This is a genomic window from Seonamhaeicola sp. ML3, from assembly GCF_023273855.1.
Classification (GTDB): Bacteria; Bacteroidota; Bacteroidia; order Flavobacteriales; family Flavobacteriaceae; genus Seonamhaeicola.
Window position 1 is genome coordinate 2,247,769 of record NZ_CP096884.1, and the last position, 922,746, is coordinate 3,170,514.

General features: G+C 34.7%; 731 protein-coding genes, 8 tRNA genes, 3 rRNA genes and 2 other RNA genes (1 of these 744 only partly in view). 427 read left to right on the forward strand and 317 right to left on the reverse strand.

Annotated features, from left to right (window positions below; all coding sequences use genetic code 11):
- Positions 1-8: 8 nt before the first annotated feature.
- The 13 genes from M0214_RS10015 to rhaT all read left to right on the forward strand — a co-directional run bounded on the left by M0214_RS10015 (position 9) and on the right by rhaT (position 28,861).
- Complete coding sequence (locus M0214_RS10015; protein WP_248722428.1) at positions 9-1,796, forward strand: amidohydrolase; 1,788 nt, start codon at positions 9-11, stop codon at positions 1,794-1,796.
- A gap of 36 nt (positions 1,797-1,832) precedes the next feature.
- A complete protein-coding gene (locus M0214_RS10020) occupies positions 1,833-2,999 on the forward strand; it encodes a glycoside hydrolase family 76 protein (protein ID WP_248722429.1) in 1,167 nt (388 codons plus the stop codon).
- Positions 3,000-3,060: 61 nt separating this feature from the next.
- Positions 3,061-5,808, forward strand: a complete 2,748-nt coding sequence (locus M0214_RS10025) for an alpha-L-rhamnosidase (protein WP_248722430.1) — start codon at positions 3,061-3,063, stop codon at positions 5,806-5,808.
- 2 nt (positions 5,809-5,810) lie between these two features.
- Positions 5,811-9,098 carry a glycosyl hydrolase gene (locus M0214_RS10030; protein ID WP_248722431.1) on the forward strand — a complete coding sequence of 1,096 codons (3,288 nt, stop codon included), beginning with the start codon at positions 5,811-5,813 and terminating at the stop codon, positions 9,096-9,098.
- Between the two features lie 47 nt (positions 9,099-9,145).
- Positions 9,146-12,403, forward strand: a complete 3,258-nt coding sequence (locus tag M0214_RS10035) for a glycosyl hydrolase (protein ID WP_248722432.1) — start codon at positions 9,146-9,148, stop codon at positions 12,401-12,403.
- Positions 12,404-12,870: 467 nt separating this feature from the next.
- Entirely contained in the window at positions 12,871-12,966 is a 96-nt protein-coding gene (locus tag M0214_RS15340) for a hypothetical protein (protein ID WP_371873558.1), read from the forward strand.
- 108 nt (positions 12,967-13,074) lie between these two features.
- Positions 13,075-15,972, forward strand: coding sequence for a sugar-binding domain-containing protein (locus tag M0214_RS10040; protein ID WP_248722433.1), 2,898 nt, complete (start codon positions 13,075-13,077; stop codon positions 15,970-15,972).
- The gene (locus M0214_RS10045) at positions 15,969-19,070 is read left to right on the forward strand and encodes a glycoside hydrolase family 2 TIM barrel-domain containing protein (protein WP_248722434.1); all 3,102 of its coding nucleotides are present in this window, start codon (positions 15,969-15,971) and stop codon (positions 19,068-19,070) included. Before M0214_RS10040 ends, M0214_RS10045 begins: the two co-directional genes overlap by 4 nt.
- Before the next feature lie 132 nt (positions 19,071-19,202).
- Positions 19,203-20,654 (forward strand): arylsulfatase, encoded by a 1,452-nt coding sequence (locus M0214_RS10050; RefSeq protein ID WP_248722435.1) that lies wholly within the window; start codon positions 19,203-19,205, stop codon positions 20,652-20,654.
- A 122-nt stretch (positions 20,655-20,776) separates the two neighbouring features.
- Positions 20,777-24,049 carry a glycosyl hydrolase gene (locus M0214_RS10055; RefSeq protein ID WP_248722436.1) on the forward strand — a complete coding sequence of 1,091 codons (3,273 nt, stop codon included), beginning with the start codon at positions 20,777-20,779 and terminating at the stop codon, positions 24,047-24,049.
- 11 nt (positions 24,050-24,060) lie between these two features.
- A complete protein-coding gene (locus M0214_RS10060; protein ID WP_248722437.1) occupies positions 24,061-25,470 on the forward strand; it encodes a sulfatase in 1,410 nt (469 codons plus the stop codon).
- A gap of 20 nt (positions 25,471-25,490) precedes the next feature.
- On the forward strand, positions 25,491-27,767 hold the full coding sequence (locus tag M0214_RS10065; RefSeq protein WP_248722438.1) for a glycoside hydrolase family 3 N-terminal domain-containing protein: 2,277 nt from the start codon (positions 25,491-25,493) through the stop codon (positions 27,765-27,767).
- Between the two features lie 41 nt (positions 27,768-27,808).
- A complete protein-coding gene (gene rhaT / locus M0214_RS10070) occupies positions 27,809-28,861 on the forward strand; it encodes an L-rhamnose/proton symporter RhaT (protein ID WP_248722439.1) in 1,053 nt (350 codons plus the stop codon).
- Positions 28,862-28,928: 67 nt separating this feature from the next.
- On the opposite strand, the gene M0214_RS10075 is transcribed toward rhaT, so the two are convergent.
- Positions 28,929-30,287 carry a PAS domain-containing sensor histidine kinase gene (locus tag M0214_RS10075; RefSeq protein ID WP_248722440.1) on the reverse strand — a complete coding sequence of 453 codons (1,359 nt, stop codon included), beginning with the start codon at positions 30,285-30,287 and terminating at the stop codon, positions 28,929-28,931.
- A 13-nt stretch (positions 30,288-30,300) separates the two neighbouring features.
- The gene (locus M0214_RS10080) at positions 30,301-31,668 is read right to left on the reverse strand and encodes a sigma-54 dependent transcriptional regulator (RefSeq protein ID WP_248722441.1); all 1,368 of its coding nucleotides are present in this window, start codon (positions 31,666-31,668) and stop codon (positions 30,301-30,303) included.
- A gap of 184 nt (positions 31,669-31,852) precedes the next feature.
- On the opposite strand from M0214_RS10080, the gene M0214_RS10085 reads away from it, so the two are divergent.
- From M0214_RS10085 to M0214_RS10155, 15 genes are all read left to right on the forward strand, one after another.
- Entirely contained in the window at positions 31,853-33,184 is a 1,332-nt protein-coding gene (locus M0214_RS10085; RefSeq protein WP_248722442.1) for a TolC family protein, read from the forward strand.
- Positions 33,185-33,191: 7 nt separating this feature from the next.
- The gene (locus M0214_RS10090; protein ID WP_248722443.1) at positions 33,192-34,442 is read left to right on the forward strand and encodes an efflux RND transporter periplasmic adaptor subunit; all 1,251 of its coding nucleotides are present in this window, start codon (positions 33,192-33,194) and stop codon (positions 34,440-34,442) included.
- 6 nt (positions 34,443-34,448) lie between these two features.
- Positions 34,449-35,123 carry an ABC transporter ATP-binding protein gene (locus M0214_RS10095; protein ID WP_248722444.1) on the forward strand — a complete coding sequence of 225 codons (675 nt, stop codon included), beginning with the start codon at positions 34,449-34,451 and terminating at the stop codon, positions 35,121-35,123.
- 33 nt (positions 35,124-35,156) lie between these two features.
- On the forward strand, positions 35,157-37,592 hold the full coding sequence (locus M0214_RS10100) for an ABC transporter permease (RefSeq protein ID WP_248722445.1): 2,436 nt from the start codon (positions 35,157-35,159) through the stop codon (positions 37,590-37,592).
- Positions 37,593-37,620: 28 nt separating this feature from the next.
- Positions 37,621-38,187, forward strand: a complete 567-nt coding sequence (locus tag M0214_RS10105) for a lectin-like protein (RefSeq protein ID WP_248722446.1) — start codon at positions 37,621-37,623, stop codon at positions 38,185-38,187.
- Between the two features lie 134 nt (positions 38,188-38,321).
- Positions 38,322-39,782 (forward strand): sulfatase, encoded by a 1,461-nt coding sequence (locus M0214_RS10110; protein ID WP_248722447.1) that lies wholly within the window; start codon positions 38,322-38,324, stop codon positions 39,780-39,782.
- Positions 39,783-39,797: 15 nt separating this feature from the next.
- Positions 39,798-41,021: a mandelate racemase/muconate lactonizing enzyme family protein gene (locus tag M0214_RS10115; protein ID WP_248722448.1), complete on the forward strand. Its 1,224-nt coding sequence runs from the start codon at positions 39,798-39,800 to the stop codon at positions 41,019-41,021.
- Positions 41,022-41,316: 295 nt separating this feature from the next.
- The gene (locus M0214_RS10120) at positions 41,317-44,163 is read left to right on the forward strand and encodes an alpha-L-rhamnosidase (RefSeq protein ID WP_248722449.1); all 2,847 of its coding nucleotides are present in this window, start codon (positions 41,317-41,319) and stop codon (positions 44,161-44,163) included.
- 69 nt (positions 44,164-44,232) lie between these two features.
- Complete coding sequence (locus tag M0214_RS10125; protein WP_248722450.1) at positions 44,233-45,744, forward strand: nucleoside hydrolase-like domain-containing protein; 1,512 nt, start codon at positions 44,233-44,235, stop codon at positions 45,742-45,744.
- A gap of 14 nt (positions 45,745-45,758) precedes the next feature.
- A complete protein-coding gene (locus tag M0214_RS10130; RefSeq protein ID WP_248722451.1) occupies positions 45,759-47,156 on the forward strand; it encodes a BNR repeat-containing protein in 1,398 nt (465 codons plus the stop codon).
- 143 nt (positions 47,157-47,299) lie between these two features.
- Positions 47,300-48,697, forward strand: coding sequence for a DUF1080 domain-containing protein (locus M0214_RS10135; RefSeq protein ID WP_248722452.1), 1,398 nt, complete (start codon positions 47,300-47,302; stop codon positions 48,695-48,697).
- A gap of 2 nt (positions 48,698-48,699) precedes the next feature.
- Positions 48,700-50,037 carry a Gfo/Idh/MocA family oxidoreductase gene (locus tag M0214_RS10140; RefSeq protein WP_248722453.1) on the forward strand — a complete coding sequence of 446 codons (1,338 nt, stop codon included), beginning with the start codon at positions 48,700-48,702 and terminating at the stop codon, positions 50,035-50,037.
- Positions 50,038-50,047: 10 nt separating this feature from the next.
- Positions 50,048-51,304: a Gfo/Idh/MocA family protein gene (locus M0214_RS10145; RefSeq protein ID WP_248722454.1), complete on the forward strand. Its 1,257-nt coding sequence runs from the start codon at positions 50,048-50,050 to the stop codon at positions 51,302-51,304.
- 80 nt (positions 51,305-51,384) lie between these two features.
- Positions 51,385-53,154: a glycoside hydrolase 43 family protein gene (locus M0214_RS10150; RefSeq protein WP_248722455.1), complete on the forward strand. Its 1,770-nt coding sequence runs from the start codon at positions 51,385-51,387 to the stop codon at positions 53,152-53,154.
- Positions 53,155-53,193: 39 nt separating this feature from the next.
- Complete coding sequence (locus M0214_RS10155; RefSeq protein ID WP_248722456.1) at positions 53,194-54,774, forward strand: sulfatase; 1,581 nt, start codon at positions 53,194-53,196, stop codon at positions 54,772-54,774.
- Positions 54,775-54,898: 124 nt separating this feature from the next.
- Here the strand turns inward: M0214_RS10155 and M0214_RS10160 are convergent, their stop codons facing one another.
- From M0214_RS10160 to M0214_RS10175, 4 genes are all read right to left on the reverse strand, one after another.
- The gene (locus M0214_RS10160) at positions 54,899-56,419 is read right to left on the reverse strand and encodes a RagB/SusD family nutrient uptake outer membrane protein (RefSeq protein ID WP_248722457.1); all 1,521 of its coding nucleotides are present in this window, start codon (positions 56,417-56,419) and stop codon (positions 54,899-54,901) included.
- Positions 56,420-56,429: 10 nt separating this feature from the next.
- Positions 56,430-59,864, reverse strand: a complete 3,435-nt coding sequence (locus tag M0214_RS10165; RefSeq protein WP_248722458.1) for a TonB-dependent receptor — start codon at positions 59,862-59,864, stop codon at positions 56,430-56,432.
- Positions 59,865-59,966: 102 nt separating this feature from the next.
- The gene (locus M0214_RS10170; RefSeq protein WP_248722459.1) at positions 59,967-61,103 is read right to left on the reverse strand and encodes a FecR family protein; all 1,137 of its coding nucleotides are present in this window, start codon (positions 61,101-61,103) and stop codon (positions 59,967-59,969) included.
- Between the two features lie 188 nt (positions 61,104-61,291).
- Entirely contained in the window at positions 61,292-61,861 is a 570-nt protein-coding gene (locus tag M0214_RS10175; RefSeq protein ID WP_248722460.1) for an RNA polymerase sigma-70 factor, read from the reverse strand.
- Positions 61,862-62,225: 364 nt separating this feature from the next.
- Between M0214_RS10175 and M0214_RS10180 the strand changes: the two genes are divergently transcribed.
- Positions 62,226-62,996, forward strand: coding sequence for a DUF1080 domain-containing protein (locus M0214_RS10180; protein ID WP_248722461.1), 771 nt, complete (start codon positions 62,226-62,228; stop codon positions 62,994-62,996).
- 58 nt (positions 62,997-63,054) lie between these two features.
- On the opposite strand, the gene M0214_RS10185 is transcribed toward M0214_RS10180, so the two are convergent.
- The 3 genes from M0214_RS10185 to M0214_RS10195 form a co-directional block, all read right to left on the reverse strand.
- Positions 63,055-63,786, reverse strand: a complete 732-nt coding sequence (locus tag M0214_RS10185) for a ThuA domain-containing protein (protein WP_248722462.1) — start codon at positions 63,784-63,786, stop codon at positions 63,055-63,057.
- 130 nt (positions 63,787-63,916) lie between these two features.
- Positions 63,917-64,882: a hypothetical protein gene (locus tag M0214_RS10190; protein ID WP_248722463.1), complete on the reverse strand. Its 966-nt coding sequence runs from the start codon at positions 64,880-64,882 to the stop codon at positions 63,917-63,919.
- 119 nt (positions 64,883-65,001) lie between these two features.
- On the reverse strand, positions 65,002-65,871 hold the full coding sequence (locus M0214_RS10195; RefSeq protein ID WP_248722464.1) for a hypothetical protein: 870 nt from the start codon (positions 65,869-65,871) through the stop codon (positions 65,002-65,004).
- A 300-nt stretch (positions 65,872-66,171) separates the two neighbouring features.
- On the opposite strand from M0214_RS10195, the gene M0214_RS10200 reads away from it, so the two are divergent.
- The 45 genes from M0214_RS10200 (at position 66,172) to M0214_RS10420 (ending at position 155,106) form a co-directional block, all read left to right on the forward strand.
- Entirely contained in the window at positions 66,172-69,222 is a 3,051-nt protein-coding gene (locus tag M0214_RS10200; protein ID WP_248722465.1) for a TonB-dependent receptor, read from the forward strand.
- Positions 69,223-69,235: 13 nt separating this feature from the next.
- On the forward strand, positions 69,236-70,822 hold the full coding sequence (locus M0214_RS10205; RefSeq protein WP_248722466.1) for a RagB/SusD family nutrient uptake outer membrane protein: 1,587 nt from the start codon (positions 69,236-69,238) through the stop codon (positions 70,820-70,822).
- A 228-nt stretch (positions 70,823-71,050) separates the two neighbouring features.
- A complete protein-coding gene (locus tag M0214_RS10210) occupies positions 71,051-72,460 on the forward strand; it encodes a cellulase family glycosylhydrolase (protein WP_248722467.1) in 1,410 nt (469 codons plus the stop codon).
- Positions 72,461-72,484: 24 nt separating this feature from the next.
- On the forward strand, positions 72,485-74,659 hold the full coding sequence (locus M0214_RS10215; RefSeq protein ID WP_248722468.1) for a beta-xylosidase: 2,175 nt from the start codon (positions 72,485-72,487) through the stop codon (positions 74,657-74,659).
- A gap of 74 nt (positions 74,660-74,733) precedes the next feature.
- A complete protein-coding gene (locus M0214_RS10220; RefSeq protein ID WP_248722469.1) occupies positions 74,734-76,635 on the forward strand; it encodes a hypothetical protein in 1,902 nt (633 codons plus the stop codon).
- Positions 76,636-76,956: 321 nt separating this feature from the next.
- Positions 76,957-77,271 (forward strand): L-rhamnose mutarotase, encoded by a 315-nt coding sequence (rhaM, locus tag M0214_RS10225; RefSeq protein ID WP_248722470.1) that lies wholly within the window; start codon positions 76,957-76,959, stop codon positions 77,269-77,271.
- 145 nt (positions 77,272-77,416) lie between these two features.
- A complete protein-coding gene (locus M0214_RS10230; protein ID WP_248722471.1) occupies positions 77,417-78,193 on the forward strand; it encodes a T9SS type A sorting domain-containing protein in 777 nt (258 codons plus the stop codon).
- Positions 78,194-78,499: 306 nt separating this feature from the next.
- Entirely contained in the window at positions 78,500-80,998 is a 2,499-nt protein-coding gene (locus M0214_RS10235) for a BNR-4 repeat-containing protein (protein WP_248722472.1), read from the forward strand.
- Positions 80,999-81,158: 160 nt separating this feature from the next.
- Entirely contained in the window at positions 81,159-83,345 is a 2,187-nt protein-coding gene (locus tag M0214_RS10240; RefSeq protein WP_248722473.1) for a BNR-4 repeat-containing protein, read from the forward strand.
- Between the two features lies 1 nt (position 83,346).
- Complete coding sequence (locus M0214_RS10245; protein ID WP_248722474.1) at positions 83,347-84,060, forward strand: fibronectin type III domain-containing protein; 714 nt, start codon at positions 83,347-83,349, stop codon at positions 84,058-84,060.
- A gap of 238 nt (positions 84,061-84,298) precedes the next feature.
- Positions 84,299-86,944, forward strand: a complete 2,646-nt coding sequence (locus M0214_RS10250; protein ID WP_248722475.1) for a DUF4955 domain-containing protein — start codon at positions 84,299-84,301, stop codon at positions 86,942-86,944.
- Between the two features lie 121 nt (positions 86,945-87,065).
- Positions 87,066-89,270: a BNR-4 repeat-containing protein gene (locus tag M0214_RS10255; protein WP_248722476.1), complete on the forward strand. Its 2,205-nt coding sequence runs from the start codon at positions 87,066-87,068 to the stop codon at positions 89,268-89,270.
- A gap of 14 nt (positions 89,271-89,284) precedes the next feature.
- A complete protein-coding gene (locus M0214_RS10260; RefSeq protein ID WP_248722477.1) occupies positions 89,285-89,998 on the forward strand; it encodes a fibronectin type III domain-containing protein in 714 nt (237 codons plus the stop codon).
- Between the two features lie 177 nt (positions 89,999-90,175).
- Positions 90,176-92,353 carry a glycoside hydrolase family 20 zincin-like fold domain-containing protein gene (locus tag M0214_RS10265; protein WP_248722478.1) on the forward strand — a complete coding sequence of 726 codons (2,178 nt, stop codon included), beginning with the start codon at positions 90,176-90,178 and terminating at the stop codon, positions 92,351-92,353.
- Position 92,354: 1 nt separating this feature from the next.
- On the forward strand, positions 92,355-93,848 hold the full coding sequence (locus M0214_RS10270) for a nucleoside hydrolase-like domain-containing protein (protein ID WP_248722479.1): 1,494 nt from the start codon (positions 92,355-92,357) through the stop codon (positions 93,846-93,848).
- A gap of 13 nt (positions 93,849-93,861) precedes the next feature.
- On the forward strand, positions 93,862-96,018 hold the full coding sequence (locus M0214_RS10275; RefSeq protein ID WP_248722480.1) for a hypothetical protein: 2,157 nt from the start codon (positions 93,862-93,864) through the stop codon (positions 96,016-96,018).
- 3 nt (positions 96,019-96,021) lie between these two features.
- Positions 96,022-97,587, forward strand: a complete 1,566-nt coding sequence (locus tag M0214_RS10280; RefSeq protein ID WP_248722481.1) for a nucleoside hydrolase-like domain-containing protein — start codon at positions 96,022-96,024, stop codon at positions 97,585-97,587.
- A gap of 14 nt (positions 97,588-97,601) precedes the next feature.
- Positions 97,602-98,423 (forward strand): acetolactate decarboxylase, encoded by an 822-nt coding sequence (locus M0214_RS10285; RefSeq protein WP_248722482.1) that lies wholly within the window; start codon positions 97,602-97,604, stop codon positions 98,421-98,423.
- A 207-nt stretch (positions 98,424-98,630) separates the two neighbouring features.
- A complete protein-coding gene (locus M0214_RS10290; protein WP_248722483.1) occupies positions 98,631-101,402 on the forward strand; it encodes an alpha-L-rhamnosidase in 2,772 nt (923 codons plus the stop codon).
- A 1-nt stretch (position 101,403) separates the two neighbouring features.
- Positions 101,404-104,202 carry an alpha-L-rhamnosidase gene (locus M0214_RS10295; RefSeq protein WP_248722484.1) on the forward strand — a complete coding sequence of 933 codons (2,799 nt, stop codon included), beginning with the start codon at positions 101,404-101,406 and terminating at the stop codon, positions 104,200-104,202.
- A complete protein-coding gene (locus tag M0214_RS10300; protein WP_248722485.1) occupies positions 104,202-105,701 on the forward strand; it encodes a sulfatase in 1,500 nt (499 codons plus the stop codon). Before M0214_RS10295 ends, M0214_RS10300 begins: the two co-directional genes overlap by 1 nt.
- A complete protein-coding gene (locus M0214_RS10305; protein WP_248722486.1) occupies positions 105,701-108,439 on the forward strand; it encodes a family 78 glycoside hydrolase catalytic domain in 2,739 nt (912 codons plus the stop codon). Before M0214_RS10300 ends, M0214_RS10305 begins: the two co-directional genes overlap by 1 nt.
- A 4-nt stretch (positions 108,440-108,443) precedes the next feature.
- Positions 108,444-109,406, forward strand: a complete 963-nt coding sequence (locus M0214_RS10310; RefSeq protein WP_248722487.1) for a family 43 glycosylhydrolase — start codon at positions 108,444-108,446, stop codon at positions 109,404-109,406.
- Between the two features lie 23 nt (positions 109,407-109,429).
- Positions 109,430-111,301, forward strand: coding sequence for a family 43 glycosylhydrolase (locus tag M0214_RS10315; protein WP_248722488.1), 1,872 nt, complete (start codon positions 109,430-109,432; stop codon positions 111,299-111,301).
- A 51-nt stretch (positions 111,302-111,352) separates the two neighbouring features.
- Positions 111,353-112,807 carry a sulfatase gene (locus tag M0214_RS10320; RefSeq protein ID WP_248722489.1) on the forward strand — a complete coding sequence of 485 codons (1,455 nt, stop codon included), beginning with the start codon at positions 111,353-111,355 and terminating at the stop codon, positions 112,805-112,807.
- Positions 112,808-112,886: 79 nt separating this feature from the next.
- Positions 112,887-113,969 carry a GntR family transcriptional regulator gene (locus M0214_RS10325; protein WP_248722490.1) on the forward strand — a complete coding sequence of 361 codons (1,083 nt, stop codon included), beginning with the start codon at positions 112,887-112,889 and terminating at the stop codon, positions 113,967-113,969.
- A gap of 146 nt (positions 113,970-114,115) precedes the next feature.
- Positions 114,116-118,183, forward strand: a complete 4,068-nt coding sequence (locus M0214_RS10330) for a two-component regulator propeller domain-containing protein (protein WP_248722491.1) — start codon at positions 114,116-114,118, stop codon at positions 118,181-118,183.
- Positions 118,184-118,349: 166 nt separating this feature from the next.
- A complete protein-coding gene (locus tag M0214_RS10335; RefSeq protein ID WP_248722492.1) occupies positions 118,350-121,400 on the forward strand; it encodes a glycoside hydrolase family 2 TIM barrel-domain containing protein in 3,051 nt (1,016 codons plus the stop codon).
- Positions 121,401-121,413: 13 nt separating this feature from the next.
- Positions 121,414-124,791: a glycosyl hydrolase gene (locus M0214_RS10340; RefSeq protein WP_248722493.1), complete on the forward strand. Its 3,378-nt coding sequence runs from the start codon at positions 121,414-121,416 to the stop codon at positions 124,789-124,791.
- Positions 124,791-128,282: a glycosyl hydrolase gene (locus M0214_RS10345; RefSeq protein WP_248722494.1), complete on the forward strand. Its 3,492-nt coding sequence runs from the start codon at positions 124,791-124,793 to the stop codon at positions 128,280-128,282. Before M0214_RS10340 ends, M0214_RS10345 begins: the two co-directional genes overlap by 1 nt.
- Complete coding sequence (locus M0214_RS10350; protein ID WP_248722495.1) at positions 128,279-131,434, forward strand: T9SS type A sorting domain-containing protein; 3,156 nt, start codon at positions 128,279-128,281, stop codon at positions 131,432-131,434. Before M0214_RS10345 ends, M0214_RS10350 begins: the two co-directional genes overlap by 4 nt.
- A 9-nt stretch (positions 131,435-131,443) precedes the next feature.
- Complete coding sequence (locus tag M0214_RS10355) at positions 131,444-132,853, forward strand: BNR-4 repeat-containing protein (RefSeq protein ID WP_248722496.1); 1,410 nt, start codon at positions 131,444-131,446, stop codon at positions 132,851-132,853.
- Positions 132,854-132,898: 45 nt separating this feature from the next.
- Positions 132,899-134,230: a sulfatase gene (locus tag M0214_RS10360; protein WP_248722497.1), complete on the forward strand. Its 1,332-nt coding sequence runs from the start codon at positions 132,899-132,901 to the stop codon at positions 134,228-134,230.
- A 28-nt stretch (positions 134,231-134,258) separates the two neighbouring features.
- Complete coding sequence (locus tag M0214_RS10365) at positions 134,259-136,178, forward strand: hypothetical protein (protein WP_248722498.1); 1,920 nt, start codon at positions 134,259-134,261, stop codon at positions 136,176-136,178.
- A 6-nt stretch (positions 136,179-136,184) separates the two neighbouring features.
- Entirely contained in the window at positions 136,185-138,005 is a 1,821-nt protein-coding gene (locus M0214_RS10370) for a glycoside hydrolase family 2 protein (RefSeq protein WP_248722499.1), read from the forward strand.
- Between the two features lie 14 nt (positions 138,006-138,019).
- On the forward strand, positions 138,020-139,516 hold the full coding sequence (locus M0214_RS10375; RefSeq protein WP_248722500.1) for a sulfatase: 1,497 nt from the start codon (positions 138,020-138,022) through the stop codon (positions 139,514-139,516).
- Between the two features lie 218 nt (positions 139,517-139,734).
- Positions 139,735-141,936 carry a T9SS type A sorting domain-containing protein gene (locus M0214_RS10380; protein ID WP_248722501.1) on the forward strand — a complete coding sequence of 734 codons (2,202 nt, stop codon included), beginning with the start codon at positions 139,735-139,737 and terminating at the stop codon, positions 141,934-141,936.
- Positions 141,937-141,945: 9 nt separating this feature from the next.
- Positions 141,946-143,355: a sulfatase gene (locus M0214_RS10385; protein ID WP_248722502.1), complete on the forward strand. Its 1,410-nt coding sequence runs from the start codon at positions 141,946-141,948 to the stop codon at positions 143,353-143,355.
- A gap of 18 nt (positions 143,356-143,373) precedes the next feature.
- Positions 143,374-144,846, forward strand: a complete 1,473-nt coding sequence (locus tag M0214_RS10390) for a sulfatase (RefSeq protein WP_248722503.1) — start codon at positions 143,374-143,376, stop codon at positions 144,844-144,846.
- A gap of 12 nt (positions 144,847-144,858) precedes the next feature.
- Positions 144,859-146,277: a sulfatase gene (locus M0214_RS10395; protein WP_248722504.1), complete on the forward strand. Its 1,419-nt coding sequence runs from the start codon at positions 144,859-144,861 to the stop codon at positions 146,275-146,277.
- A 5-nt stretch (positions 146,278-146,282) separates the two neighbouring features.
- Positions 146,283-147,065, forward strand: coding sequence for a DUF1961 family protein (locus tag M0214_RS10400; RefSeq protein WP_248722505.1), 783 nt, complete (start codon positions 146,283-146,285; stop codon positions 147,063-147,065).
- A gap of 108 nt (positions 147,066-147,173) precedes the next feature.
- Entirely contained in the window at positions 147,174-150,050 is a 2,877-nt protein-coding gene (locus M0214_RS10405; RefSeq protein WP_248722506.1) for a glycosyl hydrolase, read from the forward strand.
- Positions 150,051-150,075: 25 nt separating this feature from the next.
- On the forward strand, positions 150,076-152,589 hold the full coding sequence (locus M0214_RS10410; RefSeq protein WP_248722507.1) for a heparinase II/III family protein: 2,514 nt from the start codon (positions 150,076-150,078) through the stop codon (positions 152,587-152,589).
- The gene (locus tag M0214_RS10415; protein WP_248722508.1) at positions 152,582-153,733 is read left to right on the forward strand and encodes a lactonase family protein; all 1,152 of its coding nucleotides are present in this window, start codon (positions 152,582-152,584) and stop codon (positions 153,731-153,733) included. The genes M0214_RS10410 and M0214_RS10415 overlap by 8 nt, the downstream gene beginning before the upstream one ends.
- Positions 153,733-155,106, forward strand: coding sequence for a family 43 glycosylhydrolase (locus M0214_RS10420; RefSeq protein ID WP_248722509.1), 1,374 nt, complete (start codon positions 153,733-153,735; stop codon positions 155,104-155,106). Before M0214_RS10415 ends, M0214_RS10420 begins: the two co-directional genes overlap by 1 nt.
- A gap of 45 nt (positions 155,107-155,151) precedes the next feature.
- Here the strand turns inward: M0214_RS10420 and M0214_RS10425 are convergent, their stop codons facing one another.
- Positions 155,152-156,195: a GntR family transcriptional regulator gene (locus M0214_RS10425; protein ID WP_248722510.1), complete on the reverse strand. Its 1,044-nt coding sequence runs from the start codon at positions 156,193-156,195 to the stop codon at positions 155,152-155,154.
- Between the two features lie 336 nt (positions 156,196-156,531).
- On the opposite strand from M0214_RS10425, the gene M0214_RS10430 reads away from it, so the two are divergent.
- The 5 genes from M0214_RS10430 (at position 156,532) to M0214_RS10450 (ending at position 163,951) form a co-directional block, all read left to right on the forward strand.
- Positions 156,532-158,637, forward strand: coding sequence for a bifunctional aldolase/short-chain dehydrogenase (locus M0214_RS10430; protein ID WP_248722511.1), 2,106 nt, complete (start codon positions 156,532-156,534; stop codon positions 158,635-158,637).
- A gap of 121 nt (positions 158,638-158,758) precedes the next feature.
- Entirely contained in the window at positions 158,759-160,039 is a 1,281-nt protein-coding gene (locus M0214_RS10435) for a sugar isomerase (protein WP_248722512.1), read from the forward strand.
- A gap of 9 nt (positions 160,040-160,048) precedes the next feature.
- Entirely contained in the window at positions 160,049-161,428 is a 1,380-nt protein-coding gene (locus M0214_RS10440; RefSeq protein ID WP_248722513.1) for an FGGY-family carbohydrate kinase, read from the forward strand.
- Positions 161,429-161,508: 80 nt separating this feature from the next.
- Complete coding sequence (locus M0214_RS10445) at positions 161,509-162,798, forward strand: class II aldolase/adducin family protein (RefSeq protein ID WP_248722514.1); 1,290 nt, start codon at positions 161,509-161,511, stop codon at positions 162,796-162,798.
- A 4-nt stretch (positions 162,799-162,802) separates the two neighbouring features.
- Entirely contained in the window at positions 162,803-163,951 is a 1,149-nt protein-coding gene (locus M0214_RS10450; protein ID WP_248722515.1) for an alpha-hydroxy acid oxidase, read from the forward strand.
- A gap of 144 nt (positions 163,952-164,095) precedes the next feature.
- Here the strand turns inward: M0214_RS10450 and M0214_RS10455 are convergent, their stop codons facing one another.
- On the reverse strand, positions 164,096-164,869 hold the full coding sequence (locus M0214_RS10455) for a dienelactone hydrolase family protein (protein WP_248722516.1): 774 nt from the start codon (positions 164,867-164,869) through the stop codon (positions 164,096-164,098).
- Between the two features lie 240 nt (positions 164,870-165,109).
- Between M0214_RS10455 and M0214_RS10460 the strand changes: the two genes are divergently transcribed.
- The 3 genes from M0214_RS10460 (at position 165,110) to M0214_RS10470 (ending at position 168,289) form a co-directional block, all read left to right on the forward strand.
- Entirely contained in the window at positions 165,110-166,504 is a 1,395-nt protein-coding gene (locus M0214_RS10460; protein ID WP_248722517.1) for a cytosine permease, read from the forward strand.
- Between the two features lie 3 nt (positions 166,505-166,507).
- Complete coding sequence (locus M0214_RS10465) at positions 166,508-166,678, forward strand: hypothetical protein (protein WP_248722518.1); 171 nt, start codon at positions 166,508-166,510, stop codon at positions 166,676-166,678.
- Between the two features lie 276 nt (positions 166,679-166,954).
- Positions 166,955-168,289, forward strand: coding sequence for a sugar MFS transporter (locus tag M0214_RS10470; RefSeq protein ID WP_248722519.1), 1,335 nt, complete (start codon positions 166,955-166,957; stop codon positions 168,287-168,289).
- Between the two features lie 731 nt (positions 168,290-169,020).
- Here M0214_RS10470 and M0214_RS10480 read toward each other — a convergent pair.
- Both M0214_RS10480 and M0214_RS10485 read right to left on the reverse strand, forming a co-directional pair.
- A complete protein-coding gene (locus tag M0214_RS10480; RefSeq protein WP_248722521.1) occupies positions 169,021-171,753 on the reverse strand; it encodes a M56 family metallopeptidase in 2,733 nt (910 codons plus the stop codon).
- Between the two features lie 2 nt (positions 171,754-171,755).
- Positions 171,756-172,115: a BlaI/MecI/CopY family transcriptional regulator gene (locus tag M0214_RS10485; protein ID WP_248722522.1), complete on the reverse strand. Its 360-nt coding sequence runs from the start codon at positions 172,113-172,115 to the stop codon at positions 171,756-171,758.
- 168 nt (positions 172,116-172,283) lie between these two features.
- On the opposite strand from M0214_RS10485, the gene M0214_RS10490 reads away from it, so the two are divergent.
- The 3 genes from M0214_RS10490 (at position 172,284) to M0214_RS10500 (ending at position 174,641) form a co-directional block, all read left to right on the forward strand.
- Positions 172,284-173,228, forward strand: coding sequence for a calcium/sodium antiporter (locus M0214_RS10490; RefSeq protein WP_248722523.1), 945 nt, complete (start codon positions 172,284-172,286; stop codon positions 173,226-173,228).
- Between the two features lie 38 nt (positions 173,229-173,266).
- Positions 173,267-173,848: a Crp/Fnr family transcriptional regulator gene (locus tag M0214_RS10495; RefSeq protein ID WP_248722524.1), complete on the forward strand. Its 582-nt coding sequence runs from the start codon at positions 173,267-173,269 to the stop codon at positions 173,846-173,848.
- Positions 173,849-173,909: 61 nt separating this feature from the next.
- Positions 173,910-174,641 carry an SDR family NAD(P)-dependent oxidoreductase gene (locus tag M0214_RS10500; RefSeq protein ID WP_248722525.1) on the forward strand — a complete coding sequence of 244 codons (732 nt, stop codon included), beginning with the start codon at positions 173,910-173,912 and terminating at the stop codon, positions 174,639-174,641.
- Between the two features lie 83 nt (positions 174,642-174,724).
- Here the strand turns inward: M0214_RS10500 and M0214_RS10505 are convergent, their stop codons facing one another.
- Complete coding sequence (locus M0214_RS10505; protein WP_248722526.1) at positions 174,725-175,747, reverse strand: glutamine synthetase beta-grasp domain-containing protein; 1,023 nt, start codon at positions 175,745-175,747, stop codon at positions 174,725-174,727.
- Between the two features lie 253 nt (positions 175,748-176,000).
- Between M0214_RS10505 and M0214_RS10510 the strand changes: the two genes are divergently transcribed.
- From M0214_RS10510 to M0214_RS10525, 4 genes are all read left to right on the forward strand, one after another.
- Positions 176,001-178,187, forward strand: coding sequence for a glutamine synthetase III (locus M0214_RS10510; protein WP_248722527.1), 2,187 nt, complete (start codon positions 176,001-176,003; stop codon positions 178,185-178,187).
- 316 nt (positions 178,188-178,503) lie between these two features.
- The gene (locus M0214_RS10515) at positions 178,504-179,898 is read left to right on the forward strand and encodes a sensor histidine kinase (RefSeq protein ID WP_248722528.1); all 1,395 of its coding nucleotides are present in this window, start codon (positions 178,504-178,506) and stop codon (positions 179,896-179,898) included.
- A complete protein-coding gene (locus M0214_RS10520) occupies positions 179,895-180,527 on the forward strand; it encodes a response regulator transcription factor (RefSeq protein WP_248722529.1) in 633 nt (210 codons plus the stop codon). The genes M0214_RS10515 and M0214_RS10520 overlap by 4 nt, the downstream gene beginning before the upstream one ends.
- A 115-nt stretch (positions 180,528-180,642) precedes the next feature.
- The gene (locus M0214_RS10525) at positions 180,643-180,966 is read left to right on the forward strand and encodes a hypothetical protein (RefSeq protein WP_248722530.1); all 324 of its coding nucleotides are present in this window, start codon (positions 180,643-180,645) and stop codon (positions 180,964-180,966) included.
- A 125-nt stretch (positions 180,967-181,091) separates the two neighbouring features.
- Here the strand turns inward: M0214_RS10525 and M0214_RS10530 are convergent, their stop codons facing one another.
- The 3 genes from M0214_RS10530 to M0214_RS10540 form a co-directional block, all read right to left on the reverse strand.
- Positions 181,092-181,388: a putative quinol monooxygenase gene (locus tag M0214_RS10530; RefSeq protein WP_248722531.1), complete on the reverse strand. Its 297-nt coding sequence runs from the start codon at positions 181,386-181,388 to the stop codon at positions 181,092-181,094.
- Between the two features lie 176 nt (positions 181,389-181,564).
- Positions 181,565-181,648 (reverse strand) — tRNA-Leu (locus M0214_RS10535).
- A gap of 214 nt (positions 181,649-181,862) precedes the next feature.
- Positions 181,863-181,935, reverse strand: a tRNA-Lys gene (locus M0214_RS10540).
- A 141-nt stretch (positions 181,936-182,076) separates the two neighbouring features.
- On the opposite strand from M0214_RS10540, the gene M0214_RS10545 reads away from it, so the two are divergent.
- On the forward strand, positions 182,077-182,595 hold the full coding sequence (locus M0214_RS10545; RefSeq protein WP_248722532.1) for a shikimate kinase: 519 nt from the start codon (positions 182,077-182,079) through the stop codon (positions 182,593-182,595).
- Here M0214_RS10545 and M0214_RS10550 read toward each other — a convergent pair.
- The gene (locus M0214_RS10550; protein ID WP_248722533.1) at positions 182,587-183,090 is read right to left on the reverse strand and encodes a phosphoribosyltransferase domain-containing protein; all 504 of its coding nucleotides are present in this window, start codon (positions 183,088-183,090) and stop codon (positions 182,587-182,589) included. The genes M0214_RS10545 and M0214_RS10550 overlap by 9 nt on opposite strands.
- Before the next feature lie 144 nt (positions 183,091-183,234).
- The gene (locus M0214_RS10555) at positions 183,235-183,600 is read right to left on the reverse strand and encodes an RNA-binding S4 domain-containing protein (protein ID WP_248722534.1); all 366 of its coding nucleotides are present in this window, start codon (positions 183,598-183,600) and stop codon (positions 183,235-183,237) included.
- A 142-nt stretch (positions 183,601-183,742) separates the two neighbouring features.
- Here M0214_RS10555 and M0214_RS10560 point away from each other — a divergent pair, with 142 nt between their 5' ends.
- Positions 183,743-184,687, forward strand: a complete 945-nt coding sequence (locus M0214_RS10560) for an FKBP-type peptidyl-prolyl cis-trans isomerase (RefSeq protein ID WP_248722535.1) — start codon at positions 183,743-183,745, stop codon at positions 184,685-184,687.
- A 71-nt stretch (positions 184,688-184,758) separates the two neighbouring features.
- On the opposite strand, the gene M0214_RS10565 is transcribed toward M0214_RS10560, so the two are convergent.
- Positions 184,759-185,355: an outer membrane beta-barrel protein gene (locus tag M0214_RS10565; protein WP_248722536.1), complete on the reverse strand. Its 597-nt coding sequence runs from the start codon at positions 185,353-185,355 to the stop codon at positions 184,759-184,761.
- Between the two features lie 125 nt (positions 185,356-185,480).
- Here M0214_RS10565 and tgt point away from each other — a divergent pair, with 125 nt between their 5' ends.
- The 7 genes from tgt (at position 185,481) to M0214_RS10600 (ending at position 193,164) form a co-directional block, all read left to right on the forward strand.
- Positions 185,481-186,611 (forward strand): tRNA guanosine(34) transglycosylase Tgt, encoded by a 1,131-nt coding sequence (tgt, locus tag M0214_RS10570; protein ID WP_248722537.1) that lies wholly within the window; start codon positions 185,481-185,483, stop codon positions 186,609-186,611.
- A gap of 6 nt (positions 186,612-186,617) precedes the next feature.
- Positions 186,618-187,694, forward strand: coding sequence for an LptF/LptG family permease (locus M0214_RS10575; protein WP_248722538.1), 1,077 nt, complete (start codon positions 186,618-186,620; stop codon positions 187,692-187,694).
- Positions 187,681-188,610, forward strand: a complete 930-nt coding sequence (locus M0214_RS10580) for a DMT family transporter (protein WP_248722539.1) — start codon at positions 187,681-187,683, stop codon at positions 188,608-188,610. The genes M0214_RS10575 and M0214_RS10580 overlap by 14 nt, the downstream gene beginning before the upstream one ends.
- A gap of 60 nt (positions 188,611-188,670) precedes the next feature.
- On the forward strand, positions 188,671-189,624 hold the full coding sequence (locus M0214_RS10585; protein ID WP_248722540.1) for an acetyl-CoA carboxylase carboxyltransferase subunit alpha: 954 nt from the start codon (positions 188,671-188,673) through the stop codon (positions 189,622-189,624).
- Between the two features lie 167 nt (positions 189,625-189,791).
- Complete coding sequence (dnaB, locus tag M0214_RS10590) at positions 189,792-191,333, forward strand: replicative DNA helicase (protein ID WP_248722541.1); 1,542 nt, start codon at positions 189,792-189,794, stop codon at positions 191,331-191,333.
- A gap of 132 nt (positions 191,334-191,465) precedes the next feature.
- Complete coding sequence (locus M0214_RS10595; RefSeq protein WP_371873559.1) at positions 191,466-192,650, forward strand: asparagine synthetase B; 1,185 nt, start codon at positions 191,466-191,468, stop codon at positions 192,648-192,650.
- Between the two features lie 91 nt (positions 192,651-192,741).
- On the forward strand, positions 192,742-193,164 hold the full coding sequence (locus M0214_RS10600) for a secondary thiamine-phosphate synthase enzyme YjbQ (protein WP_248722543.1): 423 nt from the start codon (positions 192,742-192,744) through the stop codon (positions 193,162-193,164).
- 68 nt (positions 193,165-193,232) lie between these two features.
- Here the strand turns inward: M0214_RS10600 and rplT are convergent, their stop codons facing one another.
- From rplT to thrS, 4 genes are all read right to left on the reverse strand, one after another.
- Positions 193,233-193,577 carry a 50S ribosomal protein L20 gene (gene rplT, locus M0214_RS10605; protein ID WP_248722544.1) on the reverse strand — a complete coding sequence of 115 codons (345 nt, stop codon included), beginning with the start codon at positions 193,575-193,577 and terminating at the stop codon, positions 193,233-193,235.
- A gap of 104 nt (positions 193,578-193,681) precedes the next feature.
- Positions 193,682-193,879: a 50S ribosomal protein L35 gene (rpmI, locus tag M0214_RS10610; protein WP_129761794.1), complete on the reverse strand. Its 198-nt coding sequence runs from the start codon at positions 193,877-193,879 to the stop codon at positions 193,682-193,684.
- Positions 193,880-193,942: 63 nt separating this feature from the next.
- Entirely contained in the window at positions 193,943-194,461 is a 519-nt protein-coding gene (gene infC / locus M0214_RS10615) for a translation initiation factor IF-3 (protein WP_256467965.1), read from the reverse strand.
- Positions 194,462-194,529: 68 nt separating this feature from the next.
- Positions 194,530-196,464, reverse strand: coding sequence for a threonine--tRNA ligase (gene thrS, locus M0214_RS10620; RefSeq protein WP_248722545.1), 1,935 nt, complete (start codon positions 196,462-196,464; stop codon positions 194,530-194,532).
- A gap of 905 nt (positions 196,465-197,369) precedes the next feature.
- On the opposite strand from thrS, the gene M0214_RS10625 reads away from it, so the two are divergent.
- From M0214_RS10625 to M0214_RS10650, 6 genes are all read left to right on the forward strand, one after another.
- Positions 197,370-198,889, forward strand: a 16S ribosomal RNA gene (locus M0214_RS10625).
- 146 nt (positions 198,890-199,035) lie between these two features.
- Positions 199,036-199,109: transfer RNA gene (locus M0214_RS10630), tRNA-Ile, on the forward strand.
- 171 nt (positions 199,110-199,280) lie between these two features.
- A tRNA-Ala gene (locus M0214_RS10635) sits at positions 199,281-199,354 on the forward strand.
- A 157-nt stretch (positions 199,355-199,511) separates the two neighbouring features.
- Positions 199,512-202,329: ribosomal RNA gene (locus M0214_RS10640) — 23S ribosomal RNA — on the forward strand.
- A 156-nt stretch (positions 202,330-202,485) separates the two neighbouring features.
- A 5S ribosomal RNA gene (gene rrf, locus M0214_RS10645) occupies positions 202,486-202,593 on the forward strand.
- The 16S, 23S and 5S rRNA genes sit together here with 2 tRNA genes alongside, the layout of an rRNA operon.
- A 131-nt stretch (positions 202,594-202,724) precedes the next feature.
- The gene (locus M0214_RS10650) at positions 202,725-203,225 is read left to right on the forward strand and encodes a hypothetical protein (protein ID WP_248722546.1); all 501 of its coding nucleotides are present in this window, start codon (positions 202,725-202,727) and stop codon (positions 203,223-203,225) included.
- Here the strand turns inward: M0214_RS10650 and M0214_RS10655 are convergent, their stop codons facing one another.
- From M0214_RS10655 to M0214_RS10705, 11 genes are all read right to left on the reverse strand, one after another.
- Entirely contained in the window at positions 203,226-203,468 is a 243-nt protein-coding gene (locus M0214_RS10655; RefSeq protein ID WP_248722547.1) for a DUF6095 family protein, read from the reverse strand.
- Positions 203,455-204,273 (reverse strand): N-acetylmuramic acid 6-phosphate etherase, encoded by an 819-nt coding sequence (murQ, locus tag M0214_RS10660; RefSeq protein ID WP_248722548.1) that lies wholly within the window; start codon positions 204,271-204,273, stop codon positions 203,455-203,457. The genes M0214_RS10655 and murQ overlap by 14 nt, the downstream gene beginning before the upstream one ends.
- Before the next feature lie 29 nt (positions 204,274-204,302).
- Positions 204,303-205,763: a TolC family protein gene (locus tag M0214_RS10665; protein WP_248722549.1), complete on the reverse strand. Its 1,461-nt coding sequence runs from the start codon at positions 205,761-205,763 to the stop codon at positions 204,303-204,305.
- Positions 205,764-205,772: 9 nt separating this feature from the next.
- A complete protein-coding gene (locus M0214_RS10670) occupies positions 205,773-207,128 on the reverse strand; it encodes an ABC transporter permease (protein WP_248722550.1) in 1,356 nt (451 codons plus the stop codon).
- A gap of 1 nt (position 207,129) precedes the next feature.
- Positions 207,130-208,374 carry an efflux RND transporter periplasmic adaptor subunit gene (locus M0214_RS10675; protein ID WP_248722551.1) on the reverse strand — a complete coding sequence of 415 codons (1,245 nt, stop codon included), beginning with the start codon at positions 208,372-208,374 and terminating at the stop codon, positions 207,130-207,132.
- Positions 208,375-208,732: 358 nt separating this feature from the next.
- A complete protein-coding gene (locus M0214_RS10680; protein WP_248722552.1) occupies positions 208,733-209,545 on the reverse strand; it encodes a DUF4249 domain-containing protein in 813 nt (270 codons plus the stop codon).
- 4 nt (positions 209,546-209,549) lie between these two features.
- Positions 209,550-211,922 (reverse strand): TonB-dependent receptor, encoded by a 2,373-nt coding sequence (locus M0214_RS10685; protein ID WP_248722553.1) that lies wholly within the window; start codon positions 211,920-211,922, stop codon positions 209,550-209,552.
- A gap of 84 nt (positions 211,923-212,006) precedes the next feature.
- Entirely contained in the window at positions 212,007-214,214 is a 2,208-nt protein-coding gene (locus tag M0214_RS10690; protein WP_248722554.1) for an NADP-dependent isocitrate dehydrogenase, read from the reverse strand.
- Between the two features lie 860 nt (positions 214,215-215,074).
- Positions 215,075-215,425, reverse strand: coding sequence for a 50S ribosomal protein L19 (rplS, locus tag M0214_RS10695; protein ID WP_248722555.1), 351 nt, complete (start codon positions 215,423-215,425; stop codon positions 215,075-215,077).
- A gap of 310 nt (positions 215,426-215,735) precedes the next feature.
- On the reverse strand, positions 215,736-216,413 hold the full coding sequence (gene trmD / locus M0214_RS10700) for a tRNA (guanosine(37)-N1)-methyltransferase TrmD (protein WP_248724952.1): 678 nt from the start codon (positions 216,411-216,413) through the stop codon (positions 215,736-215,738).
- A 204-nt stretch (positions 216,414-216,617) separates the two neighbouring features.
- On the reverse strand, positions 216,618-217,901 hold the full coding sequence (locus M0214_RS10705) for a TIR domain-containing protein (protein ID WP_248722556.1): 1,284 nt from the start codon (positions 217,899-217,901) through the stop codon (positions 216,618-216,620).
- A 254-nt stretch (positions 217,902-218,155) separates the two neighbouring features.
- On the opposite strand from M0214_RS10705, the gene M0214_RS10710 reads away from it, so the two are divergent.
- The 4 genes from M0214_RS10710 to M0214_RS10725 are packed head-to-tail and all read left to right on the forward strand — an operon-like array spanning position 218,156 to position 223,324.
- Positions 218,156-220,105 (forward strand): peptidylprolyl isomerase, encoded by a 1,950-nt coding sequence (locus tag M0214_RS10710; protein ID WP_248722557.1) that lies wholly within the window; start codon positions 218,156-218,158, stop codon positions 220,103-220,105.
- Positions 220,106-220,108: 3 nt separating this feature from the next.
- On the forward strand, positions 220,109-220,960 hold the full coding sequence (locus M0214_RS10715) for a peptidyl-prolyl cis-trans isomerase (RefSeq protein ID WP_371873488.1): 852 nt from the start codon (positions 220,109-220,111) through the stop codon (positions 220,958-220,960).
- Positions 220,944-222,368: a peptidylprolyl isomerase gene (locus M0214_RS10720; RefSeq protein ID WP_371873489.1), complete on the forward strand. Its 1,425-nt coding sequence runs from the start codon at positions 220,944-220,946 to the stop codon at positions 222,366-222,368. Before M0214_RS10715 ends, M0214_RS10720 begins: the two co-directional genes overlap by 17 nt.
- 2 nt (positions 222,369-222,370) lie before the next feature.
- Entirely contained in the window at positions 222,371-223,324 is a 954-nt protein-coding gene (locus M0214_RS10725; RefSeq protein WP_248722559.1) for a MoxR family ATPase, read from the forward strand.
- On the opposite strand, the gene M0214_RS10730 is transcribed toward M0214_RS10725, so the two are convergent.
- Positions 223,321-223,941, reverse strand: a complete 621-nt coding sequence (locus M0214_RS10730) for an SCO family protein (protein ID WP_248722560.1) — start codon at positions 223,939-223,941, stop codon at positions 223,321-223,323. The two genes, M0214_RS10725 and M0214_RS10730, sit on opposite strands and share 4 nt — an antisense overlap.
- On the reverse strand, positions 223,925-225,034 hold the full coding sequence (locus tag M0214_RS10735; protein ID WP_248722561.1) for a hypothetical protein: 1,110 nt from the start codon (positions 225,032-225,034) through the stop codon (positions 223,925-223,927). Before M0214_RS10735 ends, M0214_RS10730 begins: the two co-directional genes overlap by 17 nt.
- A gap of 159 nt (positions 225,035-225,193) precedes the next feature.
- Between M0214_RS10735 and M0214_RS10740 the strand changes: the two genes are divergently transcribed.
- The 3 genes from M0214_RS10740 (at position 225,194) to M0214_RS10750 (ending at position 230,429) form a co-directional block, all read left to right on the forward strand.
- Positions 225,194-226,276, forward strand: coding sequence for a MauE/DoxX family redox-associated membrane protein (locus M0214_RS10740; protein ID WP_248722562.1), 1,083 nt, complete (start codon positions 225,194-225,196; stop codon positions 226,274-226,276).
- 14 nt (positions 226,277-226,290) lie between these two features.
- Positions 226,291-227,436, forward strand: a complete 1,146-nt coding sequence (locus tag M0214_RS10745) for an acyltransferase (RefSeq protein WP_248722563.1) — start codon at positions 226,291-226,293, stop codon at positions 227,434-227,436.
- A gap of 212 nt (positions 227,437-227,648) precedes the next feature.
- Positions 227,649-230,429 (forward strand): bifunctional aconitate hydratase 2/2-methylisocitrate dehydratase, encoded by a 2,781-nt coding sequence (locus M0214_RS10750; protein WP_248722564.1) that lies wholly within the window; start codon positions 227,649-227,651, stop codon positions 230,427-230,429.
- Between the two features lie 496 nt (positions 230,430-230,925).
- On the opposite strand, the gene M0214_RS10755 is transcribed toward M0214_RS10750, so the two are convergent.
- Positions 230,926-231,336, reverse strand: a complete 411-nt coding sequence (locus M0214_RS10755; protein ID WP_248722565.1) for a hypothetical protein — start codon at positions 231,334-231,336, stop codon at positions 230,926-230,928.
- A gap of 259 nt (positions 231,337-231,595) precedes the next feature.
- Between M0214_RS10755 and M0214_RS10760 the strand changes: the two genes are divergently transcribed.
- Together M0214_RS10760 and M0214_RS10765 are read left to right on the forward strand one after the other, a co-directional pair.
- Positions 231,596-233,863, forward strand: coding sequence for an aconitate hydratase (locus M0214_RS10760; protein ID WP_248722566.1), 2,268 nt, complete (start codon positions 231,596-231,598; stop codon positions 233,861-233,863).
- A 157-nt stretch (positions 233,864-234,020) separates the two neighbouring features.
- Entirely contained in the window at positions 234,021-234,836 is an 816-nt protein-coding gene (locus M0214_RS10765) for a cupin (protein WP_248722567.1), read from the forward strand.
- Positions 234,837-234,943: 107 nt separating this feature from the next.
- Here M0214_RS10765 and M0214_RS10770 read toward each other — a convergent pair whose 3' ends face one another.
- Complete coding sequence (locus tag M0214_RS10770) at positions 234,944-235,264, reverse strand: YtxH domain-containing protein (protein WP_248722568.1); 321 nt, start codon at positions 235,262-235,264, stop codon at positions 234,944-234,946.
- Between the two features lie 490 nt (positions 235,265-235,754).
- Between M0214_RS10770 and mazG the strand changes: the two genes are divergently transcribed.
- Positions 235,755-236,528 carry a nucleoside triphosphate pyrophosphohydrolase gene (gene mazG / locus M0214_RS10775; protein WP_248722569.1) on the forward strand — a complete coding sequence of 258 codons (774 nt, stop codon included), beginning with the start codon at positions 235,755-235,757 and terminating at the stop codon, positions 236,526-236,528.
- Positions 236,529-236,564: 36 nt separating this feature from the next.
- Here mazG and M0214_RS10780 read toward each other — a convergent pair whose 3' ends face one another.
- The 12 genes from M0214_RS10780 to M0214_RS10835 all read right to left on the reverse strand — a co-directional run bounded on the left by M0214_RS10780 (position 236,565) and on the right by M0214_RS10835 (position 251,401).
- Positions 236,565-236,732, reverse strand: coding sequence for a hypothetical protein (locus M0214_RS10780; protein WP_248722570.1), 168 nt, complete (start codon positions 236,730-236,732; stop codon positions 236,565-236,567).
- An 87-nt stretch (positions 236,733-236,819) separates the two neighbouring features.
- Entirely contained in the window at positions 236,820-238,856 is a 2,037-nt protein-coding gene (locus M0214_RS10785) for a DUF349 domain-containing protein (protein WP_248722571.1), read from the reverse strand.
- Between the two features lie 108 nt (positions 238,857-238,964).
- The gene (locus tag M0214_RS10790) at positions 238,965-239,702 is read right to left on the reverse strand and encodes a shikimate dehydrogenase (protein WP_248722572.1); all 738 of its coding nucleotides are present in this window, start codon (positions 239,700-239,702) and stop codon (positions 238,965-238,967) included.
- Complete coding sequence (locus tag M0214_RS10795) at positions 239,699-240,715, reverse strand: DUF368 domain-containing protein (protein WP_248722573.1); 1,017 nt, start codon at positions 240,713-240,715, stop codon at positions 239,699-239,701. The genes M0214_RS10790 and M0214_RS10795 overlap by 4 nt, the downstream gene beginning before the upstream one ends.
- Positions 240,715-241,638 (reverse strand): DUF368 domain-containing protein, encoded by a 924-nt coding sequence (locus M0214_RS10800; protein WP_248722574.1) that lies wholly within the window; start codon positions 241,636-241,638, stop codon positions 240,715-240,717. Before M0214_RS10800 ends, M0214_RS10795 begins: the two co-directional genes overlap by 1 nt.
- A gap of 54 nt (positions 241,639-241,692) precedes the next feature.
- Positions 241,693-243,081 carry a tetratricopeptide repeat protein gene (locus tag M0214_RS10805; RefSeq protein WP_248722575.1) on the reverse strand — a complete coding sequence of 463 codons (1,389 nt, stop codon included), beginning with the start codon at positions 243,079-243,081 and terminating at the stop codon, positions 241,693-241,695.
- A 151-nt stretch (positions 243,082-243,232) separates the two neighbouring features.
- Complete coding sequence (locus tag M0214_RS10810) at positions 243,233-244,420, reverse strand: aspartate aminotransferase family protein (protein ID WP_248722576.1); 1,188 nt, start codon at positions 244,418-244,420, stop codon at positions 243,233-243,235.
- Positions 244,421-244,458: 38 nt separating this feature from the next.
- Positions 244,459-246,675, reverse strand: coding sequence for an OstA-like protein (locus M0214_RS10815; RefSeq protein WP_248722577.1), 2,217 nt, complete (start codon positions 246,673-246,675; stop codon positions 244,459-244,461).
- Between the two features lie 113 nt (positions 246,676-246,788).
- Positions 246,789-248,063, reverse strand: a complete 1,275-nt coding sequence (locus M0214_RS10820) for an adenylosuccinate synthase (protein ID WP_248722578.1) — start codon at positions 248,061-248,063, stop codon at positions 246,789-246,791.
- 15 nt (positions 248,064-248,078) lie between these two features.
- Positions 248,079-248,531 carry a Fur family transcriptional regulator gene (locus tag M0214_RS10825; protein ID WP_248722579.1) on the reverse strand — a complete coding sequence of 151 codons (453 nt, stop codon included), beginning with the start codon at positions 248,529-248,531 and terminating at the stop codon, positions 248,079-248,081.
- 26 nt (positions 248,532-248,557) lie between these two features.
- On the reverse strand, positions 248,558-250,777 hold the full coding sequence (locus M0214_RS10830) for a bifunctional (p)ppGpp synthetase/guanosine-3',5'-bis(diphosphate) 3'-pyrophosphohydrolase (RefSeq protein WP_248724954.1): 2,220 nt from the start codon (positions 250,775-250,777) through the stop codon (positions 248,558-248,560).
- A 48-nt stretch (positions 250,778-250,825) separates the two neighbouring features.
- Positions 250,826-251,401 carry a non-canonical purine NTP diphosphatase gene (locus M0214_RS10835; protein WP_248722580.1) on the reverse strand — a complete coding sequence of 192 codons (576 nt, stop codon included), beginning with the start codon at positions 251,399-251,401 and terminating at the stop codon, positions 250,826-250,828.
- Positions 251,402-251,479: 78 nt separating this feature from the next.
- Between M0214_RS10835 and M0214_RS10840 the strand changes: the two genes are divergently transcribed.
- Positions 251,480-251,869, forward strand: a complete 390-nt coding sequence (locus M0214_RS10840; protein WP_248722581.1) for a hypothetical protein — start codon at positions 251,480-251,482, stop codon at positions 251,867-251,869.
- 99 nt (positions 251,870-251,968) lie between these two features.
- Positions 251,969-252,268, forward strand: coding sequence for an HPF/RaiA family ribosome-associated protein (locus tag M0214_RS10845; RefSeq protein ID WP_248722582.1), 300 nt, complete (start codon positions 251,969-251,971; stop codon positions 252,266-252,268).
- Between the two features lie 74 nt (positions 252,269-252,342).
- Here M0214_RS10845 and rlmH read toward each other — a convergent pair whose 3' ends face one another.
- Entirely contained in the window at positions 252,343-252,816 is a 474-nt protein-coding gene (rlmH, locus tag M0214_RS10850) for a 23S rRNA (pseudouridine(1915)-N(3))-methyltransferase RlmH (protein WP_248722583.1), read from the reverse strand.
- A 128-nt stretch (positions 252,817-252,944) separates the two neighbouring features.
- Between rlmH and nadC the strand changes: the two genes are divergently transcribed.
- From nadC to priA, 3 genes are all read left to right on the forward strand, one after another.
- Positions 252,945-253,805 (forward strand): carboxylating nicotinate-nucleotide diphosphorylase, encoded by an 861-nt coding sequence (nadC, locus tag M0214_RS10855; RefSeq protein ID WP_248722584.1) that lies wholly within the window; start codon positions 252,945-252,947, stop codon positions 253,803-253,805.
- Between the two features lie 70 nt (positions 253,806-253,875).
- Positions 253,876-254,802 carry a YihY/virulence factor BrkB family protein gene (locus tag M0214_RS10860; protein ID WP_248722585.1) on the forward strand — a complete coding sequence of 309 codons (927 nt, stop codon included), beginning with the start codon at positions 253,876-253,878 and terminating at the stop codon, positions 254,800-254,802.
- A 3-nt stretch (positions 254,803-254,805) separates the two neighbouring features.
- The gene (gene priA, locus M0214_RS10865; RefSeq protein WP_248722586.1) at positions 254,806-257,259 is read left to right on the forward strand and encodes a primosomal protein N'; all 2,454 of its coding nucleotides are present in this window, start codon (positions 254,806-254,808) and stop codon (positions 257,257-257,259) included.
- Positions 257,260-257,412: 153 nt separating this feature from the next.
- On the opposite strand, the gene M0214_RS10870 is transcribed toward priA, so the two are convergent.
- On the reverse strand, positions 257,413-258,108 hold the full coding sequence (locus M0214_RS10870; protein ID WP_248722587.1) for a LytTR family DNA-binding domain-containing protein: 696 nt from the start codon (positions 258,106-258,108) through the stop codon (positions 257,413-257,415).
- A 200-nt stretch (positions 258,109-258,308) separates the two neighbouring features.
- On the opposite strand from M0214_RS10870, the gene rpsF reads away from it, so the two are divergent.
- The 6 genes from rpsF (at position 258,309) to hisS (ending at position 262,547) form a co-directional block, all read left to right on the forward strand.
- Positions 258,309-258,647 carry a 30S ribosomal protein S6 gene (rpsF, locus tag M0214_RS10875; protein ID WP_248722588.1) on the forward strand — a complete coding sequence of 113 codons (339 nt, stop codon included), beginning with the start codon at positions 258,309-258,311 and terminating at the stop codon, positions 258,645-258,647.
- Positions 258,648-258,649: 2 nt separating this feature from the next.
- Positions 258,650-258,946: a 30S ribosomal protein S18 gene (gene rpsR, locus M0214_RS10880; RefSeq protein WP_130938278.1), complete on the forward strand. Its 297-nt coding sequence runs from the start codon at positions 258,650-258,652 to the stop codon at positions 258,944-258,946.
- A gap of 13 nt (positions 258,947-258,959) precedes the next feature.
- The gene (rplI, locus tag M0214_RS10885) at positions 258,960-259,412 is read left to right on the forward strand and encodes a 50S ribosomal protein L9 (RefSeq protein ID WP_248722589.1); all 453 of its coding nucleotides are present in this window, start codon (positions 258,960-258,962) and stop codon (positions 259,410-259,412) included.
- Between the two features lie 165 nt (positions 259,413-259,577).
- Positions 259,578-260,447 carry a glycerophosphodiester phosphodiesterase family protein gene (locus M0214_RS10890; RefSeq protein WP_248722590.1) on the forward strand — a complete coding sequence of 290 codons (870 nt, stop codon included), beginning with the start codon at positions 259,578-259,580 and terminating at the stop codon, positions 260,445-260,447.
- 22 nt (positions 260,448-260,469) lie between these two features.
- Positions 260,470-260,937 (forward strand): DUF6495 family protein, encoded by a 468-nt coding sequence (locus M0214_RS10895; RefSeq protein WP_248722591.1) that lies wholly within the window; start codon positions 260,470-260,472, stop codon positions 260,935-260,937.
- A 236-nt stretch (positions 260,938-261,173) separates the two neighbouring features.
- Positions 261,174-262,547, forward strand: a complete 1,374-nt coding sequence (hisS, locus tag M0214_RS10900; RefSeq protein ID WP_248722592.1) for a histidine--tRNA ligase — start codon at positions 261,174-261,176, stop codon at positions 262,545-262,547.
- A 99-nt stretch (positions 262,548-262,646) separates the two neighbouring features.
- Here the strand turns inward: hisS and M0214_RS10905 are convergent, their stop codons facing one another.
- The 9 genes from M0214_RS10905 to M0214_RS10945 form a co-directional block, all read right to left on the reverse strand.
- Entirely contained in the window at positions 262,647-267,569 is a 4,923-nt protein-coding gene (locus M0214_RS10905) for a LamG-like jellyroll fold domain-containing protein (protein WP_248722593.1), read from the reverse strand.
- Between the two features lie 236 nt (positions 267,570-267,805).
- Positions 267,806-274,399 (reverse strand): choice-of-anchor D domain-containing protein, encoded by a 6,594-nt coding sequence (locus M0214_RS10910; protein ID WP_248722594.1) that lies wholly within the window; start codon positions 274,397-274,399, stop codon positions 267,806-267,808.
- Between the two features lie 239 nt (positions 274,400-274,638).
- Positions 274,639-279,993, reverse strand: a complete 5,355-nt coding sequence (locus tag M0214_RS10915; RefSeq protein ID WP_248722595.1) for a M14 family zinc carboxypeptidase — start codon at positions 279,991-279,993, stop codon at positions 274,639-274,641.
- A 164-nt stretch (positions 279,994-280,157) separates the two neighbouring features.
- Positions 280,158-283,139 (reverse strand): LamG-like jellyroll fold domain-containing protein, encoded by a 2,982-nt coding sequence (locus M0214_RS10920; protein WP_248722596.1) that lies wholly within the window; start codon positions 283,137-283,139, stop codon positions 280,158-280,160.
- A 476-nt stretch (positions 283,140-283,615) separates the two neighbouring features.
- On the reverse strand, positions 283,616-284,218 hold the full coding sequence (locus tag M0214_RS10925; RefSeq protein WP_248722597.1) for a hypothetical protein: 603 nt from the start codon (positions 284,216-284,218) through the stop codon (positions 283,616-283,618).
- A gap of 42 nt (positions 284,219-284,260) precedes the next feature.
- The gene (locus M0214_RS10930) at positions 284,261-285,154 is read right to left on the reverse strand and encodes an IS3 family transposase (RefSeq protein ID WP_371873555.1); all 894 of its coding nucleotides are present in this window, start codon (positions 285,152-285,154) and stop codon (positions 284,261-284,263) included.
- On the reverse strand, positions 285,112-285,483 hold the full coding sequence (locus M0214_RS10935; RefSeq protein ID WP_248722598.1) for a transposase: 372 nt from the start codon (positions 285,481-285,483) through the stop codon (positions 285,112-285,114). The genes M0214_RS10930 and M0214_RS10935 overlap by 43 nt, the downstream gene beginning before the upstream one ends.
- A gap of 129 nt (positions 285,484-285,612) precedes the next feature.
- Positions 285,613-286,491 (reverse strand): esterase family protein, encoded by an 879-nt coding sequence (locus M0214_RS10940; protein WP_248722599.1) that lies wholly within the window; start codon positions 286,489-286,491, stop codon positions 285,613-285,615.
- 114 nt (positions 286,492-286,605) lie between these two features.
- Entirely contained in the window at positions 286,606-286,965 is a 360-nt protein-coding gene (locus M0214_RS10945; RefSeq protein ID WP_248722600.1) for a hypothetical protein, read from the reverse strand.
- A gap of 366 nt (positions 286,966-287,331) precedes the next feature.
- Between M0214_RS10945 and M0214_RS10950 the strand changes: the two genes are divergently transcribed.
- The 7 genes from M0214_RS10950 (at position 287,332) to M0214_RS10980 (ending at position 294,930) form a co-directional block, all read left to right on the forward strand.
- A complete protein-coding gene (locus M0214_RS10950) occupies positions 287,332-287,721 on the forward strand; it encodes a group III truncated hemoglobin (protein ID WP_248722601.1) in 390 nt (129 codons plus the stop codon).
- A 329-nt stretch (positions 287,722-288,050) separates the two neighbouring features.
- Positions 288,051-291,344, forward strand: coding sequence for a cytochrome c biogenesis protein (gene ccsA, locus M0214_RS10955; protein WP_248722602.1), 3,294 nt, complete (start codon positions 288,051-288,053; stop codon positions 291,342-291,344).
- 118 nt (positions 291,345-291,462) lie between these two features.
- Positions 291,463-292,353 (forward strand): DUF2167 domain-containing protein, encoded by an 891-nt coding sequence (locus tag M0214_RS10960; protein WP_248722603.1) that lies wholly within the window; start codon positions 291,463-291,465, stop codon positions 292,351-292,353.
- Between the two features lie 152 nt (positions 292,354-292,505).
- Entirely contained in the window at positions 292,506-293,075 is a 570-nt protein-coding gene (locus M0214_RS10965; RefSeq protein ID WP_248722604.1) for an RNA polymerase sigma factor, read from the forward strand.
- Positions 293,075-293,269 carry a hypothetical protein gene (locus M0214_RS10970; RefSeq protein WP_248722605.1) on the forward strand — a complete coding sequence of 65 codons (195 nt, stop codon included), beginning with the start codon at positions 293,075-293,077 and terminating at the stop codon, positions 293,267-293,269. The genes M0214_RS10965 and M0214_RS10970 overlap by 1 nt, the downstream gene beginning before the upstream one ends.
- Positions 293,270-293,280: 11 nt before the next feature.
- Positions 293,281-294,108, forward strand: coding sequence for a mechanosensitive ion channel domain-containing protein (locus M0214_RS10975; protein ID WP_248722606.1), 828 nt, complete (start codon positions 293,281-293,283; stop codon positions 294,106-294,108).
- Positions 294,109-294,228: 120 nt separating this feature from the next.
- Entirely contained in the window at positions 294,229-294,930 is a 702-nt protein-coding gene (locus tag M0214_RS10980) for a hypothetical protein (RefSeq protein ID WP_248722607.1), read from the forward strand.
- Between the two features lie 38 nt (positions 294,931-294,968).
- Here the strand turns inward: M0214_RS10980 and M0214_RS10985 are convergent, their stop codons facing one another.
- Positions 294,969-295,838, reverse strand: a complete 870-nt coding sequence (locus tag M0214_RS10985) for a DUF4349 domain-containing protein (RefSeq protein ID WP_248722608.1) — start codon at positions 295,836-295,838, stop codon at positions 294,969-294,971.
- Positions 295,839-295,969: 131 nt separating this feature from the next.
- On the opposite strand from M0214_RS10985, the gene M0214_RS10990 reads away from it, so the two are divergent.
- From M0214_RS10990 to M0214_RS11005, 5 genes are all read left to right on the forward strand, one after another.
- The gene (locus M0214_RS10990) at positions 295,970-296,860 is read left to right on the forward strand and encodes a hypothetical protein (protein ID WP_248722609.1); all 891 of its coding nucleotides are present in this window, start codon (positions 295,970-295,972) and stop codon (positions 296,858-296,860) included.
- Positions 296,857-297,345 (forward strand): hypothetical protein, encoded by a 489-nt coding sequence (locus M0214_RS10995; protein ID WP_248722610.1) that lies wholly within the window; start codon positions 296,857-296,859, stop codon positions 297,343-297,345. The genes M0214_RS10990 and M0214_RS10995 overlap by 4 nt, the downstream gene beginning before the upstream one ends.
- A 256-nt stretch (positions 297,346-297,601) precedes the next feature.
- Positions 297,602-298,288, forward strand: a complete 687-nt coding sequence (locus M0214_RS11000) for a hypothetical protein (RefSeq protein WP_248722611.1) — start codon at positions 297,602-297,604, stop codon at positions 298,286-298,288.
- A gap of 71 nt (positions 298,289-298,359) precedes the next feature.
- On the forward strand, positions 298,360-298,488 hold the full coding sequence (locus tag M0214_RS15315; RefSeq protein ID WP_256467925.1) for a hypothetical protein: 129 nt from the start codon (positions 298,360-298,362) through the stop codon (positions 298,486-298,488).
- A gap of 76 nt (positions 298,489-298,564) precedes the next feature.
- A complete protein-coding gene (locus M0214_RS11005) occupies positions 298,565-298,867 on the forward strand; it encodes a GIY-YIG nuclease family protein (RefSeq protein ID WP_248722612.1) in 303 nt (100 codons plus the stop codon).
- Positions 298,868-298,936: 69 nt separating this feature from the next.
- Here M0214_RS11005 and M0214_RS11010 read toward each other — a convergent pair whose 3' ends face one another.
- Together M0214_RS11010 and M0214_RS11015 are read right to left on the reverse strand one after the other, a co-directional pair.
- Positions 298,937-299,722: a S1/P1 nuclease gene (locus tag M0214_RS11010; RefSeq protein ID WP_248722613.1), complete on the reverse strand. Its 786-nt coding sequence runs from the start codon at positions 299,720-299,722 to the stop codon at positions 298,937-298,939.
- Between the two features lie 28 nt (positions 299,723-299,750).
- Positions 299,751-301,103: a DEAD/DEAH box helicase gene (locus tag M0214_RS11015; protein ID WP_248722614.1), complete on the reverse strand. Its 1,353-nt coding sequence runs from the start codon at positions 301,101-301,103 to the stop codon at positions 299,751-299,753.
- A 102-nt stretch (positions 301,104-301,205) separates the two neighbouring features.
- Here M0214_RS11015 and pabB point away from each other — a divergent pair, with 102 nt between their 5' ends.
- From pabB to M0214_RS11280, 52 genes are all read left to right on the forward strand, one after another.
- Positions 301,206-302,498, forward strand: a complete 1,293-nt coding sequence (gene pabB / locus M0214_RS11020) for an aminodeoxychorismate synthase component I (RefSeq protein WP_248722615.1) — start codon at positions 301,206-301,208, stop codon at positions 302,496-302,498.
- Positions 302,499-302,682: 184 nt separating this feature from the next.
- Entirely contained in the window at positions 302,683-303,993 is a 1,311-nt protein-coding gene (gene tilS, locus M0214_RS11025) for a tRNA lysidine(34) synthetase TilS (RefSeq protein ID WP_248724955.1), read from the forward strand.
- A gap of 54 nt (positions 303,994-304,047) precedes the next feature.
- Complete coding sequence (gene ade / locus M0214_RS11030) at positions 304,048-305,667, forward strand: adenine deaminase (protein ID WP_248722616.1); 1,620 nt, start codon at positions 304,048-304,050, stop codon at positions 305,665-305,667.
- Positions 305,668-305,720: 53 nt separating this feature from the next.
- The gene (locus M0214_RS11035; protein ID WP_248722617.1) at positions 305,721-306,680 is read left to right on the forward strand and encodes a YheT family hydrolase; all 960 of its coding nucleotides are present in this window, start codon (positions 305,721-305,723) and stop codon (positions 306,678-306,680) included.
- 94 nt (positions 306,681-306,774) lie between these two features.
- Positions 306,775-307,236: a (2Fe-2S)-binding protein gene (locus tag M0214_RS11040; RefSeq protein WP_248722618.1), complete on the forward strand. Its 462-nt coding sequence runs from the start codon at positions 306,775-306,777 to the stop codon at positions 307,234-307,236.
- A gap of 6 nt (positions 307,237-307,242) precedes the next feature.
- Positions 307,243-309,468: a xanthine dehydrogenase family protein molybdopterin-binding subunit gene (locus tag M0214_RS11045; protein ID WP_248722619.1), complete on the forward strand. Its 2,226-nt coding sequence runs from the start codon at positions 307,243-307,245 to the stop codon at positions 309,466-309,468.
- A 9-nt stretch (positions 309,469-309,477) separates the two neighbouring features.
- Entirely contained in the window at positions 309,478-310,488 is a 1,011-nt protein-coding gene (locus M0214_RS11050) for an XdhC family protein (RefSeq protein WP_248722620.1), read from the forward strand.
- A gap of 6 nt (positions 310,489-310,494) precedes the next feature.
- On the forward strand, positions 310,495-311,103 hold the full coding sequence (locus M0214_RS11055; RefSeq protein ID WP_248722621.1) for an NTP transferase domain-containing protein: 609 nt from the start codon (positions 310,495-310,497) through the stop codon (positions 311,101-311,103).
- Positions 311,104-311,136: 33 nt separating this feature from the next.
- Positions 311,137-313,431, forward strand: coding sequence for an FdhF/YdeP family oxidoreductase (locus tag M0214_RS11060; RefSeq protein WP_248722622.1), 2,295 nt, complete (start codon positions 311,137-311,139; stop codon positions 313,429-313,431).
- Positions 313,432-313,598: 167 nt separating this feature from the next.
- Positions 313,599-316,118: a nitrite reductase large subunit NirB gene (gene nirB, locus M0214_RS11065; RefSeq protein ID WP_248722623.1), complete on the forward strand. Its 2,520-nt coding sequence runs from the start codon at positions 313,599-313,601 to the stop codon at positions 316,116-316,118.
- Positions 316,119-316,141: 23 nt separating this feature from the next.
- On the forward strand, positions 316,142-316,519 hold the full coding sequence (gene nirD, locus M0214_RS11070; RefSeq protein WP_248722624.1) for a nitrite reductase small subunit NirD: 378 nt from the start codon (positions 316,142-316,144) through the stop codon (positions 316,517-316,519).
- Positions 316,520-316,531: 12 nt separating this feature from the next.
- On the forward strand, positions 316,532-317,119 hold the full coding sequence (locus M0214_RS11075; RefSeq protein WP_248722625.1) for a DUF4202 domain-containing protein: 588 nt from the start codon (positions 316,532-316,534) through the stop codon (positions 317,117-317,119).
- A gap of 7 nt (positions 317,120-317,126) precedes the next feature.
- Positions 317,127-318,956 carry an ATP-binding protein gene (locus M0214_RS11080; RefSeq protein WP_248722626.1) on the forward strand — a complete coding sequence of 610 codons (1,830 nt, stop codon included), beginning with the start codon at positions 317,127-317,129 and terminating at the stop codon, positions 318,954-318,956.
- Positions 318,953-319,336, forward strand: coding sequence for a RidA family protein (locus M0214_RS11085; RefSeq protein WP_248722627.1), 384 nt, complete (start codon positions 318,953-318,955; stop codon positions 319,334-319,336). Before M0214_RS11080 ends, M0214_RS11085 begins: the two co-directional genes overlap by 4 nt.
- A gap of 54 nt (positions 319,337-319,390) precedes the next feature.
- On the forward strand, positions 319,391-320,053 hold the full coding sequence (locus M0214_RS11090; protein WP_248722628.1) for a response regulator transcription factor: 663 nt from the start codon (positions 319,391-319,393) through the stop codon (positions 320,051-320,053).
- Between the two features lie 661 nt (positions 320,054-320,714).
- The gene (locus M0214_RS11095; RefSeq protein ID WP_248722629.1) at positions 320,715-324,236 is read left to right on the forward strand and encodes a nitrate reductase; all 3,522 of its coding nucleotides are present in this window, start codon (positions 320,715-320,717) and stop codon (positions 324,234-324,236) included.
- Entirely contained in the window at positions 324,236-325,675 is a 1,440-nt protein-coding gene (locus M0214_RS11100) for a rubredoxin (RefSeq protein WP_248722630.1), read from the forward strand. The genes M0214_RS11095 and M0214_RS11100 overlap by 1 nt, the downstream gene beginning before the upstream one ends.
- 325 nt (positions 325,676-326,000) lie before the next feature.
- Positions 326,001-326,411 (forward strand): response regulator, encoded by a 411-nt coding sequence (locus tag M0214_RS11105; protein WP_248722631.1) that lies wholly within the window; start codon positions 326,001-326,003, stop codon positions 326,409-326,411.
- Positions 326,412-326,951, forward strand: coding sequence for a heme NO-binding domain-containing protein (locus M0214_RS11110; protein WP_248722632.1), 540 nt, complete (start codon positions 326,412-326,414; stop codon positions 326,949-326,951).
- A gap of 4 nt (positions 326,952-326,955) precedes the next feature.
- Entirely contained in the window at positions 326,956-328,554 is a 1,599-nt protein-coding gene (locus M0214_RS11115) for a PAS domain-containing sensor histidine kinase (RefSeq protein ID WP_248722633.1), read from the forward strand.
- Between the two features lie 3 nt (positions 328,555-328,557).
- Positions 328,558-329,685: an FIST signal transduction protein gene (locus M0214_RS11120; RefSeq protein WP_248722634.1), complete on the forward strand. Its 1,128-nt coding sequence runs from the start codon at positions 328,558-328,560 to the stop codon at positions 329,683-329,685.
- Positions 329,685-330,746 (forward strand): ATP-binding protein, encoded by a 1,062-nt coding sequence (locus tag M0214_RS11125; protein WP_248722635.1) that lies wholly within the window; start codon positions 329,685-329,687, stop codon positions 330,744-330,746. The genes M0214_RS11120 and M0214_RS11125 overlap by 1 nt, the downstream gene beginning before the upstream one ends.
- 4 nt (positions 330,747-330,750) lie before the next feature.
- Positions 330,751-331,068, forward strand: coding sequence for an Hpt domain-containing protein (locus M0214_RS11130; RefSeq protein ID WP_248722636.1), 318 nt, complete (start codon positions 330,751-330,753; stop codon positions 331,066-331,068).
- 5 nt (positions 331,069-331,073) lie between these two features.
- The gene (locus M0214_RS11135; protein ID WP_248722637.1) at positions 331,074-331,793 is read left to right on the forward strand and encodes a LytTR family DNA-binding domain-containing protein; all 720 of its coding nucleotides are present in this window, start codon (positions 331,074-331,076) and stop codon (positions 331,791-331,793) included.
- Between the two features lie 559 nt (positions 331,794-332,352).
- Complete coding sequence (locus tag M0214_RS11140; protein ID WP_248722638.1) at positions 332,353-333,711, forward strand: UDP-glucose/GDP-mannose dehydrogenase family protein; 1,359 nt, start codon at positions 332,353-332,355, stop codon at positions 333,709-333,711.
- Positions 333,712-333,748: 37 nt separating this feature from the next.
- On the forward strand, positions 333,749-334,687 hold the full coding sequence (locus M0214_RS11145) for a UDP-glucuronic acid decarboxylase family protein (protein ID WP_248722639.1): 939 nt from the start codon (positions 333,749-333,751) through the stop codon (positions 334,685-334,687).
- Positions 334,688-334,767: 80 nt separating this feature from the next.
- The gene (locus M0214_RS11150; protein WP_248722640.1) at positions 334,768-335,154 is read left to right on the forward strand and encodes a PleD family two-component system response regulator; all 387 of its coding nucleotides are present in this window, start codon (positions 334,768-334,770) and stop codon (positions 335,152-335,154) included.
- Positions 335,155-335,188: 34 nt separating this feature from the next.
- Positions 335,189-336,388, forward strand: coding sequence for a sugar transferase (locus tag M0214_RS15325; RefSeq protein WP_305879785.1), 1,200 nt, complete (start codon positions 335,189-335,191; stop codon positions 336,386-336,388).
- Positions 336,389-336,405: 17 nt separating this feature from the next.
- Positions 336,406-337,152: a TolC family protein gene (locus M0214_RS11165; protein WP_248722641.1), complete on the forward strand. Its 747-nt coding sequence runs from the start codon at positions 336,406-336,408 to the stop codon at positions 337,150-337,152.
- A gap of 4 nt (positions 337,153-337,156) precedes the next feature.
- A complete protein-coding gene (locus M0214_RS11170) occupies positions 337,157-339,538 on the forward strand; it encodes a hypothetical protein (RefSeq protein WP_248722642.1) in 2,382 nt (793 codons plus the stop codon).
- A 13-nt stretch (positions 339,539-339,551) separates the two neighbouring features.
- Complete coding sequence (locus M0214_RS11175; RefSeq protein ID WP_248722643.1) at positions 339,552-340,931, forward strand: lipopolysaccharide biosynthesis protein; 1,380 nt, start codon at positions 339,552-339,554, stop codon at positions 340,929-340,931.
- Positions 340,932-342,428 carry an O-antigen ligase gene (locus M0214_RS11180; RefSeq protein ID WP_248722644.1) on the forward strand — a complete coding sequence of 499 codons (1,497 nt, stop codon included), beginning with the start codon at positions 340,932-340,934 and terminating at the stop codon, positions 342,426-342,428.
- 27 nt (positions 342,429-342,455) lie between these two features.
- Positions 342,456-343,649 carry a glycosyltransferase gene (locus tag M0214_RS11185; RefSeq protein ID WP_248722645.1) on the forward strand — a complete coding sequence of 398 codons (1,194 nt, stop codon included), beginning with the start codon at positions 342,456-342,458 and terminating at the stop codon, positions 343,647-343,649.
- 82 nt (positions 343,650-343,731) lie between these two features.
- Complete coding sequence (locus tag M0214_RS11190) at positions 343,732-344,889, forward strand: glycosyltransferase family 1 protein (RefSeq protein WP_248722646.1); 1,158 nt, start codon at positions 343,732-343,734, stop codon at positions 344,887-344,889.
- Between the two features lie 48 nt (positions 344,890-344,937).
- A complete protein-coding gene (locus M0214_RS11195) occupies positions 344,938-346,134 on the forward strand; it encodes a glycosyltransferase family 2 protein (protein WP_248722647.1) in 1,197 nt (398 codons plus the stop codon).
- 17 nt (positions 346,135-346,151) lie between these two features.
- On the forward strand, positions 346,152-346,910 hold the full coding sequence (locus tag M0214_RS11200) for a bifunctional 2-polyprenyl-6-hydroxyphenol methylase/3-demethylubiquinol 3-O-methyltransferase UbiG (RefSeq protein ID WP_248722648.1): 759 nt from the start codon (positions 346,152-346,154) through the stop codon (positions 346,908-346,910).
- Positions 346,911-346,945: 35 nt separating this feature from the next.
- A complete protein-coding gene (locus M0214_RS11205) occupies positions 346,946-348,094 on the forward strand; it encodes a glycosyltransferase family 4 protein (RefSeq protein WP_248722649.1) in 1,149 nt (382 codons plus the stop codon).
- 11 nt (positions 348,095-348,105) lie between these two features.
- Positions 348,106-349,026 (forward strand): glycosyltransferase family 2 protein, encoded by a 921-nt coding sequence (locus M0214_RS11210; RefSeq protein ID WP_248722650.1) that lies wholly within the window; start codon positions 348,106-348,108, stop codon positions 349,024-349,026.
- A 3-nt stretch (positions 349,027-349,029) separates the two neighbouring features.
- Positions 349,030-350,244, forward strand: coding sequence for a glycosyltransferase (locus M0214_RS11215; protein ID WP_248722651.1), 1,215 nt, complete (start codon positions 349,030-349,032; stop codon positions 350,242-350,244).
- Complete coding sequence (locus M0214_RS11220) at positions 350,235-350,849, forward strand: acyltransferase (protein WP_248722652.1); 615 nt, start codon at positions 350,235-350,237, stop codon at positions 350,847-350,849. The genes M0214_RS11215 and M0214_RS11220 overlap by 10 nt, the downstream gene beginning before the upstream one ends.
- Before the next feature lie 47 nt (positions 350,850-350,896).
- A complete protein-coding gene (locus tag M0214_RS11225; protein ID WP_248722653.1) occupies positions 350,897-351,898 on the forward strand; it encodes an acyltransferase family protein in 1,002 nt (333 codons plus the stop codon).
- Positions 351,899-351,937: 39 nt separating this feature from the next.
- Positions 351,938-353,128: a glycosyltransferase family 2 protein gene (locus tag M0214_RS11230; protein WP_248722654.1), complete on the forward strand. Its 1,191-nt coding sequence runs from the start codon at positions 351,938-351,940 to the stop codon at positions 353,126-353,128.
- Positions 353,129-353,150: 22 nt separating this feature from the next.
- Entirely contained in the window at positions 353,151-353,720 is a 570-nt protein-coding gene (locus tag M0214_RS11235; protein WP_248722655.1) for a gluconate 2-dehydrogenase subunit 3 family protein, read from the forward strand.
- 8 nt (positions 353,721-353,728) lie between these two features.
- A complete protein-coding gene (locus tag M0214_RS11240; protein WP_248722656.1) occupies positions 353,729-355,414 on the forward strand; it encodes a GMC oxidoreductase in 1,686 nt (561 codons plus the stop codon).
- Complete coding sequence (locus M0214_RS11245; protein ID WP_248722657.1) at positions 355,411-356,457, forward strand: YncE family protein; 1,047 nt, start codon at positions 355,411-355,413, stop codon at positions 356,455-356,457. The genes M0214_RS11240 and M0214_RS11245 overlap by 4 nt, the downstream gene beginning before the upstream one ends.
- Positions 356,458-356,589: 132 nt before the next feature.
- Positions 356,590-357,465 carry a glucose-1-phosphate thymidylyltransferase RfbA gene (rfbA, locus tag M0214_RS11250; RefSeq protein WP_248722658.1) on the forward strand — a complete coding sequence of 292 codons (876 nt, stop codon included), beginning with the start codon at positions 356,590-356,592 and terminating at the stop codon, positions 357,463-357,465.
- Positions 357,466-357,469: 4 nt separating this feature from the next.
- Entirely contained in the window at positions 357,470-358,042 is a 573-nt protein-coding gene (gene rfbC / locus M0214_RS11255) for a dTDP-4-dehydrorhamnose 3,5-epimerase (RefSeq protein ID WP_248722659.1), read from the forward strand.
- Positions 358,035-358,892: a dTDP-4-dehydrorhamnose reductase gene (gene rfbD / locus M0214_RS11260; RefSeq protein WP_248722660.1), complete on the forward strand. Its 858-nt coding sequence runs from the start codon at positions 358,035-358,037 to the stop codon at positions 358,890-358,892. The genes rfbC and rfbD overlap by 8 nt, the downstream gene beginning before the upstream one ends.
- Before the next feature lie 2 nt (positions 358,893-358,894).
- On the forward strand, positions 358,895-359,950 hold the full coding sequence (gene rfbB, locus M0214_RS11265) for a dTDP-glucose 4,6-dehydratase (RefSeq protein WP_248722661.1): 1,056 nt from the start codon (positions 358,895-358,897) through the stop codon (positions 359,948-359,950).
- 48 nt (positions 359,951-359,998) lie between these two features.
- A complete protein-coding gene (locus M0214_RS11270; protein WP_248722662.1) occupies positions 359,999-361,045 on the forward strand; it encodes a cytochrome D1 domain-containing protein in 1,047 nt (348 codons plus the stop codon).
- A gap of 170 nt (positions 361,046-361,215) precedes the next feature.
- The gene (locus tag M0214_RS11275) at positions 361,216-361,596 is read left to right on the forward strand and encodes a hypothetical protein (protein WP_248722663.1); all 381 of its coding nucleotides are present in this window, start codon (positions 361,216-361,218) and stop codon (positions 361,594-361,596) included.
- A gap of 220 nt (positions 361,597-361,816) precedes the next feature.
- Positions 361,817-362,179 (forward strand): Hsp20/alpha crystallin family protein, encoded by a 363-nt coding sequence (locus M0214_RS11280; RefSeq protein WP_248722664.1) that lies wholly within the window; start codon positions 361,817-361,819, stop codon positions 362,177-362,179.
- 5 nt (positions 362,180-362,184) lie between these two features.
- Here the strand turns inward: M0214_RS11280 and moaA are convergent, their stop codons facing one another.
- Genes moaA through glp form a run of 10 tightly spaced genes read right to left on the reverse strand, consistent with a single transcriptional unit; the run spans position 362,185 to position 369,213 of the window.
- On the reverse strand, positions 362,185-363,192 hold the full coding sequence (gene moaA, locus M0214_RS11285; RefSeq protein ID WP_248722665.1) for a GTP 3',8-cyclase MoaA: 1,008 nt from the start codon (positions 363,190-363,192) through the stop codon (positions 362,185-362,187).
- The gene (gene moaCB / locus M0214_RS11290) at positions 363,192-364,103 is read right to left on the reverse strand and encodes a bifunctional molybdenum cofactor biosynthesis protein MoaC/MoaB (RefSeq protein WP_248722666.1); all 912 of its coding nucleotides are present in this window, start codon (positions 364,101-364,103) and stop codon (positions 363,192-363,194) included. The genes moaA and moaCB overlap by 1 nt, the downstream gene beginning before the upstream one ends.
- A gap of 31 nt (positions 364,104-364,134) precedes the next feature.
- A complete protein-coding gene (locus M0214_RS11295) occupies positions 364,135-364,482 on the reverse strand; it encodes a four helix bundle protein (protein WP_248722667.1) in 348 nt (115 codons plus the stop codon).
- A gap of 55 nt (positions 364,483-364,537) precedes the next feature.
- Positions 364,538-364,981: a molybdenum cofactor biosynthesis protein MoaE gene (locus tag M0214_RS11300; protein WP_248722668.1), complete on the reverse strand. Its 444-nt coding sequence runs from the start codon at positions 364,979-364,981 to the stop codon at positions 364,538-364,540.
- Positions 364,982-365,035: 54 nt separating this feature from the next.
- Positions 365,036-366,136, reverse strand: coding sequence for a HesA/MoeB/ThiF family protein (gene moeB / locus M0214_RS11305; protein WP_248722669.1), 1,101 nt, complete (start codon positions 366,134-366,136; stop codon positions 365,036-365,038).
- A 3-nt stretch (positions 366,137-366,139) separates the two neighbouring features.
- Positions 366,140-366,373 (reverse strand): MoaD/ThiS family protein, encoded by a 234-nt coding sequence (locus M0214_RS11310; RefSeq protein ID WP_248722670.1) that lies wholly within the window; start codon positions 366,371-366,373, stop codon positions 366,140-366,142.
- The gene (locus M0214_RS11315; RefSeq protein WP_248722671.1) at positions 366,357-366,941 is read right to left on the reverse strand and encodes a molybdenum cofactor guanylyltransferase; all 585 of its coding nucleotides are present in this window, start codon (positions 366,939-366,941) and stop codon (positions 366,357-366,359) included. Before M0214_RS11315 ends, M0214_RS11310 begins: the two co-directional genes overlap by 17 nt.
- A 1-nt stretch (position 366,942) precedes the next feature.
- On the reverse strand, positions 366,943-367,683 hold the full coding sequence (locus M0214_RS11320) for a sulfite exporter TauE/SafE family protein (RefSeq protein WP_248722672.1): 741 nt from the start codon (positions 367,681-367,683) through the stop codon (positions 366,943-366,945).
- A complete protein-coding gene (locus M0214_RS11325) occupies positions 367,684-368,022 on the reverse strand; it encodes a winged helix-turn-helix domain-containing protein (RefSeq protein ID WP_248722673.1) in 339 nt (112 codons plus the stop codon).
- Between the two features lie 12 nt (positions 368,023-368,034).
- A complete protein-coding gene (glp, locus tag M0214_RS11330) occupies positions 368,035-369,213 on the reverse strand; it encodes a gephyrin-like molybdotransferase Glp (protein ID WP_248722674.1) in 1,179 nt (392 codons plus the stop codon).
- Between the two features lie 153 nt (positions 369,214-369,366).
- On the opposite strand from glp, the gene M0214_RS11335 reads away from it, so the two are divergent.
- The 6 genes from M0214_RS11335 to dsrP are packed head-to-tail and all read left to right on the forward strand — an operon-like array spanning position 369,367 to position 375,594.
- On the forward strand, positions 369,367-369,630 hold the full coding sequence (locus M0214_RS11335; protein ID WP_248722675.1) for a hypothetical protein: 264 nt from the start codon (positions 369,367-369,369) through the stop codon (positions 369,628-369,630).
- Positions 369,631-369,633: 3 nt separating this feature from the next.
- Positions 369,634-371,958 (forward strand): molybdopterin-dependent oxidoreductase, encoded by a 2,325-nt coding sequence (locus tag M0214_RS11340; RefSeq protein WP_248722676.1) that lies wholly within the window; start codon positions 369,634-369,636, stop codon positions 371,956-371,958.
- Between the two features lie 3 nt (positions 371,959-371,961).
- Positions 371,962-372,657, forward strand: a complete 696-nt coding sequence (locus M0214_RS11345) for a nitrate reductase cytochrome c-type subunit (RefSeq protein ID WP_248722677.1) — start codon at positions 371,962-371,964, stop codon at positions 372,655-372,657.
- Positions 372,650-373,273, forward strand: coding sequence for a cytochrome c3 family protein (locus M0214_RS11350; protein WP_248722678.1), 624 nt, complete (start codon positions 372,650-372,652; stop codon positions 373,271-373,273). The genes M0214_RS11345 and M0214_RS11350 overlap by 8 nt, the downstream gene beginning before the upstream one ends.
- A gap of 2 nt (positions 373,274-373,275) precedes the next feature.
- Complete coding sequence (locus tag M0214_RS11355; RefSeq protein ID WP_248722679.1) at positions 373,276-374,361, forward strand: 4Fe-4S dicluster domain-containing protein; 1,086 nt, start codon at positions 373,276-373,278, stop codon at positions 374,359-374,361.
- Between the two features lie 15 nt (positions 374,362-374,376).
- Positions 374,377-375,594 (forward strand): sulfate reduction electron transfer complex DsrMKJOP subunit DsrP, encoded by a 1,218-nt coding sequence (gene dsrP / locus M0214_RS11360; RefSeq protein WP_248722680.1) that lies wholly within the window; start codon positions 374,377-374,379, stop codon positions 375,592-375,594.
- Between the two features lie 51 nt (positions 375,595-375,645).
- Here dsrP and M0214_RS11365 read toward each other — a convergent pair whose 3' ends face one another.
- Together M0214_RS11365 and M0214_RS11370 are read right to left on the reverse strand one after the other, a co-directional pair.
- Positions 375,646-378,714 carry a gliding motility-associated C-terminal domain-containing protein gene (locus M0214_RS11365; RefSeq protein ID WP_248722681.1) on the reverse strand — a complete coding sequence of 1,023 codons (3,069 nt, stop codon included), beginning with the start codon at positions 378,712-378,714 and terminating at the stop codon, positions 375,646-375,648.
- The gene (locus tag M0214_RS11370) at positions 378,711-379,724 is read right to left on the reverse strand and encodes a type IX secretion system membrane protein PorP/SprF (RefSeq protein ID WP_248722682.1); all 1,014 of its coding nucleotides are present in this window, start codon (positions 379,722-379,724) and stop codon (positions 378,711-378,713) included. Before M0214_RS11370 ends, M0214_RS11365 begins: the two co-directional genes overlap by 4 nt.
- 215 nt (positions 379,725-379,939) lie before the next feature.
- Here M0214_RS11370 and M0214_RS11375 point away from each other — a divergent pair, with 215 nt between their 5' ends.
- The 11 genes from M0214_RS11375 to M0214_RS11425 all read left to right on the forward strand — a co-directional run bounded on the left by M0214_RS11375 (position 379,940) and on the right by M0214_RS11425 (position 390,586).
- Positions 379,940-380,689: a Crp/Fnr family transcriptional regulator gene (locus M0214_RS11375; RefSeq protein ID WP_248722683.1), complete on the forward strand. Its 750-nt coding sequence runs from the start codon at positions 379,940-379,942 to the stop codon at positions 380,687-380,689.
- A gap of 224 nt (positions 380,690-380,913) precedes the next feature.
- The gene (locus M0214_RS11380) at positions 380,914-381,327 is read left to right on the forward strand and encodes a globin family protein (RefSeq protein ID WP_248722684.1); all 414 of its coding nucleotides are present in this window, start codon (positions 380,914-380,916) and stop codon (positions 381,325-381,327) included.
- A 24-nt stretch (positions 381,328-381,351) separates the two neighbouring features.
- A complete protein-coding gene (locus M0214_RS11385) occupies positions 381,352-382,173 on the forward strand; it encodes a DUF3365 domain-containing protein (protein ID WP_248722685.1) in 822 nt (273 codons plus the stop codon).
- A gap of 111 nt (positions 382,174-382,284) precedes the next feature.
- The gene (locus M0214_RS11390) at positions 382,285-382,767 is read left to right on the forward strand and encodes a hypothetical protein (protein WP_248722686.1); all 483 of its coding nucleotides are present in this window, start codon (positions 382,285-382,287) and stop codon (positions 382,765-382,767) included.
- 5 nt (positions 382,768-382,772) lie between these two features.
- Positions 382,773-383,801 carry a ferredoxin--NADP reductase gene (locus M0214_RS11395; RefSeq protein WP_248722687.1) on the forward strand — a complete coding sequence of 343 codons (1,029 nt, stop codon included), beginning with the start codon at positions 382,773-382,775 and terminating at the stop codon, positions 383,799-383,801.
- 16 nt (positions 383,802-383,817) lie between these two features.
- On the forward strand, positions 383,818-384,528 hold the full coding sequence (locus tag M0214_RS11400; protein WP_248722688.1) for a cytochrome c3 family protein: 711 nt from the start codon (positions 383,818-383,820) through the stop codon (positions 384,526-384,528).
- A 226-nt stretch (positions 384,529-384,754) separates the two neighbouring features.
- The gene (locus M0214_RS11405; RefSeq protein WP_248722689.1) at positions 384,755-386,137 is read left to right on the forward strand and encodes a CmpA/NrtA family ABC transporter substrate-binding protein; all 1,383 of its coding nucleotides are present in this window, start codon (positions 384,755-384,757) and stop codon (positions 386,135-386,137) included.
- A 96-nt stretch (positions 386,138-386,233) separates the two neighbouring features.
- On the forward strand, positions 386,234-387,469 hold the full coding sequence (locus tag M0214_RS11410; RefSeq protein WP_248722690.1) for an ABC transporter permease: 1,236 nt from the start codon (positions 386,234-386,236) through the stop codon (positions 387,467-387,469).
- 20 nt (positions 387,470-387,489) lie between these two features.
- Positions 387,490-388,335 (forward strand): ABC transporter ATP-binding protein, encoded by an 846-nt coding sequence (locus M0214_RS11415; protein ID WP_248722691.1) that lies wholly within the window; start codon positions 387,490-387,492, stop codon positions 388,333-388,335.
- Between the two features lie 20 nt (positions 388,336-388,355).
- Positions 388,356-389,168, forward strand: coding sequence for an ABC transporter ATP-binding protein (locus tag M0214_RS11420; RefSeq protein ID WP_248722692.1), 813 nt, complete (start codon positions 388,356-388,358; stop codon positions 389,166-389,168).
- 140 nt (positions 389,169-389,308) lie between these two features.
- On the forward strand, positions 389,309-390,586 hold the full coding sequence (locus tag M0214_RS11425) for an alginate export family protein (RefSeq protein ID WP_248722693.1): 1,278 nt from the start codon (positions 389,309-389,311) through the stop codon (positions 390,584-390,586).
- 483 nt (positions 390,587-391,069) lie between these two features.
- Here M0214_RS11425 and M0214_RS11430 read toward each other — a convergent pair whose 3' ends face one another.
- The gene (locus M0214_RS11430) at positions 391,070-392,947 is read right to left on the reverse strand and encodes a RagB/SusD family nutrient uptake outer membrane protein (protein WP_248722694.1); all 1,878 of its coding nucleotides are present in this window, start codon (positions 392,945-392,947) and stop codon (positions 391,070-391,072) included.
- 232 nt (positions 392,948-393,179) lie between these two features.
- Here M0214_RS11430 and M0214_RS11435 point away from each other — a divergent pair, with 232 nt between their 5' ends.
- The 10 genes from M0214_RS11435 (at position 393,180) to M0214_RS11480 (ending at position 406,202) form a co-directional block, all read left to right on the forward strand.
- On the forward strand, positions 393,180-393,650 hold the full coding sequence (locus M0214_RS11435; protein ID WP_248722695.1) for a carboxypeptidase-like regulatory domain-containing protein: 471 nt from the start codon (positions 393,180-393,182) through the stop codon (positions 393,648-393,650).
- Entirely contained in the window at positions 393,650-394,675 is a 1,026-nt protein-coding gene (locus tag M0214_RS11440) for a transglutaminase domain-containing protein (RefSeq protein WP_248722696.1), read from the forward strand. Before M0214_RS11435 ends, M0214_RS11440 begins: the two co-directional genes overlap by 1 nt.
- A gap of 41 nt (positions 394,676-394,716) precedes the next feature.
- Positions 394,717-396,255: a YifB family Mg chelatase-like AAA ATPase gene (locus tag M0214_RS11445; protein ID WP_248722697.1), complete on the forward strand. Its 1,539-nt coding sequence runs from the start codon at positions 394,717-394,719 to the stop codon at positions 396,253-396,255.
- 48 nt (positions 396,256-396,303) lie between these two features.
- Positions 396,304-398,463: a T9SS type B sorting domain-containing protein gene (locus tag M0214_RS11450; RefSeq protein ID WP_248722698.1), complete on the forward strand. Its 2,160-nt coding sequence runs from the start codon at positions 396,304-396,306 to the stop codon at positions 398,461-398,463.
- 88 nt (positions 398,464-398,551) lie between these two features.
- Positions 398,552-399,679: a DUF2891 domain-containing protein gene (locus tag M0214_RS11455; RefSeq protein WP_248722699.1), complete on the forward strand. Its 1,128-nt coding sequence runs from the start codon at positions 398,552-398,554 to the stop codon at positions 399,677-399,679.
- A gap of 91 nt (positions 399,680-399,770) precedes the next feature.
- Positions 399,771-402,989, forward strand: a complete 3,219-nt coding sequence (locus M0214_RS11460; RefSeq protein WP_248722700.1) for a S41 family peptidase — start codon at positions 399,771-399,773, stop codon at positions 402,987-402,989.
- Between the two features lie 120 nt (positions 402,990-403,109).
- Complete coding sequence (gene pxpA, locus M0214_RS11465; protein WP_248722701.1) at positions 403,110-403,850, forward strand: 5-oxoprolinase subunit PxpA; 741 nt, start codon at positions 403,110-403,112, stop codon at positions 403,848-403,850.
- Positions 403,851-403,853: 3 nt separating this feature from the next.
- A complete protein-coding gene (gene pxpB, locus M0214_RS11470; RefSeq protein ID WP_248722702.1) occupies positions 403,854-404,585 on the forward strand; it encodes a 5-oxoprolinase subunit PxpB in 732 nt (243 codons plus the stop codon).
- The gene (locus tag M0214_RS11475; protein ID WP_248722703.1) at positions 404,578-405,453 is read left to right on the forward strand and encodes a biotin-dependent carboxyltransferase family protein; all 876 of its coding nucleotides are present in this window, start codon (positions 404,578-404,580) and stop codon (positions 405,451-405,453) included. The genes pxpB and M0214_RS11475 overlap by 8 nt, the downstream gene beginning before the upstream one ends.
- Entirely contained in the window at positions 405,450-406,202 is a 753-nt protein-coding gene (locus M0214_RS11480; protein ID WP_248722704.1) for a DUF6503 family protein, read from the forward strand. The genes M0214_RS11475 and M0214_RS11480 overlap by 4 nt, the downstream gene beginning before the upstream one ends.
- Here the strand turns inward: M0214_RS11480 and deoD are convergent.
- The 7 genes from deoD to clpB form a co-directional block, all read right to left on the reverse strand.
- On the reverse strand, positions 406,188-406,886 hold the full coding sequence (gene deoD, locus M0214_RS11485) for a purine-nucleoside phosphorylase (RefSeq protein WP_248722705.1): 699 nt from the start codon (positions 406,884-406,886) through the stop codon (positions 406,188-406,190). The two genes, M0214_RS11480 and deoD, sit on opposite strands and share 15 nt — an antisense overlap.
- A gap of 4 nt (positions 406,887-406,890) precedes the next feature.
- Positions 406,891-407,556, reverse strand: a complete 666-nt coding sequence (gene deoC / locus M0214_RS11490; protein ID WP_248722706.1) for a deoxyribose-phosphate aldolase — start codon at positions 407,554-407,556, stop codon at positions 406,891-406,893.
- A 170-nt stretch (positions 407,557-407,726) separates the two neighbouring features.
- Positions 407,727-408,374 (reverse strand): deoxyribose-phosphate aldolase, encoded by a 648-nt coding sequence (gene deoC, locus M0214_RS11495; RefSeq protein ID WP_248722707.1) that lies wholly within the window; start codon positions 408,372-408,374, stop codon positions 407,727-407,729.
- 260 nt (positions 408,375-408,634) lie between these two features.
- Positions 408,635-409,129: a thioesterase family protein gene (locus M0214_RS11500; protein WP_248722708.1), complete on the reverse strand. Its 495-nt coding sequence runs from the start codon at positions 409,127-409,129 to the stop codon at positions 408,635-408,637.
- 44 nt (positions 409,130-409,173) lie between these two features.
- Entirely contained in the window at positions 409,174-409,770 is a 597-nt protein-coding gene (locus M0214_RS11505; RefSeq protein ID WP_248722709.1) for a TetR/AcrR family transcriptional regulator, read from the reverse strand.
- A gap of 72 nt (positions 409,771-409,842) precedes the next feature.
- Positions 409,843-410,700, reverse strand: coding sequence for a TraB/GumN family protein (locus M0214_RS11510; RefSeq protein ID WP_248722710.1), 858 nt, complete (start codon positions 410,698-410,700; stop codon positions 409,843-409,845).
- Between the two features lie 161 nt (positions 410,701-410,861).
- Positions 410,862-413,468 (reverse strand): ATP-dependent chaperone ClpB, encoded by a 2,607-nt coding sequence (gene clpB / locus M0214_RS11515; RefSeq protein ID WP_248722711.1) that lies wholly within the window; start codon positions 413,466-413,468, stop codon positions 410,862-410,864.
- Between the two features lie 359 nt (positions 413,469-413,827).
- Here clpB and ytxJ point away from each other — a divergent pair, with 359 nt between their 5' ends.
- The 3 genes from ytxJ to M0214_RS11530 are packed head-to-tail and all read left to right on the forward strand — an operon-like array spanning position 413,828 to position 416,314.
- Positions 413,828-414,217: a bacillithiol system redox-active protein YtxJ gene (gene ytxJ, locus M0214_RS11520; protein WP_248722712.1), complete on the forward strand. Its 390-nt coding sequence runs from the start codon at positions 413,828-413,830 to the stop codon at positions 414,215-414,217.
- An 11-nt stretch (positions 414,218-414,228) separates the two neighbouring features.
- Positions 414,229-414,636 carry a gamma-glutamylcyclotransferase gene (locus tag M0214_RS11525; RefSeq protein WP_248722713.1) on the forward strand — a complete coding sequence of 136 codons (408 nt, stop codon included), beginning with the start codon at positions 414,229-414,231 and terminating at the stop codon, positions 414,634-414,636.
- Positions 414,620-416,314, forward strand: a complete 1,695-nt coding sequence (locus M0214_RS11530; RefSeq protein WP_248722714.1) for an RluA family pseudouridine synthase — start codon at positions 414,620-414,622, stop codon at positions 416,312-416,314. Before M0214_RS11525 ends, M0214_RS11530 begins: the two co-directional genes overlap by 17 nt.
- Before the next feature lie 122 nt (positions 416,315-416,436).
- Here M0214_RS11530 and M0214_RS11535 read toward each other — a convergent pair whose 3' ends face one another.
- Both M0214_RS11535 and fahA read right to left on the reverse strand, forming a co-directional pair.
- Positions 416,437-417,618 carry a hypothetical protein gene (locus M0214_RS11535; protein WP_248722715.1) on the reverse strand — a complete coding sequence of 394 codons (1,182 nt, stop codon included), beginning with the start codon at positions 417,616-417,618 and terminating at the stop codon, positions 416,437-416,439.
- Between the two features lie 523 nt (positions 417,619-418,141).
- Positions 418,142-419,425, reverse strand: a complete 1,284-nt coding sequence (gene fahA / locus M0214_RS11540) for a fumarylacetoacetase (RefSeq protein ID WP_248722716.1) — start codon at positions 419,423-419,425, stop codon at positions 418,142-418,144.
- A gap of 210 nt (positions 419,426-419,635) precedes the next feature.
- Here fahA and glyA point away from each other — a divergent pair, with 210 nt between their 5' ends.
- Positions 419,636-420,910 (forward strand): serine hydroxymethyltransferase, encoded by a 1,275-nt coding sequence (glyA, locus tag M0214_RS11545; RefSeq protein ID WP_248722717.1) that lies wholly within the window; start codon positions 419,636-419,638, stop codon positions 420,908-420,910.
- Between the two features lie 109 nt (positions 420,911-421,019).
- On the opposite strand, the gene M0214_RS11550 is transcribed toward glyA, so the two are convergent.
- The 7 genes from M0214_RS11550 to M0214_RS11580 form a co-directional block, all read right to left on the reverse strand.
- Positions 421,020-421,643: a helix-turn-helix transcriptional regulator gene (locus M0214_RS11550; protein WP_248722718.1), complete on the reverse strand. Its 624-nt coding sequence runs from the start codon at positions 421,641-421,643 to the stop codon at positions 421,020-421,022.
- Positions 421,644-421,869: 226 nt separating this feature from the next.
- On the reverse strand, positions 421,870-423,504 hold the full coding sequence (locus M0214_RS11555) for a sulfatase (RefSeq protein WP_248722719.1): 1,635 nt from the start codon (positions 423,502-423,504) through the stop codon (positions 421,870-421,872).
- A gap of 178 nt (positions 423,505-423,682) precedes the next feature.
- Positions 423,683-425,248, reverse strand: coding sequence for a hypothetical protein (locus tag M0214_RS11560; RefSeq protein WP_248722720.1), 1,566 nt, complete (start codon positions 425,246-425,248; stop codon positions 423,683-423,685).
- A gap of 167 nt (positions 425,249-425,415) precedes the next feature.
- Positions 425,416-426,435: a UDP-glucose--hexose-1-phosphate uridylyltransferase gene (locus M0214_RS11565; RefSeq protein ID WP_248722721.1), complete on the reverse strand. Its 1,020-nt coding sequence runs from the start codon at positions 426,433-426,435 to the stop codon at positions 425,416-425,418.
- Between the two features lie 19 nt (positions 426,436-426,454).
- Complete coding sequence (gene galK / locus M0214_RS11570) at positions 426,455-427,606, reverse strand: galactokinase (RefSeq protein ID WP_248722722.1); 1,152 nt, start codon at positions 427,604-427,606, stop codon at positions 426,455-426,457.
- Between the two features lie 7 nt (positions 427,607-427,613).
- Positions 427,614-428,510 (reverse strand): aldose 1-epimerase, encoded by an 897-nt coding sequence (locus M0214_RS11575; RefSeq protein ID WP_248722723.1) that lies wholly within the window; start codon positions 428,508-428,510, stop codon positions 427,614-427,616.
- A gap of 7 nt (positions 428,511-428,517) precedes the next feature.
- A complete protein-coding gene (locus M0214_RS11580; protein WP_248722724.1) occupies positions 428,518-429,510 on the reverse strand; it encodes a GntR family transcriptional regulator in 993 nt (330 codons plus the stop codon).
- Positions 429,511-429,656: 146 nt separating this feature from the next.
- Here M0214_RS11580 and M0214_RS11585 point away from each other — a divergent pair, with 146 nt between their 5' ends.
- The 4 genes from M0214_RS11585 to M0214_RS11600 all read left to right on the forward strand — a co-directional run bounded on the left by M0214_RS11585 (position 429,657) and on the right by M0214_RS11600 (position 433,947).
- Complete coding sequence (locus M0214_RS11585; protein ID WP_248722725.1) at positions 429,657-431,303, forward strand: sodium/sugar symporter; 1,647 nt, start codon at positions 429,657-429,659, stop codon at positions 431,301-431,303.
- A gap of 160 nt (positions 431,304-431,463) precedes the next feature.
- Positions 431,464-431,537: transfer RNA gene (locus M0214_RS11590), tRNA-Arg, on the forward strand.
- Between the two features lie 191 nt (positions 431,538-431,728).
- Positions 431,729-432,937 carry a site-specific integrase gene (locus M0214_RS11595; RefSeq protein WP_248722726.1) on the forward strand — a complete coding sequence of 403 codons (1,209 nt, stop codon included), beginning with the start codon at positions 431,729-431,731 and terminating at the stop codon, positions 432,935-432,937.
- Between the two features lie 314 nt (positions 432,938-433,251).
- Complete coding sequence (locus tag M0214_RS11600; RefSeq protein WP_248722727.1) at positions 433,252-433,947, forward strand: hypothetical protein; 696 nt, start codon at positions 433,252-433,254, stop codon at positions 433,945-433,947.
- Between the two features lie 183 nt (positions 433,948-434,130).
- Here the strand turns inward: M0214_RS11600 and M0214_RS11605 are convergent, their stop codons facing one another.
- Together M0214_RS11605 and M0214_RS11610 are read right to left on the reverse strand one after the other, a co-directional pair.
- The gene (locus tag M0214_RS11605; protein WP_248722728.1) at positions 434,131-435,564 is read right to left on the reverse strand and encodes a hypothetical protein; all 1,434 of its coding nucleotides are present in this window, start codon (positions 435,562-435,564) and stop codon (positions 434,131-434,133) included.
- Between the two features lie 69 nt (positions 435,565-435,633).
- A complete protein-coding gene (locus tag M0214_RS11610; RefSeq protein ID WP_371873493.1) occupies positions 435,634-436,467 on the reverse strand; it encodes a DUF5131 family protein in 834 nt (277 codons plus the stop codon).
- A 199-nt stretch (positions 436,468-436,666) separates the two neighbouring features.
- On the opposite strand from M0214_RS11610, the gene M0214_RS11615 reads away from it, so the two are divergent.
- Together M0214_RS11615 and M0214_RS11620 are read left to right on the forward strand one after the other, a co-directional pair.
- A complete protein-coding gene (locus M0214_RS11615; RefSeq protein WP_248722730.1) occupies positions 436,667-437,530 on the forward strand; it encodes an AAA family ATPase in 864 nt (287 codons plus the stop codon).
- The gene (locus tag M0214_RS11620; RefSeq protein WP_248722731.1) at positions 437,508-438,569 is read left to right on the forward strand and encodes a DUF3871 family protein; all 1,062 of its coding nucleotides are present in this window, start codon (positions 437,508-437,510) and stop codon (positions 438,567-438,569) included. Before M0214_RS11615 ends, M0214_RS11620 begins: the two co-directional genes overlap by 23 nt.
- 156 nt (positions 438,570-438,725) lie before the next feature.
- On the opposite strand, the gene M0214_RS11625 is transcribed toward M0214_RS11620, so the two are convergent.
- The 7 genes from M0214_RS11625 to M0214_RS11655 are packed head-to-tail and all read right to left on the reverse strand — an operon-like array spanning position 438,726 to position 447,007.
- Entirely contained in the window at positions 438,726-439,613 is an 888-nt protein-coding gene (locus M0214_RS11625) for an Abi family protein (RefSeq protein WP_248722732.1), read from the reverse strand.
- A gap of 1 nt (position 439,614) precedes the next feature.
- Positions 439,615-441,402 carry a DUF262 domain-containing protein gene (locus M0214_RS11630; protein ID WP_248722733.1) on the reverse strand — a complete coding sequence of 596 codons (1,788 nt, stop codon included), beginning with the start codon at positions 441,400-441,402 and terminating at the stop codon, positions 439,615-439,617.
- Positions 441,386-441,778, reverse strand: a complete 393-nt coding sequence (locus M0214_RS11635) for a hypothetical protein (protein ID WP_248722734.1) — start codon at positions 441,776-441,778, stop codon at positions 441,386-441,388. The genes M0214_RS11630 and M0214_RS11635 overlap by 17 nt, the downstream gene beginning before the upstream one ends.
- Positions 441,775-442,401 (reverse strand): hypothetical protein, encoded by a 627-nt coding sequence (locus M0214_RS11640; RefSeq protein WP_248722735.1) that lies wholly within the window; start codon positions 442,399-442,401, stop codon positions 441,775-441,777. The genes M0214_RS11635 and M0214_RS11640 overlap by 4 nt, the downstream gene beginning before the upstream one ends.
- Before the next feature lie 4 nt (positions 442,402-442,405).
- Entirely contained in the window at positions 442,406-445,087 is a 2,682-nt protein-coding gene (locus M0214_RS11645; RefSeq protein WP_248722736.1) for a DEAD/DEAH box helicase, read from the reverse strand.
- 11 nt (positions 445,088-445,098) lie between these two features.
- Positions 445,099-446,709, reverse strand: coding sequence for a site-specific DNA-methyltransferase (locus M0214_RS11650; protein ID WP_248722737.1), 1,611 nt, complete (start codon positions 446,707-446,709; stop codon positions 445,099-445,101).
- Positions 446,710-446,713: 4 nt separating this feature from the next.
- Positions 446,714-447,007, reverse strand: coding sequence for a helix-turn-helix domain-containing protein (locus M0214_RS11655; RefSeq protein ID WP_248722738.1), 294 nt, complete (start codon positions 447,005-447,007; stop codon positions 446,714-446,716).
- Positions 447,008-447,508: 501 nt separating this feature from the next.
- Between M0214_RS11655 and M0214_RS11660 the strand changes: the two genes are divergently transcribed.
- Both M0214_RS11660 and M0214_RS11665 read left to right on the forward strand, forming a co-directional pair.
- A complete protein-coding gene (locus M0214_RS11660) occupies positions 447,509-447,904 on the forward strand; it encodes a hypothetical protein (protein WP_248722739.1) in 396 nt (131 codons plus the stop codon).
- Between the two features lie 74 nt (positions 447,905-447,978).
- A complete protein-coding gene (locus M0214_RS11665; protein WP_248722740.1) occupies positions 447,979-448,476 on the forward strand; it encodes a JAB domain-containing protein in 498 nt (165 codons plus the stop codon).
- A gap of 265 nt (positions 448,477-448,741) precedes the next feature.
- Here the strand turns inward: M0214_RS11665 and M0214_RS11670 are convergent, their stop codons facing one another.
- Positions 448,742-448,972: a helix-turn-helix domain-containing protein gene (locus tag M0214_RS11670; RefSeq protein ID WP_248722741.1), complete on the reverse strand. Its 231-nt coding sequence runs from the start codon at positions 448,970-448,972 to the stop codon at positions 448,742-448,744.
- Between the two features lie 287 nt (positions 448,973-449,259).
- Between M0214_RS11670 and M0214_RS11675 the strand changes: the two genes are divergently transcribed.
- The 3 genes from M0214_RS11675 to M0214_RS11685 all read left to right on the forward strand — a co-directional run bounded on the left by M0214_RS11675 (position 449,260) and on the right by M0214_RS11685 (position 450,920).
- Complete coding sequence (locus tag M0214_RS11675) at positions 449,260-449,664, forward strand: hypothetical protein (protein WP_248722742.1); 405 nt, start codon at positions 449,260-449,262, stop codon at positions 449,662-449,664.
- Positions 449,664-450,092, forward strand: coding sequence for a hypothetical protein (locus tag M0214_RS11680; protein ID WP_248722743.1), 429 nt, complete (start codon positions 449,664-449,666; stop codon positions 450,090-450,092). The genes M0214_RS11675 and M0214_RS11680 overlap by 1 nt, the downstream gene beginning before the upstream one ends.
- A 369-nt stretch (positions 450,093-450,461) precedes the next feature.
- Positions 450,462-450,920, forward strand: coding sequence for an RNA methyltransferase (locus tag M0214_RS11685; protein ID WP_248722744.1), 459 nt, complete (start codon positions 450,462-450,464; stop codon positions 450,918-450,920).
- Here M0214_RS11685 and M0214_RS11690 read toward each other — a convergent pair.
- The 5 genes from M0214_RS11690 to M0214_RS11710 all read right to left on the reverse strand — a co-directional run bounded on the left by M0214_RS11690 (position 450,917) and on the right by M0214_RS11710 (position 454,930).
- Complete coding sequence (locus tag M0214_RS11690) at positions 450,917-451,273, reverse strand: hypothetical protein (RefSeq protein ID WP_248722745.1); 357 nt, start codon at positions 451,271-451,273, stop codon at positions 450,917-450,919. The two genes, M0214_RS11685 and M0214_RS11690, sit on opposite strands and share 4 nt — an antisense overlap.
- Before the next feature lie 6 nt (positions 451,274-451,279).
- On the reverse strand, positions 451,280-452,455 hold the full coding sequence (locus M0214_RS11695) for a class I SAM-dependent methyltransferase (protein ID WP_248722746.1): 1,176 nt from the start codon (positions 452,453-452,455) through the stop codon (positions 451,280-451,282).
- A gap of 6 nt (positions 452,456-452,461) precedes the next feature.
- Positions 452,462-453,550, reverse strand: coding sequence for an AI-2E family transporter (locus M0214_RS11700; protein ID WP_248722747.1), 1,089 nt, complete (start codon positions 453,548-453,550; stop codon positions 452,462-452,464).
- Positions 453,551-453,648: 98 nt separating this feature from the next.
- The gene (locus M0214_RS11705) at positions 453,649-454,149 is read right to left on the reverse strand and encodes a TrmH family RNA methyltransferase (protein WP_248722748.1); all 501 of its coding nucleotides are present in this window, start codon (positions 454,147-454,149) and stop codon (positions 453,649-453,651) included.
- 100 nt (positions 454,150-454,249) lie between these two features.
- Positions 454,250-454,930 carry a DUF4159 domain-containing protein gene (locus M0214_RS11710; RefSeq protein WP_371873494.1) on the reverse strand — a complete coding sequence of 227 codons (681 nt, stop codon included), beginning with the start codon at positions 454,928-454,930 and terminating at the stop codon, positions 454,250-454,252.
- A gap of 55 nt (positions 454,931-454,985) precedes the next feature.
- Here M0214_RS11710 and M0214_RS11715 point away from each other — a divergent pair, with 55 nt between their 5' ends.
- Complete coding sequence (locus tag M0214_RS11715) at positions 454,986-455,711, forward strand: thioredoxin family protein (RefSeq protein WP_248722749.1); 726 nt, start codon at positions 454,986-454,988, stop codon at positions 455,709-455,711.
- Here M0214_RS11715 and M0214_RS11720 read toward each other — a convergent pair.
- Positions 455,706-456,413: a 16S rRNA (uracil(1498)-N(3))-methyltransferase gene (locus M0214_RS11720; protein ID WP_248722750.1), complete on the reverse strand. Its 708-nt coding sequence runs from the start codon at positions 456,411-456,413 to the stop codon at positions 455,706-455,708. The two genes, M0214_RS11715 and M0214_RS11720, sit on opposite strands and share 6 nt — an antisense overlap.
- Positions 456,414-456,486: 73 nt before the next feature.
- Between M0214_RS11720 and M0214_RS11725 the strand changes: the two genes are divergently transcribed.
- Complete coding sequence (locus M0214_RS11725) at positions 456,487-456,681, forward strand: hypothetical protein (RefSeq protein WP_248722751.1); 195 nt, start codon at positions 456,487-456,489, stop codon at positions 456,679-456,681.
- 383 nt (positions 456,682-457,064) lie between these two features.
- Here M0214_RS11725 and tsaD read toward each other — a convergent pair whose 3' ends face one another.
- Positions 457,065-458,090, reverse strand: coding sequence for a tRNA (adenosine(37)-N6)-threonylcarbamoyltransferase complex transferase subunit TsaD (tsaD, locus tag M0214_RS11730; protein ID WP_248722752.1), 1,026 nt, complete (start codon positions 458,088-458,090; stop codon positions 457,065-457,067).
- Positions 458,091-458,262: 172 nt separating this feature from the next.
- Between tsaD and M0214_RS11735 the strand changes: the two genes are divergently transcribed.
- The 6 genes from M0214_RS11735 to M0214_RS11760 all read left to right on the forward strand — a co-directional run bounded on the left by M0214_RS11735 (position 458,263) and on the right by M0214_RS11760 (position 469,133).
- Positions 458,263-462,633 (forward strand): translocation/assembly module TamB domain-containing protein, encoded by a 4,371-nt coding sequence (locus M0214_RS11735; protein ID WP_248722753.1) that lies wholly within the window; start codon positions 458,263-458,265, stop codon positions 462,631-462,633.
- Between the two features lie 156 nt (positions 462,634-462,789).
- Entirely contained in the window at positions 462,790-463,776 is a 987-nt protein-coding gene (pfkA, locus tag M0214_RS11740; protein WP_248722754.1) for a 6-phosphofructokinase, read from the forward strand.
- A gap of 18 nt (positions 463,777-463,794) precedes the next feature.
- Positions 463,795-464,802, forward strand: a complete 1,008-nt coding sequence (gap, locus tag M0214_RS11745; RefSeq protein ID WP_248722755.1) for a type I glyceraldehyde-3-phosphate dehydrogenase — start codon at positions 463,795-463,797, stop codon at positions 464,800-464,802.
- 79 nt (positions 464,803-464,881) lie between these two features.
- Positions 464,882-465,745: an N-acetylglucosamine kinase gene (locus M0214_RS11750; protein WP_248722756.1), complete on the forward strand. Its 864-nt coding sequence runs from the start codon at positions 464,882-464,884 to the stop codon at positions 465,743-465,745.
- Between the two features lie 3 nt (positions 465,746-465,748).
- A complete protein-coding gene (locus tag M0214_RS11755; RefSeq protein WP_248722757.1) occupies positions 465,749-466,972 on the forward strand; it encodes an ATP-binding cassette domain-containing protein in 1,224 nt (407 codons plus the stop codon).
- Between the two features lie 28 nt (positions 466,973-467,000).
- Positions 467,001-469,133: a pyrroloquinoline quinone-dependent dehydrogenase gene (locus M0214_RS11760; protein WP_248722758.1), complete on the forward strand. Its 2,133-nt coding sequence runs from the start codon at positions 467,001-467,003 to the stop codon at positions 469,131-469,133.
- Positions 469,134-469,180: 47 nt separating this feature from the next.
- On the opposite strand, the gene M0214_RS11765 is transcribed toward M0214_RS11760, so the two are convergent.
- From M0214_RS11765 to M0214_RS11780, 4 genes are all read right to left on the reverse strand, one after another.
- Complete coding sequence (locus M0214_RS11765; RefSeq protein ID WP_248722759.1) at positions 469,181-470,071, reverse strand: transglutaminase family protein; 891 nt, start codon at positions 470,069-470,071, stop codon at positions 469,181-469,183.
- Positions 470,072-472,627, reverse strand: a complete 2,556-nt coding sequence (locus M0214_RS11770) for a circularly permuted type 2 ATP-grasp protein (protein ID WP_248722760.1) — start codon at positions 472,625-472,627, stop codon at positions 470,072-470,074. It lies immediately after the preceding gene.
- A gap of 9 nt (positions 472,628-472,636) precedes the next feature.
- Entirely contained in the window at positions 472,637-475,954 is a 3,318-nt protein-coding gene (locus M0214_RS11775) for a DUF2126 domain-containing protein (protein WP_248722761.1), read from the reverse strand.
- 204 nt (positions 475,955-476,158) lie between these two features.
- Positions 476,159-477,199 carry a GMP reductase gene (locus M0214_RS11780; RefSeq protein WP_248722762.1) on the reverse strand — a complete coding sequence of 347 codons (1,041 nt, stop codon included), beginning with the start codon at positions 477,197-477,199 and terminating at the stop codon, positions 476,159-476,161.
- A gap of 131 nt (positions 477,200-477,330) precedes the next feature.
- Here M0214_RS11780 and M0214_RS11785 point away from each other — a divergent pair, with 131 nt between their 5' ends.
- A complete protein-coding gene (locus tag M0214_RS11785) occupies positions 477,331-478,749 on the forward strand; it encodes a response regulator (protein WP_248722763.1) in 1,419 nt (472 codons plus the stop codon).
- A gap of 5 nt (positions 478,750-478,754) precedes the next feature.
- Here M0214_RS11785 and M0214_RS11790 read toward each other — a convergent pair whose 3' ends face one another.
- Both M0214_RS11790 and M0214_RS11795 read right to left on the reverse strand, forming a co-directional pair.
- Positions 478,755-479,135 carry a Rid family detoxifying hydrolase gene (locus tag M0214_RS11790; RefSeq protein ID WP_248722764.1) on the reverse strand — a complete coding sequence of 127 codons (381 nt, stop codon included), beginning with the start codon at positions 479,133-479,135 and terminating at the stop codon, positions 478,755-478,757.
- 9 nt (positions 479,136-479,144) lie between these two features.
- Positions 479,145-481,811 carry a putative LPS assembly protein LptD gene (locus M0214_RS11795; RefSeq protein ID WP_371873495.1) on the reverse strand — a complete coding sequence of 889 codons (2,667 nt, stop codon included), beginning with the start codon at positions 481,809-481,811 and terminating at the stop codon, positions 479,145-479,147.
- Between the two features lie 254 nt (positions 481,812-482,065).
- Between M0214_RS11795 and M0214_RS11800 the strand changes: the two genes are divergently transcribed.
- From M0214_RS11800 to M0214_RS11840, 9 genes are all read left to right on the forward strand, one after another.
- On the forward strand, positions 482,066-483,130 hold the full coding sequence (locus M0214_RS11800; RefSeq protein WP_248722765.1) for an N-acetylmuramoyl-L-alanine amidase: 1,065 nt from the start codon (positions 482,066-482,068) through the stop codon (positions 483,128-483,130).
- Between the two features lie 140 nt (positions 483,131-483,270).
- Complete coding sequence (locus M0214_RS11805; protein WP_248722766.1) at positions 483,271-484,212, forward strand: MlaD family protein; 942 nt, start codon at positions 483,271-483,273, stop codon at positions 484,210-484,212.
- Position 484,213: 1 nt separating this feature from the next.
- Complete coding sequence (locus M0214_RS11810; protein ID WP_248722767.1) at positions 484,214-485,527, forward strand: (Fe-S)-binding protein; 1,314 nt, start codon at positions 484,214-484,216, stop codon at positions 485,525-485,527.
- Between the two features lie 21 nt (positions 485,528-485,548).
- Positions 485,549-486,340, forward strand: a complete 792-nt coding sequence (locus tag M0214_RS11815) for a (Fe-S)-binding protein (RefSeq protein WP_248722768.1) — start codon at positions 485,549-485,551, stop codon at positions 486,338-486,340.
- A 15-nt stretch (positions 486,341-486,355) separates the two neighbouring features.
- The gene (locus tag M0214_RS11820; RefSeq protein ID WP_248722769.1) at positions 486,356-486,841 is read left to right on the forward strand and encodes an ABC transporter ATPase; all 486 of its coding nucleotides are present in this window, start codon (positions 486,356-486,358) and stop codon (positions 486,839-486,841) included.
- Positions 486,842-486,912: 71 nt separating this feature from the next.
- Entirely contained in the window at positions 486,913-488,136 is a 1,224-nt protein-coding gene (gene serB, locus M0214_RS11825) for a phosphoserine phosphatase SerB (protein ID WP_248722770.1), read from the forward strand.
- Between the two features lie 121 nt (positions 488,137-488,257).
- Positions 488,258-491,176: a glycoside hydrolase family 3 N-terminal domain-containing protein gene (locus M0214_RS11830; RefSeq protein ID WP_248722771.1), complete on the forward strand. Its 2,919-nt coding sequence runs from the start codon at positions 488,258-488,260 to the stop codon at positions 491,174-491,176.
- Between the two features lie 19 nt (positions 491,177-491,195).
- Positions 491,196-492,332 carry an N-acetyl-alpha-D-glucosaminyl L-malate synthase BshA gene (gene bshA, locus M0214_RS11835; protein WP_248722772.1) on the forward strand — a complete coding sequence of 379 codons (1,137 nt, stop codon included), beginning with the start codon at positions 491,196-491,198 and terminating at the stop codon, positions 492,330-492,332.
- A gap of 85 nt (positions 492,333-492,417) precedes the next feature.
- Positions 492,418-492,858 (forward strand): VOC family protein, encoded by a 441-nt coding sequence (locus tag M0214_RS11840; RefSeq protein WP_248722773.1) that lies wholly within the window; start codon positions 492,418-492,420, stop codon positions 492,856-492,858.
- A gap of 95 nt (positions 492,859-492,953) precedes the next feature.
- Here the strand turns inward: M0214_RS11840 and M0214_RS11845 are convergent, their stop codons facing one another.
- The 6 genes from M0214_RS11845 to M0214_RS11870 form a co-directional block, all read right to left on the reverse strand.
- On the reverse strand, positions 492,954-493,325 hold the full coding sequence (locus M0214_RS11845; protein WP_248722774.1) for a VOC family protein: 372 nt from the start codon (positions 493,323-493,325) through the stop codon (positions 492,954-492,956).
- A 26-nt stretch (positions 493,326-493,351) separates the two neighbouring features.
- Positions 493,352-493,771: a DUF1801 domain-containing protein gene (locus tag M0214_RS11850; protein ID WP_248722775.1), complete on the reverse strand. Its 420-nt coding sequence runs from the start codon at positions 493,769-493,771 to the stop codon at positions 493,352-493,354.
- Positions 493,772-493,783: 12 nt separating this feature from the next.
- Positions 493,784-494,089 carry a hypothetical protein gene (locus M0214_RS11855; RefSeq protein WP_248722776.1) on the reverse strand — a complete coding sequence of 102 codons (306 nt, stop codon included), beginning with the start codon at positions 494,087-494,089 and terminating at the stop codon, positions 493,784-493,786.
- Complete coding sequence (locus tag M0214_RS11860) at positions 494,090-495,100, reverse strand: ThuA domain-containing protein (RefSeq protein ID WP_248722777.1); 1,011 nt, start codon at positions 495,098-495,100, stop codon at positions 494,090-494,092.
- A 201-nt stretch (positions 495,101-495,301) separates the two neighbouring features.
- Positions 495,302-495,781 (reverse strand): hypothetical protein, encoded by a 480-nt coding sequence (locus tag M0214_RS11865; RefSeq protein WP_248722778.1) that lies wholly within the window; start codon positions 495,779-495,781, stop codon positions 495,302-495,304.
- A gap of 176 nt (positions 495,782-495,957) precedes the next feature.
- The gene (locus tag M0214_RS11870) at positions 495,958-496,800 is read right to left on the reverse strand and encodes a UDP-2,3-diacylglucosamine diphosphatase (protein WP_248722779.1); all 843 of its coding nucleotides are present in this window, start codon (positions 496,798-496,800) and stop codon (positions 495,958-495,960) included.
- Positions 496,801-496,997: 197 nt separating this feature from the next.
- Between M0214_RS11870 and aroC the strand changes: the two genes are divergently transcribed.
- From aroC to M0214_RS11885, 3 genes are all read left to right on the forward strand, one after another.
- Positions 496,998-498,059 (forward strand): chorismate synthase, encoded by a 1,062-nt coding sequence (gene aroC, locus M0214_RS11875; RefSeq protein WP_248722780.1) that lies wholly within the window; start codon positions 496,998-497,000, stop codon positions 498,057-498,059.
- Positions 498,060-498,439: 380 nt separating this feature from the next.
- On the forward strand, positions 498,440-498,976 hold the full coding sequence (locus M0214_RS11880; RefSeq protein ID WP_248722781.1) for a thioesterase family protein: 537 nt from the start codon (positions 498,440-498,442) through the stop codon (positions 498,974-498,976).
- Complete coding sequence (locus tag M0214_RS11885) at positions 498,973-500,121, forward strand: sulfurtransferase (RefSeq protein WP_248722782.1); 1,149 nt, start codon at positions 498,973-498,975, stop codon at positions 500,119-500,121. Before M0214_RS11880 ends, M0214_RS11885 begins: the two co-directional genes overlap by 4 nt.
- A 137-nt stretch (positions 500,122-500,258) precedes the next feature.
- Here the strand turns inward: M0214_RS11885 and M0214_RS11890 are convergent, their stop codons facing one another.
- The 3 genes from M0214_RS11890 to M0214_RS11900 form a co-directional block, all read right to left on the reverse strand.
- Positions 500,259-500,675, reverse strand: a complete 417-nt coding sequence (locus M0214_RS11890) for a thiol-disulfide oxidoreductase DCC family protein (RefSeq protein WP_248722783.1) — start codon at positions 500,673-500,675, stop codon at positions 500,259-500,261.
- A 118-nt stretch (positions 500,676-500,793) separates the two neighbouring features.
- Positions 500,794-502,962 carry a DNA mismatch repair protein MutS gene (locus tag M0214_RS11895; protein WP_248722784.1) on the reverse strand — a complete coding sequence of 723 codons (2,169 nt, stop codon included), beginning with the start codon at positions 502,960-502,962 and terminating at the stop codon, positions 500,794-500,796.
- A gap of 223 nt (positions 502,963-503,185) precedes the next feature.
- Complete coding sequence (locus M0214_RS11900; RefSeq protein ID WP_248722785.1) at positions 503,186-505,726, reverse strand: DUF559 domain-containing protein; 2,541 nt, start codon at positions 505,724-505,726, stop codon at positions 503,186-503,188.
- Positions 505,727-505,796: 70 nt separating this feature from the next.
- Here M0214_RS11900 and M0214_RS11905 point away from each other — a divergent pair, with 70 nt between their 5' ends.
- Entirely contained in the window at positions 505,797-507,785 is a 1,989-nt protein-coding gene (locus M0214_RS11905) for a M1 family metallopeptidase (RefSeq protein ID WP_248722786.1), read from the forward strand.
- A 116-nt stretch (positions 507,786-507,901) separates the two neighbouring features.
- On the opposite strand, the gene M0214_RS11910 is transcribed toward M0214_RS11905, so the two are convergent.
- Together M0214_RS11910 and M0214_RS11915 are read right to left on the reverse strand one after the other, a co-directional pair.
- Positions 507,902-508,900: a PorP/SprF family type IX secretion system membrane protein gene (locus M0214_RS11910; protein ID WP_248722787.1), complete on the reverse strand. Its 999-nt coding sequence runs from the start codon at positions 508,898-508,900 to the stop codon at positions 507,902-507,904.
- 4 nt (positions 508,901-508,904) lie between these two features.
- Positions 508,905-514,985 carry a PKD domain-containing protein gene (locus M0214_RS11915; protein ID WP_248722788.1) on the reverse strand — a complete coding sequence of 2,027 codons (6,081 nt, stop codon included), beginning with the start codon at positions 514,983-514,985 and terminating at the stop codon, positions 508,905-508,907.
- Positions 514,986-515,169: 184 nt separating this feature from the next.
- On the opposite strand from M0214_RS11915, the gene M0214_RS11920 reads away from it, so the two are divergent.
- A complete protein-coding gene (locus M0214_RS11920) occupies positions 515,170-516,084 on the forward strand; it encodes a patatin family protein (protein WP_248722789.1) in 915 nt (304 codons plus the stop codon).
- Here M0214_RS11920 and M0214_RS11925 read toward each other — a convergent pair whose 3' ends face one another.
- Both M0214_RS11925 and M0214_RS11930 read right to left on the reverse strand, forming a co-directional pair.
- Complete coding sequence (locus M0214_RS11925) at positions 516,085-516,606, reverse strand: hypothetical protein (RefSeq protein ID WP_248722790.1); 522 nt, start codon at positions 516,604-516,606, stop codon at positions 516,085-516,087.
- A 3-nt stretch (positions 516,607-516,609) separates the two neighbouring features.
- Positions 516,610-518,178: an FMN-binding glutamate synthase family protein gene (locus tag M0214_RS11930; protein WP_248722791.1), complete on the reverse strand. Its 1,569-nt coding sequence runs from the start codon at positions 518,176-518,178 to the stop codon at positions 516,610-516,612.
- Between the two features lie 134 nt (positions 518,179-518,312).
- Here M0214_RS11930 and M0214_RS11935 point away from each other — a divergent pair, with 134 nt between their 5' ends.
- Complete coding sequence (locus M0214_RS11935; RefSeq protein ID WP_248722792.1) at positions 518,313-520,643, forward strand: ATP-dependent helicase; 2,331 nt, start codon at positions 518,313-518,315, stop codon at positions 520,641-520,643.
- A gap of 230 nt (positions 520,644-520,873) precedes the next feature.
- Positions 520,874-521,536, forward strand: coding sequence for a hypothetical protein (locus tag M0214_RS11940; protein ID WP_248722793.1), 663 nt, complete (start codon positions 520,874-520,876; stop codon positions 521,534-521,536).
- A 2-nt stretch (positions 521,537-521,538) separates the two neighbouring features.
- Here M0214_RS11940 and M0214_RS11945 read toward each other — a convergent pair whose 3' ends face one another.
- From M0214_RS11945 to M0214_RS11955, 3 genes are read right to left on the reverse strand one after another with little or no spacing between them, the layout of a single operon-like run.
- Positions 521,539-522,507, reverse strand: a complete 969-nt coding sequence (locus tag M0214_RS11945; protein ID WP_248722794.1) for a hypothetical protein — start codon at positions 522,505-522,507, stop codon at positions 521,539-521,541.
- Positions 522,504-523,466 (reverse strand): retropepsin-like aspartic protease, encoded by a 963-nt coding sequence (locus tag M0214_RS11950; protein WP_248722795.1) that lies wholly within the window; start codon positions 523,464-523,466, stop codon positions 522,504-522,506. The genes M0214_RS11945 and M0214_RS11950 overlap by 4 nt, the downstream gene beginning before the upstream one ends.
- Before the next feature lie 44 nt (positions 523,467-523,510).
- The gene (locus M0214_RS11955) at positions 523,511-524,380 is read right to left on the reverse strand and encodes an alpha/beta hydrolase (protein WP_248722796.1); all 870 of its coding nucleotides are present in this window, start codon (positions 524,378-524,380) and stop codon (positions 523,511-523,513) included.
- Positions 524,381-524,424: 44 nt separating this feature from the next.
- On the opposite strand from M0214_RS11955, the gene M0214_RS11960 reads away from it, so the two are divergent.
- Complete coding sequence (locus M0214_RS11960) at positions 524,425-525,045, forward strand: L-threonylcarbamoyladenylate synthase (protein WP_248722797.1); 621 nt, start codon at positions 524,425-524,427, stop codon at positions 525,043-525,045.
- 53 nt (positions 525,046-525,098) lie between these two features.
- On the opposite strand, the gene M0214_RS11965 is transcribed toward M0214_RS11960, so the two are convergent.
- From M0214_RS11965 to M0214_RS11975, 3 genes are all read right to left on the reverse strand, one after another.
- A complete protein-coding gene (locus M0214_RS11965) occupies positions 525,099-525,938 on the reverse strand; it encodes an OmpA family protein (protein ID WP_248722798.1) in 840 nt (279 codons plus the stop codon).
- Positions 525,939-526,043: 105 nt separating this feature from the next.
- Positions 526,044-527,033 carry a glycosyltransferase family 2 protein gene (locus tag M0214_RS11970; RefSeq protein ID WP_248722799.1) on the reverse strand — a complete coding sequence of 330 codons (990 nt, stop codon included), beginning with the start codon at positions 527,031-527,033 and terminating at the stop codon, positions 526,044-526,046.
- The gene (locus M0214_RS11975; RefSeq protein WP_248722800.1) at positions 527,030-527,476 is read right to left on the reverse strand and encodes a type I restriction enzyme HsdR N-terminal domain-containing protein; all 447 of its coding nucleotides are present in this window, start codon (positions 527,474-527,476) and stop codon (positions 527,030-527,032) included. The genes M0214_RS11970 and M0214_RS11975 overlap by 4 nt, the downstream gene beginning before the upstream one ends.
- Before the next feature lie 26 nt (positions 527,477-527,502).
- On the opposite strand from M0214_RS11975, the gene holA reads away from it, so the two are divergent.
- The 10 genes from holA to M0214_RS12025 all read left to right on the forward strand — a co-directional run bounded on the left by holA (position 527,503) and on the right by M0214_RS12025 (position 539,285).
- Positions 527,503-528,507: a DNA polymerase III subunit delta gene (gene holA, locus M0214_RS11980; protein ID WP_248722801.1), complete on the forward strand. Its 1,005-nt coding sequence runs from the start codon at positions 527,503-527,505 to the stop codon at positions 528,505-528,507.
- Positions 528,508-528,510: 3 nt separating this feature from the next.
- On the forward strand, positions 528,511-529,176 hold the full coding sequence (locus M0214_RS11985; protein WP_248722802.1) for a uracil-DNA glycosylase: 666 nt from the start codon (positions 528,511-528,513) through the stop codon (positions 529,174-529,176).
- Between the two features lie 473 nt (positions 529,177-529,649).
- Complete coding sequence (locus M0214_RS11990; protein WP_248722803.1) at positions 529,650-530,489, forward strand: 1,4-dihydroxy-2-naphthoyl-CoA synthase; 840 nt, start codon at positions 529,650-529,652, stop codon at positions 530,487-530,489.
- Position 530,490: 1 nt separating this feature from the next.
- Positions 530,491-531,393, forward strand: a complete 903-nt coding sequence (gene menA, locus M0214_RS11995) for a 1,4-dihydroxy-2-naphthoate octaprenyltransferase (RefSeq protein WP_248722804.1) — start codon at positions 530,491-530,493, stop codon at positions 531,391-531,393.
- Positions 531,394-531,436: 43 nt separating this feature from the next.
- Positions 531,437-532,114, forward strand: a complete 678-nt coding sequence (locus tag M0214_RS12000) for a metal-dependent hydrolase (RefSeq protein ID WP_248722805.1) — start codon at positions 531,437-531,439, stop codon at positions 532,112-532,114.
- A gap of 93 nt (positions 532,115-532,207) precedes the next feature.
- Positions 532,208-533,251 carry an o-succinylbenzoate synthase gene (locus M0214_RS12005; RefSeq protein WP_248722806.1) on the forward strand — a complete coding sequence of 348 codons (1,044 nt, stop codon included), beginning with the start codon at positions 532,208-532,210 and terminating at the stop codon, positions 533,249-533,251.
- A gap of 10 nt (positions 533,252-533,261) precedes the next feature.
- Positions 533,262-534,437: a CPBP family intramembrane glutamic endopeptidase gene (locus M0214_RS12010; RefSeq protein WP_248722807.1), complete on the forward strand. Its 1,176-nt coding sequence runs from the start codon at positions 533,262-533,264 to the stop codon at positions 534,435-534,437.
- A 22-nt stretch (positions 534,438-534,459) separates the two neighbouring features.
- Entirely contained in the window at positions 534,460-535,527 is a 1,068-nt protein-coding gene (locus tag M0214_RS12015) for an AMP-binding protein (RefSeq protein WP_248722808.1), read from the forward strand.
- Between the two features lie 94 nt (positions 535,528-535,621).
- Entirely contained in the window at positions 535,622-537,967 is a 2,346-nt protein-coding gene (locus tag M0214_RS12020) for a VWA domain-containing protein (RefSeq protein WP_248722809.1), read from the forward strand.
- Between the two features lie 97 nt (positions 537,968-538,064).
- Positions 538,065-539,285, forward strand: coding sequence for a class I SAM-dependent rRNA methyltransferase (locus M0214_RS12025; protein WP_248722810.1), 1,221 nt, complete (start codon positions 538,065-538,067; stop codon positions 539,283-539,285).
- Here M0214_RS12025 and M0214_RS12030 read toward each other — a convergent pair.
- The gene (locus M0214_RS12030; protein ID WP_248722811.1) at positions 539,282-539,779 is read right to left on the reverse strand and encodes a hypothetical protein; all 498 of its coding nucleotides are present in this window, start codon (positions 539,777-539,779) and stop codon (positions 539,282-539,284) included. The two genes, M0214_RS12025 and M0214_RS12030, sit on opposite strands and share 4 nt — an antisense overlap.
- 163 nt (positions 539,780-539,942) lie before the next feature.
- Between M0214_RS12030 and M0214_RS12035 the strand changes: the two genes are divergently transcribed.
- The 10 genes from M0214_RS12035 (at position 539,943) to M0214_RS12080 (ending at position 552,148) form a co-directional block, all read left to right on the forward strand.
- Positions 539,943-540,890, forward strand: a complete 948-nt coding sequence (locus M0214_RS12035) for a nitronate monooxygenase family protein (protein ID WP_248722812.1) — start codon at positions 539,943-539,945, stop codon at positions 540,888-540,890.
- 854 nt (positions 540,891-541,744) lie between these two features.
- Positions 541,745-544,597 carry a discoidin domain-containing protein gene (locus tag M0214_RS12040; RefSeq protein ID WP_248722813.1) on the forward strand — a complete coding sequence of 951 codons (2,853 nt, stop codon included), beginning with the start codon at positions 541,745-541,747 and terminating at the stop codon, positions 544,595-544,597.
- A 141-nt stretch (positions 544,598-544,738) separates the two neighbouring features.
- Complete coding sequence (locus M0214_RS12045; RefSeq protein WP_248722814.1) at positions 544,739-545,380, forward strand: DUF1080 domain-containing protein; 642 nt, start codon at positions 544,739-544,741, stop codon at positions 545,378-545,380.
- A 79-nt stretch (positions 545,381-545,459) separates the two neighbouring features.
- Positions 545,460-545,885, forward strand: a complete 426-nt coding sequence (locus M0214_RS12050) for a PaaI family thioesterase (RefSeq protein WP_248722815.1) — start codon at positions 545,460-545,462, stop codon at positions 545,883-545,885.
- Between the two features lie 5 nt (positions 545,886-545,890).
- Complete coding sequence (locus tag M0214_RS12055) at positions 545,891-547,015, forward strand: chorismate-binding protein (RefSeq protein WP_248722816.1); 1,125 nt, start codon at positions 545,891-545,893, stop codon at positions 547,013-547,015.
- 91 nt (positions 547,016-547,106) lie between these two features.
- The gene (gene menD, locus M0214_RS12060; RefSeq protein WP_248722817.1) at positions 547,107-548,861 is read left to right on the forward strand and encodes a 2-succinyl-5-enolpyruvyl-6-hydroxy-3-cyclohexene-1-carboxylic-acid synthase; all 1,755 of its coding nucleotides are present in this window, start codon (positions 547,107-547,109) and stop codon (positions 548,859-548,861) included.
- A gap of 98 nt (positions 548,862-548,959) precedes the next feature.
- Positions 548,960-549,298 carry a DUF2853 family protein gene (locus M0214_RS12065; RefSeq protein WP_248722818.1) on the forward strand — a complete coding sequence of 113 codons (339 nt, stop codon included), beginning with the start codon at positions 548,960-548,962 and terminating at the stop codon, positions 549,296-549,298.
- Positions 549,299-549,595: 297 nt separating this feature from the next.
- Positions 549,596-550,426: a S1 RNA-binding domain-containing protein gene (locus M0214_RS12070; protein ID WP_248724958.1), complete on the forward strand. Its 831-nt coding sequence runs from the start codon at positions 549,596-549,598 to the stop codon at positions 550,424-550,426.
- Positions 550,423-551,835 (forward strand): tRNA uridine-5-carboxymethylaminomethyl(34) synthesis GTPase MnmE, encoded by a 1,413-nt coding sequence (gene mnmE, locus M0214_RS12075; RefSeq protein ID WP_248722819.1) that lies wholly within the window; start codon positions 550,423-550,425, stop codon positions 551,833-551,835. Before M0214_RS12070 ends, mnmE begins: the two co-directional genes overlap by 4 nt.
- 19 nt (positions 551,836-551,854) lie before the next feature.
- The gene (locus M0214_RS12080; protein ID WP_248722820.1) at positions 551,855-552,148 is read left to right on the forward strand and encodes a DUF2188 domain-containing protein; all 294 of its coding nucleotides are present in this window, start codon (positions 551,855-551,857) and stop codon (positions 552,146-552,148) included.
- A gap of 18 nt (positions 552,149-552,166) precedes the next feature.
- Here M0214_RS12080 and M0214_RS12085 read toward each other — a convergent pair whose 3' ends face one another.
- Complete coding sequence (locus M0214_RS12085) at positions 552,167-553,192, reverse strand: LacI family DNA-binding transcriptional regulator (RefSeq protein ID WP_248722821.1); 1,026 nt, start codon at positions 553,190-553,192, stop codon at positions 552,167-552,169.
- Between the two features lie 184 nt (positions 553,193-553,376).
- Between M0214_RS12085 and M0214_RS12090 the strand changes: the two genes are divergently transcribed.
- Genes M0214_RS12090 through M0214_RS12115 form a run of 6 tightly spaced genes read left to right on the forward strand, consistent with a single transcriptional unit; the run spans position 553,377 to position 559,920 of the window.
- The gene (locus M0214_RS12090) at positions 553,377-554,426 is read left to right on the forward strand and encodes a tartrate dehydrogenase (RefSeq protein ID WP_248722822.1); all 1,050 of its coding nucleotides are present in this window, start codon (positions 553,377-553,379) and stop codon (positions 554,424-554,426) included.
- Between the two features lie 5 nt (positions 554,427-554,431).
- On the forward strand, positions 554,432-555,067 hold the full coding sequence (locus M0214_RS12095) for a cyclase family protein (RefSeq protein ID WP_248722823.1): 636 nt from the start codon (positions 554,432-554,434) through the stop codon (positions 555,065-555,067).
- A complete protein-coding gene (locus M0214_RS12100) occupies positions 555,067-556,467 on the forward strand; it encodes a four-carbon acid sugar kinase family protein (protein ID WP_248722824.1) in 1,401 nt (466 codons plus the stop codon). The genes M0214_RS12095 and M0214_RS12100 overlap by 1 nt, the downstream gene beginning before the upstream one ends.
- Position 556,468: 1 nt before the next feature.
- Positions 556,469-557,734 (forward strand): MFS transporter, encoded by a 1,266-nt coding sequence (locus M0214_RS12105; RefSeq protein WP_248722825.1) that lies wholly within the window; start codon positions 556,469-556,471, stop codon positions 557,732-557,734.
- Positions 557,724-558,749: a Gfo/Idh/MocA family protein gene (locus tag M0214_RS12110; RefSeq protein WP_248722826.1), complete on the forward strand. Its 1,026-nt coding sequence runs from the start codon at positions 557,724-557,726 to the stop codon at positions 558,747-558,749. The genes M0214_RS12105 and M0214_RS12110 overlap by 11 nt, the downstream gene beginning before the upstream one ends.
- 25 nt (positions 558,750-558,774) lie before the next feature.
- Positions 558,775-559,920: a hypothetical protein gene (locus tag M0214_RS12115; RefSeq protein ID WP_248722827.1), complete on the forward strand. Its 1,146-nt coding sequence runs from the start codon at positions 558,775-558,777 to the stop codon at positions 559,918-559,920.
- 22 nt (positions 559,921-559,942) lie between these two features.
- Here the strand turns inward: M0214_RS12115 and M0214_RS12120 are convergent, their stop codons facing one another.
- On the reverse strand, positions 559,943-562,351 hold the full coding sequence (locus M0214_RS12120; RefSeq protein WP_248722828.1) for an outer membrane beta-barrel family protein: 2,409 nt from the start codon (positions 562,349-562,351) through the stop codon (positions 559,943-559,945).
- A 187-nt stretch (positions 562,352-562,538) separates the two neighbouring features.
- Between M0214_RS12120 and M0214_RS12125 the strand changes: the two genes are divergently transcribed.
- A complete protein-coding gene (locus M0214_RS12125; protein ID WP_248722829.1) occupies positions 562,539-564,941 on the forward strand; it encodes a thioredoxin family protein in 2,403 nt (800 codons plus the stop codon).
- Between the two features lie 7 nt (positions 564,942-564,948).
- On the opposite strand, the gene M0214_RS12130 is transcribed toward M0214_RS12125, so the two are convergent.
- Positions 564,949-565,980 (reverse strand): glutaminyl-peptide cyclotransferase, encoded by a 1,032-nt coding sequence (locus tag M0214_RS12130; RefSeq protein WP_248722830.1) that lies wholly within the window; start codon positions 565,978-565,980, stop codon positions 564,949-564,951.
- Between the two features lie 86 nt (positions 565,981-566,066).
- Here M0214_RS12130 and ffs point away from each other — a divergent pair.
- From ffs to M0214_RS12145, 3 genes are all read left to right on the forward strand, one after another.
- An RNA gene (ffs, locus tag M0214_RS12135) (signal recognition particle sRNA small type) lies at positions 566,067-566,165 on the forward strand.
- A gap of 132 nt (positions 566,166-566,297) precedes the next feature.
- Positions 566,298-567,101, forward strand: coding sequence for an SDR family oxidoreductase (locus M0214_RS12140; RefSeq protein WP_248722831.1), 804 nt, complete (start codon positions 566,298-566,300; stop codon positions 567,099-567,101).
- Between the two features lie 41 nt (positions 567,102-567,142).
- Positions 567,143-567,571: a hypothetical protein gene (locus M0214_RS12145; RefSeq protein ID WP_248722832.1), complete on the forward strand. Its 429-nt coding sequence runs from the start codon at positions 567,143-567,145 to the stop codon at positions 567,569-567,571.
- Positions 567,572-567,577: 6 nt separating this feature from the next.
- Here the strand turns inward: M0214_RS12145 and M0214_RS12150 are convergent, their stop codons facing one another.
- On the reverse strand, positions 567,578-569,002 hold the full coding sequence (locus M0214_RS12150; RefSeq protein ID WP_248722833.1) for a peroxiredoxin family protein: 1,425 nt from the start codon (positions 569,000-569,002) through the stop codon (positions 567,578-567,580).
- Positions 569,003-569,189: 187 nt separating this feature from the next.
- Here M0214_RS12150 and M0214_RS12155 point away from each other — a divergent pair, with 187 nt between their 5' ends.
- Complete coding sequence (locus tag M0214_RS12155) at positions 569,190-570,815, forward strand: ABC-F family ATP-binding cassette domain-containing protein (RefSeq protein ID WP_248722834.1); 1,626 nt, start codon at positions 569,190-569,192, stop codon at positions 570,813-570,815.
- A gap of 94 nt (positions 570,816-570,909) precedes the next feature.
- On the opposite strand, the gene M0214_RS12160 is transcribed toward M0214_RS12155, so the two are convergent.
- The 10 genes from M0214_RS12160 to uvrA (M0214_RS12205) all read right to left on the reverse strand — a co-directional run bounded on the left by M0214_RS12160 (position 570,910) and on the right by uvrA (M0214_RS12205) (position 585,149).
- Positions 570,910-571,224 (reverse strand): hypothetical protein, encoded by a 315-nt coding sequence (locus M0214_RS12160; protein ID WP_248722835.1) that lies wholly within the window; start codon positions 571,222-571,224, stop codon positions 570,910-570,912.
- Positions 571,225-571,467: 243 nt separating this feature from the next.
- Positions 571,468-571,707: a putative signal transducing protein gene (locus M0214_RS12165; protein ID WP_248722836.1), complete on the reverse strand. Its 240-nt coding sequence runs from the start codon at positions 571,705-571,707 to the stop codon at positions 571,468-571,470.
- An 80-nt stretch (positions 571,708-571,787) separates the two neighbouring features.
- The gene (locus M0214_RS12170) at positions 571,788-572,600 is read right to left on the reverse strand and encodes a phosphatase PAP2 family protein (protein WP_248722837.1); all 813 of its coding nucleotides are present in this window, start codon (positions 572,598-572,600) and stop codon (positions 571,788-571,790) included.
- Positions 572,601-572,631: 31 nt separating this feature from the next.
- On the reverse strand, positions 572,632-575,058 hold the full coding sequence (gene pheT / locus M0214_RS12175) for a phenylalanine--tRNA ligase subunit beta (RefSeq protein ID WP_248722838.1): 2,427 nt from the start codon (positions 575,056-575,058) through the stop codon (positions 572,632-572,634).
- A gap of 82 nt (positions 575,059-575,140) precedes the next feature.
- The gene (locus tag M0214_RS12180; protein ID WP_248722839.1) at positions 575,141-575,617 is read right to left on the reverse strand and encodes a hypothetical protein; all 477 of its coding nucleotides are present in this window, start codon (positions 575,615-575,617) and stop codon (positions 575,141-575,143) included.
- Positions 575,618-575,881, reverse strand: a complete 264-nt coding sequence (locus M0214_RS12185) for a DUF202 domain-containing protein (RefSeq protein WP_248722840.1) — start codon at positions 575,879-575,881, stop codon at positions 575,618-575,620. It abuts the gene before it with no gap.
- A 144-nt stretch (positions 575,882-576,025) separates the two neighbouring features.
- Positions 576,026-578,434, reverse strand: coding sequence for a thiamine pyrophosphate-dependent enzyme (locus tag M0214_RS12190; RefSeq protein WP_248722841.1), 2,409 nt, complete (start codon positions 578,432-578,434; stop codon positions 576,026-576,028).
- Between the two features lie 174 nt (positions 578,435-578,608).
- Positions 578,609-581,440, reverse strand: a complete 2,832-nt coding sequence (locus M0214_RS12195) for a metalloprotease (protein WP_248722842.1) — start codon at positions 581,438-581,440, stop codon at positions 578,609-578,611.
- Between the two features lie 125 nt (positions 581,441-581,565).
- Positions 581,566-582,255, reverse strand: coding sequence for a TIGR00730 family Rossman fold protein (locus M0214_RS12200; protein ID WP_248722843.1), 690 nt, complete (start codon positions 582,253-582,255; stop codon positions 581,566-581,568).
- 62 nt (positions 582,256-582,317) lie between these two features.
- Entirely contained in the window at positions 582,318-585,149 is a 2,832-nt protein-coding gene (uvrA, locus tag M0214_RS12205; protein ID WP_248722844.1) for an excinuclease ABC subunit UvrA, read from the reverse strand.
- A 102-nt stretch (positions 585,150-585,251) separates the two neighbouring features.
- On the opposite strand from uvrA (M0214_RS12205), the gene M0214_RS12210 reads away from it, so the two are divergent.
- Positions 585,252-585,776: a hypothetical protein gene (locus M0214_RS12210; RefSeq protein WP_248722845.1), complete on the forward strand. Its 525-nt coding sequence runs from the start codon at positions 585,252-585,254 to the stop codon at positions 585,774-585,776.
- 262 nt (positions 585,777-586,038) lie between these two features.
- Here the strand turns inward: M0214_RS12210 and M0214_RS12215 are convergent, their stop codons facing one another.
- The 3 genes from M0214_RS12215 to M0214_RS12225 all read right to left on the reverse strand — a co-directional run bounded on the left by M0214_RS12215 (position 586,039) and on the right by M0214_RS12225 (position 587,942).
- On the reverse strand, positions 586,039-586,470 hold the full coding sequence (locus tag M0214_RS12215; protein WP_248722846.1) for a DUF6796 family protein: 432 nt from the start codon (positions 586,468-586,470) through the stop codon (positions 586,039-586,041).
- Between the two features lie 68 nt (positions 586,471-586,538).
- A complete protein-coding gene (locus M0214_RS12220; protein ID WP_248722847.1) occupies positions 586,539-587,246 on the reverse strand; it encodes a hypothetical protein in 708 nt (235 codons plus the stop codon).
- A gap of 96 nt (positions 587,247-587,342) precedes the next feature.
- Positions 587,343-587,942, reverse strand: coding sequence for an ACP phosphodiesterase (locus M0214_RS12225; protein WP_248722848.1), 600 nt, complete (start codon positions 587,940-587,942; stop codon positions 587,343-587,345).
- 89 nt (positions 587,943-588,031) lie between these two features.
- On the opposite strand from M0214_RS12225, the gene glmM reads away from it, so the two are divergent.
- Positions 588,032-589,423: a phosphoglucosamine mutase gene (glmM, locus tag M0214_RS12230; RefSeq protein ID WP_248722849.1), complete on the forward strand. Its 1,392-nt coding sequence runs from the start codon at positions 588,032-588,034 to the stop codon at positions 589,421-589,423.
- A 5-nt stretch (positions 589,424-589,428) separates the two neighbouring features.
- Here the strand turns inward: glmM and M0214_RS12235 are convergent, their stop codons facing one another.
- Positions 589,429-590,301, reverse strand: a complete 873-nt coding sequence (locus tag M0214_RS12235; RefSeq protein WP_248722850.1) for a lysophospholipid acyltransferase family protein — start codon at positions 590,299-590,301, stop codon at positions 589,429-589,431.
- Between the two features lie 62 nt (positions 590,302-590,363).
- Here M0214_RS12235 and M0214_RS12240 point away from each other — a divergent pair, with 62 nt between their 5' ends.
- The 4 genes from M0214_RS12240 (at position 590,364) to cmk (ending at position 595,530) form a co-directional block, all read left to right on the forward strand.
- Entirely contained in the window at positions 590,364-591,008 is a 645-nt protein-coding gene (locus M0214_RS12240) for a rhomboid family intramembrane serine protease (protein WP_248722851.1), read from the forward strand.
- A 162-nt stretch (positions 591,009-591,170) separates the two neighbouring features.
- On the forward strand, positions 591,171-593,621 hold the full coding sequence (gene lon / locus M0214_RS12245) for an endopeptidase La (RefSeq protein WP_248722852.1): 2,451 nt from the start codon (positions 591,171-591,173) through the stop codon (positions 593,619-593,621).
- A 126-nt stretch (positions 593,622-593,747) separates the two neighbouring features.
- Entirely contained in the window at positions 593,748-594,767 is a 1,020-nt protein-coding gene (gene porQ, locus M0214_RS12250) for a type IX secretion system protein PorQ (protein ID WP_248722853.1), read from the forward strand.
- A 70-nt stretch (positions 594,768-594,837) separates the two neighbouring features.
- Positions 594,838-595,530 (forward strand): (d)CMP kinase, encoded by a 693-nt coding sequence (gene cmk / locus M0214_RS12255; protein ID WP_248722854.1) that lies wholly within the window; start codon positions 594,838-594,840, stop codon positions 595,528-595,530.
- Between the two features lie 109 nt (positions 595,531-595,639).
- Here cmk and M0214_RS12260 read toward each other — a convergent pair whose 3' ends face one another.
- Positions 595,640-596,020, reverse strand: coding sequence for a LysM peptidoglycan-binding domain-containing protein (locus tag M0214_RS12260; RefSeq protein ID WP_248722855.1), 381 nt, complete (start codon positions 596,018-596,020; stop codon positions 595,640-595,642).
- 333 nt (positions 596,021-596,353) lie between these two features.
- Between M0214_RS12260 and rpsA the strand changes: the two genes are divergently transcribed.
- The 8 genes from rpsA to M0214_RS12300 all read left to right on the forward strand — a co-directional run bounded on the left by rpsA (position 596,354) and on the right by M0214_RS12300 (position 602,873).
- Complete coding sequence (gene rpsA / locus M0214_RS12265; RefSeq protein WP_248722856.1) at positions 596,354-598,189, forward strand: 30S ribosomal protein S1; 1,836 nt, start codon at positions 596,354-596,356, stop codon at positions 598,187-598,189.
- Positions 598,190-598,359: 170 nt separating this feature from the next.
- Positions 598,360-598,899, forward strand: coding sequence for a bifunctional pyr operon transcriptional regulator/uracil phosphoribosyltransferase PyrR (gene pyrR, locus M0214_RS12270; RefSeq protein WP_248722857.1), 540 nt, complete (start codon positions 598,360-598,362; stop codon positions 598,897-598,899).
- A gap of 9 nt (positions 598,900-598,908) precedes the next feature.
- On the forward strand, positions 598,909-599,838 hold the full coding sequence (locus tag M0214_RS12275; RefSeq protein ID WP_248722858.1) for an aspartate carbamoyltransferase catalytic subunit: 930 nt from the start codon (positions 598,909-598,911) through the stop codon (positions 599,836-599,838).
- A 6-nt stretch (positions 599,839-599,844) separates the two neighbouring features.
- Entirely contained in the window at positions 599,845-600,177 is a 333-nt protein-coding gene (locus tag M0214_RS12280) for a ribonuclease Z (RefSeq protein ID WP_248722859.1), read from the forward strand.
- Positions 600,178-600,181: 4 nt separating this feature from the next.
- Complete coding sequence (locus M0214_RS12285) at positions 600,182-600,634, forward strand: hypothetical protein (protein WP_248722860.1); 453 nt, start codon at positions 600,182-600,184, stop codon at positions 600,632-600,634.
- Positions 600,631-601,536 (forward strand): ribonuclease Z, encoded by a 906-nt coding sequence (locus M0214_RS12290; RefSeq protein ID WP_248722861.1) that lies wholly within the window; start codon positions 600,631-600,633, stop codon positions 601,534-601,536. Before M0214_RS12285 ends, M0214_RS12290 begins: the two co-directional genes overlap by 4 nt.
- A 29-nt stretch (positions 601,537-601,565) precedes the next feature.
- Complete coding sequence (gene pdxH / locus M0214_RS12295; RefSeq protein WP_248722862.1) at positions 601,566-602,213, forward strand: pyridoxamine 5'-phosphate oxidase; 648 nt, start codon at positions 601,566-601,568, stop codon at positions 602,211-602,213.
- 165 nt (positions 602,214-602,378) lie between these two features.
- Positions 602,379-602,873 carry a CAP domain-containing protein gene (locus M0214_RS12300; RefSeq protein WP_248722863.1) on the forward strand — a complete coding sequence of 165 codons (495 nt, stop codon included), beginning with the start codon at positions 602,379-602,381 and terminating at the stop codon, positions 602,871-602,873.
- A gap of 231 nt (positions 602,874-603,104) precedes the next feature.
- Here the strand turns inward: M0214_RS12300 and M0214_RS12305 are convergent, their stop codons facing one another.
- From M0214_RS12305 to M0214_RS12340, 8 genes are all read right to left on the reverse strand, one after another.
- Entirely contained in the window at positions 603,105-603,581 is a 477-nt protein-coding gene (locus M0214_RS12305) for a hypothetical protein (protein WP_248722864.1), read from the reverse strand.
- Positions 603,582-603,743: 162 nt separating this feature from the next.
- Positions 603,744-603,977: a hypothetical protein gene (locus tag M0214_RS12310; protein WP_248722865.1), complete on the reverse strand. Its 234-nt coding sequence runs from the start codon at positions 603,975-603,977 to the stop codon at positions 603,744-603,746.
- A 140-nt stretch (positions 603,978-604,117) separates the two neighbouring features.
- Positions 604,118-604,510 carry a hypothetical protein gene (locus M0214_RS12315; RefSeq protein ID WP_248722866.1) on the reverse strand — a complete coding sequence of 131 codons (393 nt, stop codon included), beginning with the start codon at positions 604,508-604,510 and terminating at the stop codon, positions 604,118-604,120.
- A 178-nt stretch (positions 604,511-604,688) separates the two neighbouring features.
- Positions 604,689-606,605, reverse strand: coding sequence for an OmpA family protein (locus M0214_RS12320; RefSeq protein WP_248722867.1), 1,917 nt, complete (start codon positions 606,603-606,605; stop codon positions 604,689-604,691).
- 80 nt (positions 606,606-606,685) lie between these two features.
- Positions 606,686-608,602: an OmpA family protein gene (locus tag M0214_RS12325; protein WP_248722868.1), complete on the reverse strand. Its 1,917-nt coding sequence runs from the start codon at positions 608,600-608,602 to the stop codon at positions 606,686-606,688.
- Positions 608,603-608,615: 13 nt separating this feature from the next.
- Positions 608,616-609,545, reverse strand: a complete 930-nt coding sequence (locus M0214_RS12330) for a type IX secretion system membrane protein PorP/SprF (RefSeq protein WP_248722869.1) — start codon at positions 609,543-609,545, stop codon at positions 608,616-608,618.
- A 12-nt stretch (positions 609,546-609,557) separates the two neighbouring features.
- Positions 609,558-619,082 (reverse strand): gliding motility-associated C-terminal domain-containing protein, encoded by a 9,525-nt coding sequence (locus M0214_RS12335; protein ID WP_248722870.1) that lies wholly within the window; start codon positions 619,080-619,082, stop codon positions 609,558-609,560.
- A gap of 30 nt (positions 619,083-619,112) precedes the next feature.
- A complete protein-coding gene (locus M0214_RS12340; protein ID WP_248722871.1) occupies positions 619,113-619,658 on the reverse strand; it encodes a hypothetical protein in 546 nt (181 codons plus the stop codon).
- A gap of 452 nt (positions 619,659-620,110) precedes the next feature.
- Here M0214_RS12340 and M0214_RS12345 point away from each other — a divergent pair, with 452 nt between their 5' ends.
- The 10 genes from M0214_RS12345 (at position 620,111) to M0214_RS12390 (ending at position 640,044) form a co-directional block, all read left to right on the forward strand.
- Positions 620,111-620,602: a histidine phosphatase family protein gene (locus M0214_RS12345; RefSeq protein WP_248722872.1), complete on the forward strand. Its 492-nt coding sequence runs from the start codon at positions 620,111-620,113 to the stop codon at positions 620,600-620,602.
- Between the two features lie 102 nt (positions 620,603-620,704).
- Positions 620,705-621,151, forward strand: a complete 447-nt coding sequence (locus M0214_RS12350; RefSeq protein WP_248722873.1) for a hypothetical protein — start codon at positions 620,705-620,707, stop codon at positions 621,149-621,151.
- A gap of 207 nt (positions 621,152-621,358) precedes the next feature.
- Complete coding sequence (locus M0214_RS12355; protein ID WP_248722874.1) at positions 621,359-622,681, forward strand: hypothetical protein; 1,323 nt, start codon at positions 621,359-621,361, stop codon at positions 622,679-622,681.
- 52 nt (positions 622,682-622,733) lie between these two features.
- Positions 622,734-624,164: a gliding motility-associated C-terminal domain-containing protein gene (locus M0214_RS12360; RefSeq protein WP_248722875.1), complete on the forward strand. Its 1,431-nt coding sequence runs from the start codon at positions 622,734-622,736 to the stop codon at positions 624,162-624,164.
- Position 624,165: 1 nt separating this feature from the next.
- A complete protein-coding gene (locus M0214_RS12365) occupies positions 624,166-626,727 on the forward strand; it encodes a PorP/SprF family type IX secretion system membrane protein (RefSeq protein ID WP_248722876.1) in 2,562 nt (853 codons plus the stop codon).
- A gap of 334 nt (positions 626,728-627,061) precedes the next feature.
- Positions 627,062-635,287 carry a T9SS type B sorting domain-containing protein gene (locus M0214_RS12370; protein WP_248722877.1) on the forward strand — a complete coding sequence of 2,742 codons (8,226 nt, stop codon included), beginning with the start codon at positions 627,062-627,064 and terminating at the stop codon, positions 635,285-635,287.
- Between the two features lie 15 nt (positions 635,288-635,302).
- Positions 635,303-636,280: a type IX secretion system membrane protein PorP/SprF gene (locus M0214_RS12375; protein WP_248722878.1), complete on the forward strand. Its 978-nt coding sequence runs from the start codon at positions 635,303-635,305 to the stop codon at positions 636,278-636,280.
- A 111-nt stretch (positions 636,281-636,391) separates the two neighbouring features.
- Positions 636,392-638,455, forward strand: coding sequence for a polyphosphate kinase 1 (gene ppk1, locus M0214_RS12380; RefSeq protein WP_248724959.1), 2,064 nt, complete (start codon positions 636,392-636,394; stop codon positions 638,453-638,455).
- Position 638,456: 1 nt separating this feature from the next.
- The gene (locus M0214_RS12385; RefSeq protein ID WP_248722879.1) at positions 638,457-639,377 is read left to right on the forward strand and encodes a Ppx/GppA phosphatase family protein; all 921 of its coding nucleotides are present in this window, start codon (positions 638,457-638,459) and stop codon (positions 639,375-639,377) included.
- Positions 639,378-639,459: 82 nt separating this feature from the next.
- The gene (locus M0214_RS12390; protein ID WP_248722880.1) at positions 639,460-640,044 is read left to right on the forward strand and encodes a porin family protein; all 585 of its coding nucleotides are present in this window, start codon (positions 639,460-639,462) and stop codon (positions 640,042-640,044) included.
- 103 nt (positions 640,045-640,147) lie between these two features.
- On the opposite strand, the gene M0214_RS12395 is transcribed toward M0214_RS12390, so the two are convergent.
- Genes M0214_RS12395 through M0214_RS12405 form a run of 3 tightly spaced genes read right to left on the reverse strand, consistent with a single transcriptional unit; the run spans position 640,148 to position 643,062 of the window.
- Positions 640,148-640,729, reverse strand: coding sequence for a tRNA-(ms[2]io[6]A)-hydroxylase (locus M0214_RS12395; RefSeq protein ID WP_248722881.1), 582 nt, complete (start codon positions 640,727-640,729; stop codon positions 640,148-640,150).
- The gene (locus M0214_RS12400) at positions 640,716-641,327 is read right to left on the reverse strand and encodes a hypothetical protein (protein WP_248722882.1); all 612 of its coding nucleotides are present in this window, start codon (positions 641,325-641,327) and stop codon (positions 640,716-640,718) included. The genes M0214_RS12395 and M0214_RS12400 overlap by 14 nt, the downstream gene beginning before the upstream one ends.
- Entirely contained in the window at positions 641,320-643,062 is a 1,743-nt protein-coding gene (locus M0214_RS12405) for a DNA polymerase III subunit gamma/tau (RefSeq protein ID WP_248722883.1), read from the reverse strand. Before M0214_RS12405 ends, M0214_RS12400 begins: the two co-directional genes overlap by 8 nt.
- 336 nt (positions 643,063-643,398) lie before the next feature.
- Between M0214_RS12405 and rnpB the strand changes: the two genes are divergently transcribed.
- An RNA gene (gene rnpB, locus M0214_RS12410) (RNase P RNA component class A) lies at positions 643,399-643,701 on the forward strand.
- Between the two features lie 58 nt (positions 643,702-643,759).
- On the opposite strand, the gene M0214_RS12415 is transcribed toward rnpB, so the two are convergent.
- The 5 genes from M0214_RS12415 to M0214_RS12435 form a co-directional block, all read right to left on the reverse strand.
- On the reverse strand, positions 643,760-644,515 hold the full coding sequence (locus tag M0214_RS12415) for a hypothetical protein (protein ID WP_248722884.1): 756 nt from the start codon (positions 644,513-644,515) through the stop codon (positions 643,760-643,762).
- Positions 644,516-644,532: 17 nt separating this feature from the next.
- The gene (locus M0214_RS12420; RefSeq protein WP_248722885.1) at positions 644,533-645,441 is read right to left on the reverse strand and encodes a nuclear transport factor 2 family protein; all 909 of its coding nucleotides are present in this window, start codon (positions 645,439-645,441) and stop codon (positions 644,533-644,535) included.
- A 165-nt stretch (positions 645,442-645,606) separates the two neighbouring features.
- On the reverse strand, positions 645,607-646,146 hold the full coding sequence (gene rsmD, locus M0214_RS12425; protein WP_248722886.1) for a 16S rRNA (guanine(966)-N(2))-methyltransferase RsmD: 540 nt from the start codon (positions 646,144-646,146) through the stop codon (positions 645,607-645,609).
- The gene (locus M0214_RS12430) at positions 646,146-646,976 is read right to left on the reverse strand and encodes a DUF3822 family protein (protein WP_248722887.1); all 831 of its coding nucleotides are present in this window, start codon (positions 646,974-646,976) and stop codon (positions 646,146-646,148) included. The genes rsmD and M0214_RS12430 overlap by 1 nt, the downstream gene beginning before the upstream one ends.
- Entirely contained in the window at positions 646,960-647,697 is a 738-nt protein-coding gene (locus M0214_RS12435; protein ID WP_248722888.1) for a hypothetical protein, read from the reverse strand. The genes M0214_RS12430 and M0214_RS12435 overlap by 17 nt, the downstream gene beginning before the upstream one ends.
- Before the next feature lie 128 nt (positions 647,698-647,825).
- Between M0214_RS12435 and M0214_RS12440 the strand changes: the two genes are divergently transcribed.
- The 6 genes from M0214_RS12440 to M0214_RS12465 are packed head-to-tail and all read left to right on the forward strand — an operon-like array spanning position 647,826 to position 653,036.
- A complete protein-coding gene (locus M0214_RS12440; protein WP_248724960.1) occupies positions 647,826-649,250 on the forward strand; it encodes an ATP-dependent RecD-like DNA helicase in 1,425 nt (474 codons plus the stop codon).
- A gap of 55 nt (positions 649,251-649,305) precedes the next feature.
- Positions 649,306-650,034 (forward strand): 3-deoxy-manno-octulosonate cytidylyltransferase, encoded by a 729-nt coding sequence (gene kdsB / locus M0214_RS12445; protein ID WP_248722889.1) that lies wholly within the window; start codon positions 649,306-649,308, stop codon positions 650,032-650,034.
- Entirely contained in the window at positions 650,025-650,729 is a 705-nt protein-coding gene (locus M0214_RS12450) for an HAD family hydrolase (protein WP_248722890.1), read from the forward strand. The genes kdsB and M0214_RS12450 overlap by 10 nt, the downstream gene beginning before the upstream one ends.
- Before the next feature lie 5 nt (positions 650,730-650,734).
- Complete coding sequence (locus M0214_RS12455) at positions 650,735-651,355, forward strand: CatA-like O-acetyltransferase (RefSeq protein ID WP_248722891.1); 621 nt, start codon at positions 650,735-650,737, stop codon at positions 651,353-651,355.
- A gap of 48 nt (positions 651,356-651,403) precedes the next feature.
- Positions 651,404-652,486, forward strand: coding sequence for an iron-containing alcohol dehydrogenase family protein (locus tag M0214_RS12460; RefSeq protein ID WP_248722892.1), 1,083 nt, complete (start codon positions 651,404-651,406; stop codon positions 652,484-652,486).
- A 1-nt stretch (position 652,487) separates the two neighbouring features.
- A complete protein-coding gene (locus tag M0214_RS12465; protein WP_248722893.1) occupies positions 652,488-653,036 on the forward strand; it encodes a 1-acyl-sn-glycerol-3-phosphate acyltransferase in 549 nt (182 codons plus the stop codon).
- 167 nt (positions 653,037-653,203) lie between these two features.
- On the opposite strand, the gene M0214_RS12470 is transcribed toward M0214_RS12465, so the two are convergent.
- The 12 genes from M0214_RS12470 to thrA all read right to left on the reverse strand — a co-directional run bounded on the left by M0214_RS12470 (position 653,204) and on the right by thrA (position 667,527).
- Positions 653,204-655,804: a zinc-dependent metalloprotease gene (locus M0214_RS12470; RefSeq protein WP_248722894.1), complete on the reverse strand. Its 2,601-nt coding sequence runs from the start codon at positions 655,802-655,804 to the stop codon at positions 653,204-653,206.
- 394 nt (positions 655,805-656,198) lie between these two features.
- A complete protein-coding gene (locus M0214_RS12475) occupies positions 656,199-656,939 on the reverse strand; it encodes a YebC/PmpR family DNA-binding transcriptional regulator (RefSeq protein WP_248722895.1) in 741 nt (246 codons plus the stop codon).
- Between the two features lie 57 nt (positions 656,940-656,996).
- Entirely contained in the window at positions 656,997-657,287 is a 291-nt protein-coding gene (locus M0214_RS12480; protein WP_248722896.1) for a 4a-hydroxytetrahydrobiopterin dehydratase, read from the reverse strand.
- 52 nt (positions 657,288-657,339) lie between these two features.
- Positions 657,340-658,173 (reverse strand): sugar nucleotide-binding protein, encoded by an 834-nt coding sequence (locus M0214_RS12485; RefSeq protein ID WP_248722897.1) that lies wholly within the window; start codon positions 658,171-658,173, stop codon positions 657,340-657,342.
- Positions 658,174-658,196: 23 nt separating this feature from the next.
- On the reverse strand, positions 658,197-659,111 hold the full coding sequence (locus M0214_RS12490) for a glutaminase (RefSeq protein WP_248724961.1): 915 nt from the start codon (positions 659,109-659,111) through the stop codon (positions 658,197-658,199).
- Positions 659,111-660,193 carry a glycine cleavage system aminomethyltransferase GcvT gene (gene gcvT / locus M0214_RS12495; RefSeq protein ID WP_248722898.1) on the reverse strand — a complete coding sequence of 361 codons (1,083 nt, stop codon included), beginning with the start codon at positions 660,191-660,193 and terminating at the stop codon, positions 659,111-659,113. The genes M0214_RS12490 and gcvT overlap by 1 nt, the downstream gene beginning before the upstream one ends.
- A 146-nt stretch (positions 660,194-660,339) precedes the next feature.
- Positions 660,340-661,353 carry a T9SS type A sorting domain-containing protein gene (locus M0214_RS12500; RefSeq protein ID WP_248722899.1) on the reverse strand — a complete coding sequence of 338 codons (1,014 nt, stop codon included), beginning with the start codon at positions 661,351-661,353 and terminating at the stop codon, positions 660,340-660,342.
- A gap of 68 nt (positions 661,354-661,421) precedes the next feature.
- Complete coding sequence (locus M0214_RS12505; protein ID WP_248722900.1) at positions 661,422-662,051, reverse strand: hypothetical protein; 630 nt, start codon at positions 662,049-662,051, stop codon at positions 661,422-661,424.
- Positions 662,044-662,523, reverse strand: a complete 480-nt coding sequence (locus tag M0214_RS12510) for an RNA polymerase sigma factor (protein WP_248722901.1) — start codon at positions 662,521-662,523, stop codon at positions 662,044-662,046. Before M0214_RS12510 ends, M0214_RS12505 begins: the two co-directional genes overlap by 8 nt.
- Positions 662,524-662,717: 194 nt before the next feature.
- Complete coding sequence (gene thrC / locus M0214_RS12515) at positions 662,718-664,010, reverse strand: threonine synthase (protein WP_248722902.1); 1,293 nt, start codon at positions 664,008-664,010, stop codon at positions 662,718-662,720.
- A gap of 2 nt (positions 664,011-664,012) precedes the next feature.
- Positions 664,013-664,936 carry a homoserine kinase gene (locus tag M0214_RS12520; RefSeq protein ID WP_248724962.1) on the reverse strand — a complete coding sequence of 308 codons (924 nt, stop codon included), beginning with the start codon at positions 664,934-664,936 and terminating at the stop codon, positions 664,013-664,015.
- Positions 664,937-665,079: 143 nt separating this feature from the next.
- Positions 665,080-667,527 carry a bifunctional aspartate kinase/homoserine dehydrogenase I gene (gene thrA, locus M0214_RS12525; protein WP_248722903.1) on the reverse strand — a complete coding sequence of 816 codons (2,448 nt, stop codon included), beginning with the start codon at positions 667,525-667,527 and terminating at the stop codon, positions 665,080-665,082.
- A gap of 431 nt (positions 667,528-667,958) precedes the next feature.
- Here thrA and M0214_RS12530 point away from each other — a divergent pair, with 431 nt between their 5' ends.
- The gene (locus M0214_RS12530; protein WP_248722904.1) at positions 667,959-669,521 is read left to right on the forward strand and encodes an NAD(P)H-hydrate dehydratase; all 1,563 of its coding nucleotides are present in this window, start codon (positions 667,959-667,961) and stop codon (positions 669,519-669,521) included.
- 94 nt (positions 669,522-669,615) lie between these two features.
- On the opposite strand, the gene M0214_RS12535 is transcribed toward M0214_RS12530, so the two are convergent.
- The 6 genes from M0214_RS12535 to M0214_RS12560 form a co-directional block, all read right to left on the reverse strand.
- Positions 669,616-670,671, reverse strand: a complete 1,056-nt coding sequence (locus tag M0214_RS12535; RefSeq protein ID WP_248722905.1) for a TlpA disulfide reductase family protein — start codon at positions 670,669-670,671, stop codon at positions 669,616-669,618.
- A gap of 104 nt (positions 670,672-670,775) precedes the next feature.
- A complete protein-coding gene (locus M0214_RS12540; protein ID WP_248722906.1) occupies positions 670,776-671,630 on the reverse strand; it encodes a substrate-binding domain-containing protein in 855 nt (284 codons plus the stop codon).
- Position 671,631: 1 nt separating this feature from the next.
- Positions 671,632-672,501 carry a nucleoside phosphorylase gene (locus tag M0214_RS12545; protein WP_248722907.1) on the reverse strand — a complete coding sequence of 290 codons (870 nt, stop codon included), beginning with the start codon at positions 672,499-672,501 and terminating at the stop codon, positions 671,632-671,634.
- The gene (locus tag M0214_RS12550; protein WP_248722908.1) at positions 672,491-673,432 is read right to left on the reverse strand and encodes a DUF1835 domain-containing protein; all 942 of its coding nucleotides are present in this window, start codon (positions 673,430-673,432) and stop codon (positions 672,491-672,493) included. Before M0214_RS12550 ends, M0214_RS12545 begins: the two co-directional genes overlap by 11 nt.
- A 3-nt stretch (positions 673,433-673,435) precedes the next feature.
- Positions 673,436-673,771 (reverse strand): translation initiation factor, encoded by a 336-nt coding sequence (locus M0214_RS12555; RefSeq protein WP_248722909.1) that lies wholly within the window; start codon positions 673,769-673,771, stop codon positions 673,436-673,438.
- A gap of 125 nt (positions 673,772-673,896) precedes the next feature.
- On the reverse strand, positions 673,897-674,847 hold the full coding sequence (locus M0214_RS12560) for an isopenicillin N synthase family oxygenase (protein WP_248722910.1): 951 nt from the start codon (positions 674,845-674,847) through the stop codon (positions 673,897-673,899).
- Between the two features lie 152 nt (positions 674,848-674,999).
- Here M0214_RS12560 and M0214_RS12565 point away from each other — a divergent pair, with 152 nt between their 5' ends.
- Positions 675,000-676,985 (forward strand): thiamine pyrophosphate-dependent enzyme, encoded by a 1,986-nt coding sequence (locus M0214_RS12565; protein ID WP_248722911.1) that lies wholly within the window; start codon positions 675,000-675,002, stop codon positions 676,983-676,985.
- A gap of 86 nt (positions 676,986-677,071) precedes the next feature.
- On the opposite strand, the gene M0214_RS12570 is transcribed toward M0214_RS12565, so the two are convergent.
- Positions 677,072-677,629 (reverse strand): biopolymer transporter ExbD, encoded by a 558-nt coding sequence (locus M0214_RS12570; protein ID WP_248722912.1) that lies wholly within the window; start codon positions 677,627-677,629, stop codon positions 677,072-677,074.
- A gap of 639 nt (positions 677,630-678,268) precedes the next feature.
- Here M0214_RS12570 and M0214_RS12575 point away from each other — a divergent pair.
- Positions 678,269-678,958, forward strand: coding sequence for a hypothetical protein (locus tag M0214_RS12575; protein WP_248722913.1), 690 nt, complete (start codon positions 678,269-678,271; stop codon positions 678,956-678,958).
- Between the two features lie 2 nt (positions 678,959-678,960).
- On the opposite strand, the gene mgrA is transcribed toward M0214_RS12575, so the two are convergent.
- Positions 678,961-679,974: an L-glyceraldehyde 3-phosphate reductase gene (mgrA, locus tag M0214_RS12580; RefSeq protein ID WP_256467927.1), complete on the reverse strand. Its 1,014-nt coding sequence runs from the start codon at positions 679,972-679,974 to the stop codon at positions 678,961-678,963.
- 55 nt (positions 679,975-680,029) lie between these two features.
- Positions 680,030-681,388, reverse strand: coding sequence for a sulfatase-like hydrolase/transferase (locus tag M0214_RS12585; RefSeq protein WP_248722914.1), 1,359 nt, complete (start codon positions 681,386-681,388; stop codon positions 680,030-680,032).
- A 191-nt stretch (positions 681,389-681,579) separates the two neighbouring features.
- Here M0214_RS12585 and M0214_RS12590 point away from each other — a divergent pair, with 191 nt between their 5' ends.
- From M0214_RS12590 to M0214_RS12610, 5 genes are all read left to right on the forward strand, one after another.
- Positions 681,580-683,136, forward strand: a complete 1,557-nt coding sequence (locus M0214_RS12590; protein ID WP_248722915.1) for a DEAD/DEAH box helicase — start codon at positions 681,580-681,582, stop codon at positions 683,134-683,136.
- A 24-nt stretch (positions 683,137-683,160) separates the two neighbouring features.
- Positions 683,161-684,021 (forward strand): DMT family transporter, encoded by an 861-nt coding sequence (locus M0214_RS12595; RefSeq protein ID WP_256467928.1) that lies wholly within the window; start codon positions 683,161-683,163, stop codon positions 684,019-684,021.
- Positions 684,014-685,318, forward strand: coding sequence for a nitrate/nitrite transporter (locus tag M0214_RS12600; RefSeq protein WP_248722917.1), 1,305 nt, complete (start codon positions 684,014-684,016; stop codon positions 685,316-685,318). Before M0214_RS12595 ends, M0214_RS12600 begins: the two co-directional genes overlap by 8 nt.
- Positions 685,319-685,534: 216 nt before the next feature.
- On the forward strand, positions 685,535-686,158 hold the full coding sequence (locus tag M0214_RS12605) for a hypothetical protein (protein WP_248722918.1): 624 nt from the start codon (positions 685,535-685,537) through the stop codon (positions 686,156-686,158).
- 168 nt (positions 686,159-686,326) lie between these two features.
- Positions 686,327-686,764, forward strand: a complete 438-nt coding sequence (locus M0214_RS12610; RefSeq protein WP_248722919.1) for a hypothetical protein — start codon at positions 686,327-686,329, stop codon at positions 686,762-686,764.
- Positions 686,765-686,767: 3 nt separating this feature from the next.
- Here M0214_RS12610 and M0214_RS12615 read toward each other — a convergent pair whose 3' ends face one another.
- The 3 genes from M0214_RS12615 to M0214_RS12625 all read right to left on the reverse strand — a co-directional run bounded on the left by M0214_RS12615 (position 686,768) and on the right by M0214_RS12625 (position 689,547).
- Entirely contained in the window at positions 686,768-687,670 is a 903-nt protein-coding gene (locus M0214_RS12615; RefSeq protein WP_248722920.1) for a M23 family metallopeptidase, read from the reverse strand.
- 135 nt (positions 687,671-687,805) lie between these two features.
- A complete protein-coding gene (locus M0214_RS12620) occupies positions 687,806-688,669 on the reverse strand; it encodes a YitT family protein (protein WP_248722921.1) in 864 nt (287 codons plus the stop codon).
- A 74-nt stretch (positions 688,670-688,743) separates the two neighbouring features.
- Complete coding sequence (locus tag M0214_RS12625) at positions 688,744-689,547, reverse strand: DUF3298 domain-containing protein (protein ID WP_248722922.1); 804 nt, start codon at positions 689,545-689,547, stop codon at positions 688,744-688,746.
- A 263-nt stretch (positions 689,548-689,810) separates the two neighbouring features.
- On the opposite strand from M0214_RS12625, the gene M0214_RS12630 reads away from it, so the two are divergent.
- From M0214_RS12630 to M0214_RS12655, 6 genes are all read left to right on the forward strand, one after another.
- Positions 689,811-690,020, forward strand: a complete 210-nt coding sequence (locus M0214_RS12630; RefSeq protein ID WP_248722923.1) for a hypothetical protein — start codon at positions 689,811-689,813, stop codon at positions 690,018-690,020.
- Positions 690,021-690,044: 24 nt separating this feature from the next.
- Positions 690,045-690,341: an HPF/RaiA family ribosome-associated protein gene (locus M0214_RS12635; RefSeq protein WP_248722924.1), complete on the forward strand. Its 297-nt coding sequence runs from the start codon at positions 690,045-690,047 to the stop codon at positions 690,339-690,341.
- Between the two features lie 2 nt (positions 690,342-690,343).
- Positions 690,344-690,502 (forward strand): hypothetical protein, encoded by a 159-nt coding sequence (locus tag M0214_RS12640; RefSeq protein ID WP_248722925.1) that lies wholly within the window; start codon positions 690,344-690,346, stop codon positions 690,500-690,502.
- Between the two features lie 107 nt (positions 690,503-690,609).
- Positions 690,610-691,389, forward strand: a complete 780-nt coding sequence (locus M0214_RS12645) for a prohibitin family protein (RefSeq protein ID WP_248722926.1) — start codon at positions 690,610-690,612, stop codon at positions 691,387-691,389.
- Between the two features lie 230 nt (positions 691,390-691,619).
- Complete coding sequence (locus M0214_RS12650; RefSeq protein ID WP_248722927.1) at positions 691,620-692,771, forward strand: hypothetical protein; 1,152 nt, start codon at positions 691,620-691,622, stop codon at positions 692,769-692,771.
- Between the two features lie 346 nt (positions 692,772-693,117).
- Entirely contained in the window at positions 693,118-693,732 is a 615-nt protein-coding gene (locus M0214_RS12655; protein ID WP_248722928.1) for a YqaA family protein, read from the forward strand.
- 2 nt (positions 693,733-693,734) lie between these two features.
- Here M0214_RS12655 and M0214_RS12660 read toward each other — a convergent pair whose 3' ends face one another.
- Positions 693,735-694,271, reverse strand: a complete 537-nt coding sequence (locus M0214_RS12660; RefSeq protein ID WP_248722929.1) for a DUF4251 domain-containing protein — start codon at positions 694,269-694,271, stop codon at positions 693,735-693,737.
- 275 nt (positions 694,272-694,546) lie between these two features.
- Here M0214_RS12660 and M0214_RS12665 point away from each other — a divergent pair, with 275 nt between their 5' ends.
- A complete protein-coding gene (locus tag M0214_RS12665) occupies positions 694,547-694,837 on the forward strand; it encodes a DUF3817 domain-containing protein (RefSeq protein ID WP_248722930.1) in 291 nt (96 codons plus the stop codon).
- Positions 694,834-696,123, forward strand: a complete 1,290-nt coding sequence (locus M0214_RS12670) for a mechanosensitive ion channel family protein (RefSeq protein WP_248722931.1) — start codon at positions 694,834-694,836, stop codon at positions 696,121-696,123. Before M0214_RS12665 ends, M0214_RS12670 begins: the two co-directional genes overlap by 4 nt.
- A 140-nt stretch (positions 696,124-696,263) precedes the next feature.
- Here M0214_RS12670 and leuB read toward each other — a convergent pair whose 3' ends face one another.
- From leuB to M0214_RS12700, 6 genes are all read right to left on the reverse strand, one after another.
- Positions 696,264-697,319 carry a 3-isopropylmalate dehydrogenase gene (gene leuB / locus M0214_RS12675; protein WP_248722932.1) on the reverse strand — a complete coding sequence of 352 codons (1,056 nt, stop codon included), beginning with the start codon at positions 697,317-697,319 and terminating at the stop codon, positions 696,264-696,266.
- A gap of 24 nt (positions 697,320-697,343) precedes the next feature.
- Positions 697,344-698,867, reverse strand: coding sequence for an alpha-isopropylmalate synthase regulatory domain-containing protein (locus tag M0214_RS12680; protein WP_248722933.1), 1,524 nt, complete (start codon positions 698,865-698,867; stop codon positions 697,344-697,346).
- A 91-nt stretch (positions 698,868-698,958) separates the two neighbouring features.
- Positions 698,959-699,558, reverse strand: a complete 600-nt coding sequence (leuD, locus tag M0214_RS12685) for a 3-isopropylmalate dehydratase small subunit (RefSeq protein ID WP_248722934.1) — start codon at positions 699,556-699,558, stop codon at positions 698,959-698,961.
- 93 nt (positions 699,559-699,651) lie between these two features.
- Positions 699,652-701,055 carry a 3-isopropylmalate dehydratase large subunit gene (gene leuC, locus M0214_RS12690; RefSeq protein WP_248722935.1) on the reverse strand — a complete coding sequence of 468 codons (1,404 nt, stop codon included), beginning with the start codon at positions 701,053-701,055 and terminating at the stop codon, positions 699,652-699,654.
- 251 nt (positions 701,056-701,306) lie between these two features.
- Positions 701,307-701,693, reverse strand: coding sequence for an acyl-CoA thioesterase (locus M0214_RS12695; RefSeq protein WP_248722936.1), 387 nt, complete (start codon positions 701,691-701,693; stop codon positions 701,307-701,309).
- 11 nt (positions 701,694-701,704) lie between these two features.
- On the reverse strand, positions 701,705-702,592 hold the full coding sequence (locus tag M0214_RS12700; RefSeq protein WP_248722937.1) for a DUF72 domain-containing protein: 888 nt from the start codon (positions 702,590-702,592) through the stop codon (positions 701,705-701,707).
- 125 nt (positions 702,593-702,717) lie between these two features.
- Here M0214_RS12700 and M0214_RS12705 point away from each other — a divergent pair, with 125 nt between their 5' ends.
- From M0214_RS12705 to M0214_RS12715, 3 genes are all read left to right on the forward strand, one after another.
- On the forward strand, positions 702,718-703,299 hold the full coding sequence (locus M0214_RS12705; RefSeq protein ID WP_248722938.1) for a TetR/AcrR family transcriptional regulator: 582 nt from the start codon (positions 702,718-702,720) through the stop codon (positions 703,297-703,299).
- A 53-nt stretch (positions 703,300-703,352) separates the two neighbouring features.
- On the forward strand, positions 703,353-704,102 hold the full coding sequence (locus tag M0214_RS12710; RefSeq protein ID WP_248722939.1) for an SDR family NAD(P)-dependent oxidoreductase: 750 nt from the start codon (positions 703,353-703,355) through the stop codon (positions 704,100-704,102).
- A gap of 157 nt (positions 704,103-704,259) precedes the next feature.
- Entirely contained in the window at positions 704,260-704,676 is a 417-nt protein-coding gene (locus M0214_RS12715; RefSeq protein WP_248722940.1) for a glyoxalase, read from the forward strand.
- A 101-nt stretch (positions 704,677-704,777) separates the two neighbouring features.
- Here the strand turns inward: M0214_RS12715 and M0214_RS12720 are convergent, their stop codons facing one another.
- The 3 genes from M0214_RS12720 to M0214_RS12730 all read right to left on the reverse strand — a co-directional run bounded on the left by M0214_RS12720 (position 704,778) and on the right by M0214_RS12730 (position 707,823).
- Positions 704,778-705,461: a DUF2461 domain-containing protein gene (locus tag M0214_RS12720; RefSeq protein WP_248722941.1), complete on the reverse strand. Its 684-nt coding sequence runs from the start codon at positions 705,459-705,461 to the stop codon at positions 704,778-704,780.
- Positions 705,462-705,516: 55 nt separating this feature from the next.
- Complete coding sequence (locus M0214_RS12725) at positions 705,517-706,305, reverse strand: tRNA pseudouridine(38-40) synthase TruA (RefSeq protein ID WP_248722942.1); 789 nt, start codon at positions 706,303-706,305, stop codon at positions 705,517-705,519.
- A gap of 108 nt (positions 706,306-706,413) precedes the next feature.
- Complete coding sequence (locus tag M0214_RS12730) at positions 706,414-707,823, reverse strand: right-handed parallel beta-helix repeat-containing protein (protein ID WP_248722943.1); 1,410 nt, start codon at positions 707,821-707,823, stop codon at positions 706,414-706,416.
- A gap of 180 nt (positions 707,824-708,003) precedes the next feature.
- Here M0214_RS12730 and M0214_RS12735 point away from each other — a divergent pair, with 180 nt between their 5' ends.
- Positions 708,004-708,423 (forward strand): hypothetical protein, encoded by a 420-nt coding sequence (locus M0214_RS12735; RefSeq protein ID WP_248722944.1) that lies wholly within the window; start codon positions 708,004-708,006, stop codon positions 708,421-708,423.
- Positions 708,424-708,480: 57 nt separating this feature from the next.
- On the opposite strand, the gene hisIE is transcribed toward M0214_RS12735, so the two are convergent.
- From hisIE to M0214_RS12840, 21 genes are all read right to left on the reverse strand, one after another.
- Positions 708,481-709,098 carry a bifunctional phosphoribosyl-AMP cyclohydrolase/phosphoribosyl-ATP diphosphatase HisIE gene (gene hisIE, locus M0214_RS12740; RefSeq protein WP_256467967.1) on the reverse strand — a complete coding sequence of 206 codons (618 nt, stop codon included), beginning with the start codon at positions 709,096-709,098 and terminating at the stop codon, positions 708,481-708,483.
- Positions 709,099-709,159: 61 nt separating this feature from the next.
- On the reverse strand, positions 709,160-709,918 hold the full coding sequence (gene hisF, locus M0214_RS12745; RefSeq protein ID WP_248722946.1) for an imidazole glycerol phosphate synthase subunit HisF: 759 nt from the start codon (positions 709,916-709,918) through the stop codon (positions 709,160-709,162).
- Positions 709,919-710,024: 106 nt separating this feature from the next.
- Positions 710,025-710,771, reverse strand: a complete 747-nt coding sequence (hisA, locus tag M0214_RS12750; RefSeq protein WP_248722947.1) for a 1-(5-phosphoribosyl)-5-[(5-phosphoribosylamino)methylideneamino]imidazole-4-carboxamide isomerase — start codon at positions 710,769-710,771, stop codon at positions 710,025-710,027.
- 1 nt (position 710,772) lies between these two features.
- Positions 710,773-711,354: an imidazole glycerol phosphate synthase subunit HisH gene (gene hisH / locus M0214_RS12755; protein WP_248722948.1), complete on the reverse strand. Its 582-nt coding sequence runs from the start codon at positions 711,352-711,354 to the stop codon at positions 710,773-710,775.
- Between the two features lie 70 nt (positions 711,355-711,424).
- Positions 711,425-712,561 carry a bifunctional histidinol-phosphatase/imidazoleglycerol-phosphate dehydratase HisB gene (gene hisB, locus M0214_RS12760; protein ID WP_248722949.1) on the reverse strand — a complete coding sequence of 379 codons (1,137 nt, stop codon included), beginning with the start codon at positions 712,559-712,561 and terminating at the stop codon, positions 711,425-711,427.
- A gap of 85 nt (positions 712,562-712,646) precedes the next feature.
- Positions 712,647-713,684, reverse strand: a complete 1,038-nt coding sequence (gene hisC / locus M0214_RS12765) for a histidinol-phosphate transaminase (protein ID WP_248722950.1) — start codon at positions 713,682-713,684, stop codon at positions 712,647-712,649.
- 74 nt (positions 713,685-713,758) lie between these two features.
- Positions 713,759-715,045 (reverse strand): histidinol dehydrogenase, encoded by a 1,287-nt coding sequence (gene hisD / locus M0214_RS12770; RefSeq protein WP_248722951.1) that lies wholly within the window; start codon positions 715,043-715,045, stop codon positions 713,759-713,761.
- A gap of 57 nt (positions 715,046-715,102) precedes the next feature.
- Positions 715,103-715,960: an ATP phosphoribosyltransferase gene (gene hisG / locus M0214_RS12775; protein ID WP_248722952.1), complete on the reverse strand. Its 858-nt coding sequence runs from the start codon at positions 715,958-715,960 to the stop codon at positions 715,103-715,105.
- Between the two features lie 308 nt (positions 715,961-716,268).
- Positions 716,269-717,084 carry a prohibitin family protein gene (locus M0214_RS12780; RefSeq protein WP_248722953.1) on the reverse strand — a complete coding sequence of 272 codons (816 nt, stop codon included), beginning with the start codon at positions 717,082-717,084 and terminating at the stop codon, positions 716,269-716,271.
- Between the two features lie 23 nt (positions 717,085-717,107).
- Positions 717,108-717,878 carry an SDR family NAD(P)-dependent oxidoreductase gene (locus M0214_RS12785; RefSeq protein WP_248722954.1) on the reverse strand — a complete coding sequence of 257 codons (771 nt, stop codon included), beginning with the start codon at positions 717,876-717,878 and terminating at the stop codon, positions 717,108-717,110.
- Between the two features lie 5 nt (positions 717,879-717,883).
- Positions 717,884-719,920: a VWA domain-containing protein gene (locus M0214_RS12790; protein WP_248722955.1), complete on the reverse strand. Its 2,037-nt coding sequence runs from the start codon at positions 719,918-719,920 to the stop codon at positions 717,884-717,886.
- A gap of 63 nt (positions 719,921-719,983) precedes the next feature.
- Complete coding sequence (gene fabG / locus M0214_RS12795) at positions 719,984-720,730, reverse strand: 3-oxoacyl-[acyl-carrier-protein] reductase (RefSeq protein ID WP_248722956.1); 747 nt, start codon at positions 720,728-720,730, stop codon at positions 719,984-719,986.
- A 185-nt stretch (positions 720,731-720,915) separates the two neighbouring features.
- A complete protein-coding gene (locus M0214_RS12800) occupies positions 720,916-721,479 on the reverse strand; it encodes a DUF4082 domain-containing protein (protein ID WP_248722957.1) in 564 nt (187 codons plus the stop codon).
- Positions 721,480-721,614: 135 nt separating this feature from the next.
- Positions 721,615-722,487: a succinate--CoA ligase subunit alpha gene (gene sucD / locus M0214_RS12805; RefSeq protein WP_248722958.1), complete on the reverse strand. Its 873-nt coding sequence runs from the start codon at positions 722,485-722,487 to the stop codon at positions 721,615-721,617.
- A gap of 106 nt (positions 722,488-722,593) precedes the next feature.
- Complete coding sequence (locus M0214_RS12810; RefSeq protein WP_248722959.1) at positions 722,594-723,529, reverse strand: UDP-3-O-(3-hydroxymyristoyl)glucosamine N-acyltransferase; 936 nt, start codon at positions 723,527-723,529, stop codon at positions 722,594-722,596.
- A 5-nt stretch (positions 723,530-723,534) separates the two neighbouring features.
- Positions 723,535-724,143 (reverse strand): hypothetical protein, encoded by a 609-nt coding sequence (locus M0214_RS12815; RefSeq protein WP_248722960.1) that lies wholly within the window; start codon positions 724,141-724,143, stop codon positions 723,535-723,537.
- A 6-nt stretch (positions 724,144-724,149) separates the two neighbouring features.
- Complete coding sequence (gene efp, locus M0214_RS12820; RefSeq protein WP_248722961.1) at positions 724,150-724,716, reverse strand: elongation factor P; 567 nt, start codon at positions 724,714-724,716, stop codon at positions 724,150-724,152.
- A 4-nt stretch (positions 724,717-724,720) separates the two neighbouring features.
- Complete coding sequence (gene lpxA, locus M0214_RS12825) at positions 724,721-725,506, reverse strand: acyl-ACP--UDP-N-acetylglucosamine O-acyltransferase (protein WP_248722962.1); 786 nt, start codon at positions 725,504-725,506, stop codon at positions 724,721-724,723.
- Between the two features lies 1 nt (position 725,507).
- Complete coding sequence (locus tag M0214_RS12830) at positions 725,508-726,914, reverse strand: bifunctional UDP-3-O-[3-hydroxymyristoyl] N-acetylglucosamine deacetylase/3-hydroxyacyl-ACP dehydratase (RefSeq protein WP_248722963.1); 1,407 nt, start codon at positions 726,912-726,914, stop codon at positions 725,508-725,510.
- The gene (gene lpxD, locus M0214_RS12835; RefSeq protein ID WP_248722964.1) at positions 726,915-727,928 is read right to left on the reverse strand and encodes a UDP-3-O-(3-hydroxymyristoyl)glucosamine N-acyltransferase; all 1,014 of its coding nucleotides are present in this window, start codon (positions 727,926-727,928) and stop codon (positions 726,915-726,917) included.
- Positions 727,929-728,021: 93 nt separating this feature from the next.
- Positions 728,022-729,227, reverse strand: coding sequence for an HD domain-containing protein (locus tag M0214_RS12840; RefSeq protein ID WP_248722965.1), 1,206 nt, complete (start codon positions 729,225-729,227; stop codon positions 728,022-728,024).
- 77 nt (positions 729,228-729,304) lie between these two features.
- Between M0214_RS12840 and M0214_RS12845 the strand changes: the two genes are divergently transcribed.
- From M0214_RS12845 to M0214_RS12860, 4 genes are all read left to right on the forward strand, one after another.
- Entirely contained in the window at positions 729,305-730,858 is a 1,554-nt protein-coding gene (locus tag M0214_RS12845) for a bifunctional response regulator/alkaline phosphatase family protein (protein WP_248722966.1), read from the forward strand.
- A 91-nt stretch (positions 730,859-730,949) separates the two neighbouring features.
- Positions 730,950-731,357: a tRNA (adenosine(37)-N6)-threonylcarbamoyltransferase complex ATPase subunit type 1 TsaE gene (tsaE, locus tag M0214_RS12850; protein ID WP_248722967.1), complete on the forward strand. Its 408-nt coding sequence runs from the start codon at positions 730,950-730,952 to the stop codon at positions 731,355-731,357.
- Between the two features lie 200 nt (positions 731,358-731,557).
- Positions 731,558-731,848: a hypothetical protein gene (locus M0214_RS12855; protein WP_248722968.1), complete on the forward strand. Its 291-nt coding sequence runs from the start codon at positions 731,558-731,560 to the stop codon at positions 731,846-731,848.
- The gene (locus M0214_RS12860) at positions 731,817-732,344 is read left to right on the forward strand and encodes a hypothetical protein (protein ID WP_248722969.1); all 528 of its coding nucleotides are present in this window, start codon (positions 731,817-731,819) and stop codon (positions 732,342-732,344) included. Before M0214_RS12855 ends, M0214_RS12860 begins: the two co-directional genes overlap by 32 nt.
- Here the strand turns inward: M0214_RS12860 and M0214_RS12865 are convergent.
- On the reverse strand, positions 732,341-734,755 hold the full coding sequence (locus M0214_RS12865; protein WP_248722970.1) for an outer membrane beta-barrel protein: 2,415 nt from the start codon (positions 734,753-734,755) through the stop codon (positions 732,341-732,343). The two genes, M0214_RS12860 and M0214_RS12865, sit on opposite strands and share 4 nt — an antisense overlap.
- Positions 734,756-734,940: 185 nt before the next feature.
- Here M0214_RS12865 and M0214_RS12870 point away from each other — a divergent pair, with 185 nt between their 5' ends.
- From M0214_RS12870 to M0214_RS12885, 4 genes are all read left to right on the forward strand, one after another.
- On the forward strand, positions 734,941-736,140 hold the full coding sequence (locus M0214_RS12870) for an alanine dehydrogenase (protein ID WP_248722971.1): 1,200 nt from the start codon (positions 734,941-734,943) through the stop codon (positions 736,138-736,140).
- A 23-nt stretch (positions 736,141-736,163) separates the two neighbouring features.
- Positions 736,164-736,511 (forward strand): hypothetical protein, encoded by a 348-nt coding sequence (locus tag M0214_RS12875; RefSeq protein ID WP_248722972.1) that lies wholly within the window; start codon positions 736,164-736,166, stop codon positions 736,509-736,511.
- Positions 736,512-736,513: 2 nt separating this feature from the next.
- Entirely contained in the window at positions 736,514-737,107 is a 594-nt protein-coding gene (locus tag M0214_RS12880) for a sugar transferase (protein ID WP_248722973.1), read from the forward strand.
- Between the two features lie 111 nt (positions 737,108-737,218).
- A complete protein-coding gene (locus M0214_RS12885) occupies positions 737,219-738,337 on the forward strand; it encodes an SDR family NAD(P)-dependent oxidoreductase (protein ID WP_248722974.1) in 1,119 nt (372 codons plus the stop codon).
- Here the strand turns inward: M0214_RS12885 and M0214_RS12890 are convergent.
- Positions 738,302-739,480, reverse strand: coding sequence for a proline dehydrogenase family protein (locus M0214_RS12890; protein ID WP_248722975.1), 1,179 nt, complete (start codon positions 739,478-739,480; stop codon positions 738,302-738,304). The two genes, M0214_RS12885 and M0214_RS12890, sit on opposite strands and share 36 nt — an antisense overlap.
- A gap of 96 nt (positions 739,481-739,576) precedes the next feature.
- Here M0214_RS12890 and aroB point away from each other — a divergent pair, with 96 nt between their 5' ends.
- Positions 739,577-740,644, forward strand: coding sequence for a 3-dehydroquinate synthase (aroB, locus tag M0214_RS12895; RefSeq protein WP_248722976.1), 1,068 nt, complete (start codon positions 739,577-739,579; stop codon positions 740,642-740,644).
- Positions 740,645-740,842: 198 nt separating this feature from the next.
- Here aroB and M0214_RS12900 read toward each other — a convergent pair whose 3' ends face one another.
- The 4 genes from M0214_RS12900 to M0214_RS12915 are packed head-to-tail and all read right to left on the reverse strand — an operon-like array spanning position 740,843 to position 747,108.
- Complete coding sequence (locus M0214_RS12900) at positions 740,843-743,194, reverse strand: polysaccharide biosynthesis tyrosine autokinase (RefSeq protein WP_248722977.1); 2,352 nt, start codon at positions 743,192-743,194, stop codon at positions 740,843-740,845.
- 18 nt (positions 743,195-743,212) lie between these two features.
- Positions 743,213-743,983 (reverse strand): polysaccharide biosynthesis/export family protein, encoded by a 771-nt coding sequence (locus tag M0214_RS12905; protein WP_248722978.1) that lies wholly within the window; start codon positions 743,981-743,983, stop codon positions 743,213-743,215.
- 42 nt (positions 743,984-744,025) lie between these two features.
- Positions 744,026-745,981, reverse strand: coding sequence for a nucleoside-diphosphate sugar epimerase/dehydratase (locus M0214_RS12910; protein ID WP_248722979.1), 1,956 nt, complete (start codon positions 745,979-745,981; stop codon positions 744,026-744,028).
- Positions 745,978-747,108, reverse strand: a complete 1,131-nt coding sequence (locus M0214_RS12915) for a DegT/DnrJ/EryC1/StrS aminotransferase family protein (protein ID WP_248722980.1) — start codon at positions 747,106-747,108, stop codon at positions 745,978-745,980. Before M0214_RS12915 ends, M0214_RS12910 begins: the two co-directional genes overlap by 4 nt.
- Before the next feature lie 615 nt (positions 747,109-747,723).
- On the opposite strand from M0214_RS12915, the gene M0214_RS12920 reads away from it, so the two are divergent.
- From M0214_RS12920 to M0214_RS12980, 13 genes are all read left to right on the forward strand, one after another.
- Positions 747,724-748,782, forward strand: a complete 1,059-nt coding sequence (locus tag M0214_RS12920; protein ID WP_248722981.1) for an NAD-dependent epimerase — start codon at positions 747,724-747,726, stop codon at positions 748,780-748,782.
- Positions 748,783-748,885: 103 nt separating this feature from the next.
- Positions 748,886-749,059 carry a hypothetical protein gene (locus M0214_RS12925; protein ID WP_248722982.1) on the forward strand — a complete coding sequence of 58 codons (174 nt, stop codon included), beginning with the start codon at positions 748,886-748,888 and terminating at the stop codon, positions 749,057-749,059.
- 140 nt (positions 749,060-749,199) lie between these two features.
- Entirely contained in the window at positions 749,200-750,579 is a 1,380-nt protein-coding gene (locus tag M0214_RS12930) for a nucleotide sugar dehydrogenase (protein ID WP_248722983.1), read from the forward strand.
- An 8-nt stretch (positions 750,580-750,587) separates the two neighbouring features.
- Entirely contained in the window at positions 750,588-751,892 is a 1,305-nt protein-coding gene (locus M0214_RS12935) for a nucleotide sugar dehydrogenase (RefSeq protein WP_305879786.1), read from the forward strand.
- Positions 751,882-753,402 carry a lipopolysaccharide biosynthesis protein gene (locus tag M0214_RS12940; RefSeq protein ID WP_248722984.1) on the forward strand — a complete coding sequence of 507 codons (1,521 nt, stop codon included), beginning with the start codon at positions 751,882-751,884 and terminating at the stop codon, positions 753,400-753,402. The genes M0214_RS12935 and M0214_RS12940 overlap by 11 nt, the downstream gene beginning before the upstream one ends.
- A 5-nt stretch (positions 753,403-753,407) precedes the next feature.
- Positions 753,408-754,451, forward strand: a complete 1,044-nt coding sequence (locus tag M0214_RS12945; RefSeq protein ID WP_248722985.1) for a glycosyltransferase family 2 protein — start codon at positions 753,408-753,410, stop codon at positions 754,449-754,451.
- A gap of 41 nt (positions 754,452-754,492) precedes the next feature.
- The gene (locus tag M0214_RS12950) at positions 754,493-755,539 is read left to right on the forward strand and encodes a polysaccharide pyruvyl transferase family protein (RefSeq protein WP_248722986.1); all 1,047 of its coding nucleotides are present in this window, start codon (positions 754,493-754,495) and stop codon (positions 755,537-755,539) included.
- A gap of 12 nt (positions 755,540-755,551) precedes the next feature.
- The gene (locus tag M0214_RS12955; protein WP_248722987.1) at positions 755,552-756,523 is read left to right on the forward strand and encodes a glycosyltransferase; all 972 of its coding nucleotides are present in this window, start codon (positions 755,552-755,554) and stop codon (positions 756,521-756,523) included.
- Positions 756,524-756,529: 6 nt separating this feature from the next.
- Entirely contained in the window at positions 756,530-757,648 is a 1,119-nt protein-coding gene (locus tag M0214_RS12960) for a glycosyltransferase (RefSeq protein WP_248722988.1), read from the forward strand.
- Positions 757,626-758,534 carry a glycosyltransferase family 2 protein gene (locus M0214_RS12965; RefSeq protein WP_248722989.1) on the forward strand — a complete coding sequence of 303 codons (909 nt, stop codon included), beginning with the start codon at positions 757,626-757,628 and terminating at the stop codon, positions 758,532-758,534. The genes M0214_RS12960 and M0214_RS12965 overlap by 23 nt, the downstream gene beginning before the upstream one ends.
- Positions 758,535-758,544: 10 nt before the next feature.
- Entirely contained in the window at positions 758,545-759,681 is a 1,137-nt protein-coding gene (locus M0214_RS12970) for an EpsG family protein (protein WP_248722990.1), read from the forward strand.
- 23 nt (positions 759,682-759,704) lie between these two features.
- A complete protein-coding gene (locus tag M0214_RS12975) occupies positions 759,705-760,481 on the forward strand; it encodes a formyl transferase (RefSeq protein WP_248722991.1) in 777 nt (258 codons plus the stop codon).
- Complete coding sequence (locus tag M0214_RS12980; protein ID WP_248722992.1) at positions 760,481-761,503, forward strand: polysaccharide deacetylase family protein; 1,023 nt, start codon at positions 760,481-760,483, stop codon at positions 761,501-761,503. The genes M0214_RS12975 and M0214_RS12980 overlap by 1 nt, the downstream gene beginning before the upstream one ends.
- A gap of 184 nt (positions 761,504-761,687) precedes the next feature.
- Here the strand turns inward: M0214_RS12980 and M0214_RS12985 are convergent, their stop codons facing one another.
- Complete coding sequence (locus M0214_RS12985; protein ID WP_248722993.1) at positions 761,688-763,670, reverse strand: right-handed parallel beta-helix repeat-containing protein; 1,983 nt, start codon at positions 763,668-763,670, stop codon at positions 761,688-761,690.
- Between the two features lie 417 nt (positions 763,671-764,087).
- Here M0214_RS12985 and M0214_RS12990 point away from each other — a divergent pair, with 417 nt between their 5' ends.
- The 8 genes from M0214_RS12990 to M0214_RS13025 all read left to right on the forward strand — a co-directional run bounded on the left by M0214_RS12990 (position 764,088) and on the right by M0214_RS13025 (position 771,976).
- A complete protein-coding gene (locus M0214_RS12990) occupies positions 764,088-765,221 on the forward strand; it encodes a glycosyltransferase family 4 protein (protein ID WP_248722994.1) in 1,134 nt (377 codons plus the stop codon).
- A 21-nt stretch (positions 765,222-765,242) separates the two neighbouring features.
- The gene (locus M0214_RS12995) at positions 765,243-765,881 is read left to right on the forward strand and encodes a sugar transferase (RefSeq protein WP_305879787.1); all 639 of its coding nucleotides are present in this window, start codon (positions 765,243-765,245) and stop codon (positions 765,879-765,881) included.
- A gap of 5 nt (positions 765,882-765,886) precedes the next feature.
- Positions 765,887-766,591, forward strand: coding sequence for an acetyltransferase (locus M0214_RS13000; RefSeq protein WP_248722995.1), 705 nt, complete (start codon positions 765,887-765,889; stop codon positions 766,589-766,591).
- 31 nt (positions 766,592-766,622) lie between these two features.
- Positions 766,623-767,660, forward strand: coding sequence for a GNAT family N-acetyltransferase (locus M0214_RS13005; RefSeq protein ID WP_248722996.1), 1,038 nt, complete (start codon positions 766,623-766,625; stop codon positions 767,658-767,660).
- Positions 767,661-767,981: 321 nt separating this feature from the next.
- Positions 767,982-769,043, forward strand: a complete 1,062-nt coding sequence (locus tag M0214_RS13010; protein ID WP_248722997.1) for a GNAT family N-acetyltransferase — start codon at positions 767,982-767,984, stop codon at positions 769,041-769,043.
- Between the two features lie 84 nt (positions 769,044-769,127).
- Positions 769,128-770,813 carry a carbamoyltransferase C-terminal domain-containing protein gene (locus M0214_RS13015; RefSeq protein WP_248722998.1) on the forward strand — a complete coding sequence of 562 codons (1,686 nt, stop codon included), beginning with the start codon at positions 769,128-769,130 and terminating at the stop codon, positions 770,811-770,813.
- A gap of 181 nt (positions 770,814-770,994) precedes the next feature.
- A complete protein-coding gene (locus M0214_RS13020) occupies positions 770,995-771,585 on the forward strand; it encodes an archaeosortase/exosortase family protein (RefSeq protein ID WP_248722999.1) in 591 nt (196 codons plus the stop codon).
- Positions 771,572-771,976, forward strand: coding sequence for a hypothetical protein (locus M0214_RS13025; protein WP_248723000.1), 405 nt, complete (start codon positions 771,572-771,574; stop codon positions 771,974-771,976). The genes M0214_RS13020 and M0214_RS13025 overlap by 14 nt, the downstream gene beginning before the upstream one ends.
- 58 nt (positions 771,977-772,034) lie before the next feature.
- Here M0214_RS13025 and M0214_RS13030 read toward each other — a convergent pair whose 3' ends face one another.
- Positions 772,035-772,514, reverse strand: coding sequence for an Lrp/AsnC family transcriptional regulator (locus tag M0214_RS13030; protein ID WP_248723001.1), 480 nt, complete (start codon positions 772,512-772,514; stop codon positions 772,035-772,037).
- A gap of 70 nt (positions 772,515-772,584) precedes the next feature.
- Positions 772,585-773,733 carry a M14 family zinc carboxypeptidase gene (locus M0214_RS13035; protein ID WP_248723002.1) on the reverse strand — a complete coding sequence of 383 codons (1,149 nt, stop codon included), beginning with the start codon at positions 773,731-773,733 and terminating at the stop codon, positions 772,585-772,587.
- 301 nt (positions 773,734-774,034) lie between these two features.
- Between M0214_RS13035 and M0214_RS13040 the strand changes: the two genes are divergently transcribed.
- Both M0214_RS13040 and M0214_RS13045 read left to right on the forward strand, forming a co-directional pair.
- Entirely contained in the window at positions 774,035-774,427 is a 393-nt protein-coding gene (locus tag M0214_RS13040) for a helix-turn-helix domain-containing protein (RefSeq protein ID WP_248724966.1), read from the forward strand.
- A 50-nt stretch (positions 774,428-774,477) separates the two neighbouring features.
- A complete protein-coding gene (locus tag M0214_RS13045) occupies positions 774,478-774,849 on the forward strand; it encodes a DNA topoisomerase IV (RefSeq protein ID WP_248723003.1) in 372 nt (123 codons plus the stop codon).
- On the opposite strand, the gene M0214_RS13050 is transcribed toward M0214_RS13045, so the two are convergent.
- Together M0214_RS13050 and M0214_RS13055 are read right to left on the reverse strand one after the other, a co-directional pair.
- Positions 774,846-775,346: a hydrolase gene (locus M0214_RS13050; protein WP_248723004.1), complete on the reverse strand. Its 501-nt coding sequence runs from the start codon at positions 775,344-775,346 to the stop codon at positions 774,846-774,848. The genes M0214_RS13045 and M0214_RS13050 overlap by 4 nt on opposite strands.
- 1 nt (position 775,347) lies before the next feature.
- A complete protein-coding gene (locus M0214_RS13055) occupies positions 775,348-776,109 on the reverse strand; it encodes an MBL fold metallo-hydrolase (protein WP_248723005.1) in 762 nt (253 codons plus the stop codon).
- Between the two features lie 93 nt (positions 776,110-776,202).
- Between M0214_RS13055 and M0214_RS13060 the strand changes: the two genes are divergently transcribed.
- Positions 776,203-777,687 carry a TonB-dependent receptor gene (locus M0214_RS13060; protein WP_248723006.1) on the forward strand — a complete coding sequence of 495 codons (1,485 nt, stop codon included), beginning with the start codon at positions 776,203-776,205 and terminating at the stop codon, positions 777,685-777,687.
- Positions 777,688-777,714: 27 nt separating this feature from the next.
- Here the strand turns inward: M0214_RS13060 and bcp are convergent, their stop codons facing one another.
- Positions 777,715-778,167, reverse strand: a complete 453-nt coding sequence (gene bcp / locus M0214_RS13065; protein WP_248723007.1) for a thioredoxin-dependent thiol peroxidase — start codon at positions 778,165-778,167, stop codon at positions 777,715-777,717.
- Between the two features lie 36 nt (positions 778,168-778,203).
- Here bcp and nth point away from each other — a divergent pair, with 36 nt between their 5' ends.
- Positions 778,204-778,863: an endonuclease III gene (gene nth / locus M0214_RS13070; RefSeq protein ID WP_248723008.1), complete on the forward strand. Its 660-nt coding sequence runs from the start codon at positions 778,204-778,206 to the stop codon at positions 778,861-778,863.
- 16 nt (positions 778,864-778,879) lie between these two features.
- Here nth and M0214_RS13075 read toward each other — a convergent pair whose 3' ends face one another.
- Both M0214_RS13075 and M0214_RS13080 read right to left on the reverse strand, forming a co-directional pair.
- Positions 778,880-779,023 (reverse strand): hypothetical protein, encoded by a 144-nt coding sequence (locus tag M0214_RS13075; protein WP_248723009.1) that lies wholly within the window; start codon positions 779,021-779,023, stop codon positions 778,880-778,882.
- A 56-nt stretch (positions 779,024-779,079) separates the two neighbouring features.
- Positions 779,080-779,664, reverse strand: a complete 585-nt coding sequence (locus M0214_RS13080; protein ID WP_248723010.1) for an RNA polymerase sigma factor — start codon at positions 779,662-779,664, stop codon at positions 779,080-779,082.
- Positions 779,665-779,892: 228 nt separating this feature from the next.
- Between M0214_RS13080 and uvrA (M0214_RS13085) the strand changes: the two genes are divergently transcribed.
- Entirely contained in the window at positions 779,893-782,676 is a 2,784-nt protein-coding gene (gene uvrA / locus M0214_RS13085) for an excinuclease ABC subunit UvrA (protein ID WP_248723011.1), read from the forward strand.
- A 37-nt stretch (positions 782,677-782,713) separates the two neighbouring features.
- Here the strand turns inward: uvrA (M0214_RS13085) and M0214_RS13090 are convergent, their stop codons facing one another.
- Positions 782,714-783,790: a DUF3667 domain-containing protein gene (locus M0214_RS13090; RefSeq protein WP_248723012.1), complete on the reverse strand. Its 1,077-nt coding sequence runs from the start codon at positions 783,788-783,790 to the stop codon at positions 782,714-782,716.
- A gap of 232 nt (positions 783,791-784,022) precedes the next feature.
- Here M0214_RS13090 and M0214_RS13095 point away from each other — a divergent pair, with 232 nt between their 5' ends.
- Positions 784,023-785,279 carry a hypothetical protein gene (locus tag M0214_RS13095; protein WP_248723013.1) on the forward strand — a complete coding sequence of 419 codons (1,257 nt, stop codon included), beginning with the start codon at positions 784,023-784,025 and terminating at the stop codon, positions 785,277-785,279.
- An 83-nt stretch (positions 785,280-785,362) separates the two neighbouring features.
- Here the strand turns inward: M0214_RS13095 and M0214_RS13100 are convergent, their stop codons facing one another.
- From M0214_RS13100 to M0214_RS13115, 4 genes are read right to left on the reverse strand one after another with little or no spacing between them, the layout of a single operon-like run.
- Positions 785,363-786,820, reverse strand: a complete 1,458-nt coding sequence (locus M0214_RS13100; RefSeq protein ID WP_248723014.1) for a polysaccharide biosynthesis C-terminal domain-containing protein — start codon at positions 786,818-786,820, stop codon at positions 785,363-785,365.
- Entirely contained in the window at positions 786,820-788,097 is a 1,278-nt protein-coding gene (locus M0214_RS13105; protein ID WP_248723015.1) for a glycosyltransferase family 4 protein, read from the reverse strand. Before M0214_RS13105 ends, M0214_RS13100 begins: the two co-directional genes overlap by 1 nt.
- On the reverse strand, positions 788,090-790,498 hold the full coding sequence (locus M0214_RS13110) for a YfhO family protein (protein ID WP_248723016.1): 2,409 nt from the start codon (positions 790,496-790,498) through the stop codon (positions 788,090-788,092). The genes M0214_RS13105 and M0214_RS13110 overlap by 8 nt, the downstream gene beginning before the upstream one ends.
- A 30-nt stretch (positions 790,499-790,528) precedes the next feature.
- Entirely contained in the window at positions 790,529-790,813 is a 285-nt protein-coding gene (locus tag M0214_RS13115; protein WP_248723017.1) for a DUF4834 family protein, read from the reverse strand.
- A 155-nt stretch (positions 790,814-790,968) separates the two neighbouring features.
- Here M0214_RS13115 and M0214_RS13120 point away from each other — a divergent pair, with 155 nt between their 5' ends.
- A complete protein-coding gene (locus tag M0214_RS13120) occupies positions 790,969-792,000 on the forward strand; it encodes a transporter (protein WP_248723018.1) in 1,032 nt (343 codons plus the stop codon).
- Between the two features lie 33 nt (positions 792,001-792,033).
- A complete protein-coding gene (locus tag M0214_RS13125) occupies positions 792,034-793,155 on the forward strand; it encodes a GNAT family N-acetyltransferase (RefSeq protein ID WP_248723019.1) in 1,122 nt (373 codons plus the stop codon).
- A 57-nt stretch (positions 793,156-793,212) separates the two neighbouring features.
- Here M0214_RS13125 and M0214_RS13130 read toward each other — a convergent pair whose 3' ends face one another.
- The 3 genes from M0214_RS13130 to M0214_RS13140 all read right to left on the reverse strand — a co-directional run bounded on the left by M0214_RS13130 (position 793,213) and on the right by M0214_RS13140 (position 797,932).
- Positions 793,213-794,472, reverse strand: coding sequence for an aminotransferase class I/II-fold pyridoxal phosphate-dependent enzyme (locus M0214_RS13130; protein WP_248723020.1), 1,260 nt, complete (start codon positions 794,470-794,472; stop codon positions 793,213-793,215).
- A 246-nt stretch (positions 794,473-794,718) separates the two neighbouring features.
- Positions 794,719-795,759, reverse strand: a complete 1,041-nt coding sequence (locus M0214_RS13135) for a PLP-dependent cysteine synthase family protein (RefSeq protein ID WP_248723021.1) — start codon at positions 795,757-795,759, stop codon at positions 794,719-794,721.
- A 76-nt stretch (positions 795,760-795,835) separates the two neighbouring features.
- Positions 795,836-797,932, reverse strand: coding sequence for a S9 family peptidase (locus M0214_RS13140; protein WP_371873506.1), 2,097 nt, complete (start codon positions 797,930-797,932; stop codon positions 795,836-795,838).
- Between the two features lie 85 nt (positions 797,933-798,017).
- On the opposite strand from M0214_RS13140, the gene M0214_RS13145 reads away from it, so the two are divergent.
- A complete protein-coding gene (locus M0214_RS13145; RefSeq protein ID WP_248724968.1) occupies positions 798,018-798,341 on the forward strand; it encodes a YbaB/EbfC family nucleoid-associated protein in 324 nt (107 codons plus the stop codon).
- Positions 798,342-798,343: 2 nt separating this feature from the next.
- On the opposite strand, the gene M0214_RS13150 is transcribed toward M0214_RS13145, so the two are convergent.
- Positions 798,344-799,360, reverse strand: coding sequence for a low specificity L-threonine aldolase (locus M0214_RS13150; protein ID WP_248723022.1), 1,017 nt, complete (start codon positions 799,358-799,360; stop codon positions 798,344-798,346).
- 109 nt (positions 799,361-799,469) lie between these two features.
- Here M0214_RS13150 and M0214_RS13155 point away from each other — a divergent pair, with 109 nt between their 5' ends.
- Positions 799,470-800,780 (forward strand): CoF synthetase, encoded by a 1,311-nt coding sequence (locus tag M0214_RS13155; protein ID WP_248723023.1) that lies wholly within the window; start codon positions 799,470-799,472, stop codon positions 800,778-800,780.
- 5 nt (positions 800,781-800,785) lie between these two features.
- Here the strand turns inward: M0214_RS13155 and M0214_RS13160 are convergent, their stop codons facing one another.
- Genes M0214_RS13160 through M0214_RS13175 form a run of 4 tightly spaced genes read right to left on the reverse strand, consistent with a single transcriptional unit; the run spans position 800,786 to position 804,473 of the window.
- Positions 800,786-801,913: an ATP-grasp domain-containing protein gene (locus M0214_RS13160; protein ID WP_248723024.1), complete on the reverse strand. Its 1,128-nt coding sequence runs from the start codon at positions 801,911-801,913 to the stop codon at positions 800,786-800,788.
- A 12-nt stretch (positions 801,914-801,925) separates the two neighbouring features.
- Complete coding sequence (locus M0214_RS13165; RefSeq protein ID WP_248723025.1) at positions 801,926-803,026, reverse strand: hypothetical protein; 1,101 nt, start codon at positions 803,024-803,026, stop codon at positions 801,926-801,928.
- Complete coding sequence (locus M0214_RS13170) at positions 803,008-803,349, reverse strand: hypothetical protein (RefSeq protein ID WP_248723026.1); 342 nt, start codon at positions 803,347-803,349, stop codon at positions 803,008-803,010. Before M0214_RS13170 ends, M0214_RS13165 begins: the two co-directional genes overlap by 19 nt.
- 59 nt (positions 803,350-803,408) lie before the next feature.
- Positions 803,409-804,473: a sugar-transfer associated ATP-grasp domain-containing protein gene (locus M0214_RS13175; protein ID WP_248723027.1), complete on the reverse strand. Its 1,065-nt coding sequence runs from the start codon at positions 804,471-804,473 to the stop codon at positions 803,409-803,411.
- 239 nt (positions 804,474-804,712) lie between these two features.
- Here M0214_RS13175 and prfB point away from each other — a divergent pair.
- From prfB to arsC, 3 genes are all read left to right on the forward strand, one after another.
- A protein-coding gene (gene prfB / locus M0214_RS13180; RefSeq protein ID WP_248723028.1) for a peptide chain release factor 2 occupies positions 804,713-805,823 on the forward strand; the annotation gives its coding sequence in 2 pieces (ribosomal slippage) (positions 804,713-804,775 and positions 804,777-805,823; 1,110 coding nt in all).
- Between the two features lie 3 nt (positions 805,824-805,826).
- Complete coding sequence (locus M0214_RS13185; RefSeq protein WP_248723029.1) at positions 805,827-806,450, forward strand: HAD family hydrolase; 624 nt, start codon at positions 805,827-805,829, stop codon at positions 806,448-806,450.
- A complete protein-coding gene (gene arsC, locus M0214_RS13190; RefSeq protein ID WP_248723030.1) occupies positions 806,443-806,784 on the forward strand; it encodes an arsenate reductase (glutaredoxin) in 342 nt (113 codons plus the stop codon). The genes M0214_RS13185 and arsC overlap by 8 nt, the downstream gene beginning before the upstream one ends.
- A gap of 86 nt (positions 806,785-806,870) precedes the next feature.
- Here arsC and M0214_RS13195 read toward each other — a convergent pair whose 3' ends face one another.
- Complete coding sequence (locus tag M0214_RS13195; RefSeq protein ID WP_248723031.1) at positions 806,871-807,041, reverse strand: hypothetical protein; 171 nt, start codon at positions 807,039-807,041, stop codon at positions 806,871-806,873.
- 93 nt (positions 807,042-807,134) lie between these two features.
- Positions 807,135-807,776: a peroxiredoxin gene (locus M0214_RS13200; protein ID WP_248723032.1), complete on the reverse strand. Its 642-nt coding sequence runs from the start codon at positions 807,774-807,776 to the stop codon at positions 807,135-807,137.
- A 197-nt stretch (positions 807,777-807,973) separates the two neighbouring features.
- On the opposite strand from M0214_RS13200, the gene fumC reads away from it, so the two are divergent.
- Complete coding sequence (gene fumC, locus M0214_RS13205; protein ID WP_248723033.1) at positions 807,974-809,371, forward strand: class II fumarate hydratase; 1,398 nt, start codon at positions 807,974-807,976, stop codon at positions 809,369-809,371.
- Positions 809,372-809,518: 147 nt separating this feature from the next.
- Here fumC and M0214_RS13210 read toward each other — a convergent pair whose 3' ends face one another.
- Together M0214_RS13210 and M0214_RS13215 are read right to left on the reverse strand one after the other, a co-directional pair.
- On the reverse strand, positions 809,519-810,094 hold the full coding sequence (locus M0214_RS13210) for a Crp/Fnr family transcriptional regulator (RefSeq protein WP_248723034.1): 576 nt from the start codon (positions 810,092-810,094) through the stop codon (positions 809,519-809,521).
- A gap of 163 nt (positions 810,095-810,257) precedes the next feature.
- Entirely contained in the window at positions 810,258-811,142 is an 885-nt protein-coding gene (locus M0214_RS13215; protein WP_248723035.1) for a chromosome partitioning protein ParA, read from the reverse strand.
- An 86-nt stretch (positions 811,143-811,228) separates the two neighbouring features.
- On the opposite strand from M0214_RS13215, the gene M0214_RS13220 reads away from it, so the two are divergent.
- Positions 811,229-812,239: an arginase family protein gene (locus M0214_RS13220; RefSeq protein ID WP_248723036.1), complete on the forward strand. Its 1,011-nt coding sequence runs from the start codon at positions 811,229-811,231 to the stop codon at positions 812,237-812,239.
- Here the strand turns inward: M0214_RS13220 and M0214_RS13225 are convergent.
- The 10 genes from M0214_RS13225 to M0214_RS13270 all read right to left on the reverse strand — a co-directional run bounded on the left by M0214_RS13225 (position 812,226) and on the right by M0214_RS13270 (position 823,112).
- On the reverse strand, positions 812,226-812,750 hold the full coding sequence (locus M0214_RS13225) for a hypothetical protein (RefSeq protein WP_248723037.1): 525 nt from the start codon (positions 812,748-812,750) through the stop codon (positions 812,226-812,228). The genes M0214_RS13220 and M0214_RS13225 overlap by 14 nt on opposite strands.
- Before the next feature lie 74 nt (positions 812,751-812,824).
- Entirely contained in the window at positions 812,825-813,331 is a 507-nt protein-coding gene (locus M0214_RS13230) for a hypothetical protein (protein ID WP_248723038.1), read from the reverse strand.
- A 278-nt stretch (positions 813,332-813,609) separates the two neighbouring features.
- On the reverse strand, positions 813,610-815,292 hold the full coding sequence (locus M0214_RS13235) for a hypothetical protein (protein WP_248723039.1): 1,683 nt from the start codon (positions 815,290-815,292) through the stop codon (positions 813,610-813,612).
- Between the two features lie 96 nt (positions 815,293-815,388).
- Positions 815,389-815,925 carry a hypothetical protein gene (locus M0214_RS13240; protein WP_248723040.1) on the reverse strand — a complete coding sequence of 179 codons (537 nt, stop codon included), beginning with the start codon at positions 815,923-815,925 and terminating at the stop codon, positions 815,389-815,391.
- 173 nt (positions 815,926-816,098) lie between these two features.
- On the reverse strand, positions 816,099-817,334 hold the full coding sequence (locus M0214_RS13245; RefSeq protein ID WP_248723041.1) for a DUF6638 family protein: 1,236 nt from the start codon (positions 817,332-817,334) through the stop codon (positions 816,099-816,101).
- 83 nt (positions 817,335-817,417) lie between these two features.
- Positions 817,418-818,005, reverse strand: a complete 588-nt coding sequence (locus M0214_RS13250) for an NUDIX domain-containing protein (protein WP_248723042.1) — start codon at positions 818,003-818,005, stop codon at positions 817,418-817,420.
- A 68-nt stretch (positions 818,006-818,073) separates the two neighbouring features.
- Positions 818,074-820,032 (reverse strand): AAA family ATPase, encoded by a 1,959-nt coding sequence (locus M0214_RS13255; protein ID WP_248723043.1) that lies wholly within the window; start codon positions 820,030-820,032, stop codon positions 818,074-818,076.
- Between the two features lie 73 nt (positions 820,033-820,105).
- On the reverse strand, positions 820,106-820,465 hold the full coding sequence (locus tag M0214_RS13260) for a four helix bundle protein (protein WP_248723044.1): 360 nt from the start codon (positions 820,463-820,465) through the stop codon (positions 820,106-820,108).
- 52 nt (positions 820,466-820,517) lie between these two features.
- Entirely contained in the window at positions 820,518-821,585 is a 1,068-nt protein-coding gene (locus tag M0214_RS13265) for a hypothetical protein (protein ID WP_248723045.1), read from the reverse strand.
- Between the two features lie 183 nt (positions 821,586-821,768).
- Positions 821,769-823,112 (reverse strand): microtubule-binding protein, encoded by a 1,344-nt coding sequence (locus M0214_RS13270; protein ID WP_248723046.1) that lies wholly within the window; start codon positions 823,110-823,112, stop codon positions 821,769-821,771.
- A gap of 324 nt (positions 823,113-823,436) precedes the next feature.
- On the opposite strand from M0214_RS13270, the gene M0214_RS13275 reads away from it, so the two are divergent.
- Together M0214_RS13275 and M0214_RS13280 are read left to right on the forward strand one after the other, a co-directional pair.
- Positions 823,437-823,661, forward strand: a complete 225-nt coding sequence (locus M0214_RS13275) for a hypothetical protein (protein ID WP_248723047.1) — start codon at positions 823,437-823,439, stop codon at positions 823,659-823,661.
- An 11-nt stretch (positions 823,662-823,672) separates the two neighbouring features.
- Positions 823,673-823,870, forward strand: coding sequence for a hypothetical protein (locus M0214_RS13280; RefSeq protein WP_248723048.1), 198 nt, complete (start codon positions 823,673-823,675; stop codon positions 823,868-823,870).
- Between the two features lie 35 nt (positions 823,871-823,905).
- Here the strand turns inward: M0214_RS13280 and ettA are convergent, their stop codons facing one another.
- The 6 genes from ettA to M0214_RS13310 form a co-directional block, all read right to left on the reverse strand.
- Positions 823,906-825,597 (reverse strand): energy-dependent translational throttle protein EttA, encoded by a 1,692-nt coding sequence (gene ettA / locus M0214_RS13285; RefSeq protein WP_248723049.1) that lies wholly within the window; start codon positions 825,595-825,597, stop codon positions 823,906-823,908.
- A 44-nt stretch (positions 825,598-825,641) separates the two neighbouring features.
- Positions 825,642-825,824, reverse strand: coding sequence for a CAL67264 family membrane protein (locus M0214_RS13290; RefSeq protein ID WP_248723050.1), 183 nt, complete (start codon positions 825,822-825,824; stop codon positions 825,642-825,644).
- Between the two features lie 94 nt (positions 825,825-825,918).
- Complete coding sequence (locus tag M0214_RS13295; protein WP_248723051.1) at positions 825,919-826,638, reverse strand: pirin-like bicupin family protein; 720 nt, start codon at positions 826,636-826,638, stop codon at positions 825,919-825,921.
- Positions 826,639-826,649: 11 nt separating this feature from the next.
- Entirely contained in the window at positions 826,650-827,549 is a 900-nt protein-coding gene (locus M0214_RS13300) for a pirin family protein (protein ID WP_248723052.1), read from the reverse strand.
- A 24-nt stretch (positions 827,550-827,573) separates the two neighbouring features.
- A complete protein-coding gene (locus M0214_RS13305; RefSeq protein ID WP_248723053.1) occupies positions 827,574-828,011 on the reverse strand; it encodes a MarR family winged helix-turn-helix transcriptional regulator in 438 nt (145 codons plus the stop codon).
- Positions 828,012-828,170: 159 nt separating this feature from the next.
- Entirely contained in the window at positions 828,171-828,701 is a 531-nt protein-coding gene (locus M0214_RS13310) for an NADPH-dependent FMN reductase (protein ID WP_248723054.1), read from the reverse strand.
- A 177-nt stretch (positions 828,702-828,878) separates the two neighbouring features.
- Here M0214_RS13310 and M0214_RS13315 point away from each other — a divergent pair, with 177 nt between their 5' ends.
- Together M0214_RS13315 and M0214_RS13320 are read left to right on the forward strand one after the other, a co-directional pair.
- On the forward strand, positions 828,879-830,522 hold the full coding sequence (locus M0214_RS13315) for an acyl-CoA carboxylase subunit beta (RefSeq protein WP_248723055.1): 1,644 nt from the start codon (positions 828,879-828,881) through the stop codon (positions 830,520-830,522).
- A gap of 58 nt (positions 830,523-830,580) precedes the next feature.
- Entirely contained in the window at positions 830,581-831,003 is a 423-nt protein-coding gene (locus M0214_RS13320) for a DoxX family protein (protein ID WP_248723056.1), read from the forward strand.
- Positions 831,004-831,198: 195 nt separating this feature from the next.
- On the opposite strand, the gene M0214_RS13325 is transcribed toward M0214_RS13320, so the two are convergent.
- From M0214_RS13325 to dnaK, 3 genes are all read right to left on the reverse strand, one after another.
- Positions 831,199-831,723, reverse strand: coding sequence for a lipocalin family protein (locus tag M0214_RS13325; RefSeq protein WP_248723057.1), 525 nt, complete (start codon positions 831,721-831,723; stop codon positions 831,199-831,201).
- A 135-nt stretch (positions 831,724-831,858) separates the two neighbouring features.
- Positions 831,859-833,046, reverse strand: coding sequence for a T9SS type A sorting domain-containing protein (locus tag M0214_RS13330; protein ID WP_248723058.1), 1,188 nt, complete (start codon positions 833,044-833,046; stop codon positions 831,859-831,861).
- A gap of 237 nt (positions 833,047-833,283) precedes the next feature.
- Positions 833,284-835,191 carry a molecular chaperone DnaK gene (gene dnaK / locus M0214_RS13335; protein WP_248723059.1) on the reverse strand — a complete coding sequence of 636 codons (1,908 nt, stop codon included), beginning with the start codon at positions 835,189-835,191 and terminating at the stop codon, positions 833,284-833,286.
- Positions 835,192-835,488: 297 nt separating this feature from the next.
- Here dnaK and panB point away from each other — a divergent pair, with 297 nt between their 5' ends.
- From panB to M0214_RS13350, 3 genes are all read left to right on the forward strand, one after another.
- The gene (gene panB, locus M0214_RS13340) at positions 835,489-836,307 is read left to right on the forward strand and encodes a 3-methyl-2-oxobutanoate hydroxymethyltransferase (RefSeq protein ID WP_248723060.1); all 819 of its coding nucleotides are present in this window, start codon (positions 835,489-835,491) and stop codon (positions 836,305-836,307) included.
- Positions 836,308-836,416: 109 nt separating this feature from the next.
- Positions 836,417-837,118 (forward strand): RluA family pseudouridine synthase, encoded by a 702-nt coding sequence (locus M0214_RS13345; protein WP_248723061.1) that lies wholly within the window; start codon positions 836,417-836,419, stop codon positions 837,116-837,118.
- Positions 837,119-837,145: 27 nt separating this feature from the next.
- Positions 837,146-838,528, forward strand: a complete 1,383-nt coding sequence (locus M0214_RS13350; RefSeq protein WP_248723062.1) for an aldehyde dehydrogenase — start codon at positions 837,146-837,148, stop codon at positions 838,526-838,528.
- A 141-nt stretch (positions 838,529-838,669) separates the two neighbouring features.
- On the opposite strand, the gene M0214_RS13355 is transcribed toward M0214_RS13350, so the two are convergent.
- The 7 genes from M0214_RS13355 to M0214_RS13385 all read right to left on the reverse strand — a co-directional run bounded on the left by M0214_RS13355 (position 838,670) and on the right by M0214_RS13385 (position 843,925).
- The gene (locus M0214_RS13355) at positions 838,670-839,479 is read right to left on the reverse strand and encodes a sensor histidine kinase (protein WP_248723063.1); all 810 of its coding nucleotides are present in this window, start codon (positions 839,477-839,479) and stop codon (positions 838,670-838,672) included.
- A 213-nt stretch (positions 839,480-839,692) separates the two neighbouring features.
- Entirely contained in the window at positions 839,693-840,199 is a 507-nt protein-coding gene (locus tag M0214_RS13360) for a hypothetical protein (protein ID WP_248723064.1), read from the reverse strand.
- Entirely contained in the window at positions 840,199-840,933 is a 735-nt protein-coding gene (locus tag M0214_RS13365; RefSeq protein WP_248723065.1) for a hypothetical protein, read from the reverse strand. Before M0214_RS13365 ends, M0214_RS13360 begins: the two co-directional genes overlap by 1 nt.
- Positions 840,933-841,457, reverse strand: coding sequence for a hypothetical protein (locus M0214_RS13370; protein WP_248723066.1), 525 nt, complete (start codon positions 841,455-841,457; stop codon positions 840,933-840,935). The genes M0214_RS13365 and M0214_RS13370 overlap by 1 nt, the downstream gene beginning before the upstream one ends.
- Before the next feature lie 195 nt (positions 841,458-841,652).
- Positions 841,653-842,168, reverse strand: a complete 516-nt coding sequence (locus M0214_RS13375) for a hypothetical protein (RefSeq protein ID WP_248723067.1) — start codon at positions 842,166-842,168, stop codon at positions 841,653-841,655.
- An 87-nt stretch (positions 842,169-842,255) separates the two neighbouring features.
- Positions 842,256-842,882: a CPBP family intramembrane glutamic endopeptidase gene (locus tag M0214_RS13380; RefSeq protein WP_248723068.1), complete on the reverse strand. Its 627-nt coding sequence runs from the start codon at positions 842,880-842,882 to the stop codon at positions 842,256-842,258.
- 20 nt (positions 842,883-842,902) lie between these two features.
- Entirely contained in the window at positions 842,903-843,925 is a 1,023-nt protein-coding gene (locus tag M0214_RS13385) for a metal-dependent hydrolase (protein WP_248723069.1), read from the reverse strand.
- A 184-nt stretch (positions 843,926-844,109) separates the two neighbouring features.
- Here M0214_RS13385 and nhaC point away from each other — a divergent pair, with 184 nt between their 5' ends.
- The 6 genes from nhaC to M0214_RS13415 all read left to right on the forward strand — a co-directional run bounded on the left by nhaC (position 844,110) and on the right by M0214_RS13415 (position 848,977).
- Positions 844,110-845,594, forward strand: coding sequence for a Na+/H+ antiporter NhaC (nhaC, locus tag M0214_RS13390; protein WP_248723070.1), 1,485 nt, complete (start codon positions 844,110-844,112; stop codon positions 845,592-845,594).
- 214 nt (positions 845,595-845,808) lie between these two features.
- A complete protein-coding gene (locus tag M0214_RS13395) occupies positions 845,809-846,453 on the forward strand; it encodes a peroxiredoxin (RefSeq protein ID WP_248723071.1) in 645 nt (214 codons plus the stop codon).
- Positions 846,454-846,547: 94 nt separating this feature from the next.
- Positions 846,548-846,856 (forward strand): co-chaperone YbbN, encoded by a 309-nt coding sequence (locus M0214_RS13400; protein ID WP_248723072.1) that lies wholly within the window; start codon positions 846,548-846,550, stop codon positions 846,854-846,856.
- A 77-nt stretch (positions 846,857-846,933) separates the two neighbouring features.
- Positions 846,934-847,191: a hypothetical protein gene (locus M0214_RS13405; protein WP_248723073.1), complete on the forward strand. Its 258-nt coding sequence runs from the start codon at positions 846,934-846,936 to the stop codon at positions 847,189-847,191.
- A 163-nt stretch (positions 847,192-847,354) separates the two neighbouring features.
- Positions 847,355-848,239: a hypothetical protein gene (locus M0214_RS13410; RefSeq protein WP_248723074.1), complete on the forward strand. Its 885-nt coding sequence runs from the start codon at positions 847,355-847,357 to the stop codon at positions 848,237-848,239.
- Positions 848,240-848,395: 156 nt separating this feature from the next.
- Positions 848,396-848,977 carry a porin family protein gene (locus tag M0214_RS13415; protein WP_248723075.1) on the forward strand — a complete coding sequence of 194 codons (582 nt, stop codon included), beginning with the start codon at positions 848,396-848,398 and terminating at the stop codon, positions 848,975-848,977.
- A 172-nt stretch (positions 848,978-849,149) separates the two neighbouring features.
- Here the strand turns inward: M0214_RS13415 and M0214_RS13420 are convergent, their stop codons facing one another.
- The gene (locus tag M0214_RS13420; protein WP_248723076.1) at positions 849,150-849,617 is read right to left on the reverse strand and encodes an ankyrin repeat domain-containing protein; all 468 of its coding nucleotides are present in this window, start codon (positions 849,615-849,617) and stop codon (positions 849,150-849,152) included.
- 154 nt (positions 849,618-849,771) lie between these two features.
- Entirely contained in the window at positions 849,772-851,964 is a 2,193-nt protein-coding gene (gene katG, locus M0214_RS13425; RefSeq protein ID WP_248723077.1) for a catalase/peroxidase HPI, read from the reverse strand.
- Between the two features lie 240 nt (positions 851,965-852,204).
- Here katG and tpx point away from each other — a divergent pair, with 240 nt between their 5' ends.
- The 7 genes from tpx to ribB all read left to right on the forward strand — a co-directional run bounded on the left by tpx (position 852,205) and on the right by ribB (position 860,840).
- Entirely contained in the window at positions 852,205-852,705 is a 501-nt protein-coding gene (gene tpx / locus M0214_RS13430) for a thiol peroxidase (RefSeq protein WP_248723078.1), read from the forward strand.
- A gap of 6 nt (positions 852,706-852,711) precedes the next feature.
- Positions 852,712-853,080, forward strand: a complete 369-nt coding sequence (locus tag M0214_RS13435) for a diacylglycerol kinase (RefSeq protein ID WP_248723079.1) — start codon at positions 852,712-852,714, stop codon at positions 853,078-853,080.
- A gap of 47 nt (positions 853,081-853,127) precedes the next feature.
- Positions 853,128-853,721: a toxin-antitoxin system YwqK family antitoxin gene (locus M0214_RS13440; protein WP_248723080.1), complete on the forward strand. Its 594-nt coding sequence runs from the start codon at positions 853,128-853,130 to the stop codon at positions 853,719-853,721.
- 348 nt (positions 853,722-854,069) lie between these two features.
- Positions 854,070-856,466 carry a DNA translocase FtsK gene (locus tag M0214_RS13445; protein WP_248723081.1) on the forward strand — a complete coding sequence of 799 codons (2,397 nt, stop codon included), beginning with the start codon at positions 854,070-854,072 and terminating at the stop codon, positions 856,464-856,466.
- A gap of 9 nt (positions 856,467-856,475) precedes the next feature.
- Positions 856,476-857,120, forward strand: a complete 645-nt coding sequence (locus tag M0214_RS13450; RefSeq protein WP_305879794.1) for an outer membrane lipoprotein carrier protein LolA — start codon at positions 856,476-856,478, stop codon at positions 857,118-857,120.
- 149 nt (positions 857,121-857,269) lie between these two features.
- Positions 857,270-859,663 (forward strand): LptF/LptG family permease, encoded by a 2,394-nt coding sequence (locus M0214_RS13455; protein ID WP_248723083.1) that lies wholly within the window; start codon positions 857,270-857,272, stop codon positions 859,661-859,663.
- 31 nt (positions 859,664-859,694) lie between these two features.
- Positions 859,695-860,840, forward strand: coding sequence for a 3,4-dihydroxy-2-butanone-4-phosphate synthase (gene ribB / locus M0214_RS13460; RefSeq protein ID WP_248723084.1), 1,146 nt, complete (start codon positions 859,695-859,697; stop codon positions 860,838-860,840).
- Here the strand turns inward: ribB and M0214_RS13465 are convergent.
- The 4 genes from M0214_RS13465 to M0214_RS13480 are packed head-to-tail and all read right to left on the reverse strand — an operon-like array spanning position 860,837 to position 863,802.
- The gene (locus tag M0214_RS13465; protein WP_248723085.1) at positions 860,837-861,658 is read right to left on the reverse strand and encodes a hypothetical protein; all 822 of its coding nucleotides are present in this window, start codon (positions 861,656-861,658) and stop codon (positions 860,837-860,839) included. The genes ribB and M0214_RS13465 overlap by 4 nt on opposite strands.
- A gap of 1 nt (position 861,659) precedes the next feature.
- Positions 861,660-861,965 carry a hypothetical protein gene (locus M0214_RS13470; protein ID WP_248723086.1) on the reverse strand — a complete coding sequence of 102 codons (306 nt, stop codon included), beginning with the start codon at positions 861,963-861,965 and terminating at the stop codon, positions 861,660-861,662.
- A gap of 4 nt (positions 861,966-861,969) precedes the next feature.
- The gene (locus M0214_RS13475; protein WP_248723087.1) at positions 861,970-863,163 is read right to left on the reverse strand and encodes a DegT/DnrJ/EryC1/StrS aminotransferase family protein; all 1,194 of its coding nucleotides are present in this window, start codon (positions 863,161-863,163) and stop codon (positions 861,970-861,972) included.
- 9 nt (positions 863,164-863,172) lie between these two features.
- A complete protein-coding gene (locus M0214_RS13480) occupies positions 863,173-863,802 on the reverse strand; it encodes an NAD(P)H-dependent oxidoreductase (protein ID WP_248723088.1) in 630 nt (209 codons plus the stop codon).
- 215 nt (positions 863,803-864,017) lie between these two features.
- Here M0214_RS13480 and M0214_RS13485 point away from each other — a divergent pair.
- The 13 genes from M0214_RS13485 (at position 864,018) to M0214_RS13545 (ending at position 877,976) form a co-directional block, all read left to right on the forward strand.
- Positions 864,018-864,102: transfer RNA gene (locus tag M0214_RS13485), tRNA-Ser, on the forward strand.
- A 238-nt stretch (positions 864,103-864,340) separates the two neighbouring features.
- Positions 864,341-865,591 (forward strand): site-specific integrase, encoded by a 1,251-nt coding sequence (locus tag M0214_RS13490; RefSeq protein ID WP_248723089.1) that lies wholly within the window; start codon positions 864,341-864,343, stop codon positions 865,589-865,591.
- A gap of 208 nt (positions 865,592-865,799) precedes the next feature.
- Positions 865,800-866,063, forward strand: coding sequence for a helix-turn-helix domain-containing protein (locus M0214_RS13495; RefSeq protein WP_248723090.1), 264 nt, complete (start codon positions 865,800-865,802; stop codon positions 866,061-866,063).
- A complete protein-coding gene (locus tag M0214_RS13500) occupies positions 866,063-867,541 on the forward strand; it encodes a hypothetical protein (protein ID WP_248723091.1) in 1,479 nt (492 codons plus the stop codon). Before M0214_RS13495 ends, M0214_RS13500 begins: the two co-directional genes overlap by 1 nt.
- A 49-nt stretch (positions 867,542-867,590) precedes the next feature.
- Positions 867,591-868,664 (forward strand): hypothetical protein, encoded by a 1,074-nt coding sequence (locus tag M0214_RS13505; protein ID WP_248723092.1) that lies wholly within the window; start codon positions 867,591-867,593, stop codon positions 868,662-868,664.
- Between the two features lie 121 nt (positions 868,665-868,785).
- Complete coding sequence (locus tag M0214_RS13510) at positions 868,786-872,376, forward strand: Eco57I restriction-modification methylase domain-containing protein (RefSeq protein WP_248723093.1); 3,591 nt, start codon at positions 868,786-868,788, stop codon at positions 872,374-872,376.
- A gap of 69 nt (positions 872,377-872,445) precedes the next feature.
- Positions 872,446-873,582 carry a DUF3800 domain-containing protein gene (locus M0214_RS13515; protein WP_248723094.1) on the forward strand — a complete coding sequence of 379 codons (1,137 nt, stop codon included), beginning with the start codon at positions 872,446-872,448 and terminating at the stop codon, positions 873,580-873,582.
- A gap of 271 nt (positions 873,583-873,853) precedes the next feature.
- The gene (locus M0214_RS13520) at positions 873,854-874,771 is read left to right on the forward strand and encodes an Abi family protein (RefSeq protein ID WP_248723095.1); all 918 of its coding nucleotides are present in this window, start codon (positions 873,854-873,856) and stop codon (positions 874,769-874,771) included.
- Between the two features lie 11 nt (positions 874,772-874,782).
- Positions 874,783-876,258 (forward strand): DUF2779 domain-containing protein, encoded by a 1,476-nt coding sequence (locus M0214_RS13525; RefSeq protein ID WP_248723096.1) that lies wholly within the window; start codon positions 874,783-874,785, stop codon positions 876,256-876,258.
- A gap of 2 nt (positions 876,259-876,260) precedes the next feature.
- A complete protein-coding gene (locus tag M0214_RS13530) occupies positions 876,261-876,839 on the forward strand; it encodes a hypothetical protein (RefSeq protein WP_248723097.1) in 579 nt (192 codons plus the stop codon).
- Positions 876,840-876,844: 5 nt separating this feature from the next.
- Positions 876,845-877,306, forward strand: a complete 462-nt coding sequence (locus M0214_RS13535) for a hypothetical protein (protein ID WP_248723098.1) — start codon at positions 876,845-876,847, stop codon at positions 877,304-877,306.
- A gap of 15 nt (positions 877,307-877,321) precedes the next feature.
- Positions 877,322-877,732: a hypothetical protein gene (locus tag M0214_RS13540; protein WP_248723099.1), complete on the forward strand. Its 411-nt coding sequence runs from the start codon at positions 877,322-877,324 to the stop codon at positions 877,730-877,732.
- Between the two features lie 40 nt (positions 877,733-877,772).
- Positions 877,773-877,976, forward strand: a complete 204-nt coding sequence (locus M0214_RS13545) for a hypothetical protein (protein WP_248723100.1) — start codon at positions 877,773-877,775, stop codon at positions 877,974-877,976.
- Between the two features lie 447 nt (positions 877,977-878,423).
- On the opposite strand, the gene M0214_RS13550 is transcribed toward M0214_RS13545, so the two are convergent.
- Positions 878,424-878,756, reverse strand: coding sequence for a helix-turn-helix domain-containing protein (locus tag M0214_RS13550; protein WP_248723101.1), 333 nt, complete (start codon positions 878,754-878,756; stop codon positions 878,424-878,426).
- 310 nt (positions 878,757-879,066) lie between these two features.
- Positions 879,067-879,816, reverse strand: a complete 750-nt coding sequence (locus M0214_RS13555; RefSeq protein ID WP_248723102.1) for a hypothetical protein — start codon at positions 879,814-879,816, stop codon at positions 879,067-879,069.
- A gap of 209 nt (positions 879,817-880,025) precedes the next feature.
- On the opposite strand from M0214_RS13555, the gene M0214_RS13560 reads away from it, so the two are divergent.
- A complete protein-coding gene (locus M0214_RS13560) occupies positions 880,026-880,214 on the forward strand; it encodes a hypothetical protein (protein ID WP_035325018.1) in 189 nt (62 codons plus the stop codon).
- A gap of 225 nt (positions 880,215-880,439) precedes the next feature.
- Here M0214_RS13560 and M0214_RS13565 read toward each other — a convergent pair whose 3' ends face one another.
- The 19 genes from M0214_RS13565 to M0214_RS13655 all read right to left on the reverse strand — a co-directional run bounded on the left by M0214_RS13565 (position 880,440) and on the right by M0214_RS13655 (position 904,492).
- Entirely contained in the window at positions 880,440-881,390 is a 951-nt protein-coding gene (locus tag M0214_RS13565) for a transposase (RefSeq protein WP_248724969.1), read from the reverse strand.
- 19 nt (positions 881,391-881,409) lie between these two features.
- A complete protein-coding gene (locus M0214_RS13570) occupies positions 881,410-881,763 on the reverse strand; it encodes a transposase (protein ID WP_248723103.1) in 354 nt (117 codons plus the stop codon).
- Positions 881,764-881,884: 121 nt separating this feature from the next.
- Positions 881,885-882,640, reverse strand: coding sequence for an SDR family NAD(P)-dependent oxidoreductase (locus M0214_RS13575; RefSeq protein WP_248723104.1), 756 nt, complete (start codon positions 882,638-882,640; stop codon positions 881,885-881,887).
- Positions 882,641-882,688: 48 nt separating this feature from the next.
- The gene (locus M0214_RS13580; RefSeq protein ID WP_248723105.1) at positions 882,689-883,993 is read right to left on the reverse strand and encodes an MFS transporter; all 1,305 of its coding nucleotides are present in this window, start codon (positions 883,991-883,993) and stop codon (positions 882,689-882,691) included.
- Positions 883,994-884,235: 242 nt separating this feature from the next.
- Positions 884,236-884,943, reverse strand: a complete 708-nt coding sequence (locus tag M0214_RS13585; RefSeq protein WP_248723106.1) for a FadR/GntR family transcriptional regulator — start codon at positions 884,941-884,943, stop codon at positions 884,236-884,238.
- A gap of 210 nt (positions 884,944-885,153) precedes the next feature.
- Positions 885,154-886,056: a polysaccharide lyase family 7 protein gene (locus M0214_RS13590; RefSeq protein WP_248723107.1), complete on the reverse strand. Its 903-nt coding sequence runs from the start codon at positions 886,054-886,056 to the stop codon at positions 885,154-885,156.
- A gap of 34 nt (positions 886,057-886,090) precedes the next feature.
- Positions 886,091-887,008 carry a polysaccharide lyase family 7 protein gene (locus M0214_RS13595; RefSeq protein WP_248723108.1) on the reverse strand — a complete coding sequence of 306 codons (918 nt, stop codon included), beginning with the start codon at positions 887,006-887,008 and terminating at the stop codon, positions 886,091-886,093.
- Positions 887,009-887,040: 32 nt separating this feature from the next.
- Positions 887,041-888,042 carry a PKD domain-containing protein gene (locus tag M0214_RS13600; protein ID WP_248723109.1) on the reverse strand — a complete coding sequence of 334 codons (1,002 nt, stop codon included), beginning with the start codon at positions 888,040-888,042 and terminating at the stop codon, positions 887,041-887,043.
- Positions 888,043-888,070: 28 nt separating this feature from the next.
- Positions 888,071-889,504 carry a RagB/SusD family nutrient uptake outer membrane protein gene (locus M0214_RS13605; protein WP_248723110.1) on the reverse strand — a complete coding sequence of 478 codons (1,434 nt, stop codon included), beginning with the start codon at positions 889,502-889,504 and terminating at the stop codon, positions 888,071-888,073.
- A 25-nt stretch (positions 889,505-889,529) separates the two neighbouring features.
- Positions 889,530-892,643, reverse strand: a complete 3,114-nt coding sequence (locus M0214_RS13610; protein ID WP_248723111.1) for a TonB-dependent receptor — start codon at positions 892,641-892,643, stop codon at positions 889,530-889,532.
- 420 nt (positions 892,644-893,063) lie between these two features.
- Positions 893,064-893,438, reverse strand: a complete 375-nt coding sequence (locus M0214_RS13615) for a cupin domain-containing protein (protein WP_248723112.1) — start codon at positions 893,436-893,438, stop codon at positions 893,064-893,066.
- 5 nt (positions 893,439-893,443) lie between these two features.
- Positions 893,444-895,720, reverse strand: a complete 2,277-nt coding sequence (locus tag M0214_RS13620) for a heparinase II/III family protein (protein ID WP_371873507.1) — start codon at positions 895,718-895,720, stop codon at positions 893,444-893,446.
- Positions 895,721-895,778: 58 nt separating this feature from the next.
- Entirely contained in the window at positions 895,779-896,807 is a 1,029-nt protein-coding gene (locus M0214_RS13625) for a polysaccharide lyase family 7 protein (protein WP_248723113.1), read from the reverse strand.
- A 64-nt stretch (positions 896,808-896,871) separates the two neighbouring features.
- On the reverse strand, positions 896,872-897,873 hold the full coding sequence (locus tag M0214_RS13630; protein ID WP_248723114.1) for a sugar kinase: 1,002 nt from the start codon (positions 897,871-897,873) through the stop codon (positions 896,872-896,874).
- A gap of 5 nt (positions 897,874-897,878) precedes the next feature.
- On the reverse strand, positions 897,879-900,188 hold the full coding sequence (locus M0214_RS13635; protein WP_248723115.1) for a chondroitinase-B domain-containing protein: 2,310 nt from the start codon (positions 900,186-900,188) through the stop codon (positions 897,879-897,881).
- Positions 900,189-900,279: 91 nt separating this feature from the next.
- Positions 900,280-901,644, reverse strand: a complete 1,365-nt coding sequence (locus M0214_RS13640; protein WP_248723116.1) for a T9SS type A sorting domain-containing protein — start codon at positions 901,642-901,644, stop codon at positions 900,280-900,282.
- 502 nt (positions 901,645-902,146) lie between these two features.
- Positions 902,147-902,221, reverse strand: a tRNA-Pro gene (locus M0214_RS13645).
- Between the two features lie 8 nt (positions 902,222-902,229).
- A tRNA-Ser gene (locus M0214_RS13650) sits at positions 902,230-902,313 on the reverse strand.
- Positions 902,314-902,443: 130 nt separating this feature from the next.
- Positions 902,444-904,492, reverse strand: coding sequence for an HD family phosphohydrolase (locus tag M0214_RS13655; RefSeq protein WP_248723117.1), 2,049 nt, complete (start codon positions 904,490-904,492; stop codon positions 902,444-902,446).
- 143 nt (positions 904,493-904,635) lie between these two features.
- Here M0214_RS13655 and M0214_RS13660 point away from each other — a divergent pair, with 143 nt between their 5' ends.
- The gene (locus tag M0214_RS13660; protein ID WP_248723118.1) at positions 904,636-905,814 is read left to right on the forward strand and encodes an acetyl-CoA C-acyltransferase; all 1,179 of its coding nucleotides are present in this window, start codon (positions 904,636-904,638) and stop codon (positions 905,812-905,814) included.
- A gap of 9 nt (positions 905,815-905,823) precedes the next feature.
- Positions 905,824-906,573, forward strand: coding sequence for a C40 family peptidase (locus M0214_RS13665; RefSeq protein WP_248723119.1), 750 nt, complete (start codon positions 905,824-905,826; stop codon positions 906,571-906,573).
- Positions 906,574-906,637: 64 nt separating this feature from the next.
- On the opposite strand, the gene M0214_RS13670 is transcribed toward M0214_RS13665, so the two are convergent.
- Together M0214_RS13670 and gyrA are read right to left on the reverse strand one after the other, a co-directional pair.
- Positions 906,638-907,891, reverse strand: a complete 1,254-nt coding sequence (locus M0214_RS13670) for a tetratricopeptide repeat protein (protein WP_248723120.1) — start codon at positions 907,889-907,891, stop codon at positions 906,638-906,640.
- Positions 907,892-907,907: 16 nt separating this feature from the next.
- Entirely contained in the window at positions 907,908-910,487 is a 2,580-nt protein-coding gene (gene gyrA / locus M0214_RS13675; RefSeq protein WP_248723121.1) for a DNA gyrase subunit A, read from the reverse strand.
- Between the two features lie 260 nt (positions 910,488-910,747).
- Between gyrA and M0214_RS13680 the strand changes: the two genes are divergently transcribed.
- The 4 genes from M0214_RS13680 (at position 910,748) to M0214_RS13695 (ending at position 915,612) form a co-directional block, all read left to right on the forward strand.
- Positions 910,748-913,294, forward strand: coding sequence for an ATP-dependent Clp protease ATP-binding subunit (locus M0214_RS13680; protein WP_248723122.1), 2,547 nt, complete (start codon positions 910,748-910,750; stop codon positions 913,292-913,294).
- Positions 913,295-913,411: 117 nt separating this feature from the next.
- Complete coding sequence (locus tag M0214_RS13685) at positions 913,412-913,975, forward strand: RNA polymerase sigma factor (protein ID WP_248723123.1); 564 nt, start codon at positions 913,412-913,414, stop codon at positions 913,973-913,975.
- 10 nt (positions 913,976-913,985) lie between these two features.
- Positions 913,986-914,552, forward strand: coding sequence for a hypothetical protein (locus M0214_RS13690; protein WP_248723124.1), 567 nt, complete (start codon positions 913,986-913,988; stop codon positions 914,550-914,552).
- Complete coding sequence (locus M0214_RS13695; RefSeq protein ID WP_248723125.1) at positions 914,530-915,612, forward strand: hypothetical protein; 1,083 nt, start codon at positions 914,530-914,532, stop codon at positions 915,610-915,612. The genes M0214_RS13690 and M0214_RS13695 overlap by 23 nt, the downstream gene beginning before the upstream one ends.
- 65 nt (positions 915,613-915,677) lie before the next feature.
- Here M0214_RS13695 and M0214_RS13700 read toward each other — a convergent pair whose 3' ends face one another.
- On the reverse strand, positions 915,678-917,063 hold the full coding sequence (locus tag M0214_RS13700) for an MFS transporter (RefSeq protein ID WP_248723126.1): 1,386 nt from the start codon (positions 917,061-917,063) through the stop codon (positions 915,678-915,680).
- A 61-nt stretch (positions 917,064-917,124) separates the two neighbouring features.
- Entirely contained in the window at positions 917,125-917,955 is an 831-nt protein-coding gene (locus M0214_RS13705; protein ID WP_248723127.1) for a M48 family metallopeptidase, read from the reverse strand.
- A gap of 152 nt (positions 917,956-918,107) precedes the next feature.
- Between M0214_RS13705 and msrB the strand changes: the two genes are divergently transcribed.
- On the forward strand, positions 918,108-918,587 hold the full coding sequence (gene msrB / locus M0214_RS13710; protein WP_248723128.1) for a peptide-methionine (R)-S-oxide reductase MsrB: 480 nt from the start codon (positions 918,108-918,110) through the stop codon (positions 918,585-918,587).
- Positions 918,588-918,600: 13 nt separating this feature from the next.
- Positions 918,601-919,152: a DUF1572 family protein gene (locus tag M0214_RS13715; protein ID WP_248723129.1), complete on the forward strand. Its 552-nt coding sequence runs from the start codon at positions 918,601-918,603 to the stop codon at positions 919,150-919,152.
- Positions 919,153-919,203: 51 nt separating this feature from the next.
- On the opposite strand, the gene M0214_RS13720 is transcribed toward M0214_RS13715, so the two are convergent.
- Complete coding sequence (locus tag M0214_RS13720) at positions 919,204-920,145, reverse strand: nuclear transport factor 2 family protein (RefSeq protein ID WP_248723130.1); 942 nt, start codon at positions 920,143-920,145, stop codon at positions 919,204-919,206.
- A 106-nt stretch (positions 920,146-920,251) separates the two neighbouring features.
- The gene (locus tag M0214_RS13725) at positions 920,252-921,535 is read right to left on the reverse strand and encodes an NAD(P)/FAD-dependent oxidoreductase (RefSeq protein WP_248723131.1); all 1,284 of its coding nucleotides are present in this window, start codon (positions 921,533-921,535) and stop codon (positions 920,252-920,254) included.
- A gap of 106 nt (positions 921,536-921,641) precedes the next feature.
- On the opposite strand from M0214_RS13725, the gene lpdA reads away from it, so the two are divergent.
- A protein-coding gene (gene lpdA / locus M0214_RS13730) for a dihydrolipoyl dehydrogenase (protein WP_248723132.1) crosses the window boundary here: on the forward strand, positions 921,642-922,746 show its 5' portion. 272 nt of this gene lie beyond the right edge of the window; the window shows 1,105 of its 1,377 coding nt (coding positions 1-1,105); the start codon lies at positions 921,642-921,644; the stop codon falls past the right edge of the window.

Sequence of the window (922,746 nt, forward strand, 5' to 3'; positions counted from 1 at the left end):
AATGTTTTATGACGATTAATTTAAAAGGATATATTTTTTTTCTTTCGTTTATGGCGCTTGTTGCATCCGCTTTGGGTCAAAACAATACTGCTCGAATAGATGCGCATATTCATTTGTACGATACGAATCGTGAAGGAAGTTATACATTCCTAAATAACAAGAAAAAAGAAGTTAAACCAGATTTATTTCGTCCGCATTTACAAAAAGAATTTTTAGAGGTAGCCAATTCATCAGGGTTTAACTACGCATATCTCGTTGAAGCAAGCGCTAGAAGAGAAGATAATTTTTGGTTGTCTAAAATAGCTAGCGAATCAAACCATATACTTGGGTTTACAGTAAACTTAAATCCTTTGGATACGAATTTTAAAAGTGATTTAGATTCCTTAAAAAAGAATCCAAAGTTTAGAGGTGTTCGTCCAAGATATAAAGGTTTAGATTTTTCAAATCCTGAAGTTTTAAAACAGTTAAAAGAATTAGACAAACGTAATTTAGTACTCGAAGTTAATGGGTTAAAACATGTAGCAATCATCGCTAAAAAACACCCAAACATGCATATTGTAATCAATCATTTTGGAGGTGGGAAATTAAAAGACGGCATATTGCAAAATGAAGAAAATTACAAAAAAGCACTTCAAGAAGTGGCTTCTTTTCCAAATGTATTTATGAAGATTTCTGCACTTCATACCCTTTCTGGGAAAAATAAAGCTCCAAAAAAACTAAAATATTACAACCCTTTATTAGATGCTAATCTTGAGGCTTTTGGTCCAAATAGAGTGTTGTTTGGTAGCAATTGGCCTTTATCAAGTTTACGAGGAAACTACAATAATGCAGTTCAAATTTTAGAAGCATATTGTAAATCTCGAAACGATTTGAGCGAAGAACAGTTGTTTTTTAATAATGTGAGGAAAGCTTATGGATTGATAAATCCTATCATTCCCACTTTTATGGAATTAAGCAATAATGAACTTCGTTTAAAATTAGATTTAACAAGAGGAGGAGCTATTGCTTATATCTCTAAATCAGATGTGGATAGAAATATTGTAAACGTTCACGACGAAGGCAGATACATTCAGCAATCGTATTATGGAGGTAAGATTATCAACAGACAAAGTGAAGGCCAAAAAAAAGCTTGGTCTCCTTGGTCTTGGAATCCTATTCAGGTTGGAGATTGTTATCGCAACCGAGCAGAAATTTTAGAATACAAGCAAGAAGGAAATACGCTGTATGTAAAATGTGTTCCTATGCTTTGGGATATGAAAAACAAAGCAGCAGAAGCCATTATGGAGCAATGGACAACTTTAGAAGGTAATGTCATTAAAGTTCAAAACAAATTGACTTGCCATAGGACAGATACCATTTATGGAGAAGGAAAAACGCACAACCAAGAGTTGCCAGCAGTGTATCCAATATCAGCCTTAAATAATTTGTATTCCTATTTTGGAGACAAGCCTTTCACAGGAGAACCAGTTAATAATCCAAAAGTAGTCAACCTACGAAGTGGTTTTTGGGGCAAATACAAAAACAATAAAGTTACAGAAAGTTGGATGGCATTTGTAAATGATGATTTATGGGGAATGGGAGTATATTCTCCAAAATGTACCAACTTTTTAGCGGGTATGGCTAAAGACCCAGGTTACGAAGCGCATGATAGTGCAACTTCGTATATGGCTCCAATTCATCCTGCAACATTGAATAAAAATACGGTGTATGAGTTTGATTATTACTTAATTGTAGGAGAATTGAATGACATTAGAAACGATATTTACGATTTAAAAAAATCAATAAAAACGGAATAAAAAACAAACAAAAGATAAAGATTGAAAACATATAAAATGAAGAAACTAATCATAGTATTTTCGATTATGGTAGGATTGAGTTCTTGTAAAAAAAACCAAGATTTTAATATCGATGCAGCCTTAAAAAAAGCTGAAAAACAATTTTCGGTGCTATTAGATTCATCCTATGCCGAAAATAAAATACCAAGGAGTCTTGATGAACATGGGGAAATAGATTGGGCAAAACGAAAAATGGATTGGACGCAAGGTTTTTTTCCAGGTGCTTGTTGGAAATTATATGAGCATACGCAAGATGCAAAATGGAAAGAAGGCGCACACCATTTTCAAAACCTTTTCGTCGATGCCAAAGATATTAACACAACCCACGATTTGGGCTTTATGTTTTATTGTTCTTTTGGTGAAGGTTATAAATTAACCAAAAATGAAGATTATAAAAGAGTGGTTATCGATGCCTCAGAATCATTAATTTCTCGCTATGATTCTATAGTGGCTTGTATTAAAAGTTGGGATTTTGGTAAAGATAGATGGACGTTTCCAGTAATTATAGACAACATGTTGAATTTAGAAATGCTATTTGAAGCTTCAATTTTAACAGGAGATGACAAGTATAAAAATATAGCTATTAATCACGCCAATACAACACTGAAAAATCATTTTAGAGATGATTATAGTACTTGGCACGTGGTAGATTACAATCCAGAAGATGGGTCTGTATTCAAAAAATTAACACATCAAGGTTTACATAACGAGAGCAGTTGGGCAAGAGGGCAATCTTGGGCGTTATATGGTTATACGATGTGTTATCGTTATACAAAAGACCCTAAATATTTAGAGCAAGCCAAAAATATTGCTGCATTCGTTAAATCAAATTTACCAGAAGATTTTGTGCCAATTTGGGATTTTGATGCAAAAGATGAAGCCATTATGCACAAAGACGCATCTGCTGCAGCTGTTTATACTTCTGCATATTTAGAATTATATGGCTACACCAAAAACGCAACATATAAAGAGTTGGCAGAAAATATTTTAAAGTCTTTAAGTTCTGATAACTATTTTTCTGAATATGGTAAAAATGGCGGATTTATATTAGAGCATAGCGTAGGTAATTTTCCTAGAAATGGCGAGATTGATGTGCCAATCAATTATGCAGATTACTATTATTTGGAAGCGCTTTTACGTTTAAAACATATTAATGAAGAATAAAATTGAAGGTATTAGAATATTCAAGAACTATCAATTTTTAAATATGGTATCATAAAAACCAATGAGAATTAACATCATATGCATAGCACTTTTGCAATGTCTGCTCTTAGGCTGTAATGAAATATCCAAAAATACAGTTCAAGTTCCAGAGCAATTGCGAGTTTCTGAAGGATTTCAAAATCCTTTAGGTTTTTATGATGCTACACCTTCATTTTCGTGGAAATTATCACAAACTGTTAAAAATCAGATAGCATATAAAATTGTTGTAGCTTCAAAACCTGAATTGTTACCAAATCAACCAGATATTTGGAATTCAGGTAAGGTCACCTCAAATCAATCTACTTTTGTAAAATATGAGGGAAAAACTTTAAAATCTAGACAAAACGTATTTTGGCAAGTTCAATATTGGGATGAAAATGATAACCTATCAAGTTGGAGTGAAACAGCTCAAATTGAAATGGGTTTACTATCTAATACTGATTGGAAAGCCAAATGGGTAAAGATTCCAGACCCAAAAGAATGGGAAACTACTCAATATGGTACACGATTATTCAGACCACAATATTTAAGAAACGATTTTAAATTAGATGCTGAAGTAAAAAAAGCACGATTATATATTACTTCAAAAGGCGTATTTCAAGCACAAATTAATGGACAAAAAATTGAAAATGATGTGTTAACTCCAGGTTGGACACCTTATCACAAGCGTATTGAAACCCTAACCTATGATGTTACTGAAAATTTACAGAATGATAAAAATTCCATAGGGATTATCCTCGCTGAAGGATGGCATTCAGGAAGATTTGGACCTCGAAGAAGATGGGACACTGTAGTTGCTCCTCCTCAAGTAATTTGTCAGTTAGAAATTGAAGATATTAAAGGAAATATAAAAACAATAGTCTCTGATAAAAATTGGAAAGCCACTAGAAAAGGGTCTATTAGAACATCAGGATTGTATGATGGTGAAGTGTATGATGCAAATTTTGAAATGCCAAATTGGAGTCAACCTAATTTTGATGACAGTTCTTGGGAAACTGTGGAAACTGAAGACATCAATCCGAAAATCCAATTATTTCCTAAAAAGCATGCGCCCCTAAAAAATAAAATGGAGTTACAACCTGTTGAATTGATTCAAACAGAAGATAATTCAGTTTTATTCGATTTTGGTCAGAATATGGTTGGTGTTGTGCAGCTCAATATTCCCCTTAAAAGAGGCGATACCATTAAGCTAAGACATGGTGAAATGTTGGATGCTAATGGTGAATTGTTCACGAAAAATTTAGGTTCTGCAAAATCTGTAGATTATTACATCGCGAAAGAAAATAAAGTAGTTACTTGGCAACCTACATTTACCTTTCACGGTTTTCGTTATGTAGAGTTAAGTGGATTTAATTCAGCTTTCAAACCAGAAAAATCTTGGGTAACAGGATTGGTTCAGTATTCCGATTTTGAAATGCAAGGTCAATTCAAGTCTTCACACCCTAAACTCAACCAATTACATAGCAATATTCAATGGGGATTACGAGGAAACTTTTTTGATATACCTTTAGATTGTCCGCAGCGCAGTGAACGTTTGGGTTGGACAGGCGATGCGCAAGTGTTTATTCCTACTTCGCTATTCTTATCGGAAACCCATGCCTTTTGGTCTGCTTGGTTAGCAAGTATGCGCGAAGAACAATTTACCAACGGCGGTGTACCTGTGGTTGTGCCAAACTTTACCGGGAAATTTGCACAAGCAGGTTGGTCTGATGCTTGTACCATTGTACCATGGGAGTTGTATTTTAGAACAGGTGACCTTGGCGTTTTAGAAGATAATTATGCCATGATGAAACGTTGGTGTGATTATCATACTTCAGAAGCAACAAACCATTTAAGCCACATGTCTACAGTTGGCGATTGGTTGCAGCCCTATTCTCAACAAAAAGATGACAGAAGAGGCGATACCCCGAATACCCTAATTTCTACAGCATTTTATGCGCAGTCTGTTAAATTAACTATGAAAGCCGCTAAAATTCTAGGTTTCAATGAAGATAAAAAGTATTATGAGCAACTTTTAGACTCAATTTCTATAGCTTTTGAAAACGAATATTTCAATAATGAAGGTAAAATAGAACAACCTTATACACCAACTCAAACAGGTTACTTATTGGCTTTAGGATTTGATATTTTATCTGAAGAAATAGCAAATAAGGCTATTCATCATTTGCTTAAAGAAATTGAAAATACCGATAATCATCTAAGAACAGGGTTTATAGGCACGCCTTTACTAGCACCAGTTTTAGATAAAACAGGTCATACTGATAAATTGTTTGAAATTTTATTTAAAGAAACCTATCCTTCGTGGTTTTACAGCATCAATCAAGGAGCTACCACAATGTGGGAACGTTGGGATGGATACACTCACGATAATGGTTTTGCAGATAGAGCCTTGTCCTTTAATCATTATGCTTATGGCGCAATTGGGCAATGGATGTACGAGCGAATTGCAGGTATTTCACCTTTAGAAGCAGGCTATAAAAAGATACTTTTTGCACCTATGCCTCACTTAAAGTTAAATGAAGCTTCAGGGAGTTATGAATCACAATATGGAAAAATTACGTCTAATTGGAAGTTTGAGGGTAGCGATTTTATCTACAATATTAGCATACCACCCAACACGTCAGCAAAAGTTATACTTCCATTTTTTAGCGATACAGCAAATTTGACTCTAAATGGTCAAACTCCTGTATTTGATAAAGAAAAAAACACTGTAGTTATCGATGATTTAATCAGTGGAGACTATAAAATTATATATAAAAACGCGAGATAAATATGAAATATAAACTGAGTTTAGTTTTAATAATATACTGCTTTGTTTTTGGTGTAACAAAATCCAATGCACAAGAAAATGAAAATTCTTCTATTGAACAAAACTTCAAAAATCCTCCAGCTTCAGTTAAGCCTCGTACTTGGATGCACGCCATAGATGGAAACATGAGTAAGGAAGGTCTGACTAAAGACTTAGAGGCGATGCAACGTGTGGGTATTGGTGGTATTTTATTATTCAATATCGACCAAAAAATTCCAGATGGAAAAATAAAATATGGCTCACCTGAACATCACGAAATGTTAAAACATGCAGCAGCAGAATGTGAGCGTTTAGGCTTGAGTTTTGGAATACATAATTGCGATGGTTGGTCTTCAAGTGGTGGTCCTTGGATTACACCAGAACAAAGTATGAAAATGCTGGTTTGGAGCGAACTTCAAGTAAAAGGAGATCAATTAAATGTAAAGTTACCACAACCCACGAAAAGGGAAGACTACTACAAAGATGTTGCTGTTTTAGCGTATCCTTCACTACCTTCTGAATTAGATGATGCTTCCAATAAGCCTATCATTACATCATCAGTACTAAATGCAAAAACAGAAGGTTTAGTTGATAATTTACTTGATGGTAGATTAGTACTTCCTAAAAAGAAAAATGCACTTCCTTGGTTACAGTATGAGTATCCAGAGGTAAAGACGATTCGTTCGGTTTTAATCGTCTGTAACCAACGTGACCCAATTGCTACACTGCAAGTCTCTAATGATGGTATTAATTTTACAGCGGTTCGAGAACTTTATACAGTACGTACAGGAAAAAGAGAGTGGACTATTAATGATAGTTTTGAGGCTGTAACGTCAAAGTACTTTAGAATAACGTTTAACCAAACAATGTCTTTGCAAGAAGCCCGTTTATCCAATACGCAAAGCATTCACAATGTCATGGGGCGTATTAGTATGGGACGTACAGAAGACTCGAATTTGACACCTATTGGACAACCTGAAAAGTCTATGGTTATTGATAAAAGCAGTATCATAAACTTAACGTCACACCTAAAACCTGATGGTTCATTGCAAGCAAAATTACCAAAAGGTGACTGGACGATAATGCGTTTTGGTTATACATCAACAGGAGCGTTTAATAATCCTGCTTCAGATGCTGGTAGAGGTTTAGAATGTGATAAATTTAGCAAACTAGCTTTTAAAACTCATTACGATGCTTTTGTTAAAAAAGTAATTGAGAACACCAAAAAAATAGCACCAAATGCAATGCAATATGCAGAGATAGACAGCTACGAAATGGGTGGACAAAATTGGACTGATAATTATGAGCATTTATTCAAAGAAAAATATGGGTATAATTTAATAGATGTTTTACCTCTTTATGCAGGGCGTTTTGTGGAAAGTCATGAGGTTTCTGATGCTATACTTTGGGATGTACGTCAATTCAACTGTCATTTAATGGCAGAGAATTACTTTGGTTATTTTGCGGAGTTGTGTAAACAAGATGGTATTAAAAGTTATATAGAACCTTATGGTTTTGGACCACTCAATGATTTAGATGTTGGTGCCAAAGCAGATATTAATATGGGCGAATTCTGGATGGGTCGCGAAATGACTATGGTTCAGTCTGCGGTATCTGCCTCGCATATTTACGGTAAAAATGTGACCTCAGCAGAATCCTTTACATCAAATCCACAGATTAACTGGAAAGGGCATCCTGCACTAGCAAAAACTTCAGGTGATTTGGCTTGGGTATATGGTGTCAACGAATTTATGTTTCATCGTTTTACGCATCAAGCCAACCCAAATGTTGCTCCTGGAATGACCATGGGTAGATGGGGTTTTCATTTTGATAGAGTTCAACCTTGGTGGGATAATGCAGGAAAAGCTTGGTTTACCTATATGATGCGTGGACAGTACTTGTTACGTCAAGGAGTTCCTGTATCCGATTTTTTAGTTTTTATTGGCGGTGGTTCTCCAAACTCAGTGTATTTGCGTAAAGATTTTGAACCCGAAATTCCAGTAGGAACAAACTTTGATTGTACCAATGCTGATGTACTTTTCAATCGTGTAAAGATTAAAAATAAAACCTTAGTACTTCCCGAAGGTACAACTTATAAGAGTTTAGTACTTAAAAATTCTAAAAAATTAAGTCTGTCGAGTTTAAAACGGATTTATGAAATAGCAAAAACGGGAGTTCCTGTAATTGGCGAATTACCTGAGCAATCAGCAGGCTATTTCAATACTGCTGAAGAGAAAGCTGAGTTTTCAAAAATTGCAGCGGCCTTTAAAGCCTTACCAAATGTATATGCTGGTTTTTCTTGGGAAAAAATGATGAATAAAGAAAAGATTGTCAGTGATTTTACTATTGAAGGTCGAGATGATATACCTTTTATTCATCGAAAAGAAGAGAAGATGGATATGTACTTTTTCTTCAACCCAAATGACTCAAAGCAACTGTTTGAATGTAATTTTAATATTGAAGGGAAAATTCCAGAACTATGGAATCCGATGAATGGTGAAATTATTAAAACGGCTCAGTTTAAACATCAAAATGGTAAAACCAAAGTTTGGATTCATTTGGAGGCTGAAGAATCTGTATTTGTGGTATTTAAAGAAGCGTCAGTAGGTGTACCTACAATTACAGATATTGATAAAATTTCATCGGCATCTTATGTATTAACTTCTACGAATGCATTGCAAGAAGAAAAACCAGGAGAAACTATAGACCTAACTTTTGAAGATGATTGGAGTGTTATTTTTCCAAGCCTAAATTCCGAAGAAAAACGTTTCAAATTCCCAGAATTGATAGATTTATCGAAACATGATGTTGAAGACATAAAATATTATTCTGGAACTGCTGTTTATGAAAACGAATTTAAAATTAGTAGAAAACAACTGGCTAAAAATACAATGTATACCTTAGATTTAGGAGAAGTAGCCATAGCAGGAAAAGTTACTGTAAATGGAACTGATTTAGGAGTAGTTTGGAAAGCACCTTTTGAAATAGATATTACTTCGGTATTGAAAAAAGGTATCAATACTATAAAAATAGAAGTGAGCAACCAATGGACAAATCGACTTATTGGTGATGAACAATATCCAAATGAAACTGGATTTAACAGAAAAGCTGAAGTGATGCCAGATTGGTTTTTAAACAACGAGCCAGCACCTTTAAAAAAGCGTTCTACGTTTACAATTACCAATTTTTACGGACGTGATAAAACCTTACTATCAGCAGGTTTAATCGGACCAATTACAATAAAAACAACCAAGAAAACAACTATAAAATAGTTTTAACTAAACCTATTGAAACAGACACTATAAAACTAACTTTACTCATGAAAAAAATGTCAACTTATCAACCAAAATTATTGTTGCTTCTAGTATTTGTTCTACTATGTTCATGTAATGAATCAAAGAGTCAACAAATTTCAGAACAGAAATTCGAAGTCATCAAATCGGATTTCGTTACGCCTTCCGAAGAAAATACCATTTGGTGTTATTGGTATTGGATAAATGATGATATCTCAAAAGATGGTATTACCAAAGATTTACTGGCCATGAAAAAAGCTGGAATTGGTGGTGCCTTAATAGGCAATATCAATCCTGCACATAAAGATGGAAAAGTCCCGATGTTGAGCGAAGATTGGTGGAGTCACATGGTGCATGCTGTTGTAGAAGGCAAGCGTATTGGGGTAGATATTGGTATTTTCAATTGTCCTGGTTGGAGTCAAAGTGGTGGGCCATGGGTAGATTATACCAAGGCGATGCGTTATTTAACTTTTAGTGAAACTATGGTTTCAGGAGGTAAAGCATTAACATTATCATTAAAAAAGCCAAAAGAAAAGTTTCAAGACACCCACACTTTTGCGTTCAAATCTTCAGATGTTGAAAAAAGAAGCACACAATTTATTCCTACAAAAATTACTGCTAACTGGAGCGATGTTGATATAAGTGTTTTGTCTGATGGCAATAAGGAAGCAGATACCAGCTTTAAACTAAAGAAAGGAAAACCTTTAGAAATTAGTTTTGACCTTGCTGAACCGATTACAGCACGTTCTATAACTATTATTCCAAGTAGAGCGTTTAAATGTAATATGAGTTTATTTGCTGTGATTGATGGTAAAGAGAAATTAGTAAAAGAATTTCAGTTTGACCGTTTTCGCATTACACCAAATGTAGCGTCAATCGAAACAGGCGATTTCGCAACGGTTTTACCAGAAACGAAAGCCGATAAATTCATTCTAAAATGCACTAATTTTAGAGATAAAAGAGGTGGATATGGTTTTGCTGAAATCAACATCTCTGAAGCTCCTGTACTGGATAAATACATAGAGAAACAATTGGGTAAAATGCATTCCACACCAAAACCTGATTGGGATACCTACATTTTTGGAAGACAAGAAGAACTAAAAGACAAGAGTTTTACGATTAACCCAGATGGGGTTATCGATTTGAGTGATAAATTGGATGAAAATGGCGTTCTAAATTGGGATGCACCAGAGGGGAATTGGACGATTATGAGAATGGGAATGACCCCAACAGGTACAAAAAATGCACCGGCTGCACCTCAAGGTGTTGGTTATGAAATTGATAAAATGAATAGCGGTTTGGCACAATATCATTTTGATAATTTTGTAGGTGAATTTTTAAAGCGTATTCCAGAAGAAAGCAAATCAGCTTTTAAATATGTTGTAGCAGATAGTTACGAACAAGGTTCTCAAAACTGGACAGATGGTTATGAAGTAAAGTTCAAAGAAAAATACGGATACGACCCTATTCCATTTTTACCAGTGTTGTCTGGTAGAATTGTAGGAAGTGTGGAACTATCCGAACGTTTTCTTTGGGATTTACGTCGTTCTATTGCCGATGATGTGGCTTACGAATATGTAGGAGGTCTTAAAAAAGCAAGTAACAAACACAATTTAAAAACTTGGCTAGAGAATTATGGACATTGGGGTTTTCCTAGTGAATTTATGATGTATGGTGGCCAGTCGGATTTAGTTGCTGGCGAGTTTTGGAATGAAGGAACATTGGGTAATATCGAATGTAAAGCTTCCTCTTCTACAGCACATACGTATGGTAAACCAATTACTTCTGCTGAAGCATTTACCTCATCTAGAAGAGCCTATTTAAGGCATCCTGAAATGCTTAAAAAACGAGGCGATTGGGCATTAACCGAAGGTATCAATCATTTTGTACTGCATTTGTACATTCAACAACCAGATGATAATAGAAAACCAGGAATGAATGCTTGGTTTGGTACAGAATTCAATCGTCACAACACTTGGTTTAGTCAAGCAGATAGCTATTTTGATTATTTACGTCGTTGTCAACACTTATTGCAACAAGGTAAATACGTAGCTGATGTTTGTTATTTTATTGGGGAAGATGCTCCTATTATGACTGGAGGTAGATTACCAGAAATTCCAAAAGGGTATTCCTACGATTATATAAATGCAGAAGTCATTATAGACAGACTTTCTGTTAAAGATGGTCGTTTTGTATTGCCAGATGGTATGAGTTATAAAGTAATGGTATTACCACCTTTTAAAACCATGCGTCCAGAACTATTGACCAAGTTGGAACAATTAGTTGCGCAAGGAGGAACAATTTTAGGACAAAAACCAGAAAAATCACCAAGTTTAACAAATTATCCTACATCTGATGAAATAGTAAACGATTTGGCAAGTAAAATGTGGAATGCCAATTATGTCGATGGCAAAATGAAAGCAACCTATGGAAAAGGAAAAATTTGGGATGGTTATGAGCTAGCTGAAGTTTTTTCAGAACTAAATTTAGCTAAAGACCTTGATGTTCCAGCAGATACGCCCATACTTTGGATACACAGAAACATGCCAGGTATGGATGTTTATTTCATATCAAACCAAAGTGATGACAAACTAGACATAGCACCTGTTTTTAGAACCGATAAAGGTTTAAAACCACAATTATGGAATGCCCTAACCGGAGAAATTAGAGACTTGCCAGAGTATGAAATAACTCCAACTGGAATTAAAGTACCACTACAATTTGAAGGAGCGCAAAGTTGGTTTGTTGTTTTTAATAAGGAAGCCAAAACCGATAAAGCATCTAATTTCCCAGAATACAAACCGCTAGTAACATTAGATAAAGACTTTAATGTCGATTTTCAAAATAAAGAGATAGGACCAAAAGAAACCCTTTTGTTTAACAAACTACAAGATTGGTCAACTTCAGATAATGAACAGATAAAATTCTATTCAGGTACAGCAAAATATACCAAAACCTTTACAATTGAAGAACTTCCTGAGAATCAAGAAATGTATATCAATTTAGGAAACGTATCAGTGATGGCGAAAGTGAAATTAAATGGAAAAGCTATTGGAGGTGTATGGATGGCACCTTACCGATTAAATATTTCAGAAGCTATCAAAAAAGGGGAAAACAAACTAGAAATAGAAGTCGTAAACTTATGGCGTAATCAATTGATTAGAGATAAATCTCGTGCAGAAGACGAAAAGTACACTTGGATAGTTATCGATAAAATCACACCTGAATCTCCATTGCAAAAATCAGGTTTGATGGGGCCTGTTGTAATTGAAACTTTTAAGTAAGAATCAATCAAAAGATGAAACATTTTATCATAGTATTGTGTGCATTACAATTAATATCTTGTAAGGTCCTATCAAGAAAGAAAAACAGAAGTAAAAAAGTAGCAAATGTAGTTTTTATTTTAACTGATTAATGGAGGGCTCAAGACCTTGGTTTTGCAGGGAACATTCAAGTTATAGCGCCTGTTACATCAATAAGTTTTTCTAATTCATTATTAATTTTTGTCACCTATTTTATAGATTTTATTGTCATAACATTAAGTATCAAATATAACCGTGAGAATGACATTAATAGTAATTATTGGTACGATGCTAATAGTATTTTATAGTTCCTGTTATAATCAACCTAAAACTAAGAGTAAGCCAAATATCTTAATATAAAACATTGATGATATGAGGTGGAAAGATGTTGGTTTTTGGGAAGTGAATATTACGAAATGCCAAATATAAAAGCACTTTCCGCCAAAGGTATGGTATTTACTAATGGTTATGCAGCATCCGAAAATTGTGCACGCAGTAGAGCTTATTTAATAACTGAACTTTGGATTCCGCGGCACTATATTTAAATGGTAAATTCTTCCGAAAGAGGAGAGTCCAAAGACCGTAAATTCATGCCAACACCTAATAACACTATATTGACACCTGAATACAAATAATAAAATAAGACTAAAAAAATGAAATTTTTAAAAGTTGTAATAATATTACTATCTACACTAACATTTGCGCAAGAAACAATTAATCTTGACGGACAATGGCAAGTAAAACTAGACCCTGAAAATAAAGGCTTAGAAGAAGAGTGGTTTAAAAACGCATCATTTGCTAATAAATTGGATTTACCAGGATGCATTCAGGAGCAAGGTTATGGAGAAGTTCCTGGACCGCAAACAATTTGGTGGGATGGCAACACCTTAGGAGGATGGTTTAAATCAAGACCATGGGTTAAAGAATATAATACCCCCGAAAATTTTAAAACGCAGGCTTTCTTAGTACCCGATCGCTATTATATAGGTGCTGCTTGGTTTATAAAAGAGGTTAGCATTCCTCAAGATTGGAATAATAAGAATTTAAAGTTCTATTTAGAACGTTGCCATTGGGAAACCAAGCTTTGGGTAGATGGAGAATTTATAGGGTCAAATCGAAGTTTAGGAACACCTCATGAGTATTTGTTGAGCAACTTGAAATCTGGTAAACACACTATAGCATTACGAGTAGACAATTCTAGTAAAGTAAATTTAGGAACCAGAGCGCACGCTACTTCCGATCAAACTGCAGGAACCTGGAATGGAATTGTGGGTAAAATGGAATTAAGGCAGCAAGCACCAATTTTTATTAAAAGCGTGCGTACATTTCCTAATATTAGTGAAAAAATAGTTAATGTTGAAGTTGAGATAAAGGGATTACAAGCATTTGAAAAAGCCTATTGGAAACTTGAAATAGATGCAAAAGGTTATAATGGAAATAAGCACAACCCAGAATCAAAAATTTTCTCAGGAAAAATAAAGCGAAATGCTAGCACAATTGTCAATTTAACTTATCCACTAGGGGAAGGCATGCAGATTTGGGATGAGTTTACGCCCAATTTATATCATCTCATGCTTAACCTAAAAGTAAAACAGAATAAAAAAACGTATAAGGATACATATGGGTTAAACTTTGGAATGAAAGAATTCAAGGTTAGTGGCTCGCAGTTTACAATGAATGGGCTAAAAACTTTTTTAAGAGGAAATGCAGACTGCGCTGTTATGCCCAAGACAGGATATGCACCAATGGATGTTGCTTCGTGGAAAAAGGTTTGGAAAACCTACAAAGATTTTGGTTTAAATATGGCACGTTTTCATTCTTGGTGTCCTCCAAAAGCAGCATTTATAGCAGCCGATGAAATCGGAATTTATCTTGCTCCAGAAGTTATGGAGTGGGCATCTGTAAACTCACAAGCTCAACTTGATTTTTTCTTAGAAGAATCTAAAAAAATATTAGAAACCTATGGTAATCATGCATCGTTTATTCAAATGGGATTGGGAAATGAGAAAGGTGGAGATGCTGAAATTTTTAAGACACTTTTAGCATCTTGGAAAGCCTGGGACAGTCGTCATTTATACACCATAAAGGCAAATGCGAACTACGAGAAAAAAGGATTTGCTAATATAGGAGCCGATTTTGAAGTGCTAAGAAAATCTGGAAAAGAACCATCAGTACCAGCCCGTTATCAAGCAGGATGGCCTCCAAAGCCTAAAAATTCAGCCTTTATTAATAGAGCTCCCCAAACAGTAATTAATTGGCAAGAAGCTGTAAAAAGAGAAAAACGTCCAATCATTCAGCATGAAACCGCTCAAATTTGTGCTTTTCCAGATATTGAAAGTGAGCTGCCAAAATACACAGGTTATTTAAAACCTACGTATTTAGAAATAGCCAGAGATCAAATGAAAAAACGAGGTTTGTATAATCAGCTTTCAGACTTTGTAGAAGCTTCTGGGAAATGGCAAGTAGCGTTAACAAGAGAAGAATTTGAAGCAGCATATAGAACACCTGGTTTAGCTGGCTTCCATTGGTTGGGTTTAGCCGATTTTACTGGGCAACATACTGCACCTGTAGGATTTACTGATGCATTTTATGATGCGAAGTCATATGTGAATCCAAAAGAGGTTAGACAATGGAATGCCCCAACAGTATTATTGGCGGCTATGCCTCAGCGAATATTTACTTCAATAAAAGATTTTAAAGCTGATATTTTAGTGAGTCATTTTGGTAAGGAAAACTTGAACTTAAAAGTTATTGCTGAATTAAAGAATGATGTGGGGGAGGTATTAAAAGCTTGGGAACTACCTCAAAAAATGATAACTCAAGGTAGTGGGCAAAAATTGGGTAAAATCTCAGGTACTAATCTTGAATTATTTGAAGCTAGTCATTTGGTGTTAGAACTGAAATCAGAAGATAAACAGTTTTTTAATACTTACGATTTATGGTTTTTTCCAAAGGTTAAGTCTCTGGAAATACCTGAAAATATTGTAGTAGCCCAAGTTTTGGATGAAAATGTAGAGGAACATTTAAAGTATGGAAAAACAGTACTGTTATTACCTAAGCAACACAATTTAAAAGACCAATTACCTATTTGTTTTACCAATCATTATTGGACAAGCTTTGGTAAAAATGATGGACAATCTTCAGCTACGGGAGTGTTATTTGATACAACACACCCTGTTTTTAAAAATTTCCCAACAGAAACACATATAAATTGGCAATGGTGGGATGTTTTGACACATGCACATCCTATGGTTTTAGATTCTTATAATTCTAAAAATCCTTGGCCAAAAACCTATAAATCTCCATTACAACCTATTGATAGTTGGAAGATTAACAGAAAACTTGCTTTATTAGTAGAAGCTAAAGTTGGAGAAGGTAAACTACTAATTTGTTCTATTGATATTGAAACAGATTTAGATAATCGACCTGCTACGAAACTACTAAGAAATAACCTACTAGACTATATATCATCTAGAGATTTTAATCCCAACGAAGAAATAGATATGGCAACCATTAAAGAAATTTTTGATTTTCAAAACGACAATAAATGAAAAATGTAAAGAATATAATTGGATTGCTATTTGTTATTATTTTTTTAACGAACAATGTAAAAGCCCAAAACAACGATTGGGAAAATCAACATGTTACTCAGATAAATAAAGAGCTACCCACAGCTACTTTATTTTATGGTGATAGTTCTGAGGATGTAACATCGCTAAATGGTAATTGGAATTTTGCCTATTATAAAGATGTTAGTGAAGTTCCTAACGATACAGAACCAAAAGTATGGGAAACAATTAAAGTCCCTGGTACTTGGGAAATGCAAGGTTTTGGAACACCAATTTATACGAATCAAATCTATCCTTTTGATAAAAATCCGCCATTTATTTCGGGAGTTAATAGTAATCCAGTAGGGATTTACCAAACTGAATTTGATATTTCAGAAATAAAAGAAAAGCAAGTTTACATAAATTTTGGGAGTGTAGCTTCCGCATTTTACTTATGGATAAATGACCAAAAGGTTGGCTATAGTCAAGATTCTTGGTCTCCAGCAACATTTAATATTTCAAAATATATTAAAAAAGGAAGAAATACCCTCCGCATGCAAGTCTTTCGTTGGAGCGATGGAAGTTATTTAGAAGATCAAGATGGTTGGAGAATGAGTGGTATTTTTAGAGATGTTTTTTTAGTTGAAAAAGAAGCAGTGCATATTAAAGATTACTTTGCCAAAGCTACCCTAGAAGATAATAACGGTAAATTAGATTTACAAATAGATTTAAGTAACAAGCTAAATAAGAAACTTAAAAAATATTCGCTTAAAATTTCTATAAACGATGAAAAAGGTAAATCACTTACAAGTGCTAATTTAACTGCAAATGCTAAGTTCAATTTGTCATATAAAATTCCTGATATTAAGCCTTGGTCTAACGAAGTTCCTAACCTTTACACTTTGACAATTCAATTGATTAAAGGAAAATCTTTGGTAGATGAAGTGGAAGCTAAAATAGGTTTTAGAACTGTTGCACTTTCTGAGAAAAACGAACTATTACTTAATGGTAAACCTTTCATTATTAAAGGAGTAAATATTGTAGAACACGATCCTATTCACGGTAAATACATAGCCAAGGAGCGTATGGAACAGCAAATAAAGCTCTTAAAACAATACAACATTAATACAATAAGAACGGCGCATTATCCAGCAGATCCATTTTTATATAAATTATGTGACGAATATGGAATGTTAGTAATTGATGAAGCTAATGTAGAATCTCAAGGGATGAAGTATGAAGAAGCCTCACTAGCCAAAGATGCAAGTTGGGAAAAAGCCCATGTTGAGCGTTTGGAAGCGATGATGCAGCGTGACAAAAATCATCCCTCAATTATATTATGGTCATTTGGTAACGAAGCTGGAAATGGTGTTAATATAGAAGCTATGCAGCGCAAAGCAAAAGAATTGGATAAAAGTCGCCCAACTCATTATCACATTATTGACGGAGGCGTATCCTACGATACTTACGGAGGTGGTATCATAAAATTTGGAAAGCCAAATACATTTGGACGCTATCAATCTGTAGATGATATGGAATATTTAGGGAAAAACGGAACAGATAAACCCTATTTATTGAATGAATTTGCACATTCTATGGGGAACAGTACTGGTAATTTACAAGAATATGTAGATGTTTTTGAAAAATATCCAAATCTTATTGGAGGATGTATCTGGGATTGGGTAGACCAAGGATTGACAAAAAGCACAAATGGATTATTTGGAAATAAAATTGAAAATGTAGAAAACGCTCACGAACAGGCAAAACAACCAGGAGCAAATTATTATTGGGCCTTTGGTGGTAGTTTTGGTGACACACCCAACTCAGGTAGTTTTTGTATCAATGGTTTGGTATTTCCAGATTTAACCACAAGTAGTAAAACTGAAGAAGTAAAAAAAGCCTATCAAAACATTGCTTTCAAATTAGTTGATTTTGATTCTGGTACAATTCAGATTAAAAATAAGTATCAAGTAAACAATACAGAACAATTCAACTTTGAATGGATATTGTTAAAAGACGGAAAAGAAGTAAAGCGCGAACCATTCAATGTAAATATAGAAGGATTATCAGAAAATCAAATCGAATTGCCAAAATGGACTCCTATACTAACAGATGAAAACGAATACGTTTTACAAATTAGCGCAAGCCTTAAAACAGAAACAAATTGGGCAAAATCGGGACATGAAGTTGCTTATGAAGAATGGATTATCTCTCCGAAAACACCTGAAAAATTCAATCTAAAAAACACAAAATCCATCACAATTAAAGAAGATAAAAACGAGGTTGTTCTTATAGGTGCGAATCATCAATTTACATTTGATAAAACGTTAGGTAATTTAGCGAAGCTAAATAAAGACGGTAAAACTATCATTGAAGGTGGTATGCAATTATCATTTTATAGAGCAACTATTGATAATGATAGATCCTTTCGAAAAGCATGGAAAACATTTCGCCCAGATCAATTGCAATATGAAGTTAACAGTTTCACTTCAGAAAATATTGAAGGAAACGTACGTGTAACCATAAACAAAACATTTACTGCACCAGAAACCAGTAGTGGTATAAATACAAAGGAAGTTTTTTTAATAACAAACAACGGAGAAATGCTTCTAGATGTTTCTTTAGATTATTTTGGAGATGATGTGCCACCATCATTACCAAGAATAGGATATACAGCAAAACTGCCAAAATCTTACAATGAGGTAAATTGGTATGGAAAAGGACCAGGAAGTTCGTATAACGATAGAAAAACAGCGATGAAAATGGGAATTTATTCGATGACGATTGATGATATGTTTACCAATTATATCAAACCACAAGCCAATGGAAATCGATCAGAAGTAAGATGGGTTTATGTTGGGAAAGAAAACCTTATTAAAATTAAAGGGGCTAAACCATTTCATTTTTCGTTACAAAAATACGATGCTAAAACTTTAGCAAAAGCTCGTTTTTCATATCAATTAAAAGAGAATAAACATAATATCTTATACATCGATTTTGAGCATGGTCCAGTAGGTAATGGAAGTTGTGGTCCAAGTCCATTGCAAAAGTATATGGTAAATCCAGAAGCTAAAACATATCAACTAAAAATGGAGTTTTAGAAATTAATTTATGGGAAAAACTCATATAAAATATTTGAGTACATTGCGTGAAATAAACAGGAGATAGAAAAATTATTTCACGTGTATATGTGTCCAAATACTTAAATAATACATTAAAAGTAAATCACGGTAATGAAACTATTGAAATTATCACAATTAGTTATACTAATCTTCTTTTTAACAGGATTAGTAAGTTGTAAAACAAAACAAAAAGACGAAAATCAGAAACAACAACAATCGCAAGAAGTAGCCACAAAACCGAACATCATTTTTATTTTGGCAGACGATTTAGGTTATGGCGATGTGGGGTTTAATGGACAAGATAAAATCAAAACTCCTAATATTGATAAGCTAGCTGCAAACGGAATGATTTTTAACAATCATTACACAGGGTCTTCAGTTTGTGGGCCTTCGCGTGCAGTGCTAATGACAGGAAAGCATACAGGACACAGTACAGTAAGAGGTAACCCACGATGGACAGCAAGTGGTACTCCGGTAGATATTAATGCAGAAGATGTTACTGTTGCAGAAGAATTAAAACGAGCAGGTTATACTACAGGAATTGTTGGCAAATGGGGTTTAGCAGAAAACTTAAAAGAAGGTGTACCCAACAAACAAGGATTTGATTATTTCTACGGATTCAATCAGCACTCTCCTGCACATCATTATTACCCGAAAAGTATTTTTGAAAACGAGAAGAGAATTACTTTAGATGGTAATAATCCTCAAACTAAAGAAGGGCAACATATTCATTATTTAATAACAGAAAAAGCAACAGAATTTATTGATAAAAACCATAAAGAACCTTTCTTTTTGTATTTGTCTTATACGATTCCGCATTTTGAATTAACCATTCTTGAAAAAGAAAAAGAGCAATATAAGAATTTAGGCTGGCCAAAAAGAAAGATGAAACCAGGGCATTATCGTCATGACGAAGATGGACACATTACTTATGCAGCGATGGTTTCTACTATGGATAGAGATATTGGAAACCTTGTGAGGCAATTGGAACATTTAGGTGTAGCCGATAACACTTTAATTGTATTTACTAGTGATAATGGACACGAATACGATGATTTAAAAAATGAATTTTTCAACAGTAATGGCCATTTTCAAGGGCATAAACGCGATTTATACGAAGGTGGAATTCACACGCCTTTTGTAGCCTATTGGCCAAATACAATTAAACCAGGATCAACAACCAATCATATATCTGCCTTTTGGGATTTTTTACCAACTGCATGCGAATTGGCAGGTATAAAACCTTCTGATAAAATTGATGGTGTTTCTTATGCGCCTACACTTTTAGGAAATGAAAATCAGCAGCAAAAACACGATTATTTGTATTGGGAGTTCAATGAAAGACAAGGACCAATACAAGCCGTAAGACAAAACAAATGGAAAGCAGTAAAGTTTGATAAAAAACCTGTTGAGCTTTACAACTTAAATGAGGATATAAGCGAGCAAAATAATATCGCAGAACAGCATCCTGAAAAAGCCAAGGAGTTACTTAATCTTATCAACAATTCTAGAACAGTGCATCCAGAGTTTCCTTTAATTAAGAAGACTTTAAAAAGGAAATAAAAAGATATCTGAAATTTTAATAATTGACACTATACTTATGATTAATTCTAAATTTTTCTTCTAATTTATGTTTAGTCGGTCAAACAATAATGGAGAATTTAATCCTTCAAAAACGAATTAAAATGATGCATAAGAGGTGTTTTTTTGCTTTCCTATTTTTGTTTTTATTGATTGGTGTACAATCGCAAAATCTACCACAATTAAAAGAAACATTTAAGAATCCAGCAGACCAATATAAGCCACTGTGTTTGTGGTACTGGTTAAGTGGTGAAGTTACCAAAAGTGGTATTACCAAAGATCTTGAAGCAATGAAAACAGCAGGATTGCGAGGTGCTATTCTATTTGACTTGGGAGGTCATATTTCAGATGCTGGTAAAAACTTGTTGTTTAGTGAGGAGTGGAACACGCTTTTTAAGCACACACTAAAAGAGGCAGAACGTTTACATTTAGATATTGGGTTGCACAATTCTCCTGGATGGTCTGGTTCAGGTGGTACTTGGGTTGATGTTGAAAACTCTATGAAAACTACAGTTCATTTTTTAAAAGAAATTCAAGGGGGTACAGCTGTAGATATTATATTAGAAAAACCAAAGCACTATAAATCGTTTTATAAAGATATTGCAGTCTATGCTATTAAAGGGCATCATTTAAAAACATTATCAGAACAAGAAATTTCAGGAGCAGGAAAAGGAGAAGATTGGGCAAAACTCATCAGCGATTCTTCCAAAAAATTATCTGCTATTAATACAAAAGATATTATTGACTTGACCAATCACTTCAATAATGATCAATTGGTTTGGAATGCACCAAAAGGTGAATGGACAGTTTTAAGAATAGGCTTTACAAGCACAGGCACAAAAAATCGAACGGCGCGTAGAGTTTTTGGCTCAGGATTAGAACCCGATAAATTTGATGCTAAAGCCATTACTAAAGCTTTTTACGATGGAGTTTCTGGCAATGCGATAGCATTAGAGAAAGCTAGTGGTTCTACTGTTATTAAAGATATTTTTATGGATAGCTGGGAAATTGGTTATCAAAACTGGAGCGAGGTGTTACCAGAAGCATTTAAAAAGCGAAGAGGGTATAGTATGCAAAAATACCTTCCTGTTTTAGCAGGTTTCGTAGTAGAATCTCCAGAAATATCAAGACGTTTTCTTTGGGATTGTCGCTTAACTTTCGGTGAACTTATTGTAGATGTGTATGCTAAAACCATGCGTAATTTATCAAATAAATATGATAAAAAGTTTATGGTAGAACCTTATCGAACAGGAGGCTTTCATTCTTTTGATTACGGTGAAGAAACTGATGTTGTAGTTAGTGAGTTCTGGAAAGGTGGTCACAATTTCGAGCGTATTAAAAGTGTAGCATCCATTGCACATGCCAAAGGTGTTAAAGAACATAGAAGTGAAACCTTTACGACAAATTATTTCAATGGTGGTTGGCGAGACCACCCCTGGCAATATAAACAAATAGGCGATAAAGCATTTTGTTCAGGTGTTAACAGTATGGCATTTCATTCTTATGCACATCAACCTTATCCAGATAATATTGCACCAGGAATGAGTATGGGGCGTTGGGGAGCTATGATAAGCAGAAAGCAAACCTGGTGGCCAATGGCACCTGCGTACATGCAATACTTGTCAAGATGTCAATATTTATTACGAACAGGAGATTTTGTGGCAGATGTGCTATTTGTAACACATGAACACTTACCTAATCCAGATATAAAAACGTATCCAGAACTTAAAAAAGCTGGCTATGATTACGATATTATAAGTCCGTCGTTCTTTATAAAAAATGCTGTTGTAAAAAATGAAAAAGTCGTGTTGCCAGGAGGAACAGCATACAAATTAGTGGTGTTTCCAGATACTCAATTTGTAACACCAGAGTTTATGAAAAGTATTGATAAAATAGTTAGGAAAGGTGTGCAAACTATTGGTTACAATTATAAAAAATCGCCTAGTTTGGTAAACTATCCTGATGCTGATAATTTGGTAAAATCGTATAATGATAAATTAATAGTTGATAGTGAAAATGGGACATTATTAAATTATTATTTAGCAAAAAGGCCTTTAGAGGTTCTGAAAAGGTTGTCTGTTAAAAAAGATTTTGAAGTAAAAAATGCAATTCCTGCAGATGCAGAAATCAATTTCATTCATCACAAAATTTCAGATAATGATGTTTATTTTGTGTCAAATTCAACACCAAAACGAGTGCGTGGTAATTTCCGTTTTAGAGTAGCAAAAGGAAAACCTTCACTTTGGAATCCTGTAAATGGAGAAACTCAAGAGTTGCTTGTGTTCACACAAAACGATGGTGTAACAAGTATTCAACTAGAATTAGAACCTAAGCAATCTTTCTTTGTAGTGTTTGATATGAATACAGTTCAAAGTACTCGTTTTAAATCGATTACTTCTAATCGATCTGTTCAAGAATCAACGAAGCCAAAATTAGAACTTGAAAAAGTAGTTCGAGGAAAAATATTTAATCCAGACCCAAAGCACAATCAAAACATTACAGAAGAATTAAAAACTCAACAAAATGGCAACAGCCTTTCAGTTGAAAAAATACCTGGAGAAGGAAAACTGGTTATTGCTCACTATAAAATAAATAACGAAATGCAATACTATATGCGTTGGGCAAAAGAAGGGTTACATTTAGATGCTGGTAATGCTGAAGCTATAGCGCTCGGAGTAAAAATAGAAATAAACGATAGCAAGCCAGAGTTACATGCAAACACATCAGGAAAATTTACTATTGAAGAAGAAAGTGGAGATGAAATAAATGTTATTGTGCCAGACTATAAAAATGAACTGGAATTAACTTCACCTTGGCAAGTTACTTTTGAACAAGGTAAAGGGCTTGAAAAGACATCTATTGTTTTAGATACTTTAATGAATTTATCAAAGCATACCAATTTTAATGTAAAGCATTACTCAGGAATTATTACTTACAAGTCAAACTTTAATGTATCTAAAAAATTTCTTAAGAAAAATAGAGGTATTGATTTGGTGTTGGAGCATATAGCTAATATTGCAACAGTTGAGGTAAACGGTATTGATTGTGGAACTGTTTGGGCAAAACCTTATGCTGTAAATATTGCTAAAGCTTTACAAAAAGGGGAAAATAAAATTGTAATCAAAGTTGCAAACTCTTGGTCTAATCGATTGATTGGCGATGAATATTTTCCAACAGAACTAGAGGAAAATGCAGAAGGCGCAACAATTGGTTCTATTCCAAATTGGGTTCGAGAAGGAAAGATAGAAAACCGACCACAGAAGAAACGTGTTGCATTTACTTCAAATCGGTTTTACACAAAAGAAGACCCGCTTCCAGCATCTGGTTTGTTTGGTAAAGTGCTGTTAAAAAAATGGGTGGCAAAGAAAATTAAATAAAATTTAAAAATATGAGAATACATGTAGCAACTATCATTTCAGCTTTTATGTTAACCACACTAAGTAATTGTAATGGTCAAACCCAAAAAAAAGAAACAGCTAAACCAAATATTATAATTATAAATATAGATGATATGGGTTGGCGAGATGTTGGTTTTATGGGTAGCGAATATTACAAAACACCAAATATAGACGCACTTTCTAAAGAGGGCATTGTGTTTACAAATGGTTATGCAGCATCCGCAAATTGTGCGCCAAGTAGAGCTTGTTTAATGACTGGGCTATGGACGACGCGTCATGGTATTTATACCGTTAATTCTTCTGAAAGGGGACAATCAAAAGACCGAAAACTAATTCCAACAAAAAACACAACATTATTGGCGCCGAAATTTACTGTAATCCCTGAAGTTTTAAAAAACAATGGCTATACCACTTGTCATGCAGGTAAATGGCACTTGACTCATAATCCACTTGAAGATGGGTTTGATGTAAATATTGGTGGAAGCCATGCAGGACATCCAACAAGCTATAATCCACCTTATAAAAACGTAAAAATTCAAAAAGGGAAAAGCGAATATCTAACCGATTTGGTCATGGAAAACGCTATAAAATTTGTGGATACTATTTCGTCTCCATTCTTTTTATACTATTCACCTTATGCAGTTCATACCCCAATAATGCCTGTGGATAGCTTATTACCAAAGTATCGAGACAAAACACCTTGGAAAGGTCAGAAAAACATCAATTACGCTACTATGGTCGATAATTTAGATAGAAATATTGGCTTGCTCATCAAAACATTAAAAGACAAACATCTTTTTGATAATACATTAATTGTATTTACCTCAGATAATGGTGGTTTGTACGGTATTACCAAACAAAAACCGTTACGAGCTGGAAAAGGTAGTTATTATGAAGGTGGAATTAGAGAACCATTTTTCTTTGTTTATAATGGCAAAATTAAATCCAACACAAAAAGCGAAGTACCAATTACCAATCTAGATATCTTCCCAACAATTTTGAAATATGCAGGAGTTGAAGAAACCCAACTTGAATTGGATGGTCATAATTTATCTTCGGTATTAGAAGGAAAAACAGAAACGCTTGAGCGACCATTGTTTTGGCATTTCCCTATTTATTTACAGGCATACAATAAAAAAGATAATGAAAATAGAGACCCTTTGTTTAGAACACGCCCGGGCTCTGTTATTAGAAAAGGAAATTGGAAATTGCACTATTATTTTGAAGATAATGGTATAGAATTGTACAATTTAGCTGAAGATATTGGAGAATTAAACAATGTAGCATCTGCAAACCCAAGCAAAAAAGATGAGTTATTAACCGACTTGAAAAATTGGTGGAAACAAACCAATGCGCCAATACCAACAGAATTGAATCCTGAATATATTAACCAAAAATAATCTTACATTAATCAACAAAAATGAATTTTTTATATAACAACTATAAACGTGTTTTATCAATTGTATTGATGATAATCCCTTACATAATTATTGCACAGGAATTTGCCTATAAAGATGCTTCTTTACCCATAGAAGACAGGGTAAATGATCTACTTAGTAGAATGACTGTAGAAGAAAAAGTTGGACAGATGTTGATGTTTGGTGCACCAAGAGTTGCGCGAAAGGGTAAAGATGGGTCGTTGGTCATCACCGATTGGGGTAAACTATACTTTACAAATGGTTTAGGTGGTTTAAAGTTTCCTTTTAAGTCAGCAAATCCGGAAGAATCAGCAAGACTAAATAACGAACTTCAAAAAAAGATTATAGCATCCAACCGCTTTGGAATACCAACATTATTTGTTGGAGAAGCTTATAATGGTGTTGATGCCAGAGGATGTACACGTTTTGGTCGTCCACTTAATTTAGCGGCTTCTTGGAATGTTAATTTAACGCACGATGTATGGAGTACTATTGGTCGCGAATCCCGTTTACGTGGTTGGCACATGGTCCATTCACCTGTTGGAGATATTGCACGTGATCCTCGTTTTGGAAGAATGAGTGAAGGGTATGGAGAAGATACTTTTTTAACCACAGAAATGTTGGTAGCTGCTGTAACTGGAGTGCAAGGAGATTATAATAAAACAAAACCAAATACTACTCATATTGGGGCAGTAGTTAAACATTTTGCAGGGTATAGCCAAGTTGTTGGTGGACGAAATTTTGCTGCTGTAGAGGTTTCTCCTCGTGTTTTACGAGATGAACTGTTGCCTCCATTTAAAGCTGCTGTGCAAAGAGGTCATGCACTAGCAATAATGCCTTCTCATGGTGATATTAATGGGGTGGCTAGTCATGGAAACCCTTGGTTATTAACAGATTTGTTACGAAAACAATGGGGTTTTAACGGTTATGTAGTCTCAGATGCTTACGATGTAGGTCGTTTAAACTTTTTGATGAAAGTTGCCGAAAATATTGAGGAAGCTGTGAAATTGGGTTTGAAAGCAGGTGTAGATTTAGATTTGTACAGTGAAGATGTCTACGAACTTTTACCAGAAATGGTAAAGAAAGATCCTAGTTTAATGCCTTACATAAATAGAGCAGCAGGAGATATGTTGCGTACAAAATTTATTATGGGGCTATTTGAAAATCCTTATATCGATGTAAATGAAACCAAAAAAGAAGTACGTTCAAAAGCTAATCTTGATTTAGCTAAAAAGATGGATGAGGAGTCCTTAATCTTATTAAAAAACGAAAATGAAATACTGCCGCTAGATAAAAAAGAAAGTAAAAAAATAGCTTTAATTGGTCCTTTGTTAGGAGAAAAAACCCTCAATACGTTCAAAAATATAGCTGGTAATGAAATAACTTTTGTTGCAGAAAAGGGATACGAATTAACCAATAGAAATAAAAAGAGACCAGAACTTACACCAAGAAATGATGAGGCGTTAGATAAAATGGTAGCACTAGCTAAAGATGCAGATGTATCGATTCTTTTTGTAGGAGGAGATCGTTTTACTGCTCAGGAGGCTACTTTTTTCAAGTGGGTTATTGGAGATCGTGCAACCATAGAACCTGTGGGAGTGCAAGATGAATTTATACAACGAGTAAAGGCTTTAGGAAAACCAGTTATTGTAGTGTTAAAACACAGAAGAACGTTATCGTTTAATGTCATTAATAACAATGCTGACGTGGTTTTAGATTGTTGGGAAATGACCGAATTCGGGGATGAATTAGTCGCTAAAGCGCTCTTTGGGGAGTTTTCGCCTTCTGGTAAATTACCTGTTACCGTACCACGCACAATTGGTCAAATTCCTTATCACTATAGCATGAAGGAAATCAGTTTCTTTAAAGATTATCTGTTCTTAGAATCTGGTCCTTTATATCCATTTGGGTATGGTTTAAGTTATGCAAAGTTCTCGTATTCAGAACCTAAATTATCAAGTGATGTCTTAGAGCGTGATGGAACAATACAAGTAAGTGTAGATGTTACGAATACAGGAAAGGTAAACGCAAAAGAAGTGGTGCAAATGTATGTAAAAGATATGTTTGGTTCTGTATTACGCCCTGATAAGGAACTGAAAGGTTTTAACAAGATTGAATTAAAACCTGGAGAAACAAAAACAGTTCAATTTACAATTACTCCAGATATGTTAGTTTTTACAGGAGTAGAAATGAAACCGATTCTAGAAGCCGGAGATTACGAAGTTATGGTGGGAACATCGTCTCAAGAATATAAAAAAGTGTCGTTTCGTTTAAAATAGTACCATTCAAAAAATAAGATTAGAATTTAAAATATAAAGATATGCAAGCACTATTAGGAGTAATATTTCATTCTTTAGGAGGCGTAGCAGCAGGTAGCTTTTACATGCCCTATAATAAAGTTAAAGGTTGGTCTTGGGAAACCTACTGGATGGTTGGGGGTGTTATGTCTTGGTTAATTGTACCTCCAATAGCAGCCTGTTTAACAGTACCTGGTTTTTTAGATATTATTGCGGCTAGTTCGTCTACCATTTTAGGAGTTACCTTTTTAATGGGTTTACTATGGGGTGTTGGTGGTTTGTCTTATGGTTTGGGTGTTCGATATCTAGGCATGTCTTTAGGTAACTCTGTTGTACTCGGATTTTGTGCTGCATTTGGAGCTATTGTACCTTCTATTTATTACAATTTTAATCCAGAAGAAGGTAAAACATCGTTTACAGAGATGATAAGTTCAACAGGAGGTCAGGTTGTTCTCTTAGGTGTTTTGGTATGTTTAATAGGCATTGCAGTCTGTGGTAAAGCAGGAATGCTAAAAGAAGGCGAACTATCTGAAGAGGAGAAAAAGAAAAGTGTCGCAGAATTCAATCTCGTTAAAGGATTAATTGTTGCGGTACTTTCAGGTATTTTAAGTTCCTTTTTTAGTTTTGGAATAGAAGCTGGAAAACCATTGGCCGATGCTGCTGTAGCTGCAGGTTATGACCATTTGTTTGCAAATAATGTGACGTTTGTGGTAATTCTATGGGGTGGTTTAGCCACTAATTTTGTGTGGACTAGCTATTTGAGTTTAAAAAATAAAGCCTATAAAGATTTTACCAATAAAGAAACTCCTATTTCTAAAAACTTACTATTTTCTGCTTTGGCGGGAATCATCTGGTTTTTACAGTTTTTCTTTTATGGTATGGGTGAAAGCAAATTGGGTAATGGCGCCAGTTCATGGATTTTACACATGTCTACCATTATTTTAACGGCAAATTTTTGGGGTATTTATCGTAAAGAATGGCATGGTGTTGCCAAAAAAACCAAGTTTACCATTACTGCTGGGATTATAGTTATTTTGCTATCTGTTGTTTTAGTAGGAATAGGGAATTCATTATAAAACTCTCCGAGAAGTTTGGTTTTGCATAGGTAAAAGTATAGTTATATAAATAGTCCGTTCGACTAGACTAGAACGAGTTTAGGGTTAAAGTAAAAACTGTTTCTTTTTTTGGAATAGATTTTACCATTAAAGAACCTTGATGGAGTTGCATAATGTGTTTTGAAAGACTTAGGCCAATACCTGTGCCGTTCTCTTTGTTGGTGTAAAAAGGAGTGAAAATTTTGTGAATATCTTCTTCTAGAATACCCATACCATTATCTTTTACAAGTATTTCAATATTCCCTAAAGTATTTTTAATGCCTTCTAGCTTAATAATAGCGTTAGGAAATTCATCTAAAGCATCAACAGCATTTTTGGTTAAATTTAAAAGCACTTGTTTAATTTGGTGCTCGTCTGCAAAAATCTCAAGGTCTGAAGGTGTTGTATTCGTTTGAAATTTGATGTTCTTACACTTGGGGTCTTCTTGAAAAATTACAATTGTTCTTTTAAACAATTCAGGTACTTTAATAATTGTTTTATTGGGTTTTGGGATTTTAGTAAGGGCTCTATACCCAGTGACAAACTCCTTTAAACTTTTGCTTTGCTCATGTATAACTGATAATCCTTGATTTAATTTTTTTAAATCCGAAGCTTTTATTACACTAGTTTGTGTAGTATCCTTTTCAGTTGTAAGCATTTTAGACAAGCTTTCAGAAATAGATGTAATAGGTGCTAAGGCGTTCATAATCTCGTGACTCATTACTTTTATTAAACCCATCCAAGAATCAACTTGTTTTGTATCTAATTCATTATAGATATTTTGGATGCTCACCAATAAAACTGAGACTTCTTTAATTTCTACCAGTTTTGCTGTTATTTTTAGTTCAGCAGTTGTGCGTTCATTGGTTAGAGAGATTAACTGCTGTTCAAATGGTTTTAAATTCGAAATCAGATTATATAGCCTTATATTAACTTTTTTTAGTTGTTTAATATGGGTAAGTACATTACAATTTAGAAGTTGTTTTACACTTTCATTAGCAAACAAAATATGTCCGTAAAGATTTACAGACAATATACCCACATTGGTACATGATAGTAAAGTCTTATAATATTGTTCTTGCACTTGAGTATTGTACCTTTCTTCTTTAATGATGTTATTTACTCTGTTTAAACCATTATTTAACTGATTTAAAATAGTATTATTAGTATCTTCAGAAAAACTCACAGTGGTATCAGAATTTTCTAAAGCATTAAAAAAGAATGTTAGTTTTCGGTTGGTGGTATTAAAAAAATTTATAATTGATATTGTCTGTAAACTTAATATCACACCAAGTAAAATTGCAATTCCAATTTGATTTTTTAAAATGGACAAAGCTAGTGCTAAACAAGTAATTAGTATTAAAAGTATTCTTATAAATGTTTTTACGTATAGGTTTTTAGAAAGCATTTAAAGGCAAAGTTTATATTTTGAAACGTTTTGTTTTATTGTATAGCGTTTGTCGTGTAATACCTAGCTGTTCAGCTGTGCTACTAAAGTTACCATTATGCTTTTTAAGTGCATTTATTATCATATTTTTTTCCATTTCGTCAATAGTCATATCTACGGTATTGAAGGATTTTGTTTTATGATGGTTAAGCATAAAATCATTTACCGTTAGTTCATTATTCTCGCTCAAAATAACACAGCGCTCTATGGTATGTTGTAGTTCTCGTATGTTTCCTGGCCAATGGTGTTTAAGTAGTTTTTTCTTTATGGGCGCATGTAGTTTTAGTCCTTTTTTATCATACTTATGGGCATATTTGTTTAGAAAATAATCTGCTATTTCAATCACATCATTGGCACGTTCTCTAAGTGGAGGTATTTCAATGTGTATGGTGTTAATTCGATATAATAAATCTTCTCTAAAAGTTCCTTCTTCTACCATTTTATATAAGTTGCAATTGGTTGCACAAATAAGTCGAACATCAATTGGTATAACTTTATTAGAACCAACTCGTACTATTTGTTTTTCTTGAATTACTTTAAGAAGTTTAGCTTGTAATTGTAATGGTAAGTTGCCGATTTCATCTAAAAAAATAGTGCCTTTGTGGGCAATTTCAAATTTTCCTATCCTATCGTTTTTGGCATCTGTAAAAGCACCTTTAACATGTCCAAAAAGTTCGCTTTCAAATAAACTTTCTGTTAAAGCACTTACATCTACATTAATTAAAATTTCTTGATTTTGTAGAGATTGACGGTGTATTGCTTTTGCAAAAAGTTCCTTTCCGGTACCATTTTCTCCTGTTATTAAAACAGATGCCTTTGTTTTTGCTACTTTTTTAGTAATGTTTAAAACAGATTTTAAAGCAGGAGAGTTGCCAATAATATCATGCTGGGTGTCATTAATAAGTTGTTTTAAGTGCTTTTCATTTTGTTCAAGTAGACGTAATTTTTTTTGTGATTTTCCTAATTGAAAAGCCGAGTGAATTGTAGCTAAAATTTTCTCATTATCCCATGGTTTTAAAACGAAATCTACAGCACCTTCTTTTAGAGTATTAACAGCTAGTTCTACGTCTCCAAAAGCTGTCATCATAATTACAGATGTGTCTGGAATAATATCTTTTAATTTTCTAAGCCAAAAGAACCCTTCGTTTCCTGTGTTAACTCTAGACGAAAAATTCATGTCTAAAAGCACAACATCATACGTTTTTAAGTCTTTAACAGAGGTAATGCCATTAGGATTTTGAAGTGTGGTTACTGTTTTATAAACATCTTGTAATAGTAACTCAAGTGCACTTAAGATTCCTTTATTATCATCTATTATAAGTATTTTTCCTAGTAGTTTCACAGATTAGCATCTTTCCTTCAAAGCTACAAAGAAGTAGTTTTTATAAAAATAAAGTGTAAAACATTTTTACACTTTTATTAAAAAAATTTTACATTATTCATTTGGTTTTACTTTCAATTAATTGTTTTACAGAAGGTTATGGTTTGGCATGCAAGTAGCACTAGAAAGTGCAAAATATTTATCAATGCGAAATGCTTCTCTAACTTTTATAATCTGTATTGCTTTTTTTAAACTAAGTGATGCGCAAAAATTATGGACTTTAGAGGAATGTATTATTTACGCTTGCAAACATAATTTAGAACAAAAAATAACCACTTTAAATTCAGAAATAGATAAAGAAATTTATAAACAATCAAAAAGAGACTTTTTACCTAGTTTTAGTGCAGTATCAAATGTAAATAGACGTTTTGGTAGATACGTAGACCCTAACAATAACAACATTTTAAATACAGCTACCTCTTCAAATACTTATGGAGTTGTGGCGTCGTTAAATTTATTCAATAATTTTAAAAAATGGCATGAAAGGTCACAAAGAAAGTTGTTGTATCATGCTGGTTTAGCTAATGTTTTACAAAAAAAGTATAGCCTAGCTTTTCAAGTTATGGATGCTTTTTATTTGGTTGTTTTTAGAGAAGTTTTAGTAGAAATAGCAAAAGATAATCTTAAAATTTCTAAAAAGAATTATCAGCTAATTGCTTCTAAAGTTAAATTAGGACTGTTGGCAAAAGCAGACTTATACGAGGTAGAGTCACAGATACAGACCAACGAATTAGAGATTGTACAGGCAGAAAACAACTTAGAAGAGGCTACTTTAAGTTTGCTTCAAATTATGAATCTTGAGACAGATACTATAAAGTTAAAATTAGAGTTGGATTCTTATGATGTTGAAAATAAATTATTTGTATCCGATATTTACGCTAAAGCGCTTCTGTTTTTGCCCAATATTAAACGTCACGAATTATATGTTGATGCTTCAGAAAAGCAACTTTCTATAATAAAGAGCGAGCTTTATCCCTCCTTATCTTTAAATGCTGGTTTGCGAACAGGGTATTTTGAAACCAGTGTTGACGAGAATGGGGATATAACCCCTTTCTTAGACCAACTATCAAACAATGCTTCAAAAACTATTGGGGTATCACTTCGAATTCCTTTAAGTAATAGGTGGTCAAAGCATGCGGATATTAATGTTGCAAAGCTAAATATTCAAAAGGAAAAAAAAATTTTAGAACAAAAGAAGCAGGAGATTTATAAGGAAATTCAAAAAACAATTCAGAAACATACATCACTTTTAGTAGAGCAAGAAGAAAATGATTCTAATTTAAAATCCAAATATTTGGAGTTCACTTTTGCTCAAAAAAAATTTGACAAAGGACTGGTAACTATATACCAATTAGAGCAAGTAAAAAACAATTTAGCACAGGCCAAAACTGAAAAAACAAGAATTAATTTACAATTGGCATATCAAAAAAAGGCCTTAGATTTTTACTGTGGTATTGCAGTTTTTCCTTTTGAATAACATAAATATGGATACCAAAATAGAACGAAAAAAACGAATAAAGCCAAAACATATAATTTTTTGGGGATTAATTGTGGTTTTGTTAACAATTATAGGAAAGAATTTTTTTGTTGTGACATCTTCTAAAACTCAAGTTCATACAAAAGATATTACGATTAGTTATGTAAAACAAGGAGCTTTCAGCGATTATATCACTATTAATAGTGTAGTAAAACCAATAACTACCGTATATCTAGATGCTTATGAAAGTGGTAGGGTAGTAAGTAAATATATTGAAGAAGGAAGTATGGTAAAACAAGGCGATATTATTGTGAAACTAGAAAATAGAGAGCTTTATGAACGTATACTGGTAAGTGAAAATAACTTAGCAATTAAACAGAACAACCTTAGAGAAACCAAAATAAATTTTGAGTCACAGCGTGTTTTAAGTCAAAAAGATTTAATCGAGGCTAAATATAGGGTTATTAAGGCTAATAGAACTTTTGAGCAAAATGCATCGTTGTACAAGGATGAATTAATTTCTAGAGAAACGTATTTACAGTCGAAAGAAGAACGAGATTTAGCAACTAAACGTTACGAAGTCTTTAAATTTAAAACCCAACAAGATTCTTTATTAAGTGTTACAGGTATAAAAGAGCTAGATAACGATTTAATTCGTATGAAAAAGACGTTGGCTATGGTTTACGAGAGAATAGAACACCTTAATGTAAAAGCAACAATTGATGGACAACTAGGCATGTTAGATGCCGAGGTTGGCCAAAGTATAGCCCAAGGACAACCCATAGGACAAATACATGATTTAACAAGTTTTAAGGTTCAAGCAAGTATAGATGAACATTATATAGATAGAGTAACAAGAAATATTGTTGGAGTTTTAGAGCGAGATGGAGACACCTATACGCTTGAGGTAAAAAAAATCTATCCAGAAGTTAGAGATGGGCAATTTAAAATTGATTTAGTTTTTGAGGACAAACTACCCAATACAATTAGAGCTGGACAAAGTTATTTTATTCGATTGGAATTAGGCACGCCAACAAGTGCTACATTTATAGATAAAGGAAGTTTTTTTAATGACACTGGAGGACAATGGATTTATGTGGTTGATGCTTCAGGGAATTTTGCTACCAAACGCTCCATAAAAATTGGGAGACAAAATCCTCAGTATTTCGAAGTTATAGAAGGTTTGAGAAAAGGAGAGCAAGTAATAACCTCAAGTTACAAATATTTAGAAGATAGTAAAACACTTATTTTAAACTAATAAAGGATGATACAACTAAACAATCTAACCAAAATTTTTAGAACAGAAGACATTGAAACCAAAGCACTGAATAATATAAATATTCAAGTTGAAAAAGGCGAGTTTATAGCTATTATGGGACCTTCAGGATGTGGAAAATCTACGCTTTTAAATATTTTAGGTTTAATAGATACACCATCAAATGGAAGCTATCAATTTAATAATAAAGAAGTAGGTAACTTAAAAGAGAAAGACCTCACTAAAGAAAGAACTGGAAACATTGGTTTTATATTTCAAAGTTTCAATTTAATAGATGGTTTAACAGTTTACGAAAATGTTGAACTGCCATTAACATATATGAATATGAAACCCAAAGAGCGAAAAGAAAAAGTAAAAGCTGTTTTAAAGCGTATGAAAATAGACCATCGTTCTAACCATTTTCCACAACAATTATCTGGTGGGCAACAGCAACGTGTAGCCATTGCAAGAGCAGTTGTTGCAGAGCCAAAATTATTATTAGCAGATGAACCTACAGGTAATTTAGATTCTAAAAATGGTACAGAAGTGATGAGTTTACTAACTGAATTGAGTAAAGAAGGGGCCACTATAATTATGGTTACACACTCTGAAAGCGATGCTAATTATGCACATAGAATAATAAATCTTTTCGATGGAAAAATCGTAATGGAAACAAGTAACTAGTTACAAATACTCAATTTATAAAAGCAAGCTAAAATGAACTTTATCAAACTAAAGATTTTCTATCGCAATTTAAAACGAGATAAACTTATTTCAATTATCAATGCTGTTGGTTTAATAGTGGGTATGGTTAGTGCGCTATTTATTCTTGAATATGTGTATTACCAAAAAAGCTACGACAATCATCATTTAAATGGAGAAGATATTTACCGTGTAGCTTATAATCGTTATGAAAATGATAAAGTATTATGGGAAACTGCCAACTCTTTCCCCCCAACGGGCGAATGGTTAAAAGCGCATTATAGCGATGTAGTAAATCACACCAGAATTACACCTAAACACGAAATCACAATAAGTTATGAAAATATTTCAAAGGCTAGAGTGATTTATTCCGAAGACAGAACATATTACGCGACAGCTTCTTTTTTTGAAGTGTTTACAATTCCAATGATAATTGGAGAACAGGATGCCTTAAAAGCACCCAATACGGTAGCTATATCAAATACAGCTTCAAAACGATATTTTGGAGAAGAGGTAAATCCTATTGGAAAATCAATAAAAGTTAATGGTACAGAAGACTATACAGTTACTGCTGTTTATGAAAGGATGCCGGAAAATTCGATTTTAAAAACCGACTTTTTATTTTCTATGGAAACGCTTTACAAGCAAAGTCCAAGGATTAGAAATAGTTGGGGGTATGATTATGGTACTACCTTCATTCAATTAAAACCTGATAGTGATTATAAAACTATAGAGAAAGTTGCACTTCCAGAAATGATAGCCACAAACTATAAGAAAAGACTTGATGCGCAAAACAGAAGAGATGTATATTATTTACAACCATTGCAAAGTATTCATTTGAATTCTAATATTGAATACGAGACAGAACCTCCGGTTAATGGGAAAATAATAGACATCTTATTTGGGTTCTCCATTTTTCTTTTGATTATAGCATGGATAAATTTTATTAATCTAACCACGGCACGTTCCATAGAAAGAGCGAACGAAGTGGGGGTTAAAAAAATTAACGGAGCAACCAAAATACAATTATTAGTGCAGTTTTTAAGCGAGGCTTTTCTTTTTAATATACTATGTTTAGTAGTAACTATTATTTTATTTTACGCGCTAAACCCTTCATTTAAAGCAATTACAAAAATTGGAGATTTTCACCTGTTTGAACACCATAACTTCTTAACAACTTTTACAATTCTATTTGTTCTAGGAATTATTGCTTCCTGTATATATCCAGCAATTGTATTACAATCTTATAAGCCAGTAACCGTTCTAAAAGGCAATTTTAAGAATAAAAGAGAGGGTGTAATTTTTAGGAAATTATTGGTAACCCTTCAATTTGTAATTTCTGTAATCTTACTCTGCGGTACATTTATCGCTTACAAGCAGGCAACATTTTTAATGGAAAAAGATATGGGTATTAATTACGAACAGAGTGTTGTTGTTAAAGCGCCTAAAACTGGAGAAAAGCAAAGCCAATTGCGCAATAAAATTCTCTTAATGAAAAATGATTTAAAGCAATTACCCGAAGTAAGAGATTTTACATTTACATCAGATATACCGGGACAAGAAATTCAACATTGGTTTGGATGCCGAAGAAAAGGGACTGATGCTTCTAAGAATCACGCGTTTTTTCAGTTATCTGTAGATGACCAATTCATTGATTTTTTCGATGTGAAACTATTAGCAGGTAGACCATTTAGAAAAGGAGAGCGTGAAAATGCTAATAAAAGTATCATAATGAATAAAAAAGCCATGGAGCGTTTAGGCTTTAAATCTCCAGAGGAAGCAGTTGATAGTTATGTGGTTAATAGAGGGGGAGAGTATAAAATTGTAGGTGTAACGGAAGATTTCCATTATTATTCAATAAAGAATGAGCCAGTACCAACTGTAATTAGACTTACAGATAGGCATAAAGCATTTTTGATTTTAAAAGTGAACTCAAAAAATGATTATAGCTCAGAAATTTCAACAAAAATTAAGACTATTTTTAATAGCTATTTTCCAGAACAACCTTTCGATTATTTGATTTTAGAAAATAAAATAGAGCAAAATTTAAAGCCTGATAGAACTTTTTTATTTGTTTTTGGTTTGTTTTCTGTTCTAGCTATAATCATTGCAATTATTGGTTTTATGGGGCTGATTTTAATCACTATAAATCATCGTGTAAAGGAAATTGGTGTAAGAAAGGTATTGGGTGCTAAATTTAAAAGTGTTTATAGACTTTTAACTAAAGAAGTAATTGGGCAAGTTGTAATTGGTGTTCTAATCGCCATACCTTTGGCATGGTATGGCTATAAACATTGGTTTTTAGATACTTATATAGATAGTATTGAGTTACGGGTATGGATGTTTTTGGTCCCGGTAGTCCTGTTACTACTTATCATCTTGTCGGTAATCTATTTAATAACTTTAAAAGCATACAAAATGACAATGTCAGAAGTATTACAAAATGAGTAAGGTTTTTAAAATATTTAAAAATAATCAAATGAAAACAAAAGCAAAAAAAGCACTTGTATTAACAATTTTTCAATTAAGTATGTATATAACTTTTGGTCAATGTGCTAGCCCTTCCAACATACACTCGTTTACATATAAAGGCAAAACATATGAAATAATAAAAGAGAATAAAACTTGGGTCGAAGCATCTGCATGTGCCAAAAAACGAGGTGGTATTTTGGTGGAAATTAATGATACTGATGAGCAAAATGCTATTTATTCAGAATTGGTTTCTAAAGCTCATATAAATAATAACAACACTATTGCACAAGATGGAGGTGGAGGTGCTTATGTTTGGATTGGGGCGAACGATTTTGCTACTGAAGGTAGTTGGGTTTGGGATGGTAATAATGATAAAAAAGTAACACTGTTTTGGGTTGGAGACCGGTCAGGAAACGCCATTGATGGGCTTTTTAATAATTGGGGGGATGAACCAGATGATTATGGTGGACAAGATGCACTTGGTTTGTCTTTAAATGGTTGGCCTTTAGGAGAAGCTGGACAGTGGAATGATGTAGACCATAATAATGAGTTGTACTTTGTTATTGAGTATTAATTAAGTTTTAATATAAGATTTTCATATGGATTTTTAAAGCTATAACTTAATTAAATAGTACAGGCCAGTGCAGGATAATCAACCTCCTATTGTTTTATACTTTCATAAAAAAAACTATAGTTGATTTAAAAGCAATGATATATCAAACAACAAAAAGCTGTCTTTTAATTTTCGTAATTTTAATCTGTTTTTCCTGTAAGCAAAAAACTTCAGGAGTTGAGGTTGTAGAACAAAAACCAAATCTACTTTTCATTTTTGCAGACCAATACAGGCAAGCGTCTTTAGGATTCTTAAAAGAAGACCCAGTACACACACCAAATATAGACCAATTGGCTGAAGAAGGTGTTTTTTTTAGTGAAGCCGTAGCCAATAATCCATTGTGTAGCCCTTATAGAGCTATGTTAATTACAGGGCGATATTCACTATCAACGGGTGTAGTAGAGAATTGTAACTCTCAAAGAACAGAATTTGGAAATTATTTAAAGAAAGATGAAATCTGTATTTCTGATGTTTTGGTTAATAATGGTTATAGTGCAGGTTATGTAGGTAAATGGCATTTAGATGGGCCAGAGCCAACACCACCTGATGTAAAACGTGTTTGGGATACGTGGTGTCCACCAGACCGCAGACACGGTTTTTCTTTTTGGTATGCTTATGGAACACACAACAGACATAATGCACCTTATTATTGGTCCACCAATGCCAAAGAGGATGAAAAAACATACATCAAAAAATGGTCTGCAGAACATGAGGCTGATGTTATTATGGACTATTTAGATAACAATGAAAATCAGCGAAAAGCAGAAGAACCATTTGCTTTATTTTGGTCTATTAATCCACCCCACACACCATTTACACAAGTGCCTGAGCGTTACAAAAAACGTTATGAAGGGTTGGATTATAAAGACGTATTAAATCGTCCAAATGTTCAGTTCACAGACAATCACGAATTAAAACGAGGAGATAAAGGTGTTGAAAAACGTTTGAATCAAGCCAAAGATTATTTTGCGTCTGTTAATGGTGTAGATGACCAAATTGGTCGTGTTATTCAAAAACTAAAAGAAAAAGGACTGTATGAAAATACTATTATTGTATTTTCTGCCGATCACGGTGAAATGTTAGGAAGTCAAGGATTGATGCATAAAAATGTATGGTTTAAAGAAGCTTACAGGATTCCTTTAATTGTTCATTATCCGAAAAAAATAAAACCCAAAACAGAAGATTTGTTGATTTCTGTACCAGATTATATGCCAACACTGTTAGGGTTGATGAATTTAAAGACTGAAATTCCAGATGCTGTTGAAGGTGTAGATTATTCCAATCTGTTTTTCGATAAGGAAGTCAATCGTCCAAAAAAACAGTTATATTTTGGAGGAAAAAGTTTCGCGTCAAAGGGTGATGCTCGAGGTTTTAGAACCAAAGACTATACATATGCTGTGGTAAAAGGAGAACATAATGAAAAGTTTCATTATCTCTATCATGATGCTAAAGACCCATGTCAAATGACTAATATTTGGGGTGAAAATCCAGAGCTAGACAAAAAAATGGAAACGGAATTAGCAGAATTGCTAAACTCTATGAACGACCCTTGGTAAACGGGAACATTACAAATGAAAACTAATCGTCGAAATTTTATAAAAGGTATCTCTAGTCTAGGCTTGTACAGTTTATCTTATCCTTTACTGTCATCGTGCATTAGTAATAAAGATGTATTGACTGCAAAAATCACTGGGATTGAATTTTTTCAGTACAACATTAATATTCCACGTTATTTTTCTTTTGGTACATGGTTAAATCGTCAACACATTTTTATGAAAATAAGTGCTGGAGATTACTATGGCTGGTCTGAAATTCCTGCTTCAAGAAATAATCCCGATATCGATTTGAGTCCTTGGGTAAATTATGTGAAACAATTCAAGGGTTTAAGTATTGTAGAGGCACAAAAGTTATTGCAATCGCAACAAGTAAAAGGCTCAAAAACGTCTTTTAAACATTTGGAATTGATGGATATGGGCTTACTCGATTTGGCTGGTCGTTTGCAAAATAAGCCTTCAATTGAATTGTTAGGTTTGCATAAAAAAGAAGCGGTTCCTGGCTTGTATTGTATTTTACATAAAGATGAAGAAAAAGTACGTGAAGAAGCTCAAAAAAGTGTAAAGCAAAATCTTGGGCATCACATGAAATTTAAAATGTATGGTGATGTTGAGGTTGATTTAAAGTTACTTCGAATTATTCGCGAGGTTTTAGGTGAAGATGCAGTAGTGATTTCTGATGTCAATAAAGGCTATAAAAAATGGAAATCGCTTGAAGAATTAGCTGAGATTCTGAACACTTTTAGAGAAAATGGACTTAATGCTATTGAAGACCCTGCACCATTAACCACAGAACAATGGATTGCATTACAAAATATGACAGGAGATTTAGACTTAATTCCAGATGCACCTATGCGACCAGCTTGGAATGGTGTAAATAAACTTCAAAAAGGTATGGGTAGAATTATCAATCTTCATCCTTCTACTATGGGGAGTTTTAGCCATACTGCACTGTTTGCAAATAAAGTAGAAGACATTGGAGCAAAAGTAATGATAGGTGATGATAGTTTGGTAGGACCTGCATGTACCGCGTGGCAACAAATAGCTATTGGAGCCGGAGCCACTTGGGTTGAGGCTATTGAGAAAGAAGAAGATTCTAAAGAGTATGTGGAATGTGTACTAAAATCTTCCACTACAAAACGAAGTGATGGTTATTATAAAATGGATTCGAAACCAGGTTTTGGTTTAGAGCTTGATGAAAAAAGATTGAGAACTATCTGTTCACATTTTATCGAGGTTTAACTCAATAACTCAAATCATTCGGCTCTACATAGCTCAATATCCTTAAACTGAATGTGTGCTGTTACATCTCCAGAATCTCCAGAGCCATAAGTACTATAGCGCGTAATAACGTTGTCTTTAGTATGATTGTGTTCAATATATACTTCTTATATTCAAAGTTATAACTATTAAATAGACTCACTATCGTATGCTGTCTAGTTTTAGTTGAATCTTACATGATGGTACAGGACGATATTTGGGCATCTTTATTATACTTTTCCAACGTTAATCCTTAAACAAAAATTATAGAATGAAAATGCGACACATATACCTTGCGCTATTATTTGTAATAATAGTATCATGTAATGAAAAACATGAATCCGAAAGTACTCTGGTTTTTAATAAAGTAATGGTTGATTCCAAAGTAAATCCGCAAACCATTGAGAGTGAAACTCCGGTTTTTTCATGGGTCGTAAATGCCGAAGGTTTTAACAAGACGCAGACGGCATATCATATTTTAGTAGCCTCTTCCGAAGAAAAATTAAACGAAAATGATGCTGATATTTGGAATTCTGGAGAAGTAAAAAGTAACCAGTCTGCGCATGTAAAGTTTGAAGGGAAAACACTAGAAGCCCTTAAAAAGTATTATTGGAAAGTAAAGATTTGGGATGAAAATGGTGCTTCGTCTTCGTGGTCTGATATTAATTCGTTTGAAATGGGATTGATGAATCAAAGCAATTGGGGAGAAGCCAAATGGATTACCTTAAATGAAGATACCAGAACTTCAGAATACCGTTTTAGAGATTACAAAACAGGTAAAATGGATAAGCCTGAACCAGTGGATGGTTTTCCTGCAAGTTATTTTAGAAAGGAACTTAACGTAGAAAAAGATATTGAAAATGCTCAAGTTTATATCTGTGGATTGGGGTATTACGAACTGTTTTTAAACGGGGAAAAGGTGGGCGACCATGTGTTGGACCCTGCACCATCAAATTACGATAAGCAAGCCTATTATGTGAATTATGATATTACAGACGATTTAAAATCTGGTAAAAACGCCTTCGGAATTAACTTAGGTAACGGTTTTTACGGTCAAAGTATTTCTTGGAAGCGCGACCCCGAATCTGATAGGGATTTGGCTTACGGTCCACCTACAGTGCGTTGTTTGGTGAAGTTAAAATATACCGATGGCTCAGAAGCTGATTTTGTTACAGATGCCTCTTGGAAAGAATCTACTGGCCCTATTGTGTTTAACAATATTTATGGCGGTGATACCTATGATGCCAGATTTGAAATTGGTGATTGGGCAACAGTAGGGTACAACGATTCAAATTGGGGACAAGCAAAAGAAGCTTCACCAAAGGTGCAAAAGATTAGTGCACAACAAATTCCACCAATAAAAAAGCTTCAAGAATTGGAACCTCAAAAGGTCTTTAAAGGTGCTGATGGAGAATGGATTGTAGATTTCGGACAAAACATTGCGGGTTGGATTAAATTGAATGTAAAAGAGAAAGAAGGACAACTTATTGAAGTGATTACCACTGAAGCCTTATTGACTGATGGAAGTGATATCTTTCTGGGTTCTACTGGTGGTGGTGCTAATGGAATGCCTCAGTTGTATGAGTACATCTGTAAAGGAAGTGAGCTAGAATCCTGGGAACCTAAGTTTAGTTATCACGGTTTTAAATATGCCAAAATTAAAGGTGTTTCTACTATACCAGATGCAAATATGATTAAAGCGGTTTTAGTGGCAACGGATATTCAAGAAAAGGGTAGTTTTACCTCTTCGGATGACTTGCTAAACAAAATGCACAGTATTAGTAAATGGACGATTGTTGATAATATTCACGGTATCCCAGAAGATTGTCCACACCGCGAAAAATGCGGTTGGTTAGGTGATGCACACGCATTTTGTGAGTATGCATTGTATAACTACGATATGTACGATTTCTATAAAAAATATATGGAAGATATCCGCACCCAAATGCGACCAACAAAAGGGCATAATAATCCGGAATTGAAATTTCCGGTGCCTACAATGATTGCCCCTGGAAAGCGAACTTCAACTTATGCAAAAATAGATTGGGGTGTAGCTACCATGTATTTACCATGGTACAATTATAAGTTTTATGGTGATGACGACATCGTGAAAGAATATTACGATGCCATGAAAGGCTTAACAGATTTTTATTTAAACTATAAAGGAGACAACGGCATCATGCAAGATGGTATGGGCGATTGGTGTCCACCACTTTGGGACAGAAAAAGGAATCCAAGTGCTATGGAATGCGACCCAATTATTTCGGCAAACGCTTATTTTTATGATGTGTTAGGAATTATGGAGCGATTTGCTAAAATGAACAACGATGCAGAGTATGAAGCAAAAATGAAGCAAGAGAAAGAAGCCTTGAAAACTGCGTTTAATAAGGAGTTCTTAGTTGAAATCCCGGGCACAAATAACAAATGGTATCAAAGTCAGACTGCTACCGTTCAAGCATTACAATTTGGAATTGTCCCCGAGAACGACATTGAAACGGTGGTAAACGGATTGGTGCATAATATAGTTGAAGTAAAAGGCGGTCATCACTCTACAGGAATTCATGGCAACAGATATATTTATACGGTGTTGTCTAAATATGGAAAAGCAGATTTAGCCTATGAGTTATTAACCACACCAGATTTCCCGAGTCAGACTTATGTCATGAATTCTGGTTTTACCACATGGCCAGAACGCCAGTTTGTTTGGGAAGACATGGTAGGCCCCAGTAACTCCCTAAACCATCCCATGCATACTGGTTTTGCAACGTATTTTTATGAGAGTTTAGGAGGCATACAAACATCTACAGAAAACACTGGTTTTAAGGAATTTGTTGTTAACCCACAATTTCCATCTCAACTAACAAGTACAATAGTAGAAGTGCCAACGCCTTATGGAACTATACAGAATGCTTGGGAAGTTGAAAACAATACGTTCAAGATGAATCTTAAGGTGCCATTTAATACCAAAGCTACATTAGTTTTAAGTCAAGACGAATTAGAATCATTAGTGATTAATGGAAAATCATTCCCTGATGCACAAAGTGAATATGGTTTAGATATTGAAGGTAATTCGAATGTGATTTTAGGGTCAGGAGATTATAACATTGTTTATTCAAAATCTTAACTCTACAATTTTATGATGTTGGAGTGTTTTGAGCCAATCATATAAACTGTTGAAGTTGATATATTGTTAATGAAATCATTTAAACCCATATTACTTATTGTTTTTATCATTTCCTTTTTTGGATGTGCTCCTGACATGGAATTTAAAAACATAGACAAGTCTAGAGTCATTATTCTAGCTGATATGGGTAATGAACCAGATGAGGTTCAGCAAATGTTACACATGTTGATGTGTTCAAACACCTTCGATTTGGAAGGTCTTATAGCGGTTTCTAGTCCGTTTCGAGGATTGAATCATCCCAATCCAGAGTATCAAACACTTAAGCCTGAATTGTTTCATGAGCTTATAGATGCCTATGAAAAGGTGCTACCCAATTTAAAGTTTCATGCAAAAGGATGGCATGACCCACAGTATTTAAGAAATATTGTTGTGGTTGGTCAACCTGACAATAGGCGTATAGGTATTGGTGACGGAAAAAGTACCGAAGGTTCTAATTTGATAATTCAAGCTTTAGATAAGGACGATGAAAGACCCATTCATATCATTTGTAATGGAGGCGCTGGTACCATTGCTCAAGCACTTTTAGATTATAAGAATACCCATAGCGAAGCCGAATTGGAATCTGCTATAAAGAAGCTTTACATATTTGAAAACGCAGGACAAAGTACACTTGGTGCTTGGACCTGCAGAGAGTTTCCAGAGATTCATTGGATTAGGAGTATTTACCAAACCAAAGCCTATGGCGGACCTTGGGCGCATGACTTAGGCCCTCATCATTGGAAACCCTTTGATTACACTGCCAAAGGACAAGACGATTGGGCGAATGTGCATGTTAGGACAGGACATGGGCCACTAGGGGAATTGTATCCAGTAAGAGCCTATATTAACGAAAATGCCTATTTCACTGAAGCATTACCTAATTTTATAGAAGGAGGCGGAACCATCCCTTGGATGCGTTTTGTGTCCACAGGACTTACAGACCCAACACAGCAAACTTGGGGCGGTTGGAGTGGAAGATATACCCTTGGAAAAGTGGAGAATATTCCAGCTCGATTCGATTTTGTTGCTAACGAGGAAGCTCAATTTAAGCCCTGGGCCATGTATACCGATGCTAAAGACATCTGGACAGACCCTGAAACCGGCAAACAATATGCCGATAAAAATGCAGGTATCTTCAGATGGCGACAAGCCATGTGGAATGACTTTAAAGCGCGAATGGATTGGTGTGTAAAGCCCTTTGAAGAAACAAACCATTACCCTAAGGCGGTTATCAATAATGATGAAAGTGATGCTATTATTTTTCTAGAAAGCAAAACAGGCGAAACTTTAAATTTTGATGCGTCAAAGTCTACAGACCCAGACAACGATAGTTTAAGATTTAACTGGTTTATGTATTCAGAAGCAGGAGATAACCCAAATAGTAAAGCGTTGCAAATTAAAAATGCTTCAGCAAACAAGATAGTGTTTGAAATTCCCGAAGACGCGCAAGGGAAGGAATTGCACCTGATACTTGAAGTTTGGGATGATAACATAATTGTTCCTTTAGTTGATTATAGACGTGTGATAATTAAGGTTAATTAAGAAATGAATTTACTGTGAAGAGATATGTGATTTATGGTTTAGTTGGCGTTTTATTTTTGTTGTGGAACTCATGCAAACATCAAGCAAAAACTGAAGTAGTTTCTTCTGAATTAATTGAAGAAAATATAAAAGAACCCACCATTGTTGAGCAAATAACTGTGGATTCTGTCTGGACTGCCAATGGCGTTGCTTTCGATTTAAAAACGGTCGGGAACCAACAGTATGTCGCTTATTTTGATAGAGATAGAATGATGACTGTTGCCTCTAGACAATTGGATAGCGATGAATGGGTTAAAAAAACCTTACCTAACCAATTGATTTGGGATTCTCATAATTATGTGAGTTTGGGTATAGATGAAATGGGATACATACATGTAAGTGGCAACATGCACGTAGACCCATTGGCTTATTTTAAAAGTGAAAAACCATGGGATATCAAAACCATGGTAGCATTGAATACTATGGTGGGCGATGATGAAACAAGAGTGACCTATCCTAAGTTCTTTAATGATAAATCTGGAAAACTACTGTTTTCATATAGGTCGGGGAGCTGCGGAAACGGTAATATTTTAATCAATCAATTTTTGCCAGAGGAACAACAATGGAAACGTTACTTAAATAAACCGCTTTTTGAAGGGGTTGAAAAAGATGATGATAGAGCTGCCTATCACAAGTGGATTAAAGATTCTAAAGGCGATTTTCACTTTCTTTGGATGTGGCGCTGGACCCCAAAAGTCGAAACCAGCCATAATTTAGCCTATGCAAAAACTTCCGATTTGGTGAATTGGGTGAATGGTGCAGGTGAAACTGTAGAATTACCGTTTAAACCCGAGGATGAAGCGGTGATGGTTGATGCAACACCATCAAAAGGTGGTTTACACAACAGTAGGTATAAATTATTTTTAACCCCTCAAGATGAACCCATAGTTGGCTATATCAAATACGATGAACAAGGATTGACGCAATTATATCTAGCAAAATTGGTAGAAGGAAAGTGGATTTCTAAGCAAATATCAAACTGGGATTTCAGATGGCAATTTATTGATGGAGGAGCCTTCATGACCATTGGAGGAAAGTTCGATTTTGTGGGTGTTTCCAATGATAACATTTTGGCAATCGACTGGGAAACTGAAAAGGGAGAATCGGGTCGATACACGATAGATTTAGAAACTTTGGAGCATTTAAGTGGAACAGCTGAAATTAAGCTTAAATACCCCAAAGATTTAAAAAGGCCTTTGACCAAAAGAGAAGGTATGCTTCTGAGAATGGCTTACGATAAGGGCAAATCCAATCAAGAAAATATAAAATATGTATTGAAATGGGAAGCCAAACATGGAGGCTTTAGGCAGCATGCCCCTGAGGTCATTCCTGAAGGGCCAATAAGTGAATTAATACTACTAAAAATACAATGAAATTAAGTAGCTTTATGCGCTTTTATGGAACTAAATCAGCAAATTTCTGTTATATCTATGAACCATCAGGTTATTAATTCATAATAATGGCTTCTATCGAATAACGTAAAAAACTAAATATTAAATAAATAAAAATTAATTAAATGAAAAATGTTTTTGTAGGCTTACTTTTATTAAGCATTGTATCATCTTGTAAGGTTGAAAAGAGTGATTTTGTACCGCTTTTTAATGGCAAAGACCTAGAAGGTTGGGAAGTGAAAAATGGCACTGCACCTTTTACTGTTGAGGATGGTGTCATTGTTGGAACTTATGTAGGAAATACACCAAATACGTTTCTGTGTACCAAAGAATCATATTCAGATTTTATTCTCACATTTGAAAGCTATCTGGAAGATGATGCGAATTCTGGAGTGATGTTCAGAGCTCAGAGCAGACCGGACTACATGAATGGCAGGGTGCATGGTTATCAAATGGAAATGGATCCGTCTAAGCGAAAATGGACGGGTGGTATTTATGATGAGGCTAGAAGAAAATGGATATACAATCTTGAGCGAAATCCAGAAGCAAAAAATGCATTCAAACTCAACGAATGGAATACATTTCGAATTGAAGCAATCGGAAACAACCTCAGAGTTTGGGTCAATGGAGTACAAACCGCAGACTTAGTTGATGATGTGGATGATTCTGGATTTATCGGGCTACAGGTGCATTCTATAGGAAAGAAAAAGGAGATTGAAGGCAGGCAGGTGAAATTCAAAAATATCAAAATATGCACAACGAATTTAGAGCAGAACCGAAAGGTAATTGAAACACCTATTGTCCAAAATAGTTACCTCACCAATCAGCTTTCCGAAAGAGAAATAGCAGAAGGCTGGAAACTCCTTTGGGATGGTAAAACAACTGAAGGTTGGAGAGGCGCTAAACTGGATGCATTTCCCGAAGAAGGTTGGTCTATTGAAGATGGCATGCTAATTGTAGCGGATGCAGGAGGAGAAGAGTCTGAAAATGGCGGCGATATTGTAACTATTAAAGAGTATTCAAACTTTGAGTTGCAAGTAGATTTCCTGTTGACCGAAGGAGCCAATAGTGGTATCAAATATTTTGTAGATACAGAGCTTAACAAAGGTAAAGGATCATCCATTGGGTGTGAGTTTCAAATATTGGATGACAAACGACATCCAGATGCTAAAAAAGGGAAGAATGGTAATCGAACTTTAGCTTCACTGTATGATATCATCACGGCGAATGCTAAAAAATTTAGTCCCGATTTACCTTACAATAAAAAACTCATCAGTGTGCACGAGGGTAAATACATTTGGAATCGTGCAAGAATTGTAGTGAATGGTGCAGATGTTGAACACTATCTAAATGACATATTAGTAGTGAAATATAATCGTAGCGGTCAACAATGGAGAGACAAGGTTGCGGCAAGTAAGTATAAAGGTTGGCCAAACTTTGGTGAAGCAGAATCAGGAAACATCCTGCTTCAAGATCATGGAGACCAAGTATTTTACAAAAACATAAAAATCAAAGAATTATAATTATGAGTACATCAAGAAGGGATTTTATTAAAACAACAGCGGCCGGTACTGCTGGAATAATAGCAGGAGGTCTTTCAATGTCTGCTCAAAGTTATAGAAAGATTATAGGTGCAAACGACAGGATTAATTTGGCTGTTGCTGGTTTAGGTCGTCGTGCAGGAGGTATTTACACGCCTATTTCCCTAAAAAGAAATAATGTAGAGTTGGTGTATTTGTGCGATGTCATGGAGAAACAACGACTAAAAGCGGCCAAGAAATTATCTACTATGGTAGATTATAAACCTAAACTTGAAAATGATATTCGTAAAGTAATTGCAGATAAGAATGTCGATGCGTTTTTTAACATAACACCAGATCATTGGCATGCGCCAGGGTCTATTATGGCATTAAAGGAAGGAAAACATGTTTATGTAGAGAAGCCTTGTAGTCATAATATGGCTGAAAATGAACTACTGGTTGCTGCCCAAAAGAAGTATAACAAAGTGGTACAGATGGGTAATCAGCAACGTTCGGCAGCTCATACTATTGAAATTGTAAAAGAAATTCAAAACGGTATCATAGGAACGCCTTATAAAGCCTTGGCTTTTTATAATAACAGAAGAGGAGAAGTGCCTTTACAAAAGGCGGCTCCAGTTCCCGACGGTTTAGATTGGGAATTATTTCAAGGGCCAGCGGTAAGAAGAGATTATACTTCAGAAACTTGGAATTATAATTGGCATTGGTATGGTTGGAACTATGGAACTGCCGAATTAGGAAATAATGCTACTCACGAATTAGATGTAGCACGCTGGGCACTAGGTGTTGATTTTCCTAATTTTGTTCAGGTTGATGGTAGAAAAACGGCATTCATTAACGATGGATGGGAGATGTACGATACCATGGAAGCAAAATTTGAATTCGATAATAATACCACAATTGTTTGGGATGGTAAAAGCCGAAATTCGTATTCTACTTATGGGGCTGGCCGAGGTACCATTATCTATGGTAGCGAGGGTACTGTTTTTGTTGATAGAGGTTTGTACCGTCTTTATGACCGTAAAGGAGAACTGGTAAAAACTGTAGATAGCAAAAGTAAAGAAGGCGGCTTAGCACTTGGCGGAGGCGGTGGTATCACCACGTTGCATGTAGAGAACTTTTTCGACGCCATTAGGGGCAAAGCGTCTTTGTACGCTCCAATAGATGATGCCGCAATTAGTATGGCATTAGTACACTATGGCAATGTGGGATATCGTATCAATAAAGATTTTAAAGTAGATTCTAAAACTGGTAAAATGTTAGATGAAGATGCTATGAAGCTTTGGGGTAGGGAATATGCCAAAGGTTGGGAGCCTACTTTGTAAATAATGATTAATGACAAGAACGAGAAGAGACTTTATTAAATTGAGCTCGCTATCAGCCACTGCCATTGGGTTGGGGTTGGTAGCTTGCAATACAAAGGAAGATTTTAAATTAGCTGAAGTTCCAGATTCAGAACGTATTAAGGTTGGTCTTATAGGTGTAGGAAACCGTGGGAAAAGCATACTAAAAGCCTTAGAGTTTGTACCTGAGATTAAAGTATCAGCATTATGCGATACTTTAGAGTTCCAAATGGATAATGCGAAACAATACATTTCCAATAAGGTAGAAACATTTACAGATTTTAAATCCCTTTTGGCTTTAAAAGATATAGATGCGGTAATCATTGCAACACCTTTACACGAACACTATAAAATAGTAATGGCTTCATTTGATGCCGACAAACATATTTTATGTGAAAAGACATTAGCCTACAATATAGAGGAATGTAAAGAAATTAAGCAAAGGGGAAATCAAAGCAACAAGGTGTTTCAGGTATCCTATCAGTATCAATTGCACCCCGTTTTTAATGCTATAAAAAATATTATTAACCAGGGCTACTGTGGTACCATAACACGAATTGACTGTTCATGGGATAGACACAGCAATTGGCGTAGAAAATTACCAAGTGAAGATTTAGAACGTCAAATAAATTGGCGTATGTACAAGGAATACTCTGGTGGGTTGGTAGCCGAATTAGGTTCCCATCTATTAAACATGGTGGATAATTTATTAGGGACCCATCCCATTAAAGTGTTAGGAACTGGCGGTATAGATTATTGGAAAGACGGTCGTGAAACCTTCGATAATGTACATGCGTTATTTGATTATCCAAATGGTGTTAAGGTAGGATTTCATTCCCAATTAAGTAACAGTTACGAAGGGTATCAAATGAAAATCTACGGAGACAAAGCCACCATAATTAGTCATGGAATGAAAACTGCCGAAATTATTCCAGAAGGAAAAAAGGTAGATGAAAAATGGAAGGATAATGTAGATAGTGTAACGGGAGCGTCCATAAAGATAATCGATAACGACAAAAAGCGAAAAATTAATCCAGTGAAAAACGAGAATGTTATTTACCCAACCGATAATGATCATTTTAATGTTACATGGCGCTTGTACAAAAACTTTGCTGCAGCCATTAAAGGGAAGGAATCGTTATTGTTAGGATTAAAAGATGGCTACCAAAGTGCCATTTCGGTTCACATGGCTAATGAAGCCATTCGCAATGAAAAAATTGTGAAATGGTTGCCTGAGTACGATGTTTAGCTATTCAAAAACTAATATTATTATAAATTCTATTTGGTTATTTAATACTTCAACCAACTAATAATTAAACAAAAACTTTAATGAAGTCAATAGGTAGCAGTGTATTCGGTTTTTATGCTCTTTTTTTCGGATTTATTTTGCTGTCTTGTCAATCTAAAACGGAACAAAAAGAGGATATAGCTCAAGCAAAAACGGGAAGTTTTGGCGATCAGGGCGATGGTACATATATCAATCCTATACTAAACGCCGATTACCCAGATTCAGATATTGAACAGGTGGGAGATACCTACTATATGATAACTTCAAAGCAACATATGTCTCCAGGGATGCCTATTTTAAAATCGAAAGATATGGTAAACTGGACCAATGTTGGTCACGTGTTCGATAGTTTATCTTGGGCTCCAGAATATAACTGGGATAGAATGAATGGTTATTCTTTTGGGGTTTGGGCTGGAGATTTAGCATATCATGAAGGATTGTGGTATTGTTACCAAATAGATTATCAACACGGTTTAATGGTAACAACAGCTAAAGATATCGCTGGACCTTGGAGCAAACCAATTTTTATGTTACCTAAGTCGGAGGTTTTAGATGATCCTGCTGTGTATTGGGATAAAGATACCCACAAAGCTTACGTTATTGTAAATACAGCAGGCAAGCAAAAAAGTCCCGATAACAATATTGAGGGTAACGAAAACCGTATTTATGAAATGAGTTGGGACGGTACCAAAATCCTAGACGAAGGTAAATTAGTGTACACGGGCATGGGAGCAGAGGCCGCTAAGATTTATAAAATAGACGGTACATGGTATATCTTTTTAGCACAATGGACCATGGGAGACCGCTCTACAAAACCAGGTGTAAAGAATCCAAAAAACGATAGGAAACAGATTGTGTTACGCTCCAAAGAAAGCATTTATGGGCCTTACGAGGTAAAAACTGTTTTAGAAAAAGGAAGTGTTTTTAACCATAGAAGTGCCAGCCAAGGCGCCTTGATGCAAGCACCGGATAAATCGTGGTGGTATATGCATCAGCTCATTCAAAATGATACGATTCCTTTTCAAGGGCGTCCACAATGTCTAGAACCCGTGAATTGGGTTGATGGTTGGCCAATCATTGGTATAGATGAAGATAACGATGGTATTGGCGAGCCTGTAAAACAACATAAAAAACCTATTGATGGCTTCCCGATTTCGGCACCAAGTTCCGACGATGATTTTTCATCTTCAACATTAGGATTTCAATGGGAGTGGAACCATAACCCACGAAATTCACACTGGTCTTTAACAGAACGCTCTGGTTGGTTGCGCTTAAGAGCAAGTGAAGTATTACCAAATGAAAAAGGATACGGGCCAAATATAAACGAGTGGACTAATAACGATGGGTCAGATTCTGATTTTTGGCGAGCTTGTAACACCTTAAGTCAACGTATCATGGGTATTACAACAGGAACGGCTACAGCAAAGTTTGATATTTCTGGTATGCAACCTCATCAATTAGCCGGATTTGTGCGTTACGGAGGCGTATTTAATTTACTAGGTGTCGAGGTCGATGAAAATGGAAAAACACACTTGTTTTATATGGATGGTATGGTGAAAAAAACCAAAGGGCCAGAAATATCGGGTAATGACCTATATGTAAAGACTTCAAATAATGGTAATCAAGCAATCTATGAATACAGTATAGATGGTGAAAACTATTCACGTTTTGGACCTACATTTACCATAGCTTTTGGAAAGTGGACGGGAGATCGTTTAGGTTTCTTTTCATGGAATGAAAAGAAAAATGCTGGATATATAGATGTAGATTGGTTTACTTACGATTACGATGGTCCAAAAGCTGCAAAATAGTTTATTAGAATATTGAAAATAATAATTAAGTTAAGACAAATGAGATTACTAAGTATAGTATTTATTTTAACCCTGTTTGGGTGTAATTCAAAACAACAAGACGATGCTAAAGTTGTTAAAAAACCTAACGTGCTATTCATTTTGGTAGATGATTTAGGATATCATGATTTGGGAGTTACAGGAAGTACTTTTTATGAAACACCTCATGTAGATAACCTAGCAAATGAAAGCGTGATGTTCACTAACGGTTACGCTGCCAGTCGTGTGTGTAGTCCATCTAGAGCTAGTATTATGACTGGAAAGTTCACCGCACGTCATGGTATAACAGATTGGATAGGGGCAAAGGCTGGAGAAGATTGGCGTAAAAGAAATAGGCATGATAAAATGTTGCCAGCAAATTATGTTATGCAGTTACCAAAACAAGATATCACCATTGCAGAAGCTTTTAAAGAGCATGGTTACAAAACTTTTTTTGCAGGGAAATGGCATTTAGGAGATAAAGGATCTTATCCTGAAGACCATGGTTTTGATATCAATAAAGGTGGATTTCATCGCGGCGGTCCTGCTGGAGGTTTCTTTGCACCTTGGAGCAACCCTAAGTTAAAGAACAAACAAAAAGGAGAAAACCTTACCATGCGCTTGGCAAATGAAACGGCCGATTTTATAAGCAAACACAAAGACTCTACATTTTTTGCGTTTCTGTCTTTTTATGCTGTACATGCTCCTATACAAACTACACAAGGTAAATGGGCGAAGTACAGAAAAAAAGCAGACAGCATGGGAATTGCTGAATCCGGTTATGAGATGGAGCGCGTATTACCATTTAGAAGGGTTCAGGATAATCCGGTTTACGGTGGACTAGTAGAATCCATGGATGATGCGGTTGGCGTAGTATTAAAAGCTCTAAAGGACAATGGGGTAGATGATAATACTATTGTCGTGTTTACTTCCGATAACGGAGGTGTAGCCTCCGGAGATCATTATGCTACCAGTAATTTACCTTTACGAGGTGGTAAAGGATACCAATGGGAAGGTGGTATAAAAGAACCTTTTTTCATTAAAGTACCTTGGTTGAAAAGTATAAAGTCTTCAGAAGTACCTGTGGTAAGTACCGATTTTTATCCTACGCTTTTAGATTTGGCAGATTTACCTTTGAAACAAGAGCAACATGTAGATGGTGTGAGCCTTAAACCTTTATTGGAAGGAAATCAAACCAATATAGATAGACCTTTATTTTGGCACTATCCGCATTATGGAAATCAAGGTGGTGAGCCATCATCTATAATACAAAAAGATGGCTTTAAACTTATTCATTATTGGGAAGATGGACGCGAAGAATTGTTTAAACTACCTTCTGAAGAAAAGGATACTCAGAATGTAATTGAACAACACCCTGAGATTGCCAAAAATTTAAGTAATGAACTAAGTGCTTGGTTAAAAGAAGTCAATGCCGAATATCCGCTAACTGATCCAGAATTTGATCAAGATAAACGCCAACAACATTTACAGAACATGGTGAACAAGAAGTGGCCAAATTTGGAGAAACAAAGAAAAGAAGTGCTATCTCAAGATTTTAAACCTAATGAGGATTGGTGGGGAAGTCAGGTTTACAAAGATTAAAGATTGTTACAAATTTAAGATTGATTGTATTGTATAAATAAAAAAAAGGAGATGAAATTTTATCATCTCCTTCTCAAAAAAACTAAAACAAAACTAATTAACTACTACTTTTATTTTAATACTCTTAGTATCCTGGATTCTGTGGCTGTAAATTTGGACTAACTTCTAGCTCTCTAATAGGAATTGGGTAAAGCAATTCATCAGCTGTTATGATATAAGACTCTGGTTCAATACCAACAATATCTGATGATGGCATCGTTGGATTAGCAAGTTCTTCTTCACCATGGGCAGTCATAACCTCAACAGCTTTTCCAGTTCTAACCAAATCAAACCAACGGTGATTTTCAAATGCAAGTTCAACTCTACGTTCTTGTGCAACAGCATCTCTAAAAGCAGATTGGTTAGGTAAATCAGTAGGCGTTAATGCTGGTAAACCAGCACGGGTTCTTACCATATTTAGTAAGTTAAAAGGTGTTCCAGTTTGGTAACTTTGTTCATTCATAGCTTCTGCTTGCATAAGTAAAGCATCAGCATATCTGTAAATAGGCCAGTTATCTGGGGTTCTGGCGAACTCAGGGTCAGTGTCATTATCATATTTTTTTATGTACCAAACCGGACTAGGATTTCTGTCATAAAATGCAATGGATATATCTTTTCTTAAATCATTGGGTTCATAGGCGTTTACGATACTGTTTGTTGGAATGTTTCTTCCGCCTCCACCATCTGGACCCACAACAACGACTCCTCTTGAATCTAAAGGAGCAAATGTGTAAACAAATCTACTTGACTCCCCTTCAGGACCTTCTTTAAATTGTGCTTCAAAAATAGATTCATCATGGTTTTTATTGGTAGGGTTAAAAATCGCTGCGTAATCATTTAATAAACTATATTCATTAGACCCAATAATACTGTTTAGCTGAGATTGGGCATTAGCATAGTCTTGTCTGGTTAAATACACTTTGGCTAGTAACATTCTGGCTGCTCCTTGAGTAACTCTTCCAATATCGCTTCCTGTATATGATACTGGTAATACCGATAAAGCAAAGTTAGTATCAGAAATAATTGATTCGTAAACTGTGTTAGCTGGAGTTCTTGCGATAGCAAAGGCTTGTTCAGGAGATGTTACAGGTTCTAAAACTAACGGTGTATCACCCCAATAACGTACAGCAACAAAGTGGAAATAAGCTCTAAAGAATTTAAGTTCTGCTTCGGTGCGCTTTTTAAAGTCCTCATTAAGATCAGCACCTTCTAAAAAAGATAGGGTAAAGTTAATATCTTTAATGGCATCATATATTATTACCCAAGCAGCATTTACAGGACTAGCTCCAGAATCCATAGTAAATCGATCTATAAAGTTTAGTTGAGGACCACCCCCTAGTTGTCCTCCATCAAGTAATTGATCGGGCATAGTATTGTCAGATCGCGTTTCCTCAAGTACATATGCGCTTGCTACATACTTTTGAAGGGCAGAGTAAACTGCTGTAGTTGCTTGTTCGAAATCAGCTTCAGTTTTATAAAAATTACCATCTGTTTGAAAAGTTTCTGGAGGGATATTTAAAAACTCTTCATCGCATCCAGTGATTGTGAATAGTATAGCAAGAAATAAGAGGCTTCTTAATTTTGATATTATATTATATATTTTCATTTTGTTTTTTTTAAAATTTAATGTTTGCACCAAATGTAAATGTTCTGTTAGTTGGGTATCCAAATTCATCAATACCTAGTTGTTGAACATTATTGCCAAAACGACTTACTTGTGGATTCCAACCACTATAGTTTGTGAATTTAGCAGCATTTTGAACACTAAGTGTCAGTCTCATTTCAGATAAAAATTTAACTCTATCTAGAAGTGATTGTGGTAATTTATAGCCAAAGGTGATATTTCTTATCCATAAATGATCACCTTTTTCTAGCCAGTGCGTACCCGCTTGATGTGTGTTTCGAAAATGAATTCCCGGGATTAAACCATCTCCCGGTTCGTCAGGAGAAATAAATCTATTTAAGAATTTGGTGCTAACATTCCAACGGCCTTTTGCATTGTATAAAACTTCATTTGCTTGAGGTAAAATGTCATAGCCAAACATACCAGTTGCTAAAATCGATAATGAAAAATTCTTGTAGTTGAAAACGTTATTGAACCCTAATATAACTTTGGGATGTGGATTTCCTATATCTGTTCTATCCAAACCATCTACAGTCCCATCACCATTTACGTCTCTAAAAATATAGGCTCCAAAATCTCTTGAGCCTGGTGCTGCTCCTAAGGAAGGGTCATCTAATTGCTCTTGGGTAGTAAATATACCATCAACGACCCAACCTCTTAGCGTACCAACTGGTAAGCCCACTCTGGTAACATTGAATCTTGAATTGATTTCTGAAATTTCATCTGGTAATGATGTTACTTCATTCTTTAAAAAAGATAAATTTAAATTACCGTTCCATGAAAAATCACCATCACCACTATACAGATTAGCTCCAAGTTCTAAATCCAAACCGGTATTTTCCATTTCACCAACATTTGTTCTTGTAGACCCAAAACCAGAAACGTTAGGAATAGACAGGTTAAAAAGCATATCTTCTGTGGTTTTTTTAAAATAACTAACATTTAAACTTACTGCATTATTAAACAAAGCCATTTCCATTCCTATATCAAGTTGTGTACTTGTTTCCCATTGCAGAGTACTTGAAGGTAAAGAGGTTAAAGATTTACCTACAGTAACATTATCATTAAAAACATAATTAAAGTTATTACTTAAATTATTTGCATTGGGAACTGAAATTACATTACCGAAACGATCAAAATCACCAATTGCTGAATTTCCAGTAATACCATAACTTCCTCTAAATTTCAGTTCATCTATAATACCATCTTGAGGAAAGAAATCCTCTTCAGATACACGCCAACCGACAGAAGCTGAAGGGAAATTACCGTACTTGTTGTTGGCTCCAAACCTAGATGATCCTTCTCTTCTAAAGTTCAACTCCACTAAGTATTTAGATTTGTAATCATACCCAAAACGAGCAAAAAATGCAGATAAAGACCAGTTGCTCCCATCTGTTACAGCGGCGGTTACCTCAGCAGCTTCAAGATAATTTAAGACATCGTCACTTGGAAATCCTCTTCCTGTAACATTTGTATTTTGACCTGATTGTTTCTGAGCAGTGTATCCTAGTAGTGTACTAATAGAATGGTCTCCAAATTTTTTATCATAACTTAGGAGGTTATCGATTCCCCAGTTTGTTATATCCCTTTTAGAATTTGTAGCAGTATTTACAAATGGTGGAGCACCAGGAGACAGGTTAGAGGCATTACCAATTCTAAACTGACCTATTGTAGTGGGTACTAGAGTATTTTGTTCTACAGTTAAAACACGGCCATATAATTGTGGTTTATAATGTAATCCTGGTAATATAGTAATATCAAGATTTATACTAGCATTTATGTCTCTTTGGATAGTGTTGTTTTTACGCTCTAAAGCTTCAAACAGAGGGTTTGTTCTTGCAAAGTATCCAGGGGAATCTGCCGCTATAAAAGGGATGATATCTCCATTTTCATCATAAGGAGACTTCAGTGGGCTAGAGGTAATTGCTTTCATTATAATACCTCTAGCGCCATCTTCTGGTAATAAGTTATTTTCAGAAAATGCAACGGCTACGTTAGAACCAACTTTTAACCAATCTTTTACATTGGCGTCTAAATTTGTTCGCAAAGAATAGCGTTTAAAATCACTATTAATTAACACTCCTTCTTGACTTAAGTAACCTCCTGATACGGCACCTTTAAATTTGCTATTCCCACCTCTGAATGTAACATTGTGGTCTTGGAATAAAGCATCTCTGAAAATTAAATCTTGCCAATCAACGGTTTCTAGATTTGGATTATTAAGAGCGTCTAGATAAATTTGAGGAACAGGATTGTTTCTGTTATTACGATCGTTAAGTTCAGCTACCCTTTCAACATTATATTGGGCATATTGGCGGGCATTTAAAACTTTTGGTCTCCAAGCATCAGGAACACTTTGGATACCTGTAGAACCCGAGTAAGTAAATTGAGTTTCGGCTTCTTTTGCTTTTATAGTTTGAATTAAGATTACACCATTAGATCCTCTAGCACCGTAAATAGATGTAGAAGCGGCATCTTTTAAAACAGTAATTTTTTCTATATCTCTTGGGTTTAAACTTTGAGGAATACCATTTCCTATAGGGAAACCATCAATAACTACTAATGGCTGGGTTCCAGCATTAATAGAGCTAATACCTCTTATACGTATAGAAGGAGCTTCACCGGGTGTTCCAGAATTATCGTTAATGATAACACCAGAAACTCTACCTTGCATAGCTTGTCCTGCCGTAGTATTAGGCATGTCCTGAGCTCCTTTTAGGTCTACTTCAGAAATAGCAGATGTAATTTTCTTTCTGCTTTGAGAACCATATCCTACGACTACAATTTCATCCAAGCCTGCGGCATCTTCTAAAAGCCTAATTGTAATTGGCGTATTGGTGTTTGCTGTAACCTCTTTGGTTGTAAAGCCAATATATGAAATAACAAGAATGGCACTATCTGATGAAATATTTAGTGAAAAGTTTCCGTCAAAATCGGATGTAACACCATTATTTGTTCCTTTTTCAATAATATTTGCTCCAGGTAAAGGGGTGTTATTTGAATCTACAATTATACCAGTTACAGTTTTTTGAATAACTTCTGCGGCTTTAATTTCTTCGGTAGATTCTTTAAGATAAATTATCCCCTCTTTGGTAAGTTTAAAATTATAGTTACTTAGTTTAGAAATTTCTTTAAATAACTCAGTTAGTTTAATGTCTCCTTTTTTAATTTTAATTGGGGGAGTATTATCGAAACTTCCCGATCTATACATAAAATTATACTCCGTCTGTTTTTTTACAATATCTAATACTTCTTCGATAGACATGGTAGTGTCTTTTGTGAAGGAAATCTTTTCATCTTGAGAAAACCCAATTTCTGGGTTTAAACCAAAAGTTAAGATTGAAAAGAAAAAGATAAGAACTTTCATGGTAAAAAGTAGTGGTGCTTTTGTGCATGGAAAATTGCACCAGTTTAGCTTGGTTTTCATAAATTTGAATATTCGTTAATAATTAGTTTATTGGTTTTTAATGAATCTCTTGGGTGGTTGTTTAAATTTTCCAGGTCTAGACACCACCCATTTTTTTTATTGTCATATCATAGTTATAGTTTTATTGGTTATACGGTATTTAATTTCATTTGTGTTTTGAATAATATCTAATATCTGTTCTAGGTTTAAGTTTTTCCTGAAAATGCCATTAAACTCTATGTTTTCCTTAGTTTCATCCTCGAAAACTATTGAGACATCATACCATCTAGATAACACTTTAGTGATTTCTTTCAGCGAGGTATTTTTAAAGCTAAACAATCCATCTTTCCAAGAAATTTGGTCATAAACATTTACTTTGTAAACATTTATTTTTTTTGAATTGAGGCTTAAATTAGATTGTTCGCCCGGTGCTAGGTTTTGATGGTTGTTGTTGAGATTATCAACCAATACCTTTCCTTCAACTAGTGTAGTATAGGTTGTGTTTTCATCTTTGTAAGCTTTTATGTTAAATTGAGTACCCAGCACCTGAACATCTTGACCTTCCGAATGAACAACAAAGCCTACATTGTTATGTTTGGTACTTGGAGAAACTTCAAAATAGGCTTCACCATAGACCAATTCAACCTCTCTAATTTTATTAGGGGTAAATGTTACTGGGTATTTGAGTTGGGTTTCAGAATTCAGCCATACCTTAGTGCCATCTGCAAGTACTAAAAAGAATTGACCTCCTCTTGGGATGGTAAGCGTATTTTGTTTAACTGGATTATTTAACGTTGACTTGGCAGATTTATAAATAAGTTTCTCTCCATTACTGGAGGCTACTTGATTGTTGTATTTTGTGCCTTTTTCTAGAGCTATGATTGACCCATCATCTAAGGTTAAGGTGGCTTTATCTGTACCTACTTTTATGGGGTTTTCTTTTGCTACTTCGTATTCATGAAGAATCTCTGATGTATTCTTTAAAGAATTAAAATACCAAAAACTTCCCAAAGAAATGAATATGACAGCAGCTGCGGCATATTTAAAGTTAAATGTTCTTTTTGGTGAATTAGTTCTCTTGTAAATTTTATCCCAAGCTCTTTCTAAGTCAATAGAATCTATATTTTTATTGTAATTTCTTTGGACTCTTTTAAAATAATCACGGTGTTTTGGTGATTCGTTGTACCAAGCCTCAAAAATTTTGTTTTCTTCTTCAGAAAGGGTTTGTTTTATTTTTCTTATAATTAATTTGAAGTTCATGTGTTAAAATCAATTAAGACTATTTAATAGACAACTAATTTTTTAAAATGGGTGACAAAACTTAATAAATATTTAATTTATTACTATGGGTTTAAAGTATTTCGTAAAAAAAAGTAGATTTTTCGGCTTATTTAATAATTGGTTTTTGGGGTGTTAAATAAGAGGATTCAATAGCAGTAAAAAGAAAACTAGAGTAGATTTATTGTTAAAATGAAGATTACTGAAAAAATAACAAATTGAGCTAATTTTACCTTAGCTCTTTTTAGTTGAGTCTTAACTGTGTTTACAGAAATATTTAATTCGTTAGCAATTTCTTTGTATTTATAATTGTTTACAAACCGCAGTTTTACAATCAATTTCATTTTGTTGGGTAAGTCTTCAACGGATTCGAGTATTCTTTGGTGAAGAATCTGCTTATTGTTGTTTTCTAAGAGATAAGGTGTTTGCACATTTTTATTGGCATAATCTAAAATAACTTCATCACTGGTGTAAGTTATTTTTAGTGTTTTTAATTTGTTAAAGCAGCGGTTTCTTACCATGGTGTACAAATATGCTTTTAAACTTGTTTTTATTTCAATACTTTCTGCTCCTTCCCAAAGTCGGATGTATACATCTTGCACAACATCTTCACTTAAGCCTTTGTCAAACAAGTATTGGTTAGCATATAAGACTAAATCAAAATAATACTTTTGAAAAACTTCCTTAAAAGCTGAATGGTTTTTTTTACGTATTTCTAAAAAAACATCTTTCGAGTCCATTGTTTTCAAATTTATGAAAATCAAAAAAGTATAATATTACAAAGGGTTTAAGTGCTAAATAGTTATATAAATTAAAGCAAAGTATTTGAGCTTAATTGATATAGACGTGTTGATTTTCGTTGGTTTTCTTGTTGTAAATATAGTTAAATTGGCAACTCAAATTATAGTTAAAGAATGGTAACACTATCCTGTACAATTCTGTTTGCTAAATACAATATACTGTTTTTTTACTTCTAACTAATAGGTAAACTAAGTAATAGTCTTTATTGTAATATTTAAGATATTTTATTGAATCATAATTGTTCAGGATAATTTTGTAATAGTTTATATATAAATTGTACTAAAAATTTAATTAAAGTAGATTATGTTGAGATTAAAGAGTTTCTCTGCTTTTTTATTGGTTCTGTTTTGTTGTTTTTTTACATGTAAAAATCAAGAATATCAAAGCAATTATAAAAATGGGTATAGGTCTATATTTAACGGAAAAAACTTAGATGGTTGGGAAGGCGATGCTACCTATTGGCGTGTGGAAAATGGTATTTTGGTTGGTGAAGTTACACCAGAGACACTTTTAAAACGGAATTCATTTATTATTTACAAAAACGCACAACCCGAAAACTTTGAATTAAAGTTAAAATATCGTGTTAGCGAATTGGGAAATAGCGGTATTAACTACAGGAGTGAAATTATTGATGGAGTACCTTTCGCTCTTAGGGGATATCAATGTGATATTGATGGAAGAAATAGATTTACAGGTCAGAATTACGAAGAAAAAAAGCGCACTACATTAGCTTACATGGGTGAAAAAGTAAGTATACCTGAAATGCCAGATAGTATTCCAACAAGTAATATTCGAAAGAATGTTAAAAAAAATTGTTGGCAGACCAGATTGGTTATAGATACCCTGGGAACTAAACCAGAATTAAAATCTCATATTAAATCTAATGATTGGAATGAAGTTTATTTGAAAGTAAATGGAAACTTACTACAGCATTACGTCAACGGTGTTCTGATGAGTGAAGTGACCGATTTAGATACTAAAAACAAATCTCTTAAGGGCTATATAGGAGTTCAGGTTCATGTTGGTCCTCCTATGAAAATAGAATATAAAGATATAATGCTGAGGTACCTTTAATTAAGTGCAGCTATAACATCAAGGTTGAGAGATATAAGTTGATTTACTAGGACTTTAACTACTCTTTTTTACTAACCCAATGTATGGCTCCAATGATATGTTTTCTGAATATAATATCATCATAAATCTCAGGCCTATGTCCTAGTTGCGTTTGAAAAACACGACTACCTTCAAATATGTGGTACCACGCTATCGGATGGTCTCCCATGGTCATATCTTTACCGTGAAAATTCTTCATTTCTATGGAGTCTTCGTTTAGAGAAATAAGTACATTTACATCTCCCCTGGGTGTCTTGTTCAAAGAATACCATTCGTCCTCCCAAACCATACTTCCTTTTTTTAAGTGTTTTGTAGCTGGGTGTGTGTTATCTTCAATAGTTATTTTTCCTTTTTGAACACCAGAATGACCAATAAACCTAGCACCTATTAAATTACCAAACCAAGGCCAATTTAATTCAGTAACGGTTGCAGAATGGATTCCTATAAATCCCTTACCAGATTTAATATAATTTCTAAAGGCTTCCTTTTGGTTGTTATCCAAAATATCTTTATTGGTAAGGAGAAAAACGACAACGTCAAATTTATTTAAAATGTCTGTTGTAAAAAAAGAAGCGTTTTCAGTAAAAGTACATTTCCATCCGTTTTCTTCACCCATCTCAACAAAACTTTTTATGGCATTAGGTAAACAGGCATGACGGTAATGCCCTGTTTTAGTGAATACCAATACGTTTTGACTAGTAGCAGAAAAGTAAAGGCTAAAAATAGCTAAGGTTAGTATTAGTGTTCTCATATCAAAAGTTTAATAAACTATGAATTTATATTGAAGTTTTTAAAATACTGTCCTGTTGTGGTGGATGTTATGTTAGAAAAAAAACGAGGACATCGGCGTCCTCGTTTTTTTTATATATTTATAATATTATTTATTTCTCTTCTTTGGTATAAGTAGTATTAGCCCATCTAATTTGAGCTCTTCCTCCTTTTACACGATAAGCGCCATATCTAATGCCAGACTCTGTACCGCGTTCCGGTTCAGGGATATTCCAATTAAAAGGTGTTCCACCAATTACAGCATTACAATAGTGTATTTTTTTTGTGGCATCATTTGGGTCGGCTTTGAAACCTACCTCTAGTTCAAAGGTGGTTTCCTCATTTTTCTTTATATTCTTTAAGAATACAACTTCCCTGCCTGTACTTCCTGTTCCTCCACGAGTTAAGATACGCTCAGCATAAATATCGAAAGATACTTGTTTGCCGGAATCTGCTCCTGTGCCAAATACAGGTTTTGCCAAGTATAGACAAATCGCGGGGTCGGCAGAACCACCACCACCAGTATGTTTCCCTTTAGCTTGAATAATGTAGCTGCCAGTACTTCCAAAACTTGACGTGTTTCCAACTTCAAGAATTCTAACAATTCCTGTAAACCTGGCAAAACTTCCAATTCCGGTTGCTTGAGATCTCGATAAAGAACGTTCGATTCTAGGTTGTAAGCCGTTAGTGTCTAAATGGTTGGAGTTGTGCGTAATGTTATAAACACCCCAAGTTTTTCCGTTGTATGTACTTTCTGAATAGTTGGCATAACAGCTTCTATCATCTATGGTACCTACATTTGAGGCGTTTGGTAAATCATCTGATGTTCTGGAAGCATTAGTACCTTCATTAGTACATGTTACAATCGGGCCCATGTCCTCATCGATTTCTTCTTCCTGTGAGGTTTCCTCTTCTGGAGTGGTTTCTTCTGGGGGTGTTTCTTCCTCAACGAATGCCTCTTCTTCAGCTACCTCTTCGGGTTCGGGAGCTGGGGCATCAGAAGAACAAGAATAAAATACACCAAAAGCAATAAAGGATAACAATAGAATGCTCCGGTAAATGAGATGTCTTTTTTTCATAGCAATAACAGTTTTTTTGTGTAAATCTACTTTAATAGGTCGGTTTACCCGTCCTGTCCTTTCCTGATAAAGAGGATTTGTGAATTCTTTAATGTAAATTTAAAGATGTATTGTTATGATTAGTTTTTCTTAACGTAATCCTCTAGTATACTTTTTACAACTTCCATGTTTCCGGCTTGTAAACCATCATTTACATTCGCGCCAGTAATCCAGTAAAGTACCATACCGGCATCAGAGCAATCCCATTTACCTTTCTGAAACTTAACAACGTTATCTATTTCTGCTATATTGCCTATGGTCCAGATTAATCGTATTCTTGGGTCATCATGGTCTTTTGCCCAGTCCCACTTATAATGGTCTAATTTTAAATTGATGTTTTGGTCTGGTATACGTACTTCTTCCACTCCGAAATCAAGTATCTCTTGCCAAGTGTAGAAATCACCAGCATTATCGTTAGCAGGATGATGTGTTACTACTTTTACAAATTTGTGTTTTTCTTTAGGCGTCTTTTTTAGGGCCATACCAATAATGTCTGGTTCTCCTGCCTCGATAATCCATAGTGGGTCATCTTCAGTAGAAGCGTTTATAGCCCAGCATAAATCGTTAATGGTTTCCTCTTTTTGCCAAATGGCATCGAAAAAAGTTAGCTGTTCAAATCCACCCCAACGTCGTGCTGTCATGTCACAGGCAACTTGCATGAGGTGATGACGCTCTTTTTCTGCTTTCTCAGATATTCTGTCATCTCTAACTAAGTCGCAACTATGGGAATAGTGAACCAATCGGTCTTCTAGTCCGCTAGCTCTAAGTAGGGCAATGGTAACAGCGGTGCCGCCCAAATCGTCTGGGTCTGGAGAATTCCCGTCAGCTACAACAGCAATTCGACCTTTAGGAGGAGCGATATCTTGTGCAGTAGAGGCACAACTAAAAAGTATAAGGGCTGTAAAAATGAAATATATCCTTTTAGATAAGAAGTGTTTTAAATGATTCATTTGAGTAATATTATATTAAACTATATATAAGCAAATGCTAAAGGTATAGAAGTAGGGTTTACTGTTTAACCTGTTGTATCCTGTTAATACAGAATAATGAAGTTTCTTATAAGTTTATCAAGATATAAGAATTTGTTTTCGTTAAATTAAAGTGTTGATAATTAGGTTTATAGTTTTTTAAAAGACTCTTTTTAAGATCTAAATGTCTTAAACAGCACAGAGCATAACAGGAAGTACAGGATACACGTTAAGATTTTATAAAATATTTTGCCGTTCTATTAACAAATTAACTAAATATTTATGAATTTAAAAACTACAGTAAACAGAGCCGCTGGAATTAGGCAGGCTCTTGTGGGTGCATTTATGATTTTGTTCTGTGTGGCAATGTCTAGCGCTCAATCAGTAAAGGGTACCGTTACCGCCGACGGTCAACCACTTCCGGGAGCTACAGTAGTAGTGAAAGGAACAACAACTGGAACAAGTACGGATTTTGATGGTAATTATACCATTAATGCCGATGCTAACAGTACACTTGTTTTTTCCTATGTAGGTTATGCTTCTAAAGAGGTAGTGGTAGGAAGCCAAACAGAAATTAATGTGGAACTAGAAGCAGATAACGCACTTGATGAAGTTGTTGTTATTGGTTATGGTACACAAAGAAAATCTGACTTAACAGGTTCTGTGTCTTCAGTAAGCGCAGAAGATCTTACAGTCGTTCCTGTTGCTAGGGTAGACCAAGCCTTACAAGGTAGAGCAACTGGGGTTCAGGTTACTCAAGTAAGTGGTGCGCCAGGAGCAGGTACTGTAATTCGTGTTCGTGGTGGTAATTCTATTACCGGTAGTAATGAGCCACTTTGGGTAATTGATGGTATTGTTGTAGGTACCAACTTTAACCTGAATAATATTAACAGTAACGATATTCAGTCTATCGAAATCCTAAAAGATGCATCTTCCATTGCCATTTATGGTTCGAGAGGAGCAAACGGTGTTGTGTTGGTAACTACAAAAAGTGGTAGAGGTGCTGGTACTGGAAAACCTCAAGTAAGTGTTAATGTATACACCAGTTCTCAGATGGTGCCAGAATTGCCACATATGTTAACACAGGAAGAGCAAATCGAATATACAAACGAAGATGCTACATTTAGAAATACTGCAATTCCATTTCCAAATGATCCTTCTACCTATCCTGATAATGATTGGTTTGATTTGATTATGGGTACTTCACCTATTTATAGTGCAGATGTGTCGATTTCTGGATCTACTGATAACTTAAACTACTATAATTCTATTAGTTATTTTAATCAAGATGGTATCGTTAAGAGTTCTGGTCTTGAAAGGTTTATTTTCAGATCCAATTTAGATTACACGCTTAGTGATAAATTAAAGGCTGGATTTAGAGTAAATTACTCTAGAATTAATCAAGATAACGGTGTTGTTGGTTTTGGTAATGCTTTTGGAACACTTAGAACACAACCAATATTTAATGATGATGGTACTTACAATGGATTCAACGATGTAATTGGTGCGCCATTTAACAACCCGTTAGCTGCTATTGAATTAAATACTAATGAGACATTTACAAATAATTTATTAGCAACAGCTTACTTAGAGTACAGCCCTGTAAAGAACTTGGTTATCCGTTCTACATTCAGTCCTGAATTTAATAATATTAAGCAAAACAGATTTAATTCCAGTCAGTTACCAGGTCTTTTAGCAACAGATGTGCCAGACGGAGGAGAAGCTAGTGTAAGATCAGTTGCCAGCACGGGTTGGAATAACGAAAATACTATTCAGTATACTACAGATTTTAATGAAGATCATAGTTTAGTTGCCTTGGCTGGAGCCTCTTTCCAAAAAGTGTCAGTTGAAACGGCCATTGCTAGAGCCTTTGGTATTACGAGTGATGCTACAGGATTTAATAATCTAGGTTTTTCAGACCCTGCAAGGGCGAATATTGAAAGTGATTATGATGGATTTCAGATAGCATCTTTCTTCGGAAGAATCAACTATACCTTTAAAGATAAGTACCTATTAACATTGGTTGGAAGAACCGATGGTAGTTCGCGTTTTGCGCCAGGTAATAAATATGAGTTCTATCCGTCTATAGCAGGAGCTTGGAAAGTTTCTGAAGAACCATTTATGCAAAATCAAAATGTATTCCAAGATTTAAAGTTAAGAGCGAGTTGGGGTAAATCCGGTAATCAAGCTATTGAAGCCTACAGAACTTTAGGGCTTTTAACTGAAGCTAATACTACATTGGGAGGTACTGAACTACCTGGTCTAACTATTGGTAGACCAGCAAACCCTAACTTACAATGGGAAACAACAAGTTCTTACGATATTGCTTTAGAAGCCTCATTGTTTGGTGGTAAGATTTTTACAGAGTTTAACTATTACTACAAAAAGACGAATGATTTATTATTAGACGTAACCATTCCTAGACAGACTGGGTTTACTAGCCAGTTACAAAATGTTGGTTCTTTAGAAAATAAAGGATGGGAGTTAATGGTTAACTCAACAAATATTAACAAAGGAGACTTTACTTGGGGGTCTACAGTGACTTTATCGTCTAATGAGAATAAAATATTAGACCTTGGCGGTGCAGAATTCATTGATGTAACTGTAGATGAAATTTTAGGTTCAGACAATACACGTTTAATAGTAGGTGAATCTGTACCAACATTTACTGGTGCTAGATATTTAGGTACTTGGAAAAGTCAAGCAGAGATTGATGCATCCGGGTTCACAGGTCCTGCTACCGTTGGTGGAGCTAGATTTGAAGATATAAATGGAGATGGTATCATCTCAACTGAAGATTATGTAGTAGCTGGTGACCCTACTCCAGATTTAATATTTGGTGTTGAAAATAATTTCTCTTACAAAAATTGGGATTTGTCATTTTATTTCCAAGGAACAGTAGGTAACGAAGTATTTAACTTGCTAATGCGTAATAACTACTTCGCTAGAGGAGAAGCTACAAAATTTGGGGATATAGCAGATCGTTGGATACAAGGTGTAAATGAAACCTCAGATATTCCAAGAGCAGGTACTGATACAGTAGGAGGTATACCGCCAAACACTGAGTATATAGAGGATGGTTCCCACTTACGTTTAAGATCAGTAAGGTTAGCTTATAATGTACCAGTTGATAGCTGGGGATTAAATGGTGTTAAAAATGCTACAATTTATTTTTCAGGAAGTAATTTGTTACTTTTATCTAGTACACGTTTAATTGATCCAGAAGCTAGTAGGTTTGGAAGAACTGGTTTAGGTAATATTGCACAGGGTTACTTAAGTGGTCAGTACCCTAATCCACGTATTCTAACTTTAGGCCTTAACGTAACATTTTAAAAAAAAATAGATTATGAAAACAAAACAGATATTTTTATACGTCTTCATGATTTTCTCATGTTTTGCATGTGAGGAGTTTTTAGAAGAAGAGCCGAGAGCATTAATCTCTCCAGAAACGTTCTTAGCATCGGCAAGTGATGCGAAGACATTTATAAATGGTTATTATGCCATCTTAAAAAATAACTCCATTTATGGTCAGATTGGATTAGATCATTTTTACGATAACGGGTGTGATATTATTGAACCAAATCGTATAGCAAATTTTGTAGCTGGTATTTCTAACTATGAAATGAATGAAGCTATTGCAGATAGGTCTGTTCAAAAGATGAGTGTATCTGATACTTGGAAAGATTTTTATAGAATCATATTGAATACCAATACATTGATTTCTAGGATTGCAGATAATGAAAATATATCTCAAGCAGAACGTACAGATTTTGTTGCTGATGCAAGGTTTGTAAGAGCATTATGCTATTGGCATATTACAAACCTTTGGGGTGATGCACCTTTCTACACAGAAGTACTTACACTTGAGGAAATAGGAGCTTTAGGAAGAACAGATGAGGATATTATTTTAGATGCCGTGTTAGATGATTTAGAATTTGCTCAGGCAAATTTGAAGAATGAATATACAGGAGAAGAAGCCGGGCGAGCTTCAAGGTGGGCAGCTGCTTTAATAGAAGCTAAAATCCATATGCAGAGGAGAAACTGGCAAGCAGGATTAGATAAATGTTTAGAAATTATCAATCAATCGCCTCATCAGTTATTACCAACATATGCAGAAGTTTTTGATCCTAATAATGAATATAATGCCGAGATCATCTGGTCTTTAGACTTTGCAAAAGATATCAGAGGACAGTTTGAAGAAGGTGTGCTTAGAGCAGATGGGACTTTGCCTGGATTTGCAGGTAATGGTAACTGGAGAGCAAGTATGTTTAATCCTCGTTTAAGGGATGAGCCTAGAAACAATGACGATAGAGATGCTTTAATTGCAGCTTTAGCGGCAAATGGTGAGGCAATGAATGGTACAGGATTGCAAGTAGCATCAAAGGATTTTGCTGAAAAATTCCCATTGAATGATTTAAGAAGGCCACTAAATGTGAACGATCAATATGAAGGAATACAATTAAATTTTCCTTACATGCCTAAATTCATGAATTTAAATTTGGCTACGTCACCTCGTTTTAACCACTCAGATAACAGAATGGTATTCCGTCTTGCTGATATTTATTTAATGGCAGCTGAATGTGAAAATGAATTGAATGGCCCAACAAATGCTTATCAATATATTCATGCTGTTAGAGAGCGAGCTTATGCTACTCAGGCTGAGTGGGAATTAGTAGGACTTTCTCAGCAACAGTTTAGAGAAGCTATTTACGATGAGCGTAAATGGGAGTTAGCAGGTGAAGCTTGGAGAAGATATGATTTAATTAGATGGGGTATTTTATTGGATGTGGTTCAAAACTTAGAATATCGTTTTTGGGATCCAGCATCTAATATAAAGCCTTGGCACGTAAAACTGCCTATTCCTTTACAGGAAATAATTAACAACCCAGCATTGTTAGAGTCAGATCCAACAAACAACGGGTATAGACAATAGTGAGTTTTTGAATTGTTTAGTTTTAACGAGCCGGAAGATTTTCTTTCGGCTTGTTTTTTTATGCATAAATCTATTTTAGTAATAAGTTTAAGTAGCTTGTTAAATGAATTTAGATATTTATACAGTATGGTGCAGGATACGTTAAAAGTTAAATCGCAATATTTTTACTTAGCTGTGTAAATGAATAATAGATCTCATTTTGTTCTATAACAGAAACTAGTGTAAAATATGTGTAGCATAAGTGATTTAAGATTTCTTTTAAGTATTCTATTACTTTCATTTGCTTTTAGCGCGTCTTCACAAATTAAACACGGATTATATGATGCTCAAGGGAGACATATAGTACCTAGAGGTTTTGTTATCAATACAAACGATCATGCTGGCGAAGTCTTTTTCAATTCCAATGATTATTCTCGTATGGTCAAGATGGGGGCTAACACACAAGTTGTTAGGTTAGAATTGGGGAAGTTAAGTGATTTTCCGGGTGGAAAATTAGAGCCAAAATATTTATTAAAGCTCGACTCCCTCGTAAATTATGGAAAATATAGAGGCATAAAAACGGTTTTTAAAATGACCGTTTATGGAATAGAGAAGTTTGTATGGGAACACTTTTGGCTAAACAAAAAAAATGAACACAAAACGTATATCGATGCTTGGAAGGTAATTTGGAATAGGTATTCTAATAATATTTCTGTTTTGGGATATGATGTCGTCAATGAGCCTAGAAAGTTATCCATGGACATTACATACAAAAAACTAACCGATAATTATCTCATTCCATTATACCGAAAGATAATTGACGAGAGTCAAAAAATAAACCCTAACAAAAAGATTCTTTTGCAATCTATTTTTATGAACAAAGGCGAGGCAATTGATAATAATCAATATGCAGAAATAACTACTCCTGTTAATAGAAAAAACATAATTTTTGCGCCACATATCTATCAAGATAAAATAGAGTATATTGAGCCTGTTATGAATCGTTTCGATAAAGAATCTGATATGCTTGAGGCACCTATACTTATTGGTGAATGGGGGTTTCCAACCTTTGCTTCTACAGATACCTTAATTGACGGAAGGTTAGGGCAATTAAAATATAGAGCGCTTTACATTAAAACAGCAGAGGTTTTCGATAAAATGGGTGTGGGCTCTATTAAGGCTTGGTTTTTAGGAAACAGATCTATGCAAAACTTCTTACCCGGAGGACCGTCTACATGGGCCATTTTTAGTGATAAAACTGATGCTGGAACTGTAGAAAGAAAATATATAACCGATATTATATCCCGACCTTTTCCACAGGCTATTGCTGGGAGAATACATTCCTTTTTATTTAACCACGCAACAAGAACACTTCATCTAAAAATAAAAGCCGATAACTCCAAAGGTGCTTCAGAGATTTTTGTTGGAGCAGATAGACATTATCCAGATGGGTTTTCTGTCGTAATAAATGAAGATTTTATAATGTACTATAACCCTTTAAAAAATGTTGGATTAGAGGTCTATAAATGTCCAGAGAATGGTAATCCTTCAGATTTTATTTGGGATTCTAGTACACAAAAACTTATAATTTTAAAATGGCCAGAGGGTCAACAAAACTTTAATATTGAAATAGTTCCAGGAATACGGAATTTTGACTAATTGATAATTACATATATTTAATAAATGAGAAAAATTGTATTTGTAGGCTTGTTAGCATTGGCCTTAGTATGTTGTAAAACAGAACCTTCAAAAGAAAAATCTTCAAATCCTAAAGACGCTGAAATTGCCCAAAAAGTTGACGCGCTTCTTGCTCAAATGACACTAGAAGAAAAAATTGCAGAAATGACACAGGATGCTCCAGCCAATGAACGATTGGGTATTCCTGTCATGAAATATGGAGAAGCATTACACGGATTATGGCTTGTTTTAGATTATTATGGCAATACAACAGTGTATCCACAAGCCGTAGCTTGTGCTTCAACCTGGGAACCTGAACTCATAAAGAAAATGGCTTCCCAGACAGCACTGGAAGCTCGTGCTTTAGGAGTTACACATTGTTATTCTCCCAACTTAGATGTTTATGCTGGAGACGCTCGTTATGGTCGTGTTGAAGAGTCCTATGGTGAAGATCCTTATTTGGTTTCACGCATGGGAGTAGCCTTTATTCAAGGGTTACAAGGTATGGGCGATGAGCAATTTGATGAAAATCATGTTATTGCAACCGCTAAACATTTTGTGGGATACCCCGAAAACAGGCGTGGTATCAATGGCGGATTTAGTGATATGTCTGAACGTCGTTTACGTGAGGTTTACCTGCCATCGTTCGAAGCGGCAGTAAAAGAAGCCCAGGTCGGCTGCGTTATGCCTGGTCACCAAGATTTTAACGGTGTGCCTTGTCATATGAATACTTGGTTATTAAACGACATCTTACGAGATGAGCTAGGTTTTGATGGTTTTATTGTTTCTGACAATAATGATGTTGGACGATTAGAAACGATGCATTTTATTGCCGAAACCAGAACTAAAGCAGCTATCTTAGGATTAAAAGCAGGTGTTGATATGGACTTGGTGATTGGTAAAAACGAAAAACTGGCAACGTATCACGCTAATGTTTTGATGGATACCGTTACTCAGGATCCTTCATTGATGAAGTACATAGACAAGGCTGTATCACGTAACTTAACCGCAAAATATAAGTTAGGCTTGTTCGATGCAGAACCAAAAGAAATTGATGAGGAAACTGTAAATGCAGGTCGTGATGAACATCGTGAGTTTGCATTGGAGATGGCGGAAAAATCGATCATTATGTTGAAAAATGATAATGATCTCTTACCTCTTGATATATCAAAAATAAAATCATTAGCCGTGATTGGTCCAAATGCCCATGAAAAACGACCTAAAAAAGGAACCTATAAACTATTGGGTGGATATTCAGGGTTACCACCATATTATGTGTCTGTTTTAGATGGTTTAAAAAAGAAAGTTGGCGACAATGTTAAAATAAATTTCGCCAAAGGTTGTGATATAGATAGCTTTTCAAAAGAAGGGTTTCCAGCGGCTGTTGCTGCAGCAAAAAAATCTGACGCTGTTGTTTTAGTTGTGGGGAGCTCGCACAAAACATGCGGTGAAGGCGGCGATCGTTCGGATTTAGATTTATATGGCGTTCAAAAAGATTTAGTGAAGTTGATACACAAAACAGGAAAACCGGTAATTGTTGTACTTATAAATGGTCGTCCATTGAGTATAAATTATATTGCTGAAAACATACCGTCTGTACTTGAAACATGGTATGGTGGTATGCATGCGGGTGATGCTGTTGCAAATGTTCTTTTTGGAGATGTTAACCCCGGTGGTAAACTAACCATGTCTTTTCCACGCTCTGTAGGACAGGTGCCCGTAACGTATTTAGAACGTCCAGACTTTATAGGTTCTGGAAAAGGAAAGTATCGATTTAGTGATAAATCACCATTGTTTCCATTTGGTTATGGGTTAAGTTACACTTCATTTAAAATATCTGAGCCAAAACTTCAAGATGATACTATTGCTCCCGATGGAAGTACAACGGTTTCTGTTGAGGTAACAAACACTGGAGAAAGAGAAGGGGATGAAGTAGTACAATTATATGTGCGTGACGATTTTGCTTCGGTAGGTAGATATTTAAAATTATTGAAAGGCTTTGAGCGTATTAGCCTAAAACCTGGTGAAACAAAAACCGTTAGCTTTAATCTTGGATTTGATGAATTAAATCTGTTGGATAAGGATCTGGTTAAAGTTGTGGAACCTGGCACATTTACTATTTCTGTTGGTACATCCTCTTCAGAAAAAGATTTACAAAAAGTATCGCTATTAGTGAAGTAGTGCTTTAATTCTTTGTTAACCTAAAGTGTTTTGTAACTAATTATTGATTGATAACTAAATAAAAATTCATTTTAATGAAATATACCGCTAAAGTCTTTTTTAATGAGATGCCGGTAGCTAAGATCTTGATGATTTTTGTTCTTACATTACAATTTGGTGTTTTGTCTGCACAGCTTCAGGAAAAGCCGGTCTTAAAATTAAAAATAGAGGGTAAGCATCTTTTTGTTGAAGCGATGTTTCCCGATAATATCAGACAATTTGAGCTTCGTATTGAAAGTTCTCGGAATACGTCTATAAGCAGGTTTTCTTCTGTTTCACAGTTTGACCCAGATAGTTTAAATCGCAAGAAATTCTATAACAAGACAGATCATGAAACTTGGTTTCCTGTTATTGACATTAATCCAGAGCAGGGAATGGAAGGTGTATTCGTTTTTAAAGACAATCCCACAGGGACTTACACATTTGGTGGGCCTTATTTCGATGATACGCATGAACTAAAAAAACAAATTATTGTTCCTTCGGGTAGGTTGGAGCATTGGGAAAACTCCTTGCGAGTAAGTTCAAAGCAAATTGAAGTAGAGCACTTTTATTTAAGAAAAACGTATCCGGTATTGTTGAAAGAATTTAGACATGACATAGACTTGCTCTCAGAAGATTGGAGTGGTAGTGTAAGTATATTTATCGATGGTGAAGACGGACCTTATGAGTTTGCTAGAAAAACTATTGCTCCTGAAAATACAGCATGGAAACATGATGAACTGGAACAGCTTTTGGGTGAAGGTTTGTCAAAAAAACGTTTGATAACTTCGTTAGAAGCGGTAATAGACAATGGTTTAAGACGACAAAATTTAAATCCAGATAGCCCAACTTACGGCTCCTTTTTCACTTTTTACGATTTAGATGCGCGACTTCATCGCTCGGCTTACTGGTTGTGGGGAGGTTCCCCAATTGTAAAGATGGTTTTAGATGCTATTAAAATACCGGAAATCGCCAGTAAATATGACACAGAAGAGCTTATTCAACGTATGGATGCGGTAGGTAAACTTTATTTAAAGTATCAGGTTCGAGAAGAAAACCATCCCTCTCGAGGATCATTTTTGGTAATTTGGCTTAGGTCGCCAAGTGGATATGAAAAATGGGTAGGAACATCAGATTCCGGAATTATGTATAAATGGGCTTTGGCGCCTCTGTTTGAAACAACTGGAGATAGTGCTTATGTAGAAGCAGCCAATTTTTGGAACACCGAAAAGGGAAAGTTGATAGAACAGCACGATATCCTACCTCACAACTATTTATACGATATAAATAAGTTCCATAAAAATATTTTAGATGAAACTGGTTGGGATCCTGAAGGACACAGTGTTTTTTATAAGATTACTGGAGACGAAAACTTTAAAGAAGTCGCTAAACAATATATGGACAAGCATATGCCTAAATTTCAAAACGATAACGGTCTTTGGAATAGAAGCTGGTCCTTAGAAAAAAATAAGGCTGTGCCACCTCTTAAAATGACTCGAGGAACCGGTTGGACTATGGAAGGTATGTTGGCAATGAACGAAATGTTTCCCAATACTATTTATCTGGATTATGCCATAAAAATAGCAGATCAGCTAGTTGGTAATCAAAATCCTGATGGCTCTTGGAATTTTGTTTTCGATTCCCGTGAAGGTGACAGAACAGCAATTCCAACAGACAAAGGAACACCTTTGTGGAGTTTACTCATGTACAGACTATACGAAACCACCAACAACGTTAAGTATTTAGAGTCTGCAAGAAAAGCACTTACATGGTGTCTTGAAAATCAATACCTTGGACCAGATCCAGAAGCTATTGGTAGTATCGTAGGTAGAACCAACGCATCTATGGTTGGATACCGCTTTTATTTCGATGCTACTTGTGCCTATTCAACAGGTTTCTTCGGTTTGGCTATTTTGAAAGAACTAGAACAGCAAGAAAAGGAATTGAATAAAAACTAAATCTTTAGATTATAAGTTTTATATAAAAAAAACAGAGGTAATGGCCTCTGTTTTTTTCATATTTATACAATAAATTGTTTTTTGATTAATGTTTGAAAATACAAAAACAAGCATAGTGTATAGATATTTTTGCAAAAAAATTGATCATATCATTATTAAAGCAGTAAAATCATTCGTTTGTAAAAGGTTAGTGTGAAGACATATTAAGTGTCATTTGCTTAAGCAGAAAACAGAAAACAATGATTACATTAGCTCACATAATTATATTAACTCAAAACTATTTCCAGTCTTGGAATATGTTTTTTAAAAAAGGTTTTACTTATGCAAAGACTAGCATTTAAGATGAAATTGAACAAAGGGCAAAAAGAGGCTTACAAAAAGCGTCATGACGAATTGTGGCCCGAACTAAAACAGTTATTAAAAGACAATGGTGTAAGTGAATATTCTATTTTTTTAGATGAAGAAACCAGTACCTTATTCGCTTTCCAAAAAGTTTCTGGTGATGGTGGTTCGCAAGATTTGGCCGATAACCCCATTGTAAAAAAATGGTGGGATTTTATGGCAGATATCATGGAGGTAAACCCAGATAATTCTCCAGTCTCTAAGTCTTTAGAGGAGTTGTTTTTTATGGAGTAGCATGAAGGTTTTTTCTTAATTTGTTGAATTTGTACTATTTACATGTTTGTTTTTTTAAAAATTACCAGACAGTACAGGATACTATGTTCTTCTTTGTGTGGTAAATTTCAAAGATCAAAACAATTAATTAATACATTAAAACATTATGAAAAAAATTACTTTATTCATGGCAGCAATTTTACTGTTGTCAACGATTTCAATTCAAGCTCAATCATCATGGTCCAATACTGTTGGTGTTTACAAAATAAAAGTGGTTGGGGAAAACTTATATGTAACGCTTAATACTGCTACTGGAGTTATAACTTATGAAGCAGGATTACCAGGAAATGATGACAAACAATTATTTGAGATTGATAACCATCCATCTGGAACCAATTATTCTATAAAGTCTGTTATTTCAGGTCAAGGTGTAGCAGAAGCAGTTGATACAGGTGATACTACTCCAAATTTAGAATGCAGAGGTAATAATGCCGCTGCATCAGGACAACAAGATCAATGGAATCTGGGTAGAAATTCTGGTACAGGAATGTATCTATGGAGTGATGATACTGGTACTACATGGTCTGGGGCAGCTAGAAGAAGAGTTTTTGGTACACCTGCAGCAGCTGGTCTGGTAAGATGCAGTGCTTCAAGCGATGTAGCATTTGAGTATGAATTTATTAGTACCTTAAGCGCTGATTCGTTTGACTCAAGCTCAGTTTTTGTGTCTAATCCTTCTAGCAACAGATTAAATATTAAAGGTTTAACTTCAACTATAAACAAAATTAATGTTTACTCTTTATTAGGACAACCAGTTTTAGTAAGAGAGTTAAAAGGTGAAAGAAATTTAAATCTAGATATTAGTTCTTTATCTAATGGTGTTTACGTTGTTAATTTTGTTACCGAAAACGGTAGTTTCACAAAGAAAATTGTGAAGCAATAGCAAATACCTAAAATAAATTAAAAAAACACCCATTCTTGTGTAAGGAATGGGTGTTTTTTTTGACCAATATTTTTTAAAGAAACGTCCCATTAATTACATAGTGTATCCTTAGGTCATACAGTATACTAATTATAACAAGGTGATGGTTGGCTTGAGTGTTTTTGTTGATATAGTGTTCATAAAATCAGTGTGTTGGGTTGTTTCTTACAGGATGATACATGATAGATAATTTGGTATATTTGTTTAAAATTACAAACTATTTTCGCTCGCTAAAGTGGAAATAAGCTATGTGAAAAGAAAAAGTTTATGAAAACAAGTGTCATTCAAAAAGGTGTTTCGCATCTATTTGAAAAAAAACTCCCTCAACTTTTACTGTGTGCTATTTTGGGTTTTTCTCAATTTACTTCCTCTCAAGTCGTGTTGGAAGATGAAGTTAAAATTACCGATATTGGGCTACATTTTAATGGTAGTAAAGTTACAAGTGGCGCTTCGAATACCGGAGATAACGCACCTTACGATTATTTTTTTGGTCGTAATATTTCAGCGCATGGCGATTGTGTAAAAACATTTGGAAATTATGTTTTCATGACATGGTATCGCGGTGGAAAAGGTGACCGCCACGTTATGTTAACCCGATACAACACCAATACAGGTACAATGGCTACCATCGAATTTCCACACAGGCACACTGGTTATCAAAATAGATATTGGATTGGGGAATCTCATAATACTATTGCAATTGGGATTAGCCCGATAGATGGTACCATACATTTGTTATACGACATGCATGCCTATAGTGCCTCAAAACCTTCTAATGGAAGTCTTGCTAATGATTATTTTAGATACTCCTATTCGGTCCCTAATGCCGTATCATTATCGGATTCCGATTTTACACTAGATAAGTTTGTTCAAAACAGTAGCGGAGGTTACAAGCATTTGAGAATGCCCGGAAGTGCTCCTCAGTCAGAATTTGTAGCGCTAACCTATCCGCAATTCTTTTTAAACGACGCAGGAGATTTGTTCATGTACATGCGCGAAGGTGGAAATAACAATGGTATGTACAAGTTTACAAAATATAGCGCTAGTACAGGTACTTGGTCTAATTTTACAGATTTTAATGTACTCAATGCTAAGAGTCGCCCAGGTGTTACTTACAACTGGGGGCTGTATGGTAACATGAAATACGTAAATGGCAAAATTAGAATAGGGTTCCAGCGTAGATCCGCCAACAATAATGATAAGTACCAGTATCAAAATGGTGTATACTATGCATATTCAGATAATCAAGATGGTGTAGGTGGTTGGAAAAACCACCAAGGGCAAAGTTTTAGTACACCTTTATATGATGCAGATTTCATAAAAGTTATGGAGCCAGGTGATTATGTACAAACAACACAAACCAGTAAGGTACACATTGTGGGGAGTTTTGATTGGACGGTTACAGAGAAAGGAGATGTACATATCATTAGTAGAGTCAAGGATAATCAATATAACGTTACTAAATTTTTACATACTTACAGACCTGCCGGAGCCTCAAGTTTTATTACTTCAGAAGATTTTGCAGGTGCTGGTGCGATTTATACGGCTGGAGATGATATTTTCATAATAACCTTAAAGAATAGTAGGGTTTTTATACAAAAGGCTCAGGGTGGTACAAATAATTTCACTACGGTTTACCATGCTACCTCTGGAAAAACTTTCGATCATGGTCGTGTTCACATTAGTAATGGGAAGGTTTATTACTATCTCATGGAAAAGAAATCGGGCAATGCTCAACCTTTATATCTTCAGATAATAGGTTTAGATATCGATATACCTCCTTTTAGATTGACTTTAACTTCGCCTTCCAATGGTGCGTCTTTTATGCTAGGAGAGACAATTCCTGTATCTGCTAATGCGTTTTATGATAATGGAAGTGTTACAAAAGTGGAATTTAAGGTAAATGATGCCCTTTTAGGTGAGGATAATACAGCACCTTATTCTTTAAATTGGACACCTTCTGCTGAAGGGGAATATACGGTTCAAGCTATTGCATATAACTCTGACAATGAAATATTAGCTTCTAATGTACATACGGTAAATGTAGAAGTCAATGATCCTACAGATTTATCGGGAAAAATTTATCGATTAAAAAATGTTGCTACTGGAAAGTATTTAAGAGCGCCTAGTGGGCAAAGTACACTTTACGAAAGTGATTATGTTCAAGGGCAAGACGATTTGGAGTTTACGTTTTTAGACACGCAATATGGCGGTAAGGATTATTACATTATTGACCCAAAGCTAAGAGGTGTGTTAAGAGCAACTGGATCTGCTTTTTCTACGCCGTATGCAGTAATAAGTAGTTCTGCAGAACCACCTAACCAAGATTCTGATAAAGTATGGACTGTGCATTATAACGAAGTAGAGGCTAATTACAGATTAGAGGCTAGAGAATCAGGTAGGTTTTTGTATCAAGGAACCAATGGAACATTTTACAATCATTTAAACAGTTCGATGACTGATATAGATAGATCTAAATGGATTTTAGAATCTACCACTTTAAGTACAGAAGGACTGGAAGAAAATATCTTTACATTTAAAGTTTTCCCAAACCCTGCAACAAACAATTTTACTTTAGTATTCAATAGGATTTTTAAAGGTAATGTGATTATTAGTGATATGCTCGGTAAAATCATTTATCGTACAGAGGTTAGTGGCGTTAAAATGGAAATCAATAATAATGGTCGTTTTGCTCCGGGTCTCTACTTTATTAAGGTTATTGGAGATGAACAATCACAGGAACATTCTAAATTACTAATTAAATAAAACAAAGATAAAGTACAGTGCTGTAATTGTTGAACATAAAAGGAGTTTGTGAAAAAGTAACTCCGAAATCATACAGAACGGTACAGGATACTTTTTTTAAGTAAAAGTCGTAACTTAGTGCAGTTATTTACTAAACTAAATAATTAAGAAAAATTAAACTATGAAAAAAAATTTTACTCTTCCCATAGAGAGGTGTTTATGTACCCTATTGTTCTTAGCACTTTTCTCGTCAGTCCCGTCTCAAGCTCAAGTTGTTCTAGAGAACGAGATTAAGATTACCGATTTCGGTTTACATTTTGATGGTTCTAAGGTTACTGGTGGAGCTGCAAACTCTGGTGATAATGCACCTTACGATTATTTCTTTGGTAGAAATATTTCTGCCCATGGAGATGCTATTAAAACCTATGGTATTTATGTTTTTATGACTTGGTACAGAGGTGGCAAAAATGACCGACATGTCATGTTAACCAGATACAATACAATTACAGGTACAATGGCCACAATTGAGTTTCCTCATAGACATACGGGGTATCAAAATCGATACTGGATTGGTGAGTCTCACAACACCATCGCAGTGGGCATCAGTCCTTTAGACGGCACAATTCATTTGTTGTACGATATGCATGCTTACAGTCCTACAAAACCATCCGATGGTAGTTTGGCTAATGATTATTTTAGATATTCATATTCTGTCAAAGATGCTGCTTCGTTGCCTGATGCCGATTTTACCTTAGATAAATTTGTTACAAATGGTACAGGAGGATATAAGCATTTGAGAATGCCAGGGATTGCCCCACAATCTGAATTTCGTGCATTAACATACCCAAGATTCTTCCAAAATGATGGTGGTGAGACTTTTATGCTCATGCGTGAAGGTGGAAATAACAATGGGATGTTTAAGTTTATAAAATATGATGCCAATACTGGAGAGTGGGGTAACTTCATAGATTTTAATAGATTAAATGCAAGAAGTCAACCAGGGATTGAATTTAATTGGGGACTTTACGGTGATATGAAATATGTAAACGGAAAGTTTCGCCTTGGTTTTCAACGTAGGTCTTCAAACAATAATGATAAATATCTATACCAAAACGGGGTGTATTATGCCTATTCAGATGATCAAACGGCTGCTACAGGTTGGAAAAATCATAAAGGTGAATCTTTTAGTCTGCCATTATGGGATGCCGATTTTATTAAAGTTATGGAACCAGGAGATTACGTAGAGACAACAAACCCAAATAGAGTGCGCATTGTAGGAGGTTTTGATTGGACAGTTACTGCAAATGGTGATGTACATATTAAGAGTCAGGTACGAGATTTGGATAATAACGTTACTAAAAACTTACATACCTATAAACCAGCTGGTGCTTCAGAGTTTATAACTACAGAACAATCGATAGCTGGATCTTTTTACACATCAGGGGCTAATGTTTATACAGTAGGTTTAAATAACGGTAGGGTTGTTGTATATAAAGCAGAAGGCGGAACTGATAATTTTGAGAAGGTTTATGAGGCTACTACAGGAAGACGTTTCGATCATGGTGTTGTTCACATAGAAAATGGTAAGGCATACTACTACTTAATGGAAGACAAATCGGGAAGTGCACAACCATTGTATTTACAAATCATAGATTTAGGCATCGTCGAGAGGGACCCCACGGCGTCCAACAATTTCACTATACAGTCCGTTGGGGAGAGCTGTGCGGGGATGAACAACGGTAAGTTGGTCATCAACGGACTGGCATCTCACGATTTTACTACGAGAATAAACAACCAAGACTACAGATTCAATAAGGGTACGACCATAGATGGCCTTGCCCCAGGTATTTACGATTTCTGTATCGATGTTGTGGGCGAGGATTACAGCCATTGCTATCAGGTAGAGATTGCCGGAGGCGTAAGCCTAACGGGAAAGCTGGCCTTGGAGAAACAATCACTGGCAGTATCGGTAGATACTGGAGCGCCACCGTATACGGTCTACAAGAACGGCGTAGAGGTCCTGGAGACCTACCAGTCGAACTTTGACCTTAGCGTAGCGCACGGTGACAATGTTGAGGTAAAGGCCAAGGATGCCTGCCAGGGCGTAATGAGCAAGACCATCAACCTTTTGGAGGATCTAAGGGCGTACCCGAACCCATCTGACGGTTCGTTCGAGGTCTATATGCCCAGCAGTCTGGAATCGGTTAGTTTGGAGGTGTATAACATCCACTCCCAACTTATCGACGTAAAGACGGTGCAAACAAATTCGGGAAGGGTACGTTTCGACATCACCGATAAGCCCAATGGTATTTATTTTGTGAAGGTGAACTTGGATAAGCCAGTATTTATTAAATTAATAAAAAAGTAAGATGAAAAAGGTATATTTATATTTAGCGGTAATGGTAAGTGTTTTAATGTCTTGCAGCAGTGGCGGTGACGGCGATGGAGGCGGACCTGACCCAGGCCCCGACCCTGTGAACACGGCGCCTACGGTACCCAGTCAGGTGTACCCATTGAGCAATACGTTGTGTATCAACAATAGCGTTGTGTTCGAGTGGATGGCCTCGACCGATAAGGAGGGCAACCCTATAAGCTATAGGATACAGGTATCCGAGCAGAGCGATTTCTCTACCATGGCACACGATGTAACGAGTTCGTCGACCTCAAGGGTGATAACCCTTGAAAAGGGGAAGGCGTATTACTGGCGTGTAAGGTCTCGAGACAGCAAGGGTGAGGAGAGTGCGTTTTCCGGAGTGAGCAATTTCCTGACCGAGGGAGACGGGGTATCGAACCATCTACCGTTTGCACCGAGCTTGGTAGGTCCTGAGCTTAACTCTGAGGTCGATGGTACGAGTACGACATTGAGCTGGACGGCGAGCGATGTGGACAATGATGACCTGACCTTCGATGTGTACCTGGACACGAACAGCGACCCGGTAACTAAGGTATCAGAGAACCAGGCGGAGACAACTTACAGTGCTACGGGGTTGACGGCATCTATGACGTACTACTTCAAGGTGGTTGTCAAGGATGGCAACGGTGGCGTTACCATCGGACAGGTTTGGAGTTTTTCTACTAAATAATAGTATATTCTCAATAAATAAAGTAAGACTAAAGATCAGTAGTTTGTTCTGTTATAAGATTCGGTTACGTTTTTACTGCTAATAGGTGTAAAATGTATTTTTGTCTACTTTTTTGGGAACTTTGTTTATGCTGCAAGTGTTAATTTTGTTAGTTAAATAAGTTTTTGAAAATAGTCCAAATGCTTCTTTTGGTCTTTTTTAAAAACAAAATGTAAGAACTAAAAAAGATATTATAGCTATGAAAAAAATAACCTATTTTCTGTTCTTCTTGTTGGGTACCGTAAGTTATGCTCAAAATGTAGAAGCACCTTCTTGGGTTGACTTTGCAGAAAAAAAGTTAACAGGAAACCTATCAGAAGCAACATTAAGCGACTTCTCATATACTGGGTATCACTTTTCTGAAAAAGAATTACCAGATGTATCAGGTTGGAATACGATAAGTGTAACCGACTATGGTGCCATTCCAGACGATGCAGGTTATGACGATGCCGGTATACAAGCTGCTATTACTGCAGCAGAGATTAGTAATCAACCCACTGTAGTGTTTTTTCCAGCTGGTAGGTACATAGTGTCTAGTGAGACTACAAAAACGCAACCTATAATTATTAACGGAAGTAATATTGTACTTAAAGGTGCAGGAACGGGAGCAGGTGGTACGGAGATTTATGCCGATAAATTCAACGAAAATAAATTTGGTACTGGCATACCACATTATCGTTTCATGTTCATACCTTCCAATACAGAATCAAATGATATCACACAGGTAACTGCAGCAATTAAGAAAGGGGATTTTGAAATTCAGGTGGCTAGTACAGCTAATTTATCAGTTGGTCAGTATGTAGATTTATTTCAAAAAACAACAGCTAATTTAGAGGAAAATATGCCAGGGCGTTTGCCCAATGTAACATGGACTGCTATTAATAGAGATGGTATTCGGCCTTTTGAAAAACATTTAATCACAAAAATTTCAGGAAACACCGTAACATTTAAAAATCCTGTACAGTTAAATATGCCAGTTTCTTCTACAACAGTACTTAAAACTTTTCAAACCATAGGAGAAGTTGGTGTAGAGGATATCTTATTTACAAGTGGTTGGAAAGATTATCCAGAAAATTTTGTGCATCATGCTAACAGTATAGTTGATGCTGCATGGCAAGCACTTTTTTTTGGAAATGTAGCTAATGGATGGGTTAAAAATTGTGATTTTAAGGATTGGAACGAATGTGTTTTTGTAGAGAGAAGTATAGCTGTTACAGTAAAAGATATTCATATCTACGGAAAACGTGGCCATACCAGTTATTATTCAAGATATAGCTACGGGGTGCTTTTCGAAAATTGTTTAGATACTTGTGACGAGGGTTTGGTTGATGTCAACAGAAAAGGTATGTTGCATGGTCCGGGCATGCGCTGGAGTACTACAAGTTCGGTTTTTAAAAATTGCCCCATGCAACCCGACCAGTCAATTGATTGTCATGGGTCTCACCCTTATGCCAATTTATTGGACAATATTCAGGGAGGAAAGCTTCTAGGTAACGGTGGTGCAGAGTTGTCATACCCCAATAGTGGACCTTATTTAACATTTTGGAATTTTAAACATGATGCCAATTTTACTACTCGGCTGTACGATTTTTGGTGGATATCCGGTGACAACAGAAGAAGAACTCATACATTTCCAAATCCTATTTTTGTTGGCTTTCAACCTGGAACTGGTGAAAATATAATGTTTAAGAATGAAGGCCTTGATGAGTTGCGTGGACAGCAAGTATACCCAAATTCCTTGTTCGACGCTCAACTTCAGCTACGTTTATATGGGGCCTATATGTCGGCGTCTTCTTCCAAAACAGACACAAAAGCCAAATTGGCAAATGATAATGAAGATACTACATTTTGGGAATCTGAAAATGCAGGAGCTGGAGAGTGGCTAATGTTAGATTTAGGCATTAACAAAACAGTAAAAGGAATTACCCTAAAAGAGGCCTCTACACGAATTAAAGATTGGACTCTTGAATATTGGAGCAATAACCAGTGGATTGAACTTGTATCTGATTCTGGAATTGGCACCGAAAAGACAGTTGATTTTGATGTTGTGGTTGCTCGAAAACTACGTTTCAATATTGTAGATATGTTAGCGGGGCAAGAATCTGCTCCAGCCTCAATTACAGCTTTTGAAATTGTACCGGGACCATTGGACTTACCAGCTAATAATTTTACTATTGAAACTATTGGAGAGACCTGTGTCGACAAGCAAAATGGAAAAGTAGTCATCAACGCCAATGCAACATATAACTATATAGCAACAATTGATAATGGTGCTTCCTACAATTTTACAGATACCACAACTATCGAAAATCTTTCGGCAGGAACCTACGATTTGTGTATTACTGTCGATGGAGAGGATTTTGAACAATGTTACCAAGTTACCATAGCTGGTGGAGTTAGTTTATCTGGTAAGATAGCTGTTTCCAATAAGTATGTTGATGTTACGGTTTCATCCGGGACCGCACCTTTCACAGTAATAAAAAACGGTGAGGAAATTTTTGAAACATACTTAACAGATTTTTCGGTATTTGTTGAAGAAGGAGATAATATCCAAATAAAGAGTAAGGATGCCTGTCAAGGAGAAATGGTAAAGACTATTCATTTATCAGAGGCCGTAAAAGCCTATCCAAACCCTTCAGGAGGAGCATTCGAAATTACAATTCCGTATGCTTTAAACGATGTTGATGTTGAAATTTATAATATTCATTCTCAATTGGTTGGCAAAGGACGATATAGATTAAGTACCAGTAAAATAAATCTGGATTTAACCGACAAGCCCAATGGCATCTATTTCGTGAAGGTTAACTTGGAGAAGCCCGTATTTATAAAATTAATAAAGAAATAGTTTTAGGTTTTTTTGTAGTTGTTGGCAAATTTACTTCAGAACAGTGCAGGATACTTTGGTTTGATTTTAATGCTAATTTTAGGGCATCTATTTTTTATCAGAAATAAAAAACTAGAAGACTATGAAAAAGAAAAACTTTAAAAAAAATATAATTATCAGAAATTTTCTTCTGGTAGTTTTATTGTCTTACATTGGTTCAGGTGTTGTAAATGCCCAAGTTACCTTAGAAACCGAAGTTAAGATTACAGATTTGGGTTTACATTTTAATGGAGCCCGTAAATATGATGAACGAAGTACAAACATACCAGATAACGGAAATCCAGATTCTTATGATTATATCTTTGGACGTAATATATCAGCACATGGAGATGCAGTAAAGGCCTATGGAAAATATGTGTTTATGACTTGGTATAGAGGAGGTAAATTAGACAGACATATGATGTTATCTCGTTACAACACTGAAACAGGAACTATCGCAACCATAGAGTTTCCTCACAGACATACTGGTTATCTAAATCAATGGTGGTTAGGAGAATCTCACAATACGATTGCAGTTGGTATTAGTCCTTTAGATGGTACAATACATATGTTGTTTGATATGCATGCCTACAGACCTACAACTGCAGGTGGTAGTTTATCAGACGATTATTTTAGATACGCGTATTCAGTAAAGAATGCAGCCACCTTACCAGATGCAGAATTTACTTTAGATAAGTTTGTACAAGATGCTAATGGGCGTTATAAACATTTAAGGCTAACAGGTAACATTAATCAAACTGAATTTCACGGATTAACATATCCCTCTTTTTTCTTAAACGACCAAGGAGATTTATTAATGAAAATGAGGGAAGGAGGACATACAAATGGAATGTACAAGTTTACAAAGTATGACGCCAGTTCAGGTCATTGGACAGACTTCACTGATTTTAATAGATTAAACGCAAAGAATCAACCTGGGATTACCTACAATTGGGGTTTGTATGGAGATATTAAATATGCAAATGGAAAAATAAGAGTTGGCTATCAGCGTAGATCAGCAAATACTAATGATAAATTTAGCCATCAAAATGGTATTTATTATGCATATTCAGATAATCAGGATGGATCTGATGGCTGGAAGAACCACAAAGGAGAACCGATTTCTGTTCCCCTTTATGATTCTGATTTAATAAAAATAGCAGAACCTGGAGATTTTGTTCAAACCACTCAAAAAGATCAGGCTCGCATCACAGGCGGACTTCATTTTACTGTTACTGATAATGGTGATGAACATTTTATTAGTAGTATAAGAGATGCTGAATTTAACGTTACTAAAAGACTACATACCTATAGACCAGCAGGTGAAATAGAGTTTACAACAACAGACGATTTTGCTGGTGGGTCAACAATCTATACCTCTGGTAACAATATTTATATAATAGGCTTGGAAAACGATCGTGTTTATGTGGAAAAAGCAGCAGGAGGAACTAATGATTTTGAAAGGGTTTATCAGGCAACCAGTGGACTTATATTTGATCATGGTGTGGTACATGTTTATAATGGTAAGGCCTATTATTATTTAATGGAAAAAAAGTCAGGTAATGCAATGCCATTATACTTACAAATTATCGATTTAGATATTGATCCAGTAGACCCTACCTTATCAAATAATTTTACCATTCAAACTATTAGTGAAACCTGTGCAGGGAAGGCCAATGGAAGACTTTCTATAAACGCTGCTGCTGCTTTCAATTATACAACTACCATAAATGGTGTGAATTATGATTTTACAAAAAATTTAGAGGTTAACGACTTATCTCCTGGTACATATGATTTTTGTATAGACTTAGACGGTATGGATGAACGTTACTGTTACCAAGTGGAAATAGAAGGTGGTACTAGTTTATCTGGTAAAATGGAGATTGTTAAGCAGGCCGTTGAAGTTTCAGTTACTTCTGGAGAATCCCCTTATAGTATCTTTAAGAACGGGGTCAAGATAATGGAGACAAACCAAACAACATTCTTTATTAATGCCAATCATGGTGATAATATTGTTGTAAAAAGCAAGGACGCTTGCCAAGGTGAAATGGGAACGACCGTAAATTTCTTTGAGGATATAAAAGCATATCCAAATCCATCAAGTGGAGTATTTGAAATTTTTATGCCAAATGTTTCCAAAGAAGTTAATGTTGAGATTTATAATATTCACTCGCAGTTGGTAGCAACAAATACTCTGGCTCCAAATACGAATAGAATGACTTTAGATATAGAAAATAAACCAAATGGTATTTACTTTGCCAAGGTTGGCTTTGAAAACCCAGTATTTATTAAATTAATAAAAAAGTAAGATAAAAAAGTAAAATGAAAAAGGTATATACATATTTAGCGGTAATGATAAGTTTATTGATGTCGTGCAGCAGTGGCGGCGACGGTGATGGCGGTGGTCCAGACCCGGGCCCCGACCCAGTCAACACGGCACCTACGGTACCGAGCCAGGTGTACCCATTGAGCAACACGCTGTGTATCAACAATAGCGTTGTGTTCGAGTGGATGGCCTCGACCGATAAGGAGGGCAATCCCATAAGCTACAGGGTACAGATATCCGAGCAGAGCGATTTCTCTACCATGGCGCACGATGTAACAAGTTCGTCGACCTCAAGGGTGATAACCCTTGAAAAGGGTAAGGCGTATTACTGGCGCGTAAGGTCCCGGGACAGCAAGGGCGAGGAGAGTGCGTTTTCCGGAGTGAGCAATTTTCTTACCGAGGGAGACGGGGTATCGAACCACCTACCGTTTGCACCGAGCTTGGTAGGTCCTGAGCAGGACTCCGAGGTCGATGGTACGAGTGCGACATTGAGCTGGACGGCGAGCGATGTGGACAATGACGACCTGACCTTCGATGTGTACCTGGACACGAACAGCGACCCGGTAACGAAGGTGTCGGAGAACCAGGCGGAGACAACGTACAGTGCCACGGGATTGACGGCATCTACGACGTACTACTTCAAGGTGGTTGTCAAGGATGGCAACGGTGGCGTTACCATCGGACAGGTTTGGAGTTTTGCTACTAAATAACTGGAATAACAATACCAAAGAATAAGAATCTTAGGATTTATATAAATAACAAAGAAGGCAAAAAGTTCACAAAACTTTTTGCCTTCTTTGTTATTTGAATATCTAAACAGTAAAGAGCAGGATATATAACCTACTTTTATTTTATAGCTTTAGGAAATCATACTAACACTATAATAAATGATTTTGAAGCTAGCCCGAACCTTTTTTTCTATTTTACTATTTCATTGTTTGCTGTTTCTAGCCTGTGAAGAGACCAAAAAAGACATTATAGTTGTAAACTGTTCTAGTTCTGAAAAGGTTTCTTTTGCTTTACAAGACATCGAGTCAGTTTTGAATTCTCCCTACGTCACAACTGATTCATCTTATATTGAAGAGGCAGATATTGTTTTATCAACCAAGAAAGAAGACAAGTTAAAATCTGAGGGATTCTTAATTAAAACTACAGGTAGTAAGATTGAAGTTATCGGTTATGATGACGCTGGATTAATGTATGGTACTCTTGAGTTGGCGGAGCAAATTAAATTATATGGACTCGAAGGCGTAAAATCGATGGTTCGTAACCCGTATTTAGAAATGCGAGGGCCTAAATTCAACATTCCGCTAGATGTTCGTACACCAAGTTATACCGATGTTTGTGATGCGGCCCAGTACAACATACCGCACATGTGGGATTTCAGTTTTTGGAAAGACTATATCGATACCATGGCGCGTTACCGTTACAATTATATTTCACTGTGGAGCTTGCATCCCTTTCCGTCGTTAGTGAAAGTTCCTGGATATGAAGATGTAGCGTTGGATGATGTACAACGCTCAATAACAGATTGGAAGGAAGACTATAATCTTATGGGCATAGGATTTGATGCTCCAGAAATTTTGGAAAATGTAGAGGTGTTAAAAAGCATTACAATAGATGAAAAAATTGAATTCTGGAAAAAAGTAATGGCCTACGGTAAGCGTAGGAATATTGATTTTCATATCATCACATGGAATATTTTTGATTATGGTACACAAGGTAAATATGGAATCACAGACGATAGAGATAATGAAATTACCACCGATTATTTTAGAAAAAGTATTAAGCAACTGTTTGTGACCTATCCGGATTTAGCAGGTATAGGGTTGACAACAGGAGAGAATATGAAAGGTGCTAATCACCAAGAACGCGAAGATTGGGCTTATAACACTTATGGTCTTGGTATTTTAGACGCGGCCAAGGAAATGCCTGAAAGACAATTTAAGTTTATACATAGGCAACACCAATCTGGTGCCAAAGAAATTGCTGAAAAATTTAAGGCGGTTGTAGAGGCTGAAAATGTAGAATTTTTGTTCTGTTTCAAATATGCTAAAGCCCATGTGTATAGCGCAACACAACAACCGTATCATGAAAATGCTAATTATTTAGAGCAAATTGAAGGCATGAAAACTTTATGGGGCTTGCGTAATGATGACACCTTTTACTTTAGGTGGGGTGCTCCTGATTTTACAAGGGAATTTATTAATAATTTACCCTATGAGGATGTTGCAAAAGGTATTTACTTTGGTTCGGATCAATGGATTTGGGGTCGCGATTTTTTAACTAAAGAACCAGCAAAAACCAACCAAATTGAAGTAGAAAAACATTGGTACCAATGGTTGTTATGGGGTAGATTAAGTTACGATCCCACTATATCAAATGACCGCTTTAAGGGTATATTGGGCAGTCGTTTTCCAGAGGTAGATACCCATAAATTATTTTCAGCATGGCAAAATGCGTCTATGGTTTACCCGATAACTACAGGGTTTCATTGGGGAAGTCTCGATTTTCAGTGGTATATTGAGGGATGTAAAAGTCGGCCAAGTCAGGCAGAAAACGAAACTGGGTTTCATGATGTAAATCGTTTTATTTCACTTGGGGTGCATCCAAAATCTGGAAATCAATCCATTCCAGACTATGTAAAAATGGTTTCCAACGGAAGTAGCACGACTTTAAAAACACCTTTACAGGTTTCCGAAGAACTCATCAATGTCTCAAACAGTACTTTGAATATTTTGGAAACATTTAAGGTTACCGATAATAGAGAGTTACAATTCACTTTAAACGATATTAAAACCGTTTCGTTTTTAGGGAAGTACTATGGTTATAAAATTGAAGGCGCCACTTATTTAGCGTTGTTTAGAGATTCTAATAAAAGCGAGTATCAAGAATTAGCGGTAAAAGCTTTAGAAAATGCTTTAAACTTTTGGAAACAATATGTAGCCCAAGCCATGTTGCAAAATCATAACCCTTTGTGGACAAACAGAGTGGGTATTGTAGAGTGGAAACAAATCACCGAATGGGTAAAACAGGATATTGAAATCGCAAAAAATGAGCAGTAATATGAAGGTTTTAAAATTAATAGTATTTGGCTTTTTGATTTGTTTGGGGCCGTATGCTTTGGGTCAATCTTCAAAGCACCGATTGGTGATTTTGGCCGATATGGGTAACGAACCTGATGAAGAACAGCAAATGGCGCATATGCTCATGTGTTCCAATGAATTTGACCTTGAAGGACTTATTGCCGTAAGCGGAAAGTATTTACATAACAGACATAGATTGGTAGAAAGGCAAAGGCTGTATCCCGATTTGTTTGAAAACCTCATTGATGGTTATGAAAAGGTTTATGAAAATTTGAAAATACACGCCAAGGGTTATCCGGAACCAGCCTATTTGCGGACCATTGTAGCCTCAGGGCAACCTGGATACGGTATGGGCGATGTTGGAGATGGAAAGAGTACCAAAGGCTCGGAGTTATTAATTGACATTTTTAAAAAGGAGGACCCACGCTTAATTTATATTGTGGTGAATGCCGGTTCCAATACTCTAGCACAGGCTTTAAACGATTTTAAAGCGAATCATTCTGAAGTGGTCTTGAAAAAGGTATTAAAAAAACTAAGGGTCTTTGAGAACGGCGCGCAAGATAACGCCGGAGCTTGGATTTGTGCCAATTATTCAGACATTCGCTGGACACGAAGTAACTATCAAACCTATGCTTATGGTGGTCCAGCTTGGGCCTGGGGTAATGACCCCGACGCTGATAAAAAGGGACCTCACACTTGGAAACCGTACGCCTACAATGCCACAGGGCAACATCAATGGGCATTGGAGCATATTAAAAATCACGGGGCATTAGGAAGATTATTTCCCTTGAGACAAACACCCACGGGTAGATTGGCTTTTATAGAAGGCGGAGGTACCATTCCTTGGTTAGGGCTTATGCACCAAGGTTTGGCTGATATAAGTCAACCCAGTTGGGGCAGTTGGAGTGGGAGGTTTTCAGAAAAACCTATTAAGAATGTGCCCTCCCGACATAAAAGTGTAAGAGTGGATGAGGAGACTTATGGTGATTATTATTTATTTACGGAAGTTTCAGATGTATGGACAGACTCGGAAACCAATGAAGTTTATAACTCAATTTATACACCTGTTTGGAGGTGGCGACAGGCCTATTATAATGATTTTCAATGTAGAATGGATTGGTGCGTAGCTTCTTTTGAGAATGCTAATCATCATCCAGTAGTCTCAATTAACGGGGATAACACAGAGAAAATTCATTTTTTACAAGTCGCTTCAGGTGATGTGATATCATTGGATGCTTCTACTTCTTTTGACCCTGATGGCGATAATATAGCTTTTAAATGGTGGATTTATAATGAGGCAGGAACTTATAAAGGCACCATCGAAATTATTAAGCAGCCTTCCCAGGCTATTACTGAGATTGTAGTGCCAGAGGATGCTTCGGGCAAAACCATTCATATCATTCTTGAAATTGAAGACAATAATAAAATTGCCTCATTACACGATTATAGACGCATTGTTCTAACCGTTGAATAATAGCTTTGACTTTATGAAGTTCATCCAAAAAAATCTAAGCTTACCAATCATTGCATCCATGTTGCTTTTTCTATGCATTGGTTGTAAAAAAGAATCAGCATTCACCATTAATATCCAAAATACTATAAATTCCCCACAAGTATTACATGGTATTGATAAGTTGACGGATTTCGCAGAAAAAAATACCATTACCATAGCTGACAATGATGATGTCTTAATCATAAAAACAGTCCTAGATTCTTCAGCTTTAAAGACTGAAGCATTTTTAATTAATTCAAGTGATAAATTAGTTACGGTAACTGGAGGTGATGCTACGGGTATCATGTATGGTTTATTAGATATCAAAGAACAATTAGCATCTGGTAATAGGACTATTGAAAATAAAGAACAAACACCAAGTTTGGCATTTAGAGCGCTAAAATTCAATTTACCATGGGAGGCTTACCGTAGTAGTGAAACATTAGAAGCACATACCGAAACATGTAAAGATACACTTTTCTGGAGGGATTTTTTAGATATGATGGCTGAAAATCGTTTTAATAAATTAACCTTATGGAATTTACACCCGTTCAGTAGAATGGTTAAAACCAAAAAGTACCCCGAGGCGTGTAGTCTTTCAGATGAAGAGATGAAAACATGGGAAACTTTATGGCATACACTTTTTAGAATGGCCAAAGACCGTGGTATAGAAACTTATATGGTTAACTGGAACATTTTTGTGTCTAAAGAATTTGCTGAACATCACAAGGTATCTCCTATTTCCATAAAGAAAGAAACGCATGTTGGGGTTGGTGATACATCCAGAGTTGTTAAAGATTATATGCGCGAGTGTGTGAGGGCAACCATTGATAAATATCCAGACCTAACTGGTTTGGGGATTACATTAGGAGAAGGCATGGGTGGAATGACCGCAGAGGAACGTGAAGAATGGATTTTAGAAACGGTGGTTGAAGGTGCAAGACAAGCTGAGCGTACAATAAAGTTTATCCATCGGGTACCACTTTCTGCAGGAACAGGTAGTGGTGGTTCTACTGATGTGTCTGTAGAAAAATTGACTCGTCGAACTTTAGATACTTTAACCTGTTTTGGTGGTCCTATAAATATTGAACTGAAATTTAATTGGTCTCATGGCCATTCAACACCAAAATTAGTTAAGGTGCATGGAGGCGAACTTAAAGATACCTATTGGAACCCAATGCCTGAAAACTATTATTTGGCGTGGATGATTCGTAATGAAGATTTTTTTATTCTGCGTTGGGGACAACCTGATTTTATACGACAGCACATGGCAGAAAATGTGCATCCGTATGTGAATGGGTATTATGTAGGTTCAGAAACTTATATTCCTGCTAAAGATTTTATAACATCATTAGAAGGAGCCTCAGCCAACTATGCTTTTGAAAGACAATGGATGTTTTATAAGGTGTGGGGGCATTTACTCTATAATCCCAATACTCCGGATGCCTATTTTATTCAAGCTTTTGAAAACCGTTTTCCTAATAATGGAAAAGCGCTGTTTAATGCGCAGACACAAGCAAGCAAAGTGCCATTGGTTATTGCTTCATACTGGAATGCCAAATGGGACTTTACCTTGTATTCTGAAGGTATGCTAGGTTTTAATGATGGGCCTCCTGCCGTAAAACTATTGTCATTACAAACTTTAGCCAATAGAACGCCAATGGATCCACGATATATGGGTATTAAGGAATTTGTCGATTCAGGAAAGAAGGCGGTTTTAGGTAAAATTACGCCCATTCAATTAGCTGATTCATTAAGTACATTTTGTAATGGAGCTTTGAAAATAGTACAACCAATTAATTCTGGGACTAATACAGATTTACTTTATGAAAAATCTGATATTCAGGCTTGGGCTTATTTGGGGCTTTATTTTTCTGATAAATTGAAATCGGCCGTGGCATATCAAGAATATTTAAAAACGGAAGAAAAAATCTTTTATCAAGAGGCTGTAATGTACTTGGAAGGGGCTACTAAAAATTGGTCAAAATTGGTTGATGTCACCAAACCGGTTTATCAACCTGTTCCTATAGAACATAAGGGTTATCGAGTAAAAAGTAATTTATTCCATTGGTCTATTGTTCAGGAAGAAGTGGAAGCAGAATTGAAATGGTTAAAGGCATTAGACCTTAAATCAATTAAAGAATTAAACTAAAATATGATGGTTAACAGGTTTATTATTTACAGTCTCTTAATAGTTGTGTTGTACTCCTGTAAAGATAACAACAAAGCAAGCGGTGGAAACAAAGAAGATATCAAAACCAATCTTGAAATTTCACCATCTGTTACAGAAACTGGCCAAAATTCAAACAAAAACAGATTTATTTTAATGGCAGATATTGGTCATGACCCTGACGATGAACAGCAACTTGTACATTTGTTAATGTACTCCAACAAATTTGATTTGGAAGGATTAATCTCTGTAACAGGACGTTATTTTAGACCAAATCCAAAGGATACCGTAAAAGTGCTCATGCCAGAATTGTTCCATTATTACATTGACGGTTACAAAAAAGTATACCCAAATTTACAACGGCATGAAAAAGGATGGAAAACACCGGAGTATCTCCATAGTATTGTAGCTTCGGGTCAAGAGGGTAATGGTATGAAAGATGTTGGGTTAGGCAAAACTAGTGATGGCGCTAAATTGATTATAGAGGCTTTACTAAAAGATGATGATAGACCCATTTTTGTGCTTTCAAATGGCGGTATGAACACATTGGCGCAAGCATTATTCGACCTAAGAAATGATTACCCTAAAGAAAAGTTGAAAACACTGATTTCTAAACTAAGAGTTTATGATAATTCGGGACAGGATGAAAGCGGTGCTTGGATTTGTCACGAATTTCCAGACTTGTTTTATATTCGGGCAACCCATCAAAATAAAAGTTTTGGAGGGCCTTCCAATGCTAATCTAGGACCCCATATTTGGCAACCTTATGAATATACACCTTTTGGGCAACACCAGTGGTTTAAAGAGAATTTGCAAACCAATCACGGCAAGTTGGGTGCGTTATATCCAGATAGGAAAGTAGATGACACCTTTCATTTTATTGGGGGTGGTGGTACTATACCCTGGTTAGTGCTAGTAAATCAGGCATTATCCGATATTTCTGAGCCCTCTTGGGGAGGCTGGGGCGGACGCTACTCAGCAAAGAAAAAAGACAACCCGCCATCTGGGTTTTCAATTGTTGAAGCTGATGAACAACCGTATTTACCATATAAGGCCTATTGTGATGGAGACCTTATTGTAGATACCTGGACAAACCCCGATGATGGACAAGTTTACGCCGATGAATACACGCCTGTTTGGCGATGGCGCAAAGCCATTTGGAATGATTTAAAAGCTAGAATGGACTGGTGTGTTCAGCCTTTCAATAAAGCGAATCACCGTCCTGTAGCTGTATTGAATGGCGATAGTACCAATCAAATTGTAAAGGCAAAATATAATTATCTTGAAGAGGTGGTATTAGACGCCACGGGTTCCACAGACCCAGACGGAGATAATTTGAGTTATAAGTGGTGGATATACCACGAAGCAGGAAAAAAACCATACAGTAAGCCCATAAAAATAGAAAATGATACCAAGTTTAAAACATCATTTAAAATCCCACTGGATGCGGCAACGAATGAGTTACATGTGATTTTAGAGGTTCAAGATGATAATAGTATTGTGCCCCTTGTTGATCATAAACGTATGGTTATTATTGTTACTAATTATTAAAACTTTAAGATATTATGAAAAACAGAATAGTACTTTTTGGTTTACTTGTTTCACTTCTTCTCGGATGTGTTGAAAAATCAAAGAATAATAAGCCAGTAGAAGAACAAAAAGTAACAACAGCCTCTGATTTAGAAAGTACTTCCAAGCCAGATGTATTTTACCAATATTCTATTTGGTTCGCCTTTGTAAATAAGGTTTTTGATGGTGATTTAAAAGTTTCAGAACTTAAAACAAAAGGTGATATTGGTTTAGGTTCTTTTGATTATTTAGATGGTGAATTAGTCATGCTTGATGGTGTTCCATATCGAATAAGAGAAAATGGCGAAATAACTGTGGGGCAGGATGAAGACGAAATAGTGTATTCCGATGCTACTTTTTTTAAAGAGGATGGTGTCTTTAAAATAAGTGGACCAATGGACTATACTTCATTCCAAAAGCGATTAAACACGGAAATGGAATCTGAACATTATTTTTATGCTTACAGAGTACCCATAAAATTGGATTATATAAAACTAGGAGGTGTGCCAAAGGTTGAAAAACCTTTTACTGATGGTTTAGATCTGCTACTACCCATCCGCCCTGTGTTTGAAGCTGAGAATATAAGTGGCACTTTAGTTGGATTTTATTGTCCAGAATATGTAGGTAATATAAATGCCTTTGGTCATCATTTTCATTTTATCTCAGATGACCGCAAATGGGGTGGTCATGTTATGGATTTTAAAACATCACATGATATAAATGTGCCTTGGGACCAAAAAACAAGTTATGCATTTGACCTTCCCAAAAATGAAACCTTTGAAAATGTAAAACTTGATAGCGAGTTTCAGTATAACTAAACAACTTTTAGAATGAATATAGACTCATAAATATATTTTTTGAGCTGATTATCGTTTATATTTCGTTTTCCTCTGGAATTAATTAGCTTCAATAGCTTATTCAGCTTATTGAAAATTTTAGTAAAATAGAGATACATCAGGACAGTTAAAGCAAAAAAAAATAAGATATTGCTTTAATATATTTAGTGCTAATTTTATTCAAGATTAATGAAGCGTCAGTCTCTATTTTCTAAAATTTTGTTCTTATTTATTTTTTTAGTGATTGTCTCTTGCGGAGAAGCACTAATCGAAAAACCTATAGATTTAACCATTTCAGAAGGGTTTGAAAATCCAATAGGATTCTATAATCCAAAACCAACATTTTCTTGGCAACTTTCTGTATCAGATAAAATTAAAAGTCAATCTGCATTTCAAATTGTAGTAGCTTCAAAAGAAGAATTATTACCAAATAATCCTGATTTATGGGATTCAAAAAAAGAAGAAACTTCTCAATCTACCTTTGTAAAGTATCAAGGTCAAGAATTGCAATCTCGTCAAAAGGTGTTTTGGCAAGTTCGTTATTGGAACCAAGATAATGCAATTTCAGAATGGAGTGAAATTAATTCCTTTGAATTGGGTCTTTTAAACAACTCTGATTGGAAAGCCAAATGGATTGGATTAAACACAGCTCAAGATAATATTAGAGGCGTTCGTAATTTTTTAATGCACAGACCTCAGTATTTAAGAAAAGGTTTTGAGTTAAAAAAAGATGTTAAATCTGCAAGATTATATATTACAGCCAAAGGAGTTTTTGATGTGCATTTAAACGGAAAAGATGTTAGTGATGATGTAATGTCTCCAGGTTGGACACCCTACAATTATCGAATTGAAACACTAACCTATGATGTTACACAACTTTTAAAAACAGGACAAAATGCGCTGGCAGTTGAACTTGCTTCAGGTTGGCATTCAAGCAGAATTAGTAGAGCAAAAGCTTTGTATAAAAAGTACACATCACCAAAAATAATATGCCAGTTAGAAATTACTTTGCAAGATGGTTCTAAACAAACCATTATCTCAGACGAAAGTTGGAAGGGAACAACCAATGGCCCTATTCGATTGGCAAATGTTTACGATGGAGAGTTTTATGACGCTAACTATGAAATGCCAAATTGGAAACAATCAGATTTTAACGATTCAACTTGGAATGTTGTTGAAACAGAAGCTGTCGAAAATTCAATAAAATTAGAACCTAAAAGGCATCACTCAGTTAAAACCAAAACAATTTTATCTAATACAAAAATTGTAGCTGTTACAGATTCTACCACTATTTTTAATATGCAACAAAATATGGTTGGTGTTCCTAAAGTAAGCGTTCCAATGAAAAAGGGCGATACTTTAAAAATACGTTTTTCTGAAATGTTGTTAAAAGATGGTACATTTTACACAACCAATTATCGCACAGCAAAATCTAGCGATTTTTATGTAGCTTCAAAAGATGGTGTGATTGAGTATACACCAAAATTCACGTTTCACGGATTTCAATTTGTAGAATTGAGTGGTTATGATAAAACTGCAAAACCAGATGCAAGTTGGGTTACAGGATTGGTTCAACATTCAAATTTCGAACAAAAAGGCACGTTTACTTCTTCACATCAAAAATTAAATCAACTACAAAGTAATATTACTTGGGGTTTACGAGGTAACTTTTTTGATATTCCAACAGACTGTCCTCAACGTGATGAACGACTAGGTTGGACAGGTGATGCACAAGTAATTGCGCCCACTTCTTTATTTAATTATAACGTACATTCTTTCTGGACAGCTTGGTTGCAAAGCGTAAGAGAATCACAAACTGAAGATGGAAGAATTCCTTGGGTAGTACCTGATGTTTTACAAATAAAAAAATCAAGTTCTGGATGGGGAGATGCCATAACAATGATTCCTTGGGAAATTTACAAAGCAACAGGAGATAGAACAATTCTAGAAGAAAGTTATGAATCTGCTAAAAAATGGGTGAGCTATTATGAATCTGAAATTGGAGAAACCCCATTCGTACCCAAAAACCCTTCATTTGGAGATTGGTTGCAGCCATTTCTTTCAACAGGACCTAAAGGTAGAGGTGGAGATACCTCAAGGCTGCTAATCAATACAGCTTTCTATGCGCATTCTGCTCAATTAATATCCAAAATGGCTAGTCTTTTAGGAAAAACAGAGGATGAGAAAGCATACAAAGCCTTATTTGAAAATATAGCAAAAGCTTTTGAAAAAGAGTTTTTTGATGAAAATGGAATTGTAAAAGCAAAAATTGAAACCCAAACTGCTTATTTGGTGGCTTTATATTTTGATTTATTAAGTCCAGAAATTAAAGAAAAAGTACAAGAACGATTATTAGTAACCATAAAAAAAGCTGATAATCATCTGAGAACAGGTTTTTTAGGCACACCAATTTTGCCAAAGGTTTTAGATGATATGGGCGAAATAGATTTGATGTATGACATTCTGTTTAAAGAAACCTATCCATCTTGGTTTTATTCCATCAATCAAGGAGCCACCACAATGTGGGAACGTTGGAACAGTTATAGTATAGAAGAAGGCTACAATCCACAACCAATGAATAGCTTAAATCATTATGCTTATGGCGCTATTGGGCAATGGATGTATGAGCGTATTGCTGGACTTTCTTCGCTTGAACCTGGTTACAAAAAAATTAAAATAGCACCTGTACCAAATACAAAATATGTAACCTCAGCATCAGCCAGTTTACAAACTGCATATGGAGAAGCAACTTCAGCTTGGGAAATAGAAAAAGATAGTTTTACTTTACAGGTTGTTATTCCACCAAATACAAATGGAACAATTAAAATACCAAATGGTTTTACCAAATCTATTTTAATAAATGGAGAGCCTTTAAACGGGAATTATCAAAACACATCAGAGGGAACTGTCACCATACAAGTAACTTCAGGAAGTTATATATTTCAATCAAAATCAAACTAAAGTGAAAAATAAATTAAGTAGTACAATCAATATATTTTTTATTTTCTCTCTAATTCTTTTAAGTACTTTTTTGTCTTGCAAGGAGAAAGAAACAGTTCAAAAGCCTATAGATTTAACCATTTCAGAAGGTTTTAAAAACCCATTGGGATTTTATGATGCAATACCAACATTTTCTTGGAAACTTCCTGTTTCAGATAAAAATAAGAGTCAATTGGGGTATCAAGTTGTTGTAGCTTCTTCAAAAGAATTATTACCCAATAATCCAGATTTATGGGATTCTGAAAAACAAGAAAGTTCACAGTCCAGCTTTGTAAAATACGAGGGAGTCGATTTAAAATCCCGTCAAAAAGTGTATTGGCAAGTTCAATATTGGAATCAAGATGGCAAAGTTTCAGAATGGAGTGAAATCAATTCCTTTGAATTGGGGTTGTTGAATAACTCTGACTGGAAAGCAAAATGGGCGGGTTTAGATACTGCTAAAGATAGCATAAAAGGGGTACGTAATTTTTTAATGCACAGACCACAATATTTGCGCAAAGGGTTCGAGTTGCCATCAGATATAGCATCAGCAAGATTATACATCACCTCGAAAGGCGTTTTTGATGTGCATTTGAACGGAAAAGATGTTAGTGATGATGTGTTAACACCTGGCTGGACGCCATATAACAAACGTTTTGAAACACTAACCTATGATGTAACCGATATGTTATCTTCAGGAAAAAACGCAATTTCTGTAGAATTGGCATCTGGTTGGCATTCAGGAAGAATTACCAGAGGAACAGCTGTTTATGACTTTTTAGCATCTCCAAAAATTTTATGTCAGTTAGAAATCACTTTAAAAGATGGTTCAAAAAAAACTATTATTTCTGATGAAACTTGGAAAGGCACAACCAATGGGCCAATACGATTAGCAGGTTTGTTCGATGGTGAAGTGTATGATGCCAATTTGGAAATGCCCAATTGGACAATGAATACGTTTGATGATACCTCTTGGGAAAATACAGAAATAGAACCCATAGTTGATAGTGTAACCTTAGAACCAAAACGTCATGAAACTGTAAAAACAATGACAGTTTTAGAGGATGCAGAAATTGTATCTGCGACAACATCTTCTGTAATTTTCAATTTGAAACAAAATATGGTAGGCGTACCAAAAGTAACAGTGCCCATGAAAAAAGGTGATACTTTAAAGATTCGCTTTTCTGAAATGTTATTGTCTGATGGTACTTTTTATACAACAAACTATCGTTCAGCAAAATCAACAGATTATTATATCGCATCAAAAGATGGGCTTATCGAGTACACGCCAAAATTCACCTTTCACGGATTTCAATATTTAGAATTGTCAGGATTTGATACCTCGGCAACACCAAATTCAACTTGGGTAAAAGGCTTGGTGCAATATTCTAATTTTGAAAAAAATGGAACGTTTACATCATCACACGATAAATTAAATCAACTGCAAAAAAACATCACTTGGGGTTTGAGAGACAACCTTTTAGATATACCAACCGATTGCCCGCAACGTGATGAGCGTTTGGGTTGGACTGGTGATGCGCAAGTGATTTCGCCAACAGCCATGTTTAATTTTAAAGGGCATGCGTTTTGGACAGCATGGTTGCAAAGTATGCGCGAAACCCAATCTGAACATGATAATGGTTTAGTGCCATTTGTTATCCCTGATATATTGCAAAGAAATAGTGCCAGTTCGGGGTGGGGCGATGCTTGTGTTATTATTCCATGGGATATTTACAATATCACAGGAGATACATCAGTTTTGGAAGAGAATTATGATATGGGAAAAAAATGGGTTGGTTACTATCAATCCAAATCAAAAGATTTTATTCCAAATATTTACTCCTATACAGATTGGTTACAGCCTTACCCATCAAAACCTGGAAAAGAAGGTAATAAAGGCGATACACCAAGATTATTTGTAAATACAGCATATTTTGCCCATTCGGCGCACTTGGTTTCGAAAATTGCAGGTGTTCTTGGTAAAACTGAAGACGAAAAAAAATACAAGGACTTATATAAAGAAATCGCTCTAGCTTTCGAAAACAAGTTTTTTGATACAAACGGAAAATTTATAAATGAAAAACAAACCCAAACTAGCTATTTATTAGCCATATATTTTGATTTGCTACAGCCAGAAACCAAAGCAAAAGCGCAACAGCATTTATTAGAAGAAATTAGAAAAGCAGACAATCATTTAGGAACTGGATTTTTAGGTACACCAATTTTGCCAAAGGTTTTAGACGATATGGGCGAAATAGATTTGATGTACGACATTCTGTTTAAGGAAACCTATCCATCTTGGTTTTATTCCATCAATCAAGGCGCAACTACCATGTGGGAACGTTGGAACAGTTATAGCATTGAAGAAGGCTACAACCCACAACCTATGAATAGCTTAAATCATTATGCTTACGGCGCCATTGGGCAATGGATGTATGAGCGTATTGCTGGTCTAGCTCCTTTAGAACCAGGATATAAGAAAATTAGAATTGCACCTTTACCGAATACCGAGTTTTTAACATCGGCTTCTGCAAGTTTAAATACACCTTATGGGAAAGCAACGTCTTCTTGGAAAATAGAACATGATAATTTTTACTTAGATATTATAATTCCTCCTAATACAACGGCATTGGTTAGTATTCCAACCACAAATAGTAATGAGGTGGAAATTAATGGTGAGAAAATAAGCAAGAGTAAAATAATTGACCAGAAAGAAGATGAATTAGTAATAGAAGTTTCTGCTGGGAGGTACAACATAAACTCTAATTTTAAATTAAAATAATGAAACATGTAATTCTAATATCCCTTTGTTCTATCATTTTATTTGGATGTTTATCTACAAAAAAAGAAGAACAACAAAAAACACCAATTAAACCGAATTTGTTAATTGTACTATCAGACCAACATTCTTATGATATGGTTGGTGCCTATGGTAATACACAAGTAATTACACCAAATTTGGATAAGTTTGCACAAGAAGGGATGTTATTAGAAAATAGTTTTTCAAATCAACCTGTTTGTACGCCTTTTAGAGGGATGTTAATGAGTGGTATGCACCCATTAAAAAATGGAGCCTTTACAAATGATTGTCCGTTGCTACCAAACAAAAGTGTTTTATTGGCTCAAAAGTTAAAAAAAGAAGGGTATCAAACAGCATATATTGGGAAATGGCACCTTCTTGGAGGAGATCGGGATAGAGGTATTCCCAAAGGCGATTTACGTTATGGATTTGATAAGGTAATTACTAACAATTGCCATTTAGATTTTAGAGCTCACAAATCCTTTTTTTGGAACGAAAAAGGTGAAAAAGAGTTTTTTGATGAATGGGAAGTGTATGGGCAAACAAAACAAGCACTAACCTATTTAGATACAATAGATAAAAGTAAACCATTTGCGCTTGTCGTTTCATGGCATCCACCTCATGATTGGGGTAAAAAGAAAGGTAAAGATGGAAAGGCCCATTACAGATATGATACCTTAGAAGAATTCATGTCTATGTATAATCCAGATTCTATTAAAGTAAGACAAGGTATTGAACCAACTCCAGATTTAATTGAAATGTATCATGGTCATATGTCTATGATTAGTGGGGTTGATAAAGCATTTGGTATGCTAATGCATAAGCTAAAGGAAACTAATTTAGAAAATAATACGCTAACCGTTTTTACGGCAGATCATGGCGATATGCTAGAGTCTTACGGAGCTATATTACCTAAGCAATATCCATACGATTATTCGAATAGAACACCGTTTCTTATTAAATATCCCAAGAAAATTAAACCTAATAGTAAGTCTGATGTGCTTTTTGGGAATTTAGATTTTATGCCAACCATCTTGGGTTTCATGGATATACCTAGTGAACAGGAATATGACGGTAAAGACCTTTCGGAAGCCTTATTGACAAATAATCAAACGGTTGTCGATTTTGTTCCCATTTTTAATTTTGAAAGAGGAACTGTAAAAAAGCACAGTTGGAGAGGTGTAATTACCAAAGCATATACATTTACATTGAACGGAGGAGATAATCCACTTGAAATGAATAATGTTTTATTTGATAGGAAAAATGACCCAAATCAACTGAATAATTTGTTTTACAACCCAGATTATAAAAACAAAAGACTTGAATTAGAAAAGTTGACTTATGAGTCAATGGCTTCATTTAAAGATGAATTCTATGTTGAAAAGGATTTTAAAAGTGTAGAGCCAGAAGAAACTTGGGAGTATAATTATTCAAAGAGCCCATTAGAGTTATTTCAAAATAAAATTAATCAAACTAAATAATGAATTTAAAACTATCGTTTTACACGCTAATATTTATAGTTGTATTATGCACATCAGTTTCTTGTAAAGAGCAAGTAACTTTTGCAGAAGCTCAAAATTTAACAGTTTCAGAAGGGTTTAAAAATCCCTTAGGCTTTTATGATGCTAATCCAAGTTTTTCTTGGAAATTGCCCGTTTCAGAGGGAGTTAAAAGTCAGTCAGCTTATCATTTAGTAGTAGCGTCTAGTGAGGATATGTTGCCCGATAATCCCGATTTGTGGGATTCTGGTAAGCAAGTTACAGACCAATCGGTTTGGGTAAACTACAATGGTAAGCCCTTGCAATCTCGTCAAAAAGTGTACTGGCAAGTAAAATATTGGAATCAAGATGAAAATGCTTCAGAATGGAGTGTAATAAATCATTTTGAATTGGGATTATTGAGTAATGACGATTGGAAAGCGCAATGGATTGGTTTAGATACCAAAGCGGAAGGTATTATAGGAAGTCAAGGAAATATTGTGCATAGACCACAATACTTAAGAAAAGGATTTGAGCTATCTAATGATGTAGCTTCTGCAAGATTATACATTACGGCAAAAGGTGTGTTTGATGTTGCCATAAATGGTGAAGATATAAGTGATGATGTGATGCCTCCCGGTTACACACCCTATAAGGAGCGAATTGAAACGATTACTTATGATGTTAGTAATTTAATTGAATCTGGTCAAAATACCATTGGTGTTGAGTTAGCTTCTGGTTGGCATTCCAGTAGATTAGGTTGGAGAAAAGCTTTGTGGGTTGATACAGAAACTCCAAAATTTCTTTGTCAGTTAGAAATGACAATGAAAGATGGCACCAAAGAAATGATTGTTTCTGATGATAGTTGGAAGGGGACGACCAATGGACCGATTCGTCTTTCTGAAATTTATGATGGCGAAACTTATGATGCCAATTTAGAAATGGATGGATGGACAACTAATAATTTTAGTGATAAAGATTGGAGTTCAGTCAATACCTTTCCTATTGAAAACAACGTTCGTTTAGAGCCTAAACGCCACACTACAGTTAAGTCTAAAATAGAAGTAGCAACACAAGAGCTTATTGAAAAAGATGGTACCGTAATTTTTGATTTAAAACAGAACATGGTAGGTGTTCCGCTTCTGAAAGTTCCTATGAAAAAGGGGGAAACCTTAAAAGTAAGGTTTGCGGAAATGTTATCGCCAGACGGTACATTTTATACAGACAATTATAGAACAGCACTATCCACCAATTATTATACGGCATCTGAGGATGGGGTAATGGAATGGATGCCAAAATTCACCTTTCACGGATTTCGATATGTAGAGCTCAGTGGGTTTGATATATCTGCAGAACCAACAAAGGATTGGGTGACAGGTTTGGTACAGTACTCAGATTTTGAAGAAAATGGCACGTTTACCTCGTCTCATGAAAAATTAAACCAATTACAAAGCAATATTGTTTGGGGTATGAGAGGCAATTTTTTTGATATCCCTACCGATTGTCCGCAACGCGATGAACGTATGGGGTGGACAGGCGATGCGCAAGTATTTGGGCCAACTTCCATTTTCAATGCCGATGTCTATAAATTCTGGGCCAGTTGGATGCAGAGTGTTGGAGAGTCGCAATACGATAGTGGAGGCATTCCTTGGGTGGTGCCAGATGTATTGTTTAACGATAAAGTAAGTGCTGGTTGGGGCGATGTATGTACCATTATACCATGGAAAATTTATTTACGAACAGGCGATAAGAAAATCTTAGAGGAGAATTTTGAAACTATGAAGGGTTGGGTGGCCTACCACCAAAACGTTTCTAAAGATTACATATCCAAAATGGGTGGTTTTGCAGATTGGTTACAACCCTTACCTGAAAATGGAGATAACAGGGGCGATACCGCACATAGTTTAATTGGAACTGCCTTTTTTGCACATTCAGCAGATTTAACTGCCAAAACAGCAAATGCATTGGGTGATAAGGAAGCATATGAAAAATACAATGCATTATATGAAAACGTAGCCAAGGCTTTTGAAAACCACTTTTTTGAAGAGGGTAAAGTAAAAGATGTTTCAGAAACCCAAACCTCTTATTTATTAGCATTAGCTTTTGGTTTATTATCGGAGGAACATAAAGGAAATGCCAAAAAACATTTGTTACAAAAAATAGCCGAGGCCGACAATCATTTAAGAACAGGCTTTTTGGGAACACCATTGTTGTCTCAAGTTTTAGATGAAACAGGTGAAATTGATTTAATGTACAAACTACTATTTAATGAAACTTATCCGTCGTGGTTTTATTCCATTAATCAAGGAGCAAGCACCATTTGGGAACGTTGGAATAGTTATAGTAAAGACGAAGGTTTCAACCCTCAAAATATGAATAGTTTGAATCATTATGCTTATGGTGCCATTGGGGAATGGATGTACGAGCGCATTGCGGGTATCGCATCATTAGAAGCAGGTTACAAATCCATTAGAATTGCACCAGAACCCAGACAACCACTAAATTCGGCATCAGCCTCATTAAATTCACCATACGGGAAGGTATCCTCTTCGTGGGAGATAAAAGATGGAATCTTCTCTTTAAATATTGTAATTCCACCAAATACCACAGCAAAAGTGGTAGTGCCTGGAAGTGCAGAAAGTATTGAAGAAAATGATGCCATTGAAAAAATTAGTACAGAAACCGAAAAGACTGAATTTTTAGTGCAACCCGGGAACTACACGTTCAAATCTAAACTATAATCTTATGAAATTAAAATTTGTATTGCTTTGCATTATAGCCGTTTTAGTAAGCTGTAAAAACAGTAAAGAAGAATCAAAAAAAGAGGAAAAAACAAAAGAAGATATTGTCGAGGTTAGTAAAAATAATCCTGTAATTCGTCATATAAGAACGGCAGACCCTTCAGCACATATTTGGAATGATGGCAAGGTTTGGATGTACACATCTCATGATATGGAAGATGCTGTTAATTACAACACCATGGATGGCTATCGTGCGTTTTCATCAACCGATATGGTTAATTGGACAGACCATGGCGAAGTATTGCACTCCAAAGATATTTCTTGGGGCGTTCCGGGATGGATGTGGGCACCAACGGCTATTTATAAAAATGATAAGTATTATTTGATTTATCCACATTCTGTAAAAGGTTCAAAAGATGATATGCGCTGTGGTGTTGCAGTAAGTGATGTTCCAGAAGGACCATTTAAAGACATAGGTTGGATTAAAGGAGTAGAAGGGCAATGGTTAGACCCTTGTGTTTTTGAAGATGAAGATGGTAAAGTATATTTATATTGGGGTGTTAGAGAACCTAAAGTAGCACGTTTAAAAGACAATCTTTTAGAATTGGCTGAAGTACCCAGGACGATTGAATATGGTAACAAAAACTTCTTTGAAGCCAGTTATATGCACAAGCGAAAGGGTAAATATTACTTCTCCTATAATGCTGGTTTAGGCGGTTTTTATGGAATGGCAGATAATCCCTATGGGCCTTTTGATTATAAAGGCGCTATCAATCCAAAACAAAGACAGGACCATCATTCCATACTAAATTATAAAGGGCAAGATTATTTCTTTTACCATTGGCAAAATTGGAATGGCGGTTCAAAGTTTAGCAGAAACACTTGTATAGAATATTTGTATTACAATGAAGACGGTACAATCCAAGAAATTAACGCCACAGAGGAAGGCGTGAAAAAAGTAGAATAAAGTTTAGTTCCTGTAATGATTAAATGAAGACAATAGAACAGCTTCGAATACAAAATGTGGTGACTTTCATCCTGTTAATATTGTTTTGTTTTACAAAACAGCAAACTTATGCTCAAAATCCATTTCTTCCACCAACAGCTTTTATACCAGATGGAGAACCTCATGTTTTTGATTATAAAGGTGAAAAAAGACTATTCGTTTATGGTTCTAGAGACGAAGCTATTACTGGTTTTTGTGGTTATGGGCATGATGTATGGTCAGCTCCAGTTAAGGATTTGACCAAATGGACTAACCATGGGGAAATTTTTGATGTGCAACAAGTACACGATATTGGTTATGGTAACATTAAATTAGGTGGACGACTTAAAGGACAAATATTTGGTGCACCAGATTGTGTTTATAATCCCGTAACCAAAAAATACTACTTGTATACTTTCTTGGGTTCACCATATAAAATGGATGGTGTTGGAGGGCCTTTACCAGGTTCAGCTAACTATGTACCGGGATTCGAAGATTATGGCCCTAAATGTTTGGTGGCAGAAAGTACCAGTCCCGCTGGTCCTTTTGTAAATCCAATTATGTGCGATTGGCCTCCTGCAAACGAGGAAGGTACTTTTGATCCATCAGCATTGGTAGATGAGCAAGAAGATGGCTCAGTTCGAGTTTACGTGTTTTGGGGCATGCGAAAAGGCGATCGTTGGGCAGAGGTAGATCCTTTTGATATGCATACGATTATTAACCCTAAAACTGGAAAGCCAGATAGAAATGCTTGGCAAAAAACATTAGATCCGAAAATAGTTCCAAAATCAACAGTTTTTGAAGCTTCTTCAATTAAAAAGATTGATGATAATCATTACGTATTTGTATACTCTGCAAATGAATTGATAAGTGCACTTTCTTATTGCTACAGTAACAGTCCTAAAGGCCCATGGATCTATGGAGGTAAAATTGTGCAGAACAATATCAATTGGAGAAGAGGAAATAACCATGGTAGTATTGTTAAAGCCCAAGACAAATGGTGTGTGGTGTATCACAAAGGCACATTTAATAGTAAAAATCGCCAGGCCATGATTGAGCCTATTGAAGTAAAAGTTGAAGGTGATAAAGTAATTATACCACAGGTAGAAATGACTTCCCAGGGGGTAAAATCAAATGGGCTTGATGCATTTAAAAGACATAATATAAACATTGCATGTTACCAATCCAATAAAGCGTTTGTTGATGGTAGAATAAGAGATGGTGGAGGTTTAAACCCTATGAAAAGAATTGATGGACCTAAAACTGTTATCGGATTCAAGTATTTTAATTTCGGAAACAAACCCATACAGGATGATGATGACTTAAAACTGAAGTTGAACAGTAAAATATTATACCCAGTTACAATGACCGTTTTTGTTGCAAAACCAGAAACTGTAGATGATGAAGATAGTTGGGTTGCTGTAGGTGAAACAAGTTTGTATGATATCAATCGTACGTTTACTGATTATGAAATTTCAATACAAGAGCTAAACAAGAATGAAAAGCTAAATCAAATAGGAGGTTTAAAAGGAAAACTTGCTGTATTTGTAGCCTTTGCAGGTAGAGATATAGATTTATGTGAAGTTGTAGAACTTGAATTTGCTAAAGGAAATGCGCCAACTCCAAATCCTTTACATGATATTACAATAAGTAATAATGATGGTAATATTTCCACTATACCAACCAAATCAAGAGAGGGACATTCTGTTAAGGTGATGATTGAAAATATAAAAGAAACTGTAAAAGAAGTTATTGTAAAAGATGCAAATGGCAAGAAAATAAAAGTAAATGCCAACGAGCAGGGCATTTATGCTCCAAAATCATTTAACTTTTTCATGCCTAATTCAGATGTAAGCATTGAAGTGTCTTACAACTAACACCTTAATTAATTTATTCAAACAAACTACAAAATCAGTTTAAATTTAAAAATGAAAAAACGATTACTATTTATTTGTTTCACTTTCACTCTAGTAAACACTCTTTTGTCTCAAACCCAAGAGTCGCCCAATGTTTTAGTGTTTTACATAGATGATTTAAGAGCTGAACTCGGTTGTTATGGGAGCCAAACGGCGATTACGCCTAATATTGATAAATTGGCTTCAGAAGGTATAATGTTCAATAAAGCGTATACCCAACAAGCCATTTGTGCACCTTCTAGAATGAGTACACTTACAGGTTTGCGTCCTGAAACTTTAGGAATTTATAGCATATTTACGCCATTACGAAAAATTCACAAAGATGTCGTTACCCTGCCTCAGCTTTTTAAACAAAATGGCTACAAAACTATAAGTACAGGAAAAGTATATCATCATACCATAGATGATAAAGAAAGTTGGTCTCAACTGGTTGTAAGACCATCTAAAAGATATTTGAAACCAGAAAATCTCAAGGCTATTGAAGCATTAAAAGCTGGAGGTAAAAAAAATCCAAAAGGGCCAGCTTATGAAGATGCAGACGTTGAAGATGAAGCCTATGTTGATGGAGAAATAGCTAATAATGCTATTAAAATGTTAAACAAATATAAAGATGATAAATTCTTATTGTTTGTAGGTTTTACAAAACCCCACTTACCTTTTATTGCACCAAAAAAATATTGGGATATGCATGATAAGAGCAAGTTTGAAATTCCTTCTAAGGAAAAACCACAAAACATGTACAGGTTAGCTTTAAGTAAATGGGGCGAGTTAAAAGGGTATCATGGCATACCAAAAGAGGACCCTTTAAATGATGATATAACCAGAACTTTAATCCATGGCTATCATGCTTGTGTAAGTTATATGGATGCTCAAGTGGGCAAGGTGATGCAAACCTTAGAGGAATTGGATTTACGCAAAAACACCATGATTATTTTTATGAGTGATCATGGTTATAAAATTGGAGAATACGGAGCCTGGTGTAAACACTCCAATGTTGAAATTGATGTGCGTGTCCCTTTAATTGTAAGCCGTGAGACCAATGCTAAAAATCGTATATCTGGAGAAGTGTCAAATGCATTGGTAGAAAACGTAGATATTTTTTCTACATTAACAGAAATCTGTGGATTAGAGAGTCCAAAATCTGATGGTAAAAGTTTAGTTCCTGTATTAGACAATCCAGATATAAAATGGGATGAGGTGGCAACAAGTGTCTTTGCTAGAGGCAAAAACATTATGGGGTGTACGGCTACAGATGGTAGTTGGCGTTATACCGAATGGAGAGATTCAACTACACATGAAATTCTGGGAGCTGAATTATACGCGCATAAAAACAGTTTATTATCATTTCAAAACCTCTCGGGTAAAGAAGAGTATAAAGATGTAGAGAAAAGAATGAAAGCACTTTTGGAATCTCAATTCCCCAGAGATGCTGAACCTTTTTTACAGAATGACCAACCGCGACACTAAACGAGAGTCCCTACAGTTAATATAGTATAGAAAAGTGTTAAAAAACTTTTAGTAACCTAATTTTAGATTTTTGGTTCGCATGGCTTTGTTAGTTTTGAGCAAACTAAAACTAGACGAAGCTATGTTAAACTACATTCGAATAGATGGTGATTCGATGGTCCCTAAGTACATGCAGATTATCAATTCCATTATTGATAATGTTTCTATTGGTAATATAAAAATAGGAGAGAAGATACCATCGATAAATACTTTAAGCCAAGAATTTTACTTATCTAGGGATACCGTTGAGAGAGCCTATAACATTTTAAAGAAAAAGAATGTGGTTGTCTCCGTTCGTGGTCGAGGAACATACATAGCTGAAGCTGATCTTACAAGAAAATTGAAAATTCTATTTCTTGTTAATAAATTGAGTCCCTACAAACTAAAAGTCTATAATGCATTCTCTGAAACAATGGGCGAGCACTGTAATGTAGATATACACAGTTTCCATTGCGACCAAACATTGTTTGAAGAGCTTATGGATAAGTATAAATCATCTTATGATTATTACGTGATTTTACCTCATTTTAGAACAAAGAATTTATGCTACTTGAGTTCCACTAGTAAAGTTTCTAGTGTTATTAACAATATTCCAAAAGATAAACTGGTTTTATTAGATAACTGTAATTACCAAATAAAAGGTGATTTTATTTCGGTTTATCAAGATTATGAAAATGATATTTTTACAGCCCTTGAAACAGGTCATAAAAAAATAAGTAACTACCAGAAACTAAACCTAGTTTGTCCAAGAAGGACATTCTATCCGTATCCAACAAAAATCCTAGATGGCTTTAGAAAGTTTTGCGCTCACAATGGTTTTGATTTTGAAATAATTGAAGAAGTTTCCAGTGAGTTTAAAGTCGAAAAGCACAACTTGTACATTACAATAGAAGAGAATGATTTGGTAAATATTATGTCTCAGATAAAGAAGTGTAGGCATAAATTAGGTGCTGATGTAGGTGTGATATCCTATAATGATACGCCATTAAAACAAGTATTGGGTATTAGTGTGTTTTCGTTAGATTTTGACGATATGGGAACGCAGGCAGCACAAATGATTTTAGAAAACAAGAAAGATAAGGTAAAAGCCTCTTTTAATTTTATTGATAGAGAATCTGCTTAGAATTTGGTTGTTTTGTTATTGAAGGGAAGCTCTTGGGCTTCCCTTTCTTAATTTAAACCTTTTTTCTAAGTAGCTCGAACAGAATATAATATTTCGCTTGTTCATTTTGAGAATAAAATACCGAGAAATCTAAAACATTTTTTAAATTGGGCATTAGGTTATATGAGCTAGAAATGAGGCATAGGATATTTTATTGGTTTTTTTTATTTCAGATTGGGTTTTTACAATGTCAGGTTGGGGATTTTAATTTCAAAAATTTTAATCTGTCCGATGGTTTATCCAGTAGCACTGTAAATGATATAAAGCAAGATAAAGTTGGGCAAATTTGGTTAGCCACAAATAATGGATTAAATAAATTTAATGGAGAAGAAGTTGTTGTCTACAGAAACACTCCAGAAGATAAATCAACGATAAGTAGTAACGATGTTCGTAATATCCTAGAAGATAGGGATGGTAATTTATGGATAGGTACTTATAATGGTTTAAATAAATACGAACCCAAACAAGATAAATTTAAAAGATATTTCAAAACATCAGATAAAAATTCATTGAGTGGCGATAGGATTTTTACCAGTTTTGAAATGAAAAATGGAAATATATGGTTTGGCACAGAAGACGGTATTTCTATCTATATGAAGAAGCAAGACAGCTTTATTAGATTTCTGAAAAACAGAAAAAGGCCTACGTTATTTTCAGATATACATGTAGATAAGAAAAACACCGTTTGGTTGGCTACTTTTAATGGAATTATACAAGTAAAAAGGAGTAAAGAAGGAAAATTTCAGCCTCAAACATACCGCCTTAAAAATTTAAAAAAGCGATTTTTTATATATAAAATATTAGAGCTAGAACCAGATGTCTTAGCACTAGCCACAAAGTATCATGGGTTTTTATTATTCGATAAAAGAACAAAAGAATTCAGTTGTCCAGAAGAATTGAATTTTTTTAAAAATATAGAAATTAAAGATCTGTATAAAGATGAGGAACAAAATCTCTGGTTAGCTACAACTACTGGGCTTTTTATCGTAACACCCTCAAAAGAGATAATTACTGTTAACAGTAGTATTTATGAAGATATTGGAAGTGTAAAAAATCATTTCAAAAAGATATTTAAAGACAAGAATGGTTCTATTTGGCTAGGTACCCAAGATATTGGTGTTATGACTTGGCACAGATTTAATCAGAACTTTAAAAGATTTAAAAATTCCAGTACTTTCAATAACATTGCCAATTGTATAGCTTCAGATGATGAAAAGAATATTTACTATGGGACAGAGGGTGGAGATTTAAATAAAATTGATAGTAGTGGTGTAGTTACAAAAGTTTTCGATGTTCAAAATCAAACAAAAACAATAGTTTATCCCATCAAGACTTTATACAGAGATGTAGATTTACTCTGGATTGGAGTAATGAAAAATGGAATCAAGATTTATGATTTACAATCTAATAAAGAGCTCAAAGACTATCTTTCTTTTGAAATAAGAAATTATTTGAAGGATGTATCAGTTTTAGATATTAAAAAAGGGTCTGGTAATAGTATTTGGATAGCAACCATAGGCAGAGGTTTGGTTAAATATGATACCAAACAAAAAGAAATGAAGATTTTTAACTCACGTCAGTTAAGAAGTAGTTTCACTAAAGTTATATACAAAGACAAAAAAAATTTAATTGTAGTTGGTTCAGATTATCTAAGTTTTTTAGAAGCAAAGGAGAAGGGGGATTTTAAAATAACAAATTATCCAACTATTGTAGATTCCAGTAAGTTAGATCTAGTTTCAGTTTATAAAGATTCAAGAGGAGTGGTATGGGTAGGTTCTAGAACAAGAGGGCTTTTTAAATTTACAAAAGATAAGAAATATGAAAGTGTAATTATTTCTGCTAAAAATAGAATTTTTACAGTCAATGCAATTTTAGAGAGTGAGAACGGGTTACTTTGGTTAAGTACAGATAAAGGTATTGTAAAGTATGACCCTTTAAAACAAGAGAGCATAGTTTATAATCAACAAACCATAGCTCAGGATAACGATTTTAGAGTAAATGCTGCTCTCAAAGAAAACAACAAATTCTATTTTGGAGCTAAGCAAGGCGTAATAACTTTTGAACCAGATAACATTGTTACATTAAAAAATATGCCTGGTGTTATTCTATCTTACCTTAAGATAAAGAATAATGAAATTAACGCCCTAAATAAAAATGAAAGCATATTAAAAAATATAAGTTATTCAAAGGAAATTATATTACCCCACAATAATGCCAGTTTTTCTATAAACTATGCTTTTCCCAATTATATCAATCCCAATAATAATCAATATGCATACAGGCTGAAAGGTTTAGATAATAATTGGTTATATACTAAACAAACCGAAGCATTTTATACCTTACAAAATGCAGGAACTTATACGTTTCAAGTCAAAGCTGCAGGTTATGATGGCGTTTGGAATGATAAAATAACTGAGCTCGATATAACAATTAAACCTGCACCTTGGCTAACATGGTGGGCTTACACGATTTATTTTATTTTATTTTCTAGCTTAGTGTTCGGTATTTCTTGGGTTGTTCAATCAAAATCAAGACTTAAGGATAAACTAGAATTAGAGCTAATTGCAAAAAGGAATAATGAAGAGTTAAATAAAGCTAAACTCCAATTTTTCACAAATATTTCCCATGAGTTTAGAACACCATTAACTTTAATTCTAGGGCCACTACAAAATATTCTCAATGATTATTCAGGACCTAAATCTATTTACAAAAAGTTAAAAATAATGGATGGTAGCGCCAATCATTTACTAAGACTGATTAATAGATTAATGGATTTTAGGAAATTAGAAAGTAATCAGTTAAAATTAGAGGCTGCAGAAGGGAATATTGTTAAGTTTTTGCAGGAGATATTTTTATCTTTTACAGAGTATGCCAAAAATGGTAGGTATGATTATAATTTTAACACGACCCATGACGAAATTTTAGTTTTTTTCGATAGGTATAAATTAGAAAGGGTTTTCTATAATTTGATATCCAATGCCTTCAAGCATACAAAAAATGGAGGCAGTATTAATATAAATATCTCAAAAAAAGAAGAAGGAGTTGTTGTTGAAGTTCAAGATTCAGGACCAGGAATTCCTGATGAATATTTAGATAAAATTTTTGATCGTTTTTTTGAAGTTTCAAATAACCAAGAAGTCAGTTCTGCTTTTAAAAAAGGTACAGGTATAGGTTTATCAATTGCTAGAAATATAGTTAAGCTTCATCACGGTGAAATATTAGTTAAAAACATTGAGCCTCAAGGAGCTGTTTTTACTGTTTCACTCAAATTAGGAAAGAAACATTTATTAGAGGATGAAGTTATTAAGAATTTCAAAATGAGCGACGATGTAAGTCAATACGCTACTCAAATTCGTGTCTCTGATATTGAAATAGACAACAACCCCGAAGACTTACTACTAGAAAAGAAAAAATATACTATACTCGTTGCTGAGGATAATACCGTACTTAGGTCATTCATTAAAGAAATACTTAAACCAAAATACAATGTTATCCTTGCAGAAAATGGTAAAGAGGCCTTAGAGAAAGCCATTGAGTTTTCACCAGATTTAGTGATAAGCGATGTTATTATGCCAGAGATGGTAGGTACCGAGTTATGTTCAAAAATAAAAACCACTTTAGCTACAAGTCATATACCAGTAATCCTTCTTACATCACGTACTTCTTTGGTTTACAAATTTGAAGGTTTGGAAAGTGGTGCAGATGATTATATTAGTAAACCGTTCAACTTAAAAGAGTTTAGTCTCAAAATACAAAACTTGTTAGAGTTTAAGTCCAGATTAAAAGACAAGTTTTCTTCAGATAGTAATTTAGAAACTTTAGATATTTCATTAACCTCACTCGATGAGCAACTTTTGGAAAAAGCGATAGAAGTAGTTAAAGCGAATATATCCAATCAAGATTTTAATATTACTCATTTTTCTGAAGAACTAGGGGTGAGCCGTTCTATGCTCTTCACAAAAGTAAAAGCCTGGACAAACTCTACTCCCAATGATTTTGTCAGAGAAATTAGATTAAACCATGCGGCGAAATTACTTGAATTGAGCAAATTTAACGTATCTGAAGTTGCTTATGAAGTAGGCTTTAAAAGACCCAAATATTTTAGCCAATGTTTTCAGAAAAAATATGGTATTACACCATCCGAATATACCTCTAAAATCGTAAGTGAAAATTAATAACTTTCTAAACTATATACAAGGATTTAATTATCGAATATCAGTTTTCCCAAGCTAGTATTTTTTTTATGCTTTTATAAAGGACAGGGCAGGACAGAGCAGGATTATTTTACTCGTTTTTAAGGTTAAGTTTGTAGGTAATACAATCCTATATTTTTTAAACTAAATGAGAACTATTTTTTCTATTCTTTCGCTGGCGTTTTTAATGCTAGTTTCTTGCGCTAATCAAGAAAAAACAACAAGTGCAAATTTTAATGATAATTGGCTTTTTATCTTAGATGAAGACCAAGAAGAGTTCTCTCAGGAAGAACTAGATGATAGTTCATGGACTAATCTAGATTTACCTCACGATTGGTCTTTCGAAAAAGGTGTGCGTAAAGGAGGCGACCAAGGTCAAGGTGGTGGATATCACGATGGAGGCATTGGTTGGTACCGTAAGTACTTCGATGTTTCAAAAGAAAGCTTGTCTAAAACAACGTACATCAATTTTGATGGGGTATATATGAACAGCGAAGTTTGGATAAATGGAAATCATTTGGGTAAAAGACCTTACGGGTACATTAGTTTTCGATATGATATTTCAAAATATTTAAAAGCCGGACAAAATACTATTGCCGTTCGAGTGGATAATAGTTTAGAGCCTTCTGCCCGTTGGTATCACCCTTGTGGTATTTATGCTGGTGTTTCTCTAATTGAAAAGAATCCTACACATATTGAGCTCAATAGCATTTTTGTTACTACGCCAAGCATTGCAGCAGATAAGGCTTCTGTAAATGTAAAGCTTAATGTTGTAGGCGCATCGGACAATTTAGAGACTAAGGTTACAATTCTAGGTTCGGATGGTACGATTCTAACATCGATAACAAGTGATGTTGAGGCATCAAAATCAGAAGCAAACTTAGAAGTTGAAACCCCTAAGTTATGGAGCCCAGAATCACCAAATTTATACAAAGCAGTAACTCAAATTCTTAATGGTGAGGAGGTTTTAGATGAAAAAACTATCGTTTTTGGATTTAAAACTGTAGAGTGGAAAGCCCAAACAGGCTTTTGGTTAAATGGTGAAAATGTGAAACTGAAAGGTGTTTGCGAACATTGGGAAGGTGGCCCTGTTGGAGGTGCTTGGACGAAGCCTATGTTACGTTGGAAGTTAAAGTTGCTTAAAGGAATGGGCATAAACGCCATTCGTCCGTCTCATAATCCAGCACCACCTATGTTTTATGATATCTGTGATGAAATTGGATTGTTGGTCATGGATGAAATTTTTGATGGTTGGCATAAAAAAGCGGCTCAAGATTATGGAAAACAAGCCTTTGATGAGTGGTGGCAAGCTGATGTAAAAGAATGGATTACCAGAGACCGTAATCACCCAAGTATTTTTGTATGGAGTTTAGGTAATGAAACTCATAGTGATGTCGCGCCAGAATTGGTGAGCTTTGGAAAAAGTTTAGACCCAACCCGTTTATTTACCTCAGGAGCAGGGAATCCTGAAGATATGGATATTCAGGGGGTGAATGGAGGTTCTGAAACAAAGTCCTTCATTGATAAACAAAACGAAAAAGAATTAGAGAAACCATTCATTTCTACCGAAGCGCCTCACACTTGGCAAACCAGAGGGTATTACCGCACAACAACTTGGTGGCGCGATAATGAATTACCGGGAACATACGATTTGCCTAATCTTACGGAAAAAGAAATTTTCTTTTATGAAGGTTTAAATCCTAAAAATTGGAGAAATAGAAAACAACGCTTTAACTCATCGTATGATAATGCAACGGTGAGAGTTTCAGCAAGAAAATATTGGGAAGTTATGCGCGATACCCCATGGCATAGTGGGCATTTCCGTTGGACAGGTTTCGATTATTACGGTGAAGCAGGTTTGGTTCATGGTGGTTTACCTTTTAACCTATTTATGGGCGGTGCTCTTGATGTAGCTGGATTTGAAAAAGATTTATATTATTTTTATAAGAGTCAGTGGACTGAAGAGCCAATGATTCATATGCTACCACATTGGTCGCACCCAAGAATGGAAAAAGGTACTAAAATTCCAGTTTGGGTCTATTCTAACACAGATGAGGTGGAACTCTTCTTAAATGGTAAATCTCTAGGAAAAGACAAACCAGGAACCGTTTGGAACGAAATGCAATGTGAGTGGTTAGTGCCTTATGAAGAAGGAACTATAGAAGCAGTTGGCTATATTGATGGAAAAGAAGTAAATAGAACGTCTTTTTCAACAGCAAAACAACCATCTGCTTTAAAGAATACTGTAAATAAATTAGACGCAGAAGGAGATTTTAGAGCGAGTTATATTTTAACTTCAGAAGGAATGGATGCTGACGATAATTTGAATCCTTATGCCGAAAATAGAGTTTATTATAATGTTGTTGGTGATGTGGATAAAGTGTCTATGGAAAATGGAAATCCTATAGACCCAACCAGCAGAACAAAAGCCGATTACAGGAGCATGTTTTTCGGGAAAACCAGATTGTTTTTGGAGGAAGGTCAAAACGCAAAAGAGGCTTCTGTAATTGTAGGTTCAATTCTAGGAGATAAAGCTTTATATGTTTCGGATGATATTACTATTGATGTACAATCTGTACCCTTATTTGGAAATGATGCTTCCAACGATTTTGAAGTACTTTACACGATAGATGGTAAAAACCCAGAAACGGATGGTGTAGCTTACACTCAACCTTTTAAAGTTGAAGACGGTACTACTGTAAAAGCTATTGTAAAACAAAACGGCGTTCTTGTTTTAACTATGGAAGAAACATTCGGTAAAAACGAAGGTCTTTTCTGGGGAGATGAACATTCTGCAGATATGTGGATTGGCAGAGGCGTTAATATTTCTGCTGAGGACGGTATTTTAACAGGTTCAGCAAAACCGAGCAGAGGAGCACGTCGTTTTAAAGGTGGTGGCTTTGTGGACTTTAAAGGTGGAGAAGGCTCAATTACTTGGTATCAAGAAAATGACGGTGAACCCGGAGATTACAGCATTCGCTTTAGATATATGCACAATAATGAGGGGAAATCGCACCCTATGAAACTCTATGTAAATGATGAATACGTTAGGAATATAGAATTCAAAGCCACTGGTGGCTGGGAAAAAGAATGGAAGTTTGTACCCACGATTATCGTACTGCAATCAGGAGCTAATAATATCAGATTAGAAACCACAGGAGAGAGCGCACCTTACATTGACGAGTTGTTCATTGATTAATATCAAATGATAGATGCAAAAAATACTTCAATTCGTTCTATTAGTCCTTGTAAGTTTAAATACCTATGCTCAAGTTAATGATGATAAGGAACTAGAGACGAATTTTAAAAATCCACCTCAAGCTTCTAAACCAAGAACTTGGTATCATGTCAACAGTGGTAATGCCTCAAAAGAAGGTTTTACCAAAGATTTACAAGCTATAAAAGAGGCTGGTATTGGAGGTGTTTTAGTATTTAATGTATCTATGGGTTTGCCAGAAGGTGATGTAAAATACAACTCAAAAGAACATCGCGATATTTTAAGCCACGCAGCTAAAGAATGCGAAAAGCTCGGATTGAGTTTTGGCGTACACAACTGCGATGGCTGGACCTCAAGTGGAGGACCTTGGGTAACTCCCGAAAATGCTATGAAAATAGTAGTGCATAGCGAACAAATAGTTGAAGGTGGTAAAAATGTAAAAATTAAACTAGCACAACCTCCTCAGCGTCATAACTTTTATAAAGATATTGCTGTAGTTGCTTATCCAACATTGGCCTCAGAGCTTGATGATGCTAGTTTCCAACCTAAAATCACCTCTTCAAATACCAATTTTAATTCAAGCTTAATAAACGATAATAACATCAACACTTATGCTGATTTAAGCGCAGGCGAGTGGATACAGTTTGATTATGGCAAATCCAAAACTATACAATCGCTGTCTGTTTTTATCAACAAACGAAAAGGAAAAATTAGGTTGCTAAAATCTGATGATGGTATCAATTTCACGAAAGTTCATACACCCAATGAAGAACGTATAGGTAAAGACGAGTGCTATTTTTACGACCAGTTTACACCCACAACAGCGCGTTATTTTAGAGTTATCACAGATTTAGATACTGGTGTTTATGAGTTGCAACTTTCGGCGAATCATACTTTAGAAAATTATTTGGAATTTACTTCATACCGAAAACGAAAATATCCAACAGGAAAACCATCCCCTGAAACTTACATCAAAAAAGAAGATATTTTAGTTTTGACAGACAAAATGGATGAAGACGGTGTTCTAAAAGTAAAGTTACCAAAGGGAAACTGGACTATTATGCGTTTTGGTTTTACGGCTTCTGGAGCAACTAATGAACCTGCTTCAGACGAAGGTACTGGTTTGGAAGTAGATAAATTTAGTAAAAAGGCATTAAAAATTCATTATGATGCTTTTGTAGGGAAGTTAATAGAACAAGCTAAAATTGATGCACCCAATGCTTTACAATATGTGGAAATTGATAGCTATGAAGTTGGTCCACAAAACTGGACTGATGATATGGAACACATCTTTCAAAAAAGATTTGGTTACGATTTCACTCCCTTTTTACCATTGTTTGCTGGGCGATATATAGAAGATAACGAAACCATAGAAGGCGTTTTTTGGGATATGAAACAATTGGTTTCTGATTTAATGGCTACCAATTACTTCGATTATTTTACAGAATTATGTCACCAAGATGGATTGATATCTTATGTAGAACCTTATGGTTTTGTAGGGCCATTCAACAGCTTAGATGCAGGTAGAAGTGCAGATATTCCTATGGGCGAGTTTTGGCTAGGCAAACCCAATAATCACAAACGCGCAGCAGTTTCTTCTGGACATATTTATGATAAAAATATCATTTCTGCAGAAGCATTTACAAGTACCAAAAACAATTGGGGTTTTCATCCTGGAATGGCTAAGCAAAAAGGAGATTACGAATGGACAAACGGAATTAACGAATACATGTTTCATCGTTTTGCACACCAATCCAACACACATGTAAAACCGGGAATGAGTATGAGTTTTGTGGGTTCTCATATAGACCGCACACAAACTTGGTGGGAAAATGGAGGTCCTGAGTGGTTTAACTATTTGGCTAGAGGATCGTATATGTTACGTCAAGGAAATCCTGTGTTAGATTTGTTAGTTTTTGTGGGAGATAGAGCACCTAACCATGTAGTTCATCAAACTCAAATGCGACCTAAATTGCCAGCAGCTTATAAATACGATTGTGTAAATGCAGATGTAATTATCAATCGCTTAAAAGTAGAAAATGGTAAGCTAAAATTACCTAATGGAACAACATATAATGCTTTGGTATTGCAAAGGCATGATGTGATGAATCTAGAAACTTTAAAAGGCATTGCAAAATTGGCAAAAGATGGGGCTTTAATCATCGGGTCAAAACCGAAAACTTTGGGTGGTTACAACAACACGCAAACAATGAAAGAGGAGTTCAAAACACTTGTTCAGCAAGTATGGTCTAATAAAAAGACCTACAGTAAAGCGGAATGGGAAACCATATTTGAAGCCAATAACATTCAAAAGGATTTGATTGTTGAGGGGCAACCCGATTTTAATTATTACCACAGACGAACTGATCATGAAGACATTTACTTCATTTACAATCACAATCAAACAAAACCAGAAACATTAGATTGTAGTTTTCTGGTAGATGGAAAAGTGCCAGAATTGTGGAATGCAACAACTGGAGAAATTACAAACTTGGGACAATATTATCATAAAGACGGTAGAACTAATATTTCACTTCATTTACAACCTCAGGAATCTGTTTTTGTAGTTTTTAGAAATGCTTCAGAAAACAAAAAAAGAATTCTATCTGTAGAAACGAAAGCGTCATTAAATCCTTTATTTTCTATTGATGAAGAACATAAATCCATCACAATGGAAGTATTCGAAAACGGAAATTATTCCAGTACATTGAATACTTCAGAACAATGGAATGTTTCTATAAACGATATTCCAAAGCCGATTACTATTAATGGAGATTGGACTATAGATTTTAGAGAGGAAGATTTTTATAAAGGACAAGTAAAAACGAAAGAACTCTTCGATTGGACAACAAGTAATAATGATAGCATCAAACATTACTCAGGAAATGCTATTTACAAAACTTCGTTTGAAATTGATAAAAATCTATTGAATGCTGAAAGACGTTTTCAACTAAACTTAGGAGAAGTTAACGTAATTGCAAAAGTAATTTTAAACGGAAAAGAAGTTGGGTTAAGTTGGGTAGCACCTCATTATTTTCATATTACTTCAACATTAAAAGAAGGAAAAAACACCTTAGTTGTAGAAGTGACCAACCAGTGGACAAATCGTTTGATTGGCGATGAAAAATTACCAAACCAAACAGGCTATGATGTAAGAAGAACTAAAAAAGGTTTTGGAGATGAAGATTATAGAGGGAAGTTTAAAAAAATGCCAGATTGGTTTCGAAATAATCAACCACTTCCAGAAGGACCCCGTAAAACATTTAGTGCGTATTCGTTCCAAAAAGCTACAGATAAATTATTGCCATCAGGTTTGTTAGGGCCAGTTACCATTTCTACTTCAAAAATTATAAAGAAAGACATTGCTGAATAATGAAAAAAATAAGCTACATCTTTATAATAGTTTTGAGTTTTTGTTTTAGTACTTGTACTGAAAGCACAACTCCGAAGTCAACTTTAGAACAAGGTTTTTACAATCCTCCAAAAGAAGCTAAAGCCAGAACATGGTGGCATTGGATTAGTGGAAATGTGTCTAAATCTGGAATTACCAAAGATTTAGAAGCGATGAAGGCTGTTGGCATTCAAGAAGCCCAATTATTTAATGTGCATTTGGGAGCTCCCCAAGGTTCTGTAAAATATTTAAGTGAAGAATGGTTAGATTTATTTGAATTTTCTGCAAAAGAAGCTCAACGTTTAGATTTAGAAATGGCATTTCACAACAGTGCTGGTTGGTCATCTTCTGGTGGGCCTTGGGTTACAGAAGAAAACGCAATGCAAACTGTCGTTTTTAGCGAACTTACGGTTAAAGGAGGAAAAACAATCAAACAGACTTTACCAAAACCGAAAACCAAATTTGAGTATTACAAAGACATTGCAGTATTAGCTTTTCCAAAGCCTAAAAAGAGTATAAAGATTGATGGTTTAGACTATAAAATGCTTTCTGAACGCATTCGAAATCATTTGTTACCAGATACAAAAGCGATTGAAAAAGAAGCTATTATTCGAAAAGAAACAATTATCAATCTAACCTCAAAATTTTCTGATGATGGAGTTTTACATTGGGATGTGCCTAAAGGCGACTGGGTTATTTTACGATTAGGGCATACGCCAATAGGAACAACCAACAGACCAGCCCCACCAGAAGCCAAAGGCTTAGAGGTAGATAAAATGAGCAAAAAGGCTGTGGATGCCTATTGGAAAGCTGGTATACAACCTATAATTGACAAATTAGGCGATTTAGTAGGAACAACAGTGAATAATTGTTTGATTGATAGCTACGAAGTAGAAACGACCAATTGGACTACCGGTTTTAATACGCAGTTTGAGAATTTAAGAGGTTACAATTTAACTACATATTTACCAACTTTAGCAGGTTATTACGTAGAAAGTGGAGAAGTTTCAGAACGATTTTTATGGGATTTTAGAAGAACTATTGGCGACTTAATCGCAACGAATTATTATGCGCATTTTGGAGAATTATGTCATAAAAACAAGTTGAAATTTTCTGTAGAACCGTATTGGGGACCTTTCGATAATATGCAAGTGGGTGCTCAAGGTGATATTGTGATGTGCGAATTTTGGAGCGGAGGCTATCCGTTTTTCGATTCACCAAAATTTGTGTCATCTATAGCGCATTTGAATGGAAGTTCCATTGTCGGTGCAGAGTCTTTTACAGGAATTGGAGGTTGGGACAAACACCCAGCAAACATAAAGTCAATTGGAGATAGAGCTTGGGCAGAAGGCATTACACGATTCATTTTTCATACTTACGTGCATCAACCTTGGGATGTAGCTCCTGGTTTGGCCTTAAGTTACCATGGTTTTGACTTTAACCGTTTAAATACTTGGTGGAAACAAAGTAAGTCGTATATGGATTACTTAGCACGTTCTCAATATTTGTTACAACAAGGTAAAAATGTAGCTGATGTTTTAGTATTTACAGGAGAATCATCTCCAAATACAGGCTTTATTAAACCAGAAATTAAAGCCATGGGTTTTGATTATGATTTGATTGGAGCTAATAAATTAAAAGATTTAACAGTAAAAAACGGAACGATATATTCATCAGTTGGTAATACTTACAATCTTTTGGTATTACCAGAGTCAAATTTTATCAAAGAAGAAACTCTACAAAAAATAAAAGAGTTGGTTGATGGTGGAGCAAAAGTAATTGGTAAAAAACCGAGCCAATCGCCAAGTTTAACCAACTATCCAAATTGCGATGATTCCGTTACAACTTATGTTGATGGATTATGGGGAAGCAACTTGGTAAAAGAGATTTCTATTAAAGAAGCTTTAAACTATAAGACACCTGATTTTAAAATTGAAAGTAGTGATCCTTCAGATTTGAGTTTCGTCCATAGAAAAACAGCGGACGCAGACATTTATTTTATAGCGAATGCTAGAAAAGAAGCCAGAGAAATAACAGTGCGTTTTCGACTTACAGGAAAGCAACCAGAACTTTGGAATTCAGAAAAAGGTACAATAAAAGATGTGGTCGTTTTTAAAGAAAATGAAGATGGAACAACAACAGTGCCTTTGCAATTGGGTATGGAAGAATCGGTTTTTGTAGTTTTTCAAAAACCTGTGAATTCGAATCATTTGTTAGAAGTTTCAACGGAACTAAAATCATCTCAAGTAGCACCGCTCTCTAATTTAGAAATTGTAAAAGCAGAATATGGCACTTTTTTACAAGAAGGTTTGGTAGATATTACTGATAAAGTTGCTAACGTAATTAAAGGTAACAAGCTCGATTTTAAAATGAATAGAGCCTTTTGCGATTGCGATCCTGCCATGGGCTACAAAAAGGAGTTCAGGATGGAGTATCAAATTGGCGATACTAAAAAACAGGTTTATGCAGAAGAACGTGAGCATATAGAAATTCATGCTGGCAATCAAAAATTAAAAGTATTAAAAGCTGTTTTTGGAAAATTTAAAGCACAAACCATTGGTATTCCTGAGAATTATAAAACGTTTGATGTTACCGATAAAATTAAAAAAGCAGTCAATTCAGAGACTTATGATATTTTGGTGTCTAATCAATTGATAAACAATATAATTCCTGAAGGCAATAAACCCGTTTTAAAGATTACGTATAAAACGGATGGAGAAGAACGTACGTTGTTTATTCCAAAAGGACAACTTTTAAAATTATCTAAAGACAGACCACAACCAACACTAGAATTTGAAGATGGTACAATAAATTGGACAACACCTTATGCAGGAAAAGTTAATTATACGCTCGCCTCAGGAGAAACAAAAGTGGTAGAAGTGAAGTCCGTACCAAAACCAATCGATCTATCAAAAGATTGGCAAGTTTCATTTCCTATTAATTCAGATAATACAAAAAAAGAAACGTTTCCTTATTTAATATCTTGGACAGCTGTTAATGATGAAGCTATTCAATATTTTTCTGGAACAGCTTCTTACAAAAAAGATTTTTTCTTGTCTGAAGAAAATTTACAATCGAATACAAGTTTTACTTTAGATTTAGGTAGTGTATCCGTTATTGCAGAAATCATCATCAATGGAAAAAATGCAGGAGTATTATGGAAAGCCCCTTTTAGAATACCTATTGACGAATTTGTAAAAAAAGGAAAGAATACTTTAGAAATTAAAATAGCAAATTTGTGGTCCAATCGATTAATTGGAGATGAAAAACTAAAATTAGACTATCCAAGAAAAGGCAAAAGAGCAAAACCACTTCCAGAGTGGTTAGAGAATAAAACAGAACGTCAATCAAAAAGAACAACATTTGTAAGTTGGAATCACTATACTAAAAATGACGAATTATCAACTTCAGGATTGTTAGGACCGGTTAAGATAATCAGTTCTATAACTAAAAATTTAAATACATTACAATGAGAAAAATTTTATTTTTATTAATACTGTTAAAAGGACTGTTGCTTTCAGCTCAATCTTTACAACACCCTATCATTCACATAACTGCAGATGAGCGTGCTGAAGTTTTAGATAAAATTAGCAAATACGGTTGGGCTCAATTTGCACAAAATGAACTCAAGAAAAGTGTAGATGCTAAAGTTGCTGCTCATAAATCAAATCCGGCGCAAACTATTAATGCAATTATTGCATTGGCAGATGATGATAATCTTTCAGAAAGCGAAGTTGGTAGTGCAAATAATGAACATTTTAAAGTACTTAGTTCAGCAGCACATGCAGGGATGCTTTATTATTTAACAGAAGATGAAGATTACGCTCAATATGCAGCTGATATAATTTGGCATTATTTTCAAGAATTAGCACCTAGAACTCCTGAAACAACGGCAATTTGTGGAAATTACTTTTTCGATCCTAGAAGTACCTATCCTCATTTGGCATATGCTTATGATTTTATCTATAATTTTTTGAATACACAAGGTAGACAAGTTTACGATAAAACCGCAGGAACGCATATACCCTTTAATAATGAAACCGCACAAAAGGCAATGAAAAACGTTGCAGGAAATGCATTGTTAGAATCTGGAGGGGTAGATAATAAGTATGGCAAGTTGGTTTCTAATCACCCTATTCTTACAGCTCCTGGTGCTTTAGCAGCAATTTTATGTATAGATGATGATACTGAACGAGAACGTTTATTTAATGTGTTTTGGAATACAGGTACACGAAGACAAAATTCTTTCACCAAAACTGTAATGCCAATCTTTGGAGAACAAGGTATTTGGCCAGAGTCTACAAGCTATAGTTTTATGTCACGTATTCAGTTGGTGTTAAATATGGTAGATCGAATTAAGCCAGAATTAGACGTAATTCCTCAATACAGAAATGTATTGGATGGAGTATTCTTATTTGAGAACCTTCGTCATCCAAACAGGTCTTATGTCCGTTATGGCGATTCTAAACGCTATAATGATGGATCTAAATCTTTATTCAGATATGTATTAAGTATTGCAAAAAGAAAAGGATTAACAGATTTACAAGATAAAGCAGAAACAGCACTAGCACAATACTACAACGCTGAAGGTGGACGAAATCAAGCTTTTGGTACTTCAGCTTTTGGTGGTCTAGATCATCTTGGTTTATTTTGGGGAGAAGAATTCCCACTAAATTCAACTAAGGAATTTAACTATAAACCTACTGTTATCGTAAAGCACGCAGGAGTTGCGTTGCAACGTAACTACACAGTAAATAATAACGAGTTATACGGTTTGTGTGGTATTATTGGTGGTGCACATTATGTGCATTCTCATGCCACTGGTATTACAATGGAGTTATATGGGCTAGGTGATATCATGGCGCCTAATGGAGGTATGCCTAAAACCGTTGCAGAACGTAAAATACCAATACACACTAATTATTTTAGGCTTTATGCAGGTAACAACACTGTAATTGTAAATGGTACATCTAAAGGAAGGCAACAAGGGTCTTGGTCCAGCAATTCTTATCTATGGCAAAATACAACAGTTAATAAGGCAGCAGAACCAGCACATCTAGAAGACCCTTTGAGTCCAAACTTCAGTTTTGCTACTCAATTTTTAGATGATAATATAAATAATAGTGATCAACAACGTACGTTAAGTACCATAAGAACAAGCCCAACAACAGCCTATTATTTTGATATGTTTCGTTCAAAATCATTAAATGCAAATAATTTTCACGACTATGTTTATCACAACATAGGTGATGCTACAACTATTCAAACTTTAGATGGTTCAACGCTTCCTACTTCGACCACGAACAGATATCAAAATGATATAGGAGATCCAGTTGAATCTCCAGGTTGGCGCTTTTTTGAAAATACAAATGTAACAGAACCAACTAGTGAAGCTGTTTTTATTCGTTTTGATTTAGAAGCAACCAATTCTTATATGAATATGTTTGCACCTGCTGGAGTAACGAGAGAGTATACAAAAGCCTTAGGACCTGCGACACGTGAAGCACTGAATGGATATGTGAATAAGAAAACACAAATAGTAGCTGTAAGACAACAAGGTGAAGCATGGGATAAACCATATGTGTATATTTTTGAGCCTACTAAATTTACAAACCCTAGTGTAAAGTCCGTTTCGCATATAATGAATGGTGAGGTTATTACAGGCGCAAAAGTCATTTCAGAAGTAAATGGTGCTAAAATAACAGATTACATTTTTTCTAACGCTTCTAATACTTCAGTTTCTCATCATGATATTAATTTTACAGGCGAATTTGGTATTGTGCGTACTGCAATAAAAGATGGAAAAACAAATGTTTCTTTGTATTTAGGAAAAGGAAGTAATTTAGAATTTCTGAACGAAACAATCACAGGAGATGCCGCAGGAAAGGCGTACAAGGAATTCACTCTAGATTATGAATACTTTTCTGAGTTACCTACAAATAATTTTACTATCGAGGTAATAAGCGAAACTTGTACCGGAAAGAATAATGGTAAAATAATAATTAATGCTTTAGAAAATTTTAATTATCAGGTTTCAATAAATAATACCGATTATGCTTTTACAAACGCAATTACTGTTGAAGATTTAAACCCGGGAACTTATGATTTTTGTATAGTTATAAATGGCAATGATTTTGAACAGTGTTATCAAGTAACTGTTGAGGAAGGTCTTTCAGTTACAGGTAAAATCAGTCCTGTTAAAGAAGGTAAAGTTGCGATAACAGTAGATAGAGGTGAAGCACCGTATAAAGTTATAAAAAATGGAAGTTTGATTTTTGAAACGCAATCGGCGAATTTCTCAGTAGATGCAGCACAAGGTGATGAAATTGTTGTAAAAACAAGCATTGAATGCCAAGGCGCTATGCTATCTAAAATAGATTTCTTATCGGAGTTTGAAGTTTATCCAAATCCAGCGGACAATGTGTTTACCATACAATCTTATGGTACAAATTGGAAAAGCCTGAATATTTATAATATCCTAGGAGTTAGGGTATATTCAAATGAAACTGTTCAAAATAGATTGGAAATTGATACAAATCAGCTTAAAATGACAAAAGGCTTGTATTTTATTGTCGTTCAAGGCGAAAAAGGAAATAAATTTACCAAAAAACTAATAGTGAATTAATTTTTATAGATGATAAAATTTCAGTTTTTAATTAAAGTGTTTTGTTGTCTCTTAGTTGTTGGTTGTGCTTCTAAGACAAAAAATACAGCATCAAGCATAACTGACCAAGAAAATGTAGATTACTTTGCAGATAATGGTTTTGGTAATGCCGTTGCTATTGTGCAACATCCCGCAGGTATTTATCATAAAGGTATCACCTACGTTTGTTATCAAGGCCCCTTGGAAGACCCCTATGTGGTGTCATATAATCACAAGACCAAAGCATGGAAAGGACCTTACAAAGCTGGTGTGAGCGAAATGGGTAAAGACCCAAACCGAAAAACAGATAACCACGGAAAACCTTCAATAATGATAGATGATGCAGGTTATATTCACATTACTTTTGGAGGTCATGGAGGTACAAAAAAGTATGGAGAAAACCCTCTCGGTAATCATCACTATGGTAAAAATAAACATGCAGTTTCTAAAAACCCATTAGATATTTCTAGTTGGGAAGAATTAGAAAATATTTCGCCTTTTGGTACCTATAACCAATTTATAAAAATGGATAATGGGGATATCTACTTGTTTTATAGGCATGGTGCACACCGAAGTAATTGGGTGTATCAAAAATCTACAGATAATGGTAGAACTTTTGAAGCGCCTGTTTCATTTTTAAAATACAAGCGTAGAACAGATATGGCGGCTGTAGATTCTTGGTATCCTTGGATTACAAAAGGAAAAAACGATAAATTACATATTGTTTTCGACTATCATTTATGTAGTGATAAAACACCCAAAACACAAGGTTTAGGTCATATTGCAAAGAGATATAGTGTGTATTACATGGCCTTTAATACCACAACAGGTGTTTGGAGTAATGTTGAAGGTGAGCAACTAGAAGTACCGGTAACAAGAGAAATAGCCGATAATAAAGCTATTGTTGCCCATACTCCAGGCAATTGGACTTTTCAAGGTGTTGTGGATATTGATGAACTTGGTAACCCCCATTTGGGCATGACCATAGGTGCCGAAATTGAAGGTTCGCGTCGTAGTGCTTCAAAGACCTTAAACTATTTTAAATGGAATGGTACACGATGGATGCATGCTAAAAATACTGGATTACCCATTGGTGATGGCGACATAGAGGTGAGTTCTTCTAAAAATATTAGCTTTTATCTCGAAGAAAATGATAATGGTATTGGCGAAGTAAACAGGTATGATAGTTCAGATGGAGGTCAAACATTTACGAAAACCAAAACGTTTTTAAGAAAACAAAATTCCAGTTTTTCAATATCGGCGTTAATAGAAAATGCGTATCCAGATGCGCGAATTATTGTTGCACAAAACGTACCAGGAGAAAAGTATAAAAAACTGTATCTTTTGGGCGATAATGGTGCGGTATTAAGGATTAAAGAGGAAGCACAAGTTTTAAAATAATTAAATTTTATAAATAAATAACTAAAAATCAAACACGTAATACTAATGAGAAAACTAAACAAATTAGGGTATTTAATAATGCTAATAGCCTTATGTTTTTCCTGCGGAAATAAAACAAACTCAGGAGAGTCTAAAACAGAAGAAGCTAAAGAAACTGAACAAAAGCCAAACGTAGTGTTCATTCTATCTGACGACCAATCATGGACTGATTATAGTTTTATGGGTGATGAAAATATTGAAACCCCTCGTATTGACCAATTTGCATCAGAAAGTTTAACGTTTAAAAAAGCCTATGTACCTACACCTTTATGTTCGCCATCTTTGGCAACAATAATAACAGGGTTATATCCAAAAGACCATGGTATTTTAGGAAATGACAAGGTTTATGATCGTTCGGGTAACCGAAAAGAGAATAGAGCAGAAGCATATAAACCAATAATATCTGCCTTCGAAAAGCAAACAACACTTCCAGATATACTAAAAGAACAAGGCTACCTATCATTTCAAACGGGGAAATGGTGGCATGGTAACCACAAGATTGGTGGTTTCGATTATGGTATGACTCACGGTGACCCTAAGAGAGGCGGACGTCATGGTGATTACGGATTAAAAATTGGAAGAAACGGTTTAGATACAATAAATAGCTATGTGAATTTAGCACTAAAAGAAAAGAAACCATTTTTCTTATGGTATGCACCATTTTTACCGCACAGACCACATACACCACCGCAACGTTTATTGGATAAGTATTTGAAAAAAACAGATTCAGAGCCACTAGCTAAATATTGGGCGATGTGTGAGTGGTTTGATGAAACCTGCGGACAATTGTTCGATATGTTTGAAGAAAAAGGCTTAACAGAAAACACGTTATTCGTATATGTTTGTGATAATGGTTGGGCGCAAAATCCAGAAAAAGATGGGTATTTAAAACATTCTAAACGTGCGCCTTACGATATGGGTATTCGTACACCAATCATGTACAAGTGGAAGGGGAAAATTACACCTAAAATGGATAATTCAACCATTTCGAGTAGTATAGATATGGTGCCAACAGTATTGGATATTTTAGGCATTGAAAAACCAGAAAATTTACCTGGAGTAAGTGTTTTAGATGAAGAAGCCTTAAAAGAACGTAAGGGTATTTTTGGAGAGGTATATGCACACGATTTTGATACGATTGAAAATAGTATGTTTTACAACATGGCCATTTTTCCTCCTTACAAAATTATCATTCCAGACCCTGAAAGGAAAAAGAACGAGGTAGTACAACTATTCAATATTGAAGAGGACCCATTTGAGCAAAATAATATTGCAGACGCAAATCCAAATATCGTTGAGGATTTAACCGCAAAAATTACAGCATTTAGAGCGGAATAATTCAAATTGTTACTAAAATAATATTCAGATGAAGCGTAGAGATTTTATTCAATTATCAACAATAACTGGTGTGGGATTATCGTTATCCGCTACCAGTTTTTTAAGTGCATGTGGTAAAAGATTAAACGAAACCCATTCATCTGAATACAAAATTTTAGTTTTTAATTTGTTGAAAGAATGGTGTGATGGCATGATTAAAATTCAAATCATCAATCCATCAGACCCAACAGTACATGGGCAATTTAAATGCCCAACAGGATGGATGCACGGTCGCGTTATCGATGCCGTGTATCCATTTTTTTGTATGGCTAAAATTACTGGCGAACAAAAATATTTAGATGCTGGTATTGCTGTTTTTGAATGGGGTAAAAATGTTACCAAACCCAATGGTGCTTGGACTAACGATGTAGACCCTAAATCCTGGGAAGGCACAACCGTTTTTGCAGCCATTGCATTAGCAGATACTTTAAAGTTTCATGGCGATTTAATTGATGAAACAAGAAAAGAACGCTGGTATATGCGTTTGGAGCAAGCTATGGATTTTGTGTATAATAGATTTCATGTAGTAGGTAATTCTAATATCAACTATAGTGCTACCACAATTTATGCTTTGCATTTAATAGGCAATATGCTTAACAATACAAAGTATTTAGAAAGAAGTAAGGATATGGCTAATCAGATTAAAAGCCATTTCTCTGAACCAAACGCTTTACTTTTTGGCGAAATTCAAAATAAAAATAAAAAAGCGCTGAGTCCTAAAGGCTTACCAGGGATAGATTTGGGCTACAACATTGAAGAATCTCTTAATAATTTGGTGCTGTATGCATTGGAAGCAAAAGATGAGGAGCTTTTACAAATCCTAAAAAAATCATTAAACTCACATCTACAATTTATATTGCCCGATGGCGGTATAGACAATAGCTTTGGGAACCGCATGTTTAAATGGACCTATTGGGGTAGTAGAACAAGTGACGGTATGCAACCTGCATTTTCATTTATGGCAGGGGATAATCCCGCTTTGGGAACCGCAACATTTAATAATACAGAATTGTTAAGGCAGTGTACTAAAGATGGCTTGTTATATGGTGGTTTACATTATATGTCGCATGGTGTTGAGGCCAGTGTACATCACACCTTTGCCCATGCCAAACCATTGGCTACCATTTTAGACCATTGGGACCATTTACCTAAAATTGATAAGACTGCACCACTTCCAAGAGCAGTAGCCAATGGAGAAACCTATTTTAAAGAGTTAGATGTATCTTTATTTGGCAAAGGCGATTGGCGAGGAACAGTATCTGCTTACGATTCCATTTACAGTACCAGAAAAGATGTAAGGCAAGCCACGGGCGCATCGCTTTGTACCTTATATCACATGAAAGTGGGGTTATTGTGTACTACAAGTTTGGCAATTTATAAACTTTTAGAAGCGCACAATCAACAGGAACAACCTGGAGAGGATTTTGCATTGACACCAAGAATAGAAACCTTTAAAGATGATACTTGGTATACCAATTTATTCGATTTAGAAGCCACTTTTACCTCAAAAGATGAGTCGGATAGTTTGGAATACGAAGCCAAAGTACAACTAAAAAACGAAGCTTTTGAGGCGGTAACTGAAACAGCTTCAAATTTCAGTTTAGATTATTCCGCAACTTCGGAAAAATTAGAAATACTTGCGACAACCGATGAGGCTATAAAAACACCAACTGCTTTTGTATTACCAATCGTATCTCCAACAGGGGAAAAAGTAACACAAGTTTCAGAACATGAAGTTACTATCGAAAAGCCAGAAGGCACGGTAAAAATCACTTCAAGTTCAGTTATAAAAATAAAAGACACGCCAAAAGGTAGATTGTTTAATATGGTACCTGGCGTAGAAGCAGTGCCATTAATTATGCCTTTTGAAGATAAAAATCAAGTTAAAATTACAATCAAAGTTATTTAAAAACACATGAAATATATTGTTGGCATAAGCCTACTGTTCATTTCAATTTGCACGTTTGCAAATGAACCTCTGTTACAGAATAGTTACTTAAGAAACGGACAAAGCCTTAACGGTAGGTGGCATTACATTGTAGATGTTTACGAAACAGGGTATTACAATTACAGAATGGAACCTCATGATGGTACCGAAAATCCAGGTTCTAGTGCCTACTTTTTAAATAAGAAGCCACAAAATAAAACGGATAGGGTGGAGTATGATTTTGATGCGGCGCCTACTATGGTTGTTCCCGGTGACTGGAATTCTCAGGAGGAAAAACTGTTTTATTACGAAGGCACCGTTTGGTATAAAAAGTCATTTAATGTTGAAAATTATGATGCGTCTAAACGTTACTATTTACATTTTGGAGCAGTAAACTATAGGGCAGATGTCTATTTGAATGGTAAAAAATTAGGAGTTCATGTTGGTGGATTCACACCGTTTAATTTCGAAGTGACCCATCTTTTTAAAGAAAAAGACAACTTTTTAATTGTTAAAGTAGATAACAAACGTGCTGCTGATGAGGTGCCAACATTAAGTACAGATTGGTGGAATTACGGCGGTATTACTAGAGATGTTACTATTTATGAGTTAGATGACACGTTTATTGAAGATTATAAAATTCAACTGACTAAAAACAACAATAAGGAGGTTTCCGGATACATTCAATTGAATGGAGAAAATAAGGGGAATCAAAACGTTAGCCTTTCCATCCCAGAATTAAAAATTAATAAATCTTTTACAACGGATACTAACGGATTTGTTGCGATAAAATTTCCTGTGAAACGTGTGTCGTATTGGAGTGATGCAAATCCGAAACTATACGATGTAAACATTGCCATTTCAAACGATAAAATATCGGATAAAATTGGCTTTAGAAATATTGAAACTAATGGGAAGCAAATTTTATTAAATGGCGAAAAAATATTTCTGAAAGGTATTTCCATTCATGAAGAAAACGTAATGCGTGGCGGTAGAGCTTGGTCTATTGAAGATGCTAAAGTATTGTTGGGTTGGGCAAAAGAATTGGGTTGTAATTATGTGCGTTTAGCGCACTATCCGCATAATGAGAACATGATTCGTCTGGCAGACCAAATGGGTATCTTAGTTTGGGAAGAAATACCTGTGTACTGGACCATACAGTGGACGAACACCGAAACCTATAACAAGGCTGAAACACAGTTGTCAGAATTAATCCAACGTGATAAAAATAGAGCCTGTTCCATCATTTGGTCTATGGCCAACGAAACACCAACGTCTAAAGAGCGTTTAACTTTTTTAACCAATTTAGCAACCACGGCTAGAAAATTAGATGACACGCGTTTAATTAGTGCCGCTTTAGAAGACCATGGTAAAAAAGAAAACAAAAACATCATGATTGTAGAAGATGAATTTGCTGAGGTTGTGGATGTGCTAAGTTTCAACCAATACTATGGTTGGTATGGAGGTAAAATTGATAACATCAAAAACATACGTTGGGAAATTGATATCGATAAACCTGTAATTATTTCAGAGTTTGGTGCAGGTGCGCTTCAAGGATATCATGCAGATAATATGACACGTTGGAGTGAAGAATTTCAGGAATTATTATATGAAGAAACCTTACCAACATTGGCTAAAATACCTGGAATAAGTGGTATTACACCATGGACTTTAGTCGATTTTAGGTCACCAAGACGTACTTTAATTCCATATCAAAACGGCTGGAACAGAAAAGGCTTGATATCAGAAACAGGAAACAAAAAGAAAGCCTTTTACACCTTGCAATCGTTTTATGAAAACATCAAATAAAATAGAAGATTAACATGAGAAAATTACTCACATTAATTGCTGTTTGTGGATTACTAATTTGTTCTTGTAAAAGTAAATCTGCATCAGAGCGAGCTACTTCGCAAGAACCTTCAAACCCCAATGTATTGTTTATCGCTGTAGATGATTTGAACAATATGATAGGGCCAATCGATAACTTTTCAAACGTAAAAACACCAAATTTTGATAGGTTAGCAAATATGGGTGTAACATTCACCAATGCGCATGTTCAAGCACCACTTTGCGGGCCTTCAAGAGCCTCAATTATGACGGGGCTGCGACCATCAAATACGGGTATTTACGGAATGGCTCATGACAATGACGTAAGACGAGATGGAAATTCAGCAACAAAAGATATTACCTTTTTACCAGAATATTTTGGTAACAATGGCTACCATACTATGGGTATAGGCAAGTTGTTTCATAATCATGCTCCCGATAGTGTGTTTCATGAGTCTGGTGGACGTGTTAGAGGTTTTGGGCCATTGCCTAAAAAACGATTTGTTTGGGATGGCTACGGAAAAGGTATCAAAGGTGTTCATGGTAGAACGAGTACCGATTGGGGTGCATTTCCTGAAACCGATAGTTTGATGCCCGACCATGCTTCTGCAAATTGGGCCATTGAACGTTTACAAAGAGATTATGACCAACCTTTCTTTTTAGGGGTTGGATTTTTACGCGTGCACGTACCGTTATATGTCCCTCAAAAGTGGTTTGATTTATATCCTTTGGAAGATATTGAAACACCGCCTTATAAAGCAGATGATTTGACTGATATTCCCAATGTTGGTTTACAAATTAACGATTTACCGATGATGCCAACCACAAATTGGGCGATTGAAAGTGGTGAGTGGAAAAAAATTGTACAAGCTTATTTAGCGTGTATTAGTTTTGTAGATAACCAATTAGGGCGTGTATTAGATGCTTTAGAAAATAGCAAATATGCCGATAATACGGTTATTGTTTTGTGGTCAGACCACGGGTATCGTCTGGGTGAGAAAGAAACTTTTGCTAAACACGGATTATGGGAAACAGCAACTAAAGCACCATTGATGTTCGCTGGTCCAAGTTTGCCAAAAGGTAAAAAGATTGACGCACCAGTGGAGTTTTTATCCATTTACCCGACGCTATTAGAACTCAGTGATTTACCGGCCTATTCAAGAAATGAAGGTAAAAGTTTAGTATCCATGATGACCAATGACGAAGGTGTTGAAGACGCTCATGCATTAACAACTTATGGTATGAATAACCATGCGGTAAGAACCAATGAGTTTAGATACATTCAATATGAAGATGGTACACAAGAATTGTACGACCATAGTAATGACCCTAACGAGTGGACGAATGTTGCAGGTAATGAGGAGTACAATGAAAAAATTGAGGAATTAAAACAATTATTGCCTACTATAAATGTAAAATGGGATGAAAAATCGAAATACACGTTTCAACCTTATTTTGTAGAACAGAAAGCGCGTACTAGCGGCGAAAATTAAAACTAGTTGAGGTTTAGGGTTAATTAGTTTTCGGGTGATATCTATCTTAATCAGAAAGTCTTATAAAATCCAGAAGTTTATCTCTGGTTTTTTTTTATAATTTTTTTTACGGCATACTACAGGATAGGTAAAGCGTAAAAGTTAAGTAATTTTATTTCTTAATTCATTCTTAGAAAAATGAATATTACTTCTAAAATAATCAGAACAATAAAAATGTTATGAAAATAAAAGTACTACTGTTGTTTTTAATTGTGATTATACAAAGTAATGCACAAAATTATCCTTTCAATTTACCAGATAATATCGAAGTAACCATAAATTTGAATACAGAGTCTCAAGAAAGCTTCAATAACTTATTACTAGGAACCAATATTCATCATTTTAGCACGAATCAAGAAAAAGATTTTGTGAGGTTGTTTAACCCACTTTCAGTGCGTTTTCCTCATGGGTTGTGGGCTAATTGGTACGATTGGAGAAGGGATGTATCCAGACTTTTTGGTGAAGAGCAGTTTGAGTACAAACAGGGCGTTAATGGCACACCTAGAATGAAAGAGGTAGATTTTTTGGCAAATTTATATGTTTTTGATAACAATAATATTAAAGTAGGAATTGATGGTTTAACCACATTAAATACGGAACGTAAATCCAATACAGGAAAGGGATTCAGTATGATGTGGACCTTTAATATGAGTGCAGATGGTACTAATTTTAATAATGGTTGCCCAGAAAGTGTTGCACGTTATCAAGATTTAATTAATAGAGGGTTTGAAGTTAAAAATATTGAAATGGGTAATGAGAATTTTTATCCAGGACAGCGTAGTTCAATAATACCTAATGCAGAAGATTATATTGCTAGAGCAAAATCTATGTCTGCTGCTCTAAAGGCGCTAGATCCAAACATTAGAGTATCTATACCTTTATTAAGGCGTGATAGTTGGGCTAACCCAAATTGGAATAGTGACTTAACCGTAGATCAATCTTATTTTGATGCTGTTACTATTCATACTTATGTAGGTTCAGATCCAGATGATGCTAGTAACAGCGATGAAGCATTTAGCACAGCCTTAACAGCAAGAAAGCATTTATTAGCTTCAATTACAGATTATCCACGTAAAGTTACTAACAAACCTATTTGGTTAACCGAATGGGGTGTAAAATCTGGAGGGCCTAATGCGGTATCTGCACTGGGAGCTGTAGATTGTTTTTTAATGATGAGCGAAAATCAGGATATTTTTGAGCGTGCCAATTGGTTTAGTACCAATGGTAAATTGAATTCAATGCTGGTTTGGGAAGAATATATAGATGGGCAAGGTAGAACTAAAGAAAGAATAAAATATCCTTTAGAAAAAACTTTATTTGGGTCGGCTTACGAAATTACCCGAAGTATTCTTGAAAATAGCACATTAATAGGTAGTGACATGCAGTCTCCAAATCTTATTGAAGACGTAAAAGCTGTAAGCGCCAGGGTAGTTTGGAAAGATGGTAAAGCTACTGTTTTGGCTTTAAATTTAACCGATAAGGATGTGGTCTTTAATGTGTCGGTTGACGGTGGAAGTTTTACAGATACTTACATACATAAAGCTATGACGTTTTCAGCTGTAGATGAAGAACGTGCCGTACCTTATAACGATAGTCCGTTATCTCTAATCAAAGAGGGGGCAGGCCAAATTATTCTTCCTAAATTATCAATTAATACTATTGCATTAAGTGGTGTTAACGTTAAAGAAGTATTACCTTCAAATAATTTCAATATTGAGACCATTAGTGAGACATGTACAGGTAAAAATAATGGTAAGATTATTATTAACACCTTAAAAACTAAAGATTATAATGTACAAATTGCAGGAGTAGATTATAGTTTTACAAAAGATGTAACCATTGAAAATTTGAGTCCCGGAAATTACGATTTCTGTATCACAGTTGATGGCGAAGATTTTAAACAGTGTTTTAGTTTAGAAATTAAATCAGGAAATTCTATTTCTGGTAAAATAGCCCAAAATAAAGACAAGGCAACCATTGCTATTGAAAGTGGTGAAGGACCTTATACTATCATTAAAAATGGCGAATTGCTAATGACAACAAACCAAAAACACATAGAAATAGATGTAGTTCATGGTGATAAAATTGATGTTAAGGCCAAAGCGGACTGTCAAGGTAAATTGTCTAAAAAAATAAATATGCTAGAAAATATCTTAGCGTATCCAAATCCATCAAAGGGTATGTTTGATATTTATATTCCAAATGACTTTAAAGAGGTAGGTTTAAGAATGTTTAACGTTTATGGTCAGTTAATATCAAACCAGGTTTATACTGTAAATGGAGGTAAGGTGCATATTGATATTTCAAATAAACCTGCAGGAATTTATTTCGTAAAAGTAGGTTTAGAAAATGAGACTACGATTAAAATTATTAAACAATAAAAAATTGAAATGAATAAAATAGTTATCTACGGTATTAGTTTATTAGCGCTTTTGTTGGCTTGTAAAAGTGGAAAAGAGGAAACTACAAAAGAACAAAAACCTAAGAACATCTTATTCATCGCAGTTGACGATTTGCGCCCTGAACTGAATTTTTATGGCTCAAATCATATTAAGTCTCCAAATTTAGATAAGCTTGCTGGAGAAAGTTTGGTGTTTAATCGTGCTTATTGTAACGTGCCTGTTTGTGGTGCTTCTAGAGCAAGTTTAATGACTGGGGCTAGACCAACGAGAAAGCGCTTTATTAATGCTTATACAAAAAAAGACAGTGATTTTCCGGAAGCAATATCATTACCAATGTTGTTAAAACAGAATGGGTACACCACAATTTCTAATGGGAAAATATATCATCATAAAACAGATGATAAAAACGCATGGGATGAAATGTGGCAACCAGATGGTTTGTGGAGCTATGCGTTACCCGAAAGTCAAGAGATAAGAAAGAATACCCGTAGAGGCTTGCCAATGGAAATGGCAGAGGTGCACGACTCCGTATATAGAGATGGAAAATTAGCATTAAAAGTCATAAAGGATTTACAAAAATTAAAGCAAGAAAAACAACCCTTTTTCTTGACCATGGGTTTAATGAAACCCCATTTGCCTTTTACAGCACCAAAAAAGTATTGGGATTTATACGATAGAGAACGTATAGAATTACCTGAAAGTTATATACAACCAGAAAGTACACCTAGGCAAGCCTTTCATAAATATGGTGAATTAAGAAATTATGAAAATATTCCTAAAGATGGTCATTTACCAGATGATTTAGCTAAAGAACTTATTCACGGCTACTACGCATGTGTAAGTTATATAGACGCTCAAATAGGGTTGGTTCTAGATGAACTAAAACGCTTAGAGTTGGATGAAGATACCATCGTTATTTTATGGGGCGACCATGGTTGGAATTTAGGTGACCACAAGTTGTGGTGTAAGCATGTTACATTTGAAACTGCCCTAAGAACACCATTGATAATAAAAGTACCCGGTAAAACCAGTGGTCAAAAAACAAATGCCATAACTGAATATATAGATATTTATCCAGCTTTAGCTGAACTTATTGGATTAGATATCCCTGAAACTGTTGATGGTAAAAGCTTTGTGCCATTAATTGAAGGACAATCTCAAGAAAAGGACTGGGCAGTATCAAAATTTAAAGATGCTGTTACTTTAATAAAAGGTGATTTATTCTACACAGAATGGATTAAAGATGATGGAATAGCCTATGCTAAAATGTTGTTCGACCATAAAACGGACCCATTAGAATTGGATAATTTGGCTGAAAAACCCGATTATCAAGAAAAAGTGGCAATTTTGGCAAAGGAGCTAAGAGCAAAATGGGGTAAGGACTTCTTGAGCAAATAACCATACTAAATGGTAAATATGAGAAAACTTCAAGTAGTAATACTATTGGTTTTAAGCATTGCTTTCGGTTGTGCCCATAAAGCAGAAAAAAAGGAAGGTAATATCGATTCTAGAAACTCTACCGCTTCCAAACCAAATATTATTTTCTTCCTTGCAGACGACCAAGATGTACAGGATTATGGTTGTTATGGTAATGAAAAAGTAAACACCACGGCCGTAGATAGATTAGCAAAAGAAGGCATGCTGTTTACCAACGCATTTACAGCACAAGCTATTTGTGCACCTAGTAGGTCACAATTATTTACTGGTAAATACCCGTTAAAAAATGGCTGTTTTGCGAACCATACAGCAACAAAACCGGATATTAAAAGCGTAACCACGCACATGAAAAATTTAGGTTATGAAGTTATTTTAGCAGGTAAAAGTCATGTAAAACCAGGAAATGTTTATCAGTGGGATAAAGAATGGCATCCGGTATATAGAAAGGATGTTCCAAGACCTTATATTCCTTTAGACAGTATTGAAAACTATTTAAAAACAACCAAAGGACCTTTCTGTATGTTTATCACATCGGCTTATCCACATGCTACATATTTTGATGTAGAAAATCCGAAAGCCAGTGATATTAAGTTTTATCCATTTAATGCCAATAAAAAAGAGGACACCGATTACATAAAGAAAAAAGCAGGGTACTACAGAAGTATAGAAGAAGATAACACCCAATTAGAAAAAGTATTGAGCTTTGTAGATAGTTATCTAGATGATAATACGCTGTTTATTTATAGTGCAGACCATGGTGTGTCTGGTAAGTTTAGCGTAAAAGATTTAGGCTTAAAAGTACCATTTGTGGCACGTTGGCCTAAAATGATAAAAGCAGGAACAACATCCAATCAATTAATTCATTATACCGATGTGTTGCCAACTTTTATGGAACTAGCAGGAGGGAAGGCACCCGATGATATGGATGGAAGCAGTTTTTTACCATTGCTTCAAGGTGAAGATGTAAAGATAAACGACTATGTTTATGGTGTAAGAACCAATCAGAATATATTATTTTCTGAAGTATTTCCGTCGCGTATGATACGCAACCAGCGTTATAAATACATTAGGAATTTCAATTCGGTAGAGGTTGTGGATAAAAACTTAACAGGAAAACCAAATGTAGATTTCTTTATCAAGCGCGGTGCAGAAGCTCATAAAAGGGAACGTTTTGAAGAATTATACGATTTAGAAAACGACCCTTTTGAAAGGGAAAATCTTATTAACAATCCAGAATTACAAGACATTAAAGAGCAATTAAGAAACGATTTGTTTGCTTGGATGAAATCTCAAGGCGACTTTCTGGACAATACTGTCGGTAATATGCCACTACTGCTTCCAAAAAGTGGAAGAGGAAATCGTTTGGATAAGGATACTAAAAAGCGTCAAATTCCTGACGAGATAAAAAACACACTAACAATTGAAGACCACACCATCATAGAACACTGGTAAAATTATTATATCATGAAAAGTGCTTTCACAATACTTATAGCCTGTCTGCTAATTTTTACATCCTGTAAAGAGGAGAAGAAGAACACCGAAGTAGCCCAGGAAACCAAACCTAAAAACATCTTATTTATTGCTGTGGACGATTTACGTCCAGAGTTGAACTTCTACGGCGCCAATCATATCCAATCGCCCAATTTAGATAAATTGGCCAGCGAAAGTTTGGTGTTTAATAGAGCTTATTGTAACGTGCCAGTTTGTGGAGCTTCAAGAGCAAGTTTGCTTACGGGTGCAAGACCAACACGTCATCGTTTTATTGATGCTAAAACAGAAAAAGACCATGACTATCCGGAGGCAGTATCATTACCCATGCTTTTAAAACAGAATGGATATAAAACAATATCAACTGGTAAAATATACCATGGCGGTAAAGACGATAATACTGCTTGGGATTCGAGATGGTTCCCTAAAGGAAATGTTAGAGATTATCAAATACCTGAAAGTAGGGAGCAAGCTATAGTAACAGGTTATGGACCTCCTTTTGAAAATATAGCTGTTGAAGACAGTGCTTATTTTGACGGTAAAATTGCTAAAAAAGGGATAGAAGATTTACAAAAACTAAAAGAAGGGAACCAACCATTTTTTCTGGCACTTGGTTTTATGAAACCACATTTACCATTCAATGCGCCAAAAAAGTATTGGGATTTGTATGATAGAAGTACGATTGAGCTTCCTGAAAGCTACATACAACCAAAAACGACACCTAAACAGGCCTTTCATAAATTTGGGGAATTACGTAAATATAGTAATATCCCTAAAAAAGGAGACGTTTCAGAAGACATGGCAAAAGAGATGATTCACGGCTATTATGCCTGTGTTAGCTATGTAGATGCACAGATTGGTTTGGTTTTAGACGAATTGAAGCGTTTAGAGTTAGAAGACGATACCATCGTAATTTTATGGGGAGACCATGGTTGGAATTTAGGCGACCACAAATTATGGTGCAAACATGTTACGTTTGAAACCGCTTTAAGAACACCACTTATCATTAAAGTGCCAGGTAAAACCAGCGGGCAACAAACGGATGCGATAACAGAATACATAGATATTTATCCAAGTTTAGCGGATTTAGTTGGTTTGGATAGTCCTGAAACCGTTGAGGGACAAAGTTTTGTACCAATAATCGATGGGGAAACGCCACAAAAAGATTGGGGTGTGTCTAAATTTAAAGATATGGTTACCTTAATTAAAGGTGATTTGTTTTACACCGAATGGGTTAAAGATGATGGTATTGCCTACGCTCGTATGTTATTCGACCATAAAACAGACCCTTTAGAATTAGATAATTTAGCTGAAAAACCAGAATTTCAGGACACTGTAAATCAACTTGCGGTTGAGCTAAGAGAAAAATGGGGTAAAGATTTCTTAAGTAAATAGTGGTTATGAAGTGGAATGTATTCTTATTAGTGTTTTTAGTCCTTGTAGTTTCCTGCAAAACAAACAAGCCTCTTAAAGAAAAGAACAGCGATACCCAAGATGATTGGAAATTAGCTTTTCAGGATGATTGTACCAAAGATTGGACAAAACAATGGACTTTAGATGGATTAATTGCAACGGTTGAAAACACTAAGGAAGGCATGCATTTTAAAGCAGGTCCTGAAGCTTATAATGATGCACATCATGCGGTTTTATGGACAAAAAATTCATATACTGGAGATGTAAAAATTGAATTTGACTACATCAAAACAGATGATGAAAATCGATTTGTGAATATACTTTATATTCAGGCCACTGGAGACGAAGAAGGAGTTCATGAAAAAGACATTTCAAAGTGGAAAAAGAAACGTGAAGTTCCTGCCATGAGACAGTATTTTGAAAATATGAACGTTTTTCATATTAGTTATGCAGCGTTTGGAAATAAAGGTGATGGATTTTATTATGTTAGATCGAGAAGATATCCTAAAGCCAAAGGACAACCATTTAATGCCATTGTGGTGGAACCTTCTTACGATGAACAAGGCTTTTTTGAGAAGGGTAAAAAGTATCATATTACTGCAATAAAATCGAAAGATACATTGTCTTTTAAAATGGAAAATGAAGGAAATGAAGAAACCTTTAAATGGGATATTTCTAAAGTAAAACCAATACAAGAAGGTAGAATTGGTATTCGTCACATGTATCGACGTTCGGCAATTTATAAAAACTTCAAAGTTTATAAGAAGTAGTCAAGATAGTTCAGGACGGTTTTTGTAGTTGTAATAACTATTTTGTTATTCTTAATGTGAATTCAAATTGTTACTTGAAACTAAGTAATTACACTTTAACCATTCCTCATGAAAAAAATCGTATTCTTTTTTAATAAAATAGTCCTGTGTCTTGCATTACTTATTTTAATTGTAAGCTGTAATTCCAACAATGAAATTACAGCGAATCAACCTGGAGATTTAGTTCAAGATTTATTGAAAGGTTTTCAAAATCCACCTGCCGAAGCAAGACCTTTTGTGCGCTGGTGGTGGAATGGCAACAAAATAAAAAAAGAGGAGTTAGACAGGCAGCTAGAATCTTTAAAAAATGTGGGGTTTGGTGGTGTTGAAATAAATCCTATCGCTATGCCTAATGCGACGCCAACAGATGAAAAGTCTCTGGTTTGGATGAGTGATGAGTGGGTAGACCTTGTAGTACATGCCTGTAAAAAAACGCAAGATTTGGGCATGATTGCTGATATTATAGCTGGAACGGGTTGGCCTTTTGGTGGGGAGTTTCTAACTGAAGACCAAACCTGTCAACGCATGGTCTCAGATAAAATTTTGTACCAATCGGGGGATATTATTAAGGTAAGTGAAGGCTATTTAATCGACTATTATAAAAATAAATTCAAGAACAGCCGTGAAGAAAAACGCAACAGTAAACGTACAACATGGCGTTTATCAAGTATCTCATTAGTACCTGTCAACTGCAATTCTTCTACTCAAATAATCAACCTTACAGGACATCAGGATGACTCAGGTAATATTTCATATGCCATTAATGGGGAAGGGAGTTATTATCTGTCGTATCAATTATTGCAACAAGATTTTAGGGATGTTACTTTGGGAGCACCAGGAGGTGCTGGTCCTGTTATTGACCATTACAAACAGGAAATGACTTTGGCTTATTTAAATAGGATGAAGAAAATTTCGGAGCGTTCGGGTATTCCTTTAAACCAATTAATCCGAGCACTGTTTTGTGATAGCATAGAGGTGTCTGGAGCCAATTGGAGCGATGGTTTTTCTGAGTTATTTTTCAAAAGGTATGGCTACAAACTTGAGCCTTGGTTAGCTTTCGTGTTCTATGAAGGGCATCACGACTATTCTAAAAGTAAATATTTAGATGAATTTTCAGAAGATTTTAAAACGCAGGTAAAGCGTGTGCGTTTTGATTATAACAACATGTTGGTGGAAACTTTTCTCGAGAATTTCACCAAGACGTATAAAGCGTTCTGTGAAGAAAATGGCATTTTATGTCGCTACCAAGCCTACGGAACCCCGTTTTTAATGGGAATGATGGATGGTTATATGATACCCGATATTCCTGAAAGTAATAACTGGATTTATTCGGCTAAAATGAGAGATTCGCTCTGGCAATGGCGACAATCTCATGGCTACATGATATGGAATTTGTACGCTTCGTCAGGAGCGCATTTAACGGGTAAAAAAATAACCAGTTGCGAAACTATGACCAATACCAATGGTGTTTTTAGAACCACATTGGAGGAGATTAAACAGCATGACGATATGAATTTCATAACCGGTATCAATCACTCGGTTCTACATGGGTATAATTATTCGCCTAAAGATGCACCTTTTCCTGGTTGGATTCGCTATGGTGCTTATTTCAGTGAGCAAAACCCATGGTGGAAACATTTAAGTAGTTGGGTAGATTATAATGCGCGATTGTCTTATGTATTTCAAAACTCAAAAGCTGAAAAATCTATTGCCATCTTAGGACCAACTTCCGATTTGTGGGGTGATAAAGGATTGGCAAGAGAACCATTTCACTTAGAACCAGAGTATTTATATAGGTTGTGGGAACCTATAAGTCAGTTAGGATATTCTTGCGATTATATCAACCAAAATGTATTGGCGAATGCTGAGGTAAACGCTGGCGTTTTAACCTATGGCGACATGAATTTTAAATTACTTGTCTTAGCTAATTTGGAATCAGTAGATATTAAAGTAGCCAAAACATTGAAAGATTTTGTGGCTTCTGGTGGCAAGGTTGTTGTTATTGATGGTTTACCTGATAAATCTCTAGGGTACAGTAATTATCAAACTAATGATGCCCTTGTTTCACGAATTATGACTGATATTCAAAATAATTATGCATCATCAATTATTAGTGTGAATTCACCAAATTCAATGGAGGAATTATTCTCATGGACGGAAGAAGTTTTGAAGACATCTGAACTCTCACCAGATGTTGAAATTAATAATCCCAGTAAAAACGTATTTCAAATCCATCAAACAACTTCAAAAGAAATCATTTATTTCTTTACAAATGTCAATCGTTATAAGGCGTCAAATTTTATAGCGAAATTTCCATTTCAAAATAAATATCCATATCTCTGGAATCCCGAAACAGGTGAACGCAAGCTTTATTATTTTGAAACATCTTCAAACGAATTAGACATCAGTTTAGAACCACTTCAGTCTTTACTTTTAGTATTTGAAGACAAAAAACCAGAGGTTACTTCTAAAGATAAGAAAACCGAGTTGGTATTTTCAAAAGAAATACGAACGAATTGGGCGGTAGAAGGGAAAAGGGTAGATGGTGAAAGTTTTACGTGGAGCATGACTGCTTTACAGGATTTTGGTGCATCAAAAGATCAAACACAAAATACATTTGCAGGAACTATAATTTATAAAGCTAAAATTACTGTTGAAGATGCCATTACGCATTTAGATTTAGGCAATGTGAATGAAGGCATTACAGAACTTTACATAAACGGTAAAAAAGTTGGGAAACGTTGGTTCGGAAAAGCGATATATCCAGTATCAGATTTTATAGAAGAAGGCGAAAATGATATTGAAATTCACTACACAACCGTGTTGTCTAACTACTGTAGGTCTTTAAATATTCCAGCTGTAAACAGATGGACAAATAGATATAAAAATGAGCCTTTAACCTCTGTAGGTATCGCCGGAACAATTAAACTGATGAAATATGAGTAATAGAAATTACGAAATAATATAGCGCATGAAACTACAAAAAAAAATAAAAATAATAGGTTGCTTCGTATTATTGGCATGTATTACAATAACTCAATTTAAGGTATGGTCTCAAACCCAAGAACGCCCATTTATTTTGGTAAAGGCTTCTGAACGTCAAAAAATACTCGATAAAATAGAAAACCAGGATTGGGCAAATGAGATATATGCCAACTTGAAAAAGGAAACTGATAAGCAAGTTGAGGTTTTCTATGGAAATCCTGAAGCTTTCGTGAGACAATTACCATTTGATTGGTCTAAAAAACAGCAAAATCAGTTTCCTTCATTTTTAAAAACAACACATGTTGCCAATGGTGTTCAAGAGAATTTGGATAATGCCACCGATGAAGAGTGGCAACCCGCCGAATTATTAATAAATAACTTGCAAGTAGCTTTAAACTGCGGAGTTATGTATTACTTAACCGAGAATGAAAAATATGCCTATGTAGCGAGTAGCATTTTGTATTCATTTTTGAAATCTGTTCAGCAATCAGAAGTATCTGCTTGGAGAGGTCGAGGAGGTTGGTTATTTCCTTATGATGGCTTTCGTGAGGTTCGTGTTATAGGGTATAAACTACCGCTAATTTATGATTTTATACATCCTTATCTAAAACAAGAAGGAAAGGCTTTTGATATAGTAAAAAACAATAAAGTGAATTTTCCTTTTGAAGACGCTCAAAAGGTATTTAAGGCTTACGCAAACATAACAGTAAATTATGGACAAACAGGCTCAAACCACTGTGCTTTAGAAGCGCCTAGTTTGGTGTTTAATGCCTTAGCAATGGATGATGAAAAGGAGCGAGAAAAATGGTTGTCTTATTTTTTAACAGAAAGTACAGAGAACCAAGATGCCTTGGATATTATGGTTAAAAATTATAAAAATGAAGGAGATATTTGGCCAGAAACCTCTCAATATTTAAATCATACCACGTCTATTTTAGCAAGATTGATGTTAGTAGTTAATAAATACAATCCGTCTTTAAAATTAGGGGAGAAGTATCCTAATGTGTTGCATGCTTTACCGCGACTCGATTATTTTGTGTATCCAAATAACGACATTGTACGTTGGGGTGATGGACACCGACGAGCTCATGCGCCCTACGAGGCTTATGAAAATGCATTTGCCTTGGCTAAGATGGATGGCCTAACGAAAATTCAAAACAAATTTGCACCACTTATTAGTACCGCAATTAAAAAAGGGAAATATGTACGCGAAGGGGTTGAGGCTTTGTTTTGGTATGACGATGACTTTAAAGATGCCCCCGCATCTATCAAATTGCCTCGAACCGACAAAGTATATCATGCAGGCATTATTATGCAACGTAATTTAAGCAGTACCAAGAATCCTAAAGATGGTTTAATGTGTTTTGTTGGTGGTGCGCACATGGTTCATGGGCATGCAGAAGGTATGAACATTGAACTTTATGGCGAAGGACAAGTATTAGGTGTAGACCACGGAAGAAAAAAATACGGTAAAGATTTACATGAAAATTATTCCAGGATTTTTGCTGCACACAATACAGTAATCGTGAATGGAAGCTCTCAAGGCGAAGGCGGATGGGTAAACTTAGGTATAAATAAGGTAAAGCCGATTGCTATGGAGCCTGAAGTTGGAAAAGAAGGGGTATCTCCATACCATTCGTTTAGTTTAACAAGTTTTGAAGATGATAAAGGTGATAAAGCCGAGGCAAGTCAAGAACGCACTTTAGCTTTAATTAGAACTTCGTCTACAACAGGGTATTATGTGGATGTATTTCGCTCAAAATCCAGATTACCCAATGAATATCATGATTATTTGTATCATAATATAGGAGACAAACTCACTTTTGAAAACAAGGATTTAGAGTTTAAAAAAACGCCTGAAAGATATATGGCGAATGCAAACGAACCTTGGAAACGCAATAAACTTTACAGGCATCCAGGATGGCATTTTTTCAAGAATGTAAAAACTTCAAAATCATATACCGATGATGTAAAGGCAAAATTTCATACTAAAAAATTAAGGCAGGGTGCGGTTTTTATGGAACTCCATATTCCCGGTTTTGAAAATAGAACTTATACCAAAGTAAAGGCTCCAACTACTTTCGAGTCTCCCGAACCTTATAACGATTTGCCAACGCCTACCTTGGTTATTAGACAAGAAGGTGAAGCATGGAAGAATCCGTTTGTGGTGGTTTTTGAGCCTTACAATGATATGGAAGCGCCATCTATCCAATCGGTGACTAAAATTAAACAAGATGGGATATATAAAGGTTTAAAAATTGTAAGTAAGTTACCTTCTGAAACTATAACTCAATTTATAATCACTCAATCTAAAAACCAAGTGTTTAAAAGTGATACCTTAGGAATACATTTTGAAGGGACTTTTGCGATTATTACATTAAATGAAGATGATTCCTTAAAAAGTATTTATATTGGCGATGGTCAAACCTTAAACTATAAAAATGAAACCATTGAGACAGGTGCAGAGAACAAGTATTATAAAGAATTTAATAATGAATAAAGTAGTATTTGCAGGGGCAATACTTTTATTGGGGCTGTTTTTTCATAGCTGTAAAACAAAAGAAACAAATACTAAGACCCTAATGTTCGTGGGAAGTTTTACTGATAAAAAACCAGGAGAAGGTATTTATGTTTATGAGTTTGATGATGAAAATGGTAAAGCAGAATTAAAATCTACGGTAGATAGTTTAACAAACTCATCTTTTTTAGAATTATCACCTAATGGTAAGTATATCTACTCGGTTTTAGATGCGCAAATGCCCTACAACGGAAAGGTAGGCGCTTTTGAGATAGATGCAGAAAATGCTAAACTAAACCTACTAAATATTCAAGATTGTGGTGGTTTAAACCCAGCGCATTTAGAGGTAAGCAAATCAGGAAAACTATTAGTAAACTCCAATTATTCCGATGGTAGTTTAAGCCTTTTCAAAATTAAAGAAAATGGAACTCTGGAAGCATATAGTCAAGTGTTACATTTTAAGGATAGTAGTCTTATTAAGAGTAGACAGGAAGCATCTCATATACATTCAGCCAATTTTTCTCCAGATGGTAATTATGTTTTTGCTCACGATTTAGGAGCCGATAAAATCCGAGGCTTTTCACTGTTAAATACTGAAGACTCATTAGCACTTACAAATCAAAAAGACATAAAAACAAAACTAGGTAGCGGACCAAGACATTTTTCATTTCACCCTAATGGAAAGTTTGGCTATTTGGCCAACGAATTGAGCGGTAGAGTTGATGTATATCAATATATTAAGGGAGACTTGGTTTTTGTAGAAGATAACCTGTCTTATGGTCAGCAGCAGGATATTTATAGAACAGCAGACATTCATATTTCACCTGACGGAAAGTTTTTATATGTTTCTAATAGAGGACCAGAAGAAGATACTATTACCGTATTTAAAATAAATGAGGACAACGGAAAATTAACTTTGGTAGAAAGAGTAGATACAGGAGGTAAGCATCCAAGAAATTTTGCAATTCACCCTTCAGGGAAATATCTATTAGTCGCTAACATGTTTACAGATAATATCGTTGTATTTAAGAGAGACCAAGATGCTGGGAAATTAACAAAATTGGACGAGGAGATTAAAGTGAAAACGCCTTCTAGTGTTCAAATAAGAACATATAAACATTACTAATGAAGTTTTTTAAATCAACTTTAAGCATATTAATTCTTATAGCCCTATGTTTTGTTAACAATTTTTCATGTAAGAACAGTGCCTCAAAAATAGCTAGTCAAACTGAAAACACCGAAACCGAGAAACCTTTTAAAGAAGGGAATCCGCTAGTTAAAAATGTAGGTATGGCAGACCCGCATATCAGGATATTTAATAACAAAGCTTACTTATATGCTACAAGGGATGAGGATAAAACAGCTAAGAAGTTTGTTATGCCGGATTGGAAAATTTGGTCTTCAGATGATTTAGTTCACTGGGATTTAGAACGCACCATTGAGCCTACAGAAACCTATATGGGAAAATCTAAACGATGTTGGGCAACAGACGCCGCTTATAAAAATGGAAAATATTACTTTTATTTTTCTAACGGCAATACAGATACTGGTGTAATGGTTGGTAATACACCAACAGGACCTTTTAAAGATGCTTTAGGAAAACCAATGCTTCCTGAAGATTTAACACCTATTAAGGAATACGATCCCTCTGTTTTAGTTGATGATGATAACGAAGCCTATATTGTATTCGGGCATCATCGTTCTAACCATCCGGATTTTTATTATATGATTGCCAAGTTAAGTGAGGATATGATTTCTTTAGCCGAAACACCAAAAGAGGTTAAGATTATTGGAGATGCAAAAGTATTAGGGGGTAGTGATAAGCCTACACTACACAAAAGAAACGGGATTTTTTATTTGTCAGCTGGCTCACACTATGCTACTTCTAAAAATATTTATGGACCTTATACTAAAGTGGGCAACTCAGGAAATAGTAATTATGGATTAGATGGTAAAGCGCATGGTAATTATTTCGATTGGAATGACCAAAGTTTTCATACATGGTGTCATTTTCACTTGGGAAAAGATGTGGCAAGATATAGAGAGTCTTATATCTCCTATTTACATTACAAGGATAATGGAGAAATGGTAACCGATACTAATTTTTTAGATAAGCATTTTGCTATGGGGGTTGGACAATATGATGCTAATTGGGATAAAATTGAAGCAGAATGGTACATGAGGTCAACACGCACAGAAAAAAAAGATGGATTAAACAATGGTTTTGTAATAAAAAATATTGCTGAAGACGGAAGTATTTCTTTTCCTAATCTTTATAATTTAAAGGACAAAAAATCGATTAAGTTTAATGTGTTAAGCTTAAACGGTGGAAAAATTGAAGTTAAATCTGGAGAAGGAAAGATTATAGGTTTATGTGAGGTAGAAAAAACAGAAACATATACTATAACATCTTGTGATTTAAGTAATTTAGAAGATGTTAAATCATTTGTTTTGAGTTTTAAGGGTGAGGTCTTTTTAGATTGGTTTTCAATTAATTAGAGTGATACTAATATACTCTTTAGATTTCCAATAAAAATAATATTGTTACAAAGATTCCCTTTCTATAAAATTAAAAGGTACTTTTATTTTACAACCCGAGGATTTGTCTTGAATTATCTTAGCAGCAGATTCGCCCATTACCTTAAAGTTTGTTGATATAGTTGTTATACCTAATAGTTCTTTTAAGGGTGTCTCGTTATAAGATATGATACCTATATCTTTTCCCAATTTGAATTCGTCCTCACGAATTTGCTTTACTAAACTAACCAAATCAGATTCTTCAATAGTAATGAATAAATCACCACGTTTTAAGATCATATCGTCATATACATTATCAAAAACTTCGAAATCCAGCTTGTGTTCTACACAAAACTTACGGAAGCCATGAAGAATCCTTCTTGGATAAGGGCTTACCGATCTATCTGGATAAATTAGCATGAGTTTTTCATACTTTTTTATTTTATCCAAGCCTTTAGTGAGTGCCTCGTAAATATCATTTTCAAAATCCTGATATACCTCATTGGTTTTTCCATTAAAAATAGGCTTACTATTATCTAAAAGAATAAACTTTTCAGGAGGTAATTCTTTAAGCTTGTCTAAAACTTTATCTGTAAAGCTAATATGCCTTTGGTCTTCTGTTTTGAAATGAGGCATTATAACAAAATAGTCGTAAGCAGCTTTGTTTTTGTCTAAAAGGTTCAAGAAGAGGGTTTCATCACAGTGATATACATGCAAATCGGTATGTGAATTAGGCCCAATACTATTAATAAAATGATTGTAGGTTCTCAGCTTGTAATTACTGAGTTTGTTTATAAGAAAAAAGATGTTAATCTTAGAAATTAGTTTTGTCCTGGAAATATAAAATCCTTTACCTCTAATGGAGGTTATAATGTTCCTTTCCTTTAGAATGCTGTATGCTTTTTCTACGGTATCTCTGGATAAATAAAATTCCTCACTAAACATGTTTATAGAGGGTATTTTCTGGTCTATAGTAAGATTTCCAGTAGAAATATTATGAATAATGGAGTCTATTATTTGCTGGTATTTAGGTACCCTTGAGTTCTCATCAATTTGAATAAATTTCATCATTTTCATAATTCCTTTTTTTAAGCGACAAGTTCCTTGCGACAAAGGTATTAGAAAAGTACAAAAAGCCTAAATAAAACCCCAATTATATGGCAAAAATAAATGAGGTTTTCGCCAAAGAATAAAAAAAATAAGGTAGCTGTAGGTTATTTCTTGTTATTTTGAAGTATAACCCCTTTTTAAAAGCATTTTGAGTGTTTTTTGAAGCAGGTTTTTTTGTTTTACTAAGTGGGTTTAGAAAGTTTTAATTTTAAATGTTAAAAATTACGGTACAGTACAGGATAGAAAAGATGGTTTTCAGATTTAATTTTGGATTCGAAATTTATACTAAAATTAAAAATGAGCGAAATTGTAAAGAGTTTTAAATATGTTGATTACTTATGGGATGAAGCAAAAGCAGCATCTTTAGGAGATAATCAAGTGGAGTTATTTTTATATAGGTCCAATGTATTAGGAGCGGATTTAAGAATCACGAATTATGGTGGTGGTAACACCAGTTGTAAAACTATTGAGAAAGACCCATTAACAAACGAAGAAGTTGAGGTTATGTGGGTTAAAGGATCTGGTGGAGATATTGGTACCTTAACACGTTCTGGTATTGCAGGATTGTACACTGGCAGACTTAGAGATTTGAAAAATGTTTATCAAGGACTTCACGATGAGGATAGAATGGTTGGTTTATTTAACCACTGTATTTACGATTTAGATAGTAAAGCACCTTCTATAGACACGCCTTTACATGGTTTATTACCATTTGCACATATCGATCACTTACACCCAGATGCTCTTATCGCAGTAGCCGCTGCCGAGGATAGTGAAAAAGTTACCAAAGAAATTTGGGGAGATACTATGGGTTGGGTACCATGGCAAAAACCAGGATTCGATTTAGGTTTACAGTTAGAAAAGTGTTTAGCCGACAATCCAGGTATTAGAGGTATCGTCTTAGGAAGTCATGGTTTATTCACTTGGGGAGATACATCTTACGAGTGTTACATGAACAGTTTAGAGGTTATAGAAATGGCTTCAGACTATATCACAAAGAAAATTGAAGCAGGTGGACCAGTATTTGGTGGGCAAAAAGTAGAAAGCTTACCAAAAGAAGAGCGTTTAGAAAAAGCAGCGCAATTAATGCCTTTATTAAGAGGTTTATGTTCTTCAGAAAACAGAATGATTGGTCATTTCTCCGATACCGATGTTGTAATGGAGTACATCAACAGTAATGACCTTGAGCGCCTTGCGCCTCTTGGAACTTCTTGTCCAGACCACTTCTTAAGAACTAAAATACAACCGTTGGTGTTGGATTTAGATAAAAATGAAGACTTGTCTGATGCAGATGCTATATTGAAAAAATTAGAGCCAGCATTTGAAGCTTACCGTAAAGAATACGAAGATTACTATAATACATGTAAAGTAGACAATAGTCCAGCTATTCGTGATGCAAATCCTGTAATCATCATATACCCAGGTGTTGGTATGTTTAGTTTTGCTAAAAACAAACAAACTACACGTGTAGCGAGTGAGTTCTACATCAACGCTATTAACGTAATGCGTGGTGCTGAGGCTATTACGTCTTACACCTCTTTACCAAGACAAGAAGCATTCAATATTGAGTACTGGTTATTAGAAGAGGCTAAGTTACAACGTATGCCAAAAGAATTACCATTATCTCGTAAAGTTGCTTTAGTTACTGGAGCAGGTGGAGGAATAGGTAAAGCTATTGCAGATAAATTGGCAGCACAAGGTGCTAACGTAGTACTTACTGATATTAACGAAGAAGCTTTAAAAGAAGCTAATGCAACATACAAAAGAGATGTGTCCACTTATGCAGTATGTGATGTAACAAGCACAGAATCTATAGCTAGTGCATACAAGAAAGCTGTATTGGAATTTGGTGGAGTAGATATCATAGTACACAGTGCCGGATTAGCAATATCTAAACCATTAGAGGATACAACAGACAAAGACTGGAATATTTTGCAAAATATATTGGTAAAAGGTCAGTTCGATTTAGCAAAACAATTTGCAGCTATAGCCCGTAAGCAAGGTTTAGGTGGTGATTATATTGCTATTGCAAGTAAAAATGGATTAGTAGCTGGACCTAACAACGTAGCTTATGGAACTGCTAAGGCAGCACAACAGCACATGGTACGTTTATTAGCAGCAGAATTAGCAAAAGACAAAATAAGAGTAAACACTGTAAATCCAGATGGTGTTATCGTTGGAAGTAAGATCTGGGAAGGTGCATGGGCAGAAGGTAGAGCCAAAGCAAACGGGATTACCGTTGAAGAGCTACCAGCTTTTTATGCAAAAAGAAACTTACTGCACGAAATCATTACACCAGATGATATAGCTAATGGTGTGTTCTCTTTAGTGGGTATACTCGATAAATCTACAGGTAATATTATCAATGTAGATGGTGGTATGGCCAATGCTTTTGTAAGATAGATAAGAAAGTATAAATATTAAAAATTATAAAGATTAGTTTAGTTCAGTTTAGTTGAAATAGAAGCTTCCCATAAATAGATTATTTATGGGAGTTTCTTTTCTTTAAAGAAAATTAAGTAGTATGAAAATCCAAAAAGACCAGGTATTAGAGTTCAACAAGAAAGGCTTAGAAAGTCATAAAGAAAGTTTTGATTTTTTAGCAAGCAAATTAAGTAAGGAAGGAAAAGATGTAAATTCCATTGTATCAAAGTTAGCCGATTTCCAAGTGGCTATTCCTAGTTGGGCTTTAGGTGCCGGAGGAACTCGTTTCGGGAGATTTTCATTCTACGGAGAGCCATCGAGCTTAGAACAAAAAATTGATGATATTGGGATTTTACATAGTTTAACCCAAACCGCTGGAGCGGTATCATTGCATATTCCATGGGATATTCCATCAGATTATGCAGCCATAAAAGAAAAAGCCGATGCTTTGAACATTAAATTCGATGCTGTTAACTCAAACACTTTCCAAGATCAAAAAGATGCTGCTGAAACTTATAAGTATGGTTCTTTAAGTAATACCAGCAAAGCCGTAAGAGAGCAAGCTATCCAACATAATATTGATGTAATTAATATTGGTGATAAACTTGGCTCTAAGGCATTAACAGTTTGGTTAGCAGATGGGTCTTGTTTCCCTGGACAAAATAACTTCCAGACAGCATTTCAAAATACTCAAGATAGTTTGGTAGACATTTACAAAGCGTTACCAGACGATTGGAAAATGTTAGTTGAATACAAACCATACGAACCAAACTTCTACAGCACGGTAATTCAAGATTGGGGAGCATCATTGATGTTGGCTAATGGTTGTGGTGATAAGGCCTATACTTTAGTAGATTTAGGACATCACTTACCAAACTCGAATATAGAGCAAATAGTTTCAATATTACAATTAAAAGGTAAATTAGGAGGTTTCCACTTTAACGACAGTAAGTATGGAGACGACGATTTAACCGTTGGAAGTATCAAGCCTTATGCTTTATTCTTAATTTTCAATGAGCTAGTTTATGGTATGCAAAACAATCCACAAAATCCAGAATTAGCATGGATGATTGATGCTAGCCATAACGTAAAAGATCCTTTAGAAGATTTAATACAATCTCTAGAAGCTATTCAAGAAGCCTATGCCAAAGCAATGCTTATAGATCAAGATGCACTTAAAGCAGCACAATTGGATAACGATGTTGTAAAGTGTCAAGAGATATTACAAGGAGCTTACAGAACAGATGTAAGGCCTCTATTAGAAAAAGCACGTTTAAATGCCGGAGGAGCTTTAAGTCCAATTCATGCTTATCGCGGACTTGATGTAAGAGCAGGATTAATTCAGGAAAGAGGTAAATATACAGTTGCTACTGGTTTATAACCAAATGAGATGAAACAAAAAGTAACTGCCGTTTTCGATATAGGTAAAACTAACAAAAAGTTTTTTCTTTTCGACAAAGACTTCAAAGAGGTTCATAAAGAATATATCTCTTTTGAAGAAATTGAAGATGAAGATGGGCATCCTACAGAAAACCTACCTGCATTAAAACAATGGTTAAAAGATGTTTTTGACAATATTTTAAAATCAGAAGAGTTTTCGGTAAAAGCCATAAACTTTTCTACCTATGGCGCTAGTTTTGTTCATTTGGATGAAAATGGTCAAATTTTAACTCCTTTGTACAATTATACCAAAGAAATTGATGCTGAAATTGTAGAACAATTTTACAATGAGTATGGTAATGATAAAGAATTAATGAGAACAAGTGGTTCATCAAAATCACCTGGATTATTAAATTCTGGATTGCAATTGTATTGGTTAAAACACAAAAAGCCTGAAGTATTCAAAAAGATAAAATATTCTCTACATTTACCTCAGTATTTAAGTTATATTTTCTCAGGAGTCCCTCTAAGTGAATACACAAGTATTGGTTGTCATACCATTTTATGGAATTACGAAACCAAAGATTATCAGGAATGGGTATACAAAGAAGGTATAAATGCTATTTTACCTCCAATTGTTTCTACAGAAACAAGTTTAAACATGAATTACAATGGTAAAAGAATAAAAATTGGTGTTGGAATACACGATAGTTCTTCTGCCTTATTACCTTACGTAAGAAGTGTAAAAAAACCATTCGTTTTGGTATCTACAGGTACTTGGAGTATATCTTTGAATCCTTTTGTAGACACTCCTTTAACACTAGAAGATATTAATTCAGATTGTATTAATTACATGCGTATTAATGGAAAACCTGTAAAATCTTCAAGATTATTTTTAGGAAACGAATATAAAGTTCAGGTTGCTAAATTATCTGAAAAATTTAGTAAAGATGATGATTATCATAAAACGGTAGCGTTTAATTATGAAACTTACGCTCGAATTAATAGTGATTTTAAGTACTCCTTTAAATGGGAATCTATAGAGCATAAAAACATGCCTGAACAAACAAATTATAACTACAGTACTTTTGAAGACGCCTATCATCATTTGATGTTAGAGTTAGTAAAACTACAAGTAGAAAATATTGAGAGGATTGCAGATTTAGAAAAGATTGACAGGCTTTATGTTGATGGAGGCTTTAGTGATAATGATATTTATATCAAATTATTGTCTCATTATCTAAGAGGTATGAAATTACGAACAACAAAAGCGTCTTTAGGTTCTGCCTTAGGAGCAGCGATTGCAATTTCAGATACCAAACTGAATTCAAAGTTCTTGAAAAAGAACTATGCGCTTAAAAAGCATGTGCCGTTTATCATAAACGGATAGTCTTCATTGAAAATTTGTAAAACTATAATATAGGGAAGTAGGCTTCAAGGGGAAGTCTTTTTCCCTAAAATTTAAATACTATGTCAAAAAATCTTAAGCTAATTCATCCAAGAGACCAAATCACCGAGATAATTAGCAGAATTTACAAAAGAGGTATGACTACAACCTCTGGTGGAAACATTTCAATCATAGACGGAAATGGCGATATATGGGTTACACCTTCTGCTGTAGATAAGGGCTCTTTGAGAGCGTCCGATATTATATGTGTAAAAAAGGATGGAACCATTGTTGGAAAGCATAAACCGTCGTCAGAGTTTCCATTTCATAAGGCGATTTACGAAGCCAGGCCAGATATTAAATCGGTAATTCATGCACATCCACCAGCATTAGTGTCTTTCAGTATTGTACGACAAATTCCAAACACAAATATTATTTCTCAAGCAAAACACATATGTGGGCCTATTGGCTATGCCAAATATAGACTACCAGGTAGTGAAGATTTGGGCGATGTTATTGCTGATGAGTTTAAAAAAGGTTACAAGGCAGTTATCATGGAAAACCATGGTACTGTTCTAGGAGGAAGCGATTTAACTGATGCATACGATCGTTTTGAAGCATTAGAGTTCTGTGCAAGAACAATTGCATATGGTTCGCAGATAGGAACTCCTAAATACCTTACAGACGAGCAAATCGATGAGTTTGAATCTCAAGCTACTGGAGTATTACCCGAAATGGAGAGCGTAGAATACACTTCTGAGGAAGTTGAGAAACGACTTGAAATTTGTAAAATAGTACAACGTTCTTGTCAACAAGGTTTAATGATTGGGTCTTATGGTACGGTTTCAATGCGCTGGAATGACAACGATTTTTTAATTACACCAACCGATGTAGATCGTTGGGACTTAGCTTTAGATGATATTGTTCAAATAAAAGACGGAAAACGAGAAGCTGGAAAAATACCTAGTAGAGCAACATGGATTCATCAAGAAATATATAATAGAAATCCTGATGTTAACTCCATTATTATGACACAATCACCTTACCTGATGGCATTTGGTGTTACTGGAGAATATTTAAATGTAAGAACCATTCCAGAAAGTTGGATATTTTTACAAGACATAAATTTTGTCAAATACGGACACCATTTCAGAAAAAACAATAATTCTGAAATAGTTGACAATTGTCCAACAGCTTTGATTATTGAAAATGATTCAGTTATCATTACAGGAGATAAGTTGCTGCAAACTTTTGATTATTTAGAAGTGGCAGAATTTAGCGCTAAATCTATTGTTCTTGGTAGTTCTCTGGGCGATATGGTGCCTATAAACGATGAACAAGTAGAAGATTTAAGAAAGAAATTTTTAGCATAAAATTATGGCAATAAGTTTTGATACACGTTATCCTTCAATAGATGACTTAAGGAAAAAAGCTCAAAAAAAGATACCGAAATTTGCATTTGAGTATCTTGACGGTGGCTGTAACGAGGATGTAAATTTAATTCGTAATACCTCTGAATTAAGGGAAGTACAATTAAAGCCTAATTATTTAAGAAAGCACCATGGTTCATCATTAAAAACCAAATTATTTGGTGTAGAATACGATGCACCATTTGGAATTGCTCCAGTAGGTCTTCAAGGTTTAATGTGGCCTAATTCTCCTGAAATATTAGCAAAGGCTGCCTTTGAGCATAATATACCTTTTATACTAAGTACGGTTACTACAACCAGTATAGAACGTGCCAGTGAATTAACAGAGGGTAAGGCTTGGTTTCAATTATATCATCCTGCCGAAGATTCACTTAGAGATGATATCATAAACCGAGCAGAAGCTGCAGAATGCCCAGTATTGGTTATTCTTTGTGATGTGCCAACATTTGGTTTTAGACCAAGGGATATTCGAAATGGACTGGCAATGCCTCCTAAAATGACATTAAGCAATATTTTACAAGGTTTTACACATCCTCATTGGAGTTTGCAAACTTTAAAATATGGTATTCCTAGTTTTGAAACCTTGAAACCATATATGCCAAAGGGCTTAGATTTAAAGCAATTAGGTAAGTTTATGGATCAAACTTTTAGTGGTCGACTTAACGAAGAAAAAATTAAACCAATTCGCGATATGTGGAAAGGTAAATTAGTTCTTAAAGGTGTAGCTTCTGAATACGATACTGAAGAGGCTATTAGATTGGGCCTAGATGGAATAATCGTTTCTAATCACGGAGGTCGTCAATTGGATGCTGGAGAATCTACCGTAAAACCTTTGACAACAATTGCTGAAAAGTACGGAGACCAAATTGAAGTAATGATGGATAGTGGTGTACGTTCTGGTCCAGATGTCGCCAGAGCTATGGCTAGTGGCGCTAAGTTTACCTTTATGGGGCGCTCATTTATGTACGGAGTTTCAGCTTTAGGTAAAAAAGGAGGTAACCATACCATATCATTGTTAAAAACAGAATTACAACAGGTTATGGAACAGTTGTGTTGTGAAAAGACTACCGATTTTCCTAACCATTTGATAAAATAACAATAGAATTTCACAATCTTTTAGTTTAAGGCTAAGAGAAGTGTTGAATGGTCTGTTAATTACCCAACAATTATTAAGACTGTATTAAAAAAAGCTCAGCTAATTTATTAACTGAGCTTTTTCTATTCTGAAATATGTTTTTTGTTAATGTACTGGAAACGTTAACATCCAATCTATCCATTGAACATGACTAAATACCGCTTTGTTTCCTTGGGCATGATTAGCTTCTGGAAATGCTATATACTCTACATTAGGGTTCCCAGCTGCTTTTAAAAGTGAAGCCATTGTTTTTACGGAACTCACGTTTTTACCATCCGAACCTCCAACCATTCCAAAAACAGGAAGGTTAATGAGTTTATCTACATTTTCATTTTGTGAAATACCACTAAAGCCGCAAGGTGCTGCAGCTGCAAAACGTTCTGGTGATTTTTGTATCCAATCCCATGTACCTCGACCACCCATACTATGGCCCATAACATAAATACGATTTCTGTCAATTTCAGTATACGTCTCAAGTATGTAGTCTAGCATAGTATTGAGGGTGTCAGGATTCCATTTGCCATGAGAATTAGGCTCTAAAAGTATGAGTTCTTTTCCAGCTAGTTCGGCAAGATGAAGCCCTTTTACCTTAGAAGAGCGATTAAGCTGTTCTTCTATAGTCCATGTTTTTCCACCTCCTCCATGAAGTGAAATAAGAAGCGGGAGTTTTGTTTTTTTACTTTTTTTTGGGAAGGCTATAAAAGCAGTGTCCTTTAATTCGCCCAGTTTAGACTGCATGCTTTTGGGCCATTTTAATAGCTTCACTTCTGTGTTTTTAAAACTGTTGTTAATACTTTCAAGAGTTTTTTGTACATCAGTTGTTTGGCAAAAACTTGATAGGACAAATACATTAAATAGGATAAAAACTAATTTCTTCATTTTAAATTTTAGTTATTGGTAAGTGTTGTTTCCTTCAAATATATTAAAATAGAGGAGATATTGAGCTAAACAGTTTAAAAGCATTCCTGTGAAGAGAAATTTTTAAAGGGTTGTTTTATAAAATTTTAAACAGTACAGTACAGGATAGAAAAACTTCATAGGCAGTTTATATTCGTTTTTACGATTTTTTTGAATTCATTTCATGAAATCTAAAACTAACAAATAAACTAAATATAAATTATGGCAGAAAATCAAGTAGATGGATTAACCATTGAAGATAATTCAGGGGGAGAATTCGAAAGAACCCCGGTACCCGCTTCGAGATTAAAAGGTTGGAAATCTTTTTTAGGTATGTATGCAGGAGAACATGCTGCTGGTACTGAATTTATGATTGGTCCTCTGTTCTTAGCTGCAGGAGCCAGTTTAAAGGATTTAATATTAGGGCTGTTTATTGGTAATATCTTAGCTATTCTTACTTGGCGTTATATAGTAGCTCCTATAGCTGTATCCAACAAGCTAACATTGTATTATCAATTAGAAAAAATTGCCGGAAAACATTTGGTAAAGATATATAATGTTGTAAATGGCGTACTTTTCTGTTTCTTAGCAGGAGCGATGATTACGGTTTCTGCGAGTGCTGTAGGAATTCCATTTGATGTGAGTTTTTCTGTTCCTGAAAGTGTTTTTGGTTTAAGTAGTACTTCCTTTTCAATAATAGTTATTATCGTAGGTATAGTAATGACTATTGTAGCAGCAGCTGGTTATAATATGGTATCTAAGTTTGCAAATATTGCGGCGCCTTGGATGATTGTAGTTTTTGCTGCTTGTGGTATATCGGCATTATCGCAAATGGATGTTGATTCATGGAAAAGTTTAATAACAGAGTGGGATCAAGGGATTAGTGTAGTGCAATCTATTAATGGTAAAGTAGATTTTGGTTTTTGGAAAATTGTAATTTTTGCTTGGTTGTGTAATGCGGCTATGCATTTCGGAATGTCAGATTTAAGTATCATGCGTTTTGCCAAGGACAGTCGCGCAGGATGGGGACCTTCCATAGGAATGTTTTTAGGACATTACATGGCATGGATTTGCGCTTCATTTATGTTAGCAGCCCAAATCAAATTAACGGGTGATATTTCTGCTAACCCAGGTGCTCTTGCTTGGAGCGTTGTGGGATGGACTGGTATTATATGTGTGATTATAGCTGGTTGGACAACTGCTAACCCTACTATTTATAGAGCAGGTTTAGCTTTTCAAAGTTTGTTTTCGTCTAAATCTAAAGCATACTCTGGTGTGATTTTAGCAGGTATCGTAGCAACAATAGCTGGAATTTTTCCAACATTGTCAAGTAAATTGCTCGATTTTGTAGGCTTATATGGTACAATATTAGGCCCTATGGGAGGTGTGATATTTGTTAATCACTATCTTGCTAAAAAAATGGGATTCACTCAAGATTATGCCGATGAGAAAGGATCTAGTTTTAATCTAGCTGTTTTATTGGCTTGGGTTATTCCTGTAGGTCTAGGGTTGTATTTTATTTTTGCTAAAGGTTTATTCCCTGCCTATGCGGTGATTCCTTGTTGGATAGCTTCAAGTGTATTGTACGTGCTTATTATGAAACTTCAAAAATCTTAAATTATGAAAATACTTAAATTAGTTAGTGTTGTATCAATAGGTGTTTTAATTCTATTAGTAAGTATACTTTCATTTTTGGGTTCAATAGAAGTTGCGAATATGAAAATGCTTATGCTCATAGGTACAGTCGTTTGGTTTGTAGCCACTCCTTTTTGGATGAAAGAAGACGAATAACTACAGATATTATATAAGAGTTGGCTAAGTGATTTCTCTTGATATTATATTTAGAGATAAATAATAGAGGGCTTTTAATAAAACTTATTTAGAGGTGTGTTTAATGATGCACCTCTTTTTATTTGTAAATTAAAAACTAATAAAAAAACAGGTTTTACTCTCAGTTACGATTTTTTTATGTTTTTTTATGAGAAAGATGTATTGAAAGATTAGCTATCACTAAATAAATTAAATTTTAAGGGTAGTAAAGTAGAACAATAATATTTATTAGATATCATGTCCAAACAAGAAGTATCCAACAAGTCTAATGCCAATTATCTTGTTCCAATTTTAATAATAGGCGGTTTATTTTTCATTTTCGGTTTTGTTACCTGGGTTAATGGGGCGTTAATTCCATACATGAAAGTTATTAACGAACTCACCGAAGCACAATCCTTTCTAGTGGCATCAGCATCTTATATTTCTTTTGTTGTAATGGCATTGCCAGCCTCGAACATTATATCCCGGTTAGGATATCAAAAAAGTATGTCGTTAGGCTTAGTGGTTATGGGCTTGGGAGCTTTGGTATTTATTCCAGCTGCCAATGCTAGAACTTACTGGATGTTTTTAACAGGACTTTTTATTCAAGGAGCGGGTATGACATTACTTCAAACGGCATCAAACCCTTATATCACCATACTTGGACCTATTGAAAGCGGGGCAAAACGTATAGCTATCATGGGAATAGCTAATAAAGTAGCAGGAGGTTTAGGATCTATTATTTTTGGAGCCATCCTGTTAACGGGTATAGACGGCGTTAGTGAGAAGCTCAAAGTATTAACAGATATAGAAAAGGAATCTTTGTTAAACGATACTGCTAGCGAGGTAGTAGTGCCATACATCGTTATGGCTGTTGTTCTTTTCATTTTAGGAGTGCTTATAAGAAAGGTGTCACTGCCAGACGTTTCAGCAGAACCTATTGTTGATGAAAATAACAGAGAAACAACTAAAAAGAGCATTTTACAATTTCCACATCTACTTTTAGGTGTGCTTGTTTTGTTTGTTTATGTAGGTGCTGAAGTTATTGCAGGAGACTCCATCATTACATATGGTATTTCTTTGGGTATTTCTCCCGATGAAGCCAAGTTCTTTACATCCTTTACGCTATTAGCCATGGTGGCTACATATGCATTGGGAGTCTTTTTAATACCTAAATACATTAGTCAGTCTATAGCCTTAAGGTCTAGTGCTATTTTAGGAATTATTTTTTCGTTTTGTATACTTTTTACAGAAGGGTTTACATCCATCATTTTTGTTGCGGCACTTGGCATAGCTAATGCTTTGGTGTGGCCAGCAGTTTGGCCTTTGGCATTAACCGGGTTGGGCAAGTTTACAGAAAAGGGTTCAGCTTTGTTAATAATGGCTATATCAGGAGGAGCTATTATCCCGCCAATTTATGGCTACATTGTAGACTCAAGCAAAGAGAAACTTATCCAATCAGGTTTAAATGAAGCTACTGCAATAACAGAATCTGCAACAAACGGTTATTGGGTGCTTTTACCCTGTTACATTATTATTCTATTCTATGCTTTTTGGGGCTATAAAGTGGGTTTAAAAAGGTCTAATCACTGAAGAAAAGTAAGCAGAAAGAACAAATGATTTAGGTTGGAAAATGTGTATACCCTAATAAGTAATTGTTTAATCTAACGAGTTTTTAGTAACAAACCAGCGCCAACCTATTAAAGCTAATTGTAATTTTGAAGCTTTTGCAAGATCAAGTCCTCTTTTAGAGTAACTAGGTAAAAGTATTTTGTTAATCTTAGCTAAAACTTTAAATAGTTTCTTCTGCATCTATGGAATCTTCTTATAGAGTTTAAAGATAGTAAAACTTATTCTAGACTAAGTTTTACATATTTTGGGTGTTAGAACATTGTAATGATTAAAAGAACTAAATCAATTACAATTTTGGCAAGTGTTATCATATTTTATTAAGTGGTTTAAGGGTTAATAAATGGTTTTTATATCAATGTTTTTTTAAGATATATAAACAGGAATATGTCCTCCAAACGTTTTAATAAAAATCGATGAAATTGAATATAGAATTGTAAGTACAAAAATGATTTTGGTTTTGTGAAATAAGTGACTTGCTTTATTTATGTTTTAAAATGTAGTTTTAATATTCGTTTTTTGTTATAATTCGTAATAATTATAGGTGTTTTTTGAGCATGTTTTTTGAAACCTAGGGGCTTTTTATTTTGAAAAAGTAGTTTTAGGATGTTTTTATCTTTTTTATATAATAGTTCCAATAAAAAAAGCACTCTTAAAAAAGAGTGCTTAAGTATGTGTTTTTTTGGAGGTTTATTCTATTTTTTCGTGGTGATTTCCAATACGCCATTTTTAACCTTTATCCCATATTTTTCTTTGGCTTCTTGTCCTTTTAGAACTTTTATTGATTTAATATTTTTAGGAGATAGTTTTTTAGCTTTTCTTAAAGAAGATTTTTTACTATCAATAAATACTAAATCTATTTCATTTATTTTAACTATTGAATGACCTTCAAAAGTAATATTTCCAGTTTTTTCATAGTAAATGATTCTATTTTTTTGCCCCTCATTACTCATCTTGATAGTGTGGGTTTTGTTTTTTTCGTCTACTGAAAATAATCTAAGTTTGTTGAGTGATGTAGAGTCCGATAAGGCATTTCTACCTACTTTGATTGTCCTAGGATTTATACTTGTTTTAGATTTTGTCTTTATCATTACAGCACCATTTTGGCCTCTATCACCAAAAGGGATAGTCGCACTTTCTCCCTTCAATACAGTAATTGATTCTATTTGGTCTGAATACATATTTTCATATACAGACTTCTCAACTTCCTTTCCGTCAATTATAAATATGGGATTTTGAATATCTTGGCTTTTATCATCAGTTTGATCTTTGGTATTTACTTTTTTACGTACTGATTTCCAAATAATGGAATCTGCGTTAATAATATGTCCACCTTGTTTGAATACAGGTTTTTCGCTGACTTTAGAGAAGTCTTTGTCTTTTTTATTTTTAGGAAGTTTTAAGTTAGAGGTTCTAACAATAACTCGGCCACTCATGTCGTTGCCAACTTCTATTTGTGGAATGGGGTTATTATTGTCGTCCCAAGTAGAACTGATTTTATTTATTTCACTTTCAGCAGTTATACTAATCTTGGTTATTTCTCCTTTACTGTTTCTTTCTAGGTCTTCAAACTTGACTTTTATGCCTTTTTCTAGTAAGTTTTTAGAATATACTTTTAAACTTTTATTAGAAATGTCTTTTGTTAATATGTAACGATGCTCACTTATTGTATTTAGATGATGTACTTTACCATACTTAGGATTATTGTTTTTATCTAAAGAGTATGCAATCGTTGAATTAGTTTTTGGATTGTATAAAATCACACATGTTTCCTCAGCCGAAGTTGTTATTTTTCTCAAATTTTTTCCTTTACCTATACTGTAGGACATTAAATGCCCTTCACTGCGTTTAGATTCGTACATTTCGAAGGAAAAATCAATATCATATTGCTCTTTGAGGCGTTTCTTTTGCTCAGTCAAGATTTCTGGTGTAGCATTTTTATTCATTATTATTTTAATAATATCACTTTCATTTTTAGCAGATTCAAGACTTCTTATAAAATTTACGGTATTGATATTAAAATAATTTTCTTGTTTGTTAAATTGGATAAGAATGGTCTCTAAGGGATGAGCAGAAGCTATTCTATAAGATTCTTCTGCATCATTTTTACTAATTGTGAAAAATATTGAATTAATAAAATGACCTGCATCTCTTCCAATCTCTTTTAGATTAAATTGAAATCCTTTGTCATTTAAATCCTTTTCTAAAGTTTTAAGTCGGGTATCGGTAAAGTTATTGTGAATAATAAACTTTTCTATTTCTTGACTTTCTCTTTCTTCAGCTCTAACACCAAATGCTTCGTTATTTTTATAAAAATAAAAGGAATGTATTGGGTTATTATTGTTATTTACAGCCTTAAATGTACAGTGTCCACCATTTTGAATTTCAAATTTTGTATCAATACTGGTTATTTCATTGTTACTATTCCGTTTTAAATTAGTATAAGTGAATGTAATATTGTTTGCTACTAATTGGGTTTCAATGTCCTTTAATAATATGTTAGAGAGATCTTTATGTATTTTAATCTCTATTGTGTTATCAATTAATTGTTGATTGTTCAAGATAGGTTTGTCAATGTACACTTCTACTGTGTTAAAACTCATTAAAAACCAACTTAAAGCAGGAAGAATTAACAAGTATTTGAAAAGATTTATTCTTTTCGATTTTGATTTTTGTAACATAACGATTCGTTTTTTGATTAATGAATTATAAAAATTATTGGTTAAAGCCAATTGATGAGTTGGCATACTTGTTTTGAGCAATATGTTTTGATAATCTTTTTTACAAGCTACTTTTTGCTGTGTGTTTTTGTCGGCTATAAATTCCAAATTTTGTTTTAAATCTCTGTTATATAACCATATAATAGGGTTGAGCCAGAGTATGGTGCTTACCAATTGAGATATGAGAATATCGATTGAATGCCACTGATTTACATGTACTTTCTCATGTGTTAGAATTTGTTGTAATTCGTTTTTGTCGAATAATTTAGGGTTGTAAACTATCCATCTAAAAAATGAAAAAGGATTGGTGTTGGAATCTGTTTCTACTAAGGTAAATCCAGTTTGTTTAGTTTTTTTCTGTTTTACGAGAAGATAAGTTAGAGATGATAACTGAAACAATAACCTAACTAAAAAAAATACCACACCAGAAAAATAGAGGTAGGTAATAATATCTAACGGACTCAAAGTCGCATCATACACCTGTTGAGTAATGACTGGAATCGTGTTGTTGAACATATAATCATCGAGTATCATTGGAGAACGTTCTATATATATGGGGATAATAATAAAAGGAACCGAAAAAGCAGCAACTAGGCCAACTAGCAAAAAAGCCCTGCTCCACTCGAAAAAGGTGTCGCGTTGTAGAAAAATTTTATAACAAGCATAGAAAATTAGAATGATAGCACTGGCTTTTAACAAGTATTCCATGGTTAGTTGTTTTTTTCTATGAGTTTTATAATCTCTTTCAGTTCCTCAACACTTATTTTTTCTTCTTTGGCAAAAAACGAAACTACGTTTTTGTAAGAGTCGTTAAAATAATTGCTTATGGCCGTGTTCATAAATCCTTTTCTATAGGATTCCTTGGTAACAATAGGGTGGTACTGATGTGTTTTTCCATAAGCTGTATAGCCAACATAACCTTTGTCTACTAAGTTTCTAATAATAGTAGAAAGGGTGTTATAATGAGGTTTATCTGAAGTAATTTCGTTAAGCACATCTTTAACAAAAGCTTTTTTGAGCTTCCATAGTATGTGCATGATTTCTTCCTCCTTGTTCGTTAGTTTTTCCATTATGCTTTATTTTATTAATTCAGGCAATGATATAACAAACCTAAAACTATTTTTTTAGTTAAACAACTATGTTTGTAGTTATTTAACTGTTTTTATAGTTTTTAAAAAACTTTCTACTTTTTACTTTCCACTTTTTACTTTGGTTTATATTAGCATAAAATTGATTGTATGAGTGTGCTTTGGGTAGTCCTTGGTTTTATTTTACTGGTTGTTGGAGGTGAATATTTAGTGCGTTCTTCGGTGGCATTGTCTTTTAAATTCAATATTTCTAAAATGGTTATTGGTATGACTGTGGTATCTTTTGCTACTTCGGCACCAGAGCTTTTAGTGAGTTTAAATGCGGCTTTATCGGGGTCACCTGCCATTGCCATTAATAATGTTGTAGGGTCTAATATCGCCAATATTGGCCTTGTTTTGGGCGTTACTGCTATGGTTGGTGCTATTGCTGTAGATAGGTCTTTTTATAAACTTAATTGGCCAGTTATGATGCTCTTCTCTATAGCACTCTATTTCTTTTTGAAGAATGATAAGGTTCTTTCTGCTATAGAAGGAGTTACTTTGTTTTTTGGGTTGCTCGTATTTCTTTTCATTTTAATTAAAAGTGCAAAAAAAGATAAAGTCATCGAAGATGTAGATGATACTTTAGCCAAGGTTTCAAATTTTAAGATAGCATTGTGGTTGTTGATTGGTGCGGCGGCATTATTTTTTGGAAGTGAATGGTTGGTTAAAGGCGCAGAGGAAGTAGCTTTGACTTTAGGTGTAAGTAAGGGTGTAATAGGTTTATCATTAATTGCCATAGGAACAAGTGTTCCAGAATTGGCAGCTTCTGTAATTGCTGCTGCTAAACAGGAGAAAGCTATATCTCTAGGTAATTTAATAGGGTCTAACATTTTTAATATTGCCTCTGTTTTGGGCTTAACATCTATAATTAAACCCATACCTGTAACAGAAGATAGCATTTTGAGTTATGATATTTTCTGGATGCTCGGCTTTGCCTTTGTTTTATTTCCTTTGATTTTTCTACCTAAAAAAATGCAAATAAGTAGAATAAAAGGAATGGTTTTGGTTGGTGCTTATGGACTTCTTATGTTTTTTATTTTTACAAGAGGATAAACTCCCTTTCAGGTTAACCTCTAACTACAAATACTCCGATGGATAATTTAATAGCGCTTTTTAATACTATTTTGCCTATCTCTGAAGAGGAAGCGCTTTTGATAAAAAAGCATTTAAGGTTCAATAGGTATTTAAAGAGAAATTGTTTTAACGAAGCGGGTAAAGTATGTAACAAACTTGGTTTTGTTGAAAGTGGAATATTCAAAGTTTCAAGTTACAAAGACACTGGTGACGAATACATCAAATATTTTGTTACTAAAGGCCATTTCTTAATTGATTTAAATAGTTTTTTCTACAATACTCCCTCTTCTGAAAACATTCAGGCTTTAACAGAAAGTGAGGTTTTTACATTGACTCGCACATCATTTGAAATACTAGAAAAAGAGGTTTCGAATTTTTCAGAAATAATCAATGAATTAAAACAACGCGCGCTTTTAGAAAAGTTTTCTATAAAGAATGAAATGCTTGTCGACGATGCATTGACTAAATATAAAAAATTCATTAGTAGATATCCAAACGTGGCTCAGAGTATCTCCCAAAAGCATATAGCACTTCACCTTGGCATATCTGAATATACTTTAAGTAGAATTAGAGCCAAAAAACAATTTCTTGCCAAATAGCAATCTTTTCTATTCTTGAGCCCATTAGATTTGGCTACTAAATAATATCAATTATAGAAAAATGAAGAAATTAGAAAGTAAAGTAGTCTTAGTCACTGGAGCATCGAAAGGGATTGGTGCAGAAATAGCCAAAAGCATGGCAAAAGAAGGTGCTAAAGTTATAGTTAATTACAAAACAGATAAAACTGGCGCAGAGAAGGTTGTTTCAAGTATAGAACAAGTAGAGGGGAAGGCTATTGCCGTAAGAGCAGATATAACCAAAAAGAAAGATGTAGAAACACTTTTTGCTGCGTCTCAAGAAGCGTTTGGAGAAATTACTACACTTATTAATAATGCAGGGGTTTATAAGTTTGAACCTGTAGAAGCAATTACAGAGGAGCTGTTCCAAGAGCATTTCAGTACCAATGTCTTAGGAGCTTTTTTAGTTGTTCAAGAGGCTTTGAAATCTTTTAGTTCTGGTGGTAGTATTATAAATATTAGTTCTATTGCAACAGTGAAACCTACACCAATGACGGCGCTTTATTCTGCAACTAAAGGCGCTTTAGATGCTGCTACCCAAGTATTGGCTCAAGAATTAGGTGCAAAGAATATAAGAGTGAACGCCGTATTACCAGGGCCAACACAAACTGAAGGTAATCAAATGAGTGAGGATGTTAAAACGTATGTAGAAACAAATACACCACTAGGTAGAATAGGAATAACAGCAGATGTTGCAGGTGTTGCAGTTTTTTTAGCTTCAGATGAAGCCTCTTTTATTTCAGGTCAAAAAATTGGGGTTTCAGGTGGTTTTTAATCAGTTGTAATTTTGATTCAAATAAAAAGCGCTTACCATTTGGTAAGCGCTTTTTCAACTTTATGAACAAAATCTAATGCTAATTAAACATTAGCAGATTTAACAGTTTTAATAATTCTTCCAGCAATTTTGTATGGGTCACCGTTAGAAGCTGGTCTTCTATCTTCTAACCAACCTTTCCAACCGCTTTCTACTGTTGCAACAGGAATACGGATTGAAGCACCTCTATCTGAAATTCCATAAGAGAATTGATCTATAGATTGCGTTTCGTGCTCACCAGTTAAACGTTGGTCGTTAAACTCACCGTAAACTTCAATGTGTTCTTTTACAACTGGACGGAAAGCTTCACAAATAGCTTCGTAAGTAGCTTTGTCACCACAAGTTCTTAAAGTAGTATTAGAGAAGTTTGCGTGCATACCAGAACCATTCCAATCTAAATCTTTCCCTAATGGTTTTGGGTGGTATTCAATGTAATAACCATATTTTTCAGTTAATCTGTCTAGTAAGTATCTTGCAATCCAGATTTCATCACCAGCTTTTTTAGCGCCTTTTGCGAATAATTGGAATTCCCATTGTCCACAGGCAACTTCTTGGTTAATACCTTCAAAGTTTAATCCAGCATCGATACATAAATCTGCGTGCTCTTCAACTAAATCTCTACCGTGAGTGTTTTTACCACCTACAGAACAGTAGTACATTCCTTGAGGAGCTGGATAACCACCAATAGGGAAACCTAAAGGAAGTTGTGTATGCGTATCCATTATAAAATATTCTTGCTCAAAACCAAACCAGAAATCATTATCATCATCATCAATAGTAGCTCTACCATTAGACTCATGAGGAGTTCCGTCAGCATTTAATACCTCAGTCATTACTAAGTATCCATTTCTTCTTTCTGGATCTGGATAAATAGCCACAGGTTTTAGGATACAATCGGAAGAACCACCTTCTGCTTGTCTAGTAGATGATCCATCAAAAGACCAGTTGCCAATTTCTTCTAAAGTTCCTTGAAAGTTCTCGTGCTCTTCTACCTTAGTCTTACTTCTCAAGTTTTGAGTTGGCTTATAACCATCTAACCAAAGGTATTCTAATTTAATTTTTGCCATAATGAATATTTGTTTTTTGTAATCTAAAATTGTTATAAGTACAAATATATATTTTTATATAAATACTTTAAATTATTAAGGGGGCTTTTAGTATTTTACTATGTTATTTTTATTTATCCCCCATTTTTTTAGGGTATATATTAAAAAAAGTATAGTTTTTCATATATATACTGAAAAATTGTCAACACTATTTTTTGTGGTTTAGCTACTATAGTTAATTTTGTAATTCATAATAAATCAAATTGATAAGTCAATGCCTACACTACGTTTTCATGCCGTTAAAGAGTCGCTTGCGCGTAAACCTTTGCAGATAGAAGAAACCAAAAGAAGATCGGAGATTTTTGGTGAAAATGTGTTTAACGAGAACACCATGCGACAATATTTAACTCGCAATGCTTTTGTAAGTGTTATGAATGCCATACAGCATGGCACGAAAATAAAACGCGATATAGCCGATCAGGTTGCAGTATCGATGAAAGACTGGGCGTTGTCAAAAGGTGTAACCCATTACACGCACTGGTTTCAACCTTTAACAGGTGCCACAGCAGAAAAACACGATGCCTTTTTTGAAACTGTTAGTGGGGGTATGGCAATTGAAAAATTTGATGGTGGCCAATTAGTACAACAAGAGCCAGATGCATCGAGTTTTCCGAGCGGGGGCATAAGAAACACTTTTGAAGCCAGAGGTTATACGGCTTGGGATCCAACATCTCCAGCATTTATTTACGAATCTACACTTTGTATTCCTACAATTTTTGTGGCTTACACAGGAGAGGCCTTAGATAATAAAACGCCTTTGTTAAGAGCGCTTCATGCCATAGACGATGCAGCTACGGAAGTCTGTAAATATTTTGATAAGAACGTAAAAAAAGTGTCTTCATCTTTAGGTTGGGAACAGGAATATTTTTTGGTTGATAAAGTCTTGGCAGCCAGTAGACCAGATATTACACTTACAGGCAGAACTTTGTTAGGACATTCTTCGGCAAAGGGGCAGCAGCTAGATGATCATTATTTTGGAGCAATACCAACTAGGGCGTATAATTTCATGAAAGATTTAGAGAATGAATGCATGCTGTTAGGTATTCCTGCTAAGACAAGGCACAATGAGGTAGCGCCTAATCAGTTCGAATTGGCACCTATTTTTGAGGAAGCTAATTTGGCTGTAGATCATAACTCTTTACTTATGGATGTTATAGGTAGAGTAGCGGCCAGGCATAATTTTAAAGTACTTCTGCATGAAAAGCCTTTTGCGGGTATGAATGGGTCTGGAAAACACAATAATTGGTCGCTATCTACAGATACAGGAGTTAATCTCTTATCCCCAGGTAAGACACCAATGAGCAATCTTCAATTTTTAACTTTTTTTATAAATACCATAAAAGCTGTGCATACTTATGAAGCCTTACTGAGGGCTTCTGTAGCTTCTGCTAGTAATGAGCATAGGCTGGGAGCAAATGAAGCACCACCAGCAATTATTTCTATTTTTATCGGGGAACAGTTAACCAAAGTTCTGGAGGAGCTTGAAGGGGTGACCAAAGGCAAACTATCGCCTAAGGAAAAGACAGAGCTTAAACTAAATGTAGTTGGTAAAATACCCGATGTGCTTTTGGATAATACCGATAGAAACAGAACATCGCCATTCGCATTTACAGGAAATAAATTTGAGTTTAGGGCGGTAGGGTCTACAGCAAATTGTGCTAATCCCATGACGGTTTTAAACACAATAGTGGCCAAACAATTAAAAGATTTTAAAGTTGAAGTCGATAAACTTATTAATGGCAAAAGTTTAAAGAAAGACGAAGCCGTTTTTAATGTTTTAAGAGAATACATTAAGTCGTGTAAGCCTATTTTGTTTGAAGGGAATGGTTATGATGAAGTTTGGGAAAAGGAAGCTGAGAAAAGAGGCTTGAGCAACAATAAAACAACACCAGAGGCTTTACAGGCAAAAGTTGCTAAGGAGAGTATTGATGTGTTCAAGGAAATGGCAGTGATGAGTGAAATAGAAACCAAGGCGCGATATGAAATAGAGCTAGAAGCGTATATAAAACACATTCAAATTGAATCTCGTGTTTTAGGTGATATAGCTAGAAATCATATTGTTCCTACTGCTGTGAAGTATCAAAATATCTTGGTAGAAAATGTTAAGGGATTAAAAGAAATCTTCGATAAGGATTTTAAATCGGTTTCTAAAGAGCAGATTAATTTAATTCAGCAAATTTCCAGACATATTGAGAGTATTCATGCTCTAGTAACCGATATGATTGATCAGCGCAGGCAAGCTAACAAAATTGAAACTGTAGAAAAGAGGGCTACAACATACTGTAACAAAGTGAAACCCTTTTTTAAGGATATTCGTTACCATTGCGATAAACTAGAACTACTTGTAGATGACGAGATTTGGCCATTAACCAAATATAGAGAGTTGTTATTTACTCGTTAAAAACTAAAGTAATAGCAGTTTAATATTTACGATTAATTTACTTCTTGATTCTTCAATGAGCATTAGAACTTTAATACTAATACTTGTTAATAGCCTGATAGCATTAGTGGTCGGGGTTTTGTCCTTTTCCTTTTACAAACAGTTTTCGGAGGTTTTAAATAATCGTATTTTACTTCAGCTTAATTCTATTAAAACACTTAAGCAAATCCAACTTGAAAATTTAATAGCGTCTGAATGGAAAGTTTTTTCAGAAACTGATTCAAGTTATATAGGTTTAGATAGTTCATCCTTCACATTTCCTGATAAGATTAAGAACATGGAAGGAATTTACGATTTAACAGAAAATCATATAAATAAAGAAACTTCAATAGTTCTTATATCAAATAAACACGACACTACAAAAATTAAGATTTTAGATTATCAAAAAATAAAAAAAATATTACTTGAACGCACTGGAATGGGTAAAAGTGGTGAGTCTTATATTGTAGGTGAAGATTATCACATGCGATCACAATCGCGTTTTTTTCCAGATCAAATACCATATTCCTTAATTGTAAAAACCGAAGGCGTAGTTAATGCGTTAAATGGTGTTGACGGTAAAGGTACTTTCAAAGATTATCGTGGTATAGATGTATATAGTGTATATGGTTTAATAGAGGTGTCTAACCTTAAGATAGTAATTCTATCTGAAATTGATGTTGGTGAGGTGATAGAACCACTAAATCAGTTAAAATCAAGGCTCATTACTTTAACCTTGGTAATTCTTCTAATAGCGGTTGTTTTGTCTCTTTTTCTTACAAGAGTAATTGCCGATCCCATAAGTAATATGCAAAAAAGTTTAAGGGTTATGGCAAAGGGAGATTATAACCAGAATATTATGTCTTCCAAAAATTCAAAGGAGATTAAAGACATGTTTTATGCATTGGCAAGTTTAAAAGCTTCATTAAGAGGAGCGGTAAAGTTCTCTGAAGATATAGGTAAAATGAATTTGAATGTTGACTATGAACCCAAAAGTTCTGATGACCTTTTGGGTAAAAGTTTAATAACAATGAGAGATAAACTTAAAGAGTTTAGAAATAATGAGGCTTATACTAAAACTATGGCAAAACGTATGCTAGTGGATGGTTTGGAAAATGAAAGAAGAAGACTTTCTAGGGAACTTCATGACGGTATAGGACCATATTTAACATCATTGAAACACTACATAGAAAACAAGATTAAGGATACGAAAAGAAAATCTGAAATGAAACAGATTGTTGATGATACCATTTCTGAAATCAGGCTCATGTCTAACTCATTAATGCCTTCTACTATTGATGATTTTGGTGCTGGAGTAGCGTTGACAAATTTTGTGGATAGTTTAAATAAATCAACAGTAATAAATATAGAGTATGAAGACTTAACCAAAAGAAATCACACAAAAATAACAAACCATCAAAGCATCAATTTATTCAGGATTAGTCAGGAGTTAATCAATAATGCTTTAAAACACTCCAAAGCGAAACAAATCAGAATTACGCTTTCAGAATTTGATGAGTTTATATCGCTTTTTTATTTTGATGATGGTGTAGGTTTTGATGTAGATAATGTTAAATTAGGTTCTGGAATAGTTAATATCAAAGAACGCGTAGAGATTTGCGAAGGTAAAATTGAGATAAACTCCAGAAGAGGTAGTACGACTTTTGAAATTGAATTACCCATACAAATATGAATATCATTAAAATAGTAATAGCAGACGATCATAAGCTTTTTAGAAATGGATTAGCAGAATTGTTAGGTAAACATAACGATATAAAAATAGTTAAAACTGTTGCCGATGGCGAAGAGTTTACAGCGCTTATGAAAAGTGATTTTGAGGCTGATATCGTACTTTTAGATATTTCCATGCCAAAAATGGATGGTTTTAAAGTGTTAAAACAAATGAAAGCCCTTAATTCAACTATAAAGCCAATTGTTATTTCTATGCATGGGGATGGTAATTATATTGCAAAATGTGCAAAGAATGGAGCCTATGGATATTTATTGAAAAATACTGACGAAGAAGAATTAACTTTGGCCATCAGAACGGTAAATAAGGGTAAAAAATTTTTTGGTCCAGAAATTTCTGAAAAAATGGTGAACTTCATGTCTACTCATAATGTCAGTGACGATGTTTTATCAAATAAAGAAATGGAGGTGTTAACACTAATTTCAGAGGGTTTAACTACAAAGGAAATTGCTGCTCAACTCTTCGTGAGTACAAGGACAATAGAAACACACCGATCTAATATCTTAAAAAAATTAGAAGTTAAAAACACTGCAGAGCTTATAAAAAAAGCAGTTAAAATCAATCTTATATAAGTTCTTTTAAAAAAAAGCATCAGTATAAATACGGATATAAAAATGGAGGAATTTCGGTAATTCTGAATATCAATGACTGTAAGTAAATTTATGATAGAATTTAAAACGAAAAGTCATGAAAAAAGAAATACTATTTTTAGGTTTATTTTTTATATCATTATGCGCATTTGCCCAAGAAAAAAGTAATGTAAAGCGAACTGATTTAATAGGACCAGCATATAAAAACTACAAGCCTTGGAAACACAAAACAATTCCGGTAACAGTGTATTCGGTTAAAAGAAAAGAATCACTTTTAGGACCTGAATATAAAAACCGCAAACCATGGGCTGATACTAATGTAGCTGAATATGTCGCCATAAGTGTGGGTAATAATGAACGTCTTAAGTTGAAAGGTCCTGCCTATAAAAATTATAAACCTTGGAAAAACAAAACAAAATAAGTTGTTGTTTTAAGATGGTTTAAATCATTATGACAAACTAGAATTATTGGTAGATGACGATATTAGGCCATTGACCAAGTACAGAGAGTTGTTGTTTACAAGGTAGAGCTTCAGATTTATTTTTTTTACTTAATCTGTGTCATTTCATTTAAAGTAAAATCCTCTACTGCACCTTCTGTAGCATTAATATAGTCAGTAATATGATGGTTGTTCATATGGTCTTGCCACAGTGTTTTGCTCTCCCAATTCTCATAAAATAAAAACAGGTTCTCATTTTCATTATCTTGGTGTAAATCATAATTTATACATCCTTTTTCGGCCCTAGTTGTATCGATTAGTTTAAGAAGTTCACTTTTAACCAAGGCTCTTTTTTCTGGTTTTGCTAAAATCTTTGCTACAATTGTTAATTTTTGTGTGCTCATATTTCTTTTATCGTGTTAGATGCTATCGTTCAGTAAACAGTTGGGTTTATAAACTAAAGATTAGAGGAATTCTTTCATTTAATACGAGTCAAAAATAAAAAATAAGATAGCATTCAATAAAGTATGAAGAAAAAAACTTGATGATCTTACTATTGTAGAATCATCAAGTTTTTTAGTGCACACGAGAGGATTCGAACCTCCACGTCCTTAAGGACACTGCCCCCTCAAGGCAGCGCGTCTACCAATTCCGCCACGTGTGCAGTTTGTGATACAAATTGTTATGGCTGCAAATATATAAATTCATCTTCAAAAAAATGAATTTACAAGTAAGGTCTCCAGTTAATTATTGACTAAGTAACTTATTAAAAATGAAACCTTTTACTAAACAACTCATACCAAACTAAAAATCATTTTAGTATGTAGGTGTTTTTCAAAAAAAAAGTTCTTCATATGTATGAAGAACTTTTAAAAAAGTGACCGGGCTGGGGCTCGAACCCAGGACCCTCTCCTTAAAAGGGAGATGCTCTACCAACTGAGCTACCCGGTCTTTGCTAAACAAGTATTCTTCTCGTTTGCGGGTGCAAATATATAATGTTTAATTAATAAAACAATACTTTTTTTGAATAAATTTTTGTTTTTTTGCGTCGCTTAAACGTATGTTTTTAATAATCAATTTATAGCGAAAAAAATGATAATTGTTTTAATAGGTTATATGGGGTCTGGGAAGTCTTCGATTGGTAGAAGATTGGCAAAAAAAACAGGTAATACACTAATCGATTTAGATGATTATATTGTAGAAAAGGAAGCAGCCTCGGTAAAAGAAATTTTTAAATCTAAAGGCGAAATCTACTTCAGAAAAAAGGAAACAGAATACTTAAGCGAGCTCTTAAAACTAGAGCATGATTTTATTTTGGCTTTGGGAGGTGGTACACCATGTTTTGGAAATAATATGGACATGGTTTTAGAGGCGCCAAACGTAAAAAGTATTTATCTAAAGTCATCTATACCCAAGTTGGCAAAAAAGCTATTTAAGAAAAAAGCAAAGCGACCATTAATTGCTCATATACCTAGTGAAAATGAAATGCTCGAGTTTATAGGGAAGCATTTATTTGAACGTATTCCATTTTATAGCAAAGCAGAATACCAAATAGTTACAGATGGTAAGACTAAAGATGAAGTCACAGAGGAAATTTTGAAACTATTCTAAAACAGCCTTATAAACTTTACCTTCCAATACTACGTTAACATGTTCATGTAGGGAAGTTGATAGCGAAATGCCTTTAAAATCGGCTTTAACAGGATACTTTTTATGATTTCTATTAACAAGTACAGCTGTTTTAAACTTTTTTAAGGGTACATTTAAAAAATGCTTTACGCCATATATCAGGGTTGTTCCAGAGTTTAAAACATCATCTACCAGAACTAAAGATTTGTTAGCGTAATCTGCCTCGGGGATTGAGGTTTTTATTTCAGATTGCGGGTTTCTTTTATCAATACTGACTTTGCAAAGTATCGGATTGATATCAGATATTTTTTGAAGAGCAATTTTTAATTTTTTTGCAAAAACATAACCGTTTTTATCAATACCGGCCAGCACTACTTCTTCCTCATTAACATTGGTCTCATATATCTGAAAAGCAATACGTCTAATTTTATGGTTTATCTCGGTGTGATTTAAAATGACATTATTTTTTGCGGTCATGGTTTGTACGTAAAAATTAAAGTATAAAAGTACATGATTTTTTTCATTTTTAAATTTTTAATCTTCTATTGAATACTAAGGTCTTTCATAAAAAAAGGTGTGAGAAAAAATAGTTTTAAAAAAAGCTTGGAGCTAAAGTTAATCCTAACCTTCGGTAAAGTCATCAATATCACGCCTGTCTTTTTTAGTTGGTCGCCCCGTTCCCTTTTTTCGGTAATAATCTTTAGAATATTTAAGTAGTTCTTGTGCTTCGAACTCCTCTTTTGGAGTAGTATCGGTTCGGTAAATATCTACTAATTTTGCACCCACTCGGCTTTCTGGAATATCATTGACTGTGAGTTTGTAATTAATTTGGTTTTTCCGTAATTCTATTCGATCTAAGGGATAAACCTCTCGGCTGGGTTTTACAATATCATCGTTTACACGTACCTGTCCTTTTTTGCAAGCGGTAGTCGCTAAAGATCTTGTTTTGTAATATCTAACACACCATAAATACTTGTCTATTCGCATATAATTATTGCTAAAACAACGTTAATGTTTTTGTGCAAGATTATATTAAAATTGTATCTTGCGCAATCAAAAATAAGCATTATTAAGTTTAGGTAATCCCATTGTTTTTAGTGGTGCTTTATTTAGCATTTAAAGTTTGTATATGAAATTAGAAAAGATAGGTCTTATAGTTTTGTGCTTTGCCTTTGTTGTGTTTTCTTGTCAAAATGATGATGGTGGAAATAATTTTACCGAAGAAGAAATAAGGGATAGAGCCGAACAGCAAGCATTGGATATTGTTACTTTAGAAGATTACTTAAAAACACATTACTACAACAAAAGTAGTTTTGAAGGTAATAACGACCCAAAAATAGCCGATTTGCAAATTAAAAGTACCGAAGGATTGTCAATTTCTGAAAATGCAGATTCACTGTTAATTAATGCGGTTGGAGCTCCCAAAACGTCGCCATTTGCAGATATTACCTATGAGTATTATGTGTTGACCTTAAATGAAGGCGGTAGCAATAAATCACCTTCTATAGCAGATAATGTGGTTATTAACTACGAAGGCTTTTTACTGGATAATAGAGTATTTGATAGCGCTATTACGCCAGTTAATTTCGATTTAACCAATTTAATAGTGGGTTGGGGAAAAGTTCTTAGTCTATTTAATACCTCCGGATCTGGTCCTATGGAAAATGGCGATGGTACGTTTAGTTATAGCAATAATGGTGTGGGTGTAATGTTTTTACCATCTGGGTTAGCTTATTTTAACGCACCTCCCGCAGGAATCATAGAGCCTTACACGCCCATAGCATTTAAATTTGAACTTTTCGATACTTCTGAGAATGACCATGATAACGATGGTATACCATCTTATAAAGAAGATTTAAATAACAATGGTTTTGTGAGAGATGACAATACCGATGAAGATCTAGACCCAAGGACTGGTATACCAATTTATAACTATTTGGATTCTGATGATGATGGGGATGGTGTTCCGACAGCTAATGAAGATATTGATGGAGACGGAGATCCAACAAATGATATTGGTAAAAATGGAAAACCAAAATATTTAGATCCAGAAGAAACAGAATCAAACGTCTAAAATGTTAGTAAAAGTATAAATAAAAAAGCCTCGCAATTGCGAGGCTTTTTTTATGAATTAAAATTAATTTTTTATAAGATTACAGATAAGCTAAGTATGAGCTGGTCCGGTCTAGTATCTAATCTATCCTCAATGTTGTTAATATTGTTGTTTAAAAACGATGCCTCGTTTTTGTTAAAACCACGTTCGTATCTTAAATCTATACCAACTTTGTTTAAGTTTAGAGCGATACCGAAATTTAAACCTACCGAAAAATCATTTTCAATATTATTTATCGATATACCATCAAACTCAGAATCCAATATATATTGAAATGAAGGGCCTCCAAAAACACTTAAAGGGCCTATAACTTTTGTACCTATCAACATAGGGGCATCTAATTTTTGCATTTCAAAACTATCATCGTTGTAATCGCTTTTGGTACTTGTATAAACGATTTCGGGTTTAAAATAGAATTTGGTTCCTATTTTTCCAAACACACCAAAATGGTAACCAATATTTCGGTCGGGGTTTTTAGAATTTTCACTAATGGAGTTAAAGTAATCGCCATTGGCATTGTAGTTTAGCCCGCCTTTTAAACCTAAGCCAGTAGATGTCTGTGCTTCTAGCAGATTAGGGATTAAGGCCATAATAAATAACCCAAAAAATAAACTTTTAATACATTTCATAATTGTTCGTTTTAAGATTTGTTTAACATTATCAAAAACGTTGCCAAAAGTAAATTATTTTCTTTTTAATACAATCATTATCTTTTTTCAGTTAATTATCTTTGTCAGCTATTGAAAAGCGTAGAATGGAGTTCCAATTAAAAGCAAAAGATGCATATAGTAAAGCTAGAGCTGCTGCAATAACAACCGATCATGGAGTTATTGAAACCCCTATTTTTATGCCCGTTGGTACAGTAGCTACTGTTAAAGGGGTGCATCAAAGAGAGTTGAAACAAGATATTAATCCCGATATTATATTGGGAAACACTTATCATTTGTATTTAAGACCGCAAACAGATATTATAGAAAAGGCTGGTGGACTTCATAAATTTATGAACTGGGACAGGAATATTCTAACAGATTCAGGTGGATATCAGGTTTATTCCCTTTCAGCAAACCGAAAAATTAAAGAAGAAGGTGTTAAGTTTAAAAGTCACATAGACGGGAGTTACCACACCTTTACACCAGAAAATGTTATGGAAATACAGCGTAGCATTGGAGCAGATATAATTATGGCTTTCGATGAGTGTACACCGTATCCTTGCGATTATAATTACGCTAAACGTTCTATGCACATGACACACCGTTGGTTAGACAGATGTATAGTACACTTGGAAAAGACACCATTAAAATACGATTATAACCAAGCATTCTTCCCCATAGTTCAAGGGAGTACTTACAAAGATTTGAGAATGCAATCTGCAGAATATATAGCAAATGCTGGAGCTGTGGGCAATGCTATTGGTGGTCTGTCTGTAGGGGAGCCCGCAGAGGAAATGTATGCCATGACCGATGTAGTTTGTGATATTTTACCAGAGGAAAAGCCAAGATATTTAATGGGTGTTGGTACGCCAATCAATATTTTAGAAAATATAGCGTTAGGAGTAGATATGTTTGACTGTGTTATGCCAACACGTAATGCAAGAAATGGAATGTTATTTACCGCACATGGTACCATCAACATAAAAAACAAAAAGTGGGAAGATGATTTTTCACCAATTGATGAGATGGGTATTACTTTTGTGGATACTGAGTACAGTAAGGCCTATCTACGCCACTTGTTTTCTGTTAACGAATTACTGGGAAAACAGATTGCCACTATTCACAATTTAGGTTTTTATATATGGTTGGTTAGAGAAGCTAGAAAACATATATTAGCAGGAGATTTTAGAGTTTGGAAAGACAAAATGGTAAAACAAATGGATAAGCGTTTGTAGAAGTTAATGAAGATACTAGATTGGTATATATTAAAGCGGTATTTGCTAACATTTACTATGATGTTGCTCCTGTTCGTTCCCATTGGAATAACAGTACATCTTGCCGAAAAAATAGGAAAGATTCTAGATAGTGAAGCGCCACTGCCAGAAGTTTTGCAGTATTTCTTGGATTTCACCATTTATTTTGCAAATTTACTATTTCCGTTATTTCTATTCTTATCGGTGATTTGGTTTACCTCTAAACTTGCAAATAATACAGAAATTGTTGCTTTTTTAAGTTCTGGAGTATCCTTTACGCGTTTTTTACGGCCTTATTTAATTGGTGCTACAGTTGTAGCCCTTTTTTCTTTGCTTCTGGGTATGTTTTTGGCACCCAAAGCAAGTGAGGGCTTTAATTGGTTTACCTATACTTATCTTAAAAAGAATAAAAAAGATAGAGACAATAGTAATGTCTTCAGGCAGATTAACGACAACGAAATTATTTATGTGAGTAGTTTTGATGACAATACTAACTACGGACGTAATTTTACGCTAGAGCATTTCGAAGACAACAAATTAAGTTACAAAATAACAGCTACCACCATAAGGTATATTGAGGAAGATACAATATTCAAGATGAGTGATTATGTAAAAAGAACCATCGGAGAAAATGAAGATGTGTTTGAGCGGCTTACTTCCAAAGATACTTTATTCGATTTCAATGTAGCCGACTTAACCCCTCCAATTTACGCTGCTGAAGTTTTAACTTATGGTAAACTAAAACGCTTTATTGAAAAAGAAGAGGCAAGGGGGTCTGCTAATGTAGGGAGGTTTAAATTAGTGCTTTACAGAAAATGGAGTCTCCCCGTGTCTGTTTTTATTTTGACCATAATTGCTGTAGCGGTATCATCAATAAAAAGGAGAGGTGGCATGGGAGTGAATTTAGCTCTTGGGATATGTATCGCCATGGTTTTTGTTTTTTTCGACAAGGTTTTTGGTGTCATGGCAGAACAATCAGATTTCCCACCGTTGGTAGCAGTCTGGTTTCCTAATGTCATTTTTGGTATTTTAGCAGGATACCTTCTATATAATGCCAAACGCTAAGAATACCTTATTTCGTGACACCTCCCATCTTAAGAATTATTTTCATTTACATTTTTTAGTTTTTATTGCAGGTTTTACTGCTATTTTAGGAGAGCTTATCAGCATTAAAGCCATTCCTTTGGTTTGGTTTAGAATGGTTATGGCTGCCTTGTTAATGCTCATCTATATCAGGGTTAAAAAGGTTAGGCTTGCTATAAACTTAAAGTCGTTTATAAAACTATCATTAGCGGGTATTGTTATCGCTGCACATTGGATTTGCTTTTTTGGAGCTATAGATGAAGCTAACATATCTATAGCACTGGCCATGTTTTCCACAGGAGCATTTTTTGCTTCTTTTTTAGAACCCATAATTTACAAGAGGAAGGTGATATGGTATGAAATACTTTTTGGAATCATAGTTATAATAGGAGTATTCATAATAACAAGTAGTGAAATAAAATATCTCTCTGGAATCGTACTTGGAATTTCTTCTGCATTCTTTTCATCCTTATTTGCAGTGCTAAACGGTAGTTTTTTAAAAAAACATACGGCTACAGTAATTTCATTTTATGAATTTTTAAGTGGTGTAATCTTTATTAGTCTATACCTAGTATTTTTCACAAATGAGTTTCATCAAGATTTCTTTAATATTGGCAAATCAGACTATGTCTATCTTTTTATTTTAGCCTCGGTTTGTACGGCCTATGCTTTTATTGCTTCGGTTCATGTTATGAAATATATTAGTCCATACACAGTTGTTTTAACTTATAATTTAGAGCCAATTTATGGCATTTTAATGGCGATAATTCTATTTCCAGAAAAAGAGAAAATGACGCCGTCCTTCTACATAGGTGCAATAATTATACTCATAACAGTACTCTTTAACGGAATCCTCAAAAATTCAAGAAGACTAAAAAGAAAAAAACTTAGAGGTTAAACAAGTTTAAAGTTTTTATATTTGTAACCTAACCAAAATTAATAGCCAAAAGGAATTCTCATGGAATATTTAGAATTTGAACTTCCAATAAAAGATCTAGAGGAACAGCTTCAGAAGTGTGAAATTATTGGAAAGGAAAGTGAAGTAGATGTAAGCGAGACCTGTGCTCAAATAGAGAAGAAGTTAAAAGCAACACGAAAAGATTTATATAAAAACTTAACACCATGGCAGCGCGTTCAGTTGTCACGCCACCCCAATAGACCTTATACAATGGATTATATTACGGCCATTTGTGGGGGTTCTTTTTTAGAGTTACATGGTGACAGGAGCTTTAAAGATGATAAAGCCATGATTGGAGGCCTAGGGAAAATTGGTGACCAGAGTTTTATGTTCATAGGCCAACAAAAGGGTTACAATACAAAGACAAGACAATACCGAAATTTTGGAATGGCTAACCCAGAAGGGTATCGTAAGGCCCTTCGTTTGATGAAAATGGCAGAGAAGTTTGGTATTCCTGTAGTTACGCTTTTAGATACGCCAGGTGCCTATCCTGGTTTAGAAGCAGAAGAGCGTGGACAAGGTGAAGCTATTGCAAGAAATATTTTAGAAATGACCAGATTAGAAGTACCCATTATCACTATAATAATTGGTGAAGGAGCTTCAGGTGGTGCTTTAGGTATAGGTGTTGGTGATGTTGTGCTCATGTTAGAAAACACATGGTATTCCGTGATTTCTCCAGAATCTTGTTCTTCTATTTTGTGGCGCAGTTGGGAATACAAAGAGCAGGCCGCAGAGGCTTTAAAGCTTACTGCAAATGATATGAAGAAACTTAAATTGGTCGATGGTATTATCAAAGAACCATTAGGAGGAGCTCATAGAGATAGGGAAAAAACATTTGCAACAGTTAGTGATACCATTTTAAAAAATTATGAGTCATTGAAAAACTTATCACCAAAAGATTTAGTATCCAAACGTATGGATAAATATGCCAATATGGGTGTGTATAAAGGGTAACCCTTTTAAAACCAAAGCATATAAAATCTGAAGTTTTCCAGCTTCAGGTTTTTTTTGTCTTATTCACAATATTTTTAAGTTATTAACAGTTGAATTGTTAACAGTCAGTTAAAATCCAATGTTATCTAATTGTTAATAGCATTGTCATTTTAGTTACTTTCGTAATCATGAAACAACCTAACCAGCTCCAAGGATATAGAGTAGATAAGAGTACTCTAATCAATTTAGAAAAAGGAAAAATACCTCCTCAAGCAATTGATTTAGAGGAAGTTGTGTTAGGTGCTATGATGATTGATAAGAAAGGTGTCGATGAAGTCATTGATATCTTAAGTCCAGAAGCATTTTATAAAGAAGCGCACCAATGTATTTTCGAGGCTATATTTCAACTCTTCGAAAATAGCGAACCAATAGACTTATTAACCGTTTCTACGCAATTAAAGAAAAATGCGAAGCTAGAGATGGTCGGAGGTGATTTTTACTTGATTTCCTTAACACAAAAGGTGTCTTCATCTGCGCATATCGAGTTTCATGCTCGCATTATTTTGCAGAAGTTCATACAGCGCAGTCTTATCAAAATTTCCAACGAAATTATAGAGGATTCTTACGATGAAACAAAAGATGTTTTCGATTTGTTGGATAAGGCAGAATCTAAATTATACGAGGTCACCCAGGGTAACATTAAAAAGTCTAGTGAATCTGCTCAAGAACTGGTAATTCAAGCAAAAAAGAAGATTGAAGAGATTTCTAATAAAGAAGGCTTAAGTGGTATTCCTACAGGCTTTACTAAACTTGATAAATTAACGTCTGGTTGGCAACCATCCGATTTAATTATCGTTGCTGCAAGACCAGGTATGGGTAAAACGGCATTGACGCTTTCAATGGCTAGGAATATTGCTGTAGATCAAAATATTCCTGTTGCCTTTTTCTCTTTAGAGATGGCTTCAGTGCAGTTAATTACCCGTTTAATTTCCAGTGAAACAGGTTTGTCTTCAGAAAAATTAAGAACCGGTAAGCTAGAGAAACATGAATGGGAGCAGCTAAACGTTAAGGTTAAAGGTCTAGAAAAAGCACCTCTGTTCATAGATGATACCCCTTCGCTTTCTATTTTCGACCTTAGGGCTAAAGCAAGGCGATTATCGTCTCAACATGGTATTAAATTGATCATGATTGATTATTTGCAGCTTATGACGGGGGGGAGTAGCCATGCCGGAAACAGGGAGCAAGAAATATCGATGATTTCGAGAAACTTAAAAGCGCTTGCAAAGGAATTGAACGTTCCTGTAATAGCACTATCTCAGTTATCGCGTGCTGTTGAAACCCGTGGTGGAAGTAAACGTCCGTTGTTATCAGATTTACGTGAATCTGGTGCTATCGAGCAAGATGCCGATATTGTAAGTTTTATTTACAGACCTGAATATTATAAAATCGATGAGTGGGATGATGAAGAACGCTCACCAACCGAAGGTCAGGCAGAATTCATAATTGCCAAGCACAGAAATGGTGGTTTAGAAAATATTAGGTTGAAGTTTTTAGGGCACCTTGGTAAGTTTGATAATCTAGACGATTTCGATTCGCCGTTCGAGTTCCATTCTAAAATGAATGCTGCTGCTAACGACGATACGTTTAAGTCTGATGATTTTAAAGCCAGCCCAGACCAGGCGTTTGGTAGTTCTTTCAATGATGAAGACGATAGCGACGTTCCGTTCTAAATTAATCTTCTGTTAAAGGCTTTAATTCAAGAGGAAAATTTAAGTATCTTTCCAGCAATGAAACATGTTGTTGCCCTCATACTATTCTTGTCTTTTTCTGTTAATGTTTTTGCATCCTATATTCTTGTACCTATGGATGTCGAGAATCAAAAGAATCATTTAAAAGCTTATGGCATTACCTATTGGGTGCTAAAAAAAGAGTTAAAAGTGAAGTGGTTACTTAACTACAGAGGAGGTTCTTTTTTAATTCCGGATACCGAAGCAATTCAAAAGGAGTGTCAAATACGAGGTGTTTCTTTCGAGGTGATATCTAACACTATGGCCGAAACGATTTTGGAGGATATTGCAAGCCCCAGTAAGAACATGGAAGCCGTAGTTTTAGAAAAAGCGCCTAAAATTGCAGTATATACACCAAAAGGAAAGCTCCCATGGGATGACGCTGTTACCATGGTTTTGAAATATGCTGAAATTCCTTATGAAACGGTCTACGATGAGGAAGTATTAAATGATAATTTATTGCTTTACGATTGGCTACACCTTCACCATGAAGATTTTACCGGTCAATACGGTAAATTTTATGGCATGTACAGAGCAGCCTCATGGTATATAGAAGAAAAGAAGACAGCAGAAGCTTTAGCAGCTAAGTTAGGCTATTCTAAAGTATCTGAACAAAAGCTCGATGTAGCTTTGAAAATAAGGGATTATGTAGTTGGAGGAGGGTTTATGTTCGCCATGTGTAGTGCTACCGATAGTTTTGATATTGCCCTATCGGCCGAAGGTACTGATATCTGTGAACCTATGTTCGATGGTGACGGCAGTTCGCCAAGCTATCAAAACAAAATAGACTATTCCAAAACATTTGCCTTTGAAAATTTTATACTAGAACGCAGTCCGCTTATCTATGAGTTTTCATCTATAGATATGACAAGAAGACGGAGTGTGTCCAGAACAACAGATTATTTTACACTTATGGAATTTTCTGCAAAATGGGATCCAGTGCCTACCATGTTGTGTCAAAACCATACGGCATTGGTAAAAGGGTTTATGGGGCAGACGACTTCTTTTTCTAGAGAGGAAATTAAGTCCAATGTTTTGGTTCTTGGTGAAAATAAGATAAATGGCGAAGCCAAATACATTCATGGTATAAAAGGAAAAGGGTTTTTTACTTTTTATGGTGGTCATGATCCTGAGGATTATCAGCATAGGGTAGGAGATTCTAAAACAGAGTTAGATTTACACCCCACATCTCCCGGTTACCGTCTCATACTAAATAATGTATTATTTCCTGCTGCTAGAAAAAAGAAGCAGAAAACCTAAATACTTTACTATTTGGTTTAGATGATACTTGCTTTTTACACAACATACTTTTGTAAAAAAACGGGAAAACATAAACCGGTTTATAACAATAATGAAATTTTTTCAAGAACAAATAAGATTAACTCCCTATCCTAGAGGTTTTCATTTAATTACAGATGACGTATTAAGAGCAGTCCCAAATATCAAGGATATCAAGATTGGGAACCTTCAGGTTTTTATTAAGCATACTTCTGCAAGTTTAACTATTAACGAAAATGCTGACTATACAGTGAGAACAGACTTTGAAAGTCATTTTAATAAGATGGTTCCAGAGAATGCACCATATTATGAGCACACTTATGAAGGTTCAGACGATATGCCTGCGCATATAAAAGCCTCTTTGTTGGGAGCTTCGGTTCAAATTCCTATAACCAATGGCAAACCTAATTTGGGAATTTGGCAAGGTATCTACTTGTGTGAACATAGGAATTATGGCGGGGCTAGGAACTTGGTGGTTACTATTTTTGGAGAATAAAAAAATCCGATTCGTTAGAATCGGATTTTTATTAAGCGAGATATATGTTTTACAATAGGCTAAGCGCCTTATTTTACTTTGTCAATTACAGCTTTAAAAGCTTCAGGGTTATTCATAGCTAAATCCGCTAAAACCTTACGGTTTAATTCGATATTGTTAGCTTTTAATTTCCCCATAAATTGAGAATAAGATAAACCATGTTCTCTGGCACCTGCATTAATACGAGTAATCCATAAAGCACGGAAAGTTCTTTTCTTATTTCTACGGTCTCTGTACGAATATTGCATCGCTCTGTCAACCGCATTTTTAGCTACTGTCCAAACATTTTTACGTCTTCCAAAGTAACCTTTTGCTTGTTTGATAATCTTTTTTCTTCTAGCTCTTTTAGCTACAGAATTTACTGATCTTGGCATAATTTTTAATTTTTTTGTAGTGGGCGTTCTATATTTATTTTAGAATCTTTGTATTGGCCACACTCCAGGGTTTATAATTTATTTAACCAATATTAAAACTGGTGTTACTTTAAACGTAACATGGTTTTAATATTATCTTCGTCAGACTTATGTACTAAAGTGTCATGAGTCAACGCAAGCTTACGCTTCTTAGATTTTTTAGTCAAAATATGACTCTTAAAAGCGTGCTTTCTTTTAATCTTACCAGTACCTGTTAACTTAAAACGTTTCTTGGCACTAGATTTTGTTTTCATTTTAGGCATTTCTTCTCCTAGTTTTAATTATCTCGCTTAATCTTTTATCATGCTGAATTATTCAGCATCAATCTATTTCTTCTCCTTTTTAGGAGCAATAAACATCGTCATACGTTTTCCTTCAAGCTTTGGCATTTGTTCAACTTTACCAAACTCTTCTAAATCTTGAGCCAAACGTAATAACAAAATTTGTCCTTGCTCCTTAAATATGATGGAACGTCCTTTAAAAAACACAAAGGCTTTAAGCTTTGCACCTTCCTTTAAGAACTTCTCACCATGTTTCTTTTTGAATTGATAATCGTGGTCATCGGTCTGAGGACCAAATCTAATTTCCTTGATTACCACCTTACTAGCTTTTGCTTTTAAGGCCTTTTCACGTTTCTTTTGTTCGTAAAGAAACTTTTTATAATCCATAACTTTACATACCGGAGGGTCTGCTTTTGGTGAAATCTCAACTAAATCGAGTCCTTGATCTTCCGCTATGGCTTTTGCATCACGTATTCCGTAAATGCCAACTTCGACATTATCACCTACAAGACGTACTTTTGGTGATGTAATTTTAGAGTTAATTCTGTGTTTGTCTTCTTTAATAACTCTTTGAGGCTGTCTTCTTCTTCTAATTGCTATGGCTTATCTATTTTTAAATTAAACTTATTTCTTTAGAACGATTTTAACGTTTTACTAATCTCTTCTTTTATAATTTCTGAGAAAGATTCAATGGTCATCATGCCTAAATCTTCTCCTCCGTGTCTACGTACGGTAACTTTGTCTTCTTTTTCTTCTTGTTCACCAATGATGAGCATAAAAGGGTATTTTTGCATTTCGGCTTCCCGAATTTTCTTCCCTATGGTCTCGTTTCTATGGTCTACAAGGCCGCGAATTTCGGCATTTTCCAGCAAATTTAAAACTTTTTCAGAGTATTTTTCATATTTCTCGCTGAGAGACAATATGATACACTGTGTTGGCATTAACCAAAGCGGGAAATTACCACCTGTATGCTCAAGTAAAATAGCAACAAAACGTTCCATACTTCCAAAAGGTGCCCTATGTATCATTATAGGTCGGTGTAGCTCGTTATCACTGCCTTTGTAAGTAAGGTCAAAACGTTCAGGTAAATTGTAATCTGCCTGAATAGTTCCAAGTTGCCACTTTCTTCCCAAAGCATCTTTTACCATGAAATCTAACTTTGGACCATAAAAGGCAGCTTCACCTTCTTCAACAATAAAATCCAATCCTTTATCTGTAGCTGCATTGATTATAGCTTGCTCCGCTTTTTCCCAGTTTTCAACATCACCAATATATTTGTCTGGATTTTGTGGATCCCTTACAGAAACTTGAGCAGTAAAGTCCTCAAAACCTAAAGACTTAAATACATAAAGTACTAGGTCAATTACGTTTTTGAACTCTTCATCCAATTGGTCTGGTGTACAAAATATATGGGCGTCATCCTGAGTAAATCCTCTAACTCTTGTTAAACCATGTAACTCGCCACTTTGCTCATACCTGTATACAGTACCAAATTCAGCATATCTTACAGGTAAGTCTTTGTAGCTCCATTGAAAACTATTGTATATTTCACAATGGTGCGGACAGTTCATAGGTTTCAGTAAAAACTCTTCATCATCTTTGGGAGTATGTATTGGTTGGAAACTATCTTCACCATATTTAGCGTAATGCCCAGAGGTAACATATAAATCCTTTTGTCCAATATGTGGAGAAACCACCATTTCATAACCAGCTTTCTTTTGGGCCTTCTTTAAAAAGTTTTCCAAGCGTTCACGCAAAGCAGCACCTTTGGGTAACCATAACGGTAAACCTTGTCCAACTTTTTGGGAAAAAGTAAATAAACCTAATTCTTTTCCAAGTTTTCTGTGATCACGTTTCTTGGCCTCTTCTAATAGGTGTAAATATTCCTTAAGTTCTTTTTGTTTAGGGAACGAAATACCATAAACACGAGTTAACTGAGGTTTGGTTTCATCACCACGCCAATAGGCACCAGCTACACTCAATACTTTAGCAGCTTTAATGATTCCCGTATTTGGAATATGGCCACCGCGACATAAATCCGTAAAAGTAGAGTGGTCACAAAACGTAATGGTGCCGTCCTCTAGGTTTTCAATAAGCTCGGTTTTGAACTCATTATCCTTATATAATGCAAGAGCTTCGGCTTTACTGGCAGAACGCATTTTAAATTCATGCTTGCCGCGCGCTATCTCCAGCATTTTATCTTCAATGGTCTTAAAATCTTTTTCAGATACTACATGCTCACCAAAATCAACATCATAATAAAAACCATTTTCAATAGCAGGTCCAATGGTTAATTTTACTCCAGAATACAATTCTTCAATAGCTTGAGCTAGTACGTGAGCAGAAGAATGCCAGAAAGCCGTTTTACCTTCATCATCTCTCCATGTGTATAATACTAATGAGCCATCGGTGGTTAAAGGGGTTACGGTTTCAACGGTTGTACCATTAAAATTTGCCGAAATCACGTTTCTGGCTAACCCTTCGCTAATACTCTTAGCAACATCCATTGGTGTAACGTTTTCTTCAAACGCTTTAACACTACCATCTGGTAAAGTAATATTTATCATGAAATAAAATTAAAATCCGGCTGCAAAGATAACAGTATATCCAAATCCACACAATATATATATAAGTATAATTTTCACCTATTATATAAGAATAGTTTTTATTGGCGTTCCCTTCGTTCCTCGGTCGGGCTATCACTACTCAATCTTTTTGCTTTGGGGCAAAAAGGATTTCAGACATGCCGTTCCATCCCTAACGCGACATTCCGCTAGAACAATCTCGAGGCCAAGATAGGGGCGGGGTCACTTGTAGTGTCATTATATCTTATATGTATATCTGTAAATGTGCTCCTCCGCCTTCAGTTGTTGTTTCACTCTTCACTATTAATTATTCCTTGTTCACTGTTCACTGTTCATTGTTCATTGTTCATTGTTCATTGTTCATTGAGTCTTGGGTCTTGGGTCTTGGGTCTTGGTTTTAATAAATTTTCCGTACCTTGTAATTTCCGATTTGTCCCAGGTATATATTTTTGTGTATTTTTTTTGTTTTGTAACCACTTGGTTCTAAGGGGCTAAAAAAGGTGGTTCAAAAAAGATTCAAAAAAGATTGAAAAAGTTCTTGCGGAAACGGAAAAGGGTCGTATGTTTGCACCCGCAAAAACGGGGTAGCTATCCCGGGAGTGCGAACGTTCACAGGGATATTGTATAGGGAAAAAAGCAGAAAAAAACTTTTTTCAAAAAAAATATCAAAAAGTATTGTGGAGTAAAAAAAAGGGTTTTATATTTGCACCCGCTAAACGAGGAAGCGAGTTTAGTAAAGATAAAAAGAGTTCATAGACATATTGAAATTGACAGCGTAAGAAGCAACTTTTCGGAGTTGTTTCGAACAAGAGAATAGACCATTTTGAGAACCTTGAAATTCTACTGTTCGTTAATTAAGACAGGTCAACAAAAGACCTAAAAATTTAACGATGAAGAGTTTGATCCTGGCTCAGGATGAACGCTAGCGGCAGGCTTAACACATGCAAGTCGAGGGGTAACGGAGAGAGCTTGCTCTCTGCCGACGACCGGCGCACGGGTGCGTAACGCGTATGCAACCTACCTCTTACTGGGGAATAGCCTCTGGAAACGGAGATTAATGCCCCATAGTATCGAGAGTCCTCCTGGACATTCGATTAAAGGTTACGGTAAGAGATGGGCATGCGTCCTATTAGCTAGATGGTGTGGTAACGGCACACCATGGCAACGATAGGTAGGGGCCCTGAGAGGGGGATCCCCCACACTGGTACTGAGACACGGACCAGACTCCTACGGGAGGCAGCAGTGAGGAATATTGGACAATGGGCGGAAGCCTGATCCAGCCATGCCGCGTGCAGGAAGACTGCCCTATGGGTTGTAAACTGCTTTTGTACGGGAAGAAACACTCCTACGTGTAGGGGCTTGACGGTACCGTAAGAATAAGCATCGGCTAACTCCGTGCCAGCAGCCGCGGTAATACGGAGGATGCAAGCGTTATCCGGAATCATTGGGTTTAAAGGGTCCGTAGGTGGACCGGTCAGTCAGAGGTGAAATCCTGCAGCTTAACTGTAGAACTGCCTTTGATACTGCCAGTCTTGAGTCGTTGTGAAGTGGTTAGAATAAGTAGTGTAGCGGTGAAATGCATAGATATTACTTAGAATACCGATTGCGAAGGCAGATCACTAACAACGTACTGACACTGATGGACGAAAGCGTGGGGAGCGAACGGGATTAGATACCCCGGTAGTCCACGCCGTAAACGATGGATACTAGCTGTGCGGCTTCGGCTGTGTGGCTAAGCGAAAGTGATAAGTATCCCACCTGGGGAGTACGTTCGCAAGAATGAAACTCAAAGGAATTGACGGGGGCCCGCACAAGCGGTGGAGCATGTGGTTTAATTCGATGATACGCGAGGAACCTTACCAGGGCTTAAATGTAAGTTGCATGATTTAGAGATAGATCTTTCTTCGGACTACTTACAAGGTGCTGCATGGTTGTCGTCAGCTCGTGCCGTGAGGTGTCAGGTTAAGTCCTATAACGAGCGCAACCCCTGTTGTTAGTTGCCAGCGAGTAATGTCGGGAACTCTAACAAGACTGCCGGTGCAAACCGTGAGGAAGGTGGGGATGACGTCAAATCATCACGGCCCTTACGTCCTGGGCTACACACGTGCTACAATGGCCGGTACAATGAGCAGCCACTGCGCGAGCAGGAGCGAATCTATAAAACCGGTCTCAGTTCGGATCGGAGTCTGCAACTCGACTCCGTGAAGCTGGAATCGCTAGTAATCGGATATCAGCCATGATCCGGTGAATACGTTCCCGGGCCTTGTACACACCGCCCGTCAAGCCATGGAAGCTGGGAGTGCCTGAAGTCCGTCACCGTAAGGAGCGGCCTAGGGTAAAATCGGTAACTAGGGCTAAGTCGTAACAAGGTAGCCGTACCGGAAGGTGCGGCTGGAACACCTCCTTTCTAGAGAAAGACGACGGTAGGTTAAAGTTTTAAGTTTAAAGGATAGTCTGTTCTTTTGCTGTCAATTTTCAAAATATATTGGTCACAAGGCATTAGTTGTTAGTCATAAGCTAAAAGCTAACGGCTAAGTGCTAACGACTAAACAAAGTCTCATAGCTCAGCTGGTTAGAGCGCTACACTGATAATGTAGAGGTCGGCAGTTCGAGTCTGCCTGAGACTACTGAGCAAGCTGGAGCTTGCGAGTTAAAAGTTAAAAGTTTACTTGTAGCTTTTAAAAAGTTCATTAAATACTGAAAGGAAATTCTAGAAGTTGGGCAACCAGTTTTGCAGTACGCAGTAAGCAGTACACAGTAGCTGAATACTGAGGACTGAGGACTGCCGGCTCAAACAAGGGGGATTAGCTCAGCTGGCTAGAGCGCTTGCCTTGCACGCAAGAGGTCACCGGTTCGACTCCGGTATTCTCCACGGATGATTAACAATTATTAATTAATAGTTGTTAATTGAAACGTTCATTGACATATTGAAAAAAGATACATGAAATTTAATTAGATAGAAATATTTAATAAAACTAGAATAATTGTAACGAGCAATTATTAGTAACTCATTAAAAAGACAAAAAGTACAATAAGCTAAATAAGGGCGTATGGGGAATGCCTAGGCTCTCAGAGGCGAAGAAGGACGTGATAAGCTGCGAAAAGCTGCGGGGATCGGCACATACGATTTGATCCGCAGATATCCGAATGGGGCAACCCGTTATGTTGAAGACATAACATCCGAAAGGAGGCGAACCCGGAGAACTGAAACATCTAAGTACCCGGAGGAAGAGAAAACAAAAGTGATTCCGTTAGTAGTGGCGAGCGAACGCGGATTAGCCCAAACCCATGTTGTTACGGCAATGTGGGGGTTGTAGGACTGCGACATTCGATGCGAATCGAACTAGAACCGTTTGGAAAGACGGACCATAGGGGGTGATAGTCCCGTATAGGTAAGAGACGTTAAGATAGCAGTATCCTGAGTAGCGCGGGGCACGTGGAACCCTGTGTGAATCTGTCGGGACCATCCGATAAGGCTAAATACTCCTGAGAGACCGATAGTGGACTAGTACCGTGAGGGAAAGGTGAAAAGAACCCTGAATAAGGGAGTGAAATAGAACCTGAAACCATACGCTTACAAGCGGTCGGAGCACGTTTACGTGTGACGGCGTGCCTTTTGCATAATGAGCCTACGAGTTACCGTTGTTAGCAAGGTTAAGCACTTCAGGTGCGGATCCGTAGCGAAAGCGAGTCTGAACAGGGCGCTTAGTTAGCAGTGGTAGACGCGAAACCGTGTGATCTACCCATGGGCAGGTTGAAGCTGTGGTAACACACAGTGGAGGACCGAACCGGTTGACGTTGAAAAGTCTTCGGATGACCTGTGGGTAGGGGTGAAAGGCCAATCAAACTCGGAAATAGCTCGTACTCCCCGAAATGCATTTAGGTGCAGCGTTGTGGTTAGTTTATTAGAGGTAGAGCTACTGATTGGATGCGGGGGCTTCACCGCCTACCAATTCCTGACAAACTCCGAATGCTAATAAATATACACAGCAGTGAGGGCATGGGTGCTAAGGTCCATGTCCGAGAGGGAAAGAACCCAGACCATCAGCTAAGGTCCCCAAATGTATGTTAAGTTGAATAAACGAGGTGGAATTGCTTAGACAGCTAGGATGTTGGCTTGGAAGCAGCCATTCATTTAAAGAGTGCGTAACAGCTCACTAGTCGAGCGATTCTGCATGGATAATAATCGGGCATAAACATACTACCGAAGCTATGGACTTTATAAGTGGTAGGGGAGCATTGTAGTGGCGCTGAAGGTTGGTCGCGAGGCCTGCTGGAGCAGCTACAAAAGAAAATGTAGGCATAAGTAACGATAATGCGGGCGAGAAACCCGCACTCCGAAAGACTAAGGTTTCCTCAGCTATGCTAATCAGCTGAGGGTTAGTCGGGACCTAAGGCGAACCCGAAAGGGGCAGTCGATGGGCAACAGGTTAATATTCCTGTACCCGCTCCCGTTAAAAGTGACGGAGGCGTATATTTGGTGCGTGCTGACGGAATAGCACGTTGAAGCCAGTGGCAACACGGCGATAGTACACTAAGACTTCGGTTGCGGTGATAATCCAGAGAAGCGACTTCCAAGAAAAGCGAGGGAAGCGGCCCGTACCCTAAACCGACACAGGTAGTTGGGATGAGAATTCTAAGGAGCTCGAGAGATTCATGGCTAAGGAACTAGGCAAAATAGACTCGTAACTTCGGGAGAAGAGTCGCCCCCCTTTGGGGGGGCCGCAGTGAAAAGATCCAGGCGACTGTTTATCAAAAACACAGGGCTATGCTAAATCGAAAGATGACGTATATGGCCTGACACCTGCCCGGTGCTGGAAGGTTAAGTGGAGGGTTTAGCTTCGGCGAAGATCTGAAATGAAGCCCCAGTAAACGGCGGCCGTAACTATAACGGTCCTAAGGTAGCGAAATTCCTTGTCGGGTAAGTTCCGACCTGCACGAATGGTGCAACGATCTGGATACTGTCTCAGCCATGAGCTCGGTGAAATTGTAGTAACGGTGAAGATGCCGTTTACCCGCTGTGGGACGAAAAGACCCCGTGCACCTTTACTATAGCTTAGTATTGGTTTTGGATAAGTAATGTGTAGGATAGGTGGGAGACTTTGAAGCGGCATCGCCAGGTGTTGTGGAGTCATTGTTGAAATACCACCCTTTGCTTATCTAGAGTCTAACTCACGATGTGAGGACAGTGCTTGGTGGGTAGTTTGACTGGGGTGGTCGCCTCCAAAAGAGTAACGGAGGCTTCTAAAGGTACCCTCAGCACGCTTGGTAACCGTGCGCAGAGTGCAATGGCATAAGGGTGCTTGACTGAGAGACCTACAAGTCGATCAGGTTGGAAACAAGAGCATAGTGATCCGGTGGTTCCGCATGGAAGGGCCATCGCTCAAAGGATAAAAGGTACGCCGGGGATAACAGGCTGATCTCCCCCAAGAGCTCACATCGACGGGGGGGTTTGGCACCTCGATGTCGGCTCGTCACATCCTGGGGCTGGAGAAGGTCCCAAGGGTTGGGCTGTTCGCCCATTAAAGTGGCACGCGAGCTGGGTTCAGAACGTCGTGAGACAGTTCGGTCTCTATCTACAGTGGGCGTTAGAAATTTGAGTGGATCTGACTCTAGTACGAGAGGACCGAGTTGGACCAACCTCTGGTGTACCTGTTGTCGCGCCAGCGGCACTGCAGGGTAGCTACGTTGGGAAGGGATAAGCGCTGAAAGCATATAAGCGCGAAACCCACCACAAGATGAGATTTCTTTAAAGGGTCGTGGGAGATGACCACGTTGATAGGCTACAGGTGTAAAGGCGGTAACGCACGCAGCCGAGTAGTACTAATAACCCGTAGGCTTATTGTACGCCTGTTCTTTTTAGAGTACAAAACACAAGTTCATGTAATTTTTTCAATATGTTAAGATATTTGCAAGCGTAGCTTGCAGTTAAAAGTCAAAAGTGAAAAGGCAAAAGTCACTTGTTACTAATGCCCAATCCCTTTAGACTTCTAACTTAAAACTTAAGGTGGTTATAGCGACGGGGCTCACCTCTTACCATTCCGAACAGAGAAGTTAAGCCCGTTAGCGCCGATGGTACTGCATTTGTGGGAGAGTAGGTCGTTGCCTTTCTTGAAGACCCTTCATTTTTACATGAAGGGTCTTTTTTTTTGCCAAAATTGAGACGCTGTTGTAAGGAATCCTACAATCAAAGACTAAATCTAAAATTTTTAAATTCAATTAATTTAGTTATTTTAGTTTGCATGGATATAATCATTGAATCTTCTCTCAAAACCCTTCAAAAATCTAGGTTCTTATTAGAAAAACTCACAGACGATGAGTTGTGCAATGCATCTATTTCTCCTTACTATTCTAGTATAGGAACCCATTTGAGACATATTTTGGATTTTTATGATTGTATTTTTAAGGCAAGTTCTGGTGAAATAATCGACTTAACAGCCAGAAGTAGAAATAGGGAAGTAGAATCTAAATGTTGTTCAGCGTTATCTTATTTAGGATTTATTGAAGACAAATTGCGATCTAGTCGAAATAAAATGGATGAGACTGTAACTGTAGTTGATGATTTAGGAATGGGTAGTATAAAAATGCAATATACACGAGCTTCACTTTTTTCACAAGCCAATAGTCATACCATTCACCATTACGCTATTATCAATTATATATTAGAAGGGCTGAATATTTCTTTTGAAGATTCGGACTTTGGCTATAATCCAACTACACCAAAAGCAGTAACTAAAGATTAATTAAGAAGATTTCTTTTTGAACATACTATCTAGAATAGTATTGATACCTTTAAAAGCAAAAAAAACAGCAAGAGCACAGATAATGATGGCTATTATTAGCATAATAGTATCAATAGGTGTTCTTAATTTGGTTTGAGAGATATAGATTAGTGTTGGGCCAGCGAACATACAGGCTAAAGAGCCTCCCATTGTTTTTAATCCCTTTACAAGTATTTCTTTATCTGTTCTTTTAGTTTCTGTCATTATAATTCTTAATTGCTAAACGTACGCTTCCGAATTTATCCAATAGCTTCTGAGCTTCTTCTTTGGCTATATTTAGTTCGTTCATAATCATTGTAGTGCCTCTATCAACCAACTTATTATTGCTTAGTTGCATATCCACCATTTTATTTCCTTTTACATGACCCAATTGAATCATTGTAGATGTGGTAATCATATTCAAAACTAGTTTTTGAGCCGTACCAGCTTTCATTCTGGAGCTACCAGTTACAAACTCAGGACCAACTATAACTTCAACTGGAAACTGTGCCGTTTTTGATAGCGGGCTATTATGATTACAGGTAATACATCCAGTGATGATATTGTTTTGGTTGCATTGTTCTAAAGCGCTGATAACATAGGGTGTAGAACCAGATGCTGCTATCCCCACAACAATATCTTGATTAGAAATACTATTAGCTTTTAAATCTTCCCATCCTTGGGTAGTGGAGTCTTCCGCAAACTCAACTGCTTTCCTAATGGCTTTATCGCCACCGGCTATGAGTCCAACAACTAATCCGTGGGGAACTCCAAAAGTAGGAGGGCATTCGGAAGCATCTACAATGCCTAGTCTACCACTAGTTCCAGCACCAATATAGAATAACCTTCCACCAGATTTTAGCTTGTTAACAATTTCTTTCACTAATAATTCAATAGCAGGAAGTGCTTTTTCAACAGCCAAAGGAACAGTTTTATCCTCTTTGTTAATGTTATACAGTAATTCTTCTATATTCATCTTTTCGAGATGATTATAGTGGGAATCTTTTTCGGTGGTTTTGGTGAAGTCCATACTTCAAAAGTATGAATTAATATGGGGTTTTAGTCATAAAAAATATCTTCAACTTCTAATTTTTTGTCATTTATGAAGTCGTATAGCGTAAGTTGTCTCAAAATAAAATAGTCTCTCCAAAACGCAGATAATGAATTTAGGTATTTAATAAGAGCTTCATCTCTTTCACGAAGTGCAATGTTGAGATCTGTAATTGAAATTTTTCCTAAAACGTATCTCTTTTTAGAGATTTCATATCTTTTAGAAGCTACATTTTTTGCCTTTTCATTGGTGTACAAGAAATCTCTTTGATTGGACCAGTTGAGGACGTGCAAATATATTTCTTGCTCAAATTCTTGACGATCCTGATTTATGTTGTTTTTTGTTAAGTCTAAGTTGGCTTCTGCCATTTTTCGTCTAGATTTTGAAACACCCCAATCAAAAATTGGTACTCCTACTGAAACAGAAACATTTTGTTGTTTGTTATAATTATTGAATAGATTGTTGAAGTCATCTCCATTATTAGAAACACCTATATTAGCTCTTATGCCTAACCGTAATCTGTTATTCCCTTTTTGGAAAGCGACTTCTTTTTCGGCTTCTAAACGTTTTCTTCTAAATTCTATTACAGCTTTTCTGTTAGATTGTGCTTCTTCTAATGCTTTGTTAATATCTACTTCAAAAACAGGAAGCTCTTCTGGAATGTCTAATTCTATATTCTCAGTATCTAGTTCTAAATATCTTGCTAAATTCTGAGAAGTCCGTTTCACTTCAATTATGTTAGAGGTTACATTGTTTTTCGAATTAAGTAAGGTTAGTTCCATTTGTAACAATTCATTTTCTGCAATTTTCCCCATTTTAAATCTACCTTTGGCAATCTGATATAGGGTGTCTTGATTGGAAAGGTTTATTTCCGCAATTTTTAATTGCATTTGTGCTTTTAACAATTCGAAATATCTTCTTGAAGTATTAATAGATATGCGTTCCATACTTTCTATAAATTCTCTCTGGGACTCTTCATAAATTAAAGGTTCAATTTTCTTGTCCCATTTAAACTCGTTGTAAAAAAGAGAATTTTGAAAATAATTTACGCTAAAAGGAATTACAGAATACTGTACATTATCATTTAATCCAAAAAGTTCAACTCTTTCAAAATTTGAGTTTACAGAAAAAATTCCACCAGTATACGGTACACTTTGAGAAAGTGATAGGCCTCCTGAAATAAGAAGTTGGTTTTGGTTTACAAAAATATCCTGACCAGAATCGTTAGTTTGCCTTATTATAGCATTACTGTAGTTAGGCAAAGTGGCATTAAGATTTAACTGAGGTAAAAAACTAGCTTTATATCTTCTAAATCTCCAGTAATTAGATTGGTTTACATTTAAATTGATTTTATAATCTGGAGAATTTTTATGCGCCATTTCTATGGCTTGATTAAGTGTTATTTTTTTTGATTGGGAAAAAGACCAAAAAGAGGAAATAACAAAAATCACGAGGATTATTTTTTTCATATTTTTATATTATTCAGATCTTAAAGCTTCTATGGGTTTCTTTTTTGCTGCTGCTTTAGCGGGGAAAATCCCAAAAATGAGACCAACCATTACAGCTATAAAAAAAGAAATTGTAATTGAGTTTATGGATAGAATGGTTTGAATTCCGGAGAAAATTTCAATAATGTATGCGCCTGTAATTCCAACTATAATTCCAATAATACCACCGCCTACACTAATTAATACAGATTCTGATAAAAATTGAAGAACTACATCTTGTTCTGTTGCTCCAATCGCTCTTATTATTCCTATTTCTTTTGTTCTTTCTAAAACTGAGGCTAACATGATATTCATTATTCCAATACCACCAATTAGTAATGATATCCCAGCAATAATGCTTAAAACAATATTAAATATTTGTTTTGTTTTTTGCTGCTGTTTCAATAGTTGTATGGGAATTGTTATTTCAAAATCTAAAACGTCATTGTGTCTGCGTTTTAGCATTTTACTGAGTACTTCGGCAGTAGCTTTTAACTGATTAGAATTTTCTACCTGAACTGTTAACCTGTCTATTTGGTGGTAATTGCCTCTTGGAACTTTTTGTTTTGGCCCACTTTGCCTCATATTTCTAGCTCCAATTACATCGGTCACTATTTTTCGATCCTTAAATCTTACTAAAAAGGTATTAAGAGGGATGAATACATCTTGATTTAAATCTCGTATACCCAGATTTTCTTGTGCTTTATCTGATATTAATTTTTCTTCGATAACTCCTATAACTTGAAGCCAAACATCTTTTACTTTTATTTGCTTGCCTATAGAGCTTTCGCCGGTGAATATTTTTTTCTCAAGTTTTTTTCCTATTATACATACTGGTAGTGCGTTTTTTATTTGATAGCTAGAGAATTTTTTTCCGTTTTCTAAACCAATATTTGTTGATTTGAAGTAAGCTGGTGATACACCAACAAGTTTAATTGCATTTTGTTTGGCGTTGTTTACAACATACGTTTCCAAAACAATTTCTGGGCTTACTAACTTAACACTTGGAATGTATTTTTTTATGTTTAAGGCGTCTTGTATATCTAGACCTTTGGAAAATCGTTTCGATTCATTTTGACCATTTTCAGTTTCGTTATTATCATTTTCGCCTTCTTTTATTTCGTCTGCTATTGGAGTAACAACAATATTATTAACCCCTACAAGTTCTAATTGGTCTAGTATTTCTTTTTCAGCTCCATTTCCAATAGCGAGCATTGTTATAACCGAGGCAACACCAAAAATAATTCCGAGAGCAGTTAAAAAAGTCCTGACTTTATTGGTTTTTATAAACCAATAGGCTTCATTGAAATTAGATCGAAGTTTTTCAATAAGTACCTTATCTATCATTTTAATTTAATAGTTTAATACTTTTATCATCTAGATTTTCGGGCTTGTTTAAGAATACAACATCGTCTTCTTCTAAACCAGCTTCTACTATAATAATTTCGTTGTTAGATTGTCCTAGTTTAATTTCTTGTTTATCTATAGAGTATCCAGATTTAACATAAGCGTAGCTAATGGAATCTTTAGAGAATACGGCTTCAAGTGGTATCATGAGAACATCGTCTTTTTGGTCTGTTAGAATTTTGTTGGACGTGGTCATACCTGGTCTAATGTTCTTGTTGGTCTCATTTAACTTTATAAGAACTTGAAAAAGTTTTATGTCGGATCCTGCTCGGGTCTCTCCAACATTAGCTACTTGGGTAACAACACCTTCTAATTCAATATCGGGAAAGGCATCAAAACCAATTTTAGCCTTTAGCCCTTTCTTTATTTTTCTAATGTCAACTTCGTTGCTGTATGTTTTAGATTCCATTTTAGACAGGTCAGGTAAACTAGCAATTGCAGGTTGCCAGGGTGTAATTGTTGAACCAACCTTCTTTTTATTACCATTCCATTCTTTTACATAGGTTACCATTCCTTCATCATCAGAATAAATAGTGAACTCCTTTTGTAATTCTAGTAATTCTTCTATTCTTTTTTTAATTTTAGAAACTTCTGTTCCAACTTCAATCATTTTTGCGTTGGCCTGTCTTTTTTTAATATAGTAATCAGCTTTTTTCTCTTTCAGGTCCCTTTCTGTCTTCTCTATTTTTATTTCTAATGACCTGATGGTAGCAGGGGGTTCATAAATAGAACGTTCAAGCTCTAGTTTATCCTCCTCGATATTGAATGATAAATCTTTTATGGCGTTACGTTCTTGTTTTAAAGTAAGTGTGGTGTCTAATTCCTGTTGTGTATATCTAGATTGTGCCTTGTCTAGATTTAACTGAGCATCAAGTATTTTACCGTTAAGCTCAGAAACATCTAGTTTGCCTATATAACCTCCTTTTTTTACCAAGGTGCCCTCGGGAACTAAATCTTGTATTTTAATATTGTAAATACCAAAACGTCTAGCTTTTGTAGGACCGTTTATTTCTTTAGAGCTTGTAGATTGAGCTTCACCAGAGATATAAACTTCGTTTAAGAAACTTCCTCTTTCTACCTTGGCAGTAAGCGATTCATTTTCATAATCATCAGATCTAAAATACAGATACGAAACTATTAATAGAACTAAAATGCCTATAATATAGGCTATACGTTTTTTGTTCATTTTTTGTTGGTTTGTTTGATGAGTTAAAGAAAAGGGATAAACACTTTAAACCGTGTTAATTTTATGCTAATTTTCTTTCTTTAACATACTGTAAACACAGCATCAAAAATTAAACCATTAATGAATTTATTAAAAAACTTTACCTACAAATTGCTCTAATTAGAGATTTTGTTTTGAAGTTTAAGGTTAAAACCCTGCAATTCTATTCTAGTTACTATAGTTTCGTATTTACTTTTTTCAATCGATCTGTTATTCCGAACTTGTTTCAGAATATAGTTTTTCTCATTGATGCTTGTCTTCACATGAATTACAATCCATGTTGGTTTAATCAATAAAAAATGAATCTGAAAAAATACGTTTATTGAACGGTATAAAGCAAAGCATCAGTTTCTGTTACTCTAAAGTAACCTAACGGAAAATTGTCTGGATTGGTTGTATTTACACAATTTCCACGCACTGTAGCTGGTTGGGTTTCGAAAGGATCTCCAGATTCCTCGTCGGTTTGTTGAAGTAAAATGAACATAAAGTCGTAATGTCTTCTTGAAATACCTGAAATCTTTATAGAGAGTATATCGCCGGACTTCATTTCATCGTCAGAAAAGAAGCCGAATATTTCATTTCCATCGGTGAATTCATCATCATAAACTTCTAACATGGGAACATTCTGGTTATTCTGGAATTCAAATAAATAAAAGTTTTCTTCATTTCCAGGATCTGTATAAAAGGCTTTGATTTCTATATCGTCACCAGAAAACCCACCATTGTTATTTTGTTCTACAGAATCTATTGAAGGTACGGCAAAAAGTGTTTCTGAAGCTGTATAAGTCTCGCCTTCATAGACTACATTTAATGTATAAGTACCATTGATTATAGGGATGAATGTGTTGTTTTTGTAAATTCCAGATGTACCTTCTTCAATAAAATTGAAGATGTTATTTTCAGAATCTGATACCGAAACTATGGCACCAGATGCAGGTGGTACACCATTATTAAAAAAAGGAGCAGTTAAGGATAATATAATGGTTTGTTCGTTTCCAGAGGTTCCTTTAACCCAAGAAAGCGATGCATCTATAACCAATCTGGGTTCTGTAGTTTCTAAATCTACATCTATAACATCTTCACATGAAATAATGAAGAGGCTTAATATAAATATATATATGATTTTTTTCATGAGATTAAAACTTAAAATTGTATGAAACCGAAGGCGCTATACCGAAAATAGCTAGTCTTGTAGCTTCGTTTTGCCCAGTTTCAAAATTTTGACCAAAAGTTAGGGACACAGCATTCTTTCGGTTATAAATATTGTAAATACTAAACACCCAATGTCTAGACCAATTTTTATTAGGTTTTTGTTTAGGTGTGTAGGTGAGTGATAAATCCAAACGATTATAAGAAGGTAGTCTGTTTTGGTTCCTTGGACCAAAATTAGGTACGTTTATACCATTATATTGGTATTGTGCATTAGGAAACGTTGTAGGCCTGCCGGTTTGAAATATAAAGTTGGCGTTAAGTTTTACTTTTTCGCTCCAATTGTAACTTCCTGTTAATGATATATCATGTGTTTTGTCGAAAGGGGTGTTGTACCATTCACCGTTATTTATACCGGTTTCAATTTCTGTTCTTCCTTTTGTTTGTTGTTCAGATTTAGAAAGGGTGTACGCAAGCCAGCCCTTAAATTTTCCTTCGTTTTTTCTAAGAAGAATTTCTAATCCATAAGCTCTTGCCTCTCCATTTAAAATGACTTGTTCAATGGCATTGTTTGCAATTAAATCTGCTCCGTCTATATAGTCTATTCTATTTTTTATGGTTTTATAAAAGGTTTCAATTTCCAGGGAATATAAGTCATTATTAAAGTTTTTGAAGTAGCCAGCGGCAATCTGGTGCAGAGATTGTGGCTTTACGAATTTACCACTGGGTGTCCAGATATCTAATGGCGTAGGCGCATTGGTATTAGAAAGTAAATGCAAGTATTGATACATTTTATTGTAACTGGCCTTTACCGAACTATTATCATTTAACTGATATGCCAAAGAAAATCTGGGTTCGAGATTATGAAAACTTTCAACGACATCACTTCGGTCGAAGGTTTCCGTTCCAGTGGGCGTTCCCATTTCGTAAATTTGTGAATCTTCATTAAAAACAACTGCTTCGTTATTCTCGTATACGTTGAGTTCATCCTGTCCCAACCTTAAAAAGGAACTTAGCCTTAAACCGTAAGAAACAGAGAGCCTATTGGAAATTTTGTGTTCAGCGTCTACATATATGGCATTTTCTAGGGCGTATTTATCAATCAGTTTAAAAGGGTTTATTCCTGAAGATTCTGATGTTGGTCTAATATCTCCCGGGTTAAATTCATAGTAAACGCTATTTAAACCATATTGCAGTTTAAGTTTATCGCTTAGATAATGTTTGAAATCGTACTTTAGGTTAAAGTTTCTAATACCCGAAATCCAATCGAAACCAACAAACCCCAATTCTAGATTATAATAATAATCAGAATAAATCATTGATAGGTTAGAAAATAACTTATCTGAAAACAAATGGTTCCACCTAAAGTTTAGAACCGAGTTTCCGTAAATATTTTCAAAACTTCCAGGTATTCTAAAAACATCTCTTCCAAAGTAACCCGATAAATAAATGTTGTTTTTCGAATTTATTTTATAGCTCAGTTTTGTGTTTAAATCATAGAAATAGGCGGCGTTATCAATATCGAAAAGCGGTAAAAATAAATGCGCATAACTGGATCTTCCCCCAAAAAGAAAAGAGCCTTTATCTTTTTTTAATGGTCCTTCTATTAGTAATCTACTGGATACAATTCCAATACCACCATTCATATGAAACCCTTTACTGTTTCCTTCTTTTTGATATATATCTAAAACAGAGGAAACCCTACCACCATACCTGGCAGGAATACCTCCTTTGTAAAGTCTTAGGTCTTTAATGGCATCTGGATTGAAGACAGAAAACAGACCGAATAGGTGAGAGGAGTTATAAATTGTAGCCTCATCCAGTAAGATAAGGTTTTGATCAGCGCCACCACCTCGTACATTAAATCCGGATGCACCTTCACCCACATTGGTTACACCAGGAAGCAGTGTTATAGCCTTTACAATATCTGATTCCCCTAAAACTACTGGTATTTCTTTTATTGTAGAAGATGTTAACTTGTTAACACTCATTTGAGGTTTTTGTATACTGAGCCTCTCAATATTCTCAGTGATGACCACTTCCTCTAAACTCTCAGAGCCAATTTCTAAACTATAATTTTTGGAAATATTTTCATTGAGTTCAATGGTTTCCTTGATAGTTTGATATCCTAGATAGCTAATAATTATGGTGTAAGAACCTTTTGGGAGAGTAATTGAATAAAAACCGTATTCATTGGTAACAGAACCAGATTGTAATTCTGGAAAGAGTATGTTTACACCAATTAGTGTTTCGTTGCTGTTTTTTTCTGAGATTACTCCGCTTAAAGTAAATCTTTCTTGTGAGATACCTTTTGAAATAACTGCAAGTAGAAGAACTAGCAGTAAATAAGGTTTTTTCATAGATGTGGCAATTTTAGTATAAAAATAAAAAAAAAGCTCCTGAAACAGGAGCTTTTAACAAGTTGTTAGGCTTTTTGTTTAACCTTATACGTTCTTTAATACTTTACTTAAAATATTGTTGAATGTTTCGCTTGGTCTCATTACTGAGCTAGCTAATTCTTCGCTAGGTAAGTAATATCCATCAATATTGGCCGGATTGCCTTGAATATCATTTAATTCTTTTACAATAATCTCTTCTTTAGCGGTCAACTCTTCAGCGATTGTCTTAAACTCATTTCTAAGTTCAGCATCAACTTCTTGATTTGCTAATTCTTGTGCCCAGTACATAGCTAAATAGAAATGACTTCCTCTGTTATCCAATTCACCAACTTTTCTTGACGGACTTTTTCTATTATCAAGCAGCTTTCCTGTAGCATCATCTAAAGTTTCACTAAGGACTTTAGCTTTTTGGCTATTGTTAACCTGAGCATAATGCTCTAAAGAAACAGCCAATGCTAAAAATTCTCCTAAAGAATCCCAACGTAAATGATTTTCTTTTAATAACTGTTCAACATGCTTAGGAGCAGAACCTCCGGCACCAGTTTCAAATAAACCTCCACCATTCATTAATGGCACAATGGATAGCATTTTTGCAGAAGTTCCTAATTCTAAAATTGGGAATAAATCTGTTAAATAATCACGTAATACATTACCTGTTACAGAAATAGTGTCTTTATTAACTACGACTCTCTCAAAAGTATACAATGCAGCTTCTACAGGAGATTTAATATATATTTCTAATCCTTCTGTATCGTGCTCTGGTAAATAAGTGTTCACCTTTTTAATTAGTTCAGCATCATGAGCTCTGTTTTCGTCTAACCAGAAAACTGCTGGCCAACCTGTTGCTCTTGCTCTATCTACTGCTAGTTTAACCCAGTTTTGGATTGGAGCGTCTTTAGTTTGACACATTCTAAAAATATCTCCGGCTTCAACTTCTTGAGCTAAAAGAACATTTCCGTCTTTATCTACAACTTCAACAGTACCAGCTTCGCTCAATTGGAATGTTTTATCATGTGATCCATATTCTTCAGCCTTTTGTGCCATAAGTCCAACATTAGGAGTTGTTCCCATTGTTACAGGATCAAAAGCACCATGTTCTTTACAGAAATCTATAGTAGCCTGGAAAACCCCAGCGTAACATCTGTCTGGGATTAGAGCTTTGGTATCTTGTGTTTGGCCTTGTGCATTCCACATTTGTCCTCCGGTTCTAATCATAGCCGGCATAGAAGCATCTACAATAACATCAGAAGGTACATGTAGATTTGTAATGCCGTTATCAGAATCTACCATTGCAACGGCTGGAGCATTTTCGTATACAGCATTAATTGCTGCTTTAACTTCTTCTTCCATCGGGTGTCCTTCTATACTATCGTATACATCCCCAATACCATTGGTAGCAGTTACACCTAATTCATCAAATAAATCTGCGTATTTTTCAAATACATCTTTGTAGAATACTTCAACTACAGCTCCAAAAATGATCGGGTCAGAAACCTTCATCATTGTAGCTTTCATGTGTAATGATAACAATACGCCATTTTCTTTGGCATCAGCAATTTCTTTTGCGGCATATTTTTTAAGAGCACTAATGCTCATTACAGAAGTATCAATTATTTCTCCAGCTAATAAAGGCGAATATCCTTTTAACTCTTTTCCGTTAAAAGTGATTTTAAATTCCGTATCGTTTTCTAGAGTTGTAGATTTCTCAGATCCGTAAAAGTCGTTAGCTTCCATTGAAGCTACGTGAGTTTTGGAATCTTTTTTCCATTCTCCCATTTTGTGCGGATTCTTTTTAGCATAATGAGAGACAGCTTTAGGAGCTCGTCTATCAGAGTTTCCCTCTCTTAAAACAGGGTTTACAGCACTACCTTTTACTTTATCGTATCTGGATTTTATGTCTTTTTCTTCGTCGTTTTTTGGTTCGCTAGGATAATCTGGAATTGCAAAGCCTTTCGATTGTAATTCTTCGATAGCTTCCTCTATTTGCGGAACAGAAGCACTAATATTCGGTAATTTAATAATGTTTGCCTCAGGTTTTTTAACCAGTTCACCTAGAATGGCCAAATCATCTGGAACACGTTGGTCTTCGCTTAAGTAATCTGGAAATACAGCTAGTATTCTTGCTGCTAATGAGATGTCTTTGGTTTCAACATCAATTCCTGCAGATTCTACAAAAGACTCTACTATTGGTAAAAAAGAACGTGTAGCTAAGGCTGGAGCTTCATCTGTTTTGGTGTAAATTATTTTCGACATTTAGTGTTTCTTTTTTTATTTAAACGATAGCCAAAAAACGAGTAAAAAATTGAAGATTCGTTTTTAGCGATGCGAATATACAAAATTACGTACTTATACCTAGTTTTATACTAACTGAAAAATAATTAAGTAGTTAGATTTATTAGAAAAGTAAAAAAGGAGATTGCCAATACGAATTTCTTAAAAAAAACCACCTTGAGGTTAAAAAAACAAAAGCCATATCACGACAGAATTTAATCTGCTTTGACATGGCTTTCTTTGAAATGCATTACTAAACTTATTTTGTACTGCTACAAAATCGATTTAAATTTTCATTAAATCTTTTCGGTTTTGTACTACCATTTCAAGTGAAGCACTCAATAATTTTCAAAATGTATTGACCTAATTATCTAATGCTTCAGTTTAATTGTTTTTCTTGATGCTACTAATACGCCTTTCGTTTTCACGTCTAGTTTTTTAGCGCATTGCTCAATATATACATTCACTTTCGATTCTGTGTTTTCTCGAGCTTTCAATTCTGTTGGCCGCTCTTTACTTTCGTAAGCAGTGTCCGTTAGAATATCATGATTTTCGGTTGTCCACGCATACACCTGGTACCTTCAACCTCAAAAAACAATCAATATAATAAAGAACGTTACTTTATTTGGAAACAACATTAATTCATCTTAAAATGAAAACAATTCTTAAACGATTTGTTGTTATCTCTTCAGCTAATATATAATTAACAATTGTAAATACAAATTTTTTAAGGCATTACATATCAACTGTTTATGAACTTAAGTTATTAACAATTGTTGATAATGAAAAAAGCCTTGATTAATATCAAGGCTTTTGGAAATGTTTTGGTTAGTAGACTATTACTAGTTTCTACTTTCTTTAATTCTAGCTTTTTTACCAGTAAGTCCTCTAAAGTAGAATATACGTGCTCTACGTACTTTACCACGTTTATTAACTTCTATTTTTTGTAAAGCAGGTAAATTAACTGGGAAGATTCTTTCTACCCCAATTGATCCAGACATTTTTCTAATTGTAAAGGTTTCTGAAGTTCCAGATCCTCTTCTTTGAATTACAACGCCTTTAAAGAACTGTGTTCTTGTTTTACTACCTTCTTTAATTTCGTAATACACTGTAATGGTGTCACCAGCACCAAATTCTGGTAAGTCTTTTCTTGTTACAAATTCGTCTTGTACAAATTTTACTAAAGATTCCATCTCTTAAATTTTATAAATGGTTGATTCAGAACAACATTCACGATTTTCGCCAGAGGTTAACCCGAAATTGGCTGCAAAGATACATAAAAAGTTATAAGTTGAAAGTTATAAGCTAAAAGTTTTATGCTTATTTGAGGTGTACGCCTAAGGGCGAGCTATCTGCTATATCTTTTGAACTTCCAAAAGATGCTGTTTCCATACTTGACAGCTTAGGGAGGGTATCGGTAAACAGTAAAAAGGCATTAGGCAAAAGATTGTTTAGTTAACAACAATAACTAAAAATTATGCCTAATTACTTGTGTCTTAATAATTAATCATCCAATAAATCAGGTCTGCGTTCTTTTGTTCGCTGGTATGCTTGATTTTCACGCCATTTTTCAATTTCAGGAAAATTACCGCTAAATAAAACTTCAGGAACTTCCCAGCCTTTGTAATCTCTGGGGCGCGTATAAATTGGCGGGGCCAATAAATTGTCTTGGAAAGAGTCTGTAAGTGCAGAGGTTTCATTGCCCAAAACACCTGGTATTAATCTGATTATGGAATCGCAAAGTACGGCGGCTCCTAATTCCCCACCTGATAACACATAGTCTCCAATTGAGATTTCCTTGGTTATAAAGTGGTCTCTTACCCTTTGGTCTACACCTTTGTAGTGTCCACATAGAATAATGATGTTCTCTTTTAAGGATAATTGATTAGCAATGCCTTGGTTTAAAGTTTTTCCATCTGGTGTCATATAAATGATTTCGTCATAATTCCTTTCAGATTTTAAACCCGCAATGCATTTATCAATAGGTTCTATCATCATCACCATACCAGCACCGCCACCAAATTGGTAATCGTCTACACTTTTGTAGTTATCTGTGGTGTAATCCCTTAAATTATGAAAATGGACTTCTACCAAATTGGCCTCTATGGCTCGTTTTAAAATGGATGCTTCAAACGGGCTTTTAAGTAATTCTGGTAAAACGGTAATGATGTCAATACGCATATACTTTGTAATAAGCTGCAAAGATAGTTTAATTGTTTGGTTAAAATTAAGGAAAGGGGATTTAGGTTCGTTTAACGGTCTCGGCAATGAGCAGTTGAGTGGTTTAGTAATTAACATCGCAAGTACACACCAAACTGAAAATCCGCGAGGATTATCAGAAGTAGGCGAAAACAAGCAATTACTTATAGCCATTCTTGGGCATAGTTATTTTCTTAATCCTTTTATTAATCTATAAATCAGTTTTTCAAATTTATGCTCGTCTCTTGAATCTGGATTTACAAAATCTGAAAAGTCTAAAGAATTTAATTTCCTTAATTCTTCAATGTTTTTCCAATATTCGTCCTGATTTTCAATAGGTCTTATTTGTTCTTTTTCTAAATCAAATAGAAAATTATCAATATGTATAGGAAATAGAACATCATTCCAAGTTATTTCTTGTTTCTCTCTCCCTTTTGATAACTCGAATTGACAGGCTTTGCTCTTAATTGAATCTTTAGATGCAATAAATAATACTCTGTCTTTCTCTTTTATATTAGAGGACATAATATTTTTTAGGGTTTTTCCGCCTGGTGAATCATATTCCCATAAAAATGTAATAATTCCTCTTCTATTTAATATTTCATTAATGGTTTTGGCAAACTGTTGGTCTTTAAAACTATATGAGATAAAAATTGATTGAAATTGGATTTCTGAAGTTAAATCAATTAAGTATTCTTTTATATCAGAACTGTTGATTCCAAAAATATGCTCAAGAACAGTTTTTTCAATGGTAGGTGAATTTAAGATTGTCCTTATATCAATCATATTAAATTCATTTCCTGGTGTTTTATTAGAATAATCAAAAGTCTCACTTGATAATTCGCAAGATGAAATTTGAATTAGTGATAAACTACAGTGCCTGAAAACACTCTTTTTGAAGTCAATTCTATCAAAACTTGATTCTTTAATTACACAATCCTTAAAATCTAATTTTTCAGAATCTTTTTCTTTGGGAAAACTATCACTAAAACGGATTGGTTCTATATCAAGATGATGTAAATAACATCTAATAAAAGTTATAATTCTACTACCAAAACCTCTTAATCTTAAATCTAAAATTTCTGGACAATCGATGAAAAGTAATCTTTCTGTAATTACGTCAGATAACTCCAAACACATAATTGTACAACTGTCGAAAGTACTATCTACCAAATCAAGTTCTAAAAATTTGGATTCATAAAATTTACAATCAATAAACTTACAATCTATAAAGGTACAAGATGAAAAAACCGAATGGTTAAAATCGCATCCTACAAAAGCACAGTTTTTAAATTCGGTGGCAATAAATGATTTATATGTAATATCTACTCTTTCAACAACAACTTCGTTTAATGTGAGCATACCACTTCCAACTCTATAGTTGTTGTATTTGAATCCTTTTTCGTTATAGTCAGAATCAGTTTTTGTAATCCAATCTAAAAATTCATCTTTTGTTGTAATAATATTCAATTCAGAAGTGGTTTTTTAATTATGTCTAACGGTTAAGCGAATATGCATCTTTTCAATGATTTGTATCCGATGTTAAACTAAGGTAGCCGAAAATTTTTATAGAATCAAATCACCGCCCTAAAAATTTGGAGACAAATTTGCACACTCTAACAAGTTAGAATCAGTTTAAAACTAGAACCTTTAAGGCTTTGTTAAACCCCTTGCATAATATCCATATATTAGTATTTTTGTAGCCACTCAAAAAAATGATCTTCATGAAATTAAAATTTTTATTCACGTTTTTTTCTTTTCTTTTTTTAACATCAGTTAACTCTCAAAATACTAAAGATGAGGTACTTTTTACGGTTGGGGAGGATTCTATCATGGTATCTGAATTTTTAAGGGTCTATAATAAGAATTTAGACTTGGTACAGGATGAATCGCAAAGAGACATCGATGAATATTTAAAGCTTTTTACCAGTTATAAACTAAAGATCAAAGAGGCCAAACGTTTGGGTTTGCATAAAAAACCTGATTACTTACAAGAATTAGACAAATACAAAAAACAATTAGCACAGAGCTACATGAGGGACCCCAAGGTTACCGATGCACTATTGGAAGAAGCCTACGAAAGACTATGTTATGAAATAAAAGCAGACCATATTCTTGTAAAAGTGCCACAGAATGCTAGTCCTAGAGATACTTTAGCAGCTTACAACAAGCTGGTTAAGTTAAGGGAAAGAGCATTAGAAGAAGGTTTTGAAAAAGTACGAAGTGAGGTACATAATGGCAAAACCGTATTTGGTGAGAAATTAGGTTATTTTTCAGGTTTTAAAATGGTTTACCCTTTTGAGTCGGCAGCATATAATACTCCAGTAGATAGTATTTCTCAACCATTTAGAACAAGGTTCGGCTATCACATTGTTAAGGTCTACGATAAGATAAAGTCTAGAGGAGAAGTTACGGTTGCTCATATTATGACCATGAATAAAGCTGGTGATTCTGTTTCGAAACCAGAGGTGAAAATCAAGGAGGTTTACAACAAACTACAGCAGGGAGAGTCTTTCGAGTCTCTAGCCAAACAATTCTCTGAGGATACAAGTTCTGCCGACAAAGGCGGCGAGCTTGAACCGTTTGAAAGTAGTCAAATTAGTGCTGTTAAGTTCGAAGAAGTTGCTTTTAGCTTGGTAAATGAAGGTGATGTTTCAGAGCCTTTTCAATCGGCTTATGGTTGGCATATTGTTAAACTGTTAAATCGAAAATTGGTGCCTCCATACTTGGATATGAAGTCTGAATTGGAAGCAAAAGTAAAAAGAGACGATCGCTCTAAACTTATAGATGAAGCGCTTTATACCTCTCTTAAGCAGCAATACGGGGTTAAGGATAATGATAAAGCGTTACAGTATTTCGAAACTATTTTAAATGAAGATTTCTTTAAAAGACTGTGGAAGTTGCCGGCAGGTTTTAAAGCAGATGAAGCTTTGGTCAACATAGGAGATAAGCAACTTATCTATCAAGATTTTGGTTCGTTTTTGATAGAGTTACAAAAAGGAAGGGTTTACAAAAGACCAATCAAAGCTTTCGTAGAAGAGCAATACGAAGCATTTCTTAATAAGAATTTAGTGAGTTATAAAGAAAGCAAATTGGAAGAGGAAAATGTTGAGTACGCCAATATTCTCTCTGAGTACAGGGATGGATTGCTGTTATTTGATTTAATGGAAAATACCATTTGGAACACTTCAGAAACAGACTCAATATCCATAAGAGACTTCTACGAAAAAAATAAAAACAAATACATTGTTCCAGAACAAATAGATGCTATAGTAGCTTCTGCCTCTAAGCAAGGAACCTTAAAAAAAGTTTCAAAATATTTAGAGCAAGGAAAGCGTGTAGAGGATATCAAAGAATTGATAAATACAGATAAAAAGGTAAAGGTTATCTTTAGTTCGGATATCATGGATGCTAAAAACCAAGCTCTGCCCGAAAAATTACCTTTTAAAAAGGGTGTTTCTGAAATATATAAGCATAATGATGCCTATGTTTTGGTTAAAATCAACGATGTAATCCCACAAGCTCAAAAATCTTTTGATGATGCTAAGGGAAGCGTTATTAGTGATTATCAAACCCAAAAAGAGATTACATGGATAGACAATTTAAGAGCGGAATTTTCCGTTGTGGTTAATCAAGATGTTCTAGAAAAAGTAAAATCAAAACTCAAGAAATAGTCGGTGCGCAATATACTCATCATATTTGCTTTCTCCATGTTTATTTATTCTTGCGAATACCTAAAGCGACCACCTGAAGTTGAAGCAGTAGCTAGGGTTAACGATAGTTATCTGTCTTATAGTGACTTAAAGGGGTTGGTAAATCAAGGAACTAGTAAAGATGATAGTATATTTATTGTAGAGAATTTCATTAACCGTTGGGCTACACAACAGCTATTGGTAGATGGGGCTATTCTTAATTTAAGTGAATCTACCCAACAAAATTTCGATAAGCTAGTAAATCAATACAAAACAGATTTATATGCCAAGGCGTATATGGAGGCTCTGGTAAAACAAAGTATCGATACTTTGGTTACTAACAAAGAAGTTCAAGAGTATTACGACAACAACAAAGAAGTTTTCAAATTGAATGAAGAACTCATAAAGTTTAGATACGTTCATGTTGATGAAAATATTATCGATTACAATAAAATCAAAGAGAAATTCGAACGCTTCGAAGCTAACGATAAAGTTGAATTAGATTCCATTTCAATTCAGTTTAAATCATACTCTTTAAACGACTCTATTTGGATTAAGCTAAGTCAAGTAATTACTAAGATTCCAGTCATTAATTCTGAAAATAAAAATGAACTGTTAAAAAAATCTAATTTTATACAGCTCAAAGACTCATTAGGAGTATATTTGATGCAAATAAATGATGTGCTGCTTAGAAATGAAACAGCACCTCTAGAGTATGTAAAGCCTACTATAGACCAAATAGTTATAAACAAAAGAAAGCTAGAGCTAATTAGGCAACTAGAAAAAGATATTACCAAAGATGCTATTAAAAACAAACAGTTTGAAATATATAAATAGATGTTTAATTGCAACCTTGCTATTTGCTAACGCACTTGTAGCTCAGGAAGTTATTGAAGATAAACCCCAAGAACACCCAATCGAAAAAAAACAAGATTCGGTACCGTCTAATTTCAACACTGTTAAAGTAGATGGTATTGCTGCGGTTGTGGGTGATTTTATCATTTTAGAATCTGATATACCTAAGGAACGGGAACAAATAATTGCAGCTGGAGGTAATTTAGATGGCGTTTCAAATTGTCAATTAATGGGGTCGCTTTTAGAGAACAAACTTTATGCACACCATGCCATTCAGGATAGTATTATTGTTTCAGATGTTGAAATAAGACAACAGGTAGATTATCAAATTCAACAGTTTTTACAATACTTTGGTGGCTCAATGGAGAAGCTTTTAGCGTATTATAAGAAGGAAGACGAACAGAGTTTTAAAGACGAAATGTTCGAAATCAACAAGAATACCGAATTGGCTAAAAGAATGCGAAGTAAGATTGTACAGGAAGTAGAGATAACGCCAGAGGAAGTTCGCGAATATTTCAACAAAATTCCTAAAGAAAGCAGACCAACATTTGGAACAGAACTAAAGGTTGCTCAAATAGTTGCAGAGCCCAAGATATCTGAAGAAGAAGAACAGCGCATTATTGATAAATTAAATGGATTTAGAGAAGATGTCATGGAGCGAGGCGCTAGTTTTAGGTCTAAAGCTGTTTTGTATGGGGAAGACCCAGGGTTAAAACAATCTGGATATATCTATACATTAGATAGGAAAAAACCAAGGATGGTTAGAGAGTTTAGGCAGGCCGCTTTTGCATTAAAAGAAGGTGAAGTATCTGAACCCTTCAAGACCGATTTTGGATACCATATTGTGTATTGCCAAAAGATTAGGGGGCAGCAATACGATGTAAGTCACGTATTGCTAAAACCTAGAATATCAAATAAAGCCATTCAAGATGCCAAAGAACGTTTGGAAAAAGTTAGGCAACGTATCATAGATGGAGATATCACTTTTGCAGACGCTGCCAGAGAAGCCAGCGACGAAAAAGCTACAAGAAATGATGGTGGACAGTTGATAAATCCTGAAACTCAAGATTATAATTTTGAGTTAACAAGAATGGAACCCTCCTTATACGCCCAAATTCAAAACCTAAAGGATAACGAAGTAAGTTTAGTTCTTAAAGATGAGGATAATAGAGGAAAAGTATCGTACAAGCTTTTAACAGTTACCGATAGGATCGATGAACATAAGGCCGATTATGCCAGAGATTTCTTGAAAATTAAGGAATTGGCGTTAAAGGAGAAACAATTAAAATCTATTGAGGAATGGCAAGCCAAAAAAATTATTGATACCTATGTAAAAATCGAAGGTGATTATAAAAGTTGTAATTTTTCTGGTAACTGGTTAAAAAAATAATTATGTCCGACGTAAAAGCTATTGAACAGTTTGTAAAAAAGTATAAAGATCTTAAACAAGAAATAGCCAAAATTATTGTTGGTCAAGATACCGTTGTAAATCAAATCCTTATTTCTATTTTTTCAGGCGGCCATTCTTTGCTTATTGGCGTACCTGGATTAGCTAAAACTTTAATGGTAAATACCATTGCCCAAACCTTAGGATTAGACTTTAAGCGTATTCAATTTACTCCAGATTTAATGCCCAGTGATATCTTGGGAAGTGAAATCCTTGATGAAGACCGCCATTTTAAGTTTGTAAAGGGACCCATTTTTGCTAACATTATCCTGGCTGATGAAATTAACAGAACACCACCAAAAACACAAGCTGCACTTTTAGAGGCCATGCAAGAACGCGCAGTTACTGTTGCAGGACATCATTATAAACTGGATTTGCCTTATTTTGTTTTAGCAACACAGAACCCTATTGAACAAGAAGGTACCTACCCATTGCCCGAAGCTCAACTAGACCGTTTTATGTTTGCCATTAATCTAGAGTACCCTACATTTCAAGAAGAGGTTCAGGTCGTAAAAGCTACTACCAATGATGAAAAGGTAAGTGTGAATGCGATGTTTACTGCTAAAGAGATTCTTGATTTTCAACATGTAATTAGAAGAATTCCTGTTGCAGATAATGTTATTGAATATGCTGTAGAAATGGTTGGTAAAACAAGGCCAAATGGAGATAAAGCTACAGATTTAGTAAAAGAGTATATCGATTGGGGAGCAGGGCCTAGAGCTTCACAAAACTTAATATTAGCGGCAAAGACTCATGCTGCTATAAATGGGAAATTCTCACCAGACAAAGAAGATGTTCAGGCTGTAGCCAGTGGTATCCTCCGTCACAGAATAATAAAAAATTACAAGGCAGAAGCCGAGGGTATTTCAGAAAACCAAATAATTACGAGTCTGTTTTAGTGGTTCAAGAGAGTGTTGATATCTTGTTTTAAAAGCTCAATTTCATTCGGAATAAGCAAGTCGTAAAAGCCTCTAATTAACCCATCACTATCTACAAGAGCGGTAAAGCTACTATGATAGAAATCCGTACCATTTTCATTGGGTTTAAAATTCGTTTTATATTGTTTAGCCAATGCTTTTGTGTTTTTTTCTGAAGATGTTAAGAAAAACCATCTATCATCTGGGATTCCTGTAGAAATAGAATATTCTTTAAGTCTTGCCGGAGTGTCTTTGTAAGGGTCTATGGTGTGGGAAACAATTAAGAAATTATCATGGTATAAGAAATCTTTAGCCAGATTTGTTAACTGTAGTTTCATGGGTGGGCAAATACTTGGGCAACGAGTAAAAAAGAAATTGGCTATAAATACCTTACCTTTTAGGTCTTTATTGGTAAAGAGTTTTCCATTTTGATTTTTAAATTTCCCCTTGTAAGATATACTGTAATTTATCTTATTGCCATTAGAGTCAAAATTATAACTTAAAACAGGAAGGTTGTTTTTTGTAGACTCACAAGAAACAATGATAAGGGCGAGTATGGCTGAGAAATATTTAAATAATCTTTTAGTTGATATGTTCATCTATTTTTTCTTGCATTTCTTTATCGTAATAGAATATAGCCATGCTGGCCATCATTTCTTGGTTTTTAGATGTGGTGTTTTTTACGGTTAAAGTCAATTCGTATGTATTGTTTTTATAAAGCCAAATGCCTTCTTCACTTTGAAAAGTTGGAGCACTTTTTAATCCGATTTTATTCACAAAATTTTCACTATCACAATTATAAATAACTTCTCCAGTAGTTTTATTCAATAAAGAAAATGTTTCGGCAAATGGGTGCAAGTGTGGTGTTATTTGGTGTATTCGTATGCTGTCCTTAATTGCAAGTTGTTTTGAGGCGTTGAATGAATATTCATGTTTACCAGGAGGAACAATCCAGTGGCCGGATAGCGGATTGTTATTCTCGTCATAGTAGGTGTGTAACTTGGTTTCTACAGGAATACAGGCATCAGGTATTTTGTCTGTGGGGCCAGCATATGGGTTTTTTTTATCAAATGGTAGCATGATATAAATTGTTTGGGACCTTAGTGGCTTTAATTTAGTGTTAGCGTGTCTTTTAAACCCAATTTCAATTTTATGCTTAATGTTAAAAGTAGAATCTGTTATATTATGGTTGAGTGCTTGAGCATTTAACACTATGCGTTCGTTGGAATAAACAGGAAACCCATAGCCTTTGGGCAGTTGAAAGGATTCTATACCATTACTTATAGATGTAATTCTAGGGTAGTGTTCATTTATACGCTCTGTGAATCCCCAACGATTGTAGTGTTCTGCATCTCTGTATTCAAAATTAGTATGGCATACAAAGTCATTAGATATTTCTGTTGTTTCAGAATCAGAAAATGCTCGTGTCTTGAAAGAGGTTAGCCATAATAGTTCTTCTTTAGAATCATCTATGGTTGGGTAAATATCAGATTTTGGGCCTTCCATAGATTTATAAATACCGCTAATTACAAACGTTGGGCTGGTAAAAACAACCTTGTCTTTAATCAATTCCTTTTTCCATTCAGAATCTACAAGGTTAAGCGAATAATAGATTTTGGATTTAATAAGTTCTTTGTGCCTAGTTTTTAGGGAGCTATAATAAATTAACCCACCCAAAACAGTTAGTGTCACAATTATTAATAGTTTGTACTTAAATTTTATTTTCAATTTGTTTGTAAAATAGTTTTGTCTGCCAATTTGTATTCTATAACTTTTTTCTAACTCTATAAAACTAGTATATTTCGATAATATGATTTAGTTTTAAAAATACTAAAAAGTACCTATAAGTAAATGCAAAAAATAATAAATAAGGATGTCTTGTTTTGGACTAGGCTAGCAGTTTTTCTGGCATTCATGATTCCTTTTTTTATATGTTACGATTTATGGTTTTCAGAGCGTTTATTCCCTCTAGTTCCTGTTTTTGATAATTTGTTGGTTCCAAATTATACTTTTGATGTTATACTCATAACTCTTTTTGTTTTATTGTTTTTTGTTTTTGTGTTTTACCCCAAGTGGACAATAGGAATTCCCATAATTATTATTTATACGTACTGGGTTTTACTAGATCAAAACAGAATTCAGAATTTCTTTTTCGAAATTATACTCATGGTTTTCGCCATGACAGAATTCAGATACAACAATATTTTAAATAAAAGATGTATACTCATTATCTTAATAGGTACTTATTTTTGGAGTGGCTTGCACAAATTTAATCCCATTTTTTTGGAAAGATGGTCTTTAGGGTTAAGCAGAAGAATTTCTTTTGTGCCGAGTTTTTTTAGAGATGTTTTTACTTATGCGGTACCATTTTTAGAGGCTTCTTTTGGAGTTTGTCTAATTTTTAGCAATACGCGAAAGATAGGGATATGGTTGCTGGCTCTAATGCATACAATAATATTGGTTACACTCACGATGTCTAATTATGGTTTTGTAGTTTTTCCACTTAATATTTTCAATGTTTTCGTTTTGTTTTTTCTTTTTTACAGGAAGCCATTTAACGAATCGGTTTTTAAGTTAAATTTCACTAAATCTTATATTGTGTTTTTTGTGGCCATCCTATTTCCCGTATTAAACTTTTTTGGCTATTACGATCATATTTTATCGTTTAGTTATTTTTCCGGTAAGCCTAAATATTGTAGAATTTATTTTTCAAGCTCTGAAGAAGCAAAGCAGTTGCCAAGTAACATAAGAGAGAACATTCGTGAGCATAATAGCGTTTATTATATAGATTTTAATGAGTGGGCTGGCAAAACATTGGGAATTTTAGTTTATCCCGAGGAGCGTGTATATATTAAATTACAGAAACATATTAACTCTTTTATCGATACCCCAAATACTAGATTGGAATTTTATGGGGTAGCCGGTGGTAACTGATTTATATAGAAATTTTGAAAAAAAATACAAGAAGGATTTTTGGATTAGATTTAATGAGGGCTGGCGCTATTTTTTTTGTCTTGGTTTCACATTTACCAATGTTTTTTCAAGATTATAACAATGTAATAACAGATTCTTTGCAGGTTTTGGGTTTATATGGCGTAGAGATTTTCTTTGTATTAAGCGGTTTTTTAATTGGAGATATACTTTTGAAAATGCTTAGTGACTATCAATTTACATTTAAAAGTGTTTTATTATTTTGGGTTAGACGGTGGTTTAGGACATTACCATTATATTTTTTAGTGCTATCAGTCAACGTAATTTTATTTTATATTATCAATGGTTCTTTACCCATTCATCTGTGGAAATACGTTTTCTTTCTTCAAAACTTTAAAGATGAGTATTTGATATTCTTTCCAGAGTCCTGGAGTTTGTCTGTCGAGGAGTATACTTATTTATTAGCTCCATTGGGTTTGTTTTTCTTTATAAAATTGGGTAAACACTTTAATATTGCTAAGACTAGGCTTTTCCTATATAATACGTGTACCCTATGTGCTGTATTCCTCATAACCAAAACTCAGTATTACTTTAATAATGTTGAGTATTTACAATCATTTAAATCGTGGAATATTAATTTGAAATCTATGGTAATTTACAGGATAGATGCTATTCTTTTTGGTTTTGTATTAATCTATTTTTTTAGAACATATTTTTCGTTTTTTAAAACACACAGGTTGAAATTCTTTATTACAGGTTCAGTTTTATTAGCATTTTTGATAATTTCTATTTTAGTGTTCCCTATAGGTGAAAGTAATACCTTTTATTGGAATGTGCTTTTTCTACCCTTAAGTTCAATTGCAATTGCTTGTATTTTACCCTTCCTATATTTTTTTAAGTTAAAGCATTTAGGACTTAGTAAATGGATAGAAAAGATTAGTTTGTATTCTTACAGTATGTACTTGCTTCATTATAGTTTAACTTTTTTAATCATTGAACGATTTCTCGATTTTACTAGTTTGGAATTCCATTCAAGAATCATATGTTCATTACTCTACTTAATTGTTGTTTTTTGGTTATCAAAATTATCTTATTCTTATTTCGAAAAACCTGTAACAGATTTAAGGGATTCTAAAATCATCAAAAAGTTTTTTAGACAATAGTTTAACAAATCATCATTATTACTCTGTAAAAGTTGTAAAAATCACAATCATTTTCCTTAATAATGCTACAATAATAATTAAGTATTAATACGTATTTTTTATAGCATATTTAGTTTTAAATCCTTGCATTAATTTCGTATTTTGCGTCGCTTTTTGAAAAATGCTTTTACCTTTTTCAGGGCTACTTTAATTATTGAAATACTTCATTATTTATGCAAACATACAACGATTACATCAAGGAGATTGAGGAAAGAAAAGCTTTGGGACTTAACCCTAAGCCAATCGATGCCGCTGAATTAACTAGCGAAATAATCGCTCAGATTAAAGATTCAGATAACCCACACAGAGAAGATTCTCTAAAGTTTTTTATCTATAACACTTTACCGGGTACTACAAGTGCCGCTGGGGTAAAGGCCGAATTTTTAAAAGAAATCATTTTTGGTGAATCTGTAATTGAAGAAATTACTCCCGATTTTGCATTTGAGCAGTTGTCTCACATGAAAGGAGGGCCTTCAATAAAAGTATTATTAGATTTAGTTTTAGATCAAAAAGATTTTGAGATTGCCAAGAAAGCAGCAGAAGTTTTAAAAACTCAAGTTTTCTTGTACGAGGCTGATACCGAGCGTTTGGAATCAGCTATGAAGCATGGGTGCCCTATTTCAAAGGAAATCATTGAAAGCTACGCACAAGCAGAGTTCTTTACCAAACTTCCTGAAGTAGATGAGAAAATCGATGTAGTAACTTACATTGCAGGCATTGGTGATATCTCTACAGATTTATTATCTCCAGGCGCAGATGCGCACTCAAGATCAGATAGAGAATTGCACGGACAGTGTATTTTTGAGCATAACAAAGACATGCAACAAGAAGTATTGGCTTTAAAAGAACAGCACCCAGATAAGCGTGTGATGTTAATTGCTGAAAAAGGAACTATGGGTGTCGGGTCTTCAAGAATGTCAGGTGTGAACAATGTAGCTCTTTGGACAGGTGTTTCTTCAAGTCCTTATGTGCCGTTTATCAACATTGCTCCGGTTATCGCAGGAACTAATGGCATTGCTCCAATTTTCTTAACAACTGTTGGAGTAACTGGAGGTATTGGAATCGATCTTAAAAACTGGGTGACTAAAAAAGATGCTGACGGAAAAACCGTTTACGATGCCGATGGAGAACCTGTTTTAGAGCAAGTTTATTCAGTTGAAACAGGGACTGTTCTGACTATCAATACAAAAGAAAAGAAATTATACCACGGAGACGTGGAATTAAAAGATATCTCTGCGGCTTTAACGCCTCAAAAAATGGAGTTCATTAAAGCAGGAGGTTCTTACGCTGTGGTTTTTGGTAAAAAACTACAAACCTTTGCTTGTAAAGTTTTAGGTATAGATGTGCCTCAAGTATATGCACCTTCAAAAGAAATTTCTATTGAAGGACAAGGTTTAACAGCAGTTGAAAAAATCTTCAACAAAAATGCCGTTGGAACAACTCCAGGCAAAACATTGCACACAGGATCTAATGTTCGTGTAGAAGTGAATATTGTAGGATCTCAAGATACTACAGGTTTAATGACGTCTCAAGAATTGGAAATGATGGCGGCAAAAGTAGTTTCTCCTATTGTTGATGCGAGTTACCAATCGGGATGTCATACCGCTTCTGTTTGGGATGACAAGTCAAAGGCTAACATTCCTAAGTTGATGAAGTTTATGAACGACTTTGGGTTAATCACCGCACGTGATCCAAAAGGGGAATATCACGCAATGACCGATGTAATCCACAAAGTATTAAACGATATTACGGTTGATGATTGGGATATCATTATCGGTGGAGATTCACATACACGTATGTCTAAAGGTGTTGCTTTTGGAGCAGATTCAGGAACTGTGGCTTTAGCCTTGGCTACGGGTGAGGCTACAATGCCAATACCGGAATCTGTAAAAGTAACCTTTAAAGGAAACATGAGAAGCTTCATGGATTTCCGTGATGTGGTGCACGCTACACAACAACAAATGTTAAAACAGTTTGGTGGTGAGAATGTATTCCAAGGAAGAATTATTGAGGTTCATATAGGCACATTAACATCAGACCAGGCCTTTACATTCACCGACTGGACAGCTGAAATGAAAGCCAAGGCATCTATCTGTATTTCAGAAGATGAAACGTTAATCGAATCATTAGAAATCTCTAGAGACCGTATCCAAATTATGATTAATAAGGGTATGGATAACGAAAAGCAAGTACTACAAGGTTTAGTTGATAAAGCAAATGCAAGAATAACTGAGATTAAAACAGGAATCAAACCAGCTTTAAAACCGGATGCTAATGCGAACTATTATGCAGAGGTAGTTATCGACCTAGATGAAATTGCCGAGCCAATGATTGCTGATCCAGATGTTAATAATGATGATCCATCTAAACGTTATACGCATGATACTATCCGTCCGTTATCTTACTATGGCGGCACTAAACAAGTAGATTTAGGATTCGTAGGGTCGTGTATGGTTCACAAAGGTGATATGAAGATTTTGGCACAGATGTTAAAGAACATTGAAGCCCAACACGGTAAGGTTGAATTTAAAGCACCCTTAGTAGTTGCACCTCCAACCTATAACATTGTAGATGAGCTAAAAGAAGAAGGCGATTGGGAAGTATTACAAAAGTACTCAGGATTTGAGTTTGACGATAGTGCTCCCAAAGGATTGGCGCGTACCAAGTACGAAAACATGTTGTACCTAGAGCGTCCGGGTTGTAACCTTTGTATGGGTAACCAAGAAAAAGCAGAGCCAGGAGATACTGTAATGGCAACCTCTACGCGTTTATTCCAAGGACGTGTGGTTAAAGATGCCGATGGTAAAAAAGGAGAGTCTCTTTTATCTTCTACGCCAGTTGTGGTACTATCTACTATTTTAGGAAGAACACCTACTATGGCAGAGTACGAAGCCGCAGTAGACGGTATCGTATTAACTAAGTTCAAGCCATCACAAAAAGAATTGGTTATATAATCTAAATTTGTCATTCCCGCGAAGGTGGGAATCTAGAATACAAAGCCTGAGTGTAAAACTCAGGCTTTTTGTTTTTACCACATGTCACTTCGAGTGATTCCGAAGCATGAGGAATCGTATCGAGAAGCTGGGAGTTCCCTTTATCCTGAACTCAGTTCAGGACCTAAGGTCGGGCTTTCCGCTATATCTTTTTTTAATGTCATTGCGAGGAGGAACGACGTGGCAATCTGTTAATTTACAGTTCTAATGCTTCGTTTAAAAAAAGGATGCCGCTTCAATTCCTGCCTGACGGCAGGCAGGCGTAACGCGGGCGTACTTGCTATTGAAGTTTTAAATTCTGGGGTTTTTGGAGGTTTTCGTTTAACGGTTCGTGTATGGTTTGTTGCGTGAAAATCCGCTAGGATTTTCCGCCGTAAACCAAAGATAGCAAAGTTGCAAGGATTTTCCGATAGGAAAATCGGAAGCAATAAATTATACACTTTGTTACCTACAGTTTTTATTCTTTTTTAAAGTCCGTTGTTATTCCGCTTAATATTTTTGGTTTTTCTTTAAGAAGGTCGGCGCATTCTGAAATATAAATCTCTACAAAGTCACGTCCGTTTTCCGTCATCATTTTAAGTCCGCCCGTTTCGTCCAGGTTATGAATCCAATAAAAACTCGTTGGATAGATTTCGTGATTAAAATCAACCGGTTCTGAATGGTTAATGATTCCGATTACCGGAGCGCTTGAGTCGTGTTTAAAAATTGTTGTTGAGAATTCGATATTACCTTTTTTTGATGAAATATTGTATTCATCCTTAATCCACTTTTTTTTAAATTTTGGAAACCCAAAATCGGATTGCAGGAAAGAGAAATTTGTCAAAATCTCTTTTTTAGATACTTTCCAAGTCGGTTTAAGAGTGTCCATTTTCAAATTGTAGGTAACGCTAGGATATGCGTCGTTTTAATGACTTATATCCGATGTTAAACGAAGGTCGGTAATTATTCTCACAAAGTCAAACCATTAGATTACTACTTATGCTATTTATTTAAATGAGTTTATTTAAATAGATTTTACCAAATTTAAAATAAAAGAACTCTATTTCATTCAGTTTCAATCGGTATCCAAATTTCGTATATTAGTGTTTCTGAACATAAAAGAATTAAACATTAAATAGATACAGCTTATGACATTTGACATCGATATGATAAAAGGGGTCTACGAACGCATGAAAGCACGCGTAGATGCAGCCCGAGACATTGTTGGAAGACCACTAACACTTTCCGAAAAAATATTGTACAATCACCTCTGGGACGGTATGCCAACGCAAGCCTTTGAAAGAGGAAAGGACTATGTTGATTTTGCACCCGATAGAATTGCTTGTCAGGATGCTACAGCGCAGATGGCTTTGTTACAATTTATGCAGGCAGGAAAACAAAAAGTAGCCGTGCCAACCACGGTGCATTGCGACCACTTAATACAAGCTAAGGAAGGTGCCGCCAAAGATTTAAAACGTGCGAACGATGTTAGTAGTGAAGTATTTAACTTTTTGGAATCTGTATCTAATAAATACGGTATCGGGTTTTGGAAACCTGGCGCAGGAATTATTCATCAGGTAGTTTTAGAAAACTATGCGTTTCCGGGCGGTATGATGATTGGAACCGATTCGCATACTGTCAATGCTGGCGGATTGGGTATGTTGGCCATTGGGGTTGGTGGAGCAGATGCTGTTGATGTGATGGCAGGTATGGCTTGGGAATTGAAATTTCCGAAGCTAATCGGTGTGAAATTAACTGGAAAGCTATCAGGATGGACAGCACCTAAAGACGTGATTTTAAAAGTAGCCGAAATTCTTACCGTTAAAGGAGGAACAGGTGCTATAGTTGAATATTTTGGCCCAGGCGCTTTGGCCATGTCCTGTACAGGAAAAGGCACCATTTGTAATATGGGCGCAGAGATTGGTGCAACCACATCTACCTTTGGCTACGATGAGTCTATGGACCGTTATTTAAGAGCTACCGATAGGGAAGGCGTAGCCGATGCTGCCAACGAAGTAGCTGCTTATTTAACGGCTGATGCTGAGGTTTATGAAAACCCAGAGCAGTATTTCGACCAAGTGATTGAAATTAACTTATCTGAGTTAGGCCCCTTATTAAACGGACCATTTACGCCTGATTTATCGACTGAAGTAGGCACCGATATGACAAAAAGAGCCACCGAAAATGAGTGGCCATTAAAAGTAGAGTGGGGGCTTATTGGGTCTTGTACAAACTCGTCTTATGAAGATTTATCAAGAGCGTCATCGATTGCACAACAAGCCTTAGATAAAAACTTAAAAACCAAAGCGGAATTCGGAATCAATCCAGGTTCTGAGCAAGTACGTTATACCGCAGAACGTGACGGCATTTTAGAAGTATTTGAAAAATTAGATGCGACTATTTTTACTAACGCCTGCGGACCATGTATAGGGCAATGGGCACGATATTCAGACCCGAAAAATGCACCAAAAAACAGTATTGTGCACTCGTTCAATAGAAACTTTGCCAAACGTGCTGATGGTAACCCTAATACGCACGCCTTTGTAGCGTCTCCCGAATTAACAGCGGCCATTGCCATTGCAGGACGATTAGACTTTAATCCGTTAAAAGATAAGTTAATCAATGAAGACGGTGAAGAAGTGATGTTAGACGAACCAACAGGATGGGAATTACCTCCAAAAGGCTTCGATGTAAAAGATAATGGATATTTAGAACCAGTAGCAGACGGAAGCGGTGTAAACGTGGTTGTAAATGAGACTTCCGAACGTTTACAGTTATTAACGCCTTTCGTTCCTATAGGAGATACCATTACTGGTGCTAAATTATTAATCAAAGCCTTTGGGAAATGTACAACCGACCATATTTCTATGGCGGGACCTTGGTTACGTTTTAGAGGACATTTAGATAACATTGCCAACAACACCTTGATTGGTGCGGTGAATGCCTTTAACCAAAAAACGAACTTCGTTAAGAACCAATTAACTGGAGATTACGGTGGTGTACCTGATGTACAACGTGCTTATAAAGCAGCAGGCATAAAAACTGTAGTTGTGGGAGACCATAATTATGGTGAAGGGTCTTCTAGAGAGCATGCCGCCATGCAACCACGTCATTTAGGTGTAGCTGCGGTAATTGTAAAGTCTTTTGCGCGTATCCATGAAACAAACCTTAAAAAACAAGGGATGTTAGGTTTGACTTTTGACAATGAGGCCGATTACGATTTGATCCAAGAGGATGATACCTTCAACTTCGTAGATTTAAACGAATTTGCACCAGGTAAACAATTAACTGTTGAGGTGGTTCATGCCGATGGCAGTACAGATACCATTAAGTTAAACCACACCTACAACGATTCCCAAATCGAGTGGTTTAAAGAAGGTTCAGCCTTGAATTTGATTAAGAAACAAAATGCATAATTTGGATATAATTGAAAAGAATTCCCCAATACTTAAGTGTTGGGGTTTTTTATTGATATCGTACCTGTAGGTTGTTGAAATTATCGAATAGAAAACAGGAATCTAAATAACATCTATTTTCAGATTTTAGCACTAAATCAAAAAGCACTTAAACTTTATGTCAAAACTTATACAAGATATTTCTATTGTAGGTTTGGGATGGTTAGGTTTGCCTTTGTATACAGAGTTAACTCAACTAGGGTATTCATGTATTGGTACAACGACCTCAAAGGCAAAGCAAACTGCACTTGAAAAAGACCATATTTCTGCATTTTACCTTGAATTATTGGAGGACGAAACTTTAGGAGAAATTCAAGAATCATTGAATTCAAAACTTTTAATCTTAAATAAACCACCAGGCCTTCGTAAGAACCCACAGAGTAATTACATAAGTAAAATTGAGAATTTTATTTCTCATATAGAACAATCTGCTATAGAGAAAATGCTCTTTATAAGTTCAACGTCTGTGTTTAAAGATGAAGATACTTTTCCAGAGGTTTTTAATCATACAACGCCTAATTCTGAAACTAATGCAGGTCTACAAATCAGTAATGTTGAAAAGTTATTACAAGAGAACACGAAATTCAAAACGACAATTTTACGATTTTCGGGGTTGGTGAATAGCGAAAGACATCCTGCCAGAATGATGTCTAAAAGACTTCAGGTAAAAAATCCTAATGCTCCTGTAAATTTAATTCATCAAAAAGATTGTATAGGTCTTATTTCAAAGTTGATAACACGAAATATTTGGGGAGAAACTTACAATGCTTCATTTCCTAGTCATATTAGTAAAAAAGAATATTATGATTCTGTCTGCCATCAATTCAACATCTCCAAGCCCAATTTTGATATGGATAGTCCTAGTAGAGGAAAGCGAATTAATGGTGTAGAAACTTCAAAAGTGTTAAATTACAAGTATGAGTATCCAATTTAATTTCTGAGTACTTTTTATAAAGAGTATAAAAAAAAGTAATAAAGTGCTTTGTGAATTTTCGCAAAATAATTAACCCTGGGTTTATGTAAATTAGGTTAGTTAACTGTTTAACCTTGCTGATACGTTTTATTCTTCTCCTTTAGAATAGCCAATTGCTTTTCTAAAAACGTAATGGCCTGCTCGGTTTTATGACTGGCTTTAGACCTGAAATCTTTAAAATCCTCCTTAAATTTTTCTTTACCAGATTGGGCGGCTTTAGAAACGTCGTCTTTTACCTCTTTAAAATCTTCGGTGATTTGGTCTTTTATGTTCTTACTTTCCTTTTTAATCTTAGCTCTGGTTACTTTCCCTTTTTCGGGTGCTAACAACACACCCAAGCTGGCACCGATTAATGCGCCTACAATTAGTGTTCCTTTGTGAATTATCATGTCTTTTCTTTTTAGTTAAACCTGTTTTAGTATATAAGTAGCTAAACTTACTAATTTGTTACAAACAAATTCACTGCCAGGTAATTAGATTTATAAAATTACATTTGCCATGCTGAACTCGTTTCAGCATCTCAATTTTATTAGTTGGGTGGATTTGAAGTTTATACTAAGCGAAGCCAAAGAGCTAAATCTTTATAAAACATCATTGCGAAGTAAATTTCTAATTTACTGTGGCAATCCCTAACGCACTTGTTTACTAGATAAAGTTTTTAATCTAAAACTATTTTGTTTTTGGAATGGTTCGTTTAACGGTTTAACGGATATGCGACGTTTTAATGTCTCATATCCAGCGTTAAACGAAGGTAGTTGAAAAATATTACAAAATCAAGTAAACATAAAGGACGTCTTCAGTTTATAAGTAAGTTATATTTAGAATAAATTAATTCCAATTCTAGAGTGCCAAAATTGTATTTTTACAAAAACTTCAAAAATGAACTCCAGACAAGACCAGTTGAATGCTTTTGATAGATTGTTAACCATTATGGATGAGTTGCGTGAGCAATGTCCGTGGGATAAAAAACAAACCATGGAAACCCTGCGCCACCTTACTATTGAAGAAACCTATGAGTTAGGTGATGCCATTCTGGACAACGATTTAGAAGAGGTTAAAAAGGAGTTGGGAGACGTGTTGCTTCATATTGTATTCTACTCTAAAATTGGCAGTGAAACCAAGGATTTTGATATCGCCGATGTCTGTAATGAAATCTGCGAAAAACTTATTAGTAGACATCCGCATATTTACGGCGACGTAGAAGTAAATAATGAAGACGACGTAAAACGTAACTGGGAAAATCTAAAACTTAAAGAGGGCAAAAAAAGTGTGCTGGAAGGGGTTCCAAGAAGTTTACCAGCTTTGGTAAAAGCCAACAGAATACAAGAAAAAGTGGCTGGTGTAGGTTTCGATTGGGAACAACCAGAACAGGTTTGGGAAAAGGTTCAGGAAGAACTTTCTGAATTTCAAGATGAAATTAAAGCAGGCAATCAAGAAGCCATGGAAAGCGAATTTGGAGATGTAATGTTTTCTATGGTAAACTATGCCCGTTTCCTAAATATTAATCCAGAAAATGCCTTAGAACGCACTAATAAGAAATTCACAAAGCGTTTTCAATATCTAGAAGAAAAAGCCAAGTCTTTAAACAAAAACCTAAAAGATATGACCCTTGCCGAAATGGATGTCTTTTGGGATGAGGCTAAACAACTATAAAGTCATTCTGAGCGAGGTACGAGCGTAAGAACCTATTTAATGAATAGACAGTTTTTTGGATGGTTCCTGAGACGAAGAGATTGTTACGTCACTAAGTTCCTCACAATGACGGTCTATTTGTTGTGTTTCGTCATTATGAACTCGTTTCAGGGTCTCATCATATCCGTTGTGAGATGCTGAAACAAGTTCAGCATGACAATTCAAAGTTTTAATCTTAAGCAGTGTATCAAAGACAAAATGAAGGTTAAGAGAAATCTTCGCTGCGCTCTGAATGACGCAAAAAAAAAGAGCTTAATAAAGCTCTTTAATTTTTTGAAGTTTACTTTTCCAGAGTTGTAACGACTCTTCGTGAGTCTTTATGTTTTTGCGAACATCTTTTACTAAAGGATTACTTTCATCTACATTGGTAAAGAACTGTAAATTGTTCTCCAACTGATTGATTTTGCTTTTTACTTCGTCAATCTTCTTGCGGATAAAGTTGCGTTCGTTATCCAAGTTTCTAGTATCTTCAGGATTGTTTAAGGTATCCAGTTTATTTTCAAACTTAATCATCTCCACCTCATTTTTATCCATGTTGAGGCTGGAAAGTAATTCATCTACGGCCTTTTCAAATTTCCCTTCAATATATCGTTTATCATTAGGAACTCTACCAATAGATTTCCATTGGGTAATTTGGTCCTTAACAGTTTTGATGTTTTCTTCTTTGCTTCCCTTTAGTTCTAAACTTTTTAAGGCGCTTAAAAGGTCGTTCTTTTTACTGAAGGCTTCTAGAGTTTCTTTGCTAGCTGCATTCCTATTGGCATGTAATCTATCAAAATAATAATTACAAGCTGTTTTAAACTGTTTCCATATTTTATCGCTGTCCTTTCTGGGAACGTGACCGATTTTTTTCCAATCACTCTGGATTTTTTTCATCAAAGGCGTTACCGTATCGTAATCCTCACTGTCTTTGTTGTCTTCTGCAATTTTTATTAAATCCAATTTCTTTTGAAGATTGGTGTATTGTTCTTTTTTTAGGTCTTTATAGAAGGCATTTTTCTTTCTGTTAAATGTTCTAACAGACTCCTTAAATTTAGCCCAAGTACTTTCATTTACTTTGATGGGTACCTTACCGGCATTAAAGAAATCGTTTCTTAAACTTTCAATTTCTTTTATTTTCTTTTGCCAAGCATTATGAGTATTTGCACTTTGTTGCGATGTTATGGAATCAATATTTGCAATAATTTCGAGCTTTTTTTCGAGGTTCTTTTCGTAAACCTTATCTATTTCTTTAAAGTATAACTGACGCTTATCGTTTATGGTTTTTGTAGCAGCCTTGAACTTTTCCCAAATCTCTTCACGATGTTCTTTACCAACTGGGCCTAACTCTTCTTTCCACATTTTATGGAGCTCTTGTAATTCCCTAAACGCTCGCATAACGTTATCGTCTTTAGCCAATTCTTCGGCACGCTCGATAATTTTTAACTTCTTTTCTAGATTATGCTTGAAATCTAAATCGCGTAAGTCCCTATTTAAATGCAAAAAGTCATAGAACATCTCTACATGGTGATGGTAGCTGTTCCATGCATTGTTGTATTTATCTCTTGGAATAGGGCCAATACTTCTCCAGCGTTCTTGAAGTTCCTTAAAGTGCTTGTAAGTGGTGTTGATATTTTCCTCTACATTAATTAAACCTTTTAGTTCTTCGATAATATCTAGCTTTTGAGCTAAGTTATCTTTCAGATTTTTTTCAATGTTTTGATAATGGTCGTTAAGTGTCTTCCTGTAGTCTCTATAGGCGGCTTTGTATCTTTTTTGTACGGGCGAGGAGTAGTAAAAATCTATTTCATGACCACCATCGTTGATGAACTCTTCTTTCTTCTCATCGATAAGAGCCTGAAACTTCGTCTTAAATACATTGTTGATTTTGTCTACATGAGATCTTATAGCCTGAACTTTTTCTTTATTTACAAGTTTTTCAAGTTCGATGGCTAAGGCTTCCAACGACATGGTATCATAGTCCTTAACCGCTATAGTGTGCCTTTCTTTGTTACCTTCATCTTCAGCATCTTCGGCATTAGATTCTTCTATTTCATTAATCACTTCATCATCGACTTCTGCAGGCTCAGATGCTCCTTCTGCCTCTTCTTTTGATTCTGAAGTAGTAACTACTGCTTCCTGAACGTTCTCGTTTTCTATCGAGGGATTTTCAGAAGACTCATCAGTGTCTTGCACAGCTTCATTTTCTGAAGATTTTTTTGCAGATAAATCGGTGTCGTCTTGGGGTGAATGGCTTAAATTATTTTCTTCGGCTCCCGCTGCATCATGCAGTTTATTATTGTCAGACATTCTAAAAAATGTTAAAGTTCAAAATCAGTTTAGAGATTAAAGATACTAACAACTAAAGTGATTTACAAAGAATAGGCAGCGGATTTAACGTTTATTTGGGCTTGCGTACTATAAATCCCAAATAGACCAAGCCTTTTCTGCTTGGAGTTGTAGCATTTTAAGTCCGTTGATTATAACCGCCCCGTTCGATTTTCCTTTTTTTAAGAAAGTGGTTTCCTCAGGATTGTAAATGAGATCGAACAATATATGTTTGTTCGTTATGCCGTTGTAGGGGATATTGGGGTGGTTTTCTATGTTGGGGAAAGTACCCAGAGGCGTACAGTTTATAATGATAGGATTTTCTTTAATAACGTCTTCTGTTAAAGTATCATAGGTGAAACTTATACCATCAGTCATGTTTCTTGAGACATACTTAAAGGTAATGTCGAGTTCTTTAAGAGCATAGGCAATCGCTTTACTTGCACCACCTGTGCCTAAAATAAGCGCTTTCTTGTGGTGTGATTTTAAATAAGGTTTTAGAGATTTTTTAAAGCCATAGCAATCTGTATTATAACCTATCAACTTACCTTTTTTGGTTATCTTGATGGTGTTTACAGCACCAATTTCTTTAGCTTTTTTATTGAGTTTGTCTAAATAAGGAATAACATCTTGTTTGTAGGGAATCGTGACATTCATACCTTTTAAACCTTCAGTATTTTTTAAGATGGAAGGGAAGAGGTCTATAGATTCTATATCGAAATTAACATAGGTTGTATTCGTAATGCCTTCTTTTTCAAATTTTTCTTTGAAGTACGACCTAGAAAATGAATATGATATATTTTTTCCTAGCAGTCCTAATTTGTTCATCTTATCTTTCTTGTTTTTTGTCCATACCATTCTAGGCCCAATACTATTAAAATTCCGAAAACAATGAAAGCAATAGCTACAAAAGTTTCTTGATTTGCTGAAGGCCAGTAGCGTTGGTAGTTTTCTATGATTTTTTCTCCAGTAGAGTCTGTTACTAAATTACCAATATGGTCTGTTTTAAACATTGTTTTTTTCCAGGGCCAAACAACACCAAGTGAGCCTATAATAAAACCCATTAACAACGAAAGTGTTGTGTTTCTATATCGTTTTAATACATAGTTTAGAATATGCGAGAATGAGACTAGGCCAACCAAAGATCCAATTGTAAACACCGCAAGAACCTTAAGCATACGTATACGTTCTGGATTGTCTAGGAAAGAAAAATCTGCTGATAAAATACTAAAAATTGAATCGTATAGTGCATTTACAGAGTCTACTAATAGCAACACATAATTCCCGAGTAGGATTAGGATAAAAGAGCCTGAAAACCCAGGAAGTGTCATGCCAGAAACACTTATAATACCACAAAAGAAAACAAACAATAAGTTATCGTTTTCTTTGGCAGGGTCCAAAAAACTTATGCTTATACCAATTGCTATTCCAATAAAAAGTGAAAGAAATGCTTTTGTACACCAGCCTTGAAAGTCTTTACTGATGTAATATATGGAGCCTATTATCATTCCAAAGAAAACACTCCACACGTATAATTCATAATGAACAATAAGATAATCCAGTAGCTTCGAAACACTGAAATAACTCACTATCATTCCAAAAAACAGTAGACTTATAAACCTACCATTTACGTATTTAAAAAAACTATTAAATCGTCCATTGATTAAAAGTTTAAATGCCTTGGTGTTAAACTTTTGAAGAGAATAAATAAACTCTTCGTAGAAACCAGCAACAAAGGCTACTACACCACCAGATACACCAGGGACTTTGTTGGCAGCTCCCATGGCTAGTCCTTTCAAGACCAAAAAAAAACTATCTGAAAGTGTTCGTTTACTTTGCATTATTGTTTTTTAGAGCCTAACTTTTCTAATATGAAAATAGTAGCGAATCCAATGATTATTAAAATAATAGCTAAAATAAGCTGATTGTCCCCTTCAAAACTAAAAGGAGAAATACTTTGCTCTAAGAAAGGCACTTCTTCGCCTTTAGAGTTTGTTCTAAAAGATAGAACTTTTTTCCAAGGCCAAATCTTGTTTAGAGAACCCAATATAAAACCTGTAAGTACCGCTAGGGTAACATTGCGATAGTTGTTAAATAGCCATTTTAAAAGTTTGGAAAATGATAATAAACCTACTATGGCACCTAGGCCAACTACTAAAATTGTTTTTAAGTCTTTGTTATTTAACGCATCGAGAACTGGTTGGTAGGCTCCTAACAATACAAGAATAAACGCTCCTGAAATTCCCGGTAAAATCATTGCGCAAATGGCTAACGCTCCAGAGAGGAATAAAAACCATGTACTTGAATTAGAAGTGCCTAAAGACGGAATTGTAGTAATATAATATGCAACTACTGCTCCAATTAAGCCTCCTAAAATTACGGCAAGGCTCCATTTATTAATTTGTTTTCCTATAAAAATGATACTTGCCAAGACTAAACCAAAAAAGAAAGACCAAAGTAATATAGGATGGTTTTCTAGAAGCCAAGACAACCCTTTTGCTAGAGAAAGTACACTAATACCTATGCCTATTAAAAGTGCTGATAAAAAATTGCCATTTAATTGATTCCAAGCTGACTTTAAGCCGTTTTGTTTTAAAGTTTTAAACAACGAAAAGTTGATGTTATTTAAGGAACTTATTAACTCTTCGTAAATACCGGATATGAACGCAATGGTACCACCAGATACTCCGGGAACTACATCGGCTGCTCCCATAGCCATGCCTTTAAAAGATAGTATAAGATAATCTTTAAAACGTCTTTGCATCGAATCGATTTTTTATGAAAATCAAAGGTATGCAAATAAAATAAAGGATTTAAGCTATAAGTTTTGTTTTAATAAGTTTTTCACAAGCACTTTATTGGCTACCTTAGGAAATAGCTCTTCAAGAATAAAGGCGTAATCTTCATTATATTTGAGGCCATTTTTTAAATGAAATGTTCCTTTTTGGTTTTCGTTAATGAAAAAGCATAAGCCAGCCATCCGGAATTCTATCTCTGCATTTTCAGGATAAAATTCTGAGGCCTCCTCTAGGCTTAGAATAGCCGCTTTGGGATCGCCAAGCCTAATTAGTACATCACATATAGATAACCATGTACTTAATTCGTAGTTACCTAGTTCTAGGGTTTTTTTAAAGCCTTGTTCAGCTTCTAAATACAAATTCAATCGAAGGTTTATCTGAGAATATAATTTCCAATAAGCTACATTTTCAGAATCTATATTTAATGCTTTGTTAATGTAGTATAATGCCTTTTGGTAGTTTTTATTTTTATTGTAAAATTTAGTTATCGCAATCCATCCCTTATCCAATAACGGGTCTTCGTGTACTGTTTTGTAATAATATTGTACCGCTAATTCATCATTATCTAATTTTTCATAACACGATCCAATTCTAAGTAGTGCGAAAGATGTTGGTTCATCTAACTTTAATGTAATGCTGTAACTTTCTATAGCGTCGTTATAACGTTTTAGTTTTTCAAGCACCTTTCCCTTTTCTATGTATGCCCCGACAAACGTATCATCAGAAATAATAGCGAACTCGTAAGCTGCCAGGGCTTTTTCATACTTTTTTAAAACCATATATTGCTTACCGAGTTGATGCCAAGCAACTTCGCAATAGGGGTTTTTATCCAAGAATACATTTAGATACGAAATGGCATCTTCATTTTGGTTAAGGAATTCAAAGCAGTATATCACATTATAAAGAGAGGCATAGTCTTGTAAGTCTGCTTCTAGACATTTCATGAAGTAAACTTTTGCCTCTTCATATTCGTCTAGAAATAGGTATTCCATGCCTATGAGAGAAAAAATATCAATGACATCATCAGTAAGCTCTAAGGCTTTTTTGAGAACATCAATAGCTTTTTGGTGTTTATCCTGTTTCGATAATAAGTTAGCTTTCTGGATGTAGATTTCTTCATTTGTTGGGTCTAGGACATGGAGTTCGTTTATTAGACTATCTGCTTCAAGCAACTTATCCTCAAAAACATAAACCTCGACCTTGAAAAGTTTAAGATTGATTGATGTAGGGTGTTGATCTAGCCCCAGTTTAATTGCTTTCTTTGCAAGAGCAATTTTCCCTTGGTTTAGATAGTGGTGAATGATGTTTTCAAATTCTTCAGAATCAAAAAATAAAACATGATTTGTTTTTAACATTGATTCAAATTTGGATAGAGGTAAGTTTTGGTTGTCGTTAGGACTAAACTCCATAGGCACTGCTGTAAGGTTCTACCTCAATAAATTTAAACTTCTAATAGGTTCAATTTGCTAGAAACGATAAATGTTTTTAACAAAGTAATGAACAGATAAAGGTGTTTTAAAGATTTGTGATAAGTATTCTGAAATTGAGAGTGTTAAGGTTCTAGAGTCTTTGTTGAATTTCATCAAGGACCTCGATTATGATAGAGCACCCTTTGCTTATTTCTTCTTTTGAGATTGTTAAAGGAGGGGTGATTCGTATGGCACGAGGTTCGAAAAGTAACCAAAAAAGTATTAAACCTCTATCTTGGGATTTTAAAATTAGTTGATTTGTTATTTCTGCAGAATCGGTTAAAATGGCTAGCATTAAGCCTTTACCTCTTACCTCTTTTATAAGTGGATGAACTAATAGTTTTCTGAAGAGTTTTTCTTTTTCTAATGTATCAGATATTAAACTACTTGTGGTAATTTCTTTTAGTGTAGCTAATGCAGAGGCAGCAATGACAGGGTGTCCGCCAAACGTCGTTATGTGACCAAGCTTTGGGTTGTCTTTTAATAGGTCCATGAGTTGACCAGATGCAGTGAACGCTCCAATTGGCATGCCGCCTCCTAGAGCTTTTCCAGTAACCAAAATGTCTGGAATACAATTATAGTTTTCAAATCCAAATAGTTTGCCTGTACGACCGATTCCTGGCTGGATTTCATCCAGAATTAAAAGCGCTCCTACTTTGTCGCATCTTGACCTTACCTTCTGTAAATAATCGTCTTTTGGTTCAATAAAACCGGCACCACCCTGAATGGTTTCTAAAATAATACAGGCTGTTTTTGTGGTGATTTGTTCTAAATCTTTTTCGTAATTAAAGCTAATGAATCTAATATCTGGTAATAATGGTCTAAACGCTTGCTTTCGTTCTTCGTAACCCATAACGCTCATAGACCCCATAGTGTTACCATGATAAGCACTATGAGCAGCAATGATTTCGCTGCGCCCGGTTGCACGTTTTGCTAGTTTAAGAGCACCTTCAATAGCCTCTGTTCCAGAGTTGGTTAGATATGTTTTTTCGAGTGGTTTGGGTAGGTTTTCAGCAAGTAACTTTGTAAGTTCCACTGCTGGTTTTTGAATATACTCCCCATAAACCATAACGTGCATGTATTTATCAAGTTGTTCCTTGATGGCGTTAATGACTTCATGGTGGTTGTGACCAAGAGGACAGGCCGATACTCCTGCAACAAAATCTAAATACGCTTTTTCATCACTATCGAAAATAAAAGAACCTTTCGCATGCGAAATTTGCATCGCTAGTGGGTGCGGTGTGGTTTGAGCTTGGTATTTGAGGAAGTCAGTTAACACGTTTAAAAATACTATCTACCTTTCTTTTAATATATAAATTAGTGATTTAATTTTTTTAATAATTCGTTAAGATTTTGATTAGAGATGAAAAATGGGTCATAAGTCAACTTACTATTCTTATTTAAAGTTTGAAGTTTGAATTCTGTTAATTTTGGATTAAAATTTATATACTCGTTAGATTTAAAATAATTAGGAATCAAATTTTCAGGAATCAATAATTCTTTGTTATTGAAACTCATAGTCACAGAGGTGATTTTAATGGTGTTTTGTTCTCTATTATTCCCAAAATCAATTCTTAATCCAGTAGGTAGTTTCTTTTTAGGTATTACAAATTCAATATTTTGATATCTATTGTTATTAGGGACTTTTTTTCTTAATGATTGCTCTTCGGAGAAAGAATTATTTTCTGAAGTAAGGTAAAACAACTGAAATTCATCATTTTTTTTAACCAGTGCGTTAATTTTAATTGTAAATGAATCGCTAGATTTTTGATTATTTGGTTTATATCTAACTCTAGCTATTTTTGGATTTCCTTTTGGTAAGACGTTATTGATAACAATATTTTTGGAAGCATGAGTACCTGCTTGCTTAATACGTTCAATTAGGTCTTCATCAAAAAAGTTTTCAGGAGGAACATAGTCCTCAAGACCTTTAATGGTTGGTAGCTCTAATGGCGGGTCATCTTTAAATAAATCCTCAACACTTCTAAGCTGTTCCTCTTCACGCCAGTCGAAACCTCTCAAACGTTTATCACGCTCTTCAAATTTCGATTCAGGGGGTAATACACCATCTACTTGGTTTAATCTGGTATATTCTTCAATTTGGCCTTCTTCATCAAAAAGAATAGATATACTGCCCGATTTAGCCTTGTCTATACCTATTAGTTCTTGTTTGTCGTTTCTAACGTAAAAAATGGATTCAGCATTTTTGATTATGTCTACTTGTTTAAGTTCATTCTCATCGTTAAACAAACCTTTTAAACGTATACCATAAATCTGATTAAAACCATTATCGCTTACAGTGTCCTTACTGATTACAAATGCGTTTTCAAATACCAGTAAGGAGTCTATTTTTTCTGAATCAGGATTAGAAATAAGATGAATGGTATCGCCCGTCATTTGATTTTCCAAATTCCACATAATCGGTTTTCTCGCAGCAGAGAACCGGTCTGAAGTTCCGAATTTATCTAAATTTATTAATTGGGTAAGCCCCGTTTTTTGGTTAGAGTGTATGGAGTCTGATTTTCCGCTTAAATCAGATTTATAGATTTTGGCGTTGTAGTACGCTCTAACGATTCTATCTTCGGGTTTACCAGTAACCATAATTTTATCTGCATGCATATACACAGAATCTTTTTCTTGAACTGTAATCGCAAGTGCTCTTTTGGTTATGAAGACCGAATCTTTTTCTGCACCTTTAAACACTTCGGCATAATGCCCCTTGATGATACTATGGTTTAAAGTATCTGTTACTTTGATATTATTTGTGGCAGAGGCAAAACTTTTGTTGTTGTCAAAGTAAAGACTATCGCCTTCAATTATTCTATTATCATAATCGATACGTGCTTTTTTTAAAGCATAGCCTATATCATTTTCGGTGTCATAAAAGCCTTTTTCACAATACGTTTTGCTCTCTGGAGTCGTAATAGTAGAGGGGCCAAATAGGTAGGCATGTCCAGTTTCGGTATAATAATCAAAGTAATTGGACTTAACGGTAGAGCTATCATTGATTAATACTACATCTTCAACAAACTTAAATTTGTTTTCTTGCATGTAGTTTATGCCAATTTTACTGGTAATGGTTGTTGTAGAATCTTTTACTACAGTACCATTGCTTCTGTAAAAAGCCTTTTGTTTCAATCTGTCGAAATAAATAGTATCAGACAAAATCGTTGTTTGGGGGTCTTTCAAAGCTACATTTCCACTAGCAAAGGCGAGTTGGGTGATACCGCTGTACTCAATATAATTTGAAGTCATATTAATCGTATCAGCTTGTATCATTTTTACGTTACCGTAGGCCTCAATAAAATTTTCTGTTCTGTAATGGATGGCCCTATCGCACCACATGTCTATATTCTCATGCGATATGTGCACCTGTTGAGCATCGTCTCTGGTTAAAATATTGGCCCCAGGATATTTTTCATCTCTATTCAAGAAACCAGAATATTCAATTTCTATTTTCTTTTTCTCTTGTGCGTTTGAGATTGAAATGAAACCAAATATAAGGATCAAGAATATTAGAAGTGATCTGTTCAAAGTGAAAATGTTTGTGGCAAAAATAATGATATGTGCTAAATAATGTACGAGTTATAAACGAAAAACGCTCCAAATTATTTTGAAGCGTTTTTGTAAATACTTGAGTATTTATTTTATTTTCTGAAAATAGTCTGTTTTCTATCAGGTCCTACAGAAACTATGGTAATAGGGATTTCTAGAGCTTTTTCCAAAAAGTCGATATAGTCATTTAATTCCTTTGGGAATTGAGAAGCATCGCTCATTTCTGTTAAATCGGCTTCCCATCCATTAATTTCGGTATAAATAGGTTCGATATTCTCTGGTTCTATGTTATATGGTAAGTGGTCAATGACCTCTCCTTTGTATTTGTAGGCAGTACATACTTTTAAGGTTTTAAAACCAGAAAGTACATCTGCTTTCATCATATTTAATTGGGTAACACCATTTACTTGACAGGCATATTTAAGAGCGATAAGGTCTAACCAACCACAACGTCTTTTACGTCCTGTTGTTGCACCAAATTCATGTCCCACGCGTCCCATAGTTTCACCATCTTCATCGAATAGTTCAGTTGGAAATGGACCAGAACCTACTCGGGTAGTATAGGCTTTAAAAATACCAAACACTTCGCCAATTTGATTTGGAGCAACACCCAAACCTGTACAAGCCCCTGCAGCTGTAGTATTACTGGATGTTACAAAAGGATATGTTCCAAAATCAATATCTAGAAGTGACCCTTGAGCACCTTCGGCTAAAATGGTTTTTCCTGTTTTTTGTGCTTGATAAACGTATTCTTCAGAATCAATAAAAGTCAAAGATTTTAAAACTTCAATAGCTTTAAAGAATTCAGTTTCTAATGCTTCTAAATCGTATTCTAAGTCAACGCCATAGAATGCAATCATGGATTCGTGCTTGTCTGCAAGTGTTCTGTAGCGTGTTTTCCAATCAGACAACTCTAAATCACCAACTCTAATACCATTTCTACCGGTTTTATCCATATAAGTTGGGCCAATCCCTTTTAATGTAGAACCGATTTTAGCTTTACCCTTAGATGCTTCGCTAGCTGCATCTAATAATCTGTGTGTAGGTAGGATAATATGTGCTTTGCGCGAAATAAGTAAGGACTTTCTATAATCCACGTCCTGTTCAGCAAGCTTATCTAACTCGCCTTTAAAAATAACAGGATCTATTACTACGCCATTACCAACTAGGTTGGTAGCATCATCATGGAATATACCAGAGGGAATAGTATGTAAAACATGTTTTTTACCATTAAAAACCAGGGTGTGTCCTGCATTTGGTCCACCTTGGAATCGAGCTATAATATTGTAGTTGTTAGTGAGTACGTCAACGATTTTACCTTTGCCCTCGTCTCCCCATTGTAGTCCTAGTAGTAAATCTACTGCCATTGTAAAAAATAATAATTATTTGGTTGATTTTCTGTTTCCGTAAAAATAAAGTGAGTGATTATTGATTTCTATATCGAAAACTTCTTCTATGGTCTTTTTGATTGATTGAATTCTAGGGTCGCAAAACTCTATAACTTCACCTGTATCGGTTAAAATTACATGATCGTGTTGCTTATCGAAATAAGACTTTTCGTAATGTGCTTGGTTTTGTCCGAATTGATGTTTTCTTACCAAGCCACATTCTAAAAGTAATTCTATTGTATTGTAAAGTGTAGCACGAGAAACTCTATACTTTTTGTTTTTCATGTTTAGATATAGGGATTCTATATCAAAATGATCATTATTGTTGTATATCTCTTGAAGTATAGCGTAGCGCTCTGGTGTTTTCCTGTGACCTTTGGTCTCTAAAAAACTGGTAAAAACGTTTTTTACTATTTCTTGGTTTTTATTTTCTGTGCTCGAACTCATAAATGCGTCGCAAATTTACACTTTTTTTACAGTCTAGTAACCTTATCTATACCATTAATTTTTTTTAGCTTTTCAATTAACTTTTTGATTATGGTATTGTTCTTAACCACAAGGTTGATTTTTCCTGAGAAAAGACCATCATGACTCTCAAAATTAAGGCTCTTCATATTAACATGCATATTGGAAGAAATAATTTGGGTTATTTCATTTACTAAACCAATGTGGTCTATACCAGAAACAGTAATCTTAGCCAAGAACTCTGTTTGCGATGAGTCAACCCATTTGGCTGTCATGATTCTGTAAGCATAATTTGATTTTAGGCTTACTGCATTAGGACAGCTTTTTTTATGAACCTTGATGCCATCTGAAACGGTTAAAAAACCAAATACAGAATCTCCAGGAATTGGATTACAACAATTTGATAATTTATAGTCTAACTTTTCTTCTTCTTTACCAAAAACAATGGAATCGTAGTTTGCGGTAACCTCTTCTTTTTCAATTTCCTCTTGGTTAACATTAGCCTTTCTTTTGATTTTACTTTTGATAAAACTCATTAAGGCATTACTTCTTGAGGCAGCAAAGTTTTTCAGCATGGTATTGTCAATAGTGCCAATACCAACACGATAAAACAAATCTAAACTTGTTTTTAGTTTGAAATAATTTACAAGCTCGTTTACAGAGGCTTCATTTAGCGTAATTTTTAATTGCTTGAGTTTTCTTCTTAAGATTTCTTTGCCTTCTTCACCAATTTGTTTTTTGTCTTCACGTAAAGACGATTTTATCTTGCTACGAGCTCTAGCTGTTGTTGTGTAATCTAACCAGTTAGGATTAGGCTTAGCAGTTTCAGAAGTTAAGATATCAACCTGATCCCCACTTTTAAGCTCATGACTTAACGGTACTAATTTGCCATTAACTTTAGCTCCTCGGGTTTTCATACCAACCTCTGTATGAATGCTAAAAGCAAAATCTAATGCTGTGGCACCTTTTGGTAATGATTTTAAATCTCCTTTTGGAGTAAACACAAATATTTCTTGAGAGTATAGGTTTAGTTTGAATTGCTCAACAAAATCTACTGCATTGGTCTCAGGGTTTTCAAGAGCCTCTTGAAGTCTGTTAATCCAAGCGTCTAGATTATCCTCTTTTTCGCTTCCTTGTTTGTATTTGTAGTGCGCGGCATAGCCTTTTTCGGCTATTTCATTCATGCGCTCACTTCGTATTTGAACTTCTACCCATCTGCCTTTGGGACCCATTACCGTAATGTGAAGCGCTTCGTAACCTGTAGATTTTGGAGATGAAATCCAATCGCGTAATCTTATTGGATTTGGTCTAAAATGATCGGTAACTATTGAGTAAATTTTCCAAGCGAAAAATTTTTCATTTTCAACATCACTTTTGTAAATAATCCTGATTGCAAATTTGTCATAAACCTCATCGAAAGAAACACCTTGGTTTCTCATTTTCTTTCGTATCGAAAAAATAGATTTCGGTCTTCCTTTTATAGTGTAATCGAAAAGCTCTTTATCCAGCGACTTTTTAATTACACTACTAAATTGTTCTATGTATTTGTCTTGTTCTTCTTTACTCTCTTTAATTTTGCTTAAAATATCAGAGTACTCTTCGGGTTCAATATATTTTAATCCTAAATCCTCGAGTTCTGTTTTAATATTGTAAAGACCAATTCGGTGTGCTAGTGGTGCATAGATGTATAGGGTCTCTGAAGCAATTTTTTCTTGCTTATCTGGACGCATGGCATCCATGGTTTGCATATTGTGAAGTCTGTCAGCAATTTTAATGATGATTACCCGAACGTCGTCGTTTAGGGTGAGCAACATTTTACGAAAGTTCTCGGCCTGTAAAGACACATCCATGTCTTTTTCCTTACTTAAGGATGATATTTTTGTGAGTCCATCAACTATTGTGGCAACGGTTTTGCCGAAGCGCTCTTCTATATCTTCAATTTCATAGTCTGGACTATCTTCAACAACATCATGTAACAGTGCAGCGGCAATCGAGGTACCGTCTAAACCTATTTCTTGAGCTACGATTTTAGCAACGGCAAGAGGATGAAAAATATAGGCTTCGCCAGATTTTCTGCGTTGATCTTTGTGCCCATCCATAGCCACTTCAAAAGCGCTTCTTATTAGCTTTTTATCGTCTTCTGTTAAGGTGGTATAGCTTACCTTTAAAAGTTCTTTGTAGGCTTTTGTAATTGCTGCATTTTCTATTTCAATTTCCTGGGCTGTCATCATAGATTAAAGGTAAGATAAACAATGTAAATAGCCAACACGTAAGGTCTAATTACTAAAAAAATCAATTAATTGAGCTGTAGCTTTTCCTCGGTGCCCAATTTCATTTTTTAGGCTTAAGTCCATTTGGGCAAAAGTTTGGTCATATCCATTAGGTTTAAAAATAGGATCGTAACCAAACCCTTTGTTACCAAATTTTTCATGGGTAATTATCCCTGGGCATAAACCAGTAAAAAAATGAATTTCTGAACCGATACTAAGCGCAATAACTGTTTTAAATTGAGCGTTTCGTCTGTTTTTATCTGACAATTCTTCTAGAAGTTTAGCCATATTGTCTTCGGCACTACGTTGAGGTCCTGCATACCTCGCAGAATAAACGCCCGGAGCTCCTTGCAAAGCTTCAACTTCTAACCCTGTATCATCAGCAAAACAATCGTACCCGTAATTTGTCTTAATATATTCTGCCTTTTGTTTGGCGTTACCTTCTATGGTTTCTTGTGTTTCGGGGATGTCCTCAAAACAGTCAATATCCTTTAAACTCAAAAGTTTAATGTGTTCTGGCATTAATGCTTGTACTTCCTTGAGCTTATTTTCGTTATTAGTTGCGAATACGAGTTTGTGCATTGTAGCGGGAGTGGGTAATAGTGTTAATATTTTTAGTTAGCTTTATAAGATACAAAGCAATAACAAAATTTACATAAAATGAAAAAAATATTAATGATTACTACTATACTAGTTTTTAGTGTTTGTAGTTTACAAGGGCAGAACATACGACAGGCGCCTTTAAAATCTAAATTTGATAATTTTTATTACAAAACTCCAAATGAAAAGAAAAAGGTGTTTGTGGTAGAGCGTATTACCTATGGCGCAAATTATTTTGGGAAAGATTCTAAACATTTATACCAAGTTTCGGTTTACGGGAGCGTTGGTGGTAAAAAGTATCAGGTACACCATAATGTTTCCTCAACTGGGGAATTAGAGTATTTTAGAAACGCTTTTACGAGAGCTTACAAAGAGGTGTTGCTTTTTGAGAATACACACAAGGTACAGGGAAAGACCTATCGTAACACCTCAATAGTAATTGAATATTAGGTGTCGCTTTTTTTTGTTTTTTTTATGATATTCATCACAATATAATAACAGCTATTATCGTATATTACCATTGGATTTAATTTTAAAAATAAAATCATTATGACCGTAAATTTTCAGTATGTAGATGTAGATGTTAGTGAAACACTATCAGATTTCACTAAAGACAAGTTAGACAAATTGTTTGGCAGATATGAATTTTTAATCAGTGCATCGGTTTATTTTAAACAAGATGGTAAAGATTACGAGGCCGGTAAAATATGTAATATTGAGCTGAGCTTGCCTGGACCAAGAATTTATGCAACCTCTAATGAGCACAACTTTGAGGTAGCTGTAAGGGAAACCATTAAGGATCTTGAACGCCAGTTAAAAAAACGTAAACAAGTTTTTACTACGCATTAAATAAAAAGTTACAAGGATTATAGAGCAGGCTAGAATTTTTTAGCCTGCTTTTTTTGTTGAAAAAAGTTAATTAATTATCGATGGTGGTAGGGTTCGTTTTTAAGGATAGTAAAACCTCTGTAAAGTTGCTCGATAAAAAAAAGTCTAATCATTTGATGGGAAAATGTCATTTTGGATAAGGATAACTTTCCATTTGCTCTTTTGTAAACCTCATCAGAAAAGCCATAGGGACCACCAATTATAAATGTTAACTGTTTTATACCAGAGTTCATGTGTTTTTGTAGGTAAGTTGAAAATTCCATAGAGCTTATTAACTTTCCTTTTTCATCTAAAAGGACAATCGTGTCAGAACTATTGGTCTTACTTAAGATTAATTCTCCTTCTTTGTACTTTTGCTGTTCTTCTGTTAGGTTTTTGGACTTTTTTAGATCTGGAATGATATCAATTGAAAACTTGATATAAAACCCTAACCGTTTGATATAGTTGTTTATAAGTGTTTGTAATTCATTATTATCGGTTTTACCAATTGCTATAAGTTTTATCGTCATAAAATCAAAAATAAGATTTGTTGATCATGGAATATGCATAAAAAATCAAAAAAAATAAAAATTTCGCAAAACTAAAATTTAAAAAAGTAAATCTATTTATTATTTTTGTTGCCAAACCAGCAAAAAATATGATAACACAGGAGCAGTTTGATCAAGAAGTTAGAACTATAATTGCTAATGCCATAAGGGAAGATGTTGGAGATGGTGACCATAGCTCATTGGCATGTATTCCAGAGAATGCTAGAGGTAAGGCAAAGATTTTAGTTAAAGATAAAGGTGTTATTGGGGGTGTGAATTTCGCAAAGAAAATTTTTGCTTATGTTGATAAGAATTTAAGGCTAGATGTTCGTATTGAAGATGGAACTGAAGTAAAATTTGGAGATGTGGTCATGTACATAGAAGGCCCATCACAATCAATTCTTAAGGCTGAAAGAGCTGTGCTCAACTCCATGCAACGTATGAGTGCCATTGCTACAAAAACAAGGCATTTTGTAAATCTTATTAAAGGAACTAATACTCAAATTTTAGACACACGAAAAACCACTCCTGGTATTAGAGTGCTCGAAAAGTGGGCTGTAAAAATAGGTGGTGGTGAAAATCACAGGTTTGCTTTATATGACATGATCATGCTAAAAGATAATCATATAGATTTTGCAGGCGGAATTACCAAAGCTATAGAGACTACTAAGTTGTATTTAAAAGAGACTGGAAAGGATTTGAAAATAATGGTTGAGGCCAGAGATTTAAGTGAAGTAGAAGAGATTTTAAGAAACGATGGTGTTTACCGTATACTACTTGATAATTTTGATTACGAAGACACCAGAAAAGCAGTGGCAATGATCGGGGATAAATGTCTTACGGAATCTTCTGGTAACATTAACGAAGCTACGATAAGACATTACGCCGAATGTGGTGTAGATTATATTTCTTGTGGAGCATTGACGCATTCTGTACATAATATGGACCTTAGTTTAAAGGCTGTAAAATAGTTTGGTTATCCTATTGTATTCTAAAGTCATATTTTAATAACTTTGTGTTTATCCTAAACACAGATTATTCATGACCAAACCTATTGAAGACAAACTATATAAAATTCCTGTTATAAATGTCTTGGTGCGGTTCTTTAAAAAAATTAAGCTACCTGGTTTAGAAGGGCTTTCCCTATACGATTTGTTGGAACTTTATATAATTGGTATAGCCAAAGGGGCTTTAACCACAAGAGCGAGTGCTATAGCTTTTAGCTTTTTTATGGCAATTTTTCCTTTTCTGTTGTTTGTGTTGATAATTATACCTTACATACCTATTGCCGATTTTAAAACAGACTTTTTACTTTTTTTGGATTCGTTTTTACCTCCTAATACATCCGATTTTTTTAATCAAAATATTTTTGAAAATATAGATAACTCACAGCGTGGAGGATTGTTATCTTCTGTTTTCGTGCTGTCTGTTGCGTTAATGGCTAATGGCGTAAATGCTGTCTTTTCGGGGTTTGAAAACTCATATCACGAACAGCTTACACGAAATGTTTTTAAGCAATATATGTATGCTTTGGGCATTGCGTTAATACTTGCCTTTTTGTTAATTGTAACTATTGCCTTTCTGGGATATTTTCAAATATACATAGTACAGGAACTTCTAGAAGTTTTAGATTTTGATTCTCAAAATGTATTTTGGGCCAACTTTGCTCAGTATTTCTTTTTTATTGTGATGGTATATTTGGCAACAGCTACATTGTACTATTTTGGTACTCATGAGGGGAAACATTCTAAATTCTTTTCCGTAGGGGCACTGTTTACCACGTTACTAATAATGCTGTCTTCATATTTATTCGGAATTTATATCGAGAACTTTGGACAATACAATAAGCTATACGGTTCTATTGGGGCGTTATTGATTCTGCTCTTTTATTTATGGTTAAATGCAAATATTCTATTATTAGGTTACGAGCTTAACGCATCTTTAAATAAACTAAGAAAACAATGTTAGGCTATGCGGTTTTTTATTGATGTTATTCTCCCTATACCGCTTCAAAAGCTGTTTACATATGCCATAACACAAGGCGAATCGGAGTTTTTAAAACCAGGTATGCGAGTTGCTGTTCCTTTTGGAAAAACAAAAATTTATACGGCTTTGGTTTTTAGGGTACATAACGATGCTCCAACAGCTTACGACGCTAAAGAGATTCATCAAATTTTAGATGAGTTTCCCATAGTAAATGGTTTTCAATTAGAGCTATGGCAGTGGATTTCCAGCTACTACATGTGTACATTAGGTGATGTAATGCGGGCAGCGCTGCCAAGTGCGTTTATTTTAGAAAGTGAAACTGTTATTTCAAAAAATGGAAAGGATGAAATAGACGAGTCTAATTTAAAAGACGATGAATTTTTAATTTACGAAGCTTTACACCATCAATCGTCGCTTAAAATTCATGATATCTCTAACATTCTGGATCGTAAAAATGTATTGCCTGTAATCAAAAGGTTAATTGAAAAAGAGGCAATTACTGTTGAAGAAGAGGTCTATGAAAAATATAAACCAAAATTAGTTAGATATGTTAGGTTACATGCTAATTTTTCTTCGGAAGAAGCATTACAGCGTTTACTCGATGATTTAAGTAGGGCTCCAAAACAGCGAGAGGTTGTTATGACACTTTTTTCAATATCGGCAAGCACAAAGAAACCGGTTAAGGTTTCGGTCTTAGTCACAGAAAGTGGAGTCTCATCTCAAATCATCAAAGCTCTAATCGACAAGGGTGTTTTAGAAGAATATCATATTCAAGCAGATAGAGTACAATATGAAGGTGGGGATAATGAAAGGTCAAAAGAATTAAATGAACACCAAGAAACAGCACTACAGCAAATAAAAACATCTTTCAGTTCCAATAGTGTTACGCTTTTACATGGTGTAACATCTTCGGGTAAGACAGAAATCTATGTTAAACTAATTGAGGAAACTATAGCCAAAGGTAAACAGGTGCTGTATTTGTTGCCAGAAATAGCGCTTACCACCCAATTAGTAGATAGGCTTCAAAACTATTTTGGAGAACAAGTTGCTATTTTTCACTCCAAATATTCAACTCATGAAAGGGTTGAGGTTTGGAATAATGTGCTACACAGTGCATCAAAAGCTAAAATAGTTTTAGGGGCTAGGTCGTCAATTTTTTTACCATTTAGTAGTTTGGGTCTTATAATAGTTGATGAAGAACATGAACAGTCTTTTAAACAATTTGATCCCGCACCAAGATATCATGCTAGAGATACGGCCATTGTATTGGCGGCATTGCATAAATCTAAAGTGCTGTTAGGCTCTGCAACACCAAGTTTAGAGAGCTATTTTAATGCTAAACAGGATAAGTATGGATTTGTAGCATTGACTCACAGGTTTAACAATGTGTTAATGCCAGATATAGAATTGGTAGATATTAAAGATAAGCACAAGCGAAAGCTCATGCAGGGGCATTTTAGTGACCGGTTAATAGAAGAGATTACCGAGACTCTGGAAGAAGGTAAACAGATTATTCTTTTTCAAAATAGGAGAGGGTTTTCGCCAATTGTTGAGTGTAATACTTGCGGGCATTCTCCGCAGTGCCCTAGTTGTGATGTAAGTTTAACGTACCATCAATATAGAAATCAATTACGATGTCATTACTGCGGGTATGTTACGCCTATGGTAAAAGAGTGTATGGCCTGCGGAAGTACCGATTTAAATAGTAAAGGTTTTGGTACAGAGCAAATAGAAGAAGAAGCTAAGTTGCTTTTCCCAAAAGCTAAAGTTGCTAGAATGGATTTAGATACTACCCGTGGCAAGTATGGTTACGAAAAAATTATCACGGCTTTAGAGCAACAGGAAATCGATATTCTTGTGGGTACCCAGATGCTAACCAAAGGTTTGGATTTTAGAAATGTAAAATTAGTTGGTATTATGAATGCAGACAATATGTTGAATTTCCCCGATTTTAGAGCACACGAACGTAGTTTTCAGCTTATGGTTCAGGTATCCGGTAGGGCAGGCCGAACTGAAGAAAGAGGGAAGGTGTTAATCCAAACCTATAATCCGTTCCATAACATATTACAGCAAGTGTCTAACAATAATTACATTGATATGTTTAAGGAGCAAATGAACGACAGATACAACTTTAAATACCCGCCTATTTATAAGCAGATAAAAATCACATTAAAGCACAGGGATTACAATAGGGTAGAAACGGCTTCTATTTGGTTTGCTAAATCCTTGAGGCAATTTTTTGGTGAGCTCGTTTTAGGGCCAGAGGCGCCACCAATAGCCAGGATAAGAAACCAGTTTCATAAAAATATATTAGTAAAAATACCAAAGAAACAGTCTTTAGCAAAAACAAAAGAAGCTATCATTAAAATAAATAATAGCTTCTCAAGTATAAAAGATTTTCGGTCGGTTAAAGTAATTTTAAACGTCGACAATTATTAGTAAAGCGATTTCATTTAAAAAATTTTTGCTCAAATGAGCGCTTTACAAAAGTCGCGTTAAATGTTTGCTGCTTTTTGGTTTATTACTTAAAACGGAAATAAAACTTTTAATCTGCTAAGTGAGACGTTGATTGGTTCCACCAAGCATTAAGTTTTAAATGTTATTTAAGGCATCAACCAATTGTGTTTTTTTGTTTCGGCTTAAAGGAATTTCATAAGCACCAACCTCAACATTTTTACTGTTGAATCTGTCAATCTTATCAAGATTTACAATATACGATTTATGAATTCTTAAGAATTTACCTTCTGGTAATTCAGCCTCGAAAGCTTTCATTGTAGATAATACAACCAAGCTGGTTTCTTCTGTAACTAATTTTACGTAATCACCAAGAGCTTCAATCCATTTAATATCTTTAATGTAAACCTTACGTTTTTTAAGATTACTCTTAACAAAGATGTGTTCACCTTCTTCTTCAGTTTGGTTCATTAATAAACGGTGCTGCTCTAATGCTTTCTCTACAGAAGCATTAAAACGTTCTCTTGTAATTGGTTTGTGTAAATAATCGGTAGCGTCGTAATTAAAAGCTTTGAAAGCATATTCGGTTTTACCGGTTACAAAAATAATTTGGGGTTTCTTGTTTAATACGTCTAAAAGTTCAAATCCGTTTAGTACTGGCATTTCAATATCTAAAAAGATAAGATCAACTTGATGCGTATTTAAACCATTTTTAGTCTCTAAAGCACTACTGTATTCTGCAATTAAATTTAATGATGGGTGGTTTTCCACCAACTTTACAATTGACAGGCGTTGTATTGCTGAATCGTCTACTACTACACAGTTTAAAGTCATAACATTTGTATTATTTCGGTTAAGATATCGACAATAGTACAAAAAATTCCGCCAAAAACCAAAAATCATCGATAAACAACACGATTTAACAAAATTTTAACATTTGTTACAGGGTTTACAATATAGCAATATTAATTGTTGTTTTATATGTAGATAATGATTATTTTTGCACCCAATTTTTAACAATTAAATAGATTTTTATGAATCATTATGAAACTGTTTTCATCTTAAATCCCGTTTTATCTGATGACCAGATAAAGGAAACAGTAAAGAAGTACGAAGATTTTCTTGTTTCTAAGGGCGCTAAGATGGTATCTAAAGAAGATTGGGGGCTGAAGAAGTTGGCTTACCCAATTCAAAACAAGAAAAGTGGATTTTACCACTTATTTGAGTACACCGTTGCTGGTGAAGTAATTAATGACCTAGAGTTAGAGTTTAGACGCGACGAGCGTTTTATGCGTTATTTAACTGTAAAGTTAGATAAGCATGCAGTGGCTTGGGCGGAAAGAAGAAGAGATAAACTTAAACAAAAAGCTTAATTATGGCATCAATTGATCAACAAGCAAAAGGAAAAAAAGACGGAGAAATTAGATATTTAACTCCATTAAACATAGAAACAAACAAACAAAAGAAGTACTGTCGTTTTAAAAAGTCTGGTATCAAGTATATCGACTATAAAGACCCAGATTTCTTATTAAAGTTTGTGAACGAACAAGGTAAGATATTACCAAGACGTTTAACAGGTACATCATTAAAGTATCAAAGAAAGGTGTCTGTAGCTGTTAAAAGAGCACGCCACTTGGCTTTAATGCCTTACGTAGCCGATTTATTAAAGTAAAATACCGATAACAATGGAACTTATATTAAAACAAGACGTTGAGAATTTAGGATTTAAAGACGATGTTGTAACAGTTAAGAACGGTTACGGTAGAAACTTCTTAATTCCTACAGGACAAGCTATATTGGCTACTGCCTCTGCTAAAAAGGTATTGGCTGAAAATTTAAAGCAAAGAGCTTTTAAAGAAAAGAAAATAGTTGACGATGCTAAAGCTGTTGCTGAAGCATTAAAAGCTTTAGAAATTAAAATCGCTTCTAAAGTTGGAGCTGGAGATAAATTATTTGGATCTGTAAATAATATCGATGTTGCTGCTGCTTTAGAAAAAGAAGGTCAGGAAATAGACAAAAAATTCATCAATGTAATTGGTGGTAATGTAAAACGTTTAGGTAAATACAATGCCATTATTCGTTTACATAGAGAAGTGTCTGTTGAATTACCATTTGAGGTTATTGCACAAGCAAAATAATATTAACAACAAAGTTAGTATTGCAATATATAAAACGAAGCTGCTCAAAAGAGCAGCTTTTTTTATTTATGAATGCATTACTCAAACCATGTAATACATACCTTAACAAACAGTAATAATATTATTAAATTTGCGCACCTATATATTTAGGTATAATTCAAGAGCATGAAGAATTTTTTAATTTTACTCTTACTTTTTGGATGCTTTTCTTGCAAGCAAACTACTCAAGAGGCTGAAAAAAAGCAATCTTCTAAATTATTGGAAACCTTTGCTTATAAAGCAGGTGCACCAACAATGATAAGCGCACATCGGGGAGGTAAAGGAATAAAACACTACCCAGAGAATTGTTTGGAAACATTACAATATTTAAGCGAGCGTATAGACAACATTATTTTTGAAATAGATGTTGCTAAAACTAAAGATAACGTTCTGGTCCTAATGCATGATAATACATTAGACAGAACGACTACTGGAAAAGGTAAAATAACATCACTTACTTACAGACAACTGCAGGCCTTTAACTTAAAGGATGATTTTGGGAGTGTGACATCTTACAGAATACCAAAATTCAAAGATGTTCTAAAATGGGCAAAATCCAATAACGTTATTTTAACAGTAGACATAAAAAGAAGTGTCGCTGTAGAAAATGTGGTTGAACTTATAAATGAGGTTGGTGCACAAGATATCGCAATTATAATAACTTATGATATGAAACAGGCCGAAAGAGCTCATAAAGTGGCTCCTGGACTGCTCTTGTCAGTATCTGCTAGAAATGAACAAGAATTAGACTGGTTGATTCATTCTGGTATTCCAACTCAAAACATGATAGCCTTTACAGGAACGCGTCTGTCCTCAGAATCGTTATACGATAAGATTCACTCTTACGGTATAAAAACCATTTTGGGAACTTTAGGCAATTTAGATAACCAAGCAAAAAGAAGAGGGGATTCATCTTATAAATACTGGTCTAAAAAAGGTATAGATGTATTGGCAACAGATAGGCCTTTTCAAGTGTATAAAGCCTTAAATCAATAGTTTTTCATTTTAAAATCAAACAATGAAATATTCAAGACTTACAAAAGAACAATTTGAAGAATTACATGAAGAGTTTATTAATTTTTTAGCCACTCAGCAAATAACTGCTGAAGAGTGGTCGAATTTGAAAGAGAACAAGCCGGAATTAGCTGAAACCGAATTAGACGTTTTTAGTGATTTAATTTGGGAAGGCGTATTAAATAAAGCAGAGTATTTAGAACATATTTCGGCTCAGCACATGTATTTGTTTAGATTAGGAGAAGAGAATATGCAAGCTATTGTACTAAATGTTAAAAATGATGTAGACATCACAACTACCGAAGGTTACGATTGGTTACGAAACAATTTAATGGATGAAAATGTAGAGTTCTTGCAAGCTAACAAGGATTATAGTGATGATAAAAATTTGGATAAATTTCAAATGATTGAACAAGGCGCTGTGATTACTAAAGGTGATTTGTTCAAGTATTTTGATCAGTTGATAAATTAAAACGGTCTTGAGTTTTGTCATTCCTACTGAAGCAGGAATCCACTGTGTAGGAAAATAGCAGAGGTAATCCTTTAAAATAGAGTTTTCTTAATTTAACCTAAGAGATTGTCACGCTTTTTTCTTTTTAAAAAAGCTCACAATGACGTTTTCATTATATATTTTTGTCATTCCTGCGCAGGCAGGAATCCATTTATTTAATAAAAAACAGAGATGCCTGAGTTTACAGGTAATTGAATATGGCTCAAAAACCAAGTATACCAAAGGGAACAAGAGATTTTAATCCAGAGCAAGTAGCCAAACGAAATTATATTTTCAATACCATCCGTGGTGCTTTTGAGACGTTTGGATTTCAACCTATAGAAACGCCAAGTTTCGAAAACTCAAGCACCTTAATGGGTAAATACGGTGAAGAAGGTGACCGTTTGATTTTTAAGATTCTGAATTCTGGTGATTATTTGAATAAAGCCAATTCTGAAGCTTATCATAATAAAGATTCAAATAAGTTAACCTCAAGTATTTCAGAAAAAGCCCTTAGATATGATTTAACCGTACCTTTTGCGCGTTATGTGGTACAACATAGAAATGATATTGAACTTCCGTTTAAACGTTATCAAATACAACCTGTTTGGCGCGCAGATAGACCTCAAAAAGGTCGTTTTAGAGAGTTCTACCAATGTGATGCCGATGTTGTTGGTAGTAAAAGCCTTTGGCAAGATGTAGAGTTTATCCAGTTGTACGATACCGTTTTTTCTAAATTGAATTTAGAAGGTGTTACCATTAAAATTAATAACCGTAAGATATTATCTGGAATAGCAGAGGTTATTGGAGCTTCAGATAAATTAATAGATTTTACAGTTGCGCTTGATAAACTGGATAAAATAGGCGAGGAGAAGGTAAAAGAAGAAATGCTTGGAAAAGGTATTTCAAAAGATGGAATAGATAAATTGCAACCTTTATTTTCGTTGTCTGGAGATTTTGAATCTCAAGTCGCGAGTTTAAAAGATATATTGTCTACTTCAGAAGAGGGATTAAAAGGTGTTGAGGAATTAACCTTTATTAATAAGGCTGTTTCAGAGTTAGGTCTAACAACAGCAGCGCTTCAATTGGATGTAACCCTAGCAAGAGGCTTGAATTATTATACGGGTGCTATTTTTGAGGTAGCAGCTCCTAAAGAAGTTAAGATAGGTTCTATCGGGGGTGGAGGCCGTTACGATGACCTTACCGGAATTTTTGGTTTAAAGGATGTTAGTGGTGTTGGTATTAGTTTTGGTCTCGATAGAATTTATTTGGTATTAGAGGAACTTAATTTATTCCCAGATACGGTCAATAAAAATGTTGAGGTTTTATTTATCAATTTTGGAGATAAAGAAGCGCTTTTTAGTTTGAATGCTATAAAGGAGTTAAGACAAGCGGGTGTTAGAGCAGAACTTTACCCCGATGCAGCTAAAATGAAGAAACAGATGACCCATGCCAACAGACGTAATATTCCTTTTACAGTATTGGTTGGTCAGGATGAAATTGAAAATAATCAATATACCTTAAAGGATATGGTCTCTGGAGAACAGGTTAAAGTTTCTCTCGAAGATTTAATCTCTAAAATTAAAAATTAGAAAAGAGCCTAAAAGGCTCTTTTCTGTTAAGTTAGAGTAGATTTGGGATTTACACTAACTTTAAAACTAACTCAACTAACTAAATAAACAATATCTTAATTATTTTTTCACGAGTACTTTCTTCGATATTTTAGAGTATTCTGTTTCAATATTAATTACATAATTACCCGTTGCAATCTGGCCGGCTTTATATTTTATGTAATTCTGTTTTGTATTATTGGTATTAAACTTAAACAGCGATTGTCCTAAAAGATTTAACATCTCAATAGATTTAATGAATCTTGATTCTGGATTAAGGATGATTATACTATTTATTTTGTTTGAATAGTAGACTTGAATAGGTATATGCTCCGCTTCGTTAGTGCCTAGAGTTTGAAAGTTACTAAAAGTAATCTCGAACCTGTTAAGATATTCGCCCGAGGTTAAGAACACATCGTAATTGCTCTCTTTTAAATCATGATAATAATCTAGCTCTTTATCATGTAAGTAAACCTCTAAGTTGGAAGGTGCGTTTTCTAAACTATCAATTGTTATACTATTTATGCCATTATCCTTTGTGTGTATGCCTATGGGTAATACTGTAGTTTCATCTATGTTGTCTATTCCCTGAATCATATATTTATCATCATTAATAAGCCAATACATATCATCTATTTGACTGTCGTTGTAGGGAGCATCATAGCCCCAATCATAGCCTAAAGAACTGTTTTCGTCTACGGTTGTGAGTAGCTGCCTTCTAATGGTGTTGGATGAATAAAATCCAAGTCTTAATTGTAATCTGGAATCTCCACTTGAAGTAGATTTACTCGTTAAACCAGAATTCTTTTTTCCGGGTTTTAAGAAGAGTGAGCTTGAGCCATCTTCAACTTGAAATACACGCTGACTGTTCCTAAACTTAATGATTCCTGTGTTTTCAGCTTTTACAAAAAAGCCTTGTCCTACAGGAATATAGCGTCCCGGTGTTTTTGTTGGTGTACCACCTGTTCCTACATCAGGATGGTTAGAACCTTGAGATGCAGCAGGGACACCTCCTGAGAGTGTGTAGGTGGCATAACCACCTTGGTATTCTCGTAAGATATGCGATCCACCGCCCCAGTGTTCCCAAAAATAAAGTGTTCCGGTAGTAGATCCTGTACCTTGTATGGTGTTACCATTGTCCAAAATAAATTCATGAGCGTCTAAAGCAGAAGGATAGGGATTACCTACAAGATACTCATTTCCAGAGTTTATGGTCAGGTCAATATCTCCATTATTGGGTTTACCCTCCAAAACATAGTTTTGTTCATCTGTGATTAAACCACTACCGGGACCTTTCATTGTAAAACCTTCTCCAATCTGAAGGGTTCCAGTACTTCTTACGTGTTGCCATGCCGAATAATCACCTAAAGTGAAGTTTGCAAACTTAAATATCCAGTAATCTGCTATGGTTAAAGGTGACTCAGTACCATCATAACCTGAACTGGAAAACGTAACATTGGTGAATATATCCGTGACTTTGTATGCATTATTATTTGTGGAACTGTTTGATACACCAACAGGAGAAGACCAGTAATTATAGGTGTATGTGTCTGAGGTTCCTTGTTGGTCTCTTTCTAAAGTGCCTTCGCTGGTAGGTTCCAATACACTTTCTGCTCCTTGAACTAATTGCGACTCTCCGCCTAAGTCTATTTTACCATCTAGTTCTAAATACCAACTTACATTTAATTCCGAATCGTTAGTAACGTTTAATTGACTCCCACTGGTCATAATAAGACCGGTAAGATTGTGATGCGTACTTGTTTCCAAGGTTCCATTAACTTCAATTATAGCACAGTTAGAGTCTGTATTGGTTATATCCCATGAGCTTCCGTGTTCCCAATTGTTGGTGTCGGTCCATAATCCACTGCAAGAATTTGTAGTAGCGAAAGGTAAAGGTGCCGTTTGTGATTCAATGAGCTTTGAGTTATAAATTTTTGCCCCAGTTTCGGTATCTACAGACGCTGTAGTCAGGTCATCTATAATATCATCTTTATAGGTGTCTAGTCTATAATAACGCTCAAGATTAGACCAGTTAAGAGGTGTTGAGGTTTCAGATACAGTGTCAAAATCATCAATATCTACAGGTATAATACTACCTCTAACTATACCTCCGTTATCTTCTATTTCTTGATATACCATTTTATGGATTTCGTTTGCAGTTAGAGCCTTGCTAAATACTCTAACTTCATCTATGTAACCATGAAAGTATTTGCTGTCTGTGTCTGGTTGTTTACCAATAGTGAACGAAGATGTATCTGTGTTAAAACCACCAGAACTGGGTGTTGAGGTTTCCTCTAAATTACCATTTACGTATAAATTGAAATTACCAGAAAGACAATCGCATTTAAACGTAGCAGCAAGATGAATCCATTTGCTATCGGTTAACGGAGTTGTGTAGTTTAATGTATTCCCATCTGCATAAACGGTGATGGTTTTGTCTGAATTTAATTGGATGTAGAATTCATCCTGACCCAGAATAACTTGATCTCCCGAAGCGCTAGGGTCAATTTTTATCCAAGCCATTATCGAGGCTTCATCCCAAGTATCACTAATTACCGTAGTCTCTTCGGCATAATCGTTTCTTCCGTCGAAGAATAATTGAAGTTTGGTATTTAAATCTCTTGGAGAACCAAAAAGGGCATCATCTGTATCGAATAAATCAACGATACCATCTTCATCCGAATCGGAAGTGTCGTCTATTATACCATCGGCGTCTCCATCTAAGCTGGAATATAAGGTGTTTGTTATGTCGAAATTCGTACCGTCTGAAGTAACATCCAGATAATCTGGGGTGCCATCGTTGTCTGTATCGGCAACATAATATTCCCAACCAGTTCCGGTAGAACCTTGATTGCTGTTGCCATAGGCTGTTGCCATAGTTCCTCCTTCAAAGAAATCATATAAATCTAAAATGCCATCGGTGAAATATTCAACGGTGCCATCGGAATCAACATCTGTTTCTCTTACAGTGTCTGTGTCTGCGCCGTCTCCAACGCCATCACCGGTAATATCGCCATCACCATTTTGATAATTTGCATCTCCCGAATTAGTTGCTCCCGACTCATCAACATCGAATATAGTATCATTATCACTATCTAAATCCAAATAGTTAGGAGTACCATCACCATCGGAATCTGGAACAGTATTACTTTCAGTAGCGTCATGCATTCCATTAGAGTTGGTGTCTGCCCAAGAAGCAACGCCGGTTAGAGTAGCTTTGCCTTCACTGTAGTTTCCTAATCCTGCTTCTACAACATCTGGAATGCCATCGTTATCGCTATCTAAATCAAATACATCGGCTACACCATCGTTATCAGAATCACAAAGCGTCTGTGAAATCGTGATGTCATCAATGGCAACATCATTTCCTAAACCACCCACTTCGTTATTGATAAAGTAAACATAAAATTCACTAACATTTAAGGTTAGGTTTGCAGTAAATTGGTGCCAACTACCATCTGGGTCTCCGTTAATTGAAGGCGGAATATCTCCCGTGGTTATTGATGCCAGTACAGTGCCGTTTACATCTCTAAATTCTACAAGAATATCTGGTCTTAGTCTGCTGCCAATACCGGGAGCTGTTGTTGTATCTAGATTTAATACCCAAAAACTATAGGTTATGGGTATATTAGGAAGTGCTCCTATTATCGTTGCGGTATAAAATGTTCCTGGGTCATATGAAGCATTGAACATAGCAAACCTACCATTAGTATCTCCTGCTGTATGGTCTTCACCTGTATACCAATAGGCATCTGCCCACGATGCTACTTCACCGTTTGGGGTATCGTTAGTACCGTCGCCGTCTGCAGCTTGGTAGTATACCACATACTGTCCATCACTAAGATTTATATTGCTTTGTGAGGCACAGTCTGATCCAATTGTGGTTCCGTCTTCATAACAATACGTGGTCTCAGCGTCGTATGTAGTATTAATTGTTGCTCTTGAGGTTCCTGTGCCAAAGGTTTCATTTAAAAATTTATAGTTCACTGCATTCGCTATACTTGAATTCTGGCACGAAAGCTCTTCTTCTGAGTCTAGAATACCGTCGTTGTCATCGTCTATATCTATATTGTCGTAAACGCCATCGTTATCACTATCAAAAAAGTTTTGTTGGGCACTAGCTTCTATTCTAAAGGTGTAGGTGCCCTCGTTGGAGTCGTCGTTATTAACGGTAATGTCACAGGTTTTTGTTCCAATACTCACAGAGTTAAATGTTACCGTAAACGTAGTGCTCCCAGATGCAGATACTGGAGTGGAATAAGGTGTTCCTGTTATAGAGAAATCGGTAGTGTTAGAAAGTGAAATACTAGAGATATTGAGGTCTACAGTACCACTATTATTAATTGTAAAGGTTCGTGTTATTAATGTACCAATGTTTGCTGTACCGTAATCTGTGTCATCTGTGATTGAGGGAGAAGTATCACCATTTACTATTTCGGTGCTATTACCTTGAATTTCTATTTCAGGACTGGCGGGGTATCCAGTAATTACTACGTTATCTATAAAAATATCATCTCCATTGCCTGATGCATCACATTGAATTCTAAAACGCGAATTACTTGCAAAAGTATACGTTCCTGAGTCTATGGTTTCTGAAACCGATTCCGGACTATTGTTGTTAAAATCTGTTCCACTAACGAAAGTTGCTATTGTTGTCCATGAACTACCACCATCATCGGAGTAACGAATCCAGAAATCTTCACCAGACTCCATACTATCGGCTTCATAATCGAAAGCAATTTCCACACTACCATAGCTTGTAATATCTATGTTATCTGTGGTCATCGAAGAATGTTCGTCTGAATCATCTTGAAGATTGATCATGTAGGTACCATTGGGAGTTGAAGTGTTTGTCCTCTCACAATCGTCTCCGCCATCATTCCAAATACCCCAGCCAGACTCAAAATTTTCATTGTCTATTTCGGTCTGAGAGTACGTATTAAAGTTTAAGTAAAACAATAACACGACTAATGCTATTCCATATTTTGGAATATTCTTCTTCATAAGTAGGTGTCTATTTAGTTTGGGGAACTAAATATTATTTCTCGTTATAAATCAACACTTCAGCGCTATTAAGTTTGGATGTAATAGCTTGAATTATACTAACATAGCGCTCCAAAGATATGAAATAAAATGTTTTTATCGTTAAAATGAATAAAAATTCGACGAAATACAAACACCTTAAGCCCCAATTATGTATTGGAGCCTAGATAAATTTTAATTTTTGTTTGTTTAAAGTCTTATTTAACCAAGACTTTTTTAGTCATAGTTTTTCCTTCTGATATTAGATTGATAATATAGGTTCCGTCGTTAATCCTCGACGTTTCAAATGCTCTATATTTAGATGTGCTGTCTTCAATTTTAAATGATTTAATTAACTGTCCAATAACATTATACAATTTAATAGTTTCTATTTTAACCAACTCAGGATTGATAAGTACAATACTTTCTAATTCATTATCGTAATACACTTGAATATTTCCTGTCTCGAATTCTTGATCAGTAAGCGTTCCGCTGTTTGAATTGAAAGTTAATTCAAATCGATCTTCGTTTGTACTCGTTGTAACATAGGCTAGGTAATCACCGTCTTTTAGATTATGGTAGGTGTCAAGTAGTTTATCATAGATGAAGATATCAAAGTTTTCATCTAAATTTTCTACAGAATCTATTTTGAAAATAGCTTCTCCATCTTTATTGACTTTTATCCCTAGTGGTAATCTTTGGTTAGTTTCAAAGTTTGCAATTCCCTGAATTACGAATTTATTATCATCAAAGATCCAGTATAAGTCCTCCTTGTTATCTTCAATGAGTGGAGCATCAAAACCTAAATCGAAGTTATTGGTAGCTCTACTATCTGAACCAACAAGTAGCTGTCTGTAGTAGCCCTCTGGAGAATGGAAAAGTAATCTTATTCTTGGGTTGCCATGGTTAGTGGTTTTGGCAGAAATTGAAGATGTTCCTTTAGTCTTGGATTTTAAGAATATAGAGCCTGTATTCGATCCGGATACATTTTCTTTAACAAAAGTACGTTGACTATTTTTAAATTCTAATGGACCGCCAACCACAGGTTGTGATAATCCTACCAGGGTTGGGTCTGCAGTTGCAGATACAAAGAAACCTTGGCCAACAGGAACATATCTTTCAGGTAGCTTAGTTCCAGAGGCCCCACTAGCATTAATCCTTGTGTCGTTGGAAATGGCGACTGTACCACCAATTAAAGTATAACTCGCATAACCTCCTTGATAATCTCTAAGATTATGGGAGTTTATTGCAAAGTGATCCCAAAAGTAAAGTGCACCGTTGATTATATTACCACTAGTATTTCTTCCGCCATCAGCTGTGCCAATATTGTCTAAAATAAATTCATCGGCATCAAGGGCGGAAGGGTAAGGATTTCCAACTAGGTAATCATTTCCTGCTGTAATGGTTAAGTTTATATCCCCATTATTAGGTTGCCCATTAAAAACATAATTTTGATTAGCTGTAGTTGACCCTGTTCCTTTCATAGTAAATCCTTCTCCAGGAGCTAAACTTCCTGTACTCCTAACGTGCTGCCATTGCGAGTATGTATTAGATACTCTATTGGAGTATTTCCAGATCCAATAATCTGCAATAGCTACCGGAGAAGACGTACCATTATAGCCCGTGGTTATAAAATTTAATCCCGAGAATACATCGGCTATGGTATAATTGGCATTACTTGTTGGTGCTACGGGAGACGACCAGTAATTATAAACATAAGTGTTTGGAGTGCCTTGTTGATCACGTTCTACATCACCTGTACTCGAGCTATCGAAATCACTATCGGTAGTTTGTATTAATTGCGATTCCCCTTCTAAATCAATTAGACCATCTATTTTTAAATAGTGTGTTACAGTAAGACCGTTTCCTGTATTAGAAGCGGTGCTTCCGCTTATTTCTAATGTGCTTCCAGCATCAACACTTAATCCCTGAACGACCACTTCGCGTCCTAAACTTGTGTATGTACTCACCGTTACATCGTCATGAATTTCAACAATATTCCATTCTATGGGTGTGCCACCTACTAAACACGTTGCATTAGGTAGGGTTTGTACACTATTGTTTAGCCATGTAGACGCTGTAGTCCAACTCCCTGATCCCTGAGTTTCATAAGGTAATGGTGCTGTTTGGTAATCTACTGTATCTAAATTCTTTAGGGCTCCTTGATTATTGTGCCCAGACATATCATTTGTGTTAGTATAGGTATAAATTGACATTGGATAATACCCTTCAAGATCAGACCACGGTATAGAACCAACTTCATTTTTTGTAATAGATTGTGGTATAACAGTTCCGCTTACAAAAGTGGTATCTTCCTCAACTTCTTGGTTCATTATAAATCGTAATTGGTCTACAGATAAGGCGATATTCCATACTCTAACCTCGTCTATATTTCCAGCAAATAAGGCTGTTGGGCTATTTCCGTCTGCAGCAGCTATACAAAATGATTGCGATGTGGCTACAGGATTAGGAACCGAAGAAGAACTGGTATCTTGTACACCATCGATGTAAAGTGATAAATTACCATTATCGAAGATTACTGCAGCTTGATGCCATTCGTTCTCTGGGATTACCACAGAGGATGTAAGTGTTGAGGCGCCTCCATTAATTGTAAACTCTAAGTATCCTGAAGCGTTGATTTTAAAATCATAACCCTCTGTATTCGATGCATCTCTTTTCGATAAAATAGAAGCATTGGTAGTGCCAGAATCTCTTTTTATCCAAGCCGAAATTGTAAATTCTGAAGTATTAAGGTCCAGCACATCTCCCATTTCAATATAGTCTGAAGCACCATCAAAGTAAATGGAACGTTCAACGATAACTTGGGGTGCGTAACCAAAAGTGATATACTTTGTACCATCAAAATCATAATCGGTTTCCAGATTACCACTTCCATCAGATATCATTACACGATAATCTGCTGTAGGGTCGAATACCGGAGTATCCGATATAAACATCAAGTAACTTCCTGGAGGTGAAATATTTCTAATGGCATTTTGAGGAATGCTAATTTTACATGAAGGAACATCTCCACCCGTTTCCACAAATTTCCAGATACGTTGCATACCAGTAAAAGTAACCGGTGTGCTTAGACCTGAAATTCCTGCACTCATATCTACACTTATCACAGATGCTGCTAAGTCAAGGTCAGCTCCGTTATTTCCCCACATCAAAAATTCTTTGTCGTTAAACGTTGTGGGATTACTTGAAATATTTTCACTATTGGTGTTGTAAATATCTGTTAGTCCAATGGTCAATATACCTTCAATAGGACCATCAACATCGGTTTCATCATTTATACTACTAGATTGTTTTTGGTTTAATTCAGAAGCATCATCACGTCCAATACCTGCTATATCATGATTATATCCGCTTGCAGATTGATTCCAGATAACAGAACCATCAGAATCAACGTAATCTACAGTAGTGCCATTGGAGTCTGGGCTTAGTGTGATACCATATTTTATGGCTAAATACGATTGAATTCTGTTTCTTAAATCTGAGTCATTTGTATCGCTGTTAGTTGATGAATAAGTAATGATTTCTGCTATACGACCATTAAAACTACCTCCCCAATATTGACTTCTACCAATAAAATACCTTGAGTTATTTACTGCGGAAAAATCTGCCGCGTCATTTTCTACATCATCAATTCTTGTGGCATTTAAATGGATTTCCTGTGAAGTGTTTCCTGAGTTGTGCCTAAAGTTTAAAATACCTATTTTATTAAAATTTGTGTCTGCACTCGTATCTCCAGAACCATATCCAGGGTAGGGTGATGTTCCAGATGTACCACCTATACAGTAGGCAAGATATTCATTAGATAAACGTGCTGTATACCTACCATATCCAAAGCCAGTAACATCCTCAGAATATGATGCCGTAGAAGCATCTGGGTCATCACCGGTAAAGGTATCCATAGGAAGCATAGTATTGGTGACTGTAATGTCAGGTATGATTACCACGAACATATCGTTACTGTTAAAACCTCCTGTTCCCTTAAGAACATCCCTGTCCGTTAACAGGTAGGTCATGTCTCCTGGAGCTGTACTATTGTTGTTGTCAAAATGCAATACTGGATTAAAGTTGAAGTTATCCGTTGCATTATTTCGATAAGCTGGTGCTTGTTCCGGAATTGTGGTTTCTGCATGGTTTCCATTTCCATTATCAAACCACTGGTTTACAGCTGCTCCGTCCGTACCAAAGTTGGCCCCATCTACTTGGTCAGCCTTTAACCACAGATCTAAGTTTGTAGTTACACCACCAGGCGCTGTAGTAGACGCACAATATCGCGTTCCTGTAATTGTAAAATTATCTAGATATATTAAGTCGTTAGTCTCGTTAGCGCCACAACGAATTCTAAATTGCGAAGTTGAACCAGCTGAAAATGAAAAATCAGAATCTAAAATTGTAGCCGTTCTTCCGTAATAAATAATCGAATCTCCATAAAGGAAATCACCGTCTTTACCAAATGTAGATGTATTTCCACAGTGATAAGTATTAACCGTAGTCCATGAGCTACCACTATCATTACTGTATTCAATAAAAAATTCTTCGTTGGCTTCTACATTATGTGAGGTAAAGAAAAACTTGAAGTCAATCTTATCATACCCAAGAAAATCGAACAACGGTGAGATTACTGATGCGTTATTTCCAACAGCGTCTTGGTTTCTTATCTCTAAACTATATTCGTTAGAATAGGATCTTGAAGCATAAAATATTCTTTGTGCATTTGTTCCGCCATCAGTCCAGCCATCCATACCTGTTTCAAAATCGGCAGTGTGTAATACGGTTGTTCCACATGGTGGTGGCGTGTAACCGTTTCCTTGAATATTGAATGTATAAGAGCTTTCATCTACATCATTATTTGCTATTGTGATAGTAGCTTCTCTTAATCCATCGCTACTTGGTGCAAATGTGATAATAAAGTTAGTATTGCTACTTGCAGAAATTGAGTTGTTTGGAATAGTAGTTACCGAAAAATCTGCTGCATGTGTTCCAGAAATCGCAACATAAGGAGAACTACCAGTAAGGTTTAAGGTGTTTACTAGTCCTAAATTTTCTATAACAAACGTGTTCGCATTAGTTCCAGATCCAGTTGCAGCATATCCAAAGTCTGTATTGTCTGTAGTTGAGGGCGAAACATCTCCAGAAGCAATGGTATTACCTAAGCCTGTAATATTTATTTCTTGCGCATCGGTTGTTCCTGTTCCTTGTATATTAAATGTATATGTGCTTTCGTCTGTGTCATTATTGGCAATAGATATTGTGGCTGTTCTAAGTCCAATATCACTTGGATTGAAAGTAATTTCAAAAGTAGTTGTTAAGTTAGCACCAATAGTAGACCCAGGTATTGCAGTTACGGTAAAATCTGAGGCATGAGTTCCAGTTATGCTAACATAGGGGGAGCTGCCCGTTAGGTTTAAAGTTCCACTTCCAATATTTCTAATCGTAAAAGTATGTGCAACAGTTCCTGAAGCTATATCGGCATCACCAAAGTCAGTATCATCAACAGCAGAAGGTGAGGTGTCTCCACTTACAATACTTGTGGAATTCCCTTGAATGTCTATTTCTGGTGGTGGTGCAAAAGAAGATCCTTGTACAACAAACGTATACGGGTTTTCATCAGAGTCGTCATTGGCGATAGATATCGTAGCCTGTACATTGGTGACATCAACAGTAGGAGCAAAGCGGACTACGAAAGTAAGATCGCCTCCACCGCTTACAATAGCACTAGCACTAGGTTGCGTAAGAATACTAAAGGTGGCATCACCAGTAATGGTAACATCTGGTGTACCTGTTAAGTTTAATGTTGCAGTTCCCGTATTTTGAATAGTAAAAGTATGGTCTAAGGTCGTGTTGTTCTCAATAGAGCCAAATTCGGTATCGTCTGTTACCACGGGAGTTATATCTCCATCGGCTATATCGTTTCCATTTCCTTGAATGTTTATTTCTGGAGCTGGCGTGTATGAAGAACCTTGGACAACAAATGTATATGGATTTTCATCTGAATCATCATTGGCGATAGATATCGTAGCCTGTACATTGGTGACATCTACAGTAGGAGCAAAGCGAACCACGAAAGTAAGATCGCCTCCACCACTTACAATAGCACTAGCACTGGGTTGTGTAAGAATACTAAAAGCGGCGTTACCTGTAATGGCTACATCGGGTGTTCCTGTTAAATTTAGGGTTTCACTTCCTGTATTTTGAATGGTAAAGGTATGGTCTAAAGTTGTATTGTTTTCTATAGAACCAAATTCAGTATCGTCTGTAACCACAGGAGTTGTGTCTCCATTAGCTATATTGTTACCATTTCCTTGAATATTTATTTCTGGTGCGGAGACACATGCTGCTCCACCATTAGCAACTTCAAAGTAAAGTGTTTGGGTTTCTTCTCCAGAACCAAAATTATATAAATCATTAGTTGAGGGCTCTGCATTTTCATCGTAAAAAAGTACTGTTACCCCTCCAGATGTAATTGTTAGCGTACCGCCGCTATTCCAACCATCACCATAACTATCGTAAACTATGGCATAGTAGCCAGTTCCTGACGGTGAGTTGTTGTCATCTGTGAGACATCCTAAATTAGATGTTGTTGAATATGAGCCAAAACTACCATCATAACCATCGTCAATAGTGGCAATTAATGTACCATCTGGTTGATAAATTTCTACTCTATTATCTCCAGACCAAGATGGCCAGTTAACAGATACTTCAACTTCTGATGTTTGAGAAAAAGAGATGAGAGATAGGAATGATAAAGCAATAGCGAGAGCCATTGACTTTATCGATAAAGCAATGTTTTCCATAGTGTGAGAGACTAAGTTTGATTTGAGGAATCATATTTTTTAAATAGCAATGCAAATATAAGTATAAACCCTTAAAAAGCAAAAAAAATCGACGAAATACAATTTTTGTTAAGATTTAGTCTAGAATTTTGATTAATAAGTACGATTTACACTTTATAAGGTTTGTCTTTTGAAACACATTTTTTAATAAAAAAAAGGGTAAACTAACTAGTTTACCCTTTTTCGCCTATTCTAATATTTTAATTTGACTTTTTTATTAATTTTTTAGTTGATACGTAACCCGATTTGGTGTCAGTGATACTGATAAAGTAACTTCCCATGTCTAAGTATGGTATATTTAGAGAGACACTTAATTTTCCGTTAACAGGTGTATAGGTTTTATTGAGTATGAGGCGTCCTCTTATATCTGTTAGTATCAGTCTAAAAGTACTTACAGAATTTGAGGGAAGCTCTATGTTTACTTCATCAATAAAAGGATTAGGACTGATCTTTAAATTTTTAATTTGAAAATCGGTATCAGTATTTAAAGTACCGTCCAAAGTTAACGGATTACAATCATCATCTATACCATTACCTAAGATTTCAGAGTTTCCAGGATTAATATCATAATTTCTATCGTCACAGTCATTAGAATTACTTACGAATCCGATTGGTGGTGAACAGGCAATTATCGTTGTCTGAAAATCTCCAAAACCATCGTTATCAGCATCAGCATAGAAAGTTTGAGGCGTTTCAGTTGTTGAAACCTCCCAACTACACGTCCCAGTGTTGAATATCGCGGTTTCCCAACAAGCAGTTGAAGGTTCAGTAGGTTGCGTTCCGGTTACGTCCCAGCTACACGTAGCGGTGTTAAAGGTCGCGGTTTCCCAACAGACTGTTGTAGGTTCAGCAGGTTGTGTCCCGGTTACGTCCCAACTACAGGTTCCGGTGTTAAAGGTCGCGGTTTCCCAACAGGCCGTTGTAGGCTCGGCAGGTTGCGTTCCGGTTACGTCCCAGCTACAGGTTCCAGTGTTGAATGTTGCGGTTTCCCAACATGCCGTAGTAGGTTCGGCAGGTTGTGTTCCCGTAACGTCCCAACTACACGTACCAGTGTTAAAGGTTGCGGTTTCCCAACAAGCTGTAGTAGGTTCGGCAGGTTGCGTTCCGGTAACGTTCCAGCTACACGTCCCGGTGTTGAATGTCGCTGTTTCCCAACAGGCCGTTGTAGGTTCATCAGGTTGCGTTCCGGTTACGTTCCAGCTACAGGTTCCAGTGTTGAATGTTGCGGTTTCCCAACAGGCCGTTGTAGGTTCAGTGGGTTGCGTTCCGGTTACGTCCCAACTACAAGTTCCAGTGTTAAAGGTTGCGGTTTCCCAACATTCGGTTGTAGGTTCAGTGGGTTGCGTTCCGGTTACGTCCCAGCTACACGTAGCGGTGTTAAAGGTCGCTATTTCCCAACATGCTGTAGTAGGTTCAGCAGGTTGAGTTCCTGTAACCTCCCAACTACACGTTCCAGTGTTAAAGGTCGCAGTTTCCCAACAGGCCGTAGTAGGTTCGGCAGGTTGTGTTCCCGTAACGTCCCAGCTACACGTTCCAGTGTTAAAGGTCGCGGTTTCCCAACATGCTGTAGTAGGTTCGGCAGGTTGCGTTCCGGTTACGTCCCAGCTACACGTCCCGGTGTTGAATGTTGCGGTTTCCCAACATGCTGTAGTTGGCTCGGCAGGTTGAGTTCCTGTAACCTCCCAACTACACGTTCCAGTGTTGAATGTTGCGGTTTCCCAACAGGCCGTAGTAGGTTCGGCAGGTTGAGTTCCCGTAACGTCCCAACTACACGTACCAGTGTTAAAGGTTGCGGTTTCCCAACAAGCTGTAGTAGGTTCAGCGGGTTGCGTTCCGGTTACGTCCCAGCTACACGTCCCAGTGTTAAAGGTTGCGGTTTCCCAACAGGCCGTAGTAGGTTCAGTAGGTTGTGTCCCGGTTACGTCCCAACTACACGTCCCGGTGTTGAATGTTGCGGTTTCCCAACATGCCGTTGTAGGTTCAGCAGGTTGTGTCCCGGTTACGTCCCAGCTACACGTCCCCGTGTTGAATGTTGCGGTTTCCCAACAGGCCGTAGTAGGCTCGGCAGGTTGCGTTCCGGTTACGTCCCAGCTACAGGTTCCAGTGTTAAAGGTTGCGGTTTCCCAACAGGCCGTTGTAGGTTCAGTGGGTTGCGTTCCGGTTACGTCCCAGCTACACGTAGCGGTGTTAAAGGTCGCTATTTCCCAACATGCTGTAGTAGGTTCAGCAGGTTGAGTTCCTGTAACCTCCCAACTACACGTTCCAGTGTTAAAGGTCGCGGTTTCCCAACAGGCCGTTGTAGGTTCGGCAGGTTGCGTTCCGGTTACGTCCCAACTACACGTTCCAGTATTAAAGGTCGCTGTTTCCCAACATGCCGTAGTAGGTTCATCAGGTGGGGTACAAGCACTATTTATGATTATAGTATAGTCCTCTACCTCACCATCATAATTGGTGGCACAAGGACCCGTAGGATCAGTATTATATCTTGTAGCAATTCTTAATCTTGTTTCTCCAGTAGGGAAATTGGCTCCACTACTAAAGGTAATGGTTGGTGTAATACTTGTTTGGGTATTATCTCCAGTATTGGCAAATCCTAAATCGAATTCCTCACCGTCATCATCAAAATCACCATCAATATTTAAATCTATCCAAGCAAAAGCATGACCAGTACCTCCATCTCTATCTACATTTACATATAACACATGAGATGAGCCCTGTTGAACGGTTGTTGACATTGCTGTAAAATCCTGGTAACCACTATTTTCTCTGTTGTTGGTATGTGAATTAGATAGCGTATTAAATGTTACCTGTGTAATGCCAGTATCGTAAGTGCCACTTCCATTGGAGTTGCAATATGAAATTGCAGTTGTTGTGAAATTTGTTGATCCGGTATAATTAGATTTTGAACTGGAACAAGCACTTTTAATTTGAACTTCGTAGTTTGTGGAAGGGCTTAAGGATGAAAAGTTATATGAGGTTGCTAAAACATCATTCACTTCAATCCAGGTCCCAGAACTCGTTTCTTTATATCTAAGGTCGTAGGTTGCAGAGGGAATGTTGTCCCAAGTCGCTGTAGCCGAAGTTGGAGCAACATTTGACACTGAGAGATTTGTGGGAATAGAAATTGCACACGGTATTTGTACTTTAATGATTTTAAAATCATCTATAAAGAATCCTTCTCCACTCGCAGAGTAACTTTCGAATCTATTATCACTGTCTGATCGAAACCTAAATCTAAATTGTGCATTGGTTGCACCATTTAGAAAGCTGTTATTAGAAGGGTCAATGACAACCTCTTCCATAACCCAGTTATCAAATCTGTCGCCATCATATACGCGGCCAGAACTGTTATTCGATTGGAACGAGTGACTTGTTCCGCTCTTATTGCCATGACTACCATTGGAGCTATTTGTTGCATTCGGTTTATTATATTTTCCACATAATGATTGCCAGTTGCTTCCATCTGTCGACCCTAAAATTTCTACAAAATCGAAGTTTCTTTCCAAATCCCATTTCGTATAAAATTGTACGAGTACTTCGCTAGCACCTGATAAATCATACGTGTTTGTAGTAGTTAAAGTACTTGTGGAGTTATTACCATAAGAGGAAATAGTATTATCACCAATTTTAATTCCTCTTGTACCAGAATAAGCAGCACCACTAGTGTTTGCCGCAGACCAAGTACCAGATGTGGTCCAGTTGGTTAATAAATCTGAATCAGGATTATCCGTAAAAGTAGTAGTAGGCTGATAGTATTTTTCAAAGTTTACATTATAAAATGTGTTTGTACCATCAGACAGTTGTACGTTATACTCAATTTTATCATTAGTTGCTATACCAGCGTCAAGTATTATTTGTGTAGTTACATTTCTCTGTTCCAATATGGTCATTCCAGTTTGCACAGGAATATTAGCAATAGATGTAATATTAGAAGATACAGGTGTAACTGTAAGGGTAAAATTACTTGTTGTTTGCCCGAGGCGCTCTATACCGAAAGTTAAATTTGAGGTCAACGAACTGATATCGGATTGTGTTAAGTCGTGTAATTTCGCATATTTACCAGCATAGTACGTAGAAGTTAAGAATAAACGCATAGCACGTTTTGAAATGGGTACTATATCGGTTACTGGAGGCCAAAAACCAGAATCACCATGTTCTGGAGTAGTGGCTAAGATATTTTGTCCAGATCCAGTTGAGTTGTTACCGTCCGGATTTCCACCTACCATCCAGTCGTCTGCAATACCATTGGCGGCAGAAAAAATAGTGGCACCGGATATGTATCTATTATATCTAGTCATGTCTTCGTGCCATTTATGCATTTCATCTTCCCTACCAGAAGTATTAGAAGGGATTCCACCATAAGGATGTGGAATTGCATTACCCGTAGAATGGTTCATTAAACAGGTTTTAAAATTTCTAGCAAGAATGAAATCTCTTAAGATTTGTGTTTCGGGTTCTGAAAAAGCCGAAGGTCCTCTATAGGAATCATTAGAGGGTGTTCCAGAAGATCCAGAACCAGCCGATCCCCAGAAATAGTCGAAATTTCTATTTAAATCTACACCTCTAGTAGATGTTGTATTTGAAGTACTACCAGTATTAGGTCTACAGTTTTTTCTTTGCATACCGCCACCAGACGAGGAAAGATGTTCGTTCCACCTCAATCCATCAGGGTTTACAACAGGGATGAAATAGAGCTCGTTATTATCAATTAAATTTTTTATTGCTGGATTTGTATCATAGTTTTCTAACAAATACCACATAAAATAGATGTTACTCATTAAACTTCCTACTTCCCTAGAATGTATCATGGACGTGAATAAAGATTGAGGGCGTGTACCTTCTGGAACAGTCGATTCGTTTCCAGTAATTCTAACATAGTATATGGTTTGAGGATTCCATCTAGTTGTTCCTTGCCCTTCATAAGTCAAACCATTATGAGTAATTGTTGAAGCAGGATTCCCCCAAGTGGTTTGTTGTGTAGGGGAGGCATCTGTTTTGGCAGAGATTAGGTTTGGGTATAATGACCTCATTTGGTCTAATTCAGCTTCTACTTCACTAATGGTTAAACAGCCTCCCATGCTTCCTAAGTTGAAGTTTGAAGGAGTCGCCCAATCTATTTCATCACACCCAACATATTCCAAGAAATTATCAAGTGTAGTACTTGCTATAGATTTGGCAGTAGTAGATGTTTTTGTTTTCTTGGAAGAAAGGTTTAACCTGTTATTCGCTTTCTCGGAGTTTAGATTTACAAGTGCGCTATTGTAGGTTTGGTTTATTCTATCCCTGTAGAATTTTGATAAGTCATTAATTTCGATACTGTAAACAATTCCTATATTGTCTAGTTTATCTAATTCAGATTCAGGAAGTTCTAATACTAGTTCATCATGGTCGTGATCATGATTTACACCACAACTTAGGTCTATGCCTAAATTTTTTATGGCTTGTTCTAAACTTTCCGTGGGGTGGTTAATAGATATTCTTTTGAATAAATCCTGAGAGGTTGATAGTTGTGTAATAAACAATAGTATTACACCTACCAAAGTAGTTTTTTTCATGGTGTGAGAGACATTAATTTAATAGCGAGGCTAATGTAGGGTATAAATCTCTAAAAAATCCATGAAAAGCATATAAAATCGATGAAATACTATTTTTTTTAACAAAAAAAGAAGCTAGTACGTGTTTAGCTTCTTTTTAAAATTCAAAATTTATAGCAATAGGTTTATTTAATAAGCACCTTTTTGGTTATTATTTCATCTTTTGTGGTAAGTTGTAATATATAGTTTCCGGTATTGAGGTGTCGTGTTTTTAGTTCTAAAAACGACATATTATTGTTTAAGCTGAATTCATAAATAGTTTGCCCCAATATATTTACTAATCTTATATTGTCAATATACTTCAGTCCAGGGTTCTCTATTATTACACTTGTTTTATTATTGGAATAATAGGTCTCTACTTTGTTTTCGGTATTGTCTTCACTGTTGTTATCTATATCCTCAGCGATAGTTTCATCATCTCTTGAATTATCTTCAGTGGTATCGTTATTGTCCTCTTCGTTTGTTGTATCGTTAGAGTCTTCGGGGTCATTATTACCTTCTTCTTCAGTGTTGTTATCATTATCAGATGTTTCGTCTGTGTTGTTCTCGGCTTCATCATTTTCAGTATTATCGTCAACAACTTCATCATCGCTATCTTCTGTTGTATCATTTTCTGAAGTGTCTTGGTTGTCACTTTCAGTTTCTTCATTTTCGAAGGGTTGAGAACTTATTTTAAAAGTTATTTCAAAACGATTTAAATATTCTCCTGGTGAAAGGTTTACGGTATAAAGCCCTTCTCTGAGACTATGATATTCTTTTAATTCTTTATCATGAATCAGTACATCAAGATTGTTGGGTATGTTAGATAAATTATCAATTTTAAAAACTCCGTTACCCTGTTTTGAAATTTTTAGGCCTAAAGGTAAAATTTGGTTAGTGCTAAAATTGTTCACGGCTTGAATTATCAATTTCTCGGAGTCCATTACCCAGAACGCATCCTCGTTATTGTCTTCGATAAGCACGCCGTCATAACCTATATCGAAGTTATTCGATGCTTTTTCATCTACACCTACCAACAGTTGTCTGTAATAACCATTAGGAGAATCGAAAATAAGCTTAATCTTTTCTCTATTATCTTCAATAGTACTGCTCAGACTTCGTTGATTGTTCTGAAAAAGAATTGCACCTCCAGAAACTTCTTGAGGTATTTTGGGGCTTAAAGTATTTTCATCGGTATCTTTTTTTAGCTTAGACGATACAAAAAAACCTTGGCCAATAGGGATAAATCTTCCCGGTGTTTTTAAGTTTGGCGACCCTTCAAAATTTATTCTGGTGTTTTTATTTATTGCTTGTGTACTACCCATTAATGTGTACATACCATAACCTCCCTGGTATTCTCCAGGTAAGTGTGTGTTTAACATAAAATGGTCGAAAAAATATAGTGCACCATTAATGATGTTGCCATTGGTGTTGTTGCCACCTTCTGTAGTACTGAGGTTATCTTTTAAAAATGTATTGGCATCGATAACCGAAGGATAGGGATTGCCAATTAAATAGTCGTTATCTTTTGCAATGCTTAGGTTGATATCTCCATTATTGGGCTGTCCAGAAAACGTATAATCTTGATAAGGGTTAGATGTACCGGGGCCTTTCATTGTAAAACCTTCGCCAGGTTGAATGGGTCCTGTACTTCTAATATGCTGCCATTGCGATTGATTGTTTTTAGTATCATGAGCATATTTCCAAATCCAATAATCTGCATTTTGTATAGGAGATGCTGTACCATTATATCCAGAAGTAATAAAACCTACGTTGGTTATAACGCTACTCGCTGTATGGCTGGAATTACTGGTAACAGAGACAGGGGAAGACCAATAATTGTAGGTAAAAGTGTTACTGGTACCTTGTAAATTTATTTCCATGGCACTGTTACTAGTGCTTTCAAAATCGCTCTGAGCACCTTGGACTAACTCCGATTTTCCCTTCAAGTTAATGATTCCATCAAGTTTTAAATAATGGGAAACATTTATTTTGGTATTGTTTGCACCTTCTGTGGTGTCTCCAATGTTTAAACGCCCTTTATTTATTATAAGGCCTAACACACTTTTATTGGTTTTTAGGTTAATATTGTTATTTATTTCCACAATATTAAAACCTATAGCATCCGTGCTTTCTGTATTCCATGACTTTCCCGGAAGACACTGTATATTACCGTTAAGCCAGGTATTGGGATTGTTCCAATCTCCATTTTCAATTGTCTTGTAGGGTAGTGGCGCCGTTTGGTTCTCTAAATGGTCAATATTTACCAAAGAAGCGTTATGACCATTATTAGATTCGTCTTTTACTTTTCCAAGAACCAATGTGTTCATGGAGTAATAACTAATTAAATGTTCCCAAGATATGGAGGCTATTTCGTTTTTTGTTGTTTGAAAAGGCAATATTTTACCATTAACGACAGACGAGCATGCCTCTATTTCTTGATTCATGATATATCGTATTTGCTCCGCTTTAAGGTCTAAGTTCCAAATTCTAACTTCATCGATACTTCCGTTAAAACAGTTTTTATTTTTTAAGTCATGGGATGCCCCAATCAGAAAATGGGCATTTGTTTCTACTAGTATTGGTTTTTGTATTTGGTCCTGTGCTTTTAGTTCACCGTTAATAAATAAGCTTAATGCGTTAGTATTTCTGTTAAAGGTTACAGCTACATGATGCCAAACGTTTTCAGAAATTTCAGAAGGTGCGATTAAGCTACTATAACAGTCATCTCCTTTATTTCTCCATACAAAGTTCAGTTTGTTACTGTTACTTATTCGCAAGGCATAACCATAGTCGCCGTTATTTTTAGAAATTATATCTAACTCATTATTATTTGTGTTTCTTTTAATCCAAGCGCTAATGGTATAACTGGTATTTATTAAACCGTTTACATTTCCAGCATCTAAATATTGGTTCTCACCGTTAAAGGATACCGCAAATTTTGTTTCTGTAATTGTAGCAGCTGATTCAAAAGTTTTATGTTTTGTGTCCTCTGAGCAGAAGCTTTTCTTGGAATTATTAATCCATGTGTCATCAGAGTCTAATGCGTTTAGACCTAATAGGTTTGCATAAGTGAATATGAAAAGACACAGTAAGTGATACCTAGTAAGGGAACGTACCTTGTTCATAAGTGGTTAATTTTAGTTTGGGGACTAATTACAAACAAAAGTAGGTATATATTCTATGAAATGCAAAAAATATCGTTTAAATGTGTATTTATTGTGTTTAAGTAAGAAATAATTTCATTTTATTTTTAAAAATATTGAATGAAAAATTTAAGATTTACAAGGTTTCTTTTCGTTTGAAACAACCCTAAAGTATGCGATGTTGAAGGTGGGATGATTTAATATATTCAACAGTTAAAGGATATGAAAACTTTGAAATAGGGAAGTTTTAATACTTAGTTTTTAATGAAAAGTTATAAGTGAATTAGGGCAGATGGATTGGAGAATAGATTGTTATTTAAGTTGGGTTACAATTCAATTTATTCGAGAACAAAACAACTGTTAAACAGATTTTGATATGAGAAGAAATGTGTAGCGCCCTGTTTGTTGTGTAAATCTATTTTAGAAGACTTGTTGATTTAATGCTTTGTTTCCTGTTGTTATTTATAATTAAGTGATTCCATATATCGGATTGGAAATATTTGTGTTATTTCTCGCCATTTCATTAGATCCTCCGGTTCGTCTGATTTTAGTAATTCCGTTAGACTTTTATTAAATTTCAGTAGTGAGAATTCATTACGAACTTCATAGTAAGCTAAATAAAATTTGTTCCGAATGTTTTGATACTTTTCATAGCTTAATTCTCTGTTATATTTCGCGAGGATAGTAATATATTTTTGAGTAAGGACCTTTCCAGAATACTGAAAACTCTTCTCGGTCGTCATTGGCATTTTTTCGTCCGCTGTGTTTGGTATTATATATTTTTTGAATTCAGATAGTATTAGGCTATCTGGAACAATATTGTTCTCAATTGTCGTTTCGCCATTTTTGTCAACATCAATTAAAACGATATTCCTCTGTTTAATTATTAATTGGTCGGATTTATCTCTAATATTTCTCATATAATCGTCAAATCCGTATTCTAAATCAATTACCTTATAGTCAGCTTCTAGTTCTAATAAAGTGTCCAATTCTTTTTTACAAGATGTTGAAGCTAGCATAATAATAGTAATAAGTAATATATTTAGCGAAGTTTTTGTCATAATGTCACGTCCTGAAATATGGCTACAGGTTAATAATTGATTTTACGCTGCATTTGTATATACCATTTCAGGTGTTTTAAAATCTAAAGATAAATGTAATCTTATAGAGTTGTATAAGTTGATAGCATTTTTTGCTGCACGCTTAGCGTGTTTCAGGCTGTCAAAGGTCTGGTCGAGATAGAACTCGTCTTTAAGGATGCCGTTTACACGTTCTGCAAGTGCGTTTTCGTAGCAATGATTGTCTTCGGTCATACTGATTTTGATGTTTTTATTTCTTAGAATGTTAGTGTAAAGGTTACTGCAATATTGGATTCCACGGTCAGAGTGGTGTACTTGAGGCGTACGCTTACCAGACTGTTTCAGGGCTTTTTGAAGAGCCCTTACACAGCCTGCCAGCTCAAGGCTGTCACTAAGGTCATATCCTACTATCTTACGGCTGTACATATCTGTAATGAGGGCAAGGTAGGAGAAGCCATTGATAGTTCTGATGTAGGTTATATCGCTTACCCAAACTTGGTTTGGTTCCTTTATTTCCAAATCCTTGATGATGTTCTTGTACTTGTAGAACCTGTGGAATGAGTTTGTGGTTTTATGATGTGCTTTCTTTCTGTGAATCAGCATATTGTGTTTTCTTAAGATGTTAAACAAGGTGTCTCTACCGACATTTAAGCCAGCTTGCTTAAAGTTGTTATCTAGAGACTTAATAAGCTTTCTGGTGCCTTCTCTAGGCAGGGATTTACGTCTCTGCTTGACTATCTGAATGGTTTTCTGTTCAATCTGTAATCGCTTGTCTGCTCTACGTTTATACTTGTAGTATGCATCGCGTTTAAGACCGAAGAAGCTGCAAACAGTAGCTAAAGAAGCAAATCCCCTAGACTTTTCCCTGGCCTTTATCAGGGCTTGATATTTAGCTTTTTTTTTAGCTCGAGGACAGATTTGTAGCCTAACTGTTCTGCGGCTACTTCAAGATAGGATTCATCTACAAGCGCATCCATATCCTTTTTCAATAAGAGTTTCTTGAGCTGTTCAATCTCTTTTTGAAGCTGTTTGATACGTGTTATCTCGTCTTTTGTTTTCACGGTTACTCGTGTGTTCATTAAGTCCTTACGGTTGTACTTCTTGATCCATTCGTTAATGGTAGAAGAGTTGATGCCGTAAGCCTTGCCTAATTGATACTTGTTTAGTTTTCCGGTGGTAAGTTCGTCTAAAATTTTGAGTTTAAAAGATTCTGAATACCGTCTAATTACTTTGTCATTTTTGTACATAATTGTTTAAGATTATGTAGCCTTTATTCAGGACGGGTCATAATTAAATACAACGGTTAATGTAACCGTTTGTTAATTGTTAAAAGTTAATATATGTCTGTTTAGTACTGCGGTTAAAGTTTCTTACCGCTATTTCCCTTCAGTCAAATTGTTTTTTAAGAACTCCAATGCATCTGGAATTGAATTATCGATACATGTTTTGTTATGCTTTCCATTGGTAACCCTAAATTCATGTTTAATATCCTTTTCATGAAATAGTATATGCAATTCAGCATTAGGAAGTGAGTGGAAATCGTCATCGCAGGTTTGGATATACCACTTTTTGCTTTTAAGAATTTCTACATCTACCTTTTCGGCAATATACAGCGCGTTGTTATTGACATAAACTTCATTTGTTCTTTCTTCTGGGCTCAAGTTTTCTCCGTACAAATGCGCATGAAAGCGTTGATAATATTTCTCTAAATCTTCAACCATTTGTTTTTTTGTGCTTATTGCTCCCATGAAGCTTACGCAAATTCTAAACTCTTCTGGGTTTATCATGGTAAATCGTAATGCTCCAAATCCTCCCATTGATGATCCCATCACAACGGTTTTCTGAGTGGATTTGGTCAATGCGTATCGTTTTTTCATTTCAGGAATAAATTCGGAAGTAAACATTGATGCGTATTTCTCCTTACCTGCATAGTCATCGATATACCAAGATTTTCCTGCATTTGGACAAACTATAATTGTTTCAGGAAAACGCCCCTTTGTAATTAAAGAATCAATGTCTTTGATAATGCCTTTGGAATGAGGACTATTATTATTACCACCAAATCCATGCAAGAAATAAATAGTAGGGTATGCTTTTACAGTATCATAATTGGGTGGTAAATATATATTGTATTTAACCTCTTTATTTAGAACTTCACTTTGAATGATTTGATTTTCAAGAACTTCTCCATTTTGTCCAAAAATTGAGATATTTATGAAAAGGGTTAAGGCTAATAAAAGGTGTTTTTGATTCATATCGTGATTGAATGATGCTTAATAGTTTTGTATGAGTATTAATAAATATTTTTAGGTTAATGATGCTCGTAATTGTGAGTGGATTTGAATGTAGTCGAATCCCCGTAATTGCTGTTATACATTTTCACCCAACGTTTTTTTTATTCCTATTTTATTTTCAATCCAATCGTGAAAGTAAATTGCTATTCCGATTGCAGTATGAAAACCTATTAATATTTGTCCAAGTAATTCTGTCGAGCCTTTGGAATTCAGTCTGAAAATCCCAGAAATAATATGGTATCCAGCTAATAAAAATAGTCCAGTGTTAGATTTACTGGATAAAACCCAACTTATTAAAATCAACTGTATAGTCAGTCTTCCAAGTTGTGAAGGAAGTCTTTCTTCTCCAACTTTATTATAAACTAAAATCATTAAAATTATTTCAATTATCAATGTCAAAATTATTGCTGAAATCAAAATCGGACGTTCTTTCATTCAGTTCGTTTTTTTAGGAAAATCAGACACGAAATGGCGGTTAAAATCAGAATTCCGATTGCTCCAAAAATTATCAAATTCAGCCACATTCCAACATTATGAATTCCCGAAGCAAATTTCTTTAGCAAAGGTTCAGCTGATAAAATCATAACTGTTGTTAAACAGATGAAAATCAAAAAATGAATTCCTATTATTTTTCTTTTTCTCAATGTTGCTCTTAAATTTTGGGTAACGTGTATATTAACACAATCGTGTTTATATACACTATATCTATTTGGTTAAAAATAGTTAATATTCTTACATATCCAATGGGCTTTTTATAGAATTAAAGGAATGAGTCATTGAAGTTTTATCTTTGCATTTGTTATGAGTAAACCAGATATACAAAATAGAGAAGATGTTTTTGTCTTGGTCTCTTCTTTTTACGATAAGGTTAAAAAGCATGAGTTTTTAGGACCATTTTTTAAACAGGCTATTAATGATTGGGATGCCCATATCGAAAACTTAACCAATTTTTGGGAATCTAGTCTGTTTTTACAAACGCGGTATTACGGAGACCCTCTGAAGGTTCATGTTAAAGTCGATGAGGTTAACAATAATACAATAACCCAAGAGCATTTTGGACACTGGCTAAATTTATGGTTCGAAACCATAGATGAGCATTTTGAAGGTCAATATGCTATGAATGCTAAACGGCGCGCCCAGAAAATGGGAACGTTTCTTTTTTTAAAAATTTTTGAAGCAAGACAGGTTTAGTCAGTCGTGTTCCACTTTATAGGAGTCACTCGAAGGTTTAGTTGTTGTCTCTTTGTCATTCCTACGGAGGTAGGAATCCATATTCTAAAGAACTACATTGCCATATCGCACGTATGGGTTTCTCAAATAGCTTTGTTGTTTTTTGAGCCAAAAAGGAAAGCAATTAGATTGAGATTTGAAACCTCTACGTTTTTATGTCGTAGCGAGATATGAAAGTTTGCATAGATGCTTCTATTTTAGTCACTGGTCGCCTGTCTTTATATAAACTTTAACATTATAAAATGAACTTAAATCCGTAAATTTGCACGACCTTAAAAAAGGTTTGTATTATGCAAAAAACACTCGCCAAAATTCTCTTTTCTACACGTCTTACAGGTATTTTATTTATAGTTTTTGCTGCGGCAATGATTTGGGGCACTTTCGCCGATGCCAATGCAGATACCTCACCTACAGCATACACCAGAAATATAATTTATAATGCATGGTGGTTCGAAGCCATAATGGGGCTGTTTGTTGTTAATTTTTGTGGAAATATTTTTAGATACAGATTATACAAAAAGGAAAAATGGGCCACCTTGATATTGCACGTGGCTTTCATCTTTATTTTTATTGGGGCATTTGTAACACGGTACATTGGTTTTGAGGGGATGATGTCTATCCCAGAAGGGGGCACAGAAAACGTTTTTCTCTCCAGAAAAAACTACATAACGGCCTATGTAGATGGTGATTATCAAATTAACGGTGTTCAACAGCGTTTACCATTAGAATATGAAGTCGATTTTTCAAAGCGACTGGATAATACATTTAACGTTGAAACCAAATATGATACCCAACCCATTGCTATAGAACTAGAGAAATTTGTGGTTGGTGCCGAAGAGGATATTATTCCTAACGAGAACGGTGAGTCTTACTTGAAAATTGTTGAATCTGGTGGCGGCAGTCCGCATAATCACTTTTTAAAAGTAGGTGAGCAAGCCAGTATCCATAATGTTATTTTTACATTAAATAACCCAGCTAAAGGTGCGGTTAATATATTGTTTCAAGGCGATTCGTTAGCTATCGATTCTCCATTTGAAGGCACTTACATGACTATGGCTACCCAAAAACAAGGCTTGCTAATAAAAGATAGTTTACAACCTTTAAAGTTACGATCGCTATACAGAATTGGAAATATGCAAATGGTATTTCCAAAGCCTGTAGTTAAAGGTGTTTTTGATGTGGTTCAGAAATCTCAAGTGCTAAAAAACGACGAAGATGGTATTGTACTCAAGGTTACTACAGGAGGAGAAACAAAGCGTGTTGGTATACTTGGCGGACAAGGTATGAACAAACCTTTCAAACAAATTAATATTGGCGGTCTGGACTTTGCCTTTAAATATGGCGCGAAGGTTTTAGAATTGCCGTTTAGCATTAAACTCAACGATTTTCAAGCCGATAAATTTCCGGGGTCTGATATTAATTCAGCTTACGCCAGTGAGGTTACCGTGATAGATGAACAGGAAGGCAGTTTTGACTATAGGATTTTCATGAACAATATTTTAGATCATCGTGGATACCGATTTTTTCAATCTAGTTTTTTTCCAGACGAGAGCGGTACCATTTTATCTGTAAACCATGATTATTGGGGAACTTTGATTACTTACATTGGGTATTTCATGCTTTACTTTGGCTTAATGGCAATTTTGCTTGTTAAAGGCACCAGATTTTCAGATTTAAGAAAGCAACTTAAAAAAGTCAAGGAAAAGAAATCTAAGCTTCTAACAATACTGTTGCTTGGGATGTCGCTAACAGGATTTTCACAACAACATTCGCATAGCGATGGTCATAACCATGAAGCACACGCCACAGCGCCAGCAAAATTAACCAAAGCACAAATAGATTCTATTCTAACGGCCAATATTACGCCCAAAGATCATGCTGAAAAGTTTGCGCATTTGGTAATACAGGACCTTGATGGCCGTATGAAACCAGTAAGTACCTACGCTTCAGAAATGCTTAGGAAATTGAGTAAACACGATACTTATGAAGATTTCGATGCGCATCAGGTGTTTCTATCTATGCAGGAGAGTCCAAAACTTTGGTATAATGTTCCGGTTATTTATCTCGCTAAGAAAAAAGCCGATACAATCAGGAACATAATCAACACAAGTGTAGATGATAAGTATGTAACCTTGGCAGATTTTTTTACGGACCGTGGTAACTATAAGCTACAACCTTATTTAGAAGATGCCTTTAGTACAAATACACCAAATGGTTACCAGAAAGAAATTCAGGAAGCGCACAAACGTGTTAATTTATTGTTCAACACCATTGAGGGCACATCCTTAAAGTTGTTTCCGGTTCCTAATGATTCCAAGAATACTTGGATTTCATCTTACGATTACAGGATGGGGCAATATGAAATTCAAGACTCACTTTACGGTAGCTTTATAAAAAATGGATTTACGGCCTATTTAGTGAAACTCAACGAGGCTAAACGTAACGGCGACTTTTCAGATGCAGAGAAGTTGTTGGCGGCTTTCAAGAAAACACAGCATAAGTATGGAAGCGAAGTTATGCTTACCGACGAAAAAATACATGCAGAGGTATTGTATAACAAGTACGATATTTTCAAGAAACTATTTAGCTGGTACATGTATGCAGGTAGTTTGATGTTTATATTATTAATAGTTCAAATCTTTAAAGACAAAAGCATGGTGCTCAGTAAAGTCATTTCTGTTTTCAAATGGATTATTGTTGGTTTGTTCTTATTGCATTTAGGAGGTTTAATAATGCGTTGGTACGTTTCTGGGCATGCCCCGTGGAGTGATGCCTACGAGTCTATGATTTACGTAGCCTGGTCTACAATGTTATTCGGCTTAATTACCGGTATTAGTAAAAAGCAAAAAAAGGCAAGTTTAGATGATATAGTTCCTGCTGCAGCGAGTGTAGCCTCACCAATTTTTGGAATATTAAATCGACGAGGTTCAGATTTAACTGTGGCAGCGGCAGCTTTTGTAACGTCTATGCTGTTAATGATTGCGCACTGGCAATGGATGGATCCTTCAATTGGGAATTTACAACCCGTATTAAATAGTTATTGGCTTATGATTCACGTTGCTGTTATTGTTGCAAGTTACGGTCCCTTTACCCTAGGTATGGTTTTGGGTGTAGTATCATTGTTTCTTATGGCCGTAACAACATCAAAAAACCGAACCAAAATGGATTTGAATATTAAAGAACTAACCATAATTAACGAAATGGCACTCACTGTTGGTTTGGTTATGCTTACCATAGGAAACTTTTTGGGAGGAATGTGGGCCAATGAAAGTTGGGGCCGCTATTGGGGTTGGGACCCAAAAGAAACCTGGGCGCTTATTAGTATTATGATATATGCGTTTGTCATCCATATGCGATTAATTCCAGGATTACGTGGGCGTTGGTTATTTAACCTATGTTCTGTAATAGCCATATCGTTTATCATTTTCACTTATTTTGGGGTGAATTTCTATTTGTCTGGCTTACACTCCTATCAATCGGGACAGCAACTAGATAGCTTTAAGAGTATTGCTATTGCAATAGGTTTTGTTGCCATATTAGGGTTCTTTAGTTATAGGGGCTATGTTAAGTATTATAAAAAGTAGTTTGCGTAGTTTTTGAGTACTGGAAACTTCATGGTAATTTGTCTTATTATGAAGAAAATTCGTAGGTTTGAGTGAGGCTTTTTTAACATGTCTTACTAACCAACTAATTCAAACTTTTATGCGAAATCTTTTCCTTTCCCTGTTTTTCTTTACTTCTATTTTTACCTATGCTCAAGAAGAACAAGACTCACTAGCTATTAATTTAGAATCCTATCAAAAAATGATGGATAGCTTAGACCATTCATTTACCTACAAAACAGGAACAATAGACATAGGAGATGGTTTAGCGACAATTGAGGTGCCAGAAGGTTTTAAGTTTTTAGATAGTGAACAAAGTAAAAAGGTATTGACCGATTTATGGGGGAATCCACCAAGCGAAACTATGGGTATGCTGTTTCCTGAAGATATGACGCCTCTGCATGAAAATTTCACCTATTGTGTGGAGATTGAATATGCAGAAGAGGGGTATATTGATGATGAAGATGCCGAAGATTTAGACTATGACGATTTACTAGAAGAAATGCAAGAAGATACCAATGCAGCCAATGAAGAACGAATTAAATTAGGATATGAAACCGTAGAATTGGTTGGTTGGGCATCTTCGCCTTACTATGACCAAGAAAATAAAAAACTACACTGGGCCAAAGAGTTAAAATTCGAAAATACCGAAGTAAATACGCTTAACTACAATATTAGGGTATTAGGCCGAAAAGGATATTTAAACCTAAACGCGATAGGCGATATTACGATGTTAGAGGCCTTTAATACAGACCGAGATAACATTCTGCAAAGTGTAGAATTTACCGCCGGAAATCGCTACTCAGATTTTAATCCAGACATCGATAAGGTAGCGGCCTATGGTATAGGAGGTCTTATTGCTGGTAAGATTTTAGCTAAAGCCGGATTTTTTGCATTAATCTTAAAGTTTTGGAAATTTATTGCCGTTGGTGCCGTTGCTCTTTTTAGCGGTTTCAGAAAAAAAATATTTGGCGGTAAAAAGGAATCTTGATACAGTATTCGAAATCTAAAACAAGCGAGTATTGGTAAAGATTTGACTGCCTAAAAACCGGTTAAAGAAATATATCTTAATGATTTTTTAAAATTAGTGACCTATCACAAAACGATGGGTCTTAATCAAAAACTAATAGCGATAAGCTAAACTTGGAAACCCTAAAGAACATTAAAAAGCTTCCCGATGAAGATCTCGTGAAGGCAATCGTAAAGAATAACGATACGTTGCTTTTTGAGGTGCTGTATGATAGGTATGCTATGCTTGTTTACAATAAATGTCTGGGGTTTGCCAAAGATACAGACGAGGCCAAAGATTTAGCACAGGATGTCTTTTTAAAGCTCTTTGTTAAATTGGCAAGTTTTAAGGCAAAATCGAAGTTTTCAACCTGGTTATATGCGTTTACCTATAATCATTGTGTAAATTATGTAACTAGGAATACTGCTAAAAAGTTTCAGAAAAAAGCAGTAGATTATAAAGATATTGAAAACCTTTCTGAAGATGAAGACGATAACAGTTTATTGTCAATGAAGGTAGATAAGCTTAAAGTAGCTTTAGAAAAGATTTCGCCAGATGAAAAAATGATTCTATTGCTTAAATATCAAGACCAACTATCTATTAAAGATTTGGAAAGTGTATTAGCAATAGGAGAGAGCGCTGTTAAAATGAGAATAAAGCGTGCAAAAGATAAATTAATAACCGTTTATAACAACCTTAAGTAATGGATAATCCATTTGAATTTGTAAATAAGCCTCTTAAGGAAGTTCCTAAGGAACTAAAGTCCAAAGTGATGAGCGATATCGCTATGGCTAAGTTACTCATGGAGTTAGCGGCCCTTTTTTCATATAATATAGGCGATATCATAGAATCGGTTATTAACCAAAGAGACCAAAAAAACAATAACGACCCTAACTAAAAACAAATAAAATGGAAAAAGCAACGGAATGGAAAAACATAGCTGTAGAGTCCCTACAGGCTATGTGGATTGAAATAACCAAGGTGTTTCCAAGTATTATAGGCGCCTTAATTATACTTTTTGTAGGTTGGTTGATCACTAAACTATTAGTCCGTTTAATTAGTAAAGGATTAAAGCTCGCTAAAGCCAATAAACTTGATGATAAGCTCAATGAAATAGAGATTATTGAAGGAAAGAAACTAAACTTCGATACGATAAAAATTGTATCTAAGTTCGTTAAATGGGTGATGTATATCATGCTTATCATTATGGTTTCAGATATATTGGATTTAACAATTATTTCTGAACAGATAAGTAACCTATTAGGGTATTTGCCCCAGTTGTTTGCAGCTTTAGTGATTTTTACAATAGGATTAATCATAGCTAACGCCATAAAGAAGGGCTTGAAGTCCTTTTTTGAATCTATGGATTTATCTGGTGCTAAAATTATTAGTCAGGTCGTATTCTTTATTATTTTCATTTTTACCACTATAACTGCGCTAAACGTTGCAGGTATAAATACAGATATTATAACAAGTAATATCACGATGATTTTAGCGGCATTTTTACTGGCTTTTGCCCTAGCATTTGGTTTAGGAGCCCAGAAGATTGTAGCAGAATTATTAAAAACGTTTTACGCTAGAAAAGCATACGAAATAGGACAAGTGATAGAGTTTAACGATATACGAGGCGAAATAGAAGCAATTGATAATATGTGTTTAACCTTAAAAACGAAAACAGGTAAATTGGTTGTTCCCATAAAAGATTTGGTTGAGAGTCGAGTAAGAATACAGGATTAACTTTTAGTTAGGGTTAAAATTTGGTTGGTTACGTTCTGTAATTTTGAAACGCTCTTAAAGGTCCCTTTCATTTATTTGGAAGGGGCTTTTTTTTGTGATAAATTCGGAAAAATATTTTTTATGAAATTCATTTGTCTAATTGCTCTACTATTGGTTTTAAATTTAAATCTAAACGCTCAAGCCAAGATTCCGGAAGATTATAAGTTGGTTTATGCTCAAGATTTTGAACAACCCCAAGCAATAACAGATTTTGAGATGTCTGATGAAACCGCATGGAAAATCAATGAAGACAAAGGAAACAAATGTATTGAGCTTTTTGATAAAAGCGAATATGAGCCAATAGTGCGCTCTCCATTTAACATGGCGGTATTAAAAGGTGTTATTTTGAGTGATTTTGTTTTGGAAATCAAACTAAACCAAAACGGTAGGGAGTATGGACACAGGGATTTATGTTTAATGTTCGGAATAAACAATCCTTCCAATTTTTATTATACACATATAGCCTCTAAGTCTGATGCGTATGCTAATAGCATTTTTATTGTAAATGATGAACCTAGAGTAAGTATCGTTTCTCAACGAACCGATGGTACTAACTGGGGAGCTGTAGATTCATGGCATACCGTAAGGGTAGTTCGTAAAGTGGAAGAGGGGATTATAGAAATTTATTTTGACGACATGGTAAAACCTATCATGACAGCAGTAGATACACATTTTAAATCAGGTTATATAGGTTTTGGTTCTTTTGATGATACCGGTAAATTCGATGCCATAAAAATTTGGGCGCCAAAAATTCTAGAGAAAAAGAGCAGATTTTTTAAATAAAATCCCTTTCCCGATAAGAAAGGGATTTTTGCTAGTTATTAACGTTTATGTCGTAGACGTTTTCTAATATAGATTATCAAAACAACTGCCAGTATAAACAATGGCCAAACGTGAAGTAACCCTAGCAGCAAGTTTTCAATAAGTTCCCAACCATTAGAAAGTGCATTTTTGGTTTTAGACCAGAAAGTTTTGTTATATGCTACTGGTTCTTCTTTGTAATCTACAGTTTCATATAAATCAATATGAATAGTGCTAAAGGCCACTTTGTTACTTAAATATTTTAAGCGACCCTGAGCTACTTCTATTTCCTCTTGTATAACTCTTAGTTTATCTTCGGTTGCCAATATATCTTCAACAGTTATGGCGTTTTTTCTCAAAATGGATTCAATACGTTGCTTTACTTCTATTTTGGTCTTAAGACGCGATTGAAGGTCTACATATTCTTCGGTAACATCTTGAGTTGTGACATTTTCATAATCTACAAATTCAGCAAAATTACCAATAGAATCCATAGCAATATCAAAATACTTTTGAGGTATTTTAATGGTAAATCTATTTGATTTTTGATAGAGGTTGTTTTCAAAGCGCATATCGGATATATAAGCGCCGTATTGACTTATCACCTGTTTTATTTTATGAGTGGCAATTTGTACGTCCTTTACCTTGTATTTGGCTTTAGCCGTTTTTATGATTTTTAGATTCTTGGGTGTTTTGTTTGTAAAGGTTCCAACTTTTAAGGTCTGATAGGAATCATCACTTGAAACTGATTCATACTCTTCCTTGATGTCCACTTCTTCTAGAGCTACATTATCTTCAAACTTTGCTGAATTCTGACAAGCAAAAATGAAAATGAAAGTGAACAGTGTAAGTCCTATTTTAAATTTTGTTTTTAATGGTTTTGCGTTCATAATTTTATATTTTTAAGAATTATGTAACAAACCTAGATTATGAAGTTTAGTGTGAGTTGTAAAAGGTTTGTACAACGTTTGTAAATTAATTTACAATATGTAAATAGACTGTTTTTCAGTGATATACGAATTTGGATAAAAACGATACTTACTATTTTCTTAAATTAAAAAAGGCGGTTGCTTCTGCCTTTTTAGAAAGACACGGTGCACCAGAATCTATAAAAGATTGGAATGGTGAAACCATCGTTTTGTTTCAAGAAGACTTGTTCGAAAAGGTTAAGACTAAAGTGAGTGAGAAATGGTTTTACACTTATTTTAAAAACGAATCAGAAAAGCTACCCAGGATAGATATGCTCAACCTTTTGGCTAGCTATGTTGGATTCGAAAACTGGTATGCTTTTAAAACCTCTCTAGAAACACCAAAGAAGAAAAAAAGCGTTAAGAAGCGATATCTGTTTTTGTTATTTCCCTTTATAGTTTTTGCAATCCTGTATTTTGGAATGGATAAAGAAAACGAGTTTCGTTTCTGTTTTGTAGATGAGACCAGAAACACGCCTATTATTAATGAGCCATTAGACATAAAAATAATAAAAGACCATGAATCGCCTATCTATCTTAAAACAGATAGTTCTGGCTGTTTTACATTTAAAACAAAACAAGACTATTTAAAATTTGTGGTGCAATCACCATTTTATAAAACAGATACCATTGTTCGGTATATAGATTCTAATATTAACCGAACTGTAAAGTTATCATCAGATGATTATGCCCTAATGCTCCATTATTATTCTAACGGAAATGTTAAAGATTGGGAAAAACACAAATCTCAACTTAATGACTTAATAGCTGAAGATGCTAAAATTTACCAATTATTTGATGGTAACATGGGAGTTGAAATGTACTCAAAAGCCGAATTTATTAGATTGTTGACCATACCTACACAGCGTCTAAAACGCGTTAAGATTTTGAATAAAACAATGCGAAACGAAAAAATTGTTAAGCTAAAATTTATAATCAAATGAAAAAACTAGCTTACATATCATTGGTACTTTTATTAATGCTTTCATGCAAGGAACAAGCCATGAAAAATGATAAAGCCTATGAGGTTGTTGAAGAAACTTTTATGGAAGACGATGTTTCTAAATCTTCAGAAATAAATAGCTATGAAGCTTTGTCCATTCAAAAACTAACCGAGTATTTTGATTTATTGAGGTTAAAAGCTGAGCATCCAGAATTTGAGGAATCCATTATTTCCCAGTTAGAAAATTATACTTCGGAATCGTTGATAAAGGGCGTTTTGAGTAGTGGCTTCACTATTGAAAATATTGATCAGATGGGAGGGCCCAAAAAGATATCAGATTCAGTAAGTAAAATTCAATTTCAATTCGATATTGTTTCTGAAAGCACTACTTTAAAAGATTCTGTTTTTGCAATTGTTACTTCAAAAGACGTCGTTTTAGAAGGTGAAGTATTGAAATCTATAAAAGTGTTTTTCTCGAAAGAGTAATACGCTCTGGATTCCTGCCTGCGCAGGAATGACAGGACTATATTGTTTTTTCTGAAATTTAAAATCAGATTTTCCTTTTAAGTTTCTTAATATGAATATAATACTCTAAGATTAAACTGAACTGTCATTCCTGCGAAGGCAGGAATCCTTACTCGTTTTCTGTTTATAACTGTTGATAAGTTTGTTTTAAGATTTGTAGTCAAAAAGTTACATTTAAAGATTTATAAATTCATACATTATGTGGATTAAACTTATAATGACAATAATTACTCTTTTCCTACTTTTTGATGAGTATTTAAGGGTAATAGATAGAGTAGCTAAAAAAAGTAGAAGAAGAGTAGTACTTTCAGTATTGGCTGTTTTATCAGTTTTTTCACTCGTAGACGTAATAATAGAAGTTAACGAAGGTGATGCTTTAGTGGAAAAGGCAAATCAAATTATTATTCAATCAGATACTTTATTAAGTAATACAAATTCAATCATTGATGACTTAGAAAAAAACATTAAATCGGTTGAGGAATCAGGAGAAAGTATTGTTTCAATTGACAGCCTGTTAAAGCAAGTAAAAGATACAGTATCAAGTCAAGTTGAGCTTTTGAAATCAGCTGTTAATAAATCAGTCGAATTGGTCGAACTGGAAGAGATGAGATTTAAACAAGATGAAGCTATGATTGATATTCTTAGTTCAGATGTAAGATTGGAAAAAAATGAAATAGACTCCTCTTTTTTTAATATAAAATATAGCTTTAGAAATTTTGAAAAGAGATATGCGGTTAATTTAAAATTTGAGGATAAGATTCTCTTATACAACAAGATTGTTAATACCTTTCAAGTTATTCATTTTCAAGAAACATTCTTTCCTGATTTATCAAGTAAAACATATGGTAATACATCCAAAAAAATAAATACAGATAAAAACAAATTTTTTTCTGAAAATTATTGATGTTGTTTATTGTTAAATGTCAACATAAAGATGCAGTGACTAAAAAGAGTTTTTGTCGAGTTAAACATTTTATGGCAAAGGAGCTTGAGGGATCTGAAACCAAATTTAACTTGATAACTGATTATGATTTCGCTGAGAAAATTAATACCAGATTACAGGAGGAAAACCTTAGTGATTTACTAATTGAATTTGATAATTAAGGAGTTTATTGACTATAAATTCTCTGTCATTCCTGCGTGGGCAGGAATCCAATGCTAATGTCACCATACCTAAATTATGTTCAAAACCATTCATCAATACTACTTGTATATTCTCACTAACAAACGAAATGGAACATTATATATTGGTGTGACCAATAATCTAGAACGTAGAATGTTCGAGCACAAAAATAAGTTGGTAGATGGATTTACAAAACAATACGGTTTAGATAAGCTGATGTATTTTGAAACTTATCAATACATTAACGATGCCATTAAAAGAGAAAAGAATATGAAGAAATGGAAACGAGCTTGGAAAATTAAACTAATAGAAGAAGATAATTCTAGTTGGGAAGACTTGTCTAAAGATTGGAAATATTGAGGAGCTAAAAATGGATTCCTGCCTGCGCAGGAATGACAGAGATTAAATTATCAAAAGCTGTTCCTTTGTTTAAAACAAATCATTTAACACTTTAGCCAACCTTATTCCGGCAATGTAGAGTTGAGATCTTACTTTTTTGAAATGTAGATAGGAATAATTGTATCTTAAATTATCTCCAAACTTTGCTGAATTATAAACTTCCTTGGTTAATTCGTGGGTTTCATTTACCCAGTCAATAATGCTTCCCTTTTGAAGTTTTTTTATGTCCTTCTTTGATTTAAAACCAGCATTGTTTGCTAGTTCAGTATAGGTCATGCCGTAAGTGTCAATCATTTCTGTATCCCAAACTCTATGTAAGTTAGAATCCTTGTAGAACCATTGAACATTAAAGTCATTTCCACCTCTGTCTTCTTTAAGGCCTATGTGCAAGGGTTGATGTAAATCACCAATTAAATGTATTAACATTCGTAAATAGAATGCTTTGTCTTCATTAGGAGAGGTTTCACTTTTTATAACTTTAATACATGTTTCAATACCACTAACCAAATCACCATCAGGATGTCTTTTAGAAGGGTCGTAAGTTTCATCCATTGGCATGTTTATAAAATGCCAAGTGTAAAACTCGTTGAATCTAGGGTCTGACTTAATTTCGTCTGCAAAAGTAGAAACTAATGCCAAAGATTCTTTTTTGAGCAATTTTTTAATAGCTCGTTTAGCTCTTGTTTTTAGGTGTTTAGAAGCAATTTCTCCAACAACACGGTGTCCTGTTGATCCCCAATCATATTCTGATTTAGCGGTTAAATTAAAACTTGTTAAAAAACAAAAAATGGATATGCTTAAGAGTTGTACTTTCATTTATTAGATTTTTTTTGTTAAAAAATTATCACCTTCTCTTACGTCTTTTGTTCGCATTTTTATCACCCCTAGTTTTAGGTTTTTTATATTTTTTTGCCATTTCCCTCCGGTAAGAACCTCCTTGATTTGTTTTTTTGTTTTTGTCTTTCTTCTCATGAAAAGCTAGACCTGGAGCATCTTCGTCGCGCTGTTTTAAAGGATTGTGCCGTTCCTTAATTTGTGTACGTTCTTCCTCAATAAGCTCAATGGAGATTTCTACCGTTTCTGGTAATTTTAACACGGGGATTTTCATACCCATTAACGACTCAATCTTCTCTAAGTACTCTTGTTCCTTTTCGGTAGAGAACACTAAAGATTCACCTTTTCGTTCAGCTCGTCCGGTTCTACCAATACGATGCATGTAGTTTTCTGGATAATCAGGGGTGTCAAAATTAATGACATGACTTACATTTTCAATATCTAATCCACGTGCCATGACATCGGTAGCAATTAATATACGATGTTCACCTGAACCAAAGGCTTCAATACTTCTTAATCTGTAGTTCTGCGTTTTATTGGAGTGAATAACACAAACTTCATCTCTAAACATGGTGTCCAATTGGTCAAAAAGTCTATCTGCCATACGTTTAAAAGCTACAAAAATCAGTACTTTATTAAACGTTTGAGTATGGCTTAGCAAGTGCTCCAACAAGTTTACTTTGGTGTAGAAATTTGGGACGTTGTATCTATTCTGTGTTATGTTCTCTAAAGGCGTTCCAGAAACAGCCACAGAAACGCGAATGGGGTTCCTAAAAAACTCATTGATTAGAATATCTACATCTTGGGTCATAGTTGCAGAAAACATAATACTCTGTCTTCGTTCAGGAAGTAAATCAAATATATTAATCAGTTGGTGTCTAAAACCTAGGTCCAACATCACATCAACTTCATCGATAACCAATTTTTGAATGGACTTTAATTGTAATACCCTGCTTAAAGCAAGGTCGTATAATCTACCAGGAGTTGCTACCAATATATCTAAGCCTTGTGCTATAGCCTGTTTTTGGGTATTGATGTTTGTACCACCATAAACTCCTAAAACCCTATTGTTGATGTATTTGGATAGCTTTTCAATTTCTTCAACGACCTGCACCACTAATTCGCGTGTTGGAACTAAAACCAATACCCTAGGGTTATCTTGTTCTGAAAACTTTAGGTTTTTTAAAATAGGTAACATATAGGCAAAGGTCTTACCTGTACCGGTTTGCGCAATACCAACAACGTCCCTTCCAGAGCTCACCACATTAAAAGATTGTTCTTGTATAGGTGTTGGAGTGGTAAACCCCAAATCGTCTAAGGCGTTGTATAGCGGGGTATTAAGGTTTAAATCTTGAAAAGTCACGTTTAAAGTTTAGATGTGGCAAAGATAAATTAATAAAATTGTGTTTAGACTAAAATTACATGCTTTCAAATCAATATTAAATTTCGGTAATTTGCAATCCTGTTGAGAACGACTATTCCATATACGCCAAAAAGCATTAGTACTTTTAAAGAACAACTCTTACGTTGGGCACAACAATTTGATGAAGTGGTGTGGTTGGATTCCAATAATTATCATCAAAAATATTCCAACTACGACGCCGTTTTAGCCGTAGATGCGTTTACCAGTATCCAGACCGATTATCATCAAGCATTCGATAAATTAAAGGAATATCAGTCGGTAACTAAAGATTGGATATTCGGTTATTTAACCTACGATTTAAAAAACAATGTAGAGCATTTAACTTCTGGGAATTTTGATGGTTTGGGTTTTCCAGATTTACATTTCTTTCAACCTAAAAAACTGTTTTTGTTCAAAGGAGAAACCATAGAGATTCAATATTTAAATTACATATCTGATGAGTTTGAAGATGATATAAAATCAATAACTCATTGCGAGGAGGAACAACGTGGCAATCTTTCAAATGATGTTAAAATAAAACTTAGAATTCACAAAGATGAATATTTTGATAAGGTGAATACGATGCTGAACCATATTCACCGTGGAGATATTTACGAGGCTAATTTTTGTCAGGAGTTTTATGCAGAGCATACCGCTATAAACCCTTTGGATACGTTTTTTAAACTTAATAAAATTTCAACACCACCATTTGCTACGTTTGTAAAGTTTCGAGATAAATATGTGATGAGTGCTTCACCGGAGCGATACCTCAAAAAACAAGGAAATACTATTATATCCCAACCTATAAAAGGTACAGCTAAACGTTCTGAGGATTCTGAAGAAGATATTAAATTATCGAAGGATTTATCGAAAGACGAGAAAGAACGTAGTGAAAATATCATGATTGTTGATTTGGTACGTAACGATTTATCAAGAACTGCCGTAAAAGGAAGTGTTAAAGTAGAAGAACTTTGCAAGGTATATACGTTTAAACAGGTGCACCAAATGATATCTACGGTTGCCTCTCGAATAGAATCAACCACTAACCCTGTTGATGTTATTAAAAGCACCTTTCCTATGGGAAGCATGACCGGAGCACCTAAAATATCGGCGATGAATATTATTGAAAACCTTGAGGAAACCAAGAGAGGAATATATTCTGGTGCTATTGGATATTTTACACCAAACGGCGATTTCGATTTCAATGTGGTAATCAGGACCATTCTTTATAATGCTACCAAGAACTACGTGTCTTATTCGGTTGGAAGTGCCATAACAGCTAAAAGCAATCCACTAAGGGAATACGAAGAATGTTTAGTCAAGGCCAAGGCCATGCGAGAGGTTTTGGAAAATTAGATTAGTCTTCAGAAGGCAGTGTTCAGTTGGTAATAGTTGGTTTACCAAAGATTTACCCTTTGCGTCTCAGCGCCTTTGCGAGAGAATAATAACTACTTTAAGGTGATTCAGTTAAAATCTAGTTTTTTCAGAATTTAAGCTTCAAGCAGTTTTTACGAGAGTAAAATAAAAGTTAACTTTGATTGTGCTAGAAAATTTCCAAATCCACATAAATGATAATCTGTCTTTCCTAAAAGAAAGTAACCTCCTCATTGCCATTTCTGGAGGTGTTGATAGTGTGGTGTTGGTTCATCTTTGTCATCAGTTTGGTCTGGATATTTCCTTGGCTCATTGTAATTTCAACCTCAGAGGAAAAGAAAGCGATGGAGACGAAGCGTTTGTAATGCAATTGGCCGATAGTTTAAATATTGAAGCCTTTTCAGAGAGTTTTAATACCGAAGTTTACGCCAACGAATACAAAATGTCCATCCAAATGGCAGCAAGGGAAATGCGCTATTTGTGGTTTGATGAATTGGCTGAGCAATTGGAGTTCGATTATATACTAACCGCCCATCATGCCGATGATAATCTAGAAACGTTTTTAATCAACTTTTCAAGAGGCACTGGATTGGATGGTTTAACTGGGATTCCTGAAATTAATAACCGGTTTGTTCGCCCGTTATTACCTTTTTCCAGAGAACAAATAGTAGATTATGCCAAAGCGAACAAGTTAGAGTGGCGTGTAGATAGTAGCAATGCATCAACAAAATATCTTAGAAACAAACTACGGCACGAGGTTATTCCTATTTTAAAGGAGATTAACCCAAGTCTGCTTCAAAGTTTTCAGAGTACAATTAATAATCTTAGTGACGCTAACGATATTGTTGAAGACCAATTAGAACAGTTCTTTAAGAAAGCTATAATTAGTTTAGAAGACAATAAGATGACGTTCGATATTGCTGAGTTCAAAAAGCAAAATAACCCAAGAGCTTATCTTTTTGAAACGTTCAAGGACTATGGGTTTACAGAATGGAACGACGCTTTAAATTTACTCGATGCGCAGTCTGGGAAATATATTTTATCTAATACCCATCGATTGATTAAACATCAAGAAACACTATTGTTGAGCGAGATTGTTCCTGGGGAATTGGTGGATATTCAAATTGATAATATTCACCAGGACATCGAAACACCATTCGGTACATTGAGTTTTACTGAAGTGCAAGAGATGGATGTAAATAGCACTGCGGCCATATACGTAGATAAAGCATTGTTAAAATTTCCCTTATCTATAAGGCAATGGAAGGTGGGAGATGTGTTCTTTCCTTTAGGAATGCGAGGCAGGAAGAAAGTGAGCAAGTATTTTAAAGATGAAAAATTATCCTTGTTGGATAAAGAAAGTACGTTATTGTTATGTTCAGAAGACAATATTGTTTGGATAATCAACAGAAGAGCCGATAACCGCTATAGGGTAACCGAAGAAACTGAGCAAATTCTTAAAATTGAATTGAAATAAAACATGTCACACTGAGCGTAGTCGATGTGTTACACTGAAAATATCTTAAAACTTTTGAAACTAAAAGGCAACATAGTAGACATACAAAACAAGCGCATCTTTAAAGGCCAAATAACAGTTAAAGATGATAAAATTATTTCTGTAGGAGAAAAGGCACATAATGTAGAAACCTATATTTTACCGGGTTTTATAGATGCCCACATTCATATAGAAAGTTCTATGTTAGTGCCCAGTGAATTTGCTAAGATAGCAGTAAAACACGGTACGGTTGCCACGGTTTCCGATCCCCACGAAATTGCCAATGTTTGCGGACTGGAAGGTGTAAATTTCATGATTGAAAACGGAAAACAAGTTCCCTTAAAGTTTAATTTTGGCGCACCCTCTTGTGTACCCGCAACAACTTTTGAATCGGCCGGAGCTACTATCGATTCTGATGCTATTAAAACATTGCTTCAAAACCCAGACATTAAATACCTTACGGAAATGATGAATTATCCGGGAGTAATTTATAACGACAAAGAGGTTTTGAAAAAACTGGAATGGGCCAAACATTTCAATAAACCTATAGATGGTCATGCACCGGGATTAGTAGGGAACGATTTAACCAAATATATTTCTGAAGGTATTTCTACAGACCATGAATGTTTCACAAGGGAAGAGGCATTAGAAAAACTCAGAAAAGGCATGAAGGTGCTCATTCGAGAGGGGAGTGCTGCCAAGAATTTTGATGAGCTCATTGGATTACTTCCTGAGTATTACAAAAGCCTCATGTTCTGTAGTGACGATAAGCATCCAGATGATTTAATGTTAGGGCACATTAATCAATTATGTGCTAGAGCCGTCGCCAAGGGTATGGATGTATTTAATGTGTTACAGGTGGCTTGCCTAAATGCAATAGACCATTATAATCTCGATGTTGGAAAACTTCAGCAAGGAGATTATGCCGATTTTATTGTGGTTGAAGATCTGGTGAATTTCAAAACACTACAAACCTATATCAATGGTGAATTGGTCTACAGTGATGGTGTTAGTTTAATTAAACCTGTTGCTTTTCACACAATCAATAATTTTGAATGCAAACCTAAAATAATTTCAGATTTTGAAGTTTCATCCAAAAATGAAAAAATCAGGGTTATTGAAGCTCTAGAGGGGCAGTTGGTCACTAACGAATTAATTAAAAAAGCCAAAACAGAAAATGGAAATATAGTTTCCGATGTTAAGCAAGACGTCTTAAAAATGACCGTGGTTAATCGCTATCAAAATGATAAACCAGCAATTGCCTTTATAAAAAACTTTAAATTAAAGGAGGGTGCCATAGCCTCATCTGTTGGGCATGACTCTCATAACATAATTGCTATAGGCGTTTCAGATAAAGCCATTTGTAAAGCGGTGAATTTATTAATAGAACATAAAGGAGGGATTTGTGCAGTTTCTGATACCGAGCAAAAAATATTACCGTTACCAATAGCTGGTATTATAAGTGATAAAAACGGTGAAGAAGTCGCTAAGGATTACCAAGAAATAGATGCTATGGCCAAGCAGCTGGGTAGTAAATTAAATGCACCTTATATGACTCTGTCTTTCATGGCCTTATTGGTGATTCCGTCTTTAAAACTTAGCGACAAAGGATTGTTTAACGGAACAGATTTTATGTTTGTACCTTTGCAGGTCTAATTTATTCACTATTTATATAACTTCCTGGTATACTGTCTACTGAAAACTAAATTATGCCCGTATTAGAGCCTTCTTATAAAGTTCCTTTTTTATTTAAAAACGGATTTGTTGCCACGGTTTATTCGGGGTTATTCCGTAGGGTTAAAGGTGTGGTTCAGGAACGAGAGCGAATGACCTTGTCCGATGGCGATTTTTTAGATTTAGATTGGAGTTTTTCAAAAGAAAAAACAAACAAGTTAATCATCTTGTTACATGGCTTGGAAGGTGATGGGCATCGCCCTTACATGTTAGGAGCTGCAAAAGTATTTAATACCAATGGTGTAGATGCTGTTTGTGTAAACTTCAGGGGCTGTAGTGGTGAGGATAATTTAAAATTAAGAAGTTATCATTCTGGAGCTACCGACGATTTAAATGAAGTCATTCAGCATATTCAAGCAAATGGTAAATATTCCAGTATGTATTTAAAAGGAATAAGTTTGGGGGCCAATTTAATTCTAAAATATTTAGGCGAACGAGACAGCGTTCCTAAAGAACTCAAAGCAGCTATTTCGGTTTCTGTACCGTGCGATTTGAATGGGTCTAGCAAAGAACTTCATAAGATTAAAAATTTGCCCTATGCTATTCGTTTCTTAAAACATTTAAAAGGCAGGTTAAAAACAAAAATGGAAAAGTTTCCTCAAGCGATAACTGCAGAGGCCTATAACAAGATTAAGACTTTAAAGGATTTTGATGAGGTTTATACATCTAAAGTACATGGTTTTAAAGATGCTCTAGATTATTATCAACAATGTAGTGGTTTACAATTTATTCCAAATATAAAAACACCGACATTAATCATCAATGCACTCAACGATTCGTTTTTATCCCCAGAGTGTTTTCCTGTAAAAGAAGCAAAAGCACAAGATAATATTTATTTGGAAATGCCAAATCATGGTGGGCATGTTGGTTTTATAGATAAGAAGAATATCTATTACAATGAGCGTAGGGCGCTGGAGTTTTGTTCTAAATTTTAGCATGGCCTATTAATTTGTTAATCCGTTGTTAAATATTACCCTGTAAAACCTGCCTAGGTTTAATTTTTAATACCTTTTTTGAAAAATTAAGGTAATGCCAACATTCAACTTAAAAATTAATGGTGAGATGCATACTGTCGAGGCAGATGCAGACACCCCTCTTCTATGGGTTTTAAGAGACAAGATGAACTTATTGGGAACAAAATTTGGCTGTGGTATTGGTCAATGTGGTGCTTGTACAGTCCATATAAATGGCAATGCGACTAGAAGCTGTTTGTTACAAGTATCTCATTTGGAGGGGATGTCTATAACAACCATAGAAGGACTTTCAGAATCGAATAATCATCCGATGCAAGAGGCTTGGAAAGCTATTGATGTACCGCAATGTGGCTATTGCCAAGCGGGTCAGATTATGACGGCATCAGCGTTTCTTGAGAGAAATCCAAATCCGTCACAAGATGAAATTCGTAGTGCCATGAATGGCAATTTGTGTAGATGTGCTTCCTATAAAAGTATCGAGGAAGCTGTGAAATTAGCTTCCGAAAAAATAAGTTAATCTGTTATGGGTAATACGAAAAACACAACCAGTAGAAGATCGTTTTTAAAAACGTCTGCCCTAGCCAGTGGAGGTATGTTAATCGGGTTTAACCTCTTTAATGCTTGCAAATCCACTGCTAAACTTCCAACAGATTTAAGCAAACTAGATTACAAAGATTTTAATGCTTACATAAAAATTTCACCCGAAGGTAAGGTCACTATTTATTCGGTGAATCCAGAAATTGGTCAAGGTGTAAAAACCTCTATGCCTATGATAATTGCTGAAGAACTCGATGTAGATTGGAATGATGTACATGTGGTACAAGCCTCGTTAGATACAGAGCATTTTAGTAACCAAACGGCTGGAGGGAGTCAGTCTATTAGAAGAAGTTGGCAGCCACTTCGTGAAACTGGAGCTACTGCAAAGCAAATGTTGATTAATGCTGCGGCCGCACATTGGGGTGTAGATGCCAAAACCTGTAGTGCTAATTCTGGCGTGATTACAAATGCCAAAGGCGAAACTCTTGGTTATGGCGATGTTGTTGAAGCAGCAGCCAAGTTGGCTGTTCCAGATGAAGTTTCACTAAAAGACCCAAAAGATTTTAATATCATAGGGAGAGGAAAAGGTAATGTAGATATAGATAAAATTACATCCGGTAAACCGTTGTTTGGTCTAGATTATAAAGCGGAAGGTATGGTTTATGCCTCGGTATTGAGGCCACCTGCTTTCGGTCAAATACTAGAGTCTTTCGATGCTACTGAAGCCAAAGAAATATCGGGGGTTATTGATGTTATCACTATAGGAGATAAAACCAGGGCCATGCTAGGCAAAGGTAGACCAAATTGGAGCGTGAAACTCAGCAGAACTGATAAGGTTGTTGTTGTTGGCAAAACAACTTGGGACGTAATAAAAGGGAAGAAAGCAATTAAAGCAACTTGGAAAAAAAGTAATGAAAAGACCAAGTTGGAGAGTACTGATGACCACGACAAAAAGTTACTTCGTTTGTTAGATGGTAAAAGATTTAGAACAAGACGAAAAGATGGCGATGTTGTAAAAGCTTTCGCTGAGGCCGATAAAGTCTTAGAACGTGTTTATGAGTCGAAATTCTTACCTCACAATACATTAGAACCAATGAACTTTTTTGCAGATGTTACCGCTGACAAGATTCATTTAGCAGGACCAACCCAGACTCCAGAATCGGCTGCCAATGCAGTGGCTAGCTTATTGGATAGACCATTAGAAGATATTCACGTAGACCTTACCAGAATGGGAGGAGGCTTTGGGAGGAGGCTATATAACGACTATGTAATAGAGGCGGTGGAAATTTCAGATGCTATAAAAAAACCGGTTAAAATGATATCGACACGAGAAGATGATATGACCACGGGAGTATATCGACCGGCTTGTAAATATAAAATTGCAGCGTCTATAAAAGATGGGAAGTTAACGGGGTATCACCTTAAAGAAGCATGTGTTAATGGAAATATGTACGGTTTAGTCCCTAACTTTTTTCCAGCTGGCGCTATCGCAAATTATCAAGTAGACAGTGTGCCATTGCGAAGTAATATAACCGTTGGAGCTTGGAGAGCGCCATACACTAACTTTTTGGCCATAGCAGAGCAAAGTTTTTTTGATGAGTTAGCTGAAGAAATAGGTGTAGACAGAGTTAAGCTTCATATGGATTTGTTGGATAATGTAAAGAATAATCCTAATCCAAATATTCGGTATAATCCCGATCGACTGCAAGGTGTCCTAAAAAAGGTTGTGGAGAAATCTAACTATGGAAATACACCAGATGGTGTTTATCAAGGGTTGTCGGTTTATTATTGCCATAACACCCATGTTGCTGAGGTGGCAAATGTTATTATGGAAAACAACAAGCCAGTAGTTAAAAAAGTAACCTGTGTTATTGATTGTGGTATCGTGGTAAATCCCTTGGGAGCTATGAACCAAGCCAAAGGTGGTGTTCTAGATGGGATTGGTCATGCCATGTATGCCGATTTTAGTTTTAAGAATGGTGTTCCTTCAGCAAATAATTTTGGTAATTATCAATTAATTAGAATGACTCAAACGCCAGAGATTGATGTTCATTTTATAGAGAGCGATATGGCTCCTACAGGTTTGGGTGAACCCACTCTGCCTCCTGTTGGCGGTGCTGTAGCTAATGCAATTTATAAGGCAACCGGTAAGCGATTATATAAGATACCTTTTATCAAAGATTTAGAATCTGGTAGCGGTGTTTTCAGTTAATATGAAATTATGACTCACGAATTTAAGCATATCATCAATGAAGCTATCCAAGCTAGAAAACAAGGGTTAAAATGCGTTTTAGCTTCGGTAGTAGATTTAGATGGTTCGTCTTACCGTCGTCCGGGTGTTAGGATGCTTATTATTGAAAATGGTAACATGATTGGTGCGGTTAGTGGTGGATGTGTTGAAAAAGAGATTGTATTACAGGCGCAATCCGTTTTTAATTCAGGACAAGCCAAAATGATGACTTACGATGGTCGATATAGATTAGGTTGTGAAGGTGTACTGTACATTTTATTGGAATTAATAGAATTAAAGCCTTCATTTGAAAAGTCTTTTGAAGATTGTATTAGAGATAGAGTTGCCTTTCAAATTACCGCGCTTTATGAAAAAAGAGAAGGTGTTTTTAAGGGTATTGGAACCAGAGTTAAAATAGGAGAAGAGAGCTTCCGCATATCAAAGCAGAAATCCCTACCTGAACGATTAGCTTTTCATCAAGATATGCTACCAAGTTTTAGGCTGGTCATTATAGGTGCGGAGCATGATGCGGTGCAATTGTCTCAATATGCAAAATTAACAGGTTGGGAGGTTGTTATAGTTGCAGGTATTTCAGAGATGAAAACTATTAGTGCTTTTCCGGGAGCAGATACTTTAATTTCAACCATCCCTGAGAATTTGGATGTTAACCAAATAGATGCACAAACAGCGGTAGTTTTAATGACTCATAATTTTGCTTACGATTTACGCTATCTTGTTCAGTTAAAAAATACTAAGGCTAGTTACATCGGGCTTTTAGGGCCAACAAAACGTAGAGAAGATTTAATGGTACAATTAATGGAATATTGCCCAGATGTATCAGAGGATTTTTTAGATGTTATTCATGGACCAGCGGGTTTAGATATAGGGTCTGAAACACCTCAAGAAATAGCTATCTCTATTGTTTCAGAGATTTTGTCGGTTACCAGAAACCGAAATTCGGTATCTCTAAGTCAGAAATCAGGAAGTATTCATTATCGATAGCTAGTTTTGAAATCAATTTCAAATATCGCCATAGTCATTATGGCTGCAGGTGCATCAACACGAATGGGAAGACCAAAACAACTTCTTAAATGGAAAGAAGCTACTCTGCTTCAGCATGTTATTTCCATTTGTGAAAAAACACTGGCCAAAAAAGTCTTTGTTGTTTTGGGTGCTAATTATGAATTGATTTATCCTAAGATTAGTAAAGATTCGGTTAACGTAATTCATAATACGTCATGGCACTTGGGTTTAGGCAAATCTATAGCTTGTGCTACAAAACAAATCATAAATTCTATCGAAGCGTATGATGGGCTTTTAGTGGTTTTAGGTGATCAGCCTTTTTTGACTACTTCATTTTTAGATAAACTAATTTCAGATTTTGACGTTAATTCCAAAAGTATTTTAGCTACAGGTTACGGGGGAAATAGCGGTGTTCCTGTATTATTTCATAAATACTACTTCCGTGATTTGTCTGAGCTATCTGGAGATAATGGGGCTAAATTGTTGTTGAAAAAGAACGAAAAAAGGGTGGAGTGTTATAGGCCAGATTTCGATAATATGGATATTGATACAGAAGTAGATTATTTAAAAATAGTCTCTTCAAGTAAACAGTAATTGCAATGTCATTATTTGTTTTATCTTCGAGGCATGAGTAAGTCTTCAACAGAAAAAGCAGCAACACCAGAAAATTTTCAGGATTTAAGGGTCAAACAACCTCCAAAGAATTCGGCAGGCATTGGCGGTTTAAAAGCTGCTACTTCTCACGCTGTAAAGTATATTAAGTCATCGAATATTTTAAAGATTACCCAGAATATCAATCAAAAAGGTGGTTTTGATTGTCCGGGTTGTGCTTGGCCAGATCCAGATGATGAGCGCTCTTCATTGGGAGAGTACTGCGAAAACGGCTTAAAGGCAATGGCGGAAGAAATGCAAAATAAACTTATAGGTAGCGATTTTTTTGCAGCTCATACAGTTGATGATTTATCGTCATGGTCAGATTACGATATTGGCAAATCAGGACGTCTATCAGAGCCCTTGTTTTTGCCAGAAGGGGCTACCCATTATCAACCTATCTCTTGGGAAGATGCATTTAAAAAGATTGGAGCACATTTAAATGCTTTAGATAGTCCAGATGAAGCTGTGTTTTACACATCGGGTAGGACTACCAATGAGGCTGCATTTTTATATCAGCTTTTTGTTCGGGAATATGGGACCTCTAACTTGCCAGATTGTTCTAATATGTGTCATGAAGCAAGTGGAAAGGCGCTTTCAGAGACATTGGGAATAGGAAAAGGTTCGGTAACCCTAGATGATTTATATAAAGCTGAAGTGGTTATGGTTGTTGGTCAAAATCCAGGGACCAATCACCCCAGAATGTTATCTGCTCTAGAAAAAACAAAGAAAAATGGGGGAAAGATTATTACAATCAACCCTTTGCCTGAAGCGGGTTTGATAAAGTTTACCGATCCGCAAAACCCTATTAAAATATTATCAGGTGGTACCCAATTAACAGATGTTTTTGTACCGGTTACTGTTAATGGCGATGTCGCATTTTTTAAGGCCATTCTTTTGAAGTTATTGGAAAAGGAAGAGCAAGATGGTAATGTGTTTGATAAACAGTTTATTGAAGAGTTTACACATGGTTATGATACATTTATAGAAGATTTAAAACAATTTAATTTTGAGGAGTGCTTAAAACTTTCAGGAGTTTCAAGGGAAGTATTTAATGCTGCTTTCGATATTATTTTGAACAATGACAAAATAATTATTTGTTGGGCCATGGGTCTTACTCAGCATGAAAATGCTGTAGATAACATTCGTGAACTTGTTAATCTTTTGCTCCTAAAAGGAAGTATTGGAAAAGAGGGGGCGGGTACATGTCCGGTTCGTGGACATTCCAATGTTCAAGGCGATAGAACGGTAGGTATATGGGAAGCTGCACCTCAAGCGTTTCTTGATAAAATTGAAGCCAAATACGGTTTTAAACCCAGTTCTAAACACGGTTACTCCGTAATAGATGCCATAAAGGCTATGTTTGATAAAAAAGCCAAAGTGTTTTTTGGTTTGGGAGGGAACTTTATTTCAGCGGTACCAGATACCAATTATTCGGCTCAGGCTTTGGCTAATTGTAATTTAACTGTTCATGTAAGTACTAAGCTTAATCGGTCCCATTTAGTTACAGGAAAAGAAGCGCTAATTTTACCGTGTTTGGGTAGAGCGGAAAAGGATTATCAAAAAACGGGAGTTCAAGTACAGAGTGTTGAAAATTCTATGGGTGTAGTCTCATCAACTAAAGGCGTGTTAGAACCTTGTTCTGATAGGATAATGAGTGAAGTGGCCGTTGTTTGTGGTATTGCTAATGCCACATTAAATGAACGTTCTAAAATAGATTGGCTAAGTTATAAAGATGATTATAGTTTGGTTAGAAATGATATTGCTGAAGTTGTGGAAGGATTTACAGATTATAACCATCGTATAAAACAACCCTCAGGATTTTATTTGCCCAATGGTGCTCGCAAAAGAGATTTTAAAACACAATCGGGAAAGGCACAATTTTCAATAAATAAACTACCTGAATGGAAAATTGAACAAGGCGAGTTGGTTATGATGACTATTAGGAGTCATGATCAATTCAATACAACCATTTATGGTTTAAACGACCGTTATCGTGGAATTTTCAATGAACGCCGCGTTATCTTCATGAACAAAGATGATATGAAGGAACGAGGGCTTAAAGAACAAGATGTAGTGGACCTGAAATCTAAGTTTAATGGTGTAGTGCGAAAAGCAAATAAATTTAAGGTTGTAGGTTACGATATTCCAAAGCATTGTTGTGCAACATACTTCCCAGAAACCAATGTACTTGTGCCTTTAGATAGTTATGCACACACTGCAAAGACACCAGCATCTAAGAGTGTCTTAATCACTGTCTCAAAGGGCTAAAATTATTAGTAATACCTAATTCTGAAGGCTTGTTTTTTGGCTAAAACTTAATATTGAGCCTTTTAATTTGCGAAATCTTTAATAATACTGTTTTGCTCAATTTTCTCATGAAATTTGAATAAATAATTAAGTATAATTACTTAGTTTTGTATTTAAAATACGTAGACATGAAGAAAATCATTGTAGTTGGTAATGGTATGGTGGGTTATAAATTTTGTGAAAAGTTTGTAGCCAACGAAGCTTCTAAGAATTTTGAAGTTATAGTTTTTGGTGAAGAACCAAGACCAGCTTACGACCGTGTTCATCTTAGTGAATATTTTGAAAATCAAGATGCTAAAGCCTTAGAAATGGCTCCTGCTGAATGGTATTCTGAAAATAATATAGAACTTATAACTGGTGAAAGAGTAGCTGATATAAATAGAACCGGACAGACTATCACAACGGCAAAAGACCGTGAGTTTTCATATGATTATTTGGTCATGGCTACAGGGTCTTCTCCTTTTGTGCCACCCATTAAAGGTGTTGAAAAAGAAGGTGTTTTTGTCTACAGAACTATTGAAGACTTAGAAGGAATGCTAGCTTATGCCGCTAAACTTAAAGCTGAAAAACCAGATGCTAAGGCAGCTGTTCTTGGTGGGGGATTGTTAGGTTTAGAGGCTGGTAAAGCTGTTTTGGATATGGGTCTGGAGCCACATATTGTAGAGTTTGCTCCAAAGTTAATGCCTAGACAACTGGATTCAAGAAGTAGTAATGTGCTGCAGTTAAAGCTGGAGTCTATAGGATTGAATATACATTTAAGTAAAGCTACTAACCAAATACTTGGTGATGGTAAAATAACAGGTATGGAGTTTGGTGAGGATGATAGTTTAGATGTGGATATGCTAATAGTTTCTGCTGGAATTCGTCCAAGAGATGAGCTTGCTAAAGCTTGTGGTTTAGATGTTGGAGTAAGGGGAGGTATTGTGGTAGATAATACCATGAAAACTTCTGATGACAATATTTATGCTATCGGAGAAATTGCCTTATACAACCAAATGATATATGGTTTGGTTGCACCTGGTTACGATATGGCCGATGTTGCAGTAAATCAAATTTTGGGTAATACAGATGTGGTGATGCCAGCCGATATTGATATGTCTACTAAGCTAAAATTAATTGGTGTAGACGTAGCTAGTTTTGGTGAGCCATTTATGCCAGCATCAAAGGGGCATTCAATAATTTTTGAAAATAAAACAGAATATCTATACAAAAGAATAAACGTAAGCCTAGATGGCAAAAAACTTCTAGGAGGAATCTTGGTAGGAGATGCCACAGATTACAGCATGTTGCATCAAATATACCTTAACGGTATGGCGATTCCTGAGAATCCTGCTCAACTAATCTTACCAGCGAGCGATGGCGGTGCTGCATTTGGTGATGTTATGGATTTACCAGATGAAGCTCAAATATGTTCTTGCGAAAGTGTTTCTAAAGGACAAATATGTGGGGTTATTGAAAGTGGTGAAGCTAAAGATTTAGGAGATGTTGTAAGTTGTACCAAAGCAGGTACAGGTTGTGGGGGTTGTAAGCCTATGGTAGCCGATTTAACCAATGCCAAACTTAAATCATTAGGTATTGAGGTTAAAGATTCCGTTTGTGAACACTTTGATTTAAATAGACAAGAACTATATCAAATCATCCAAGTAAAAGGCTATAAAACCTTTAACGAAGTACTGGATAACCATGGTAACGGTGGTCACGGATGTGAGTTGTGTAAACCACTTGTCGCTTCTTTAATGGCGTCTATTCACGCAGATACTGCCAATAAAGAATATGCAATACAAGATTCAAATGATAGATTCTTAGCTAATATACAGCGTAACGGTACTTATTCTATAGTTCCTCGAGTACCAGGAGGAGAAATTACTCCAGATAAATTAATTGCGCTTGGCGAAATAGCAAAAAAATACGATTTATATACTAAGATAACTGGTGGTGTACGTATCGATTTATTCGGTGCTACTTTAAATCAACTCCCTGTAATCTGGAAAGAACTTATTAGTCATGGATTTGAAAGTGGACATGCTTATGGTAAGTCCCTGAGAACAGTTAAAACCTGTGTGGGCTCAACGTGGTGTCGCTATGGAATGGACGAAAGTGTAAGTTTTGGTATAGAATTAGAGAATCGTTATAGAGGAATACGAGCTCCTCATAAAATTAAAGGCGGGGTGTCTGGTTGTATTCGCGAGTGTGCAGAAGCTAGAGGTAAAGATTTTGGTTTAATAGCTGTAGAAGGTGGTTGGAACCTTTATGTTGGTGGAAACGGTGGTGCTACACCGCGCCATGCAGAGTTATTGGCTGAACAAATAGATAACGAAACTGTAATTAAATATTTAGATCGTTATTTGATGTTGTACATGCGCACAGCGAAACCTTTACAGCGTACCGCGGCTTGGCAGGAAAGACTTGAAGGCGGTATGGATTACTTAAAAGAAGTAATTATAGACGATAAATTAGGTATTGCTGAAGATTTAGAAAAAGAAATGGAAACTTTGGTTAACAAGTTTGAGTGCGAGTGGACACAAGCGGTTAACGACCCAGAAATGATGAAACGTTTTAGTCATTTTGTTAACAGTGAAGAAGACGATGATAACTTGGTGTTTGTTCCAATGAGAGAACAAAAAATGCCAGAACCTTGGAGTAACTAAAAGCACTAAAATTTAAAATAGACATGGAAGAAGTTTTAGAAAAATACGGATCAACTCAATTAGAAGACGTAAAAGTTTGGTTTAAAGCAGCGTCAGTACATGATTTTCCTATAGATGGAGGTGCTTGTGTGAAATATAAAGACAAGCAAATAGCGGTTTTTAATTTTGCGAGATTAAATAAATGGTATGCTTGTCAGAATGTTTGTCCGCACAAAATGGAAATGGTTTTGTCAAGAGGAATGATTGGAGATGAACAAGGAACCCCAAAAGTGGCTTGTCCTTTGCACAAAAAAACATTTTCTTTAGAGAACGGAGAAAATCTAAATGGTGATTTAGAGCCTATTGCAACCTACCCTGTAAAAATTGAAGGAGAAAATGTGTATATTGGCTTTTCAGACTAATATACATACTAAATGAAGCCTACACGATTTGAAACAGCAATAGCATTAATAGATAAAAAAAATTCAGAAGATATAAATACATACCAAGTATCTGGTATGGAGTACCCTAAAGAGTTGTTATACTCTCAACGTATGACGAGGAAGCTCTTACAGTTCGAGCCTAATTCATCAAAAGCATTGCAAATTGCAGCTCGAGCTCAACATATATGTAGGTGGCAAATACCAAGAGATGAGTATCCCATGGACCGTGTTGGATATTTAAAATGGCGTGAAACCTTAAAAAAAATGCATGCCGAAATTACCGCAGGTATTTTACAACAAGTTGGATACGATGAACAATATGTAAGTAGGGTTTCCCAACTTATTACAAAAAAGCTCATCAAGAAAAATGAAGAATCCCAAATACTTCAAGATACTGTTTGTTTGGTGTTCTTGGATTATTATTTCGGGGATTTTGCTGCCAAACACAAAGATGACAAGGTAATAGATATTCTTCAGAAAACTTGGAAAAAAATGTCTGCTAGAGGTCATGAAGCAGCTCTACAATTAAACTTTTCAGATAAAAATTTGGCACTGATAGAACAGGCCCTAAAGAGTTAATAAAATAATGGCGGGGAATCGTAATTCATTAGATCAAAATACTTTTGAGAGATTACGGCGTTTATACATTATTGCATTAAGTACTATTGCGCTTTCTGTAATATTCAGTCAGCTTCTTATTAGAAATCACCTAAAAAATCAAGAAAGTGATTCTCGTGTAATTAATGTTGCGGGTAGGCAAAGAATGTTAAGCCAAAAGCTAACAAAAGAAATACTTTCGCTATCCACCGAAAGTAATTTTTTAGAGCGAGGTGAAATTAAAAATAGTTTAGAGCAAACTTTAGCGCTTTGGGGAAATTCTCATATTGCCCTGCAGAACGGAAGTGACAGTCTCGGTCTACCTGGGAAAAACAGTAAGGTGGTATCTGGAATGTTTAATGACATAAACCCCACATATGATGTTATTAAAGAAGCTTCAGAAAGCATAATAAAAGAAATAGAAGCGTCTTCATCTGTAAGTGTAAAAAAACTATCAGAGGATATAGAAAAAGTAAAATTGAGCGAGGGCGACTTTTTAGTAAAAATGGATGCCATTGTAAATCAGTACGACTTGGAAGCAGAAGAGCGTGTGGCCTGGCTCAGAAAGCTTGAAATGTTTCTAACAGCGTTTACACTATTGCTACTTCTTGCCGAGTTTCTATTTATATTTTGGCCTACAGCCAAGACTGTAAAGAATAGTTTATCAGAACTCATTCTAGCTGAAAAAAGAGCTAAGGAAATGGCATATAATGCCGATGTTTTGAGTGAAGCCAAGGAAAAATCCATTAGAGAGTTAAGGGCTTTAAGTCATGCTATGGATGAGACGTTGTTATTTGCTCGGATTTCACCCGAGGGTATTATTCTACACATGGGTAAAAAGTTTTCTAAACTATTTAAACTAAGTAGGTTTAACACTGCAGAAAATTTTACTAAAGTTCTTTCTATCCAACCTAACGAGCAAGAGGTAATTGAGGAAATCATTTCGAAACATAAAAAAATAGGTTGGCAAGGAGAGGTAAAAGCAACAAATAAGGAGGGAGAAGATATTTGGTTAGAAATGTCTGTTATTCCTTTTAACCCTGTTGGAGAGCGCTCAGAACTTTTGATAATAGCCTCGGATATAACCAAACGAAAAGCTGGGCAATTGGAAATTGAACGGTTAACGAAGCAAAGTTTTGAGGAGAAAATGAATCAGCAAAAAATTGTTTCAAGTAAAATTATAGAGAACCAAGAAAAAGAACAAAACAGAATTGCAAAAGATGTTCATGACGGCATCGGGCAAATGCTTACGGGTCTAAAATATAATTTAGAAAGTATCGATATTTCAGACATTGATAAAACTGCTACAAAAATTGAACATTTAAAAGAATTAGCAGCTAACATAATTAAAGGGGTTAGAACAGCAACGTTTAATTTAACGCCTCCAGAGTTAGCTGACCATGGTATAGTGCCCGCCTTAACCAAATTAACTCAGGAATTAGCTAAGTTAACTGGTAAGGAAATATTGTTATTTAATAAAACAGATTTTGATGGGAGGCTAGATTCGCTCAAAGAAATCAATATTTACAGAATTACACAGGAGGCTATCAATAATGCCATAAAATATGCAGATTCTACTCATATTATAGTATCGTTATCAACTAGTAAAAATATGTTAAGTATAGTGATTGATGATAATGGCAAAGGATTTGACCCAAATAAGATAGTAAGTGTTAAGAATGGAGATGGCGGTATGGGAATGACCTTTATGAGAGAACGTATAAAGTATATAAACGGACGTCTTTTCCTGCATTCAGAACCAGGTAAGGGCACGAGGGTAACCTTGAATATTCCATTTTCAAATAATGAAGTTTCATGATGAAAAAGCGTATAAGTTCGGGTTCTACATTTGAAGATGCTATTGGTTATTCCAGAGCTATAGTTCGTGGAGACTGGGTGTTTATTTCTGGTACAACAGGTTATAACTATGATACAATGACTATAAGCAACGATGTGGTAGATCAGGCAGAGCAATGTTTTGTAAATATTATTAGTACTTTGGAAAAGGCTAATGCCACTCTCAGCGATATAGTTAGGGTAACATATATTTTTCCGAATACTTCAGATTTTGAATTGTGTTGGCCCGTTTTTAAAAAATACTTAGGAAATGTAAAGCCCGCAGCAACTATGATTTCTGCTGGTTTGGCTAATACTAAAATGAAAGTTGAAATTGAGGTTACTGCCTTAATAAACAGTTGATTACGTATAAATACTTATTTTTTTATACATTTGCTGTAGAATTATAATTTGTTTATGGCTAAAATTAAAGTCGTGCTAGCAGACGACCATGAATTGGTTAGAGATGGTATTAAAGCACTTTTAGAAGATCAGAATGAAATCGAGGTAATCGATGAGGCTTCTAACGGAAAAGAGGCTCTTGAAGTAATAAAAAGAAATACTCCAAATGTACTTATTGTAGATATCAGAATGCCAGAGATGAACGGAATTGATGTCGTTAGAGCCATCAGTGCCAGCGGTATCAATGTTAAAACTTTGGTTTTATCAATGCATGATTCTGAAGAATACGTGGTGCAGTCTATTCAAGCTGGCGCCGATGGTTATTTGTTAAAAGGAGCTAGTAAAGACGAATTTTTAAAAGCGCTAAACAAAGTAGCTGAAGGTGGAAAATATTTTACTGGAGACGTATCGGCTATCATAATGAATAATTTTGTAAATGGTACAACCCCATCACCCGAAACCAAAACAACTCCGGCCAACTTACCTTTTAAACTAACCAAAAGAGAAAAGCAAATACTTGGTCTGGTGTTGGAACTTAAAAACAACAAAGATATTGCTGATGAATTACAAATTAGTAAACGTACAGCAGAGGTGCATCGCTTCAATTTAATGAAAAAGTTGGAAGTCTCAAACCTAAAAGAACTCACGGACAAAGCAAGGGAATATCAACTGATTTAGTTGTTCTTATATTATTCCTATTTATCCCTACCACCTTAAATCCTTTTTTATTATTTCTACAAAATCAATTGTAGTAAAATGATAATCTCGTAATTATTTATAATTGCTTGTTTTTTCTACGTATTTTTACGTATAAATACTTAGTTTTGTATTATAGTAATACGTAGTTGTGTTAAATCTAAAACCAATAAAGTCTATAAAACAATTAATATTCAACTTAATAGAGGTTGAAAAGCGCGATGTTATACAGTTTTTGACTTTTAGGTATTTGTTAGGTTTTGTAATGAAGGGTTTTTTTGCACATTCAGTGAAGCTTAGTGAGTTCACAAAACTATCAAAAGTTTATCTTAAGGAAAGTGTAAAGTATAGAGCTTCATTAAAATTACAACCTGTCATAATAAGAAATTAAAAGTTTTCCCTGAGTAGGATTAGCTCAGGGTTTTCTTTGAGAGTCTGTTATTCCCGCCAAATTACTGTAGCTACAGTAAAGCGGGAATAACAACAAAGAAGTTTTAATCAAAACCAAATTCTTTATTTGAAATGCAGTTTTTTATCAAATTACCGATTAAAAAAAGCATTTTTAAAGGATTGTTAATTATCAATATTAGTTCTTGTTTGGTATTTTAATATTGATTTAATTCGTTAAAAAACGCTTCAAGATATGATGAATAAAGAAGTGAAAACAACATGTTCATATTGTGGTGTAGGATGTGGAATTGTAGTAAAGAAAGACAATAATAACAAGGTTGTTGTAGAGGGAGATAAAGACCACCCTGTTAATAAGGGTATGTTGTGCTCCAAAGGTAGAAATTTACATTATGTTGTAAACGATACTTCTGATAGGATTTTATATCCCGAAATGCGCTGGAGTAAATCTCATCCACGCGAACGTGTAAGTTGGGATACTGCTTTAGATAGAGCGGCGAGCGTATTCAAATCTATAATCAAAAAGCATGGTCCGGATAGTGTAGGGTTTTATGTTTCTGGACAAAGCCTTACAGAGGAATACTATATTGCCAATAAGCTAACAAAAGGTTTTCTAGGAACAAACAACATAGATACAAATTCTAGATTATGTATGAGTTCTGCCGTTGTAGGCTATAAAAAAACGTTTGGTGAAGATAGTGTACCTATTTCTTATGCCGATATTGAATTAGCAGATAGTTTCCTAATCACTGGGGCTAATCCGGCTTGGTGTCATCCTATTTTATTCCGAAGATTAGAAAAACATAAGGAAGAAAATCCCGATGTAAAAATCATTGTTGTAGATCCTCGTAAAACAGATACAGCTAAGTTCGCCGATTTGCATTTACAAATTTTACCGGGTACAGACGTAATTCTATATAACGCCATAGGCCGCAGATTATATGAAAGTGGATTGATAGATGAGGACTTTATAAAAAATTATACAGACGGATTTCAAGCCTATAAAGAGCAGATATTTTCAACAAAAATAAGTAAGGCAGCAAAATTATGTGGAATAGATGAAAAGGATATCAGAAAAGCAGCTGATATCATCGGGCTTTCTAAAGGGTTTATAAGCATGTGGGCTATGGGTCTTAACCAAAGTGTGGTTGGTGTTAATAAGAATGTAGCCCTTTTAAACCTTTCTTTAATTACGGGACAGGTGGGAAAACCTGGTTCAGGTCCATTTTCGCTAACTGGCCAACCCAATGCTATGGGTGGGCGAGAGGTTGGAGGTATGGCTAACCTTTTAGCTGTTCACAAAGATTTAATGAATGAAGAGCATAGAAGAGAAGTAGCTCAGTTTTGGGGTGTTGAAAGAATAAACCCAAAACCAGGATTAACTGCAACTGAAATGTTCGATGCTCTAGAATCTGGTGAATTAAAAGCCATTTGGATAGCTTGTACTAATCCCTTGGTAAGTTTACCAAATACCAATCGTATTGAAAAAGCTGTTAAAAATGCAAAGTTTGTAGTCGTTCAAGATATATCTCACAAAGCAGATACAGTTAAGTTCGCCGATTTACTTTTACCTGCCGCTGGATGGTTAGAAAAAGAAGGGGTTATGACTAATTCTGAGAGACGAATTTCATATCTACCTAAAGAAGTAGACCCGCCAGGAGAGGCAAGACCAGATGTAGAAATATTTTGTGATTTTGCGCAGCGCATGGGGTTCCGAGGTTTTAACTATGGTGCCACAGAAGAGATTTATGACGAATACTGCGCTATGACAAAAGATACCAATATAGATGTCTCTTACCTAAACTACGATAGGTTAAAGAACGAAGGTACATTTCAATGGCCAGTAAATGAGTATAGACATAAAGGAACCCCGAGGTTATTTGAGGATAAAGTTTTCTATACACCATCCAAAAAAGCGATTTTCAATGTAGCTTCAACTATTGAGAATACCTCTGTGCTTCCTAATCCCGAATATCCTTTGATATTAACTACAGGAAGGGTTAGGGATCAATGGCATACCATGACCAAAACTGGTAAAGTGTCTCGATTAAAGACGCATTACCCAAAACCTGTTTTGGAAATTAATCCTGTTGATGCTTATTTGTATAAAATTAAGGATGGCGATATAACAGATATAGTAGGTGAAAATGGAAAAGTGAGGGTGCGTGCAAAGGTTACCGAAGAAATTAAAAAGGGCGTTGTTTTTCTACCAATGCATTGGGGTAAACAACTTCAAAACGATTTAAATCGGGCAAATAACTTAACAAATACCCATGTAGATCCTGTTTCTAAAGAACCCGATTTTAAGTTTACAAGAGTAGCAGTATTCAAATACGAAAAGCCAAAAGAAAAGATTCTTATAGCTGGTGCCGGAGCAGCATCATTCCGTTTTATTCAGGATTACAGAGAGCATAATGAAAAAGATGAAATTCATGTGTTTTCAAAAGAACCAAATTTATTTTACAATAGAGTATTGCTGCCAGAATATGTTACTGAAGAATTAACATGGGAGCAACTATTAAAAATCAAAAAAATAGAGTTAGATAAACTCAAAGTTCATTTACACCCAGAAACTTTAATAACTAAAGTAAATTCTAAAGAAAAAAGTGTAATCGACAATAAAGGGAATTTACACACTTTTGATAAGCTCATACTTGCAACTGGTAGTAGAGCGTTTATTCCAAAAGATGTTCAAATCGATCTTCCTGGACGCTTTACTATGCGTAATAAAAGTGATGCCGATAGTTTCAAAAGCTATTTGGACGACACTGGTTTGCCTCCAGAGGAACAACATGTAGCTATTGTTGGTGGTGGTTTATTGGGATTAGAATTAGCAGCCGCTCTTAAACATAAAAATGTAAAAGTTACTATAATTCAGAGAGCATCTCGTTTAATGGAGAGGCAGTTAGATAAAGTATCAAGTAAATTGTTGGCGCTCGATGTACAAGAACGAGGCATTCAAATTTATTTTGATAATGAGGTTAGTACAGTCTTTGATGATGATGAAACGGGCGATTTAAATATCACGTTAAAAAGTGGGAAGTTAATTACTGCAAATGCAATTGTATATGCTATTGGAACAATACCTAATATTGAAATAGCTAGAGAAAGTGGTGTAAAATGCGGAAGAGGTGTTGTTGTAAATCAGCATTTACAATCTTCCAATCCAGATATTTTTGCAATTGGAGAAATTGCAGAGTATAAGAATCAGTTATTTGGAATTACATCGGCAGCAGAAGAACAGGCTACTATTTTAGCCAATTTTATTGCAGGTGATATTAGTAGTGCCTACGATGGTTCTGTATTAATGAATATTTTAAAATTTAATGATTTAAGTCTTTGTAGTATAGGGGATATTAATGTGCCAGAAAACGATTTAAGCTATGAGGAAGTTGTTTTTACAGATATTTCGAAACGATACTACAAGAAGTGTATAGTAAAAGATGACTTGTTGATAGGAGCTGTTTTAATGGGAGACAAGAGCGAGTTTGCAGAATTTAAAACGCTTATAGGAAGTAAGATTGAAATGTCTGAAAAGCGAGATACTCTTTTAAGAGGGGCGTCTAATGACAAACCTGTTATTGGTAAGTTAATTTGTTCCTGCAGTCAAGTTGGAGACGGTAATGTTAAGGAAGCCATTGCTAAAGGATGTACCGATTTCACAGAGTTATGTAAACAAACAGGTGCAGGTTTAGGTTGTGGTAGTTGTAAAACTGAAGTAAGAGAAATTCTTTATAATTCTAAAGTATTAGTATAATGGAAGAACGTTATAGGTTAATGATAAATGGTGGGGTACTTTCTCCAGCAGAGTTAAAATATATATGTGAAGCAGCTGAAGGGTTGGGGCTAGATGCAATATCATTTGGATCTAGACAGGATATTATATTTCCAGAGAAAATAGATGAATCAAAATTCAATCAGTTTGAAAAGATAACGTTTGTTAAACCTAAGCGAGATAAGGTAGAGAATATTGCGTCATCTTATGTTTCTGCAGAGATTTTACCAAGTACTTCATGGTTAACCAGTGACAAGTATCTATACATACTAGAGCAATTTAAGTATAATCCTAGATTACGAATTAATGTTATAGATCCTAAACAAAGATTAGTACCTTTATTTACTGGTAATGTTAATTTTATAGCCTCTAATCATGAAGACTATTGGTATTTATATTTAAGACTACCAGGTTGGAAAAAGACACTTATGTATCCTGCGCTAATTTTTAGTTGGGATATGGATAAGGTTGAAATGGCGATAGAGGAAGTTCTTATTGAAGAACCCGAAACCATAGAGATGGTTTTCGAGTTGGTAAATGATGCAATAGATACTAACAATAGAACTGTAGATAAGCCGCTGGATGTGCCTTTTTACCCTTTCCCTTATTATGAAGGTATGAATCGTATAGGTACAGACCGCTATTGGTTAGGTCTTTATTGGAGAAATAATAGATACGATATAGATTTCTTAAAAGCCATGTGCGACTTATGTTCTGAAAATAAAATAGGGAAGATATCTATAACACCCTGGAAATCGTTTATAGTAAAAGGAATTCCTGAGAGAAACAAGCTGCAGTGGGAAAAGCTTTTAGGAAAGTTTGGTATTAATGTAAGACACTCTATGTTGGAGATGAATTGGCATGTACCGGTAAACGATAAAGAGGCTCTGAACCTAAAAAAATATCTGGTAACAAATTTTGATCAGAACGATATTAGTACCTATGGTTTAACATTTGGTATAACAAGTTATGACAGCGATACTTATAATTTTACTTCTATTGTTGTAGAAAAGAATAGACAGCCAGATAATTTAGGAGACTTTACCATCAGGGATACATACAACTTGTTATATGCCAAAAATTTCGACCCTAATACAAATGAGTATATCATGCATGTACAAGATGTTGATAAAATAGAACTCCCCGGTTTGTTAATGGAATTGAGTAAGTTGTATTTTGAACAATTAGGAAACGAACGAGAAGATGAAGAACAGCAATCTATTCAAAACGAATCATCAGAAGAAATCGTTCATCAGTGTTCAGAATGTTTAACAGTATACAGTGAGGTTTACGGTGATTTGACACAAGGTATCGATCCAAATACAAGTTTTGATGATCTTCCTGATAGTTATTGTTGTTCGCTTTGTGAATCACCAAAAAGTAGTTTCGTTAAGAAAACATTCAATAAAGAGGTCCACTAACTTCATTTTATTAATACCCTAAAAAAGATCGATACAACCCTTTGTACTGGCCTCGAACTTTAAACGTTTGTGTTTTTCCTGTAAATTTCGTATATTCTATGAAAGGTAAATTTCATCGACAAAAAACACATTGATTCTTTTTTAATAGAATAAAACTTACAATAAAACACACTTTATCCCTTATTTAGATTGATTATAAAAACCATTCGTCGACACAAAAACGTCATTCGTCGACACTTTTAATGGTTCTAGCGAAATATGTACGTTGTTTAATACCGTTCAGATTAATTTCACATCAAAGCGCAACAAATATTTCAACGTATTTATGAAGAATCTAAACATATTATTAGTAGAAGACGACATGATTGAACTTATGAAGTTTAATCGGGTAGTCAGTTCTTTAGAAGCAAAACATAACGTTATTGAAGCTAACAATGGAGAGGATGCACTTAAAGTTTTAGAGGATAAAACAAATTTGCCAGATATAATATTGTTAGATTTGAATATGCCCAAGATAAATGGTCTTGAATTTTTGCAGATATTAAAGAGTGATGATGTATTGAAGTATATTCCAGCTATTGTATTAACTACTTCTAATAACGATAAAGACTTAGTTGAGTGTTACAAGATAGGCATAGCGGGTTATGTTCTCAAGCCTCTCAAGTATGAGGAGTATGTTTCTAAAATCGAGAACCTTTTGTCTTATTGGAGTTTAAACGAATTAAAAAAACATTAAATGAAAGGTATTGTATTTTCAGAGTTTCTTGAATTAGTTGAGGAAAAGTTTGGACTGGAGATGGTTGATAAAATTATAAGTCAATCTGAACTTAAATCAGGTGGCGCATATACATCTGTTGGGACTTACGAATTTTCAGAAATGCTTCAGTTGCTTAAAAACTTAAGCAATAATACAGGTGTTTCCATAGATGGATTATTGCTCACTTACGGTGAACATTTTTTTCAAATATTGGAGCGTGATTATTCAGTAATGTTAGAAAGTTACAACGACCCTATAGAAATGCTTTCTTCAATTGAAAACCATATTCATGTTGAGGTTCGTAAAATATATCCTGATGCTGAACTCCCAACTTTTAAGGTTATCGAAAAGACTAAGAGAAAACTTATTATGCTATACAAATCTAGTAGGGCAATGCATCATTTTGGACTAGGTTTAATGAACAAGACATTCGAGTATTTTGATTCATCTGCCGAGATTGTTTTGGAAAAACTTAAGGAAGATGGAACAGAAGTTAAGTTTTTAATCAACAAGAACTAAACTCATGGACCAAGAGAAAATTGAAATACTTGAAAGGGCTCTAAAAAGAGAACGAGCTGCTCGACGAGATGCCGAACGGATACTCGAAGAAAAATCTGCCGAGCTTTACAGTGCCAATCAAAGGCTAGAAAAATCATATACAGAACTAGAAGCACTTTTAGATAAGACCGATTCCCAGCTTCAAGGGGTTTTTGAAAATATTGTCGATGCATACGTTATAATAGATTTAATGGGTAACATTCTTAAAATGAATGATGCAGCAGTAGATTTGTTAGGTTTTGATAATACTAAGGAAAATGCAAATTTATTAGAGTTTCCTCCTTATGAAGAAAAGGAAAGGGTGTCTCGATCATTTAAAAATCTCCTAAAGAATGGAGCGATTACAGATTTTCAAGTAAAAATAATAACAAAAAAAGGAGAAGAAAAACTTGTACATATAAATGCCAGTATTATACTAGATCAAGGTATTCCAGTTGCTGCTCAAGGTATTGTAAGGGACATAACCGAAGCTAAAGCCGCAGAACGCCTGTTAAGAGAATCTGATAACAGGTTAAAGGCATTAATGATGAACCTTAAAAACGGGGTTTTATTAAAAGATGAGAATAAGAGAATCATTCTTGCAAACGAAAAATTCTGTGAGCTTTTTGGAATTGATTACAATCCAGAAAAAATAAAGGGACAGTACCTTACGTTTCGTGACGATAGGTTTAAGAACCTATTTAAAAATCCCCAGGAGTTTGTTGATCGACTCGAATTGATTGAAACTGCAGGTGAGCATGTTCTAAGCGATGAGATTCACATGGTAAATGGAAAAATTTTAGAAAGAGATTATATTCCCATTTATCAAGGCGATAATTACCGAGGTCATCTTTGGACCTACAGAGATATTACAGATCTAAAAAATTTAGAACACCAAAAGGAAAAGTTACTTTCTCAATTAGAGTATAGTAACGAGGAGCTACAAGAATATGCTCATATAGTTTCTCATGATTTAAAGTCTCCTTTGCGCAGTATTAATGCATTAGTAAGTTGGTTGAAAACCGATAACGAAGATAAATTTGATAAAGTGAGTTTGCAGAATCTAGCTCTAATAGAAACTACCATAGAGAAAATGGATAACTTAATATCTGATGTTCTTGAATATTCCAGTATAGGTAGTGATAGTAAAGAGTATGTTCAAGTCGATTTAAATTCACTTATAAATGATCTCATTCAGTTTTTATATAAACCGGATCATGTAAGTGTTGAAGTGCTTAGTCAATTACCAATTGTAAATGGAGATAAAACCAAACTACAGCAATTATTCCAAAACTTAATGAGCAATGCCATAAAGTTTATAGATAAAGCTGAGGGTTTTGTTAAAATTGATGTTGAGGATATTGGTTCGCATTATAAGTTTTCCATAAAGGATAATGGTATAGGAATTGATGAAAAATACCATTCTAAAATTTTTAAGGTTTTTCAATCTGTCAACAAGCGAAAGGATTCAACAGGTATTGGTTTGTCTATTGTGCAAAAAATAGTTGAGTTACATGATGGAGAAATTTGGTTAGATAGCAAACTTAACGAAGGTACAACCTTCTTTTTCACACTAAAAAAGTAAAAGATGAAGATTGTACAATTAAGAAAGCTTAAAGGCCAGGATTGGCAAAGTGTAACACCTTTTATTGAACTAAAAGAACCCTTGGTAATGGTTTTTGGTGATAGGAAAGAATTTGAAGAGCCCAGAATATACAAAGCCATTGAAAAGTTTTTTCCAAAAGGACATGTTGTATTTGCATCTTCTTCGGGGAATGTAACCTCAAATTCAATAGATGAGGATTGTATTACCATAACTGCGGTTGAGTTCGAACGAAGTGAATTCAAGGTAAGAACCATAAATTTAAATGATACCGAACTTAATAGCTACAAAGCTGGAATGGAGTTGGTAAACAAATTGCCAAAGGACAAACTAAAGTATATCATGGTTTTATCTGATGGTACTTTTGTTAACGGTAGTGAATTGACCAGAGGAATGAATTTTGTGGTAGACAATCATGTTTTGATAACAGGTGGTCTTTGTTCTGATGATTATAGATTTCAAAGAACAATGGTTTCGTATAATGAAAATCCAAAAGATGGAGAAATTGTTGGGATTGGGTTTTACGGTGACACTCTAGAGGTGGCTTCATCTACAGAGTCAGGATGGATGCCTTTTGGTGTTGAGAGAACAGTAACCAAATCTGTGGGTAACATATTATACGAACTAGATAATAAACCTGCATTGAATATTTATCAAAAATATATTGGTGATTTATCTAAAAACATCTCAGCGGCATCAATGAATTATCCTCTTGGAGTTCAGGAAGATGATCAATATTATCCGAGAACTATATTAAATATTAATAAGGATTATAATGCTATGTTTTTTGCGGGAGATATCCCTGCTAACTCGAAAGTTCAGTTCATGATGACTAATCCGGCCGAGTTAATTGGAGCCAGTATACAAACGGCAAAACAAGCACGGGAGAAAATGATTAATGAGCCTAAACTAGCTATGTTTTTTAGTGGTTTGGGAAGAAAACAATTTTTAGACCAACGTACTATCGAGGAGGTTCTTGAGGTAAGAGATACGATTGGTAAAGACGTAATAATTAGTGGGTTTTATTCCTATGGAGAAATAGCCCCTAATAATGAAGAGAATATGTGCAAGTTGCATAATCAATCTGTAGCACTAACTTTAATAAGTGAATAATGAATTCATTATTGAAAAATCAGGTTAAGCGATTTCTAAGCAGTAAAAATGTATCTAACGAAGATTTAATGGCTTTTCTAGATGCGGTAAATAACTCCTATAATAAATTTGACGAACAGTATCTTATACAACAAAGAGCTTTACTGGTTAGTTCTGATGAGCTTAACGAAGCTAATAAGGTTTTAAGGCATGAGTCTAATATCCAAAGTGCACTTATTGATAAGTTAAACAAGGTAGTAGAATCCCTGAATTTTGGGGAGATGTCTAAAGAAGCTAAAGCGTCTCAAAAAATGGCTCCAGAGAATCTTGATGGTTTATCCTTGGCAGAGTTTATAGATAAGCAAACCCAGGAGATTGTTGAAATGAACAAGCAACGAGAAAAACTCATGGGTGAATTAGAACGTCAAAACGAAGAACTAAGTAATTACGCTTATCTGGTTTCCCACGATTTAAAATCTCCACTTAGAAGTATAGATGCTCTTACTGCATGGTTAAACGAAGAGGCAGAAACAAATAAAAAAGAGAATACCTCAGAGAATTTAAAACTTATTAGAGATAACGTTGAAAAAATGGATAATCTAATTACAGGTATTCTAGATTATTCTACTGTAAATAAAAACGAAAGTTTAACAAGTGTAATAAATTTAGAGAGTTATATTAAAGAAATAATCAATAGTATATCCATACCGGAACACATAGATATTAAGGTACTAAATGCGTTGCCTAAAATAAATGCAGATAAGCCAAGAATTAAGCAATTATTTGAAAATTTAATTGATAATGCAATTAAATATAATGATAAGGAAAAAGGCTTTATTGAGATTGGCGTTGAAGAAGAGACTATGCACTGGAAGTTTCATATACGTGATAATGGTAAGGGCATAGAGAAAGATTACTTCGATAAGATTTTTAAACCATTTCAAAAATTAGAAAATAATCCAAATGCAACAGGTATTGGTCTATCAATTGCAAAAAAGATAATTAACGCTTACGGTGGTAAGATATGGCTAGAGTCTAAGCTTGGTATTGGAACTACTTTTTATTTTACCATAAAAAAATAATACTATGGAAAAACCTAATTTGTCTTATGTAGAAACCATGTCCAGAGGAGATGAAAGTTTTGTAAAAAAAATAATTGGTGTTATTAAAGATGAGTTTTCTGGTGAAGTTGAAGAATATAATTCAAACTATAATTCTGAAAATTTTAAACTTGCAGCAGAAAATGTACACAAACTTAAACATAAAATTAGTATTTTAGGCCTTGAAAAGAGTTATGCAGTTGCCAATGATCACGAAAATAGCCTTAAGGAAGGTAAAGGTAACCTGCATGAAGACTTCTTGAGTATTTTACAAATTATTAAGGATTTTCTAGGTACAATTTAAAAGAGATGAATTGCATTATTATAGATGATGAAGCTACAGCAAGAATTATTATTTCTGAATTATGTTCTCAAATTGGAGGGCTTAATGTTGTAGAAGAGTTTCCTAATGCAATCCAGGCTATTAAATACCTTAATCAGAATCAGGTAGACCTCATATTTCTAGATATTCACATGCCTGATTTTACGGGGTTTGATTTCATACAAACCCTCAAGGATCCTCCAAAGATTATATTAACCACTTCAGACCCGCAATTTGCTATAGATGCCTTTGAATACGAATGTATAGTAGATTATTTGGTAAAACCAATCAAGCTAGAGCGTTTTGAAAAAGCCATTCATAAACTAAGTACCATTCCTGAAACTGTTCATAATGAGGAAGCTCCAAGTGTTTCTGCCAAGAAAGATTCATCTGTAGATAATCATTTGTACATCAACATAGACAGGCGTTTAATTAAAATTGAAATACCCAGTATTTATTTAGTAGAAGCTAAGGGTGACTATATAAACGTCAAAACAGAACAAGAAAACTACAGGGTGCACTCTTCCTTGAAGAAAATTGAGGAAAAACTACCCACGGATCTTTTTTTAAAAGTACACAGGTCTTACATAATAAATCTCAAAAAGATTATAGATATTGAGGATAATAGTGTTTTAATAAAAAAAGATGTTATCCCAGTTAGTAGGTCTAATAGACCAGAACTAATGAAACGTTTAAACTTACTTTAGTGCTTTAAACTTACATTATACACTATTCGTCTACACATTATGGTCATTTGGACCAAATGCTTAATTTCTTTTCTTAGTTGATTATATATTTGCCAGTGATTAGATAAAAAATAATTCATGGTATTCTTGCCCAAACAACTGTCAAGTTCTAATATGTTCCAAATCAATATTTAGACAGAACAACCAAGTACAAATTATTTTTTTATCCTTTTCAAAACTTAGTAAACCGTTCTAAATATTTTTTAGTTCAATACTATCGTAATCTGTTAGCTATTTGCAAAAGGGATACGATTAGTCCGTCTACCCAGAAATTAACCTACTTATTTTTAGAATTAAAATTTGCACAAAAAGGTGATTTTTTATCGCCGAATATTGTTTTATATTCCTACTTATAAAATAAAAATGCATTTTACCCTATTTTTTTTGCATTTTATCGATGTTTTGTGTAAAAATATTTGTATGTTTGACTCGGGTAGATTAAAAAATGTTCTATCTGCTGTTTAAATTGGAAGATTTAAGCCCCAAATTTAAAAAATTAGAACCATTTAAATATTGAATTATGAAAATAACAATTGTTGGAAGTGGATATGTAGGACTTGTTACCGGTGCATGTTTCTCAGAGGTAGGTATTGACGTAGTATGTGTTGATATCGACAAAAACAAAATAGATAACCTTAACAAGGGCATTATACCTATATATGAGCCTGGATTAGAGGATATGATTTCTAGGAATATGAAAAAAGGAAGATTAAGTTTTACCACTAAAATAGCTGATGCAGTTCAGGAATCTGAAGCTGTATTTATTTCTGTAGGTACCCCTCCAGATGAGGATGGTAGTGCAGATTTGAAATATGTAATTGCTGTGGCCAGGGATTGTGGTAAACATATGAATGATTATAAATTGGTTGTAACTAAAAGTACTGTTCCTGTAGGTACATCTTTAAAGGTGAAGAAAGCCATCCAAGAAGAGTTAGACAAAAGAAATATAAAAGTTGGGTTTGATGTAGCCTCTAATCCTGAGTTTTTAAAAGAGGGGGCGGCTATAGATGATTTTCTAAAGCCAGATAGAATTGTAGTTGGAGTAGAGGGGCAAAAGGCAGAGGATATTCTAAAGCGTTTGTATAAGCCATTTACTCTAAATGGGCACCCCGTAATCTTTATGGATATAGTTTCTGCAGAAATGACTAAATATGCTGCTAATTCCATGTTGGCAACTAAGATTAGCTTTATGAACGATATAGCAAACCTTTGTGAAATAGTTGGAGCTGATGTAAATAAAGTGAGAAAAGGTATTGGTTCTGATACTAGGATAGGAAATAAGTTTATTTATCCGGGTATTGGTTACGGTGGGTCATGTTTTCCAAAAGATGTACAAGCACTCATTAGAACCGGAAGTGAACATAACTATGACTTACAAGTATTAAAAGCTGTTGAAGCAGTTAATAAAAAACAGAAGACTGTATTATTTTCTAAAATCTTGAAGTATTTCAAAGGAGACATCAAAGGAAAAACAATTGCGCTTTGGGGGCTTTCATTCAAGCCACAAACAGATGATATGAGGGAGGCGCCTTCTTTAGAGATTGTAAAGAGGTTGTTAGAGGCCGGTGCAACTGTAAAGGCTTACGACCCTATTGCTATGGAAGAAGCTAAACATCACTTTGGAGAGACTATCTCTTATTATGAAGATCAGTATGAGGCTCTAATTGATGCAGATTGTCTTGCGATTTTAACAGAGTGGCCAGAATTTAAGTTTCCGAATTTCAATATTGTAAACAGATTGCTTAAGAGTCCAGCTATTTTTGACGGACGAAATATATACGACAGACACGAAATGAAAGAAAAAGGCTTTAATTATTTCTGTATCGGTGTAGATACAACGAAAGATATGGTAAAGCCAGTGTTAAGTTCTGTAAGCTAATAAATTTTAATTTTTTAATCCAACCAATATATTAATAATGATACGAAAAAAAGTTCTAGTTACAGGAGGCGCCGGTTTTGTAGGGTCTCATTTATGCGAACGTTTATTAAATGAAAATAATGAGGTTTATTGTTTAGATAATTTTTTTACTGGACAAAAACAAAATATCGTACACCTTTTAGATAATCCATATTTTGAGTTGATACGTCATGATGTAACGGCACCTTTTTTTATTGAGGCTGACGAGATTTATAATTTAGCGTGTCCAGCTTCACCAGTACATTATCAATATAACCCAATAAAAACTATGAAAACTTCCGTTATGGGAGCCATTAATATGTTAGGGTTGGCAAAACGAATAAAAGCTAAAATTTTACAGGCATCGACGAGCGAAGTCTATGGTAATCCTTTAGTGCATCCACAGCAAGAATCGTATTGGGGAAATGTAAATCCAATAGGTGAGCGTTCCTGTTACGATGAAGGTAAACGAGCTGCAGAAACACTTTTCGTTGATTACCACAAACAAAATAATGTAGATGTAAAGATTGTTAGAATCTTTAATACCTATGGCCCAAGAATGCATCCAAATGATGGTAGGGTAGTATCAAATTTTATAGTTCAAGCGCTTAGAGGTGAGGATATTACTGTATATGGTGAAGGTCAACAAACTAGAAGCTTTCAGTATGTGGATGACCTTGTTGAGGCTATGATAAGAATGATGGGGTCTAGAGATGGTTTTATAGGTCCTGTAAATACTGGTAACCCAGATGAGTTTACAATTTTAGAGCTGGCTCAAAAGGTAATTGAGCTTACAGGTTCAAGATCTAAAATAGTATACAAGCCATTACCATCTGATGATCCTTTAATGAGGAAACCGGATATAACAATTGCAAAAAAAGAATTGGATTGGGCACCAAAAATAAAATTAGAAGAAGGCCTATCCAAAACTATAGATTTCTTTAAAACAATAGTTTAGTTTATATGAAGTAGAATTGCTATTTCTCTCTGTGTTTATTGTAACAAAAAATATTTTTTAAGAACCCCAAATCTTAAATCATGAAGAAAAAAATATTAGTAGTAGACGACGAGGCAAGTATTTGCCTGTTGTTAGAAAATTTCCTTTCGGCAGATTACAATATCGAAACTATAAATGATGGCTATGAGGCATTATTATGGTTAGAGAACAATATACCAGATCTTGTAATTAGCGATATCCAAATGCCTAAAATGGACGGGTATGAGTTTTTAACCAAATTAAGACAAAGAGGTTTTACAAAACACACACCATGCATTATGCTTTCTGGAAAATCAGAGAGTAAAGAACGCATAAAGTGTTACAGGTTAGGAGCTCAAGATTATTTAACCAAGCCCTTCAATCCAGAAGAGCTGGATGAATTGGTTAAAAAGAATCTTTACCCTATTCACTACGCGGTACAGTGGTAATATTTTATACAGTTTAACTTAACCTACATTAACAATGGATTCTGTTTTGACTATACTTTATATTGGAAATTCTTCAGATTACTTTAAGCCCCTAAAAAAGAAGGATAATGTTGCTTTTTGTGTTCTAGAGAATAGCATTTTAGCTATCAATTATCTTACTTCAAATAATCAAATTGATCTTATTATCTGTGATTATAATTTACCAGGAAATAACGGTCTATATCTTTACGATTGGATTAGGGATAATTCAGAGTATAGAAGTACACCTTTCATTTTGTTGTCCGAAAAATTTGATGATGATGTTTATAAACAGTCCTTTAAAAAAAGGGTGAGTGATTATTATGTTTTAAATACATCCTCTCCTGAAGATATTTACCAAAGGGCAATGTTTCTATGCGAAAGTAAATCGGTGTCACGTTCGGCAAAACTTCCCGAGCTATCTGAAGTAGAGTATAAAATGCCATTATCTAAGCGTATATTCGATATTACAGTAGCTTCTATGGCACTTTTATTAGCGTCGCCATTTTTACTAATTATTTTATTGGCTATTAGGTTGGAGTCTAAAGGGAAAGTCTACTACATTTCTAAGCGTGTAGGAAGAAAGACCTTCGATTTTTACAAACTACGCTCTATGAGAACTGGTGCAGATGAGTTGCTGAAAAAACTAGCAAAAGAAAAAAATCAATACAATACCAAACCGCAAGTTGAAGAACATACAGAAGATGAGCCTTGTCCAAGATGTGCAAAGTTACCAGAGGGAGAAAGTTGTTCACCAATGATGTATTTCGACACTTACAGCATATGCGATTATTGGTATAATCATCAAAAAGAAAAAGAAGCGCAAAATAATTCGGCTTTTGTAAAAATTGTTGATGATCCAAGAATTACCAAAGTAGGAAAGTTTATAAGAAATACAAGTATAGATGAACTGCCTCAGTTAATTAATGTTTTAAAAGGAGACATGTCTATTGTTGGGAATAGGCCTTTACCTGTTTATGAAGCAGAATTATTAACAGGAGGTGATATCTCAAAACGATTTTTAGCGCCTCCAGGAATTACTGGTCTCTGGCAAGTAGAATTAAGAGGAAGAGGGGGAGATATGTCTGAAGAAGAGCGCATGCGTTTAGATAATGAATATGCCGATCAGTTTAAGGGGAACAATTATTCGTTTTGGTATGATATGAAGCTCATATTAAGAACCATACCGGCTTTATTCCAAAAAGATACGGTTTAAAAATTGAATTGGGGAAAATGAAATTATTATTTAGGTTTTTTATATTATTTGTTTTTGTTTGCTTTAACCATGTGTCTGCTCAAGATACAATGTTAGAAGTGGCTCCTAGTAGAATAAAGACAAGAACAAGTCTGCCACCTTTAGATATAGTTATCGATTCTGTTCTTAAGAATAGCGGAATGCTTAACTATAGAAATAATAGTATAAAGCGTTTAGAAACATTAAAGAAATCTAAAGGTATTGATATTTCTAGGCATGTGGGATTTGCTGCAGAGACCCGATATGGAAATTTTAATAATTTTTCTACAAACGATAACGGACAGATAATTACCCCAATAGCAACCAATTCTCGACAGTTTAATTATAGTGCCGGTTTTTATTTAAGATTACCGCTTTTTGATGTCCTTAACAGAAAGAAATTAGTTAAAACTGCTGAATTGGAGGTAGAAGAAGCTATAAGGTTGGCAGAAGCGGAGGAAGAAACCATACGTCAAAATGTTATAAGGCTTTACCAAGATATTGTTTTAAAAGAAAGATTACTTGAAATTAAAGCAAGAGCCTATGGTGATGGTAAAGTAAATATACAAATGGTAGATAAAGAATTTAGGAATGGTATAGTACCCGTAGCCGAATATGTAAGGATAACGAGTATTACTTCCAACTTAGAGATAGAGTATGAAAAAGCAAAATCTGAATTTGTTTTAGCAAAACAACTTTTAGAGGATTTAGCTGGTTTTAAGTTTGATATTTTAACATCGAATTAAAGTAATGAATATAGTAGAATTTGTAAGGTTAGCTTTAAAGCATATTCGTTTGCTGATATTGATACCAATTTTATTGGCATCATTGGTGATTATCTTAACAGTTAATCCTTCTTTCGAGTATTCTTCGCAAACGATATTATATACTGGTTTGGCAACTGGAACATCCATAGAAATGGATAAGAGGTTTGATCACCATGCCAATAGTGCTGCTTTTGATAACTTAATTAATATCATTAAGTCTAGGGATACTCAGGAAGAGGTTGCTATTAGGTTGCTTGCTCAACATTTAATGCTTCAAGAGGCTAATTCGAAGTATATTTCTGAGGATCATTATGAAGAATTCAAGGATAAAATTCCAGAAGATTTATATGAGTATGTAGCAGTGGATAAAAATGCTGCAGATGTAACCGTTGACACAGAGAATTTATCTAACATTTTTCCAACGGAAATAGACCCTGTATTATATGAGCAAACCGTTAAAAATCTTATGGGTTTAATGCAGAGTAATACGTCTAATTTTGTGTATGAAATAATTAACTACGAAAAAGACAAACATTATTCTATAAAAGCTATATCCGGAGTCAATGCTATGAGAATAGGAGGTAGTGATTTGGTGAAATTAACTTATACAGTAAATGATCCTGGTATTTGTCAGCAAACGCTTGATATATATAATAAGGTTTGTATTAAGAACTATAAATTCATTAAACAGAATAGATCTGATGACGTTGTAAAATATTTTGAAGCTCAGTTGGCCCAGGCCAGTGACAAACTAAAAAGAGCGGAAGATAAACTTTTGGAATTTAACAAGGCTTCAAATATTATTAACTATTACGAGCAAAGTAAAAAGGTTGCCATAGTTAAAGAGGAAATGGAGCTTGATTACAACCAAAAGCAAGCTGAATTGGCTGGGTTGCAAGCGGCAACTAAACGATTAGAAAAGAAACTGGATGTTCAAGAAATAATTCAGCAGAAGAGTAATTATGTACTCCAAAAGAAGAAAGAACTTGGAGAGCTTAATTATGAAATAGCCATGATTGAAGCTAAAATTGAGTCTACCGGAAATAACCAAAGTCAGGGGCAATTAGAATCACTAAGAAGTCAGTCTAGATCAATATCAAACGAAATTAAGAAAAGTGTTGATGAACTTTACAGTTACGAGAATACTGTAGATGGTTTACCTGTTACAAAAGTATTGCCAGAATGGATGGATAATGTAACTGATTCTGAAAACTTAAGGGCAAAGCTTAAGATTATGGAAAATCAAAACAAAGAGTTCCAAAAACAGTATGCTACTTATGCGCCTGCTGGGGCTAATATGTTAAGGATTCAAAGAGAAATTTCAGTTTCAGAGGAGGGCTATTTGGAGATTTTACATGGGCTTAACTTAGCAAAGTTAAAATTACAGGATAACTCCTTGTCTGCTAACTTAAAAGCTATTGACCCTCCATTTTTTCCGTTGTACCCTATACCTTCAAAACGTAAAATACTAATAATTGCCGCAGCTTTTATTGGTGGTTTATTCACCTTGGGTATTATATTGGTTATGGAGTATTTTGATGATACTTTAAAAAATTCAGATAAGGCGGCAGAAAAAATAGGAATTCCTGCTTTGGGTATGATTCCTAAAATATTGCTTAATCCTCTTACTACTAAGATGGCTTTTGTTCAAAGTCGACTTATAGAGATTATTACGCAGAATATAATTCAGCATTTAAGTTCTGACGAAAAACGAGATAAAATCCCAAAGACCATTTTATGTTTTAGTACGCAAAAACTAGAAGGTAAAAGTGTAATAGCTGGCAATATTGCTAAAAGTTTAAAGAAGAGTGGTAAAAGTGTTTTGGTCCTAAATTATTCAGATAAAGAACCAAGAAAAGATAAGCAGAGGAAACACTCAATATTAAATAGAATATTGGGTTATCCAGATCCAAGAATAGATATCGATAACCCGTTTTTGGCAAAGGCCTCTCAATATCTCGATGAGTCGGAATATCAAACTTATAATATCGATAAGCAATTTTATAAGGCTAAGGATTATGCTGATATTTTAAAGCAGAATAATATACAACTGGACTTTGTTCCTGAGTATGTAATTATTGAATTGCCTTCGATAATTGATAATAATCACCCAACGGAATTATTTATAGATTCAGATTTAGATGTTTTGGTTTGTAGATCGAACAGAACCTGGTCTAAGGCAGATAAAGCGGCGCTTAATAGATTGATGCCGTTCTCTGAGTCTAAGATGAAATTTGTAATTAATGGTGTCGAACTTAAAGAAGTAGAAAGAGTATTGGGGGACCTTCCCAAGAGAAGAACAAGTTTAAGAAAAAAGATGAAATCTATATTTAAACTTGAGTTTTTCTCTAAAAATCAAATTTAGTTGAACTTAAGACATGAATAAGCTAAAAAAAATTGTTCGAGAAGATAATTTCCTGTCCTTGGCGGGAAATGTCGTAATTGCAATTTTAGGTGTAGCTGGATTTGGGTTATTGGCACGAAGTCTTTCTCTGGAAGTGTTTGGAGAATGGGTTCTGTTTATAACTGGAGGGTCTTTTGTAGAAATGTTCCGCTTTGGAATAACCAACACGGGACTTATAAGATATCTTTCTGGAGCTGATGATTCTTCTAGATATCAACTCATTGGATCTAATGCCTTAATTGGGCTTGGAGCAACTGTATTGGTAGCATTCATTTTGATAGTTTGTAATCTGTTTTTTGGCGAAGCCATATCTAATTCAGGTTACGGCTTGTTTTTTAAGTGGTACCCGTTATTAGCTTTTCTTAATTTACCTTGGAACAATGCTCTTGTTGTATTGCAAGCAGACAGGGAGTATGGTAAAATTTTGGCGCTAAAATCAATAAACAGTGGTTTGTTTTTTTTGGTAATTGTTGCTAACTCATTTTTTATAGACATGACTTTGTCTCAGTTAGTAGTTGCTTTGTTGATAATAAATGCTGTTACATCATTAACTAGTCTTTTGTTAGGCTGGGATGGCGTAAATCATATTACAAAAGCATGTAAATCGACTAACAGAACTTTACTCAACTTTGGTAAGTTTACAACATTTACGCTAATAGGAACCAATTTGCTTAGAAGTGCAGATGCTTTGATTATTAGCTTAAGTCCACTGGGAGCATCGGCTGTTGCACTTTATAGTATTCCGTTAAAACTTACAGAATTACAACAGATTCCGTTACGAAGTTTTGTAGCAACAGCATTTCCAAAAATGTCTAAAGCAAGTGTGCAGGGCCGAGTAAATGAAGTTAAAGATTTATTCTATGCCTACTCTGGTGCATTAACATATCTGTTTGTGGCCATGAGTTTGTGTACATTCATTTTTGCAGATTTATTAGTGCTTATTCTATCGGGGGAGCAATATCTGGTGGTGGATCCAGAGACTGGTTTCAATGTTGTCGATATAGTTAGGGTATTTTCCATTTATGGTTTATTGTTGCCTATTGATAGGATGACAGGAATTGGCTTAGATAGTATAAACAAACCCAATATTAATGCTGTTAAAGTTTTTGTAATGGTTTTAGCTAATGTTATTGGAGACGTTGTAGCCATTTTTATGTTCGAATCTTTGATTCTAGTAGCTGTTGCCTCAATACTTTTCACACTAGTTGGTATTTGGTTAGGAATGTATTTCTTGAACAAAGAACTTACATTATCCTACAAACAAATTTTCATAAGTGGCATAGAGTTTTACAAGGATATTTTTAGAAAAGCAATGGGTAACCGTTCTACCGAAGTTAATCAAATAAACAATTAAGTGATAACCAGTAAAAGACATATAAATCCATTTGATGAGCAACCTGGTTCATCTAATTTGGCCAAACCCAAATGGCTTTTAATGTTTTTTGGAGGTGTTGGTCTTATTGCTCTTTTGCTAGGTAAACTCGAGATTGCAGGGGCGGGAATGGTCCTGGCTATAATCTTTGGTACTTCATTTTTAAATATTTTATTCAAAAAACCTGTTATAGGTTTTTATACTGCCATTGGTCTTAATTTTGTACTACTTGGGTCGTTACGTTACATCAAAACAGAATTACCGATTGGCTTCTGTATAGATGGTATTATGATACTTACCTTTCTTGCTTTAATCTTTAAAAATTTTAGAGAGAGAGTCGATTGGTCACCTGCCTACAAGACAGTAACTGTTTTAGCAATAATATGGTTGGCTTATTTTATTTTCCAAATAGTTAACCCCGAAGCGGTTATGATTGAACCTTGGATAGCCGGTAGAGGTATAGGGTTTTATTTCCTCTTTTTTGTAATTCTAACATTTATGCTTATTAATACTAATAAGCGGTTAGATACTTTTTTATACGTATGGGGAGTTTTTTCTATACTAGGTACTTTAAAAGGTATTATGCAACTGGTTTTTGGTCCAGATTATGCAGAGCAAGCTTGGTTAGATAGCGGGGCCTCTATAACACATGTGCTGTTTGGAAAACTTCGAATATTCTCTTTTTATAGTGATGCCGGACAGTTTGGGGGTAACCAAGGATACGCCGGTGTAGTCTTTATAATCTATGCAATGGCTAAGAAGGGATGGAAAAAAGTCTTTTTCTTAACTGTTGGTATTTTAGGTATTTACGGTATGTTAATATCGGGTACCAGAGGATCTATAGCAGTGCCTTTTGCGGGATTTATGACCTTCTTCGTTTTAAAGAAAAATGTTAAAGTATTATCTCTTGGGGTCTTTTTCGTAATTCTAATGTTTGTTTTTTTTAAATATACAATGATTGGAAACGGAAACGCTCAAATAAGAAGAATGCGAACCGGTTTTGATTCTAATAATCCATCGTTGCTGGTAAGAAAAGAAAACCAAAGAAAATTGAAAGTTTATCTCGCTTCAAGACCTTTTGGAGGAGGTATAGGGCACGCCGGAGATAAAGCACAGCGTTTTTTACCCCATGCTTTTTTGTCTAATGTGGCAACCGATAGCTGGTACGTAATGATATGGGCCGAGCAAGGAGTTGTTGGTTTAACACTACATCTCTTTATTTTATTTTTTGTTACTGGTATGGCATCTTTTAAAGTTATGTTTAGGGTCAGGGACCCCATAACCAAAATAAAGATGAGTGCTTTAATAGCAGGTATGTTGGGGATAATGGCTGCGTCTTATGGAAATGGTGTTTTAGGACAACATCCTACTTCTTTGTTAATATATGCCACTATGGCTTTGATTTCTAACCCTAAGATTTTTGAAAGATCTGAAGAGGAGCTAGAGAGGGAAGAAGCAACAATGTTGCCAACTAGTTAATGTAATGTGTAATAAACAAATAATGTCATGGCGTTTTTAAATATAATCCAAATAATAATTTTAGTTGTTTTAGGCTTAGCGACGTCTTACATATTTGTGTTCTCATTTGCTGGGCTTTTTTACAAGGATAAAAAATACGACACCAACTGTAAAATTAAAAAAATAGCTGTTTTAATTCCAGCCTATAAAGAGGATGCTGTAATTGTTGAGGTTGCTAAGAATGCATTGAAACAAGAATATTCAGCAGATAGTTTTGATGTTATTGTTATCGCAGATTCTTTTCAAGAGACCACGCTTCAAAGTCTGAAGCGCTTACCAATAAAACTTATAGAGGTTAGTTTTGAGAATAGTACAAAAGCAAAAGCTTTGAACAAGGCAATGTCTGTTCTGGAAAGAGATTATGATATCGCAGTGGTGTTAGATGCCGATAATATTATGGCGGCAGACTTCCTGGAAAAAATAAATGCGGTTTTTGAAGAAGATGTCATCGCGGTTCAAGGACATAGAACAGCCAAAAACGTTAATACCTCATGGGCAATATTAGATGCCATAAGCGAGGAGATAAACAACAATATATTTAGAAGAGGGCACCGGGTTTTAGGGCTTTCTTCTGCAATCATTGGTTCGGGCATGGCATTTAGGTATAATTATTTTAAATCTATTATGTTGAGAACAGATGCCATAGGTGGCTTCGATAAAGAGATAGAATTAAAAATGTTGAAAGAAGGCAGAACTATTTTTTACCTCAATGATGCCTTGGTATATGACGAAAAAGTACAAAAAGCTGAAGTTTTTGGAAATCAAAGAAGACGTTGGTTGTCTGCTCAATTACATTATTTTAGAAAAGATATTTTTATAGCTCTCAAAGAGCTTCTTACCAAAGGTAATTTAGATTACTTCGATAAAGCCATTCAATTTATTCAACCGCCTAGAATTTTATTGTTAGGTGCAGTTATGTTTTTTGGTTTTGGTTTTCTGTTTTTGAATTTTACTATGGAGAATTTTGCCTTTAACTTGTACTGGGTAGTTTTAATCACAGCCTGTATTTTATCGTTTGTTTTTTCTGTTCCAAAGTATTTTTATAATACCAAGACTTTAAAAGCTTTAATAAGTTTACCTAAAGGAATGATGCTCATGCTCTTATCTTTATTAAAAATAAAAGGGGCAAATAAAACTTACATACACACTCAACACACGACAACAAACATTAAAACCGATTAATTTTTTTACATAAAATAAAATATTATCGATTAAATGTTTTAAATTACCGATAAAATACATATATTTATCCAAAATTCAGGGAATGAATATAGGTATTGAAGGGCAAAGGCTCTTCCGTAAAAATAAACATGGTATGGATATGGTTGCTTTAGAACTAATAAAAAGCCTTCAGGTTCTCGATAAAGAGAATCAGTACTATGTATTCGTAAAGCCTGATGAAGATAGTTCGGTGTTGAAAGAAACTTCAAACTTTAAGATTGTAAAGATAGATTCTGGACCTTATCCAGTATGGGAGCAGTATGCCTTGACGAGAGCGGCCAAGAAGTATAACTGCGATATTTTGCATTGTACAAGTAATACAGCACCATTATTTGGAAGTACACCCTTAATAACAACAGTACATGATATTATCTATTTAGAAAGAAAGTCGTTAAAGATTTTAACGAGTAATGCAACCCGTTATCAAAAAATGGGGAATATGTACAGAAAGTTAGTGGTGCCCTACGCCGTTAAAAAAAGCAAAAGAGTTATTACTGTATCGGATTTTGAGATAAAACAGATTTCTTATTTTTTCGGGTTTAGTGGTAATAATAAATTACGTTCCATATACAACGGTGTGAGTGAACATTTCAGGGTTTTAAAGGATGAAACGGAGCTTCTTGAAATTAAGGAGAAGTACGGTTTACCAGATAAGTATATTTTCTTTTTAGGCAATACTGTTCCTAAGAAAAATACTAAAGGTACACTAAAGGCATTTTCGAGATTTATCGCTCAAACTAATTCAGATTACAAATTGGTGATTTCAGATTTCTCATACGATCATTTGGAAAAGCTATTGGTAGCCATTGGTAATCAGGAATTAATAAATCATATTGTATTGACAGGGTATGTGGTAAATACAGATTTACCAGCAATTTACTCTCAAAGCAGTTTGTTTTTATATACATCACTAAGAGAGAGTTTTGGTTTGCCTATGCTCGAGGCTATGGCTTGCGGAACACCAGTAATATCCTCCAATACGTCCTCAATACCAGAAGTAGCTGGAGATGCAGCACATTTGGTAAACCCGTTTGAACCCCAAGAAATTGCAGACGGAATTGTAAAAGTTCTTAACGACGAGAAATACAGAAAAAAATTAGTAAGTAGTGGTCTTGAAAGAAGCAAGGTGTTTTCTTGGAAAAACATGGCCAATCAAGTCCTAGATTTATATAAAGAAACTTATGAAGAAATAAACGCCTAACGTTATAATTTATTTTTAGACGTCATAGTGCCCCTAATCTAAATGACTATGGAATATATATACCTTTTTTATCAAGTAACGCAATTTGCCTTATTAATCTGGTTGGGCTTTTGCGTATTATACTTATTTGTCCTGGCAGTTGCTGGATTGTTTTTTAGACAAAAAAATAATATTAAAAATAGTAGGTCTTTACCTAAAGTAGCACTGCTTATTCCTGCATATAAAGAAAATGAAGTTATTCTTCATACCGCAAAAGAGGCGTTAAAACAAGATTATCACAAATTTGATGTAGTTGTAATAGCTGACTCTATTAATGATGAGGTCATATTCGCATTAAAGTCATTAGATATTACTGTTGTTGAAGTGTCGTTTGAAAAAAGTACAAAGGCAAAAGCTCTAAATTTTGCCATGGATAAATTGGGTGTCAACTACGACTTAGCTGTTGTGCTTGATGCCGATAATGTTATGCAAGAAGGCGCTTTAAATGCCATAGCAAATAAATATGCCGATGGATATAATGCTATTCAGGCACACAGAACTGCAAAGAACCAGGAAACAGGCTTTTCAATGCTCGATGCTATTAGTGAAGAAATGAACAATCATCTTTTTTGTAAAGGTACTCAAGCTGTTGGTTTAACATCGAGATTGATTGGTTCGGGTATGGCCTTTGATTATAAAATGTTCAAAAGATTAATGAAAGATGTTGATGCGGTTGGTGGATTTGATAAGGTGCTTGAATTAGAATTAGTAGATTCCGGTAACTCAATACATTATTTAGAATCAGCACACGTTTATGATGAAAAAGTAAGCCAATCTGCTGTTTTTTCAAAGCAAAGAACACGATGGGTATCTGCACAGTTCTATTACCTTAAGAAATATTTTTGGGGTTCAATAGGAAAACTGTTGTCTGGAAAAGTCGATTATTTCTTAAAGTCAGTTCAACTGTTTTTACCTCCAAGAATGTTGTTTCCAGTAATGTTATTTGTGCTTTTCGCATTTGCATTAATTATTCAAGATACAATGTTCTCATTTATATGGGGCATCTCTCTTGGTCTGATTATATTTTCATATAGTATTGCTATTCCAAAAAAATTATGGACCAAAGAACTGCTTATGGCCATAATCTCTCTCCCAAAAGCAGTAGGTGTTATGTTGTTGGCTATGTTCAAATTGAAAGGCGCTAATGATAAATTTATTCATACACCGCACACAATGAAAGAAACCCCAATAAACCATAATAATTAATTTAAATTTTTAAAACTATGGAATTTAGTAATAAAACGAACTACACTAGAGTAGAAGATTTGAAAAGACTAAAGTTTATTCAATCAGCCATTTTATCATTAAACAATCCAAACGCAAAAGTACTAGACGTTGGTTGTGGTAATGGAAACAATAGTAGGCAATTGGCCTCTTTAGGTTTTGATGTTTTGGGAATAGATATTTCTGATAAGACTATCGAAACTGCTAGGTCTTTAAATACTTATGATAATCTAAGATTTGAAAATGTTTCTGCTGAAGATTTAGATATCAATGACAAGTTTGATGCTATTATTTGCTGCGAAGTTGTTGAGCATTTACATGAACCTACTCCTGTTATAAAATCTTTAAAGAATTTATTAAAACCTGATGGTATATTAATAGTTACGGTTCCAAATGGTTATGGACCAAGAGAAGTCATTATGACTAAACCTATGCAGGCATTAATGAAAAATAAATTTACTTGGAATGCAGTTGTTGGTTTAAAAAAACTGTTTGGTTATACAGGAACTACCATACAATCTGAAGCTGAGGATTTAATGCATATTCAATTCTTTACAAAAAAGAGCCTTAGAAGATTATTAGAAAAGGAAGACTTAAAATTAGTGAAATTTCAAGGTACTAATTTTGTGGAAGCTGTATTCCCTTACTCTTTGGTAGCTAATAGAGTAAAGCCGTTACAGAAATTAGATAATTGGATGGCAGATCAATTGCCAGATTCTTTTTCTAGCGGATTTATGTCTTCTTGGAAATTTCAATAAAAACTACATTTAACCCAAATCTAAAAATCAAGAACATGATTAGAAAAATTAAAGTATTGGAGACCATCCGCCAAGGAAAAATAGGCGGAGGAGAAACCCATGTTTTAGATTTAATAGCTAATATAGATACTTCTCAGTTTGAACCTGTAGTGCTATCTTTTACAGATGGACCGATGGTAGAAAGGGTAAAAGAACTTGGCGTTGAGGTTCATGTGATTTATACTGAAAAGCCTTATGATATTAGAGTTTGGGGAAAAGTGAAACAATTTATGATTGACCATGAAATTGACATTGTTCATGCACATGGTACAAGAGCAAATTCCAATGTGTTTTGGGCAGCAAAAAAGTTAGGGCTACCTATAGTCTATACGGTGCATGGCTGGTCATTTCATCAAGGCCAAAAACCATTCATCAAAATGTTAAGGATAAAGAACGAAAGTTTTTTAACAAAGAAGGCCGACGTTACTATTGCAGTATCCCATAGCAATCAGAAAGATGGTATAGAACTATTTGGAATGAATAACTCTAAGGTTGTTACCAATGGAATCAATACCAATAAATATGGCCCTTCAAATAGGCTAAAGGACTTAAGGGAGGAACTTGGCTTACCTGAAAATAAAACCATTGTTGGCTATTTGGTAAGAATGACCATTCAAAAGGATCCTTTAACATTAATTAGAGCTATAAGAAAGGTAAAAGACCAAACTGAAGATATTGTTTTCCTTTTAATGGGTAACGGTGATTTAGTTGATGATGCCAAAGCTCTAGCAAAAGAGTTGGATATAGAAGATATGATAGTATGGTCTGGATTTAGACAAGATATACCAGATGTTTTAAATACCATTGATATCTATACATTGCCTTCCTTGTGGGAAGGATTACCTATAGGGTTGTTAGAAGCTATGTCTATGGCCAAGCCCATTGTGGCTACAGGTGTAGATGGAACCAAAGAAGTAATCAGTGATGGTGAAAATGGCATTTTAATTGAATGCGGTGATTACGAAAGTTTAGCAAAAGCCTTTATTGAATTGCACCAAAACCCAATTAAAATGGCTGAATTTGGCAAAAAATCTAGAGAGATCGTTTGTCAAAGATATGCCGTTGATAGAATGTGCAGGGAAATAGAGGATATTTATTTTCAACAGGTTCAAAATTATGACTACGCCATTCAACCACTAAATTAGAATAAGAAGTTATGGAGTCAAAAATAAAACAACCAATGGTGTCCATTGTAAGTGTAAATTACAATCAACCAGAAATTACTTGTGAAATGTTGGAATCCCTTAGAGGGGTAACATATCCTAATTTTGAAACGTTGATTGTAGACAATGGTTCACCTACAAATTCTCCTTTAATTATTAAAGAAAAATATCCAGAAGCTAAATTGATTATTAGTGATAAGAATTTAGGTTTTGCGGGGGGTAATAATATTGCTTTAAAAGAGGCAAAAGGAGATTATGTTTTGTTATTGAATAATGATACTGAGGTGGAACCTGACTTTTTAGATAGTCTTGTTGAGTTGATGGAATCTGATGATACAATAGGAATTGTTAGTTCTAAGATTCTTTTTTACCATGAAGATAATATTATTCAATATGCTGGATCTTCACCATTAAACCCAATAACATCCAGAGGGGTTACTTATGGAAATAAGGAAAAAGACAATGGGCAATTTAAAAAAGCAACGGAGACTTCATATCCTCATGGCGCTTGTATGATGATAAGAAGAAGTGTATTAGAGGAACTAGGTTTGTTGTACGAAGGTTATTTCCTTTATTATGAGGAACTTGATTTTGCCGAAAGAGTAAAGCGTGCAGGATATAAAATTTATTTTCAACCAAACTCCTCCATTCTTCATAAAGAATCTATTTCAACAGGTAAAAACAGTCCGTTAAAAACGTATTATTTAAATAGAAACAGGGTGTTATTTGTAAGAAGAAATACTACCGGAATAACTTTAGTGCTTGCCATTATTTATTTCTATACCGTTTCGCTTGCAAAAAATACTATAAAATACTTGTTTGATAGAAAGCATTTGTCGGCTTTATATAGAGCAGCAATATGGAATTTGAGCAATTTTAAAATAAAAGAAAATCAACAGCTTTATAGCGCATAGAGGATGATAACAGGTAAAGACATCATAGTAGTTGGCATTCAAGCTTGGGATATCGAGATTGGCAGTAATTGTAAAAATATTGCCAGAGAGTTTGCTAAGCATAACCGTGTACTTTACGTTAACCCACCTCTTGACAGAGCTACAGAGCGAAGAGAAAAGCATAAAGAAAGTGTACAAAAACGCTTAAGAATTAAAGAAGGGCAAGAGAACGGATTGGTTGAAATAGACGAAAATTTATGGAATCTTTATCCTAAACATAATGTGGAATCTATTAATTGGATTCCCGTTCATTCCATTTATAAAATTTTAAACAAAAGAAATGCGAAACGGTTTGCGGCTGATATAAAATCTGCAGCTGCTGAACTAGGTTTTAAGGATTTCATTTTGTTCAATGATAGCTCTATGTTTTTAGGGTTACATTTAAAAGAACTTTTAAAGCCAATGGCTTATGCATATTATATGAGGGATTATTTAGTTAAGGTTCCTTATTGGCAAAAGCACGGAGAAAGAATTGAACCTCAAACGGTTAAAAAGGCAGATACAGCACTTACAAATTCTGAGTTTTACGAAGAATTATGTGCTCCAATTAATGAACATAGTTACATGGTAGGACAAGGTTGTGATGTATCTTTGTTCAATGATGAAGATGGTTCAATTTTAGAGGCAGATGAATTTAAAGATATACCAAAACCAATTATTGGTTATGTTGGTTACCTTACTTCCTTAAGGTTAGATTTAGAGGTAATTGAGCATATAGCCAATGAGAGAAAAGATTGGAGTGTTGTTTTAGTTGGGCCGGAAGATGATGATTTCAAAAATTCTAACCTTCATAATTTGAGTAATGTATATTTTCTTGGAAGTAAAGACGCTTCTCAATTACCAAATTATGTAAAAGGTTTTGATGTGGCTATTAACCCTCAGGTGGTTAATAATTTAACTATTGGGAATTACCCTAGAAAGATTGATGAGTATCTCGCCATGGGAAAACCAACATTAGCTACTAAAACCAAGGCTATGGAAATGTTTAGTGACTATGTTTATTTAGGGAGCTCTAAAGAAGACTATATCACTTTGGCAGAAAGAGCATTAGAAGAACACTCAGCCGAATTGGCTTCAGAGCGCATGAAATTTGCCCAAAGTCATACTTGGGAGAATAACGTAAAAGCCATTTACAACTCAATTAAAAAGGCAACCAAGGACAAAATAAAATGGGATTAAAAGAAAAAATAAACTCAAATGAAAAGCTTAAAAAGCTAGCTCACTGGTCTATTTTAATTCCAAAACAGGCCAGACCAAGATTATGGGTGAGATGGTTTGTAAACCCATTTATTCATAGAAAGGGTAAAGGAGCTAGAGTAAGACGAAGAACTAGAATGGACGTCGTGCCATGGAATAAATTTGAACTAGGTGCAGAATCAACTATAGAGGATTTTTCAGCAGTTAATAATGGAGTTGGAGATGTATTTATTGGAGCTAGAACCAGAATAGGATTAAGTAACACCATTATTGGTCCAGTAAATATCGGGAACGATGTTCGTTTAGCTCAAAATATAACGGTATCAGGCCTAAATCATGATTATCAAGATGTCTCTAAGCCAATTCATGAGCAAGGCGTTTCTACTGCAACCATAACAATTGAAGATGGTACATGGCTAGGAGCTAATGTAGTGGTGGTAGCTGGTGTAACGATTGGAAAGAACTGTGTTGTAGCTGCAGGAAGTATAGTAACAAAGGATATCCCTTCCTATTCAGTAGCGGTTGGAAATCCAGCTAGAGTAATCAAACAATATAATGAAGAAACCAAAACTTGGGAAAAAGTTTAGTTAAATATATAATTAACTTAATATTTGAATTTCTCTCATCATATATTATGAAAAAAGACAAAACCATAGAAACACTTAGAGGACTTGCCATATTGCTTGTAGTTATAGGTCATGTTATAGGCTCTGCTGCTGAAGGAGGGATGCAAGTTGATGATGATTCTCTTCTAAGATACATTTATTATACATTCATAGACCCAGTTCAGATGCCATTATTTACGGTTTTAGCAGGATGGGTGTACGCCCTAAAACCTTCAAAATCTGAGATAAAAGAGTTTGTCATAAAGAAAGTTTTTAGACTTCTTATACCAATGCTAGTTGTTGGAGCTTGTTATTTTATTGTTCAATATTATACCCCAGGAACAAATCGTAAAAGTGATTTGATTGATTTATGGAAACTAATAATTTTCCCATATACTTTTTATTGGTATCTGTATTCACTTTTTTTCGTTTTCGTTTTAATTGCAATATTAGATAATATTGGTAAAATGAAAACCATTTCAAGCTGGATGTTAATTTTCATCTTGTCTTTAATGGCTTTGTTGACAAGAGATTTATTTATCCCTATGGAATCGCTAAATTATTTTAGTTATCTAGGAACGCTATATTTATTACCTAGTTTTATTTTAGGTGTTGGTCTGTTTCGTTTTAAAGTGCTATTAGAAAACCAATTGATAAAAAATATTTGCGGTTTATTATTGATGGGGTGTGTTGTAGTTCAACAACTGTCTTGGTTCAATATTATTGACGTTGTTCTGCTTAAAGATAATTTTTATGGTCTATTAATAGGGTTTTCTTTTACTATTCTTTTACTAAGGTCTAAACTTGAAATTAATTGGCTTATTTGGATTGGAGGATTGTCTTATTCCATTTATCTATTCCATGGTTTTGGTACGGCTGCAGGTAGAATAATTCCAAGAAGTTTAGATGTTAATTCAACAGCATTAATTTTTGTAACGTCCCTAGCATTAGGGCTTATAGTTCCAATAATTATAGATAAGGTTTTAGACCGATTTAAAATAACAAGAATATTGTTTTTAGGAAGGCGTTAGTCTAACTAAATAAAAACCAACCCCAAAAAAATGAACGATATGATAACTTTAAAAATACTTTTTTGGACATTACTGTTCATCATATTCTATACCTATGTAGGTTATGGGATTTTATTATACTTCATTATTAAGATTAGAAGAATTTTTAAAATTGGTAAAAAAACCAAAGTTGACACTTCCTATGAACCAGAAGTAACATTATTCATTGCTGCCTATAATGAAAAAGATTATGTGGAAGCCAAAATGAAAAATACTTTGTCTTTAGATTATCCAAAAGATAAACTCAATATTGTTTGGGTTACTGATGGCTCTGATGATGGAACACCAGATATGATTCGTCAATATGATGGAGCTACAGTACATCATTTGGATGAGCGTAATGGTAAAATAGGAGCTATGAACCGAGGAATGGAGTTCGTGAAAACACCTATCGTAATTTTTAGTGATGCCAATACTAATCTGGGTAAGGAATCCATTAGGCGTATTGTTAATTTATTCAGTAATCCTAAAGTTGGCTGTGTTTCTGGGGAAAAAAGAATTATAAATAAGGAAAGTGATGTGGCATCGGGTGCCGGAGAAGGCATTTATTGGAAATATGAATCTACCTTAAAGAAATGGGATGCAGAATTATATTCGGTTGTTGGTGCAGCTGGAGAATTGTTCGCTATTAGAACTGAATTATATCGTCATGTTGAAAAAGACACGTTGTTAGATGACTTCATCATTTCACTTCGTGTGGCTCAAGAGGGTTATACTATTCAATATGATCCAGAAGCATATGCCATAGAATCAGCTTCGGCCAACGTAAAAGAAGAATTAAAGAGAAAAATTAGAATTTCAGCTGGTGGTATTCAATCTGTGGTAAGATTAAGTTCATTATTGAATGTGTTTAAATATGGAACCTTATCTTTTCAGTATATCTCGCATCGTGTATTGCGTTGGACTTTAACACCACTTTGTTTGGTCTTGCTAATTCCAATTTTGACGGTATTAGCCTTAAATGAAGGTATTATGGAATTTGGTTTGTACGCTACACTATTTTGGTTACAGGCGCTTTTCTACGCGGGTGCTTTAATAGGCTGGTTTTTAGAAAATATTTCAATAAAAATAAAGCTGTTGTTCGTGCCATACTACTTTTTCATTATGAACCTTTCAGTAGTATTGGGCTTCTTCAGGTACATGAAGAAAACACAGTCAGTTAACTGGGAAAGAGCCCAAAGAGCAAGTTAGACCTAAGGTAAAAAGCGAAGAAATGAATAGAAGAACAGCCTTAAAAGGAATATTCGGAATTGCTGGACTGGGTGCAGTCTCTTACACAGGATATAAATATTTTTCTGGAGGAGCAAGGCATAGTAGAGGTCAGTTAAAGGACTATTATAATTTAATATCTGAATTGGTAGATGTTATTATTCCACCAACCGATACTCCAGGAGCCAAAGAAGCTTTGGTTCAGGACTATATTGTAGATTTTATGGAGGATTGTGCTTCTGCTAAAGAGTATAATAATTTTATAAACGGCCTTATAGACCTTCAAGAAGATTGTGAAATAAACTATGGTAATTCATTTGAAAAATGCTCAAGTGAGCAAAAAGTTGAAATACTTAAAGGATTTGAAAGCGGAATGTCCAATGGCATCATTTCAAAAATCAACAATAAAATTAAAGGACGTAGTTTTTACAATATACTAAGGACGTTAACAGTGGAAGGGTATTGTACATCATCAATAGGTGCTACCCAACATTTAGCATATCGTCCAGTGCCGGGAAAATACAGAGCCATTACAGAATTAGGAGCTAATCAAAAAGCTTGGGCAACCAGATAACATTTATAATGAAAGAGCAAACACAACATAATACTTTTGATGCCATAGTAGTTGGTTCGGGAATAAGCGGAGGATGGGCTGCTAAAGAACTGACTAAAGGAGGATTAAAAACACTGGTGTTAGAAAGAGGAAGAAATGTAGAGCACATTAAAGACTACCCTACAGCATTTAAAAATCCTTGGGATTTTAAACATAAAGGACATTTAACCAATAAAGAATTAAAGGATTACCCCATTCAAAGTAGTCACTGTGATGCAACAAATAAGCATTTTTATGTTAAAGATAGCGAGCACCCTTACGTTCAAGTAAATCCATTTAAATGGATTCGTGGTTACCAAGTTGGAGGACGTTCCCTAACCTGGGGGCGCCAAACTTATCGATTATCAGATTTAGATTTCGAAGCCAATAAAAAAGATGGTCACGGCGTGGACTGGCCAATTCGTTATAAAGATTTAGAAAAGTGGTATGATTATGTTGAAGATTACGTTGGTATAAGTGGAACTTCAGAAGGACTGCCACATTTACCAGATGGTGTTTTTCAGCCAGCAATACCAATGAATGCGGTAGAAAAGCATTTAAAGGAAGAGGTGGCTAAAGAATATTCGGATCGCTTAGTAATAAACGGTAGAGTAGCGAACTTAACACAACATAAAGATGGTAGAGGCCCATGTCAATACCGAAATTTATGTAGTAGAGGTTGTCCGTTTTCAGGATACTTCAGTAGTAATTCGTCGACCCTTTTAGATGCTTATAATTCTGGTAATTTAACCTTAAGAGCTAATTCAATTGTAAAAGAAGTTATTTATGATGAGGCAACAAAAAAAGCTAAAGGCGTTGTTATAATCGATGCCGAAACTAAGGAAGAGATCGAATATTACGCGAGAATTATTTTCTTAAACGCTTCTGCAATTGCTACGGCGGCAATTCTTTTAAATTCAACTTCTGAAACGTTTCCTAATGGATTGGGGAATTCAAGCAACCAAGTAGGTCATAACCTTATGGACCATGTTGTTAATGAAGGAACCTACGGAACGTTGGATGGATTAAAAGATAAATATTACGAAGGACGTTCACCAGGAACGATTTATGTGCCTAGATTTCAAAATTTAGATAATAGCAAAGAGGATGTTGATTTTGTTCGAGGATATGGTATTCAAGGAAAAGGACAGAGAGATAATTGGCAGACAAAGAGTACCTCTGGTTTTGGAGTTTCTTTAAAGGAACAATTGGCCACTCCAGGTGAGTGGAAAATCGCTTTAGGAGGAAGAGGAGAGTCCCTGCCTAATTATGACAACAAAATAACACTTGACTATCAAAACCTTGATACATGGGGAATGCCATTGGTAAAAGTTGATTTTACGTATGGACCTAATGAAAAAGCCATGATGGAACATATGACAAAAGAAAGTGAAGCTATTTTGAAGAAAGCTGGTTTTAAAAATGTTGGTAGTTATAGAAATAGCCCTCCACCCGGTTCTGCAGTTCATGAAATGGGAACAGTAAGAATGGGAAATGACCCTAAAACATCAGTATTAAATAAGTACAATCAAATGCATGATGTAAAGAATGTGTTCATTACAGATGGAAGTTGTATGACGTCTTCGGGGTGTCAAAACCCTTCACTTACTTACATGGCACTTACGGCAAGAGCATGTCATTATGCAATCGATCAATTTAACTCCAATCAGTTATGAGATACTTGAAATTAATAACTGTAATTTTTTGCCTATTTTTTATATCGGCGTTGGCGTTTTACTTTATTAAGCAGCCGTCTTATGACATAAAAACAGAAGGAACTTTATATGTTGTGAATAAGGCAAGTAAAGATATTACTGTTTTTAATTTACGAGAGGGAAAAGAAGTGACTAAGATTTTTTTAGAACAAGAACCACATGAAGCGACAGTTTTGGTTAATCAAAATAAATTGGTTGTCACCAACTACGGAACCCCAGATGTTGAAGGTAAAAGTATTACGGTAATTGATACAAAAAATAACACTATAGAACAAAACATTTTACTTGGAGAAAAGAGCATAAAACCTCACGGTATTATTTCACTTCCTGAGCTTAACAAAGTTGCAGTTGTTACAGATGTAGGCAATGATTTCTCAGTTGTGAATATAGAATCAGGTGTTGTAGAAAAACGAATAGCAACACAACAAGATTTTAGTCATTTATTGGTTCATCATCCGAAAAAACAGTTGATGTATGTTGCCAATATCAAATCAGGTTCTGTAAGTGTAATTGATATTGTACTTGACAAAGTTCTAAAGATTATCCCTATTGGCGAAAGCGCTGAAGGTATTGATGTTAATCCAGACGGTTCTGAAGTTTGGGTAACAAATATTAAGGAAAATTTAATATCGGTTATAGATACCGAAACCAATGAAATAGCGAATAAAATTGATACAGGTAAAGAGCCTTTGCGTTTGAAATTTTCTGTTGATGGAAGATATTGTTTAGTTTCCAATTCTGGAGATGGAACCATTTCGGTTTATAACGGAAACACGAAAGAACTTGTTTCGAATATAGTAATCCCAGGAAAGGATAATATTTTGGATAAATTAGTCTTAGGTAATCCAAGACCAGTAGGTATTTTAATGCATCCAAACGGACAGTTCGCCTTTGTTTCAAATTTATCTGTTGGAAGAGTTGAAGTCATTGATATGAAAAGTTTTAAAATTGTTAGTAGTATTGAAGCAGGAGCAATGCCAGATGGATTAGCATTGTTAAACTAAAGATGATTTAAATTGTTTTTATGTTTTGAATAGAATCTTTCAAAAAAGATAATTTTCTAAATAACTAATAGATATATTTGTTTTAATATTGAATAAATCAACCTTAAATCTAAACCTATAAAGTAACCAAAAATGAAAGGAATAATTCTTGCTGGCGGATCTGGGACGCGATTGTACCCTATTACTAAAGGAACCTCAAAACAACTTCTTCCCATTGGCGATAAGCCTATGATTTATTATCCATTATCTGTATTAATGCTAGCTGGAATAAAAGAAGTTCTAATTATTTCAACTCCTATAGATTTGCCAAGGTTTGAGCAATTACTTGGTGATGGTTCTGATATTGGAATGAAATTTTCTTATGCAGAACAACCCTCACCAGACGGATTGGCACAGGCATTTATTATTGGAGAAGAGTTTATTGGAGATGACCATGTGTGTTTGATATTAGGTGATAATATTTTTTACGGCTACGGATTTTCTGAAATGCTCTCCAATGCCGTTAACACAACAAAGGAGACCGATAAAGCCACTGTATTTGGTTACCATGTTAAAGATCCAGAAAGATATGGTGTAGTTGAATTTGATTCAGATGGAAACGCCTTAAGTATAGAAGAGAAACCTGAAAAACCAAAGAGCAATTTTGCCGTTGTAGGATTATATTTTTATCCAAATAGTGTTGTTAAGATTGCTAAGCATGTAAAACCTAGTGACAGAGGAGAATTGGAAATAACAACTGTAAATCAAGATTATCTGGAGAGAGGAGATTTAAAAGTTGAATTAATGGGTAGAGGTTATGCTTGGTTAGATACAGGTACTCATGAAAGTTTACTTGAAGCATCTAATTATATTCAAACTATTGAACATAGACAAGGATTAAAAGTTGCTTGTATTGAAGAAATTGCATTTGATAAAGGATATATATCAAAAGAGCAATTACTAGAACTAGCAGAACCTTTAAAAAAGAATGGTTACGGACAATATTTAATTGAAAGAGCAAAAGAGTAAGTATATGAAATTTATTAGGGCATCTATACCAGATGTAATTATTTGTGAACCCAACGTTTTTGGGGATGATAGAGGTTATTTTGTAGAGACTTTTAGGCAAGATAAGTTAGAGGAATTTTTAGGCTTTAATATTGATTTTTGTCAGGACAACGAATCTAAATCTTCTTTTGGAGTTTTAAGAGGATTGCATTATCAACTACCTCCATATGCTCAAACTAAATTAGTTAGAGTTATTAGTGGTACTGTTTTAGATATTGCGGTTGATATAAGAAAAGGGTCTTCTACTTTTGGCAAACACGTTGCTGTTGAGTTAACTGGAGAAAACAAAAGGCAAGTACTAGTACCAAGAGGCTTTGCACATGGTTTTGTGGTATTAAGTGAAGAAGCCACATTTGCTTATAAGGTTGATAATTATTACAGCCCTGAGTGCGATAGAGGAATTGCCTTTGATGACAAATCCTTGAATATTGATTGGAAATTACCTCTTAATGAAATGAAATTATCACCCAAAGATACAAAGCAGCCATTGTTTAAGGATGCTCAGTATTTTGAAGATTTAGTTTCGTTGTATGAATAATGTTCTAGTTACAGGCTCTAATGGCCAATTAGGTTCTGAAATTCGTGAATTAGCGAATTCATACTCTGATTATAATTTTTATTTTAAAGGGCGTACCGAATTGGATATTACAGATTTCAATATTGTTTCAGAATTTGTTGAGATTGAAAATATTACGGTCATTATTAATTGCGCCGCTCATACTGCTGTGGATAAAGCAGAGGATGATGTAGAATCTGCGAATAAATTAAATCATTTAGCTGTTGGAAATTTTGCTAGAATAGCAAAAGACAAAAATATTAAGTTGATTCATATTTCGACCGATTATGTTTTTGATGGTACAAATCATGTTCCTTATAAAGAGGATGATAAAACGAATCCTCAAGGCGTATACGGAAGAACGAAATTAGAAGGAGAACAGGCAATGCAAACTATAGACCCTGCAAATTCGGTCATTATAAGAACATCATGGGTGTATTCCAGTTTTGGAAACAATTTTGCAAAAACTATGCTTCGTTTGGGTAATGAAAGAGATGAATTAGGAATAATAGTAGACCAAGTTGGAACACCTACTTATGCTAAGGATTTAGCAAAAGGAATCCTTGAAATAATCCCGAAGTTAGATAATGATTCTGTTGAAGTCTATCATTTTTCTAACAAAGGAGTATGCAGTTGGTACGATTTTGCAAAGGCTATTTTTGCCATTAAAGAGATTAACGTAAAAGTAAATGCTATTGAGACCTGGCAATATCCAACACCTGCCAAAAGGCCTTTCTATAGTGTATTAAACAAGAGTAAAATAGAAAATAAGTTTCAAATTGAAATTCCCTATTGGAGAGATTCACTAGAGGAATGCTTACAAAGATTATAAAGATGAAGAACAAAAATATTTTAGTAACCGGAGGAGCTGGTTTTATCGGTTCACATTTAGTTAGGCTTCTAGTAAATAAATATCCTGATTATAATATTATTAACATGGATTTGCTGACTTATGCGGGGAATTTAGCCAATTTGAAAGATGTTGAGGACAAGCCAAACTATGAGTTTGTTAAATGCGATATTTGTGATTTTGAACAAGTAAAAAACGTTTTTGAAAAATTTGAAATTAACAATGTTATTCATTTAGCAGCAGAATCACATGTTGATAGATCTATTAAAGATCCATTCTCTTTTGCCCAAACCAACGTAATGGGAACCCTTAGTTTATTGCAGGCGGCCAAATTATTCTGGGATGGTGATTATGATGGCAAATTATTTTACCATGTTTCTACCGATGAGGTTTATGGTTCTTTAGGGGAGAAAGGTTTCTTTTTAGAAACAACACCATATGATCCGCATTCTCCATATTCAGCATCAAAGGCATCATCTGATCACTTTGTAAGGGCTTTTCATGACACCTATGGATTACCAACAGTAATTTCTAACTGTTCGAATAACTACGGGTCTTATCAATTTCCAGAAAAATTAATTCCGTTATTTATAAATAACATATGTCAAAACAAACCGCTTCCTGTTTATGGAAAGGGGGAAAACGTGCGCGATTGGTTATATGTTAATGATCATGCTCGCGCTATTGATGTTATTTTTTCCAAAGGAAAAATAGGAGAGACCTATAACATTGGTGGATTTAATGAATGGAAAAATATTGATTTAGTAAAAGTACTTATTGAAACCACAGACCGTCTTTTGGGTAGGCCAAAAGGCACTTCAGATAACCTAATAACTTATGTAACCGACCGTGCGGGACACGATATGCGTTACGCCATTGATGCTACCAAGTTGAAAGAAGAACTGGGATGGGAACCTTCATTACAATTTGAAGAAGGTATCGAAAAAACGGTTCAATGGTATTTAGAGAATAAAGAGTGGATGGAAAACATCACTTCAGGTGCTTATGAAAAGTACTATTCAGAAATGTATTCGGTTTAACTTTACAGTGAAATATCAATTCAATTTGTCCGCTATTCAATTGTCAGAATGAAAAAACTTAGAGTTTTAGTCGCTATTGCTATACTGTTGTTCAGTATTATTGCAATAGCGTTTATCAAAGCTAGGACAACCTCATATTCCATTGAAACCACAGGAAAACTTTTTATAGTTAATAAACTTAGTAGCAATGTTACTGTATTCGATTTAACTAAAGGAGAACAGGTGGCCATATTACCTATTGATATGGAGCCTCATGAAGCAACAACTTCATTCTATGGGGATAAAGTAATTGTCACCAACTATGGCGGACCTGAAGAAATGGGGAAAAGTTTAACCGTAATCGATGCTAAGACTTTTAAGGAGGTTAGACGGGTAAGGGTTGATGAAAGTTTAAAACCTCATGGAGTTGTAGCTGTTCCAAATTCTAATTGCGTTGCAGTTGCAACCGATGTTGGAAATGATCTTCTGGTGATTGATATTGAAGTAGGACAGATAAAAAAGAAGATACCAACAACTCAAATATATAGTCACCTTTTAACGTATCACCCTACAGATTCGATAGCCTATGTGTCTAATCTTAGCTCCGGTTCGGTCACGGTAATTGATACAAACAAAGATGAGGTTGTCAAGGTGATTCCATGTGGTAAAGGAACCGAGGGTATAGATATAACACCAGATGGTGAGGAAATATGGGTCACTAATAATAGAGATGAAACCATTTCTATTATTAATACCAAAACTTTAGAAATTGTCTCGGTACTTACCGCAGGAGAGGAACCATCTCGATTACAGTTTACTTTAGACGGTAAATATTGCTTAGTTGCTAACTCTGTTTCCGGAACAATTTCAGTTTACAACACAGCTACAAAAAAACTTCAAAAAAATATTGTTCTCCCAGGTAAAAAGAATATTGTTGAAAGAATCCTATATCATACACCTAGACCAGTATGTATAGCCATGCATCCCAATGGTAAGTATGCATTTGTTGCCAATTCAAACGCCGTTAGAGTTGAGGTCATAGATTTAAATAGCCTTAAAGTAGTGAGTACTATTGGTACGGGGAGAATACCAGACGGTTTAGCAATAGCGCTTTAATTTATTACTTTTCTCTCAAAAAATCCTTTTAAACCCTGTGAGTGGTTAAAAATTCCGTTTAATACATAAAAAAGTCCATTCGTCTACACCAAATTTCCATTCGTCTAAAGTTGTAAAGTAAATAAGGATGAATAAATTAATTTAGTGCTATAATCTCAAAACCATGACCCATGAAGGCGAATGAAAAAAATAAGACGATAACAAATGAAATAAAGGGGTATTTAGAAAACCTTGAATTTGAGTTTATCGATAATGATATTTTAGAAGATATCAGAGATTTTTTTGAGGAGAAACAAGTACAACAAAATACTATTTCTGAAGAAAAAATTAATAACGATGTGAGCCATGAAGCTCAGGTTGCCTTCATAATAGAACATGGTATTGAAATTAAACCTAATATTAAAGGTTTACAAAGCGATTATTTAGCTCAAAACTTTAAGAAGATAGAGTTTTATGGAGTTAGATATTATTTAAGAATTCAAGATTATGGTGAAAAACAAGTAGTTTTTGATTACCTAATCGATAATCATATTGTTAGTGTTGCTGCTTAATTATATTTAACAATATAATTTTTTTGGTTTTTCTGTTTGTTTTTAGACTTTCCCCAAAGCTTAAAGGCAAACAGATTTTTTTTTAGTATATCCTAAAAATATATACAACAAATCTTGTTTGTTTAAAAAAATCATGCTAAATTTAAACAGACCTTCTTCTAGATAGAGTTCTTCTATTCTAATGTCCTACCAAAACTAAACTAAACATATCCCTAATATTATGACTACTATTTCCCCTAAACCCAAATTGAAGGATTTCAGATTTAAAGAAACAACCGAAAACCAAAAGCAGAAAAACACATTAAAGTTTCAAGAATCTGAGAATGGTTATCATTATCAACTTGATATTCCGGGTTATATAAAGGAAGATTTTCGTTTTTATTTAAGCAGAAACCAATTGGTAATTACAACTGAAAAGGATAGTGAAACAAAAAAAACTAAAAGCGATAATGAGAAACATTCTTATTGCTACCCTTCAGCGCTGTTTAAGATGAATATAACCTTACCCAAAAAGCCTGTTGAAAAAAGGATTACTGCAGAATATAGGAATGAAACTCTGTATTTTAGTTTATATAAGATTTAAAAAGATTACCCCCCTATAGTAATCATACTACGGTTTTTACCATGTAAATCTGGTCTTTGGAGCTTTTTTAAAGTGTCCATGCCGCCTCTTGTCTTAAATTTTGATTGAACAGCTTTTGCAATGATAGGTTCTATTGAACCACCCTGTCGCAGGGTTGTCAATAAATCAGATTCCGAAGAAGAGAACAAACAGTTTTTTATTTGTCCGTTGGCTGTTAAACGCAATCTATTACATGAGTCACAAAATGGATTGGTCACTGAGCTGATAATGGCAAAACTCCCTTTGTAACCTTTAATTCTATAGTTCTTGGCAGTATCATTTGGAGCATCTTGTAAGCGTTCAACGGTGTCTTTTGGGAAATGATGATTTACTTTTTTCATGATTTCTTTATAAGATACCATTTTACTTAAATCCCATTTATTCCCATCAAAAGGCATAAACTCTATAAAACGGATGGATACAGGTAAATCTTTAGTAAGTTCTATGAAATCTATGATTTCATCTTCGTTGAAATCTTTCATCAATACGGCATTGACCTTAACGGTGAATCCTTCTTTAACCAATAGTAGAATATTGTTATAAACCTTTTCAAATTGATTTCTACGGGTAATAAGGGTGAATTTGTCCTTATCAAGCGAATCTAAACTCACATTGATTTTCTTGATTCCGTTGGCTTTTAAAACTTCAATAAATCTGTCAATAATAACTGCGTTGGAAGTAATTGACAATTCTACTGGAAGCGAGGCTAACTTTTCAAGAACCACTGGAATGTCTTTTCTAACAAAGGGTTCACCGCCTGTAAGTCTTATTTTTGTAACACCGTTATCAACAAAAGTTTTGGCAATCTCATAAACCTCTTCATAGGTCATTATATGACTTTTAGGAGATAATTGAACACCTTCTTCTGGCATACAATAAGAGCACCTTAAGTTGCATCTTTCAGTAAGCGAAATCCGCAGGTATGTGTGTTCTCTACCAAATTTATCTTGTAATATGTTTGTCGTTTTTGTCATTAATCGTGTCTAACTCCTTTTAATATTCTAAAAACATGTAATACCGAAGGGAAAATGGCATCCATAGATTCCTTAGCACCATTTGTTGAACCAGGTAATGCCAATACCAGAGTGTTTTCTATAGTTCCGGCAACACTTCTAGATAACATAGAATATGGTGTTCTATCTTGACCGTAGTTTCTAATAGCTTCTTCGATTCCTGGAATACGCCGGTTTAAAATTGGAATTAAAGCTTCCGGTGTGACATCTCTACCAGAAAGCCCTGTGCCTCCAGTATAAATTACCATATCAATACCCTGTTCCTGATAGGTTTTAGCCTTACCTTGAATAGCATCAGTTTCATCAGGAATAATAACATATTCTGCAATGGAAACATCGCAGGATTTTAGTTTTTCAATAATAGTCTTACCAGCTTTGTCCTCTTTTTGCCCAGCTGAAATAGTATCAGAACAAACAACAACAGCTGCTTTTAAATCTTTTCTGAAATTATCTTTAAAATCTGATTTACCACCTTTCTTATTCAACAGTTTGATGGCATGTATTTCAATACCTTTATCAATAGGTTTTAACATGTCGTACATATTAAGTGCTACTACACTAGCACCATGCATAGCTTCTACTTCAACACCTGTTTTGTAGATAGTTTTTACCGTGAACAATACGGTGATTTCAAGTCCGTTGATTTCATATTCGACACCCGTAAATTCAATAGGTAAGGGGTGACAATCTGGTAAAATGTCAGGAGTGCGTTTAACACCTAATAATCCAGCAGCCTTACTCATGGCAAAGACGTTACCCTTTGGTACGGTGTCATTTTTGATGGCCTCTATAGTTTCGGGTTTGCTAACTGAAACTACAGCTTGAGCAATTGCCGTTCTAAGCGTTGTATATTTATGTGTGATATCAACCATTTAAAATTTTCTATTTTTTATTTACTATTGATTATTTCTTATTTGCGGTTTTTCTAGAAGCGACAAAGATTGCTGTTAATTCGCTTGATTCCCTTAGAAGAGATTCTATTTTGACTTTTTCTATTAAATTTTCGTCCAAAGCAAATTCTAACCAAAAATTGGATTCATCAACTTCCTCTATAACAATACTGATTTTAGCAACAAAACTGGGTTTTGATTGAGCTAAACAAGTTGCTCTGTAATTCGCAGCTACAGATGTTGAGCACCTAATCAGTTGTCCTTTTATATGATTAGCTAAATAGGTGTTAGGGAGTAGTTCAGTTAGTTTTACGCAATTATAAGCGAATAATTTAGTGCGTTTTTTTAATGCTTCCTTCAAAGTATTTAATGTTTTAGGATATGAGTGGTAATAGTCAATAATAGTTAATAAATAATCAATTATTGACTTTCCATTGGTGAGAACTGTCTTCAAAAATTTCTTTGCCAAAAACAGGGACATCGGCTTTTATGGCTTCAACGATATACTCCAAAGCTTTAAATACCACTTTACGTCTTGGTGAAGACACAAAAACGAATAAACAGATTTCACCGGCTTTTACAGTCCCCAAACTATGATAAATGTGCATACAGGTAAGCTCGAATTTTTCAAAGGCAGCTTCTCTTATATCATGAAACTTCTGATTTGCCATATCTTCATATGCTGTATATTCAATAGCCGAAACTATTTTTCCATCAATCTCATCGGCTCTTACTTGACCTAGGAAAATATTATGAGCACCAATACTAGTTTTAGTTTGGTGTTTGTGTATAGAATTGCCTATAAAATCTGAGGAAATAGCTCCTTCTCTAAATACGTTTTTTGGTTTTTTATCTTTCATGATTATATTTTTTGTCATTGCGAGGTACGAAGCAATCTATTTAATTTAAAAAGATTACTTCAGTCGTTCCTCCTTCGTAACGACATTAAATTCTTTTAAATAGTTTTTTATTTCTAAAGCACCTTCTTCTATACTGTAACATTTAGTAATGCCTTGTTCTTTTAAAAAGGCTACAGCTCTTTTACTTCGCGTTCCGGACTGACAGAAAAAGTACTTTTCTTTTTCGTTATTGAATTGTTTAAGATTGGTTTGTATTGAACTGAGGGGAATATTTTCAACTGACAATCTATCAACTTTAGGTTGTTCATGAGTCTCGCGTACATCAATAAACTGAATACTTTCTTTATTGACTATGTTTTGGATGGAAACCAATTCGTTGGTCTCGCAATTTAAATCGAGTGTTCTTTCTGCAAAGGTTGATTGCTGATTTAGGATATCGTTTATAACAGCATCATTCCTGTTAATTCTTAAAGTAGATGTTTGATTTGATAAGGAGTTATAGCATAACAATTTACCCGATAATACATCTCCAATTCCTAGAATAAGTTTGGTAACTTCATTAGCTTGCATGCTACCTATAATACCCGGTAGCACTCCTAGAACTCCTATTTCAGAGCAATTAGGAACGGCGTCCTTTTGAGGTGGGTTAGGGAACAGGCATCTATAACTTGGTCCGTTATTATAATTGAAGATTGAAACTTGACCTTCAAATTTATAAATCGCTCCAAACACCAATGGTTTATTAGTAATGACGCAGGCATCGTTTACCAAATAACGTGTTTCAAAATTATCGGAGCCATCCATAATAATGTCATATTGATTGAATAACTCAAGCGCATTTTGATAGGTAAGAGCTTCCGGGTAAGCTTTAATTTTAATATCTGAGTTTAAATCTTCCAATCTGGTTTTAGCAGCTTGAGCTTTGTTTTTACCTAACGAGGAAGTTCCAAACAACACTTGCCGTTGCAGATTAGATAATTCCACTTTATCAAAATCAATGATACCAATGGTGCCAACACCCGCAGCTGTTAAATACTGTAATATAGGGCAACCCAAACCACCAGCTCCAATAACCAATACTTTGGCTTTGGAGAGTTTATCTTGACCCTCTGGACCAATTTCTGATAAAATGATATGTCTGTTATATCTGTTCATTTTTTATCCTCCAGCAAAAGGAGGTAATAATGCAATTTCTAATCCAGTTAATTCAGTTTCCAACGAAACCAATTCTTGATTTTGTGCTATTTGAAAATCCTTGTTTTCTAATTGGCCATATTTTGTATTGAGAACTTTCAATAAATCCGAGACTTGACTACCTGCAACTTCTAGAATCTCTTCTTGGGTATTGGTTACTTCAACTATTTGTCCAAAATATTTAACCCTTATATGCATCTTCAATAGTTTTAAGTTCTTCTCTTGTGTTAATATTCATGGTTGTATCATGCTCTTCAACCTCCAATGCAACGTTTTTTATTTTCATGGTATTAATAACCCGTCTTAAACGCCGTTCATCATTTTGCAATGCTTTAAAAAATGCTGGTGCGCATTGCTTTTTATAAAGCGCAATTAAAGGCATGGTCTTTCTATTGCTTTCAATTTGGATGATTTCCGAATCTTCATCAATATTATTAATCAGCTTTTCTAAGATATTCGTTTTTATTAATGGGATATCACAGCTTAGAATCAAATTATTTTCAGTTCCAGAGGCATTCAAGCCAGAACATATTCCAGCTACGGGACCAGCATCTTTTATGTCGTCTTCAACCCTTTTGTATCCAAAAACATCATAATCAGGATTGTCCGAAACAATCAAAATATCATTGACTAAAGGTTTCATCGCTTTGATACTATACTCAACAAAGCTTTTATCATTCAGTTTAATAAAACCTTTGTCTGAGCCCATTCTGGAGCTTTTGCCGCCAGCTAGTATGATTCCTGTTATGTCTTTTTTGTAAATCATTTTACGTAAACATTAATTTAGCACAGGCAATGATTAATACAAATGCTAAAATGTACCTTAAGTGTTTGTTATTTATTTTTTTGCTTCCGTAGTAACCGCCTAAAACACCACCAACTAGAGCAATAGCCACTAATACAAAAGTTGCCATTTCTAATGTAACGCCGCTACTTAACTGACCTACTAGTCCAGATGCAGAATTTACCCAAATGAATAGCGCAGAAACAGCGGCAGCTTCTTTCATTTTACCCCAATGGAGCAATAAAATCACTGGACTTAGAATAATACCGCCACCAATGCCAATTAATCCGGAAAAGAATCCGATAATACCTCCAACAAGGAGTCCTTGCCAAAGTTTTACTTGTTTTATCGAGTTGCTTTCCTTTCCAAAAACATTCAGCATTTTAAGAATGGCAAATATTAAAAGGACGGCTAGTATCTTTTTATAAACCGAAGCATCTACTTCAATACGACCTCCCAGAAAAGCTAAGGGGACGGAAGCAATGGCGAATGATATAAACAACTTTTTATTGAAATATCCTTCCTTATAATAGTAGTAAAACGAAATGCCCGCCACAAACAAATTAAGCAATAGGGCAGTAGGCTTCATAGTTTCTGGAGCAAATGAAAACAGTGCCATTAATGCTAAATAACCACTAGCACCTCCATGTCCTACACTGGAGTATAAAAACGATACAACAGGAAGTATCAGTAAAAAATAATATATGTTCTCAGTTTGCAGCATTTATAAGCGTTCAATTTTTTGAAGTTGGTCATCTAAAAAGGCCCAACAGTTTTTATTGATTTCATCGAATGCGCTAATTAAGGAATGGCCATACTCTGTTAATTCGGCACCACCACCACCTTTGCCACCTATACTATTAATGGTTACTGGTTTTTTAGCCGATTTATTAACCGAATCCAACAATTGCCACGCCTTTTTGTAAGATATATTTAACGATTTTGCAGCTTTAGACAATGAGCCGGTTTCTTGTATGGCCTTTAGTAAATGAACGCGTCCTTCACCTAACAAAACATTGTTATCAGATTCAATCCAAATACGACTTTTAATTTTGTAACTCATGATCTTGTTTCTTTAAACGGGTAAAACAATAGTTTCTAATGTATCACCAATATTAACTTCAGATATTTCAGCAGGAACAAAAACCAAAGCATTTGACAAAGCAAAAGTCTGTAACATAGAAGAGTTTTGTCCTTCTAAAAGTTCTACTTCGCCATCATTATAAATCCCCTTTAAAAACTGAGGTCTATCGCCTCTTTTTAAGAATTTTGAAAGGGATGTTGCCTGAACTCTGGGCAATTCTGTATTGGTTCTATCCATCATATTCTGCAGGGCTATGTATACGTAAACATAAAAGCATGTTAATGCTGCAGCAGGGTTGCCAGGTAATGCAAAAATGGAAGTATTATCCTTTTTTCCAAAGAATAAAGGCTTTCCTGGTTTTTGCTTCACCTTGTAGAATACCTCTTCAACTTGTAATTCGTTTAGAGCTCTACCAACATAATCATAGTCACCTACCGATATCCCGCCAGTAATAAGAACCAAATCATTATTGTTAATTACCGATTTGAGTAATTCAACGGTCTTTGGATAATCATCGGCAACTTTGTGAAGCGAGATATCATAGAATTTCAAGCTATACAAAACACTTTGTAGCATTTTAGAGTTGCTTTCATAAATCTGACCATGATGTAATTCTTGTCCGGGCTCAATAAGTTCGTTGCCTGTAGTTACTATAGCAACAGTAGGTTTTTTGTAAACGGAAACTTTTGTAATACCTAAGGAAGTCAAATATCCAATTCCAGCTGGTGTTAATTTAGTGCTTTTTTTTAGTGCAATATCTCCTTGCTTCACTTGTTCTCCCAAAGGGCGAATATTTTGCTCCAAATTAATTTGATGTTCAATAGTGATGGTGTCATTATTAGTAATAACCTTTTCCTGCATCATGATAGCATTGGCTGAATCTGGCACTGGAGCACCTGTAAAAATTCTAACGGCCTCACCCTGGTTTAGAACTGGTTGATGACCATCTCCAGCTTTCACTTCATCAATTAGCTTATAGTTTAAATCATCTTGTAAATGCAATGCATATCCGTCCATCGCCGATTGCCTAAAAGGAGGCATGTTAATGGGCGAAATCACATCTTTAGAAAGATAATACCCATTTGCTTTTTCAATAGCCTTGACATCTTCTTTTGAAAGTGGATTAACATTACTTTTTACTTTAGATAAAGCGTCCTCAATAGAAATCATATTTTTTTTCGTTATATCCATACAAATATAGCGAAATATAAATTGTCTGAAATATGACTTATATCATTATTCTAGATAATCTATTTAGAATAATTGTAAATAAATAAAACCTGACAAAAGTCAGTTTTTTTCCTGCGGTAATACAGGACTTTTATGTCTGAAATAAAAATATTGGAGATGCCGATAAAAAGTTATTTAGCTCATCCTCAGGATGGAAAGAAGGAATCATTAATAAATGCAATTTCGCAACTGGCTAACTGTGAGGTGATTCCTGCTGAAAACAAAGACGTACTCATAGTCGTTACCGATACCAACAACAAAGCAGAAGACGAACAATTAAAAGAAAAGATAGAAGCTCTGGACAGTTTAAAGTTACTGGCAATGGTTTCAGGATTTAACACACCAAAAAACAATTAACTTATGTATACCTCTTTAACAAACAGAAGAAGTTTTATTAAAAAAATGGCAGCAGCGGCAGCGATGACTGCAGCAGCAACCATGTTTCCGGGTATTGTTTTTGCAAAGGAACAAGAGGCTGGAATTCCTAACGGAAATTTAGATTGGAAAAAAGGACCTTGTCGTTTTTGCGGTGTGGGTTGCGGTATTTTAGTTGGTGTTGAAAATGGTAAAGCTGTAGCTGTAAAAGGTGATCCAAATTCTTCAGTTAATAAAGGATTGCTTTGTGTAAAAGGATATCATCAAACAATGTGTATTCAAGCCAAAGACAGATTAGAACATGCTTTGGTGAAAAAGAATGGGACTTATGTTAAAACACCATTAAATGAGGCTCTGGATTTAGTAGCCAGCAAAATGAAAGAAACCATAGAAAAACATGGTAAAGATTCTGTAGCTATGTACACGTCTGGGCAATCTACAATTCCTGAAGGTTATGTAGCGTCAAAATTAATGAAAGGTGCTATCGGTACTAATAATTTAGATTGTAATGCCCGTTTATGTATGGCAAGTGCTGTGGCTGGTTTCTTAACAACTTTTGGGGCGGATGAACCTATGGGGTGTTATGAAGATTTTGATTATGCCGATTACTACGTGACTTGGGGAAATAATATGGCAGAAATGCACCCGGTATTATTCTCAAGAATGTTAGAACAAAAAAATAAAAGAGGCGCTAAAATAATAGACTTTGCAACAAGAACATCACGTTCTAGTGCAGCTTCTGATAAATCCATTCTATTCGAACCTCAAACCGATTTAGCAGTTGGTAATGCTATTTGTTATGAAATAATAAAAAATGGATGGGTAAATAAAACTTTTGTAGAAAAGCACTGTAACTTAAGTAAGGGTCTTACTAACATGGGATACGGTTTAGAGGATAAATATAGTTTTACCGACAAACCAGAAAAAATAAATTTTGAGGAGTATAAGGCATTTTTAGAGGATTATACCCCAGAAAAAGTAGCGAAAATTTCCAGAGTATCTGTAAAGGATATTAAGTACTTGGCATCAATTTTTGGGGATCCCAATAAAAAAGTAATGTCGCTTTGGTGTATGGGTGTCAACCAACATACCAGAGGAACATGGATGAATAATATTATTTATAACATCCACCTGTTAACAGGTAAAATTTCACAACCAGGTAATGGTCCTTTTTCTTTAACGGGACAACCTTCAGCTTGTGGAACGGCCCGTGAAGTGGGTACTTTTACGCATAAATTACCAAAAGGTGTGGTAATGAATCCTAAGCATAGAGAATTAGCTGCAAAAATTTGGAAAGTGCCAGTAGAGAGAATTCCTGCTAAACCAACCTATCATACTACTGAAATGTTTAGAGCGGTAGATAGAGGCGATATTAAGTTCATTTGGACTCAAGTAGTGAATCCATTAGTGTCTCTGCCAAGAACCAGTAGATTCCGTCCTGGAATGGAAAAAGATTCTTGTTTTGTAGTTGTTTCGGATGTGTTCCCAACACCAACAACAGATGTGGCCGATGTTATTTTACCAGCATCATGGCATATTGAAAAATCTGGTTTATATGGAAATTCAGAACGCCGTACACAACATTGGGATAAAATGATTGAAGGTCCTGGAGAAACCACACCAGATGCGTGGATGACCATTCAAGTTGCTAAACGCATGGGCTATGGTGATTTGTTTCCTTATTCTGAAGAAAACCACGTTGAAGAGATATACAACGAATACCGTCAGTTCCATGAAGGTAAAAAACATGGTATGGCTCCACTAGAAGTTCTTAAAAAAGAGTCTGGAGTAATTTGGCCTTATGTAGATGGAAAATCAACACAATGGCGATTTAATGCAAAGTTTGATCCTGCTTGTAGTAACGGAGAAGATTTTCATTTCTACGGTAAACCTGATGGAAAGGCAGTAATCTGGCAGCGTCCTTATGAGCCAGCTGCAGAATCACCAGATGAAGAGTATCCGTTCTGGTTAAATACAGGTCGTGTCATAGAGCACTGGCATACGGGTTCCATGACACGTAGAATCCCTGTTTTGCATAAAGCGATGCCTCATAGTTATGTAGAGTTTCATCCAAAAGATGCTAAAGCTTTAGGTATTAGAAATGGAGAAAAGGTAAAAGTATCTTCAAGACGCGGATCTTGTGTGTTGCCAGCTTCTATAAACGAAAGAGGTTTGCCAACACAAGGACAGGTTTTTGTACCGTTCTTTGATGAAAACATGCTGATTAATGACGTGACTTTGGATGCTTTTTGTCCAATTTCAAAAGAACCTGACTTTAAAAAATGTGCTGTTAAAATAGAAAAAGCATAGGTTATGAAAAAACGACTGGGTATCATTTCATTATTTATTATTCTATTTATTGCGTTTATCGCCGTTTGGAATTTTAGCTATCAAATTGGAAAAGAAGAAGCTTATATTCCCTTTGAAAGAAGTACAGAAGTGTCTTCAATTATTCCATCAGAGAAAGGGGTTTTTAAGCGGTCTGAACATGCGTTAGACTACGCTAATATGCCCGTAGACGAAAATCATCAAAGATCTTTGAAAAATTATTATGATAACAGAGCTTATCATGGGGCACCACCAAGTATTCCGCACCCTATAAAAGATGAAATGACTATTGGGGCAAATACTTGTTTAAAATGCCATGAAAATGGTGGTTTTACTGAAAAATTTAATGCTTACGCGCCTGTAGTGCCGCATCCGGAATTGGTTAATTGTAGGCAATGTCATGTGCCAACAAATGCGAGTGGGGTATTTAAACCTTTTGAGCATAGAAGTGTTGTAGCGCCCCAAGCAGGAATTAATAATGCCTTGGCCGGAAGCCCACCAATTATTCCGCATCAAATTCAGATGCACGAAAATTGTTTGTCTTGTCATGCCGGGCCAAGTGCGCCAAAAGAAATTAGGGTAACGCATCCAGAGCGGATCAATTGTAGACAATGTCATGTTCCGAACAATAAAGAAATGACCGATATAGGAACCTTTAAAAGAGCCATTAGCAATGAATAATCATAGTATGCATAGAGTCGTTTGTATTTCGTTTATAGTGCTTTTGTTCTTTTCATGTAAACATGGAGAAGGAGAGTACCACGGTGTAACAGACAAAATCAAAGCTGAAAGCGAGAATTATCATGGTATATCCTTGTCTTCTGAAGCTTATTTGGAAGGTGTTGAAACCATGGAGATTACAGAAGGAGAGCATACCTTTTTAATCCCCGAAAGAAAGCGTCAAATTAAATCATTTGCTTGTACCGAGTGTCATTCTAAACCATTATCGCAACTACAAAGTAAGGATGGTAAGAAAGCGCATTGGGATATTAAGTTGCACCATGCCAATGAAAATACCATGAATTGTGCTACTTGTCACGATGGAAATAATATGGATAACCTTAAAAGTTTAACAGGTAACAGTATCGATTTTAATAACAGTTATAATTTGTGTAACCAGTGTCATACCAAACAATTTGAGGATTGGAAAGGCGGCGCACATGGGAAACGCATTGGAGGTTGGGCGCCACCAAGAGCATCCATGACTTGTGTGAATTGTCATAATCCGCACAAACCTCATTTTGAGAAGAGATGGCCTGCACGGTTTAACACACAAAAAATAAAAGAAAGAGAATAGGTATGAGCAGCGATAATAAAAAATGGTTTTCCTTAAATATTGGTCGCAAGAACCAAGAAACTTCAAGTAGTTGCAGTTGTAGTACGCCATCTGGTGGTTGTGGTGGACATGACCATGAGGAAATAAAACATATAGAAGAAAGAAAAGACGGTTTTGAACAGGTCTTTGATGTAAAAATGGACCGTCGTTCTGCCTTTAAGCAATTAGCCGCAAGTTTGGCTATTGGTGCAGGGGCGGTAAGTACTTCTTGTAGTATGTTTTCTGGTGATGAAAGCAAGGAAAAAGCGCAAATAGACTGGGAAGAGCAGTTTAAGGGAAACTACAAGTTAATGACCGATGAAGAAAAGAAAGCCACAGTTGATAGGTTAGTACGTTCGTATCAATTGCGAACTGGAAAAACTATTAACATGTCTTCTAAAAATGCAGAAGAAAACGTGTTGTTTGGTTATGCTTTCAATATTTCAAAGTGCCAAGGATATATGGACTGTGTGAGTGCTTGTGTTGAAGAGAACAATCAAGACAGAAACTCACAAATGCAATACATCCGTATTCATGAAATGAAAGATGGAAACGGATTCAATTTCAACGAATCTGATGACAACTACTACCACGAAGTACCAGCAGAAGGTCATTTCTATATGGGTACACAGTGTTTCCACTGTGATAATCCACCATGTGTAAATGTATGTCCAGTCCAAGCCACATGGCGTGAAGATGACGGATTGGTGGTTGTTGATTACGATTGGTGTGTAGGCTGTAGATATTGTATGGCGGCGTGTCCTTATGATGGACGTCGATTTAACTGGAGTAAACCAGAAGTGCCAGAAGAAGAAATCAACAAGAATCAGCATTATTTGGGCAACAGACTCCGTAAAAAAGGGGTTATGGAGAAATGTACATTCTGTGTACAGCGTTCTAGAGCAGGAAAAAATCCAGCCTGTGTTGAGGCTTGCCCAACAGGTGCTCGTATCTTCGGAAATTTACTAGACCCAAACAGTACCATTAGATGGGTATTGGAAAACAAGAAAGTATTTAGATTAAAAGAAGACCTAGGAACCGAGCCTAAGTTCTGGTATTTTATGGACTAATAATCAGTTAATGAGATGAGACGATTTAAAGTTTTTAAAAGTTTAGTAAGAGATAGTTTAGATACCATAACACACGGTTCTAGAAAGTACCATTTATGGATGGCGGCATTAACCTTTATGATGTTAGTGGGTATGTATTGTTATTCCATTCAGCTAAATGAAGGGCTAAGCGTTACTGGAATGACAGATAGGGTTAGCTGGGGATTATATATTTCAAATTTCACTTTTCTGGTGGGGGTTGCAGCTGCAGCAGTAATGCTCGTTATGCCAACCTATGTGTTAAAAGATATTGATTTTAAACAAGCTGTTTTAATAGGTGAAGGTTTGGCAGTAGCTGCATTAGTCATGTGTTTAGCTTTTGTAATTGCTGATATGGGTGGGCCTTCTGTTTTATGGCATATGATTCCAGGGATTGGTGTTTTTAATTTTCCGAATTCCATGTTAACCTGGGATGTTATTGTGCTTAATGGGTATTTGTTTATTAACATTACGATACCTCTATATATTCTTTTCAGGCACTACCAAGGAAAAGAAGCGAAATCTAAAGTTTATATCCCAGGAGCGTTTATATCGGTATTTTGGGCAGTGGCGATTCATTTGGTTACGGCATTTTTATATCAAGGTTTACAAGCAAGACCTTTCTGGAATAATGCCTTGTTAGGACCTCGTTTTTTGGCCTCAGCATTTGCAGCTGGACCAGCTTTAATAATTTTAGTTTTGGCTGTGATAAGGTCGAGTACACCATTTAAAATTCAAGACAAAACCATTAAGAAAATAGCAATGGTGGTTACTGTGGCGGCTCAGATTAATTTAATTATGCTTATTTCTGAATTGTTTAAGGAGTTTTATGCACCTACACACCACAGTGAAAGTGCCTATTATCTTTTCTTTGGTTTACACGGAAAAGATGCTTTGTTACCCTGGATTTGGACGGCCATACCATTGAACGTTTTAGCTACTGTAATGTTGACCTTCCACAAGCTCAGGAACAATTTTAAAGTCTTATACTTTGCTTGTTTTATATTGTTCATTGCTATTTGGATTGAAAAAGGCTTCGGTTTAATTGTTCCTGGTTTTATTCCCGGACCTTATGGTAAAATAGCCGAATATATGCCCACAGGAATTGAAATAGGGGTTACGCTAGGAATTTGGGCCCTTGGCGCTTTTGTGTTTACCATTTTAGCTAAAACAGCAATAGGTATTGAAATAGGAAAACTACGTTATAAGAAGTAGTTAATTGGTTTTACCTCACAAAAAGTAATCAAGTCTAAATCGTTGGGTAGTCTATCTCAAAATAGTTATGTATCCAGAGTGTGACCTATTGGTGCCATCGTTTAGTTGAAAGTAGTAATAATAGTTTCCAGATGGGAGAGGTTTCCCCTTATGCATTCCGTTCCAAGTATTGTTATAACCCGTAGCACGGTAAACTATATTTCCCCATCGGTTGTATATTGTTAGCGTATTGTTAGAAAATTTTTCGATATTTTTAATGAAAAAGGTATCGTTACGACCATCACCATTTGGTGTCATGGTATTAGCGAAAAATGGCATACAGTTATTGTTTGTATCCGTATCGTCATTGTCCATTCTAATAGAAAACGTGCTTAATGAATAACATTGATTGGAAGTGATGTCTTCTGCTCGAGCATAAATGATAAATTCTACACCTGCATTAAGATTTATTTGCTCAATACTATTTATACCTTGTATGGCATCACCTTCAAAGAGATGATAACTTAACTTGATATTCGATTGGTCTATGCCATCAAAAATCTTAGCGTTTAGTTGGGATAAATTATATTCAGTATTACTTTCATTCAAAGAGCACAGATGAATATCCTCAATAGGATTTACTATTGGGGTATTCACAATATTAAGTGAAAACATAAACACTTCGACACAGCCATTTTGATTAGTAATTCTGGCATAGATTTGTTGAGAACTTGAAAGGCTTTTAAATCGTAAAGGTAATGGACGTAGACCATTGAAAGCCTCTGGTGATGCTAAGTGAAAACTAACTGTTGGTAATTCGAGATTGTTGTCTGCCAACCCTTCAAGAATATAATTTTTTTGAGCTGCTAAATCAAATATTGGTGTTTTGGTTGCATCCGGATTTCTACATAGTATCATATCTTGAGGTGTGTTATATCCGGTAATACCGTTTCCTAAAGTAAAAGATTTTGTTACGCTTAAATCTCTGGTTCCATCGTTTACAGTGAGTGTAACATTATAGGCTTTGTTTAAATCATATCGATGTGTTGGATTTTTATCGTTACTAATAGGAGAATTATCTCCAAAATCCCAATAGTAGGTTAGGTCGTCGCAACTATTTGATAAGTTCGTAAAACTTACAACATCGCAATTAATTTCAAATTCATAATCAGGTATTGTTTCAGTAATATCTAGCGTGATTTCTTTACTTTGAGTAAAGATCTGAACACCATCATTAATAGTTAGAGTTACATTAAATGAACCAGAAGATGTGTAGGTGTGTTTGGGTCTTACTTCATTACTGGCTGTACTGCCGTCACCAAAATCCCAAATATAACTTTCTGCTCTAGAGCATGTTTTAGACTCATCTGTAAAAGTAACATCAAGGCAATTAACAAGGTAACTAAAATCTGTTTTGGTTTCTATATTGATGTCTAGAGTCTCTGTGTGTGTTGATAAGGATGTCCCCGGATTATTTATATTGCTAATTGTTAATATAATGGTGAAAGTCCCAGAAGCGGTGTAAATGTGTGTTAATGAGAGTTCGCTATTATTTGTACTTACAATAGAGCTGCCGTCACCAAAATCCCAATGGTATACTAAATCAGCAAAATTATCTATTGAAGCTCCACAAATATCACTAGTGTTGTTTATAGTTACAGTTTCACAGTTTAAAAAAGAAGTTGAAAATTTGGCTGTTATAAAAGTGTTATACTCATAGGATTTTGATTCGGTAAGGCCATCTTGTGACCTCACAGTTAAGGTGATGATATATGTTGAGTTATCATTGGTAACAGGAAAACTATGTGAAGGGTTAGTTTCTGTGCTAGTAGTCCCATCCCCAAAGTCCCAATGGTAGGAGAGTCCACCCTTGCAATAATCTGATAGGTTTTTTAGTTGTATGGTATTGCATATGCTATTACCCATTGTGGCTATTGTTTCGATTTCAAAATCTGCTTTAGGAAAAGGTGGGCCATTAGAATTTATAACTTTTACGCTGAATGTTTCAGACGGACCATCACAACCGTTTTCATCTCTTGCAATTATAGTATACGTTGTATCCTGAGTTGGGCTCAATATTGCAGAATTTCCGGCAGGTGCTATGTCAACGAACTCACCAGGATTAGTTGGGTCCGGCCTTGTATACCGAAAGTCACCAGTGTGATTCCCTGTGGGTTTTACCAAAACACTCCCGCCTAAGCAAACTTCTTGATCGGGAATCTTATCTATGGTTGCTTGTGGTGTTGGTTCTAGGGTTATGGATAGTTTGCTTAAACACCCTGTGTTAGATGTAAAATCAACGCTGTAGGTTTCACCATATTTAGCATTTTCAATTGTGATACTGGGCGTTCCGTCTCCATTGGACCAATCGTAACTGGAGAATCCTTCGGGAGCATTCAGTGTCACTGTGTCACCGTTATTACATAAATCTTCTACTTGTATTTTTAGAGGTTCTAAAGAGGCATCTACATAGGCATATCCACCATGTTCTCCAAGGGTACAATCTAAAGCTATGAATTCAATAGTAATATCTTCACCGATGAAAGGACTTAGGTCTGCACTTTCGGTAGTCCAAGGTAGTATTTGGAATTTACCACAATTTATAAAACCCTTATTCAGGGCATTAGGTCCTGAGAAAGCCTCATACCTACCACATGGTACAATATTACCATTAGAATCCTTGATATTAGCTACGAATTTTGGCTGGTCTCGTCTTTTGTGTCCTGGGTCTTCTAAAACTACGGCGTAACTGTATTTAAGTAATGTCGTATTTGGTGTTACTGTAAAAGTATGGCTAATCCTGGCAGCTTTATTTTCACCATCTAGGTTACCTATTCTTGCCGAAAAGCGACCACCAGTAAAAACTGTAGGAACATTTACAGGTGTTGGGAAACAATTTAAACCAATTTCGTCATAGCTCGGGCTTGAGGGACTCATTAATTTTATTTGTACTCCTAAGTCATTAGCAGGTCTGGTGTTCCAATCAATTGTTGTGGGATTAGATCTTACTCCTGTGTCCAAAATCCAATTATCGAAATTCCCAAACTCAAAATCTAAGTTTTCAGTTTGGGAAAAAGCAGTAGAAATTATTCCCAAAATGGGAATTAATAGCATTAATATTTTTTGTGGCTTCTTCATCATAAGGAATATTGTGGACAAGCACAAAGTAATTTTCTAGGGTTAAACCGGTATCCAATAATTATTTCGTGAGAGCCAGACTGTTGTGTGCTAAAATCCGCGGTAATCCAGTCGTAAGAATAGCTTAAAAGTAGGTTTTCTGTAAGGCGTAAACCCAAAAAGCCTATAATGGCTTCCTCGTTACGATAAGCTAAACCTCCCCAGAACTTATCATTATAAACTGTTTTAATGCCAGCATCCCATTGTATTGGAGAGTTTTTTACCGTTTTTAATAAAGAGAAAGGTACAACTGTGAGAGCGTCGTTAATTGAAATTCTGCTACCTAGAAGCAGGTTGTAACTAGGTAATAAAGATTCTTCATTTGATGTATCTGATAATCGAATTTCTTTGTTCAAAATTTGATTTGCTGCAATGCCTAAAAAAAGATACTTTGAGTAGGCATATAAACCAAAACTTAAATCAAAGTTTAATACAGAAATATTTTGAACAAGTGGGTCGATGGGGTTGTCGAATAAAACAACTTTTCTATCGTCGAATCTAAATTGAGAAACACCTACAAAAGTTCCAAACGATATAAACCATTCTTCTGAGACCTTAAGATGATAAGCATAGCTTCCATAGAGTCCATTTTGAGAAAGTGGTCCACTAGTATCTGTGTAAAGAAAAACACCCAAGCCATGATGTGTAGTGCCCTCGTTTGGTAAATAACTTGCTCTAGAACGATACAGAGAACTATTAACGCTAAACGTAGATGTTCTAGGGGCGCCATCGAAGCCCAGCCATTGGTTTCTGTGAGAGGCATTTACATCCACATAATTCTCAACTCCTGTCATTGCTGGATTTATAACAAACGGATTCTGTAAATATTGAGAAAATTGAGGAGTTTGTTGTGAATATACTGATATACAGAATGATATAATAAAAACAAAAAATTGAATCCAGAACAGAAATCTCTTAATTCTTCCTTGAACTAGTTTTTTAAGTAGGTTTAATATAAAAAAATGACCGTACATGTACGAAAATTATCGTGTAAGTTACATAGTTTTTTTTACATGTCCATAAGGGTAGAGTGTTTTTCAAAATAAGGTATTGTTCATTTCGTAAATTAAAGATGTCTATTTTCGGTTATTCTAAAATTAAATGGATTAAATTACGAGCTTATCAAAAATAGTCTTGATTGTTATAAAACTAAGTAGTATTACGTATATTTGATATAACACTAAACACTATGGTTGCTTCTACGCCTTATTTAAAATCAAAACGAGGATCGACTGGCAAGGTTTCCTGTGGACTTTGTGAGAACGCTAAATGCCTTATAAAACGGAATTATAATTCTTTTGAAAACACTGAATTTTTAGAAAGTAAAAATGAGATATTCTGTAAAAAAGGACAACAGTTTGTAATTGAAGGCGCCCCTGTAAATGGTTTGTTTTTTATACTAGGAGGAAAAGTAAAAGTTTTTAGAACAGGTATTAACGGTAAGGAGCAAATAGTTCGTTTTGCAAAAGAAGGCGAGATAATTGGTCACCGTGGTTTTGGTACCGAAGAGTATTATTCTATAGGTGCTGTTGCTCTAGAAGATAGTTTATTGTGTTATTTTTCTAAAGATGCTTTACAGAAGGCACTGCGCGATAACCCTCAGTTTACCTACGATATGATGCTTTTTTATGCCAATGAGCTAAACAAAAGTGAGTCTAAGGTAAAATCATTATCCCAAATGACCGTTAGGGAACGTGTTGTAGACACTTTACTCTACATAAATAGAAAATTTGGTGAATTAAATGGCTTTTTAAATTTGCCTTTAAGCCGAAAAGAATATGCCGACTATGCCGGTACTTCTGAAGAACAAGTCATTAGAATTTTTTCTGCACTAAAAAAGGAAGGATTAATTAGTGCTAGTGGAAAAAAAATTGGTATCAGCGATATCGATTTACTGCGCCGCGAAATAAGCGAACACAACTATTTCTTAGATAGTTGATAATTGAGATTATCCCACATTCATAAAAAACCATAAATTCTAAAGTATGGTGTAAAAACAGTTTATCAGCTGTTTTTTTTTAGATAAATATCTGAGGTAAAAAGATATTTTCTCCTGTGTATATACATATTAATTTTAGTTCTGTACTTATAATTTTGTTTTCAGATAAGTATTAATACTTATTTATTTTCTGGTGAGAAGATTTATTACAAAAGCAATATACTATGGAACAAAAAACAATAACACTTGTACAAGAATCTTTTGAAAAAGTAAAACCTATAGCCCCTGCCGCTGCAGAGATTTTTTACGGTAAACTATTTGAATTAGATCCAGAGTTGAAACCACTTTTTCCTAGTGACGAGGGAGCTATGAAACAACAGGGTAACAAACTAATGTCCATGCTAGCGGCAGCTGTGGCTGGTTTGAGTAATCTTGATGCTTTAATACCAATCCTTCAAGATTTAGGTAAACGTCATGTAGAGTATAAGGTAGAGGCTTTTCATTACGAAACTGTGGGTTCTGCACTTCTGGGTACATTAGAAGCTGGCTTAGGAGACGAGTTTACTTCTGATGTAAAAGCAGCTTGGACCTCAGTATATGGTACTATGGCAGATGTCATGATTAAAGCAGCATATTAATAACTAACATAAAAAGAAAGAATTATGGAATTATCTAAAATTAAAAATCAGCTAATAGCACTAACAGTATTGGTAACCCTTTCGGTTTCTTGTGGTGGTGTTCCAGAGGAAAAAGCAACGGCAGCTGCCGAAGAAAAAGCGTTTTCGGTAGAAGAGGTACTTGAGATGGTGGCCAAGGAAAACGATGTTACAAGAACGCTTTATACGAAGGCCATTGTTGGTAAGGGTAAAAAGCAAGGCATGAAATTCGATGAAGATTGGAGAAAAGATGATGTCGAAGCAGGACCGCTACCAGCTTTATTTTTAAGGGGTGTAGCAACAAGCATTAGAAAAAGTCCAGTACCACTTGGTTTGTACCTTGGGTCTGACTTCCCGGTAAATGCCGCGAATAAATTTGAAGGAAAACAAGCGGAACTATTTGCTGAAATTAAAAAAGATCAAAAACCTCAGTTTTTTTATGATGAAGACCAAAAATTGCATACGGCAATGTTTGCAGATTTAGCAAGTGCTGGCGCTTGTGTATCTTGCCATAACGACCATCCTCAAACAGCTAAATCTGATTGGAAATTGGGAGATGTTATGGGGGCAACAACATGGCAATATCCTAAAGATTCACTAACATATAAAGAAACAGTAGCGGTATTGAACTCTTATGCCAAAGGTACAGTAGATATATATATGGAATACTTAGATGAAATCGAAGCGTTCAAAGAAAGCGATAAACCAGAAATTGGTGAAAAATGGCCAGCAGAAGGTAACTATCTACCAACGGCAGAAGTTTTTCTGGATAGCGTAAGAAAGTTAGCGTCTTACGAAACAATGAAACAACTAGTAGCTGTTAAATAAAGACATTTTGTTTAGTGTTAAGATTACAATCTAGTGGCTCAATGTCCTGCATAATGGGATATGAGCCAAGATTGTAATTCAAAATTAATTAGTGTAGCATCAACAATAAATATGGTATTAACTAATAATAAATCTACAGTCTTAGGTTTGTTGTTATTCACAGCATTCTTTTTACAGTTTATATTTAGTATTCAGTGGGGCTGGTTATTAGAGTTACAGCAAGATCAGATGTACAGAAGGTGGTCTGGCCTTGCGTTGGCAATTATCATTGCTTTTCAATGGCTTTTGTCAGTAGTAAGAACGAGTAAAAAGTTGAGGAAACATGCACTCTCAATGCAAAACATACATAAATGGCTCGGGGCAATTAGTCCATTGATATTCTATGTTCATAGTATGGATATGGGGTATGGCTATTTGTTGTTATTATCATATATATTCTTTTCCAACACTATTCTGGGGTATTTAAACCTAGATGTTATCAAAAATGATAGTGAAGCTCTATTTAAAGGCTGGATGATAAGTCATGTGGCCTTATCTCTAATTATTACCATTCTAATGATATTTCATATTGTTATGGTGTTTTATTATAAATAGGAAGAATGAAATTAGTAGTAAAAGATATAATCAAGGAGACTGATGATGCGGTAAGTCTTTGTTTTAAAAACGGAAACTTTTTTAAAAAGCTAAAGTACAAGCCTGGGCAGTTCTTAACAATACATGTGCCCATAGAAAAGAAAACCCACAAGAGAGCTTATTCGTTTAGTAGTAACCCCTATACAGACAAAGACTTAAAAATTACCATTAAGCGCGTAGAGAAAGGGTTGGTGTCCAATTATGTTCATGACTATTTAAAGGTTGGTGACAAATTAGAGGTTGATGATCCAGCAGGTTCGTTTTGTATTAGTCCAGAAAGTGAATCAAAGAAACAATACGTTTTATTTGCAGGCGGTAGTGGAATTACACCTATGTTCTCAATAGTAAAATCCATATTAACCGAAGAGAAAGATTCTAAAGTTCTTTTGGTCTATGCCAATCAAAATATAGAATCTATTATTTTCCATGACGAAATAAAGGCCCTTGAAAAGGATTATCCCGAAAATTTTGCTGTAGAGCATATTGTCTCCACTTATCAGGAATCTAAATTAAATTATCATAAAGGTCTAGCAACCCACGAACTTTTGGATGAGATATTTCTAAAACACGATTTAACATTCCAAGACCATAACTACATGATTTGTGGTCCTTTTGGTTATATGGAGAAAATCAAGGAAATTCTGAAAGATAACGGTATTACCAGAGATAAAATAAAACTTGAAGTTTTTAAAGCGCCTCAAGTTAAAGTATCTGGAAAGGATTTAATTAGTGATGTTACTATAAAGTATAATGGGGAAAACCACGACTTACAAGTTAGAGGTGATAAATCCATTTTACGTCAGGCTATGTCTAATAATATCGTAATCCCTTATTCTTGTCGCTCGGGCATGTGTTCCACTTGTAAAGCAAAATGTGTTGAGGGTGAAGTAAAAATGACAGATGGACATTTATTATCAGAAGACGAGGTAGCAAGTGGTGATATCCTTACTTGCATTACCTACCCGTTAAGCGAAAAAGTTGTAATAGAAATATAGACCAAATTATTGTTGCATGTTAAAAGTGAACCCTTTACGAAAAAGACAAATAATAGGAAGTCTCGTAGGCTTGGTTGTTGGAGTTACCTTATTTTATGTGTTAACACTAGAATCAACTGAAAAATATGTCTCCATAGGCCCTATGAACACAGGACACCAAGATTTATCATGTTTTACATGTCATGCAGATGCAAAAGGTAATCTTATGCAGCAACTACAATCTAATGTTTCTCATGCTTTTGGGGCTAGGGAAGAGAGTGTAGATTTTGGTACTCAAGATGTAACTGTAGATAATTGCTTGGAGTGTCACGATAGGCCTAATGATAGACACCCTACATATCGATTCTCGGAACCAAGATTTAAAGATGCGATAAAAAATATAGATGCTACAACCTGTATTACTTGCCATACTGAACATAAAGAAGAACGGGTATCTGTAGCATCTATAGATTATTGCATGAATTGTCATCAAGAATTAGTCGTTGAAAATGATCCATTAGATATGTCTCATGAAGAAATTATAGCTAAAGCCCAATGGACCACTTGTATTCAATGTCACGATTTTCATGGTAACCATCGTTATGAAGTTCCAGAAAAAATGAAGGACACCATTCCTATGCTACATGTTCAAAAGTATTTTGATGGTGGTGAGGACCCTTACGGAACAGACAAAAAATATATTGCACTTTCTCAAGAAGAGTGGATAAAACAATTAAATAAAAACTAAGTATATATGCGTAATACGTATTTATTAGTTTTTTACTTAGTTTTTGATTTGTGTTAATGCCCTATAAATCAAATAAATACAATTAAAACCTGTCTTTTGACAGGTTTTTTTGTGGTGTAAAAAGTGTAAATGGTATGGTGATTGTCATGAAATAGAACTTGAACTACTTATATATTTGCCTTGTAATTAAGTATAAATACTTAGAAAATTAATTAACATCGTAAATATGAAAACACTGATCAAAAAATCAATTTGGACTTTACCATTAGCAGCTTTGCTTTTTGCTTGTGGTGGAAAAGAGAAGAAGAAAGATTCAGTTACAGAAGAAGTTGTAACTGAAACAACTAAAACATTAGAGATAGAAAAACCACAGTTAACTTTTGGTTTTATAAAATTAACAGATATGGCACCTTTAGCAATTGCTAAAGAAAAAGGATTCTTCGAGGATGAAGGTTTATTTGTGTCTGTTGAAGCACAATCGAACTGGAAAAATGTTTTAGACCGAGTAATCGATGGTCAATTAGACGGTTCTCACATGTTAGCTGGTCAGCCAATTGCAGCCGGTGCTGGTTTTGGTCGTCAGGCTGAGTTAGTAACGCCATTTTCAATGGATTTAAATGGTAATGGTATTACCGTTTCTAATGATGTGTGGTCTAAAATGAAACCAAATGTACCTAAAGGAGCAGATGGTAAGCCAGTACATCCAATTAAAGCCGATGCTCTTAAACCTGTAATCGAAGATTACAAAAGTACAGGTAAAGCATTTAAAATGGGTATGGTATTTCCAGTATCTACTCATAACTACGAAATTAGATATTGGTTAGCTGCAGCTGGAATTCACCCGGGAATGTATACTGCAGATAACGTACAAGGGCAGGTAGATGCAGAAGTATTATTATCTGTTACACCTCCACCACAAATGCCAGCTACACTTGAGGCAGGGACTATTTACGGTTACTGTGTAGGTGAGCCTTGGAATCAGCAAGCGGTATTTAAAGGTATTGGTGTACCTGTAACTACAAACTACGACATCTGGAAAAATAACCCAGAAAAAGTATTTGTAATGACAAAGAAGTTTATTGACGAAAACCCTAATACAGCAGTAGCAGTTACTAAAGCATTAATTAGAGCTGGTAAATGGTTAGATGAGCCAGGAAATAGAGCAGAAGCTGTTAAGATTTTATCTATGTCTCAATACGTTGGTGCTGATGAGGTTGTATTAGCAAACTCAATGACAGGAACGTTTGAGTTCGAAAAAGGAGATAAACGTGAAATGCCAGACTTTAACGTATTTTACAAGTACAATGCAACTTATCCATTCTATTCAGATGGTATCTGGTTCTTAACTCAAATGAGAAGATGGGGACAGATTCCTGAGTCTAAACCAGCTGGATGGTACGAAGAAACTATAAAAGATATTTACAGACCTGATATCTGGGAAAAAGCGGCTAAGTTATTAGTAGCAGAAGGAAAGATTCCTGCTAGTGATATTCCTGCAACAGATGGATATAAGCCTGCAACTACAGACTTTATAGACGGAACCAAGTATGATGCTAAAGATCCTATTGGATACATCAATAGCTTTTCAATTGGTAATAAAGACAAATAATTTTTTGAGATTATAAAATTTGCCTAACAGGCATTAGCAATAATGCCTGTTAAGGTAAATAACACAAAACATATACACTAAACAAACACTTGAAAAATGAAAGACTCTATTATTAAAATCGTTAAGCGTATCGGGTTAGGTTTTTTAGAGCCTTTAATAAGATTAATTGCTGGAGAAGAGCCTAAAAAAAACACCAAAGAAGTCTTAAATAAAATTGGGGCGCCAATTCTAGCTATAATTATCTTTTTGGTATTATGGACTTCAGGGGCCAACTCATTATATAATAGTCTTGCTGAATCTAAGATCGAAAAAGCGAGAGAAGTAGGAGGAGATGCAGAAGCCGAGCGAGTTGAAGCATTGATCAATTCTGCAAAGGAAAAACTAGACGGAGACTTTATTATTAGCGATGATGCAGCCGATTTCAAGTTGTTGTCGGAACCTGGGACACATGCTGTTGCAGTTGAAAACGACAATGGTACCTTCGATATACAATACGGTTTAACTCCAGATGAGAAAAAAGAAGTACCTGTTACTTTACCTTCACCAAGCCAAACAAAAAATGCCTTTTATACCTTATTAACAGATTACAAAATAGTAAGTCATGATAAAAAAGCTTTTAAGGAAAAAACCAAGGCGTTAAATAAGAAGCGTAAGGCTGAAGGCAAAGATCCAATCACTTATACGGGTAGACCTTCTTTCGTGGATCAAATTGTAACAAGTTTAAAGACAGTATTCGCAGGTTTTTTATTAGCAATTTTTGTAGCGGTTCCTATAGGTATTGTTATAGGTTTAAGTCCAACATTAAGAGCAGCATTTAACTGGGTTATTCAAATTTTTAAACCGGTTTCTCCAGTAGTTTGGTTATTGTTGGTAACTATGATTGTTACTACGCTACTAAGAAATTCTACAGGAGATAGTTCGTTTATCATTTCATTTATTTCAGTAGGATTATGTTCCATGTGGGCAACTTTGGTTAATACCGCCATGGGTGTTGCTACTGTAGATACAGACTACATAAACGTTGCAAAAGTTTTAAAACTGGGAGGGTCTCAAAAGATATTTAAAGTAGTACTTCCTGCGTCTTTACCATTAATATTTACGGGTTTAAGAATTACGTTATCTGTAGCTTGGATGGTACTTATCGCTATTGAGTTATTGGCACAATCACCTGGTTTAGGATCTTTCGTTTGGGAGGAATTCCAAAACGGAGCAAACGATTCGAACTCTAAGATAATTGTAGCAATGTTCGTAATTGGTCTTATTGGTTTTGCACTAGATAAAATCATGTTGTTTGTACAGAACTTAGTGTCTTTTGAAAAAGAAAGTATTTAATCCTAAAAAGACAGAAACCTATGGCATTTTTAGAATTAAATAACATTTATAAAACCTATAACCCGAACAAGGAGTATAAAGGTGAGATATTAGACAATATTAACCTTCAAATTAACGAAGGGGAGTTTGTTGCAATCGTTGGGTTCTCCGGAAGTGGTAAAACTACACTGGTGAATTTAATTAACGGTTTGCTTAAACCAACCGAAGGAGAAGTGCTTTTTAAAGGAGAAAAAGTAGAAGGTACAAGTCATGAAAGAGGCGTAATTTTTCAAAACTATTCTTTATTACCATGGTTATCTGTGTTTAGTAATGTGGAAATGGCAGTGAAAGAAGCATTTAAAAGTGACTCAAAAAAAGAGATTAAGGAACGTGTAGAAAAATTTGTTGATATGGTAGGTTTAACACCGGCTATTAACAAATTTCCAAAAGAATTATCTGGAGGAATGCGTCAAAGAGTTTCTGTAGCAAGAGCTCTAGCTATGGATCCTGAAATGATCATTATGGATGAGCCTTTAGGAGCATTGGATGCTTTAACCAGAGGAAACCTTCAAGATGAGATTTTAAAGATTTGGGAAACCAATAAGCGCACGGCATTGTTGATTACTAACGATGTGGACGAGGCAGTTTACATGGCCGATAGAATTATTCCTTTAAAACCAGGTCCTAAAGCAACATTAGGTCCCGAATTTAAAGTAAATATTGAAAGGCCAAGGGATAAGACTAGTCTTAATGATAATCCAGAATACAAGAAAACACGTAATGCTATCATTGCGTATTTAATGGATTTAGGTGATGAAAAGGCCGCAGCAACAAGCGATGTGGAATATGAATTACCAGATATTCAACCAAGAGATTATAGATGGTAACCCTTTAAAATGTAAGAGAAATGAGCGCAGTAAAAGAACATTATAAAATAGAAAAGTTTCCTTCTAACGAGGTTATGTTAGATTTGGAAAACTTAAAGAAAGTATATCCTACACCAAAGGGCGACTATGTTGTATTAGAACATCTAGATCTTCAAATTCGAAAACAAGAGTTTATAACTATAATTGGACATTCTGGATGTGGTAAAACCACTATGCTATCTATGATTGCAGGTTTAAACCCTATTTCAGATGGAAAAATAAAGGTGTTAGGGTCAAGTATAAAAGGTCCAGGGCCAGACAGAGGGGTTATTTTTCAGGCACCGAGTTTAATGCCATGGTTGACCACTTTCGAAAATGTTATGTTGGGAGTTAAAAAAGCATACCCTGATGCAACAAAAAAGCAAAAACAAGATATCTGTAAATATTACTTGCATAAAGTAGGTATGGATAATTCCTTGAATAAAAAAGCATCAGAGATTTCACAAGGAGAGCAACAACGAGTAGGTATAGCAAGAGCATTTGCCATTAAACCTAAAGTGTTATTGCTTGATGAGCCTTTCGGAATGTTGGATTCTTTAACAAGAGGACAATTACAGGATGTATTGATAGATGTCTGGAACAAGGAAAAGATTACAGCTGTTATGATTACGCACGATGTGGACGAGGCCATCTTTTTGGCAGATCGTGTAGTAATGATGACCAGCGGCCCAAGAGCAAAAATTGGAGATGTACTATCGATAGATTTTGAACGTCCTAGGTCCAGAAAAGCAATACTTGATCATGATGATTATTACAAATACAGAAAGCATTTAATTGACTTTTTGGAACACTAAAAATGAACGAAAAAAAAGCAGTTTGAAACATGAGTTTTATCATAAAAGAGACATTTGGGTCTTTTTATATTTGCCTCAAATAATAGAACTGTAACTAATTAATAACTAATTCAAAAACATATAATTTAAAATTAGAAAACATGAGAAAACAATACGTTTTAATAGCAATTTTAGCTTTAGTTGTACAATTCGCACAAGCACAGTTTACCTTAGATGGAGAGTTTAGACCACGTACAGAGTACAGACATGGTTTTGGAAGTATTTTACCGGAATCTGCAGAGCCAGGTTTTGGTATTTCTACAAGAGCAAGACTAAATGCAGGTTTTGCCACAGATGCTTACAAAGTATACATCAGTCTTCAGGATGTTATGGTTTGGGGTGAAAACAGACAAATTTTACCTTTTGACCAAAACAATTCATTCGCTATTTTTCAAGCATGGGCAGAAATTAAACTAGGTGAAGGTTGGTCTACTAAATTAGGTCGTCAAGTTTTATCTTACGATGATCAACGTATACTAGGTGGTTTAGATTGGGCTCAACAAGGACGTAACCATGATGCGGCAATGATTAAATACAAAAAAGATAAATTTATCTTAGATTTTGCATTTGCATTTAATCAAGACAACCAACAGCCAACAGGTTTCCAATCAGTAGGAAACACGTATAACACTACAGGTTTCTTTTCATACAAGACTATGCAAATGCTTTACTTAAAGCAAGCTTGGGAGAAGTTTACAGGTAGCTTATTATTACTTAACAATGGTTTTCAAAACTTTGATGGTTCTGGAGCTCAAGATGGTTTGAGTAGCCTACAAACTTTAGGAACGCACTTAGTTTACAAATCTGGAGCATTTACAGCTGCTGCCAATGCATTTATCCAAACAGGAGAGCGTCAAGGAGAAGTAAAAGTTAAAGGTGCTTACTTAGTAGGTTTAGATTTAAAAGTTAAAACATCAGATAAAGTTACTTTAGGTGGTGGTTTAGAAATCATTAGCGGTAACGATGGTGGTGCCGGTGAAACTGGAGCTTTCTTCCCATTATATGGAACAAACCACAAGTTTAATGGTTTAATGGATTATTTCTACGTAGGTAACCATGCCAACTCTGTAGGTTTATTTGATGTGTATGTAAACTCTAACTTTAAATTGGGTGCTAAGTCTAGTTTAATGGTTGCATTCCATAACTTTAGCGGAGAGCAAGATTTACCTAGCGGGGAAAGTGCTTTGGGATCAGAACTTGATTTAGTTTTCAAAAAAGTATTTAATGGATTTGCTTTAGTAGCAGGTTACTCACACATGTTCCCTTCAGATGGTATGTACGAGCTTAAAGGTGTAGCTGAAAGTGATGCTGCTAGCGGACAAAACTGGGCTTGGGCGATGTTGGTTATTAAGCCTAAATTCTTAAACACAGCAAAATAATATTTAAAATAAAATCTGATTATTCAGGTTTATCATGACTATTTTTATTGAAACCCCACCGGATGGTGGGGTTTTTTATACTTTTAAAGATTAAGCTATCTAGATAAATATCTCCAATTTTTAAGTTATTTATTTCCAAAATGAATCTTATTGAAAGAAGAGTGTGTTTTTGTAGCTTCAGGTAGATAGTAATTCCAAGTAATTGTAAAGCTAATTAGTAAAAGTTTACCTAATATATTTTCATTGAAAAGTACCGAGCGTAGCTAATCAAAAGGTGTCTAAATAGCGCTATTTTAACTAGGTTTATAGACTGAGCTCAACCTGATAATAAGGTTTAGCTTGATTGTTTTCAGTAAAATATGAATGTAACCATATCTTGCTTGAGTTAATTTAAAGCAGAGGCTCATAAAAGAAAGCGTCTTCTAGATATTTTTCTAGAAGACGCTTTTTTATCTTATCTAAGTTTTAGTGTTGAATCTAATTTTACCAACCCGGATTTTGAGGGAAACCTTCATAAAACTGTGTTTGGTTAGCTTCGAACGGTAACCAGTAATGTTTTGGATACTCACAAACTCTCTCTACAAGCAGGAATTCTTCAAAGAATGTCCAGTCCTTATCAAAGTTTAATCCCGTCTTCATTTTGTACTTGTCCTCATGGGCAACTCCCCAACGACGGATATCCATCCATCTGTGTGCCTCATAAGACAGCTCTACTGCTCTCTCTCGTCTCAGCTCGTCCATGAACTTGATGTTGTCTGCAACAATTGCAGGGTGTACATTGGGTATCCCCGCTCTGTCCCTTAGCGTGTTTATCGCCTGTTCCGCAGTCAATGCAAAACCATTGGACGGTGTAGTTGCTCCCTTGGCTACATGAAGGGCCTCTGCATACATTAGGTAAACATCGGTCAACCTCATGTGGATGCGCATTCCCGTAAACCTTCTAATGATATTGTTCCCGCGCTGTACATGGTACTGGCCATTGATCTCCGGATAGAACTTCTTGAACATATACCCTGTTCGTGATACATTACCAGCACCACGGTGTGAACCGGAATTACCGCTTCCGTCGTCCCATAACTGGGCAACTCTATTCTGTGGTTGTACGCCCCCTCTGGTAGAGATAACGTCCCTATCGGAAAAAATCCATGCATCGAAACGTGGGTCACGGTTATCGAACGGCTTGGTCGGGTCGTATAGCGTAGGGCCATAGGCACCGCTCAAATCGTCCTCTATGGATAGCCCATTGGCCATTCCAAAATTGTTGTATATAAAATTATGCGTGGCCGCATCGTTCCCTGATGCAGATTGACCGATAGGTCTTGGGATACCGGCTGCCATGAAGGCTATCGTCTGCCCAACGGATGAACCTCCCGAACCTGCAAAGATAAGCTCCCTAGCTTCTGGAGCAAGACCGGGCCACCTGTTTCTCGGTACTTCCCATAATACTTTCTTGTAATCTTCCATGTTCTGTGCCAGTGAATATTCGCCGGCCTGTGCCAACTTGAGCACTTCTGCAAAAGCCTCGGCGGCCATTGAGGCCAGTTCCGTATCATAGGTATAGGTGTCGATTCCCGGCTGGTTGTTAAAGAACATCAGCGGGCTGGCAGCCCATAACAGGTTCTTTCCCTGAAATGCGTAAGCAGCTCCTTTTGTTACCCTACCGGCATTGTTGCCCAATGTTGCCTGTCCGTAAGTCTCGTTGTCCCAGTTTACGGGCAATAGCTCGATGGCCTTTTTGTAATCCTCGTTAACGGATAATGCAACCTCTTTATAGGTCTCCGGACGGGGAATGGTAATCGCCCCCTCGAATACTTCTGTGATGTGTGGGAAACGCCCCCAGAACTTCATGATCTCGTTGTGGAAGAAAGCCCTGAAAAAGTAGGCCTGTCCCAATATTACGTTCTTTTCCTCGGTGCTAAGGCCTTCCATTAAATCTTGGTTGGCAAGCACGATATTGGCCTTACGGATACCTGTCATACTACCTCTCCATATCCTTGGTCTACGTCTGGCCTGGTTGTTATTGGAATCTCCAGGTCTGTTTTGGTGCGTGTTCTTACCAAAATAAGCAAATCGCTGGGTTACCCAATTGTCGAGCTGTCCACGATCCACGGCGCCACTGAACTGGCCAGTCCTGAAGGTGTCATCACCAAAGGTATAGTCCTGGAATGAATGTCCGGAAGTACCGTACTCCACTACCAAATTGTACATCTCCTCTACAAAACCCTGAGAGGTACGGAAAGTCGCAAATACATCTGTAATATCTATCTCAGCTTCCGGTGCGATATCTAAATATTCTTCACAGGAGTAGGTAGACAGTAGCAGCCCAAGAAGCAAGACTGCTTTTGCTTTAAAATTTTTCATAATTTTTGTTTTTTTCTTAAAATTAGATATTTTTTTTGAGAAATTATAATTGGTATTAAAAATTTAGACTCAATGAAATACCAAAGGTTTAAAACGTGTTTTAGATTTTTAATAATTTTAAATGATAGATAATGTGTAGGTTACGCATTGTAAGTGTTGTTTCACTCAATGTTGTTTTTCTTTTTTTTATCTTACAGTTAGTTTAGATGTGAATCTAAAAAACGCTTACATCATGAAACACAAAAACAAAATTTTTCAATTAAGATTTGATTATGGTAAAATGAAATTTTTCAAAATTAGTCTTGTTTTATTTTTTCTATTATCCTCACAAAGTTATTTTGCTCAACAGATACAAAATGATAAAGAAAACACGAATTCAGTTAATACTTATTTAACAGGTGTTGTGCTCGATCATGATAAATTGCCATTACCTAATATGAGTATTGTTTTAAAAGGTACAGAAATTGGAACGGCAACTAATTTTGATGGGGAATATATATTTCCAGAAATACTCAAAGAAGGTGATGTATTAATTTTTAGCGCTTTAGGTTATGCGCCTAAGGCCATTACCATAGGCAAAGACCAAAAAATCCTCAATATTACTTTAGAAGCAGAACTTGTTGAGCTCATGGGGGCAGTAGACGGTGATAAAGTTTATAAAACTAAGCGTAACTTATGGCTTAGGATAAAAGGACTGTTTTAATGTATAAACTTAGTTACTTTGTCTTTTTATTGGTTTTTAATCTTCAAGCTCAGGTTTCAGATTTCAATCAAGTGAATTTTAAAAAAGCAGATAGTATAGCGAGGAATCTTAACGGTGCCTCGCTTTCTAATTTACCCATATTGGCATATAGATTAACGGGCGATTTAGACTCTGAGGTCGAAAAACTTAGAGCTATTTACATGTGGATTTGCCACAACATAAAAAACGACTATGGTCTTTACGCTTTGAATATGAAAAAGAGAAGGAAATATAAGGACGATAGTTTTGCACTTGCAGATTGGAATGAATTTTTCAAGGAAAAAACATTGACAAGACTATTGAAACAAAAAAGAACAATATGTACAGGATATGCTTATTTACTTCAAAAACTTTCTGTATTTGCTGGGCTTGAATGTAAAATGATTCATGGTTATGGCAGGACGGTTAGTACCAATATAGACGTGTTGAGTATTCCGAATCATTCTTGGAATGTGGTTCAATTAAATGGTAAATGGTATTTGGTCGATCCCACATGGTCCAGTGGATATTTCAACTTTGAAGAAAAACAATTTATCCCATCATTTAACGAAGGTTATTTTTTGACAGACCCCAATCTATTCATTAAAAGTCATTACCCTTTAGACTTTCAGTGGGCTTTAACTGATACCGATTTCACTATTGATGAGTTTTTAACTGGTCCATTGGTTTATGGAAATTCGTTTAAACACGACATAATTCCAGTTTCACCTTTAAAAATGAGATTCGAAGTTGAGCAAAATGAAAAATTTAAATTTCAGTTTGAAGTTGTTGATAAAACAAATATTCATCATGTTAGTCTGCTATTGGCAGATTCAGGTAAAACTTTAAATGCTGAGATGTCTTTCAATAAAAAAGAAAACCTGCTTGAAGTCGAGACCTTTATAAAACACAGGGGAATATATGATATTCACGTTTTGGTAAAAGAAGATATAGTGGCCACTTTTGTAGTTAAAGTTAGAAAAAGCCAAATCAAAAATCATAATTAGTTAAATTACTTTTCTTACATTTAAAACTGAAAACAAGTTTTATGTTGAAGAAAGTATTTGGTAGTGCCGTTTTTGGTGTAGAGGCTACCACGATTACCGTCGAGGTAAATGTAGATTCAGGAATTGGTTATCATCTCGTGGGCTTACCTGATAATGCTATCAAAGAGAGTAATTACCGTATAGCGGCTGCTCTTCAGAATAATGGTTATAAAATTCCAGGAAAGAAGATTACAATTAACATGGCACCTGCCGATTTACGGAAAGAAGGTAGTGCCTACGATTTAACCCTAGCCATGGGTATACTTTCGGCGTCTAATCAAATAAAAGCAAAAGATTTAGATAGGTATTTAATTATGGGCGAGCTATCTCTAGATGGTAGTTTACAACCTATAAAAGGGGCTTTACCCATTGCAATTAAAGCTAGGGAAGAAGGTTTTAAAGGCTTTATTCTTCCACGCCAAAATGCAAAAGAAGCTGCCATTGTAAATGATTTAGAAGTTTTTGGTGTTGATAATATCAAACAGGTTATTCATTTTTTTGATAAAGGTGAAACTCTAGAAAGAACTATAGTAGATACTCGTGAAGAGTTTTATAAAAATTTAGAGTTCCCCGATTTTGATTTTGCAGATGTAAAAGGTCAGGAAAGTATTAAGCGTTGTATGGAAATTGCCGCTGCAGGTGGTCATAATATTATTTTAATAGGTCCGCCAGGAGCTGGGAAAACGATGCTTGCCAAACGATTACCAAGTATCTTACCACCAATGACCTTACACGAAGCCTTAGAAACGACTAAAATACACTCTGTGGTTGGTCGAGTAAGAGATAATACAGGTTTAATGGCTCAAAGGCCTTTTAGAAGTCCACATCACACAATTTCAGATGTGGCCCTTGTAGGTGGTGGGGCTTATCCTCAACCGGGAGAGATATCCTTATCGCATAATGGCGTGTTGTTTTTAGATGAATTGCCAGAATTTAAACGTTCGGTTTTAGAGGTGATGCGTCAGCCCTTAGAAGATAGAGAAGTTACTATTTCTAGGGCTAAGTTTACGGTAACATATCCGTCATCTTTTATGCTAGTGGCCAGTATGAATCCCAGTCCTAGTGGTTATTTTAACGACCCAGATGCTCCTGTAACTTCTAGTCCAGCAGAGATGCAGCGTTATTTAAGTAAAATTTCAGGACCACTTTTAGATCGCATTGATATTCATATAGAAGTCACACCAGTACCATTTGAAAAACTATCGGATGATAGAAAAGGGGAGTCTTCAGTAGACATAAGAAAACGTGTTACTGCAGCCCGAGATTTTCAAAGTAAACGTTTTGAAGATAATGGAAGCGTACATTACAACGCCCAAATGAATACCAAACAGATTAGACAATATTGTGTTTTGGATGAAGATTCCAAAAGTCTTTTAAAAACTGCTATGGAGCGTTTAAATCTTTCAGCAAGGGCATACGACAGAATTCTTAAAGTAGCGAGAACCATTGCAGATTTAGAGGCTTCTGAACATGTAAATGGCGCTCATATTAGTGAGGCTATTCAATATCGAAGTTTAGACAGAGAGGGTTGGTTAGGGTGATTTTAGTTTTTAAATAAAAATAACAATTTAAAGTCTTGTTTATAGATAATGAAAACTATTTTTAAAATAATTATTTTGATAAGTTTAAATCTTTGTGGTGCTCAGGTACAAATAGGACAAGATATTGATGGAGATGAAGGACTTAGTGAATCAGTTTGGTCGGTAAGTCTATCATCTGACGGAAACATAGTAGCTATCGGAACTCCTTACAATGCTGGTAATGTGGGAAAAGTGAGTATTTATAGATATGCTTCTTGTGAATGGACTCAAATTGGAGATGATATTCATGGAGAGGCTATCTCTGATCTTTCTGGTAGATCTATAAGTTTATCATCCGATGGAAGTATTGTGGCAATAGGAGCAATTGGAAATGATGGAAATGGAAATTCTTCTGGACATGTAAGGTTATATGAAAATTTATCAGGAACATGGACCCAAATAGGAAATGATATTGATGGAGAAGCAGCCAATGATCGATCAGGTTATTCTGTAAGTCTTTCAGATAATGGCAATATAGTGGCTATTGGTGCTACGGAGAATGATGGGAAAGGACATGTTCGGGTATATGAAAATCTGGCAGGAACATGGACCCAAATAGGAGTTGACATTGATGGAGAGGCACTTGGAGATTTATCGGGGTATTCCATTAGCCTGTCTTCAAATGGAATGGTGCTAGCAATAGGTGCGCCAGAAAACGATAGAAATGGTACAGATTCAGGTCATGTAAGAACATATGAATACATATCTGGTACATGGATTCAAACAGGCGGCGATATAGATGGAGAAAATAGTTTAGGTAGGTCTGGACAATCTGTAAGTCTATCATCCGATGGAAGTATTATAGCAATAGGTGCGCAAGGAAACAATGGAAATGGTGCAGATTCAGGTCATGTACGTATATATGAAAATAGATTAGGAGTATGGACACAAATAGGGAATGATATAGATGGAGAGGCAGAAGGTAATCTTTTTGGTTATTCTGTAGATTTATCAAATGATGGTAGTATAGTGGCAATAGGGGCACGACTTAGTGATGTAAACGGACCTGCTTCTGGTCATGTAAAAGTTTTTCAGAACATTTCTGGTTCTTGGATTCAAATTGGTGACACTATTAATGGTGTAGCACCTGGAGATAATTATGGTTTTTCAGTTAGTTTGTCAGCAGATGGTAATCGTTTAGCTATTGGTGCAAGAAATTCGCGTAATAATAATAGACCTGGTCACGTACGTGTTTTTAGTTTTTCTTCAGAGCTAACCCCAGTATTTGATGTTGTAGACCAAATATGCGAAGGGGATACCTTGGGTCCTTTGCCAACAACTTCTATTAATGGTATTACAGGAACATGGTCCCCAGCATTAGATACTACAACTACTACAACTTATACTTTTACACCCAATATGGGAGAGTGCGCTAACAGCATAAGATTAACTATAGATGTTAATACTATAGTTGATCCAGTTTTTGATGTTATAAATCCAATAATAGGAGGAACTAGCCTAGATCCTTTGCCAACAACTTCAAATAATGGTATTACAGGTACATGGTCTCCAACACTAGATAATACTGCTACCACTACTTATACTTTTACACCCAATGCAGGTGAGTGTGCTAACAGCACAACAATAACAATAGTTGTCGATGATTCAATTGTTCCAGAGTGTACAACATTAATTTTACCAACTTCTGGAGGTTTTGGTATTCCGATTAATACAGATTTGGAATGGAATGTCGCTTCAAATGCTACAGGCTACAGATTAAGAATTGGTACAAGCTCTGGTGCTTCAGATATTTTGAACGCTCTGGATGTTGGGGATGTAACAGCATACGATTTTGTTTCAGACCTACCAAATAACACCAATATTTTTGTAACTATTATGCCTTATAACGACAATGGCGACGCTTTAAGTTGTAGCGAATATTTTTTCATGACTGAAGGAAATACTTTCAATAGCGAATTACCTCCAAAATTTTTCACTCCTAATAATGATACTATCAATGATTCATGGGTAGTACCCAATACAGAAAATAATATATCAAGCATATTTATTTATGATCGCTATGGTAAACTTTTGAAAGAGATACTAGATCCTTCAACAGGTTGGGATGGTATATTTAATGGCAAATTAATGATGGCCAGTGAGTATTGGTATAAAATTGTATACAATGATGGCACCTTGTTTACAGGGCATTTTAGTTTAGTTAGATAATTGAATTCAATTGTTTTATAAACTCATTTTGATAAACTATTTCATTAAATTTATGTGAAGTTTTATTACTGTTTTTAAATTGAATATTATGAAGATGAAATGGTTAGTCATAATAATGGTGCTCTTGGTGGGGTGCAATTTCTCAAAAACCGAGGATGTAGAAGCATCTAAAAAAAGTAACTCAGAAAGTATTGCGAATAACAGTAAAATCCAAAAACTAGATTTAGAACAAGCGAATAAACTTGCCGACTTACCCTTGCACTGTATGAACATAGAGTATCCCAATAGGTTATCGCAGACTTTAGGGGATAGTACAGATCTACTGCCGCCAAGGATTTTACACCCCGCGTTTTACGGATGTTTTGATTGGCACTCTGCTGTTCATGGGCATTGGAGTTTGGTAAGTTTATTGAAACAATTTCCAAATCTTGATAAAGCGGAAGACATAAAAAAACGTTTGCTAGATAATATGTCTAAAGAAAATATAGAAGCCGAGGTTGCGTATTTTCATGGAAAGCACAATAAGTCTTTCGAGCGTACCTATGGTTGGACGTGGCTCTTAAAGTTAGCTGAGGAGTTACATACATGGAACCATACTACCGCAAGAACGTTAGAACAGAATTTACAACCTCTCACTAATCTTATTTGTGACAAGTATATTGAATACTTACCAAAACTTAACTATCCACAGCGTGTGGGCACTCATAGTAATACTGCATTTGGATTGTCCTTTGCTTATGATTATGCAAAGACTGTAAATCATGAAGCCTTAAAAAAAGCGATTGAAGAAAGGGCGTTATTTTTCTTTTTGAAAGACGAAAATTGCCCCATGTCTTGGGAGCCAGGCGGCAGTGACTTTCTCTCGCCTTGTTTGGAAGAAGCAGCGTTAATGAAACGGCTTTTACCTCAAGATGAGTTTAAATCTTGGTTGAACCATTTTTTGCCTGCTCTAAAAGGTAAGGACTACAGTTTAGAGCCTGGTGTAGTTTCTGATAGGGCCGATGGTCACCTGGTGCATTTAGATGGTGTTAATTTTTCTCGTGCTTGGAATTTATATGAGATTTCTAAAAATCTACCTGAATACAATCATTTAAGGCATGTTGCGAATCAGCATATCAATTATTCACTACCAAGTATTTTTGGCGATGATTATATGGGTGGACATTGGTTAGGTAGTTTTGCTATTTACGCTCTAAATACAGCTTCTCAAGATTAAAAGTTAAAGTATGTTAATTAATGTTTAATTAATGGGATTGACCATTTGATTAATATTATTTTTAGTCTTTAAATCAAATCAATCCAAAAACATGAAACAGCTCTTGCAATTAAAATGCGTGTGTCTTTTTCTTTTCACGTTAAATACATTTTCTCAGGATCCAATAATAAATTTCCCATCAATAAGCCCAGATGGTCAATCTATAGCCTTTAATTTTCAGGGAGATATTTGGACTTCAGATATTAATGGTAACAATGCCAAACGTTTAACGGTTCATGAAGCCTACGATACAAAACCCATCTGGAGTGTATCTGGCGATAACATTGCTTTTCAAAGTAACAGGTATGGTAATAACGATATCTATATAATACCATCTAGGGGTGGGGTTTCTAAAAGGATAACACACCATTCGGCAACAGATGTTATAACAGATTATACTAGTAATGGGGATATCATCTTTTCTACAAGAAGGAATTTTGTTCAGGTTGAACGTTCAGCTGAAACTCATATTATTAGCGAAAATGGAGGTACACCATACCGATTCATGGATGCTACGGGTTTCGATACTAAATTATCCCCCAACGGAAAACGCATAGTATTTACAAGAGGCAGATGCCGTTTAGAGCGTGAAGCCTATAAAGGTCCTGCCAATAGAGATATTTGGTTGTACGATATTAAAAACGACAAATATTCTCAGCTCACAGATTTCGATGGAAATGATTTTTATCCACATTGGGGAGATAACAATACCATTTATTTTCAGTCATCTAGAAGTGGAAAATATAATATTCATAAACTTAAAATCGATAATTCAGGTAAAAAAATAGCCGCTATTACTCAGGTGAGCAATTTCAAGGATATGGGCATTTTTTCATTTCATTTAAGTAAAAATGGAAGCGATTTAATCATGACAAAGGGGAATCAAGTATTTCATATTAATGCTAAGACTAATGTTCAAAATGAAATTAAAATTAATATAAATTCAGATAGCCGATTTGATCCCATAGTACACAAAACATATGCGGGCAATGTACGAGAAGTGGCCATTTCTCCAAACGGAAAACTTAGTGCTTTAGAAATTAGAGGAGAGATTTTTTTAAGGGAAACTAATAAGGATAAAAAACGTGTTGTAAATGTTTCTAAATCGCCTTATCGAGATAGGGATGCTGTTTGGTTAAATGATAGTACACTAATTTTTGTTTCTGATAGAGACGGACAAAAGGATATCTATTTAGTAGCGTCTAACGATGCCAATGAATCTGATATTTTCAAATCTTTGAAGCATAAAATAAAAAGAATTACAAAAACCGATGAAGAAGAACATGGTTTAAAATTATCTCCCAACGGAAAACAAATAGCGTATATTAAGGGGCGAGGAGAGCTCATAGTCGCTGATATTGATGGTAAAGGAAAATTATCTAACCAGACCATTTTGTTAAGTGGTTGGGCAACTCCAAGCGGTGTGTCATGGTCTCCAGATTCTAAATGGTTAGCGTATAGTTTGGCAAACCTCGACTTCAATACAGAAATATTTATCCACAAGGCCGATAATGCTTCAAAACCTGTAAATATTTCTATGCATCCAAAACAAGATAGTAATCCGGTTTGGAGCCCAGATGGAAAGAAAATCATGTTTTCCTCAAACAGAAACAATGGTGATTACGATGTCTGGTTTACTTGGTTAACAAAAACCGATTGGGAAAAAACAACTCAAGATTGGGAAGAGGTAGTTGAAGAAAAGAAACCTGAAAGTAAAAAAGGGACAGATAAAAAGAAAGATGCCGAGAAAGAGGTAAAACCAGTTGCGATAGATTTTCAAGATATTCATGAGCGTCAAGTTCAAGTAACATCTTCTGTTGGAGGAGAGTTTGGAGTATTGTTTTCAAAAGATAGCAAGACGATTTATTATGTTACTGGTAATGGTAGCCGAGGTGATGCTGAAGTAGATTCAGATTTATACAAAATTAAGTGGGACGGAAAAGACAAAAAGGCAATTACAACAAAAAACAGTAGACCTTCTAATTTTACTGCAGACAAAAAACGCTCTAAGATATATTACACTAAAAGAGGGAGCTTATCTAGCTTAAACCTATCTAACGATAAGTCTGAAAGTTTACCTTTTCTAGCCAAAATGGATATTGATTACGATAATGAATCTCAGCAAATATTCAATGAAGCTTGGAAAGCTATTAATGACGGATTTTACGATCCTAATTTCCATGGGCAAAATTGGAATACCTTAAAAAAACAATACGAACCTCTGGCTTTGGGCGCCTCTACGAGAACAGATTTTCAAACAATGTTCAATAGAATGTTGGGACAAATTAATGCGAGCCATATGGGATTGTATAGTGTAGAGACTAGAAATAAAACGCAAAGAGAATCTACTGGTCTATTGGGTGTTGAGGTTAAGCCTAATGCCAATGGGAGTTTAAAAGTAACCTCGGTTATTAATGGTATGCCGGGCGACAGGAAAGCAAGTAAGCTCCTTCTTGGTGATGTCATTAAAAATATTAATGGTACAGAACTCTCCAAGAATTTAAATGCTTACAGTTTATTGCAAGGCACTTCAAACGAAAAAATTTATTTGGTTGTTGAACGTAATGGTGAATCTATAGAAATTGTAATTAGGCCAAAAAGCAGCAACCGTACCGAGAACTATAAGGCTTGGGTTAAGCAACGAAAAAAGCTAACCGACTTATATTCTAATGGTAGGTTGGGATACATTCATATTCAGGGCATGAACTGGACAAGTTTCGAGCGTTTTGAAAGAGAATTAATGGCTGCCGGTCACGGCAAAGAAGGCGTGGTTATAGATGTGCGTTACAATGGCGGAGGTTGGACTACAGATTACCTCATGGCTGTTTTAAATGTAAAACAGCATGCCTATACTGTTCCTAGAGGCGCAACTAAAAACTTAGAATCTGAACATAAAAAATTCGTGAATCACTATCCGTTTAGTGAGCGTTTACCTTTAGCTTCCTGGACAAAACCCTCCATTGCACTTTGTAATCAAAATAGCTATTCTAATGCAGAAATATTTTCTCATGCCTATAAATCATTAGATTTGGGGACTTTAGTGGGAACGCCAACATTTGGTGCAGTTATATCTACTGGAGGCACTGGGTTAATAGACGGTTCTTTCGTCAGGATGCCTTTTAGGGGTTGGTTCGTAAAAGAAACCATGTCTAATATGGAACTAGGTCCTGCCGTCCCAGATATTATTATTTACAATAGGCCAGATGATAAAGCTAAAAATAAAGATACGCAGCTAAAAAAAGCGGTGGACGAATTATTAAGTCAGCTTTAGTCTCGTGTGTAAACTAAATTTTTTCCATTGTCATAAAATGTTAGTAGTGAAGATTAAGATTTCTTATCTTGTATATTGATTATTTGGTTTTAATCAAGTTTTCGAATTTACAAGTATCTCATGAATTTTTTTAAAATAGATATTAATGCCGACGTAGGCGAGGGCTTAGGTAACGAATCTATGTTAATGCCCTATATCTCTTCTTGTAACATTGCCTGTGGCGGACATGCCGGAGATGAGCTTACCATGAGAGAAGTTGTAAAGCTAGCTAAAAATAGCAACGTTAAGATTGGTGCTCATCCTTCGTTTCCTGATAAAGAGAATTTTGGACGCGTAAAAATGGACATTTCATGTGCTGCCTTATATACGTCGTTAAAACATCAAATTACAGATATGTTAGCTGTATTAGAACAAGAGCAAGCTACTTTGCATCATATTAAACCTCATGGCGCACTTTATAATTTAGCAGCAAAGGACAAAAAAGTAGCGAATGTTATTATCGAAGTAGTTAAAAGTATGCACAGACCAGTACAGCTATATGTGCCATACAAATCGGTTGTTGCAGAATTAGCTCAAGAAAATGGACTCTCAATAACTTATGAAGCTTTTGCCGATAGAAATTATAATCCGGATTTAAGTTTGGTCTCCAGAAACGAAGATAATGCCTTGATAACAGATGTAGATAACATGGCAGAACATGTTCTAAATATGATTCTAAATAAAAAGCTTAAGACTGTTTCCGGGGAAGAACAGCATATTATTGCAGAAACAATCTGTGTTCATGGCGACAGCCCAAACGCCATACAAATGGTAAAAAAATTAAACGATCACTTAAGGGAAAGTGAAATTAGAATTCAGTAGTTTATGTCTTATCAACTAACCTATAAACCTTTTGGAGAAAGGTCTATTTTAATTGAATGGCCTCAAAAAACACATAAAGATATACTAACCGATGTTTTAAATTTCAAATCGAATATTCAGAAAAGTAGTAGTAAACCAATATCTCAGGTAAATCATGCATATAATTCATTATTAGTAACTTATGAAGAATCCATGATTGGGTTTGAATATGAAATTGAAGATTTAAAGCGTATCTATAAAACAGATAAGTTTAATGCCAATCCAGATTGCAAACTATGGAAAATTCCTGTTTGTTATGATATTGATTTTGGTATTGATATTGAAGAATTAGCAAAAGAAAAAGGTTTTTCGGTCAATGAGGTCATCAAGATTCACACTCAAACAAGCTATACCGTTTATTTCATTGGGTTTTTACCAGGCTTTCTATACTTAGGAGGTTTGGATAAAGCACTTTACACACCAAGAAAGGCTACACCACGTTTAAAAATTGAGCGGGGAGCTGTGGCTATTGGTGGAGAACAGACAGGTGTTTATCCCAGTGCTAGTCCTGGAGGTTGGAACATTATAGGTAATTCTCCAATACATTTTTTTAATGTTGAAAAGGAATCACCCTGTTTTGCATCAGCTGGGGACCAAATTCAATTTTATTCTGTTTCTAAAAAGGAGCATGCCGATATACAGGTTTTAGTCAAAGCTGGTGTATATCAAATAGAAAGTGAGGTGATTCTTGATTAAGGTATTACACCCAGGATTGTATACTTCTGTTCAAGACTTTGGGAGGTTTGGGGTTCAAGCCTACGGTGTGCCTATTTCGGGAGTTATGGATAGGCAAGCAGCCTCCTTTGCCAATGCTATTTTGGGAAACCCAAAAGGGTCTCCAGTTTTAGAAATTACAATGGTTGGCCCTAAGCTAGAGTTTCAGTGTCATACATCGGTTTGTGTCTCTGGTGCTGATATGTCCCCAAAATTAAATGGCACTGAAGTTCCAACAAACAAATTGGTTTCAGTCAAAAAAGGTGATATTTTATCTTTTGGAAAATTAAACTTCGGATTTAGAACGTATTTGGCAGTTTCGGGAGGTTTTAAAACCGAGCAAATTTTGAATAGTCGTAGCATGTATCAAGGTATAACCCAAACTTCTAAAATAGAGAAAAACAATATTTTAGATATTGCTCCTCAGGACGCTATTACCTTAGAACATCATGCTGCTATTAAAATGCAACATGATTATATACTTACAGAAAAAATAGAAGTGCTCAAAGGCCCCGAGTTCGATAAGCTTTCCGAAGTACAAAAAAGTCTTCTGTTCAATACGAGATTTACTATATCTAAAGATAATAATAGGATGGCTTATCAGTTAGATGAAGTTTTAGAGAATCATCTAAAACCTATTATTACCTCCTTGGTACTTCCCGGTACAGTTCAGTTAACGCCCTCAGGAAAACTCATTGTATTAATGCGAGATTGCCAAACTACTGGAGGATATCCACGTGTGTTGCAACTCAAAGAATCGGCAATCAATACCGTGTCTCAAAAGTTCACTGGACAGGCCATTCAATTTGTTTTACATGAATATAAAGCGCTAATAAATATGGGATTATGACAATAAGAATAGTTTTATTTTACATAGGCGCTCTTATTCTTTTTGGGTGTGATACGTTAAAACCTTTATCTGCAGATGAGATTGTTACTAAATCCATAGAAAAATCTGGTGGAGTACTTATTGAGCAGTCAAAAATAGATTTTGAATTTCGGAATATAAACTACACTGCTATCAGGAATTCTGGAACGTTTAAGTTATGTAGAAATTTCACAAGCTATACTGATACCATTACCGATTGTTTGAGTAATGATGGTTTTAAGAGATTTATAAATGGTGCGACTACTAAAATACCTGATAGTATGGTGACAAGGTATTTGGCTTCGGTAAATTCGGTGCATTATTTTTCTGTATTGCCCTATGGATTAAACGGTAAGGCGGTTAATAAAACCTACCTAAAAAAAGTTAAAATTAAGGGGAAAGAATATCATAAAATTAAAATCACTTTTAACGAAGACGGAGGCGGAGAGGACTTTGAAGATGTCTTTCTATATTTCTTTGACACCGCTACTTTTAAAGTTGATTATTTAGCGTATTCCTATGAAGAGTCTCATGGAGTAGGATTGCGATTTAGAGAAGTATACAACGAACGCTTTATTAAAGGTGTTCGTTTTGTGGATTATAATAATTATGGCCCAAAAAATGAAAATGCCATTTTAGATGATATTGAAGTCTTATTTCAAAATGATGAATTAAAACTAGTTTCAAAAATAGAACTGGAAGATGTTAATGTAACGTTAGGCCAATTCTAGGGCGATTTCAATCATATCTTTAAAACTGGTTTCACGATCCTTACTCGACAGTTTATCCCCAGTTACTAGCGAATCGGAAATTGTTAATATACTCAGTGCATGAACATCATATTTAGATGCGATGGTATACAAACCAGCAGTTTCCATTTCTACGCACAAGACTCCAAACTTTGACCATTTTTTGTAAGACTCGAAGTCGTCGGCATAAAATTCATCCGAGGTAAAAATATTTCCTGCTTTAATAGGGATATTTTTATTTTTTGCGGCTTCAACCGCTTTTTGAAACAATTCAAAATTTGCTGTTGGGGCATAGTCTGCGCCATTAAAACGTAATTCGTTTAGTCCTGAGTTAGAAGACGCAGCCATAGCTAATACAACATCTCTAATCTTTACGTGTTTTTGGTAAGACCCCGCACTTCCAACGCGAATAAGGTTTTTTACACCGTATTCGTTTATTAATTCGTGTACATATATAGAAATAGATGGCACCCCCATTCCCGTACCCATTACAGAGATTGGTTTGCCATTGTAAGAGCCTGTATACCCAAGCATACCTCTAACTTCATTAAAACACACAGGGTTATCGAAAAAAGTTTCTGCAATCCATTTAGCTCTTAATGGATCTCCAGGAAGTAAAATAGTTTCGGCTATATCCCCTTTTTTAGCTTCTATGTGTACGCTCATTATCTTAGTAATTAGATTTTGAAGATGTACCCTCAATAATGGCTATACCAGATGAAGTACCCAAACGGTTAACACCCAAATTTATGTATTCAAGGGCCGTTTTTGTATCTCTAATACCACCAGAGGCTTTTATGCTAACACACATTTTGCAAACACTTTTCATTAGTTTAACATCTTGTACTGTTGCACCTCCTGTACCAAATCCGGTTGAGGTTTTAATAAAATCGGCACCGCATTGTATGGCTAATTCACTAGCTTTGATAATTTCCAGCTCTTCGAGATAACAAGTTTCTAAAATCACTTTCAGAATTTGACCGTTCATACAGGCTTTTACAGCTTCTATATCCTTCCATACAGCATCAAAATCCTTGCTTTTTAAAAGGCCTATATTGATAACCATGTCAATCTCATCGGCACCATCATTTAAAGCGGCTTCAGTTTCGGCAACTTTTGCTGTTGTGGACATGGCGCCTAATGGAAACCCAACGACTGTGCATACCTTTACATCAGAATCTTTTAATTCCTCTTTGGCCAAAGCCACATAACAACTGTTTACACACACCGAAAAGAAGCGGTATTGTTTAGCTTCATTACAGAGATTAACAATATCTTGCTTTGTAGCAGTTGCCTTAAGTAGCGTATGGTCTATATATGTATTTAAAAGTTTCAAAGTCCTGCTAAAGTTAAACTATTTATTTTGAAATAAACGGTGTTGTCCCATTACGCTAATATGCAAGATTATGCAGTATGGAAACAATGATAATAGTCAGTTATGGGTAGGAATAAAAAAGCTATTTGAAAATCTCAAATAGCTTTAGATAGTTTATATTTAGTTTTTGTTTATGCAGACAGTCTATGGACTCTAAATCCTATTGGAACACCAACTCTATTTACGCCAACTTCTAGGTACTTATCGGCAGTCTCTATATCATCAATACCATCGAAAGCACAAATTTTTATTTGATTTTTTACGGTTTTCTTGATGATTTTGACAACAGTTAACGTGGCGCCGTTTTTTGTGAAACCACTCGATGTTTTTATAAAATCTACATTAGCGTCTAAACAAATTTGACAGGCTTTGATAACTTCATTTTTGTTTAGCTCCGAAATTTCCAAAATAACTTTTAGAGGTGTATCTCCAATGGCTAATTTTACATCGGTAATATCTTTTAGTACAGACACGTAGTTCTTGCTTTTTAGATACCCTAAATTGATGACCATATCAATTTCGTTGGCACCATTTTTTATGGCTGTTTTGGCCTCATGTATTTTAGAATCGGTATCTGTGGCTCCAAAAGGAAAACCAATAGTAGACGCAATTTTTACATCACTACCTGTTAAAAGTTGCTTTACTAAAGGTACAAAACAACTGTTTACGCACACGGAATGTGCTTCATGGTCTCTTGCCTCATTACAAAGATCAATAATGTCTCTTTCTGTAGTTTTAGGGTGTAGTTGGGTAAATTCAATGACTTGAAATATGTTCATGGTATAAGTAGGTTTTAAAATTATTCTTGCTTTTACAAAACAAGAATATAGCTATCAATCAATAAAAGAGAATGTAATGTTTGGGGTTACATTCCTTGACCAAATTATAAATTTTTTAGATTAAAAAAGACTTTAAAAATATTTTTTCGATGAACTACATCTGTAAAAAAATTAACTCATTTATTTTCAGTTTATTGCTTTTAGGCCGATTTTTTTGTTTTTAAGCGTGTTTTTAGGCTTTTAATGATTTGGATAGATTCCTAATCACGTTTAATAAGTTTTGGTTTTAAATGCAATAGACGATCTTCAAAAATTGTTTCGTTTACAGGGTTATTTACCGATTCGAAAAGGTCCATGAATGCTTTGGAGTGTGTTTCTCTTTTTTGCTTTAAGAGATTAAAATGAACAAAAGTTCCCCACAAAACAGCCTTTAATTGTGTTTTATCTTCATTATACATACGCATTTCTACCTTAAGTTCACTTTCGTTAAAGTGAATTAATTGTGATTGAATGCAAACGGTTTCCATCAATAACGCCTGTTTTAAATAGGCTATTTGATTGGTACTAGACACCCAACTTTTGCCAATAGATCTTGCTAGTTTGTAAATATCGATATCGTACTTTTTTATAAGTTCATCTTCGCGATGATTCATAAAATAATTGAGATAACTGCTGTTATTTAAATGATTAAATGGGTCACAATCCTGAAATCGAATTTTGGTCTTACTTTCTAATACTTTAGGTAATTGGGTCATGCTTAGTGAATTTATACCGATTGGTATATTATTATTTAAAAAAATTATACTTTTAATTCGTTATGAATCATTTGGTCTATTTGATTCATGGTGTCTTTTATGTAAAATTCATCATCCATAGTGTAGGCCATAAATATAGCACCCTGTATCATGGTGTCTATACGTTTTGCATATTGCATGGCATTAATCTCTGAAGATATTTCGTGCGCTTCAATACCACTTTCTATAATGCTGCACAATTGGTCTTGAATACGCTGAATAAGGTTCCTGACCTTTTTAAGAAGTAAGGAATTACTATGGTTAGCATCAACCCCAATATTAATAACCGGACATCCACCTAATGGTAGAGTTAGTGGGTAGTAGTTTCTGTAAAAGTCGGTAATAAGAAACAGTTTTTGTAGGGGAGAGTCACTTAAACTTAAATGATCGGTTAAAGGTTTCATTATGGTGTTAACCATATATTTAAAAGCGGCATAAGCTAGTTCTTCTTTGTTTTTAAAATTACCATAAATGGCACCCTTTGTTAAACCAGTAGCTTTGGTAATATCACTCAAGCTCGTTGCAGCATACCCATTTTTATTGAAAATGGGTGCTACCGTTTCAATAATATATTGTGATGTTATTGCTGCTTTTGTAATCATATTTAAAACAAATATAGTCAAAATATACCAATTGGTATATTTTGACTATATGTAATTAAGTTTATTGAGTTTTTATTGAAACGCAGTAACCGTATAGCCAGCCTCTCTTAATAAGTTTATAACACCATTTTCACCTCCTAAGTGACCAGCGCCAACACCATAAAATGTGGGTTGTTCTTTGGAGTATTCAGCAATTTTGGGAATCCAATTTTTGTTTCTTTTTACTAACAGTTCATCTTCGTAAGTTGCCACGACACTACTGTCATCTTTAATTAGATTGTATAGTTTAGAAACATTTTCGCTATCGTATATTTTTAGCATTTCGGCAAACTTAGCCTTATCTGCTGAAAGGTCGTCTTTCGCCATTTTTACCAAATCTTCAATTTGTGCTTCATAAGGTATATCCTCGAATACTTGAAGTTGCTCTTCAATGGTTTCTAAACCTTTAATCTCTTCGTTTTGTGCTTTAGCTACTTGAACTAATGACATTTCGAAAGATTGCATGGGGCAGTCAATCATTTTGGGATAAAGCATAGCCATTAAAAAGAAAGGCTTTACGTTTTCAATCATTTTAATGCCCATACCCATATTCTTTATGAATAAAGAATCTACAGCAGTATAATCTTCCTTAGAAACGAAATCTTTTATGGTCTTTCCTTCTTTCATGTACATACCTGTCATCATTTTAGATTGAAGCGCTGGGTCATCCATATCTATTTCTAAAACTACCTGAGAGGTTTCATCTAGTGCTTTTTGAACGTCTTCATCAATTGAAGCATCACAGGTAATGTGAATAGTACCAAATAAATAAGAAGGTTGTTCCAATCCGTTTCCACTTATTTTCCAAAGTGTTGAGCTTTCTAGTTCTTGAGCATTAACAGCAAGTACAGAAATTAATGCTAGTGCGAATACTGATAATTTTAATTTCATAAGTAAATTGATTTTGGCTTATAAGTATCGTTTCAATATAATTTGTTACAAAAAAAAGCAACGATCTTCTAATTAAAGAATCACGTTGCTTTTCAACTAACCAACCTACTATAATAGACTATCGAAACAAAGAAATGTTACAATAGTTTTTGTTATTGTTTTTATAATTTTTCGGAAACCAAGTCACCTTGGTTTCTAAATACCAATTTGTCATCAAAAGCATCGAGTAAAATAATACTATCTGTGGTTACTTTTCCAGCTAGTATTTCTTTACTCAAGGCGTTAAGCACTTCTTTTTGAATAACACGCTTTACTGGTCTGGCACCATATTCGGGATTGAACCCCTTGTCTGCTAAGTACGTTATAGCTTCTTGTGTTGCATCAAAGGTAATGCCTTGTTGTGCTATCATTTTTGTAACACCTTTAAGTTGTAAACCTACAATGTCTATGATGTTTTCTTTTGAAAGTGGCGTAAACATAATAGTATCGTCAATTCTGTTTAAGAATTCTGGTCTAACACTTTGTTTTAACAAACCAATAATTTCTATTTTGGCAGATTCCATTGCTGTTTCTAAGTCCTTGACCGCTTCAAATTTCTCTTGAATGATATGGCTTCCCATATTAGACGTCATGATTATGATCGTGTTTTTAAAATCTGCGACACGCCCTTTATTATCGGTTAACCTTCCTTCATCTAAAACCTGAAGTAAGATGTTAAACGTATCTGGATGTGCCTTTTCTATTTCATCTAACAACACAACCGAATATGGTTTTCTGCGAACAGCTTCTGTTAATTGCCCGCCTTCATCGTAGCCTACGTATCCTGGAGGTGCGCCGACCAATCTGCTCACCGCATGACGCTCTTGGTATTCACTCATATCTATTCGTGTTAAGGCATTTTCGTCATCAAAAAGATACTCTGCTAAAGCTTTTGCCAGTTCGGTTTTACCAACTCCCGTGGTTCCAAGGAATAAGAATGTACCAATGGGTTTTTGTGGGTTCTGCAAACCGGCTCTACTTCGTCTTACCGCATCACTAACTGCAACAATGGCTTCCTCTTGACCAACGACACGCTTGTGTAATTCATCTTCTAGTTTTAATAGCTTTTCGCGTTCACTCTGAATCATTTTTGTAACAGGAATCCCGGTCCATTTGGCCACAACTTCTGCAATATCTTCATAAGTAACCTCTTCTTTTATCAAAGCGTTTTCTTGTTGTGCTTGCAATTGCTTTTGGTAGCCTTCAAGAGCTTCTTGGGCTTCTTTTATTTTCCCGTATCTTAGCTCGGCCACTTTCCCGTAATCACCATCACGCTCTGCGCGTTCGGCTTCTAGTTTATAATTTTCAATATCCTGTTTTATATTTTGGATGTTGTCCACAACTTCTTTTTCGCTTTTCCATTTGGCATTAATTTCGTTTCTCGCTTCTTTCAAGTTAGCTAAATCGGAACGCAACGATTTCAACTTAGCTTCATCTTTCTCGCGTTTAATGGCTTCAATTTCAATTTCTAACTGCATGATTTTTCTATCTAGAACATCTAGCTCTTCTGGTTTGGAATTTATTTCCATTCGGAGTTTAGAAGCGGCTTCATCCATTAAATCGATGGCCTTATCTGGTAAAAATCTGTTTGTGATATATCGCGTAGATAACTCTACGGCCCCAATAATCGCTTCATCTTTAATTCTTACTTTATGATGCGTCTCATACTTTTCCTTAATTCCTCTGAGGATAGAAATAGCACTTTCGGTATCAGGCTCATCAACAGATACTTTTTGAAAACGGCGCTCTAATGCTTTATCCTTTTCAAAGTATTTTTGATATTCATCTAGGGTAGTGGCTCCAATGGCTCTCAATTCTCCCCGCGCCAATGCCGGTTTTAGGATATTGGCCGCATCCATGGCGCCTTGTCCGCCACCTGCACCAACAAGTGTATGGATTTCATCGATGAACAATACTATGTCGCCTTCACTAGTTGTTACTTCCTTGATAACTGCTTTTAAGCGCTCCTCGAATTCACCTTTATATTTTGCGCCAGCAATTAAAGCGCCCATATCTAAGGCAAAAATCTGTTTGTCTTTAAGGTTTTCTGGAATATCGCCGTCTATAATTCTATGGGCTAATCCTTCGGCAATAGCGGTTTTACCCGTTCCGGGTTCACCTACCAAAATAGGGTTGTTCTTGGTTCTACGAGACAAAATTTGAAGAATCCTACGGATTTCTTCGTCTCTACCAATTACGGGATCTAGTTTACCATCTTTGGCCAACTGATTCAGGTTTTTGGCATATTTACTCAAAGAGTTATAAGTGTCCTCTTGACTTTGAGAAGTCACCCTGTTGCCTTTACGCAATTCTTCAATACTGGCATTCAATGATTTTTCGGTTACGCCCTGGTCTTTTAGCATTTGCGCTATTTTACTTTTCGATTTAAAAACAGCGATGATTAAATGCTCAACAGACACAAAATCGTCTTTCATTTTTTTTGCGATAATAGAGGCTTCATTTAATGCTTTGCCGGCCTCGCGTGATAGCATAAGCTCACTTCCGCTAACTTTAGCAAAACTTTCTAGTTGTTTGTCTAGAGCCTGTTTAAGGACAGGAACATTTACATTTAACTTCTTTAAAATAAAAGGCAGAACGTTTTCGTCAACCTCAAAAAGGGCTTTAAAAATATGTTCGTTCTCTATTTGTTGGTGGCCATAACTTTGCGCTATTTGTTGTGCTTGTTGTATGGCTTCTTGTGATTTTATGGTATAATTATTAAAGTTCATAGCTTAAAATTGTTTTCTTTACATCTTCATTTTGTCAATAACCTTACCAATGGGAATTGTAAGACAAAATGTCGGTTCAAGCCCTTGTTTTAGTGACTTTTAGTCAGTTTGTAAGATTTGAAATAAGTTTCGACTTATAGGCTTAAGTAAGCACATAACAGTGGTGCGTTAGGGATTGCAACGGCATCCTTTTTAAACTTAAGCAAATTGGTCGTCATTACGAGGAAGTATGACGAAGTAATCTCTTATCGACTAAGAGATTGCCATAGTAAATTAGAAATTTACTTCGCAATGACGTTTAAAAAGATATAGTGTAAAGCCCGACCGATAGGGAACGCCAAAAAAAGAAAAAGAATTATATGGGACTAATTAATAAAATTTTTGGAAGTTCGAGTGCACCCAAGGAAGAAAAGATTTTACCTTGGATTGCCTTGAATAATATCTCGCAATTGCAGGATATAGAAGATAAATCAAGACAAAAAACACAAGTTATCTTTAAGCATTCTACACGTTGTGGCATTAGTAGAATGGTTTTAAACCAGTTTGTAGACGCTTATAATTTAAGTGAGGACGATATTGATTTATACTTTTTGGACCTATTAAGTTATAGACCTGTTTCTGATGAAGTTGGTTACAAATTTCAGGTGATGCACGAATCGCCTCAACTTTTGGTCATAAAAAATGGAAGAACAGTAGAACACGCCTCTCATGGTCAAATAAACACCATAGATTTAAGTAGTTTTCTATAAATAGTTATACTTTGAATTCCGATTTTCTTTTTGTTTATGGAACGTTGCTACAAAATGCAGATAACGACATGTCTAGATTTTTAGCAGCTCATTCCAAAGTAAAAGGTAAAGCCTATTTCTTCGGAAAACTCTACAAAATTTCTTGGTTTCCTGGAGCGATTTTAAGTGATGATACCTCTAATAAGGTACACGGCACATGTATTAAGTTGACTAATACAGAAGCAACACTATCTGCTTTAGATGATTATGAAGGGTATGATGCCAATGATTTAGAATCGAGTTTGTTTACAAGGCAATTGGTTACAATTTACGACGAAAATGACGCTTCTTATAAAGCATGGGTGTATCTTTACAACCAAAATATAGAAGGTGAAACACGTATACCTTCTGGTGATTTTCTAAATGAAACAAAACCATAGTTTTACCGATACTTTTTTTCATCCGCTTGAACAGGTTGAAGGTGTATCTTTACCCGAGCAGTTCACGTTTCCGTTTTATTACGAACCTCATGAATTGAGTATTCTAGCGGCCAAGGATTTGCAACATTATTTAGAAAATCAAAGCGATTTCAGCCATAATTTTGGACTTAGTTCAGAAGACGAAGGATTAGTTATTGGGAAGATGTTTGGGGTTATGGTTGTTAAGAAAATAGACGCTACCCTTGGGTATTTGGCGGCATTTTCTGGAAAGTTGGGAGAACGTAACGATTTAAAAGGTTTTGTGCCAACAGTTTATGATACCTTAAATCCGAAAGGGTTTTATAAAAAAGGAGAGCAGGGGTTAAATGCTCTTAATCGAAAGATTGAAACTTTAGAATCGTCTGAAGATTACCTGAAAGCAAAAAAGGCTTTACAATCTCATTTGGAAGATTATCAAATCGCACTAACCGATTTGAAATCGACAATAAAAACCAAGAAACAAGAACGCAAAGCCCTTAGGGAATCGGAGATATTAAATTTATCCTCAAGCGATTATGAAAACCTCCTTGAGGATTTAAAAAAGCAAAGTATCTACTATCATTTTAGGTTGAAGGATTTAAAAACCGAATGGAAAACTAAGATTGAAACTGCCGAAATACGCCTAAAGTATATTCAAACCGAAATAGATACCCTTAAAGAAAAACGCCGTTTACAATCTGCTGCACTACAAAAGCGTTTGCACGAGCAGTATGCGTTTTTAAATGCCAATGGAGAAACTAAGGATTTACTAGAAATATTTAAGGATACTACTGTCAGGGTACCACCCGCAGGGGCTGGTGAATGTGCTGCGCCTAAACTATTTCAGTATGCCTACGAACATCATTTAGAACCTGTTGTTATGGCCGAATTTTGGTGGGGGGCCTCACCTAAATCTGAGGTACGTAGGCACAAACATTATTATCCGGCATGCCGTAGTAAATGTGAACCTATTTTAGGACACATGATGGTTGGATTAAACGTTGAGGACAATCCTATTTTAGAGGTTAAAAGTCATTCAAACCCTTTGGAAATCGTTTATGAGGATGATTTTCTACTTTTGGTCAACAAGCCTCATGAGTTTTTATCGGTTCCCGGGAAAACCATTTTAGATTCGGTACAGACTAAAATGCAGCAATATTTACCAGAGTGTTCAGGACCTTTGCTTGTGCATCGTTTAGATATGTCTACTTCAGGTTTGTTACTAGTGGCAAAGAATGAAAAGACCCATAAAAACCTGCAAAAACAATTTATAAAGCGTACTGTTAAAAAGCGTTATGTAGCGCTTTTAGATGGAGAATTAGATCAACAAAGTGGGGAGATTGATTTGCCGCTACGGGTAGACTTAGATAATAGGCCGCAACAGCTGGTATGTTGTGAGCATGGTAAACCTGCCAAGACTAAGTTTGAAGTTTTGAAAGTAGAACATGGTAAAACTAGAATCCATTTTTACCCAATTACAGGGCGTACACATCAGTTACGGGTACATGCGGCACATCAAAATGGTTTGAAAACACCTATTTTGGGTGATGACCTTTACGGAACCAAAGGAGAACGCTTACACCTTCATGCTGAATATATCAGTTTTGAGCATCCTGTGACTAAAAAAAATATGGAGATTACCTGTAAAGTACCTTTTTAAATAGTTGTTTTAAACCTTTATTATTTCTTACAGTCTAAACCATAGTTATACTATAAATATCTAACCTAATTTAGATTAATAGCAACCGAAATACATAACGCCCGACTCAGTCGGGCGTTTCTTTATCCATTAAATCGTTGTCTAGCGATTACGTTTTTGAGTTTTAACTTGAGGTCTTCACCAGTATCAAAAATCATTTGTTCACTAGTAGGGAATGGGACTCTAGCATTGTTTAACAACTGTCTGTCTTGCTTGTTTAAAGCACGTTTGTCACCCCTGTATCTGGCGAATACATTTTCGAATACAAAACCGCTATCAAAAGAGAACTTATCAAGTAACTGATTCGATTTTAAATCGGCATAGACCACATCGGCAATAATTTGAGATTCCTTGGTTTGAATAAACTCGTTATATCTTGCGCGTACTTTTACAATCTTATCAATTTTTATATAGTTACCTAAACTATCTTTTACAGCATTGCCCTTAGGGTCTTTTTTATACTCCCAGCCATCAACGATATCACGTTCTCTAATGAACTCACGTTCCCTAATACGTTCTGGAGAAATATTTATGCGTTTTAACTGGAGTTGCATGGTATAATCGTATACAATGTCTTCTGCAGGTGAGGCATGATAAACTGTCCAGAATTGGTTTAATCCGTAAGTGTCAAAATTCAGTAAATCAGCTTCCAAACGCCTAGGAATAACTTGCTGTGTTTGATTGTTAATAGAAACTAACACGTAGTTTATACCTCTCTCATGAGCTTCTTGTAAAAGTTCTCGTGTGGTTTCAAAATTAGGATTTATTTGCTCTAAGTATTCTAAGTTGTTGTAGGCTTCTCTAATGGTAGGTTTATCATCAGATTCTAAAAGTGCAATGCCTCTTTCATACAAATGGTCTGAAAGTTTTGTTTTGGCTTCAACAATATCGTTACTGTAATCGTTAAACTTAAATGTGATGTTTTTGCCATCTACATATAAAGGCAAGATAGGTTTAATGGCTTCTTGTCTATTGTGTAAATCGGTATATAGTTCAAAAATATCACGGTATAGTTCTGGGTTGTTGTCTTTTTTAAGATGGTCAATCGTGTTTAAATCACGCTCAACTACTTTGTAATATGCATTTTGAAGCATTATAACGTAGTCGTATTTACGTTTTTTGTCCTTATTAGTTCTTAGTTTGTTAAGTGCTGTTCTAATGGCATGGTCGTAATTACCTGTATTGACAGCTTGTTCTACTTGCTTTTTAGCGCTACAAGCAAACAACAATGAAATGACAGTAGAAAAAAGTAGTAGTTTCTTCATAGGTTAAAATTTTAGGTTATTTGGGGTAACCAATTCAATAGTGATGCCAAAATATTAACCATACTAGTTAAACACAAAAAAATACGATTAAAAGAGTGGAGAATGTTGTTTTTGAAAGTTAAATATTACGATATAATGTAATATTCATTAATTTGCTATGTTTTATTATTCATTTTGTCTTGATACAAAACGAATCAAAAAATCAAATCAAAATATAGGAAATTGCTAAAGCACCATTCACTTTCGAAATTCCATGCTTGAAGCTGCGCTTCGCACTTCCATTTCTTCGTTCTCTATTTCTGAATTTTGATGCTTCCGACTATGTCGGAATTTTGGACTAGACTATCTTTTTGGATTCTTGTTTACTCCAAAGTTTTTCCTCTTTGCTAATCCAAGGTTTTAGCCGACAATACAAACTGTCACTTCGAGTGTCACGCTTAAGAGCGTGATGTATCGAGAAGTAATTTTTAGTTCAAAACTTTATTTATTTTGGAACTAATGATTTCCTTGGGTAAACTTGGATTTACTTTTTCGAGAAAACTGGCAACAACTCCGTTTTTACTTCACCAAAACCAATTCGGGTGCCATCATTTTCACAGTAACCACGCATAATAACGGTATCATGGTCGTTGATGAATTTACGCTTGGTGCCATCTTTCATGGAGATGGGTTTTTCGCCTTTCCAAGTGAGTTCAAGCATAGAACCGTAGCTATCTTCTGTTGGTCCCGAAATTGTACCGCTACCCATCATATCACCAGAATTCACCGGACACCCATTTACGGTATGGTGAGCCAATTGTTGTGACATATTCCAGTACATGTATTTGAAATTAGATTTAGTGACCACAGTTTCTTTAGCACCTTTTGGTTGAATGGCTACCTCTAGATTAATATCAAAACTCTTCTTGCTTTTATATTGTAGGTATTCTAACTGTGGTTTTATGGGTTTTGGCCCCTCAACACGATAAGGCTCAAGAGCATCTAAAGTAACAATCCATGGAGAAATGGACGATGCAAAATTTTTAGCTAGGAACGGTCCCAACGGCACATATTCCCATTTTTGAATATCTCGGGCACTCCAATCGTTAAACAATACCAATCCGAAAATGTATTCTTCTGCTTCATTTACAGGAATAGGCTCTCCTAAATCATTGGCGTCTGTGGTAATAAAGGCCATTTCCAATTCAAAATCTACCAATCTACTCGGTCCAAAAACGGGTTCAGTAGCACCCTTAGGCAAGGTTTGGCCTTGTGGCCTGTGCACTGGTATTCCAGATGGAATAATAGATGAACTCCTGCCGTGATACCCCACAGGAATGTGTAACCAATTTGGTAATAAGGCATTTTCAGGGTCTCTGAACATTGACCCCACATTAGTAGCGTGCTCTTTGCTTGAATAAAAATCGGTATAATCACCAATTTGAATAGGCAATTGCATTTCAATTTCATCTAATCTAAACAATACAATTTCCTTATGTTTTACATTGTTTTTCAAGCTGTTGTTTTCAGCATCAAAAATTTCAGCTATGCGATTTCTTACGGCTCGCCATGTTTTTCTTCCGTCTGCAATAAAATCATTGAGCGTGTCTTGTAGAAAGATGTCATCTGTTAAGGCAATGCCTTCAAAATAACCCAGTTGGTGTAGTGCACCTAGATCTATTGCAGTGTCTCCAATACGTGTTCCAATGGTGATAATATCGTCTCGGGTTAAAAACACGCCAAAAGGGATGTTTTGAATTGGAAAATCTGAATTTTTATCGACATGTAACCATGATTCTCTATCGGGATTGTTAGCTGATAATGGCATAATTAATAGATTATTTTGTTAGGGGTTTCCACTCAAACGTACGTATTTTTTTCCATATTCTCATTAAAAGTGTTTTAAATCTGTTAAAATTTAAAATTTAAAAAACCGTTAATAAAATCGTTTAAAACTTGAACTTAATTCTATGTTTTTTGGTGTTTAAAACTATTCTATTTGCTATTTTTGCCGGATAATTAATCATAATTTAATTTTATGCAACGCGACGAACAAATTTTTGAACTTATTGAAGCTGAAAAAGAGCGTCAATTACACGGTATAGAACTTATCGCCTCAGAAAACTTTGTTAGCGACCAAGTTATGGAAGCAGCAGGTTCTGTTTTAACTAATAAATATGCCGAAGGATACCCTGGAAAGCGTTATTATGGCGGTTGTGAAGTGGTTGATGAAATTGAACAATTAGCTATAGATAGAGCAAAAGAATTGTTTGGTGCCGAATATGTTAATGTACAGCCACACTCTGGTAGTCAGGCTAACACCGCAGTTTTTGCAGCTTGTATCAAACCAGGAGATAAGATTTTAGGTTTCGACCTTTCTCATGGTGGGCATTTAACTCATGGGTCTCCTGTAAACTTTTCCGGTAAATTATACAACCCTGTGTTTTATGGCGTAGAAGAGGAAACAGGTGTTTTAAATTACGATAAAATTCAAGAGATTGCTACTGCAGAGCAACCAAAATTAATTATTGCTGGGGCTTCTGCATATTCTCGAGACATAGATTTCAAGCGTTTTAGAGAAATAGCCGATAGTGTTGGTGCCATTTTAATGGCAGATATTTCGCATCCAGCAGGAATGATTGCTAAAGGTATACTAAACGATCCTATACCGCATTGTCATATCGTAACAACTACTACGCACAAGACTTTGAGAGGGCCAAGAGGAGGTCTTATTTTAATGGGCAAAGATTTTGATAATCCATTTGGTTTAACCTTAAAAAGTGGAAAGCTACGAAAAATGTCGGCTTTATTGAATTCTGCTGTTTTTCCCGGAAATCAAGGCGGACCTTTAGAGCATATTATCGCCGCTAAGGCTATTGCTTTTGGTGAAGCACTTACAGATGAGTTTTTACATTACCAATTACAGGTTAAGAAAAATGCAGCTGCATTAGCTCAAGCCATGGTGGGTAAGGGGTATAAAATCATCTCTGGAGGTACAGATAACCACTGTATGTTAATAGATTTAAGGAACAAAGATGTGTCTGGTAAAGAAGCCGAAGAGGCATTAGTAAAAGCAGACATTACGGTTAATAAGAATATGGTGCCATTCGATGATAAATCACCATTTGTAACCTCTGGTATTCGTCTAGGAGTTGCTGCTGTAACTACTCGTGGATTAAAAGAAGATGATATGGCGGCCATTGCTGATTTAATTGATGAAGTTGTAACTAATCATGAAGATGAAGCCTTATTAGAAGCAACTAAAGAAAAGGTAAATGCTATGATGGCAGACAGGCCTTTGTTCGTAGACTAAGTGTAAATATATTATTCGATACTAAAATCTGCAATATCTCAGATTAATAAAAATCCTGAAAATTAATTTTTTCAGGATTTTTTTTATGATGTAATATATAGTGTACTTTCTAGGTAGTTTTTTTAATTCTACGGAATAAAAGAATTAATCCTATGGTTGAAGCTATCATAAGAAACAAACCATGTTTTAAACTTAAACTGTCGATATCTAAACTAAGGAAAATATAAAATATTAGGTACAGTGTAATAATTATAATTTGACCTATTAAAAAAGCGAATCGTGTTTTTACAATATCTAGAAGCATTAATATTACCAGCGTTCCAATTGATAAAGCACAAAGACTAATCAACCAATTATAAAGTTTAAAAAAACCTATACTAAGACTACCTTCCCAACCAGTAGTGGTTAAAGTTTGACCTCTTAAAGCCGATGATCCAGTAGTCGCTACAAATGAAAACCAACCAGAAAACGAACTAATTATAATTATAACACAAAGTATTGTGGCAAGAATTAAATAGTTTTTGTTGGGTTGTTCTTTAGTAGTTTCAATGTCTGTCCAGTTTAGTTCCAGAGCATCAAAAATCAAGCTAATAGTTTTATTTCGTGGATTACTTTCGTTGTTCTCGATACGCTGTATGGTTCTGAGATTCACATTGGCCAATTCTGCCAATTCTTCTTGTGAAAGTGCTTTTTTATTTCTTGTTTCTTTAATTAAGTTCCCGATATTTCCCATGCTTGATTATTTGCATGTAAAAGTATTTAAATATTAGAAAACATTTAGCGGTTTTCTTACGACAATTTTACGGCAAAGCAGGACTTTAGAGAAGAAAACTTCAAAAGAAAAGTCGTCTGAAAATATTTTAAATGTATATTATTTTTTGAGTCTTGAAATTAATTTTGAGTTGTATAAAATATTTGTTTTTTTAATCAATACCAGAAAATAGATGATTAAGGAATATTTAGTGAGTTGTTGTTTTCTCAAAAAGCTCAATATACTTCTGGTCAGATACATCAGAATCACCATAAGTATTTCTTAATTTCTTGAGCTTTTGAGTTAATTCTTCGACAACATTTGCATATTCGGGGTCATTATAAACATTGTTCATTTCATTTGGGTCCTTGAGGCGGTCGTATAATTCCCATTCATCCACATCATAATAAAAGTGCGCCAATTTATGCGCTTTAGTAACAATTCCGTAATGGCGTTTTACCATGTGCACAGCAGGGTATTCATAATAGTGGTAATATACAGCATCTCTAGTCCATTGGTCTTTATTACTTTTTAATAAAGGAATTAAACTTTCACCCTGCATGTCTTTTGGTGCTTCAATTTGAGCTGCTTCTAAAATGGTTTGCGCAAAATCAAGGTTTTGAACCATTTCATTTTCTACAGAACCTGGTTTTATTTCATTGGGCCATCTAACCATTAGTGGCGTTTTAAACGATTCGTCATAGATAAAACGTTTATCAAACCAACCATGCTCACCTAAATAGAAGCCTTGGTCTGAGGTATAAATAACTATGGTATTTTCGGCTAAATTATTTTCATCTAAATAATTCAATAAACGCCCAATGTTGTCATTTACAGACGATATGCATGCCAGGTAATCTTGAATATAGCGCTGGTATTTCCATTTCATTTTTTCTTTATCGTTCATTGTTAACCAGTTGGTTTTAAACCAGTTGTTTATAGAATCTAAAGTTGGTTTGTATTGAGCTTTTTGTTTGGTGTTTGCTCTATTGTATGGTCTTGTAAATCCGTCTACACCACCCCAAATAAAAGGTTCAACATACGGTTTTACACCTCCCATAGCCTCTATGGTTCCTGGTCTTATTTTGGAATCGTGACCGTATTTCATATGCTTTAAGAGATTCATTTCGGCTGTTTTGGCTGCTGTTCCACGGTTAGCATAATCATCAAATAAGGATTTAGGCTCAGGGAATTGTTTCTTAGAAAATTCCTTGAATTTATCTGCTCTTGGCCACCAAGGTCTATGAGGTGCTTTGTGCAAGTACATAAGCATAAACGGTTCCTCGCTGTTTTTTTCTTTATCCAACCAATTTAGAGTAAGATCGGTAATAATATCTGTAACATAGCCTGTTATAGTGGTATCTCCCTGCTTTGTAATGAACTTTGGATTTATATAATTTCCTTGCCCAGGAAGAATCATAAAATCATCTACACCTTTGGGGTTATTTCCAAAATGTAATTTTCCAAACATGGCTGTTCTATAACCATTTTGTTGCATAATTTGTGGAAAAGTAACCTGAGAGGTGTCGAAAGGAAATTTGTTATCTACCTTACCGTGGATATGTGCGTGCTTACCGGTTAAAATAGTTGCTCGTGAGGGCGCACAGATAGAATTAGTAACACAGGCATTGGTAAACAACATACCTTCCTTTGCTATTCTGTCTATATGTGGCGTTCTAATAAGTTTATCATCATACGCACTAATGGCTTGATAGGCATGATCATCAGATATGATGAAAATAATGTTTGGCCTCTTTTTTTTAACGGTTGTACTTGTCTTTTCTGTTTTTGTATTGCAAGAAAGAAATAAACAGAATATCAAAAAAAGTATATTGCTTTTCATTAATACTAGTATGTTTTGAGTTAAGACAAGTTAAAGGCAAATCAACGCTTATTATACGAACAAAAGCGTTGTTAAGTTACGTAAAATATCTAATGAAGATTTATTTCACTAAACTTAAAAACTTTTTTAGAGATAAAATATCTGTTAAATATGTTGGCAAGATGGTAATTTGATAGACCTAGTCTTCCTCTGGAAAGATGATATGTTGGTAGGCTCCTAAATCGGGTGAAGCTGTTCGGTTTACTCCGAGGATATCATTAGGGACCTCTGTAGCAAAAGCCTGTAGACCTTTATTTATGGCAGCAGATTCTTCTCCAATAATAAGCATATTTAAATTGGGATCTTTAAAATTGGGGTCTTCATTAAAAATGATGCCCTCATAACGGTTTAAGTTGTTGAAGTCGTAATTCTCCCCAGAGAAGTTATTATTTCTATCCTCAAATCTTATTAAGCAATTGGTGAATTTGAAGTTAAAGTTAACGTTTTCATCCTCCATTTCTTCGAAAAGAATTTCTGGGTTGTCGTTACCATATATGATGCAATTGTTGAAGTTGGCCTCTGTAAGATTTGCTAAAACAGCATTGTTGTCCTCGTCTAGAATAAAATTATTCAGCAGTAATGCTGGAAACTGTCTGAATCCATTCTGCCAGTAATTTGCAATTGTTGAATGAGTAAAGTTGTATTTTCCACCTAAAGTTCCTGCAAATGATGATAATCCTGAGTTATTAATAACAACGTTACTGCCTTCAATAGAGGTATTTCTCCCTAAAATTCCAAAGTTACTGCTATTGTAAATTTGTGAATTAGAAATGGTAAGTTTATTGTTTGAGGCATTAGCATCACCATCACAGAGAATGCCGACAAGAGCGTTTTTTATTGTAGTGTGGTTTATGATGTTATCTGTACTACCATCTAAAAGCCAAATGGTTCCCCATTGTCCGGGTCTTTCAGAAAAACTTGGTTCAAGACGATCACCCTCTAAAACGACCTCGTTTTCCATAACCTCTAAATCATTACTTGCTTCACCGTTAATATGTAATGAAGCACCATTATTTACAATAATACCAGAGTTGTCATGAAAATGTAATCTTGCCCCAGCATTTATAGTAAGCGTTAGTCCAGAAGGAACAGATACAAATCCATAAATAACATAGGGTTTATTATTTGTCATAACTAATTCTGAAGGCAATAGTTCACGACCGGGTAATTCTGTTTCAATCTGTTCACCTCCTACATCTAGTGTAAGTGTTTCAATGACTTTAGTGGCATTGTCCCTATCTGGGAAAATGAAAACTGCATCTTTAACTAAGGTAACTAGTTCTACCTTCTGCAAGTTTGCACCGGCGTCAAATTCTATTTGATCTGTATATAAGTATTCTCCATTGGGATTTGGAAAGTTATTAATATCTATAGTGCTTTCCACAAATATAAAAAGGCTGTCTTTCGCCAGTAATTCAATATCCTCGAAAATTTTTCCGGAAATGCCGTCTACATTTAATCTGTAATCTGAACTTTCTCCTAAAGCAAGCCTCACGGAAGGGATAGAAATATCATTATCACTTCTGTTATATACTTTTAGATTGTATGTGCTTGAGCCTATATTACTAAAAATTGTGTCTAAATAAACTGTATCTCTAGAGAATTCAAGGTTTCCAGTACTTGGTGTGAATTCAAAGTCTTTGCGGCAAGAACTCCAAAGGGTTAAAAATACTATAGTTAAGACAAAAAATAGATAGCGGCGCATGCAATTTTAGTTTATGCTAAAATATAACTTTTGAAATAATGAATTAGTATGTACTGTAGTATTTTTTGATATTACCAGTATACGAGATCCTATAAAAATGATTCATAAAAAAAGCCCTTGCTAGTATGCAAAGGCCTTTTATCGCTATTAACACTTAGAGATTAAAATTATACTAAATCTCTTATCATTTTAGCAGCTTTCTCTGCTGTAATATCACGTTGTGGCGACCCAAACATTTCGTAGCCTACCATAAATTTTTTGACGGTTGCACTACGCAACAAAGGCGGATAAAAACTCATATGCCAGTGCCAATGGTTATTATCTTCACCGTTGGTTGGTGCCTGGTGTATTCCACTAGAATAAGGGAACGATGTATTGAAAATTTTATCGTAAGCCTTGGTTAATTTAGAAATGGCCTCGGCATATAAAAAGGCTTCGGTATCGTTTAACTCTAAAATATTTATTTGATGGGTTTTTGGCACAATCATAGCCTCAAAAGGCCAAACGGCCCAAAATGGAACTAAAACTACAAAGGCATCATTCTCAAAAATAATACGCTCTTTTTTGTCTAATTCTTGAGTGAGATAATCTCCCAGTATGCTAGTACCGTTTTTTTTGTAATAGTTTAGTTGTTGCGTATTCTTTTTTACAACTTCGTTGGGCAGTGTAGATTGACTCCAAATTTGACCGTGTGGATGTGGATTACTACACCCCATTACAGCGCCCTTGTTTTCAAAGATTTGCACATAGTTTATGAGTTCATTGGCTCCCAGTTCCTTGTATTCTTTTTGCCAAGCATTAACTACTTTTTTAATGTCTATAGGTTCCATGTCTGCCAAGCTCTTAGAGTGGTCTGGGCTAAAACATATCACTTTACAAATTCCTTTTTCACTTTTGGCCATCAATAAGCCGTCGTTTACCTCAAAGTCTGGTGAATCGCTTTGCAAGGAGGCAAAGTCGTTAGTGAAAATATAAACGTCTTTATAGTCTGGGTTTATTTCGCCATTAATTCGTGTATTACCAGGGCAGAGGTAACAGTTTTCATCATAACTTGGCCGTTTCTCATTGTTAACGGTTTCATTTTGTCCTTGCCATGGGCGTTTAGCTCTGTGTGGAGATACTAATATCCATTCGCCTGTTAAAATGTTAAAACGTTTATGTGAATAATTATCTAGTTCAGTATTCATTTCTTAATTACGTTAAAATTTATTGTTTTACTACGTGTGTCCCGTCTGATAAAGCTACCGAATAGAAAGAACATGCTTTGCCAAATCTATCTTTGTAGGGTTCAGAAACGAGTGCTTTAAAATCTTCGGCTTTACCTTTTTCAATTAAATTAATGGTACAGCCCCCAAAGCCGCCTCCCATCATTCTGGCTCCTATAACATAGCCACTGGCTTTGGCCTTGCCAACAAGAAAATCTAATTCTTCGCAGCTTACCTTGTATTGTTTGGAAAGTCCCTCGTGCGACCCATAAATTAAATTGCCTAGTGTAGCTAAGTCGACCTCTTCCATAGCTTTAGAAGCCTGTCTAGCTCTGTTGTTTTCTTGGATAACATATAAGGCTTTTTGGTAGTTCTCGGGAGTTACTTCGTCTTTTATAGTTGCCAAATCATCTTCGGTAGCATCTCTTAAAGCAGTAACTTTAAGCAATTTTGCAATGTTTTCGCAAGCCGAACGGCGGTCGTTATAAGCACTATCAGATAAGCTATGCTTTACATTGGTGTTTATTAAGAGCAGTTCATGGTCTTTAAAATCGATTTTAAAGGGTTTAGCTTTAATGGTTCTACAGTCCAATAAAAGCGCATGGTCTTTTATTCCAAACATACTGGCATACTGGTCCATAATTCCGCAATTCACACCTACATAATTATGTTCTGCCTTTTGAGAAATAAAAATCATTTCTTCTTTGGTAAGTCCTAGGTCGAAAAGTTCATTTATGCCATAAACAACACTGTTCTCTAAGGCCGCAGAAGAAGACATCCCTGCCCCTCCAGGAATATCGCCCTTAAATACAATATTGAAGTTTCCAATAACTTTGTTTCTATTTTGAATTTCTGCTATAACACCAAAAACATAATTTTCCCAGCTTCCCTGTTTTAATGGCTTTAGCTTATCGAGTTCAAACTCTATTTTGCTATCCATATCTAAAGCATAAGCTGTACATATGTTAGAGTCACTTTTTTGAATGGCAGCAGCAATACCTTTATCTACTGCAGCTGGAAACACAAAACCATCATTGTAGTCTGTGTGTTCTCCAATAATATTTATTCTTCCAGGGGAAAAAATTAATATTGGGGTTTGTTCAAATGTTTCGACATAAACATCCTTTACATCTTTTATTAATTGAGTGTTCATTTTATCTTTATGTTTGGTTGCTTTCTATGTTTAGGCTCCAGGTAATTTCGTAGCTATTTCCGGCTTCTAAAATAGCTAACCCTATTTCGTTGTTAAAACTGTCTGATACCCCAGTAGTTGGTTCTATAGCTATGGTGTTTTCCTTAGGAGGTGTATAAACCTGTAAAAAGTTATTATTGCCCGTGGCGTTAAATTTTAGGTTGTATTTAGGAGTTTTAAACAGGACTTCATCGTTGTTCAAAATCCAACAATCATCAAATTGTTGCTTACCAATTTTAATAGGGGCTTTGGTTTCGGTTTCCAAAGTATTAACGGTTATGTTGCGATCATCGAGTTCTAGTTTTTTAGTACTGCTGAATTCCAAGGAACTTTCATATAAATTATGGCTTAAAAAATAAGGATGCCAACCCAATGTAAATGGAAAAGGTTTTGCATCGTTGTTCTTCACGGACATTTTAAGATCTAGTTTGTCTTTGGTGAAACGGTATTCTAGTTGAACCCTATATTTGTAAGGAAAACCCTTTGATAACTCTGTTTCGTTATATTCCAACACTATTAGGGCCGTTTCGGGTTCTGTTTCAATACTCAATACATCAAAGGTTTTGTCATAAACCAAACCATGTAGGGCATTGTTCTCTTCTTTTTGGTTTATTTCAAATTCAAATTCTTCTCCTTGAAATTTATAGTGCCCATCTTTTATTCTATTGGCAAAAGGAAAAAGTATACTAGAGGCATAGGTTGTGGTATAGGGAAGAGGCGATAGCGGTTTGATTATTTCATGACCAGCAAGTGTAAGTTCTTGTAAACTAGCACCAGCATCAATATGGATTTTGGCAAAGAATTTAAAATCTGCACACTCTATTTCTAAGGTTTTGGCCTTCTTGTTATGATTTATATTGAACATTTTAAGGTTATAATGAGTTTCTTATTATTAGTTTATTTGGATTTTCTATTTGTTTGTGTTCCTTGTTTAATATCATCTCTGCCAGACGTTTTCCCATAGTGTTAAAATCTGTTGAAATGGTTGTGATTCCGCCTTCAACAAGTTCTTTGAGCAGCGTATCATTATAGGAGATAATACCAATGTCTTTAGATAATACCAATTTAACTTCTTTCATTTTTTTAATGATTCTGAGTAGGTTTTTATCATCGGGAATAATATATAAATCGCCAGATTTTGGTAATTTATCTTTTAGATTTTCAACAATTGAACCCTCTAAATCATTGTCTTTACAAAACTTGGTAAAACCAGAAAGCATACCTTTTGGTTGCTTGTTTTCATTGTTAACTAAATAAAGTCTTTGGTAATTTTCAATGCGATGCTTTACAAGTTTTAAATTGTTATATAGCGCTTTTTCGAAATTTTGATAGACCGCAGGAAATGCACTTAGGTCATGGTGCATTTGATCTAAAACAAAAACCTTTTCAGAGGGGAGATTATCAATAATCTCTTTTGTATTTTTTAAGTTGGCTGGCATAATTACGTAGTAGCTGTAATTTCCAACATTATCTAAAATAAGTTTCTTGAAAATATCTTTATTGAAATGGTGAAAATATATTTCTAGTTCTATAGCTTCCCCCAAACTATCCTTTAGAGCATTATATAAGTCTTCTTTAAATGCGTTTAGCTCATCAAAGAGTAGGAAAATTTTTTGTCTAACGTTAACATTTTCACTGGAAATATAATAGCCTTTACCTACTATAGATTGAATAACACCCCTGTTTTTCAATTCATTAAAAGCCATTAATACGGTGTCTCTCGATAGTTTGTGTTTGTTTTTTATTTCGTTTATAGATGGTATTCTATCGCCTTTTTTTAATGCGCCAGAGACTATAGATTCTTCAATGGAATTGATAATCTGTTTGTATTTAGGGATTCCTATGTTGCTTTTAATGGTAATCATTATGGAGGCAAAAATATATAAAAGTTTTAAAAAAACCTACTAGACCCTACTAGTATGATTTTTTGCTAAGAATCACTGTTTTTTTAAAATTTAAATTTCTATATTTGAAACCATTAATTACTAACTAAACCAAAGTTTATACTATCATGACAGCAGGATTTCACATGTGGGACTACGTAGTCTTTATTGCGTATGCCATTTTAATTTTAGGAGTAGGGTTATGGGTTTCACGAGATAAAAAAGGACATCAAAAAAATGCCGAAGATTATTTTCTTGCGAGTAAGTCGTTACCGTGGTGGGCTATCGGAGCTTCATTAATTGCGGCTAATATATCTGCAGAACAGTTTATAGGAATGTCTGGAGCTGGTTTTGCTTCAGGTCTAGCAATAGCATCATACGAGTGGATGGCAGCGTTAACCTTAATTATTGTTGGTAAGTACTTTTTACCAATATTTATTGAAAAGGGGCTTTATACTATTCCTGAGTTTGTTGAAAAGCGTTTTTCAACAAATCTTAAAACGATACTGGCTGTTTTTTGGATTGCGCTCTATGTTTTTGTGAATTTAGCCTCTGTACTTTATTTAGGGTCTTTGGCTCTGCAAACAATTATGGGAGTTCCATTAATTTATGGGATTATTGGTTTGGCCCTGTTTGCTGCCGCCTATTCGCTTTATGGTGGGTTGTCTGCGGTTGCTTGGACCGATGTTATACAGGTTGTATTTCTAATATTAGGAGGTTTAGTTACAACCTATTTAGCTTTGAATACAGTATCTGGGGGAGAAGGTTTTATGGCAGGGTTATCGACTATTTATGATAAAGTTCCTGAACGTTTTGAAATGATTTTGGATGAAACAAATCCAGAATACATAAATTTACCCGGTATAGCGGTTTTAGTAGGAGGTATGTGGGTTGCTAATTTGTACTATTGGGGTTTTAATCAGTACATCATCCAAAGAACCTTGGCTGCCAAGTCTTTAAAAGAATCTCAAAAGGGGATTTTATTCGCTGCTTTCTTAAAATTATTGATTCCATTGATCGTAGTTATTCCTGGTATAGCAGCATATGTTATAATTAATGATCCGGAAATGATGACAGGCTTGGGAGATATAGCACTTCAAAATTCACCACTAGATAAAAAGGACAATGCCTATCCGTGGTTGCTACAGTTTTTACCAACAGGACTTAAGGGTGTAGCTTTTGCTGCTCTTGCTGCTGCAATTGTATCCTCACTGGCTTCTATGCTTAATTCTACATCTACCATTTTTACAATGGATATATATAAACAGTATATCAACAAACATGCAGATGATAGAAAAACGGTTAATGTAGGAAGAATTTCTGCTGCAGTAGCCTTAATAATAGCATGTATAATGGCGCCTTTGTTAGGAGGTATTGATCAGGCTTTTCAGTTCATTCAGGAGTATACGGGAGTAGTGAGTCCTGGTATATTAGCGGTGTTCTTATTGGGTCTATTCTGGAAAAAGACCACCAATAAAGCTGCAATTGTTGGCGCATTGGTTTCAATTCCTATAGCTATATACTTTAAGGTAGCGCCTAAAGGATGGTCAACGTCTGCCTTTTTTGTTGACCTTCCATTTATGCATCAAATGGGATATACATTATTGTTGACCATGCTGGTAATAATTTTATATAGTTATTTTCAACACAAAGGTGCTGATGATAAAAAAGGAATACCAGTTACAAAGGAATTATTCAAAACATCACCTTTGTTTAATATTGGTGCCTTTGCAGTTATGTTGATTTTAACTGCACTTTATGCAATTTTTTGGTAAAAAATTTAAATCATAAAACAAAGCCGCTATAAGTTATTATAGCGGTTTTCTTTTTTTAGCATAAATCATTGATTTTGAAACTAATTAAAAAATAGTCCAAAAATTCTATATTTAATTTTGGTTAGATTTAGCTTAAATTTTATATTTGCACCGCTTTAATGGTCGCGTAGCTCAGCTGGATAGAGCATCTGCCTTCTAAGCAGACGGTCACAGGTTCGAATCCTGTCGCGATCACTTCAATCCTCACTAGTAATAGTGGGGATTTGTTGTTTTTAGAGGGGTTATATATCTTTATAGCTCTTCTGGTAAAATTTCATAATCAATTTACTACTAGGTATACGTATGCCTTTTTTAATCAAAATAGGCACACATTAAGGTACACCATTTTTCTTTTCGGGTACACCATTATTTTAAAACTTAAAAGCATGGAAATTAGCAAACTAAATATATTGTTCTTGTTACAAAAGAACAGAATTAATAAAGAGGGGAAATGCCCAATAAGGTGTAGAATAACTCATCTGGGCAAGAGAAAAGTATTCTCTACAGGATTATTCATAAATCCAAAACATTGGAAGAGCAATCAGCAAAGTGCTCACCCACCAGATACCTACTATTACATTAATACACAATTAAGCCTGATAAAACAAAAGTTGAATCAGGCTTTTTTGTTTTTACAGGTTAATTATTTAGAGTTTAATGTAATTGATATTTATAGTCACTATCAAGGAAAACAAACTACTGCGGAAGTTACATTATTGGAAACTTATGACCAGCATAACAATAAGATGAAAAAGTTGATAGGAATTGATTTTAATGAAACTTCTTGGAGTAGGTATATTGAGAATAAAAGAAAGGTAAAGGCTTATGTAAACAAGGCTTACAAAAAGTCTGATATAAAGTTAAGAGATTTGGATTTGAAGTTTATCAAAGGCTTAGAATATTATTTTAAAACTGACTTAGGTTTGAGTCAATCTACTATAAATAGGAGCTTGCAAAGAGTACGCAAAATAATAAACTATGCTATATCTGAAAACCTATTAAATTCAGACCCATTCATAATGTATAAACCAACTAAATACAAACTAAAGTTAACTTATTTAGATGCTCAAGAATTGGCTAGGCTAGAAGAACATAAGTTTGCTCAAATTAGGCTAGAACAAGTTAGGGATATGTTTGTGTTTTGTTGTTATACTGGATTAGCTTATGCAGAGATGAATGCATTATCTAGGGAGCACTTAATAAAAGGATTTGACGGAAATACTTGGATACAGATGTATAGGAAAAAAACAAATAGTCAAGTGTCAGTGCCATTACTTCCAAAAGCTTTGGATATTTTGGCTAGGTATAAAGAGGAGCGTGATAATAAAAAGTTACTTCCTTTAATATCTAATCAAAAGCTTAATTCCTATTTAAAAGAAATAGCAGAAGTTGTTGGTATTGAAAAGAGACTTACACATCACATAGCTAGGAAAACTTTTGCAACTACTATTTTGCTCTATAATGATGTACCAATGGAAATAGTTTCTGAGCTATTAGGACACTCTAAATTAGAAGTTACACAGAGGCATTATGCAAAGGTTGTTCAAAATAAGGTAAGTGAGGAAATTAACAGATTAAGATTGAAGTTAGATTAGTTTTTTGTTTGTCTTTCTTCAATTTCACTCCTTTTATAGAAAACCTTTCTTCCAACATTGTAGCTAGGCAATATATCTTTTTTAGACCAATGCCATAAAGTAGTCAAAGAATATTGAGAGATTCGCATACTTCTTTTCTTGATAGAAACTCTTCTTATTTGGGTGTTTTCAGAATTTGTTTAATGTTTAGTAGCACTTCTTGGATTTTAGTTAGTTCTTGTAAAGCCAGTTCCATAGCTTTTGGCAAGTTCTCAAGTCGCAAGTTTTTCATATTAATTATATATTAGATGATTTAATTTTAAAGTAAACAATGCATGGCTAAATTTGGTTTTAATTTTAATGATTTTCATTCATTTAACTGGTGTGAATTATGGTGGTTTCAATATGAAACCTCAATAGGTTTTTGGGCTTTGAGTGATTTGATAAATAATCAAGAAGAATCTTATGCAATTAAAAAGGAAAAATTTATCAATGAAAAGAAAGCAAGGTTAGCAAATATCCCAGATGAGTATCAAGCCTCATATGACCAACAATTCTTTGAAGATGGAGATAGAACATTTGAGCAGTTAATTGATATTCAACGTAACTCTATCTGTCTATCATTGTTCTCTTATTTAGAAGGGAAACTCTTGAAGTTTCTTAAAATGATGATTAAGGAATTTGGTATAAATGTAGATATACCAAAGTCAAGTGTGTTTCTCAACATAAATAATATTATTGAAAAGGAATTTGGTGTAACAAAAGAAAGGTATGTTAAAGATTTTTCAAGGTTAGGAAATCAACTAAAAGTAAGAAATGCAATTGCACATACTCAAAGCTACATAGAGGACGAAAGAAAGTTTTCTAAGGTGGAAGGGGTAAGTTTAGAGAGAGGAAAAGTTGTAATTACAGATGTGATTTATTTAAAGAGTTTAATCAAGCAAGCCGAGGGTTATTTTAAAGAGCTTCTTATATCTGTAGATGTTAGGTTAACTGAAATAAATACTAATAAAGGTTTTATTGGTAATTAAATAATCTAAATACACCTACTAATTATATTGTGATTTAGAATTAGATTAAAATTACTACCATAATAGGGATAATGATAAGTGAAGAATTTTAAATATATTATATATACATAACATGTATAACATATGTAATAAAGAATAAGGTTAGTGATTTACTAACCTTATTCCAAATACTTTTTAAAGGTTTTACCAAGTTTCCACTTTTAAACTAGGTGTGACCCCAATATGTTTTTTAAGTACTTTGCTTAGTACTGATTTTACAAATCTCACATTTCCAACTGTAGTTACAATATTATCATGTAAGGTGTAAAGAGGTATGTCAGGTCTAACTTTTGATATAAACCCACAAGCTTTATGAAGCACTAAGTTAGCTTCTAATCTCTGTAATGCAATAGACAAGGTATTATGCTTCCCCTTTTTTATCAGTTGAAATACTCTATAAACATTAGGGAAAGCTTTCTTAAATGCTTTCATTGACCCGTTAAACCATATATGAGTATTAGGGCTATTTATGGTTTTTAGAGCAATCTCTTTAACTAATTTTCTATCCATTATCAGACCATCTAGTTCAACTAATTTTGATTCATTAAGCATTTGTTCAAACTTCTCATAAAATTCACCAGAAGCCACCATTTGCTTGAATTTTAATACATCAGGCTTGTTTTCAGTCTCACCAATTAGACAGGTTAGCTCTTTAAGGTAATTAGAATCATTTTCCTTTCTAGGATTGGTAATGAATTGCTCCATTTCCAAAGATTTGAATATCTTACTATCTAGTAATGCTATTGCCAAATAAGGTTGGGCATTACTTATATCAACACTTGATAACCTTTTTCCTTTGTACCTTAAGAAACATCTTAGCTCAGACTTTAATTGAGTTATATTCGTATGCAGTCTCTCGCCACTTTTATCTACATAAAAATCATACTCTTTTCTATATAATTTTTGTAGTGGTAGAAGCTTACAGTTGAAACTTAATAATGGATTTTTGGATTCTGGGTTATCTACCTCATTTCTATATTCTTTTATTAGGTAGTCAACCCCTTTTTTGAAATCCACTTCAAGGTCTTCATTAAACCAACTTTTCAGATAATCTAATTGGGCTGTCTTCTTGACATTACAATTTTTATCTACTTTGAGAATAGATTTAATTAATGTTCTTTTTGTAATTTGAACAGGAACGTTTTTACTTTCATATTCTTCAGTAAATTTATAGCATTGGGATTTCTCGCCAACTTTATAATGCGTTATTTCATATATAACCCTCCTTTCTTTTAAGTAGTCAATATGTGCCCTATAATTCCTGACTCTTTTTTGAAGTATCTTCTTGTTTATTGGGATATAGCCATCATATTTTTCAACCAACCCTCTTTTTTTAGAGGCTATTGAAGTAATCAAACTTAGTATATACACAAAGTAATCTTTATGATATTTAAAGTCTGGAGGATGGCATTCCAAGATATTATCCATATTAATTCTTTCAGGAATGTATAAGGTTAAATAATCCTTTTTTACGCAACCTAAAGCTTTATTGCCAAGTGCCACACTTTCACTTGGGTTGCTTTTCATTTTATAGTTGAAATCTTGTGTGGTTTCAACTTTAGTAGTTTGTAATACCATTACCCCTCAATTCGAGGAGCTTTCCTTTTAAGGTGCTTTACTGTAAAGCAAGTGGTATTTACTATTGTCTCATAAAACTTGATTTAAGTCTGGTCTTTCTCTTATTTGTAAATCAGGTGGGATTTGACTTAATACCTCTCCTTTACCTGTCATTTTATATTTATGAGCTATGTAGGTTCCAGCTTGTTTAAACCAAACTAAGACACCTGCTGATTTACAGGTATCTCTTAGGTGCCTAAACCACTCTGGGTTTGCTTCTCTAAATTGTGGAATTCTGCCACTTTTATACCTACCTGATTCTCCACCAATTATTGCCCAATGAATACCTTTTAGGTCTTTTGGAGATAATTTTAAATCTTCAAGCAAGGGTTCAAAAGAGATAAACCTTATTTGACATTTTATCTCTTTTAAAATTCTAATTCTATCCAATACCTTTGGGTCATTATTTTCAATACTGGTACCTAGCCAAACATGACTATATTTTTGTTGGCACCAATCTTTTGGTAAAGCATCTTTAATTCTCTCTGGTCTTTTGGTTAGGATAAGGTAGGTGTGGTGTGACGTGTTTTTAATAATATTCCATGCTTCATTTCTCCATTCATCTGCGTCAGGATGGAAAAAGTCGCTCATTGAACATGTAAATATTATTGACCCCTTTGAGATATTTAGGGGTTTGTTCCATGTTGTGTTAGAGGTCCTTTTTACCCTCTTTGGATTTCTGCCTAAGTTTATTTCAATGCTATCTATATAGCAGAACTTACAGCCTGCTGAGACTTTTGTGCAACCAGTCCAGGGATTCCAAGAAAAGTCAGTCCAATTTATTTTAGTTTTTGAGTAATTACTCATAATAATCAATTTATAATTAATAATAATTTGATTACACATGAGAACAACACTACACATGCAGAATAACCTAATTAGGTTTTAAAATCAACAGAAACAAAAAGTATTCTTTTAGAAAATAGGAGAGGAAACTACTCCACTTTATTCGAAGTAACCCAAACTTTGGGTTTTAACTCTGCAAAAATACAAAATTCCTGAGAGTTAAACTAAATATGAACAATTTTAAATTTTAATATGAATCATTTTAAACAAAATTATTATGCAATTAAGAAAATCAGAAAGAAAAAGAGCCAAGATAAAAATGGCATTACAAGGAAGCGCGGGGAGTGGTAAGACATATAGTTCTCTTCTTCTAGCAAAAGGACTCATCAATGGAGACTTAACTAAAGTAGCAATTATAGATACTGAGAATGGAAGTGCTGATTTATATGCTCATTTGGGTAACTATAATGTGCTGTCCTTAACCCCTCCATTCACTCCAGAGCGTTACATTGAAGCTATAGATATATGCCTTAAATCTAAAATGGAAGTGATAATTTTAGATGGGGTCAGCCAATGTTGGGATGAACTATTGGATTTTCATTCTAAACTAGCTGGTAATTCCTTTACAAACTGGAATAAGGTTACTCCAAGACAAAAAGCATTTATTGATAAGATTTTACAGGCAGATGCTCATATCATAGCTACTATGAGAACTAAACAGGACTATGTGCTTAACCAAAAGGATGGAAAGCACGTGCCTGAAAAAGTAGGTTTAAAAGCTGTACAGCGTGATGGGGTAGATTACGAGTTTACTCTGGTATTTGATATAGACTCTAAACACTTTGCAACTGCCAGTAAGGACAGGACTAACTTGTTTTCTTCTAAACCTGAGTTTAAAATTAATGAAGCAACTGGAAAGAAGATTCTACAGTGGTGTAATCAAGGAGGAAACATTGATGGTATTAGAGCCCAGATAAATAAATGCAAAGATATAGAGCAACTAAGGCTGCTCTATAATCAATATTACAATATAAAAGAACTGGAAGAGGATTTCAGATTACAAAAAGAAACTATCCAAGCTAAGGCAGAATTGTTAAACCCTAAAAATTATAGTCAAAATGGAACTTCAGCTCACAAATAGCCCCAAATTAGAACTCAAGTCAGTAAAAAGTGCTACCATAATAGGGAACGATAAAAGTGAAAATAATTTAATATATAATAGTAATATTAATAGTAATAATAGTAGTAATAATATAGTTACTGATAATAGTTCTTTCATAGAGGCTAATACAAAAAGCATTTCACTAAACCATTTACAAAAAGATTGTATAATACCTGTGTTCAGTAAAGACAATGAAAAAACAATTGCACATCAAGAATTTATTGATGTAGTACATGATTGTACTACCAAGTTGTTTTCACATCATAGTATAGATGAGCCAGAGATTAGAATTTCACATCAAATCAAGGGTAGAACACCAAGTGCTATACATAAGTCAGCTAAAGACTTGCTAGAACATGAAAAGACTATTTATTATGAGAGAATGGCATTTATAATTCGTGTACCTAGCATAACTGAAACTATTAATGGAAATGAGTTAGCTTTAACAATAGGAGGGGTACGTGCTTATAACAAGGAGAATCTCTATTCTAAAAAGTCAGTAGAGAAGTTTCAAGTGTTTATTGGGTATCAAAATCTCGTATGTTGTAACTTATGTATTAGCACAGATGGAATGGCTTCTGAAATGCGTGTAGGCAGTACACATGAATTGTCTAGTAAAATAATGGAGCTTATAGAAACGTATGATGCAGATAAACACCTATTACAGATGAGGCAATTAACAGAATATAATCTTAGTGAAAAGCAATTTGCTCAGTTAGTGGGTAGGTGTAGGCTCTATGGGTTTTTACCTAAAGAACAGAAAAGAGAAATCCCATCATTGCTCCTTAATGATGGACAGGTTTCTACTATAGCAAAGGACTATTACCAAGATGAAAGGTTTAGCAAAAACCATGATGGTAAAATAAACTTGTGGAATGTTTATAATCTCTTCACATCATCCAATAAGAGTAGTTATATAGACACTTTTAGTGATAGGAATGTAAATACATTTGAGTTTACAAATGGACTTAAAAACACCTTGGATGGTGATTCTAGCTATTCTTGGTTTTTGAGTTGAAGAATGCCCAGCCTCTTATATAGAGGGGTTGGGTTATTTTTTATTTTACCCAATAAAAAAACTCAGAGCAAGTCTGAGTTTTATTTTTTATTCTTTTTAAGTGCAGAAACTAAAGCATAAATGAATAGCAGTGCACTAGTGCAAAGATACAAAAAGTTATTGATACTTTATTTTCTCCTTAATTATTTTTTCAATAACAGCATTTTTAGAGTTTTCTTTAAATATAGTTTCTATATCATTAATAAAGTCTTTTTCTCTATTTTCAGAAATATGTTTTAAAAAATAAGCTATTACCTTCAAGCATGCATTAAGGGAGTTTCTATCACTATTTACAAAATCTATACCAGGAATAACAGATAGACCTCTAGGGGTATTAAAATCATATAGAACATCACCATGAGAACATATGTTACGTATTAGAACAACTGCACTCATTAGGTTTTCAAACTTGTCTATGTTTAAAATCCCCATACTTTCAGTTACTCGCTTTTTAATGTCAGTATCTTTTATGTTTTTAAATAAATTCAATAGAACACCAAAAGTAAAAAACTCTAAGACTTTCCATGCAGGTGCATAGGTGTCTTGAGGGTTGTTTTGATGATGTTTTTTTAAGGTTTTATTGTTGTTAATAAATTCAGGAGTATAAACCCTGTTAAGCATACTCGTTTTAAAAGGGGTGCTTTGTATGAAGCTATTATTTACTATAGCATCATCAGCAAACCAAGCAGGGAAGTCTTTGAATTTATTGGATACGTAATAAATCACTTTAGTTCTAAAATGAATCTCTATTCTATTAAGGTATTTTAATAATATATTACGCAAATCAACATCTAAATAGTATAACCCAATAACATCAGAAAGCTTGCTGTCTGGAGCAAAATTATGGTCATCATCTATTTCAAAATGATGCCAATAAAATCCTAATCTATAGTAGCCTATATCTAATAAAAACTCCTTGACTTTGGCTTCTGGAAAATCAAGAGTAAGACCTCTGCCAGATAATATTTGTATTTGCTTGTTTGTGTTTGTTGCCTTATTTCCCATGCTATAATTCAAATATTTCTAAAGCTTTAGAGACTAAAGTTTCTGTTCTATTCTGTATGTGTTCTTTTTTCCAAATTGGAGTGTTCTTTAGTATTTCATTTAATACTAAACCGTTGTTAAAACCAATATTATTGCCTTTTTTATCTTTTTTGTTCTGCTTGTCTAATAGAGGCATATCACTTAATTGAGAATTATATCCTGTTAAGGTAAGATTGCCTAGTTTGTGAACATAATTTTCCCTAATCTCGTTAGCTAATTCTTTATTTCCATTAGCAACCATTTGTACCCAATGAGGTTTCATGTTTTTACCTTGTGGTAAAGCGTGTTCTATAGTCCAAACAAATTTATTCTTACTTCTTTCATAAAAGTTTTTATAGCCTTCTCTTTCACTATTTTGAGCCAGTTCTAAACTTGATAAAATATATCTAGTGGCACCTACGTTTTCTTCATACAGGTTACCATTTAATTTTTGTTTGAATACTTCATCAGAAGCAGGTTTTCCATACTGAATGAGTATAGCTTTTACCTCTTCATAGCTATAGTTTTCTAAACTATCAACATGCTCAATTATATCCATGAAGTAGTTGGTTAAGTCTCTAGTAGGAGGACTATCAGTAACATTTCTTCTTATAAAGTACCTACATAACAAATTGATTAAATCAATCTTTTGATTCTCTGATATTTCAAATTTGTGCTCTATGAATAGGAGTAGCATATAAGCATCTGCACCATTTACATTTTCAAGGTTTCTTAAAGCTCTAGTAATTTCAGTGGAACTATCATCATTTTCATATTGTATATTTTGAGAATAAATAATGGAAGCACTTTCTAGTCTGTCAAAAATCTTAGAAACATCTCTATTTATAAGCTCTTCAAAAATACCAATAAGATTAGACCTTAATGCTTTGGGTTTTTTATTGACCTTGATAGCTTCCTCTAACCTAAAAGCATTGTAGAACTGTCTAATAAATCTTTCCTGAATTTTGTAGTTATCTGTTAAGTTAGCCAGGATACCATTCCATCTATCAAAATTATCATCTATAGTTTCTATTCCTTTTTTTTCTAAAGCCCCTAATAACTTGTTTTTAATGAGGTCTATTGCAGATAATGGAACACCTCTATTGTTTAGTGTTTCAAAAAGGGTAAAGGCACCATCATGAGTAGTTACATCTATTTTAACCAAAATAGAACTATTTAATTTGTCTAGAAAGTTTTTTGCTGATTGATAGGTATAAGCTGGATATTCATTTTCATCTAATTGATATAGCCTATCTACAAAATAATTGAAAGCTCTACTTATTTGTCTATTCCCAATATACTTTGGTGCTTTTAAGGTTCTTATTTCTTCAATGTTTTTTGAAAAAATATAATTATAATCCTCAAAGTTGTTATTGGTATATGAAGGTTCTAGTCTTGGCTTATTAGTACTCTCTAACAGTATTCTATTTTTTAAATTCCAAAGAGCAAACATTTCTTTTTGCTGATTTTCTGGTAAATGGTCTGATAAGAATTTATAAACAGCTAAATATAAAAGGCTAATTGTTGTCATTCTTTGTTGTCCATCAACTAGTTCAAATTTAGCATCCTCCATAGCATCATTCTCTGTGTTAATGCAGATGATAGAACCTAAAAAGTGATTGCCTTCACTCTCTTCAATATCATCAAATAGAGCTTCCCAATTGTCTTTTTTCCAGATATATTCTCTTTGGTATTTAGGTATGTGGTATGTTATTTTATGTTCTCCACTGAATAGCTGAGATAATGACTTGTCTTTAGTTTCTTGAATCATTCTTAGTAATACTGTTTTTAAGTTCTTCTACTTCCATTTCTAAAACATTTGCCCATTGGTAGTAATTAATATGTTCATCAATGATATTAACATACTCTTCCAATAGAGCAAGTGCAATAAATTTATATTCTGGATGCACAAAAAGAGGATATAAACTGAATACATTATTGTACTCTCTTTGCATTTTTATAAAGGCTTCTGCTATAGACATTGAGTGTTTAGACTTCTTGTTGATACCTTCAAGCTCTAAATCTTCATAAGCCATTTCACTAACTGAATGGTAGTACCAATCCTCATTTTTTTTATCAATATATTTGTATAAAGTTATAGAGCCACCTTCAGCACCTATTTCTATAATTCTGGTGTGGTTTTTCATTCTTGTAAATCTTCAAAGTCATCAAAGACTATTTCTTTAATATTTCTATAATTAAGATTATTAAGCTTTAATCCTTCATAGTTAGAAATAAAAGTCAACCCCTTACTAATCATATCATTTTTTATATCACTATAAGATACTCCATCCCATACTTTGCATTCTAAATATTCAGATAACTTATCACAAGCATTATCAGCTAGATAAATAATTTCAGTACCACCAAAAACAGAAATTATATCATAAATGTTTTTCCTAAATTCTATAAGTGACTTTGGGTTAGACCTATTATAAAGATAGCTATACCTGTAAATGGTAGATATATCAAGGCAGTTTTCATATACACCAATTTGGAAAACAAATGGACTATCAAAGTTTATTATTTCTTTGTTATCATGGTCTACTTCAAAAATATTTGTAATGTGATTATACTTTTTGGGTAATTGGTATTCCCAATCACCATCAGACCTCACATATTTTTTAATTACACCATTGCTGTAATATGTAGGTATTAAAGTATGCTCTAGATTTAGAGATTGTAATTGCTCTAAGTAAATATCTTTTTTGGTTATTATTTCCACTTTAGGAATTAGTGTATTACTAATAGCATGTAGTGCTGTACCCATATAACTATAACCCTCTTAAAACTTCAATTACACTTTTAGCTGTATAGGTGTTTTCTACTTGTTTAGTTTCAAAAACCATAAAATATTTATAATTATCTCCCGCTTTTTCAGCCCAAGTTTTACCTAGAATATTTTTGTTTTTACTATCATCATTATCATATACATCTCCTTTTGTTTCTAGCAAGATGATGTTGCCTTTTTTGGTATAAAGTATGAAATCTGGATAGTGATTAGAGCTAAAACCATTTAATGCAAATCCTTTTCCTCTTTCAAGGTTTCTATGCCAGAATACTACATTTTCAAGTGAAGCAACTTCTAGTATCATTTTTTGCTCATAATTATTCATACTAGCTTCTCTGTCATATAGAGACTTGCTAATGGTAGTACTAGGATTTAAAAATGATAAGGTTTCTGGAAAAGCAAAATTTTCTTTTACCACAATTTTATTACTATCAATACCTATTTTAAAACGTTCTTTTGCATATTCATTAGTTATTTCATTTATCTTGTCTTTAATCTTCTTAACATAGATAAAATCATTGTCAACAATATCCCTAATCTGTTCAGCAGAAAGATTATCAAAAACCCTACTTACATATTTTTGTAGTTCTTGTTGAGATATTGGTGTCATATCTCCAAGCTTAGATACAATGATGCTACTAATTTGATTAACCTGTGATTCTTTTGGTTTAGATAAAATGGTGTCTACTAAAATGTCTTTAGCTCTTTTACTTACCTTTTGTGCAGTAGCAGTCCTTTTTTGCTCATTAAAATCTACAGCATAAATCTCTTTAGAAATATCATCAAATGTAATTTGTGTACTGTAATTAGATAGTTTAAAACCATCTAATAAACTTATCTTGTTTAAGTATTGGTCTTCTGAGTTTAATTCTTCAAATAAACTTACTTCCTCTAACTCACTTTCTTCTACTTTTTTAAAGAACTGTGGTAATTTTATAGTACTAGCTATCTCTTTAAATTGACCATCTAGCTTATAAATTTTGGGTGCAGTTTTCATAATATCTGTAAAAATTGAAGTAGTATCATCAATCTCTATTTCATTAACTTTCTGCTCAAAAGTTTGTCCTTCAACTTTTGCTTTTTCTGTTATTTGAGATACTAGTGGGTTTTGTTGGTTAATGGTTTCTATGGTTACTTCATCATTTGGATTAAATTCAATGGCATTTAAATCAAAATCTTCATCAGATTTTACATAGTTATCTGTTTGAGGTTCTTGAGCAAATAAATCTTGGGTAAGTATTTCATTTGGAGTTAATTCTTCTTCTGGAGCCTCTTCAGCATAATAATCATCTTTACTAAATCCAGATTCTTGTAAACCTTTAACAATACTATCTAGTGTTTCATTAAACTTTGATGAGGCTGTTAATACAAAAGACATATTAAGCAATGCCTCTTTATGTTTAACTACATATGGTTGTCTTAAAACCCTACCTAAAATTTGTTCTACTTCTACAGCAGAAGATTTATCTGCAAGTGAGGCTAATATGTAAGCATTAGGGCAATCCCAACCCTCTTTTAAAGCATTTACTGTTATAATGTATTTAACAGGGCAGTCTTTAGCCATAAGGTCTATACCTTTAAGCTCATCTATTCCACTAGTCTTTATTTTTATTTGTTCTTCAGGAATTTGAAGTTTTACTAACTGCTCTTTTATTTTTTGAAATGTAGTATTGTTTTTACCCTTAATATTAGACTGTGCTTGGAATAATATGATGGGTCTTATGTATTTTCCTGTAGCTTTTTCTTCCTCAATAGCTAAAAGTTCTAATTGCCTTTGTAAGTGTAAAGCACTTGTAATAACCTCTTCTTTTTTATGATGATTATACACTACTACAGGTAGTTTCACCATATTTTCTTTTTTAAGAGCTAGGGCATTTACAAAGGAAATAATATTACTGTTTTCTTTAGGTGTAGCTGTTAAATCTAATACTAAAGATGGATTTAAGTTATTTAGCATTTCAACACTTAAATCACTTTCTGCATTGTGGCTTTCATCTACAATTACAATAGGGTTTAGGCTTCTAATAACATTAATTAAAGCAGTTTCATCTGTGTCAGGTAATACTAAGTCTCTATCTACAATAGTGTTTCTAAAAGACTCTAAAGCACCATTTTCTTGAAACACTTTCCTATCATCTTTCTTTCTAGAATTAATACGTAAACTACTAAAGTTAAATACAAAGATGTTCAATTGTTCTGTTACAGAGGTAGGGTTAAAATTAGCACCTTGTAATAATTGGTCCTTTTCATAAACTTCAACTCTGTTGCCAAACAAACTATTTAGTTTCTCTCTATATGGATGGTTAGGATTTGATAAGTTTTTTACAGTTTGTTGTAACAGATTAGACCAAGGTACTAGCCAAACTACAGCTTTAGTGTTTCCTTGATTAAAATGCTTATTTATAGTGTGCAACGCATTACAAGCTATAAAGGTTTTACCACCCGCAGTAGGTACTTTTACTGCTATATGAACTGCATTAGGTATATTATCTTTGTAAGGTTTCATACCTTCAAAAGAACCATCTAACTGTGGTGTATAAGGCATACCCAATTTATCTTCCCAATATTGGTTAAATGCTTTTGCAGAAGTAGGCTCTTTTTGTACATAAGACAAAAAATGTTCTAAATCTTTAATTACTCTATGTTGGTATGGTTTTAATTCCATTTAGGTATATCTTAAAATCGTGTAATATCTCTTGGTATTTTTTTAAATACAATATTGTACTTATCCATAATAGCTTGGTCTAGTAAGCAATTATCTGCATAAATTATATATTGACTAGCTTTGGTTTTTATAGACCTTAAAAAGCTTTCATCTAGTGTAGTTAAGTTGTCTTTTTGATAATAGAAATAATAGGCTGAATCATTTTTAGCACCTAGTAAATAATTTTCTTCTGGATTGCTAAAAGGTTCTTTAGTTTCTGTGTACCACACATATTCTAATATTTTGGATAAACCAATGGCTTCATTTAAAAAACCATTTTCTAAAAATAAAGGCTTTCCAAGTACATAATAGGTAAAATCTCCTCCTGTACCTTCAGTAGCTTTAGAACCTTCTCCATACCCCTTAATAACTCTCTTTACTCTTTCGGCAGTAATGGTATTGGCATAATCTTCCATTTCCACTAAAATGAATTTTCTATTACCACCATCTTGTTTGTTAAGATTGAAAACTGCATGTGCAGTAGTTCCAGAACCTGCAAAGGAATCAAGAATATAACAATCCTTTGAATGTTCTGTAGAAGCCATTAACAAATATTGAATTAGAGTTGATGGCTTTGGGTAATTAAAAGCTTTTTCTCCAAAAATTTCTTGCATCTCTTTTGTGCCATCTTGAGACATACCAACTTCCTTTGGGAGATTGGTACTCATAGCTTGAAAACCAAATGATTTACCTGCCTTTTTCATGTCATCCTTTTTAAAGTATCTGAAGGCAGGTTTAGAAATATTTAAAAATTCATAATCATCTGGAAATACTATTCTATTGTTATCATAGTAACCTTTAAATGTATCTTTAGAAATTGCCCACGTCCTATTTTTTTGAGCAGGATATTCTTTTCCTGTTTTTGGGTCTATTATTGTGAAGTAACTATTTGGTCTTTCTTCAGCACTTGTTTGTTTTGTTAAATCATGGATTCTCCATGGCTCATTAGGCAAATCTGGTGTTTCATAGTATTTCCTTTCTTTGGCTTTGACATAAGCTTTAAAGTCACTTCCTTTAGAGTATAAGAGAATTGATTCATAATCTTGTGAAACTCCATTTGGGACATCAGATTTTGCTGTTCTTTTTCTCCATGGAATTAATCCTACATACTTATTTACCCCAAAAATCTCATCACAAAGTAGTTTCAGATTAGCTTGTTCATTATCATCAATACTAATAAAGATAGCTCCATCATCAGCCAACAGTTTATGTAATAACTTTAATCTAGGATACATCATACACAGCCATTTATCATGCCTTGATAAATCTTCACTTTCTTTACCAACTACTTGTCCTAACCATTTTTTAAGTTTTGGGTGGTTTACATTGTCATTATACACCCAACCCTCATTACCTGTATTATAAGGTGGGTCTATGTAAATGCATTTTATTTTACCTTCATATTCTGGCAGTAGGCTTTTTAGGGCTTCTAGGTTATCACCATGTATTATTTTATTTTCAGAAGGAGTGTTTTTATCTTCTTTACCATTACTAAAAGTGTATTGTGGCTCTAGAATTTTATAAGGTACATCTTGATGATGGTTAATTACTTTTTCTTTTCCTATCCAGTTGAGTGTTGGCATACAGTTAGTTGTTTTCTTCTGTTTTTATTCTTTTTAAGGCTAGTTTAATGGCATCTATAGCAACATTTTCTCCTTGTACATCTTCATATACTTTTTCACTTAGCCATAGGGTTAATAGCTTGTTGTAATCTATGTCTAAAGCTAAAGCTAGTTTCTCTATTTGTTCTCTTGTAGGTTTTCTATCTCCTTTTTCAATTTTACTTATTAAAGCAGTATCAACATCTACTTTATAAGCAACCTCTCTAAGCAACATGCCTTTAGCTTCCCTCTTAAATTTTATTAATTCTGATAGTGTCATTAGTAGTCAAATTTCAACTTGTCAAAAGATGTCTAAAACTAATCTAATTTTCTGACAAAAAAAATTTTTGAAAAGAAAAAAATTAACAACTATTCTGTGTGTACTGCATACCTTGAGAAATACCCCTAGCTAGTTTAGGTTTTACAAACTCCCCACCCCAATCTGACAGAGAATTTTCTTTTTGAAGCAGTTTATAAAAAGATTGATTTTAAGGACTTTTTTCTTTTTTACAATTTATATCATTAACAAATCATCCTACCAGTCTGTAGACTGAATTTGTAACTAAAAAAATTAAGATATTTATTGACTTTAGTAAGTAATCCAACCCCTCACTCAGACCTGAATAAACAGTCCTCACTAAATACCCTCACCAATTTGTGCAAATGAATCCCATTTGTGCCTAAAAGTATTTTAATAGTATAACATTCAAGGTGATAGTTGCAATGATATCTTATTGGGATAGTTAGTTAGGTTATTTCCCAACTCAAAAATCAATTTATTATGGTTAGAATAATTGGCTACAAATCAAGAGAAAAAGAGGATGGAAGTCCATTCTTTATTTTAGAACTACAAGGAGGTGTAGAAATGTCATTAAGTAAGACAGGGCAATACTACGCTACAGCTAAAAAGGCTTATGTTACAAGTACATTTGATGAGCCTACTTGTAAAGCACTAATAGGAACTGAAATACCAGGGGCTATTGTAAAGAAAGAAGTTGAACCTTACACTTATGTTGTAAAGGAAACAGGAGAAGAACTTGTCTTAACTCATAGGTGGGTTTTTGTTCCAGAACCTCAAGAGGAAACTAAACAAGAAGAAGCTGTAAATCAACTTATGGCAGATACTTCTGTATTCTCTCAAAATGGAGTTTCTGATTTAGCTGAACAGGCTATTTAGTAATTAATAAAAAATGTCCAGAACCCGTATGTATATATTATATGTATGTCAAAACTGGACATTTTTACTTTTTCGTGATTTGGTATTTCTACTATAGGGGTGTTACACCAGATTACGAAAAACTTAATGTTTTAATTATGGAGATTTCAGAAATAAAAGTGTCTTATTTAAACAGTAGTACTAGTAAAGTAAAGATAGCCAATAGTAAAAATGTTTATGAAACAGTATTATCTTGTTGGGATTTAGAAACTATAGAATACCAAGAAGTGGTTAAATTATTATTACTCAATAGAGCTAATGTAGTGCTAGGTATTAATGAGCTATCAAAAGGTGGTACATCAGCTTGTATGGTAGATATTAAAATGGTTTTAGCAATAGCTTTGAAATGCAATGCACACGGAATAATCCTTATACATAATCATCCAAGTGGTAATTTAGAACCTAGTGAGGCAGATAAGAGCTTAACATCAAAGATTAAAGAAGCTTGTAAAATAGTTGATATTAATATGCTGGACCATTTGATTATTTCAAAAGATGGATATTATAGTTTTAGTGATAACAGTACTTTATAACTACTAAATATATTTACTATTTTATATATTATATATATCTCTATTATGGTAGCAATTTTTGTGATTATGTAAGTATGTGGTTATTAAAAATTAACCTAAATATCAATTTATTATTCAAATGCAAAAAAATCTTTACATATTAATATAGCCAAAATGAGTTCAAGTTATTGATTGGAATGTTGGAAAGAATAGGGAATAGAACAAATCTCTTTATTAGTCTAGGAAAATAGGGTTATTTGCTGCGAGAACTGCCTAATAGCTAAAACTAACTATTAATATTATCAAACTTTAAAAGTTGATACACCTCAACTTCTAAGTGTTGTGCAATTTTATAAAGAGTATAGCTAGATGGACAAGTATTACCCATTTCAATTCTACTCATATTTGACCTTTCAAATTCACATAGGTTGGCTAATTCAACCTGAGATATTTTCTTTTCCTCTCTAAGTTGCTTTATTCTTTTGCCAATAAAAATTTGAAATTCCTTTTTGGTCAAACCTTAGTTATTAATAACCAAAAGTTGTAATAATCTTAAATTATGTTGCTATCAATTTTGATAGCGAACTATATTTTTTAATCTTTATTCAATAATTTTTAAAACCAGATAAACAATGAACGTCTTAAAAAAAATAGGGTTAAGTTTTTTAGTTATAATCTTAGCAATACTAATACAGGGTTTGTTAAGCCAAACAGGAGGGACTAAATCAGCAGGGATAAGATTAATACCTGGAGGTTTAATGATACTGGGGTTAATACTCGTATGGACTAGAAAAAAGAAATGATATGGTATATATAGTTATGATAGTTATAGGTTTTGGAATAGCATACCTGTTTTCAAAACAAAAAGGTGAATCTGTTAAGCTAAATCAAGAAGCTTTTGGCGAAAAATTCAAAGTATTAGTAGATGAGTTGGGCAATAATCTATGGGGTGGAGAAAAATTTATTCTAATGAAGAAAAGTGATAGGCAATATTTTATCCAAAAGAACAAACTCCCGCAAAATGAAAGTCATGTGTCCGTTTTTTATAGACCAAATACTTTAGACCTTGATTTTTATGAGAAGGTAGCTGGAGTTATTGTAAAACACTCTAAAACGTATAGAATTTCAGATTCTAGTTTAAATAATCAAACTAAAATAGCTAATGACTTTGCTAGTGAAGTAAGGTTGTTGGGGAAAATGGAATATTAATGGGTTTCTTAAGCAGTATACCCTATGAACTAGGTTCTGCATTTGAAGAGAACAACATTGACCTTAAGCTAAGAAATGAGTTTGATAACAATGTGAATTTTTACAGTAGCTACAGGTACTCAGAAGTTTATTTGTTTGGGAAAGTATTTGAATCAGTGTGTTATCTCTGGTTTACCCATAATATGTTAAGTAGGATTGAATATAGGTTTGAAATAAAATACTATGAGTTATTTAAGGAATGTATAAACAAGGATTTGCCTGAAGAAAGTAAATTAGAGCCTGACCCATTTGTTAAAGGTAATCCTCTTGAGGGTTATTCTGGGAATTTAATTATTGGATTGGATAAATTGTCAAAGAACTTCTTCATACTAAAGATTGAATTGCATCCAAGAAAAGAGCCTATGAAAAGTTTATATGGTATCATGTAATGAAGGTATATTGAGACTAAACTTTGCAAATAACTACATATTTATATGTCTAGCACAATAACATAAATAAAGGATTAACTACAACTAGTATAGACTAGAATATTAATGATGTGGTGTTGAGTAGAGTATTGCTAAAGGAGATAATTATTCCCAGAGTGTACTGTTTTTTATACTTGGTAGCACTAAAGTTAGAATATCAGATTGAGCTTAGATAGGCACACTTCTAGGCATACATGTTTTGTAATTAGTTTATGAAGTATTGGTATTCTTTATAAAAATAAGAAAGCTTCGAATCCTGTCGCGATCACCACAATCCTCACTAGCAATAGTGGGGATTTGTTGTTTTTAAATGTTTCATATTTTTGCGCTATGAATGATAATTTCGTAAACGAATTTTTTGGGATAGGTATTCAAAATGGAAAAACTCCCGAAAATCTGGGAGTTTTATGGCGCTCTGCTCAAAACTTAGGAGCCAGTTTTATTTTTACCATTGGGAATCGTTATGCCAAGCAAGCCTGCGACACACATAATGCAGTAAAATCGATGCCCTACTTTCATTATGAAACGTTCGAGGAATTCTTTAATAACTTACCCAAAGGCGCACGCTTGGTTGGGGTAGAACTAACCGATGATGCTCAACCATTGGAAACCTTTCAACACCCAAGACGCTGTGTGTATTTATTGGGAGCAGAGGACCATGGGTTATCTAAACAGGCTATAGCTAAATCTCATTTTCTGGTGAAATTTAAGTCTGAATTAAGCTTGAATGTTTCGGTAGCAGGAAGTATTGTCATGTACGACCGAGGCATAGATAAACCAAGGTCTTAATCTAGGTTTTTATCACCAAGAATCCTAAAACAGCGTTCTGTACCTAAATAGTCTAAATCGCCATGTTTTTCAGACCAAAAGCCTTCTAAAATATCTTCAGATAGGCATTTATAAACTACTACGCCCTTAAAAACGTTGTCGTCGTCTCCTATGTAGTTAAAGTTTATAACTAGAATATTATCTTTAAAAAAGCCATAGCCTAGTTGTTCTTGCCAATGGTTTATATGCCATTTTGCTTTAACCCTGTTATGGGCATCGAGCGCTAAGGAAAGTGTGCCTTTGTATTTGTTGCCATCGGCATTCTGATTAGTTCCAATTACTGAATATTCTCCTTCTAGTTCCTTAACCGTCATTATATCTTATACTTTTTTGCAAATAACTACTATTTTTTTGTTACGTACATCTGTCGTGAAAAATAAATACGCAGCACCACCATCTTTAATGCTTAACTTTTTTCTGATTTGTTGTACTGTTTCAGGAAAGTTTCTGGTAGCCACATTGCCTTTGTTAATGCCCAATTTTTTGAATTCCTTTTTGTTGTATGAAACGATTTTTTCAATTTCAAAGCATCGCCCAGGGAAGTCAATCAGTTTTTTAGATGTGTACAAGTGAGAATGTTGATGTAGCTTGAAAATATTCAATTGATTGGCGACTTCAATAAATCCTCCTGATTTTAAAATAGCTGAATTTGGTTCGTATAAATAAGTTAAGGGTAAGCTGAATTCTATTTTATGCTTGCTTTCATTTAAGGTAAAGTTGAACTTTTCTTGACGGTCTTTTTTTAAGTTTACAGTCTCAATTATGATATGTTCATCAAACCCTTTTTCTAAAACCCATAGTAATTCTTTGACTTCATTATTAACGGCAACGATATGAATGGTTTTTACATGTTTCAGTTCATTAATACCTACCGAAAGGTCGAGAAGCGGTGAGGTTTTTATTAGAATGTTAGTGGAGTTTTGAAAAAGTAAATCGATATGCTCGGGAACATTAGGTAAACAATCCTTCAAGAAGAAAACCTTTCCTTTGCTATCGTGCCTTCTGGAAGGGTCTATATAAATCCAATCATACTGTTGATTATGGCTTTTTAAATATGAAATGCCATCTTCGGGTTTGGTTTTTATATTTGAAACTCCCAATTGTTTGTAGTTATGTTTAACTATAGTAGATAATTTGGGATTTATTTCACAATGAACAACGTCTTTGAATAGTTTTGAAAAGTAAAAACAGTCTACACCAAACCCTCCCGTTAAATCGATAATGGAATTTCCAGAAACTAATTGAGATTTATATCTCGCTGTAATTTCTGAAGATGTTTGTTCAATATTCAGTTTATTGGGAAAATAGATGTTTTTATTATTAAACCAGGTTGGTAATTTGCTTTCACAACGCTTTTTGGCTTCTATTTGTTCAATGATATCTTTGGTTTCAACGGCTTTAAACGAAGTGCCTTTGAGTAGAAGCGACGTAATATCTGCATTCAAATGATCTGAAATAAAATCTTGAATTTCAGTATTTAAAATTGAAGTATTCAAAACAGGCTATAAATCCTTAGTGAGTTTTTTTACGATTTTGTTTTCAGATAAGAACTCCTTTAAAATCACTTTAATGGCCGTGTAGGCAGGAACCGCAATGATAAGCCCTAAAACCCCAAATAGAATTCCAGCAATTAAAATGACCAAGAATATCTCTAGCGGATGTGATTTTACGCTTTTTGAAAAAATAATGGGCTGACTGGCAAAATTATCAACTAATTGGCCAATGGCAATTACCAAGAGCACCCAAGTCGTTTTGGGGACAATGATTTCAGAAAAACTCTGTCCTAAATGACTGGTCATTGTTAAAGTAATCATCAAGAATGCGCCAATAAGCGGTCCCACATAGGGTATTAAGTTCAACAAGGCGCATAAAAAAGCGATTACCACAGCGTTTTCAACACCAATAATTAATAACCCTATCATGTAAATGATGAAGAGAATAAGAATTTGAAATATCAATCCAACGAAATATCTTGATAGTAAATCTTTAATTTTTTCGGATGACGCGTTCCAGCGATTTTCTTTGTTGTCTGGTATTAAGGTTAGGATACTGTTTTCGAACAATCTGCTGTCTTTCAAAAAGAAAAAAGATATAAAAAGTACCGAAAATAAGCCTATGCTAAAACTTCCTAGTCCGCTAACAATAGAATTGAGAAAGTTGGGTATGAATGAAAAATCAAGTTTAGAAAATAGGTTGGAATCTTTTAGAGACTGTTCCACATCTATTTGATGAAAATCGAAATACGTTACTATTTCGGCATAAAGATCCTCTATATTGTCTTGAAGCTCTGAGGTGTTTAGTAATGAAAGTTTCTGTCCTTGGTCTAAGATAAGCGGTATAAATAAACTGACTAAACCTGCTATTATGGCTAAAAACAAAATCATGGTAGCTACAACAGCAAATGTGTTTTTAAACTTTAATTTACGTCTTAAAAACAACACTATGGGTCTGCCAATAAGCGAAATAACAGCGGCTATAGCAACATAACCAATAACCGATTGTATTTGGTAAAGAAAGTAAAGCACGAGAACGATTCCACAGATTATTGCAATGGATCTAAGTATACCGTTTGAGATGATTTTGGAATTCATTTAGTAAATATAACAACTATTTCTTGTCATTGCGAACCATAGAGAAGCAATCTTTTTCAATTAAGAGATTATAACGAAGCAAGCTCCTCACAATGACGTTACAGCAACTGTTTGGTGATTTCATAAAGAGCTATATTCGTGGCTTGAACCACATTCATACTGCTATTTTGACCATACATATTAATGTGGATAATAGTATCAGATTCATTTAAAATAGCTTCTGAAACTCCGAAATTTTCATCACCAGCAACAAGAGCAATTGGGGCTTCAGCAGAAAATTTAGCGGAATGAACAGGTACGCTATTTTCGGTTATTTCCAAAGATAGAATTTGATATCCCTCGGATTTTAGTTCTTTAGCTACAGCTAAAGCAGAATCTCTAATTTCAAAATCAACCGATTTCTCGGTGGCTCTTGAGGTTTTCATCATTTTTCTTCCCAATGGTATGTCCTCCCCACAAAGTATGAGTTTCTCAACGCCAAAAGCATCACAGATTCTAAATAAACTGCCAATGTTTGGAGCGTTGGTAATATTGTTGCAAACTACTGTAATGGGAAACGTGCGCGTTGTAAAGTCGGTATTATAATGAGTTAACTGCATTTTCAGTGTTCAGTATTCAGTGTTCAGTATTCAGTAGATAGTGTGAGTGTTGAATTTGTAATTATTTCCTTAGCGTCTTTGTGTCTTTGCGAGAAAAACATCAGTTTTTAAATGCGTATTTCACAATGTTTGCCCCCATTTTAAGTGCTTTTTCTCTAACCTCAAATGGGTCGTTGTGAACCGATTCATCCTCCCAACCATCACCTAAATCACTTTCATAAGTAAATAAAAGCACTAATCTGTCTTCATGAAAAATGCCAAAGGCCTGTGGTCTCTTGCCATCATGTTCATGTATTTTAGGTAGTCCATTCGGGAATTTGAACGCAGCATTAAATATGGGATGGGTTACTGGCAGCTCCATGAGTTCTTTTCCTGGAAACACTTTTTTAAGTTCTTGAGTAATATAAGGTTCCATACCGTAGTTATCGTCTATATGTAAAAAACCTCCCGAGGTTAAATAGTTTCTTAAGTTTTCGGCATCTTCTTCACTAAAAAACACATTGCCATGCCCAGTCATATGCAATAAGGGATATTGAAAAATATCTGTACTACCAACTTCTACGCTTTGCGGATTACCTTCAAGTTTAGTGTTAATATTGTTATTGCAAAACGCGATAAGATTAGGTAATGCCGTAGGGTTACTATACCAATCTCCGCCACCTTGGTATTTTAGAACGGCGAGTTCTTGCGCCAGACAACTACTTACAGATAATATGAATACGATTAGTATTGTAAGATTTTTTAAAGAAAACGTACTAAATCTCATATCCCAAAAATACATGAATTTTTTATTTGAAATTCAAAAAAGTAAGGGAAGCCTAAAAAGATTGAAATCTATGAAAAACCTAATAGTTATAATAATAACGTTGTTCTTTTTTATGGGGCAACCTCCAACAGCTAAAGATAAGCCTTTGATAGTTTTAGAACTCTTCACTTCCCAAGGTTGCTCAAGTTGTATGCCAGCCGATGAATTACTAAAAGCCGTAAAGGATAACTATGGTGACGAAATAATTGTATTGTCATATCATGTGGACTATTGGAGTTACATAGGTTGGAAAGACCCTTTTAGTCAAAAAAACTTTAGCCAAAAACAACGCCTATATGGAAACAAGTTTAAAAGTCGAAGTATTTATACGCCGCAAGTAGTGATTAATGGGAGAGAACACTTTGTGGGTTCTAACCAGTCTATAATGAATCATAAACTTGCTCATTATGGAAAGGAAAAGGCAGAAGCCGAAATCAAATTGCATAATCTCAAACAAAATGGTGAAACTTGGAGTTTTCAATATAGCATTAATGGTAACATCGATAATAAAAGGTTACGAGTAGCTTTATTAATTAAACACAGAGAGACTGTTGTAAAAAGAGGTGAAAATAGTAATAGGATACTTCAAAACGCCAACATTGTGGTTAAAGAAACCTACATCGATTTAGCAGAGAGTTTTGGAAACTCGCACATAACTATTCCAAATATTGTTAAGCCAGAAGATGAACTTTATTTAATTGGTTTAATAGAAAATGAAAACTTTGATATTGTTGGTGGGACTCAAGTAAATTTATAATTCATTTACAAATGCTACAGAATGACAAGCCACTATAGCAGCCGTTTCGGTTCTTAATCTAGACGCTCCTAAAGTCACTGGAGTGAATTTATTAGCTATGGCCATTTCAATTTCTTGAGGACTGAAATCGCCCTCAGGACCTATTAGAATGGTGACATCATTTTTCGGACCAAGCGTTTGTTTTAAACTTTTCCTATCTGTTTCTTCACAATGTGCGATAAACAAATCGCCTTTATGTTCTTGTTTCATAAAGTCCTTAAACGAAATAGCATCATTTAATTTAGGCATAAAACAACTTAACGATTGTTTCATGGCCGATTGCAGAATGCGCTCAAAACGTTCAGGTTTTATGACTTTACGTTCGCTATGGTCACAGATAATGGGAGTAATAGTATCAATACCAATCTCGGTTGCTTTTTCTAAAAACCATTCGTAACGGTCGTTCATTTTGGTAGGAGCAACTGCCAAATGCAAGTTGTATTGATGTTTTTCTTGCTTTTCTTTCGCTATTATGGAGACCAAACACTTGTTTATATTTGGTAAAGTTACTTCAGCCGTAAATAACCAGCCATTTCCATTAGTAATATGCAGGGTATCACCAGTGTTTTTTCGTAACACTTTTACTATGTGCTTACTTTCATCTTTAGGAAAAGTGAATTGCTCTGTGGTCTCGGATATATCGGGATTATAGAAGAGTTGCATAAAGCGAAGATATAAAGTTTAGGAATTATTCTTCTTAAGTAAATATAGTATTGTGCTAAATATTGAATTAAAAATGAAAATAATTTTTAAGACACTAAAAACTAAAAAGGATAAACTGTATAATATTATTTCGTATGACAAATCATCAAAAAGAGGAAAACTAGGGTTGGAAGGCTTGATTTTAAAATATATAAACCCCAGTATCAGTACTACAAATATGACAGCTGTACCAACGAGATGGATTTTTGATAATGTTTTAAATAGGTAAATATTAAATTTAAAATGTAAATAATAGATAAACCCTGTAAATGCTAAAACAATTGATAGTAGTAATATTAGATGGAAAAATGGGATAATATAATAAGTATCGTGTACATTTATATCTAGAGCAGCATCAGAGTTAAAATTAGTAATCGCGAAAATAAAGCTAGTTAAAGCAATCAACCAAAAATAGATATGTAGTTTAATTTCACTCATTTAAACTCTTAATAATATTTTTATCGCACAAAGGCGTAAAGTGCTGTTATCATTATTAACTTTTATAAAAAGTGTAGAAAACTTTTTAATTACAGATTGTTACGCTCGTGCCTCGCTCACAATGACGCCGCTATTGCTTACTGCGACTGCCTACTGCCTGCTGAACACTGCCAACTATATTTTAAGCCTAGCCGAGGCCATAACATTTTGTTCAGTAGAATACCCTTCCAAATACTTTAAATACCCCACAATAGCTATCATGGCTGCATTATCGGTGGTATATTCAAATTTAGGTATATAAGTTGTCCAGCCAAATTTTTGTTCTCCATCTTTTAAGGCTTGCCTGATACCAGAATTAGCCGAAACACCACCACCAATGGCAATATGTTTAATCCCTGTTTCTTTAGTGGCTTTTTTCAGCTTATCTATTAAAATGCCAATAATGGTATATTGAATAGAGGCACAAATATCATTCAGGTTGTCTTCAACAAACTTTGGGTTTGCCTTCGTTTCGCGTTGTACAAAATAAAGAATGGCTGTTTTTAGTCCTGAAAAACTAAAATTAAGTCCGTCAACTTTCGGTTTAGAAAACTTAAACGCTTTTGGATTACCTAATTTAGCCCTTTTATCAATTTCAGGACCAGCAGGATAGCCAAGTCCTAGGATTTTTCCGCTTTTATCAAAAGCCTCGCCAACAGCATCGTCTATCGTTTCCCCAATAACTTTCATATCAAAGTAATGGTTCACCTTTACAATTTGTGTATGACCACCAGAAATAGTCATAGCCAAAAAAGGAAATGGTGGCTTTTTAAAACCTACTTCTTCTATAAAGTGTGCCAATATATGCCCTTGCATGTGGTTAACATCAATTAAAGGAATATTAAGTCCGTAGGCCAAAGATTTCGCAAAGGACGTACCTACCAGTAAACTACCCATTAACCCGGGGCCTCGGGTAAAGGCTACCGCATTTAAATCTTCTTTATTTATTCCTGCTTTTTTAATAGCTTGATGCACCACAGGAACGATGTTTTGTTGATGCGCCCTAGAAGCTAATTCGGGGACCACACCGCCGTATTCCTCATGAATTTTTTGACTAGCAACAACATTGCTTAAAATTTCACCGTTACAAATTACAGAAGCCGCAGTGTCATCGCACGAAGATTCTATTCCAAGGATATATACGTTTTGTAAATTAGGCATAGTAGTTGTGAACTCAATTGTGAATAAACGTCTGAAAACATCTGTTTATTCGTAAGTACAAATGTAGTTTATTCTCAATAATATCAATAATTTTAGGGCTATCAAAAAAGGAGTTAAAATAGTATCCAAAATAGCAGGAATTTTACTGCTTCTGTTCATCATTTTGGTGTTAGTGTTGTCTATTCCATCGGTTCAAACTGGTCTTGGAAATTATGCCACCAAAAAAATAAATAAGGAGTTTGGTACTAACATTAATATTGAAAAAGTTGGGCTTCAATTTAACGGCGATGTAGAGTTCAAGCAAATATTTATTGAAGACTATAAAAAAGATACGTTGATAAGTATTAACGAATTAAACACTTCTATCTTAAACTTCAGTAATTTCTACAACAACAGGTTAACGTTTGGTGATGTGGATATTATGGGGTTATTTTTTAACATTAAAACTTACAAAGGTTCTCGTGACACTAACCTAGATATATTTGTTGCTAAACTAGAAGGAGAAAACCCAAAAAAAGGCGATGGTAGCTTTTTGTTGTCTTCCAGTGATGTCTCAATTTACGATGGTGTTTTTAAACTCGTAGATGAGAATAGGGAGACAGCCAAACGTTTGGATTTTAGTAACTTGAATATCAATGCTACCAATTTCCTCATTAAAGGGAGTGATGTAAGTGCACGAATCAATACACTTTCGTTTTTAGATAGTCGTGGTTTATCTGTTAAAAACATGACCACCAATTTTAAATATACGCTAACGGGAATGACGTTCGATGATTTGAAAATAAAAACACCAGAGTCTGAATTAAAGGGTGGGTTGAAGTTTTTTTACAAGCGAGAAGATTTGCAATTCTTTACAGATAAAGTAAGGGTAGAGGCCAATTTTAAAGATTCTAGTGTTTTACTTGATGAACTGAATATAATTTACAACGAATTTGGAGCGAATCAGCGAGCACGTTTTGATGTGGATTTATCGGGAACTTTGAACAAACTACAAGCAAAGTCTCTTAATTTAAGAACGAGCCTAAACACCAAGATAAAAGGCGATTTTTTATTTGAAAACCTCTTCAATAAGGAAGAGAATAACTTTTACATGGATGGCGATTTTACCAATCTAACATCTACTTACACCGATTTAAAGTCCTTACTACCAAATGTTTTAGGCGATGCTATTCCATCGTCTTTTGAAAGATTAGGAAGATTTGCCATTACTGGTAATACTCAAATTACATCGGCAGATGTAACTGCAGATATTAAAATAGATACCGAAATAGGTTTTGTGGATTCTAATCTGGAGATTACCAAAGTAAACGATATTGATAATGCTTCGTATAAAGGAAAAATTGTTTTTGAAAACTTTGATTTTGGTATTTTCTTGAATGATCCTAAAGTTGGTGTTGGTTCTTTAAATTTTGATGTGAATGGAAATGGTTTTGTTTCTGAAAATTTAAATACCCAAGTAAAAGGGGATATTTTTGAAGTCGTCTACAACAATTATAATTATAGGGGTATAAAAGTTGCCGGAAATGTAAGAAATAAAATTTTTGATGGGAACCTAATAGTAAACGACCGTAATCTTCAGTTTAATTTTAATGGATTGGTAGATTTTTCGGAAGATATCAGGAAATACGATTTCGAGGCCAAAGTAGATTATGCCGATTTAAATATTTTGAATTTCATAAAAAAGGATAGTATTTCAATTTTTAGAAGTAGAGTTAAAATGAATATGAATAGCAGTAGTGCTGATGATGCTGTGGGGCGTATTTCTTTTAGTAACACTACGTACAAAAATGAACACGACGACTATTATTTCAAGACTTTTGATATTACTTCAAGGTTTAAGGATAATATAAGGTATATAGACTTTAAATCTCCAGATATTGTTGAGGGGAGCCTAAAAGGGAACTTTCTATTTAAAGATTTAAAGAAATTATTTGAAAACTCCTTGGGTTACATTTATACAAACTACATACCTCACGAAGTAACTACAAACCAGAGTATCGATTTCAATTTTAAAATTTACAATAAGATTGCCGAGGTTATATTTCCAGAAATAGAATTAGGTAAAAACACATTTATTAGGGGGCGCGTAGAAAGTGATGAAGCGCAGTTTAAACTCACTTTTAAATCGCCGCAAATTAAGGTGTATGATTATTTTGCCAATAATATTGAGCTGCAGGTAGATAATAGCAATCCGCTTTTTAATACCTATGTGGAAATAGACAGTTTGAACACAAAGTTTTATAATGTCTCTAAGTTCAATTTAATCAATGTTACGGTAAACGACACGTTATTTATGCGATCTGAGTTTACTGGAGGAAAACGAAACAACGATAGCTATAACCTTAGTTTTTATCATACTATTAATACAGCTAAGGAATCTGTAATTGGTTTCAAAAAATCAGATTTTACGATTAAGGATAGAACATGGTCTGTTAATGAAAAGAACGATAGGTTTAATAAATTATCTTTCGATAAAGCTTTAACGAAGTTCAACTTAGATGCCTTTAAGATAAACCACAAAAACGAAGAAGTCAGATTGTCCGGTTTCCTAAAGGACTCCACTCAAAAAGATATTAAATTAAATTTCAAGAATGTAAGCCTGGCAAAGATTATACCCGATATAGATAGTTTGTCCATGGCCGGACGCGTAAATGGGAAACTGGATATTCTTCAGAAAAATGGTAGCTATCTACCTAATTCAACTATTGTTATAAACGACTTTAAAATCAACAAGTTTCCACTAGGCGATTTAGATGCCGATATTAAAGGAAATGAAAACCTCACCTATTACGATGTAAATGCTACTATTAAAAATGATGTTTCAAAATCTTTTGCTGCCAAGGGAGGTATAAGTGTTGTTGATAAACAATCAGAAATTGATGTAGATCTTACTTTTAACGATTTTAATTTAGAACCTCTAAATCCGTTATTGTACGATGTACTTTCTAATATTAGGGGAAATGTAGATGGTAATGCCAATATAATAGGTAGTCTTACAAGGCCAAGTATAGAAGGGAAACTCAATTTAAAGGAAGGAGGTTTTGGCATACCTTATTTAAACGTAGATTATGGTTTTTCTAATAATAGCACAGTAACATTACAAGAGCAGAGTTTTGTATTCAACAATATTCAGCTTACAGATACCAAGTACAATTCTACTGGATTGCTTAACGGTTCGCTGAGTCATGTAAACCTTTCAGATTGGAGTATGGATTTGGGAATTGATACCAACCGTCTCTTAATCTTAGATACACAGGATGATGGGGAAACTCCTTATTACGGAACAGGTTTTATGGGAGGAGAAGCCAATATAAAAGGACCTACGGATCAACTAAGAATAGATGTTACTGCAGAGACTAAACCTGGCACTATATTTAAAATACCTTTAAACGATACAGAGTCTTTTGGCGATAATACATTTATCCGCTTTTTAAGTAAAAAAGAAAAGGAAGCGAAAGAAAAGGGCGAAGAAATTGTTTTTCAGGATATTCAGGGCTTAGAATTAGATTTTGAAATCGATATTACTGAAGATGCCGATTTAGAAATCATTATAGATAAAAATACTGGGCATTCACTAAAAGGTAGTGGTAGAGGAGGTATATTGGTAGGAATAAACACCAACGGTAAGTTTGATATGTGGGGGGATTTCTCGGTGTTTAAAGGAATTTACAATTTTGCTTATGGAGGATTGGTTCAAAAGCAGTTTGTAGTGCAACCTGGAGGGACTATTAACTGGGAAGGTGACCCTCTAAAGGCTCAAATAGATATGTTGGCCATTTATAAAACACAGGCCAATCCATCTCCATTATTAGATAATCCCATTAACAGAAGTATTCCAGTAGAGTTAAATATAGCCCTTACAGGGGAACTACAACAGCCGGTTCCAGAGTTTAGTTTTGAATTCCCTAATGTAAATTCGGCTGTAAAATCAGAGCTTCAATATAGATTGGATTCACCTGATGAAGTTGAAAATCAAGCACTATATCTAGTATCTACAGGGTCTTTTGCAGGTGGTTTAGATGAGTTGAATTTTTCAGGTACTATTGCCGAACGGCTTAATGGTATTATTAATAACATATTTTCTAACGGCGATGGGAGGCTTAATTTTGGAGTGAATTACGACCCAGGACAAAACCGCCCAGATTACCAAACCAATGATCGTGTTGGGGTAACTTTACAAACCCAGATAAGTGACAGGGTGTTAATTAATGGTAATCTAGCTGTTCCTATTGGAGGAGCAGATGCGGCCAATACTGTTGTAGCTGGTGATGTTCAAATAGATTTTTTACTAAACGAGGAAGGAACATTAATTGCTAAGGTTTTCAACCGTGAAAATAGCATAAGAAATTTTGGTGAAGCTATTGGTTATACCCAAGGTATTGGTCTGTCTTATAATGTGGACTTCGATACCTTTAAAGAACTTCTACAAAACCTTTTTAAAAAGAAAGAAAAAGCTAAAGATATAGAAGAGGAAAAAGACCAAAATAGTACTGCGTCTTCGCTACCGGATTTTATATCACATAAATCCAATAAGCAACCTTAAAAAAGGACTATTTTTTGATGCTTATTATTTTCATTTCTAGAGCGATAACAAAATATGTATTTACTAAAACGTTATAGTGCTGAGTATGCATTAAAATGGCATAAAAGCTATGATTATATTGTTTTTGTTTAGTAATTTTACCTTCAAATTAAAGATATGCAAAGCGGAATGAAAAAAATAGCAGTATTGACTTCAGGTGGCGATTCTCCGGGCATGAATGCGGCAGTACGATCTGTGGTAAGAACATGTGCGTATCATGGCGTTGAATGTATTGGGGTTTATCGAGGATATGAAGGTATGATTGAAGGTGATTTTACCACTTTAAATGCTCGTAGCGTTAGGGGAATTATAAACAAAGGAGGAACAATGCTTAAGTCGGCACGTTCCAAAGAATTTAGAACTGTAGAAGGTAGACAAAAGGCCTACGAAAATATAAAGAAGGAAGGTATAGATGGACTTGTAGTAATTGGAGGAGATGGTTCGTTTACAGGTGCATTGGTTTTTAATCAGGAATTTGGTTTTCCTGTAATGGGTATTCCGGGAACTATCGATAATGATATTGTTGGAACCTCACACACTCTAGGCTTTGATACTGCCTTAAATACAGTAGTAGATGCCATAGATAAAATACGCGATACAGCGAGTTCACATAACAGATTGTTTTTTATTGAAGTTATGGGACGCGATGTTGGTCATATTGCCTTAAATTGCGGAATTGCTGGTGGTGCTGAAGAAATCTTAATCCCAGAGGAAGATTTAGGGTTAGATAGGCTTGTAGAATCATTAAACAAGAGTAGAACCTCAGGAAAAACATCCAGTATTGTTGTTGTTGCAGAAGGGGATAAGATAGGTAAGAATATCTTCCAATTAAAGGAGTATGTTGATGAGAATATGGAAGGTTACGACGTGCGTGTTTCTGTACTAGGACACATGCAACGTGGTGGCGCTCCATCTTGTTTCGATAGGGTTTTAGCAAGTAGAATGGGCGTTAAAGCTGTAGAGTCTTTATTAAACGGAGAGAGCAACTATATGGTTGGATTACTTAACGGGAAAATGGAATTAACACCATTAGAAAATGCCATTAAAGGAAAAACAAAAATAAATTTAGAATTATTACGTGTCTCAGACATCATGAGCACATAACACTAATTAATCTTAGATATGTCAAAATTAAAAATTGGAATTAACGGATTTGGTAGAATTGGTAGAATTGCTTTTAGAGTAGCAGCTTCTAGACCTAATGATATTGAAGTAGTAGGAATCAATGACTTGTTAGATGTTGAGCATTTAGCATATTTATTAAAATATGATTCTGTTCACGGTAGATTTAACGGTACTGTGGATGTTAAAGATGGAAACTTAGTAGTAAACGGAAACGAAATTAGAATTACTGCAGAGCGTAACCCAGAAGATTTAAAATGGGATGCTGTTGGTGCAGAAGTTGTTTTAGATTGTACTGGTATATTCACAACTTTAGATAAAGCACAAGCTCATATTACTGCTGGTGCTAAGAAAGTGGCTATTTCTGCTCCTTCTGCAGATGCTCCAATGTTTGTAATGGGAGTTAATAATGAAAAAATTACTGCTGCCGATACAATCGTTTCTAACGCGTCTTGTACAACTAACTGTTTAGCGCCTTTAGCTAAAGTTATCGATGATAACTTCGGTATCGTTGAAGGTTTAATGACTACAGTTCACGCTACTACAGCAACTCAAATGACTGTAGATGGTCCTTCTAAGAAAGACTGGAGAGGTGGTAGAAGTGCTTTAGCTAATATCATTCCTTCATCTACTGGTGCTGCTAAAGCTGTAGGTAAGGTAATTCCTGAATTAAACGGAAAATTAACAGGTATGGCATTTAGAGTACCAACTCCAGATGTATCTGTTGTTGATTTAACTGTAAGAACTGAAAAGTCTGCATCTTGGGATGACGTAAAAGCTGCTTTAAAATCAGCTTCTGAAAACGAATTAGCAGGTGTGTTAGGATACACCGAAGAAGCAGTTGTTTCTCAAGATTTCGTTTCAGAACCTTTAACAAGTGTATTTGATGCAGGTTCAAGTATTGCATTAAATGATAACTTCTTTAAGTTAGTATCTTGGTACGACAATGAGTTTGGTTACTCAACTAAATTAGTTGACCTAGCTCAATACATTGCATCTGTAAAATAAATTAATAATAATTATAATACTCCACAGTGTATTAAGTGTTTAACATTTAAGACTGTGGAGTTTTTTTATCTTTGAATTTATGATTTTAATTGTTGATAGTGGTTCTACAAAGTCAGATTGGTTGGCAGTAGATAAAGACGGGAATAAACTTCTGGAAAAAATACGCACAAAGGGTTTAAATCCAGAAATTATTTCCGAAGAGAAAATGGTTAAAATAGTTAAAAAACACCCCGATTTAAAGGAACATAAAGAAAGTGTTACTCATGTGTTTTTTTATGGAGCAGGTTGTGGTACAGACCGTGGCAAGGAAATGGTGTTTGAAGCCTTGTCTCAAGTATTTAATACGGCAAAAATATCTGTAGAGGAAGATACCCTTGCAGCTGTTTATGGAGCGATTAATCATGATAAGGAGGCTGCTGTTGTATGTATTTTAGGAACTGGTTCTAACTGTAGTTATTATGATGGCACTAAGTTACACCAGGAAGTACAGTCTCTAGGCTACATTGTCATGGATGATGCCTCGGGGAATTATTTTGGCAAACAATTACTTCGTGATTATTATTTTAATAACATGCCTGAAAATATTAAAATTGCTTTTGAAACTAAATATAACTTGGACGCCGATTATATAAAGTATAATATTTATAAACAGCCTAACCCAAACGCTTATTTAGCAAATTTTGCAGAGTTTATGTTCTTACAAAAAGATTCTCAATATACCATAGATTTAATAAAAAATGGTGTTAGGCTTTTTGCAAAGAATATGATTATGCAATTTAAGGAAGAATTAAAAACTGTTCCGGTTCATTTTGCTGGGTCTATCGCTTTTTTCTCCCAAAACGAGATTAAGGAAGTAGCAGAAGAAATGGGGTTTAAAGTAGGTAACTTTGTTAGAAGACCTATAGACGGTTTGGTACCTTTCCACATAAAAAACCTTGAGTAATTATTGAGACCTCACACGGCACTTTACATTTCGAATAAGCACAATAAGCCCAAGTTAATAAAAAGTCTAGTTTCAGGGGAATTATTACCTGAAATCGATTTGGGTGAATATATCCTCTTTTCAGATATAACCATAGATAAATTAATATCTGAAGAGCGCAGACATGGCAAAAGTGCTTTGTCGACCCTTTCCCAAAAGAAACTTCAACATGCATCGCAAGGCGAACGTAGAAAGGCTTTATTGAAGCATATTATTGCCCAAAAACCAAATTGTATTATTGTAGATAATGTTTTTGATAGTTTAGATGTAAACACACAAAAAACTATTAAAACAGCTTTGCTGGAATTGAGTAATAGCACATTGATAATTCAAATATGTAATAGAAAACGTGATGTTCTAGAATTCATTGGGAATAGATTGCAATTTGATGGTACAAAATGGACGAAGTTTAAAACAGATGTTAAAAACGATGCCACAGTAAAATCATATTTTACGCATAAATTACCACAAAGGCAAGCCAACGAAGGTTTTAGCTTTTCAGAGCTAATAAGGTTGCGCAACATTAACTTGAGTTATGAAGACCGCCCTATACTGCAAAACATAAATTGGGATATTAAACCAGGAGAATTTTGGCAACTTATGGGACCTAATGGTTCTGGTAAAAGCACTATTTTGAACTTAATATCTGGTGATAATCCAAAAGGGTTTATGCAAGATATGGTGCTTTTTGATATGAAAAAGGGTAGTGGAGAGAGCGTTTGGGATATCAAAAAACACATTGGTTTTTTTTCTTCAGATATGCTAATTGGATTTAAACGAAGAGATTCCATAGAAAATATGATTATTTCTGGGTTTTATGATTCTATCGGACTCTATAAGTTTCCAACCGAAGTTCAAATTAAAATAGCACAGGAATGGTTAAAGGTACTGCAAATGAGCAGTATTAGGAATAATAGTTTTACTACACTTTCCGAAGGACATAAGCGTTTGGTGCTCATTGCTAGAGCTATGGTTAAACAACCTCCACTTTTAATTTTAGATGAACCTACAAACGGTTTAGATGATGTTGATGCAAAGCTGTTTTCTACACTAGTGAATAAAATTGCCCAAGAAACTGATACTGCTATTTTATATGTTTCCCATCGTCATGAAGTTGGGCTAGCACCAGATTACATATATGAGCTTATTCCTAATGAAAAAGGTTCTATTGGAAGGGTTGTAAAATAATCGTGTTAGATTCATTATATTTAAACTGATGAATCCACATTTTAACCAGTCCATGCGCAATGCTTTTCACCTGGCTCTTTTTTTGGCCTTCTTATCCATCTTTAATTGTCAACAAGATTCTGTTTCTCAACCTAAAGATTATAACACTTGGAGGTCATATCAAGGTGGGCCAGACAGAAATCAGTATTCTACGTTATCAGAAATCACACTAGATAATGTTACCGATTTAAAAGTAGCTTGGACCTACGAGTCGTCAGATTTCGGACAAATGCAAATGAACCCCATTATTATTGATACTATTTTATATGGGGTTACTTCTAGGCTTAGAGCTATTGCTTTACACGCTGCAACGGGAAAGGAAATTTGGAGATTTGGTGATTCTTTAAAATTAAGAGCATCAACCAGTAGAGGGGTTGCCTATTGGGAGAAAGACGATGACAAACGCATATTATATACTTCAGGCCCTTACCTTTACGCACTTAACGCATTAACAGGAAAGTCTATTGAGAGCTTTGGGGATAACGGAAAAGTTAACCTAAGCAGTGGTTTAGGTGAAATTGCTAAGGGAAGTTTTCTTGTATCCAATACGCCGGGTACCGTATACAAAGATATTATTGTCATGCCCATTCGTGTTCCTGAAGACATTGGGGCACTTCCTGGAAACATTATGGCCTTTAATGTTATCACAGGTGATTTAGAATGGACTTTTAATACTATACCTTTGCCTTCGGAGGAAGGTGTTGAAACATGGGAAGACCAGAATTCTCATATAAATCCGTTGATTGGTGCAGGAAATAATTGGAGCGGAATGGCTTTAGATGAAGAACGTGGTATCATTTACATTCCTACAGGTTCGGCTGCTCCAGATTTCTATGGCGGTATTCGTAAAGGAGACAATCTATATACCGATTGCCTTTTGGCCTTGGATGTTAATACGGGAAAGCGGCTTTGGCATTTTCAAATGGTGCATCATGACTTATGGGATAGAGACCCACCAACACCACCAAATTTAATTACCATTACAAGAAATGGTAAAAAACTACCAGCGGTTTCGCAGTCCACAAAACAGGGTTATGTATATGTGTTTAATCGTGTTACTGGAGAGCCTTTGTTTGATATTGAAGAGGTACCAGTACCAGCTTCCACGTTATATGGAGAGGAAGCTTCGAAAACACAACCCATTCCGGTAAAGCCAAAACCTTTTGCAAGACAATCAACTGAATTAACCGATGATGACATAAGTCCGTATGCCGAAAATAGGGAAGCTTTTTTAGAACTTTTAAAACAATCGGATAAAAGGTTATATGCACCACCAAGTCTAGACCCAATGATTCTCTTTCCTGGGTTGGATGGTGCTGCAGAGTGGGGCGGAACTGCTGCAGACCCCGAAGAGGGGATTGTTTATATAAACTCCCAAGAGGCACCTTGGGTTATTCAAATGAAGGAGAATGATACTACGGTAAAAAATTATCCTTTAGGCAAACAAACCTATATTCAGTATTGTGTGACCTGTCATCAAAAAGATAGAAGTGGTGCAGTTCAAAGTGGCTTTCCTTCCTTAATAGACTTAAAAAATAAAAAATCTAAAAATGAGGTAGCTCTATTAATAAAATCTGGAAAAGGTATGATGACTGGATTTCCTCAGATTACACCTAAAGAAAAGGAAGCTTTAATGCATTTTTTGTTTGATGAACCCGATACCATTATGCCTAAGAATCCTAAAAAAATTTATCCGTTAGCTTATAAATACGCTGGCTATAAACGCTTTTTAGATAGCAAGGGAAGACCTGCTATTTCACCGCCTTGGGGAACCATGCACGCAATTAATTTGAATACAGGCGATTTCGTTTGGTCAATTGTTTTAGGGGATACACCAGAATTAAAAGCACAAGGATATCCTCAAACGGGATGTGAGAATTATGGTGGCCCTGTAGTTACTGAAAATGGTTTGCTGTTTATTGGCGCAACAAAAGATGGTTACTTTAGAGCGTTTAACAAGTTTACAGGAGCCTTATTATGGGAATATAAATTGCCTGCGCCTGCTTTTGCTACTCCAGCTATGTATCAGGTTGATGGCAAGCAATACATAGCTATAGCCTGCGGAGGTGAAAAGCTTGGGGCTCCTATTGGAAACAAGATTGTGGCATTCTCTTTAAATTAGTTAGCCAACATAAAAAGCGGGAAGAATTTTTAAATAAACTATAAATATTACTCTATGGGTCTAATATCTACGGATACTTTCATTTTATTTTTTCCAGTACTATAAATAACACCTTTTAATGGAGGAACATCGTAATAATCTCTACCATGAGAAATTATTATGTGTTGATTTGATGGTATTTGGTTGTTTGTGGGGTCAAAATCTACCCACCCAAAATATGGTATAAATATTGAAAACCAAGCATGAGAAGCATCTGTTCCAATAAGTTTTTCTTTGCCTGGAGGTGGTATAGTTTCTATATACCCACTAACATAGCGGGCAGGTAAACCAATAGAACGCACACAGGCAATGGCTATTTGGGCAAAATCTTGACAAACTCCCTTTTTTATTATCATGACTTCATGAATGGGTGTGGCTACATTTGTAACTTCAGGATTAAATTCAAAATCTGTATAAATACGCTGCATTAATTCAAAAGCCGCTTCAAAAATTGATCTATTTGGTTTGAATGAAACTTCGGCATAATCTTTAATATTAGATGTTATATTAGCCACTAAAACAGATTCTAAACAAAATTGTTTGATATGACGTACTTCAGAAGAATTACTTTTTAAATGCAATAATGCTTGTTGTAATGTGATTTTTTGGGCATCAGGATTGTTATAAATACTAGGAATATTATGAGCCTCTTTTAAAATTTTACTCTTAGCGGTAACTTTTAATTTTGAATGTTGTTTTTGAATTGAAAATCTTGTAATGATATTTCCGAAAAAATCAATTTTCTCCGAAATTTCTTCTGGAATGGGATTAATATCTAAATGATAATCTAGTAACTTTTGTCCCACAACATCTTTAGGCTTAAGAGTGGCTATATTATGGCAAAATGACACTCCATGCTCATAATTGTATGTGGTAGTATGTAAAACTTGATAAATCATTTAAGCCAATGGAAAGTTTTGATTAACCAATTGTTTTTGTTGGTAAGCATGATTAAAATAAGTATCAGATAGTGCAATGCTACTTTTGTGTAATAAATTACTAAGTTCTGATAAAACCTCATCAAGATTTTGACGCAAAGTTTCTGTTCCATTTAATTCTAGTAACTTGATAATATCTAGGTTTTCTATAATTTTAATAGCCTCAGAAATATACGTGCTATAGTAGTTGTTTACCGATGAATTAGCTTCAAGTTGTGGAAGCTTTTGTATGTCTTTTTGAATACGTTTAAATTGGTAGGTTAGAGATTTGGTATATTCGGCATCAAGCATAACTAAACGAATCACATTTTCCACACTTAAATAAGAACGATAGCTGTACCTATAAATATTTAGACTTTCATGACTTGTTAAAAATGATTCTAGAATTTCATACTGTAACTGTTCAGAATAATTAAAAACCAAAAGTGCTCTTAATTTTGCAATATGCATCATGGCTTGTTCGGTTTGCAAACCTATAAAATATAATAAAAGTCCTTGGCTTACTAGTATACTTTCTTCAATAAGCCCCATAAACGCTATGAGTCTAGTTATAACACGATCAAGTAGTTTTGTGAGGTCTGGAATAGAACGGGTTTCGTTCTCTTTAAATTTATCCCATAATTTTTTTATGCTATCAAATACACGCCACATATCTCTGGACCATAAGTTTCGTAAAGAATAGTAAGCATGATTAAAACTTGAAAGGGTCTGAGCAAAACTACCAATTCGGTTTTCATCTAAAAGTAAAGACAAAATCTCTTCTATTGGGTCTTGTAACGTTTTTTCTGAATTTTTACCAACAAATCCTGGAAACGTAGAGGTAATATTAGTTACGGATTTATACAGATAAACCAAACTTCTAGATTCGGCATTTTGGTTGTTATATTGTTCGTTATTCATTCGGTTTAAAACCATACGCAAATAACGAGCAGTTGTGAGAGCTCTACCTAAATACCTTCCAGACCAATACAGGTTTTCGGCCGTATTACTTGGCAAATGATTAATGTCTGATACCGATATTCTGCTGTTATCATTCCAAGAATAACTTTGAATATTGTATTGAAACTCATCAGAGATAATCCAAAAATCTTTACTTATACCTCCTCGTTGATTAGATACAAACAAGTTTTCCCTTTCTGCGGCTACTCTTACCAAACCACCTGGCATTACGCTGTAAGTACTGTTATTTGCGATGGCAAATGTTCTACACATCACTTTTCTGGGTTCTAAAGTACCATTCAAAAAATCTGGTGCCGTTGAAAACGAAATTTTTTCTTGGGCCACAAACTTATATGGATTTAGCAGTATTTCATCTTTTAATGTACTTAGCGATGCGTCATCTAAAAATTCACAAAAATGAAGATATTCTCTATTTGAGCGGTCGATATTTTTAATTACAAATTCTCTCATATTATTGAGAACATGATTGCGTTCCCTTTCTTGTCCGCACCACCAGGAAGCAATTTGTGGCAATATTAAGTCTTCGTTGAAGAAATAATTACAAATACCATTCATAAAAGGTATTAAACCGGAGTTTTCAAGAACGCCAGCACCAATGGGATTGACAATAGCAACCTGATTGTTTCTTACTACTTCTAGTAAACCGGCAACTCCTAAATATGAATCTTCTCTTAACTCTAGAGGGTCCATGAAGGCATCGTCAACACGTTTTAGAATAACATCAACTTGCTTAAGAGCTTTCAGGGTTTTCATCCATACTTTTCCATTTCTAACTACAAGGTCATTTCCGGTAACTAGCGGATATCCTAGGAAAGATGCCATATAGGCATGGTCAAAATATGTTTCGTTTAAGGGCCCTGGTGTTAAAATAACAATATTAGGGTTTATGACGTTATTTGGCGCCGAATCAATTAACATTTGATTAAACTCCGAAAAGAACTGGGTAGGCTGTTTAATATTAATATCCTTAAACAGATTGGGCATCATTTTACTCAAAGAGTATCTGTTTTCTAAGGCATATCCCATACCTGAAGGAGCCTGTGTTCTGTCGTTAACAACCCACATACGGCCGTCAGGTCCACGTGCTAAATCTGCAGCATATATTAATAATTGTTTTGCAGTTTTGTACTGAATTTGGTCACACTGTCTTAAAAATCCTCTATGTCCATAAATAACTTCTGGAGGAATAATGCCATTATTAATAAGCTCGTGCTTACCGTAGATATCATTTAAAATAAGGTTTAATAATTCGGCTCTTTGGGTAATACCACGTTCTATAGTTACCCATTCATTTTGATGAACTAAAAAGGGAACAATGTTTAATCGCCATGAGCGTTGCATTCCTTTCGGGTCATTATAAACATTGTATGTAACACCATTCTCTTCTAAAAGCCAATTAATTTCGTTTTGTTTATCAATTAATCCTTGGTTTCCGTATTGGGTTAAATTTTTAAGTAATTTTCCCCAATTAGGATTAATGGATAAATCGGATTTCAAAACTTCATCGTAGTCTTTGAAATCGGAGAAATAGTTTTGAAATAGTATGTTAGAATGCATGGGCATTGTCTACTTCTTTCTTAAATCTAAAGTAACGGGAAATTCGTTGTTAATTTCCAATTCTTTGTATTTAAATTGCTTTGGATTAATTTGTTTTTTAATCTTTTTAAATTCCTCTTTACTAATTACATCATGTTTATCTGGAATAATATCACCTTGGGTGTGATTAAAATTCCAAAAACGATTTATTCTTCTAGATTCGGCTTCTAAACTATTAATAGGAAAGGACTCGTATGAACGTCCTCCGGGATGCGCAACAAAATAAGTACATCCCCCTATAGAACGTTTATTCCAGGTGTCAACAACATCAAAAACTAATGGCGCATCTACACCAATAGTAGGATGTAGAGCAGAATAGGGGTTCCAAGCTTTGTAACGAATACCCGCAACAAATTCACCTTTAACATCAGTTGGTTTTAAAGGTACTTTTACACCGTTACAAGTAATTACATACCTTTCATTTGTAAAATTAGTAACTTTAATTTGAATACGTTCCAAAGACGAATCTACATATCTGGCAGTACCACCACCACTCATTTCTTCGCCTAAAACATTCCAAGGTTCTATGGCAGCGCGCAACTCAATATGAATATCGTTTATCGTAACCATACCATGCAGCGGAAATCTAAATTCAAAAAATGGATTAAACCAATCTTCTTTAAACGCGTATCCAGCTTTATTTAGTTTTTTAACAACATCATTTATGTCCTTTCTAACAAAGTGTTCAATTAAAAACTTATCATGTAATTCTGTACCCCAACGAACTAAATCATGTTCATAAGGTTTTTTCCAAAACCAAGCAACTAGTGTACGTACTAATAAGTTTTGCATTAAACTCATTTGAGCATGCGGAGGCATGTCAAAAGCTCGTAATTCTAAAATACCTAAACGCCCTGAGGTTGAGTCTGGTGAATATAATTTGTCTATACAGAATTCTGCTCGGTGTGTGTTCCCTGTTAAATCGGTTAAAAGATGTCTAAATAACCTATCTGTTAGCCAAAAAGGGACGTCACCATTTTTAGGAATTTTACTAAAGGCAATTTCTAGTTCGTAAAGGTTTTCCATACGAGCCTCATCAATACGTGGTGCTTGACTTGTAGCTCCAATAAACGCACCTGAAAACAAATATGATAACCCCGGATGATGTTGCCAAAAGGTTAATAAACTTCTTAATAAACTTGGTTTTCTAAGAAGCGGACTATCAGCAGGAGTTATACCGCCCAAGGTTACATGATTTCCACCACCTGTACCTGTATGCTTCCCATCTATCATAAACTTTTCGGTGCCTAAGCGCGATAACTTAGCATGTTTATAGAGTGAGAGCGTATTATATGTTAATTCACTCCAGTTTTTCGACGGTTGTACGTTCACTTCAATAACACCAGGGTCTGGTGTTATTTTTAGTGATTGTAAGCGGTTATCAAATGGTGGGTTATAGCCTTCAAAAACAACTGGAATATCCAAGTCTTTTGAAGTAGCTTCAATAGCGGTTACTAAATCTAAATAATACTCTATGGCATCTAAAGGAGGTAAAAAGATATGAAGTTTATCATCCCTAATTTCAATGCACAAAGCAGTACGTATAAAATAATCATTTTTTGAAGCTTTTTTTTGCTCTTTATAACGTTTTTCAACTGCATCAAAATAAGTTGGTAATTTGTCTTGTTTAGAAAATTGGTCCAGTTGGAAGATGGGAAATTCTTTCTGCTTAGGTTTTTGAATTAATGAATTTAAAGGTAATCTTAAACCAACAGGTGAGTTCCCTGGTAATAGAAACAAATGTTTTCTTCTAAATGTCCAATCACAACTATACCATGTGCCTTTGGAATTGTTGAGTGGTAAAACGTACCCTACAGGTTTTGTAGTTCCTTCTTTTAAAATATTTTGAAGTTTTTCTTTTACCAATAGGTTTCCATCTTCTTTTGTGGGATCAACATCAATAGGCATTTGACCTTCTTGCCACAAAAAGTAAAAACTATCTTCGTAGGTGGGTTTTATATACTTTTCTGAAACACCTAAATATTTGGTTAATGTTTTAAGAAACTTTTTATCGGCGTCCTTTGGTAATTTTTCGGATTCTGAAAAAAGGGATAGTAGCTTTTTGTTTTGCCATATAGGCTTACCGTCTTTTCGCCAACAAATCTCAATAGACCAACGGGGTAGCGGTTCACCGGGATACCATTTACCTTGTGCTTGATGCAAAACACCACCTTTACCAAATTCATCATACAATCTAGCTGATAGATTTTTAGCAAGTTCTCGTTTGTGAGGGCCATCGGCATCTGTATTCCACTGTGCAGACTCCATATCATCAATAGAAACAAATGTAGGTTCACCTCCCATGGTTAATCTAACATCGTCTTTTTCCAATTCTTCATCAACTTTAAAACCAAGATTGTAAATTGCGTTCCACTGCTCGTCGGTATAAGGTTTTGTAACTCTAGGCGATTCAAAAATGCGTTTTACTGTATTTTCATAGAAGAATTCTGTTTCGCAAATATCAGTCATTCCAGTAACAGGTGCCGCACTCTCAAAGGAGGGTGTACAAGCCAAAGGAATATGACCTTCACCAGCTAGAAGTCCAGAGGTAGCGTCGAAACCTATCCAACCAGCTCCTGGAACGTAAACTTCTGCCCAAGCATGTAAATCGGTAAAATCTTCTTCAGGACCGGACGGACCATCTAATGATTTTTCATCAGATTTTAATTGCACCAAATACCCAGAAACGAATCTAGCTCCAAAACCTAAATGCCTCATAACCTGAACAAACAACCAAGCATAATCCCTACAAGAACCAACTTTAGAATGTAATGTTTCTTCGCAGGATTGAACGCCCGGGTCTAAGCGAATACTGTAATTCAAGAATTCGTTTATTTTCCGATTTATATCAATCAGAAAAAAAATAGTTTTTCTAGGAGAAAGATCAATAGTTTTTAGAAATTCATTGAGCAACGGACCATTATCGGTTATTTCTAAATAAGGCAATAGTTCTTTCTTTACAGTATCTACATACTGAAACGGATAATCTTCTGCATACTTTTCAACAAAAAAATCAAATGGATTTATAGTTTTTAAATCGGCTATAATCTCTACATCAATACTAAGTTCTTTAGTTTTTTCAGGAAATGTTAATCGTGCCAAATAGTTACCAAAAGGGTCTTGCTGCCAATTGAAAAAATGTTTTTCTGGTTTTATTTTTATTGAGTATGCTTCAATAGGAGTTCTGCTATGGGGTGCAGGTCTTAATCTAAATATGTGAGGAGATAAAGAAACAAGTCTGTCGTACTTATATTTTGTTTTGTGAGAAATAACAATTTTTAATGCCATATTGCAGGTTTCTTTTTAAGCTATTTTAAATAGAAAAGTACTAATAATAAACTGTTCAGACTATATTCATTAGGATTATTGTCATCAAAATTTTAATAATTGTGATTTTGCAAAGAAACAGAAACCTTGAATAGGGAATTGTTAAATATTGGTTTTAATATTTAAAACTCACCAACATTTTTCAATGGAAAACTTATATGCAACTTATTGGTTGTAAACTTGATTTTCCTGTTCGGCTACTCTAATAAAAGTAGTACGTTTAGTTAATTCTTTTAATCGTTGGGCACCAACATAAGTACATGTACTTCGTAGTCCTCCCAAAATATCTTGTAACGTATTTTCAACTTCGCCACGGTATGGCACTTCGACAGTTTTACCTTCGCTAGCTCTATATTCGGCAACGCCTCCAACATGCTTGTTCATGGCTGTGGAGGAGCTCATACCGTAAAACTGCTTATAAGGTTTGCCATTTTTTTCTATGGTTTCTCCACCACTTTCATCATGGCCGGCAAGCATACCGCCCAGCATAACAAAATCGGCACCTGCTCCAAATGCTTTGGCAATATCTCCAGGGATGGAGCATCCACCATCACTAATTATTTGTCCACCTAAACCATGTGCAGCATCGGCACATTCTATAATAGCAGATAGTTGGGGGTAACCAACTCCAGTCTTAACTCGTGTGGTACAGACAGATCCTGGGCCAATACCAACTTTAACAATATCTGCCCCAGAGAGCAATAGTTCCTCAACCATTTCTCCAGTGACTACATTACCTGCTATGATTACTTTATCAGGATAAAGTGCTCTAGTTTGTTTAACAAAATCGGCAAAGTATTCAGAGTAGCCATTAGCTACATCAATACAAATAAATTTTATGAGTGGATTATATTCTAAAACCTGGGCTAGTTTCTTCGAATCTTGTTCGCTTATTCCTGTACTCACAGCAATATAATCGAAGCTTGTTTCTGGTAAGGTTAGCGCGAAAGCTTTCCAGTCTGAAACAGAATAGTGTTTGTGAATTGCTGTAAATAATTTTTTTTGAGCTAAAGATTTAGCCATTTCAAAGGTTCCAACGGTATCCATGTTAGCTGCCATAATTGGTATGCCATTCCAAGAAAACGGACTGTGAAGAAATTTAAACTCCCTTTCTAAACTTACCTCAGATCTACTTTTAAGCGTAGATCGTTTTGGACGAATCATAACGTCTTTAAACCCTAATTTTATATCATATTCAATTCTCATAGTCTACTAAAATTATCTAAAATAAAATTACGATTTTTTAAGTAATATCCGTTTTTTTCAATCTTATTAATTCAGACTTTTGTTAAGATTATTGTTATATTTATGAGATGTTTATTAAACACCTAAATTAAATGAATATCCTACTTAAGTTTTTAAGATCTAATACTAAAAAGATATTATCTGTTGTTGTTTTTGTTTCTGTTGCTTCCATACTCTTTTTGGTTTATGCTTTTTTGGAAAATTTATTTGAGGTAAAGGCAATAATCGTTTCCTTATTTTCTATTGCTATTTTTTTGATTCTCATACTGCAATATTTCCTAAAGAATCAGCTAAAAAATGATGTTACAAGATTGAATTTAAATAATAGGGTTGTAGATTTAAAATTTGCTTTGAAGAAGGCTGAAAAATTAGCTGAACAAAAATCTGTGTATTTAGCTAATATGAGTTATGAAGTGAGAACACCACTTAATACCGTAATTGGTATGTTAAATATGCTGAAGCAGACCGAATTAGATGAAGATCAAAGTGCGCAGGTTGAAATAGCCACTTACTCCTCTATGCATTTGTTACAGCTTGTAAATATGGTCACAGATAATTCTGAGGTTGATGCGGGAGATTTTAAACTCAATATGCAAACCATAGATTTAGAAACAGATTTAGGAAGGCTTTTTAAAGTTTTAGAATATCAAGCTTGGGAGAAAGGTTTGGAGTTTGAATTTAAATTTTTGGCAGAAGAGAAGGATAAGTTTTTAGTTATAGGGGATACAGCTAGAATTCAGCAAGTACTCATTAACCTTATTAATAACGCTATTAAGTTCACCAATTCTGGTAAAATATCTATAATAGTAGATCAAAGTATTGGTATTGATAACGAACAAATCATCACATTTTATGTAAAGGATACCGGTGTAGGCATGAAACAAGCAGAGGTGCAGAGTATTTTTGCAGATACAGATAAGGGGCTTGAAAATTCTATAACCAGAGACTACAGAGGTGGTGGCATGGGACTTTCAATATCGCACAAATTAGTAGGTTTAATGGGAGGGGAGTTGAAATTAGAAACCAAAGAGAATGAAGGGTCTACATTTTATTTTAGCCTACAGTTAAAGAAAACCTTGAGCTTGAAAACAGCTGAGCAAGAATTTAACCCAATTTTAAAGGAAAAGTTTAATGTTTTGGTTGCCGAGGATAACAGAATGAACCAAAAGGTTATTAAGTTTCTACTGGAACGAGAAGGGGCAGACTGTACTTTTGTTAAAAATGGTTTAGAAGCACTAGAACTATACAAGATATTGGATTTTGATATGGTCTTTATGGACATCTACATGCCAGATATGGATGGTTATGAGGCTACCAAATCCATAAAACGCACCCAAAAATATTTGTCTCATAAAATTCCAGTAATTGGAGTTTCTGCAAGTGCATTCGAGGAAGACTTAGAACATGCTAAGTCTAGTGGTATTGATGAGTTCTTATCTAAACCAATAGAAGTTGAAAAACTCAAGGATTTATTGGTTAAATATTCGAAAAATAAAACAATGGCCGAGTAGGGAACCTATTTCGAAGCAATCATACTAATCTCTACATTAACATCTTTTGGCAATCTTGTTACTTCAACGGTTTCTCTAGCTGGAGCAGTAGTCTCGTCAAAATAACTACCGTAAACTTCGTTAATGGTTTTAAAGTTGTTCATGTCGCTAATAAAAATCGACGACTTTAAGACATGTTCAAAAGTCATTTCAGCAGCTTCTAAAATGGCTTTTAAGTTTTTCATCACACAATGAGTTTCTGAGGTTATATCCTCTAAAACAAGACTTCCTGTTTCAACATCTATTGCGATCTGTCCAGAAATGTACAATGTATTTTCATTTAATATAGCTTGGTTGTATGGACCAAGTGGGGCAGGTGCTTTAGTTGTAGAAATAACTTTTTTCATGATAAAAATTTATAATTGTCTATCGGGTTGTCTACGCTGTTCGTATTTTAAGTCTTTTAGAATATTGGACTTAATACCAATAAAGAAGTTCCAAGATTTATTTTGACTGAAAGGAATCCAGCTAAAATTCATATCCCAACTCTGTAAATCTCTTGAAAAACGAAATTGCGTGTATGTAAAACCTTGATTTTTAATGTCGTAACCCGAAGAAGCTCCAATAGACCATTTACTGGTTAATTCAATATCACCTGAAAACATAAGGGAATGGGATGAAATTTCATTTTGCCTCCTGCTGTTGGCGTAATTAACGGTGTAGGCCAAACGAAGATTCCAGGGGATTTTATGGTTATAAAATTTTGTAGACTCTTCTTTGGTTTCGCTTTTCTTTTCTCTTTCCCTATTAATTTGCCGGTTAGAAAAATCTAAGTTTTCGGGTAATACAGCGTTGGGGTCATCGTTGTTTACAGTATCAGCGTTTCCTTTGTCTTTGTCTTTCTTTTCTCCACTATTAGATAATGACCAACTAGCGGTTAAGTTGGCACTTGTTAACCTTACAAGACTTCCTCCATTATCTACATTCAGCTTGTTAATTCTAGTGTTGTTATTATCAAGGGCATAAGGGTCGAAGGTTGCTCCAAAGTTTATGCTTAATTTATTTTGGAAAAGTTGTGTGCCACCATTCATACGAATTGGACTTAGTTTCAAAGAGTCTGCAGCAAAGTTATAAGATGTCGAAAAGTTTAAGTTATTTAACAGTTTGATTTTTTTGGCCTCGGTAGCTGTAGTGTCTTTATCTCTTACTTTAGCTTCAAAATTATTTGCAAGCGAAAAACTCATCGAACTCGAAAAATTCCTATTGGGCGAACCAAAAACAGAGCCATCAAAGCGGCTGTATTCTAAGTCTACGTCGTTAACGGTTTGTCCGTCAGCATTAATGACTTCGGCAGTTTCATAATACTTGTCAAAAGCCGGATTTATATTATAACTAACCGAGGGGCGCATAACGTGCCTTATAGCTTTTAACCAAGTGTCTTTACCATCCTTTTCAAAATTAAACATACCGTAAAGTGTAGTACCAATACTTGTACTAAAATTATAGGTTCTGTAAGAGTCAAAACCATTTAGGTCTTCAGTAATGGTCTCTCTTGTTGCAAAATCGTAAGTTTCTTTAATGGTGTTGAAAGTCCAAACTTCGTTGTAATTGGTATTGGCGCTAACACTAAAATAATCGAATATCTTAAAGTTAGTCGTTAGTGGAATAGTATGTTGGAATCCGGCTCGAGCGTCATCAAACATTTCCTTTTTAAAGAAAAGTGAATCTGTGGTTTGTATCCTGTTTTCACCTCTAACATTATATTGTAAATTAATATTTTGAATAATCCCTTTTTTTGATCCTGTTTTAGAAGCTAAAGGATACATTCTACCAATACTACCCTGAAAGGTTGGTAAGGTCATGTTAATGGTCTCCGTATTTGTATTTTGGGAGTGAGACGCCGTTAAACTAAAATTAATTTGAGGTTCTGTATTGAATGTTTTTGAATACGAAACAGAGGATGCTAAAGTATTTGTCAAGAAATTGCTTCCTGCATTAATTTGGTTTAGCGAGTTCCTAAAATAGGTGCTACTACCAAGGTTAACAGAGGCCGTAAACCTGGAACTGGGGTTAGCTTTAGAATCTTGACTGTGCGACCATCTTATGTTATAAATTGTATTTCGTGAGTAATCGGGAAAACCTCTTTCACTATTAATTAAGTTCTCGTATCTAAATGCTAAATTTCCTCTAAAGCGATAACGTTTCGCATAGGTGCTTTCTAGTCTTAAACCAAAACTTCCGTTTGTATAATAATCACCAAGAACAGCTAAATCCACATAATCGTTAATAGCAAAATAGTAGCCCCCATTTTGAAGAAAGTATCCACGATCGTTTTGCTCACCAAACGTTGGAATGATAATACCCGAAGTGTGTTTTTCACTTTGCGGGAAAAAACTAAAAGGCATCCAAACTGGAGTAGGAACGTCATAAATAAACATTTGAGCCGGACCGGTAACTACCTTTTTGCCCGGAACAATTTTAGCGCGAGACAAAAGAATATAGTAATCGGGGTCTTCTAGATCTTGAGCAGTAGTATATCGTGCTCCCTTAATAAAGTAAACCGAATCGTTTTCCTTTTTAGTAAGGCTGGCAATTACATTACCTTCACCTTGTTGGGTCACCGAATTATAAATTAAGGCCTTTTTGGTGTCTGTGTTAAATATAATGGAGTCTGGTTCAACAACATTGCTCCCTTGTGTGAAAACAGGCTTTTGAGTGTAACCTTCAATAGAATCTTTTATTCCTTTGGCGTAAACTTTCTTTGTATTGTAATTAATAGTTATACTACCTGCTTTGATATTCATATCTCCGTATTCAATCGAAGCATTATTATAAAGGTATAATTTCTGTTTTTTATGATTAAACTTTGTGTAATCTGTAGCAGAATATTTAACAGTAAATTCTAAGAGTTCTTTGGGTTTTATACTGTCGTTAACCGTGGTATCCTGAATCTTCTCAGAATCTTCGACTTCACTTTTAAGGATTTTTTCGGTATCTGTTACCAAGGAGTCATTTTCAACTACACCGATAGGAGTTACATTTTTTTTAATGTCCTGACCATGGCACAACGTGTTAATAAACATTGTAAAACTTAGAGCAAAAAGTATTTTAAAGTTGTTTGTGTGCAACGCTTTTGGTGTATTTTTGTAAAAGTATGGCTCGGTTTTTGAAATGCCAAAATTACATATATTTTTTGTGTGAATGATTTAAAACTTAAAAATAAATCTAAGCACAAAATAGTTGAGTAATAAACCGAGTTTTTTATCCGTTTATAATAGTTATGCAAACGTATCTTCAGTCACTTTTCGTATCTTTTCTTATATCATTAACATTTTTTTTGGGTAATCCTATCTATGGACAATCGTCATCCAACGAATTTGTGATTATGATAGATCCAGGACATGGTGGAAAGGATTCTGGAACACCCGGTACGGGAAGATACAAGGCTACAGAAAAAGACATTGCTCTAGATGTATCTCTGGCACTTGGCAATATGATAAAGCAAAAACTATCTAATGTAAAAGTGGTTTACACTAGGAGTAACGATGTTTATCCTACGCTAAACGGACGAACTATCGTTGCCAATAAAAAAGATGTGGATTTGTTTATTTCTGTACACTGTAACGCACAGCCCGGGAAAAAGGGAACCGCCTATGGTTCTGAAACCTATGTACTGGGTACAACAAAAAACAAACAAAATCTAGAAGTAGCAAAGCGAGAGAACAGTGTAATTGCCCTAGAAGACAACAAAGAGGTATACAAGAATTTTAATCCTAATTCACCAGAGTCTGTGTTAGGGCTTATGATAGCCCAAGAGCAATACTTAGACCATAGTATTAAATTAGCTCGGTACATTGAAGATGAATTTCAAATTACTGCAAAGCGCAGAAGTAGGGGTGTTAAACAAAATATATTTTATGTTTTGGCATACACCTACATGCCCAGTGTACTAGTAGAATTAGGGTTCTTAACTCATAAAAAAGAAGAAGATTTCCTAAACTCAAAACGTGGCAAGGCGCTAATGACCAAGTCATTATTTAATGCTGTTGAAAAGTATTTAAAGTATCTAAATGTAGGTACTGAGACAGAAGTGTTTATAGATAATACGCCCAAACCTAAAACAACATCTAGTGATATTGAATTTAAGGTACAGATAGCCGCTAGTTCTAAGGCCTTGGAAACAAAGCCTTATAACTTTAAAGGCCTGAATAATATTACTCGTATTAAAGAAGGGAGTTTATATAAATACTTCTACGGCAGTACTTCAGATTACAGTACCACAAAACAATTAGAAGCAGATGCTAGAAAACAAGGTTACACATCGAGCTTTGTTGTTGCTTTTAAAAATGGCAAGAAGATTACTTTAGAAGAAGCCTTAAAAACAATATCCAAAATCAATTAATCAGATTTCGTATTAATTTATTTAAATTTGTTTAAAACAAGTTTATGTTGAAGTCATCACAGAACATGTTTGATGAATAACAAATTGGATTTGAGACACGGTTTTCAATTCGCCCAAATTATAAAATAGACCAAGAGTAAATGAAAATATCGAAAGAAGTTAAAACGGCTTTGTTAGTCATATCAGGAATTATATTGCTAATTTTTGGGTTTAACTATTTAAAAGGCCAAAACCTACTAGATTCTTCCCGTACTTTTTACACTGAATACAACAATGTGGAAGGCTTAACGCCCTCAATGCCGGTAACTATCAATGGTTTGTCTGTTGGTAAAGTATCAAAGATTACTTTTAAAGATGATGGTTCTGCCAAACTTAAAGTAGAACTTCTAATTGATAATGATTTTGAGTTCTCAATAAATAGTAAGGCTGAACTTTACGAAACAGGATTAATTGGAGGAAAGGCAGTTGCTATTATTCCAGCTTTTGATGGGGAAAAAAATGCTAAAAGTGGAGACACACTAACAGGAACGGTAAAAGCAAGTTTAACCGAGTTGATAAATCAAAAACTGAACCCACTTTTTGAGAAACTTGAAAATGTTTTAGGAAGTACAAAGAAGTCCCTAGTCAACTTAAACGACGTATTTGACGAACCTACAAAAGAAAAGCTTAAAAGTAGTGTTTCAGAGTTGAATGAAACTATTTCCAAATTCAAAACTACCGCTATTAACCTAAATTCTTTATTGGGTGACAACGATAGTAAATTGAATAAATCTTTATCTCATGTTGAACATCTTTCTAGTAATTTTTCAAAAGTGTCAGATTCAATAGCAAATACCAATATTGGACAAACCATAAGAAATCTAGAATCTACCTTAGCGCAGTTTAATGGATTATTATCCGATATGGAGAACGGTAAAGGCTCTATGGGTAAATTGTTAAAGGAAGACGGACTTTACAATAATCTTGAAGGCGCAACAGGTGAACTGGAAGCATTGTTAGAAGATATAAAACTCCACCCTAAACGCTACTTTAGAATACTATCTAAAAAGGAGATTCCATACTCCAAAGACGAAAATAATTAATATGCAGTATTTGCCAAATATACTTTTTGCAATCCTATTGATTCTTGGGATAGGATATTTTGTAAAAAACGTAAAAAAACTTATCAGAAATATCAAGCTGGGGCAAGATGTCGATGTAAGCGATAATAAAAAAGAACGTTTTAAAAATATGGCCATGATTGCCTTAGGGCAAAGTAAAATGGTTCGTAGGCCTATATCCGGCATACTTCACGTTGTAGTATATATTGGTTTTATCATCATAAATATTGAAGTCCTAGAGATTATCATAGATGGTATTTTCGGTACCCATCGCATAGGTTTAAAGGTGCTTCCTGAAGAATTATATGGCTTTTTGATTGGTACTTTCGAGATATTGGCTTGTCTGGTTTTGGTTGCAGTAATCATCTTTTGGATGAGAAGGAACGTTATTAAACTACAGCGTTTTTTGAAGAGTGAAATGAAAGGATGGCCAAAAAACGATGGTAATATTATCCTATATTTTGAAGTCGTTTTAATGACTTTATTTTTAGTAATGAATGCCACCGATACATCGTTTCAAAGTATGGGTAGTGGTAACGTCGTTAGCCAATTTATAGCACCATGGTTTTCTGGTTTACCGGAAACCACGTTGCATTTTATAGAACGCGGCGCTTGGTGGTTACACATTATTGGGATTTTAGTTTTTTTGAATTATCTGTATTTCTCGAAACACCTACATATTCTGTTGGCATTTCCAAATACCTATTATGGTAGTTTAAAACCTAAGGGGCAATTCAACAATTTAGAATCGGTTACCAAAGAAGTTAAGCTTATGATGGATCCCAATGCAGATCCTTTCGCAACACCAGCAGCAGATACAGAAGAGGAAGAACCCGCGAAATTTGGAGCAAGCGATGTTCAGGATTTAAATTGGGTACAATTGTTAAGCGCCTATACCTGTACGGAGTGTGGAAGATGTACTTCGGCCTGTCCAGCGAATTTAACAGGAAAGAAGCTTTCCCCTAGAAAGATTATGATGGATACCAGAGACAGGTTAGAAGAGGTTGGGAAAAATATAGATGCCAATAATGGCGTCTTTAAAGATGATGCCAAGCAGTTGCTGGGAGATTACATAACAAACGAAGAGCTTTGGGCGTGTACCACTTGTAATGCATGTGTAGAGGAATGTCCGGTAAGTATTAATCCGTTGTCTATTATATTAGACATGCGTCGTTATTTGGTTATGGAACAAAGTGCTGCTCCAACCGAATTGAACAATATGATGAGCAATATTGAAAATAATGGAGCGCCATGGCCATACAATCAAATGGATCGTCTAAACTGGAAAGATGAATAATTCAAAATAAACCTAACTAAGATGAGTGAAGAACTAAAAGTGCCAACAATAGCAGATTTTATGGCAGAAGGCAAACAGCCAGAGGTTTTGTTTTGGGTTGGTTCTGCTGGAAGTTTCGATGACAGAGCAAAAAAAATAACCAAGGCTTTTGTAAAGATTTTAAATAAGGCCAATGTTGATTTTGCTGTTCTTGGAACTGAAGAAACCTGTACTGGAGATGTTGCTAAAAGAGCAGGAAACGAGTTTTTGTTCCAGATGCAAGCTATGATGAACATCGAGGTTCTTAATGCTTATGAGATTAAGAAAATAGTAACTTGTGACCCGCACTCTTTTAACTGTATAAAAAATGAATACCCAAGTTTAGGTGGTAATTACCAGGTATACCATCATACTCAGTTTATTCAAGAACTTATTCAATCTGGACGTTTAAATGTTTCGGGAGACTTATACAAAGGGAAACGTATCACATTCCATGACCCTTGTTATCTCGGGCGTGCAAATGAAGAATACGATGCGCCAAGAACCGTGCTTCAATCTACAAGTGCCAATCTTGTAGAAATGAAAAGAAGTAAGCGTAACGGTTTATGTTGTGGTGCTGGAGGTGCGCAAATGTTTAAAGAACCAGAGAAAGGCGATAAGGATATCAATATTTTACGCACCGAGGATGCTATTGAAACCAAGCCAAATATTATCGCTACAGGTTGCCCTTATTGCAATACGATGATGACCGATGGTGTTAAAGCTAAAGAAAAACAATCTGAGATTTCAGTTTTAGATATAGCCGAATTGATTGCTAATTCAGAAAATTTATAAATCGTAGCTAAAACAATGTTAGTAGATTTTAAAACATTACCCGAAGAATCAAGGGTTTGGATTTACCAAGCCAATCGTTCGTTTACCGAACAAGAAATTTCAGAGATAGAGTCTAAATTGGATACATTTATTGAAAACTGGACAGCCCATGGCAGTGATTTGCATTCGGGTTACCAGATTAAGTACAAAAGGTTTATCATCATTGGTTTAAACCAAGATTTAAATGCGGCTACTGGATGTTCTATTGATGCATCTGTTCACTTCATTCAGCAATTAGAAAAAGCCTATAATGTAGACTTAATGGATAAAATGAATGTATCTTATAAACAAGGTGAATACATCGCTTATAAGTCTTTGTCAGACTTCAAAAAAATGGCAAAAGACAGAGCGGTATCAAAGAATACGATAGTTTTTAACAACTTGGTGACCAATATTGCAGAGTTCAATGATAACTGGGAAATTCCAGCAAGCGAGAGCTGGCATAATAGATTCTTAAATTAATATTCACACGATTATCTTTCATATTCCAAATAGATTAATCATTTTTACAGCTTTTAAAAATCAACCTAAAAATGGCTAAAGAAATTTTCTTATTAAATATTTCGGGACAAGATAAACCTGGTTTAACCTCTGCGCTTACTGGAGTTTTATCAGAATATGGCGCCAAAGTGTTAGACATCGGTCAAGCTAACATCCATGATACCTTGTCTTTGGGAATGATGTTTGAAATTGAGTCTGGTAAGAAATCTGCAGCTGTGCTAAAGGACTTGTTGTTCAAGGCTTATGAATTGGGAATATCAGCCAAGTTTACGCCGATTTCTTTAACGGATTATGAGGATTGGGTGAATCTACAAGGAAAAGACCGCTACATAGTTACGTTATTAGGTGAAAAGCTTGCTGCCGAACAAATTTCTGAAGTCACAAAAATCATTTCAGATAAAAATTTAAATATAGATTCTATAAAACGCCTTACGGGACGTTTGTCTCTAGTTAAAAAAGAAGAATACCCAAGAGCTTCTATTCAATTATCTATTCGTGGAAAAATAGATAATAAAGCAGATATGACGGCCAAGTTTATGCAAATCTCACAAGAATTGGATGTCGATATAGCGTTCCAAGAAGACAATATTTATAGAAGAAACAGACGTTTGGTTTGTTTTGATATGGATTCTACGTTAATCCAAACCGAGGTTATCGATGAATTGGCAGAACTAGCTGGAGTTGGTGAACAAGTAAAAGCCATTACAGAATCGGCCATGCAAGGTGAAATAGACTTTAACGAGAGTTTTAAAAAACGAATGAAACTCCTAGAAGGTTTAAGTGAAGAAGTATTGCAAAATGTAGCTGTTAATTTGCCAATAACAAAAGGTGCTAGAAGGCTTATTGATACCCTAAAAAGCTATGGTTTTAAAACGGCTATTTTATCTGGAGGGTTTACTTATTTTGGCCATTATTTACAGAAAGAACTTGGTATCGATTATGTGTACGCCAATCAGTTAGAAATTAAAGATGGCGCTTTAACCGGAAACTATTTAGGTGAAATTGTAAATGGTGAGAAAAAAGCAGAATATTTAAGGGAGATTGCTCAAAAAGAGGGTATAGATATCGGACAAACTATAGCTGTAGGTGATGGTGCTAACGATTTGCCGATGCTCAATCTAGCTGGTCTAGGTATCGCGTTTCATGCGAAGCCTAAAGTAAAAGATAGTGCTCAAAGTTCTATTTCTAGTATTGGCTTAGATGGTGTGTTGTATTTACTTGGATACCACGACAGACATATCGATTTATTGGAATAGTTTTAGTTGATTTCTTCTTTATAAAACTATCTTAAAGTCTTTTTTTCTTGTTAGCAAATGTAGTATTTTGGCATGATTATTAGTGTTGATAGGTTATATCAATATGATTAATAAATCTTTTATGCGTCAAATCTGTTTTGTATTTCTTGCGCTTTCTGTTTTCAATATAACTTTAGGGCAAACTGTTTCTAATCCGCTGCTTGCTGAAGATGTCAATGCCCAAAAGAAATGGGTAGATAGTATATACAATACCATGACCTTAAAGGAGCGAGTGGGACAATTGTATATGGTTCAGGTCATGTCGAATCAAGACAGTAAGACTAAGACAAAGATTGTAAATCTCATCAAAAATCAAAAGATAGGAGGTATTATATACTCTAATGGCGGCCCTGTTAAACAAGCCAAGTTAAATAACGAGTTACAAGCTATTTCTAAAACACCGTTACTTATTGGCATGGATGCCGAGTGGGGGTTGTGTATGCGATTGGACTCTACTTATGCTTTCCCATGGAATATGACTATGGGAGCAATAAGCGATAATAAATTAATAGAGAAAGCTGGAAAACATATTGGGGAACACTGTAAACGAATAGGTGTTCATTTTAATTTTGCTCCGGTAGTTGATATCAATACCAATCCTGAAAATCCTATAATAGGAAACCGTTCCTTTGGAGAAAGTAGAGATAACGTTACGGCAAAAGCATTAGCTTTTATGAAAGGCATGCAAGGGGCTGGAGTTCTTGCCAATGCCAAGCACTTTCCGGGACATGGTGATACAAGTCAAGATTCCCATAAAACCTTACCCACAATCACGTTTGATGAAAAACGTATTGATTCTGTTGAATTATATCCATATAGACAGCTTATAAGAGCGGGGCTTTCTAGTGTTATGGTCGCACACTTAAATGTACCGAGTTTAGAAAGCAAACCAGGTTATCCTTCTTCTTTGTCGAAAAATATAGTAACCAATATTTTAAAGGAAACCCTAGGTTTTAAAGGATTAATTTTTACAGATGCCTTAACCATGAAGGGTGCAGCCGACTTCGATTTAACCGGAGACATAGATGTTGCAGCCTTTAAAGCAGGAAATGATGTTATGTTAATGTCTGAAGATCCAGAAATAGGCATACTAAAAATTGTTAGAGCTTATAATGATGGCGAAATAACCGAGGCTAGGTTGGCGCATTCAGTAAAAAAGATTCTTCAAGCTAAATACAAGGTAGGTCTAAATACATATTCTCCTATCGGTCTGTATAATCTAAAGGACGATTTGAATAGGTTAGAAGATGATATCTTGTACGAAGAACTTATTGAAAACGCCATAACGGTTGTCGAAAACAAAGCAAATTTATTGCCGGTTAGACATTTAGAAACCAAAAAGATAGCTTATGTTCAAATGGGAGACGATTCTGGTGCTGTGTTTTTTGATGAATTGAAAAAATATACAAAGATTCATCACGTTAAAGCAGAAACACTAGAAGCACTAAAGGGTAAGTTGCAGGCCTATAACACGGTTGTGATAGGTTTTCATAAATCGAATGCCAACCCTTGGAAATCCTATAAGTTTACAGAAGAAGAACTAATTTGGTTAGAAGACATCGCTACGAGTCACGATGTTATTTTAAATATTTTTACAAGACCATACGCCTTAATAGATGTAAAGCATACTGAAAATATAGAAAGTATTATTGTTAGTTATCAAAACAGTGATATTGCACAACAAAAGTCGGCTCAAATGATTTTCGGGGCTCTAGAAGCCAAGGGAAGTTTGCCTGTTTCTGCAGGCGATAGTTTTAAACTAGGAGATGGTATACAACTCAATAGTTTAAAACGTTTAGGATACACCGTTCCAGAGCGTGTAGGCATGAGTACCATAAAACTTAAAAAAGTAGATTCTATTGCCAATTATGCCGTGAAATCTAAAATGACACCAGGTATTCAATTGTTAATCGCTAGAAGGGGAAAGGTTATTTACAATAAAAACTACGGCAAGCATACTTATGAAGGCAAAGAAAAAGTGAGTTTCGATGATATTTACGATTTGGCTTCTTTAACAAAAATATTGGCGACCTTGCCGCTTTTGATGGAGATGGAAGAACAAGGCCTCATCTCTTTAGATAGTAAACTTTCTGATATTATTCCAGAATATAAAGATTCTAATAAAGCAGATATAACCATACGCAGTATGTTGTCGCATTATGCAAGGTTAAGACCTTGGGAGCCTTTTTACTATCATACATTAGATACGGTAACTAAAAAGCCAAGTGAAAAATATTATAGACGAACTAAAAGTGAACAGTTTAATATCGCCGTAACCAAAAATTTATTTTTGAGGTCTGATTATCAAGATTCTATTCAAAAAATAATACGAGAATCTGAATTGCTCGATAATCTAAGATATAGATACAGTGATTTTCCGTATTATATCTTAAAGAAATTTATTGAAACCCATTACGACAAAGGATTAGAAGCATTAGTTCAAGAACATTTTTATAAATCCTTAGGAGCTAATTATACGTTGTATAATCCGTATTATAAAATTAGCAACAAAAAGATAGTGCCCACTGAGATTGATGATTATTACAGGCATCAAAAAGTACATGGCTTTGTTCACGATATGGGAGCTGCCATGCAAAACGGCGTAGGAGGCCATGCAGGGGTGTTTAGTAATGCCAATGATGTCGCTAAAATAATGCAAATGTTCCTTCAAAAAGGTTATTATGGAGGTAAGCGCTATTTTAAGCCAGAGACAATGGAGAAGTTTAATACTTGTTATTATTGTGAGAAAGACAATAGAAGAGGTGTTGGTTTCGATAAACCTCAATTAGAAGATGAAGGACCAACATGTGGTTGTGTTTCCATGACAAGTTTCGGGCATTCAGGATTTACAGGAACTTACGCCTGGGCAGACCCAGAAGAAGAAATAGTATATGTGTTTTTGGCAAATAGAACGTATCCTCAAGCAGGAAAGAACCTATTGCTAAGAGAAAATATAAGAACTGAAATACAGCGCTTTATCTATGAAGCTATAGAGGAATAAAGCACTTAAAACTTAATATATGAATATTGGTATTGTATGTTATCCCACGTTTGGGGGAAGTGGTGTGGTAGCTACCGAGTTAGGTCTAGAGTTATCTAAACGTGGTCATGAAATACATTTTATTACCTATCGTCAACCCGTTAGGTTAGAGCTCATTAGTAATAATGTGCACTATCACGAGGTTAATGTGCCAGAATACCCATTATTTCATTATCAGCCATATGAATTAGCGTTGTCCAGTAAGTTGGTTGATATGGTAAAGTTGCATAATATTGAAATTCTTCATGTACATTACGCAATACCTCATGCTTATGCCGCTTACACGGCTAAACAAATGCTTAAAGAAGAAGGGATTCATGTCCCTATTGTTACTACACTTCACGGAACCGATATTACACTTGTTGGAAGTCATCCATTTTATAAACCCGCTGTTACATTTAGTATTAATAAATCTGATGCGGTTACCGCGGTGTCTCAAAATCTAAAGGACGATACATTACGATTGTTTAATATTGAAAACGATATCAATGTAGTCCCTAACTTTATAGATTTAGATAAATACAACCATAGTTTTACAGATTGCCAAAGGGGTATGATGGCAAACGAGCAAGAACGCATCATCACGCATATTAGTAATTTAAGGCCTGTCAAACGCGTTCAAGATGTTATTAGTGTGTTCTATAACATTCAAAAGGAAATGCCGGCTAAGCTTATGTTTATTGGGGAAGGTCCCGATAAAGAGGCTGTTGAAAGACAGTGTGCTGAACTAGGCATTACAGATAAAGTGATTTTCTTCGGAAGGAGTAACGAAATAGACAAGATTCTTTGTTTCAGTGACTTGTTTTTACTACCATCAGAAACAGAAAGTTTTGGTTTGGCTGCTTTAGAGGCAATGGCTTCTAGAGTTCCTGTGATTTCTAGTAACACAGGAGGTATTCCTGAAGTTAATATTCACGGTTTCTCAGGATTTCTAAGTGATGTTGGTGACATTGAGGATATGACGAAAAATGCACTTCATATTTTAAGTGATGATGAAACACTGAAACAATTTAAACAAAACGCACGTACCCAATCCCTAAAATTTGATATACATGCTATTGTTCCCCAATACGAGGCCATTTACGAAGATACGCTAACGAAGTGCTTGGTACTTTAATCTAAAAGAGCTTCCATTATGCTTGATGGGAGTAACGTGACATTACAGAGAAATTATATATAAGATTTTAAAAAAAACTTGAAAAATGATTGAAGAAAAACAGGAAACTAGTGTTCTAAAGTCCATTTCAAACAATTTAATGGTTCAAAATGTAGATGAGACTCTTAATTTTTACACTGGTATAGGGTTTAATATCGTGTATAAATCTGCCAAAAATGGTGTTGCCTACTGGGCGTATATCAAGAAGGACAATGTTGAGTTATTCTTTCAAAGTAAAGAATCACTGACTAAAGAGTTTCCAGAGTTACAAAGCTATAGCAATGGGGGAGCATTAACATTATGGTTTCAAGTAGATAATATTTCTAAATGGTATGAAGAGGTTAAAGATAAGACTGATGTGATTAGACCTTTTGGAATTACTGACTATAATGGAGCAAAAGAGTTTGTAATAAAAGATATTAATGGGTTTATACTTCATTTTTCAGATTTTGACTTAAAAGGAGAAATAAACAAGAGCGAGATGTAATCAAAAGATTAAAGGGCTGTTACGATAAAGAGATATTAAAAATATTTTTAACTTTTGGTCTACAGTATTTAGTGTTGGGTTTAGAAAATTTACATCTAAACATGCTGGTCAACCAAAATAGCATTGCCATCGGGGTCTAGTACTACAAAACTTGCAGGGCCTTTTGTAGATTCATCAGCTTCACTTTGCAGGGTAACATTATTAGTTTTTAAATGTTTCTGAATCGTTCTAACATCATCAAACTGTTCTAAAGTATTAGCGTTTTCGTCCCAACCGGGATTAAAAGTTAGGATATTGTTTTCGAACATGCCTTGAAAAAGTCCGATAATGGTACTTTCATTTTTCAAGATGAGATAATTTTGTTCAATATTCCCAGCAAATACCGTAAACCCTAAGGTTTCATAAAATGCTTTGGATTTATGGATATCCTTTACGGCAAGACTAACAGAAAAAGCGCCTAGTTTCATGTTACGAGTTTTTCTAAAGATACAAATTATATACCTAGCATAGGAAGGTGCTTTACTTTGTGGTAGTTTAAAGTAGCTTTAATACATTGTTTAAGAGCTTCTTCATTTATGGAATCTCCTAGTTTAAAAACTATAGCCCGTTTGCCATCAAATGAAAATGTATCTCTAAATACTAACCTAAATGTAGTTACCAGTCTGCTTGTGCATTGAAAATACATGGCATATTGATTGGGAGATTTTGAACTCCAATGTATTCTTAAGGTACTCCCATGCTTAGCAATATAGCTTGGTTCTCCCCATTTTAGAGTTTCTTCTAGTTGTGTTATTTCTTCCATTTCGTTTGCTGTCTCGAGGATTAAATCTCTAAGAAACAACATCTGGGTTTTTACCGAATTGGGATAATTCTCAAAAATATGTTCAACTTTCGGATTGGAGATTAATTTCAAAACAAGTGGTATTTATATTAGTGAAATTACTGCGAGTAATATGAAAATGGAGTATCCAATTATTGAGATAATATATTTGTAATCTTTCTTTTCTTTTTTGATGACACATAAAACCGTAAGCGCGATTCTAGAGATTAGTAAAATGTTGGTCAATCCCATTAAAATGACCATGATGATACTATTGTAATCCGTAGGTTTTTCAATGCCTTCAGCTTCTATTAAAAGAGTTGAGGTGTTTGCTATCATGTAACCAACAAGTATATTGAGAACAACAAGGTATATCAAAAATCTAAAAGACCACGTTCTATAGTTAGTCATTTATTCAGGTTTGTAAATCCATTTACGTGAACTCGTACTATCGGCGGTTGGGAAATCCTTTGGGATGTCTTGAGTTACGTTTCCGGTAGCAGCCCATTCTGCGCCCCGTTGGAAAGTAGTAATGAAACCAGAACATTCAAAAGAGTAATCCATATGCCCAAGCGTAGAATGGAAAATTCTACCATTACCATAGTTTATGGTTAAAAGCATGGGTTCGTGTCGGCCTGTTCGTTTGGTGTCTTCATTAGCATCGGAATAAGCCGTGGCAAGTATAGTCATATTTTTTGCAGGCCCTCTCATACGCTCATAAAGCTCATCTTTAGCATGGAGCCATTCCTCTGGAAGCCCTTTCATGATTGGATGGTCTTTTTCTCTTGTTTTTATTAAGAAGTTTTGCTGTTTGCCATGAGAACCACATATACCTTTAGACTCGTCGAATTCTACTTCATTTTTATCATTATAATACACATAAGGCCCCGAGGTGTGGTCTCTGCCTCCCCAGGCGCCTAGGCCTATCATTTTATTAAACTCAAGCCAATTGCCCCACGGATTATTGGCAGCATGAACAGTAACCAAACCGCCCCCGTTTTTCATGTAGTTTTCAAAATTTACCTTAGTGCTTTCAGACCAATCGGATGACTTCCAACCAAAATTAGAGATAACCACATCGTAATTGTTAAAGTTGGGACTAAAATTTGGGTCCATTTTTGGAGTGTCTACAACCTGTCTTTCTTTACCATCATTTAACGGATATAGTGATATAAGTTCTTTAATATCTGTAATGCCTTCAACTTCATTGTGATGAGGGCCAATCCAATTAAAATTAGTTCGGTTTATATCTACTTCAAAAAGCCCAGTTTGTTCTAGGTAGTCTTTCATCATAAAAGTGCTCTTCGGCCATATACCATGACTGTTTTCCCCATCTATGATAAGCGCTTTTAATTTTGGTTTTGCTTCAGGTTTTACCGATTTCGTTTTAGCCTTACAGCCAACAAGTAAAAGTGTGAGCAATAAAAAGTAATATGCGAGTTTACAGTGCATCTTTAATCTCTTATAAAGTTTATTCCCGAAAGATAAAGAATATAAAGAAAGCTATAGTTCGAAATTTTTCGAGTAGTTATTTTATACAAGAAACTCATCTTGATTTTGGTTAAAACTAAAAGTCAAGATGAGTTCAATAAAAAAAGCGCCGTTTTGGCGCTTTAATATGTTTTAGAACTGATAACGAATACCCAGTGCGATATCGAAATCTAGCCCATCGGTAAAATCACCAAAGCCCAGAGTTGGTCTAAAATCAAGCGAAAGAATAAGTGGTATTTCGAAATCATACTCAATACCTATATCTCCGGCAACAAATATTTCGGTTTCATTTGTGTTGGCAAGGTTGTTTTTTCCATCGAATGCTGCTATACCACCACCGGCACCGGCAAACCAATTAAATCCTCCGTCGAGAGGGTAGACCCATTGGTATAACCCGGTTAGTTGAAAGGCGTTAAAGTCGTTGGCGTTTCTCCATCCTAAATCTGCCTCTAACCTGTTGTTTTCTCCCAATGCTCTTTGATAAGATAATTCGGCACCCAAACCATTACTATCTCCTAATCTTAAACCAATTGCATTGTCGGCTATGTTTTGAGCATTCATGGTTAGGGCAAAACCAAAAAACACCATTACTAATAAAGAAAGTTTTTTCATAAGATTAATTTTTGTTGTTAACGTTGGACACTATTTAATAAATACGTCATAAATGATAATTCAGATGTATAACAAAAATAACGCCAAAAGCGCTATAATATTTATACTTGTATCAAGAATATTTGTTGTTTAGTGTAACTGATTTGATAATCAGTGGTTTGTTGAAATAAGAGGTGTTATTTTTTTTCGTGCTTCTCAACAATGGTAATGGCGGCAATAAGATCTTTTACTTCTAAATCTTCCATGGTATCGTCTATGTAAAACGGAGCTAGCTTATCTTTGTTGTAGTTGTATATTTTCCAACGTCTAAACTGATATTCTAAGGCTGTAAAGTTTTCAACCCAGTCTCCAGAATTTAAATACATGGTACTACCATGTTTATTCTCTTTGTACTCCATTTTGGGTTGGTGTATGTGTCCGCATACCACATAGTCATAACCGTTTTCGATGGCTAAATCGGAAATTACGGTTTCGTAATCATTGATGAATTTAACTGCTTTTTTTACGCTATTCTTAATTTTTTTAGAGAGTGAGTAGCGTTCTTTTCCTCGCTTTTCAAGGAACCAATTAACAAAACGATTCAGTAAAATTAATATGTCGTACCCGTAACCTCCAAGCTTAGCAAGCCATTTGGCTTGTTGTATGGATACGTCGAAAACATCGCCATGAAAGAACCAACCTTTTTTCCCATCAAGATCAAGAACAAGTTTGTCCTTTATTGCGATATTGCCAATAGCTGTACCGCTAAACTTCCTAAGCATTTCGTCATGATTGCCTGTTATGTAGTGTATTTCTACACCGTCGGCAGCCATATCCATAATCTTTTTGATGACTTTTAAGTGCGACTTCGGAAAATACCGTTTACTAAACTGCCAAATATCAATAATATCACCATTCAAAATTAATTTTTTGGGTTCTATACTATTTAAATAGGTTAGTAAATGTTTGGCATGGCAACCGTAGGTGCCTAAATGCACATCAGATATTACGGCAACTTCTATTTTTCTTTTAATCTTCAATGTTAGGGTACAACAAGGTTTATGCAAATAACCACTTTTACTATTATGTAAACATTATCTTATAATTATCTGTATATGAGAATATTGTTAAGCAAACGTTATGTGGAAGGTGATGGATACGGCCTGTTTGGTATGATTTCAGCGGTTTAATTTTCGTATATGTGATAATAGAATTATTTTAGCGCAAAACTTTAGACATGGCAGGAAATTCCTTTGGAAAACTATTTAATTTAACGACTTACGGAGAATCTCATGGTCCAGCTTTAGGTGGCGTAATAGATGGGTGCCCTTCTGGTGTGGAACTGGATTTAGAAGCCATACAACATGAGTTAAATAGGCGTAAACCAGGGCAGTCTGCCATTGTAACACAACGTAAGGAACCTGATACTGTTAAATTTCACTCTGGTATTTTTGAAGGGAAGACTACGGGTACACCAATAGGTTTTGTCATTGAAAACACCAACCAAAAGTCTCACGATTATACGCATATTAAGGATAGCTACAGGCCAAGTCATGCCGATTATGTGTACGATAAAAAATATGGTTTTAGGGATTATCGTGGTGGCGGACGCAGTTCTGCACGCGAAACCTCATGTAGAGTAGTCGCTGGTGCGATTGCTAAACAGCTTTTAAAAGATATTGAGATTACAGCCTATGTATCTAGTGTGGGCACCATGAAGTTAGATAAACCTTATACTGAACTGGATTTATCTAAAGCCGAAGAAAATATTGTACGTTGTCCAGATATGTATATGGCTTCTCAAATGGAAAGCTATATCAAGGACGTAAGAAGTAAAGGCGATACTGTTGGGGGTGTTGTAAGTTGTGTTATAAAAAATGTTCCTGTTGGACTAGGAGAACCTGTTTTCGATAAATTACATGCCGAACTAGGGAAAGCCATGCTTTCTATAAATGCTGTAAAAGGGTTTGAATACGGGAGCGGTTTTCATGGTAGTACCATGTATGGTAGCGACCACAACGATGCTTTTAATAACGACGGTTCTACAAAGACCAATTATTCAGGCGGAATTCAAGGCGGTATAAGCAACGGTATGGATATTTACTTTAACGTGGCTTTTAAACCGGTTGCTACGCTTATTCAAAAGTATGAAACCATAGATAAAGAAGGGAATACTGTTGAAATGCAAGGTAAAGGGCGTCATGACCCTTGTGTTGTGCCAAGAGCTGTACCTATTGTAGAAGCCATGGCAGCATTGGTTTTAGCAGATTTTCACTTAATCAATAAGATATATTCTTAGGAGCTGTTTCCCGCTTTCAGTAGTTGCTTTCCGATGTAGTATCGGAGGAGCTCCAACAAATACTTCAATCGGGGCTAGGGTTAAGGGCTAACATGGAGGTTACCTATTTAATGATTATATTTAACATTAGTTCGCTATAAATCCTTATTAGAGAATAACCAAAACTTTAATAATACAAGAGCTTGTCACCTTGAACATCACTGAAATGAAATATATTTTCATTGAAAGTACCGTGCGAAGCTAGTCGAAAGGCATACAAATAGCGTTTTTTAACTAGGTTTCGACTACGCTCAACCTGACAACAGGATATAACTTGTTATTTTCAATTAAATAAAAGCAAAATTATAACGAACTCACGTTATTTAGGTAATTGAATTATCATGCTATATTACTGGTTGCATCTTGCGTTTATATTTCTAGGTTCCAAGTTTTTTTGGAAACAGGTCGATTTAGCGACCAATCTTACCAGAAGCCGTCGTGTAAGTATTCTAGATTGCGAGGCCTTTCGGTTTATGGCAAACTCCAAGTATTTCTATTACATGGATTTGATTAGGTTCGAAATTATGTTCCGAACCAATTTATACAAGCATACTGTAAACAAAGGAAAATTTCCTGTACTTGGTGGCCAAAAAATAATTTATAAAAAACCTCTAAAACGTTGGACTAAATTTAACATCACCCTAATACTAGAAGGTTGGGATGACCATTGGGTGTATCATCGGCAGGTTTTTACGAGAAATAACGAAATTTACGCTATAGGGTTTACCAAAGTTGGTTTTTGGTATAAACATAAAATTCAAGACATCCGGCCGATTATTTTGGAAAGTGGTATGACTAAAACAGAAATGCCTGCATCAAAAGAGATTTTGGACTTTTTTAGTAACGATTATAATATTTTAAAAGGTGAAAAACAATGATTGATAAACCTTTAGTTTCCGTACAATGGCTTAACGAACATCTATATAATCCAAATCTTGTTGTGTTAGATGGTACAATCAACAAGACTTTTGATACTAATCTACAGCAGATTCCTAAAGCACGCTTTTTTGATATAAAACTTAAGTTTAGTGATATCTCGGGCGAATTTCCAAGTACATTCCCCAGTAAAGAACAATTTCAGGAGGAAGCCAGAAAATTAGGTATTAATAAAAACAGCACTATTGTGGTATATGACGATAAAGGTATTTATTCCTGTGCCCGGGTTTGGTGGCTATTTAGAGCTTTTGGTCACTTTAACGTGGCCGTTTTAGATGGTGGTTTTCCTAAGTGGATAAAATCAGGTTATCCTACAGAAACCATGAGTGAGTTTAAAGGAGAAACAGGTGATTTTGAAGCAAAGCTTCAACAAGGATACATGATGTTTTTTGAGGACGTACAAAAAGCCTCGGCTAGCAACTCTCATATTATTGTTGATGCGCGCTCCAGCGGACGGTTTAATGGCGAAGTTCCAGAACCCCGCGCGGGGTTGCGTAGTGGAACTATTCCGAATTCGGTGAATTTACCTTTTACCGATTTACTCATGGATGGCGTGTTTAAATCGGAAGACGATGTGAAAACCTTGTTTGGCAAAGTCATCGAAACCAAAGACACACCTACTATTTTTTCCTGTGGCTCTGGCATTACGGCCTGTGTTTTGGCGTTAGGAGCCGAAATGTCTGGATATGATAATCTATCGGTTTATGATGGGTCTTGGACGGAGTGGGGAACTTTAAATTCAGGGCGTTTGGAACATCCCAGTAAATGGACAAAAGAACAATTGCTAGCTTATATACTTATTTACGTTTCCAATTTAGATTTAAATGAATCTTGGAACGAACGAGAATACATATGGCGTAGAGTTGAAAAGTGTGTATACCAGCAAATGCACGAGCAATTTGAAAAAGATAACGATTATCAAAGCATTCAAAACATTATTGAAGCTGTAAAAGCCCATGACTATTATAGAAATGATTTGGCCGATTTATTCGCAGACATTAAACTAATGGCATTTGCAGACGGCAACTTACACCAAATGGAACAAATGGTTTATAATTGTTTACGAAATATTTTGAAGGTGAGGTAGGTTTTGATTACGTTTATCGGTTTAATAGATATAAATCCGTTTCAATGATTTATATCAAATGATAAACGAAGTTAAAATTTTAAAAATAAAAAGTCAATATTTACAACGTGTATTGAAAGAAAAGTTATCAACATGAATTACTCCAAAAACTTACGCTTCAATTCTGGAGTGGGAATCATACAAGCCTCTTTTTTGCCATACCATTTGTAACGGTTTCTAGCAATGAAGTCATATACCCAATTGCGTAAAACGGTTGGGATAATGAAAAAGATAACAGCTAAATTTCTAGGGAAACCTAAGTGTTTAGCAATTTGTAACGCTGCAGTAGATTTGTAAGTGATACCTTGTTCTGGAGTGTATAGCAGAATGGAGTCTATGGTGTTGGTGTCAATATTGTAATGCTTGATGATGTTTTGTCCTATGTCGCTTTGCAGTGGTGCAAACAAAAAAAGGTCTTTCTTATCGTGCTTAATAACATATTGCACAGAACTGTTGCAAAGGTTGCAAACACCATCGAATAGAATAAGTTTTTTGTTTTTTGGTATATCTATCATAACAATGCGTCATTGCGAGGAAGTATGACGTGGCAATCTATAATTACAATTTATTATACAGATTCTCGCGCTTTTTTCAAAAGCTCAGAATGACGTTGTAAAGGTACGGTTTTGTAATCTAATTTTTAGCTTCCACCAACTCCAGCTGGTCAATACTCACATTAGTGGTAAACATACCATAATTTACAACGGCTTTATTTTTTTCAATTTTGTCAATGGTACCAACAGAGCGTCCATCTTCCATTCTAACGCGGTCACCCACTTTTAAAATAGGTTTTGGTTTAGGAGGTTGTTTCGCCTTTTCTTCTTTTTCAGCTTTTTTCTTTTTTCTTATGACTGCTACTTTCTTTTCAACTTCTTGTTTTACCTGTTTTTCTTTAGCTTTTTCTACTTTTTTCTGTTTTGCCGAAATACGTTTACGTTTAGAGTTTTCAATCTGAACTACTTTAAAGAGTTCAGACATTAACTCCCGTTTCTGCTTATTGTTAAAGTATTTTTCGGCTAAATCGTTAACCTTTTGGCCCAAATAAATCAAGCGTTGATTGCTATCGTATAATTCTTGATAGCTTTCCAGTTTCTTTTGAACTCGGGCATTTATTTCTTCAAGCTTTTCGGCTTCTTCGCTCTTTTTCCTTTCGTTTTGTTTTAAGGATTGCCCTGTTTTTTCCAATCTAGAGCGTTCTTTTTGTAATTTGGCTATAGTGGCATCAAATCTTACCTTACTGCGTTCTATCTTCTTCTTAGCTCTATTTATTAAGCTGTAAGGAATACCGTTTTTTTGAGCTACTTCAAAAGTAAAGGAGCTTCCTGCTTGCCCCACAACCAGTTTAAACATGGGTTCAAGAGTTCGTTCATTAAACAGCATGTTGGCATTTATCATAAAAGGTAACTCCGTGGCCAAGATTTTTAAATTAGAGTAGTGGGTGGTTATAATTCCAAATGCTTCGCGGTGGTAAAACTCTTCTAAGAAAGTTTCTGCTAATGCACCTCCAAGTTCTGGGTCACTACCGGTACCAAATTCATCAATTAAGAACAGGGAGTTTTTGTTGCACTTCTTAAGGAAATAATTCATTTGCTTAAGCCTGTAACTATATGTGCTTAAATGGTTTTCAATAGATTGGTTGTCTCCAATATCACTTAGAATCCTATCGAAAATACGGGCTTTACTGCGTTCATGAACAGGAATAAGCATGCCGCATTGTAACATAACTTGTAACAGACCAATGGTTTTTAGGGTAATACTTTTTCCTCCGGCATTTGGTCCAGAAATTACAATAATTCTGCTTTCTTGGTTTAAGGTAATGGTCTGCGGAAATGTTTTTTCGTTCTTTTGGAGATTGGTTAAATAGAGTAATGGATGAAAGGCGTCACGCAAAAACATGCTACGTTCTTCTGTAATTTCAGGAAGAATGGCGTTCATAGAGCGTGCATATTTCGCTTTTGCGGCAATAACATCCATGTTAATTAACAGCTCTTGAGAATCTTTTAATAATGGTGTAAACGGACGGATAAAATTAGTAACGTCTTTTAAAATACGTATGATTTCTTCCTTTTCTTCATACTCTAAATTTTGAAGTTCCCTGGTGTGCTGTAATGCGGTTTCGGGTTCAATGTAAACGATACTTCCTGTTTTACTGCTTCCCATAATAGATCCACGTACTTTCTTTCTGTACATGGCTTTTACGGCCAATACACGGCGGTTTTCAACTACAGATTCCCTGATATCGTCTAAAAGGTCCTGACCATGGTAAAGGTTTAGAGCAGTTGCGAAACTCTGATTTATTTTGCCTTTAACGGTATTTATAGATTGTCTTAATTGATAAAGCAACGCCGAGGCATCGTTCTTAATATCTCCAAAGCGGTCAACAATACTATCTATTTTTTGAATAACATCTTTGTTAACTTCAATGTTAGAGGCAAACTCATTTAATTGCGGATAGTACGCTTTAAACTTTTCTAGGAAAAGTACAATTTCATTAGTGGTTGAAGATATTGAAGTTATTTTTTTTAAACTGTAAACCTCTAAGTATGTGTTTTCTATGTTTAATAACTTCAATTCTTTGTTTATGGTTTCAAATCGGTGTCCGGGGATACGATTCTCGTTGTCAAAAGAGGAGAGATATTCGTTAGTTAGCGCTAATGCATTTAAAATATCCTGCTTGTTTTTATAAGGCGTGATAAGTAGTGCTCTTTCGTTGCCCAGCGGTGTAATACAATGTTCGCTAACCTGCTCAACCACGGTTGGAAATTCTAAATCCTCTAATGTTTTTTGATGAATGTTTATCATTCTAGATTTTGATAAGGATAGCAAATTTAAACAATCTACAGAGATCTGTACGGTGTTGTGTTGCTCTTAAAAAATGTTAATTAACAAAGCGCCTCTATTCTTTAACAAAATTCTAACGTCTCCTCTTTGGTTTCTGGCTAAATTGCAATAAAAAACTACGGACTAGAACATTAATCAAACTACAAACAGTTAAGTGAAGCCCAATCATTACTATGGTTGGGTTTTAACTTATATAGTTCCAGATGTTTTTAAATTTTGAAAGCGCCGTGTAAGTAGAAAGAATGTTTTCATTTTCTTTTTTAGTCAACCTTGGGTCGTCGCTTAAGGTTTTTTTGGCGTAATACCTGGCTTTTTGCAATATGTCCTTGTCTTTTACAATGTCCGCAATCCTAAGGTTTAAAACACCGCTCTGTTGAGTACCCATAACATCTCCTGGTCCGCGAAGTTTTAAGTCTACTTCTGCAATTTCAAATCCGTCGTTAGTTTTTACCATAGTTTCTAGCCTAGTCTTGCTGTCATTGCTCAGTTTGTAGCTGGTCATTAAAATGCAGTAGCTTTGTTCGGCGCCGCGCCCTACACGGCCTCGAAGCTGGTGTAGTTGCGACAAGCCAAAGCGTTCGGCGCTTTCTATAATCATAACCGAGGCATTAGGCACATTAACGCCAACCTCAATTACGGTGGTGGCTACCATAATTTGTGTTTCCCCTTTTGCAAAACGTTGCATTTCATAATCTTTGTCCGTGGGTTTCATTTTGCCATGCACAATAGAGATTTGATACTCTGGTAAAGGAAAATCTCTCGATATACTTTCGTAGCCATCCATTAAATCCTTGTAGTCCATTTTCTCGCTTTCTTGTATCAGCGGATATACGATGTAGATTTGCCTCCCTTTTTTTATTTCGTCTCTAATGAATTTAAATACCTGAAGTCGATTTTTATCATAGCGGTGCACGGTTTTTATGGCTTGTCTTCCTGGTGGTAATTCGTCGATTACAGAAATATCCAAATCACCATAAACAGACATGGCCAAGGTGCGCGGAATAGGAGTGGCGGTCATGACTAGAATGTGAGGGGGGACGGAAGCCCCACCAACCTCCCCGGAGGGGAGGCTTTCTAAGGATTTCGTAATATAACTCAAAACGTTATCTATATCTCCTATGACTTGTTCATTTGTAAAGCGAATAACCTTAAAACCTATCTCATTTAAAATTCTGGTACGAAGTTCATCAGCGTCCTTTTGTTCTATCGTGGTGTGGTAGCCGCCATCTACTTCAATTACTAAATTCTTTTCGATACTAACAAAATCTACTATGAATTCATCGATAATATGTTGTCGTCTGAATTTATGGTCAAGTTTTTTGTTTCTCAAACATTCCCATAAAATACGTTCTGCTTCTGTAGAGTGCTTTTTGTTTTCAATTTGTAATTCCTTGAGCAATTTATAAGCAGAAGGACGAGCAGTCATATATTTTTTGCGTACCGCTTGAGCTTCCTCCCCATGGGAGGATTGAGGAGGGCCTTTTCTCCACAATTTACTTCTTTGAGCAACACCGAAACGGTGTTGTTCGTCAATTATGGCTAAACCTAAATTTTTAAATTTCACCTTGTCTTCTAAAAGGGCATGGGTGCCGACAAGTATATTTAAATCACCATTTTCTAAACCATTATGGATTTCTTTTCTTTTTGAAGTTTTAGTTGACCCGGTTAATAATTCTATTCTGATATTCAATGAATTACACCATTCTAATAATCCGTTATAATGCTGGACTGACAAAATTTCAGTAGGAGCCATTAAACAGGCTTGAAAACCGTTGTCAAGAGCCATTAACATTGACATGAACGCTACTATGGTCTTCCCTGAGCCTACATCACCTTGTAAAAGTCGGTTCATCTGTGCATTACTGCCTAAGTCCAGTCTTATTTCTTTGAGAACACGCTTCTGTGCATTGGTTAAATTAAAAGGTAAATGTGCGTTGAAAAAGGTGTTAAAATAATCGCCTACTTTGCTAAAATTATGTCCCTTGATTTTAGATTTATGAATGAGGTTTTTCAGAATTAATTGCAATTGAATAAAAAATAATTCTTCGAATTTTAATCGTGATTGAGATTTAGAAAGTAGTTCTTGACTTTTGGGAAAGTGAATATTTAAGAGTGCATCACTTTTTGAAATGAGATTCAATTCAGAAATAATTATAGGAGATAATGTTTCCGTAAAACGTCCTTTGGTTTCTAAGAACAGCTGTTGCACTATTTTGCTGATGACTCTATTGTTAATGCCTTTATTGGTTAGTTTTTCTGTTGATGGGTAAATGGGTTGAATACCGGAACTTAACCCTTTTTTATGTGCTTCGGTAGTTTCAATGTCAGGGTGAGGCATACTAAACTTACCGTTAAACCAATTGGTCTTTCCAAAAACAACATAAGGTGTGTTTAGTTTTAAGCTTTCTCTAATCCACTTTTGACCTCTAAACCAAACCAATTCCATAGTTCCCGTATCATCTTGGAACGTGGCGACCAGACGTTTCCCTCGCTTTTGAGCAACTTCTTTAAAGCCTTTAATTACACCTACAACCTGAATTTCTGCATTACTTTGCTGAATTTGATTGATTTTGTAATACCGTGTTCGGTCAATATAACGGTTAGGAAAAAGGTTTAATAAATCTTGGTAAGTATGAATACCCAGCTCCTTTCTAAGTAAATCGGCTCTATTGGGGCCAACACCTTTAAGGTAGTCAATAGGAGTCTGTAAAAAAGCAGTATTCATGAAACTAAAATAATTCTTTTGAAATGAATTGCAAATGGCAATTTGGACTAAAGTTTGCTATATTCACCTTATGAAATTTAGACTATTCATTGTATTAATTCTTACGGTCAACTTTTGTTTTCCGCAACAAACGGAGTATGTGGATTTTAAGACAGCTAAGGTCAGTAAATTAATGGTTGATACTGCTTGTAAAGGGATTGGTGGTAATATGGTTTATGAGTTCGAAATTTTAAAAGATATTGATTCTATTTACTTAGATGCCAAAGGGTTTAGACATATTGAAGGCTTGCTTAATGAAAGAATTTATCATGATTACGATGGTAAACACTTTATTGTTAAACATAAATTCATAAAAGGAGAAAAGCATAAACTGCATATTGGTTGGTATACTCAACCAAAAAAAGCACTCTATTTCATTGAAAAGGATGAAGGTAACCAAGTCTGGACCCAAGGACAAGGGAAATATACCAGTAACTGGCTACCGAGTATCGATGATATGAACGATAAAATAGAATTCGATTTATCAATAACTTCGAAAAGAAACTATGAAGTAATCGCCAATGGCCACTTAACAAATAAGCAAATCAACGATTCCACAATCACTTGGCATTACGATATGCAAAAACCTATGTCCAGCTATTTGGTAGCCATGGCTATTGGGAATTATGATAAAAAGGTTGAATATTCTAAATCTGGAATTCCTCTTGAGATGTACTATTATCCCGAAGATTCCTTGAAATTTGAGCCTACTTACCGTTACACCAAACTAATATTCGATTTTTTAGAAGAAGAAATAGGAGTACCTTACCCATGGCAAAACTATAAAATGCTTCCTGTTAAGGACTTTTTGTATGCCGGTATGGAAAATACCAGTCTTAATATCTATTCCGATGCTTTTGTAGTAGATTCTACAGCTTTTGTAGATAGAAATTTTGTAAACATAAATGCCCACGAGCTAGCACACCAGTGGTTTGGGGATTTGGTAACCGAAGTTTCGGGGACTCACCATTGGCTCCAAGAGGGTTTCGCTACGTATTACGCTTTATTGGCCGAAAAAGAGGTCTTTGGAGAAGATTATTACTATTGGCAGCTGTATGAATACGCCCAAGAGCTTTTGGAACAGGACAAAGCGGGAAATAGCACCTCTTTGTTAAATCCTAAATCAAGTAGTACCACTTTTTATAAAAAAGGGGCTTGGGTATTGCATATGCTAAGAGAACAGGTCGGGGAGGAGCCCTTTAGGGAAGCCGTCAAAAATTATTTGTTGAAACATCAATTTAAAAATGTAGAGACCGATGACTTTATAAGTGAAGTGGAGAAGTCTAGTGGAGTAGATTTGAGTGAGTTTGTAGAAAAATGGCTTAAGTCTCCTAGTTTGGTTTATGATGACATGATAAGAGCGATTATTTCAAACAGAAAAATAGAGTTTTTAAATTCACTTGATGAGCTTAAAATAGAGATTGAAACAAGTGATATTGTATCGAATTCAGATGAATTAAAGCAAGTTCTACCTATTTTAAGAGCTCTAAGTATTCATTCTAGTTCGATAGATTATAAAAATGGCGAATTGTTGGAATTTCACAAAATAGCTTTTGCTTCAAAAGATATCAAAGTGCGACAAGCCATTGCTAAAAATATGCCTGATATTCCTCTGGAATTAAAAGCCGACTACGAATCCCTCTTAGATGATAAGTCCTATATAACTATTGAAACAGCTTTGGTTAATTTATGGATTAATTTTCCTGAGAATCAATCTAAGTATCTCGATAAAACAAAGAACATCACAGGTCTAAATAATAAAAACATCAGAATACCATGGTTGGCGTTGGCATTGTTAACTAAAGACTACGAACTGGAAAACAAGAAACAGTATTATAATGAACTGATGGATTATACAAGCCCAAGATACGCCTCGGATATTCGTGAGAATGCATTCTTTTATTTGCATCAAATCAAGGCTTGTAACGATGTTTGTAAAGAAAATTTAAAACAAGCTACAACACATCATAACTGGCGCTTTAAAAAGTTTGCCAAAGGGCTGCTCAAAAGCATGAAGTAAATTTGATGATTTTTTTAGTGTTCAAGGAGATTGCCACAGTCGAGCCTCCTTCGCGATGACAAAACAGCTGCTTACTGCCCACTGAACACTGCCTACTGAATACTGCCTACTGAGCACTACTTCCTACGCTCCAGTCTTGCCGGATTTCTACAAATTAAACAACCAGATAAATAAGTGATGGATATTTCGTAAACACCGTCGGTCCTGCCAATATTAGAGGTGTTAAAGTCATAAGAAAATCCAAAGCGTAACTGTTCAAGTTCTAATCCTGCAAAAGCGTTTATGGAAGTTAGCAAGTGACTGTTATTACTATTTTTGGCAGGATTGGTAACCGCTGTTGCACCGAGGAAAAGTTTTTCCAGCTTAATCATAGAGGTTATATCCAGCCTATTAAACTCTCCCTGTTGCATGTAATTGGCCGATATCATGATATCATTATAATCAAAATAGGGGAATTTATAAGCCGCATGAATAGAATAAAAAATATCTAATGGTAAATTGTTGTTTTCAACAAAAGAAATATTTGGTCTGTTTAAGTGTTTAATAGAAGCTCCCAACCATAAATCTGTATTCCTGCTTGTATTTTTTTTGTCGAAAACAAAACCAACAGCAAAATCGAAAAAAGAAACGTTTCTGTTGGCGTTCATAGCAAAAACATCAGATGAGCTGGGGTTTATACTTTCAGATGCAATGTTTATTTGGTCCGATAGTACTAGATTACTAAAATTAAAAGATTTGGTGCCAAAACCAACTTCAATAGCTGGTCTAAAATACCATTCATTAGCTAGCCTCACATGGTAAGCGTAATTCACATTACCTTGTAGGTGGTTGTATTTTGTACTGTTTTCGTGTTGGTTCAATATGCTTATACCCAATCCGCCAATACGTTCCACCCAAGTATTAAAAAACACGTAATCTGTATCCACGCGCAACCCTAAATTGGGCCATTGGGTTCTGTGGATTAAACCAAAGTAAGAGGCATTTTCAAAACCTGAAAACCCAGGATTCAAGGTTTCAGGAACTTGGTAATACTGACTAAATATTGGATCTTGAGCTTTGGCTTGAATAAAAAATAGACTGACAAATATTGCTGAAAAATATAATTTCACCTTCATTATTTTATTTAATTAGAACAAAAGCTCCTTTAGACGTTATTGTTTTTCCGTATAGCGTTACCCCAGAGAATGTAAAGTAATAGTTTCCGTTTTCGGCATCAGAGTCGTTTATTGTACCGTCCCAACCTGTAAGGCTTTCTCCTTCTTCAGAAAATACCATGCTGCCCCAAGTGTCGTATATTGCAAATTTCATTTGGCTCAATCCGATTTGAGATGGCAAGAAAAAATCATTTATAATGTCACTATTGGGTGTAAAGGCGTTTGGCGTTATTAAACTATATCCTTTTTGCACTATAAGTGTTACTGTTTGTGTGTAAACACAGTTAAAAGGATAAACTACGGTTTGGGTAACTTCATAGCTTCCTGTAGTTTTATAGATGTGGGAGGGGTTTTCTTCGTTAGAAATAGCGCCATCTCCAAAGTCCCAAGAAACGCCTATGTAATCTCCAGTAGCAGTATTTGTGAACTGGATAGCGTCTTCTATGGAATAAAACCCGTAACCCGAAAATGCATTGGAAGTGATATCGAAACCAGGGTCTCCTAACTCAGGAATTTCAACATTATAGGAGAAAGAATTGGTGCAGCCTAGACTGTCCGTTACCTCTACAATGACCAATCCGTTAACATTAGTTTCCATTATTTCTCCATTAACACCACTTACTGTTCCGCTAGACCAACTTATTTGATAGGGTGGGACGCCTCCGCTAGGTCTTGCAATAAAGGACTGTTCAATGGTTTTAGATACACAGTCATGGTCTGTAATGACTTCTACATCTGAGGCTAAAGGTTCAAAGCGATTGATGGTGAAACTTTCGGAGATTTCACAATCGTTGGCATCTATAACGGTTACTGTGTAATCTCCGGGAGGTATATTGTTTAAGTCCTCTGTCGTGGTTCCGTTAGACCAAGAATAGGTAAGTGGTAATGTGCCGCCCGTTACAATAAGGTTGATGCTTCCAGTATTCGCATCGTCACAATCGAGCGCATCGATAGTCGTTCCAGATAGTTCTAATGGTGCGGGTTCGGTAATTACAAAAGTTTCTGTAATCACACAGGGTTTCCCGTCTGTTATGGTCACTGTATAAGTTCCCGGGCCTATATTATTACGTTCTACTCCTGCGGTTGGGTCGTCTGCCCAATTTAAATAAATAGGGGCAATTCCGCCTTCTAAATTAAGCACTATTCTTGCATCGCTTTCGCCAAAGCATGAGACATTGGTCACTTCTGGAGAAATTCTAAAAATTGGGGGTGAGGCAATTTCTACGGTAGCTTGTTTTTCACAATTAGTAGCATCTACAACAGTAATGACATAAGTTCCAGGAGATAGGTTGGTTTGTGATAGACCAGAGCCCAAATTGCTCCAAGAAACGGTATAAGGAGCATTTCCACCGCTAATATTGTTTATTGTTATGGAAGCATCGTTATCGCCGTAACATTCTATTTCTGTAGCCGTATAATCTATAATAATTTCATCAGATTGATCAACAATAACGTCTAATGTATCGGTACATCCAGATCTGTCGGTTACTGTTAGATTATACGTTCCAGCGAATAACCCTAAAAGATTTTGATTGGTGCTTGTAAATCCATTTGGTCCCGACCAATTATAAGTATAGTCAAACACTCCAGGGGCGGTTTCAAAAGGTCTTCCGCCGGTAATATTAATGTTTATTTCTCCTGTTGCTTCCCCAAAACAAATTACATCGACTTTAGAATCTAAGCTAGCAAGTAGTTCCGGAGGTTCAACTACAGAAAAGCTTTGCGTTATGGGGGTACAGTTATTCGCATCGGTAACCGTAACTTCATAATCGCCAGGAGACAGATTAGAGAGGTCTTGTGTTGTATCGTAAGGCGACCCATTTCTTGTCCAACTGTAGGAGTAAGGCTGTGTGCCACCAGATATTTCAATATTGATTTCACCATCGTTAGCACCAAAACAGGTAATGGTCTCTGGGTCGAAATTTATGGCGTTAAAAATCAATTCATCGGGTTCTGTAATTGTGAAAGTATCACTGTAAGGGCATCCGCCATCATCTAGAATAGAGACGGTATAATCTCCTGGTGCCAAGTTCGAAATATCTTCGTCTGTGCTTGTAAAACCGTTTGGTCCAGTCCAATTGATTTGGTAAGGGTTTCCTGTTGAAAACGGAACGCCACCAGTAATGGTAATGTCTAAAGATCCTCCATTATCTAAATAACATAGGCTATTAGATTGAACAGTAGTAATACTGATGGATGGATTTACGGTAACAACGACTTCAAAAGTATTACCAACACAAATACCTAAAGTAGGTGTCACCGTATAGGTTACCGTTGCCGGTTGTGTAGAGGAGTTAGTTAATACTTGCGATATTGAATTTTGGGGTGTGGTTTCTTGAGAGGCTCCCGTAATAGTGCCCAACGGATTGATTGTTGGGTTAGACCAAGTATATGTTGTTCCTGTTGGTGCAAGGTCTCCACCAGTATTATCCGGTGTTATGTTAAAAGCATTGCCACTGCAAATGATTGCGGTTTTATTGCTGATATTAGGAGTCTCGTTAACGGTGTTTTCGGCTATTTGAGAGGTGATTTCGGTACAGCCTCCCGATGAAAATGTAATGACAACATAATAGTACATAGTGCCGACAGTTCCAGATGGTGGTGAATAGTTAGTTCCTGTTTCTCCGGCAATAGCAGTTCCTGTGGTGCTATTGTTAACGGTATTGCTGTACCACTGATAAGTTGGTGTACCTACGCCATTCGCATACGCCACCGAAAGGGTATTGAATGTATTTCCAAAACATATGGTCTCAGATGTAGGCTGGTTTGTTATTGTAGGCGCTTGATTAACAATAACTTCAGAGGTTGCGCTAACAACACTACAACCAGGATTGGGTTGTGTAATTTCAACATAATAATATTGTGTGCCAACGGTAGCTGTAGGAGGGGTGTAAGTGGCATTGGTTGCCCCAGGAATTAGTGCGCCTCCTGTATTCGCATTAGTAGAATTGCTAAACCATTGGTAATTATAAACCGTTCCTAAACCACCATTAACTGTGACTTCTAGATTTTGAGGTGTTACACCTTGGCAAAGAGTTTGAGAAGTTATGGGCTGATTTGTAATAATAGGGTCATCAGCCACCACAACCTCGGCCACCTCACTTACAACGGGACTACAGCCACTACCACTCACAGAAATTTCGAGGTAATAATAGTAGTTTCCTGAAATTGTAAAAGCGGGAGGATTATAGCTTATAGAAGTTGCTCCAGGGATGATTGTGCCTCCGGTATTTGCATTAACTGTGTTGGAATACCATTGGTAACTAATGGTGCCAGTTCCTCCGGAATGCGTTACTTCTAAATCGTTGTTGATGGAACCGCCAATACAAATGCTTTGACTAGTTGTAGGATTAGTATCTATTTGAATATTGTCAACAACTTCAACTCTTGCAATATTTGATGTAATTTCATCACAACCAGCTCCAGATGTAAAAGAGGCAATAACGTAATAATAATTAATGCCTACTGGAGTATTCGCTGGAGTATAAGACGTATTAGTTTCCCCGGCTATCGCAGTCCCTGTTGTATTATCGTTAACGGTATTAGAATACCATTGGTATGTTGGTATTCCTGGTCCGTTAACCGTTGCGCTAAGTGGTGATATGGGACCATTGATACATATAGTTTCATCTTGTGGTTGGGAGGTAAACTCAGGGGCAGGGTCAATAGTGATAGTTAATAGTACTGGTGCGCCATCACAACTTCCGTTAGAAGGTGTTATCGTATAAACTACATCTTCTGAAGTGGTGTTGGAATTAAATATGGTTTGTACGGGAATAGTTCCTGAGTTTCCATTAGGTATAAAACCACTAACACCAGCAGGTGCTGTTGCTGTCCAATTGTAAGTAGTACCACTAATACTGGAGGTTAGAACAACTTCGGTGGTTTCTGTCCCTGAACATATCGTTTGGTTTAAGTCTGTATTGGTTATCGATGGAATTTCATTGATTACAAAATCTTCTGTGTCTGTAATTGTGCCGCAACTTGAGGTTACGCTAAATGTAATTTGATAATTTCCAGGCGTATTATAAGTAATGGTTCCCGGGTCTAGCACATTGGAAGTTGCGGGAGTTCCACCTGGGAAACTCCAGTTATAAGTTATGGTCTCTGAAGCTGGAGCACAGGTATCCACATTCGCTACTGGGTTTATTGATGCAGTTCCGCAAAAATCAGAAATGGTATTTATAGAAGCTATTGGAGGTTGTTTTACTTCTACGGTTTGAGATGTTGTATTGCTGCCGCAGGTGTTTGTTGCCGTTAATTGAAGCGTGTAAGTACCTGCGCTTATAAATTCAAAGGACGGAGACGCTGAGTTTTCGTCGGTCCCGTTTGTGAAATCCCAATTCGGGACTCCAGCTCCGCAAAATCCAGCAGAATAAAACACCTCCCACAAATAAGTTTCACCTCCACAGCTATCTGTTAAATCGGTTGTATTGGTAGCTTGAACATTTAGAGTAGAACAGCCGTTATTACTGTCAAGTGTAAAATCGGGTATCAATTCGGGTTCAATACAAATCGTTTTTGTCAGAGTTTCGGTTACACCACAGGAGTTTTCAGCATATAAGGAGACATTAAACGTTCCTGTGCTTGTGTATGTATGGGTTGGATTTCTATCGGTGGAAGTAGTGCCATCACCAAAATCCCAATAATACCCATCGTTAACGCTACAATTATTTGAGTAGCCATCCAATGAAGTGTTTTCAAAAAGAATGGGCGTGTTAACACAGCTATTTGGCGGGTCTTCAAAATCTACTTCAGGTTTTCTCAAGATTATAATTGGACCAGCTGTTAAGTTCGTTTGTCCGCACGAGGTCGTAATGAATAAAAATACGGTGTAAAAGTCAGGGCAACTGGTTTCGGTATAGGTATGAGGGATAGGAAAATCTTGTGAATTCAATGGGTCTGAAGCATTGAAATAAGGTGATGCTTCGAGTTGTGATTGGGTATAGTTTTCTGTTGTTCCATCGCCATAATCAACAAAATAATTCGTGTCTGGTGGGTTCGATGCCCAAGAGCCAATTGCAAATTCTATGGGGTTTACTGGTGTACATAAATTCACGGTATTACCCGGGTTTACAATCGCTCCTGTTGGATTACTTGAGTTTTTGATTAAATAGGTTACTGTGTTATCACAGTTTGTGCCACGTCCGGTAATTTCCATATTAAAAGACCCAAGCTGCGTATAAGTATGGGTAGCAGGGAAGGTAACATTTGTCTCTATCGGGCTGCCATCACCCCAATCAACATCATAGGAGTTTACACAAGGAGAAACATTATCCAACCCAACATTAATAGTGTAAGAGGGGTCTAATGTATTATTACCACAATTATTAAAGGGGTCAAAACGGCTATCTACGTCGTAAAACTCCAATAACGGTTTGTCTATAACTGTTATAGGCTTTAAGGATGAGGTATTGCTACAACCATTCGCATCTGTAACCTCAAGAGTGGCATTGAAAATTCTGCTACCACAACCCAGATTAATAAATTCGTGTGTGGGATTTTGAAGTGTTGATGTACTACCATCGCTAAAAGTCCAATTGTATGAATACGGTGCAGTTCCTCCAGAAACAATTGATGTGAAATTTACAGGTGTGCCAGAACATGTATTATCATTATTAAACGTAAAATCTACGCTGGGCAAATCGTTAACGGTTATTGTAGCTGACCCACTGGCATTGTCTGTAGAACCAGAACCATCGGTGACCGATACCAGTTCGTATACAAAGGTTCCTGCTGTACTAGTATCGGCAAAAACATTGAGTGCGCTATTGGTTCCAGTTGTTGTAGCGGTTTGACTGGCGCCACCATTTATAGTATATGTAAAAGTGTATGGCGTGTTGCCTCCAGAACCTACAAAACTTACTGCTGGTCCCGGTGCATCTCCCAAACAGACCCCTGTTGTTCCTGATATACTAGCGCTTGGAGGCAGAAGTGTATTGTATAGTGGAGATATTATGTTGTTTATTTTAATACGATTGAAGGCAAATAACGAGGCGATAATTAGAAAGGAAAAAATACCGACCAGAAAGAATCTTTTAGTCATAAATAATGGCAAGGGTTGATGGGAACACTAAAATATACATTCTTTTTGTACATCTTACAATAATCATTTAAAAAAAAGTAGTTTTTTTCTGTATAGCAACTAAACTTAAGTTTTCAGAATATTATCACATTTACACAAGGTAAGGAAGGTGATATTATTTATATTTATACATCAAAACAATTAAATGAGAGCATTGGTAATTTCTGGAGGTGGAAGTAAAGGCGCATACGCTGGTGGAGTAGCACAATACCTTATTGAAGAAGATGGTAGGGATTACGATATGTTTCTTGGAACTTCTACGGGGAGTTTATTGGTACCCCATTTAGCAGCAGGAAGAATTGACAAACTTCATGAGGTATATACCAATGTAAGTCAAAGCGATATTTTTAGTGTCAATCCTTTTGTGATTCGAAAAAAAGGGAAACGCGAATTCGTTTCAATTGATTTCATTAATACACTTTGGCAATTCATTAGAATGAAAAGAACTTTTGGGGAAAGTAAAAATCTAAAAAAACTCATTAAAAGACGCTTCACAGAAGAAGAATACCAATTGATTAAACAAACTAAGGACGATGTTGTGGTTACGGTTTCCAATCTTTCTAAAAACAGTGTAGAGTATAAGTCTATAAAGACTTGTACTTACGAAGAGTTTTGCGACTGGATTTGGATTTCTTGTAACTATATTCCTTTTATGTCTTTGGTAAAACGTAATGGACATGAATATGGCGATGGAGGTTTAGGGTGTATTGTACCTATCCGAGAGGCTATATTACGTGGTGCAACCGAAGTAGATGCTATTGTACTTAAATCTGAATCTATGGATCATACCAAAGTCTTAGGGAAGAATCCATTCTCTTTAATGGTGAGCCTATTTGGGCATTTGTTAGATCGTATGGAACGTAATGATGTTACTATCGGGAAACTTGCCGCTAAAACAAACAATGTAAATCTCAATCTATATTACATGCCTTCAAAGCTAACCGAAAACTCGTTGATTTTCGATAAAAAACTAATGACTTCTTGGTGGAAACAGGGTTTTGAATATGCTCGAAAAAAATGTGAGGAAGCAAGTTCTAACGAGCTTAGGGAAGACAATTAATTACCATATACTGGAAATTTCTTCTTTAATAATTGATAACGCCGAATCACTCGGGGATTTTCGTTCCATCATTTCTGTTAAGATAACTTCTCGTAATCTGTTTGCCGAGTCTGTTTTATCTGGTAAAGCAGCTCTTCTAATTAACTGAATAGTAGCATTTTTTGCGGCTATCACAACACTCCAACATTGCTCGCTAACATAAATTTGTTGTGAAAGATTGTGTTCAAATTCCTGTTCTATATTTTGAATGAGTAAAGCCTCGTAAGTGTCTAAGTCTTCAGAATTGGGCGTGACTCTAACCAACAGCTTAGAAGGTTTTATACGCTCTAAAAACAAAGCAATTCTCTCGTAAGCCTGCAAGCGAGACGGCAGTGCATTTACTTGAAGATCTTTCTTTAATAAAAACCGTCTTCTGCCATCTTCATTTTTTGTGTGTTCCTTAAAAAAATAGTAGGCAATCATACCTGTTAACAATGCAGGTATGGTATATAGGAATAAATCTAAAATTCTTGTTACATCCATTATTTACAAAGGTTTAGACTTTTTTCCTCCCAAATATACACAATCTTTTAAATCGCTCATACCGTTAAAAGGAACAGTATCTTTCTCGTACATATAAGTTTTGTTTAGTTCCTTAGACAAGTTGTGGTCGTCAACGTTTATTTCTATATCGCCCATTTTAAATTGGCAAGGGTGCTCATAACCTGCAGCATGGGTAATTTCTATGAGTTCTTTTCTAAAGGTCTTAAAATATTGAGCTAAACGTTCAGATTTAAGAGGTATGTTAATACCGTTTTGTAACCATTTACTTTGTGTAGCTACACCGGCAGGACATCTGTTCGTATGACAAATTTGGGCTTGTATACAACCAATGCTCATCATGGCTTCGCGAGCAACATTTATACAATCAACACCCATTGCAAAAGCCATAGCAGCTTTAGCGGGAAAACCTAATTTTCCGCTTCCAATAAACACAATTCTTTCGGTTAAACCTTTTTCTTTGAAAAGTTTGTATAAATCACTAAAACCATAAACCCAAGGTAAGGATACATGGTCTGCAAAACTTGGAGGAGCTGCACCTGTACCGCCTTCACCGCCATCGATGGCTATAAAGTCTGGACCTTTTCCTGTTTTTAACATCAAATTTGCTAATTCTTCCCATTGTTCCAGTTTACCTACAGCAGCTTTTATTCCCACAGGCAGACCGGTTGATTCGGCTATAGCTTCTATAAAATCCAATAATTCCGGAACGTTGGAAAAAGCCGAATGGTTTGGTGGAGACAGTACATCTTTTCCTATTTCAACACCTCTTATATTTGCTATTTCTTTTGTGATTTTTTTCCCCGGTAGTACACCACCTTTGCCTGGTTTTGCGCCTTGCGACAATTTTATTTCAATAGCTCTAATAAAAGGGTTTTCTTCTACCAGTCGAATCATTTTTTCCATAGAAAAGTTGCCATTTTCATCTCTTACTCCAAAATATCCCGTTCCAAAATGAAAAACGACATCACCACCATGACTATGGTAAGGCGATAAACCGCCCTCGCCAGTATTGTGGTAAGCATTGGCCAGTATAACGCCCTTGTTTAGAGATTCTACTGCTTTGGCAGATAAAGACCCAAAACTCATTGCAGATATATTTATTATAGAGGCTGGGCGATAAGGTTTTCTTCGTTTGTTGTAAAGCCCCATAACCTTGGCACAGGGTAGAAACGTTTTATCTTTAGCATGAGGGTGGTCTTGTTCTACTTTAAAAGGCATCATGGCATTATTTATAAAAATATGCTGATGCTCATAGATATCTCTATCTGTTCCAAAGCCCTCGTAGTTATTCTCTTTTTTTGCTGAAGCATAAATCCAACCACGTTCAATACGGTTAAATGGGAGTTCTTCCCGGTTGTTGGCTACAAAATACTGTCGCATTTCGGGACCTATACTCTCTAGCCAATATCGTAAATGACCTACAATGGGGAAGTTGTGACTTATAGTATGTTGCCTTTGGAAAAAAACATCTCTTACAGCAATAATTATTAAGAAAACTAAAACCCAAGCCCACCAGGGCCAAGAAGAAATCACATCGAGTATTACATCCATTGATACTAGAATAACAATTTTGAGTTTAAAGATATTCAAAATTTGTTGAAGAATTAATTGTTTATAATTATTAATAAATAGCGTTTAGAAAAAGGCTAACAATGGTTATTTTCACATATTAAAACAATTGTGATTTGGAAAAATATTTAAGCCAGTTGAATGATGCGCAATTAGAGCCTACTTTGCAAATAGAAGGCCCCATGATTGTTATTGCTGGTGCTGGTTCGGGAAAAACACGTGTGCTTACTTTCAGAATAGCTTACATGATGAGTAAAGGTATAGATGCTTTTAACATCTTGGCGTTAACCTTTACGAATAAAGCAGCTCGTGAAATGAAAGAGCGTATAGCGAGTATTGTGGGAGATAGTGAAGCCAAAAACCTATGGATGGGAACATTTCACTCGGTGTTCGCTAAAATATTAAGAATTGAGTCTGAAAGGCTAGGCTACCCAAGTAATTTTACAATATATGATACTCAAGATAGTGATCGTTTAATAGCTTCCATTATCAAGGAAATGAATCTGGATAAGGATATTTATAAGTACAAGCAGATACGGTCCAGAATTTCATCGTACAAGAATAGTCTAATTACGGTAAGGGCGTATTTTCAAAACCCAGAGCTGATTGAAGCAGATACCATGGCCAGAAGACCTAGGATGGGTGATATTTATAAGGCCTACGTAGACCGCTGTTTCAAAGCTGGTGCTATGGATTTTGATGATTTATTACTGAAAACAAATGAACTGTTAACGCGTTTTCCAGAGGTTTTAGCCAAATATCAAAATCGTTTTAAATACATTTTGGTTGACGAGTACCAGGATACAAACCATTCACAGTATTTAATTGTAAGAGCACTTTCCGATAAGTTTCAAAATATATGTGTGGTTGGGGATGATGCCCAAAGTATATACGCCTTCCGTGGAGCTAATATTAATAATATTCTAAATTTTCAGAAGGATTATGACGATGTGAAGGTGTTTCGATTAGAGCAAAATTATCGGTCAACTAAAAATATTGTAAATGCTGCCAATTCAGTAATCGATAAAAATCAGACCAAATTAGATAAAGTGGTTTGGACAGCTAACGATGAAGGCGGGAAAATAATTGTGCATAGATCGTTAACCGATGCCGATGAAGGCCGTTATGTCGCCAGTACCATTTTCGATAATAAAATGAACCATCAGTTAGGGAATAGCGATTTTGCTATTTTATACCGTACTAACGCACAGTCGCGCTCTATAGAAGATGCCCTGCGTAAGCGTGATATACCTTACAGAATTTATGGCGGTTTGTCCTTTTACCAACGTAAGGAGATTAAGGATGTGCTTTCTTATTTGCGATTGGTTATAAATCCTAAAGACGAAGAAGCCCTTAAGAGGGTTATAAATTTTCCGCCTCGTGGTATTGGTCAAACTACCGTAGATAAGTTGATAGTCGCTGCAAATGGATATAACCGTTCCATTTTTGAAGTGATGAAAAACATCGATAAAACTGAGGTGAAGGTTAATTCTGGGACAAAAACGAAACTTCAAAATTTTGTAACGTTAATTGAGAGTTATCAAGTCATGAACCAGACGGCCGATGTTTTTGAACTTGCCGAACATATAACGAGAAGTAGCGGTTTAATTCGAGAATTCAACAAAGACGGAACTCCGGAAGGTGTTACCAGAATGGAAAATATCGAAGAGCTATTAAACGGTATGAAGGATTTTGTTGAAGGCCAAAAAGAAATCGCCGACGCTACGGGGTCTCTAGCCGAGTTTTTGGAAGATGTAGCTCTGGCAACCGATATGGATAATGATAAAGATGATGCCGATAAAGTAGCTCTAATGACAATTCATTTAGCTAAAGGCCTGGAGTTTCCTTACGTGTATATTGTTGGTCTAGAGGAGGACTTATTCCCAAGTGCCATGAGTATGAATACCAGAAGCGAGCTGGAAGAAGAACGCAGGTTGTTTTACGTGGCTTTAACAAGAGCCGAAAAAAAAGCCTATTTAACCTATGCCTTATCCCGTTATCGTTGGGGAAAGCTCGTTGATTCTGAACCTAGTAGATTTATTGAAGAAATTGACGAGCAGTATCTAGAAGTTTTAACACCACCCGAAGAACGCAGGTTTAACCCTATGCTAGATGCCGATATTTTTGGTGACCCCGAACCCAATAAAATTAGATTTAAGCCAGCAAAACAAGCTGTGTTAAAGAAAGGTGCTGCTAAAAAAGAACCAGTTAAATATCAGGCCTCTGCACCAAAGAACCTCAAACCGGTATCAAAGTCCCAAACCAATTCTAATTTATTCGATAGTAAACTAGTAGCTGGTAATATGGTAAAACACATGCGATTTGGTACGGGGGAAGTTTTAAAAATTGAAGGTACTGGAGCAGATATAAAAGCAGAAATAAAGTTTGATACTGTTGGTGTCAAGAAGCTTTTGCTTCGGTTTGCTAAGTTGGAGGTGGTGGGTTAAGTCTATCCTTTATCTAAATGTAATTAAGTAGAGTCTTCATATTAATAAACTAAACGAATGTCTCCTAGCATATGTTTTTGTGATTATTTAATTTTTTAAACAAATAAATTTATTTCCAAATTTATATTTTCCATTATTTTTGGTGTGATTTGATTAAACCTTTAAGGTAAATACTAGTCAAATTACAACATGTTTATTTGAGAAGAATTAATTAAAATCCAATTGTTGAAATGAAATCTATTTTTTCGTTAGTTTTTGTACTTAGTGTTTTAAGTTTAAACGCACAGCCTCCTGAAGGAGGTTTTCAACGTGGAGGGCAAGGGGAAAGGCCTGAACAAGGGAACAATCCACAAGGACAAAGACCTAATAGATTTGACCCTTATAAAATGGCTGGTATTGTATATCATGACTTGACTGAGGTTATCGAAAAACTAAAAATAAAAAAGGATAAAACTTTAAAAGCAAAGGTAGAGGAGGCCATAATAAATCACAATAAACGTCTTAAGGAGATTAGCTTAGCCAATAAAGCTAATTTTGATACACTTGGTGTTTACATGAGAAATACTTCCAGAAAATTATTATTAGAGGGAGGAAGTAGAGAGCAAGTTCAAGAAGTTAGAGCCTCTGTAAGAGAAAAAATAAAGCCTGTAAGGGATACTGTAATGGAGGAAGAGCGAAAATTAAATACAACGATTACCGCCTTGCTAGACGAGAAACAAACCAAAAGGTGGAGAAATTACATAAAGGAATTTAAGGCAAAATTAAGGCCTCAAAGACCTGGCGGAGGTGCTGGTAATAGAAATGGTCAAGGTAATTTTCAACGCGGAGGTAACCAGCAAAGGTCTGGCTCTCAAGGTGGCGGACAAGGATTTGGTGGTGGAGGACCTAGGTAGTCTTATTTTACCATACAAACGGAGTTTATATGTCCGTTGCCATCATATTCTTTAACTTCATTATTGGGGTCTACAATCCATTCGCCATCAACAATAAACTTATAATGGTGTTTGCCGCCAGATAGCGGTACAACATATTTCCAGCCGTAGTCCATTTTACGCATTACAAATTCATGTTCATTCCAATTATTGAAAGAACCTGCTAGGATTACCTTTTCAGCATTTGTATAGCCTCTTAGTTTAAAAGCGGTGTACTCTTTAATGTCTACTACAGAGTTGTATTCACCATATTCATTTGGTGTCTTATTGGTGTTATGAGGGTCTTCCATCCAATGACCGTCCACAATAAAGCGATATTGGTAAATATTAGGTTTCATTTGTAAGGTGAGTTCCCAACCTTCTTTTGTTTTTTTCATCTTGAACAAAGACTCATGCCATTTGTTAAAGGAACCTGCTAAAACAACCTTTCTGGCATCATGATAGCCCTTAAGTTTAAAGTGAACATTGCCATCCTTTTTAGGAAAAGCTGTGTACATTTTCAAGTTGTAAACGTCTCTAATTTTTCTTCCGTTTTTTGCAGCTTTGGTTATGTTTGGGTCTTCTTTAGAAGGCTCAGCCCAATAGGCGTTGTTTATCACAAACTTGAATTCATATGAAAACTCATCATCAAAATCTTGCAAACTTTTTTTAAGTTGATACAAATGCTCGTTTACACGATTCATTTTCCAATGGTCTCTAGACCAAAGGTTGAATTCCCCTGAAACAACTACATTTTCGATTTCAAAATCTGTAAAATCAAGAACTTGACCAGTATATTCTTGGGTAAATTTTGAGTAATCTCTAACATCGAAGGTAAATACCACCGAATCACCTTCAATTGTATACCCCTTAAACGCATTGTTTTGAGAGTATGTGCCTAGGCTTACAAAGGTAATAGCAATGACTGTTATATGTAAAATGAGTCGTTTCACTTTAGATTTATTGGGTAATTTACAAAATAAAGTTTTTCCTTTTTATAATTAATGATTGTTCTCTTTTGCGCAAAAAACTCATAACCTAAAACACCATCTAAGCTGGTGCCGAAAGCTTCATTCATTTTGTTCAAATTGGTTAAGACGGTATACATGGGGCCAAAGTAAATACTGTTGCTCAATTTAACACGGTGCAACTTTCCTGCCAAAACTTCAATGCGCTTATTACTGGCTCCGGTTAACGATAGTCGTTTTTTAGGAATAAAATATTTTAGTGCTTTTTTGTTAATGCTTTTGTTTATCTGGTTAAACTCGGCCGCGGTATCAATGCCAAATTTTATGTTTTGGTCATTAATAGTGCCGTTTACCACTATAGTATGGTTTTTTAGATTAAAGTCTAGGCTGTCAACAATTTTCTCTATGTAAACGCGATTATTCAATTTGTTACCAAAGGCATCTACTTTCGTTAGTGTTATTTGGTTGAGGTGCATGTCTATAAAAACTTCGTAGTCCTTTAAAATTTCATAGCCGATAATTCCAAGGATTTTAACTTTTTTCGATTTTTCTATATGAGAAAGGTTGATGACATCAGAGGATTTGTTTTCTAATGTAAAATTTTTAAGTATGAACTTCTTTATATTCTTTTCATAGGAATCCTCAACCGAATGTAATATACCCGATGCGTTTCTGGTTTTCTTCTGATGTGCATATAAATTAGGAAAGTGAACTTTATTCAGTATCATACTTTCAGCACCAGTATCAATAATAAAATTCCCCTTTTGATTTAATAGCTCGGCTTCTACAACGATTAAATGATCAACAAGTTTAAAGGGTATTCTGGTAGTGTGTTTATTTATGTTTTCAGCTTCGGGAAAAAGTATAGAGTTTGAAACCTCATTGAAAGCAAGAGTTGGATAGGTGCTTAGTGCAAGAAAAAGTATAATAATAGATCTTAGCATATATTACTAAGACTAATTTAAAAACCAAATGTTACAATATAAATCTATAAATTGTTAATTATAAAAACTTTAAGTTTTGTCCAAGTGTCCAAAAGGTTTAATCCGGTCCATCCGTGTCCTTCATTCGGGTAAAGTGTAAACTCATGGTTTACATTTAAATCAACTAGTTTATCTCTTAAGGCTATACCTTGGCTTGAAGGAACGAGTGGGTCTTGACCGCCGTAAAACAGAATTGTTGATGGTGCATTTGCGGTTACTTGGTGAAAAGGGCTAACCTCCTCTAAAAAAGATACAGTAGGGTTTTCACCATAGATATTTATTAATTCTTGAAGATTGGAATCTGTATTGTTCAAGTATGCGGGATCTGTAAAATTTGTTGGTCCTACGATGCTGCACACCATATTTATGTTTGAAGAAGTATCGAAGGCATAACTCCAAAGCAGTGCCAAATGTCCACCTGCACTGGTGCCTATAAAACCCATTTTATCTGAAATAGAATATTTTGCTCTGTTGTCTTTAATAAAGTCGATAATAGAAGTGATGTCTTCTATTTGCATGGGGTATGGTGGGTTTGAACTGTCTGCCAACCTATAGTTAATGTTTACGATAGCCAAATTAGGAATTTCAACCTGTAGCAAATCAACTAAATAATCCATTGAGCTTTTATCACCAGAGGTCCAACCTCCACCATGCACTAAAATCATGGTCTTGGTATTAGAATTTCTGTTTGCCGGCAGATATAAATCAAAGTTTTGTTTGGCGTCGTTGCCATAACTAATATTAAGTTCTTCGTAGTTTCTAGTAGGATCTAGAATTTCTATAGTTTCTTCTCCAGTACCAACAGACTCTGTAGAGCAACCAATAAAAAGAAATGTTATAAATAGGTTTAAAAAAATAAATCTGGGTAGTTTCATAAAAATATTGGTTAATTTGTAAACGCTTGCGCAATTTAATTATTATGGCTGAGTTTATAAGAATTTATGAGGAGAATCCTAACCCAAAAGAAATTAACAGAATAGTTTCTATTCTTAAAAAAGGCGGGTTAATTATTTATCCTACAGATACCGTTTATGGTTTAGGTTGTGATATTACAAACTTAAAAGCACTAGAGCGTGTGGCTAAGATAAAGGGTATAAAGCTCGAAAAATCTAACTTTTCTTTTGTTTGCCATGATTTAAGTAATCTGAGCGATTATGTTAAGCAAATCGATAATTCTATTTTTAAAATTTTAAAACGTGCCTTGCCAGGGCCCTATACATTTGTGCTTCCGGGATCGAGGTCTTTACCTAACCCATTCAAAAAGAAAAAAACTGTAGGTATTCGTGTGCCAGATAATAATATTGCATTAGAGATTGTTAAACAACTTGGAAACCCTATAATTTCCACCTCTATTTACGATGAAGATGAAGTGATAGAATACACCACAGATCCAGAGTTGATTCTTGAAAAATGGGATAATTTAGTTGATGCTGTTATCGATGGCGGTTATGGCAGTAATGAACCATCTACCGTAATAGACCTTTCTGGAGATAAACCTGAGATTTTAAGAGAAGGCAAAGGAAGTCTTGAGATATTTTAATTAAAAAAGCCCAACAAAAAGTTGGGCTTTTTTTGATATTTTGAAGTTGTTGTCTAATTATTACCAGCAGAAAGGTTTTTCATTTCTTTTTCTATCATGTCGTAGAACTGGTCTATTTTAGGTAATACAACCACTCGGGTACGTCTATTTTTAGCTCTGTTTTCAGCAGTATCATTGTCAACTAAAGGAACGAACTCTGCACGTCCAGCAGCAATAAGTTGTTTTGGGTTCACACCTAATTCAAGTAACACTCTAATTATAGATGTAGAACGTTTAACACTTAAATCCCAGTTGTCTAACAATGGTTCTTTTCTGTACGATACATTATCTGTGTGCCCTTCTATCATTGCTTCAAACTCTGGCTTACTGTTTATTACTTTAGCAACTTTTGCCAGAACATCCTTAGCTTTAGAAGTTACAATGTAACTTCCGCTTTTAAATAATAACTTATCGGCAATAGAAATAAATACAACACCTTTCTCAACGTTTACTTCAATGTCTGGGTCGTTAATACCAACTTCACGTTTTAGACTGGTAACTAAAGCAAGGGTTACACTGTCTTTTTTAGTGATAGCATCTTGTAAACGTGTGATTTTAAGGTCTTTCTCTTTTAAACTTTCTAGTGTTTTTTCTATACTACTGGCACTTTTAGAAGAAATAATTTGAAGATTGTCTATTTGATTTCTTAGACCATCTACTTGGTCTTCAAGTACTTTTGCTTTAGCTGTAGAAGCTGCACGCTCCTCTAAGCAAGAATTTAACTTTACGGTAGCAGAATTTAGTAAATCTTGAGTTTCTTTTTGTTTTTCTTGCAGTGCGGTGTGTTCTTTTTTTGATACACAAGAACTTAATACCAATATAGCAGATAAGCTTAAGAATACGATTTTTTTCATAATGGATTATTAGGAATTATATGGATTAAACTATTTAGTCAATTTAGCAAAAGTATACAAAAAACTATTTAATATTTTACTGTTAACAAAACTTTTACTTAGTATTTATAAACTATCATAATAGCGCTTCTTATTTACGAAATAATCAAACACTATAGATGTTCTTTGATAATATTTTACGCTTCTTTTTTCAGATTGTCTTTTAAGCAATATTTTATTTAAATTTTTATAGAAACTAAAATGTGCTTTTAAGATGACTAAAGTATGTTTTGGTTTTAATTCCAAAAGAAACTTTATTCCTGCTATACCATCTAAAATTAACCTGACCAAAACTCTACCAAATACTATGCCATCTGCATTTTTGCAAAGTGTAAATAAACTATTTCTGAAATTCAAATAAGTCTTTTTGGGATTTGCTTTTTTCAGGGTAGCGCCTCCAAGGTGATAAACTTCAGATTTACCGGTATATTTTATGCTGTAACCTTTGTTTTTTGCCCTCCAACATAAATCGATTTCTTCCATATGGGCAAAGAATGATTCATCGAACCCATTAAGTTCCTCAAAAACCTTTTTCCTTATAAATAAGCAAGCACCAGAGGCCCAAAATATTTCGGTGGTATCATTAAATTGCCCGTGATCCTCTTCAATGGTATCAAAAATTCTGCCGCGACAATATGGGTAGCCATATTTATCAATAAAACCACCAGCTGCTCCAGCATATTCAAAATATTGCTTCCGATTATAGTCTAGGATTTTTGGTTGTATTATTGCTGTGTTGCTATAAGTCTTTAGCAACTCTAAAACTGGAGCTAACCAATTTTTGGTAACTTGTACATCGCTGTTTAAGAGACAAAAGATATCTGTGTTAATATGTTTAAGGGCCTCGTTATAACCTTTGGCATAGCCTCTGTTTTTTTTGTTTTCGATAATTTTTACCTCAGGAAAATAGGATTTCACAAAGCTGACAGAGTCATCATTGGAGGCATTATCTGCTACATAGATTTCAGCTTCAGTAGAGTATTGTGTAACCGTTGGCAAAAATTCTTCTAACAACGCTTTACCGTTCCAATTTAATATAACAACAGCTACTCTCATCCTTTGTAATTAGGAATATCTCTCAAAAAATTATAGCGTTCACTTTCAAAATCCATACGGCAATAATAGTGATTTAATCCGTTTGTTACCATTAAAAAATCTGCACTTAAAACCAGGTTGTATCTTGCAATTTGATCAAAGGTGTTTTGATTAATGGCTGCTTTAGGAGCTTTACATTCTACTATTAAATGAATACTTCCGTTGGGGTTAAAAACTACGATATCGTAACGTTTCCTCAAATCATTTACAAGTAATTCTTTTTCAATATTTATTAACGATTTTGGGTACTTTTTTTCTTCAATTAGATATTGAACACAATGTTGTCGAACCCATTCCTCGGGCTGTAAAACCACAAATTTTTTACGAATGCCATCAAAAATAGAAACTTTATTTTCGTTATTTTTGAATCGAAATGAATATGTAGGGAAATTTAGTTTTTGCACTACGCAAATTTGGTGATTTTTTTTCAATGGATGAAGTTAAACTACTAGTAACCGATATTAAGAACAAAAACCTCAAGCCCATTTATTTTTTAATGGGGGAAGAGCCCTATTACATAGATAAAATATCTGATTATATTGAGGATAATATACTATCTGAAGAAGAGCGCGGATTTAACCAAATGGTACTTTATGGCAGAGATGTATCGGTTGAAGATATTGTTGGAAATGCAAAACGCTTTCCAATGATGGCCGAACATCAGGTCATTATAGTAAAAGAAGCCCAAGATTTATCACGTACCATTGAAAAGTTAGTTTCATATGCCGAAAATCCGCAACCGACAACGGTTTTAGTGGTAAATTATAAATACAAAAAAATTGACAAGCGTAAAGCCCTTTATAAAACGTTAAAGAAAACTGGCGTTGTTTATGAGAGCAAAAAGCTTTACGAAAATCAGGTAGCAGATTGGATCAGGCGTGTATTATCTCCCAAAGGTTACTCCATTTCTCCAAAAGCAGCACAAATGTTGGTAGAGTTTTTAGGTACGGATTTAAGTAAAATTAATAATGAATTAGAAAAACTTCAAATCATTCTTCCTCAGGGCACTCAAATTTCACCAGAGCATATTGAAGAAAATATAGGGATAAGCAAGGATTTCAATAATTTCGAATTACGTAAAGCAATTGGGGAACGCAACAGTTTAAAAGCATATAGAATTGCTAATTATTTTGCTGATAACCCAAAGGATAATCCTATGGTCGTTACGGTTTCTTTATTATTCAATTTTTTTTCACAGTTACTCCATTTTCATGGCTTAAACGATAAGTCTCCAAGAAATGTGGCTTCTGCTCTAAAAGTAAACCCATATTTTGTTAATGAATATATAACAGCAGCAAAGAATTACCCAATGCGAAAAGTAAGTGCCGTGGTTGCATCGTTACGGTCTTTCGATGTGAAAAGCAAAGGGGTGGGAGCCAATGCTGTTTCTCATGGTGATTTATTAAAGGAACTTTTAGCAGTTATTTTAAATTAACTTATGGAAGTAAATATTCACCCAAGTTGGAAGCCTTATTTAAAAGATGAGTTTGATAAATCTTATTTTGAAGCATTGGTAGCTTTTGTAAAGCAAGAATATAATAATCATACTTGTTATCCACCTGGAAAGGAAATTTTCAATGCATTTAACTACTGTCATTTTAACAATGTTAAAGTTGTAATTATTGGTCAAGACCCTTACCACGGACAGGGGCAAGCTAATGGCTTGTGTTTTTCTGTTAAAGAAGATATACCTCATCCTCCTTCTTTAATCAATATTTTCAAGGAAATTGAAAAAGATTTAGGTTTAGCCTACCCCAAGAGCGGTAATCTACAAAGGTGGTCCCAACAAGGCGTGTTGCTTTTAAATGCGACATTAACAGTAAGAGCTAATAATGCTGGTAGTCATCAAAAAAAGGGATGGGAAGAATTTACAGATGCCGTTATAAAAATTATAAATAACCAAAAGTCGAACGTCATATTTTTACTTTGGGGTGGGTTTGCAAAACAAAAAGCTAAACTTATAGATAAATCTAAGCATCATGTTCTAACCTCGGGTCATCCTTCTCCCTTAAGTGCTAACAGAGGGTATTGGTTTGGCAATAAGCATTTTAGTAAATCCAATACCATTCTAGAAAGTATAGGTTCTACAAAAATAGCATGGTAAAATAAAACGATTAGCTGCCAGTAGGCGCTAATGTCAATTTTTCCTTAGAAGAAATTAATTCTGGATTTAAAATCACAGGAGGTTTTCTGTTAACTTTGGGCTTGTATTCGATTTTGTTGACACTAAATTTTAATAACAAGAAATTAAAAATAACTAGGGTGGTGATTGTGAGGGTAATTGTTAGTAACATAGGCGTTTGGGATTAAAACGTCGGCAAAATACATATTTTATGATAAAATACAAATTTTACATTTATTATTGGTTGTTAAATCAAAAATAAGAAATAAAATACTACAAAAACTTTTGTTGTTGTAGTTATTTTACACTTTTATTAGATAGTTAATATTTAGTAGTCATTTTAGATATATCTGTAATAAAGTTTATTGAATTTTATGAAATTGTGTTACTAAAAATTTTAGGATATGTGTTTATAGTTCTTTAAATAAAATTATTTTTGGAAAAAACTTGAGAGTATGGAAGTACCCAATTGGATAACAGTAAAGGAATACAAAGATATAACATACAAAAAATGTAATGGCGTAGCTAGAATAGCTTTTAATCGTCCTAATGTTAGAAACGCATTCAGGCCAAAAACAACCAGTGAGCTCTATGATGCATTTTACGATGCAAACGAAGATGTCAATATAGGTGTTGTTATATTATCCGCAGAAGGCCCCTCGACCAAAGATGGAGTATACTCTTTTTGTAGTGGTGGAGATCAAAAGGCCAGAGGACATCAAGGTTATGTAGGAGAAGATGGTTATCACAGGTTGAACATACTCGAAGTTCAGAGATTAATACGTTTTATGCCCAAGGCAGTAATTGCTGTGGTTCCAGGTTGGGCAGTTGGTGGTGGACACAGCTTGCATGTTGTATGTGATTTAACTTTAGCAAGTAAGGAACATGCTATTTTTAAACAAACAGATGCGGATGTAACAAGTTTTGATGGTGGCTATGGTTCTGCATATTTGGCTAAAATGGTCGGGCAAAAAAAGGCTCGAGAAATATTCTTTTTAGGAAGAAACTACTCTGCACAAGAAGCCTTTGAAATGGGTATGGTAAATGCCGTGATACCTCACGAAGAATTAGAGAATACGGCTTATCAATGGGCTCAAGAAATTTTGGCTAAGTCTCCAACATCCATCAAAATGCTCAAGTTTGCTATGAACTTGACTGATGATGGCATGGTAGGGCAACAGGTATTTGCCGGAGAAGCGACAAGACTGGCTTATATGACCGAAGAAGCCAAAGAGGGAAGGAATGCTTTTTTGGAAAAGCGAGCGCCAAATTTTGAAAAGAAGTGGATTCCTTAATATGAAACGATTTTCAATTTGGATTTCGGCCATGCGCCTAAGAACTCTGCCGTTGTCTGTGTCTGGGATTATTTTGGCGTCATGTATGGCTGAATATAATGGTTATTTTAACTTAAGGGTATTTATCCTAGCAATTTTAACTACGCTTAGTTTCCAAATTTTATCAAACCTGGCTAACGACTATGGCGATGGTGTTAAGGGAACTGATAATAAGGATAGAGTTGGTCCTGAAAGAGCACTTCAATCTGGAAGAATTTCCTCAGAAGAAATGTTTAATGCCATAAAGATTAACGTTCTCATTGCTATAATCCTGGCCATTTTCCTAATTTTTTCTGCCTTTGGAGTTTATCATTTATGGTACACCTTAATTTTTTTCTTTCTAGGCGTATCTAGTGTGGTTGCTGCAGTAAGGTATACAGTAGGTGAACGTGCTTATGGATACAAAGCACTTGGCGATATTTTTGTTTTTATATTTTTTGGTATAGTGAGTGTTATTGGGTGTTATATCCTATATGCAAAAAAAATTGATCATGTTGTCTTTTTACCAGCCATTAGCATTGGGCTTTTAAGTACCGCTGTATTAAATCTAAACAATATGAGAGACATGGCTTCAGATTTGAAGTCGAATAAAATTACCTTGGCTATTAAATTAGGTGAGAAAAAAGTAAGAACATATCATTTTGTACTCGTATCACTTGCTATGGTGTTGTCGGCGATTTTTGGTGTTTTGTATTATGTATCGCCATTTAATTTCATTTTTGTAATAGCTTACATACCCTTAATACGACATCTTGTTAAGGTTATTAACACAAAAGATTTAAAAGATTTAGATCCTGAATTAAAAAAATTAGCTTTAACAACGTTTTTGCTTGCAATTCTGATGGGTATCGGTCACTTATTATAGATAAATTTTGTAATTTTCTTTTCTAAATTTAACATTCAGAATAATGAAGATTACTTTTTTGGGCCACGCTAGTTTAGCTATTGAAATACAAGGTGTGGATATTCTTGTAGACCCTTTTATCACTGGGAATTCCAAAGCTTCGCATATCGACATAAATAAATTAAAGGCCGATTATATTTTGGTCACACATGCACATCAGGATCATATACTAGATGTAGAAGCTATAGCTAAGAATACTGGAGCAAAAATCATTTCTAATTACGAGATTGTTACACATTATGGGAATTTGGGAATTGAAGGACACCCTATGAACCATGGTGGTGCTTGGGAATTTGAATTTGGTACCGTAAAATATGTAAATGCAATTCATACTTCTTCTTTTCCAGACGGAACTTATGGTGGCCAACCAGGAGGCTTTGTAATAGAGGGTGAACATAAAAATATTTATATAGCTGGAGATACGGCATTGACCTTCGATATGAAATTGATACCAATGCAAACAACATTGGATTTAGCGGTTTTGCCAGTAGGCGACAATTTTACAATGGGTATTGAAGATGCTATTATTGCTTGCGATTTTATTGAATGTGATAAAGTTTTAGGATATCATTACGATACTTTCGGCTATATTGAAATAGACCATGACCTAGCTAAAAAGAAATTTTTTGAAAAAGGAAAGGATTTAATGCTGCTCGGTATTGGTGAGTTTATTGAATTATAGACGAACTGGTTGTTGTAATATTTTGTTTTGAAATTAAATGGATTGTTTTAACGGAATCTAAAATGTGTAAGCATCTAAATATCTAATGTTTCAGTGTTAAAAGCTTCTTACAAAAAATACATCTTAAATTTTAAACAAGCTAGTGGTACCTCTCGAGGTATATTAAGGACCAAGGAAACTTGGTTTATCATTTTAGAATCTCAAGGAAAACGCGGTATAGGTGAAACAGGTCTTTTTAGAGGGCTCTCTGCAGATGACAGACCTAATTACCAAGAAAAGTTAGAATGGGCATGTCAAAATATTAATTTGGGATTGGATAATCTTCTTGCTCATCTTACAGAATGGCCCAGTATTCAATTTGGATTAGAAATGGCCTTTAAGTCGTTGGCTTCTGAAGATGGTTTCGAACTTTTTCCCTCTAAATTCACCAACAGTGACGCTGCTATTGCCATCAATGGCTTAATATGGATGGGTTCTGAACGCTTCATGAAACAACAAATTGAAGATAAAATAAAAGCCGGTTTTGATTGCATAAAGATGAAAATTGGAGCCATAGATTTCGAAACCGAATGCAATCTTTTAAAGTCTATAAGAACTACTTTCTCATCAGATGAAATACAGTTAAGGGTAGATGCCAATGGCGCTTTTTCACCTTCTGAAGCTCTCGAAAAACTAAAAATACTTTCAGATTTCGATTTGCATTCTATAGAACAACCCATAAAACAGGGGCAAATAGCAGATATGGCCAAACTTTGTGCAATAACACCATTGCCCATTGCTTTAGACGAAGAATTGATTGGTGTTTATTCTGTAACAAAAAAGCGTGAATTAATACAAACCATAACCCCACAATTTATTATCTTGAAGCCCAGTTTAGTCGGTGGTTTTAAGGGTAGTGATGAGTGGATAGATATTGCAGAACAAAATCAAGCAAGATGGTGGATTACCAGTGCACTGGAGAGTAATATTGGGCTAAATGCCATAGCGCAGTATACGTATTTAAAACGAAGTAATATGCCGCAAGGTTTGGGAACAGGAGGTTTATTTACCAACAACATAGATAGTCCCTTAAAAGTAAAAGATGGGGCTTTGCATTACTCAAAAGAGAAAGACTGGAGTTTAGAAAAAATAACTTGAAAATAATACTATGTATATAGCACAAGCGTTTAATATTTTACATGATTGGTGGCGTTATTTGGTTGGACTAATTATTATAATTTTAGCTTGGCAGCTTTTAGGAGCCATTCCGTTGGGGATAGCTATTTTTGCCAAGGTATTTAGTGAAGGTGGAGATTTTAGTCAATTAGAAGCAAACGATATGCTCTCTATGCTAGAACCTAACCTCAATTTATTCTTATTGTTGTTAATGTTCGCCATTGGCTTAATTGCTGTTTTATTGGTTTCTAAATATTTGCACAAGCAATCACTAACACACTTAACAACAAGCCGTAAGAAGATAGATTGGAAACGGTTCTGGTTTATTTTTATACTTTGGGGCGTTGTATCTAGTAGCTTTGTACTCATCGATTATTTTCTTATAGCTCCGGAGGATTACGAGCTAAACTTTAAAACAGTTCCCTTTTTAATTCTTTGTATTATAGCTATTATCATGGTACCCATGCAAACAAGTTTTGAGGAATACCTGTTTAGGGGTTATTTAATGCAAGGTCTTGGGGTTTCCTCTGTTCATCAAAAGTTCCCTTTTACTATAATTTATACAATAATTGGTATTGTTGGATATATCTATTTTGACAGTATTTATAATTTTGGTTTTATGGAAGCTATAATTATATTTATATTATTGGTAAGTCTTCTAGTTTTACTTTTGAATACAAAAAACCTTACTACTTCCTCTTTGGATAGTTTATTATACAAGGTTTTAAAAAGAAATTCCACACCACTAATCCTAACTTCTGTAGTTTTTGGCTTATTACATATCGCCAATCCCGAAGTTGAACAATTGGGTTACGTTATTATGGTCTACTACATTGGTACTGGTCTATTTTTGGGAATAATAACGCTCATGGATGAGGGTATGGAACTAGCTCTAGGGTTCCACGCAGCCAATAACTTATTTACCGCTTTATTGGTAACAGCAGACTGGACGGCTTTCCAAACTCATTCTGTTTTAAAAGATATGTCTGACCCAGAGAAAATGGGCATAATGGAGATTTTCGTGCCTGTATTTGTAATATTCCCCATACTGTTATTTATCTTATCTAAAAAGTACAAGTGGAATAATTGGAAAGATAAATTATTTGGCCCGGTATTACCACCAACAAACGACGATTATAAAATTCTTGAAGATATAGAAACCAATTAGTTAATTCTGAAAAATAGTACACATGACACCAACCTACAAAAACGTTCACAACAGATTTAAATTAAATAACTATCACTACTCTTATGAAGACCTTATGGAGGTGGCCTATAGTTTCACAAAAGAAGGCGAACCCTACCAAAGAGAATTAGGAGTGTTTTTATTAGATTGGTTAGACAAAGAGGACTATGTAAAGGTCCAAACCTCTGGTTCAACTGGGAAACCCAAAAAAATAAAAATTAAAAAGCAGGCAATGGTACATTCTGCGATTGCTACTGGCGATTTTTTCAATTTAACTCCAGGGAAAAAAGTTTTAAGTTGCTTACCCTCTAATTTTATAGCAGGAAAAATGATGATTGTTAGGGCTATTATTTTAGGGTTAGAACTAGATATGGTAAAGCCTTCAGTAGAACCTAGAATAGATTTAAACAAAAAATACGATTTCTGTGCTTTTACACCAATGCAGCTCAAAAATTTCGCTAAGTATTTAAAATCTTTAAAAACCGCGATTGTAGGTGGTGGGCGCGTATCATCTCACATTAAGGAATTGATTAAAGATAAGCCAACGAACATTTATGAGACTTTTGGTATGACCGAAACCATATCGCATATCGCCGTTAGAAAACTAAACAATTTCACGGGAGACGAATCTGAAAAATATTTTGAGACGTTACCAGGTGTTACAGTATCTAAAGATGAAAGAGGTTGCTTGGTTATTGAGGCACCAAGTCTTACAGATGAAAAGTTGATCACTAATGATATCGTTGAAGTGTACTCCGATAATTCTTTTGATTGGTTAGGGCGTTATGACAATGTAATCAATTCGGGTGGGATAAAATTGTATCCAGAACAAATTGAAGAAAAACTTCAAACTAAAATAAACGGCGAGTTTTTTGTGACAGCTCAACCAGACGATGTTCTTGGTGAAAGACTAGTATTATTGGTAGAAGGCGAAGAAGGCTCTATTGATACTTCTATTTTTGAGGTTTTAGATAAATACGAAGTGCCCAAAGAAACGTATTATATACCTAAGTTTGCTGAAACACTTTCTGGAAAAATCCATAGGCAGAAAACTTTAGAATTACTGAATTAGTGAGTTAACTCATTCAAAAAGTAACTTCACTCATTTCAGATTTTATTTCATAATAGTTGGTTTTAGTTTTATATAAACTTTAAAATCAGCTATTATGAAACAACTATCCACACTTTTTTGGGTCTTTTGCGCCTTAGTACAAATTCAAGCTCAAGAAAAATTTGTTAAAGGAACAGTAACCGAATATCAAACGAATACTCCTATACCTGGCGTAACTATAATTGTCAAAGGTAATACAACTGGAGCTACAACCGATTTTGATGGTGAATATGAGCTCAAGGTTAACGAAAAAGACGTTTTAGTCTTTAGCTATATTGGGTTTAAAACAAAAGAGGTTCAGGTTGGAACGACTGCTACAATAGATGTTGTGCTGGAACCTGACTTGCAAACTCTAGACGAAGTTGTTGTTGTTGGTTATGGTGTACAAAGGAAGTCCTCTGTGGTGGGGGCGGTAACCTCTATTCAAGCCGAATCGATATCTAAATCAAGGCGAAGAAAGCAAAATACAAATGCATATCACAATAGTATTGCAAACCAATTGCAGTCGTCTTCTTTATCTAAGCCTTTGGGAGGTAAAGTTACAGGTATAGCGGTTTCAAATTCTGAAGAATTAAACCAACAGAATGGTAAAATTTACATCAGAGGTATGTCAACGTTTTCAAACACAAAATCACCCTTAGTTATTGTAGATGGTATTACAGTTAGCCATGATACCTTAAATAATCTTAACGTAAATGATATTAGCAACGTAAGTGTGCTTAAAGATGCCAAGGCTTCTCATATCTATGGTAGTAAAGGTGCTAATGGCGTTATTATTATTTCGACAAACTCTAATTATGCAAAAGTTCAAAAACAGCCTTTGTACATTGTAGATGGCAGCCCTATAAAAAAGGAAAACAACCATGTTGTAGAAGGGTTAAGTGAAAGTGATATACTAAATAAAAAATCGTATAGGGGAAAAGAAGCCAAGAAAAAGTTTGGAGCTGTTGCTAAGAACGGTTGTGTTGTAATCAATACAAAGCAGGGAAATTTTAACTTATATAATGATGATACCTATGCCATTATTGAAGAAAATAGTTTTGAAAGTACTTTAAGAGCGCCATTATCAACGTTTTCAATAGATGTAGATAAGGCTTCATATAGTAATGTTAGACGAATGATTAACAATGGTATGCCAGTAGAACCCGATGCGGTGAAAATTGAAGAAATGGTTAACTACTTTAATTATAACTATCCACAGCCCAAAGGGAATCATCCGTTTTCTATCAACACAGAAGTTTGTAAAACCCCTTGGCATAATCAAACAAAAATTGTAAAAATTGGTCTTCAGGGAAAAACTTTCGAAAGTGCAGATTTACCTCCTTCTAATTTAACGTTCTTAATTGATGTCTCTGGGTCTATGGGAGCTAGTAATAAATTACCACTATTAAAGTCGGCTTTCAAGTTATTAGTAAATCAACTCAGAGAAAAAGACAAAGTGTCTATAGTTGTCTATGCAGGTGCAGCGGGTGTTGTGCTGGAGCCAACTTCGGGGAGTAACAAATCGAAAATCATAGAGGCTTTAGATAATCTTGAAGCTGGAGGTTCTACGGCTGGTGGTGCTGGTATAACCTTAGCTTATAAACTAGCAGAGCAAAACTTTAAGAAGAACGGTAATAATAGAGTGATTCTAGCTACAGATGGCGATTTTAACGTGGGGGACTCCAGTGATAAAGCTATGGAAAAATTAATTGAGGAAAAACGAAAATCTGGTGTGTTTTTGTCGGTTTTGGGCTTTGGATATGGTAATTATAAAGATTCTAAACTTGAGACTTTAGCAGATAAAGGAAACGGTAATCATGCTTATATAGATACCATGCAGGAGGCACAAAAAGTTTTTGGAAAAGAATTTGGAGGGACATTATACACCATAGCTAAAGATGTAAAAATTCAAATAGAGTTTAATCCTAATAAGGTTAAGGCTTATCGATTAATAGGTTATGAAAATAGAATGTTAAACGATGAAGATTTTGTCGATGACAAAAAAGATGCTGGCGAATTAGGGAGTGGACATACCGTTACAGCCTTGTACGAAGTTATTCCCCAAGGTGTTAAAACCGATTATATTAAAGCTGTTACAGACCTAAAATATACCAAAGCAGCAGTATCAGATAACTTTTCTAATGAACTTTTTACCGTAAAGTTTAGATATAAGAAACCAGACCAACAAAAGAGTATTGAAATGGTACATGTGCAAAAGGATGAGGTGTCCGAACCAACATCAGATTTAAATTTTGCATCGGCAGTGGCGCTATTTGGCATGCAGCTTAGACAATCTAAGTATCATAACAACTCTAAAATCGAAGATGTTATTGCTTTAGCCAATAAAGGCCGTGGTGAAGATAAACAAGGTTATAGAGTAGAGTTTATTAGGTTGGTGTCTTCTTACCAAAACTTATAAGCTTTAGAACAAAAAGAGCGATGTAAAATGTCGCTCTTTTTGTGTTTTAGGAAAGCTATTGTTCGTAAATTGCGCTTTTAAAGTATATCGATAACCATTGTTTACCAAACAGATTAAGAGTTCATATCAACCCAAACGACTTGCAGTAAAACTAAGTGCTAAAGGCGAAAAGTCAGTTTTAAACAAGCACCCTTGGGTCTTTTCCAATAGTATAGAAAAGATTAGCGATAATGCAAAAACAGGAGATTTGGCAATTATATTTGGTAAGCGAAAAAATAAGGTCATTGGTCTTGGATTGTATGATGCAGATTCTCCCATAAGAATAAAAATGATTCATTATGCTTCAGCTGAAATCAATGCATCTTTCTTTTTAAAACGCATTGAAATAGCTTTTGATAAGCGTAAGCCACTTTTAAAAACAAATACTAATAGTTATCGATTACTTTTTGGAGAGAATGATGGATTTCCTGGTTTAATAGCCGATGTTTACAGTGATGTTTTGGTAGTTAAGTTATATTCCGAAATTTGGTTACCCTATTTTGATATCATTTTAAAAGGATTACAGGAAGTTTCGCAAGTCAATACCATTGTTTTAAGATTGAGTAGAACAATTCAGCAATCTAAAAATCATCAATTCCTAGACGGTGAAGTTGTCTTTGGTACTTTAAAGAATGAAGTGGTTGAATTTGTAGAACACCATGTAAAGTTTTCAGCAAACGTTATTAAAGGACATAAAACGGGTTACTTCTTAGACCATAGGCATAATAGAAAACAAGTAGGTGAGTTTAGTAAAAACAAAACAGTTTTAGATGTGTTCTCTTATGCTGGAGGTTTTTCGGTTCATGCATTATTTAATGGAGCAAAAGAAGTAACCAGTTTAGATATAAGTAAACAAGCTCTTGATATTGCCTTGGAAAATGGCAAACGAAACAATTACAAGGGAAAACATTTTACTATCGCTGGAGATGCCTTTAAAGAGCTTAATAAGTTAATAAAGGCTAATAAACAATTTGATGTTGTTGTTATAGATCCCCCGAGTTTTGCAAAACAGCAATCGGAAATTACATTGGCCAAAAAGAAATATGCACAACTCGCAGAATTAGGTGTTAAGCTAACCTCTAAAAACGGATTGTTAGTTTTAGCATCGTGTTCTTCGAGAGTTAAAGCCGAGTCTTTTTTCGACATTAACAAACAGGTTTTAACCGCTCAAAAACGACAGTTTAGTAACATACTAAAGACTGAACACGATATAGACCACCCTGTTGGCTTTCCAGAAGGCGCCTATTTAAAATGTGCTTATTATCGATTTAAAGATTAAATAAACGTACCGTTTTGATTCGCTTTTAGAGTGAGAACCTGATCAAGGTTTTTAATTTTAATTTGGTACTCTTTTTTTACAATATCTGTATCGCAATGGTATTTAATTAAGCAAAGGTCTTCAACAATAGCCCAATTAGGATATTGATTGGAGATAGCACTCATTACATCCATTGGCAACCTCACATCATAATACTGCTCAATAGTTTTTACAATTTTACCTTTACTATTAAAAAAAGCTTCAATCTTTCCTTGTTTTAGTTTAAACGTAACTTGATAGATGTCTTTAGGATTGTCAAATTCATCTTTTAGCACTTTAAAATTATAGTTTAAGATTTCTGCTTCTAATTTTTTAATTATTTGTGGATGGTTTTCATCTGATACAGAAGCATAATAATCAGAATTAATTGAGATTATCGTATTAGGTAGTTCAATAGTTTGAGCTGTTGTAAGGTAAGTTAAAAATAGTACAATAAGCGTAAATGGAATTTTCATGACATTGGTTTTAAAATAATTTTATCAAAAATAACTATGCGTGCATAATAAAAAGAATGATAAAAGTCATAAAATCAATTTATTATACTGTGACATGATAATCAATGGTCAATATTGTTATGCGTGCATAATATTTTTTATATTTGTAAAAATCACAATATAAATGGCAAAGCTACTTACAGATATTTTAAACATAAACCATCCTATTATCCAAGCGCCCATGTTTTTGGTATCTAATGTGCCAATGGTAGAAGAAGCCATGAAAAGTGGTATTGCCGGATGTATACCTGCTCTTAATTACAGAACACTAGATGAATTACGTTTGGCCATAAGAGTTTTAAAATCTTCTAAAGTTGAAGGTGGTGCGTTTGGGTTTAATTTAATTGTAAATAAGTCTAATATTAAATACAAAGGCCAGTTAGAGGTACTTTGTGAAGAAGGCTGCGATTTTATTATAACCTCTTTGGGAAGTCCAGAAGAAACCATAAAACAGGCTCATAAAGTGGGCATAAAAGTGTTTTGTGATGTAGTAGATTTAAAATTTGCTAAAAAAGTGGAATTACTAGGTGCAGACGCTATAATAGCTGTTAACAATGAAGCAGGTGGTCATCGAGGTAATATTTCTCCTCAAGAACTTATAACCAATTTGGTTAAAAATTGTAACATTCCTGTAATATCTGCAGGAGGAGTAGGGTGTAAGCAAGATGTTGAAAATATGCTAAGTTATGGTGCTGCAGGTGTTTCTGTAGGAAGTCCTTTTATAGCCTCCATAGAAGCTAATGTTACCCAAGAGTATAAACAGGCTTGTGTAGATTATGGTGCAGAAGACATTGTAATGACAGAGCGTATATCTGGTACTCCATGTACTGTAATTAACACGCCTTACGTTAAAAAAATAGGAACTAAGGCCACTTGGATTGAAAATCTCCTAAACAAAAACAGGAAGTTAAAGAAGTGGGTAAAAATGATTCGTTTTTCAATAGGTATGAATGCTACCAAAAACGCAGCTACTAAGGCTACATATAAAACAGTTTGGGTAGCAGGACCAAGTATAGAGCATACCAAAGAAATTCTTCCAACATCTGAAATAGTTAAGCGACTCATCTCTTAAACGGGTATTAACTTAAATACCACCTATCAAACACCTGATAATAGGTTTACCACATTCTTTATCTTATAGTATTCTTTATTCACATGCTTAGAATATAATTCAATAGGAGCTTTTCCTCTTTTTTTGCATTTTAGATATGTATTAACAAGCATACAGACGCAAAACCCTTTGTATTTCTGTAGAATCCATTCATCGAAACATAATCGCATTTCATAGAAGCTTAAATTCTGCTCAACGAATATATGGCGCATTTAAAGATCTTTTTAGTGCCTCTTAAATATTATCTGTAATTACGTACAAGTTTTAAGTGTTAACCAATTTTAAATTTTGGTTTCCTTTAAAATTTCCCTCCCTCTGTAAAGATTAATTAATTATCCAAAAAGTTTATTTACTAACGAATACATAATTAATCATGTACGCACAAATTTTGATTCTGTTTATTACAACACATGTGTTTTATTTCTATGGTAAAGCATCATTGACAATATTCTTTCGAAAAAAATTTCTTTCAATAACTGTGACGGTACCCGTCGATAAAGACGATAAAACAATATATAGCCTTTAAATCTAATTATCAGGTATATAGTTGTAAGGATGCTGTTCATAACTCGCTTTTATTGTGAATAAATACGTACAAGTACGTATGGTTTTTCATAATTATATAGATTACATTTACAGTGAGGGATTACATCATGCTTTAGTAAGATTATTATAAACATATATTTTTTAATCCTAACACTGTAATTATGAGACCTCAACCAATTTTCGCTCATGCCCCTCGACTTTTTTTATTTTACAACCTGAATTTTGTCGTTAAAATTTTTAAGACTCTTTTTTTCAAATCAAGAGTTTTAATGTCAATTCTATTTTTATTCTATTTTACAGGTTTAATCGATGCGCAAAACCAGAATGTAACATTAGATGCAAGCGCCGATTATTACGTAAATTCACAAACTTTGGGTAGAACTCCCATTGGAGGTGATACCATATTTGTATCTGCTACCAGAACTTTCCCTTTGAAGTTTCAGAATATTGAAGGAGATTCCATAAATCCTATTGTTGTTATAAACACTGGTGGACAAGTTAAGATTGACGGTGTACCTTCCAATACATGGGGAGCGCTTAGCTTTGAAAACTGTAAATACATCAAAGTGAGTGGGGCGGGACACCCTGGGTTTAAGTACGGTTTTGAATTAAAGGCTATTGAGTGTGGTTTGGCTTTCAGTGAATTGAGTTCAGATTGTGAGGTTGAAAACTTAAAAATAAGTCATGATGGTTTTTTTGGTATCATGGCAAAGAAGGATTATGGTGGTAATCCACCAAGTCCATATCCAATTTTTAAAAACTTGATTATTCATGATTGTTTTATCGAGAATGTATCAGAGGGTATGTATTTGGGTGAGACCAAATCTCCTGGTATGGAATTCAAGCACGTTAAAATTTATAACAATATTATTCGTAACACGCAACGTGAATCTATACAAATAGCCAATATGGTCGAAGATGTTGAGATTTACAACAACACAATGATAAACGCTGGAACAGATGGCGATATCTACCACATGAATAATTTGCAAATAGGTACTAACAGTGTCGTAAATGCATATAATAACATTATAATGGATGCTCCTGTTTGGGGGATTATTAGCATGGGAAAAGGCGATTGTACTTTCACTAATAATTATATCGCTTCTAGTCAAGGTATTTTTATTGATAACAGGCCTTTAGGAGATACCCTAACCCCAATAGATTTTCAAAATAATTATTTAAGGTCTATTAGTGGAGGCCAAATAATAAGGAACATGAACGAGCTTAATTATTTTACTGCCCATGGAAACAAGTACGATACTAATATTACATTTTATCTAGACCAAACAGGTGTTGATAATGACACTATCTATAACAACACCTTAACAACGGTATCTGAAATTCTATTTACAGATCCAACCAATAACGACTACTCGTTAGCACCCGGAACTGCTGCAGAGTATTTAAACATGGGAGCACCTGGTGGTCCAGAATTGTTGGAATATGATGATCCCGCTACAACACCCAGACAACTCATAATAACACCTGAAATGGTTATAGATTCAGTACAAGGCGGTAGTGTGCGTTCTCCTTTGTTTTTGTTCGATGAACAGGGGCTGGATATAGAAGCTAATGAACATGCTGTGAGTGATTCATGGAAACCAGATTATGGTATGTATGAGGATTCATATCATGCTATTGTAGATTTGGGAGAGGAACACAAAGTCACCGAAATTAATCTGCACGATATGCATGATGTACGAAACTTTACGGTAGAGTATTTAGATTCAACTTTAGTCTGGAATACTGTTTTTGTGGATTCGCTCGAAAATTTCAATACATGGAAAACCCACGCCACAGATTTTGAAAGCAGATACATCCGTTTTTCTATGTACGACCACGTTTTTGCGGCAGTAAATGAAGTTACGATTCAAGGATACCCACTTATTAAAGAATCTCAGCAAATAGTTATTGACTCAACCATGTATTCAGATTTGGTCCCTGGTGGTAGTGTTTATCCGGTTTCTAATCTGTTTGATGAGCAGAATATAGATGTAGAGGCTAATCAACATCCAACAAGTGGATCGTGGAAACCCCATGTGAATTCAAGTGAAGGGCCGTATTATGCGCTGATTGATTTTGGACAAGACTACCATATCTCTGAAGTAAAATTACATGATATGCATGCTATTTTTGACTTTGTTGTTGAATATGGCGATGGTGAAAATTGGACCGAACTATTCACAGAATCCTGTGGTAGTTTCAATATATGGAAGACACATGAAACTGATGTAAATACAAGGTATATTCGTTTAAAAATGCCATCAAGCCCTTTTGCGGCAATAAATGAAATTATTTTTAACGGTTACCCTATCATGACGCTTCTTGCTCCAGAACCCGAACAAGAGCCTGATCCAGAACCAGAACCAGAATCTTCACAAATCGTTGTGACCTCAAGTATGGTTACAGATTTAGTTTCCGGTGGGAGTGTAAGCTCGGCTCAATTTTTATTTGACGAACAAACTTTAGACCCTGTAGCTAATGATAGAGCCATAAGTAACACATGGAAACCCTATTATAATAATTCAATGGCACCGTATTATATCACTATAGATTTGCAAACAGCATATAATCTCACAAAAATCTATATGCACGATATGCATGATGTTAAAGATTTTAACGTAGAATATGATGACAATGGTACTTGGACGAATCTATTCGTAGAGTCTTGTAACGGTTTTAATGTTTGGAAAGAACATACTGTAGATGTGGAAACAAGATACTTAAGATTTGGTATGTTAGATAGTCCCTTTGCTGCCATTAACGAGATCATTCTTTTTGGTTATAGCCCGGGGAGTAGTTCAAAATCCAGTAAAGAAAAGGTTTCGGAAACTGCAGTGGGAAATGAAGTAGATACTTTTAAAGCGTTTACGTTGTACCCTAATCCCGTAAACGAATCGTTATACTTGAGATTTCCAGAAACCATGCTCGGATTAAACCAGATTAAGATATATGATTTATTAGGTAAGGTGGTATATGAGCAAAACATCGATGTTAAAGTTAGTTCAGCTCCTGTAAAAATTAATATCATGAAACTCGACAAAGCCTCTGGTTTCTTTGTGTTAAGTGCAATCGATAAAACAGGGGAGCGCCATGACATAAAGTTCATGAAACAATAATTAATTGTAATAAAAAGTAAAAAAGGGTTAGAAGTTCATTCTAACCTTTTTTCTTTTAGTTATGTTTTTTTAGTAAGATTTATTGAATTAGATTTAACAAATTTTATTGAAGCAACTAAACAAAAATAGCACCACTAAATTATGAAGACTTTTTTTTCAACCGTAATTATTAGCTTAGTTTTATTTTCTTGTAAAACCTCGAATAAAGAAGATTTATTTAATGGCAAAGACTTAACCGGTTGGACAATCTTTGTAAAAGATTCTACTATAAATCCAACCGAATTTTTCTATGTAAATAACGGGATGATAGAAACTGTTGGAAAACCGATAGGTTACCTAAGAACAGTCAAAGAATTTTCAAATTACAAATTACATGTCGAGTGGCGCTATCCAGAAAAACCAACCAACAGTGGTGTCTTTGTTCATGCTACTGGAGATGATTTAATTTGGGTTGGACATTATCAAGGACAGTTAAAACACGAAAATGCTGGAGATTTTATCGTTCACGGAGTAGGAAGAAGTGCAACACTGGCAGATAGCACCTATACCTCAACAAAAGCACATAAACCACTTATTCAAAAATTAAAAGATTCGAGTGAAAACCCAGCAGGCGAATGGAATAGTTATGATATTGTTTGTAAAGATGATACTATTGAATTATTTGTAAATGGTGTACTTCAAAATGTTGCCACTAATTGTTCAGTTATAAAGGGGAGTATTGGTTTACAAGCTGAAGGCTCTAAGATTCAGTTTAAAAATTTGTGGGTCGAATCCTTAGATTGATTTTTGCAGAGGTATAGCCTTCTCAATAGGGTGGCATTTCGTATTTTTACATAGAAAAAGATTTAAACTGGTTTTACCCATGCAATTGACTAAAGAAGCGATAATCGAGCAATTCAAAACGCACACAAAAAATACTTTAATCGAAACATTGGATATCGAATTGATAGACTTGGGAACAGATTTTCTAACATTGAAAATGCCAGTTACCCCAAAAGTGCATCAACCCGATGGTGTCTTACATGGTGGTGCGACCGTAGCTTTGGCCGAAACATGCGGTAGTTTTGCCGCAGAATTATTGTTAGATACCAAAAATTTTTTTGTACGCGGAATAGAGATTTCCGCCAATCATTTAAAAAGTGTAAAAGATGGTTTTGTTTATGCAAAAGCTACTTTCATACATAAGGGTAGAACCACGCAATTATTCGAAATAAAAGTCACTAACGATACCGACGATTTAATTTCGCTTTGTAAACTAACAACGGTTTCACTTCCCAGAACCAAATAATTTGTATGACCAAGACAGATTTTTTTAATAGTGTTTTTGAACACTATGGTTCGCAATTACCATTTGTAATTTACAAGAAACCTAACACAACAGAAGTTAAGGGTTTATTGCAAGAATCTGATACACTCATTATCACAGAGGAGTTTACTGAAAAAGGATTCGTTTTTTCACCCTTCGACGATCGTGAGGATTCAGTTTTGATACCTTTACAAGACTCAAAGGAGATTTCACATAATCATGTTATTGAGCCAACTAAATCAGAGTCTAGAACCAAGAATCCTAAAGCTGATATAAGTGCCAAAAATCAGCATATTGATTTAGTTAATAATGGAGTAAAAGCTATTAAAGAAGGTGCTTTTCAAAAGGTTGTTTTATCGCGAAAAGAAACTATTTTACTAAAAGAGACTCACCCTATTTCAATTTTCAAAAACTTGTTAAATACCTATCCTTCGGCTTTCGTGTATTGTTGGTATCACCCTAAAGTTGGCCTTTGGTTGGGTGCTACTCCAGAAACTTTATTGAAAATTGAAGCTAACCGATTTTCTATCATGGCATTGGCAGGAACTCAAGTCTATAAGGGTACGCTGGACGTAAATTGGGAAGACAAAGAAATTCAAGAACAAAAAGTGGTAACCGATTTTATAGTTGAGAGTTTAAAAAACACAACCGAAAAGATAAAGGTTTCCAACACCAACACGGTTAAAGCAGGTAGTTTACTGCACCTAAAGACCATGATTTCGGCACAATTAAAATCAACTTCAAGATTAAAAGAGATCTTGAATACAATTCACCCTACACCAGCTGTATGTGGTTACCCTAAGCAAACTGCTAAAAACTTCATTCTTAAACACGAAAACTACCATCGGGCCTATTATACTGGTTTTTTGGGAGAGTTGAATTACGATTTTAAAATGGCACCAAGATCTTCAAAGCGTAATATTGAAAACAGAGCTTACTCGATAACCAAAAAAAGTACCCAATTGTATGTGAATCTTCGCTGCATGCAATTACAGGGTGATGAAGCTATAATTTACATTGGAGGGGGCATTACACACAATTCTATTCCAGAAAAAGAGTGGGAGGAAACAGTCGCGAAATCCCTAATCATAAAAAATGTTTTGTATCCTTAGTTTTCCTGAGACATTATATAATTTGCTCCTAGAATTTTAAATCTAATACTGCCGGATTTCGTAATTTTGCAAATATACTGTCATTAAGCTTATGATTTATCCCAAAATTCCATTAGCACAAACTGTTGTTCAGCTCTGTAAAGCAAAAGGAATAAAACATATAATTATCTCTCCAGGGAGCCGTAATGCACCCCTAACTATTGGGTTTTCTCATGATAGTTTTTTTAAGAGTTATAGTATTGTCGATGAGCGTTGTGCCGCTTTTTTTGCTTTGGGTATTGCCCAGCAAACACAAGAACCTACTGCAGTAGTTTGTACCTCAGGCAGTGCTCTTTTAAACTATTATCCTGCAGTTGCAGAGGCTTATTATAGTGATATTCCGTTGGTCGTTATTTCTGCCGATAGACCAAAACATCTAATAGGTGTTGGTGATGGACAAACCATTAATCAGCCCAATGTTTTTGAAAACCATATTTTATATTCTGCCAATTTAAAATTGGATTTAAAAGAAGATGAAAGTTTGGAAGGTGAAGCACTACCAATCTTTAAAGCCTTAGAGAACAAGGTGGAAACCCTTTTGGGAATGAAACAATCTATTCAGGAGTTTAATGAATATGAAATTAATAAGGCACTAAATATAGCGTTGCAAAAAAGTGGTCCGGTTCATCTCAATGTACCTTTCGATGAGCCTCTTTATGACAGAGTAAGTGAGCTATCGGTTCATCCCGTGATTTTTCCATTAAAAGAAAAACAGGTTGATATAGCGCTGGATATAATTGATAGTTGTGTTAAAGATTGGAATGCGGCAAAACGGAAGATGGTTTTGGTTGGGGTAAAACAACCCAATCAAATTGAGCAAAAATGGCTCGATATTCTGGCGAAAGATGATAGCGTTATTGTGCTCACAGAGACAACATCCAATATCAACCATGATGGGTTTTTTCCAAGTATAGATAAACTTATTGCGCCATTAAAGGAAGAAGATTTTCAAGCCTTACAGCCAGAAATTCTTTTAACCTTTGGGGGACTTATCGTTTCAAAAAAAATAAAGGCGTTTTTAAGAAAACATAAACCTGACCAACATTGGCATATCGATACCAAAAAAGCTAATGACACCTTTTTTGCTCTAAACAAGTTCATCGAAGCACATCCCAATAACTTTTTTACGGAACTACTTTCCATAACTCATGCTGTTTCAAGTAATTATAGGCCTGTATGGGAAGCCGTTAAACAAAGACGTAGAACTAAACATAAAGCTTATTTGGAATCTATAGCGTTTACCGATTTTAAAGCTTTCGATTTTATTTTAAAGGCAATTCCAGATAACACCATTCTTCAATTAGGGAACAGCTCAACAGTGCGTTATGTGCAATTATTCAACATCAATAAGACCCTACAAGTTTATTGTAATCGTGGTACAAGTGGTATTGATGGTAGCACATCAACAGCTATAGGGTGTGCCGTGGCTTCAAAAAAACAAACTACCCTCATTTCTGGAGACTTAAGTTTTCTTTATGATAGTAATGCCCTTTGGAACAAATACATTCCTAAAAACTTCAGAATTATAGTAATTAATAATCAGGGCGGTGGTATTTTCAGAATATTACCCGGACATAAGAATACCGAGAACTTCGATACTTTTTTTGAAACAAACCACAATTTAACAGCAGAACATTTGTGTAACATGTTTGGTTTTGAATATATCACTGCATCAAATCTACTAAAGTTGCAATCTGGGTTAGAATCATTTTATTCTGAAGGTGATAAACCTAAACTATTGGAAATTTTCACCCCAAAACATCTTAATGATGAGGTTTTATTAGATTATTTTAAGTTCATAAAATAAAAATGTGACTTACTTAAGTTTGCTTGTGTCTAAAATATAGTATCTTTAAAAAAGTTATCAACTTAAGTATTTTACTAACATTAAAACATTATTTTATCATGAGTAAACGTGACGAATTAATTGCTAAATATGCTGCAGATTTAAAAGATAAATGTGGTGTTGAGGCAGACATGGATTTATTAACAAAAGTAACTATTGGGTGCGGGCCATCTATTTACAATGCTGATGCATCAACTGTTTCAAGTTCAGATCAATCAGAATTAGATACAGTAAAAAACAACTTTTTAATAAAAAAGTTAGGTCTTAGCGAAAGCGATGATTTAGATGGAGCTATTGCCGCTGTAATGGAGCAATATGGACAATCTAACAGAAATAAATATAGAGCTGTAGTTTATTATTTACTTACTAAACACTTTGGTAAAGAGTCTGTTTATTAAAAACTACAAGACGTTATAATAAATTAAGAGCGCTGCAATGTTGTAGCGCTTTTTCTTTGCATTAATCTTTGTAACTATTTGGGCGACTGCCCACCTGTGGTATCGCAGACTGGTTACCCTACCGGGTCAGGCTTTCCGTTACAATCTTTTCTTTCTGTCATTTCTGCCTTTCTACTGTCGCTCAAGATAAACTACGGCAGGAATCCACAAACAAAAGGAAATAGTTAATGAGAACCTTGTATACAATATCTTTACTACTTTGCGACTTTGCGAGATAAGTTTTTTTACCTTTGCCGCATTATGAAGTTAGGACAAATAAATACCTTAGAAATACTTAGGGAAACAGACCACGGCGTCTATCTTGTTGATGAAGAAAACAACGAAGTTTTACTTCCGAATAGGTATGTTCCAGATGCGTTTAAAATTTGGGATAAAATCGAAGTATTTGTTTACCTCGATAATGAAGAACGGCTGGTAGCAACAACAGATAAGCCCTATATTACATTAGGAGACTTTGCATTGTTGAGATGCAGCGCGGTTACCGAATATGGTGCATTTTTAGATTGGGGGTTGGTAAAAGAATTGTTTTGTCCTTTTAAAGAGCAAGTATTTAAAATGAAACCCGGTGGTTGGTATTTAGTGCATTGTTATTTAGATGAAAAAACCGAAAGGCTAGTTGCTTCTAGTAAAACCAATAGGTTTTTAGATAACAAGGAATTAAAGGTGGGTCAATTTGATGAAGTGGATATCATAGCCTCACATCCATCGGATATGGGTTGGAATGTAATAGTGAATAAAATACATTCTGGTTTAATTTTTAATGATACTATCTTTAACGATATCAACGTTGGGGACAAGTTTAAAGGGGTCGTAAAAAAGATTCGAGAAGGCAATAAATTAGATGTCGTTATAGGACAAGTTGGTTATAGAAACATAGAGCCTAACGCAAAACGAATACTTGAAGAGCTTGAGGATAATAGTGGGTATATAAATCTAACAGATAAATCGGATCCAGAAGCTATTAAAGAACAGCTTCAAATGAGTAAAAAGAGCTTTAAAAAAGCTATTGGGACTTTATATAAACAAAAACAAGTGGATTTAAAGCCAGATGGCATTTATAAGTTATGATCAATCAAGATACCATAGTAGCTTTAGCAACTCCATCTGGTGCAGGGGCCATCGCTGTTATAAGGTTGTCTGGTAAAGATGCCATTCGTCTTGCTGATGCTCAGTTTAAATCTGTGAGTCAAAAAAAACTGCTTGAACAGGCCACACATACCATTCATTTAGGCCATATCGTGGATGGAGAAAGAACCATCGATGAGGTTTTGGTATCCGTATTTAAAAACCCCAATTCATACACCGGCGAGCATGTTGTTGAGATATCTTGCCATGGTTCCAGTTATATTCAACAGGAAATTATCCAATTGTTTTTGCGTAAGGGATGCCGTATGGCTACCGCGGGAGAGTTCACTTTACGTGCATTTTTAAATGGAAAGCTTGATTTAAGTCAAGCAGAGGCCGTGGCAGATTTAATTGCTAGCGACAACGAAGCATCTCACCAAATAGCAATGCAACAAATGCGTGGTGGTTTTTCTACCGAAATTGCTAAACTAAGAGAGGAGCTTTTAAATTTCGCCTCGTTAATAGAATTGGAATTAGATTTTGCCGAGGAAGATGTAGAGTTTGCAGATAGGACTCAGTTTAAGGATTTAATAGATAGAATCACACATGTTTTAAAAGGGTTAATAGATTCTTTTGCGGTAGGGAACGTGATTAAAAATGGTATTCCAGTAGCTATTGTTGGTGAACCCAATGTTGGGAAGTCTACATTGTTAAATGCTTTACTTAATGAAGAAAGGGCTATAGTTTCTGATATTGCAGGAACGACTCGAGATACCATAGAAGACGAAATTTCTATTGGTGGTATTGGTTTTCGGTTTATTGATACAGCAGGTATTAGAGAAACCAAGGATGTTGTAGAAAGTATTGGTATTAAAAAAACGTTCGAAAAAATTGAACAATCGCAAGTAGTGATATATCTTTTTGAAGCAGATGTTTTTACTGATAATTCTGAGAAATCTCAAATACTCAAGGTCGAGATTGAGAAGATTAAAAACAAATACCCTCAAAAACCTTTGTTGATTATTGCAAATAAGTCTGATAAATTATCACAGGAACAATCTTCAGAATTAGAGGTAGCCCTCAATACAATTGAAGGGTCACAGTCGCTATTATTATCAGCAAAAACTGGAAAGGGAGTAGACCAACTCAAGGAAACACTTTTGAGTTTTGTAAATACAGGAGTTCTAAAAAACAATGATACCATAGTTACTAATACGAGACATTATGATGCCTTGTTAAAAGCTTTAGAAGAGGTGTCTAAAGTAAAATATGGTCTAGAAACAGGATTGTCAGGTGATTTGCTGGCGATAGATATACGTCAGGCATTATACCATTTCGGTGAGATAACCGGTGAGATTACAAGCGATGATTTATTGGGTAACATCTTTGCTAACTTTTGTATCGGAAAGTAAATAAATTATTATCTGCATTATGTCCAAGCAAAACAATACCTTAAAAATCATTCAAGAACTAATTGAGGCCATCATCAAAGCATTAGGTTATGGAAGTAAGACTCGAAAACGCACCTGGCACCAACACGTGGTTCCTTATGAAGATGACTGGGCAGTTCGTAGAGAAGGTAATAAACGCGTTACCTCAAAACACAAAAAACAAAGCACAGCCATAAGAAAAGCTAAAACCATAGCTAAACGTTATGATGCTGATGTAATAATTCACAGAGCCTCAGGGGGTATCAGAGAACGTATAAGCTACAAAGACGATTAACTAAGTTAATTTTTAATACTACAATTTAACCTTATTCTTATTCGTCGAGTTTCGAATAACCAGTTCAGATTTTAGAATCTTTTGGCTATGGTCTTTAGATGGGGTATTTATCTTTTCAAAAATAAGTTGAGCGGCTTCTTTGCCCATCACATAGGCAGGTTGGTCTATGCTCGTTAACGAAGGGTCCAGTAATTCGTCTACGGGCTCGTTGTTAAACCCAATAATAGCCAAGTCTTCAGGGATATTAAGGCCACGTTCTTTAGCTGCTAGCATGGCCGAAATGGCTACCTGGTCACTAAACGCAATAATCCCATCTGGTGGGGAAGGTGAGTATAAGAGTTTACGAGCAGCACTTAAATTACTCGCTTTGCTAAAATCGCAGTAGGCGACAAATTTAGGGTCGATAGGAATCTTTGCATCTTCAAGAGCTTTTGTGTATCCAGCCAGTCTTGTGTTACTAATTTGCAACATTTCCGGTCCGCCTATAAAGGCAATATTTTTGCATCCAATGGATAATAAATGTTCTGTTGCATCATACGACGCCTTGAAATTATCTATAACCACTTTATCAGTCTCTACTTCGTCACATTGTCTGTTGAAAAACACAAGTGGTACATTTTTCTTTTTTAATTGTAAGAAGTGATCAAACTGCTTGGTTGTTCCTGCTAGAGAAACTATCAGTCCGGAAACGCCAATATCTAAAAGTTCCTGGGTTAAACTTTTTTCACGTTCATACGATTCGTTCGATTGACAAATAATGAGATGCATACCGTTTTCTTCGGCAACTAGCTCAATGCCACTTATGGCTTGGGCATATAAGTGGTAACCAATTTTGGGAACAATAACACCAATAGCATTTAGTTTTTTTGTTATTGGGATATTGGGATATTTTTTATCAAAGTAATTGAGCTCATTGGCAAGGTCTAAAACTTTTTTTCTAACACCGATACTTATTCTAGGGTTATCTTGTAAAGCTCTAGATGCTGTAGAAGTAGATATATTTAATGCGGTAGCAATATCTTGTAGTGTGGTTTTCTTTTTCATTAAGGTGTTTTAGAAACCTCAAAACTAATGATATAATAAACCTAATGCAATAATTTGCGCAAATAATTTTGTATTTAGATAAAATAACGGAATATTTTTTATCATTTTAACTTATATTTGCATTGTAATTTATTAAAACAACTATAATTGTGCAAATAATTGCGCAATTTGAAAATCTAGATTAATGAGTAAAACTTACAAAATTGCAGTTGTACCTGGTGATGGTATTGGAAATGAAATTGTACCAGAAGGGTTAAGAGTTATTAATGCAGTAGCAGAAAAACACGGTTTTTCAATTGATACCGAATCTTTCGATTGGGGCGCTGGGTATTATCTAAAAAATCAAGAATTCATGCCAGAAGGCGGTCTTGAAACATTAAAAAGTTTTGATGCCGTTTACTTTGGTTCTGTTGGGCTTCCAGCGGTAGATGATACGTTACCGGCAAAAGATTATACGTTTAAGGTGCGTACCGGTTTTAATCAGTATGTGAATTACAGACCTGTTAGAACTTATCCTGGTGTGCAAAGGCCATTACGATCAGAGAAACATATCGATTTTGTAATTGTAAGAGAGAATACAGAGGGTGAGTTTGTGCAAATGGGTGGTCAATACCTTCCAGATGAAGAAAATGGTATGGGAACTGACACTAGTGTATTCACTAGAAAAGGTATTGAGCGTGTAGCTCATTATGCGTTTAAATTAGCGAGAACAAGAAGGAAGAAATTAACTCATATCACTAAATCCAATACACTTATAAATAGTTTAGCCTATTGGGATAGAGTTATTAAAGAAGTAGCACAAGAATATCCAGACGTAGAACACGAGCAAATGTATATCGATAACTCTACGGCTATGTTCGTATTAAAGCCAGAGATTTTCGATGTGGTCTTAACTACAAACCTTTTTGGGGATATCTTAAGTGATTTAGGTGGAGCTGTAATGGGAAGCCTTGGCTTAGGTGGTAGTGGAAACATTAATCCCGAAAAAGAATTTCCTTCTATGTTTGAGCCTATTCACGGATCTGCACCAGATATCGCTGGGAAAAACATAGCGAATCCTTACGGACAAATTTGGTCTGCCGCAATTATGTTAGAGCATATTGGAGAAGTTGAAGCTGCTAACAATATCATGGAAGCTATCGATAAAAGTACTTCTGAAGGTGTTTTAACAGTAGATTTAGGCGGAAACGCCAGTACTACTGATGTTGCAGATGCAGTGATTAAAAACTTATAAGCTACATGAGCAACATTGTTGATCTTACATTAACTTATACAAATGAATTCAATGGGTTCTCAAAGGAAACTGCGAGAACCATTGAAAATGATGGGTGGAATGCTAGTACGCTAACATTCTACTCTCATTGTGGTACACATATGGATGCACCCATTCATTTTGATGTAAAAAATGAAACCATAGATCAAATTCCTGTTTCAGATTTTGTTGGAAAAGCTTGGGTAATCGATACCAACCATATAGGTGCTAAAGGTTTGATAACCCCAGAGCATATTCCAGATGAAGTAATATCGCAATATGTTGCCGGTGACAGCTTGATTTTTAAAACGGGTTGGTCTCAATATGTAAATCAACCCAAATACAGAGATGAGTTACCAAGAATAAGCGAAGCATTAGCGCATTGGTGTATTGGTAACAAAGTAAAGATGATTGGTGTTGAACCACCATCTGTAGCCGATGTTAATAACATTGATGAAGTGACTAAAATCCATAAAATCTTATTAGAAGGCGTGGTTATCATCGAAGGATTGACTAATTTAGAAAAACTAAGCGCTAATTGTGTAGAACTTATTGCCTTACCGCTTAAAATTGGTGGGGGCGACGGTGCTCCGGCTAGGGTTATCGCTATAGAAAAATATTAATGCATATATCTTTATCCAGTATTTTGGCAAATTTGCCAGAGGTTGAACATTCAGATTACAGAAGCTTAAACAATAGGCTTTTTAAAGATTTGAATAAAGCCTGTATTGTAATTGATGATGACCCTACGGGAAATCAAACGGTATATGGTATTCCTTTGCTAACAAGCTGGAGCGTTGAGGCTTTAGTGACGGAACTAAAGGACTCCCCGGTTTTTTTTATACTGACTAACTCCAGAAGTTTAAGTGTTGAGGAAACTTCTAAAGTATATAAGGAAATAGCAGAGAATATCTATCAGGCTTCAAAAATTGTAGGTAAAGATTATTCTACTATTAGCCGAAGTGACTCTACCTTAAGAGGTCATTTCCCTTTAGAGCCTGCTACTTTAAAAAATGGTCTTGGCTTAAATAATGCCATTACAGTTTTTATTCCTGTAATGTTTGAAGGTAAGCGCGTAACATTGAATGATACCCATTATATTGAGGATGAAGATGTTCTGACTCCTGTTAATGAAACGCCTTTTGCTCAAGACCACTCTTTTGGATATACCAATGCTAACCTTAAAGCTTATATTGAGGAAAAAACAAAAGGCGCTGTTAAAGCATCAGAGGTAAATTCTTTTTCTCTCAGCGATATTAGAGAAAGCAGTACTGATAAACTCGCGGAAGATATTTTAGAGCTACCAGCCAATGGTTACTGTATTTTCAATAGTATCAATTATTCAGATTTAGATAAAGTCACTAACGCCCTTTTAAAAGCTGAAAAACAAGGTAAACAAATAATATATAGAACATCGAGTTCTTTTGTACCATCCTATATTGGTTTGGAACCAAAAGGACTTTTAGATTCCAAAGATTTAGTAGCATCACCTATTTCTCATGGTGGATTAACTATTGTGGGGTCTTATGTAAAAAAATCTTCAGAACAACTTCAAGAGGCATTACAATTATTTGATGCCACCACCACACTTGAAATTGATGTTGAACAAGTTTTGGGAAAAGCATCCCAAAACTATTTAAAAGGTGTTATTGACCAAATTGATTCTAATCTCGAATCTGGAAAAGACACTATAGTATTCACTAGTAGAAAACTAGTTACAGGAGATGATACAGCTTCAACAATTAACATTGCGGCTACGATTTCAAATGCTTTGGTATCTATTGTTAATGGGCTATATGTTAGGCCTAAATACTTGATAGCCAAAGGCGGTATTACATCCCATGACTTAGCAATTAAAGGTTTAGAGATGACCCGTTCTAAAGTCATCGGACAAATACAACCAGGTATTCCCGTTTGGAAAATGGATACCGAAACTAAATTTCCTAATTTGCCTTACATTGTTTTTCCTGGCAACGTAGGAACTACCAAAACACTAAAAGACGTAATAACTAAATTAATGTAATATGAACCAACGCATCCCCTCAAAAAGATACGGTTTCTTTTTAGGAACTTTTTTAATTACCCTCTTGCTATATGTAGATAGGGTTTGTATATCTTCTGCCAAAGAATCTATTGGAACAGATTTAAACCTTACAGATATAGAAATGGGTTGGGTACTCAGTGCTTTTGCGTTAGGTTACGCCTTGTTTCAAGTGCCTGGCGGGTCTTTAGGTGATAAGTATGGTGTTAGAAAAGTAATGACCTCTATCATGGTGTTGTGGTCTATATTTACAGCTCTAACTGGTGCAGCTTGGAATTATATATCAATGTTGTTTTTCAGATTTATTTTTGGTGCCGGTGAGGCCGGTGCTTTTCCAAACATTTCTAGGGCCGCTTTTTCTTGGGTGCCAACCAAAGAGCGCGGTATTTTTCAGGGTATAAACTTTTCGGGGTCAAGATTAGGTGCTGCTTTTGCATTGCCATTAGTAGCTTATTTAATAGATGCTTGGGGTTGGAGAAACATATTTTATTTCTTCGGTGCTATAGGGATTATATTCGCTGTGTTGTTTTTTACACTTTTTAGAAATAAACCAGAAGAACACAAGGCATTATCTGATGTTGAGAAAGAATTTATTGTAAAAAATCGTCAGCAAGAAGTTGAGAAAGAAGGTGGAAACCTGCCTATGAAAACGGTTTTAACTTCCAAGAACGTTATATTGGCCATGATTCAGTATATAGGCAGTAATTTTATTTTCTTTTTCACGCTTACATGGTTGTTCCCTTACATAAAGGCTAAATATGGACTAAGTTTGGTTACTACAGGATTCTATGCCATGTTGCCTCTGTTGGGAGGTGCTGTAGGTAATTGGGTATCTGGATTTATGGTAGATAGTATATACAAAAAAGGAAAATGGAAACAATCGAGACAATATCCAGCAACGATAGGGTTTGTTTTCGTGGTAATTGGCATTATTTCGAGTTTATATATGGATACGGCTTTAGGTGCTGTATTATGTTTAACAGTAGCTATTTTTGGAGCCGATATGACGCTAAGTCCTTCCTGGTCTTTTTGTATGGACATTGGTGAGGAAAATTCCGGGAAAGTATCTGGAATGATGAATATGGCTGGTAATCTAGGCGCTTTTACTACAGCTTTAGCGTTTCCGTATTTACGTGAGTGGACAGGTACAGATGCCCCATTTTTTTACATAGCAGCAGCATTAGGTGTGGTTGCTATATTCTGTTGGTCTTTTATGAATCCGAATAAAAAGTTGAACGATGACATCTAAATTAAAAGGCGTTGCCATTGGGGCAGGTTATTTTAGTAAATTTCAATATGAAGCCTGGACACGAATTCCAGAAGTTGAAATTACAGCACTTTGTAATTCTAATTTGGAACGTGCCAAAGGAATCATGGAACCCTATGGTGTGAAAAATCATTATACAGATTACAGGGAAATGATTCTTAAGGAAAAGCCCGATTTTGTTGATATTATTACACCTCCAGAAACACACTTTGAGATGTGTAAATTTGCGGCGGATAACGGCGTACACATTATTTGTCAAAAACCTTTAGCGCCCACCTACGAAGAGTCCAAGAAAATTGTAGATTATGTAGCTTCTAAAGGGGTGCGTTTTGTAGTGCATGAAAATTTTAGATTTCAACCTTGGCATAGGGAAATAAAAAAACTTATAGAACAAGATGAAATAGGTAACTTATTCAGCCTTAATTTTAGGTCTAGAATGGGCGATGGTTGGGGAGAAGATGCCTATTTAGCCAGACAACCTTACTTTAGGGATTATAAAAAACTACTCATCTACGAAACAGGAGTTCATTTTATAGACACATTCCGTTGTCATGCAGGGGAAGTTACAAGTGCCTATGCCATTCTAAAGCGTTTAAATCCGGTGATAAAAGGTGAAGACTCTGGATTGATGGTTTTAAATTTTGAAAATAATGCCCATGCCATTTGGGATGCTAATAGATACAACGAAAATAATTTTAAAAAGTCGCGCTATACTTTTGGTGAATATCTAATAGATGGTTCTCAAGGTTCTATAAGATTGTATTCAGATGGTACTATAACGGTTCAAAAGTTAGGAGAACCTGAAAAGAAGCATGATTATACTCATAATGATATTGGCTTTGCAGGAGATTGTTGCTATATTTTTCAAAGAGATTTTATAGATAAGCTGAATTCTGGCATGACCTTTGAAACCAGTGGAGAGAACTATTTATTGACTTTACAGGCTCAAGAAGCGGTTTATAAATCTGCTGAGATTAATGCACCTGTTGTCATATAACCGTTATTGTTAAACCATATTCTAAATGAAACATTTTAATTACCTCTTATTAGTTTTTTGTGTAAGTTTTCAACTTTTAAAAGCTCAAGAAACCAAGCAGCAAGTACCATACATATCAGATATCTTGGTACTTTCCGGAATTACAGATTTTAAAATTGACACTACGCAAGAGGCAAGTTATTACCAAGAAAAAAAGCGAGGTACATTGGCTATTAATGCCGCTAATGTTGAATTTAGAGATAAGTGGGCAGGGGCAACACATACTTTTAATGGTAAAACAGGATATTATTCTGCTGAAATTGAAACAATCACAGAAAATGATGGCGAATCTGTTTATCAATTTTATGTTAATAATAAAATTTTAAAATCTCTAGGTAATCCAGAAACTTCAGAATCTTTCATGGCGGTTACCTTAAAAATTGGAAAAGTTTTTTTAAAAACCGGAGATCAAATAACAATAACGTCTAAAGCTGTGACCAATGGTAAAATTCCTGAAAAAGGAGGTACTGCATGGTCTAGAGGACGCTGGAAATCATTGAAATTAACACCTGTTGTTTTCGATTTGAAAGATAAATTAAGTCAAGTAAATCCATTCGAAGAGAAGGAGGGCTTGCTTGTTGTTGAAGCCGAAGATTTTCATTTTAATACTAACAATGAAAGTCCAAGAAAGTTTTTATTACATAAGCATGGTGAAGCCTTACCTATGGGGAACGAGCATGACCATACCGAAACGGCCAGTGGTAAAGCGTATTTAAAGGCTCTTCCAGATACTAGAGTGACACATGATGATAAGTTAATTGTTCACGAGAACTTTTATCCAACACCAGGCATAGGTGGTATGGTATCTTACAAAGTAAAGATTAATAATCCAGGAACGTATTTTGTTTGGGTACGAGCATTTTCTACAGGACCTGAGGATAACGGCATTCATGTTGGTGTAAACGGCACTTGGCCAAAAAGCGGACAAAGAATTCAACTGTGTAAAGGAAAACATAAGTGGACTTGGTCTTCTGCACAACGTGTCCCTAAGAATCATTGTGGCGACCCACAAACGATTACATTAGCTTTTGATGAAAAAGGGGAGTACATCGTTTCTTTCTCTATGCGAGAAGATGGTTTTGAACTCGATAAATGGATTTTGTCTAAAGATAAAAGTTTTATTCCTAATTAAAGAATACTCTTTTATTTAAGTTTTAGCGACGACGGCGCTGACCAGAATATTCCATAGCTTCTCCTTTTCCAAAACCGTAACTAAATCCAAAGGTTATAAAACGCCCTCTTTGGCTTTTGTTAAAAAGATAAAAGGTCTCTTGAATGGTTTCAGATTCGCGAACTCTAGAAGCGAAAACATCGCGAATACTTAGATTGAGAACGCCCTTACCCTTTAATATTTTTTTTCTTAAACCTAAGTCGGTAAACCAATTTTCCGCAACTCTTCCCTGTACGGTTTCTGTGCCAGACTGATAATTGCCTGTTACCTCAAAGTCTATCTCTGCTGGTAGTTTAATTTTAGAGGTTAACCTTCCGGTCCATTGGTTAGCATTAAAGTCAATGGCAGTTCCGTTAAAATCACCTTGTCTGTTAAAGAGATTATAGTTAAAATCACCATTAAAGATCAGCCATTTATTAACGGGGTATTTTCCGTTGAATTCTATCCCCGTAGCATTCGTTGTGCCAATGTTTAATGGCTTAAACGTATTTACATTATTTTCAAAAGTTGATATACGTCTTTCTATAGCATCGGTGGTATATCTGTAATAAACCCCAAAATTAAAGGTCGCTTTGCCTAAACTGTAAATATTAGTTAATTCGTAGGAGTCTGTAAACTCTGGACGTAACTCAGGATTACCTGTTCTAATATTAAAATTATTCCGAATATTGAAAAATGGATTTAAATCCCAAAGTCGGGGTCTGTAAACACGCCTTGAATACCCGAGTTGTAACGAATAATTGTCGCTAAACTTGTAAGAAGAATGAAAACTGGGAAATAGATTGGAGTAGTTTTGATTATTGCTTTCATTCGTATTTTTAAGCAGGGTTTCCAAATCGGTATTTTCTATTCTCAAGCCAACTTTAATTCCCCATTTGTCTCCTTCATATGCTATGGTACCATAAACACCAAGTACATTCTGAATAAATTCAAAGACATTGGTTTGGTTGGAGTCTATTACAAAAACACCATTTATTAAATCTTGTACTTCAAAGTCGTTACTAACATTATTAAGTACATATTGGGTGCCAGTTTCTAAAGTGAATTTTTCGTTGTAAGGTTTAGTATAGTCAAACTTAAAGGTGTGATTAGCTTCCTTAAAATCTGTTCGTGTTTTTTGTACGGCGTCCCGGTTTGTCCCAGATAAAGTTTCATCATTGAAATCTGAGGATTGTTCTTTTCCAAAAAACCGGCCTAAAGCACTAAAAATAAGCATGTGGTCTTTATGGTCTTCAAAATCTTTTTTGTACTGTAGTTCATACTGATATTTAGGATTGGTTGCTTCTGTCTCTTCAGTTCTTCTCCAATTTGAGTTTTCAGAATCGTCAATGAAGTTAAAACGGGTTTCAGAAGGCTGTTCCTCAATTTCATAAGCAAAATTTCCAGAAAGGGTAATCACGTTATTCTCGTTAATGTGATAGTCTGTACCCAAAACGATGTTATAATATTTCTCATTTCTAAATTCTGTACCTTCAGAAGTTAAGGTAGAATTGTTTGTCAAATCCCTATTTATGGTATTTCTATCATTGGGTAGCTTTCTGTAGCCTACGCCCAATTGACTGAAAAGATTAAATTTTTCAGTTCTACGGTTAAGGCTTAATCCGAAACTCTGATTTATCGGTGTGCCAATATTTAAACTAGCTGAACCATTGAGACCTTTGCGTTCCTCTTTTTTAAGAATAATGTTTATGATACCAGAGGTACCTTCCGCATCGTATTTTGCCGACGGATTGGTAATAACTTCAACACGTTCCATCATATCTGCGGTTATTGTGCCAAGAGCATTGCCACTGTCGCTGGCAATAATAGACGGTTTGCCATTTATTAGTATCTGTACACCTTCACTACCACGCAAACTAATATCGCCTTCAATATTTACATTTACAGAAGGGACATTGTTTAAGACCTCTAATGCGCTAGCGCCAGTACTGCTTAAATCTTTACCAATATTAAAAATACGCTTATCTAGTTTAAATTGGGTTTTAGAAACTTCAGCTTCAACGATAACTTCACCCAATTGTTCTAAATCTTCTTCTAAAAAAATGGTTCCTAATTGGACTTTTCCCTGCTTTATTTCAAAATCTTTTAAGGTTTTTGTTTTATAGCCTATAAAGCTAAATTGAATATGGAATTTCGATATATTGGAGTTTAATTTAAAAGCACCATCGTCCATTGTTGTTGTACCGTTTATATTTTCAGAAGTACTTGGGTCAACAATTAAAACTGTTGCAAAAGCAATGGGTTGATTTGTTGAAGATTCTATAACCTTTCCTGTAATGCTAATACTTTTTTCTTGACTAAGGCCAACAATAGAAAAAAGAATAAAGGAAAGATAAATTAACAGTTGAATTCTTTTCTGAAATTTATCACACAAATTATTGTAAAACTGCAAAATGTAAGGGTTATTTGATTAGTTTGGTTTTAAAACAAAATCTAAACTAAGTTATTTAAAATAATTAGTGCTTGTTTAAATTATAACAGTTTTTAACACCAAACTAAAGCTGGAAACAATAATTTTGTAAAATCGCAAAATAGAATTAAGATAATATATGAGAAAGCTGCTAACATGCCTTTTGTTGTTGACAACAATACACAGTTTTTCACAAATTTTAGAACCAGTAAAATGGAAAACTTCTACAAAAGAGGTTGCTGAAAATGAGTATATACTTATTACCACGGCTACCATAGATGAAGGTTGGCACTTATACTCCCAACATGTACCAGATGGTGGACCAATACCCACAACCTTTAATTATTCTAATGCCGAAAAGTTAGGAGAAACTAAAGAGCCCAAAGGTTATACAGTCAATGATCCCATTTTTGAAATGGAGATTACGTACTTTGGAGATAAAGCGCAGTTTGAACAAAAGGTTAAAGTTGAAAGCGGTACAAGGATTGTAAACGCAACAGTTGATTTTATGGTTTGTGACGATTCTAGATGTTTGCCACCAACCACTGTTAACCTCACTTATCAAATACCCGAGAAAAAGGCCGCTACTAAAATAGAAAAACCTAGTAAGTTAAAAATAGACCTAAGTGATGAGCCAACCATTGGTATTCTTGAGCCCATAAAATGGAATACTTCTGTAGAAAGAATTTCTGAAACAGAATACGATTTAATTATAAATGCAGCAATTGAAAAAGATTGGCATTTATATTCTCAGTATACCGCAGAAGGCGGTTCATTGCCTATACTTATCGAAAAAGATACTGAAACTACAGATTACGAGTTAGTTGGGAAAGCCATAGAGAGTGATACAATTAAGAAATACAATGATGTTTTTGAAGTTTATGAAACCTATTTTGATAATTCAACAACCTTAAAGCAGCGTATTATATTAAATAACAAGGAGGTAACTCAAGTAGCATTACGACTAACTGGACAAGTATGTAAAAGTGTTTGTTTACAGGTAGATGAGCGTTTTGTTTTTTCTCTAGAAGGTGAAGATATCTCTGAAACAACTAATGTTGTAAATGAGCAAAACCCAACTACAAACAACACGCTTTATGGTATGGAGCCTGGAGATGTCACGCTTATAGAAAACGATTTAAAAACTTCTAAATCACTTTGGACGATTTTTGGGCTAGGTTTTTTAGGTGGCTTATTAGCGTTACTTACACCTTGTGTGTTCCCTATGATACCACTAACCGTAAGTTTCTTTACAAAAACAGGTGGAACAAGCAAAGGGTCTGGAATAGGAAAGGCTGTACTTTACGGTGTTTTTATTTTGTTGGTGTATTTACTTTTAAGTGTGCCGTTTCATTTGTTAGATTCTGTTAATGAAGACATTCTTAATGAGATTTCTACAAACATATGGTTGAACATCATATTCTTTGCTGTTTTCGTGTTTTTTGCCTTTTCATTTTTTGGATATTATGAACTAACATTACCCGAAAGTTGGACCAGCAAAACAACAAAAGGGGAAAACGTAGGCGGTATAGTTGGTGTTTTCTTTATGGCCTTAACTTTAGCCATAGTTTCATTTTCATGTACTGGGCCTATATTGGGTTCTTTATTGGCGGGCTCTTTATCGTCTGATGGTGGTGCTTGGCAGCTAACAGCTGGTATGGCGGGGTTTGGTGTTTCTTTAGGATTGCCATTTGCACTATTTGCCATGTTCCCAAATATGATGAATGCCTTACCTAAGTCTGGTGGATGGTTAAATACAACCAAAGTAGTACTAGGCTTTTTAGAGCTCGCATTGGCATTTAAGTTTTTGTCTAATGCCGATTTGGTAGCGCATTGGGGCATATTAAAAATTGAAGCGTTTTTAGGAATCTGGATTTTATGTTTTGGGGGATTAGCATTATATCTTTTCGGAAAAGTAAAATTCCCTCACGATTCCCCCATAAAAAAGTTATCGTTCTTTAGAATTTCAACGGGAGTATTAATAGCAGCTTTTACTATTTATTTGATTTCTGGATTTCGAGTAAACAAAGAAACAAATACGTTTACATCTTTAACCTTGTTGAGTGGTCTAGCACCTCCTGTAGGATACAGTTGGTTGTTACCAAGTACAACAACGAACAATCTTAAAACGTTCAAAGATTTAAAAGCGGGTATAGCTTATGCTAAAGAAGTCAATAAACCCATAATGCTTGACTTTACAGGCTATGCTTGTGTAAATTGTAGAAAAATGGAAGAGCATGTTTGGCCCAAGCAAGAGATAGATTATCATTTAAAAAATGATTATGTGGTGGTTTCACTTTATGTTGATGATAAAAAAGAATTACCCAAAGCTGAACAGCTTGAAGTTAACAGGGTAAATGGAGGAACAAGACTGCTAAAAAATTATGGTCATAAATGGGCCAATTTTCAAACGCAGTTCTTTAGGTCTAATTCGCAACCTTATTATGTGCTTTTAACTCCAGATGGAACCCAAATGTTAGGAAAACCAGTAGGTTATACTCCCGATGATAAGGAGTATGCTCAGTTTTTAAAATCTGGTTTAGCAGCTTTTAAAACTATTTCACAAAAATAGAATAGCGCTATTCTGTAATTTCAATTTCGAAAAGTTTATCCCATCGTTTACCCGTAACAAATATGGTTTTGGTTTCAGGGTTATAGGCGATGCCGTTCAACACATCTAAGGTAGGGTGTTGGGTTACGAGTGCTTTTAGTGGTGTAAAATCAACAACTCCAAGTACGGCACCATTCTCTGGATTTATAATAGCCACACCATTTTTTTGATATCTGTTTGCATAGATTTTTCCATCTATCAATTCCATTTCGTTAATTTGGGTAATCATTCCTTTATTGGTACAAACCTGGATATAGTCTTCTTCTACTAAAGTTTCAGGATTTAAAATCCATACTTTTTCTGTACCATCACTCTTATAAATTTTGCCGTTGTAGTTACACAGGCCCCAACCTTCTTTACTGTTGCCGTATCTAAAACTACTTAGTTTTTCAAGGGTATTTACATCATAAACAAAACCTTGATTTTCTCTCCATGTTAATTGAAAAACCTTGTCATTTAAAATAGTCAAACCCTCGCCAAAGTAGTTCTCACCTAAATCTACATTTATAAGAACTTCACCGGTCTTGTAATCTACTTTTCTGAGTTTGGATTCTTTGTATTGCCCGGTGCTCTCATATAAAAAGCCATTGTGAAATTCTAAACCTTGCGTGTAGGAAGTGATATCATGAGGGTATTCATTAAGAATCTTGTAATGATAAAGTTTTGGAGGCGTATTATTTAAAATAGTTATGGGCGTAGTTACACTTAACGATTCTCCCTCTATATAAATTGAAGCTTCAACGGTTTGCTTACCCAGTTTAAAATCACTTAGCTTGGTGCTTTCTCCAATTTTTTTTGCATCTAAGGTATAAACAACAGAATCTGTTTTATGATTTTTTTTATTTAGAAGAGATAGGTTAAGCACTTCAGTGTTAGAAATATTCCCTTTTTTAGTATTGGTTTTTATCTTAAAATCCTTTTTTTTCTCAGTAATATTAGAACCACAAGAAATTACAAATACACTTAAAAATATGATTAGGAGATACTTGAGTAGAGGCATGGTGTTTTAAATTTCGGGCAAGATATTTATTTAAAATCAGTTTAGAAAAATATTGTGAAAGTTTTAAAAGGTTGTATCTTTGCAGCCGGCAAGTCCTACACAACCAGCTCCTGTAGAATCCTCCAGGGCGGGAACGCAGCAAAGGTATACGGTTGTAGCGGTGTGATGTAGGTAGCTTGCCTTTTTTTGTGCGCCTATCCCAAATCCTTTCCAAAGGGAAGGACTTCTAAAATAAATAGTCATATTAATATTTTTAATTTTGGCTTAATTGTATTGTTTTGGAATTTGTATTTTGAAAATTATAATTTCGCAGTATTATGTCTAAAGTTGTTTTGATAACCGGAGGCTCCTCTGGAATTGGTAAATCTATTGGAGAATATTTAGCCGATAGAGATTATAAGGTTTACGGTACTAGCAGGAATCCAGATAAATATTTAGATAGTAAATTCCCTATCTTGGCTCTAGATGTTAAGGATTCGCTAACCATAAACAGTACAGTAGCAAAGGTTATTGAAAATGAAGGGCGATTAGATGTTTTAATTAACAATGCCGGAGCAGGCATTACAGGACCCATTGAGGAAATTCCTGAAGAAGAAATAAAGAATAATTTCGAAACTAATTTTTTTGGCCCCATAAATGTTATTAAAGCAGTATTGCCCCAAATGCGTAAACAAGGCGATGGTTTGATAATCAATGTCACATCTATTGCTGGTTATATGGGACTTCCATATAGAGGTGTTTATAGTGCTAGTAAAGGCGCTTTAGAATTGATTACCGAAGCCTTTAGAATGGAGCTTAAAGATTTTAATATTAAAATGACCAATATAGCCCCTGGTGATTTTGCGACCAACATTGCTGCGGGTAGGTATCACGCCCCTTTATTAGATGATTCTCCTTATAAGACACCTTATAGCAATACATTGGATTTAATGAATACCCATGTAGATTCTGGAAGTGACCCAAATTTAATGGCAAAGGAAGTTTATAAAATCATCAACAATCCTAATCCCAAAATACATTATAAAGTAGGGGAGTTTATGCAGAAATTCTCAATAGTTTTAAAACGAATTCTGCCAGATAAGGTCTATGAAAAGCTACTCATGAACCACTACAAAATCTAGTTGGTATATTATTTGATAGTACTGTTTCAAACCTTAAACTCATGAAGCAATACTATTCACTTTTGTTGGTTTTTTGCATTACATTTTGCTTTTACAGCTGCGATGATGTGTTGGAATGTATCATAAACGTTCGACCAGAATTGCATAATAACGATATGGATATTGCAAGAGTGGATTCCTATTACTTTGAAACGATTACTGCAGAAGTAAAGAATGAACCAAACGACAATGATTATGATTACTTTTTTTCTGTTTCTGGAAATGTACCCAAGGGTTTAGATATAGTTTATGAATACCGAAGAATTATTATTGAAGGCATACCAAAAGAAACCGGAAGATATACTATTAGAGTTTCTCTGGATGTTGTCGCGTTAAATGAGTTTTATTTTGATGAATTTGGTAACGAAATATACCATGCCCCGCTGTGTACAAACACAACTTCAAAAGTTTATACAATAGTGGTAAGATAGAGGATGTTATCTATTTAACATGCCCAATAACTGTTGCTCAAAATTACCAGAAAAGATATTGGTATTGTGATTTTCGATTTTCTTGTTTTTATCAATAACGATAGTTTTAGTCATTGGATAAATAGCAAGTGTCTTTTTTGAAACATCAGGAGTTTTGAATACATATTGGTCGTAAAAGCTACAATTGGATTTCCTTAATGTTTGTTTTGTTTTTTCTAAACCGAAATCATCTATGTTGATAGATATAAATTTAACTTCTGGGTACCTCTTTTTGAGTTTAGATATTTTTTCTTGGCTTTCTTTAAAATGACGATAGTGTGCATGTGACCAGAAATTGATAACGGTCGTGGAATTAACTAAGGCGCTAAAATCAAAAATATTATTGTCGTAATCTAGTACATTAAAAGAAGGAAGGTGCGTGTTAGCTTCAAACGTTTTTAAAGCATTGGCATAACTTGTTAGTTTGTTTTGTAAGGTTTGATCTTTAGATTTCTCTATAAATGATTTTAAAATAAGGGCATTACCTTCAGGGTTATTACTCAATGCGATATACTTCATTGCATATTTATAAAGTAATTCGTCCTTAAGAGATCTATCGGTAACCAAACTGTCGATTATATGAAGGCGTTCCAAGTTATAGCAACTGGAAAACCAATCGAATTTTTTTGCTTTATTGTGTTTAGAGTGTGATTCGAGTGATATGTTACTTAGGTTATACCTCAAAAACATTTTGTAGTTGCGATAATTCTTAAAGAAAGTATCATTGTAATCTATGTCTTTTCTATAGCTATAAAATGTTTTGGGTAACTCGCTGTAAAAATCACATTTGTTTTTACCATACTGAATTAAAGGATAAGCTTCTTTGTATGAATAGTATTGGTAATTAATGTTGGCATTGGCAATCTTTTTAAAAAGATCAGACGGATTATGTTTATCTACAAAATGGTCTAAATGCTTTAGTTTTTTTTGTTTTAGTGAATCAACGCCTTTTTCAAAAGCAATTGGGTTTAATTGACAAAGTTTTAAAATGTGTTTTTCTTCTTTTTCATTTTCCAAGAACTCATTAATAAAGTAATTGTTTTTTTTAGCCCCTTTTCCTGTGTACACCAAAGATTCATCGAACTCCAAAGTGTTCAATCTAAACAGTAGGCTATCTTCTGGCTCAATTAAAAAAACTTGGTTTTCTATGCCATGAACAAAAGTATACATGCCCTGAGTGACAGTATCTATTTTGAACATAAAGCGGTTTCTACCATCAAGTCTAATGGAATCGATTACAATATTGTCCTTTTCAAGAATTATATATTTGGAACTAGGATTAATAATTTCTCCCCCAAGGTAAGCACTCAGTTTAGAGGCATCCGAGTTATCTGTTCTACATCCAAAGATTGTTAGAACCAAAACTAGTATTCCTACAATGTTAAATTTCATATCATCTGTTTGCTAGCTATTATAGCACCAAACAAAAATATGTGTTGTACCAATAACCTGTTGTTAATGGCCTGTTAAATATTGAAAATGTTAAGTTAAACAACATTCTAAGCAGCTAAAAATAGATGATTTAAGTTTCAACTTACCAATTCATTTTTCTACTTTTGCAAAAAAATAAAGCACACTTATGTTATCGGTATCAAATCTTTCGGTTCAATTTGGAAAACGTATTCTTTTTGATGAAGTAAATACAACATTCACTCAGGGTAATTGTTATGGCATTATTGGAGCAAACGGCGCCGGTAAATCTACGTTCTTAAAGATTATTTCAGGTAAAATGGAGGCAACCTCTGGTCATGTTTCTTTAGAATCTGGAAAGCGTATGTCTGTACTTGAACAGAATCACAACTTATACGATGACCACACAGTGTTAGAAACGGTTTTAATGGGAAATAAGCCATTGTATGACATTAAGACTGAAATTGATGCGCTATACGCCGATTATACCGATGAAAATGCTGAAAAAATAGGAGAGCTCCAAGTGCAATTTGAGGAAATGAACGGATGGAATGCCGATAGTGATGCAGCTGCTATGCTATCTAACTTAGGTATAAAAGAAGATTTCCATTATACTTTGATGAGCGATTTAGATGGTAAACAAAAAGTACGTGTGTTATTGGCTCAGGCACTTTTTGGAAATCCTGATGTATTGATCATGGATGAGCCTACTAACGATTTGGATTATGAAACCATCACGTGGCTAGAAAATTTCCTTGCTAATTACGATAACTGTGTGATAGTGGTATCTCACGACCGTCACTTTTTAGATGCCGTATGTACTCACATTTCTGATATTGACTTCGGGAAAATAAATCATTTTTCTGGGAACTATACCTTTTGGTATGAATCCTCTCAATTGGCTGCTCGCCAGAGAGCACAACAAAACAAAAAAGCCGAAGAAAAGAAGAAAGAACTTGAGGAGTTTATCCGTCGTTTTTCTGCAAACGTTGCTAAAAGTAAACAGGCCACTAGTAGAAAGAAAATGATTGATAAACTTAATATCGAAGATATTAGACCATCATCTCGTCGTTATCCAGCAATAATCTTTGAACGCGAGCGAGAGGCCGGAGATCAAATATTGAATATTGAAGGGTTAGAGGCATCTATTGATGGTGAATTATTATTTAAAAATATAGACCTTAATTTGGCTAAAGGCGATAAAGTCGTTGTATTTTCTAGAGATTCTAGAGCAACAACAGCGTTTTATCAAATCATTAATGGTAAGGAACAGGCTGATGCCGGTAAGTATGCTTGGGGTGTAACTACGTCTCAATCTTATCTTCCATTAGATAATAGCGAGTTTTTTAATAACGATTTAACCTTGGTAGATTGGTTGCGCCAATGGGCTAAAACTGAAGAAGAGCGCGAAGAAGTTAATATCCGAGGGTTCTTAGGTAAAATGATATTTAGCGGTGAAGAAGCCTTAAAGAAATCTAATGTATTATCTGGAGGGGAAAAAGTACGTTGCATGCTTAGTAGAATGATGATGATTAGAGCTAACGTGCTTCAACTTGATGAACCAACTAACCATTTGGACTTAGAAAGTATTACGGCATTTAACAATTCACTTAAGAATTTTAAAGGCACCATTTTATTCACGACTCACGACCATGAATTTGCCCAAACTGTAGGAAACAGAGTTGTAGAATTAACACCTAATGGCGTCATAGATAGGTACACAACTTTCGATGAGTACATGCAAGACGAGAAGATCAAAGACTTAAGAGAGAAAATGTATTCCGTTACGGCTTAGTTTTCTTAATTTAATAACTGTAGTTTGATTTTTTAGAGTGTAGTAAAAGCCTGCCTGTTATAGGTTATAAACTATCGTGGAATTTTTATTTCAATTAATACTCAAAGTTGGTTTTTGTTCCAGGAGGTGGTGGAATATTTTTGTATTCAGTTGGTGTTAAAGTGTAAACTTCAATTTCGTTTATTCCGTTCTTCAACAGTAAAGGCTTTAGTGAAATGAATAATAAATCATTGAATCTCTTGTCGTAAACTCCTCTATCTAGTTTCGATGAGTAATAGTAATCTTGTTCTTTACTAATTTTTATGTCTAAGGTGTCTTTATCAAGAGCAAAAAAGAGAACTTCTTCTTTTGTGTTATTGAGAAATATAGTGATGATAGAGTCTTTAATACCGCCAATTTTTTTAAGCAACGCTTTGTTTGATTTATATTCAGAATCGGAGGAAGTGAGTTTTTTGAATTTAGAATTAGAGTCAGAGAATATTATATAGGAATTTGATTCTTCAATTATTTCATTTTTTTTATAATTCCTAAACCCTTTATAAACTAAGCATGATATTCCAAATATCACTATCAGAGATATGAAATACGTTGTTTTTTTACTCTTTCTCAAATATCTTCAACTAAGATGTAATTCCCTTTTCTAATTAAAAATTTAATCCTGAAGTTCAGAATTAAATGCTTCGACAATGGTTAAAGCTTTTTCAAGTTCATCGTTGTGAACATAGACTTCTTGAAACCCAGGAATAATACCGCCGCCAAAACCTGCTAATCTAGCCGATTCTGTTTCATCTTTAATTACAGGAGTGATATTAATGTTTTGAAGCTCAATGTTAAGACGTTGTACTACAATGGAGCTTCCAGTAAAAACCTTTGTATAGTTAGAATCCGTCATAACGCATAAATTTAAGTGTTCTTTTAAATATACGAAATTTTAGTGGAATTTTGTAATAGAATGTTCAAAAAAAAGAGTCGTTAAAAAGTACCGGTAAATCCTATTTTATTAGTACTAAAAGAGATATTCCAAGAAATCTTGTTTGGTTTGGTAGGTCTATCAGAATATAATTCTTTTTTACTAAGGAACTTATCAATACTATCTACAACTATGATGCTTAGTGCTGTGCTAAAAGCAATGTCTGTAATCCAGTGGGCGTTGTCTACCAATCTACTTACCGGTGGAATAGCGCCAATGCTATAAATTCCAATTTTCACCCATGTATTATCAAACTGTTTGGCAATGGCATGTGCCATAGTAATAGAAAGCGATGAATGTCCAGAAGGGAAGGAGTGGAAACCACCTTCACTAGAAAAGGGTTCAAAGCCCCAATTACCCAATCCCATATCAGGCCTGGCACGACCAACACCAGTTTTTAATAAAGAAGTAATAACTCCTGTTGTAATTGTAGAAGAAATAATTAAAACACTGGTACGGCGTATTTGCTCGTTTTTAGTTAACAAACCAAAACCATAGAGACCAGCGTTGGCCATAAAATAGTTTTGCGGACTTCCCATATACCAACCTATGTCCCTAACTAAACTGGGGAAGTCTTCCCGTTGTCTGGAAAAAAAAGAATTGATTTCATCGTCTGCGGCAGACAATGCTATGGTGCCTCCAAGTAAACCTCCTAATTTTATAAAATCGTTACCTTTCCAATGTACTGGCCTTGAAAAGGCATGTCCTGTACTTTTTATTATCGACTTTATATCATGCTTAAAAAGTGCTCCAACCTGTATTGAGTCTTTTCCCTTGGTTTTAACTTGTTGTCCAAAACTTAAGCCAATATTCACAAAAAGAAGTATTAGCAGAATGTATATGTTTTTAACGTAATTCGGCACCAAGTTGTTTTTCAAAGTTTTCTTGAAGCTTGCTCATAATTTTATCTATTTGCTTATCGTTAAGGGTTTTATTTTCATCCTGTAACGTGAAACTTATAGCGTAACTCTTCTTGCCGTTTGGCAAGTTTTTACCTTGGTATACATCGAATAAATCAACATCCTTTAGTAATTTCTTTTCGGTTTGCGATGCTATTTTGTCAATGGCTTCAAAAGTAACAGACTCATCCAATAACAATGCAAAGTCCCTGCGAACCGCTGGGTATTTTGGAATATCGGTAAATTTAACTTTGTTATGCTTAACCAGGTCTAAAACTGTATCCCAATGAAAATCGGCGTATAGTACATTTTGAGAAATGCCAAACTGCTTTAGTATCTTTTTGTTTACGAGTCCAAAATCTACTAGCTTATGTTTTCCTAGAGACAAACTAACGCCTTCGCTAAAGATGTCACTTTTAACAGGAGATACATTATATCTGGATAAGCCAAGGCGGTCTAAAATTGCAGTAATGGTTCCTTTCAAGAAGAAGAAATCACTTTGTTGAGTAGTGTTAGTCCAACGTACTTCAGAGCGATTACCGGTTACAAATACCGAAAGATGCTTAAATTCTTCTCTATTATCTCCGTATTGGTGATACGTTTTACCAAATTCGAACAACTTTAAATTATCTCTCTTTCTGTTAATATTATAGCTAACAGCTTCGAGTCCAGAAAACAACAAACTTTGGCGCATAACACCCAAATCTGAACTTAAATGGTTAAGGATACTAACATTGTGTTCGTCGTTTAACTGCTCCGTTAATTGGGTGTATTTTGCCGTAGTTAGGGAGTTAGCCATAATTTCGAAAAATCCTTGAGACACGAGTTGGTCTCCTACTACATTTTGTATTCTGTAATCGTCAAACTTTGAAGTGCTAGAAATAGAAGCGTTTAACTTTTTTGTGGTGCCTATGTTGTTATAGCCATAAACACGGAGTATTTCCTCTATAACGTCGGCTTCGCGCTGCACATCGTTTCTGTAGGCGGGGACGGTTAACCCCAAACCAGCTTCGGTAACATTATTTACTTTAATTTCAAGTGAGGTTAATATACTTTTAATCGTTTCTCTTGGGATTTCCTCGCCAATTAATTTTTTGGCATTTTCAAAACTCAATCGAACTTGAAAGTCCTCAATTTTGTTCGGGTAAATATCTGTGATTTCACTGGTGATTTCTCCACCTGCTAATTCTTGAATTAATAATGCGGCACGCTTTAAGGCGTATTCTGTAATGTTAGGATCGATACCACGTTCAAAGCGGAATGATGCATCGGTATTTAGACCGTGACGTTTAGCAGATTTTCGTATAGATACAGGATTAAAATAGGCACTTTCCAAGAAAATACTTGTGGTGCTTTCTGTTACTCCAGAATGTTCGCCTCCAAAAACGCCAGCAATACACATTGGTTTTTCAGCATCACATATCATTAAATCATCTTCATGTAACTCACGTTCAACTCCATCTAATGTTGTGAATTTGGTGCCTTTTTCTAATGTTTTAACTTCTACTTTATTACCCGAAATTTTAACCGCATCGAAGGCATGTAATGGCTGACCTAATTCATGAAGTACATAGTTTGTCGCGTCTACCACATTGTTTATTGGTGCTAGTCCGATAGCTTTTAATCGATTCTGTAACCAATTAGGAGATGCTTTAACCTTTAATCCTGAAATTGTTACACCACAATATCTCGGCGCTAATTCTTTATTGATAATCTCTACATCCATCTTTAGCATACGGTTGTCAACTCTAAATGCACTAACCGATGGTGTAATTAATTCTAACTTAACATCTTTCTGTAACAAGCCAGCTTTTAAGTCCCTTGCTGTTCCTAAATGGCTCATAGCGTCGGCTCTGTTAGGGGTCAATCCAATTTCAAAGATATGGTCGTTTTCAATATCGAAGATTTCAGCACAAGGTGTACCTACTTTTAAGTCTTCATCTAAAACCATAATGCCATCATGGGATTTTCCAAGACCTAATTCATCTTCGGCACAAATCATTCCGAAACTTTCCTCACCTCGAATTTTTCCTTTCTTGATTTTCCAGCTTTCGCCTTCTTCTGTATATAAAGTCGTTCCAATTGTAGCTACAGGAACTTTTTGTCCTGCAGCTACATTTGGTGCTCCACAAACGATTTGTAACGGTTCGCTATCACCAATAGTAACTGTTGTAACCTTTAATTTGTCAGCATTTGGGTGTTTTTCGCAGGTTAAAACCTCACCAACTACTACGCCTTCTAAACCACCTTTAACCGATTGGTATGTTTCAATTCCTTCTACCTCAAGTCCCAAATCTGTTAGTAATTCCCCAGCTTTTTCGGGAGACCAATCTATCTTAATGAATTGCTTTAACCAATTATATGAAATCTTCATAAAGTATACTTCTATTTTAAGAAGGCAAATATAAAATTTTGCTGGGTAGCATTCAAATAACAGAGGTGATTTGTATAATGCGTTATGCCTCTAATTCTTCAATTACTAGATTAAAATCATATTGTAAATCTTCATGTAGGTTTGCTAACTGCTTTTTAGCCAAATTTAGTTGACGGAGATACATGTTTTGAAGCTGTGTACTTTTATTTATGGTTGGCTTAAACGTTTTTAGTTTTTTGCAAAAGTAGAGTAGGAGTTCCACCTCTGTTTCTTTCTTTTGCGAGTATCTTATGTATTTTTTTACGTTACGTAAAATCTTTCTAACGCTTTTTCTAATGTAGTAATAGCTGTCTGTATTAATTATTTCGAACGATTCATTTATGTGGTTTTTAACACTTTCAATATAACCAGCTTCATCATGCGATTCGAATAGTAAATAGGTTAGAAGCTCCTTGTTTTCTTTTTTGAATCTAGATAACCTTAAGCAAATATTCTGTATTTCTGTAGGCGATAAGTCTTTGAGTTCTTGTCTAATTTCTTTAACCGATACTGCTTTCATCTATATTTTGTAATGTTTTTTGATGCTGCGTTTAACGTAGATTAATCGCATTAAACCTATGATTAAAATTACGGGCGAAATAATTAGTAGTATAATACCAAAAGATTTAAGGTCTGAGAAAAATTCTAACTTTATAATAGTTATTCCGGTTCCAAGAAATACAATAAACGTTCTAAAGTAGGCTAGAAATGTTCTTTCGTTGGCTAATTTCGTGCGTTCTATTGCCAGCCAGTCTCTGGTTATTAGGTTTGGTGTTTTGCTCATCCTGTAGTAGAATTTAAAATACTTTTCCGGTAATATTCATCTCTTATCACAATATAGGGGTTATCATTTAAAGCATATTATATTTTGAGAATAAAAAAAGCCTTTCGAGTTAAGAAAGGCTTGCGAGATTATATTGTTTTAAAATCATCTGAATTTTGGATAGTCTACAGGACTAGCTTCATGCATAACGTTGTAAACAGCTTCGAATATATCCTCAGCCGATGGTTTTGAAAAATAGTCACCATCATCACCATAGGCAGGTCTATGTGCTTTAGCAGTAAGTGTTTTAGGTTCACTATCTAAAAATTGAAATGCTTTTTGGTTACTTAAAATTTCATCTAGTATATATGCCGATGCACCTCCTGGCACATCTTCATCAATAATCATGACTCTGTTTGTTTTTTCAATACTTTTTACGATGTCATGGTTTAAATCGAAAGGAAGCAAGGATTGAACATCGATAATTTCTGCATCGATACCCACAGTTAAAAGTTCTTTGGCAACTTTTTCAACAATTCTTAGTGTTGATCCATAGGATACCAAGGTTATGTCTGTTCCTTCTTTAACGGTTTCTACAACCCCTATCGGCGTTTTTAAATGGCCAAGATTATTAGGCATTTTTTCTTTTAGTCTGTAGCCATTCAAACACTCTACAACTATGGCAGGGTCGTCTCCTTGTAATAGCGTATTGTAGAAACCTGCAGCTTTTGTCATATTTCTAGGTACCAACAGGTTTATGCCACGACATAAGTGCAGTATGCCTCCCATCTGTGACCCCGAGTGCCAAATACCTTCGAGCCTATGGCCTCTGGTTCGTATAATTAAAGGAACTTTTTGTTTTCCTTTGGTTCTGTAGTGCGTAGTAGCTAAATCATCGCTTATAGTTTGCATGGCATACAGTATGTAGTCTAAATACTGAATTTCTGCAATTGGCCTAAGACCACGAAGTGCCATACCAATGCCCTGACCTATAATTGAGGGTTCTCTAATTCCTGTATCGGCAATTCTTAATTCTCCAAATTTAGATTGTAAGCCTTCTAAACCTTGGTTTACATCACCTATATTTCCAGTATCCTCACCAAAAACAAGTGCTTCGGGGTAATTACTGAATATAGCTTCAAAATTATCCCTTAGGATTATTCTTCCATCAACAAGCTCTGCATCATCATTATATGTTGGTTCTACCGCACCAATGCGGGTGTTTCCATGTGCAGTTTCTGAATATAAATGCGAACTAAACCTTGGTTGCATTTTATTGAAAATAGTATCTATCCATTGGGATAGTTTTTCTTTTTCGTTGCTATTATGACTAATGGTATATCTTAGTGCTTTTCTAGCACTGGAAAGTAAATCTTTCCTTGTTGGCTCATCATTAGCAGCAACCTGCTCTTTGATTTTGGTGATAAAAACACCGTTTTCAGATTTATTAGCAAGTTGGGTAAGTAGGGAAACTAAATCTGTTTTTTCACGTAATATAGGTCTTAAAAAAGTGTCCCACGCTGTTTTTTTAGCTTCTCTAACTTCTCTCTTTATGGTGCGTTCTATTTCTACAAGCTCTTCGTTTGTTGTAATGCCACTTTCAATAATCCAAGCACGCATTTTAGCATTACAATCATGTTGTCTTTCCCACTCTAGGCGCTCGGCGTTTTTGTAGCGTTCATGAGAACCAGAGGTAGAGTGGCCTTGTGGCTGCGTGAGTTCTACAACATGTATTAGTACTGGGACATGCTCTTTTCGTGCAATGTCACCGGCTTCTTGAAAAGTTTCGACCAAATTGGCATAATCCCAACCTTTAACTCGTAAAATTTCCAGGCCTTCATTGTCGTTATCTCTTTGGAAGCCTTTAAGAACCTCCGAAATATTTTCCTTAGTGGTTTGGTGCTTGGCATGAACGGATATACCGTATTCGTCATCCCAAATACTAATTACCATAGGAACTTGTAATACACCTGCGGCGTTTATTGTTTCAAAGAAAAGCCCTTCACTTGTACTCGCGTTACCTATGGTTCCCCAAGCTACCTCATCTCCATTAACCGAGAAGTTGGTAGACTTTATGTCTTTTAATTCCCTGTATATTTTAGAGGCTTGTGCCAATCCTAAAAGGCGAGGCATTTGTCCTGCTGTACATGAAATATCTGCGCTCGAGTTGTATTGTTTGGTTAAATCTTTCCAGTTGCCATTTTCATCTAAACTATGTGTTACAAAATGGCCACCCATTTGCCGCCCAGCAGACATGGGTTCGTGTTTAAGATTTGTGTTGGCATACAGTCCAGAAAAGAATTGTTCTGCTGTAAGTTCCCCAATAGCCATCATAAAGGTTTGGTCTCGGTAATATCCCGAACGCCAATCTCCCAGTTGGAACGCCTTAGCCATGGCTAGCTGTGGTACTTCTTTACCATCACCAAAAATACCGAATTTAGCTTTGCCCGTGAGTACTTCGCGTCTTCCCATTAAACTACATTCTCTACTTTTAAATGCAATTTTGTAATCTTTAATTACTTCTGCTTTAAAATCTTCGAATGAGATGTTTTTTAAATCGGGAATACTTTGCATAAATAAGGATGCTTTTGGCTTTTGCAAAAGTAGTTAATGTTGACCTTATGTGCAATTATAGAGGCTTCTTAATTGTTAATGAAAAATTAAAAATAGACTTTAAAACAATTCTTTTTTTAAAGATTTGTGGTTAAAAGTGTCGATTTAATGATAATAAATTAATTTGAAGCTTTTTTAAAACCACCTTCTTCTGAAAAGACCCAGCAAAACCTGTGGGTCTACAGTGAATTTAAATCTAATCTTTTGATCATAGTTGGGTTGCCCTATTTCCCATCCAAGACTTGAATAAATCGGGAAGTAAATCTCAAAATAATCGGTTACTAGATTTAACCTTATACCGGAATCGTATACGAATTTAGCAGAGTCAAATTTGTTTTTAACAACACCTATATCCCCATAAGCCAATATATACCTCCATATGGATGTGCTCAGATTTAAAGTAGATATCCATTGGTTTGCAAATGGGGTTTCTAGTTTTGATTTAAAACCACCTTCGGCAGCTATGAATTGTTGACTATAAATTCCAGAGTCTTCAGACCTACCCAAGTAGGCAAAATCAAATAAGTAATCGGTAGGGCGATCAAGAGCGAAGCTGAAAAAATTAGTGTCTAAATCGGTGTTGTTTTTCAGGAAAGCACCTGTAAACAAACGTAAATTTATTTGTCTATTACTCTCAAAAAGCTTCCTGTATTCATAATTGAAGGCTATTTTACTGAAGTTTTTTCCAAGCTGAAAATCTGTAGACCACTTGGTGAAATCTATCAAATTATCATTAGAATGGGTATAACGGGCATTAAACACACTATAATTAGGTTCTGTAGATGTGAAAATATTATTTTCATCTTTATCCCTATTGATGTCTATATATCTAAATACTAAAGCTTTTCTTTTATTTGATCTTAAATCGTTGCTCTCCCTGAATAAAAACGTAAGTGATGGGATTATTTTTCTAACGAAAAGATCTTCGGCATAAGACGAATAACTTCCAGAAATGCCGTAATTTAAATAGTACAGGTTAGAATTTTCGAAGTAATGTATTTTGGAAATGGCTGCTGAACCGGTCAAGGATTTTGACTTTAAGGCGTATTGGGGTTCAATTTTATAGTTTAAAAGCCTTCTTAGTACAGTTTTGTTATAAACTCTGGCTCCTAAGGTGAGCCCATCATAAATATTGTTGAATTCTGCCACAGGCATGAAAAAAACCTGGTTGTAATGCGGGTCTTCTATATCCTGAAACAGTCTAAATTGAAGCGGTTTGTTATTAAAGAAAAAGCCTTTTAGGGATTTCCAGTTGTCTCTTATGTTTATTTCCGGTATAACTTTGTTGTAATTAAGTACCAATTTGTTGGCACTATCCCGGGGTATAGTAAATGTTTTACTATCGCTTATATTTTCGATCCAACGTTTTGATATTATACTATCGTCTAAAAGTGTATATAAAGAAACAGGCATTGTATTATCTCGCTTGTTCTTTATGGTTAGGGTTATTGAATCTGTTGTTTTTGAAACCTTGGATATTTTGAAATCAATTTTTTTTCTTGTTCCAAGATAATCGGTGAAGAACCAATCGATATCTTTTTTTGTTTGGGACTTTATAAACGTTTCAAATGCTTTTGAGCTGGTCTGTTTTAATTTGTGGTCTTTAATAAAACTAGATAGGCTATGCTCTACCACATCCTGGTTCACGAAATCGTCTAGATATCTTAAGCCTACTCCGGCCTTGTATTTGTTAGCAATATTGGCATTGAATTTTAAAAGTGAATCTTTTGACATTGTTAGTGGCTGGTCTCTGTTGGTCCTAGCCATAAGCATAAATGCCAAGATATATTTGTCGTTAAATTTCATATCAGCAATATGAAAGGATCTAACCCCCCAAATATTGGCAATGGAACCCAAAAACTTCATGTCTGGATAGTGGTAATCTACATATTTCATGGCGTAGAAAATTTGAGCAGCATCCAATAGCCATTGTTCCTTTCTAGGGTTGACCAATAATGTGTTTTCAAGGTAATTGTGAAGTGCTAGTTTCAATACCTTTAATTCATATTGAAAATGATTGGGGTAGGGCTTAATAAATTTTGGAAGAAAGTTTAGTCCATAAACGGGGTCTTTTTCATAATCAATTTGAGTAATCAATAATTTTTTGTGTGGATACGCCCCTATATTTTGTTTAATAAAATCTAAAACCTTTTCGGTTATTAGTACTTTATCAATAACCTCTAGACCACCATCTTTAACGCTCGACACTAAAGATAAATCACTGTTTTCTATAGTATTGAAGTCTTTGGTCTTTCTTAAAAAAAGTTTATTACAAACTCTATTTTTACCATAAAGTCTAATATGTTGATTTTTAATATTTTGAATGATATTTTCTGAATCAAGACTCGAGGTTAAATAATAACCATTAGGATAATTTATTTCTAAATTTAGATCTAGTTTTGGTATAAATAAATCATCTAAATCCTTATTGCTGTAATATTGCCATTCTCCATTATTTACAGCAGGTGTTATAAACCAATATCTTAAATCTAAATTACCATCATCAGTTATTCCATAACGCGTAAATTTAGAACTTGGAATTTGTACAATGTTCTTTAAAGAGATTTCGTAATACTCACCTGGTTTAAGAGGTTCTTTTAATTCTACCTTAATAACATCTGGATGCTTTTCAAGTTCACAATAAAAAATATCTTCGTTATCTTGTTTCATAGAAGTAACGATAGAATAACCACGGTCTTCATTTTTTGCTAAATGAAAATTGTTGTTAAACTCTTCTGCTATTCTTTCGGCTAACGGAGTGCTCTTTGTAGAAAAACTATTTGCCCAGTTATTAAGGTAAATGGTTTTTAGGGTGTCATTCGAAGTGTTTTGATATCGAATGGTTTGAGATATTGATATTTTTTTTCCCTGAATGTTAAAATCCGCACTGAGGTCAATTTTATTTTGACCAAAGCTCCACAAACAAGCTAAAAAGCAAATAAGTAAATTTAAGTATCGGATATTCAAACTAAGGTAACATTTAAGGTTAATTCAAAATTTAAGGCTTCGCAATATAGTAAATTAAGGCACTATCCTTTTTTTATAAACAGTGTTACATGACTATTAAACAAGTTAGGGGCTAAAACACCTAACTAAAAATTAGGGGTTAGTTGTGATTGTTCGTAGAATTTATCTAAAATTTGAGTAACTTCTTCTGGTGTGTCTACTAAGTGGACAAGGTCTAAATCTTTTGGGCTTATATTTCCAAAGGTATCCAGCAAGGTACTCTTAATCCAATCCATTAAACCTTTCCAAAAATCGGTGCCGACTAAAATGATTGGGAATTTACCAATTTTATGTGTCTGAATGAGTGTAAGTGCTTCGAAGAACTCATCTAGTGTACCAAAACCTCCGGGCATTACTACAAAACCTTGAGAATATTTAACAAACATGACTTTACGGACAAAGAAATAATCGAAATCTAAATTTTTATCATGGTCTATATAAGGATTGTCGTGCTGTTCAAAAGGCAATTCAATATTCAATCCAACAGAAGTACCACCTGCTAAATGAGCCCCTTTATTTCCTGCTTCCATAATTCCTGGTCCACCACCAGTTATGACGCCGTAACCGGCTTCAACAATTTTTTCTGCAACATCAACGGTTAGTTTGTAGTATTTATGGTCTGGTTTTGTTCTGGCCGAACCAAAAACTGATACGCAAGGACCAATCTTGCTCATGCTTTCAAAACCATTTACAAATTCTCCCATTATTTTAAAGATAGCCCAAGAATCGTTTGTTTTGATTTCGTTCCAACCTTTGTGTCGCAATTCTTTTCTCATATTGTCTTATGTGTTTTTTATTTATTACTGTATTCTCAGAGCGAGCTCTTGAGAGTTGTTGTCTAATGTAATTCTTTTTTAAGGAATTTGGCAGTGTAACTTTTTTTATGCTTCACAACCTCTTCTGGGGTGCCCTCAACTATAATTTGACCGCCACCTTTGCCGCCCTCGTAGCCAATATCTATAATATGGTCAACGGTTTTGATAACATCTAAATTGTGTTCAATAATAAGTACAGTATTACCTTTGTCTGCTAGTTTGTTTAAAACTTGCATGAGCACCCTAATATCTTCAAAGTGAAGTCCAGTTGTGGGCTCGTCGAGGATATAAAACGTATTTCCTGTATCTCTTTTGCTTAGTTCGGTAGCCAGTTTTATGCGTTGTGCCTCACCTCCTGAAAGTGTTGTACTTTGTTGACCAAGTGTGATATAGCCTAATCCAACATCTTTAATGGTCTTTAATTTCTTGTAGATTTTTGGAATATGCTCAAAGAAATCAACAGCCTCGTTAATGGTCATTTCCAATACATCACTAATCGATTTCCCTTTATACCGTATTTCTAGGGTTTCTCTATTAAAACGTTTGCCTTGGCAGGTTTCACATTCTACGTAAACATCGGGTAGAAAGTTCATTTCTATAACACGTAAACCACCACCTTGACAGGTCTCACATCGTCCACCTTTTACATTAAAGCTAAAACGTCCGGGTTTGTAACCTCTAATCATAGCTTCAGGGGTTTTAGCAAATAATGCTCTTATTTCGCTGAAGGTTCCTGTATATGTTGCAGGGTTACTTCTTGGTGTACGCCCTATTGGTGATTGGTTGATATCAATTACTTTATCAATATGTTCTAAGCCCTTAATACTCTTAAAGGGCATTGGCTTTTTTACGCCATTAAAATAGTGAGCATTTAAAATAGGGTAGAGGGTTTCATTGATTAAAGTTGATTTCCCGCTTCCTGAAACACCCGTTATGCCAATCATTTTCCCCAATGGGAATTTAACCGATACGTTTTTAAGGTTGTTGCCTGTACACCCTTTCAACTCCAAAAACTTCCCGTTTCCAGATCGTCGTTTTTTAGGGATTTCTATGGCTTTGGTACCGTTAAGGTAATCTGCTGTTAATGTATGGTGTGTTTTTAAATCGTTAACATTACCAATACTAATAATTTCACCTCCATGTTTTCCTGCTTTAGGACCTATATCAATTACATAATCGGCACGCTCTATCATGTCTTTATCATGTTCTACGACAATCACAGAATTACCAATATCGCGTAACGAAACCAAAGAATTAATTAGTTTTTCGTTATCGCGTTGGTGTAGACCAATGCTGGGCTCGTCCAGTATATAGAGCACGCCCACCAATTGCGAACCAATTTGTGTGGCCAACCTAATGCGTTGTGCCTCACCCCCAGATAGGGATTTAGAGCTTCTATTAAGCGTAAGGTAAGTTAATCCAACATCTAGTAAGAACTGAAGTCTGGATTTAATTTCCTTGAGTATTTCTTCAGCAATCTTTATCTGTTTTTCCGAGAGGTGGTTATGTAAATCATTAAACCAATCTGCTAATTCAGCGATATCTGTATTAGCGAGTTCAGCAATGTTTTTGTTATTTATTTTAAAGTAAAGCGATTCCTTTTTTAAACGGCTACCTTCACAATCCGGACATTTAATTTTATCCATATAATCCTTTGCCCATCGTTTTAAAGATGTAGATTCTGCGGTCTTGTATTGATTTTCGATGAAGTTAGCTACACCTTCAAAATCGATATTATAGTTACGCGTTACCCCCAGCGATTTACTGGCTACAGAGAATTTTTCTTTACCGCCATAAAGAATCATTTCTTTGGCTTCTTTCGGAATGGATTTATAAGGGTCTGTGAGTTTAAAATTGAAACGCTGTGCTATGGTTTCAAATTGTTTAAAAATCCAGCTGCTCTTTTGTGGTCCGTGAGGTGCAATGGCACCATTTGCAATAGAAAGCGAATCGTCAGGAATAATTTTATCGATATTCACCTTGTACAACTCTCCAATACCATTACAGGTAGGGCAGGCACCTTTGGGCGAATTGAACGAAAAATTATTGGGTTCGGGATTTGGGTATGAAATCCCTGAGGACGGACACATTAAATTTCTACTAAAGTAGCGTGATTTATTGGTGTCCTGGTCAATGACCAAAAGTACATCATCCCCATGATACATGGCGGTATTGATAGTTTCGGTTAGCCTTTTGTCGTTATCAATAGTATCGTTAACGACCAATCTGTCTATTACAATTTCAATATCATGGGTTTTGTAACGGTCCAGTTTCATACCCTTTACAATATCGCGAATCTCGCCATCTGTTCTTACCTTAACAAAACCTTGCTTTCCTATTTGTTCAAATAACTCACGGTAATGTCCTTTTCTAGACCTAATTACTGGAGCTAATATATTGATACGCTTGTCTTTAAAGTCTTTAAGAATAAGTTCTTTTATTTGCTCATCGCTATAGCTAACCATTTTATCTCCCGTATTATAGCTAAAGGCATCGCTAGCCCTCGCAAATAATAAGCGCAAGAAATCGTAAATCTCTGTAATGGTACCAACGGTAGAACGAGGGGATTTACTTGTTGTTTTTTGCTCTATTGCAATGACTGGAGAGAGACCATCTATTTTATCGACATCAGGTCGTTCTAAACCCCCTAAAAATTGTCTGGCGTAAGCCGAAAAGGTTTCAATATATCTACGCTGTCCTTCAGCATAAATAGTATCGAAGGCCAAAGAGGATTTTCCGCTTCCCGATAGACCCGTTATAACGACAAGTTTCTCTCTTGGTATGGAAACATCAATGTTTTTTAGATTATGGGCTCGTGCTCCTTTTACTTCTATAGACTCCTCAAATTGGCTCATAAATTTGCAAAAGCGCTAATTTACGATTTTAGTTGTTAAAGTTCTGTGAACTTTTATCTTGGTTTTATTATAATTGTACACAAAATTTTGAAAAATAATAGCATGAAATTATTAGGAATAGGTTCAAGAATACAGTACAACGAATATGGTAAAGGTGTTATTACCAATGTAACATCTCAACACTATTGGGTTACTTTTATTGATAAAGGTTTGGAAACAATAGATTTAGATAGTGAATTTGAAGTGATTGAAGCTGCCTATGATGATTTAGACACCGTTAGTTTCTATGATATCGAAACGAGTTTAGTAGATATTTTAAAAAAATGGAGCGATGTAAGTGAAGTTGTTCCAATTGCGGATAAGTATAAAGGCGGAAAGATTATTTTGCAACCAGCAGACGATAGTTTAAAACCCTATGAGTTACCTATTGATAAATTTTTCCATAAAATAACCATGGTGAGAGATAGGCTGCGTGTTATGGAACAACGCATAAATTCCAGTGATTTAGATGAGCAGGGTAAAATAGATTTACAGCAGTATGTAACCAGGATTTATGGGAGTTTAACTAGCTTTAATGTGCTGTTTAAATCTGATTCCCATAAGTTTATAGGGCAGCGTAGTAAGTAGATTTTTCAGTATTCAGTGGCAGTAGACAGTATTTAGTTTAGCTTTTTGTTGTTCCACAAGGCAATTGTAGATGCTGTAAAAAAAACAACCAAGATTAAATTTAAGTATCCTCCTTTAACGATAATCCAAATATTATTTGGTAAATATTTTGTAACCAAACTTTCAAGTAAAAAAGGAATAAGAGGGAAAAAGAATATTATCCATCTAGGGTATAAAGTTTTTCTTTTCCAGACTTGAACGATAAAAAGAATGGATAGTATTGTTACAAGAGGGTAAACAAATGCCTAATAGTTTCATTTATGTTTTCTGAAAGTAACACTGCTGCGTCTTTGATGTTAATGCTGTGTTCTGTAGCAAGTTTGGCTGTAGTCGCTATAGCAATAAAAGCTCCATGGACTATTCCAAATGCTATTAAAATACTTCCGAATAACATTGTAACACTTAGTCTTAAAACATATTTTGTATGCTTAAAAGCATAATACACTTGACCTAATCCAAGCATATAAAACCAAGTTGCGAATAATGCACATACGCCACTAGCAGTGATTCTAAGGTCCGAAGCATTTCCCATATTCTGTTTTAGGCTCATGTTAACGGGGTCATAGTACAGAAGCATATCACCAGCAAATAGAATTAGCCCTCCCAATATCCCCGAAATCCCTAAAATTCTTATCCAGAATAGTTTAGCTTTCATTGTTTTAATGTTTTGGGGTTTGTTATGGAATGTGTTTACTGCCTACTGAGCACTGCTAACTGTCAAACTTAAGGCGTTCCTTTAATATCGCTAATCTCCATACCAAAGAAAAGGATGTTGTGATATGTTGGTAAAAGCACGCCACTTTCGGTGGTCGTCCAATCGCTCCATGAGGCTTCAAGACCGTCAATAGGAAGCTCTTTTGTCCACATTTTAAAGCACATGGGTTTTCCAGAGTCATCAAGCTCCCACAAAAAGGAATCTCCAGAGTTGTATGTAACCAACAGGGCTTCGCCTTCAGGAGTGTTTACAAGTCCTCGCTTAACGCCTTCATCAAAAACCATGTAGGGTGCAAAGACCCAAAACGTATCGTTTCTAAAGTATTGATGAGCTTTTTGGGTCAACTCTTCGGCTAATTCGCCATCAACCTTGAAACTATGTACATAGGCCTGGTTTAGAGTACTGTCATCAAAATTCAATCTTACTTTATGGTCTTTCCAGTAGACTTCACACTCATTTTTGTGTTTTTCCCATTTGTAGTGTCGTTTGCTTTTAAATGTCCACTCAAAAACTTTAGTGCTATCAAAGGCTTGTTTGTTTAGTGCTTTAGTCATTTTAGAAGCTAAAACATCGGCTTTTTCACTTACTCGGGCATTGGGTAAATTTTCGTTGTATTTAAAGTACAAGAATGCGAAAAAAATCACACTGGGTAAGGTTAGAAAAACTACTATACCTAGAATTATTTTCCAAATGTTCTTTTTTTTCCGTTTTGCCAACTGTAGGGAGTTTTTGCTAATAACTAAGCTAAAAGTATAAACTATTTCCTTCTAATAAAAGGGAAATATTGAAAAACTGTAAATATATTCAGTCGTTTAGCTTATCGACACTTTTAGTTCCTCAAGTTTTTCATTAGCAAAAGATATGAGTTCATCAAAAAATAACGTGAATTCATTTTCAAATTCGGTATAAAACGTCTTGAGTTCATTGATAGCTTCATTCATACTCGATTTGTTTTTCGTTCTTCTATTCATACCATCTAAAACTCGTGATATACCTTCAATAGAAGCATAGCTAAGCAGCCAATTATCTGCAATTAAATAGGGCATCATTTTTTGTACGCGTGCTGGTAATATGGTATAGTGTTCGTTAAGGGACGAGTAAAAATTTTCTACATAAACTTCTAATGGTGTGTTTGAATATTTATTCCAGTTTTTTGCCAAAAAATGATCATAAAGTATGTCTACAATAATACCAGAATAGTGACCATATTTTTCATGAAGTCGTTTTGTGCTTAGTCTTACGGTTTTGTGGGCATCAGTAAACGTATCGATGTGTCTATGAAGTAGGATGCCAATTTGAATGTTTTTAGGGTATTTTTTATAGCGGCTTCCTTTAATGCCATCGGCAATAAAATTCCCGAGGGTAACTAGGTCGTTGTCACCAGATAGATAAATGTGGGCCAAATAATTCATCGCAGAAAATTACGAATAGATTTTTAAGTTTAGTTAAAAAACATCCTAAAAAAAATATGTACGTTTGCAGAAATTAGAATTAGAAAACTATGACATTAATAAAATCAATTTCAGGAATTAGAGGAACTATTGGAGGTAAGGTAGGTAATAATTTAACACCTATTGATGCCGTTAAGTTCGCTGCTGCATACGGTGCTTGGTTGAAACAAAACAGGCCAAATAAAGAGAACTACCGCGTAGTGGTTGGTAGAGATGCTCGTATTTCTGGAAATATGATCCAAGAATTGGTTATGAATACTTTGGTTGGTCAAGGTATACATGTTATTAATGTTGGTTTATCTACAACACCAACTGTAGAAGTTGCTGTACCTATGGAACATGCCGATGGCGGTGTTATTTTAACAGCTAGCCACAACCCTAAACAATGGAACGCTTTAAAACTTTTAAATGAAAAAGGAGAGTTTTTAGATGCAGTTGAAGGTGCTAAAATTCTAGATATTGCCGAAAGTGGAGACGTGGAGTTTGCAGATGTAGACAGCTTAGGAAAAATTACAGTTAATGATGCCTATATAGACTTACATATTATCGAAGTTTTGGATTTACCTTTGGTTACTGTTAAACCTATTGAGGAGGCAGGGTTTAAGGTTGTAGTTGATGGTGTTAATTCCACTGGAGGTATTGCTATTCCTCTATTGTTAGAGCGTTTGGGTGTAGAAGTGGTTAAGCTCTATTGTGAACCAAACGGACATTTTCCACATAATCCTGAACCTTTAAAAGAACACCTTACAGACCTATCGGAAGCGGTAAAAAAGCATAATGCCGATTTTGGTATTGTAGTAGATCCAGATGTAGATAGATTGGCCTTTATGGATGAAAATGGCGAGATGTTTGGAGAAGAATACACTTTGGTAGCCTGCGCGGATTATGTTTTGAGTAGAACACCAGGCAATACAGTAAGTAATATGAGTTCTACAAGAGCATTAAGAGATGTAACCGAAAAGTACGGTGGTACCTATGAGGCGTCTGCAGTAGGTGAAGTGAATGTGGTTAAACTCATGAAAAAGAACAAAGTGGTTATTGGTGGAGAAGGTAATGGTGGTATTATTTATCCTGAATCACATTACGGACGCGATGCTCTTGTTGGTGTGGCTTTGTTTTTAAGTTTACTGGCAGAAAAGAAAATGTCGGTTAGTGCATTGCGTAAAACCTATCCAAACTACTTTATGAGTAAAAAGAAAATCCAGTTGACACCCGATTTGGATGTTGATGGTATTTTAAATGAAATTGAGAATCGTTATAACAACGAGCAGTTAACAACGATTGATGGTGTTAAAATAGATTTTGCAGAAAGTTGGGTGCACTTACGTAAAAGTAATACCGAGCCAATTATTAGGATTTATACTGAAGCTAAATCACAAGAAGAAGCCGATAATCTTGCCGATAAATTTATTGAAGAGTTAGGGAGTTTAGCGTCAAGCTAAGTGACTTATTGCTTTTTATGTTTCCAACGTTTATGCGTCCAGAAATAATATTCTGGGGCTTCGTAAATTTGTTTTTCAAGTTCAGCTAAAAACATATCGGTTAGTTCGTAATCGGGATATGCATTAGAGTTTTCCGCTAGCGTGATAATTTCAGCTTTGTAAAATCCACGTTTTACTTTATTAATTTTTAAGTATGCTGTTGAGAAATCCAATTTCTTGGCTAAGCGTTCGGCTCCGGTAAAACAAGGCGTTTCTATGCCCATAAATTTCCCCCAATACACATCTTTTGAAACCTTGGGGGATTGGTCGCTTAAAAAACCAGTGATACTTTTTGTGCCATTCAATTCAGTACTGGTTATTGTGCTTATGGTTTCTTTAGTACTTATTAAATCGGTTTTGAATTTTGTACGAATGTCTCGAACTAACTTATCGAAATATTTGTTTCTCAGTTTTTTGTACACCGCAAAACCTTTAAAATTTATGTAATGCTGCAATACAATGCCCCATTCCCAACTTGCGTAATGCCCAAATATTAAAATGATGCTCTTATTCAGGCTTTCAAGCCGCTTAAACTCTTCTGGGTTGGTAATAGCAAAGCGTTGTTTTAACGCTTTATCTGAAATAGACATTGTTTTGGCTATTTCCAAAAACATATCGCATAGATGCTTATAGAACTTTTTTCTAATAGCATTGAGTTCTGCTTCTGTTTTATCTGGGAAAACAAGCTTTAGGTTAGCGGTTACTACCTTTTTTCTGTATCCAAAAACGTGATAAAGTAAAATATATAGTCCATCAGATAGGATATAAAGCAATCTAAATGGCAATTTCGAAATACACCATAAAATCGGATAAACAATAATATATGATAGAAATTGCATGAATTAATTTTAGATTTGTAGGCGCAAATATATGCTAATTTCAATTTAAACGTTTCATGCTCATGGGGAATTTAGATCCAATTACAATCGCAATAATTGCAGCCAATGTCTTGGTTTCTTTAAAAGGGTTTAAAGATTATGGCTTCTTAGATAAGTATAAATTTCATGTAGGAGGTGTTCAACGTGGAGAACAAATACGAATGATAAGTTCTGGTTTTTTACATGTTGATATGCAGCACCTTTTGTTCAATATGATAACATTGTTCTTTTTCGCTGGTATAGTTATAGATTATTTGGGTAATGGAGGTTTTGTTTTTGTATACCTTGGAAGTCTTTTACTTGGAAATTTATTATCACTTTATTTTCATAAAAATGAATATCACTATAGTGCTGTAGGGGCTAGTGGAGCTGTAACAGGCGTATTATATTCTGCTATTTTGCTACGACCAGAAATGCAAATTATAGTTTTTGTTATTCCTATGCCGGCCTATGTTTTTGGGATAGGATACTTGTTGTATTCTATATATGGCATGAAAAAGCGTATTGGAAATATAGGCCATGATGCGCACTTTGGTGGTGCTATAGGTGGCTACTTAATTACTTTAGTTTTAGCAACGTGGATATTCGAGAGGAATTTGCTAATGGTGGGCTTGCTAGCTATTCCTATTGTATTACTTTTTGTTTTAAAGCGCACAGGTAATATTTAATCCTTTCAATTTTAACACTATGGCACAGGTATTGAACTTATTTAGCTGTAGTAATCAATTATTGTTTTTTAAACAACTATTAATCAATTGATTACGGTTTTTGTTCAATAACTAAAAAATGAGGTTAACTGATTTTAATGACAGATTGACCTAAAAACATATATGAAGAAATCTAATTTTATGACGCTTGACAGTTTGTCATTGCAGGAATTCGATGAAAATTCAGAGTTAATTCCTTTAATGACTCCAGAGGATGAGGAAGAGATGAATAATGAGGAGCTTCCTAAAACCTTACCTATTCTATCTCTTAGAAATACGGTATTGTTTCCTGGTGTTGTTATTCCCATCACGGCGGGAAGGGATAAATCCATAAAACTTATTAAAGATGCCAATAAGGGCAGTAAGGTTATTGGTGTTGTAGCTCAAAAGGATGAGTCTGTAGAAAACCCTACATCTAAAGATATCAATGAAACGGGGACTGTAGCAAGAATACTAAGAGTGCTTAAAATGCCAGATGGTAATGTTACGGTTATTATTCAAGGAAAAAAACGTTTTAAGGTCGCCGAAGTTCTTACTGAAGAGCCTTACATGAATGCTACAATTAGGGATTTACCCGAGGCAAAACCTACCGTTAATAACGATGAGTTCACAGCAATAATAGAATCCATTAAGGATTTGGCATTAGAAATCATAAAGGAAAGCCCTAATATACCTAGTGAAGCATCTTTTGCCATAAAGAATATTGAAAGCAATTCCTTTTTGGTGAATTTTGTGTCGTCAAACATGAATCTTTCAGTCGCCGAAAAGCAAAACTTACTTGAAATAAACGACCTGAAACAACGTGCTCTTGCGACGCTTAAACACATGAACGTTGAGTTTCAACGCTTGGAACTAAAGAATGATATTCAGTCTAAGGTTCAAATGGACATGAGCCAACAACAGCGCGAGTATTTCCTGCATCAGCAAATGAAAACTATCCAAGAGGAGTTAGGTGGTGTAAGCCATGATGAGGAGATAGATGAGATGAGAGCAAGAGCTAAGGATAAGCTTTGGGATGAAAAAGTGGCTAAACATTTCGATAAAGAAATAGGGAAGTTACAACGCATGAATCCGCAAGTAGCAGAATATTCCATACAGCGTAATTACTTAGAGCTATTTTTAGATTTACCATGGAATGAATTTAGTGAAGATAAATTCGATTTAAAACGTGCTAAGAGTATCCTAGACAGAGACCATTATGGTTTGGATGATGTAAAGCGTAGAATTATAGAATATTTGGCTGTACTTAAGTTGCGTAACGATATGAAGTCGCCTATTCTATGTCTATATGGGCCTCCGGGAGTTGGTAAAACATCTTTGGGTAAATCTATCGCTGAGGCTCTCGGACGAGAATATGTGAGAATATCGCTAGGTGGTTTACGAGATGAAGCAGAAATTAGAGGGCACAGAAAAACTTATATTGGTGCAATGCCTGGGCGAATCATTCAAAGTTTAAAAAAGGCCGGGACTTCTAATCCAGTATTCGTGTTAGATGAGATTGATAAGCTGTCTAATTCACATCAGGGCGACCCTTCTTCCGCTATGTTAGAAGTTTTAGATCCCGAACAAAATAGTGAGTTCTACGACAATTTCTTAGAAATGGGTTACGATCTTTCTAAAGTTATGTTTGTTGCTACTTCAAATAGTTTAGCAACCATACAGCCAGCATTATTGGACCGTATGGAGATAATAAATGTTACGGGGTATACTATTGAAGAAAAAGTAGAAATCGCCAAGCGCCATTTATTACCTAAACAATTAAAGGAGCATGGTTTAACCAGTGCAAACTTAAAAATAGGAAAGCCACAATTAGAAAAAATTGTGGAAGGTTACACTAGAGAATCTGGTGTTCGTGGTTTAGAAAAGCAAATAGCTAAAATGGTACGTTATGCAGCTAAAAATATAGCTATGGAAGAAGAATACAATGTCAAGGTTTCAAACGAAGACATTGTTGAGGTATTGGGAAGACCTAAGCTAGAACGTGATAAATACGAGAACAATCATGTGGCGGGTGTAGTTACAGGCTTAGCATGGACACGAGTTGGTGGGGATATTCTCTTTATAGAGTCTATTCTTTCTAAAGGGAAAGGCGGATTAAGTATTACGGGTAATCTTGGTAAAGTAATGCGTGAATCGGCTACAATTGCTATGGAATATATAAAATCCAATGCAGAATCGTTTGGAATAGACCCAGAGGTTTTCGATAAATACAATGTACACATTCACGTTCCTGAAGGTGCCACACCCAAGGATGGACCAAGTGCAGGAGTTACGATGTTAACGTCTTTGGTATCCTTATTTACTCAGAGAAAAGTTAAAAGGAGTCTGGCAATGACAGGAGAAATAACATTACGTGGTAAGGTGCTTCCGGTAGGTGGAATCAAAGAAAAGATATTGGCCGCTAAGCGCGCTAAAATCAAGGAAATACTGTTATGCGAGGAAAATAGGAGGGATATTGAGGAAATAAAAGCAGAGTATTTAAAAGGTCTAACTTTCCATTATGTCACAGATATGAGCGAAGTTATTGAATTGGCAGTAACAAATCAAAAAGTTAAAAAGGCTAAGAAGTTATAAAATAAAACCTCGATTTCATCGGGGTTTTTTATTGGTTCTATTTACATGTCTAAACCAGGTTTTCAAGTAAAATAAATATGACTTACTATCGTTTTAAGATAGATTTACTTTCTTTGTAACGTAAATATGCTAAGAAAAATTATCACTTTTTGTTGCGTTTGTTTTAGTGCCTCAATTTATGCTCAAATTGGAGGGGAAAACACGTATCAATTTCTCAGTTTAATTGCTTCTCCTCGACAAGCAGCATTAGGTGGTAAAGTTTTAACTAATGTAGATTACGATGTTACTCAAGGGTTGTTCAATCCGGCCACAATCAATGTTGAAATGGATAATCAACTGGCATTGAATTATGTAAATTATCTTGGAGATATTGGGTACGGTACTGCAGCTTACGCTTACACTATAGACAGGCGCACCCAAACATTTCATGTTGGTGCCACTTACATTAACTACGGTTCTTTTGATGGTTATGACGAACAGGGCAACCCCACTGGTACTTTTTCTGGAGGTGAATCTGCGTTGTCTGTCGGTTACTCTAGGCAAATAGGCTATTCGGATTTTTATTTAGGGGGAAATGTGAAATTTATCAGTTCCAAATTAGAACAATATACCTCTATTGGTGCCGCTGTTGATGTCGGGTTGATATATATTAACGAATACCTAGATTTCAATGCGGCTTTGGTCGTTAGGAATTTTGGGACTCAAATAACGACCTACGCAGGATTGCAGGAAACTTTACCATTCGAAGTTAGTCTTGGGTTATCCCAAAGGCTGGAGCATGTGCCCATTCGTTGGCATGTTACCTTCGAAAACTTACAAGAATGGCCAATATCAAGACCTAATCCGGCAAGAGTTACTAGTGACTTGAGTGGTAATCAGTTTAGTGAAAACATTGGTTTCTTTGGGCAATTAATCAGGCATACAATAGTAGGGGCAGAAATATTTCCAGAAGGAGGATTCAACATCAGGCTCGGTTATAACTTTAGAAGGGGTGAGGAACTCAGGATAGTTGACCAAAGAAACTTCTCTGGTTTATCGGCTGGAATTTCCATTAAAATGAATAAAATGCGTTTTAGTTACACGCATGCTAAATACACCAGTGCAGCAAACTCCAATTTCTTTGGGTTGCAAATTGATTTGAATTAACTACAGATTCTCTTACAAAAAAAGAAATATTGATAAAATTCGGGTATTTTTGGGTCATTAAAATTAATAGATGAATAAGATTACTATTGCCATAGATGGCTTTTCCTCAACAGGAAAAAGTACAATTGCAAAACAATTGGCTAATTATTTAGGTTATGTTTATGTCGATTCTGGGGCTATGTACAGGGCGGTAACTTTATATGCCATGAGGGAAGATTTCATTAATGATAATTCTTTTAATGTAGAAGGTCTAGTTTCACGTTTGGAAGAAGTAGCTATTAGTTTTTTGTTTAATGAAACCTTAGGGTTTGCAGAGGTATATTTAAATGGTGAAAATGTAGAGGCATCTATTAGAACCTTAGAAGTCTCCAGCTTTGTTAGTAAGGTGGCTGCGGTTACAGAAGTAAGGAAAAAATTAGTATCTATTCAAAAACAATTAGGTAAGGACAAAGGTGTTGTTATGGATGGAAGAGATATTGGAACGGTAGTTTTTCCAGATGCCGAACTTAAATTGTTTATGACGGCTTCTGCACAAACTAGAGCAGAACGTCGATATTTAGAACTTTTAGAGCGCGGAGATAAAGTTGTTTATGAAAATGTACTTAAAAATGTTCAAGAGCGAGATTATTTAGACTCTACGCGTAAAGATTCCCCATTGGTTAAGGCAGAGGACGCCATAGAGATAGATAATTCACACTTATCGCTTAAAGAACAGTTTGATAAAGTATTGAACATTGTAAACAAAGTTTTGGAAGATAAGTAAGGCTTTCTCAAAATTAATATTAGGCTAAAAACAAAGAACCTTTCGATTTAACGAAAGGTTCTTTGTTTTAAAGCAATTACCGCTTTAGATCTATATATAAAACTATCATTTATAGATTTGGAATAATTAATTCTTGATCTGGATGAATTAAGTCTGGGTTTTTAAGTATGTCGGTATTCGCTTCGAAAATTTCCTTGTACTTCATAGCATTTCCATAATATTGTTTAGCAATTTTGCCCAGTGTTTCACCGCTTTGTACAACGTGTCTATGGTAAACACTTTCATCTGCGATTTTAATATCCGCCATGATATCAGAAGGATTTTCTCCTCCAATTTCTTTTATTTTATCCCAAATTAAGTTCTTTTCATAAGGAGTGTTTGCTGTTCCAAAAACTTTTAATTTGTCTCCGTCTACTTGTACATCTCCGTTTTGTACATTCAAAGATTCACCTAAATCTAGTACTGCTTGATATTTTTCTCTTACTGCCATGTTTGTTAAATATTTATTTGTTATTAATTCACAATATAATGAATTTCCCTACTAGAAAAACATTAATTGATTTTTAAGTTTCTGTTAAATTAGACACAGGAAATAAAATTTGGTCACTATAAATATTATAAGTTCATTTTTAGGTAATTAGCTAAATAATAATTATTTTTGCGCTCCTTTTAGCGAATTTAGGAAAGATAAAAGGGCCGAAACAATAATAAAATTAACACTTCTGCGTGTTATTTGCTTAATTCTTTCCAAATCATGCAGAATACAAATCACAATGCAATAGGATTTTAAAATAAGATAAAATCGAGCATTGTTACTTATTAAATGGCTGAAAAAGCAAAAAATGCTGAGGTTGAAGTAAATGACACACCAGCAGTAGAAGAAGCTCCAGTAGTATCTGAAGCTCAAGCAAATCCAGAAAAATTCTTAGAAGAGTTCAATTGGCACAATTACCAAGAAGGTATTGATGAGGTTGACAGTAAGCAACTTGAAGAATTTGAGAAATTAGTAGCAGAAAACTTCGTAGACACCTTAGACGATGAAGTTGTAGATGGTACAGTAATTCACATTACAGATAGAGATGCAATCATCGATATCAATGCCAAATCTGAAGGGGTAATTTCTCTTAATGAATTTCGTTACAATCCAAACTTAGCGGTTGGAGATAAAGTAGAAGTATTAATTGACGTACGTGAAGATGCAACTGGTCAATTAGTATTATCTCACAGAAAAGCAAGAGTAATTAAAGCTTGGGACCGCGTAAATGCTGCCCACGATTCTGGTGAAATTGTAAACGGTTTTGTTAAGTGCAGAACTAAAGGTGGTATGATTGTAGATGTTTTTGGAATTGAAGCATTCTTACCAGGTTCTCAAATTGATGTTAAACCAATTAGAGATTACGATCAGTATGTAAATAAAACTATGGAGTTCAAGGTTGTGAAAATCAATCACGAATTTAAGAACGTAGTTGTGTCGCATAAAGCACTTATCGAGGCTGATATTGAAGAGCAAAAGAAAGAAATTATTGGTCAATTAGAAAAAGGTCAAGTATTAGAAGGTATTGTTAAGAATATCACATCTTACGGTGTATTTATCGACCTTGGTGGTGTAGATGGATTAGTTCATATTACAGACCTTTCTTGGTCTAGAATTAACCACCCTAACGAGATTGTTGAATTAGACCAAAAATTAAATGTTGTAATCCTTGATTTTGATGAAAACAAATCAAGAATCCAATTAGGATTAAAACAATTAAGCAAACACCCATGGGAAGCACTTGCAGAAGAGGTTAAAGTAGGTGATAAAGTTAAAGGTAAAGTAGTTGTAATCGCAGATTACGGTGCATTTATTGAAGTTGCTGATGGTGTTGAAGGATTGATTCACGTATCTGAAATGTCTTGGTCTACACATTTACGTTCTGCTCAAGATTTTGTTGCTGTTGGTGACGAAGTTGAAGCTGTTATCTTAACTCTTGATAGAGAAGAGCGTAAAATGTCTTTAGGTATTAAGCAATTAACTCCAGACCCATGGACTGACATTACTTCTAAATACCCATTAGGATCTAAGCACTCTGGTATTGTACGTAACTTCACAAACTTTGGTGTATTTGTTGAATTAGAAGAAGGTATCGACGGATTGATTTACATCTCTGATTTATCTTGGACTAAGAAAATCAAACACCCAAGCGAGTTCTGTGCTGTAGGTGATAAATTAGAGGTTCTTGTTTTAGAACTTGATGTTGAAGGACGTAAATTAAGTTTAGGTCACAAACAAACAACCGAAAATCCTTGGGATAAATACGAAACTGAATTTGCTTTAGATTCTACGCATTCTGGAGCTATTGAAGAAGTTGTAGACAAAGGCGCAACGGTTAAGTTTAATGAGGATATCGTAGCATTCATTCCATCAAGACACATGGAGAAAGAAGATGGTTCTAAGTTGAAGAAAGGTGAAGCTGCCGATTTCAAAATCATTGAATTTAATAAAGAGTTTAAACGTGTTGTAGCATCTCACACAGCTATATTTAAAGCTGAAGAAGCTAAAAACGTAAAAGCTGCTGCTAAGAAAGCTGCCGCTGCTGCAGCAGAAGCTAAGCCTACTTTAGGTGACGCTAATGATGCATTACAAGCTCTTAAAGATAAGTTAGACGGGAAGAAATAATCAAATTTCTTTTGTCATTCCTGCGTAGGCAGGAATCCATAAAATTAAAAGCCTTCAGGAAACTGAAGGCTTTTTTGTTGTATATACTTATTGCTTATAACTAGTGGTTTTATATTTTAACTTCTAAATTTTTACATTACCTTTGTACTCCAAAGACGTTTGGATTTTATATGAGTCAAAAAGTTTTACTTAACACAAAAGAGGTAAACATCATTCTTCACCGATTGGCTTGTCAACTTATTGAAAAACATAACGATTTCTCAAATACAGTGCTTATTGGTCTTCAACCTAGAGGTGTTTTTTTAGCAGAAAGAATCCTTAAAATCCTTAAAGAGGATTACAAGGTTAAAGATGTTAAATTTGGGCATCTGGATATCACGTTTTACAGAGATGATTTTAGAAGAGGTGATAAAACCTTAAAGGCCAATGCTACTGAAATAGAATTTCTCGTTGAAGATAAGAATATAGTATTTATAGATGATGTGTTATATACCGGACGAAGCATAAGAGCAGCTTTAACAGCTATTCAATCTTTCGGAAGACCAAACGAAATAGAGTTGTTAGCCCTTATAGACAGACGTTTTAGTAGGCATTTGCCAATTCAGCCAGACTACCGTGGAAGACAAGTCGACGCCATAAACAATGAAAAAGTAATTGTGCACTGGTTGGAAAACGAAGGCGAAGATGTGGTTTATTTGATTGAAAAATAATAGAATAATATGAGTGAATTAAGTGTTAATCACTTATTGGGAATAAAATATCTAAACAAAAAGGATATTCAATTAATTTTTGAAACGGCCGATCATTTTAAAGAAGTCATTAATAGGCCCATCAAAAAAGTGCCATCACTTAGAGATATTACTATCGCTAATCTCTTCTTCGAAAACTCTACAAGAACAAAATTATCTTTCGAGTTGGCAGAGAAACGTTTATCTGCAGATGTAATAAATTTTTCTTCCGGACAGTCGTCTGTTAAAAAAGGAGAAACGCTAATAGATACAGTAAATAATATCTTATCTATGAAAGTAGATATGGTAGTGATGCGACATCCAAATCCCGGAGCAGGTATCTTTTTATCCAAGCATGTTAATGCCAGTATAGTAAATGCTGGAGATGGAGCCCACGAACATCCTACCCAAGCACTACTGGACTCTTATTCCATTAGAGAAAAGCTTGGTGATGTAGAAGGTAAGAAAGTTGTAATAGTGGGAGATATTTTACACAGTAGAGTGGCACTTTCAAATATTTTCGCCTTACAGTTACAAGGCGCAGAAGTTATGGTTTGTGGCCCAAAAACATTACTGCCAAAGTATATTGACAAACTAGGCGTAAAAGTTGAGACAAACTTGAGAAAGGCACTAAATTGGTGTGATGTAGCCAATATGTTACGGGTTCAAAATGAACGTATGGATATTAGTTATTTCCCTTCAACCAGAGAATATACACAGCAGTTTGGCGTAAATAAAGCATTATTGGATTCTCTTGACAGAGATATCACCATCATGCATCCAGGACCAATTAATAGAGGCGTAGAGATAACGAGTGATGTAGCAGATTCATCTCAGTCTATCATATTAAACCAGGTAGAAAATGGGGTAGCTATTAGAATGGCAGTTATTTACTTACTGGCCTCTAAAATTAAGCAATAGGATATTATGATTATAGATCAAAACGGAAATACGACTATTGTAACTCAAGAGAAAGCAAACACAATAGAATTGGTTAAAAAGCTACAAGCTCTATATCCTAAGTTTCAAAACAACAACGTAATTGTAAATTTAACTACTTTAACTAAGATTCCTCTTGAAGAACTCATAGCGTTTTTAGAAATATCGAATAATCATCGAGCCGCTAAACACTCTTTTGTTATTGTTACCAACAAGGTTGATTTTGATGAGATACCCGATGAAATAGTTGTTGTACCAACACTTCAAGAAGCTTACGATATTATTGAAATGGAGGAGATGGAACGCGACTTAGGATTTTAATTATATGAGGCTTAAAGATGTCATTTTACATGAAGAAGATTTAGTTCATCCTTTGATATCGTATGCCCTATACTTAATTTTTTCCCTTTCAGTTTCCATTTTATCCGAATTCATTTTTAATTTAGAGACAGAAATACATAACATGGGTATATGCTCTTTTGTACTGTCTGGACTTCTTTTTTCACTTTTTAAGATAAGAAGAAGAGTCTCCATTAGTGATGGTGTTATAAAAAAGGGTATTTATACAGACTTTATTGGTTATTTTTCAAAAAAGGAATGTTTAAAAATTTCTAGAATAAAAAATCTTGAGATTAATCAGAACAAGGACAAATTTTTTAATATTGAAGTGTTCTCAAATCAAGGAACTAAAATGATAATTAGATCAATTCCTAATAGAATTCCAGCCGAGAGCGAACTAGAAAAAATAAGAAAGACCATTAACTCTAATAGATATTGAAGTTAACTATTTTAGGCTGTTACAGTGCCACTCCAAGAATTTTAACCAATCCTACTTCGCAAGTCCTTGAGGTAAAAGGACACATGTTTTTAATAGACTGTGGCGAGGGAACTCAGGTGCAATTACGAAAACATAAAATAAAGTTCAATAGAATCAAACATGTTTTTATTTCTCATTTGCATGGTGATCACTTTTTTGGTTTGGTGGGTTTAGTATCAACGTTTAGGTTGCTTGGTAGAGAGGCAGATTTACATATCTATGGTCCAAAAGGTATTAAAGAGGTGGTTACGCTTCAAATGAAATTGGCCGATTCTTGGACCAATTATAATCTGATTTTCCACGAATTGACCTCAAAAGAATCGCAACTAATTTTTGAGGACGAAAAGGTAGAGGTACATACAATACCATTAAATCATAGAGTATATACCAATGGCTTTCTGTTTAAAGAAAAAGAAGGTGAGCGTAAGTTAGATATAAATGCGGTAGAAGAGGCAAATATAGATGTGTCGTACTATCGTAAACTCAAACAAGGATTCGATGTTGTTAACGAAAACGGCGAAACCATAAAAAATGATACCGTTACAAAGCCGGCAGCTAAGCCAAAGCGCTATGCGTTTTGTAGCGATACCATGTACAAGGAAGATATTATCCCGATAATTGAGTCTGCCGATGTGCTATACCATGAATCTACGTTTTTAGAGACTCAAGCCCACCTAGCTCCCAAGACAAAACATTCTACGGCTAAGGAGGCGGCAACTATAGCAAAAAAAGCTAAGGTGGGTACGTTGTTACTTGGTCATTATTCAACGCGATATAAAGATATAAACGATTTTAAAATTGAAGCTAAAACCGTTTTTGATACTGTTGAACTTGCAGAAGATGGCAAAGTATTCGATTTTTGATACGTTTAAAACCTCATAACTAACAACTGATGGAAAATGATTTAAGTGATTACAGAAGGTCTTACGAAAAGAATGAACTTCTTTTAAAGGATGTTCCTGAAAACCCTTTGGAACTGTTTCAAAAGTGGTTTTATGAAGTTGATAAGTTTTTTCCACAGGATGAAAACAATGCCATGACCGTTTCTACAATAGGTCTTGATGGATATCCTAAGAGCAGGGTAGTGCTTCTTAAAAAATATACGCATGAGGGATTCATATTTTACACAAACTATTCCAGTGAAAAGGGTAAAGCGATAGCCCACAACCCAAATGTATGTCTGTCGTTTTTTTGGCACCAAGCAGAAAGGCAGGTAATAATAAAGGGGAGTGCCGAAAAAATAGCAGAAAATTTAAGCGATGGCTATTTCGAGTCTAGACCAAGGGGCAGTCAATTAGGTGCTTTGGTATCTAATCAGAGCGAAGTTATTGAAAATAGAGAATCTCTAGAGGCTAAACTTACCGCATTAGAAGAAAAGTATAAGGGGATAGAAATTCCAAGACCCGACCACTGGGGCGGCTATTTGGTTAGACCAGTTGAAATTGAATTTTGGCAAGGACGCCCAAACAGACTCCATGATAGAGTTCGCTATAAACTTCAATCAGATTACAATTGGGCCATTGATCGTTTATCTCCTTAAAAATTCTGATTAAATACATTTTTAGCTTCAAAAATTATCACTTAATCGATTAAAAATGTTTTTTATCGAAACACTAAGTGTCGTTTATCGATTTTAATACCGAATACATTGTAACAACATTTCTTGTTAATAGCTTTATAGGACCAAACCTAAATTTACCTACTTATGAAGTTATTAAAGATGTTGTCTTTATTGACAATACTAACCGTATTCAGCTTTTCATGTTCCTCTGAGACTTACGATGAAAAAGTGGAAACATTAGAATTAGAGCTTACCACACCCCAAACCAAGACCATTGAAATTGAGATTTTAGAAGAAATTAATAATCACCGCCTGTCTCTTGGATTAGAGCCATTAGGTGATATGAAAATTGTTAAATCCGTAGCGTTTAGCCATACAGACTATATGTTGGAAATTGGAGAAGTATCTCATGATAATTTCTTTACACGAAGCAGTTTTTTAAAAGAAAATGCTGGTGCTAAAAGAGTTTCAGAAAATGTAGCTTACGGATATAGCTCTGCAAGAACCGTTGTAAATGCATGGTTAAAGAGCGATGCTCATAGAGCAAATATAGAAGGAGACTTTTCGTATTGTGATGTATCTGCCGAGAAAAACGAAAAAGGCAGATGGTATTTTACCAATATATTTATTAAAAAATAAAGTTGCTCAGTAAATAAGCAACTCATAAAATAATCGTATTTAATTAACTGATTGGTAGCAATGTTGTGCTTTAGAGGTATTGTACGCATGATCAAAAAATTAAATAGGTTATATTAATAACTTTTGTTATTAAATTTAGCTTTAGGTATAAAACCCTTTCGTTTACGAAAGGGTTTTTGTATTCTCAGATGAATTATTTATTGATGAAGTTTTATTTAAAAAGTATTTTTTTTAATCATAATCCTTATTCGATTCAGTAGCCAAAATATATATTAAAATATAATATAAAAAATCTGTGTAGTCATCTCTTATTAATAGCTTGTAGTTCAAACTAAATCCAAACTTTCTATTATTTAATTTTCCAATTTCAATACCATTACAAAAAATTTTTAAGTAAGGGTTTGTAAAAAAATTTGTTGCACTATAGCTGAATTTAATAATGTCTCCATTGTCTAATTCAATGTATCCTTTTGTGGCGGATTGATTAATACTTTTTATGTCTAGTGTTTGACTAAAAATTTCAAATTTGTTTTTGAATAGTCGATTAATATGTTTTATTGAAGTGATTAGTGTTTTTTTTCCGTTATATATATTAATAAAATCCGACTCAGGCCAATTTTTGCTAACATTGGAAAATAATACTACATCATTTTCAGAATAGACTTTTAATCCACTGTTAAACCCCCCGTAAATTTTTAATTGTATCAAATTTAATGTTTGTTTAGATTAATTATGATTGAGAGGCTTGAGATTTCATAGCCTTTTACCGATTTAAAATATGACTATAATTAGCTGATTTCCTTAGATTCTTATATAAGTTTGCAACTGATTGGAATTTATTTGAGAAATTTAAAAGTAGAAAATCCCAACTCATTTTATAAGATTAATTTCTAAATCAATATGTTCCTTCTTATTCCAATTTGTGAAGCAGTCACGAAATTGCATATGGCAGTTCTCGTCTTCATTTATATGACTTTCCACTAGTTTAAAAAAGGAACACAAATTCAAAATGTCATCTTTAGTTCCATAAATAATTCCATGTTTTCCCTCTATTGCAAAAGCTCCATCTTCATCAGAATATGTTTTTGATAGGTAAATCTTCATTTTTATATCTCGCTTAAGTGATTTATGACAATTGGAATATAATTAAACTGTTTTCAAATTCCGAAGGAATTTTCCAAATAAGTACTTGCAAAAACAACTAATTTTGATAAAACTATAACAAGCAATTTTTATATACTTTGTTATGATTTAGTGTTTTTGTTTTCTATGACCGCTTTAAGTTTTTTGTAATTTTTATCTATGTAATAAAATTCAGGTAAGCTAATTTTGGTCATTTTTCCGTTTGAGTTATATTTTATTTCTCCATTTTCTAAAGATGCAATATCTCTGATTTTAATAGGGTCTGACAACTTGTCGAGATACAGAAAATCTTGGTCAAATGAAAGTTCTGTTGGTTTAGGAACTCGCTTTTTTAAAACATAAACTCCAAAAATCAAAAATAATGAACAGAAAATTATTGATTCGATTTCTTTTGTTATTAAACTGAAAATCAAAAATCCAATTCCACCTATTAAAATAATTCGAGCTACCAAATATTGAAAAAAATAAAATGTAGAGTTAATCTTTTTTTTCATGATTAAATTAAAAAAATAGAATTTGAGCTCGTATTGAGCATTAAACACAAGAAATCGATAAATACACCTATTACTTCATATTTTTAAATTTAAAAAAATCGTACAAAAAAACCATCAAAAGAAAATCTCTTGATGGCTTTTATTAAATGGATTCTTGCTTTCGCAGGAATGACAAGTTTTATTTCATCTTCACAACAATAAATTGTGTTCTTCTGTTTAATTGGTGTTTATCTTCGGTACAGTTGGAACCATCTCCACAGTCGTTAGCTAATTTTTGTTCACCATAGCCTTGATAATCTGTAATTCTAGAAGCATCTACACCATTATTAACTAAATACTCGAAAGTAGCTTTGGCTCTTTCTTGAGATAACATGTTATTGTAGCTTTCTGTACCTCTGGAGTCTGTATGAGATTCTATTCTTATAACCATATTGGGGTAAACATTGGTCATAAGGTTTACAATCCTATCTAACTCAACAGTGCCGTCTCTTCTAATATTGTACTTGTTAAAGTCAAAATAAATAGGGTAGAGCTCTTCTATTGGGATATCTTCTGGTGCTGGCTGCAGCGCAATATTGTTAGTTAACTTGGTAATGCTATTTTTTATACCTTTTGAAGTAATGTTTTGTACGTTATCTATATACTCTTCTTTTTTAGTATCAAGAATATAGTCTGCATCTCTATCTATGTTTATCTCATAATACCCATCTTCATCAGAAATTAAGTCAGCAATTTTGTTTCCTTCGCTATCTTTTAAGGTAACGAGAGCGTTAGGAACTTGGCTATTATCATTGGCATTGGTTATGGTGCCTTCAATAACAAGTTGAGGAATTCTATCGTAAGCATAGATATCGTCACCGCCAACTCCACCATCTCTATTAGACGCAAAGAAACCAGATAAACCATCTTCGTTCATAAAGAACGAAAAATCATCTTTATTGGAATTAACCGGTGTGCCTAAGTTTACAACATTTGTAATGGTATTATTTTTATCTGAAGCTGTTCCAAAAATATCTAGCATACCTAAACCGGAATGCCCATCGGAAGAAAAGAATAGGGTTCCCTCGCTATTTACAAAAGGGAAGCTTTCATTCTTATCGGTATTTACAACATCTCCTAAGTTTTGAGGTGTTCCAAAAGTGCCATCATCGTTTATTTCTACAACGTAAATATCTGAACCTCCGTAGCCACCAGGCATATTGGAAGTAAAATACAGCTTGGTCTCATCTGGACTTAAAGCAGGATGCCCTGTTGAATAGTTATCGCTATTAAAAGCTAACTCTTCAATGTTAGTCCATTCACCTGTTACCAGAGAAGCTCTGTATATTTTAAGATTGGATACACCATTAGCGTCTTTTCCAAGGATATTTTCATTAAAATTATTTCTTGAAAAGTACATTGTATTTCCTTCTTTGGAGATACTTAGTGGTCCTTCGTGATAAATGGAGTTAACATCACCTTTTACTCTAGATTTGTGGTCAACAATACTGTCAGTTCTACTTTGAGTTTTGTAAAGGTCTAAAAAAGGTTCTTCATTCCACCCGTAAATGTGTTTAGTTGATACCCCTGTGGTTCTAGAAGACGCAAAATATATGTCACCATAATGTTCGTAGGCCCCAAAATCTGCGTATTCCGAATTAAAGTTTACATCGGTTAAAAAGTATTGTTGCTTAGCATTGAATATAGAACTAATAAAATCGTTGTCCTTAGTGAATTTGTTCTCATCAATCTTACCTCCGGCATTTTTAAACTTTTTTAACCAAATACGAGATTCTTTGTAGTCTTTAATTCCTCTTAAAGCCTGGGCATAATTATAATAATATTCTATAGGGATATTTTCTTGGGCAACTGCCTTTTTGTAATATACAACGGCACTATCAGGATTACGCATTAATGCATAACTGTCTGCCAATTGCCTTGTTGCATAATCTGCATTGTAATTTTTATCTAAAAGTTCGTGATAAACTTCTGCAGCACTAACAAACGCAAATTTATTGAACAAATTATCAGCTCTTTTCTGAGAGCCATATTGTCCAAAGGCCATAAAGCCCAATAAAAAACAAGTAGTAGCTATTATGTAATTTTTTAATTTCATGGGGTCTTTTTTAAATTAAAAATCTACTGGTTAAAGTTCAATTATGTTTCAAAAGCAATCAGCTCTTGGTTACATGAGATTTATTCCATTTTTACAACAATAAATTGTGTACGACGGTTTAATTGATGTTCTTCTTCTTCACAATTCTGTCCATCTTCACAACCATTTGTTAATCTGCGTTCACCAAAACCTTCATGGGCAGTGATTCTGGCAGGGTCTATTCCATTATTAATCAAGTATTCGTATGTAGAATTGGCTCGATCTATAGATAATTTATCATTATATGTTAATGCTCCTCTAGAATCTGTATGGGACTCAATTCTAATCACCATTTCGGGATAATCGTTTGTCATTAAATCAACAATTTTATCTAATTCCTCGGCTGCATCTTTACGAATATTATGACTATCGAAATCAAAATAAATGGTATTAAGTTCAGCTAATTTTACAACATCCTGAACCGGATTCAACAGAAGATTAGCATCAATAGTAACAAGTTCAGTTTGAATGTTCTTAGAAGTAAAGTTTCTATAGTCTTCAATGTACTTGTCTTGATTGGCAACTATCTTGTAGTCTTGATTTCTATCTATGTTTATTTGGTAAAACCCATTCTCATCAGTCTCCATATAGGCAATTTGATTGCCTTTATCGTCGAATAACGTAATTTTAGCTCCTGCAATAGGATTCATGTTTATAGCATCAGAAACAACACCTTCTACATGTAGTGTTGGTTCTCGATGATACGCGTAAATGTCATCAGATCCTCGACCTCCTGTTCTGTTAGAAGCGAAATATCCTGTAATACCATTAGGACTCATCGTAAATGAGAAATCATCTTTATTTGAGTTAATAGGTACACCTAAGTTCACTACGTCTACATAATCGCCTTCTTCATTCTTTATGGTAGCAAAAATGTCTAGTAAACCCAGACCTGTATGACCATCAGAAGAGAAGAAGAGTACATCTTCTTGATTTATGTATGGAAATCCTTCTGCACTTTCTGTGTTTATTATATTTCCAATGTTTTTTGGTTCACCTAGTGTGCCATCAGATTTAATATCTACGACGTATATGTCTGAACCGCCATATCCACCAGGTCTATCTGATGAAAAGTAAAGTTTGGAATCATCGTTATTTAAAGCCGCATGTTGTGTAGAAAACAAATCACTATTTATTGATAAGTCTTCTATATCTGTCCAGATGCTGTCTTTATATGTTGCCCGGTAAATTTTCATGTTGGTCATGCCTTTACGGTCTTTTTTCTCAATCTTATCCGTAAAGTTGTTACTTGAAAAATACATGTGTTTACCATCTTTGGTGATAGTAACTGGGCCGTCATGGTAAATAGAATTTACATCTCCTTTTAATTTAAAAGTGTGATCCACCTTTTTTCTTGAACCAACATCGGTAACATAAACATCCAGAAAAGGTTGTTCATTCCAGCCATACAGTCGTTTTATGGATACGCCCTCATCTCTCGATGAAGCAAAATATACCTTACCATCATGTTCGAATGCTCCAAAATCGCTGTATTTTGAATTAAATCTTACACGATCTAGAAAGTACTGTTTTTTTGCATTGAAAATACTTGTTATAAAATTGATGTCTTTAGAAAAGTCATTCGCATTTACAACACCACCTGAATCTTTAAATCGCTGTAGCCAAATATTAGATTCTTTATATTTTTTTATACCTCGTAATGCTTGCGCGTAACTATAGTAGTAATTAATAGGAACATTATCCTGTTTTACTACGCTTTTGTAATACCGTGCAGCGTTTTTAGGATCCCTTAGATAAGCGTAACAATCGGCTAATCTTCGAGTGGCATAATCCTTATTGTAATTTTTTTGAATAAGTTCCCTGTATACTTCTGCAGCTTTAACAAACGAAAATTTATTAAAGAGCGTATCGGCTCTTCTTTGTTTGCCTTGCTGGGCATACGAAAAGGTACTTAGGGTTAGGGCGATACAAACTAATATGTAATGTTTTAATCTCATACAAAGATTTGGATTAGAAATATCTTGGTGATTTTAATTTAGAACTTAAGAATTTGAATTCGTATATCAACAGAACTTCATGGGTTCCAGAGGTATAAGAAGCAATATCAGATAAAGGTTTTTCATAAGCATATCCAATTCTTAATTGTCTTGAAATTTGAAAGTCACTATATACACCATATGCCTCAGTAAATCTGTTAATTCGGAAAGTACCACCAATCCAGATTTTATCATTAATTAATACGCTAGATGCTAGGTCTATAGAAATTGGAGCACCATTGGTTGCTTTTATAAGGCCGGATGGTTTATATTTTAGATTATCATTTATGAAAAATACTCCTCCTAATGTGAAATAATAACTTATTCTTTCTAAAGCTTCAAACTCATCAGACCTATTACTGAAGTCGTTATTAAGAATTCTAGGTGCAGATAAACCTGCATAAATTCTATCGGTACTCCAATATACACCAGCACCAATGTTTGGGGTCCATCTGTCCTCAATACCAAAAATCAATGGGTCATTTATGTTATTTTGGTCGAGTCTAAAATCTGTATCGAAACTAAATTGGGTAAATCCTCCTTTGATACCAAATGCTAATTTACCGTTGCTTCCTGTAGGAATGGCATATGAGAAATCGGCATACAAGTAAGTAAAGTTTTGAGGACCCAAATCATCTTCAATGAACGATAACCCTAGGCCTATCCTATCATTTCTAAGTGGTGTATGAATCGATAACGTTTGTGTAATTGGACCGCCTCTAAAACCAACCCATTGGCTTCTATGTAATCCATTAATACTTAACGCTTCCCTGCTACCAGCATAAGCTGGGTTTATGGAAATAGTATTGTACATGTATTGTGTGAACTGGGGAAGCTGCTGAGCAATTCCCGAGGCACAACAAGTCAGTGCAATAGCGATTAAAAAATGTTTTATACGTTTCATAGGTTAAGGTTTTTATTTGGTTCCGACATAAACTGGTCCTGTAAATGGAGGCAATCCACTATCTTTTATATTTATGATATAATAATATGTTCCGTTAGGTACTTGACCTGCGTTACCAAAAGAGGATCCAGAACTTGTTCCGTTCCAATCATTTTGATAGTTATCAGATTCATAAACCAAAGCACCCCATCTGTTAAAGATTTTTACTTCATATTCGAATCCACACAACTCAATTCCACCAATTTCGAAAGTCTCGTTGAATTGATCACCATTTGGTGTAATTGCCTTAGATATCACAACATCTTTCTCGCCACAAGGTAATACTACACAGTCGGCATGAACGTTCATGGTAACTTCTGTAATATTTATACAAGTACCATCGGTTGTTGTATATCTAAATCTATAATCAATACCACCATCATCTGGAAGGAAATCGAAACTTAACTCTAAGGTTGTTGGATTAAAAATATTTCCGTTTAGAGTAGCTGCGGTATCACCTTCAATCATTTCCCATGAACCATCTGTATTCAACTCAGAATCAATGAAATCATTTAGATTTACAATGCCTTCGTCGAAACACCAATCTGGTGCGGTAACATCTGTGATAACTTCATCAAGAGTGACATTAACAATTTGTGTATATACCGCCTCATTATTACATTCATCTCTTACAGTCCAAGTTCTGGTAATCGTGTAATCCTCGTACGCTAACTCTTCATAAGTACTGGTTTCATTGAAAACCACAGTAATATTTGAAGTACAATTGTCTGTGAATGTTAATTCTGGTGCTTCAGGGATATCTGTACAACTTACATCGATAACTTCTTCATAAGTAGAAGATGGTGTAGGTGCTGTTGTATCCTGAACAGTTATAATTTGAGTATGCGTTGTTGTTAAGCCACACTCATCTGTAGCAGTCCAAGTTCTTGAGATTATATAATTTGAAGGACAATCACCGTCTGTTCTTACATCTTCAACAGTAACTACTGCTTCTCCACAATTATCAGAAGCCTCTATAGTTGAAACATCTGGTATTTCATCACATTCAACAGTCACATTACCAGGTAGGTCAGATTCGAAAACTGGTGCTGTTGTATCCTGGACTATAATTGTTTGAGTATGCGTTGTTGTCAATCCACATTCATCTGTAGCTGTCCACGTACGCGCTATAGTGTAATTGTTAGGGCATGTACCATCTGTTCTTATATCCTCTACAGTTACACTAGCACTTCCACAATTATCAGTGGCAGTAAGTGTTTCTGCATCTGGCACAGAATCACATTCAACAACTAATGTAGCTAGTGGTAAAGATTCTACGAACTCTGGAGCAGTAGTATCTTGTACTGTAATTATTTGAACATGTGTTTTGGTTAAACCACAATCATCGGTTGCTGTATATGTTCTTGTAATAGTATAGTTAGAAGGACAATTTCCATCGGTTCTAACATCTTCTACAGTAACAGTAGCATCGCCACAATTATCGGTTGCTGTTAAAGTTTCTGCACTTGGAACTCCTGTACATTCAACTGTAACATCTGCCGGTAATACACTCTGATCGAAATCTGGTGCTGTTGTATCTGAAGTGGAAATGATTTGATCTGCTGATATAGAATTTCCACAAGCATCAGTAGCAGTCCATGTACGTGTTATCGTAAATGTTCCAGAGCATTCTCCATCGGTTCTAACATCGCTAAATGTTATTATCGGGTTTGTATCACAATTATCTGTTGCAGTTGCAACACCAAATGATACAGGAGATAAATCGTCACTACATTCTGCAGATACATTTGCTGGTAATGTAAGTTCAGGAGCTGTTGTATCAACGATTGTTATAGTCTGAACAAAGTTTTCACTTACATTATCACATGCATCCGTAAAGTTCCATGTTCTTACTTGAACATAGGCGTTCGGACAATCTGGATCTTGAGTTGTAATATCACTTACTAGTTGTATAGTTACTTCACTACAATCATCACTTGCAGTTGGAGCTTGACTTAAGGCGTTTGATAATCCATCTACATCACTACATTCTATAGTAACATCTAATGCACCTTGAGCTGTATCTACAGTTGGGCCTTGCGTATCTTTTACAAGATATGTAGCTGTTGTTGTAGAAGCATTACCACATTCATCTGTAGCAGTGAAAGTAACTGTTATAGCTCCGTTATCACATTGAACAGAGGTGTCAGAACCATAGTTGTTACTCCAAGTCACCGTCCCACAAGTATCTGTTGCCGTTGCTCCTGCATTATTATTTAACCAGTTATCTAAATCTGATGCAGTATCTCCAATACCACACTCTATCTCGATGTTGGCTGTATTTGTATTGTCAATTACCGGCGGTGTCGTATCCACCACGGTAATGGTCTGTGTATTTGAAGTTTCGTTTCCACAGGCATCTGTAGCGGTCCAAGTCCTAGTAATGGTCTTGGTGTTCCCGCACGATTCCACAACGTTATCCGATTCAGTGATGGTCACGTCCCCACAAGTATCAGAAGCAGTTGCAACACCGTTATTTGCAGACGATTCATCCTCGGTACACTCAATAGTCACATCGGCAGGTACTGTTAACGTAGGAGGTGTCGTATCTTCCGTTGTAATGGTCTGTACAGCAGAAGTGGCATTGCCACATTCATCCGTAGCGGTCCAAGTCCTTGTAATTACAACAGTATTCCCACAAAGTCCGGCCACGCTAACATCAGATTGAGTTATAGTAACGTTTCCACAGGTATCGGTACTTGTAGCGACCCCTGTATTGGCAGAAGAGGTATCGTCGGTACATTCCACGGTCACATCATCGGGAAGCGTTAGGCTAGGAGCCGTAGTATCCTCAATGGTAAATGTAGCGGTAGTTGTACTTGTGTTTCCACAGGCATCTGTAGCGGTAAATGTCACAGTAGCCGAACCGGTCTCGCCACAGTCGTCGCTAAGCGCGCTGAAGTCGTTGGACCATGTTACGGTACTACAGGCATCTGTAGCCGTAGCCCCACCGTTGTTCGATAGCCAAGTGTTTAAATCGGAGGTATTGCCTGCACCATCGCATTCCACGGTCTCGTTAGAGGCCTGTTGTGTGATGGTCGGAGCATCTGTATCCTTTATTAGGTAGGTTGCGGTAGTCGAGCTAGAGTTTCCACATTCATCTGTAGCGGTGAACGTTACGGTAATGGCACCGTTGTCGCACTGTACTGAATTATCCGATCCATAATCGTTGCTCCATGCCACTATACCACAGGTATCCGTTGCCGTAGCGCCAGCGTTGTTGTTCAACCAGTCGTCTAGGTTGCTGATATCTGTTACACCGCACTCTATCTCGATGTTGGCTGTATTTGTATTGTCAATTACCGGCGGTATTGTATCCACCACGGTAATGGTCTGTGTATTTGAAGTTTCGTTTCCACAGGCATCTGTAGCGGTCCAAGTCCTAGTAATGGTCTTGGTGTTCCCGCACGATTCCACAACGTTATCCGATTCAGTGATGGTCACGTCCCCACAAGTATCAGAAGCAGTTGCAACACCGTTATTTGCAGACGATTCATCCTCGGTACACTCAATAGTCACATCGGCAGGTACTGTTAACGTAGGAGGTGTCGTATCTTCCGTTGTAATGGTCTGTACAGCAGAAGTGGCATTGCCACATTCATCCGTAGCGGTCCAAGTCCTTGTAATTACAACAGTATTCCCACAAGGTCCGGCCACGCTAACATCAGATTGAGTTATAGTAACGTTTCCACAGGTATCGGTACTTGTAGCGACCCCTGTATTGGCAGAAGAGGTATCGTCGGTACATTCCACGGTCACATCATCGGGAAGCGTTAGGCTAGGAGCCGTAGTATCCTCAATGGTAAATGTAGCGGTAGTTGTACTTGTGTTTCCACAGGCATCTGTAGCGGTAAATGTCACAGTAGCCGAACCGGTCTCGCCACAGTCGTCGCTAAGCGCGCTGAAGTCGTTGGACCATGTTACGGTACTACAGGCATCTGTAGCCGTAGCCCCACCGTTGTTCGATAGCCAAGTGTTTAAATCGGAGGTATTGCCTGCACCATCGCATTCCACGGTCTCGTTGGAGGCCTGTTGAGTGATGGTCGGAGCATCTGTATCCTTTATTAGGTAGGTTGCGGTAGTCGAGCTAGAGTTTCCACATTCATCTGTAGCGGTGAACGTTACGGTAATGGCACCGTTGTCGCACTGTACTGAATTATCCGATCCATAATCGTTGCTCCATGCCACTATACCACAGGTATCCGTTGCCGTAGCGCCAGCGTTGTTGTTCAACCAGTCGTCTAGGTTGCTGATATCTGTTACACCGCACTCTATCTCGATGTTGGCTGTATTTGTATTGTCAATTACCGGCGGTATTGTATCCACCACGGTAATGGTCTGTGTATTTGAAGTTTCGTTTCCACAGGCATCTGTAGCGGTCCAAGTCCTAGTAATGGTCTTGGTGTTCCCGCACGATTCCACAACGTTATCCGATTCAGTGATGGTCACGTCCCCACAAGTATCAGAAGCAGTTGCAACACCGTTATTTGCAGACGATTCATCCTCGGTACACTCAATAGTCACATCGGCAGGTACTGTTAACGTAGGAGGTGTCGTATCTTCCGTTGTAATGGTCTGTACAGCAGAAGTGGCATTGCCACATTCATCCGTAGCGGTCCAAGTCCTTGTAATTACAACAGTATTCCCACAAGGTCCGGCCACGCTAACATCAGATTGAGTTATAGTAACGTTTCCACAGGTATCGGTACTTGTAGCGACCCCTGTATTGGCAGAAGAGGTATCGTCGGTACATTCCACGGTCACATCATCGGGAAGCGTTAGGCTAGGAGCCGTAGTATCCTCAATGGTAAATGTAGCGGTAGTTGTACTTGTGTTTCCACAGGCATCTGTAGCGGTAAATGTCACAGTAGCCGAACCGGTCTCGCCACAGTCGTCGCTAAGCGCGCTGAAGTCGTTGGACCATGTTACGGTACTACAGGCATCTGTAGCCGTAGCCCCACCGTTGTTCGATAGCCAAGTGTTTAAATCGGAGGTATTGCCTGCACCATCGCATTCCACGGTCTCGTTGGAGGCCTGTTGAGTGATGGTCGGAGCATCTGTATCCTTTATTAGGTAGGTTGCGGTAGTCGAGCTAGAGTTCCCACATTCATCCGTAGCGGTGAACGTTACGGTAATGGCACCGTTGTCGCACTGTACTGAATTATCCGATCCATAATCGTTGCTCCATGCTACCGTACCACAGGTATCCGTTGCCGTAGCGCCAGCGTTATTGTTCAACCAGTCATCTAAGTCGGTAGGGTCTGTTACACCGCACTCTATCTCGATGTTGGCTGTATTTGTATTGTCAATTACCGGCGGTGTCGTATCCACCACGGTAATGGTCTGTGTATTTGAAGTTTCGTTCCCACAGGCATCTGTAGCGGTCCAAGTCCTAGTAATGGTCTTGGTGTTCCCGCACGATTCCACAACGTTATCCGATTCAGTGATGGTCACGTCCCCACAGGTATCAGAAGCAGTTGCAACACCAGTATTGGCTGAGGATTCATCCTCGGTACACTCAATGGTCACATCGGCAGGTACTGTTAACGTAGGAGGTGTTGTATCCTCAACAGTAATTGTTTGTGTTCCCGAAGTACTGTTCCCACAGGCATCCGTAGCTGTCCATGTTCTTGTGATGGTCTTGGAGTTACCGCAAGCAGTAACAACCGCATCACTTTCCGTAATGGTCACATCCCCACAGGTATCCGAACCAGTTGCAAGACCAGTATTGGCAGACGATTCATCTTCTGTACATTCAATAGTTACATCAGCAGGTACGTTTAAAGTAGGTGCTGTAGTATCTTCAGTCGTAATTGTTTGTGTTTGAGAAGTACTGTTGCCACAAGCATCAGTAGCCGTCCATGTTCTTGTTATTATCACAGTATTACCACAAGGACCAGCAACGGTAGCATCGGATTGTGTGATTGTAACATCACCACAAGTATCAGAGCTAGTAGCTTCTCCTGTACTAGCAGAAGAGGTATCTGCAGTACATTCTACTGTGATATCGGCAGGCACTGTTAATGAAGGTGCCGTTGTGTCTTCAATGGTGAATGTCGCCGTAGTAGTGCTCGAGTTTCCACAGTCATCTGTTGCTGTAAAGGTTACAGTAGCCGTACCGGTCTCTCCACAATCATCGCTAAGCGCGCTGAAGTCGTTGGACCAAGTGACATTGCTACAAGCATCTGAAGCTACAGCGCCACCGTTGTTTGCCAACCAGGTATTAAGGTCTGATGTATTTCCAGCCCCGTCACATTCCACAGTACTATTGCTAGCTGCTGTATTGATGGTAGGAGGCGTTGTGTCTTCAATAGTGAATGTCGCCGCAGTAGTGCTCGAGTTTCCACAGTCATCAGTTGCTGTGAAGGTTACAGTAGCCGTACCAGTCTCTCCACAATCATCGCTAAGTGCGCTGAAGTCGTTGGACCAAGTGACATTGCTACAAGCATCTGAAGCTACAGCGCCACCGTTGTTTGCCAACCAGGTATTAAGGTCTGATGTATTTCCAGCTCCGTCACATTCCACAGTGCTATTGCTAGCTGCTGTATCGATGGTAGCAGGCGTGGTGTCTTCAATAGTGAATGTCGCCGTAGTAGTGCTCGAGTTTCCACAGTCATCTGTTGCTGTAAAGGTAACAGTAGCCGTACCGGTCTCTCCACAATCATCGCTAAGTGCGCTGAAGTCGTTGGACCAAGTGACATTGCTACAAGTATCTGAAGCTACAGCGCCACCGTTATTTGCCAACCAAGTATTAAGGTCTGATGTATTTCCAGCTCCGTCACATTGTACAGTGTTATCACTAGCAGCAGTGTCAATTGTTGGAGGGGTATTGTCTGTAACAGTAAATGTTGCGGTTGTTGAATTAGAATTCCCACAATCGTCAGTAGCTGTGAAAACAATAGTTACTGAACCTGTCACTGCACAAATATAATTTATGTCAGTATAATCATTCGACCATGTTACATCGCTACAAGAATCTGAGGCAGTTGCACCACCGTTAGAATTTAACCAAGCAGTTAATACAGCAATGGTGTCAGTTCCATCACATTCGATAATACTATCGCTAGCAGCAGTATCGATTGTTGGAGGTGTAGTGTCTTCAATTGTAAAGATAGCTGTTGTCGTGCTCGTATTTCCACAGTCATCAGTTGCTGTAAATGTCACTGTAGCCGTACCGGTCTCACCACAATCATCGCTGAGTGTGCTAAAATCGTTAGACCAGGTTACACCACCACAAGTATCTGAAGCAGTAGCACCACCGTTGTTCGACAGCCAAGTATTTAAATCTGAAGTATTACCAGCACCGTCGCATTGTACAGTGCTATCGCTAGCAGGAGTGTCAATAGTTGGAGGTGTTGCGTCTTCAATGGTGAAGGTCGCTGTAGTTGTACTTGAATTTCCACAGTCATCTGTTGCTGTGAATGTCACAGTAGCCGAACCGGTTTCACCACAGTCGTCACTAAGTGCGCTGAAGTCATTGGCCCAGGTTACGCCACCACAAGAATCTGAAGCGGTCGCCCCACCGTTGTTCGACAGCCAAGTATTTAAATCTGAAGTATTACCGGCACCATCGCACTGCACAGTGCTATCACTAGCAGGAGTATCAATTGTAGGAGCGGTAGTATCTATTATTGTTATCGTTTGAGTAAAATTAGCTAATGTTTCACCACATTCATCAGTAAAACTCCAACTGTTTGTATAGGTTCCCGCATTTTGACAATTAACGTCTTCAACAAATGGTCCACTTGTTTTTACTAATGTAGGAGTACATATGTTAGTACTAGGGAATAGTGCTTGAGCATTATTCAATTCATTTATGTCATCACATTCAATCGTTCTATCTAGGCTGTTTGGTAGCGTTTGCCAAGATATACTCGGTTGATTTATGTTAATTAGTATAGGGTCTTTTATTCCTACACCACAGGCATCAAGATTTGCAGAACTGTTTGTAGTTACCACCTCTGGATTTTGTTCACCTGAATAACTAGCTATAAGTTGTAAATTAAAATCAAGATCACAGTTGTCTTCTAAGAAGAAACAGGCATCTTTAACTTGAAAATCAAAATCTATATTAAATCCAGGGTCACCGGCCTCAACAATATCGTCAGGAATTGAAAACTCAACAAAGTTAGTGACTGGATTATAAGTATATGTCACTCCAGTAGGGAAAGATGGAGTAGGTATTAGGTTATCCTCAACTAACATTACTTGTGGAGGTAAAGTAGCTGATATTTTCAAGTCTTTGGCATTATCATTTCCTTTATTCTCAATTGAAAAGCTTCCACCAAAAGTATCTCCAGGATTAAATGTGGTAGAGGCAGTATCTAAAGTTAATTGAATATTACTAAAGTCAGGGGCCCAAATATCAACAGATAAACCTAATAAAAATAAACCATACGTTTCTTGGTTTGAAGTTAGTCTTATTGTTGCAGATGTTTGGTTATTCCCTATTATTGTATTTCCAGGGTTGTCCAATTGAAACACAGCAGCATCAAAACCTAATGTGTTTGTACTTGCAGGAACCCTGTCTAAAAAGTTGTTGTTATCAATTGTAATTCTACTATTGAAGAAATTTGATGTTGTTCTTATCGGAGCTGTTGGTGAGGTTGATAAATCAATAAATGTATTAGAAACATTTTCAATTTGTAGTCTATCCCCTCCATAACCTTGGTCTCCTTCCAAGGCACCAACTAATATGTTAGCACTAACATTACCAGTAGGTACAGTTTGGAATCCATTGAAGTCTATATTATAACTTCCACTGCCATTTTTTACATGGGCATACCCATCAAAGATTGCAATATTTTTTCTTGGTAGTGTTGGGCTTTCGTATACGAACACTATTTGCCATCCACCAGAAACACCTGTAGGTATTCCTGTTTGATAATCGTTCAACGAACCAATTTTACCTTCAACATTCGCTACCTGATAGGTTCCGTAAGGGCTAATGCTGTTGTTCATTAAGTTAGTAACTTCAGTAGTAATCTCTTTCACACATATATAAGGAGCGTTACTAAATCTCGTATCTAGACCTCTGTAAATTACTTCATCTGCTGTATAGGTTGTATAAGCAGTTTCAGATGGAAGCATTAGTTTAATATCATTAAAATTCCATGTTGGTTGGTTGTCCGATCCTGGACCAGAAGGTTCTTGATCGGCAGCAGCCCAATACAGATAAACTTTTTTGATATTTAAACAACTAGCTCCAGGGGCAGGGTTAGCAAAATCTGCATTACTGGAGTTAAAAGTGGTAGCATCATTGTCTATGTCAACATAGACCAGGTTTGAAAAACCATCGTTGTTGCCTCCTCCTGTATAGTTTCCCGTAGCCGAAGTAGAAATGGTATTGTTTGCTATGATTGTAAAATCCCCGTTTACGGCTTCATTAAATCTTGGCGTAAAAGCCTGCTGCAACTGTGCACTTACGTACACACTAGATAACAGAAAAACTACAAGAGTAAGTTTTGAAGCGTTTATAGATTTGGTAAAAATTTTCATAAGCCTATACTTAATGATTTGTTTGTGTTTTTAGTGACCCAATAAGTTCGGATTAGGTATTACGGTTCTTATTATAACATGCTCTCTAATAGAAGAATCATCGGGACCTACTATAATCTTATGATATAAAGATGAGCCTTGTTCTGTGTTATTAGTTCTCAAAACTTTTACGTAAAATTTAACTTCAGAAAATGAATCAACCGTTATGAAATTTATAACGGCATTTTTACTTTCATTTAAAAAACTGATTGTTAAACTTTCAGATTCTTGAATTTCTGAGTTATCCTCTTGATAACTTTTCCCTTCTTTATTATTAATTACGTCTTCATATTCTAATTTGGGTTTAACACCTAAACTAGATAGAGAGTAATTTACTTTTGAAGATGTATTGTTTGTAACAGAGAGTAAATGTACATGCTCTGCATTAATATCAGGTTGATCACTGTAGTTTAAAATCTCTAGTTTGAAATCATCAACTGTTTGTGCCAACACTACTTGGGTATTAAGCAAAAAAGTAGACAATAAAAAAGTTGAAAGAAGACCTTTTCCTAATTTTACTAAGAATTTAATTCCCATACTTCAATGTGTTTTGTTAATCAATTTATTATAAAGACACAATAGCAAAAAAATTGTCACTACTATTGGCTAATGTCTCATAGTTAATTTAAACAACGATAAAGTTTTCGAGGGAAAAACTGAGAAGGAGCAGTACTATTTATTGTACTGTATATAGAGTCGAAATTTAGATTTGGGGTCATAATTTTGAATAATTATATACAATAACAAAAAAAACAACTACAGGTTATTAGCTCAAAAATTCGAGTTAAACCACTTAATTATTCGATTAACAGTATTAAGAATACTTTTAATCTGCCGATAAGTGCTCTTAAACGAAAACTGCATTGTTGTTTATATTAACTCCATTATCAAGTTTAAATATTATTTCATTTAAATTTACGTCACAAATAAATTGAATTAAATCGAGAAAAACAACTTTTTGTCGATAAAAAACGCATTTAATCGAAATAATGAAATCTTTAACTATAGTAAGACATGCCAAGTCATCATGGAAATATGATGTAATTGATTACGAGCGACCTCTGAAAGAAAGAGGCATAAACGATGCTAAAACAATAGCACAATGTTTAAGAAAAAAAAGCATTCATTATGATAAGATTTTATCTAGTGATGCATTGAGAGCCAGGTCTACTGCTGAAATATTCATCAAAAATTTAGATCTAAACTCAGAGCTTTTAGAGTTTAATCACAAATTATATGATTTTGAAGGCAGGGACTTAATAAATGTTATTAAGAAGTGTGATGATAAGATTAATAATTTACTGTTGTTTGGTCATAACCATGCTATAACAGCGTTTGTTAATAGTTATGGTAGCATATTTATTGATAATATTCCTACAAGTGGTGTAGTGATTATTGAATTTAAAATTAATTCTTGGCAAGAACTGAAACCAGGTAATACATTAGTTAAATTGTTTCCTAAAGAATTAAATATGAAGTAAAAACCTACTTATTACCGATTAAAAGTAAAATAATTAGACAAAATGATTGTTTTTTACGTTAAAATGTATAAATTAGCCAACTAAACCACAAATCTTACCATAATGAAATTTAAATTAATCCTGGTTTTTCTTGGTTGCTTCCTTTTCTTTGGGACAAGTTTTGCACAAAAAAAGAAAGACCCGAAAAGTATAATCAGTGATAGAGTTGCTATAAAGAAATATCATAGTAAATCTGAATTGGATGGCAAGCAAAAGGGAGAGTTATTAGTACTTTATGTAGAAAGAATAGAAAGCTTAGTTCAATTATTACCATATATAGCATTTGCAACAAAGCCAGGTATAACATTATCAACTTTGGGCATTCCTAATGATAGTGATAATAGGAAAGCTCTTGACGATCAATTTGATGCTACATCAGAGTTTTTAAAACAAAATGAAGAGTTTCAAAAGAGAATATTACCATATTCGGATACTGATGATTTAATTTCTGCTATTTTATTTTATGAGGACACTTTAAAATCCTTACATGAATATAGTGAGTTTCATTAAAAATCTTTTTCTGTAAATACAATATCAAGGGCCTTTATGGGCTCTTTTTTTTGATTCAACACTCGATAAAAGGCATAATATTATTTTTTTTGAAAGATTATTATTTCAAAATAAAAGTATTTCGTCGATTTTTTTTGTGTTTTGTGGATTTTATCTATATTTGAAACAGAAACCCAATTCTATCAAAATAATTTAAAATGATTCGCCATGAAAAATTTTAAAGGTTTAGCCTATATATTTTTATTGTTTATAATAACTGGTCTAGAAGCACAACAAGAGAAAGGCATTGTTGGTGCCTCCAATTGGTTAGATAATTGGACTGAATTCAATCCAAAGCAAGTTTATCACAGGGAACCAACTACAATCATTTCAGGAAATATAACCCAAGACACGAAACTCTACAAAAGAGACACGTATTTACTCGTTGGTAGTGTATTTGTATCAAATAATGCTATTCTCAGTATAGAGCCAGGAACGGTTATTCTTGCTGATTATACTTCAAGCGCTTCATTGACTATATCTAAAGGTGCCAAAATTTTGGCTGAGGGTACAGAAACTGATCCAATAATTTTTTCTTCCAACAGAAGTATTAAACATTCTGGTGATTGGGGTGGTTTAATATTGTTAGGTGATGCACCTCTCAATAAATTCGGAAATGGCTCGGTATCAAGTTTGTATACTAATTTAGATTCGTCCAACTATACCAATGTGAACTATGGAGGTGAAGATATGTGTAGTGATTCGGGGATATTAAAATACGTTAGAATTGAATATGCTGGAAAGCGAGTTCGAGGCGCTGGTTATCTTAATGGGTTGCTGTTAGCTGGTGTAGGAAATAAAACGACACTAGAAAATATAATGGTTAGCCATAGTGCCGGCGATGGTTTTGAAATTTTAGGAGGAGAAGTTAATCTAAATAAAGCTATTAGTTTCAAGAATAGCAGTAATGACTTTAAATTCAATTACGGTGCCCAATGTAAGTTGGACAATTCTTTAGTTATAAGGTCTCCATATGTGTCTAGCAGCGAGGGGTCTAGATGTCTTCAAATACTTTCTTATGATAATAAAGGTGAAATGGATTTCTCAAAAAAGGAAACTTATGTTCAGGCAGAAAACCTCACCATGTTAAACGATAGTAGAAATTTAGAGGAAGATATTGAAAAAGGATTAGTAAATGAAGCCCTTTATGTCGCTACTAATGCAAAGTTGGAGATGAACAAAACGGTAATCTCGGGTTTTAATCCGGCTGTTGTTCTAGACGATGAAATTAGCATTAATCAGGAGAATCTAGAAAAAATAAAGTTTACAGGTATGTATTTTAATAACTGTAACGGTAACATTTTTGTTGAAAATAACAGTAATAATGATGATTTAGAGAATTGGTATGGCAATGCATCATTCTTCAATGTATATTCTAAAAGTAATAACAACGAAACTTTTATTGACATAGAAAATAAAAGAAAACCTGATTATAGGTTGAGAATAAACAAGATTATTGCTACAAACAAAGATCCAGATTTAGAAGATTAATTAATGTGTGATTTGAAATAAATGATAATTAAAAGAGTACAAATAATATTTAATGAAGAAACTTATACCCATAGTACTCCTTCTTATTGTGTTTACGGTTTCAGTAAATGCTCAAATAGTTATTAGTAAACCTAATTTAAGTTTTACTCAGGCTTGTGCCAGTGCTTCATTTAATTCTTATAACGTAACTTTTTCATTCTCTCCAGAATCTGGAATATCGAGTTCCAATACATTTATAATTGAACTTTCAGATGCTACGGGTGATTTTTCTAATGCACAAACTATCTTTACTTCAGCATCAGGAAGTATATCAACTTCCCCTGCGACTATAAGTTTTTCATTACCTGTTGATACTGCGGGTGAAGCTTATAAACTCAGAATAAAAAGCACTTCTCCTGTAGCAACTAGTAGTGCATCTGATGCTTTTGCTGCTTACTATAAAGTTCAAGATACTCCATTTACTATTAACAACTTAATTGAAAACGCGGTTTTTTGTTCTGGAGATAGTTATTTGTTAACAATAGATAATCCGGGAGGACCTTTAAATGACTCCCCGCTTCAATATGATTTCTTAACTTTTAACTGGTATAAGGAAACCAGTGAGACCACATCTGTATTCGTCGCTTCAGGAGATAGTTTGGAAGTTACAGAATCGGGTACATATTTCGTTGAGACAAATTACGGATCATGTACTTCAGATTCGTTTTCTAATCGAGTTACAGTTGCAGAAGCATCTTCAGAGGAAACGAGTACCTCTATAAATTCATCATTGGGAAACCCATACTGTTTTGAGAATGGACCTACTACTTTAAGTGCTATTTCGGGTGACTCATACCAGTGGTTTAAAGATGGTGAGGCTATTGATGGTGCTACAGCACAAATGTATATTACTAATGAATCCGGAAGGTATTCAGTTATTGTAGATTTAGGTGATTGCTCGGCAACGGCAAGTATCAATTTAGAAAATACTGGGTTTACAAGTAGTATTGATGTTGATGAAACTATTAGATTGGAAGAAGGAGAAACTCTTGTTGTAAACATAACTACCTCAGCTACTAACCCAACTTTTCAATGGCTTAGAGATGGTAATTCATTGCCCTCTGCGTCATCGAATAGTTATGAGATTGCAGAATCTGGAAATTATAGGGTGATTATTACCCAAAATATTGGTTGTGCTTCGACCAAAGAGTTTGTTTTCAGAGTAACAGAACAATTTCCTGATGTTGCAGAAATCCCCAATTTAATTAGCCCTAATGGAGATGATATTAATGACACTTGGATTATACCACAGCAGTTTACAAGTGGCACTAATACAAAGGTTATGATTTTGAATTCGCAAGGTAAAATAGTTTTAAACACAAATGATTATGAAAACAATTGGCCTGCTAATTTAAATTTTAAGGACATCAACCCAGTTTACTATTATATTATCACAACCTCAAACAACCAGACACGTAAAGGATCGATTACGGTAGTCAAATAACATGAATAAATATTTACTTTATTTAATATTATTTGTTTCAATAACACAATGCATCCATTCTCAAGAGAATGGTGTTGTGGCTTTAGACCTTCCTGTAAGAAACTCTTTGAAGTTTAATCGATATGTAATAAACCCAACATTTAGCTTTGTTCGTGAGCAGAATAAGGTCATTAGTTTTAGTAATAAGCGCCAATGGGTTCAATTCGATAATGCGCCTCAAGCCTATTTATTTGGTTATTCGGGAAGATTTAGTGAGAATATAGGAGCTGGTATTGGTTTATTTCAACAAGACTATGGGGTTCAAACGGTTTTTGGAGGTATAGTTAACTTGGCTTATAATGCAGTTCTTAATAGAGATAACAACCTAACTTTTGGATTGAATGTTGGTGCATATCAGAGTGGTATAAATGAGGCCAAGGTTATAACTAATTTCCCAGATCCTTCATTACAGAATATTCCCGAACATTTTATTTTAACGGTGAATCCCGGAATTAATTATGGAACAACATTTTTTGACTTTGGAGTATCGATTAATAATCTGGTTTCTTACAACCTAAGTCAATCTAAATTGATTGAGGATAATCCTGAACAAAGCATTCAGGCTCATATTATGTATACTGGCTACATGGATAGTCGTGGTTTTTTTGATGAGAGTAAGTTTTCTACGTTAATACGTTCTGAATTTAAAAGTGAAACAACAGTTATCTCAGGCCTTGCAATGCTCACAATACCAAAAGGTATTTGGGCTCAAGTAGGTTACAATACTTTATATGGAGCTTCGGCTGGCTTAGGGTTTAATATAAGTTCTGAAATAGCCTTAGAGTATAATTATGAACAATCTGTGGGAGAGCTATCAGATTTTGGTAATTCACATGAGTTCACCGTGGCATATAGATTTAAAAACAATAACAGGTATGTTTACAGTGGTGATGATGAAGAGCGATCTGTTTTTGTTCCAAAAAGAAAAAAACGCACTATTTCCAAGCGTAAAACCTCTAATAGTAATCCAAGTAGGCCTGATCCAAGAAAATCCAAAACTGAAGATATTCAGGTTGCCGACAATAATTCTGATAAAGCTCAAACCACTAATGATAATGCTGTAGTTGAAAACGATAAGAAAACAGTTATTGACGAAACTTCTAAACCGGTAGAAAACTCAACACCAGAAGTAACCCAAAATAAAGCAGAAACAGCTTCTACATTAGAGGCTGAAAGAATAGCTAAAGAAGAAGCAGACCGAATAGCAGCTGAAGAACTAAAAGCTGTTGAAATAGAAAAAGCCAGAATAGCCAAAGAGCTGGAGGAAAAGCAAAGATTAGAAGCAATAAAACGTAAAAAGGAAGCTGAAGCGAGAGCTAAAGCAGAAGCGGTTAAACGAAAAGAAGAATTAGAAGAAAAAGCTAGAATTGAGGCCTTACAAAGAAAACAAGAAGCCGAAAAGCAAGCCAAGGCCGAAGCATTGAAACTTCAACAAGAATTAGAGGCCAAAGCACGTGAAGAAGCAAGATTAAAAGCTGAAGCAGAAAGGCAAACACAGTTAGAGGAAGAAAAACGTAATGCTGAAGAAGCTGATCGTATTAGGGTAGAAGAAGCCGAAAAAGCGCGATTAGAAGCTGAACGACAAAAATTAGCAGAGGACTCTAAAATTGAAGAAGAAAAAGTTTTAAAATCTGATGAGAAAGCCAATCTTGATGAGGAAACCAAAAATTCAATTGATGAATTAAATCAGTCTGCTGAAAGTTCTGTAACGGTTCAAAAGAATTTAATAAGTAGATTAACCGAAAAGGTGGCAATCAAGCAAAAAGATTTAGATGATTTAAAAGAAGAAAATGATTTAAGTGAGCAAGGTATTTATATTGAACCAAAAGCATTTAAAAGTGTAACCGCCGAAAATACAGAAATAGAAACTTTAAAAGATGAATTAGATAAGGTCATTGAAAACCAGCGTATTCAAATTGAGGAATTAGAGGCTGTATTGATAATAAGAAAACGAAAAGTTAGAGATGAAAATGACCCTTTAATTTCAGCATACACAAAATCTATTGAAAAACTTAAATTGGAACTAGATAGAACTGTCCAGATAAAAGCAGATTTAGAGGCTTCTTTAGATAGGATAAAGGAGGCCACTGATGTTGAACGTAAACGTAGAATAAGGCGAGCTGCTTACGATAATCAAAAGGATAGATTCTTTAAGGATAGTACCACATTGGCTAATATTAAAAAAAGTACAAAGCCTTCCTCCAAAGCATTAACTGTTGATGAGTTAGATTTTGGTGAAGAACAAAATGGGAATATTCAAATTATAAAGAATAATGGACATTATAAAAGTGGCTATTATATGGTCATAGCTGTACATGAAGATAATACTAAGCGTGATGAATTTCTAGAAAAAGTCATTGCTTCTGGAAACAAAGAAATTAACTTCTTTTTCGATGTAAACACTAATAAGTATTTTATTTACAGCAAAAGATTCAATTCCATCGAAGATGCTCAAAGAACATTGGGGTCTGATGATAGAAAGGCTTATGAGGCTAAAATGTCCATCGTTAAAATTGAAAATTAAAACCTAAGCACTTTTTTAGTAGAAAACATAGTAACTCATTTACAAAACCTATTCCTTAATTACATAAGTAGTTGTATTTTTTGTAGTATAAAAACTTCATTTATGTTGTTTTATCGAGTTTAAATACTTAAAATACCGATGAAATGCATAAAAAATGGTTATTTGCTTTCATCTTTCAAAATTATTTCACGATATTTACGCAGACGATAAGTGTGTGTCTTCGTTTATTTAAAGTTAAAGAGAAGCATACTTGCGTTTTTGATGAATTTGGTCAAAAATATTACCGGGAATATTTCTTTTTACGCCCCTAAAAAGAAGTACAAAAAAGACGCCCATGAATAAAACTACTTATGTAAGGTTTAGCATCTGTTTAGTCCTATTTTTAGTAGGGTTACAAATGTTTTCACAAAATTATGTGCCATTTACTCCTAGATTTGACCAAGATCTAAAAGGCGATATTGTTTTAATTGGAAACAATATTTTAGGTCCTGATAACAACGCCTTCAACAACAATTCTGTTTACAATCACAATGTTGATATGAGATATATCGACATTGATAGTGATCCCACAACATTCAGTTCATCAAGTGCAGATTTAGTAATTCCAAATCCTGGATGCTACAGAATAGTTCACGCAGGACTCTACTGGGGTGCAGTAACTAATGGTCCTGAACCTATAACAGATGTAAAGTTTAGTGGCCCTTTAGGAGGATATACCGATATTACAGGAACAGTAATTTTTGAAGCTAACGGAAGCTCAGTAGATGGAGGTGATAGTTTTTCTTATGCTTGTTATGCAGATGTTACCAGTATAGTAACTTCATTTGCTACAGACTTAGGAACATATACCATAGCTAACGTGTCTAGTGCACAAGGGCAGACCTCAACTTTTAGTCCGTTTAACGGAACTGGATACTCGGCCGGCTGGTCCTTATTCATTGTTTATGAAGACCCGACAGTTCCGGGTAAATCTATTACAAGTTTTGATGGTTTTAGTGCTATTAGTGTTCCTGGAGCAAATCCAAACTTAGATATTCCCGTTTCAGGATTTAGAACAGTACCAGCACCAGCACCAGTAAGAGCAAACTTTGCCTTTGCAACATTAGAGGGAGATAAGCCAATTTTAGGAGACCGTCTTTTACTTAATGGAACTAGACTATCAGCTGCCGATAGGCTAGAGACTAACTTTTTTAATAGTTCGGTAACACAATTGAGTGCTTTGCCTGTAAATAATAGAAATCCAAATAGTACTAATACATTAGGTTTTGATACAGGTGTAATGGTAGTTCCAAATCCTGGAAACACAATTATAGCCAATGATGATACCTCTGCTGTTGTGAGATTAGAAACATCGGGAGATACATTCTTTCCATACTTTTTCGCTTTAGCAGTTGATATTATAGAGCCCAATATTGTGTTAACTAAAATTGTTGAAGATATATCTGGAAATAATATTGGTGGTCAGGTAGTAAACCTGGGCGATGAACTTAATTATGTAATTGGCTTTCAGAATACAGGAAATGATAACGCTACTGATTTTACTATAAGAGACATTCTTCCTACAAACATTGTATTTAACTATCCAGCAGATATTGTATCATTGCCCGCAGGAGTAACCGTAGACAGTTATAATCCAGTTACAAGAGAAATTGTTTTTAGAATAGACGATTCTGTTGTTGAAGAATTTGATCCCGTATTGGAAATAAGGTTCAGGGTAACCGTTGTAGCAAACTGTAGTTTATTGGATGATGCTTGTTCTAATATCATCAATAATCAGGCTTATGCAACTTATAATGGTACCTTAAACCCAAGTTTTACAATATCAGATGACCCTAGTATTAATAGCAATACAGGATGTTTACTCACGCCTGGAGCGACCAATTTTCTTTCCGATTTAAATTGTCAATTCAGAGAAGATGTTATACTCTGTGGTGACAATGTAGAGTTAAGAGCTGGTGATGGTTATGATGCATATACTTGGTCTTCAAGCCCTACTGGGACACCAGTAATAGGTACTGGGCAAACACTTACAGTAAATGCTATAGGAACTTATTATGTTCATAATGAGGCTATTGCACCTTGTCAATCAATCGATCAAATTTTTGATGTGATTACTTATGGAGCTGGCGTTCCAAATCCTGTAATTCCATTTGCAGACCAAGTCGTTGTTTGTCCAAATGACGGTAAAGAATTACCAAATTTCTTTCTATGTGGTGCCAATGACTCAAGATATATTCAAACAGGGATTACAGATACCTCCTCTATGATATGGGAACGATTAGACGAATCGAGCTGTGCTGCTGTACTAAACCAAGATTGTGCAAACGAAGATGCTGCATGTACTTGGAATCAGGTAGCCACAGGACCAGATTATCTAATAGAGGGTGCAGGACAATATAGATTAACGCTTAATTATACTGGAGGGTGTTTTAATCAATACTACTTTAATGTTTACGAAAATGTATTAGTACCAACGGTATCTTCAAGAGATATTATCTGTACAACTCCTGGAGAGATAGTAATTGGAGGTGTGCCTAGTGGTTATGAGTATAGTATTGATGGTGTTAATTACCAAGTGAGTAATACATTTTCGGTAACGACTGCTGGTATTTATACAGCATTCATTAGACAAATAGGCGTTTCTCCAAATCCTTGTATCTTTCAGGTGCCGGATATTCAGATAAGAGAACGGGACTTTACGGTATCTACTACTATTAATCAGCCTTTGTGTTTTGGTGAATTAGGAAGTGTAGTACTTGCAGCTAATGATGTAAGGCCACAATACTTCTTTTCAATCTATCAGGGAGGCACTTTAGTAAATAGTGTAGGACCAATTACGTCTAATAATTATACATTTAGTAACCTCAATCCGGGAACATATACAGTAAATATTTCAACAGAAGACGGTTGTACCTACTCAGGTGATATCGATATTATTGAACCGCCTTTATTAACTGCTACAGCAGCCATAACACAACCTTTAACTTGTACAAATGGTGAAATAACAGTGTATCCAAACGGAGGAACACCACCATATTTCTACTTCGTAAATAGTACGACGTCATTCCAAACGGTACCAACAATAGATGTTTCAACTGCAGGAACTTACAATATTACAGTTGTCGATTCTAATAACTGTTCTACAGATGTTTCTATAGATATTGATGCGGTTAATCAGCCAGATTTTAATATATCGACAACAGATATATCATGTGCTGAAGACCCCAATAGTGGAGGTATAACTATCAATGTTTTGAATGCCAATGGTAACACATTAAGGTATAGTATCGACAATGGAGTAACCTATTCTAACTCACCAGTATTTAATGGTTTAACCGCTGGGAGTTATGATGTTGTTGTTGAATACACATTTGATTCTGATGTATGTGAAACGGTTCCCCAAAACATCACTATTACTTCGGCAACTGCTATAGATGGTACAGCTACTCTGACCACACCTTTTACGTGTAACACCAATGGTGTTATCACTGTTTCTGGTGTAACGGGAGGAACAACACCTTATACATACAGTATTGACGGAATCAACTATCAACTTGGTAATGTTTTTAGTGGTTTAACAGATGGGACATATACTATCTCTATAAGAGATGCCAGTAGTTGTACATTTATAACTGCTCCAGTCGTTATTGACCCATTAAATCCTCCAACCGATTTAGATTTTAGTCATACAACTTTAAGTTGTCCTGCAAATACAACTACAGTCACTGTAAACGCTACGGGAGGGACTGTTCCTTTAGAATATCAAATTATTGCACCCGCTGGTTCTATAACGCCATATCAGTCTGGTAATTCATTCTCGGGATTGTCTCCTGGAACATATACTTTCCAAGTTAGGGATGCCAATAATTGTAAATATGCAGAGACATACACGGTTACACCATTACCGCCGGTTACGGTCGATATGGTATTGACCAAAGATTTAGATTGTACAGCTTCCCCAGATGCTATCATTACAGGATCAGTTGCTGGAGGTACAGCACCATACAGTTATTCGGTATCTTATAACAGTGGCGGTTACGGAGCGTCAACTAGCATAACAGGTACTACTTTTACTTATACCACACCAAATGATGGTACCTACGAATTTGAGGTTACAGATTCAAGAGGGTGTACTGTTCAATCAGGAGTCATAATTGTGGCTGCTATATCATTACCCGAAATTACTTCGGTTGTTCAAACTCAGGATATTTTATGTCATGGTGACAATAATGCAGCTATAGATGTAACCATAAATAATACGGTTGGAACTCCGCCATTCACCATTAATGTAAATAATGATACAACAGCAACAAATTATGGGACACAAACCTCTGGTTTAACTGCGGGAACTTATACCATTACCTTGACAGATGCTAAATCTTGTACAGATACAGAAACTATTGTTATTTCTGAACCATCTCCTATTAATGTTACACACTCTTCGGTAGATATTACGTGTGGAGCAGGAGGGGTTTCTTTTGGTTCTGTTATTATTGACAATGTTACAGGAGGAACAGCACCATATAATTATTTTGTAACCGGTACTAACGGTTATTCGAATTCTGAGCTTAATACCACTGGTACAACCTCAGTGTCGTTTAATGTTGTTGATTTCGGACTATACCAAATAAACGTTGTAGATAGTAATGGATGTTCTGTGCTAATTCAGGATGTTCTCGTAGCCTCGCCACCAGATGACTTAGATATAAATATCAATACTACGGTAGATTGTACAACAGGAGGTACTGCAGTTGTAAATATTGGAACTTCTTTGGTAAGTACTGGTCCGTTTTACTTCGATATCTATACGGGCGTTATTCCGCCTCCGCCACCCGGTGGTACATGGGTTGCCGAAGACGCACCCGGAAGTCAGTCTGCTACTTTTACAGGGTTAACACCCGGCTTGACCTATACATTTATAGTTTATGATACCGCTACCAATTGTAGTTACTATGAAACTGCATCGGCATCTGTACCAACAAATTCAACATTAACAACTTCAGCATTAACTTCAAATAATATTACTTGTGTTGGTAGTGCAGATGGAAATGTATCTTTTACGGTTAATAGCATATATGCCTCTTCGGTAGATATAACTTATGAAATATTTAATTCATTATCATTAATCTCAACTGGAGTAAGCGGCACAGGAACAATTCCTGCAGGAGCTTCTATATCTGTTTCTAATCTTGGACCATTGCCATTTGGCACTTATTATGTTTCGATAACAGAAACTTCTGGTCCAAATGCAGGTTGTGGTGTAATCACTATACCATTTAATATCACAGAATCGGCTAGAGATTTAAATATATCGGCATCTATTGATAGAAATGCTAATTGTAATCCTAATTCTGGGCTAATTAGTGCCGTTGCACAAGATGGAACAGCACCGTACGTATTCCAAATTACAACTAGTTCTTCAGCACCAGCTATAACAGATCCATCGTGGAATTCATCAAATACGTTTAATGTAAATGCCAATACATATTATGTACACGTAAAGGATGCTTATAATTGTGTAAGAACAACTTCTGCAATTGTTTTACCGGCAGATCCAGAACCTGTTGTTGCTGCAACTTTAACTAATCAATGTACCGTAACTGAAGGGAACTTTGAAGTTGATGTAACATTGACTGCAATAGGAATAGCGCCGTATAGTTATAGTATTGATGGAGGGGCTTACCAGACTCGAACAGCTCCATTTACGTTAACTAATTTATCCTCTGGGGTTCATACTATTGAAGTTCAGGATGCCAACGGCTGTGGTAATATGGTTTCTGTTAATATAGCTCCCCCGGTAGATATTGTTCCAACACTTACGGTTTTACCAACTTGTAATAACAATGATGGAGAAATTACCGTAACAGGTAATGGAGGTTCTGGCACGTATAACTATAGTATTAGCCCTAATCCAGTTTCAATAAGTTTAACCAGTAACGTTTTTTCAGGAGTGCCCTCGGGGACATATACTGTAACAATAACAGATGCTGTAACAACATGTTCTGCAGATGCCACTATTATAGTTCCTGAAGCCAACCCATTAACATTTACAACTACAACAACTCCTGTTACCTGTTTTGGAGATAACAATGGTTCTATTTCAATTAATATAAATGGTTATTCTGGACCTTATACCTATGAAGTTTTTGATAGTTCTAGTGCTTCAGTATTCGGTCTTGTTGCTGCAAATACAAGTACAAACCCACATATAATTTCAGGCTTATCAGCCGATAATTATACAATTACTGTTATTGAAACAGCAAGTCCGTTTTGTTCAACAAGTTCAGGGACAATTAGTGTTGGAGGACCTCCAAGTGCACTGACGCTAGTAGCTTCAGAAACTTCTAATGTAACTTGTGATAACGATAAGGGAACAATTACTGCAGTCGCTAGTGGCGGATGGGGAGATTACCAATACGAATTAACAGGTACTTCAACAATAGCGTATTCCAATAATGCCACATTTACAGATTTATCTGCCGGGGCTTACATTGTTAATGTTCGTGATGCCGGTGGTTGTGTTGCTTCGTATAATATCACACTAGATTTACCAACTCCTATTAATGCTACTATAGCAGCATCACCATCAACCTTAGCTTGTTTTGATGATGATAATGCAACAATAACTGTAACAAGTATATCAGGTGGACAAGGCAATAATTATAGTTATGTGTTGAATATGGTTGCTCCAACAGTGAGTTCATCAGGGCCACAAACATCAAATATATTTACAAATTTAAGTGCGGGAACTTACAATGTAACCGTTAACGATGGCTTTAATTGTGAATTTACAACGGCAAACATCGTTATAACAGAGCCTACTCAGCTCGAAGCTAGTTTAGTTAAAGCTACATCTCAAACCTGTACTACAGATGCTACGCTTACCTTAAGCGCCACAGGAGGAACAGGAAATTATGAGTACAGTAATACATCAAGTTTTACTGCAATTTTAGGAACATTTAGTTCATCGACTTCATTTTCCGTTACTCCCGGAGATTATATGTATTATGTTCGAGATGCCAATGGGTGCGTATCTGGAGTTTCAAATCAAATAGCGATAGATCCATTACCTGCTTTAACTTTAGATTTAGACACTTCAAACGCTACGATAAACTGTTCTGGAGATACAACGGGAGTTATTGTTGCTAATGCTCAAGGCGGTTTGGGAAGTTATATTTATACACTACAAGATACTTTAGGAAATCCAATTCCAGCCACTCAAACAACACCAGGAGTATTTACAGATTTACCTGTTGGAGATTACCAGATAAGGGTAGAAAGTGGCGACTGTTTATTTACATCGTCAACAGTAGCAATTTCAGAACCAAATTTACAGCTTCAAGTAACTTTTAACGTATCTGATGTGAGTTGTAGTGGAGAGAATAACGGTATATTAGAGATACTCGCAACAGGAGGTACAGGAATTCTTAAATATGCCATTTCACCTCAATTGAATCAGTTTTTTGATACACCAATATTCGAAGATTTAGCTCCAGGAAATTATCAAGCCATAGCGCAAGACGAACTAGGGTGTTTTGTATTGTTTGATTTTACTATAGATGAACCTTTACCGGTGATGATTACCATAGTACCAAACTCCTTAATTCCTGAGGTCTGTGAAGGCGATATGAATGGTGAGTTTAGTATTGATATTTCGGGAGGGACACTTCCTTACAGTATAGCTTTAGATGATCCGAATGGTACTTACATAACAGGTACTGCAACTCAAACAATATTTGATTTTACAGGTTTAAGTGGTGGTGACCATCTTGTTTATGTAAGAGATGCTGAAGGTTGTGAATCTGAATGGAATATCACTTTTCCAGAATCGGTTCTTCTCGACCCTGAGGTACGTGTAGAGTATTGTACCGATGTTACTGATGCCATGAGTAATGCAGTTACGGTAACAGTAGACGAGAGTGTAGATGTTTCTCAGCTAGATTATTCTTTGGATGGTATTAATTATCAAACCAGTAATGTTTTTATAGATGTGCCTGCAGGTTTAAACAAGACAATAACAGTTAGACATACTAATGGTTGTCAGCAGGAGGTTTTGTTTGATGTGAATCAATATCAGCCTTTACAAATAGCACTAGACGATGGACAGGGTATTAATGAAATAGAGGCAAGAGCTAGCGGTGGTTCTGGTAATTATGAATTTGCTGTTCAACGTGTTAATGAAACCAGTTTTGAACCTTACCAAGATACAGGAACATTCATAATTTATGAGTCAGGAGAGTATACGGTAACTGTTACCGATAGTAATGGTTGTGTTGCTACTGCTTCAAGATTCTTTGAATTTGTAGATGTATGTGTTACAAACTATTTCGTACCAGCTAATGGCGGATGGGGACCGGGTTGTACATCACAGTACAGAAATTTAACATTCGATATTTTTGATCGATATGGAAGGAAAATAGCAACCCTAGGAGTAGATGATAAATGGGATGGAACATACAATGGTAAAGAATTGCCATCGGGTGATTATTGGTATGTTGTTAAGTTAAACGACACAACAGATGACAGGAGTTTTGTTGGTCATTTTACCCTTTACAGGTAGTTTAAAGAAAATAAAATGCAAAAGTTAGTTACATATTTATTGTTTTTCACGGCAGTTTTAAGTTACGGCCAAGAATTAAATTTACCTGTATTTACTCAGTATCTGGCAGATAATAACTTTGTAATAGCACCAACATATGCCGGTATTGGGGACAATGTAAAAATTCGGGCCAACGGACTAACGCAATGGGTTGGTATAAAAGGAGCTCCAGATAATCAATCGGTTTATGGAGATATACGAATCGCCGATAGATCGGGGGTAGGTTTATCATTCTACAGTGATAGAAATGGTAACACCATCCAATCTGGAGCAAAGTTTTCTTTTGCGCATCATCTTACATTAGATTATTATTCAAAAATTTATCTGTCGTTAGGTATTTCTTATAACCTGAATAATTTTCGGATAGATATTAATAACTTCAACACAACTCACGAAGCGCCAATTATAGATCCGCTAGTTACAGACGATAGAAGAAATACAAATCATAACTTCGATTTAGGGGCTTTATTCCGTTGGAAAGCTTTCTTTATGAGTTTAAACATAAACAATGTATTGGATAAGGATTTCGATTCGTCAATACGGTTCAAGGAACCTAATTTACTGTTAAACTATCAAATCTATACTGGTTACACATTTAGGGGCCCAAAAAAATCTGGACTTGAGTTCGAACCTTCTATATTCTATCAAATGTTTACCAGTGATAAGCGATCGGCAACAGATTTAAATTTTAAATTCCGAAAGTATAATAGAAACGATGATTATTTCTGGGGAGGTATATCTTATAGGTTCTTGAACGACCAACTTCTTAAGCCTTTAAATATAGGTCCTATGGTGGGGTTCAAGAAATCGATATTTTATTTTGGCTACGCCTACCAGATTACCACCAACGATTTATCTGCCTATAATTCCGGAACTCATGTTATTACTGTGGGGATAGACTTTTTACAAGGTATAAGTAATTGTCCTTGTACTCAAGACCCTGTACATCACTAAAATTTAGACTTCTTAATACCACAGGAAATTTTAAAGGAAATTTAAAGTAAACTTCCATAATTCTTTTACTTAAATAAAATATATTTGTTAGGAATACATAGCCTAATAGATATGATTACTACCGAGACAACCAAAAACACCTATTTAAATCGAGAAATAAGTTGGCTTCAGTTTAATGCTAGAGTACTTCAAGAGGCTTCTGATCAAAATGTACCGCTTATTGAAAGGTTGAGGTTTCTTGGAATTTTTTCTAATAACCTAGACGAGTTTTTTAAAGTTAGATATGCTACGGTTAAGCGTATAGTAGAGGCTGGAAAGGCAGGTAAAAATCAGTTAGGAGGTATCAAAGCAAAAGAGCTTCTGGAGATTATTACCAAAATTGTAATTGATCAGCAAGCAGAAAGTATTAAGGTTCTGGATGAAATTGATGATAAACTAAAGGAAGAAAATATTTTCCTAATAGACGAAACCGAGGTAGATAGCAATCAACATGATTTTATAAAGGATTACTATTTTCAAAATGTAAGCTCGGCTTTGGTTACCATAGTGCTTAATGATTTGGTTGCCCTGCCAAATTTAAAGGATAGTGCGGCTTATTTGGCAGTAAAGATGCAGGTAAAGGATGGCGATAATCAGTACGCTCTTTTAGAAATCCCCAAAGGTGTCGACCGGTTTATAGTATTGCCAAAGCAAAATGATCAGAATTACATCATCATGTACGATGATCTTTTAAGATACTGTTTAAGTGATATTTTCAGTTTTTTCGAATACGAGAAAATCTCTGCTCATATGATTAAAATCACCAGGGATGCAGAACTAGATTTTGATGGCGATTTAAGTAAGAGTTTTATAGAAAAGCTATCAGATAGTGTAAAACATCGTGAGATTGGAGATCCTGTTCGCTTTGTTTTCGATAAAACTATCGATAGAGATACTCTCGAACACTTAATGGATATAATGAATATCGAAAATACGGATAGTATAATTCCTGGTGGCCGGTATCATAACAAACGAGACTATATGAGTTTTCCTAGTCTTGGGAGAACAGATTTAATGTATGAAAGAATAACGCCTCTGCCAGTTAAAGGGCTTAGTTTGAAAAGTAGCATTTTTAAGGCAATAGCCGAGAAGGATTATATGATTCATGCTCCTTATCATACATTTGACTATGTTGTTAGGTTTCTTCGTGAAGCAGCCATAGACCCTAAGGTGAGAACCATAAAAATCACTATTTATAGATTAGCTCAAATTTCACACATTGCTAGTGCTTTAATAAACGCAGCAATTAACGGTAAAGCAGTCACTGTAGTTATAGAGTTAAGAGCTAGGTTCGATGAAGAGGCCAATATACACTATGCCAACTTAATGAAAAAAGAAGGGGTTAACCTGAGGTTTGGTATTCCTGGATTAAAAGTTCATAGTAAAATGTGTGTTATTGAAAGAGAAGAGGGGAAAAAGTTTAAGCGTTATGGTTTTATAAGTACTGGTAACTTTAATGAATCTACGGCAAAAATTTACACAGATTATACTTTATTCACTTATAATCAGCCTATATTGAAAGAAGTTAATAAGATTTTTAACTTTTTTGAGGCTAATTATCGTGTTTACTCCTACAAACATTTGATAGTTTCCCCCAATTATACCGAAAAACGAATCTTTAATTTGATCGATGAACAAATTGAATTATGTCAAAATGGTCAAGAAGGTTATATTAGAGTGAAGATGAACAGTATATCTAATTATGCCATGGTCGATAAACTTTATGAAGCCAGTAATGCGGGGGTTAAAATAGATATGATTGTTCGCGGAATTTGTTGTTTAGTGCCCGGTGTAGAAGGCATGAGCGAAAATATTGAAGTGATTAGTGTGGTAGATAAATTTTTAGAACATCCAAGAGTTTATATGTTTGGAAAAGGCGAGGATGTTAAAATTTTTATATCTTCGGCAGACTGGATGACCAGAAATATACACAATAGAGTAGAAGTGAGTTGTCCGATTTACGATCCAGAAATCAAAAAAGAAATAATAGATACGTTCAACTTGTGTTGGAATGATAATGTAAAGGCTAGGATAATCAATACATCTACAGAAAATATATACCGTAAAAACGATGGCCCAGAAATACGATCGCAAGTGGCTATCTACGATTATTATTTAGATAAGCTCAAAGATTAATATGCTTTCAATAAAAAAATATGCAGCAATCGATATTGGTTCGAATGCTGTAAGGTTACTAATATCTAATATTATAGAGGAAACGGGCAAACCTGTGAGGTTTAAAAAGAACTCGCTTGTGCGTGTGCCTATTCGTTTGGGTGCCGATGTATTCATTAATAAGAGAATTTCAGAGGAGAACAAAGTACGTATGGTAGATACCATGCTTGCTTTTAGGTTGCTAATGAAATCCCACAAGGTAGTAAAATACAAAGCTTGTGCCACTTCAGCTATGCGAGAATCCAAAAATGGAAAGCAATTGGTTGATTTAATTTTAAATGAAGCAGGCATTAAAATTGATATTATAGGTGGTAAAGAAGAGGCTACTATAATCGCAGAAACCGATTTAAATAAATTTATTGACCCTAATAAAACATATTTATATGTTGATGTGGGTGGAGGTAGTACCGAATTTACGGTAATTCATAATGGTATAAAAAGAGCCTCAAAATCGTTTAAAATTGGTACCGTACGCCTCTTGAATGATATGGTTACCGATGAAGCTTGGCAAAAATTGGAGAAGTGGATAAAAACACATACGTCGGCCTACGATAAGATGGATTTACTAGGGTCTGGAGGAAACATAAACAAAATATTCAAAGTTTCAGGAAAGGCTTTAGGTAAACCGCTTACTTATTTTTATTTAACCAATTATTTTAAAACTCTTCAAAGTTATACTTATGAGGAACGTATTACCGAATTAGAGCTTAACCAAGACAGGGCAGATGTGATTATTCCAGCTATGAGAATTTACCTTTCTGCAATGAAATGGAGTGCTTCAAAGCACATATATGTACCTAAAATAGGTTTGGCAGATGGTATAATTAAAAGCATCTATTATGATACCGTTTCTAGTAATACACAGTTAAATTCTGCATTTTGACTTTGAAAAGATAGCTTTTTGATAATAAAACATATATTCGTGGCAGTATAATTACAAAATTATAGACCCAAATTTATTAATTATGAAAAAAGTTTTACTATTCACATTACTACTTACGCTCTCATTTTATGGATTTTCCCAGGATAAAGTAAAAGATAGTACTCAAGTAAAAGAAGAAACCTATGTACCTACAGGCATTAAGTTTGGTGTGCGTGGCGGTTACAATATTTCTAATGTTGATTTAGACGACGGTACAGTTGTTAATGTACCAAACAAACACAGAAACAGTTTCTATATTGGTTTTTTTGCAAACATAGGTTTGTCAAGAACCTTATCATTAATGCCAGAACTTCAATTTTCTCCTGAAGGAGCCAATGATGAAAAATTACATTTAGATTATATCCAAGCTCCTGTTTTGTTGAGAATTAAAATGAGTGAAAAACTCCATATTGCTGCTGGACCTCAAGTAAGTATTAAATCTCATAAAACCCAAGATGGTGTAAAGAATATGGCGTATTCTGCAGTAGGAGGTTTCGAGTACAAAATCAACTATGCATTATTTGCAGATCTAAGATATACTTACGGATTAAGAAATATTTTTGATGATGCTTCTGGAAACTCTGCCACAAATACCAATATTCAGATTGGTATTGGCTATAAGTTTTAGGTGTTTAAATTTAAAATAGAAAACATAAAAAAACTAGACTCAAAAGGTCTAGTTTTTTTTGTTAATGAAATTAATTAGGTATTTCTCTTTAATTTTTTTGATATTAGCCGTGTACGGTTTCTTTTTTACCCAAATCAGTCATTATTTTGGCTTCATACTCAAGTAATTCTTGCCATTTGATATCAACCTCTTTTTTGTCTCCATATTTTCTAGCAAAACCCAAGAACATAGTGTAATGGTTGGCTTCACTTACCATGAGATTCCTGTAAAATGTTGCAAGTTCTTTATCTTCTAATTCTTCAGAAAGTAATCTAAAACGCTCGCAACTTCTGGCTTCAATTAGTGCGGCGTATAATAACCTATGAACTAATTGTGTGGTTCTGCTGCCTCCTTTGGGAAAGAATTTCATTAATTTAACGACATATTCGTCTTTGCGATCTCTTCCCAAAGTCCAGCCTCGTTTCAAAATTATGTCATGAACCATTTTAAAATGGCTTATTTCTTCCTTGACTAACGCTACCATTTCCTGAACTAATTCGGTGTATTCTGGGAAACTTACAATCAACGAAATTGCAGTACTAGTGGCCTTTTGTTCACAAAATGCATGATCGGTTAAAATCTCTTCAATGTTCTTTTCAACAATATTCACCCATCTAGGGTCTGTTGGTAATTTAAGTCCTAGCATGTTTAATCTTGTTTTCGTAAGCCCGCCACCTGTTTAGTGTGTAGCTTCCGTTTGTGTCTATTTTTAAATTAAAGAAATAGTGTGTATATAGTTCCGGAGTAACACTTACAATATCTGTTGTTAGATATAAACTATCCCCAGTAGATAGTTCTTGATTTACCTCCACACTATTACATAGCGTATTTTTTAAGTGTTCTTTTGGGATTTCTCCATTATCGTAGTAAAAATTAAAATCGATTATTTTGTCAAATATGATTTTGTCATTTTTCTTAACAATAACTTGAGAAGATTTTTTTCTAAAAACATCCTTAACAGTGGTTGTTTTGTTTGCTCTATATGTATTGCTGATACTATCGGTCATATCAACAATGGTCTTTATACTAACTGAATAGCCGTTACTTAAAACGGTATCTTTAAGATGCTCCCTGTAACTTTCTGGATAAAATGTTGTAATCTGAATAGGGTCAATAGAATCATTAAACTCAGCAACAGATGCTTTAAATAAATCATTTTTAGATTTCCTACCATCGCAACTGCAAAAACCAATTGCAATTACAATAATAAATAAGGGTAAGCGGCGTATTAACTTTCTAAACATCAAGATTAAAGGTTTTTCTTAATAACTCAATATTAGGGTTTTTTTCTTTAAGTTTTTCAAATTTTTCTAGGGTAGTATAAGCATATTGTTTTTCCATGACCTCGTTTACAGTAATTGAGAGGTTAATATCGAAATTATTAAGCGATTTTCTAATAAAGGCTAATAAATCATACTGGTTTCGTTCAACTTCGACTTTATTGGTGGCATTAGGAAATTCTAAATGAATGGTAGTATCTATAACTTTAGGCGTGTCTATGGATAAAATAGAGGCTAAATTACGTTTTCCTTCTTTCTGGATTTTCTCAATATAGGTATTCCATTGTGCTACAAGCTCTTGTTCTGTAAACGCTTCTTGTGGCAAGTCTTCCTCATCAATAATAACATTCATCTGTTTTATTTGATGAGCTTTCTTAGCTTTTAAGCTACTCAGCGAAAGACCAGACGTGCGTTTAGTATCTTGTTTTAGGATTATTTTAGGAGGAGTAACAGCTTTAAAAGCCTTAATATTTTCAGCTTCTTTACTAGAAATCGCTTCTTTTGCACTTTCATTTCCTTCGTTAATTGACGTTTTCGTGTTTGAGTTATCCTCAATTTTTGAATTTGTAACCGCAACAGGGGTAATGCCTTTGTTTTTAAAATATGAAGCAGGGATTATGTAGTGTCTGCTATTTTTTTTTTCTCCATCAAAAGTGATAGAGGCAAGTTGCATAAGGCATAGTTCAACCAAAAGACGTTGGTTTTTACTGCTTTTGTATTTGAGGTCGCAGTCGTTTGCCAAATTAATGCCTTGTATTAAAAAGTCTCGGGAAGCTTTTCGGGATTGCTCTAGGTACTTTACTTTAGTTTGTTCCCCAACTTCTAAAAGCTCTATGGTGTTTTCGGTTTTACTTACCAATAAATCCCTAAAATGAGATGCTAATCCTGAAATATAGTGGTGACCATCGAAGCCTTTGGAAAGCGTATTGTTAAACAACAATAACAATTTGGGTATATTGTTTTCTAAAATAAGATCGGTTGTTTCAAAGTAAGTCTCGTAATCTAAAACATTTAAATTTTCTGTAACTGCTTTTCTAGTTAGGTTCTTACCCGAGAAACTCACAACACGGTCGAAAATAGAGAGTGCATCTCGCATGGCACCATCTGCCTTTTGGGCTATGATATGTAAAGCATCGTCTTCGGCTGTAATGCCCTGTTCCTCGGCGATGTACTTTAAGTAGGCTTTGGCATCTGTGACAGTAATGCGTTTAAAATCAAAAATCTGACAACGCGATAAAATAGTTGGTATTATTTTATGTTTCTCTGTGGTTGCTAGAATAAAAATACAGTGTTTTGGAGGTTCTTCTAATGTCTTTAAAAAAGCATTAAAAGCTGCCTGCGATAACATGTGCACCTCGTCTATAATATACACTTTATATTTACCAACTTGCGGCGGAATTCTAACCTGATCGGTTAGATTTCTAATATCATCTACCGAGTTGTTAGAAGCGGCATCTAACTCAAAAATATTGAAAGCAAAATCTTCATCGGTATCGTTTCCATCGCTATTGATCATTTTGGCAAGAATACGTGCACACGATGTTTTACCGACCCCTCTGGGACCAGTGAACAAAAGCGCTTGGGCTAAATGGTTATTTTCTATAGCATTTAGAAGTGTATTTGTAATAGCCTGCTGCCCAACAACGTCTTTAAACGATTGTGGTCTATATTTTCTAGCCGATACTACAAAATGTTCCAAGTGTTCTTACTTTATTGTGTTGAGATTATAATAGCATCGTGCATCTTGAAGTTGCTTTTACATGCTAATAACAAAGTTAAAAATTCAACCAAGAAATTAGAATTCTGAAGTTAGAAATTAAAAGGAGTTATTAACAGGTACTTGACAGGTTGTAGTTTGAATTTTAGTTTAAAAAGCCAATTGATTCATCAGAAAAAATAAAAAATTATATTGATTTCATTTTCAATATTATTGATAATCATTGGCATTGTCATTTTTCCTGATTTATCATTCCACTATACTTTCTGAAAACTCGATTAAACAGTATTAATTTCAATAACTATCGTACATTTGCATCAAGTAAATTGCCTTATCGCTGCGCCTTTGGCGTGGAGGAAAGTCCGAACACCATAGTGCAATATAGTGGTTAACGGCCACCAGTTGTAAAGCTAGGAAAAGTGCAACAGAAAGTATGTACAGGTAATGCTGTAGTGAAATCAGGTAAACTCTATATGGTGCAATGTCATGTATACCAACGTTTAAGGGTGGCACGTCCAATGTTGGAGGGTAGGCAGCTAAAGTATATTGGTAACAATATATTAAGATAAATGATAAGGGCTCGCAAGAGTACAGAATTCGGCTTATAAATTTACTTACATATAATAATAAACCCTTCTTAAAACTAAGAAGGGTTTATAGTTTGTGGAGAATATTACAATTATTCCTTTTTAGGTGAGTAAGAGAGGTCTCGTCTTATTTCCCCGGTAACTTCTTCCATTTTTGTAGCATAATCCATAACCTTTTTAAAGGTTTCGAAACGCTCTGGGCCTAATAACTCCTCATTAGCTTTTTCCTTTGTTGCCGAGTCTATTTCGTCTTTGCTCGACATGGCCACAAGATAATAACTATCCATGGTACCAAACCCTGTTCTGTAAATACGATAATAGTTTTTAGAAGCCTTAGAGGCGAACATATCTTTTACAGCTTTCATTCCTTCTCTAAGATTCTTTTCGTCTTTAGGATTAAAATAAATAAAGTAATAGTCTCTGTAATCTTCGCCTTCTTGAGTTTGTGAAATACCGTCGGGCATATAAGTCAACTCTTCATCTAGCATAATAATATAACTTCCATGAGAATCGTAGCATTGGTCAAAATCTTGAAACATTTTTGCAAATTCATCACCCATAGCTTTTGCCATATCTGCAAAGGGGCGTTTATCTAAATCTGCAAAACTTTCTATTGGTGTAACGTAAAGATAGGTCATATCATCCATGGTAGCACACAGCCAGGATGCTTCAGGGTTATGCTCTAAACAGGCATCATGAAACGCTTTTGCGGTTTTTTCATAATCCCAGATTTTAGAGGGTTTTACATTGTCTTGGTGTACTTGAAACATCTGCTGATACGCAGAAGCTACATTGAAAGAAAATAATAGAGCTAAAGAAAATAGTAAGATTAATTTAATTGATTTCATAAGATTATATAATTTAGTTAGTTTAAAGTTTTACCTATTTGCTGCATAAGCGGCAATTGGTCGAAATATAAATGCTCGTAAATCATTTTTCCGCTATCGTTAAACTGAAGTCGTGATAGTCCATTAACAGAAACTTCTTTACCTGTTGCTGGAGTTTCTGCAAATTCACCTGTATGGGTACCTGTAAATTTCCAATGCACAAAAATTGCATTATTCACAACAGTAGATTTGTGTAATAACTCAATATTTAAATCTGGAAAACCGTTAAAGAAAGGTTTAAGATTGGCTTTTAGTTCTTCTGCTCCTGTAGCTACTTTGGTATCGTTATGAAATCTCATAAAATCATCAGCTAGGATATTTTCTAAAACCGAATCGTCTTTTTTGTTTAGAAAATCCTCAACAAAAGATTCAATGTTTGTAAGTATGGTCTTTTCGTTATCTGGCATATTTATTACCTCAGCTATAGCTTCTTGGAGTTCAGAAGGGTTATAATATACATGCTCGTTAACAATTTTATCTTCAACAAATTCTGCAGTTATATGAACAGGAATAATAATTTCTTTGTTTGTTACTTTGGTAGTTCCTTTCCATGCATTCCAGTAGTTTACCCAGGTTTTTCCATCTTTATCTTCAATCATTTCGAAAACAGCATTGTCTTTCGAGAAACCGTAAGAAGATAAATTAGATACCATGCCAGAAAGCATACTGGCAACTTCATCTTTAGATGCCCCTTTAAGGCTATTGTGATGAATTTTTGCTGTGTCTGCAAAATGCGATTTCCAGGCCTCAAAATCTCCGGCCTCATAGGCTTCAATTCCAGATATAAGTTTATCAATCTGTGGTGAACTCTCGAAATAGCGTTGTGGTTGATTTTGACACGATAAAAAAAGAGCCAAAACCAGTGTTAATAAAAAAAGTTTTTTCATTTTAATTATGGTTTTAAGAGTTAGTATTAGAGTTTATACCATAACTAAAATTCACATAAAGCGTTATGCTTGTATGAGCATTAAGGAAATCAGAGTATTTAAGGGACTCTTAGGAAGAACTCTAATATACTGAAAAAAAGGGGATTATTAAAGTCAATACACTATTTATGTATATTCAAAGAAACTGAAAACACATCCGCCATAGCTTTTGGAATGGCTATAGTAGTTTAAACTGGAGAGGTCTGTGTGTTTAGAGTGCTCGACAATTAAAAGGCCATTTTCGAGCAATAATTCATTTTCAAAAACTAACTCGGGTATTTTAGAAAATTGTTCTGTTGTAAAGCTGTAAGGTGGGTCTGCAAAAACAATATTAGATTTTAAAGTCGTTTTTTCCAGGAATTTAAAAACATCACTTTTAATAGTTTGAATGGGCATTTCGAAAGCCTCAGCTGTTTTATTTATAAACTTAATACAATTGAAATTTTGGTCAATACAAACTATTTGTTCTGTACCTCTGGAAGCGAATTCATAACTAATATTACCTGTGCCAGCAAATAAGTCTAAAACAGATATATCTTCAAAATAGTAGTGATTATTGAGAATATTAAAAAGCGATTCTTTAGCCATATCTGTGGTAGGTCGAACAGGTAGGTTTTTTGGGGTTTCAATTCTTCTTCTTTTATATGTTCCTGATATTATGCGCATTATATATTTTTAATTAATGCATAATTTGAATGCTTAGAATCTATGTTGTCTTTAATTGTATAAATATCATTCCTAGAGCCAAAGCTTATATGTCTCACATATTTATAAGTGATTTCATGGAGTGTGTCTTCTTCATTTATGTCCCCTAGAAATACCAAGTTAAACGTCTCTGGGTTTAAGTTTAGTTGTTCTGCTGTAAATAAAATGTAATAGATGAAATCCTCTTTCGTGGAATACTCAAAACTATTACAAAACAGCAACTTAGACTTTTCTATGATTACGAGCTCAAAGTTTTTAGCATTTACATGTACAAACAGTTTTGTTTTTTCTGAGTTTTTTTCAGACTGTAGTACAGATTCTATTAAAACAGAGCTAATGTGTTTAAACGTAAACTCACCAAATTTTTCGTAAAGGAAGTTATTTATATTTACAAAAGGCACATAAACACACATGCAATTACCTAACTGAATTTCATCATAAGTAATATAATCAGACTTCAAAATTTTGGAGTTGAATTTCAAGTAATCGGCTAATGATTCCTCTTGAAATAACGATTTGGGTACAAGTGTGGATAATTCGTTATTGTAAACAACAGAAACTTTATTGAAATTAACTTTTAGGGGTTCTTCAGAATGAAATAGATTTCTTAATTGATCTAAAAGTTCTATAGGGTTTAACTTTTTTTCGAAATCAAATTCACGAAGGTAAGTTAAGGTATTGGTGTCTTGGTTTAGAACACAAAAAGAAAGTCCATTCAAACTAATTTGAATGGACAGTTGTTGATTAGTTAGTTTGGTAGTTATATCTTTTGTGCTATTCGTTATCGCCATAGGTTTTAGGCCAGTTACCAATAGTTTTCACTTCATCCATAGAACCCACTTTCAAAGCATCTCCATTAACGCCGTCTACAGAAACAACCTGATTCTCTTGCACTAGTAAATCTTTATTTTGATCGTGTAAAATGGCATTTTTTAATACTGAAGCTTCGAATACAGGAATCTTAATACCGTTCTGTTCCAAGTAACCGGCTTGAAGCTTAAATTTCTCTCCAGGTTTCCCAACAGGAACATTCATCATCGTCTTATACCTGTCTGAGTTTTTGAATAAAGAATCTTTTACAGACTCAAAACCTAGTGTATCAATAATCACGATTTCCTTGAACATGTCTACACCAAATCTCTTAGTCATTGCTTCATCTAAAACACTAGAATCTCTTCGTTGTGTGATTGTGAATTTAGCAGTGTCTAAAAACTTGATTAAACCATCAAAATCTTTAGAGAAATTTCCATTAACGGTTCTGTGTGCTAATTGAGCATCTCTAATATCGATTAAGCTCTCAATTACCTGAGCATATCGTTTTTTCTTAACCTTATTGAATTGTATTGGCTCATAAATAGATTGGTAAGTTTGGTAACCTAGAAAACCAATTAATAACCACAAAACTATGGTTAATATGGGTTTTACTTTTGGAGGTAAAAATTTATCTACTACTTTAACTAAAACAAAAGCCAAAACAATAGCGCCAACTGCAATAAGAATAAAATTTAACATTGTTATTTTTTAATTAAAAAGTTATAATAGGTCTCAGGCAAATCTACAATTTTTTTTTAATCGTTAAAACCTACAGTGAATAAAAATCATTTCTATATTTGAATAATTTATTTTTTGAGAATTATTTAATGACCTCCTCAGATTTTTACGCTTTAATAAAGCAGCAATTCCCTTTTAATCCAACATTAAAACAAGATATTGTTCTGCAACAATTGGCTGGTTTTATTTTCAGTAAGGAGTCTAATATATTGTATCTCTTAAAAGGATATGCAGGAACAGGAAAGACCACAATAGTAAGTGCTATTGTCTCCAATTTATGGAAGGCTAAAAAGAGTGCTGTTCTAATGGCACCTACAGGAAGGGCAGCTAAAGTAATTTCTAATTATTCTAAAAAAGAGGCGTTTACCATTCATAAAAAGATTTATTTTCCCAGAAAGGAGAAGGGTGGTGGTGTTAAGTTTGTTTTACAGCCTAATAAGCATAAAGACACCATTTTTATTGTTGATGAGGCTTCTATGATTTCAGATACACTAGGAGATTCTAAACATTTTGAAAACGGTTCTTTATTAGACGATTTAATGCAGTATGTTTATTCAGGTCACAGGTGTAAATTGCTTTTAATTGGTGATACGGCACAATTGCCACCAGTAAAATTAGATATTAGTCCAGCTTTAGATGAAAATTCATTGGGTTTACAATACAACAAAGAGGTTAGCCGAATGGAATTGGATGAAGTAGTTAGACAAGAATTAGATTCTGGTATTTTAGCCAATGCGACTGTTTTAAGAGAAGCGCTATCTAATGCTGTTTACGATTATTTTAAATTTGATTTGAATGGTTACGCAGACATCATAAGACTTGTTGATGGTCACGAAATCATGGATGCCATAAATGATGCTTATAGTGATTTAGGTAATGAGGAGACTACTATTATTGTAAGGAGTAACAAACGTGCAAATCTATACAATCAGCAAATTCGAAACAGAATTCTGTTTAATGAAAATGAGTTATCTGCGGGTGATTATCTTATGGTTGTTAAGAACAATTATTTTTGGGTAAAACCAAATAGTGAGGCAGGATTTATCGCAAATGGTGATATTGTAGAGGTATTGGAGATTTTTCGAATAGAAGAACTTTATGGCTTTAGATTTGCAACTGTAAAAATACGAATGGTTGATTACCCAAGAATGCGCCCTTTAGAAACGGTTTTGCTGTTGGACACCATTAATGCTGAAACACCATCGTTATCTTACGAGGAATCTAACCGTTTGTACCAAGAGGTGGCTAAAGATTTCGAGGGTGAAAGTAATTATAAGCGCTTTTTAAAAATAAAAAGCAATAAATATTTCAATGCACTACAGGTTAAGTTTTCTTATGCCATTACTTGTCATAAATCGCAGGGTGGACAATGGGATACCGTTTTTGTAGAACAGCCTTATTTACCCAATGGCATAGATAAAGATTATTTACGATGGTTATATACTGCGGTGACCAGAGCCAAAGAAAAATTATACCTTATTGGCTTTAAAGACGATTTTTTTGAAGAAGAATAATATAGTTTCAAAAAATTAATTAGTTACTTTTGAAATCTATTTCAGTATTGTATATATGAAGATAATTTCAATGATTCCTGCGCGTTATGCGGCTTCTAGGTTTCCAGCCAAGCTCATGCAAGACCTCAATGGAAAATCTGTTATTTTAAGGACTTATGAGGCTACTGTTGCTACAAGGCTATTTGATGATGTTTTTGTAGTTACCGATAGTGATATTATTTTCAATGAAATTGTAAATAATGGTGGTAAGGCGATTATGAGTCTTAAAGAGCATAATTCTGGTAGCGACCGCATAGCCGAGGCAGTAGAAAACTTAGATATAGATATTGTTATTAATGTTCAAGGCGATGAACCTTTTACAGATAAGGAGTCTTTAAGTAAATTAATAGAAGTCTTTAAAACCGATGATAAAAAAGAGGTGGATCTAGCATCTTTAATGGTTCACATTAAGGATAAAGATGAAATAAACAATCCTAACACTGTAAAGGTTGTAGTAGACCAATCTCAATTTGCATTGTACTTTTCACGTAGTCCAATACCTTATCCTAGAGATGAAAATGTAGGGGTAAAATACTATAAACATAAAGGTGTTTATGCTTTTAGAAAGGAAGCCATACTTAATTTTTCTAAGTTGCCTATGCAAACTTTAGAGGCTTCTGAGAAATTGGAACAGTTAAGATATTTGGAATATAGCAAAAGAATTAAAATGGTAGAAACAGATGTTCAGGGTATAGAAATCGATACACCTGAGGATTTAGAACGCGCAAAACTAGCTTGGAAATAGACTATCAAAATATAAAATCCATAGGCTTTGATGCCGATGACACGCTTTGGGTAAACGAAACCTTTTTCAGAGAAGCAGAGGAGGAGTTCTGTAGGTTATTATCAGATTATGAAACACCAAATAAAATAGATCAAGAGCTCTTCAAAATGGAGATTAAAAATTTAGAGCTTTATGGCTATGGTGTAAAGGCCTTCATGCTCTCTATGGTGCAATCTGCCTTAGAAATTTCGAATTACAATGTCCCGAATACTACTTTAAACAAGATACTGCAAATCGGTAAAGACATGCTAAATAAACCTGTAGATTTACTAGATGGTGTTGAAGAGGTTTTACATGAGCTATCAAAGAAATACAGACTTATTTTGGCAACTAAAGGCGATTTGTTGGACCAAGAACGTAAATTAGAAAGATCTGGATTGACCGATTATTTTCATCACATAGAAGTTTTAAGTGAGAAAAAAGAAGCTAACTATGCTAAGTTGCTGAAACACTTGAATATAGAGCCTTCAGAGTTTTTAATGGTTGGAAATTCATTAAAGTCTGATATTTTACCCCTAGTTAATCTTGGTGCTAAGGCTATTCATGTTCCATTCCATACAACTTGGGCCCACGAACAGGTGTCGGAAAGAGAAACAAATGGTAAAGACTATAAAACGATTGGTTCTTTAAGAGAGCTTCTAAAATTTCTAGGGTAATCATAATGAAAGTGATTGATATAGAACAATGGAATAGAAAGGCTCATTATGAACATTTTAGTGCTTTAAAAGATCCTTATTTCTCCCTAACAATCCCTTTCGATGTCACAAAGGCTCATGCTTTTTCTAAAGCTAATGGTATTAGCTTTTTTGCAAAATATTTACACGATTGCACAAAGGCAATCAATCGTGTTGAAAATTTGAAGTTTAGAATAGAAAATGAAAATATTGTGTCTTATGATGTTATACACGCTTCTGCAACTATTATGAGAACCAATAATACATTTGGATTTTCATTTATTGATTTCAATGAAAATTTAGATGAATTTATAAAAAATATAGAACAAGAAAAAAAACGTATTGAGCACACCAGCGATTTATACCCTCCAAAAAACGGTTTAGATTGTATTCATTGTTCGGCAATGCCTTGGGTTAATTTTACAGGGCAGAAAGAACCTATTTCAGGTAAAACAGAATCTGTGCCTAAGCTGGCTTTTAGTAAAATGGATAGGTTAGGAGGCGGTAAATTAAAAATGAATGTAGCGATTAGTGTTAACCACGCACTGGTCGATGGCTATCATGTAGGTTTGTTTTCTGAGAAATTTCAACAGTATTTAAATGAGTAAGTATCAAAATAGTCTTATTTTTACATTTCGAAAAAGAGAATATATTAGATGAGTTATAAAAACTTTCCCATGGTGCCAAGAGTCGTTTTTGGCAGAGGTAGTTTCAATCAATTAGGCGAAATATTAGCTCCAAAGCGCTTAAATATTAATGCTCCTTTTATATTTTTAGTTGATGATGTTTTTAAATCGGACTCTTGGCTTACCTCAAGAATACCATTGGCTTACAATGACCAAATCATTTTTGTTTCCGCTGCCGAAGAACCTAAGACAGAACAGGTTGATGAATTGGTTGAAAGTATTATTTTAAAATTTAATGAGCGGCCTTCAGGTATCATAGGCATAGGAGGTGGTACTTTATTAGATTTAGCCAAAGCAGTTTCAATCATGCTCACCAATAAGGGCAAAGCACAAGATTATCAAGGTTGGGACCTAGTTAAGAATAAGGCGATTTACCATGTAGGCATTCCAACCATTTCTGGAACAGGAGCAGAGGTTTCTAGAACAACAGTATTAACGGGGCCAGATAAAAAACTTGGAATAAATTCCGATTTCACACCTTTCGATCAAGTTGTCTTAGACTCAGAATTAACACAGAGCGTACCTAAAAACCAATGGTTTTATACCGGTATGGATTGTTATATTCATTGTATAGAATCATTAGAAGGTACTTACTTAAACACTTTTAGTCAAAGCTATGGCGATATGGCATTATCGTTGTGTGAAGAGATATTTCTTGATGACGATTTGAGTGTTACAGAGTCCCAAGAAAAACTCATGATGGCATCTTGGCATGGCGGTATGAGTATTGTTTACTCTCAAGTAGGTGTGGCCCATGCTATGAGTTATGGTTTGTCTTACTTGTTGGGAATTAAGCATGGTATAGGTAACTGTATAGTATTTGACCAATTGGAAGAGTTCTACCCAGAAGGCGTAAAGGTTTTTAAGGAAATGAAAGCAAAACATAATATTGTTTTGCCTCAAGGTATTTGTTCCAAATTAAACGATCAAGAACTTGATACAATGATAGATATTTCATTAGGTTTGGTGCCGCTTTGGGAAAATGCATTAGGTAAAAACTGGAAAAGGACAATTACAAGAAAAAAACTAAAAGCGCTTTACCTAAGAATGTAGTATGCAATGGCTAGCAAAACTCATTTACCATAATCTTTTAGGTTGGAAAGTAGTCGGAAACTCTAATCTTTCCAAAGAGCACATAAAGAAGGCTGTTATTATAGCAGCACCTCACACCAGTTGGCATGACTTTTACATAGGGATTCTTCTCAGAGCAGTCATAGGTGTCAAAACAAATTTTATTGGTAAGAAAAGTTTATTTCATTTTCCTGTTGGTTGGTTTTTTAGAGCCTTGGGAGGGATACCCGTAAATAGGTTTTCCAGTGAGAATAAAGTTGAACAAATAATCAATATTTTTAACAGTAAAGAAGAATTTAGATTGGGGATGTCTCCTGAAGGAACACGCAAGAAGGTTTCTAAATGGCGAACAGGATTTTACTATATAGCCAAGGAAGCCAAAGTACCTATTATTATGTTTACATTAGATTTTGAAAATAAACAAAATAAGATTTCACAACCTTTTTTCCCTTCAAATGACATAGAAGCCGATTTTGAGTTCATTCGTGGGTTTTTTAAAGGTGTGAAGGGAAAGATAATTGAATATTCGTAAAATCCTATAGATTAGGAAATAATGGCATGAATATTGCGATACAATTTATGTATTTGTAGATGAAACATAAAGTAAACAGAATTTGTCCCTAAAAAGAAACATTCACTTTTACATTAAAAAAGCAAAAAGCTATTTCCACAGAAATAGCTTTTTTTTTACTCTGTGTGCTACTTAATTTCTTTAAAGGCATTATCAATTAATGTTCTTAAGTGTTGTTTGTGGGCTTTAGAGCTAATATTTCCAGTATTAGTAGCCATAGATTTAATTCGCTTTAAATTATAGAGTGCCATAGATTTAGAGGTATTAGAAAACATGCTGTTTTGCTTACCTGTTAAGATATTAATTAATCTGTTGGTGTAGGCTAGTTGTAAGTTTTGTCTAAACGAATTTACATTACCATAAATATCCTTACTAAAAATAGATGCATTTAAATCGCTCATAAATTGAGATAGTTTATATTCATTGCCGTAAAGTTGAGAATCTGTAATACGCTGCAGTGTGTTAGGGTGTAGCAAATGACTCAAAACATTTTGTTGATAAGCCAGAATTTGCTTGTGAATTTTAGGGTCTTCAGGTTCATTTAAGAAGTCAAAACCTCGTCTTTGTCTGGCTAAGTAATTGTATAGATCATTCGGGGCATTAAACGCATCGGGTGCAAAAACATACATCTCCAAAGCCTTCATGGCCCGTTTTTGATCTTCTAATTTTACAGGAGTGTAGGGCTGTGTGGCGCCTTCCTGTCCAGCCATGGCCCGGTCTACATAAACACCACCAATATATCTTGAAATGATGTTTGCCGCGCCAGATTTTTGACCGCTTAGTAGCAAGTATACACGTCTTAGGTCTTCATACGATTTTCCGTCTCTTATAAAATTGTCTTTTGCAGTTTTCATCAGGTTCTGCGAGAGTTCAATTCTATCTATTGAATATTGGATAGCGTCGTTAGATTGATCGTGGATCATAACTCTTGGGTCTATAGCCTTTCCTGGAGAACGCATATCATCAGCGTCATTTCCAAATATAAGCTCAGGTTCGGTCGATCGATTAAGTAGACGGTTTTTTTCCTCTTCAGATTTAAAAGGAGTGTAACCAAATTGAATTGCCCAGATATCATAGGGGCCAACAGCTACGTCATCATATTGCCCCTGTTTTGTTCTATCTTTTGTAATATTTAAAGTAGCATAATCCATTACAGAACCGGTGAGGCATTTACCATCAATAAATTCAGGATTGCTTAATTCTGCTGGAGAGAATAACTGACTGGCTTTCATATTGTGGTTCAACCCTAAGGTATGGCCAATTTCGTGCATAATAAGAGCTGTCATGGATTCTTTTTTTATGCGTTCCATTTCTAAATCCGATGCTCCGGTTACAGAAGCTACTGCAGAGGCAAACATTATATCTTGATGCATAAATTTTCCAAGAGTACAATGTTCATGATTGTGCTCGTTCGAGTTATCATGGTTTTTAAATGGTTTTTCCAAACCGTGTAGGTTATAAATTTTGTCATAAAACACACGATTGGTAAAATGTACATATTCTAACATGATATCTGCACCCAAAATTTGCCCGGTCCTTGGATTTACTAAAATAGGTCCGTAACCTCCAAAGGGCGGTTGTGGAGATGAAGTCCACCGTAAAACGTTATAACGGATATCTCCTGCATCCCAATCAGCATCATCAGGTTGTTGTTTTACTACCATAGCATTTTTAAAACCTGCTTTTTCAAAAGCCTTGTTCCATTGCAAAACGCCATTTTTAATGGTCTCTCTCCATTCTAGAGGTGTAGAGTTTTCCATCCACCAAACGATAGGCTCTACAGGCTCTGAAATTTTTGCATTAGGATCTTTCTTTTGTAAGTTCCACCGGTGGATTAAATCTCTATATGGTGTTGATGATGTTGATGTTTGATCATCAACTTTAGTCATGAAATAGCCAACTCTGGGGTCGTCATATCTTGGTTCATAATTATTTTCAGGCATAGCAATAAGACTATGGAAAACCTTAATGCTCACATTTCTAGGGTCAGCTAAGGCGTTGGAACCATTACTAATTGTTGATGGATTTGAGTATACATATTCAATTTTAATATTAGTATTCTCGGGATAGTTTTTAATACTGTTTATTTTAGTTTTATTTTTATCTAAAGCTCCTAATTTAAATGAAAGTGATGAGCTTCCTGGTCGAGACGGGGACTTGATTCTTGAAAAAGTTTCCTTTAAAAACAAATCATTGGCCTTTATTAGGTAGCTTCCTGTTTTAGAATCTGAAGCTTCTATTTTTACACTAGCAATCGTACCATTGCTAGTATTTGCATTTTCAGATTTGGAAATAGGATTATTTGGGTCGAAATAAAACGATGTGTTTTGAACTATAAACTCAATTTTATCGAAATATTTTTCGATTTTGAATATTTTGGAGCCTCTGTAAGAGCCTCTATTAGCTTTTCCTTCTAGAACACCATCGGCTATTTGACTAAAATAAATGTATTCTTTTCCAATTTGATTTTCAGAAATGAGCATTTGTAGCGATCCATTTGTGGTATCTTGATAAATTGTAAAAAGCCCCTCTATTTTCTTGCTTTTTTTAACAAGGTCGGCAATACTTTTCTTTTTGGTTGTTTTAGGTTTGGGTGCTAAAGCTGTGGTGTTGGCTTTTTTCTTTTTACTCTTTTTATTTTGAGAATTTGAGGTTAGCGGAAAGACAAGTAGTATGATAGTGAGGAACATTAAGAAATACTGAGAAGTCTTGTTTTTAATAAAAATCATAACATTTAATTTGGGATTAGTCAATACTGTTTTTAAAATGACACCAAAATTAACCTTTAAGGCTAAAAAATGTTACAAAAAAATGTTAAAGTATAATATTTTATAAGTTGATATGTGGTCTATATCTCCCCAAATAGTAAAATATTTAAGTACATGTTTCGATGTAGATTCTATACTCTAAACCCATTAATTATCATAAATCTACTTCAAAACACCTGTGTAGAAAGTGGTTTATTTCCAATTAAATAGATTTTTTACTGGGTAAGGGGATAAATAAAGGACATTATCGGTCATATCATTGACTATGACCATCACCAATAATTCCCTATTTAGTTAGTTTTCGGGTTTTAAAGAGTTCTGTTTGAATAATAATAACTTAATTAAACCTAATAGGTTAAAGTTCCTGCATGGTGTGATATACGTTTTGTACATCGTCGTCTTCTTCAAGTTTTTCAAGAAGTTTTTCTACATCTGCTACTTTTTCGGCATCTAAAGGTTTGGTTACTTGAGGGATACGCTCAAATCCTGATGATAGGATTTCAATATTATTTTCTTCGAGGTAAGATTGAATTTTTCCAAAACTTTCAAAAGGCGCATAAATAATGATACTGTTCACTTCATTTCCATCGGCATCTTCATCGGTGTCTTCAAAAATTTCCTCAACGCCAAAATCGATAAGTTCTAGTTCTAATTCTTCTAGATCTAAATCATCGCCTTTTATCTTAAAATTACAAGTGTGATCAAACATGAAAACTACAGAACCTGAAGTTCCAAGACTACCATCACATTTATTAAAATAACTTCTAACATTGGCAACTGTTCTTGTGTTGTTATCTGTTGCCGTTTCTACTAAAATGGCAATACCATGAGGCGCATAGCCTTCAAAAATCACTTCTTTATAATCCCCTTGGCTTTTATCTGAAGCTCGTTTTATAGCTCGCTCAATGTTGTCTTTTGGCATATTAACAGACTTGGCATTCTGTATAACTGCACGTAATCGGGAATTACTATCTGGGTCAGGACCTCCTTCTTTTACAGCCATTACTATATCTTTACCAATACGTGTAAAGGCTTTGCTCATTGCCGACCAACGCTTCATTTTTCTTGCCTTTCTGAACTCAAAAGCTCTTCCCATAATCTAAATTTTAATTTTAATAAGCGAAAATAATTCGTTTTTCAGTTAGAGGCAAATTTATTCAACAGGCTCAACAATATTTTCAATAGCTTCAGCTAATTTAAAATCTTTTTCAGAAACCCCGTCAACATCGTGAGTGGAGAGTGAAATTGTTAATACATTATAGACGTTGCTCCAGTTAGGGTGATGGTTCAATGCTTCACATTCAAAAGCTATTCTGCTCATGGCGCTAAAACAATCCCTAAAATTGTCAAATTCAAATTCTGCGTGAATGGCGTTATCAAAATATTCCCAATCTGGGAAATGCAATAATCTTTTTTCAATGTCTTGTGTTGTCAATTTACTCATTAAAAGTATTTTAGAATTACTTGAACTAATTTAATGAATTCTACTGTTGCAATCAATTAATTTTTAAATCTTCTAAAATGTCGTTACTAACTATTTGCAAATGTTTGGGTAGCTTATTGGTTTTTGTAAGTACCGCTAAATAACGTTCTTCGTTTGTGGTATATACCCGTTTGTATATGGGTTTCTTATCTGTTAATTCTATAATTATTTCTTTTATAAAATCATCATGATGTACTAGGTCGGTACTGCCTAAATGAAATACACCATACTTACTTCTGTTAATTATATAATGTACTTGTTGGGTGAATTTATCGGCATTCGTAACATTCATAACCAGATTGGGAAAGACTTCAATAGGCTCTTGTTGTTTTATATTTTCGAGAATCTCCATTACACGGGGTGATTGTGAGCCAAAAACCATAGGCAATCTTAAAATTGCTACTTGTTTTTTGGGTAACCTTAGTAGCATATTTTCTATTTTTATCTTAAAGTGTCCGTAAATGCTGTTGCTCAAAGTTTTGTCATCTTCATAACTAGGGAATTTACTGTACGCATCGAATACATTGGCCGAGGACAGAAATATAATTTTTATTTTTTTAGAAAACACATATTCTGCTAGGTGTAAATGTAAAATTACCTGTTTAGAAAATTCACCACGTAGCGCAGAAATTATAATGGTAGGTCTTACAATATCTAGGATTTCATAAATATCATCTTCTTCAAAGTCATATTGATAAAACTGATGATTCTTTTCAAAATGCCTATTTGAAGTTCTGTAAGTACCATGAGTTTTAAAGTAAGGACAAAGCTCTTTATAAATAGCATTGCCAAGAAACCCGCTTGCTCCAAGGATTAATATTCTATGTTTACTTTCCGCGTTTTTCATACGTCATTTACAATGAAACCATTCTAAAAAATGGATAATTGTGTTTTTGTTGTAAACTGTTCTAAAGCGAGCATGCCTAACTTTGAGTTCCCTTTTTTATTTAGCCCAGGAGACCAGGTGGTAATTACGTAATGATCTGGCAATAGCGCAACGATTCCTCCGCCAACACCACTTTTACCGGGGAGGCCAACTTCGAAAGCAAATTCACCCGCTTCGTCGTAAAAACCACAGGTTAACATAATAGCGTTAATACGCTTTGCTTGTTGTTCGGAAAGTTGAGATTTTTCGAACAGACATTTTCCTTTGTTGGCAAAAAGATGAAAGGATTTAGTTATTTGTTGACAAGTCATCTCTAGAGCACATTGCATGAAATAGTAATCTAGAACTTCCTCGACAGGGTTTTCTAAGTTTCCAAAAGATTTTAGAAGATTAGCTGCTGCATAATTTCTAAAACCGGTTTCCTTTTCTGATTTAGCTATATTGAGATTATAGTGAATATTGTCATCTCCTGTGAGATTTCTAACATAATTGAGAAACTCAACCTTAGGATCATTGAATAAAGAAACAATAATATCCGCAACGACAATAGCACCTGAGTTTATGAAAGGGTTTCTAGGAATGCCATTTTCAATTTCAAGCAAAGCCAATTGATTGAAAGGGTGGCCTGATGGCTCTACACCCAACCGATTTAGAATAGTGCTTCCTTTTTTTGATGCCGCCAATGCCAAAGCGAGTACTTTAGAGATGCTTTGAATAGAAAAAGGTTTGTTACAATCTCCAACACCATACTCTTCACCGTTTTTTGTTCTTAAGTGAAGTCCAAAATTATTAATATCGATAAGTGCCAATTCTGGAATGTAAGAGGCAACCGTGCCTTTGTCTTTTTCCGAAATTACATGGGCATGAATATCATTTAAAATAGACTGATAATCCATAATTAAATATTGTAAAATGGCAACTTTACCACGGTTGCAGGAATTACTTTTTTACGAATTTGAATATTAATTTTGCTTCCAGCATTAGCAAATACAGTTGGTACGTAGCCTAACCCAATGCCTTTTCCTAAACTGGGAGACATGGTACCAGATGTAACTCGTCCAATTTTGTTACCATTGCCATCGACTATATCGTAGTCTTTTCGTGGAATACCACGTTCGTCTAATTCAAAAGCTACAAGTTTGTTTTCTGGTCCACGGTGTTTTTCGTCTTCTAAAGCTTTAGAATTTGTAAATGATTTTGTAAATTTAGTAATCCATCCTAAGCCAGCTTCAATAGGAGAGGTGGTATCGTCAATATCATTTCCATAAAGACAGTAGCCCATTTCTAGACGTAATGTGTCTCTAGCAGCCAATCCAATGGGTTTAATTCCGTAATCTGCTCCAGCTTGAAATACTTTGTCCCATATTTGTTTTACTTCAGAATTCTTACAATAAATCTCGAAACCACCGCTTCCTGTATATCCTGTGGCCGAAATAATAACATAATCTATACCTGCAAAATCTCCAACAATAAAATTGTAAAACTTAATAGCCGATAAATCATGACTGCTAAGGCTTTGCATGGCTTCAACTGCTTTTGGACCTTGTATGGCCAATAAAGCATAATCATCGCTTAAATCTCGCATGATTGCTCCCACATCATTTTTAGATGAAATCCAATTCCAATCCTTTTCAATATTACTGGCGTTTACTACCAACAAATAGGTGTTTTCTTTTACACGGTATATAATCAAGTCATCGACTATACCTCCTGTTTCATTGGGCATGCAGCTATATTGTGCTTTACCAATAGTAAGATTGGAAGCATCATTACTACTCACTTTTTGGATTAAATCCAGAGCACGGTCGCCTTCAATTAAAAATTCACCCATATGCGATACGTCAAATACTCCAAGGGCTTTTCTAACGGTTTCATGTTCAATGTTTACTCCTTCATATTGAACGGGCATATTAAACCCGGCAAACGGTACCATTTTGGCACCTAAGGCTTCATGTGTTGAAGTTAAGGCAGTTTTTTTCATTTATTGAATATTTAGATTTGAGTAAATCAACTTTACGTTGAGTACCAAGAGATATATTTCTGTGAAAAGTAAAGCATTTCTTTTTTAGTCCAAAAAAAAAGAGCCAATTTCCATTGACTCTTTCTGAAATTTTTAAAGCAATTACTTTATAGTTTTATTAATTTCTTAGTGAAATCTCTTCCGTTGCCTGTTTCAGAAATGAAATAAATACCACTACCAAGTCGACTAATATCTAGAGTTAACTTAGTGGCGTTATAATTTTTTCTGGTTATTACTGCGCCATGAATATTCGTAATGGTTATTACACCTCCGGTGACCGGCAAATTACTCAAATTTACTATTCCGCTTGTGGGGTTGGGAGATACTTTTATTGGGTTTGCTTTATCAAATTCGGTTGCAGATAAAGAACTGTCGAAACACAAGGATTCACTGTTGTTTAAGTTGAAAGCATTTGAGTCGCTTACACTTGTTCTTCTCAATACCATCTTGTCCATAAAGAAGAAACTAGATCTAGCATCGACTATAATCGAGTAATTTCCTGGGGTATTAAATGTTGCCCAAATAAACCTTTGAGAGACTCCATTGGACTTGGAATTGGTTACAAAACCCCAGCGGCTTGTAATAGGACCTGTAGGGTCACGATTCATAAACGCTTTGATATAGCCATTCACTTTGGCATCATCTGGACACCCTCTATTAGGATTAGAATTGCAGGTTGGTATGGGTTCTATAGCAGTTTCGTTAGGATTACCGTTTTGTGTCATGTACCAATCGTCGGCAACTATTCTTAGCCATGCATCATTATGTTCACCACGAGATGTTCCCGTTCCAATTCTACCTCGCCAGGCAAAACGATAAGTACCTGTTGTATTAATTTTAATATTGTAGGTTATTTGAGCATTATTAAGGGCGTTGAACGATTGTGTGCCATCCCAGTAAATATAGGTAATTGTAGAACCAGATAAGTTTGGGTCTGCTTCAGTACCTGTTTTCCAGTTTGAATTAGAGGGTAGAACACCAGATTCCATTTCAATAGTTAGAAGTCCGTTTAGTTCCTCAAAAGGCAAAGTGCCATCACATGCTGCTGTTTGAGCTGAAATGTATAGGTTAAATACAAAGGCAATAACAAATAGATTGTTTTTGAAAATAGTGTTTCTCATGAGTTATATTTTATTGTGATTTCTTAAAACTAGACTTAAAACTACCATATGTTGTCCTGTGGCTTTTATTATTCACTAGCTCTTAGTTCTTCCATATCATTTATCAATTCTCTCAACTTGTTAATTTCTTTGCCATAAATTAAGTCTAATATTTTTTTATAAAATGGAACGCTAAAAACCCAAATTAAGATAACAAAAGTAATAAAACCTAAACCAATATAAATAGCAACTGAATCATTTATAATCTGGTTAAAGCGTATTGGATGTCTTAATGATAAATTAAATAACTCGAGTAAAATTATCATTAATACAATCAAGGGTAACAAGTATTTTAAGACTCTTGAATATTTAGAAACATTACTTTGCCACCAAGAGTAGAAATTTTTCAAATATTCATAGGAGTTGGTTCCAAAATCAACTTGTTCTACAGATATTAACTGTTTTTTTCCAATAAAATATGCCACAGTACAAACTGCAAAAATAATACAGCCTGTTAAAATTTGTCCAAATATTATATACACAACTAAAAGTGTAAAAGCGACTACTATAGTACCTTTGTTGTTTGAATACATAGTGTTTTTTATTCTAGTTATAAGGTGTTTTGATTTCTGATTATAAAAGTTGATAAGTATAGGTACATCAAGGTTTTCGTTTTTGGTAAAACCTTCTTTCCAAATTTTTTCAATATTGTTATCCATCTAATATTTTTTTTAATCGTTCTTTAATTCTTTTAACTCTTGTGCTAATGTTTGATGCTGAAGTACCAATAATTTCAGCTATTTCTTTATAAGGTTTATCTTCTAAATATAGCAGTATTACTGCCCTGTCTATTTCAGATAATTGTTTGATAGCGTCATAAAGTTTATTAAGTGATTCATCACTAAAAACTTGATTTTCTTCTGTTATATTATTAGTTATATAATTTGATGCAAAAATATTCTCATTCCTCTTCTTTTTTAGTAATGTTAAAGAAGTATTAAGTGATATCTTGTATATCCATGTTGACCATTTTGCTTTTTTAGAAAAGTTATTTCTACTTTTCCATATTTGAAGGCATACTTCCTGATAATAATCTTCAAAATCTTCCTCTGTATTAGTGTAAGCTCTACAAATTTTTATGATTATTGCAGAATAAGGAAAGATATATTTCTGATAAAAACCGTCACTCAAAACATTGTTTTCTTAGTTAGTGGCGAAAATTAAAAAATATCACACTTTTATTTGAAGAATTTTGATTGCTGTATTTAATCTTGCAAAGTAGTATTCAAATTAGATAAAAAATATAATATAGCTAAATAATACAATAAAAAAATGCCAAAGCAAAGCCAAGGCATTTTTTGAAAATTTCATATAAAGGGAAAGCATTACTTCAACAAAAACGCCTTTAAATCTTCATAAGTAGAAATTACAACCGACTCCTTTTCTCTACCCATAACCTCTTGAATTTGTGCTGGTAGAGGCTGTTCTTCTTTAATTACTTTTTCAACCACATCTAAAAACTTGGTTGGGTGTGCTGTTTCCAAAAAGGCACAATGCGCATTTGGGTTGTCTTTTAAGTATGCTTTGCTTCCTAAGTAGCCAACGGCTCCATGTGGGTCTGCTACATAATTAAAGTCATTATGCATCTCCAACATGGCTTCTTTGGTCTCATCATCAGTGAAACTGAAAGAGGACACGTTTTCTTTTAGGTTTTCGAACTGATTTTTGTAAATTTCTTGGATACGAATAAAGTTACTTGGTGCTCCAACATCCATAGCGTTGCTGATAGTTTGGATTGATGGTTTTGGTTCGTATAGTTGTGATTGTAAATAGCGCGTCACAACATTATTTACATTATTTGAAGCTATAAAATGTTTAATTGGTAGTCCTAGTTGTTGCGCCATCATACCTGCACAGATGTTTCCAAAGTTTCCGCTTGGCACCGAAAACACAATATCATCATAAGTTCTATGAAGCTGTTTATAGGCGAACATAAAATAGAACAATTGGGGCAACCAACGTGCTACATTGATAGAGTTGGCAGAGGTTAATTGCATTTTGCTTGTTAAAGCCTCATCTAAAAAGGCGGTTTTAACCATGGCTTGACAATCGTCAAAAGTGCCATTAACTTCTAAAGCTTTGATGTTTTGACCTAAAGTGGTTAACTGCTTCTCTTGAATATCACTTACTTTTCCGCTAGGGTAGAGTATCACTACATTAACACCTTTTACACCTAAAAAACCATTGGCTACAGCACCTCCAGTATCTCCAGAGGTAGCAACTAGAACAGTAACCTCATTATCATTATCCTTGTTGAAATAGCCCAGGCATCTTGCCATAAAGCGTGCACCTACATCTTTAAACGCCATGGTTGGTCCATGGAACAATTCTAAAGTAGAAATGTTGTCATTAAGTTTTACAACCGGAAACTCAAAAGACAAGGTCTCCTCTACAATAGTTCTTAATACATCTTCCGGAATTTCAGGATACACAAATTGTTTGATAGCCTCAAATGCTATTTCCGAGTTTGATAAACTATCTATATTTTTGAAAAAATCTTCAGATAAAGGTGTAATGCTTTCTGGAAAATACAATCCTTTGTCTGGCGCCAATCCTTTTACAACGGCGTTTTCAAATGTTGAATCTGGTGCTTGTTTATTTAATGAATAGTAGTTCATTTCTAATTCAATATTTTAATTCCTTGGGTATTAATTTTTGATACGTGAATATCAAAATCAATCCCTGTTTTAGAATATATTTTTTCTATAGCATCTTTCACATTTAATGCTGTTTCTTGTCCTTTACTTAGAGAAAAGATTGAAGGTCCAGAACCTGAAATACCAGAGCCTAAAGCCCCTGCATTTAAAGCTGCTTTTTTCACGTGGTTAAAATGAGGAATCAATTTGCTTCTATGTGGTTCTACAATCACGTCTTGCAACGAGCTTTTTATAACCTCATAATCGCCAGTATGCAGTCCATGAACCAAACCTCCAAGATTAGCCCATTGTTTAATGGCATCTTGTAATGATACTTCTTTTGGTAAAAGTGCTCTAGCATCAGCTGTTTTTATTTCAATCTGCGGATGTATTATTGTAGCATACAAATCAATAGGTGAGGGAATTTCTAATATTTGCAATGGCGAAACACTTTTGGCTAATATGAACCCTCCAAAAATAGCTGGACCAATATTATCGGCATGTTCGCTTTTGCTAATAAACGCTTCACCTTTCATGGCAAACTCGGTTAATTCCGTTTTATTGAATGGTCTATTCAAAAGCTCATTCATGCCAAAAACACTACCTACGGCACTTGCGGCACTACTGCCAATACCACTTCCTGGCTTGATTTTTTTATAGATTTCAATTTCAAAACCAAAATCGAGGTTAAGTGCCTCATACATCGCTAAAGCTGAAATACCTGCAACATTTTTGTCTACCTCGTAAGGCAAATCAAATCCTTCAATCTTGCTAATGCGAATGCCTTTTTGGTCAATTTTTCTAATGACCATTTCGTCACCAACATTATCGAGGCAAAAGCCCATGACGTCAAAACCACAAGACACGTTGGCAACTGTACCAGGAGAAAATATTTTTATTTCGTTCATTTTATCTATCAAATAACTTTCGGCTGCACTGGAGCAAGAAATATCACTTTCTTTATGTAATTCCATTTTTAGTATTCAGTTTTTCAGTAAGTATTAGTTAGCAGCTGTCTTTAACTTGGCTTATGCTTACTATCTCCTAAAATTTAATCATTCCCTAACCGTATTATGTCCGCAAACAATCCAGAAGCTGTCACATCGGCACCAGCACCAGCTCCTTTAATTATCATAGGTTGTTTAGGGTAACGCTCAGTATAGAACATTACAATATTATCACTTCCCTCTAAATTATAGAATGGATGGCCTAAAGGGATTTCCTGTAAACTTACGCTAGCTTTACCTTCGTCAAATTTGGCAACATATTTTAATTGACAATTTTTTACTTTTGCAGAAGCGTAAAGACTTTGGTAATGCGCTTCATCTTGAATTAAAGTATCATAGAAATCATCAACCGTATCGCTTTTCAGACCAGCTTCTGACAGGAAAGAAGTATTTTCAATATCCTCTAAGTTCATTTCAACACCACTTTCTCTAGCAAGAATTAAAATCTTTCTAGCAACATCTACACCACTTAAATCTATTCTTGGGTCTGGTTCTGTATAACCTTCTGCTGCAGCTTGTTTTACAACATCGTAAAACTTAACTGTATCATTAAAGTTATTAAATACAAAGTTTAAACTCCCCGATAATACCGCTTGTATGGAATTAACCTTATCACCAGAAGCAATCAAGTTATTTAAGGTGTCAATTACCGGTAAACCCGCGCCAACATTAGTTTCAAACAAGAATGGCGCATTGTATTTAAGCGATAAACGCTTTAATTCTTTATAGTTTAAATAATCACTAGAACATGCAATTTTATTACAGGCTACAACAGAAATACTCTCTCTTAAATATTGAGCGTATAAGTCTGCTACATCTTTATTTGCAGTAACATCAACAAAAATACTGTTGCGTAGATTTAGTGATTTGGCCTTTTCGAAGAAGCCCTGTAACGAGGCTTGTTCTCCTTCTGCTAATTGCTCTTTCCATGATTTTAAGTCGATACCGCTTTGATCAAAAATCATTTTTCGTGAATTAGACAAACCAACAACACGCATGCTAATTTTAAGGTTTTCCTTTAAATATTTACGCTGTTGCTTTATTTGTTCAACTAAACGCTCACCTACATTGCCTACTCCTGTAATAAATACATTGAGTTGTTTTGTTTTGGCTTCAAAAAATTGTTCGTGCAGTACGTTTAATGCTTTCTTTACATCATTTTCAGCGATAACCACAGAGATGTTTTTTTCTGAAGCACCCTGAGCAATAGCTCTTACATTTACATTGTTTTTACCCAAAGCACTAAACAGCTTACCACTAATGCCCTGGTGATTTTTCATATTGTCTCCAACCAAAGCAACTATTGATAAATTGTTTTCAATAATTATTGGGTTTATTTTATGAAGCGCAATTTCGTTCTCAAACGTAGCATCAATGGCTTCTTTTGCAGCTTCAGCATCTTTAGCTTCGATTCCTAAGCAAATAGAATGTTCTGAAGAGGCTTGCGTAATTAAAATAATATTGATTTTCTCTTGCGATAACGTTTCGAATAAACGCTTTGAAAACCCAGGAATACCAACCATACCGCTCCCTTCGAGCGTTAGCAATGAAATATTACCAATATTACTAATGCCCTTAACAGGTGTACTAGACTTTAAAGCATCATTAGAAATTTTAGTCCCAGGCGCTTCTGGCTCCAAAGTATTCTTGATATAAATCGGAATTTCTAAATCTAAAACTGGCTGAACTGTAGGTGGATAAAGTACTTTTGCGCCAAAATGAGATAACTCCATGGCCTCTTGATACGAAATCTCCTGAATAGGATAAGCCTGTTTTACCATTTTGGGGTTAGTTGTAAACATACCGCTTACATCGGTCCAAATTTCTAATTGATTCACTTTTAATGCGGCAGCCACAATTGCAGCAGTAAAATCTGAACCACCGCGTCCTAAAGTTGTTTGTTCTCCAATAACAGATTTCGATACAAACCCCGGAAGAATTGTGATTTGTTGTGAAGCTGCACCAAAATAATCTTGAATATTTTTATTTGTGATACTATAATTAACTTCTGCTTTCGTGAAAACCGAATTGGTAACCACAAGTTCTTGAGAATTTTTACGTTCAGCAGAGAGACCTCTACTTTTCATAGTTTCGGCAATAATGAACGACGATAATAATTCACCGAAACTTACTAACTTATCAGATGTTTTAGGGGACAGTTCGTTAATCAAGAAAATACCGTTTAGCAAATTTTCTAGCTCCTCTAATTTTTCACTAACCACAGGGGCGATAGCAGACCCATCATCATCAGGATTTAATTCATAAATTATATCAAAGTGAATTTTAGCTATTTCTTCAAAAGTCTCTGTATAAGACTTGTCTTTGTTCTGTGCTTGTTTACCAGCTAAAAGTAACTTGTCGGTTATACCGCCAACTGCAGAAACCACACATATTACAGTATCACTTTTAGAATAATCTTCTAAAATATTTATAACGTTATTTATGTTTTTTGAAGAACCTACAGAAGTTCCTCCAAATTTTAAAACCTTCATTTTTTAATGAATTGATAATTGAAAATATATTTTGAGTTGTGATTGATATAGAAACCACAAAAATAGCCTGAAGTATATATTATTAACAACCCCAAAGGGTAGTCGTTGTAGTAGTACCAATGAAAGAAGTCGTTCCTTTAGAAAAAGAAGCGGAAACAAATCTTGTATTTTGGTCTAAATGGTTCATAAAAGCTATGATAATGCAAGCCAAAAGTATTACATTTAGCCTAATAAAAAAACTAAATTTAATTTTTTATAATATTCTTAAACAGAACTTCTTTTCTTTCAATAAAATCAATGTATTTTAACAAGAATTGGAAAATCAATAATCAAAAAAAATAATAAAAAGCGCCCTGCCTTTATGTTTTTAATGTAACAGGTAGTGACATGGTGAATTACATCTAACCGATGAAAATAACTAATAAAAACAAATGAAAATATTCTCTAAGGAGCAGGTTTACGAGGGAGATAGACTAACTGCAGAAAGACAACAAATTACATCTACCGAATTAATGGAGCGTGCCGCAACCCAAATTTTCAATTGGATGCACATGCGTATGCAAGGTGCTCAAGTACCTGTGCATGTGTTCTGTGGTATAGGGAATAATGGTGGTGACGGACTCGTTTTAGCCAGGCATTTAATAACTCACGGCTATAATGTGAAAACCTATATCGTAAACTATAGTGACAAACGATCAAAGGATTTTCTAATTAATTACGACCGTATTAAATCGGTAACCAAATCTTGGCCTCAAATGATGACTTGTGAGGCCGATTTCCCAGAAATTCATCCAGATGACATTATTGTTGATGCTATTTTTGGAATAGGCTTAAACAGGCCGGTAGTAGATTGGGTGAAAAAACTTTTTATGCATTTCAGATCAACAAAGGCTTTTACATTATCTGTCGATATTCCTTCCGGTTTACAAACTGATCAAGTACCAGAAAATGAAAACGATGTTGTATGGGCTGGTTATACACTAAGCTTCGCTTCACCAAAATTAATATTCTTTTTACCAGAAACGGCAAAGTATACGGTGCAATGGGAGGTATTGGATATTGGTCTAGACCCAGAGTTCTTGCATACAACCCAGACCGATGTTGAACTTATTGGTAAATATGAAGTCTTACCTATTTATGTCCCCAGAGATAAATTTTCACATAAAGGGCAATTTGGACATAGTTTAATAATTGGAGGGAGTTACGGAAAGATTGGAGCAGTGACTTTAACGAGTAAAGCGGCTTTGTCTGCAGGCGCAGGATTGGTTTCTGTATTCACACCAAAATGTGGATATAATGTTATACAATCGGCTTTTCCAGAAGCTATGGTATTCACGGATGAAAACGAAAAACTGGTTACATATATCAATTTTGATATTGAACCAACCGTTGTAGGCGTTGGAGTAGGCCTTGGTACAGATGTTAAAACCATAAGTGCTTTTGAAGCTTTTCTAAAGCAAAATAAATCCCCTCTTGTTATTGATGCCGATGGTATAAATATATTATCTAAAAAGAAAGCTCTGTTGAAGCTATTGCCCGAAAACACAGTGCTTACACCGCACCCTAAAGAACTTGAACGACTTATTGGTACTTGGAAAAATGATTTTGACAAGCTGGATAAGGTAAAAGCCTTATCAAAAAAGCACAAGGTTGTTGTTGTTATTAAAGGCGCCAATAGCATAACGGTTTTAGAAGATAAATTATACGTTAATACTACAGGCAACCCTGGATTGTCTACAGCAGGAAGTGGGGACGTTCTTACAGGGATTATTACAGGTCTAATATCGCAAGGCTACAATCCTTTAGTAGCCTCAATTTACGGGGTTTACTTACATGGAAAATCGGCAGATATAGCTGTTGAAGATTTTGGCTACCAAAGTTTAATTGCCAGCCATATTATTGAATATTTGGGTGAAGCATTTCTGGATATGTTTAAGCAACCTGAACAGCAACAGCCATCTGATGAAAATGGCAATGATAAAGAACAGCAGTAGTTATGCTCTCACTCTGAATTTGTATCAGCACGACATGAATAATACAAAAAAATCCTCTTGAAAAAGAGGCTTTAGTGTTTTTTTGAATCGTTTCTTAGATTTCTAATGTGTCAAATAAGCTAATTAGCTTAGGACTCGACGGTCTTGGTGCATTGGCGTCTACTATATTGCCATCAGGGTCAATTAGAATGAATCTTGGTATTCCCATGATCTTGTATCCTTGAACAAAGTCAGACTTCCATGCTTTATCCGCAAGTAACTGAATGCCTCCCATATCTTTTTCAGCAATCATTTTTTTCCAACCTTCTACGGCGGCAGATTTTCTCTCTTCTGGTGTAGCGCCTTTAAAACCTCTACCTTCGTCTACAGAAATACTAACAAAGGCTATGTTCTTTCCGTCATATTTATCTTCAACTTCTTTTAAGAAAGGAATTTCCCTTTTACATGGACCACACCAAGTTGCCCAAACATCTATATAAACGTATTTACCCTTTAAATCGCTAAGGGAGGTGGTACCGCCATTATAGTTCTTGTAATTAGTAAAAGAGGGGGATGGTTTTCCTATTAAATCATCGTATTGGCTAGACTTAGCTTTTTGCTGACGATATACACCTAGGAGTCCTTCTTGCATTTGAGCTAAACTATTTCGTTCATTTACTGCGACTGTAGAATCTATATTTTTATAACTATCCAATAAATCCGTAAAGGTTTTTTGCAAGTTAGCAACTTTAGTCTTGAATGCTTCTTCTTCTAACTCTAAGAGGTTTGGGGTAAATTCTTTTTCTTGAACTAAGCTCTTTTTTGCTAAATAGTTACTGGTTTCTGCGCCTTTGCCTGTGTAAACGATAGTTTCATCAAATGCTTTTGTATCTAGGGTTAAGTTAATATCTACATCATTTTCTAAAAATAAAAATGTAGATTCTTTTCCGTCGAATAAGTTATATACGCCCGGCTCTACCTTTAGGGTATCGCTGAAGCTTCCGTCTTGATTTACTTTTAGGGTTTTAGAAAAGCCGTTATATGATCTTATAATTAAAGAATCGCTATTTCTGTTAGTTATTTTCCCAGAAAGAGTGGCGTAATCTTTAGGATCTGTTTGGCAACTCATTACTATTATTGCCAGAAGTGCTATTAATAATTTTTTTTCCATTACAAGTTATTATTGTCTGCCAAAAGTAAGCATTTGAGGAACTTTTGAAATAACATTTTCATTATTATTAACATTTACATGATTGCGTTTTATACAATAGCGTTTTAGAAATTATAAATAACCCTATTGTAATCTACTGTCTCTGGTATAATTTTAAGATTGAATAGTTCTTTTTGAATTTTGGAAATTGTTTTGTTACTAATGACATCCTGAGACCATTCCGTTAAGCTTAACCATTCTTGAACATCTGCCAGTTGTTGCTCGTATCTGTTGGCTATGGTCTTGTCTATACTAGGGATATGTTTGAAATCTACTGAAGTAGTGTTGATTATTTCCAAAATGGTTTCCAGAGTTTCTTTTTCCGAAGTAATAAACTCTTCCCTTACGGCAATTACAAAGCAAGGCCATGGTGTTGGGCAGTTATTTATGCTTCTGAACACACCGCTATCAACCAAAGGTTTTGTAGTAAACTTTTCCCAAAGGAAATAATCTGCAGTTCCATTGGTTAGTGCTTCTACAGCACCATTTAAGTTTTTGATAACACTGAATTCTAAATCGTTTTCTAAATTCCAATTATTGTTTTCGGCGTTTATGTATGCCATCAAATGCGAACCAGAACCATATCTGCTTATGGCGGCTTTTGTGCCTTTTAGGTCTTCAATAGTTTTGTAACTGGATTGATCCCCTACATGAATACCCCAAATTAAAGGGGATTCAACATAAGTCTGCACTATTTTACTGGGGTTTCCAGCAATAATATCTTTAATTATACCTTCTGTTAAAATAATAGCAATATCAATGTCTTTATCTCGAAGCGCTTTACACATGGCGCCCGTTCCTCCGTGGTAATCGCTCCATTTTAAATCAATACCTTGACTTTCAAATTCTTCATTCTCAATCGCTAAATGCCAGGGCAGATTAAAATGCTCTGGAACGCCTCCAATGTTTACTTCCTTCAACTTATTCTGAAATTTTATTTAGTGTATATTTTATTAGATTTTCTACTGTTTGCCCTGGTTTTAAACTGAAGTTTCCAGTAGCTCTATTTGCAATAATGGCATTTAATGAAACAGCATGATGACCTAACAGTTTACAAAGTCCATAAATGGCTGAAGTTTCCATTTCTAGATTAGTAACCCTAATGCCGTTAAAAACAAAAGCATCCATTTTTTCATTTAAACTGGAATCTTGTACGGGTAGTCTCAACACCCTTCCTTGGGGACCATAAAAGCCGCCGGCAGTGGCGGTCATACCTTTAAAGATGTTTGGGCCATCAAACTTTTGCTGCAATTCAAAACTGTTTTTAACAATAATAGGGTAGGCTTTGTTAGTACTCCACTCTGTTTGTTTTACAAATGCCTGTTCTATTTCTGGGTTTTTTATAGTGTCTATTTGGTAGAAATGTAACATACCGTTTAAATCGAGACCATATTCACTCAGGACAAAAGAATCTACGGGAACATCGCTTTGAAGCGAACCTGATGTGCCAACTCTAACAATATTAAGGGCAGTGGTTGTTTCTTTCGGTTTTCTTGTGGATAAATCTATGTTTACAAGGGCGTCTAGTTCATTAAGAACGATATCAATATTATCTGGCCCTATACCAGTAGAAATCACTGTCAATCTCTTGCCTTTGTAATGCCCTGTATGTGTTTTAAATTCACGCTTTTGCGTTTTAAACTCAATGGTATCGAAATGCTTAGAAACTTTATCAACCCTATCCTGGTCACCAACAAAAATAATGGTATCGGCAATATTCTCGGGTTTTAGGTTAAGATGATAAACACTACCATTAGGATTTAAAATTAATTCAGATTCTTTAATGGGCATTTGCAATAGTTTTTACGAGCTTATTTTCTTTTTTACTGAATTGAAAGTCACATTTTTTAACGCCACCAAATACAGAGGCATCATTTATTTCTTTAGTAAAATTATGCTGCCCCAATAAGGCCTCATGTCCCTTCCTGTTAAGTTTAATGCCATTTTCATCTTCTGAATAGAAAATAGACAATTGGTTGATAATCCTGCCTAACTGCATGTCGCCAAACCCATAGAAACCTTGATAGTTTAAAGCATAGCCCAAGAGATGGTGTTTAGATTTGATGGTGTTCTTATCTAAGATTTCCAAAATGTTGTTTTCTATGGTGCTTAAGCCACTTTTACTGTCAGGAAATCGCTTTAAATGCGCTTTCAGGCAGTTGCTCATATAATCAAAAGAGGAGCTTTTAACAATGAATGGCTTAAATAGGTTGTGGTCTTTTCCGTTGTAAATTTGCCAGAGGCTTTCGGCATGTTCTATATCTTCTTCCTTTAGAAGCACTCTATTGGTGTAGTGGGCTGTGAGTTGATCGGAACTTAATTCGGAAAGCCCCTTGAGGTTTTTGCTTCTTGCTATGCGTCCACTACACACCAAAGAAATGGGGAGTTTTATTTTCTTTTGTCTTAACAGGCTTATAACGGCAATGAGGTTGATATGACAAAACAAGTCGTATTCAAACCAAAGTACAATTTCAGAATAATCGTCAACATGGTCTAGTCTCGAAATTTCTGCTTTAAAGGCATCGATATCCAAATAAACATTATAAGTTTTTGAGAAAAAATTTGCTCTGGCTTTAAAGAAATCATCCGATTGAATATCAACTCTGGTAGGGCCTTCACATAGCATTTCGTGCCAAGTAATAAGATCACCTTTGTAACCAGACTCGCTAAGGTAATTGGTTAAAGCCCCGCCGTTTGTAATATGCAATTGTTTATTCCCCATATATTAACCGCCTACACGTTTTACTTTAAAGCCCTTGTCTTTAAGGATATTCATGATTTTATCTCTATAGTCACCCTGAATAATTATTTTGTCGCCTTTAAAACTGCCACCTACACTTAGTTTTGTTTTTAGTTCTTTGGCTAATTGTTTAAAGTCTTCGGTAGCCCCAGTGTAACCCTCAAGAATTGTTATTGGTTTACCTTTACGTTTCTCGTATTTGCAAATAATGGGGTCATCTTGAATCCATAGTCCATCAGTATTGTCTTCTTGAGCTTCAGCAGAAGCATTTTCAGAAACATGGTCTGGAAATAAGTTTTTTAATTGATCTTGTAAATCCATTTTCGTCCCTCTTAATCTCCCCTTAGGGGAGAAACTCAAACAGGGTGATTTGAGTTATTGTTTACAAATTAATTTAGTCATTAGTCCAGGTTTCTTCCTTTTTGGGAAAGTAAAGGATTGGAATTCTATTTTTTAATTAATCCCAGTTCGATTAAACGTTCATTCAAAAATTCCCCAGCAGTAATGTCTTCAAATTGTTTTGGGTTGTTTTCGTCCACACAACCCTCGAGGACATCTAATTTCATGTCGCTTATGGGATGCATAAAGAAAGGAATAGAAAACCTGGAAGTCCCCCAGAGTTCTTTTGGTGGATTCACAACACGATGAATCGTAGACTTTAATTTATTGTTGGAATGTCTAGATAGCATATCCCCAACATTTATCATTAATTCATCGGGTTGAGCTATGGCATCTAGCCATTCACCTTCATGGTTTTGTACTTGCAGCCCTTTTCCTTGCGCGCCCATTAATAAGGTAATTAAATTAATATCGCCGTGAGCTGCAGCTCTTACAGCTTCTTTAGGTTCTTCTTTTATTGGCGGATAGTGAATAGGTCTTAAAATGGAATTACCATTGTGTATGTAAGCATCAAAATAAGTTTCTTCCAAACCAAGATATATTGCAAGTGCTCGCAACACATATTTTGCAGTTTTTTCAAGCATTTGGTAGGTTTCCTTGCCTACAGTATTAAATTCCGGAAGCTCTTCTACAATAACATTATCTGGGTATTCTGCCTTTAGAGTTTCGTTGTCTTCAACATATTGACCAAAGTGCCAAAACTCTTTTAAATCACCTTCTTTTTTACCTTTAGCACTTTCTTTTCCAAACGAGACGTAACCGCGCTGACCACCAATGCCAGGAATTTCATATTTCTGCTTGGTTTCAAGTGGTAGGTTGAAAAAGTTTTTTACCTCATTATAAAGCCTTTCCACCAAATCATCGTCTAAAAAATGCCCTTTTAAAGCAACAAAGCCAATATCTTCGTAGGCTTTACCTATAGCATCAACAAAACGTTGTTTTCGGTCCGGGTCATTAGCTAAAAAATCCTTTAGATTAACACTTGGTATGGTTTTCATTGTAGAAGTTTTTTGTTAGTCGCACTATTACAAAAGTATGAAATTAATGTAAAGATGCTCAGGATTTATTTTGACTTTAAAAATGAGGCGAGATTGGTTTTTATCCTATATTTGGTCTACCTGCACAGGTGTTAAACACTATAATCTCTTTAATGAAGCAACTCGAATATAATATTGGTAACCTCAAAGAAAAAAAACTGCTGAAGTTGTATAGGAACCTTTTGAAGCCAAGGATGGTAGAGGAGAAGATGCTTAAATTATTGAGGCAAGGGAAGATTAGTAAATGGTTTTCTGGTATAGGGCAAGAGGCTATTGCTGTTGGAGTTACTATGGCTCTTAAAGATACCGAGTATATTTTGCCTATGCACAGAAATTTGGGGGTTTTTACAACGAGAGGTATTCCGTTATACAGACTGTTTGCGCAATGGCAAGGCAAAGCCTCTGGGTTTACACAAGGTAGAGATCGTTCATTTCATTTCGGGACACAACAATACAAGATTGTTGGCATGATTTCACACTTAGGACCACAACTTGGTGTTGCAGATGGCATAGCTTTGGCTGGTAAATTAAAAAAAGAAAATAGTGTCACAGTTGTTTTTACAGGCGAAGGTGGAACTAGTGAGGGAGATTTTCATGAAGCGCTAAATATAGCCTCGGTATGGCAATTACCAGTTATATTTTGTGTTGAAAACAATGGCTATGGACTTTCAACACCTACTAATGAACAATACAATTGTCAAAATATAGCCGACCGTGGGATTGGTTATGGTATGGAGTCTCATATTATAGATGGTAATAATATTATAGAAGTCTACAAAACAGTAAAAAAAATAACGAAGCAAATCCGAAAACAACCACATCCTGTTTTATTAGAATTTAAAACATTTAGAATGCGTGGGCATGAAGAGGCTAGTGGTGTTAAATATGTTCCTGAGGAGTTGTTGGAGGCTTGGTCAAAAAAAGACCCTGTAATAAACTTTGAAAGTTTTTTAAAATCTGAAGGGGTAATTACTGAAGATGGAATATTGAGCATTAAAGCAAACATTACTAATGAAATTAACGAACATTTAGAAGTAGCTTTAGAAGAAAATGATTTAGAATCAATTGAAACTAATGAGTTAAGTAGTGTTTATCAAAACTTTGAATATGAATACTTTGAATATTTAAATAACAAAAAAGAAATTAGATTTATTGATGCTATTGCCTCTGGTCTAAAGCAAAGCATGGAGCGACACGAAGATCTCATTATTATGGGACAGGATATCGCAGAATACGGTGGCGTTTTTAAAATCACCGAAGACTTTGTAGATCAATTTGGAAAAGAACGTGTTAGAAATACGCCCATTTGTGAATCTGGAATTATAGAAACAGCTATGGGCTTATCTATTGCTGGAATGAAAGCCGTGGTTGAATTGCAATTTGGAGATTTTATAAGTTCTGGATTTAATCCCGTGGTAAATTATTTGGCAAAATCCTTTTACAGATGGCAACAAAATGCCGATGTCGTTTTAAGAATGCCCTGCGGTGGCGATGTAGGTGCTGGGCCATTTCATTCGCAAACCAACGAAGCTTGGTTTACAAAAACACCCGGACTAAAAGTAGTTTATCCTGCATTTCCATACGATGCGAAAGGCTTGCTAGCTACAGCTATCAATGACCCAAATCCTGTGTTGTTTTTTGAACACAAGGCATTATATAGAAGTATAAAGCAAGATGTACCTACTGGATATTACACCTTACCTTTTGGAAAAGCATCGCTTATACATGAGGGTGCTGACATCACAATCATATCCTTTGGCGCGGCTTTGCACTGGGCCCTAAATACGTTGGAGAACAACCCTAATATTGATGCCGATGTGATTGATTTAAGAACCCTCCAACCTTTAGATACCGACACTATTTATGCTTCTGTAAAGAAGACCGGAAAAGTAATCATTTTACAAGAAGACTCTATGTTTGGAGGTATAGCAAGCGATATTTCAGCTTTAATACAAGAACACTGTTTTGAATATTTAGATGCTCCCGTAAAGCGCGTGGCTAGTTTAGATACGCCTATTCCTTTCGCAAAAGCCCTGGAGCAGCAATATTTGCCCAAGGAACGTTTTGAAATTGAGCTAAAAGCACTTTTACATTATTGATATTATAAGTTTTATTATGCGTAGTATTTTAAAACACCATGCTTATAGCTTGCCGAGATCATATAAGCATGGTGCTGTAACTAAATTTATCTTGTCTCTGCTTCAGATAACTTAAAAGGGTAAGCATCTTTAACTGTTTTCAGCTCTACTTTAGTTAAATTGTCTTTGGACTTTCCAAATGTATTAATCGAATACTCGTTTCTTAACTCATTATAGGCTTTGGTCAATTCATTCTGTACAGCTACATATTGCTTATAAGTAGTCTGCTTCATGTTCTGTAAAGAAATAACGGCTTCACCCGGATTATCAGATGAACTCACCAATTGTTCACCATGGCAATAACTACAAGAGTTATCTCCGTTATTGTCTAAGAAATCTTTAGCGAGGTCTTTTAACTCCTCAAGCTTAACTAAATTGCCCTCAACCATAATTTGGTCTTTCCCGTTAATCATAACCTGTAAAATGTTACGCTCATTAATGGGAGGGGAGCAATCCTGTCCATCAGGACAAGGTTTAGGGAGCAATCTGTTAATACCAACATCTGTAGAAATGGTCGCTGTTACCAAGAAAAAAATTAATAACAAAAAGGCAATGTCTGCCATAGACCCGGCGTTAATTTCGGGTCTGAATTGTAATCTTCTCATAAAATTATAGTTTAAATGGCCGGAGTTGGTCCGGCAGGTTAATGTGAAGGTTATTCACAAAAACAATACCATAACTTTATGGTTATTAATGTTCTAATTCTTGTAACTGCTGTTTTATCTAACACAACTCAATTTGATTACTTGTGTTTTTAGTGTGCAAAGCGTTTTGAACCTTTCCAAACGATGTCGCATGAAGATCTAAAATTTATCAATTGCCTAGAAGGGAATAAATTTTCTTGTGTGATGTGGTTAATTTTTTTTGATATTTTAATTACTGCTCTCATTTTTTGATTGATGAAAGTTTTTTTTGAGACGTTACTATCTGTAACGTCTCTTTGTGTTCCAAGTATGACTTTTTGTTGTACTTAGTGTTCCTGAAATTTGGTTGTTGTTTAAAGTTCTCATAATTATTCGTTTTTTAATGATTTATATCAGATAGACGATAAGAAATTAATTTTGTTACAGTACTATGCATTGCAAAGTAGTAATTTAACAGATTTTAACAATTTTTGATTGTTTTTGTAAGGGTTACACTATAATTTTCACTAAAAAGAGCTTAGGAATGGTTTTTGATAAAGCATTCAGTAAATATTTATGTTATTAGGTAACTATAAGTTATTTTTGAATTATCTAATTATTATGAAGCCAAATAAGGTAAACATATATACTTATGTCTTTTTCTTGCTGATTTTCTGTTATTCAACACATGCACAGATTGATTCAAAGAAGAAGAACCTTGTTATACCCGCAGTTGAGACCGAAAACGACACTTTGGATGGGTCTCCTTTAGTACCGCCAAAAACTGTTAAAAGCGATGGTGATTTTAGTGGTTTTAACTTGCCAAAACCAAATGTTAATCTAAAAATGCCCAAGAAGGAGCTGTCCATGTTTAAGGAGGAATTTGGTAATCCTGGAGAGCTATTCGCTGATCGACTTGAAAATCAGCAAAAATCTATTATTAAAGAATTAGAGTTAGGAACTAAAGGAAGTAAAGTCGATGTGTTTTTTGGGAACCATAAAACAAAATCCAAAACGGTAAAAGTGATGTATCGAGATTATGGTCTTGAAGATGGAGATTTAGTCCGTATTTCGGTAAATGACGAGATAATAATTTTTAGAGCTGCACTATTAAATTCTTTCGGTAGTTTTGAATTAAAATTACGACCAGGTGTAAACAAAATAGAGTTTTTGGCACTAAACGAGGGTTATGCACTTCCCAACACGGCACATTTTAGGGTGCTGGACGATAAAAATAATATTATAGCCGCTGATCTTTGGGCACTTTCAGTAAACGTGAAAGGAACAGTTAATATTATTAAAGAGGAATAGAGCTATTTAACAATCTCATCAATCACTTTTAATTCCTCGTCTGAAAACTCTAAATTATCCAAACCTTTTAGGTTTTCCTTTAATTGATTTGCAGAACTAGCACCCAAAAGCACTGAAGCCACGGTAGGTTGTCTTAAAATCCAAGCAACAGCCATTTGCGATAATTTTTGTCCGCGTTCTTGGGCAATGGTATTCAGTCTTCTAATCTTTTCAAGGTTGTTGTTCACCATCTCTGTATTCAAATAACTTAAATCCTTAGAAGCCCTAGAGCCTTCTGGTATACCATTTAAATATTTGTCGGTAAGCATACCTTGAGCCAATGGCGAAAAAGCTATACAACCAACACCATTCTTTTCTAAAGTTTCTAAAAGTTTGTCTTCTACCCAACGGTCAAAGATAGAGTATCGTGCTTGGTGCAATATAAAAGGGACATTGTGATTTTTTAATAACGCAGCAGCTCGTTGTGTTTCCTCGGCACTATAATTAGAAATGCCCACATATAAAGCCTTTCCTCGTCTAACAATATCTGCCAAAGCACCCATGGTTTCTTCTAAGGGTGTTTCGGGGTCTGGACGATGATGATAAAAAATATCTACATAATCTAAGCCCATTCGTTTTAAACTTTGATCTACACTTGCGATTAAGTATTTTCTCGACCCCCAATTTCCATAGGGGCCTGGCCACATATCGAATCCCGCTTTAGAGGCGATAAACATTTCATCCCTGTAGTGTTTAAAATCTTGCTTCAGTATAGTGCCAAAATTTTCCTCAGCTGAACCATAAGGAGGACCATAGTTGTTGGCTAAATCGAAATGTGTAATTCCTAAATCGAACGCATAGCGAATAATCTCCCTTCCGTTTTGAATATTATCGACAAATCCGAAGTTATGCCATAAGCCTAGGGAGATAGCAGGCAAACGAACACCACTTTTTCCAGAGCGTCGGTAAGTCATGTTATCATAGCGACTTTCTGAAGCGCTATAGGTTTTAACTCCTGATTTATCGTTTATATGCATTGCGATATGTTTTTGAGATGATATCGCTAAAATAGGAATTTAGATTATAACCTGTCTAATTTGTAATTGTATTCAATTGTGATATTAAGTCGTCTTTAATGGAACTATTAACATCGCTTAATGGTGCTAGAGAAGGATTCAATAAGTTAGGGTTTTCTAAAGGGTTTTCCGATAAATCATACAAAGCCTCAGAGCCATCTCCGAATAAAATATATTTATGGGTTGCATTTCGTATAGTAACATCTTTAGTGCCCGCATCGTTTAAAATCTCAGAATAATTGTATTGTCTGGTGTTTGCAGAACTGCTAGAAAGTAAATTCTTTATACTAAAACTATCGTATATTTGAGAAGTGCCCGTACCCGCTAAATCAGCAATGGTAGCAAATAAATCTGTGGTATTTACTAGTGCTTCTTCTAATTGAGCAACCCGAGTAACACCTTTTCCTGAAATTACCATGGGCACTGCAACTCCACCTTGGTAAACGTTCCCTTTGGCTCTTCTGCTGTTGTATTCTTGAGCAACACGTCCGGGGGTGCCATTATCTCCAATAAAAATTATAACCGTATTATCTCTTTCTTGTTGACTCATTGAATTTATTAACCTGCCCATTTCAGTATCTAGAGCTTCAAGAGCTGCCATGTAATAGGGCATAGTGTTCCCGCTAATGCTTGCTTGATCTGATGGTAAAGCACCTTGTGAGTGTAAATTGTTTGGAGGTAAATGAAATGGTGAGTGCGGTGCATTATAAGCTAACCACAAAAACCAAGGCTTAGTTTGATCATTAATCCAATCTATTGCTAAATCTGTAAATTTGGAAGTAGCATACTCTGTAGAATTAGTTGAGTTGCCATTAATGTTTAATGTCCAATTCGTATAAGAGCTTATGTTACTAGTTGTACCAGCAAAGTAAGTTATACCCATTTCGTTAGCGTGGGTATTTGTTCTCCCTAAATGCCATTTTCCAATTACAGCGTGACTGTATGCTTGGTTTGTGTTATCATCTAGGTGTTTTTGGATTGTTGTTTCACTTGTGTTTAGAGTAAGCCCAGCTCGAATTAATCCTGTTCTTAATCCGTATTTTCCTGTAAGAATACCGGCTCTGGTAGGGGAGCAAGTAGGGTTTGACCATGCATTATTAAACTTTAAGCCATTATCCATTAAATCCACTAGATTAGGCATGTTTGGCTTTATACTGCCAATACTATACCCGGGGCAAGCATCGAGACCAAAATCGTCTGCTATTATGAGTAATATGTTTGGTGATTGGTTTTGCTCTGTGGGTTGTTGTTCTTCAATATGTTCTTCTTCGGTTTCCTGTTCTTGGTTGTTTTGTTCTATATCTCCCGAGCTACACGAAAAAATCAAGAAACAAACTACCATAGATATAAAGCTTAGTTTCTTATAAATGTCCATAGTCATACCTGTTTAGAAATGGGTTATTTTCATTTTAGACCTAAAGAATTTAAAATAGTTTAAATTAAAATCAATTTATATGTAAATTTTTTAATTCTACCGTTTTGTTAAAAAGTTGCGCATAATTTAAAGCAACGGCATAGTACAAAACCCAATAAAGATGTTATTTTTGCTTGGTCAAAAACTAATGCATGTCCGTTGTATCTCAAATTGAATTAGCCGAAAGAAAAACAGGAAAAGACCTTTATAGTTACCAAAAAGGGGCTATAGACAAAATTTTTAAGAGCTTTGATGAATCTCGTCCTGATTATCATTTATTATATCAATTGCCTACAGGTGGTGGTAAGACAGTAATCTTTTCTGAAATAGTTAGGCAGTATCTAAAAACTCATAAAAAGAAGGTGCTTGTAATGACGCACCGAATCGAGTTATGTAAGCAAACCTCTAATATGCTTACAGAATTTGGAGTCATAAACAAAGTTGTTGATAGCAAGGCCGATTTAAGTGACCAATCAGAATATTCTTGTTTTGTTGCTATGGTTGAAACCTTAAATAACAGGTTGCACGATGATAAATTAGACATTTCGGATATTGGATTGGTCATTATCGATGAGGCCCACTACAACTCATTTACCAAATTGTTTAAATTCTTTAGCCAGTCTTTCATTCTAGGAGTTACTGCAACACCTTTAAGCTCTAGTATTGAATTGCCCATGACCGACAATTACGATGAACTTATTGTTGGCGAAAGTATAGAATCATTAATAGATAATGGCTTTTTGGCCAGAGCTGAAATGTTTAGTTACAATGTTGGCTTAACTTCTTTGGTTGTCGGTGCTAATGGAGACTATACTGTTAAATCTTCTGAAGACCTTTATACCGATGACAACATGCTTACTAAGCTGTTAAGGGCTTATGAAGAACGTTCCAAGGGTAAAAAAACTTTAATATTCAACAATGGTATCAATACATCATTACATGTTTATGATACCTTCAGAAGAGCTGGTTATCCCATAGCACATTTAGATAATACTCATTCTAAAAAAGAACGTGCCTACATACTAAAGTGGTTTAAAGAAACTCCAGATGCTATTTTAACCTCTGTAAGCATCTTAACCACTGGTTTTGATGAACCTACAGTTGAAAGCATTATTTTAAACAGGGCCACTAAATCACTTACACTTTACTACCAAATGATAGGTAGAGGTTCTCGTGTGCTTGAAGATAAGAAAACGTTTCAGGTAATTGATTTAGGGAATAACTTCCATCGCTTTGGACCATGGGGCGACAATCTGGATTGGCAACGTATTTTCAGGTCGCCAAACTACTATTTGGATTCGCTATTGAGCGATGAAGAGTTGGAAAGCAATTTTAGATATGAAATGCCAGACGATTTGCGTGCCGAATTCGGAAATTCTAAAGAGGTGTTTTTCGACATTCAGCGCACTTATGTAGAATCAATAAGATCAGGTGAGTCTTCTAAAGTTGTTTTAGAACGTTCTATTGCTCAACATGCCTATATATGTATCGAAAATAGTGAAGATGTCTACGATGCTTTAATGCTTGCCAGAAAGCTAGGTGATGATATCGACTTCAGGATTGGCCGCTATACAAAATGTATTAGTAAGAGTACCTTTAATTTTGTAGAGTGGTTAAAGGGAGAATACCGAAAAAAGCTAAACTCATATCTTAGGTCTAACTTCGATGAAGTTTTTGAATCTATTCATGGGCACCCTCCTGAGGATTAAACATATACCTTTAATATTTAGCTATTGGATATAAGAAGCGCCTTAAAGTTTATGCTTATTAGTACATTGTCTTTTGCGTGTATGAATAGCACAGTAAAGTACCTAAGTGACATTAGCGCTTATCAAATTGTTTTCTTCAGGTCTATCACCACTTTGTTGTTCACCATGGTCTATCTTTTTAAAAATAAGATATCCATTTGGGGCAATAACAAAAGGATATTATTGTTGCGCGGGTTGGTAGGTGTTACTTCTATGCTTCTTTTTTTTATGTCTACAAAGTACTTGCCTATTGGTACAGCGGTTTCGTTACGTTATCTGGGGCCTATATTTGCATCTATTTTTGCCATTTTCTTTTTAAAAGAAAAAATAAAGTCAGTACAATGGTTGTTTTTCCTGTTGGCGTTTGCTGGCGTAGTTATTTTAAAAGGGTTTGATCTAGAACTGAATATGCTAGGACTCGCTCTTGTTTTATGCTCAGCCATATTTGTAGGTTTGGTTTATGTGATACTCAGTAAAATTGGTAAGAGCGAACACCCAGTTGTTGTGGTTAATTATTTTATGGCAGTTTCTGTACTTGTTGGAGGTTTGTTATCTATTTCCAATTGGGTAAATCCTGCCAATAATTTGGAATGGTGTTTACTATTAAGTCTGGGGGTGTTTGGGTACTTCGGACAGGTTTTTATGACCAAGGCTTTTCAGATTGCTGCATCTACAAGTCAAATAGCACCACTAAAATATCTAGAAACTATTTTTACGCTGTTGCTTGGTGTGGCTATTTTTTCTGAAGTATATACGATTTGGAGTTTATTGGGCATAAGCATGATAATTATAGGACTTGTTTTAAATGCCAAGTTTAAAGAACGTTTAAAAACACAGAATGAGTAATCCGAATCGTTTTTCGTTTATAAGACCAGAAAAATTTCCTTTTTTTTACGGTTATGTTGTTCTTCTTTTTGGCAGTATTGGTGTTTTAGCGAGTATTCCTGGACAAACTGTAGGTGTGTCTGTTTTTACCGACCCTGTAAAAGATGCTTTGGGACTTACACGAAATCAGTTCAGCAATGCTTACATGATAGGTACATTTCTAAGTTCGTTCCTTATTGGTAAAGCCGGAATATGGTTCGATAAATTCGGTGCTCGATATGTGGCATTTTTTGCAGCAGTACTATTAGGTAGTGCTCTTTTGCTTTGTTCTATTTCTGTTCAAATTAGTCACGAAATTTCCAATATACTTAATGTGCAAACTTGGTGGGTACCTTTTGTTGTAATAACAGTATTGTTCTTTTTAATACGGTTTAGCGGACAAGGCGTAATTACTATGTCTTCGCGAAATATGATTATGCTTTGGTTCGATAAGAATAGGGGTAAAGTAAATTCTATTAACAGCATAGGGGTGTCTTTGGGCTTTTCTATAGCGCCTTTAGTCTTCAATGCATTAATTGAACAAGAGGGTTGGCAGAAAAGTTGGCAGATTTTAGCTGTGTGCCTATTCGTTTTTAGTTTTCTTGTTTTACAGTTTTATAGAAATAGACCTGAAGATTTTAAAATGGTCCCTGATGGAACCTTGTCAAAAAAGCAAAAGGATATTACAAACAATACGGTTATAAAAGATTATACATTAAAAGATGCTAAAAAGACGAGAGCCTTTTGGATTATAGGGCTTATTCTAGCTTTTAACAGCTTTTATATCACCGGATTTACATTTCATGTCGTATCAATATTCGATAGTTTTGGCTATGAGAAATCTCAAGCCATTTCTATATTTCTACCAATTTCTATCATTGCTATTTCTGTTTCTACCTTATGTAATATTTTAAGCGATTACATAAAGCATAAAATTTATATACTCATAATGATTGTAAGCGGTATAATTGCGTCTACAGGACTTTTGTTTTTGTCAAATACTTTTGGCGTTTACATGTTAATTGGAGGTTTGGGTGTTTTAGGCGGGCTTTTTGCCGTTGTTAATGCGGTGACTTGGCCAAGGTACTATGGCAGGAAATATCTAGGAGCCATAACCGGTAAGGTTATGAGTTTTCTAGTGATAGCAAGTGCCATAGCACCAACTATATTTAGTTACTGCTTTACCAATATGGGGTCCTATAGGTTTATCGCTTTTGTGAACATCGGATTTTTATTAGTACTACTTTTAGGGGCTTTCAAGGTTAAAAACCCACAATAATCTAGCGTTCAATATTTTAAATATGCATAGCTATTAAGATTGGTTTTTTCTAATCTCCTCATTTGTGCATAGAAAATAAGATTTAGTTTTAAGTGTCATTAATCGATGAATTTGACAAAAAAAATCGGTTTATCGTTTTATTTAAGAGTTCATAAGGAATTTATGGTTTTAGCTCTTATTTGCTATAGTTTTATTGTGAATTAAATCTTTAGCCCCATGAAATATTTGATTGCACTTGCTTCTTTAGCACTTATTTTAGCGAACTGTCTTACGATCTCGGCACAAGAAACTGATGTAGTTCTAAAGGATATTCCAGAAAACTATAAAAAGAGGAGTCCCATTTATGATTTCTCTGAAAAAACCTTGAACAGTGTAGACACGATACCAAGTTTTGCTACTCAAAAAAATAAGCTGAAAATTACAGGGACCATTTACGAAAGTGATGGCGTTACACCGGCAAAGAACGTACTCTTGTTTATACACCAGACAGACGAAAACGGAGATTTCGAGTTAAAAAGACATAATAAGAAGCGTTATGTACATCATAGGGGATGGGTAAGAACTAACCAAGATGGTCAATATACCTTATACACATTTGTACCAGGAAGTTCTATCTATGGTAAAGAACCAAAACAGATTTTGCCAATTATAAAAGAGCCTAATAAACCAGAATATAAAATTGAAACTTTTTTGTTTGACAACGACCCTTTATTGACTGAAAAGTGCAGGGAAGAAGTTGCAAAAACCGATCCGCAACGTATACTTGTACTAGATAAAAAAGAAGGGCTATGGATCGCGAAAAGGGATATTATTCTAGGAAAAGAAATAGCATCCTATTAAAAAGAACATACTCTAAAACTAATATAAACTAGCTTAAAAGGTCAAGATTTAAATCTTGACCTTTTTTTAATTTCAAATTTTATTGAGGTTGATTTAACAACTGTTCAATATTACAACATTATTGCATTGAATTATTTTGTAATTTTCTGTGGTGCTAATATGTTAGAAATGAGAAAGTTTGTTTATGTTTTGTTTTTTGTGGTGTTACCAATGGTTTATACAAATAATATAAGTGCACAGACGAATCCATCCAGCGAAGAACTTCATAAATTCTTTAATAACGAACAGTTGCTTATTACATATCGTGAGGGTGAAGCTCTATATGGTACCTATTATTTTTTGGAAATCCATTATTGCTCTAGTGGGTATTATGGCTTATATGGTAGCACTGTGAAACGCACGGTTTTGGGTAATGAGCAAAAAAGTAATTGGCAGGAATACGGCACTTGGAAAATAACATCCCAAAACGGTGTTAATGGTATATTTTGTGCTTCTACTACTGGAAATCAAATGTTTTACCCAATTTATAAACTTGCAAATGGTAGTATGTATATAAGTGAAGGGGTTAGCATCGTGAAAAAAGGACGAGCAATCTGTAATAATTAAAGCCTATTTTTCTATAACAAGCTTTTGTCCAATTTTAATAACCGTATTATACTTTATGTGATTAAGTTTACAGATAGCTGCTATACTCACGTTATTTGTTCTGGAAATCCTTGACAAAGTGTCTCCAGGTTTAACCACATAAATAGACTTTTGTTTAATAAGGCTGGCCAAGGCCTCATCTTCAGTGGTAAGTAGCTCTAGTTTACTTTTACGTTTAGAACTATGAAATATGGCCTGAGTCCATTTTTCGGTAACCCAAAGTTCTTGTGATCTTATTTTATTGGTCTCACTAAATTCAAATAGGTATTCAGGGTTTATGGCTATGCCTTTATAATTTACACCCAGATGCAAATGACTGCCTCTAGACCTTCCTGAATTTCCACCTTTACCCAGGTAACTCCCCTTAAAAACAGTGTCGTTTTCTTTAACACCATAACTTGATAAATGTGCATATACGGTTTCTAGTCCGTTGAAATGTCTTATTACAACAGTTCTCCCATGACCACTAGTATATCTAGCCATTCTAACTATACCGTCCAATATTGCATAAACACTATCACCGGTAATCAGATCTATATCAATACCTTTATGTGCGCGTCCCCAACGCCAACCAAAGCGTGAAGTTACAACCTTGTCTTTATGTATGGGCGCATGGTAAAGAGAATCCCTAAATTTTATTTGAAATGGAAATTCGAGAACTGCATTTTTATAAGGGCTGTACACCGTATTGTCCCAATAATCCGCTTTTATATCTGGTTGGGTTGTAACTAAAGAATCATCAGGAGTGTACGATGCGATTTGTATATTTTCGAAAGCCTTGGTAAAAACATCAATGTCTTTTAATGGTCTTTGGCCATACACACTTAGGGTTAAAGCAAGGAGGATACTGGCAATACTGTATTTCATTCTAAAAAAACTTGGTTGGTCATTTTTCAGATTTAGCGAATTTAAGTAATAATAACGCCCGTTTTTAAACTCTATTGTATGAGTTATTAACAAGAAAAGTGAGTGTGCCCAGTACCATTAAATTTAGAAAATGGCTTATATTTTTTTTATGAATTTTTTTAAAAGCCCACCCTTAATGCGGTTCACGTCGAATTCCATCACAAATGCATTGGGGTCAATACTATCTATTAGTTTATTGACTTTGCTTAATTCAAACCTGTTTATAACCGTATGAATGACCTCGAAGTCTTCTATTTTTCCACGGTTACCAAAACCGTTTACACCTTTGTAAATAGTCATTCCTGCTCCAAGCTTTTCAACAATCTCTTTTTTAATTTCGGTTTGTTTTGTTGAAACAATCATGATTCCAATAAAATCTTCAAAACCTTCGATAATCAAATCGGTAATTTTAGCGGTAACCAAAAATGTTAGGATAGAGTACATGGCAATTTCAAGAGATACAATTATGGCGGTTATCGAGAATAAGATGAAGTTGAATATTAAAACAATCTTGCCAATGGTAATTCCAAATTTGTTATTAATGTAAATTGCCAGTATTTCAGTACCGTCAAGCACAGCACCGTTTTTTACTGTTATTCCTATCCCTAACCCTAAAAACAATCCGCCAAAAATGGCGATAAGTAGCTTGTCTTCTGTTATAGTGCTAAAAGTTTCTAACTGAATCATTATTGCCAGACCTGTTATTGCAATAATTGATTTGAACACCATAGTCCTGGATATTGAAAAGTAGGCTAACAATAAAAACGGAATACTGAGCGCAATCAGCACCAAAGAGGTATTTAGGTGTAATGTTGAGTTGATTAAAATGGCTATTCCAGTAACACCTCCATCCAAAAATCCATTGGGCAAAAGAAATGCTTTAAGACCAATACTAGCCAAGATGACACCAATAGCTATTTGAACATATTCTGATATTGTAGAAACTGTAGTTTTTTTCATGAGAATCGAGGTTTTCTGGTTATTAAAATAGAGAAGGTCCTCATTTTTATCTGAAGACCTTCCGTTAGTGTGTTTTAGGTTTTTGCCTTACTGAATTCTAGAAGTTCTTGCCTTGAGATTTCGATAAAATAGTTACCCGAATAGACGGGGCACATCGTGCAATCATCGAAATAGAACTTTACCGTTTCACTATCCAAAACGAAATTATCTTTAAATTTAATAAAGATTTCAGGAGTAATGAGCCAACATTCCTCGTATTTTTCATCAAGACTTACTTTAGTTTCCAGAGTATTATTTATTAGGTTTAAAACCTGTAATTCAGAATTCGGTTTAAATATTGAGTCAAATGAAATAAAATTACCCGTGTTTACATCAAAATTCAAGGTTTTGAATAGGTATGAAAACTGGGTTTCATCTTCATATTGATTGGATTTGTAAAGAAGGACGCTCAAGATGTCATTATCAAAAGCGTATATTTTATAATCCACAAGTCTTTTTAATCGTTCCGAATGGTTATAACCAATATCACAGCTCGATTTGTCTCCATTTAAAAGATCTTTAATAGAGTTATCAAGATTTAAATACGTATTTGTGATATAGTCATTAAATGCATGATAGCTTGTGTTTTTGGAAGTATCTAAAAACGGGTACCTGTAGAACAAAGTATAGCTGTCCTGTTCTTTGTGGAACAGTTTGGTTTTTACAAGATCATTAAAATCGTTGCTAGCGGATTCAATATTCTTGTCTACAATATTTTGTTCTACATCAACGGCATTTTTTCCTGAAGTTGAAGCAGATTGTCCGGTTCCAAAAGCAGTAAGAGAAACAACCAATAGGATGCCAGCCAAAACAAATAAATACGTTCTTTTCTTTTTCATAATGTGATAATTTGAAATTATGTTTTGAGCAAAATTCTGAATTAATTTCCATATATTTTTATTTATTATTTTAATGGAAAGCATAAGTATTGTTAATGTTATTAGGTATCATGTTTCATAGGGTGTAAAGTTTTAAGTAGGTAAATCCTTTTGCAATAAAAAACATGTATTTAAATAAATTATTGTTATGATAATTATAAAATATATAAATAAAAACTAATGAATTTGTTTTATTAATTTTATAAAATAAAAAAGAATTGATTATGGAATTAGTACAACGCGCAATGGAATATAACCAAAGAAGTATGACCAACATGACTACCAGCGACCGCATTTTGGCTTCTCGAGAAGGACGGACTTTGGTTTTAAAAATTAATGAAATATATAAGAGGACCAAAGAGCCTTATTTAATGAAGCTCATGAAAAACATCACTCTTAAAAAACGCAAAATAGAAAAGCGACTTAATTATTAGCAGTAGGTTTTAAATTCTAAAGAGATGGAAACAATATTTAATAACAGTAAGGCAAAACGAAAATCCTACTTGAGGCGATATGCCCATTACAAATTGCGTAGACTTTTAAGGCATTACCCTTGTGATTTCAAGGCTTCGGTAACATTTTCCAAAGAGAAAAAGAACAAAAATATTTGTGGAATAAACCTTAGTCTACCAGGTACTAATATTTATGCTGCACACAGCGAAACAAATATCAGGAAAGCGATTAACAACGTTATTAAAGATTTAGAAATAATGTTAGAGCATAGGAAAACAACACTATTACACAAATGCATTTAAAAATGTTAAAGCCAGAATATTTAATAAAAACCAATAAAGAATACTACCAATGGGTTACCAAAGGAGATACCTTTTTTAAATTTTCGTTGTTCTCTTTTAGTAATGCTATGCTGTGGAGGCACTTAAATAGGTTGGGCATTAAAGAAAGTAAGAACCACTAGTGTGTTTTAACCTATAATTTAATCTTATATGTATTATTATTTATATAAATAAAAACATATATGTATTCTTCCATAATTTTACTTAAAAATTAAATAAAAAAAATGCTATGAAAAAGAAAATTTTAATGTTAATCCTACTGCCTTCGCTTCTACTAAGCTGTGCAGTAATTAGGCCCGGCGAAGCCGGTATTAAACAAACCTTGGGTAAATTCTCTAACCAAGTGGTTACAGAGGGTACAGTGTTCTATAACCCCTTAACAAGTAAAGTGATTAAAGAGTCTACCCAAACCAATAACATCAAGCTCATTTTGAATTTACCAAGTAAAGAGGGGCTCAGTGTTAAATCGGAAATTTCAATTCTCTACAGGTTAGAACAGGAAAAAATCCCTTCAGTATTAGAAAACTTGGGGCGTGATTATGAGTCTATAATTACGAGTGTGTTCCGTTCGGCATCTTCAGATGTTTGTGCACAGTTTTTTGCAAAAGATATGCATTCTGGTATGCGAGCTAAAATAGAAGAAGAGATCAAGGCGAAGATGAAAGTTAACCTTGAAAAGCAAGCCGATGGTATTGAGTTAATAGCCGTGCTTATGAAAAGCATTCAATTACCCAATGGTTTGGCGTTTTCTATAGAGCGTAAATTACAGGCCGAGCAAGATGCCATGCGTATGGAATTTGTGATACAGCAGGAAAAGCTAGAGGCCGATAGAAAGATAATTAATGCCAAGGGCGAAAGAGATGCACAAAAAATACTCTCTGAAGGTCTTACTCAAGAAATTATTAAAATAAGGAGTATCGAGGCGTTTAATAAACTTTCAGAATCTAATAATAGTAAAGTGATTATCACCGATGGAAAAACACCTTTTCTAATAGAAACAGATGAATAAGTTTTAGACTATACATCGAAACATAAGTAGTGGATTGAAAATTGATGTTATTCAATTACATGTCGCAACATAAAATTTCACTTAGATAAAACGAGGACCTAACAGCATCCTCGTTTTTGTTTGTAGTTATCTGTTCTCCTTCACGTGCCACTTTTTCGTATATGACGAATATCATGAAATAAAACATGGTTGCTTTTTAATTTTAAATCATTAAAAAGTAAAATGTTATCATGAAAAATCCAATCCAACTATTCACCAGAAATTTTTATTATAAACTCGTCGTTCTAGTCTTTTTATCCGTTGCCTTCAGTTGTAAAGACAGTGATACAAAAGCGAACACTAGTAGCTCAGAATCCGATGATATTGCAGCATTTAAGACGGTCCTATGGAATGTTAAGGCCATTCAACCCAATGGTAAGACTTTAGATGTTAAAGTTTTTGATAATGCTGGTAACCCTATAAAGGTAAAAGCCATCCAAAATTCGGAACAGGATAATTTGTTAGATGTAAAAGCTATGGACAAAGACGGTGAGTTGCCTATTAAGATTTTGGTAAGCAAAAGTCAATTCGCACCAGTTGTTGCCATTAACCCAAAGGGAAGCGCCTATAAAGTCAAGGCCGTAATCCCAGGAGGTGACCAGCTAGATGTTATTGGTGTTGCCAGATATGGTAATGTGGTTATTATGAAAGCCGTAACAAAAAAAGGTAAATTCTACCCGGTTAAAGCCATTTCACCTGATGGAAAACTTAATGATATTAAAGGTGTGAAAATCAATTTTCAAGATCGCGAAATGGGTCTAAAAGGACATAATATCTATGCCCATGTTAAGGCAATGCATGCCGCAGTAAACGAAGATAGTTTTGTAATGCCAAAAGCTAACAACCCAAGAGGGGAGTATACTACCGATTTTAAACGTATTATCTGGAACATTAAAGCAGTTGACCCAGATGGTGAAAATCTAGACATCAAGGCTTTTGATGCCGATGGCGAAGCATTTGATGTTAAAGCTATTCAAGATTCAGAACAACATAGTTTTATGAATATTAAGGCTCTGGCTAGCGGTGTAGAACTATCAGTTAAAATTATTGATAGCGATGAAGGTTATGCTCCCGTGAAAGCCTTTGGTACAGACGGCACTATTTATGACATTAAAGCCATAACAGCAGACAATAAAAAGCTAGATATTATGGGCGTGAGCCGTTATGGTAATATAGTAGATGTAAAAGCTGTAACCGAAAACGGCGAGTTTTATCCTGTAAAAGCCTTTTCACCCGATGGTAAATTGAATGCCGTAAAAGGAATCAAAATATTTGAACGAAAGATAGAGATGCGTTCTCAAGGCAATCCTGTTTATGCGCATTTAAAGGCTATTGCACAGTAGTTAATAGTAGTCATAATATATTTTAAAGCGCGTTTTAACGCGCTTTATTTATTATTGGCAACGTACATTTTAACTATTGCACTAATTTAAAATGAGTTTCAGGATATTTATACAGTAATTTCTTTTAACATAATTGTTAACGATATAAATCTAAAAGGTATTTTATCTACAATTATGTGTAAATAGCCGTTGCTGCGGTTATACAGAAATCACTTTATTTGTTCTATAATTTATATTATGTTAAATAGATAAACTATAAAGTCGCTACTAAAAATAAGTTAAATCCCCCATTTTACTTTTTTACATAAAAGAAAGCATTTATTTTAGCATGCCTTAACAATTGCTAATGAAATCGAAACCCCGGACCTACGGTAAATCCCGTATTAGACTTTTACACCAGTATTATAGCTATACAGGCTTTTATAGTTTTGTGGGGAAAAATGTGCTCAAAGCATTGCCATACATTATTGTGGCTGTTGTGGCCATTGTGGTCGTTAATCATTTCTTTAATATTAACGAAGCCCTAACCAGGCTTACCGAAGTTTTGCCTACCTATGGTGTTTTGTTGTTCTTTTTTGGTTCTGAAACTTTACTCGGTTTAGTACCTCCAGAACTGTTTATTGCTTGGGCGGCTAAGCTCGACAATCCTTGGTTATACCTAAGTTTCTTGGGGATACTATCGTATTTTGGTGGTTTACTTACCTATTATCTAGGCGTTTTTGTAACTAGAATTCCAAAAGTTAAACGGTATTTAAGTGAAAAAATGGAAAAACAGATAAAGAATACCAAAAAATGGGGAGGTTTCTTAATTGTAGTTGGTGCTCTGTTACCACTGCCCTTTTCAATTTCTTGTTTAGCGGCCGGTATTATTGGTTATTCGTTTAAAAACGTAATGCTATTTGGTAGCCTTCGTTTGCTTCGTTTTTTTATTTACGGACTTATCCTGTTTAATGTCTTTTAAAGTTATTTCTTAGGATCTTTAATATAACCTCGATAACCAATGTAAGCCCTGTGGCTACTATTTAATCGTATATCAGCTTCCTTATTCGGGAAGATAGTTAAATTAACCTGAAACAGTTCAGTATCGGTTTTTAGTTCCAAGTAATATTCGTAGCGCTTCTTTTTTTCGTTAAATGTTTTTCGGGATATTATTGGAACACCATCAAAGGTTATTGCTGTATTATTGCTATTGTATGGTGCTGCAAAACGCCATTCGCCATAATAGGGCAAATAGACCGATACACTATCCCCTATCATTTTAAAATGATTGGAATTTCCAATAAGGCTTATGTCACCCGTTACAGACTGTGCCGGTAACAAACCAGTATTTGCTATCATGATGGAGTTTAACGGGTTGGCCCAATCAGATTCAATATGTATAGTATCCATTGCTGCTATAGCATGAATATTTTCTAAATCTTTGGTGGTTATTCCCTTTTTCGCACTACAGTTTATGAATAATGCACAGGTAACTACCACCCCAAATAGTCTTCCAAACATAACATCCTTTTTCATTTCATTGATAATAAATACTTGACTTGATACATTATCTATTTTAATATGAAACTACGCTCAATATTTGTGCCAGTATCATCCAATTGAAGCTATAGTTTCATATAATCTTATATTTCTTATTAATTAAGTCGAAATGATTACCTTATCCTTATTTAGTAATGATGTTTCAAACTACTTATAGTTACAAATTTAAGATAAAATTGCAGGGAATTAATCCATTTTAAAACAGACTGCCTTATTTTTGCTTAAATTTTTGATGCATGTTTTCATTACTAAATATTTTTAGGGTAGTCGCTTTTTTAGAGGGATTGTCTTATGTGCTCCTATTGTTTATTGCAACACCAATAAAATACTTCGCAGACGATCCACAATACGTGAAACTTTTGGGCATGCCCCATGGTATTCTTTTTATGCTGTATATTGTGTTGGCTTTTATGCTTAAGCCCGAACTCAACTGGGATTCTAAGCAATTTCGAGGAGTATTATTGGCAGCTATAATACCGTTTGGAACCTTTTTTATTGAACGCAACTATTTAAAAGTTAGTAAATGATTCAAGATATCGAAAACACCGAAGTAGTATCTAATGCACCGGAATTTGCACATGATTTTTTTAAATTCCTGGTAAAAAAAGGGATTAATGAAGATACGGCGGTTTGGCTAAATATGATTGGTTTGTTTTTGGCCGGAACGATACTCGTTTTCTTAATCGATTTTATTATAAGAAAGATTTTGCTTGGTATGTTTACCCGTTTTGCAAAAGCTTCTAAGTCTAATTTCGATGATTTATTGGTGGCCAATAAAGTACCTCGAAACATCGCACACATAATCCCTTTGCTACTGGCATTGGAATTTGTACCCATTGTATTCTATGATTTTCCAGATTTTGAAATTGTGGTTGAAAAAGGGCTTCAGGTATTTGCTGTGGTTCTCACACTATGGATTGTTAGAAGCCTTTTACATACTACAAAAGACTTTTTAAAGACCTTACCTAGCCTAAAAGACAAACCTATTGCCAGTTATATTCAAGTCTTTATGATCTTTGCTTGGCTGGCCGGTTTTATGTCTGCAATAGCAATTGTTACGGGAACACCGTTCCTAACGTTTTTAACAGGGCTTGGTGCTGCTTCAGCAGTGATTATACTCATCTTTAGAGATACGATACTTGGGTTTGTTGCCAGTATTCAGGTTTCTATAAACGATATGGTTCGCATTGGAGATTGGGTGACCTTTGAAAAATTTGGAGCAGATGGTTCGGTAATAGAGATCACACTAGCTACTGTTAAAGTGCAAAACTGGGATATGACCATTACCACCATACCAACCTATGCATTAATTTCAGAATCCTTTAAAAACTGGCGTGGTATGCAAAGCTCTGATGGACGCCGAATTAAACGCTCCTTAAGCATTAAAATGGATAGTGTTAAATATCTAGATGCTGAAGCCATAAATAAACTAAAGGGTATACACCTCTTAAAGGATTATTTGGAACGTAGTGAAACTGTTATTAACAATCACAATACCAAAAACAATATAGATAAATCCTTAGCTCTAAACGGTCGTAACCTCACTAATATTGGTGTGTTTAGAAAGTATGTGCAAGAATATATAGAAAATCACTCGGCTATTAATAAAGAAATGACCATTATGGTTCGTCAATTAGCGCCTACCTCCCAGGGATTACCCATAGAAATTTATGCGTTTAGTAGTGATAAACGTTGGGAAAACTACGAATACATCATGGCCGATATCTTTGACCATGTTATTGCCGCTACACCTTTTTTCGACTTAGAGATTTTTGAATTGCCAACGGGTTCAGGGTTTACTATAGAGAAATAAAGTTTTTATCATTCTGAGTGTAAAATTAAACTCGAGACTCTTCAATTCTGAATATATTCGAAATTTTCTAATGACATAAAAAAAGACCTATCAAATATTTTGATAGGCCTCTTCAAGGTTAGTTAGTTATATATATAGTTTTAGATGTTCTTTGCTAACCAGTCCCCTACTTCGCTTGTTCCGTAAGACTTTCCACTATCGGCTAAATCTTCGGTAACAAAACCTTCGGCTAGTGCTTTATTTACCGCTTCCCTGATGGCTTTCCCTTCTTCAACTAAGTCGAAACTTTCAAACATCATAGCAGCAGATAGTACCGTTGCCATTGGGTTTGCTATGTTTTTACCAGCAGCTTGTGGATATGAACCGTGGATAGGCTCAAATAAACCAATATCAGATCCTAATGAAGCAGAAGGCATTAATCCCATAGACCCAGAGATTACAGACGCTTCATCGGTTAAGATATCACCAAATAAGTTTTCGGTAATTAATACGTCATAGTCTGAAGGCCACTGTACTAAACGCATAGCAACAGCATCAACAAACTCATAAGATACGGTTACTTCAGGATAATCAGCTTCTAATCCTTGTACTGTTTCTCTCCATAAACGAGACGTTTCCAATACGTTTGCTTTATCAACACAGCATAAACGCTTAGAACGTTGCATAGCCAATTCAAAACCTTTACGAGCCAAACGTGTTACTTCTTCTTTTGTGTAAACACAGTTGTCGAAAGCTGTATTTCTATCATCTCTTCTACCCTTTTCACCAAAATAGATACCACCGGTAAGCTCGCGTAAGAATACTAAATCAGTACCCTCGATACGTTCTTTCTTTAATGGCGATTTATCTAACAAAGACGGAAACACAAACGTTGGACGTACATTAGCGAATAAGCCTAAGGCCTTGCGCATCTTTAATAAACCTTGCTCTGGACGAACAGGTGCAGATGGATCGTTATCGTATTTAGGGTCACCAATAGCACCGAATAAAACAGCATCAGAAGATTTACAAATCTCATGTGTTTCATCTGGATATGGTTCTCCAACGGCATCAATAGCAGCTGCTCCAGTTAATGCTGGTTTCCAAGTAATTTCATGTCCGAACTTTGCAGCAACGGCATCACTTACTTTTACTGCCTGATCGATAACTTCAGGTCCTATTCCGTCTCCTGCTAAAAGGGCTATGTTTAATTTCATTTCTTTTATTTTAGTCTTTATATCTTAATTGTTAATAATGTTAAGCATTTTCTCTGTCGCCTTTATTGCCGATACCGTTTGATCAGAATCTAAGCCTCTAGTTTTGAATTCTCGGTCACTATTTTTCCATGTAATAATGGTTTCACATAGTGCATCCGATTGACTTCCTGGAGGGATTCTCACGGCATAGTCGGTTAAATCGGGTAAAATCAAATTCTTTCGTTTGAATACCTTCCTTATGGCATTCATAAAGGCATCGAACTGTCCGTCGCCTTGTGCATTTTCCTCGAAAGACTGTCCATCAATGGTGAGCGCCACTGTGGTTGAAGGTTTTAAACCTTTAGAGTGTGTCAACACATAAGAATCAACCTTGATTTTTTCCTCGTAAGACCCACTATCCAAAACGTCCGAAATAATATAAGGCAGGTCTTCTTTAGTAACCACTTGTTTTTTATCACCAAGTTCAATAATACGTTGCGTTACTTTTTTAAGGTCGGTATCGTTTAATTGAAGTCCTAATTCTTGTAAATTCTTTTGAATATTGGCTTTCCCTGAAGCTTTTCCAAGTGCGTATTGACGTGTTCTGCCAAAGCGTTCGGGAGATAATTCGCTGAAATATAGGTTCTTTTTATTATCCCCATCGGCATGAATACCCGCAGTTTGCGTAAATACATTGGCACCAATTACGGGTTTATTCGCCGGAATCATGATACCAGAAAAATTTTCTACTAGCTTACTAACGGTGTATAATACTTTCTCATTAACACCCATTTCTATCTTGGGTAAAAAATCATTAATCACCGCTATGGTACTGGCCATTGGTGCATTTCCTGCACGTTCGCCCATACCGTTAACCGTAAGATGTAAAGCGTCGGCACCAGCTTTAAGCGCTTCCATGGCGTTAGAAACTCCTAAGTCATAATCGTTATGCGGATGGAAATCAAAATGTAAATTAGGGTACTTCTGCTTAATTTCGTTTACATAATCGAAAGATTCTTCAGGTGTTAAAACCCCTAAAGTATCTGGAAGCATGATACGCTTGACTGGTTGTGTAGCTAAGAAGTCTAAAAACTGGAACACGTATTCCTTAGAATTACGCATACCATTACTCCAATCTTCCAAATAAACATTGGTTGCTATACCTTCTTCCGAAGCTAAAGAAATAATTTCTGAAATTTCTTTAAAGTGCTGTTTTGGAGTCTTTTTGAGTTGATGAGTTAAATGGTTTAATGAACCTTTTGTAAGCAGATTTTGTACCCTAGCACCTGCTTTTACCATCCATTCTATAGATGTACCATTATCAACAAAAGACAATACTTCAACAGCATTTAAATAGCCGTTATCTCGTGCCCATTCTGTGATATTTTTAACCGCTTGAAACTCCCCTTCAGAAACTCTAGCAGATGCAATTTCTATTCGATCCACATGAAGTTCCTCAAGTAATAGCTTGGCAATAGTTAGTTTCTCTGAAGCAGAAAACGACACACTCGAGGTTTGTTCACCATCGCGTAATGTCGTATCCATTATTTCTATGCGTCTTTTAGTCACTGGGCTAAAAAAGAATTTTATATGTCATTCAGAACGATAGCGAAGAATCTATAGATTCAACAGTCGTTCCTCTTTCTGAATGACAGAGGTATTAAAAAGGTCTGGTTTCTCCAAAAGAAGCGATTTCTTCTTTCATGTTTTGTAGATAATCTATATCATCAAAACCATTGAGCATGTTCCCTTTTTTATATCCGTTGATTTGAAATGATTCAGATTCACCTGTAGAAACCAAAGTCACTGTTTGATTAGGAAGATCTACTGTAATTTCAGTTTTTGGGTCAGCCTCTATTGCATCAAATAATTTTTGAGCAAACTCCGGAGACACCTGTACTGGTAATACACCAATATTCAAACAGTTGTTTCTAAAAATATCTGCGAAAAATGATGAAATCACACAACGTAATCCGAAATCATAAACAGACCAAGCGGCATGCTCTCTAGAAGATCCAGAACCAAAGTTCTTACCTCCTACTAATATTTTAGAACCTGCGTATTTATCATCGTTTAAAGGAAAATCTGCAATAGGATTTCCCTCAGAATCGTATCTCCAGTCTCTAAAGAAATTATCTCCAAAACCTTTACGCTCTGTTGCTTTTAAGAAACGAGCAGGAATGATTTGATCAGTATCTACGTTTTCTATTGGTAACGGATACGCTGTACTTGTTAATACTTCAAATTTATCGTAAGCCATAATTTTATGCTTTTGGCCTTTAGCTATTCGCTATTGGCAAACTTTTAATTTATAATTTTTGCTAATGGCGAGAAGCCAAAAGCGAGTGCCTATTTAGGCAGTTTCTAATAATTTTCTTGGATCGGTTACCACACCCTCAACAGCAGTGGCTGCCGCTACTAATGGAGATGCCAATAATGTTCTTGATCCTGGTCCTTGACGGCCTTCAAAGTTACGGTTAGAGGTCGATACCGCTAATTTTCCAGCAGGTACTTTATCATCGTTCATTGCTAAGCAAGCAGAACAACCAGGTTCTCTTAACACAAAACCAGCAGCTTCTAAAATCTTATCTAAACCTTCTTCTTTAATTTGGTCTACTACTTTATGAGATCCAGGTACTAACCAAGCTGTAATGTTATCTGCTTTTTGACGACCCTCTACTATAGAACAGAAAGCCCTAAAGTCTTCTATACGTCCATTGGTACAAGATCCTAAAAACACATAATCAACTGTTTTGCCGATCATATCCTCACCTTCAGAAAACTGCATGTAACCAAGTGATTTCTTGTAAGTAGTCACACCACCTTCAACCTCTTCAGCCATTGGAATTGATTTAGTAACACCAATACCCATACCTGGATTAGTTCCGTAGGTGATCATAGGCTCTATATCGGCCGCATCATAATTAAATTCAGCATCAAACTCAGCACCTTCTTCAGTATAAAGGGTTTGCCAATATTCCATAGCTTTATCCCAATCTGCCCCTTTTGGTGTGTGTTTTCTTCCTTTTATGTACTCAAAAGTCTTTTCGTCTGGTGCAATCATACCACCACGAGCACCCATCTCTATAGATAAGTTACAAACGGTCATACGACCTTCCATAGTCATGTCTTCAAAAACATCACCCGCATACTCTACGAAATATCCTGTAGCACCAGAAGTGGTTTGTTGAGAAATGATATATAAAGCAACATCTTTAGGTGTTACACCAAAACCTAATTTACCGTTTACGTTAATACGCATCTTTTTAGGTTTAGGCTGCATGATACATTGTGTAGACAATACCATTTCTACTTCAGAAGTACCAATACCAAAAGCAATTGCACCAAAAGCTCCGTGAGTAGATGTGTGCGAATCACCACAAACAATAGTTGAACCTGGTAAAGTAATACCGTTCTCAGGTCCTACAATGTGAACAATACCGTTATTTCTATGACCTAAGCCCCAGTGAGAAATACCATGCTCTGCAGCATTAGTAGCCAAAGCTTCTAACTGATTTGCAGATAATGGATCAGCCACAGGTAAATGTTGGTTCCATGTTGGCGTGTTATGATCTGCTGTTGCAAAGGTCTTTTCTGGATACATTACACCAATACCACGGCTTTTTAATCCAACAAAAGCAACAGGACTTGTTACTTCATGAATAAAATGACGGTCTATGAAAAACACGTCTGGTCCATCTTCAATTTTTCTAACAACATGCGAATCCCACACTTTGTCAAATAATGTCTTGCTCATAAATATCTTTATTAATGTTTTAATTCTGCTTTATACTCAATAAAATCAAGTGATAGGAGCTTTTAAAGGATCACAAAGTTAAAATATTATTACAGTTATCTAAAGCTTTGATAGGCTTTGTTGTTAACTTTTTATAAAATTGATGAAGTAGGTTGTTAAAATTATATTTTATTCAACATAAGATTGAATTTACTTATAATTTTTAAACCAAATGAGTAGCCTTTACACTTTACAGCTATTATCTATGCGCTTCAGGAAACTCTGTCCTTTACGTACTCTACTTTTGTTTTCCCATGAGGCTTGACCTTCCCGTCCAGTCCAATGTTTACCATAACTATATTTGAAATAGTTATTATGGTTTCCCTGGTCATCATGTTTCTAACTTCACAACCAAGAGTTAATGAAGCTTTTCCGAATTTTATGGCTTTTATCCCTATTTCTATGACATCTCCCTGTTTTGCAGATGCTTTAAAGTCAATTTCACTTATATATTTGGTAACCACTTTTTGGTTTTCCAATTGAACAATGCTGTACAAAGCCGCTTCTTCATCTATCCATTCTAAAAGTCTGCCGCCAAATAGTGTTCCGTTGGCGTTTAAATCTTCTGGTTTAATCCATTTTCTTGTGTGAAATCTCATGTATGTTTTTTTTAGAGTAATTTTTGTTGTTTTTCTTCATTGGGTATTTTAAGATTGGTACCCAATGCACTATTAAGCTTCCTTATAAAGTAAGCCGATAAAAGAGGAGATTCTTTTTCAATATTTTGATGTATGAAAAAATCTATTTCCCTTACGCCTTGTTCTTGCCATTGCTTTAGTCTTTCAACCCAATCATCTAGGCGAGTATAATCTGTTTCATGGTTAGCGCCAACATAACGCACAAATGCGGTAGCGTTGGTTAAACGCATATGCATTAAATCTCGCCTTCCAGCAGTATCAACCAAAACATTCGAAATATTATTGATTTCTAAAAGATTATACAATTCGTTGGCCACTGCTTTATCATTGTACCAGTTTGTGTGTCTGAACTCTACGGCTAATGGTACTTCTTTTGGCCAAGTCTCTACAAAGCTTACTACCCGACCAAAATCCTTTGGTGCGAAATTATTATGCATCTGTAAAAAAATGGTCCCCAGCTTTTCCTTTAATTCAGAAGCGTTGTATAGATAATGCTCAACAACTGCTTTGGTCTCGTTTAAGCGTTTCCAATGACTTATCTCTTGATTTAATTTCGGAAAGAATTTAAAACCTGGTGGTGTTTTATCATACCAAGTAGAAAACTGTTCAGCTGGAAAAATCCTGTAAAATGTAGCGTTAAGTTCAATAGAATTGAATTGTTTTGAATAATACCCCAGTTCATCTTTTGTCCCTCTTGGATAAAACCCTTTAAGATCTGCCCTATTCCATTTAGCGCAACCAACGTAAATTTCAGGAACGTTGTCATCTTTAACCTTGTTTAAAACGTTTTTAGTTTTTGGGTGGTCTTGTGGTAAGGTGAAATCTATATCTTGTGGGTTGTCTACGCTTCCGAATTTCATTTTATTGAGATTTCATCAAATTTAAGTAAATACCTTCCATTTTATATGTTTTTTTAAGAATAACAAAATTTTAACATTGTGCTTTTAAATAAATTTTTAATTTTGGAACGTTCATTTCAAATAAAATGCCAAAAGTAGAAACATTCGATAAAGCACAGGTTTTAAAACAAGCCACATTGGTCTTTCATGAAAAAGGATACAATGCTGCTTCTATGCAGGATTTGGTAGATGCTACTGGTTTAAATAGATCTAGTATTTACAATTCTTTTGGTGGAAAGTTAAATCTTTTTATGACTTGTTTAAAATCTTATAAAGAAGATAATTTTAATAAAATAAATGAACGGATAAATAATGCCGATAATGGATTAAAAGCTATTGAATTACTATTGGAATTGTATTTAGAAGATATCTTGCAAGACAATAGAGATATGGGCTGCCTTCTTACCAACTGTGCCACAGAAATGGGAAATCAAGAATCTGTAATTTCTAAATTTTTAGATGCTAACATGACTTCTTTTATTGATTTTCTCACTGATTTAATTGGTAAAGCTCAAGAGGAAGGTATTATTAATAACAAACGAACAGCTTCAGAATATGCTTTATATATGTATTCTTCTATTCAAGGATTTAGGACTACAGGTATATTATTCTCTAAAAAGAAAGATTTAAAAATCTTAATAGAAACAATATTACAAACATTAAAATAATTTTTTTTAACCTTATTTGAAACGATTGTTTCAAATAAATAATTTTAAACATCATGAGTAAACTTAAAAACAAAGTAGCAGTAATAACAGGGGCCAACAGCGGTATTGGTTTAGCGACAGCCAAATTATATCTTAAAGAAGGTGCAAAGGTTGTATTATCGGGGCGCAGACAAGAGGCATTAGACGAGGTTTCTAAAGATTTAGAAGGCGATTTTATTACAGTATTAGCCGATGCTAGTAAACCAGAGGATAACAAAAGATTGATTAGTGAGGCCACGGCGCATTACGGTAATATTGATATCTTATTTTTAAATGCTGGAATTGCACCGGTATCTCCAGCCACAGATATAACAGAAGAACACTATAATGAGATTTTCAACATTAATGTAAAATCCCCTATGCTTACTGTAAAAGAGGCGCTTCCATCTTTAAACGATGGTGGTTCAATTCTTTTTACAAGTTCTATAGTTCATAAAAAAGGTTTTGATGGTTTAGGGGTATATTCCGCTAGCAAAGGCGCTATTCGTGCTTATTCTCGCGTACTAACTTCTGAATTACGTTCACGTGGAATTAGAGTGAATTCTATTGCACCAGGCCCTATAGAAACACCTATATACAGCAAAATGGGCTTGCCTCAAGATGTTGTTGAAGATATGGGTAAAGGCTTTGCTTCTCAAGTACCACTTGGCAGGTTCGGAAAGTCTGAAGAAGTCGCTAATGCAGCTTTATTTTTAGCATCTGACGAAGGCTCTTATGTTAATGGTGCCGAGTTAGAAATAGACGGCGGTATCAGTCAGATTTAATAACTATAAAGTTTAAAATCCCTTAGAGATTTAAATCCCTGAGGGATTTTGCATTTAAGCCTAACCAGCTTGCCTTTGTTGATAACGCGTTAATAATTAAAAAGCTGATTGCAAAAATTGGGATTCAATAATATTTACTTTTATTAAAACCGAAATCATGAGCCCAAGACAATCTAACCTAAAAGACATTCGTCCAGACATCCCTTCCGCTTCTATCAATGACAGTATGAGTAATGAAGAACGCTTTCAAAATTTGGTTTTGAGACCGGTAATTAAACTTCAGAACGATTTGCTAGTCGCTGTATTTAAAAATTACATTGTGAAGCATAAATCTGTGTTTTACGATTTAACCATGGAAAAACGCATTGATTACATTGAAAATGCCATTCACAAGGATATGAAATTCCGAAATTCTGTAAAAGGTATGGTCATTGGTCTGTTTACAGTTGAAGAATATAGTATCTACACTGAAAATTCTTCAGCACTTAATAAACGTATGATGAACCTTGTAAAAGAGCGTTACCTAAGTCAAATCCAGTTGTTTGAGAATCCTGAGTTGTTGGCGGCGGTTTAAAATTCCTAAGAAAGGTATGTATGTCATGCTGAATTTATTTCAGCATCTGAACGGGTAATACGGTAAGATTCCGAAACAAGTTCGGAATGACACCTAGTTGGTTAATCAATCAATGACACCCCATTCAAATCTGTAGTAAGCACATCACTCATATAATCAAAAAATGGGCGAACTGCTTTAAATGATGCGGTTACATCATCTAAAAAATCAGAACCCAAAACCTCTTTGTCAGTATATTTTTTGGTGAAAATAAATTGTTTCTTCTTAATTAAATCTATGGCTTTGTGCTCTTTGCTAAATCCCTTAGGTGCTGTTTTTACTTCATCACCAACAAAGGTATCACCCCAAACAGAATTAAAATCTTTGTTAGCTAAAATATCGCGGATGTCGCTGTCATCCATTTCAAACTCCTTTCTAATGCGTAATAAATCTGCAGAATTTGGTTCCCAAAACCCCGTAGCGATAAAACTTTCGTTATTAGGTTGAATATGTAAATAATATCCACCTCTTAATTTGGGCTTCGTTCTATGAAAAGACCCTCCAAAATGGGTTTTATAGGGTAGTTTGTTTTTTGAAAAACGGACATCTCTATAAATTCGAAACATCTTCATTTTATCGATGTCATCATGAGTATTAAGTGTTTCAAAAATTGATTGATACACACTTTTTACTTCGGCCTCAATGGTTTTGAACTCCTTTTTTCGTTCGTTAAACCAATCCCTGTTATTGTTTTTTTCTAATTGCTTAAAGAAATCTAGGGCTGCTTTTGGTACAGTAAAACTCATTGTCGTTTTTTTTGATGATTTGCTTTTAGGAACTGAAATTACAAAAACTACAGCGTTATGCAAACTCTACTTTATTAAGAATTAATCCAGAGGCAGGAGCAATATAATTCATCTTTACGAAAACATCGGGTTGCAAACTGTGTTTTATGTCATAAAGAGATAAATTTCCTTTACCTAAATCAAACAAAGTCCCCATCATTAATCGTATTTGGTTTCGCATAAAGCCTTTTCCCCGAACTCTAAGTAGATACGATTTTTTTGGGAAGTAGTTTGCTGTATAAATGGTGTTTTCAACTAATTCACAGGTTTCTATTTGTCTTGTGTACACCCCTTTATCGGTTGGCTTATAACAATAGGATTTTAAATAGTGTTCGCCTTCAAACAATTTAGCGCCTTGTTTCATTAAATCGATATTTAAATCATCTAAAATGGTCGTCATTATAGGCGCACAAAATGGATGACATTTTTCGCCATAGGTAAACAAGTAAAAGTATTCTTTTGTTTTTGGGTGATTGATGATATTGAATTTCTCATCAACTTCCTTAATAGCTAAGGCTCTAATATCTTGTGGAAGATTATAATTGAATAAGGCTAAAAACCCATTTAAGTCTTCAATCTCATGTTGTAAAAACAATTCAAACGTGGCGCTTTCGGCAGATACCATGGCATCTGTCCTGCCAGAAACCAATGTTTTAAAATATTTCCCTTCCAATATATAATTTAAGGTTCTGTCTACCATTAAATGTAAAGTCTTTACATTGGGTTGCTTTTGCCACCCATGAAAGCGATACCCTAAATATTGAAAACTGATTAGGTAATAGTATTTTTTAGGCTGAAATTGCATGTGGCAATAATAAGGTTTTTAATTTAAAAAATGCTTTGGGGATTCACCAAGACTTCCAATAAACCTGTCATTTCTGTGGAAACAGGAACCTGAATAATAAATTTTCTATTATTCAATCCAACAACCGCTCCAAGCTGTATTTTGTTGCAATGGAACAGTAAAATTAGTGCTATTGTATAGGTTGCCTTCAGCAGTTCCTGTAACATCTTTAAAACGATATGCCCAACACTCATTAGAGTGCTCAACATTATTGTGTTTTAATATGAGATTGTTCATTTGCCAAAAAGCTAAATGTCCATTGGTGATGATATTGTTAGTAATGGACAAGTTGGAATCTTTGTACATGTACATACCACAGTTATTTAGCCTATTTCTGTGAATAAAGGTTATATCTTGAACTGTTTTTGGGTTATCGTTAGAATACATTATAATACCGTTCCAATTGTTTGTAGATTCGGTTCTCATGCTTATATCATTATAACGTACTGTCCATGCAGCGTTTTTCCAATAGACTAAAGGACCATCTATATATTCACTATCATTTCCTTGAAGCAATATGTTATTCTCAACGATAACGTTGGTACCGTCTGTATTAACTACATCTCCACCTCTATTGTTATGAAAATAGTTGCCTCTAATTAATATGCTATCATTTACTCTGCCAGCACCTTCAATATCAATTCCAAATTCTGGTGCAGTGCCATTCGTATGGTGAAATTCGTTATTTTCTATTAAAATCCCTAAGCCTCCAACTATAGAAACTCCTTGTCTTCTATTATCTGAAAAATTATTACGAGTAATTTCAATATCTCTTAGTCTCTGTTCTTGACCTACGCCACTGCCTACGATTAAAATCCCATCACCATTGGCTTTCCCAAGAACCATATTCTGAACTATAACAGATTCTGTGTCGCCTTCTATACATATTAAATGTCCTTCGTCATGAACTGTTGAACCGTCTGTACTTCTTGGTTCATAGTTATGATTGTCTCTATCTCCAAGAATGGTTCCTCCTGAAATAACTACAAAAGCCTCATTTTTAATACTAATGGCGCAATAGTTCCATTTATCATTTGGAACCATTTCTATTGTAGCTTTTTGATCCAATAAAAAAGCCATATTACTCTTTAATCTTATGCCTTCATAATAGTTATCATTACCCTGTTTGCCAATTAAATAATGGCCTTCTGGTAAACAAATCTCACCATAACCCTGAGACACGGCCCAATCTATAGCAGTTTGTAAATTCTCTGTAGTTTTAACTGCATCTGTTCTATTGTTAGGAATATCCCATCGTTCTAGTTCTATACAATATCTGTTATCGGAAATTTCTGTATAAGGTATTCTTTCTATGGGGTCTTGGGGACCATTAAAGGGATAAGGGTTATTCGGGTCTGTTTGACTTAAAAAAATGCTATTAAAAGAAGGATTATCATCAGTATCATAGAAACAAGATTGTAACATAATACAAAAAAGGGATATCAAAGATAGTCTTTGAAAGGTTAGGTAGGCAGCCATTAATTTGGGGTTTAATGTTAAACCAAATATACGATTTAAAAACTAAATTCCGTTTTTATAAAGCAAGCTCAATTTATAGTGTTATCTCGTCTAAAGACCTCACATTGAATACCGTTGTTTTATCAATTATGATAAAATTTTTTTAAATTACAGATAATTAACCAATAAAAACTAATTATTATGTCTGATTCAACAAGTAGTAAACCACCAATTTGGTTCTGGATAGTTAGTCTTATAGCGCTTATTTGGAATGGTATGGGTGTCAAGGCCTATTTAGACCAAGCTTATAATACAGAGGCTTACCAAGAGATGTATACTGAGGAAATGCGAGAGATTGCCGCTAATTTCCCCACATGGGTTACGGCAGCCTTTGCTTTAGCAGTTTTTGCAGGCGTTATTGCAGCGTTACTTTTAATTCTTCGGAAAAAATTTGCAACACGATTATGGGTTTTATCTCTAATTGCAGTTTTAGCTCAAATGGGTTATGTTCTAATTAACGGCTATGCTTCTAGCGTAGGAATGACCATAATGATAATAGTTTTGGCTATTGTATTTACATGGTTTTCAAAAATGTCGGCAAGTAAAGGTTGGCTTAATTAGATTAAACCACCAATTATATGTTGAAGGTATTAGACTTAACCAGCTAATACCTTCTTTTTATTTATGGCGTTTCTTTAATTCTGCCTCTATATCTTTTAATGTGAATCCTTTAGCTTGAAGTAACATAAGGTAGTGGAATAATAAATCGGCTGATTCATATAAGAATAACTCATCATTATTATCCATGGCCTCAATAACAGTCTCCACGGCTTCCTCTCCTACTTTTTGGGCCACTTTATTTATTCCTTTTGAGAATAAGCTGGCAACGTAAGACTTAGAAGTATCTTTATTCGCAACACGTTCAGATATAACATTTTCTAAGGTTGAGAAAAAACCGTAATTGGGAGTGTTCTCTTCATGCCAACAAGTATCTGTACCGGTATGACAAGTTGGACCAATTGGGTTTGCCCTAACCAATAGCGTGTCTTTATCGCAATCGTTTTTGATATCAACCAGTTCTAAAAAATTACCACTTTCTTCGCCTTTAGTCCATAAACGCTGTTTACTTCTGCTAAAAAAAGTAACTTTATTTATTTCAATTGTTTTTTGATAGGCTTCTTCATTCATATAACCTAGCATCAACACATTTTTTGTTGTTGCATCTTGAATGATTGCTGGTACTAATCCGTTTGAATCGTATTTTATTTTCATTTTAAAATTGTTGTCATTGCGAATCGCATAGCGATGTGGCAATCTATTCAAAAAGATTACTTCGTCATACTTCCTCGTAATGACGTTATAATCTTACTTCAATATTATGTTCTTTTAATTCTTTCTTTAAATCAGGAATAGGAATTTCACCAAAGTGAAATACACTAGCGGCTAAAGCAGCATCCGATTTTCCTTCCGTAAAGGTATCAATAAAGTGCTGCACATTTCCTGCTCCACCAGAAGCGATGATTGGTATATTCAACTCCTCTGATAATTTTGCCAAAGCTTTATTGGCAAACCCTGCTTTGGTTCCATCGTGGTCCATTGAAGTGAATAATATTTCACCTGCGCCTCTTTGTTCAACTTCTTTTGCCCACTCAAACAAATCGATATCTGTTGGTATAGTTCCACCCGCAAGGTGTACTTTCCAGGTTCCGTCTTCAATTTGTTTCGCATCAATGGCTACAACCACACACTGACTCCCAAATTTGTCCGCTAACTCATTTACTAATTCAGGACGTTTAACCGCTGAAGAATTAATAGATACTTTGTCTGCACCATTTTTTAGTAACGCATCAACGTGTTCTACAGAAGAAATTCCACCACCAACAGTAAAAGGAATATTTACCTGTTCAGCTACATGCAATACCATCTCTAATGTAGTTGCTCGTGCTTCTAGAGTAGCTGTAATATCTAGGAATACCAATTCATCCGCACCATAATCAGCGTATTGCTTTGCCAGTTCTACTGGGTCTCCAGCATCACGTAAGTCAACAAAGTTCACACCTTTTACAGTGCGCCCGTTCTTAATATCCAAACACGGTATGATTCTTTTTGTTAGCATATTTCGAATCGTCAGTTCGAGTGATGCGGGATTTCGAGCATAGTATCGAGAACTACATTTACTTCTCGATACAATTTTTCGTTCCTCAAAATCACTCGAAGTGACATTAGTTATTATTGATTATATAATCTTCAAGTTGTTTTAAACTAATTTTATTTTCATAAATGGCCTTACCAATTATGGTGCCTTCACAACCTAATTCAGCCAATCTAGGAAGTTCATCAAATTTTGAAATACCTCCTGATGCAATTAGTTTAAGAGATTCTCTGCTTTGCTCTGAATGACATTGGGCTATCATCTTTTCATATAAGTCAAATGAAGGGCCTTCTAGCATGCCATCTTTGGCAATATCTGTACAGATAACGTAAGATACGCCCTTGCTCATGTAATTCTTTACGAATGGTATTAATTCTTCATCAGACTCTTCTAGCCATCCACTAATCGCTATTTTTTCATTATTGGCATCGGCGCCTAAAATGATTTTATCATTTCCGAATTTAGATAACCAGCTTTCAAAAACATCGGGTTTCTTAACAGCGATACTACCGCCAGTAATTTGTCCAGCACCGGATTCAAAAGCAATTCTTAAATCTTCATCGGTTTTTAAACCACCTCCAAAATCGATTTTTAAATTAGTTTTGGTTGCTATTTGTTCTAACACCTTATGATTTACAATATGGCTTGCCTTTGCGCCGTCTAAGTCTACCAAATGTAAATATTCAATGCCATGGTCCTCGTATTGCTTAGCAATCTCTAACGGATTCTCATTATACACTTTCTTTGTGCTGTAGTCTCCTTTAGACAACCTAACGCACTTACCTTCAATTATATCTATAGCTGGAATTATTCGCATTTTATAATTCTAAAAAGTTCTTTAATATTTTAGCACCTTCATTTCCACTTTTCTCAGGGTGGAATTGTGTACCATAAAAGTTCTCATGTTGCAATGCCGATGCATAATTGATTTCGTAATCCGTAGCTGCTATGGTTTCATCACAATGTTCGGCATAATAACTGTGAACCAAATACATATATTCGTTCTCTTTGATGCCTTTGAACAAATCTGATTTCAACTCCTTAATCACATTCCAACCCATTTGTGGCACCTTTACATCCTGTGAAAAGCGTTTTACATTGGTTTGAAAAATCCCTAAACCTTCGGTATCACCTTCTTCCGTATGTAAACACATGAGCTGCATGCCTAAACAAATCCCTAATACTGGTTGTTTAAGTTTTGGAATCAATTCATCTAAGCCACTCTCTTTAAGCATAGCCATAGCTGAGCTTGCTTCTCCAACTCCGGGAAATATAACCTTATCAGCAGCTTTTATTTCTTCTGGATTTTTGGATAAGACCGCATCATACCCCAAACGATTAAAAGCAAACTGAATACTTTTAATATTCCCAGCTCCGTAATCTATAATTACTAATTTCATTTATGAGCTTTTGGCTTTTGGCTTTTGGCTATTAGCTAACTTCTAACAGCGAAAGGCTAAAAGCTTTTTTTTATAACATTCCTTTTGTTGATGGTAAAAACATCTTGTTGGGATCTCTTTTTACCGCCATTTTCATGGCTTTAGCAAACGCTTTAAAAATCCCTTCTATTTTGTGATGTTCATTTACCCCTTCTGCTTTTACGTTTAAATTACATTTGGCGCCATCTGTAAATGATTTAAATAGGTGGAAAAACATTTCTGTTGGCATATCCCCTATTTTTTCTCGTTTAAACTCAGCGTCCCATTCTAACCAATTTCTACCACCAAAATCAACGGCTACTTGAGCCAAACAATCATCCATTGGTAAACAGAATCCGTATCGTTCTATACCTAATTTATTGCCTAAGGCTTTATTGAATAATTCACCCAAAGCAATCATGGTGTCTTCGATAGTATGGTGTTCATCAACTTCTAAATCACCATTAACTTTTATGGTTAAATCCATAGCACCATGACGACCAATCTGGTCTAACATGTGGTTAAAAAATGACAGACCAGTATCAATGTCATTTTTACCAGAACCATCCAGATTTAATTTTATATATATCTGTGTTTCATTGGTGTTACGTGTAATTTCTTCAACTCTATTTTCAATCTTTAAAAACTCGTATATTTCTTTCCAATCTGTATTCGTTAATGCAATACAATCTAGAATTTCCTTTTTATTAGCTTCAATTTCATCAGCTCCCAATTCAGGGTTTTCAGAAAGATAAATTCCTTTCGCCCCCAAGTTTTTAGCCAGCTCCATATCGGTTATTCTATCCCCTAAAACAAATGAATTAGTCAAATCATATTCCTCAGAAAAGTATTTCGTCAACAAACCAGTTCTTGGTTTACGGGTATTGGCGTTTTCATGAGGAAAGGTTTTATCAATATGGATAGCGGCAAACTCAACGCCTTCTTTTGCAAAGGCATCAATGATTTTATTTTGAGCAGGCCAAAAGGTGTCTTCTGGAAAAGAATCGGTTCCTAATCCATCTTGATTGGTGACCATGACCAGTTCATAATCCAATTCACTGGCTATCTTAGCCATGTATTGAAACACTTTTGGGTAGAATTCCAGTTTCTCTAAACTATCTAATTGATAATCTACTGGCGGTTCTAGGACCAAGGTGCCGTCTCTGTCTATGAATAGTACTTTCTTCATCTTTTTTTGTCATTCCTGCTAAGGCAGGAATCTATTTAATATTATTCAAATTTATGTGGATTCCACATCAGGTGCGGAATGACAATCATTTTAATTCTTTTAAGGCCTTAATCAATATCTCGTTTTCTTCCTTAGTTCCCACCGTAAAACGTAAACAGTTTTCACAACCTGGTTGCGTTGTTCTATTTCTAATTACAATACCCTTCTCAATGAGCTCATCATAGCGTTTGGTTGCATCATCAACCTTGGCTAAGACAAAATTAGCATCAGAAGGATATATTTCAGACACAAAAGGAACATCCTTAAGTTTATCAACTAAAGCCGTTCTTTCTTCTAAAATGGATTCAACTTGACTTTGTGTCTGTTCGTAATTTTTAAGCTGCTCAATAGCTCGTTGTTGTGTCAACTCATTGACATTATAAGGCGGCTTGATATTGTTCAAAACAGATATAACCTCTTTTGATGCATAACAAATCCCCAAGCGGATGCCAGCCATTCCGTAGGCTTTTGACAATGTTTGGGTCACAATCAAATTGGGAAATTCGTTTAACCTTTCAATCCAACTTGGAATATCGGAAAAATCAATATACGCTTCATCAATAACAACAACGCCTTTAAACGCTTTCAACAATCTTTCAATGGATTCTTGAGAAAAGCTATTCCCGGTAGGGTTATTTGGTGAGCATAAAAATAAGAGTTTACTATTTTCATCTGCAACTTCTAAAATCTTATCAACTTGTGGTTGAAAGTCATCAGATAGCTGCACTTTTTTAATATCCACCGCATTGATATTAGCCAACACACTGTACATGCCATATGTTGGTGGCAAGGTTATGACATTATCTTTGTTAGGTTCGCAAAAAGCCCTATAAATTAAATCTAAAACTTCATCACTACCGTTACCCAACAAAATATTCTCAACAGGTACGCCTTTTAGATTTGAAAGCAAATCTTTAACAGAACCTTGTTGCGGGTCTGGATAACGATTAACACCGTTTTCATAAGGGTTTTCATTGGCGTCTAGAAACACCATATCATCAGTCGCTCCCTTAAACTCATCTCTAGCCGAAGAGTATGGTTTCAGTGCCTTTATGCTTGGTCTTATTAAATCTAAAACGTTCATTTTATTGTCACACTGAATTCATTTCAGTGTCTTGTTTTTTTTGAGATGCTGAAACAAGTTCAGCATGACAAATATTATTTTTTCAAATCCTTTAATCGAATGCTCACTGCATTTTTGTGCGCCTGTAAGCCTTCAGCTTCCGCCATTAGCTCGATGGTTTCACCAATATTCAAAATACCTTCTTTAGATATTTTTTGAAAGGTAATACTCTTTTGAAAGCTATCTAAATTAACTCCAGAATACGCTTTACTAAATCCGTTGGTTGGTAAGGTATGATTTGTTCCAGAAGCATAATCTCCCGCACTTTCAGGTGTATAATCACCAATAAAAACAGAACCTGCGTTTCTTATACCGTTTACATAATAATTTTCATTTTCTGTACAGATTATAAAATGCTCTGGGCCGTATCGATTTATTAATTCCAAAGCTGTCTTGTCATCATCCACCAATATCAATTTGGAATTGTCAATGGCTTTTTCAGCTATTTCTTTTCTTGGCAAAACATCAACTTGAGCACTAACTTCTTCAGAAACTTTAGTAATCATGTCTTTGGAAGTCGATACTAAAATTACTTGACTATCTTTTCCATGTTCTGCCTGACTCAATAAGTCAGAAGCGATATAAGAGGCATTGGCATTTTCATCGGCCACCACCAATAATTCACTAGGCCCAGCAGGCATATCAATAGCAACACCGTATTTAGTGGCTAACTGTTTTGCAACCGTTACAAATTGGTTTCCAGGTCCGAAAATTTTATAAACCTGAGGAATAGTCTCAGTTCCAAAAGTTAAGGCAGCTACTGCTTGAATCCCACCAACCTTAAAAATCTTTGTAACGCCACAAAGTTTAGCTGTATATAATATTTCGGGAGCTAGCTTTCCTTCTTTATTTGGAGGCGAACATAAAACGATCTCATTACACCCTGCTATTTGAGCTGGGGCAGCTAACATTAAAACTGTAGAAAATAACGGCGCAGTTCCTCCTGGGATATATAACCCCACGCTTTCAATAGGTCTTTTTTCTTGCCAACATTCAACACCATTTGTGGTTTCAACACTAACTTTCGATGTTTTTTGAGCTACATGAAAGGTTTCAATATTACTCTTAGCATTTTTAATAGCCTCCTTTAAAGCCTCAGGAATCAATGTAATAGCATCTTCTATTTCTTCTGCAGAAACTAAATTGCTTCCAATAACTACTTTATCAAAACGCTCAGTGTATCTCTGAATTGCTTCGTCTCCATTCTTTTGAACGTCAACAAACACCTCACTAACAATATCTTCAATATCGTTAACAGTTTGTGTAGGACGTTTTAGAATTTCTGCCCAAGACTCTCTATTTGGATTTTCTATTATTTGCATATCATATTCATATTGCATTAATGAGATTCCTGCCTTCGCAGGAATGACAAAAACGAATTATAATACCATTTTTTCAATTGGACACACTAAAATGCCTTGGGCGCCATTGGCTTTTAGCTCATCAATAACATCCCAGAATTCATTTTTACTTATTACAGAATGTACAGAGCTCCAGCCTTCTTCAGCCAATGGCAATACGGTTGGACTTTTCATTCCCGGTAGTAAACTTTTTATCTTTTCTAGTTTATCATTAGGTGCATTTAAAAGCACATATTTTGAGTTCTTTCCCTTTAAAACCGATTTTATTCTAAAGAGAAGCGTATCCAGAATCTCTTGTTTGTCTTCTGATAAATTTGGTGTAGACGTTAAAACAGCTTCACTTTTAAAAAGTACTTCGACCTCTTTCAAGTTGTTTTTAAACAAGGTGCTTCCACTAGAAACAATATCAACGATAGCATTAGCTAACCCAATGTTCGGTGCAATTTCTACCGATCCATTAATAATGTGTATATCTGCTTTTTCACCTTTACTTTCAAAAAATTGATTTACTGTATTTGGATATGAGGTTGCAATTTTTTTGCCTCTTAAATCCTCAATTGAATTGTATTCAACATCCTTAGGAACGGCAATGGATACTTTACATTTCGAAAAGCCTAAACGCTCTACTATTGGTAAATCATTCCCTTTCTCTATTAGCGTGTTTTCTCCTAAAATAGCAATATCAACCACACCATCTCGTAAATACTGAGGAATATCGCCATTTCGTAAATACAAAACTTCTAAAGGAAAGTTTCGCGCTTCTGCTTTTAACTGATCTTTACCATTGTCTATGGAAATGCCACAATTTTTTAATAATTCTAACGATTCTTGGTTTAGTCTACCGGATTTCTGAACGGCTATTTTTAACTTACTCATTTTGTTTTGGTTATGAGTTTGAAACAATCTAGTTGATTTTAGAAATGAAAAACCCGCTTGATTGTCTCAAACGGGTTTAAATATTTTGATTTTATTCAATACATTTTCACTTCGCTTGAGAGCAAATATGAAAATGATGATGTAATTGAATAAAAGTCATGTCTTTCTTTATTTCTGCAAATATCTATAAAACTTGAGTAAAACACCAAATAATAAAGTTGATTTTTTAAATTTTAACTAATCTGTAAATAAGATAATTAATTGTTGTTTAAAATTTAAAATATAAGCAGAATTACTGAATTATTTTTTTATTGATTTCCCAATATAATTGGCAATCCGCTGTCACCCGAACCTATAACAATAACCTTACTATTTGGGGATTCTGCTAATTTGGTAGTAGCTTCGATACCTTTATCCTGTAAAATTTTATCATTTAAAGAAGCGCTCAATATTCTATTAGCATCTGCCTTACCTTGCGCCTCGATACGTTGTTTTTCTGCCTCTTTCTGTGCGGTAACCAACCTAAACTCATATTCCAAAGATTCTTGTTCTTGTTTTAATTTACGTTCAATGGCATCTTTAATTGTAGGAGGCAACGTAACGTCTCTAATTAAAATACTATTTAATTGAATATACTGCTTCTCCACAATCTTTTTAGTTTCCATAAATATTTCTTCTTGAATAGCATCTCGCTTACTAGAATAAAGTTGTTCTGGAGTGTACCTGCCTACAACACTTCGTGCAGCACTTCTAATAGCTGGCTGTAATACACGGTTTAAATAGTTTTCACCTTTCTCATTGTGTAATTTACCAAGATTTTTCGCATCTGGCTCGTACAATACCGACGCATCTAATTTTATATCTAATCCATTTGAAGAAAGAACAGACATTTTCTCTGGCACTTCTTGTTGACGAGTTTCATAATCAATGACCCTGTTCCATGGGGCAATGATATGAAAACCTGGCCCTAAGGGTGCTTTTTCTGAATCAACACCATTCCCCAATGTTTCATATAAGACTCCTGCATGTCCTGCATCTATAGTAACAGCTGATTTAGCCAATACTACTATTAAAATTATTGCAACCACGATAAATGGTAATGCAACCTTTGGTAATTTCTCCATTGTTTTATTTTTAAAATTATTTATTAAAGTTTTCCTTGATTAACCAGCTGTCCACCATCAATTGTTAACATCTGTCCAGAAGTTGTTCTGGCATCAGCTCCAAGATAGACAATTCCTTTGGCTATATCTTCAGGTAAAGATGTTTTACCTACAAGCGCAGCATTTTCAAATTTCTTTTTTACATCTTCATAACGCTCCCCAAGAAAGTCTTTTGTCCACCGTGTTTGAATAAAACCTGGACAAACACCATTTACCCTAACTTCTGGAGCAAGTGCATGTGCCAGGGAAAGTGTCATGGTTGATAAAGCCCCCTTAGATGACGAGTAAGCAATGGAACTACCCACTCCCGATATAGCACTCATAGATGAAACATTTACAATACTTCCCTGAACTTTTTTCAAATATGGGGCTGCAAACTTCACCATTTGATATGCTCCAATGACATTCACCTTATAAACATCTATGAAGTCATTTTCATTTAAGCCTTCTAGATTATTATAATCGCAAAATTTTGTAGTACCTGCATTATTAACTAGTACGTCTATTCTACCAAATTCTTTAATAGCTTGACTTACCATGCTTTCACAATCAGATTCATTAGCTACATTAGCTTTACAAACCAGAGCCTTTATACCAAATGCCTCGCAGGCTTCTTTTAATGCAAATGCAGATGCTTTGCTTCTAGAATAGTTAATAACCACATTCCAGCCTCTTTGCGCAAATTCTAAGCATGTTGAAGCGCCTACGCCAGAAGACGAGCCTGTCACCAATGCCGTTTTAATTTCTTTAGTCAAAATTACTATATTAATCCGTTATATTTTCTAAGGAACCACTCGGCAGATAAGCACATTGCAATTATTGCCAAAAGAAATTTCCAATCTATCAAAGGTATTGTATTTTTATGGCTTTTTTGAACAGAAACGAACCTTTTATCATTAACCAAGTCGTCTACTAAATTTTCTGTATTACCAATAAAATAACTTCTACCTTGGCTATTAGTAGCTAACTGCTCCAGCTTTGTTACATTGGCATTTAAGAATTGTTGCTCAACATCATATTCTAAAATGGTAAAACTACCGGATTTACTTATTTTTTCATTAGTGGCGCTTACCGTAAAATCGTATTCTGAAGGCGTTAAGCTACTCAAGTCAACTTGATAATTGTTATTTCTTAACACAAAAGGGAATTCAATATCTACTTTTGAAATTTTGTCTTTGATTTTAATCACTAGGGTTTCACGATCATCAAACACGTAGTTTTTATCAAAGAACTGGGCTTTGATTAGAATACCGCTATTACCAATATAAAAGGATTCATATTCAATATTTAACCTACTTTTTTGTCTGCCAGACGCTAAATACTGCACCATTTTACCCATAAAATTATCAAAGTCATTAAACGAGTTTGAGTTCAAATAGCTTTGTGCTCGCCATTTCCAAATGTTTTCTCCAAAAAGAACCACCTCTCTCCTACCATCACTTTCAATAGTCGCTAACAAGGGTTCATTAATAGAGTTATTCCCAACACGTTTGGTTAATAGGGATTGGAAAGGCACACTGAATTTAATGGCTCCATAGTTTGAGTTTAATGGAGGAAATGAAGCAAAATCAATATCATCGATTAAAAAAGGTGAAAAATTTGAATTGAAATCTACTTGATATTCTTCGGTTTGAGAAACTATTTCGTGTTCGTAGTTTTTATTAGATGTATTGATAAAATTCAGATTGGTTTTTGGGCCAATCACTACAAATCTGTTTTTTCGTTCTTTGTCTAAGGCTTCTTGCAAGGCTTTAAAACTACTATCTGGTTGGTAAATTATTATCAACTGATAATCATTCATCTGTGCTAAAGCCTCACTTGGTTTTAACACAGACACAGAACGTTGTTCATTACTTTCAATGCTCTTTTTGAAGGCTCCAATATCTGGATGTATAAAATTGGTAACAAAAGCAATTTTGGTTTTTTGATCGATAACTTCAATAGCAAAGTTCTTAGTATTATTAATAACATTCTTTTCGTTATCAATTGGCACTACATTCACTTTATAACTATTCGTTCCTATATTATTGGCAGGAAGTGTAAAGTTTATGATTTTGGAATTATTGGTTTTTGAGAAGTTTACAGATTCTGAATATACAATAGTACTCCCCTTAGTAACCTCTAAACGAGAATTAACAGTAGTATTGCCATTATAAACTACTATGGTCTCTACAGGGAATCTGTTTTTTAGAAATGCGTATTTATTAACGTTTAATTGCTCAATCCTTAAATCGGTGTGAGTTACAGTATCGCCAAGGATTATAGGGTAAATTGGCTGCTTATAGGAATTGTGAGCAAATTGATAATCATTCCCAAAAGTTTGATTCCCATCTGTTATTAAAACAGTTGGAGAAACTGAAGCCCTGTAGACCTGATTTAGTTGTCCAAATACATGATTGATATTGGTCTCTTTTTCTGAAAAACTTAAACTATCTAAAAGTGTTAAATCGTTTCCAAAAGAATATGCCGAAACATTAAACTTTTTCTTTAAATCGTCGTTATCAAGCAAGTCCTGAACTAAATCTATGGTAGCTTCATCTCTTTTAAGATGCCCTATAGAACTGGAGTTGTCGACAGCGATAACCAGATTGGGTTTTTCGGTATAAACCTTTTTCTTTTCAAATTTAGGGTTGACAATTAATAAAAGAACAGAAAAAACAGTTAAGAACCTTAAGATTGTAAAAACAACATTTAGCTTAAGCTGCTTCACTTTTGATTTATATCTATACTGAAATAGCGCTATAAATAGCGCTATTATTCCAGATAGTATGATATAAAGGATCGTTTCTGTTTGCATTTAGGATTGACGATTATGGATTACGATTTTATAATTTTAAAATCGTAATTCGTAAATCTTGAATTAAGTAAGCATACCGCCATCTACATTCAACGTTTGCCCTGTAACGTAAGCAGATAAATCACTAGCTAAAAATACACAAGCGTTGGCTACATCTTCTGGAGTTCCTCCTCTTTTTAATGGGATTCCTGCACGCCACCCTTTTACAACTTCTTCATCTAGTTTAGCTGTCATTTCAGTTTCTATAAAACCAGGTGCAATCACATTACTTCTAATGTTTCTTGACCCTAGCTCAAGCGCTACAGACTTTGAAAAGCCAATAATACCAGCTTTTGAAGCGGCATAATTTGTTTGTCCGGCATTACCTTTGACACCAACAACCGAACTCATATTAATAATAGATCCTTTACGCTGTTTTAACATGGTACGTTGAACGGCTTTTGTCATATTGAAAACCGATTTAAGATTTACTTCAATAACCTTATCGAAATCTTCCTCGCTTATACGCATTAAAAGGTTGTCTTTGGTAATTCCTGCATTATTCACCAAAACATCAATACTTCCAAATTCCTTAACAACTTCATTTGCTAAATCTTGAGCTTGATCAAAACTTGCTGCATTACTTTGATAGCCTTTGGCTTTAACACCTAGCGCATTTAATTCATCTTCTAGCGCTTTGGCTGCATCTACTGAAGAACTGTAAGTGAAGGCTACATTAGCACCTTGTTCTGCAAATACCTGTGCAATACCTTTTCCTATACCTCTACTGGCCCCTGTGATAATGGCCGTTTTTCCTTCTAATAATTTCATGTGGTTGTTTACTTAGTTTTTTTGTTTAATGTTGAATTCCCACAACAGCAGGAATGTAATTTTTAATAGTTTTAGGGGCTTAAACATAAGGTTTCTTATAAAATCAAATATACTAATTACTATCTTGTATCATAAAAAAAAACCTCACAAAATCTTGTGAGGTCTTTACGGGATAGTGGATTATTTTAATTGTCTGGAACAAATTTAATATCTACCATTCCTAAGTATACCGTTTTCACGATATTTGGAGGTAAGACTTGGTTTGTTCCAAATTGGGCACCATATCCAAGAAGTAAAATATTATTACTTTCTACAGGAAAAATTGTATTTCCGTCATCATTAAAAACATAATAGTCGTTGGTATTCACAGCTACGAAGTATGTTGTTCCAGATTGGATGTTTACAGGCTCAATATCTTCAAAAGATAACAAACCTGATGTTGAGGTAATATAAGCCGTTTTTAAAATTTCTTGTGTATCTGCATTCCAAAGCGTAACTCTGTAAATATCATTTTCAGGTACCCTTATTCCTAGTGCAGTTACTTTTCCATTTTTAAAAGTTTTGAAACGATAGCCAATTTCATGGGTGTTTACACCATTTATCTTAGTTGATTTTAATGTCATGGCTCCATCTTCCATTACCGTTTTCATAGGATATTCTGGAGTAGACTCAACAATGGGGGCGTCATTTTTTGAACAACTAAAAACACTAATAGTTACACAGATCAATATTAATTTTTGAATTTTCATGATTTCTAGGTTTTATGGATTACACCTATATATCAATTCAACAAATGAATTGTTACCCCAGTTCATGATATTTATTCAAAAAAAAATCCGCTAACTTATCAAGATAGCGGATTGAATTTTATTTGTTAAGAAATATTATCCTAATACTTCGGCAACTTTCTTTCCTATTTCGGCAGGAGAATCCACTACGTGAATGCCACATGCTCTCATAATTTTCTTTTTGGCTTGAGCGGTATCATCGCTTCCCCCAACAATAGCTCCAGCATGTCCCATAGTACGTCCTGCAGGTGCTGTTTCTCCAGCAATGAAACCAACTATTGGTTTATTACTTCCGCTAGCCTTGTACCAGTTAGCTGCATCGGCTTCTAATTGACCTCCAATTTCACCAATCATAACTACAGCTTCAGTTTCTGGGTCATTTATTAATAATTCTACAGCTTCTTTAGTAGTTGTTCCAATAATTGGATCACCACCAATACCAATAGCTGTAGTAATACCTAAACCTTGTTTTACAACTTGATCTGCCGCTTCGTAAGTTAAAGTCCCGGATTTGGAAACAATCCCAACTTTACCTTGTTTAAACACAAAACCTGGCATGATTCCTACTTTTGCTTCACCTGGCGTGATTACACCTGGACAGTTAGGACCTATTAAACGGCAATCTTTACCTTTAATATAGTCAGACGCTTTAATCATATCTGCAACTGGGATTCCTTCAGTAATTGTAATAATTACTTTTATTCCTGCATCTGCAGCTTCCATGATAGCATCAGCAGCAAAAGCTGGTGGTACAAAAATAATGGTAGTATCTGCTCCAACTTCTTTAACAGCGTCTTCAACAGTATTAAAAACTGGCTTATCTAGGTGGGTTTGTCCACCTTTGCCAGGAGTTACACCACCAACGACATTGGTTCCATATTCTATCATTTGGCCAGCGTGAAACGTTCCTTCGCTCCCCGTAAAGCCTTGTACTATTATCTTTGAATCTTTATTTACTAAAACGCTCATACGTAAATATTTTATTTATTCTAAAAATTGAAAAGCAAATGTAATTTTTTGAAACTATTTATTAAAGCATCCCGACATTTATTTTATTGCGAATATGTTAATTCTTCTATAGTTTTTTTAGTAAATCTAAAATTTCAGGAATCTTTTTGATAGAGGCTATTTCTTTATACTTAGATCTAAAGTCGTCAGCAGGAATTCCAAAATAACTTTTTCCGCCCTCAAGAGATTTACTCACACCTGCTTTTGCCGAAATTATGGCCTTGGATCCTATGGTTATACCACTGGTAATACCAACTTGTCCCCAAATAGTAACTTCATCTTCAATTATAACACAACCCGCTATACCTACCTGCGAAGCAATTAAACATTTTTCACCAATAACCGTATCATGACCTACCTGAACCAGGTTGTCTATTTTGGTTCCTTTCTTAATTGTTGTATCTCCTGTAACGCCTCTGTCAATGGTACAATTAGCACCAATATCGACATGGTCTTCTAAAACAACCCGACCAGACGACAATAGTCTGTCAAATCCTTCAGGACGCTTTTTGTAATAAAAAGCATTTGCTCCTAATACAGCACCCGAATGAATGGTTACGTTATCCCCAATAATTGCATCATCATAAATACTAACATTAGAGTGTATAACACAATTTTTACCAATAACTACGTAGTTACCAATAAAACAATTGGGTTGAACAATAGTTCCTTCGCCTATGATAGCAGATTCTGAAACTTGATTACTAGAAGCATTAAAAGGTTTGAAATGATTGGAAATTTTATTGAAATCCCTAAAAGGATCATCGCTAATTAAGAGTGCTTTTCCTTCGGGACACTCGACTTCTTTATTGATTAGTATGATAGTGGCAGCAGAATTTAGTGCTTTATCGTAATATTTTGGATGGTCAACAAAAACAATATCTCCAGGTTGCACAACATGAATTTCGTTGATACCCAAAACCGGAAAATTAGAATCACCTACGTAATTACAATCTATTAATTCTGCAACTTGTTTTAAGCTATGTGGCTTCGGAAATTTCATTGCTTCTATTCAGTTTTAAACGTTCCATTAACATATTCAAAAGCATTTTCATGTTTTTGGAATTTATTTTTTACTGTCCAATTCATAAGCATGAAAATATCTTCTTTCCCTTCTACAAAAGCAATAATATACGCAGCTTCAACATCTTCTACTTCACCAAAGACTTTTATTTGTCTTGCTGGTTTGTTGTTGATGTTGGTCAAACCATATTCTGAAATGCGGGCATTGTTGATACTCTCCTTGAGCATTTCTTTTTGAACATTCTTGTAGTTTTCTATAACGGGCAGTTCGGGGTTATATTCTCCCAATTCCTTGAAAAGATTTATATATTCTTCCTTGTTTTCCTGAATCACAACGAGATAGGCGTCTTTATAAATATTGCCATATTGTAATACGGCCTCAGGATTTAAATTAGGCAAGGGCTTCATGTAGTTAGGAACATCAACTTTAAAAACACTATCAATAGCAATAGTTTGATAGTTTGATTCTGATGTAGATTCAGGCGACGAATCTAATTCACTAGCAACACGATTGGCTTTATCTAAAAGGTCAAGACAAGAGTGAGTAGAAATAAATAAGAATAACATAACTACAATTAAAGCGCCCTTTTTCATGAATGTTTATTCTTTAATACGCTCTTTGTATGTACCTTTATCAGTTTCAACTTTAATTTTATCGCCTTCATTGATAAACAATGGCACATTAACAATAGCACCTGTTTCTACAGTAGCAGGTTTTGTGGCATTGGTAGCTGTATTCCCTTTAACTCCTGGCTCTGTATGTGTTACTTCTAAAACAACATTAGCAGGCATTTCAACAGAAAGCGGCATGTCATCTTCAGTATTTATAAGCACTGTGACAACCTCCCCTTCTTTCATTAAATCAGGGCTATCCAATGTAGCTTTTTGAAGTTCAATTTGAGAATAGTCTTCTGTGTTCATGAAGTGAAAAGTCTCTCCTTCATTGTATAAATATTGAAACTTATTTGTTTCTACTCTTACATCATCCAGTTTATGTCCAGCAGAAAACGTATTATCTATAACTTTTCCTGAAGTTACACTTTTTAGTTTTGTTCTAACAAAGGCAGGACCTTTTCCTGGTTTTACATGTAAAAACTCAATAATTTTAAAAATATCATGATTATATCTAATACATAATCCGTTTCTAATATCACTTGTAGTAATCATATCATTAATTTGATTTAAAATATCCTTTCATTATACCTCGGTGAGAATTCTTTATAAACTGAAGAATTTCATCTCGCTCTGGTGTGGCTTCCATTTCTGCTTCAATAATTTCAGAAGCCTGGGTGTTATTATAATTTTTTTGGTAAAGGAAACGATATATATTTTGAATCTCCCTTATCTTTTCTGTGGTGAAGCCTCGTCTTCTTAATCCAACAGAGTTTATTCCAACATAAGATAAAGGTTCACGAGCGGCTTTGACAAAAGGAGGAACATCCTTTCTAACCAACGAACCACCAGTTACAAAAGCATGATTACCTACAGAAACAAACTGATGAACAGCTGTCATCCCAGCTAAAACTACATAATCACCAATAGTTATATGTCCAGCTAGTGTACTATTATTGGAAAAAATACAGTTTTTGCCAACGATACAATCATGAGCTATGTGACAATATGCCATAATTAAACAATTGTCACCAACTACGGTTTTCATTCGGTCTGAAGTTCCTCTATTTATGGTAACACATTCTCTAATGGTTACATTGTCCCCAATTTCAACCGTTGTATCTTCACCTTCATATTTGAGGTCTTGAGGTATGGCAGAAATAACAGATCCAGGGAAAATACTACAGTTTTTACCAATTCTGGCACCTTCCATAATAGTTACATTACTACCTATCCATGTTCCTTCTCCTATGATAACATCGTTTCCAATGGTGGTAAAAGGTTCTATTACAACGTTCTTGGCTATTTTTGCGCCAGGATGTACGTAAGCAAGTGGTTGATTCATTTTATTTAACTTTAGTTATTTGAGCCATAAGCTCTGCTTCTGCACACAGTTTACCATTAGCATAGGCATATCCTTGCATATGACAAATACCGCGACGGATAGGTGTTATTAACGTACACTTAAAAATTAGAGTGTCTCCAGGTGATACTTTTTGTTTGAACTTAACATTGTCCATTTTCATGAAGAATGTTAAATAGTTTTCTGGATCAGGAACTGTACTTAAAACAAGTATCCCTCCAGTTTGTGCCATAGCTTCAACAATCAATACACCTGGCATAACAGGAGCTCCCGGGAAATGCCCCTTGAAAAACTCCTCGTTCATTGTTACATTTTTTGTTGCTGTAACATGATTATCACTAAGCTCGAATACCTTATCTATGAGCAAAAATGGCTGTCTGTGTGGTAACATGGCCATTATTTGTGTGATGTCCATTAAAGGCTGTTGATTTAAATCAATATTTGGGACATTATTTCGGCGCTCATTTTTAATAATCTTTGAAAGTTTTTTAGCAAACTGAGTATTTACAAAATGCCCAGGTTTATTTGCTATAACTTTTCCTCTAATTCTAGTTTTAACCAAAGCTAAATCACCTAAAACATCTAAAAGCTTATGCCTAGCGGCCTCATTAGGGTGATGAAGGGTTAAATTATCTAAAATACCATTTGGCTTAACCGCGATAGAGTCTTTTTTGAAAGCAACTTTAAGATTTTCCATCGTCTCAGGGGATAATGCTTTATCTACATAAACGATAGCATTATTTAAATCGCCTCCCTTAATAAGACCGTGCTCCAATAACATTTCTATTTCATGTAAAAAGCTGAATGTACGTGAGTTTGCAAAATCTTTTTTGAAATCTGATACTTTCTTTAGCGTAGCATTTTGAGTACCCAACACTTTAGTTCCGAAATCGACCATAGTGGTAATTTGATATTCTTTTGCTGGCATTACCAAAATTTCACTACCAGACTCTTCATCTGTGTAAGACACAATATCGGTTACCTCGAACTCTTCTCTATATGCATCTAATTCCTGTATCCCGGCTTTTTCTATAGCTTCAACAAAGAATTTTGAAGAACCATCCATAATTGGAGGTTCTGAAGCATTTAATTCCACAACAACATTATCTATATCTAATCCAACTAAGGCAGCAAGAACATGTTCTGAAGTTTGTATGGCTACACCATTTTTCTCTAAACGAGTTCCGCGTTGGGTGTTTGTTACATAGTTTGCATCTGCCTCTATTACAGGAGCGCCTTCTAGATCTATTCTTTTAAAAGCTAAACCAAAGTTTGCTGGTGCTGGGGTGAATGTTAAAGTAACGTCTTTACCGGTGTGCAGTCCAACTCCAGTAAGCGAAATCTCATTTTTAATGGTTTTTTGTTTAATTTCGGTAGTAACTATTCCCATTTATTTTTTTTCTAGTTCGTTTATTGTTTTTACGATTTTTGGCAAGTTTTTAAAGTAGACATAAGATTTGTTATAGTCACCATATGGTAATGCAGGAGAGCCTTGAAGCACTTCGTCGTCTTTTACATTACGTCCAATACCAGATTGTGCTTGAATTTTTACATTATTACCTATTGAAATATGTCCAACAATTCCAACCTGACCTCCTATTTGACAGTTTTCACCAATTTTTGTAGAACCCGCTATACCTGTTTGAGCAGCTATCACCGTATTCTTTCCAATTTCTACATTATGAGCTATTTGAATTTGGTTGTCCAATTTCACCCCTTTTCTTATGATGGTTGATCCTAATGTAGCTCGGTCTATTGTGGTAGCAGCTCCTATATCAACATTATCTTCTAAAATTACATTGCCTATTTGTGGTACTTTATTGTATTCTCCCTCTTCGTTAGGGGCAAAACCAAAACCATCGGCTCCAATAATGGCCCCCGCATTTACAACACAATGTTTACCTATTACCGTTTCAGAATATATTTTAGCACCTGAAAAAACTACAGTTTTGTCTCCTATGGTAACATTATCTCCAATGTAACTATTGGGGAATATTTTCACATTATCACCAATGGTGACGTTTTCTCCTATATATGAAAATGCACCAACATATATGTTATCTCCATACTTCGCAGAATCTGAAATAAAGCTAGGCTGTTCAATACCTTGCTTATTGTTTTTTACCTCGTTGTAATATTCTAATAATTTAGAAAAGGATTTGTATGCATCTTCTACCTTAATTAAGGTTGTGCTAATCTCACTTTCAGGAATAAATGATTTATTTACAATAGTAACACTAGCTTTGGTAGTATATATATGAGATGTGTACTTAGGGTTGGCTAAAAAAGTAAGAGACCCTTCAGTCCCTTCTTCTATTTTCGATAATTTTGATACTTCGGTTTCTGGGTTACCAACTACATCACCTTCCAGAATACCTGCTATTTGTTGTGCTGTAAATTTCACACTTAGAAAGTTTGTTTTTTTAGTTTAGTAGCGCAAAAATAGGAAAAATGTACCAAAGTATTAACCCTAGAATTCTTATTAATTATTCCGAGATTAGATATGTAACTCCTTTGGGTAACATATATAGTATTTCGTAACGGGTTTCGATAGTGTTTTAATGTTCAAATGGTCTGAAGCTTTTGTTATGTCTACGATTTTACCAGATTTGTATAATATGTTAATGCGCTTGTCCTTTAATTGATAAGCTTGGTTAGAAATATCACCACTAAATACAAAATATTCGGCCTCTTCTCTTGAAATATTGTATTTCCTCATAAAGGTTGAAATATGATTTTCAATAGACTTCTCTTTTATCGGCTTATCTTTAATCTTAATTTTTGGTAAATTTCTATGAATAATCATGTCACTTAATTTTCTTAAAACAAAATCTCCATGATTCTGCCAATGCTTCATTGCAGTTATGATGTCGTAATCATCTAAGCCGGAAAAAACCTCAAGAGTTTTCGAAGAAAAATTCTCCATACTTATTTTGTTCTCAAAAAAATAGGAAAGCGTTTTCGTAACAAATACATCTTCACCAATATCGTGTAATTGCTTAGCACGTTTTAACACTCTTATTAACAATTGTTCTGCGGCCAATCCTGTTTTATGCAAATACACCTGCCAATACATTAAGCGCCTTGCAACTATAAACTTTTCAACACTGTATATACCCTTCTCTTCTATTACGAGCTCGTTATCGACAACGTTAAGCATAGTTATAAGACGTTCACTGTTTATGTTGCCCTCGGCTACACCTGTGTAAAAACTATCACGCTTTAAGTAGTCTGCACGATCCATGTCTAATTGCCCCGAAATTAACTGACACATAAAGTTTCGATGATAATCTCCTTTGAAAATATTTATTGCAAGCGTTAAATTTCCGTTAAATTCATCATTTAACTTTTCCATAAATAAGAGGGAAATATCCTCGTGAGAAACGTTGTTAACTATACTGTGCTCCATGGCATGAGAAAAAGGGCCATGACCAATATCATGAAGAAGAATAGCTATGTATAAGGCGGATTCCTCCTCATTAGAAATTGTAACTCCCTTAAAACGAAGTACATTAACAGCCTTTTGCATCAAGTACATACATCCTATAGCATGTTGAAATCTCGTGTGATTTGCGCCTGGATATACCAAGTAAGACATACCCATTTGGGTAATACGCCTTAATCTTTGAAAATATTTATGCTGGATTAAATCAAAAATCAAAGAATTGGGAATTGTAATAAATCCGTAAATTGGATCGTTCAATATTTTAAGTTTGTTCAAACTTTCAGAATTGTGTTAATTTCCACAAATATAGCATTAACAAATAACAAAGCGGCTTAATGAGCAAGATACAAATACTATGGGTTGACGATGAAATCGATTTACTAAAACCCCACATTATATTTTTAGAACAACGCAATTATAATGTTACAACCTGTCTCAGCGGCAGCGATGCTATAGATATATTAAGTGAAACTAAATTTGATATTGTATTTCTGGACGAAAACATGCCCGGAATTACCGGTCTTGAAACATTGAACGAAATAAAAGAGATTCAAGATAATCTTCCCGTTGTGATGATTACTAAGAGCGAAGAAGAATATATCATGGAAGAAGCTATTGGCAATAAAATAGCCGATTATTTGATTAAACCAGTAAACCCAAATCAAATTCTCCTAAGCCTAAAAAAGAATTTAGACCATTCTAGACTTGTTTCCGAAAAAACAACATCTAACTACCAACAAGAGTTTAGAAAAATAGCTATGGATTTAACCATGGTTAATTCTTATGAGGAATGGGTTGAGCTTTATCAAAAGTTAATTTATTGGGAAATACAACTAGAAGACATTGAAGATTCTGGAATGTTTGAAATTTTGGAGTCTCAAAAAACAGAGGCAAATATTCAGTTTGGCAAGTTTATAGAGAAAAATTACCCCAAATGGTTTCAAAATGATTGCGAAAGCCCAATAATGTCTCATACACTATTTAAAGATTTGGTTGTTCCTGAAATTAGCAAATACCAACCTACATTACTTGTGGTGATTGACAACCTAAGGTATGACCAATGGAAAGCATTTGAACCGGTAATTAGTAATTATTTTAAGAAAGAAAAGGAAGAAGCTTTCTTTAGTATTTTGCCCTCTGCAACCCAATATGCTAGAAATGCAATTTTTTCGGGTTTGATGCCAAGTGAAATGGAACGCCTGTATCCAAATTATTGGAAAAACGATACAGATGAAGGTGGAAAAAATATGTTCGAATATGAATTTCTTGATGCACAAATGAAGCGTTTGGGCTTAGAGCACTTAAAATATGAGTATTTTAAAATCACAAACCTTAAAAAAGGTAAAAAACTGGCTGATAACTTTAATGCACTTAAAAAAAATGACCTTTCGGTTATTGTTTACAACTTTGTAGACATGCTATCGCATGCTAAAACCGAAATGGAGGTTGTAAGAGAGTTGGCATCTAACGATAAAGCATACAGATCTTTAACACTTAGCTGGTTTAAGAACTCTCCGCTTTTAGAAATTGTACAACATGCACAACAATTAGGCTTTAAGTTGATTTTAACAACAGATCACGGTACAATTAATGTAAAAAACCCTTCAAAAGTAATTGGAGATAGGGATACGAGTTTAAATCTAAGATACAAGACCGGAAGAAGTCTAACCTATGACCATAAGGATGTATTTGAGGCAAAGAAACCGAATGAAATATATTTACCATCAATAAACATGAGTAGCTCATACATATTTGCCAAAAGCGATTTATTTTTTGCCTATCCTAATAACTACAACCACTACGTGAGCTATTACAGAAACACATATCAGCACGGAGGTGTGTCTCTAGAGGAAATGGTAATTCCTTTTGTTGTTTTATCTCCAAAATAATCCATGAAATACATAAAACATCGTTAAAAAACACTTTTTCTTAGGTTTTTAGAAAATTTATCTATAGTTTTGTAGTATATATTTGTTCAGTTTGGAAATAAATTATTTATTAGAAAGCGTTGATGACGTAGCTAAGGAGTTAATTGATAAAGTAGACAGTAAGATTCTATTTCTTTATGGAGAAATGGGAGTCGGTAAAACTACTTTAATTAAATCTCTAGTGAAATGCTTAGGGAACCATGAAGAAGTAAGCAGCCCAACGTTCTCGATAGTTAATGAATATTTAGCTGGTCAAGACTTGATTTACCACTTTGATTTATATAGAATTAAAGATTTGGAAGAGGCCTGTGATTTTGGAATAGAAGATTATTTGTACTCTAACAATTGGTTAATTGTAGAATGGCCAGAACTCATTGAACCCATAGCCCCTGAACGACTATCTAGAATAGAAATCGTTTTAAATGATGATTATTCCAGAACGTTGAGATTATTAAATTAAAAAGAATATTAACCTATAAAACAGCCAAAAAAGTACTAAAAACCAAAAAGAAAATAGCAGTTATTATCATTTTACGGTAAAACCACATTCAGAATTTTAACAAACAAGTGATTTTAACATTTCTTTAACATTTGAGCGAAAAGTACACCATAGTTCTTATCTACATTTGGGGTAATTAATTAATTAAATCCCTTAATAAAATGAAAACTAAAAAGTACTTAATTGCTATCATGGTTTTAGGAGGCGTGTTGTTTTCAGCTTTTGCTACTAAAACAATAAGTTCAGATGAAGCAAACACAAGAGTCGACAGAAAAACAAGACCAATCCTTGCTGAAACAAAGGTGGACAGAAAAACAAGACCAATCCTTGCAGAAGCAAAAGTTGACAGAAAGACAAGACCAATCCTTGCAGAAGCAAGAGTTGACAGAAAGACAAGACCAATCCTTGCAGAAGCAAGAGTTGACAGAAAGACTAGGCCAATCCTTGCATAAGGATAAGTTCGCTAGTAAAAATTTAATAATAGGGAGTATTTTGGCTACTGCAATTGCCTTATCTCCCTATTTTTTTTCTTTGTATGAAAGTGTACCTCAAACAAAAACATGGGAGACATTTTTATTTACTTACGAGAGTTCGGTTTTCGATAATGCATACTATGCTATGTGGGTTTTAACCGGAAAACTGATTCCTCTCTATCTATTATTCTTATGGTTTTTTACATGTAGACATTGGTGGTATCATGCACTTTTAGTACCTATAGCTATGTATATTTTCCAAACATGTGTAGTTCTATTTGGTGATGCTAATATGGATGAGTTTCAGTTTTTATACATGATTCCAATAATGGCAATAGTTATACCAACAATATACCTTTTAAGAGCAAGAATGTTCAATAAAATTGCAGTAGCGACAAAAACAATGCAAGAATTTGAAGATGAATTTAAAGCATCACCTAAGAATTTCTGGGGAAAGGTAAAGCAGTACTTTTAGTCTAACCTATCACGCTCTTCCAATTCTAGTTGTGCTTTGTTGTTTTTAAGTTTTCGGTTACCGAATTTATAATTAAACCCAACGGTAAACAACCTGTTTTCTAATCTAGACCTTAAAAACGAATCTTGGTTTAAATACCTTGCTCTTGCAGTAAAATTTTGTGTATTAAATACGTCCTGAACACCTATACTTAATGAGGCTTTATTGTTCCACAAAGCTTTTCTAAGGTTAATATTTAAGCCATGCATCTCACTTGTATCTGTTGGGCCATCATTTGTTGGTGACAACAGGATATAAGATATGTTAGCAGTTAAACTTTTGTCTTTTAAAAGATTGAAGTAGTTTACTACTTCAGCGTAAACTGTCCATTGTTCTGCAGAAAGTGAAACAGTATCGTCATCAGGAGCAAAAAACCTATTATTATAATAATAAACAGAAGAGAGTACATACAAACTCCAATCCTTTGCTATTTGAGTATAGGTGGTAAAATCTAAGCCAAAAGAATAAGACACATCTGTATTGGTGTATTTGTATATCAACGCATTATTAATATTGTCCTGAAGTATAAATTGTATGGCAGGATTTTTTTCATACCTATAATAAAGCTCAAAAGTATAATCTCTATTAAATGTGTATCCAAGGGTAATTATATCATCAATTTGAGGCAATAAATTAGGGTCACCTAAGGTATAAGTATTGTCGTTTAAAAAGTACCTGAACGGGTTTAACTGACTGTATCTTGGTCTGTAAATACGTCTGTTATAGTTAAAATATATCTCATTATTATCACCTATTCTATTAACAATATAAAGCGATGGGAAAAGATTAAAATAATTATTAATTGAAGCTTCGTTATTAGCTCTAGAAAACCCTTCTGTATCTGTATATTCACCCCTTATGCCAGCTTTAATACTCCAAGATTCCCAATCTTTACTTAAGCTAATATAACCAGCAAAACTTGTTTCATCATATGAAAAAATATCAGAGTTTTCTAAATCTTCTTCGCGTTCATCGTCTTTAAATAGAAATTGATCAATAATATTATCGGAATCTATATTAGCAAACTTAACTCCTGTTTCTAGGGAGGCAGAATTGGGTAAAGGAAGACTATAATCTACCTGACTAGTATTGAGTTTAATAACTTGGCTTGAAAATGTTTGAAACTTATTTGTTCTGATAAGAGAATTATCAGGGAATAAATAATCCGTGTCAACATTTTGGAAATTAGAAGTGTCGTAATTGGTATGATGTATGTTAAAAGTTAGTTCCTCACCAGGCTTTTTAAATTTGTGTACATAATCCAGATTAATAGCAATATTATAGGTTTCATCTACCCTAGGATTAAATGTATTGAATATAGAATCTAGAACGCCATTGGTGTTAAATATTTCAGTTGAAGAGTTTGAGGTTTTTCTAGTGACTTTCCTGGGGGCTATTAACACAATAGAAGATAGTTTTAAGCTATTATCCTCATCAAAATCATACGTTATCGTAGTACTAATATTTTGATTTGATGTTTCTTGAGTTCTTTTAAAACTGGTTTCCCAGCTCGAAAATATATTACCTGAACTATTAATGAAATTAATAGACTCAGTGTTGTGTATAAAGTCTTTTCTTGGGCTAATGCTGTAATTAAGATAGGTGTTTAACTTTTTGGCCTTAAAAAAATGACTTGTACCTAGAGCAAATTTAGGGAATTGAGAGCCTTGTTTATAATTTGCAAAAATGCTTCCGCTATAACCAGAAATAATGTTTTTGCTGGTTATGATATTTAGAACAGCACCTCCCTCTGCGTCATACTTTGCAGGTGGATTGGTAATAACCTCTACCGATTTGATATTGTTGGCTGGAGTTGATTCAAGAAGCTGAACAACTTCTTCTGCAGATAAATGTACTCGCCTGTCATTTATATATATGGTGGGTGGCGTGTTTTTTATGGTAATTTTATTATCATATACTAACACACCTGGAGTATGGCTGAGTAATTCCAATGTATTGTCATTAGACAATGTTGAATTCTCAACAGTAAATACCAACCTATCAACCATGCGTTTTACGGTTGGTCTTTTAGCAACAATGGTTACGCCTTCTAAAGACTGAAGATTTTCTTTTAAAACAATAGTTTTTAAATCTAAATCAGAATTTAAATCTATCTGTTGCTCATGAGTTTTATATCCTAAAAAGCTAATTTTGATGGTATAAGTTGCAGCTTTTAAGTTTTCAATTTTAAATTTACCATCTTCTAGAGAAGTTGTACCCGAAATAATAGTGTTTTCTTTTAGCAATGCAACGTTTGAAAATGCTACAGCGTTATTTTGTTCGTCTTGAACAATTCCCTGTAATACAAAATCTTGTGAAAAAATATTTAGACAAAAGAGTACAAATGAGAGCGCTAATAATCTTTTTAACATATAACGGACAATTAACACAAAACTATAATAATTAATTGAGAATACATTGGGGAAAATCCACAATAAAAAAATCCAAAATACTTACAAAAATTCATCTTGTAACATATCCAATCTTCATAATTTATTAAGATTTGTTTTTGATTACATTTTTTATTTGTAATTTGATTTTTCATAACTAACTATCCATGGCCAAATCCCTTTCTCCGTTTACAAAGCAACAACTGTTGCCTCAAGAGGAAACCCTAGAAATATTTAAGCGAAAAGGTGAACTGTTTATAGGTATACCCAAAGAAACCGCATTTCAGGAACGACGGATATGTTTAACTCCTGATGCTGTATATGCTTTGGTGAATAACGGGCATAGAGTGTTGTTGGAATCTGGTGCAGGTGAAGGCGCTAGTTTTAGCGATAAAGATTATAGTGAAGCAGGTGCAGAAATAACCAAGGATACTGCAAAAGTTTTTGGGTGCCCTATGATACTTAAAGTAGAACCCCCTACTCTAGACCAAATTAAACTCATAAACCCACAGGCACTTTTAATTTCGGCTTTACAATTAAAGACACAAACCAAGAAATATTTTGAAGCTTTAGCTTCTAAAAGGATTACCGCTTTAGCTTTTGAGTTTATTAGAGATGCCGATGGTACTTATCCTGCAGTGCGCTCTCTTAGTGAAATTGCGGGCACTGCTTCGGTCTTAATCGCCTCAGAATTGCTATCGGACACAAAAGACGGAAACGGTTTAATGTTTGGTAATATCAGTGGTGTGCCACCTCTAGAGGTTGTAATCTTAGGTGCAGGTACTGTTGGTGAATTTGCTGCTAGAGGATCCATGGGTTTAGGTGCCAGCGTTAAAGTATTTGACAATTCCATAACCAAATTAAGGTGTATACAAACAAACTTGGGGCGTCCATTCTTTACTTCAACAATTCAACCAAAAAATTTAACTAAAGCTTTAAAGCGTTGTGATGTTGTTATTGGTGCAGTTAGAGGTAAAAATAGATCACCAATTGTGGTATCTGAAAACCTGGTACAGGTTATGAAAAAAGGCGCTATTATAATTGATGTAAGTATAGACATGGGTGGTTGTTTCGAAACAAGTGAGGTCACTTCGCATACCAACCCAACCTTTGTTAAACATGGTGTAATACACTATTGCGTACCAAATATACCTGCTAGGTATCCCCGAACTGCTTCGGTATCAATAAGTAACATATTTACCCCTTACCTAATGCAAATAGCAGAAGATGGTGGTATAGAAAATTCATTAAGAATTGATCGGGGTTTAAGAAATGGATTGTATTTTTACCACGGAATTTTAACTAGCAAATCTGTAGGAGAATGGTTTGATTTGAGCTACAGTGATGCCAATTTGCTTATTTTTTAAATACAATTACCCTTTATCATACTATGAAATTCATTCAGCGCTTGGGTTACTATCTTGGTGGTTTTTCCATAGGACTTATTATTTTGTTCTTTTTCTTAAACGGAAAGAAAGTATCATGTGATTATGGACCAGATGCACGTGTCCTAAAAAATATCAGTGGAAAAAAAATTATATATCCAAGTAACAATGATTCTACAATTGTAAATTACATTTTAAAACACGGGGAAATCAATTTTTCTGAAAGTACTCCTAGGCAAGAACCTTGTGCAATTTATTTAGTTGAAGGTCGTCATAATGATAATTCGGTTAATTTTACTGTAGAAAACTGTGATAGTATTGCTACCATTTTAAATCTAAAAATTAACAAATAACAATGTTTAAACGAAGTTTTGACTTTGTTTTTTCTCTTTTAGGGCTCATTGTCCTTTCGCCTCTATTATTACTAATAGCAGTTCTCATTAAGCTAGATTCTAAAGGGCCGACTTTATTCATTCAGTCCAGAGTTGGCAGGGCGAATAAAGACTTTTACATTGTAAAGTTTAGAACAATGTTTGTTGAATCTGAAAAGGAGGGACTTTTAACCCTAGGAAACGAAGATTCAAGAGTTACCAGGGTAGGTTATTTTTTAAGGAAGTATAAAATTGATGAATGGCCACAATTATACAATGTATTGAGGGGTGATATGAGTTTTGTTGGTCCCAGGCCAGAGTTGCGATATTATGTTAATTTTTATAAGAGAGAAGATTTGATTGTATTATCTGTACGGCCAGGAATAACGGGCATAGCATCATTAAAATATCGCAATGAAGTTGAACTTTTAGAAGCTGCAGATGATCCAGAAAGTTATTTCATCAATGTCATTATTCCTGATAAATTGGAACATAACAAAACATACATACGCAATCGTTCCTTTTTTTTCGACTTAAAAATCATAGCCCTAACCATAGGTAAAGTCCTTTTTAAATAGGGTTAAAAGACTATTAATTAAGCTAATATTTCCTTAATATTTGCTTTTAAAATATTTTATGACTACATTTTGACCATAAAAAATACATTTAATCGATTCCCTCATCGAATAATGAATAAGCGTCAATACGAAAAACTACAGAACGTAATAGATGGATTTGATCTAGAAATTGATCAAATCAAATCTCAACAAAATCCGGATTTTAATTCCAGGATAAATTTCAACAAAGATGTTATTTTAATTACTGGTGCAGCTGGCTCTTTAGGTGCAGAACTTGTAAAACAATTATTAGATATTAATTTCAAACAGCTCATATTGATAGATAATAATGAAACTGCGCTATTTAGTCTTTCCAAAAAGTATGAAAAAGAGTTAGAGAACTCAAACACAGAGTTAATTCCTGTTGATGTAAGAGATGAAGAAGCGATGAATTGGCTTTTTGATAACTACAAACCATCAATAATATTTCATACAGCCGCATATAAAAATATTCCTTTAATGGAACATAACGCTTATGAGGCTATTAGACTTAATGTTTTTTCAACTAAACTCTTAGCAGACTTATCAGTTGCGCACCATGTTAAAAAATTTATATTCATTTCAACGAATAATGCTGTAAATCCAATTAGTGTTGTTGGTAGAACCAAATTGGTATCTGAAGCTTACCTAAACTATCTGAAAATTCATTCTCAGACAGATTTTAAAGCGATTAGGCTCGGCAATATTTTTGAATCTAAAAATTCTTTGCTTATAAAGTTCATGAAACAGGTGCAAAATGGAAAAGCCATTAGCATTGCAAATTCAGAATGCGAAAAATATTTTATCAATAAATTTAGAGCGTGTCAATTAATCTTAAAAACAACGGTTCTTACTAAAGGCGATGGTTTTGTTTTCACATACAACATGGGCAAACCTTTCAAGGTTGTTGAATTAGCAAAGCAAATTTCAAGTCGCATTGCAAAAACAGACAAATACCCTATTGAATTTATTGGACTTGAGGACTGGGAAAAGAAATCGGAAGAATTATTGGCAGAGCACGAGAATATAGAATTCACAGTACATGATGATATTTTAAGGATAAAATCAAGTCAAGGATATACAGGAGAGAAAATTTCCTTTAATTTAATTTCTGTTTTAAAAACAAATATGACCAATATAGATATTAAGAATCGATTAGAAGACTGTGTTTTAAAGCTACAAACTTCTCCTGCGCTTCTTTTCGCTATTTAACAATTTAAGTTCCCGGCTAGTTTGACCAGCAACAGAGGTGTTTTCTTCTGCTCTCCTAATCAGGTATGGCATAACATCTTTTACAGGTCCAAAGGGCATATATTTTGCTACATTATATCCCAAGCTTGCTAGATTAAAACTAATATGGTCGCTCATACCATACAATTGACCAAACCAAACCCTTGGATCATCATTGTTTAATTCTTTTTGTTTCATCAAATCCATCAATAAATAAGAACTTTCCTCGTTATGAGTGCCAGCGAAAACAGAAATAAGATCTAAATTATCCATTATAAATTTAAGTCCAGTGTTGAAATTATCGTCTGTAGTAGCTTTGTCTATACATATAGGAGATAGATACCCCAAATCTTCAGCCCTTTCATTCTCTTTTTCCATATAAGCACCTCTCACCAGCTTGTAACCCAAAAAATAACCCTCTTTTTTAGCCTTTTGGTATTCCTTTTTTAAAAAGTCTAATCTATCATGACGGTACATTTGCAAAGTGTTAAAAACAATAGGTTTTTCGGTATTGTACTTTTGCATCATAAGCGTCACTAATTGGTCGGCGGCGTCTTGCATCCAACTTTCTTCAGCATCAATTAAAATTTCAATATCATTTTCCTTGGCTTTAGCACAAACTATATCATATCTATTAACGATATTTTCCCACTCTCTTTTTTCATCCACCGATAGCGCTTTATCCTTTCCAACCTTTTCATACAACTCAAGTCTACCAAAGCCCGTGGGTTTGAAAACAGCTATTGGAATAGCATCAATATTTTTGGCAAACTCAAGTATTTTAAGAACTTTTTCAACTGCCTTATCAAACTCATTTTCATTTTGTTTGCCCTCTACAGAATAGTCTAAGACAGAACTCACTCCTTTTTCATATAATTTATGAATAACAGGTAAACAGTCATCTTCATTTACACCTCCACAGAAATGGTCAAATACCGTAGACCGAATTAACCCTTCAATTGGTAAACTGGCCTTGAGGGCAAAATTTGTGGCAGCTGTGCCAATTTTAACTAAAGGCTCTATAGATATCATCTTGAACAAAAAATAAGCTCTCTCCAGTTCTGAATCATTTTTCAGAGAAAAAGCGATTTCGGTGTTGTCAAAAATCCTCTCGTTTTCTTGCATAATAGTTAAAATGTCTAACAAATATAATTAACTAGATGTTACCATTTTATGTAAAATCTCCTTAATTTCACACCCTTAAATTATATAATTTATTTTATGGATTCTATAGGTTATAAAGATTGTATGATTCATTTTAACGAGGATTGCTATATCGCAATAAATGAACACCTTAAAAAGCGAAATTTTTCTAAGATTTTCATTTTAGTAGATGAGAACACTCATAAACATTGTCTACCGTCTTTCCTAGCCAACTTACAGGCGAATACGGCCATAGAAATTATTGAAATAGAATCGGGCGAGATAAATAAAACTATTGATACTTGCGTTGGTGTCTGGAATACATTATCTGAATTAGATGCTGACCGAAAAAGTTTAATGATAAATATTGGAGGTGGTGTAATCACAGATTTAGGAGGGTTTGTTGCCTGTACGTTTAAGAGGGGCATCGCATATGTAAATGTTCCCACAACGTTACTCTCAATGGTGGATGCATCCGTCGGTGGAAAAACCGGAGTTGATTTAGGACACTTAAAAAATCAAATAGGTGTTATTAGTGATCCAGATTTAGTTTTGATTGACCCTACTTTTTTAAGCACACTACCCTCAAATCAAATGCGCTCTGGTTTAGCCGAAATGTTAAAACATGGTTTAATTAGTGATAAGAACTACTGGAATAAATTCTTAGACTTATCAGCACTTAATTTATCGGATTTAGATGGGTTAATTCACCAATCTGTTATTATCAAGAAAAATGTAGTTGAAGTAGACCCATTTGAAGACGGACTACGAAAAACCTTAAACTTTGGACATACACTAGGGCACGCGATTGAATCTTATTTTTTAAGTAACTCCAAAAAAAATACGCTTTTACATGGAGAAGCCATCGTCATAGGTATGATATTGGCTTGTTATATTTCTACCGAATTACTTGGTTTTTCCAGAGAAACGACAGACGATATTAAGTCTTTATTTATCAGTCATTATGGAAAAGTTTCCATTGAGAAAGAAGAGTACGATCCAATTATTGATTTACTTAAATATGACAAAAAGAATAATCATGGTAATATTAATTTTGTCTTACTCGAGTCTATTGGGCGCTGTAAAATAGATTGTTTAGTTGATAATGAACTTATTATCGAGGCATTTGAATATTATTCGGCTTAGGAAATAAATTTTATAAATAAATATTCTCAATACTGGTTAGTAAAAAAATAAATTTCTGAGACTGCTGTCAGTTAAGATTGGAAAGAACATGGGGTGTTAACTAGAACTGACAGCTTGATATGAGAAATTTAATTTCAATGCTATAATAGCTCTAGAATTTTTGTGAAAAAGGGTTACAACTTTTTTAACTTAAAAGCCTTAAAACCACTTGAACAATCCTTTCTTTTCAGGTTCACCATAATAACCATACTTAGCACCATACCCAAAATTAGCTTGTTTCACGTCATTAACAACAAGCATCATTCCGTTTAGCTTTTTATCATTATGAAGCTCTTTAGCGAAATTTAGTATTCGTTTTTCAGTATAACCTGCCCTAGTAACATAAATAGTATGACCAGCATATTGGCTAAACAACAGTGTGTCTGTAACTAACATTGATGGTGCTGTATCTACTATAACATAATCGTATTGTTTAGAAACAGTATCAAAAACCTCTTTCATCCTTTCACTCATTAATAGTTCAGCAGGATTAGGTGGTACCTTACCTGAAAGCATAATATCTATAGAAATATTATTTAAATCATATGAGTTAATCGCTTCACCTATAATAATTGACTCATCTACAAGGAACTCTGTAAGACCTATTTTAGATTGTTCTTTATTTGTCTTGTTCTTTATGGCAGAGAAAATCTGTGGATTTCTAATATCTGCCCCTATTAATAAAACCCTTTTTCCTGTGTTCGCAAGAGTTAATCCCAGATTTAAGCTCACAAAAGATTTACCTTCACCATTAATAGTGGAAGTTACAAATAATACATTATCATTTTCTTTATTATTCCTTCCTCTTCTTACATAATCAAAATTAGTTCTAATTATTCTAAACGACTCAGATAGAACAGATCTATCATTTTTGGATATTAAGCCATTTGCTTTCTTCGAAAAATTAGGTATTTCTCCAAGAACTGTAATGTTAGAAATCTCTTGTTGAAGATCTTCTTTGTTATGTATTTTTGTATCCGTGAGGTCTTTTACGTAAATAGTAGCAAAAGGAATAAGCATGCCTAATAATACAGCGCCAAGATAACTAACCAAAGGTTCAGGTGACTTTTTGCTACCCATACTAAAGGGAGACTCAACGACTTTTACACTCGGAGAGACAGATGATATTGAAATAGTGGCTTCTTCTCGTTTTTCTAAGAGAAATATGTAAAGAGCTTCTTTTATGGACTGAGTTCTTTCAATAGACCTTAATGTTCTTTCCTGATCTGGAGCTGAATATAGTTTTGAGTTTATTCTTCTTGACGAGTTTTTCAATGCATCCAATTGAATATTTAGAGTTTGCTTGGTATTATTTATACTTTGAGACAAACTACTTCTAATCTGAGCTAGTGTGTTATCTAATTCTAATACTACAGGGTTATTCTCTCCTGCACTTTTCAAATAACTTCCTCGTTGAGCCAATAATTCGTTATATCTCAAGGCTAATGCATTAATAGACTCGTCTGCCCCTCCTAAATTAGAAGGAATACCTTCATAAGGATTGTCACCCAACATTTCATCCATATATCTAAGCATGCTTATTTGGGTAGTCAGTTCTTGTATTTGTTGCTGATTTTGAACACTTGACGAAAATGCTTGACTAGCTGTTGTTGATATGTCTGTAATTCTATTCCTTGATTTATAGCCAACAATGCTATCATCTACTCCTTCTAAATCTGATGATATTGATTTTACACGATCGTTTATAAAATTAGCTGTATTAATAGCTTGTTTCCGTTTTTTGTCAATTGTAGCAAAGTTGTACCCTTCGATAAGCGCATTGATAACATCCAAGGCTTTCTCTTCTACGGGATCTTTCATTACTAAATTTAAAATTTTGGAAGATTCCCCAGAAGGATAAACGTCTATTATATAAGTAAGAAACTCTGCTACCTCTTCGAGAGGAGAAATATTGATTCTAATTAATTGATTTGTGTACTTTTTAATTCTTTTTTCAACAGGAGTTAAGATTATACCTCCAAAGTGAGTATCTATCTTCTCACCAAATGACATTCTAATTGGAATATCGTCCTCTTCTATGCTATAATCGAATTCAGTTGGTGAAACTATGTTAACGTAACAACTAAAACTAGACTTATAGATTAGAGAATCTGATTCTATAAAGTTTATTTTTAATGGACTTTTTTTGTACAAATCGTGTTCATTAATTCTTCCTTGAGCATAGTGCTGTACATTAAGATTGAGCTTTTTGACTATATCTCTGAGAAAGCCTCTTGATTTAATAACTTCTATTTCATCCTCTATTTCGGCTTCTTTGTTTCCGGAAAATATAGTTAAATCTTGTATGGCGCCTCTACCAGTTTCACTTTCAGCATCATCGAGTATCATTATCTTGGCTACGGCCTTATATTCTGGAAGTATAGCCCGCATAAAAAAATACGCTACTCCAATACAAACAAGAACAGAAAGCAAAAACCATTTCCATTGTTTTGTATATAAGGATAAAACTTTTTTAATATTAAAACTTTGACTGGGATTTAAATCTTCCATGGTAGTTTTTTGTAAAGATTATCTAGTAAATATAAGCGCAACACTCAATGCAATACTCGCTAATGAAGAAATAAGACCTATTCTGGAATCACCAGATGCTGCACTAATTGCACCTCGATTAGGATGTATATATACAATGTCGTTCTGAGTTAAATAGTAAACAGGAGATTTAAATACTTCCTTGCTTGTAAGGTCAATTCGAGTATACGTTTTAGTGCCGTTGAAGTCTCTTATAACAGTAACATCTTTTCGTTTACCGTTAATTTGTAAATCACCTGCCATAGCAATTGCTTCTAATATGGATATCCTCTCTCCTGTTATTGGGTATACGCCAGGTTGAGCTACCCATCCAAGAATTGATATCCGGTAATTTTTTATTCGTATTATTACTACAGGGTCTTTTAACAGACCTCCATCTTCAAACTTCTTTTTTAGTAATTGTTTAGCTTCTTCAACAGTTAAACCTATCATTTTAACCTTTCCCAGAACAGGATAATCTATATTACCATCAGAATCTATAAGATAATCTATGAGTTGTCCTCCCCCTTCTCCATCAGTTGTTTCCACAAGGTTATAGGGTTTCGTGACTTCTAGGTTTAATGTAGAAATATTTATACTAAGTACGTCTCCCACTTTTAGTTTTGCTCTGAATGTATCAGTATCAACTATGGTTTCAAAATCTTTAGCATTTTGAAAATATACCACATCTTTTTTGGTATAACACGAAGTAAATGTAAAGAACGAAATGATTACAAAAGCAATGTTAATCTTGCTGAAATAGGTTTTCATAAGTAATAATATTTGGGGAAAGTAAGAAAATAAAATTGTTTTTTAAAGGCTACTGTAAGTTTTGTTGCCGTTATTGTCGCTAGAAAGACTTTTGGCTTTCTTGTAAATTTGAACCCGTTTATCAAATCTTTCATAACTTGAGTTATTCGATTTGTACTCAGGTATAAGCTGCTTCATTTTCATAACAATATTATTATTTTGAAAACGATTCATTATACACAGGTCTTCGATTTCTGCCTTTATTTTAGCTGAATCTAATTCTCTAGTCTTGCTAATTAGTATTTTTTTGTGATAAGTTGAAAGTGTGTTTTCTCCATTAGCAAGTAACTCTTCATATAACTTTTCTCCTGGTCTCAATCCAGTTATTTTTATATCAATATCTTCAGGATAGCTCAAACCAGAAAGTTTAATCATGTTTTTAGCCAAATCAAAAATCTTAACAGATTCACCCATGTCGAAAATAAAAATCTCACCTCCTTTACCCATCGTTCCTGCTTCTAATACTAGCTGAGATGCCTCAGGAATGGTCATGAAATATCTGGTTATTTCTTTGTGAGTTAAAGTTAATGGCCCACCTTGTTCAATTTGCTTTTTGAATAAAGGTATAACTGATCCATTAGAACCTAAAACGTTTCCAAATCTTGTAGTTATAAATTTCGTTTTACTTTCTTTCTGTAAACAACTAATATACATTTCAGCCATACGTTTTGTAGCCCCCATGACACTTGTTGGATTTACAGCTTTGTCTGTTGAGACAAAAACAAACTTTTTGACGTTATACCTTGATGCCGTATCTGCCAATAGTTTGGTACCGTTAACATTAATTTTAATAGCCTCATATGGCGATTTTTCCATTAAAGGCACGTGCTTGTATGCAGCGGCATGAAAAACCATAGTTGGTTTATGGTATTGAAAAATAGAGTCGATTCTTAAACCATCTCTAATATCGGCAACTATTGCTGTAAAATTATGTTTGCCAGCTCTTTTCAAATCTTGTTGAACGTCATATAGTGCAGATTCAGCTTGATCGACAAGAATTAGATGCTTTACATCAAAATTAGATATTTGATTTACCAATTCACTCCCAATAGAGCCTGCAGCACCAGTAACGACAACTGTTTCTCCTTTGAATTCGTTTATTAAATTAGGGTTGTCAATTTCAATTGGTGGTCTACCCAGTAAATCTTCTATTTGAACTTGTTTAATTTGATTTGCATTAAGTTCTCCGTCTATCCACTTCTCGATTGGAGGGACTTTTTTAACCTTTACATCAAAGTCAATAAGACTATCAACTAATTTAATTATGCGTTTTGGGTCTATAGTTTGTGAAGCAACAATAATTTCGTCTATATCATTACTTTTTATATAACTTTCGTTGATTGTCTCAAAAGAGATAATTCTGATTCCATTGATTAGTTTACCTCGTTTTTTAACATCATCATCAATGAAGTTTACAACATTAAAGTTCTTGTTGGTCCCATTTAGCAGGGCGTTGTAAGTTATAATTCCTGAATCACCGGCACCATAAATTAAAATATTTTTTGATGTCTTGAATTTACATTTAAGATAGTTGTAACTTATCTTAAATAATAGCCTACTTCCAGCTAGAGCAACAAAACTCAGCAAAGAATGAATTACTATTATGGAACCAGGAATAGTGAAATTAGGTAGTAAAGAGAACGACCTTATTAGAATAACACCTGTAATCCCAATACCAGCAATTAAAACAACAGCTTTGAATATGTTTACAATATCAGTGAATCCTGTATGTCTTATAACACTTTTGTATGAGCCAACTATGAGGAAACTTGTTGCCGATACTATTGCTAAAAATGGTAACTGAACAAAAAACTGATTCGTATCAAAGTCCAATGTAAAGTTAAACCTTATCAAATAAGCGATGAAGAGTGTGAATAACACTACAAACAAATCAACAAAAAAGATTAACCATTTTGAGGCATATTTTTGCGATAAATCAAAAAAGTAATTTCTTATCATAAGTAGGGGGTTTTTGAGATTATATCTAGAATTCTTTCTAGATCGTTTTGGGTTAAGTTTGATCCACTTGGTAAGCAAAGACCTTTATTAAAAAGATTCTCTGATACACCGTTAGTGAAATTTAAGTATTTTTTGAATACGGGTTGGGTGTGCATAGGCTTCCAAAGTGGCCTAGACTCAATATCTTCTTTTAGTAAAGCTAAACGAATTTCTTCTCTCATTTCGAAAGAACTTGTTTCTATACAAGTCAACCATCTATTAGAGAAATATCCACTTGGTTCATTTAGAAAATTAATTGACTTGTAACCTGATAGGTTAGCTTCGTAAAACGAATAGTTTTTTCTTCTGGCTTCTACTCTATCATTTAATACTTCCATTTGTCCCCTTCCTATACCGGCTACAACATTACTCATTCTATAATTATAGCCAATAGTGGAATGTTGGTAATGTGGGGCTTCATCACGAGCTTGAGTAGATAGGAATACAGCCTCATCTTTTAGTTCTTTAGTTTTAGTAATCAGGGCTCCGCCTCCAGAAGTTGTGATTATCTTGTTGCCATTGAAAGACAAAATACCCATGTCTGCTAGGGTTCCACAAGGTCTGTTAAAATAATTACTGCCAAGAGCTTCAGCACTATCTTCAATTACTGGTATTTCATATTTTCTTGCAATTTCATTTAACTCATCGGCCTTGTAAGGCATTCCATATAAATGAACAGCAATAATGGCTTTGGGCTTTTTATTCTTTTCAATCCTGTCTTTAATCGCTATTTCTAAAAGTTCGGGTGAAATATTCCAAGTATCTGTCTCACTGTCTATAAAAACAGGTGTAGCACCTAAATATAGTATTGGATTTGCAGAGGCAGAAAAAGTAAAACTTTGACATAGCACTTCGTCTCCTCTTGTTACGCCTAATAAAGCTAGAGCTAGGTGTATAGAAGCTGTTCCTGAACTCAAAGCTGCTATATGTCTGTTTTCACCGAGATAGTTTTCAATATCATTCTCAAAACCATTAACATTGGGACCAAGAGGAGCTATCCAATTGGTGTCAAAAGCTTGCTCTACAAACTTTCGTTCTGACCCTCCCATGTGAGGTGATGATAAATATATCTTAGTTTTGGTCAACATTTTGATTAATTTGGGTTAAGAGTGGAATTTTGGGGCGTGTAGGTGTTAACCTTTCATAAATTTGAGTAGCCTTGAGTAGTTCCCTCTTCTTTTAATTTTACAAAATTCATTTAATCAATACAAATTTTAATTCTTTACTATAAGGTTTGTTTCCCTTTATTGGTTTAGTAAAATTACTAGAGAGATTGTAATTTATAATCTCGGAAAACAAATTTTAAAACAATCGAATTCTTATTTTGCTATTAATCGATTCAATATACTTTTGCGGTGTAAATTTAGTAATTGTTTTTACTCCTGAAGCTCCATATTTATTTAATTCGCCAAAATCGTATTTAAATTCGGTTAAATACATTTAAACAGTATTTACAAAGAAAATGTGTGCGTATCGTCGATTTTAGATGCAAAAACTAAATGGGTTTAACAGCATCTAACTTTTATTAAGCTATCTAACCTGCCAAAAACTTATATGAATATTCTATATAAATACAAACTGGAATTATCTACATGTTACAACAAGTATTAGGCTGAATAATTCAAATGCTAAAAACTAATTATTTTTGATTTAAATATATTTTCACATATTTGCTAATATTTCTTAAAAAGTCCCAATAATTTATGAGCATAGATAAACAAAATAGCAAACAAAAAATACTTATCACCGGAGCTGCTGGTTTTATAGGTTTTCATCTATCAAAAGTTTTAATAGAAAATGGCCACTCAGTTGTGGGATTAGATAATATAAACGATTATTATGATGTAGGTCTAAAATACTCTAGATTGGAAGAGTTAGGCATTGATAGAGATTTGGCATCTGAATTTAATAAGCACTCAAAAAGTGAAAAAAGCAATCTTTTTAGTTTTGTTAGAATGAATCTTGAAGATAGAGAAAATCTACCAAAACTTTTTGAAGGTGAAAATTTTGACATGGTCTGTAACTTAGCAGCTCAGGCAGGTGTTCGTTACAGTTTAGAAAACCCGGAGTCTTATGTAGATTCTAATCTTGTTGGGTTTTTAAACATACTAGAATGCTGCAGGAACTACAATATAAAACACTTAGTTTATGCAAGTAGTTCGAGCGTATATGGTTTAAATAAAGAGATACCGTTTTCAACAAAGCACAGTGTAGACAACCCGATAAGCCTTTACGCTGCAACAAAAAAGAGTAATGAGTTAATGGCTCACACTTACAGTCATCTTTACAAATTCCCTACCACTGGATTGAGGTTTTTTACTGTATATGGACCGTGGGGAAGACCTGACATGGCTATGTTTCTATTTACAGAGGCCATTGTAAATAACAGTCCTATAAAAGTGTTTAATTATGGTAAGATGGAAAGAGATTTCACTTATATCGATGACATAGTTGAAGGTATTGTTAGAATACTTGAAAAAAACACAGAACCTCGTATTACAGAAGAAGAACAGTTGTACAAAATATATAATATAGGAAATAATAATTCTGTTAAACTTCTAGATTTTATTAAAGAAATAGAACAAAATCTGGGAGTTGAAGCTAAAAAGAATATGATGCCCATACAACCCGGAGATGTTGAACGTACATGGGCAAATGTAGATGACTTAATGAGGGATTATAATTATCGTCCCAACACATCTATTAAAGATGGGGTAAAAGTGTTCATTAACTGGTATAAAGAGTATTATAACGTGGGTTGATTTTACAATTGTGAAGTTCATCGTAAATAATGAGGAATCAACATGATTTTTATTTTCATTGCGAAAATTTTTTCATCTTTGCTCAGCAAACCCAAATCTAAAAATGACCAAGTATTTACAAAAAGCTTCAAGCTCTTCAAATTATGTTGTTGTTTTCAGCTACTACAATATGCTACTTAACAACAAATCGTTACTTTTTATTTATGAGTATCCAAAACCGTCATTAGTCTTTGCTTTAAAGCAACATGGACACAAGGTTTCCATCTTAAATACCTAAAACCAAAAACATGCCTACTATCACTGGATTCAATACTTTTATTACAAAGACAAACCAAAATATTATAAAATCGGTAAAATTCATAGATTTAGTTTTTTTACCCGTAATTAGGCAAACCAAGCAAAAATTATAAATTAAATATGAAAATAGAAAAGATTTGTTGCATTGGCGCAGGCTATGTTGGTGGTCCAACAATGGCTGTCATTGCACAAAAGAACCCAAAAATAAAGGTTACAATAGTAGATATTAATTCTGATAGAATAGCTGCGTGGAATAGTCCAGATTTATCGAAACTACCAATATACGAACCAGGTCTTGCAGAAATTATTAGCGAAACAAGAGATAAGAACCTGTTTTTTTCTACTGATGTAGATACTGCTATCGATGAGGCAGAAATGATTTTCATTTCTGTTAATACACCTACAAAAACTTATGGTAAAGGTAAAGGGCAAGCTGCTGATTTGAAATATATTGAGCTTTGTGCGCGCAATATTGCCAAAGTAGCAACTACAGATAAAATAGTTGTTGAAAAATCAACTTTACCGGTAAGAACAGCCGAAACAATTAAAAGCATATTACAAAATTCGGGAAATGGCATTAATTTTCATATTCTATCTAACCCTGAATTCCTTGCTGAAGGAACTGCAATTGAAGATTTATTGAGTCCAGACAGAGTACTTATAGGAGGAGAATCAGAAGAGGCTATTGAAAGTCTAGCAAATGTTTACGCTAGTTGGGTTTCTCAGAATCAAATTTTAAGAACAAATCTTTGGTCTTCAGAACTGTCAAAACTAACTGCAAATGCTTTTTTAGCTCAGCGTGTATCATCTATCAATGCCATTTCAGAATTATGTGAACATACTGAAGCCAATGTTGATGAAGTGGCCAAAGCTATAGGTATGGATTCTAGAATAGGATCTAAATTCTTAAAAGCATCTGTGGGATTTGGGGGTTCTTGTTTTCAAAAAGACATTCTTAATCTTGTATACATATCAAGGAGTTATGGACTTAATGAGGTTGCTGATTATTGGGAACAGGTTATAATTATGAATGACCACCAAAAAAGAAGATTTTCAGATAAATTGATTAAAACTTTATATAACACAGTATCTGGTAAAAAGATTTCAATATTGGGATGGGCATTTAAAAAAGACACTAACGATACTAGAGAGTCGGCAGCAATTTATGTTACAGATCACCTTCTTAATGAACAAGCTTTAGTGTCGGTTTATGACCCGAAAGTCCCAGAACAAAAAGTTTATTCAGATTTAAATTACCTGAACAGTAGGACTGAACAGGAAAATGAAGATTTCGTAACTGTTGATAAATCGCCTTACAGTGCATTAAAAGGATCTCATGCAGTTGCAATTATGACTGAATGGGATGAATTTAAAGAATATGATTGGGAAAAAATATATTCAGAAATGAAAAAACCAGCTTTTATATTTGATGGCCGAAATATATTGAATAAAGGCAAAATGCAAGATATTGGTTTTGAATATTACTCCATCGGACAATAATAATATTTATGAATAACCCGAAAATTTCAATAATAGGTTTAGGTTATGTTGGATTACCACTAGCAAGCCTTTTTGCTACTAAGTACAATGTTATTGGGTTTGATATAAATCAAGAAAGAGTTAATCAGTTAAAAAGAGGTATTGATGTTACTCTAGAAGTCACTGAGTCTCAGCTCAAAAAAGTTGCAAGAACAAATATTGACTTGAATGGTAGTGGCCTTTTTTTCACTACTTCTACAGAAGATTTAAGAGGTTCAAATTTCTATATAGTGACGGTACCTACCCCGGTTGACAAAAATAAGGTCCCGGACTTAACAGCATTATACAAATCTAGTGAGACTATCGGGAAAGTCTTATCCAAAGGGGGCATAGTTATATTTGAGTCTACTGTATTCCCTGGTGCAACTGAAGAGAAATGTATTCCTATTATTGAGAAAATCAGTGGTCTTAAATACAATGTAGATTTTTTTGCTGGATATTCACCAGAGCGGATTAATCCGGGTGATAAAGAACATACTATTGACAAGATAGTTAAAGTAATATCTGGGTCAACTATAGAGACTAGAGAAAAGATAAAAAGTCTTTACGCCTCGGTAATCACAGCGGGAATTCATACAGCACCATCGATAAAAGTTGCAGAAGCTGCTAAAGTTATTGAAAATACCCAAAGAGATATAAATATTGCTTTTATAAATGAACTAACTAAAATATTCAATTTATTGGATATAGATATTTATGACGTCCTGGAAGCTGCAGGGACAAAGTGGAATTTCCTTCCATTTAAACCAGGCCTTGTCGGTGGCCACTGTATAGGAGTAGACCCTTATTATCTTGCACAAAAATCAAAAGAATTAGGGTATCATCCAGAAATAATATTAGCGGGTAGACGAATAAACGACAGCATGGGGCAGTACATAGCCTCAGAAATAATAAAGTTGATGATCAAAAATGATATTTTGGTAAATGGAGCTAATATTTTAATTCTTGGAATTACATTCAAAGAAAATTGTACAGATGTTAGAAATACTAAAGTTATTGATCTCGTAAATGAATTGAATACTTATGGTACACATACTTCTGTTTTCGATCCTTGGGCTAATTACCAGGAAGTGAAGAAGGAATATGGTATAGAGATGATTAAATCACCTGCTAGCTTATCTGAAAAAAAATATCAAGTTATTGTTTTAGCTGTTGCTCATGAGGAATTTATCAATCTAAACTTTAATGAATTATTATATCAAGATGGTATAATCTATGATTTAAAAGGAGTTTTGAAAAAAAGACAAAATAATATTAGCTCCAATGAAAATTAATCAGTTAAAAGGAGGAGCAGCTCTATCATATATAAATATTTTTCTAACTAATATAGTTGGTTTATTTCTAACACCTTTCATTATTAGGTCTCTTGGAAGTGCCGAGTATGGATTATACACCATGATAGGTGCATTAGTTGGTTACATGAGTGTATTGGACTTCGGATTGAACAATACAGTGATTAGATATGTTGCTAAATATAAGGCAAATAATGACAAAAAGGGCGAGGAAAACTTTTTAGCACATAGCTTTATAATGTATATTTTTATCTCAATATTAATTGGAATTATTGGAACTGCAATATACTTTAACTTAGATAAGATTTATTCAGAAACATTATCAATAGAGCAAATGAATATGGCGAAAATAATGATGAGTATACTAATACTCAATTTATCCATTTCTTTGCCAGGAGGAGCATTTACAGGTATTTGTTACGGTTATGAAGAGTTTATTTTACCAAAAGTCGTCAATATTATTCGCTATGTTTTAAGGAGTGTTCTTGTTGTTGCAATACTAGTTTATGGAGGAGATGCTATTGGTCTGGTTGTGTTAGATACAATTCTAAATTTAGTAGTCATATTCATTAATATTATAATCGTGTTTAAAATCTTAAAAGTGAAAATTAAGATGCACAAATTCAACAAATCACTTTTTGGAGATATTCTAAAGTTTTCCTTATGGATTTTTTCTTTTGCAATTGTCCATCAGCTTAGGTGGCAATTTGGGCAATTTATAATTGGTTTATATTATTCAACATCTATTGTGGCTATATATGCAGTTGGCATAACTTTAGGGAATTACTATGGGTCTTTTTCAAATGCTATTGCTTCTGTTTTTTTACCAAAAGCAATACAAATGACTGTAAAGGAAATTCCCCAAAAAGAACTTACAGATACATTTATAAAAATATCTAGAATAATACTAATTGTTTTACTTTATATTCTTGGTGCATTTGTAATTGTCGGCAAAGACTTTGTATTCTTTTGGGTTGGTGATGAATACCATTTGGCTTATTATTATGCTCTAGTAATAATGATTGGTCTAACCCCTATTCTATCTCAAGGTTTTGCAAATAATATCTTAGAGGCAAAAAATTTAATGTCGTATAGGGGAAAACTACTCCTAGGATTAACAATATCAGGAACAATTTTAAGTGTTTTTATTGCTAAAAGATACGGGGTCATGGAATTGATATTTACTGTAGTTTTCTTTCTATTATTAGAAAGATTAATTATGATTCCTTATTACAAAGAAAAAGCCAATTTAGATATGAAAAGATATTACAAAGAAATAACCCCTCTTTTTTTGGCTACTATTTTGATTACTGTGTTATATGTTTTTCTAAATAGCTTTTTGCCAGAAAAGAACCTCTACGTTTTTATCTTAGTATCATTTATATATTCTATTACGTACATTATTGTTATACAAAAAATTATGACCGACTATGAAAGGTCATTTCTTAAAAAATCTATCAAAAAAATATCCGCAACCATATATAAGAAATAATTTTTATGGAGGTAATTATATCTATCATCATCCCTATATATAACACAGAGCACTTTTTGGAAAGATGTCTTGATTCTGTGCAAAACCAAACCTTTAAGGATTTTGAAGTGATTTTGGTTGATGATGGATCTACAGATAATTCCAAAACCAAATGTTCAAAATATGTTGAGGGTGATTCAAGGTTTAAATATTTTTATCAAAACAATAAGGGTAGATCATCTGCCATAAACTTAGGTTATACTTTCACAAGGGGAAAATATATGTTAATTATTGATAGTGATGACCATATCACTCCAAATTTGTTAGATATAGCCTACAGCACTTCAATTCATCATTCTGTTGATATTGTTAACTATTCTCATTATTATGTTAAAGACGGTTTTGAAGAAAAATGTCAATCACCATTACCTAAGGATGTCATAATTGATAACGACACTATAAAAGATTTGTTAAAAACAAGTTTTCCAGATAAACATAAATTACTATGGTTCACATGGTTGAATTTAATAAAAAAGGACTTACTTGACACTCATAACATTTTACATGATGAGTCTGTGAATTTTTGTGTTGATTCTATTTTTAATTTAGAATGCTTTCTTAATGCAGAAAAGATATATTCTATAAGCGATCCACTGTATTATTATGAATATAATGAATATTCGATGACTCAAGAGCATTACAAATCTGGATTACTACAAAAGATAACAAATCAATTTCTAGCAAGAATAAGTATTCACGAAAAATATAATTTAACTAGTTCAGACTACAAATCTGAGATTGCAAGTTATTACATAGAACATAGTCTATTCTTCATTTTGAACAATGAAAAAAAGTCACCTAAAAAACTGGACTTCAAAATACTATCAGAAATTAGAAAATCAATGATTTATGATTTTAGCTTTGATTATTACAAGAAGTATTCTGCTAAGATGAACTTGAAACAAAAAACAATTGTGTTTCTTTTCAAACATAATAGATTGAAAATACTTGCTTTTTTACTTAGATTATTTACTAACAATTCAAAAATCCAAAGGCGATTTAACAACTAAGAAGCCATTTGTTTTTACATAAAACCAAACTTATCAAAAAAATGATAAACATAATAAAGAAAATAATTCCACTAGAACTTAAGTTTAAAGTAAGATTGCTTTTGTTAAAGTTAAAGCCCACCAATGGACTTGGCTTAAGTTCAAATTCGAGCAAAGTTAAACGCATCTATATTTTTTTATCTGCCGATTATGGCAACTTAGGAGATGTCGCTATAACTTATGCTCAGCATAAATTTTTAAAAGAAAAATATCCAGATTTTCTGGTTACCGAAATCCCAATAAGCAATACATTAAATGGAATAGAATTTGTTAAGAGAAAAATAAACAAAACTGACATAGTAACTACTGTAGGCGGTGGTAATATGGGTGACCTCTACCCTATGATAGAATTGTTCCGACAACTGGTTATTGAAAATTTTAAAGATAACCCTATAATTGCTTTTCCTCAAACCGCTGATTTCGAACATTCTTCAGCATTAAAAAAAGCAATAAAGAGATATTCAAAACATAAAAATCTAACTCTTATAGCAAGAGAGCAAAAGACTTTTGAGTTTTTTAAAACTTATTTTGATAAAAACAATATTCTGCTTACTCCAGATATTGTTTTAAGTTTAGATAAAGTCAAACCCCTTAGAACACGAAAGGGAGCTATCATATGTTTAAGAGACGACAAAGAAAAAAAACTTACACAAGATCAAGACAATGTTTTAAAGACAATTATTGAAGATAATTTCGAAACATTTAAACACAGAGACACTCATATAGGTGGTGAAAATCTTTCGTTGTTCAACCGTGTCAAGGCATTACACCTAATTTGGGATGATTTTAAAAGTGCTGAGTTGATAATTACAGATCGTTTGCATGGAATGATTTTTTCATACATAACAGGAACACCAGCATTAGTCTTTTTAAACAATAATCATAAAGTAAAATCCTCTTACCATTGGATTAATTCAGCATCACATATCAAACTTGTGGACGAGTTTTCTGTTGAGAACATTAAAAAATCCATAAACGAATTGAAAAAGATTGATAATGTTACGCAGCTAAAAAACATGTCTCACCTTTACAATGTTATTGTTAAATAAAAAACAAATGATATGAAAATTCCTGAATTATCAATTGTTATACCTGTTTACAATGTAGCTTCATATTTAGATAAATGTGTACGTAGTTGCTATGAACAGGATATTCCAAAAGATGCTTATGAAATAATTTTAGTCAATGATGGGTCTACAGACAATAGTCTGGAAATTTGTGAATCTCTAAAAAAAGAATTTCAATCCTTAATAATAATTTCTCAAGAAAATAAAGGTTTAAGTGGAGCTAGAAACACAGGCCTGAGTGCTGCCAAAGGTGAATATGTGTGGTTTGTTGATTCTGATGATTGGATTGAAAAAAACACATTAGCAGAAATCATTAATGTATTAAAATCTAAAGTAGATCTGGCGTGGTTAGGCCATGACACATGGTCTGGTGGTAAAACTGAAAAAGAATTTGTGCCACTAGAAATCAATCAACCCGTTAGTGGTACAGACTTTTTCACTAACCATTTAAACAACTTATTTTACATTTGGAAATTTATATATCGTCGAGATTTTCTAATTGAAAACGATTTGAATTTTCTTGAAGGAATTCTCTATGAAGACTTGGAATTTACACCACGTGCACTATTGAAAGCCCAAACTTGTCTAACTATACCAAAGGTTATTTACCACTACCTTATTAGAGAAGGAAGTATTGCTACCAACATAAAACCTAAGAATATAGAACACAGGTTTTTTATTTTAAACGAACTTGACAAATTATTTACTTCAAATATTGAAGATGAATTCAAAGCTGGGTTAGCTAATGTAATATACAATATGATCGATTCAAGTTTAAAATTAGCTGCAAGGGCAAACATAAAGCTTCCAAAAAATTCTTTAACGACTATTAAAGTATTTAAAGGAAATAAATATTTTGAGGGTGAAAAAAATTTAAAGTACTCATTGATAACGGGTATGCCCCTTGGTTATTATCATTTTTTTAAATCCTATCATGCCTTAAGAAAAGTTATTTCAAAAAGCTAAATCAATATGAAAAGAATTTTACACGTTGTTGGTTCGATGAATAGAGCCGGTGCAGAGTCTATGGTTATGAACCTATATAGAGCTATCGACAAACAAGAATATCAATTTGATTTTGCTTATTTTACTGAGGATATATGTGATTTTGATGATGAAATCACTGCTCTAGGTGGTAAAATATACAGGATACCAAAAAAATACTCTAAAAACTCGATAATTAGAACCGTAAAACTCTTTAAACTAATAAAAGATAACAAACCTTTCCATGCGGTTCATTGCCATCAATTATTTAGTAATGGATTTCACTTGATAGCTGCATATCTGGCCGGAATAAAACTTAGGATAGCACATTCTCATAATACAAGCGATGTTAATAGCAAAAGCCTAATCGGAAAAGTCTATCAGAGTTTTTCAAAAAAATTAATATCGAATTTCGCTACAAATTATATTGCATGTGGAATTGAAGCAGGAAAATTTCTCTTTGGTGAGAAAAAAGCTCCCCTATTCATACCCAATGCTGTTGATGTAGATAACTTCATTAATGTAAAAGAAAAAAGAGATATTACATTTTTTAACCGTAATACCATAAACGAGAGAACGATAATAATTTCGCAAATAGGTCGACTAATGCCTGTAAAGAATGTTGAGTTCTCATTAGATTTTGCAGATTATCTAATAAAAAAGGACGTTGATTTTCACCTAAATATAGTGGGTGATGGTATTCTTGCCCAAAAGCTAAAAAAGTTAGCTTCTGAAAAAGAATTAAATGAACATGTGTCTTTTCTAGGTGTTAGATCAGACATTAACCATATATTGGGTAATACAGATTTATTGTTAATGCCATCATTTCATGAAGGGTTTCCTGTAATATTGGTAGAATCTCAAACTGCCGGTATACCTGCTTTAATTTCTAATAGAATATCTAAAGAAGTTGATTTAGGTTTGAACCTAGTTCATTTTTCATCATTAGAAGATAACTTCGAAAGATGGGAGAAAATCATGAAAAACATTTTGTCTTCATCAGAATATAAAACAAATAAGCAAAGGCATGAGGTTTTAAAGTCTCATGGCTTCGATATTAATGTCAGTGTAAAAAGGCTAGAAAATGTTTACAACGGAAAAAGTTAAAACAATGGAAAACGAAAACAATCTGGTTACGGTAGGTATTCCTTTCTTTAATTCTGAAAAGTTTTTAGCTCAGGCCATAAATTCGGTAATAAATCAAACTTATTCTTATTGGGAACTGTTTTTATTAGATGACGGAAGTACAGATACTTCGGTATCAATTGCCAAAAGCTTTGAAAAACTAGACAAAAGGATAACAGTAATAAGTGATGGTAAAAATCTTGGTCTTCCGAGCAGGTTAAATGAACTCTCAGATTTATCAAATGGAAAATTTTATTGTAGAATGGATGCTGACGATATCATGTTTCCAGATCGTTTGGAAAAACAATTATCTCATTTGGTCTCTAATCCGGAAATTGATTTATTGGGTACCGGTTTGGTAGCAATAGATAATCAAAATCAAATTATAGGCCTCCGAAAAGGAGAATTCAAAGAAAATATTAGTCTAAAAGATTTACTCAAGGGGACTTGGGCTGTACATCCAACAATTATGGGAAAAGCAAGTTGGTTTAAGGAAAATAGGTATGATATAAATCTTAAAAGAGCTCAGGATTATGATATGTGGATACGTACTGTTAAAAAAAGCAAGTTTGTTAAATTAAATACACCATATTTGTATTACAGAGAAGCCAGTACATCTACAATAAAAAAATATTTTATTGCAATGATAAACTTAATTAAGATTTATTGGAAGAATAAATCCATTTTAGGCTTTTTAAGAAGTATAAAAATGACTTTTGTTAGTATAGTAAAACTAGTCGTTTATTTGGTTTTTTGGGTATTCGGAGTAACATCTAAATTGATAGAAAGACGATCTACGGCTCTTAAATCCAGTGAACTAAAATATCACCAAAAAACTATTCAAAGCGTCTCATCCATGCTTTCATAACTCAAATAAAATGAAGTACTTATTTGAAAATTTTACTTCCGGAGATTATGCACTCATGTATAGGTGGGTAATAGGTTTTTTCGTAATATCTGGTTCGTTAATACTAATGATTCTTCAGGATAGAAAAGATGCCTACTTTCGAAATGACAGAAATCTGTTAATAATAGTTACCGCGTTCCTAGTCTTCTTTGCAGGAACCAGGGGGAATAATATTGGTACAGATACTGGTAACTACTATAATTATTTCTATCTCAAGGGCCTTCATATAGATAACTTTTTTGATTATTTAAGTGCATTAGGTACAGATTTTTTATTTGCAGTCGTACTATATATAGTACTTCCTTTCAAGAATTTTACATTATTTCTGTTTGTTGTTTCTGCATTGATGAATATTAGTCTATTCAAATTTGTAAGAAGGTTTACTAATAATAGCATCGATGGTAGTAGCTTTCTGCTGTTTGTAACCATGACCTCTTCATTTGTTTTCTTAAATTACGAAATAAACACTATTAGAAACGGCTTAGCAATACCATTCATACTTTATGGTATATACTATGTTATACAAAAAAACAATAAATACGCTATTCTATATTTCCTAATTGCTTTTTTCTTTCATCGAACATCTATCATACCAATAGTTTGCGTTTGTCTTATTATGCTATGTAATAATGTTAAAATAAAATATTTTATCATATTTTATGTTCTAGCTGTAGGACTTGCCTATACTGGATTTGGGTTTGATAAGTTAACTTTTCTAGGACAACTAGAAGGTGAAGATATAAAACAATTAGCATTTCAAGGAGAAACCAATTACAGAGTAGGTTTTAGGATAGATTTCGTTTTTTACAATTCTTTGTTTTTATTTCTGTTTGTTAAATTCAGTAATTTAAAGAACGCTTCCGATTTGTTTTTAATTAAATATTATATAGTTGCCTCTGTGGTATTCTTTTTTAATTTTAACATTCCATTTTCTGATAGAATTGGTGGCTATAGTTGGATTGTGATACCATTGCTACTGTTCAATACTATTAATATTTCTTTTCCCAAAAAAAAGCTATCCATTTTAGCTTGGGTAACTATCTTTTATTTTATACTTAATCATATCCTTTTACCTATTTTATCAGGTGGTGACGATAATACGAGATAACATCTAATACTTATTAATTTAATATGATGAAAAACTTAAAAGTTGTTTTATTTACAAGTTCTGGAAGCTTTGGCTCTGCAACATTATCTTATTTAAAAGAAAATTACACTGTTGTTGGAGTTGTTTTAGATATACCAAAAAAAGGTTCTGGTCTACGTCTAATCAAAAGGCGAATTAAGCGATTAGGAGTTATTAAGGTTTTTTTACAACTTTTATTCATGAAAGGCATTGTTCCTTTACTTAGATTAGAGAGTAAAAAAAGACAGTCAGAAATACTATCAGGGTTAAATTTGAATAGTTTAAATGAATTTAAAAATATACTAAGGGCAGATACCATAAACGATCCAAATGTAATAGATTTTGTAAATGAATTAAAGCCTGATGTAGTCATGGTTAATGGCACTGGAATAATCCACAAAAAAATTATAAATGGTATTGAACCTCCTTTATTAAATATGCATGCAGGAATTACCCCTAAATATAGAGGTGTTCACGGAGGTTACTGGGCACTGGCTAATAAAGATCTTGATAATTGTGGAGTAACAGTTCACTTTATCGATGCTGGTATAGATACAGGAGGGATAATAAGCCAAAAAAATATTGAAATAGAGAAAAGAGATAACTATATCACATACCCATTACTTCAGCTGTTAAAAGGGTTTGAGTGCATGGATGAAGCTTTCAATCAAATTAATAACGGTAAATTAACTCCCATAAAAAACGGATTAGAAAGCAAGTTATACTATCATCCTACCATAATAGATTATTTTCACAATCGAATTTTTAATAAAGTTAAATAATGTCTCCGAACAATAATAAAGGATATTTTGTCATTTCACTAGATTTCGAACTCCATTGGGGGGTTTTTGATGCCTTAGATTTAAATTCCTATCATAGCAATCTTTTAAATGCTAGGAAGGTAGTTGAAAAATTAATAGAACTTAGCGATGAATATGGGATACATCTAACTTTCGCAACAGTAGGTTTGTTATTTGCTGGAAATAAAAAAGAAATTGAAGAATTTATACCTAAAAGGATTCCCGGATATTCTAATAAAAATTTAAACCCCTTTTCCTTATTAAATCAAATTGGTGAAGACGAAAAATCAGACGCTATACATTATGCCAAGTCACTTGTTGAAAAAATCAAGAAAAATGGAAACCATGAAATAGGAACACATACTTTTGGGCATTATAACTGTTTGGCTTCAGGACAGAATATCGAAGATTTTTATGCAGATTTAGTTTCGGCTAAAGAAATTGCAGAAACAATGGATTTGAAATTAGAAAGTATTGTTTTTCCAAAAAATCAAGTGAATAACAGTTATCTACTTCAATGTAAAAAGAATGGAATAACAAACTACAGAGGAGCTGAAATGCACCAGTTATATAACTTTGACATACGCAATAAGAAAAGCTATAGACTTCCAGAATCAATTATTAGATTGTTGAGACTTATTGATGGATACTTAAATATTTCTGGAAATCACACTTATCCAATAAACGCTATAGAACCTGATGAATTAGGCCTTATTAACTTACCTTCTAGTAGGTTTTACAGGGCATACTCACCAAGACTTTCTTGGTTTGAGTTTTTAAAACGACGAAGGATTAAAAAAGCAATGTTACATGCTGCCAAAAACAATGAACTATTTCACTTATGGTGGCATCCTCATAATTTTGGTGACCACATGGAAGAAAATTTCAAAAACCTAGAAAACATTTTTAAATATTATAGTAAACTAAACTCTAAATACAAGTTTAAAAGTATTTCTATGACAGGTTTAACTAACGAAATATTACAAAAATTAAAAACTAAATAATTTTTTTGGTGTTTATATAAAGTAATTAAGGCAAACCCACAAAGAGTCAATCTGCTTTATTAAATAATTCTAAAATAGGCATAAAAAAAGTAGGAGTGTACTTCTCTCCTACTTTTTTTTTGATATAGTTATGATTTTCAATTACTAATTGAATTGTTTTTTTAATAACTAATGATTAAGTAAATTAATTAGTAGATATTAAGTTATCTATGAGATTTATATTTTCAGAATTTTCTACTATATAGTCAGTATTTGTAATATTCCCTTCAAGCCTTATATTTTTACTGTTGGAAATTTTATTCGCCATATTAGTAGATGTCGAGTTTAATGTACAGTTCTTGAATGTTATTTGAGAGGAGTTAAGGTTACTTTCATTAAGCAAAAGATTTAAATATAACGGTCTCTCTTTAACCTCTATGATCTCGTTACTTATAACTATGTTATTACTATTGTTTGTATTGTAAATGTTTCTGTAGCCTCTACTATTATTGATATTACTGGTTATTGTGTTTCCTGTGAAGGTTGTGTTTAACAGGTTACTAACCAGAAATACTCCATTTACACAATTTTCAATGCGATTATTTCTAATTTCATGATGTTCCCCTTTGATTGAAATTCCATGATTGTAACCTTTAATATAATTATCTACAAATAGCCAATGGTGATTAAGTTCCTTTCCTTGTGTATCTTCTTCATTTGGAAAAGTTACAAATGAGCTTATAGATAATGCTGTGAATTTAGATGTTTCTCTCGATTCAAAAGTATTATTTCTAACTACAACGTCATGAGATGCAAATGAACCTACGGATCTATCGAAAAAATTATTTTCTATTAATACATCATTGGCTGTAAATACAAGAACATCACCATCATGATTACCTGTAAAAACGCTATTTCTTACAATAATGTTTTCATTTAAAGCTGTTTGTCTTAAACGACCATCTGCTGTTCTATGGCGTATTGCCTCCATATCTATTCCCCATCTAGGTTCAACACCTGAACTACTATAAATCTTAGATCCAGAACTATCGTATGCTTGATCGCCTTTACCGGTATCTTTAATAGTACAGTTGTCGATAGTTATAAATCTACCATCTAAAAAACTAATACCATTTCTTCTTGCCCTGGAAATAGTACAATTTTTAACTATAACATTCTTGGTTTCTTTCTTTCCTGGAGCAAGAGAACCATCGTCTTGTCTCAGTGATTCACCATGGAACATTATAGCATCTCCTGTAGGGTCGCTAAAACTTACATTGTCTATGACTATGTTTTCTGAACCAATAACAAAAACTAAGTTACCATATTCATGTGTGTCTCTTGGAATTCCATGCCTGTCAGCAATTGGTGAATAATCATGTTCAAATCTATCACCAATCAAATTTCCTCCAGATATAATTACATTATCTGCCAAAAAGATTTTAAATAAGCTATAGGAAAAACTCTTATTTGGTTGAACTCTCAGAAAAGCATTTTCACTCATTTTTAAATGAAAATCTTCTGGAATATATATAGATGCATTATCTAAGTGTCTTGCCCTACCATAATATTCAATATCTACTTTGAAATAGGCATCTAATGTCTCTATTGAAAATTCATCAGCTCCCATTAATTTTACTTGATCAATGGTTCTTTGAAGGATATCTTTGTTATCAAGGGCGATATCATCATTTACTTTACCTTCAACTATACCCCATCGTTCAGGCTTAAAAACAAAAGTAGGATCTTTTAAACTGGGAGTAGTTCCAGATAGTTTTAAATCTTTATTCAATAATTCTCCAGATATTACTGATTCACTTGAGAATATTATTTCCCCATTAATAATATCTCCACCTTCGAATTCAATAGTAACTCCACTAGGTAAATTAACTGTAGTACCTCCCAAATCAAGTACACAGTTTATAATTATGGTAGTATTGGGTTGAATATTTGTTAAACTAAAATCACAAGGTAAGCTAGTATCAACCTCTATTTCTGTTTCGTCTTCGGGAGTAACAACTTCTTCCTCTTCTTCTTGTTCTTCCGAGCTATCTTCAGTGGATTCTTCTTTTTCAACTATTTCTGCTTCCGGTTCAACAAAAAGTTCTTCATTGCTGCATGAATTACAGGAAAATAGGAGTAAAAAAAAGACTGTAATTAACATTGTGTGCTGTAGGTTTTTTTTCATAGTATTTAAAGGATTTGGGTCCGTTGATAATTCTGATCAATACTATAAATATTTTTTTTTATTGTCGTCCAAAAACATTTTTTTTCGATAAAAAACGTTGCATTAACTTACATTAATCGTTTAAAAACGTATTTTTGCGACGAAATGCAAATACAAAGGATAAAAAATATCGTTTTAGAGTAGTACAATTTCAAAAAGCAATTTATAGAAATGCAAAAGTATATGATAATGAAAAGAATACATTAATATGTTAATAACTTTTTAAAAATAATAAGCAAAAAAAGGAAGATAAGAAGTGGATTCAAATCAATAATACTTAATTAGTCGTCAATATTTTCATTTAGACCATTAAAAAAAAGTGTTAACAAAAAAAATATTTAAGTTTGCTGCAACAAATTCAACACTTAACCTATAATAATGAGTAAAAAGTTTTTTTTAGTCACCACAGTACCAATAACCTTGAACTTTTTCCAAGGGCAAATTCAAGTTTTTAAAAAACTATTTGATGTAAGCTTGGTATCCAGTCCTGGAATTCAACTTGAAAATTTAGAGGCTAGTGAGAAAGTATCTACTCATACGGTTACTATGGAGCGCAATATAGCGCCACTAGAAGATGTAAAAAGTTTAATTGGTATGATTAAACTTTTTAAAAAAGAAAAACCATTTTTAGTTCATGGTAATACGCCTAAGGGAGGATTAATAAGTATGCTAGCAGCATACATATGTAGAGTGCAGAAGAGGGTTTATTGTATTCATGGTTTAAGATATCAAGGTAATTCAGGTTTAAAAGGGTTTATACTAAGAACAATGGAAAAGACAACCTGCGCGCTAGCAACTGATTTGGTCACAGTAAGTTTTGGAGTAGCAAAAACACTTAGTGAAGATAAAATCACCTCAAAAGAGGTTCATGTTATTGCTAATGGTAGTATAAATGGTATAGACCCGAATTATTTCAATCCGAAAATAGAGTTTTCTGTCCCTGAAAATTTAGATTTCAATACCGATAAAAATAGTATTGTTTTTGGTTTTGTTGGGAGATTAGTAAAAGATAAAGGCATAGTAGAATTAGTGAATGCATTTGTTGATTTAAACAAAAAGCACAAAAACATAAAATTACTGTTAGTAGGAAACACAGAGGATTTACTCGACCCGCTTCCCGATTCTACTAAAAATCACATTTTAAATTCTAAAGATATTTTTTCTGCAGGTTTCCAAAAAGATATCCGGCCTTATTTAAAGTTAATGAATGTTTTTACATTTCCGAGCTATAGAGAAGGCTTTGGAGTTTCTATAATGGAAGCTGCAGCAATGGGCGTACCTTCAATTTCTTCAAATATTTCTGGTTGTAATGAAATAATTTCAGATGGATATAATGGAAAGCTCATCCCTCCTAAATCTACTAGTCATCTCCAGGACGCTATGGAATCTTTTATCAAAAACCCCGAGTTAATAAAAAAATATGCTTCCGTTAGTAGAAAAAGTGTCCTAGAAAAATATGATCAAAAAATAGTTTGGAATGCTATTGAGGAATTCTATACAAAACTCTCATAATTTTATCAAAACATAAACATCATGACCTACCAAATTTATCCTAAACTAATGAAACCTGCATTGGACTTTATCATAGCAATTGTTTTTTTGGTCTTTTCATCACCCATCTTAATTGTTACAACTATTCTTTTATTTTTCTCCAATAAAGGAAAACCTTTTTTTTATCAAAGGAGACCGGGAAAAGATGAAAAGATTTTTAAGATAATAAAGTTCAAAACCATGAACGACAAAAAAGATGAAAATGGAGATTTACTTCCAGATGATAAGCGTATAACGGTTGTTGGAAATATAGTTAGGAAGACTTCTATTGATGAAATGTTACAGTTTATTAACATATTAAAGGGAGAAATGTCATTGATTGGTCCCAGGCCTCTTCTTCCAAAATACTTACCTTACTACACTAAGTCTGAAAAGAAAAGACACGATGTAAAACCTGGCATTACTGGTTTGGCTCAAATAAATGGAAGAAACTTTCTTGATTGGGACACTAAACTAAAATATGATGTAGAATATGTTGAGAATATATCGTTTTCAAATGACTTTAAAATTTTGATTAAAACAATTGGAAAAGTTTTGAAATCAAAAGATATTTCTAATAATCAAAATGCTCTACAGCCCTCATTAGATGTAATGAGGAAAAGTAAACCAGTTAAAGCCTGATCACATTGAGTTATTCAAATAAAATACTGGAGACATCAAAACCAAATATTGTTATTATTGGTGCATCAGGCCATGCAAAGATGGTCATTGAAATTCTAAAGTTAAGAGGCGAGTATAATATAATAGGCCTAATAGATTCTTTCAAGACAAAAGGAGATAAAGTGATGGAGTATGAAATTTTAGGTTGTGAAGAAATTATTCCCGAACTAATGAAAACTCATAACTTACATGGTGGTATCATTGCCATAGGTGATAATTGGACAAGAAAAAAAATGAGGGATAAAATTATAACCCTTACAAAAAAATTCAAGTTTATATCGGCAATTCACCCGTTTTCTTATCTGTATGAAGGAATTATTATTCCTGTTGGAGTAGTTGTTATGGCTGGTGTAATCGTTAATACAGATGCTAAAATTGGAGACTTTTGCATATTGAACACCAAAGCTTCTTTGGGTCATGATAGTGAGATGAAATCTTTTTCTAGTTTAGCACCTGGCGTAACCACTGGTGGTAATGTTGTCTTGGGTGTTGAGTCCGCTGTCTGTATAGGCGCTACAATTGTCAACAACATTTCAATTGGTGATTATTGTGTTATAGGAGCCAGTTCATTAGTCATTGATGATTTCAAAAACAATAGTTTAGTCTATGGTACACCTGCAAGATTAGTACGGCACAGAAATCCTGATGAAAAATATCTAGGTAAGAATTAAAAAATACAATCAAAAATATTACATCTATAATATGAAGCCAAATCTTAACTTAATAGAAACTAAAGAACAATGGGATTTAACCTTAGAAAAGGTAGAGGTTTATGATTTCTATCATACTTATGATTACCATCTATTATCTAAAAACCCTGATGAAAAAGCCGTTCTACTAGAATATAATGAGAATAATTTCACTATTTGTATACCGCTTATAATTAGAAGCATAGAAGGAACAGAGTTTTTTGATGCCACATCTGTTTATGGGTATGCAGGTCCAATCAGTAAAAATCTACCAGATCAATTTGACTCAGCTACTTTTAAAGAAATACTATTAGATTTTTTAAAAAGTGAAAAAATAGTATCGGTGTTTTCTAGATTAAACCCCTTTATAGATAATCAAGATAGCATTTTACATAACATTGGAGAAATTCATGAGCTTGGAAGAGTTGTAAATATCGACTTAACAAAAAACATAGATGAACAACGAATGATTTTTTCGAAGACCACGAAAAGATACCTCAATAAGTGCAGAAGGAGTTTTGATGTTATAAAAAGTTCAAGTATTGAGGATATGGAAACTTTCAGGAGTCTTTACTATGAAAACATGGACAGAGTGAATGCGAAAAAAGATTATTATTTCTCGAAAGAATACTTTGAAAAATTTGTTGACAGTAAGGATTATGAAACCGATGTGCTCATGGCCATAGATAAAGAAAGTAAAACAATTATTTCTGCTGCAATGATGGTTAAAACCAATAACATAATCCAGTATCATATCTCGGGAACAAAAAATGATTACTTGTCCTTATCACCTATTAGACTATTAATTGATGAAATGAGAATTAGCGGTACTGGTGAGGGCTACAAATTTTTCAATTTAGGTGGTGGACTAGGTAATAATGAAGATGAACTATTTAGGTTTAAATCATCTTTTTCAAAAGATTTTAAAACCTTTAAAATTTGGAAATGTATAGTGGATCAGGATATGTATGATAGCTTAGTGTCCAAATCTAACAACAAAAACGAATCAATAGATTTTTTTCCACTATACAGATATGTGAAAAATGATTAATAATATTTAGTCTATAGTAAACACTCATATTTTGTAAAATATTATTGACAACATGACTATTGTCATATTTAAATAGCAATAAAATAAGGTTATTTACATTGGTTTAAAAACCCCAATTTTATTGCTATTTAAATGCCTTACGACACTCCTTTCATCTGTAATACTTTCCAGAGCATTTGGAAATCACACTTCAAACCAAATAATAAATTATATCGATTCAATTTCATAGAAGGTATAGATTTTTATAAGACCAAATTTACTCCAGTTTTTTTTAACATAGGTAAAAACTTAACTAAAGGCAACAACTATTTATTAAAGGATTTGGGAGGGCTTAAGAATAAAGCATTAGTAATTTATGATGTTCTAGCTCATGCCCAAAAGACTCATGATATCCCTGAAACCAATAAAAAAACTAGGGTTTATAAATCTGTTCAATATTCCGGATTTTTAATAAATCTAAATAAATTTGAAAATCTTAATGAGTATATGCAATTTGCTTTTGGCAGGAATAGCAGAATGAAGATGAGAAAATACTCAAGAAAACTTAATCAATGTTTTGATTTTAAAACTAAAATGTTCTTTGGTGAAATTGAAAAAAAACAATTTGATGATTTGTTTGATCAATTTATGAATTTACTGGAAAAAAGGTATTCTCAAAAGCAAATAATGCATAATAATATGCAACTTAAAGAATGGCAATTTTATAAAAAAGTTGCTTACCCCCTTATTTTAAAAAAAAGAGCTTCTCTTTTTGTAGTGTATGATGGTGAAACCCCTATAGCTATTACTTACAATTACCATACAAAGAACTCTATTATAGACGCTATTACGGCTTTTGATATCGATTATTCTAAATTTAATATTGGGTATATAACCAATTTAAGTCTACTTGATTGGTGCTTTAAAAATAACATAAACACATTCGATTTCTCTAAGGGTTTTTATGAATATAAAAAAAGGATGAGTACTTCTGAATATAATTTTGAATATCACATTATATATAACAGCTCTTCTTTTATTTCAAAAACCCTTGCCTTCTGCTATTACAACTATTTTGAGTTTAAGTCTTTCTTGAGAAAAAGGAATTATAATGAAAAGTTTCATCAATTAACTTATAAATTAAATCATATAAGGGGGTTAAGACCCAAAAAAAACATTCTTATTGAAAAAATTGATTCTCTTCCTCAGAAAGACAATCTGATTAGCATTGATTTGACTGAAGATGATAACTTCTGTTTTTTACGTAAAGTAATAAATAATTTTCTTTATGTCTCAGAATCACCATTTGAGGAGATTAACACTTTTAAAAGAAAAGATATCTCAAATGCATATATTCTATCAGATAGTAATTTTGAGTTCATACAAGAAGTTAAAATTGCGTGAGGTAATAATTAGAAAAACAGAGATAATCTTTTGATTCTTATATTTTAAAAACAAACTATTTAACTCATTAAAATAAAGGGTATTATGGTTATTTTAGGCTTAAATTATTACTTTCATGATTCTACAGCATGTATAGTTAAAGATGGGATATTAATTTCCGCAATAGAAGAAGAACGATTAAATAGAGATAAACATACACAGCAATTTCCAGAATTAGCAATAAAAAGATGTTTGGATACGGCTAACCTCGGTTTTGGAGATATAGACCATATAGCGGTTTCTATAAAACCAACATCGCATTGGCTAAAAAAAATGGTTTACATAATCAAAACCCCTAAAAGCTTTTTACCTTTCTTTGGACACCATGTTGTAAACGCTTATGCTAAACAAAGAAGATTAAAGTTGTGGTATAATAAAGTTTTCAAAGGAGTTGATGGTCCAAAAATCCACTTTATACAACACCATTTAACTCATGTTTGTGGGACTTTTTTCGTTTCCCCATATAAGGAAGCAGCACTTTTGGGAATAGATGGTTCTGGTGAATGGGCAACTACTTGGTTGGGGTTTGGTAGCGGTTTGGAAATTAAAAAGTTAAGTGAGAGCTTCTTCCCAAATTCCTTAGGGTCATTTTATGAAACTGTCACACAATTTTGTGGGTTTAAACCAAATTATGATGAAGGCAAGACCATGGGATTAGCGCCAATGGGTAATCCTGAAGTTTATAGAGACAAAGTAGATAAAATTGTAAAAGTCAATAGAAATGGGGAGTTAAAAGTTGATTTATCTTATTTCAACTATCAGTACCTTATTAAAGATCTTTACTCTTCAAAGTTTCTAGATGCATTTGGAAAACCAAGAAATCCAGAAGATAAATTCCAAACTAACCACTACGACACTGCGGCGGCATTTCAAACTATATTAGAGGACCGAGTAATAGAAATATGCATGTATCTTCATAAAAAAACAAAAGCTGATTATTTAGTGATTTCTGGAGGTGTTTCATTGAACAGTGTTATGAATGGAAGGATAATAAGAGAAACACCTTTTAAAGATGTATATGTAATGCCCGCAGCAGGTGATAATGGTACAGCAATTGGAGCTGCATATTATCTTTATAATGGTATTTTCAAAAAGCAAAGAAAATTTGTACATGATAATCCATATACCGGAACGGAATATGGAAACGAAGAAATAGAAAAAATTATTAAGTCTGCTAAGTTAAAATCAGATTATTATGAAGATGTTTGCGAAAAAGCCTCTTCTCTACTTGCACAAGGAAAAATTATAGGCTGGTTTCAAGGAAAAATGGAGATTGGCCCCAGAGCTTTAGGTAGTCGAAGCATATTGGCGAACCCTGCATTTCCTGATATGAAAGATAAAATAAATGCAGAAGTCAAGTTCAGAGAATCGTATAGGCCTTTTGCGCCTTCTGCACTAGTTGAATCATACCAAGATTATTTTGATTTACAGGTAGAGGCACCATTCATGTTAAAAGTATGCCAAGTTAAGAAGGATAAAAGAAAACTTATACCGGCAGTTACTCACGTAGATGGAAGTGCCAGACTGCAGACGGTGAGCAAACAATCACATCCTATGTATTATGAGGTTATAAGCAAACTTGGAGAAAAAACAGGGGTCCCCGTAGTTTTGAATACTAGTTTTAATATACAAGGTGAGCCTGTAGTAGAATCTCCAAAAGATGCTTTAAGATGCTTTTTTTCAACTGGTTTAGATGCTTTAGTAATAGGCAACCATGTCATTGAAAAATAAAATATGTGTTTAATATGTTCATAACTAAAATTCGTAAAACGTATTTTATTCAATTTATCTTACTACCTAGAAGTAAATAGTTCTTATTTTATCAGTTTAGCAAGAATAATGTTTAATTAGTCGAAAAAAAACTAAACTTACTAAGTAGAAAACTACTTTTAATCCATCAAACTTAACCGCTGTGATAAATAACCTCAAATCTGTTATAGCCAAAGTTCCTAAGAATATAAAACTTTTTTTAGGAAAGGCTTTCATTCTCTTTATAGCTTGGAAATTGATATACAGTCTTTTTCTTTACAATTCTAAATATTTAGACCATCCTTTAACAACTCATGTTGGGGAGGCTTCTGTATTCTTAATAAACCAACTTGGTGATTTAGAAGGATATACAACAAAAAGAGTGACCGATGTATACAATATAAACGGGAATGTTGTAAATGAAGAATCATCAGCAATATACCATAATGACCGAATGGTTTTACACATAGCAAATGCATGTAATGGACTTGAGCTGATGGTACTATATATTGGTTTTATTATTTGTATGCCCTCTAGTTTTCTTAGAAAGTTGCTCTACATTGTTGTTGGTATATTAATACTGGATATGATTAATATTTTGAGATGTACAGGACTCATTTACTTGAGAGAGTATTACCATGTTTATTTTCAATTTGCTCATCGCTATTTGTTCAATGCAGTTACTTATACTGCTACGTTCATATTATGGGTTGTTTTTTCCAGAAAAATTAGTTTCAAAAATGAGAATATATAAATCAGACAGGGTACGTTTCATATCAGGTCTCATACTTATAATAATCTTCTATTCTACTTATTATATTTATGTTGAAGAAAATGAACACATCAAAACTTTAAGCAGATTTTTAGAGTATTTCATAAAATTTTTATTTACTGTTGCTATTTATCTAATAGGGTATTATCACCTTGGCAAATTAAAAGATGAGTGGATGTCCTATTTATGGCACTTTATTCATATTTCTGGCTTATGTATAATAAGTGCTATAGGACTGTATGATTATTTAATTGCTGATATCTCTCTGGGAACGTTATTGTTTGCTGGATCCGTACAAGAATTTTTAATCTCTCCTGTTTTATATGTTGGGATGGGCTTATTAAATAGAAGTCTCAATAACAGAGATAAATAAAAAAAACTCCTTAATTTGGAGCTTTTTTGTGTAGGTTTTATTGTATTTAGTTTTTTATTTACATGTCATTAAATATGGAATGCATTAATCGTTTTTTATCGTTTATGCTTTCTTCTAACGAAATCATAGTTTCAGTTCTGTAAACACCTTCTATATCATCCAGTAAGAATATCACCTCTTTAGCATGCTCTGTGCTTCTAGCCCTAATTTTACAAAAAATGTTGAACTTACCTGTGGTAATGTGTGCAACTGTAACATAAGGAATCTCATTAATGCGCTCTAATACAAACTTAGTTTGAGAGGTATTGTTTAGATAAACACCAACATAAGCTATAAAGGAATACCCTAGCTTTTTGTAATCTAACATTAAAGAAGAACCCTTTATTATTCCAGATTCCTCCATTTTTTTAACACGTACATGTACCGTACCTGCTGATATCAGTAATTTTTTTGCTATATCTGTAAAAGGAATTCTTGTGTTATCTATCAACATATCAAGAATTTGGTGGTCGATTTCGTCTAGTTTAATTTTCCCCATAATTAATTATTCTTAGATAAAAAGCAAAAATAACACATTTTTATTAATAATTACGCATTTAAAATGCGTTTTATTTTATATTTAATGCGATTATTTCATTTTTTAATACTATTAAAACGTTTTCGTTACCAATTGTTAACTTTTCATTGTTTGCCCCTAACACTTTTACTCCTTTTGCATCAATCTCTTTATGAGCAAAAAAATCACTTAACTTTTCAATCTTTTCTATAAAAGGCACAAACAAGAGCTTACCTGCTTTTAAAATTTCTTTGTATTGTATACCAATATCTACTAATTCATCTCCATAACCTGATACATTTCTTATAATTATATCTAAAAAAAGCTTTTCATTTTCTGGAATTTGAAAATATGGCTCATAAAGAGACCCGTCTACATCGGTAACTGAAATATAATTTAAAGATATTAAATAGGACATGTATATGAGCTCTCTGGTAAATTCTCTTTGGTAGTCAGAATCATAATGACCAGCTTCGAAGAGAATAGTTGGTATATTTTCACTTTGAAACGTATCACCAACACAATTTATATTAAAAGCATCGTCATAAACACCTACCTGATTTGGAATAACGTCTTGAAGAGCTTTATTCATAACTCCAATTATCTCCATAGCAACCCTTCTATTTGGAGTAATAGTACATACTTTATCTTGTGCTGGAGAAAGAAATGATACAGTAGCCGATTTATTGGCTTTGCCTGCACTAAAAATAGTTCGCTGTCCATGTAAATTATAGCAATAGTTGGGCTTAAAACGATTAAACACGTTACGTAACACATTGCTTTCTGGTTGTGTTAAATTTTGTGCATCCCTGTTTAAATCAACTTCATTGGCATTAACCCTAGTATATGCATGGGCTCCATCTGGATTTAAAATGGGAATGACATATAAGGTGCAGTTCTTTAAAATTGAATTAATGGAATCATTGTCACTTTTGAAAGAATTAAATAAATCGAATAGTGCTTTCGTAGTGGTAGATTCATTGCCATGCATTTGCGACCACATTAAAATTCGTTTATTGCCGGTTCCGACTTTAACACCGTAAATTGGTTTTCTCAAAACCGATTTACCTATAATCTCAACTTCAAATTTATCTCCTAAATCCTTAAGCAAAGGTTCTATATTTTGATTAGTAATATAGCGCCCATAAAGAGATTCTTCTTTGTGTTTTATATAGAGTGATTTAATGTACTCCTTTTGCATTTATTAGATTTTGGATACAAATGTAAACAATTACTATTTTACATTTGTAAACAGTAGAATTGAATAGTTTTGATTACAATTGTATACGTTTATAGTAGACTTAGTAAACTAAAAACGCTAAATGCAGGTAAATAAAAACGTAGTTGTGCAAAGATTAATTATTTTCATATATATCAATTAATTAAGTTTAAAAATGTAAAGTTTAAGTTTAATTATTTTAACTGTTTAACTATAGATTTGTAAACTTAATGACGTATAATTTTATACATTTGTAATAGATTAAATAAAAAACATGTTTACAATGATAAACACTATGGATTTCTCTAAAAGATTAAAAAAAGTCATGGAATATTATGGTGAGTCCTCCTCTTCTTTTGCGGAAAAAATTGGTGTTCAACGCTCTAGTATATCTCACATTCTATCTGGTAGAAATAAACCTAGCCTGGAGTTTGTTTTAAAGGTACTTTCTTCTTTCCCCGAAGTAGAACTTTATTGGTTATTAAATGGCAAGGGTAACTTCCCTTCTTCTCAAAAAGAATTACCCTTAGAAAACAAATCCTCAAAAACAATAACCGAAAGACCTCCCCTTGAGACCAATTTAAAGACTATAGATATTCGCGCTAATGAGAATAAAGCTATTGAGCGGATAGTGATTTTTTATTCAGACGGAAGTTTTGAGAATTTTGAAAATTGATTCTTTTCTTTATTTAAATTTGCAACACATTTTATTTAAACTTAGAATTCATGCGCTTTTATTACTTCATCATTCCATTGCTCTTCCTTAGCTGTTATAACTCAGAACGAAATTGTAAAAGTTTCAAAACCGGCACATTTTATAGTGAAGTTAGCATCGGTGAAAAGCTTTATACCTCCAAGTTTACGCGAACTGATGCTTTACAAGTTGAGATTTATAATAACAAAGTTGATTCCTCAAATGTACGCTGGATAAACGATTGTGAGGTTATCTTTAAAACCATAAACCCGAAAAGTATGGCCGATGAAAAAGACATTCATCTCAAAATATTAACCACAACAGACAGTTCTTATACGTTCGAGTACTCTTACGTGGGTGAAATTAAAAAGCAACAAGGAATTGCTTATAGGTTAAACGACTAATCAAACGGATATAAAAAAGACTCTACTAAATTGAAATGAACTTGCATGTCCTTAGTAATTTCGTAGGTTAAAAAGATTTCCCCCCAATATTCACCATCCGAGAAATCGGCGATAATCCATTTATGATTCAGCAGCTTTACTGTATTTATCATCATTTTTCTGCCCTCACTAGAACTATAAGGCACAATAGGGTGCTCACCCTTAGACTCGTTTGTTTCATAGAGTTTATCCTTTACAAAAGGAATCAACTCGCTTATTACGTGGCCGTCGTTTTCAAAATAACTGAGCGCATCTTCATTCCTTTCTAAATTAAAATGTGAAGCATCTAAAACAGCATTATTCAAAACCTCTAACGAATCCTCGTGTTTTTTAATTCGATTATCTCTTTTTTCAATCTTAGTGTTCAAATCTTCAAAAATACGTTTTGAATTAACGTATTGAAACAGCACCAAAAGCACCGCAAACACAAACAGATACATGAAAATTTTTTGCTTCATATCAAATAGTTATTTGTAATTCATCATAAGCCAAAAAAACATTCTCCGGCAACTTGCTCTCAACTTCATCATGAAACCCTAACATATGGCTAATATGGGTTAAATATGCTCTTTTCGGACTTACTTCCTTAATAAAATCCAACGCCTCTTCTAGGTTGAAATGTGAATGGTGTGCTTTATCTCGCAAAGCGTTAACAACCAACACCTTTATACCTTTTATTTTTTCAACCTCTTTTTTCTTAACCGTTTTCATATCTGTTAAATAGGCGAAATCGCCAAACTTAAATCCGAACACCTGGAGAGATCCGTGTTTTCCGTTTACAGGTTCTACCTCAATACCCGGTAATGCAAAGGGTTTATTTTTTATTCTATGCAAAATAACTCCGGGAGCCCCAGGATACTTGTTCTTGGTTTTAAAAATATAATCGAATCTTTTTTTAAGAGATTTAAGTACACGTTTATGTCCGTAAATAGGAATATCACCTTGCCTAAAATAAAAAGGCCTTATATCGTCTAAGCCCATAACGTGATCGGCATGTTCATGAGTAAGCAAAATACCGTCAATTTTCTCACAATTAGCCCTGAGCATTTGTTGCCTAAAATCAGGTCCACAATCAATAACGTAAACATAATTATCAAACTCCACCAAAACAGAAACCCTAAGCCTTTTATCTTTTGGGTTTTCACTTAAACAAACTGGATGCTTGCTTCCAATAATTGGGATGCCCTGTGAAGTTCCGGTACCTAAAAAAGTAACTTTCAAAAGTGTTATGTTTATCACAAAAATAGTGTTATTTTTTTGTTTGCTATAGTTATTTAATACCTTTGTGAGTAACGCATACAACCTATAAATGATATGGAAATAAGGATAAAAGGAGATAGAGAATTCGATGATATCCCCTCAATAAAATCGAAAGCTCTACGCATAAATTTAAATCAAAATATTTACGGAACTTTTGCTGAGATTGGAGCAGGTCAAGAAACTTGTAGACAGTTTTTTAGGGCCGGTGGTGCTTCTGGAACAATCGCCAAGGCCATGTCTGCTTACGATAAAGCTTTTAGTGATGCCATATATGGTTCTGAGGAGGATGGTAGGTATGTAACCGAGTCTAGGTTAAGAAAGATGCTTTCTCATGAAATGAGCCTCATGGAAAAACGCATTACTAGAGATAAAAATCCAGATAAAATATTTTTTACATATGCTAACACTGTAGCTACAATAGATTTTGCCAAACAATTTAAAGGGCATGGCTGGGTAGGCATAAGATACCAAGTAGAAGCAGAACAAGAGGAATACAACGAGATAATATTGCACTTAAGGTTTAAGGAGACAGATGCTAGACTACAACAAGAAACCTTGGGAACACTTGGAACCAATTTAATTTATGGTGCTTTTTACCATTATCATCAACCAAAGAAACTCTTAAAATACCTTTACGACCATTTAGACAAAGATCAACTTGAAATTGATACCGTAAATTTTTCGGGGCCGGTGTTTAAAAATGTTGATAATCGATTGATGAGCTTACAGCTAGTGAAGAATGGTATGACCGATGCCGTTGTTTTTGGACCTGACGGCACTAATGTCCTACCTGCCAGGATTTTTTACAAAAAAAATATACTAACGCTTCGCGGAAGTTTTAGGCCTGTTACTAAGGTTAATATGGCAATGTATGAGAAATCGTATGAAATGTTTACTAACGAGAAAAAGGTTCAAAAAAACAATACGGTTACCGTTTTCGAGATAACCTTATCAAATTTACGAGCCGAAGGCGAAATAGATGAACAAGATTTTATAGACCGAGCTGATTTGCTCTGTGCTTTGGGGCATTCTGTAATGATTTCAAATTTTAAAGAATACTATAAAGTTGTTGAGTATTTCTCAAATTACACCAAGGCTAGGATGGGCTTAGCCATGGGCGTGAGCAACTTAGTAGATATTTTTGATGAGAAATACTATCGACACATAAGTGGTGGAATCTTAGAGGCTTTCGGAAAATTATTCTTCAAAGATTTAAAAGTATACCTCTACCCTATGTTCGACCCAAAAACCGGTGAACTCATTACTAGTGAAAACTTGAAAGTATACCCAAGAATGAAGGAGCTTTATAAGTTCTTTAAGTACAATGGGAAAGTCGTAGATATTAAAGACTATGACGAAACTATTATGAATATCTTTTCCAGGGAAGCTCTTAGTATGATTGACAAAGGTGAACCCGGATGGGAACGGATGTTACCTGAAGGTACAGCAGACCTCATAAAGGATTATCGTTTATTTGGATATACCAGAAAACCCCTTAAACCACTCACTATTAAACGCAGAGCTGCAAACAAAAAATAACAAAAAAAGCCTTTTAAAGGCTTTTTTTTATTTTAGAATTTGATCGGTATGTGCTTTGGTTTTTACCTTGGTAATAATATCCTCAAGAACACCATGCTCATCTATAATAAATGTGGTTCTGTGAATGCCATCATAAACCTTGCCCATAAACTTTTTTTCACCCCAAACACCATAGGCATTGATAACGGACTTATCTTCATCTGCTAACAACGGATAAGGAAACTCGTATTTGTTTTTAAAATTAGCCTGTTTTTTTTGACTATCTGCACTAACTCCCAGGACATCGTATCCTTGAGCCAAAAATCGTTCATAATTATCGCTTAAATTACATGCCTCTAATGTGCATCCGGGCGTACTAGCCTTGGGGTAAAAAAATAAAACTAGCTTTTTACCTTTATAATCACTCAACGAAATTGTATTACCATCTTGATCTACCGAAGTAAAATCTGGTGCTTTATCACCTACTTTTAATGTAATCATATTTTATAACTTTGTTTTTAGCAAAAATAAAACCTAATGACCAAACAAGAAAGCGTAAATTTTGTAATTAACACTTTAAACGATCTTTACCCCGAGATTCCTATTCCGTTAGACCACAAAGACCCCTACACGCTGCTTATTGCCGTTTTAATGTCAGCACAGAGTACCGATGTTAGAGTTAATCAAATCACACCTTTGCTTTTTGAAAAGGCAGACAACCCTTATGATATGGTAAAATTAAGTATTAGTGAAATAAGGGAAATCATAAAACCAGTTGGCCTATCCCCTATGAAAAGTAAAGGTATACATGGTTTATCTGAAATCTTAATAGAAAAACACAACGGTGAAGTACCACAAAGTTTTGAAGCTCTTGAAGCCTTACCTGCTGTAGGCCATAAAACAGCTAGTGTTGTAATGTCGCAAGCTTTTGGGGTTCCCGCGTTCCCCGTAGACACTCACATACATAGACTAATGTACAGATGGAACTTGAGCAATGGTAAAAACATAACTCAAACCGAAAAAGACGCTAAACGATTATTCCCAAAAGAATTGTGGAATGATTTGCACCTACAAATAATATGGTATGGCAGGGAATATTCTCCAGCAAGAGGCTGGAACCTAGATAAGGATATTATTACCAAAACTATAGGTAGAAAGTCAGTAATAAAAGAATACAACAAAACAAAAAAGCCCTAATAAAGGGCTTTTTTGTTTAATTAAGAAGCATTTCCAGCTTCTCGTTATTACAATTTACAACACTTAAAGCTTTTGAATAATCTAAAAGAAATCTGACCGTTTCTTCTTTCGGTTCAAGTTCATTTTTTTTAAAATGTTTTTCAGTGTAAAGTTTTGCCATTTAAATCAATTTAAGGTTTACTCAAATGATAACGTGACAAAATTTGGTTTATTGTATTAGTTAATTAGAACTATATTATGCTTGTCTATTATTTTGCGTAAATTTATTAGTGCATATCTCATTCTGCCCAGAGCTGTATTGATACTAACCCCTGTTCTTTCTGAAATTTCCTTGAAGCTCATGTCTTTGTACATACGCATCAAAAGTACTTCTTTTTGGTCTGTTGGAAGTTCATCAACTAAACGCCTCAAATCACTTTCTACCTGGTTTTTTATAATAGATTTTTCAGCATTTAATGTAGAATCGCTTAAAACTGAGAAGATACTAAACTCACCAGCATTGTCAAACTTTGGCATCCTACTGTTCTTTCTGAAATAATCAATCACCAAATTATGAGCAATCCGCATCACCCATGGCAAAAACTTACCTTCTTCGTTGTACGAACCAGCTTTTAAGGTTCTTATTACTTTTATAAATGTATCTTGAAAAATATCTTCGGCAACATCTCTATCGTATACTTTAGAGTATACAAAGCTGTAAATCTTCTGTTTATGCCTGTATATTAAAGTCTCTAAGGCAAATTCATCTCCTTTAATGTAATTACTAACAAGGGTAGCGTCTGGGATAATTTTTTTTTGCATAATCATTACTTTTAATGCAAGAAGAGAGGGCTTCATTGCTTGGGGTTAATCTATTTAAAAGTAATGTTTCGCTATAGGCAATAATTTTGTTTGTAGTCCAAATATAACAACAATCATTCCTAAAACACAAAAATCGATGTGTTTTTTTCATAAATAATGCTTTTCATCGATGCTTTCTAAGTTAAAATACTTGTAGTATCTTTGTTAGATTATACTCTAAAAAAGCCTATGAAACCTAATATTTCTGAAGTAAACCCTAAAGAAAACATTATTATTAAGGGTGCTAAATTGCACAATCTTAACAATATTGATGTTGTAATACCAAGAAATAAACTGGTGGTAATTACCGGGCTGTCCGGATCAGGAAAATCTAGTTTAGCGTTTGACACGCTTTATGCAGAAGGCCAGCGAAGGTATGTAGAAAGTCTTTCTAGCTACGCTAGACAATTTTTGGGACGCCTAAACAAACCTAAAGTAGATTACATAAAGGGCATAGCGCCTGCCATAGCCATAGAGCAAAAAGTAAATTCAACCAATCCCCGTTCTACGGTTGGAACATCGACAGAGATATATGATTATTTAAAGTTACTTTTTGCCAGAATCGGTAAAACCTTCTCTCCTATTTCTGGAGAGCAGGTAAAAAAAGAGACTGTAAGTGATGTTATTAATTACATAAAAACTTTTGATGAAGGTGAGCGTCTGCTACTTTTAGCCCCTGTGGAACTGGAGGAAAACAGAACTATTGAAAACAAACTTAAAGCCCTACAACAGCAAGGTTATGCAAGGATAAAACAAAACAATAAAGTAGTACGTATAGACGAAGCTCAAGTTTCTGACAAAGACCAAATTGAGCTTGTTGTTGACAGGATAGTCTTGAAAAACGACGAAGATTTCCTTAACCGTTTGGCTGATGCTATTCAAACGGCTTTTTATGAAGGCAAAGGAACTTGTATAGTCGAAGCACTAAAAAATGAAACCAAACGTGTGTTCAGCAATAAATTTGAGTTGGATGGTATAACGTTTTTAGAGCCCAATGTACACCTTTTCAGTTTCAATAATCCCTATGGTGCATGTCCGAAATGTGAGGGTTATGGAGATATTATAGGAATTGACGAAGATTTGGTCATTCCAGATACAGGATTGTCTGTATATGAAAATGCTATTTTTCCATGGCGAGGAGAAAGCATGAGCTGGTACAAAGATCAGCTGGTAAACAATTCTCATAAATTTAATTTCCCAATTCACAAGCCTTATTTTGAACTAAGCGAAGAACAGAAACAACTTATTTGGGATGGTAATCAATATTTTGAAGGTCTCAACAGCTTTTTTGCTGAGTTAGAATCTAAAGCTTACAAAATTCAAAATCGTGTTATGCTCTCACGCTATCGCGGTAAGACTAAATGTAAAGCATGTAATGGTAAACGGTTAAGAAAAGAAGCTGATTATGTTAAAATTGGAGATGTAACGATTACAGATTTAGTAGAAATGCCAATAAAAAATCTACTTAGCTTCTTCTCTGATTTGAAACTTAGTAAACATGATGAAAAGATTGCCTCTAGACTACTTAAAGAAATAAACAATAGACTTACATTTTTATCGAATGTTGGGCTGGACTACTTAACACTAAACAGAAAATCCAATAGCTTGTCTGGCGGAGAAAGTCAAAGGATTAATCTAGCGACCTCTTTAGGGAGTAGTCTTGTGGGGTCTATGTATATCTTAGACGAACCAAGTATTGGCTTACACCCTAAGGATACCGAAAGATTGGTTTCTGTTTTAAATTCATTGCGTAACCTAGGAAACACTGTAATTGTAGTTGAACATGATGAAGACATTATGAAAGCTGCTGATAATATTATAGATATTGGCCCAGAAGCGGGAACTTACGGTGGTAATGTAGTGGCCAATGGCACTTACAAGGATATTTTAGAATCTAACTCATTAACTTCAAAATATTTAAGCGAAGTTTTACAAATAGAAGTCCCAAAAACAAGAAGAACAACAAAGTATCATGTTAATGTTGTTGGAGCTAGAGAAAACAATCTCAAAAATATAGATGTTACCTTTCCATTAGGAATGCTAACGGTAGTAACTGGTGTTTCTGGAAGTGGAAAAAGCACATTAGTGAAAAAAATCTTGTTCCCTGCATTACAAAAAAAATTAACCGATTTTAGTGATAGACCAGGACAATTTACTGCTCTTGAAGGTAACTTTAATAATATTAAATCTATAGAATTTGTTGACCAAAATCCTATAGGAAGGTCATCTAGGTCCAATCCAGTAACTTACATTAAAGCTTACGATGATATAAGGTCGTTATTTGCAAATCAAAAACTTAGCAAAATACGAAACTATCAAGCCAAACATTTTTCGTTCAATGTTGACGGAGGTCGCTGTGAGACTTGTAAAGGTGAAGGTGAGGTTACAATTGAAATGCAATTCATGGCTGATGTTCATCTGGAATGTGAAACTTGTAAGGGTAAGCGGTTTAAAAAAGAAGTGCTTGAGGTCACCTTTGCTGATAAAAACATTTATGATATTCTAAGCCTTACAATAGATGATGCTATCACATTTTTTGAGGCTAATAACCAGCCCAAAATAAAAAAGAAACTTCAACCTTTACAGGATGTAGGCTTAGGGTATGTTACATTAGGGCAAAGCTCCTCAACTCTTTCTGGCGGGGAAGCCCAGCGCATTAAGCTAGCTTCTTTTTTAGGGAAGGGACAAAATTCCGATAATACACTTTTCATTTTTGATGAACCTACAACTGGCCTTCATTTTCACGATATTCATAAACTTCTAAAATCATTCAATGCCCTTATTGATAAAGGTCATTCCATAATAGTTGTAGAACACAACTTAGAGCTTATAAAATGTGCAGACCATATAATCGACTTAGGTCCTGATGGCGGTGAAAACGGTGGAAATGTAGTGGCTTATGGTACTCCTGAAGACATCAGCAAAAACACCAAATCTGTTACGGGGAAATATTTAGCTGAAAAACTAACATAACCTCAGATTCAGCTTTACTTCACTTAAGGATTTGCGTTTAATAAAACAGGATACCTACGAATAGTAAAATAACAAAGGCTACAGGCACAACAAAACTCAAATAAATAAATGTTATAACGCCTGTTTTAATTAAACCACCAAACCAGCTGCTCATGTAAAACTTGCGAATGGCAATAAACAAGTAAAAGAAGGTAGACATAATGATTAAGAAATCTAACGTCCCAGGCAGGTTGAAAAAATAATTTATTATCATAAGCAAGCTGAATGCCATGAAAAGAAAGGAGAAAAAGTAAAAGCTAAACACCAAATGATGTGCATAAGCGCCTTTACTGTAAAAAAACAATTTTAAAATGAGCGCAAATATGGGTAGCAATATGAACAAGGAAATGGGTATAGCATCATATACATATTGTAAAATACCCTCACCACTATTCTTCTTTTTTAACTTAAGAGCTTGAGCATAAAACTTTCTGGTTAATACTCCAGCATCATCTTTCATGCCCATTGCTCTATACACTTCATCATCTGGAGTTCCCGCATCTATTAACGAGTCTATTTTTTTTGAATTGTACCCAAAAATAGATTGTGAGCTTATGTCTTTTTTAACACGGTTTTTAACCAGAGAATCTAAAACCTTAGACTCTACTTGACTCAACCCTTCAACCCCTTTCTCTTCCAGAGGCTTTAAAATACTATCAATCTTAATAGAATCCATCACTCTTTCTGCCTGAACTTCTAAACTATCATTTAAAAGAGGTCTTGCCGTAGCTTCCTTTAAAGACTTATCTAAGTTTTGCACTTTATCTTTTACAACCAATACAGATAACAAAAAAAAGAAAACCACCGACACAAAAAGATACAACTGAGCAGGATGAAGATACAATAAGCGTTTGCCTTCAATAAACGTCTTGGCCAGATAGCCCGGCCTAGTCATTAATGGAATAAAGCTCTTGAAAAATTTAGCATCAAAAGAAAAATAGTTACTTATTGTGTTATAAAACAATACACCAACTGTTAGTTTATCCCTAACCTGCTGGCCACAATGCGGACAAAATTTAAAATCCTTTTCAAATTCTTCTCCACAATTTTTACAGGTTTCAAGCGTATCTCCCATAGGCTGATTTAGTTAACTCTAAAAATAACAAAGTTTTACTAGATAACATATTGAAAATTGCGGATTGTTATTGACTTAAACCAAAAAAACAACTCTAACACTACCATCAAATCAAAAACCGCCATAAACCTATAAATTTTAAACAGCAACCCCACCTTAATTATCAGCCTGTATTTTTTTTGGCACACTGTTTGGTTACTACATAATGTATTAACATTTAAACGCTACGATTATGAGAAATTTACTATATATGATAGCTAGCTTGTTTTTTTTCAGCTCGACTATTTTCGCATCAACCGCCAATTCTAATACATTAAATACATCTGCATTTTTTGGAGGTTATGGCAATAATTTCATTTTTGTAGAGAACGGTATTGAGTTTTCAGTTTTTCCAGATGGGCAATTCGATTTTAATATTCTTGGAAGAAATTCACGTTTCAATGTGTCTTTAGGTTCCCGAAATGCTAATATTAGTTTTAATTCTGGTTTCAACTACAATGCTTTTGTTCAATATGACGAGTTTGGTGCTATTATTCAAATTGAGAACACACCTATTTATTATGATTATTATGGTCGTATTGTGCAAGCTGGAAACGTAAACATAAACTATAATGGTTTTGGAAACATATCCCGTATTGGTGGACTATACGTGCACTATAACAGGTTTAACACATTCTCGCATTGTACAGGATTTATTAATTTTTATAACAGACGATACGTTTATAGACCATGGCATAGATACTACATATTACCTGCTTTAGATTATTGTGTTGTATACAATAGACCATACAGAAGGTTTTACAACCCAGTCAGATATATCTACAATAGACCTTTCTATAACAACTACAGACCAATTACTGCTGTTGCAAGCAGACGAGGACACACTGTTGTAAGAAATAGAAAGTATGCTACTGTTAATAGAAGTACAAGAAATGTTACTAGAATTAACAGAAACTCAAATCCTAGGAGAGATTTAGCCAGAGTGCGTTCTGAGAGAATTACATCTTCGAATCGCAATGCCAATATCAATAGAAATAGCAGGTCTTCTAATACTGAAACCACTAGAAGATATGCTACCAATAGAACAAACAACACATATTCTCAACCTAGGAGCACAGAAAGAGTGAGAATTGCTGATAATAGGAGGTCTAGAGAAGATATTTCGGCTAACAGTAGAACTCCCGCTAACAACAATAGATATTCTAATACTGTTAAAAGGGAACGAAACTATACTGAAAAGGTGAATAGGCCAAACAACAATAATTCTCGTAATTATAGTAGTAACAATAATTCAAAAAGAAGAACGCCACAGGTTTCTAACAGGCAATCTAATTCTAACCAAAGGTATTCCAGATCGAGTACCTCACAGAATAGAAATAGTACTTCACGAAACTCTGTAAGCAGATCTCAAAACAAAAGTAACTCTGGAGCAACTCAAAGTAGAGGTTCCTCTGGCAACAATACAAGGTCTTTACCCAGAAGACGTTAATGATTTTTTTGGTTGGTTAGTTGGAAAGCCCTGCGATATGTATGCCTCAAAGCAACATCGCGGGGTTTTCTCTTTAGCACTATTTATCTCTTAATATATCTATTTATTACTGAAGAAATATCAACAGATAAATTAAACCTGTATACTATTAAGAAGTAAGCAATACAAATCACGACAGTCTTTAAGCCTATGTTAATTATCGGCTGAAAAGAAAAATCCCAGAAATAGAAAAGAAACGACATTGTTAAAATCAGTATTCCTACTTTTAAACTGTTTGTTGAAAAAGGTAATATCCTGAAATACCTGTAAACAAAAAATAACTTTATTGAATTGTAAAGTACAATAGCTAAAAAAGTACCTAGAGCCGCCCCGTTGATTCCCAAAACAGGAATTAGAAAAATATTTAACATAATCATTACTACTACAAGCGCCACTCCAAAAGCTAAAATAACCCTGTAGTAATCACTATTAAATAAAATAGCATTATTACTCCCTAAAATAGAATCGTAGAGTTTTGCCGTGCTTATTAAGATAACCACATACACCCCTGCACTATACTTATCATCTATGAGGTAGTAAAATTGATTGATATTTGAAACTATAAGCAGAAAAATCAAACCGCTAACAATCAATAAATTAAGAGAACTTTTTTTGTACAATTCTTCTAAAGCATCGAAATCACTTTCATTTAAAAACTTTGCTGATAACGGCATTAGTATTTGATGCATCGACCTTTGCGGCACTACAATAACCGTTGCAATGTAAACAGCAACGTTATAAAAGGCGATATTTTCTAAATCAATCAACAACTGCCCTAGCATGAATTTATCTATATCCAATAAAATACTGGCTACAGATCCAGCAACCATAATTAAAGCACTGTATTTTAAAATTTTATTTAAACCAGATATTTTCTTGAAAGTAATTACAGGGAGTTTAATACTAAAAGCGAATAGTTGCATGATTAGCATTCTAAGAATATACACACAGACCAAACCTGTCATAAATTGCTCAATATTAATCACTTCGTAGTAAAGCAGGACTAAAAGGACTAAAGCTCCTACTCTATGAAAGACCTCTTTCATTAAATTGCCAAAAACCGTTTTCATTTGGACTTTAGCCCAAGCAAAAAAGACTTCAAAATATGCCAGCGCAATAGCCACGACTATAATATGCCATATATAACCTTCAATTAAATCGTTTTTACTTGATAATATTTGTCCAATTGTTTCATGAGACAAATACCCAATAAAACTCACTGGTAAAACAATAAGCATTGGCAAGAGAATCATTAAAGTCAAAAAACTATTCACAGAAACCCTTGTTTTAAATGAAGAATAGAATTTCACCAATGTGTTGTGAACGCCAAATGCCATTAATGGCATCATGACATGAGCAACTGAAAGCATATAACCAACCATGCCATAGTATTCTCCAGACATAAACTTTGTATACAAGAACAATGTGTTAATCGCACCAATTAAAAAGCCTAGATAAGTAGAGGCTACATTTTTTATCGACTGTGAAGCTACAATGCCCATTATAATAGCCTGGATAAAGATTCGGTTAATTTCTTTCTACTGTATTTTTGTAAACCTACAGGATAAGTTTTTAGAGTGTTGTTTTTGTAAGCCTTATAATGACTTAAGATAGAGTCTTTCAATAAACCATATTCGTTATAATAAAAGTAATTCCCAGTGTTGGTTTCACTAATTATCTTTTCAACATCAGAATCTTTGGGGCCCAATGCAATGATAGGCCTATGTGATATCATGTATTCAAATAATTTTCCAGGAATTATGCTTTTAGTGTCTTTGGAATCTATCTCAACAAGTAATAATACTTGAGACTTTCTTTGAAATATAACAGATTCATAATGTGAAATATAACCTATATTATTAACATAATTACTTAAACCTAAAGATTTTATCGAGTTTAGAACCTCACCACTTGTAGTACCCACGAAATTCAATTGAAAATCTTTGGCGAAATTAGGATATTCACTTACCAAATCCGCAAACACTTTCCATAAATTTTCAGGGTTTCTTCCTGATAACAAAGACCCAATGTGAGCAATTGAAAACTTCTTATCTAAATCAACGGGTTCTATTTTTTCGTAATCATAACCGTTAGTTATAACACTAATGGGTTTAATAGTTAATTTAGAAAATTCAGATTTAGTAGTAAAACTTGTCGCTACAATTTGATCGGCAGAGTTCAATACGCTTTTTTCAAGAAAAAGGTGCTTTCGTTGAGACCGTTTGGTTAGTTTTAATTTTTTGTGGTAACCTATAGTTGTCCATGGGTCCCTGAAATCTGCAATCCACTTTATATTCAACCGTTGCTTAATTTGCATCCCTATGAGGTGTAAACTATGTGGCGGTCCAGTTGTTATTATTGTTTCAATGCTTTCATTTGAAATATAATCGCTTAAAAATTCAACTGATGGCTTAACCCAATTTTTTCTAGCATCTGGAATAAAAAAATTCCCTCTAACAAACAACATAATCCTTTCTGACAAACTCTGATTTTTTTGTTCAGAAATAACACCTTTTGCTATAGTGTTACTATTTTTTCTAGAAAAGAATCTTGCCAACTTATAAGGTTCTTTAATAGGAAACCTTAAAACTTTTGTACCGTTAGGAATTTTGTTTACAAGACTTTCGTCGACTAGAGCATAGTTGGGATTCTCTGGAACGAAAACAATGGGTTCAATACCATAATCTGGTAAATACTTTACAAACTTTAACCAGCGTTGAACACCAGGACCTCCTGCAGGAGGCCAATAATAGGTGATTATGAGTACCTTTTTACTCACTCTTGCTTGTGTTTTTTTTCAACTCATAAAACAACCCACCGAAGAGCAACAACACTAGCAAAACAGAACTGCCTAATGCAATGCCACTTCCTGTTTTTACAACATCTGGATCAAACTTAAACTCAATTATATGGCTTCCTTTTGGAATATCCATACCCCTTAACGTATAATTTACTCGCATGTGGGTAGTCGGCTCACCGTTTATGAAAGTTTTCCATCCATTACCATAATAGATTTCAGAGAAAACCGCAAAACCATCATTGTCGTTGCTTGATTCGTATTTTAAATAGTTAGGTTTTGCTTCTTTAAGTATAATCGAGGCTAATGAATCTAATTCGAAAGATTTTCCTTTTTCTTTTTTAAGCAGTTCCGTTTTACGGGCAAAAATTGCAACATTCTTATTATCTAAGCTATCTAGCATAAGAATTTCATCATTGGCAGAATCCACAGGTTTTAACTTTTTTACAAACCAAGCATTGCCATTGGCTTGGTCGTTAAAATAGGACACTACGCCTTCTTTGGTATCGGCAATAATATACTTTGTGTTTAGCATGTTTAAGACATTCATGTTGTTCTTAGCAACATAAAAATCAAAAACTTCCCTGTACCGTTTTAGTTCAGCTGCATTATATCCGTTTAAAGAATTATGAAAATAAGATGCCTTTGTTCTATTTTGAAGCCCTTCATTAGAGATATCGAATACCCTAAAATGACTTTTATCTTTAAGGATTTCCTTGTCGGCTTCATTCATCGCAAAAGGTTTATTTACCTTTATGACAGACACAAAATCATCATTATTAACATAACGCCTATCCACCCCAACTAAATCGAATAAGATTAAAACACCAAATGTAAGTGCTACCCATTTCTCTTTTAATTTACCCTTTAAAAAGGCATAAACAGTAACAGAAGCTAGTATGACTAGCATTAAAGTCCTTAAAGTATCTGCTGTGAAAATCGATTTCCTATCTTCTTTAACTGTGTTTATAAAATCCTGTCCGTAGCTCTGGATGTAATACCCATCGTTAGCTCCAGAAAAACTGAATAATGAATTCTTAAACAATAGAAACACAACTGCTATACCAGCAGTAATTATCGTTGTATATTTTAATGCCTTTAATTTTTCTTCCTTTTTGCCAAAGTCATTTAATAGTCTTACCAAAGCAAAGACCGCTAATACAGGAACACACAATTCCAATATCACTTGAATAGAACTTACAGCTCTAAATTTGTTATACAATGGCACATAATCAATAAAGAAATCGGTGAGAAAACTTAAATTCTTTCCGTAAGATAGTAAAAGAGACATAATAGTGCCACCAACTAACCACCATTTCAGCCTGCCTTTTACTAAAAATAACCCAAGCACAAATAGAAACAAGACCACAGCACCTACATAAGCTGGCGCTTCAACAATAGGCTGTTGCCCCCAGTAAGTAGGTCCTTCTTCAGATTTGTATTTTTTATATATAGCGGAGTCCTTACCTAGATGCTCAAAATTCCCACCTCCCATAAACCTTGGGATAAAGAGGTTAAAGGTCTCCAATTTACCATAACTAAATTGAGTAATATAGTCCCTGTCTAAACCATAAGTAACTTCTTTAGGAGAACCATCAGGATTAATAGTTAATTCACTTTTTCCACGTGTACTTTCCTTAACATACTCCTGGGTAGCCATGACTCCTGTTGCGTTTAAACCCACAGATAAGACCACGGCCAAAATTAAGATTCCTACCGACTTGAAATAATGCGGCAATGCTTTCTTTTTTACTGCATCGATTAAATAAACGATACCCAAAACGACAACCAACAACAACAAGTAATACGTCATCTGAAAGTGATTGGATACAATTTCCAGCCCCATAGCTACGGTTGTCAACAAAAACCCATAGACATACCGCTTTTGAAAAGTAAGCAGAATACCGCTTAAAACCAATGGCATATAAGCTATGGCGTGCGCCTTACTATTATGTCCCACTCCCAAGATTATAATTAAATACGTGGAAAAGCCAAAAGCCAAGGCTCCAATAGCAGCTAACTTAAAATCTACTTTTAGCACCAAAAGCAAAATGTAAAAACTTAATAAGTAGAGAAATAAGTAATCGGCTGGCCTTGGTAAAAAACGAAGTACTAAGTCTAACTTCTTAATATAATTATGTGGATATTGCGCGCCAAGTTGATATGTAGGCATTCCACCGAAAGCACTATTAGTCCAGTAGGTTTCCTCTCCTGTTTTAGCTCTAAAATCGTTTTGTTGTTTAGACATCCCAATGTATTGCTTGATGTCATTTTGAAAAATAGCTTTTCCTTGTAAAACCGGATTAAAATAAGCCAAAGAAGCTATAATAAACCCAACTAGTACTAGTATGTGGGGTAAAAATCTTTTGAAAGAAAATTGCATGAAATTACTTTAAAATCAACGCAGGTGAAATTAATCAATTTCTTCGAAATCAACATAATCACCCACGTCTTTATTAGATGCTTTTCTATTGGGAATTTTATCGATAGTAACTTCTCCCGCTTTCTTAGAGGCTTGCTCCTGTGTCGTATTTTTATATTGCCCGAAAGGTTGACCAAAACGCTGTTCGGCTTTCTTAATAATGAACTTTGCAAGAAATGGCGATAATAGTCGCGCCAAAATCTTTACACCAAAGTATATTAGAATAATAATCAGAATAGTTCTTACCAAACCTGTTACTGAAGCAAATTGATGCATGTAAATCTTTTTAACAAAAGTACAATTCTATCCTTTTTAAATCCTTTAATAACGATAAAAAAAGCATAAAATATCTATATTTGATTTTAAGTTGATAGCCTCGTTTTAAAAAACGAGTTCGCCTTTATGTCTTGTTTGAAAACAAAAACCTAACAATGAAGCCTTTAAAGACCTTTATTTCATGCCTATTATTAATGACCTCCACATTGGTTTACCCCCAATATACAGATGTCATTAATTCTAATAGACCAGGGGCCTCTAGAAGCGCTTACTCTGTAGGTACAAATGTAGTGCAGTTTGAAATTGGACCTTATTACGTAAAAGAAAAAAGGACTCCAGCCACAACATACGAGGTTAGCGGTTTGGGAGTAGATTTTTCCGCGAGATATGGACTGTTTTTTGAACAATTAGAGATAAACATAGAAGGCATTTACCAAAATGACACAAAAAAGTATACGTTTAGACCTGATGCTGAAGAACCCAGAAGCAATTTTAAGCATATTACGCTTGGAGCTAAATATTTGATTTACGATCCCTATAAAGACCAAGAGAGTAACAAGCCAAATCTTTACAGTTGGAAAGCCAACCATAGCTTTAAGTGGGAAGACCTAATTCCTGCTGTTTCAGTTTACTTGGGTGGTAACTATGATACTAAGAACAACCCATACACGGCACCAGGAATTGAAGGTTTTAGTCCAAAGGTTATGGTAGCTACACAAAACAACTTTGCTGGTGGTTGGGTATTCATAATGAATTTCATCAAGGATCGTATAGGTACAAACCAATCCGATTTTCAATACGTATTAACTCTAACACATGCTTTCAATCAACAATGGGTAGTATTTGGTGAAATGCAAGGTATCAAAAGTGATTTTTATGCTGATAATTTATTTAGAGTTGGTGGTGCCCGGCTATTAGGTAGAAACTTTCAACTAGACGCTGCACTTACTTTTAACACAAAAGATACACCCTCTGTTTTTAATGCGGGTATTGGAGCTTCGTACAGGTTAGACTTTCATAAAGACCCTATACCAGATAACAACAATAGTGTTGAAGACGAAGGAAAAAGAAAAACCCGTAAGAACAACACTAAAAAACAGAAAAAGAGAAAAAAGAGAAGAGATGACGAAATAAACGAGGAAAATAAAATAAAAAAACAGAAAAAGAAAGACATTGATTTTGACTAAAAACCCAACACCAACTAAAAGTGTTAACTGAATATGATTACAATTAAAGAGGTTAACTCAAAAAAAGACCTAAAGGCTTTTATAAAATTTCCGTTCAAGCTATATGAAGATTCAGAAAGCTGGACACCACCAATTATTAGCCAAGAACTAAAAACTTTTGATAAAAACGAAAACCCTGTATTTAAAGATGCAGATGCGAGATTATTTTTAGCCTATCAAAACAATGAAATTGTTGGCAGGGTCGCTGCTATTATTAATTGGCTAGAGGTTAAAAATCAAGACCAAAAAAAAATGCGATTCGGGTGGTTTGATTTTATTGATGATTTAAACGTTTCCCAAGCGCTATTTAATAAAGTTGAAGATATTGGGAAATCAGAAAATTTACACTTTACCGAAGGGCCTGTTGGCTTTTCCAACCTTGATAAAGTAGGTGTTGTGACTGAAGGATTTGATGTGGTATCCCCCATGATAACTTGGTATAACCACCCTTACTATGCCAAACATTATGAAGCTGCAGGTTATAAAGTTGAAAAAGGCTATATTGAAAGTAAATTTCCTTTTAAAAATGTAAAACCCGAACATTTTAAAAAAGCTCAAGTATTAATAAAACGAAGATACCAACTAAGGGCACTTAAGTTTACTAAAACTAAAGAAGTGATGCCTTATGTTGATAAGATGTTCAACCTATTTAATGAGTCGTATGCTTCGTTGTCCTCCTTTGTTGAGATTACAGATATCCAAAAAGCTTATTTTAAAAAGAAATTTATAAGTTTTGTAAATCCAGAATATATAAAGTTTGTTGTTGACAAGGACGATAACCTTGTAGGGTTTGCCATTGTTATGCCCTCTTTTGCCAAGGCCATGCAAAGAGCAAAAGGGAGGCTATTACCTTATGGTTTTTATCATATTCTAAAAGCGAAAAAGCACAGTAAGGATGTTATTTTCTACCTGATTGGAATCCATCCCGAATACCAAAACAAAGGGGTACATGCCGTGATTTTCAATGAATACTATGAAACATTTAAAGAAAAAGGAATTCAAAATTGTTATAGAACCCCTGAACTAGAAGATAATGTTGCCATACATAAAATCTGGAAACATTTTGACCCCGTAGTATGTAGAAAAAGAAAAACATTCAGGAAAAATTTATTGTAAATAAAAAGGGATGATTTAAAATCATCCCTTTTTATTTGGTTTTTTAAAACCAGTATTTTATTCTCCCATAGCAGCCATAACAGCAGCTGAAAGACGTTTGTATGTTCCATTCTCCAATCTATCTCTTATACTTTCAAACGCATGCAAAGTTTCTTTAACATCATCTAAAGTATGTGTAGCGGTTGGTATCAATCTTAATAAAATTAATCCCTTAGGGATAACCGGGTATACCACTATAGAACAGAAAATTCCATAATTTTCTCTTAAATCCTTAACCAATGCCATTGCTTCAGGTATACTACCTTTTAAATAAACAGGCGTTACACAACTTTGGGTTGTACCGATATCAAAACCTCTTTCTTTTAATCCGGACTGTAACGCATTTACGTTTTCCCATAACTTAGCTTTCAGCTCTGGCATAGTTTTAAGCATTTCTAAACGCTTTAGAGCCCCAACTACCAATTGCATTTGTAGCGACTTGGCAAACATTTGAGAACGTAAATTATATTTCAAGTAATCTATAATCTCTTGGTCTCCGGCAATAAAAGCACCGGTACTCGCTAAAGATTTAGCAAATGTCGCAAAGTAAACATCTATATCATCTTGAACGCCTTGTTCCTCACCTGCTCCTGCTCCTGTGGCACCAAGGGTTCCAAAACCATGGGCATCATCAACAAAAAGTCTGAAATTAAATTTCTTCTTTAAAGCTACTATCTCTTTTAAGCGACCTTGTTCACCTCGCATACCAAAAACACCTTCAGAAATCACAAGAATTCCTCCACCGGTTTGCTCGGCCATTTTAGAAGCTCGCTCTAAGTTTTTTTCTAAACTTTCTACGTCATTATGTTTGTATGTGAAGCGTTTACCCATATGCAAACGAACTCCATCTATAATACAAGCGTGTGCATCTACATCATACACTATAATGTCGTCTTTCGATACAAGAGCATCAATGGTAGAAACCATACCCTGATAACCAAAATTCAAAAGATAAGCAGCTTCTTTTTTTACGAAAGCCGCTAACTCATTTTGTAGTTTTTCATGCAAGTCTGTGTGACCAGACATCATTCTAGCACCCATTGGATAGGCAGAACCATATTCAGCAGCAGCTTCAGCATCTACTTTTCTCACTTCAGGATGGTTCGCTAGGCCCAGGTAATCGTTAATACTCCAAGTTATAACCTCTTTTCCTTGAAACTTCATTCTATTTGAAATTTCACCTTCTAATTTAGGAAATACAAAATAACCTTCTGCTTGAGCTGCCCATTTTCCTAGAGGTCCCTTATCCTTGTAAATTTTTTCAAATAAATCTTTCATTTATAATATCTTACGCTATTAAATTTAAGACAAACTAACTTTTGGTAGATGCAAGAAATAACAATCTAAAACAATAGGTTTAGACAAAAATCTTAATAGTTTAGTCCCTAGTTAGTTTATGCAAAATTAAATATTTTAATGTTTTGAACATAATTTTTAGGGTTCAATTATCTACAAAATAAAAAAAGAGATTAAATCTTGTTTTTTCAACAAAAATCAATCTCTTTGATTTGAGTAAAGGTGTTTTTATTTAATGTACTGAACCTTTTCTGCAGCTTCCTCATTAATACTATCGAAGAAACCTTGATCGTTCATCCATTTATCACAATACACCTTACTCATATATCTTGACCCGTGATCTGGGAATATCACAACAACTTTATCACCTTTCTTAAATGCTCCAGATTCATTCAATTGTTTAAGACCTTGAACTACTGCGCCAGAGGTATAACCAACGAACATGCCTTCTGTTCTGGCAACTTCTCTAGCGGTGTGAGCACTATCTTCGTCTGTAACTTTAACAAACTCATCAACAATATCAAAATCTGTTGCTCCCGGAATTAAGTTTTTCCCCAATCCTTCGATTCTGTAAGGGTAAATCTCCTTTTCATCAAACTCTCGAGTTTCGTGATATTTCTTAATCACAGAACCATAAGCATCAATACCTATAACTTTTATATTTGGGTTTTGCTCTTTTAAATATTTAGCTGTACCAGAAATTGTTCCTCCAGTACCACTACAGGCAACCAAATGCGTTATTTCCCCATCGGTCTGTTCCCAAATTTCTGGACCTGTAGAATGGTAATGTGCATCAATATTAAGCTCATTGAAATATTGATTAATATACACAGAGCCTTTTCTTTCAGCATGTAAACGCTTTGCTACTTCGTAATAAGACCTTGGATCGTCTGCACTTACATGAGCCGGACAAACATAAACCTTAGCGCCCATATTTTTGAGCATGTCTATTTTATCTGGTGATGATTTTGAACTCACAGCCAACACACATTCATAACCCTTAATGATACTAACCATTGCCAAACTAAATCCAGTATTACCAGAAGTAGTTTCTATAATAGTATCGCCAGGTTTAAGAATACCTTTCTTCTCGGCTTGCTCTATGATGTATAATGCTATTCTGTCTTTTGAAGAATGTCCGGGGTTAAAGGATTCTATTTTAGCGTAGAAATCTCCTTTAAAACCAGAGGTTATTTTGTTTAATCTAACAAGCGGTGTATTGCCCACTAAATCCAACAAACTGTTAAAAACCTTTTTGTTTTGTTTCATAAAAGAAATTTATAAACCACAAAATTATTACTATAATGCGACTTAAAACCTGACAAAAATAAGTTTTTTTTTTAAATTAATTGTGTATTCCCTCTAAATCCAACAAAAACGCATATTCTAACGCAACTTCTTTTAAGCTTTCAAATCTACCAGAAGCCCCTCCATGTCCAGAGTCCATATCCGTGTGCAATAACAATTTATTGGTGTCTATTTTTAACTCTCGCAGCTTAGCCACCCATTTTGCGGGCTCCCAATACTGCACTTGCGAATCGTGTAAACCAGTTGTTACCAGCATATTGGGATATGCTTTAGATTCTACATTATCATATGGTGAATAGGATTTCATGTAATGATAGTATTTCGAATCATTTGGATTTCCCCACTCATCATATTCGCCAGTTGTTAATGGAATGGTATCATCTAACATTGTAGTAACCACATCCACAAACGGAACCGCAGCTAAAACACCTTTATATAATTCAGGGTTCATATTAATAACTGCTCCCATTAGCAAACCTCCCGCAGAACCACCATAAGCGTATAAATGTTGTCCTGAAGTATATTTTTGTTCAATTAAATACTTGGAACAATCAATAAAGTCATGAAAGGTATTTTTCTTAGTTAGTAACTTTCCGTTTTCATACCAGTCTCTACCCAAATACTCCCCTCCTCTAATATGAGCAATAGCATAAATAAAACCTCTATCCAGTAAACTTAACCTAATCGTTGAAAATGATGGATCAACAGTAGACCCATAAGAACCGTAAGCATACTGCAATAATGGATTTGACCCATCTCGTTTAACACCTTTTTTGTGAACCAATGAAATTGGCACTTTTACGCCATCTCTGGCTGTTGCCCAAATGCGAGTAGATTCATAATTATTTTTGTCAAAGTTACCTCCAAGAACTTCCTGTTCTTTTTTTACCTCGCTTTGTTTGGTTCTTACATTATAGTCAATTACAGAACTAGGTGTTGTAAGCGAATTATAAGCATACCTTAGCACTTGGCTGTTAAAATCTGGATTATTACCTATATAGACCGTATACGTTTCCGAACTAAAAGGCAAATAGTAGTCTTCCTTACCATCCCAACTGATAATCCTGAGCTGGTTTAAACCGTTTTGTCTCTCGTTAACTACTAGAAAATCCTTAAAAATCTCAATATCCTCTAGTAAAACATCTTTTCTATGTGGAATAACTTCTTCCCAATTGTTTATACCAGTAGTACCTTCATCGGTTTTTAGTAATTTGAAATTTGTGGCACCATCTGAATTTGCCATTATGTAAAAGCAGCCGTTGTAGTGGGCAATACTATATTCCAAATCTTTTTGTCGCTCTTGAAATACTTTAAAATCACCTTCAGGGTTATCGGCATTTAAAATCCTATATTCTGTTGAAAGTGTACTGGAAGAACCAATAATGATATATTTTCGTGACTTAGATTTATATACAAAACTATAGAAGGTATCGTCTTTTTCATGATATACCTCTACATCTTTTACTGCCCCTTCCCCTAACCTATGCTTTAAGATTTTATGGGAACGTAGAGTGATTTCATCCTTAATTGCGTAAAACAATGTTTTATTATCGTTAGCCCAAGTAACGCTTCCGGTAGTGTTTTTAATATTATCTTTTAATATTTCTCCTGTTTCTAAATTTTTAATTTGAATGGTATATTGACGTCTACTAACCGTATCAGTAGTATAGGCTGCTAATTTATTATCTGGACTTATGGCAATACTCCCCAATTTAAAATAAGTGTGTTCTTTAGCCATTTCATTGCAGTCAAACAAGAGCTCTTCGTTGGCATCTAAAGTCTCTTTTTTTCTAGTGTAAATAGGGTAATCTTGCCCTTTTTCAAAACGTGTTATGTACCAATATCCATTTAGTTTGTAAGGTACCGAGGTGTCATCTTCTTTAATCCTTGATTTCATCTCCTCAAACAATACTTTTTGAAAAGATTCAGTATGAGCCATAATACTTTTTGTATACTCATTTTCACTGTTTAGATAATCAATAACATCTTGGTTTTCTCTTTCGTTTAACCAATAATAATCATCTATTCTAACATCGTTATGGATTGCTAGTTCTTTAGGCTTTTTGTAAGCAACCGGGGTTTTCGTATCGTTTTCCAAGTGAAGCGATTTAATTCTTAAAATTTTAGCGTTCAAAAGTACATGATTTTTTTCATTTAAAAATTACCCCTTCTCAATTGAAAATTGAATAATTTTGTTGAGAATTAAAATTTACAAGATTATGTTTGGAGATATGATGAATATGATGGGGAAACTTAAAGAAACCCAAAAAAAAGTTGAAGAAACCAAGAAACGTTTAGATACTGTTTTAGTAGATGAACAAAGTTCTGATAATAAATTAAGTGTAACACTCACTGCCAATAGAGAAATTAAAACTATATCTATAGACGACGAGCTGCTACAAGACAAAGAACAATTAGAAGATTATTTAATACTCACATTGAACAAGGCCATCGAAAAGGCCACAAAAGTTAATGAAACTGAGTTGGCAGCCGCAGCCAAAGAAGGCCTTCCAAATATTCCAGGAATGGATATGTTTAAATAAGACTAAAGTCCTTTCAAAGCCTTTAAAACTGCTGTATGCATATCATTGGTATAATTTAAATGAGTTACCATTCTTAACTTATTACTTCCCATACTAATGATGTGTATACCTCTATCAACAAGCCTCTGAAAAAACACCTGTTCACTAACATCATCGTTTAATTCGAAAATTATAATGTTAGTTTCAATTGGCTCGACCGATTTAATTTGAGGCTTTTGCGTTAAAACCTCACCTATTTCTCTAGCTTTTTTATGATCACCAACTAATCTATCTACATGGTTGTCTAAGGCGTAAAGTGCAGCCGCAGCTAAGTATCCCGCTTGCCTTAAATTTCCACCAAAAACCTTTCTTATTCTAATCGCATTTTTCATAATGTCTGCATCTCCCACTAAAACAGAGCCGATTGGCGCCCCTAAACCTTTACTAAAACAAACAGAAATGGTATCGAAAATCTCACCATATTGCTTTGGGTTTTCCTTCTTGGCAACCAGGGCATTCCACAATCTGGCACCATCCAAGTGATAACCTAATTTGTTTTCTAAACAAACCTTTTTTATTTTAATCAATTCATTAAAATCCCAACAAGCCCCACCACCCTTGTTGGTAGTATTTTCTACAGCGACCAAACTCGTTTGCGCATACCAATAGTCTAAAGGATTAATAGCTTCCTTAACTTGATTTAATGTAAACATACCTCTTTGCCCGTCCAACAATTTACAAGACACACCACTGTTAAAAGCCACACCACCAGATTCATAATTATAAATATGGCCATATTTATCGCATATTACTTGTTCTCCGGGATTTGTATGAAGTTTAATTGCTGTTTGGTTTGCCATGGTTCCACTAGGAAAAAATAGAGCCTTCTCCTTTCCAAACATATTTGCTAAGCGTTCTTCCAATTTTTTAACTGTTTCATCTTCACCGAACACATCATCACCAACTTTGGCTTGCATCATAAACTCGAGCATTTCTTTTGTTGGCTTGGTAACAGTATCACTTCTTAGGTCTATTTTCATAATATCACATAAAATTAACTTTACAACTTATAAATTTAAAATTAAAAAGTTAGAATACTATATTTAACTGACCTAAACATATAACACATGTCTATTCAAAAAATATCTCATGAGTTTATTAAATAACTTACGAAATAAATCCTTTTGGTTTATAGATACTTTAAAAGGAAAAAAAATAAAGAATCATTTAAATGAAATTTCTTTCGTTCTAAACAACTTAGAAAGTAATGAATCTTTAAAACTAAGAGAACAACATCTTCAGGATATATTAAAACATGCCACTAAAACTTCATCTTTTTATAGTGATTACAAAGGAATAATTAATATAGGAGAATTCCCCGTTATTAGAAAAACTGTTGTTCAAGAAAATTTTAAAGCCTTCCAATCTAAACCTTACATTAGCAAAAAAAACTATAAAGTATCCACAAGTGGATCTACAGGTATTCCGTTTTTTCTTTATCAGGATGCTAACAAAAGAAGTAGAAATAGAGCAGATGTATTATATTTTTCTGGACAATCTGATTTTAAATTAGGAAATAGATTATACGAACTTGAAGTGTGGAGATCTCACAATAAAAAAGGGAAGTTAACTTCATGGTTACAAAATATTGTTCAATTTGATATTTCGAGATTAACTGATGATAGGATACTAGAATTTTTGAATATGCTAAAACGCTATAGGCAAGAGAAAAATATTCTTGGTTTTGCCTCTTCACTTGAACAAATTAGCATGTATTTAGAAAGAAATAAAATACATTTAAAAAATTTAAATATAAATTCTGTTATAGCCAACTCCGAATATCTTAATGAATATACCAAAACGACATTAAGCAAGCATTTAAATACACCTATACTATCTAGATATTCAAGTGAAGAACTCGGGATAATAGCACAACAAACTAAATATTCTACTCAACATTTTATTATCAATCATGCTAGTTATTATGTTGAATTATTAGATTTTAATCATGATAAACCAGTAAAACCAGGAGAGTTTGGTAGAATTGTAGTAACTGATTTATTTAACTACGCTATGCCTTTAATTAGATACGATACTGGTGATATTGCCAAACTACTTCAATTAGAAAATGGACAGATAAAATTTGAAAAAATTGAAGGTCGAAAAATGGATTTAATTTATGACACTAAAGGCAACATAGTATCTTCTTTTGTTGTGTATACTAAATTCTACAGCTTTTACAATTTATTAAGACAATATCAATTCATTCAACACGGTAAAAAAGAATATGAAATAAAACTTAATATCATTGACAAATTTCCCTATGAACAATTGTTAATTGATAGTGTAAAAGAGGATTTTGGTAGCGACGCAGATATTACGGTTTCATATGTTGATGAAATCCCTCTCCTATCATCAGGAAAACGAAAAAAAGTAGTATGTAATTATCGTAAGATTTAATATTACTAAAATCGAGCTACGATGATATTCTTAGTTCTAGTAATAAATTTATATATCATAGGTACTGGGTCTATCAATGCAAATTTTAAAGGTGTATTGTTAAGTATAAAACCTATTTTGAAAATGAAACCTGGTTTATACTTTACTTTTCTTATCAATCCTTTAAGATTTAAATATTCTATAAACTTGAATTGTGGTTTATTAAAAGTTAATCCAGTGCTACTTAAGCAATACAAATACGGGAAGTTTACTCCTGCCAGTAAAGACGCATCTAAAGATACCCAAAACCTGGTATTAACTTCAATTATGTTAAATGTACAAGTATTTTTATTGTATCTCATGTCAATATGGGCAACACCATTCCAATCTAATGATTTTGTAAGTTTTTCAACAATTTTATATACATCAGGTTCTTCTATAAACTGCAACCCATACTGAGGTGTAAATTTATTTTTTCCAAGCATACTCCCTTTCTGGATGGTATAGGCTAGAATTTCACCATTATTACATAAAACACTGCAATCAATATCGTAACCTTCAATATACTCTTGAATAATATTTGTGTATTTAAAATTGTTCTTAGCAAAGTGTGCTTTTATATCCTCTTCACGTTTAAAAACCTTAATGCCTTGTCCTCCACCAAAACCTTCTAAAGGTTTAATAATCACTGGGAAATTCAAAACATCTAATTTATTTGTATTTTCCCCGGGGCTTATAGTTATACTTTTAGGTCCTGGAATATCGTACTTTTCCAGATGCTTTGCTAAAGCCCCTTTATTAATAGCCGTATTAAAATTTACTATTGAAGGTAATAAACCTAATTTATCCTGATTTAATATGCTTTTTCTATGTTTGATTAAGGTCTTAATCTTAATTTCAAAAATGGGTAATACAACATCTATTTGATGCTTATTAATTTCTCTATTAACGTTTTCAATCCATATCTCATCTATTTTATTTTCAGGATAATATGAAAAACCTTTTATATATCTGGAATAGCGCATAGGGTTATGTTTTGTACTTGACATTACAAAAACATCAACTAATTCTATTTGTGAAAGACAATTAATTACATGAATTAAAATATGACTTTCCCCATCAGGTATTAAAACAGAAATTTTATCCTTTTTCATTTTGACATCAATTTAAATCATATCAATTTTAGGCTTTTTTTTAAGTAATAATGGTAAGAAGAATAGAATAATTACCCAGGTAAGCGTAATATGAATAAAATCCATTATGAATCCATTAAACAAATACCTAATGAACAAATCTAGAAAAAACAAAAACACATAAAAGTTCGTGCTATGCAAAAGAAAAAATCGTAAAGCTTTCCAATTGGTGAAAATTTTGCTTTCTTTTTTTATTTGAAACCAATCATCTGATAATATTGCTTTAGTGGAAAACTCAAAAGTTTTACTGAAACTTAAAAGTCTAAAGTATCGCTTTACCTGTGGTGACATATCTTTATTAAAACTAACTAAAATAGTTTCTGAGGGCCAATGAACAAAAATTAAAAGCATAATTACAATGTCTTCATAAAAATGCCCAAACCTAAAAGCCGTTATTGAATATAGCACAGTATGAAATAATAAAATAACCCAACCGACATTACGATGTTGTTTTTTGAAAAAGAACAGTACTGTAATACCTAATTCAGTTAACATAGCAAACCAGGACAATAATTTAGCTAGTAACATATCTGGGAATAAGCGAGAAGTATAAATAAAAAAAAGATTTTCTCTTGCATTCGCCAGCCAATTATACATAAATTGACCATTCCACCACTCTATCTGGGACACCTTGTTTACGAATGCACCCAAATACACCAAACTAAATTGAATGAATAGCAGCCAGGGATAACTATTTTTATTAGTAAAACCTGCTATTAAAAACACACACCCACATATAAACAAATGATTTCTAAACAGTGGTTTAGATGATAGTAAAATAATAATTACCGAGCTACCAAGAATAATAGCCGCAGCTCTTGTTCTTATGTTAAATAGCAACAATATTCCTGATAAAACAAAAATACTTTTAAATAAAGTTTTAAACACATTGGGGTAGTTTAAAAAAACATCTAATTGAGGTATGTAAGGAATGTACGGGTCATCAATATATCCGACAAAGCCATAAACACACAATACAATAAACAACAACTTACACATGAGTAAAATGTTGGGCTGCATAGACTCTACAGAAAAGTTTAGAGGAAAATATTGTGTCATTGCTTTAATCTCCATATGCGTTGTTTATTTCCATTAGTTTCATATTTTACTAAAACATTGGCATTATCATTTATTCCATAAGTAGTTTCATATTGTGTAATGATATTGAAAACATTATTTATACTTCTTGGCTCCCAACCTTCAGCTTTATAACGGTACCTGTCTTTTACCTCTCTTTTAGTTAATTGCTTACCATCTATCTCTACACTTACTTGAATATATGTATGTTCATCATAGGGTGCCCAACAAAAAAAACGTTCTGAGATAAATAAAGCATAGATTATGGAGATAACTTGGAGCAGTAAAAAAGTAATTCCAAAATAATACCTAGTTTTCATAATTTCATACTATTTAATGGAGTCAGTTAAACTTCTGACTACGTATTTAAAAGATTCTCTTATCTTTCAAATTTATATTTTCTACCAATTTCCAAAAGTTCATCAGTGAAATCTCCAAATAGAGGTCCGTTGCAAAGCTGATGAATCCCAATAGATTGCCTGTATGTATTATACTCTATAAATACTGGGTCACTAACATCATCTATGGCTATATCCCAAGAAATAATTCTAAAGTAAGGAGTTTTTGAGTGAATTTGCTTTACCATTTCAAGAGCTTTATGAAATGATGGTACTATGTAATCATTTAATAAAATATTTGTATCGGTTTTTTTTAGTTTTTCCCCTGATGCGAAATAACCAAACTCGCGAAGTTTTCCATCATTTTTTATACCACATACCAGACCTCCAGATGCATTGTTATCTGTAAACATTCCTTTTCTTCCAATTCGTAAAATCGATGACAAAATATAAACTGAATCTTCTTTTAGGTAACTTATTATTCTTAAAGTATTTAGAGAACTGGGGTTAAGAGCTTTTAGCCTAGCATGTTGCTCTACAACAGTTTGGATAATAAAATCCTTCTTGTAAGAGACTAACAACTCTTTAATTGATAGCTTTTTGTAGTCTGTTGTTCTATCTTTTATGAGAAACCCAACGACCTCCTTTCCACCTCCAGATTCTATACTGGGCTTAATCACAAGTTTGTTTTCATAACGACAACAGTGTTCTATTGCTGTTGATCTATTAACTATTTCATTATTCACATAATAAAAACCGTTTATATTCTTTAGAACTGTAATGGGTTGTTTAAAGTCTTTAAATATAATTTCAGAAAGGTTTTTATCCAAAAGTGCAGGCCATTGTTTCATTTCATTTAATGAATTAGAAACAATTGAATGAAATATATCCTCTGGGATATATCGTATAAAAAATTGGTTATTTACAGAACTATAAAACCTATGCCAATATGTTTTAACCTTAGTATATCCCCTTTTCTTATAAAACGCCTTTATTTGTTTTAACTGATCTGAGCTCAGTTTTTTCGACTTATACTCTTTAAGACTCTTTTTAACCTTTTTTCTAAAGAGCATATCAAGATTAAAACGCAATAACCTATGTCTCATTTTAATTATAAAACTTAAAAATAGATCTTTAAAAAAGTAATATATCCACATAAATACTAGGATTTATATTCAATCTTAGCTTAAACTTGACTATAAATAAAACTTAATCGTTTAAATTATTTATTTGTCAGATAAACAATTTAGTTAAATAGTAGTTAGCAATTCATTAAATAATAATAAATTGATATTTGTCTATAAATGCATATTTAAATTCTATTTTTGTTCAAAAATAAATCCAAATGATAACATCAGATCACATTAAAGATCTTAACACCCGCCTTGACAAACTAAGGCACTATCTTTGACGTAGATAGAAAACTAATCGAAATACAAAACGAGGAAGAGAAAACATTCGACCCCAATTTTTGGGATGATCCAAAGTCTGCCGAATCCATAATGAAATCACTTCGTGTAAAGAAAAAGTGGGTTGAAGATTATAAAAACATTAAATCTCAAATTGAAGATTTAGAAGTACTTTATGAATTCTACAAAGAAGGTGAAACTCCTCTTGAAGAAATAGAAGAAAATTTCAGCAAAGTATCTACATATCTTGAGGATACCGAATTCAGGAATATGCTATCCGACGAAGGCGATAGTCTTAGTGCCGTTCTTCAAATCACTGCTGGGGCTGGAGGTACCGAGAGTTGTGATTGGGCCAGCATGCTTATGCGCATGTACCTCATGTATGCCGAAAAAGAAGGTCATAAAGTAAAAGAGCTTAACTACCAAGAAGGCGATGTCGCAGGTATAAAAACAGTGACTTTAGAAATTGACGGCGACTTTGCTTTTGGTTGGTTAAAAGGTGAAAATGGTGTACATAGATTGGTTAGAATATCGCCATTCGACAGTAATGCCAAGCGCCATACCAGTTTTGCTTCCGTATACGTATATCCACTTGTTGACGATACCATAGAAATTGAGATAAATCCTGCAGATATAGAGATTACCACAGCAAGATCCAGTGGGGCCGGTGGGCAGAATGTTAACAAAGTAGAAACAAAAGTACAATTGGTACATAAACCTACAGGAATACAAATATCGTGTTCTGAAACACGTTCCCAGCACGATAATAGAGACCGCGCCATGCAAATGTTACGGTCACAACTTTATGAAATTGAATTGGAAAAACAACGTGCTCAAAGAGATGATATTGAAGCTAGTAAAATGAAAATTGAGTGGGGAAGCCAGATTCGCAATTACGTTATGCACCCTTATAAATTGGTAAAGGATGTTCGTTCCTCTCACGAAACTGGCAATGTCGATGCGGTTATGAATGGAGATATCAGTCCATTCTTAAAAGCCTATTTAATGATGATGGGGCAAAAAGAAGAACAGACAGACCAATTATAAGAAATGAGCAAAATAGATTCTTTTATTTTTGACTTAGGAGGTGTTCTAATTGATTGGAATCCGGAGTACGTTTTCTTGAAAGAATTTAATGGCGACCGTAAAAAAATGCAATGGTTTCTTGATAATATCTGTACTATGGCATGGAATGAGAACCAGGACGCTGGCTACCCAATAGCCAAAGCAACCGAAGACCTCGTGTTAAAATTTCCGGAGTACGAAACTCTGATACGCATGTACTATGGCAGGTGGGTAGAAATGTTAGGTGGCCCAATTTCGGGTACAGTTAATGTCTTAAAAAAACTTGTAAGCTCAAAAAAATTTAAAGTCGTAGCTTTAACAAACTGGAGTACGGAGACCTTCCCTATTGCACGAGAAAAATTCGAGTTTTTAAAGTGGTTCAAGGGTATAGTTGTGTCTGGAGAAGAAAAGACAAGGAAACCTTTTGAAGACATTTTCAACATAACCCTTAGCAGATATAACATAACAGCAGAAAACGCTATTTTTATAGATGATAACCTTAGGAATGTAGAAGCTGCAAACCAATTAGGCTTAAATGGTATTCAGTTTATAAATCCTGATAAATTGATAGACGATTTAAAACAATACAATATTACTATTAATGATTAAAATTTACCATAATAACAGATGTAGTAAATCCCGAATGGGTCTAGGTCTTTTGGAAGAATCCGGGAAAGACTTCGAAATTATCAAGTACTTAGAAAACATACCTTCTAAAAAGGAACTTACTGAAATAATTGAGCTTTTGGGTATTTCACCAATAGAACTTGTTAGAAAAAATGAAGCTGTTTGGAAACAACACTATAAGGGCAAAGATTTAAGCGATGATGAAATAATAACAGCTATGATTGAAAACCCTAAACTAATAGAGCGCCCAATTGTTATTAATGAAGGGAAAGCTGTAATAGGGAGACCTACAGAAAAAATTCTAGAGATAATTTAAAGACACTTTGCTTTCTAGAATTTACTGAATAAAAAAAGGAAGCTAAATAGCTTCCTTTTTTATTTGTATTGTTCTTATGCCTGTACTTACTGACGTCTAGCTTTTCTCTCTTCCTTAATCTCCTTCATTCTTTCTATAAACGCTCCTCCAATCCAATAAGGAATAACAAAAGTCAATAAAAAAATCATTAACCAAAACCCTATGGTTAAGATTGTCAAGAAAGCTAAAAATCCTAAATACTGGTCAAATTCAAACATAATTGTTAGATATCTTTTTTAAACTGTTGCAAAGATAATACATCGCTATTGGTTTTACAAAATGAAAACTAATTTTATTAACAGAGTTTTTAACTAATCTAAATTAGGTTGTGGTGTTAACCTCAAATAAGGCTTAACTTCTTTAAATCCTTTTGGGAAAATCTTAGGAATATCCTCTGTAGCTACAGCGGGCACAACAACACAATCGTCCCCATTATTCCAATTTGCAGGAGTTGCCACCTTATGATAAGCTGTTAATTGTAATGAATCGATTACTCGTAATAACTCATCGAAATTACGCCCTGTTGAAGCTGGATAAGTAATGATGAGTTTAACTTTTTTATCTGAACCAATTACAAAAACAGATCTTACGGTTAATTTACTATCTGCATTAGGATGAATCATATCATATAGCTCCGATACTTTCCTATCTTCATCTGCTATAATTGGAAAATTAACTGTGGTATTCTGAGTTTCGTTTATATCATTGATCCAGCCTTTGTGAGATTCTATACCATCTACACTTAAAGCTACAACTTTCACATTACGTTTATCGAACTCTGCCTTATAATTAGCTACAGTTCCTAATTCGGTAGTGCAAACCGGAGTATAATCTGCAGGATGCGAAAATAAAATACCCCAACTATCTCCTAACCATTCATGAAAATCTATGGTGCCTTCTGTGGTTTCTGCCGAAAAATTTGGGGCTACATCCCCTAGTCTTATTGTTGCCATAATTTATGCTATTTAATGTTTAGTTATCAAAAAAAATAATTCGATTTAATATAATTTATAAAACATTTAAAAATAAATTATTTTTTTCAAGATTCTCTTAGGTAATTGTTAAAAATAGGTCAAAAAAACTAACAGAAATCATTTAAATAACCATTTAAAAAAAATTAACTTTGTCGTTCATTTTTAACAAAAAGACAATGAGTTTCAGAATAGAAAAAGACACCATGGGAGAAGTTAAGGTTCCTGCCGATAAACTTTGGGGTGCTCAAACAGAACGATCAAGGAACAATTTTAAAATTGGACCTTCGGCTTCAATGCCATTGGAAATTGTTTACGGATTTGCGTACTTAAAAAAAGCTGCAGCCTATACGAATTGTGAATTGGGTGTTTTGGCCATAGAGAAACGTGATTATATTGCTAAAGTCTGTGATGAAATTTTAGAAGGCAAGCATGATGACCAATTTCCTCTTGTAATATGGCAAACAGGCTCTGGAACCCAGAGTAATATGAATGTAAATGAAGTTATTGCAAATAGGGCTCACCAAATAGCTGGACATGTTATTGGAGAAGGAGAAAAAACAATACAGCCTAATGACGATGTGAATAAGTCACAATCGTCTAACGATACCTTCCCTACTGGTATGCATATTGCGGCTTACAAAAAGATAGTTGAAACTACCATTCCGGGAGTAAAACAACTTAGAAATACACTTGATGCCAAATCTAAAGCATTTAAAGATGTTGTTAAAATTGGTAGAACACACCTTATGGATGCGACGCCAATTACTCTAGGTCAAGAATTATCTGGTTATGTTGCTCAGTTAGACTATGGTATAAAAGCCTTAGAAAACACATTGCCACACTTAAGTGAATTGGCTTTGGGCGGTACTGCTGTTGGAACAGGATTAAATACTCCTAAAGGCTATGATAAACGAGTAGCCGAATTCATTGCAGAGTTCACTGGTTTGCCTTTTGTTACCGCTCCAAATAAATTTGAAGCCTTAGCAGCACACGATGCACTTGTAGAAACACATGGAGCTCTTAAACAACTTGCTGTTTCTTTAAATAAAATTGCTAACGATATTAGGTTAATGGCATCTGGACCAAGAAGTGGTATTGGTGAAATTATTATTCCTGCCAATGAGCCAGGGAGTTCGATAATGCCAGGAAAAGTAAACCCGACACAATGTGAGGCTATGACTATGGTTTGCGCTCAGGTTATTGGTAATGATGTAACAGTTACTGTTGGAGGCACTCAAGGTCATTACGAATTAAATGTATTTAAACCCGTGATGGCTGCGAATGTTTTACAATCTGCTCAATTAATTGGCGATGCTTGTGTTAGTTTTGATGTTAATTGTGCTGTGGGTATTGAGCCTAATCATGCTACAATTAAAACATTGCTCAATAATTCTTTAATGCTTGTAACCGCACTTAATACCAAAATTGGTTATTATAAAGCTGCTGAAATTGCTAATACGGCTCATAAAAACGGTACTACACTTAAAGAAGAAGCTATAAACTTAGGCTATGTCACTGCCGAAGAATATGATGAATGGGTAAAACCAGAAGACATGGTTGGTAGCTTAAAATAAAAATACTATTACACTAAATAAAAAAAACGAATCAATTAACGATTCGTTTTTTTTTTTTGGTTGGTTAGCTATCAATCCTTAAGTATTTCAATCCAAAAGAATTGATTCAAATATATGATTATTGCTATTGTTATCGATTAACAAATGTTAATTGCTATCCATTTTTTTTCTAATCCTACTCAACTGTACCGCAGTAATTCCTAAATATGAAGCAATTTGATACTGCGGAATTAAGTTGTCTACATTAGGTATTTGTCGCTTTAAAGCCAAATACCTTCCCTTTGCATCTAAAGACATAAGCTCTACCAAACGTTTTTCATATTTTACATAAACAATCTCTAAGGCTTTAGTGTACAATCTATTAACCTTACTGTTTTTTTTACAAAGTGTCATTAGCGTTTCATAATCAATTTCGTAAATCTTACAATCTGATAATGCTTCGAATACAAAAAGAGAGGTTTTTTTTGTGAGTAATGCGGTTAAAGATCCCAATAAAGATGTAGACAAATAAAAAGTTTTGTTGAATTCTTTACCGTCTTCTGTAGTAATATAACACCTTACTACGCCCTGAACTAACATATATATTTTACTCGGAATCTCTCCGAGTTTAACCAATTGTTCCCCTGTCTTCACTCTTTTAAATACTGCTATTTCGCTTAATGCTTCAAAAGTGTCCTCAGAAATATCGGAAAATGAGTTTAAAAAGGCGAAATTCCTATCCATTAAGTTTTAGAGTATAGTTAGGGTTAAAGTATAAATCTAAAATAGCATCTTTATTATTTTAAACTATCTATTTTCTATTATAAGCAAATAAAGCAGATTAGGTGCAAAAAAGAAAAGCCTTAAAGTTTAACTTAAGGCTTTTTATAAATGCTGTTAATGTGTGTTATTTCAAACTAAACTCTGATGTTGAAACTAAATCTTTATGGTTGTATACATTGACAATATATCGTCCTTTTTCAAAATCATCTTGACCTTTAGCGGTAACAAACTCACAAACATTAAGATTTTCATTTTCGTAATTAAATTTACTTATAATACTGTAATTTAATGTTTTATCATCAAACTGAACCTGCTCATTTAATCCAAGTGTATTGTTTTTTGGATCGATTACTTGTACATATAATTCTTGGTCACCCGCTTGTACTAATCCATTTTTAGCCACAGTAAAACAAACTCTAATTTTATCTGTTCTGCTGGCTCTTTCGGTTGGAATTAATTTCCCAGATGTTCTTTCTATTACACCAAAACCTTTTAAACCAACTGTTCCTAGTATAGCTGCATTTTCTACAACTTCTGCAAGTGCTGTATTTTGAACTAATAATGAATCTGTAAACATAGTACTTGCTTCGAGCTTAACACGAGTACTGTCTAAGGATGTCGCTAAATAAGAATTCTCAAGCTTTAATGAATCGTTTTGTGCCAATAATACATCCATTTCCTTTTGAAGTGATAAATACTTCTTCTTATATCTCCACAAACTCTTCACGTTAGTTTCAGATATTTTTAAAGAATCTATTAAACCTTGAATTCTGTCTCTAGCTTCTACAAGATTCTCATTGGCAACTTTGTTCTCGCTTATAGCTTCGTCATATTGCGTGGCCATAGTTTTGAGTTCGTTCATTACTAGTTGCTTTTCATCTTTTAACTCGTTTTGAGCTTTTTTGCTATCACTGTAAAGATTCATTGTATAAAATCCTATACCTAAAAATAAGGCCAAAGCTATTCCTAAAGCTATTTTTAACTTTTTGCTACTATTGTTTCCTTCCATAATTACTTGTTTTTAATGTTAGTGTTTACTATTTCTTTATTTTTTTTATGCCGTAAATGATTTACTTTTATTGAAAAATATACTTGATGGACAAACTGGTTCTTTTTAACAATACGTCTAAAAATAAACTTTTAAATAAACGCACTGGCGAAACTAAATTTGGTCAACATGCTAAAACATTAACTAGCATTTCTAACATATACGAACAACTTAAAAATTTGGATGTTCAATATGTGATTTTTGGAATACCTAATGGCGTAAAAAAAACAAAAAGTTCTGCAAACACTAAGTTTTCAAGTACTTGGGAGGCTGCCTTAGATGCTATTTTAAATATTCAAAACAACAAATATATTAAGGCGAAAGAGGTCTTAATTTTAGGACATTTGGATTTTAATTCAGAAATAAATCTAATTTCTAATCTTAATCCCATAAAAAAGAACAAACAAAAGAAAACCCGAGATTTAATCGAGAAAATGGATTCTTATGTGTCCAACCTTGTATATCAAATTGTTGCTTCTGGAAAGAAACCAATAATTATAGGCGGAAACAGATGTCATGCCTATGGTAATATAAAGGGAAGTGCTCTTGCTCTAAATTCTGCAGTAAATGCCATCAACCTAAATGCACAACCGAGTTTTAAACCTAAAGAGAATAACTCTATAAATTGTGGTTTTAGTAATGCATTCGCAGAAGGTTTTTTAGATAGATGTTTCTTTTTTGGATTACACGAGAATTATACAGCAGAAAAAACCTTAGACACAATAAATAAAGTAAAAGCTATTAAATACAATACTTTTGAAAATATTGAAATTAGAAAAGATTTAGAGCTTAATTCGGAAATGGAACGTGCTTTAAAACATGTATCTAAAACTGCATTTGGTATTGAAATTGACTGTAATGCTATTAAAGATTTACCCAATAGTGCAGTTACACCTAGTGGATTTTCTGTGAATCAAGCAAGAACATTAGTAAGCTATTTTGGAAACCACGATAACGCTCAATATTTGCATATAAGTGAAGTCTCAACAAAAAAGAAAACAGCTAAACACGTTGGTAATTTTATCACTTATTTAATAACCGATTTTATAAAGGCTTAAAAAGAACACCGCTGTTCATAATATCATCCAGGTCTTTACAATAACTGCCTTCTTTCTCACACAGTACAGCTAGAGTTTCAATAATTAACTGATTCACCTCGCTGTTTTTTGGATATATGGCGTAAGCTAATTTAAACTCTTTATAGGCACCAAGTTCCCTACCTTGTTGCAACCTACGCTTTCCAGAGTTCATTAAGAAATTAAAGGCTTTTTGTTTCTTTTTTTCTCGTAGTGCCATAGTTTCTTTTTTGTGTTTAATGGAGTAGGCTTCAAATTTTACAACAATTGGATTCAACAGCATAATTGTAGAAACAACAATCAATAACAGAGTTGAAATACCTAGAACGAGCTTTTTCTTATAAAACTTGAGCTTTAGGATATAAGTCTTCAACCAAATCGAAAATGGAGGTTTAAAAGAAATTTCAGTTCCATTAGAAATTGGTTTCCTAATAGAACTTATTAATTCTCTTTCCCTTTTGGTTTTGTAATCTAATTCTAGGTAATCGAACATTTAAGACTTTATTTATAAGTCTTATACTTGAAACTATTGTTACATCAAGTAAATACTTATAAACCGAGAATATTTTAATAGCTCAATAAATGAAGATTTTGTGCAAGATAGAGCAATGTAGAAAAACACAAGCCAAGTACACAGGCTAGAATGTTTATTCCAAAAGATTGGTTTTTGTCTATTTTATAATAACCGAAAACCACCCTTTTTAAATTCATAATTATTAGGAGTAATGTAATTACTATCACAAAAGTTACTAAAAAAACTAACCCTTGGAAATCACTAAATTCATCCATGGAAAATTGAAACAACGAATACCAAGATATCAAATAAAGGTAAGATGTTACAAATAACCACCCTATCTTGTTCTTTAAAAAAACACCAATTAAAGGAAAAGTTATTAGGATGCAAGCATGAAGACTTCTAGAACGTTCTAGTGACCCTATTATTCCATAATAATCATATTCGCCATAACCTCCTAGCCTCAGAAAATCAATAAAATAAGCTATCCCTGAGTAATAGATATATCCTGCTAAAACGAATATAGTAGCATGAACTACGTGAACTATTTTAAATTTCATCGATTAATGAAATAATAAAAGGCAACAAACAAAATCAGGAAAATGGTAAAATATAGTATGTGATCTAAAAAATTCTCCTTTTGGATTTTTGATTTAATCTTTGACTTCAAGCGCTTAAGCTCTTTTGGTTTCAGTTCTGGGAAATCAAACTCAGGCTTTTTTCGGGAATTTCAAGACAAATATCTTGTTTTATCAAACCTTCCTTCTGCCTTTTCCTTTCTGGCATTTCGTCTTTGTACAAGCGCTCTAAAATGTCCTATACTACCATGCATGGTATTTTAGTTTATTGATTTTAAGGAATCTATCTGTTTTTGAAGTTGTTCTATTTGTATTTCTTTTTCAGTTTTGATTATGGTGGAATCTATAACTGTTTCTACAATATCAATTTCCTTAGATTGTTCAACGAAGTAATAACCTATACCCTCACTGGCTCGCCAGGCTTCACTGAGTTGATCATAAACGGTTTTATCCCACTGACTGGGGTGTTTTACATCAATCCAAACCACATCACGATATTCGCTATCCACTAACGCCAAATCCGGTGTTGCAGAACCATCGAACTTTTCGGCTTCATTGTCTCTGATAGCCGAAATAGTCCCCAAAAAGAACATACGCTTTCTACCAGCTATATTTTTTATATATGGTCTAAATTCTACAGGTTTATTAACCGACCAATCGAATTCTTTTCTAGATTCAATAACCTTTAATGGCATAGCCGAAACCCCAGCATAACCTTGCTTTTTCGCAGCATGGTCATAGTAATACAACTTATCGGTACCGTCAGCAGGAATAAATACACTAAAAGTTAAACTAGTACGCTCATCTCCTACAGGTTCTAACCCGAACCAATGGTATAATCCGCTATAAGCACCAGAATCTGAATCTGAAAAATCAAAATCGGTTACAAATGGTTGCTGGTTTTGATCATCTGCCAAAACAGGAATTTTTACAGCTGTTTTCATATTCCATGGCAATGGATCACTAAAACCGCCCAAGAACTTTAAGGATTCAGCCTGAATTCTTGATACTTTTTCAGCCAAAGTGTTCTGACGTGTTAGATAAGGGTAGTTGACCATGTCTTCGGGACTTATATAAGTACCCTTCCCAATCAAAATACGCTCTATATAATCGCCGAAATCATGTTCCCCAGCATCAACGACCATCACACCACCAAAAGTTGGGTAAGGGACTAAAAAACCTTTCCATTTAATTAAACTCACCACTTGCACCCATTGCCCCGTATCATTTTTCATATAATATGTATCACTGGGTTCTAAAGTAAATAGCTGAAAAATATTGAACCTTTGTACAACGGCATTGTATGTATTTCTACTAAATTTTAAAGATTCCCCTATGGAGAAGGTTACCGGAATTCTATTTTCACTTGAAAACCTAGGAAAAGGTGTTGTACTTGATACCGAGAATACTTCTTCTGTGTTATCTGTGATTCCTTGCCATACGTACTTTTCGGTTGGCTGAATGGCCATGGTCCATTTATTTTCATCGTCAACCCTAACCAAATGTGGTAAGGATACATCTTTGGTTTCTCCCACACTCTCATTAGCCATAGAAAAAATATTCCGCAATGGTTGGATACGTTCGTTTTGTGTTAATGGCAATTCACCTATTTCAACCCGGTTTAAACTATTGAAAACATTATAAGTCTTCATGTAGTCGTACATTTTAAAATGCCAACCCACCGCGTACAAAACACCAAAAAACAATAACAAAATTCCAAGGATTCCTAATCGACCACCTGTACTGGCTGTTTTTCTGAATTTTCTAAGTCCGAAAAGCAAGACTAAACCACTAAGCAGAATAATGAAAATGTATTTTCTAAGAAACAATAAGAATGGCTGATAGTCGTCCCTTAAAACGAACAATAGGATTAGAAGAATTAATCCCAAAATAATTGTGATTCGCTTTTGTTTTGGTCCTTTGCTCCAATAAGATTTTATCATGGTTTTTTATTTTGTCGTTGCGAATCGCGCTTGAGCGTGATGCGGCAATCTATAATTTCTAAAAGATTACTTCGTCATACTTCCTCGTAATGACGTCTATTTTAAATAACCTTTATCTTTTAAACGCTCTCTAGCACTTTTACCATCCTTTTTCGGTGTCTCCTCCTTAATTTCTTCCTCTTGTTCAACCTCGACATCTTTAGTTTTTATATCCTCAATGATATCTTTTCCTTTTTCAATGGTATCCTTTACCACCTCTCCCAAACTATCACTTTTCTCCTCTATTACCTTACCAGATTTCAAGACAAAATTTGCCAAGTAGGTACCTAATATTGTCCCCACAGAAATTGATGAAAATGCCGAAATTCCATTGTAACTTGTAAAGATTTCAAATGGTGATAAAAATTGTATTATTAATCCAACTAGTAAAAAGAAACCAACCACATAAACTAACCTTGGCAAAAAAGCTTGCTTGAACACAAAGCCCTTTTTATCCTCCAACTTCATTTGTAACTCTTTACTATTAAATATCTTGTTGAAAAAACGGTACAGCTTATTACCTTGAGATTCTCTCCAATAAATGAAAATCCCAAAAAGAATAGCTGCAATGAAAATTACTAAATCTAGTCCCATAAGTCTATAATTTTTAAAGGCTCTCCTCCTTTTTAAGGAGGAGTGGATTACAATTTGCAAAATTGTAAGACGAGGTGGTTATTTACCCTTCCGTATTTAATTCTTGCGGAATTAAATCCACCTTCCCTTCAAAAGGGAAGGAACTTTTGTTATATAATATTAGTCTTTATTTTCTAAATATTGTTACTAATGGTCTCTACAACCCAGTCTTTTAAAGACTCGTCCCATGCTTCAAACTTATCATAGAAATCCTCTTTATCATACCAATACCAATACAAAACATCTTTGGGAGCCACATTTACCAAAAGCTTCCAAATTAAATCTTGATGTCTAGCTTCTAATGATGAATGCGGTTTATGTAAAGCATCAAACATTTTGGGGTCCACTATATCGGCTATCTTAAACTGGTTGCTGGTCTCTAATTTTTCTAAATATCGTTCAACACTCATTACTTTTTTACGCGTGTCTATATCCAGTTTATTCAAGTAGCTTTTATAAAGTATCGGATTGCTAAGAATATCTTTTATTGGGTGTTCCGTTTTCTTTAAGTGAAGTGACATTTCATACTTCTTGATACGCTCGTATCTCTCTGTTTTTACAGCTGTTTCCAAATTATACTCAATGATGATATGTTCTCGTAATTTCACCATTAATTCCTTTTGCTCTATATGGAAAATCAGTACTTCGTAATTGGTATCCTTTATTACTTCTTTGTGCCATTTTTTGTCTTCAAAAATCACTATGGGAGATATAAAATCTCGCAGGACATAAACACCTCCAAAAGCTCTGGTGTAAAAAGAACTTACTTTAAAGTCTATAGCTGGAAGTTCTAAATCCCTATCACGTAAATCCCCATACTTCTTAGCAGATTTCAATAATTCAGCATGAACATCTTCATCAATAAAATTATAATCTCGCTTAAATTTTTCTATTAACTCAAGTTGCTCCCTTTGCTGATGATACAGATTATTCATGAAATGAAAATTAATACGTATCGTGTTATATTTTAGAACATCTAAAGGTTCATAAAAAGCATCTATTTTTTGGTCAAAATCAATACAAATAGCAGAGTCTCTGGTTATATCTTTAATTTTATCGCCATACACCTTAAAAATATGTTTCATCATATCCCTATCAAACGTATGGAAAGGGAAATATACCGGTTTACCTTTCTGTAGGGGCGTAATAATAATACCATGAGGATTAGCTTCCCCATTGTTCAAGTAATTTAAATCACCTTTTTCTTCGGCTATTTCTGGACTCCACCCTATACCATCGATTAAAAAGTTCTTAAGTTTTGTTGGGGTAAAGCCAAGTTTTATCAAGCATTTATTATAGCGCTCAACCAATTTTCCACTTACGGGAATGAGTTCACTCTTATATAAATTGGCTTCTATTAGTTTTTGCATTTCTGTCATTCCTGCGAAAGCAGGAATCTATTTTTTATTTTAAACTATACTTTGTGGATTCCCGCCTGAGCGGGAATGACAAATTACTCTATTAGCTTATGAATTATCGCATATTGTAATAACACAATGGTGCGTGTATCAACAATTTCTCCATTATTGAGCATCTCTACCGCTCTATCAAAAGAGATTTCCATGACCTCAATATCTTCAGCTTCACTATCCAATCCGCCCCCTTCACCTACTTTCATGTCGTCGGTGTATTCTCCAACAAAAAAATGCATCTTTTCGGTCATAACTCCTGGAGACGAATAACTTTCATAGACCTTTTTTACTTCCTTAAGTCTATAACCTGTTTCTTCTTCCGTTTCTCTTATGATACATTCTTCTGGATTGTCTTTGTCAAGTATTCCTGCTGCCACCTCAACAAGGAAGCCGTCTTCATTATCGTTTAAATACGTTGGCATTCTAAATTGCTTTACAAGTATTACTGTTCTTTTTTCCTTGTTATACAATAAAATACCAGCACCATCACCCCTGTCATAGACTTCACGCATCTGATTGACCCAACGACCATCTGGCATTAAGTAATCAAAATTAACTTTGTTCAGAATATAATAGTTATCTGAAAGTAATGTCTTTTCAATATTTTTTATTTTGTTTGATGGTTTCAATTTATTCAAAATTTTAAAAGTTCTATTATCAAAATAGGTTTCGACTCCGCTCAACCTGACAACATTTTTTAATCCTCAAATGTCTTTCTTGCTTCCATTTCAATATTTAGTTGATTTACTCGGGCATCTACTTTACGTTTAAAATCAGAATCTGCTATTGTTGCTACATTATCCAAATATCTAACGACTTCTTGTCTTCTAATTTCAGAGAAATCAAGACCTTTCATGTTCGCTCTCATTAATTCCTGCAGCATATTGAATTTGGTTTCATAATCTTGTTTGAAATAGATTTCAGGATTATTGAACCAATCATCCTCTAAGTCAAAATCGGTTAAACGCAATGAAATTGCACTTTGTATGTTCCTTACATCCCTTGATGAAAAGAACGGAAACTCCTTTTGCATTTCCTTGTATAGATTGGCATAGAACAAGTGTTCATTCGTTTTAAATTTCTTTTCAACATCTTCATAAATCTCATGAACGCGCTCTTCAGAAGGATTTTCAATTGAACTCAAAATTTCACCCATATTTTTCGCCAAACCTTGGTCCTGTAAATACTTATAATTGCCAGGGTCTTCCATATTTACAAAATCTGGTAAGGTTTCATCTAACTTACGCCACCACAAATGGTCCTGATCTAGGAAATCATGTTCCGTTCTAGCACCATCAATCTTAAAGCGCCCCTGTACACGAGAAATAACTGCCTTATCCAACATTTCTGGCAAATTGGTAAATAATCCTATGGAACTATTTCCATAATTCACGGCATAAGCACCTTCTGTATATCTTAAGAATACGCCTATCACTTCTTTTACACCAGCAGAAACCCCTTGAGCCGTTCGCTCCTGAAGATTGTTCTCTGCATCATCAATTGGTGCAAAAATTAGTTTGGATGGATCCTGTAACGGCTTCATCCACTCTACCATTTTCTCAGCAGAACCTCCTTGAAAAGTACTTATTAGCGCATCCGGCATGGGATGAAATAGAAAAGGTATATCCAGTTCATCACAATATTCTTTCAATCTCGTAGCTATAGCCGCAATCAACATACTTTTCCCCGTACCTGGAATTCCGTACCCCATAAATACCGGCATAAAACCACCAAGTTCCTGAAAAGGATTCTTTTTGGCAGTAAAATCGTAGCTCAACAAACGCTCTGTTAATCTTCGTGCAAAGTGCTTAGCATCCCGGTTACCAACTATTTGTTCAAATTTAATTTTATTGAATTCAACACTCTTGGCAGTACCTGCAAAAACATTATTCCAACCAGAAACTGCAAATTCAGAGTTCTCTAATTTATATGTTCTGTCCTCAATAGTTTCGGTGTACTCTAAACTACTTTTACGCAGTTGAATTTCATCTATAAAGGCTTCAAAATACACCACCGTAAAGTCGATAACATCTTTATCTGACTTAATGATATCCGGATGTCCCAAGTATTTATCATAATAGAACAAACTGCATGAAATCCCTTTTATTGGTGACATTAAGGACACCTCTGGAATACCAGCAAACTTCTGCTTCATGACACTTAAATCATCTGAAGCGTGTGGTTTTAAATCGTGTAATATTTTATAAGCTGTAGCAAAGAGCATAAAAGCTGTAGCTGTATGCATTTTACTTTCAAACTCTCTTTTTCCACTAGAGTCTAAAGCCGATTTATTTTCGGCTAAACTCGATAAACCAGAAGCATCGTAATAACTATCCTTAACCCAAATCCCCAAAGTAATACCCTCTTGAACACCGTAAAGCGTCTGATTCAAATAAATAGGAATAGCAACCGAATCTGGCAACAGGCGCTTCTTTAAAGCTAAAATCGTTTTTGAAACCGAAGTAATCTCTGTTGCACTACTTCCGTTATTGGCACGAGATAAATACAAAAGAATAGAATCATCTTTGGCATCTTTATCTCGATTTTTGGCTCTTGCACCCTGCTCCCATTGAGTACTTTTTAAGTAAGATGTTGCCTCATCGCGAAGCATATCTAATTCTGATTGTTTTATAGGGAATGTTGAGTTGTGGTTCATTTTAGTCTTCAGTTTGCAGTCTTCAGTTTGCAGTCCTAACCGCTCTGAACTAACAGCATATATTTTAATTAATTCATTTAAATTTATCTGGGTTATTCATCATATAGTTTAAAAGTTTGCCAACTTCTTCACTTTTATTTATAAAATCTGAATATTGCTCTTTGGAGATATATTCACAAGCCAGGGCGAAATCCAGCCATAATTGAGTTTCTGTATTCTCGCTATCGGCATCGGATAATTTACTCTTAAAATGCTTTTCATATTGTCTTTTCCTATATCCTTCAGCCATATTAGAACAAACTGACCTACTTGAACGAACAATTTGAGAAGTTAAAGCGAACACCTCAGATTGTGGAAAACTCTTGGCTAAATGGAATATTTCCATTGCCAAGGCAAATCCCTTTTTATATGCTAAAAGCGTTCTAAAACCCATTTCTAAATTTCAATTTTTGTTCGTTTACTGCTGACTGCCAACTGAAAACTGCCTACTTTTTTAATTGTTCAATTTTCAAAGAAGCCATTTCAATTGGAGGTTTGGCCAACTTATTAATTATTTCTGGTGTTTTATTATATAATAGCTGAATGATTCTATGTGGGGCAAAAACATATTTCTGTCTAAAGACCTCATCCCAACGCTGTAATATCTGTTTATTAAAAAAGCTTCCTTCCTTAAATTCACTTTTAGATTTTACTTCATCAATTTTCATTGAAAGCGCATAAGACTCAACAGGTATTTCTTTTTTACCAATTCCTTCTAAAATCACATGCGTAAGTTCATTGGCATCCTTTGCAAACATATTGTGCAATGGCCCTAAATCTATACGTATAATATGTTTTGGTGATACCTTCGCTAGCTTTCTATCGATACCGTAAGCCATCGTGTCCAAATTCATTTTTCTATCTGCTACGTGTTTAAGAACCTCATAAATTTCATCTCGATAATCATTAACATCACTGTTGTGATAGTTGAAATACATAAAGCAAACGAACGGACGGTTACTAGCCACATCATAAAAACTCCAGCTAGTAAGGTATTCTCCTTCTGAACCTGCAGGAGCCTTTACAATCTTTCCTTGAACAAACCGATTAAAGATATAACGCTTGTTAACTGAGGAATAATAAACAATACTGGCAGCTTGAAACAACTTGCTGCGCTTAATAGGCTGTTTTTTACGCATTAAGGTATCTAAAAACTCTTCCTGTAACTCATTAACAGGTGTTAGTTTCCCTAAATAATCATCGCGTAACTCTAAATCATTAAACAAATACCTAAACTCTAGATAATTAGGAAATCCAGATTCCGTTAAGTCAATTTTCATATTATCCTCTTCATCATACATGTATTTAACACGCATGGCCTCTATGGAATACAACAACAGATCGCAATACTGCTTAAACATATTAAGCTCTTGATTAGAGATAATATTATTTTGTTGTACAGCAACAATGAGCTCTTTGAACACATAATCAACCATTTTATGGTAAAATATATAGTGCTCCTTAGAGTCTAATGTTGCGGAATCTAAAGGTGTGGTAATATGATTAATTGTCATTGTTTTAATTCGGAATTGACAAAAATAATTCTTGATTTGGGCGTTACCATATCTGGTCAGGCTTTCGGCAGTCGCTCCCTCCTTCGTCGGGGAGCTTCAACAAATGCCTCAATCCTTAACGCAATGAAAATTTGAAAAATAAATTACAAAAGATTGCCACGTCGTGCCTCCTCGCAATGACGACTAACTTAATAAATCGTCGTCTCCTGCATCTGGATTTGAATCTCCCTCAGGGGCATCTCCATCACCAGAGGGTGAGTTGGCCTCTGCTTTATAATAGTCTTCAAAAAGTTCTTTCATATCGATGCCGTAACGCTCAGCGAAATTCTTTTGGATATCAATATCCTTAGCTCGAATTTCCTGTAAAGCCTCTGCATAACTGCTATAAACACCTTGCATAACTTTTTCATGAACAGGAATGTTGTCCATCATATCCTGACGTGCTTTGGCACTAGCTGTATGCATTGCAGCAAGGGTTTCACCAATGTGCTCGTCTGTTTTAACACCTAAATGTTCTAAAATTGCCGCAAATTCTTGGTCTGTACGTGCTTTTAAAGCCACTACGTAACCATCATAATACTTTAATCTTTCTTCGGTGTCAGACTTTAATTTGGCACGATGTGTTTGCAAGTTGCTACGTAAAGATGTTAACACCTTAATTGTTAAATTATGCTTGTGAACAAAACTATCTTTACTGGCCGCCAAGGTTGTGTAGGCATTTTTAAGGCCTTCTAACTCTTCAACTTTTTGCTCTAAACCAGTAACTTTACCAATGGCTTCTGCGTATTCTGTTGATTGCTTATCAGCAATATCTTCAAGCTCTTGTCTAGCCTGCTTTAGTAAAGCATATTGCTCTTCTAACTTTTCTTCTACCTCTTTCTTTTTCTCTAAGGCTTTGGTGTGGTTTTTAGTAGCTTCTACTATAGCATCTTGAAGTTTGTCTTCTACTTCCTTTATTTCGAGTTCTCTGTTCTTTAAACGGGTAACAGCAGCCTGACTCTTATAGGACAATTCACTTAATAAGGTTTGAACATCGGCACTTTCAATACGTGCTTGAAACATGGCTTTAGCCTTATTATCAGCCGCCGCTCTTGTTTTCTCAGCTGCCTTAAGTTCATCTTGAGCCTTTTTGATTTTGCTTTTACGCCCCCACAAGTTGTTCCACCAAGTATTTGGCTTACTTTCGGCATCCTCAAGTTCAACTCTTGCTCTTTCCAAAGCTTTTTGAGCATCGTCAATAACTTTTTGCTCGGTAGCATTAAGCGATGAGAACTTTTCAAATAAAATACCTACCTCGTCCTGATAATCTGTTAAATCTTTAATGGCATCAAGAAGCGTTGTCCTATCCTTTTCAGCCATATGCACTACATCATCTAAGGTGGCATTTAATATTTTCTGGCGTACTTCAGGGTCGTCCTCTTGTGCTAATTTAGATTTCATAGTGTCAATGGCTTTTCCCCAATTGACATCTACTTTTTCAGTTTTTTCATTTGAATTGGTTTCTAATAAATCGAAATCATCAGACATAGTCGGTTTTGTATTAAAGTTGAACAAATTTACGGACAAGCAATTTCGTTAAAAAAGATGACTTTTGAAACAGTTGTTGCTCAAATAATTTGTATGTAATGTTATTAAATTGTTACAGCTATTTTACATTTTCGATGAAATGCAATTTACAAATGTCAGATTTTATACATAATAAAAGTAATCTAAAACCCTTGATTTTTAACTGATTGCGCTTGATAGTCAACTAAATTATCAACACAAATTGTTTATATCCTTTTCATTTTAAGTTGTTTAGACTACTTATAAGCATTACCTTTGGATTGCTATTTACCAAATTACATTATTATGTCTCTTAACCTAATACCACGATTTCTTATAGTTGCAGAGTACACCATACTTACTGTGCTTATTATAGTGGTTATTTTTTTCGCACTTTTATTGATTCTGGGAGTTAGAAAATCTTTTAAACTTAAAAAAGAAAACGAACGGTTGGATCAAATAAGTGAAGAAATTGCCAAAAAGAAAGAAGAAGAATACAAAGATTTTACTGGAGGGCATATGTACCAATAAAACCAATTAATATGGGAGTTATACTTGGACTTATATTTACACTTATACCTGTAAGCGTTTTAATCCTAATGGTTTATGCTATTATAAAAAGAATAAAGATTCAGATAAAACTAGACGGCACCATTAAAAAATTTAATACTCTAAAAGATTCTATACATAATATGGATGATTCCAACTATGGAATAGGAACTGGACATATTTACGAATAAAAAAAAGCCCACTTTTCAGTGAGCTTTTTTAAATCTTATCTTACTAATTTCTTGTACTTTATACGTTTTGGCATAATATCACCACCAAGACGTTTCTTTTTGTTTTCCTCATAATCTGAAAAACTACCTTCAAAGAAATATACCTGCGAGTCGCCTTCAAAAGCTAGTATATGTGTACAAATTCTATCTAAGAACCACCTGTCGTGAGATATCACTACAGCACAGCCAGCAAAGTTCTCAAGACCTTCTTCTAAAGCCCGTAAAGTATTCACATCAAGGTCGTTGGTAGGCTCATCTAGAAGTAACACATTACCTTCTTCTTTTAAAGTCATGGCCAAATGCAAACGGTTTCTTTCTCCACCAGATAGGAGTTTTACCTTTTTGTTTTGTTCACTACCGGAGAAATTGAATCTACTCAAATAGGCTCGAGAGTTTACTTGCCTTCCTCCCATCATGACCAACTCTTGTTCATCACTAAAGTTTTGCCATATGGTTTTTTCGGGGTCTATATTAGAATGACTTTGATCCACATAAGCAATTTTAGTAGTATCACCGACAATAAACTCACCCTTATCTGCTGTTTCTTCTCCCATTATCATTCTGAAAATGGTTGTTTTACCGGCACCGTTAGGCCCTATTACACCAACAATTCCAGCTTGAGGCAAATTGAAGTTTAAATCTTCATATAATAACTTATCATCATAACCTTTACTCACTCCTACAGCCTCTATAACATTAGTTCCCAATCTAGGACCGTTAGGAATATAAATCTCCAGCTTTTCGTCAAGTTGTTTTTGGTCTTGGCTCATCAACCTATCATAATTCTTCAAACGCGCCTTTTGCTTGGTCTGACGGCCTTTAGCGCCTTGCCTAACCCATTCCAGCTCTCGTTCTAAAGTCTTTTGACGCTTAGAAGCTGCTTTGCCTTCTTGAGCCATCCGTTTAGACTTTTGGTCTAACCAGGAGGAATAATTTCCCTTCCAAGGAATACCTTCTCCTCTATCTAATTCTAAAATCCAGCCTGCAACGTTATCTAAGAAGTATCTATCGTGTGTCACCGCTATTACAGTTCCCTTGTATTGCGCTAAATGATGCTCTAACCAATGAACAGACTCTGCATCTAAGTGGTTAGTAGGCTCATCCAGAAGTAAAACATCAGGTTCTTTTAGTAATAAACGACATAACGCCACCCGACGGCGTTCTCCACCTGACAATACACCAATTTTCTTATCACCGTCTGGTGTTCTAAGCGCATCCATAGCTATTTCCAACTTGGTATCTAGCTCCCAAGCATTAGCGGCGTCTATCTGATCTTGAAGTTCGGCTTGTCGGTTCATAAGCTTTTCCATTTTATCTGGATCGTTATACACTTCCTCTAAACCAAACATATCGTTTATTTTGTTGTATTCATCAAGAATAGCTACGGTTTCTGCAGCACCTTCTTTAACAACCTCTAAAACTGTTTTATCATCATCTAACTGCGGTTCTTGCTCTAAGTATCCAACCGAATACCCTGGTGAGAAAACCACATCACCTTGGTAATTTTTATCTACCCCAGCAATTATTTTTAATAGCGTAGATTTCCCAGATCCATTAAGACCAAGGATACCTATTTTGGCACCATAGAAAAAACTTAAATAAATATTTTTTAGAACTGGCGTATTAGCGCTTTGAAACGTTTTTGTAACACCAGACATCGAAAAGATTACTTTTTTATCGTCACTCACTTTTTAGATTTTTAGAATGTTAGAAGAATAGATCATTAGACTGCTTAAACTCTACCTTTTAGAGCATTGAACACCCATGCAATCGCAAAAAAACCAATCCCCACTGCGGCGAACCCCCAGCCTGCGACTTCATCATATCTAAATGCCCCCAAAGCTATTAGACCTAAACCTACAAAAATCATAATCCAGGTAGCCCAAGAAAGCACCGTATTTTTATTCATTGACATATTATGTAGTTATTTTTTAAAGATAGCAAATATCGTATTTTAAACAGAAAAGCAGCCTTAAAAAGACTGCTTTTTCTGTTTAAAGCTCTGGAAATTAAAATTTCATGGGTACTTTTATTATTACTAATTCGGAATCTTCATGAGCTTCAATGTTGAAAACATCAACTTCATAGACGCCCATGGCATCTCTGTTTGAGAGTTCTGTGTCTACTGTAACTATATTGCCATTTACAACAAAAACATAAGCCCCTTGCGTTTCCGAGTCTAAATTTATTTTAAGGTTTTTTCCTTTCTGTAAACTAGATCTATAAATATAGGCTTGTTGACTTATAGGCAATGCCTCTCCTTCTAATTTATCATTTGGTGCTACAACTGTTTGGATTCTGTTTTTTTTAGCTTCCTCAGAAAACTTTCGTTGTTCATAATTTGGTTCAACTCCTGTTTTCTCAGGAATAATCCAAAGTTGCAAAAAATTAACCTCGTCTGTTGTGCTATCATTAAATTCGGAGTGTGTTAACCCAGTACCAGCGCTCATAACTTGAACTTCCCCCACCTCAATAGCTCTTTTATTGCCCATACTGTCTTTATGGGACAATGCACCCTTTAGAGGAATGGATATGATTTCCATATTTTGATGCGGATGCGTTCCAAAGCCCATCTTTGGTTGAACAACATCATCATTTAGAACTCTAAGTGCTCCAAAGTTCATTCTTTCAGGATTTTGATAACCAGCAAAGCTGAAAGAATGATGAGATTTAAGCCAGCCGTGGTCTGCAAAACCTCTTGTTTCTGATTTGTGAATTACTTTTTTCATATTTATTTTTTTTAATTAGGCGGTAAAAATCCCATTTTACCCATTTGATAGTCTCTCATAGCTTCTAATAGCTCTGTTTGTGTATTCATAACATATGGTCCGTAAGTAGCTATTGGTTCACGGAAAGGTTCTCCTGATAAGAAGAGTAATTTGCTATTTTCAAATCCCTTTAGGGAAATTCCCTCACCATCCTGATTGAACTGAATTAATTGATTTTTATTCAATTCCAATTGCTCAGTACCATTAACTTCCACAGAACCGTTTATGAGGTAAACCAAAGCCTGATGTTTTGGTGGAATATCTATAGTAAACGCTCCGCTCTTTTCTATATCCAGTATAAAAACGTTTACTGAAGTTTGAGTTTCAATTTTCCCATATACATTGTTATTGGCACCAGCGATAACTCTTAATTCAACTTTGGAGTCTTCAGAATGTACTACATTAAAATCTTCATACTTCACATACTGATAGTTTGCCGGAATCATTTTTTTATTTGCAGGTAGGTTTAACCATAATTGAATACCCTCAATAGTTCCGCCTTTTTCAACAAATGATTTGCTTGGGCTTTCAGAATGAATAATGCCCCTGCCAGCTGTTGTCCATTGCACGTCACCAGCCTTTACTATACTCTCGTTCCCAAGTGAATCTCGGTGTAGTTGTTCGCCCTGAAAAAGAAATGTAATGGGTTCAAATCCCCGATGTGGGTGCGGACCTAAATCGAAAGGATTGCTTTCCGTAGAAATCTCGTAAGGACCGTAATGATGCAATAGAATAAAAGGATCTATATTTTCGATGGTTCTTGTTGGTATGGGTTGCCTTAAAACAATTGGCCCCATATTGACGAAGTCACTCCGCCCTACTGTTTTTATTGTATTTAGGTTCATTTTATTTACATTTAAAATATATTCCATGGAATATATTTGTTTAAATTTTTTTTATCGGATTTTATCTAAAAGATAGCTTAATTGTGCAGCCTCATCTTCGGTTAGGTTCTTCAATAAATCCTCATTAAAATCTTTGTCTATATTTTTTAATAATTCTAATCCGCTAGAAGTTATTTCTATGTGAACAACTCTTCTATCGCCTGGACAAGGTAACCTGTTGATTAAGTTTTTAGCACATAATTTATCCATTAATCGTGTCGCATTTGGTGCTCTTTCAATCATACGTTCTTTAATCGTCTGAACTTTTATGGGTTCACCTGCACCCCTAAGAATTCTAAGTATATTGAACTGTTGTGGCGATATTCCAAATGATTTAAAGTACTCGTTTTGGTGACTATTAATCCAATTAGATGTGTAGATAATATTGATTAAAGCCTTAACCTTGTTATTATCAAATTTAGAGTTTATGTCTTTTGAAATATCTCCCATTCTTTTAGTATTCAGTTTTCAGTCTCAGTGTGCAGTATTCAATGTAATATTTTAAAAACAAAATTATGATAAAATCCCCAATTTACTACTTCAGATAAATCTATAACTAATTTAATAATACTTTAATACTGTTGACTGCGACTGTGTACTGCCGACTTATTAAAGCGCCTTATTAAATAACTCTACTTGATCTAAAAGCGTGCTATTAAACGCATCATCTATAATTTTACCTTCAGAAAAATTATCACTAAAAAAAGGCAAACTAAAAGTGGCTACAATGTTCCCTCCCATAAAAGGAAAACGGCTTTTCGCTACATCTAAAACACTAGCTCCTCCTCTACCACCGGGTGAAGTCGCCATCAACAACATAGGTTTTTCTCCCCAAAGTTTGCCATCAATTCTAGACATCCAATCGAATATATTTTTAAACACCGTAGCATAAGCACCATTGTGTTCAGCTAGAGACAAAACTATTCCGTCTGCTTCTTGGATTGCTTTTAGAAATTTATGGGCGTTTTCTGGAATGCCAAACTCGGTTTCATGATCGATACCATAAATTGGTAATTCAAAATCATTCAGGTCTAATACCTCTACTTGAGCATCTTCTACTAGACTCGATGCATAAATAGCCAATTCTTTGTTTATGGATTTTTTACTATTTGTTCCTGCAAATGCTATTATTTGTTTCATAATTATTTGTATTTGATGGTTCAAAGATAGCACAAAAATATTTATATTCCAAGGAATATATTTCCATGTTATATATTTTAACATATTATTCACTTTTTATACAGAAACGGGTTTTGTAAATTCGTAGAATATTAATAACTATATCATAATCTCTCTTCTAAGAGATTGAAAAGGCCTATGGATTTAAACTTCAACAAGAACGAAGATCATAATAAACTTTTAGTATCAGAATTAAACCAAAAACTGGCTAAAGTAAAACTAGGTGGTGGAAAATCTAGAATTGAGAAATTACACTCTAAAGGCAAAATGACAGCCAGAGAACGTATAGATTACCTGCTGGACAGTAATACTAAAAGTATTGAGATTGGGGCTTTTGCTGGTGAAGACATGTATCAGGAGCATGGTGGCTGTCCTTCTGGTGGTGTAGTTGTTAAGATAGGATATGTAAAAGGTAAACAATGTATTGTGGTCGCTAACGATGCCACTGTTAAAGCTGGTGCCTGGTTTCCAATAACCGGAAAAAAGAATCTAAGAGCCCAGGAAATAGCTATGGAAAACAAGCTACCTATAATTTACCTAGTAGATTCAGCTGGTGTTTATTTACCAATGCAGGACGAGATTTTTCCAGACAAAGAACATTTTGGACGTATTTTTAGAAATAACGCCAAAATGAGCAGTATGGGTATTACCCAAATAGCTGCAGTTATGGGAAGCTGTGTAGCTGGTGGCGCCTATTTACCTATAATGAGTGATGAGGCTTTAATTGTTGATAAAACCGGTAGTATATTTTTAGCAGGAAGCTACCTAGTAAAGGCAGCTATTGGTGAAAGTATCGATAACGAAACTTTGGGTGGCGCGACCACTCATTGCGAAATAAGCGGTGTTACCGACTATAAAGCCAAAGATGATAAAGATGCTTTAGACAGGATAAAAAATATTGTCGATAAAATTGGGGATTTAGAAAAGGCTGGGTTTAACAGAATTGAACCTGTTAAACCAAAAGAAGCTACTGAGGAAATATACGGTATACTCCCAAAATCCAGAGCCGATCAATATGACATGTACGAAATCATTAAACGATTGGTAGATAATTCTGAATTTGATGAGTACAAAGCAGGATATGGACAAACCATAATAACAGCTTACGCAAGAATTGATGGCTGGGCTGTTGGTATTGTGGCTAACCAAAGACAAATTGTAAAAACTACTGGTTCTAAAACCAAACCTACCGAAATGCAATTTGGTGGTGTAATTTATAACGACTCTGCAGATAAGGCTACCCGATTTATTGCTAATTGCAACCAAAAGAAAATCCCCCTACTCTTTCTACAAGATGTAACTGGTTTTATGGTAGGTAGTAAAAGTGAGCACAGCGGTATTATAAAAGACGGTGCTAAAATGGTTAACGCCGTTAGCAATTCTGTGGTTCCTAAATTTACAATTGTTATTGGCAATAGTTATGGTGCCGGCAATTATGCTATGTGCGGAAAAGCCTATGACCCTAGATTAATAGCGGCATGGCCAAGTGCTGAACTAGCGGTTATGAGTGGGAATTCGGCTGCTAAAGTTTTACTTCAAATTGAAAAAGCATCTTTAGAAAAACAAGGCGAAACATTTACTCCAGAAAAAGAAGAAGCACTTTACAAAAAGATAAAAGACCGCTATGACAATCAGGTGTCCCCATATTATGCTGCGGCTCGCATTTGGACCGATGCTATTATTGATCCATTAGATACCAGAACTTGGGTAAGTATGGGGATAGAAGCTGCGAATCATGCTCCTATAGAAAAACCTTTCAATTTAGGTGTGATTCAGGTTTAACTTTTCATTCTTTCCGGTTTTTTGTATCTTATAAGTGTAAATCAACAACTTATAAGTCATGGGAACAATAAAAGTATTAAACAAATGGGCCAATAGACATACCTATTTACCCTTAGATCTTATACGCGTTGCATTGGGTATATTCCTTTTTATTAAAGGCGTAGACTTCATGGCCAACAGCGAGATGTTAGCTCAATTGCTTAAACCTTTTCAAAATATGGCAGGAAGCATGATGATAATTCATTACGTGGCTCCAGCTCATTTTATTGGAGGTATATTAATAGCAACTGGCTTATTAACAAGATGGGCGATAGTAGCTCAATTACCTATACTTATTGGCGCTGTAGTTCTTAATTTTGTTGGAGATATGAACACTCCTAACCTTATTACTGCTATTTGCACCTTATTAGTTTGTGGATTCTTTTTAATTTATGGTTCTGGAAAACATTCTTTGGACTACTATTTCGGTATGCAGAAATAAGCGCCTTTTTTACTCTTACAAATGTTTAACTGCCATTGAGCAGGTATTTTGATGTGCCTAAAACATCTCTAAACATCATGTAATCTATTGATCTAATTTAGGTTATTTAGGTATTAAGAACCTCTTTGACTGAAGGTTAACTGTTTTTTACGTTGTTTGTGTCATTTAAAATCGTGAAGATTTTTTAATAACACCCTAAATTCTTTCCAAAGTAATGATAGCATCGATTGTGGAGATAATAGTAAAACCTGCTTGAGATAAATCCTCTTCCTGATTAATCGTTAAAACCAATTCCGTTTCGGTTAAACTCTCTATTTTCATACGCCCTTCCTGACCATTAGCAAACGTTATAATCTCGTCGCCTTTTTGCTCCCAAGTACCATCAGCCAATACACTACCGGTAGGGATTGTTTGAGTAGAGGTTTGCCCCAAAACTGTAGAAGTTAATTTAATGGATAAAGAACCGGAAGCTGTTAAGTTATTTGGTTCTTCAGAGAAAACAATAGTATAATCCATATCAACGCCTTCACCAATAAAATCTGAGGTTAAGGTTTCTCCACCACCTGTTGTAACAGTTTCCCCAGTATATACATACTCAACCATCCTCCAAGAGCCTACAATACTTGCGGATGAGGAACTGGACTCTCCATCTACAGACTCTATATTACAAGATGTTAATACCAACACAAGGGTAATGCTCAGAAATTTGAATATTTTCATGTTTTAAATTTATTTACTTACACTGATATTAAGAAAAAACTAATAAAAAAAGCGCAACTAAATAAGTTGCGCTAATAATCTTTGAATTAAACACCGAACAATATAAAATCAGTGTTTGGAATTATTTTGCCGTTATCAAAGTTTGTTAAACTTGGTTTTAAAAACTTGTTGTCCCGAGCTGCTAATGCCTTTTAAAAGATACATCCCAAGAGACAAATCTGATATATCAAAGCGCATAGTCCCTCTGGATACCTTAGACATAACAAGTCTACCACTTAAATCAAAAATTTTTATTTCTTCTAAATCTAAATTCATAGCACTCTTAATATTCAGATTATTACCTACTGGGTTTGGATACACGACAATTCTATTGCTGTTTTCAACCGTACCTGTAGATAAAATGGGGTTTGCAAAAACCCTATTTTGTCCGTTATTAAAGTTAAAAGCGAGTAATTCGTTCCAGATAAAATCTATTGTACTTTGAAAATTACTTTGAACTAATCCGTTTACTGTATTAGGTATCGCAAAGGTAGCTGGAGCTTTTTCTTCATAAATTGCCATATAAGTTACTAAGCTGGCCAAGAAATAAAGTGTAGGTTCGCCATGTGGAGCGTTATCTTCATACAATTCTAAAATAGGTATTTGGCTTAAAGACGTGTCTGTAAATAATTTACTTAAAATTGGACCTACGGGAATCATTCTAACATTTTCACTTGGTCGTGCTGCTTGAACAAAATCATGGTAATCTATCCACCAGTCATGAAAACCCCCAACGGTGTAATTATTATAATTTTCGAACTCAGTTTCAGATGGGGGAAAACTTTCTCCTGCAATAAAACCAGCCATATCTGGCCAGTTTTCATAAATATAAGTTATAGCGTTTTCTTCTTGATTGTCAATCCAGTCTACAATATCTAGGGTTGCAGATAAAGGAGAAGTTGTTGGGTTTCCATAATAGTTTACATTAGAAGGTTGATATTGTGCAAAATTTGCAGCTGTTAACAAAAAGGTATTAAAGTTACCTTCTGAAAAATCTTGAGTATCGGAATCCCAGGCTGATGGTACTTCACTAAAGCCCCACTGGGAAATTGGTGGTAAGTTAGCATGCTGAGGTAAAAACCCGTATTGCCCAGAAACCGAAATGTTATGTCCAGCTTCCTGAGACAGTAGATGCAACCAGTGCGGTACTGTGGTTTCATCTGATGGGGTGGCGTGCACAATAAGGCTATGGCCAAAAACAAACATAGTTTTATTGTCTTGTGCCGAAGTGTTTAGATAATTAATAAGGCATAATACTAAGGTTAATTGTAGTAGGTTTTTCATGTGATAAAATTTTTAGATTTGGTATTTACCATATAACAATCTCTCTAATAAAATTCCTACCAAAAAAACACAAAAAAACGCAACTTAAACAAGTTGCGTTTTTCTTATTTCAAACTGTTGCTCTAACCACTGAGCTAATCCCCCGATGATAAATGTTTTGTGGAGGATATGGGAATCGAACCCATGACACACAGATTACCTTAATTCACATTCCGACTTTCTCAGGAAAATGAAATTTTATTTCACTTCTTCGAAGTCTACGTCTTCAACGTCGCTTCCTTCATTAGCATCTCCTGCAGCAGCATCAGGTCCTGGTTGTGCACCACCTGCTTGTTGTGCTTCAGCCTGAGCTTTGTACATTTCTTCGCTAGCTACTTTCCAAGCTTCGTTCATTTTCTCTAAAGCTGGGTCTATCACAGCGACATCTTTAGTTTCGTAAGCTTTTTTCAATTCCTCTAAAGCATCTTGGATTGGTTGTTTTTTATCATCGGATAATTTATCACCAAATTCCTCTAATTGCTTCTCCGTTTGGAAAATCATAGAATCAGCTTCGTTTAATTTCTTGGCTTCTTCTGCAGCTTTAGCATCTGCTTCAGCATTTGCTTCGGCATCAGCTTTCATCTTTTGGATTTCTTCTTCAGTTAATCCAGAAGACGCTTCAATTCTAATATCTTGTTTCTTACCTGTCGCTTTATCTTCAGCAGATACTTTAATGATACCGTTGGCATCAATATCAAATGTTACTTCAATCTGAGGTGTACCACGTCTTGCTGGTGGAATACCATCCAAATGGAAACGTCCAATCGTTTTGTTATCGGCAGCCATTGGTCTTTCACCTTGTAACACGTGAATTTCAACAGAAGGCTGATTATCTGCAGCTGTAGAGAAAACCTGCGATTTCTTAGTAGGAATGGTAGTATTCGCCTCGATTAACTTAGTAAATACATTACCCATAGTTTCAATACCTAAAGATAATGGCGTTACGTCAAGTAACAATACATCTTTAACATCTCCAGTTAATACACCACCTTGGATACCAGCTCCTAAAGAAACAACTTCATCTGGATTTACACCTTTACTTGGTGCCTTTCCGAAGAATTTCTCAACAGCTTCCTGTACAGCAGGTATACGTGTAGAACCACCTACTAAAATCACTTCATCAATATCACTTTTACTTAATCCAGCAGCTTTTAATGCAGAAGCACATGGCTCGATAGTACGTTTTACTAAATCGTCGATTAATTGCTCAAATTTAGAACGTGTTAATGTACGTACCAAGTGTTTTGGTCCGCTAGCAGTAGCTGTAATATAAGGCAAGTTAATCTCTGTCTGTGCAGAAGATGATAACTCAATCTTAGCTTTTTCAGCTGCTTCTTTTAAACGTTGAAGTGACATTGGGTCCTGTCTTAAGTCCATAGACTCTTCAGCCTTAAACTCTTCAGCTAACCAGTTAATGATTTTTTCATCAACATCATCACCTCCTAAGTGTGTATCACCATCAGTAGATAATACTTCAAATACGCCATCACCTAATTCTAGGATGGAAACGTCATGTGTGCCACCACCAAAGTCAAATACAACTATTTTTTGGTCTGTTCCTTTTTTATCTAATCCGTAAGCTAATGCAGCAGCAGTAGGCTCGTTAATAATACGCTCTACTTTTAAACCAGCAATCTCACCAGCTTCTTTAGTAGCTTGACGTTGAGAATCGTTAAAGTAAGCAGGTACCGTAATTACAGCTCTACTTACATCTTGTCCCAAGTAATCCTCAGCCGTTTTCTTCATTTTTTGAAGAATCATAGCCGATAATTCTTGTGGTGTGTATAAACGTCCGTCAATGTCAACTCTAGGCGTGTCATTATCACCTTTTACAACTTTATATGGTACACGTTCTGCTTCGTTTTTAGACTCAGAATATTTATTACCCATAAAACGCTTAATAGAATAAACCGTTTTAGTTGGGTTTGTTACCGCTTGTCTTTTTGCAGGATCACCAACTTTAATTTCTCCACCCTCAACAAATGCAATTACAGATGGCGTAGTACGCTTACCTTCTGCATTTGGGATTACAACAGGATCGTTCCCTTCCATTACCGAAACGCAAGAGTTGGTTGTTCCTAAATCGATTCCAATAATCTTACTCATAATATATTTCTTTATTGTGTTGAATGTTCTTTTTTAAACTCGGTTTGTACTTGTCAATCTTTATGCCAAGTCAAAAAGTATGACACAGTGTCATATTATAGTATTTTAAAATATAGGTTTACAGTCTAACAAGGTTATAATGGCACACACAAGACTATAAAAAACGTTGACAAACAACACGCTATTAGTGATTTCAGCCACACAGGAACAGGTAAAAGTATGCTATATAATTCTTGTTGAAAATGGTTTCTAATCTTTAATTTATTACTTTTACATGCTATATCTAAACCAAAAAATATGTCTACAGCAAAAAAAGAGTATAAGCGTGTAACGGTTAAATCGTTAGTGGATATGAAAGCCTCTAATGAAAAAATATCCATGCTTACCGCCTATGACTATACTATGGCAAAAATTGTTGATGGTGCTGGAGTTGATGTTATTCTAGTTGGAGACTCTGCTAGTAATGTTATGGCTGGTCATGAGACTACATTACCTATTACCTTGGATCAAATGATCTATCACGCCTCCTCTGTAATTAGAGCTATAGACCGCGCCTTGGTGGTTGTAGATTTACCCTTTGGAAGTTACCAAAGTGACCCAAAAGAGGCCTTACGATCTGCCATTAGAATCATGAAAGAAAGTGGTGCGCATTCTGTAAAACTTGAAGGTGGAAAAGAAGTAAAGGAGTCTATAAAACGAATTTTAAATGCTGGTATTCCCGTAATGGGCCATTTGGGATTAACACCACAATCCATATATAAATTCGGGACATACACTGTTAGGGCAAAGGAAGAAGAAGAAGCTGATCAACTTATAAAAGATGCCAAAATGTTAGAACGTACAGGTTGTTTTGCAATTGTACTTGAAAAAATACCTGCCAATCTTGCTAAGAAAGTAGCAGAAAGTGTTAGCATACCAATTATTGGAATTGGTGCTGGGCCACATGTAGATGGACAAGTTTTGGTTGTTCATGATATGCTTGGGATGACTCACGAATTCAACCCGCGTTTCTTACGCAGATATTTGAATTTATATGAGGACATGACCAACGCTATGGAACAATATGTTTCTGATGTAAAAAGCTTGGATTTCCCTAATGAATCTGAGCAATATTAAAAACTGTTAGCTGTTAGCTGTTAGCTGTTAGCTGTTAGCTGTTAGCTGTTAGCTGTTAGCTGTTAGCGAAAATAAAACTTTGCGTCTTGTCGACTTTGCGAGAAAAATAATGGCATCAAAGACTCTTTCCAATAAAAACAACCTTATTGTTCTTTATGAGGACAATCATGTCATAATCGTTAATAAACGTGCTGGAGACATTGTACAAGGCGATAAAACCGGGGATAAACCGTTAAGTGATGTTGTTAAAGAATACATCAAAGAGAAATACAATAAACCCGGCAATGTATTTCTTGGTACGGTACACAGATTAGATAGACCTACTACGGGTATTATCATTTTTGCCCGAACAAGCAAAGCCTTACCAAGACTTAACAAACTCTTTTCGGAAAAAAAGGCACAAAAAACCTATTGGGCAGTTGTAAACAATAAACCCCCTAAGAGTGAAGATACCTTAATTCATTGGCTTAAGAAAAACCCCAAGAACAATAAATCGTATGCACACACAAAAGAAGTTCGCGATAGTAAAAAAGCCGTTCTGCATTATAGAGTTTTAAAGACTCTGGATAATTATGTCTTACTGGAAATAAATTTGGAAACAGGGAGACATCATCAAATCCGCTCACAACTTTCAAGCATAGGCTGTATTATTAAAGGTGATTTAAAATACGGTGCTAACCGAAGTAACAAAGATGCCAGTATTCATCTGCATGCAAGACAAATTCAATTTACACATCCCGTTTCTAAAGAAGATTTAAATATCATTGCACCGTTACCAGACGACCCCGTATGGAATGCTTGTTTGGTGTAAATTAGATATATTTATAAAAAACTTTATTTGAACAGTATTCCCAACATAGTCTCGGTACAAAAAGACTTTTTCAAGACTCAGAAAACAAAAGATGTGTCCTATAGGTTGAAACTATTAAAAGCCTTGAGACATGAAATCATTTCTAATGAACAGGCTATTTACGAGGCTCTGAAGAAAGATTTTAACAAGTCGGAATTCGAAAGTTTTTTGAGTGAATACGGATTAGTGTTTTCAGAACTGAACTTAGTAATCAAAAACCTGAAGAAATGGGCTAAACCTAAACGGGTCAAAGCTTCTTTGCTCACGTTCCCATCTAGAGACTATATTTACAAATCACCTTACGGCAATGTTTTGGTTATTGGTCCGTGGAATTATCCATTCCTGCTAACCATGGAGCCTTTAATCATGGCCATAGCCGCAGGCAATACAGTTGTATTAAAACCGAGTGAATTAACTACAAACACGTCTCAGTTAATTTCAGAAATTATTTCGAATGTATTTCCCGAACAGGTGGCTATTTCGGTTCAAGGTGGTGTACCTGTAGCTACTGAGTTATTGGCACAACGGTGGGATTATATATTCTTCACTGGAAGCGTACCTGTTGGTAAAATTATTGCTAAGGCCGCTGCGAAACATTTAACGCCTGTAACATTAGAACTTGGCGGAAAATCACCTTGTATTATTGATGATACGGTTGATTTAAAACTAACTGCCAGACGAATAATCTGGGGTAAATTTTTGAATGGTGGACAAACTTGTATTGCAGCAGACTACATCATTGTAAAAGACAATATCAAAGGAGCTTTTATTGAAAAGTTGAAAAAGGAGATTATTAGAGCTTATGGTGATAACCCTAAAAGTTCCCAAGATTTTCCAAGAATAATTAACAAAAAACACACGAAAAGACTTGCCAGAGCGCTTGATGATGTTACTATTGTTTTTGGAGGAGAAGTAGATATTGAAAACAGGTACATCGCTCCTACCCTTGTAGATTCACCAAATTTAGACAGTGAATTGATGACTAATGAAATATTTGGCCCCATACTTCCTATACTTACCTATAATACAGAAATGGACATAGAAAACATTATAAGAGCTTATGAGAAACCCTTGGCTTTTTATGTGTTTTCGAATAATAAATCGTTTGTTGATAGTACAATAAATAAATTTGAATTTGGAGGTGGCGCAGTGAATGATTTACTAATTCACTTTGGCAATCCTAAATTACCTTTTGGTGGTGTTGGCGCCAGTGGCATGGGCGCATACCATGGTAAATATGGTTTCGATACGTTTTCTCATGACAAATCCATCATTAAACGGGGTAATTGGATAGACCCATCTGCACGTTACGCATCCTATGGGTTTAAAAAATTGAACTTCATAAAAAAAATGTTCAGATGGTTTGGGTAGACTTGAGTGGTCAATCTCAAATGAGAAAATTTATGTCAGTTTGAGTGATTTTTGAAAAAAATTGTATCGAAAAAAAATGAAATTTCGGCTAAAAATGCTTCTCGATACAATCACACCTTAGCGTGACCACTCGAAGTGACATTAGGTGGTTTGACTAAAAGGGTAATTAAGTAGCAATTCCACGCCTTTTCCTTCTTCAGATTTTAATTCTAAATCAGCTCCAATTAAAGCTGCCCTACTCTTCATATTTAATAGACCTGCTCCTTTTTCTGTTTTAGTGATATCAAAACCTTTTCCGTCGTCTTTTGCAGTAATAACAAGGCTTTCAGGTTGATAATCTAATGTAATACTGAGGTTTTCAGCTTCAGAATATTTTACAGAATTGGATAAAAACTCTTGAATGATCCGAAATAATATAATCTCATGTTTTCGATTGGTAAATGGTCTTTTATCTCCTTTTGTGAATTTTTTAGCCGAAGCAAACTTCATTTTCTTCAAGCGTTCTAACTCGTTGGAAACCGACTTCTCAAAACCAATATTGAGTACAACTTCATTATTCAATGTTCTTGACAGCGCACGAACTTCTTTTAAACTTTCGCGCAATGCATCTGAAGTATCCTTAAACTTATCTTTAATTTCATCAGAAGCCTGCATTTTTAAGATGCTAAGTTGCATACTGGCAAAAGACAACAATTGCCCTACATTGTCGTGCAATTCCCAACCTATATTTTTAAGCGTTTGTTCTTGGGTTTCGGTTTGTGCCTGGGTGATTTCTTCTTCAAAAGCCTGTTGCTGTTTGATTTTATCGAGAATAAGTTTATTTTTCCGTTTTAAGAACACCACAAAAAACACAATGACTAAAGCGGTTACAATCACCAAAACGGCAATCATATAAATCAACAAATAGCGCTCAGACGCCGTACTGGCTAATCGTTCTCCGGTTTGCACCATAATAAAGCAAAGGTATAAGTTAAATACATAAACATATTTGAAAATAAGTAGATTAATTTTCGCAAAGTAATATAGTTAATATCTCCAAAAAACTCAGGGTGCCTAAATGGTTTACTCAAATCAAAAGAACCATAATACAAATGATAAAAAACCAACGGTGTAATGATTAACCACCATATAAAAATTACTACTGAAATATAAAAATTCAATGATTTATAAAAATAAAGTATTCTTTTCACTCTGCATCAACTCTACAAAATAAAAGGTACAACAGGTAAATATCACTACAGCCCCAAGAATACTAAGTGTTGGAAAAGACATATGAAAAAAATCTTTCCAATTAATTACAATAAAAATGACAGAGAACACTAAATAGGCCCAACCAACATATTTAAGTATCATCTTTAAACGGGTACTTCTTAAAATTTTGTAATAATAGAAAGAAAAGAATACAATAGCCGCAATTTTCCAACCTAAAGTGTACATCCAATAATTAGCTTCTATTAAAGTACCCATAAGAAAATGTAAAAACTTATCTGCCCTAACAAATCTTACATATGACCCTGTAGTTTCTAAAAAAGCTATGTAAACCAGAAAGAAAATAAAGTACCTTGCCGGCGTATTTTTATATTTTCCATAAATCACTAAGCCAGTCATAGCGGCTATTATTTCTGCACTCTTGGTGAGAATGGAATAGTGTTCTATCAAAAACTCTCTCATTAAGTTTTATCAATATTATTTTCAGGTTTACAAAATATTAAGACAAAAGTGAAGGTTGAATACATAAAAATATTCGCAGATATATAGATAAGACGTCTAAGCTCAATATAATCAAAATCTCGTTCATATACCCCAACCGTATAGGAGGTGTAATTATCATAAAATACAATAGGCGTTATAATAAGCCACCATATAAAAATAGCAGCACTTATATAAAAATTTATGGATTTATAAAAAGTTAGAATTTTATCACTCTGTAATAATTCAATAAAATAAAATATGGTACATAAAAAAATGATTATAGCTCCTAAAATACTGATGATTGGAAAATAACTTGTAAAAAAAGCGTTCCAGTTAAGCAGAATATATCCTATTGAAAAACAAAAAAATAGATAACTTGAGTATTTAATAATATTTTTAAAAAAATAGGACTTTAAAATTTTTCGATAATAGAAAGCAAAAAACATAATGGCTCCTATCTTCCAGTATAGAGTGGACCACCAATAGTTCTTCTCTATAAGAGTTCCGACTAAAAAACTTAAGATTTTTTCAGTATTGACAAAGCGAGTGTACCAGTTAAGTAAATCACAAATTGTAAGGCAAACCAAAAAGTAAATAAAGTACCTAACTACGCCTTTATTATATATATTAAATAAAAACACACCTGTTAAAGCTGCTATAGCTTCAACAGAATGTGTTAATAATATATAATTGTTTAATAAAAAATCTTTCATTAACTCTTTTCGATTGAAGTTTCAGGTTTACAAAATATCAAAGCAAAAGTAAAAGTAGAATACATAAAAATATTTGCGAATAAATAGATTTCCCATTTTAGAAATATGAAATTCCAATCCCAACTGGTATGGTACATATCATAAAATACTAGAGGCGTAATAATAAGCCACCAAATAAAAATAGCTGCACTAATGTAGAAGTTAATCGATTTATAGAAAGTTAAAATTCTATCGCTTTGGAGTATTTCAACAAAGTATAATACAGAACATAAAAAAACAACCACAGCTCCCAAAACACTAATAACCGGAAAGAACCGTATGAAAAACTCCTCCCAATGAAATCCAATGTAAATGATACAGAATGAAAAAAATAAAACTCCAGTTGTTTTAATAATTTTCCTAAAAGAAGCTCTTTCTAAAATTTTATAGTAGTAAAATGAAAAGAATACTATGGCGCCTATTTTCCAAAAACTAGTTGACCACCAATGGTTGGTAGCAAATTTGGTGCCTTTTAAAAAACTCAAAAAACCATCTTTTACATAATATACATAACCCGCTAAAAAATCACACACAAACAAATAAACCAAAAACCAAATAAAAAATTTGGTTTTTGAGGTTTTAAACTTTTTAAACAATATAAGACCAGTAATAGCAGCTGACACTTCAGACAAGCTAACTAATAGGCTATAATTCTTATACAGAAAATCTTCCACTATAAACTATTGAGGGTACCCTCCTCCTCCATTACCATCATTCAATGGTGGTTTAGGCAAATCACCATCTCCTCCTTGCAAATTAAAGTTCACCATACTGGCTTTCTCAACAATTTTACTTCCAGTTGGGACTATAAAAATAGTAGATAAATCTTTTTTATCTGCAGAAATACTTTCTCCATAAACTCCAAAATACACACGCAGACCAGTAAAAGTTTCTCCATCATTTTGGGTTTCCTGTTTTATGTAGGCTATGTAATCCTCAACATCTTTCAAAGACCACCAGGCTGATCTGTAATCATCTTTACCAACCATTTGTTGTGTAATAGAATCTAGAACAGGCTTCCTAAATTTTGTCCAATTATCGTTCAGTTCTTTGGCTTGTGCCACAGTAATAACTCCTTTTGGTTTTACAATTTTAGCCACAACGGCTTCTTCTTCTACTGCTTGTCTAGGACAAAAGAAATAAGTGGCTAAAGCACCTATGATGAATCCTAGGATAATTAATCGTAAATTTTTCATGTTAAAATTCTTAGTTGGTTAATATATATACTTTCCTTAAATATAATAAAAAGATTTCATCTACGTAAGAAATGAAACATAACACTATTAACTAGGAAAACCTAACATATTCCCCATACCAACGGTAAACAACCAACTGCCAAAAATAGCATGTTCAATAGAAACCAATAGTGTAGAATTGGTATTCCTATAGGTATATGCAAACAATAATCCGCCAATAAAGGTTAGTACAATGACAAGTGCATTTTTGAAGAATATGTGGCCCAAAGCAAAAATGACAGCATTTAAAAACAGAAAGAATTTTTCATTTGTTATCAAACTTCGATAACGTTGAAAAAAGAATGTACGATACAACAACTCCTGTGGATAAACAGATAACGTACTGTAGATAATCAATATGGCAACCCACATTTTGGGTTTGTTAAGCAATACTGTAAAAAGAGCGTCTTTGTCTGTAATCCAAACAAATAAAGTGGTTACTAAAACAATAACCATAAACTTTACAAGGGTTTCTTTCCAAAATCTTTTCCAATTTAAATTTGGCGCAATTTTAAATTTTAGATTTTCAACCTTTAAAAGTATAAATATGACATAAGAAAACCCCAAAAGTGCCAATATCAACTTAATGATTGGTGCATAAGGTATGGTAAAGCTAATTGGAATTAACACATAGATTATGAAAAACTCCAAACCTAAATATATTTTATGTGTCATTAAAAATTATCTTCAATGCTCTATATCCCTTTAGCACGCTTATAAATAGTCGATAAGATTTCAACAAAATCTACTTCACCACGTTCAAAAGGTTTCATATTGAGCCTATTATTGGCTTTATAAAGTAAAAAACTAAAGACGGCTGAATTAGGGTCTTTTTCATCGGCTAAAGGGTATCTTAAATCATTGTATTTAAATTGATTATCACCCAAATCATAAACGCTATAATACCCGTTACTAAACCAGGCTAATTCTGCAATATCGCTATATTCATCTGGTTTTAAATCGCGCTGCTTAGGAAGCGTCGAAAGTTCTAAAAATTTTGCTTCGGAATCAAAAATGGAATAATACCCCATCAAATAGTTATCTTCTGTTTCGGCTACACCATACCATAAAAAATTACTAAATAAGGTAGGCTGTACAAAATATCGTGTGTATTCAATGTTCTTATCTTCCAAAGAGCTTTTAAACACATTATCTATGTAATACCGATTAACCAATGTTAACATCATGTAGACGGAACTTATAACAATGCCTCTTTTTAACCAGACACGACGCCTAGCAGATTTTCTATTAAAGAACATTAAAATAATAATACAGATTAAAAAGGGTAAGGTGTAAAACAAATCAACTACGGCAATATTGTTGAAGGCCACCCTATAATTCCTAAATGGCGCAAAAAGTAGTGTGCCAAAAGGTGTAAAGGCATCTAAGATAGCATGGGTTAACAGAGATAAAAAGAACAACCAAATCCAATCTTTTAGAGTTGTAGTTCCCTTCCTGCTTTTGGAATCGTACAATTTAAAAGTAAGCCATCCGAAGGCAAACGCTCCTAAAATAGCAAATACAATGGAATGCATAAACCCACGATGGAATAGCATGGCATCGATTTCGTTTCCAAAAATCCAACGCCCTACAAAAACATCCAAATCTGGAATGGTACCTCCAATTGCTCCGAAAAGTATGGCCTTATTTCCTATTCTTTTTCCTAAAGATGCTTCCCCACAGGCCGCTCCTAATACAATTTGAGTTAACGAATCCATATTTATAGATAGTAAAATGCTTGTCTTAATCTAATGTTTGTCTCCTCGAGCGGAGTCGAGAGGCTCGACCTGACAATTAGAAACAAAATCAAAACCCAAACAAAAGTACAGAACTATTTCCATTTGCAAACATGCCCCTAAAATCGTAACATTACATGTAAAATTACAAACTGCACGCCTTTCTATGGACAGTCAAGATATCACCCCAAGACAACCTCAAGACGAAAATATTATAACCAACAAAGAACTGAACATTTGGGAAGCCTTAATTCCTGTTTTCGCTTTAGTAGCTATGCTATTTTACAATGTATTTTTTGTTTACGGTGATGATGCCTTGAGCGGAAGCAATCAATTCATTTTGTTACTTGGAGCTGCTGTTGCTGCTATTGTTGGTTTTTTTAATAAGGTATCCTACAAACAAATGCTCGATGAAGTTGCCGAAAACATAAAATCAACATCGGGAGCGATTTTAATTTTATTAATGGTTGGGGCACTTGCCGGAACATGGCTTATAAGCGGCATTATTCCGTCTATGATTTACTACGGACTACAAATACTCAATCCAACCATATTTTTGGCTGCGTGCGTAATTATTTGTGCCATTATCTCTATAGCGACTGGAAGTTCTTGGACAACCTCGGCAACCGTTGGTATTGCCTTGATTGGTATTGCAAAAACCTTGGATGTTTCGGTGGGTATGACTGCCGGTGCCGTTCTATCCGGGGCTTACTTTGGTGATAAAATGTCTCCTTTAAGCGATACTACCAATCTGGCACCCGCTATGGCTGGCGGTGAGCTATTCTCACATATTAGGTACATGGCATTAACAACAGTACCTACTATTGTAATTACACTTATTATTTTTATCATTATAGGGTTTACGATAAACACTACCGGCACACCAGATATCTCCGATAAATTAGCTTCAATAGACGCTGCCTTTACTATTTCTCCTTGGCTTTTTGTAGTACCAGCTATTGTTATTTTTATGATTGTAAAGAAAACACCGCCTTTGGTTGCCCTTTTAGTCGGAACTTTATTAGGTGGTATTGCAGCTATTATTGCGCAACCCAATATTGTTATGGCTATTGCAGAAGCAGAAGCCTTGACATTTAAATCGGCCTATAAAGGTGTCATGAATGCCATAACGGTAGATTCGGCCGTACAAACCACCGATACCGAGTTAAACGACCTATTTTCCTCTGGTGGTATGAAAGGGATGCTCGGCACAATCTGGCTCATCATCTGTGCCATGGTTTTTGGTGGCGTTATGGATGCTATTGGAGCACTTTCTAAAATAAGTGCCTCACTATTGAGTTTTGCGTCTTCGGTATTTGGACTTTTCGCCAGCACAGTAGCCAGCTGCTTGGCTTTGAACTTTACAGCATCAGATCAATACTTGGCCTTAGTTGTACCAGGAAAAATGTTTAAAAAAGCCTACGAAAACAAAGGTTTAGCTCCAGAAAACTTAAGTAGAACTCTAGAAGACTCTGGAACCGTTACTTCGGTGTTAATTCCTTGGAATACCTGTGGCGCTTATCAATCGGGTGTTTTAGGTGTTCCCGTAGTCGATTATTTAGCCTTTGCTATTTTTAATTGGTTAAGTCCGTTTATGACATTATTATTCGCTGCCTTCAGAATTAAAATCAAACAAATTACCAGCAAATAACCCCGCCTTTAGAAATTATTCGTTTTTAATAATTAGATAATTTTCAGCCTTATTTTTTTGCAAATCAACAAAATAAGACCTCCTTTTTTTCATCCATATTCAATTACTATCGAATGATAAGATTTTATAATAGAATTCTATTTTGAAACTTATGCATTTGACTAATTTTGCGGTTGAATTTAACGTAAACAATAAAATTTAAAAACGAATTAATATGGCATTTGTAGGGAAAAAATTTCCAAATTTAAGCGTAGACGCAATGAACGAAATGGGAGACACATTTAAAGTAAACGTTCTTGAAGAAGCGGTAAATAACAAGAAAAAAGTAGTTTTATTTTGGTACCCAAAAGATTTCACATTTGTATGTCCTACCGAGTTGCACGCATTTCAAGCAGCAGTTGCTGAGTTTGAAAAAAGAAACACCATAGTTATTGGTGCATCTTGTGATACTCCAGAGGTTCACTTTGCATGGTTAAGCACTGCTAAAGACAACGGTGGTATCGAAGGTGTAACCTATTCGCTTTTGGCCGATTCTAACAGAAACCTAGCCTCTACTTTAGGGATTTTAGATATTACAAACGAAACTTACAACGAAGAAACCGGAGCTGTGTTGGTTGAAGGTGATAACGTAACTTACAGAGCGACTTACATTATCGATGAAGAAGGTATTGTACAGCACGAAAGTATAAACAACATGCCTTTAGGTAGAAACGTTCAGGAATACCTAAGATTGGTAGATGCATTAACTCACGTACAAGAAAAAGGAGAAGTTTGTCCAGCAAACTGGGAAGAAGGTAAAGAAGCTATGGGCGCAAATGCTAAAGCTACAGCAGAGTATTTAGCGGCTCACGTAAACTAAAAATAGTTAAACGTAATTGCGAACAAAGTGAAGCAATCTTTTTAAGTTGAATAGATTGCTTCGTTTTACTCGCAACGACATAAAAAATTGCATTATGGTAAAAGAATTAGAACAAGACAACCTAGAAAGCCTAGTAAAAGAAAACAATACTGTTGTAGTACAATATTCGGCTACATGGTGTGGTAACTGCCGCATTATGAAACCTAAGGTAAAGAAATTGGCTTCAGAACTAGAAGATGTAACCTTTGTTATTGCCGATGCAGAAAAGTTCCCAGAATCGAGAAAGTTGGCTACGGTAGACAATTTACCAACCTTCGCTACTTTTAAAAACGGCGCTTTTGTAAACCAAGTACAAACCAACAGGTTTGATGTTTTAAAAACACTTGTAGAAGAGGTTGCTTAATAGATTTCCGTTTTCACGGAAATGAAACACAATTAATCATAAAAAAGTTTCTTCCCTTTGGGAAGACGGAAGATGGGATGAAGTTACCAGTAATTAAACATTTAACTCAATTTATTGAGGAAAACGACGAAGATTTTGTTGTTGAAACTATTGAAACGCTAGAGGCCTTAACCGAAGTACCTTCGCTTAAAGATGAAGAACTGGATGTTATAGGGGAATTAATCTCTAACATGTACGGTGCCATTGAAGTGAATAAAATGGTAAAAGAAGGCGCACCCAAAAAAGAGGCATTAAATAGTTTTATGCAACGGGTTCTTGGTTCCATAGACACATAATTGAAAAAGAAAAATGGAATTTAAAAGCCACTTCATAACGAAGTGGTTTTTTTATTGCAAAAGATTGAATTTGTAGAATTTTTCATCTACTTTCGTTTAATATGCGGATATACTGCATTAAAATGACGCATATTCTTAAGTTGATAATTTTTAATAAACTCATATGAAGATTAAAGAATTAAAAAAACATTTCTCAGAACTTACCGAAGAATTAGCACTTAATTACAAAGAAAATGTAAACAGCGGAATGTCGTATTTTGAAAAATTAGCTGGGTTTCGAAAAGCAATAAACAAATTAGAGAAAACAGGCTTGTTAATAGATGAAATAAACGAACTACGTTCTAGTGCAATTTTCACAACAAATAAAGATAGAATTTCATTAAACATAAATGAAGCTCTCCCATTAAAGGTAAAATTAGATAATTTAATAAATCTTGTAGGCTCTTTAAGTACGAGTTTCAAAGAAATTACTGGAGAGACAAGTGAAAATAGTATAAGCATTAAGCTTCCTGAAGTAACTGATTTTGAAGACCTTTCTAAATTTAGTTCCGATTTTCATAAAATTCTATCTCAAGCTATTGTAAATGATGAAATAAACGGACAAGTTAGAATTGACGGTGTAGAAAATGGTTCAATTTGGTTAGATGTTTATTTAGGAACCTCTGCTGCTGTTACTTTGATTGGAAGTTTAACTTGGTCAGCTGCTGTTATTTTTAAAAAATTTAAAGAAGGACAATTAATTGAACAACACGTGAAATCATTAGAGATTAAAAATGATAGCTTGAAAGAAATTCAGGAAAAACAGAAACAAGCGCTTGACTTAATGATTGAAGCTGAAGCTAGGTCGTTATATAATGAAAGTTTTGAGGGTGATAACAATGAGCAGATTGAACGACTTAAATTATCTGTTAAAATGCTTTCTAACTTAATTGAAAAGGGAGCAGAAATCCACCCAGCTTTAAATCAACCAGAACAAGTTTCAAATTTATTTCCTGATATGAAAAAATTAAATTCACTTGAAAGTAGAATAAAAAAATTAGAAGAATAAAACCATTTAACAACACGTGTATATTTCATTGCTAATTAGAGTATACTTACGAAAATCTTCGTGGATTTTCAGCTCGGCGTGTACTTGTAAAGTTCAGTACTAGCCCACGCAACAACCCATAAACGAGACAGTTATTAAACAATAAAAAATAAACTAATGAACATTAAAAAATTAACTCTAATACTTTTCCTGTTTATTTCTACAAACTTAATTGCCCAAAATGAAATAATATTTGGAATAAAAGCTGGTGGAAATTTCTCTGGATTTCATACAGGAAAAAGTGCTGGAACCGACACTTTTGGAATTAGCATTGGAGGAATGGCTGAATATGAATTAAGTAGTTTATTCTCTCTTCAAGCCGAACTACTTTATAACTCTAGAGGAGGGAAATTTTCTGGAGATGGTTCTAACCCAAATGATTTTGGGTTCGATGCTAAATTGAGTTACTTAGATATTCCTGTTCAGGGAAAAATTTACTTTGTTGAAAAAATGAGTTTTGATTTTGGAACTCAATTTGGGTTTTTAATAAATGACAAAGGAGAATTATATTCTGGTGAAGAAGTTGATTTAGTCAATACTAATACTGTTGATTTATCAATAAATGGAGGATTCAGCTACAAGTTTGAAAATAATATGGTAATTCAAACTAGATATAATTTTGGGTTAACTGAAGTATTCGAAAATGAGAGATTTAAAACCTCAATGATTAGTTTATCACTCGGTTATTATTTCAATTAAAAAAACGTTGGTTTGTAATAGTAAAAAAAATTACTATCCAGTTAAATTAAATATAATTGCTCGTTTGCTAGTTTTTGATTTTCCTTTGGAAAAACCTCGCGCTCAAACACAACTTTCCTTGTAAAAACTCGTTAAACGAAAAAAGAAATAAATTTCGTTTTGTAAAAACTTATTACAGTAACTCTACAACTTCCTTAAACCCCTTCGCTTTAGCATAATCTAAAGCTGTTTTACTGTTGTTATCGGTTATGTTAGGGTCGGCGTTTTCCTTTAAAAGGAATGCTACCATGTCTGTTTTGTTATACATCGCAGCAAAAATTAGCGGTGTTACACCTTGGTTGTTTTTAGCATTAATATTAGCACCGTGTTTTACAAGTAAACTGGCTATACTTTTATTGCCTTTAAAAGCGACGCCTATAAGCGCAGTATTCCCAGAGGCATCGGTAGCATCTACTTCGGCTTTATGCTTTAAGAGTAATGCTACAATAGGTTGCTTATCAAAATAAGTAGCAAAAATTAGCGGTGTAAAGCCACGCTGATCTCTAGCAAATACTAATTCTGGCTGAGATTGTAAAAGTTGCTCAACCTGTTGTTCGTCTCCAGATTGTACCGCTTCAAAAAATATAGTAGTATCGTTCATATATTTCTAAAATTACTTTTTATTATTCCTGTAATAAGTGCTTAACTGGTTTTCTGAACCTAGGGAAAGTGCTAAACACCGTTTTATTAAAAAAAATTGGGACAAACATGAAAATCCATATTCATCCCAACTCAAAACTAACAAAAAACTAAACTTATTTTAAATCAAATCTATCGGCGTCCATTACCTTAGTCCAGGCTGCCACAAAGTCTTTTACAAACTGTGCTTCGCCATCATCAGCACCATAAACTTCGGCAATAGCTCTTAGTTCTGTATTAGAACCAAATATTAAGTCGGAACGAGTCGCCAAAAATTTCACGAGACCTGTTTTTCTTTCTTTTCCTTCGAAAATGGTGTTATCGTTAGAGGTCGCACTCCAGGTATAACTGAAGTCCAAAAGATTCGCAAAGAAATCGTTGGTTAAGTGCCCTACAGTATCGGTAAACACCCCATGATTAGAACCATCGTAATTCGCTCCCATAACACGCATACCACCAACTAAAGCGGTCATTTCTGGAATGGATAAATTCATTAGGTTGGCTCTATCGATGAGTAAATCTTCGGCATCGACATTTAAACCAGGTTTTATGTAATTTCTAAATCCGTCGGCCAGAGGCTCTAAATATCCAAAAGATTCTATATCGGTCTGTGCTTGCGAACTATCTCCTCTACCTTGAGAAAATGGTACTTCAACGTTATGGCCTGCATTTTTAGCAGCTTCCTCTACACCAACATTTCCAGCAAGTACAATTAAATCTGCCATAGAAATGTCGCCTTTAAATTCCTTTTGAATACCTTCTAGCACGTTTAGTACTTTTTCTAATTCGGCAGGGTTATTCACATCCCAACTTCTTTGAGGCTCTAAACGTAAGCGTCCGCCATTAGCACCACCACGCTTATCGGAATCTCTATAAGTAGACGCCGAGGCCCAAGCTGTAGTTACCAATTGTGAAATACTTAAACCCGATACTAAAATCATCTTTTTAATGGATGTGATATCGTCGGTACTTAGAGTATAATCCACTTTAGGAATAGGATCTTGCCAAATGAGTTCTTCTTGAGGCACTTCAGGACCTAAATAGCGGTCTATTGGCCCCATATCACGATGTGTAAGTTTGTACCAAGCTCTCGCAAAGGCATCTTCGAAAGCAGCATGGTCTTTATGAAAACGTTGCGAAATCTCTAAATATTTAGGATCTGTTTTTAAAGCGATATCTGCTGTAGACATCATTAAGGCTTGAGAACCATCACCACTTGCCGCTGGAGCCTTTCTTGCGTTGGCATCCTTGGGAGTCCATTGGTGTGCTCCTGCCGGACTTTTGGTTAATTCCCACTCATAGTTCAATAAAACATCGAAGTAATCGTGATCCCATTGCGTTGGATTTGGTGTCCAAGGCCCTTCTAATCCACTTGTAATGGTATCATCTAAAACTCCAGATTTATAGGTGTTTTTCCAACCTGTACTCATTTCTTCTATAGATGCGCCATGAGGCTCAGGACCTACGTATTTATCGGGGTCGGCTGCGCCATGCGCTTTTCCAAAGGTATGACCTCCTGCAACCAAGGCTACAGTTTCTTCATCGTTCATAGCCATTCTTCCAAAGGTAATTCTAATATCGTGAGCCGATTTCATAGGATCTGGTTCTCCGTTAGGTCCTTCTGGATTTACATAAATGAGTCCCATATGTACTGCACCCAAATGACCTTCTAAATCACCATCGCTAGTATCATAACGGTCGTCGTTATCTAACCAACCGGTTTCAGATCCCCAATACACATCTTCTTCAGGCTGCCAAATATCTTCACGACCACCAGCAAAACCAAACGTTTTAAAGCCCATGGACTCTAAAGCGCAATTCCCTGCTAAAATCATTAAATCTGCCCAGGATACTTTTTTACCATATTTTTTCTTGATAGGCCAAAGCAATAGTCTGGCTTTATCTAAATTTCCGTTATCAGGCCAGCTATTTAAAGGTGCAAAACGCTGCGTACCAGAAGCTCCTCCGCCTCTACCATCACCTACACGATAGGTCCCTGCACTGTGCCATGCCATACGGATCATAAATGGTCCGTAATGCCCATAGTCTGCAGGCCACCAATCTTGGGAATCGGTCATTAAGTCAATTACTTCCTGCTTTAACGTTGGATAATCCACACTTTTGAAAGCTTCAGCATAATCAAAATCTGGTTGATACGGATTTACATTTTTACCATGTTGCCTAAGAATATTCAGTTTTAATTCATTTGGCCACCAATCTCTATTTTTGGTTCCGCCACCAGCAGGTTGTTTTTGTGTGCCACTCATAAAAGGACATTTGGTAATGTCGCCATTGTTTGTACCGTGCATAATGTTATTATTTTTAGTTGTTCATAAATTCTTGTGAGTAGCATAAAATTACTAAATCTTTACATGCAAAATGTTTAGCGACATCTTAATATGTTATATCAAAATTGATAAAACCTATCATTCTACAAAAACCCATAGTTTTATTATATACTAAACCTCACTAAACAAAAAGAATGTATTGATTGTAGGTTGATCATTTTATTTATTCTTATTTTAGATTAAAAATTAAAACAGTAAAACATGGCTAATATCACTTTGGGAGGAAATCCTGTAAACACCAATGGAGAGCTACCAGAAGTAGGTTCTCAAATTTTAGATTTTGAATTGGTTGCTACCGATTTAAGTAGTAAAACTCTAAACGATTTTAAGGGCTCTAGGCTTATATTAAATATATTTCCTAGTGTTAACACTGGAGTTTGTTCTGCTTCAGTAAGACAGTTTAATGTAGAAGCTGCTGAATTAGAGAATACCAAAGTTTTATGTATTTCTAGGGATTTACCCTTTGCCCAAGAGCAATTTTGTGCAGCTGAAGGTATTGAAAACGTTGTTATGCTATCTGATTACAAAACCGGAGCGTTTGGAAACAACTATGGCCTAACCATGACTAATGGTATTTTCGATGCATTACACTCCAGATGTGTTATTGTAACGGATGAAACCGGAAAAGTATTATACACCGAACAAGTACCAGAAATTGGTCAAGAACCAAATTATAAAGCCGCTCTAGAAGTGCTTTATTAACGAATTATGGAAAAAAAAGAATCCTTCTTAGTAAACCGACTTAGGAGCGTTGGCTATGCCTACAAGGGTGCAAAATACCTTATTAAAACTGAGGCTAGCATTAAGATACAAATAGTCATAATGGTTCTGGTTACCTTAGCAGGATTCTTTTTTAACATATCTACCACAGAGTGGGCGCTACAATGTTTTGCCATTGCACTTGTTATGTCTACCGAAGGTGTTAACACAGCCATAGAGGCCGTTGCCGATTTTATCCATCCAGAGCATCATAAAAAAATAGGCATTATTAAAGATATTTCTGCAGGTGCTGTATTTATTGCTGCCACATTCGCCGTAATAATAGGCCTTATCATATACATCCCAAAGTTGCTATAGAATTAATAGGGTGCTTTTGTTGAATGTCAGGCACAATTTACCAACTAATGAAGTTTACTATTTTATTATTACTATTTTCCACGTACTCTGGGTTTAGTCAAAAAATTAAATTCAATCTCTTCTTAAAAGATTCTTGCTCAAACGAAATTGAAAGAAGTGTAAACTATCATCTTGAAAAGGACGGAATTCAATATAATATATCGGACTTTGATGGAACAGTAATTCTCTTAACAAAAGGCGAATATCAACTTGTAGCGAGCGAAATTGGAGAAGTACGCAAAATTGTAATTGATAAACTAATAAATTCAGATACTTTAAATAAGCCCAAAATCCAAGAGTATATAAAAAAATCAAACTTTTCCTTTAAGAAAGGTACAAGTCGTGAACAACTAAAAAAACTTGGAATACTTCCTAACTATAAGTTTATGAATTGCGAAAAGGTTTGTGATGGAATTGAAATTGATTATTACTCCAATGGTAAAATCCGATTGAAAGCAGAATTTAAAAGCGGAATTGTAATTGGTGAACTAAAAAGGTATTATCAAAATGGAAAAATAAAAGAAGTTTCTGTTTATGATAATGATGGAATTTTAATTAAAAAAACTCTGTTTAACGAAAGTGGAGAAATAAAAAAAGAATAAAAACTGTACCCGAAAACAGCTAAATTAACTGTGATTTTGTGACTTAACGAAAGCTGTTTTCTTTCTTTAAACACGATATCTAGCTCAAACAAATCCTGTGGATTTATCCCAACGAAATCATAGCCCAACCTTAGTAAACAACTCATCATGATTATTTAAAATAATAGGTGCCCAATAAGAACTTTGGTATCCATAAGATTATCTCGTTATTCACATTACACGCACTACCATGCAATTTTTTAAAATAAAGTTTCGTTAATGCTTGTAATTTGTATTTTTGTTTAATCATGATAACCATGACCTCTCATATAAAATTATGGGACACCAATTTGATACATTAAACTATTAATGGCTAAGAGCAAGAAGACAGCTAAAAAAACAACCAAAAAAAAACTTAAAGCCCCAAGTTTTAAACTAAACAATCAACAAAAACTCATTTTTGGGAGCTTGTTGGTTATTATAGGTGTTGTTCTGTTCATCTCTTTCGTTTCTTTTTTCTTTACTGGTAATGCTGATCAAAGTACACTTACTGAATTTTCAACCAAAGCAGTAAAAGCCGAAAACTGGTTAAGTAAATTAGGAGCCTTGTTAAGCGACTTCTTCATTTATAAAGGTTTTGGAGTAGCTTCATTCATTTTTGCTGGTCTGTTTTTCCTTTCGGGAGTTTACATTTTAATGAACCTCCCTAAGTCGAGATTAAGAAAACATTGGTTTTGGGGAAGTCTTATTGTAATTTGGTTATCCATTTTGTTTGGATTTTTCGCTGATAAAAATAATTTGCTTGGCGGTGTAATAGGCTATGAGATAAATAGTTACCTTCAAGTGTATATTGGTAAAATAGGTACTTCACTATTATTGTTATTTGGACTAATTACGTATCTGGCCATTCGATTTAGAATCACATTCGAAAGTATAACGTCTCTATTTTCTAAAGCAAAAAAAGATATTAAAAACGAGTTCTCCGATTTAAAGGAGGATACTATAATCCCTGTGGACAACAACTTATCGGAAGAAGCCGAGGCCATTAAATCGGCTTTTGAAGTATCCTTAGACAATACCGCAGATACACCCAGCAAAACAGAACCTAAAAAAGTTGAACCTGTAAAAGTTGAACCTGTAAAAGTTGACGTAGCACCTCAAGTAGAAGAGGAAGACAATAATATTGAAATAAAAGTTGAAGAAGTCGCTGAAGAGCTCTCTGAAACTGATAATCTAGCCAATAAATTGGTTGAAGATTTCGGGCAGTTCGACCCTACATTAGAGTTGAGTAATTATAAATTTCCGCCTTTAGATCTTCTTAAAAAGTACGACACCGAAGGTATTACCATAAACCAAGAAGAATTAGAAGAAAACAAAAACCGAATTGTTGAAACCTTAAGTAACTACAAGATTGGTATTGCTAGTATAAAAGCAACTATTGGCCCAACGGTTACGCTTTATGAAATTGTACCAGATGCGGGAATACGTATTTCTAAAATTAAAAATTTAGAAGACGATATCGCCCTATCCCTATCTGCGTTAGGAATCCGAATCATAGCGCCTATTCCGGGTAAAGGCACTATTGGTATTGAGGTCCCCAATAAAAATGCGACCATCGTTTCTATGCGTTCGGTAATTTCGTCTAAAAAATTCCAAGAATCTAAAATGCAATTACCTATTGCTCTTGGAAAAACCATCAGCAATGAAACCTTTGTAGTAGACCTTGCCAAGATGCCCCATTTACTTATGGCTGGTGCTACAGGTCAAGGTAAATCTGTTGGATTAAATGCCGTGCTTACATCGTTGTTGTACAAAAAGCACCCTGCCGAAGTAAAGTTTATTTTGGTAGACCCGAAAAAAGTGGAGCTCACACTCTATAATAAAATTGAACGTCATTACTTAGCCAAACTTCCAGATAGCGAAGAAGCCATTATTACAGACAATACAAAGGTTATTAATACACTTAACTCGCTTTGTATTGAAATGGACAATCGTTACGAATTGCTCAAAAATGCTATGTGTAGAAACATAGCAGAGTATAATGCTAAGTTTAAAGCGAGAAAGTTAAACCCTAACGACGGACACCAATTTTTACCATACATTGTTTTGGTGGTAGATGAGTTTGCCGATTTAATAATGACGGCAGGTAAAGAGGTTGAAACTCCTATTGCCCGTCTGGCTCAATTGGCACGAGCCATTGGTATTCATTTAATCATTGCTACACAGCGGCCATCGGTTAACGTTATTACGGGTATAATTAAAGCTAATTTCCCAGCCAGAATTGCTTTCAGGGTAACCTCTAAAATAGATTCTAGAACCATTTTAGATGGCGCTGGAGCTGACCAATTAATAGGTCGAGGTGATATGCTCTACACACAAGGAAATGACATGATTCGTATACAATGTGCTTTTGTAGATACGCCTGAAGTTGAAAAAATAACCGACTACATCGGGGCTCAAAAAGCCTACCCAGACGCCTACCTTTTACCAGAATATGTTGGCGAAGAAAGTGGCACAGGTCTTGATATAGATATTGCAGACAGAGATAAGCTATTTAAAGAAGCAGCTGTAGTGATTGTTACGGCACAGCAAGGATCGGCTTCTCTTCTGCAAAGAAAATTAAAATTAGGATATAATAGAGCTGGTAGATTAATAGACCAATTGGAAGCAGCCGGTATCGTTGGACCATTTGAAGGCAGTAAAGCTAGACAAGTGTTAATACCAGACTTAATAGCTCTAGACCAGCACTTAGAAAATGAACAATAAAAAATGAAAATGACACTGAAACACCTTTTAGCCTTTTTTACTTTAGCCCTTCTTTCAATTCATGGGTTCGCTCAAGATAGCGGAAAAGCGCTTTTAGACGAAGTATCCAAAAATGTAAGGAGCTACGAAAATATTTCTATAGACTTTAAATACACGCTAGAGAACACCGCAGAAAACATTAAGCAAGAAACTAGAGGTGATGTGATTTTGCAAGGCGATAAGTTTAAACTGAACATACTAGGAATCACTCAGTTATTTGATGGCAGTAAACTTTACATTATTAGCCCCGAAGACGAAGAGGTAACTATATCTTCTCAAGATGAAGATGAAGAGGATGCCATTACACCCAATAAAATGTTGTCGTTCTATGAAGAAGGCTATACCTATACTCTGGACATACAGCAAAACATTAACGGTAGAAAAATACAATATGTAAAATTGGTGCCTATCGATTCTAATTCAGAACTAAAAAGCATTTTGTTGGGAATCGATTCGAAAACCAAAAACATATACAACCTTATTCAAATTGGTAAAAATGGCTCAAAAACAACCTTAACGGTGAATTCTTTTAAAACAAATCAGCCTTTTTCAAAAACCTTATTTACCTTTGATGCCGATAAATATCAAGATTATTACATCAATAACTTAGATTAAGGATTTCCTTTCTGTGAATAAACGATTAAGATATACCCAAAAAGAGTCGAATCTTTTATTTGAGATTTTTAGGACAAGAACGAAGTGGCAACAAACGTTCTTTATTTTATAATTTGCTATTTGGCGAATGATTAGCAAAACATAAACTCGTGAAAATACTCGATAGATACATACTCACTACGTACCTTAAAACATTCATCAGTGTTTTTTTAATCTTAATACTGATTTTTATTTTACAAACGCTTTGGCTCTATATTAAAGAACTGGCTGGTAAAGATCTAGACCTTTTTATCATTATCAAGGTTTTGTTGTATATCTTACCTAGCCTTATTCCACTAATATTGCCCCTAACCATACTGGTATCCTCTATTATGGTTTTTGGAAGCTTTGCCGAAAACTATGAGTTTGCCGCCATGAAATCTACTGGTATTAGCTTACAAAGAGCTATGGCGGGACTCAGCATTTTTATTGTTGGGTTAGCAATAACAACTTTCTTTTTCTCTAACAATGTTATACCATGGTCTAAACTCAAATCCTACAATTTAAGGCGAAACATTGCCAAACTAAAACCTGCAATGGCCATTGCAGAAGGACAGTTCAATGAAATAATGAACTATAACATTAAGGTAGAAAGCAAAAGTGGTGATAACGACCAATACCTTGAAGATGTTATTATTCATATAAAAGGACCTGACGGCAGACAAAATGCCACGACCATTAAATCTAAAACTGGTGAACTGGTAAGTTCTGAAGACTCTGATGTTTTGAAACTGGTTCTATATGATGGTAACTACTATAGCGACATTTCCCCTTCTAAACCAGAAGAGTATGAAACTAGACCATTTGCAAAAAGTACATTTGAAAAATATATAATCAACATAGACTTATCTGATCTTAATAATGTAGACCTAGATGAGGAAACACGTACCGACAAGTATGACATGCTTAGTATTAACGGACTCCAAAAAGCTATAGATTCTCTGGAAAACAGAAGGGAAAACGACCTCAATTCACTCGCAAAAATTTTAATTCAGAGGTCTAATGTTGTGGTTAATGAGGCAAAATCGCTAAAGGGGAAAATTGCAAATACAGCGGTTAAAGAAAATAAACCTACTGACTCTATTTACGAGGGTGAAATCCTGGATTTATTTAACACCAGAAAAAAATTAGAAATGGTTGAGCTGGCCTCTAGAGGTCTTGTGAGTGCCAAGCAGATAATTTCAACCAAAAAAAATTCTTTTAAGAAAAGTCGATCTGAATTAAACAAACACTATATTTCCCTCAACGAAAAATTTGCATTAGGGTTCGCTTGTATAATTTTGTTCTTTGTTGGTGCGCCCCTAGGTGCTTTAATTCGAAAAGGAGGTATTGGTCTGCCTATGGTTATTGCCATACTCTTATTCCTAACGTACCATTTTATTGGTATTTTTGCCACCAATAGTGCTAAAAACGGAGAATTTAGTCCCATTTTCGCAAGTTGGTTTTCAACGCTAATCATGTTACCCCTCAGTATCTTTTTAACCCGAAGAGCAACAGCAGACAGAAAAATATTTGAAGGCGACGGACTTTTTGAGTTCTTAAAAAAGATATTTAAAATCAAGAAAAAAGAAGTTGTACTAGATACCTCTACTTTCGATATTCAAGACTCCGAATATGAAGTCTTGAACTCATACGAAAACAACAAACTTATTTCCATAGTAAAAAATCACAAGGAGTTTGGGTACAGATTCATTTATAGGAATACAGCCTTGTCCATATTGAACAAAAGAGGTATTACAGATGAGCAGTTAAAGTTTAGTGGTAATTTCAATAACAGGGAATACGAGCAAAAAACGAATTTAAGAGATAAGTTCGAAGAAGACATTAAACTTAGTTTTATTCTCTATATTATCTCGCTTTTTACCTGGCTACCTGGAGGTGTTCTAAACAATAACAGTTATCCTACCATCGGAACCGTACTCTTAATTCTAGGAATTATTACTCAAGTTTTGTTTATTATTGCTTTTGTAAAAACTTGTTTAAGCGAATACAACTATAGAAAGTTTATTGGAAAAGGGATTACGGTCAACTACATACTTATTTACATTATTGGTATCCCACTTTATTTTGTTGTTTATTTTTTATTTGAAAAGGAACTAAAAAGGGATTTCGATTTAGAAATTACTAAAAACAATCAGGACCAAACAAATGCCGTGATTCTGGATGAATACTCCAAAAGCAAGGCAATTGATTACAAACAGCATGCACTATTTTCAATTGTATTATACACAATAGGCTCTATACTATTAATCTCATTCTTTATATTCAATAATAACAAATTGCAATATTTAGCTTCTGCCTCCATACAACTTAGTATTGTTTCATACTTCTTATTTTTTGTGTATTACTTTAAATCTTTTTTTAATCTACACAAACTTTATAATCACAACAGAAAGAAGAAGCCTTCTATTCTTATTTTCCTTCTTGGAGTTCCTTTATATGTGATTGTCTTTGTCGTATTGAGTGGAAAAATAAAGCAAGACCTAGGCATTTCTTTAAAATAAGCAATATCTTTGCGCAATGATTGCCGAAACTATGACTAAAGAAGATATAAAACAGTTTAAACTTAATACCATTCATGAAGCCATCGAGGATATCAGAAATGGTAAGGTTATAATAGTTGTTGATGATGAGAATAGGGAGAATGAAGGTGATTTTGTTGCTGCTGCAGACAAAGTAACTCCCGAGATGATTAACTTCATGGCAACACATGGTAGAGGTTTAATCTGTACACCCTTGACCGAGAATAGATGTACCGAGCTTGAGCTCAACATGATGGTTAGAAACAATACCGACCCCATGGAAACTGCCTTTACGGTATCTGTAGACCTTAGGGGAGGTGGTGTAACTACTGGTATCTCGGCTAGTGATAGAGCAAAAACTATAAAGGCCTTAATCGATCACGACACTAAACCTTTTGAATTGGCAAGACCTGGGCATATATTCCCATTGGTTGCCAAGGAAGGTGGTGTTTTAAGACGAACAGGTCATACAGAAGCTGCTATAGATTTTGCAAGATTAGCTGGATTAAAACCAGCAGGTGTTATTGTTGAGATTATGAGCGAAGACGGTACTATGGCCAGGCTTCCAGAGCTATTCGAAATTGCCAAAAAACTAGACTTAAAAATTGTTTCTATTGAAGATTTAGTGGCTTATAGAATGCAACACGATTCTTTGATCCAAAAGAAAGAAGATTTTCAAATTGAAACCCGTTTTGGTAGCTTTAGATTAAGAGCCTATAAGCAAACTACAAACAACCAAGTGCATATTGCCCTTACAAAAGGGCAATGGAAAGATAACGAAGAAGTCGCTACAAGAATTAACTCCACGCTAATTAATAATGACATTTTAGGGACGCTAACCCATAATGCCGACCAGCAGTTAGATAGAATGTTTAATAAAGTAAACGAAGAAGGTAAAGGCGCTATAATATTCATAAATCAGGAGTCGCAGTCCATGAATATTTTAAAACGCTTATCGTACTTAAAAGAGCACCAATCTAAAGAAGATGTTACCAAAGCACCAAGGATAAATATGGATACAAGAGACTTTGGAATTGGCGCCCAAATACTTCACGATTTAAATATTCACAAGTTAAAATTGATTACAAACTCGAGTCAAACCAAAAGAGTTGGTTTAATAGGTTATGGTTTGGAAATCGTGGAATACGTGAATTACTAAATCTGAAATTTCTGTTTTAGTTTTTCATCTCCCATCTCATTCGATAACGTTTCCAATATAGAGTACATAACTTCTATATTATAAGGTTTTTGCCTGTACAATTTATACAAATCTTTGTATTCTATTTTATTTAAAAGGTTGGTTATAGTTCTTCTGTCAAGAACATGGTATTGACCAGAGAACAAATCCAGTAAAACATGAACCCGTTGTTCGGATGCCAGTAAACCTAAAACCCCAAAGGCCATTGAGGCTCCCGATGCTTTGCCCTGCTGTATAAAACTATCATTGAACAACAAATAATTCTTAAACTGTTTAGTCTTTACAAAATGCTTTTCGCCAGAATAATTGGAGGCATTAATAAACACATTTTCACCATTGGAATATGCATAATACAGTGCTCTTTTATGGATTCTATCATCCAAAAATAGCTTTTGTGGTCTATGCTTATTATCCTTAAAAGTAATTGAGGAATCTGTAAAAGTTATATTTTTATATAATTCTGTAAAAGACTTAAAGAATCCTATTCCAGGATGCTCTACCATTAGCTTTGGTGTTTTAGGCAAATACGTAGACACAGCAATGGGTTTTATATTTTTCCAATCCAAATTACTAAATTGCATCAAACAATCCTTTAGAATAGCTCTAATTCTATCATCATGCTTACCGGTTACATCCATGCTGTTTTTCTCCCTGAAGGCAGAAAAACTTCCAAGAAAAAAATAGTCCTCCACTCCTTTTTGTAAAACATCTAATGAAATAATAGCCTTTCCCGTTTCTTTGAAAGCTCCAGTATTTTCAGAAATCAATAATTGATTCACTCTAACAACCCAACGGTTTACCGCTTACAGTTTCTGGAAAAACAGTTTTAAAATAATCTAGTACTTCTTCTTCAAAAGGTTTCCCGAATTTAGAAAGTACTTTTTTGTTTAGCAATCCCTTTTGAGCAATTCCGATGTTATTCTTATAAATCCTATTATCAATAACTTCTGAAATAAAAAAATCGACATCTTCCTTTGTTTCGGTAGTATTGGGAAGTAATTCTACAATGTGGAATTTTGTTTTTTGGGCGAAAGCATGTTCAGTTACAATCAGTAGTAACAACACAAAGAAAAAGTTTGATTTCATAAACTTAGAGCGAATTCTTGATTATTTCTACCATTTTACCCGCACGTTGCTGGACGTCTTTCGCTGTCCAAGATAATTTTATTAAGCACGAAATATTCCTGCCAATAAAATGGTCGGACTGCTCAAAAGTCTTGTGCTCTAAGTATTTTAACCCTGTCTTAACCTCGTTAGTTATCGGAAAGAGTGATTTCAATGTCTTCAAATGCTCCCATTTACGAATATAGTGCCAGTTGTTATCGTAGTAATTCCAGCAAGCATCTACTCCACCGTCTTTAAATCCTTCAATTACTTTCCTGGTAATTTCTAGATTAGGTAAAAAGAAATTTAAAAAAGCGCCACTTTCCTCACCACCTTCCGGAACTGTTCTTAACGTTACTTCTGGTATTACAGAAAGTGCCTCTTTGAGTATGTTCAGATTTCTTCTTTGAATCGCTATAAATTCTGGAAGTCTTTGCACTTGGGCTAATCCAACGGCAGCATGTAATTCTGAAATCCTAAAATTATATCCTAAAAACGGATGCCCTTCGGCGCCTCTATCATTACCTATATGATCATGGCCGTGATCACTGTAGTGATCAGCGTTGGTGTAAAACGCTTCGTTATTAGTGATAACGGCACCACCCTCACCACAAGTTATGGTCTTTACGAAGTCGAACGAAAAACAACCTAAATCGCCTATGCTTCCTAAGGCTTTTCCGTTATAGGTTCCGCCTATAGCTTGGCAAGCATCTTCTACCAAAAGTAAATTATGAGTATCACAAATAGCCTTTAAACGATCCATATGCCCCATGCTTCCACACATTTGAACTACCATAACCGCTTTGGTTTTAGGCGTAATGGCAGCCTCTACTGCTTTAGGATCCAATGCTAATGTCTCATCAATATCAACCAGTATTGGTATAGCCCCCAGAGCCATAATGGCTTCAAAACTGGCTACAAATGTAAATGTTGGCATAATCACTTCATCTCCTGCTCCTACTCCAGCTGCTGCCAAAGCAACAGAAACAGCCGCAGTACCGCTTGATACAAGCTGAACATGATTTACACCAAATGTCTTTTCTAAAGCACTTTCTAGGGCTTTGGCTTTCCAATGGCCATTACGCATGCCATCAAAACCATAGCGCATTAGTACACCATTGTCTAAAACATCGTTTACTTGCTTTCTTTCTAGTTCACCAAACAACTCAAATCCAGGCATATTCTTCTGTTATAATTCAAAAACACTTTCTTCAACAGACATTCTAACTTTCTTGAAATCTGCAAACATATCATCTTCTGCTCTAAAACCTACTGGTAAAAGTAGTACAGACTTTAATCCTTTTTCTTTAAGGTTTAACGCTTCATCGTAAGCCCCAGGGTTAAAACCTTCCATTGGGCAAGCATCTATTCCCTCTATAGCACAGACGGTCATTAAATTTCCAATAGCTATGTAGGCTTGATTTTTAGACCATTGCTGTTGTTCCTCTTTCGATTTGCCATTCATCATTTTGATGAGCCCCAACCTATATGGGTCTAAAATATCGTCTGGTGTATTTCGCGTACTTTTAATATTTGAGTAGTAATTGTTTACATCGTCTTCGTTAATTTGATCTTGGATGCAAAAAACTAATAAGTGTGAGGCATCAACAACTTGTCTTTGGTTATATGAATGTTCTACCAAAGATTCCCTTGTGGCTTTATCTTCAATGACTACCATCTTAATAGTTTGAAGGCCAAAAGACGTAGCGGTTAAATTAAATGCCTCTTTGAGAATTTGTAATTGCTCTTTTGAAATCTTCTTATTCTTATCAAACTTCTTGGTAGCGTATCTCCACTTTAACTTATCTATAATATCCATTTCCTTTTATTTTTTTACAAATGTACTATTTGAAACTCCAAAATGACACTTTAGAAAACAAAATAAGTTAATAGTTCTCTCAAACGAAATTATTTTCAAAAAGTTGAATTTTTATTTGAAAGAAACCAAAAAGGATTTTATATTTGCACCCGCCTATGGGAAATGAATTTCCCTCTGGCGGGCAAGCCCGCTAAAAGGCAAACGCAAAAGATACTGGAGAAATGGCAGAGTGGTCGAATGCGGCAGTCTTGAAAACTGTTGAGGGTCACACCTCCGGGGGTTCGAATCCCTCTTTCTCCGCTTAGATTTATTCAAAATCAATCAAAGTCCTGTAAACTCAATGTTTACGGGACTTTTTAGTTTCTACAAAATAGTAAAATATCTATTAAAAAGCATTCTGTTGGTGACCTATTAGGTGACCTTTTTTAAACCTTATTTAGGTCACCAAATTGTTTATAACTGTTTATAAATCAGTGTTATAATTCAATTATAAGACCTAGAAATTTCGTAAATTAATGTATAATTAAAGGTCACCAGAATGAACAAAACATTTGGATTATTATTCTACTTAAAAAAGAGTAAAGTAGATGCACAAGGTAATTGCCCAATTTACCTACGTATTACCATAGATGGTAAACGCACAGAGATTAGTACAAAACGTACTATTGCCATTGAAAAATGGAGCAATAAAGCCAATAAAGCTATTGGAAGAACAGAAGATATACGGGAGCTAAATGCCTATTTAGATTCACTTACTACAAAAGTATATCAAAGCCAAAGAGACTTAATTCAAGATAACAAAGAGGTTACAACTGAAACCCTTAAAAACAAGTTTCTAGGCGTTGAAGATAAGGAGCGTACCATAATAACACTATTTAAAAATCATAACAAGCAAGTTGAAAAATTGGTAGGCAAAGAGTTTTCGGCAGGAACTTTAGAGCGTTATAAAACGGTATGTAAGCATCTGCAAGAGTTTATGCAAGAGCAATACAATGTAAGTGATATACCTATTAAGAGAATAGACCACAAGTATATTACAGATTTTGAGTTCTATTTAAAAACCGTTAGAAACTGCGGTCATAACAGCACAATCAAGTACATCAAGAATTTTAAAAAGATAGTACGCATTGCAATAGCAAACGATTGGATTAAGAAAGACCCTTTTTTAAATTATAAAGTCCGTTTAAAAGAAGTAGAACGTCAATTTCTTTCAGAAGAAGAAATACAAGAAATGCTTAACAAAAAGTTACATACGCCAAGACTAGAACAAGTAAGAGATATTTTTATTTTCTGTTGCTTTACAGGGTTAGCGTATAGCGACGTTAAAAAGCTATCAAAAGACAATTTAGTATTTGGTATTGATGGCGATAAGTGGATAAAAACAAAGCGTACTAAAACGGATACACGCAGTAATATTCCACTACTTCCAACCGCATTAGAAATCATAAAGAAATATGAGAATCATCCAGAGGCAGTTACAAAAGGCGTTTTACTTCCTGTATTGAGTAACCAAAAGTCTAATGCTTATCTCAAAGAGATAGCAGATTTATGTAGCATCAATAAAAACTTAACAACCCACTTAGCGCGCCATACGTTCGCAACTACAGTAACATTGTCTAATGGTGTGCCTATGGAATCGGTTAGTAAAATGTTGGGCCATAAATCACTAAAAACAACACAACATTATGCCAAAATATTGGATAGAAAAGTAAGTGATGATATGGCAATTTTAAAGCAAAAATTTGCAGATAAAAGTAATGTAGAAGCATCCAAGCGATTAGCTAATTAGGAGATATAAACAATAGCATACAAAATTGACTATTAATTCAACACAAAACCCTTGTAAACACCACAAAATCAAACAATTTAAGCCAAAAACCATGTGAGTTATGTGTTTAAAACTCCTAATAACTAGTAATTTTTAAACTAAAATTTAGTAGTAATTTACGCTCCTTATTAATCAGGTATTTATACCTATAATTTTATTATTTTTTTAAATGACAGTAGAATTTATCACAAAGGATGATTTAAAGACTCTTAAACAGGAAATCATCACAGAACTTAAGACAATTTTAGGAAGCCAAACAGAGCAAAAAAAGTGGTTAAAATCAGCAGACGTAAGAGAGATGCTTAACATCTCACCAGGTACGTTGCAAAACTTACGTGTTAACGGTACACTACCCTTTACCAAAATGGGTAAAACAATGTACTATGAGTATGACGACGTAATTAAAATTTTAACCCAAAACAAGAGTGCTTAATGAAGTTACATTTTTATTTTCCAGAGAACTTAGATTTAGACAATCTAATCGATGACAACTACCCAACATTTACACCTTTTGTTAGAGAAAAAGCAAGATACTTATTGCATCTTATTAGTGTTAAACGACTCAATAAAAAAGATTCGGTTAGCGAAGAATACACCAAACTATCATCAAAGATAATGCAGGATATGGTACATAATTATCATGAATATTGGAATTACTTCATAAACGATTTAAAAATTGTTGAACGAACTAAATCATATCAAACAGATAAATTTTGTAAAGGCTATAAGTTTTCTAAAGAATATGACACACCTATAGCGAAATCGCCTTTAACACTTCAAGATAGGTCTATTAGAAAAAAGCTGATTAACTATATCAACAGAATAAAATCTCAAAATAGGTCATACACATATCTATCAAAATGGTTTGATGATAAATTGCAAATAGATGAAGAAATTTCTATTTGGGCAATGAATGAAATTTTTAACATTAAACAAGAGTATCCAGAGTTGAGAGACATTAATATAACTACTGGCAAAGAAAAAAGACCGATGAAACAAAAAGACTTTGCTCTTGGCTCAATACAAAGGTTTAAAGAAGCATTAAATCAGCCTCGTAGAGACAATAATGTTCTGCGCTATCATTCTGTGCTGACAAATATGAATAGCATATACAGAAATGCGGTAACTTATAACGGCGAAGAGTTGCATGCCCTAGATTTAAAGAACAGTCAAATTTTTTTGAGTACAAAACTTTTATCTACTAATTATTTGATAAGAAGTTTTAATAATGGTGCAAAAGTAGACATCATCTTTGATAATCCTATTGAGATGTATAAACGTTTAACTAATCAACCTTTTTTAGAGGTTGATAGTTTAAACTCTAAAGTAACAAAATGTAATTTAAGTAAAACGTCTTACATTATGTTAGGACTTTTTAAAGATAGCCCTTTAAACATGCACTTTCAGGAATACTTTAGACTAGCTATTAAAGGTAATTTCTATGAGAATTTAAGAGAAAAGATACATAAAGAGTTAGGAGTGTATATCGAGTCCAGAGGAGACGTAAAACGAAACGTTTTCAAGTTTATGTTTTCAGAAGTACACTCTAAATCAAAGTTTGTAAAACTTTTTGAGGCACTGTTCCCAGAGGTCTATAAAGTATTTTATGATATAAAAAAACATGACCATTCTGTTCTACCTCGAGCACTACAACGTGTAGAAAGCAATTTATTTATAGATAGAATTGCAAAGCGTATTTCTAAAGAATTGCCCAAAGCACCAATCTATACCATACACGATAGTATTGCGTCCACTAAGCAATATATCCCTGCGATAAGAAAAATAATGGAAGAAGAATTTCTTAAAACCATTGGAGCAGTTCCTGGTATTAAGGAAGAGCATTGGTGTAAAGACAATATCATTAAAGAAGTTAACGAATTAAAACAAAAAGCATTTGCAAAGGCTTCTTAACCAAAAATAAGAGTGAGTAACAACAAATAAATTTAATTCCATTGGTCAGATGCAGAAATTAAAAAAGAAGGACAAGCATCCTTTAGCTATTAATATACTAAAATTAAATAGATACAATTATGATTTCCTCAACTGTGAAGAGGTCGTTTTTTTTGAGTATATAGTCGTCAAAGGGATGGCCTTTAAAAAGAAAAAAGAGTTCTTTCACAGCTCGGAAACTATTAGACAAGAAACAGGTATTAAAAAACATTCTCTAAAATCAATAATAAGTAGATTTGAAAGTTTAGGAATTATTTCAACCGAAATTAAAGGTATGCCAAGAGTAAAGTTTTTTACTGTTCACTACCCAAAAATAGTGGAATTAATACCTAAAATATATCAGTTATCCAAAAACGGTCAACTACCTTCCGATTTCAGTAAACATTTGTCTGATTTCTTTATTCCTTTAGTTGATAACTACCTACAAAAGAATAATATAAAGAATAATAAGGAAGAATTAAATAATAAAGAAAAATATATCTACGAATCTGAGGAGGGAGAAGCTATCACTATTTTTAATGATTATCTATCTTCTCTTAAATATCAAAAAAATATTTCATCAACGGCGCTTAAATTTAATGACGTTGATTTATTCCGTGCATTAAAAAATTATGAAATAGAATTTCTTTGCGAATATCTCGATAAGTATTTTGAAGAAGAACACAGACCATCTTTAAACAAGTTCTTTACATTCGATTCAATAGCGGTTAATAAACTAAAATACATTGAGCAAAAAATTGTTGATGAGAATGATTATGCTGAACATTTACTTGCAGAATTACAAAGAATCTACAATGATAGAATTGAGATGTATAATGATGATGATAAATATTCAAGAGCAAAGAGTAAAACAAAGTTAGTAGTCAATAAAAGAATAAAAGAGCAATTAAAAACAGCTTTAAAATTTAGAAATGAATTACAAATAACTCATTCTTTTACTGCTTATGCAGATGATTTGTTACGAGGTAATTTATCAATAAGAAAAATTCTCCCATATTTTTTATCATCGAAGGATGGTGAATATGAGATAATAGACAATTATTTAGACCACTTTAATATCCAATATGGTTATAGTAAAAATTAACTAATTAACCCACTAAACCCAATTCATTATTGGCTTTAAAATATACTTGGGAAATTTCCTAATTCCTACAAAAAAGATTTATATTTTTAAGGTTCATTAAAAGCTAAGGTCAATCAAAAGAATGAATAAAACCAACACCAGAAAAGCATTAAATCCTGCATATAGAAAACACAAACCATTACGTAAAGACGTTACACATTTCACAAGCCAATTAGTAGAATGCATTGAAGCTGTTAAATTAAGTGACGATAATGGAGAAAGTGAAGAGCATATTAAATCTCATTTTAAGGATTTCTTTTCGAATACATTTTATAAAGCAAATTACGTAAACACAAAAGACCGTATCGATTTAGCTATCTATACTGATGCAACAGCTAATTCGGACGTTGGTGTTATTATTGAGGCAAAAAAGCCAAGCAATAAATCTGAATTTCTAACAGAGTCTAATTTAAATCGTAAGGCATTACAAGAATTATTATTGTATTACTTGCGTGAACGTTTAGATAATGAGAATAATAATATAAAGCACTTAATAGCCACTAACGGTTACGAGTGGTATTTATTTAAAGCAGAGGACTTTTATAATTACTTTTATAAGAATAAGGCACTTTTAAAAGAATACAAAGCCTTTCGAGATGGTTTAAAAGACACCTCAAAAAATGAATTGTTCTATAATGAAATTGCAAAAAAATATATTGCAGAAATTGAACAAGAATTACCATTTGTTCATTTAGACTTTACCAAAACTAATTTTACTAAATTAAGTGATGCACATTTAAACACACTATTTAAGATTTTTTCTGATGTGCATCTATTAGGTCACGCTTTTGGTAACGATAGTAATCAACTTAATAAAGCCTTTTATAATGAGTTGTTGCACATTATAGGTTTAGAAGAAGTAAAAGTAAAAGGTAAAAAACTAATAAGTCGTAAATCTGAAAAAAGCAGAGACTATGCCTCACTTTTAGAAAATACGATTGTAATACTTGAAGATAGAGATTACCTCTCACAGATTAAAAGCATAGAAAACGGTGAGGACAAAGCTTTTAATGCTGGTTTAGAGCTTTGCCTTACTTGGGTAAACAGAATTTTGTTTTTAAAGCTATTAGAATCTCAATTATTGTCTTATCATAACAAAGACCCAAAATACAGATTTCTTAACGCATCATTTATAACAGACTATGATGAGCTAAACGATTTATTTTTTTCCGCTTTAGCGAAAAAAGAAAACGAAAGACATCCTAAATACAAAGAAAAGTATAAAGATGTACCGTATTTAAACAGTTCTTTGTTTGAACGTAATACTTTAGAGAATGAAGCCTTTGAAATATCTGCGCTAAACAATGACGAAATTACCCTCTACAGCAGTACTGTTTTAAAAGATGCAAATGGTAAACGATTAAAGGGTAAACTATCTACATTAGATTATCTATTTCAGTTTTTAGAGGCTTACGATTTTGCTACTGATGGTAAAGAAGGTATCGAGGATGCACAAGAAACAAAATCATTGATTAACGCATCAGTATTAGGTTTAATATTCGAAAAAATTAATGGCTATAAAGAAGGCTCATTTTACACACCTGCATACATTACAATGTATATGTGTAAAGAGACGTTGAGACGTGCTGTAGTTCAAAAATTTAAGGAGCAAGAAAACGACCAAATAGAAACTTTTGAAGACCTACAAAGTTACTGCAACAAGTATTTTAAAATAGACGATTTAAAACGCTTTAATACCATTGTAGATAGTTTACGTATATGCGACCCAGCAGTAGGTTCTGGTCACTTTTTGGTAAGTGCTTTAAACGAACTTATTGTTATTAAAAATGAATTAGGCATTTTGGTAGATGCTAAAGGCTTGCCATTGCGATGCGATATAGAAATAGTAAATGACGAACTCTATGTTATTGATGATAAGGGTGCATTATTTGAGTACACCCCAAACGATAGAGAAAATATACGTATACAGCACACACTGTTTCACCAAAAACAAACCCTAATAGAAAACTGCTTATTTGGTGTAGATATTAACCCAAACTCTGTAAAAATATGCCGTTTGCGTTTGTGGATAGAGCTACTAAAAAACGCCTACTATACTAAAGATAATGCGCTTCACACATTACCTAATATTGATATTAATATTAAGTGCGGTAACTCACTAATTAGCCGTTTTAATTTAGATGATGATTTAAAAGATGCATTTAAGGGCAAAGACGTTAACTATAGTTTTAAAGACTATAAAAATGCAGTAGCTGAATATAAAGAGACGAATAGCAAGGAACGTAAGAGAGAGGTTTTAGAAATTATAAATGAAGTAAAACATAATTTTAAAAGTACTTTAGACAATGCTTTCATAATAAAATTTCAAAAAGCACAAGGCCAGCTTATAAATGAGCAAGAACGACAAAAAAACTTAAAAGCCTTTGGAGAAAAAATAACCAAAAAGGATAAAGACGAACTAAAAAAATTAAAGACTAAAGCAGAAAAAGCACTTATTGAAAAAGAAGAAATAGTTAATAACGCTATTTATCACAATGCGTTTGAGTGGCGTTTTGAGTTTCCAGAAGTATTGGCAGATGATGGCTCATATATTGGTTTTGATGCCGTAATTGGGAATCCGCCATATTTAATCGAATATGATAAAAAGGTTAAAAATAATTTAGAGATTAATTTTATAGAATTTAAAAGGAATAACGATTTATACGTTGCATTCATTAGTAGAGGTAATAAAATTTTAAATGATAAAGGCTTTTTGTCTTACATAACGCCTAATACTTTTTTGAAAGGAACATATTTTCAAAAGTTAAGAGAATTATTAATATCTAATAAAATTATTGAAATTATAAACTTCAATAACACATTGGTATTCGATGAAGCTAATGTTTACACATCTATTTTATTATTTCAAAAAGGAGCTATACCTACTAACTGGGTGCTAAAAAAGGGAATTTCAGAAATTGAAGGAGAAATCGATAAAAATGAATTAGACTTTATCTATAAGAGCCCTTTAATAAAGAAGTTAGATGTTTTTGAAAAGTTTGAAAATTTCTTTCTAATTAAAGACGTAGGCTTTAATTATTGGTCAATTGGAAGAGGTAAAACAAGGGGGGATTCAGTTGGTAGTAGAATATTATACTCTGGTAAACAGTTAAACGATTCTGATAAGCCATATTTAAAAGGAGGCGATATATTTAGATATTCTCAAAAAACCCCATCCAATTACTTGCGCCATAATTTTGAAGAATTATTAAATGAGAATGATGTTTTTAGGTTTTCAAAAGATTTCTTTGAATTAAATCCAAAAATAATATACAGACAGACCTCAAAAGATATTATTGCAACTATTGACACTAATTGTAATTACAATGACAAAACAGTGCATATAGTTGTAAATAACGAAGAATCAAATTTTGATTTACATTTTGTGTTGGGGTTATTAAATAGTTCATTACTTAATTTTTACTTACATTTTTATAAACAAGAATCTGGTAAAGCATTTGCACAAATAAAAACTGTAGATATTAAAGCAATGCCTTTTATATATAAGGAAAGTTCGAGTGTATCAATAAAACAAAAAGTCAAACAAGTCTTATCTTTCAAAAAAGAAAATCCAGAAGCAGATACTACAGTATTAGAAGCAGAAATAGATGCAATGGTTTATGAGTTGTATGGTTTAACACCAGATGAAATTAAGATTGTGGAGCAATCTTAATTCACGAGCACTATTAAATAAAATAGAAATGAGGCGAGCTAAATTGAGATTTTAGAGAATAGTTAAACTATGAGCGAAAAAGTATTTATTTATGGTGACGAATTTGGAACATCTACTCTAAAAAGCAATGATGTAAAGAATATTACCCACTTTGTTTATGCGGCCATTGTTATTAAAGAATCTCAATTGAATAAGGCTAGAGCTGTAAGAGACGATATTAGCAATAAATACTTTAAAGGCAATATAATTAAATCAAGCTCTAGGGTTCTAAGAAAAGAAGAAACAAGATTAAAGGCTTTAAATTACTTAGTCAATAACTTAAATTTTATCATTTATTTATTAGTAATAGAAAAAGAGAAACTAGATAAAGAAAAAGGAGGACTTCGATTTAAAGAGGTGTTTTACAAATACTTTCAGAAAATATTTGTTTCTCAATTGAATAATAATTTTTCTGATTTTGAAATCCACATGGACAACTTAATAAATGAAAAATACCAAATTGAACTTAAAACATATATTGCTCAAAACTTCCAAAATAACTTCTTTGAAAAATATAACATATCGGATGACAAAAATGAGCCATTAATTCAACTTGCAGATTTAGTTGCTGGTTCTTACGGTAGGGTTTTTAATGCTTCTTTCTTGTCAGAAAAAAGTGAGGATATCTTTAATTTATTAAAACCTGTTACACCAAATGTTTCTTTTTTCCCATTTAAAGAAGGAAATAAAATATTTAAAGCCGATGAAGAAAAAGTTATTGATGAAGAACTATATAATATTGTTCGAAATGACGCCATAGATAATTGTGAAAAAGAAAATGATAATATTCAAAAAAATGTTTTAGAATATTTGTTATGGTATCAAAGGGTAATGCCATTTAGATATGCTCAAACCTATGAAATCACTAATTCTATAAAACATACAACGGGTAAAGAATTATCAATTGAAAATTTAAGAATAATTATAAAAAATCTAAGGTTTCAGGGAATTATTATTGTGTCTTCTTCGAGCAAAAGCGGATATAAGTTGGCTGTAAATAAGTCAGATGTTCATATTTACTTTAGTCACTATCTAAATTATATATTACCCATGTTAAAAAAAATAGAAATAGCTAATAGTGTTTTTCTTAATAAAACAGTTGGGGATTTTATTCCACTTGAAGAGATGAGTGAGTTAAAAAACTTAGTTGACACATTATCTAAATAATTTAATAAAAGATATGCAACAACATAAAACGTCTTCCTATAAAAAAATTGATGCTTTGGTTTATGAGTTTTATTAGTTAACTGAGGAGGAGATTGAGGTTGTGTAAAACGTTTAATAATGAAAAATATGGTAAATAGTATCGTAAATAATACAAAAATGTGTACTTTTGCAGTAACAGTACACACCACGCTACCCATTAGAACAGCGTCCCAGGGTGTGTCTTTTGCTTTTTATACCCTATTGTTTTTGCTAAACACCCTACTCTATTTCTATGTTTAGTAAAAAAGCATTCACATTTCAAGAACAAATTAAACAGCTACAAGATAGAGGTTTACACATCCCAAACATAGCATTAGCAGAAAAGTACCTCTCTAATATAAGCTATTACCGATTAGGCGAATACTGGTATGTTATGCAAGCAGATAAAGACAACCATATATTTAAGCCTAATAGTAGATTTAAGGATGTAGTCGCACTTTACAATTTTGATGCCGAATTGCGCCTACTACTTTTTGATGTTATTGAAAAAATAGAAATAAGTCTTCGTACAAAACTAATCTATTACTTATCACATGAAATAGACCCATGGTGGTTTTGTAATACAGATATTTTTATAGATGGTATGCAATTCTCTAAAACCTTGGCAAAAATTGAAGAAGAAATTACAAGGGCACGGAGTAAAGACGTGACAATAAAAAATCATTTTAAAAAACATAAAGATGATTTAAGGTTCCCACCTTCTTGGAAAAGTTTAGAACAGGTTAGTTTTGGGAATTTATCTAAATTATACGGTAACTTAAAGCATACTGTAAAATCAAAAGATACCATTGCTGTTGATTTTGGTGCAGTAAACCATACCTATTTACCAAGTTGGTTGCAATCTATTGCACAGATACGCAATTTTTGTGCGCACCACTCACGCTTATGGAATCGTAATTTGCCAAGTACAGTAAAACTATTGCCTAAACCACCTAACCCTTGGATACAAGATGCTAATAATGTACCAAAACAGCACGAGTTTACGAAACTTTATGTGCATATGTGTTTAATGAAATATATGTTAAACACAATACAGCCTAATAATAGGTTTACCACCCGTTTAAATGAACTTATTGAAAAATATCCAAATGTAGACCCAAATGCATTAGGCATGAAACCTAATTGGTTAAATGAGCCTCTTTGGAAATAAATAATATATAAATGCACCAACTCACCAAAACAGATTTTAAGTATTATTTAGATTGTCCAGAAACGATATGGTTATTAAAGAATAAACCAGAGGTATATCCTAAAGGTGAGTTTTCATTATTTGCAGAAAAATTAATTAATGAGGGTTATGAAGTAGAAACCTATGCGAAACAGTTATTTACAAATGGTTTGGACTTACCAGAGTATGGCAGTCCTAAAGAAACACAAAACGCATTAACAGACACACATAGTGTTTACTTTCAGCCATCATTTAGCACTAATAAAGACATATTTGCACGTATAGATATATTAGAACGGTTAGCAGATGGAACGTGGCATATCTATGAAGTAAAATCTTCTACCTCGATAAAAAAAGATAGAAAGCATAGACACATAGAAGATGCGTGTTTTCAGAAATATGTACTTACAGAATGTGGTTACGCAGTTTCTAAAGTGTCTATCATTCATTTAAATGCAGCATATGTTAAACAAGGAGCTATTATTCCAAGTGAGTTATTAGAAATCGTTGATATTACGGAAAAGGTAAATGCAATATATTCAGGCGTAGTTAATCAAATAAATGCAGGTTCAAATTTTATCAATAAAGAAGTAATTAATGAAAACGTATGTTCCTGTAAATACAAAACAAGGTCTAATCATTGTGATGCATTTGGGTATTTTAACACCACTATTCCAGAGTATAGCATTTATGAAATTGGTCGTATTTCAGCTAAAAAAGTAGGGCTATTGGCAGATAATGAGCAATACGCCATTATAGACATACCAAAAGATTTTGAATTAAACGTAAACCAACAAACCCAAGTAGAATCTGTAAAACAAGAGCAACCTATAATAAATAAGACTAGTATTAAGAGGGAATTTGATAAATTAAAGTTTCCATTACATTTTATAGATTATGAAACCTATGCAAGTGCTATCCCAAGAATAGATGGTTTAAGTCCACATAAACACCTAACCTTTCAAGTATCTATTCATACACTAACAGAAGATAATACCTTAACGCATTTTGAACATTTATTAGATGCTATGCAAATGCCAACAGATATGCTCTGCGCCATGCAAGACTTTACAGGAGGTGCAGGTACGTTTATATCGTGGCACGCCAGTTTTGAAATTAGCAGAAATAAAGACTTAATAGAATGGCTACCACAGTTTACCAATTACCTCACTTACATTAATGAGCATACGTTTGATTTAGAGACCATTTTCAAAAAAGACTACATAGATTATCGTTTTCACGGTTCAAGTTCTATTAAAAAAGTGTTGCCAGTATTATGTCCAGATATAAGCTATTCAGATTTAGATGTTAATAATGGTACTATGGCATTAGATACTTGGGGAAGAATGGTATTAGATAAAGACTTTAGTGAAGATATAGAATCTACCAGAAAAAACCTTTTAGAGTATTGCGAATTAGATACATTGGCAATGGTTAAGCTTTATGAGGTGTTAACTAAACTTTTTTAACCATGCATTTAATTCAACTTTATAAAACACCATCTACTAACCTTAACGAATTTATAAAACATTGGTCGAGATTATATTCTTATGCCAACGAAGAGGTTTACTATAAATCACTAACAAGAAAAACATATACACCAACAGACATTCAAAGTCTATTTGAATGGAAAAATGGTATGAAATTAAGTACGCTAAAACAAAAGTCTTTAGACACAAAAATAATTTCTAAACTTACTTTAATTAATGAATTAAAGAATAGTCCTAACATAGATTTAAATACTTTTCAATTAGAATTCGAGAATTTAACAGCTGTTTGGAAAATATTTTTACTCCACACCTTAAAACCAAATAAATACCCTATTTACGACCAACACATTCACAGAGCATTTTTATTTATTAATAAAGAAGATTGGCCTAATATTTCAAACTCCTCAATAAGTAATAAAGCTAAAGAGCAATTTTACTTTGAAAGATATTTACCGTTTATAGTCTCACAGAATATTAATGATTTAAAGAAATTAGATGAAGCTTTTTTTGCATTCGGTCAGTTTCTAAACACACGTAATTACAGCAAATTATTGCAATAATTTATATGATAAATAGGTTTACAAATTGGGTAAAATGGGAAGATAGAAATACGTTAGATGGCATAAATTATCCTGGTATCTATTGTATCGCAGTAACAGGTAAATCACTCAATACATTTAGTTTTATTCCAGAGTTAGAATATATTGGTATGACTAATTCTAAAGGTGGTTTAAGAAGTAGATTACGTCAATTTGATGCAACAATTAAAAAGATTAGAACACATCACGGAGGTGCTGATAGGTTTTTATATGAATATCAAGATTATGAAGCCATAAAGGATAATATTTATGTAGCAATCTGTTCTTTTAAGTGTGATACTAAAAACCCAACACCAAATGATTTAAGAATAATGGGAGAAGTTGCAAAATGTGAATATGATTGTTGGGCAATCTATATAGAGCACAATGGAAGATACCCAAAGTTTAATGATATGAGTAATGCACCCAAGTATAGTAAATCAAAATAGAAATTAAAAATATAGATGCTTTTAGGATATAAATACACATATGAATTATACAAATATTTAGAAGAAGGTGATTATAATCGTTTTTTATCATCCTACTGGTTAAAGAGACCGTTTTTAACAGAAAGCGATAAACAAAGGTTGTTAGTTAAAATAATTAAAGGATGTTATAACAATACGGATTATAAGATTTACAAATCTGTTTTTTACCCTTTCATATTTGATAATGTTAGTTTCAATTTTTCTGTAGACGATTGGTGTCCAAATTTCTTATCCTTGTTAATTGACAGCGCACCATACAAAAACTTGTTTCATTATTTTATCAGAAAAGGTGCGGAGATTAATTATGTAGGTGACTTATTTGCAAATGATAAAGACACTTATGAAGAATTAAAGAAAATTTCACAATTGTCCAATATTACGCTATGAAACGTGTCTTAATTTTGTTCAAAAAAAGCTTGACTATTTAATGTCTGAAGATTGTGTTTATGGTGAAGGCGAAACTTCAAATGTTGTAAAAGATGAAAACGATAAAATTATAAGTCTTACAATTTCGTACAAAGATGTATCAGAACAAGATGAATATCATTCAGATTTAATCAGAACAATAAGGCTTAAGGATTTTATAATTAGTTTAGGTGGTAAAACTTACGAAGAACTTAAATCTTTGTAAAATATAGTAGAACAAAGAGATATTCAAACCCCCACAACCCAAAACCCAGTTTTTTCGTGCCTCAAAATCCTCTGTCTTTTGTTTTGTTCCGCTCACCTCACAAGTTTAGCGTTTTTTTGTCTTTAAGGTAATAGCATATTACAGCTTCGGTTTTCATAAAATCAAACCAAACTGCAATAAGCTATTCTGTTATTATTGTATCATAAAACCCTAAACTCACCCAAGCTATTTTACATAATACCAGTTATAGTAGCAAAAATCCTTTCAAGGGTTTGCTATCGCAGTATTCTTATATTTTCGTAGCTATAACTGGTATTATGTAAAATATCCGCTTTACCCCCGCTCAATGTAGTTAAATATTGAAAATAACGTTATCTCATTCAACTGCACAAAACCATCGCTAAGTCCAAGTATTCCTTATCTCAAGTATTTGTTTGTTTCATTTCACTAACTCCGCCTTTTATTTTTAATCAAGTAATTGGAGGCCATGCGTTCTATATCATCATTTGTATATTGCTTATGCTTTACTATCCAATCATTAATCTCGTCTTTCTGAAAATATAGACGTTTACCTCGTTTAGAATGTGGTATCTCCTTTGTACTTGTTAATTTATATATTGCCGATGGTGTTATACTTAAATATTTAGCAACTTCGTTAACATTCATTATTTCAGGGATAATAACACCTTTGGTTTTAGCGTCTTTAGTAGCGTAGATATTTTGTAATAACTTTTCAATTTTATCTAAACGCTCGTTAATAATTTCAAAAGGATTTTCCATAATTCTATTTTTAGATTGAAATATGAAAATAAAAAAAGGTAGCAAATATAGGTAGCTTCCATCGGCCAACGCTCAATACTGTAAAGGTCAAGCCCTACGGGTTTTGAATAAAACTTTTTTAAGAAGCAGTCGTAAAAAATTTCAAGATTTTAGAGTAAAAAACTTTTACCCAAAAACCTTGACAGCATTATCCACGCTACCAAAGCATCGGCTTTCTTTTTTTGTTTTCTTTTAAAAATTAATGGTAAAAAGAAAAAGCCCTATGATACAAAACCATAGGACTCTTTCAGCTTCAAAGGTCAGAATGAAACTATGCCACTTCTACGATGTTTAAAACGTTGTATGCACCATTTTTAAGCGGATACTGAACACCGTTAATCTCTTGAAAGAATTCAACCAATAAAACGAATATGTCGTTCCCTGTGCCTGTTGGAACACCTGCAGGCGTTAGTGTTTGCGTTGCAGAGGTTGTATCAATCGGAATATTTACAGTTGGACTGTATTCTATAGCGTTATCTGTAGAGTCAAAGTCAATTTTCACAAATGCTGAGGTAAAACTCACGTGAGTTGCGCCAATTGGATATGCAATATCATTAGCTGGTGTTAAATCTACAATAGATATTTCTCCTGTCGCACTATCTACAGAATAAGGAGCAAATAAAACGCTTTTCAATAAGGCTCTATTATTGAAATCTAAGCCCTTTAGGATGGTTTTACCCTCTGTGCTTGCCAATCCTGTAGCCACATTTCTTTGACCTCTTACAGACGTTGTATCAAAGTTCTTAATTTGAGTCATTTTTTGTGTAACACGACTTGAAACTCGGTTATCTTTTGCTCTAACCATTAAGTTCCTAACTGCTGTTCTTAATAGTTTACCAGATGATGCAGAACTACCAAATTCCGAACCGTTTTCACGAGTACGTTCAAACGCTGGGTCATTTTGAATACGCTCTTTAGAAACACCGCCTTTAGTTTTTACTAAATATCCCTCTTTTGCTTTGTAAAAAGTTAGATTGTCTAACGTTCCCTCTAACTTAATAATGCCTTTTAATTTTGCCATAACTAATACATTTTTTGATGATGAATATCAAATATACGAGCTATTGACTATCAATGCATTGGAGTACTTCCGTAGTGTTTATAAGTTGCCAAAACTTCCGAAATAGAAAGTTTTTTCAATGGGAATTTAGTCGTATATTGTATATGAGAGCTGTACGGCAACAGTATAGATAAAGTATAGTTAGAGTATTAATTTTAAATTTAAAGTGAATGAGTAGAATCTGTATTTACCCTAAAGACGTGCAAGTGGTAACAGGCAAGAGTGAGCGTTATGGCAGAACAATAATCAAAGCGATTAAAGAACGCCTTAACAAAGAAGCGCACCAGTTAGTTACTATTGATGAATTTTGCGACTTTATGGGCTTTGAAATCAGTAAAGTACAGGGTTTAATCAAGTAAATTTCGTATCTTTACTACAAGGTTTTAAAGGTGACCTATTAGGTGACCTCAGAATGATACAGGACTGAAACACCAATAAATAAAGGCATTACGAGAGTGGTTCACTTACCTCTTTCTCCGCGAAACTATTAAGAAACCCCTTGATTTACAAGGGGTTTTTTATTTGCATAAAACTTCTTTCCCCACATGTTCCCCACATTACAGGATCATGACTAATTGTTGTGTTTAAGCAAAAATTTGTGTTAATCTAAAGAGGAAGAACTCAGTATTCTTTACGCCTCTGAACTGGCTTCTAAAAGCTTTGATTTTTGCATTAAAGGATTCAGCTGATGCATTGCACCTATTGATAAAATAATTCAAGATAGACCTGTAGTTCAGGGTTATTGTATTGGCAATGGTATTGAATGCTCTAAAACCAGTTTGTTCCACATCTTTATACCAGTGAGCCAACTTTGTATATGCAGTTTGTATGGAAGTTGCTGTATTGAATATGTTTCTGAGCCCTTGTACTAGGTTATAAGCTTTTTTGATGCCTGGATATTGTTCGAAAAGTATTTTGGCTCTATGGTATTGGTTTGGAGTCCAGTTATTAGGAGCTTTGTAAAGCAGGTATCTACTTCTAGCCAAGAGTTGTCTTCTGGTATCCCCGTTGTTAAATATTTGAGGTTTAAATTCTTGTCCATTAGATTTAGCCTGTTTGATTAGCTCATTTTCCAGGTCAATAGCTTCCCAACGATGTTTGATTCTCATGTCCTGGAGGGCTTCAAGAGCAAGCTTTTGTACATGGAATCGGTCTGTAACCTGAATAGCCTTAGGGAAACATTTTCTGGCAATCATTTTCATAGAATTAGCCATGTCCAGTGTAATCTCTTTGACTTTGTCTCTTTTGGTCCTGGGTATTTTAAGGAGTTGTTCTAAGATAGGCTCTACCTTGGTACCGGCAAGTATAGCTACAATAGCGCCTTTCTTTCCTTTTGCCTTTTTGTTGGTTATAATAGTGTATAGTTCACCCTTAGAAAGCGCTGTTTCATCAATGGACAAGTATTTACCCATATTCTCAGGGAATATGAGCCACTCTTTAGCATGGGACTTATCCTTCCACTGTTTAAATCCACTTAGGGAATCACGATATTGTCTGCCAAGTTTTTTACCGTTAACTCCATAGAAGCTACCAATGGTATGGCAATCATTGGGCTTAGTACTTACTAAGTGCTTTTAAAAAAGCAGCGAACTCTACAGTCAAGCGAGTTCCCTGTGCTACTAGTTCCCAATCTCTTTGTACAACTTGTTTGGTATTCTTGTCCAGCCAACGACGGCGTTTAATATGAAGATAAACAGTTTTACCGCGTAATGGAAAGTCTTGAATTGTAATCTCTTTGTGGAAACCATGAGCGATAATCATTGATGATGAAAACTCTTGGGGAACATCCTTCTTTTCTTCAAAATATAAATGAAGAACTTTATCCTTGATTTTATTATTAGCTAAATCAAAATGTGTGATTAATAATTCTGGTAATACAAACTTCAGTAAATCTACATATGGATCCAATCTCTACTTTTTTTTGCAAATATTAAATTCTTAATTCAATTTACACACAACTTTTGAGATTGATCCATTGTAGTCTTTACTTGCAGTGAAATTGATGACCCAATACTTATGCAAGCTAATTTTAAATACCCAAACCTTGGCCACCTCCTACTTGAATGGTCTCAGCAGTTAAGAATGCAGCATCATTACTTACTAAAAAAGAAATAACACTAGCTACTTCTTCAGGTTGCCCTAATCTTCCTAGCAAAATATTATTTTTCCAAGATGCAAACACTTCTGGTTTTGTTGATTTTATTTGTTTATGAAAATCTGTATCTATAGTCCCCGGAGATACCGCATTAACTCTTATTCCATATTCAGCAAGATCCTTTGCCAGAGCCCTAGTTAATGCATGGACAGCAGCTTTAGAAGTTCCATAAACTCCAGCACCTGGTCCTCCAGCATTCCAACCTGCGATGGATGTATAGTTGATTATTGAAGCGTTTTCACTTTTCTTTAGAAAAGGTATAGCTGCTCTTGAAACAAAAAATGTTGAATCTAAATTAAGAGCCATAACAAACCTGTAAAACTCGGTTGTCATATCTTCAAACCTAGATCTTCCTCCTAGACCTCCTGCATTATTGACTATCACGTCGATTTTACCGTATTTTTCTCCTATAGCTTTTACATTAGTATTCACAGCATTTTCATCTGTTACATCAAATCCGTAATATTCTGCATTAACACCTATTTTATTGAGGTCTTTAACACATAAATCTCCCATCTCATCGTTTAGGCCATTTAAAATTACAGTGTAACCATCTTGCCCTAGTCTTTTGGCTACTTGAAAACCAATACCACCAGTGGCACCAGTAATTATTGCTACTTTATTACTCATATTCTTTAATTTAATTTTTATTACTTGTCTATATTTAATTAATTCATTCTATTTATTTTTTAGTGCTTCTATTTTTGGAATCAATACCCAAACCGAGAAAACAACTATACCTACAAGTGCAGCACCAATTAGAAAGACAAAAGAATACTTATCTGCAGGTAGTTTTTCTCCAATATACCATGTTAATGCTGCTGCTGCGAATTTTGCCGACATTCCAGCCAAACCAGATAAGGTCCCAACTGACTTACCATTAAATAAATCACTTGGTAAAGTTTGAATATTTCCAATAGCTGTTTGAAATCCAAATAAAACTACAGCCATAATTATAACAGCTACTAATGGACTACCAGGGTTACTTAAGGATAATAAAGCAGGAAGCATAATCATACATCCTATACCTATGGCCATTTTTCTAACCTTGTTAACACCCCATCCTTTATTAAAGAACCATTTGGCTAGTAAACCTCCAAACCAAGCGCCGATCATCGCACCTAGATAAGGCACCCATCCTAATTGGGTAATACCTTCAATACCCATATCAAATACATTAACAAGGTAATTAGGTATCCAGATTACAAAAATCCACCATATTGGGTCTATTGCAGCTGAAGCTAAAATAACCCCCCAACTTTGCTTAAAACCTAATAGCTTGCCATAGCCCATACTCTTTTGTGGTTCTTGTTCGTCTCCTGATTTTATCTCGTTTTTTTGACCATCGAGTATTAATTTTTTTTCTTCATCTGTTAACCATGGATGTTTTTTAGGTCCAACTTTAACCACAATAAGCCAAGGGATTAACCATAAGAAACCAAGTATAGCAATAATCATAAACACAATGTGCCAGTGTAATTTCTGTGCCAGAAAACCTATAAGCGGTATAGAAATCAAGGCTCCAAAAGATGCCCCAAAATTAAAAATACCTTGAGCTATAGCCCTTTCGTTAGTAGGAAACCATTCTGCATTTCCCTTTGCTGCTCCAGGCCAGTTACCTGCTTCAGACAACCCTAGCAGAGATCTTACAAGCGTAAAACCTAAAAATCCTCTTACCAAAGCATGCAGTCCAGTAGCCAAAGACCAGAAACCAATTGATAAAGCAAAACCTATGCGCGTACCTAACTTGTCGAAAATCCTTCCAAATAAAGCTTGTCCAAGAGCGTAGGCTATAATGAAATAAGTACCTATACGACCATAAATCTTTTTTCTACCATCAGCATCTAATTCAGGATACAGTTCATCAGCTATACCTCCTTCTGTCTCCCATAATACTGAAAAAGCTTGTCTGTCTATATAATTAATTACTGCAGCCAAGGCTATTAGCCCTATAACCCACCAACGTAAACCTTTAATTTTCATATTATTAGATGTGTCTTAAATTAGTTTAATCCTTCAATTTTTACATTAAAAACTGAACAATAGAATCCTAAGGTATTGAGTAAATCAATACTTAATGAACTCCTACCTTACTGAAACAAATTCAGCACAAGCAGTAGGAATGACAGTTTGTTTAAATGAAGTAATACCGTGAAGTATTTACTTCCCTCCTAATCGTTTTATATAGCTAAATTTAGGCCGTGCACTCCTAAACTTAGTGGTTTCTATTCAGAATCACTATAACAATACTGATATAGTGCCTTGAAATGAATTTTCATTTTTTCTTTAGCCAATGATGGATTTTGAATTTTAATTGCCTCATAAATATCGGTATGCTCTTTAATACCTTTTAGAGCTTGATCTTCATCGCATACATGATACCTTTCAAAATTTGTTAGTATTTCTGGCGTAATAGTTAACATTAACGTATTCATTGTACTATTTCCACTAGCTTTAGCTATGGCTAGGTGAAACAACAGGTCTTCTTGAACGGCATCTTTATTGTTTAAAACCTTTTTTTCATAGGCATCTAAAGTTTCCTTCATGTGTACTAAATCTTCTTCTGTTCTTCTTGTAGCCGCCAAACTAGCGGTTTTTAATTCTAAAAGAATTCTAGTTTCAACTAATGATTTAAAGTCCGGTTCATCCAATCTTAAAATATCCTCAATCATACCGTTTAGGGCTATAACACCAATATTTGCAACAAAAGTTCCACTTTGTGGAATTGATTTTAAAAGTCCGTAAAATTCTAGTTTTTGAATGGCATCCCTGACATTGCTTCTGGTTACCTCAAACTTTTCGGCCAACATCCTTTCAGAGGGTAGCTTATCACCGGGTTCAAGGTTCTTAAAATTTATTAAATCTCTAATTTTAGTGATAATTGCATTCTGTAATTTTTGACTGTCGTTTGATGTAATGACCTCTATCTTCATAACTAAATTTTTAATATCAAGTATATCCTTGATTTTTGTTTATCTAACCTGTTTTTATTTTAGTGGTTAACCAGTTTAGCTAATTTAAAAAAAATGGTCTAATCATTTTGGTTTTTATTTAAGTTTTACTGTAAACAAAACAATAATTTCATAGAGACCATATTAAATCGAATCATTAAAAACATCTTATCTCTTTCATTTAGATTCAATTTAATGAGCGATAGACAATTCATAATATTTTACATTAGCAAAAGCACCATCATCTTTTGTGGATAAATAGTTTCCAGCTTTAAAATAGTTTTCAAAAACACCCCATTTTTGAATGTGTATATCATCATAAACCACAGACTCATTATCATTTAAAATTACTTCCATGCGACCTTCCTGAACCTTTACTTCTAAATTAAATGGATCAAATCCCACATATTGTTCAAATGTATGTCCGTCATCGTCTCCCCAGACACTAGTGTGCAATATTTCTGTTTCAGAGGCATTTAAATCTTTTAAAACCTTAGTCTTAACTCTAACGTATCCATAGGTCCAATATATCTTTAACATTGGTGGCGCGTTATTGTCTTTTGCTCCAATTAAATCTCTCTGGGCATTTGTAAGCCTTCCATGTATTTGCATGATAATAGTTCTATGATATTTATCATTACTATCTTTTGAAATATTACCCATTTGCAGTTTCCCTTTCATATTGCCTCCTTGTTTAAATGTCCAATTGGTTTTTCCTTTATCCAATGGATTCATCAATTCCCTTAATTCTGTTCTTGAATAAGAGGTGTTTGCTGTAGTAGCCCCTGGATATGTATAAAACACTAATGCGCCATTAACTGAGTCATTATAGAAAAAAGGTTTTAGAGTTTCGTTGGTGGCATAATCTAAAATATCTGGAGGATGTACCTCTGTTGGATTTCCAATGGGCAATGTCACTTTCCAGTGGCTTAAATCAATGTTCGGCAACTTATAATTAGATTCCTCTTGCACTTCCTCAATATCCTTATATGGGTTTTCTGCCTGTTCTGGTTTGTCTGGAAGACCATCAGATTGACAGGCAGCCATAAAAGCCAAAAACAATATTCCCCAAAAAGGAAATTTTAAATACCTCATTATGTGCTTAAAAACATACATATATTTCAATGAACTAATGGCTTACTTCCAGTTCGTAAATCCTTACTTTGGAAAAAGCACCTTCATCACGAGTTTGAAAATAGTTACCTGCTTTAAAATAATTTTCGAAAACACCCCATTTTCTCATGTGAACGTCTTCATAAACCTTATACTCGTTCTTATTAAGTACAACTACCATTTTTCCTTCAGACACCTTAACTTCTAGAGTGAACTTTTTAAATCCTACTTCCTCTTCAAAATTGAAACCTTCATCATCTCCCCATGCGTCTTCATGTAAAATTTCTGGGACTGTAGCATTAGTATTTTTGAGCACTTTGGTTTTTACTCTAACCTTACCATTATCCCAATAAATCTTCAAAATTGGTGGGGCATTATTATCGTCTTTACCTATTAAATCGCGTTGTTCGTTAGTTAAACGACCATGTATCTGCATGATAATAGTTCTGTGATATTTCCCATTGGCGTCTTTAGTAGAAGCGTCCATAGCCATTTTACCTTTCATATAGGCACCATCAGCAAATGTCCAATTAACATTATTATTACCAGGTTCCATTTGTTCTCTTAACTCAGACCTCGTATACTTGGTATTCTTGGTTTTAGATGCTGTTGGCATAGCATGAAAAACAATAGCGCCTCTGGTAGAATCAATGTACATATAAGGTTTTGCAACTTCCATTTTAGCAAAATCGAAAATCTCTGGCGGTTCTATTTCAACCGGTTTACCTTTATCATTAGTGACAGGTAGTGTTACTTTCCAATGGCTTAAATCTATCTCAGGGAGTTTTACTTTCTTCTTTTTTTTCTTCTTACGTTTCTTTTCAGTTTTTACATCCGAATCTGAAACGCTACCCTCCTTGGTTTGGCAAGTAGCGTTTACAGATAAAAAGACTATTAAAATCACTATTAATGCTTCTTTTCGGATATAAAACATGGTAAAACTAAAACTACTAATTATACTTACTTTTAATCTAATGGTTCAATTATAACAGAATCAATTCTAATTTCTTCTTCACCATTGTTCCATAAAAAACCTTTATCATCGCTAGGAGTTCCATCTCCACCAACACCTCTTATAACCAATGCTACACTAGTATTATTACCAGAGTTAAATGAATAATTGTACGTATTGTAACTTGTATTATCTGGATGATCTATTACTTCTGTTAACAAATTATTATCTGTATTCTCCATTTGATCTACAGATCTGTACCCAAAATCATCTTGGGGGTATTCTGCTGCAGTAGCAAAATACATTGGGGTGTAACCATCTACATAACCTTGACCTGATAAAATTCTGGTTTCGAGTTGACTTGGGAAAGCACCACTTTCCTTGGCTTTCCAACCAGCAACAAATGTTATGGAATAATCTGTATTAGGAGAAATTTCGAACTCCTGATAGATTAAATCTTGCTCGTCATTATCAAACTTAAGAAGATTATCAGATCCACCATTACCGGAAGAAGATTCGCCTTGGGCTCCTAAGCTTCTATTGATCCAACCGGCACAAGCACAATCTGAACCTGAAGATTTAGGTTGCTTGTCAAAATCAGCATTTACAATAACTGGTACAATTGCTGGTGGTGTTGGCGGCTCAACGACCTCTATGTCTAATGAGAAAGTACTTGTAACACCAAGCTTATCAGAAGCCGTAAGAGTTACTGTGTAAGTTCCTACAGATGGAAAAGTATTGGTTGCATCTTTTGTATTTGCTGAATTGCCATCTCCAAAATTCCAACTATAATCCGTTGCACTATTTGAAGTATTCGCAAATGTATATGTTAGATAATCCGCCGTAACTGTAGTCGAGAAACTAGCTGACGGAGGTGTAAGATCTGCTTTTGAATTTGCCTCGGGCAAATCATAAGATAAAGACTCAATTGTTGGATCACAAGACCACAGGCTAAAGGCAAAAATAGCAGCGATGGCCAACACAGACTTTGCTATGTTCTTTTTGAATTTGCTCATTTTTTTCATATTTCGTTAATTTAAAATATTAGTAACCTGGGTTCTGAGACATCAGACCTTGGCTTAAGTTAATTTCTCTCTGTGGAATAGGCAATAATAAATCTGTTGATGAATACCCCAATCCATTATCAGCTGAAAACTGTGACAACACAGTTTCTGCTTGTCCTAAGCGGATTAAATCGAATAGCCTTTGGTTTTCAAATGCTAATTCTACTCGTCTTTCCAGTAGTAATTCTTCCACAGTTATTGTGCCATCTTCGTCATCATCTAAACCAGCACGGTTCCTTACTTCATTAAACGAAGTCAATGCATTAGAGCTTGAAGTCTCTGCAGCACCAGCCATAATGGCTTCAACATGCATTAATAATACATCTGCATATCTTAAAACAATCCAATCATTACCAGCCAGCCTAGGGTCTCCCTCTTCGAATGTCTTTCCATCAGCCCCACCATCTTTACCATCCGGTAAGTACTTTGTAACTTGTCTTTGACTAACTTGAAATGGGTCAATTCTATAAGAATACATTGCCCTATCTCCTCCAAAATTGTCTAGTGCCGCAGCAGCGTCTTGTGTAACATAATTTACACCCACCGTTCTACCAACACCATTTAAAAACTCAGCAGAAAAGTTTTGACTATCTGCTGTTAAACCAGACTCGAAACCAATTGCAAAAATAATCTCATCATTTCTTTCGCTGTAGAATACATCATTGAAATTAGTCATTAAACTAAAACCACTCCCAATAATATCTTCACAAAGGCCTTGAGCGGCAGAATAATTTTTGCTGTGTGTTAGATATACTTTGGCTAAAAGCGCTTGAGCAGCAGCTTTAGATGCTCTAGTTTTATAGCTATTATCTAAACCTGCAACAGCCGTTTCTAAGTCACCCTCTATTAGAGAATAAATCTCTGAAACTGGTTGTCTTGTAAATTGTATTTCTTTATCAAGAGGCGTAATAACACTATCTATTAATGGTAAATCCCCAAATAACCTAACCAAATTAAAATAAGCGTAAGCTCTAAGAAATTTAGCTTCGGCTTCAAATGCGGCTAATTGATCAGCGTTATCTATAACGCTTAAATTATCGAGTACGACGTTAGCTCTCATAATTACATTAAAGAAACTCCCATAATAGTTGGAAACTATACCATTGTTAGCTTCTACGTTATAAAACTCGAATTGAGCGGCTTCACCTTCTTGACTCTTTGTGCGTGTGTTATCACTTCGCATTTCGGTAAGATAGTATTCGAACTGAATAGCGTGTAAATCTTGTGTACTTGTGCTGTTAATGCCTTGTATACCGTCGTATATAGAAATTAATGCTGTTTCTACCTCATCTGCGTTTTTGTAATAAGACGCCGATGTTATACCGGAACTAGGAATCGGATTCAAATAATCCTCACTACAAGATAAAATCACACCTGCTAGTAATATTATTATTATAAATTTTATGTTTTTCATGATAATATATTTTTAATCTGTCTTATTAAAAGTCTAAGTTTAGTCCTAATGAAATTGTTCTAAATATTGGAGAACCAGCTCTTTGATAGCCGTAGTTTGTCGGGCTAGTTCTATCTAAAGACTCTGGATTGAAACCAGTATAGTCACTAGCTGTTTTATACATTAAGTTTTGACCAGTAGCATATACCCTTAGATTGCTAATGTTTAACTTAGACAGGACATCTTTTGGAAAGTTATAACCAATGTTTACATTACGTAACGCTATGTATGAAGCGTCTTGGATAATATCATCAGTAAAAATCTTTTGCTTAATAAACTGTTGGTCTGGCGTAGTAGAGGTATTGAAATCTTGAGCACTATTAAAGTGATTGAATAAGTATTGATCTCCCATATTTCTTACCTCTGCACCATGAGAGCCCTGAAACATGAAACTAAAATCTACTGGACCAATTTTAAACTCGTTAATAAAACTCCAAATAAATTCTGGATATGGGTCTCCAAGAGGTGCTTTATCTTCATCGTCAATAATACCATCTCCATTTAAATCTTTAACGTATACATCTTGTGCTTGAGCACCTATTGGATGATAAGCATTGTTTAGATTCTCTAAAGGAATATCTCTATCTACAACCCAACCGTAGTAAGTAGAAATTGGGTATCCTTCTAGATTTATCCACTCTGCAGCTCTTTTTTCATCAATGTTTGTGATTTGTCCGTTAGAATCTGCAAAATCCACTAACGTATTTTTATTGGTTGTTACTAATATACCTGACTTCCAGTTGAAAGTTTCTGAAGAAATATTTCTTGTTCTTAACTCTATTTCGAATCCCTCGTTTTTAACTTCACCAAGGTTTACAAGAGCACTACTAAAACCTGTAGTGTATGAAATTGGATTGTTAAGCAACAACTGATCACTTGTTCTTTCATAGTAATCTACTGATCCCGTTATCCTATTGTTAAAGAACCCGAAATCAATACCAGGATTGAATTCAACCAGCCTTTCCCATTTAAGTTCAGGATTTGCAATGTTTAATGGAGAGAATCCAGAAACTACACTACCATCAATACTAGAAGTGGTAGCACTTAACAAAGCTAAATAAGGGTAAAAATCCACTAGAATATTACCTGTACTTAAGCTATTAGAAGTATTATTTCCATCTGGATCAATGCTACCTGTGTTTAGTCGGTCGTTACCAGTAACACCATAACTTGCTCTAAGTTTTAAGTTGCTAATAATCTCACTATCTTCCAAAAAGTCTTCATTAGAAATATTCCAACCTAGTGATGCAGCCGGGAAATTACCGTATTTATAATCAGATCCAAAAATTGAGCTTCCGTCTCTCCTAAAACTCAAGGAAGCTAAATATTTATTGTCATAGGCATAATTAATCCTAGACACATAAGAAATACCTTTTTTCTCCCATTCAAAAGCATCTGCAGCAGCTATTAAAGCAGCATTAGTTATCTGTTTAACGGCATCATTTGTATATCCTGTACCAGTAATGCTAGAGTTAGAAGCATCGGTATCTTCAAGAACAACACCAATAGTTGCACCTATATCGTGCTTTCCAATTATTTTGTTATAATTAAAGAAGTTGTCCCAAATAAAGTACATACTTCTTTGACTTATTTCATCCATACGTGATGCGGCCGCACCATTTCTACTAGACAATACGCCTTGCCATCTGGTTCTTTTGGTATCTTGTATTGACCCAGATAACATAGTTCGGAAGTTTAAACCAGGAATAATAGAATAATCTCCATAAACACTACCAAAAAGTTTGAATTTTTTATCAAAACGTTCACGTTCTAAAACTTTAGCTGCTGGATTAGTGTTAGAAGTGTTGCTGATATCGGTTCCTCCAGATGGTACCGGTGCGCCTAAGTCTAAATCATAATCATCGAAATGACGCTGTGTAGCATAATCTCCAATTTGGACATCTGGATATTTATAAAAGTTTACAAATTGAATGGTATGCTCATCATGATAAACCGGCAACCAGTTTGTTTGTCTATTAATATCGTGTGTAGAACCATCAAAACGTCTTCTAACAGTATACGAAGGGGTAAAACTTACACCTACTTTTAATTTATCGTTTAATTTACTATCAACCTTAAGTCTAGCCCCGTATCGTTTAAAATTATCCGTTAGCAAAACACCTTCATCATCAGAATAGTTAGCACTCATGGTATACTTAGTTATGGAGTTTCCTCCTCTAATTGAAAGTGAATGTGATGTTATAGTCCCACCGTCAAATATTACATCTTGCCAAGAGCGATCAATCCCTATAAGTTGTTTGTATCTTGTCCTATCTGATAGCACACCATTAGCAGCCAATTCTGCCGCCGCAGTTTCTGCTATAGAAAATGTATAAGGATCACTATGCCTTGCCTCTTTAAAGCCAACAAATGTGCTGTAGTTAAAACGTGTTTTTCCTTCCACACCCTCTTTCATGGTAATCATTATAATACCATTAGATCCTTTAGACCCATAAATTGATGATGATGCAGCATCTTTCAATATTTCAAACGAAGCTACATCGTTCATATTTAAGGAACTTAAAAAATCTGAGTCTACAATTACTCCATCAACAACAATCAAAGGGGTAGAGTCTCCTGCCATTGATCCCACACCTCGAATTGTAATTGTGGGAGCAGCACCAGCAGAACCATCGGTAGCTTGAATATTAACACCAGAAACTTGCCCTACTAAGGCATCATCTACCCTTGCTACAGGAATTTGTTCCAAATTCTCGTTAGTAACTTTTGAAATAGAACCGGTTAGGTGAGATTTCTTTTGGGTACCATAACCTACTACCACAACTTCATCAAGTTGTGCAAGGTCTTCGGATAATGAAACGTTTATTGTTAATTGATCCCCAACAATAATAGTCTGACTTTTAAAACCAACATAAGAAAATTGTATTACATCACCTTTGTTGACTTGAATTTCGTAATTTCCATCGAAATCTGTAGTCGTTCCTTTGTTGGACTTTACAACAATAACATTTACACCAGGAATTGGAATATTATTTGAGGTAGACACTACAGTACCTTTTACAGTAATTCCATTCTGTGCAATTAAAACAGTATTGAAAATCAATACTGCAATAAGAGTTAGCTTAAATTTTAGATTCATAATTTGTCTGTTTAGTTTAACTTGTTAAGTTATTTTAATGATTTGATTCCTATCTCAAATAGGAAAATCAATTTTTAGTTATTACTGAACAAACACAGAACCTTCTAACAAATTTTTGTAATTTTGTAGAAGCACATTTTGTTCAGCAAATTTGTGTAAGTTTACTTCCCTCCGAAAAGAAGTAAAGAGTTTAAAAAGGATAGGCGTGCACCTGTCCTTTTTTATTTTGTGTCATTTGAAGTGTTAGATTTTAGAAGAGTTATACATTAATTTAGCTTTTGTCTATTGGTTTTCCAAATTGGTTTACCAGTTTGGTTTTCCAAATATATGCTATTTTTTTGTTTAAACAAATTATTTTTTTGGATTTAAACCATTAATTTTTAGAAATGTAAGTGAATAGTTAATTAAGAAATCATCGCACTACTTTTTATCTCCAAAATAAGACACCCCTCCTCCACTCAAAAAATCTTCTCTTACCGGACTAAACGTATCAATTAACATCCCTTCTTCCAAACAAACAGCACTGTGCAATAGATTAGGCTCAATATATACGCCATCTCCAGCTTCTACAATTTGTTTTACGCCATCAATTTCAAATTCAAATTTACCTGAAATACAATAGGTAGCTTGTGTATGGAAATGTTGGTGTGGAGAACCCAAGGCTCCTTTTTCAAATTTTACTTTTACCATCATGATTTGGTTATCATAACCTAGGAACTTTCTAGAGACCCCTCCTCCAAGTTCCTCCCATTCCATATCTTTAGTGATAATGTATTTTTCGCTAAATCTTTTCATTGTGCTTAATTTAAGTTTATAAATGTATAAGGCCCTTTCCATATGTATTTGATATCTTCTGAAGAAAGGGTATGTTCTTTGTTGACTTCATTATTTTCATTAGAAATAAAGAAGAGTTTTTGTTTACCGTTAGTCATCTCAATTTTAACACCTGAATATTTCATCGAATTATGAGTTACTTCAATTGTTTTGACATTACTATAGGCATTCAATGCGAATTCGGATACAGGACTGTAAGTTCCATGAGACTCGATTGTGGATACAAACAAGGCATCTTTAGTGTTTTCTTTCCTAAGGGTTAAGGTAGGTTCATTTCTTAGGTTATAATCTGGATCATTAGCACCTATTCTACCAAAAATGATATCATCACCTTTTGAAGTAATTGCCGTATAGGTATAAAACTTATTATTTAGTAACCAATTCAATTTTACATTGGCCCCATCAGCTTTAGCCATTGCTTCTTTGTATAAATGTTGATAGCCATTATTTTTGCCAAGAACTTCTGGAGATTCAAGTTTTGAATACTCAAAATTAGTTTGCATAATCTGTCCTAAATAATAAAATGGTAAATCATACTGATTAGAAGTTTTAGATGTAGCTCGCATGATATCTAAAACAAATGGATTGTCATAATCTTCATCCTTGATAGTTACAATGGTTCTTTGAAGCTGAGTTCCAGGATAAGCATTATTATCTTTAGCACTGGCTACTTGAAGGTTTTCATCATTACAACTAAAAATGTACTTTTTAGAATGGTGTTTACTACCAATATCATACTTGCCTTGAAAATGCGATGTTTCGTTTTGGACTATTGTATTGTGCGCAACGGTCTGTTTTGCCCAAGTTTTATTTTCCTTTAAATAGTTACCGCCGCCTTTTTGTTCGATATTTACGTAGCGAGCTAAACCGTAATCCTGAACTACTTCATCTCCTTGGTCAAATAAGGCATAAGATAGCTTATCAAAATGTCCATGACTTAAACCATGCGCGGTGTATTTATAAACCAACTCTAAATCACCACTTCTTATAACACCAACAGCACCTTGATTACCTTCTGGTCCGTCTGATAATTCAATTGACCTTTTATTGAAAGGTTTGCTCTTTCCTTCTTTGATGCCTAAAGCAACGGCTAAACCAGCATCATCTAAAGCTACTTTGCCTTGTTTTTCAGCTACACTGAGTAGTTCACGATTATTACCTCCAAAATGATAAGCTATATCCACGGCAGACACCAAAGAACTTGAATAGTATGACATACCTTTTTGAGCGTCATTCAACAAGAAAAAATCACCATTAACATTCGATAGGTTAATCAAAGCACTAACGCTTTTTATTAACACGCTATCTTTATAGTTAAATATTTTTAAATCTGGCCTTTTGTTTTGTAAGGCTTGAGCAAAAATTAAAAACGGATATGAAGCATAACGTTGGTAGTAAGGTCCCTCAGTAAAATAACCATCAGGAGAAAATGGTTCATAAAGATTAGCCAAGAACCCCATTTTTCCATCTCTGTTAATATAGCCGCCATCATCGTCCTTCAAATTGGGGTCGATTTTGCCTTCCTTATAACCGTAAAGCGCTCTTTGCAATAAACTGTCGTCATCCATAGCCAAAGCAATCATGCCTACAGCCGCATTTCCCCAGGTACTGTGGTTATGTACTCTGTTAAAAAACTTAGGGTTTTCTTTTGAAATAAAATCCGCAAATGGTCTGAATAAATCTGTTTCTAAGGTAAGGCGTTCGGCTTCTGTTAAATAATCATAGATACAATCGTAAGCCTGACTCGTGTATACCAACCAGTTAGAATCGTTTAGGCATTGCCAGAACAGTTTTCCTCTGGCATATGAGCGTGGTTTAGGATGAATGGGTAACGTTGGATACATTTTAGCATACTCAAATAGCATATCCCTGACGTATTTGGCATAGGCTTCTTCTTCTAAGATCTGGAATAAAACCCCTGCTTTTTGCATTACGAAAAAGTTCTTCTTGTGGCGTTCGTGGGTATAACCTCCAGAATAATCTTTTGGGATTGGAACTTGAATGCCATTTTCGATTTCGATATCTATTTCAGCTTTAACTTCTGCCAATGTAGTATCAAATATTGGTATGTTCCCCAGGTTAGCCTTAATGTTTTTAACACCTTGCTCTGTTAGGATTAAGCAAGGGTGACCAGTATTGGAAAGATTACTTTCTTTTGGACTTTTTGTACAAGAAACCATAAAGATTGATGCAAGTGTTAGCAGTAAACTTGTTTTAAAATAAAACCCTATTTTTTTAAGCATATAATCCATTTTTAATTTTTCTTGTTAATACCTTAGGTACGCTACTGTATTGAAATATTTATTTTGTTCCATGATTCAAAGTTCCATGTTTAAACCAAACTTCTGCATAACTTCCATTTTCGTATTGTTTAGCAATATCACCATGGTAAGTTTCAGAATTGGTAGATTTTCCATTAGCTTGATTATAAGCACCTTGTTTAAAGAATTGTAATTCTCCAGCATAGGCACTATCACGTTCAACACCAACGCGTCGTTTCGACGAATACCATTCTAATACTTGTTGAGGAACATCTGACTCTTTAGCAAAATCTGATTTTAACAAGTTTTTTACAAAAGTTTTTGTTTGATGGCCTTCACTTTTAAAAGTCAAAGTCATTACACCTTTATGTACATTAACTTCATAGCTAAATTCTTCGCCTAATGTTATACCGTCAGTGGGTTCTTCTGGATAAATATCTACTCCTTTGCCAAGCACAGAAAAATCATGTCCCCAAACCGCAGTAGAAAAATCCCAGCGGCCATCATTATCACCTTCTGTATTGATTTCATAATTCCAAAAAACAGAGCCTTTGTTGTGTCCTGGAAATTTCTTGTAATAGATTTTTAAAGGTTCATTTTCATGTCCTTCGTCACTGTGTATTTGCCCAACAACGACAGAATAAGATGAGCGAGCATTGGCGTCACCAGTTGTTGACACATGCATTACTTTAAGAGAACCTGTTAGTTTACCACCTTCTTCTGGTATCCAACGACGTTTTTCACCTAACTCAGTTCTAGTGTTGCTTGAATTTGGCGAAGTTATTCCTGAATTTGGAGTCTTATAAACTACCCAATTGGTTTCTCCATCTTTTTCAACATAAAAGAAACCTTCTTTTTCATAGTTAATCAGCGAATCAGAACGAGTACCATCTCCTAAAAGGATTTGCCATTTATCCATAAATGGTATGACGTCATTCGGATACGTTACTTTTTGTGTCTCTTCTGATAAATCAGCTGCCTTTGTTTTATGCTTGCAGGCATTGAAAACTGAAATGAAGCTTATTAATAAAAATATATGGAATATAGCTTTAATAGCTTTTGTTCTCATTTTATAGTTAATCGTTATTAAGTTTTTTCAAATCTCGACAACATGGAAATCTTCTACGATACAATTACCTATTAATAGCTCCAGATGTGTCACCTTCCATTAAGTTTTGCACGTTCTCAAGTGAAACCGTATTTACGTCTCCTGGCACTGTGTGTTTTAAGGCGCATGCTGCTGATGCAAAATCCATAGCTTGTTCATCTTCAAAGTGTAACAAACCGTATATAAGACCCGCTGCAAAGGCATCTCCTGTTCCAACGCGATCTATAATGTGGGTGATATTTAACATATCCGTTTTTATATACTTTTTACCATTCCACAATTTACCTTGAATTTGATGGTGGGAAGCACTTATGGTTCTTCTAGTTTTTTTGACTACTTTTTTAATATTGGGATAAACATCAATTAGCTTTTTAGCTAAAAATTGAAATTTATCATCTGGCTCACCTATTCCAAACATGTCTCTAATACCACGACTACTTGTAATCACAACATCACAATGCTCAACCAATAGAGGTATAACCTCTTGCATTGTTTTGCCATATTTCCACATGTTACTTCTGGAATTAATGTCTCCAGAAACAGTTATACCCATTTTGTTCGCTGTTTTAATAGCATCTAAGCAGCATTGGGCAGCTCCATCCGAAATAGCAGGTGTTATTCCTGTCCAATGAAACCAATCGGCATCCTTGAGAACTTCTTCCCAATTAACCATGGCAGGTTCAATTAACGAAAAAGCAGACCCCTCTCTTTCATAAATAACCTCACTGGGTCTATGCACGGCTCCTTTCTCTAAGAAGTATTTGCCTATCATGTCATCACCATAAATGACATGTTCAGTGCTTAACCAGTGTTTACGTAAAAATTGGGCAGCTGCTTTTCCTAGGGCATTATCTGGAAAACGAGTAATGTGAGCCGCTTTCATACCTAAATAAGCGCATGAAATTGCCACATTAGCTTCACCGCCTCCATAAACCAGTTCGAAGGATGAAGCCTGAGAAAATTTTTCATATCCCGGAGGTGACAAACGCATCATGACCTCACCAAATGTTATCACTTTTTTAGCCATATTGCCTAATACATCAATTTCAATTTCAAATTTTCTTCAACCACTATTTTACCCGAATTAGAAATAGTGTTGTTTGCATGAGAATTATTTTTAGCACCCCAAAGTAGGGCTACCAATTTTACCTGATTGTTTTTAAAAGTATTGTTAGAAATATCCACGTTAATAATACCTCTAGTGTTAATTAAGATACCATTTTGTTCTTTAGCACCACAATTTGTAAAAGAACTATTTCTTAAGATAAGATTACCTCCTATGGTAGACTCATCATATCCACCACGGTAGTAATCAATAACGTTTTGATTGACATTGGAAAAATGGCAGTTTTCTATAGTTAGATATTCTGTATTGTAGTCTCCTCTATCGTTGGTTTCTTCAGATAATTTTAAGCCATTTTTACAATTGGAAATAGATGTATTCTTAAACGTGATTCGTTCAGCAAACGATTGCTTGTAGGCTTTTAAGGCGAATTTGAAGTTACTTATTTCACATTGTGCAACTTTCAGTCCAAAATGAGTGTACATATTTTCCTTTAATGAAGCAAAAGCATGTTGTGTTCCTTTACCTTTTAGAATAACGCCTTCTATCTTTAAGAAACCTTTGGGATGCAATTGGAATAAAGGTGTGTCTTCTATTCCAGAAAATATGATTTCAGCCTTACCATCACCAAGCGTTTTAATTGTAAGTTGCTTGTCTATTAGAATAGATTCGTTGACTTGATAAGGAACTGGATCCAAAGTAATAATATCACCATTTTCAGCTTCATCTATTTTGGCTTGAAAATCATCATTGATGGCTACCTTTATTGTTTTAGGTTCTTTATCCTTAACTTCATCAGAATACCATCTTGGACCATATTTGGATTTATCCAAGATTGAAGGGGTTATACCGTTGGTGTTTACCACGGCACCAATACTATTGTTGGAGCTTCTTGAATTTCCAAAGAGATCTTTTGTTATTTTTTCAAACTCAAATCCTTGATAGGGTTCTATTTCAAAACTTGATGAAGGTATCCAAATATGTTCTGCAATTTCACTTAACTTAAAACCGACTTCCTGAAGACCTTCTTGGATTTCAAATGCTACCCCCTGATTATTTATGATATTGTTTTTAAATGCTACCCCATCAGCTTTATCGTGTTCTACAATTGGTGAATTATCACCTATTTCGTTATAAAGAATGTTGTTAGCGACCAAAGTTCTTAACGGTCGCGCTGAACGTATTTCTGATGCTGGTAATACATCTTTTTGCGCTAAATTTTGCCCGACCCCAAATTGCCATGGCGAATCACAATTAATGTAAGTGTTATATGCCACTACTACATCGGTTACCTGATTGTACCTGTTTTGAGGGGATTTAGGGATGCCGTTCATAACTGCCAGCGGACTTCTAAAACTCTTGCCTTTTAGATTATAGAAGTAATTATTTGTTACCCAATGACCAGTATTAATAATCCTGATGCCACCAATGTTTTCATTTTCCCCATCACCTATAAAGTAATTGCCATCTATGGTACAATAATTTCCATGTCTTGTAACCAAAGACCCTTCACTCTTATAAAACACATTATTTCGAAATTCGTTGAAATTGGTTTTGCTAGATATTATTTCAACTTCTCCGTTACATTCTTCGAATAAGTTGTTTGCTACTAAGGTATAACTAGGAGACATTGAAGAATAACTATCTCCAATCTGAATGGTTTCACCACTGGCGCCACCTTTTGGAGGTCTAGGCCCGAAATGATTATTAATTATTTGATGATAATTGTTAATATGTTCATTCCCTTTTAAATCTACACGAATAGTTGGTCCGCGATTAGTCTTCCCCTCAATGTAACAATTACTTAATGTATTATGCCTCCCCCAGAATTGAATCCAACGGTCCGCATCATCTCGTGTCATTTTGTTAAAATCCTCTATAACACTGTTAGTGAAAGTACAATGGTTGCCAATGGTTTCTTTATCGACCCTAAAAATTACCACAGCTTCACTGGGCGAGTAGCCGTTTCTATAATGTAAACCATCAACAATAAGATATTGACCGCCAAATTTTAAATCTGAAACACCTTCTACAAATACTTTACCGGGAGTTTCAGCCTTTATTGTAATAGGTTGTTTTTCTGTTCCGTTGGCAATAAACTTTATTTGAAGGTCTTTCCATATTCCGTCGGCCAATGCAATAACATCTCCAGGCTGTGCTTTACTAATTGCTGTTTCTAATTCAGCAACATTATTTACCAAAACTACACTGCCAATAGTTGTATTATTGCATGACACAAGGCAAAAGCTTGTAAAAAGAAACAGAAAAAGAGATTTCATGGGTCTTTTAAATTTTAATTTAAGGTAAGGAATAAAAGAAAGCCTTTATACGTTAGATAAAGACTTTCTGCCTATTAAAAAATCAACTAAACTATTCAACTAAAATTTTTCTATTAAAACTACCATCTTCTGTGGCAATATTTAATAAGTACATTCCTGAGCTTAAATGAGAGATATTTATTTTATTATTTGTTAATCCTCTTTGAGACAAAACTTCTTTCCCAAGGAAATCATAAATCTTTAGAGAAGATACCTCGATGTTATTTAAATCTATGTTCAAAATGCCTTTAACAGGATTAGGATAGACTCTTAATTTAGACGCAATATTATCTTCTGTTGAAAGCGCACTAAAACTAACATTAACTTCTCCATAAGTCAATCCACCGAAATCACTAAGATTATTGTTTGTTAATTGAGCACTGGGAATGTTCCTAGTTCCTGTGCCGCTAAATTTGTAATCAGGATAAGAACGTGAATTTAAACGACCCGCCATCCAATCATCATTGGTATCAATACCGTCGGCACTACAGGCAAAACCCGTTGAAGTTCCTTGTCTAGCTATCCACATAGGATATTGATTAAGAGTAACAATCGAAGGCGATAAGGAGCTGTCATAATGAAGCACTGTTGGACTTTCTGAACCATCTAATATTTCTACAAAAATAACTTTACCATACGCAAATTCCCCTACTTCACCACTTCCTGTTGAGATATCATCATCATCTAGAAGACTTACAGAGTCATAAATTGTCCATGACAATGCTGCGCCATCCAGAACACCATCTTCATTTGAGTCTACTATCTCATCTTTAGGATTTCCAGCAGTTGATTTCACAATCATGTATGTAGAACTTTGATCATTTATACTACCATCATAACCAATATCTGGACTTTTAGATACACTATTAAATTTATCTAATTCAAAATGTCCGCTTCCTTCATCTACCCAAGCCGGTATTCCAGTTAAAGCTATTGTAACAACAGTAGCATTAGAGGAAGCTAAGGCTGTGTCATAAGGGTTAGTAATGGTTACTCCACTAATATCGGTAGAACCATCCGAATCTAAAGACCCAGTATCAAAAGTCATATTTGCAACAATTGACAAAATCCCATTACTTCCAAATTGCAATCCACTTAGATTTACAGCGTCTCTAACTTTACCTATATTACTTCCAACGTCGCTATCATCGCCATCGCCATCAATAACAATAAAATATACATCATTATCTATTGTAGCATTTGGTGTTCCTCTAAATTCAAAATATTCGATACAATCATCAACAGCATATTCAAAATCTGCTACTAAAGGAGTATCCGTATAATCATTAAATAAACCTGAGTTATTCGGTGGACTAGGAATAATTTCGCTAATGAAATAAGTTGAATGGTCATAGGTTTGCGAAAATCCTAGAATTCCCATAATTAACATCAGTAATAAAAGTAATTTTGTTTTCATAATGGCTTAATTTAGTTAGTGTTTTTGGTTTTCCAAACTGGTAAACTAAATTGGTTAACCAGTTTGGTTTTCCAAAAATACAAATATTTGTTGAATAACCAAATATTTTAAAAACTGATTGTTATGCTAAAGCATTTGTACTTTAAGTATTTCCTTATTTAGGTTCAACATAATAAAAAGAACAAAAAAGTTTAGGAGATAGTTATTTAAAAAAAAACTAAGATGTAGTTGTTAGTAGTATCAAAACACAAACGATAAAAGGTGTAGAGATACAAAATTTATAAAATCAGAAACAGTAAAGATTGGAATTTAATCACAAAAAAATCATTAAAAAAATAATAAGATTGTTATTAACCTCATTATGCGATTTTTTATTTAAGAAGCTTGGGCGAGTATAATAATGAAAACTATTTAGCGACTAGACTACTATTAGATTCCATTTTTTAATATAATCATAAAAAAAAGCCCGACATAAAATGTCGAGCTTTTTTGTTTTTTGTTGTCGGGGTGGCAGGATTCGAACCTGCGACCTCCGCGTCCCAAACGCGGCGCGATAACCGGGCTACGCTACACCCCGAAAAAATGCGGAGAGACCGGGATTCGAACCCGGGCAGCACTTGCGCGCTGACAGATTAGCAATCTGCTCCATTACCACTCTGGCACCTCTCCTTATTTTCTTTAAGAACCTTTTGCAACTTAATGCAACGCTTAGCAACCAAAAACCTTAGTTGTTCAAGCGGGTGCAAATGTAATTCATACTATGAAAGAACGCAACTATTTTTTTTAATTTTTTTAAAAATTATTCTGGATATTCTACTCGCAAATGGTATATGTTTGCCAGCTTTTGTTTTAACACTTTTTTTATAGCCTGAATTTCCTTGAAAGTTATATCTGCGTTTAAAAATTGTCCCTCTTCAATCTGCTTGCTTATAATATTTTCTACAAACAAATCTATTTTCGTGGACGTAGGTTCCTTTAGGCTTTTTGAAGCTGCTTCCACACTATCGCACATCATTAAAATGGCGGTTTCCTTACTAAATGGTTTTGGACCAGGGTAACTGTAATGCAACTTATCTACTGCGTCGTTTTCCTTCTTTTCCTGCATATAGAAATAATAAACAACACTAGTTCCATGATGTGTTCTAATAAAATCGATGACTCTATCTGGTAAATTATTCTTTCTAGCGATTTCAATACCATTTATAACATGATCGACTATTATCTTGGCACTTTCCCTTGAAGATAATTCATCATGCGGATTGATACCTGTAGATTGATTTTCGGTAAAATACGTTGGGTTCTTCATTTTACCTATATCATGATAGAGCGCACCTACCCTAACCAACATAGCATTAGCACCAACTTCATTAGCAGATGCCTCTGCCAGATTAGCCACATTTAATGAGTGATGAAAAGTTCCCGGAGCTACATTGGACAACTGTTTAAGTAATTTAGAATTCGTATCTGATAGCTCCAAAAGAGACACATCGGAAACCAAGCCAAACAGCTTCTCGTAAGCATAAATTAATGGTTGTACAAAAAGTGTAGCTAGACCACAGAGAATAAACCAAATAAAGATTTCCCATTTAAGTGTTTCGATACTACCCTCGTGAATAACAAAGAATGCAAAATAGGCAATTATGTATACTAGTGTAATCTGTCCAACAGAGATAAAAAGATTGGCACGCTTATAAAGTTCAGATACTGTTAAAATCGTTACGATACCTGCAATAATTTGTAGGAACATATACTCGTAACTATTTGGCACTACAAAACCTAAAAGTAGTACCGTAAGTACATGTGTAAACAAACCCAATCTAGCATCGAAAAAAGCTTTTAAAACTAATGGCAGCACACATATAGGGACTACATAAATGAATTTTGGATTGTAGTTAACAACGAAAGTGGTAATGAAAATTAATAAAAGTATATTAAAGAATATAAAGGTAACCTTGGTATTGTTTTCATAAACTTCTGTTCTATATTTCCTTAAAAAAAGAAGTAACATTAACATGGCCAACGATACCAGTAGCGAATAAGCAAACAGCACCAAGTTGTAGTTTGACTCATTCCAAACTTGAGACTCATATTCAGATTGCAGGGATTTTAACTTCTGAAACTTATCCCCCTCTACTACTTCTCCTTTGGATATTATGAGGGTCCCCTTAACAACGCTCCCGCGTGCAAGCGAAACTTTATCTAATTCTTCCTTGGCAACTTTTTCAGTAAAGGACTTATTAAACGTTAAATTAGGTTCAATTAAATCGAAAAACACCGAGGTTAAGCCTTTCTTGTAGTCCAATAAGTTGGCCTTTTTTAGCTCTTTTTCTAAAATTGAAGATACGTCGCTTAGCTTTATCAAGTTTGAATAAAATGCATCCTTAGTCTTAACATTGCCATCCAGTATTGCAATTGGTCTATTTGTAGGAAAATCGTAATTCTCATTAAGGATACCGAAAACGTAAAGTTGATTTATTATATCTGCCCCAGTGTTTTTAAGGTTTTTTATAAGATCTAACTCAAGAGAGTCTTGATATACCGAAGCGAACAGCTCTTCATATCTGAGTTTAATTTTGTCAGCAATACTATTATCAAGGGTAAAATAAAGCACTGAGCTTTCTTCTATAGCCTGCTTTTCTGCTTCAATTTCCAGATCAGTTTTTTTTATGGCAAAATCGAATGGTGCCTGTAAATCTTCAGATTGCCAGGGCTTACCCTTTTCAAAGTCATACTTAAATTTTCCACTCTTTGGAAAAAAATAAACGATTAAAAAAGTTGTCGCTATAAATAAAAACGCCTTGTAAATAAGCGAGTGGTTTTTGTATAGTCTATTTATAAAATCTTTCAATCGTATAGAATTTATTAAAGCAATGCGTTAAGGTATTCAAATGTAATGAATTCTTAGGTTTTTAGTTTTTTATCTTTAATGAAACATCTTTAAATCTGTCAAAATTGATTATTTTCGTTTTCAGTATATCTAACAAGTAATTAATGAATAGAGAAGTAGTCATTGTATCTGCTGTGAGAACGCCAATTGGCAGCTTTCTGGGTGCCTTATCAAAAGTTCCTGCTCCTCAATTAGGTGCCATTGCCATAAAAGGGGCCTTGGAAAAGATAAACCTAAAAGGAGAAATGGTAGAGGAAGTTTTAATGGGCAACGTGCTACAAGCTGGCACAGGGCAAGCCCCAGCAAGACAAGCGGCTATTCATGCCGGGATTCCTGATAGCGTACCCTGTACTACCGTAAATAAGGTCTGTGCCTCTGGAATGAAAGCAGTAATATTGGCAGCTCAAAGTATTGCACTTGGAGATAACAATATTGTAGTTGCTGGTGGTATGGAAAACATGAGCTTGACCCCACACTACATTTCTACAAGAATGGGAACAAAATTTGGTCCTACCAGCATAATAGATGGCATACAAAAAGATGGTTTAATCGATTCTTATGATGGAAACCTTATGGGAGTTTGTGCCGATTCTTGTGCTTCGGAGTATAATTTTTCCAGAGAGGATCAAGATACTTTCGCCATACAATCATATAAGCGTTCATCTAAGGCATGGAAAGAAGGCAAATTTGAAAATGAAGTAGTCCCAGTAGAGGTACCTCAACGACGGGGAGAACCCTTAATAGTTAATGAAGATGAAGAATTCAAAAGTGTTAACATCGACAAAATTCCCCAATTAAGACCTGCTTTTACTAAAGACGGTACCGTTACAGCTGCAAATGCATCAACGATTAATGATGGTGCTGCAGCAGTAGTTTTAATGAGTAAAGAAAAAGCTAACGAACTAGGAATAAAACCTCTAGCCATTATAAAAAGTTATGCCGATGCTGCGCAACAACCAGAATGGTTTACCACAGCTCCTGCTAAAGCATTACCACTAGCCTTAAGTAAAGCACAGATCAATTTAGAAGATGTGGATTTTTTCGAGTTAAACGAAGCTTTTTCGGTTGTTGGACTAGCAAATATGAAGATTCTAGGTTTAAATGACTCTAAAGTAAATGTAAACGGAGGTGCAGTGTCTTTAGGCCACCCACTTGGGTGTTCAGGAACTAGAATCATCGTTACGCTATTAAGCATACTAAAACAGCGTGACGCCAAGATTGGAGCAGCAGCCATTTGCAATGGTGGCGGAGGAGCTTCTGCAATTGTTTTAGAAAGAATTTAAATCGATTAAATGCAGTACGGAATTTGTAGTTTAAGTATAGTGCCCCTTAGGGGCGAACCTGCCAATACTAGCGAACTCGTTACCCAAGTACTTTATGGTGACCATTTTAAAGTTTTAGAACAACGTAAAAATTGGAGTAAAGTTAGATTGGCTTTCGATAAATATGAAGGTTGGATTGACAATAAACAGTATCAGGAGATTTCCCAAGATCAATATAAAGCACTTGATAAAGACACCCCTAGGCTCTCTAACGATTTGGTAGAGTTTGTCCAAAATTCCAGGGGTCAATTACACCCAATATTATTAGGTTCATCCCTAAATGCATTATCTATATTAAAACACTCTTATGATGGCAATATTATTGACGGAAAAACAGATAAAAAAAACATAATAAAAACAGCTTTCTTGTATTTAGGAACACCTTATTTGTGGGGAGGTAAAACCCCATTCGGGATAGATTGTTCTGGTTTTACACAAATGGTCTACAAACTCAATGGATATAAACTACTAAGAGATGCATCTCAACAAGCCACACAAGGCGAGGCCTTAAGCTTCATAGAGGAAAGTGAACCTGGTGATCTTGCATTTTTCGATAATAGCGAGGGTATAATAACCCATGTCGGCTTAATTATGAAAGACAACTATATCATACATGCTCATGGCGAGGTAAGAATAGATAGGTTAGATCATTCAGGAATATATAATGTCGATAAGAAGATACACACCCATAAGTTAAGAGTCATCAAAAAGGTTATATAAACCTTATAAAAAAGGTTGATAGAAATTCTATCAACCTTTTTTTTATTAAGTATGTTATGAAAGTTTAGTTAGCCGACTCTAACTCTTCAACTTTAGCTTTCATTGCTTTGTATTTATCGGTCTCACCCAAAATACTGTATATATTCATGAGTGTTTTAGCAGCATTCAAACTCTTAGCATCAATTTCTAGTGCTTTTGATAGATAAGGAATAGCGTCTCTATAAATACCCTGTCTTTGTTCTCTTAACTCTTCGTAACGCTTATCATCAGCAGCCGAAGTACCAAGACCATTCATTTCTTCGATAATTGCACCCTCTTTAGAAAGAATTAATGCAGATAAATTAATATAAGCATTGATGTAATCAGGCTTTATCTCTATAGCTCTTTCGTAGTATTGCTTGGCCTTTTCCTTTTCATCAGAATCGGCAGCAATAACACCAAGATTGTACTGTAACTCAGCATTATCTGGAGCCATAGCGGTTGCCTCTTCCAAAAGGGCCTTAAACTTTTCGGTGTTACCCATTTTAAAATGAACATTAGCCTCAGACAACAATAAATTTACATCATCTGGACTTTCTGCCCTGGCATCCTTCATAGCCTCAATAGCCTTTTCATTATCACCTTGGCTAACATAAATAAGCGCTATATTCTTAACAATCTCAGGTTTTTTGGATTCTGAAAGTTTTTCTGAGGGATCTTTATGTGTTTTTGTCTTTACAGAAAGATCACGCATTTGTTTATTGGTAAAAAGGTCTTCTTGTCCCGTTTCATTGTTAACAGCATAATACTGAGTAGCTTTACCGGTAAAACCTAAGGCTTTAAGTTGCTCATAAATACCCAATGCACGGTCATATTCTTGAACGCTAACAGCAGTTGCTGCTGCGTAATAAAGGAATAGTGTATCTTTTTTAGTAACATTGTAAGCATTTTCAAAGTACTTCGAAGCTTTGGAATAATCTTTAGCTTCATAGGCTTTATTACCCTCTGTTAAAAGACTATTTGAGATTTCCTGTTTTAATTTCTTTTTTTCTTCTTTATAAGTGCTTTTTACCTTTTTTAAACTCGCAAGGGCTACTTTATAATCTTTTAGCTTACCCTTTCCTCCAGAATAAAACGCTTGAGCTTTCAAATAATGATATTTCTCTTTAGACTTATCATCCATTGCATCCATAAAAGCTTCGGCTTGTGTTAATGCGGTCTTTGCTTCGGAAAAATTGGCTCCTTTAATAGCTTTTTCTGCAGCTTTTAACTCTTTTTTTTGAGCAAAAGAAAAACTGCAAATTGCAAATGTTAAAGCTATAAAAATTTGTTTCTTCATTTTAAATTCTATTAAATTAATTATCAGTGTTATCGTTATTTAGATTATTATCAAGAGTTGTGCCATCTTCAGAACCTCCTTTATTATCGGCACTTTCGATAGCTTCTGCGCCTTCAGCATTGTCTACATCATCTTCATCATGCATTACTTTTGCAACTGCCGCTATTGAGTCTGAATTTTTTAAATTTATCAACTTCACACCTTGAGTTGCTCTTCCCATGGTTCTAAGATTGGCCATCTCTAACCTAATGGCAATACCAGATTTATTGATAATCATTAAATCATCATTATCCGTTACCGTTTTAATAGCAACTAAGCTTCCCGTCTTTTCTGTGACAGAAATCGTTTTTACACCTTTCCCGCCTCTGTTCGTAATTCTGTATACTGCCTCTCCATCTTCTGGGTCATCAATGTAGGTTCGTTTTCCATAACCATTTTCAGATACTACAAGTACCGTTTGTTCCTGAGGGTTTTCTACAGTAACCATACCTATTACCTCATCTTTAGGCCCCGCCAAGGTTATACCCCTAACACCTGATGCACCACGCCCCATAGGTCTGGTTTTTGCTTCCTCAAAACGAATGGCCTTTCCAGACTTAAGTGCCAGCATTACTTCGCTATCACCAGTGGTTAATTTTGCTTCTAAAAGCTCATCGCCATCTTTTATTGTTATAGCATTAATACCATTCGTCCTTGGACGAGAATACTGCTCTAAAGACGTCTTTTTAACCTGACCGTTCTTGGTAGCCATAATCACGTAATGGCTATTGATATAGTCTGTATCCTTTAAATCCTGTGTACAGATGAACGCTTTTACCTTATCATCTTGTTCAATATTTATAAGATTTTGTATGGCGCGCCCTTTGGAGGTTTTACTTCCTTCAGGAATTTCATAAACACGCATCCAGAAACACTTACCTTTTTGAGTAAAGAACAACATATATTGATGATTTGTGCCAACAAATAAGTGTTCTAAGAAATCCTCATTTCGAGTGGTAGAGGCTTTTTGCCCAACGCCTCCTCTGTTTTGGGTTTTATACTCTGTTAAAGAAGTACGCTTAATGTAACCTGCATGTGAAATTGTGATAACCACTTTTTCATTAGGAATCATATCTTCGATACTCAAATCTCCACCAGCGTATTCTATTGTAGAGCGACGCTCATCACCAAACTTATCTCTAACAACTTCCAACTCTTCTTTTATGATATTCATTCTTCGATCTTTCTTATCAAGAATATCCTTTAAATCTTCGATAGTTTTTAGTAATTCGTCGTATTCTGTACGAAGCTTATCTTGCTCTAGTCCAGTGAGTTGGCGTAACCTCATCTCAACTATTGCTTTAGCTTGAATTTCTGTAAGCTTAAAGCGTTCCATTAATTTCTCTCTCGCCTCATCTGCATTTGAAGATGCTCTTATAAGTGCAATAACTTCATCAATATTATCTGAAGCGATTATTAAACCTTCGAGTATATGCGCTCTTTCCTCTGCTTTTCTGAGTTCATACTTGGTTCTTCTAACAACAACTTCATGCCTGTGCTCGACGAAATAATGAATTAAATCCTTTAAGTTTAAAAGTTGCGGCCTACCATTAACTAATGCAATGTTATTTACACTAAATGAGGACTGTAGCGCAGTATATTTAAATAATTTATTTAAAACAATATTAGGAATCGCATCTCGCTTTAAAACATAAACAATACGCATTCCTTTTCTATCGGACTCATCCCTTATCGTTGAAATACCATCTAATTTTTTATCATTGATCAAGTCGGCAGTTTTCTTAATCATATCTGCCTTATTAACTTGATAAGGAATCTCATCGACTATGATACACTCTCTTCCATTAACTTCTTCGATATTTGCTTTGGCACGCATTACAATGCGACCTCTACCAGTATGGAAAGCTTCCTTAACACCATCGTAGCCATATATGGTTCCTCCTGTTGGGAAATCAGGAGCCTTAATGTACTGTATCAGCTCATCTATTTCAATGTCATTATTGTCTATGTAAGCAATAGTACCGTTAACAACCTCGGTAAGATTATGTGGGGGCATGTTTGTTGCCATACCTACGGCAATACCTGATGCACCGTTAACAAGTAGATTAGGAATTCTTGTAGGTAAAACTGTTGGTTCCTGTAAGGTATCATCAAAATTTAATTTATGATCAACCGTCTCCTTTTCTATATCTGCCAACATGTCTTCAGAAATTTTCTGCATACGTGCCTCGGTGTAACGCATCGCTGCAGGGCTATCACCGTCGATAGACCCAAAGTTCCCTTGTCCGTCAACCAATAAATAACGTAGACTCCATTCCTGAGCCATACGTACCATAGTATCATAAACCGACGTATCTCCATGTGGATGATATTTACCTAAAACCTCACCTACTATTCTTGCAGATTTTTTATGTGCCGAATTTGCTCTTACACCCAGTTCGTGCATACCATAGAGCACACGTCTATGAACCGGTTTCAACCCGTCTCTTACATCGGGTAAAGCACGTGACACAATGACCGACATCGAATAATCGATGTAGGCTGATTTCATTTCATCTTCAATGTTAATAGGAATCAATTTTTCTCCTTCTGCCATAAATAAATCTATTTAATTTTAAGAGTTTTTCAAAACATGCTAATATAATTATTTCACTAGTGTCTATAACTGATTAATGTTAGTTTTTTAAGACTATTTATTAACAATTCCGAACCCTTTTTTAGTTAATAAGTAAGTGTATTGATATTTTGATTTTGTGAAGTTTTTTTCGTCAATTAGCGACTAACTGAGAAATTAAGGTATAGTTTTTGCCCTTAGTTAACTATTATTAGTATTTTTAATGCAGAAAGCGGTTTATTATGGATGATAATTTTTCACCAAGAGTAAAAGATGTAATTGCCTATAGCAAAGAGGAAGCATTGCGATTAGGTCATGATTTTATTGGCACTGAGCACCTAATGCTTGGACTATTGCGTGATGGAAACGGGAAAGCTATTAATATATTAAACGCCTTAGATATAGATTTAAACCATTTAAGACGTAAAGTTGAAATATTAAGCCCCGCCAACCCAAACATAGCCATAGCCTCTAACCAAAAAAAGAATTTACACCTTACAAGACAGGCAGAACGTGCTTTGAAAACCACGTTCCTAGAGGCCAAATTATTTCAAAGTACTTCTATTAACACAGCGCATCTACTGCTGTGCATATTAAGGAATGAAAACGACCCCACTACCAAGCTTTTAAATAAGCTAAAAGTTGACTATGATAATGTTAAAGAACAATTCAAACTTATGATTACAAACGATAACGAATACATAGAACCAACATCAGAATCTTTTTCTGATGATACTCCAAACCCAGAAGATGAATCTTCTAAAGATATTTTCAACCCTCCTGCCGGCAAGTCTAATAAAAAGTCGAAAACCCCCGTTCTGGATAATTTTGGACGTGATTTAACGGTTTTGGCTGAAGAAGGTAAGTTAGACCCTGTGGTGGGTAGAGAAAAAGAAATACAGCGTGTTTCTCAGATTTTAAGTAGAAGAAAGAAAAACAACCCGCTTTTAATTGGAGAGCCCGGTGTTGGGAAGTCTGCTATCGCTGAAGGCTTGGCACTTAGAATTGTAAAAAGAAAAGTGTCTAGAATTCTATTCAACAAACGGGTGGTTACTCTAGACCTCGCTAGTTTAGTGGCAGGCACTAAATACCGTGGACAATTCGAAGAGCGTATGAAAGCGGTTATGAACGAGCTTGAGAAGAATGATGACGTTATATTGTTCATAGATGAAATCCATACCATAGTTGGCGCAGGAGGCGCAACAGGAAGCCTAGATGCCTCTAACATGTTTAAACCAGCATTGGCTCGTGGAGAAATTCAATGCATTGGAGCCACCACGCTTGATGAATACAGACAGTATATCGAAAAAGATGGTGCTCTAGAACGTCGCTTCCAAAAAGTTATTGTAGAACCTACAAGCGTTGAAGAAACCATTGAAATCCTCAACAACATAAAAGGAAAATACGAAGAACATCACAATGTAGATTACACACCAGAAGCCATTGAGGCCTGTGTGAAATTAACAAATAGATATATGACTGAACGTTTCTTACCAGACAAAGCAATAGATGCTTTAGATGAAGCTGGTTCGCGTGTTCATATCACCAATATAGATGTGCCTAAACAAATTATCGAGTTAGAAAAACAACTTGAGGAAATTAAGGAAACCAAAAATGCTGTTGTAAGAAAACAAAAGTATGAAGAAGCCGCCAAGCTAAGAGATGACGAAAAACGTCTTGAAAAAGAACTGGCTATAGCACAGGAAAAATGGGAAGAGGATACGAAACAACATCGCGAAATAGTAACCGAAGACAATGTTGCTGATGTTATTTCTATGATGACAGGTATTCCAGTTAACAAAATTGCGCAGACAGAAATCACAAAACTATCGCAGTTACCTAACCTTATCAAAGGAAAGGTAATTGGTCAAGATGAAGCTGTTTCTAAAGTAGTTAAGGCTATTCAACGTAATCGTGCTGGGTTAAAAGACCCCAACAAACCTATTGGTTCTTTTATTTTCTTAGGACAAACTGGTGTTGGTAAAACCCAGTTGGCTAAGGTACTATCAAGAGAGTTATTTGATAGTGAAGACTCCTTGGTTAGAATCGATATGAGTGAGTACATGGAAAAGTTTGCTATTTCAAGATTAATTGGTGCACCTCCAGGTTACGTGGGCTATGAAGAAGGCGGACAATTAACAGAAAAAGTAAGACGTAAACCTTATGCTGTTATTCTTTTAGATGAAATCGAAAAAGCACACCCAGATGTATTTAATATGCTACTTCAAGTACTAGACGACGGTTATTTAACGGATAGTTTGGGCAGAAAAATAGATTTTAGAAACACCATTATTATAATGACTTCTAATATTGGAGCGAGAAAACTAAAAGATTTTGGAACTGGTGTTGGATTTGGAACTGCTGCACAAAAAGCTCAGGAAGATGCAAATGCCAGAAGCGTTATTGAAAATGCTTTAAAGAAATCGTTCGCTCCAGAATTCTTGAATAGAATTGATGATGTGGTTGTTTTCAACGCTCTTGAAAAAGAAGATATAGATAAAATTATCGATATTGAATTAGAAAAGCTATTAGCACGTATCAAAGGGCTTGGTTATATTTTAAAATTAACCAGCGCTGCCAAAGACTACATTGCCGAGAAAGGTTTTGATAAACAATACGGTGCTCGACCGTTAAAGAGAGCCATCCAAAAATATGTTGAAGATGCTTTAGCTGAAGAGATTGTAGCTTCTAACATTCAAGATGGCGATAGCATTAAAATTGATTTAGACAAAGATGCCGATGAACTTAAAATCACAGTAGAAAAATCTGAAAAGCCTACTGAATCTTAGTTTAAACCCAATTAAGTATAAAATAGTCCTACCTTTTTTTAAGCGTAGGACTTTTTTTTTGACAGAACTGTAACAATTTGAATTTACATCAATCTATAATATAAACACTGTTTTTTTTTGACGCCAACCAATCTTAATATTGAAGATCTCATAGCTCAATGTATTTCGGGGAACCAATCCGCGCAATTGGAAGTTTACAACCTCTACTACAAAGCTATGTACAATACCGCGTTAAGAATTGTAAAAAACAATTATGAGGCAGAAGATATCATGCAAGATTCATTTTTAACAGCTTTTACAAAATTAAACACGCTTAAGGATTTATCGATATTTGGAGCTTGGTTAAAAAAAATAGTCGTTAACAATAGTATATACCATTATAAGAAACGGTTAAAAACCAATGAAGTTCCTATTGATGATATGCTTTATAAAATTGATAATTATAGTAACGGATTTGAAAGCAGTCAGGAGTTTACAAGTTTAAGGGCTAAACAAGTACTGGAAACCCTTGAGACCTTAAAAGATAATTACAGAATCACATTAACCCTTAATCTTATTGAAGGTTATGACTATGAAGAAATTGGGGACATATTAAACATTTCACAAGCTAATTGTCGAACAACCATATCAAGAGCTAAAGATAGCCTTAGAAAAAAATTATTGGAGTCTGCACAGGCCTAAAATAGATGTCATGAGTAAAGATAATATAGATACATTATTTAAAAGACTTGAAAACGAGTTTGATATTGAGCAACCTAGCACAAATCATACAGAACGGTTTTTGGATAAATTAAATAATAAACAAAGTAGCATTACGCTAAAAAGGGAAATCAAAAAACAACGGTCTTTCTGGAAACCTTTCTTAAGCATAGCCGCTTCAATACTGCTATTGGTAACATTTACGGTAAACCTTAAAGCTGAAAACGAAAGAGATTTAGCTAGCGTATCCCCTAAAATGGCTGAAACACAAGACTTTTTCTTAGTATCTATTAACGAAGAATTAGATAAGCTAAAGGATGAACAGTCTCCAGAAACTAAAAAATTAATTCAAGACGCTATGAAACGAATTGAAGTTCTGGAGAACGAATATGAATCTCTAAAAACAGATTTAATAGAAAGCGGTGATGACAATCGTGTCATTTATGCAATGATTTCCAACTTTCAAAATAGAATAGACGTCCTTAAAAACACACTTGAACAAGTAAATATCATTAAAGAATTTAAAAATCAATCACATGAAACTAAAAATACCATTTAAGGCACTTCTGGTGTTAATTATGCTCCCAATGTTTGCTTTGGCCTCTGGTGGAGAAGGTAAATACACGAAGAAAAAAACCATTAACAAAGAATTTAATGTTAATGACAATGCCACTCTTAAAATAAACAGCAACTATGGCAATTTAGATGTTGTTACTTGGAAAGAGAATACTATTGCTTTTGAAATTACAATAACAACTTCTGGTAATGATGAAGAAAACGTACAAGAAAAGCTAAACGGCATCACCGTGGAGTTTGATACCTCCCCTAGCCTTGTTTCCGCCAGAACCAAGTTCAACAACAGCAAATCGAATTCTTGGTGGAACTGGAACAAGAAAAACAAAGTCAGTATTAATGTCCACTATTTAGTAAAAATACCCATAACCAATAATGTTGATTTAAATAATGATTATGGTAGCATCAATCTGGATAAACTTAAAGGAAATGCGAAGATAAGCTGTGATTATGGTAAGGTAACTGCAAAAGAGCTTTTGGGCGATGAAAACAGTTTCAACTTCGACTATTCACAAAACTGTTATTTTGAGTATATAAAAAATGGTAAAATAAATGCCGATTACAGTGGTTTCACTATTTCGAAAACAAATACCATCTCCATTAACGCAGATTACTCCAATTCTAAAATAGAATTTGCTGAAAATGTAGATTACAATTGTGATTATGGCAGCTTAAAAATTGACAAAGTCAATACACTTAATGGCAATGGGGATTACTTAACATTAGTAATTGGAGACCTATATCAAAATTTATACTTAAAAGCCGACTATGGCGTAGTTAAAATTGCTCAAATAAATGAGAACACCAAAAATGTTTCTATCGGCGGAGACTATGTTGGCATAAAGCTAGGATACGCGCCAAACTATAATTTCAACTTCGATATCAATCTAGATTATGCATCATTAAATAGTAGTGATTTGGAGTTTCTTTCTAAGAATATTGAATCCACATCAAAACACTACACAGGCTACCATGGAAAACCGTCTTCTGGAAACCTAATCAAAATCAATTCAGACTATGGAAATGTTTCCTTAAACAAAAATTAATTCATCAATCAAAAAACGAACATCAAGAACCATAGAGAGAAAAGTCGCTTAAATAGTGACTTTTTTTATGGTTTCTCTGTTTTAAGAACTCTGTAAAGCAAGAAAACTCCAGACATAAAAAAGAGTATTAAAAATAAAATCGCATTTCGCATGCTTCCAGTTATCTGAGCAACAAAACCATATAAAAACGTCCCTATCACAATACCAATTTTCTCAGCAACATCATAAAAACTAAAGAAGGAAGTGGTATCTGTTGTTTCGGGTAAAAATTTCGAATACGTAGACCTCGAAAGCGCTTGAATGCCACCCATTACTATACCAACAAAACCTGCAGCAATATAAAAATCTGTTGGCGTAATTAAAAAGTAGGCAAAAACACAAATACAAACCCACAACATGTTAATTACAATTAAAGTTTTGATGTTACCAAAGGCTTTAGAAGCTCTTGCGGTAGCATAAGCCCCTAAAACAGCGACTAACTGAATAACCAATATACTCACTATTAAACCTATTGTCCGTTCATCATCAGATCCCCAATCTATTTCTTCTTCGCCAAAATAAGTAGCAATGAGCATAACCGTTTGTACAGCCATACTATAAACAAAAAACGCTACTAAGTAACGCTTTAACTTAGGTTGATTTAATAGTTGATGCCATACTTGTTTAAGCTCTTGAAAACCATTAAAGATGATATTTTTACTATCCGTATTTTCTTTTTTATTGCCTTTAGGTAAATGGAAAAAAGTATATTGACTAAAGAGCATCCACCATGTACCTACAGTGACAAACGAGGCTTTCATGGCTTCTATAGAAGCGCTCCCTTTAGCTTTCTCGGTAGCTTCTTTAATTAAAGTCTCATTTCCTGTTTCTGTGATACTTTCTGGAATGCTGGTATCAAAACCAAAAATATCTGGAAACATGACCATAGCCAGATTAATAACCAACAAGATTACACTACCTATGTAGCCCATCGAAAATCCTTTAGCACTTATTTCATCTTGTTGATGCTCGAAAGCCACATCTGGTAAATACGAATTATTAATGGCAAAACTTACCCAAAACCCTACTAAACCAAAAAAATAGCATAACAAACTAAAGTATATATTATCCAGAGAAAACCAGTATAAACCAATACAGGAAAACCCACCCAAATAACAGAAAAACTTCATGAAGATGCGTTTATTACCTATATAGTCTGCTACCCCTGAAACTAAAGGCGTAACCAAAGCAATAAATACAAAAGCCAAAGAGGTCGTGTAACTAATTAAAGGCGCACGCTCGATTTCGCCTCCAAATACTATTATTTTTTCTATTCCGGCTTTTCTGAATATAGCGCCATAAAAAATAGGGAACACAGCCGAAGCTATGACCAAGCTATACACAGAATTTGCCCAGTCGTAAAAGGCCCAAGCATTGAGTAGTTTTTTACTACCTTTTTCTAATACTTTCATAATAAAAAAGCTGCTCTTTTTTTGAGCAGCTCCTAAATTAATCAAATATTTTTTATAAGAATCAATATTTCCCCAGTGGTTTAAAAGAACTTACACCATACTTTTTAGCTTCTTCTTTAGCCTTAGGAGCTAATGCAGTTAAGTTAGCTATTCTAGTGTCGTTTGAAGGATGTGTACTTAGAAATTCTGGTGGTGCCTGTCCCCCACTTTTAGCTTTCATACGCTTCCATAGTTCGGCTGCTTCGTCTGGGTTATAACCTGCAATAGCCATTAATATAATACCAATCTTATCAGATTCTGTTTCATGACTTCTACTAAAAGGTAACATTACACCCAATTGACTTCCTATTCCATAGGCTTGATTAAACATATTACGCTTTTGTTCATCCTGTATGGCTATATTACCTGCAACAGCTCCAATTTGTTGAAGCATACCAGCACTCATACGTTGTTGACCATGATTAGCTAAAGCATGAGCTACTTCATGCCCCATAATGGCTGCAATAGCAGTTTCATTTTCTGCAACTGGTAAAATACCAGTGTAAAAAACTATTTTTCCTCCAGGCATACACCATGCATTAACCGTATTGTCATTTACCAAATTGTACTCCCATTTGTAATCTTTTAAATATCCCGGATGACCATTGGCATTAAGCCATCTTTCTGCTGCTACTGCTATACGCTGACCTACTCGTTTGATCATTTCTGCATCTCTAGAACCTGTAACAACATTATTATCTGTTAAAAATTGGTCATATTGCGCAAAAGCCATGGGAAACAATTGCGAATTAGGAACTAATGCTATAGTTTTTTTTCCCGTAAAAGGATTCATAGCACAAGCTACACACAAAGCCACTACTCCAATCAGTATTGATATATTTCTTAATTTCATTTTAGTAAGTTTATTTTACATAAAAATACAAAATTGTATTTTCATATCTCTTAGACACTTAAAATTTAAAATAGTCACAATAAAATTAATCAATAACTCAATTAATTCGTTATGAATAAATAATTCTTCCGACTTAAAAAAGAAACACAAAGATGAAAAATATAATTGTCATTATTATCTGTACGCTATTGTTTAATTGTAAATCTTCCGCACAGGATAAAGAGACCAAGAAGGAAGTATTTGAAATTAATAAAACTGAAGCTGAGTGGAAAGAGCAACTATCTGACATGGAATTTTACGTTTTGAGAGAAGCGGGCACTGAACGTCCGTTTTCCAGTGCCCTAAACAAAAACTATAAAGATGGTGTCTACGTTTGTAAAGCCTGTGAAACCCCACTTTTTAAAAGTGAACATAAATTTGACTCTGGTACAGGGTGGCCAAGTTTCGATAGAGAAATTGAAGGTAATGTAGCCTATACTACCGACTATAAAATAGGCTATGCAAGGACCGAAGAACATTGTGCTACTTGCGGCGGACATCTTGGACATGTTTTTAATGATGGCCCTAGAAAGACTACAGGAAAGCGACATTGCATTAACGGCGTATCGTTAAAGTTTATACCTAATAAATAGTTGTTTTTATTAAATGGAAAGCTATTTATCTAGTATTAAAAAACAATTCAACTATTACAAGAGTCTAGGAGACAAAACCATAGAACAACTTAGCTTAGAAGAACTGAGAAAAGAATTCAGTACAGATTCTAATTCTATTGCAATTATAGTTAAACATTTAGCTGGCAACATGCTAAGCCGATGGACTAACTTTTTAACTGAAGACGGAGAGAAAACTTGGAGGAATCGAGATTCTGAATTTGAAGCTGACTATGCCTCAAAAAATGAATTAATTGAACATTGGGACAAAGGCTGGCACTGCCTGTTCGACGCACTTGATAGCATAACCAAAAATGACTTAGAAAGGATCGTTTACATTAGAAATCAAGGACATACCGTAACTGAGGCCATTAATAGGCAATTAGCACACTATTCCTATCATATAGGGCAGATTGTATTTTTAGGCAAATTGATTAAAGGAAATCATTGGCAATCACTTTCCATACCAAAAGGAAAATCAAAAAGCTATAATCAGGAAAAATTTGCAAAAGAGAAATCAAAGAAACATTTTACAGATGACCTATAAAAAAACCTCCTTTAATCAGGAGGTTTTTTTGAGAGTAACAGCCTTTAAATTTTATTTTGCATCGAGAACTTTAGTACTAAAGTAGCCGATAGATCTAATAATCATTCCATCATCATTAAAATCATGAGTGTACATGGCAGGCATTACAATCTTTTTCTTATCAGACTTTCTAATCAGTCTGAAATTCCACCAGGATTGTACGGTCATGCCATCACCTATTTCGTAATGTAGTAAATCTGGATAGCCTACCACATCAATACTTTCAATTTCAAAATTTTCCAGAAAGCCTTTATTTCGCTCTTTAATTTCATCTAATGTTGCCCGTTCACCAACTGGCATTTCCAAACTTCTAAAAGAGGCTTTTTCATCAAAAAAACTGTAGGCTTTTTCTAAATCCATGTTTTCAAAAGCAGCCATCATGATTCTAACTTTGTTGATGTATTCGTGTTGATTATAAAGCGTTCCGTTGGTTCTTTCTGCAAAGCCCGATCTTAATTCGTCGAACACGGTACCATCATCATAAGTAATCATGGTTTCTATTTTATTGTCTTTGTTTACAACAAATAACCTGTGTAGCGGCATATTTAACTTTACCCCCGTTTTATTGTGTACACCTTTTAATTGATCCCAAGTTTGTACCCAAACCTTATCGTCTTTATTATCTTTCTTATAGTGTAATGCGTCTGGGTAAGCCCCTCTAAAACGTTCTAAACTTAAATAAGAAGCATTGTTTACCCAAAAAATGGATTGTCGTAAAGTGGTTGCTTTGTCGGTTCCTTTGGCATCAGGATTAGAGTTCATTCCATTAAAGGCCTTAAAATTGTCGGCCAACAAACTTTTAAGGGTTGTTGTGTCTCCTTTTATAAAGGCTTGTTGAGCTTTTTCTGCCGTTTCAATCGCAGGGTGTTCTAAATAAATAGTACCGTTCTTTTTGGTTTGGGAATGGGAGATACTAAACAATAGTATCATACCCATGATAATCGAATTTTTCATTTTGAATAAATTTTGGTTAGTTATATTCCTTCAATTTACTCAAAATAACTGACAATAGGCAATTCGAATCAATATAAATGATTAAAAATCAATATTATAAATAAAATTACATCGTATTTCTTTTCTTAAAGGGCCGAATAATTAATCGTGCTTCCCTATCAAAACGCACATAATTGTAGACCCAATTAACAAACACCACCATTCGGTTTCTAAACCCAATTAGAAAGAATAAATGAACAAACATCCACACGTACCAAGCAAATACACCTTGGAATTTCCAGTTTTTTAAATCTACAACTGCTTTATTTCTTCCAATTGTTGCCATGGCCCCTTTATCTTTATATGAAAAAGGTTTAAGCGGTTTATTTTCTATTAAATTCAATAGATTATTTCCAAGTTGTTCCCCTTGCTGAATAGCAGGTTGTGCCATCATGGGCAAACCATCAGGACATTCATCTGTTCTCATACAGGCAATATCACCAATAGCAAAAATATGTTCAAAACCTTTTACTTGACTATATTGATTTACTACTATCCTGTTGCCTCTAGTAACATAATCTTCGCCATCTACCCCTTTAATAGTAGCGCCTTTAACACCAGCAGCCCAAACTAAAGTTGCAGTTTCAAAAGTTAAATCTGTGTTAGTTGTAACTGTTCTTCCATTATAATTGGTAACCCTAACATTTTTCCAAATATTAACCCCTAGTTTTTCCAGAAAATCCTCTGCTTTTTCTGAAGCCTTTGCACTCATACCCTTCAAAATACAATCTCCAGCTTGTATGATATGAATCTGTGCCAAACGCGTATCTAAGTCAGGGTAATCCTTAGGCAAAATACCCTTTTTTATTTCAGCTAATGCGCCTGCTAACTCAACACCAGTAGGCCCTCCTCCCACAATTACAAAATTCATCAGAGCGTTTCGTTCATTTAAATCTGAAGTTAATAGGGCATCTTCAAAATTTTCAAGAATTAAGCTTCGTAAATTAAGAGATTGTGGTATGGTTTTCATAGCCATACTGTACTTTTCGATTTCAGAATTCCCGAAATAATTAGTGCTTGAACCAGAGGCTATTACTAAATAATCGAACTTTAGAGTTCCTATATTGGTCTTGAGTTTATTTTTATTGGTATCTATGGACTCAACATTAGCCAATCTGAAATAGAAATTAGGAAAATCTTTTAAAATCTTCCTAATAGGGTAAGCAATAGAATCTGGCTCCAATCCCCCTGTAGACACTTGATATAATAAAGGCTGAAACGTATGATAATTGTGCTTATCCAGCAATACCACCTGCACCTCTTGCTTTGAAAGTTTTTTGGCTAAAGCTACCCCAGCAAAACCGCCGCCAATAATCACAATTCTAGGGAAACTTGTTCTTGGAATATTCATATAATTATGCTTGCATTACAAAGGTAATAAATCGCACAAATTTTATAGTGTTCTTAATTCTTTATTCGATTTCGATTTTGTAAATTTGCTGCTTAAATTTTAGCACATGAGTAAATACGATATTATAGTACTTGGAAGCGGTCCAGGTGGTTATGTTACGGCAATAAGAGCCTCTCAATTAGGTTTTAAAACTGCCATTGTTGAGAAAGAAAGTTTAGGCGGTGTTTGTTTAAATTGGGGTTGTATTCCAACAAAGGCACTATTAAAATCAGCACAAGTATTTGAATATCTGAAACATGCAGAAGATTACGGTTTAAAAGTTAAAGATGCAGAACACGATTTTGATGCTGTTGTAAAACGTAGTCGTGGTGTTGCTAATGGTATGAGTAAGGGTATTGAGTTCTTGATGAAAAAGAACAAAATTGATGTTATTAGTGGTTACGGTACTCTTAAACCAGGCAAAAAAATTGATGTAGATGGAACTGTATACAGCGCAGACCACATCATTATTGCTACTGGAGCTCGTTCTCGCGAACTACCAAGTTTACCACAAGACGGTAAAAAGGTTATTGGTTATAGAGAAGCTATGAGTTTAGAAAAGCAACCTAAGAAAATGATTGTAGTTGGTTCTGGTGCAATAGGTGTTGAATTTGCTTATTTCTACAACTCTATAGGTACCGAAGTTACTATCGTTGAATATTTACCAAATATTGTTCCAGTTGAAGACGCCGATGTATCTAAACAATTAGAACGCTCATTTAAAAAGAACGGTGTTAAAATCATGACATCTGCCGAGGTAACAAATGTTGATACTTCAGGTAAAGGGGTTAAAGCTACAGTTAAAACTAAAAAAGGCGAAGAAATACTTGAAGCTGATGTTGTTTTATCTGCAGTTGGGATAAAAACAAACATTGAAAATATCGGTTTAGAAGATGTTGGTATTGTAGTCGATAGAGATAAAATTTTAGTCAATGATTTTTATCAAACCAACATTCCAGGATATTATGCCATTGGTGATGTAACTCCAGGTCAGGCATTAGCTCACGTTGCTTCTGCAGAAGGTATTTTATGTGTAGAGAAAATTGCAGGCATGCATGTTGAACCTATCGATTATGGAAACATCCCAGGATGTACCTACTGCTCACCTGAAATTGCATCGGTCGGTTTAACCGAACAACAAGCGAAAGATAAAGGCTTAGATATTAAAGTTG

Excerpts from the sequence above, each read along its gene's own strand:
- galK (WP_248722722.1), bottom strand. The coding sequence starts at position 427,606 with ATGAACACTCAATTAATAAAAGATGTAAAGGATGTTTATGTCGAAACA.
- M0214_RS10095 (WP_248722444.1), top strand. The coding sequence starts at position 34,449 with ATGATACAACTAAACAATCTAACCAAAATTTTTAGAACAGAAGACATT.
- M0214_RS13550 (WP_248723101.1), bottom strand. The coding sequence starts at position 878,756 with ATGGAAAATCCTTTTGAAATTATTAACGAGCGTTTAGATAAAATTGAA.
- M0214_RS10300 (WP_248722485.1), top strand. The coding sequence starts at position 104,202 with ATGAAACATGTAATTCTAATATCCCTTTGTTCTATCATTTTATTTGGA.
- M0214_RS12710 (WP_248722939.1), top strand. The coding sequence starts at position 703,353 with ATGAGTAAACTTAAAAACAAAGTAGCAGTAATAACAGGGGCCAACAGC.
- M0214_RS11820 (WP_248722769.1), top strand. The coding sequence starts at position 486,356 with ATGTTAGTAGATTTTAAAACATTACCCGAAGAATCAAGGGTTTGGATT.
- M0214_RS12635 (WP_248722924.1), top strand. The coding sequence starts at position 690,045 with ATGGAAACAATATTTAATAACAGTAAGGCAAAACGAAAATCCTACTTG.
- M0214_RS13260 (WP_248723044.1), bottom strand. The coding sequence starts at position 820,465 with ATGGGTTTTAGAACGCTTTTAGCATATAAAAAGGGATTTGCCTTGGCA.
- M0214_RS10365 (WP_248722498.1), top strand. The coding sequence starts at position 134,259 with ATGAAGCGTAGAGATTTTATTCAATTATCAACAATAACTGGTGTGGGA.
- M0214_RS13475 (WP_248723087.1), bottom strand. The coding sequence starts at position 863,163 with ATGCCTGGATTTGAGTTGTTTGGTGAACTAGAAAGAAAGCAAGTAAAC.
- M0214_RS13025 (WP_248723000.1), top strand. The coding sequence starts at position 771,572 with ATGAGAATATATAAATCAGACAGGGTACGTTTCATATCAGGTCTCATA.
- M0214_RS12965 (WP_248722989.1), top strand. The coding sequence starts at position 757,626 with ATGTTTACAACGGAAAAAGTTAAAACAATGGAAAACGAAAACAATCTG.
- M0214_RS11415 (WP_248722691.1), top strand. The coding sequence starts at position 387,490 with ATGGCATTTTTAGAATTAAATAACATTTATAAAACCTATAACCCGAAC.
- M0214_RS12455 (WP_248722891.1), top strand. The coding sequence starts at position 650,735 with ATGAAAGTGATTGATATAGAACAATGGAATAGAAAGGCTCATTATGAA.
- cmk (WP_248722854.1), top strand. The coding sequence starts at position 594,838 with ATGAATAAGATTACTATTGCCATAGATGGCTTTTCCTCAACAGGAAAA.
- M0214_RS13280 (WP_248723048.1), top strand. The coding sequence starts at position 823,673 with ATGGGAGTTATACTTGGACTTATATTTACACTTATACCTGTAAGCGTT.
- M0214_RS11900 (WP_248722785.1), bottom strand. The coding sequence starts at position 505,726 with ATGAATACTGCTTTTTTACAGACTCCTATTGACTACCTTAAAGGTGTT.
- M0214_RS13415 (WP_248723075.1), top strand. The coding sequence starts at position 848,396 with ATGAACATTAAAAAATTAACTCTAATACTTTTCCTGTTTATTTCTACA.
- rplI (WP_248722589.1), top strand. The coding sequence starts at position 258,960 with ATGGAACTTATATTAAAACAAGACGTTGAGAATTTAGGATTTAAAGAC.
- M0214_RS11885 (WP_248722782.1), top strand. The coding sequence starts at position 498,973 with ATGATTGATAAACCTTTAGTTTCCGTACAATGGCTTAACGAACATCTA.
- M0214_RS11000 (WP_248722611.1), top strand. The coding sequence starts at position 297,602 with ATGACAATAATTACTCTTTTCCTACTTTTTGATGAGTATTTAAGGGTA.
- M0214_RS10525 (WP_248722530.1), top strand. The coding sequence starts at position 180,643 with ATGAAAAAAGAAATACTATTTTTAGGTTTATTTTTTATATCATTATGC.
- nth (WP_248723008.1), top strand. The coding sequence starts at position 778,204 with ATGACCAAACAAGAAAGCGTAAATTTTGTAATTAACACTTTAAACGAT.
- M0214_RS11535 (WP_248722715.1), bottom strand. The coding sequence starts at position 417,618 with ATGAAGAAACTACTACTTTTTTCTACTGTCATTTCATTGTTGTTTGCT.
- M0214_RS10375 (WP_248722500.1), top strand. The coding sequence starts at position 138,020 with ATGAGAAAATTACTCACATTAATTGCTGTTTGTGGATTACTAATTTGT.
- M0214_RS12995 (WP_305879787.1), top strand. The coding sequence starts at position 765,243 with ATGACCTACCAAATTTATCCTAAACTAATGAAACCTGCATTGGACTTT.
- M0214_RS13155 (WP_248723023.1), top strand. The coding sequence starts at position 799,470 with ATGAGTTTATTAAATAACTTACGAAATAAATCCTTTTGGTTTATAGAT.
- M0214_RS11625 (WP_248722732.1), bottom strand. The coding sequence starts at position 439,613 with ATGGGAAATAAGGCAACAAACACAAACAAGCAAATACAAATATTATCT.
- M0214_RS10210 (WP_248722467.1), top strand. The coding sequence starts at position 71,051 with ATGTGTAGCATAAGTGATTTAAGATTTCTTTTAAGTATTCTATTACTT.
- M0214_RS11235 (WP_248722655.1), top strand. The coding sequence starts at position 353,151 with ATGAATAGAAGAACAGCCTTAAAAGGAATATTCGGAATTGCTGGACTG.
- M0214_RS11920 (WP_248722789.1), top strand. The coding sequence starts at position 515,170 with ATGAGAGCATTGGTAATTTCTGGAGGTGGAAGTAAAGGCGCATACGCT.
- dnaK (WP_248723059.1), bottom strand. The coding sequence starts at position 835,191 with ATGAGTAAGATTATTGGAATCGATTTAGGAACAACCAACTCTTGCGTT.
- M0214_RS11045 (WP_248722619.1), top strand. The coding sequence starts at position 307,243 with ATGGGTAATACGAAAAACACAACCAGTAGAAGATCGTTTTTAAAAACG.
- M0214_RS12335 (WP_248722870.1), bottom strand. The coding sequence starts at position 619,082 with ATGAAAATTTTTACCAAATCTATAAACGCTTCAAAACTTACTCTTGTA.
- M0214_RS12705 (WP_248722938.1), top strand. The coding sequence starts at position 702,718 with ATGCCAAAAGTAGAAACATTCGATAAAGCACAGGTTTTAAAACAAGCC.
- M0214_RS13245 (WP_248723041.1), bottom strand. The coding sequence starts at position 817,334 with ATGCAAAAACTAATAGAAGCCAATTTATATAAGAGTGAACTCATTCCC.
- M0214_RS12155 (WP_248722834.1), top strand. The coding sequence starts at position 569,190 with ATGTTATCGGTATCAAATCTTTCGGTTCAATTTGGAAAACGTATTCTT.
- M0214_RS11225 (WP_248722653.1), top strand. The coding sequence starts at position 350,897 with ATGAAAAAAGACAAAACCATAGAAACACTTAGAGGACTTGCCATATTG.
- M0214_RS13160 (WP_248723024.1), bottom strand. The coding sequence starts at position 801,913 with ATGAAAAAGGATAAAATTTCTGTTTTAATACCTGATGGGGAAAGTCAT.
- M0214_RS10140 (WP_248722453.1), top strand. The coding sequence starts at position 48,700 with ATGAGTACATCAAGAAGGGATTTTATTAAAACAACAGCGGCCGGTACT.
- M0214_RS12435 (WP_248722888.1), bottom strand. The coding sequence starts at position 647,697 with ATGTTAAATTTTATTCTTATTGCAGTTGGCGCTATTGTTTTGGCTTTT.
- M0214_RS13110 (WP_248723016.1), bottom strand. The coding sequence starts at position 790,498 with ATGCAATTTTCTTTCAAAAGATTTTTACCCCACATACTAGTACTAGTT.
- fumC (WP_248723033.1), top strand. The coding sequence starts at position 807,974 with ATGAGTTTCAGAATAGAAAAAGACACCATGGGAGAAGTTAAGGTTCCT.
- M0214_RS10805 (WP_248722575.1), bottom strand. The coding sequence starts at position 243,081 with ATGGAGTTTAGTCCTAACGACAACCAAAACTTACCTCTATCCAAATTT.
- M0214_RS10595 (WP_371873559.1), top strand. The coding sequence starts at position 191,466 with ATGGATGTCGAGAATCAAAAGAATCATTTAAAAGCTTATGGCATTACC.
- M0214_RS12260 (WP_248722855.1), bottom strand. The coding sequence starts at position 596,020 with ATGGCAGTAAGAGAAAAATATCAAGCAGTACTAGATTTAGGTGAATCT.
- M0214_RS10575 (WP_248722538.1), top strand. The coding sequence starts at position 186,618 with ATGAAGATACTAGATTGGTATATATTAAAGCGGTATTTGCTAACATTT.
- M0214_RS10280 (WP_248722481.1), top strand. The coding sequence starts at position 96,022 with ATGATGGTTAACAGGTTTATTATTTACAGTCTCTTAATAGTTGTGTTG.
- M0214_RS12480 (WP_248722896.1), bottom strand. The coding sequence starts at position 657,287 with ATGAGTAAATTGACAACACAAGACATTGAAAAAAGATTATTGCATTTC.
- M0214_RS13095 (WP_248723013.1), top strand. The coding sequence starts at position 784,023 with ATGAGAAATTTACTATATATGATAGCTAGCTTGTTTTTTTTCAGCTCG.
- M0214_RS10320 (WP_248722489.1), top strand. The coding sequence starts at position 111,353 with ATGAAAAAACGATTACTATTTATTTGTTTCACTTTCACTCTAGTAAAC.
- M0214_RS10055 (WP_248722436.1), top strand. The coding sequence starts at position 20,777 with ATGATGCATAAGAGGTGTTTTTTTGCTTTCCTATTTTTGTTTTTATTG.
- M0214_RS10940 (WP_248722599.1), bottom strand. The coding sequence starts at position 286,491 with ATGAATCAAAAACACCTTTTATTAGCCTTAACCCTTTTCATAAATATC.
- M0214_RS10685 (WP_248722553.1), bottom strand. The coding sequence starts at position 211,922 with ATGAAAAAACCTTATTTACTGCTAGTTCTTCTACTTGCAGTTATTTCA.
- M0214_RS10925 (WP_248722597.1), bottom strand. The coding sequence starts at position 284,218 with ATGACAAAAACTTCGCTAAATATATTACTTATTACTATTATTATGCTA.
- M0214_RS13230 (WP_248723038.1), bottom strand. The coding sequence starts at position 813,331 with ATGAAATTTAAAATAGTTCACGTAGTTCATGCTACTATATTCGTTTTA.
- M0214_RS10395 (WP_248722504.1), top strand. The coding sequence starts at position 144,859 with ATGAAAAGTGCTTTCACAATACTTATAGCCTGTCTGCTAATTTTTACA.
- M0214_RS12665 (WP_248722930.1), top strand. The coding sequence starts at position 694,547 with ATGTTTTCATTACTAAATATTTTTAGGGTAGTCGCTTTTTTAGAGGGA.
- M0214_RS12910 (WP_248722979.1), bottom strand. The coding sequence starts at position 745,981 with ATGATAAGAAATTACTTTTTTGATTTATCGCAAAAATATGCCTCAAAA.
- mazG (WP_248722569.1), top strand. The coding sequence starts at position 235,755 with ATGAACTCCAGACAAGACCAGTTGAATGCTTTTGATAGATTGTTAACC.
- ppk1 (WP_248724959.1), top strand. The coding sequence starts at position 636,392 with ATGATTACTACCGAGACAACCAAAAACACCTATTTAAATCGAGAAATA.
- M0214_RS10860 (WP_248722585.1), top strand. The coding sequence starts at position 253,876 with ATGACCAAACCTATTGAAGACAAACTATATAAAATTCCTGTTATAAAT.
- M0214_RS13670 (WP_248723120.1), bottom strand. The coding sequence starts at position 907,891 with ATGAAGAAACAAATTTTTATAGCTTTAACATTTGCAATTTGCAGTTTT.
- M0214_RS11555 (WP_248722719.1), bottom strand. The coding sequence starts at position 423,504 with ATGAAAAGCAATATACTTTTTTTGATATTCTGTTTATTTCTTTCTTGC.
- M0214_RS10255 (WP_248722476.1), top strand. The coding sequence starts at position 87,066 with ATGAAAAAGAAAAACTTTAAAAAAAATATAATTATCAGAAATTTTCTT.
- glp (WP_248722674.1), bottom strand. The coding sequence starts at position 369,213 with ATGATTTCTATTGAGGACGCTTTATCTAAAGTAAAAAGTAATGTTAAT.
- M0214_RS12590 (WP_248722915.1), top strand. The coding sequence starts at position 681,580 with ATGTCCGTTGTATCTCAAATTGAATTAGCCGAAAGAAAAACAGGAAAA.
- M0214_RS11010 (WP_248722613.1), bottom strand. The coding sequence starts at position 299,722 with ATGAAAGTACAACTCTTAAGCATATCCATTTTTTGTTTTTTAACAAGT.
- M0214_RS12000 (WP_248722805.1), top strand. The coding sequence starts at position 531,437 with ATGAAGATTACTTTTTTGGGCCACGCTAGTTTAGCTATTGAAATACAA.
- M0214_RS11325 (WP_248722673.1), bottom strand. The coding sequence starts at position 368,022 with ATGAGTTACAAAATTAAAAGTCGTATTTGGATTGAATCTGATAACAAT.
- M0214_RS13385 (WP_248723069.1), bottom strand. The coding sequence starts at position 843,925 with ATGGATTCGTTAACTCAAATTGTATTAGGAGCGGCCTGTGGGGAAGCA.
- M0214_RS11455 (WP_248722699.1), top strand. The coding sequence starts at position 398,552 with ATGAAGATGAAATGGTTAGTCATAATAATGGTGCTCTTGGTGGGGTGC.
- M0214_RS13210 (WP_248723034.1), bottom strand. The coding sequence starts at position 810,094 with ATGGATAGGAATTTCGCCTTTTTAAACTCATTTTCCGATATTTCTGAG.
- M0214_RS12810 (WP_248722959.1), bottom strand. The coding sequence starts at position 723,529 with ATGAAATTTCCGAAGCCACATAGCTTAAAACAAGTTGCAGAATTAATA.
- M0214_RS11595 (WP_248722726.1), top strand. The coding sequence starts at position 431,729 with ATGGAAATTAGCAAACTAAATATATTGTTCTTGTTACAAAAGAACAGA.
- hisG (WP_248722952.1), bottom strand. The coding sequence starts at position 715,960 with ATGAGTAAGTTAAAAATAGCCGTTCAGAAATCCGGTAGACTAAACCAA.
- M0214_RS10205 (WP_248722466.1), top strand. The coding sequence starts at position 69,236 with ATGAAAACAAAACAGATATTTTTATACGTCTTCATGATTTTCTCATGT.
- M0214_RS11580 (WP_248722724.1), bottom strand. The coding sequence starts at position 429,510 with ATGATTACCATTAAAAGCAACATAGGAATCCCTAAATACAAACAGATT.
- M0214_RS10420 (WP_248722509.1), top strand. The coding sequence starts at position 153,733 with ATGAAGTTTTTTAAATCAACTTTAAGCATATTAATTCTTATAGCCCTA.
- M0214_RS11215 (WP_248722651.1), top strand. The coding sequence starts at position 349,030 with ATGATAACAGGTAAAGACATCATAGTAGTTGGCATTCAAGCTTGGGAT.
- M0214_RS11480 (WP_248722704.1), top strand. The coding sequence starts at position 405,450 with ATGACAATAAGAATAGTTTTATTTTACATAGGCGCTCTTATTCTTTTT.
- M0214_RS11865 (WP_248722778.1), bottom strand. The coding sequence starts at position 495,781 with ATGAAAAAACTTTCTTTATTAGTAATGGTGTTTTTTGGTTTTGCCCTA.
- M0214_RS11275 (WP_248722663.1), top strand. The coding sequence starts at position 361,216 with ATGAAGGCGAATGAAAAAAATAAGACGATAACAAATGAAATAAAGGGG.
- M0214_RS13315 (WP_248723055.1), top strand. The coding sequence starts at position 828,879 with ATGGATTTAAACTTCAACAAGAACGAAGATCATAATAAACTTTTAGTA.
- M0214_RS11840 (WP_248722773.1), top strand. The coding sequence starts at position 492,418 with ATGATTGAAGAAAAACAGGAAACTAGTGTTCTAAAGTCCATTTCAAAC.
- M0214_RS12145 (WP_248722832.1), top strand. The coding sequence starts at position 567,143 with ATGAAGCAATACTATTCACTTTTGTTGGTTTTTTGCATTACATTTTGC.
- M0214_RS12800 (WP_248722957.1), bottom strand. The coding sequence starts at position 721,479 with ATGAAAATTCAAAAATTAATATTGATCTGTGTAACTATTAGTGTTTTT.
- M0214_RS11350 (WP_248722678.1), top strand. The coding sequence starts at position 372,650 with ATGAATAATCATAGTATGCATAGAGTCGTTTGTATTTCGTTTATAGTG.
- M0214_RS11855 (WP_248722776.1), bottom strand. The coding sequence starts at position 494,089 with ATGACTAACTATAGAACGTGGTCTTTTAGATTTTTGATATACCTTGTT.
- M0214_RS10120 (WP_248722449.1), top strand. The coding sequence starts at position 41,317 with ATGCGACACATATACCTTGCGCTATTATTTGTAATAATAGTATCATGT.
- pyrR (WP_248722857.1), top strand. The coding sequence starts at position 598,360 with ATGAGTCAAAAAGTTTTACTTAACACAAAAGAGGTAAACATCATTCTT.
- M0214_RS12340 (WP_248722871.1), bottom strand. The coding sequence starts at position 619,658 with ATGGGAATTAAATTCTTAGTAAAATTAGGAAAAGGTCTTCTTTCAACT.
- M0214_RS11615 (WP_248722730.1), top strand. The coding sequence starts at position 436,667 with ATGCAATTAAGAAAATCAGAAAGAAAAAGAGCCAAGATAAAAATGGCA.
- M0214_RS12565 (WP_248722911.1), top strand. The coding sequence starts at position 675,000 with ATGAAGCAACTCGAATATAATATTGGTAACCTCAAAGAAAAAAAACTG.
- M0214_RS12620 (WP_248722921.1), bottom strand. The coding sequence starts at position 688,669 with ATGAAAAAAACTACAGTTTCTACAATATCAGAATATGTTCAAATAGCT.
- M0214_RS12955 (WP_248722987.1), top strand. The coding sequence starts at position 755,552 with ATGAAAATTCCTGAATTATCAATTGTTATACCTGTTTACAATGTAGCT.
- M0214_RS13400 (WP_248723072.1), top strand. The coding sequence starts at position 846,548 with ATGGTAAAAGAATTAGAACAAGACAACCTAGAAAGCCTAGTAAAAGAA.
- M0214_RS10090 (WP_248722443.1), top strand. The coding sequence starts at position 33,192 with ATGGATACCAAAATAGAACGAAAAAAACGAATAAAGCCAAAACATATA.
- M0214_RS12095 (WP_248722823.1), top strand. The coding sequence starts at position 554,432 with ATGAGCAACATTGTTGATCTTACATTAACTTATACAAATGAATTCAAT.
- M0214_RS10935 (WP_248722598.1), bottom strand. The coding sequence starts at position 285,483 with ATGTACAAAAATGACAAAGTAATTAGACGGTATTCAGAATCTTTTAAA.
- M0214_RS12055 (WP_248722816.1), top strand. The coding sequence starts at position 545,891 with ATGACCAAGACAGATTTTTTTAATAGTGTTTTTGAACACTATGGTTCG.
- M0214_RS11905 (WP_248722786.1), top strand. The coding sequence starts at position 505,797 with ATGAAATTTAGACTATTCATTGTATTAATTCTTACGGTCAACTTTTGT.
- M0214_RS10680 (WP_248722552.1), bottom strand. The coding sequence starts at position 209,545 with ATGAAAAAAATCATATATATATTTATATTAAGCCTCTTCATTATTTCA.
- rhaT (WP_248722439.1), top strand. The coding sequence starts at position 27,809 with ATGCAAGCACTATTAGGAGTAATATTTCATTCTTTAGGAGGCGTAGCA.
- M0214_RS10100 (WP_248722445.1), top strand. The coding sequence starts at position 35,157 with ATGAACTTTATCAAACTAAAGATTTTCTATCGCAATTTAAAACGAGAT.
- M0214_RS12945 (WP_248722985.1), top strand. The coding sequence starts at position 753,408 with ATGGAGGTAATTATATCTATCATCATCCCTATATATAACACAGAGCAC.
- M0214_RS13380 (WP_248723068.1), bottom strand. The coding sequence starts at position 842,882 with ATGACACATAAAATATATTTAGGTTTGGAGTTTTTCATAATCTATGTG.
- M0214_RS11750 (WP_248722756.1), top strand. The coding sequence starts at position 464,882 with ATGATTTTAATTGTTGATAGTGGTTCTACAAAGTCAGATTGGTTGGCA.
- moaCB (WP_248722666.1), bottom strand. The coding sequence starts at position 364,103 with ATGGTTGATATCACACATAAATATACAACGCTTAGAACGGCAATTGCT.
- M0214_RS11140 (WP_248722638.1), top strand. The coding sequence starts at position 332,353 with ATGAAAATAACAATTGTTGGAAGTGGATATGTAGGACTTGTTACCGGT.
- M0214_RS10040 (WP_248722433.1), top strand. The coding sequence starts at position 13,075 with ATGAAATTTTTAAAAGTTGTAATAATATTACTATCTACACTAACATTT.
- M0214_RS10370 (WP_248722499.1), top strand. The coding sequence starts at position 136,185 with ATGAAATATATTGTTGGCATAAGCCTACTGTTCATTTCAATTTGCACG.
- M0214_RS10465 (WP_248722518.1), top strand. The coding sequence starts at position 166,508 with ATGAAAATACTTAAATTAGTTAGTGTTGTATCAATAGGTGTTTTAATT.
- M0214_RS12500 (WP_248722899.1), bottom strand. The coding sequence starts at position 661,353 with ATGAGAAACACTATTTTCAAAAACAATCTATTTGTTATTGCCTTTGTA.
- M0214_RS11050 (WP_248722620.1), top strand. The coding sequence starts at position 309,478 with ATGACTCACGAATTTAAGCATATCATCAATGAAGCTATCCAAGCTAGA.
- M0214_RS13050 (WP_248723004.1), bottom strand. The coding sequence starts at position 775,346 with ATGAAGCAAAAAATTTTCATGTATCTGTTTGTGTTTGCGGTGCTTTTG.
- M0214_RS11845 (WP_248722774.1), bottom strand. The coding sequence starts at position 493,325 with ATGAAACTAGGCGCTTTTTCTGTTAGTCTTGCCGTAAAGGATATCCAT.
- M0214_RS13035 (WP_248723002.1), bottom strand. The coding sequence starts at position 773,733 with ATGCAAAAGGAGTACATTAAATCACTCTATATAAAACACAAAGAAGAA.
- M0214_RS10305 (WP_248722486.1), top strand. The coding sequence starts at position 105,701 with ATGAATTTAAAACTATCGTTTTACACGCTAATATTTATAGTTGTATTA.
- M0214_RS11645 (WP_248722736.1), bottom strand. The coding sequence starts at position 445,087 with ATGGAATTAAAACCATACCAACATAGAGTAATTAAAGATTTAGAACAT.
- M0214_RS12930 (WP_248722983.1), top strand. The coding sequence starts at position 749,200 with ATGAAAATAGAAAAGATTTGTTGCATTGGCGCAGGCTATGTTGGTGGT.
- M0214_RS12035 (WP_248722812.1), top strand. The coding sequence starts at position 539,943 with ATGGCAAAGCTACTTACAGATATTTTAAACATAAACCATCCTATTATC.
- thrC (WP_248722902.1), bottom strand. The coding sequence starts at position 664,010 with ATGAACTACTATTCATTAAATAAACAAGCACCAGATTCAACATTTGAA.
- M0214_RS11650 (WP_248722737.1), bottom strand. The coding sequence starts at position 446,709 with ATGCCAACACTCAACTGGATAGGAAAAGAAAAAGTAATTAACCATCAT.
- M0214_RS12885 (WP_248722974.1), top strand. The coding sequence starts at position 737,219 with ATGAATAAGCGTCAATACGAAAAACTACAGAACGTAATAGATGGATTT.
- M0214_RS11430 (WP_248722694.1), bottom strand. The coding sequence starts at position 392,947 with ATGAAAAATTTTAAAGCAAAAGCAGTCTTGCTTCTTGGGCTGCTACTG.
- M0214_RS10585 (WP_248722540.1), top strand. The coding sequence starts at position 188,671 with ATGGAATATTTAGAATTTGAACTTCCAATAAAAGATCTAGAGGAACAG.
- pfkA (WP_248722754.1), top strand. The coding sequence starts at position 462,790 with ATGCAAAGCGGAATGAAAAAAATAGCAGTATTGACTTCAGGTGGCGAT.
- M0214_RS11355 (WP_248722679.1), top strand. The coding sequence starts at position 373,276 with ATGAGCAGCGATAATAAAAAATGGTTTTCCTTAAATATTGGTCGCAAG.
- M0214_RS10915 (WP_248722595.1), bottom strand. The coding sequence starts at position 279,993 with ATGAAAAAAACTACTTTGGTAGGTGTAATACTATTGTTTATTACACAA.
- M0214_RS11700 (WP_248722747.1), bottom strand. The coding sequence starts at position 453,550 with ATGAATTCCAAAATCATCTCAAACGGTATACTTAGATCCATTGCAATA.
- M0214_RS11370 (WP_248722682.1), bottom strand. The coding sequence starts at position 379,724 with ATGTACGGTCATTTTTTTATATTAAACCTACTTAAAAAACTAGTTCAA.
- M0214_RS10800 (WP_248722574.1), bottom strand. The coding sequence starts at position 241,638 with ATGCAAAGACGTTTTAAAGATTATCTTATACTATCTTTTAAAGGCATG.
- menA (WP_248722804.1), top strand. The coding sequence starts at position 530,491 with ATGAAACGATTTTCAATTTGGATTTCGGCCATGCGCCTAAGAACTCTG.
- M0214_RS10485 (WP_248722522.1), bottom strand. The coding sequence starts at position 172,115 with ATGGAAAAACTAACGAACAAGGAGGAAGAAATCATGCACATACTATGG.
- moeB (WP_248722669.1), bottom strand. The coding sequence starts at position 366,136 with ATGAACAGATATAACAGACATATCATTTTATCAGAAATTGGTCCAGAG.
- M0214_RS10150 (WP_248722455.1), top strand. The coding sequence starts at position 51,385 with ATGAAGTCAATAGGTAGCAGTGTATTCGGTTTTTATGCTCTTTTTTTC.
- M0214_RS13265 (WP_248723045.1), bottom strand. The coding sequence starts at position 821,585 with ATGACAATTAATCATATTACCACACCTTTAGATTCCGCAACATTAGAC.
- M0214_RS13695 (WP_248723125.1), top strand. The coding sequence starts at position 914,530 with ATGAAACTAAAAATACCATTTAAGGCACTTCTGGTGTTAATTATGCTC.
- M0214_RS13175 (WP_248723027.1), bottom strand. The coding sequence starts at position 804,473 with ATGAGACATAGGTTATTGCGTTTTAATCTTGATATGCTCTTTAGAAAA.
- M0214_RS10830 (WP_248724954.1), bottom strand. The coding sequence starts at position 250,777 with ATGACAGCCCAGGAAATTGAAATAGAAAATGCAGCAATTACAAAAGCC.
- M0214_RS10355 (WP_248722496.1), top strand. The coding sequence starts at position 131,444 with ATGATAAAATTTCAGTTTTTAATTAAAGTGTTTTGTTGTCTCTTAGTT.
- M0214_RS11565 (WP_248722721.1), bottom strand. The coding sequence starts at position 426,435 with ATGAATACTGAACTAGATAATTATTCACATAAACGTTTTAACATTTTA.
- M0214_RS13680 (WP_248723122.1), top strand. The coding sequence starts at position 910,748 with ATGGATGATAATTTTTCACCAAGAGTAAAAGATGTAATTGCCTATAGC.
- fabG (WP_248722956.1), bottom strand. The coding sequence starts at position 720,730 with ATGAAATTATTAGAAGGAAAAACGGCCATTATCACAGGGGCCAGTAGA.
- M0214_RS11175 (WP_248722643.1), top strand. The coding sequence starts at position 339,552 with ATGAATAAGCTAAAAAAAATTGTTCGAGAAGATAATTTCCTGTCCTTG.
- M0214_RS11300 (WP_248722668.1), bottom strand. The coding sequence starts at position 364,981 with ATGAAAGATAAAAAACCAAAAAACGTATTTAGAGAAGGAGCTATTTCC.
- M0214_RS12080 (WP_248722820.1), top strand. The coding sequence starts at position 551,855 with ATGTCCAAGCAAAACAATACCTTAAAAATCATTCAAGAACTAATTGAG.
- M0214_RS12990 (WP_248722994.1), top strand. The coding sequence starts at position 764,088 with ATGAGTAAAAAGTTTTTTTTAGTCACCACAGTACCAATAACCTTGAAC.
- M0214_RS11395 (WP_248722687.1), top strand. The coding sequence starts at position 382,773 with ATGAAATTAGTAGTAAAAGATATAATCAAGGAGACTGATGATGCGGTA.
- rpsR (WP_130938278.1), top strand. The coding sequence starts at position 258,650 with ATGGCATCAATTGATCAACAAGCAAAAGGAAAAAAAGACGGAGAAATT.
- M0214_RS11035 (WP_248722617.1), top strand. The coding sequence starts at position 305,721 with ATGCCCGTATTAGAGCCTTCTTATAAAGTTCCTTTTTTATTTAAAAAC.
- M0214_RS10190 (WP_248722463.1), bottom strand. The coding sequence starts at position 64,882 with ATGAAAAAAAGACATCTCATTTACCGGAGCATTCTATTGTTATCCTTT.
- M0214_RS13440 (WP_248723080.1), top strand. The coding sequence starts at position 853,128 with ATGAAGTTTACTATTTTATTATTACTATTTTCCACGTACTCTGGGTTT.
- ribB (WP_248723084.1), top strand. The coding sequence starts at position 859,695 with ATGACTAAAGAAGATATAAAACAGTTTAAACTTAATACCATTCATGAA.
- M0214_RS10220 (WP_248722469.1), top strand. The coding sequence starts at position 74,734 with ATGAAATATACCGCTAAAGTCTTTTTTAATGAGATGCCGGTAGCTAAG.
- M0214_RS13610 (WP_248723111.1), bottom strand. The coding sequence starts at position 892,643 with ATGAATCTAAAATTTAAGCTAACTCTTATTGCAGTATTGATTTTCAAT.
- M0214_RS12185 (WP_248722840.1), bottom strand. The coding sequence starts at position 575,881 with ATGAGCAAAACACCAAACCTAATAACCAGAGACTGGCTGGCAATAGAA.
- M0214_RS12300 (WP_248722863.1), top strand. The coding sequence starts at position 602,379 with ATGAAGTTATTAAAGATGTTGTCTTTATTGACAATACTAACCGTATTC.
- M0214_RS12870 (WP_248722971.1), top strand. The coding sequence starts at position 734,941 with ATGGCCAAATCCCTTTCTCCGTTTACAAAGCAACAACTGTTGCCTCAA.
- M0214_RS11510 (WP_248722710.1), bottom strand. The coding sequence starts at position 410,700 with ATGAAATTAAAATTATCAGTATTCGCACTAGCATTAATTTCTGTACTT.
- glyA (WP_248722717.1), top strand. The coding sequence starts at position 419,636 with ATGCAACGCGACGAACAAATTTTTGAACTTATTGAAGCTGAAAAAGAG.
- M0214_RS12355 (WP_248722874.1), top strand. The coding sequence starts at position 621,359 with ATGAAAAATTTTAAAGGTTTAGCCTATATATTTTTATTGTTTATAATA.
- M0214_RS13555 (WP_248723102.1), bottom strand. The coding sequence starts at position 879,816 with ATGGCAAAATTAAAAGGCATTATTAAGTTAGAGGGAACGTTAGACAAT.
- M0214_RS13115 (WP_248723017.1), bottom strand. The coding sequence starts at position 790,813 with ATGCATCAATTTGCTTCAGTAACAGGTTTGGTAAGAACTATTCTGATT.
- M0214_RS13295 (WP_248723051.1), bottom strand. The coding sequence starts at position 826,638 with ATGAAAAAAGTAATTCACAAATCAGAAACAAGAGGTTTTGCAGACCAC.
- M0214_RS12085 (WP_248722821.1), bottom strand. The coding sequence starts at position 553,192 with ATGAAAAAGAAAACCACACTACAAGATATTGCTACCGCATTAAATATA.
- M0214_RS12350 (WP_248722873.1), top strand. The coding sequence starts at position 620,705 with ATGAAATTTAAATTAATCCTGGTTTTTCTTGGTTGCTTCCTTTTCTTT.
- M0214_RS12880 (WP_248722973.1), top strand. The coding sequence starts at position 736,514 with ATGTTTAAACGAAGTTTTGACTTTGTTTTTTCTCTTTTAGGGCTCATT.
- M0214_RS10530 (WP_248722531.1), bottom strand. The coding sequence starts at position 181,388 with ATGAGCACACAAAAATTAACAATTGTAGCAAAGATTTTAGCAAAACCA.
- M0214_RS10650 (WP_248722546.1), top strand. The coding sequence starts at position 202,725 with ATGGATATAATCATTGAATCTTCTCTCAAAACCCTTCAAAAATCTAGG.
- M0214_RS12475 (WP_248722895.1), bottom strand. The coding sequence starts at position 656,939 with ATGGGAAGAGCTTTTGAGTTCAGAAAGGCAAGAAAAATGAAGCGTTGG.
- M0214_RS11630 (WP_248722733.1), bottom strand. The coding sequence starts at position 441,402 with ATGATTCAAGAAACTAAAGACAAGTCATTATCTCAGCTATTCAGTGGA.
- M0214_RS10455 (WP_248722516.1), bottom strand. The coding sequence starts at position 164,869 with ATGAAGAAATTAGTTTTTATCCTATTTAATGTATTTGTCCTATCAAGT.
- M0214_RS11445 (WP_248722697.1), top strand. The coding sequence starts at position 394,717 with ATGTTGAAGAAAGTATTTGGTAGTGCCGTTTTTGGTGTAGAGGCTACC.
- M0214_RS12625 (WP_248722922.1), bottom strand. The coding sequence starts at position 689,547 with ATGAAAAAGAAAAGAACGTATTTATTTGTTTTGGCTGGCATCCTATTG.
- M0214_RS11145 (WP_248722639.1), top strand. The coding sequence starts at position 333,749 with ATGATACGAAAAAAAGTTCTAGTTACAGGAGGCGCCGGTTTTGTAGGG.
- M0214_RS11970 (WP_248722799.1), bottom strand. The coding sequence starts at position 527,033 with ATGAGAGTAGCTGTTGTTATATTAAATTGGAACGGTAAAGCGTTGTTA.
- hisA (WP_248722947.1), bottom strand. The coding sequence starts at position 710,771 with ATGCGAATAATTCCAGCTATAGATATAATTGAAGGTAAGTGCGTTAGG.
- M0214_RS12920 (WP_248722981.1), top strand. The coding sequence starts at position 747,724 with ATGAGCATAGATAAACAAAATAGCAAACAAAAAATACTTATCACCGGA.
- nirB (WP_248722623.1), top strand. The coding sequence starts at position 313,599 with ATGAAGAAAATCATTGTAGTTGGTAATGGTATGGTGGGTTATAAATTT.
- M0214_RS10825 (WP_248722579.1), bottom strand. The coding sequence starts at position 248,531 with ATGAGTTCGAGCACAGAAAATAAAAACCAAGAAATAGTAAAAAACGTT.
- M0214_RS10245 (WP_248722474.1), top strand. The coding sequence starts at position 83,347 with ATGAAAAAGGTATATTTATATTTAGCGGTAATGGTAAGTGTTTTAATG.
- M0214_RS11620 (WP_248722731.1), top strand. The coding sequence starts at position 437,508 with ATGGAACTTCAGCTCACAAATAGCCCCAAATTAGAACTCAAGTCAGTA.
- M0214_RS11115 (WP_248722633.1), top strand. The coding sequence starts at position 326,956 with ATGGACCAAGAGAAAATTGAAATACTTGAAAGGGCTCTAAAAAGAGAA.
- M0214_RS11060 (WP_248722622.1), top strand. The coding sequence starts at position 311,137 with ATGAGTAAGTCTTCAACAGAAAAAGCAGCAACACCAGAAAATTTTCAG.
- M0214_RS13080 (WP_248723010.1), bottom strand. The coding sequence starts at position 779,664 with ATGCAAAAAAAAATTATCCCAGACGCTACCCTTGTTAGTAATTACATT.
- uvrA (WP_248722844.1), bottom strand. The coding sequence starts at position 585,149 with ATGAGCCAATTTGAGGAGTCTATAGAAGTAAAAGGAGCACGAGCCCAT.
- M0214_RS11715 (WP_248722749.1), top strand. The coding sequence starts at position 454,986 with ATGAAAAACCTAATAGTTATAATAATAACGTTGTTCTTTTTTATGGGG.
- M0214_RS11310 (WP_248722670.1), bottom strand. The coding sequence starts at position 366,373 with ATGCATATAAGGGTTAAATATTTTGGACAAATAGTTGAAGTAACCAAT.
- M0214_RS12090 (WP_248722822.1), top strand. The coding sequence starts at position 553,377 with ATGAGTAAAACTTACAAAATTGCAGTTGTACCTGGTGATGGTATTGGA.
- M0214_RS12330 (WP_248722869.1), bottom strand. The coding sequence starts at position 609,545 with ATGAAACGTATAAAACATTTTTTAATCGCTATTGCACTGACTTGTTGT.
- ytxJ (WP_248722712.1), top strand. The coding sequence starts at position 413,828 with ATGGGACTAATTAATAAAATTTTTGGAAGTTCGAGTGCACCCAAGGAA.
- M0214_RS11375 (WP_248722683.1), top strand. The coding sequence starts at position 379,940 with ATGGTTGCTTCTACGCCTTATTTAAAATCAAAACGAGGATCGACTGGC.
- M0214_RS11705 (WP_248722748.1), bottom strand. The coding sequence starts at position 454,149 with ATGCAGTTAACTCATTATAATACCGACTTTACAACGCGCACGTTTCCC.
- M0214_RS11790 (WP_248722764.1), bottom strand. The coding sequence starts at position 479,135 with ATGAAAAAAGTTATTTCTACAACTAAAGCACCTGCCCCACTTGGTCCA.
- M0214_RS12830 (WP_248722963.1), bottom strand. The coding sequence starts at position 726,914 with ATGGGAATAGTTACTACCGAAATTAAACAAAAAACCATTAAAAATGAG.
- M0214_RS12735 (WP_248722944.1), top strand. The coding sequence starts at position 708,004 with ATGTCTGATTCAACAAGTAGTAAACCACCAATTTGGTTCTGGATAGTT.
- M0214_RS13030 (WP_248723001.1), bottom strand. The coding sequence starts at position 772,514 with ATGGGGAAAATTAAACTAGACGAAATCGACCACCAAATTCTTGATATG.
- M0214_RS10230 (WP_248722471.1), top strand. The coding sequence starts at position 77,417 with ATGAAAAAAATTACTTTATTCATGGCAGCAATTTTACTGTTGTCAACG.
- M0214_RS13100 (WP_248723014.1), bottom strand. The coding sequence starts at position 786,820 with ATGGGCATTGTAGCTTCACAGTCGATAAAAAATGTAGCCTCTACTTAT.
- M0214_RS12585 (WP_248722914.1), bottom strand. The coding sequence starts at position 681,388 with ATGGACATTTATAAGAAACTAAGCTTTATATCTATGGTAGTTTGTTTC.
- M0214_RS10250 (WP_248722475.1), top strand. The coding sequence starts at position 84,299 with ATGAAAAAAATAACCTATTTTCTGTTCTTCTTGTTGGGTACCGTAAGT.
- M0214_RS13660 (WP_248723118.1), top strand. The coding sequence starts at position 904,636 with ATGAATAGAGAAGTAGTCATTGTATCTGCTGTGAGAACGCCAATTGGC.
- M0214_RS10345 (WP_248722494.1), top strand. The coding sequence starts at position 124,791 with ATGAAAAAAATAAGCTACATCTTTATAATAGTTTTGAGTTTTTGTTTT.
- M0214_RS13125 (WP_248723019.1), top strand. The coding sequence starts at position 792,034 with ATGATTACAATTAAAGAGGTTAACTCAAAAAAAGACCTAAAGGCTTTT.
- tsaD (WP_248722752.1), bottom strand. The coding sequence starts at position 458,090 with ATGCCTAATTTACAAAACGTATATATCCTTGGAATAGAATCTTCGTGC.
- M0214_RS13325 (WP_248723057.1), bottom strand. The coding sequence starts at position 831,723 with ATGAAAATATTCAAATTTCTGAGCATTACCCTTGTGTTGGTATTAACA.
- M0214_RS10050 (WP_248722435.1), top strand. The coding sequence starts at position 19,203 with ATGAAACTATTGAAATTATCACAATTAGTTATACTAATCTTCTTTTTA.
- M0214_RS12150 (WP_248722833.1), bottom strand. The coding sequence starts at position 569,002 with ATGAAATTTAACATTGTAGGAATACTAGTTTTGGTTCTAACAATCTTT.
- bshA (WP_248722772.1), top strand. The coding sequence starts at position 491,196 with ATGAATATTGGTATTGTATGTTATCCCACGTTTGGGGGAAGTGGTGTG.
- katG (WP_248723077.1), bottom strand. The coding sequence starts at position 851,964 with ATGCACGGTACAAACAATGGCGACATTACCAAATGTCCTTTTATGAGT.
- M0214_RS10380 (WP_248722501.1), top strand. The coding sequence starts at position 139,735 with ATGAAAATAAAAGTACTACTGTTGTTTTTAATTGTGATTATACAAAGT.
- M0214_RS13620 (WP_371873507.1), bottom strand. The coding sequence starts at position 895,720 with ATGCTTAAAAAAATAGGGTTTTATTTTAAAACAAGTTTACTGCTAACA.
- M0214_RS13130 (WP_248723020.1), bottom strand. The coding sequence starts at position 794,472 with ATGAAAGATTTATTTGAAAAAATTTACAAGGATAAGGGACCTCTAGGA.
- M0214_RS10260 (WP_248722477.1), top strand. The coding sequence starts at position 89,285 with ATGAAAAAGGTATATACATATTTAGCGGTAATGATAAGTTTATTGATG.
- M0214_RS11400 (WP_248722688.1), top strand. The coding sequence starts at position 383,818 with ATGTTAAAAGTGAACCCTTTACGAAAAAGACAAATAATAGGAAGTCTC.
- rsmD (WP_248722886.1), bottom strand. The coding sequence starts at position 646,146 with ATGCGCATAATATCAGGAACATATAAAAGAAGAAGAATTGAAACCCCA.
- M0214_RS10060 (WP_248722437.1), top strand. The coding sequence starts at position 24,061 with ATGAGAATACATGTAGCAACTATCATTTCAGCTTTTATGTTAACCACA.
- M0214_RS10505 (WP_248722526.1), bottom strand. The coding sequence starts at position 175,747 with ATGGCAAAAATTAAATTAGAATACCTTTGGTTAGATGGTTATAAGCCA.
- M0214_RS11220 (WP_248722652.1), top strand. The coding sequence starts at position 350,235 with ATGGGATTAAAAGAAAAAATAAACTCAAATGAAAAGCTTAAAAAGCTA.
- M0214_RS10135 (WP_248722452.1), top strand. The coding sequence starts at position 47,300 with ATGAAAAATGTTTTTGTAGGCTTACTTTTATTAAGCATTGTATCATCT.
- M0214_RS11120 (WP_248722634.1), top strand. The coding sequence starts at position 328,558 with ATGAAGATTGTACAATTAAGAAAGCTTAAAGGCCAGGATTGGCAAAGT.
- M0214_RS13275 (WP_248723047.1), top strand. The coding sequence starts at position 823,437 with ATGTCTCTTAACCTAATACCACGATTTCTTATAGTTGCAGAGTACACC.
- M0214_RS10125 (WP_248722450.1), top strand. The coding sequence starts at position 44,233 with ATGAAATCATTTAAACCCATATTACTTATTGTTTTTATCATTTCCTTT.
- M0214_RS12655 (WP_248722928.1), top strand. The coding sequence starts at position 693,118 with ATGAAATCGAAACCCCGGACCTACGGTAAATCCCGTATTAGACTTTTA.
- M0214_RS12325 (WP_248722868.1), bottom strand. The coding sequence starts at position 608,602 with ATGAGATTAAAACATTACATATTAGTTTGTATCGCCCTAACCCTAAGT.
- M0214_RS12715 (WP_248722940.1), top strand. The coding sequence starts at position 704,260 with ATGAGCCCAAGACAATCTAACCTAAAAGACATTCGTCCAGACATCCCT.
- M0214_RS10020 (WP_248722429.1), top strand. The coding sequence starts at position 1,833 with ATGAAGAAACTAATCATAGTATTTTCGATTATGGTAGGATTGAGTTCT.
- M0214_RS13625 (WP_248723113.1), bottom strand. The coding sequence starts at position 896,807 with ATGAGAACAAAAGCTATTAAAGCTATATTCCATATATTTTTATTAATA.
- rfbD (WP_248722660.1), top strand. The coding sequence starts at position 358,035 with ATGAATAATGTTCTAGTTACAGGCTCTAATGGCCAATTAGGTTCTGAA.
- M0214_RS10550 (WP_248722533.1), bottom strand. The coding sequence starts at position 183,090 with ATGACCGCAAAAAATAATGTCATTTTAAATCACACCGAGATAAACCAT.
- M0214_RS11190 (WP_248722646.1), top strand. The coding sequence starts at position 343,732 with ATGAATATAGGTATTGAAGGGCAAAGGCTCTTCCGTAAAAATAAACAT.
- M0214_RS12365 (WP_248722876.1), top strand. The coding sequence starts at position 624,166 with ATGAATAAATATTTACTTTATTTAATATTATTTGTTTCAATAACACAA.
- M0214_RS12180 (WP_248722839.1), bottom strand. The coding sequence starts at position 575,617 with ATGAAAGCAGTATCGGTTAAAGAAATTAGACAAGAACTCAAAGACTTA.
- M0214_RS10270 (WP_248722479.1), top strand. The coding sequence starts at position 92,355 with ATGAAGGTTTTAAAATTAATAGTATTTGGCTTTTTGATTTGTTTGGGG.
- M0214_RS10215 (WP_248722468.1), top strand. The coding sequence starts at position 72,485 with ATGAGAAAAATTGTATTTGTAGGCTTGTTAGCATTGGCCTTAGTATGT.
- M0214_RS12640 (WP_248722925.1), top strand. The coding sequence starts at position 690,344 with ATGTTAAAGCCAGAATATTTAATAAAAACCAATAAAGAATACTACCAA.
- M0214_RS13005 (WP_248722996.1), top strand. The coding sequence starts at position 766,623 with ATGAAGCCAAATCTTAACTTAATAGAAACTAAAGAACAATGGGATTTA.
- M0214_RS13500 (WP_248723091.1), top strand. The coding sequence starts at position 866,063 with ATGAAGTTACATTTTTATTTTCCAGAGAACTTAGATTTAGACAATCTA.
- M0214_RS12275 (WP_248722858.1), top strand. The coding sequence starts at position 598,909 with ATGAGTGAATTAAGTGTTAATCACTTATTGGGAATAAAATATCTAAAC.
- M0214_RS11200 (WP_248722648.1), top strand. The coding sequence starts at position 346,152 with ATGGAATTTAGTAATAAAACGAACTACACTAGAGTAGAAGATTTGAAA.
- M0214_RS11770 (WP_248722760.1), bottom strand. The coding sequence starts at position 472,627 with ATGCATTCTAACATACTATTTCAAAACTATTTCTCCGATTTCAAAGAC.
- M0214_RS10110 (WP_248722447.1), top strand. The coding sequence starts at position 38,322 with ATGATATATCAAACAACAAAAAGCTGTCTTTTAATTTTCGTAATTTTA.
- M0214_RS12600 (WP_248722917.1), top strand. The coding sequence starts at position 684,014 with ATGAGTAATCCGAATCGTTTTTCGTTTATAAGACCAGAAAAATTTCCT.
- M0214_RS11930 (WP_248722791.1), bottom strand. The coding sequence starts at position 518,178 with ATGGATGTAATACTCGATGTGATTTCTTCTTGGCCCTGGTGGGCTTGG.
- hisC (WP_248722950.1), bottom strand. The coding sequence starts at position 713,684 with ATGAACGTTTTAGATTTAATAAGACCAAGCATAAAGGCACTGAAACCA.
- M0214_RS10895 (WP_248722591.1), top strand. The coding sequence starts at position 260,470 with ATGAAATATTCAAGACTTACAAAAGAACAATTTGAAGAATTACATGAA.
- M0214_RS10430 (WP_248722511.1), top strand. The coding sequence starts at position 156,532 with ATGAGCGAAATTGTAAAGAGTTTTAAATATGTTGATTACTTATGGGAT.
- M0214_RS10415 (WP_248722508.1), top strand. The coding sequence starts at position 152,582 with ATGAATAAAGTAGTATTTGCAGGGGCAATACTTTTATTGGGGCTGTTT.
- M0214_RS12050 (WP_248722815.1), top strand. The coding sequence starts at position 545,460 with ATGCAATTGACTAAAGAAGCGATAATCGAGCAATTCAAAACGCACACA.
- hisB (WP_248722949.1), bottom strand. The coding sequence starts at position 712,561 with ATGAAGAAAGTACTATTCATAGACAGAGACGGCACCTTGGTCCTAGAA.
- M0214_RS10845 (WP_248722582.1), top strand. The coding sequence starts at position 251,969 with ATGACCGTAAATTTTCAGTATGTAGATGTAGATGTTAGTGAAACACTA.
- M0214_RS10075 (WP_248722440.1), bottom strand. The coding sequence starts at position 30,287 with ATGCTTTCTAAAAACCTATACGTAAAAACATTTATAAGAATACTTTTA.
- deoC (WP_248722707.1), bottom strand. The coding sequence starts at position 408,374 with ATGAACATATTTCAAGTCATTGAATTTACCCAACTACACCCTAAAACT.
- M0214_RS12790 (WP_248722955.1), bottom strand. The coding sequence starts at position 719,920 with ATGCAAACAGAAACGATCCTTTATATCATACTATCTGGAATAATAGCG.
- M0214_RS13215 (WP_248723035.1), bottom strand. The coding sequence starts at position 811,142 with ATGGAAGGAAACAATAGTAGCAAAAAGTTAAAAATAGCTTTAGGAATA.
- M0214_RS10155 (WP_248722456.1), top strand. The coding sequence starts at position 53,194 with ATGAGATTACTAAGTATAGTATTTATTTTAACCCTGTTTGGGTGTAAT.
- M0214_RS13300 (WP_248723052.1), bottom strand. The coding sequence starts at position 827,549 with ATGGAATATATTTTAAATGTAAATAAAATGAACCTAAATACAATAAAA.
- leuC (WP_248722935.1), bottom strand. The coding sequence starts at position 701,055 with ATGAGCAAGACATTATTTGACAAAGTGTGGGATTCGCATGTTGTTAGA.
- mgrA (WP_256467927.1), bottom strand. The coding sequence starts at position 679,974 with ATGCATATAAACGATAAATCAGGAGTTAAAACCTATAGCGCTTCAGAA.
- M0214_RS13365 (WP_248723065.1), bottom strand. The coding sequence starts at position 840,933 with ATGAAAGATTTTTTATTAAACAATTATATATTATTAACACATTCTGTT.
- M0214_RS12650 (WP_248722927.1), top strand. The coding sequence starts at position 691,620 with ATGAAAAATCCAATCCAACTATTCACCAGAAATTTTTATTATAAACTC.
- M0214_RS12900 (WP_248722977.1), bottom strand. The coding sequence starts at position 743,194 with ATGGAAGATTTAAATCCCAGTCAAAGTTTTAATATTAAAAAAGTTTTA.
- M0214_RS10675 (WP_248722551.1), bottom strand. The coding sequence starts at position 208,374 with ATGAACAAAAAACGTATAGCCTATATTATAGGCATTTTAGTTCTATTA.
- M0214_RS12310 (WP_248722865.1), bottom strand. The coding sequence starts at position 603,977 with ATGAAGATTTACCTATCAAAAACATATTCTGATGAAGATGGAGCTTTT.
- M0214_RS13705 (WP_248723127.1), bottom strand. The coding sequence starts at position 917,955 with ATGAAATTAAGAAATATATCAATACTGATTGGAGTAGTGGCTTTGTGT.
- M0214_RS11890 (WP_248722783.1), bottom strand. The coding sequence starts at position 500,675 with ATGATAGATATACCAAAAAACAAAAAACTTATTCTATTCGATGGTGTT.
- M0214_RS13045 (WP_248723003.1), top strand. The coding sequence starts at position 774,478 with ATGCGCTTTTATTACTTCATCATTCCATTGCTCTTCCTTAGCTGTTAT.
- M0214_RS11320 (WP_248722672.1), bottom strand. The coding sequence starts at position 367,683 with ATGCTGCAAACTGAGAACATATATTATTTTTTACTGATACTTCCTGTT.
- menD (WP_248722817.1), top strand. The coding sequence starts at position 547,107 with ATGATTTATCCCAAAATTCCATTAGCACAAACTGTTGTTCAGCTCTGT.
- M0214_RS11805 (WP_248722766.1), top strand. The coding sequence starts at position 483,271 with ATGAAAATATCGAAAGAAGTTAAAACGGCTTTGTTAGTCATATCAGGA.
- M0214_RS13575 (WP_248723104.1), bottom strand. The coding sequence starts at position 882,640 with ATGAGTAATAAAGTAGCAATAATTACTGGTGCCACTGGTGGTATTGGT.
- hisF (WP_248722946.1), bottom strand. The coding sequence starts at position 709,918 with ATGCTAACAAAAAGAATCATACCGTGTTTGGATATTAAGAACGGGCGC.
- rhaM (WP_248722470.1), top strand. The coding sequence starts at position 76,957 with ATGCAAAGACTAGCATTTAAGATGAAATTGAACAAAGGGCAAAAAGAG.
- M0214_RS10285 (WP_248722482.1), top strand. The coding sequence starts at position 97,602 with ATGAAAAACAGAATAGTACTTTTTGGTTTACTTGTTTCACTTCTTCTC.
- M0214_RS12940 (WP_248722984.1), top strand. The coding sequence starts at position 751,882 with ATGAAAATTAATCAGTTAAAAGGAGGAGCAGCTCTATCATATATAAAT.
- M0214_RS10920 (WP_248722596.1), bottom strand. The coding sequence starts at position 283,139 with ATGAACAAGGTACGTTCCCTTACTAGGTATCACTTACTGTGTCTTTTC.
- M0214_RS10500 (WP_248722525.1), top strand. The coding sequence starts at position 173,910 with ATGAAGAAATTAGAAAGTAAAGTAGTCTTAGTCACTGGAGCATCGAAA.
- M0214_RS12115 (WP_248722827.1), top strand. The coding sequence starts at position 558,775 with ATGAAACATTTTAATTACCTCTTATTAGTTTTTTGTGTAAGTTTTCAA.
- M0214_RS10510 (WP_248722527.1), top strand. The coding sequence starts at position 176,001 with ATGCCTACACTACGTTTTCATGCCGTTAAAGAGTCGCTTGCGCGTAAA.
- M0214_RS10970 (WP_248722605.1), top strand. The coding sequence starts at position 293,075 with ATGGATAATCCATTTGAATTTGTAAATAAGCCTCTTAAGGAAGTTCCT.
- M0214_RS10835 (WP_248722580.1), bottom strand. The coding sequence starts at position 251,401 with ATGCACAAACTCGTATTCGCAACTAATAACGAAAATAAGCTCAAGGAA.
- M0214_RS12015 (WP_248722808.1), top strand. The coding sequence starts at position 534,460 with ATGACACCAACCTACAAAAACGTTCACAACAGATTTAAATTAAATAAC.
- M0214_RS12430 (WP_248722887.1), bottom strand. The coding sequence starts at position 646,976 with ATGGCGATAACGAATAGCACAAAAGATATAACTACCAAACTAACTAAT.
- M0214_RS12240 (WP_248722851.1), top strand. The coding sequence starts at position 590,364 with ATGGGGAATTTAGATCCAATTACAATCGCAATAATTGCAGCCAATGTC.
- M0214_RS11185 (WP_248722645.1), top strand. The coding sequence starts at position 342,456 with ATGGCGTTTTTAAATATAATCCAAATAATAATTTTAGTTGTTTTAGGC.
- M0214_RS12695 (WP_248722936.1), bottom strand. The coding sequence starts at position 701,693 with ATGAGATTTCACACAAGAAAATGGATTAAACCAGAAGATTTAAACGCC.
- M0214_RS12110 (WP_248722826.1), top strand. The coding sequence starts at position 557,724 with ATGACATCTAAATTAAAAGGCGTTGCCATTGGGGCAGGTTATTTTAGT.
- M0214_RS13060 (WP_248723006.1), top strand. The coding sequence starts at position 776,203 with ATGGAAATAAGGATAAAAGGAGATAGAGAATTCGATGATATCCCCTCA.
- M0214_RS10440 (WP_248722513.1), top strand. The coding sequence starts at position 160,049 with ATGAAACAAAAAGTAACTGCCGTTTTCGATATAGGTAAAACTAACAAA.
- M0214_RS13225 (WP_248723037.1), bottom strand. The coding sequence starts at position 812,750 with ATGTTCGATTACCTAGAATTAGATTACAAAACCAAAAGGGAAAGAGAA.
- M0214_RS11270 (WP_248722662.1), top strand. The coding sequence starts at position 359,999 with ATGAAAAAACTTAGAGTTTTAGTCGCTATTGCTATACTGTTGTTCAGT.
- M0214_RS11720 (WP_248722750.1), bottom strand. The coding sequence starts at position 456,413 with ATGCAACTCTTCTATAATCCCGATATATCCGAGACCACAGAGCAATTC.
- M0214_RS10405 (WP_248722506.1), top strand. The coding sequence starts at position 147,174 with ATGAAAAAAATCGTATTCTTTTTTAATAAAATAGTCCTGTGTCTTGCA.
- M0214_RS13635 (WP_248723115.1), bottom strand. The coding sequence starts at position 900,188 with ATGAAATCTCTTTTTCTGTTTCTTTTTACAAGCTTTTGCCTTGTGTCA.
- holA (WP_248722801.1), top strand. The coding sequence starts at position 527,503 with ATGGATGAAGTTAAACTACTAGTAACCGATATTAAGAACAAAAACCTC.
- M0214_RS11575 (WP_248722723.1), bottom strand. The coding sequence starts at position 428,510 with ATGTTCAATATAAATCATAACAAGAAGGCCAAAACCTTAGAAATAGAG.
- M0214_RS11100 (WP_248722630.1), top strand. The coding sequence starts at position 324,236 with ATGGAAGAACGTTATAGGTTAATGATAAATGGTGGGGTACTTTCTCCA.
- porQ (WP_248722853.1), top strand. The coding sequence starts at position 593,748 with ATGCTAAGAAAAATTATCACTTTTTGTTGCGTTTGTTTTAGTGCCTCA.
- M0214_RS11130 (WP_248722636.1), top strand. The coding sequence starts at position 330,751 with ATGGAAAAACCTAATTTGTCTTATGTAGAAACCATGTCCAGAGGAGAT.
- M0214_RS12555 (WP_248722909.1), bottom strand. The coding sequence starts at position 673,771 with ATGGATTTACAAGATCAATTAAAAAACTTATTTCCAGACCATGTTTCT.
- M0214_RS10290 (WP_248722483.1), top strand. The coding sequence starts at position 98,631 with ATGAAGCGTCAGTCTCTATTTTCTAAAATTTTGTTCTTATTTATTTTT.
- M0214_RS13290 (WP_248723050.1), bottom strand. The coding sequence starts at position 825,824 with ATGTCAATGAATAAAAATACGGTGCTTTCTTGGGCTACCTGGATTATG.
- M0214_RS10235 (WP_248722472.1), top strand. The coding sequence starts at position 78,500 with ATGAAAACAAGTGTCATTCAAAAAGGTGTTTCGCATCTATTTGAAAAA.
- M0214_RS13530 (WP_248723097.1), top strand. The coding sequence starts at position 876,261 with ATGCATTTAATTCAACTTTATAAAACACCATCTACTAACCTTAACGAA.
- M0214_RS11315 (WP_248722671.1), bottom strand. The coding sequence starts at position 366,941 with ATGATTTACAAAAAAGACATAACAGGAATCATACTAGCTGGCGGCAAA.
- M0214_RS10180 (WP_248722461.1), top strand. The coding sequence starts at position 62,226 with ATGTTGAGATTAAAGAGTTTCTCTGCTTTTTTATTGGTTCTGTTTTGT.
- sucD (WP_248722958.1), bottom strand. The coding sequence starts at position 722,487 with ATGAGCGTTTTAGTAAATAAAGATTCAAAGATAATAGTACAAGGCTTT.
- M0214_RS10470 (WP_248722519.1), top strand. The coding sequence starts at position 166,955 with ATGTCCAAACAAGAAGTATCCAACAAGTCTAATGCCAATTATCTTGTT.
- M0214_RS10160 (WP_248722457.1), bottom strand. The coding sequence starts at position 56,419 with ATGAAAATATATAATATAATATCAAAATTAAGAAGCCTCTTATTTCTT.
- M0214_RS11505 (WP_248722709.1), bottom strand. The coding sequence starts at position 409,770 with ATGATTACAAAAGCAGCAATAACATCACAATATATTATTGAAACGGTA.
- M0214_RS13200 (WP_248723032.1), bottom strand. The coding sequence starts at position 807,776 with ATGGCAACAATAAGACTAGGGGATGTAGCCCCAAATTTTTCGGCAGAA.
- M0214_RS11965 (WP_248722798.1), bottom strand. The coding sequence starts at position 525,938 with ATGAAAAAAATCGTATTCTTAAGCTTATCTGCTATATTGGTATTAAGT.
- M0214_RS13690 (WP_248723124.1), top strand. The coding sequence starts at position 913,986 with ATGAGTAAAGATAATATAGATACATTATTTAAAAGACTTGAAAACGAG.
- M0214_RS10450 (WP_248722515.1), top strand. The coding sequence starts at position 162,803 with ATGGCAATAAGTTTTGATACACGTTATCCTTCAATAGATGACTTAAGG.
- M0214_RS10910 (WP_248722594.1), bottom strand. The coding sequence starts at position 274,399 with ATGGAAAACATTGCTTTATCGATAAAGTCAATGGCTCTCGCTATTGCT.
- M0214_RS12985 (WP_248722993.1), bottom strand. The coding sequence starts at position 763,670 with ATGAAAAAAAACCTACAGCACACAATGTTAATTACAGTCTTTTTTTTA.
- aroB (WP_248722976.1), top strand. The coding sequence starts at position 739,577 with ATGGATTCTATAGGTTATAAAGATTGTATGATTCATTTTAACGAGGAT.
- M0214_RS13535 (WP_248723098.1), top strand. The coding sequence starts at position 876,845 with ATGATAAATAGGTTTACAAATTGGGTAAAATGGGAAGATAGAAATACG.
- M0214_RS12225 (WP_248722848.1), bottom strand. The coding sequence starts at position 587,942 with ATGAATTATTTGGCCCACATTTATCTATCTGGTGACAACGACCTAGTT.
- M0214_RS13015 (WP_248722998.1), top strand. The coding sequence starts at position 769,128 with ATGGTTATTTTAGGCTTAAATTATTACTTTCATGATTCTACAGCATGT.
- M0214_RS10975 (WP_248722606.1), top strand. The coding sequence starts at position 293,281 with ATGGAAAAAGCAACGGAATGGAAAAACATAGCTGTAGAGTCCCTACAG.
- M0214_RS12460 (WP_248722892.1), top strand. The coding sequence starts at position 651,404 with ATGAGTTATAAAAACTTTCCCATGGTGCCAAGAGTCGTTTTTGGCAGA.
- rfbC (WP_248722659.1), top strand. The coding sequence starts at position 357,470 with ATGAAATTTATTAGGGCATCTATACCAGATGTAATTATTTGTGAACCC.
- M0214_RS12165 (WP_248722836.1), bottom strand. The coding sequence starts at position 571,707 with ATGACGGATTCTAACTATACAAAGGTTTTTACTGGAAGCTCCATTGTA.
- M0214_RS11440 (WP_248722696.1), top strand. The coding sequence starts at position 393,650 with ATGTATAAACTTAGTTACTTTGTCTTTTTATTGGTTTTTAATCTTCAA.
- M0214_RS10655 (WP_248722547.1), bottom strand. The coding sequence starts at position 203,468 with ATGACAGAAACTAAAAGAACAGATAAAGAAATACTTGTAAAGGGATTA.
- M0214_RS13560 (WP_035325018.1), top strand. The coding sequence starts at position 880,026 with ATGAGTAGAATCTGTATTTACCCTAAAGACGTGCAAGTGGTAACAGGC.
- M0214_RS11910 (WP_248722787.1), bottom strand. The coding sequence starts at position 508,900 with ATGAAGGTGAAATTATATTTTTCAGCAATATTTGTCAGTCTATTTTTT.
- moaA (WP_248722665.1), bottom strand. The coding sequence starts at position 363,192 with ATGACAAAAACGACAAACATATTACAAGATAAATTTGGTAGAGAACAC.
- M0214_RS10820 (WP_248722578.1), bottom strand. The coding sequence starts at position 248,063 with ATGGCAGTAGATTTACTACTAGGACTACAATGGGGAGACGAGGGCAAA.
- M0214_RS10350 (WP_248722495.1), top strand. The coding sequence starts at position 128,279 with ATGAGAAAAATTTTATTTTTATTAATACTGTTAAAAGGACTGTTGCTT.
- M0214_RS10945 (WP_248722600.1), bottom strand. The coding sequence starts at position 286,965 with ATGAAAGAACGTCCGATTTTGATTTCAGCAATAATTTTGACATTGATA.
- M0214_RS11335 (WP_248722675.1), top strand. The coding sequence starts at position 369,367 with ATGTCTGAAATAAAAATATTGGAGATGCCGATAAAAAGTTATTTAGCT.
- M0214_RS12975 (WP_248722991.1), top strand. The coding sequence starts at position 759,705 with ATGATGAAAAACTTAAAAGTTGTTTTATTTACAAGTTCTGGAAGCTTT.
- M0214_RS11085 (WP_248722627.1), top strand. The coding sequence starts at position 318,953 with ATGATGAAAAAGCGTATAAGTTCGGGTTCTACATTTGAAGATGCTATT.
- M0214_RS13725 (WP_248723131.1), bottom strand. The coding sequence starts at position 921,535 with ATGAATATTCCAAGAACAAGTTTCCCTAGAATTGTGATTATTGGCGGC.
- murQ (WP_248722548.1), bottom strand. The coding sequence starts at position 204,273 with ATGGACTTCACCAAAACCACCGAAAAAGATTCCCACTATAATCATCTC.
- pxpB (WP_248722702.1), top strand. The coding sequence starts at position 403,854 with ATGTCTTATCAACTAACCTATAAACCTTTTGGAGAAAGGTCTATTTTA.
- M0214_RS10335 (WP_248722492.1), top strand. The coding sequence starts at position 118,350 with ATGAGAACTATTTTTTCTATTCTTTCGCTGGCGTTTTTAATGCTAGTT.
- M0214_RS10565 (WP_248722536.1), bottom strand. The coding sequence starts at position 185,355 with ATGAAATGTATTAAAAGTTTATTTTTTGGGTTATTTATTATGGCCTTA.
- M0214_RS13510 (WP_248723093.1), top strand. The coding sequence starts at position 868,786 with ATGAATAAAACCAACACCAGAAAAGCATTAAATCCTGCATATAGAAAA.
- M0214_RS11230 (WP_248722654.1), top strand. The coding sequence starts at position 351,938 with ATGATAACTTTAAAAATACTTTTTTGGACATTACTGTTCATCATATTC.
- hisS (WP_248722592.1), top strand. The coding sequence starts at position 261,174 with ATGGCTCAAAAACCAAGTATACCAAAGGGAACAAGAGATTTTAATCCA.
- M0214_RS10490 (WP_248722523.1), top strand. The coding sequence starts at position 172,284 with ATGAGTGTGCTTTGGGTAGTCCTTGGTTTTATTTTACTGGTTGTTGGA.
- M0214_RS13240 (WP_248723040.1), bottom strand. The coding sequence starts at position 815,925 with ATGGGACTAGATTTAGTAATTTTCATTGCAGCTATTCTTTTTGGGATT.
- M0214_RS13450 (WP_305879794.1), top strand. The coding sequence starts at position 856,476 with ATGACACTGAAACACCTTTTAGCCTTTTTTACTTTAGCCCTTCTTTCA.
- M0214_RS12605 (WP_248722918.1), top strand. The coding sequence starts at position 685,535 with ATGAAATATTTGATTGCACTTGCTTCTTTAGCACTTATTTTAGCGAAC.
- M0214_RS13435 (WP_248723079.1), top strand. The coding sequence starts at position 852,712 with ATGGAAAAAAAAGAATCCTTCTTAGTAAACCGACTTAGGAGCGTTGGC.
- M0214_RS13420 (WP_248723076.1), bottom strand. The coding sequence starts at position 849,617 with ATGAACGATACTACTATATTTTTTGAAGCGGTACAATCTGGAGACGAA.
- M0214_RS10045 (WP_248722434.1), top strand. The coding sequence starts at position 15,969 with ATGAAAAATGTAAAGAATATAATTGGATTGCTATTTGTTATTATTTTT.
- M0214_RS10840 (WP_248722581.1), top strand. The coding sequence starts at position 251,480 with ATGAAAAAAATATTAATGATTACTACTATACTAGTTTTTAGTGTTTGT.
- M0214_RS13540 (WP_248723099.1), top strand. The coding sequence starts at position 877,322 with ATGCTTTTAGGATATAAATACACATATGAATTATACAAATATTTAGAA.
- M0214_RS12210 (WP_248722845.1), top strand. The coding sequence starts at position 585,252 with ATGAAATTATTAGGAATAGGTTCAAGAATACAGTACAACGAATATGGT.
- leuB (WP_248722932.1), bottom strand. The coding sequence starts at position 697,319 with ATGAAATTAAACATAGCCCTTTTAGCAGGAGACGGAATAGGACCTGAA.
- M0214_RS11005 (WP_248722612.1), top strand. The coding sequence starts at position 298,565 with ATGTTCAAAACCATTCATCAATACTACTTGTATATTCTCACTAACAAA.
- M0214_RS13090 (WP_248723012.1), bottom strand. The coding sequence starts at position 783,790 with ATGGGAGATACGCTTGAAACCTGTAAAAATTGTGGAGAAGAATTTGAA.
- pxpA (WP_248722701.1), top strand. The coding sequence starts at position 403,110 with ATGAATTTTTTTAAAATAGATATTAATGCCGACGTAGGCGAGGGCTTA.
- M0214_RS10310 (WP_248722487.1), top strand. The coding sequence starts at position 108,444 with ATGAAATTAAAATTTGTATTGCTTTGCATTATAGCCGTTTTAGTAAGC.
- M0214_RS10425 (WP_248722510.1), bottom strand. The coding sequence starts at position 156,195 with ATGATGAAATTTATTCAAATTGATGAGAACTCAAGGGTACCTAAATAC.
- M0214_RS12550 (WP_248722908.1), bottom strand. The coding sequence starts at position 673,432 with ATGGGGAATAAACAATTGCATATTACAAACGGCGGGGCTTTAACCAAT.
- rlmH (WP_248722583.1), bottom strand. The coding sequence starts at position 252,816 with ATGACGATAAAACTTATAGCAATTGGTAAAACCGATAATAATGAATTA.
- M0214_RS10025 (WP_248722430.1), top strand. The coding sequence starts at position 3,061 with ATGAGAATTAACATCATATGCATAGCACTTTTGCAATGTCTGCTCTTA.
- M0214_RS11765 (WP_248722759.1), bottom strand. The coding sequence starts at position 470,071 with ATGATTTATCAAGTTTTACATACTACCACATACAATTATGAGCATGGA.
- M0214_RS12545 (WP_248722907.1), bottom strand. The coding sequence starts at position 672,501 with ATGCCCATTAAAGAATCTGAATTAATTTTAAATCCTAATGGTAGTGTT.
- uvrA (WP_248723011.1), top strand. The coding sequence starts at position 779,893 with ATGAAACCTAATATTTCTGAAGTAAACCCTAAAGAAAACATTATTATT.
- rplS (WP_248722555.1), bottom strand. The coding sequence starts at position 215,425 with ATGGAATCTTTAGTAAAATTTGTACAAGACGAATTTGTAACAAGAAAA.
- rfbB (WP_248722661.1), top strand. The coding sequence starts at position 358,895 with ATGAAGAACAAAAATATTTTAGTAACCGGAGGAGCTGGTTTTATCGGT.
- M0214_RS12465 (WP_248722893.1), top strand. The coding sequence starts at position 652,488 with ATGCAATGGCTAGCAAAACTCATTTACCATAATCTTTTAGGTTGGAAA.
- lpxA (WP_248722962.1), bottom strand. The coding sequence starts at position 725,506 with ATGAATCAACCACTTGCTTACGTACATCCTGGCGCAAAAATAGCCAAG.
- M0214_RS12530 (WP_248722904.1), top strand. The coding sequence starts at position 667,959 with ATGAAAATATTCTCTAAGGAGCAGGTTTACGAGGGAGATAGACTAACT.
- M0214_RS13515 (WP_248723094.1), top strand. The coding sequence starts at position 872,446 with ATGAGCGAAAAAGTATTTATTTATGGTGACGAATTTGGAACATCTACT.
- M0214_RS12020 (WP_248722809.1), top strand. The coding sequence starts at position 535,622 with ATGAAACAACTATCCACACTTTTTTGGGTCTTTTGCGCCTTAGTACAA.
- M0214_RS13545 (WP_248723100.1), top strand. The coding sequence starts at position 877,773 with ATGTCTGAAGATTGTGTTTATGGTGAAGGCGAAACTTCAAATGTTGTA.
- M0214_RS11500 (WP_248722708.1), bottom strand. The coding sequence starts at position 409,129 with ATGACCCAATTACCTAAAGTATTAGAAAGTAAGACCAAAATTCGATTT.
- M0214_RS13605 (WP_248723110.1), bottom strand. The coding sequence starts at position 889,504 with ATGAAAAACATAAAATTTATAATAATAATATTACTAGCAGGTGTGATT.
- M0214_RS11605 (WP_248722728.1), bottom strand. The coding sequence starts at position 435,564 with ATGGTATTACAAACTACTAAAGTTGAAACCACACAAGATTTCAACTAT.
- fahA (WP_248722716.1), bottom strand. The coding sequence starts at position 419,425 with ATGCCATTATCAGCTAACAATCCCGATAGAGAATCATGGTTACATGTC.
- M0214_RS11390 (WP_248722686.1), top strand. The coding sequence starts at position 382,285 with ATGGTATTAACTAATAATAAATCTACAGTCTTAGGTTTGTTGTTATTC.
- M0214_RS10555 (WP_248722534.1), bottom strand. The coding sequence starts at position 183,600 with ATGCGAATAGACAAGTATTTATGGTGTGTTAGATATTACAAAACAAGA.
- M0214_RS12280 (WP_248722859.1), top strand. The coding sequence starts at position 599,845 with ATGATTATAGATCAAAACGGAAATACGACTATTGTAACTCAAGAGAAA.
- M0214_RS10950 (WP_248722601.1), top strand. The coding sequence starts at position 287,332 with ATGAGTAAACCAGATATACAAAATAGAGAAGATGTTTTTGTCTTGGTC.
- M0214_RS12130 (WP_248722830.1), bottom strand. The coding sequence starts at position 565,980 with ATGCCTCTACTCAAGTATCTCCTAATCATATTTTTAAGTGTATTTGTA.
- M0214_RS13355 (WP_248723063.1), bottom strand. The coding sequence starts at position 839,479 with ATGGTGCAAACCGGAGAACGATTAGCCAGTACGGCGTCTGAGCGCTAT.
- M0214_RS12400 (WP_248722882.1), bottom strand. The coding sequence starts at position 641,327 with ATGTTTAGAAAGTTAATACGCCGCTTACCCTTATTTATTATTGTAATT.
- M0214_RS11655 (WP_248722738.1), bottom strand. The coding sequence starts at position 447,007 with ATGACACTATCAGAATTAATAAAATTTAAGAGGGAAGCTAAAGGCATG.
- M0214_RS11105 (WP_248722631.1), top strand. The coding sequence starts at position 326,001 with ATGAAGAATCTAAACATATTATTAGTAGAAGACGACATGATTGAACTT.
- arsC (WP_248723030.1), top strand. The coding sequence starts at position 806,443 with ATGATTAAAATTTACCATAATAACAGATGTAGTAAATCCCGAATGGGT.
- M0214_RS12875 (WP_248722972.1), top strand. The coding sequence starts at position 736,164 with ATGAAATTCATTCAGCGCTTGGGTTACTATCTTGGTGGTTTTTCCATA.
- M0214_RS13640 (WP_248723116.1), bottom strand. The coding sequence starts at position 901,644 with ATGAAAACAAAATTACTTTTATTACTGATGTTAATTATGGGAATTCTA.
- M0214_RS11195 (WP_248722647.1), top strand. The coding sequence starts at position 344,938 with ATGGAATATATATACCTTTTTTATCAAGTAACGCAATTTGCCTTATTA.
- M0214_RS10390 (WP_248722503.1), top strand. The coding sequence starts at position 143,374 with ATGAGAAAACTTCAAGTAGTAATACTATTGGTTTTAAGCATTGCTTTC.
- M0214_RS10890 (WP_248722590.1), top strand. The coding sequence starts at position 259,578 with ATGAAGAATTTTTTAATTTTACTCTTACTTTTTGGATGCTTTTCTTGC.
- M0214_RS11425 (WP_248722693.1), top strand. The coding sequence starts at position 389,309 with ATGAGAAAACAATACGTTTTAATAGCAATTTTAGCTTTAGTTGTACAA.
- M0214_RS10960 (WP_248722603.1), top strand. The coding sequence starts at position 291,463 with ATGCGAAATCTTTTCCTTTCCCTGTTTTTCTTTACTTCTATTTTTACC.
- M0214_RS10560 (WP_248722535.1), top strand. The coding sequence starts at position 183,743 with ATGAAATTAGAAAAGATAGGTCTTATAGTTTTGTGCTTTGCCTTTGTT.
- M0214_RS13600 (WP_248723109.1), bottom strand. The coding sequence starts at position 888,042 with ATGAGCAAATTCAAAAAGAACATAGCAAAGTCTGTGTTGGCCATCGCT.
- M0214_RS11280 (WP_248722664.1), top strand. The coding sequence starts at position 361,817 with ATGACTACTATTTCCCCTAAACCCAAATTGAAGGATTTCAGATTTAAA.
- M0214_RS12570 (WP_248722912.1), bottom strand. The coding sequence starts at position 677,629 with ATGAGAAGATTACAATTCAGACCCGAAATTAACGCCGGGTCTATGGCA.
- M0214_RS11795 (WP_371873495.1), bottom strand. The coding sequence starts at position 481,811 with ATGTTTATTAACACGTTGTGCCATGGTCAGGACATTAAAAAAAATGTA.
- M0214_RS13220 (WP_248723036.1), top strand. The coding sequence starts at position 811,229 with ATGGACAAACTGGTTCTTTTTAACAATACGTCTAAAAATAAACTTTTA.
- M0214_RS11610 (WP_371873493.1), bottom strand. The coding sequence starts at position 436,467 with ATGTGTAGTGTTGTTCTCATGTGTAATCAAATTATTATTAATTATAAA.
- rplT (WP_248722544.1), bottom strand. The coding sequence starts at position 193,577 with ATGCCAAGATCAGTAAATTCTGTAGCTAAAAGAGCTAGAAGAAAAAAG.
- M0214_RS11990 (WP_248722803.1), top strand. The coding sequence starts at position 529,650 with ATGGAAGTACCCAATTGGATAACAGTAAAGGAATACAAAGATATAACA.
- M0214_RS10015 (WP_248722428.1), top strand. The coding sequence starts at position 9 with ATGACGATTAATTTAAAAGGATATATTTTTTTTCTTTCGTTTATGGCG.
- M0214_RS12560 (WP_248722910.1), bottom strand. The coding sequence starts at position 674,847 with ATGAAAACCATACCAAGTGTTAATCTAAAGGATTTTTTAGCTAATGAC.
- M0214_RS12390 (WP_248722880.1), top strand. The coding sequence starts at position 639,460 with ATGAAAAAAGTTTTACTATTCACATTACTACTTACGCTCTCATTTTAT.
- clpB (WP_248722711.1), bottom strand. The coding sequence starts at position 413,468 with ATGAACTTTAATAATTATACCATAAAATCACAAGAAGCCATACAACAA.
- lon (WP_248722852.1), top strand. The coding sequence starts at position 591,171 with ATGAAGAAATCTAATTTTATGACGCTTGACAGTTTGTCATTGCAGGAA.
- bcp (WP_248723007.1), bottom strand. The coding sequence starts at position 778,167 with ATGATTACATTAAAAGTAGGTGATAAAGCACCAGATTTTACTTCGGTA.
- M0214_RS13170 (WP_248723026.1), bottom strand. The coding sequence starts at position 803,349 with ATGAAAACTAGGTATTATTTTGGAATTACTTTTTTACTGCTCCAAGTT.
- M0214_RS11815 (WP_248722768.1), top strand. The coding sequence starts at position 485,549 with ATGAGTGAAGAACTAAAAGTGCCAACAATAGCAGATTTTATGGCAGAA.
- M0214_RS11600 (WP_248722727.1), top strand. The coding sequence starts at position 433,252 with ATGGCTAAATTTGGTTTTAATTTTAATGATTTTCATTCATTTAACTGG.
- M0214_RS12630 (WP_248722923.1), top strand. The coding sequence starts at position 689,811 with ATGGAATTAGTACAACGCGCAATGGAATATAACCAAAGAAGTATGACC.
- M0214_RS10730 (WP_248722560.1), bottom strand. The coding sequence starts at position 223,941 with ATGAACATATCAACTAAAAGATTATTTAAATATTTCTCAGCCATACTC.
- M0214_RS12970 (WP_248722990.1), top strand. The coding sequence starts at position 758,545 with ATGAAGTACTTATTTGAAAATTTTACTTCCGGAGATTATGCACTCATG.
- M0214_RS12855 (WP_248722968.1), top strand. The coding sequence starts at position 731,558 with ATGAAAACTAAAAAGTACTTAATTGCTATCATGGTTTTAGGAGGCGTG.
- serB (WP_248722770.1), top strand. The coding sequence starts at position 486,913 with ATGGCTAAAGAAATTTTCTTATTAAATATTTCGGGACAAGATAAACCT.
- M0214_RS15340 (WP_371873558.1), top strand. The coding sequence starts at position 12,871 with ATGGTATTTACTAATGGTTATGCAGCATCCGAAAATTGTGCACGCAGT.
- M0214_RS11410 (WP_248722690.1), top strand. The coding sequence starts at position 386,234 with ATGAAAGACTCTATTATTAAAATCGTTAAGCGTATCGGGTTAGGTTTT.
- M0214_RS12720 (WP_248722941.1), bottom strand. The coding sequence starts at position 705,461 with ATGAGTTTTACTGTACCAAAAGCAGCCCTAGATTTCTTTAAGCAATTA.
- M0214_RS11960 (WP_248722797.1), top strand. The coding sequence starts at position 524,425 with ATGGCTGAGTTTATAAGAATTTATGAGGAGAATCCTAACCCAAAAGAA.
- M0214_RS13490 (WP_248723089.1), top strand. The coding sequence starts at position 864,341 with ATGAACAAAACATTTGGATTATTATTCTACTTAAAAAAGAGTAAAGTA.
- M0214_RS11775 (WP_248722761.1), bottom strand. The coding sequence starts at position 475,954 with ATGGCATTAAAAATTGTTATTTCTCACAAAACAAAATATAAGTACGAC.
- M0214_RS13715 (WP_248723129.1), top strand. The coding sequence starts at position 918,601 with ATGGAAAGCTATTTATCTAGTATTAAAAAACAATTCAACTATTACAAG.
- M0214_RS10980 (WP_248722607.1), top strand. The coding sequence starts at position 294,229 with ATGAAATTCATTTGTCTAATTGCTCTACTATTGGTTTTAAATTTAAAT.
- M0214_RS12575 (WP_248722913.1), top strand. The coding sequence starts at position 678,269 with ATGAAGCCAAATAAGGTAAACATATATACTTATGTCTTTTTCTTGCTG.
- M0214_RS12105 (WP_248722825.1), top strand. The coding sequence starts at position 556,469 with ATGAACCAACGCATCCCCTCAAAAAGATACGGTTTCTTTTTAGGAACT.
- M0214_RS11810 (WP_248722767.1), top strand. The coding sequence starts at position 484,214 with ATGCAGTATTTGCCAAATATACTTTTTGCAATCCTATTGATTCTTGGG.
- M0214_RS13235 (WP_248723039.1), bottom strand. The coding sequence starts at position 815,292 with ATGATAAAATCTTATTGGAGCAAAGGACCAAAACAAAAGCGAATCACA.
- rpsF (WP_248722588.1), top strand. The coding sequence starts at position 258,309 with ATGAATCATTATGAAACTGTTTTCATCTTAAATCCCGTTTTATCTGAT.
- M0214_RS12915 (WP_248722980.1), bottom strand. The coding sequence starts at position 747,108 with ATGTTGACCAAAACTAAGATATATTTATCATCACCTCACATGGGAGGG.
- pheT (WP_248722838.1), bottom strand. The coding sequence starts at position 575,058 with ATGAAGATTTCATATAATTGGTTAAAGCAATTCATTAAGATAGATTGG.
- hisH (WP_248722948.1), bottom strand. The coding sequence starts at position 711,354 with ATGAAATTAGTAATTATAGATTACGGAGCTGGGAATATTAAAAGTATT.
- M0214_RS11420 (WP_248722692.1), top strand. The coding sequence starts at position 388,356 with ATGAGCGCAGTAAAAGAACATTATAAAATAGAAAAGTTTCCTTCTAAC.
- M0214_RS11385 (WP_248722685.1), top strand. The coding sequence starts at position 381,352 with ATGGAATTATCTAAAATTAAAAATCAGCTAATAGCACTAACAGTATTG.
- gcvT (WP_248722898.1), bottom strand. The coding sequence starts at position 660,193 with ATGAAAAAAACTGCCTTAACTTCAACACATGAAGCCTTAGGTGCCAAA.
- M0214_RS12645 (WP_248722926.1), top strand. The coding sequence starts at position 690,610 with ATGAAAAAGAAAATTTTAATGTTAATCCTACTGCCTTCGCTTCTACTA.
- M0214_RS12100 (WP_248722824.1), top strand. The coding sequence starts at position 555,067 with ATGCATATATCTTTATCCAGTATTTTGGCAAATTTGCCAGAGGTTGAA.
- M0214_RS13255 (WP_248723043.1), bottom strand. The coding sequence starts at position 820,032 with ATGAACCACAACTCAACATTCCCTATAAAACAATCAGAATTAGATATG.
- M0214_RS13395 (WP_248723071.1), top strand. The coding sequence starts at position 845,809 with ATGGCATTTGTAGGGAAAAAATTTCCAAATTTAAGCGTAGACGCAATG.
- M0214_RS13615 (WP_248723112.1), bottom strand. The coding sequence starts at position 893,438 with ATGAAAAGATTTAGCGAAAAATACATTATCACTAAAGATATGGAATGG.
- M0214_RS11170 (WP_248722642.1), top strand. The coding sequence starts at position 337,157 with ATGAATATAGTAGAATTTGTAAGGTTAGCTTTAAAGCATATTCGTTTG.
- M0214_RS13375 (WP_248723067.1), bottom strand. The coding sequence starts at position 842,168 with ATGAAAAATTTACGATTAATTATCCTAGGATTCATCATAGGTGCTTTA.
- M0214_RS12320 (WP_248722867.1), bottom strand. The coding sequence starts at position 606,605 with ATGAAATTAAAAAATTACATAATAGCTACTACTTGTTTTTTATTGGGC.
- M0214_RS11380 (WP_248722684.1), top strand. The coding sequence starts at position 380,914 with ATGGAACAAAAAACAATAACACTTGTACAAGAATCTTTTGAAAAAGTA.
- M0214_RS12890 (WP_248722975.1), bottom strand. The coding sequence starts at position 739,480 with ATGCAAGAAAACGAGAGGATTTTTGACAACACCGAAATCGCTTTTTCT.
- M0214_RS11830 (WP_248722771.1), top strand. The coding sequence starts at position 488,258 with ATGCGTCAAATCTGTTTTGTATTTCTTGCGCTTTCTGTTTTCAATATA.
- M0214_RS13120 (WP_248723018.1), top strand. The coding sequence starts at position 790,969 with ATGAAGCCTTTAAAGACCTTTATTTCATGCCTATTATTAATGACCTCC.
- thrS (WP_248722545.1), bottom strand. The coding sequence starts at position 196,464 with ATGATAAATATTACTTTACCAGATGGTAGTGTTAAAGCGTTTGAAGAA.
- M0214_RS10200 (WP_248722465.1), top strand. The coding sequence starts at position 66,172 with ATGAATTTAAAAACTACAGTAAACAGAGCCGCTGGAATTAGGCAGGCT.
- M0214_RS13700 (WP_248723126.1), bottom strand. The coding sequence starts at position 917,063 with ATGAAAGTATTAGAAAAAGGTAGTAAAAAACTACTCAATGCTTGGGCC.
- M0214_RS10275 (WP_248722480.1), top strand. The coding sequence starts at position 93,862 with ATGAAGTTCATCCAAAAAAATCTAAGCTTACCAATCATTGCATCCATG.
- M0214_RS12520 (WP_248724962.1), bottom strand. The coding sequence starts at position 664,936 with ATGAACGAAATAAAAATATTTTCTCCTGGTACAGTTGCCAACGTGTCT.
- M0214_RS10030 (WP_248722431.1), top strand. The coding sequence starts at position 5,811 with ATGAAATATAAACTGAGTTTAGTTTTAATAATATACTGCTTTGTTTTT.
- M0214_RS11135 (WP_248722637.1), top strand. The coding sequence starts at position 331,074 with ATGAATTGCATTATTATAGATGATGAAGCTACAGCAAGAATTATTATT.
- efp (WP_248722961.1), bottom strand. The coding sequence starts at position 724,716 with ATGATTACTACAAGTGATATTAGAAACGGATTATGTATTAGATATAAT.
- deoD (WP_248722705.1), bottom strand. The coding sequence starts at position 406,886 with ATGAGCGTACACATAGAAGCTAAAAAAGGGGATATAGCCGAAACTATT.
- M0214_RS13520 (WP_248723095.1), top strand. The coding sequence starts at position 873,854 with ATGTTTAGTAAAAAAGCATTCACATTTCAAGAACAAATTAAACAGCTA.
- M0214_RS12730 (WP_248722943.1), bottom strand. The coding sequence starts at position 707,823 with ATGGCTGCCTACCTAACCTTTCAAAGACTATCTTTGATATCCCTTTTT.
- M0214_RS12140 (WP_248722831.1), top strand. The coding sequence starts at position 566,298 with ATGTCTAAAGTTGTTTTGATAACCGGAGGCTCCTCTGGAATTGGTAAA.
- msrB (WP_248723128.1), top strand. The coding sequence starts at position 918,108 with ATGAAAAATATAATTGTCATTATTATCTGTACGCTATTGTTTAATTGT.
- M0214_RS10315 (WP_248722488.1), top strand. The coding sequence starts at position 109,430 with ATGAAGACAATAGAACAGCTTCGAATACAAAATGTGGTGACTTTCATC.
- M0214_RS13185 (WP_248723029.1), top strand. The coding sequence starts at position 805,827 with ATGAGCAAAATAGATTCTTTTATTTTTGACTTAGGAGGTGTTCTAATT.
- M0214_RS12235 (WP_248722850.1), bottom strand. The coding sequence starts at position 590,301 with ATGCAATTTCTATCATATATTATTGTTTATCCGATTTTATGGTGTATT.
- M0214_RS10165 (WP_248722458.1), bottom strand. The coding sequence starts at position 59,864 with ATGAAAACCAAGCTAAACTGGTGCAATTTTCCATGCACAAAAGCACCA.
- M0214_RS12780 (WP_248722953.1), bottom strand. The coding sequence starts at position 717,084 with ATGGAGAAATTACCAAAGGTTGCATTACCATTTATCGTGGTTGCAATA.
- M0214_RS10170 (WP_248722459.1), bottom strand. The coding sequence starts at position 61,103 with ATGAACTTCAAATTAATTATAAGAAAAATAAAACAAACCCTTTCTGAA.
- M0214_RS13320 (WP_248723056.1), top strand. The coding sequence starts at position 830,581 with ATGGGAACAATAAAAGTATTAAACAAATGGGCCAATAGACATACCTAT.
- M0214_RS10340 (WP_248722493.1), top strand. The coding sequence starts at position 121,414 with ATGCAAAAAATACTTCAATTCGTTCTATTAGTCCTTGTAAGTTTAAAT.
- M0214_RS10145 (WP_248722454.1), top strand. The coding sequence starts at position 50,048 with ATGACAAGAACGAGAAGAGACTTTATTAAATTGAGCTCGCTATCAGCC.
- nhaC (WP_248723070.1), top strand. The coding sequence starts at position 844,110 with ATGGACAGTCAAGATATCACCCCAAGACAACCTCAAGACGAAAATATT.
- glmM (WP_248722849.1), top strand. The coding sequence starts at position 588,032 with ATGACATTAATAAAATCAATTTCAGGAATTAGAGGAACTATTGGAGGT.
- tpx (WP_248723078.1), top strand. The coding sequence starts at position 852,205 with ATGGCTAATATCACTTTGGGAGGAAATCCTGTAAACACCAATGGAGAG.
- M0214_RS13525 (WP_248723096.1), top strand. The coding sequence starts at position 874,783 with ATGCACCAACTCACCAAAACAGATTTTAAGTATTATTTAGATTGTCCA.
- aroC (WP_248722780.1), top strand. The coding sequence starts at position 496,998 with ATGGCAGGAAATTCCTTTGGAAAACTATTTAATTTAACGACTTACGGA.
- M0214_RS12935 (WP_305879786.1), top strand. The coding sequence starts at position 750,588 with ATGAATAACCCGAAAATTTCAATAATAGGTTTAGGTTATGTTGGATTA.
- M0214_RS10985 (WP_248722608.1), bottom strand. The coding sequence starts at position 295,838 with ATGAACGCAAAACCATTAAAAACAAAATTTAAAATAGGACTTACACTG.
- nadC (WP_248722584.1), top strand. The coding sequence starts at position 252,945 with ATGATAACACAGGAGCAGTTTGATCAAGAAGTTAGAACTATAATTGCT.
- M0214_RS12925 (WP_248722982.1), top strand. The coding sequence starts at position 748,886 with ATGACCAAGTATTTACAAAAAGCTTCAAGCTCTTCAAATTATGTTGTT.
- M0214_RS13270 (WP_248723046.1), bottom strand. The coding sequence starts at position 823,112 with ATGTCTGATGATTTCGATTTATTAGAAACCAATTCAAATGAAAAAACT.
- M0214_RS12030 (WP_248722811.1), bottom strand. The coding sequence starts at position 539,779 with ATGAAAATTCCATTTACGCTTATTGTACTATTTTTAACTTACCTTACA.
- M0214_RS11685 (WP_248722744.1), top strand. The coding sequence starts at position 450,462 with ATGAATGATAATTTCGTAAACGAATTTTTTGGGATAGGTATTCAAAAT.
- M0214_RS10185 (WP_248722462.1), bottom strand. The coding sequence starts at position 63,786 with ATGAGAACACTAATACTAACCTTAGCTATTTTTAGCCTTTACTTTTCT.
- M0214_RS12610 (WP_248722919.1), top strand. The coding sequence starts at position 686,327 with ATGAGAAAGTTTGTTTATGTTTTGTTTTTTGTGGTGTTACCAATGGTT.
- M0214_RS13145 (WP_248724968.1), top strand. The coding sequence starts at position 798,018 with ATGTTTGGAGATATGATGAATATGATGGGGAAACTTAAAGAAACCCAA.
- M0214_RS11530 (WP_248722714.1), top strand. The coding sequence starts at position 414,620 with ATGAAACAAAACCATAGTTTTACCGATACTTTTTTTCATCCGCTTGAA.
- M0214_RS12360 (WP_248722875.1), top strand. The coding sequence starts at position 622,734 with ATGAAGAAACTTATACCCATAGTACTCCTTCTTATTGTGTTTACGGTT.
- M0214_RS12980 (WP_248722992.1), top strand. The coding sequence starts at position 760,481 with ATGTCTCCGAACAATAATAAAGGATATTTTGTCATTTCACTAGATTTC.
- M0214_RS10795 (WP_248722573.1), bottom strand. The coding sequence starts at position 240,715 with ATGCAAAGTAAACGAACACTTTCAGATAGTTTTTTTTTGGTCTTGAAA.
- M0214_RS12190 (WP_248722841.1), bottom strand. The coding sequence starts at position 578,434 with ATGCAAAGTATTCCCGATTTAAAAAACATCTCATTCGAAGATTTTAAA.
- M0214_RS10770 (WP_248722568.1), bottom strand. The coding sequence starts at position 235,264 with ATGATAATTCACAAAGGAACACTAATTGTAGGCGCATTAATCGGTGCC.
- M0214_RS13135 (WP_248723021.1), bottom strand. The coding sequence starts at position 795,759 with ATGAAACAAAACAAAAAGGTTTTTAACAGTTTGTTGGATTTAGTGGGC.
- M0214_RS10515 (WP_248722528.1), top strand. The coding sequence starts at position 178,504 with ATGGAAGGAATTTACGATTTAACAGAAAATCATATAAATAAAGAAACT.
- rfbA (WP_248722658.1), top strand. The coding sequence starts at position 356,590 with ATGAAAGGAATAATTCTTGCTGGCGGATCTGGGACGCGATTGTACCCT.
- M0214_RS12960 (WP_248722988.1), top strand. The coding sequence starts at position 756,530 with ATGAAAAGAATTTTACACGTTGTTGGTTCGATGAATAGAGCCGGTGCA.
- M0214_RS11675 (WP_248722742.1), top strand. The coding sequence starts at position 449,260 with ATGGTATATATAGTTATGATAGTTATAGGTTTTGGAATAGCATACCTG.
- leuD (WP_248722934.1), bottom strand. The coding sequence starts at position 699,558 with ATGGCTTACGATAAATTTGAAGTATTAACAAGTACAGCGTATCCGTTA.
- M0214_RS11640 (WP_248722735.1), bottom strand. The coding sequence starts at position 442,401 with ATGGGTACAGCACTACATGCTATTAGTAATACACTAATTCCTAAAGTG.
- M0214_RS11110 (WP_248722632.1), top strand. The coding sequence starts at position 326,412 with ATGAAAGGTATTGTATTTTCAGAGTTTCTTGAATTAGTTGAGGAAAAG.
- M0214_RS13405 (WP_248723073.1), top strand. The coding sequence starts at position 846,934 with ATGAAGTTACCAGTAATTAAACATTTAACTCAATTTATTGAGGAAAAC.
- M0214_RS13150 (WP_248723022.1), bottom strand. The coding sequence starts at position 799,360 with ATGAAAATAGACCTAAGAAGTGATACTGTTACCAAGCCAACAAAAGAA.
- M0214_RS13720 (WP_248723130.1), bottom strand. The coding sequence starts at position 920,145 with ATGAAAAATTCGATTATCATGGGTATGATACTATTGTTTAGTATCTCC.
- M0214_RS11780 (WP_248722762.1), bottom strand. The coding sequence starts at position 477,199 with ATGAGAATTGAATATGATATAAAATTAGGGTTTAAAGACGTTATGATT.
- M0214_RS13410 (WP_248723074.1), top strand. The coding sequence starts at position 847,355 with ATGAAGATTAAAGAATTAAAAAAACATTTCTCAGAACTTACCGAAGAA.
- M0214_RS11710 (WP_371873494.1), bottom strand. The coding sequence starts at position 454,930 with ATGTATTTTTGGGATATGAGATTTAGTACGTTTTCTTTAAAAAATCTT.
- trmD (WP_248724952.1), bottom strand. The coding sequence starts at position 216,413 with ATGCGTATTGACATCATTACCGTTTTACCAGAATTACTTAAAAGCCCG.
- M0214_RS12905 (WP_248722978.1), bottom strand. The coding sequence starts at position 743,983 with ATGAAAACCTATTTCAGCAAGATTAACATTGCTTTTGTAATCATTTCG.
- M0214_RS11435 (WP_248722695.1), top strand. The coding sequence starts at position 393,180 with ATGAAACACAAAAACAAAATTTTTCAATTAAGATTTGATTATGGTAAA.
- M0214_RS12375 (WP_248722878.1), top strand. The coding sequence starts at position 635,303 with ATGCAAAAGTTAGTTACATATTTATTGTTTTTCACGGCAGTTTTAAGT.
- M0214_RS12045 (WP_248722814.1), top strand. The coding sequence starts at position 544,739 with ATGAAGACTTTTTTTTCAACCGTAATTATTAGCTTAGTTTTATTTTCT.
- M0214_RS11405 (WP_248722689.1), top strand. The coding sequence starts at position 384,755 with ATGAAAACACTGATCAAAAAATCAATTTGGACTTTACCATTAGCAGCT.
- M0214_RS13195 (WP_248723031.1), bottom strand. The coding sequence starts at position 807,041 with ATGTTTGAATTTGACCAGTATTTAGGATTTTTAGCTTTCTTGACAATC.
- M0214_RS11150 (WP_248722640.1), top strand. The coding sequence starts at position 334,768 with ATGAAGAAAAAAATATTAGTAGTAGACGACGAGGCAAGTATTTGCCTG.
- M0214_RS10520 (WP_248722529.1), top strand. The coding sequence starts at position 179,895 with ATGAATATCATTAAAATAGTAATAGCAGACGATCATAAGCTTTTTAGA.
- M0214_RS11660 (WP_248722739.1), top strand. The coding sequence starts at position 447,509 with ATGGTTAGAATAATTGGCTACAAATCAAGAGAAAAAGAGGATGGAAGT.
- M0214_RS13590 (WP_248723107.1), bottom strand. The coding sequence starts at position 886,056 with ATGAGGTATTTAAAATTTCCTTTTTGGGGAATATTGTTTTTGGCTTTT.
- hisD (WP_248722951.1), bottom strand. The coding sequence starts at position 715,045 with ATGCAAATAATAGAAAATCCAAATAGAGAGTCTTGGGCAGAAATTCTA.
- M0214_RS10195 (WP_248722464.1), bottom strand. The coding sequence starts at position 65,871 with ATGAATCATTTAAAACACTTCTTATCTAAAAGGATATATTTCATTTTT.
- M0214_RS13305 (WP_248723053.1), bottom strand. The coding sequence starts at position 828,011 with ATGGGAGATATTTCAAAAGACATAAACTCTAAATTTGATAATAACAAG.
- M0214_RS12385 (WP_248722879.1), top strand. The coding sequence starts at position 638,457 with ATGCTTTCAATAAAAAAATATGCAGCAATCGATATTGGTTCGAATGCT.
- M0214_RS11210 (WP_248722650.1), top strand. The coding sequence starts at position 348,106 with ATGGAGTCAAAAATAAAACAACCAATGGTGTCCATTGTAAGTGTAAAT.
- thrA (WP_248722903.1), bottom strand. The coding sequence starts at position 667,527 with ATGAAGGTTTTAAAATTTGGAGGAACTTCTGTAGGTTCTTCAAAAAAC.
- M0214_RS13040 (WP_248724966.1), top strand. The coding sequence starts at position 774,035 with ATGATAAACACTATGGATTTCTCTAAAAGATTAAAAAAAGTCATGGAA.
- M0214_RS11925 (WP_248722790.1), bottom strand. The coding sequence starts at position 516,606 with ATGGATGTAACAAGAATTTTAGATTTATTCCTATATACCATACCTGCA.
- M0214_RS13075 (WP_248723009.1), bottom strand. The coding sequence starts at position 779,023 with ATGGCAAAACTTTACACTGAAAAACATTTTAAAAAAAATGAACTTGAA.
- M0214_RS12865 (WP_248722970.1), bottom strand. The coding sequence starts at position 734,755 with ATGTTAAAAAGATTATTAGCGCTCTCATTTGTACTCTTTTGTCTAAAT.
- M0214_RS12700 (WP_248722937.1), bottom strand. The coding sequence starts at position 702,592 with ATGAAATTCGGAAGCGTAGACAACCCACAAGATATAGATTTCACCTTA.
- M0214_RS15325 (WP_305879785.1), top strand. The coding sequence starts at position 335,189 with ATGGATTCTGTTTTGACTATACTTTATATTGGAAATTCTTCAGATTAC.
- M0214_RS11725 (WP_248722751.1), top strand. The coding sequence starts at position 456,487 with ATGAAAATAATTTTTAAGACACTAAAAACTAAAAAGGATAAACTGTAT.
- M0214_RS11340 (WP_248722676.1), top strand. The coding sequence starts at position 369,634 with ATGTATACCTCTTTAACAAACAGAAGAAGTTTTATTAAAAAAATGGCA.
- M0214_RS11760 (WP_248722758.1), top strand. The coding sequence starts at position 467,001 with ATGAATCCACATTTTAACCAGTCCATGCGCAATGCTTTTCACCTGGCT.
- M0214_RS12370 (WP_248722877.1), top strand. The coding sequence starts at position 627,062 with ATGAATAAAACTACTTATGTAAGGTTTAGCATCTGTTTAGTCCTATTT.
- M0214_RS10400 (WP_248722505.1), top strand. The coding sequence starts at position 146,283 with ATGAAGTGGAATGTATTCTTATTAGTGTTTTTAGTCCTTGTAGTTTCC.
- M0214_RS10870 (WP_248722587.1), bottom strand. The coding sequence starts at position 258,108 with ATGACTTTAAACTGTGTAGTAGTAGACGATTCAGCAATACAACGCCTG.
- M0214_RS13480 (WP_248723088.1), bottom strand. The coding sequence starts at position 863,802 with ATGGATATTATAGATAAGTTAAAGTGGAGATACGCTACCAAGAAGTTT.
- M0214_RS10435 (WP_248722512.1), top strand. The coding sequence starts at position 158,759 with ATGAAAATCCAAAAAGACCAGGTATTAGAGTTCAACAAGAAAGGCTTA.
- M0214_RS10785 (WP_248722571.1), bottom strand. The coding sequence starts at position 238,856 with ATGTCTGACAATAATAAACTGCATGATGCAGCGGGAGCCGAAGAAAAT.
- M0214_RS13505 (WP_248723092.1), top strand. The coding sequence starts at position 867,591 with ATGCAGAAATTAAAAAAGAAGGACAAGCATCCTTTAGCTATTAATATA.
- M0214_RS13595 (WP_248723108.1), bottom strand. The coding sequence starts at position 887,008 with ATGTTTTATATCCGAAAAGAAGCATTAATAGTGATTTTAATAGTCTTT.
- M0214_RS10105 (WP_248722446.1), top strand. The coding sequence starts at position 37,621 with ATGAAAACAAAAGCAAAAAAAGCACTTGTATTAACAATTTTTCAATTA.
- M0214_RS11080 (WP_248722626.1), top strand. The coding sequence starts at position 317,127 with ATGGCGGGGAATCGTAATTCATTAGATCAAAATACTTTTGAGAGATTA.
- M0214_RS12485 (WP_248722897.1), bottom strand. The coding sequence starts at position 658,173 with ATGAAAAACGCGGAAAGTAAACATAGAATATTAATCCTTGGAGCAAGC.
- M0214_RS13495 (WP_248723090.1), top strand. The coding sequence starts at position 865,800 with ATGACAGTAGAATTTATCACAAAGGATGATTTAAAGACTCTTAAACAG.
- M0214_RS12950 (WP_248722986.1), top strand. The coding sequence starts at position 754,493 with ATGATAAACATAATAAAGAAAATAATTCCACTAGAACTTAAGTTTAAA.
- M0214_RS11915 (WP_248722788.1), bottom strand. The coding sequence starts at position 514,985 with ATGACTAAAAGATTCTTTCTGGTCGGTATTTTTTCCTTTCTAATTATC.
- M0214_RS13665 (WP_248723119.1), top strand. The coding sequence starts at position 905,824 with ATGCAGTACGGAATTTGTAGTTTAAGTATAGTGCCCCTTAGGGGCGAA.
- M0214_RS13630 (WP_248723114.1), bottom strand. The coding sequence starts at position 897,873 with ATGGCTAAAAAAGTGATAACATTTGGTGAGGTCATGATGCGTTTGTCA.
- M0214_RS11345 (WP_248722677.1), top strand. The coding sequence starts at position 371,962 with ATGAAAAAACGACTGGGTATCATTTCATTATTTATTATTCTATTTATT.
- M0214_RS11785 (WP_248722763.1), top strand. The coding sequence starts at position 477,331 with ATGAATATCCTACTTAAGTTTTTAAGATCTAATACTAAAAAGATATTA.
- M0214_RS11955 (WP_248722796.1), bottom strand. The coding sequence starts at position 524,380 with ATGAAACTACCCAGATTTATTTTTTTAAACCTATTTATAACATTTCTT.
- M0214_RS12660 (WP_248722929.1), bottom strand. The coding sequence starts at position 694,271 with ATGTTTGGAAGACTATTTGGGGTGGTAGTTACCTGTGCATTATTCATA.
- M0214_RS11240 (WP_248722656.1), top strand. The coding sequence starts at position 353,729 with ATGAAAGAGCAAACACAACATAATACTTTTGATGCCATAGTAGTTGGT.
- M0214_RS11075 (WP_248722625.1), top strand. The coding sequence starts at position 316,532 with ATGAAGCCTACACGATTTGAAACAGCAATAGCATTAATAGATAAAAAA.
- M0214_RS11950 (WP_248722795.1), bottom strand. The coding sequence starts at position 523,466 with ATGCTAAGATCTATTATTATACTTTTTCTTGCACTAAGCACCTATCCA.
- M0214_RS11635 (WP_248722734.1), bottom strand. The coding sequence starts at position 441,778 with ATGAAAAACCACACCAGAATTATAGAAATAGGTGCTGAAGGTGGCTCT.
- M0214_RS11690 (WP_248722745.1), bottom strand. The coding sequence starts at position 451,273 with ATGACGGTTAAGGAACTAGAAGGAGAATATTCAGTAATTGGAACTAAT.
- M0214_RS13585 (WP_248723106.1), bottom strand. The coding sequence starts at position 884,943 with ATGAAGATAGAGGTCATTACATCAAACGACAGTCAAAAATTACAGAAT.
- M0214_RS10750 (WP_248722564.1), top strand. The coding sequence starts at position 227,649 with ATGCAAACATACAACGATTACATCAAGGAGATTGAGGAAAGAAAAGCT.
- M0214_RS12010 (WP_248722807.1), top strand. The coding sequence starts at position 533,262 with ATGTATATAGCACAAGCGTTTAATATTTTACATGATTGGTGGCGTTAT.
- ccsA (WP_248722602.1), top strand. The coding sequence starts at position 288,051 with ATGCAAAAAACACTCGCCAAAATTCTCTTTTCTACACGTCTTACAGGT.
- M0214_RS12285 (WP_248722860.1), top strand. The coding sequence starts at position 600,182 with ATGAGGCTTAAAGATGTCATTTTACATGAAGAAGATTTAGTTCATCCT.
- M0214_RS10085 (WP_248722442.1), top strand. The coding sequence starts at position 31,853 with ATGCGAAATGCTTCTCTAACTTTTATAATCTGTATTGCTTTTTTTAAA.
- M0214_RS12845 (WP_248722966.1), top strand. The coding sequence starts at position 729,305 with ATGAGCAAGATACAAATACTATGGGTTGACGATGAAATCGATTTACTA.
- M0214_RS11205 (WP_248722649.1), top strand. The coding sequence starts at position 346,946 with ATGATTAGAAAAATTAAAGTATTGGAGACCATCCGCCAAGGAAAAATA.
- M0214_RS11090 (WP_248722628.1), top strand. The coding sequence starts at position 319,391 with ATGGCTAAAATTAAAGTCGTGCTAGCAGACGACCATGAATTGGTTAGA.
- M0214_RS11985 (WP_248722802.1), top strand. The coding sequence starts at position 528,511 with ATGGAAGTAAATATTCACCCAAGTTGGAAGCCTTATTTAAAAGATGAG.
- gap (WP_248722755.1), top strand. The coding sequence starts at position 463,795 with ATGTCAAAATTAAAAATTGGAATTAACGGATTTGGTAGAATTGGTAGA.
- M0214_RS10905 (WP_248722593.1), bottom strand. The coding sequence starts at position 267,569 with ATGAAGAAGAATATTCCAAAATATGGAATAGCATTAGTCGTGTTATTG.
- M0214_RS13345 (WP_248723061.1), top strand. The coding sequence starts at position 836,417 with ATGGCATCAAAGACTCTTTCCAATAAAAACAACCTTATTGTTCTTTAT.
- M0214_RS12615 (WP_248722920.1), bottom strand. The coding sequence starts at position 687,670 with ATGAAATACAGTATTGCCAGTATCCTCCTTGCTTTAACCCTAAGTGTG.
- M0214_RS12200 (WP_248722843.1), bottom strand. The coding sequence starts at position 582,255 with ATGAGAAAAGAATTGCGACACAAAGGTTGGAACGAAATCAAAACAAAC.
- M0214_RS10265 (WP_248722478.1), top strand. The coding sequence starts at position 90,176 with ATGATTTTGAAGCTAGCCCGAACCTTTTTTTCTATTTTACTATTTCAT.
- M0214_RS12065 (WP_248722818.1), top strand. The coding sequence starts at position 548,960 with ATGAGTAAACGTGACGAATTAATTGCTAAATATGCTGCAGATTTAAAA.
- M0214_RS10115 (WP_248722448.1), top strand. The coding sequence starts at position 39,798 with ATGAAAACTAATCGTCGAAATTTTATAAAAGGTATCTCTAGTCTAGGC.
- M0214_RS12535 (WP_248722905.1), bottom strand. The coding sequence starts at position 670,671 with ATGGAAAAAAAATTATTAATAGCACTTCTGGCAATAATAGTAATGAGT.
- M0214_RS10445 (WP_248722514.1), top strand. The coding sequence starts at position 161,509 with ATGTCAAAAAATCTTAAGCTAATTCATCCAAGAGACCAAATCACCGAG.
- M0214_RS11680 (WP_248722743.1), top strand. The coding sequence starts at position 449,664 with ATGGGTTTCTTAAGCAGTATACCCTATGAACTAGGTTCTGCATTTGAA.
- M0214_RS10495 (WP_248722524.1), top strand. The coding sequence starts at position 173,267 with ATGGATAATTTAATAGCGCTTTTTAATACTATTTTGCCTATCTCTGAA.
- M0214_RS10065 (WP_248722438.1), top strand. The coding sequence starts at position 25,491 with ATGAATTTTTTATATAACAACTATAAACGTGTTTTATCAATTGTATTG.
- M0214_RS10755 (WP_248722565.1), bottom strand. The coding sequence starts at position 231,336 with ATGGACACTCTTAAACCGACTTGGAAAGTATCTAAAAAAGAGATTTTG.
- M0214_RS13445 (WP_248723081.1), top strand. The coding sequence starts at position 854,070 with ATGGCTAAGAGCAAGAAGACAGCTAAAAAAACAACCAAAAAAAAACTT.
- M0214_RS11880 (WP_248722781.1), top strand. The coding sequence starts at position 498,440 with ATGCTATATTACTGGTTGCATCTTGCGTTTATATTTCTAGGTTCCAAG.
- priA (WP_248722586.1), top strand. The coding sequence starts at position 254,806 with ATGCGGTTTTTTATTGATGTTATTCTCCCTATACCGCTTCAAAAGCTG.
- M0214_RS10325 (WP_248722490.1), top strand. The coding sequence starts at position 112,887 with ATGGCTTTGTTAGTTTTGAGCAAACTAAAACTAGACGAAGCTATGTTA.
- M0214_RS10760 (WP_248722566.1), top strand. The coding sequence starts at position 231,596 with ATGACATTTGACATCGATATGATAAAAGGGGTCTACGAACGCATGAAA.
- M0214_RS12440 (WP_248724960.1), top strand. The coding sequence starts at position 647,826 with ATGACCTCCTCAGATTTTTACGCTTTAATAAAGCAGCAATTCCCTTTT.
- M0214_RS13470 (WP_248723086.1), bottom strand. The coding sequence starts at position 861,965 with ATGAAATCAAACTTTTTCTTTGTGTTGTTACTACTGATTGTAACTGAA.
- kdsB (WP_248722889.1), top strand. The coding sequence starts at position 649,306 with ATGAAGATAATTTCAATGATTCCTGCGCGTTATGCGGCTTCTAGGTTT.
- M0214_RS10240 (WP_248722473.1), top strand. The coding sequence starts at position 81,159 with ATGAAAAAAAATTTTACTCTTCCCATAGAGAGGTGTTTATGTACCCTA.
- dsrP (WP_248722680.1), top strand. The coding sequence starts at position 374,377 with ATGAGACGATTTAAAGTTTTTAAAAGTTTAGTAAGAGATAGTTTAGAT.
- M0214_RS13165 (WP_248723025.1), bottom strand. The coding sequence starts at position 803,026 with ATGGAGATTAAAGCAATGACACAATATTTTCCTCTAAACTTTTCTGTA.
- M0214_RS11940 (WP_248722793.1), top strand. The coding sequence starts at position 520,874 with ATGAAATCTATTTTTTCGTTAGTTTTTGTACTTAGTGTTTTAAGTTTA.
- M0214_RS10790 (WP_248722572.1), bottom strand. The coding sequence starts at position 239,702 with ATGAACAAATTAGGACTGCTAGGAAAAAATATATCATATTCATTTTCT.
- M0214_RS10410 (WP_248722507.1), top strand. The coding sequence starts at position 150,076 with ATGAAACTACAAAAAAAAATAAAAATAATAGGTTGCTTCGTATTATTG.
- rpsA (WP_248722856.1), top strand. The coding sequence starts at position 596,354 with ATGGCTGAAAAAGCAAAAAATGCTGAGGTTGAAGTAAATGACACACCA.
- M0214_RS12725 (WP_248722942.1), bottom strand. The coding sequence starts at position 706,305 with ATGCAATTTCAGCCTAAAAAATACTATTACCTAATCAGTTTTCAATAT.
- panB (WP_248723060.1), top strand. The coding sequence starts at position 835,489 with ATGTCTACAGCAAAAAAAGAGTATAAGCGTGTAACGGTTAAATCGTTA.
- M0214_RS10690 (WP_248722554.1), bottom strand. The coding sequence starts at position 214,214 with ATGTCGAAAATAATTTACACCAAAACAGATGAAGCTCCAGCCTTAGCT.
- M0214_RS15315 (WP_256467925.1), top strand. The coding sequence starts at position 298,360 with ATGGCAAAGGAGCTTGAGGGATCTGAAACCAAATTTAACTTGATAACT.
- M0214_RS12215 (WP_248722846.1), bottom strand. The coding sequence starts at position 586,470 with ATGAAAGCTAAACTATTCTGGATAAGAATTTTAGGGATTTCGGGGATA.
- M0214_RS12505 (WP_248722900.1), bottom strand. The coding sequence starts at position 662,051 with ATGGATAACAATATTGAAAAAATTTGGAAAGAAGGTTTTACCAAAAAC.
- M0214_RS12345 (WP_248722872.1), top strand. The coding sequence starts at position 620,111 with ATGAAATCTTTAACTATAGTAAGACATGCCAAGTCATCATGGAAATAT.
- M0214_RS11245 (WP_248722657.1), top strand. The coding sequence starts at position 355,411 with ATGAGATACTTGAAATTAATAACTGTAATTTTTTGCCTATTTTTTATA.
- M0214_RS13580 (WP_248723105.1), bottom strand. The coding sequence starts at position 883,993 with ATGAAAATTAAAGGTTTACGTTGGTGGGTTATAGGGCTAATAGCCTTG.
- M0214_RS12315 (WP_248722866.1), bottom strand. The coding sequence starts at position 604,510 with ATGAAAAAAAAGATTAACTCTACATTTTATTTTTTTCAATATTTGGTA.
- M0214_RS10725 (WP_248722559.1), top strand. The coding sequence starts at position 222,371 with ATGTCCGACGTAAAAGCTATTGAACAGTTTGTAAAAAAGTATAAAGAT.
- M0214_RS12670 (WP_248722931.1), top strand. The coding sequence starts at position 694,834 with ATGATTCAAGATATCGAAAACACCGAAGTAGTATCTAATGCACCGGAA.
- M0214_RS10385 (WP_248722502.1), top strand. The coding sequence starts at position 141,946 with ATGAATAAAATAGTTATCTACGGTATTAGTTTATTAGCGCTTTTGTTG.
- rpmI (WP_129761794.1), bottom strand. The coding sequence starts at position 193,879 with ATGCCTAAAATGAAAACAAAATCTAGTGCCAAGAAACGTTTTAAGTTA.
- M0214_RS12420 (WP_248722885.1), bottom strand. The coding sequence starts at position 645,441 with ATGAAAAAACTTTTTTTATTAACACTGGTTTTGGCTCTTTTTTTATCG.
- M0214_RS10600 (WP_248722543.1), top strand. The coding sequence starts at position 192,742 with ATGAAATTTTTTCAAGAACAAATAAGATTAACTCCCTATCCTAGAGGT.
- M0214_RS11125 (WP_248722635.1), top strand. The coding sequence starts at position 329,685 with ATGAATTCATTATTGAAAAATCAGGTTAAGCGATTTCTAAGCAGTAAA.
- M0214_RS11040 (WP_248722618.1), top strand. The coding sequence starts at position 306,775 with ATGCCAACATTCAACTTAAAAATTAATGGTGAGATGCATACTGTCGAG.
- M0214_RS12395 (WP_248722881.1), bottom strand. The coding sequence starts at position 640,729 with ATGCTAGGACTTAAATTACCAACAGACCCTAGATGGGTGAATATTGTT.
- pdxH (WP_248722862.1), top strand. The coding sequence starts at position 601,566 with ATGGAAAATGATTTAAGTGATTACAGAAGGTCTTACGAAAAGAATGAA.
- M0214_RS11165 (WP_248722641.1), top strand. The coding sequence starts at position 336,406 with ATGAAATTATTATTTAGGTTTTTTATATTATTTGTTTTTGTTTGCTTT.
- M0214_RS10360 (WP_248722497.1), top strand. The coding sequence starts at position 132,899 with ATGAGAAAACTAAACAAATTAGGGTATTTAATAATGCTAATAGCCTTA.
- M0214_RS13330 (WP_248723058.1), bottom strand. The coding sequence starts at position 833,046 with ATGAAAAACCTACTACAATTAACCTTAGTATTATGCCTTATTAATTAT.
- M0214_RS12470 (WP_248722894.1), bottom strand. The coding sequence starts at position 655,804 with ATGATTTTTATTAAAAACAAGACTTCTCAGTATTTCTTAATGTTCCTC.
- M0214_RS10740 (WP_248722562.1), top strand. The coding sequence starts at position 225,194 with ATGCAAAAAATAATAAATAAGGATGTCTTGTTTTGGACTAGGCTAGCA.
- M0214_RS10995 (WP_248722610.1), top strand. The coding sequence starts at position 296,857 with ATGAAAAAACTAGCTTACATATCATTGGTACTTTTATTAATGCTTTCA.
- M0214_RS11365 (WP_248722681.1), bottom strand. The coding sequence starts at position 378,714 with ATGATGAAGAAGCCACAAAAAATATTAATGCTATTAATTCCCATTTTG.
- M0214_RS12815 (WP_248722960.1), bottom strand. The coding sequence starts at position 724,143 with ATGAAAAAGGGCGCTTTAATTGTAGTTATGTTATTCTTATTTATTTCT.
- M0214_RS11585 (WP_248722725.1), top strand. The coding sequence starts at position 429,657 with ATGACAGCAGGATTTCACATGTGGGACTACGTAGTCTTTATTGCGTAT.
- M0214_RS11550 (WP_248722718.1), bottom strand. The coding sequence starts at position 421,643 with ATGGGAAATATCGGGAACTTAATTAAAGAAACAAGAAATAAAAAAGCA.
- M0214_RS13310 (WP_248723054.1), bottom strand. The coding sequence starts at position 828,701 with ATGAAACAAATAATAGCATTTGCAGGAACAAATAGTAAAAAATCCATA.
- M0214_RS10765 (WP_248722567.1), top strand. The coding sequence starts at position 234,021 with ATGTCAAAACTTATACAAGATATTTCTATTGTAGGTTTGGGATGGTTA.
- M0214_RS11460 (WP_248722700.1), top strand. The coding sequence starts at position 399,771 with ATGAAACAGCTCTTGCAATTAAAATGCGTGTGTCTTTTTCTTTTCACG.
- M0214_RS10665 (WP_248722549.1), bottom strand. The coding sequence starts at position 205,763 with ATGAAAAAAATAATCCTCGTGATTTTTGTTATTTCCTCTTTTTGGTCT.
- M0214_RS10480 (WP_248722521.1), bottom strand. The coding sequence starts at position 171,753 with ATGGAATACTTGTTAAAAGCCAGTGCTATCATTCTAATTTTCTATGCT.
- mnmE (WP_248722819.1), top strand. The coding sequence starts at position 550,423 with ATGATCAATCAAGATACCATAGTAGCTTTAGCAACTCCATCTGGTGCA.
- M0214_RS10670 (WP_248722550.1), bottom strand. The coding sequence starts at position 207,128 with ATGATAGATAAGGTACTTATTGAAAAACTTCGATCTAATTTCAATGAA.
- M0214_RS11095 (WP_248722629.1), top strand. The coding sequence starts at position 320,715 with ATGATGAATAAAGAAGTGAAAACAACATGTTCATATTGTGGTGTAGGA.
- M0214_RS12040 (WP_248722813.1), top strand. The coding sequence starts at position 541,745 with ATGTCAATTCTATTTTTATTCTATTTTACAGGTTTAATCGATGCGCAA.
- M0214_RS10460 (WP_248722517.1), top strand. The coding sequence starts at position 165,110 with ATGGCAGAAAATCAAGTAGATGGATTAACCATTGAAGATAATTCAGGG.
- M0214_RS11895 (WP_248722784.1), bottom strand. The coding sequence starts at position 502,962 with ATGATAAACATTCATCAAAAAACATTAGAGGATTTAGAATTTCCAACC.
- nirD (WP_248722624.1), top strand. The coding sequence starts at position 316,142 with ATGGAAGAAGTTTTAGAAAAATACGGATCAACTCAATTAGAAGACGTA.
- M0214_RS10545 (WP_248722532.1), top strand. The coding sequence starts at position 182,077 with ATGATAATTGTTTTAATAGGTTATATGGGGTCTGGGAAGTCTTCGATT.
- M0214_RS10035 (WP_248722432.1), top strand. The coding sequence starts at position 9,146 with ATGAAAAAAATGTCAACTTATCAACCAAAATTATTGTTGCTTCTAGTA.
- M0214_RS13360 (WP_248723064.1), bottom strand. The coding sequence starts at position 840,199 with ATGAGAGAGTTTTTGATAGAACACTATTCCATTCTCACCAAGAGTGCA.
- dnaB (WP_248722541.1), top strand. The coding sequence starts at position 189,792 with ATGAAACAACCTAACCAGCTCCAAGGATATAGAGTAGATAAGAGTACT.
- gyrA (WP_248723121.1), bottom strand. The coding sequence starts at position 910,487 with ATGGCAGAAGGAGAAAAATTGATTCCTATTAACATTGAAGATGAAATG.
- M0214_RS10175 (WP_248722460.1), bottom strand. The coding sequence starts at position 61,861 with ATGGACTCGAAAGATGTTTTTTTAGAAATACGTAAAAAAAACCATTCA.
- M0214_RS11450 (WP_248722698.1), top strand. The coding sequence starts at position 396,304 with ATGAAAACTATTTTTAAAATAATTATTTTGATAAGTTTAAATCTTTGT.
- M0214_RS12415 (WP_248722884.1), bottom strand. The coding sequence starts at position 644,515 with ATGAAATCAATTAAATTAATCTTACTATTTTCTTTAGCTCTATTATTT.
- M0214_RS10710 (WP_248722557.1), top strand. The coding sequence starts at position 218,156 with ATGAAATTAAAATTTTTATTCACGTTTTTTTCTTTTCTTTTTTTAACA.
- M0214_RS10580 (WP_248722539.1), top strand. The coding sequence starts at position 187,681 with ATGCCAAACGCTAAGAATACCTTATTTCGTGACACCTCCCATCTTAAG.
- tgt (WP_248722537.1), top strand. The coding sequence starts at position 185,481 with ATGGAGTTCCAATTAAAAGCAAAAGATGCATATAGTAAAGCTAGAGCT.
- M0214_RS11560 (WP_248722720.1), bottom strand. The coding sequence starts at position 425,248 with ATGCGCCGCTATCTATTTTTTGTCTTAACTATAGTATTTTTAACCCTT.